Origin of the sequence: Bacillus cereus group sp. RP37, assembly GCF_040459695.1 — a bacterium.
In the GTDB taxonomy this organism is placed as follows: Bacteria; Bacillota; Bacilli; order Bacillales; family Bacillaceae_G; genus Bacillus_A.
In genome coordinates this window covers 1,142,937-2,065,682 of sequence record NZ_JARVHP010000001.1, presented here as the reverse complement: position 1 = coordinate 2,065,682, position 922,746 = coordinate 1,142,937, and the positions used below count along the sequence as shown (strand labels likewise).

Sequence of the window (922,746 nt, the reverse complement as noted above, 5' to 3'; positions counted from 1 at the left end):
TCGCTTCTGGTCAATCTGTACAAATTAAAGAATTAGCTTCTATCATTGCTAAAAAGATAGGAAAAGAACATTTAATTAAACTAGGTGCAATCCCTTTCTCTAAAGATGAACCTTTATTCGTCGGCGTTAATGTAGAACGTTTAAAAACTGAAGTAAACTGGAAACCAACATACGATCTAAATACAGGAATCGAAGAAACAATTTTATGGTGGGAATCATTTATACAAAAACATAACGATATGCATTACTAAAACGTAAATCCTTCGTTCCTCTCGCTAAATCCTTATACCATTCTTCTAGTTTTTCCGGTGTAATAATATGATGTGTCCCCATTCCCCCATGCTTACTAGCTTCAGAAAGAGTCGGACCAATTTGTAACTTTCTCTTTCTCATCGCATCGTTCCACGGGCTAAACCCAAACCATAATATACAAGCAAGAGGCGGATAAATCATAGATTCATGCGCAGATAAATGTCTTCCAACCGTATAACTTCCGTGTTCATGATTATGAATAAATCTACCTCTTCTCCACAACGACCAATCTTCTGGTAAATAACCGTGAAATCGCTGTTTTATTAAAGGTAGTCCAAAGTTAAGGTCCGGATAATTGTAGTTAGGATCATCAACCATAATAAGCCCTTCCAGCCAATACATCCTTCCTCCCAATTCATTCAGTGATTTCCAAAACTGGTTTTTATCTTGCACACAAAGAAACTCGGTCGTATTTAAAATCATTTTCCATCCTTGTACTTCTTGTTCTACCATCATCACTTCATGATCTGTCGCAAATGCATCAAACTCTGGATTTGCAGAATCTCGTACTTCCCAGTGTGGTGCGAATTTTTTACAAATTTCTACCGAACGATCTGTTGAACCTTTATTAATTAAAATGCCATGATCAAACAGTTTCGTATGATGAGCAAGCCACCACGGTAATAAATATTCTTCGTTATAAAAATGAGAAATAACGGTTGTAGTTATAACAATCTCCTCCTCTTTCTCTATTAATCTACTTTTTCATCCTACTCTTACTATACTTATCAAGTATGTAATTGGTTTCTTTTATTTTAAAAATATGTTTTTCTACCATATAGTATGCTTGCTTAGACAACCACCATTTCCATTTTCTAAAGAAACATCCCAATAAACTGAAAATTAAGTTATAATATCATTATAAAATTAAGAAGGAGGAATGCACGCATGTACTACAACACTTCATTCGAAAACGATCAACCTGTAGGCCGTCTATAACCTAAGACGGGCATTCATATAGCACATACACTTTGCCTCGTCTTAGGGAACTCATAATACCCTAAAAATAGACGGAGGTACTTCAAATGAAACAAACCATTTTAGGAGCTATATGCTTATCACTAGCAGCTAGTATATGGGGCGGTATGTACGTTGTTAGCAAATATGTACTCGACTTTATCCCACCACTTACACTCGTTTGGCTACGCTTTATCATTGCTTTTGTTGTTTTGTATATGATTTTAAAAATAACTGAGAAAAAGCAAAAGAAAAAAGTAACCATTCGTAAAAAAGATTGGCTATTATTCGCTTGGATTGGATTTATCGGATATTTCATTTCGATCACTTGTCAATTTATCGGAACAAAATTATCCGACGCTCATACTGGCTCTTTAGTAACATCAGCTACACCTGCATTTATGGTTATATTTGCAGCGATCATTTTAAAAGAAAAACTAACCGCTCGTAGACTGTTATCTACTATCATAGCGACAATCGGCGTCATTATCGTAATCGGATGGGATATTGAAATTGGCTCCTATTTTATCGGTACAATCATATTAGTTGGGGCCGCTATTACGTGGGCTTTACTATCTATTTATGTAAAAATTGCTTCAGCTCGATTTTCATCTTTAGTGATTACAACGTACGCCATATTCTTTTCACTCTTTTTTATTACACCTTTTATGATATGGGAATTCCAATCTAGCCCTATTGAACATATGAACCTGTATGTAGTATTAGGCGTACTTTATTTAGGAATCGTCTCAACGGCAGGTGCCTTTTTCCTTTGGAATAAAGGATTAGAATTAATGGACGCTAGCATCGGCTCTTTATTTTTCTTCTTCCAACCTCTCGTTGGATCGTTGCTTGGTTGGCTCTTATTAAATGAGACATTAAATAGTAACTTTTTTATTGGTGGTATCCTTATTATATGTAGTGTTTTCATTACTACTTTTGAAAAGAAATGAAAAACAGGCAGAGATTAAGAATCTCTGCCTGTTTTTATCCACTCTTTACGCACTCCAATGCGATGGACGGGACAATAATTTCGGTAATTTCGTATGTTTGTCCCCTCTCGCCGCATTAACTTGAACTTGCGTCAGAAAAATACTATTTGTAAAATCGGCCCCACGAATATCTGCATCCCGCAAATCTGCTCCAATGAGATCTGCTCCACGTAAGTCTGCGCCATTTAAATTAGCCGCAATTAAATAAGCTCCTCTTAAATTCGCCCCTTGTAAATTTTTCTTTTTCAGATTTGCTCCCATAAAGTCTGCTCCGCGGTGAATGATTCGCTTCTTACGCGCAGCATTCATTTCCTTCCAAACTAGCTCACTCGTTTCTAAAAGTAAAACATTTACTTCTGCACGGTGTAACGGGATATTTACTTTCATTAACTCGTCCGCAGTTAAATTCGAAAGGCGCTCAGTCTCTTCAATTGCTTTATTTAGTTCTTTATGAATTGGCTGCGTTGCCTTTAATAGAATAGCCTCATTCAAATACCAAAGCATTTCATGAAGCTGATGCATAACTGGAAAAGCATCATACATTTCTCTTGCATGCTTAGCATCTTTCCGCCAATCAATCCCGTTAAATGTAACTTGAGAAATCTTCTGTCCAGCGCCGAAACACTCAAATACTGTACAACCTTTATAACCTTTTCCTCTAAGATCTTTATGTATGCTACATTTATAATCTGACTGTAAATTAGAACATGGTTTACCACCATCTTTATTCACTGCAAAATCTACTGATGCTGCGAACGGTAACGCCACGCAACATAGACCGAAGCATTTTTCACAGTTTGCTTTTAAATGATCGTTATGATTAGTCAAAATATATACCCCCTGTTGTCTTTTGACTATTTCATAATATTCCAACTGCACAAAATAATCAATTTTAAAATAAATTGGCATCTTTCATTTCAATTCATAACTTTATCATTCGATTTCCTTTCAATTGAAAAGGACTATTTCTATTTAATAAATTATAATTAAATTATAAATTTTCAAACTAAAAGGAGACTTACTATGGCACTGGAAATGAAAACAAACTGTCAAATTTGCGATCAATCACTGGGGCAAGATTCTGAAGCTTACATTTGCGTGTATGAATGTACATTTTGCGCACCGTGTACAGAAGAAAGACATAACGTTTGTCCAAACTGCGGCGGCGAGTTAGTACGTAGACCGAAAAAGAAACAATAAAAAGCAAAGCGATATCGCTTTGCTTTTTTTAGACTTATGAAATTATATCAACGATTTTTCAAATACATCGAACACAACTTAAATATTTAAAAATTTAACACAAACAGGCTCTGGTACAACGACATCATATTGTAAAAGTGTTAACTTACCTGTAGATTCACTTCTTGAAAATAGTACAAGATTATGTGACTTTTCATTTGTAGCAACAAGGAACTTTTCAGTAGGATCTAATACAAAGTCTCTTGGCCAATTTCCTTCTGTAGATGTATGTTCAACAAATGTAAGCTGGCCTGAATTTTGTTCCACACTGAAAACAGCAATAGTATTATGACCACGATTACCTACATACACAAAGCGGCCATCAGAAGAAATGTGAATAGCACTTCCTTGACTATTTCCATCAAATTCTTGCGGAACAGTAGAAATATACTGCAACTCTGTAAAGGACCCTTCTTCCGGATGATACGTTAACACAATAACTTCCGAACTAAGTTCAGTCATCACATAAGCGTACTTTCCGTTCGGGTGAAAAGCAATATGCCTCGGACCACTTCCTGGATTTACAGATAAACTATTCACTTCTGTTAATGTACTATCTTTTATTTCATACGTTATTAATTTATCTATCCCTAAATCAACACCCACCACATATTTTTCATCAGGAGTATATCCCGCGTAATGTGCATGTGGTTTTTCCTGTCTTTCTTTATTTGGACCTGAACCTTCATGTCCCATAATAGATGTGGCAGCATTTACAGTTCCATTTTCCTCATTTACTACAAAAGACTCAATCGTTCCTTTATGGTAATTCGCTGTAACTACCGTATGATTTCCACTATCCACACTAATATGACAAGGAGAAGCCCCTTCTATTACTTGTCTGTTTTGTTCCTTTAGCTCTCCAGTATAACTGTCAATCGAATAAGCAGCTACACCACCAGATTCGCCTTCTTTTACAACAGAATAGAGATTTTGATTATTTCGGCTAATCGTTACATATGTAGGGTTATCCAGCTTGGCCGCAAGTGCTACATTACTAATTTTTTTTGCTTCCGTATCTAAAGTAAACTTATATATTCCTTCACTGTTTTCTTTCGTGTAAGTTCCAACATATCCAATAAACTCTTTGTTATCATTCATTTTCATAACCCTCTCTCCCTATATTTTTCGTTCATCTTACTTCTTAAAATATTTTATGTTGAAAGAGTATCCTAAAAAATTTGAGTACCTCTTTATACGTTACCATATTTTCTTGTTAAATAGCCTTTAAACCCACTTTTTTTGGTACGCAGCTATACTTTCATATTCTTCTTCCAATTGACGGGACAGACGAATATAGATAGGTGTTAAATCTTTATATTTTTCCACACTTTCCATGTTTGGTTCATGGTGGAAATTCGCACCTACCATTTCAGATACTACGCATAATGTATCTATTTCACCTAGACTATATAAACCGAGGATTGCCGCTCCTAAGCAAGAACTTTCGAAACTTTCCGGAACGTATACGTCTTGATGAAAAATATCTGCCATCATCTGTCTCCAAAGTTCTGACCTTGCAAAACCACCTGTCGCTTGAATTTTTTTCGGTTCGCCAATTAATTCTTTTAGAGCGAGAAGAACGGTATATAAATTATAAATTACCCCTTCTAAAACAGCACGGATAAGATGTTCTTTTTTATGATGCAACCCAAGTCCGAAGAAAGATCCTCGTGCATTTGCATTCCATAAAGGAGCTCTTTCCCCTGCTAAATACGGATGAAATAATAAACCGTCAGATCCCGGATTCACTTTTGCTGCTATTTCAGTAAGCAATTCATAAGGATCTTTTCCTAAGTGCTTCCCATACTCAACTTCTAACGTACATAATTGGTCGCGAACCCACCTGAAAATCATTCCACCGTTATTAACCGGTCCACCAATTACCCAAAGATCCTCAGTTAACGCATAACAAAAAGTCCTACCCTTCGGATCCGTTACTGGATGATTCGTTACAGCTCGCACTGCACCGCTCGTACCAATTGTAATAGCAACTACTCCAGGTTCTATTGCATTTACACCTAAATTGGATAGTACCCCGTCACTTGCTCCTACTACAAAAGGAGTCGTAACAAGTACATTCATCTCTCTTGCAAATTCTTCATTTATCCCTTTTAAACTGTGCGTCGTTGGAACAAGTGTAGAAAGCTTTTCATCTGTAATTCCTGCAACACGCAAGGCTTCTTCATCCCATTTCAAAGATTTCAAATTGAACATTCCTGTCGCTGATGCTATAGAATAATCAATTACATATCCCTTAAATAACTTATAAAAAACATACTCTTTAATAGAAATGAATTTATAGCTTTTTGCAAACAATTCAGCATGCTCATTTTTAAGCCAAACTAATTTCGAAAGTGGTGACATAGGATGGATTGGTGTACCAGTACGAAGATAAATTTCATGACCATTCATATCATTCTTTATTTTCTCTGCCCAGCTTGCACTTCTATTATCTGCCCAAGTAATACATCTCGTTAACGGCTTGCCTACTTCGTCTACAGCAATGACACTATGCATTGCCGAACTAAAAGAGACACAAAAAATATCAATCGGCTTTATTTTACTTGATTGCACAACTTCTTTAATCGTATGTATCACCGCTTGGAAAATCTCTTCTGGATCTTGTTCCGCTATTTCTGGCGTGGGAGAATATAAAGGATATTCAATCCCATGGCTTGCAATCACCGATCCATCAATCGAAAACAAAACTGATTTTGTACTAGTTGTCCCAATATCTACACCAATCATATATTTCGAGTTCACTATGTAACCCCTTTCAAATTATTCCTATAACAAAAGAGCACCTTGATGTATACAAAAAAGACGCTCCCTTATGAGAGCTACGTTTTAACAAACTTCACTCTTATAAGGAGGTCCTTTTCATAACTATAATACTATTTTAAAAAGTGAAAGCCTCACTTCATTATAACTTAGGCGCCTTCGCCCAATCCGCAGCAAACTTCTCAATACCTTGGTCTGTTAATGGGTGCATAGCAAGTTGTTCAATTACTTTATAAGGAATTGTTGCAATGTGAGCACCTGCCATCGCTACACGAGTTACATGATCTGGATGTCTGACAGAAGCCGCAATAATTTGTGTATCTAATTGATGCACATCGAATAATTCAGCAATTTTAGCAACTAATAGTACGCCATCTTCAGAAATATCATCTAAGCGACCTAAAAATGGAGAAACGTACGTTGCACCTGCCCGAGCAGCTAAAAGAGCTTGGTTCACAGTGAAAATAAGTGTAACGTTCGTTTTCACACCTTTTTCAGTTAGATAGCGACAAGCTTCTAATCCTGCTAGTGTCATCGGAAGTTTTATTGTAACTTTTTCATCGCCGCCGTTAATCTTAATCAGTTCCTCTGCTTGAGCAATCATTTCTTCAGCTGTAACGGCATCTGGAGTTACTTCTGCTGAAACAGATTCAACTTTAGGTACTTCCTTACAGATTTCTCCAATACGGTCTTCAAACTTAATGCCCTCTTTTGCCACTAATGAAGGATTCGTTGTAACACCAGCTAAAACTCCAAGTTTATATGCTTTTTTTATGTCCTCAAGATTTGCAGTATCAATAAAAAATTTCATGATCCATTCCCTCCAGTTTTTAAATGTTAACGAATTATAATTTTAAGATGTTTATTTCTTTTCTACTGCATGTCCGCCAAATTCATTGCGCAGTGCTGCTACAACTTTTCCTGTAAACGTATCATTGTCTAATGAGCGGTAGCGCATTAATAAAGACATCGCGATAACAGGAGTTGCTGTTTGAAGATCTAATGCTGTTTCTACTGTCCATTTCCCTTCACCAGAAGAATGCATAACGCCCTTAATTTCATCCAGTTTTGCATCTTTAGAAAATGCATTTTCAGTCAATTCCATTAACCACGAGCGAATAACTGAACCGTTGTTCCATACTCTTGATACTTTTTCATAATCGTAGTCAAATTCACTCTTCTCTAAAACCTCAAATCCTTCACCAATAGCAGCCATCATTCCATATTCAATTCCGTTGTGAATCATTTTTAAAAAGTGACCACTACCAGCTTTCCCAGCATATAAGTACCCATTTTCTACAGCTGTATCTCGGAAGATAGGTTCAACGATATCCCAAGCTTCTTGGTCTCCTCCGATCATGTAACAAGCACCATTACGAGCCCCTTCCATTCCGCCAGAAGTTCCTGCATCCATAAAGTGAATACCATCTTCCTTTAGTTGCTCATATCGGCGAATAGACTCTTTATAATGTGAATTACCAGCTTCAATCAAAATATCTCCTTTTGATAACAGCGGTGTAACCTCACTAATAACAGAATCAACAACAGCGTGCGGAACCATAACCCAAAGAATTCTTGGTGATTGTAACGATTGAACAAGTTCGCTTAAACTAGATACACCTGTAGCCCCGTATTCTTTCATTTCTTCCACCGCACTCGTATTTAAATCGAATGCGGCTACTTCATGTTTATGATCAATTAAATTTTTCCCTAAATTCAATCCCATTTTACCTAAACCAATTAATCCAACTTGCATAATATAATTCCTCCTTAAATTACCCTTTATTAAAAATACATATGATTAAAATCATGAATTCCTTTTGTCATATATGTACATTCTTAAAAACCTTCATTTAAAAATGCACTTATTTTTTCCAGTCCTCATCTAACCACCATTTAAATTCACTTTCTTGTAATAGAGCATGAGCAGCACCTGGACCATACGAACCCGACTCATATTCGTGAAGAGGCAACAAGTTTTCCTCGAATGCTTCAAGGAGTGGCTGCACCCATTCCCATGACAATTCAACTTCTCTCCAATGTGCAAAGAATGTAGAATCTCCACATACAGCATCATATATGAGCCTTTCATAAGCTTCAGGTATTCCCGCTCCTGTTTGCTCACAAGTAAAATGAATACGGATCGGTTCAAGCTCTCCATTGTTCAATGGATTTTTACTATTTAATTGGAGTGAAACATTTTCATTTGGGCTAATTTCAATGATTAACAAATTAGGCTCTGCATTTGGATTACTATCTTGATATTGCTGCTTTAATGTATTTTTAAATTCAATTACAATACGAGTAGACTTCTCTTTCATTCTTTTTCCTGTTCGTATATAAAAGGGAACGCCAGTCCAAAACGGGTTATCGATCCATAGGCGGGCCGCGACAAATGTGTCTGTTTGAGAAGAAGGGTTTACTCCTGGCTCCTCTCTATACGCTACAACTTGTTGTCCTTTTATCTCTCCTGAAGCGTATTGCCCGCGAACGATATGGTTCTGAACGTCTTCTTTTTTCACTTTACGAAGAGTCTCCATCACTTTTCGCTTTTCCTCACGAATTTCACATGCATTAATCTTTTCCGGCAGATTCATAGCAGTCATCATTAATATTTGCAACATATGATTTTGAACCATATCGCGAATGGCTCCTGCATGATCATAATATCCTGCCCTTTCTTCTACCCCAACCGTTTCACTAGCTGTTATTTGTACATTCGCAATATGTTCTTTATTCCAAATCGATTGAAGAACAGGATTTGCAAATTCAAGTGCTTCAATATTTTGAACCATCGGTTTACCTAAATAATGATCAATACGGTATATTTCGTCTTCTTCAAACGTTCGGCTCAGCTTGTCATTCAGCTCTCGAGCAGATGTAAGATCATGACCAAATGGTTTTTCAATCATCAGGCGCTTCCATCCATCCGTTTTATCAAGTCCACTTTCTTTAATATTTAAAGCAATTGTCTCAAAGAAGTCAGGAGTAACTGAAAGGTAGAACATTCTATTCCCTTGTATATTTTGTTCTTCTTCCCTTTCACGAACTACTTGTAATAATCTTTTATAATCTTCTGGCTTATTCACATCTAACGAACAATAACGAAAATACTCTAAAAAATCTTCTATTTTCGGAGTACCTTCTTCTCTGCGACGAGAAAAAGTTTCTATGGATTCTTTTATTCTTTTTTGAAAATCTAAATGAGATACTTCACGTCTTCCAAGCCCAATAACGGATATTTGCTTTGGAAGCTTTTGATCTCTATATAAGTTAAATAGCGCGGGGTAAATTTTTCTTTTAGCTAAATCCCCTGTTGCTCCAAATAAAACAAAGGTCATTGATTCCAATTTTAGTCCCCCTCGTGATGTATAGTCATTGTCACTATAGTAATAATGCATTGTACAGAAGCTACTATGATTGTTGATCCACTCTTACTTCTTAACTTCTAATTTTTTATAGTTGTCGCTTTCTAATTGTCCCCAATATTAATAGTGGCAATTCAAAGCATTTTTTCCACATCCTACTTACCTACCATAACTTATATAAAATAACTTAATTATTAAAAGTAATTAAATTATTTTATGTATATCATATTAACTACATAGATTATCATCGTCAAGGAAAATGTCTCGAATTAAAGATTTTTCATTCCATAATATCTTTTCGTGCTTGTCTATTTAGTAAGAAAAGATTAGAAATATATCCATTACATGAAAAGAATAATAAAAAGGCAAAACCGAACATCTTTTTGTTCGGTTTTGCCTTTTTATTATTGCTTCAAATGATTTTTCACCGCTCTTATAACCAATTCGTGATCTTCTTCTGGTGGTAATCCTGAAACTGTTATCATTCCAATAACCCCTACGTTTTTTATTCTGATAGGAAAGCATCCACCAAATGCAGCATATTCCGAAGTATCTAAAAGATATTTTTCATTATATGAGATTCCAGTTATTTCACTTTGTATCTGCATATAATACGAGCTACGATCATGCAGGGAAACGACTCGTTTTTTACGCTCAATCCATTTCGTATTTTCCTCATTTGTCCCTGTCATCTTGAAATGAAATAATTGCACACCATTTTTCGTTATATCAACAGCAATCAATTTCCCCTCTCGCTTTGCTGTTTCAACGATAAATAAACCTAATTGCAAGGCATCTTCATTTGTAAAAGAGGAAAATTGAAGTGTTTCCTCTTCTATTAAAATTTGCTTACCTATTTCATTTAGATTCGAAGTACTCATATCTTTATCCCCCTTAATCACCTTATGCCACATTGATATTTTTGAAATCAATATATCTAATACCATAAAACGTATTCTCTTCTTCCTGGTGCTAATATGAATTATATTTAGCGCATTAAAAATGTATGTCCTTTCTTACTAAACATTTTGTATAGAAGTTTTCTTCCGGATACTGCTTACAAGCATAAAAAAACCAGTTGATTAAGCAACTGGTTCGCTAACAATTTCATATGAGATATTCATTCAACCAAAAGAATGCTTGTTCATAATCATCAAAAAACTTTACGGATTCTTTTGTATTGGCTTGTTGTAAATAATTCAGTATCTCCCCTTCTTCCAGGAGAAAAGCAATTGCCTTACTGTGACTCAAAATCGTTTCATTGAAAAACTTATCTTTCCATGCTTTTTGAACAGAAAAATGATCTGGCGTGTATCCTTTTCTATCTATCAACAATTTGTATTTCCGCCCCTCAGAAATGAATTGCTGACAAACCAGCTCGAAACCATTAAACCATTCATAAACATCATCCGTTTTAATCTTGCCGATAAGACGGGTAACAATTATATCTCCTAAAACTGTTGTGCTTACATTCGGCTTACTCAACTTGGAATCATCTCCCTTAGTTACAATTATGCGTAAAACCCTCATAAAATCAATAAGATAAAAGTGTTACGCAATAAAGCAACCTTATGTGCGAAAAGAACTTATGTGAAAGATGACCTTTTGTCGCTAATTTAAAAAGGGACAAACTCTCCAAACGGAGAAGCCTGTCCCAAAATCGTTCTATTTTATTTTGCATTAAAACTAACAATCGTGAATTAGAATAATGATTTAATACTTGCTAACACAGTAAGTACACCTACAATAATAACAAATACGTTACTCATTTTCCCTTTGTATTTAGCTAGTACTGGTACTTTTTGAATCGCATACATCGGTAATAGACATAAGATAGCAGCAACTAATGGACCGCTAAGTGAATCAATAATTCCAAGAATACTTGGATTTGCATAAGCAACATACCAGCATGTTAATACGACAAAAGTAAGGATTATTGTCTTAATTGTTTTTTCTTCTATATCTTTTCCACGTGTTTTACCGAACTTCATAATCACGTCACGCATTACCTCATATGCTCCGATATAGTGGCCAAGGAAAGACTTTGTAATAGCCACAAAAGCAATGATAGGAGCTGCAATCGTGATTACAGGCGAATTAAGCTCATTAGCAAGATATGAAAGGATTGATAAGTTCTGCTCTTTTGCCATTTTAATATCATCTGGAGTCAAACTCAATGTACTGCTCCAGACGAAGAACATAACAACCGCAAATGTCATGATATAACAAACCTTTTGTATTTGCGCACATTTCGCATCAGTAGCTTCTATCCCATACGTAGCTCTCTGTTTCACAACAAATGATGAAATCATAGGTGAATGATTAAATGAGAATACGATGATTGGTAGAATCATTAATATCGTTCCAAAATATCCTGTTCCTGTTGAAGCAGTAGAAATAGCTGAAAAACTAAGCATTGACGTATTCCACTGTGGAATTAAAGATATTGCGATAAAAAGTAGAGAAGCTATGAAAGGATACACTAGCATACTCATTACCTTTACAGTAATATCTTGACCAAAATTCAGTATAGCGATAAGACCAAGAACTAATACAAGTGATAAAATAGCCCTTGGAGGTTCTGGCATGTGCAATTGATGCACGATAAAACTACTTGCAGTATTTGTAAGCGCAACCGAATACATTAATACGATTGTATAAATTGAACCGAAATATACGATGTTAAAAATGATACTTGCTTTATTTCCGAAATACTCTCTAATTGTACCTGTGATCCCCTCATCAGCAGAATTAGAAGCGTATATCATTTTAGCAAGTGCCCTATGTGAGTAATACATAACTGGATACGCAAGCAATGTAATTAGTAGTAATGATAATAAACCACCTGAACCTGCATTAATCGGTAAAAAGAGCACCCCTGCTCCAATTGCAGTTCCAAATAGACTGAGTGCCCATGTAGTATCCTGCTTATGCCACTTTTTCGGATCTGCATATTGCTCATTTTTTAGTGCGATATTTTCAGCTTGAACTTCTATTTTCTTTGCAGTATTCCCGTTCATATAATAACTCCCCCTTGTATCTATTCCTGCGTCTCTCTTTATAGCTAACGAATATTTCCCTTTTTTAGAAAATGAATTCCTTACAAGTTGCCCCACATTGTATGTCCTTCATCATGATGAATCCAAATTGAAACATTCGCTAGTTAGCGTCCTAATATAATTGTTAGCGTTCACATAAAAGTTTACTCGTAATATCCGCCCTTTATATAAAGACCTCTTAAGAGAACAATATTGAATAGACTTCATAAATACGTTGCAACATTTCTAATAACAGTGTATTACTTTAATGGTTTCTCTTACTTACTTGTAACAGTAATTTTAGCTAAACCGGCCTCTCTTCATTTATGAGGCATTTCTTTCTCAATTCTATACATCACTTTCATAACTTCGGCAGCATTTATGGTATTGATTACACAAGCCACTGAAGCACTTTACATACATTTCGCCTCTAATCACACACCTTTCTTACTAGTAATCGCATTTTTTATATTTTCTCCAGAGATAATAAAATTTCTCTCGACGCCCTCATTATAACGTGTATATTTATAAAATTAATATTTTTATATTTTCAGAAATATTAATTGGAAATAATTTTACATGGATAACATTTTACAGTTAGCACACAACCCTTGTTCCTATCACTTATAACGGAATTAATTAGCATAAAATACAGTAAAATATGGTTTATCCGAGCTGCTCATTTTAAAAACACTTATATCCTTCTTTATCGAAAAATTTTATTTTAATTTCAAAAAGATATTCTAATAAATAATTAATGTGGTTAAAAAGAAATATCTTTTCGAATGCACAAACCAATTTTCAGGATATATATTATCGACATTGCATTCATATACATTTTTAGGAAAATACGTTTATTTGATAGCAATGAGAGGACCGCTAACATTTTGCAAAAACCTACGCTAAACAAAAAAATAAAATAAGCTGCCGATATAGACAGCTTATTTACATCATTATCAGGAGTGTGCAAACAACTCACTTCCATGTCATCTTAATTCGAGTTTTTTTAACTCTTCTTCAGGAATATCCCTATGTTTGTAATGAATCGTTTTTACATCATTTCCTTTTATACGAAAAATAATTGTGTCCTCTCCATAAGGTGGATTGTGCGCACCCTCAAAAGTTTGAATTTGAACAGTTACATAGAAAATAGAGTTTACTTCGTCTTTTTTTATTTCAAGTATTTTTTCAGAACCTCGATCCCATAGTTTTGGTTCCTTATAATAGTTTTCAACTTCTTTACTTATTGGCTCTAATAAGAGATTCATGACTACTTCTTTTAAAAACTGTTTTGGTACAGGTATTCTGTTGATTTTCTTTCTTTTCACATCTATAATTCCCCAAAAATCACCGCTCTTTTCAACGGTATAAAGAACATTCGTACCGTCCTTTTTCCAAAGATGAAAATAACCTTTATTTCCCTTAATATATAATCGTGGTTCATCAATCCACTCACCTTCTGTTTGAACTATCCCTAGAAACAATTGAGTAAGTGGCGTTATCTTATAACCTAATTGATTAAAATCACCAAACGAATAAAGTTCATAACCGGTTAAATCTATGTCAAAGCTTTCATTTCTATTATTTTCTTTTTTTACAATTGCTTGAGCGGAAATACAGGGTAATAAAAAACTCAGAAAACATATGATGCTAATTATTTTCATTTTCATACCATCAATCACCTCTTTTATTAAAATGCAACAAAAGAGATGATATTATTGCACAATCCGCCCTATTAAAAGTAACTAATGTACGCTTTAAAATCCCCCATTAACTAGCTCTTTTATCGAGTTCAGTTTTGCAGAAAGCTCAATAAACCATTCTTCATCTCCTGTTAATAACGCAAGGTCTATAAGATAAAGGATTTGCTCCTTATTGATTACCTTTGATTCAGGGAGTTTGTTAACGTGTTTACTAAAGAGTAAAATCGCTTCGTTTTTTGTGTACTTATTGTCACGTTTCACAATACTAACTGTAACTATATCTTCTACGTCATCAAGTGATGCAATGTAACCAAGTATAAATTCACCTTCATTTGATATTCCACGAACCCAATCTCCCACTTTTAAAACATGATTATTATTTGACATCATACTTTTTCACCTTCTTATAAATATTTTTTGTGATGATAAAAAAGATATAAAAACTAACTTAAACTGTAATGTTTTTCATTACATTTAATTTTTAAGAACTCACGGTTATATAATAATTAAGCCGCTTAACGTTCTTGATTAATAAGATCAACAACTTCTTTCATTGTATAATTCTTTAAATATTCACCTAGATGTTCTTCCGCACCTAAGAAAATAGCAAAAAGAACTTTCCGCATGTTCGAACCTACAATACACTGATTATTTGATTCTGGACACTTCGGCTGCAATGCACCTTCTGAAGTTATTTGATAAATATGCCAAAGGTTCACTTCACCTAAATCTCGAGCAAAAATAAAACCTCCACCAGTTCCCTCTTTTGATTGTATAAACTTATGTTTTTTTAACAAACTTAGCACTTTGCGAATGCGCACTGGATGAACACCTGCACTTTCTGAAATAGCACTACTTGTTGACATCCGGTCTGGCTGTAAAGCTAAATAAGTTAAACTGTGAATGGCCAAGGTAAAGTCACTGTTCATTGTTTTCCTCCTACGATAAAAAATATGATTTCTCGCTTAGTAACATACTGTAGCCATAAATATTACAGATAGGTTAGTCAAACGTTAAAATATATAAGAAGCATGCTTAGCATGAAAAAATAAATTCCTTTATATTCTATCAGAACTCCCCTATATCTCCTAACTTCATTTAACTTTTTAAGTTGCAAATAGATTTAAACAGTCCACTGTTTCTTAACTTGTTCTTCTGCCAATTGTTTAATTTTTGTCCAAATCGTATCTTTACTCACAATAACATTTGTGTGATAGTTTCTATCTTTATAATTAACTGTAACACATACTTCAATCACTTCTGTTTCCTCCTTTCAAAATATTACTTATTAATTAGCCATTTTTTGCAATTCAATATTCAAAAATGTTCGAACGCTACGCGGTAAAAATTTGCGAATTTCTTCCTCATTAAAACCAACTTGTAATCTTTTTTCGTCCAGCATAATTGGACGACGTAACATTTGAGGATACTCAATTATTAATTTATAAAACTCATTAAGCGAAAGCGCCTCAATATTTATATTTAATTCCTGAAAAGTTTTAGATCTAGTTGAAATAATTTCAGTTGCACCCTCTTCAGTTAAACGAAGAATGGATTTAAGTTCATCGACTGTAAGAGAATTGGATACGATATTTTTTTCGGTATAATCAATTTGATGTTCTTCAAGCCATGCTTTTGCTTTTCGGCATGAACTACAGCTTGCTGTCGTATATAAAACCACCATATTCTACACACTCCTTTACTTTTTAAAATTATTATATAGATTATTGAAATGTATTAAAAAAAATTACAGTTTAAAATGAAATACACGTTATATTATTTATTCGAGAATATTTAATTTATCTGTTTTTTTACAAACGATAGCAACTCACTTCTAAAAACTATACTGTAATTTTAAACTTTACAGTTCTTATAATCAACTGTTAAGTCTTGGATGTATTCCATTAGCGGAACAAATCATTTTCTTTTGTTCGAACATCCCATAGTGTTACGGCTAACCACTTCCCCATGCACTTTAAAGTACATTTTATCCCGCTATTTGTGCAGTAACACTCCCGCCTCAAAATTCGGCAAGAGCGAAAAAGTTAGGTCGAAGTCGGGCTCCCCTTAATAACCCGATTGGTAAGGTCTAATTATATTTCACTTTATTCATTTCTTTCTTACATGTGCTACTATGAAATATATTTAGCATAATAAAAGCTACTGCATTGAATACAGCAGCATTGTAGGAGGAAATACGCAAACAAAAAAGCAAAGCGCGCACACTTTGCTTCTTACAAAATCTCTTTTAACTTTTTACCAATTAACTCCGCTAAATATTCATAACCTTGTCGGCCAAAATGTAAACCGTCTTTTTCATCATCTTCTACTAATCTTTTATACTGAGGCTCTTGAATCATTTCAGCATACAAATTTAGAAAATAGCTTCCTGTTTCTTTCGCCACTTCCTCTACTACGTCTGCATACTGACCAAGCACTTCATTTGTTCTACTATGCTGTCTTTCCTCATCAACTGGGGCAGGACTAATAAGCAGTACTTTATCTGACGAAATCTGTTTCACAATCTTCTCTAGGTTTTCTTTATATACTTGTAATGTCACTTGTGAAAATGAAACTGCATCATTCGTACCAAGAAAAACCGTAACAAAATCTGGTTTATATGATAATACATCTTCTTCAATTCTATGTAACGCATCGAACGTATTATCACCTGGAACACCTGCATTCACTACTTTCCAATTCGGGAACATCTCTTGCAAACGTGGCGTTAACCTCGGCGTTCCATTAAAAAATGTTTCATCAGCTGTAATACTATCACCGAAGCATACTAACGTTTTCATAGAGCTCACTCTCCTTTTACGTATGAAATAACTTTCCTTCTACTGCCTTAATATATCTTTCTGCAGAACGTTCCACTGCCTCATTTGCATTCTCTTTTACTACTCGATGAAAAGCGTTGTATAACCGATTAAACTGTAACGGCTTCACTCGATTCACCATTTCTTCCACTTTTCTCGCTGGTAATGGAATTAAGTTTGGATAGCTATACATAAAGCTTACCCATCGCTCATCCGCTACAACTTGAATAATATCACCTGTTAACAAAATACCTTTCCCATCATTTCCTTCTTCCCAATGTAAGACAGAACCGCCACTAAAATGTCCTCCGAGACGATGAATAGTAATTCCGTCAGCTAATTGTAAAGACTCACCAGACCAATAAATAATACGACTACTCGGACGCATCACCCACTCTTTATCATCTTCGTGTATATAAATTGGTACATCAAATGTCTCTGCCCATTCTACTTGCGTTGAATAATAATGTGGATGAGACAATGCAATTGCATCTAATCCGCCAAGCTCTTTTATTTTCGCAATCGTCATTTCATCTAAATAAGTAATGCAGTCCCATAGTAAACGATATGATTCTGTTTTCACTACAAATGCCGTTTGACCGATCGCAAACCCTGGTTTTGTCGTAATACTATAAAGCCCATTTTCTTCTTCGATTATTTCATTTTTATATGTATCACTCGTTTGCAAGTTTTCTAAAGTCGTCCAAGACTGCCCTTTCGGATTAACATATTGCCTTTCTTCATCACAAATATGACAACTCACCGGTTCCTCTACACTCGCTGCATACTGCACACCACATGTTGTACAAACGTAATTTTTCATAATAAATTCCCCTATCCCTAATTTTTTATTAAGCTGATTTTTGTTGATAATGATCTGCTTTTTTATTTTCAATTAATAAACTTATAAAAGTAAGTAAATAAACAGCTGTAACCGATAATGGAATTACAGTAAATCCTTTTTCTGCAAAAAGAATCCCACAAACTGACGTTACGAATACAGTCCCTACCGACAATACACCATAACTTTTGCTTTCATAAATCCATACGTACGGGATAAAATGAACACCTATTAACATCGCTACTACAAAAGGTAACCATTCTGGAAATTGAAAATAGGCAAGTAATACAAGCGGAATATTTAATACATTTATCCCACCAATTAATCCTGCCAAAATCCCTAACGGATTTCCTTTCGCAAACATATCAATTTTCAATATAGCAGCTATCATTAAACCGAAAGGAAATACACATCCCATACCAATTAAATATACCCACACAACTTGTTTTTCCGGAAGAACAAAGCCCGTTATACTCATAACTATCCAAAATAAAACGCCTGCTAATATAATTGGTAAGCCTCTCTTCGTTTTTATTGCTAAATCCTTTTTCGCTTCTGCAACATTCATCTCACCATCTCCCCAAAAATATTTGTGCTATAAAGTAGTCTCAACCTCACCCATCCAATAACGCCAAGCTTCCAAGTAATCTTCTAAATCTTTCGGATGGTGTCTTAAACATGTATCTATACGCAAATATAATCCTATGACTATTTCTTCATATAAATCATGGTCTTTTCTATGAAATACACACTGTTTCATCGCATAATTAATTGTTTCTTTTGTTACATCTTCCGGAGTTGAACAGAACGCGTAAATTAAATCGTATATAGGATTTCCTAACACTGGTAAGGGATCAATTACTCCATGTAACCTATTCTCTTGAAATATAAAATTATGGAATCCGAAATCGCCATGCAATAAAAAAGGCTGATTTATTCCAGTCCCCCTATTTGGACTATTTGCTAACTTAAGAACTGTTCTATACTCTTCCTCACCTATGTAACGTCTTACATTTTCATAAGCTTCCATCACATTTGTCGTTAAAAATTCATTCCAAGATTGAACCGGACTTTCTTTCCATCCCCAGCCATATGCCTCTGGAATCATTTTATACTTATTGATAACTTCTTTTACAAGTGTACGAAGCGTACTTCGTTTATATCCTTGTTCGCACGAAATACTACCTTCAAGAAAAGAATACACAATATACGTATGGAAAGGTTCCTTATACAAAAGCTTTGAAAACAAAGTATTCCCCTCATAAAAAGAAAGAAAATTAGCTTCTTCACGTATTACTTCCGCTTCATTCAGCTTTACAACATATTTTCCGTCCAATAAATATACCATACTTGTCGTTCCTCCGTTCAACACTTTTATGCTATTTGGATAATGTGAAATCACGTTCTCCTTAACTAGTTGTGCAGCAATTATTGAAATGTCCATTCCCTCACCCTTCAATCCCGAAGATTCCCTCAATTCAAAAGACAACTTTACTATTATTTGACAAACGAATAGGAAACCCCTTCCAAAATCTTAATATAACAAAAATTCATTCACTTTTATATTTCAAAAATAAGGAAATACTAACAACAACGTTACATACATATAGGAGGACACCATGAAACCTGAATTTTTAAAAGCTGTACATGATGCAATCGGAAATGTCGAACACATTCATATAGAAGAAAGCGGTGCCGACAGCTTGCTTATCCATCATGATGATGCAAAGCAGTTACAACAAGTTGCTGAAACGTTAGAAAATAACAATTTTCGCTCTGCTTTAAGAACAACTGGAGATGCTTCGTATATTGAAGTATTGAACAGATAATAAAAGTCCGGATGTATGCCGGGCTTTCTTTTTTTATATTAAAACTTCAAACTCTTTCACATATACCGCTGTTCCAGCAATATCAATTTGTAAATTATCATTTTCTACATAATTCCTTTATTTTCAATATTACACCAAAAATACACAAAAAGTTCCAAATACCCACAATATTCACTAACAGAATTATAAAGAAAAAACCCAGTTATGCTTTGTACATAACTGGATTCATCATCATCATCATCTAATCGCTTTTATTTTACAAATACATCTTCTCTTAATTCCCTCTTCAACACTTTCCCTAAAGCATTTTTCGGTAATTCTTCCATAAATACAACTTTGGGTATTTTATAACTTGCTAGTTTTTCTTTACAATGCTGTATAATTTCTTCTTCCATTAAAGACGTTTGCATATCTTTTACAATGTACGCAGTCGGAACCTCACCCCAAAAGTCATCCGGAACCCCAACTACTGCAACTTCTAGAACACCATGTATTTCATGAATAACATCTTCTACTTGATCTGGATATACGTTGTCACCACCGCGTATGATAACGTCTTTATATCTTCCCATAATATGCAGGAATCCGTCGTCATCTATCATGCCAGCATCGCCCATGTTAAACCAATTATCTTTTACTACCTTCTTTGTCGCCTTTTCATTATTCCAATACCCTTTAAACATGTATGGACTTCTTACATGAATTTCGCCAACTTCATTTGTTGTTAGTTCATCACCTGTTTCTGGATGAACAATTTTCAGCTCTACATGTTTCAAAGTTTTCCCTACAGAAGACATCTTTTCTTTTCCCATCATTGGATGCCATGAAGTTACAACCCAACCTTCTGTACTCCCATAACCTTGTACCATGTATATTCCTTTTTCCATATATTTTTGAATGAGTGTTTCTGGCACTTTTGTACCACCGCTTTGCGCTACTTTAAAAGTCGAAATGTTACGTTCTTTTTTATTTAACTCATCAAGCATGTAGCTATAAACAGCCGGGAATGCAAGCATCGTAGTAATTTTCTCTTCTTCAATCGTATCCCAAATCAGACTAGGATTCGAATCTGCTAAGAAGATCATCGTAACGCCATGATAAATACAATTTAAAATAGAAAGCACGCCACTCATATGAAATAATGGATGCACGGATAAAAAGCGTTCACCCGCTGGTATTTCTCTTTGTCCTGCAATCTCAGCAAAATAGTGATGTAAGTTTTTATGCCCAATCACACACGCTTTTGCCTGTCCAGTCGTTCCTGAAGTAAATAAATAAATCGCATCATCCTCTTCATGAACTTCTACATTCGGCTCTGTATTTGGCTGTTCTTGTAATTTAAGTTCAAATAAACCAAAACCTTCTTCTGTCGTTTTAATTACATAAGGAATTTCCTTAACAGCATCAATTTTTAATACAACTTCATTAAATTCTTCATCAATAACTAATACTTTTAATTTTGCTTCCTTTACAATCGTTTCTAATTCATAAGCAGTAAGCTGATGATTTAGCGGAATACATACAGCTCCAATTTTTAAACTTGCCATCATAACGCTTGGAAATGGATGATTATTTTTGCATAGTATTCCAATACGATCTCCTCTTTGTACACCTTTATGTAACAAATAGTGTGCAAGCTGATTTACTCGTTCATTATATTGCTGAAACGAATACCTTTTCTCTCCCCCTACAAGCGCTTCCAAATTTGGTGATTGCATTGCTCTTTTTTGTAATAATTTTTGCATCGTTCTCAAGTAAAACTCCCCTTTATATATGTTAGGTTTTTTATTTTACCAGATTAACTATTAATTTACTAAAGATTACACTTAGTGAATATAAATTCAATAAAAATAGCCATCTACTTAACAAGTAAATGGCTATTTCCTCTTATACATTAGAATACTCCTTATTCATCACATAGCGCACATACTCCGGTGCACTTTTATCAATCTCTTCATCACTTAATTTATATTCGGCACCATATAAATAAAATGAAGGTATAAATTTCATGTCTGTATATAAGCACGTAGCTTGAAATGGTTTCGTTAATTCACCCATTGTGATTCCACTATTTTCATAGTCTTTTTCTAATCCCCCTATAGAAATAGCTACACCAAACTCTTTCCCTTTCACTTTATCCCCTTTTGATCCGTAAGCAAATCCATATGTTAATACATCGTCAAACCATTTTTTCAATAAAGGTGGTGAGCTATACCAATAGAGCGGAAATTGAAATATATATCGGTCGTGCTCTACTAACAGCTTTTGTTCCTCTTCCACATTAAACTCCCAATTTGGTGCCACTTTATATAATTCATGCACCGTAATTTCATCCGAATATTTCTCAAGTTCTTCAATCCATCTTTTGTTAATTTTTGATTTTTCAATATCAGGATGTGCTACAATTACAAGTGTTTTCATCATCTTCCATCCCCCTTAGAAATTATTCAATCCTTTACGTATTAGTATGAATGATTTACATATAATTGAAAAGTACGTACTTTAAAGTGCTATAGGAACCTTAAAGTACCTGTGGAGGTGTTATATGAATCAAAATGAAGACTGCCCAATTGCAACGACACTCGATGTAATCGGTGGAAAATGGAAAGTTCATATTTTATGTGTTTTGATGGATGGAAAAATGCGAACAAATGAAATCCGACGAGAAATCCCAAACATTACACAAAAAGTTCTTACACAACAACTTCGGCAACTTGAAGCTGACGGGATTATCCATCGTACTGTATATCAAGAAGTACCACCAAAGGTTGAATACACAATAAGTGACTACGGGAAATCTTTAATGCAAATTATGGATGAACTATGTGAATGGGGAAAAGATCATCAAATGAAAAGGTTACATGACTAGAAAAGTACTATACACTTTGTTTAATCCTCTACGTTTATATTTTGTATTTTTATAAAGTTTATTTTTATCGTCTTTAGGCTAACTTGTTTTCTTAGATTGATGGACGTGACCCCACATCCATCAATCTAAAAAGATATAATTAGAAAAATGAAATTTCTATAAAGTTCCGCATATAAACACTGCTTCCCCTCATTAAACGCTCGCCCTATTTTTTCGAATTTCAATTGTACGTAAGCTATAAAGGAGCGCCCCTAAACCGAGAATTTTTTCATTATTAGACGCATTAGAACCTAATGTAATAGTAGGTACATTTAAACCAATGAACCTTTCACTCCATTCTATAGGCATATATCCTTGCTTACCGATTGCTAATGTACGCCCATCTATTGTACGAAGCGTACTTTGAATAAAATCAAACTCAACTTCTACATCGGACAATTTTGTGGCTTTATCAGTCAGCAAAGTACCTCGTATCATAGTAAATCCTTGTATCATTTTTTCTTTAAACATACCTATCTGATTATAATTTGAATCATAGATTACCCAATCATACCCGTCCACTTCAGTATGAAAATAGGCTAGAATTTCCCCGCTACTCGTTTCTAGTCCATAAACATCTTTATTATGTAAAAAAGGTATTACTGAAAAAAGAATGTTAGATGAAACCATCTTTGTTCCTGCAACATATCCGCCATCAGGATGATATAAACCATATTGCTTGTTCCGCTTAGGTAATTCTAATACGACAAAAGTCTCCACATCCCAAAACGTCATATTACTTTTCACCGTATTCTTTTGTATCAAATCCCCTTTTCTTACCTGCCAAAATCCAATTCCAAAAAAGATAGAAGAGGCGATAACAAAAAAGATAATCTGCCCCCAATTAACATATCCCCAATCGTCATATACAGCGCATAACGCAAGAATAAAAATACCCGTTCCAATTAACAGTTTAAACTTCCCTTTTCGCTTATAGTAATCAAATAATTCCATTTCTTTATTTCCACCCCTTATTTGTCTTTCCTATCTCTTAATATATCAAAAAATTAATGATATCCTCTATCCTAAGATTGTTATTCTCCACTACGAAGTGGAAACAACAATCTTGAAGTGGCAAAAGTTTTACTAGACAACAATATTGATATGGAATTATTTATTACTATACAATCTAAACAGTCACTCTTTAAGCTAAGCTTAACAATATCTCTTTTGTACGTTTATCCGTTACTTCATAATAAATTTCTAACCCTTTCCGAGTACCTGTAACGACTTTAGTAGCTTTTAGTTTAGATAAATGTTGACTAATTGTACTTTGAGGCATTTGTAACATTTCATACATTGTCGTTACGTTAATAGGGCCTTTTGCAAGCATTATTTTTACTAATGATAAACGGACAGGATGTGCCAATACCTTCAATACTTCAGTGATTTCTTCATACATTTCTTTCATATTTTTTCTCTCCTTTTATATAAACATTAATGATATCCATATATATAATTCGAAAGGATATACGATTTTGTGTCCGTCATTTTAAAAAAATATTAAAAAATCTCTTCAGATGGAAAGAATCCCCCTCTGTTCAATATTCTATAGATTTTTCTTTCACTCGATATTATGTGGTAGGAACTTTCCTTACTGAGACCCTCTTCCATTGTTCTCTTACTGATGTCCATTATTCCCTTGCGATCCTCTTCCGTTATTCTCTTGCTGATTCTCACTATTCCCTTGCGATTCTCTTCCGTTGTTTCCTTGCCCATTTCCATTATTCCCTTGCGATTCTCTTCCGTTGTTTCCTTGCCCATTTCCATTATTCCCTTGCGATCCTCTTCCGTTGTTTTCTTGCTGATGTCCATTATTCCCTTGCGATCCTCTACCATTGTTTTCTTGCTGATGCCCATTATTCCCTTGAGACCCTCTACCATTGTTTTCTTGCTGATGCCCATTATTCCCTTGAGACCCTCTACCATTATTCTCTTGCTGATTCCCATTATTTCCTTGGGAACCTCTTCCGTTGTTATCTTGATTATTTCCATTATTTCCTTGAGACCCTCTACCATTATTCCCTTGCTGATTCCCATTATTTCCTTGGGAACCTCTTCCGTTGTTATCTTGATTATTTCCATTATTTCCTTGAGACCCTCTACCATTATTCTCTTGCTGATTTCGATTATTTCCTTGCTGCGATCCTCTTCCGTTGTTCTCTTGCTGATTTCGATTATTTTCTTTTATTTGCTTCGGTTGTTGTTCCTTAGATTGCTTTTGTTCTATATACTCTCCCTTCTCGTTGCTTTCTTCTTTTACAGAAGATGCGTCAGAAGATGACTTTTGTTGTTCTTGATGAGACGGCGGTGCAGGTGGCGTAAGCGATTTTTCCTTCTCATTCTCTTGTTTTATATAAACGCCTGTTCCAACTCCTGCTTTCTTGGCATCCTCCCGCATTTGCATCGTACTGCTTTGATATTCGACTGTAATATGTTTTATCTCATACTCTTTCTTTAATTCCTGCATAGCCTTTTCCAACTGCGGTTCTAACGACTTGTCCTTTGCAACAGCTGTTAGCATAACTTGCTTATCATTCGTTAAATATTTATCCTCTTGACTTTGCTTTATAATCGTACGTATTACGTCTTGCAATTGTTTATTTTCCCATTGCTTCAATTCTTTTAAAATACGCCTTCCATCATCATTACAAGCCCGCAAATCTATAACACGAAGATCCTTCGTTACGCTCGCCTCTAAACTTGGATTTATATCAACTGAAACGTAAGCAAAAGCTTTTTCTTCCGGTTGGTTGTAGAAAAACAGGAGCACACATAGAAAACAAGCAACAAGTATTGATGCAGGCTTTAAAAAAGGCGGCATTGTAAAACGCGGTGACCTTTGTTCTTCTTCATCAAACGAGATTTCCTCCCCAATCATGTAAGAGTGCGCTTTTCTTTTAAACATAATAAACTCTCCATTTGGAGTTAATACAACTACGTTATGCTTTTTTATATCCATCACAATTCCTTTATTCATCATGCTTTTCCCCTCTTATGTAATCAAGAATATATGTATAGTTGTTTGCAAAGATAATACACATTGCAATAATGTATTTTCTATGTCGCTCCAACGTTTTACGACTTACCCTAACACGTGGTTCAATATGTTTTAGGGGTAATTTTTTCTTTCGGAACAGCTCTTCCATCATTTCAGCTTCTTTTATAATCATCTTTACAATTTCTATTAAGTGCTCACGCGTGTCACGATGCTTAGGAGATTCTTTCGCAAGCTCTGAAAATGTGATTTTAAACTCAGCTAACACACTTTGAAAATGAAGAATTTCTTCCTTACGGTTACTATTTTCCATCTCTTTCATATACTCCGTAAGCGATACTTGCATTTCTAACATTTCCTCTTGCTCATCTTCTTTTAAAAAGACAAAGTTATGCTTAGACTCCTTGCGTATATAGTCAATTACATCTCTTTTTATAAGAAGATCAGCAAACGCTAGAAAAGATTTCCCTTTTTTATATGAATACTGTTCAATTGCTTCGTTAAACGCAAACAGTCCAATACTATATTCATCATCCTGTTCTGTAATATATCGGCGACAGACAGACGATATTGATTTTCTAATAAAAGGCTGATACTGTACGATAAATGCTTCCTTATCTCCTCCGTTGTTTTGTATGTTATATACGATATCTTCTATTTTCGGTTTTCTTAGGATCTTCATTACTAAACTCAACACTAGTAATCTCCCAGCCTCCTTCAAATAACAAAAAGGCCACTAAACAAGTGACCATTTAACCACATTTTGTTAGTACTTTTCATTTGGGTTGTCTTCTTGCTGTTAGTTATATTTTTCGAGTCTAACTTTTTCAACGTTTTCTTAATGATTTTCCTTTTCTCTCGGCACTAAAGTTAAGTTTTTATTTTTATCTACTTTCTTATTTTCTTTCGCTTGTTTTGCTTGCTCTTTTTCTATTTTATCTGCAATCCTTGAATAACTCTTCTCTATATGATTGGTAATTTCATCCTTGTCTTTCGGATGCCCCACTTAATCTAGTAATTTTATTAATACTTCGATATTCTTTCATAGTCATTTTTCTTCTATTTATTTTTTCACTATATATATTCGGAGGAATACATAGTTTTATGGGGGTCAAAAAATATTTTTTTATAAAATATATATTTATTTCAAAAATAAAAAACGTTATTCTTTCTAAACAAGCTAAACTATTAGAAAGAATAACGTTTTTTATTAAGTTGATAGGTATAGTCGGCAGCTCTATAACAAATACATGCTTTTACAATTCGTATTAGTTAAATTAATATTTTATCCGTTGTTGTATTTCTTTAAAACGAGCATGTATAAATTTCTGGATGTCCGTGTGATCCTTATATAAAGTAACCGTATACATGATGGAAGATGCAAGAATCGTAGACCATATTAACCAATCTCCAGCATGAGAAAGAACTTTAATTATTTCACTTGTAAATTGTTCCTGCCCGTCATGAAATGTCGATACGAGGGAATTAAGGTTGAATAATAATAAAATTACAATCCTCCCTAAAAGCATAATAATCCATCCAATAATATACGAATAGCCACCAACACTACATAATTGATTATTATGATGAAAAACTTTTACTCTCTTAACTTGCCAAAAACCAACTATCGCTCCTAATATAAGCAAGCTTATTAATTCAATTGTTATTATAAAGTCCAATTTATTTGGAAGACCCATATAAGTTCTAATGATAGCCATGATTGGTATACCAAGAAGATCAAAACTATCTACTTTCTTTGGGATAAGCTGCCTAATGATCAATACGATAACGACTACAAGAATAATAATAAAAACTTTATTCATGCGATCAATCCCTCTTTTTTCCTTTTAAATAATACTCAATAAGCTGATTTACTTTTTCTTCTGAATATGATTCTGGTGTTTGAAGAACATGAATTACTAGCCCATCGATAAATCCGTACAGTATCTCCAATTCAAACTCTCTATTATACCCTGGTTTGACGTAGCCTAGCTCCATCATTAAATCTAGGATCATTCCCATAAGATACCTCGTATGGTGATCCATTTTCTTCCGAAGTTCAATAAGCTCCGGGGAACTAAAGGATATACCGAGAAATGTAATCCAAACCCTTCCTTCCAACATTTCTTCTTTATTAATAGGAATAATAAACTTCATTAATCTTCTAAGTGCTTCTTCTTTCGTTCCTTTAAATTCATTTGTACGCGTATTTGCCCGTTCTTTCATTCGATTCAACACTAAATTCATCGCATAATGAATTAATTCATTTTTAGACGAAAAATGATGCTGAACAAGCCCGACCGAAATGTTTGCTTCATCAGCGATTTGCTGTATGGAAGCTTTATCAATACCTTTTTCTAATATTACACGCCAAGTAGCAGTGGCGATTTGATTCTTCCTTTGTATGTGATCAACTATTTTAGGCATTCATATCCTCCTCCCTTTTTATAATATGATCGTATTATAAAAAAAGTACCTAAAACAATATGATCATATTGTTTTAGGTTTTATAGTGCTATCAAGCAATGCAAAATAAAATTCCCCTAAAATAAAAAAAGACGGCATTTCTGCCGTTACATTAAAAAAAATCTTCAAATTTTTTAGATACTCTTACTGTCTACGTTCAAAAGCAAGACGTACAGCAAGCCCCGTCAAGACACTTGCCATAAGCCAACGCTGCACTCGTAGCCACGTCGGGCGTGTGCCAAACCATTTTGCAATTTTACTTGCTGTAAATACGATTAAAAGGTTAACTATAAAACTAACAGTGATTTGCGTAAGGCCTAAAACTGCACCTTGAAGAAGCAACGATCCCTTCTCAGGATCTTCAAATTGAGGTAAAAGTGACACATACAAAATAGCAATCTTTGGATTTAGAAGATTAGTCATAAGTCCCCTCAAAAATAATTTCCGTGGTGGCTCATTAGGAATCGTACGAGGTGCCATAATAGATGTAGCACCCGGTTTAATCGAATTCCAAGCTAGCCAGAGTAAGTAAGCAGCACCTGCCCATTTTACTGCTTCATAGACAGCAGGAACAGCAAGGAATAGAACTGTAAGTCCAAACATAGTTGCGATTATATAAATGACAAATCCGAGCATGATGCCCAAGAGAGAAATAAATCCTGCCATACGTCCCTGCGTAATGGAACGGGAAATGAGATAAATCATATTAGGCCCAGGTGAACAAACCATGCTAAGCGAAACAATTGCAAAAGCTATCAAAGTACTCCAGCTGACCATAAACCTTCCACCTTTATCTTACATAAAATTTCCTATTGTACATTTTATCATGATTGAGGAGAGAAAAGATTAATATAAGCCGATGCAGCTAAGTAATGTGATCGGATCGAATGTAGTGTAATCACATATTTCTCTTTCTCTTAAGTAAGGACTAAAAATAACCTATCCATAGAGCTACTAAAGCCACTACTAATAAAGCAAAGCAAAATGTGATATTTCGAACCCACTTTTGTATATCACCAAAATACCGGTCTATAAATAAAGCATAAATATAAACGATAAGAAATAGAACAATGTAAGTAAAAGCACCCAATCTATCGTTAAATTTCTCATTTGTAAATGTGCTTACATGAAGGAATAGAAAAACAAATGCTACTATGAATAGCTCAAATATCCTTTTTTTATTCAACCCGTCACCACCTTACAGTATTTACCTTTTATTCCATTTTATCAGAACATACTGTGTAGCAGTATATGAATATGATATTCACTTCAAAAAGGCTAACAATCCAAGATTGTTAACCTCTACTTTCCATATTCGTACCCTTTATCACATTACTTCCTAACAACTGGAATCCACATTTCACCAAATACTAAGCCGTTTCTTTGCCCCATCTCAACTGTTGTATTTGGCCCGCCAACATAAGCAAAATCCGTTGCTTCTCGTAAAGCCTGACCGAAGGCGATGCCAGTAAGCTTATTACTTAGCTCTTCAGCCGTTTTGTCTTCCCCTTTCACTACTAAGTATTCTCCCTTCGGAAACTGGATCACTCTTGATTCTTCTTCTATTTGTGCTTCTGTCATGACACCAGCATAATACATCATCTTATTATTCACCGCTTCGCTCACAGAGAAAATATAATCATTTGTAGCTAGAGCCTTTAAAGTATCCAGCCTTCCATCTTCTTTAACAGCCGACCAAAAGTCTTCTTTTTCTTTATTTATTCCAGCAAAGTCTGTATATTCGCTCTTAATTTCAGTCCCAATACCTAACACAATAAAGCTATCTTTTTCTTCTATAGTATAATTTTTCATATGCAAAACCTGCCTCTTTTTTTATTAATCAAACGATTTATCTTTTCATCTGATACGTTTATAATACCTTTAAACCATGTCAAAAAATGATACTGTTTAGGAGACTCAAATGAAAAAAGTTGAACGGATTAATACAATCATGCGTTATATCAACAATCGCTCCCACTTTACAATTTCTGAAATCATACGAGAATTTAACATCTCACGATCGACAGCTATTAGAGACATTAGAGATATTGAGGCTATGGGTATGCCACTTGTCGCTGAAGTCGGGAGAACTGGTGGATATTTTGTCATGCATAATTCTATCCTGCCCGTTGTTCGCTTTACTGATAATGAAGTGAAAGCTCTTTTTATTGCCTTTATGGCTACAAGAAATCAACAACTTCCCTATCTAAAGAGTCGGCAATCTTTAGCGGAAAAGCTACTAGGACTCATTTCAGAAACCCAGCAAGATGACCTTGTTCTTTTAAATCAACTCTTGCTTTTTGAAGGGACTAACCCTCATAATCCCGATCTACTTGAGCTTTCTGACCTCCCCCATCCGATGTTAGAAAAACTCATTCAAATCCTTCTTTTGGATAGACATTTATTGATTACTGTCAAAGAAGAAGAAATCAAGTCTTATCCAATTTACCTATTACACCTTTATCAAGAAAAAAGCCATTGGATTATTGAAGGGTTTGACTTAAAAGAAGAAAAGAAGCTGATGTTTCCTGTCGATGATCTCATCAATATTGAACCGTACATGACGAAAAAGAAATTACATAAGAAAAAGATTTTAGAAAAACTCAGTAAGAAGGACGAAGCAATTAACCTTGTACTTGAACTTGGTCCAAAAGCGATTGCCCAGTACAAAAAATACCACCCTTTCAAAGTTACAATATCTTATACAAATCCTTACCAATCTACAGCCATTTTAAAAACATTTATCGATATTAACAATCCCGACGAACTGTCAGAGATAATAAACTGGCTGCTTTTCCTAGGGAAGGATATTACAATTAGAGAAATACCAGATGAAGTATTAAAAGATTTACAAGAGCGATTATGTTTATATTCCCCATAAGCAGTAATCGGTTAAACCTCACAATATTGAGTTTGATTCGTTACCAGTTGTCCCATATTTTCTACCATGAGTGCGCAACAAATAATAAAAGCACGGAAAATCTTCCCGTGCTTTTTCTAAAACATATATAATTTCGGATGACTTAATTCACTTACCCTAACTGACGTTTAAATGCTTTACTTGCGAAAAAGTAAGAGATAATCATGATCCCTACGCACCAAGCGAGTGCAATCCAAATATCGTTGCCAACAATTCCTTCATATAATAGAGCACGAATTGCATTCACGATTGAAGTTACAGGCTGATTCTCAGCAAACGCACGAACAATTTTTGGCATCGTTTCGGTAGGTACAAAGGCCGAACTAATAAATGGAAGAAAAACGAGTGGGTACGAGTAAGCAGTCGCCCCTTCCATAGACTTTGCTTTCAGCCCTGGAATAATAGCCAACCATGTTAGCGATAACGTAAACATTCCTAGTATCCCAGCTACTGCAAGCCAATCTAGAATATTAGCACTGGAACGAAAGCCCATTAAGAGCGCAACAAGAATAACCACCACGATAGTAAGTACATTAGCAACAAGAGATGTTAATACGTGAGCCCACAATATCGATGAGCGCTTAATAGGCATCGTAATGAAACGTGCCATCAGCCCACTCTTTACATCCGTAAATAGTCGCACGGAAGTGTAAGCTACACCGGATGCGATAGCCATTAGCAAAATTCCCGGCAATAAATAATTAACGTAGTTTTCCGTTCCTGTTTTTATTGCGCCGCCAAACACGTAGACAAATAATAGCATCATCATAATCGGTGTTATCGCTACCGTAATAATTGTATCCGGACTGCGCATAATGTTACGCATTAAGCGCCCTAGTAATACCCCTGTTTTGCTTTTCATTTACATCTCCTCCTTTTTACCGATAATCGCAAGGAAAATCTCTTCCAATGTCGGCTGCTTCTCGATATACTCTACTTTTGCTGGTGGGAACATCTCTTTTAGTTCAGCAAGAGTACCTGTCGTAATAATTTTCCCGCCATGCAAAATAGCGATACGGTCTGCCAATTGTTCTGCTTCCTCCAAGTACTGAGTCGTAAGCAAGATCGTTGTACCGCTACCGGCAAGTTCCTTGACTGTATCCCACACTTCGATTCGCGCTTCCGGATCAAGTCCAGTCGTTGGTTCGTCAAGAAAAATAACTGCTGGCGCCCCAATCAAACTCATCGCGATATCAAGCCGGCGCTTCATCCCGCCTGAATACTGATCTGCCCTTTGGTTTGCCGCATCAGTCAGGCTAAATCGTGCAAGTAGATTGTCAGCAACTTGAGCGGGATTGGAAACACCACGTAACCTAGCGATCATTATCAAGTTTTCCCTTCCAGTCAGCATGCCGTCTAAAGCTGCGAACTGTCCTGTCAAACTGATGCTTTGACGGACATAATCTGGTTGACGCTGGACATCAAATCCGCAAATACTTACTTCACCATCATCTTGTTTCATTAGCGTCGAAAGGATGTTGACCATTGTCGTCTTTCCCGCCCCATTTGAGCCTAGCAGCGCAAAAATGGAGCCACGCTGCACCTCAAAATCCACCCCTTTTAAAACTTCCTTGTCTTTAAAAGATTTTTTTAACCCTTTTACAGAAATTGCTGTATTGCTCATACTTTTTCCCCCTTATAAAAATTGATTACCTACACCCTCTATTTAGTACCACTGATAATCTGTATTACTTAGTACTGGTTTGAAAATATAACTGAATAGCGATGGCGGCAGTTCACATTTGTAACCAGCTAATCAGTCGGTATTACTTATTGCATTTATTTTTTTCTCAATTTCTTCATAATACTTTCATTCAAATCCTCACGATACTTAGAGACATACGTTTTAGCGTTTGCCACTAGTTCGTCAGCAAAGGATGCCACATCTTCCCCAGTAATGTCTAGCACTTGTCTGCCTTCAGCTGCACCAGCTTCAAACAAATCGATTAATTCATATTGTATGTGCAGCATATCCATTCCATTACCCGCTGAGAAATTCCACATGTAGTTTTGAATTTTTTTAAACACAAACTGATAGTCCTCTGGCAGTGCTCCAACACGTGCCATCATCATTTTATACTCTTTTTTATCACCAATTAATTTTTTGAACATTTCCAACATCTTATTTTCCTCCTTTTTTATAAAGCAGAACAAGAAACTCTCCAAATATGAGCCGGAACATTTTATATTATGAGGCTAGTTTGACTTCAAGACGTTAATTTTTGAAGATACAAAATCCCATTTTTTCCAAAACAATTCAAGCTCCTGACGGCCATCCTCATTTAATGAATAAAACTTACGAGGCGGTCCCATATCTGATGGTTTCTTTTCAATATTCACAAGCTTTTTCTTTTCTAATCTTACGAGGATGGTATAAACCGTTCCTTCTACTACTTCGGTAAACCCAAGATCATTCAGGTGACGGGTAATCTCATAGCCATACGTTTCACGGCGGCTAATGATTTCCAGCACACACCCTTCCAGTGAACCTTTCAGCATTTCAGTTAAATTTTCCATGTCCTGATCCTCCTTTACCCCCTATTCTGTCTGACTTATATTCAGTATCACAGAGTACTATGGCGAATTTTTACTGAATAGCTTTTGAGTAAAACTACACTATTCAGTATTACTTACTACAACTACATTGTATGACTAAGTAGCGATGAATGTCAACTAATTTTCAAAATTTTTCTAAAATCCGCTATTACCTATTGTTTACTGAAAACATTTTGAAAAACAATACTACTCAGTATCACCTATTACTTCTACATTGTACGACTGAGTAGTTGTAAATGTCAACTCGATTTTTATATTTTTCTAAAATCAACTATTACCTATTAGATACAGCCGGTTTCCTATTTGAAAAAATTTCGCCACATACCTATCCGGCCAAGAAAAGAAAATACCCCAAAACAAATATTCTACATTTTTGTTTTGGGGCGCTATAGGCTAACTCTTCTTCTTAATAAGACAGATCATCCTTTTGTTACGATAACATCATTTCCATATCTTCTGCTGCAGTTGTAATCAATTTCAAACCGAATGTTTCTTGTAATACATCAAGCACGCCAGGTGAAATAAATTCAGGCGCCTTTGGACCGATGCGAATATCTTGAATGCCAAGACTAAATAGTCCAAGTAAAATCGCAACCGCTTTTTGTTCAAACCATGATAGGACAATACTAACTGGTAGTTCGTTCACTTCACATTGGAAAGCATCTGCTAAAGCGGCTGCTATTTTCACTGTTGAAATTGAATTATTGCATTGCCCTAAGTCAATGTAACGCGGAATATCTGTACCAGGTACAACACCGTAATCCACATCATTAAAACGGAATTTCCCGCAAGAAGTTGTTAAAATAACTGTTTCTGGCGGAAGCGACGTTGCTAATTCACGATAATATTCTCCGCCTTTTCCCGGAGCATCACAACCTGCGATGACAAAGAAACGCTTAATCTTTCCTTCTTTTACTGCATTAATAATTTCCGGAGCTAATGATAATACTGTATTATGATGAAACCCTGTTACTAACTGCTCATCCGACTCCATATGTACTTCTGGAAGTTCAAGCGCTTTTTGAATCAATGGTGCAAAATCATCATTTTCAATTTTTTGTACACCCTCTAAACCGGCAATATCATATGAAAAGAATCGATCAGAGTATGACCCTTTAATTGGCATAACACAGTTCGTTGTTGCTAATATAGCACCTGTAAATTTTTCGAAAAGACGTCGTTGATCATACCATGCCTTACCGATGTTTCCTTTTAAATGTTTATATTTTTTCAGCTGCGGATAACCGTGTGCTGGTAACATTTCAGAATGCGTATAAATATTAATTTCTTTTCCTTCTGTTTGCTTTAATAACTCTTCTAACGCAAATAAATTATGACCAGTAACTACAATTGCTTTACCTTCTACATGGTTTTGTGTAATTTGAACGGGCTCTGGAACACCAAAGTGATTCGTATGCGCCTCATCTAACAACTCCATTACTCGTAAAGCCGATTTCCCTACTTTCATAGCCATATCAATATGTTCTTGTTCATTAAAGTTGGAATTTGTTAATGTCATATACAGTGCTTCTTGCGTCGTAGCATCTACAAATGCATCCGTATACCCTAGCTGAGCAGCATGCGTACGATAAGCTGCAATTCCTTTTAGCCCAAACACAATCGTATCTTGTAAACTTGCTATTGTTTCATTTTTACCGCAAACACCTATTACTTTACATCCGCCTGTTGGCGTTTGTTCACATTGATAACAAAACATGATCATCCCACCCTCTCCCAATCATTCCTTACAAATCAAGCATAATACCCATTAGGAAAAAAGGATGTGATATCAATCACAATAATATATAAAAATTTGTGACAGTTCATATTGTTGACATAATATTTTTATTGACTCTAAAAACATTACTGAAAAATGCACATCTTTGTTGGTACTTTCAAATAGCTAGTTAATAGATTTAGAGAACTATTAACTAGCTATTTTTGATTAAAGATTCTATGGGAAAGTTCTTTATTTACAATACATTTACATTATCTTAACATTGTTTACATTATTTATATGATATATTTATATAGAAAATACTTAAGAAATTTCATTTACATTGTTATCTTTATAATCTCTGATCTGATTGATAAGAGATTATGTTATATTTTCATACCAGGGGTGAATGAGGATGACTGAAACTTTAAAAACACTTATAATGCTCGATGTTACTTACGTTGTTATAGCAATTATGACGGTACTGGTATTTGTATACTTGGAATTAAAATCTCAGTAACGTATGCAGGCATAATTGATAGCTTCGCATTTAAATATAGCTAGAAGAAAGCGAGGAGAAAATTGTTTCTCCTCGCTTTTATATTCCCATAATTTCTTATTTCAACAAATCCAATGTATGTAAAAGTAACCCTCTGTCCCTTACTTCTCCATGACCAGGCACTACTGCATTTATGTTCCCATATCGCTTCAGCACATTTTCAATCGATGTAGACCATTCATTTACATAGGCATCAGCGACATTCCCTAAATTTTTAGCTTCCGCAGATTTCACTAAACAACCTCCAGCTAAAATGTTATATTGCGGTAACCATACAACGATATTATCTTCTGTATGTCCTTTCCCTGGATAAAACGTTTCTACTTTCATATTTCCAAACTTCAAATTCGTAATAGTTTGTAAATCTCCAAGTGGTTCTTCATATCCATTTTTCTTTGCTAGTTCCGCAGTCAATGCTGTACTATGCGCTTTAATGCCTCTTTCTTTCAACGTTTTTATTCCGCCAATTCGATCAGCGTGCGCATGTGTAATAATAACATCCGTTACGCGCTTCTTAAATTTCTTTTCTACCATCTCTATTAATTCCTTCGTTAACTTATCATCCCAAGAAGAATCGACAAGTACTAACCCTTTAGAAGTAGTAAGAACTAGACCGTTCGAAGGAACTGCTTCCCCGTTAAAATAACCTAACTCCGTATGAGCCCATACATTTTTGTTTAACTGAGAAATTGAAATGGTTCCTGTCTCATTTTTTATTACGTTTTGCTCTAGCTTTTGTTCCGCTTTCACAGAAGAAATTACACTAACAAATTGAGTTGTTCCTAGTAAACTAACACATACCCCTAATTTTAATAATGTATTCTTTTTCATTTTCTCCACCCTTTCTTTCAAACGAAATAGTTATTACCTATATTAGACAATTCATCTCAAATGTTTGTTCCATCTTTTTTTTACATATTTTTCATACCATTAATAAAAAGCGCACAAAATTTTGTGCGCTTTAATTTTGTTAAACGTTAATATTCATACTATAATTTATTTACAGTCCTTTAACGGAGGTGTTTTCAATGACTCTCTTCGCTTCCCCATCATTATTCATACTAGCAATCATTTCATTTGCACTAGCCTATTTCATCGGAGTTAAACAATACACTTGGCTCTTATCAGGATTCAATGAACGCCGTGTGCCAGATAAAGGTAAGTTATCAAAAATAGTTGGTCTTTATAATTTAACTGCTGGTATTATCGCCACAATTGGTAGTGTCTTCACTACTCCTAATGTCAAAATCTTATTTCCTATCATTATAATTGGCCACGTTATAATCGCTGCTTATGTAAATACACGTATGGTACAATGAAAAAAGACCATCCAATCGGATGATCTTTTTTATAATTTATCGACATATTGCTTCGCTTCTAGTAAAGAAAACCCAAAAGCCTCTCTTACTCTCTTAACTGCTGTAACTGTTTTACCTTCTTCCGTAAGCTGACGCAACTCTTTATTAATTTCAGGTTCTCTATCTACAATTCCCATTTCTTTCGAAATTAGCTGTAATCTATCTTCCATCCTCTTTAAACGGGCATCATTTTTCTTTTCGATTCTATTTAATTTTTCAGCAATATAAATAAATCCAAAGACTGCTATCGGTATGATCACCCAAAATTCCATGACTATTCCTCCTCATTAGCTTTCATTTGTTTTATTTCACTAACTTATGTAAATTTTACCACAGGACACATTTAATGTATAATAGTAATATACAACACTGTTGATAAAACCTTTTATTTTAGGGGGGCTCTTCATGAAAAGATTTTTAAATACGCTACTACAATTTGTAGTTCTTTCAATGGCACTACATTTATTATTTGATATCGTTGGCTGGCTTGTTTTCAATGCGCCAATTCAAAACAAAGAAATCATTATCTCTTTACTAACAACCTCATGGCTTATGTACATGTACCGAGATAAATTTTTTAAAGCATTCACTTCGAATTAACTAAAAGAACTTCATCGATAAAAGATGAAGTTTTTTCTTTTTCTCTCATTCTATCTATTTACTACGGTATAATAGAACTAACATTCTGTCTTTTCAAAGAAAGGAGTCACTATGAAATTAAAAAGTAACGATATATACGAGAAAATGAACCAATATTCTGTTGCAGGTTTAAGCCTTGCCGTTATACGTGATGGCAAACTAGACGAAGCGATTGCCTTTGGAATGCTTGAATCTGGAACAACTAGAACTGTCACTACGGATTCCATATTCAATTCTTGTTCAATTAGTAAATTTATCACTGCAATGCTCGTACTAACGTTATCAGATCAAGAAATCGTACATTTAGATGAAGACGTAAATGATAGACTCACATCTTGGAACATCCCTACCAATCTATTTACTTCACAAAAAAAGGTCACATTGCGAAACTTGTTATGTCACCAATCTGGAATCATTGATCCTCCTAATAGCTTTGAACATTATCTACTTGCACAAGGGCAACCAAACATGTCTGAACTCCTTGCCGGTAAAACATCATATTGTCCCGTACCGATAGAAATAGCTTATAAACCAGAAAGCGAATTTCACTACTCTGATGCAAACTTTTGTATTATCGAACTACTACTTGAAGATATAACTGGAAAACCATTCACCCTTTTACTTGAAGAATATATCTTTCAGCCACTCCAGCTAAAGAATAGTACGGTATTCTCTCCTGAAGATATAAATAAAATGGAGCCCTTTGCTTGCGGGCATAATAAAGATGGCACCATTACAAATGAGAAGTATCCATTTTATCCATTCGCAGCTGCTTCAGGCATTTGGACAACACCCACTGACTTATCAACTTTAGTAATTGAAATCATTCATTCCTTACAAGGAAAGGGCAAACTAAAACTTTCTCAAATAACAGTACAAGATATGATTTCTCCTCAAGGTTGCTCAAAATGGACTGGACTAGGTGTTTTTCTAGATGATTCTAACGAAGACTTACAAATGTATTCACTTGGCTGGGGCGTGGGATTTCAATGTATGATGGTATGCTATCCATACGGAGGTAATGGTGCCGTTATAATGACGAACGCCGACTTAGGTGTTCATCAAATGGAAGGGATTATTGGTGACGTTTTTAAAACGTTATCCTTATAATGAAAAGAAAGAAGCTGTTCCTTCCAGCTTCTTTCTTTATATTACATTTTTCGCAACAATTTTTATATGTTCTGGTGCGATAATCTCCGTTATACTTTCTTGGAAATCTTCCCGCAACAATTCTTCAATATGTTCTAGCTGCACTTCAACATGTGTGCATTCTAAATTATGTATATTTAATAGTGCATAATGATCTTTTTTCTTAATTACTAAATATTGATTTTCCTCTGTTACAAGTACCGATCCTAATCGGACTCCTAGTAGGCGTTGATCATCAAACTTCACAATCATTTCCCCCTTCCTTAATCCAAAACACGATTACTATGTAATAAAATAACATTTTATGTAATCTATTCTTTATAAACTATATCACAATTTATTAAAATATAAATATCATATTTCCTTTTACTAAAAATCCCTATTCTTTTATATATTTCGATACAAAAAACTTTCTCAACATAAAATTAGAATTTTCAGTTTTTATTCTCATGAAAATCTATTATAATAAAGTTAATAAATGTTTGACCTCTCCTAATTCATGTACATATGGATGATCAGTAGTTGCTGCTACTGATCTATTTTTTTGCTCCATATCTCTAAGAGTAGTTCATTATTTTATTCGCCAAGCCATTCACTCACCAGTTCAATCTAATAGAGGTTTAGTAATGCTAATACTAAACCTTTTCCTCATAAAATATAATTCTATTTGAAAACGGATCAATCACAGTTAATTCCATAGTATCCCACGGTGTGCTCTCTATATCAGGTTTTGAATAAGCATAATCTTTACTTGATAAAATAGCATAATAACTTTTTAAATCCTCTATTTTCACCCGAATCGCACCGCCTGGCGAAGCATCCCCATGATGTTCTGATAAATGTATTACAGCATCGTGTAACGAAATTTGCATATATAATGGCATATGTTCCTCATACCGATGTTCCCAATCCATTTTAAATCCTAAAAAATCTAAATAAAACAGCTTTGCTTTTTCAACATCAAAAATTCTAAATATAGGTGTAATCATTTATAATCTCCTCCTATTTATAAACATCTGCCGCCAATTCCCTCAAAACATCCACGTTTACTACTTCAAAACAACCATTGTTCTTTTTTATAATCTCTTTATCACAAAAAATATTTAATGTACGTAATAGGTGCCGATAACTCGTTCCTAATAATTCAGCTGTTTCCGTTAAATTCCCACTAAATACAATTCGATTTCCGTGCTGCACCGCTCGTTCCCCTGCTGCTAACATATAACTCGCAAGTCTATTTTCAAGTGGATATAATAAATTAATTGTACTATTTTTTGAAAGTCGGTTTAATTTATGTGCTAACGATCCACAAATACACCGTAAAAATTTCGCATCATGAAATAGTTGATTTCTCACTTTCCCTAAAGGCAAACCAACACAATATGAATCTGCCATTACTTGTACGTTTGAAGCAGTCTTTTGAGAATGAATTAACTCCACATCTCCTAACAGCTGCAAACTATCATAAAAGCATAGTAATACAGATTTCCCGTTACTTAATGTATTAAACGCTTTCGCTTTTCCCTCAACGAAGAAAAATAAATAATCTATCTCTTCATTTTCTCTACAAATAAACTCATTCTTTTTAAAAAATATTAATTCCATATACGGCTTCATATCATTAGTAAAAAATGCGTCAATATTATTTTGTTTCATATACTCTGCTAATTTAATAGAATTACATACTTTCTTCATAGTCCCCCACCTTTACAACTACTCCCCATTGTAATCAAAATTTTCTTCTTCCACTATGACATATGTCATAGTAATAGACAATTTCAGCATGATACAGTCATTACAAATATGAAATATAAAGGGGATATTACATTGTATAACTTTCTTTCTGTCTTTATTGGTGTGCTTATTGCCATTATGCTCCCATTGAATGGGATTTTATCTGAGTTAATTGGCAAGTATACCGCAAGCGTTGTCATTCACCTTGTCGGTTTAATTGCAGTTATTTTCGTTTTAATCATAAACAAAAATAAAATCCATTTTAATAAAGGGATTCCACTTTTCTTATATAGCGCTGGTGCGATTGGTGTATTCACTGTTCTTTTTAATAATATAAGTTTCTCCGTCCTTGGTGCCTCCATTACAATCGCATTAAGTTTATTCGGTCAATCCATTGCTTCCATCGTTATTGATCATTTTGGCTTATTAGGAATGAAAGTTTCAAAGTTTGAAAAGAAAAAACTAATTGGATTATGTTTCATCTCTTCTGGAATTATAATCATGACAATTTATTAATGGGGGCAAAAAAATGTTATATATTACTATCGCTATTTTAGCTGGTGTTTCTATCGTTGTTGCTAGAATTATTAATGCGAATTTAGCAGCGAAGATTGGAAATTGGGAAGGCACGTTTTTTAATTATATTACTGGATTATTTTTCTCTATGTTATTTTTACTTTTCAGTTCAGATTCATTGTATATTCCAATGCATACATTACAATCTATTCCTATCGCTGTTTACTTAGGCGGATTAGTAGGCGTTATCGTCATCTCATTATCGAACTATATCACTCCTAAAATATCAGCATTTTATTTAACGTTACTCATCTTTATTGGACAGTTATTTGCGGGGACTATCATTGATTTCATTTTGTCACACGAACTCTCAATGGGCAAAGTTGTCGGTGGCATTTTCGTATTAATTGGGCTCACTTACAATTTACTCGTAGATCGTCCGATAAAAACTGTGAAGCATAACCAAGTTCAACTATAATACTTTACGCTTACCTATCATATATTAATAGAAACGCTCTTCATACGAAGTAATAGAGAGGAGAATATTCTATTAAAAAAATCATTTTACTGCTTTGTAGCACATTGATTATTTTTGGTATCTTATGGTTTTTCAACTCAGAAAAATCTATTCAAGACTTCTATACAGCAAATAAGCCAAAGAAGAAAGCTACTATCATTTCAACTCAAAGAGACCCAAATGAGCCCCCTGTCTTTTTAGGAAAACAGGAAATAAAAGATATTCATGTCGAGTCAATTAAAACAAAAAAGGATATCTTTCTCACAAAAACAGATGAATTAAAAACGTTTATTAACAGTATGGATACCGCCAAAAAAGGCAAATTAACATTAGATGAAGAAGGATCAGATTTAATAGATTGTGATATGTGGATTACTTTCGAGGATGGAACTTATAAAAAATATTTCATATGGGTAGTTGATCATCACAGTAGTGAAGTGATGATTGCTCAGCAAGATACTCCTGATGATGTAAACCTTACGTACTATCAATTAAATGAAGATAGTTCTAAAAAAGTTTATAACTTATTCAAAAAAATTCTTTAAACGAAAAAGGTCATGAGCACGTAAGCTCATGACCTTTTTGCACTATATATATTCCGGGAACACTTTACATCCCTTTTCCTGTTCTATATCATGTCCAAAGAAAAGAATCGGCTTCTCTTTCATCACAACTTCTTTTAAACGTTTAATTGAAGATAAGGCTAATTCCGAATCAAACCCCGCAAACGGCACTTCATCTTCAAAGTTTTCTTTCGTATAAGATGCATCAATCGTTAATAATACAGGACCGGATTTTTCTGTCTCAATTAATAGCGATTGATGCCCTGGAGTATGGCCTGGTGTATGCAATAATTGAACTCCTGGTACGACTTCATAATCACCTTCAATGATTTTGTAGTTTAAATTCGGCAATATACATTCTTTCAAATATTCTTCGCTATGCTGCGCCGCCTCATATTCAGCACGCTGTACAATGATTGGTGTATTTATAAAAGCGCCATTTCCTCCTGCATGATCAAAATGCAAGTGAGAACTAATAATATAAAGAAGGTCTTCCGGCTCATAACCAACCCGTTTTAAAATATTCACGATTCTATCTTCTTCAGTCATTTTCGGTAAAACCTGCCCTTCGACAAATGTACCGTTAAAAAGCCCTTCATTATTAACCGCACTTTCTGGCATACCTGTATCTACTAAGATAGGCCCCTCTTCCGTCTCCAAAAGATAACACCATACAGGTAAGTTCAATAGATTCCCCGGTGTGAGCGTACTATTAACAGAAGAATGATCTAACATACAACGACCTGCTGGGATGAAATAAAGCTTCTTTACTGTCATTATGTATCCACCTCTACATTTAATTTGAGATAAAGTAACACAGTAAAAAATTCTGCTTTTTAGAAGCAAACTCCTTCCACACTTTCATACCAGCATAAATAAAAAAGAATGTTCTTTTTTACATAATGGCATTTCACCATCTATAATAAAAGAGAAAATGACTCTTACTTTAATGGAGGGAATAGAAATGAAAGCAATTGGTTTACATGAATACTTACCTATTGAAGAAGAAAACAGTTTAATTGATATTGAAGTTGAAAGACCTGTTGCGACAGGAAGAGATATACTTGTTAAAATTAACGCTATTTCCGTTAATCCAGTTGATACAAAAGTTCGCTCTCCGAAAGATAAAAAAGAAGATGTAGCGAAAATACTTGGCTGGGATGCTAGTGGTGTTGTCGTGCAAACAGGCGAAGGTTGTACGTTATTTAAAGAAGGCGACGAAGTATTTTACGCTGGAAGTATTACGAGACAAGGTACATATAGTGAATACCACCTAGTTGATGAAAGAATCGTTGGTAAAAAACCAAAAACGTTAAGTGATGCTGAATCTGCAGCACTTCCGTTAACAGCTATTACAGCTTGGGAAGGTTTATTCGAACGCTTGGGCATTGATTATAATAAGAAAGATAAGAATACATTTAAAAATATTTTAATTATCGGCGGAGCTGGCGGTGTTGGCTCGATTGCAATTCAATTAGCAAAATGGGCTGGACTGAATGTTATCACAACTGCATCCCGCAATGAAACGATACACTGGGTTGAAAAATTCGGTGCCGATTATATCATTAACCATCACCAACCTTTACAAGAGCAAATATTAGAGTTCGGGCTAAAAGATGTAGATTATATTTTCTGCTTAAACAATACAGATCAACATTGGCAAGCAATTTGTGAACTTATTAAACCACAAGGAAAAATTTGCTCTATCGTAGAAAATGAACACCCTCTTGAGATGGGTATTTTAAAAAGTAAAAGTGCTGCATTCGTTTGGGAATTTATGTTTACAAAAGCGATGTATGAAACTGGTGATATGATTACGCAGCACGAACTATTAAATAAAGTAAGCGAACTATTAGATGAAGGCATTTTAAAGACTACTCTAAATGAAACATTAACACCAATTAACGCTGAAAACGTAAAGAAAGCACACGCACTACTTGAAAGTGGGCGTACAATTGGGAAAATCGTTTTAGAGAAATTTTAATAACAAAAAGTCCGATTTCTTATTTGGAAATCGGACTTTTTTCACCTTTATTTACTTGAAATCTCTTGATCATTTTGAACGTCTAACGGAGCTCTTTTCCCTATTCCGAAAGCATAGAAACTAATTGTTACGATAGCTAAGAAAACAATACCTACAACTAGTGAAATACGAGTATCATCATTAAACCACATTCCAATTAATACCATAATCAAAAAGGCAATTGTTAAATAGTTTGTAACAGGAGCAAATGGCATTTTGAACGGATGATCTTTCATCTCTGCCCCTTTTGCTTTTCTAAAATTAATTTGACTAATTAAAATGACGAACCATGGTACCATACCAGGAAGTACGCTCGCACTATATACATATACGAATAAGTTTTTCGGTGCGATATAACTTAATACAACACCGACCGCTAAACCGATAATTACACCAACTGTACCGAATAAAGGCACACCATTTCCAGAAAGTTTCGTGAAATACTTCGGCGCTTGTCCATTTACACCTAACGTATAAAGCATACGGCCCGCACTATAAATACCACTATTACAACCCGACATTGCTGCTGTAATAACAACGAAGTTAATCAGTCCAGCTGCTGCCGTAATACCAACCTTCGCAAAAGTTGCTACGAACGGACTACCAATTGTACTTAATTGATCCCACGGATACACAGTTACAATAACGAAAATAGCACCAATATAGAAAATTAAAATACGCCAAATTGTACTTTGAATTGCTCTTGTAAGTGTCTTCTTCGGATTTTTCGCTTCACCAGCAGTAATACCGATTAATTCCACACCTTGGTATGCACCAACTACAAGTGATAAAGCAAAGAAGAATCCTGAAAAACCACCTGTAAAGAAACCGCCATTTGACCAAAGGTTAGATATACCAATCGCTTCTCCGCCGTTACCAATTCCAAAGAAAATAAGTCCAAATCCCGCAATAATCATTAATAGAATTGTAACGATTTTAATCATCGCAAACCAAAATTCAAATTCACCAAATGACTTAACAGAAATTAAATTAGCTGCACCAAGAATAACCATTGCGATTACACCTGGTATCCAAGCTGGTAAGTCCGGGAACCAATATTGCATATATGCTCCAACCGCAATAATTTCTGACATCCCCACGATAACCCACTGGAACCAGTTACTCCACGCTGTCATATAACCAGCTAACGGATGAATATACTTATGACCGAACGTCGCAAATGAACCTGTACTCGGCTCCATATACAACATTTCACCCATCGCACGCATGATGAAGAAGATAAAAATACCTGCAATTGCATAAGCAAGCATGACTGACGGACCTGTCCATTTAATCGTGCTGGCCGACCCCATAAACAAACCAACACCAATCGTTCCGCCTAAAGCAATCATTTGAATATGACGTGCTTCTAAGCCCCTTTTCAATTCCTTGTTTGCCACTTCATTTCCCCCTCTTAGATGATTCATAGCCGCATTTTAAAACAAGATGCTTTCCCCTAATTCCTTTCGGCCCTGAAAATGATGAAGCAAACGTCATTTTACACTAGCTTTAAAGCTATCCTAAAATCGTTTTTTGCCTCTTACAAAATTCTCAAAACCTTTCATCTTCCAATATTCTATAAATCTTAAAATTACTTACCTTATATTAATTCATTTATCTGAAAAGTTCAATTATTTTTTCAATAAATTATTATACATAAGTCTGATTAATTTTTAACTAAATTAACAATAAAATACATCTATTCAATATGATTCCGGTATGAATATTATTACAGTATAAATAACCGAGGAGAGTATTTCTTCCTCGGTTTCACATCTCATGTACTTCAACCTTTATAGTTGATAACTTAATTTCCCACACGTCCGATTCATATACCAACCAGAAATTTAATATATTAATAAACTACTAACTTCTTTAGTCCAGCCCAATTTTGAGGCAGTAATCTTCCTGCCTCAAAACAGCGGGATAAAATATAAAAGAGTCTCATTTTTAACGAGACCCTTTTACCATTTCATATTTAAATCGTATTTGAAGTTTGTTTCCCTAAAATAAATACCTTAGTAAACACCATCATGATAACTACAATAACCAGAAAATAAAGTGGCATCACGAGTAACGAGCCCGTATGAAGTTGACTCATTCCCAAAATTGTCATCGTTACAATTACATAGTACCCTAAGCTAAACAAAGCTCCGGCTGTGCCAATGACATCTTGAAAATCTACTAACGCTAAGCTAAGACAATTCGGTAACGCTATCCCAATTCCTAATAGCAATATAAACATCGCCAATAAAAATCCAGTCATATATATTATGTTTGGATTTGATCCAACTGAAGTAATAATAGATAAAGCGACTGCTCCCCCTGTCATTACAAGACAACCAATATATATAATTTTCTCTGGTTTATATGTGGCAAGTAACCGCTTTGAAACTTTCGCCCCAATAATAGAAGCGGAAGCAACAACAATTCCTAAAAATCCATACATACTAGGCGATAACTGAAAGTATTCAATAAAGATAAACGGCGCTTCTGCATAGTAGCTAAATAAAACACCATTCGCTCCTCCAATTAATAGACCATATGTTACTACTTTCGGATTTGTAATCAATCGTTTTAAAACAGAAAACACATTTATTTTATTCGTTACTGAGTCCGTTTTTGTTTCCGGAAGAGAAACAAACGTATACAGAAAAATTCCGATACTCATAACTACTAAACTTAAAAATACGATTTTAAATCCAAACATTTGATCAAGAAAGCCACCAATTAATGGTCCTATCGCTGGTGTAAAAGCAATGACTGCCGAGATTTGAGCAAACATCACATGCCTCTTATGCCCTTCTACACTTTCACGAAGAATCGTTTGCGTCACAACTGAGCCAGCACTTGCTCCAAACGCTTGAATAAAACGACTTAGCAATAAAACTTCAATGGAATTTGCAATAAAGCATAAGAAACTTCCTACACCATATATTACAATTCCAAATAACATTGCCGGGCGACGACCGATTATATCGGATAACCATCCAATAAAAAATACACCTAAAGCAAATCCAGCAAAATACACACTAAGTGTTAACTGTACCTCATTATTACTTACATGTAACGCCTTTGAAATATCAGGTAAAGACGGTGTGTAAATCGTTTCACTAATTTGCGGAAATGCTACAAGAATGATCATTAACAAAAGTGATGGTACTGAGACTTTTTTCATTTTTCATACCCTCCTATAACTTTGAAAATCTCAGAAATAAAAAGACTTTCCTTAGCTACGGAACAGGAGGGGCCATTATAGAAATTCGATCATAAAACAACAAAGAAAACACCTCAATTACGTATGTTAATACTTATAGGAGGGTAATATTAACATTGATTTTAAAATATACTTTTTTCAATTATATTACATATTGCGTTTCTTTTTCTAGTGTTGAGTCTTGGAGATTTTGTTAGAAGGGTAACTTGATGCCAACACCTTTTTATGGAATAATTAGGAATAGTTCGAATTGATAGATCTAATTATTAAATGATAGACTAGCATATTTTTAATATCGCAAAGCTTACAAACAGGAGGGCTTTTATAGTGATTGAAATTTTAAGGACAGTAATAAATTTCCTGATTGCGCTATTCTCAGGAGAATTACCAATTGTATATTATGTGTGGATTCTTATCCTATTCCTAATTCAAATAACCCAATCTACTCTGAATTATAAACTCTTTAACAAGAAAGATAATTTCAGCACTTATACATCAGAAGGATTACTTGCTTTTATTATTTTATTATTTGGAGGTATGTTAGTATCTAAGTTACTTGCTTACATAATAGACGATCCTACTATTAGTATGACAAATGTAACACATTATTTTATTTCTCTTATTATATTAACTATATTTGTCGTCATAAGCTGTCTTAAAGATTTTATAGAAACATCTATCAAAAATAAAAATGTGTCTCTTTTTAGCTTTTTAATAGTTTCCTTAATAACAAGTATACTTTCATTCAAGTTTTTATCACCTTTAATCGAAGGTTCTTTTTCTCTTTCTAAATCCTTTATAACCACTTTAATCATTCTTGTAACTATATCAATTCCTCTATTAATTGCCTTAGAGGAAAAGTATGCAGATGAAAAGTAATTCTTGCATTTATAGTTTGAAATTGAGTGTCTATTCTTTTTTAACGGTATTACTAAAAAAATAACAGTCATTAAATCAAAAATTACGTAGAAATGAGGAAATACACTTGAGCGTTGAACAACAATTATATGATGCAGTGAAAAATTTAATTGACCAAAGATATCCGCATAATTGGGGCGGAGCTGCAGCAATTCGTGTAGAAGATGGATCCATTTATACAAGTGTGGCCCCTGATGTAATAAACGCTTCAACAGAACTTTGTATGGAAACAGGTGCTATTTTAGAAGCACATAAATTTCATAAGAAAGTTACACATTCGATTTGTCTTGCAAGAGAAAATGAGCATTCTGAATTAAAAGTATTATCACCTTGTGGTGTATGCCAAGAACGTTTATTTTATTGGGGACCAGAAGTACTATGCGCCATTACAAATTCGAAACAAGATATTATTTTCAAACCGTTAAAAGAATTGCAGCCATACCATTGGAGCGAAGCATATCATGATGAATTTGCAAAAGAATGGAGTACGAGATAAAAGTGAAGGTTGCTTGCAAATAGCAGGAGAATAAAGAAAAAAGCACCGTCACAAATGACGGTGCTTTTTTCTATGTAAGAGCTACTAGAAGATATCCTTCTAGCCTACTCCCATTTATAAGTCCAGAATTGTTCAAGTTGCAACCATTTTAATGTTGCAGCATCTTTGTTTTTGATTTTTGCATGCGTTTCTTCTAACATCGCTTCTGTTTGTGAACGATGCGCACCTAGTGCAGCTAATTTATGCTCGAATACTTCACTAATATTATTTACAACATCCGGCTCACCTAATACAGCTTCACGATTTCTCGTAATCGCAACTGCATGAATGACTGGACGTTCTTCTTTTTGCATACGTGATACAGCACGAACGACTGCGCGGCCAAATGCATCATGATCTGGATGTACACCGTGCTCTGGATAAAATGTAATAATTCGAGATGGATTTACTTCTTGAATGATTGCTTCAATTTTATCTGCAACGAAATCAACATCTTCAAATTCTAACGTTTTATCATGGAAACCAAGCATTCTTAAGTCTTGAATCCCCATCGCTTCACATGCATCTTTCAATTCTTTTTCACGAATATTTGGAATCGTTTCACGGTTAGCGAATACGTTCTTACCCATGTTACGTCCCATTTGTCCTAGAGTACCGCACGCATACGTTACAGGTACTCCTTGATCTGTTAATAAGCGAATTGTTCCTCCTGCAGCAAATGCTTCATCATCTGGATGCGGAAATACAACAAGTACATGTCTCTCCATAAGTTTCCCTCCTTCTTACTTAAATGGCGTTAAGCTTAACTCAAGCGCTACCGCTAAGCGACCTTGATTATCGTGCCCTGCAAGTAATAAACGCTCTTTATCGTCTACTTCCCAGTGCGTAATACCTTCTGCATATACCCAACCATGATCCATTTTCAAACCAACTCGGTATGGATTCGTTCCAGTAATCTTCCCGCGTTCAAAGCGAATAATTGCATTTCGAATGAATGCTCCAACTGTCATCATCTTTTCATTAAAGTGTGACGCATACGCTCCGTTCGTTGTTTCTAAATGAATATATACATCTTTATTTACAAAACGTTCAATTTCATTTTGAATAAGAGAACTATCTTTTACTATTTCCATCGGAATTCACCTCTTTAAACCATTTTACGCAAAAATAATGTAAATTGCTATCTCTATATTAGAGGACAACTCTCACTTTTCCTAATAATTTGCACTGTGTTTCTTTATTTTTTTATATCATATGTAAAAAACACATTTTTTCCTTCACTTTGTTAAATAGTTTTCTTTCTTTTTTGAATTTGCTACAATATAAATTATGCAGAAGGATGCATGTTTACAATTGAATACATACTTTAAAGAAGGTGACATGATTGGAACAATCAGCACATGAAGTAGCAAATTGGCAATATTATTTTGCAATTGCCGTATTTTTAGTCACGTACGGATTTATTATTTCTGAGAAATTGAATCGTGCTGTAATTGCACTATTCGGTGCTGCTATTATGATTATTTTTGGAATTGTAGATTTACATACCGCTTTCACATCACATATTCAATGGGAAACGATCACCCTTTTAATTGGGATGATGATTCTCGTACATATTACGAGTCAATCAGGCGTCTTTGAATTTGTGGCCATTAAAGCGGCAAAAGCAGCTGGCGGAAAACCAATCCGCATTTTATTATTGCTATCCCTATTAACTGCTGTCGGTTCAGCATTTTTGGACAACGTAACAACAGTATTATTAATCGTACCTGTTACACTATCTATTACACGTATTTTAAAAGTAAACCCTGTTCCTTATTTGATTTCAGAAGTATTATTTTCAAATATAGGCGGAACAGCAACATTAATCGGTGATCCACCTAACATTATGATTGGATCAGCAAATAAGCATTTAGACTTCAATGCCTTTTTACTGAACTTAGCTCCAATCGTAATCATTATCTCTATCGTTACACTTGGCATTATTTACTTTATGTATCGTAACAAACTAAAAACAACACCTGAGCAAATTAAAATATTAATGGCATTGAACGAAAAAGATTATATTAAAGATCAAAGCCTCCTTTTAAAATCCATTTCGATTTTAGGACTAACTATTTTAGGCTTTGTACTTCATTCGATTATTCATGTAGACGCTGCTGTTATCGCGATGACAGGCGCTACACTTCTTATGTTAATCGGCGTGAAAGAACATGATATTGAAGATGTATTTGCCCACGTTGAATGGGTAACCATTTTCTTCTTCGCCGGACTATTCGTTCTCGTTGGCGGGCTAATTGATATCGGACTTATTTCTTCACTCGCAAAAGAAGTGCTCGACGTAACAAACGGTGATATCGGTTTCGCCGCTATACTTATTTTATGGGTATCTGGCATCGCATCTGCAACCATCGACAACATCCCATTTGTCGCAACGATGATCCCTCTTATTCAAGACTTAGCTACAGGACTCGGACTATCTGTCGATTCTCCGCAAATCGAAGTACTATGGTGGTCGTTATCTCTTGGAGCTTGCTTAGGAGGAAACGGAACATTAATCGGAGCATCAGCAAACGTAGTCGTTGCTGGTATTGCAAAACGTGAAGGACATGCTTTCTCCTATATGGACTTCTTAAAAATTGGTTTACCGTTAACAATCATTGCGCTATTATTATCACATGCTTACATATATTTACGTTATTTAATGTAGAAATTGTATTGCATGAAATTATATCGTCAAATACAAAAGGTTTGCAGCACTATGCTGCAAACCTTTTTTCCATCACCAAAATATACCGATAATTGCTAATCCACCTAATATCATACCACCAATTTGTCCAACGATTGCTGGCGATAATTGAACACCTTTTCTCACTTCAACAACCGGTCTTTCGTGCCTTAGTTGTTGCACTTCACTTTGAAGTTGATGTACACTTCCGTGTAATTCTTTAATTAGTTCCTTTAATTCCGCGACTTCTTCATTTACTGGTTTTGCTTTTTCTAAATTCATCTCACATGACTCCTTATAAATTCAATCAGTACACTGTAAATTTTCGCCAATTATCATTGCATCTCCTGCATACTATATATAATATCGAATGTATTCTCTAATCCTGCAGCTCTATCCATTCATCTCGCAATATCCCCATAATGATACGATCAAAACACTTCCCATCTCTTTGAACCGCTTCTCTCATACAGCCTTCCATCTGAAAACCCATCTTTTTATACAACTCAATAGCAGCTTTATTATAAGAAATAACATCCAGACCGACGCGGTGCAAATTCAATTCATAAAAAGCATACTTTAAAATAAGATGGATTGCTTCTCTTCCATATCCCTTACCTCTATCATTTGCATCTCCTATACCAATAGCTAATAACCCTGTTCTGTTATTCCACTCTATGCCATGAATTGCAACAAAACCAATTAAACGATCATCTTGAACTGTCCTCAACATGAAAGATACACTATTCGATCTCCGTCCCTTTAATAGTCCATCACTTGCTATTTCTTGTAACGATTGCGGAAACGCTACATCTGTATCGACATTTCTTAAATACTCACTATTTTCTTGCCACATTGCCATTACTTCAGCATCAGCTTCTCTAATAGCTGATAATTTAATCGTTTTATTTTGAAAAAGATTCATCATCATTTCAAACTCCCCCTTTTTAATAACGGGGATACTTATTTTAGCCTATTTATCCCCTTGTTCCATAAACTGCTTTATAAACGGGATACTTACAATAAGCGCTGACATTGGCACATCTCCTTTGAATTCAATTAAATTCATTGTATAATTTTTTATTTATTCTAACAATAACAAAAAGGCCCCAAAATTTAGAGGGCCTTTCTTAATAGCAAAACTATATTATTTCGTAAACATTTTCTCCGCTTCGTCCATTGCCATTTTGTTACCTAAAGCAGAATAGTCAAGCCATGGTTGGTCATTGATAATGTATACGTGCTTGCCTTTAACTGCTTTTAAGTCTTTCCAGATTGGTGTTTCTTGAAGTTGTTTAAATGCCGCTTTTGCCTTATCGTCTCTATTTACAACAACGAAAATAGCATCTGCATCAAAGTCAGGTAATACTTCTTGTGAAATGACTTCGAAAGGACGGTTTCCATCAATTTTCTCTACACCATTTGCAGGTTGTAATCCTAAGTCTTGGAATAAAATTGGTCCCATCGGTCTTTTCGTACTAAATACTCGTAATTCTTTTGCAGTAACACGAATTGCCATTACTTTTTCGTTATTACCTAATTCTTTATCTATTAAACTTTTTACTCGTTTTGATTGCTCTTCGTAATCTTGAATATATGTATCCGCTTCTTTCTCACGGTTTACAAGTTTACCAACTTGTTTTAACTGATCTCTCCACGTACCTTCATCTAAGTTGAAAGAATGTGTTTTTGCAATTTTTTCGTATTTCGCTAAATCTTTGCCCGCGTATTTTTCATCAACATAAATGTCAGTTGGCTTTAATTGAAGTAACGCTTCCATGTTTGGATCTGTTACAACACCAAGTTTCTTCGTATCTTTCAACTGCTCTTTTGCGTGTGGTAAGAAATCTCTTAAATCTCCACCAATAACAGAACCTACTGGTGTAATTCCTAATGCAAGTAAATTATTCGTTAAGTGAATGGACATAGAGGCGATTTTTGGATCATTACTTTTTTCCGTTTTTTTCGTTGCCTCTTCATTGGATTTCGTTTGACCACATGCTGCTAATACTAAAATACACATCATGCTAAATAAAATAGTAAGTTTCTTTTTCATATGTTCTCCTCTTTGAAGTATTTATTTTGTTTTTGTAAGTAAATAAAGAAAATACGGTGCTCCTAAAGCCGCCACTACTACACCAGCTGGAATAGAGTTTGGCTCAAATATAGAGCGACCTATCGTATCTGCTAGTACTAAAATAATCATTCCAATAATGCCAGTTAGCGGAAGGAAATGCTGATAGGTAGTACCCACTAACTTTCTTGCAATATGCGGAGCAACTAAACCGATAAAACCAATCCCTCCTGCCATCGATACACTCGCACAAGATAATCCAACCGCTGTAGCTAAAAGTAATAACCGTTCCTTTTGAACTGAAACACCAAGTCCTGCTGCCACACTATCACCTAGTGACAATGCATTTAACGTTTTAGATTTTAGCCATGCATATGGAGTTAGTATGAAAATCCAAGGTAATAATGCAAGGACATGAATCCAATCCCTTCCCCATACGTTACCAACTAACCACCTAGAAGCGAATGTATACGTCTCATCATTTAACTTGAGAGAGAAAAATAACGAAATCGCACTAAATCCAGCTGAAACAGCAATACCAACGAGAATAAGTCTAATAGGAAGTAAACCTTTTGACCGGTCACTCGCAAGTATAATAATTAAAAATGCAGCTAGTACTCCCCCGCCAAATGTAAATAACGGTATTAAAATCGATGCATTCTCATTAATAGAATGAAAGAAAGTAACGAATATAATTAGCCCGAAAGATGCACCTGCATGTAATCCTAAAATACCAGGGTCTGCAAGTGCATTACGTGATAGCCCTTGCAAAATCGCACCGGAAATCCCAAGGCCAATACCGGCTAACATTGTAATTATAATTCTTGGCATACGATAATCGTATAGCACTGTTGTGCTCTCAAAATCACCATAACCGAAAAGCGTTTGAATTACTTTGAGCGGTGCAATGCTCAGTGTCCCTGTATTTAAACTAATTAAAATGACAGCGATACTCATACAACCAAAAATTGTAGTTACAGTAATGGCTCTCTTTTTATCTGTGTTCAAAAGATCCTTCACTTATAGCTCCCTCCCAACTTTACGTGCTATATAGAGGAAGAACGGAACTCCAACAAGAGCTACCATAATTCCTATTGCAAGTTCTTTAGGAGGGTTTACTGTTCTTGCCCCTAAGTCAGCTAAAACTAATAACATAGCTCCTAAAAATGCTGACATAGGAATAATGAGTCGATAATTCACACCAACTAATTTTCTAGCAATATGCGGGATAACTAGTCCTACAAACCCAATAGAGCCAACAGCTGAAACAGATACACCTGCAAGGGTGACTACTATAATCATCCCTAGTATTCTCGTTCGGTTCGTTTTTACTCCTAAATTCGTAGCAACATCATCCCCCATTGATATGAGTGAAATAGATCGCCCTAACACTGTCGCAAAAACAATCGTTATGAGAATAATAGGAACTAAAAATTTCAAGTGTTCCCACTTAACCCCTGCAACACCACCAGCGTACCAAAACGCTAAATCTTGACTTAAATCATAATAAATTGCAACACCTGAACTTAACGAATGCAAAAGCGCTGCCATAACTGCTCCAGCAATCGTTAATCTCATCGGTGTTAATCCGCCTGATGTTGCTGATCCGATAATAAAAATGAGCACTGTACTTAAGACCGCTCCAATAAAGGAGACAATCATTAAATAGGAATACGGCATATGCGGGAAAAAGGCAAAACTAAGTGCTACTACAAACATCGCACCTGCATTTATGCCAAGCACACCTGCATCCGCTAAAGGATTTCGTGTTACTCCCTGCATAACAGCGCCAGCCACCGCAAAAGCCGCTCCTACAATTGCTGCACCAATTACCCTCGGGAGTCTTAATTCATAAATAATTTGGTGCTGCGTTAATTTCGGATTATAATCAAAAACCGCTGTCCATACAGTTTGTAAATGGATATCCTTTGCACCAAATGCAACAGCTAAAAATATAGAGCCGATTAAACATAAAATTGTTAAGCTCATGAAACATATGAACTTAATATGTAGCCAGCGATTATTGCCAGCATATACAGCAGGCTTATGTAACATGTTTCATTTCATCCTTTATATTCAGTTGTTTTTTATAAATATTTTTTATTTGTAATTATTATTGATAATAATTATCAATTTCATTTAGATATTATATCTCCACTTTTTTTAAATAGCAAACTATTTTTTCACTTCGCTAAATATTAAAATACCTATTACAAATTCCTTCCAAAACTTACAAATACACGCCAAATAGACTACTAGCTTATTTTTAAAATTGTAGTATACTTAGTCATTATTTTGAGTTTTCAAATAAAAATATCGAAGGTGACACAATGCTATATATAAAACAACTACTATACTTCACTTACGAGCAAGCATTATCTTGCTTATTCCCAGTCGTTATTTTCTTAACACTAGCCCTTTCAAAAATCATTTCTATCCCAGGGTTATACCGCTACGATTTCATACTCATCATATGTCTTCTTATGCAGTGGTTTATGTATAAAACTGGACTTGAGACGAAAGACGAATTAAAAGTAATTACCGTCTTCCACCTCATCGGCCTTTTACTAGAAATATATAAAGTACATTTCGGTTCATGGAGTTATCCTGAAGAGGCGTATTCAAAGATTTTTGGAGTTCCACTTTACAGCGGCTTTATGTACGCAAGTGTCGCGAGTTACATATGCCAAGCGTGGAGAAGATTGCATTTACATATGTATCATTGGCCGAAAGCTATTTTTGCAATACCTCTAGGAGCAATGATTTACTTCAATTTTTTCACACACCACTTTACATACGACTTTAGATGGATATTAACTTTACTACTATTCATTGTTTTCTCTCGCACATTTGTAGAATTTTCATTACAAGGCGTTACATATAAAATGCCACTCGTTCTCTCCTTCTTCCTTATCGGTTTCTTCATTTGGATTGCCGAGAACATCGCAACATTTTTCGGAGCATGGCAATATCCAAATCAACGGGAAGCATGGAATCTCGTTCACTTAAGCAAAATTAGTTCATGGTTTTTACTCGTTGTTATTAGCATTATGATCGTTACGCAACTCAAACATTTGAAAGAATCAAAAAGATAATGCTGATTATGTAAAAACAGTTAGCCCATCAATCATTAGAGAGTGATGGGCTTTTTTAATAATATTTTTCAAACCGTCCTTATCAAAAGAGTTATAAATTCACCATAATTTACAACAGCATAAGCAGTTGCACATTATGAACTACTACTAGCAGAAGATGTTGCTGCAGATGAAGCGGCAATCGTTGCCATCATAGCTGCTTGTTGTGCTTGTATAAGGACTTCTATCATAGTTTGTAAACCTGTGTTGGTAGCTTTACTCTCCTCACCTTTCTGACTTACGAACAGCTGAATAGCAATAAGAATATTTGTATCTGTATGCCAACGGAACAATTTCTCTCCCTGCAATTTTTCAATAAATGCTTTAATAGAATGAATCTCTTTTTCTCCATCCTCAAGTAACGCTAGTAGCCCGATAGCTGGATAATGCATCTGTTTCACTTTTACCTTTTCTTGTTTTAACAAATTCCATATGTTTGTACATGTTGCAACTAACATTTCTTCACGGACATCCTTCTTTAGTGAAAGAATGTGACTTAAAAATTGAAGATCATTACCCTTACGCAAACCCGCTTTCGCTAGTTTCTGATACAGACGTTCTACACGGTCCATAAGTGTTTCTACATTCTCTGATTGTCCTGCTAATAAAACCGCGAGCGGATAATCGTTAGTACCTGTAAGAAAAAGATGATCCTCTTTCATGCGTTTATATACTTGCATCGAACGCTGAACGTGCGTGCCATGCTGTTCATTTTCTTCTGTTAAAAGCACAGCTGCTGCGAGATAAGTAAATATACTTCGGCTAAAACCACCAGCGACTAATTGTTCATATAAATCTAAAAACCTCCGAAAAGCTTCCTTGTAATCTGTAAAGTGAATATCTAAAGTTGCGGCCACCACAAAGCGATGATAAGACTTTAAGTATGAAAACATCCCTACCTGATTCTTAATATAACTACTAATTTCTAAAAAACGGGCGAGATCAAACAATTTATCACTACCTGCATACATAGCAGCAATCATCATACCTGTTCGAGAATCACTCGTTTTCCATTTCAGTTCGCCCTTTAACTGTGCATATGTATGTGTGTATTGCTCCAACTTTTGTTCTAATGTAATCATAGTATTCACCCCTATTTCTAGTCTTCTCTATTATTATACGTATATTCCATATTTAGGAACACCCTATTTCATACGGATTTTGCAACCTTATTTCTGTATGATCTTCAATATTTTTCTATTATGTAAAACAAAAAATAATAACTATTCCTACTTCATCAGTATCACGATGGTAAGCGTTCATAATCCTTCAAGAAGTTCAACAACAAAAAAAGATAGATAATAAATTATCTACCCTTTTTGTTTATATATTATTTCACATTACACCTGTATTGTGAAAAATAAGGTTGTAACTACTTACACCTCAATTTTGACAAAACATTTGTAATTTCGTTTTTTATATGCAATTAAACTTTACCAAAAACTAAAGAGCCTTAATAATACGTTCCATCGCCTTCATTTGCCCAATATGATCTGCTTCATGATAAAGCATCATACCGTATAGCTCCCCTACTGTTTCCAATCCTAGGAATAGCTCTGGAAGTTTATTTTCAAATGCTTCTGCTGGAATTTCGTTAATACGTTTTGCTTGTTCTTTTAATTGGGCCGTTAATACTTCTAATGACGGTCCTTCTGTTTTCCATTTAGACGGTCTTGATCCATATCCAAACATACCTGGATATTCCGTTGGTAATTGTTTAAACTCTCTTCCAAACATGAATGTTTCCGCTGCTGTTAACACATGACCAATGTGCCAACGAATTGTATTATTAAATCCCTCTGGCTGCGTATCCGCAGTTTTATCATCTAACGTTTCCATAAATTTAAGTAATGCACCGCGCGTTATTTCAAATTGTTTTAAACCAACTAGTCTATTCATTTTATCGTTCTCCTTCTTGATGTACAATTTATTATGAACTAAAAATGTTCAATGTATTAAAGTTTCACCTTGTTTAATCTATCAGAAACAATGAAGAAATACATCTAATATGCTTAGTAAAAATAATAAAAAGGTTCACCTCTCGTATATATAGAATTACTTACTACACAAATAGTTTAGTAAATAAAAGAGGAGTGTTAATTTCATGTTACATGTGTTAAAACAACAATATAATCTTATTAGCTCTACAAGAGAAACTCTATTTACATTTTTGGGAGAAATCCCACTAGAAAAATTACATAGCACTGTTCCAAATTTCGGAAGCGGTAGCATTATAAAGACGCATATTCATGTAGCCGATTGCTACCGATACTGGCTTGGATCATTCGCATTCAAGCAAAAACGGGCAGATTTTTCATTTGCTAGTGATTATGAAATTGAGCATGCAGATATCGAGAAAGTCCGTGATAGATTTAAGTTAGTAGATGAGGTTGTAATACGTTTTTTAGATGAATACAATGACCGGTGGCTCGAAAATATAGCAAATGAAGTGAAATGGCAAAAAGAGCCTTGGAGCACAACTCCGCTATGGCTTTTAACTCATACAGAGACTCATGAGTTTCACCATAAAGGACAAATTGTATCAATGACTCGTCATCTTGGATACACTCCTCCTGATACAGATCTTAGTTAATTCTAACAACTCAACTACTATAACTGTCGTTAGCATTGTTTATATACGAAAAGGCTCTTCATTCTTTTTGATGTTGTTTATAGTTCTGCAATTTTTTTGCGGCACAAACTTGTATGTTATTTTAATTATGTTTGTGTCGTGTTCTTATTGATTAGTTTCATATCCATAAAAAATATATTAATATTTTTCCTTTTATTATTTGAGTTACTTAATCAATAAAAGGTTCTTTCTTTTTATTACGACTTTATACACCATAAAAACGAAAATTCCGAAAATTAAAGTTGGAATTGCTGGTAACACTTTATCATTTGGCACGTACACACTCCAAAAAGAATTAAGAAGCGCATGAAAAATTAGACACATAAAAATACTTTTAGTTACGTTAAAAATTGTAGTAAGTAAGAAAGACACAGCAATTGTCGTAATTATGAAGGCTATAAAATCCCTTTGAGTTTGATTCGTGCCTGGAATAAACCATAACGGCCAGTGCCAAATTGCCCATATAAAGCTCACAATAACCGTACTAAAAAATGCCGAAAATCTTTTCTGAAGGGCAGGTTGTAAGAATCCTCTCCATCCAATTTCTTCAAGACCACCACCAACGATCATTATTGGAAAACTAAGTAATGCCACGTATAATGGTTTTTGCACCTTTTCTCCACCAAATATTGTTGGAAGATAACAGCTAATAAAAGCTAGAATAATGATTAGAATATACCATGCAAAGTGATGTTTAGGATTTACAATATTTTTAATGAAACTTCTAAACTCCTCTTGTGATCCATATTTTTTCTTTAGACTAATCGCAATGATTGCCGGCATAATCCCACCGAAAACAAATAGTATCATCGCTAGCGGTGTACCAAATGTCGTAATGTTTAATCTTATCAAGCTAATTAATAACCCCCAAAGTGTCCATGTAAATATTAAAGTACATATTACATATCGTTTAATCTCATTCCCCATTTACTTAGCTCCTTTGTTTTAATTACAGCATAAATTTGGATAAAAGAAAATATTTCATGTTAAATTATCCCAAAAACACTAAAGGAACATCCATACTAAAATCAGGCTTTTATGAGTGAGCCCACTTCCACCTACCTACTTTGCTTCATTCGCAATTCGAATGTGGAGTCTTACTATTCGTAAAGGAAGAATAAATAACAAAAAGAAAGGGCTTATTTTGAAAAACGATAAAAACATGCGCTTTTAAAGTGACGATAAAATAATTTAATTCTTGTTGAACTACGATGCAGATTAATGGTACATGCTTGTTTTCAGCTTAAAATATCTATAAAAAACTCGTGGATGCATTTTGTTATGTATAAAACTTTTATTATTTGTTTTAGGTATACCATATCATTATAAAATTCATGTAACATCAAAGTAAGACACATACTTTTCAAACAATACACAAAATAAAACTCTTCTTCCATGTAGAGCAAAAATATTTATATACTCTATCACCAAACTTAAGGAGAAAATTATAATGAGATTAGAGAGTGAAAGAATTTATTTAAGACCTCTTTGCGAACTAGATGCCCCAATTATATTAGAAAGTACGATGGATACAGAGATACGTTATATGACTGGAACCAAACCTACTTTTTCATTGGAACAAATAAAGACACATATAGCTCATATAAATAATGATTCGAGTCGCTACGATTTTGCTATTTGTTTACAAAGCAATGACGAAATGATTGGAGAGTTGTCGATTTTAGATATCGATGAGGGTAACAAAAGAGCAGGCTTCCGAATATCGATGCTTTCTATGTCATTAACAGGAAAAGGCTATGGAACTGAAGCTATTAAAATAGTTTTAAGTTTTGTTTTTGAACAACTATCATTAAATCGTTTACAGTTAGAAGTGTTTAGCCATAATTTACGCGGAATTAGAGCTTATGAAAAAGTTGGGTTTGTAAAAGAAGGAACCTTACGTCAATCTTTATTTTATAACGATACATACTCGGATGAAATTATTATGGCAATACTTAAAAGTGATTATAAAGATATATCATTGTAAATAACTGTTCTTAAACTATTAAACAACTTTAAAGAACCTTACCACAATAAAGTGAAACTTTAATCAGTGGGGGCTTTGTTCATCCCCCACTGATTATTAGTTGAACCAATCGGGCTTTTACGGGCAGTTGATCCCCCATCTAACTTCTTTGCTTTCGCTGAATTTTGAGGTGGGGGTCTTACTGCCCGTTAATGCGGGATAAAATGCAGTAAGGCTCTTTCATTTTTATATCAAATAATAGCTCTTAACACATGTATTATATTAATACCAAATTGTCTCCGCATAATTATATGCATCACTATTCGGAATAGCATGTTTCCCTTGCGCTTGTGCCTTTCTTGGATCTAAATCATATACCATTGGTGTATAGCATGATGTTTGCCCTTTATTTACAACACCATTTCCTCCAGCACTTCCGCAAGTATATGCCTTTCCATCTGTTTTTCTAACAATCCTTGCATCAGCTTCATTATTATAAACTGCTGGGCGGGTTACAGTAACTTTTGCCCATGCTGTCTTACACGTCGTGCTAAATTTTAATTCTACATAAGAATTTGAATCAATCCACTTCTTTTCTTTCGTTACTGCTGATTGATCACAACTATTATAGTAAGGACTTTTCCCATCATACGAATGGTCTTCTGCATATGCTTTATCGCTACTGGTCGTACTAAACATACTTGTTAAAACGAACACAGATAGAAAAAGAAATGCGCCCACATTTTTAAAAAGTTTCATAGAATTCCACTCCTTTATTAATAACGTCCAGTTTTCCCGTAACCATTATTAATCGTCACCGCTTCAGCATCAGCTGTATAACCAAAATCAGCAGTTAAATCAAATACCATTCCTGTATACGTACTCGTTTGACCTGTTTTAATTGCTCCATTACCACTATTAGAGTCTACTGATTTTTGAAATACACCGTTTTTATATTTATTAATAACAGCGTAAGCATATATCCCTCCAGAAACAGAAGGGGCTGGTTGATCTAAAACAAGCTTAGACCATGCTGCGTGACATTTATTACTGTAACGTAAATATACTGTCCCTACTTTTTTACTACCTTCGTACACCGCTGTAGACTTTGCATTAAATCCATCTGCATCACACGTTGTACTGCCTCCGTATACTTTCGTTGTTGCTGGATTTTTCCCGTCATAATAACTACTAAGATCGGTAGCTGCAAATGTACTTCCTTGAAAACTAAATAATACCCCTACACTAGCTATACTTAACACACATACTTTCATTAGCTTTTTAAACATTGTAAATCTCCTCCCTCAAAATAAGTACGTATAATAAAGACAATCTATCCCCTATGTACGCCCCTCCTTTCATTCCACCTAGAGGCATCTTACAGAAACGAATAAACGTTGTAAATTCCCTTATGGTTATTGGAATATACGAAGAAATTTACTTATCCTTGTAAGAAAAAAAGTTGAGAAATACACATTTTATAGCATTCTTTATTTAAAACATAAAAGAACCGATACTTGTTACATGCAAGCATCGGTTCTCTCTATGCAAAAGTGCCATTTTTTCTTTTATATAAAATAAATATTTCTCCACTTAATCCGTTGTAAAAAACTCCCTTGTTACATCAATAAATTGTTGTAACGGTGCTGTCATCCATTTATCTTTATGCCAAGCAATTTGTGTAAAAATTGGATTGATAGTATTTTCTAGTTGCAACTCTTTTATCGTTCCCTCTCGTATATCTTTTTCTACTACTATTGCTGGTAAAACTGCTATACCTAAATCCGCAATGACACATTGTTTAATTGCCTCGACACTTACAAACTCAATCTTATTCGCTGGATACACATCTTCTGTACGAAACAGCTCTTCAAATAAAGTCCGGTATGAGCACCCTAGTTCTGTTAACAAAAGAGTTTCCTTCTCTAAATCTTTTATAGAAACGGAAGGTCGCTCGAGTAAACGATGCCCTGGAGCAGCTACTACTTTTAATTCTTCTTTCATAAGTGGCTCCACATGCAAAGCATCTTCCGTTTTACATTCATCCAAAATAAATGCAAGATCAACTTTCCCCTCCATCAATTGTTCCTTCGCATCTTTATTGGAATGCGCTGGTTTAAAGATAAGTTTGATTTGTGGAAATTGTGCTTTAAACCTCTTTAATATAGATGGGAGCCTATATGTACATTGACTTTCTTGCGCACCGATTATTAACGTACCTGCTATTTCTTCATCATCTTTCACAGCCATTTTCGCTTCATTACTGAGTGCAATCATCTTATCAGCATATAATTGAAACTTCCTTCCTGCTTCAGTTAAAAAAAGACGTTTCCCTAATCTTTCAAATAACGGCGTACCGAGCTCAGCTTCTAACGTTTTAATTTGCGCCGTTACGCTCGATTGAGCAAAGTTTAATTTCTTCGCAGTTTGGGTAAAGTTCAAAGTCTCTGCCGCTACTTTAAATGTAATTAATTGTTTTATCTCCATTTATCATCCCTCTTTTCAATCGGTATTTCCGATTGATTTCATCGAAATAATCCTCTTTGTCTATTGATATTTATATTGTATGATAAAGAGCATCGACAAACAATATAATGGAGGTATTCCATATGAAAGCACTTTGTTTCGAACAGTTTGGAAGTCCAGATGTACTACAATATAAAGAAATACACGATCCAATCATAAATCCAAATGAAATTCTTATCCGTACGAAAGCAATCGGTTTAAATTTTGCTGATATTTATAGACGCCGCGGTGATTATCATCTCGCTGGCAACCCACCTTATATATTAGGTTATGAAGGGGCTGGGATTGTTGAAAAAGTAGGAGCTGACGTTACTACTATCAATGCTGGAGACCATATTGCATTTGCTGACGTTCCATTCGCAAATGCAGAATTAGTTGCCGTTCCATCTGAAAAAGCAATCCCGCTTCCAGATTCTATCTCTTTTGAAACAGCTGCTTCTGTCTTATTGCAAGGTCTAACAGCACACTATTTAACGAAAGATAGCTATCAAATAAAACAAGGTGATATAGCTTTAGTTCATGCCGCAGCTGGTGGCGTTGGGCAACTTCTTATTCAAATGATTAAACTACTGGGTGGAAAGGTAATCGGCCTAACGTCATCAAAAGAAAAAGCACAGATAGCTACATTAGCTGGTGCCAATCAAGTATTTTTATATACTGACGCATGGCATACCAAGGTACTTGAAATAACTCACGGTGCTGGAGTAAATGTTGTATATGAATCAGTAGGCTCTACACTTGAGGAAAGTTTTAACGCTACTAAAATTGGTGGTACTGTCATATTTTTCGGAATGGCTGGCGGTAATCCTGCACCCGTTGATCCGCGTATGCTTATGGATACTTCAAAAACTTTAACTGGCGGAGACCTGTGGAACGTGCTTACTACTTTTGAAGAACGTAAGCAGCGCTCTACTCAATTATTTGATTGGATCGCTAGTGGAAAATTAAACATCGCGAGTCCTACTACATTCTCTTTACAAGACGGTGCCCGTGCCCATGAATTATTAGAGAGCAGAAAAAGTACAGGGAAGATTTTATTAATCCCATAATCGTTCCAATAAAAAAAGGAAGCTAGAATGTATTTCTTTGCTTCCTTTTTTAATGCTATTAATGTTCAATTTCGTTTCTTTTCAATTATATTTTTTCTGTCTATACTTCTCTTTCTAGGCCCCTCATTTTTAAGTTTATAAAATAAATGAATCTAAATATTAAAGGAAAGAACAAACCTCCCGATATCAACGATCCAATAAATACAGTATCAATAAAAGAAAAAATCCCAAAGAATATCATTCCAAAAAAATAAAATACAACTGCACTCCAATAAATAAAACGTGGAAACTTAGTTTGGAACGAATCACCTTTTTCACACGGTTTTCCAAATAACAAATGAACGAATTTAATCAACATAATCACTTCTCCATATAATTGTTAATATTCTTTTCTTCTTAGAACTGAGCATAAATCACATACTATGTATCATTTTCTTTACATTTTCCGACACTTAAGTTGTTAACTATTTCGAATACAGTAGCCTTTTACTCATACATTTCGCAAAGACAACAATATATTTTTATTTCAATACAAATCGTCTATCCCCATTATCATGTTGCAATTCAAACAATACTGGATTACTAACAAATCTTTTTAGCAAAACATGCGCCTCATGATCATTTATGTCATTAGGAATATTAATTCCACTAAATGATGTTGAGGAAATTAGTGTATGAAAATCATATTTAAATTCATAATCACCAATATACGCTAGTGCCAATTTCCCTTTCCATTCAATTTGATATGTCTGCCCTTCTAATCTAGTAAACTTAATATTATGAAAGGCTGACGCATCATGTCCAAGTAAATAAACGTCAAATGCAGTTAACTCTAAATCTAAGTCCTTCTGCTCATCCTCGGATAAAAAATCAATTGCAAATCTCTTTCCATTTAGCATATCCAAATCAAAAGGCACCTCATCACTTCCTACACGAAACCCTTTAAAATCCCATTCTTCTGATGACAAAGTACAGCTATGGAAATTGTTCCATACAATCTTCGCGTGCCAATCATCTTCTTCCTCATTCTCTTCATCTTCTTCATCCAAATCTTCCTCATCATAATCCGCAGTCTCTAAATGCAAATCAAAATACAAACCAGCTACACCATTTAACTCTTCTTCCTCTGCATATTTAAAATGTGCACTCCACTTAAAATTAACAATTCGATGACCATTAGGCCACGGGTTGTCCACAAAATATATTCGATCCATATTCACACGTTCCTTACTATGTTTTATTTCTCGTAAACTTACTTAAATTTCGAGATAAAATGTAAGACTAGACTAATACCCCTTCAATAGGCTGCAAAACAATTTGTTATTCCTACTCTCTAACTATACCATCACAATAATTTTCACGGTGCATTTTTAACGGAATATTCCGATTTTAATTAACAAATGATATACTGAAAAATAAAAAGAAGCTAGATTTCTCTACCTTCCTTTTCTTATTTCTATATGAAAGTTTTTATATTTCCACACTTTCTTTCCCTTTTGCAACATAACTCATATCTCCAACCGACTCGACTGTGTATGTTCCATCTTGATATACAATCTTCGTCACACTAGCATTTTCCACTCCAAGTTTTGTTTTGCTACTATCTAACATTTCTATTAAGGTAGTAATCAAAAGCCCATGAACGACAACTAAAACGTTACCGCCACTGTTTTTAGCAGCTTCCTCACTAATTTTATCAATCTCTGCTTTTATACGAGTAGAAAATAATTCCCAATCTTCCGCCTCTTTCGTAGGATCTGCTGCTCTAATAAGATTAATCACTTCTTGAATAGAAAACTTCATAAGTTCTTCTGGTGATGCAACGCCCGCAGCTTTTCCAACCGCATCCCACATATTTTCAAGCTTTTCACCTTCAAAAATACCGAAATTTAATTCTCGTAAAGCTTTTCTTTGCTCAAGTTTCAATTTTGATTGCTCACTATATTTTAATACTAAATTAGCAGTTTCAATCGCGCGGCCACTATCACTACTATACACAGTAGTAAAATGAATATCTTTTAATCCTATTCCTAAATTTGTGGCAACTTCCACACCTTTTTCTACTAACGGAGAGTCTGCCCAACCTTGCGCGCGATGGTTCGTATTTAATATTGTTTTACCGTGTCTTGTAACATATAACGTAACTACATTCTCATTGCTATCGGTTTCTCGCTTATTCATCATATTCTCTCCCTTTACATTTCTATATCAATTTTACCATCTTAATTATTCATTGAGCAAAATATACGTAAGTAAATATTCTTAATAAAAAAACGCTACCTTTCTGTATATCCCAACAAAAAGATAGCATCTTTTATGATTACATTTCTTAACCGATACTCCTACTCAGCAAAAGCACTCGAATATTGTACAATTCCTTCTACACCTTCAAGAGCATTCTCCCTTAATTCCATCGCCATAAACACTTCATCTGGCACTTCAAATGGTGCCTGTATATTCCATTCACTTGCTTTCTTAAAACCAAATTTCGGGTAGTATTCTGGATGTCCTAACACTACAACTGACCCGTATCCAAGTTCTTTCGCCTTTTCTAAAGCAACTGCGATTAGTTTTCCGCCAATCCCTTTCTTCTGATGCCCCCTAGCAACTGATACTGGCGCAAGCGCTAATGAATCTACAGAAGCTCCATCCTTTTCTATCGTGATTTTCGATAACATAATGTGACCGACTATTTCCTCATCTATCGCAACGATAGATAACTCAGGAACAAACGCGTCACATTCTCTAATACGCTTTACAAGTTCATGTTCCTTTTTATCACTAAATTCTTCATTTAAAAATGCTTGTTGTACAACTTCTTCTGTTTTTCTATAATCATTTTGTTGTTCTTGTCTAATCGTTACCATTTTAACTTATCCTCTGTTCTTTCTTATTTCTTTTTCAATTTTACGAAGCGCTTTTTTCGATCCGCGCTCAATATCATGCTGCATTTTTCTTTCTTTATAATCGACAAATAGTGTATTTAAATCGTATCCCTCTGGGTATAATTCTTTTGCTGCTACCTCTAAAGTAATACGTTTTACATTTACTTCAACGAATTCACCATTATAATATACAACGACGTTATAAAAATTATCTATTTCCTTATAGATGATACCAAAATCATCATAATCTAATAAGTTTACACGATCGCCGATTTTATACTCGTAATGATTTTCGCTTTTTTCTTGCACGAATTTCGGTTTTCTAATTTTGCTTTCATTCAGTTTTTCAAAACGATATTCTTTATTCCCCATATACTCTTTCGCTCTTTTTAGTACATGTTCTCTTACATTCATTTTATTTGCAATCCAAAGTGCATTACTTTCACCTGATTTACCGATTACTAATTTATAAAGTGGTTCTAGCGTCTCACTATTAAATTGCATCGCTGCATTCATAAAATCATCGTGCATTTCTGAGAAGCGTTTAATTTCACCGTAATGCGTACTCGCAACTGTAATACATCCCGCAAGATAAAACTCCTCTAAAATAGAAATTGCAAGCGCTGCCCCTTCATTCGGTTCAGTCCCACTTCCTATTTCATCAAATAATAGCAACGTATTATTATTTGACATCCTCATAATCTCAGATAAGTTTTTCATATGAGATGAAAATGTACTGAGTGCATTTTCGATACTTTGATTATCACCAATATCTACAAATACATTTTCGAAAATAGCAATTTCTGTTTCTTTATCTGCAGCAATATGCAGACCTGACATTGTCGCTAATGTTAGTAGTCCGATTGTTTTTAGCACAATCGTTTTTCCGCCTGCATTTGGTCCTGTAATAATTAAACTACGATAGTTTTGACCGATTTTAAAGTTTAACGGTACAACTTGCCCTGTTAAAAGCGGATGCTTACAATTTACTAAATGAACGTAGCCATGATCATTTAATTTCGGCTCTATTCCATCGATTGATTTACTAAACTTCGCTTTCGCAAATACCATATCATATTGGCTAATCAATTCCATATTAATTTTTATATGATAAATATTTTCTACTACCATTCCTGATAAAGTCGCTAAAATCTGATACTCTTCCATCGCTTCTTCTGCTTTCAAACTTGCGAGTTCTGCATTTAACTTTGTAACCGTATGCGGTTCTATAAATACAGTAGAACCTTTAGCGGACGCTTCAACTATACTTCCCGCAACTTGATTTTTATAAGAAGATTTAATTGGAATCGTATACCTATCATCCTTCTTACTAATAAAGAATTCCTGAATATACTTCTTATTTGTACTACTATTTAAAAACTTCGTTAAACGTTCTTTTATTTTCCCATCTACGGAATCAATACTATTTCGAATTCGTTTTAACTCTTTACTCGCCGCTGCATCAATGCTATTTCCTTTAATCGAAAAGTTAATTTCCTCTTCAATACTTTTAAATTCAGTCATTGAATTTGCATAAGAAGCTAATACTGGCGCAAAAAATTCTTTATCTAACATAAATTTTTTAATCTTTCTACATCCACGTAAAAAGTCTGAAACACTTACTAATTCTTCTGGATCTAAAATCATCCCTTTTTCTAATTTTTGAATTGTACTCGCGATATTGGATATTCCAAAAAAAGGCACATGTCCTTCTGCATCTACTATCGCTCGTGCTTCTGTCGTTTCATTCAATCGATTCCTCACTACTTTTATACTCGTACTCGGCTCTAATTTGTTTAATAATTCCTTACCTAATCCACTTACGCAATAAGATTTCACTATATCCTTTAATTCGTTATATTGTAACTTTTCAAAAGTCATCGTATTCATTTTGTTTCTCCTCACTATGATTGATTTTTATCATAAATGAAGATACCTACTCATTAGATTCCAATGAGTTCTACATTATTAAATTACCATTTTTATACATTAAAAATATATACAAAAAAGCTGCGGGGATACCGCAGCTTTTACATTTACAAGGCATGTGTAATAACATATGAGGAAATAAACCATAAAAAACGGATGGCAATCCTCCTATTACACGCTTTATAAAGTATTGTAGGTATCTTCATAGGTATCGAAATAAATCCATGACAAAATTAGGGGTATGATATACATAAAAATCCCCTGGTCTTATCCGATTTATTTCATTAAATTTTTCCTATTTAGTACCTACCGCACTCACAAAAAAGCACCTCTCATTAATTTATATTATAGTCATTGAAATCTAATTTACTGAAATCATCATACTATATGTTTTCTGAGAAGTAAAGGTGTCATACCTTTATAACTATGCAGCATGTAAAAAAGAAGGGGGAAACCTACCGCTGAACATATATGGAAACTGATCCTCCACTTACTTGGAACTGTCCCCAACCATCCTTATTAATTGTTACAGTATTTGTTTGATTACCCGTAATATCGTACCATACTTCCCCTGCATTATTCTTTCCAACATCCATCCACTTTGACCCTCCTGGTCCATCAGAGATTAATGTTGCTAAACCAGAATTAGCATGTACACTATCACCTTCTCTTGTCCAGCCAATCACATCTGGATGATCAAAATAATCATGCTGCGTACCATATGCAAAGTTTTTTCGTGCCGTCAAAATCGGATCAATTTTTTCCTTTAACGCTGGAATTTCATAGTTACTATTTCCTTTTGTACCATAATAATCACCATAGAAAACAGAAGGATATCCCTCTGCACGCGTTAAAATAAATGCATATGCCAACGGTTTGAACCAAGAGCTCACTACAGATTCCAATGACTGACCAGGCTGTGAATCATGATTTTCAACTAGAGTAACCGCAAGTGTAGGATGATTCGCAACTACCGTTCCTTTTAAAATATTTCTCATATCATAATTTCCATTTCCTGTTGAAGCATAATGAAAATTATAATGAAGTGGTGCATCGAACACAGATTGATTATAATTGACCTTCGCTAAATAATTATTTAAAGTCTGGATATCATTTTGCCAATATTCAGCTACTGTAAACATCTCTTTCCCCGTTTGCTGTCTAACATGATTTACCCAATCGCGCAAATATTCATGATCAATATGTTTAACAGCATCTAAACGAAAACCATCTAAATTTAATTCCTTCGCATACCACGTTCCCCATTTTTTCATTTCATTCGCAACATCTGGATGATCAAAATCAAGATCCGCATACATCAAATAATCATAATTCCCATTCTCGCTAGACACTTCCCAGTCCCACGCTTTACCTATGCCCCTAAATTTATAAATTCGGTTTAATTTCCTTCCTTCATCCCAATCCGTTCCGTCAAAATGATACCATTTCCATTTGAAATTAGAATAAGAATCTCCACGCCCTGGAAAGTTAAATCCCGTCCACGCACTAATTTCATAATCACCTGATACTTCAACATTTCGATTGCTCGGGTCTACCTCAACTGCTGTGACAGTTTCCGTATAATCAGCCCCACCTTTATGATTCATAACTACATCACCGTATACATCGATGTTTTTCTTATGTAAAGCGTCAATTGCAGATTTCAATTGTGCTTTCGTCCCATATTTCGTCCGCACTGTTCCCTTTTGATTGAATTCCCCCAAATCATATAAATCATATGCTCCATATCCTACGTCATTTTGCGTAGTTCCTTTATATGCAGGTGGTATCCAAACAGATGTAATTCCTTTTTGAGCTAAATTTTCAACATCAGTACGCAAACGATTCCAATGATTCCCATCATTCGGAGCGTACCACTCAAAATATTGCATTAACGTCCCATTGTTAACTGTATCTGCATACGCCTTACTCTCCCCATATATACCAGGTAAAAACAAAAAAACTGACAATCCGACTATTGTTATTCTTTTCAACATCTGTACACCATCCCCTCCCAAGAAAACGTTTGCATAGTTTATCAGAATCATTATAATATTCGTTCCACTGTTAGTAAAGTAGCAATCTCTCACTCTCCCACATTATTTTTAGTCTCACTTCAAATATTCAACGTAGTTTTAATTTCACATCCTATTCAAGATTGTTTACAATTTACCTATAAAAGCATAACGGAGGGATTTCTATGACCGACTTTCAAAAACAATTTTTTGCAAGATTACATATAGAAGAAAAACACAAAGTTTCATTTGAAGATTTATCTAACATTATGTACGCAATGGCACAAACTGTTCCTTTTGAAAACTTAAATATTCTCGAAAAGAATTTTAAAGAAATATCAAAAGAAAATTTGAAAGAGAAAATTTTAGTAAACAGCCGTGGTGGTCTTTGTTATGAACTCAATCCTACTATGTATTACTTCCTTAAAGACGCTGGATTTGATGTTCATCTCGTTTCAGGAACAGTGTACAATGCTGCAAATTCTATATGGGCTGTTGATTCTGGCCATATCGCAACCGTTTTAACACATCATAATGAATTTTATTTAATTGAGGTTGGATTCGGATCATACTTACCTCTTGCACCTGTCCCTTTCTCAGGTGAAGTCATTCACTCCGTTACAGGAGATTATCGTATTCGTAAAGAAATGACCGAAAAGGGAAACTATATTTTAGAGATGCGTAAAAACAATGAGTTTTTGGATCAATCTTCTGCTGATGATTGGACGTTAGGCTATGCATTTTATATAGAAGAAGTGGCTGAAGAAAAAGCAAATGCAGCACAAAAAATTATTGTTGAGCATGAGGGCTCACCATTTAACAAAGTACCTCTTATCGTAAAACTAACTGAAAATGGACATGCATCTTTAACAAAGGATAGTCTGACAATAGCAACAAACGGTAAAAAAACGAAAGAAAACGTTACAGATGTGCAATATAAGAATCTTTTACATTCAAAATTCGGAATTACATTATGATTTTTTAAGCCTTGCCATTTTAGCAAGGCTTTTCAATTTTCAGCAGGGATTTTTTGCAATTTGTTGTATTTCATAGTTATATAGGAATATAACTACATATTTAGAAAGGAAATGACTATGACTGAACTTAAAGATCGACTACAAGTAGATGATAAAGAGAAGTGGGATTTAACGGATATTTACCATACAATTGAAGATTGGGAAAGTGATTTTCATAAAATTGAAGTATTAACGAAAGAATTACACGAGTTTAATGGAAATATTTACGATGGTAATAGCTTATTAGCTTATTTAATAAAGAGTGAAGAAATTTCTAGCATAATATCTTTAATGTTCGCTTATGCACGGTTACAATCTGATCTTGATACGCGCGATACTGACGCCCAATCTCTTGTCGATAAAGTGTCACAATTACACGTGAAAGTAAGTGCGGCTAAATCTTTCTTTTCCCCATTCTTACTTAGCGTAGATGAAAACACATTGCACGCGTACATAGAAGAAGCAGAAGGTTTACAATACTATAAAGAAGACTTATTTGAATTATACCGTTATAAAAAACACGTATTGAATAAGGACCAGGAAGAGATTTTATCACAAATGGGCGAAGCACTCTCCTCCCCGCAGCATACTTTTGGTATGTTAAATAATGCTGATATCCTATTTGGTGAAATTACGACTGATGATGGAGAAAAAGTTACTTTAACGCGCGGAATGTATGCAAAGTTAATTGAAGATGAGAACCGCGAAAAACGTAAAGAAGCCTATAAAGCTTATTACAAGCCATACGTTCAATTAAAGAATTCTATCTCTTCTACTTTATCTGCTGCGATTAAAAATAATGTTACTGTTTCAAAGCTAAGAAACTATCCATCAGCTTTAGAAAAATCGTTATTTGGCGACATGGTCCCGAAAGAAGTTTATGAAAATTTAATTGATACGACCAAGAAAAACATTCAATCACTACATACCTATAATGAACTTCGAAAAGAAAAATTAAATGTAGATGAACTACGCCAATACGACATGAGCGTTGATTTAGTAGCGGGTGTAAAACAAGACATTCCATATGACAAAGCGTTTGACATAATGATTGAATCACTAGCTCCTTTAGGTGAAGAGTATATCGAAACATTAAAAAGCTTTAAAGATAAACGTTATATCGACGTGAGAGAAACGCCAGGAAAACGTTCCGGCGCTTATAACTTTGGTGTATACAGTGTTCATCCTTTCATTCTTTTAAATCATCACGATGATTTAAATAGTCTTTTCACTCTTACTCACGAATGTGGTCACGGTATGCATACGCATTATTCACACGGATACCAACCAAGAATTTCTGCACACTATACTATCTTTGTCGCAGAAGTCGCTTCTACAGTAAATGAAGTGCTATTAATTCATCATTTATTAAAAGAAGCAAAAGATGCTGATGTACGCAACCATTTAGTAAACCATTTCATCGAGAAATTTAAAGGCACTTTCTTTACACAAATCATGTTCGCTGAGTTTGAAAAAATCACACATGAAATGGCACAGCAAGGCAAACCATTAAATGCCCAAGTCTTTAGCGAAGTTTATGAAAACTTGTTCAGAGAGTATAATGGTGACTCCCTCGTATTTGACGAAGAAGTAAAATACGGCTGGGCTAGAATACCTCATTTCTACCGTCCGTTTTACGTGTACAAATACGCAACTGGATTCGCTTCTGCAATCCAAATTGCCGACAAATTATTAAGCGGTGATCCAAATGCTCAAAAACATTATATTGAGTTCCTTAAAGGTGGAAGTTCTGACTATCCATTAAACTTACTGAAAAAAGCTGGTGTTGATTTAACTACACCAGAACCGATTGAAAGTGCACTAAATCGTTTTAGCTCACTTGTTGAAGAGTTTTCAGCATTATAAAAAGCATGCAGAGTATATACTCTGCATGCTTTTTTCATTTGCATCACTTTATGCTAAATGTTGCTGCGTCACACAGTGAATCATGCCACCATATGCAAACAGTTCATTTACATAAATGCCGACAATTCTTCTTCCCGGAAACTGCCCTTCAATGATTTGAAGCCCTAACTTGTCATGCTCATCGCCATATATAGGAACTAATACAACTTCATTTCCAATATAAAAATTTAAATATGAGCCCTTACAGTCTGCTTCTTTTACCACTTTTCTTGTCACCGGTACTGGTATGAGCTGAAATGGCTTTCCATCTATATTTCTTGCCTGTCGCAATTCTTGATAATGCTTTTCGTACGCCTCCAAAAGATATGACTCGCCTTCCCCGAAAGGATCATATTCATAAAGAATCGTATTTTCATTTACAAAACGTGCTGCCCCATCAATATGATAATCTGTATCTTCATCATAATTATCCTCACCGCGAATACCGGTTATCCATATAAAATTCGTTACTCCTAAATATTTGGTCAACTCTATTTCAATCTCTTTCTGACTTCGTGTAGGATTTCGATTCTCATTTATAATAGAAGTTTTCGCTGCCATTAAGGTCCCGTTTCCGTTCACCTCAATTCCCCCGCCCTCTATACAGACACTAGATTCAACTTTTGGAATACTATACCTTTCACTTATTTTCGTTGGTATAATAGCATCGTTTTCATACGGATATTTATCCCCCCAACCATTAAATACCCAGTGTGTTAGGCGGAGATTTCCCTCTTTATCTTTCACAAAGATCGGCCCATTATCTCTTATCCAAACATCATCCGTTTTTTCAATTAAAAAATCAATTTTATCCATATCCACTTTCGCTTCTATTAACTTCGATTGGACATGTACTTTTTCTTTCTCATCATATACAACAATATGCACAGTTTCTCCGTAATGAAGTTCCTTTGCCATCGCTACCCAAATATCATCTAGCTTAGCTCTGTAACCTTCACCTCTATGCGTTTTATTATGAGGCCATTGGAGCCATGTCCCCTCATGTTTCTCCCACTCAGCAGGCATATAAAATAAACTTTTTGTCATACCTGTTCACCCCTTCTTCGAATGTAAGTTCAGTCTAAACTTTGACATCGTGTTAAGGTCAACAGAAATATTTTCATTTTCTTGAAGCACCTTCATAAAACAACTCTTTATTTCTCCTTGTGATACACTAGTTCTCCTTGTAAAACCGTCACCAAAACTTTCGCATTCGGAATCTTATCAGCACTCATTTTAGTAATATCTTCATCTAGTAATACCATATCAGCCGATTTCCCTACTTCAATCGAACCAGTGATATTATCAAGGCCTAATGCTTTTGCTGGCTTAATTGTATAAGCATCAATAGCTGCATATACATCAGATAAACCCTTTTCATCAATACTTAATGCATTTGAAATCGTCACAAGTGGACTCAGTTCGTTTACATCCCAATCGCTACTAAGCGATACATTTGCACCTGTTTTCCAAATTCGCCCTAACGGCATAATTCGTTTCATCTGTTGATCTGAAAAATACGTACTTGCCCAGCTTTGTTTAGGATCTTCTGCAAAATCATGACCTACTTGGAAATCAGCGCTAACACCTAATTTAGCAAAGCGTTTTATATCACTATCTTCTACCATTTCTACGTGCGTAAGCGTATAAGGCTGATTCGCTCCTTCTTTTTTCGCTGCTTCAATCGCATTTAAACTCTCTCTTACTCCACCATCCCCAATTGTGTGAATGAGTGCACCGTAACCAATTTTATTAAGCTCCGTCAACCACCATTTCATTTTTTCTTCCGGAATATAGTTCAAACCATACGGTGTTCCCTTAAACCACTCAAATTTATATTTTTCTAGTATTTTAGCTGTACTGTTAATGCTAATTCCATCACTATACATTTTCACTTGATTAATAAGCATTCGAGATGATATATCATTTCGCTTAATTTTTTTGAAATACTCCATTTGTTCTGCTTCATTTAAATTCGGATATACCCATGGACGAAGTACTACTCGCGTTGTTAGTTTTTTTTCGTCATTTACTTTATTCCAAACGTCTAACCAGCCTCGCTTCCAATAAAGACGGCCATCGCCAACTGTAGTAATACCATTCTTCGCAACCTCATTTAATCCATCCAGCAAACCTTCATAATTTTTTTCAAAGAGTTTCGGCTGGGAATTCCATGCTTTTTCCATCACGATATCTCCTGCTGTATCATAAAGAATCCCAAACGGTTCTCCTGTCTCTGGATCCCGAATGATTCTTCCGCCTTGTGGATCTTTCGTATCTTTATTTATTCCCGCTAACTCGAGTGCCTTTGAGTTAACCCATACAGAATGAGAGGTTCTTTCCATAATTAATACTGGATTATTAGGAAATAACTCATTTAGAACTTGTAATGGAGTTTGTTGTTCTGATTTTTCGTCCATATCTTTTAACAGCTCTTCTAAACTAAATCCAGTTCCGCTTATCCATTCCCCTGTCTTTACATCTTTTTTACACGCTTTTAAATACGAGCGTTGTTCTTGCAGCGAAGCATCTGGTGAGACACTACAATTCCCTGCTGCTGGTGATTTCGCTTCAAATATATGATTATGATTGTCCACAAAACCAGGGAGGACAAAACGCCCTTGTAAATCCACCACTTTCGTATCTTCATTTATAAATCCCTCTACATCCTTGTTTGAACCAACAAATGTAATTTCCCCTTCTTTAACGGCTACAGCCTCTACGATGTCTTGCTTTCCATTTGAAGTATAGATTGTACCATTTTTAAATACTACATTTTTAGGTAACTGATTAGGTAGAACAGCGCTACCATTCTCCCCTTCTCCTACTCCAGGAGTACATGCCGAAATCCATACCATACTTAGAATCAGACAAATAAGTAAAATTTTTCTTTTCATACTCTTTCCCCTTTTTATTATGATAAATTACTTTCGTATATAGAATAAGGATTGACATAATGTTAATGTCAATCCTTATTCTCATTCTATTTTCGTAACTAAAAAACAAATTTGTGTCACATACTCTTCTACTAAACAATCACATTCAGGCCCTTTTATATAAACTTCATATGGATGACCATCTATTATATAACCGTTCCTTTCTATCCACTCTTCTAATGCCATATAAGCATAACCTATATAGTCGTAGCTACCATAATGCATAGTAGTAACAATTTGATGCTGATTTAGCTTGTTTATTTCACATTCTTGTAATACACCTTTATTATCCTCATCCATAATCGGAATTCTTAATTCAATATCACTATGATTTGGAATATACTCTTCATCATAAAAGACTGTAGAGGGCGAACCGACTATTTGAAAGTTATTCTTTTGTATATTTTCATATAAGTCATAAAAATAATCATCCATATCCTCTATATCTATTTGTAATCTTTGAGCAATTACCGTTATTTCATTTCTCATTCCAATTAATATATCGTAACTTCTATGACGAGCGATATTTAAACCATTGTTCATACTTACCATTTCATTCATTTCAGAAATAACTTGTAAATTTTGTTTCACCTCATGAGACAACTCTATAATTTGCGCTTGCATATGTTTAATAAATGAATCTTGATCTGATGACTGAAGAATTATTTTAATTTTCGGTAGAGGGAACTTATACTCTCTTAGCCTTTTAATTTTTAACGCTATTTCTAACTGCCCTTGTTCATAATATCTATACCCATTTTCCGGGTTCACATATGCCGGTTTTAATATCTCCTCTTTGTCATAATGTCTTAGCATCCGTGTACTCATTTTACAAATCCGCGAAAATTCAGTAATTGTATACATATACTTACCCCTTGAATACATTTTCTTATAAGCTTATTTTAAAACCAATCAAAAATCTTCCTAACTGAAAAATCCTCATTCTGATTTTTCAATCTCTTCATATTTGAAGGTAACAAATGAAGTGGACAGTACCACGTTAAACAATTCATTGCGCCTCCCATTGTCGATATTTCTCCCACATGAATTTGAATAGCTTCCTTCTCCGTATACTGTTGAATATATCGTAATACTTCTTTATCTTTAGCTAGTCCAAACTTAGGAACGTAAAGCGTATCACATGTTTCTAACATATTTATATATAAACCTTTTGCCGATGCTATTTCTTGATCATATTGCCCCTTTTCTGTATATGATGACGGAACAACTATAAATTCAGCTTCTGGCATTTGCTCTTGAATAATCTCTTGAACACTATATCTAAATTCACGATCCCCAAGAAAATCACTAATAAACATTGTATGTTCATCAATAAATTTAACCATTCCGTCTGCGTGTGCAAGTACATCTCCTTCTTCAGCAGGAATAATAATAACTCGGCTCACATCTAAATCCCATTCCAGTTGCTCTATAATTTCTTCTTCCGTCCAATCATAATTATCATCAAATATGCGTTCTGTTAATATAACAGTATCTTTTTTATTCCAAATCAAATTTCCACCATCTAATATCAATGGAGATTTTACATATTCAAAGTCATTCTTTTTCAACCATTTATTAAATTGTTGATCTAAATATCGCCCTTGATCTTTCGGTAAATAATTTGGGCGATATTTAAATTTAACTAGATGACTTGTTACAACTGGTGCAACATCTCTTAGCCAAATATCATCATACTCAAAAGAGCTTGTATGAAAGCCTTGCTCCTCAACAGATAAAGATAGAAGTTGATCAGTAAATGCTTTATTTTCATTTAAATATTCATTAAAATAAATTAGATCTTCATAAAATGGGCGATAATATTCATTCGATTTATCTGGTATTGCAGTAAAAATAATTCCATTATATTTTTGTTCCATATTATTTACCTCGCTTTTTAATAATGATTGAATAACTGTTTTCAATCATCCAACTCTTCCCCAATTCATTTCTCTTTTCAGTACAATTTTTGAAACGTGCACATTTCATGAATGGATTATAGCACGGAGAAATATTATATATTTATATAAAAAATATAAAGCCGTCGTTAAGCCGTAAACTGACTCTTGACAAGATTTTAAAACACTGTATTTCATGACCACATTAAAAATGCAATCGTCATACACAATAAAGGATTAGATGATTTTTTTATCATGTTCCAAATCCACGAACTCTAATAGAGCGTTTTGATTATATAAATTCACTAAATTCGTCTCTACCCCTATGCAAATTGTTTCAAGCGGAAGATCGTTTGGATCTTGACCAAATGGATCCTCAATTTCAACTCCTATCGCTTCAATACCAATAAACGCAAAACTGATAAACATAGTTGCAAGTACTGTAACCCAGCCAAGACTATCAACAAGACCAATCGGTAAAGTCCCGCAAAATATGAGCAATAAAATTTTTATATGCGCAAAATAGGCAAAAGGAATAGGTGTCGTTTTGATACGATCACATCCCCCCACAGCCGTAAGCAAATTATTCAAATCAGTTTCCATATTAATTATTGCATTTGGATGAATTTGACCCGTTTTCAAACCTTTTGATAGTATAGTTTTTAACATAAAAACTATACTAATCGGTAAATGAATAGACTCAGCCAAAATTTCTCTTTCCTTCTCAGAACAAATATCAAGCAATGATTTTATTTCAGATAAATCTTTTTCGTCTCTCAAATGTCCTTTCGCTAACTTGGGAAAAGCAATTAATAAATGTAAAAATTTTAGTTTTTCCTTATCCGTATGTTCCTCTTTAGACTCCCAATAACATAAAAAACTAATTGCTAAATTTCTACTACAAGCACCAATTGTGCCAAATAACTTTCTACCTTCCCAATATCTATCATAAGCAGTGTTAGTACGAAAAACTAACAGTAGACCTAAAGCCCCTCCAACAATTACCCAAGGCGTTTGATTCATTTTTATTTCTACATAATAATAATGAATCACAGTTACTATCGTTGAAACGCATATATATAATAAAATTTGCGGGAAAATATCTCTTATAACTGTCCCCTTTAATGTAAATATTTGATGTAAACTATTTTGATTATTGTAATGTACCATATTTACAAAATCCTCTTCCTTTTTTACTTTTTATCCTTTTAAATTATGAAAGTATACAATTGAATAATAGAATCATAAACCCTATCATTAGACAACTGGTTAAAATTATTTCTTTCAATACGGTTACTCCTTTTTACGAAAAGATAAAACATCTTTTTTTGATTTAAACAACAAATGTTCACTCTTCTAAATCACGACGCATTATTTTAGAATTTGCAATGAATAAAGCACTAATTAATACAAGAATCGCGCAGGCATATAACAACGAATCCATTGGGCTATCATGGTCTATAATAATGAGACGAACAATAGCCGTAATACCTATATATATAAAATAACGTAATGGAAAGTGAAAATTCATTTGAAAATACTTTATAATCATTACGATGAATTCAAAATATAAAAAGAATACGACAATACTATCAATTAAATGATAACTTGATTCCTCACCACTCAATTTCAATTCTTGTATAAATTGAAAGACTTCTTTCATAAGAAACACACTTAAAACAATTCCCAAACAGATCAAAGCTACATTTATAATGTACTGTAGAACGATAGGGAAAAACGAAAATACTATTTTTAAATTCTTTAACACAAACCTTTTTCTCCTTTTTATATAAAGTGAAACTTTAATTAGTGGGAGGTATCCATCCCACACTGATTATTTGTTGAACCAATCGAGCATTAACAAAAAGTGACTTTAAAATCCTTATATCATTACATTAAAATATTTTGTATTTCACTCTTGTTATAAATCATACAGCTGAACAAAATAAGTGAAGGGAATATTTCACCTATTTTGTTCAAAAGATTATAAATTCCAATCCATCATTTCAAACTAATAGGCTGCTGCTGTGTAACACAATGAATCATGCCACCATTTTTATAAAGCTCTCTCACATCAATGCCAACTACTTTACGATCCGGGTATAACTTCTGAATCGTATCGTTTGCGATTTTATCATTCGGATCATTATAATTAGGAACCAATACTACTGTATTCCCAATATAATAATTGATATACGATCCTTTATAATCGAGAGTTTTTCCATTTTCTAAAGCAACTTTATCTTTACTAAGCGGTAAGTATTCATACTTATATTTCTTTCCTAAAGCATTTTTTGCATCTAACAATGTATCCATATCTTTGTTTGACAAACCCCATTCGGCTAGGTCATCTTCTTTCATCGTTACAATCGTAGATTTACCATGGAATTTAGCAAATCCATCAATATGAAAGTCAGTAATATCTAAATTAGGCACTCCGTCTAACCAAATAAAGTTTGTTACCCCAAGATCACTAATATATGTTTCAATGTCCTTTTCTGATAAATCAGGATTTCTATTTTTATTCGTCACAGCACTCCGGGTTAATAAAGCAGTCCCATTACTGTCTAATTCAATTGCACCACCTTCAAGGACAAACTTTCCCCAATCAATTCTTTCAATCCCTGATTGTTTACTAACATTCTCACGTATACGAGCATCATTTTTATAAGGAGTTTTCTTCCCCCAACCATTAAATGCTGGATCTAATATTTTGAGATTTTTATTATTGTCATAAACAAAAATTGGTCCACTATCCCTTGCCCATACATCATCAGTAGGCGAGATAAAGAAATCAATTTTATCCATATTCAGTCCTTTATCTATCAAAAGCTTATTAATGCGCTCTTTCTCCTCCTCATCGTATGCAACAATGTGGACTTTTTCACCTTCAGTTAATGCACTTGCCATCTTAATCCAAATCGGTTCCACTTCCTGCTTATACTCTTCACCATATGTGTATTCATGTGGCCATTGTAACCATGTACCTTCATGTTTATCTTTTTCATCTGGCATCGTATATTTTCCAACTTTTTTCTGTACCTCTACCTTTTCACTCTCTTTCCCTTTTGCATTTTCATTACCACCTTCAAAAGAACATCCACTAATAATCGTTGTAGATAATGTAGCTATTAAACAAAACTTTACTGCTTTTTTCACTTTTTCATCCTCCTGTTCTTACCTCCAATAATGTAAAGCTTCACATAGTGTGAAGCTCAAGCTTTTTCAGCGATGTAAAAATTACCAATTATTCTTTTACATATAATCACATAGATTTCATTCAAATAGATAACATTAATATCATTTAACTACCTATATAGATTTATTCAAATATCACCTACTTAGTCAGCAAATAGAACATGGCTAAATAAAAAAATCGGTATTGATAATTACATATCAATACCGATTTTTAAAATTATTATTTTCCTTCTATTAAATCATTCGCCATTTTCCTAAACTCCTGATTAAACGTATCATTCATACCATTTTGTACGTTAGAGAATAATATTACAAACGTTCGTTTATCCCAGTTAAAATTATTAAATGTATTCCAACCAGCTAATACACCATGATTATGATAATAATCTGGATTAGTATAAAAACTAAATCCATATTTTCTTACAGGTGATGCAGTAAACATATCTGATACACTTTGTTTAGAAATCAACTTTCCATCCATAATAGCCTCATCTAATCTTTTCATATCTTCAACAGTCGTATACATTTCACCACACCCATACAGCCAATTCATTTTTAACCGAGGTGCAGCTATTAACTCATTATCTTTTTTCGTATAACCTTCTGCTAAGAAAATATCTTCAGGGAGAGTTGCACCCATTCCAGATTCATGCATTTCAACAGGCGTAAAAATATTTTCTTTCACATATTCAGCGAGCGGTTTATTCGATATCTTTTCTATAATATACGCAAGCACCATATAATTATAATCTGTATATTTCCACCCCGTCCCTGCAGGAAATTGCAATTTTTGTGCACCAATCCACGTTACTAACTTTAATCGTGACGCCACATCAACCCTACCTTGTCCCTGATCTGGCAACCCAGACGTATGTGTTAACAAATTTCGTAACGTAATGTTTTTATCTGCCGGAAATGAAGGAATATACTTATTTACATTGTCTTCAATGTTTAATTTCCCTTTTTCTTTTAGTTGCATAATAGATATCGCAACTACTGTTTTCGTAATAGAACCAATACGATATTTCGTTCTTGGCGTCGTTACTACTTGATCTTTCACATTCGCATATCCATAACCTTTTCGTAAAATCACATGATCTTTACTAGCTACAAGAACACTCCCATTAAATCCTTTATCTTTTAAATATTGATCTAGTTTTCCGGCTACAACTTCATAGCGCTTTTTCTCATTCGCATCAACTTCTTGCATATCGCTCTTTTGCTTACTATTTAGATTAGAAAATGCCTTTATATCATATTTCTTACCTTTATTTGCATGGATTAGTGTAACGACACTCCCACAAAAAATAGCAAAAATAAAGAAAACGACTAACCATTTCTTTAGCATAATAGGAACCCTCTTTTATCTAGTTTCACTTAACATGCATCCATTCTATTCTATATCTTTTAATTTTCAAATATTTCATAACATTATCTATCTGTTATTCACCTAAGTCAACTAAATTCCTTTTTCTCATATTCAGTTTTTGGCTACTCTCTATTGTATTTCTTTCTTGCAAAATTTCCACCTTACAATCGTATGCACCCTACTATAATTTCAACATCTTATGTAACATTTGTTACATATCATAAAGAACGGAGTGGTAAACATGAAAAACATTGATAAACGCAATCGTTTAGATGATATGATGTTTCATTATCGGGTAACAAAAAATAATATGGTTTTAATCGAATATTACAGAAAACAAATAACAATATTAAAAGGTACTGATGCTGAAAAATTTTTAAACAAAATACATCATGCAAATAACGATAAAGAAAAACAACTAATAATGGCTAAAATTACAGGCAATTTCAAAAGAGGAAATGAACGTTATTGAAAATGAATCTCATTTACTTTTTGATTATACAACATATTAAAAAGTAAATGTCGCTCATTCGGCATTTCTTTAGATTTTCTTCATATAGAATTTACATTGCTAACTTTCTTTTATTTTTTGCTTTTACTATATAAACTCATTGCCGAGATACTTAGTAATACCACTATACATAACCACGCATACGTATACCCTTTTTTATCTACAATATAACCAAATAAAACAGGTGCAACAATAATAGCAATTTGATTTAATGTAAGTGCCAAACTAACTGTTATTCCAACAGATTCTTCATTTGCCAATTCAGCAACTTCGACGATAAAAAGACTAAACCATCCAATTGAAAAGAAGCCTAACAGTGCGCTTACACCATACAATACTCCACTCGTTACTGTATGTATACTCATGACTAACAATAGAATCAAACCGATAGAAGCACAGACCGCTATCAATAAAGGCATGCGCCGATTCCCCTTATAAAACGCATCACTAATAGCTGCTAATACAATACGGCCAATCATTCCAGAAAAAAACATAACTGAAAATACTGTTCCGGCTATAATAGATGTAATTGATTGTTCCCTTACTAAAAATTTCATGAAGTGTCCAACTAACACCATTTGTAATGAAATCATGCCAATACCAGTTATATAAATTGGATACAACTCCTTTTTACATATAACTACTTTTAGCTCAGTCCAAAAAGAAATTTTAATATGTTCTTTCCTTGCTTCCGCCTGAACATATGGTTCTTTATAAAATACGAAAAATAATAGTCCTCCAATTATACAAATGCATGCAATACTATTTATCGCGTAAGCCACATTATATTGTATTGTAAGAAACGGGATTAGCGCTCCCGCTAACGCACCACCAATCGGTATACCGGCTTGCCTTATTCCCATCGCTAATCCACGATTTTCTTTTGGGAACCACTTTAAAATCACTTTACTTCCTCCTGGCTGAGAAACACTATAAAACATTCCTATTAATAAAAGCACAAACAACAACCCATTAAATCCACTTATCCCATTAGTTAGTAAAAGCGAACTCCCTAGCAAAAATGAACTTATAGAAATTAACAATTTTTCATTATATTGATCAAGTAGCCGCCCAACAAAAAGTATACAAAATAATGGTCCGACATTTACAACACTTACTAACAATCCACTCTCCATATTCGTAAGCGCATATTCTTCTTTCCAAAATAAAGCGAAAACTCCTACACCATACGTTATAAGTGTCGCTGTTGTTTGAGCAATCGTCGCAATAATTAACATCATCCACTTATAAGTACTATTCACACCCTTTTCCATTAACATTACAATCCCTCCATCCCCTTACATTGTATGAAAGTTCTGATATCATATAAAATAAAGATTCATCATATAATCCATCAAAAAAAATGATACCTTTTCGGAGGGATGATACGTGGACATAAAAGATTTAACTGTATTTTACGAAGTTGCGAAGGAAAATAATATTTCTCACGCAGCTAAAAATTTGAACTATGTACAATCAGGCGTAACAATGCGTATGAAACAACTAGAAAATGAATTAGGTGTGCCTTTATTTTACCGAAACGGAAAAGGTGTAACTTTAACCTCTAACGGTGAAATTTTATTAACATACGCCAAACAAATTATCCACTTAATGGATCAATCAATAAAAGCAGTTCAAAATAATGGAACCGAGCCAAAAGGCACTTTAAAAATTGGATGTACAGAATCTACAACTGCGGTAAGACTCCCCTCTATATTAACGGCTTACTATGAGAAATACCCAAAAGTCGAATTGATTTTAGAAACAAATACGACCAAACAACTAATTAGGCTTGTATTAGAACGAAAACTAGACGGAGCGTTTATAGCTGGCTCTACTCAGCATACTGAACTTCATACAAGTGTATTTCGTGAAGAAGAATTAGTTCTCATTAGTAAAAAACCTTTATCCTCTCTTAAAGACATAGAAGACATGAATTTACTCGCTTTTAGTCACGGTTGCTATTATAGAAAGTTATTAGAAGACTGGCTTCAAGAAGAAGGGATCTCGCCTAAACGAGTATTAGAATTTGGAACAATCGAAGCGATACTTGCATGTGTAAAATCTGGCATGGGCGTAGCAATTATGCTGAAATCTATTTTAAATGGTCATGCACATAACGTATCATTCAATCCTTTACCAAATAGATTCAAAAAAGTTCCTACTACTTTTATTACTAGAAAAGATATATTTCACTCAGCTGCATTACAAAAATTTATGGAGATGATTTAACAATGCGTGAAAAGAAAATACGTGGTATGAAGCGTAAAACTAACACGATGATAAAGCGAATTGAAGAACATTCAAAAACGTTCCCTTCTGCTTTCTATAACGATGAATATTGGTATATGACTTTACCAGTTTCGCAAGATTTTATCGATTCTCGTAAAACACCTAGGAAAGTAAAACGATTGTGTATACAAACTTTATTAAATCAAGCAAACCATTTAATAAAAATGAAACCGAGCGATACACATACATATCGAGTTGTTGTTTTGATTTCTATAGAAAATTTATGGAGCTCTCAAATCATCATATTTAAAAATGATGACTACTTTCATAATTTTTTTAATAGAAATAGTGAATTTCAAAAATGGATTCTTCTTTCAAATAAACCTGATTTTTGGAAAACATGGGGAATTTCAATTTATCCCACTTTCCAAAGGTTGCACTTTCAAGAAATCATTTATGATGAGGGTGCAATCTATGAAAAACAGATTTTGTTTGTTGGAGAGTTATCTTAAAAGGGGAACTTTCAAAATAAAAGCTTCCCTTTTTTCATTTAACAAAATCGCTATATAATGAATTTAGAATTTCACTATATAGGAGGTTTTCAAATGGTAATCCCGAAATATCCTGATGTCCCTACCCTTACGAAAAAACAAATCGATCAAATTACAGAAATCACTTTTTTAAAAGAAATAGCACCACAAAAATGTGATGCAATTTTCGTTTTCGGCGGTTCTCATCCTGGCAATTGGCAAACTCCTCTAGAAGCTTATCGACAAGGTTTAGGAAATCAAATTATCGTTACAGGTGGTACTAGTTTACATGGTATGAAACATCCAAGTTGGAATTATGGGAATTTGTCAGAAGCAGAAGTAATTGTAAATAAATTAATTGAACATGGTGTACCAAAAGATGCTATCATTTTCGAGACAAACTCCCTCCATTCTATCGCTAATGTAATGGAAGCGAAAAAGATTTTTGATTTCACAAAGATTAACCGGTTGCTATTTGTATGCAAAAGCTTAGGCGCTGGTCGGCAATATAGAGTATTAAAAAAACATTTACCTAAAACTATTACTTGTATCCCATATACATTTGATACCAGTTTCGATGGTGAGTTTATAATTAATAGATATAATTGGATGGAAAATGAGAAAAGCCGCTCTATGATTTTTGGAGAATACTTGAGAAATGTTTGCTACGGCAGAAAAGGTGGTATTGAGCCACCTGAAAAAGAGGTTCATGGTCTAGAAGAATATGTATCCTATTACTATAATCTAGCATAATAGAAAAAAGGTATACCTAAAACGCCGGTATACCTTTTATGCTATTTCACTTATTTTTCTTTTAATACACTATGTAACCGATCTGAATAATTTGTAAACATTCCTGTAGCACCCCATTTAATTAACAATCTCATATCTGGTTTCTCATTAATTGTATACGGATGAATTAACAGTCTATTTTTCCGAGCCATTTTTATATATGACTCATCAATAATTAGTTCTCCGTTGTCATTACGTAAGTTTGGCCCAATACCGACTGCATACTTTTTAATTTCTTGAAAATCTTCATTCGTTACACTTTTCGGCTCATGTGTAATGCCAGACCATTCAACAATCTCATTGTTTTCATTCGGATAATACCAAAGTAGTTGAACTAATGGAATATTTTCATTCATACGAAATAAAATTCTATTGTGATTCTTTATAGTAATTGTCATTTGACGTGATATTTACGTAAATCTAGATTTTACTTAATTATATTTCGTATGCCCTTTCTTGCAAGTTTAGGTTTCTTTTGAGAATGTGGTATATTTACCTGCCCTGAAGTAGGCGTGGATTGTCTCCTTTCCTTCCTTGACAGTTTAGGCTTCTTTTGAGAATGTAATTCCTTTAAATGTCCCGAAGTAATACCTTGTTTTCTAAAATCAAAGTAAAAATACAAATGTGTACTTAGGGCTAAGAACACAACGGAAAAAAATGAGGCGAGAAGGATTAATAAAATGGACATAGCTTTTTGGCTCAACATTCCAATACTAACTTGACCGATCATATAACCTAAACTTAAAAAAAATACAATTCTAGGAATTTTCACATCTTGATTAGTTGTCCCCCTTAAGCGGGCTGTAAAATATTTAATCCAAAATAATTCAGATTTATAAACAATTAAACTATATGCAATAAGCGATAAAATAAAAAATAAAGGGGACTCTATTTCTACGAATTCGTAAGCTAACTTTTGCACAGCTATAAAACTACAAAATGAAATACTTAATGAAACAAATCCAGAATATAATAAATGTTGCAATTGAGGCTGCCGAGGCTTATAAATAGAAACCCAAATTCCCCATAGATTACATATCACATAAAATGGTAAAGCTACGTAAGAGTATATATTGTACGGTGGAAATATAAATAAAATGATAAGTAGAAGAAAATTCATGAAAACCCACATAAACGCCCCTACAACATTCCTTATATCAAATGGTATTAATATTCGCATGCAATCAACTATGTTGTTGCCATTATATTTGTCCATTATGCATCCCATCCATTTCCTTCCTCTTCAAATCAATATATACCCATATATACACTCCAGATATACTAAGCACAACAGCCAATAAAGAAAAGACTAAAATTAAGACCGTCGCTAAAGCATTTTGTGATAATGAACCTATACATATCTGTCCAATAATATATCCCAATCCTGAAAAATAAACAATTGGAGAAATTTTTATATTGTCATTTTCTTCATTGTTTAATCGCTTTAAAAAACTTTTCATTCCAATAGAAATCAATTTATAAATTGTAAAAATGTAAAGCACAAAAGTAACAATAAAAAATAGAGGCGTTTCAATTTTAATAAAAGTATATGCAATCTTTTGAATCACTATAAAGCTTCCAAAGGAAAAAGTTATTCCCATAAATCCATTATATAAAATGTGTACCAACCTTAGCTCATTTGGTTTACAAAAAAATACCCATACCCCCCATATATTAGCAGTCAAAAGAAAAGGTAAAATTATATATAAGTATATAGTAAAGGTTGGAGGAAATAAAAATGGGGTTAAAATCATAAAATTAATAACTACCCACACCATAACGACACTCGATTTTACACTGTCAGGCATCAATTTCCGAATAATTTGTTCTGTGCTTTTTCCGTGGTATTTTTCCATATTAATCTCCCAAAACTAAAAAATTTTATCTAAAGCTGCTCCGATTCCAGATTTAACTCTATCTTTTATCGAATCCTGTTTACCATCATGATTTCAATCACCTTTGTTAAATTTGATTCCATCAGTTAACATACCTAAAAATACAGAAGCACCAAACCAAATGCCAACCACAACTATAGTGCCAATTGGTCCCCCTATTGCAGCACCAGTCCGTTCACTAACAGCAGTAGAGCCAATCCCAATTGATGCATAGCCTAAAGCATTTGTTTTTAATTTCAATGAATCTTAAAGAATTTCTTTTGGTGATAAAATATGTCTTTTTACATCGTCTATTTGCTTTACTTCGGCTAAAGGAAATGTAGTATGTAATCTCTAGGAAATATAATACAATAAACAAATGATTCAATCTAGTAATTACCAACACTTATAACTAAAAACTAAAAAAATTCTAATAACAACAAAAGGAAAGGGAATTAATTCACATATATTTTTATCATAATAATGTCTCTTCACTACACAATTTTTATTTTGCAAACTAAAAAAATAAAAGTATCGTCCTATATAAGACAATACTTCCGTAGTTACTTAAACATCACATAATAAATTACCCATAACCTCTCCAAGCACTACATCTGGATTTACTACCTCTTTTACCGAACGCCATCCTATGAAGCCATCTGGTCTAATTAATACAACTCCGTCATTCTCTATACCATATAATTTGCTAAAAATATCTTCTTGAGCAATAAAGTCTCCACTTAAACCAACGCGATACACTTTTATATTTACTCCTAATTTAGCTGAAACAGTATGTGCTGGTTCAGCCCAAGAAGCATTTTCTACTCCAGTAAGTAATACAAAATCATTACCGAATAAGTCTAGTATAGAAACCTTCTGCCCTTCATACATTCCAAGAAAATGTGGTGCTCGCGTTCCAGGTCTTCCGTTCAACTGTACTATATCCATTCTATGCGGGGTAACTAAGTCATCTATAATCGCCTCTGAACTATATTGATACCCAACAGTTACAGCTAAACCGTCCATGATATTCAAATTACCTTCCTCCCTATTAGCAGCACGAAACAGTAAACTACTCGCATAATCTGTCGTTAATTTTGCAACAGGGTATCTCTCTTCATGATATGTTTCTAACAATTTTGGTTGTGCTTTCCCTTTTATAACAGCCGCTAATTTCCAAGCTAGATTGTGCGCATCTTGTATCCCTGTATTTGAACCAAACCCACCAGTTGGCGGCATAATATGTGCAGAATCGCCAACTAAAAAAATGCGATTATCTTGAAATTTTGTAGCAGTACTTTCAGTCGCCTCCCACGGTAAAACACTTACTATTTCTGACTTAACATTTGTACTTCCTATTGCGGTTTGAATAATTTGTTTACAACGTTCTATCGTGAAATCCTCTGGCCCCTCTCCTTTTAATGGATCGTAGGATACATGATAAATCCATCTTCTTGCGTTATCGACTGGAATAAGTGCACCAAGAACTTCCGGATGAAGTACCATAGAAAAACCAAATGCATCTCCTTGTATAAACTCACTTAAATCCGCTTCAAAATAAATATTCATATAATAGCCACCGATTGTACCTCTTCCCTCCGTACTTATCCCTAGCTGCTCACGTATTTTACTTTTTGCACCATCAGCTGCAATTACATAGTCACAATGAATAATACTTTCTTCTTCCGTTTCGCGATTCCGAATCGTTGCTATTACTTCGTGCTCATTTTGTTCATAAGAAACTAATTGATGATAAAAGGATAATTCTCCGCCTAATGTTTTCGCTTCTTGCAACATCATCTCTTCTAAAATTATTTGATAACAAGCAGTTTGTTTTGATGGACTAATCTCTTCTACCTTTTGAAGTAACTTTTCATCGTTTCCATACTGAGTCGCCCTCATTTTTGCCAACGCTTCCTTACTCGCCTCAGCTATTGTATGAACCGCTATCCTTCCTCGGCAATTTTCTAACGCTTTACCCGCCGATCTAATTCTTTGTTCTAAACCCAATTCTCGAAATAACTCCATCGTACGAAAAGTGATTCCACCTGCTTTTGGATGAATTGCAGTAGACAGATGCCTTTCAATAAGTAAATAATCAATATTATGTTTTGCAAGAAATAACGCAGATGCTAACCCCGATAATCCCCCTCCAACAATTAAAACTGGTACATCATTCGATTTCATATATTTATCCCCCACATCATTGTTCTGAGCTCAGTGATATAAATATAATCAAAAAAGCAACAAAGATATAGACTTATATTTCATATTAAATTATCATATAGATAGATTACGCCCCAAATTACTTTTACTTTTTCATACAAATATAATCCGCTTGAATTATGCGTGTATGAAAAAGTAAAACGAAAGAACTCGCTTTAGTAGACACCAAAATAATGAAAACATTATAAGCGGTCGTAACCCTAAAAATTATACAGGGTTACGACCGCTTAATTTTTTGCCCAATGGCTTAACCATCCTCATCTGGAAACAACGTATTATTAAATCATTTTCTTTTTTAAAACTTTATCCATTCTGGTATGTAATCTTTTTCTATCCCCCTATCATTTTCAACATAAAAAATTCATTCGTCTCGATTTTCTTTCCCAATATTGCAGCTCATTCAACAATCATGTAGCATTACCGTATCGAAGTAATGGTTCATCATCTTAAACCTTTCGACTCATTACCAGGAGGTATAGTGATTGAAATGAATAAACAAGAACAATTAAATGTTATAAAAAAAGATTTTGTTGATTCTCAAAAAGTATTATTGGCAATTGGCGATGAAACACGTCAAGCTATTTTGTTAGTTCTCATGGAAACGGAATGTCAAACCGGATTACGTGTAGGAGAAATTACGAAACAAACACACCTTTCTCGACCAGCAGTATCACATCACCTTAGAATTTTACGAGAAGCCGGTATTATTTTAATGCGAAAAGAAGGTACAAAAAACTTTTATTATATTGATATACGTACAAAATTAAGTTTATTAAAAAATCTTGTATTAGATATTGAAAAGCTATTGCACAACTTTTATTGAAATTTGGAGGGATAAGAAATGAAAGCAATGATAATTGACAAGTATGGAAAAGTCCCAATGCGTATGGCAGAGGTACCTACTCCTGAAATAAATGAGCATGAAGTGCTCGCAGAAATTCATGCAGCTAGTATTAACCCGATTGACTTTAAAATACGCGATGGAAAAGTGAAGCTGTTACTTAAATATGAAATGCCCCTAATCCTTGGTAATGACTTTTCCGGTGTCATCGTGCAGGTTGGATCAAAAGTAACTCACTTTAAAGTCGGCGATGAAATATATGCACGTCCAAGAAAAAATAAGATCGGTACTTTCGCGGAATATATAGCCATTCATGAGGATGATATAGCTTTAAAACCAGAGAATTTAAGTTTTGAGGAAGCGGCGTCTATTCCTCTCGTTGGCTTAACGTCATATCAAGCATTACATGACATCATGCAACTAAAAAAAGGGCAAAAGATTTTAATTCACGCTGGATCTGGTGGTGTTGGTACTTTCGCAATTCAGTTAGCAAAAATAATGGGTGCTACCGTTACAACGACTGCAAGTGAAGCTGGTGCGAATTTAGTAAAATCTCTTGGCGCAGATGAAATTATTAATTACAAAACAGAAAAATTTGAAGATATACTAACAAATTATGATGCAGTTTTTGATACAATCGGCGGTACAACACTTGAAAAATCATTCAACATTATAAAAAGCGGTGGCAACATTGTTTCCGTTTCAGGTATGCCGAATGCTCGATTCGGTAAAGAATTTGGTTCTGGATTTTTTAAAACACTCTTATTTTCATTAGCAAGCAAAAAACTTACTGCACTTGAAAAAAAGCATAATGCGCAATATTCATTTTTATTTATGAAACCAAGCGGAGATCAATTACGTACTATCGCAAATTATATTGAAGATGGAAAAATCAAACCGGTAATCGATCGAGTTTTCCCTTTTCAAGATGCTCAAAAAGCAATGGAATATTCAGAGGCTGGAAGAGCAAAAGGAAAAATAATCGTAAAAATTAAGTAATAATAAAAACTCCATTTTTTTAAAATGGAGTTTTATATTTGCTGTTAAATAGACATAGGGCAATGAAGTCCTTACAATAGATTGCAAGGGGAAATATCATATTATACTTTTAGCTAACTTTACAAAGAATACATACGTACAAATACATAATAAAAAATAAACAAGGAGGAGATAAAATGACTAAAAATAATGAAGCTGGTTGGAATTTAGATAATAGTTATAAGACTTTACCACAATCATTTTATACAGAAATCCCCCCTACTCCAGTAAATTCACCGGAGCTAGTTAAACTAAATCATTCACTAGCAATATCTCTTGGCTTTAATCCTGAAGAATTGAAAAAGGAAGCTGAAATTGCTATTTTCGCTGGTAATGCACTCCCAGAAGGAGCTCATCCATTAGCTCAAGCATATGCCGGTCATCAATTCGGACATTTTAATATGTTAGGCGACGGTCGTGCTCTTTTAATTGGCGAACAAATTACACCTTCAGGAAAACGTTTTGACATTCAACTGAAAGGTTCTGGCCCTACTCCGTATTCACGCCGCGGTGATGGTCGTGCTGCACTTGGTCCAATGCTACGTGAATATATTATTAGTGAAGCAATGTATGCACTTGATATTCCGACTACCCGCAGTTTAGCAGTTGTCACAACAGGCGAGCCAACATATCGTGAAACAAAGTTACCTGGAGCAATTTTAACTAGAGTAGCAAGCAGCCATATACGCGTCGGCACATTTCAATATGCTGCAGCTCGTGGTTCTACCGAGGATCTTCAATCACTAGCTGACTATACAATAAAAAGGCATTATCCAGAAATTGAAGCTCATGAAAACCGATATACTGCATTACTACAAGAAGTTATAAAGAAACAAGCAAGTCTCATCGCTAAATGGCAACTTGTTGGATTTATCCATGGTGTAATGAATACTGACAATATAACGATTAGTGGAGAAACAATTGATTACGGCCCTTGTGCATTTATGGACAATTACGACCAAGGAACTGTATTTAGCTCAATCGATACACAAGGTCGCTACGCATATGGAAATCAGCCATATATGGCCGCATGGGATCTCGCGCGACTAGCTGAATCTTTAATACCGATTCTACACGAAGATGAAGAAGAAGCATTAAAAATTGCTCAAGACGAAATTTCAAAATTTAGCGTACAATATGAAAACCAGTGGTTCATTGGAATGAAAAAGAAATTAGGACTATTTAGCAGTGAGGAACAAGATCAATCACTTATTGAGCAACTTTTAAAAATGATGGAGAAACATAAAGCAGATTACACAAATACATTCCGTTCATTAACTCTTCATACGATCGAAAATACAGCTCTATTTGAAAGTCCAGAATTTAAAGAATGGTACAAACTATGGCAATCTCGATTAGAAAAACAAGAAGAATTGAAAGAAAACGCCTACGAAATGATGAAAAATAATAATCCATCCATCATCCCAAGGAACCATCGCGTAGAAGAAGCACTAGAAGCAGCTGTCACAAATAGCGACTATAGCGTAATGGAGAAACTTCTTGAAGCTCTATCAAATCCTTATGCGTATGCTACAGATCAAGAAGAATACTGTGTTCCACCTGCGCCGACGAATCGTCCTTATCGTACTTTTTGTGGGACTTGATTGTGTAATATCTTTTAATGTGCTTTCAATTATTGAAGGCACATTTTTATTTTATTCACCATTGACGAATGAAGGAATTATACTCCAACTTATAATTTGTACCCCTAACAAAATATCTTTTCTATTTTAGAATAACTATTTCCTCTTTTCTTTACGAAATGAAACAAAACATAATACCAATTATTCCGATTACCCTAATAATAAACTTACTTAACAAATGTTGAGAAATAATATTTCCACTTTTAAGTAGTATCATTTCTGTTATTATATTTTATAAGAATATTCAAAAAAGGAAGAGCTTTTATGTTTACATCCACTAAAAGTGAACAAATCACACAACTGTTAAATGAATGGTACATAGAAATACGATCTAGACATATAAATAATGCAACTCGCCTTAAAGAGCAAATAGATATTAAAATCAATGAATTAAAAACTACTTCTCAAGAGATTGGACAAGATCAAAATCTTTTGCTTTATTATTCTTTATTATTCTTTATTAGACTTTCGTTATAACTATTTAATTGATAACTTAGGTGTATCTAAAGCTAGTTTTAATCAAGTTGAATCATTTGAAATCCCAACAAATAATTTCTTATCATATTACTACCATTTCTTTAAAGCAATTCATTCTGACGCAGTCGGAAACTATGTACTAGCAAAAGAGCATTATTATAAAGCCGAAGCTTCGCTTCAATATGTTCCCGATGAACTTGAAAAGGCGGAATTCTATTATAAACTAGGGTATTCTTACTACGATAATCAACAAGCACTTCAAGCTATCAAAGAAGTAACAAAAGCTAAAGATATGTTTTCTAATCAATCTGGATATGAACTGAATACGGCTTTTTGTGATAACATTTTAGGCCTAGCCTGCACATATTTAAAAGAATGGGAACTAGCCGAAGAGCACTTTACAGCTGCAATGGATCAATTCCAAAAAATCAGCGAAAAAAGATTTATTTTAATGGTTCGACACAACTTAGGATGGATGTATGCAACACAAAATCTCTCCGCTTTAGCTATTCGTTATCTTTCGGAAGTTGTTGAACAGTCTCCAACTCACTATAAAGCTATCTATGTTAAAGCAAAAGAACATTACAAAATAAATCAGCCTGATATCGCTCATGATCTAATTGAAAAAGGAATAAATATTTGTAATAAATTAGAACAAAAAGAATATCAACATCGTAATTTCATTTTAAGAGAAATGAACAATAATTCACCAGCTGAAGAGTTAGAAAAAGTAATTCTAGCAGGAATTTCTTATTTTAATAACGAAGAGCTATATGATAATGTTCAAGAGTATTATGAAACTCTAGCAACTAAATTTCATGAAGAAAATCAACACTCTAAAGCAAGTGAATATTTTTATTTAGCATTACAAGCAAGACAAAAATCTTTTGAGAAAGGAGCATTAAAATGAAAAAAATACTATTGAGTCTGATGGGAATTATCACTCTATTAACTTTAACAACTAATGTAGTAAGTGACAATTCATCTAAAAATTCTGACATACAAAGAGTTATGTTATCAGAAGGCGACGGTGGTGGTTGATTTTTATAAGATTTTATGAAATACTTTTGCAATTCCCACTAAAAAAGAAGCTTATATAAACACAGCTTTCTTTTTAGTGGGAATTCATTTAATAACATTCAACTCTAAATGCTTTGACTAATATACTCACTCCCTCATTATTAAACCCATATTTTTTTGATAAAATTAAAAGATTCTTTCATCGCCCCTCTTACTTATTACAAAAAACTTCTCATCAACTCCGCAATCCCCCTACTCCCCTCACTACCAACTTTCTCAAGTTCCTCCACAACTACATTCCGTCTCTCTACAGAATGATTTTGACTTAACTTCGCTTTTCCTTCTATTTTACTAATCTTAATTTTAAAACCAACTATCCCCTTACTTAATCCTGCCATATAATTCGGATCTACATCGTTTAGTGAGTACGTGCTCTTTGAATCTTCATATTTATGTACTAATTTTTGAAGAGAGTCTATTAATTCCTGTTCATCCTCAACAATTTCTAATTCACCGTATACATGTACAGCAACGTAATTCCATGTTGGTACTGCATTGTTTGTTTCATACCATGACGGAGAGATATAACTATGCGGCCCTTGAAATATAGCTAGTACTTGCTGATTTCCACTATCTTTCCACTGTTCATTCGGCCGTGCGAAGTGACCATGTAAAGTAAGAGTCTCCCTATTTAATAACAACGGTAAATGCGTTGCATATGGTTCCCCGTTATGTTGAGAAAATAATGTCGCAAAGCTATTTTGTTCCATTATTTCGTACTTCATCTCTTCATCTTGTATTGCGAAATATTTTGGTATGTACATAATCTCCCTCTTTTCCGGTCTTTTATTTCTCATTATATTTAAGTCTCGTAGCATTCAACAGGGCCAGTTTGTATTTGTTTTATAATGGCAGCGTTCTATTTCAAAAGAATAGGCAGCATGTATTCCATGCTGCCTTAGTTTATCTTTTCTAATATATTTGTAATAAATTCCGTCTTACCTTTACTATAGCTCGTTCTACTTTTTGACTCTCTTGCTAACGCTTCCTTTAAACGTCCATATTCAAAAGCAACATCTTCATGTTCACGAAGGTAATCCCGAAATACTATATGTCTTCTTAGCTCTTCGCTATCTTGGTCACATACATACAAATGATGTTGCATCCAAACTGTACTTTCCCCGCCCCAAGGAACGAAAGCATCCTTTCTGCCAAACGCCTCTCTTCCTTTAAAGCTCCATTCCACTTGATGATAGTATCCTATGGCTTCAAGCTTTTTTACTACTCCAGGAAAAATTTTGTACTCTTCTATTACTATATCAATATCTAATATTGGCTTCGATGCAAGTCCTTTAATAGATGTACTTCCAACATGTTCAATGGATAAAATGCTGTCTTCCATTACATCGTTAATGAAAGTTTGTAGCTTATTAAATTCACCTTCCCATTTGGTGTTATATTCTTCAATAGTAATTCTCTGTTTCAATATATCCCTCTTCCCAATACAATTTACAACCTTTGAATATGAGTATCTTTAAAATCCGTCTCATATTTCAATCCATATCCAAACATTCGATCCATCCCAATATGTGCTGTCCATATTAAGCCAATCATTATAACGGTATCTATCTTAAAATAGACACCTATGATAGCTATTAATATAGATATAATATATGTGTGACATATATTATAAATTTTAGCACCAACACGATTATTTATACCGTACGCTAACATTGATAAATCCGGTGCTAAAAGGAATACCCAAAATATAATCCAACTATATTCATATATCGAATATGTATAGATCGTAGCTAAGAAAACAACAAGTCCTTCAAAATGTACAATACGTTTTTGCATTCTTTATCATTCCTATTTTTCTATATTTACCGATAAATTTTCATCCCTGAAAGTATTCTTTGCATTTTTTGACCAGATGGTTGCTAAAATCGGTCCTGCAATGTTATGCCATACTGCTGCTAATACACTTGGAAGTGCAGCGGCTGGTCCAAAATGTGCTGTTGCCAGCGCAACACCTAAGCCTGAATTTTGCATTCCTACTTCTATTGAAATAGCTCTTCTTGTCCCTTCGTCTAGTCTCAGTACGAACGCTGTTATATATCCGAGTAAAAAACCAAATGCATTATGAAGCATAACGGCGATAAAGATAAGAAGACCTGAAGAAGTAATGCTACTTACATTCGCTGAAACCACCGCTGAAACTATAATGATAATTGCTACAACTGATATTAAAGGAATAACAGTCATTCCTTTCGTAACAGTTGTAGGGAAAAACTTCTTCACTACTAATCCTAAAATAATAGGTAGGATAATAACTTGTACGATAGAAAGAAACATAGAAATAGCATTCACTGGCATCCATTGTCCCGCAAGTAATAATAAAATAAGAGGTGTAGCAATTGGTGCTAGTAACGTTGATAATGACGTCATTGCAATAGACAACGCTAAGTTCCCTTTTGCTAAATAAACCATAACATTTGATGCAGTGCCACCCGGTACTGAACCGAGTAACACTAATCCAGCTGCTAACTCAGCTGGCAGATTCATAACGTAGGCTAGTACGTATGCGACAAGTGGCATAATGATAAACTGAGCACATACACCGATAATAACTGGCAATGGTTTTGTAGCAATGATTTTAAAATCAACAGCTTTTAGTGTTAATCCCATCCCAAACATTACAACCCCGAGTAAAATTGTTATGTAACTAGTTAACCCGAGAAATGGTCCAGGAATGAAATATGCAATAGCTGCAATACAAATAACCCAAAATGCAAAATACTTTCCAGCTATATTACTTATCGCTTCTAGTACTTTCACCCCATCATCCCCTATCCTTCAACTGAAAAACTTTATTCGGATTCAAAATGTTTTGCGGATCAAGAGCTTTTTTTATTTTTTCCATTACGAGTAATGCCGCCCCATGTTCTTCTTCTTGATACTTCCGTTTTCCGATTCCAACGCCATGTTCTCCCGTACACGTTCCCCCTCGTTTAAGAGCATATAAAACGATACTTTCATTTATTTCGTCTGCCTTTTCCACTTCTTCTTTATCGTTTGGATCAACCATTAAGAGCACGTGGAAATTCCCATCTCCTACATGGCCAAGAATACCGCCAACAAGGCCAACCTTATCTAATGTCTCTTTCGCATGTTGAATTGCCCCAGCCAATTCTGAAATTGGTACACATACGTCTGTACTCATAAGTTTTTTGCCAGGATAACTATGAACGTAAGAGTATGCTAGGTTATGCCGTGCATCCCATAATTTATTTCTCGCTGCAGTTTCCGTTTCAAAAGCAACTTCTTTACATTTATGATCAAAAACAATTTCCTTCGTAAATTCAATATCTTGCTTTAGCCCTGCTTCATTACCGTGAAACTCTAAAAACAATGTAGGTTCTTCTCTGTAACTTGTTTCACTGTAATGATTGACTTGTTTCATAGATAGTTCATCAACGAGTTCAATTCTCGCAATCGGAATACCGGCTTGCAGTATGTTAATAACAGCTTCTACTGCATCATTTATAGCCGGAAACGACGCTCTCGCGGCCATAACATGTTCTGGTATACCGTATACTTTTACAGTTAATTCCGTAAAACATCCAAGCGTCCCTTCTGAACCTACGAAAATACCATTTAAATGATAACCTGATGATGACTTCGCCGCTAAATTCCCGGTATGTATTACTTCTCCATCAGCAAGAACAACTTCTAAATCACGAACTTGATCACGCATTACCCCATACTTCACCGCTGTCGTTCCGCTTGCATTTGTAGCAGCCATTCCACCTAACGTTGCATCTGCACCTGGATCTACACTAAAAAACAATCCATACTTTTTCAATTCTTTATTAAGCTGAGAGCGAGTCACTCCCGGCTGTACTCTCACAAGAAAATCTTTCTCTCTTATTTCGAGTATTTTATTCATAAGAGAAAAATCCATTGTAATTCCTTTTTCATATGGAATAACGTGTCCTTCTAAACTAGAGCCTACCCCAAAAGGAACGACAGGTTTTTTATGCTCACCCGCCACTTTCATTATTCTACTAACCTCTTCAGTCGTTTTCGGAAAAACAACTACATCAGGTAAACTACTAGTATGATAAGATTCATCTTTACTATGTAACTCTCTTACTGTCGTATTTACAACTACTCGATCTTCGGGAAGTACTCCCTTTAATTCATTTACTAAACGCTCTACCGTTATGCCCATTGTACACTCTCCTTCTTTCTATACATTCGAATTACAAAATATGTTAACTATTTTATACATAATAATCCGAAAAATTAAATAATTCAAGTTTTATACATATAAAATTCGTTTCCTACTGTCGAATAAACAAAAAGAACTCGCAATAAATATTGCAAGTTCTTTTCTATAAAACTATATTTTAAACGACTTCTTTATTAACAACATAAACCAAATTAAAGTAACTGCCATCAACGAATGAGAAAAACCAACAATATAAGTTAACCCTTTAAAGTCCGCTCCATTTAACTGAAGAAGCCCTCTTGCTGCCAATGAACCTAACATTAAAATTAATGCGATATTATGTACAACAAACCACTTATTAAAACTTTTCGCTTCATGAAACGCGAATACTTTTGCTAATCCTAAAGCAATTAAGAAGAAGAAAAAGCCAAGTACAAGTGTATGTGTATGCAAAAGATTTAACAAAGTAGATCCTACAATCCCCTTATACTTTCCATACTCCCTAGCGAAAATTCCTGATAATAAACCGATAATCAAATACGTAAACGATGCATTATATAATTTCTTCATTATGTACCTCCTTGAGTAGAATGTGTAGTGTGTCATATTTAGTAATAATGATAGTTATATAGTAAAAACTCCTAGTCACCTAGGAGTCATTGTATAAGCATCTCACTCTTTACAATCAAATCTAATTATAAAATATCCTTTTATACAAAACAAACGAACTTTATGTGAACAAACAAAGCCCCATTAAAATATGTTGCACTTTTGCATTACACAATCCATACTAATTGTTATAACTTTTAAAGGTGGTGCAATAGATTGATAGTTCTTGAAACTGAACGCCTCGTTCTTCGCTGGTTCGAAATTAAAGATGCTCCATTTATTCTTGAACTAGTAAATGATCCTGCATGGATTCAATTTATCGGTGATAAAGGCATTAGAAATTTAGAAGATGCCCAAAAATACATCTTAAACGGACCCGTAGATATGTATAATAAAATGGGCTTTGGTCTTTATTTAGTTGAACGAAAAGAGGATCTCACACCACTTGGTATGTGCGGCCTTATTAAAAGAGATTCATTAGAAGATGTTGATATCGGTTTTGCCTTTTTAGAGAAATTTCGTTCAAAGGGGTATGGCTACGAGTCAGCTTCTGCGGTAATCGAATACGGTGTACAACAGCTCGGACTGAAACGAATAGTAGCAATTACTACTATCGATAACATCAATTCAGGAAAGCTTTTAGAAAAAGTAGGATTACGATTTGAGAAGATTATTTCAGAATCTGGAGAAAATCTAAAGTTATTTGGATATAACGTATATTAAATTGACAGAGTTCTCTTTTAACCTAATCAAAAAATATTTCTTCAATATACATTCCTAAAAGTTATTATGATTAAAATACTCATCTGTTTTTTAACCATATAACCACGCAAATATTTAAATCACAATCCTGATTTTCAGTACTGTATTTATTCTTAAAAACTCTCTATCTTGTTCTTAAATTTGTCAAAACTCTTATGTAGTCACATGAAAAGTTTATGCTACTATATTACTAAGAAACTATGCGTTCCCTTAACCCTGTATCCGGCCCTGTATTTTTTACAGGGCCTTTGTTTATTTAATTTACTTATCACGTGCTTATACACATTAAAAGTCATTTCAAATGTAATAAACAATAAATCATAAAACAATTTAAGAATGAAGTGTCCAAAAAAGCCTAATTCCTCTACAATACATTGAGAAATTAAGCTTTTTAATAGGAAAATTAAAATTCATAAACAATGAATAATTTACATGTTAGGCTTATCTGTTAAAGCAGAAATAATCCTGCTCACCAAGTCTTCTGGCATCCATTCATAATTTGTATCATTCGTTTCATTTGGTCCTAAAGAATCAATGAACTTTTTAAACTTTGGAAATAAAACAATAGAAGTGATCCAATGTATCGTATGATTTATAGAGAAAAAATGAAATACTTCTTGTTTTTCCCCCTCCTGCAATATTTCTTTTAACTGTTCAAAACTACCTATAAAATACGGTTTAATCTTTTCTAATCTTGCACTTTCCTTAATAATCTCCTCATATGCTAATGTGCCAATTTCAGGATTTTCTTTTATATGTGTAGTAAAGACTGTTAAATATTCTCTTAGAGCATTAATAGGATTAAATTGATTCTTCTCAAGAAAATTAGGTAACTCATTAGCAAGGCCATATTTCTTAAACACCTCATAATATAGGTTTTCTTTCCCATTAAAATAGTAAGAAGCCATAGCAACATTCACTTTCGCTTCTTTTGCAATTTCTTGTATGCTCGTACCTTCATAACCACGCTCTCCAAATTTTTTCTTAGCAGCTTTCAAAATATTTTCCATCGTCTGCTCTCGAGATTTCCCCATTTCACACACCTCAAATAATATATATTTCACTTCAAAAATCCAATAAGGACTTTGAATAGAGTATCTTTTTAATGAAATTTAATTATATATTTAAAGTATTAACTTAACAACCGATGAAGTCTTGATTACTTTAAACTATTCACCACACAACGTAAGCCTCAAAAAGAAACATCTCCCGAAACTCTCCTATCCTAGGTCATCATACAAAGAATTCATTTAAAAATGAAATAAAAATAAACACCATACTTAAAACGACATCCCGCTGTGTAGCATGAACAACTTTCAAATACTTCACGCTCCTTTCTAATTGAGTATAAGAATGAACAAAAAATAATAAGGACCAAAGTTTATCTGTTTTTACAGATAAACTTTGGTCCTTTCATTACATTATGCAGATTTAAAATAAATCTTTATACTCATATTTTGATGAAATAATTATCCATCAATTGTACTTCATTTACTGATTAGATTTGTTTAATCTCAATATAAGGTCCTTTGATATTTAATTTGTTAATGTCATTTGAGATATTGCCTACAGTTGTTTTTTCATTAAACGTGTAGACCTTTTCACCATTTACAAAGATACCCCAATTTTTATCTTCGTAACTGATACCATAACCAGCATTGCTAGATGTCGCTTTGAGTTGGCTTCCATTCATTGAAAAAGATAATTTCCCTTTTCCTTTGTTAAGTTGATTATTCACATTGTTGATACTACTCATTTGTTCTTCAAGGGCTTTTTGGTTATCAAGAGTAACTTGATGGTTTTTCCAGTCTAATTTATAGTTGTTTGTAAAGAACTCATTATATGTATCTTTATTATTTGTTCCCCACCATTTTGAACTTACCCATTCAATATTGTACTGATCTGAAATTCTACGATTTGTTATTTTTAAATTTGATGTAGATTCTGTTTTATCAGCAGTAATAACCGCTACTACATTAGGAGAAAAACCATACCCTGTTAAAGCTGGTACTGTATCTTTTGAAACAAAATTATTCATTCCTTCATTATAACTACGTGATTTCATAAATAGTTGATTACCGTAGAAAGTATTAAATGAATCACGATTATAAATTCCCCACTCCGGGTAATTAAATGATTGGAATCCTACTTTCCAATTTAATTTTTTATCTGTGTGAGTCTCTAATACCGTTTTATAGTCTACTTGATCGTAAGATACACTTTCTTTCCAAGCAAAGCTACCCGTAATACTCGCATCGGCATTGGGTCCTTTATCATTTACTCCAACTTTAACACTTCCACCAAGTGTATACCCAACCTCGGAAGTAACCTTTGCTGAAGTCATTGTATTAACTGGGGCAGCTTTATGAAATTGAGCGCTATCACCACTTGTTATTTCTGCTTCCGTATGATACGCCGATGGCCATTTTAAACCTGCGTTATAGTATCCGCCATTAATTGTATATTTAGCATCTATATTACTACCATCAGTGGTAACAATTGCAATCTTTTTGTCTGCGTAAGGATCCTCAATAAAAGAAACCTTTATTGAATTTTTGATATTCTGCTTCATGTCATAAGTAGTTTTAAAACTATTATAGACTTTTCCACCATTTTGAAGATTTTCTACAGTTCCTTTAGAATCTGCAAATGCAGATGTTGCTTGTAAACCAAGTGATCCAGACATAATAACGGACGCTACCGCAACACTTTTAGCTATTCCATTTGCTTTTTTCATACAGACAACCACTCCTTTTTAAACATTTATAAGATATAAACGTATTATTTTTAGCTCTCAATACTAGAGATAGGTTCATAACGTTACAATGTAGAAATTTATTAATCTTTATGACAATAACTATCAACACTTGTTTTGCTAATTTCCATCTCTTTTTTACTGATAACTATTATCAATATTATTAAAACACATAATAACGATTTAAACAAGAATTTTAAATACATATTTAAAATTCTTGTTTAAAAAAGTGCAAAAAAATTATAGAATTCTTTATTTCGAGAATTACTATATTTTCATTTACTTATTGCAACCTATATTCAGATACATTATTTCCTTTCCATTCATAATAATCTAAAATCCCCTCATAAATGGCTTCTGCTGCAATCTGCCTTCCGTTTTCTGTAGATAACTTACTATAATCGATACCATTATCTATAAAAGCAAGTTCCGTTAACACAGCTGGCATGTCATTTTCTCTTATAACATGAAGATCTCCATGTTTAACACCTCTATCACGTGTTTGAAGTGCGTCTACTAATCGTGTTTGAATTTTTTCAGCTAAAACACGACTTTCTTCCACATGAGGATTTGTTTTTTCAGATTTAGAAGATTTATAGTAGTATGTTTCTGTCCCTTTTGCATTACCGTTAAAAGCATTTGCATGAATACTTATAAAGATATCACCCTGATTTTGCTTAGCAAACTTAACACGTTCCTGTAAAGAGCTTTTTTGATCATTTCCAGGTCTAGTATCAGATTCACGAGTTAGTAAAACTGTAAATGGAGTATGTTTTTCAAGCAATTGTTGTAGACGTAAAGAAGTGTCTAGTACAATCTTACTTTCAGGTAATCCCTTTGTGTTTTTTCCAGGGTCTTCGCCGCCATGTCCGGGATCAATAATTATTGCTTTATTTTCTAAAGGATTACTTTGACTATATTGAAGCATATCTGTTTTTGCGGTTAGTTGTGCAGCTTCAGCACGTGTTATGAATCTATTTGGTTGCCAACCATTATCTGTACCAACTGAAATTTTTAAATTAATTAAGGTATTTGCGAACTTTTCACCCCAATGTCCCTTTAAATCTTCAAATTTACTTTGTCCATTGTTAGTGCTTTTATTTTGTAGTTTATATGCATTCACTAGCATAGTAGCCATAGCAGCACGAGTAACTTTTCCAGAAGGATTAAATATTCCATTTCCTTCACCTTTAATTATTCCTGCCTTTTCAGCTGCGGCAATATAAGGAGTTCCCCAGTGGTTTTGTGAATCTTTAAAAGATGGTTTTGCATTTAAATCAATGTGTATACCAAGAGCCTTTGTCATAATGGTTGCTGCAGAAGCTCTATCTAATGTGTCATTTGAACCAAAAGTTCCATCTGGATAACCACTCAATACTTGCTTATCAACTAAATAAGTAACTGATTTGTCAGCCCATGCAGGAACATCTGGGAATTTGTGAGTATCTGCAAAAATACTAGAAGAATAAGATAGTAGACTTCCAGCAAGAATTCCTGTAGCAATTAATTTGTTCTTCAAAATTTAGCACCTCTAAAAATTTATTACAAGTTAGTAAATACATCATTTATAGTTAATCTTTAAATAATACTCCTTAGAATAAAGAATAGATTACGTTGGCACTAACACTATATTACAAATGAATAAATTTAAATCGAACTATTATTCCGAAAAGAATCTTCAGACATACACTTATAGATTGAAACTATTAAATATATTCACCAACATTGTGTAACTAGTATAGTTACTTATATATATGAGTGTCAATTGAAATAACCTTACATTTTTGTAAGGTAACCAACTTAATAATATATTAAGTAATTATTAAACAATGTAAATAATTATCTTTTATAGTAGACATTCTCTCGTTGACACAAACTAGTAGATTAGCAATGGAAATATCAAAATGTATTGATAAGTGGTTGGAAGTAATTGTTTTTTGTTTAATAGCAAAAAACGAGCATCCTCTCACAATTAGATAAGATGCTCGTTTTTATTTTTATCGGTAATTCTCAATTCAATTTAGTTTCTTTCCAATAAGTAAAGATTCAATCAACATAAAAACAAAGCGTTTTAAATTTAATTCATAGATTTTACTGAAACTTTGAATTGCCCCTTAGAACCATCATCATTTGAAACGTAAATTTTATATGTTCCGATCGGTAATGGAGACAAAGCATTCCGTACATTTGTAACATTAATTTGTTGTTCTCCAGGTTTTATATAACCACCAACAATTAGCTCTGTATTTGGGCCTTTCACACTATATCCCATTGTATTTTGGCCATTATTTTTCATAAAGAAGCTTAAATCAGTACTCCCATCATATACAAAAGAAGTTACAGCCTCGCCACTATAATCCATTGTTTGAGTTAATAATAAGTCTGCAGAAACATGTTCAACTACATGAATTGTATCATTCGTTTTGTGTACTTCTTCAGCATAAGTATTATTCCCTAACACTCCAAGTGTTAATGCTGAAATTACTCCACAACTAAGCACTAATTTATTTAACTTCATTTTAAGTTCCCCCTTGATGTTTGTAATCTATTACCATCATACATTCTTTTTCAAATACGTTTTTATGTAATAATTCATATCTTTAAACCTATATATCTTAACTTTATACCTTAATGGTTATTGAAGAACTCACATTGATAAAGCTACAGTATTACGATTCATAAAAAAGAACATGTAAATTTCAAAGTCTTTTTTAACAAGAATTCATACAATTAAGTACCAAAGCACTCAAATAAATATCGTTTCCATTTTAGATAAAATATACTAATGAAAAATTTTGAAATTTCCACTTTATAATTTGATATATTCCATGTTAATATAACAAAGGCTACAAAATAAGATTCACAAGATATATTATTTTCACAGAATATTCACACTTAAAAACCCATTATTTTATTAGTAACTCAATCCCAATTTTACCTATATAAAAGTCAATTTCTAGTTTCATATGCATAAATATCTAAGTAGATTTTTTATCTATTATTTTTTCTAACTTCCTTATCAATTCTAATACGAGTAATATAATAGTACTTTTTCAAGCGCCCTTCCTTTTTTAGATAGAAAGTCTACTGATACTAAACATCTAAGTTTAACTCGTACATAATCCAATATACAAACTATCGGAGATGCAAAACTATGGGAATATCTACTCTTTTATTAAATACCTTTATAATAATAATTTGTATCCTTAGCTACCACGTATTTTGGCTAGAATTTAAAGAAAAAATAACATGTAATAATATATTGATTGCTATCTTTTCCTCCATTGCTATTATTTTTTGCATGACTTTTCCTTTTCATTTACATGCTGGATTTATTTATGATTTACGTTTTATTCCTATCATATTCGTTTTTCTATATGGAAATACAAAAAACATTGTTTTTATAGGAATTTTATATCTTTCTTATCGATTTTACTTAGGCGGAAATGGCGTTCTTCCATCATTTATTATCTTTACTATTATTTCTGTTATAACAATGCTCTTTCGTTACTTATTACCTATGTATGTTAAAGAAAAAAAGATATTATTAAGCTTGCTTCTTATTTTAGTATGTACAACTTCACTTTCTATCTGCGGTATTGTAACTCAAATACATACAGGTAATAAAATAGACTCTACTCTCATAGAATTTTTATTAAATTATATAATCATTAATATATTCACAGTATTATTATCAGTGTATTTAATAGAGGGAATGATTGAGAAATATAAAATGAAAGAAAAGCTGCAACGGGCTGAAAAATTTTATATAGCTAGCGAACTAGCGGCGTCCATTGCACACGAAATCCACAATCCACTAACCACAGTACATGGATTCACTCAATTGTTAAATGAAAAACATGCCTCTAAGCTACCTCAGGATCAGTACTTAGAAATCATGTTAATTGAAATGCAGCAAATACAATCTACGATTAATAACTATTTATCTTTAACAAAACCACAGAACACCCTAAAAGAGAAAATAGACATTAATCATATTTTAAATCAAGTGAAAGACACTAATTCACCACTTGCTCTATCATACAAAGTTGAAATAAAACAAAATAGTACAGATTCCTTTTATATAAATGGAGACCCCGAAAAATTCAGACTCTGTCTAAACAACATCATACAAAATGGAATTGAGGCCATGATAAATGGTGGAGTATTACAAATAAATATACAGAAAATCAAAGATAATATTATAATCGATATTATTGATTCAGGGATTGGAATGTCCTCTCAACAAATAAAGCGGATTGCTTTGCCATTCTATTCAACAACAGAAAAAGGGACTGGACTTGGTACTATGATTGCTTATAGTATTATTAAAGAATTAAATGGTGATATAGAGATAGAGAGTAAATTAGGTCAAGGTACACGATTTTCCATTAGTATCCCCTGCTAATATGACGGAATTATTTACATGATAAAATTTTTACTACTTAACTTATTAAATAAATTTCAAAAATGCTGCTACTTGACTTATTAATCCTCTTGATTTCGTGAATAAATTAAAAGTAATACGGACCAAAGTTTATCTGTTTTTATGGATACACTCTGGTCCTTTAATTAAATCAAACACACATAAATTTTATTACTTTGCTCACATCTCTATGAAATAATAATTCATAGATTGTATCTCATTTACTGATTATATCTACTTAACTTCAAGATAAGGTCTCTTGATACTTAATTTCTTAATATCATTAGATACATTACCTACAGTTATTTTTTCATTTGAAATATTAACTTTTTACTATTCATAAAGATACCAATTTTTAACTTCATAACTGATATTGTAACCTGCATTACGTGATATAGGCTTAAATTGATTTCCATTCATTGAAAGACAATTTCTCTTTTTCTATTTTACTTCTACCGTATAATTCCCTGTTCCCCCGCCATACTGATACACATGTAAATAATATTTTCCTGGATACGTGTAATAACTTCCTACTAACTTATTCCCCTCTTGCTGGGCATACGTAACATAATTATTTAAATCTGCTTCCGAATAAAGAACCCAGTTTACTCCGATATTATTTTCCTTCGTCACATTAATTTGTAGATTTTTCGCAGTTTCCACATTTATTTCAAAGAAATCACTCGTATCACCATTTCCTAAACTAGCACGTAAAACTTGATTTAATTGCAGTTTATTTGCTGTTTGGAATGAATTGTTTGGTTCTTTTTCTACACTGTTATCTTCTTTCTTTTGAACCGTTACAGTCGTTGTAACAGTATTAGTTAATCCTTTATCATCTGTTACTGTTAATTTTGCCGTATATGTTCCTTCTTTTGTATACACGTGAGTCGGATTTTGTTCATTGCTTACAGTACCATCACCGAACTCCCATTTATAAGCAAAAATTTTCCCATCTTCATCTTTTGATCCATCGCTTTTAAATGAAATTGCTTCATTTATATTTCCACTATATGGACCATTTATAACTGCGACCGGTGCTTTATTGACAGCACCTTCTTCTGTATTAATCCCATGGAACACAACATCATACTCAAATTGTCCTGATGTATTCACACGGTAATTTACAAAGTAAGCTGTTACAGTTTTATAACCTGTCCATTCTTTTGCACTTAAACGTTTTAACGTATCATTCACATTTTGTGTAATTGTTTTCCAGTCTTCATATTCCCCTTTTGCAGCAGTACCTGTATACGTTCCTTGTAGTGTAAATGTATTAAAGAACTGTGATTTATTTTTCTTAACTGATACATTACTTAATTTTGCTTCTGCTGTAATTTCTGCCGCAATATCTGAAACTGGTTTTGATGCGTGAGTTGCTAAATAATCATCTGATACTAATGGAACATTATATTTCTCACGGTTATCGACTAACTTTTGCATATAATCTTGATACTCTTTATTTAAATTCGCATCTTTACTTAAAGCAGAGCGGTATGCATCATATGCTGTTACATCATTTTTTCTAATAATATCATGAATTTTGTCAAACATATCATATCTCTTATTGTACATATATGATTGTAATGCAAAGGAATAATTATAGAAATCCCACGTTCCATACTTTGCATTTAACGTTCGCTCTGCCGTATAACGTTCCGCTGGATTTGAAGATAATCCGCCTATAATACTCTTTCTCGGTACAACATTATCTGTTCTCGTTGCACCTGCAAAAAACTCAGCATTCCCTTCTTCAAACCAAGATAATCTCTCATTCTCATAAATCTTACCTTGCCCCCAAAGTCCTGGCACTTCATATCTACCTTGTAAGTAATGTGTAAACTCGTGTCGGAACAATTCTTCTAAACTATAAATACTTTCTTCTGGCGTACGTTCATAAGTAAAGAACGTACCTGTTCCTTCTATATAAAGACCGCCGTTATTCGTTTCATACCCGTACAATTGACGGTTAAATTGATATTCAGCTGGACTATTATAAATAACCATCGTTAATACATCATCAGGATTTCCCTTTTCTAAAGGTTGATCACTTTCAACCGTACGATGGAATTGTGCCTTCACTTCTTTTGCCGCCCAATATAGACGTTTTACTTTTTCTTCTGTCACTTTGTCTCCAGCTTTTAACACAATTGCCCCATCATCAAACGTATACGTTTTCGGCAAATATTTTTTCTTACCCTCTTCTCTTATTTGATCTAAATTGACAACGTTCCCATTTGCATCTTTCCCGCCATAATTCGTTGTAATTTGCTCAGCTGCTACGAAATATTGCTCACCTAAATACGAATAGGTTTTCATCGCATCTGTTAAAACTTGTAACCCTTTCGTCCCTGTACTATGGAATGTACCGAGTCTACCTGTATAATAAATACCATTATTAATAAGCCATCCGTTTTTCTCTGTAACCGTTCCTATTAACGCGAATCTACTTAATTCGTTAATATAACGATCTATTTTTTGATACCATAGTGTATCTTTCGGTGCTTTTCCCGTGTCATATAAATACGATTGAATATCATAATCTACCCCTTGCATAATATCGTACACCGCATTACCTGCTGAACGATTATCTATAAATATAGAAAGATTATCATTATATTGTTTGAAAATGTTCGCAGTCGATGAAATCGTTTCCCCATCACTAGAAGCGTTTCCTATTAATTTTCCATATGATGATACAACTTTATTTTGTTCTAATGTACCAAGTTTGAAATTTGGGTTGTTAGCAATCGTTTTCAATGCAGGTAAACACTTGTCATGATAGCTTCGTTCATTTAATTTGCTTAATTCTGTATGGTAAAACCCTAAATAAAACCCAGAGCGCAATACCTCTACTAATGTTTCAATCCCTTTTGAATCATCCTTTGTATAAGCTTGTCCTTGCTGCTTCAATCGATCAATAATCGCCTGCATCCTACTTTCATTTTGATAGAATGCAAGGCTGTCTTTATTAAACTGAAATAATCCCGTAATTTGCTCCCAATCGATTGTTACAAGTAAATCTACTAACTGCTGATTGCTTAATTGATTTAATTCAGCAATTGTATAAGTTTTCGCTACCGCTAATTGCTTACTTTCCTTTTTTACTTCAGGTGGTCTTTGCGATAAATCAGCAAATTGTATCCTTTTCTCAAAAGATTTATTTTCTAGCACTTTCGATGAATGAGCTAACTCTTGCACTGGAAGTTGTACACCAACCGGTTCCATTTTGAGCACATTTCGATAAGAAACTTGCCCTCCCTTAGTATCTTCCGCCGATATGTTTCCTTGCAAGCTACCTAACATTAAACTAGCAAAACTTACCCCTACTAACATTTTTTTTGAATAGCCTTTCATACTCTCCCCTACCTTACATTTTTTAGTGTCCCGCTCCATTATTTTACTATTCTGATTATTTATTCTGTATTGAGAAAAAATAAGGTAACGTTCACACATGTATCCATGCCGCGTAAAAATTAACACTTGACTTTACGTGCGTTTTATATCAAAAAAAGATAGATAATAGCGAAATTCCTGCTACATCTATCCTCGTTTTCAACACTATGATTTTAACTGTATGAATGTAACTTCCGGTAATGTTTGCATATGCTGAATAAACTCATTCTTTTCTTTTGACGATATATTTTTCAGTTGCATCCCTACCTTATAAATAGTTTCTGTACCTTGCTGTAAAGCTTCCACTTCATATGAAAGTATTGGAATACCTTTCACTTGTAGCGTTTCTAATATTTGTTGTACCGCTTCATGCTTATTTATACACATTTGTACCGTTATATTTTGCGGAAATAAAAATTGCACCTTAAAAATACGACTTACAATCTCTAAACCAATTAAAACGAGAATCGTCGCTCCAATTCCTACCACATACATACCAGCACCAATTGCTAATCCAATTCCTGCTGTAGCCCATAAACCAGCCGCTGTCGTTAAACCTTTTACCGCCTGTTTTTGAATAATAATTGTACCTGCACCTAAAAAACCTACTCCACTAACAACTTGTGCTGCAATACGGCTCGGATCAAGAGCCATATGTTCTTCATTCATAATATCTGAAAAGGCATATTTTGAAACGACCATTATTAAAGCACTCCCTACCGCTACGAGGAAATGAGTCTTTAATCCAGCTTCTTTTGATCGAATTTCCCTTTCAATACCGATTATTGCTCCTAACAAACCGGCAACACCGATTCGTATAATCAAATCAAAATTTACACTCACGAGCCCTTCCCCCTTTCATTCATTATAGATAGATAAAACAAAAATTATCACACACATCCTTTTATCAATATGAAGGAATTCCATCAAAATACTCTTAATATTCCGACTGTTTTATGTTAATATTTTTAATATTAACATAAAATGAATAGCTTCTAATTTTAAACTTCCACTAATTTTCTTAAAAAACAAAGGTCGATTACATGAAATGAGGTTGAGAAAGTTTAGAAAACGCTTTCATTTAGTTTCGTAATTTTTTATACATACTACATAAATAAAGGAGCTTACCAACAATGAACGTCTCTTTACTTACACCTACTACCGATTTACAAGACGAATACTTAGATTTTTATAACGAATGGAAAAATAGTGGTGAAACGATGATTCCCTGGGTTATTTCAAAAGACCCTTCTAACTTCCCCACTATGATTCAAGAATTACTCGATGCACATAACGGAGTAAACCTTCCTAAATCTTGGGTACCAGACTCTACGTATTGGCTCGTTACAGATGAAAATAAAATTGTAGGTGCTGTTAATATACGCCATAGTTTAACCGAACATTTATTTAACGCTGGCGGTCATATCGGTTATGGCATTCGCCCTTCCGAAAGAAGAAAAGGTTATGCTACGAAGTTATTAGAGTTATCACTGGAAAAAGCGAAGGAATTAAACATTACGAAAGCACTTGTCGTTTGCGATGAAGTGAATACAGCTTCAGAAAAAACAATTTTACATAACGGCGGGCTTCGTGATGATGATTTCACTGAGGGAGATGGAAATGTAGTAAGACGGTTTTGGATTGAGCTATGAAGAAGCCATCCAATGAAAACAATCTTGTTCTAGAGAAATATAGTAGAAGTAATGAGCTACAAGTAAAACAACTTATTGATTTATACAATGAAGATTCTTATCTATTTAACTTATTAAGAGGTAATAAAACAAAATGTGCATATATTGCCTACTATAAAAAAGATGTAGTAGGCATCTTTTTCGCCTGGAGCAATAACTTCCATCCATACTGCACATACTTTCGAATATATACGAATCCTTTCTATTCAGGGCTACACATTGAACAATTTTTATTAAACGAAATTCAAAAACGAGAAAACTTCAAACTACCATTGCAAACCTCTGTATGGGAAACATCAGCTCATTTAAAAGCCTATTATGAAGAAGATAATTTTATGGAAATTCGAAGAACATTTTTGCCGATATTAGACGTACAAAAAATCATACCTATCGATACAATGCTTCCTTCAAATTATCATGTACAAACGTTATCAAATATCGTATCCAATAATAGCTTCTTTGAAAAACTAGCTCACTTAGTAAAAACGAATTACGAGTATACTCACTTAGCAAATCCGGTTGCCTCATTCTCTCTCGAAACTTGGCAAGAGATGCTTTTGGCTGATGATGTACTACTAGATGGGAGCTTTCTCATTATAGATGAAGAACATCAAATTATGGCATACTCTTTCCTCCATACATCAGAAAAGGATAATACGGTAGAACTAGGATGGTGTGGGACTCACACTATAGAAGATTTACCCTTACTGAAACTGCTCGTTTTCAAACAAGCTATGTATGCAAATAAACACGGCTACTCTTTCATTCAAGGTGAATTTGATTCAACAAGTATATACGCAATGGAAATATTAAAATCCTTTCTTTTTAATCCTTGTGCTACTTGGATTACGTATCAAAAAGAAGCCGGAAAGTGATTATACACTTCCCGGCTTCTTTTATGCTGTTTCTATTTCAAACTTTACAGTAATACCACTAGGATCTACTACTGTAAATCCATTTGTACTTTCGTTTACTTTATGTTGTTTTTCCATTAACCTTTCTTTCACTTCATCTAACGCTTCTTTATGCGGTAATACAATTGTATATACTTTAAGTCCAGTTGCATGTGCTGGTGGGTGCGGATTATGTATACCATTCCACGTATTTGCACCTATATGATGATGATATCCTCCTGCAGAAATAAATAAGCAATCATCTTCACGCTGTTGCACTTCAAATCCTACTGTTTCTACATAAAACTCATGAGACTTCTCTACATCCGCTATGCGTAAATGTACGTGTCCAACGACCGTTTCAGCTGGTAAGCCATCAAACTCATAATCAACGAGTGTTGCTAGCTCTTTTAAATCAAGTGGCGTACTTCCTCCTGGTCCTTCTCCCCATTGATCACGCGGACGGTCTGCATAAATTTCTATACCATTTCCCTCTAAATCTTGTAAATAAAACGCTTCGCTATACGTATGATCACTTGCACTATTAAACCTTGAAATTGGTAAAATTTCATTTGAATATGTATAACGCCCTTTTTGTTCAGCTGGGCTATCAATTACATTCTTATTACGAACCACCCCAAATAATGCCGAAGCAAAGGCCTCACGAGTCGGAACTAAAAAGGCTACATGATATATACCAGTCGTACGCGGCTCTTGCAGCACCCCGTCCTCTAACTTTTCAAGAACAAGTAACGTGTTCTTTCCACCTTTTCCTGATAAATATGCTTTATTCCCCTCTTGTTTAATTACGTCTAAGCCTACTACATTCTCATAAAAAGCAATTTGGCGCTCTAAATCTACCACTTTAAATTCAACATGACCAATACGAGTTTTCGGATGAATTTGTACCATGAATAACTCCATCTCCTTATCCTTATATATTTCCAATACATATAACCGTTACTATGAAGGATACAACTAAAATCACCCTATGTAAATAAGAAAAGTCAGAATTTATAATCTTTTTTTATTTACATAATAAAAAAGCCCCCTCTTCTAACTTTCAGAAAAGGTGACTTTACGAAACAGTCTACTATTATTCTTATCTCATTTTATGTACTTCAGCAACTAACTTTCCGCCCTGAATGCCCATATAAAGTTTCACAGGTGCATCATTCGTGTTTTCAAACACTAAGTCTAAGTATGGATATGCAATTGTAGCATCTCTTCCTTGTGGAACATAACCTACCGTTTTAGAATGTGTCGTTCTCTCTACCATTTTCAAACCAGCTTGATCTGCTGCATTGTATAATGTTGATGATGTTTGACAAACACCACCGCCATATCCATCTACTAATTTACCATCTACAATTTCTTTTCCTAGTTGATATCCTTTATCTGGAGTTGTATCACCAATTAATGCATTGAAAGAGAAACGGTCTCCTTTTGCTAATACAACTCCATTTATGCTCGCTGCTGACAAACGAATATTCTCAATACGTCCACCTGTTGAGCCACCTAAATTCGTTTCATATCTACCAATTACCGTACCACTTCCTTGCGCATCACTTAATGTTGCGGTAGGCTTTTTCTCAGCAATAGGTAACTGATATGAAGAATCCCACATACCAACGTTTAATAATTTATCTACTAATTCTTTTTCCATTAATTCATAAGAAGGTTTTCCTTCTTGCCAACTTCCATCAGGTGCTACACGTGAAGGAACCATCTTTTTGTCAACACTTTTCCCAACCTCGCTAGCAACCTTCGTTACCGATTTTTTAAATTTTGCTTCGTCTTCAAAATAACCTAAACTCGATAAATCTAGTTTTTTCACTTCAGTACCTGTACGACCATCCACTAAACTAATAGAATCTTGTACTTCTGCTTTAGCTTCTACCGTGTGGCCACCAATATCACTTACTAATGCAACATCACTTACTTTTGTACCACAACCACTCACTACAGCTACACATAACACCCCAACTAATATACCCTTTACTTTACGGAACAATATACTCTCCCCTTTTCCCCAGTATTACTTTTATGTATTATTTCATTTTTATGTATGTTTTGTTACAATCATTTTACAATATATTTATAAAATGTTACAAGTTATTTTTTACTCTATATAAATTACTCTTTTCTTTTGTAAATGTCTATACATATTTACATAAAAGTTTGAGTTTGATAAAATTGTAACCTTTGTGTAACCCCATTCTTTTATCCAGTATATACCATAAAACAAAAGAAATACAAATGTAAAAACTCCATATTCTTATTTATAAAGAAACATCCCTTGAACATAAATAGGTATTTGCCGTGCCGCCGCTCCGCTTTTGCACATACATTATGGTGAATTAACCTAATTTAAAGAAATGGAGGATGTTTTTATGTACCCCTACAATCCATACGATCCATATAACCAAAATGCTTATCAGCCTCAATATGATTTACAAGCACAATATCAACAATATATGGATCCAGTAGAACAAGTTAATCCATATGATCAAAATCGACAATTCCAACTTCCAATCTCTTTTCCTGGTACTGGAAACCGTCAATTAGAAAGACGAGTAAATGAGCTTGAGCAAAGAGTACGTCAATTAGAAAACACGGTTGAGCGTCATACACGTAGATTAAACCGCTTAAACCAACGTTTACGCACAATAGAAAACAGACTAAACATTCCATTTTCAGCATTAGAAGACGGATTTTAATTTCGAAAATAAAAAATATATGAAGGAAGGGGGCTTCCCCTTCCTTATATAAATTGACGAAAGTTTTTTCCATCTCTATACTGATAAGAGTTAATGAAATGAAACAAGGTGATAAATATGGATTTTGAAATAAATTATCTTTCCTTTTATGTTGTACAAGTAGAAGGAAAAGGTGAAGCTGTTGATAAGCGCTACAAACATTTTCAAACATTAGACGCTGAAGAGTATGAAGATAGCTCCTTAAAAGAATTTTTGAATGGAGAATTATTAAAAATTTCAAAGCGAAAAGTAGAACGTCATGCGAAAACAGAACAAGCTCCGACAAAAATCGGTCGCTTCATTGTAGAAGAAGGGCACGAACTTGATTCAAACCCTCATTACAACCTATTTAATCGCATTCGCTTTGCGGAAACAAAAGAAAACTTCAAAGATATGAGCGAACCTCTCGTTTATACATATCTTGACACAAGTGCTGTACGCGGTGGTGTATTTTTAATTGCACAAGCAAAACTACGCAAATACTTTGATGATCCATTCGTCTTCGTTATGAAATGTGACTTCGAGCCGAAAGTCGCTTCTATTTCCGATGAATCCACACTGATTCGTAACGTTGAAATGGCTATCACAACAAAAAACATGAAATCTATCCAATATCCGTACATGCCTGAAGAAGGTATGGTCGAAGTCGGCGAGCTAAAAATCCATCAAGCATCACACGCCCGCTACTTTGAAGACTTCTTAAAATTCGTCGAATATGAACGCTCTATGCCTGAAATTATGAAAACACAAGTAATGGACATGGTATACGACCAAATTGAAGATGTATTTGAAGAAGGTACGGAAGAACGCGAACAATTCGACCAAGCAATGGAAGTATGGGCTGCCAGTCCGAAACGTGAAATTATGGAACAATTTTCAACAGAAGAAGTAATGGAAGCTACTGCTCAAATCGTCGAGCATGCTCCTGAAGTGGAATTAAAGTTAAAAGCAGATCATATCTCTGTGAAGGCCCTGCTTGCTGATTTCGGAGACTTAATACATATCGCAAAGGTAAACGACCGATATGTATTAATGATTGAGGCTGATACACTTACGTTTGAGAAAGGCTTCTCTCCAATTGAGTTTTTGAAGCCGGATGAATTGCAAGATGTGATTGAGCGGATTGAGAATAAGCAGCAGTATTCTTATGATCCGAACGGGATTGAATAAATGCTTCCATATAACTATTTTTCCTGAGCGCTGTTAACAAGCGCTCTTTTATTTGGGGCATAGTTGATATTTATAAAAAAACCGATTCTACTAAGAATCGGTTGCTCTGTTTTATAACAATATATGCTTATTTTTTAATTTTTTTAACTCAAGATGATATTTGTTGCGGAATCTAGTAGATTCCTTCCTTTGTTGTACAAGCGTATTTCCATTAGAGTAGTCACTATGTATGTTATTAAAATGAAAATTTCACTTCACTACCTCAAATTTATTGTACTCGTAAAAAGATAATTGAAAACGATATTCCGGATGCTCTCTCACCCAATCGTAAGCTTCTTCTAAAATATCCATTTTGTTTTGTAAGTCATTCAGTTCACTACATTCGTCCCTTTTCTGTTTGCACAGAAGACAGAATCCATTCACTATTTCGGCACTCGTCGCCCTAATAGTTTTACTCTCTAAGTCAACTACTAGACGAAGAAGAAGAGAATGCTCTTCTTTTGTAGTAACCATCATTTCAGCAATTCCATCCTCATTCCAAAAGACACCGTTTAATTCCATCTGTACGGTGACATCTTTGATATCTAAGTCTATCACTATCACACCTCCCTTGTATAAAACTCTTACCTTACTCTTAGATTTTAATCTTTCATACACCACGATTTAAAGATATATTAAGCGTTTTCCAATTCTTTTTTTACTATAAAAGGAAATGTAATTAGTGCTAATAGTGTAGTAAATATTATCAAAAAAACTAAGACGGTTAAAATGTTAAAGATTGCTTCCATTTAACTCTACCCTCTTTCATTACTATGGGCTCTTATTAATATATTTTAAAATTCTTACCACATCTTAATTTTCAAAGCAATTATAATGGCCCAATCCCAACAAATTAATTCCTATTTAATATGATGACGTAAAATTTATGTAGATAGAAGTAGAGGAGAATGTCATTTAACCTCTACATTCTCCTCCATCTCAGCCAAATACCTAATCTGCCTTTCCGCCTTTCTCACCGCCGTACGAAAATGCTTTTTCAATAGTTCTATTGTAGATTCACTTATATAGTATCTTTCCGTTATATTTTCCCACGTGTCACTACTTTCAAATGTACTCCAAACGAAAGGACGCTCTGTATTTTTTCTCATTTCTTTAAATACCCATTTTCGCATCTTTTTTTTCGCTTTTTCTGTTAGTTTTCCGTTCTCTACAAGTTCAAGCTCACCGTGTCTTTTGTACCGTTTATGAATATCTCTCTCGCTATATACTTTAAGAAGTATCTTGGCTGTATTTTCAGCATCTGCTAAAGCTCGGTGTTGCTTCCCTTCCCATGTTAAGCCGAGCTGTTCTACTGCAAATTGTAAACTTGGTGTATTCTCAAACAGTTCTTCATACGCTTGGAAAACAAATTTCTGTAAATCAAATTTTCTCTCTTTTTCCATACATGGGCATTCTACACCGTGTAACGTACAATCATGCGATAGAAAACGATAATCTTCTCTTCCCCACGAAACAAATAGAGAGTCTTCTCCGATAAACTGAATAAATCTCTCTATAATTTGCGGGAATTTCTCCACACCAATTAAATCTTTCTTTGTAATTCCCGTTAATTTTGTCGTATGACGAGTAAGACGTGCACCTGGTTTTACTAACTCCGAAAATTCTCCGATTACTTTCATTGTACTTGCTTCTATTTTTACAGCCCCGATATCAACTATCTCTGACGGATCGTCTGATTTATACGGCCTGAAATTTCTCTCTATATCAAACACAATAAAATGTGTAACGTTTTCCAATTTATTTACCTCTTTCTACATTCCTTTTCACACACATACTTTATTTTCAGTATTTATTTATTCATGCACTTTATGCATGTAATACTTCGTCTAAAAACGAAAATTCAATCTCATTATGATATGTACATAGAAGGTTATTCAATAAAAATGCAAAAAAAAGAAGGGCAAGCCCTTCTTTTTTCCGTAATTACTTCTTGTTAACGTTTGTAGCTTGAGGTCCACGGTTACCTTGTTCTACTTCGAAAGTAACTTCTTGACCTTCTTCTAAAGTTTTGAAGCCGTCGCCTTGGATAGCTGAGAAATGAACGAATACGTCTTCTCCGCCTTCAACTTCGATGAAACCGAAACCTTTTTCTGAGTTAAACCATTTTACTTTACCGTTTTGCATGTAAAAAATCCTCCTACAATGTACCTATATGTACATATTCATTTTCAACCACTTTACAATAATACTTCAGACATAAAAAAACTGCAACCCCTAAGGAGATTTAACATTGCTATCCTCCTCGGAAGTTACAGCTCATTTAAATCTCTATATTATTAAAAGTAAAATGGTTTAAATATAATATATCATATCAATATAATAAAAGCAAAGTTTTTTTTGCTAAACAACTTTTTTCTTCCACTGCATCGCTTTTAATTCACCTGATCCAGCTACAACATAGCCTTCTTTTTGGTTAACGATACGCCAGCCATGCCCTTTAACTGAGTCACATACTGTAACAATTCCTTCTTCTAGAAGTACACGACAAACAGTACTAATCCCCGCCTTATTTTGCGTTGACGTTGTATATAGCACATGTTGATCTACACTTAAGTCTAAATAACTACTTGCTTTCTGCTCGCTTTCACATGTGTGCCAATATGTTTTTTCACTCTCAATACTTTCATCTATTTTACAAAAAGAAATATTCCCACTAATCCCCTTGCACGATCCACTGGCTGCTACTAAATAAGAATTGTGTAAAGTCAACGCTGAAATCATCTGATTCATCACGATTTTAATCCTCTTTAATTTACGTGTCTCCAAATTAAAGAGCCAAACACCACCATATTTAGCATGTATTTTCGTACCGATAAATAAGTAATGTTTATATAAAAATAACGATCGAATAGATGGTGCCCCGCCACCATACTCAAGAAATGGATGAATGGTTTCCCATGTCGAACCAAAATCATTAGAATGATACAACGTTTTATCTCCATGAGCAATGACAGTTCCTTGTACATTACTACATACATTCCAACTCGTTGCTTTTGTTGGAAAACGCTGAACCGTCCAGTTCTCTCCACCATTCATACTACGAATAAAAATCCCTTCGTCACCTACACCATACACTACATTATCTTCGCTATGTAAATCCCTGATTCGTTTTTGAAAACCATTTAAAATTTGTTTCCATTCTCCATCTTGTTCAATAAATAATCCATTATATGTAGTAGCTAACATAAGCTTTCCATCTCTTAACTTTGTAATAGCGGTCGCACTTAACATTGTCTCCACGTTGACACTCCCATTCTTAGAACTTCTCAGCAAATGCAATTGCAAAATTACTGCATTTTTCAACATCCTCTTCATCTTCTGGAGCTAGTTCGATTTTCAATCCTTCTTGTACAAGCTCTGCACCGCGTTCTACAAGCCTTTCTTCAAATATCGTTACCGCTTCACAAAATAATTCATACGCCGTATCACCTGATCCGAATACTGCTACTTTTTTTCCTGATAAATCTATATTTTCTAAGTCCTCATGGAAATCTTCCGCTTCAAATGGTAGTTCACCATCGCCCCACGTATAAGATCCTAAAATGATTCCATCATAGGCTAATAATTCTTCAGCATCCATGCCTTCCATTTCTTGCAATACTACTTCATGATCAAAGGCATCTAAACTAACTTTAATTAAATCAGCAATACTCTCTGTATTTCCTGACATACTTGCATAAGCTATTAAAATTTTCGCCACTTCGGCATCCCCCTCTTACAATAAATGATTCTCATTCTCATTATATTAATAATGAGAATCAATTTCAATTGTATTTTTCATTTTTATTTATTCCATACAAAAAAGCACAGATGACTATACAATCATCTGTGCTTTTTTATTACTTTTTAAAAATACCAAACGGTTTTCCAACTGGTAAAACAACTTTTCCGAAGTGTGTATTTAACACTGCTGCTGCTGAACCATAGAAAGATAATAATGAAATAAGAAGTTCAGAATATGCTGCTAAATTATGCATTGCGTGCGGCATAACACCTAAAGTACTTAATGAAAGACCAATAAATAAGAAATCAATAAGGACGAAAATCATAAATAATACTTTATGTGTTTCCATTGCACCAATTGTCATAAAGATTGTGAAAATCAAATATCCGATAAAGGCTATACCAAGCTGTTTTGAATCTGCAGCTTGTGCTAATTTTTCGCCAAATACTCCAAGTTGAATTAACCAAGTCATTCCAACACCTAGCCAAAATAGGCCGTACGCACCGAATGCTGTTGTACCGAACGTATTGTTATGCTTTGCATCGTGAATGCAAGCAAAGATTTGTGCAAACCCTCCTAAAAAGATTGCCCACGGTAATACAAGTGAAACGCCATCTGTTAAGCCTAACTTTTGAGATGATGCTACAAGTGTTACCATCGCTAATCCAAATAGACCAATTCCAGATGGATCTGCTGTTGTCATTTTCACATGATGTGTAGTAGTTTGATTGCTCATATAAACCTCCTGATTATAAACATACTCGAATACAATACTTAAATCAGAAGACTATGTCAATGGTTTTTTTTGTATGTTGTCAGACCTTATATTTTATAATGATTGAATATACTTCCGACCACTTCATACGGTTTTATATTCACTTTTTCCAACTCGTGTATCGGCAACCACAACGGAATATAACTCCCTCTATCTTTCAGTTCGAATTCTTCAGCTTTACCACTTCCGAAAACTCCATCTATAATATGGGCATTAAAATAATACTCCGTACATTTAAACTCCACCTTTGCAATTAGATGCTCTACTTTTATATGTACCCCTAATTCTTCATAAATTTCTCGCTTCGTTGCTTCTTCAGGTGTTTCTCCTTCTTCAATTCCTCCGCCTGGAAAAACATAATATGTTTCACCTTCTCGAATACGTTTTATTAGAGCAATTTTCCCTTCCTGCACAATGATAGCCCCGCCGCGATTTCTTATCATTTTATTACCTCAATACCAATGGCAACTGTTCCCCACTTTTTTTCTTGTTCTTTCGTATATATTTTGTATGTACTTTCTAGTATCTCCTCTAAACTATCATTTTCACAATCCAAAAATTTTTTATCAATTTGCTCGTACAGTTCTTTAAAGATTTTGTATCGCTTTACTTCCGTTACTTTTACAGCCATCATTTCTGCTGTCGTAAGGTTCGTAAATACAATTTCATCGCCTTGTTTTATAAGTTGACGCTTCGTATCGTATAAGCGTACTTCATATACCTTTTTTCCTGATTGAATTGACTGAAAAGGTTTATTATATAACCCCATTTCGTATCTCATTCATTCCACTCTCCTTTATTCATTTTCCCTACTAACATACTTACATCTTACTAAGTCATACAACACAGTTCGCCTTATTCCAAGTTGCATATAATGTTCCATATCCATTACTTGCTTTAGAGAGGATGCTAAATTCGTTATGTTATATTTAAATCAAAAACCTGAATATAATAAATATGATATTGGTGATTATACTTATAGTAAAGTAGGGCCAACCATTTTTTCTTGGAACGATGAAACAAATTTAAAAATAGGTAAGTTTTGTTCATTAGGAGAAGAAGTCGTTTTCATACTTGGCGGTGAACATCGTGCAGACTGGATAACGACTTACCCATTTAATGCACTTTTTGATGAAGGAGCACATATTACTGGTCACCCTTCTTCAAAAGGTGATATCGTAGTCGGCAATGATGTATGGATTGGTTATCAATCCTGCATTCTATCTGGTGTTACAATTGGTAACGGAGCCATTATCGGGGCAAAGAGTGTTGTTACAAAAGACATACCTCCGTATGCAATTGTAGCTGGTAATCCTGCAAAATTTATTCGATATCGTTTCCCACAAGAAACGATTGACAAACTAGAGAATCTCGCATGGTGGGATTGGGATATTTCTGTTATAAAAGGAGCTATTCCATTTCTACTCTCCAACAAAATCAACGAGTTTTTTACCTCTCCCGAAAATGAATCTACATGACCGATACACACAAAAAGAGCATCCTATTCTTTCAGGATGCTCTTTTTGTTTTTATTTTTTATGTCCGTGTAACTGATTACACGGAGAACATTGAAATGGAATTTTATCTAAGCAATTAAAGTTCGTTTCGCAAATTTGTTCTATCGTTGGAACAAATGGGATGACTACTATGTTACTTTCTATTATTTGTGTAACAGGTGGCAATACTGTACCTACTTGATGTTCAAAGCGAATACTCGCTTGGTTAATATAATTTCCTGAACCACTTGGTGCGCTCTGAACTGCTACTTGAAACGAAACTGTCCGCGCTTCACCCGGATTTAAATTTCCTATAAGAAACCCTGATACTGGACTTACATTTGGTAATGGAACACTATCGACTATTACGCTTCCAGGGATAAATCGAACACTACTATCTAACGTGTCTTGAAAACGAATATTTTGCATGACAGTATCACCCGTATTTGTAATGACTGTCGTAAACGTAATGACATCTCCAATTGTTGCTGTTTGAAGATCTGCCGTTTTTACGACTGTCGTTGAGACATTTTGAGGAATAAATGGGATAACAACTGTATTACTATCGCCTTCAACTACTACAGGCCGCTCATCCGGATTTACAGTTGCGAGCCCATTTGCTATAGCAGTATTTGTAACTAAATTATTTATTTGCCCTCCTGTTATTACAACTTGGAAGTTAATAATCGCTGCATCATTTGGCTGAAAATCACCTAACGGAATACCGGTATTCGGATTGGCAAACGGAAGAGGTACATCATTTACGGTTACCGTTCCGTTTATAAAGAACGTATTCGGGTCAATGATATCTGTTAAAACAATATTCGTCACAGGAACTGTACTATCATTTATAACGGCAATTCCGTAAGTGATAACATCCCCTACCATTGCTACTTCAAAGTTTGCTCCTTTTGCAACAAATAAGATTGCAGTATTTACCGTCACTATAACTGTATTGCTCGTATCCATCACTGTAACTGGCGGCTCTCCTGGTACTAAAATATACTCTGCTAACGCGCCAGCAACGTTCACTGCTGTACCACCATCCGGAAAACTTATAATTGTAGCTTCATATGTTACAATCGCCGTCTCACCGACTGGAATGTCTAAAATCGTAAATCCAACCTGTGGATTTACTCCCGGACGAGCTACTCCATTTACAGTTACACTATTTGGTACAAAAACAGCTTCCGGAGATAGCACATCGATAAATTGAACATTCATCGCGTCAGCAGTACCAGTATTTAATATACGAACAGTATACGTTACCGTTTCCCCTACTCCAACAATTGAATGATCTACTTCTTTCAGCATATCTAAACTGCCTCTATTTACTGGTGTGACTGTCGTATTACTTGAATTCGTAATTGTAAACGGAGGTTCCCCCGGAATCAATTCAAAATCACCCGTTATTCTCGCTGTATTCATAATGCTACTTGAAGGCGGAATTGCAATTACATTTACTTCAAATGTAATTAATACGCTATCCCCTACTGCAAGATCAGGTAATGAAAAGCCTACAAATGGATCTAAACCTACTTGCGGAATTCCATTTATTTGTACACTTCCAGGAACGAATTCTAAACTAGGTGATGGAATATCGATAAACTGAACATTCGTCGCTGTTACCGTTCCCGTATTTGTAACTTGCACACTATACGTTAACGTATCTCCTACACGTGTCGCTTCTTTATTTACAGATTTTATAACGCTGAATCTTCCTCTATTTATCCTTGTTATCGTCGTATTACTCGGCTCTATTATTACAACCGGTGGCTCTCCTGGCACTAAAGTAAAGCTTCCTGTTATATTTGCAACGTTCGTAATTGTTCCTGATGACGGTATGTTTGTAACTGTCGCTTGAAACGTCACTATAACTGTTTCACCAACTGGTATATCTCCTACTCCAAAGCCAGTAATCGGATTTAAGTTTGGTTGCGGAGTTCCATTTATCGTTACACTATTCGGTACAAATGATGCTCCAGCTGAAATCGTATCAATAAACTGAACATCATTAGCTATTACTGTTCCTGTATTCGTTATTTGCACTGTATACGTTAATACATCTCCAACAAGGGTAGCGGCCCGGTTTACTTGTTTAATAACAGTAAATCGTCCTCTATTTACAGTTGTAAGTGTTGTATTGCTCGGTTGGTTTACTATCACTGGTGGTTCTCCTGGCACTAATATAAAACTTCCCGTAACATTTGCCGTATTAGCAATTGTTCCGTTTGATGGAACACTAACAACGGTTACTTGGAATGTGACTTCTACACTTCCCCCTGGATTTATATCTGGAAGCGGGAATCCATTATTCGGATTGAATCCAGGTTGTAACACACCGTCTATCGTTACACTGTTCGGCACGAATGCTATAGAGGAAGGTAGTACATCACTATATTGAACATTCGTTGCTGTCACTGTCCCTGTATTTTGAACTACTGTTGTATATGTGATTGTATCGCCTACTGCAACAATTGGCTGACTTACTGATTTTAATACATTCAAACCAGGTTCATTTATTTCTGTTAATGTCGTGTTACTTGTCGTCGTCTCCGTAATCGGTGGTTCTGTTTCACTTACAGCAAATGTAGCTGTAACGTCTACAAAGTTAACAATCGTTCCACCTTCTGGTATGCTTGTAACCACTTCCTGATATGTGACAAGTACAAAATCATCTACAGGTATATCTGGAACTGTAAAACCAATGAAAGGATCTAATCCTGGTGCTGGTACCCCGTTTATGCTCACACTTCCTGGCACAAATGCTACACCCGCGGAAGTCGTATCGATAAATTGAACATTCGTCGCTGGCACTGTTCCGAAATTAAAAATTAATACATCATACGTTAATATTTCTCCTACAGTCGCTACTTCTTTATCTACTAGTTTCAATGGAAAAATAAACGCTATATTAATTGTCGTAACGACTAAATTTGTTAATATCGTTTCCGTAATCGGTGGTTCCTGCGGATTTGGTTGTGAAGTAAATGTAACGTCTGCATCATTTAATATGACTTCATTATCTGGAATTTCTGTAATCGTCACTTGGAACGTTACCTCAATACTTCCACCATTAATTAATAATGGCGTAACTGTAAATCCTATTTCTGGATTTAACCCAAGTTGCTGCACCCCACCTATCGTTACACTATCTTCTACAAATGTCGTTCCTTCTGGTATGACATCTTGGAAGAACACATCTGTAACTGGTATAATTCCTACGTTTGAAATGAGCACGGTATACGTTAATACATCCCCTACCGCTCCAGTTGCAACGTCAACTGTTTTTGTTGCTGTTACTTCACCAGGAGGAGGTAACGGTATTGTAACTACCGTTGTATTGCTTGAGTTCGTTGTTGTTACAGGTGGTTGTAAAGGATTTAATAAGAAAGTGGCTGTAGCAGATGCTGTATTTAATACTGCTCCACGTGTAGACGGTGCAACTACCGTAACTTGAAATGTTACTGTCAATGATGTTCCAGCTGCAATATTAGGAAGCGGGAAACCAACATTTGGATCAAACCCAGGTTGTGGTGCTCCATTTATCGTTACACTATTTGCAACAAATGTTGTTTCTGGAGAAATTGGATCAATAAAAGAGACATTCGTTGCTGTTACTGTGCCGTTATTTCGAATGACAACAGAATACGTGTAAGTTTCTCCTAGTGCTGCTTGTTGTACAGATGCAGATTTTTGTATATTTAACTGTGCTGTGTTTACTTGCGTCACTACAAAATTACTATTTGTAACAGTCGTTATTGGAGGGTTTGCTGGATTTATAAGAAAACTTGCAGTAACGTTCGATTGGTTTCTAACATTTCCACCGCTCGGAACACTCGTCACTGTAACTTGAAACGTAATCGTAGCCGTTTGCCCGACCGGAATATTTGGTACCGGGAAACCTGCCATAGGATCCGCGCCTTGCTGTACAACTCCATTTATCGTCACACTATTTGCTACAAACGCAGTACCAGACGGAATTGGATCTTGGAAAATAATATTCGTTGCAGGAACAGTTCCTGTATTTTGAATAAGAATCGTATACGTTAACGTATCTCCTACTCCTGCTTGTGGTGTATTTACACTCTTCATTACATTAAGTGATCCTACATTCACTCGCGTCACAACAATATTACTAATCGTTACAATTGTAATTGGGGGCTGGAGAGGACTTACTTGGAAATCCCCAGTTACATTCGCATTATTCGGAAGAACTCTATTTGGTGGTACACTCGTGATTGTCACTTGAAAGGTAACTGTTACCATCCCTCCTACTGGAATATTAGCAAGTGGAAATCCAGTTGTTGGGTTTAAACCCGGTTGAGAAACCCCGTTTATTGTTACACTATTCGCTACAAACGTTGTTCCAGATGGAATCGGATCAAGGAATGATACATTTGTTGCTGCTACTGTCCCACTATTTTGTATACGAACTGTATACGTTAACGTATCTCCTACTCCTGCTTCAGTAGCGCTTACACTTTTCATTACATTTAACCCTGAAGAATTCACGACTGTCATAACAGTATTACTTGGTACTGTTACAGTAATCGGTGGCTCTGTTGGATTTACAAGGAAATCTCCAGTGACATTCGCATTATTTACAACATTATTTCCTTGGGGAATTTCATCAATTAACACTTCAAACGTAACAATTACATTCGCGCCAGTAGGCAAATTATTTAATGGGAATCCAAGTTCTGGATCTGCCCCTTCTTGTAAAACACCATTAACAAATACACTGTTTTCAATAAATAATGTCCCTTGTGGAATTGAATCTTTGAAAAACACATTTGTAGCTGGTACACTACCTGCATTTATTATTTCAATTGTATATACTAAAACATCCCCTACAGTTGCAACATCCGTATTCACCGATTTCACAACTTCAAAGTTCCCTGATTGTACTGTTGTATTCACAACATTACTCGGAACATTGATTGTTACTGGAGGTTCACTCGGATTCACTTGAAAACTTGCTGTTACATTTGCCTGATTTAAAATATCTTCATTTTCTGGATCCTGTACAATTAATACATCAAATGTGACTACAACTGTTTGAGCCGCAGGAATATTCGGAAGAGAAAATCCTGTGTTTGGATTCGATCCACTTTGCGGTAATCCATTAATTGTTACAGAATTTGCAACGAAAGAAACAGCGGAAGAAATAGCGTCTTGGAAAAATACATTTGTTAACGGAACGTTTCCTGTATTTTGGACCGCAATCGTATATGTTAAAGTATCCCCTACTGCCGCTTGCATTGTATTCACTTCTTTTATTACATTTAAACCGCCTGTATTAATTTGTGTCACCACTGTATTCGTTTGTCTATTAATCGTTACTGGTGGCTGATTCGGAATAACGACGAAATTAGCAGATACATTTCCACGATTCGCAATCGTACCTCCTGATGGCGTAGATGTCACTCGTACTTGAAAAGTCACTGTCCTACTTCCGCCGGGAGATATATTCGCTACTGTAAACCCAGTCGATGGATTTGCCCCAGGTTGTGAAACCCCATCCACAGTCACACTATTTGCGATAAAAGTCGTTCCGATTGGGATCGGATCTTGAAAAATAACATTTGTCGCAAGTACATTTCCGATATTCTCAATTGTAATGGTGTACGTAAGAATATCGGAAACCGTCGCAAAAGCTTTATCCACTGTTTTTCTCGTTCTTATATCAGCTATATTAATAGTAGTAAATACAGTATTACTTGTCGCTTGACCTGAAATTGGTGTTTGACCAGGCACTGGAGTAAAGTTAAACGTTACACTCGCGCGGTTCGGAATTGGATTGACAAGCGGATTAGATGTTACTCGAACTTGAAAACGCACTACAGTCGTTTGCGAAGCATTAACACTTCCAAGATTAATACTACTTGCTGGATTCGCTCCTGGACGTGCTACTCCATTCACCGTAACACTATTCGGAACAAATGTTGTTCCAGCAGGGATACTATCAACAAAAACAATATTATTTGCAGTAACATTTCCATTATTAGTCACATTAACTGTGTACGTTAATACATCATTAATGGTTGCGGTCTGTAAATCTACAGATTTTTGCAAACTTAAATTCGCTCGATTTACCGTCGTCTGTACTGTATTTGAAGTAGATGTGCTTGTAACAAGTGGACTTCCTACAAAAGGACGGAATTGGTAAGATACCATTGCACGATTTGGAATAGGATTCGGACTTGGGAATGTTGTGACCCTCACTTGAAATGTAACAATTCTTTGAGCATTGTTAGGGATTGTACCTAAATTAATTCCACTAACTGGATTCGCACTCGGCTGTGTTACTCCACCTACTGTTACACTACCAGCTATAAATGTTGTTCCATTTGGAATACTGTCTTGTAATACCACATTTTCTGCACTTCCTGTTCCTGTATTCGGAACGGTGATCGTATATGTGAGAATATCTCCTACCCCTGCAACTGTTTTATCGACTGATTTAACAGGGTTTATAATTGGACCTGTTGCATCAATTTGAACACCAAAACCAGCTGCTGCGTATCCATCTCCATTTGTAACGAAACGAACAGTCGCGGACGTTTGATTGTTTACTAATGATGAAGAGGCATCTACATTCGTAACGTCCCACCCTTGTCTTCGAACTGTTAAAGCGATTCCTAACGGCTGATTCAAATTTCCAAACGTGCCGCTCGTATCTAAATTCCCACTGTCATTACAAATTTGTGATTGAAAAAAATTATTTGCAGGATTTCTCGGTCCGAATAAAGCAACTGTAGCAGTTGCATTCGGTCCAAAGCGAAGTTGATCTCCAACGATGTTAGAATCACCTTCTTGGGCAGTTACGAGTACTCTTCCTGTAACAGTTCCCGTAGACGGCGTTGCAAAACCTGAAATAATAGCATCAACTGGTGGTGATGAGGCCTCAATAATTTCTTGTCCTGCATAAACTGATAAATTCCTTAGTGGTAAACTCGCATTTTGATAAACCACTTCAAGAGTCCAGCCAGCCGAACGACTAATTGTTGAATCAGCTGAAGTTCTTGCAGCTGGCACGGCACCTGTTGTATATGTGCCAGCCCCAGCTGCACTAACAAGGTTCGTTACATTAGCAGAACGACTATAATAAAACTGCTTCCCTACTGAACCTTGCTGCGCAGTAGCGGGATCTGGTGTAACAGAAAATGTTCCCACTGGTGTTATAAAGGTGATATCATCATTTAAAAACGCAGTAACATCCTCCGTATCAGTCCGGTATGTGCCAGCCCACACAAGTTCTGCGTATAAGACACTACTTCCTGCTGGCAGGTTCAAAATTGCACTTGAAGAATTTAGTGGCCAATCATTCGTCGTTCCTGCTGGGAATCCAGGTACTTGTAGTGATGTATTCACCGTTGTGAATACATCAATCGTACCAAAGTTATTGCCTGGCGCAGGTGATGTCGGACTTAGTCCTAATGTGTTCCCAGTGAACGTGACGGCACCAGTTACTGTTGTAGTAAAGCGATTCATAAAAGGCACATAATCATCTCATTTCATTTATAGTAAAAAGTGCTCTATACTATAAAATGTAGACAAACTATGCAATGTACTTTGTCCAACAAAATTCCGCACATACGAGAGGAGCTTACTACACTATGCGCTATGTTATCGTAACAGGAACTTCACAAGGTTTAGGTGAGGCAATCGCCGCGCAATTGTTAGAAGAAAATACGAGTATCATCTCTATTTCTAGAAAAGAAAATAAAGAGCTTACGAAACTCGCAGAACAATATAACAGCAATTGTGTTTTCCACTCCTTAGATCTTCAAGATGTACATAATTTAGAAACGAAATTTAACAAAATCCTTTCATCTATTCAAGAAGATACTGTATCATCTATTCATTTAATTAATAATGCAGGTACACTTGCACCTATGAAACCAATTGAAAAAGCAGAAAGCGAACAATTCATTACGAACGTTCAAATTAACTTACTTGCACCGATGATTCTTACCTCTACTTTCATGAAACATACGAAAGGCTGGAAAGTAGATAAACGTGTTATAAACATCTCATCTGGCGCAGGAAAAAATCCTTATTTTGGATGGGGCGCTTATTGTACGACGAAAGCTGGCGTAAATATGTTTACACAGTGCGTAGCAACCGAAGAAGTAGAAAAAGAATATCCCGTAAAAATCGTCGCTTTTGCACCTGGTGTTGTTGATACAAGTATGCAAGCACAAATTCGCGACACAAATAAAGAAGACTTCATCAATTTAGACCGCTTCATCGCACTAAAAGAAGAAGGAAAACTACTATCACCTGAATACGTTGCGAAAGCTATTCGTAGCTTACTAGAAACTGAGAATTTCCCGCAAGGTGAAGTCATTCGGATTGATGAGTAACAAAAAGGCGTGCTAAAATAGCACGCCTTTTTGTTCTACTTCTCTAAAAATATGAGTACAGACTCCGCAATTTGTTCATAACCAATCTCTTGATAAATTTTATTTGATGTTGGATTTGCCAGGTCCGTATATAATGTCGTTGTTTTGTAACCTTCGTCTAACATACGTTGGCTAAGTGCAGCGACACAGCTAGATGCATACCCTTTGTTCCGCGCTTCTTTCGGTGTATATACGAAATTAACTGTTATATTGTTTGTAGTTGGTCTCGTTTTTGCAGCTACAGAAACAAGCTCTCCGTCTACTTCTAGAGCAAATAGACGACGATTAGTAATTAATGTATGGGCGGTTTGTTTCGCTTCTTCTTTCGTAGTAGGAAGATTCACATCTTCGCAGAATTGATATATCCACTGTTCTATTAACGTTAGCTCATCACTACTTACTTCTCGAAAGATTCCATCTCCGTTCCACTTTTTCTTTACTTGTTTTAATTCATATATACCTTGCTCCATTGCAACATTCGTTTTCTTATTTTCTAACACCGCAATTTCTTGCGCTAATTTCTGTACAATTTTCTTATTACCGATTAATCCAGGAACATCTGGATATACTTTCGTTAATTTTTTTGCAAGTTCCACTATGGCCTCTTCCGTAATTTCAGACGTAGCAACAATTATTTGTTTCTTTTCTTCTGTTTGAAGAAATACAACTGCTATTTCTTCCTCTTGTTTTGCTACCCCCATAAATATCGGTTCTTGGACCATTTGTAATACACCTAATACGAGATTATTTTCCTGCTCATTCTTCTCTAAAAATGGTATAACCTCTTCTTTAAAAGTAAGAATCTCTTCATATACATGTAATTGAATCATCGACAATCTCTTCTCTCTATTTATAGTTTCATTAAGTATTGGCGATTAATTCATTAAATTCCTCTTTTACGATTCAATAATATTCAAAGTTAACGTATTTAAATCATTTTCAGCTTGTAAAATTCTCTTTTTTTCCTTTTCAAATACCTCTTCTTCTTTTCGAAATGACTCTTTTCGATTTTTAATCATACGCTCCATTTCTTTTTTACTCGGTCCACCATATACCTTTCTTTTTTGAATAAAAGCTTCTGGTGATACAATTTCTTCCCACTCTTTTTCTGACAAATGTATTTTAAATTTTTCTTGTAAGTATATATTTACATCTTTGAAATGTAATTCATGTAGCTCCTTTTTCTGTTCCAATGACATATTCGCAATAACACTTGCTGCATGATGAGCTTGCCGAAATGGAATGTCATAGTTTTTTGTTAATACATCTGCGAAATCAGTTATCGTAATTGCATGTTTATAGGAACGTTTTTTCAACGTTTCTTCTTCTACTTTCATCGTTCGAATGACTGCATTCATAATACAAAAAACACGAATAGTCTTTTCAATTCCTTTATATAAATACGGCTGCAAATCATCTTCCGTATCAACAATATCACCAAATGGTGTATTATGAATCATTTGAAATACTGTAAATGCTTCCCCTAAAGCACTACTCGTAATCGCACGGGCGTGTTCAATTGAAACTGGATTTCGCTTTTGGGGCATAATACTACTAATTTGTACATATGGCTTTGCAACAGTAATACCATCATATTCTTTCGTCGCTAATAATAAGAAGTCATGAATCCATCTACTCGTATTCGTCATAATTACCATAAGTAACGAGCTAACTTCTAATAAATAATCCGCTCCAGCAACAGCATCATATGAGTTCTCGATTATATTTGTAAATCCAAGTAAATAGGCAACTCGCTCTCGTTTAATTGGGAAACTTGTTGTAGATAGAGCGGCGGCTCCCATTGGAGACTGATTTAAAAGTTTGTACGTTCGTTTCATTCGTTCTAAATCTCTTTGCATCGTATCATAAATCGCTAACGTATAATGACCAAATGTTGTTGGCTGCGCTGGTTGTGTATGCGTATAAGCTGGCATAATCGTTTCCTTATGATCAGCAGCGAGTTGCAATACACTTTCTTGCAATAACAAATGATGTTCCATTAATCGTAGTACATATTGCCTTAAACTCATGCGATACATCGTTACACCCATATCATTTCTACTTCTACCAATATGCATATTACTGACAAAATCACATTTCGCCTCTTGAGAAATTAAATGTTCCACTAAAAAAAAGAGATCTTCATGCTGCTCTGTATATAGCAATTGATCTTTTGGAATTCCCTCTATCTCTTTTAGTGCGTGTAATATAACTTTAGCTTCTTCCTGTTTCATTAACTTTTCTTCGGTTAGCATCGCAATATGCGCTTTATGCACTTGAAACATATCTTTCAATAAGTAATTTCGTTGAAAATCAAATACATGTTGTAATACGCAATTCACATATGTTTTCCCAGGGAAATCAGCGCCTTCACTCTTTATAAATTCTTCTTTACTTTGTTTCATCACCTTTTCCCCTCTCACCTAAGTACTACTACCCATCATACCCAGTGATGGCGAAAAAGTGCTTGTACATAAAAATAAACTCGGTGCTCTCTGCACCGAGTTTATTTAATAAAGGTCGCATCATACTTATCACTTTGCAACACTTGAAAATGTAAGTTTGCTAAATGTTTCCGTATTTCTGCACTGTCGTCCTCATTTAAATCATTTGCTAAGAACACTATTTCTGTACAGTTCCCGCGTTTATCCATCGCATAAACTGCTTTTGTAACTGTCCATGGCGTATAGCCATTTTTTTGCCCTGCATGTCTAAATGTTTTACGGTATTTCTTAGCACTCATATCTGTTTCAACGATATTAGCCCACACTTTTTCTTCGGCTTCTGTCAGGCCACCTTTATGATTTGCCTTTTGAAGCAGTACCATATAATCGTTTGCAGAAGCTGCTGGTAATCGATCTGACCAAATTTTATCGTAACGTTCCTCTAAATAAAGAGGAATTTCCTTCTGTAATAATGGTCCCTTCTTTTTTAAGCGTTCATGAATAATCATCGCATATTCACGATATTGCTCTTGGGACATTTCTTTTAACTTTTTCTCTATTTTATATTTCGGAACATGTAGTTCTTTATGCAAATATCCAGGGATGTATAAAGATGAAACAATCGGAAATAGCGGCTGATGTGCTGGAAGTGATAAGCTTTGTAAATTCCGATTAATATTATCTAATCCTAACACTTCCATCAAATATTCAGCATTTGCATTCGAACTAAACTTAACCATTCCTTTTGCTACTTCTTCTAAAGAAACTGCTCCTTCTGTTATCTTGTCTGTCTTTTGCAAATACCTTTGCCATCTATCTTGTGCACCACCATCTGTATTCGGCACATAATAACGATTTACATCATTAATGGAAACGAAACTAGACGGATCAATTTTCCCTTCCGTAACTTGTTTCGTATATTCAAGCGCCACAATTAACTTCATCGTACTAGCAACTGGCAATACAACATTTGGATTAACAGAATAAACAACTTTATCATTTCTCTTTACTAGAAGCGCACTATTTTTTTCATCTTTATGTTCTTCAATAAAGGATGCGATATACTGCGCATCATCATTATTTGAACTCCACACTTTTTTCACTAAAAAATTACCCGATATTAGCAAAACGAAAATACCCACAATTACTGCGCATACTATAGTTTTTTTCAAGTAAAATTCCTCTCCTATTGTGTAACTCTTCTCTATCTATCTCTTACAAACAAAATAATGGAGATGATTATTTTAGTAACCATCTCCATTATTTTAACTTGTATTCTCCCATTATGTCTACGTCATAATTTTCACGAAGTCTTCGAGAAATTTTTTATAATGTAATGACCATCCAATTCGCACCCAATTTTTTAAAGCTTTCGAGTCAGGTTGAGGACGGAAATCAGCAATACTCTCTCCCTTTGCAATTCCAACTGTATCTACATCAACACGACGGTACACATAATCCAAAATAGACGGATTCGCCGCAACCATCATTGTAACAACGTCATGTACTGGACTACCTGTTATTTTCGGGTTTAACTTTTTATAAGCTTTATAATAATACGTAAATATAGGTTCAATTAACTTATTAAAACTCGTTTTAGAGTGTTTCGTAATATATTTTACCATCTCCGGCGTAATAATAGCTTCAGATGTAACGTTCAGTGGCACTAATGTCACATTCTTGGCATTTTGCATCACTAATTGTGACGCAATCGGATCACCATGAAAATTCGCCTCTGCGACTGGTGTCACATTGCCGGGCATTAAAAAAGCACCACCCATTATATAATATTCTTTCACATACTTCATCATCGGCTTTTCTAAAATAAATGCTGTCGCTAGTGTCGTTGACCTTCCCGCATCAACAATGATTAATTCTCCTTTATACTTTTCAAGAATATCAAAAAATGCACAAAAAGGTTTTATATTTGGTGAAAAAGCTTTTGGAGGTTTAATTGGTCCTAAACCGTCTGCTCCATGAATTTCTGGATAATACGTTATAACATCTCCGGATAAAGGAATTTTCGCACCATTAATAACAGGTATATCTTCCCTTCCTGCCATTTGCAATAAATATGCCGCATTACTCGTTGCCTTTTCTTGCGTTACATTTCCATATCCCGTTACTACGCCGACAATATCAATATCAGGATGCAACAATCCATACATAATTGCTAAAGAGTCATCAATTCCCGGGTCTCCTAAAAATAATACTTTTTTCATCGACCTCAACTCCATCCCCCTCAATTGTTATTAATTTATGAATAGCAATACATATACAGAATAAAAAAGAACAAATTTATACGAAAAAACGCAGTCCTATAAGGACTACGTTCTTCATCTAACCTATACTATTTTTCTTCACAGCAATCATACTTCCAATGATATAAGCGATAAACGCAAAACAAATCGGGAAGACAACTGTATGTATACCGAACGGATTTGGGTAGAGAAGATGAATGCACATATATGAGCCTACCCCAACTAAAATAGAGGCAAGCGCTCCTCTTGCATTTCCTTTACTCCAATATAACCCTAATACGATTGGCCAAATGAATGCTGCTTCTAATCCACCGAAAGAAAATAAATTTAACCATATTAAAAAATCTGGTGGTTTAATTGCTGCTGCATAAACGAGCAGTCCTACGATAGCAGTAATCCATAAGCTTCCTTTTCTAATCGTACTGTCTGCCGCATCTTTATTTATGTAATTTACGTATATATCTTTAATGATTGACGAACTTACAAGTAACAATAGCGAGTTTACTGTAGACATAATCGCTGCCATTGGTGCAGCCAAGAAAACTCCCGCTAACCAAGGTGGCAACACTTCCATCGCGAGTAGCGGCATTACTTTATCTGGTACCGTTATACCCGGAAGTACGACTCTTGCAAATACACCCGTTAAATGCATACCGATCATAATTGTACCTACAACAATCGTTCCAATTATAAGCGCTTGATGCATCGCTTTTGAATTTTTATAAGACATGGCACGCACACTAATTTGCGGTAAACCGACAACGCCAATTCCAATTAAAATCCAAAACGATGTAACATATGATTTCGTTAAACTACCATCTGCTCCGAATGGTGTAATTAAATTCGGATTGATTTGAACAAGTTCCTGCATAATCTTTTCAATTCCACCACCGGCAATGACAGTAGCAATTAAAATGATTGTCGTTCCAACTAACATGATAATACCTAGTAATGTATCTGATAGCGCAACTGCACGAAATCCACCAATTAATACGTACACAAGTACAGAAAAAGTAAATAAAAATAGTGCTGTTGTATAAGATAGACCCGTTAGTGATTCAATTAATCGGCCACCGCCGACCCATTGAGCTACTGTTGCTGAAAATAAGAAGATAATAATACATAACGCTGAAAGTATAACAACTGCTTTATTATTGTATCTTCCCTTTAAATAATCGATAAGAGTAATGGCTTCCATCTTCCTAGCGATAATTGCAAACTTTTTACCGATAACCGTTAAAACGATATACCCTGTTACAACTTGAATCGCAGATAATAATACCCATCCGAGGCCCATATTGTACGCAATACCTGGACCACCAATAAAGCTACTAGCACTACCGTACGTAGCAATCATTGTCATCGCTAATAATAAACCGCCAAGTTCACGCCCACCAAGAAAATATTCTTGTAAAAATTTATTATTAGCAGTCGCTTGTACGCGTCTTGAAGCATATACACCAATTAAAAACACAACGATAAATGAAATTATCATTGGAATGATTACATACCAATTCATCTATTATTCCTCACTTTTTTCTTCCTCATCGAGTGAAATATCTTGAAATACAAAACGAACAACTAAACTAAGTAAAATAACCATAACGACAAATCCAACGATACAGCTATAAAAAAACCATGCTGGAAAACCGAATATGTATGTATATTCACTTGGATTTTTACTACCAAGCCCATAAGCAAATCCGTACCATATTATAAAATTAATAATAGCAAGTCCAAGACCAATTAACGCTTCTCTATGGGCGATTCGAAAGCGTGGATCATCATGATAATTCTTCATTTTCTCCCTCCTCTCACGATGTATTATTGTACCATTGTTCCTCTAGTTTTTCCTACTAGAAAGCAAAAACAAGCAGGATTTTTTATAATCATATAGAAGATTCTCTTACATTACATATTTTTCACAATTGTAACACAAATGAAATTTGAATTTTCAGTAATTGTTAATTATGATTTTAATTAGAGGCTTTCCATCTAGTTCCTACATCCTTGATTTCGGAATAAACGCCGTCTCGTACTGCGTTTACATTATATTTTCAAGGGGGTTATACTATGAGTCAACTAGCTGTAAATCTTCATGAAAAGGTAGAAAAGTTTCTTCAAGGTACGAAAAAGTTATATGTGAATGGATCTTTCGTCGAAAGCGCTTCCGGTAAAACGTTTAAAACACCTAACCCAGCAACTGGCGAAACACTTGCCATCGTTTCTGAAGCTGGTCGCGAAGATATTCATAAAGCTGTAGTCGCAGCTCGCATGGCTTTTGACGAAGGTCCTTGGTCTCGTATGAGCACTGCTGAGCGTAGCCGTCTTATGTACAAGTTAGCTGATTTAATGGAAGAACATAAAGAAGAGCTTGCACAGCTTGAGACGTTAGATAACGGAAAGCCAATCCGTGAAACAATGGCAGCAGACATACCACTTGCAATTGAGCATATGCGCTATTATGCTGGCTGGGCGACGAAAATCGTTGGTCAAACAATTCCTGTTTCCGGTGACTACTTTAACTATACACGCCATGAAGCGGTTGGTGTTGTTGGTCAAATTATCCCTTGGAACTTCCCTCTTCTTATGGCAATGTGGAAAATGGGAGCGGCACTTGCTACAGGATGTACAATCGTTTTAAAACCTGCAGAACAAACTCCACTATCCGCTCTATACTTAGCTGAATTAATTGAAGAAGCTGGATTCCCGAAAGGTGTTATTAATATCGTACCTGGGTTCGGTGAATCAGCTGGACAAGCTCTCGTTAATCATCCACTCGTTGATAAAATTGCATTTACTGGTTCTACTCCAGTCGGTAAACAAATTATGAGACAAGCATCCGAATCATTAAAACGCGTTACACTTGAGTTAGGCGGTAAATCACCAAATATCATCTTGCCAGATGCTGATTTATCTCGCGCGATTCCTGGTGCACTTTCTGGTGTTATGTTTAACCAAGGACAAGTATGCTCTGCTGGATCACGCTTATTTGTTCCGAAGAAAATGTATGATAATGTCATGGCTGATCTCGTCCTCTATTCTAAAAAACTAAATCAAGGTGCTGGCCTAAATCCAGATACTACAATTGGTCCTCTCGTTTCTGAAGAACAACAAAAACGTGTAATGGGCTACATTGAAAAAGGGATTGAAGAAGGCGCTGAAGTACTTTGCGGAGGAAGTAATCCATTCGATCACGGTTACTTTGTTTCTCCTACCGTATTCGCTGATGTAAATGATGAAATGACGATCGCAAAAGAAGAAATTTTCGGTCCAGTTATTTCTGCAATACCGTTTAACGATATTGATGAAGTAATTGAACGTGCGAATAAATCACAATTCGGATTGGCAGCTGGTGTATGGACAGAAAATGTTAAGACAGCACACTATGTTGCAAGTAAAGTACGTGCAGGTACAGTATGGGTAAACTGTTACAACGTCTTTGATGCAGCATCTCCATTTGGAGGATTTAAACAATCCGGTCTTGGTCGTGAAATGGGATCTTACGCATTAAATAACTATACAGAAGTGAAGAGCGTTTGGCTCAACTTAAACTAATGAAAAAGAACCTGGCCTATCCGGTCAGGTTCTTTTTCATTATGTATTCATTTAAACTTGCAGTCCCCCGCTCACATTTAATACTTCTCCTGTAATATAGGACGCGTATTCTGATGCTAAAAAGGCCGCTGCGTTCGCAATATCTTCCGGGGTTCCAATTCTACCAACTGGAATCGCGCCAACCATCTTTTCTTTCACTTTATCTGGTATCGTTTTTGTCATATCTGTATCCATAAACCCGGGACAAATCGCATTACAAGTAATACCGAAACTTCCAACTTCTTTCGCTGCTGTTTTCGTTAAACCTACAACTCCTGCCTTTGTAGCCGCATAATTTGCTTGACCTATGTTTCCTTCTCTACTGATTGAAGATATATTAATAATGCGTCCATACCCTTGTTGTCTCATGTAAAGAAGTGCTGGTTGCATACAATAAAAAACACCAGTTAAGTTTACTTGTAATACTTGTTCCCAAGCAGACTTCTCCATTTTATGTAACATTGCATCTCTTGTAATCCCAGCATTATTCACCAATATATGTAATGTTCCGAATTTTTGAACCGCATATTCAATTAACGACTTCGCTTCATTTTGATTACTCACATCACATCGATATAAGCTCACTTCATATCCTTCATCCGATAACTCACGTGTCGTTTTTTGTAGCTTCTCTTCATTTACATCGCTAATTAATACTTTAGCCCCTAGTTTTGCATAAACTCTTGCAATCTCTTTTCCAATTCCCTGTGCAGCTCCTGTTACAACAGCTGTTTTCCCATTTAAAAATTCCATCCCTATCCCTCATTTCTATTACTTATACTGTATATTTCGGCTTTTTCCTTTCCAATTCCTCTTTGTATAAAAAAGTCTATTTGTGTCAAACTAACTTTGCAACGTCGCATAAACTGCAAGGAGATTGTGTCGAATGAACAAAAAAAATTTCAAACAAAACAAAGCTACTGATGGCATTGATGTTGAGTTCTCTCGTGAGCTCGCTGACCACAATGACTTAGAAGCAAACGCACGTGCAAATGCCGCTAATGCACGTCAAAAACGCCAGTCAAACGAAAAATAAGGAAAGCATAACCTTATTCTTTTCAACAGGGACCTACTACCCAACAAAATAAACCGAGAGACATCTCTCGGTTTATTTTCTATATTTTTTTATATAATGTGCAAAAGTAAGTAGTGGATATATATATGTATAGCTATGATAACGAATATAAAACCCACCTGGTAAACCTGTTCCGGTAGGATATTTTTCATTACCATTAGAATTCGCAAGCAAATATGAAATACCTTTTCGAATAGCTGGTGTTTCTGTATCATTATAAGAAATGAGAGCATCTAACGCCCATGCTGTTTGGGATGGTGTACTGAATGGCAAAGTAATAAACCTTTTCTCCACACTACTGTGGCAAGATTCCCCCCACCCACCATCTTCATGCTGTATATGTTCAAGCCATAAAGCTGCTCGTTTCAATGAAGGATTGCTAGATGGAATTCCTAGTGACCGTAAACCAGTCATAACAGCCCACGTACCATATATATAACAAATACCCCATTTCCCAAACCACGATCCATTTTCCTCTTGTACATTCATTAACCAATTTACCGCACTTTGTTTTTGTTTTTCAGACAATTCATTTTGCGCATATGTCCCAAAAAACTCTAACACCCTCCCTGTAATATCTGGTGTAGAAGGATCTGTAATCATATCGCTTGCATTTTCGATTGGTAAATTTGCTAATATATTGCTCGTCACACCTTTTTCAAACGCTCCCCAGCCACCATTATTATTTTGTAATCCTTTAACCCAATTGATTCCTTTCTGCCAAGCACTATCTACATTTTCGTTTCTTCTACTTCGTGCCAATGCCCTTAGCACAGCTGTTGTATCATCAACATCCGGAATAGTCGTATTCACATCCGAAAAGCCCCAACCTCCTGGAGTAAGCGCCGGAGCATGTACGCTCCAATCCGCTTTTTTTGTATGCTGTTTTTTTAATAAATATGCTGCTGCATGTTGAATCATCTTATTATCTTTCGGCACGTGGGCCTCCTGTAACGCATAGCTGAGTAAAGCCGTATCCCATACAGTTGAAGGAGAGTTTTGCAAATGACTCCCTCTTTCCACCTTCCATATATAAGATGTTAACCCGGTTATAGCATTTTGAATTATTGATGATTGAAGAGAATGTCCTAACGCGAGTAACGCATAAATCATATAAAACGAGGCAGTTGCGTAACTATATAACGTTCCATTTTCATCAATACGCTTTTTCATAAAACGTTCTACTTCCTCATATCCTTTATGATGTAACGAAAGTGGATATGATAGGATTTGTTTCATATCACCTAATAACGTTTGAAACAACGGAGACCGATCCTCCCGAAACCATTCTCCGCCTCCGCCCGCAATATGATTTAAATTTGGCAATAACTTTTTCCCTACTCGAAATCTTTTATTTAAACACAGCATCATCGGAATTAAATGGATACGTGCTGAGCTACTCAATTCAAATATACTGAAGGGAGAATCATTCTGTAAAAACATGATTGGCGTTGGTAAATGAAAGAGTGAAGGATATTCATACTCTCCGTGAATTGCTAATAAAAACTTCGTCATAAAATGAGCACGCGCTACCCCCCCGCGCTCATTTATAAACATTTCCGCTCGCTTCATATTCGCATCTTCTTTTGTATATGTTTCCGAAGCAAGTAGGGCCGCATAAGATTGAATTGTAGCAGATAAATTACCACCAACTTCATCTTCATACAATTTCCACGTTCCTTCATTTGTTTGAAGTGATGCTAATCTTTTTACAAACGGTTCTATCTCTTTATCTCTACCTAATAATTTTAATAAAAAAATCATATGACAATCTGTTAATGGAGCCCCTTCAAAACAAAACCGCCACGTACCATCTTGCCGTTGCATCGTTTGAAGCGCAGTTTTTCTTCTCGCTATTTCTTCATGCACTTTTTCATATAATAACAAGTTACTCACCCACCCTTTCGAAATCCGTATAACGATATTCAAAAAGGTAGCTGAATATGTATGAAAACAAAGAAAAGCAGAACATATAAAATGTTCTGCTCATAAACAATATCCTACTCCGACAATTATCCCTACTAAAGCACCGACTACTACTTCATACGGTGTATGCCCGACAAGTTCATTTAATTTCTTATATTCTGTTTGTCTACCGTGAAAAAATTCATTCAATATTTTCGCCTGTTTACTTACTGCAAGTCTTACCCCTGAAGCATCATACATAACAATTATTGCAAAGATAGCAGCAATAGCAAATAAGGTACTTTCCACACCTTCCACTACGCCAACACCTGTCGCAAGTGCTGTAACAGTTGAAGCATGAGAACTTGGCATCCCACCTGAAGCGAAAAACTTTGCAAAATCAAATTCACCCGTTTTGACTAATTTAAAGACTACTTTCGTTAATTGTGCTAAAAACCATGAAATTACAGCGGCCATAAGCGGATCATTATGTAAAATTGTTTCCACGTTCTCAGCTCCCTACTAGCTATAATGGAAATTCTATATAGTATCAGTATAAAGAAAAATGCGTAGAAAATACTACGCATTATGATACTTTTGCTGATTTATTTTTTATAAATTTCGGTTGTTTCTGCACTAAAAACTTTGTTTTCGCTACTGAGAATACAAATAATGCAACCCATATACAGAAAAATGCCATCATATGAGTAGATGTGAAATGTTCACCAAATACGAATACACCTAAAATTAAACTAATCGTCGGTGCAATATATTGTAAAAACCCTACCATATAAAGCGGAATAAGTTGTGCTCCTTTTGCAAAATAAAAAAGTGGTAATGCTGTAACAATGCCTGCTCCTATTAATAGTAACGTTGATAACATGGAAATAGATCCAAATGAACCGAATCCATGCGCTCCAGTCATAACGAGATAAATCATTGCAAACGGCGTCACTAACATCGTTTCCATCGTAAGACCAATTGTCGCATCATAATTTAACAATTTTTTCGTTAATCCATATAATCCAAATGAAAAGGCAAGTGATAAAGAAACCCACGGAATAGATCCGAAACGCACTGTTAAAATGATAACCCCTACTCCAGCTAAACCAACTGCAACATATTGCCAAAAGTTTAACTTTTCCTTTAAAACAACTGTACCAAGTAAAATACTAATAAGCGGATTAATATAATATCCAAGACTTGCTTCAATGACATGATTATGATTAACGGCCCATATATAGACAAACCAGTTTCCGCTAATCAAGACTGAAGCTATTGTTAATGACATTAATAATTTAGGTCGTTTAAAAAGATTCACGAACTCTCCAATAAACTGACGAAACCTCTTCGTAACACCTAATACAAGTAACATAAAAACGAACGCCCAAACGATGCGGTGTGCTAATATTTCATCTGCCGGAACTTCCTCAACCCATTTCCAATAGATTGGTAGAATTCCCCACATCGTATAAGCACCAGCCGCATATATAATCCCTTTTTTTTGCTGTGCTGATTGACTCCCCATCTTCCTTTTTCTCCTCTTCTCATTTTTCTCCATTATAAGGTCCCACGTGCTCACTTTACCAATAATCAATCTGCGATTCTTTCGACATTTCTCATACAGCAAAAAGTAAACATACTGTTATAACGACAAGTAACGGTATACCGAAAACAAATTTCTTTTTATGTGTTTTATGGTGAAACATATACATACCGATCCAAGCACCAACTGCTCCCCCAGCTGCCGCTGATAAAAACAACGTACTTTCTGGCGTTCTCCACTGTTTCTTCTTCGCTTTTCGTTTATCAAGCCCCATAAGGCTAAAAGCTATAACATTAATAATAATAAAATAAATCCATTTCATCGCTTTCTCTCCCTATGAAAAATTCGCTTAATGGTAACATGAAAAAACGATGGAAACAACTGAAGAACACTTTTTATTAATTAGTTACCTTCATATTTACATAACCAACTAAAATCGCAGTTAAAGCAATTAATATAGAAAGATATTATGAGCAGGATCTTATATTTCATTCCCTTCACCCACTACCATATTATCGAAAAAACTTCTCTCAATTACTTTCTCATCAAATTGAAGAACTACAATTAGCCCTACATATAAAGAAACAAAATTTAGAAACCATTCCCCATTATCATCTTTCTGAGCTAAGCATTTAAATATCTCTTGAAATTGCATACGCTCATCCGCAGCAACAACCGGGCGCACACCAAAATATTTCAATACGAGATTCAGCTCCATCTGCACGGATAATGATAAAATATATTTTAATAACTCTGTATAATCAGCAACATTTTTTTGACTATATAACTTCACAAGCTTTTGATGTAAAATAGAAATCGATAATTCTTCTTCAGTCACTTTTGTTGCTTCTATCGTTTCAATCATCTTTTTCATATCCATTACATTCACCCCTCCTGTAAAAAAACAAAGCCAAAGAGTATTTATCTTATAAAGAGCAATAATTGCGCATTTCTCGTCTCTCTTTCTTCTTCATTAACTAAGTCATACTTTTTTAGAAGATGAAAGATATCATTTAATATTTCCTGTGAATGATTACGTTGCAAAAATCTCTTTAACTCTTTAAAAATCACTTCCGGTAAAAAACTCTTCTGACTTTCAAGTTTATTCATTACATCTTCCATAGAATGATCGATATTACAAGCCATAAAAATCCCTCCTCTATCCTTTATAAATAATATCTTCTGCTAACGATGTAAACACTTCTCCAACAAGAGAATCTTCATCATATACAGATGAACCGTTATTTTCTTCACGTTTTGCAAAAGGTACTTGTGCGATTACTTCTGTTTGCAATTGTTCTGCTAACATTTCGCCGCCCCCTTTTCCGAACAGATAATTTTTCGATCCATCTTGTTCTTCGTAATAAGCCATATTTTCCACAATACCTAAAATCTCGTGTTTCGTATGTTTTGCCATTACGCCTACTCTAGATGCTACGAATGAAGCTACATTGTGTGGTGTTGTAACGATAATTTCTTTCGCCTGCGGGATCATTGCTGCAACATCAATGGCAACATCTCCTGTACCAGGTGGTAAATCAAGAAGTAAATAATCTAATTCTCCCCAGTGCGTATTCGCAAGGAAATTTTGAATCCATTTATTTAACATTGGCCCACGCCACATAACCGGATTATTTCCTTCCGTAAAAAATCCCATCGACATGATTTTAACACCGTGACTCACGACTGGAATTGCTGTTTGATCAATCATCGTTGGTTTTTGAGTCGTTTCCATCATAGCTGGGATGCTAAAACCATATATATCTGCATCTAATATCCCCACTTTTTTGCCCATACGAGCTAAAGCAGTAGCAAGATTAATTGTCACCGTTGATTTTCCAACTCCACCTTTTCCGCTCGTTACAGTAATAAAGCGTACCCCTGAGTCAGGGCGAAGCATACTCGGCATACCAGTTTCTGTTCTACTATTTTTCTTTAACTTCTCTGTTAGCGCAGCTCGTTCTTCTTGTGTCATAGAACCAAATATCAAATCTACTTTAGATGCACCAATTGCCTGAAGAGACTCTTCCACATCTTGTTGAATTTTTGCTTTTAACGGACAACCTTGAATCGTTAGCACTACTTCAAGTTTAACCTCTGTTCCATTCATTTGTATATTTCTAACCATATTTAATTCTACAATACTTTTGTGTAACTCTGGATCCTCCACATGTTTTAACGCATTCATTATTCGTTCTTGAGTAATCATAAAACTCATCCCTTCTCGTATTCTAATTTATATACAACATCTTCTTGGCTCTTCATCCGGTGAAAAAACTTATTACCCTCCACTAACAGGCGGAATGAATGCAACTACATCTCCAGCTTTTATCATCTCTTCATTCGTTACAAACTCTTCATTAACAGCCACCATCGCTCTATCAAGCGATTGTAAACAATGGTTTGCTTTAAGCCATTCTTTTAATTGCTGAACTGTCATTCCTTGTTTTTCGGAAATTACTAATTGATCGAATCCGACTTCCTCACGCAAATTTGCGAACAGTAAAATTGTAATCATCTTCTCATTCTTCCTTCTTCGGTTTTCCTTCTGGATAAGGTGTATTTTCAAGTTGATCTCCAATCCACATCGTTCCATCTTCCCAAAATTCTTTTTTCCATATTGGGACGATTCGCTTTATACGTTCAATCGCGTATTCATTCGCTTCATAAGCTACTTTACGATGCGGTGATGAAACTGCAATGACTACCGCAATATCCATGATTTCTAGCCGTCCTACTCGGTGCGTAATTGCTACTTTTGCGTCCGGCCACTCTTCATTCATTTCTTCCCCAATTCTCATAAGTTGTTTTACTGCCATCGGTTTATATGCTTCATACTCTAAATGTAGCGTTCGTTTTCCTTTTGTTAACTCTCTCACTGTACCAATAAAAGTTGTAATTGCACCTGCTTCTCTTCTTGCGACTTTATTCGTTATTTCTTCAACTACAATAGGTATATCAACAATCTCAAATAGCGCTTGTCCCATTGGAACCACCTCTCACTTTACAAAATGTCCAAGGCCATTCACTACCTTCGTTATCTTCCAATAAAAACACATCCACAAACATATCTTTTTTATACCCTCTTGTCCCGCCTGGCAATACGATAAAAGCATTCGATTCTGCTAATGAAGAAACAGAGCTAGATTTATCAAACCCTGACGGATAAGCAATTAACTGGCCTTCGTTATATGTCAGTTTCGCTCGTACAAACCTTGTAAATGGATTTGGCTTTAGAAAGTCTTCTCCTAATAACGCTTTTTCTCTTTTTACATGTGCTTTTTCACTAAACATATACGTCCGAATACAAGGCCTTACAAATAATTCAAACCCTACGTAACAAGCTGATGGATTTCCTGATAAACCAAATAATAACTTGCCATTTAATTGCGCTACAGTCGTAACACTTCCTGGTCGCATTGCAACTTTATTGAAAAGAACCGATGCACCTAACTTTTCGTAAATAGCTGGTAAATAATCATAATCTCCAACTGATACACCGCCTGTTGTAATGAGCATATCCACTTGGCTTAACGCTTCTTTTACAGCTGTGAAACATGTATGAAAATCATCGCTAAACTTCCCAAAATATTTTACTCTTCCGCCCGCTCTTCGAATTTGAGACAATATCATATACGTATTACTATTTCGGATTTTCCCTGGCTGTAATGAATCATTTACATCCAGTAATTCACTACCAGTCGCTAATAGTCCAATTACAGGCTTTCTCGCCACTGGCACCTCGTTATACCCGAACGTAGCAAGAAGCGCTGATATACCTGGATTAATGTATGATCCTTTCTTTGCAAGAACCGTTCCTTTACAAGCATCTTCACCTTGAAAAGAAATATTGTCGCCTGCTTTGAATGATCGCTTCAATTCCATATAATTGTTGCCAGCCTCCTCATATTGACGAGTCAGTTCTAACATAACAACCGCATCACACCCATTCGGAATTTGCGCTCCCGTCATAATTCGAACAGCTTGAAACGGACCTACTTTCTCATCGAATAGCGATCCTGCGCCAATTCCCCCCACTACTTCAAATACAATTGGCGTTTCATAACTTGCTAAATTCGTATCTTCTGCTCTAATAGCAAAACCGTCATACGGTGAACGATTGAATGAAGGTACATCATGGTCAGCTATTAACTCCTCCGCTAATATACGTCCGTAAGCTAATTCAATAGGTAGTAGCTCCTTTAATCCCTCATTAGCAAATCCCATTACTTTACGAACAGCTTCTTCAACCGTAATTGGCACTCTTCTTTCCATTATTGACAACCCTTTCTATTAACCGAATACGCGATAATATAATTGTTTCGCTTTCGAAATATCATTTGTACCATGAATGAAAACACGACCATCCCGAAAAATAACGACGCGGTAATCATCTAGTTGGCAAGATAGTAAATACGGATTCCGCTCTACTTTCCCTAGTTTGTTTAATACCTTTTCCATATCGTCAAAATCGTACTTTCTATTTTCTACTGGCCTAATTTGCACTGTATTTCTTCCGCATAAAGCAGCCACCTTCGTTTGGTTTTCGTATGATAAATAAGGATAAGTTCGATTCAAACCACACGAGGGGCAATCGTCCGTTTTGATTTTCCCTAGTTTTATAAAATGGTTTTGATTACTCCATATATCAAACATGAAAAATGTTTTTCTAATTGCCGAGAAATCTCCGACTAAAATTTTGAGTGCTTCCGCCACTTGATATGCTGCGACGATTTGAACAGTCGGGCTAATAATTCCGACGGTATCACATGTCACACCTGTAACAGGAACGTTCTTCAGCACACAATGTAAACACGGTGTCTCTTGCGGAATAACCGTATAACTCATACCGTACGATCCAACGCAAGAACCATATACCCAAGGAATATTATGTTTTTGTGATAAATCATTTATTACAAATCGAATATCAAAATTATCTGTTGCATCAATTATTACATCTACATTTTTTAATAGGTCTTCCATGTTTTCTGCACTTGCATCCATTACGAAGGCATCTATGTGTACTTCCGAATTAATTCGCTCTAACCGATTTTTAGCAGCAATTGCTTTCGGCAGTTTCTCTCTCGCATCTTGTTCAGAGTACAATTGTTGCCTTTGTAAATTACTCCATTCAACGTAGTCACGATCAATAATCGTCAACTTGCCAATACCTGCACGTACGAAACTTTCGGCACTTGCACTTCCTAATGCGCCTGCTCCTACAATTAACACATGTTTATTTCGAATTTTTTCTTGCCCTTTACTCCCAATCGGTTTGAACAACTGTTGTCGTGAATACCGTTCAGCCATTACGCACCCTTCCTCTCAAGAACTCTTTTTCATATTAGCATGTTGTTTTTGATAACAAGCAAAGTAAGCAAATCCAACAAATCCAGCTCCTCCAATTACATTTCCGATAAAGACAGGAACAAAATTTCTAGCAAGATCCATCCACGTCAGATGACCTGCAAAAATAACTGCCGAGATGACAAACATATTTGCTACTACTTGCTGAAATCCAATCACTACAAATGCCATAATTGGAATCCAAATTCCGATTATTTTCCCGACAAAATCACTCGTCCCATAAGCCAGCCAAAGCGCTAGACAAACGAGCCAATTACAACCAATTGCTAAAATTAAAGTTCTCCCAAATGATTCATGTAATTTCCCTTCCGCTATCGCTACCGTTTTATTTAAATAATCTCCCTCTGTTAATCCGCCAAGATGACCGAAACAATACGCTACGAAAATAGCTCCTACAAAATTCATGAAAGTAATCCAAATCCAGTTATTTAGCACACTGACCAATGTAATTTTCTTTGCATATAGCGCCATAGACAGCGACATCATATTTCCGGTAATTAATTCTCCTCCTGCTAATACGACGAGCATGAGTCCAACAGGAAAAACTGCTCCTCCTAAAACATTCACTAAACTCCCCCAGCGCTCAGGTAAATTACCTAAAACGCGAATGTTAAGTAAAAAACCTAGCGAAATAAACGCTCCTCCTAAAAAACCGAGAATAAGCATCGCTGGCAACGTCTGACTTACTTTTTGAACACCGGCCTCAATTACAAGCTCAGCAATTTGTTCCGGTTTATGAAATGCCATTACTAATTCCTCCATTTTCTCCAAATAAAAAAGCAGCTTCAAAAAACCTTCTCAAAATAAGGGTTTTTGAATGCTGCTTAATTTCTCTGCACATCTTTTACAGAGATATCAATCATCACTTTTACTATAAAATAGAAAATCTACAAACATTGCACATTTTCCATTTTGTATATATTTCATCGTAGCATCTCACTCTTATATATCAGCCACCAATATGTGACATTTCAATTTTAGGTGCTCTTTTTTTACTTGAATGACTTAAGCGTTCATCTGAATAACGATCGTCTCGGTTGTTCCATATATCGCGTACGATATATGTTATTTCCTCGTCAGTGTATCCAGATCGAAGCAGTTCTCTCAAGTCATTTCCTTTAGAAGCGAACAAACACGTATATAATTTTCCTTCTGCAGAAATACGGGCTCTCGTACATGACGAACAAAAGGAATCTGTTACCGATGAAATAATACCTATTTCTTCATCACTTCCAATATAACGATAGCGAGTCGCAACCTCACCTGCATAATTCGCTTCTATCCGTTCTAATGGCATAACTTGATGAATCGTATCTACTATTTCTTGTTTAGAGACGACCTCTTTTAACTCCCAACCGTTATAATTTCCAACATCCATATACTCAATAAATCGAAGAATATGCTTATTTTCTTTAAAGTATTGCGCCATCTGCAAGATGTCCTGTTCATTTTTTCCCTTTTGAACGACCATGTTTATTTTAATTTTCATACCAACTTCAGCTGCAGCCTGTATTCCTTCCAGAACCCTTTGCACTTTGCTTCTATTACCATTCAAATAGAAAAACCGCTCTTCTTCTAAGGAATCTAAGCTAACTGTCACACGTGATAAACCCGCCTTATATAAATCAGGAGCAAACTTTTTAAGTAACGATCCATTGGTTGTTAAGCCGATATCCTCTACACCATCTATTTTATTAAGGCGCTCGATAAGCTGCGGAAGACCTCTTCGAAGTAACGGTTCTCCGCCTGTAATTCGTAACTTTCTTACACCTAAAGAAACGAAAATACGTGTTATCCTTTCAATCTCATCAAAAGATAAAATTTTATCATTAGACAAAAACGAATAATCAGGACCAAATATTTCTTCTGGCATACAATAACGACAGCGAAAATTACAGCGATCAGTAACAGAAATACGTAAATCCTTTAAAGGACGTTGTAGTTTGTCTAATGTGACAGATTTCATATTTATTGCCTCGCTTTTACTTATTTTATATTTAAAATACGCTCTGGATGCGTATATACATTTAAGGATTCATTCCGAATAAATCCTATCGTAGTAATACCTAATTCTTCTGCTAGCTGCAAAGCCAACTCAGTTGGAGCTGATTTTGATAATATAATTTCACAACCAATTTTTGCAACCTTCAATAATATTTCCGAAGAAATACGACCACTAAAAACAATGATTTTATCTTTTATAGAAATATTGTTTTTTAAACAATAACCGTAAATTTTATCTAGCGCATTATGCCTACCGATATCCATTCGGCTTAACAAAATACCATTCACGTCACACAAAGATGCATTATGAACGCCGCCTGTATGACGAAACGTCTCCGCAGATTGCTGCATGTCTTCCATTAATCGAAAACAATCTCCTACACCAACCTGTACATGGATACCATTCATTTTCTTTGCACTTAATGCATCGTTTGCAAAAACAAACCCTTGTCTACTCATACCACAGCATGAAGTAATGTAACGTTTATTTTGCATTTGTTCGTAATACGGATTTACTTTTGTCGTCGTGACATGTACAAATCCTTCTTTCTCTTGTACCCATATGTCATCAATATCTTCATACTTCCGGATGATTCCTTCAGATGCTAAGAAGCCTATTACCATGTCTTCTATATATTCTGGAGTACTAACCATTGTAACAAACTCCTGTCCGTTCATTTTAATCGTGACTGGAAACTCTGTTACAATGCTGTCCTCTATATGCTTAAACGCCCCTTGTTCATAACGAAAGATTTCTCTTTCTACCTGTATCGGTTTCACGATCAGTATCCTTCTCTCACGTTATATTTTTATCAAAAACAAATACCGAAACCGCAATATCTTCTTCTACTTTCATATCTGAAAACAAATTCACTAGTTTCGCTCCAACAAGTTCCTCCAAATGTTCACGGGAATTTGCAGCATACACTTCTTGAATCATTTTCGTTCTAGCCATATGAACCATTTCCGCACCGTCCATCGTACTTGAAATGAATTTTTCAGTAGGTGTTAAGTTTCCATAAAGTGTTGCAATTGCCATATTTTCAGCAAATACAGTATGAATTCTTTCTGGCCCTTTTCCGAAAAGTTCCTTTCGAAGTTTTCGTATCATATCGTTAAATTCATGTACTTTTTTTGACATACAATTATACCTCCCAAAAGCCTCATTTTACTTCATTATATATTTTACCAAAATGCTCCTTCCGCCCAAACTATTTTGTATAAACATTTGGGCGAAAAGGTTCACTTCATGAAGTTTATTCGTCTTTTAACCCTTTACCCATACCTTTTAAGAAATGAAGCCCAAATCCGATGGCACGGTTAATGTCTGGATCTTTCAATACTTTCATAAGATCGAATACCCCTACTTTTTTATTACTCTCTAGGTGTTCATTACCTTCTTCTAGCCCTACTAATAAGCTACCTATAAGCTTTTTCGTAAGTTCCGGATCAAGTTCTGTTAAAGCACCTGCAGCACCCATCATATTATTAATTAAATTTGTAACAGGCTCGCGAGTCACTTGACCGAGAACTATTTTTGCGATTGGTTCTTTCGCCTTTAGCATAGAATTTGCAGCTTCTAGCATTCCAATGTCATTCAATTCCCCTACTATATTAAACATTTGATTTAAAGCCTCTTCATTATTAGCTAGAAGCTCTTTTAAATCATCTAATTTTTGCTGTTTTATTTCTTCCTCAGTTAACTCTTGTTTTTGAATCATTTTTATAGGTGCAGCCATATTTTTCTCCTCCTACTTATCCGTTAAATGCACATACCCTGGACGTGCCCACTTACGATGTACCTCAATACCAGCTTGAGGGTGACGTTTTTTATTACGCGGGTTCGCTTTCGGCATCGGATTTTCGCCATCAACTTCTAGCACTTCCATACGCACTTTTGTCTGTTTATAAGCAGGTGTATTCGTACGTACGTCCACAGCAGGACCTGTTAAGAAATTAATTGCCGTTTCATTATCTGTAGAATTCATTGGTAAATATAACTCATTCGCTTTTACACGATCTGTAACGAGTGCACGTAATTTTAATGCTCCAAAAGGAGAGATAAGACGAACTAATGAACCTGTTTTCACTCCACGTTCTTTTGCAAGTGCTGGAGAAATTTCAACAAATACACCAGGCACTTTCGTTTGAATACCTGTTGATTTATTTGTCATATTCCCTTCATGAAAATGCTCAAGCATACGCCCGTTATTAATGTGAAGATCAAACTCCGCTGGGAATTCAGCTGGACGTACCCAGTCAGCAATCGCAAAACGAGCTTTTTTATCTGGGAAGTTAAATCCATCTTGGAAAAGTAGTGGTGTATTCGCTCCATCAAAACTTCCCCAATGGAAACTATTCCATCCTTCAAGTACTTCATAGTTTGCTTGTGAAAATAGCGGTGATAAACTTGCCATTTCAGCAAAAATTTCACTTGGATGACTATAACTCCAGTTTGCACCTAATTTATTCGCAACTTCTTGCACGATCCACCAGTCTGGCTTCGCATCTCCAAGCGTAGGAAGCACTTGATATAGTCTTTGAACACGGCGCTCTGTATTTGTGAAAGTACCTTCTTTTTCAAGAGACGGTGCTGCTGGCAATACAACATCTGCATATTGAGCAGTTTTAGAAAGGAAAACATCTTGCACAACAAAGAACTCAAGGCTCGATAACACTTCATGTACATGGTTCGCATTAGAGTCTACAAGAGCCATATCTTCTCCGACAAGATACATAGCCTTCATTTTCCCTTCGTCAATTGCATGAAGCATTTCAATATTATTAAGACCTGGTTTACTATTAATTTTCACTCCGTAAGCCATTTCAAATTTCGCACGTTCCATATCGTTCGTAACGTGTTGATATCCAGGAAGCCATCCTGGTAAAGTACCCATATCACAAGCACCTTGTACGTTATTATGACCTCGAAGCGGATATGCACCAGCACCTGGACGACGATAATTACCTGTTGCAAGAAGTAAGTTTGAAATTGCAGCGGAAGTATCAGATCCACCTGTATTTTGCGTTACTCCCATGCCCCAAAGGATACATGTACCGTCTGCAGCACGAATCATTTCAGCCATTTGAATAAGTGTTTCTTTTGAAATACCAGTCATTTCTTCTGCATATTCAAGTGTATATTCTGCAAGACTACCTTTGAAATCTTCAAAGAAGTTTACATTCTCATCAATAAATTGTTGATCGTGCCAGCCTTGATCAATCATATATTTCGTAACAGCCATTAGCCATACTTGATCTGTTCCTTGTTTCGGGCTAATAAAGACGTCTGAACGCTCTGCCATTTCTGTTTTACGAAGATCAGCCACAATTAATTTTTGTCCGTGTAATTTATGCGCACGCTTAATACGTGTAGCTAAAACAGGATGACCTTCTGTCGGATTACAACCTACAATAATAACAAGGCCAGATTGTGCGATATCTTTAATCGTTCCAGCATCTCCGCCCATACCAATTGTACGGAATAATCCGTCTGTCGCTGGTGATTGACAATAACGTGAACAGTTATCAATATTATTCGTTTCAAATACTTGTCGAGCTAATTTTTGAATAACGTAATTGTCTTCATTCGTAATTTTAGATGAAGAAATAAAACCGATAGCATCTTTACCATACTCTTCTTTAATAGATCCTAATTTACTTGCAACTACATTCAACGCTTCTTCCCATGTAGATTCAACAAACGTTCCATTTTTACGGATTAAAGGTTTCGTAATTCGTTCTTTAGAATTTACGAAATCCCAACCGAATTTCCCTTTTACACAAGTAGAAATTGCGTTAACTGGCGCATCAGAAGAAGGCTGTACTTTAAGGATTTTACGCCCTTTCGTCCACACTTCAAATGAACAACCTACACCACAAAATGTACATACTGTTTTCGTTTTCTTCGTACGAGTATCACGCATGGCCGCTTCCACTTCTGATACCGCAAAAATGCCGCTATATCCAGGCTCAACTTCTTTAATTAAATCTACCATCGGTTCAAGAATATCTGGTTTTAATCCCGTCATAAATCCAGCTTCACCGAGCATCGTTTTCTCCATTAAAGCGTTACAAGGACAAATGGTTACACATTGACCACAGCTCACGCATGAAGAATCATTGATATCAACTCCACTATCCCAAATAACACGAGGACGCTCTGCTTCCCAGTCGATAGATAATGTTTCATTTACTTGTAAGTTTTGACACACCTCTACACATTGACCACATGCGATACATTGATTAGGGTCGTAGCGATAAAATGGATGCGTCATATCAACTTCACTTACATCTACTTTCGGTTCGTAAGGATATTTTTGATGTTCAATCTCCATTAATTCCGCTGTATTATGCAATTTACAGTTCCCATTGTTGTTGTCACATACTGTACAGTATAATAAATGATTTTCTAGTAGCCGATCCATCGCCTCTGTTTGTGCTTCTTTCGCATGACCAGAAGCCAGTTCAATGTTCATACCTTCCGTCGCTACTGCCGAACAAGAGCGCATTAACTTTCCGTCAACTTCTACAATACAAGTGTCACATGTTTGAATAGGATCTACCTCTGGCACGTAACAAATTTGCGGATGTTCAATCCCGTTCTTATTAATAACGCCCAATATCGTTGAACCAGGCTCCGCTGTATACTTTTTTCCGTCAATTGTAATATGAACCATGTTGTCATTCATGGTCTTTCCCCCTTTTTGAGAATAAAAAAACTCCACCACGAAAATATACGCACCACATTTCGGCACGTTATTATCATGGTGGAGTAGTTTATTAGCACATCTTGCTAAAATACCAATCCATTTATTCATAAATAAAACGATAGATTCATAACAGGTCATATCACGATTCCATCTTTAACACTATAATTATAGCGTTTAATTTTAAAATATACAATATAAAATTTAAAATACGCATATGTCCTCATAGAACTATCCATAATAACCCATATAAAGCAAAACTATAATCAGTGGAGATTTCATTCGTCCCCCACCGATTATCAGCTTGCAAATAGCGAGCTAAAACACAACAAGGAGAAAGTGAATAAATGGGGTCTTTTAATAAATGGATACGTGGTGAAAAATCTTTTTCTGTACAAGAGCAAGCTGATTATACATTAAAAAAACCTATTTCTTCTTCTCTTCCACTTAACCTAAAGCACTTGTCCAAACTGTTTAGCGGGATTCCAGAATTAATAACACGCACTTTCCCATTAAAAAACGGCCAAGAAGCTGCACTTATATATATGGAAGGACTTGTAGACAAAACTGTTATTAACGTAAACATTCTTCGTCCTCTCTTATTTAAAGAATGGAATGAAGAAGATTTTTGGGAATCCTCTGTTTCTATCGGAAATATTAAAAAAGTTCAACAGTGGGCAGACATTGAACAATCTCTTTTACACGGCAAAAGTATTTTATTTATAAACGGGCAACTATCTGCTTTAGAACTTGATACGCAAGCAGCACCAAAAAGGAGCATTGAAGAACCTATAACAGAGAGCTCCATAAAAAGCTCACATGAAGGATTTAATGAAGTGGCAAGCGACAGTATCGCGCTTATTCGTCGATATATTCCAAATCGCGAATTGAAAGTGAAGGAATTTACCGTTGGTGAACGAGCAACCTCTAAAGTTTTTTTACTTTATCTTGCAGATGTTGCAAACGAAGACATTGTACAAGAAATGGCGTGCCGCATCGAATCAATCAAAGTGGATGCGATTATTACTACTGGTGAATTAGAAGGGTTTGTTGAAGATAATTCCTATACTCTCTTTCCGCAATTATCAATAACTGAACGCCCTGACACAACAGCACATCATATTCTGGATGGGCGAATCGCTGTTGTTGTAGATCGTTCACCAGGCGTATTAATAGGGCCTATGACCTTTTCATCCTTTTTTCAAACGATTGATGATTACAGTTTTAGACCATTGATTCCATCTTTTATACGCCTTCTTCGTTTTACTGGGTTATTTATTGCCATATTTGCTCCCGCTCTTTATATTGCTATGATTTCCTTTCATTATGAAGTGATTCCACTTAAATTATTGTTAACGATTGGCGAATCTCGGGCTAAAATTCCTTTTCCTCCTATATTAGAAGCACTTTTGATGGAATTAGTACTTGAAATGCTCCGCGAAGCTGCAGTTCGGCTTCCTGGTCCCGTTGGACAAACGATTGGCGTCGTAGGAGGGATTGTCATTGGACAAGCTGCAGTTCAAGCAGGAATAGTAAGTAATGTTATGGTTATCGTCGTATCTATTACTGCAGTCGCTTCTTTCATCATCCCTAACATGGAAATGTCTGCAGGAATTCGACTTCTTCGATTCCCAATGATGATAATCGCTTCTTTATTTGGTGTCATTGGCATTATGGTTGGGATGGCAATCATTATTATTCATATACTTTCTATGGAATCTCTCGGTGTTCCTTATGGTAGTCCTTTTTCTCCGTTATTTGCTTCGGATTTAAAAGATATTCTTGTACGTTTACCATGGAAAATAATGAAGAAACGCCCACTATCCCTTGACTTAAAACAAGAGAATCGACAAAGCGATATAAAAGAAACGGAGGAAGATAAGTGACAAAGCGTGCAAAGAGGGAGATTAGTTTATTTCAATACATTTTAACGATTAGTGGTGTTCAAGTAGGATTCGGTGTTCTTACACTGCCACGTGAAGTTGCACAAGGGGCGAATACAGATGGATGGATGTCTATCATTATAGGATGCGCTATTACTACATTAGTCAGTCTATGTATTGTAAAAATTATGGAAAAGCATCCTGGATATACTTTACTTGATGTGCTGACTCGTTATCTTGGGAAGTGGCTAGGAAGAGTAGTAATGATTTTTTGGATTTTATATGCTGTTCTTGCAGCTGTTTCCTTAATTTTTTCCCTCTTATACGTTATTCACATTTGGATTTTACCTAGATCCCCCATGTTTTTAATCATGATGTTACTATCTATTCCAATGCTTATGCTCGCATGTAAAGGTGTTCTTATTATTAGCCGCTATGCTGTTTTTACTGTCTTCTTTACACTCTGGATGCCTTTGCTATTATTTATCCCACTTAAAGATGGTCATTGGATTTATCTTCTTCCTCTCCTTAAAGAGGGATGGCTACCCGTTTTCAACACAGTAAAATCAACTATTATTGCGTTTCTCGGATTTGAGTTTGCATTCGTCCTTTTTCCTTATCTCAGTAATAAATCATCTGCCAAAAAAGGAATTATTCTTGCGAATTTGATTACGCTATTTGTTTATCTTCAAGTCACGTTCGTCTCTTTTGTTTATTTTAGTCCGGATGGTATAACAAAGTTTTTATGGCCCACGCTTTCTCTTGTTACACCATTTCACTTTTCATTCCTTGAACGGTTTGAAATTATCTTTTTGTCATTTTATCTCTTTATTATTTTTGACTCTTGCATTCCTTATATTTTTACTGCTTCAGATGGAATCAATCAATTACTTAACAAAAAAGGGAGCTCATTACCTATTTGGTTTTTATTATTCGGGTGTATTTTCGTTCTATTCTTTTATATCCCTTCCTCTTATCAAATAAGTGCGTTACGGGATTTTTGGGGAACTTCAAGTTATTTTATCGTTTTTCTATTCCCAGTCGTATTTCTCTTATATATGACACTTTATCAGCATTGGAAAAGGAGAAAAACTTAAATGAGACCCTTTATTCATTTCACTATACTTTGCTTTCTCATAACCTTTTTAACAGGCTGTGGAGATCGGCTCGATTTAGAAAAACAATCGATTTCATTAATTTACGGTTTTGACGCAAAAGCAAAAGGAAAATTAATTGTGTACCACGTAAACCCTATTTTTAATGAAGATGTAGAGAAAAAGTACGAAACTCATGAAGCGAAAGTACGTACACCTCGAGAAGCAAAAGCAACGTTTAATAGTTCAAGTGGCGGTTTAGTATCTACAGAAAAGTTACAGCTCATTTTATTTAGCACGAAATTTTTAAAACAAGAAGGAGCTATGCCTTACCTTGATGTTTGGTATCGTGATCCTAAAAATACTGGAAATATGCGCATGGTTGCGGTAGATGGTCCAATATCTTCCGTTATATATAATAATTTTAAAGATAAGCCTGCTCTTCCTGAATATTTAACAGATTTAATTAATACGAACAAACTATACAATCGAACTGTGTTTACGACATTCCATGAATTTCATAGGCAAACGTTTAATAAAGGTATAACACCTGCTATTTCAGAAATAAAAAAAGGTATAAAAGATGTTATCGTTACCGGTTCCGCGCTATTAACTTCTCGCGGAATTTATAAAATGTCATTAAATCGTTATGAAAGCGCCCTCCTTCTTTTATTACAAAAGAAGGCCAATACACCAGTTTCTCTTACAATGAAGATCCCTTCTACTCAAGTTGAAAGTAATAGTGATTTAAAAGATACAGATGGTGGCGATTTCGCAACAATAAATGTTCTTAGTATGAATCGTGATATTCATACAGACTATAGCGATAATCACTTCAAATTTAATATTAAAATGGATTTAAAAATTGCCGTATCTGAACTTACATTCAACATGGATATAGACAAAGATAGAAAGAAATTAACTTCACTTATTACAAAACAACTAAACGAAGATTTAAACGATTTAATCCACAAAATTCAAAAACAGCAACTTGATCCATTCGGATTTGGTGATTATGCGAGAGCGTTTCAATATAAAGAATGGAAACAAGTTGAAGATGATTGGCCGAGTGCCTTTTCAAAAGCTAATGTGAAAGTAGCACCTACTATTAAAATTTTAGAAAATGGGATTATTAAATAGCAAAAACACGCTACTTGTTCTTATATGAATAAGTAGCGTGTTTTCATTTCCATTACAAATATTATTTCAACAGACTATACTCTATTTCCATTTCTAACATTACTATGTTTTTTAGCATATACAAAATATATGAAAACACCTATTATAATCCATGCCACAAAACTAATTAAAGTAAGCTTAGAAAGGTTCAAAGCTAAATATATACAACTTACTATTGAAACGATAGGTAAAAAAGGTACTAGGGGCGCACGGAATGGCCTCTTCATATTAGGATGTGTCTTTCTTAATACAATGACAGCTATAGATACAAACACAAATGCTGTTATCGTTCCCATATTCACTAAATTAGCTAATAAATTCAAATCCACTAATCCCGCTAATAAAGCTGCTAGTATACCTGTAACCCACGTATTAAAAAATGGAGTTTGTAAACGTTTATGCACACTTGAAAGTCTTTTTGGTAACAATCCATCTCGACTCATCGAGTAAGATACACGAACAAATGCAAACATAGCTACTAACAGAACTGTTGTTAGCCCTGCTATTGCTCCCACCGATAACAATCCAGCAATTCTATCTTCTCCTACCGTGCGCAACGCATATGCAACCGGATCCGCAACATTTAATTCCGTAAACGGAACCATTCCAGTTAACACGAATGAAACACCTACATATAGAACGGTACAAATGAATAAGGAAACAAGTAACCCAATTGGCACGTTACGTTGTGGGCGCTTCACTTCCTCTGCGGCTGTTGCAACTGCATCAAATCCTAAAAAAGCAAAAAATACAGTAGCAGCGCCTCCTACCACACCGTGAAGACCAAACGGTAGAAATGGTTGCCAATTCTCTGGCTTTACATATTGTGTTCCTACAACAATAAATCCTACAATAACAGCCAACTTAATAATAACCATTATATTATTTATTCGTGCACTTTCTTTTGCACCACGACTTAATAAAAATGTAACAACTAAAATAATAAGAACTGCTGGTAAATCAATAATTCCACCCTTCCCCATACCAGGTGCCGAAGCAAAAATTGTAGGAATGTGAATATTAAATCCTAGTAGCAATGACTGAAAATACGCTGACCATCCTGCCGCTACCGCAGAAGTCGCTAATAAGTACTCCAACATAACGCACCAACCGACGATAAATGCAAAAATCTCACCTAGTGTCATATATGTATATGAATATACACTTCCCGAAACTGGAACTGTAGATGCAAATTCAGCATAACAGAAAGCTACGCACGCACATACAATCGACGCTAATATAAACGATAATACAATCGCTGGGCCAGCATGTTTCGCCGCTACAATACCTGTTAATACGAAAATTCCTGTACCAATAATTGCTCCAATCCCTAAAAGAGTTAGGTCAATGGCACCTAAAGTTTGATTCAATACTTTTTTCTTTTCTTCATCCATTGTTTTCTTTATTAAAAGACTCATTCATTGAAACCTCTTTTTCAAATTTATCTCTTACTTATTACAATCTTTATTACTGTTCTGTTTAGAAAATAAAAATATACATGATCCACTCCCCATGAACTAAATAATTTAGCAAAAGACAGAATAATCAATCTCTTTTAACTGTAGTGAATTTTAAAACAATCCATTCAGCAACACACCACTAAGAACGCTGAATGAATTTATCATATAATTAATTATATTGTCAACAATAAAATTAATTAAACAAGAACGGTTAATTATGTATCAAATGGTATTTTTAAACGTAATTATTTTCTCAAAAACATTGTTATTTCCTATCTTTATATTTATACTTACTTTTTCATATCGATTTTTATACATTTTTTCATTAGATAGAATTTAAGCAACGTCATCATACCCTTAACTAAATTGTTATTTTTAAATAACAATTTAGTTAAGGGTATGCAATCATTTTAAAGCTAATAAAAAAGCGCAGATTTTCATCTGCACTTTTTTTATTCTTCCACTTCAGCTTCTGCACTACTATTTTTAAGTTGTTCCTTCTGAGCCTCTTCTTGTAACTCAGCTGAAATCATCCCATAATAAATTTCCGGATATAATCCAAATATTTGATATACACTTCCTAAAAACGGCATCGGAATCCCTCTTTTCTAAAGTTGTATTGCCATTTTTAAGGATTCCCTTTTCATTCATTATACATTCGTTTTTGGCGTTTCTTCTTCATCATGAACACTTAATAAATTTTGCCACTTTTTATAAGGAGCACTATTTGGATCTACATAGCCTTTCGCGTACGAACGATCCCACAATTGTTTAATAAACATTTCTTTCTCTTTCTTTGCAACCATATCGGCACCTGTACCGTAATAATTTTGGAAATATAACTCAATTTCATCAAGGAATAATCTTAATAATTCATCAGAAGTTTCTTCTAACGTTGGGTCATATTTCGCTTCACGGTCATACATTAAAATCATATCTAAAATATTATGGACATGCTCTTTACGAAGCCATCTAATATCTTGAGCACCTAATACAAATGGATGTGTATATAAATGTCCACCCTGTATCATCGCCTTTTCTTGTTCTTCTTCAAATCTAGATAAGATGTTTTCATAAATGAACGGATTATGAAGCAACGCTCTGTGCAATTTGTAACTTTCGCTTGAAATATTTTTCCCCATCGACTGAATTAAGAAACTACGTCCAACGCCGTTATATTGATACACGAACTGGCCATCAACAGCAACTAAACTAATCCAGCGATATATATACGCGTATAGAAGAGCGCGATTACATTTATCGTAATCTAATTTCGTTTGCGTTGCATTTAAGTCTGGCATGAAGGCTGGTAAGTGCCAATACTTATCTAAATGCGGCGTTAAACTAGATTTTTTACTATTCAACTTGTTCACACGACGATAGTATGACTGAAAATAATCACCTTTATCATTCATAAATCCATTTGCAATATGTCCCGACGAAAGCTTAGGAAAGTCTTGCAGCGATAAACCATAATGTGCTCGGTAACAGATTACTTCAAAGGGCGAAAAGGCTTCATGTACTGTATCCTTTTCCTTAAACATTTCTTGAATTAATTCCTCTTGCAGTTCTTTCTTTAAAGATGGATGTATACCCCAGTATTGTAATTCCCTATGATGGGAAACTTTCGGCACAAATGGGCTAGCTAAATGGAAGAGGTCTTCAATTTTTTCACGGACGTATTCATCACGATCACGCTTCTTATAATCCGCTTCTTTTCGTAACGCCTCAACGATATTCAGCTCTAATTTATCACGATAGCGTATTTGTAATTCATCGTAGCAATAACTTAATATGTGCTCACGATAAAAGTCTTCTACTTTTTTCGATTGAATCTCTTCTGTTTTCGCATCTCGGCAATATTCCCCGTATAGACTCATATAAATTTCCGCAGATATATCTTTTGGTAATACACCTAAATTTAAATGTTGCTGCATATCTTGCCATATCTTTTCTTGCAGCTTCTCTTCAGCTAATACGTATACATTCGTTGGGTTTGTTTTCCCTTCAAATTCCTTGCTTCGTTTTTGAATTTCAAACAGTAAGTTTTCACGTGTTTCATGTAAATTATCAAAAAATCTTTCCCAGTATTGAATCATTTTGTTAACTGCTTGATATAGCGATTGATACACGAGTTCTAATAGCATTTCTTTACGATACTCGTTTAATTTGTGTACGTACTGCGTTACAATATCTTCAAATTCTTTTTTAAATAAACGTTGCTGATTATTAATCATTTTTCCAAACCAGCCTTGTTGCTGCGCGATTTCTACTCGGCGCACAGCTGTTACCGTTCCATCAATATTACTTACATTAAATTTCTTATCGTAGTTTTGAATTAAATTACGCTTTTGTTCATTATTTTCATGTAGTCGATTCATTTTTTCTACTAACTGCTTTCGAATTTCATACAACACAAAACGAGCTGATACTGGATGAACAGGATCTGTTTTCTTTAAAAACCATGTATTTAATTGATAGGACTGCCCCTCAGAACCATTTGGTGAAAAACGGTCCGATTCAATCATGTCATACAATAGTGTCGTTACATGTTCATGTACACGGCTTGGAATCGCATACGCATATAAACGAACCGCATGATCCACCCTTGCTACTTCACCTTTCATTTGCTCCATCATTTTCAGCTTCGCAGCCGAAATTTTACACTCATGCTGCAGACGATTTAATTCCTCGTCTTTTTGCACCGTACGCTGGACATAACTTTCTACAGCTTCTAAAAACAGTTTAGATTTTGCAACACCGACCTTGCCACCCTCTGCTCCTTCACGCGTTTCATTGTACATTTGTCGATAGAAAATATGAGCTTGTTCTGGACGAGTAGCAAGATGTTCTAAGTCTTCTAAATAACTTTTCCCGCGCTCTGGCTTTTCACGCTGCATCCCACGTTTTACATCTTGGTCATATCTTTGCTTCTTCTCTTGAAACAATTGATCTAAATGAAGCCACGATTCATCTAAACCTTGCACGGCCCATTTTAAAGCGCAATATTTTAACACGTGCTCATATGGATAAATAATCTTTGCCGTTCCTGCCCCGCAATATCGCCCTTTCCCGCTTGATTCTGCTAATTGCTGAATTTGATTATCTTCCTGCGCAAAATGATTTGCAGACATCGGACTAAATAACTGTAAATAAATCGTATTTGCCATTTGCTCCATATAATCTGATAAATTATGCAGATGGTGTCCATGTAAATTTTCGTAATCGTATAAGAAACAATAATTGTACGGTAAATGGTGTTGTTTAATCGTATGATTTGTTCTTCCGTCTTCATCTACTTGATCAGGTCGATATTCTAATTCAATCGTCACTCCGCCACGTTTTGATAATTCTCCAGTAGAACCGAGTGTAATGGCATGTAATTCTTTTAACGATGCATAACCATTTGCTTGCACCGTTTCAAACTCTTTCGCACTAACCGTTCTCGTCTTCACTAACACATCCGGCATTAGAAACGCACCACGTATTAAAATGTTATGATGCTGCAGTTTTTTTCGAAGCATTTCACGTAAATATAATGCAATTTGCAGAAACATCCCTGAACCTGTTCCGCCCGCTAGTGATGTTACGATAATGACACGCACACCATATTCCGTTTGATCACTTGTAACCGGAAAAATCTTCTCAATTTCTTGCCAAAAGGACGTCAATTTATCTTCTTTCATCGCAGCACGTAACGCTAAACGGGAAATGACACGTAACTGCCCTGCCCCTTCTGTCAGTGGCTTATCAAGTATAGTCGGGTCCATTGGAAACCACTCTGGAATCGTTGGATCTCCCGCAATATACTCTCTTGGTGTTTTACTCGAACTCGTTTGTGTTTTAAACTTTCGAATATGATCAAATTTACTTAATGTATTCACATCTGTATCAAATACATGCATTGCTACCTTTTTTCGGCGTTCCTCAGGTAACCTTTCATATATTTGATGTGTCACAGTACTACCGATTCCACCTAAACCAATTAATATCGTTGGAACTTGTAACGTCATGTGAACCACCTTCCTATTCTTGCTTGTTTGAAAAGAAGAGGGAAAGCTAAAATCCCCCTCTTTGCACTATCTCCTATTCACACTCGTACCTGTAAATCTCTTTACCATACCCTCTATCAATTACTAAAAGTTCATTTGGATACAGCGTCTTATGTTCCCTTCCAACCTCATCCTCTGTTATAAACATCCCATCAATAATCATTCCTACTACTTGTGACTCTTTCGCTACCAATATCGATTTCGATCCTTTCTTTGCTATAAATGTAACGGATTGTACAGTCTTTCTTTCTGCTCTAAATGGAATGCCAAAATAGTGCTTCCACCATTTATTTTTAAGTAACTCTGGCTCAGATTGATATAACCAATCTTTCGCTACCTCTTGATCCCATTCGTAATACAATAGTGCTTTCCGGTGAAATCTTGGACGGACAATCCATCCTAAAACGATTATTCCCACTATTAACAGTAATAAAGTGATAGGAATAACAAACTTAAAGATAAGCGCATACTTTTCATAAAACGGTGCATTTTGAATATGGAGTGCTATGTTTTTCTTTACTTCTTGTAATTTTGAATCCTGCACTACGATGGTAGCTTCTACGGTGCCAGTATCTGTAAAATTGAATGTGTCGGAGTAATGAGGTCGAGGATAAATATAAATTTGATTACCATGTTGTTTTATTTCATAGTTGATTGATTGTTTAGATGTGACACCAGTAGATTTTAATAGTTTTTTTACAGCCTCTTCTGTCATCGGCTTATCATCTAACTGTGGTTGTATAATAAATGGTTTACTATTCTCTAAATTCGTTACTTTTTCTTCATAATCTTTCGTGACAGTTTGAAGTGATAATTCAGGCTTTTTCGTTGTTTCGATTTTAAATTCTTTCGTCTGTCTGTAAAATCCCTTTATGTTCATATGAACTTTCCCGCGTACTAATCCTTTAGTAAGCTTCGTTTCGTAATAAAACACATGTCTTTTATCGTCCCACTTCATCACATATTGCTTTCCGTCTATTTCTACTTCTGCCTGAAAGTAAGAAGACTGAACTGGCAACTCAGTAGGTTTTGCTTCAATAACAGCTGTCACACCTTCATACATTTCCTCAACATTTTTTCTATCCTGATCCTCTTTGTCATAAGTAGAAACAGTATAATTAAGCGCCGGTTCGACTAGTACTTGTAATCCTTCTTTCTCAATATCCTGGTCCACTTCTATCGTATAAGTTCCTGGTTTAATAACTTCCTCATTTTCCGTACTTATATGAACTATATTTCCGAATAATTTCGCTTCTCCTGGTGCATGTATGGAAAAAGAAGATTGTAATTGTAATGGTTTAGAAATTTGTGTGACCTGATAATTAGACAAAGAAGGCGATTGTCGTACAAGCGTCATACGCTTTAATGGAAATGGTGTTGTAATCTCTACTTTTTTCCCTACTACTTTCGTTTTTACAATCGATTCAACAGAGGAAAACGGATCGCGATTTGCAACTAATGCTGCCACTTGATTGACGCTTTTTACAATACCATCCTCTCCACTAGATGGCATCGTAACTCCATTTATCTCTTTCTTCCATATTTCTTTAAACGTATTGAGTTGCGCCTTCTCTTGTTGCCCTAAATCCTCTTCCATCGTAATTAAAATTGGATGTAACGATATCTTTTTTACATCCATTTCTTTCTTAAACTGTGCTAACTTCTGTGTAATTTGTTCTTTTCCACCAACCTTATCTTTCTCTAAATCATTAAATGCCCCGTCAGTTAAGACAATAAGCCAAAATTCACGTTTTCCATCTATATCGGCTTCCTTTTTTATAGATTGCATCGCCGTTTCTACTGCGCTAAACGGAGTATTTAAATACGTTTTCCATGCTCCAATTCCCTCAATTTCCGTTTGTCTCTTATCCTTCGTTAACGAAATGTTTAATGGATCATTTGGCTTGCTCATTGGAACGTAAGAAAATTTATCTTTTTCATCTAATAGCGCAACTAAACTTTGCAAAGCGTAATTGGCATATTTCCAGCGATCGTTATTTCTCATGCTGCCCGAATCATCATATACAAGTGAAACGACCCTTTCCTTTGCCTCCTCTCCTTTTGCAAAAGTCCAAAAAGGATGTAACCAAATAAATAGAAACAACATGAATGTGGCACAAATTCGAATTTTCATGATGAGGCTTCGCCACCTTTGTAGACAAATTCCTATGTTTAAATTTATGAGAGGAAACAAGATATATGACTTGTATTTTAGGACAACTAACACACTATAACTTTATTATGTAAACAGTTATATACGCTGAATATTATTCCTTCTAGCGTTTTCTATCCGATAATACAAGTAAAAAAGCCTGTTTAAGCTCTACACTTAATACAGACTTTTCCTACTTTTTATTTTAAAAACACTTAACAAAAAGTTTGATTTTTGACTTAACACATCACTTCTATTGTAAATCCACCAGGTGCTTCAACGTAAAACGTATACGCATGTGCACGTTTAGGAGGTTCGACCAAAAATCCATCCTCCTTCAATCTTTGATTCATCTTATTTACTTGTTCTTCGCTTTCTTGAGGAAACCCTACATGAAATGTTTGCGGATAATGTACGTCTTTCCCTTTCATTAACGTTAATATAAACCCATCATTATCACGCATAACCGCAAAGCCATTTCCCCTTGTTCCGCTACAAGTTAAGCCAAAATACTTTTCTAAAAACTCTCTCGCAGCTACTACATCTGCAACTGTTAAATTAAGATGTTTAATTCCCAACCGATCACCTTCTTTCTTAATTTTCTAACATTTTATCATAAAAATAAAAAACACGCCTTTCACAGCGTGTTTCATTGCTTCACATACACTTCAACAATCGGATTATCTTTATGATCCGCATGCAAGCGTATATTCTCCTCACTCGCGCTATAAATACTAGCTAATAACATAATCGTTAACAAATTAGGAGTCTTTGCATCACTCCCGTATTTCCTTTCAAGCGCTTCCTTATATTCATAATCCAAATCCCCCTGCACATATGTATACACTTCAAAACCATCTTCTAAATTACAAACTACTGTATCAATAATATCTGCCCCTACTTGCTTCTTCATTTCCTCTCGCAACGCTTCAATAAATTCTTCCCACGGTACTTCGTATGTCTGAAACTGATCTGTAGATTTCATTGCCTTTTCCTCCTTGCTATATCCTCTTCCTATATTTCCCCTTTCCTATAACAATTATGATAGATAGGGCATTCGTACAAGCCGCACTTGTCCCCTTTACATATCGTATTACTGTAATGGGGAAGGAGGAAAGAACATGCATAGACAAAAATGTTATGATACATGCCAACGTTATTTCGGTAAAGTCGTTCGCATTGAAGATCGTGATGGCCGCATTCATTTAGGGAAAATAATTGATGTGACAAATAGCTCTGTATGGATTGAACCAGTGCAACAGCGCTCATCTTTTGACACTGGATTCGGATACTACGACGCATATGCAAACGGTGGTTGTGATCTTTGCGGCGGCCTTAGCAGATGTGATAGTTGCGGATTTGGTTGCGGTGGTGGTTGCGGCGGTGGTTTTAGTAGCTGTGGATGTGGCGGTCGTGGTTGTGGTGGTTGCGGCGGCTGGGGCGACGGCGGTTGGGGTGTTGAACTCGGATTTGGTTTCATTTTCGGAATTACTTTAGCTGCATTATTTTTCATTTAACATAGTAAAGAGTTGACTACCTTTAGCCAACTCTTTTGCTTTATTTTTCACATATAAATATGCGGTGTCCTAAAACATGTTGATACATAAGCCTTACACTTTCATGCTGTACCCACGCATCATATAATTCATTTGGAATATATGATGATACATTCCATTCCGGCTCTTCTATATAGCCAGAGATCGTTTCCGCAATTGTACCACCACCAGCAATTGTAACCCGCTTAAAGTTTGCTTTCTGAAATAATTGTACCCACTCAATCTCAGTTAATAATTCTTTCATCCCATATAACCTGGAAATCGTTTCTTCTTCACTCTTCTCAATGTGTCTATCAATAATCATTTCAATCACAACAAGCTTTCCGTCCTTCTGTAATACACGATAACACTCCGAGATAACCCTTTCTTTCTCTGTAAAAGCGAGTATCGATTCTCCGAGTACGAACTCAAATGAGTCATACAAACAAGGTAATTGCTCTGCATTTCCTTCAATTAATTGAATGTCTAATCCTTCAAATGACCATCTATCTTTCGCCTTTTGAATCATAATTTCATTCTTTTCAACTGCTGTTACTTTATAACCACATTCTTTTGTCATATACGCCGCTGTTTTCCCTGTGCCGCAACCTATCTCAAGGACATTCGCCCCCTGTCTAAAAGGCAATTGTGCTAACAATTGTTTTGTTAACGTAAAACCACCAGGATGGGCACTTCCTATTCCGTAATAAGCTAGGAAATCGATGTAAGTATTTCGTTTCATAGAATTCTCCTTTAAATTTTCTATAATACATATATTCACCCATCAATAAATAGTGCACATAAAAAAGCATTTCCAAGTGCAATACCGCAACTTGAAAATGCTTTTATCTTTTTTATTTCTCTTCTACATACGCCCATTTAAAGCTATATTCCGGACTAATATTATGTTTCACAATTCCCTTTATATTTGGTTTCATTACATATGATCGAGCATTTTGATATAAAGGGACAAGCGCTACATCATCTTCAAGTAATATTTTTTCAGCCTTTCCTAACTCTGTCCAACGTTTTTTTGCATCAGCCATCCATTCTGTCTTACTTTTAGTAATAATGTCATCATATTTTGAATTTGAGTAGCTCATCTGGTTCTGAGAGTTTGTCGTTTCAAACATATCAAGATACGTCATTGGATCCGCATAATCTGGATTCCAGCCACCATATGAAAAATCATAATCTTGGTCTGATTCTAATTTCAACTTTTGCTTAAATGGTTGCAGTTTAATATTTACTGTCACGCCTTTTAGGTTTTTTTCAACTTGATCTTTTACATACTCCCCAACTTTTTTCGCATTACCAGTATCATAATTTAACAGTTCAATTGTCACTTGATCTTTTCCAAGTTCTTTTTTCGCTTCTTCCCAAGCTGCCGCTGCCTTTTTGGAATCTTGTTTTAAACCATTCTTGAACGTTTCTGCGAAATCTTTACCGTCTGGTCCACTCGCCAAACCTTTTGCTACTAAATAGTCCACTGGTTTTGAACCATCATTTAAAATAACATTCGTTAAAGCTTTCTTATCAATTGATAATGCAATTGCTTCACGTAATTTTTTACTCTTTAACGGTGTATCTTGCCCACCACGCTTTTGATTTAGACGTAAGTAGAACGTACTTGTTTCCGAATATGCCCCAAACTCTTCTTTATTATTTCTATACTTATCAACAAATTCTCCTGATAAAAGGGCGAAATCAATCGCTCCTGTATCGTATAAATTTACTCTAGTAGCTGGTTCTTTTACTACGCTATAGTTAATTTCTTCTAGTTTGACAGTCTTTTTATCCCAATACTGCTCATTTTTCTTTAATTTCCAGCCTTGCTCATGTTTCCAATCAGTAAGAACGAACGGTCCGTTATATACTGTTGTATCAGACTCTAAACCAAATTTATTCCCTTTTTCTTTTACAAACTTTTCATTTAATGGATAGTATGACGCAAATGCCATTAAGTTTAAGAAATACGGTACCGGTCTTTCTAGTTCCACTTCAAGCGTATAATCATCTACCGCTTTTACACCTAATGTAGCAACTTCTGCTTTCCCTTGATTAATCGCTTCTGCATTTTTCAGATAGTAAGCAATAAATGCATACTCAGCAGCTGTTTTTGGATCTACTAGACGTTGCCATGCAAATACGAAATCTTTCGCTGTTACAGCATCACCGTTTGACCATTTTGCATCTTTCCGTAATTTGAATGTATATTTTTTACCATCCTCACTTTTTGTGCTAGATTCTGCTACAGCTGGGATTGGCTTATTATCTTTATCAAGGCGATATAAACCTTCCATTGTATTCCCTAAAATTTGTGAGCCAAGTGTATCTGTATTTTTGGAAGTATCCATCGTCGGAATTTCATTCGTTTCTGTACGATTTAACACTTGCTTTGCCGCATATTTAATATCAGATTTCTTCTCTTCTCCACCATTATTAGATGTCGTTGTCGTTTTCTTCTCCCCACCAGAAGATCCAGAACACGCTGTTAACGCCATACTCATCGCTAAAACTGGCGCTACAACCGCCGTAAACTTTTTCATCTTTTTCTTCATTCTTGTACCCTCCCCAATTATATGTACGAAACTAACTTTGAGAGATTTCTAATTTAAATTATCAGAAAATTATTACTAATTATCATCCTACTATTTTTTCACAATTTGTAAAGTTTTTAAGGAACATTCATAATAATTAATTTATTTAAATTAATTACAATCTATTACTACTATACGAATTCTCCCCCATCTACTATATGTAAGTACCACTTCTCTTATTCTTCTCTATCTATTTAAATTTAATTGAATAGTAAAAGAGCGTTTAAAAAAATAAATAATATATTTTTCAAACGCTCTTTTTTCTTATTTTTCTTCCGTTACATACGCCCACTTAAAGCTATATTCCGGACTGATGTTATGTTTCACAATTCCTTTTACATTCGGTTTCATTACATACGCTCTTCCTGTTTGATATAAAGGAACTAGTCCAGCATCTTCTTCAAGGAATAATTTTTCTGCTTTCCCTAACGTTTCCCAACGCTTCTTCGCATCACCCATTAATTCATTACCTGCTTTTTGTACCATTTCGTCGTATTTTGCATTTGAATAACTCATTTGGTTATATGGGCTCTTCGATTCAAACATATCAATAAATGTCATTGGATCCGCATAGTCTGGACTCCAACCTGCATAAGAAATTTCATAATCTTGTGCAGTCTCTAATTTTAATTTTTGTTTGAACGGCTGAATTTTTGTATTAATTGTTACACCTTTTAAATTCTTCTCAATTTGATCTTTAACATAATCAGCAATCTTTTTCGCAGTTCCATCATCATAGCTTAGTAATTCAATTGTAACTTGATCTTTTCCAAGTTCTTTTTTCGCTGCTTCCCAAGCTGCTGCACCTTTTTTCGGATCATATTTCAGACCATTTTTAAATGTATCTTGGTAATCTTTACCGTCTGGTCCTGTCGCAAGTCCTTTTGGTACTAATTGATCTGTTGCTTTTGAACCATTATTTAAAATAACGTTTGCCAGTCCTTTTTTATCAACCGATAATGCAATTGCTTCACGAAGCTTTTTGCTCTTTAACGGCGTATCTTGTCCGTTACGCTTTTGATTTAAACGTAAGAAGAATGTACTTGATTCTGCATACTCGCCATATTCTTCTTTGTTCGATTTATATTTATCTACAAACTCTCCTGATAGTAGTGTGAAATCAATTGACCCTGTATCATATAAGTTTACTTTCGTCGCAACTTCTTTCACTACACTATAGTTAATTTCTTCTAATTTTACAGTCTTCTTATCCCAATACTTATCATTTTTCTTTAGCTGCCATCCTTGTTCATGTTTCCATGAAGACATCACGAACGGCCCGTTATACACCGTTGTATCTGCTTCTAAACCGTACTTATCGCCTTTTTCTTTTACGAATTTTTCATTTAACGGATAGTATGACGGGAATGCTAGTAAATTTAAGAAATATGGTACTGGCTTTTCTAATTCTATTTCTAGTGTATAATCATCTACCGCTTTTGCTCCTAATTCTGTTGCAGCTTTTTCACCTTTATTAATTGCCTCTGCATTTTTAATATAGAAGGCAATAAACGCGTATTCTGCAGCTGTATTTTTATCAAGTAAGCGTTGCCATGCATATACGAAATCTTTCGCTGTTACAGGGTCGCCGTTTGACCATTTTGCATCTTTACGTAGTTTAAATGTATATTTTTTGCCATCCTCGCTTTTCGTACTAGATTCTGCCGCAGCTGGAATTGGCTTATTATCTTTATCAAGACGATATAATCCTTCCATCGTGTTGCCTAAAATTTGCGCCCCTAGCGTATCAGTCGATTTAGACGTATCCATCGTCGGGATTTCCTGCTGTTCTGTACGATTTAACACTTGTTTCGCTGCGTATTTAATTTCAGATTTTTTCTCTTCCCCACCACCACTAGACGTCGTAGTTGATTTCTTCTCCCCACCAGATCCAGAACACGCTGTCAACGCCATACTCATCGCTAAAACTGGCGCTACAACCGCCGTGAACTTTTTCATCTTTTTCTTCATTTTTGTACCCTCCCCAATTATATGTACGAAACTAATTTTGAGAGATTTTCTAATAACTAGTTATCAGAAAATTCTTATTAATTAATATTCTACTAACTTTTCTGTTTTTGTAAAGTTATTTTTAAAATATTCTAAAAATTATTTTTTTGTGATAGTAAAAGGTATTTTTCACAATTGTTACTATACAAATTATTTATATCTATGGGTTCATTTACATTTAACCCCATAATAAAAGAGCATTCCAAAAGTAAATAGTCTACTTTTGGAATGCTCTATCATTTTATCTTTCTATTGTGGACAACGAGATTCTCACTACAAAATAAGCTAAGAAACTTATATACATCCACTTAAATATAGCCTCACTGCTTAAAAATTATTTTCCATCTTTTTCAGTCATATATGCCCACTTGAAGCTATACTCTGGGCTAATGTTATGGTGAACGATGCCTTTTGCATTTGGTTTTTGAACGTATGCATCACCACGTTGGTATAAAGGTACAAGTGCTACATCTTGCTCAAGAAGTAATTTCTCAGCTTTTCCTAGCTCTTCCCAACGTTTCTTCGCGTCACCCATTAATTCTCCACCAGCTTTTTTGATCATATCATCATATTTTGAATCAGCGAAGCTCATTTGGTTATGAGAATGATTAGACTGGAACATATCTAAGAATGTCATTGGATCAGCGTAGTCAGGTCCCCAACCAGCATATGATAAATCATACTCTTGCTCTGTTTCTAATTTCAGTTTTTGTTTGAATGGCTGAAGTTTAATGTTAACTGTTACACCTTTTAAGTTTTTCTCGATTTGGTCTTTTACATATTCCCCAACTTTTTTCGCATTACCAGTGTCATAGTTTAATAGCTCAATTGTAACTTGGTCTTTTCCAAGTTCTTTTTTCGCTTCATCCCATGCAGCTGCTGCTTTTTTCGCATCTGGTTTGATACCGTTTTTAAATGTTTCTTGGAAGTCTTTACCGTCTGGTCCAGTTGCTAATCCTTTTGGTACTAAGAAGTCCGCAGGCTTAGATCCATCATTTAAAATAACGTTCGATAAATTCTTTTTATCAATTGATAATGCGATTGCTTCACGTAATTTTTGACTCTTTAACGGTGTATCTTGTCCGCCACGTTTTTGGTTCATACGTAAGAAGTAAGTACTTACTTGTGAGTATGTGCCAAACTCCTCTTTATTGTTTCTATACTTATCAACAAATTCACCTGATAATAGCGCGAAATCAATTGCATTTGTATCATATAAGTTTACTCTTGTAGCTACTTCTTTTACTACACTATAGTTAATTTCATCTAGTTTTACAGTCTTTTTATCCCAATATTGATCGTTTTTCTTTAGTTTCCAGCCTTGCTCATGCTTCCAATCAGTAAGAACGAACGGTCCGTTATATACTGTTGTATCAGATTCTAAACCGTATTTATCCCCTTTTTCTTTTACGAACTTTTCATTTAATGGATAGTACGATGGGAATGCTACTAAGTTTAAGAAGTATGGTACTGCTTGTTCTAATTCAACTTCAAAAGTAAGGTCGTCTACTGCCTTTACTCCTAGTTCAGTTACAGGTTTTTCCCCTTTATTAACCGCTTCTGCATTTTTAATTGGGAATGCGATAAATGCATACTCAGCAGCTGTTTTTGGATCTAATAAACGTTGCCATGCATATACGAAATCTTTCGCTGTTACAGGATCACCATTTGACCATTTTGCATCTTTACGTAATTTGAATGTATATTTTTTACCATCCTCACTCTTCGTGCTTGATTCTGCCGCAGCTGGGATTGGTTTGTTATCTTTATCTAATCGATATAAACCTTCCATTGTGTTCCCTAAAATTTGAGAACCTAATACATCTGTATTTTTAGAAGTATCCATTGTTGGAATTTCATTTGTTTCTGTACGATTTAGCACTTGCTTCGCTGCTAATTTTTCTTCTGATTTGCTATCCCCGCCAGAGCTAGAATTTGTGCTTGTCTTCTTATCTCCACCTGATGTAGAACATGCTGTCAATGCCATACTCATTGCTAAAACTGGTGCTACAACTGCTGTTAGTTTTTTCATTTTTTTCTTTTTCACTTTCTGTACCCTCCCTAATTCTTAACGCTCTCATTTAAGAATTTTCTGATAATTCTGTTTTTCTTTATATATTTATCAGAAGATTCTTATTAACTATTATTCTACTAATTTTTCGAGTTTTGTAAAGTGTTATTATTGAAAATTTTTAAAAAATTATTTTTTTACAGTAATATTCATAAAAATTCCATAACCTTTCGAAACACTATACCTCATTGAGTTCTATGTACTGATTTAATAGTCTTTATATCCTTTCACTATAAAACACTTGTAAATTATTGTTAATAAATAATGTATATCGTAACAAAGCTCTTTTCTACAAAAATAAAAAAGCAGACATTATGCCTGCTTTAATTCTCCTCAATCTGCTTTTCACTTAATCCTAGATGTGTTCTAAGAGTATTACTCAAACTCTGTAGATCTTTTTTATTAGGGTTATAATAATATACACGATTCCCATTTGGACCGTTAGGTAAGTATAAATCATCACCAGCTAATTGTATTTTTTCAACTGAACCGTTTAAACCGTATTTATAAAAAGATAAAATATCATCCATTACTAAGTTTGTTTTAAAATCGCCGTCAACTGCCTCAACTATTTTTTCTAGCTTCGTAATTGATCCTACACTTTTTAATTTACTTAACATCGCTTCAATAACAAGCTGTTGACGCTGACCTCTCATTGCATCACTATCAATATGACGCGTTCTTGCCAGTGCAAGTGCTTCTTCCCCTGTTAATGTTTGTAGTCCTTTTTTCAAATGGATTGCGTCAGGTTCATCTTTACTATTTTGCTCTGTAAATTCAACTGGAACATTTACTTCAATCCCATCTAATCCATCCACAATTTTAGTAAATGCATTAAAATTAAACTTCACAAAATAATCAACAGGCACTTGTAACAATTTTTCTACCGCTTCCACTGAAGCTTGCGGTCCTCCATCTTTACCATTTTTAACGAAACCACTTCCATATGCATGCGTTATTTTATCTTTTTTCTTTTCTACTGGTACATATGTGTATGTATCACGTGGTATGCTCGTTAATTTCACAGTCTTATCATCTTTATTAAAAGTAGCTAACAGTAGTGCATCTGTATGAAATGCACCATTATACTCCTTTTGTCGTTCTGGATTTTCATCAATTCCCATAATTAAAAGTGAAACATTATTGGTGATCGGTTTTACAGTTTCCTCACGTAATTTTGATTTTTCACCACGTGCTAAATTAACATTTGATTTTTGTACGAGATTAGAAGTTTTCATATATACGTAAGTACCATATCCAACTCCGCCAAATAGTAATATTGCTAACAATACACTTATTATTGTTGTCTTTTTATATTTTCGCTTATTTTTCTTTTCTCTTGAAGAAGAGTGATTCTCCATATCGTTTCCTCCGTTTTCTATTCATCTAATATATTTTTCAATTTCTCATAATTAGCGCTTTCCTTTTGAAATGCATTCTCTTTCAATCCTTTGTTTATTTGTATCCATTCGGTCGTGATTGAATATTGAATCATACCTTCGTGGAAACTAAGGAACTTGAGCATAATCCCTGTATTTTTCTCTACAACCATTTCAAATTTCCCTCTTAAATCTTCAGATGTACTTACAGGCATTTCTATATTTATTGTCCCTTCTATTTTGTAGCAATCCAGTCCAAGATACTTCGTTTCTTTATAATTCCAATCTTTATATCGAATTAATAGATCCGCAAATTCTGATTGAATACTATACTTCGCGAATCCCACATATTCATCATCATATCTTTTTTTCTCACCCGATTTTCTCAATAACCTTTCCGTAGGATTTAATTTTAATAGTTCATTGTTTCTTTCTTTCGAGCTCCATTTTGTCTCTTTATATGTATACTTCTCATCATCAAATTCTTTTTTCTTGCCCTCGTTATATATAAGTGTTCGTTTTTTCGATAGCTTATCTTCTTTCGAAGAGATACCTCTTTGTTCCTCCGTATCAATCGTATATTTGTATGTTGTAGCAATTCTTGACGAACTAGAATATTCCTCAAATTGTCCTGAAATATTTTTAAAATGATCAATGGAATCTAGCATCTTTTCATGAATCTTTTCTTTCTCTGGATAATTTACGTTCGATTTCATTTCCTCTTCATTTTCATAATCAGAAAACGCCTTTTTCTTTACATATTCAAATACTCCGCCGTTTTGAGCAAAAATTTGATCAGAAAACTCCGACATAGACACAATAGAAAGCGCTAGAACAGCAGCACTTATAACCATCATATAAACTCTGTAACCTTTCTTTTTTACTGGAAGATTATGTAGTGTACCATTAATCTTTTCATTTAACTCTGGCGGCACTATAACATTCTCTTCTTTTATTCTCTTTTTTAATTTCTCATCAAATAATTTTTCATCATCCATCCTTTGCACCCCCTATTCCATCTTTAATCGTTTCTGTAGTTGTTCCCTCGCGCGCGACAATCTCGATTTCACTGTTCCTTTTGGTATTTCTAAAAGCTTCGCAATGCTATCTTGATTCATATCTTCATAGTAATACAGCACCGTAACAGCTCTTAATTCTTCATGTAACGATTGAATCGCATTACACAAATCTATATCTTCATACTGATCACACGCGCTCATATTGTAATCATTCTCTTCTGTCACAATTATATTTTTATACGCTCTAATAATATTGTTACACTCATTCATTAAAATTCGAATTAACCAAGTTTGAAAAAACTCTTCTTTCTTTAATTTTTTTATATTTTCATAGGCTTTTAAAATTGTCGTCTGTATCGCATCCTCTATATTTGTCTCATCACGTAACATAGCCTTTGCTATTCGGTACATCTTCACTTTTTCTGTATGTATAAGCGCCATAAACGCTTCATGATCACCTTTTTTGGCTAAAGAAACATCGGTTTCTTCTTTTATAATCATTTTATATAAAGGGATTACTTTCACAATTGCTCCTCCTGTTTCATCCTCACTTCAAATTTAACTTTACATGTATTAGACGGATGAGCCTAGAAAAAGGTTCATTTTTTTGAATATTTTCATAAAAAAAGGTAAACATTCTTCATGTTCACCTTTACTCAGACGTAATCCTTAAGAAATATCCATCTGGATCTACAACTTTAAATCCTCTCATCTCCCATGAATATGTTTGAATCTCTTCTTGTATCTTGCATCCCTTCTCTTTACAACGTTCATATACATCTTCAAGTCGGTCGACAACGATAATTAGTTCAAAGCCATTTCCCTTCATTTCTTTTCGATTGTAAAAATAGTGATTTTCATTCAATGTATAATCATTAGCTAGTAATAGAGAAAACTGATCGTGATTGAATCGTGCTGCATGCTCACTTCTTTTATACAACTTTAAACCAATTATTTGTTCATAAAACAATATTGATTTTTCAATATCATTTACATATAACTGAACCCAGAACAAATGATTCATTCGTTTCCTCCTCATCAAAAAAGTCCACTCATATAGTGGACTTTCTACTCTATAACGGTAAATCCCTCTTCCTAAACACCACAATCGCTACGATGAAAATACAAAGAGCTCCAGCAGTTAAACCTATACTTACCGGCCATATATTATACGTTCCTTCAGCAATTTCTTTTGGACGAAACAGTGTAAATAACGATAGACTTTTCATCCACTCTAACTTATCACTTAATTTACCTACCATATCTAATGCGAAAAATAAGATAGTTAAACTTGCTGAGTAGCTCAGTGCCTTTCTTTCGTCATTACATATACAAGAAAAGAAAAACGAATACGCACTAACAACTAAAAATATGAGCCCCCCGACTATATTTATCTTCAAAAATAGTTCTTTATTTAAGTTATTATCTTGTAAAAACCATTCTGCACCTACTATACCCGCTACATACGTAACAGATACAATAATCAGTAGTCCCAATATGAGAACAGCAGCTTGCGTGATTGCAATTTGTACTCTAGATACAGGTGTCGCTAATAAATATGCCATCGCTCCTTTATCTACATGCCGTGCCATTAAATGTGTCGCAACTGTAACGCAAAAAATTGTTAATATGATAATAAACAATAGACTATAGTACTCACCAGCTAAAAAATCCATCACATTTTGAATTGGACTTTCCATACCAACAATTTTTTTCACACTATCAGGCATAGCACTTATTAATTCATTTAACCCTTTCGCTGATACCATTGAAGGGAATATCCAAATTAATAACCATAAATAAAGAGCTGCACCAGTTGCGTAACTCAAAATACTTTTTTGTGTCTCTTTCAAACTAGCTAAAAACAATTGCTTATTCATGCTTTACCCCTTCTTTCTTATCGTAATAATGCATAAATAAATGTTCTAAATCCATTGCTCTCGTTTGAAGTGCCGTTACATTATAGTTTGAAAGTGTTTGTAAAACCGTTTGATAGTTTCCTTGTACAATAATCGATGCTTCTCTACCTTTCACCGCTTCAAATTGCAAATCACACTTTGTAAGAGACTCAATTTCTTCTTGCGACGATACTGTTACATCTATCACTTGTCGTCTCATGCTTTGTAAATCATGAATATTTTCAACTGTTACAAGGCGCCCATCTTTAATAATCGCTACTCGGTCACATGTACGCTCAATCTCCGTGAATATATGTGAAGACATAAGAATCGTTTTTCCTCTTTGCTTTTCCTCTAATATTAAATCTATAAACACTTGCTGCATAAGTGGATCGAGTCCCGATGTCGGTTCATCTAAAATTAACACTTCCGGATCATGCATAAAAGCAGCAACAATTCCTACTTTTTGCTTCATTCCTTTAGACATTTTTCGAATCGGTGTTTTCACATCGAATTGCAGACGTTCTATTAGTTCATCACGTCTTTTCGTATCCTTTAGCCCACGCATTCCTTGCATTAACTTTAAAAACTCTAATCCGTTCATTCCTTCAATAAAAGAAATTTCTCCCGGTAAATATCCGACTTGTCTTTGAATTTTCGCTGCTTCATTCCAACAATCTAATCCGAAAATTGATGATTTTCCATCTGTCGGTTTTATAAATCCCATTAAATTACGAATTGTTGTGGATTTCCCGGCACCATTTGGTCCTAAGTAGCCAAAAACTTCTCCTTCTTTTACATCAAAGGTTATATGAAACAAACCTTTTCCATTTGAAAACTGTTTTGTGACATTTTGAACTGAAATCATAATTCCACCTCATTTTTTGAAATATTTAATATGTGATATTTCAAAATCATTGTACTCCTCATCTTTCATATTCGCAACAACTTTTTGAAATATTTATATGTCCATATTTCAAAAATATTGTTTTCACCTATATTTTCTTGTATATTTTTATTGAGGTGATTGTATTGAACGGATTTGAAAAAGTGAAAGAAAAGAAAAAACGTGCCATTAAAGATGCGGCCTTTAAATTATTTTCAGAACGTGGATTTAATGAAGTGAAAATAGAACATATTGCAAAAAAAGCTAACGTTTCTCAAGTTACCATTTATAATCATTTTGGAAGTAAAGATGCGTTATTTAGGGAGCTTATACAAGAATTTATCATATCTGAATTTCAATATTATAAAGAGCTTGCTGAAGAAAAATTACCCTTTCATGATATGATGCAAAAAATGATTGTAAGAAAAATGAATACTGGCGGGTTATTTCAGCCTGATATGTTACTACAAATGATGCAAAGAGATGAAATTCTCCGAGAGTTTATTTATAGTTATCAAAATGAAAAAATACTGCCATGGTATTTAGAAATATTAGAACAAGCACAGCGCAATAATGAAATTAATCCTCATCTTACTAAAGAAATGATGTTACTTTACATTCAAATGTTTACTAAATTAGGTGATGATTTCGGGGCACAGCTTCTTGAAGGAGATCGTGAAAAACATATACAAGATATCGTTACGATGTTCTTTTATGGACTGTCCGTCCCAGAAAAATAATTTTTCCTACAGAACAAATAAAATCAACAAAAAGCCCTTTGGATATTGAAATCTCGAGGGCTTTTTCATGTCAAAAAAAAACGACTAAAACAAACTTTAACTTAAAAAAGTTAAATGCTGCTTAATAGATAACACCTTATTGTAGATTAACTCTTTTAGCATAACAGGCTGAATTGAAATAATCGTTTCACCGAAATTCAGAAAATAACTTGAAATAAAATCAAATTCTTGCTTGTTAAAATAGCCTGTTATAGTATAGTTTTCATTTTCTTTTTGTATCCTCATGGAAGGATAATTCTCTTTATCGAAAATATCTTTTCCTTTTTGATTAACGATGACACGAAAATCAATTGCATCAGGCTTTCTGTGAAAAGTAGTAAGGTAACTTAGTAATTCTTCAAGATTTTTTGAATTCGTATTGCTTGTTTCCACAATAGAAAGAATTTTATCACATCTAAGTATTTGAACATTATTTGTCTCAAAATTAAAGATTTTAGCATACCACTGGCCAAATTTAGATTCTATTCGAATAAATTGGGCGACTAATACTTTCTCCTCATCTTTTTTTAAATATGTTAAATGATAAACTTGCTCAGCAAAAATCCCTTGTAAAATTTCTTTTAAGAACGGACTAAAATTACTATGATTTGTTACTTCAAAAGAAAGCGTTCGTTCCATAATTGAAATATTTTTACGCACATTATCAGGTAATACATGTTTAAATTTATTTTCAAGAGCAATACTTTCTATATTGAATGGTTTTGTCTTGTATCCATTTAATGTAAGAATCGAAAAGTATAACGCATACATTTCATCCACACTAAAATAAATTGGTGATAACACACTATTTTCTATAATTTTATAACTTCCATTTCTACCTAATTCAGAATATATTGGCACACCTATTTCTTCCAATGATTGAATATCTCATAAAGCAGTACTTTTAGAAATATCATATCTAGCCATTAAATCTTTTAAATTAAAATATCTTTTATTATTTAAGAAAATAAGCATGTCATTTATTCGTTCCGTTTTTTTCATATTCCCCTCCTGAAAGGTGTCATGTATTGAAACCTTTTTAGTCTATATTATAATTATTAACTAATAAAGGAGTTGTAAATTTATGACATTAGAAATAGCTATTTTTCTTTCAATGAATGGGCAAGCAAAGGAGGCAATTAACTTTTATACACGTAATTTAGAAGCAAAGAAGCTAATGGTTGTTACGTATGAAGAATTGGCCAAAAGAGATCGTTCTTTTAAAATTACAAGTGAAAATAAAGATTATATTGCTCACTCTGTTTTACAAATCGGGAATACAAAGCTAATGATAGCAGAAGATACAATGAAGCCTAATGAACGTTATAACGTTGGAAATAACATGTCGCTTTGCATTCAAAGCGCTAATTTAGAAGAAATACAAAGATTTTATAATAATTTAATTTCTAATAAGCATGTGAAAATAATCTCTCCGTTAGAAAAAAATATATTTAGTGAAGCATATGGGATTATTGAAGATCCTTACGGTATACAAATTCAGTTAATGTATGACAAGCGATTAAACTAAATAATTAGTCATATTCACATATGCCTAATAAAAAAAGACACGAAATTCGTGTCTTTTTTTATTTTACATTGATGACTCTACCCGTTTCACTACTTTCAATCGCTAATTGAATAAGTCGAATAACTTCCAAGCCTTCTTGTGCTGTTACAGGTGGTTTCTCACCGTTTACAATACTATCTCTTACACCTTTATAATACATGTCATAACAGCCAACTTCTGTCGAAATACGCTCTAGCTTTTCTTCCGTATCTAAAGTAGCAAAATTCTCTTCAGCGTCTACTCCATAACCGTTATCGCCTGGCTTCATTCCATTTTTTAATTGTTCTTCCTGTGAATCCATACCGTATTTCACGATAGAACCTTTATCTCCATGCAGTGTAAAGTGTGGACCTGCTTGCTTTACGTAACTGCTACTATGTAAAGTGACACGTTTAACACCGTAGTGGAGTATAACATGGAAGTAATCATCAATTTCTGCACCTGGTCGTTGTTTGATTACATCTGCACTTATCGCATCTGGTTTCCCAAATAATGATAATGCTTGGTCAATTAAATGCGATCCTAAATCATATAATATACCTGATCCTGGTAAATTCTTTTCTCTCCAGCGATCACGTACATGTGGACGAAAACGATCGAAATGTGCTTCATATGCGTATAGATTCCCTATTCTGTTTTCTTCTAACAATCTCTTTATCGTTAAGAAATCATTATCAAAACGGCGATTATGATATACGCTTAACACCACATTGTGCTGTTTTGCTAATGAAATTAGTTCTTCGCCTTCTTCAATTGAAACAACGAATGGCTTCTCCACAACTACATGCTTACCATGTAAAATGGCTTCTTTTACATATGGAAAATGAGTTGTATTCGGTGAAGTAATCACCACTAAGTCAATATCAGCACGTTTTACTAATTCTTCAATTGTGCCAACAACTTCAGCATTTGGTAATGCTTGTTTCACGAGTTCTTCTTTTGATGATAAAATAGCACGAATATCATATTCTTCTATCGTTTGTAATAATGGAATGTGAAATGTTGTACTAGAAAATCCAAATCCTACAATCCCTACACCTATTTTTTTCATGTTGCCCCTCCATTTATCCCGCTTTAACGGACAGTAAGACCCCCTACCTCAAAATTCAGCGAAAGTAAAGAATTTAGTTGAGGAATCAACTGCTCGTAAAAGTCCGATTGATTAAAGTTTCACTTTATGAGAACGATTTCATTCAGTTATTATAACAAGATTATTATTATTTACATAATAATTTGCCTAGAAAAAAGCATCTTGCCATTATCCATAGCAAGATGCTTTTTTTATTCCGGTCGTTTTTTTGTCCACGTTTCAATAACTTCACCTGTATCGTTAACATCTAGCACTAAACTACCGTTACTATACCGGTCTTTATTTCGATACGCTTTCGGATCAATTTCTTCTACGATGTGTTTCTCTGTCTTCATGTAAACTAGTTCATCGTCTCTAACAATTTCAATACCGACAATACGGTATGGATTACGTTTTAACTCTTTGAAAATAACAAGACCTCGCTTCGCCCTCGTTGATTTCTCAATTTCTGATGCTTTTAGACGTTTTACAGCACCGCGCTGCGTAACGAGAATAAGTTGATCTTTGTCACCATTTAACGGTTTACCAGAAGCGACATAATCATCTTCTTTTAAGTTAATTGCTTTCACACCAGCGGCCCTTACACCGACTGGACTTACTTCATCTTCATGGAAAATAAGTGCATATGCACCATAGGTTGCTAGAACAATATCACTCGTTCCATCTGTTGCAAATATATCTACAACATAATCATCTTTTTTCAAATTCACAGCGACGAACGCTCTTGAATAACGCTGAACTTTATATTGGTTTAATTCTGTTTTCTTAATCATACCATTTCGTGTAACAAATACGATAAATCGTTTTTCTTCTTCAAAATTCGGTACGACGGTCGCCCAAATAATCATTTCATCCCGCTCGAGTGAAACGAGATTCGCAACGTGTTGACCTAAATCTTTCCAACGAATTTCTGGCATTTCATATACTGGCAGATATATATAGTTTCCTTTATTCGTAAATAAGAGGACTGTCTCTGTCGTATTCGTATCGAATCGCTCCAGTAAGATGTCACCCTCTTTCATACCGAAGTCTTTTCCGTTCGATGCATTATGTGAACGCCAACCTGTTCGTTTCACATATCCTTCTTTCGTTACAGTAACGATGACATCTTCCTGAGGAATCATCACTTCCACATCGATTTTAATTTCCTCAATTTGTTCTTCAATAATAGCACGGCGATCATCACTATATGTTTTCTTTACTCTCTTCAAATCTGTTTTAATAACTTGAAGAAGTCTTTTTTCACTTTGTAAAATTGCCTGTAATTCTGCAATTTTTGTACTTAATTCATCCGCTTCTTTTTCTAGTGCTGTAATATCTGTATTTGTTAAACGATATAATTGCAACGAAACGATTGCTTCTGATTGTGCTTCTGTAAAGCCGAATTTAGCACTTAAGTTATCTTTCGCATTACGCTTATCTTTAGAAGATCTAATCGTTTCGATTACTTGATCTAAAATTGATAATGCTTTCATTAAACCTTCAACAATATGTTGACGATTTTCCGCTTTTCGTAATTCATACTGAGAACGCTTTGTTACAACTTCTTTTTGGTGTCCAATATATGCATCCAAAATTTTTGGTAACGTCATAAGTGTAGGACGACGATTATTTATCGCAACCATATTAAAGTTATATGGAATTTGTAAATCTGTATTCTTATATAAATAATTTAAAATCCCTTCAGCATTTACTTCTTTTTTTAACTCTACAACGATACGAAGACCTGTGCGATCTGTCTCATCACGTACTTCAGCAATTCCATCTAGTTTTTTATCTAGACGTAATTCATCCATTTTCTTAACAAGGTTTGCTTTATTTACTTCATACGGAATTTCTGTAATAACGATTTGTTGCTTCCCACCACGAATCGTTTCAACTTCTGCTTTCCCCCGAATAATAATTTTACCTTTCCCTGTTTCGTACGCTTTTTTAATACCATCAATCCCTTGAATAATACCACCTGTCGGGAAATCCGGTCCTTTCATAACTGTTAATAAATCATCAATCGTACTATTCGGCTTATCAATACGCATCATGGTCGCATCAATTACTTCTCCAAGATGATGTGGAGGAATTTCTGTTGCATAACCAGCTGAAATCCCTGTCGATCCGTTCACTAATAAGTTGGGAAACATTGCCGGTAATACAACTGGTTCTTCACTCGTATCATCGAAGTTTGACACAAATTCTACTGTTTCTTTATCAAGATCACGTAATAACTCAGATGCGATTGGTGATAAACGCGCTTCTGTATAACGCATTGCCGCTGCTGGATCGCCATCAACACTACCATTATTACCATGCATTTCAACTAAAACATTACGTACTTTCCAAGTTTGACTTAAACGTACCATCGCCTCATATACAGAGGAATCACCGTGCGGATGGTAGTTACCGATAACATTACCAACCGTTTTAGCTGATTTACGAAACGCTTTATCATGTACATTTCCTTCTACATACATAGAATATAAAATACGTCTTTGTACCGGTTTTAAACCGTCACGCGCATCTGGAAGTGCGCGGTCTTGAATAATATATTTACTATAACGTGCAAAGCGGTCACCTAACACGTCTTCAAGCGGGAGGTCATGAAACTTCTCTGCTTGCATGTTATTCCACCTCCGTCTCCATAATCATTTCATTTTCTAAAATATTTCCTTCTTCTTGCATGCCAAATTGTACATTTCGTTCAATCCATTTACGACGAGGTTCTACCTTATCACCCATCAATGTCGTAACTCGGCGCTCAGCTCTTGATGCATCGTCAATTTTCACACGAATTAACGTACGTGTTTCAGGGTTCATCGTTGTTTCCCATAATTGATCGGCATTCATTTCGCCAAGTCCTTTATAACGCTGCAACATATAGCCTTTACCGACTTTTTTCGTTACACCATCTAATTCTTCATCAGACCATGCATACTCAATCACTTCACTCTTACCTTTTCCTTTACTTACTTTGTATAAAGGTGGGAGTGCAATAAATACTTTGCCAGCTTCGATAAGTGGTTTCATATACCTGTAGAAGAACGTTAGTAACAATACTTGAATATGCGCACCATCTGTATCGGCATCGGTCATAATTACAACTTTATCGTAGTTAATATCTTCAACAGCGAATTCATTCCCTACACCACCGCCAATAGCGTAAATGATTGTATTAATCTCTTCATTTTTAAAGATATCAGCTAGTTTTGCTTTTTCTGTATTGATTACTTTACCACGTAACGGTAATACCGCTTGGAAACGTCGGTCTCGACCTTGTTTCGCAGAACCACCGGCAGAGTCACCCTCTACTAGATACAGTTCATTTTTCTGTGGGTTACGTGATTGTGCAGGTGTTAACTTACCACTTAATGTACCTTCTGATTTCTTTTTCTTTTTACCAGTACGTGCTTCTTCTCTCGCTTTACGAGCAGCCTCACGTGCCTGCGCTGCTTTAACTGCTTTTCTCACAAGAAGTATAGCAACATCTGGATTTTCTTCTAAAAAGTAAGCTAAATGCTCAGATACAATTGCATCAATTGAAGAACGAGCTTCACTTGTACCTAGTTTCCCTTTCGTTTGGCCTTCAAACTGAAGTACTTCTTCTGGTACACGTACAGAAACGATAGCCGCTACCCCTTCACGAATATCTGTACCTTCTAAGTTTTTATCTTTTTCTTTTAATAACGATACTTTACGAGCATACTCATTGAACACACGCGTCATTGCTGTTTTAAATCCAGCTTCGTGTGTTCCTCCATCTTTTGTACGTACGTTATTTACAAACGAAAGAATGTTTTCTGAATAGCCATCGTTAAACTGGAATGCTAACTCTGCTTCAATTCCGTTTTGTTCACCAGTGAAGTATACAACTGGATGAATCGAATCTTTTTCTTCGTTTAAGTATGAAACGAAAGCTTCAATTCCTGTTTCATAATGAAAGACATCCTCTAAATCATTACGTTCATCTTTTATTGAGATTTTCATTCCTTTTAATAAGAATGCAGATTCACGTAATCTCTCACATAATGTTTCATAATTGTAATTTGTTGTACTGAAGATAGTTGTATCTGGTTTAAAATGCATTGTCGTACCAGATTCTTTCGTCTTTCCGATTTTCTCAAGCGTCGTTACAGGAATACCACCATTTTCAAAGCGTTGTTCATAAATATTTCCGTCACGCTTAATCGTTACGACTAACCATTCTGATAAGGCGTTTACAACTGATGCCCCAACACCGTGCAAACCACCACTCGTTTTGTAACCACCTTGCCCAAACTTACCACCGGCATGAAGTACAGTTAAAATAACTTCAGGTGTAGGTTTTCCAAGTTTATGCATTCCCGTAGGCATTCCTCGCCCTTTATCTATAACGCTAATACTATTATCTTTATGTATTACGACAGAAATTTCGTCGCCAAATCCCGCTAACGCTTCGTCAACGGAGTTATCTACTATTTCATATACTAAATGATGCAATCCACGGCTGTCCGTGCTCCCGATATACATACCCGGGCGTTTTCGAACGGCTTCAAGTCCTTCTAACACTTGAATTGCATCTTCATTATATTGGAACTGATGCTTTGCCAAACTCCTTGCCCCTTTCCTAATCAAATCAGAACATATGTTTCTATTATAGAATAACGCCTCGACTATAGTTTTGGCAAGTTATCTTATCTCTTTTATATACCATTTTCAATAGAAAAATCCTTGTTTTTTCACAAGGATTCCTCTAGGCTACTATTTCAGAAAAATAATCGTTTGTCAACGAGAAATGGATATGTATGCCAAGATTACATATTCCAAACCTTTATTATGATCCAAATGATCAATATCCAAAATGGGATAACAAGTAACAATCCCCAAAAACAGCCTTTAAAAAATCTCATGATGAACACCTCGTTCATCGGCCCTACTCTCTTATACTAAGGGCTGAATCAATCTTTCTACCTTTAAATCTATACTATTTTGTCATCGCATGTTCTACTTTAATACAACGATCCATTATTACAGTATAGCCTTTTTCTTTCAAAAGTTTATATGTATCTTCATCTTGTACTCCTAATTGTGCCCAAAAAACATCTGCATCAATCTCAACAAACTCTTTTGCAACATCCATTAAAAATTCTGAACGGCGGAATACATTTACAATGTCAACATGTTCCTTAATATCCTTTAGTGAAGAAAACGCTTTTTCTCCAAGCACCTCATCTACTGTTGGGTTTACTGGAATAATGCGGTACCCAGCATCTTGCATTGCTTTTGAAACCATATACGATGTACGTTCTGGTTTATCCGATAATCCAACAACTGCAATCGTTTTGCTTTTCTTTAATACTTCACCAATTTCCGTACGAGTTGGGTTTTCAATTGTCATAATTTATCCCTCCTATTCCTTTAGTATAGCCGATAAAGAAAGTCTCTTTCAACATGAAAGAGACTTTCTTTTATTCCGATTATTGATTCTTTGTAGCTGAGTTATCTGCTAAAGTAGCTGTTTTCGTCATTTTTTGACCGTTACGATAGAATGTAACTTCTACTTTCTCACCTACTTTTTTCTTTTCATATAAATATTTACGGAATTGAAGTGAATTTTCTACTTTTTGATCATCTAATGATACTACAATATCATATTGCTCTAAACCAGCTTTTTCTGCAGGTGATATTGGGTAAATTTTACCTAATACAACGCCGTTTGTTACTTCTTTCGGTACTTTCAATTGATTTACTGCATAAGCTTGCACATCTTCTAATGAAACGACACCTACTCCAAGAGCTGGACGTTTCACCACTCCGTCTTTTTCAAGTGATTCAATAACTGGCTTTGCAATATTAATTGGAATAGCAAATCCAATTCCTTCAACTTCTTGTTGTGCAATTTTACTTGAGTTAATCCCAATTATTTCACCGTTTTGATTAAATAACGCACCACCACTATTACCAGGGTTAATCGCTGCATCTGTTTGAATAACTTGAGCATTCCAATCTGCACGCTTATCGCCATCAATATCTACTGGAATTTCACGTTCTTTGCTACTAATAATACCTTCCGTTACACTTCCATCAAACCCTAGTGGGTTACCGATTGCAATTGCTTTTTCACCCGCACGAAGTTTACTTGAGTCACCTAAAGTGGCAACTTTATTTACATTAGCCCCATCAATTTCAACAACAGCTAAATCTAACCAAGGATCTTTCCCTACTAGTTTTGCATCTACCTTTTTACCATCACTTAGTTTTACAGCGAGTTTATTTGCGCCATCTACTACATGGTTGTTTGTTACAATATATGCTTTATTTCCCGCTTTTTTATAAATAACACCTGATCCTGATCCAGCTTGTTGTTCTTGGCCTGTCGGTTGCATTGCAAACGGGTCTATACTTTGTTGCATATTAATAACACCTACAACAACATCTTTCGCGCCTTCAATCATACCAGGTAAATCAGTTTCATTTTTTGCTTTATTGACCACAGGAACTACAGTACCTTCAACTTTTGAATCCGAACTGAATGATGATACAGCCGCTCCATTATTTTGAGCCCATGGCATATATGGTGCCGCAAAACTAATTGTGACAGCCCCGACTACTGCTCCAACTAAACCTGTGAAAAAATATCCTTTTTTACTACCAGATTTTTTCATTTCTCTCGTTTCGCTATGCTCTTCATTTAAATTCGGTCCGTCGTAATATCCCATGTTTTATTTCCCCTCTCTGGTGAATTCGTACTTTCAGTATAGTCACAGCCTGTGTCCTTCTTGTGAACTCATCGTGAAATCCAATTAAAAAAATACTCTTATCTATCATTGTAGACAAGAAAAGTATTTTTTGTACATTCCACCTACAAAAGAGAGTATAAATTCGCTATATCCCAAAGCCAAAGTGCATAGTAATTTAAAGGTTATTCTTCAAATTTGTAACCCACTCGAATAACAGTACCGATATGCTTCGCTTTATCTCCTAGCTTATTTCGCAGTTTTTTAATATGAGTATCAACCGTTCGGTCATCACCGTAGTAATCATATCCCCATAACTGATCTAATAAATGTTGACGTGACAACACAATTCCTTTGTTCTCCATTAAATAAACAAGAAGTTCAAATTCCTTATGTGTCAATATAATTTCTTCTCCATCGACTAAAACAGTTCTAGACAAACGATTTACTTCTATTCCCGCTAAAGACATAGCATTTTCTTCCGCTACTCCTACCACACCATCCGCACGTTTCAATAACGTCTTCGCGCGAGCTACTAACACTTTCGGACTGAAAGGCTTTGTTACATATTCATCTGCACCTAATTCGAACCCTAGTAATGTATCATCCTCATCCGAACGGGCTGTTAGCATAATAATTGGTACTGCTGATTCTTTTCTAATTCGTCTACAAACAGACCATCCATCTATTTCTGGTAACATAATATCTAACATAATTAAATCAATTTCATGCTCTGCAAATAATTCTAACGCTATTTTTCCGTCTTCTGCTTCGATTACTTCAAAGCCTTCATTACGAAAATAATCACTAACGATTTCACGTAGTCTTCTTTCATCTTCAACAAGTAATACTGTTTTATTCATATCATCTATCCCGCCTTTTTACTCTTTCAATCGAATAATACGTTGATTGGAGCTTCCGCGAAATGGAAGTGTTAAATCTTTTTTCTCGATTTCAAATCTTCCATCGACTAAAACATCCCCATAATGTAACAACTCTATCATATCATTATTTTGAGAACTCTGTATCTCTTCTAACGTATAACCTGTATACATCCATAGATTTTTTTTCAAGTCTTTCACAGCTTTTGCTACTTTTTTCACTTCAGCAGCTTGGAAAAATGGATCTCCACCTGAAAATGTTACATCAGTTAATGGATTACTTGCAATCTCGTTCACAATTTCTTCTACTGTCATTTCAGTTCCATTACAAATATTCCACGATTCCGGATTATGGCAACCGAAACAACGATGCGGACAGCCCGCAAAAAACACGACTGTCCGCAACCCTTCCCCATCGACTACACTATCATGAATGATGTTCATCACTTTCATTTATGCTTCACCCGATCCATCTCTTCACTACGTTTCGCACTATTCCACTTCGACATATCCCCTACAAGATAACCTGTTATACGGCGGATTCTTTCTATATTAGCCTCGTCTCCATTTCCGCAGCTTGGGCATTCATTTCCGATAACTCCGTGATAACTGCAGCACTTACAACGGTCAACCGGATGATTAATTGAACCGTATCCAACGCCATTCTCTGCCATCGCTTGTACAATTTGCTTTAATGCTTTTTTGTTATGCATAGCTGCTCCGTCTAGCTCAATATACGTAATATGGCCTCCGTTACATAGAGCGTGAAAAGGCCCTTCTAAACGAATTTTTTTTATCGCTTGAATGTTATAGTAAACTGGAATATGGAATGAATTCGTATAATAATTATGGTTCGTTATACCGCTAATCACACCAAATTCTTCCCTATCTTTTTTCACAAACTTCCCTGATAACCCTTCTGCAGGAGTTGCAATTACTGAGAAATTCAGTTCATATTCTTCTGTCGCTTTATCCATTCTCTCTCTCATAAAGGAAATAATTTCATACCCAAGTTTCCATGCTTCTTCATCTTCTCCATGATGCTTTCCTGTTAAAGCTACTAAACACTCCGCAAGACCGATAAAACCAAGACTTAACGTCCCTTGTTTTAAAATGGATGCTACAGAATCTTCAGGCTGTAACTTTTCCCCACCACGCCATACACCTTGTGAATAGAGAAATCGAAAATCTCTCGCTCGCTTCGTACATTGATACTCAAATCTCTCTAATAATTGCTTAATTCCTAAATCTAAGTAATAATTTAATGCTTCAAAAAATGCTTCTTTTGAACCACTAATTAATGCTAATTTCACTAAGTTGATAGACGTAAATGATAAATTGCCTCTTCCAATCGCTGTTTCTTCTCCATGTATGTTAGACATAACACGGGTACGGCATCCCATGTAACATACTTCACTTTCCGGTCGTCCATCATAATGCACTGCATTAAATGGCGCATCTAAAAATGAAAAATTAGGGAATAATCGTTCAGCCGTTGTCTCTAACGCTAATTCAAATAAATCATAGTTCGGATCAGATTCTTCAAAGTTCACACCTTTTTTCATTTTAAAAATTTGAATAGGAAAAATTGGTGTTTCCCCTTTACCAAGACCAGCTTGTGTCGCTTTTAAAAGCTGTCTAACTAGTAATCGTCCCTCTTTTGATGTGTCTGTTCCATAATTAATAGAAATAAACGGTACTTGTCCCCCGCCCCTACTGTGCATACTATTTGAATTATGAACGAAAGCCTCACACGCCTGATACGCATCATTTTCCGTTTCTTTCCATGCAAATTCTTCTATTTGTTCTTTCGTAAGCGGATATGACTGTAATCGTTTCTTATGTCTCTCTACTGTTTTTCTCACATACGGAGCTAAATCAATATCAAATAGTGCAAACGATTGACCACCGTGCTGCATATTTTGATTCGCTTGAAAAATAATAGACGAAAGAGCCAACGCACTTTTAATGTCTTGCGGTTGTCTCATATGTCCATGTCCAGTATGAAAACCATTAGCAAGCATTTGCGCTAATGGAATTTGTGAACAAGTCGTCGTTCCTGTCGCATAAAAATCTAAGTCATGTGGATATAATATATTTTGATTTATCGCTTTTTTCACTTGATCTGACAATAAATTTTCAACTGCATAATATTTCGCACTCTCTGATGCGAACGTTCCCATTACTCCCATTGGAGAGCGGCCATCTACATTTGCATTTTCTTGCATTAAATCTTGTTCATTGCCGTGGACAATTGTCTCGAAAACTTTCATTAATTCTTCTCCACGTGTATTTTGTTGTAACATTTATAACCCTCCACCAATATGTTGTTGTCTTGTGATTAAAATGTTACTACATATAGTCTTGTTGTTTCTGTGAGAAATGTAACATTCCTGTGAAATTTTTTTCACGAAATAATGAATTTTTCATTTACAAAAAAGAAATGTGCTCTTTACAAATGTATGGTACAATATACGGGAAAAACTCTTTTTACCCTTTATCAACACATTTGAATAAAGGAGACTGAACTTATGGTTACTACATATCTTTTATTTATCGTTTCCTACTTACTTGGCTCGATTCCATTTGCACTAGTCGTTGGAAAAATCGGTTATGGAATCGACATTCGTGAGCATGGCAGCGGTAATTTAGGCGGAACAAATACATTCCGCACACTAGGGAAAAAAGCAGGTTTTATCGTTACAATTGCTGACATTTTAAAAGGTACATTAGCAACAAGTCTACCGATTATTTTCGGGTTAGACGTTCACCCACTCTGGTTCGGGTTAGCAGCTGTTCTTGGACATGTGTATCCGATTTTCGCGAAATTCCGTGGTGGTAAAGCAGTTGCAACTTCTGCTGGCGTGCTATTATGCTACTCACCAGTTGTTTTTGCAATATTAGCTGTTGTCTTTTTCAGCCTTTTATTTACAACAAGATACGTATCACTTTCTTCTATGGTAACAGCTGTCGTTGCCGTTATCGCATCAATTGTTAGCGGGGATAAAATCTTCATTATTGCGATGTGTTTATTAGCAGGTATGGTTATTTATAAACACCGTGCAAATATTGGACGAATTATAAATAAAACTGAACCGAAAGCAAACTTTTCAAAAAAGCAAAAATAAGATCGTAACCCACATAACGCAAAAAGAAAACGTGAAGCATATTAATAGCGTCTTTTTGCGTTATTTTTTATACTAAAGAAAAAGCAACATAATTTGGAGGAACTATACATGAATCTTTCCGTAACAAAAGAAGCAGCACAATGGTATAAAAACGAATTAAACTTACAATCGGGTGAAACACTACGCCTTTTCGTACAATACGGCGGTTGCAGTACTGTACAAAAAGGACTTTCTTTAGGTATTCGTAAAGATGATCCTGCACATCCTGCTGTTCAGACTCAAGAAGAAGGTATTAACTTCTTTATTGAAGGCGATGATGAGTGGTTCTTCGATGGACATAATTTATCTGTTACACTTAACGACGGTGATGATTTCCCTCAATTTAATTATGAAAAATAAAAAAAGCGTGGCTTCTGCCACACTTTTTTTATTTTTTCTTAATTTCCTCATATTTCGCATACCACTCAGGATATAACTTTTTAAATGATACAGGGCGGAAACCTTCTTTTTTCGCACAAATATTCGTCGTACTTGCAGTAATACAAAGTTCTCCATCACCATTATAAATTTCATATCCATACACAACGCGAAGTGGGCTCACTGTATCAACCCATGTTTTTACGATCGCTTTTTCTCCGTAACGCATCGCTTTACGATATGAAATTTGCAAGTCTAACACAGGAGAAATAATTCCCTCTCTCTCCATTTCAACATATGAAAATCCTAAATCTTGTATAAGTTTCGTGCGACCTAGTTCAAGCCACACCAAATAATTTGAATGGTAAACAACACCCATTTGATCTGTTTCCGCATAACGGATTTCAACTTCATGTTCTGCTACAAACATATGTATTCGCCGTTGCCATAAACTTATAAAAATCTATAAATTTTGTTTATTTCCCTGTTCTACGTGTCCGATTTCACAGAAGCTACTTTCGTTTGATGTAACACTCCGAGGGCGTAAATTCGGATACAACGAATCCTACATATTAGCCGTAACTTTTTTAGATGTTAACTGGCTAATTCATACCGTGACAAATTGATAGCCGCATTTAAATCCCTATCCATTTCGTGACCACAAGTGCATTTGTATACACGGTCAGAAAGTTTTAGTTCTTTGTTGATGCTTCCACAACTGGAACACATTTTTGAAGAAGGATACCATGTATCAGCTTCTACAAATTCAATACCATATTTTTCACACTTGTATTGAATTTGTCTTTTGAACTCATATAAACACTGCTTCGCAATCGCTTTAGCTAGGTGTCTATTCTTCAGCAGACCGTTCATATGCAACGTCTCCATCACAATGCGAAATGGCTTGGTTTTCACAATTTCGCTCGTGGATTGATGAAGATGATTCTTTCTGATATTTGATAACCTTCTATGTAGTTGTCGTATCTCTTTCTCGATTTTTATAATGTTGCTTGTTTTGACAAAACGGTTTCCCTCCTTATTCATTTCATATTTACGAGAAACTTGACGTTGCAACCTACGAAGGCGTTTCTCTGCCTGTCTTACCATTTTTGTTTTGTTGATATTGTTCTTCCTCTGCCCATCAGAACAATATGCTAATTCTTTGATTCCAATATCTATTCCTAACGAAACAGCCGTTAACTTCTCTTTTGTAAACTCCTGTTCAATACCGACAGACAAATACCAATACTTACCGTCAAAGCTAATGCGTGGATTAGAGTACTTAACCCCTACAGGTAACTTTTCGGATGTTTTTACCCAACCAACTTTCTCAATCAAAACTTGTTTTTCTTTTACTTTTAACTTGACATTATCATTGTAAAAAGAGAGGTTTGCTTTCCTTCTGCTTTTGAATCGTGGTTTATCAGCCAGTCCCTTGAAAAATCGCTTATATGCTTCACAAGCATCTTTAATCGCTTGTTTGGCTATATTATTTGAAACATCGTACAACCAAGCATATTCTTCAGTCTGCTTTAATACAGTTAATTCTTTCCGTAAAAAAACGTCTGATATGAACTTTCCGCCATTCTTGTAATTCTCTTCTTGCTTCGCCAGTGTCCAATTATAAGCCCATCTTGCCGTACCAACAGATTTCCAAAGTTGCAATTCTTGTTCTTTATTCGGCTTGATTCTCACTTTCTTCGCAAGCATCATTTTCCAGCAACCCCTTAACCATCTTCTTAGCTTATTTTCCCTTGAAGATGGCAATTAGTTTGTTCTATCCTACCTGCCTTTTTTGCAAAATCACCAATTGAATATACTTTCATATTTTTCATCCCATGAAACTACTTTACCCCGGCGACAATTTTTCATCTACAAATATTTTATCACTAATTATATATTTTTGTAGATATACACTAACTGTTTCTTCCCTTCTTTCAATTCTGCTACCTTGCATACATTTAATCATAATACAGTGACATCAAAAATAAAATAAAAACAGTGAATCTTTTACCGAAAGGGGCAAGCATATGATTCAAATTGTAACTGTGCGTAGCGGTGATAGCGTATATAGCTTGGCATCAAAATATGGATCCACACCTGACGAAATAGTAAAAGACAATGGACTAAATCCAGCCGAAACACTCGTTGTTGGTCAGGCACTTATCGTTAATACGAAAGGGAATAATTATTATGTACAGCCCGGCGATAGCCTGTATCGAATTTCTCAAACATATAACGTTCCTCTCGCTAGTTTAGCTAAAGTTAATAACCTTTCATTAAAATCCATTCTCCATGTCGGACAGCAATTATATATACCGAAAGGGACAAAAAGAGCAGTAGAATCCATCGCTTATTTACAACCTTCAACAATACCGATAAAAGAAAGTTTAGTTAATGCTACGCGTGCTATTAATCCATTTTTAACATACTTAGCATACTTCAGCTTCGAGGCAAAAAGAGATGGCACATTAAAAGAACCGACTGAAACAGCTAAAATTGCTAATATTGCAACGCAAGGTAATACCATCCCTATGCTAGTTATTACAAATATTGAAAATGGAAATTTCAGTGCCGATTTGACATCAGTCATTTTACGCGATGCAACGATTCAAAACAAATTTATTACTAACATTTTGCAAACAGCTGAAAAATATGGCATGCGAGACATTCATTTTGATTTCGAGAGTGTGGCACCTGAAGATCGTGAAGCGTATAATCGTTTTTTACGAACTGTAAAAACACGCTTACCTAGCGGGTATACATTGAGTACAACGCTTGTACCGAAAACAAGTTCAAATCAAAAGGGAAAATTTTTCGAAGCTCACGATTATAAAGCACAAGGACAAATTGTTGATTTCGTCGTCATTATGACATACGACTGGGGTTGGCAAGGTGGTCCACCGATGGCGATTTCTCCTATCGGTCCTGTAAAAGAAGTACTTCAATACGCAAAATCTCAAATGCCTCCACAAAAAATTATGATGGGGCAAAACTTATACGGATTCGATTGGAAACTTCCGTTCAAACAAGGTAACCCACCTGCAAAAGCAATTAGTTCTGTCGCAGCTGTTGCACTAGCCCGTAAATACAATGTTCCTATCCGCTATGATTTCACAGCCCAAGCTCCTCATTTTAATTACTTTGACGAAAACGGTGTACAACACGAAGTTTGGTTTGAAGATTCACGGTCTGTTCAAAGTAAATTCAATTTAATGAAAGAACAAGGTATAGGCGGTATTAGTTATTGGAAAATTGGTTTACCATTCCCACAAAATTGGCGTTTACTCGTTGAAAACTTTACGATTACGAAAAAGGGCTGACATAAGTCAGCCCTTTTTGTATCACTGTTAAAAATCTACTTTTCATTTTCACTTCCATTACTTCACAAAAAAGAAGAATGATAACATTCTTCTTTTTAGCCGTTATCAACAATCGGTTGCTTACCAGTTTGATCTTGCATTTGTTTTCCTTTATTGCCACCAGCTTTTTTCGATTGCGTTCCAATTTGGTTCGGTGCAAAGTCTTTTGAATTCTTTTTCGGATTACCCATTGCTATCGCCTCCTTAACACTAGTATCGTACTAGTGTTAAGAATTATTCAGCCTGCTTAAAAAGTTTCATTTCATAACGCTTTTCAATACGCTTTTCAATACGCTCTTCAATACGATCGATTGCATCACGATCGCTTAATAATTGTTGTTTATTTTCTTTCACAAGTTCGTCAAATGATTTACGGCGACTTCTTCTCATGCTGTTCACCCTCTCTCCTTCGCTTTCTTATTACATAGTATGAGCAAACGAAAAACTCTTTAATCAGATTTGCAAGAAAATTTTATGTTTTAGTACTCATAAAAAAACTCCGTGTACACTAAATCGTACACGGAGTTTTTTATACCATAATATTCAAATATTCTTTTATCTTTTCATCTGCATTCATTTCACTTTGTTTATAATCACGTAGCGCTTGCAGTACGAAATCATACTGTTCTAAAATATAACTTTCTAATTTCAAGACATCCTCTAAGCTATTCAACATAATTCTCGTATTACCAACTTCACTTTTTAACGCTGGTTCACATTTTAAGCTTGTACATATTTCTTTCACATCATCTTCTAATATATCTGTTAATACATATTTCTTTCGTCCTGTTACCTTTACTCTCATAACCGGATAAAAAGCTTTTATATCTAAATAACTTCCTACGTTCATACAACGTAGCCATTCTACATTACGTTTATTACGTGCAAGCATTTCTTTCACCGCTTCGTATACTACGATTTCATCAAGTGAGACCTTATTTACTTTTCTCTGTCCTTCTTCTTCAATAGCTGCACACTTTTGATAAACAGCTGCACACGTAATACAATCATCAAATGCATTATGAGAACTTAAACGAATTCCAAGCATGCTCTTTAACGTTTCAAGTTTATGATTAGGCGCGTGCTTCATATATTTCTTTGCTAAAAACACAGTATCAATCACTTTGTTTTTAGGTTCCGGTAACCCAAGCATATTCACATTACTTTTCAAAAAACGCATATCAAAAGATGCATTATGAGCGACAATTACATTTGTATGTAAAAATGCTAAAAATAAAGGTAACACTTCTTCAATTGTCGGTGCATCTGAAACACGATAATTTGTAATACCTGTTAAGCTCGTTATTCGGTCCGGAATTGAACGCTCTGGATTCACATAGGAAACAAATTGATCTACTAGTTCATGATTACGATATTTCACTGCTGCCATTTGAATGATTTTGTCATTATAAGGGTTAAATCCTGTTGTTTCAAAGTCAATTACAACATAATCTAACGGTAAGGATATATTCCCCACTCCAAATACACTCCTTTATCTCTCAACGTTTATATTTCTTTTATCATATCATGAAGCTTTCACTACGTGAAAAAGAAAAGGCAGAAATGATTATATTCCATCTCTACCTTTTCACTGTTATTTTAATTTAGCAATCCGTTTCTCCATCTCTTTTTGCGTCATCGGCCCAATAAACTTATCTTGAATGACACCTTTTGTATCTATAAAATACGAAGTTGGGATCGTAATGACTTTATACGCTGTTGTTACATCAATGTTCTTGTCCAATAAAATAGGAAAAGTAATTCCTTTTTCCTTAGCAAAATTGCTTACCTTTTCTACTCCCCCACCTTTTTCTGAAGGTGTATAATTTATTGCTAAAATTTCTACATTTTCTTTATGTTCTTTATAGAAAGCCTCCATATCAGGCATTTCTTGCTGGCAAGGTCCACACCACGTTGCCCAAAAGTTTAAAATCACTTTCTTTCCTTTTAAATCTGATAACTTTACATTCGTTCCATCTAACTTCGTTAATTCAAAGTCTGGCGCACTCTTCCCTATTTCAATACCATTACTTGCAATCATCTCTTTCATAGCGGCTTCACTTTTTTCTTGCTTCCCTTGTACCGCCTGATCGTTTTTACCAAACTGTTCATAAGCTGCATATCCCGCTAAACAAAGTAACACTACAATAATCGTAAGCTTCCGCCACATTTTATATCACCCTAACGTATTTATCTTCTTATAACTTAATCACCAAAATACTATATACCTTATTTTAGCTTATACGGACAAGCTTGGAAATATTCACAGACGAAATAATTAGAATATTCTTATTTAAAGTGAAGTTTTCTCCTTTTTATCATATAATTAGAAAAACAGATGCAGTGTTTTATCTTCTTATGGACCTATTCACCTTTTTACTCTCGTAGTGATAAACCTACAACAAAAGGGGGATTGTTTATGAATTCATTCGAAAAAATCACATTATATATTCTTAGTTTTCTTTTATACCCAATCGGTATTATTACATGGATCATTTCACTCTTTAGTAAAGATCTTGAAAAAAAGAAAGTAGGGCGTATTTGTCTCTACATCTCTCTAGTCTCATTCGTCCTTTTCGTAATCCTTGGAATTGCAACTTTCCTTATGACTGCTACTTTTAATGTTGATCTGAATCATTCAGAATCTATCGAGTATCAAATTAATGACGCTGAATAAAGATAAGAGCAATGCTCTTATCTTTATTCACATCTCTGTAAAAACGAATGACTATTTATTAATTTTTCAGGACTTCCACATGCAACCATACTTCCTTCTCTCATTATGACAACACGATCTGCTAGTATTGCTTTCTCTACATCATGCGTTGCCACAATTCTCGTTACATCTCTTCCTAACCCTTCTATCATATTCCAAACCGTTTCTTGATTGCTCGGATCTAATCCCGCAGTCGGTTCATCTAAAATAATAAGATTCGGATTTAAACCAATTGCTCGCAATAATGCAAGTCGTTTTCTTTCCCCTCCTGAAAACTCTTCACCGCTTTTATGTAATACAGTTTCAATCCTTTCAGGTAAATCTCTAATAATCGGTTTCACATTTACAAGTTCAATATTTTTTCTAATTGATTTTCTAAATACTCTTCCCCGAAATACATATTCTCTTTTACTGTCGTCCGAAAGAAACGAGGTTCTTGCCACACTGTAGTCATACGAGCCTCATTACCATAATAAACAATGCTACCGTTAGATGGTTTATACAAACCTGTTATTAATTTTAAAAGCGTTGTTTTTCCTGCACCACTTTCTCCTACAATCATAACGAGTTCACCAGGATTAATTTGCAAATCAATTTTATTCATTCTGCATTTCTCTTCATCACTATCCTGAAATGAAACATTTGTTATTGTCATCCCCATCGCTCTTTCTCGATTACTATTTGCAACTCGTTTATCTAAAAAAGAAAAAACTCTATTTGCCGAGGCGGTTGCAACTTGTGTCATCATTAATAAATCGCCCACGTAACGGACGGGAAAAAAGAGCATTTCAATTGTGGCTAACACGGCAACAAGTGCGCCAACTTCCATTTCCCCCTTCATAATTTTTTGCGCACCTAGAATGAGAACAACGATATATGCTCCTGTTTCAATCACTGTTCCAACTACTCCAATACAATGTTGCATCATCGTCTTCTTTACTTCTATTTTATAAGATTGTACTGTTACTCCCTTAAATAACCGAATGGTCCATTTTTCTTTTTGTAAACTCCGTAAATCTTGTGCTCCTTTTACAAACTGTGACACCATCTCTACAACACTTGATTGATTCTTTTGAGCAATGCTTGCAATATTCCTTACCTTTTTCCCCATCAACATCGGAACTGTTGCACTTAAAAACAAAAACGGAGTTACCCACAATATGAATTCTATATCTATATGTTGTAGAGCTATGAACGCACCTACAAATTGCGCAATGGCGTGTATATATTCTATTAATATAGAACCATATAATCTGACCCAATTCGGAATATCAGACACAACTAACGTCTCTAACTCTCCTTGTTTGATTTTCTCACTCTCTTCAAACGGTAAAGAGAAAAAATGACGCAATACATCTATACGCTTCTCTCGTAATATTCGCTGACTTGCTTTGGAGCTTACATAATCAAATGAAAGATTGTTTATCCACATCAACAAGCGACTTGCTGCAAACAAAGTAATGTAAAGATACGCTCCCTTTAGCTCTCGTTGAATCAGGTTATCTACAATTAGCCCCATGAATAGTGGACGGGATAAGTTTAAAATAGCCGCAAAGAGTCCACTGCATACAGCTGCTATTACTAACATTTTTTCTTTCTGTAACGGTAACAATATTTTTTTATATTCTTTCATGACGTTTCCTCCACTTCTTATAGTAAAAAGAAAGGGATGAAACCAAATGGTTTCATCCCTTTCCATAAAATAAGGAAGCTAACAGTTGTTAGCTTCCTTATCGTTCATTTCAATTATTTAGTTCGACACTTTAGATTCTTCAATTTTCTCACGAAGAACCATTTGCAGAATACCACCGTGACGGTAGTAGTCAATTTCAACTTCACTATCGAAACGAGCTACAACTTCAAATTGTTTTTCGTTGCCATCTACATCAGTTGCAACTACTTTTACAAGATCGCGTGGTCTAACTGTTTTGTCAATTTGAATTTCAAATGACTCGTTACCAACAAGACCTAATGTTTCAGCACTTTCGCCGTCTTTAAATTGAAGTGGTAATACACCCATTAATACTAGGTTACTACGATGAATACGCTCGAAGCTTTCTGCGATTACTGCTTTAATACCTAATAAGTTTGTACCTTTCGCAGCCCAGTCACGAGAACTTCCCATACCGTAATCTTTACCAGCAACTACTAGAAGGCCTGTGCCATCTTCTTTATATTTCATAGCAGCATCATAGATTGACGTTACTTCACCAGTTGGCCAATATGTTGTGTATCCGCCTTCTGTTCCTGGTGCGATTTGGTTTTTAATACGGATGTTCGCGAATGTACCACGCATCATAACTTCGTGGTTACCACGACGAGAACCGTAAGAGTTAAAGTCAACTGGTTGTACGCCGTTTTCTAATAAGTAGCGTCCAGCTGGTGTATGCTTACCAATTGAACCTGCTGGTGAAATATGGTCTGTCGTTACAGAATCTCCAAATTTACCAACTATGCGTAAACCTGATAACGTTTCAACTTCACCTGGCTCTTTAGATAATCCTTCGAAGAACGGTGGATTTTGAATGTATGTTGAATCATTATCCCAAGTATATAGAGCTTCATTTGAAGTTTGGATTTCATTCCAGCGCTCATTGCTGTTAAATACTTGTGCATATTCTTTCTTGAACAGTTCAGATGTAACAACGTTTTGAACTACATCTTCAATTTCTTTAGCTGATGGCCAAATATCGTTGAAGTAAACAGCATTGCCATTTGCATCTTTACCGATTTCATCATTTTTCAGGTCAATATCAACAGTACCTGCAAGTGCATATGCCACAACAAGTGGTGGTGATGCCAAGTAGTTCGCTTTTACAAGCGGATGAATACGACCTTCAAAGTTACGGTTACCAGATAAAACAGATGTTACTAATAAATCATTTGCTGCGATTGCTTCTTCTAATTCCTCGGCTAACGGACCAGAGTTACCGATACAAGTCGTACAACCGTAACCAACTGTTTGGAAGCCTAATTGATCTAAATATGTTGTTAAACCTGATTTATCTAAGTATTCAGTAACAACTTTAGATCCTGGCGCTAATGATGTTTTTACGTACTCAGGTACTACAAGCCCTTTTTCAATTGCTTTCTTCGCAACTAGACCTGCCCCAATTAATACGTATGGGTTTGATGTATTTGTACAGCTTGTAATTGCAGCGATTGCAATTGCACCTGTTTTCATCGTTACTTCTTTATCTTCTAATGTAACCTTCACTTCTTTATCGAACTCCTGCTCATTAAATCCAAGTCCTTGTGTTCCAACTGGTGCTACAACAGCTTTGTGGAACGCATCTTTCATATCTGAAAGTGGAATTAAATCTTGTGGGCGTTTCGGTCCAGAAAGGTTAGATTCAATTGTATTTAAATCAATTTCAACAAGATCAGTGTAAATTGGATCTTTGCTGTCTGCTGTATAGAATAAACCGTTCGCTTTACAATATTCTTCAACAATGCGAATTTGCTCTTCATCTCTACCTGTTAAACGTAAGTATTCTAATGAAATATCGTCAATTGGGAAGAATCCACAAGTTGCGCCGTATTCTGGTGCCATGTTTGAAATTGTTGCACGGTCAGCTAAAGGCATGCTCTTTAGTCCATTACCGAAGAACTCAACGAATTTACCCACTACACCTTTTTGACGTAATACTTGTGTTACTTTTAATGCAACGTCAGTTGCTGTCGTACCACTTGGAAGTGTACCAGTTAATTTCACACCGATTACTTCAGGTACTGGGAAGTATGAAGGCTGTCCAAGCATTCCTGCTTCTGCTTCAATACCACCAACGCCCCATCCAAGAACGCCGATACCGTTAATCATTGTTGTATGTGAGTCTGTTCCAACTAATGAATCTGGGTATGCAACTAAGTCACCTTCAGCATTTTTCACAGCGTGAACAACCGGTGCTAAATATTCAAGGTTTACTTGGTGTACAATACCTGTAGCTGGTGGAACTGCACGATAGTTATCAAATGATTTTTGTGCCCAGCTTAAAAATTTATAACGTTCTTCATTACGTTTAAACTCTAAGTCCATGTTGAATGCAAGCGCGTCTGCCGTACCCGCTCTATCAACCTGTACAGAGTGGTCAATTACAAGGTCTACAGTAATTTCTGGATTAATTTTATCAGGATCTCCGCCCATGTCTGCCATTGCTTTACGAAGCGAAGCCAAATCTACAACAGCTGGAACACCAGTGAAATCTTGTAAAATTACACGAGATGGTTTAAATGGAACATCGATATCTTGCACATCTTTCGTTCCCCATTTCGCTAAATTTGTAACATGTTCTTCTGTAATTACACGTCCGTCTACTTGACGTAGTACTGATTCAAGTAAAACTTTCACGGAATATGGTAATTGAGATACGTTGCCAACCCCTGCGTTTTCAAGCGCTTTCAAATCATAATAATGATACGTTTTTCCATCTACTTCAAAAGTTGCACGTGATTGAAATGGATTATGTTTGACCATTATGTTTCCCCCCTGTTAAACGTGACTAAGTTGTCTGAATATAAAATGTAGACAAACTTTTCAATACCTTACGATAATATCTTATTACAACTTTCTAAATAAGTAAATAATAAGAAACTTATAGATTATCATAAGTTTTCTTTATGTTTCTAAATTTGAATAGTGTTCATGCTCCTTATGAATACTATTACCATAAAGTAAAGTGCTCTATTAGCGCTTTACTTACAGTTCATACATACTATGAACTGCTCATCATTCAACATACAAAAAATATTATAGAGGTGAAATGAAATGGGTAAAAGAAAAGCAAATCATACTATTTCAGGAATGAATGCGGCACCTGCACAAGGACAAGGAACTGGTTACAATGAAGAATTTGCAAACGACCCTTTAACTCCAGCAGAACGACAAAATAATAAGAAACGCAAAAAGAACCAGTAACGAAAAATCCCAAAAGGTCCATTTTCCTTTTGGGATTTTTTCTAATGTTTATAACGTAATAATTCTGAAACCGTTACAAATCGATATCCTTGCTTTTTCAGCTCAGGTAAAATTTTCGCTAGCGCTGCTACTGTTTGACTACGATCATTCCCTCCATCATGTAACAATACGATATCTCCACTTTTAGCATTTTTCACTACATGATTTACAATAGATTCAACCCCTGGATTTGCCCAATCACGTGGGTCTTGATGCCACGACCATAGAACAGTTTGATAACCAGCTTCTTTCGCTGTTTTAAATACAGCATCGTTAATATATCCGCCAGGAGGACGGAATAGCAAAGGTTCTTTCACCCATTTTTTAAAATATTTCTTTCCATCTAAAATATCATTTTCTAATTTTTCATCTGATGAATTACTCGCATACAAATGATTCATCGTATGATTTCCAATTTCATGTCCCTCTTTTAAAACTTGTTTCACCAAATACGGATTACGCTGAACTCGAAATCCAATCATAAAAAATGTCGCTTCTGCTTTATATTGACGTAATAAATTTAAAATTTGTGGTGTATAAGTTGGATCTGGTCCATCATCAAATGTAATGGCAATAATCTTTTCATTATTAGGTACTTCCCATGTTACATAGCCAGTTGGTTCTAGCTCTTTTCTGAGCAACATTTTCGCTTCCACTTTTTCAACTTGAAATATATGTACTGCGCATAATAAAGAAAGAACGAATAGAAAAATTTTCTGTTTTAGCATAACGTTCGTCAAAGTAATAAGGTTGTCGAATACACAACGACCTCATTTACTTTTCTAATTGATCTACATTTCGCATAATGTTTTGGAGATTATTTTCGTATTGCTCAAGTTGTGGGCGTTGTGTTTCTGAAGCTACTTCTAACGCATTTTGAATCTGTTCATACGCCTCCTGAACCTCTTGGCGTAACTCTTTTAAATCATGACCGTAGTTTGGATCATTTTTTACAATGTTGTTAAATGCATGTTCTGCTTGTGTGACTCCTTGCTGCGCTGCTTGAAAAGCTTGTTGTTTATCTTTATGATATGGCATTATATAATCCCCTTTCCATAATAGTTAGTCCCATTTATCTTTACCTTTTTTTCTAAAAACATTCTCGTATAAATTTGCAAACTTCTCTCATTCTAAAGAGAAAGAGGAGGTGTCACATACAATGGGAAAAAACAATCGTGAAACGAAAGAAAAAAAGGGACAACCTGAACCATTAAGCGGATCTCATAAAGTAAAAAACCGTAACCATTCACGCCAAAAAAATCATGCGCATCATGATATGTAAACCAAAACAATCACACTAGCTACCTTTACCACATACAATATTTATATTTTTCCATTTATTCTTCACCCCTACTTCATTCATGCATAACATAGTATGAATTGAGATTTTACGGAGGGTGTCTTACATGGGCAAGAAAAAGAAGGATTGTCTTTTTCATGTTGATGGTTTCGAGGAATGGATGGATCAATTTTGTTCTGATTCTTGTAGTAACTTTAGTTTCCCAAATCAAATTCATATTGATCTTTGTGAAACTGAACAAGAATACATTTTGGAAACAGATGTACCAAATATAACTGAACAAAACGTAGTCATTAAAAAGATGGAGACAGGCCTAAACATTTGCATACTTCACAAAAACACTTCTTTACAGCGGACTATTCCTTTACCCGCTAATATCATTTATAAGAAGATGCTAGCCTGCTCAGAAAATGGATTTTTAGCCATTCATATTTCAAAAAATGAAGTTGCTAATGAGCATGAAAAAAAAGTTCTTTTTCAAATTGAGAATTAAAATAAAGTAAAACTTTAATCAATAGGAGTTTTACTGCTCGCAAATAGCGGGATAAATACAAAAATAAGCCCCAGTCATCTGCTGGGGTTTATTTTATTTCGCATGTATTTCTAAATTACAATTTCTATCATACCTTTTTTTCAATAAACCTTTTGTAACTAAAAGTACGGGAAATGCTACAGTTGAAAATATAGCTAACGCTGAAAACACTACAAACCCATTTTGATACCCGTAGTAATCGAGAAGTACTCCCCCGAACCAAGGACCAATTACTGCTCCAATTCCTGAAAATCCCATCGCTCCAAAATATGTTCCTTTTAAATGCGAAACAGCTATATCATCTATAAACACATCCGTCATTGAAAACATGAGAACTTCTCCAATTGTAAAAATAATTGTACACATGGCAGCACCTAGTGTAGATTCTACTATTCCAAATCCAAACAATCCTCCGCTCACAAATAAAGTTCCAGTCATAATGGATACTAACGGTGTATACTTTTTACACATTTGAATAACAGGGTATTGAATTACTACTACAACAATCGCATTTAAAGCTAACATATACGAAAACAATTTCACTCCATCTTGAAATATATGTGCATTTGCAAAATATTGAGATACTGTTGTCGTTAAGTGTGAAAAGCCACAATTACTCAAAATAATACCGACTACAGCAACTAAAAATACGACATCCTTCCGCAATATACGAACTGCATTTAACATGGTGACAGGCTTTTCTATCTTTACTTTCTTTTTTTCAATTGGATACTTCTTAAATTGGAATGCTAATATAGCTGTATATAGAATATATACTCCAGCTGCGACTAAAAAAGGAATTGTAGATTTTGCGCTTCCAATCTGTAATCCGACAAGTGGACCAATCGCTACTCCAACATTTATTGCACCGTAACGTAAGTTATATACGAGTAAACGATACTCTGGTTTCGTTAAATCTGATAATAATGCTCTTGACGTAGGTTCAAAAAAGGACCTACATAATCCATTCAAAGCATTTAATAAAAAGAAACTTAAAACATGATTTGCAAACGAAAAGCCTATAAATACAAACACCCAAACAATCATGGACCATATTATAATCATATTTCGGCCGAATCGATCCGATAAATTCCCCCCAATAAAACTAGCAAAAACTCCAACAAGTGCACTCGTTCCGATAATAGCACCCGTCATTCCAGCTGATACACCTTTAACAGTTGTTAAATAAATTGCTAAAAAAGGAATGCTCATTGACGTAGCGAACCTCGCAAATAAAGTTCCTATTATAATTGTCATTCCTAACGGATGAATATTTTGCAACTTCCCCTTCATCTTCAAACCTTCTCTCCCAATTCTCACATAAAAAAAGAAAGCAAAGGATCTGCTTTCTTTTCCCTTTTTATACTTGAGCTGTTGATACCCGAGCTGTTCTCGTTATGTCCATATCTATGCCATATGTAAACTGTAATTCTTTACAAACATCTTTAATTAAAATTGCGACATTATATTTCTCATTAAATTGTAAAACGATGTTTTCTACTTCTTCATATGTATACTTATATTCCCCTGTAATGACACTTTTTAAATCAAAGCATTCATTTATACAAAGTTGCACAAGTAGCTGGTCATATTTCTCTATTACATCTTCTTTCTTCCATAGTAACTCTTTTACATATAACCGATCAAACTTCACACTTTCTCGATTACAATCCGTTAAAATCCGGGTCATTTCATTTAATTCTCGATACAATTCAGAAATATTTTTACTTAAACTAAGCAGTTTATCTACGCCGTTTTCATATAACATATTCATTCCACCCCCGCATTTTCTTTTTCTTATTATAGCAAGAAAATTCTAAAAATAGTTTCTTTCTTCTGAAATATTAGGAAACTAATTTCAATTGCTTTACAATGAAACTAGCGAACACGAAAGGGGAAAGAAAATTGGAGCAAAAATTATATTACACTGACGCTTATAAGCAAGACTTTACTACTAAAATTTTAAAGCAAGATTATGATAAAGACGGTAACTTATACGTTGTTTTAAACGAAACAGCATTTTATCCGACAGGTGGCGGGCAGCCCCATGATACTGGAACTTTAAATGGCATTGCTGTATTTGGTGTTGAAGAAGTCGACGAAGAAATCCGCCACTTCATTACAGAACAATTACATACAGAAGAAGTAGAAGGTAAAATCAATTGGGAGCGTCGGTTTGATCATATGCAGCAGCATACAGCTCAGCACATTTTATCTGCTGCTTTTTGGGATCATTTTAACATACCTACGATCGGATTCCACCTTGGAAAAGAAACGGTAACAATTGATTTAGAAACAGAAAATCTGCATGCAGAAACGGTCGAAAAAGCGATACAAATTGCAAACAAAATTGTTTTTGAAAACCATCCCATCCGCATCGAGTGGATGAACTTAGAAGCAGCAAAAACTTTACCCCTTCGTAAAGAACCGACTATGACAGAAAATATACGCGTTGTTATTATCGAAAATTTGGATTATAACGGCTGTGGCGGAACACACCCGAAACGTACAGGTGAAGTAGGTCCTATTCAAGTACTTGGGTGGGAGCGCAATAAAGGTGGCATACGATTAACGTTTATCGCTGGCTGGCGCACACTTAAATTAATGGGGCAACAACAACAAATTATGAAAGATGTTTCTAAACAATTAAACAGTAGCGAGAGTGATATTCCAGCAAAAATAGCACAACTTCTTACTTCTCAAAAAGAAAACGAAAAAGCAATACAAACAATGAATGAAAAATTATTATATGCAGAGGCAAATGAACTACTGCAACAACCTGCAGAAATACATGCTGGCATACTTATTTCTAAAGTATTTACAAATCGTTCTATGCAAGAAATCGCAAAGCTTTCTGCTATTATTACAGAACAACAAGAGCATGCCCTTACATATTTCGTCATTGAAAATGATGACAAACTACAATGCATCCTCGCTTGCGGAAAAACAGTCACGCTTGATATGAACGCACTTTTAAAAGATGCTCTTCCTGCAATTGAAGGAAAAGGCGGCGGAAATAAAAAGAGTGCGCGCGGCGGCGGAAAAGCGGTTATGACTGGGGACGAGTTTTTAAATCAACTTGTGTCTTCTTTACAGTCCGCAGTATAAAACATGTTTATGAAGGATAGCTAACTGCTATCCTTCAACTATATTTACAGGCCTATATTTTGTTTCAACCCTTGATAGCTCCCTGCATTTGCAAACCCCTCACTTACCAGTTTTATAAAAGATTCAGAAAAACCATAGTGACTTAATTCTTTAATCGGTACCATTTGCACATCATGAATCGGATTATGATCAAACTCGTTAGAAGGTAGCATAATTTCACCTTCAATCCTTTCAAGCAAAAACGTAATATGTAATAAAGATGGGCTAGCATCTGGTTTATCACAAACATAGAGTAGCTTCTTAATTTTAACTTCTAACCCTGTTTCTTCTCTCATTTCTCGAATCATCGCTTCTTCTAACGTTTCACCATTCTCTACCCTTCCCCCAGGTAAAGACCAATTGCGGTTAGCCACTTTTTGCTTTACTAGCAATACCTTCTCATCTTCAATTAAAATTCCCGTAACACGAACTTGCATTACATTTTCCATATATAATCTCCTCTTCCCGTTATATTTACAAATTAACCCTTCCGCAAAAAGAACATATGTTTTATAATTAAAGAAAATTATGGAAGAAAGTAGTTGGTACATCTATGCGTCCATCTCTAACAAAGTCTATATCACTTGAAGATTTCCAAAACTATTATTGGTTAAAAGCAGAACTCCAAACATTTTGTCGTGAGCATGGTTTGCCAGCTAGTGGCTCTAAGATTGAAATAACCGAGCGTATCTCACATTATTTAACTACTGGTAAAACATTTAAATACAGCTCTGGTCAAAAGGTGAGTAAAGCTTCCCTCTCTTATAAAGACCTTTCTCTTCAAACGATTATTACTAACAATCACCGCTGTAGCGAAGATGTTCGTGCCTTTTTCAAAGAAAAAATCGGAGCAAACTTCCGCTTTACAGTAGCTCTTCAAAAGTTTTTTAAAGAGAATGTCGGAAAAACATATGAAGACGCGATAACGTTTTGGTATGAAGAAAACAAACGAAAAAAAGATCCTACATACAAAACAACTATCAGCGCGCAGTTTGAATACAATCGTTTCACTCGCGACTTTTTTGAAGATCCAAATAATAAAGGAAAATCAAAAGCTGACGCTATCGCTGCTTGGAATGAAATAAAAGTAAAACCCGGTAGCAACGCTTATGTTCCTCAAAAAGTAGAAAACTAGTCCCTTTCTAGTCTTCTACTTTCTCAAATAATAGCGCAAGCCCTATTCCACCACCAATTCCTAACGTCGCAATTCCATATTTCATATGCTCTCTTTGTGCTTGATAAAACAAACGTGTCACAAGCATAGATCCAGATGCACCGTACGGATGACCAAGCGCAATTGCACCACCATTTACATTTACTTTTTCGTACGGAATTTGTAACTCCTTTGCACAAGCTACAACTTTTGAAGCAAATGCTTCGTTTATTTCAAAATAATCGATGTCCTCTACTTTTACATTCATTTCGTTTAGTAATTTGTTCACCGCAAATATTGGACCAGTCCCCGGAAGGTTGGGATCCACTCCAACTACAGCACTGCGAACGAAACGAAGAACAGGCTTGTATCCTAATTTTCGAGCTTGCCGCTCTTCCATTACAAGAACTGCACACGCCCCGTCGTTTACACCACATGAATTCCCTGCCGTTACTGTCCCATTTTGTAAAAATGCGGGTTTTGTTCTTTTAATAATTCGTTCATAATTCATTTCTGGCTTTATAGATTCATCTAACAATCCATTAAAAGACAATATTTCATCATGTATATATCCTTTTTCTAACGCTTGCAGTGTTCGTTTATAACTGAGGCATGCGAACTCGTCTTGCATTTCTCGCGTTATGTTATAACGCTTTGCAACATATTCAGCCGCTACTCCCATATTAGGATCTCCAATTGTTTCTGGTGAAAATCGCGCTCTATTTTGAAAAGGTGATGTACTTGTACTCTCTACTCCTCCTGCAATATAACAATTACCTGCCCCGCCTTGAATGAAATGACACGCGGTGCGAATCGCTTCCAATCCGGCACCACATTGCCGGTCAATCGTTACACCAGGAATATGATAGCCAAGTCCTGCTTCTAAAGCAGATAATCTCGCAACATTCCCTCCCGGCCCAACAACATTCCCTAATATAACATCGTCTATTTCTCTCTCAATTCCTTTACTTAAAAACGTAAGAAGCGGCGTTACTAATTGCTGAACTTCATAATCTTTAAACATCCCATTCTTCTTACCAATAGGTGTCCTTTTTGCTTCTACAATAACCGCTCTATTCATATATCTTCTCCCGGTGTTTAATCATATTTTTTGCTGCAATACGAGCGATTTTCCCGCTATCTGTATACGGTATTTCATCTACAAAATGCCATTCTTTCGGTATTTTAAACGAGGATAATCGTTGTAAGCAAAAACTTTTTAATTGTTGCCTCGTAGCACTTCCTTTTACGATGGCGACAGGTTTTTCACCCCAGTAACTATCTTTCACACCAATTACAACTATTTCATCAACAGCTGGGTGTTCATGTAATACACTTTCTATTTCTTCTGGAAAAATATTAATTCCTCCAAATAAAATCATGTTCTTCTCTCTACCCACTATGTATATAAAGCCTTCTTCATCTTCATAACCTACATCTCGCACTGTCATCCAGCCATCCGCAGTCAACTCTGGAACTAAAACCTTATCCAATATGTAGCCCATAAAAAACTGATCACTTTTCACATAAACAGTTCCTATCTCGCCTTTCTGTACTTCTTCTCCTGCTTCGTTACATATTCGAACTTGCACATTGTGACAAGGTTTTCCTACTGAATTTGGCCTTCTATCGCTCTCTTCATCAACAAGTGCTGTTACAAAACTTAGTTCCGATGCACCGTAAAATTCATATTTTTGCGCATAAGGAAATATAATCTTTATTTTTTCTTTCGCTTCAGCTTCCCATTTCGCTCCTGACGAAATAATTTTCATTCCATTTTCTATCACTCTATTTTCTTTATATAAAGATTTTAGCATTGTCGGAACTGTATACATGACCGAAACGTGTTCCATTTCTAACTTATCCAGCACTTGATCTGGAATAAACTTTTTCATTATATGCACCGTTTGCCCTACATATAATGCACTTATTGCACCGTATAAAAAAAGAGAATGAACAAGCGTCCCAGCTATTAAAATAGAATCTTCTTTTTTCATATGAAAGTCATGTATATTGCAATCAAAACTATGAACCCACGATTGTTGTGCACGTAAAAATGCTTTTGCCTTTCCAGTCGATCCTGATGTAAATCCCATATAAAACGGAGCATGTTGTACATTTTCCACAGGATAATATGCAGGAAGATATTTCTCTATCATTCTTTTCCACTCAGCAATTTCAATTACTCTTCCTTTTTCATCCGATAGATCATTTACCTTATATCGCTCTGTCACAATCATATCCGGATTACTAATTACAATTCTTTCTTTGAGCTCATCCTGTTTCCACTTTATATCTAATGGCACACAAACCCATCCAGCCATAGCAGCACCAGCAAATAATTGTAAAAACTCCATACGATTCTCTAATAAAATTGCTATCATTTTATTCTTCGATTCTTTTTCGTTCAACCAGTTTGCTACTTTACAAACTGACTCAAACCACTCTTTATATGTTAAAACTCGATCATTTTCCTTTATTGCTATTTTATTTGGCTGTAAAGAGGCATGCTTTTTATATTCTTTCGTAATTCCCATATGAGATGTCCTTTCTTTACAAAATAATAAAAAGAAACACGCAATGAACGTGTTTCTTCTCTTTCTTATCCCGCATTTGTATACTTCCCACTCTTTAGAGCAGGCGTAATAATATGTTTCAATGAACGATGTAATTTTGTTACAAGAATTGCTGCTATAATCGCTTTTATGCAATCACCTGGTAAAAACACAACACTCACCTTCATCGTTTGCCACACAGAAACATCCATAACGAAAGCTTGTACAATAATACCAAATACATAAACTACGAAAATACCACCAATTATATTAATACATAATACCTTTATTATAGAAACTTCACGTAAACGCTCAATTAAATAACCAATGACAAACGCTCCAACGATATAACCAAGTAAATATCCTGCACTTGGCCCAACAAATACACCTGGTCCCCCGCGTCCACCTGCAAGTAATGGTGCTCCAACTCCAACTATAAGTAAGAAAATAAGCTGACTTAACGCACCAAGACGTGATCCTAACAATCCACCAGCAAGCATAACACCGAGTGATTGTAATGTTATCGGAACTGGTGTAATAGCAAGAGCAATTGGGGGTATTAATCCTAACACTCCCATAATAGAACTAAATAAAGCGACGAAAACTAAGTTTTTTGTATTCATATTTGCTTCTCCTATTTGTAAACTTAAAATGTTTTTCAGATAACATATTATAGGAGTTATATTATCTTTCTATCTAGACTTTGTCAACTTGTTTTTCATATCGGTTTACAAATGTAAATTCAATTATTTCTCTTTATGCAAATGCTCAAGTTCTTTTCGCAGTGCCTGTTTTAAAAACTTCCCAACAGATGTTTTCGGTATTTCTTCCATAAATACAATATCATCTGGTAACCACCATTTCGCAAACTGCGGTTTTAAAAACTCATATATTTCTTCTTTTGTAACCGTACTATTTTTCTTTTGAACAACGCAGGCAACTGGGCGTTCTTGCCACTGCGGATGAGGAATTGCAACGACAGCCGCTTCAAATATAGCATCATGTGCCATTAAAGCATTTTCAAGATCCACTGAAGAAATCCATTCTCCCCCGCTTTTAATAACATCTTTCGTACGATCAACAATTTTCACGCAGCCTTCCTCATCAACTGTAACAACATCACCAGTATATAACCAACCGTCTCGGAATCCTTCGACAGTACGATCATCGTTATAATAGCTTTCAGCGATCCAAGGTGCTCGTAAACATAACTCTCCCATCTCAGTACCATCCCACTTCACTTCACCATTTGTACCGACTACTTTCATCTCTACACCAGGGACAAGATATCCTTGTTTTGAGCGGATTTCTAATTGCTCTTCATATGATAATTCTGTTTCATAACTTTTTAAACGTGCAAGTGTTACGAGTGGGCTTGTTTCAGTCATACCATATGCATGTACGAAAGGAACATTATATTTTTGCTCAAATGCTTTAATAACGCTTTTCGGTGCAGCAGCACCACCGCATAATATTCTCGTTATACTAGATAAATCGTAACTATTATTTTCTAATTCTTGTAATACACCGAGCCAAATTGTCGGCACACCTGCTGCTATCGTTACTTTTTCAGCTTGAATCATCTCTAATAAAATTTTTGGAGTAAACATTGGTCCTGGCAGAACTTGTTTAGTTCCAAACCAAGTAGCAGCAAAAGGAAGTCCCCAAGCATTCACATGGAACATCGGTACAATTGCCATCGCCGCATCACTTTCCGATAAAGCAGCTGTATCCGCTAAACCGAGTGCCATACAATGCAGTACAGTACTACGATGCGTATATACAACACCTTTTGGATTTCCTGTAGTCGCTGACGTATAACACATACCAGCAGGTGTATTTTCGTCAATATCTTTTACAAATTGGAAAGTTGGATCGCCTTCTTCTAATAGCTTTTCATAATGATATACAGGTTCTAGCGTAGTATTGGGAAGTTCATCTTTATCAGTCATAATAATGTAGGCTTGTACAGTTGATAATTGTGATTGAATATTTTCAACGAGTGGTACGAGATCTTCATCTATAAGTAGAATTCGATCTTCTGCGTGCTGAATAATGTATGAAATATGTTGAGGAGATAAACGAATATTAATTGTGTGTAAAACGGAAGCAATACCAGGAATAGCAAAATATGCCTCCACATGTCGATGATGATTCCACGCTAACGTTCCTATACGCTCGCCTTCTTTAATTCCTAATTTTTTTAACGCACTGGAAAGCCTTCTCGTCCTTTCACCTAACTGCTTATACGTTAACGTCGTAACTGTATCATGTGTCCGTGAAACAATTTCTTTCTTTGAAAACAGTTTTTCTGCTCTTTCCATCATAGAACTAATTGTTAGCGGTACATTCATCATCATATTGGTTATATCCCCCTTTAAAGCGTTTTCATTTTTTTGTTTATTATAACAGACTTTTACAAAAAATTACGACATTTTTCTGTATTTTCTGAATTATTTCTTTGGAAATAATTCAGAAAATACTAAGAGAAAATATATTAAAATTCCTTCTTACGATATATAAATACCGAAATGAAATAAGAAAAGATATATATGATAACGCCAAATATTGTATATAGAATTGAAACGTATACAGATGAATTTAAATTTGATATTGGAAATTGTTCTATTAGATATCCAATTACACTTTGTAATCCAAAATAAGTAACAAGTCCCCCACATGCGCCTCCAATTGTAATAGCATCAGATTTTTCTGCTCCAAAAACATAGAGAAGCGGATAAGCTATTGCTCCGGCATTAAGAATGATGAACGTCCCTAAAGAAACACTCTTAAATATACCATCATCAAATGGTGTATCTGAAACTAAATCATGTACATAAAATATGCCATACGATAATAAAGTACCAATAATTACAACTAAAAAATAGAAAAGATAGTGACTTTGTACAATATTATTTCTAGTAACCGGTAAAGTAAGTACATATTTTTCATACCCCGACTTACTCTCATATTTAATAACTTCAAGTGCAGGAATCGCAGCAAATAAGATAATAAACGTAGCAATTAAACGGTACATTGAAGCATTACCAAAATAAAAAACAAATCCCGCTCCTAATATCGCTATTCCCATGAACATAAAGAAAGTTCGATACACTAGATAATAGTTTGTCAATAATAAACCTTTCATTTATTTTTCACTCCTCGTTAATAAAACACTTATTTCTTCTATTGAAATGGTTCTATGAGCAATCCCATTTGGTAGTTTATGCACATCTGATACAAGTACATTGAAATAAGAACCATTATTCCTTTTCACCACAACTATATCTTTGTTGATTAAAGTTAGTTGTTCCTCATTAACATCTACAATGGCATAATTGTCCAAAATCTTATCCTTTTCTTCATTCAATAAAATTTCTCCATCTTTTATAACGATAAGGTGGCTAGCGATTTTTTCTACATCACTCATAATATGAGAAGAAAGTAATATACCACCATTACTTTTACTCACAAAAATTTTTAATTCCTCTAACACCTCCTCCCTAGATGAAGGATCAAGACCTCCTGTCGCTTCATCTAGAATTAATAATTTTGCATTATGCGACAATGCAACAGCTATAGATAGTTTCATCGACATTCCACGGGAAAATCTACCTACTTTTTCATTAGTAGGTAAAGAGAAAGAATGAACTAATCGGTAAAAATTTTCTCTATCCCAAGATTCAAACATCTTTTCAAAAACCTTATGTAGTTGTTTTATTGTAAGATGAGCCGGTAGATTCATAGCATCAAATACGACTCCAATCTTCCCCTTATTCTTGGCATCTTTATTTATATTTTCTTCACCAAATATTTTTACTGTACCGCTATCTTTAGAAATTAATTCTAGTACTGTTTTAAATGTTGTTGATTTACCTGCCCCATTGTCACCAATAAATCCAACAATTGCCCCTGATGGCACATTGAATGTAACATCTTTTAAAACAACTTTGCTTCCAAATGATTTACTTAAATTTTTAATTTCTAGAATGTTTGACATCATTTCACTCCCATCTTAACTTTTAATAAAATTGATTTTCTCCTATTAAAAATTATCCACTTTATCTCTCACTTTCTTTTTTAGTTTAAAAATAATACGATTGCTATATTCTTTATTTTCTACTAAAATTCGATACATCTCCCACACTCCTACAACACGAACAAAAAGATAGACCCCAATTGCAATAAGTACAACACAGTACGGATAATACTTCACCAATTCTCCTGAAGTGATATGCTTTTTCTCAAACAAAAACGGTATTGCTCCTGCGGCTATAAAACAAAATCCAACAATCATCACTGCAGCATACTTCTTCTTAATAATCACATATCTTTTTGTCAATTCTTTTAGAAAGTTTTGATCAAATAGTAGTTCTTCCTTTTTCAATACATTGTATCGACTCTCTTCTATCGTTACAGGTACCATCATTGCTCCAATTCCAAGGACAGCAATGATAATAACAAGAAATGTCGACATTGTTGCATTTTCTTTAAATAATAAATACGGTATTGTAGATAAAATGAGCAAACTAAATCCTAACGCAATATATTTAGAAATTTTTTGTCCATACACTATATACCCTTCTGCCATTTCCTGACTTACGTAATAACCATCCACATTTTCATTATTTTGCTCAGCAGTTTCCTTTAATAAATAATCAAGTGATACTTCAAATACATTTCCAATCATTATTAACTTTTCAGTTTCAGGAAAACCTTGACCGTTTTCCCATTTACTAACTGCTTGCCTTGTTGTGTTTAATTTCTCAGCTAATGCTTCTTGAGAAAGGCCCTTTTCCTTTCTTAATTTAAAAAGCTTCTCACCAAATCCCATATGTGTGTCCTCCTTTGTTTTCTTACCTAAATTGTATGTAAACATTGCCCTTATCTCTATCTTCCTGCGGTTGCACTTTGTCAACTTACGGTTGCGATTGTGTTATTTAGCGGTTTTATATACGATTTAGCTAGTTTTCTTCTATGATTATGGCGTTAATAAAACACCTCTCCTAATAACCAATTATAACAATTAAAGGTAATTATTATTATAAAAAAACAAAAACTCCCTTATTCATTTAAAGGAGTTTTCGATATAAAATATTCCAAGAAGACTAATTTTTCTTCCTCATATTGATTCACAACTTCTTCTATACATTTTTGTATGTCATGCAGCGATTAATAAGCATCCCACACAGTATAAGTTGTCATCTCCTTATATAAGGCACACTCACATATATGTAAAATATTACTCCTTATTAACTTTCCTAATAAAAACACTTCTCCATAATCATAACGGCTTCTGCTTAAACTTTTCATAATGTCGTACTTTTAATAAAATGATATTCCCGCAATCTGTACAAATATAAGCATCTACTGGTGAAGACGTGAACATCGTCTCCTTTTTCCGTATTTGTGCATAACCGACAAACTCCCCTTCTCCTATGTTATGAGAACCACAATTAGAGCATGTCTGCACGTCTTTCTGTTCCATGAGAGCACCACCTTTAATCTGTTTCCACTCCCTTCGACAGCTCACTTCCATTTCCCTTCCAAAAAACCTCTTATTCTCTTACATTTCAACAGGAATCTCAGAACAAACATCGTATATGTACTATGAAATATGTTTATTGACGGAGGAATTTTATGAGTACAATTATGACAGTTAATACAGCACAAGAAATTGAAAACGCAGAAATACATATGCTTTCTTCTAGATTAGCGCTACTGCAAGCAATAAGCGGAAATCCAATGCAAGTACAAATGAAAAAATTCGGGAGCGCCACTGCCTTTTCATCAAAAATAATTGCTGGTCCTGCTTTTAACACAGTAAAAGGGATTACATTTACAAATACAGATGAGATAGATGAAATCATCTCTTATTATCAATCGCTACCAATTCCTTGTCGTTTTGAAATTACACCCGCTCAAGGTACAGCTGAATTATTTCAATACTTATCTCAAAAAGGATTTTACCAATCTAGCTTCCATACCGCTTTATATAGTATACCGAGAGAAGATCCATCCCTTCTTCCTTCTAACATTTCAGTACGCCAACTAAAAGAAAATGAGTTTTATATTTTTGCAGATATTTATGTACGTGGATTTCAAATGCCGTCATTTACAAAAGATGGCGTGCGCCAAAATAACGAAATTCTTTACAATAAACCAGGATGGCATTTTTTCATAGCAGAAGTTCAAAATACTCCTGCGAGCATTGGTGTCCTGTATATAAATAATGGAATTGCTTCATTAGCTGCTTCTGCTACTTTGCCAGAATTTCAGCGTAAAGGCTGTCATACTGCATTAATTCAAAAACGAATAGAAAAAGCTATAGCGACAAACTGTCATTTAATAATTGGACAAGCTCGCTTTGGTAGTGGCAGTCAAAATAATATGGAACGTGCCCATATGAAAATTGCTTATACAAAGTCAATATGGACTGCAAAAGACATATAATTAACATTCTTTCTCCTTCCATTGCAATCTTATACATTCTATGACAATTCCTTTTCTATCCCATTAATCATTTGAATATTCAAACTAGATTTGTTACGCTATTACTAGATACATCATTCAACTTGCAATATGAAAAGAGAATTCTAATCAAACTACAAGGAGGAAAAATGTATGAGTGAGCATGATCATGGTTTAAAAGAAAAAGTAGAAGGTGCCATTGATAAGGTAAAAGGTGAAGTAAAAGAAGTTGTTGGGAAAGTAACTGACAATAAAAAATTACAAGCTGAAGGAAAATGGGATAAAGTAAAAGGCACTGCTAAAGATACTGTCGGTAATGTAAAAGAGAAAGTTCATGAATATAAAGAGCATAAAAAGAATAAATAAAAGTACCAAAATATATGGTTGTGCAAGTAGTAAGTTATTAGAGAGTTTGTATTAAAATCATTTTAAAACGACAAATAGATGCCTCAAGGCATCTATTTGTCTATAAACAACTATTTTAATTACCTAATCACTCAAGCTTTTCCTTACTAACATTTTCTAACATAATGCCTTTGCTACAGTAAAGGCTTACTTTGTGAAATTTGGTTTTAAGTCACCTGTATACGGTTCATGCTCAACAAAGATTTTTATATCTTTTCCATTCGCATCTTTCCCGATTCTTGTATACGTAAATTTATCTTTATTTAACTCTGTAAGTTCAAGGACCGCACCATATTTATTATTCCCTAACGAAACGTGAGCTCTTATTTTATTACCATGTACAACATCAAAGAAACCATAGTCTCCACGACTTTCTCCTGTATTCACATTGAAAAACTCGTATTTATTTGTATTTTTATCATATTTTGCTAGACTGATTAAGTTTGAGTTATATTTTGTTACATTATTACCCTGTTCGTCTAATACCACCGTTCCGTTCCATAGTGTACTAGATAAAATTTCATCTCCATCAACGTCTGTAACTATTTTTCCCGTCGAGCTCTCTAAATTTTTATCAGGTCGCGTGAAAGACAGCTCTTTTTCATGATAAGGAACATGTTCAACAAACACTTCTACATCATTCCCTTTTGCATCTTTCCCCATTCTTTTATATGTAAATTTCTCCTTGTCTAATTGCGTTAATTCAACAACCGCTTGATAATTTTGCGTTTCAGAAATTAACACTCTTTTCTTTCCATCGTTGGTTATAAAGAAGGTACCGCTATCATTACGACTCTCTCCTGTATTTGCATTGAAAAATTCATACCTTGCAGTTTTAGCATCATATTTTGCAAGCCCGATGAAATTTTGATTTTCTTTCGTTAAATCATTATGGTCTTTGTCATAGACTTTTGTCCCTTTCCAGTTTGTTTCACCAAGTATGCTAGCTAGTAATTGCCCTTTCGTTTGTTTAGTGTGTTTAGTTTCTTGTATTGCATTGTATAAAAATTGTGCGTACTGTTCACGCGTCACATCCATACTTGGAGCAAATTTCCCTCCTCCTACTCCTTTTGCAATATTATTTGTTTGAACAGCACTAATTGCGTTTCTTGCCCATGAGTTCGTTGAAACGTCATTAAAAGTGTGATCACTCTTTGCCTTTAAATGAAATGCATTTGTAAGAACCTGTGCCATTTCTGCACGTGTTAAGGATGCCTTTGGCCTAAAGTTCCCATGCTCGTCCCCCGTAAAAACACCCATTTCTGTTAAAGACAAGATTTCCTTTATATAGCTTGTCGAATCTTCGCTTACGTCCCCATATGGGTTCTGATAATTTTTATTTTCTGCCACATTAAAATAACGATACATTAAAGCTGTGACTTGTTCGCGTGTTACGTTATCTCCAAAACCAAATCTCCCATCATCATAGCCGAAAATGATTTTCTCATCTGTTAATTGATGAATCGCCTCATATGCCCAGTGCCCCTTTGGAACATCTTTAAATACACCAGTATGATTCGTTTGTGGTGTAATCCCTTCTGCTTTCACTTCTCCACCTTTTTCAGTTAATAGAACTCCACCTAAAACTGCTGATATGATACATGTTTTTAAAATTGTTTTATTCATAGCTTCCCAATCCCTTCCTTCATTTAACAAAAAATCACACCACTTATCTTCCAAAAGAAGATTCTATGTGAGCAATTCATGTTTTAAATTTTGATTACAGCTAATTGTATACAAATTTTCAATTCCCCCAACTTTGATACGAAGTATTACACCTCCAAAGTTCTTTTTCATAGTATGCATAGCTGCTATATATAGGAATTATAAATAGCAACTATAAATTGCCCATAAATAAATTATTAAAAAAAGATAAAATTAAGATAATATATTTTTAATCTCAATCTAAAAAAACGTTATTCTTTCTCATCTAGCTTGCTAAGAAAGAATAACGTTTTTTAATTCTAGGTTCCTTGTGACAAAAAAGAAAAGGCTTATTTTATACGTCCAAAAACAACTTCACGGCCTTTTCCAAACAAAACATCGGAAAAAAGCCGTGGCATAATACTTATTTTATAATTGACGGAAGACGACCAAAATGGCTCTTTTTACTTCCCTTCGCTCTTCTCTAGCACATACAAATCTTCTTCAATATTTGATAATTTTTCAGTTACAAGTTTTCTAGCATCTCCAATTGCTTGATTGTATGCAAATGGTCCTACTAATTTTATCATTTCTTCTATTAAACGCTCTGCTTGGAAACGTCCAATTTCATCTAAATCTTCTTCAACGAAAAATTGCTGAATTTGTGCTACAAGCTCTTCTTTTTTATCATTTGGTATTTTTATATTCATCATCATTCGTTACTCCTCTATATTTAAGATAATACTTTTCTGAACTCTACCATAGAAAAGCGATTTCCTGGACAAGTTTTTGTAACCCCTTCTAGCTCTCTATGGCCAAGTATATTCCTTTTCTCTATAGCAAACTGCTTCATAAACATTTTACATAAAGAATATAATGCATTCATTTGTGCGGTAGTTGGATCATATTTATCAAAATTACCCGTCATACATATTCCAATTGTATCCCTATTATTATCTTTCGCATGTGCTCCAATATGTATACCTCGCCCTTCGACTACAGTTCCATCTTCTTCAATAAAATAATTGTAACCGATCCCGCTCCATCCTCTTACTTTTTGATGAAATTCATGTGTTTTATACACATCCCATCCATCTTCGGATGTATGGTGGATAATCAATTTATTTACTTTTTCTAAAGGAACTAATTCATCTTGAAATGTTAAATTTGCACATTTAATTTCCATTTGAACATCCTCCCTTAAAAGTCAATCATCACAATTGTTTTATCATCTGGTCTTATTCTCTTTTCCCCTTCCAACTCTTCAATAATTGCTACATATTCGCTTATACTAGTCTTTCTTATATATGCAACAGTTTGTTCGAGTGGCCAATCTGGATGGAATAATCCGTCTGAACAAATAAAAATCCCGCTCACTTCCTCTATATGTAATTCACCATGTTGTAAATAATGTACCGCTTCTTTCATTCCATTTGCAACGGAATACCCGCCCTGTATATTTGCAAGATAACGATTGTATTTTAACTGTTCTCGCACATCTTGAAAAATATGTTCTTCTGGTACAGATAACCCCTTTTTACGATCTTCTTCTCTCTTCTTTTTTGCTCGTTTACTAATTCCTTCGACCGTATCTCGCGTTAATGCTTGCATCGTTCCATTTTGAAGTATTGCGACAATCATACAGTCCCCTAACTGTGCGTATTCAATTTTCTCACCTTCTATTTGAACTGCTGCAATACATGTACACCACAAATGTTCTTTTTTTCTCGTATCCACTTTATATTCTAACATTTTGCTTTGCAATGCTTCATTTGCTTTTGCAACTGCAACTTGTAAACTATGAGTTTCACGTAATGAAGCAAAATAACTTGCAAATAAATGCGAAGCTATGTATGCTCCATTATGCCCCTTTTCATCCCGAAATGGGACGAGCGGTGTTGCCCCATCACATACACCATAAATCTTTTTATCTTCATTACAAAAATAAGAATCCTCACATTCTTGCTTCAACGGGCTTTTCTGTTGATACGTTTTTACCCTCATATCTGTATCCCCTTTCAAATGATAAAATACTCGAATTCTTTTGATTAATCTAATTTTCCGAAATAAACTGTTTTTACCCAAAACTTTCAATATCATATATAATCTTGAAATAATATGAATTTTTTAGTGAAGGACGGGAAAGAGATGGTCAGATTTCTTGGTGTTATTATTGGTTCTATTATTATTGCGATTGCCTTTAATCTTTTCCTTATCCCCCACAAAATTTTAAGTAGTGGAATTGGCGGAATTGCTATTATTTTAGGGATTGTCACTCCTGTAAACACGGGTATTATTAACTTTGTATTAAACTTACCTATCCTTATTTTAGGATACATAGGTCTTGGAAAAAAAGTAATTTTTAACACGGTTATCTCTGTTATTGTATTATCGGTCGCATTATACTACGTTCCAGTAAAAGTCGTAGCAACAGATCCACTTTTATCATCTATCTTTGGTGGTGTCATTGCCGGAGCTGGTATCGGCCTTGTTTTTAACTGTAATGGATCAACTGGTGGATTTGATATTATCGGTATGTTGTTGTCTCGCAAAAGAGACATTAAACTTGGTGGATTCCTTATTATTTTAAATGCAGTCGTTGTAATAATTGCAGGATTCTTCTTCACTTGGGATGTTGCTCTTACAAGCTTACTTTCCATTTATGTAACTGGTAAAGTCATCGATGCTATTCATACGAAACATCGAAAAGTTACACTTATGATTGTAACAAATGAAGCAGAAAAAATGAAAAAACAACTTCTTTCAACTGTTGTACGTGGGATTACATTACTTGATGGTGAAGGTGCTTATTCCAGCGAAAAAAAACGTGTACTTATGACAGTCGTTTCTCGTGAAGAATTGGCAAGTATGAAATTAACAATTTCAGAAATTGATCCTCATGCATTCGTTAACATTACCGAAACGGTTGAAGTATTAGGGTTATTTAGAAAAGGTTAAAAAACTAGGTGGAAATCCGCCTAGTTTTTATTTTCCATAAATTCAATTCGATTTCCAAACGGATCTGACACGTAAAATCTAATTACATCTGGACGTGCATGATCGTCTATTACTTCAATACCTTGCTTTATTAACTCTTGTTTAAATTCATCAATTTTTAAAACATAAAAAGCTGGATGCGCCTTTTTAGCAGGATTGAAGTTTTGCTCGACTCCGATATGAATCTCTTGATTTCCACACTTAAACCAGCACCCACCACGCTTCTTTAATTCCTCTGGCTTCGGTATTTCCTCCATACCTATTTTATTACCATAAAATTCTCGTGCTTCTTCTTCACACCCTACAGGCGCAGCTACTTGCACATGATCAATCCCTTGAATATAATTTTTCATTTTATCTCCCCCTCCTCTATCCTAATGTTATAAGGAAAACACACTCCTGTAACTTACAAAAGATTTATAAAACAATATAAGCTCCCCTTATTACCACCTTACACTCACTTTACCAAAATAAAGAAAATAAAATTTATTCTATAACTTCCATTTTTTATAGAAATACACATTACATCTATATTATAGTTATGAATAGACAAATCTTTTTAGATGCTAATTGTACGGAGGAAATTATATGAGTCGTAAAAAATATTCATCTACTCAAAAAAAACGTCATCCGAACATTTCTGGACGTTTACGAAAACATGTACAAGATCGTTCTTTAGCAGAAATGTACGCATCTCTGTTCGAACACAATCCTGATAGTATTATTTCATTAAATTTAGAGGGATTTATTCTACATATAAATCCTTCTGCCGAAAGAATACTAGGTTACACTTCTTTAGAATTAGAGCGCAAAAACATTACCTCTATTTTAGAAGCTCATATTTCTGAGCAAGTATTACAAAATATAAAGAATACTGAAGCGGATAATCAACAAGAGTATATCTTATCTATTTATCATAAAAGTGGATTCTTATTAGACGTCGTGACAAAACTAGTTCCTATTTTTGTCCAAAATCGTCTAACTGGCGTATATGCCATTATGAAACCTCTTGAAAAATCAGAAAGAATTGAAAAAATGCTAAAAGAAAGTGAGAAGAGATTACGTACATTAATGGATTCAATGCCTGCGTTTGTTATATTTAAGGATCATGAAGGGCGTTGGCTTGAGGCAAATGACTACGCACTTTCTTGCTTCGATTTTCATCATGTACCTTACCATGGGAAAAAAGATAGTGAACTCATTCAATATAATGAAGCGTACCGAGAATCTTTTTTACATTGTGAAGAGGTCGATGAACTAGCATGGCAACAAAGACAAATTCTTCACGGAGAGGAATTTATTATACATAGAGATGATTTCGACTTAATCTTAAGTATATCGAAAGTTCCTCTGTATCATCCTGACGGCTCCCGTAAAGGTCTTATCGTAATGGGAAGAGATGTTACAGAACTTAAAGAAACAGAAAAGTTATTACGAAGATCAGAAAAACTTGCTGTAGTCGGACAACTGACAGCTGGAATTGCCCATGAAATTCGAAATCCACTCACTTCACTAAAAGGCTTTTTAACATTGCTGCTCCCTGAAATAAGTGAGGAAAATAAATGGTATGTTGATGTTATGTTAAGTGAAATTTCACAAATGGAATCTATCACAAGTCAATTTATGGCGATGTCTAAACCACAAGTATTATCGATCAAAACTTGTAACATACAAGCTTTGATTGAAGAGGTCGTTACATTTATTTTACCAACTGCTATTATGCATAGCGTTCACATCATTATGGATCATTTTGATTACGTATATGACATTCAGTGTGACAGCAACCAATTAAAACAAGTTTTTATAAATATATTAAAAAATGCGATTGAAGCGATGCCAACTGGTGGAAATATTTTCATCCAAACAAAACCATTAGAAGATACCTTCCTCTTAATACGTATTATCGATGAAGGTTGCGGTATCCCAGAAGAACGTATCTCTCGTTTAGGCGAACCATTTTATAGCTTAAAAGAAAAGGGAACTGGACTAGGATTAATGATGTGTTACAAAATAATTGAAGAACATCATGGTAAATTACACATTTCAAGTGAATTAAATAAAGGTACGATCGTTGATATTCAGCTACCACTTTCTTCATCTCACCTTGCAATCCAGTCTTAAATAATAAAAGAAGCATCTGCTAACAATTAGCAGATGCTTCTTTTATTATTTGTACTTATAGAACTGTTTTTCCATACCATTCTTTTGCTTTTTCTACTTCACCCATCGTTAATTGATGCCCTCTATTTTCCCAATGCATTGTTACATTAGCGTTTGCATTTTCTAATAGTAGCTTCAATTCCTCTGACTCAGAAGATGAACAAATTGGATCATTTGTCCCAGCAGCAATAAACACGGATTTCCCAGCTAAATTAGGCAATTGTGTTCCTCTTCTAGGCACCATTGGGTGATGAAGCACAGCACCTTTTAACGCATTTTCGTAATGGAATAATAAGCTTGCCGCAATGTTTGCTCCATTTGAATAACCGATAGCAACAATGTTATTTCTATCAAATTCATATGTTTTTGCAGCTTCATCTAAAAACACATTTAATTCCTTCGTACGGAAAATAAGATCCTCTTCATCAAAAATACCTTCTGCTAATCGACGGAAAAAACGCGGCATCCCATTCTCTAATACATTTCCACGAACACTTAATACTGAAGCTTCCGGATCTATTATTTCTGCAAGTGGTAATAAATCTAATTCATTACCACCTGTTCCATGAAGTAATAACAACACTGGTTTTGACGCATCTTTTCCTTTTTGAAAAACATGTTTCATCATAATCCTTTTCCCCTTTCAATCACTTTAATCTAAATTTCTCACTTCAAATGGTAAAAGTGTTTGTTCAAGCTGTTTTCTATGTTGTTCATATTGTTCCGGTAACTTTAATTCCTCACCCATCGTCTCTAACGATTCATCATGAGCGAAACCAGGAGGATCTGTTGCAATTTCAAATAAAATTTCACCGTGTTCTCTAAAATAAATTGCGTTAAAATAATTTCGATCTTGTACAGGGGTTACATGGTATCCAAAACGAGATACATGCTCTTTCCAGTCTAGCTGATCAGAATCGTCACTCGCTCTCCAAGCAATATGATGCACTGTACCAACGCCCATTTGGCCACGACCAATTGTCGATAACCTCAAATCGATAATATTTCCAATATCAGCAGAAGAACGGAATCGAACAAATTCACCCTCTTCTCCAATTTTCTCAAGACCCATGATATGTTCTAACAGTTCAGCTGTTTTTTGAGGCTGTGCCGATAAAAGAACCGCACCACCAAATCCTTTAATTGCTACTTCTGGCGTAACTTCTCCAAAAGTCCAATTATTTAATTCGTCCTCATCTCTTTCTACTAATTCTATATGCAAACCATGTGGATCATCAAATTCTAAATACTGCTCTCCAAATCGAGTCATTTTTGTATACGAAACATCGAATTTTTCTAATCTATTTTCCCAAAACTCCATTGCCCCTTTTGGTACAACATAAGAAGTGATCCCTACTTGCCCGTCACCAATAACTCCTTGGCGAGCACCTGCCCATGGGAAAAACGTAATAATTGTTCCAGGCTTTCCTCCTTCATTACCAAAATAAAGATGGTACGTACCCGGATCGTCAAAATTTACTGTTTGTTTCACTAAACGTAAACCTAATACACCAGCATAAAAATCTACATTCTCTTGTGGGTGTCCTACAATTGCTGTAATGTGATGAATTCCCATCGTTTTCTTTGTCATTTTCTCCGCCCCCTTTTATTTCATTTTAAAAACTTTTATACATTAAAATTCATTATTCATTTTGTCCATACTGCAAAATAAAATCTGTCATAATAATTTTATCTCGAATCCGAGATATTAATTATAAAATTCCACATCAACTTCTAGCTTATCGGGATTATCTCGATTTCGAGATATTTTACCAAAAAAATATTTACTCACTCTATAATCATAATAAACCTTGATTTAGAATGTCATTTATCTCAAACTTAATATTTATTATAAGTTACTTACTTTTCTTTGTCAACAAGTTACTTATTTCATTTAAAATGAAATAAGAGTAAACGCTATTCACCGTTTACTCTTTTTTCAAATCATTTCGTTTCTTCTTCCAGCACCGCTTCCATCTCATTAAATTCACGATGAATTGCTTTAACTGGTTCTTTCGTTAATAAACTCACAACAATAACAGCTAATAAGCTACAGAAGAATCCAGGTACCATTTCATACATAGTTGCTTTTAAACTTGGAATTTGTACCCAAGTAATAACAACTACCGCACCGACAATCATACCAGTAAGAACGCCCCATTTGTTCGTTCTCTTCCAATATAAACTTAATAAAATAGCGGGTCCAAATGCTGAACCAAATCCTGCCCAAGCATAACCGACAAGTGTTAAAATTGTATCACTTGGATGATACGCTAAAACAACTGCGATCATAGCTACTACTAATACTGACAGTCTACCAATAAATACAAGTTCTTTATCACTTGCGTTACGACGGAAAAATGTTTTATAGAAATCTTCCGTTACTGCACTTGAAATAACAAGTAATTGCGAGGAAATACTACTCATAATCGAAGCTAATATAGCTGACAATAAAAACCCAGTAATGTACGGATGGAATAATATGTTTGAGAATGTTACAAAGACCATTTCTGGGTCTTGTAATGTCTCATTATTTTTAGCGTAATAGGCGATACCAACCAAGCCAGTGAGCATTGCACCTATAATGGAAATCGCCATCCAACCGATACCGATTCTACGAGAAGTTTTCAAATCTTTAATAGAGGTAATTGCCATAAAGCGGACAATAATATGCGGCTGACCAAAATACCCAAGCCCCCATGCTGAAAAGGAAATAATCCCCAATATTGTAGTCCCTTTAAACATATCTAAATGCGATGCATCAACTTGCTTAATCGTATTGAATGTTTCTGTTACACCACCAACATCTGTAAAAGCAACAATTGGGACTAATACGAGAGCGATAAACATAATACAACCTTGCACAAAGTCGGTCCAACTTACTGCTAAAAAGCCACCGAATAGTGTATAAGCAACAACGACACCCACAGTTACAAATAAACCAATTTTATAATCAAGGTTAAAAGAATTTTCAAACAAACGTCCACCTGAAACTAAACCAGCCGACGCATAAAATGTGAAAAATACTAAAATGACGATAGCGGAGACAAAACGAAGTATTTTCGTACGATCCTTAAATCGATTTTCTAAAAAATCCGGAATCGTAATTGAATCATTTGCCAACTCTGTATACGTTCGCAAACGCGGGGCAAGAATTAAATAGTTTGCATAAGCACCTATTAATAAACCTATCGCAATCCATACACTTGATAATCCTGTTGCATACATCGCACCAGGTAATCCCATTAGCATCCAACCACTCATGTCAGAAGCACCAGCTGATAAAGCTGTAACTGCTGGACCAAGTCCCCTTCCGCCTAACATATAATCTGATAAATCGGATGTCTTCTTATAAGACCAATAACCGATATACAACATACCTGCCATATAAATAGCAAGCGAAACCATAATCTCAATCTTCACCAAATCTCTCCCTTAGTTACATACGCCATTCAAAATTTCGAAAAATGACTTTTTCTATTTTCTTGTTTTCGCTTATGGTTCCCTACCTTAACAAACTTTTTTTGTTCTTTCAAGGGAACAAGCCCTTTTCACTACATGTGAAAACCTTTATAAACGCCTTTATCCCAGTGGATTACCCGGCTTTCAAAAGAAATTAAAGTTACAATATTCAGAAAATAAAAAGTGCTTTTTCACACCTTATTTTCATTTGTTTATCCGACAAATGAAAATAAGCTAAAAACCATACAACTGTATGGCTTTTAGCTTATTGGCATCGTAATTTTCTCTTTCTCTACGTATACTTTACGAAATTTTATATAGCAGCCAATACGCCAAGGTACTATATAACAAACCGCAAGGGTGTAGAAAAGAATGCCGATTGACTTTGGATCTAAACCTTGTAAATGTCTTCTAAAATAAGCACGTAAAAGGACAATAATTAAAAATGTAGCAATAAAAGCAATACTTTTTTTCGCATAAATTTGACCATCTTCTCTCAATTCATATCCAGTTAAAATAATTAGTGGAATTGATAATAACAGTCCAATCCCAGCAGCTACCCCAATTTGCCAATCAGCAAGTTGTATCGGTGCCGCATATAAAGAAAAACCAGGCAATAAAAAGAATAATGGAAATAATAGTCGTCTTCCTTTATTTTTAATTGGTCGATTCATAGAACGCATACGTCCAAATATAACGAGCCCTATGACGAGTAAAAAAATTGTAATACTGTACGAACCTTGATCCAAGTGAATCTCTCCCTAAAAATAGTCATTTTTAAAAACCTTTCCCATTATACTCTTAATATTTTCTAAACAATGTGATTATTCCTCCAAAAATTTTTACATATAAAATATATTTTTAGGTTTGATTTATTATAGGAAACAATTCCGAAAGAGGCACCACTCTCCCCTTCTCGTCTTTAAACACAATATGCTCTCTCGTTAAATGACGCGGACTCTTTACTCCCGCTGCTGCCGCTAGTGCAAATAAACTATATCTCATACTTATTATATAGTTCATGACCCGCCACTTCTTCTCATACGGATCTAACGCTTTTTGATAATGAGGATTCGTCGTCGCCACACCAGACGGACATTGCCCCGAATTACATTGAAGCGCCATTATGCAGCCACTCGCCATCATAAAACCGCGGGCTGAATTTACAGCATCTGCACCAATAGCTAAAGCAATTGCCACTTTATCTGGTGTAATTAATTTCCCCGAGGCAAACACTTTGAATTTGTCCCGAACGTCATAATGATTCGCTGTATCAATACATGTCAGTAACGCTGGAATAAGCGGCATCCCCATACTATCTGCCATCGATTTATATGTTGCTCCTGATCCACCTTCTGAACCATCAATTGTAATGAAATCTGGATAGACGTTTAACTCTTTCATCGTTTTGAATAAATCTTCCAACGGCTCCTGCTGTCCAATTACAATCTTCATCCCGACTGGTTTACCGCCGTTTTCTTGCAAACGTTGAATAAAATAAAGTGTATCTGCTGCATTCTTTAAAAATGGAAATCGATTCGGTGAATTAATTGTCTCTCCTTCTCGCACATTTCGAACAGAAGCGATCTTCTCATTTACTTTTTGTCCCTCTAAATGACCACCACGTATTTTCGCACCTTGACCAAATTTCAATTCGAATGCTTTAATGTTGCTTTCTTTTGCTTTCTCCATAAATTTCTCCATTGAAAAATTACCATCCTCATCACGGTACCCAAATAAACCCGGACCAATTTGCGCAACGATATTCGCACCTGTATGTAAATGTTCTGGAATAACGCCACCTTCACCAGTATTAATCCACGATCCGCCCGCCATTTTTGCTCCAAACCCGCTCGCTAAAATATAATTTTCTCCAATCGCACCGTAAGAAGTAGCTGATGCTCCAAACATGCCATACAGTTTCCATGGATATTTGCGGTTTTCACCGACTATAATTGCATCGTTTTCTTCGTATAACCAAAGATTCGTTGTATCCGCTGTCAATTTTTCTCTCCGTGAAAATAACCCTTCTTTATGAATCACATACTTTTTCCCTTCACGTTTTTGCGTTACATTCACACTTAGTTCCTCTGTTAATACCGGAAACAGCGTATTAGCAATATAATATCCAGATGCATCAAAATCTCGTTTTGATCCAAAACCTAGTATTTCTGAACGGTATTTTGCTAGAAACATTACACTTTGAAAATCATAACGTGAAAAGGGCTTTCCATCCGTATCATGATCAAACCAATACTGCCTAAATTCCGGTCCTATCTTTTCAAGTAAATAACGCATCCTTCCTAAATATGGATGTAACTTTAATATAGAATGATGCGTCCGTTTTTTAATAAAAAATGTAATAATAAAAAAAATGATTAATAGTAACATCAATAAGAGCAATATACTAATAATAACGAGTAGCGTTTCACTCATTCCGCTTCCTCCTATGAAATTCCATAATAAAAGGAGAACACCTGATGTGTTCTCCTTTTATCTTTATTCAAATTAACGTAGCAAGATGCTCTTTCGCATCATATTCCACTAAACTTTCAGCATTTTTAATTCGATGAATGAAGTCTGGATTAGCAATTAAAGGTCTTCCAAATGCCGCTACATCAATTGTTCCTTCTTGCAGTGCTTCTTCAGCCTCTTTCGGATTCAAACTCCCTACTCCTACAATCGTACCATCCCAATATTTTCTTACTAATTGATGAAAATTCTTTCCGTCAGCAATAACTGCCGTAAAATTCATCGTTGAAGGGTGAATCATCGTTAATCCAACTTCTTTGAACATATTTACAAACGTTTTAATTGCAAGCTCAGGATTTCCCCACATATAAGTAGGATTATCACCTTTGAAAGCAGAGAAGCGAAGAAGTGTTTTATCAGCTCCAACAGCTTCTATTACAGCCTCTGTTACTTCTTTCATAAATGTTAACCTTTGCTTTAAGTCTCCGCCGTATTTATCAGTACGCTTATTTGCAAACTCATAAGTAAATTGATCGATTAAATATCCGTGTGCACCGTGAATTTCTACCCCATCAAATCCAGCTTCGATCGCGTTTCTCGCAGCTTGTGCGTATTGACCAATTACTTTCTTTATTTCTTCTATTGTCATTTCTTCCGGGGTATCAAACGGTTTACGAAAACGTGGCACATTTCCCTCAGCTGCGATAGCAGACGGTGCTTGCGGCATTTGCCCACCAATTATCTCGTGATGACTCATACGTCCAACATGCCATATTTGAGCAATAATCGTTCCACCTTCTTTATGTACTGCCTCTGTAACAGGCTTCCACGAATCGATTTGTTCTTGTGTATAAATCCCTGGTACTCCTGGATTTCCTTTTGCTCTTGGGCTAATGACGATTCCCTCTGTAATAATTAAGCCAACTCCATCAGCTGCACGTTTTTTATAGTACTCGACTACATCAGTACCAACGACTCCTGTTTCATGATTCGCGAAACATCTCGTCATCGGTGCCATTGCTATACGATTACGAAGAGACCAGGATCCAATTTGAATCGGACTAAACAACTTTGTTTTTTCAATATTTCCAAAGGATCCCCAAGCGTTTATATTTGTTCCTTCATAAATACTTGCCGCTTTACTATTTGAACTTGTCATTTTTCTTCCCCCTTAAAAAATTCTTACCATAATCGCATCATACTTACTTTTAGATAGTAACGTCAATTTATTCGCCTTTACCATCAAACATTCGAATATCAAAAAAAACAGAATGATACAAATAAAAAAAGGTTTCCTAGGAAGGAAACCTTTTTTAGTTTACCGTATATGGATGACAACTCATTTATCTCTTTTATATAAAGAAAATAAACAATTATTATCTCTTCACATATAAAAAACTTTAACAATAGAAGTGAGAGTGGTTCAGTATTCTTCTAAAAATAATAACTTATAAACCTAAAACAATGAAAGCCCTACCTCTCTTTCATCCTTACGGCTCCTCGTCCGTGCCAGTGTGAATCAGGATTGCAAAAATCAAGTAACTATTCTATCGAAGTGTTTAATTAAACTTCGAACATTCGTAAAGAATTTAAAAAATAAAAATGGATTTGATTGTAGTAATAACAAAAGAGGTTAATGCTCTAAAAGTGGTTTGAAAGAGTTGAATGTCTTTGAAATGATTAATTTTCTATAATTATGTTCCCAAAAAATTTGAAATATTTTTTGGGATGTAATAGATTATTTGTAATGAATCTTAACAAAAGCTTTTTATTTGACTTTCTGTGATACCGTCAATTAATCCCAGTTCACTAATCAAAAATTCGTGTGCGTTATCTAACATCTTCTTTTCGCTTGCATTAAGTGCTTTTTCTTTCTGCATACGTAGTAAATCACGTACAACTTCAGCACCTTCTTGTATTTTACCCGTCTTTATTTTATCAGTGTTCAATTTATACCTTTGTTTCCACGTAAGTAATCTATCAGATTCTCCATGTTGAAAAATATTCAATATGTGTGCTATTGCCGTTATATCCGTGATTGGTCGTATATTTGAGCTCAATATTCTTCCTGCCGGAATCATTATTTCCATATTACTACCCGACATTTTTATAACATAATACTGTTGTTTTTCTCCTGCGATTTCCTTCTCTTCTATGGCTTTAATTATACCTGCTCCCTGCATTGGATAAACAATGTTATCGCCAATTTGAAACAAATAATCCACCTCCATATATGGTAACCTTCTCAATCTTAACACACATTCATTTTTTTAGCAAAATTTTTATTTTATCATAAAATTATTTTTCATGTCAATCCTTTCAAACTAAGAAAATGAATCCGTAAAATAACACCAAAAACCCACAATTTTATTGACTTCTCCACACATACATATATTCTAACTTCAACTTCGCTTTTAACATAAAAACACATTACTACATACGAGTAGTAATGTGTTTTTTACGGCATCGGTAAATATTATCTATTCATTTCACGCCTACATACTAACCTGCTTACGAGCTGTTTCTCTCGCTAAAAGAAAACTCATAATCACTTGTGCAGCTACTCGACTCGTCATATCTCTGAAATCAAGGGTTGGATCAATTTCTACTATATCCATCCCTTGAACGAGCGGTTCTTTACCAAGAAATTCAATCGCATCAAGTAACGTCGTACTATCCATTCCGCCAGGACCAATCGCTGGACAACCTGGTGCAAATGCTTGATCTAGTACATCCATATCAAGAGAAATGTAAATAGAAGTCACGCCTTGCTTTCTTAATACTTCAATACTTTCCGTGATAATATCTTTGATTTCTCGCTCTCGTACATCTTTCATTGTATACACTGTCACGCCATGTTCTTTTGCATATTCATGGTACGCTCGTGCATTTGAAAAATTACGAATTCCGATTTGAACGAGTTGTTTTCCTGTAATGACATCATTTTCTAGTAGACTACGGAACGGTGTACCATTTGATGGGCCACCATCATCTAAATTACGTAAATCATGATGGGCATCAAATTGAATAATACCGATCTTTCCTTTACTGTTTGCAAACCCTGTTATACTCGGAAAACTAATCGAATGGTCACCACCAAGAACGATTGGTATCATGTTCGGATTTACTTTCGTTACATGACCAACTGTTTTCGCAATTCGGTTATGACTTTCTTTTATATCCGTCACATGCATCGTAATATCGCCGCAATCATATAAGACACTTTCTTTCATATCATGTTCTTCTGTAATTGCGTACGTGCTATATGCATCTAACATCGCACGAATTGTTTTTGGAGCAAAACTTGCTCCTGAATGACTAATAGATGGTTTAGAAAGGGGTGCTCCAATTAAGGCAGCACCGAATATTTCCACGCCTTCCTCCCAACCTTTAATCATCTCACTCCATTTCGTCACTTCACGATCAATAAACTTTGCATTTTTCTTTAAATAGTGGCCGTGCTCCACGATTGTTCACCTCTTGTATATGCGATATTACCATTCTTCCATACTGTATTTACATGACTTACGCCGTAATGATACGGTACGTAAGCATAATTGTAAGCATCCCATAAAACTAAATCCGCCTTGCGACCAACTCTAATTTTCCCAGCTACATCACCACGATTAATTGCGTAAGAAGAGTTAACTGTTACTGCATTCCAAACTTCTTCTGGTGTCATTTTCAGTTTAAGCATTGCGATGCTCATAATAAGCTGAATGTTCTCAGTTGGACAGCTACCTGGGTTAAAGTCTGTAGCTAATGCAACTGCAACACCTTCATCGATCATTTTACGTCCACGAGCAAAGCTTTCTTTATTTAAATAGAAAGTTGTTCCTGGTAATAAAGTCGCTACTGTATTAGAGTTTGCAAGCATTTCAATTCCTTTATCAGAAGCGCCAACTAAATGGTCCGCTGATGCTGCACCAATTTCAGCCGCTGCTTCCGCACCACCAAGTGGGTCGATTTCATCCGCATGAATTTTCACATCAAAGCCAAGCTCTTTCGCTTTTAATAAAAACTCTTTTGATTCTTCGACAGAGAACACACCTGTTTCGCAGAAAATATCAACGAATTCCGCTAACTGCTTCTCTTTCATTTCTGGTAGTAGGTCTAACATCCATTGTAAAAATTCTTTCGATCTACCTTTATACTCTTTCGGAACTGCATGAGCACCTAAAAATGTAGAAACTAAATCGATTGGATGCTCTTTTTGTAATTGCGCAGTTGCCTCCAATTGCTTCCATTCCGTCTCATCATCTAATCCGTAACCACTCTTCGCTTCTACAGTTGTAACTCCGAAAGATAGCATACGGTCTAAGTGGACTTTCGCTTTTTGAACAAGTTCTTCTTTGGACGCCTGTTTCGTTGCATTTACAGTTGAAAGAATACCTCCGCCTTGTTCTAAAATTTCTAAGTACGGAACTCCTTGTAATTTTAGTGCGATTTCATTTTCACGAGATCCACCGAATACAAGATGAGTATGCGGGTCAACAAGACCAGGAGAAACCATTTTCTCGCCGCAATCAATAACTTCTTTCGCTTGTAATCCTTTAGCTTCTTCCGCTGTTCCAACAAAAGTAATTACGCCGTTTTCAATTCCAACCGCACCGTTTTCGATAACAGGAAGCGTACTCATCGCTTCCCTTCTTAACAAGCCATCTTCTTGATCCATTGTTAGTAATTGACCGATATTTATTAGTAAAGTGTCCAGCATGTTTTCTCCTCCTTATTTCATCATCGGAATGTTAACACCTTTTTCTTTCGCAGTTTCCGCAGCTAAGTCATATCCTGCATCGACGTGACGAACAACACCCATTCCAGGGTCAGAAGTTAATACGCGCTCAATACGTTTTGCTGCCGCTTCTGTTCCATCTGCAACAATAACCATTCCAGCGTGAAGTGAATAACCCATACCAACGCCGCCACCATGGTGAACAGATACCCAGCTCGCACCGTTTACACTATTAATTAATGCATTTAAAATTGGCCAGTCTGCTACTGCATCACTACCGTCTTTCATCGCTTCTGTTTCACGGTTTGGAGATGCTACTGATCCGCAATCTAAATGGTCACGGCCGATAACGATCGGTGCTGATAATTCACCATTTGCAACCATTTCATTAATGATGCGACCAAATTTCGCGCGCTCACCGTAACCTAACCAACAAATACGTGATGGAAGACCTTGGAATTCAACTTGCTGACGAGCCATACGAATCCAGTTACATAAATGCTCATTGTCAGCAAATTCACGTAAAATTACTTCGTCTGTTTTATAAATATCTTCTGGATCACCAGAAAGTGCTACCCAGCGGAATGGTCCTTTTCCTTCGCAGAATAATGGACGGATAAATGCTGGAACGAATCCTGGGAAATCGAATGCATTTTTCAAACCTTCATCGAAAGCAACTTGGCGAATATTATTTCCATAATCAAATGTAATTGCACCTTTTGCTTGCATAGCAAGCATTGCTTCCACATGTTTTGTCATGCTTTCTTTTGATAATTGTACGTAACGTTCTGGATCTTCTTCACGAAGTTTTGCTGCTTCTTCTAATGTGTAACCTACTGGAATATAACCGTTTAATGGATCATGAGCAGATGTTTGATCCGTAACTAAATCTGGCGTAATATTACGCTTCACTAGTTCTGGTAAAATCTCTGCCGCATTTCCTAATAAACCAATTGAAATTGGTTCTTTCTTCTCTTTATACTCGTTCGCAACCGTTAATGCTTCTTCTAACGATTCTGTATACATGTCACAGTATCTCTTTTCAATACGACGATCGATGCTGCGCTTATCAACGTCAATAGCAATGACAACACCGCCATTCATCGTTACAGCAAGAGGTTGTGCACCACCCATACCACCTAAACCAGCAGTAAGTGTTACTGTACCTTTTAATGAACCATAGAAATGTTGACGTGCCGCTTCGCCAAATGTTTCATACGTTCCTTGTAAAATACCTTGTGTTCCAATATAAATCCAGCTACCTGCTGTCATTTGTCCGTACATCATAAGACCTTTTTTCTCTAGTTCACGGAAGTGATCCCAGTTCGCCCACTTTGGTACTAAGTTTGAGTTCGCTAACAGTACGCGAGGTGCGTCTTCATGTGATTTAAAAATGGCAACTGGTTTTCCTGATTGAACAAGTAATGTTTCATCGCTTTCTAACGTTTTTAATGAATCTACAATCGCATGGTAGCTTTCCCAGTTACGAGCCGCACGGCCAATTCCGCCATATACGACTAGTTCTTCTGGTTTTTCAGCAACTTCAGGATCTAAATTGTTCATTAACATACGAAGTGCAGCTTCTTGAACCCACCCTTTCGTTTGTAACTCTGTACCTCTTGGCGCGCGAATTGTTTGTTGTACTTTTTCCATTTCAATCTCTCCCTTTTCTCATTTTATAGTGCTGCGTTTACATCTAATCTTTCTTTTATCGAATAATTCGTTTTTAACCAATGCGTAATATTTTCAATATCTGTTGAGAATATACGGTCATTTGTAATAGAAGGTACTTGCTGACGACCTTGATGGTAGACGCTCTTCGTCACTGTACTCATGTTTTCAATACCGCGATATTCTGCTGCTTGCATCGCACAAATCATCTCAATTGAAAGAACACGTCTTGCATTTTGAATAATTTGATGTGCATGGCGTGAAGCAATTGTTCCCATACTTACGTGATCTTCTTGGTTAGCTGATGACGGGATTGAATCAACACTCGCCGGATGTGCTAACGTTTTATTTTCAGAAACAAGTGACGCTGCTGCGTATTGCATAATCATCGCACCAGACTGAAGTCCTGGTTCTGGACTTAAAAATGGAGGTAGATCATTTAATTGTGGGTTTACTAAACGCTCAATACGACGCTCTGAAATATTTGCAAGTTCCGCCATTCCTACTTTTAAGAAGTCCATCGCAAACGCAATCGGTTGACCATGGAAATTCCCACCCGAAATTACTTTTTCCCCACCATCAAAAATAAGTGGATTATCTGTTGCTGCATTCATTTCAATTTCTAATTTTTCTTTCACATAATTTAAAACTTGCCAAGAAGCACCGTGCACTTGCGGGATACAGCGAAGTGAATATGCATCCTGTACACGTAATTCTCCTTGTTTCGTTGTTAACTTACTATCATGAAGGATGTCACGAATTCTGCTCGCTACTTCCACTTGCTCTTTATAACCACGTGCTTTATGAACATTTTCATCAAATGCATCAATAATGCCTTGTAATCCTTCAATTGTCATCGAAGCAATGAGTTCAGCTTGATACGCCGTTGCTTCTGCTTCTATATAAGAAAGAACTCCTTGCGCTGTCATCGCCTGCGTACCATTAATTAATGCAAGCCCTTCTTTCGCTTCAAGTTCAATCGGCTCAAGACCTTCTTCTGTAAGAGCAACCATCGCATGAACGCGTTTTCCCTTATAGAACACTTCACCTTCGCCTAATAATACAAGCGCAAGATGAGATAAAGGTGCTAAATCGCCACTCGCACCAAGTGAACCTTGTTGCGGAACAACTGGGTGAATTTTACGATTTACAAACTCAAGAAGCATATTTACAACAAGCGGTCTAACGCCCGATACTCCTTTAAGCATCGTGTTCGCTCGTAAAATTAACATACCTCGTGATACTTCTTCAGGGAATGGATCACCTATCCCGCATGCATGTGACTGAATTAAATTGTGTTGAAGTGCCTTTACATCCTCTTTTTGGATAAGCACATCACTGAACTTTCCAAATCCAGTTGTAATACCGTAAACGACTTTTCCGTCCTCTACAATTTTCTCAACTACTTCGCGACACTCTGCCACCTTTTGCATACTATTTGGACAAGCTGTTACACCTTCTCCTTCAAGTAACAACCTCTTCATTTCTTCAATTGTCAATGTGTGTCCTGTTAACGTAATCATTCTTTTTCCTCCTTATAAAGGCAAAAGGGGACCTTATCTTTTTAAGACAGACTTCTGTCCTAAAGAATAAGGCCCCCTTCTAACTAATAGACTATGGGCAAATCATATGTGATTAATTCCTAAACCAATCGCCTCATGCTCAGATCCTTTTACAGGTGCACCAATCGTTCCATATAATGCAACAGCAACCCATTCGCCTTCTTTTTTTCCGTCGTATGGTGTGCCGCGCACAATCGCAAATCGAAGTCCTACTGTACGAAGAACGTCTGCTAACTGAATTTGACCTCTCGTCACTCCGTACAAAGCTTCCATAATTGCATGATAAAGTGCATGTGTTTCTCTGTAAACGTCTGTTTCAATAACTTGGTTGCTTTTAGCCGCTGTTTCCATTGCTGCTACAACTTTTTGCGAATTCATCGAACCCACTTTCCCCGTACAATACTTCCAACCTTTTGGAACAGATAATACAGGGCTTTCATTCTCATCCGCAAGTGCCAACAGCATGGCCATACGACCAATTCGATGTGTTCCTTGAAGAAGCATGTGACTCTCTCATTTCTTTTTAATTATTTGAATATTTCTTAATTTAAGAATATATGAAAACGTTTAAATCGTCAATAGTTTAAACTCACATTCAAACAATTTTTTCTTCTCTTTCATTTGTGTACACAAATTATTTACACAAATTTTTCAAGCGTGGTATAGTCTCACTAACAGATGCAAAGGGGCGAGATTTCAATGACGAAGCGAAAAGATATTCATTTTCGAATTGAAGAAAAATTACTTGAAAGGTTTGAATCTGCACTCCATTACGAAGGTTTAAAGAAAACCGACGTATTTACACATGCGATTCAGCAATTTTGCACGAAGGTGGAATGTGAAAAAATGAATGATGTAAAACGCCAATACAACGTAAGCAACCATTTACAAACACGTATCGATACGCATAAACATTACGAAGAAAAACAAGTGAATTTAGATGAAGTCGTCATGGGGCATTTACAACTTCAAGGAGACGAAAAAATATTAGAGGTTGGGTGCGCTAATGGGAATTTTCTTTCCCTTTTACAAACTAACGGTCATAAAGGACAACTAACTGGTTTTGATCAATCGAAAACGATGCTTTCTGAAGCTGCAATGAAGAATAGCATAATTGAATGGAGACCGGGTGACGCTGGTAAACTTCCTTTCGAAGCTAATTGCTACGACTGGATCATCGCAAGACATATGTTATATCACATGAAAGACGTCGAAAAAACAATCCAAGGATTCCATAAAGTAATTCGTCCCGGTGGCTCACTTTTAGCTACAACAAACTCTAACGTTACATTACCTCGTATAGTTGAAATTTGTAACCGCATGTTAGACGCATTTGATTTGCCGAAAACAACATCATCAGTCACTCCATTTTGTTTAGAAAATGGTAAAGAGATATTACAGTCTGTTTTTCCAACTGTTGAAGAAGCAGTTATTCATAATGCTCTCGTTTTTCATCATGCTACTCCGATTTTAAACTATATTTCTAGCATGTTTCCGTCACTAAATATACCTGATAATACACTTCTTCACGCGGAAATGAAGGAATGGCTAAAAGAAGAAGTAGAAAATGAATTGTCACTTCATAACGGTATATGGCGCGATCCGAAAACGTTAGCCATTTATCGATGTCAAAAAGAAAAAAGCTAGCATTAGCTAGCTTTTATACATTCTCAGGCAAAAGCTCCTCCATCATCACATTCCCCTTACCACTGTAAAAATTTATATTATGTTCGTTTGTTACTCCAAAATAAGAGGCAATCGCTATTCCAAATGGTACAAATGCATGCCCCTGTGCTGTAATAATATTTGAATGTTTCACAACTTCTTCATACACAAAATTTTCTACTGGAAAACAATCTAATTTTTTATAATCCATAGTTACTGTATACGAGATTTCTTTGAATAAGCCTGCTTTTGCTAGCGCATACGGTCCAGCACAAATAGCAGCTACTAATTTTTCTTGTTCGCGAAATTGACGAATAACTGAAAAGAGTCCTTCTGCATCCTTCATATGTATCACATCTCCGCCTGGAATAATAATCCCCTCATATTCTTCTACACACACTTCCCTTAATTCTATATGTGGTTGCACTTGCAAACCTGTTTCACTTATAATCAATTCATGCGTTAAGCCCGCTGTAATGATTTCATATTTATTTTTCAGCAATGCCGTTGCTACTGTTATTTCAAACTCCGCAAATGTTGGGTATACAAATAAAAGTATTTTTTTCATAACCCTCTCTCCTTTAACCAATCCATAAAATATACCTCTAAATCGTCCGCTGTTAATCTATTCGTGTCCACATAAGTTACCGGAAATTGTTTATACCAATCTTTTTCAGTTTCTACTAATTTAAATTGCTCCTCAAATGTATTTCTGTTTCTTGTTCTATCATTATTTTTTCTATCATATACATTCTTTTTCGTAACATCTAAATAAAAAATCGCATCCGAACGGCATTCTCTTAATTTATATAATTCATCTTTCAATTCAGTTTCTATATCCCACTCTTCCCCTATAATCGTTGGATAAAAGAGTGTATAAAACTCAATGTCTTCTGGTCCACGATCAAAAATTACGACTGAATCTTTCACTTTTTGAAACTCCTTTATTTTTGCTTTCATAAACATTTTTTGATTTGTAATAAACCCTTCTTTTGAGTTCATATCCAAATTTAGTTCTTTTCGTTTTTCTACAATCGGATAAGGATTTTCATATATAACTGAAAGCCCGCATCGCTCTAATCTTTTAGCCAATGTTGTTTTCCCGCTTGCCATCGGTCCTTGGAGTGAAATTACGTTTACCATTCCTCTCATTCCCTTGCATATTAGTATACCTATAATATACAGAATTTTGAAAACTATCAACAAAATATATACCATCTTGTTTCTTATTCTTATCTAACTTATAATAAAAAATAGAGATTATGACGGACGCATCAATAATGTAAGCTTGGAAACCCAAGCTTACATTATTTTTTGCTTTCCCTTTTCTAATAAAAAGAGTATACTAGATTAGAACGTATGTTCTTAATGATTACATACAGTAAGGAGATAAGACAATGGTATACGACACAAAAGCAATTTCTTGGAATGAGTCTTTAAAACAACTTCAACGCCGCTACACAAACAAACAAGTTGACCGAAAAGAATTTGAAGATATTGAACTGATGGAATTCTTCCGCGATAACGACTACATTTCTTTACCTACACATATAAGCGGCCTATCAACAAAGCGTTTTACTTCTTACTCTATTTTCACAACAGAAGATAAAGATCGTAAAGTTGGCACATTAATCATTGAATATGTAGAAGATGATAATAATAATTTATGTGTTGAACAACTATACTTTGTTTAAATGATAACGCTTGGTCAAAATGACCAAGCGTTCTTGCTTTCTATGAATCTCACTGTTTATAATATGAATAAAAGAAAACCATAATCATTAAGGGGGGATATACTTGCTCGAAGGATGGTTCAGTTGGTTTATTGTGCTATGGACTGTTATTTTATTAGGACTTATGTCTATTGGTGGATACTTTATGTTCAGAAAATTTTTAAAACGATTACCAAAAGAAGATGGTATGTCCATTTTAGATTGGGAAGAACACTACATAAATAAAACGAGACATTTATGGGCTGACGAACAAAAACAGTTGTTAGAAGAGCTTGTAAGTCCTGTTCCAGAACTATTTCGCGATGTTGCTAAATCAAAAATTGCTGGCAAAATCGGAGAACTGGCGTTACAAGAAAAAGCCTCTCAAATTACACAAGATTTAATTATTAAAGGGTATATTATTGCTACACCGAAGCGTGATCATAAATTTTTAGTGAAAAAACTACAAGAAAAAGAGATTGATTATTCTAACTATAGATCTTTACTCGCAAAGTAACTTCACATTATTTTCAATAAAAAGGACAGCGCCTTTGACGCTGTCCTTTTTATTTTATACATATAACGTTTTCAAGTTAGCTTCATATCTTTTTCATTATAAAAACCATCTTCTTTTTCCATTTCCTTCTGTAATTTCGTAAAGGAACGGTACATAGCAATTCTCCATGACACAATCATCGCGAAAGCTAATAAGAAGAACATACCACTAAGTTGTCCTAAATCAAGAGATTGGCTTAAGTATGTTTTAAATACAATCCTCACGACAAGTAATCCAATTAATATAAAAACAAATGCTTTTGAACGCTTCAAATAAATCTCTTGCCCTCTAATTTCAAATTTAGATGTTTTAATAAGAAAAATAGAGAAAAACAAACCGACGCCAATTGCTTCTAACATTTCTGCTGGAGTTAATCGAAATTCAGGAAAAACATACATCAATGCTCCCGTACTCATAAAAAATGGTGGAAGTATAATTTTTTTCAATGTTGCAGGTTTTTTAGCTGCTTTTAAACGAATAAACATCGCACCAACAGCCATACAAACAGCAACGATACTGGATAAAACAACTATGTTCATATTTTCTCATCCTTTTTTGTGGCTATATGCAAAATATACTTTCATTATATGCTTTTCCGTTAGTATTTCCAACATTTTCACAGAATAATACTAAAAACCGGTAAAACCACCAAATAAACTTGAGAAATATACGATAATTTTCGTCATCCAGTTAAAGTATAAGAAGACACCCATGACAATCATAACGTATCCTCCGATTTTCATAAACTTCATACTATTTCTTTTTATCCAGGACATTTTCGTAATAAAGAATGATAGTATGAAGAACGGGATAGCAAATCCAAGTATGTATGCAATCATATAAATCATTGCAGACTCTGGATTTGTTGCTGCTAATCCAATGACAGATACTAAAATAGGTCCAGTACAAGGCGTCCAGCCTGCAGCAAAGGCCAATCCAATTAGAACGGATCCAAAATAGCCACTCGGACGATTTTTAAACGTAAATTTACGGTCTTGCATTAAAAACTTTGGCTTAAACACACCGACAATAATAAGACCGAACACGATGATAAATATACCACCTAACTGTCTAATTAAATCTTTATAATCTGTAAAGATGCCTCCAATAAAACTTGTACCAAATCCAATTGCAATAAATATAATTGAAAATCCAAGTAAGAAAAACGCTGTATGTATCATACTTCTTTTGCGAAGCATTGCATTTTCTTCTTTCAACTCAGAAACCGACATACCTGTTATGTAAGATAAAAATGCCGGATAAAGCGGTAAGCAACATGGGGAAATAAATGATAAAAACCCAGCACCAAACGCTAAAAAAATACTGATATCTTGCATGATTCCACTCCTCTCCTTACATATTGTAGCAAAAACAAATAAAAATACTATGAACAATTCGTGAAATCACTTTTCCAACGTGACAATAAGAAAAACTACTCTTTCACACAGTTTCTAAAAAAACGTTTTCATTTCCTTCTATTATATAGAAACACTTCACTTGGATTACGAAACTCCTCTAATTATTATTAACATAACAAAGGTAACGTAGTTTCTCAAATGATTAGCATGTTACTAGTACGTCTATATACATATTGATTAAAAAATATTTTTTCAAATGCTGTCTTTATACAATACAAAGCTGATTTTACAATACTTTTATTATTATTAATTTCAAGATTATGCATAAATATCATACTTTTATTATTATTCTATAAAATGTCACACTTTTCTTTTATTTGACCCTCCATTTTTAATTTTGTATACTTCCCTCTAGTTATATATGTCCGTTACGGAACAATTTCATATAGATGGGAGGAATTTTTCATGCTTCGTTATTCTCTTTTAGTTTTATTAGGAGCGTGTAGTTATGGAATTTTAGCTATTTTCGTTAAACTTGCATATGCAGAAGGATTTTCACTTGGAGAGGTAATTGGTAGCCAATATTTGTTCGGTTGGATTATTTTGCTTGCTATTACACTTCTATTTTCTAGACATCGTGTTCCATTAAAACAAGCGTTAATTTTATTCGTTGCAGGTACATCTGCAAGTTTTACTGGGATTTTTTATTATGCTTCATTAAAAACTGTACCAGCATCTATTGCAATTATACTTTTATTCCAATTCGTTTGGGTCGGAATTATTATTGAAGCAGTCGCAACAAAAACATTACCTTCAAGAGAAAAGGTGATTTCCGTTATTTTCTTACTTGCAGGTACATTTTTATCAAGTGGTTTACTAGAAAAATCAGCAGGTGATTTCGATACGACTGGAATCATACTAGGCTTATTATCTGCTGTTACATTCGCAACATACATTTTCGTGAGTGGGAAAGTGGCTGTTGAAGTACCTTCATTACCGCGCGGTGTTCTTTTAATGGCTGGTGCTTTAACTTTAGTAATGATCGTATTCCCACCAACATTCATTTTTAGTGGTGCAATTTCTGAAGGACTTTGGAAATACGGTTTAGGTCTAGGAACATTTAGTATCGTTATTCCTTCTATAGCCTTTACAATCGGTATTCCAAAAATCGGTTCTGGCTTAGCGACTATTCTTGGTGCAGCGGAACTACCAGTTACAACAATCATGTCTGTATTCGTTTTAAAAGAAGCTGTACTATCTTCACAATGGATCGGTGTGTCACTTATTTTAGTTGGTATCGCAATCCCGCAAATTGCCTACGCAATGCGTGGACGTTATCAAAAACAGCATTCACATAAAAAATTGGCAGCATAAACGAGAGAGGATTTTCATTTGAGAATCCTCTCTTTTATTATTGTATACTTAATATACATACTTTATTTAAGAAAGAGGGCATTATAAGTGGCAGCAAATCTAGAGCAATTAAATGAGACGCTGATTTCTATTCGTCGAAATTTACATGAGCATCCAGAATTATCATACGAAGAATTTGAAACGACAAAAGCTATAAAAAATTGGTTAGAAGAGAAAAACATTACTATAATAAATTCTAGTTTAGAAACAGGCGTTATTGCTGAAATTTCGGGGAATAATAGCGGACCGCTTATAGCAATCCGTGCTGATATTGATGCCCTTCCTATTCAAGAAGAAACAAATTTGCCGTACGCTTCAAAAATTCACGGTAAAATGCATGCTTGTGGGCATGATTTTCATACAGCTGCTATTATAGGTGCTGCCTACTTATTAAAGGAAAAAGAATCTTCACTTAAAGGAACTGTTCGTTTTATATTTCAGCCAGCCGAAGAAAGTAGTAATGGTGCTTGCAAAGTTATTGATGCTGGACATTTACAAAATGTACAAGCTATTTTCGGCATGCATAATAAACCTGATTTGCCAGTAGGTACAATTGGTATTAAAGATGGTCCACTAATGGCCGGGGTTGATCGATTTGAAATCGAAATTCACGGTGTTGGTACACATGCAGCTGTACCAGATGCTGGGGTTGATCCTATTGTCGCATCCTCTCAAATTGTTATGGCACTGCAAACAATTGTAAGCCGAAATATAAGTTCATCTCATAATGCTGTTGTAAGTGTTACAAATATTCATTCAGGAAATACATGGAACGTTATTCCTGAAAAAGCAACATTAGAAGGAACAGTTCGCACTTTCCAAGCTGAAACACGTGAAAAGATACCAGCTTTAATGGAACGTATTATTCAAGGGGTTTCTGATGCATTAGGTGTAAAAACAGAATTTCGCTTTTATCCAGGTCCTCCTGCTGTTCATAACGATACATCTCTAACAAATTTATCGACTCAAGTTGCCGAAAAAATGAATTTAACTATCATCTCCCCTACCCCGTCAATGGCCGGAGAAGATTTTTCTTTTTATCAGCAAGAAATACCTGGTTCATTCGTCTTTATGGGAACGAATGGTACACATGAATGGCATCATCCAGCTTTCACAGTAGACGAGCGAGCATTATCTATAAGTGCAGAGTATTTCGCTTTCCTAGCCGAAAAAGCTCTTAAACAATTAACATAAAGAAAAGCCGTTAAGGGTGTGAAGTGCACTTAACGGCTTTTCTTATTAAGTTAAATCGCGTTTTAAAAATACTGTATAGGAAATGCTTAAAAATACAAATAAATAAAGTAATAACATACATGAAGCAAACGGGAATGTTACCCCATCAATAAAACTTCCATTCTTTGCAATACTGTATAAATCTGTGTTTGCTGGTAATAAATATTTCGCCCAATCATATCTAGTTGCTGCTAATAATGCAATATTTCCTGATAAAGCAAGAAATAGTGAAATACCAATCGCGCCCCCACTAGATCTTGTTAATACAGAAATCATAAATGCAAACGCTGCGTACACAATGGTCGGCAACCACGATAAAATATAATACTTACTAGCCTCCACAAAAATATTTTGTTTTATAATATTTCCATCTTGGAAAATAAGCTCGCTCCATGCAGGCTGTTGGAATTTATAAATAACAAGTCCACATAAAGTGGAGAAAATCATATTAAATAGAAACAATAACGCTGCAAATATTACAATTGCTAAAAATTTTGCTGTTAGAATTTTAAATCGACTCGCCGGACGGATCGTTAAAAATTTATATGTTCCCCAGCTATATTCATTCGCAAAAATTGTACTTGCATACACGAGGATAAATGGGAGCAATATTGGAAATACGATAAAACCTGTATCTCTCATGAAAGAAAGTGGAGAACTGCTTGCCGGTGCTGTATCTGTATCTAAATGCTTCATCTTAAGCTGATATTCCTTTACAAGCTCGTCCCCAGATTGTTCTGCTAAAATAGCTTCTTTTTTCATGCCTAGCTTTTTCTCTATTTCTACAGTTCGTTCTGTATAATCGGCTTTCCATCCTTTTGTTTCCGGTTCTAAATACTTGACCGTAACCCACCCTAATCCAATTATTAATACTGCAATAACTGCAAATGGAATAATCGTTCGCTTTCGCTTAAATATTTTATACAGTTCGTTATATACTAAATTAAACAATATCTTTTCCCCCTGTTAATTCTAGAAATTGCTCTTCTAACGTCTTTCTTTCTTCATATACACGATAAACTTGAATATTTTTCTCAAGCAATGTTCGAATAACATTTGGGATTTCTTCATCTTTTACATGAATAAGTAGATCATTACCTTTTATTAAAACATCTTGTTCTAACATTTCTGCCGCTTTATTCGCATCATCTACACGTATACGGATTGTCTCCATCTCTTCGCTTTGATTATGCTGAATATTTTGCGTCGCCACATATTCTCCGTGCTGAATAATAATAACTCTGTCACACATTAATTCAACTTCTGAAAGTAAATGACTAGATACAAGTACCGCTTTTCCTTGTTCATGTGCAATTTTCTTTATGTACATTCTCATTTCATGTATACCACTAGGGTCTAATCCATTCGTTGGTTCATCTAGTATTAATACATCTGGATCGTGAATAAGCGCCTGAGCAATTCCTAAACGTTGTCTCATACCGAGTGAATATGCTTTTACTTTACGATCAATTACTTGTCCCATCCCTAACAATTGCACTACTTCATCAATACGTTCTTCTGTCACATTACCATTCATTCGTCCGAAATATGTTAAATTTTCATATCCACTCAAAAAAGGATAAAACTCCGGCGTCTCAATTACCGCCCCAATTTTCGCGGCAGTTTTTTCAAATTGCTGTTTCACAGATTGACCATCAATCCACACTTCACCTTCTGTCATACGGATCATACCGACCATCATTCTCATTAAAGTCGTTTTTCCAGCACCGTTTGGTCCGAGTAAACCAACAACCTCGCCTTTTTTCACTTCAAAACTAATATTTTGTACAAGTGTCTTTGAACCGACTTTCTTCGTCAACCGCTCCACTTTTACAATTGATTGTTCATTTGTCATTCTATACAACCTTTCTTTCCCATTCTTTGTCAGGTCTTTTCACTGTAACATGATTATTTTTATGTGTAAAATAGAAAAAAGCATGATTTCTCATGCCTTTCCCTTGAAATGGAACGAATTTTTATCTTGTAAACTTTGAACAAATCGAAAACATTGTATCATCGATAATAGGACGATAACCATCATAACTATACTAACGACTACTACCGCATATATAGTAATTGGTGCACTATTTATTCCCTGTATGCCTACTATTTTCATAAAGATAATCGTGAATAATTTCAAAAATAACATTCCATGAACTAAACCGAAAATAAAAGCTGCTCCATAAATGAATAATTGCTCCTGACATAATAAACATAGTACTTCATTTCTGTTCCTATTCTCTGCTACATAAGATTTTAATTCTTCTCTCCTCACTTGCAGAAGAGAAAATGTTATTTTATATGTAGTAAAAATACATATGCAAATGAATACGATAAACAGCGTGTAAAAACATACTTGAAATAAAAGTATAGCCCCTAATTCCCTAGTAGCTACTTCATTAAATTGGAGTGATGTCATAAAAAACAAAATCATAGTACTCGTAGCAATCCATATAAATTGCTTCATCCTTTTGGCAGCAAATGTTCTTATATTTTTTCTCGCTAACCGACATAAAGACATAAATTTCTTCCCCTACCTTATAACATACGCATTCTATACTACTAGTGTATAAAAATATGACATTTTAAACATCGCACTACAATCTGAATCTTTTCTAAGCCTTTAGTCCTAGAAAAATAAAACGGTTAAAATTACATTTATATACTATAATTGTAAAAAGGAGGGGTTATATGCGTGTGAAATTGCTGTTTATTCTTTCTTTATTACTTTTCACTAGTTGTAATCCATTAAAAAATAGTGAAGGCTCCACTGTTAAACCACATAAGTTAACAAAATAGCAATCTGACATTTTACAAATGACTCCTATAGGTGAAGGAAATAGAATGTTTTATGATGTTACAATCAAAAATAATAAAGATGAACTTCAGGCTAAAATTGAATATTATCAAAATGGTAAAAAAGTAAAAGAAATCGCGAACATAGCTGCATCATATTTTGTAGAACAGAAAATAAAACTTTCTTTCATAGCACCAAATCTCCAATTTAACAACAATATACACGAAAAAGGTCAATGGTATATTCATATTGACGGTGGTTCCACGCTTGTTCCTGAAGATGAACCACCAAGCGTAAATAGTTCTGCAACTACTACAATTCAATCTGTAAAAAGTTTAAGATACAATCAGAAAACAATTTTGGCTGCTGTAATCCAATCAAGTAAAGAAACTGTAAGCGTCCCTACAATTGATGAAGAAACAGGTGTTGACCTCATCTTAAAAGAAAATGAACACGTTTATCTATTTAGTATCGAGCTAAAAAAAGAAAAATAAAGCGGAAATGCAATTTAAGTGCATTTCCGCTTTATTGTTTAACAAAGTGTAATTTTATACATCTGAATTAAACCGTTACTACTATTACTCCTCCTCTACTTCTATTCTTTTCTTCTCTCTTGCAATTTTTAAAAACTCTAAAAGCTCTGGATTGCTATTCATTTTTTTATAGGCTACTGACATTTCTGCAACAAAATTAGAATCACATAACTCTTTATATACAACTTCTGTTTTATACAATTTATTTGCCGATACAGGTATTACCGTAATTCCGATTCCTGCTGCTACAAGTCCCATAACTGTTTGATATTCCGTTGCTTCTTGTACAATGTGTGGACTAAATCCTACGTCGCGGCAAAGCGATAAAATTGTATCGTATAACGCTGGCCATACCGGTCTCGTAATAAATACGAACGGTTCGTCTCTTAAATCTTCAATATGTATTTCATCCTTTTCAGCAAGTGGATGTGCCTTCGGTAAACATAACGTACAAGAAAGCTTTTGAATTGGTTCTAACTCTAGTAATTGCGTTGGAATTGGCGGACGTAAAAAGCCAATATCAATACGGTTATCGTGAAGTGCATGCACCTGATCTGGCGTTGACAGTTCATGTAATGCAACAGACACTCTCGGAAATTTTTTTCTATACTCCCTTACGATTGATGGTAAAATATCATATATCGCCGCACCTACAAAACCAATTGAAAGAGAGCCCACTTCTCCCCTTTGGGCACTTTGTGCAACTTCTACTGCTTTATCAATTTGTTCGAACGCTTTTTTTACTTCTTTTAAAAACATTTCTCCAGCTTCTGTTAATTCAACTTTTCTCTTCGTTCTTGAAAATAACATAACTCCCATTTCTTTTTCTAATTGCTGAATTTGTTGACTAAGTGGTGGTTGTGTCATTTGTAAACGAGCAGCTGCTCGTCCAAAGTGTAACTCTTCTGCCACTACAACAAAATATTGCAAATGCCGTAATTCCATTTTGGACACCCTTTTCAATTTCAATTAATACGTCTAATATATTAATAACATATAATTTATATATTAGACAAACTTTTTGAATGAACGTATAGTAGAAATTGTTAATTCTTTTTTACAGTTTTTATGTAAAAAAAGAAAGAGGTGGTTACTGTATGAAATGGTGGAAATTAAGCGGACAAATTTTATTATTATTTTGTTTCGCTTGGACAGGTGAATGGATTGCAAAACAGGCACACCTCCCAGTTCCAGGAAGTATAATCGGTATTTTTTTATTGTTAATTTCATTAAAATTTAACCTAGTGAAAAAAGAGTGGATACAGGACGGAGCAGACTTTTTATTAAAAGAACTTATTTTATTTTTCATTCCTTCTGCAGTCGCTGTCATACGTTACAAAGATACACTATCACAATATGGAATCGATCTCATTTTAATTATTATGATTAGTACACTTTGTGTCACTCTCGTTACAGGACTCTTAACAGAATTGCTACTAAAGCGGAAAGGATCAACACAATGATCGGCTTTCTTTGTTTGCTATTAACACTATTCACATATTGGATATCGAAGAAAATGTATCAACGCTGGAATTGGAGCTTACTTTCTCCTCTTCTCGTCTGCCCTATTATTTTAATTGCTTTATTGCTCGGACTAGACACACCTTATGAAACATATGAAACAGGTGGTCAATGGTTAACAGAATTGTTAAAGCCTGCAACAGTTGCTTTTGCATGGCCAATCTATAAATACTTTGATTTATTGAAAAAACATGGACTAGCTATCTTACTTAATGTCATTGTCGGTTCGTTTTTATCAGTTATTACTTCAGCACTACTAGCAAATTATTTTCAAATTGATTCATCGTTAGAGCATAGTTTAGCACCTCATATTGTGACGACACCAATTGCAATGGCTATTTCAGAGATGATTGGTGGCATGTCACAATTAACAGCGGTATTTGTTGTTTTAACTGCGTTAACAGGAGCATTGCTCGGACCTTCTCTCATACGTATATGCCGTATTAAAACAGCGCTCGCAAAAGGTATTATGTTAGGTACGAGTGCTAATGGAACCGGTACATCAAAAGCATTCGAAATCGGCCCTGTAGAAGGCACGATTGCGAGTTTATCTATGCTTTTAACAGCAGGAGCTAGTTTAGTTATCGTTCCACTTTTCTTATCGTGGATACATTAAAAAAGCAAGTGTTTAAACACTCGCTTTTTTATTTATATATTTATTTAAAATCTCATAATCCTCCGGGAAAGATAGCGTTAATTCCTTCATTTCATCTATCCTTTTCCAAGCAATTTCATGTATTAACTCATCAGGATCTTGGATTTCCATACTACCACCTATTTTTTTAACGAGATAATAATGAACGTATACAGGAACTCCGTATGTAATACCTTCTTTTTCGTATATTTTATTTACAACTTCCACATTGTAACCTGTTTCTTCCCAAACTTCTCGAATACAACATTCTTCTAGTGTTTCTCCCTTTTCAAGCCCGCCACTTGGAACAGACCACCTTTTTTCTTCCCCTTCTTTTCCTTGTAACACCATTAGAACTTCATTTCTTTCATTTACACATACTGCTGCACAACCTATCCATCTTTCCATATACATCCCTCCCCTACTACTATTCGTCTTCCTTATTATTTTCCCCTTGAAAAAAGAGGAAAAAAGGAAAACGATGACGAAAACTTACATCAACTTCATAGACAATCCCTTCTTAGAAATTAAAAACGGAAGGATGAAAATATGATTTCTAAATATGTTGTGGAATGTGTCTTTTGTGAAGAAAATCGAACACCTCGCCAAGCTATCGTAACAGTTCCCGCCACTACTCAGCTACTAGCCATTGAAAAAGTGCGTGCGGAATGTAAACGTCGTTTTGGAAAAGCTTTATTATTGCAAACAGAAATTAAAGAAGAAATAGCTTTTGAAAAAAAAGAAAGCCGACCATAAATTGGTCAGCTTTCTTATCCGATCATATTTTCACATGAAGATTAGGGGCATCCTCTTTAAGGATCGGGATTTTCCCATTATGTACGTTCCACAATGGTCATCGAACAATATATTTCTATGCAATTAAATATTGAATAGAATAGGGCAAAACTTGTTCGCATTTTTAGAAAAGGGATAGGGATATAATTCAAGTAGTACTTCGAATACTCGAACTTTACACTCATTATATTAAAGCAAATCCTTTTATATGGGAAATATGAATTACTTACATAATTCATTCGTAAAACATATTAGTTTGCTATATTATTTTTATTCCATCAATAACATACATCCAGCTAAAACGGGTGTCATAATCATTGAAAACTTCAAAAGCATACGTGGTGCATAATTTGTAAACTTCGCCCCGATATACGCTCCTAACATCGTCCCAATTAATACTTGCAATAACAATATATAATCTAGATACCCTTCTGAACTATATCCTAGCCCACCTCCAATCGCAATCGGCAATATAACAAGCATTGTTGTTCCTACAGATTGCTGAATCGTTAGTCCTAATAGAACCATTAATCCAAGTTGAATAAACGGTGCAGAACCAATCCCGAATGAACCGGCCATCATTCCAGTGACTAATCCTAGACATATACATTTTATCATGTTTTCTTTTGAAAATTTTTTAACTTCTACTAAAAGTAATTCTTCCCTATTTTGAAACTTAATTAATTTAATAAACATAAAAATTGCCGATAAAAATAGCATACCCGCTGTAAACCAATGAAGAAGATGCGCTGGTATAAGAGCACCGAACTTAGAACCGATATAAGAACCAATCGCGCCAAACCCACCAACAATCCCGCCTATAATAAGCACAACATTTCCTTCCCTGTAATGACTTATAACCCCAGATAATGTCGTAAATGCCATTGCAGTTAAAGACGTTGCGAGCGCAACGTGAATAGGAATATGGAATATTAAAGTGAGCATCGCGATAATAAAACCGGCTCCCCCAGCTCCAACAAATCCTAATAAAATACCCATTACTAACATCGTTATAATAATTGCCACAGACTTTCCCTCCAGTAAAGCAATTATCCATCATATTCTTCCTTGCATACAAATAAAAAGCATCCTAGATGGATGCTTTTTATTTCAATAATATGTACTTAATCTTGATTAATCAAAATAACCGCAGGGCCAGCGACTACTACTCCAGCTACTTCTATCTTTTCAAATTCTTTTACTGTAATAGATATAACTCCTTCTCTTTCCATTAATTCTTTACTCAGGACATCAGTCGGGATTGCTTTCACCGTCTTACCTCCTTTTCATTTATACAATATGATAAAGTGAAACTTTGAAGTGAGAATCTTATCGCCCGCAAATAGCGAGATAAAAACAACCCAATGCATCTATATATATGCATCACCTCCACTTTCATTCCTTATTCCACTCAAAATCCTTCTCTCCCTTCCGTAACATATTGAAAAATAAAAAAGAAGCTATAACATATAGCTTCTCTCTAAATTTATTTAGTCTCTTAGCACCTCATATTTCATAACTCTACCATCTCTATCAAATTGTAAAACAAGCTGTTCACTATCTATTGGAATAAAGCCACGTTCATTTCCAAGATAGTACGAAGTGATAACCCCGCTTTCTCCATTTCTCGTTTCAGTAGGCGTTCCTAATAATTGTGTAATTTCTTCATTTGATTTCCCTGTTAATTTATATTTTTGTAATAGATCATCTACCATATGTACCCGTTTATCTTCAGCATGTAACCACCGATCTTGATTAAACTTAGAAGTGTATGTATTCATACTTAATTGCGCAGTGCACACCATTAACGGAATGAGTGCTACTATTAATACTCCCGACATTTGCTTCTTTTCTTCATTACGATTTTTAGAAACATATAAGATAGATTTTTGAATCATGATTAATAAAGCAAATGGCATGATTACTACAAACATACTCTTTACACTTAATGACGTATGAGCTATATCGATAATGTAAATAAACGCAAAATACATTAGTATATACAAACAAACATAAACATACAAAATACCCCTCAATATAGAACTCAGAAATCCCACCCCTTTTTAATTCCTTTTATAATTCATTCGGTTAATGATTTCTCGAAGTTTTTCTAACTCTTGATCTGTATATATTACTTTCCCTGTTAAGATCTCATTTCTGAAGAACGTTACAATTTGCTCTCTATCTTTTAATCTCGGCGTTTTTTCTTCAGAAAGATCTAGCACTTCTTTCCCACTTTCATTATAAAAATATACAATCGGTTTTACGTTTTCTTTAACAATATCAACCTGTATTTCATTCAAACAATTGTATAGAATATGAGATAGTTCTTTCGCTCTATATACTGGATTCCCTTCATTTTTCACTTGTATCGTTAATGAATCTTCACCTGTAATGCATTCAAACGTCTCTTCTTTCTCTACTTCTTGTTGATACTTGCCAATTTCATCAATCATAAATGAATATATACTAGCATTTCCTTTCGTTAAGCCATGAATTAATTTCCCTGTCCATTCTTTCGTCTCAAGTAGATACATACCCGTTTTACTTAAGACAAGATGATGAATTCGAAAATCATTTCCTCCGTGCTGATTTCCAATAAAAACATTCGGCATAATATGAAATTCATTATCTAGTATTATGCCTTGTTCTACGAAGCCTCGCTTCATATAATGTAATGTTTCGTGTGTATTCACTTCAGCTCCATTTTTCGTATACTCTCGCAAATTTGCAATTAACTTTTGAAACATATGTATTTCGTTACTATGTTTATCTTGCATTTCACTACGTTCTTTACTATGTTGCATAGCTAATTGATTCTTCATCATACGCATATTTTCAAGTTCTCTAGCTGCACTTATTTGTAAATCATTGTATTTCTTCTGTTCCATATTTTTCAATGTATTTTGTTGTTCTTTATGCTCTGTAACCGTAGCTGCAATTTCGTTTTCATACGTTTCAATTGCTTGTTTCTTTTCAAATTCTACTTGCTGACTCTCTGATTCTAGCTGTTTATTTTTATAGAACAGCACGAATACTACAGCTAATAATATTAAAACAACACCTATTAGCACATAATCCATATTTTTACTCCTTTATTTTATTTTTTATAAATATACATTATATTATACTATGCTTTCAATATACACTTTGTAAAAATTACATATTTATAATAAAAGGCATCTCAGGCGAGATACCTTCTGCGTTCATTTTATTGTACACCATAATGAATATAACTTGAATCATCGTATATCCATTGATTTCCACCTAGACCAAGCCATCCATCTTGCTTACACCATACTCGATATGCCTCACCATGATGTAATTGTCTTATAACATTTCCATTTAATGATGGAGCATCCCGCAGATTCACATTATCACCAGTAATAGTCGCCACATAATGTTTATACTGAACATAACTTGAATCATCGTATATCCATTCGTTTCCACCTAAAGCAAGCCAGCTACCTTGTTCACTCAAAACTTCATATGATTCGCCACGATTTAGCTGACGGATTACACTAGATTGTAAAGATGGTCCACTCCGTAAATTTACATTATCACCATTAATGACAGCAACACCGTAAACTGCAGTAGCATTAGTAGGAGGTGAAACATTTCCACCACTTGCTCCGCTCCCTTGTAAAGCTTCTATCGAGACGGCTGCTGATACGTCACAATTTCCTACACCTGAAATTTGACCAGAATCTGTGTATTGCCATGCTGTCCACTCTGTCCATCCACCAGCATCAGCAGGCGGTGTACTAGAATATCTAGAAATCCAAAGTGGAATATCACTTAATCCACTAATCCCAAACTCATTAATATACCAAACACCTGTATATAGCATGACATTTTTTCCAGTAGCTTGTTTCACATAATCTATAAAACTTCTTGCCCAATTAGATATAGCGGTACCTGTCAAATTACTATTACTCGGATCTGTTGGTGATTCTAAATCTAGAACTGGAATTAAGTCTGTCTGATTGCTTTGTAATATACTCACAAAATATTTTGCTTCTGAAATTGCATCATTTTGTTCTGGATGCGCAAAATGATATGCACCAATCAATACATTTGCATTTTTTGCAGCCTGTACATTTTGAACAAAAGTCGGATCAATGTAATTCACACCTTCTGTCGCTTTTGCATACGCCGCTTGAATACCTGATGCCTTCACAGCATTCCAATCAATACTTCCTTCCCAATGAGACACATCGATAAACGTAACATTTGAACTAGACCTATCTTGCATATGAAAGCTCCTATCAAATTTTTTCATTTCGTATACATACAATATGTACAACTTTTATAAAGGGTCACGACGTTTATACTATAGATATAAAGCGTCAACATATTTTATATGCAAAATAAAAAGCCTTGTAATTACAAGGCTTTTTGTAAACTTCCTTTATTTTGCAGTAAATACATATTATAATACAACCCTTGCTCACTCAGTAATTCTTGATGTGTTCCTCTTTCTACTATTTCTCCATCATGCATAACAAAGATTTGATCTGCATCTTGAATTGTAGATAATCTGTGCGCAATTGCTATAGTCGTTCTCCCTTTTCTCATTTGCTGTAAGGCTGTTTGAATCGCATCTTCTGTTTCTGTATCAATATTAGCTGTTGCTTCATCCAATACTAATACTTTCGGATTCGTTGCTATCGTTCTAGCAAAAGCAATTAATTGTCGTTGACCACTAGAAAATGCAGCTCCTCTTTCTACTACTTCCGTTTCATACTGCTCTGGTAATTTTTCAATAAACGTATTCGCTTGCACAAATTGTGCCGCTTCTTTTACTTCTTCATCCGTAATTTCTTCATTATACATACGAATATTTTGTTTTACATTTCCCGCAAATAAAAATGCATCTTGCAATACGAGTCCTATTTTCTTTCTAATTTCTCCTTCTTTAAATTTCTCTAAATCTACACCATCTATTACAATATTTCCGGACTTAATATTATAAAATCGCATTAACAAATTCATAATGGTACTTTTTCCGCTACCAGTGTGCCCAACGAAAGCAACTGTTTGCCCTTGTTTCACGTGAAAAGATACATTTTTTAAAACATCACGTTTCCCATCATAAGAAAAAGTAACATTTTTAAATTCAATATCTCCATTAACGACTTGAGGATTTCCATCCCCTTGTTGAACTGGCGCTAAATCTTTCTCATCCATTAAATGAAATACACGTGATGATGAAACAAGTGCCTGTTGGAAAAATGATAATTTCATCATCATCTCATTTACAGGCTGGAAGAAACGATGTATATAGTTAACAAATGCATATAGAACTCCTACTTCAACAGGACTCTTCAAAGCATCAATTCCAAATAAACCAAGTACTAACGCAATAGCCACAATATGAACTAAATCAGTTGCTGGACGTAAAAGTAACGCGTCTAACTTTAACGTCCGCCGCCCTGCACTATAATGTTTATTATTCACTTCTTCAAACTCTTTTCTCATACGCTTTTCTTGTCTGAACACTTGAACAATATTCATTCCTTGAATGGACTCATTTAACTTTGCATTTAACACGCTTAATTGATTACGTACTTCTAAATAAAAGGCTGCACTTTTCCGGCGATATAGCACCATAATCGCAAACATTATCGGAATTAATACGAGGGAAAATAGGGCTAGTTTTACATTTAATAAAAACATCGCTACTAAAATACCTATTAAAAAGACTACGTTTTTGACAAATGTGGATAATACACTGACATAAAAATCTTTAATAGCTTCCGTATCATTCGTTATGCGCGATACGAGCGTACCAATCGGCGTACGATCAAAGAAACTTAATGACAACTTTTGAACATGATCATATACTTCAACACGCATATCTTGAACAATTTTAAAAGCAATATTTTGAAAATACAACAAGTCTAAATAAGTAAATATTACTTTTAATAAGTGAGCAATAAGATACACTACAAATAGAGTAACAAGTGCTGATTGATCAAAGTTACGTGGTACTAAGTGTTCATCAAGAAATTGTTTAATTAAAAAAGGACCCATCATTTCAGTTACAGTTGCACCAACTAAAAAGATAAATGCTAAAGATAGCAACCCTTTATACGGCTTCATATAAGAAAGCAATCTACTTAAATCACTCCGCTTCTTCTCGGTCATCATACGCCTCCTTTCTCGACTAATGCTTCTAACTGCTGGCTCTCATACATTTCTTTATACCAACCGTTTTCTTCCATTAATTGCTCATGTGTACCTCGTTGCACAATTCTGCCTTCATCCACAACAAGTATAAGATTGGCATGTTGAATTGCACTTAAACGATGAGCAGTAATAATCGTTGTTTTTCCTGCTCTTTCCCTCTTTAATGCGTTTAAAATCGTTTCTTCTGTTTTTGCATCTACCGCTGATAAACAATCATCCAAAATTAAAATTTCCGCATCCGTTAATAAAGCACGGGCAATAGAGATTCTCTGTTTTTGGCCTCCAGATAACGAAACGCCTCTTTCTCCTACTACTGTTTCATACCCTTCTGAAAATTGGAGGATATCATTATGAATACAAGCAATCTCTGCAGCGCGGGTAATTTCATTATATGTAGCATCCGCCTTTCCAAAGGCAATATTCTCCCCAATACTCGCTGAAAATAAAAAATGGTCTTGCGGCACGTATGAAATGGCAGAACGGACACCATAAAGTGTTACATCGCGAATATCCCGCTCCCCAACTTTTAATTCACCATTAAAATGATCATACTCACGGATTAAGCATTTTAATAACGTCGTTTTCCCTGCACCCGTACGTCCGACAACTCCTAGTGTCTCACCCTTCTTTAAATCAAAGTGAACATCCACTAGCTGTAACACTTCTTTTTTCTTATATGAAAATGAATCGACCGCAAATGTAACATCACCGCTTGCTATTGTATGCACAGCATCTTCTCTATTTACTACATCTGATTTTTGCGAGAGAATTTTTTCTACACGGTCATACGAAGCACGCCCACGCTCCATAATGTTGAACAACCATCCAAACGCTAACATTGGCCAAACGAGGGTACCTAAATACGTTGTAAATGTAACAAGATCGCCAACAGTTAATTCACCTCTCACAACTAATACTGACCCGTAACATACTGCAATTAAAAAAGAAAATCCAACGATAAGAGAGATTGTCGGATCAAACAACGAATCAATACGTGCGACTAACATATTTTTATGTACGACATCTTCTGACTTTTTTCGAAATGCTTGTAAATCTTCTTTCTCTTGTCCAAGTGATCGAATTACCTTCATCCCACTCATACTCTCTTGTACTTTATCATTGATTTCCGAAAACGATTGCTGTGCTTTATGAAACCGTTTATGTAATAACGTTCCATAATAATTTGTCGAAATCGCTACAATCGGCATTGGAATTAAGCTTAACAATGTTAACTTCCAACTAATTGTAAAGCCCATTGCTACGAGTACACATCCCCCAACCGCTAATGAGTCAACAAGCGTTAAAACGCCCGATCCAGCAGTTTGTTGAATCGCCTGAATATCATTAGTCGCATGTGCCATCAAATCGCCCGTACGACGTGATTGATAGAAAGACGGGCTCATCTTTGTAAAATGCTCATATAGATTCTTTCGTAATTGACGGGCTAGTTTTAACGAAGATCCAAAAATCATAATACGCCATAAATAACGTAGTATGTACATAGTAATCCCTACAATTACTAACAGAATAACCCACTTCAACAATTTTTCAGATGTTAATGTTCCATTATTAATTTCATCTACTACAATACCTAGTACTTTCGGGGCTACAAGTTCAAGAAGCGCGACACCAAATAACATAATAATTCCGATTATGTACGCTCGTTTTTCTTGTTTAAAAAACCACGCTAAATTAATAAATACCTTCATTCTTCTCCTCCTCCCTTAAAATGAGCGATGTTTTCAGTTTACCAAAAATACAGAATTTTTAAAAGTTTTAAACGCTTTTAAAATCCAATAGGAAAGGGCACTCTTATCGAGTGCCCTTTAGCGCTTATTTTGTTTGTTGCTTGTTCATCGCGCTCATCATTTGATTGATTTTCTTTTGGGAAGGTTTTTGTCCCATTTGCATCATCATCATTTTTAACATTTGTTCATTAATTGGTGGATTTTTTTCTAAGTAGTTCATCATGTATTTGCGGGCAATGAAAAATCCTAACGCCACGCCTGCTACTAGTGCTACTACGCCCACTAGAATACCTAACCAAATTGGCATATATTTTCCTCCTTCATGTTGTCTACCTTACAGTGTACTAAAACCTTTTCAATAAGACAAGATAGAATTCGACATTTTTTACACATATGTTCGTACTTGTTTTAAAGGATTCAGCCATCCGTACTTTGTATTTTCATAATCCATAGCTAAAAATGTTAATTCACACTTTCTTAACACCTCAAAGAAAGTCGTTTCCATAGAAACGTTTCCAGAGGTATTCATGCGAATATAGTGCGGTTTCACCATTATTTCGCCGTATTCCGCTCCTGTATAAAGTGTATGTGTATGATGTGTTCGATCATATTTACCAAGAACGCGCAAAGCCTGTTCTAATTTATGATGAATTTTCATTACTTGTAATGGCATCGTTATATACATCATTTGTTTATATAACACTTTTTTCTCCGAAAGGGACCCAGATTCTGAAAATCGAGCAAATAAATCAAAAAACAAATATTCACGACCAAAGTAAGCTTTCGCAATATCCTCTTGAATTAAATACAATTCATACGTTTTCATCTTTCGCCTCCCAATCTGGACAACCTTTTCTCTTCATTATATAGAAGAAATTTTGCAATGATTGTCTGACTGCGGAGAGATAAAAAACTTTTTCTGTCGAAAAAACTCATTTACATAGAAAAATCTCTCCATGCCGGAGAGATTTTTCTAAAATCATTAAAGCATTTCTTTTACTTTACGAACAACGTTCTCTACAGTAAATCCATACTCTTCCATAATCTTCTCACCAGGAGCAGAAGCACCGAATGTATCGATACCTAACACATCTCCTTCAAGACCTACGTAACGGTGCCATCCGAATGTAGCACCCATTTCGATTGCGAAACGTTTTGTTACTGCTTTTGGTAATACAGATTCTTTGTACTCAGCAGTTTGAGCTTCAAAGCGATCCATAGATGGCATGCTGACAACAGATGCGTCAATGCCGTCTACTGCTAGAGCTTTTTGTGCTTCAATAGCTAGACTTACTTCAGATCCAGTTGCAAGTAAGATTACATCAGCTGTTTCTTTCTTGCTTGTAGAAACTACATATGCACCTTTTGCTACTTTTTCATACGTATCCTCTTTTGCACCTTCTAATGTTGGAAGGTCTTGACGAGTTAATACTAAAGCAGTAGGTTTATTTGTAGATTCTAGAGCTAGTCTCCAAGCTGCAACAGATTCGTTACCATCAGCTGGACGAATAACAGATACATTTGGCATTGCACGTAGCGCTGCTAATTGCTCGATTGGTTCATGTGTTGGACCATCTTCACCAACAGCGATACTGTCGTGTGTGAATACATACGTTACTGGCAATTGCATTAATGCTGCAAGACGAATTGCTGGACGTAAGTAGTCAGAGAATACGAAGAACGTACCACCGTAAGTTTTTAAACCGCCATGTAGTGCAATACCGTTCATTGCTGCACCCATTGCGAACTCACGTACACCGTACCAAATATTTTTACCGCTGTAATCATCTCTTGTAAAGTCTTTTTCGTTATTCATGTATGTTTTGTTAGAACCAGCAAGGTCAGCAGACCCACCGAAGAATGATGGTACAGACTCTGCAATTGCATTAATTACAGCACCTGAAGAATTACGAGTTGCTGCTTTTGATCCTAATTCATAAGTTGGTAATTTTTGCTCCCAACCTTCTGGAAGAAGACCGTTCATTGCTGCTTGTAATTCGTTTGCTAATTCTGGGTATGCTTGTGCATATTCACCTAGCATCGTATTCCACTCTGCTTGCGCCGTTTCACCAACATCTTGTACTGTTTTACGGAAGTTGTCATATACTTCTTCTGCTACATGGAAGTCTTGCTCAGCAGTCCAAGCATATGCTTCTTTCGTTAATTTTGTTTCGTCTACACCAAGTGGAGAACCATGTGAAGCTGATTTACCTGATTTGTTTGGAGAACCGAAACCAATTGTCGTTCTTACTTCAATTAGCGTTGGGCGTTTTTCGTCAGCTTTCGCTTCTTCAATTGCTTTTGCGATAGCTTCAATATCGTTTCCATCCTCAACACGGATTACTTGCCATCCGTATGCTTTGTAACGATCTTCTACACTTTCAGAGAATGAACGATTTAAATCGCCATCTAATGAAATATCATTTGAATCGTAAAGCACAACAAGACGACCTAATTGTAAATGAGCAGCTAATGAAGATGCTTCAGCAGAAACGCCTTCCATTAAATCTCCATCACCACAAATAGCGTATGTATAATGATCTACTACATTATACGCATCACGGTTATATTTAGCAGCTAAATGTCTTTCAGCCATTGCCATACCTACAGCAGTTGCAATACCTTGTCCAAGTGGACCAGTAGTTGCGTCTACCCCTGCTGTATGACCGTACTCAGGATGTCCTGGAGTTTTGCTTCCCCATTGACGGAAGTTCTTTAAGTCATCCATTGTTACATCATAACCAGATAGGTGAAGTAGGCTGTATAATAACATTGAACCATGACCTGCAGATAATACGAAACGATCACGGTTAAACCACGTTGGGTTATTTGGATTGTGTTTCATAAATTGAGTCCATAATGTATAAGCCATTGGTGCTGCACCCATTGGCATTCCTGGGTGACCAGAGTTTGCTTTTTCAATCGCATCGATGGATAATGTGCGAATCGTGTTGATAGAAAGTTGTTCGATTGAATGTGACATGCTATTCTTCCCTTCGCTTATATTAGTAAACGTTTTATACATTTATATGATAGCTTCCCACGCAAGATTATACAACATGTATCGACAAATATGTTGATATTTTTTTGGTTTTTTATAAAACAATCAATGATTTCGGGAATGTATGGGCATTCAATATGACATACTTTTTCATTATTTTTATTTTAAAAAGAAAGAGAATTATCTGTATATTTATTCATCATTTTCAAATTCCATAATGCAAAATATATCCTTCCCCATTTTTCACTCTCCTAAGCAAACGAATAAAAGACTTTAAATCTTGGCATAATTTATCTCGATCAAATACGTATCTTTCATATTCTCCATCAGTCTTACTATCATTTTCCCATTGAAACCGCCCTGTCAGTTCGATTGTTTCTGGCGCTAAAGAAAACATGCTAACTAGCGAACAAAATAACTGTTCTGCTATCACTGCCCCTTGTTGTTCAATTTTTGTAATACCATAATAATGAATGCCAAACCCTTCTGCTCTTTTCGCTGGATAATAGACCGGAATCCAATGGGTAAAGTGAAACTTTAATCAGTGGGGGCATCCCCACTGATTATTAGTTGAACCAATCGGACGTTTACGGGCAGTTGATCTCCCACCTAACTTCTTTGCTCCAGCAGAATTTTGAGGTGGGAGTCTTACTGCCCGTTAATGTGGGGTAAAATCTAATAGATACACAATTAGCTCATCACTTAATACAACATATTCCTCTATCGTCGCCTCTTCTTTATACGAGAAACAATCTTCAATCCAATTCACACCTTCAAGATCCAATCCCTTTTTTTCAAATGAAACAAATACAAATTCATGCTGTAAAGCCAAAAGACCCCTCCTACTATCCAATAATATCCACATTGTTTATTCTCATTATATAAAAGAAGCACCTTTTATAGGTGCTTCTTTTATAAATCATACAATTTTCTTCCGAATCGAACTTGAAATTAAATCAATGATAATTACCATTAAAATGATACCCAATAAAATAATCCCTACACGAGACCAGTTGCGTGAACTCAGTGCAAAAATTAATGGTGTCCCGATACCACCTGCTCCAATAACACCTAAAATGGCAGCAGATCGTACATTAATTTCGAACCTGTATAACGTATACGATAGAAAATCCGGTAATACTTGTGGCAATACTGCATACCAAAGTATTTGAAACCGATTTGCGCCTGTTGCTATTAACGCTTCCGTCGGTCCCTTATCAATATTTTCAATTCCTTCTGCATACAGTTTCCCTAACATCCCGATAGAATGTAACCCTAAAGCTAGTACGCCCGCGAAAGAACCTGGACCGACAGCTTTTATAAATAAAAGTGCCATTACTAATTCGGGAAATGTACGGACAAAACTAAGTACAAATTTCCCAGTTCCTGAAGTTAATTTTCCACTACTCATATTTGTTGCTGCCCAAAAAGCAAATGGTATAGATAAAAAAGCGGAAATAAATGTACCTAATATTGCAATAGCCAACGTATCAATTAAACCATGTAATAAATCTTCTCCATCTGGCAAAGATACATACGACCAATCTGGGTTCAATACCCCTGTCATAATTGCCTTTGTAATTTCTCCTGCGGTATTCTTTATTCCTTCTAACGGAACTCCTGAAAAGGCCCATACATATATAACTGCAAGGGCTATAAAAATAATCCAGCGATATACACTTGGTTTCTTTCGTTTTGGCATGATCATCGTCGATTCACTCATTATAATTTCTCCCGCAACAACGTACTTATATAATCAATTAACAATACAACAACAAGAGTATAAATAATAATAGAAGCAGTTTGTTGATATTGTAAAAATCCAAGTGTACGATCATAATACAATCCAATGCCACCTGCTCCTACTAACCCTAAAACAGCTGCTGCACGTACATTCACCTCAAATGTATAAAGTACATAGGAGACAAAATGCGCTTTCACTTGTGGAATTACCCCATAAACAATCCACTGCACCTTATTAGCTCCTACAGCAGTCATCGCTTCTAACGGACCAGGGTCAATTGCTTCAATGGACTCATATAACAATTTCGCTACGAGCCCAATCGAAAAACAAGTAAGAGCCAAAATACCTGGAAGCGGTCCTATTCCAAAAATCGCCACAAAAATTGCCGCTAATAATAAATCTGGTATCGTCCGTATAAAATTTAAAATCAAACGCGCTGGACTATACAAAAACACGTTAGTAAATACATTACTTGCTGCAAATAATGCAAGTGGAATGGCTAAAATCGCCCCTAAAGTCGTCCCAATAATCGCCATACGTATCGTATCTAACATTGCTGTTGTAATAACTTTAAAATAACTCCAATCGGGTGGCACCATTTCCTTCAATAAATCCATCATATTAGGAAAACCGATTACTAGTTTTGAAAATGATGCGTCGACCTGCACACTACTGCCCCACAACAATATAATAACGAGAATAACCGTTAACATATGTTTCAATTTACTCGGTGGCTTCGGTATCGATTTCGAATATATCGTCACATCATTCATTTAACTGCCACCTCTAATAATTCACTTTTCTGCGCTACGTCTCCATAAATTTCAGCAAATTTTTCATCTGTTGCCTCTTCTACTAAACCATCAAAAACAACTTCACCTGCATGTAGTCCAATAATGCGTGTCGCATATTGCCTAGCTAAATCAATAGAATGTAAGTTTACAATCGTTGTAATTCCAAAATCTTCATTAATTTTTTTCAAATCATCTAATACTTGCTTTGTTGTCAGCGGATCCAAAGATGCAACAGGTTCGTCTGCCAATATAATTTTCGCTTCTTGCGCCAATGCTCTAGCAATCGATACACGTTGCTGTTGTCCTCCTGATAGTTCATCAGCCCGCGTATATGCTTTTTCTAAAATATTCACCCTTTTTAACGATTGAAAAGCAAGCTCCAAATCTTCTTTTGGAAATAGACCTAACGTTGTACGCAATGTCGAATGATACCCAACACGCCCAGCTAATACATTCTTCAATACCGTTGATCGTTTTACAAGATTAAAACTTTGAAAAATCATACCAATATCCCGGCGCATGCGGCGTAATTCTTTTCCTTTCGCAGCAGTAATAGACTCACCTTCAACCAAGATTTCCCCTTCTGTAATCTCATGAAGGCGATTTACCGATCTGAGAAGTGTAGACTTTCCAGCTCCGGATAGCCCTACCATTACAACAAACTCACCTTTTTGAACTTTTAAGTTTATATTATTCAATCCTTTTGTACCATTCGGATACACTTTGGAGACATTTCGAAACTCTATCACAAATCTTACCTACCTTCTATGTATTCAAAACGGCAAACTAACTGAAAACACATCCCTTCCAGTTAGCTGCCATTTCCATATGTATTATTGCGTTTTTACTTTCTTCCCATATTCACGAACGATATCAAATTTACTATCATCAGATTTAACATATCCTTCATGTGAATATACTTCTTTAATGATTTTATGACCTTCTTCATTTTTTCCTATCTCAATGAAAGCATCCTGTAATTTCTTGCTCCACTCTTCATCTAAATCAGAGCGTACCGAAATCGTATCGTTTGGAATTTTCTCCGTGAATTTCACTATTTTCGTTTGATCGAATATATTCGGATAATCTTTTTTCACAATATTACGAGCATCTTGGAATACAACAGCTGCATCTACATCACCATTTAAAAGCGCAATAAGCGACTGATCGTGACCTTTTAATGTAACAGGTTTCACATCTTTTAACGGATCAACGCCCTCTTTTAATAGTACAGCCGCAGGCCACACATATCCCGCTGATGACGTTACATCTTGATAACCAATTTTTTTACCTTTTAAATCTTTTACACTATTAATATTTGAATCTTTCTTAACTACAAACTCAGATTTATAAAAGTCTACTAAATCCTTTGTAGGAGCTCCCGTTTCATCATCTACTCCAAAACGTTGTGCTTGTAAAATTACGTTTGCAGCCTTTTTCTCATGTGCTAGCACATACGCTGTTGGGGGTAAAAATCCTACATCTACTTGCTTAGATGCCATCGCTTCTACAATTGTATTGTAATTCGTTGAAATACTAACTTTTACTGGAATATTTAACTTATCACTTAATAGCTTTTCCAATGGTTTTGCCTTCGCCTCTAACGTATCTGCATTTTGAGAAGGAACAAATTGAACATTTAAAGTCTTTGGTACATACCCTTTTTTCGTATCTTCATTTTTACTTGCACTTGATTCCTTCGTTCCACAGCCACTTAATAATCCCGCTGCTAGTACAACTGTTGTGCTCATTGCAAAAACTTTTTTCAACATGTTAATGCCTCCATTTTTCATTGTTATAAAATAATCTTTCATAAACATGAAGAAATATATCACACATTTTTACAAATAATTGATTATTTACAGAATCTTTACACATTCTATACACTCACATTAAAATTCTCTTCATATTTTTGATATGATTAACTTGAAGATAACAATAGAAAAGGTGAATGATGTTGAATCAAAATCAAATTGTAACTTTAAACATCTTATTAACAAGTGATATACATGGTACTGTTTATCCAATTCACTACCAAGACAATTCCAAAGCAGAAATTGGTTTAGCTAAAATTTCTACTCTTATAAAAAAAGAACGTTCTAAAAATAAAAACGTTCTTTTAATCGATAATGGGGACTTCATTCAAGGAACACCATTTACTTACCATTACGCTACATACGAAAAAGATAAGAAAAACCCAATGTCCTTATTAGCCAACTATATAAGTTACGATGCTGCAATTATCGGAAATCATGAATTTAATTATGGAATGGATATATTAAATCATGCTGTAGAAACTGCAAACTTCCCGTACTTATCAGCAAACATTTTAGATAAAAACATAAAAGAACCCTATTTCGGGAAACCTTACATCATCAAACATATTGAAGAGAATATAAAAATTGCGATTTTAGGAGTAACAACACATTACATCCCAAACTGGGAACAACCCCTTCATATTCAAGACTTACATTTTGAAGACGCACTGGAAACTACAAAAAAATGGGTTACTTACATCCACCAACACGAAAAACCTGATTTACTAGTCGTAGCCTATCACGGAGGATTTGAACGTGATTTACAGACCGGAGTACCAACTGAAGTGTTAACAGGCGAGAACCAAGGATATGCAATGTGTCATGAAATTGAAGGTATAGATATTTTATTAACAGGACACCAACACCGAGAAATTTCTCACACAATGGCTAACGGTGTAACAATTTTACAGACCGGATGTAATGGGCAATCAGTTGGAAAAATAACCGTAACCTTCGAAAGAATGGAACAGAAGTGGCTAAAAAAAGAAAGTTATTCAGAGTTGTTGACGGTGCAAGGAATTGAGGCAGATTCAGATGTTCTTTCCTTAGCATCTGATTATGAAGAGAATACACAAAAATGGCTTGATCAACCTATTGGAATCATTCATGGGGACATGCAAATTTCAGATGTTATGCAAACTCGTTTACAAGACCATCCTTTTATTGAATTCATAAATAAAATACAGATGGATATTGCCAATGTTTCCATTTCTTGTACAAGTTTGTTCCATAATACATCTCCAGGTTTCCCAAAATTTGTAACAATGCGTGACATCGTTTCTAATTATATTTATCCAAATACATTAAAAGTAATTAGAATAACTGGAGCAGATATAAAAGATGCTCTCGAACTCTCTGCTTCTTATTTCACATTAAAAGGAGATGGAACCATCATCGTAAACCCTAGCTACATAGAACCAAAACCGCAACACTATAATTACGATATGTGGGAAGGAATTTCGTACGTATTAAACATTTCCAAACCAATTGGCGAGAGAGTAGAATCTTTACAGTATAAAGGCGCTCCTCTAAATATGAAGGAAGAATATGACGTCGTTATGAATAATTATCGCGCAAGCGGCGGAGGGAACTTTTTTATGTTTCAAAATAAGCCCGTAATAAAAGACATACCAACAGATATGTCTGAACTTATCGCTAACTATATATGGAAACATAAAAAGATAGAAGCAACGCAAAATAATAACTGGAAAGTTATTAAATAACGAATTTAACAATAAAAAAGATGGGCAGCTATGCCCATCTTTTAATTTAATTTTGCATTATCTTGCTTTTTTAAAGCTTTTAATTTCGCCGGTGTAACATCAGTACCTTCTTCGTTAACAACTTTAATTCCTTTAAGTTCGTTTAACATATTTTGACGAAATCCTTTTAAATATTGTTCACGTAGCGATTGGCGCTCACGTTGTTCTTCTTCAGTTAAGCCTTCAGCTTTTGCTTTTTTCGCTAAGAAGTTAATGCGTTCAATGAGTTCGTGACTTTGCATCTCGAATCCCCCTTTTACTCAAAACTGATTATTATCATACAATAGTTAGTCCTCTTTATCAAGCAATTGCTTTGTATATTCTACATATCTTCGATGTACAGTTGCTTTTGAAACATCATGACCAAAACCACGAAGTGTTGCTGCAATTTCTTCAAAAGTTAATTCATTCCGGCGTAAACGTACAATTTCCTCAATTGGCACTTCTTTCTTCTCTCGTCCTACGCTTAAATTACGATTTTTTAAATTATTTTCGGGACGATAGCCCTTTTCTACTGCGCGTTGCATGCCACGTTTAATTTTCAAGTTATGAATCTTTCTTTGATACTCTTCAACAATGCCAATAATATCTAAAACCATCGAATCAGAATCCGACAATTGTAATTCTCCATTATGCGTATGCGTATATACTTTTATTCCCTCTTTATGTAAACAGTGCATTAATGCAATTTTCGCATTCCCCCTACCAAGGCGCGTTTCATCTTGTATGAGTAGCACATCGATTTGTTCATCTCGAATTGTATCTAGCACTTCTAATATGCCGTCACGTTCAATTGTATAGCCACTAGCCTGCTCTTCAATCACCTTAATAACATTCATTTGATAGCGCTCAGCTAAATGCAATAATTCATCTTTTTGACGTAATAATGATGTTTCTTGTGCTTCTTTTGTTGTACTCACACGCGCATAAATAATTGCATTCATTATGAACCCCTCTTTCTCACTATTATTTCCCTCCAGTGTAACATAAATTCGCCTTTTGTTCGAACTTATGTTTGTAGAATGTTTTTTCGCATGTTATACTTATTAATAAGAAAAATGAAAGAAAACGAGGTGTTAGAAAACATGGAAAAGTTAACGAAACGCCAGCAAGACATTCTCGACTTTATTAAGCTAAAAGTACAAGAAAAAGGATATCCACCTTCCGTACGTGAAATCGGTCAAGCAGTCGGCCTCGCTTCTAGTTCTACAGTGCACGGACATTTATCACGACTAGAAGAAAAAGGATATATTCGACGCGATCCAACAAAACCACGAGCAATTGAAATTTTAGGTGACGATCGAATGGATGCAGAAACACAATCTGTTATTCAAGTTCCTATTATCGGAAAAGTTACTGCTGGATTACCGATTACAGCAGTTGAAAGTGTAGAAGATCACTTCCCACTTCCAGCTAGCATTGTTGCTGGAGCAGATCAAGTGTTCATGTTACGTATTTCTGGAGATAGTATGATTGAAGCTGGTATTTTCGACGGGGATTTAGTTGTTGTTCGCCAACAACAGTCTGCATATAACGGTGAAATTGTAGTAGCTTTAACAGAAGATAACGAAGCAACTGTTAAACGTTTCTATAAAGAAAAAGACCATTTCCGTCTACAACCGGAAAACTCTTCATTAGAGCCTATTATTTTAAAACAAGTGTCAGTTATCGGAAAAGTAATTGGTGTATATCGTGATTTACATTAAAAAATAATAAAAAGAAGATAATCACCTTATTTATATAGGTGACTATCTTCTTTTTTGTATTTTGATAGATTTTCATACATTCTATTTCTTATGAACGAATTTCAATCGTCACATCGCCAGCAGTTGTTTTACCACTAATCTTTTTACTACCATTGCCAATTGTTATATTTTTATTTTCTTCATTAAAAATCATCACGTCTCCAGCAGCGCTTTGCCCAGTTATAACTGCATCTTGTGGTTTTTCCAATAAAGTAATATCTACATCCCCAGCGGTTGAACTTGCCTCCACATCATATTTAGGATCATGATCCATAATATGCACTTCCCCACTAGCCGTCTTCGCTGTTACTTTCCCTATTACTTTTTTAAAGTTCAGCTCACCAGCTTTTGTAGATCCCTCCACACTCTTAGCTGTGACATGTTTCAAATCTACTTCTCCAGCAAGCGTTTCAACACTTACACGATCACTTTTCACATCACTTATTTCTATTTGTCCAGCAGATGAATTTACTTTTATCTCTTGGTAAGAACGTTCAGGCACTAGTATAGTCATTGTAGACGTTTGAAACTTGAAATTGTAAAAAGAAAAATCAAATGAAGCACCTTTTTCTCTTTCCCCAATAATTTTTAATGTGTCACCATCTTCGGCAATACGAATCTCTTGTTTACGTACAGCTCCTGATTGCTTTACATAAAAAGAAGAATCGGGAGATTTTTGGACAACAATATCCCCAGCATCTAACTTAACTTCTATATTTTTTAGTGTTTCGTTTTTTATTACGTCTTCTTTGTTTCCTTCTTCTGCAGTTTGTACTGCTTTTTCATATGTTTGTGAAATCCCTATTACTCCAATAATGATACAAGTGATTGCTACTAACAATATTTTTTTCATCATCTACTCCCCTTTTATCATTTTGAAGTTCCATACTACATAACGTACGCATAACCTTTTAAACCACTTCGTACTATAATAAGCGATAATACATAACAACAAACCTACTCCAACAAACGTTATACTAACGAATACATCCAACCATATAAAAGTACCCATAAATACTTTTGCAATAACGAAAAATGGTGTCACTACACTAGCAATCCCACCGACCCAAAAGGAAAATATAAAAGCGATAATTGCAACTAACGGGCCTAACACAATAATAAAATTAAACAAACTAAGTCCAATCGCTGCCATGACAGCCCTTGTTATATTCGAAGTAGATGGGTCCTTTTTCATTTCATCAAAGCGATACAAAGCAAGTAAATCTTTCGCAATTACTTTCGGAGAGCCAAGCCCCTTTATTATTTCCGATTCAGTTTTCCCCTCTTCTCTCCCAAACTGAAAATGCTCTTCATAATCAAATAAAATATCTTTCCTCTCTTCTTCCGGTAACTTTCTAAGATGACTTGATAATTCTTTAAGGAACTGTTCTTTACTCATCCCATTCCACCCCTTCAATAATTTCTTGTACGCCTTTTGCAAAATCACGCCACTCCGTTACTAACAAATTCAGTTGCGTCTCCCCTTGCTCAGTTAGTTGATAATATTTACGAGGTGGCCCCTCTGTAGATTCTTTTAAATACGTTTGAAAATATCCTTCTTTCGTTAAACGACGTAATAAAGGATACACTGACCCTTCCGATATTAAAAATTTATTTGAGATTTGCTGAACAAGTTCATAACCGTAACAATCCTTACGTTTCACAAGTGCCAAAACACACAGTTCTAACACACCTTTTTTAAACTGAACGTTCAAGGACAATCCCCCTTTCTCATTTCAGTACTGTTTAATACATGGTACCTGTTTTATCCATAATATACCACTTAGTATTGTTTATTGCAAGGTACTCATTTATATTTACTCCCTAAATGTAGAAACCGCACAAATAAAAGCCCGAATAATGTCCTATTATAACTGACCATTACTCAGGCTTTTATTCGATTCGAACTGCTTGAATACAAAACTTCATTCACTCTTTTCTCCTCTAAGAACCAACTTCCATTTGTGACCCTAATAAATTTCGAAATACACCTTTTCTCTCTTTAGCCAATTGATTAAATTCACCTTTTTGGACAATTTCACCTTTTCCTAAGACAATAACTTGATCTGCATTGCGTATAGTAGATAAACGATGTGCAATCACAACAATAGTCATTGTTCCTTTCAATCTTTCTATTGCTGATTGAATTTTCACTTCATTTTCAGTATCCAATGCACTCGTAGCTTCATCTAATACTAAAATCGACGGCTTTCTTAAAATAGCCCGGGCTAGTACAAGTCGCTGACGTTCACCACCTGAAAGCCTCACCCCACGATCTCCAATCAGTGTATCCAGCCCATTTGGAAACGTTTGTACAAATTCAGCGGCGGCCGCAAAATCTAATGCATCCCAAATTTGTTCTTCACTTGCATTTGGCTCAATCATCAATAAATTTTCCCTTATACTTGCATTAAACAAGAAGGGATCTTGTGGTACATAGCTAATAGCACGTCTTAATGGCAATAAATTATCTGTTGTAAGAGGCGTACCATCTATTAAAACTTGACCTTTTTCTGGCTGGATCAAGCCCATTAAAACATCAATTAATGTACTCTTCCCAGCACCAGAATGCCCCACAATAGCCGTCATACTATTTATTGGAATTTGCACATTAATATTTTGAAGTGCGTATAAAGATTCTTGCTTATTATAACGAAAGTAAACATCCTTACACTCAATACCTCGCTCTATACAAATCGGCGTTATATGTTTTTGCTGATGTATATCCTGCATTTCAATTGCTTCCTTACATTCCTCTTGTAATTCCCACAATGACTTAAAAGCAGGAATACTTGCAGCCAGTTGTTCTAAATTTGATTGAATTGTCATGAATCTCGGCCATAGTCTAGAAAAAATGAGAATGATTAATAGTAATTGGGTGGGTTTCGATTGAAACATACTTACTGACAATAATAAAAAAAATGCAATTAATATAGCCATTGAAACTTTATAAAACAATTGCGAGCTCGATCTTATTCTCATATACTCCATTTGCTCATTACTCATCTTTGTTGTTATAGATTGTAACCAGTCTAAACGTGATGCTTCCAAAGTATTACTCTTTATATCTTTAATTCCATTAAATTGATCTGTTATACCAGAAAGGTAGTCTTTTGCCAATTCTGAGGTCTTACCGCCTAGTATTCGGGCTTTTTTTATAAAAACACGAGAAGCTACCAAGAATAATAAGCCAAAGACCAAAACAAATATAGTTATTTGAGGAGATAATAAAAATGCAATTCCCACCTGTATAAATGTAAACAGAATAGCAGCTAACAATTGTAAAAATAAATTAACCCCATAACTTACACGAGCTAATTCTGTAGTTAATATATTTATTAGATTTGTTTTCCTTTTCTCTAAAAAAAAACTCCACTTTGCTTTTAAAATCACACTATATGTTTCTATTCTTAAGTCTCGTACAAAAGCTTGTTGCGTTCTCGCATCCCTTAGCGTTATATTTCTTTGTAGTAAATTTTGCCCTAACACTATTAGTATATATATACCTAAAATAGAAACTAGACTTGTTGTTTTAGGAAAATCCTGCAAAAATCTAGAGACAGGTGCAATAAAAGTAGTCTCCTCGCCTATATTCATTATTCCAGTCATACTTATCATAGGAATTAATAAAATAATACCTATCCCTTCAAGTAAACTTATTAAAACCATACCAAATAAATTCACATAGAGTATTTTTCCCGCTGAAGAATATAATTTCTTCATAAAATATATAATATGATTCATCGATGTTCCCCCTATAACAAAGCAAGCTTCTTTGTTTTCCTCCAAAGGCATAAAAACGGACGTAAAGGAAAATATAAAAAATGAAGAAATTTAGGTAACGGTAATGTTTTTGCATCAATTGGATAAGGATATAATTGGCTCATAATATATAAAATCTTTTGCTGATTAGACATTAGTGAAAATAAGTGTCGACTATGATAGATAAATACTTCTTCTGGGACAGGTTCGGTATGCAAATTTATCATTTGCTTGAAATAAAATAGTGCCTCTTGAGCTAACTGCTTTGAATGTTTTTTCTCTACTAATTCCATCATCCTTTCATCTAGTCGTACACCTAGCAATTGAGTTACTAAAATTAGTGCTTGTCCTCCTAAATGAAGCACTTGATATTTTCCCATTAATTTATGAATCTCACTCCAATTAAGTTCTTGATCGACAATTTTTTTTATATCTACTAACCAACGTAATCTGGACCAACCATGTCTTGCACCATGAGATACAAGAAATAAAAATAAATCTTCCTTCCCTAACATATATACAGAATTACTCGTAAGGGTACTTTTTCTCTTTCGCTTCCAAAGCTCTTCAAACCCAGGTTCCTTACCAGGTCCGGGATTTAACCTCCAATGAATCTCAAGCTTAATCTGCTTTGTTGGATGAAAAAATGTTATATGATGATGCCTCCATTTCCAATCATTTAATATCGTTTGAATATAATCATCTTTTACATACCCCTGCTCTAAAAGTAGCATTTCTACTTTTTCTAAATTTTGCATCGGAATTAGAACGTCCAAATCACAGGATGTTCGTAAAGAAATATCCCCATATAAGTCCTGAGATAGTACAGGTCCTTTTAGAAAAATCATACGGATTTCATTTTCATTACATAGTTTATTTATTCGTTCCATTTCAGCACTTAAATACAGCATGTGAAATGTATTTTTTTTATATTTCCTATTCAAGGTTTGTACAATATGTGAAGGAATTAGTTCCTCATCCACTTGTTTAAGTTTTTGATATATCACCGGATAAACACGATGATGCACAGCTTGCTCAAGAAATACCTCCCAATCAATATCCGAAAACCATTCATTACTGTATGTTTGTACTGTTTCGTCATCTTGTAACTTCAAAATTGCAAAAAGAAGTTTCAATTCCTTAGACATGAACTCTACATTCAGACCAAAATCTTTCTCCATTTTATTCTCCTTTAATAGTGTCCTCACTTAGCCTCTTTGCAAATGATCCAACGACAGTAAATTTCTCCATTCCTTCTGATCCAGTAACATAAAAAGAACCGCTCCGTAACCATGCATGCGCAATTAATTCCCCATGACTATCCTTAGCAGTTCCTAAATAAAGAGTACTCTCAATGTGACGTTTTTCGAGCATTTTCATCCCAGCTATAGCTTTAACAAGACACTGACTTTCCCAAAAAGTATAACGACTCATAATAGAAATAGCTTCAGACACCTTCTTTAGTGTATCCCCGTGTCGGTGAATTTTGGCAACTGATGTTTCGTTCATGTAATCCCCTAAAGAAGGTGCAACTTTGGAAAAGGTAATACTTTTTAGTACACGCGCCCACCCTAAAAAAATAAAAGCCTCTAAAAATAAAAGCTTTGTCTCCGTGTTCAGTAATAAAAATACCCTTATTCTTTTCACAATATTCATTAATCCCCTCCTAATAGTTCTCTTGAAATTACGAATCTATCTATTAGATCGATCTTTTATTTGAATTAAACCTTCTTGAAATAAGCACTCTACAAAGGAAAGAACTTGTTCTTCACAATCTTTTTGTTCAATATCATAGTTAGATACTAACATAGTAACAAGCTGCTTAATTTTTATCGGCTTTTCAATAAGCTCCCATATTTCTCCACCTATTTCACCTAAGTTATAATAATTTCCTTTTTGGACATTTAACATAACTTTTTCTCCATCCATATCGCTTACTATATTGCCTTCACTCTGTACAACGTTATGTTCTAATGATATGTTTCTCGAATGAACAACCATCAACCATACTCCCTTTCTGTATAGTATTTAAAATTACTTGCACAAGCTCATGGGCTGTAAATCTCGAAGCCGGGCGTCTTAATTGAAACATTTCCATTCCACTTGCAATATTAGATGAAGTTTCAAAATGCCATTCCATCAATCCTAATTTAGAAATCAAAGAATTCCTAAAAGTATGTTGGTATAATTTACACAAGCGTGCGAGACCTTCAATACGGGTCATCTCAATATCTTCTCCCTGCGTTTTTACTAATTCAATAACACCAGCAAGAGGTAATGGCTCGGGGAAAAATTGAGAATTCACAGGAACAGCATACTTCGTTTCTCTTTCAAACAAAGGGCTAAATTGTGCTACTTCCATTCCTAACTCATTTATGCTCTCTTGCCATAATTTTTGTTGTGCGTAAGAAGGATGAACTATTGCAGTATTTTTATTCAAAAGAGACACAGTAACTATATCATCACTTAAAAGCTGATATCCTGCATTCAAAAAAGCCGAGGCTAACGTTGATTTTCCTGCTCCTGAATCACCAATTAATGCATATGCTTTCCCATCTATGGCAATTACACTTCCATGCAATGGAAGTATTTTCCGTTGCATTAAAAGTGCCCCCATACAAGTTCCCAGAATGTATAATCGAATTTTATCTTCTTTCGCCTCTGGCATAGGTGAAAAAGTAATTTTCTCTCCCGCTTGGATAGAAAATATTGCAGTTTGAGGAACATGAAACATCACTACATCATCTTCCACTACAATGTTTTTTTGCTGTGATTCGTCATATCTACCCCATCGTTCAGATAAATCAGTTATTTCGATTTGAATATCTGCCATCTCTTTCTTTTCATTCAGCTGAGACAACTCGGGTAATGGGACTTCACTTACTATTTTTAACCCGAAGGCTTTGTATAACACATTTCCCATCGAATCGATCATCCTATTCACCCCACATTGTCAATTTTTTTGAAAGCTCTTATATAATAAAACTATATAAGAGCTTTATTTTTCCAATGACTTAACTATACTTCACTGGATCATCTGGATCAGGTTGAACTGCGTCAGGAATTTTATGTCCTGGCCCCGCCATAGTCATATTAATATTAAGTACTTCTAATACAGGTTGTTTCCATTCCTTTTTCATACATATCACCCCCTTTCATATTAAATTTTTTATAAATCGATAGAAGATTAAGCTACGCATTAAAATTCTAAAATCTAAATCAAATGCATACTCTGGTCGAGGTTCTTTACATATTTTTGAGATAGCTTTCTTAATTACCTCTACATTTAGAAATTCAGAGATTATTGGATCTACACTAAGTTCTTGAACTTCCTCAATAAATTCATTCCAAAAAGGAGTCATACGATAAACACCATCTGCACCCTGAACACCTCGAACGCGTTGATTTAATCGTACTTTATCCGGAAGGAAATTTTTTGTGGCTCTCCGAATAAGAGATCGATCTAAACCATTTTGAACATACTGTTCTTCTGGGACTGACAAACAAAATTGAATAATCCGTAAGTCATTTGTAGGATCACGATCCCATAAAGCATAACGTAACGATAATTTCGTTTCATACGTTCCATTTATGCTCCAATAATATGGTTTTTCAAATTGTTCTCTTTTCATATCATATGCATTTGATATAAAGGTACCTGTTATATCAACATCCTGTTCTTTGAGCCTATCAAAAACATTCATTTTTTTTGCAAATTCCGGATTGATTATTATAGGAAAAGCATCTTGTTCCTCTGAAGAAAGTAACTGATGCAAAAACGGAAATGCCTTTCTTCTTACCACTTCAAAAACACGTGCTTTTTTCACTCCTATATTTCTACTATATAAATATAGTTCACGATAAAACCGAATCCAATGTAGCTTTTTCAATAACATTGCCTGGTAATCAAAAATAGGTCCCCATGATACTGTCCAATTACCTCTTTGACCACTAAGGAGTACTCCTATGTCACGCTGAGATGCTTTTTCATAAACTCCCCTCAACCAAAAGGTATTCTCAAAAAATTTATACGGCATCTCCATTGTTTCCAACCAATCATCAATTTCCGATAATGGGCTTCTTTCCGGTAATTCTAAATAATAATCCTGTATATTCCCTACATATTGTACAGTCGATTGAATAAATGGTCTTTCGTCAGCTATCCTACCTTTGTGTGTCCAATCTTTAAATCCTTCTGCCGGGACATAACTAAACGTATGTAATTTTTTATTTTCAGCACGTAAATCTTTTGCAGCAAAGCTAACGACAGACCCTGAGTCTAGCCCTCCGCTCAAATGAGCACCTACTTGGTGATGTGTTCGTAAACGTACCTTCACTGCCCTTTGATACACCTCTCGAAACGCCTCTTCATACTCTTCATTTGATTTTAAATTAAGCATTTTCCCAGCAGTTGGTGTATAGTATCGCGAAATCTTGACTTTGCCATCCTTTACCAAAATAGTGTGTGATGGAGGCACCTGTTCTATATATTTATAGACTGTTAATTGTGGATCTACTGATTCAAAATTTACAGGTATAGCTAGAAATTCAGCAAGCCACTGCTCATTCAATTTTTTATCAACATATGGTAGAGTAAATAACGGTTTTATTAGGGTGCAAAAAGAAAATTTTTCCTCGTCACGATAAATATAGAGTGTCCGGCTTCCAGAAAAATCTCTAGCCCCAAAAAGAATTTGTTTTTTCTCATCCCAAATCATAAAAGCAAAATCGCCTACCAAATATTTAGGAGCCGCTTCCTCCCATTTCTGATAAGAGAGTAAAATTAACTCGCTATCTGTCATGTTTTTTCTATCCGAATAATCCACTTGCAATTTTTCAAATAACTCATCACGATTATCGATAATAGCATCTGCTGTAATTGCCAGTTGCTTTTCATAATTATAGAAGGGCAATTGTTCACCAACTGACTCTGGCGTAATCCATTGTGCGTGACATCCTAGAAAAGCATTTTCTTTGTGCCATATTTGAATATCATCAGCAGGGTACCTTTGTAAATCACTCATTAATCGTGTGCCATGTTCAATTGATACAGGTTCATTATTAAAGTGAATAATACCAGTTATAGCGCTCATTTCTTCCTCCTAATATATGAAAAGTTACTACAAATACTATTTACATATTAAATTCGTTAAACATAGCCCTTTATCATTCTTTTTAAAGAACGAAATTATTTGTTTTTATTACTTTCTCAATTACATGCTTTAATTTACTTTCAAACTTATATATTATAGATATTTTCAAATTTATAATCCTCTTTTTTTTTATATAAATTGAAACTGAACGCCAAAAAAATTCATTATAAAGAACAATTAGTGTTACGTATACAACACTTACTTTTCATTTAATTCTTCCATTCTACAGCTTTTACAATACTTTGAATTACCCTTTGTTGATCTTCTGCTAACATATTAGATCCTGAAGGCAAACAAATTCCACTTTGAAATAGGTACTGCGACACATCTTCATTTTTGCTATGCGGATAATACTGCTTCTCTTTAAAGAGCGACTGCATATGAAGTGGCTTCCACATAGGACGCGCTTCAATATTCTCTTCTGCTAAAATTCTCAACAATTTCCCAATAGAGATCCCGGATTCCTTTTCATCAATTGTCAATGTAGTAAGCCAACGATTAGAGCGAGTATTTTCTAATTCAGGCATAAAATAAAACCCTGGCATGTGAGATAGCGCTTCGTAATAACGTTTATATATAAATCTTCTAGCTCTCACCCTATCTTCTAATACTTCTAATTGTCCTCTACCAATACCAGCTAAAATATTACTCAGTCGATAATTATACCCTATCTCACTATGCTCATAATGTGGAGCTGGATCCTTTGCTTGTGTCGCTAAAAATCTCGCTCTTTCCAATGCTTCTACATCATTAGAAACTAGCATTCCACCACCTGAAGTTGTAATAATTTTATTTCCATTAAATGAATAAACACCAAATTTTCCAAATGTACCACTTGCTTTTCCTTTATATGTAGATCCAAGAGATTCTGCTGCATCCTCAACTATAGGAACATTATATTGATGACAAAGTAAGAGAATTTCATCTAGTTTAGCACTCTGACCATATAAATGAACAAGAATGATAGCCTTAGGTAAATTTCCCATTTTATTAGCTTCATATAATGCATGTGACAATGCACTCGGTGACATATTCCAGGTTTCCGGTTCTGAGTCAATAAATACCGGTTCAGCTCCCAAATAAACAATCGGATTTGCACTCGCTACAAAAGTAAAACTAGAACAAAATACTGTATCTCCTTTTTGAATACCTAATAACCGCAAAGCTAAATGAATAGCAGCAGTACCTGAACTAACTGCAGTACCTCCCCTAACTCCTACAAAAGATGCAAATTCCCGTTCAAACTCATCGACATTTGGTCCAAGAGGAGCAACCCAGTTTGTATCAAATGCATTTTGGACATATTTTTGTTCATTCCCACTCATGTGCGGAGAGGATAGGTAAATTTTCTCCTTATTTTTTATCATCATTCCCCATTCCCTTCTTAATTTACTACATTAATAACCTTTGCTGGAATACCAACAGCAGTACAATTAGATGGAAAATTATTTATGACAACAGAGCCCGCTCCAACAATAGACCACTTACCAATTTTCAAACCTGGAATTATCGTAGCTGATGCTCCTATATGTACTCCCTCTTCTATAGTGGTAGAAGCTGTAAGTGTAGCATGTGGTGAAATATGAACAAAATCCCCAATTATATTGTCATGTTCTATTATTGATCCCGTATTTATTATAGTATGGTTACCTATGAAAGTATCAGCATTAACAACCACATTCGGCATAATAACCGTTCCGTTCCCTACATGGGCATGAGGACTTATAATTGCGGTTTTATGAATTAATGTAGCATATATTTCAATCGGTTGATTTAATCTTCCGAAAATTTCTTTTCTTATTTTATTGTCCCCTATGGCAATAACAAGCTTTATATCATAAAAATTGTTTATAATTTCCCCCGCATCTTCAATTGCCCCAAAATAAAAGTTATCAATAATAGTTTTACCTGTATACAAATCATCTAAATAACCTATTATTTCATATCCTCCATTCGATAAAATTATATCCTTCACAACCTTACTATGACCACCACACCCAATTATCAAAATTTTCATTTCCCATCCCCCTTTATCTCTATATCCCCTCCAGTAAATCGCTCCATTGTTACATGCCCAACATGATTTATCCCCTCTGTTTTAAATACTTTCGTTATTGTAAGTACAATAATTTTCATATCCAATAAAAAAGAACGATTCTCTACATACCATATATCTAATTCAAACTTTTCTTCCCAAGTAATCGAATTCCTCCCATTTATTTGTGCCCATCCCGTAATTCCTGGTTTTACATTATGCCTTTTAGACTGTTTACTAGAATATAAGGGTAAGTATTCCATCAATAATGGTCTTGGACCTACTAAACTTAAGTCGCCTTTTATAACATTTATAAGTTGAGGTAACTCATCTATACTATATTTTCTAAGCGTTTTCCCAAAAGCAGTTAATCTGACTTCATCTGGAAGCCAATTCCCATCTCCATTTATTTCATTAGTCATTGTGCGAAACTTATATAAATAAAAAGGAATTCCATTCATTCCCGGACGCTCTTGTTTAAATAAAATAGGAGAACCTAATTTTATTCTTACTAATATAGCTACTATGCATATAACAATTGAAAATAATAATAATAACAATAAGGATACGCACACATCAAAAAGTCTCTTCATTCACAATCATACTCCTCACATTTTGTTTAAAATACCTGGACAAACTATTTTCTACTGGTAATTAATTTAGTTCTTTTCCAATAAAAAAACTAGAATATAAAAACTATTCTAGTTAGAGATTAACCCAAAGCGTTTAAACACAGCTAAGACATCCACGTATTCCCATACTATATTTCCATCTTTACTAGTACCACTTGTATGCGAAGGAGCAGTTTTACCACTAGTACCTGCCACTACAGATTTATAAACATTACCATTGGCATTTATAAAACTATTTATCTGATATTCTTTTTCAGCTACCCAAAAATTTTTATTTGCCGTACCAGCAGTTATACAAACCCAACCAATATATCCACCTACTGTTGGGGTATCATTGTACAGCAATTCACCACGGCTATACGTCCCAAAGGTAGGTTCTGATGATACTAAAGAAGATTGTGGAAGATTACCTAATATATTCTTTTCTAATTGGTTGTTCACATTATTTGTAAATATTATATTAGAATTAATTTTCTTGTTATCCTGTACTAGTATAGTAGTTCTTGGCACAGGAAGTGTTGAGTCTTGCTTTCGATACACACCTTCTATTGTAATATTCCCTATTGTATTTATACCGTTATCATTTTTTGTAATAATCGTATTGTCACAGAGCTTCAAATAATTTTCTACAAAAACCCTAATGGTATGCAATGAACCGAGAGAAACACCCTTCCCATTCACTTCAAACTTATTATCCGTAATCTCTATTCTAGGTATATAAATAAATGCAACTCCCGCTCCTCTAGCTTCATGAACCGCTAAGCCATAAGGAGCATCCCAAATAATTTGATTTCTACTAAAAACATGTGTAATATACCCTTTGTCTTTCGCCAAGCTCTCGATACCATAAATATCACCACCATCAAACCTAAAAGATTGATTTTTAAAAATAGTTTTCTCAACTCTCATAGATTCAGCAGCCATCATTCGACTATAATTTGCAGTTCTACCACTATGAATAAACTCGCAATCCTCTACAATTAAATTTTTTGCTCCTATATAATGTCCACCATTACATTCATTTGTCAAAAACTTTACAGAAGAAAATATAGCAGTTTCCGTTTGACCATAGCCAGTTGTCGCTATACTTTTTGCCCTTCTTATATCAAATAAGGAATTTCGTATCTCCAAATACTTACTCCTAAAATCAATAATTCCATCCTTATCAGGATCATCAAAAGTAAATTTACAATTGATTATTTTTACTGTCTCACCACTTAGAGCAATTGTACTTTTGGAAAAAACACAATTTTCTAAAGTTGTATTCCCTCCAACGATTCCGCAATTCTGACCGAATATTGCATCATTTCTAAATGTACAAAATGTTCCATCAGCCTCAATTCCACTAGTTATAGATCTCCCCGTAATTGCACCATAATACATATTATTTATGGAAAAATAGTCATCTCCGCTACCAGATAGATAGACATTCCCTTTCATTTTATTACTTTCTAAATAGACACCTCTAGTACTAATACACACAAAGGCTCCAGCTCTATTATCATATATATCAGAATTTCTAATCGTTATTTTTTGATTATTCATATATCCATCTTCGATATCTATTCCATAACCAGGATTACAACCTATTGATCGAGTCATTGCATTACTATTATTGAAAATTTCACACCCATCAAAAGTGATAAATCTACCACCATTTATTGAAGCTCCAAGTCTTCTATTTTTATAAGATTTACAACCCAAGAAATATACGTATTGTGGAATTTTAGCACACATTACATAGTGCAAATTACTATTCATTAAGTCGAAATTTTGCAAAAATGAAAATCTTACTTTTGTAGTACCAGTCGGTAATGAATCTAAATATATAAATTCATAAGATCTAGAATTTCTATACCCTAAATATGAACCATTACCCGCATAAAAATGTACTTTTATAGTAACTTTATTTAAATTACATCCACTTCCATATCCACCATAACCATCCCCCGAATAGTAAAAATATCCAACAGATTTCACTATGTCTCCAGTAATATCAAAAAATTTAACTACTGTTGTATAATTAACTTTAGTAATGTCTAAATTTCCTTTGCTATCAATGTCACCTTTTGCAAAGTGATCTGGATGTGACATTCCGCCTATCGCTGAAAAATCCATAGATGTTACCAATCCATCCCCAGTACATTCACTTACTTCACAATTTTTCACAGAAATGTTATAACATGAGTTTTTGCATTCAATTCCATGCCCCCACTCATGTGTACCTCCACTTGAATAATCATGATTTTCCCTATCTCCTTTAACTATTGCACCTATTATTTCTACATTTTTTATTCCATCACATAGCAATATGTTATATTTTGTAAGGTTATTACCTTCTTTCTCAAATACACATTCATACAATCTATATGTTGTATTACTACAAAGTTTCACAGAAGAATTTTTCTCTATAAGGTATTTTCCTTTTGGTAAAACCACTATTTGAAAACCTTCTTTATTCGCCCATAAAAGTGCATCATTTAATCCCTGTGTCGTCTTTACAGCTGCTGTACCGTCATTATTTATTCCCCAACGTTCAAGTTCAACAGTATAAATAGTCAATTATTTCACCTATCTTCACTGGCTTACATAAACGATTACAAAAATTAATATTTGCAGTGGTATTTAGATTGAATTTTGTAAAACCATTAAATATACGCATAAACAACTCACTATTATCAATTGAAAGAACAAGTTCATTTCGGCTTAATACATTTAATTCTTTTCGTATTTTACTGATAACTTGATTTTTTCTCATGATTTAAAACATACCTCCATTCTTAATAGAAGTATATTCACTTAACTCAATAACGGTATAGATATCTATCATACTCTTCCAAGTTAATTTATAGTTAAAATTCCCCTCAATTACTCACAACATGTTAATTACAATGTGCTACAAATATTTTAAATGTTCCCATCTCATATTTATTAAGCATGTACATTCTAGATTCATCCGTATGATTAACACTGGACTGTACTGAACTTTCTTCCTAACAATCACGATTACCTAAATATTTGTTGTCAGTCCGTATTACTTGAAGTATCTTGTATGACTTTCTTTCTTTTAAATCTATATAATATATTTTGAATAACCTGCCTAAACGTATCCTTTTCATATTTATTCATTCCCGTAAGCCACATCAAACAAATATATACGATTGAAAATATAATAATCTTCACAAATAATTCCTGCCATTTGTAAGCAAGTATCCATCTATTTAATGTCATTCCAAACACTAAACTTGCCCCAAAAGCAAAACTCATACAAGTAATATTTGTCCAAAACTTTGGTATATCTATATTGATCTTCTTCCAATAATAAATATTCATAATAATTATATTCCCAATAGTAAATGCTACAGCTGTACCTAAAGCACTACCAATTGCCCCCCACCATTGAACAAATATTATACTTATAACTACGTTAACAAAAGATGTTACGACATATGTAATAGATTTAAACCCTTGCATGTTTTTTGCCTGCAGTATAATTCCACCTATACTTTGTACTAATGATACAATCATCGGAACTAAGATTATAATAGCTATAATAAAGGCCTCATTATATTCTTTTCCAACCCATAAATGAATAAATTCTTGACCGAAAACAATAAAGCCACTTAAAACAAATGATAAAATGATATATTGAATTCTACCTATCTTGATAAACAAATCTGATATTTCTTTATCAGATGCCTTTTTTGTAACCATCCCTGTAATTCTACTCAAAAAAACATTCGATATAGCTGCAGCAAGCCCTGAGAAATAACCTGTAAAAGATGCTCCTATAGTATATATGGAAATTGCTGCTGCTCCACTATATATCCCTAAGATAACTTGATCTGTGGACCAATATATCTTATCTATTATTAAATTTAAAAATATTAAAGAGGAAAATCCCAAGATTTCCTTCAATAATCCAATTTCTATTTTTTTAAATACTATTTTTATCCTTAACACTTTAAAACAGTAATACATATTAATTACAATTATTATAAAATTTATTGCTGTCGTTACTATCGCTATAGACACTGATCCGTAGCCCTTAATAAGAAGCGGTAACATTATAAGCGGCACTACTATAGCCCCAACAATACCTAGAATTTTTTGAAAAATAAATCTTTCATAAGCTAATACTACAACACTAAAAAAGCCGAATCCTATTCCTATAGATATATTTATTACCATTATCACCATTAAAGTTTTGAGTTTATTTATTTCATCCACATTTAATGAACTTGAAAATATACTATCTGCAGTTAATGTTAATATAATACCTGTAATTAGTGCTATTCCTCCCAATACCCCATACATAATACTAAACATTCCATACAGGCGTGAACAATTCTCTTCATCTTTAAGTGCTCTATACTTCGCTGTATATCTAATTACTGCATTTCCTAAACCAAAATTTAATACTCCTACATACCCTGCAACTGATGTAGCTAAACTATATAAACCATATTCCGATTGACCAAGTAACTTTAACATAATAGGAGTATATAAAAGTGAAATAGAACTATTAATAACTAGAGCCGCATATGATAATATTGCTCCTGCTTTAATTTGACTTTTCATTTGAAAATTTCCCTCTCATATTAAACTTCCACTTTATCACTATTCTTGCAAAGTTAAATATATTAGCTTTAAAAAAATTCATAAATTCTTTTCAATTCTAATGTTTTATCAAAATTTTCATTTGCCAAATTCCCAGAAAAAACTTCACATATACTGCGATTATCTATTAAACTTTTTACACCTTCATAAATATCATCTTCACAAATATTTACAATCATTCCTGTTTCCCTATTCTTAATTTGTTCTTTTGCCCCAGTAAAATTTGTGGTTACAATTGCTTTGTGTAAACACTTTGCTTCAGCAAGCGTTATACAAAACCCTTCATATCTGGATGGTTGCACATATATATCACAAGTTTTCATATAGCCATATGGATTTGTTAACTCTCCCAACATAATAAAATCTCTTTCTAAACCATATTCTGCTATTAATTTTTCGTATTCCTTTCTAGCCCCACCTTCCCCCACACAATACCATTTAACTTTATATCCCTCATTGATTAATCTTGCCAGTACTTTAATAGCAAGATCTTGCCCTTTTTCATTTGTTAATCTACCAACTGTTAATATTCTTATTCCCAAAAAATTATCGTTAAATCTCTTTCCTTCTTTTGCCTCATTCTGTATTAATTTTGCAGAAACTATATTAGGACATATCTCTGTTTTCTGTTTTATAGAAGGAATGATACTAAGTAACTTATATTTTGCTTCATTAGATACAACAAATATATGATCAAATTTTTTGTATAGCTTATCTGAAAATATTTGATTAAATTTGATTTTTGTTACATCAAAATGAATCCATTGAAATTTCCTTTTTGCTTTTATTTTATTAATAACAAAATAACTTATGAAATCCATTGGACCAGCATAAGCTACTGCAATATCATATTCATCTTCCACTACAGGATACTCTCTAAGTACATATTTAAAAAAAAGGCTTCTATCTTTTATAAACTTCGTTAAAAGATGTAGAAGCATTATTCTGGAACCTCTTATTATTTTCCCTTCTTTTAGCAAATTTAAAAAAATTATGTGGGGCGGCTCATTTAATATACCTTTTATCTCTTCGTACTCTTCAAAATATTTAATGTGAACTTCTCTAGGAATAGAATTAAAAAAACCACCGTATTTCTCTAGCATTAAAATAGTTATACTATACTTATCTTTTGGAATTTCAGATATCATATTAAGTAATGCCTTTTCGGTTCCCCCTACATTCATATTAATGACCATAAAGATAATATTTTTTTTCATATTCCCTCCGATTTCACTGCCTCATTACCTAAAAATTTATCTAATTTTTCAAACTGTTTCTTCGCCTTAATCATTGTAGCCTCTAAATTAAACTTATAATCAATGGATGCATCTATAACCTTTTCATCATATTGTAATTGCAGATTTTCCATATCTATTAAAGTCTTATTAAAATCAATATCTTTCAGGATATTGATGGTCTTCTGACTATATATTATAGGAATAATTCCAATACCTAATAATAACGCTAATATATTAGCATGAAATCTCGCTGCAATTAATAATTTAAAAGAGGCCATCATTTCGATAGCCTCTTTTAAATTGCCCCTATATTTATAAATTACTATATTATCTAATACATTAGAGGAAAGACCTGATTGAATTGTGTTAATCACATCCAAATCACCCTCTTGTTCACAAAATGACATTAAATAACATTTATTGCCTTTGTTCACTAATAATTCTATTGTCTTTATAGTACTACGTATATAATCATTATAATAATGGGCTAGCCCTTGTTTATGTCTGACATCTATTATTGAAAATCCAATTCTTTCTTCAGACAAATCTAACTTATATTCATCTGTATTCATCTGAAAAACAATATCTGATGCACACCTAACCTGCGGTAAATCTTCAAATAGTTGATATGAATATACATCTCTAAAACAAACATCATCACATAACTCAAAAAACTTTCTATAGTCATCAAGAAATTCTTCCGTTTTAAAAGGACCAAAATTCGCGCCTAATATAAATACTAATTTTTTTCTTCTCTTAAATTCCATAACCATTTTCATTCTATCTCGATATAAAGAGCTATGGTACGCTTCTTCTCTAAAAATAGATCCTCCTATAAATAGTATTGCGTCATGTTCTTCTGCTATTTTTTCATAGTTAGTTATATTATCTGATAATTTTAGGCGTTGTCCAATTTTATTCAGCAGTGTATATTTTCTTCTGCTAACATTATTATATTGAGAAATAAATTGATCATAATTTGAACCTAAATGATTCACTGTAAAATAACAATTTGGATATTTTTTTACAAGGATATCTAAAAATAAATCATCTCCAAAATTAAACATCAAATAAATGTCAACAAACACTTTTTTCATTTTATTATCAACACCCATCAATTTTCTATTAAATCATAGAATTTCTCCAATTGATTTACCGAATTATAAGGCTCCATAGAGTTTAATTCTTTAGATATTTCTTCTCTAAAATCACTATCATCTATATATCTTCTCACGCCTTTGTATATACTCTCTATATCATGTTCTACTATTAAACCATCTGTATTATGATTAATAATTTCTTTTGCCGTAGCAAAGTTAGTACATACAATAGTCTTTTTTAATATTTTTGCTTCACTTACCGTAAGTCCAAACCCTTCCTTTAAAGATGTTTGTACATATATATCGCAGTTTTCCATGTATGGGTAGGGATTTAACTTTTTTCCTAGTAATACAAAATAACCATTCAATTCATATCTATCTATTAATTCTTGAAGCATGCTTTTTTCTGGTCCTTCTCCAATTGCATACCATTTAAATTTATAACCTGATGCTTTTAACAATTTCGCTACTTCTATAGCCTTAAAATACGCTTTTGCAGTAACCAATCTTCCAACTGTTAAAATATTTATAATCGTTTTATCAAACTCCTCCACTTCATATTCCTGAGCTAATTTATGAATCATACTAGGACACACAATATCTAATAGAATATCAACCTTTTCATTATATTCTTTTCTGGTTTTACATACTGAATTTTTAGTATTTTCTGAAACCGCAATTATTTTATCCATCTTCTTATACGATTTAAAATCAACCTCTTTATCATATAATGTATTTACATAGTCAGTATTTATCCATGCTAGTTTTTGTAATGCCGACACTTTATTTGCAACAAAATATGTAGGCATTCCCTGACTATAAGCAATCGCTACATCATACTTTTTCTGTATCGGCATAATGATTTTATTTAAGCTTTGAAAGACCACTTGCTCACTATGTAAAGCAGATTTTCTATAATTATTTAGTCTTAAGTTGAGAGAGGTTTTTATTCTATAAGAAAGATATGTAAACCTTTTACTTTTAGGAAACTTCTCATTATTTATGTAACGAAAATAAGGAGGAGATTTTAAAATATTCACATAATTAGGGATATAAGTTTCGAGCTCTCCTCCTTTTTTAAAAAACATAACATCAATTGCATACTTTGAAGGATCAATTAAATTTAATAAAGAAAGCAAACTTTTTTCTGCTCCACCGATGGTTAGCGAATCTATAACAAAGAGTATATTTTTTTTCATATATTTATTTACCTCCCCCCTCTTAGTTTCCCTTTAATATTTCTTAATTTATTTAAATATATTCCGTATATAACACCTAATATTATAAATCTATTTCTAATAATATATATATATAATTGGTAAACCTTAGTGTCTGACGAAAATGAATTAATATATTTTCTAACGTATTTCATAGACAAAATTTTCTTTGTATTTAATATAGAAGCTTTTATACCTATTGATTTTATATTTATACTCTGTTGTTCGATTAAATTCAATACATTACCTTGAATTCTCCTTGTAATTATCTCATGTATCTGCTTTTCATCTAACTCCACTGATTTAAATATTTCCTCAATTCTCTTACAGACCGATATATAATTTTGCATATAATGTATTGAAATATTTGTACTTATACTATATTGATTTAACCTATTGTAATTATATAAATAGGCTTCTATATACTTAAACCTTTTACATTGAGCTGCGTATTGCAAAACAAAGACTAAGTCCTCACACATAAATATCTCTTCATCCATCTTTAAGTTAGATGAAGAAATTATCTCCCTTTTGTATATTTTCCCCCATAACACTCCCCCAGTTCCCTTACAAACCATCTCCATGAAGGAATTTACAGAAATACTACTTTCAAAATTAAAATCTGAACAACTCAACACGCCATATTTAGAAATATCTTTATAGCCACAACATACTAAATCAGAATTGGAATTAATCATTTCATTTAATAAATACATAACATAATTTTCATCTACAGTATCATCCGAATCAAGAAAAATTACATACTCTCCTGTTGCATTTAAAATCCCTTTATTTCGAGCTTTAGAAGGGCCACTATTATTTTGATAATAATATGTTATTCTATGATCTATTTCTCGATATACATTAATTATCGTTTCACTTTCATCACTTGATCCATCATTTACAATTAGTATTTCAATATTTCTATACGTTTGTCGAATTATACTTTCTAAACATTTAGAAATGAATTTTTCTGAATTATACACTGGCACTATAATACTTACCTTCGCTTCCACATCCTCCTCTCCCTTCTGAATTAGCTTAATCTATGTAATCTCTCCCATATTTACACCACATAACCAGACCCTTTTATTCCACTTATAACTATTTATTTTATTGATTAAAAATTTTATATAATTTTTCAATTTCACTGATATTTCCATAGTCTTCCTGCATCGTATTACTAATTAACCTCGTCTTTAATTCTATATCCTCAATTAACGTTTTTATTCCCTCGACTATTCCTTCTACTCCCATTGGAGTTATCCATCCATCAAAACTATGACGAAGCTGCCCTTTTGCTGTAGGGAAATTTGTTATTACTACCGCTTTCCCTAGAATTTGTGCTTCTCTCACTGTCACTGCTTTCCCTTCGTATCGCGATGGTTGACAATAAATATCACAACTTAAAATATACGGATACGGATTGATTTTTTTACCTAGCAATACAAATCTTTCAGCCATCTCGTTCTCTATTATTAATTGTTTTATATATGTTTCCTCTCCCCCATACCCTACAACATACCATTTTACGTTATATCCTAATTCAACCAATTTTTTGCAAGATAATACCGCCTGATCAAAACCTTTTGCATTGCTTAATCGCCCTACCGAACAAATCTTTATAACTCCTGCATCATCCATCTCATTCTCTACACTTTTTTTTGATTGATTTATTACAAAGTTGGGAGATAAAATATTTTCAATAACAATCGCTTTTTGCTTAAGAGTAGGAAATACCTTCAAAAAAGATTCTTGACATTCCTTAGATACATTAACAATGTAATTGAGCTTATTCCACATTTTTTCATCTAATGGCTTATCCGGGTTCACTACTGTAAAATAGTCTGTATGGTTCCAGCCTATTTTTATATCTGCATTTACTTTTTCAAGAATAAAATCATGTGGGCCCAAAAAACTTATCGCTACATCATACTCTTTTTTCAATTTAGGTAATACTGGAAGTGAATATCGCCATGTATATTGCATCTGCTTGTATGTCCCTTGCTCTATATTCTGCCCCTTATTCTTAATTTTCGCCTTTAATTTTGCAAGAATCCTCATAGCTCCTAAATACACATGACCTTCTTTAATGATATTTTTTATAGGTCTTTCAAACGTTGTATACTGTTTTATTACTGGTAATATATTGACTTCTTTAGGAATAAAATTAATAAAATCCCCTTCTTGCCTATATAAAAATAAATCAACATCATATTTTTTATAGTTAAATGTTTCTAACAATCCTATTAAACTTCTTTCTACACCACCTATATTTAATGAATACATACTTATTAATATTTTTTTTCGCACTTACATCCCCTACCCTAAATCAATATCTACTTAAAAATTAAATTTCTTATATGATGCGCAATACGAAATGGCAATCTAGTATATAATAAAGCAATAGCCTTCTCCACTTTCCCCCTTCTATCTTTCCATAAATCAGTACCCTTCCAAGGAGTCATATCTAAATAGCTCTTATACAGCGATGTTAATGGATGTTTACACCCTTCTATCCAAGGTCTATTTACAAATGCAGGAGTATAATGAATAAACACAGGATTTTTTACTGCTTCATCTATTTCATTCTCGTTATAATAATTCTCTAGCTCATAATAACTCATAATTTCTTTCCTACTCATAGTGAAAAAAGGAGTCATTGCATTAAACTTTGGATGAAGATATAAAACCTTATCTTTTAAAACACCATTAATAGTTCCTTGATCATGGTGGAATACGTTACCATCTTTCTTCTTTATGAATTCCATAAATTTCTGTTCAATATTTTCTTCTCTCCACTTCTTAAGGTTTATTAAGAGCATACCAGCGTTTATATATCCATCACTTTTATCCATATCTATTCTTAATTTAGTTTGATTACTAACCGTATCACAAACACCTGCCACAAAACATTCCGTAATATCAATATTCCATAAATCACTTAAACTACTATTGATTATTGAATCACAGTCTAGATAGATAATTTTATCCAACTCTCCTTGAATGATACTTGCTAAAAATAATCTAGCATACGAATTTATTGCAATTGAATCATCAATATTAAGTTTTAATCTATCTAACAAAACATTAAAATTTATGTATTGAATAGTTTTGTTATATTTTTTACAAACTGTGTTTAATTTTTTTTTATTATTTAACGAAAGATTATTTTCAATAAGAAAAATATTAATGTTATTAAAATGCTGATTATTTTGCAACAGCGATAGCAACGATACCCCTACATGCTGCGCATAATTATTATCACTTGAATACACAACATTTAAATTCATAATTAGCCCTCCATTATTTAGAAAAGACTTTCCTTACTTTCGAAATATTATCTCCACCAATTATTTTAGACAAAATAACTTTTAAATTTACCTTCACCCTTACATTCAGCGGCAACCAACTTTTATTAAAATAATGCATTGCATACGTATCTTTAGTAATGAATTTTCTACAATTAATATAATCATATGGAGAAAAATATGTTTGAGGATAAAAAACTCCTGCCCCTTTTATTTCTTGATATTCTCCATTTAGCTTTAATTCTAACTTCTGTAGAATTTCTGTTACAATTGCTACATTTGTCAAATCATTATAAGTTCCATCTTGTTTTATAAACTTTTTATCTGTATAAGAGTCTAAAAACACTTTAATAAGCTGGTTTCCTTTTCTTGCACCTATCGTACTAGTAGCTATATAATTTTCTTGTTCGAATCCCCAAAAAGAATGGTGATGTAATAAATCATCAAAAGATTTAAAAACTTCGACATCAGTATCTAAATAAATTCCACCATAGTAATACAACACATGAACTCTTACATAATCACTTACAAATGCATATTTCCCTTCTTCATAGGCTTCCCTTGTATATATATTACAATTAATATCGAAATTTTTTTCATTCCACTCTATTATCTCAAACTCTGGTAAATGCTTCTTCCAGCTATTTATACATTTTTCTATCATACTAGGCTTTTCTTTTCCTCCAAACCAGCAATAATGTATTTTACGAGGAATCTTCTCCCGTATATTTTCCAAATTACTCCCTCCACTCACTTAATCCCCTTCTAACATTAGCTCAAAAATAATTACTCTTATAAATAACTCCCAAAGTAATAATATGTTCATAAACAAAATAAATAAAATAGCATAACAAGATGCTATAATAAATTAATTTTCGATCCTTTTTTGTAAATAACTTTATTACCCATGCAATTAATATCAGTTGATATAATCCGAAATAAATAGAAAACCTTGCAAAAATCCAATTTTGTGTTGAAATAAACATAAATACCGTGCCAAGCAAAGCCATATTTACGATAACATCACATTTAGGAAAAATCTCTCTCAATCTATCCCTACCAATATACGCCAGAATAAGCGGTGTCGAATCCACAACAACCCTCAATATATTAGCTCCACCTTCATGAAATTCTTTATATTGACTATATTGAGTGTCTTCTATTGCTTTAAATAAAACCTCTGTAAATTGATTGAATCCTATAACTATAAGTACTGCTAAAAAAAGAAGTATAAATGTTATCCCTGACCACGCTCTCCTTCTTATTAAAAAATAAACAGGAATAAGTACTAGTGCACTTTGATGGAAAGTTGAAGCAAAGAGTACAATTAACACATACATTTTCCAGTTACCATCAAAAATATATTTTGTTGCCGCAAAAACAATAGCTGCAGCCAAATACTGCCTTATTCCATTCATAGAGACTAAATACATTCCAGATGTTATGTATACATAGAGGCTTATCTCAATTAATCTTGAATATTTATATAAAGTGACTACAATTAATAAATTTGTTATTAAAGCTGTAATAAAAACCATAGCTTGAGGATCATCAGTGTACCCCTTTAAAATCATTTGAAAAATATTGAATCCCATGTCTTTATTATTTTGGATATATTCCCAATTAAATTCAGTAACATTATATGCATGCATATAAAAATAAGTATCCCCAATATTATTTCGAAGCCCCGCCACCAACACAAGAGACAAAGCCGCCATTATAATCAACAGCCTATTGGGCTTTATCAATATAAGACTATTAGTCACTGGTATAGCAAAATACCTTGCAAAAAATGCGAGCATGAATACTATAGCAAGATTCATCCAAAGTATAGTCATTATTATTTCCTCTCATTTCCTTACTAAATAAATCTCTATATGTTTACTTTCATTTTTGTTTTCATTGCAATGTAACTATAAAGGATAGCCCCAAATGGTAGTGCACACAATGTTAGTCCTTTGCATGGTGATTCTTGTATAAACCTTCTATTTCTTGCTATGAAACTACTAGATACATAATGTATAGCTTGCCTATACTTAAATAGTCGATTAGTAGATGGCAATTTCATAAGTTCCTTGCGATAAAAAGCAAACCCTCTTGGATTTTTACGATATTGATTTAACATGTTCATTGATGATCCATCAGCCATGTATTCCACATAACAAAGTGCCTCGTTCAGCAATAACATCTTATACTGTTGATCTAACATATAGTATTTATACGCTAACCCTACATATTTTTCATTTTTAAAAATGGGGTATGGATATTTCCTAGTCAATTCCGTGCGATAGACCAATTTTTTATCACCTGTGACACCATATTTGTTATAAAGATCAAAAAGTGTGGAGTATTTAAGATTCTCTGGTAACTTTGAGCCAATTATTTGCCCATTTGTATACAAGTCCAATCCAATTACTCCACTAACTTCATCATTTCCGTAGCGACTCCAAAAAGAAAGGATTTTTTCTACAGCATCATCTGGCATATAATCATCTGAATCAATACAAACATTTAACTCCGTATCAATCATTTCATAGGCTGTATTATGTGCACCATGCATCCCTTGATTTTGTTGCCAATGATACATAATTTTGATATGTTTTTCAGCTATCCAGCTATCGACCAATTCTTTTGTGTTATCATTAGATCCGTCATCTATTATTAACCATATAAAACTCTTACATGTTTGACGTTTTAAACTCTCATAACAATTTGTAAGACAATACGCTCTATTATAAGTAGGGGTGAAAATCGTTAAATTCTCCATATTCCTCACCTCGAAAGTACTGAATAATAGTCTTGAGTTAATTCTGCCGTATGTTTTATATCGTAGCCTTTTTCTAAAAATACTTGAGCTGGTATTTTTCTCGACAAATTACTAATTTCTATATTTTTCATTTTTTCTATCCAAGCCTTTTTATCTGTCAGAGGAACATGTTCAACTAGGTTCATTCCCAAGTCCACTTCTTTCGTAATTGCATCTGATATAATACAAGGTAAACCAACTCCTTGCGCCTCTATGAGAGTAAGTGGTAATCCCTCATGTATGGATGGAAAAACAAATGCATCAAATGCTTGAAGTACCCTCTCTATATCGGCTCGTATCCCAAGAAATCTTATATGATTCTCCAAATTCAATTCCCTTACTTGATTTTCAATTTCCACACGAAGTGGCCCTTCGCCAGCTAATAAAAGCATCGACTTTGGCCTAAATCGAGTTAACTGAGCGAATAATTCTATAAGGTAAGTATGATTTTTTTGATGAGCAAATCTCCCAACATGGCCAATAACAAGAGCGTCTTGCTCAAGTTGTAATTCTTCTCTTACTTGTTTTCTCATTTCTGGACAGAACAAAAATCTATCACAATCAATTCCATTTTTTAAGATTTTAGCTACATCAGCTTTACCTGAAAATAACCACCTAGCAGCAGCGTTTGAACATGCTAGCAAGTGTGTTGCACATGTATCTATAGATTTTCCTGCATACCATTTATAAATTTTTGCAGCAGTACCACCTTCACTACTAGTATTATGACTATGAGCAATCCTAACTGGCACCCTCGCTTTTTTAGCTGAACGAAGTACAAAACCGCTCATTTTATCCATATGTGAATGAACGATTTTATATTGTGGATGAGCGTTAAAGAAAGTATCTAGCGCTTTTATATAGCCTCTATGACCAACATCTGTAACGTATGGAATTCGATGAACTTTTCCGCCTAATGTTACTACCTCTTCATCAAATACCCCCTCTTTACAAGTTAAAAAATCAAATTGTACTTTTGAGCGGTCTATATTACGATACAAATTCATAATTAAAGTTTCGGCTCCGCCCCTATTCATATTTACGACTACATGTAATACTCTTAATGGAGTACCCAATTTAAATCCTCCATTTCATCCATATAACTTGTATAAATTTCTTTTTTCTCTTTCAACACTTCATTAACTGAATATTCATTCGTAATACTAGTACGTCCATACTGTCCAAACTTTGCTTGTAATTTAGTATTTTTAGAAATAGTCTCTATTCTTTCAGACATCGCCTGTATATCATCGTGATCTATAATCCAACCATTTTTATTATTAATAATTAACTCCCTATGCCCACGGTTATCAGTAGCTACAACCGGAAGTCCACAAGCCATCGCTTCCATAATATTAACGGGTAAACCTTCTCGGTAACTCGATGCAACTGCAAGATCACATATTTGTAGTAAAGAGGCTATATCATTTCTATAACCAAGAAAGTGCACCTTATTACTCACCCCAAGTTGAGTAGCTAGTTTTTTGCATTCTTTCATTAACGGCCCTTCACCAGCAAGTAAAAGCTTCGCATACGGAATTTCATTTTTCAATTGTGCTAATACACGAATTAAAAAACTTTGGTTTTTATTCTTATTAAATTCAGCAGCATAAAACATTAAAAAATCTTGTGGATTATAGTTAAATTTTAGCTTTAATGCTTGTTTTTCCGTTTCAGTTACTGGGGTAAATCTTTCTATATCTACCCCTACACCGTGAACGAATTTAATATCTTTCGCTTGAAAGCGATGTTTAACTGCTAAATTGTAATCTTCTTGGTTAATTGTTATAAGACAATCTGTATTGATCGCTAAACTTCTTTCAATTGGATAATATAGAAGCCAATTTATGAATGATGCTCCTTTACAAAAGTGGAATCCATGCGCCGTATATATGACCTTCGTTCCTTCCCTCCGTTCCTTCCGAGCAGCTAGACGAGCAATCGCCCCTCCCATAGGCGTATGACAATGAATGATTTTATATTTATTTTGATGAATAATTGATTTTAGTTTTTTATATGCGTGAAGGTTTTGTATGCTAAGAGGTGATCTTTGAATAGGAATATTATATTTTTGAGTAACGTACGGAAGATGTATATTCCCATTCGCTGCAACATGTACTTCCCATCCTTGGTCTGCAAACCATTTCAAATACGGTAAATGAAAAGCTTTAAAATGATAATCCACAGTTGCACAAAACAGAACTTTTTTAGACACCATCCCACGCACCCGTCTTATTATAAATTTTTGCCGTTAACCTGATACTGGTATTAGTAGCTTTAAAGTTTTACGCTGATTCACTAAATTTAACAATCGCTTTCTTAGTTCAAATTCATTTAAATCTGTATATTCAGAAATTATCTTTTCTATTTCTTCTATACGAACATTCATTTCTTTCCCTACATAAATTCTCGGGTGGACTTGCTTCTCATTCATTTCATCTTCTTTTAGTAATTCTTCAAAAAGTTTCTCTCCAGGACGTATACCAGTAAATTCTATTCCTATTTCATCCACGGAGTTCCCTGATAATCGAATGAGGTTTTTAGCAAGATCAACTATTTTTACTGGTTCTCCCATATCTAGCACAAAAATTTCTCCACCTTTGGCTAACGCACCAGCTTGTACTACAAGTCTAGATGCCTCCGGAATAGTCATAAAATAACGAATCATATCTGGATGCGTAACTGTAACTGGTCCACCCTTTTGGATTTGCTTCTTAAATAACGGGATTACACTCCCTCTACTCCCTAACACATTTCCAAATCGTACAGTAACAAACTTTGTATGACTCATTTTATCTTTATGTTGTATTACCATCTCAGCTAATTTCTTTGTCGCTCCCATAACACTCGTTGGGTTCACTGCTTTATCAGACGAAATCATAACAAACGTTCCTACTCCATGTGTTCTCGCCGCCTCTGCTACATTCATAGTCCCAATCAAATTATTTTTAACAGCCTCTTCAGGATTGTTTTCCATTAATGGTACATGTTTATGTGCAGCAGCATGATATACAACATCAGGAAGATGTTTATTCATTATTACATGCATCTTCTTTTCATCTTGAATATCTGCAATTTCTGGAATAAACATGACTTTTTTATCATTGTATTTTTCATGTAACTCCATTTCTATTGAATATATACTGTTTTCTCCATGCCCTAATAAAATCAATTTTTTCGGCTTAAATTTCGCAACTTGTCTACAAATTTCCGAACCAATGGATCCACCTGCACCAGTAACTAAAATGACTTTATCCGTTATATAATCTGAAATGATATTCACATCTAACTCTACAGGGTCTCGTCCTAATAAATCTTCTACTTGAACATCCCTGAATTCATTCACTGACACTTTACCTGTTACTAAGTCTTCTAACATTGGAAGAATTTGTGTTTTTACTTGAGTTTTTAAACATTCTTTTAAAATAGCATTTCGATTTCGCTTGTTTAAAGAAGGAATTGCTAAAATTATTATTTCAATATTCAGTTTTTTAGCGACGTACTCGATTTGATTCATACCACCAATTACTGGAATTCCCCAAATATCAAGATTATGTTTTTTGACATTATCATCAATAAACGCGACTGGCATTAATTCAGTAGCATTATTTTTCAACAATTGTCTTGCAACCATTGTCCCAGCAGATCCTGCCCCAACAATTAATGTTCTTTTTTTATCTCCCTTTTTCACATAATAAATATCTCTGTACATTCTCCAAATAAAGCGAGAACCACCAATTAATAAAATGTGAATCATCCAAGTTACAACTAACAATCGAAAATACATTTTCCCCATGACTAGTTGCTGCACAGCCGCTGTAGTAAGTATAGAAAATGTAACAACCTTGCATATAATTAGCAATTCTCCTATACTTGCATATTCCAAAGCTTTTTTATACAACTTATAAATAAAAGCAAACAAATGATGACTAACTAATAAAGTGATAGAGCTAATAACTGATGATAAGGTGATAACACTGAAGCTAGCATTTACAAAAAAATAACTAAAAAAAATAGCACTTAATACAATCAGTGAATCCATTAAAAGCAATAACGATATCCTCCGTCGATACGTCATATAACTTCCTCCTTTAATCAATTCCATACATAACTCTTTCAAATTTAAAGTTTCTAACTATATTCTCTTTATTAAAAGCATATAGTTAGAAACTTTAATAAAACAATGGGCATCTAACCCTCCCTCACATTACACTCTTGATGACTCGCATCTAAGGCTGTTTTCACAACCCACAGCATAATCGAGTGCCTCCATTGATAGTGGTAAGGAGACATCACCCAATCTTCATCCTTTATAAAGAACACCTATATATATGAATCTTATTTTTTTTAAAACTTATTTATTTTATTCATACTTTCCCATTCAAAATTGCACCCAATATTCTACTTTTCGTAAAACTTAACGCTCTTTTCGTTTCAAGCGCATCTTCATTCACAGTACGATTATAGCGAATCACCAATAATACTCCTTCACACTTATCAGCTAATACACTCGTATCTGTCACTTCTAATACAGGAGAAGAATCAAATAATACGATGTCGTACCGTCCCATCGCCTTTTGAATTAACATATCCAATCCATCTGAACTAAGTACTTCAGATGGATTGAATGGTATCGGCCCGCTAGTTAATACATCAAGATTTTCCACCTCTGTTTTTTTCACAGCACCTTCTAAAGTTGTTTTTCCGTTCAATATATCAGTTAATCCAATTGCATTTTCTATTCCAAACATTTCATGAATCGTTGGCGTTCGTAAATTTGCATCTATTACCAATATCTTTTCACCCTTTTGTGCTATCGAGACTGCTAAATTAACTGTAATCGTTGATTTTCCTTCACCATATCTTGGAGAAGTAATAACTATAGTTCTACTTTTATGAATAGACGAAGACAATTGAAGGTTTGTTCGAAGCGAACGATACTGCTCCGAAATTTTCGATCTTGGAGCGGTATAAGCAACTATACTTTCTCCTTTAACTTTATTTGTTTTTCGTCTATTTTTGTAAGCCACTCTGTTCCCTCCCCCAATAATGCTTTATTTTTTTCAATGAATTTGTCTTTCACATTTTTTCTATTCATTTTAGATATTCCGCCCAAAACAGGGACATCTAACAATTGCTCTATTCGCCGTTCCGATTGAATTCTCTCATCAAGTGAATCCAATAAAAAAATGAAGCCAATACTGAATACCATACCTATAGAAAATGCAATTAAGATCGTCTTAGAGTGATTCACATTTATAGGCATATAATTTTTTTGAAATGAGTCTTCTGGTAATATACTCACATTATTGAAATTCAGTATATTCGCTACTTCTTTCTTATAAACAGTGGCTGTAGTATTTGCAATTTTATGAGCAAGAACAGGATCTATATCCACTACATTTATTCTCATAATCTGAGACCCTTGTACACTTTCTGTACTTATTTGTCCACTTAATGCACCTGCAGATCTATTAATATTCAATTCAGCAGCCACTTTTTCTAATATTACAGGCTCATTTACCATCGCTTTTAATGTATTCATCGTTTCAGCATTTGCTTGAACAATAACCCTTGCTGAGGAGGCATACAAAGGTGTTTTCATATACATACTATACAGGGCTCCTCCTACCGTTGTAAGAGTCGTAAATAATAATAGTATCCACACCCTTTTCCATATTACAGTAAATAGATTTTTTAAATTTATTTCCTTATTCATTACTTCTCCCCCTCATTTAATACCAATGAGATTTCAGTTAAAACTCCCATAAAAACCATAAATAAAACACATGTTTTTTATTTTTAATATATAAACATTACTAATTACTGTCATTTTAGTTCTTTATATAGAACGAGTCAATATAATTTATTTTTGTTTAATCACTTCTTAATTTCAACTCAAAAATTACGACAATATCCTTCATAATTTACTGTAGATAAATGACGAAAACGCCCTGATACCGTAGTATCAGGGCTGTTTTTCTTTGTATTGAATCGTATTTCAGCAAAGTATTTTTCCCCATCGAAATAGATCGTATATATTAAATGCATTGGTTTTTCAAATGATGCTCATTTCTCATAGGTATTAGTAAATCCGTTTGTGAATTTGTTAGCACCTTTATATTCCTACTAGGAAAATGCCCGATAAATTCAAAAACCTCAACACGTTATATTTCCGGATTTGAAAAGTACATGAACAATGTTTTAGAATAAATTTTCTTGTGGCTGTTTTTCATTTTGCAACCACATGACGTTATAACAAAAGAGAAATAAAAAACCCTTGATACCAGTTGTATCAAGGGTTTAAGCCTCTTAGTATAGAGACATATATTGATCGCGTTCCCATTGGTCTACTTGCGTGCAGAATATATCCTCTGAATTCATCAAGTTTTCAAGCTTGCCAAAAACGTTGACTTATCAAGATTTTATAAAAGTGATGTTTCATAGCGATTCATCACTTTTTTTATTTTTTGTGGGTGAATTGTGGGTGGGTTCGTGGGTGAATTATAAATTATTTTGATTCACCCACAAAAACAAACGGTCATTCATTTATTTCTTCCTTGTCGGTCACGACCTTTTTCTTCTTTTCATATTCCCCTTCCTCAACTCCAAGTTCAAGAAGTATAGCATTTAATTTATTGTAAAGGTCATTCGCACCCCGAACGGAATTTTTGCCCCTATCATTGATCGAAGTTAATTGTCCATTAAATTCGAATGCAATTCCGTCTCTGTGGCGAAAGATTTTTATACCGTCCAAATAAGCCGTCTTTTCATTATGATATGTAGCTTTAAAACGTCCATTTTCAATTGTTTTTTTATCCATTATTAAAACCCCCTTTTAGTTTTCAAGTTTCCCCGCCTATTACATTTTAAAAATACGATGCATCTATTTTGCTGTATCTTATATTTATAACTACAATACCTCTACTGTCGGAATGTCAGCTGGTGCCCATTTCAATTTCTTTAAACGACCAATACTAATCCATCTCAATTCTGAATGTTCAAGGGCCTTAGGTATTCCTGACTTTATACGCGCTTTATAAGTAACTAAGTGAACAATTATATTCTCGTATTCATGTTCAACTGCTTTTAATTGTTCCTCTACAGTAATAAAACAATCCAATTCTTCTTTAATCTCACGTACTAAAGCATCTCGCGGATGTTCCCCTTTATTTATCTTACCACCTGGAAACTCCCAATAATTTGGAAGTGACATCTTTGGGGAACGTAATGCACAAAGTACGTGATTATCATTATTTAATATAACTGCACCAACGACTGATATTTTTTTCTTCATTTTTGATCGCTTCCTTATGCGAATTATTGTAATTTAATCATTATCTTCCTTACTATTTATTTCTTTCATTTATTACCGTATCTTAACACTTAATTCCTAGCAAGATATAAATTAGGAAATTTACACCTTAATTCATCAAAAATATTCCTACTCAAAACTTCTCTTAAGGACGAAAAATTTACATATCTTATTTATATAATTTTTGTTATGGTTCCATATGTTAATCAGGTACAATATTACAGATAGGACGAGCTGAAAAACAAACCACTAGGTCTGGAACGATATTTAAAGGTGATGAAGACCAAATACTATTACCATTTGGATATCCATCCGAATGGATCAAAGAAGTTAGGGAAATTCCAAATAAATAGGAGGACAATATATATGTCTAAAAATGCAAAGGTACTATTAATTATATTACCTTTATTATGTAGCCGACCCGATTAAGAGTCGGCACTTTTTTTATTTCACTTTTGCTAAAGGTGCTAAGACTAAAGCTGTAAATACAGGTAAAAAAGCAACACACACTTCAAAGATAACCATTCAATCAGTAGGAAGATATGGTAAGGTTTCTCCTGATGAACTCTTTATTTACAAGAAGAAAAGTACCTCTGATGTAAGAGCGATAGCAGAGAATACGGGTTTTAATGAGCACCGTATTCAAAGAGCAAAAGATTATGTGTTTTTTAAAGAACATGTACTAAAAGATGGTAGTAAAGGTTACTTTGATCCCGATTATCCAATGTCATTAGCGTAGAAACGATTAGAATCAGGTAAGCACCTTCCAAGTGATATAGATTTATTACACCATGAAATTTTTGAATCTCGATTTGAAGGGATTTTCAAAACAGATTACAAAACAGCACATGCAGCAACTGTAAAATCAGGTCGCCCTTGGGAAATACCTGAAATTGATAGAGAATAAAACAATAAAGGAGATAAATTATGGCAATTCATATTACAATGAATAAAGAATTTGAAGACAAGGAAATAGTTGTATATCAATTTTATCCCTCAGAATATCCAGATAAAGTTGGAAAAATGTATTTTCATAAAAAAGATCGAATGTTTCATGAAATAGATCCAGTTCCGGTAAAATCAACTGCAACAAGTGAACATTACTTTTATTGTGCATGTAGCAGAATAATGCAATGTATCAAGAGTGGTGGAGAATTTTTGGAAGAAATGACATACGGAGTATAACACAACAAACAAGGATATAAAAAAACGGCTCAAATAAAGAGCCGATTTCTTTTTCATACTGCTACTAGGTTAATAGACGTATACATAGACTTCATTTACAGTAACATCTATCCCCTACCTAAAAGGGGTATAATTGAAACATAGATTATTAACCTTAGTAACAACACGCTTAATAATAGGAGAAAAAAACATGAAATATATGGCATATGTAGAAAAAAACAATAAACTAATCGAAGAGGAAGTTACAATAAATATTAACGGTGTAGTATTTACAGGATTCTCCACTGTTTGTCCGTATATAATTGAAGAAGGGAAAAGTTATCCTGTTATTCTCAATATTACGATTTTTGATGATTTCGAAATAAATGAGGGCATAGCTGGAGTTAAAAGTTTAAAAAGAATTGATGATTCTTTTAAATATCGTATTAGCGGGATATTAAATCGTGAATTTATTGATGCAGGGATCATTATTAAAGACGAAGATGAAAGTTTTCCAGAACATAGCGAATACTTTAATACGTTCGTTGAAATTGAAGTTGATAGAATTAATATTGAATTTTTAAAAGAAGACTAGTCATCCTCAATAATTTCAAACTAGAAATCAGGAGATCATTTTTCTCAGACAACTCCAAACATAAAATTCAGTATAAATAAAAGGGGCTTTATTTATGGCAATATGTTTATTAATGACTAAAGAATTTGAAGATGAAGAGATTGTTGTTTATCAATACTATCCTTCTGAATCACCCGATAAAATAGGAAAAATGTATTATAATAAAAAAGAACGAATGTTTTATGACTTAGAGCAAGCTCTAGTAGATTCAGAAACAATGAGAGAACATTATTTTAATTGTGCATGTACTAGGATTGTTCGATGTCTAAAAAGAAACGAAGACTTTCCTGACAGCATGGCATATGAAGCATAATGAAATGAACAAATATATAAGCCGATTCCTTTAATAGGAACCGGCTTTTCCTATTACTTCACATATACGTAGGTTTCATTTACAGTAATATAGTATGTTCTTCCTTTGCTAACTGATCAGGAATACAGTAAGCGAACTGTTCAAATTATCCACGCTACAATGAACAATGCTATGAAAACGGCTGTTAGCTTAAAAAAAATCGAAAACACTCCTTGTGAAGAAGTAGTTATTTCAAATAAGAACAATAAAGAAAGAGAATGGCTAAAATACATGCGAAGTGAAGACATTCCTCTTTTCTTAAAAACTTCTTATCAATACAACTATATTTATTACATCTTTTTCAAAGCACTTCTGAATACTGGTATGCGTAAAGGTGAAGCTGCTACTTTACAATGGAAAGACATAAATTTAAAAGAACATACTATTACTATTTCTAAAACATTGGATTTTACAGCTAAAACAAAAGAAGAATTATTTGGAGATACAAAAACATTTACTTCTAAACGTACTATCATGATTCCTAAAACATTAGTCGATGAATTGCTGGCACATAAAAAATGGCGAAATGCTAATAAGCTTGTTTTACAAGATGCATATGAACATGAATTAGATTTAGTTTTTTCAAGAGTAGATGGAAATTTCTTGCCGAAGTCAACATTGTTCAATGCATTCTCACGCATACTTAAGAAAGCAAATTTACCTAGACTAGAAATACACTCATTACGACACACCCACGCGGTTCTTTTATTAGAGTCTGGTGCAAGTATGAAATACATTCAAGATCGACTAGGACATAAGAGTATAGAAATCACTGCTAACGTTTACTCTCATATTAGCGACAAAATTAATAAGGATTCTATTTCAGGGTTTGAAGCTTATATGAATAACGTATTGGGGTAAGTTTGATTTTTTTGTGGGTGTTTTGTGGGTGAATTACTCTCCTTTCAAATAAAAGTGTTTTACCCACAAAATAAAAAAACCCTCAACACGTTGTGTGTCAAGGGTTTAAGCCTCTTAGTATAGAGACATATATTGATCGCGTTCCCATTGGTGTACTTGCGTGCGGAAAATATCCCACTCAATCTCTTTCGCTTCGATGAAGTGCTCAAGTAAATGCTCTCCTAGTGCACCGCATACTACTTCATTAGATTGTAATGTAACTAATGCTTGCGCTAATGTTGCTGGTAAGTCAACGATACCTGCTTCTTCGCGCTCTTCTTTTGTCATTACATAGATGTTACGGTCTACTGCAGCTGGTGGAGTTAATTTGTTTTTAATTCCATCAAGACCTGCTGCTAATAATGTAGCCATTACTAAATATGGGTTTGCAGCTGGGTCAACACTACGTACTTCTACGCGTGTACTAATACCACGAGATGCAGGGATACGTACTAATGGGCTACGGTTTTGTGCAGACCATGCTACGTAACAAGGAGCTTCATATCCAGGTACTAAACGCTTGTAAGAGTTTACAGTCGGGTTTGCTACCGCTGTAAATGCTGGTGCATGTTTTAAAATACCTGCGATGAAGTGACGAGCATCATCACTTAATTGTAATTCACCGTTTTGATCGAAGAATACATTCTCACCATTTTTGAATAGTGATAAGTTACAGTGCATACCTGAACCGTTCACACCGTATAATGGTTTTGGCATAAATGTTGCGTGTAAACCATGTTTACGAGCAATTGTTTTTACAACAAGTTTGAATGTTTGAATGTCATCACATGAGCGAATTGCATTTGCATATTTAAAATCAATTTCGTGTTGCCCTGGAGCAACCTCATGGTGAGACGCTTCAATTTCAAAGCCCATTTCTTCAAGTTCAAGAACGATATCACGACGACAGTTTTCCCCTAGATCCATCGGCGCAAGGTCGAAGTATCCACCGTTATCGTTTAATTCTAATGTTGGATTTCCTTTTTCATCTACCTTAAATAGGAAGAATTCTGGCTCTGGTCCAAGATTGAAATCTGAGAATCCTAATGCTTCCATTTCTTTTAATACACGTTTTAAGTTGTTACGTGGATCACCATCAAATGGAGTGCCATCTGCATTGTAAATATCACAGATTAATCGAGCTACTTTCCCTTTTTCAGCTGTCCAAGGGAAAATTACCCAAGTATCCAAATCCGGATATAAATACATATCCGATTCTTCAATACGTACGAAACCTTCAATAGAAGATCCATCAAACATCATTTTGTTATCAAGAGCTTTTGTTAATTGGCTCACTGGAATTTCTACGTTTTTAATTACTCCTAAAAGGTCCGTAAATTGTAAGCGGATATACTTTACATTCTCTTCTTTCGCCAAACGGAAAATATCTTCTCTTGTGTACCTAGCCATTATAAATTCCTCCTTAGTCCCTCTAAACACCTTCAGAATCAGTTATCTTTAGTGAAAAAACCTTGAAATGTCACCTTGTCGCAATGAAGTTCGATTAAATCTACCTGTATGTTGTAGTTCGTCTCGAAGTATTTTGCGAAGCTCAGTTTTTGAAATTTCTTTCGTTTCTTCTTTTACTTTCACTGCTTCTGTTTGATTTTCTTTCATTAGTAACACTTGTTTAATACCAGCCATATTCAAGCCTTGATCTAATAAATCTTTAATCTCTAACAACTTATCTACATCGTTAAATGAAAATAATCTACGATTCCCCTTTGTACGGGTTGGAGAAATAAGATTATGCTCTTCATAGTAGCGAATTTGACGTGCAGATAATTGTGTTAAATCCATAACAATACCAATAGGAAACAGCGGGGCAGAACGTCTATCTTCTTTCATTGTTTCAGTTCCTCCTTCGCCTTAACTGCTTCTCATTTTATACCATGTTATGTTTAGTGTCAATAGATGTTAGCTTTTCTTACATGATTTTTTTATAAATTTTTTCATTCTTTTTTCTAATGAAATAAATCATTACTTTCATTAGAAAAAAGCTGTCGAAATCGACAGCTTCCCGTTAAGAAATTGTTAATAATTCCTTTTCAATTAATGCATCAATTGCAGAACAAATCGCAATCTTTACATGTGAATAAGTTAACCCACCTTGCACGTAAGCAACATAAGGCGGACGAATTGGACCATCAGCTGACAATTCAATACTTGCACCTTGAATAAACGTTCCCGCAGCCATAATTACATCATCTTCATACCCTGGCATGTAGTTCGCATATGGAGTGAAGTGAGAATTAATCGGAGATGCATATTGAATCGCTTGGCAGAATGCAATCATACGATCTTTATCATCAAATTGAACAGACTGAATTAAATCGGTTCTTGGTGCATTCCATGCCGGTGATGTATTCATTCCTAACTTCTCTAAAAATGCAGCTGTAAAAATCGCACCTTTTAGCGCTTGTCCCGCTACATGTGGCGCTAAGAAGAAACCTTGATACATTTCTTGCAAACTATATAAAGATGCCCCTGCTTCTGCACCGATTCCTGGAGATGTTAAACGATATGCACATGCTTCAACATACTGCTCTTTACCAACAATGTAACCACCAGTTTTCACAATTCCACCGCCAGGGTTCTTAATAAGCGAACCTGCCATTAAATCCGCACCAACATGACACGGCTCTTGCTCTTCAATAAACTCCCCATAACAGTTATCTACAAACACAACAACATCAGGTTTAATTTCTTTAACAAACGCTATCATCTCTTTAATTTGAGAAATAGTAAACGACGGACGAGTAGCATAACCTTTTGAGCGCTGAATACCAATCATCTTCGTATTACTATGAATTGCAGCCGCAACAGCTCCAAAATCAACAAGCCCCTCTTCAGTAAGCGGAACTGCATTATAACCAATATTATATTCTTTAAATGAGCCTACACCTTTTCCGCGTACGCCAACAATTTCTTCTAACGTATCATATGGCTTACCAGTGATGTACAACAACTCATCTCCTGGACGTAAAATACCGAATAACGCTGTAGAAATAGCGTGAGTACCTGAAATAATTTGCGGGCGAACAAGACCAGCTTCCGCTCCAAATACATCCGCATACACTTTTTCTAACGTATCACGGCCAATATCATCATAACCGTAACCTGTCGTAGGAATAAAATGTGAATCGCTAATTTTATGTTTACGAAAACTTTCTAATACACGAAACTGATTACTTTCAATTACTTCATCCGCGCGTTTATGAACTTCTGTAATCTGGCTCTCTACTTCTTTTACGATTGGAGCAATTTTTTCTCCATTTTTCAAACGATCAAACATTTTTATTTTCTCCTTCTTCCACTAAAAATCTCTTTAATTGCACATTAAGCGATGAATGAGCAAAAATATACCCTGCGCAATTATACACAAATTTATCTTCCAGAAACTCCATCTTTGTTAATAGTGTCTCTGTCTTTAATAACGTTAACAACTTACCTTCACTCGGAGGAATTTCCACTTGATAACGATTCATTTCTTCCTTCATTTTCGTTTCTATCGCTTCTTTTATATGTAATAAATCACTTTCTTCAAAAGCACTAGTCATTAAGAAGTCATTTTTCGGAAACGGAATAAAGTTTTGATGTAACTCATCTTTTTTATTATATAACGTAATAATAGGAATATGATTGATTTCAAGTTCTGACAATAATTGTTTTACTGTTTTCTCATGCCCTATATAATTAGGATCTGCAGAATCAACAACATGTAAAATAACATCCGCTTCACCAGCTTCTTCTAATGTCGAACGAAAAGCAGCAATTAATGACGTAGGTAAATCTTGTATAAAACCAACCGTATCAGTTAGTAATACTGTATAACCTGAGGGTAACGGCATCTTCCTTGTCGTCGGGTCTAGCGTTGCAAACAACAAGTTTTCTTCAAACGTATCTGCTTCCGTCAACCTATTAAACAGTGTAGATTTTCCCGCATTCGTATATCCTATTAATGAAACTTGAAATACTTTATTATCTTTTCTTCTCTCACGATATCTTTTTCGATGTTCCACAACAATCGCAAGTTGTTTCTTTATTTCATCAACGCGTGATCGAATATGACGACGATCCGTCTCAAGTTTCGTCTCACCTGGCCCTCTCGTTCCAATACCACCACCAAGACGTGATAAAGACAATCCTTGCCCCATAAGACGTGGCATTGTATATTGCAACTGAGCTAATTCTACTTGAAGCTTACCTTCCCTCGACTTCGCACGTTGCGCAAAAATATCTAATATTAGTTGCGTTCGATCAATTACCCTCGCATCTAATACTGAGGATAAATTCCGAATTTGACTCGGCGTTAATTCGTTATTAAATACGATAACATCCGGTTCTAATTCTTCCGTTAACATTGTAAGCTCTTCTAATTTACCTTTACCTATATAAGTCGCCGGATGAAACTTCGGTCGTTTTTGCGTTGTAGACACTAATAATTCTGCTCGTGCAGTCTTCGCTAGCGATGCAAGCTCTTTCATGGAATGCATAAACTTTTCATCATCATCTTGTGGCAATTGACAGCCTACTAATATGACTTTTTCTTTTTCTTCCATCAAATATGTTCACTCATCCTTTTCGAAATTTAAACCTTCTAATATAATAGCAGAGGAAGCACATTTCATCTAGTTAGCGGGGGAGAAAATTCATGGCATGGGAGATTTTTAGCATCATAGGCACAATCGCTTTCGCACTAAGTGGAGCCATTGTTGCAATGGAAGAGGATTATGATATTTTCGGGGTGTATATTTTAGGAATGGCAACCGCATTTGGGGGAGGTGCCCTTCGTAATTTATTAATCGGTTATCCGATTGTCGCGTTTTGGCAACAAGACATGTTATTCCAAATCGCACTACTATCAATGACGATTATTTTTCTTTTTCCTAATAAATTAATTAGACATTGGAAAAAGTGGGAAAATATCACTGATGCTATCGGCTTATCAGCATTCGCCGTACAAGGAGCATTATATGCACAAAAATTAAATTTACCAATTAGCGCTACAATCGTAGCAGCTGTTTTAACTGGTATTGGCGGTGGTATCATCCGCGATCTTTTAGCCCGAAGAAAGCCTCTCGTCCTTCGAGCTGAAGTATATGCCTTTTGGACGATTTTAGCAGGTTTCTTAATCGGTGCTCAAATTATTGTTAGCGATTGGGCTCTATATACCTTATTCATTTTAATTGTTTGCTTCCGCATGGTTTCTATTCATTACAAATGGCATTTACCGCATAGACGTATCGATACAAAAGAACGTTCCATGCATAAATAGCAATCTAACCTCTTTACAGATCGTAAAGAGGTTTTTCTTTTCCAATGAGTTTTTCTTTACATAATGTTTATACTAATCCTCAAAGCGAGGTGAATACAAATGACAAACCATGTGAATAAAGGTGCCCAAAAAAGCTCAGTGGGTCAAATTGGACACGATCCTAATTCTGCACACGAAAAAAGCGCTAAAATGGAACGCTTCCATAAATCTTATCAAGAAAAAGCAAAAAAAGAGTAAAAGCACTTATACAAAAAAACAGACGCACAGTTTACGTACTGTGCGTCTCCTCTTCAAACATCAAATCACTACTTGATATCCCAATTAAATCATATTTATCATACGTATCCTCTTGTAGCAACCGCATAGCCTGTGTACGAATCGATTTTTCAACAATATTCCGTACATATCGTCCATTACTAAACGATGTAATTTGCGACGAGTACTTTACAGCATGTAAATGATCTCTAAATTTCCATTCAGCCTCTTTCGATAACTGGTATTCACGCTCTTCATACATCCTCTTTCCAATTTCTAACAGTTGATTTACTGAGTAATCCGCAAATTCAATTATAAACGGAAAACGTGATTGCAGTCCTGGGTTTAATGAAAGAAAATGATTCATCTCTCTTGAATATCCAGCTAAAATTAATACAAAACCGTGCTGTTTATCTTCCATATGTTTTACAAGCGTATCAATTGCTTCTTTCCCAAAATCTTTTTCTCCTCCTCGAGCCAATGAATACGCCTCATCTATAAACAAAATACCTCCCATTGCCTTTTTTATTAAATCTCTTGTTTTTTGAGCTGTATGTCCGATGTACTCTCCTACAAGATCTGCACGTTCAGCTTCAACTAAGTGCCCTTTTGATAAAATATTCATCTCAAACAACAATTTTCCTATCATTCTAGCAACAGTTGTCTTCCCTGTACCTGGATTCCCTTTAAACAACATATGGAGTACTTGCTTCTCAGATTTCAATCCTATTTCTTGTCTTTTTTTATTCACATAAATCCAAGCATATATTTCTTTTATTATCTTTTTTATATCATCCATCCCAACAAGCTTCCCCATCTCTTCTTCAATTCTTTGCAGCATCTCATGTTTCGTTGTAGTTTCATTTGAAATTACTGTTTTATTTTCTGCGGCCGGTAAAGAAATTTTCTTTCGATGATTTAACACAATGTTAATTTGATTATTATTTTTCTTTCGCATCGATTGTTCCATACAATCACCTCATTTTATCCCGCTATTTGCGAGCAGTAAGACTCCCACCTCAAAATTCAGCAAATGTTAGGAAGTTAGGCGGCAGATAATTGCCCGTAAATGCCCGATTGGTGTAGGCTGATAATCATCGAGGGATTAACAAAATCCCCACTGATTAAAGTTTCACTTTATCCACTCACCAAATATTATTATTCCTGTCTCCCTTGCAAATGACTATTTTCAGAAAAGTTTGCTATAATATAAGAAATAATGAAGGTGGTGGGACTATGGAGACAACGGAATTCCATGATACAATACAAGCCTTTTCTATTTTTTTATTGAATAAAGGCCGAAAACCTTCAACCATTAAACGTTATGTTTATGACATTGAAGATTTCGGACATTGGTTAGAAAAAAACAAAAAGCTCCCTTCCAGTAATATATGGGCTACACTTTGTACAAAAGACTATGAAGATTATTTTTTCGACTTAAAAAAGAATCGACATTACTCAGAGAAAACGATGCACCGTGTATTTATTGTATTAAATAGAATGCATCACTTTCTAAACATCCCTAATCCATTAAAGAATATGGAAATTTCTATCCAACCAGACCGCACGCTTCGCAATGAAGATTTCATTTCATCTGATGAAGAAAAAAGATTAAAACATATAGTCACTTCATTAGAAGGACTTTCAGAAAAACAACGTCCTGTGCGCCCTTTATTGATGGATCGTAATATCGCTATTTTAAACTTATTAATCGACTATGGATTATCCTTACAGGAACTTACAGCATTAACTATGCATCACGTCCACTTTGAAACTAACACATTATCTATACCAGCAACCGCAGGAGTAGAAAGAACAATTACATTAACCAGCGAAGACAAAAAACAACTATATACTTATTACAAAAGCATCCCTGAACCCGTTCGTCCAAAATATCATAGTAATGATCCATTATTTATCGCATTTGATTTTAATCGCGGAACATACAGATGGGTATACGAAAATGATGCACCGAAGGGATTAACAGAAATTGCTATCCAAAAAATGATTCGCCTTGAAGTATCTAGAGCTAATTTACGCAAAGGAATCTCAGGACAACATTTTCGTAACACCTATATTTTAAACTTAATAAAAAAAGAAACTCCGGAGTCAGAAATTATAAAACTAGCTGGATTCAAATCAAAAATTTCACTAAAACGATATTATCAATACGCAGAAAATAGAAAAAACGCCTTATCTTAAGGCGTTTTTTCTATTTTTTCTTCAAACAAACGATTTTACTATGACCATTTAACCAATTTTTGCATCTACTATGATGAGTTTCATTCACATTCTCATTAGAAAGGAGAGATTTAATGTCTCGTTATGACGACAGTCAAAACAAATTCTCCAAACCATGCTTTCCAAGTAGCGCCGGACGAATTCCAAATACCCCATCAATCCCAGTTACTAAATCACAACTTAGAACATTTCGCGCAATCATTATTGATTTAACAAAAATAATCCCCAAACTTTTCGCAAATCCATCTCCCAAAAATATTGAAGATCTAATCGATACATTGAACCTACTAAGTAAATTTATTTGTTCACTAGACGCTACTTCCTCCCTAAAAGCGCAAGGATTAGCTATTATAAAAAACTTAATAACTATATTAAGAAACCCAACCTTCATAGCAAGTGCTGTATTTGTTGAACTCCAAATTTTAATTAATTATTTACTTTACATCACAAAGTTATTCCGAATCGATCATTGTACACTCCAAGAACTCCTTAAATTAATTGCAGAGTTACAAACTACTCTAGTTAATTCAGCTTCGTTCGGCAGAGGGCCTACCGGGCCTACTGGACCTCGAGGTAACACGGGTGCTACCGGCGCTACTGGACCTCGAGGTAACACGGGTGCTACCGGCGCTACTGGACCTCAAGGTAACACAGGCGCTACTGGCGCTACCGGACTTCAAGGTAACACAGGCGCTACTGGCGCTACCGGACCTCAAGGTAACACAGGCGCTACTGGCGCTACCGGACCTCAAGGTAACACAGGCGCTACTGGCGCTACCGGACCTCAAGGTAACACAGGCGCTACTGGCGCTACCGGACCTCAAGGTAACACAGGCGCTACTGGCGCTACCGGACCTCAAGGTAACACAGGCGCTACTGGCGCTACCGGACCTCAAGGTAACACAGGCGCTACCGGTGCCACTGGGCCTCGAGGTAACACGGGCACTACTGGCGCTACTGGACCTCAAGGTAACACAGGCGCTACCGGTGCCACTGGGCCTCAAGGTAACACAGGCGCTACCGGTGCCACTGGGCCTCAAGGTAACACAGGCGCTACCGGTGCCACTGGGCCTCGAGGTAACACGGGCACTACTGGCGCTACTGGACCTCAAGGTAACACAGGCGCTACCGGTGCCACTGGACCTCAAGGTGTTCAAGGTAACACGGGTGCTACTGGACCTCAAGGCGTTCAAGGTAACACGGGTGCTACTGGTGCCACTGGACCTCAAGGCGTTCAAGGTAACACGGGTGCTACTGGCGCTACCGGTGCCACTGGACCTCAAGGTGTTCAAGGTAACACAGGTGCTACTGGCGCTACCGGACCTCAAGGCGTTCAAGGTAACACAGGTGCTACTGGCGCTACCGGTGCCACTGGACCTCAAGGTGTTCAAGGTAACACGGGCGCTACTGGCGCTACCGGACCTCAAGGTAACACAGGCGCTACCGGTGCCACTGGACCTCAAGGTGTTCAAGGTAACACAGGTGCTACCGGTGCCACTGGACCTCAAGGTGTTCAAGGTAACACAGGTGCTACTGGTGCTACTGGTGCTACCGGTGCTACAGGTGCTACTGGCGCTACCGGACCTCAAGGCGTTCAAGGTAACACAGGTGCTACTGGTGCTACTGGTGCTACCGGTGCCACTGGACCTCAAGGTGTTCAAGGTAACACGGGTGCTACTGGACCTCAAGGGCCTCAAGGCGTTCAAGGTAACACAGGTGCTACTGGTGCCACTGGACCTCAAGGCGTTCAAGGTAACACGGGTGCTACTGGCGCTACCGGTGCCACTGGTGCCACTGGACCTCAAGGTGTTCAAGGTAACACAGGTGCTACTGGCGCTACCGGACCTCAAGGCGTTCAAGGTAACACAGGTGCTACTGGCGCTACCGGACCTCAAGGCGTTCAAGGTAACACAGGTGCTACTGGTGCCACTGGACCTCAAGGCGTTCAAGGTAACACAGGTGCTACTGGCGCTACCGGACCTCAAGGCGTTCAAGGTAACACAGGTGCTACTGGTGCTACCGGTGCCACTGGACCTCAAGGTGTTCAAGGTAACACAGGTGCTACTGGCGCTACCGGACCTCAAGGCGTTCAAGGTAACACAGGTGCTACTGGTGCCACTGGACCTCAAGGCGTTCAAGGTAACACGGGTGCTACCGGCGCTACTGGGCCTCAAGGCGTTCAAGGTAACACAGGTGCTACTGGTGCCACTGGACCTCAAGGCGTTCAAGGTAACACGGGCGCTACTGGTGCCACTGGACCTCAAGGTGTTCAAGGTAACACGGGCGCTACTGGTGCCACTGGACCTCAAGGTGTTCAAGGTAACACGGGTGCTACTGGACCTCAAGGCGTTCAAGGTAACACGGGCGCTACCGGTGCCACTGGACCTCAAGGTGTTCAAGGTAACACAGGTGCTACTGGCGCTACCGGACCTCAAGGTGTTCAAGGTAACACGGGTGCTACCGGATCCCAAGGGCCTCAAGGTAATACAGGTGCTACTGGACCTCAAGGCATTCAAGGTAACACGGGTGCTACCGGATCCCAAGGGCCTCAAGGTAATACAGGTGCTACTGGACCTCAAGGTGTTCAAGGTAACACGGGTGCTACTGGTGCCACTGGATCCCAAGGGCCTCAAGGTAACACAGGCGCTACTGGTTCTACCGGACCTCAAGGGCCTCAAGGTAACACAGGTGCTACTGGACCTCAAGGCATTCAAGGTAACACGGGTGCTACCGGATCCCAAGGGCCTCAAGGTAATACAGGTGCTACAGGGATAGGAGTTACTGGACCTACTGGACCTTCTGGTGGGCCTCCTGGACCTACTGGACCTCAAGGTAACACGGGCGCTACTGGTGCCACTGGATCTCAAGGTGCTCAAGGTAACACGGGCGCTACTGGTGCCACTGGATCTCAAGGTGCTCAAGGTAACACGGGTGCTACCGGCGCTACTGGACCTCAAGGGCCTCAAGGTAACACGGGTGCTACCGGCGCTACTGGACCTCAAGGGCCTCAAGGTAACACGGGTGCTACCGGCGCTACTGGACCTCAAGGGCCTCAAGGTAACACGGGTGCTACCGGCGCTACTGGACCTCAAGGCGTTCAAGGTAACACGGGTGCCACTGGACCTCAAGGTATCCAAGGTAACACGGGTGCTACTGGTGCCACTGGACCTCAAGGTATCCAAGGTAACACGGGTGCTACTGGTGCCACTGGACCTCAAGGCGTTCAAGGTAACACGGGTGCTACCGGCGCTACTGGTATAGGAGTTACCGGACCTACTGGGCCTACTGGACCTAGCTTCCCTGTAGCAACAATTGTTGTAACAAACAACATTCAACAAACAGTACTACAATTTAATAACTTTATTTTCAGTACTGCAATTAACGTAAATAATATTATCTTTAATGGCACAGATACAGTTACAGTTATCAACGGTGGTATTTATGTCATTAGCGTATCTATTTCTACAACTGCGCCAGGATGCGCTCCTCTTGGAGTAGGCATTTCAATTAATGGAGCAGTCGCAACTGACAACTTCTCTTCAAATCTAATAGGCGACTCACTTTCATTCACTACAATCGAAACGTTAACAGCTAACGCAAACATTTCTGTCCAATCTACTCTTAACGAGATTACGATCCCTGCAACAGGAAACACTAACATTCGTCTAACTGTATTTAGAATTGCTTAAATTTCACTATTTATTGTTTATGACAAATAAAAAAAGAGCGAAAAACTCGCTCTTTTTTTGTTATGTACAATAATTCATTACTACTCTAATTCAATGGAAACATTTTTTTGTGGTACAAATGTAGAAATTGCATGTTTATAAATAAGCTGCTGCTTACCTTCTGTTTCCAGTAGGACTGTAAAATTATCAAATCCTTTAATTAATCCACGAAGCTGGAAACCATTTAATAAGTACAGCGTAACAAACGTATTTTCTTTACGGAGTTGATTTAAAAACTGATCTTGAATATTGATTGATTGCTTCATGTCGAATCCTCCTCTTTTTCTCTACTTACTATTATTCGACTTTAGTTGTAACTTTCCTTCTATGTATCGTAAAATTTCTGACGTTTTTTCACCGTCTGTAACATCAAACCATGTGACATCCATCTTATTACGGAACCACGTTAATTGACGCTTTGCATAACGACGTGAATTCGTCTTTAATTGTGATACCGCTTCTTCTAAAGAGACACGATCCTCAAAATAATCATATATCTCTTTATACCCAATCGCTTGAATAGATTGACAATCTCGTATCCCTCTATTATACAATCCTTCTACTTCTTTTAATAAACCTTGGTCCATCATTATATCAACTCGTAAGTTAATGCGATCGTATAGTATTTCTCGATCCATTGTCAAGCCAATCAAGGAAACATCGTATAATAACTCGTTTTCTTGTTTTTCAAGTTGATCACTCATTTTTTCACCCGTCGTGTGGAAAATTTCTAGCGCTCTAATGACACGGCGTACATTATTTGCATGAATACGCTCCGCGCTTTCTGGGTCTACTTCTTGTAATTTTTTATGTACATATTCCACACCACGTTCTAATGCTAACTTTTCCATTTGTTCTCGGTATATCGTATCACCAGCATCATCCGTAAACTGATAATCGAATAAAACAGATTGTATGTACAGACCAGTTCCACCTACGATAATCGGCAATTTACCACGCTCTGTAATCTCTCGAATATGCTTACGAACACGTTCTTGAAATTCGGCAACAGAAAATGATTCTTCCGGATTTTTTATATCGACCATATAATGTGGAATTCCGTCCATCTCTTCTTTCGTCACCTTTGCAGTTCCAATATCCATCGTACGATAAATCTGCATGGAATCTCCACTTATAATTTCACCATTCAACGCTTTGGCAAGATCAATACTTAACTTCGTCTTTCCAACAGCAGTTGGTCCAATGATGACAGCAACTTTTTCACGTTGCACTTCTCCCATATCATTCAACTCTCTTTATGTAATGTACTCCATCTATTGATTATATCCAATCTTACCAATTTTAACGGCATGATTGCAAGTTCTTTCATTTCGGTACATGAAATTATAAATAAAAAAGAACATAGTTTGTCCAATTCGTCATATACATGATTAAAAATACCTTCGAGAGGATGAGTTAACTATGGAACAATCCACTATCAATTTTTCATCTTTGACAAAAGACCTCATTTTAGCTACTGCTACAAAGGAACAAAATTGCTCACAAGAAGAATTATATTTCGCCTTAAATTGTTTGCTACGTTCTTTTCATTCTACTCTCCAAGAAACAACATTACATCCAGAAAATAAAAATACAGATTATATTCAAAATCAATTTTGCAGTGCATATAAAATTATTACAGGTAAAACGATTTATCCTTTTCAATAATCCATAAAAGGCGGTTGCTTACATACTTTCAAGCAACCGCCTTTTATATTAATACATATACTACTTGATAACTTTCACTTTTACAGATTTACGCCCCCAGCTATTAGCACTACCATCTGAACCGACTAAAACATCAATACGATTTCCTTTAATCGCACCACCAGTATCTCCAGCAATCGCTTCTCCATATCCTTCTACCCATACTTTTGATCCAAGTGGAATTACTTTAGGATCAACAGCAATTACTTTCATATTCGGATTCGCTGTTAAATCATGCCCCATTGCAGTTAATACACGACCACCATGCGTACCATTCTCACTTGGATCTGCTGTATACGCTGTCGCTTCTACTGTTATTTCACGTCCACCAGCAGGTGCACTTGTTTCAGTAGATTTAGCAACTTGTTTCGCAGTTGACTTCTCTTTTGCCACAGGTTTACTTGTTTCTACATTCTTAACAGACTCTGTGCTCTTAACTACTTTATTATTTTTAACCGGCGTATTTACTCTTACCGGTGCTTCTTCTTGCGTTACAACTTCTTTCTTTTCAATCACAGGTGCCGTCGCTGTTAGAAATGGCACGTGAACATATCCTGTTTTTCCATTATAATCAAATTGTAACCATTCATTTTGAACTTGATTTGTCGTTTCAATTACATCATCTTTATTCAGTTTACCAAGAATTTCAGAGTCAGTATTCGCTCCAGCACGAACATTTAACACGCCCGCCGTTACATAATATGTACTTTTTGTAAATTCAGCACTTACAAACGCTTCTTTACCATTTAATTTAATTTTTGCCCATCCGTTTTCTGTATTTATAACATCTAATTTATTCCCACTTAACATTTTACCTACAAGTTTTGACTCTGCAGTTGGGTTTTCTCTAACATTTAATACGTCTGTTGTTACAATTGTTTCTGCTTTCGCAGAACCCGCAAAAATCCCAAGACCAAAAACTGCCGCCGTTGCTATACCTAATAATTTTTTCATGAATAGCCTCCATTTGCTTTGTTTTCGTATTTTCATTATAGCAACAGATTTTTAGGATTTTTAGAAATCACACAATTACAAACCATTCGTAATACACGATTAATGAGTTGTAACATAAATTTCCATATTAATGAATTCCATTTCCAATAGAATTCTCAATAGTTTTCATATATTTTCCACATACAAGCACCAGAATTTTTTTCCAAAAAAAATTACAGTATTACTTTTTTGTTACAAAAAAATCATATTTCATTACATCTTTTACCAAAAATCATCATTTTCCAATTATTAACCTCCTTTTTTGTAATAAAAGAGAGCAGCTCATAAAAGCTGCTCCCTTTACATGTGTTATTTAACTTTCTTTTTCCAAATTCCCATCATAAGAGCAGAAACAACTGTCCCTATGAATATCGAGAAAATATATAACACCGGTTTATTTACTAATGCGATAACAAACAATCCACCATGCGGTGCTGGTAATGTAATTTGGAATAACATAGATAATGCACCCGCAATACTTGAACCAACAACACAACTTACTATTACTCGAACCGGATCTGCAGCTGCAAACGGAATCGCACCTTCAGTAATAAACGATGCTCCCATAATATAATTTGTTAAACCCGATTTACGTTCTGCTTCAGTAAACTTTGATTTAAAGAAGGTAGTTGCGAATGCAATCGCTAATGGCGGTACCATACCACCAGCCATAACAGCAGAGTGTACTCCAAAGTTCTTCGCTTCTATTGCAGCGATACCAAATGTAAATGCGGCTTTATTAATTGGACCACCCATATCAATCGCCATCATGCCACCTAGAATAAGACCTAATAATATAGCATTCGTTCCACTCAAACCATTCAACCATCCTGTTAACATTTCATTTAATGCTACTACAGGTGGGTTTACTACTTTTTGCATAACAACCCCTGTAATTAACAATCCAAAGACCGGATATAACAAAACAGGTTTAATTCCTTCTAACTGTACTGGTAATCCTGAAAACAATCTTTTCAATCCTAAAACAATATACCCCGCTAAGAAACCGGCAATTAATCCACCTAAAAAGCCAGCATTTGCTTGTGCCGCCAAAAATCCTCCGACAACACCAGGCATAAAACCAGGTCGATCAGCAATAGAACTTGCAATAAATCCAGCTAAAATTGGTACAAGGAATAAAAAGGCTCCTTTTTCTCCACCACCAATAGTCATTAATATTTCAGCAATAGGACCTTCCGCCTTAATTCCACCGAACATAAATGCTAATGCGATTAAAATTCCGCCACCAACAACGAATGGAAGCATATTACTTACACCGCTCATTAAATGCTTATAAATTCCTAATCCTTTTTCTTTCTCTGTACTTTCTGCCTTCCCATCTTCTTTTATCCCTTTAAAGATTGGTGCATCTTGTTTTACAGCGCGATTAAGAAGTACTTCTGTTTTTCTAATTCCATCAGCGACTGGTACTTGAATGACATGCTTCCCAGCAAAACGGTTCATTTCTACTTGTTTATCTGCCGCAACGATAATAGTTGTTGCTCTTTCAATATCCTCTTTCGTTAAACCGTTCTTTATACCTGTTGATCCATTCGTTTCAACTTTAATCGCTATTCCTAGCTCTGCTGCTTTTGCTTTCAAGCTATCCGCAGCCATATACGTGTGAGCGATTCCAGTTGGGCAAGCGGTAACTGCTAATACGTACGGTTCATTTCCTTCTGGTTTTGCAACTTCAACCTCTCCTTCTTCTTTTTCATTCTCTTTTTCATCAAATAAGCGAAGAAGTTCCTCTCCATCCTTTGCTTCTAATAATTGTCTGCGAAAACCTTCATCCATTAATAATGTAGATAGGCGCGACAACGTTTCTAAATGAGTATTATTCGCCCCTTCGCTTGCAGCAATCATAAAGAATAAATGCGCTGGCTGTCCGTCAAGTGATTCATAGTTGATACCGCTTACACTTCTACCAAAACAAATCGCTGGTTGCTTAACAGCTTTTGTTTTCGCATGAGGTATTGCAATCCCTTCCCCTATTCCAGTCGTACTTTGTGACTCCCGCTTAAAAATAGCTTCTTTAAATTCTGCTTTACTATTTAAACGATTTGCGCTGGCTAATTTCTCCACTAATTCATCTATGACAGCTTCTTTATTTGAAGCTGTCAAATTCATAATAACTGTATCCCTTTTTAATAGTTCTGTAATTTTCATATGTTGCTTCCCCCTATCGCTTAGCTACAATTACTTGCGACAATAATTCTTCTACTTTTTCCTTTTCACATAAATCAGCTGAAAATGCTGTTGCACTCCCCGTTGCAACGCCATATTGAAATGCCTTTTCAATGTCTTTTGTCTGTTCATATTTACCTACAAATCCTGCAACGAGAGAATCTCCAGAACCAACCGAATTAATTACAACACCTTTTGGAACAGTTGCTTCATATATACCTTCTGCCGTAAATAATAAAGCTCCATCTCCGGCCATTGATACGATAACGTGCTCTACACCTTGTTCGATTAATTTTCTTCCATACGGTAAAATATCTTCTACTGTTGAAATCTCTACTCCGAATAACTCACCAAGTTCATGATGATTAGGCTTTATTAAAAATGGCTTATTTTTAATTACATGCTGAAGTGCACTTCCGCTCGCATCTACTACTACACGAATACCTTTTTCAGCCCCAAATGCTGCGATTGATTCATAAAAAGTAGTTGGGATAGATGCCGGTACACTTCCAGCTAGTACCACACAATCTCCCTGCTTCATACTTTCGATTTGTTTCATTAATTGTTCAAATTGTTCATTTGTCACATTAGGACCTTGTCCATTTAATTCTGTCTCTTCTTGCCCTTTTATTTTCACATTAATTCGGGAATCTCCATCTACTTGGACGAAATTTGTTGTTACACCTTCCGTCTGTAATACATCTTTAATAAATTGACCGGTAAATCCACCAGTAAATCCAAGCGCTATATTTTCAACACCTAAACGATGGAGAACACGAGAAACATTAATCCCTTTTCCTCCAGGAAACTTCATATCTTTCTCTGCTCGATTTACTGCGCCAAAATCGAAGGAACTAACTTGTACTACATAATCAATAGATGGGTTTAAAGTAACTGTATAGATCATTGTTTATCAGCCTCAATTACATTGGTTTGTCTTTTATATTTTTCTAAATCAATTTCTAAATGTTTTGTAATAATATTCGCCTCTTCCACATTGGCAATTTTCGCAAACGCAACTTCCGAAAACTTACTTTCATCAATTAAAAAATATCCTTCGTTCGCTAATGTTAATGCCATTTGTTTTAAAAGTGCCTCTTCTGGATCCGGTGTTGTAAAACCAAGCTGTTCATGTACACCATTCGCTCCTAAAAAACATTTATCAAAACGGTACTTCTGCATACTTTCTTGCGCCATTGCACCAATTAAAGCTTTCGTCCTACTCTTCATCATCCCGCCTAGTAAATACGCACGAATATTATTGTCAACTAAAGCTTCAATATGCATAAGTCCATTCGTAACGACAGTAACATCTTTATTTATTAAAAATGGAATCATTTCAAATGTTGTACTTCCTGCATCTAAATAAATGCAATCACCTTGTTCAACAATGCTAGCTGCATACTTAGCAATTTGGTTTTTTATTTGAATGTTTTTGGATGATTTTTCAACCATCGTCGGCTCTTGTCCTTTTCCTGTTAAAACAGCAGCACCACCATGAACTCTTTTTAATAACCTTTGCTTTTCCAATTGTGCTAAATCACGACGAATTGTTGATTCAGAGCTTTCTGTTCTTTCCACTAATTGCTGTAATTTAACAACCTTCTGCTCTTTTACAAGTTGCAATATCATTTGATGACGTTCAGGAGTTAACATTTTATTCACCTCTTCTTTGATTACAGTATAATGAAAACGATCACAAAAATCAACCACAAACATTCATAAATAATCAAAATCAGTCACGAACGGTTATAAACAACAAAAAGAAACCCATTTGATATAACAATCAAATGGGTTTCTTTTCTCGATTCACCTATAAAGAAGCTTTATATATACTTAAAACATCATCTTTATTTAATTTTTTAAAGTTACCAAACTCACCATAAGCCATCGCTTTATCCGCCATTAAATCAATTTCATTTTCCCCAATACCGTAATCAGCTAACGTTACTGGCGCCTCAATTGAAGTCCAAAATTGACGTAACGCCTCAATTCCTTCTAACGCAATTTCTCGATCAATCTTTCCATCTGTTTTTACATCGAATACGCGAATAGCGAACTGTTTAAAACGACTTACATTTTCATCTACAACATGCTTCATCCAGTTCGGGAATAGAATTGCAAGGCCACCCCCGTGTGGTATATCATGAACCGCAGAAACTGCGTGCTCAATATTATGAGTTGCCCAGTCTCCTTTTACTCCCATCGCTAAAATGCCGTTTAACGCCATCGTTCCGCAATATAAAATAGTTTCTCTATGCTCATAATTTTCTAAATCACTTAAAAGCTTAGGAGCAGTTTCAATTACTGTTTTTAAAACAGATTCACAATAACGATCTTGTAATTCTGTATTTGTTCCATGGTGGAAATATTGCTCTAATACATGTGACATAATATCTACCATACCGTAAATTGTTTGATCCCTCGGTACAGACGCAGTATGAACTGGATCTAAAATCGAAAATTGCGGGAAAGTAACTGGGCTACCCCAGCCATATTTTTCATTCGTTTCCCAGTTTGTGATTACAGAACCAGCATTCATTTCAGATCCTGTTGCCGCAAGAGTAAGTACCGTACCAAATGGTAAAGCCTCACTAGCAAATGCTTTTTTCGTTACAATATCCCATACATCTCCATCGTACTTACTACCAGCTGCAATTGCCTTCGTACAGTCGATTACACTTCCTCCGCCAACCGCTAAAATAAATTCAACGCCATTATCTTTACAAATTTGAATCCCTTTCTTTACAGTTGATACACGCGGATTTGGTTCAACACCTGTCAATTCAAATACTTCCGCATTTATATCTTTTAAAATAGAAATTACATTATCATAAATACCATTTCTTTTAATGCTGCCTCCCCCGTATACGAGAAGAACTTTTTTACCGAACTGTGGAATTTCAGTTTTCAACTGTTCTAATTGACCTTTACCGAAAATAAGTTTCGTTGGATTACGAAATACAAAATTTTGCATATTCCTTTACCATCCCTTCTATATGAAAAGCAACTATACTTTTGTATAACATATTTTTTTCATTTCACAAAAATATTTGCCTAATAAAAAACCCCAGCCTACAGGCTGAGATTTTTTATTGATAATAAGGTGAGATCATTAAGTAAACAATAACACCAGATAAACTTACATATAACCAAATCGGCATCGTCCAACGTACAATTTTACGATGACGTGTTAATTGATTTGTAAAACCAAATACAAGCGCAAATAATGCAAGTGGTACAATGATTGCTGCAAGGATAATATGTGTAATTAAAATAATGAAGTACACATATTTAATGAATCCTTCCCCACCAAAATGTGTTGCTGGCGCCAAGTAATGATACGATAAATAAGAAACACAAAATAGCAACGTCGTTGTAAATGCTGCCAGGATGAAACCACGGTGCATTTTCACATTCTTTTTAATAATAGAGTATAACGCTGCTAATAAGAATACGAACGTAAAGCTATTAAAAATTGCATTTAACATTGGTAAAATTGTTACATCAAAATGTACTTCTCCTTCATAGCCAACAGGTCCAAAGAACAAAAATAAAATAATCGCATTTACAATTACAGAAAGCGTTATCACAATAGGAGCATAGCTTTTCTGATTTGTTGATTGATCCACCAAAATGGTCACTCCCTCTTCCTTCAAATATGTATACGTAACCTCACTATTTTAACATACTATTCACAGTGTAAATGTGACAATAGTTTGACACAGTAAGACAGAGCAAAGAAAAAAATCCTTCTTAACAAAACTTCTTAAGAAGGATTTTATCGCTTTATTATTTAAATAGCAATGTAATTAGTTTTTGTTAAAAAACGTATTGCTATATGCTTGATAAATTTCAGACACTTGATATCCCATTAAAGAAATTGCTGTTAATGAAAAGAAACCAATCATAAGAAATCGAAACCACATATAAATCTCCTCCTTGTATTTAGCTTATAGAGCAGTCGCTATATTACAAGTTGAGTGGTACTCTTCATCGTCACTTTCCTTTTTCTTTACAATTGCTGTTATAAATCGAATCATAAAGAAAATTACAAAAGGAAATTGTTCGTAATTTACCTTGGCATAGTTCAGCAACGGCTCGCGTTGCACATCGAACGGAGATGAGAAGGAATAGAACATACCTTGCTCTTCCATATATACAATTACAATTTTCATACAAAATACTATTCCTAGAAACGAAACAATATCTTGCCATTCTGTCGTATATAACAGGTTATACAGCTCTAATACGTACTCTTCCATCGTCATCCCCCCTTCCTTTTTTACCATTCTGCTCGCCTTCGTATAAAAAGTCAAGAAAAAAGTTTATATTCACTATGACAATAGTAATTACTCTTTTCTTTACTTATATATGAATCTTTTCTAGCAATGATTGGATGTACCTTTTCTTCAAAAACAAGAAATTAGAAGCGAACGGATTCTTCATCCCTACTTTTTGGATACAACACTGTACTATTTTTATTTCTATTAAAAATAAAATAAGAAATTATTATAAGAATAGTAACAAGCATCGTTAATAGTGCTTGTGAACGTAAAGATTCAATTGCAAGCATTGCAACTAAAACTGCTATAATAGCGGCAATTGTAACATACGTTACATACGGAAAAAGCCACATTTTCACTTTCAAATTTTGTTGTTCCGCTTGTCCCATTTTTTTACGTATCTTTAAATGTGAAATTGCTATAACGAGATAAACGAGTAACGCAATCCCGCCAGATGCATTCACTAAAAATAAAAATACTTTATCTGGAGATATGTAACTAAAAACAACTCCAATGTAAGCAAAGAAAGTTCCAAATAAAACCGCTCGAACTGGAACACCACTACTGTTCAATTTCAAAAATACCTTTGGAGCATCTCCTCTTTCTGCCATCGAAAAAAGCATTCTTGAGTTTGTATATAAACCCGAATTTAAACAAGAAAGTACGGCTGTTAGAACAATAAAATTCATAATTTGCGCTGCCGCAGGTATTCCTATATGTTCCAGTACCGCTACGAATGGACTTTTTAATATGTTTGCTGAATTCCATGGGAGGAGTGTAACGACTACAGCAATAGAACCAATAAAAAATACGAGAATACGCCAAATCACACTATTTGTTGCTGTTTTGACTGCTTTTACAGGTTCAGCAGACTCTCCGGCTGCTACCGCAACAATCTCAGATCCCATAAATGAAAATATAACGACGGTAATTCCAAGTAGCACCGAACTTATACCATTTGGCATAAATCCTCCTTGCCCTACTAAATTCGAGGTGCCAGGTGCTTCCGTTCCTGGTACAAACCCTAAAATAACAGCTAGTCCAAGACAAAGGAACAAAACAATACTTATTACTTTAATAAAAGAAAACCAATATTCAAACTCTCCAAATGATTTCACCGAGAAAACATTCGTCAATGTTAATAAAATCGTTAATATTAAGCTTAATAGCCAGAGTGGAATTTCTGGAATCCAGTATTGAATAATACCAGCACCTGCTGTAGCTTCTATTGCAATAACAATTACCCAGAAAAACCAATATAGCCACCCAATTGTATAACCTGCCCATGGACCAATTGCTTCTCTTGCATATGTTGCAAATGACCCACTTGTCGGGTTAATAGCTGCCATTTCCCCAAGCATTCTCATAACGAAAATAACTAGAAGTCCTGCTAATGCATATGAAACGATAGAACCTGGCCCTGCTGAATGCACAACCGCCCCACTTCCAACAAACAAACCGGCTCCTATTACGCCACCGATTGAGATCATTGTAATGTGGCGTATTTTAAGGTCTTTCTTAAGATTTTTATCCAACTCTTGTACATCCCCTTCCAAACTTAATTTTGAAATTTATCACGCATTAACAGGCAGTAAGACCCCCATCTCAAAATTCAGCGGAAGCAATGAAGTTAGATGGGGATCTACTGCCCGTAAAAGCCCGATTGGTGAGGGCTGATAATCAGCGGGGGATGAACAAAACCCCCACTGATTAAAGTTTCACTTTATGTAAGAGTATTATGCGAAAAATCTTGTCCTATACTTTAAAATATATCAAAATATTCTGAATTTAACAATCACAATTCGACCTCCTTCAGAAATTATTACATTAGGTTTAATAATTTCCCATATACAATTGTTGAGAAAATTATAGTCACCTTACAAAAGAATGAATTTTCAGATATTATCAAATAAACAAGATTATACATCTAGACAACTTTTTGTATAGGAGTGTTGATATGTTAAACAAGTTCAAATTCATTTGTTGTACTTTAGTAATTTTCTTACTGCTACCGCTAGCTCCCTTTCAAGCACAAGCAGCAAACAATTTAGGATCAAAATTACTCGTTGGATACTGGCATAACTTTGATAACGGTACTGGCATTATTAAATTAAGAGACGTTTCACCAAAATGGGATGTAATCAATGTATCTTTCGGTGAAACTGGGAGTGATCGTTCCACTGTTGAATTTTCTCCTGTGTATGGTACGGATGCAGAGTTCAAATCAGATATTTCTTATTTAAAAAACAAAGGAAAAAAAGTAGTTCTTTCCATAGGTGGACAAAATGGGATCGTTTTACTTCCTGACAATGCCGCTAAGCTACGTTTTATTAATTCCATACAATCTCTGATCGATAAATACGGTTTTGATGGAATAGATATTGACCTTGAGTCAGGAGTTTACTTAAACGGAAATGACACTAATTTCAAAAACCCAACTACTCCTCAAATCGTAAATCTTATTTCAGCTATTCGGACAATCTCAGATCATTATGGTCCAGATTTTCTATTAAGCATGGCTCCTGAAACAGCTTATGTTCAAGGTGGTTATAGCGCATACGGAAGCATCTGGGGAGCATATTTACCGATTATTTACGGAGTGAAAGACAAACTAACATACATTCACGTTCAACACTACAACGCTGGTAGCGGGATTGGAATGGACGGTAATAATTACAATCAAGGTACTGCAGACTACGAGGTCGCTATGGCAGACATGCTCTTACATGGTTTTCCTGTAGGTGGTAATGCAAATAACATTTTCCCAGCTCTTCGTTCAGATCAGGTAATGATTGGACTTCCTGCAGCACCAGCGGCAGCTCCAAGTGGCGGATATATTTCTCCGACTGAAATGAAAAAAGCTTTAAATTATATTATTAAAGGGGTTCCGTTCGGAGGAAAGTATAAAATTTCTAACCAGAGTGGCTATCCTGCATTTCGCGGTTTAATGTCTTGGTCTATTAATTGGGATGCAAAAAACAACTTTGAATTCTCTAATAATTACAGAACATATTTTGATGGTCTTCCCTTGCAAAAATAATAAAAAACAACAATAGGTTATAGGGCCTATTGTTGTTTTTTATTTATGTAAATTACTTTTTCACTTCTACATGATGAAAAGATTCTTTTTCATCTCTTACATAACTATTCACAAGACTTAAAAGTAATTTACCACCAATTAACATCGCTCGTTCATCAAAATCAAATTGAGGATGATGATGTGGATATGTCGCTCCTATTTCTTCATTACCCGCACCTGTGAAGAAAAATGCTCCAGGAACATGTTCTAAGTAGTATGCAAAATCTTCTCCCCCCATAATAGGTGGTACTTCCATGACCCTTTCTCTGCCAAGATCATGTTCCGCAACCGTCATAAAATGACGTGTTTCATCTACATGATTTATTAATATTGGATAGCCTCGTTTATATTGAATAGTAACTTCAGCATGAAGAGACTGACAAATCCCTTCAACAACTCGTTTAAATTCCTTCTCCATATATTCTCTCACTTCAGGATCTAGCGTTCGAATGGTCCCTGTAAATGTAGCAGTATCTGCAATAATATTATCTGCTTGACCAGCATGAAATGTGCCTACTGTTAATACTGCAGATTGAAGCGGATCTACTTTTCTACTAACTAAAAGTTGTAATTGATTAATAACTTGCGTTGCAACGATAATAGCATCTACAGTATGATGCGGCATACCTCCATGACCACCTCGCCCTTGAACCTTCACTTCAAAAGAATCAGCTGCTGCCATCATTGCTCCAGCTTTCGATCCAACCATTCCTAAAGGCATTTGAGAAGATAAATGTGTTCCAAACACAACATCTACACCATCTAAACACCCATCCTCAATCATAGCAATTGCTCCGCCAGGCTCTTTCTCTTCTGCATGTTGATGTATAAGAACTATTTTTCCAGAAAGCTGATCTCTATGGTCACTTAATATTTTTGCAACTCCTAAAAGTGTTGCTGTATGTCCATCATGCCCACAAGCATGCATTACGCCAGGAACCTTTGATTTATATGAAACTTGCTTTTCATCTTGAATAGGTAGCGCATCAAAATCAGCACGTAGCGCTATCGTCTTCCCAGGTTTTCCACCCTCAATTACGCCGATTATCCCTCTTCCCCCAACATCTGTTGTCACATTAATATGAAAGCTTTTTAAGATTTCAGCTATTTTTTTCGATGTTTCTATTTCTTGAAACGATAGCTCTGGGTATTGATGAAAATCTCTTCGCCACAAAACCATTTGGTTATATAAACTTTCCAATTCTTTATGCCATGTTTCTATCATAGAAATGCCCCTTTCTTTTTTAACACTTTAAATAAAAGTTACATAATATTCTGTGTTTAATCAATAAAAAAAGAACTTTCTCTGAAAGTCCCGCTACCATTCTAGTCACTATTTTGCTTCAATACAAAAACTGAAAGTTCAGGTACACTCCAAAATCTAACAGGCATCCTAGTAGTCCCAATGCCACGATTTACATATAAATATAACGGCTTACTCTTCCCCTCTACTTCATACATACCTTCAACATAGTTCTCAGCTAGTTTGGTAGTAATTAACGGACCTACAAAAGGAATTTGGACTTGTCCTCCGTGACTATGTCCTGACAGTTGAAGATTAACTGGATAACGATTGATTTTGGTTACAACATCCGGCTCATGTACTAATAACATGTTGAAATCATTTTGTTTCAAGTTTTTTAAAGTTGAATCTATTTGCGGCTTCCCTAATAGAAAATCATCCAAACCTGATATTGTAATATATTTGCCGTTTTCCACTTTAATTTTCTGCACTTCATTTACTAACACAGAAAAACCAGCTTCCTCCATATACTTTTTATAAAATAAACTACCTCCCCCGCCCCTATCATGATTCCCAAACACAGCATATTTCCCTAAGGGCGCATGTATTTTCTGTAAAATACCTTTCGCCTCTTCTCTTTCGGCTTTATACGATCCAAACTTATCTATTAAATCCCCTGTAAAAACTACTACATCTGGATGTAACGCATTCATCTTCTCCACCAAATTTTCTAGTTGTTTCAGTGTAAATTCTGGCCCTAAATGTACATCCGAGAATTGTAATATTTTCTTATTATTAAACTCTTTAGGAATTGTAGAAGCTTCTATTTCATTCCACGTAACTGTTACTAGTTTCCGTTCTATTTCTGTCGCATAGAAATACAAACTTATTGAAATCATTACTATGCTTATGAAACTGATTATAAATATCTTGACGATTGATTTTTTTTGTTCTTTTTTCACATGATGCGTATGCATGTTCTCACCTCTAGAAGTACTTTAAAGCCTTATTGTTACATTAATGTGACAACACGAACATTGTTAGTTATATCCAATTCTATCTCCATTCACTTTGACAAATTTATACAGAAGTCATAACATATTTTTATAATACGTAGATTCTTAGAAATATTACATCTATTCATTTCATCATCTTATTAAGGAGAGATTATTCATGTCTGTATTTACACCAGAAGAAATTACGGAACTTGCTGCTAATTCCGGAAGAAAAAAAGCTCATTTATCATTACTTCCTATGTTAATTCTCGGTTTTTTTGGTGGTGCTTTCATAGCATTAGGGTATTTACTCGATATTCATGTTATTGGAACAATGCCAAAATCTTGGGGATCATTTACTAGTTTTCTAGGCGCCGCTGTATTCCCAATCGGTCTTATACTCGTTATTCTTGCAGGCGGTGAGTTAGTAACTGGCAATATGATGACCGTTTCAATGGCGTGGCTTCATAAAAAAATCGACTTATTTCACTTCATTCGAAATTTAGTTATTGTTACGTTTAGCAACTTCATAGGTGCTATATTCGTTGCTTATTTTTTCGGTCATATTGTCGGATTAACAGAGGGTGCTTTTTTAGCGAAAACTGTTTCTATTGCGCAAGCTAAACTACAAGATACACCACTACAAGCTTTCATTTCTGCAATCGGATGTAATTGGCTCGTTTGTTTAGCTGTTTGGCTCAGTATGGGAAGTAAAGAATTTATCGGAAAGATTATCGGCATTTGGTTCCCAGTTATGACTTTTGTTGCGATTGGATTTCAACACGTTGTAGCCAATATGTTTGTTATCCCAGCTGTAATTTTTGCCGGTCGGTTAACTTGGAGTGAATACTTTCCAAACTTCATTTTTGTTTTCTTCGGAAACTTAGTAGGAGGTATGTTATTTGTAGCACTACCTTATTTTATATCTTATAATAAGAAACTGCCTTCCAATAAAGAGCAAACCGAATTAAAGAAACAATCTGTATCCGCTTAAATGAACTGTCTATACAGTGGCTCTAAAAAATATTACAAATTTCATTTTTTTTACGAATATATGTGCGTACACTTGTTCTCGAATGTTTTATACGTTATAATAACAACTTAAATAGCATTATTTACATATGAGGTGAAAAACATGAACAAAACAGAATTAATTAAAAACGTAGCACAAAACGCTGAGATTTCTCAAAAAGAAGCTACTGTAGTTGTACAAACTGTAGTAGAATCAATCACTAACACTTTAGCTGCTGGTGAAAAAGTACAACTTATCGGATTCGGTACATTCGAAGTTCGCGAAAGAGCTGCTCGTACAGGCCGTAACCCACAAACTGGTGAAGAAATGCAAATCGCAGCTTCTAAAGTACCTGCTTTCAAAGCTGGTAAAGAACTAAAAGAAGCTGTAAAATAATGAAAAAATAGCCTTCTCGTCTATGAGAGGGCTATTTTTTTCATTACATAATTAGTAAAAATCTGACCATTATGTTGTTTCTTTTGTTCCTTTATGCAAATAAAACCTTTATTTTCAAAGAAAGGTTTTGCTGTAATACTCGCTTCTGTATATATCTCCCTATGCCCCAAGTTCACTGCTTCTTTTTCTAACTTCTGTAGTATGTATGACGCTATCCTTTTCCCTTGATAATCTTTATGAGTAAAGAGACGATCTACATAATACTCATCATTATAATCCCCAAATCCCACTATCACACCGTTATGATCCGCTACATAACTAATATTCTTCTCTAAAGAATTTAACCAACTTTCTCTATCTAGTCGCTCTGGTGCCCATGCCTGTAGCTGTAATACATTATAATCTTTTGCATTAATTGTATGAACTGTTTCATAGAACAACTGTAATACTTGTTCTAAATCCTCTTTATGGAATGTTCTAATGATCGTGTCTTTTAACATATATGAACCTCCTTACTAGACTATCATTTAACTTTTCTACCATCTAGTATTCAATATTTCTGCTTTATTATATCTTTTTTCTTTCTATATAAACAAAAAACAATACTTATTTCAAAGTATTGTTTTTTGTTTAAAAGCATATGCAATTACTCTATAGATTTTTATTTTTTTAATTTCACTCTTTGTAGTCGTAATGCATTTAATACAACGGATACAGAACTAAATGCCATCGCAGCTCCAGCAACCCAAGGTGCTAAGAAACCGAACGCTGCAATCGGGATTCCTAACCCATTATAAGCTAGTGCCCAGAATAAATTTTGCTTAATATTTCTTATCGTCATCTTGCTCATAAAGATTGCATCAGCAATACTATTTAAATCACCACGGATTAACGTAATGTCTGCCGCTTCCATCGCTACATCCGTACCTGTTCCAATTGCCATACCGATATCCGCCGTAGCCAGTGCAGGAGCATCATTTATTCCATCTCCAACCATTGCTACTTTCTTAGCTTGCGCTTGCAGTTTTTTCACTTCTTCAGCTTTTCCTTCTGGTAATACTTCTGCAATTACGTGATCAATACCAACTTGCTTAGCAATTGCCTGAGCAGTTTGTGTATTATCTCCTGTAATCATAACAACGTCTAGACCCATTTTCTTAAGTCTTGCGATAGCTGCTTTTGAAGTATCTTTTACAGTATCCGCAACGGCAACTATACCAGCATATTCTTTATTGATCGCAATAAGCATCGCTGTTTTTCCTTCTCGTTCTAGCGCTTCCATCGATTTAGAAACTTCTTCAATATCAATATCGAATTTCTTCATTAATCGACGTGTACCAATTAATAATTGTTTCCCTTCTACAACTGATTCAATACCGAATCCTGGAATTGCTTCAAACGTTGCTGAACTCGGGATATCAATTTGCTTTTCTTTAATTCCTTCTACAATCGCTTCTGCAAGTGGGTGTTCAGAATTTTTTTCTGCCGCTCCTACTAAACGTAGTATTTCTTCTTCGTGGAATCCATCCGCTACAATTACATCTGTTAGCACCGGCTTCCCATTTGTAACAGTACCTGTTTTATCTAGAATAACTGTATCTAATCGGTGGGTTGCTTCTAAATGCTCCCCGCCTTTAAATAAAATGCCATACTCAGCCGATCTTCCTGATCCCGCCATAATAGACGTAGGCGTTGCAAGACCTAATGCACACGGACAAGCGATAACAAGTACGGCTATCATTTTCTCAAGTGCTCCGCCAAAATCACCAGGTGTAACAAATAGCATCCACACTGCAAATGTAATAATAGCAATCACAACTACAACCGGTACGAAAATACCTGAAATTTGATCTGCTACCCTTTGAATAGGAGCTTTTGAACCTTGAGCCTCTTCTACTACTTTAATAATTTGAGCTAATGCAGTATCTCTTCCTACCTTAGTTGCTTTCACTTTTAAAAAGCCATTTTTATTTATTGTAGAACCGATTACTCCATCCCCAATTGTTTTATCAACTGGAATACTTTCACCTGTTAACATCGATTCATCTATCGCTGACTTTCCTTCTACAATTTCCCCATCTACTGGGATTTTTTCACCTGGTTTTACATAAACGATATCACCAGCTACCACTTCTTCGATTAAAATTTTTATTTCTGTTCCATCTCGTACAACAGTAGCGGTTTTCGCCTGTAATCCCATTAATTTTTTAATTGCTTCTGACGAGCGTCCTTTTGCTTTCGCCTCAAATAATTTACCTAAAATAATTAGTGTAATAAGTACCGCGCTCGTTTCAAAATATAAATCTGTCATATGTTCCGAAGAACCGATAGATTGAATGCTTAAATATACACTATAGAAATAGGCGGCCGATGTTCCAAGTGCCACGAGAACATCCATATTGGCGCTTTTATTTCGTAACGCTTTATAAGCCCCAACATAAAACTGCCCACCAATGATAAACTGAACTGGAGTTGCAAGAGCTAGCTGCACCCAAGGGTTCATAAGCATATCAGGTAAATAAATAAACGATGTAAATGAGAAATGACTTACCATTGCCCACAATAACGGAAATGATAAAATAAACGAAATGATAAATTTCTTCTTTTGTCTCTCAATTTCTTGTAAGCGATGATCAGTTGATCCATCTTGCTCATCTGATTTCACTTCTAATTTATATCCTAATTTCGTAATTGCACTCTTCATTTCATTTACATTAATTTCATCAGGATTAAAATCTACTGTAGCTGATTCTAAAGCGAAATTTACTGTCGCTCCGTTCACACCTTCTAACTTATTTAAACGCTTTTCTACTCTATTTGCACATGCTGCACATGTCATCCCTGAAACAGTAAACTCAGCTTTATCACTGACAATTCCATATCCTAACGATTCAACTTTTTCCTTAAATTGTTGCGGATTTGTTTTTTGGGGATCATACATTATTTTTGTTTTTTCAAGTGCAAAATTTACATTTGCATCATGAACACCTTCTACTTTTTTCAGACCTTTTTCAATTCTATTCGCACATGCCGCACATGTCATTCCTGATATTTGAAGATTGGCCTCTTTTTGTTCATTCATGTCTCTCACCTCTATATACCCTCACAAGGTATAATTATTAACAAAATAAATCGTACTTCCTATAAAGTACGATTTATTTCCATATCTAAAAATAATTATTGAACATCGTACCCTTGATCTTCAATTACAGCAACGATATCTTTTAACGTTACAACTGATGAGTTGATAGTAACTTCAACAGTTCCTTCTGCTAATTGAACTTTCACTTGTTCAACACCGTTTAGTTCTTTCACACTGCTTTCAATTGAATTTACACAATGTCCACAAGACATACCTTCAACTTGTAATGTTAACTGTTCCATTTAAAATCCTCCTCTTGTTTCTTCATTGTTTGTTAATCACAATTACATCTTACCATACCCCCCTAAGGTAATCAATGGTTTTGTATCATGATTTTTCAATTATTTTCTAAAAGTTTATTTTACACACACTTTTTCACACCAATACCCCAAAATCCTATATAAAGGTAAACAAAAAAACAAGCCAGTGACATACTAGCTTGTTTTTATGCTTTTGAAAAACGTTCAAATACCGTCATTAATTCTTCAATTGCTTCGTCACCATTGCCATCTTTAATAGCGCCTGAAACACAATGACTTGTATGGTTTTTTAATACACCCATTCCTACTTTTTTCATCGCTGCATTAATCGCTGAAATTTGCACTAAAATATCCACGCAATAACGATCATTTTCAATCATATTTTGAATACCGCGGACTTGTCCTTCAATTCTCTTTAATCTATTTATAATTTGTTCTTTTTCTTTTTCTGATCTATGTGTTACCGCTTCATGCTCTTTATGATCCATATTATCACCTTCTTAAAGTTTCTCTTCATCCAATAAAACAATTGCTTTTACGAGTATACCAATTATAGCATTAATTATCTATGTATGATACCCCATATGAGTATATTTCCGCTCTATGCTTATTCTTAACAATTTATTAGCTTCTCAGTCTCAATTTTCATGATACCCTTTCCTTTTTTCAAAAAAGAATAATAAGCGTAGATTATCTATCTCCGCTTATTATCCATCCATAAATATAAAAGCCTCAATTTATACACGTATAAATTGAGACTCTTTTCTGCCTATATATAATTACTGCTGATCACATACTTTTGTATCATTCACTACAGAAGTTCCTTCAACGGTTACCGTATGAAAACAGTCATTTACACGAACTGTCACAACATTATCTTGCCGATCAATAACGTGATATTCATTAAAATTTTTATTTAGAGCACTGCGAATTTGTTCTCCTTCATAAATTGGAATGCCATGTGATAAAACCCAAATAAGCCCAGCGATAGCAAGAATAGTTTTCATACGATCTACCTCCTTGAGAATATAGTGAACTTTTAATCCATGCTTTTTCAGCTCTACTAATCATGAATGGAATGAATCAAGCCTTTTTGGAAATAAGTTCATTTCGTCTATTTTATGTTTATGCTAATTGTGACCGAATTGTGACAACTTTTTGTCTCTTTAGACGAAAAGTTGAAACAAAACGTTCAAAAAGAACAATTCTACTTGAGCAAACAAAAGGCTATGGAGAACTTCCCCATAGCCTTTTGTTTGCATTTTATTAGACAATCATTTCATTATGTTTAATGTTCAGTGTTTCAATTTGAATTGTAGCATGTTCAATATGGAACTCTTTTTTTAGCATATCAATAATATGTTGAAGTACTTCTTGATCATCCTGTTTTTTATCAATCATTACATGGACACTTAATGCATCTAATCCAGATGTAATTGTCCAAATATGAAGGTCATGTAAATCACGTACACCTTCTACTCCTTTAATCGCTTGCTTCACTTTCTCTAGTTCAATTGCAACTGGTGTACCCTCCATAAGTATATGAATGGAATGTTTTGTTACTCCCCACGCGCTCTTTAAAATTAATAAAGCTACAACTACTGAAATAATTGGATCTGCAATATACCATGAGAATAATGACATAAGTGCACCCGCAACTAATGCTCCCACTGATCCTAAAGCATCTCCAAGAACATGTAAATACGCGCTACGTAAATTCACGTTATTTTTTACATCACCTTGTCTCATAAGTGCCCATGCACTAATTAAATTTGCTAGTAAACCAATTGTCTAGTTGAACTCTCGCTTTTCATTAACACTGTTATTTCTTTCGTTGCTTGTTCATAAATCATCTTTATTCCCCCCAGATTTATGGGATTGTTTCCTCTAACCATTCCATTTCATAATAAAGTGAAACTTTATTGTAAAAGAGGAGGCTAAAAAATGAGCTGGAATGATTGTACTGTACATACGTATGAACGAACAATTCCGTTGAAAATCCCTGGATATTTTACCCTTTATGACATGATGAATCATTTTCTACTTACTACATTCCCTAAAGAAAATATGAATCCAAATTTACTAGTAATAGGTGCTGGTGGTGGACAAGAAATTCTCTCAATAGGGAAACAAAATAGCAACTTATCTTTTACAGGTGTTGATCCATCTGAAAGCATGCTACAGTTAGCTAAAAAAAGAATTGAAAACGAAAGCATACAAAATCAAATTCACTTTGTACATGGAACTGTTCATTCATTATTAACCAATCCATTATTTGACGCTGCTACTTGTATGCTTGTTCTTCACTTCATCCCAACTTTGAAAGAGAAACAAGAGTTACTTAATGAAATTAGTAGTCGCTTAAAGCCCGGTGCTCCATTCTTTCTCTCTTCAATAAATAGTATACCCCATACAAGTATGTTTTCTGCACAATTAAATGCTTGGCGCAACCATATGATGCAAAATCAAATCCCATTAAAAGATTGGGACCGATTTGAAAATTCTTTTGAAACAGAAATATTTCCTATTTCCGAAACAAATCTACTAACTATTATGGAGGAATGTGGCTTTACTCAAATCACTCGCTTTTTCACTAGTTTTTTAATTGATGGATACGTTGCTTTTAAACAATAAGAAAAAAAGGTAAGCAATTGCTTACCTTTTCCCTCTTCTATACGTGACTAATAAACCTTAACCCTTTACTTAAAGAAGTCGGCACAACAGATGCATGGTTCTCCCCTTCAGCCTCATAAAACGTAAATCTAAACTGATCGTGTTTTACTTGGAGAAGGCGCTCTGACAATTCGTTTGCCCCTACAACCATATGCTCTCGTTCTAGTGACCCAACTGTAAGAAATACTCCCGTTTCAAACTTGGCACTGTTTAATTCATTTATAAGATTCTCTTCTTTTTCAAGTACAGATTGGTTATTCCACCAAATAGATGGACTACTAATAAAATAATTTTGAAAGGCATTTACGTTTGTAAATAGTATATGTAAAGCAAATAAACCACCTAGCGAATGCCCAAATAACGTTTGTTTTCCTTTATCAATCTCAAAATCATTTTCGATTTGAGGCTTCAGTTCTTCTTCTATAAAAGTAAAGAAGTTATGCGCTCCCCCTGTTTTAGGCCACGGTTTGCCATCTGGTTTTAAAGGCGCATCTTTTGAAATTATGCTAGGCGTAAAATCATAGCATCTTTCTTCACCTGAAAATGCCCCTTCAATTGGATAACCAATACCTACTATAATAGCTGGTGAAACACCTGTTTTTTCTGCTCTAACTGATTGTATTTTAACCGCTTCATGGAATGTTTGAAAAAAGGCATTGCCATCTAATACGTATATAACAGGATATCCTGACTCTGGTGCTGGCTGCCTTGGCTTTGAAATATGAATTTGATATTCCTTGCCTTCTAGTTTTGAATACATTTTCCACTGCTCTGTATTAGATGTTATAATCTGCTGTTTTTCAATAGTAGTATTCATCTTATATCCCCCCTTCTTAACTCGTTACATATATTTCTACTTTCTCTTCTTGAGATACAACGCTATCGTATCCAAAACAAACAGGAGACCCATTATACGGATCAACCATGACGCGCGCATCAATATGAAATACTTCTTTTAACACTTCATTTGTAATGATTTCTTCTGGGCTACCAGTTGTAACGATTTCCCCTTCCTTCATTGCAATAATTTCATCTGAAAACCTTGCTGCATGGTTAATATCATGCAGTACCATAACAACCGTACAATTATGTTCTTTATTTAACTTCTCCACAATTTGTAATACATCTAATTGATGAGACATATCGAGATATGTAGTTGGTTCATCTAGTAGTAACACTTCTGTCTCTTGTGCTAAAGCCATCGCTAGCCATACCTTTTGTCTTTGACCACCTGATAAATTTGCAATTTGTCTCGTTCGAAATGCAGAAGTTTTCGTTATATCTAATGCCCAGTCAATCATCTCTTTATCTTTTGAAGTTAACTTATTTACGTTATTTCGATGTGGATAGCGTCCATAAGAAATTAATTCTTCCACTTTAAGTTCTCCTGGTGCAATTGGAGTTTGCGGGAGTAAAGCTAACTGCTTCGCAATTTCTTTCGTTGGAATTGTATGTAAATCCTGTCCTTGCAAATATACTTTACCGCTCTTTTGCTTTAAAATTCTTCCCATTGTTTTTAACAGTGTCGATTTACCGCACCCGTTTGGCCCTATAATTGTCGTTACTTTTCCTTCTTGTATTTCCACATTTAAATCGCGAAACACTGTAAGCTTTTCATAACTCGTTTCTAAATTTTTTGCACTTAAAATACTCACTTTTATTCCTCCTCTTACGCTTTCGCCTTATAAAGTAAATATAAGAAATACGGTACACCGACAATAGAAATAACGATCCCAACAGGTAACTCTACAGGGGTAAAAACTGTTTTTGCAATAAAGTCTGAAGCTATTACAAGGAACATTCCGATTACTCCGCACGTAGGAATGATATGCTTATGCTGAATACCAACAAGTCTTTTCGCTATATGCGGTGCCATTAAACCAATGAAACCAATACTTCCTGAAACTGCAACACATGCACTTACAAGTCCGATACTACTTAGTAGTAAAATAGATTTCTCTCTTTCTACTGAAACACCTAAACTTGTAATACTCGTTTCTTCCAATTGAAATAAATCTAATAAATAAGCTTTCTTTTGTATAAGCGGAATTAATATGATAAGCCACGGCAACATAGCAATAATATACTTCCAGTTTGCATTATATATACTTCCTGACACCCAAACTGCGGCCATCTCGAAATCAGTTGACTTCATTTTGAGTGATAAATACATAGAAAATGCTCCAAATCCTGATCCAATTGCAATCCCTGTTAATAAAAGACGCTGCGAATCTAACTTACCGTTTTTCCAAGAAAACAGATAAATGATGATAGCTGCACCTAATCCACCGACTAAACCAAACATTGGCATCATCATAATAGAAACCCAGTCTGTGCTCTTTAATTGTCCTTGAAAGAAAAACATAAAAATGACAATTGCTGTTCCTGCTCCGGCATTTACTCCTAAAATACCTGGGTCTGCCAATCCATTTCTCGTAATCCCTTGAATTACAGCACCTGCAACGCCTAGGCCTAATCCTACTAATCCAGCAATTACGATACGAGGAAGACGAAACTCAAAAATAACTAAATCATGGTCTGGTACTGGATCTATTCTAAAGAGTGTTTTAAATACATCTGTAATCGTAATGTCAAACGTACCATTCGTTAAACTAATATAAATAGCACATAGTATTAAAAATATAATAATCCCCATCGTCATTCCAAAACGTTGACTTGAACTTTTAAGCATGTCTCTCTCCTCCTCTTGTACGGATTAAATAAAGGAAGAAAGGAATTCCAATTAAGGAGGTAACGACTCCAATTGGTGTTTCAAATGGATAGTTTACAAATCTACTTAAAATATCACATAATGCTAAAAAAACGCCGCCAATAACGCCTGCACATGGCAAAATCCACTTATAATCTACCCCAATTATAAAGCGAGTAATGTGCGGAATAATTAAACCTACAAAACCAACTTTCCCTACTAAAGCAACTGCTGTTCCTGTTAAAAAGATAACTGATAAAATTGCCATCGCTTTAACTAGTTTTGTACGCTGCCCTAGATTAATAGAAACTTCTTCTCCTAAAGAAAGAATGGTAATAGATTTTGATATTAACAACGCTAAAATTATTCCAATTATCCCAAACGGTATCGTTATTTTAATGATATTAGGATCCACTTGGTCTAACTTTGCATTAAACCAAAAACTAACATTTTGAGAAATTTGGAAATATGAAGCCATTGCAGCAGATACACTGCTTAAAAATGTTCCAATAACTGTTCCGATAATCGCCAACCTAACTGGTGATAAGCCATTTTGAAGGAGCGAACCAAAACCAAACACGATACCGGCTCCTAGTGCAGAACCAATCATTGAACATATCACCATACCAATAGATGACATTCCTGGAAGGAAAATCATACAAAGTGTAATAACAAAAGCTGCCCCATCCGTCACACCCATAATAGAAGGGGATGCAAGATAGTTTCTTGTCATCCCCTGCATAAGTGCTCCTGATATGGCTAGAAATGCTCCGACTAAAAGAGCTGCAACTACCCTTGGTAAACGTGAAGTAATAATAATATTATGATTTACATCACTTGAATCAAAATGAAATAATGCGTTCCACACTGTTTCAGCATCAATACTTTTCGCCCCATACAAAATAGAAAGTATAACTGTAAATAAGATGAGTATGGGTGCTATACATAATATAGTCACTGGTACTGCATTTGTTTTCTGCATATCATTCAACGCACCTTACTTATTGTATTATTTAGATAAACTTTTCACTGCTTCTTTTAAGAATGCTGTTTTACTCCAAGCAGTACCACCTTGTGCCATTGGATCTACAACGTTTACAAATACTTTCTTTTCTTTCGCAGCATTCATACTTTGCCAAATTGGATTCTTTTCAATTTCTTCTAGCACTTTCGGGTTTTTATTTTCAGTTGTCTCATATTGTAAGAAAATATAATCCGGGTTAAGTTCAGCAAGTTTTTCAAATGAAATTTTCTCTTGTGCTTTTACAGTTTTCAATTGTTCTGGAGCAGTTAGCCCAAGATCTTTATAAATTACCGGGTTGAAGTATACTCCTTCTGGATATAAGAATAATTCGTTTGCTCTTAGTCTGATTACAAGTACTTTTTTGTCTTTTAACTTATCTCCTAGTTTTGCTTTTGCTTTTTCAGCATCCGTATTGTAATCTTTAATAATTTTTTCTGCTTTATCTTTTTTACCAGTTAATTCTCCCATTAGCTTTAAGTTATCTTCCCAATTTGTTGAAACGTGCGATACAGGGAATGTCGGAGCTACTTTCGTAAATTTTTCAGCTGTTTCTGCTGGGAATTTCGTACTTGATGTAATAACATCTGGTTTTAATTGCAGTAATGTTTCGAAATTTGGTTCCATTTTCTCACCAACAGATTTCGCACCTTCTAAATCTTTCTCAAGATACTTCGGTAATTTACCACCAACAGTAATGGCACCAACTGGTTTAATTCCAAGTACTGCTGCATCTTCCATTGACTCTAAACTAGCTGTCGCAATTTTATCTACTTTTGCTGGTACTGTATATTCTTTACCTAAATATGTAATTTTTCGTTTTTCGTCTTTTTTCGTCTCCGTAGCTTTTGTCTGCTGCTTCTGCTCGCCTGAAGTCTTATCCGCACTATTACATGCTGCAAGTCCTACACTTAAAACTGTAACCATCCCTAATGTAAATAACTTCTTATTCATCTTTATATATCTCCTCTCGAATTTTCAAAACTATATTCTCAATAAAATTTAACTATATGAAACTTGTCTTACATATATATTTCATTAGATTAATAATTCTATCCAGAACTCATTCTCGTTCACTTCCCCTAAGCTATAATTCTTTTACACCTCATCCATTGATAATCCTTTTCATTGATAATGATTATCGTTACTAAGTATATATTTAATATGCAATTATTTCAAGAAAGATTTGAAAAATTTTAACAAACTGAATTAAAAAAGAAGTATCCGCCTAATGTTAGGGGAATACTTCTTTTTTTAGAAATTTATATGTAATTCAACCGGGCAATGGTCTGATCCCATTACTTCACTACTAATTTTCGCCTCTGTTATTTGTTCTTTCATTCTCTCGGAAACAACAAAATAATCTAAACGCCATCCAATATTTTTTGCTCTCGCTCCCATACGATACGACCACCACGAATATGCGCCTTCCTGATCAGGATACAGATAACGATACGTATCAATAAATCCTTCTTCTAAAATACGTGTAAAATTTTCTCGTTCTTCATCAGAGAACCCAGGATTTTTACGATTACTTTTCGGATTTTTTAAATCGATTTCTTTATGAGCAACGTTTAAATCACCGCAAAAAATAACTGGTTTCTTCTCATCTAATCGTTTAATATATGCCCGGAAATCATCTTCCCATTTCATTCTGTAATCTAATCGTTCTAATCCTCGTTTTGAATTTGGTGTATATAACGTTATCATGTAAAAATCTTCGAACTCTAAAGTAATAACTCGTCCTTCTTGATCATGCTCTTCAATGCCTAAACCATAAGTAACAGAAAGCGGTTCTTTTTTCGAAAAAATAGCCGTCCCTGAATATCCTTTTTTCACAGCATAATTCCAATATGTATAATATCCCTCTAGATTTAAATCAATTTGCCCATCTTGTAATTTAATCTCTTGTAGGCAAAATATATCTGCATTGGATTCCTCGAGATATTCTAAAAATCCACCTTTTGCGATAACTGCACGCAAACCATTTACATTCCATGAAATGAACTTCATTTATAGCCCTCCTCTTGATGTTTATTTCCAAATTTCATGCTATCACAAAATAGAAAAACAATCATATTTTCACCTTTGTAATCTTGCTCTTACATTTGTGAATGCATACATACGTACATTATTCAGGTTATACTAATTTCAGGGGTGATGTTCTTTGCACAATGAAGGGTTTACGTTAACAAATGAGTATTGGCAAGCAATTATTCATAATGATTCTTCCTATGATGAAAAATTCTTTTATGCTGTGAAATCAACCGGGATTTTTTGCAGGCCATCATGCAAATCAAGAATACCGAATAAAAACAATGTACGAATTTTTCTTCATGCAGAGCAAGCATTAAGTGAAAAATTTCGTCCATGCAAACGTTGTAAGCCAAATGGGATCACTTTACCTAATGAAGAGTGGGTAGAACAAATTAAAGATTATATCGAAAAGCACTTTGACGAATTATTAACTCTCGACATACTTGCTGAAATGTGTCATGGTAGCCCATTTCATTTACAACGCACTTTCAAAAAAATGACAGGAATAAGTCCAATAGAATATATACAGCAGTTCAGGATTGTTAAAGCAGCAGAACACCTTTTACAAACAAATCAATCCATTAAAGAAATTAGTACTGCTGTCGGGATAGAAAACCCCGAGTATTTCGCAACTTTATTTAAAAAGAAAACCGGATTTTCTCCTACTGAATATCGAAAAAAGAACGAAATGAAAGAGGGATACAATAATGAATTCCTACAAAAATAAATTTATATATTGGACGCTACTTACACATGAAAATTGGCAATTTCATATTGCTGCAACTGAAAATGGACTATGTTTCATTGGTTCACAAGACGAAAGCCTTGAAGAATTCAATATATGGGCTAGAAAAAAATTGCCACAACATATATTGACCTGTAATCCAGATTATCTACAAACATATGTGAAAGAAGTTATCGAGTATTTAGAAAATAAACGAGAAACTTTTACTTGTCCTATCGATGCTTACGGAACTGATTTTCAATTATCGGTTTGGAATACGGTACGTGAAATTCCTTATGGGAAGACATATTCTTATTCAGAAATTGCCGAAAGAATTCAAAAACCTACTGCTGTACGTGCTGTTGCTACTGCTATTGCTGCCAACCCTCTTCTCATTACAATTCCTTGCCATCGTGTTATTGGAAAAAATGGTAAACTAACCGGCTTTAGAGGTGGATTAGAAATGAAGCAAAAATTGCTTACATTAGAAAAGTCGCAGGTAAAATGCATATGACAGCAAAATATACTAGCGCATTAACTTTAGCAGTTCCGACAGAATTTAGTTTCCAAGAAAATTTACACTATTTATCACGTTCTAACAATGAATGTATGTTCCACATTGAAGATAACAAAATTTATAAAGTTATCCCTGTTCACGATGTAAATCCTTTAGTTGAAATTAGTATGAATACGGATGGTAATATTCAAATACGTTTTTTAGAAGAATCCTATACATCTGAAACATCGATACACGAAGCTGTAGCTAACTATGTGAAAGAGTGGTTTGATTTAACTACTGATTTAGCTCCCTTTTATACATTAGCTAAACATGATGTACTCCTTCAAGGACCGATTGAACAATATTATGGTCTTCGTACTTTAGGTATTCCAGATTTATTTGAGGCACTTTCCTGGGGAATTATCGGTCAACAAATTAACCTCACATATGCTTATACGCTAAAAAGAAGGTTAGTCGAACATTATGGAAATTATGTAGAATGGAACGATAGAAAACATTGGATATTTCCTTCTCCTAAAACGATTGCTAATTTACACGTAGAGGATCTCAAAAAGTTAAAAATGACGACTAGAAAGTGTGAATATTTAATCGGTATTGCAAAGCTTATTACAGAAGGAAAACTATCAAAAGAATCTTTACAGCAAATACAAGATATGAAACAAGCTGAAAAACAATTAACTGCTATACATGGTATAGGACCTTGGACTGCCAACTATGTTTTAATGCGCTGTTTACGATTTCCTTCCGCTTTTCCAATTGACGATGTTGGTTTGCATAATGCAATTAAATGTATAACAGGTTCCGAAAGTAAACCGACTAAACAGGAAATAAAAGATTTTGCGGCAAATTGGATCAACTGGGAGTCTTACGCAACTTTTTATTTGTGGCGAGTACTATACTAAAAAACCAAGTAGCACATCTGCACTACTTGGTTTTTTTTTAAGCTTGTTCTTCGAATCGTCTTGCGATTTCTACAATAACTTGAACAGCTTTTTCCATCGTATCTACCGAAACATACTCAAATTTGCCGTGATAGTTTTCACCACCAGTGAAAATATTCGGCGTTGGTAATCCCATATATGATAATTGTGATCCGTCTGTTCCACCACGAATCGGATGAATGTTTGGTTCGATATTTAAACTTTTCATCGCTTCATATGCAATATCAACAATTTCTCTCACTGGTTCAATTTTTTCAAGCATGTTATAGTATTGATCATTCATTTCTAAAACGACTGCATCTTGTCCATATTTCTCTTGCATTTGCTTCACAATATTTTCAACGTTATGTTTACGCGACTCAAAATTTTCACGATCAAAATCTCGAATAATATAATACGCTTTACTTTGCTCTACATCACCATTTAAAGAAAGTAGATGGTAAAATCCTTCATAACCCTCTGTATATTCCGGTGCATCTTCTACTGGTAAATATCCATTAAACTCCATAGCAAGTTTAGTTGCGTTACGCATTTTATTTTTCGCTGTTCCAGGATGTGTATTCGTTCCATTAAACGTTAACTTAGCACCTGCAGCATTAAAACTTTCATACTCTAAACCACCTAATGGACCTCCATCCATCGTATAAGCACATGATGCACCAAACGCTTCTACATCAAAATGCGCTGGCCCACGGCCAATTTCTTCATCCGGCGTAAATGCAACTCGTATTTTCCCATGCTTAATTTGTGGATTATGTATTAAATAGTTCATTGCAACCATAATTTCAGTCAGACCAGCCTTATCATCTGCTCCTAAAAGTGTCGTACCATCCGTTGTAATAATGGTATGCCCTTTATAAGATGGTAATTCTGGGAACTGTTCTGGTGTTAACACAACATTTAGCTCTTCATTTAACGTAATCGCATTTCCGTCGAAGTTTTCATGAATTTGTGGTTTTACGTTTTTCCCTGTAAAATCTGTTGCCGTATCTAAATGTGCTAAAAAGCCGATTACAGGAACATCCTTATCTGTATTAGCAGGAAGTGTTGCCATTACATAACCGTTATCATCCATCGTTACTTCTGTTAACCCAATTTCTTTTAGCTCTTCCACTAATAACTTTCCAAACTCAATTTGCCCAGGTGTTGTTGGAACTGTATGACTTTCTTCATTTGATTGTGTATCAATTTTTACATATCTCGTAAATCTTTCAATAAGCTCTTGTTTCAAACTCGTTCACTCCCTTTTATATTTCTTTCTTCATTATAATCCTTAAGACGAAATTTTTTAACTTTTTTGACTGTGAAAGTATATATTCCATTTACATTTTTAAAGATTTAAAACAAATCAATAGGAGTCATAATATTTGTACATTTAAACTTTAACATGTAACATTCATAATTATAAACTATAGGAGGTATGAAAGATGAGGCTAACCCTTTTTCGCTATTTTCTTTTTTTCTTAGGATTAATTTTCTTTGGCCTTGGAAATGCTCTTGCAGTCAAAGTAAAATTTCTCGGTTTACATCCTTGGGAAGTTTTAAATATGGCTCTCTACCAAAGATTTGGATGGACCATTGGTACTTGGAGTGTCATATGTGGATTATGTCTCGTTCTCATTTCTTTATTAGTAGATCGAAAATATATAAATGTGGGCACATTTTTAAATGCACTACTTATCGGTCCCATTATGGACTTTTTCTTACAATCAAATATTCTTCCAAACGCTAGTGATTATTTATGGATAAACTTACTCATTTTATTTTCTGGTATTGCCATTACAGGTATTGGGGGAGGAATGTATGTTGCGGCTGGGATTGGTGCTGGACCTCGCGATGGATTCATGCTTACTATTTCCGACAAAACAGGACTGTCTATTAGCCGTGCTAGAATCATAGTAGAATGTGTTGTACTAGTTATTGGATTTATGCTAGGAGGTCCTGTTTTCATCGTAACTTTTCTGTACACCTTTATTCAAAGTCCAATCTTTCAACAATCATTTAAGATGTTTCAAACACTCTTACATACTTTACATAACAAAGAGAAAGTTAGTGAACATATTTAAAATACAACTCAATACAAATCATTCACCCTATTTACGATTCTCACCGCAAATAGGGTGTTTCTTTTTTATCTCACAATTTAAGAATATATACTATTTATTCACAATAAAAGTATATACATCATCATAAATACAACCATTTACTCTAATAACATACTTCCCAGGTTTACTAAAACTAATTGTGTATTTATTTAGCTGAATTGCTTCTTTATCTCCAGAAAGAATATCAATACTTCTACCACTCAATACATAAAATTCACTTTGATTCATCATTACATCAATTGCATTGAAATTTCCTTCTTTCACCTGCTGTGTTTCTGCAGCACTTACACTTGGTTCTAAAAACAGTAGTCCACTTAATCCAATCGTGCCCGCTAAAGCAACTCCCGCAAACTTTTTAATCTTTTTCATCACAATGTCCTCCTTATAAATTTTGTGTAAAGGTGATTTTCTCCTTTACACCACAAAGCCTATATGTAATGAAATGAAAAGTAAACGGGGACCGTAAGACAAAATTCTACATCTTTTTCTCCAATTGAATATAAATCCAGCGTTTGGAGTTTTGTCACATTTAAAATTGTTTCCTTAAACCAACTTTCAATTATATTATTCAGAAATTGAATAATTACTTATTGATTTAAGATTCTAAAAACAGTTGATAAAGATTCTTTCTATCTCCTATCCATAATCTTTCTACATTCATGAATTGCTCATCTTTAAATTCCAACTTATATATGTCAGGCTTCGAAGTATGTATTAAAAATTCAAACCCATATTGATTATCAAATACATGCAATTAACAGTTCTAATATACGATCTGAACTATTTATCCAATCTGGAGCATTCGATTTCCCCATTCCAGGTAAATCAATATATATTCGCTTATATCCTTCATATTTTTGAAATACTGATTCCATACATTTCATCATTAATCTATGGTCAGGGGCACAGCCATGTATGATAATGACTGGTTCCACCCTCTCCCATAATTTCATAGTATACTTCTGCATCTTTCATTCGAAATAACATAAAAAGTCCCCCTATTTATACATTCCTTTTGAATGACAACACTATCAAATTTATAAGAATACACGTTCTCAATTTATATCCCCCTACAATTGATTGTTAAATTAAAAATTTCAGACTACAAACAAAAAACTTCCTTCTATTTTTATTTCCGAGAAGGAAGCTAATCTATTTTTACCCTATCATAATTTAAAACCTTGTTCTTATTAGTTTCGTTACCCCTTATTCTTCTATTTTCATTAACACGATTCTCCAGCCATCTGGATCCTCTATCGTTATCCCCTTATCTTTCCAATATGGGTTTTCTGGTTCGACTTCATCATATCCCAATCCATGCAGCCTTTTAGTCACTTTTCTCATTTCACTATCGTCACGCATATAAAATACAAGTAAATTATCTTTTGTTGGAGCTGGACAAGGACTCCCCTCTATATGTCTTGTAAATTCTAAATGATACTCTTCATCTGGGAGTCCAAACATGACCCCATCGTAGCCTTCATGATCGTAAAATTCACCTATACGTTTTAACCCTAACCCTTTTTCATAGAATGCTATAACTTTTTCAAACTGATCAGTTGGACGTGCTATCCGAAACTTCACCCAATTCTTCATGCTCTTCCTCCTATACTAAAAATTTCATACATGCTTACGTATGATTGTATATACGTAACATCTTTTTGAAATCCCTCATTAGTATGAGAATAGATGCATACAAAAGTTTAGTACATACTTTATAACAAAAACATTTTATATAAAAATTGAATGTATTATCTTTATGCAATTATGCATATTCACTTGCGAACCACTAAAAAACCTTTAAAATTCAAAGGATGACTAAATATACAATTTCCATTTAAAATCTTGATGTAATACATACTATCAAACATAATATTTTTTCAATTTTAAGAAGTATTAAACTCTTTATTACTTTCCTTATACGCATGATTTTTATAAGGAAATCTGATACAATTCTTAAATAATATTATTATGTATAGATATTACGAATATAGTGCATAATTAAAGAAGGTGATTTTATTGAAATTAAATAAAAATTTACAACTATGTATATTAATTGGAACATTAATATGTTATTCAATCTATTTTATGTTTTTTTATCTGTTCCCTACCCATTTTTCAAATTCAGATGTACGCTTCGCTTCATTTATTGTTGAAGCCATTACATTTGTATCACTAATTTACTCTATATATTCTAAAAAAGTCAGTTCAAATCCGTTTTGGATATGTATCACAATAGCAATTGGTAGTTTTTTATTAGGAAAAATAGTATATACATATCAAGATAGCTTCTTCGAGATTCCAATACATCGTTTTACTATTTCTGATGTATTTTACATGTTTTTTCTACTTTTCTGTCTTATCGCTTTCTGCTATAAAATCTTAAAAGAATGCGATAAATGGGAAAAAGCATTCTTTATTTGTGATATATGCATAGTACTTACTTCCATATTCACATTGGAGTGGTATTTATTTAATCAACCAAACTTAAATATATTCTCTCTTTCACTAGGAGATGTTTTCCTTTCATTTCTATATCCAATTGCAGATTTATTATTTCTTCTACTAGGTGTTAGTCTCTTTTTCCGTCCAACAATTTTTAATTCCAAACGGAAAATTTACATCTTTATTTTTGTATTAATAAGTTCTGCAACTTTTAACTATATTTATTTTTACCTAAATAACCATTTATCAACTGAAACGATAACATTATTACGTCTTTTATATAGAATACCTATATTATTTATTGCAATAGCTGGATCTATTTCAGAAGATCATAATAGCCATAAAAATTATTTCATTGTTAACCCTATAATAGGAAAAAAGGCTTTAGTTGTATTTCCCTATCTTGCCGTTGCAATACTAATCGGGTTTACGTTAAAAGAACAAACATCATCTTCCACTCTCATTACAGGAAATTGTATTACTTTTATTTTCGTACTCATTCGTCATTCTATTGTACGTATGCAAAACAATTCCCTAACCAAACGTTTACAGGCATTTAATGCCCAATTAGAAGAAAAAGTTACTTTACGGACTTCAGATTTAGTTCATAAATCAGAGGCTCTATCTCAAAAGCAACAAAAATTCAAATCATTATATGAATATCACCCTGATCCTATTTTTACAATTGATTTACATGGAGTATTCTTAAATGTAAATAAAGCTGGAAGTATACTACTTGGAGCACCAACTGACGAGTTACTTGGTGAAACTTGTTTTTCGATTATTTTAGATGAAGATAAATATAAACTAGCATCAGCATTAGAAAAAGTGAAACAACAAGAATCGGCATCCTTACAACTTAGTTCTCAATATAAAGATGGCTTTACTTATTTTTTATACGTTACCATCGTCCCTATTATGATAGACGGGCAAATTTCAGGAAGCTATATTATGGTGAAAGATATTACTGCACTAAAAAAACAGCAAGAAGAAATAAAATATTTAGCATTCCATGATACTGTAACGAAAATTGGGAACCGTGCCTTTTTCCATAAGAAATTAAAAAAAGTTATAAACAGTGCTAAAAAAACAGAAAGCGAGTTTGCATTATTATATTTAGACTTAGATCGCTTTAAAGCAATCAACGATACACTTGGACATTCGGCAGGAGATTACATATTAGAAGAAGTTGCAAAGCGATTCCAATCCTGTCTTCCATCACATACTCATCTGTCAAGAATCGGTGGTGATGAGTTTACAATCTTAATTGAAAATTATACTGACGAAGATGCCTTATTCGAGTTATGTAACCAATTATTTGAAAGCATAGAAAAGCCGTTTGTCATACATGAGCATACTTTAACTTTATCACTGAGTATCGGCATCGCTATTTATCCACATTCCGGAATCGATACCGCTACACTTTTGAAAAACGCTAATGTTGCAATGTATGATGCAAAGGCAAAAGAGCTTAACTCTGTCTCTATTTATGACGATGTAATCGCTAAAAAAATTGAAAGACGATTACAATTAGAAAAAGATTTACCAAACGCAATACAAAATGAAGAATTGTTCCTTTTGTATCAACCTCAAGTTGATAGTGACTCTAATAAAATTATCGGTGCAGAAGCTCTAATTAGGTGGAATCATCCTGAATTAGGCGTTATTTCTCCATACGAGTTTATTCCGATTGCAGAAGAAACACTACAAATTATTCCAATAGGAAAATGGACATTAGAGCAGGCTTGTGAGCAAATGAAACGTTGGCACGTACTCGGATATTCACATTTAAAAATAGGTGTAAATTTATCTGCTAAAGAATTTGAACAAGAGGATTTTGTAAAGTCTATTTCTTCTACTTTAGCAAATACAGGTTTACCCGCAAGTTCTCTCGATCTTGAGTTAACAGAGCGAATTGCAATGATGGATGAGCGAGAAACATTGATAAAATTGCGTACACTAAAAAATTTAGGGATTCACATTTCAATCGACGACTTTGGTACAGGCTATTCTTCGCTAGCTTACTTACCTTTATATCCAATCGATACGTTAAAAATCCCAAGAGAATTTATTACAATGTCTGAAACATGTGACGATGGAATGGAAATTATTAAAACAATCATCACATTAGCAAATACATTAGGAATGTCTGTCATTGCTGAAGGTGTAGAAACGAAAGAGCACGTAAATTTCCTTCAAAAAAATAAATGTCAGTTTATTCAAGGTTACTATTATAGTAAACCTATTCATACGCATGCATTTACTGAACTATTAGAAATCGGGATTCACCCATAGTACATAGCTAATCGTTATAAGTAATAATGAATTTGAACAACTATAGTAAAAAGGAAAGAAGATATCTTCTTTCCTTTTGTTTTTTATTTAAATTTCTATTACTTCACCACTTCATTTATTATATCTATTAATTGATGAATCCCCTCATTATTGTTTTTTTTATATCCATTCATGTTTTGAATATATCTCTCCTTATTTGTATACAACTTATTTACTGCATGTATAAATGTATTCGTACTTACTCTGTCTTGGAGTATAACTTCCGCATATCCTTGCCGAGAAAAATATTCGGCATTTAAAACTTGATCTCCCCTACTGGAACTGTTAGTTAACGGGATAAGCAACATCGGTTTCTTCAAAAATAACAATTCAGAAATAGCAGTAGAACCCGCCCTGGAAACTACAACACTCGCCATATTTAATATATGCGGCAATTCTTCCCCTATATATTCGAATTGCATATAACCTTCCATGCCAATAGATGAATCTACCTTCCCTTTACCGCACATATGAACAATATTAAAATTTAATAACAATGTTTCCAAACTTTTTCTTACCATATCATTTATCCATTGAGCACCTTGACTCCCCCCCATAATTAACAATACTGGTTTATCTTGCTGAAATTTACAATAGCTTCTTCCCCGCAATATGTTGCCCCTCTCAATTTCCTCCCTTACAATTGGTCCTACATAAACCTTCTTCTCATTCCTTACATTTGCTCCTGTCTGAGGAAATGTTGTGCATAGTTTTGTAGTAAAAGGTAATGCTATTTTATTTGCTAATCCTAACGTACTATCTGGTTCACGTATTATTACGGGTACTTTATTCATCCACGCTCCTATTACTACAGGAACGGACACAAATCCCCCTGCCGAAAAAATAACATCTGGTTTTATGCGTTTCATCAATTTATAACTTTGTATGCAACCTTTTATTATTTTAAAAGGATCTTTAAAGTTTTCCCAATCCCAATATCTCCTAAGCTTTCCCGTTGAAATACTATTGTATTTCACATTTTGAACTAATAGTTTTTCAATTCCATTTTGAGATCCAATATACTCAACTCCCCATCCTTTTTCCATAAATTTAGGAATTAATACCATATTAATCATTACGTGTCCGGCTGTACCGCCCCCAGTAAAGAGAATCTTTTTATTCATAATTTATATCCACCTTTATCATTAAAAATCTTGTTTTATACTAATCTATTAAATGTAAGTAAACTTACTATTATTTATATAAACATTTAGCTCAAATCCTATATCTTGCAAAAAATCTTTAATAAGATCATAAAAATCATTTCCATATTCACTACATTCATACTGAGCAAAGACTTGAATTACAGGCCTAGTTCCTGTACCTATTACTGGATTTTTCCTATCATCCTTTTTACTTTCCACATAAGCTCGACATTTATTTATCGCCTCATAGATACACAAAACATGCCCTTCTTCATCTTTCCAGTCCAGCGTATCAACAATTAAAAGGAATAGGATATTTTGATTATTTATTGTTCCATAGCCATTCATATATTTCTTACACCCTTTTTGTTTTTCATTGAATGCAGATGTCACTACACTTCGCATACTCAAGTACATCTTTTAATGATTGATGAAATTGAATTTCTGGGATCCAACCTAACCTTTTTATTTCCTCTATTACTACACTCTCATTTGAGTCACTCCCACTTTTCTCTGTTTCTTCTATGAAAAAATTCAGCTGAGTTAATTCTTTATATTGTTCTAGTACATCTAATAAAGATCGCTTCACTCCTGATCCGATATTATACTGTTTTCCATTTATTCCATCTCGTAATAACACATGATACGCTTTAACCGCATCACGTACATCTAGAAAATCCCTACTATCTTTCAAACTGTTTACTTCAATAATGGCTTTACTTCTACCTGATTCTATATCTATCATTTTTTTTGCGAGAATCGAACAAATGCCATTTGATACTCCTGGACCAATTAAGTTTGAGGGCTTTGCAATGATAATATTTGAATCCATTAATCCGCCCCAAGCCTCTGCAATAATGACTTGCATCGTTTTACTTAAACTATATGGATTTGAAATTTTCATTTCGTTCATACGATCTGCTTGCAAAGCAGATCCTATAACTAATGTTCTACAATGTGGTGCTTCTTGCTTAATTGCTTCTAATAAATATAACGTCCCTATGACATTAATCTCTACATATTCAAGTGCAGCTGTCCAAGACTCTATGACCGAATTCCTTCCTGCTAAATGCAATACATAATCTGGCTTTATTTGTTTCATTACCTTCATTACTTCGCTCTTATTTGTTAAATTACAAGTAATACCATTTTCAATTTTTTCTCTATGTGTACGATTTTGAAACATAGGAATTACATGAAAGCCCTGTTCTAAAAAATATTGGCAAGCATGGCGTCCTGTAAAACCATTTGCACCCGTTATTAAAAGGCTCGCATTTTTTTTCATCGTAAAAATCCTCCTTTTAATAGCATTTTTTTCACCTCATGTTTTGCAAGTAAGTCTTGTTGAGAACTAAAACTCTTCACATCCACAAGTGGATAACTAGCATAATATTCTTGAAGCCCTTCTATAGGAATAGTCGGTAGTACCACAAAATAATTTTGATCAAAACTTATACTCGTTTTACTCTCTACCTCAGATAAAAGCATTTCACTTAATTTTTCACCCGGCCTTATCCCTACCTCTTTTAACTTCACATTTTCTTTTTTCGAATCTTCAATTAACACTTCTGCTAAATCTGTTATTTTACATGCCGGCATTTTCATAACAAAGATTTCCCCGCCTCTGCCTTGATATACGGCTTTAAATAACAATCCAACAGCATCTTCAATTGTTAAGAAAAATCTAGTCATATTCGCATCGGTAATCCCTACTTGTGAAGATTTTTTAATTTGTTTTTTAAAAAGCGGTACCACACTTCCACTTGTCCCTAAAACATTTCCACCACGAACACAAATAAATTTTGTTTGCTTCGTTTGCACATTCGCATGAACCATTAACTTTTCACCAATTGCTTTTGTCATCCCATACGTATTTGATGGATCTGCTGCTTTATCCGTTGAAACATATATCACTTTCTCCACTTGCATCTGTATAGATGCTTCAATTACATTTTGCGTACCATGTATATTGGTTTTTATAGCTTCATAAGGATAATACTCACATACTGGAACGTGTTTTAAAGCTGCAAGATGGAATACATAATGTACACCTTGACATGCATAGAGTAATTGATCCTTGTCACGAATATCTCCAATAATAAATTTTAATCTATCATCATTTATGAACTGTTGCTGCATTTCAAACTGAACCGTTTCATTTCTTGAAAAAACCCTAATTTCTTTCGGTGATTTTTCTAATAGTTGTTTTATAAGTTCATGTCCCCACGAACCTGTGCCACCAGTAATTAAAATTATTTTATTTAGCATTCCTTTTCCTCCTACCAAGCATTTCAATTAAAATTTATTGAATTATTTTCAATTGATTCAAATCATAATCGTCGTTTGTTACATTTAATTGACAAAATAAAAAAACCAAAACTATTAAATATAGTTTCGGTTTTTCATTTCACCTTACAACAGTAAGATTTTTTATACTGTTTGCATGATAACTAAATTCCCTGTAAAAAACACCGCTCATTTATTTCTTATACTCGTAATAAAATAAATAGAATGATTCATAGCCAATAGTCATGTTTAAATTTATAAAAAGGGAGGTAACGGAATGTACCGAAGCAATTCAAATCATACATATAACGGACCTTCCAAAGCACTGCCTCTCTCCCTATTTGATGTAAAAAATGAATTGAAACAAAAAAGCAAACTCATTCCTTCTGGCACGATGTATAAATTAACGAAAGAAGAGCAACTCATTATCAACAACATAAAAATACAAACAGGACAGCTTAATAAAAATAATGTCACAAGAACACGTGCATACTACCAATTTTACGTTCAATATCCAGAAATACATTGGGCACTACTTGGGCATATGGTATCACGTAACGGCGGTTGGAATATGACTGATTTGAAGGGCGATTTATATACAAAAATTTTATCAGAGAAAGATCAAATCACATTTTTTTCTTTTTTAGAAAGAGGGAATTGGCTTATTTTCCAAGATGTATATCCTCAATTTCTGCTTTATGAACAAAGTGTAAAAAGAGCACAAAAGCTATTTCACCTTCTCCCTCACCTAAATGTTTCTACATTTATGGAAACGATGTGGAACAATTTTTGGAAAACAGGTAACAAACAAACATTAGCGATTGCAACTATTATTAATGAACAAAACTACTTAGAAAAAAGAGTGATTCAAAATGTACACTTTAAAAAGACTGTACTAAATAGTATTGGATTTAAACTATTTGATTTCTTTCAGTTTAATCATATCCTTTTCCCATTCTACGCAAATGATAAGAAAGAAAAAGTATTACTATTTGGTGATACAATGAAACATTTCACTTCCTTACATGAACGGATCTTAATTGGAAAAAGGTTGTATTCATTATTATTTCGGGATACACATGTTTTATCTCAAGTAATAAGCTGGGCCCAACACCATCCTCATACAGGATCAAGGAAAGATTACTGGCCTCATTTATTTTCAAGTGTGAATGAATCTTTTTCTCGTGAGTTTTATAAACGCCGAATAAAGAAATGCCAGTTGCGTAATGGCGCTTATCGTATATACAGCCCTGCACTCATCTATGCATGGCGAGATATAGAGCATGAAGAAGTTGACAGTGAAGATTGGTTTACGGACTGGCAAGTCGTAAATTATTTAGTGGATAAGGAGGAAAATATACATGGACAAATTACAGAAGACTACTGTAAAACACTCGAAAAAATTGAACTTGCCATTCTTGCAAAGAAAAATGTTCTCCTTCGAGAAGACGAATAACCTTTTCGCATTAGTCATTACAATCTTACTCTCTTCTATTATCGGAACTTGCTTAGATGCTTTTTTTGTTACGAAACAAACATATTCCTTTCCGGTTAGACCATTCTCATCCATATTTTCAGTTAACATCGGCTTTACTTTGTTTGTACTACCGATTTTAACAACGATTTTCATACAAATTTCAAAAACATTATCTGCAGTTTCTAGAATTCTTTTTATTATTTTAATAGGTATTTGTGCTAGCATTTTTGAACAGATTGCTGAAAGATTTGGTTTCTTTATTCATAGCTTGGATTGGAATCATACATATTCTTTATTTGGCTATATGATTTTCTTTTCTTTTATTTGGAAAGTATATGATTTCGTGCAAAAATAAAGAGATCCTTATAGATCTCTTCTTAAGCATACTCTTCGGTTATTACTAATGATGTAGGGTTTTGAAGACTTTTTGAACGTAAACGATAAGCAACGATTTTCTTTTTATATTGCTTTATTACATCAACATGTTCTTCATGGCTATACAGAGAAAACTTAATCTCTTTATTCCCTTTCTTCGTGTTAATAACGATTGGTGTTCCTTCCCCGTGCGGCGGAAAATAGTGTTTATCTAAAAATAGAGCCTCATTAAATTCATGAATAACTTGTAGTTTCGTTTCTCCCTCTATATTTTTTCCATCTATCGATATAGAGGTATTCTCCGCCTCAAGCTTTTGATGCAATTCAAATCTACTAATAATTGATTCTACAACAGAAGTGGGCATACTAGAAACTAATACTTTAATAGCTCCAAAAATAAATAATGTAACTATAAACCATGTTGTCATTGTTATCATCTCCATTACATTTAAAAAATAAATTTCGTTCCATACGGTATGAATATACTAATGAGTATTCCCGTTACAATCATCGTCACCGAACCGATCGTCGCTTCTTTCTCTCCTTCCTTCACAAGACGGCTCACACCGATAATATGTGACGCGCAGCCCATCCCTACTCCTTTTCCAATCGTACTCGTTATACGGAAAAACTTAAGTACTGTTGGTCCGATAATAGCACCTGTTATTCCTGCAACAACTACAAAACTAGAAGTCATAGATGGAATACCACCAATTTGATCCGCTAATGAAATAGCAATAGGCATCGTTGCTAATTGTGGTAAAGTTGTTAATATTAGTTCCTTGTCTATATTTAACATCTCACCAATCACTACATTCATACTCGTTAAAGCCACTATACCTACTGCTACACCGATAAGTATCGACAAAAAGTTTTTCATAAGTATTTTTCTCTCTTTAAATAAAGGTATCGCTAACGCTACGATTGCAGGGCTCAATAATCTTGAAAGAATGTCTCCCCCATTTTCCCTATACTCATGATGAGAAATACCAAAAATCAAAAATAAACAAATCATAATTGCTGTAACTGTTAACACCGGTAACGTAAAGGGAAACGTAAATTTTTTATATAACTTTGTCGCCAATACATACATTACTACAGTAATAATAATTAAGACCATTTGCATCGTGCACCTTGTCGATTTTATTTTTTTGATGTTACTAATAATTGACTTATATACCCTGAAACAATCAAAGTTACTACCGTGCTTGCAACTACTAAAAGGAATATACTACTGCCCTTACTGAAAAGAAAGGACCCGTATTCCATCAGCCCTGTTGTTGAAGGAATTAGAAATAACGGTAAAAATATGATTAACTTTTCCGCACCTTCCTCAAACCACTTTAATGGTAAAATACGAGTAGAAAGGAGCAGAAACAGCATTAACATCCCTATTAAACTTCCTGGCATTGATAGATGGAATACTCCTTGAATCCAGGTACCAACTAAGCTAAATACATATAGGACGACTACTTGAAGTAAAAGCGTGACGTACTTCATTTCTTTCCCTCATTTCAATATTACGCATCTCTATTTTGAAATCTCATTTAACGTTTCCGCAAACCTCGTCATTCCCAGTTGAATTTGTTCGATATTTACTCTCCCAAAAGTAAAACGAATATATTCATTCTTAGTACCTAAAACACTTCCTGGGACAAATGCTACACCATTTCGTATCGATTCACCTAATAAATGATATTCATCAAACGTTCCTTGCACTTTGCACCATAAATGTATTCCACCCTCTGGAACAAAAAATTCAACCTGATCCCCTAATATTTCTTCAAGCTTTCTAATTAACGCATCTCTTCTGTCTTTCAAATGTCCACGAAGCATTGTAATATGTGCATGAAAATCTTCTGATTCTAAAAATTGATTTGCCACCCACTGTGTAAATACGCTATGGCCAAAATCAACTTGCTGCTTCGCATCCGCTAAACGCTCTATTACACGCGTAGGGCCAATTACCCAGCCAATACGTAATCCTGATGCAACAACTTTTGATAATGAACTTATATAAAGAACATTCCCGTTTTGATCCATTGATTTTAATGTTGGATTCATTTCTCCATTAAATGAAGTTAAACTATAAGGATCATCTTCTACAATCGGTATACCGAATTCAGAAGACAGTTCTAAAATCTTTTTACGTCTTGCTAATGAAAGCACAGTTCCAGTTGGATTTTGATAATCCGGATTTAAAAATACCATACGAATACGATGCTTTTTATGCAAATCAATTAAGTCATCTGGATTCATTCCATGCTGATCAACAGGTAAATGGAATATTTTTAAGCCAGCAGATTTAAACATCGGCAGTGAAAAACAATACGAAGGGTCCTCAATTGCAATCGCATCGCCGGGTTTTAATAAGCATTGAACGATAAGATTAAGTGCCTGTTGCGCTCCAGATGTAATAAGGATAGAATTCGAATCTGCTTCAATTTGTTTATATTGCTGAACATGTGCTGCAATTGTTTTTCTCAACATTTCATTTCCAAGTGGATGGTCATAGCCCAGGTTTTCCATAAATGTTTTCTCGGACAAAATCGTTCGGAATCTATCACTCGGAATTAATTCTGGTGACAATTCACCACTCGCTAAATTAATTAAGTCATCTTTTTGTGTTTCCGTTCGAATTTGTTGAACGAGTGGTACATTAGGTAAGAACGATCCATCCTCAACGTACCTACCCCAGTTCGGTATTCGTTTATGTGAAACACCCCATATGTCTGTATTCACCCGTGTTCCGCTTCCTTTTTGCCGTTCCACTACTCCAAGTGATTTTAATTCTTCATATGCAGCTACTATCGTACTCCTGTTCACCTGTAATTCTTTTGCTAACATACGCTCAGAAGGTAACTTGCTGTCAGAAGGAAACTCACCTGAAGAAATACCCCTTTCAATATAATCCGCTATTTGTTTATATACAGGCGTCTTATCTGCACGATTTGGTTTCCATTTCACCCTGTTGCCTCCCCTCAAAACGAACTATACTTTACTCACTAATAACAGTATTCACTGTAACTATAGTATTAATTAAGCCCACGATTTAAAAATCTTTCTACCGTCATATTAAAGCTGATCGGCTGTTCTAAATAAGGTAAGTGTCCACTATTTTTAAACTCAATGAAAGTTGTATTTTTCAAACGTCTTTCAAACTCTCTTACATATTTCTCGGGAACGAAATCATCATTTTCCCCTCTTATAATTAAAGTAGGACATGAAATATTTGAAAGAAATGGTCTTTGATCATAATCTACTAATTCAGCAAATAATCTTTGAATATGCACCGGATTAATAGACTGTAAAGATTGATAAAATCCCCTGACAATTACTTCATTATTTGCTACTCCCATTGCCTTCAACAATGTATCCGCCCATGTTTTCCCATTATCATGCAAGCTAAGTAAATCATATACTTCAAGTCGTTTTTTTCGATCTTCAGGCTCCAAATAGGGAAATGCATTTACAACAATTAAGCTAGAAACAAAACCTGGATATTGAATAGCAAAATCGATACCGGCTCTAGCACCTTTTGACAGACCACAAATGACTACTTTTTGTAGCTTTAAATAACTGCATAATTCATACAAAACATTTGCATATTCTTTAAACGGAAATTCCAGCCCTTCAGATTTCCCATGCCCCGGTAAATCAAGAGAAATCACTGTCCAATTCTCTTTGAAATATTGCCTTTGATATAGCCAATTGTTTGCGTTTCCACCAAGACCGTGTAATAACAATATAACAGGACCCGATCCTTCTATATTGTAAGAAATTTTTCGATTCTTATATTCAAAATACATATTCATCACCTTCAGCTTTAACATCACTTATTCTTATCTTTGAATGAATATATCCAGAACGGTTCTTGTTCTAACCATTCAACTGTTTCTCGCACACCATCTTCATACTCTCTTTTCAGTTCCGTTACTTTAGTCGCAAATTGTGATGCATGTGCTTGCAATGCCTCGAGCTTTTTTGGAACATATTCTTTCACTTCATTTTTAAAATGCGGATTACCTATTTCCGCTTCGTGATTATTTGAAAAAGCTACCGCATAAAATGTTGGCCTTTTATTTTCCGGAATATTAGCTAACGCCTCGGCTACCGCTTCTCCTGTTGCATCATGATCTGGATGAACAGCATATCCCGGATAAAAAGAAATAACCAATGAAGGATTCAATTCTTCTACACATTTTTGTATTACACGCCTTAACTCTCCGGGAGGTTCAAATTCAAGAGTTTTATCACGATATCCCATCATGCGTAAATCTTTAATCCCTAAAATATTTGTAGCCCGCTTTAGTTCTTTCTCTCGTATAGCATATAATGATTCACGTGTTGCAAAAGAAGGATTTCCCATCGCTCTCCCCATTTCACCTAACGTTAAGCAAACATAAGTAAGAGGAACATTTCGCTGCGCATAAGCTAAAATTGTACCTGCCACGCAATATGACTCATCATCTGGATGTGGAAAAACAATTAAAACGTGGCGTTCCTTTTTCATCAAAATCATACTCCTCCATCATACACAATATTAACCTTGTCCTTTAAAAGCTATTAAATCACTACCGCATACCACGTTACCCCAACAAGTAGTACGAAAAGAAGGATAATATAAATAGTTGATAAGTTTTTCACATTTCTCTTTGTAGACTTGCCGTAATTCTCCTCCACATTTCGTGCAACTAGCACGGTCCCAAACAGCGATACAATTACAATAATAACCACTAGTGAAATTGCAAAACTCATTGTATTTTCACCTCTCTAAGGAAAGTCTATTTTAATAAAGAACTTCCTCTTTAAAATGTTGATAACATACTACCTTTCTTCTCTTATCATAATAGATGTTTGTAAAAAACGGACCAACCACTTTCGTGTTTTTTTGCTCATCCACTTTGAAAATAAAAAGCAACTGATCACTTAGGAGCAGTTGCTTTTTTACACGATAAATTATTTTTATTTGAAATTAATTCGATTTAAAAGTTTAGTCTTTTCATAATGAAACATCGATTGAGATAACTCGAAAATTGTCCCGTTTACAAGACAAACTGTATTTTCAATAAGAAGCGCCGGATCACCTTCATTTAATTCTAAAAGCTTTGCATTTTCTTTATTTACTTTTTCACAACTAATAACTTTATCGGCAAAACCAATATTTAATTGTAAATCTTCAATGAAATAACTGTATACAGAGCTTAATGCTATTTCTTCATTCAAATATGGAATAATATCCTTTTTGAAATAACTTACTTCAATAGAGAATGGTTTAGCATCTACAATTCTTAAGCGCTTCAAAAAATATATCCTAGTTCCAGCTTCACATTGCATCCGCTTTGCTATCTCTTCGTCCGCATCTATTACTTCAAGCTCTAACACTTTCGTTTCAATATTTTGCGAAACGAGATTTTTCGTTAATCCACGTAAACTTCCTAAATTAATATAATCTGTTACAGAAGTTTCACGTAAAAACATACCACTACCCTGCACTTGAAAAATATAACCTCTATTCACAAGCTGACTAATTACTTTACGTATCGTATTACGGCTTACTTCAAATCGATTCATCAACGCTTCTTCTGTAGGTAGTTTTTTCGTTTCATTAAAAAGCCCGTCTCGAATGTTTTGCTCTAACACATCTGCAATTTGTTTATACTTTGCACTCATACAGTTTCTCCTAAAATACTCTTTTATCTGTTATAACTCTTCTCCTCTCGTTTCGATCACATGTTTATACCAATGAAACGAAAGTTTCTTCTTACGTTTTAAGTTATCATTATGATCGACAAAAATAAAGCCATATTGCTTTTTATATCCGTTTAACCAACTTAAAAGGTCAATCACTGACCATGCATAATAACCTTTTAAATTGATTCCCTCTTCAATTGCACGCTTTATTACTTTTAAATGCTCTTCAATAAATTTAATTCTCGGAACATCTACAATTTCTCCGTCAATGACTGGATCTTCATCACCAAGTCCATTTTCCGTTACATACATCTTTATGTCACCGTAACGCTCTTTCAACGTATGCAATCCATCTAAGAAACCTTCGGGAGATATTTCCCATCCCCATTTTGTATATGTTTTATCATCCATTTTAACCGTTCGATAAAAACTATCAAAAGAAGGATTACCTGGAGCAAGTGTTGAGCTTTCTCGAGAATGCTCCTCGCTCTTTATATCCATATCGTATCTTTCTACTCGTATTGGTTGATAATAATTCAAGCCAATAAAATCATTCTTTTCGGCATTTTGTTTAATGATTTCTAATTCTCCAACCGTCCAATTAGGAGTCCACCCTTTTTCCTTTAATTGTTGTACAACATAAGACGGATACTCGCCTTTTAAAATTGGATCATAGTACCAATACGTTTCATATTCATTCGCATGATTTGCTGCTAGTATATTTTCTTTTTGATCATCTACACTATAAGCAGGTAAGAAAACATGTGTAATCCCAATTTCCCCATACTGTTTCAGCTGCTTGTACACCGCAACTGTTTTCGCATGCGCATAAAATACATAATGAGTCGCTTGAAAATACTTTGGAACATCATTTTGTATTCCTGGTGGATGTGCACCTTTTAAATAGCCTAATCCACAAAACATTACTGTTTCATTAAAAGTAATCCAATGTTTTACTCTATCCCCAAATGCCTTAAAGCAAATTTCTGCATACTTTACAAAAGCCTCTGCTGTTCGTTTATTCGTCCACCCACCATCTTTTTCTAACGGTAATGGTAGATCCCAATGATATAAAGTGACAAACGGTACAATTCCGTACTTTAAACATTCATCAATTAAATTGTTATAAAATTTAATTCCTTTTTCATTTACCTCTCCATCTCCAGTCGGCAATATTCTCGCCCAAGAAATCGAAAAACGATACGATTCCAATCCCATCTCAGCCATTAAACGAACATCTTCCTTATATCGATGATAATGATCAACCGCTACATCACCATTTGTTCCATTGTATGTTTTGCCAGGAATTTTTGAAAACTCATCCCAATTCGTAACACCTTTTCCATCATCATTCCATGCACCTTCTACTTGATAAGAAGCTGAAGCAGCTCCGAATAAAAAATCATGTGGAAACTTCATAGTATATACCTCCATTTTATTAGAATAAATCAAATTCATTATTACATATAAAATTTATAGGTACAAATTTAAATAATTATTATATAATAAGTTTCTGCTTTTCACTATAATTAAACATAGCATTCACACCATTTATAAAAAAAAGAACCTATGAAGGTCCTTTTTTTAATTGCGCAACGCAGCAATATTGAGTATCTTAAAGTTTATATTAATGATAAATGTTAACAGACTTATTCTTCAATAATGAATTGTGAAATTAGCATTTCTAAATTTTCGACTTTCTTTTTCATTTCATTAGATTTCGTCGTTATTTCTTGAATCAATGTGGCTTGTGCTTGAATTGATTGTACCGTTCGATTCGTTTCTTGTGCGACTTGTGTTGCAGTCTCAGAAACTATTGATAAAGAGGCATTCACTTCTTCTGTCCCAGCAGACATTTCTTCTGTGGCAGCAGACACTTCTTGAATTTGAGACGTTATTCTATTAATATCTTGCATAATAGATGAAAATGCGAGTTCTGCCTTATGTGCTGCTTCTTTACCACCACTAGCCTGTTCTTGACCTTTTTTCATTACATGAACTGTATCCTGTGTATCTTGATGTATAAAACGTATTAAATTATTTATATCATTTACAGATGTTTTAGATTTCTCAGCCAGACCTCTTACTTCAGCTGCAACTACTGCAAATCCTTTTCCATTTTCTCCGGCGCGTGCTGCCTCAATTGCAGCATTTAAGGCGAGTAAATTCGTTTGTTCCGCAATATTAGTAATAATATCTAGCGCTTCTTCAATTTGTTGTGTACGTGTAACAAGTCTATCAATGACCTTAGAAGTTTCTTCGACAACTTCATTCACACTATTCATTTGACGAATAGATTGTTTTATAACTTCACTACCAGAATTTGCTTGGTCTATTGTTGCAACAGCAACTTCAGCAACCATCGCTGAAGATTCAGCTACCGTTTGAACTCCAGTTGTAATTTCTTCCATCGAAGTTGAACTTTCTTGAATACTAGTCACTTGTCCCTTTATTTCTTTATTTATTTCAGAAGTAGTTCGAACAACCTCGTTTGATATATGTGCTGCCGTTTTTGTCTCTTGTAGCATATTTTCAGTTGAAATAATCACTTCTTTCGCTGTGACCTTCACCTGACCGACTAATTGTTGCAAGTTATCTAACATACTATTAAAGGATTGTACAATATGGCCTAATTCGTTCTCGGATTTATAAGAAGTTCGAATTGTTAAATCTCCAGCAGATACTCGTTCCATATCTTTTTGTAATAATACAATAGGTTTTTTTATAGCATTTTTTATTATAAAACCAATAAAAATGATTATTATGATTCCAACAAATGAAATAATTATAAATATTATTTTTGTATTTTTCACACTATTAACATTCTCTTTTTGTAGTTGTTCAGCCGCGGTATTATTATATAAAATAAGTTCACGAATAGACTGAATTGTTTTTCCCATATTAGGCTCAATTTCTTTTAAATAATAGCTATACGCTTCTTCATTATTAGTCAGTCCCAAGTCCTGTGCTTTCTTCATTTGTATTCTTAAATCTTTGAATTGACTTTGGAATGCATTATACAAGTCCTTTTCTTTATGAGAACTAATTCTAGTTTCAAATTGTTTTAATAAATCATCATTTTCTTTCCTAGTTTTATCCATTTCTGTTATTAGTTCTTTCATTCTTTTTTCATCTTTCGATATCATAATCTCCATAAAATTCATATTAACATGGTAAAAATTTGATTCTACAGTTCCTATCCATTCAATTGGTAATAGCCTTTCATCATACATACTAGAAGATGTATTTTCACCTTTTTGAAGCCCTAAAAACCCCAGTGAAGATAACATGATACAAGCAAAACTCGATATAATGACTAACACATTTAATTTCGTTCCTATTTTACTATTTTTAATAAAAGACAACAAATCCACCTCATCTGTATATTATATTTATGTGTTTTATATTACAATAATAATCGACATTTATCGAAATTTTTTTCGTATCGATCTTATAACTGCATTAAATTATTATATAAACCTATTCAAAGAACTTTGATTCTCATAATATCAAATACTAAAAAGTCTTATGGGAATTCCACAAGACTTTTAATAGCGTTACATTGTTTCTATGAAATTATGGTGAAAATTAAAGCGACTTATTAGTTCTTATAACTTCTTGATAGAGAATCGGTGACCATTTATCACTAATATAATCTTGGATAATCCAACCAACTCTTTTTGAATCCTCTTGTTTAATATATGCCGCAATTTCAGGATTTATATAAGAGGCATAGTAATATGGACTATTCCATGCTGTACCACCAGAAGACAAGCTTGTAAAATTAATATATAGATGATTTAAATCCTCACTATTGTTCATCGTTTCATTTATCGTATCTTTAATAGATTTTACTTTCTCATCATAACTCACTTTATATTTATCTTGTACTGTTACATTTACATTTTGATTTACAGTTGTAGTAAACGTCTCATTATCTGGCCAATAAAAATTATTATATCCTCCAGATTCATTACTACCACTATATCTTTTTAGTAGTACAATTTTCCCACGAGCATCTCCCAATTTTATATTTCCGTCTGTTTTTAAAAAGATAGGATCAACAAAATATTTTTTTTCAAACGTACTACTAAATGAACCTTCTGCCCCTTTCATATCCTCATACTCTTTTTTTAAAGACATAATAATCGTTTCACTTGGGTTATCTTTTAGAAATTGTTTCGCTTCGTTTATGAATTCATGCATTGTTACATAAAGGTATAATGGCCCATGATGAAGTACTACCGTATTATCGTCTGTTAAACGTCCTCTTATATCAAAAATTCTAGCTCCATGATCCATTTGGTAACGAAAATCATATTCTTGCGTCATTCCCCATACTTGCTTAATCGGATTTTGCAACTTGAACGTTCCACTATCATGTGTTCCTGGAATTGAAATTCGTGCTAACGGGATATTATCAGGTATAGGTTGCATCCATTTTGACCAATTTTCAAGCTCATTAACAGAGATAGCCGCAACTACTTGCTTATCATGTAACGCAAATACAAATGTGATAAATATCGTACTACATATGAATAATTTCAAAATAAATTTCTTACTGCTCATTATTCTTCCTCCTTTTTCCCTTTTATATCAAACTTATTGAATATAATATAATCTGGTAAGTAAAAAATAAATAACATTTTATAAGTATGAAATATTGCATAGAAGTAAAGTTAAAAAGTCATTCACATATCCTGAGTTAGAAAAATTTAAAGGAACTTCATCTGAAGTTCCTTTCGTTTAATTTATGTTCAATACATATGAACCATCTTTATTCTCATACTTATAGACGTATAAATAATATTTACCTGGCTTTGCATTATAAGTTCCTTTAACTACATTTCCTTCATTTTCACCATATGCTACATAGTTATTTAAATCTGATTCATGATGAAGTACCCATGTCATTCCGATATTTTGTTCATTTAGTAGAGAAATATTAATATTTTCTGGTAAGTCAATTTGGAAAGTAAATACATCTACATTATCCCTATTATGTAGCGTTCCTTTCACCGGTGTATGAATGTTAACTTTATTTGCCTGTCTAGGCTCATTATTTGGTTCATTTTCTGTTACTTGTAACTCATTCCCACCGTTTGGTTTTCTTTGTCCATACCCTAAGTTTACTAGTATAGACTTCAAATCTGGTAAAACACCAATTTTATCTAAATATGGATCTTTAGATTTTGTTCCTGTGTTGTGGTTGCTTAATATTGCTCTTAGTTCACTTGGTCTATATGGTTGTCCTAAATTTTCTTTAGCAATGCTTTGTACTAAAGTCGCTGCTCCGGCAATAATAGGCGAAGCACTCGATGTGCCACTAAAGCTAGATGTATAAAGATTTACAGCACTTCGACTTTGCTCAGCTGTAGTTGTATCTACGTTTTCTCCCCAGCCATACACATCAATACGGCTTCCATAATTCGAAAACCACATGCGCTCGTGAGGGAAAGATGAAGAGCCCGCTCCTACCATAATTGCACCTGAATCTTTAAAATCTTTACTATTGCGATTTAAAATTTGTTTACCATTTCTATCTTTAAATTGATCTAAATCATTCCAACCATTTGCTCCAGCCTCTATAATGACAACACCTTTATCTGTACCAGCACGAATTGCATCAAAGATATCTGGTTGTACTTCAACAGGTAAATATTTATCACCATATCCATCAAAGGAAGCTTGTGCCTCTAATAATAAAACATCCCCAGCTTCTAAATGATTTACAGCACTTAATATTGCATCAGCTGTATTATACTGTCCGTTATCTCTTATTTGAGAAATCACCTTTGCTTTCGCTTTTGGCGCAATCCCAATATTCCCAACTTCATTGTCCTCAGAGGATACAATTCCTAGTACAGACGTCCCATGGCCGACATGTTGATCTATATTTATTCCAGACATTAATTCAATATTTTGATGTACTAAATCCTCATGATTTAATAACCAACCATATTCCATATCAACAAAAGTTATACCATTTCCATTTCCACCTTGAACTCCCCAGGCGAAAGACGCATTAATACCGTATGGGGCTGCTTCAAGATATCCTTGTTTTTTAAATCTAGGATTATTATTAGGATTAAGAGATACATTTGATGGTTGTACTTCTGGTGGCGTTATTTTTTCTTGTTTCTTCATATACACATCTTCTATTAAAGAAGATGCCTTTAGCTTATCTACTAGTTCTTCTTCATGCCCACTATTTTGATTTCGAAGAATATAGTAGTTTAATAAACTTGTAGATACATTATTAGGTGCTTTCACTTCAAGGTCTTGTATTTCTTCTGGACTTACAGATGTAAATAAACGAGTAAATGTTGCATCTGGATATTCTACCAAAAGATCTTCTAGTACTTTGTCACTTGCTTGATCTTGTATCTGTTTTTCAATACCATCTTCATATGGCAATTTCAAATCTGCTCTAAATTTTACAATGATTTGCTTACCTGCTTCTTGCTCTATTCCTAATTTACCCTGCTGTTCTATAGAATCAGCATTTACAATATTGACAATACCTCCTATTCCTAAACATATTGAAATGATTACAACTGAAACAGATATTCTTTTAAATATATTCATTACATCACTCCTCCAATTGACAAACTATTAAATCATTATATTAATCTATAATGATTTAATTTCTATAACATATAAAGTTATCCTTCTACTAAATAGATTATAGTAATCAGCAATATGAACTTCAATGTATTTTCATATGCAATATTTCATATTCGGACTCTAAACTAACTAAATAAGAAACTTATAATGATTATTTATTTTATACGTGCTAATATACTTATATTAAAATATTATACATATAAATTCTGAACTACATTACTTAACTGTTTCACCTTATTTTTCCTAGGAGGATTTACAATGAAATTATTAAAAATAAAACATATAATCCCTTTATCTGCAGCTGCAATTACATTCGTATGTAATCAAAGTACAGCTGAAGCTTCTACCATTCACACAGTAAAAAAGAATGATACACTTTGGGGCATTAGTAAACAATACGGCGTTTCAATACAATCCATTAAACAGGCTAATAATAAAGGAAACGATCAAACTTTCATTGGCGAACAGTTAAATATTCCAGGGTCCACGAACTCAAATGAAATTACCGTTCGTCAAAACGTCAAACCTGCAAACATTTCTGGACAAATTATTTATCAAGTACAACAGGGAGATTCATTAGAAACGATAGCAAAGCGTTACAATGTTACCGTTCAATCTATAAAACAAATCAACAATACAGTCGGAAACAAACTTTATACGGGACAACATTTGAAAATTAACTCAAGCATTTCAGAAAGAGAAAAAGACTTAATGGCACGCTTAGTTACCGCTGAAGCAGGTGGCGAATCCTATAAAGGAAAAGTGGCTGTAGCAAAAGTTATACTAAATCGTGTAAACGCAAAAGGTTTTCCAAATACAATAACAGGCGTTATTTATGAACCTATTAAACACGGATATGCATTTACTCCTGTTACAGATGGAAGAATTAATCATCCTGCGAGCCCAGAAGCAAAAATGGCAGTAGAAGAGGCTATCTCCACAAATGGAATACATTCTGATTGGCTTTATTTCTATAACCCAAAAACATCAACAGACAAATGGATTACGACACGTCAAACAGTAGCAGTAATCGGTAACCATGTCTTCGCTAAATAAGATTTGAAATCATTAACAGACCTCTTCACTTTAAAGGTCTGTTTTTTATATGTAAAATTTTATTAATCATATGACATAGTGATCCTTTAAAACCATTTCTTCTTTCAAATAAAAACATTTGTATTTACTTCACCCATCGGAGAAATTAAAAAAGCATCAAGTTCAAAAACTCTCTCTTTATTAATAAAAGCTATTTCTTAACTTCATAAAATTGTTATACACTAGAAAAATAAAAAACAAACTATTCGTTAGCAGGTGAAAGAAAATGTATGATGTTACAATTATCGGTGCTGGAGTAAGTAGCATTTTTATGGCTTATTCACTAGCTAAAAGTAACAAAAAGGTTTTAATTCTTGATAAAGGTAAGGCGCTAGAAGATCGCCATTGTCCTTTAGACCAAGGAAAAGTGTGTAATTGTACTACATGCGATAAATATTTTGGGTTTGGTGGTTTAGGAAAATCTGAAGGGAAATTTAATTATACAAACGGATTTGGCGGAGAACTTGAGCAAAAAGTCGGTAAAGAAGGCTTTATACAACTTATGGCTGAAGTAGATGAAATTCTATGTCAGTTCGGAGGAAGTTCTGTTTCAAAATATTCTACGGAAAATCCAACTCTTAATAAGAGAGCTGAAGCGTGCGGTTTACAAATGCTAACAACAGAAGTAAGGCACCTTGGCACTACACTTTCAAGTGACATTTTTCAGCAGCTCTATGAATTTTTACTTACGAAAATAAATATACAATTTCATATAGATGTACAACACATTATGAAACAGAAAGATCATTTTACAATAGAGACAAATGAAGGAACAGTTCAATCTAAGCAACTAGTATTTGCAACTGGACGTTCCGGAGCGGATTGGTTAAAAGAAATGTGCACTTCTCTAAATATTTCTCAAGAACAAATTCGTGTAGATTTAGGTATTAGAGTAGAGATGAAAGAACACCAATTACGCTCTATATTAAAAGATACATTTGAGACAAAACTTTCTTATGAGCATGAAGATTTCACAGCAACTACGTACTGTATGAATCCAAAAGGACGTATTATTAGAAAGTACGAAGAAGGTTTAGTTATGCCTGACGGTCAAAATTTTCGGGAGAAAGGAACTGGCACACCTAACTTAAATTTCACTTTATTTATCCCGCGCTATTTTTCAACTCTCAAAGAAGCAAATGTATACGCAAGTTCAATTATAAAAAACATTAACCAAGGACGAGATCGGATTGTTATACAGCGCTTAGAGGACTTACTAAAAAAACAACCTACAACAGCGAACGACATGAAACATAACCGTATACAGCCTACACTAAAAGGAGATTATGGAGATTTGAATACAGAAATTCCTCCATTATATATTAAAGGACTTAAAGAATTTTTATTACGCTTAGAACAATTTATCCAAGAACCGATCGATAAAGATACTTTATTATATGGAATTGACGGAAAGTTCTATGCTCCTACGATAAAAATCAATAACCATTTTGAAACAAGTGTGCATGGACTATTTTTAGTTGGAGATTGTTCAGGCGTCACTCATTCATTATCTCAAGCCGCTGCAAGTGGGTTGTATGTTGGAAAATATTTATATGACAATTAAATTCTTTCATTAAGATAGCAATCAAATATTTTAACTTCCATAATGCTTTATTTATGTACCTTATCGTCCCCCCGCTAACGATTATCCCGCAAAGAATCGGGATTTTACGAGATACATATCTAATATAACCGTGTATGTAAAACTATTGACATTCAATTCTAACAAATTGAATGTCAACAGTTTTAAAAGCCTCTATTCATTTCCACCTTCATTTGTTCGATATTTTGTAACATCACCATAGTGTTTAATATGTTAGGATGTCTATAAGTATTTTTTACTACAACTATGACTTTTTCTGCTCTGTTCTAAAAAAACAGATTTATGCTTTAAAATTCCCTATTGTATGTATATGAATACTTTATATTATTACCTTTAGAAACCATTAGCTAAATGGTTCATTACACTCTAATAGTTATAAAAATATAATATATAACACAAGTTAAATAAATTGTATAAAGAAGGAGTAAAAATGAAAAATAAAATCAATTTACAAATGCAAAATATAAGCTTTGTTTTAATAATTGCTTTAGCAGTATGGTTAAAAACATATCTTATTACAAGGTTCAGTTTTGATTTAAAAATTGAGTCTTCTACACAAGAGCTTATTTTGTTTATTAGCCCTCTCGCTGCATCATTAGCTTTTGTCGGATTAGCATTATTTACAACCGGTGAAAAGCGAAATTATATCGCGCTATGTATTAACTTCTTATTAACAATCGTACTCGTTGGAAATGTAATGTTCTATGATTTTTATAGTGATTTTGTTACGTTACCAGTACTTGGACAAACATCAAACTTTGGTCAATTAGGCGGCAGTATTATAGAAATATTGAACTACAAAATTATTCTCGCATTCGTAGACATTATTTTCTTCTTTATTTTATTAAAGAAGAAGTCATTAGTCTTCCAAACAGGACGCGTAACTCATTCCGCACGCTTGTTATATTTTCTCTTAACGATTGGTGTATTTTTTGTAAATCTACATCTTGCAGAAAAAGAGCGACCGGAACTATTAACGAGATCATTCGACCGAGTCATGCTTGTTAAAAACTTAGGACTATACACGCATCAAGTTTATGATTTAACACTGCAAGTAAAAGCAGGGTCACAAAAGGCACTTGCTGATAGTAGTAAATTACAAGAAACTGAAAACTACGTAAAGGCAAACCAAAGTGAGCCAAACCCTAATATGTTTGGTGCAGCGAAAGGAAAAAACGTAATTGTCGTTACTCTTGAATCCCTGCAAACCTTTTTAATAGGCGCATCAGTTAACGGCCAAGAAGTTACGCCATTCTTGAATGAATTCATAAATGAAAGCTATTACTTTGATAACTTTTTCCATCAAACTGGACAAGGAAAAACATCCGATTCTGAATTTCTAATCGATACGTCGTTGTATCCATTAAATCGAGGAGCTGTATTTTTCACACACGGTAACAATGATTATACTGCGACTCCAGAAATTTTACGTCAGCAAGGTTATTTCACTTCTGTATTCCATGCGAATAACGCCACATTTTGGAATCGTAATATCATGTACTCTGCTCTCGGTTATGATCGTTACTATAATGAACTTGATTACAAAATTACGCCCGAAACAAATTTAAATTGGGGATTAAAAGATATCGAATACTTTGATCAATCAGTAGATATATTAAAAACTGTTGATCAACCATTTTACGCTCGTTTCCTTACTTTAACGAACCATTATCCATTTACGTATGATGAAGATACAAAATTCATTGAACCATATAACTCTGGTAATGGTGTATTTGATCGTTATATCGTAACAGCACGTTACTTAGACGAATCCATTAAAAAATTTATTGAGCGTTTAAAAGCCGAGGGAATGTATGATGATTCTATTATTGTGTTATACGGTGATCATTATGGCATTTCTGAAAAACATAATCGTGCAATGGCACAGTTTTTAGAAAAAGATCAAATAACCGAATTTGATACTTTAAATTTACAACGCACACCTTTATATATTCATGTCCCTGGACAAACAGAAGGTCAAACGATTTCAAAGCCTACGGGACAAATCGATATGAAACCTACTATTCTAAATTTATTAGGGATTGATACTACGAACGATATCCGTTTTGGCCATGATATGTTTTCAGATGAATATACCGGTTTTGTTGTTTTACGTGATGGTAGCTTTATTACAGACAAGTATGCCTACAAAAACAACACTTTCTATGACCGCATAACAGGTGAAATTGTAGATTTACCAAAAAAAGAAGCACAAGCACTCATTAACCGTGCACAAAATGAATTAAGAATGTCTGACAAAATTATTGAAGGCGATTTATTACGTTTCTCAGAAAGTAATAAAATTAAAACTGGCGAAGTACAAACTAAAATTAAAGAGACTAAAAAATAATCTTAATATGAAAAGGGAGCAACTCATTGCAGTTGCTCCCTTTTACTCTCTTATAACATGCGATGCAATTTCAAATAAACAATCTTATATATTTTACTTTTATTCTACACTTGTTTCTAAAGTTACATCTGTATAAGTATAATCATCACCTATATTTAAAATCACTTCACATTGACGTAATCTCAATTCAAAGAGCATGATAGAATCATGATAAACTTCAGGATTTGATTTCATTTTATGTAACATCTCCTGTTTTTCTTGTATTTCTAATTGTGTATTTTCTACAGCTTGTTTCAAGGAGTTAAATGGATTCCTAAAGAATATATGAATATCTCGCTCTTGTGTGTTTTCAAATAGCTCAAATTGCAAGAAAAATTTCTTCATAATAGAATCCGTTACCTCGGTATAATCTTCATTTTCTACATACTGTTTGTATTTGTTATATAGCATAGCTTTGTTTTTAGGAAGAACTCCAAATAATTTACCGGCACTTTTCAGTAAAAATTGTGCTGGCGTAAATCGACGTAAAATATTTACTTCATCCATTTGTATTCTAGTCGTCATTCTGTCAGTATCTCTGCGCCAGTCATCTAGCACTTTAAAATCACATTCTAACTGTACTCGATTTTCTCCAAATAAAGAATTAAGTCCTTCACTAAGTTCTTCTAAGTACGATTGACTTTGAAGGAGCTCATTATTAGAAGTTGCAATCCAATTTTGCATAGAAAGAGCAAGATTAGGTAATACAGTTTGTTCTAAATATTTATGCACTCTTTCATTCATTGCTTTATTTAGTTCCATATCCATATGACCGAAATCGCTTTCTTCACTCATTAAATCTGAACAACCCTGTAATATCTTCGGAATATTTTCAGTAAGATCATTCGCAATTTCAGTTTTCATTGTACGATATGATTGTGTAATGAAATGAATTTTTTCCCTCTCAAATGCAGTAAGGTTATTAATGCTACCGTTTAGTTTCACTAGCATATCTTCATTCCAATTCATAGTATCCACTAGATTATTTTCTTTCTCAACGCGTTTATCCAAAAGATATGTAATTGTTTTTCGAATGAAAAACAATAGCTTTTCAGTACGTTCTGCATCGATATTTTTATGTTTAAAGTTAAAGTGAACAAACTCTGTTAATTCATTCAATTGTTGACTACTTGTATATAACGAAGAGTAAGGGAAAATCCTCGCATGCGGGAAATATGTGTTTATTCTCGCTGCTGTATCATGTAATACTCTTTTCACTTCTGCTTCACTATAAATGTTATCGATTTTATTTAATAAGAAATGCACTTGTAAATTTGGTGTATGTTCTTGAATGCTTAATAGAATATCACGCTCTTTATCAGTAAAAGGTGAATCCGCATTCAATACAAATAATAATTCATCCACAGAATTCAGATATTCAAATACCTCATCCCTAGTGTCGTTATTCCTATTAAAGCCAGGTGTAACTACAAATGTAAGTTTATTTTCACTTAAAAATCTGCATGGTAATTTAAATTCAACACATGCTCTATCTCTATATGTTTGATGGTGCTGAGACATCATATTATGGTAATCAGAGATATCTTCCGTTGTTGTAATTGCAGCGTCTGTTATGGCGTTAATTTCTGTATGAGCATCATTTTTTAAAACTACTACATTTGAAATTGATTTTTCTAATATATTTTCTCCTAATATAGAGTTGATAAATGTAGTTTTTCCGTTCCCTGAAGTTCCCGTTACTAAAATACGATTTGTTCTTAAATCTGCGAGTTCGTCAACTAACCATCTAAATCGGTGACCTATTTCTATATTGTGCTTTTGTGCCCACTGTGTAATAGATTCAAAAAGATGTAAACTGTACTCTAAACCATTCACATGATTAATAGAATATGACAGCAGGTTTTCCGCATGTTTTATATTTGCTGAATCTATTTGGGAAGGAAAACTCTCATCCCATGCCAATACAGCTGCTGATGGAAATACAGCATAAGACGGATTAACTACTTTTAACCAATTTGTTAAAAGATTTGGAATGATATCGTGTAATTGTCTAAGCATATATTTCCCTTGAATTAATACAAAGTATGTTTCTTCGTAAAGAGAAGAAATTTTGTCCCATATATCGGACGAATGTATTTCAATATGTAAGAAAAATTCATTTATTGTGTTAAGCCACAATAAGTAATTTTGTTCATTTCTGTAACTGTTCCAAAGTGATGAAACCATTTGTGTAAATTGTACTTGATCTATATTATTTAATGTAACTAATGCATCATAAAAATAATCTGGTGAAATATGTTTAGTAAACCCTTTATCGATATATCCTTTTAACACCTCAAACCATGGATAAGATTCTGTTCGAATTAACTCATTCACAGCAAGCTCTACAGCACTATCAAAATCTTGTTGTTCCTCATAAAAGGAACGGGCAATTTTTGTGACATTCGGATAATCGGGATTTAAAGTAACTGCTTCTTTAATAACAGCGAAAGCTGAGTCAAAATTATTTTGCTCGATATAAAGAGAAAGTAATTGCAGTCCAATTTCAGTCATCAATATTTTATTATCAGTAGTAATGGAAGTATAAACATTTTCAGCAACTGATAATTGATTCAGTTCGAAATAAGCATCCGCAATATTTTTTTGTGCCCATGGTTCTAATTCATTACGAACCTTCTCCCATTTAAAAATAGCTGCTTCAAAATCTTGATGACGATAGTAAAATTCACCTTGTGCAAAACGAATGTAAGATCCATCCGAAATCTCATTTTTTTCTTCGTTTACATAAACTTCTCCAAGTACGTCAAGAGGTTGTTTTGTTTCATTCTCCATTAGGAATGTTTCATAATACATCTTTTTTATTAATTGTTTTTCTACTCTCATCTTTTCCCCCACTATATCTTGAAAATACATTTTTAAGATATGTCAATACTTTTTGTATGTATGCTTTTTATCTTAACAAAGAATATCTTCTGGAAAATTTCATTTTCCTTTCATTTTTCAAGTTAGATTGAATTTTTATGAGAAAAATTTCAGTTTTTTTTCAATTTCCTTTCAGTTATGAAACAGCATTAAATGTTCCTAATAACCTAATAACACTATAATCTCCTGCATTATATTATCAAGAAAAACCTATATATACCATATTATAAAAACAATTTATAACGAATATATATGCAAAATTATCTTCCCTAACAAATAAAAGAAATCTTTATCATATATTTCTCAAATTATTTTCCTTTGAAATATTTCAGTAGTTTCGTAATTAAATTCCATTAAGCTATATAAATAACTAGTCCCAAAAAAATCTATATGCATATCATGTTATAGTAAAGAATTCAGGAAATCCTAAGAAGGAGGCATTTTCATGTTTGAAGATAAATCTAAAATAAATTACCCATATGAATTTACTGAAACTACAACAGTTCCTCTAAAGAACCCCATCAATAAAACATACAAAAACGGCTCAGGCACACATAACTTCCCCATTAAGAAGCACTATAAAGAACAGGTGCTATATACTGAAAAAATTAATAATAATAAAAATAAATAATCATATTGATCCTTATAACAATTAGCCAAATAAGAATCAATATTTGGCCATGCATAGTTATGTGTTTCATAATGTAGAAATCTTTATTATACAATTTACGTACCTTTAAAAAGTGCTGATATACGGCGCTTTTTTATACATAGATAATGGAAGAACAAAAAAGGTATGGATATTTTCCATACCTTTTTGTTCTTTACTATTTATAAATAAAGTACTTCCATGTTTATTTTACTTAATGGTACTTTAATAGGCCTTCTAGAAGTTATTGGATTGAATTTATATCCCTTCCAATCCCTACTTTTTATAGGCCGTTATTGCTCTATTATATATTTTTTTAAATTTACCAAACGCAGTTTCAAAGCAACTTAGTTTTCATAAAATATTTTTTGTTTCCGTTGGAACGGATAGACTTTAATCTCATCTGCATCTAAATTTTCATGAAATAAATGAATGGCTATAATTTGTCTACAATCGTAAGTATGATAATAATATGTTCCGGACTCCATACACATTACGCTTGTATAAATGGTATTATCTAATGCACCTTCTTCTGTTATTACTCCGCCTTTAGGAACCTCGCAATTTGATAAGATATGAAATAGGGCCGATACTCCCTCTTCTTCACTATCTATACCTTGAATGTTTTGTTTACCATATGCTGCTCGCACAAACCTTGATGGCGGAGTGAAGTCCCCTGGAAGTCCCATTGAACCTGAGCCCTGACCAAAAGCACTTAATGGTACATTACTCCACTCAGTTGGTGCGAATGGCTGCGATTTAAGGCCTATATATTGCCTTAAATTTTGCAAATGCCAATTAAACTCCGGACTATTCGTCATCACTCCTAGTGGGTTATCATACATTTTTAATCCTTCATTTGTCGGCTCCAGTACAATACAATCTCCCCATTTATCCGCTAAAATCCAATGTAGTGGTGGCGTAAGTCCTAAATCCGGTAATGGTATATCCAAAAAGGTAAGGCTATCTACAGATTTCTTTAACTCTTTGACAGAATTGAATTGCGTGAGACTCCAAGTCACAAAATCAAATGGAGCCAAATTCGTTTTGTTGTCATCTATGCTTTGACTATAAGCAGCGAATCCTGGAAAATAGAGTGTTGCACATGTCATACCAGCTTCATTTACTCCGTCCGCCATAATGACCCTTCCGTGATGATTAATCCCCATTCCGACCGTAGCATGTTTCGTATTAATAATTTCACCAGTTATATTATTCCACTGGTAATGTCGAGGAATGATTATTACTTCTTGATTCATATCTAATGTGAAGTCCATCGTTCTTGCAAAAAGATGCTGACCGTTTTTTGTCTGTAATGTCAAACTAGTACACATAAAGAACACCCCGTTTTATGGTTTTATCTACACTTTACATAATTCCGATAAATCTGTAAATTAAAAACCTCTTTCCTTACAAAAATTGGTAAAGCACATATACATTACAAATAGGTTGAGGTTATCTCTAGTTGATAAATGAATTATATTAAAAAGGAGCGACTTGTTATAATCTGTACCCTCTCTACTACACTGATATTTCCAAAACAACTTTTGCACCGCGCAGCTTTTCCGAATTACTTAAGTAAAGGTTTCCACCGTGCTGCTTTGCAAAGTTTTTAGCAATGTATAAACCCATTCCATGATGATTTTTAGAGTTTCTACTTTTATCTCCTCTATAAAACTGCTCTGTAGCTGAATTTATTTCCTCTTCTGTAAATCCTCTTCCCGAGTCCTCTACAATAAATTGCAGTTTTTCACTAATCATTTCCACTGAAAACATCAAGTCACCATTTGTTGGAGAATATTCAATTGCATTCATCATTATATTCATAATAGCCCTTTTCAAAGCAGTCTCGTCAACATGAATCAAATTTGGTATATCCTGAACATTTTTAATTAGATTTAACTGTTTGTCCAAAACACAAATTGCACTTTCTTCTATAATATTACTAATAAATTTATGTAGATCTATTTGCTTAAATTGAAGTGAAGTGCCTTCTTCACATTTCGTAATGTCGAGTAAAGTTTTCATATACAGTTCCATCTCATCAACACTTTTCAAAATATGCTCATTACATTTCTTCTGATTTGAATCTAGCGTTGATTCATTTAGTAGCTCGGCATTCCCTCTCAGTATCGTTAATGGTGTCTTAATATCATGTGCCAAAGCAGCAATTTGCTCTCTTCTATTCGTTTCCATATCCCACTGTGTACGTAAGGAACTATTCAATTCATCTTTCATTTTTACTAAAGAATTTAATACTTCATTCACTTCTATTATTTTAGATTGTTCTACTCGAAAATCTAAATCTTCCTTTTGAATTTTATCCGTTACATTTCTCAAAATCAGCATTTCCTTTGACAATGATTTACCAAAATAGCGAGATAGAAATATCACTTCAGCAACAAATAATAGAATAAAAAGGACAATTTCACAAACTTCCGGACTCGGTAAATACTTCTGCAAAAAAGGGTTTTTAAAATTTGCATGTAAAGTATATAGAATGACACAAACATCTTTATCGCGTTCTATAATTGCATAGTAGTACTTACTATCGCCTTTTTCATCATTCTGCATGTTATTCCATATTTGCTCCGCATAATCTTTATTTATACTCCCTTGAATAGCGTTTCCTGAAAAATCATACACTGCATATTTATATTGTTTTAAAATTTGATCATCGTCCTGTTCAGCTTTAACTATGGCGTCTCTTTGCGACTCAATCTGTTTCTCATAATAATTTGCTGGAAGGATTATCTCTGTGTTAACTCCAATTTGGAATAGAATCATAAAAAAAGTAACTAATGCAATCGTCCCTATTGAAAATGCAAAGATATACCGGATTAATATTTTGCTAAGGTTGACTTGTTTTTTTACTTTCTCCATTTATAACCAATTCCCCATACTGTTTCTATTGGATTCATGTCATGCTTACATAATTTTTGACGAATATTTTTAATATGTTCTACAATTACTTGGTTATCACTTTCTCCCTCATATCCGAAAACATTTTCGTAAATCTTTTCTCTTGAAAATACTTGCCCATGATTCAAAGCTAAATATTCACAAATTCCGTACTCACTTTTCGTAAATGCGATAGATGTATCTTCATGCCATATTTCTTTACATGATAGATGAAATGTAAGACCTGATAGAAAAAATGCATTTTGCTTTTCTCTATGCTCACGCCTTACATGTGCAGACACCCTCGCACGCAGTTCTCCAATTCCAAAAGGTTTTGTAATATAGTCATCTCCGCCAAGGCTAAGCCCTGTAATCAGATCCTTCTCCATTGTTTTGGCAGTTAGAAACACAATTGGACTATCGACCAAATCTCGTATTTCCTTACACAGTGCAAATCCATCTATTTCTGGCATCATGACATCTAATAGAATTAAATCATAATGACAAAATTTATCCTTTGATATTGTAAGAGGATTACTAACGGCCGTTACCTCATGACCTTCTTTCTCTAAAGCACTTTTAATAATATAAAGGATACCGTCCTCATCATCAATTGCTAATATTCTTGCCATATAGAATCTCCCCCTCGTTTCCATTATAATACAAATGCATTTACATTTCTTTGCGTCCTTCATAAAAGGAAAACCACATAAGGGAAATAACAAATGCAATGATCGTGAAACAAACGCAAATCACCGCTCCCATTTTTGCCTCTACTTGTAAGACATGAATAGAATCGGGACTCAATTTGTGTTCCAAAAAATAATTGCATAATCTCACACTCCACGCACATGGCGTGTATTTCCAAATCACATCTCCCATCCCTGTAAGCATTAAAGCTGCCAGCAAGATTTCTATAATTCCAATCCCAATGGAAGTACCTTTACTAAAACGAAAATTTAAGAACAGATGCCATATATACATAAAGATTTGACAACCAAAAAGAATGAAGGAAATTTCAACATACAAAGCAAATGGAAAGTCATTTTGTCCTAACAGAAAATGACACCCTACCGCAAACCCAACGACTGCCAACATAGTTGAACAAAACCCACATATTAAAAGTAAACATACTTTACTAATAAATGCTTTACGCCTTCCGTATTCCGTTGATAAAAGTTCTTTAAAATTCGCTGCCACAGCCTCTTGTTCCACAACAGAAGAACACACAATGCTAATTAGCAACGGAAAAGATATCGATAATACTTGAATATATCCTGAAACCTTGTTTATAGAATCAACTTTTGAAATGGAAGAATAACTTAAAAAAAGAGCAATACCGATGATTGGCATCGCTATATGTATCCAGAAAAAAAACGTATGTTTCATTTTTATAAAATCGGCTCTTAATATTCTCGACCAGACTGTCATTTTATTTTGCCTCCTGCTTTTCAAACCATTTTGCCGTCATATAAGTGAACAAAATGAACAACACGACAGAAATTGCCACGCCTGGCAGAATTGCATCGTAGGAAAGGAGTTCTGGTTTGAACGTTACACTTCCGGTTTCTGCATATAAACCATTTGGTAGTATTTTTAAAATAGGAACCATAAGTCTACTTGGATATGTGTATGGACTAATCATCCAAATATTTTCTGTTGCTAATACAACCCCAAAAAGTCCATTTGCCCCTATATTCAATAAAAGTGTCGGAAATAGACCTAATTTATTACCTAAAAACAAACATATCGGAATTTGCCACATAAAAGTAACGATTAAAAGAACACTTCCTACTAGCGCATTTACTGTAGGAATGATTCGGAAATTCTCCTTATTTAATAGTAAACTAGATAACTGGATTCCACAGAAAAAAAGTATGCATGAAAAGCTCAAAATCCCTAAAATTAGTAATACTTTAGAAATCCATACTCGTTTTAATGAAACTGGTAACGATAAGATAGAACGATTATTCATTTTATTATCTTTCTCCGCAAGAAGTACACAACTTAAAGAAATCATTCCTGGAAGCATCGTAATGTACCACCAGTTGTAACTAGATAATTGAAAATAATCCGCCGATAATAAAAAAGCAATTAGTATTGTAGCAAATGGAACTAGCCATATAAGTTTGTTCAAAAAAGTATGTTTAATTTTAATTTTTTCAGATGCAATATATAGATTCATTTCTTATGCCTCCCTTCTGTACTTTCCAGCCACTTGTACAAATAAATCTTCTAGGTCATCATCCTTATTCAGTTTCCCCTGATACCCCAATACACCGCCTGAGATAATCCCAACATGATCTGCAATTTGACTTACTTCGCTTAAAATATGACTGGATAAAATGACAGTAATTCCTTTTGCGGGAAAGGAAAGGATTAGTTTTCTTAATTCCTGAATCCCAAAAGGATCTAGTCCATTCATCGGTTCATCTAATATTAAAAACTTCGGATGATTCAGCAATGCAATTGCAATTCCCAATCTTTGCTTCATCCCCATAGAAAATTCCCTCGCTTTTTTCCTATCTGTATTCTCTAGCTCCACAACATGCAATACTTCATCAATCCTTGATTTAGGCAAACCTAAAACAGTCGTACGAACCTGCAGATTTTCTCTTGCTGTTAAATTTTCATAAAGTGGCGGAGACTCAATTAAAGCACCAATAGAATGTAAATCTTGCCGCGTCCATTTATGACCATCAAAATAAATCTCACCAGAAGTAGGTATAAGCATACCTGTTATCATTTTTAAAGTTGTCGATTTCCCTGCCCCATTAGGACCTAACAATCCATAAATTGCATATTTCGGTACAGAAAGCGAAATATTTTGTACTACACTTTGCTTTCTAAATGTTTTACAAAGATTTTTTGTTTCTAACATAATCTCATTCATCCTAAACTTCCTCCTCGTATATTGTAATTCTAGAGTAAACGACAATTATAAGGATTCTATAAGGAAAAGAAAAAACATAGAGAGAAAAAGAAGTTTTCACATGCAACCTGCATAAAACTATGAATTCATATGATTTTTCTATACTTGGTTACGGATGAATAATTTATTAAACAAAAAATAGATTTTAAAATAAATACAAATAAAAAAAGAAGCGATTTATTTCATCGCTTCTTTTTTATTAAATCATATCTAAAATCACAGTATCCCTACATAACCCTCTTAAACATCTTCTCCAACTCATAAGTAGAATGATGTACAAGAATCGGTCTTCCGTGCGGGCATGTGTATGGGTTTGTTGTTGTACGTAGTTCTTCCAGTAAAGCAAATATTTGATCGTTCGTTAAATATTGATTTGCTTTAATCGATGCTTTACAGCTCATCATGATGGCTGCTTCTTCACGTAACTTTTTAATATCAACTTTTTTTAGTTTGACGACTTGTTCCATCATTTCGTCGATAATGTCTGTTTCTTGTCCTTTTGGGAACCACGTTGGATGTGAACGGACGATAAAGGATTGATGACCGAATTGCTCTAAGAACAGTCCAACTTTTTTCAGTTCTTCTAGTTGCTCTTCGACACGTAAAAATTCAGTAAGAGATAAGTCAATACGGTATGGTACAAGTAGCTCTTGTACTTCTTGCGCTACTCTTCCTACTTTATCACGGAAGTATTCATAATTAATACGTTCCTGCGCGGCATGTTGGTCAATCATATATAAACCTTTATCATTTTGAGCGAAAATATATGTTCCATGCATTTGTCCAATTGGATAAAGCGGTGGTAAGTCATTACCGTTCATTTCAATCTCTTCTATTTCCTGAACTTCTTCTTCCAATTCCTCTAATTCAAAGTCTTCATCGTTACTGTTCCACGGTTTCTCTTCTCGAATTGGTTCTTCCATTATCGGTTTAATAGATGGCTGCCAACTTTGTTCTTCTCTTACGAGCGACTGTGGTGGCTGCCATTCTCGCTTCGGTGGTTGCCACAGTTGTGCTGGCTGTTTCACAGCCAGTGGTTCTTCTCGTTTTTCATCCATGCCAGTCGGTAAAACGATGTCCGGCATAGATGGTTCTTTCGGCTTCGCATGCTCAAACTGAAACTGTTCTTGCACACTTTCATCTTTTTCTTTTTTCTTCGTTGTTACACCTGCATCTGGAATGAGCTGTATTTTTTTGAATGCCGATTGCAATGTTTCTTCGATAAGCTTTAGCAATTCTTGTTCTTTACTAAAACGAACTTCTAATTTCGCTGGATGTACGTTAACGTCAACAAGCATTGGATCCATTTCAATCGATAAGAAGCCGATTGGATATCGTCCGACTGGCAGTAATGTATGGTATCCTTGCTGAATGGCTTTCATTAATACGAAATTTCGAACATAGCGACCATTTACGATCGTTGACATATAATTTCGAGATGCTCTCGTTACTTCTGGTAATGTTACATAACCTTTAATTGTGAAATCTAAAGATTCCGCTTCAATTGGAATAAGCTTCTTCGCAACTTGAATACTGTAAATTGATGCAAGTACTTGTCTTACATCACCATTTCCTGATGTGTGAAGCAATTTCTTTTCATTATGAAACAACTTTAATGATACTTCTGGATGTGACATTGCAATACGATACACGATATCTGTAATATTCCCAAGCTCTGTATGAATGGTTTTCATATATTTAAGACGCGCTGGTGTATTAAAGAATAAGTTTTGTACTGTAATATCTGTTCCTTTTCGGCTCGCTGTTTTCTCTTGCTTTATAATGTCTCCACCTTTAATCATAAGGTGCGTACCAGGTGCATCACCTGTGCTAGTGATTAATTCTAATTCACTAACTGAGGCAATACTCGGCAATGCCTCACCACGGAAACCGAGTGTTCTAATGCGAAACAGATCGTTTTCATCTTTAATTTTGCTCGTCGCATGTCGTTCAAAAGCGACGATACAATCTTCTTCTGCAATGCCATCCCCATTATCAATGATGCGAATTTTTGATAAACCAGCTTCTTCTAAGTGGATTTCAATAGATGTACTATTCGCATCGATAGAATTTTCCACAAGTTCTTTTACGACTGAGGCAGGGCGCTCTACTACTTCCCCTGCCGCAATTAAGTTAGAGAGTTGGTCATCGAGTTTGCGAATTTTCCCCATCTACTTACTCATCCTTTCTTTAACTTTTTCTGTAAGCGATACAATTCATTCATCGCTTCTAAAGGTGTCATATCAAGTAAATCAATTTTTTTAATTTGCGCAAGTACTGCCGTTTCTTTTGCATCTAGAACTGGCCTGTCTTGTTTTTTCGAAGACTGTTCTCCACCAAAGAATGATAGTTGTGATTCTTCTTCAGTCTCTACTTTCGTCTCTTGTATTTCTACTGGCGCTTCTTTTACAACTACAGGTTCTGGAATAACTTCTTGCTCTTGCTCTTTCACTTCTACACGCTTTGGAATAACAATTTCTTCTTGTCCTTCTAGTTGCGCTAACACTTCTTTCGCGCGAGCAATTAAACTATCTGGAAGCTCCGCAAGTTGTGCAACGTGAATTCCGTAACTTTTATCAGCCGCTCCATCTTGAATTTTATGAAGGAATACTACTTTTCCGTTCTCTTCAATAGCTGAAACATGTACATTCTTCAGTTGATCTAAACTTTCTTCTAGCACCGTCAATTCATGATAATGCGTAGAGAATAATGTTTTTGCACCAATTTGGTCATGAATATGCTCAATGATTGCTTGTGCAAGTGCCATACCATCATACGTAGATGTACCGCGTCCAATTTCATCGAATAAAATTAAACTTCTTTCTGATGCGTTTGCAATGGCATTTTTCGCTTCTAACATTTCGACCATAAATGTACTTTGACCGGAAATTAAATCATCCGCTGCACCAATTCTCGTAAAGATTTGATCAAATACAGGTAATACTGCTTCTGTCGCTGGTACGAAACAACCAATCTGTGACATAACAGTTACAAGTGCTAATTGTCTCATATACGTACTTTTACCAGACATGTTCGGTCCTGTAATTAAAAAGACATCCATTTTCTCTGGCATAATACAATCATTCGGTACATACAATTTCCCGTTCAATACTTTTTCAACGACAGGATGGCGACCATCTTTAATAAAGATTTCACGCTTCGTTGTTAGTACAGGTTTTACAAACTGTTCTTCTTCACTAACTGTCGCAAAACTTTGCAGTACATCTAATTCACTAATTACTTTCGCTAAATGCTGTAATTTCGGAATAAATACTTTTACTTCTTCACGCAGCGCTGTAAATAGATCATATTCTAGTTGTACAATTTTTTCTTCTGCTTCTAAGATTAATGTTTCTTTTTCTTTCAGTTCATCTGTAATGAAACGTTCAGCATTAGCAAGCGTTTGTTTACGCTCATAGCGACCTTCTGGTAATGCTCCAAGATTCGCCTTCGTCACTTCAATGTAGTAGCCAAAAATACGGTTGTACCCGATTTTTAACGATTTAACTCCTGTAATATCGCGCTCTCGTTTTTCAAGCTCAGCGATCCACGTTTTCCCGTTTTTACTAACGTAACGATATTGATCAAGCTTGTCATTATAACCGTCTTTAATAATATCTCCATCTTTAATAGAAAGCGGTGGGTTTTCTTGAATACTTCTTCCTAGTAATTCAGTTAAGCTCTCACATGGATCTGCACCTTGAATTAACCTTGCTGCATACGCATTATCTAACAGACTAATCGCTTCTAAAATAGCTGGTACTTGAAGTAAAGATCGTCTTAACTGTAATAAGTCCCGTGCATTCACATTACCAAATGCAACTTTCCCTGCTAAACGTTCTAAATCATATACTTCTTTTAACTTTTCCTTTAAATCTTCACGTAAGAAGTAATCATTTACAAACGTTTCAACCATTTCTAAACGCTCTTCAACTTTTTCTTTTTGAATAAGTGGACGTTCCATCCACTGTTTTAACATACGACCACCCATAGCTGTTTTCGTTTTATCTAATAGCCATAATAATGATCCTGTTTTTTCTTTTGTTCGAAGTGTTTCTGTCAGTTCTAAATTTCGCTTTGAATGCACATCAATTTTCATAAACTGGTTCGTATAATAAATTTCCACTGGTTGCAAGTGATCTAACGAACGTTTCTGTGTTCTTATTACATAGTTAAATAAGCGTCCAATTGCTTTAATTAACTTTGCTTGTGAAACATTTTTCACAAGATGTTCTAATCCTTCCGGAATAGTTGTTGCATCTTCATACGAAATCGTCATTTTTAATGTTTCAGTAAATTTATTTAATTCATCTTTTGAAAATGTAGAATCTACAACAATTTCTTTTGAACCAGTTGCATACACTTCTAATAAAATATCTTCTACTGAACCTGTTAACAACGTTACTGTATTTTGTCCAGTCGTTAAATCATTACAAGCTAAAGCATATGATCCATCTTCAAAATGTGTTAATGCTGCTAAGAAGTTATTTTCTTTCTCATCAATCGTACGCCCTTCCATCATCGTTCCTGGCGTAATTAGTTGTACGACTTCACGGCGCACTACACCTTTAGCTGTTTTTGGATCTTCCACTTGCTCACAAACAGCTACTTTATATCCTTTTTCAACAAGTTGTTCAATATAATTTTTAGCTGCATGATGTGGTACACCGCACATCGGTATACGATCACTACTACCACCATCTCGGCTCGTTAATGTAATTTCAAGTTCATGAGCTGCTTTAACCGCATCTTCAAAGAACATTTCATAAAAATCACCTAAGCGGAAAAATAAAAAGGCATCTTGATAGTCTGCCTTAACCTTTAAATATTGCTGTATCATAGGCGTATATTGCGTCATACTTTTCCTCCATAATTCTTACATAATAATCTATATTCATATATGTCACATTTCACGGACACTCATATCTCCTATTTCAGGAGTCTTTCTTCATTATAGCACATTTCATAAGGAATCATGTTCATTCAAGCACTACTTATGTAAAGTAAAAAGCTAGGAAGAACTTCTCCCTAGCTTTCTATTACTCTTCTTCTGCATCAACAATAAAGTTCGGATCTAACTCTTCAAACTCATCATCATCGATTTGGAAATCTTCGTCTGATTCTACACAACCTTCAGGGTTTACACTTACACAAATTTTTGTTTCGCCAACTACTTCTGTTACAAATTCACGTTCTACAGTTACAACAATTTTATTACCATTTGGTGATACAAGAGCTTCTAAACAATTTGGTGGCTGAATGACACGAGCAATAATTTCTAAATCATCACCAGAAAAGTTTTTATCACGATACCCAATACTTACTTCATCAGTGTAGTTCACACGTTCTGTTACAACTTCTGTCTTTGTATTACCATCAAATGAATACCAAGTGTTCACATCATAGAAACCTTCAATTTCCACATGCTTTCCATTCTTTCTTGCTTCGTACGAGTGGTTAATTACCCAGCACCCTAAAATACTTGTTGGCTCATTATTCGATTCACATGTATGCGTTGACTTTGTATACTTACGTCCTTTTCCAACCACTGCTTTTGTAATAATCTCTCTAAATTCGGACATTCGTAACCCTCCTCAATCACTATTCACTTAATCATATGCGTGACAATAGCGGAATGTGTCATTCTTTTTTCGAGAAGAACTTACGTTAACCCACTAAAAAAAAGAGATGTCAGTATGACATCTCTTTAACAACCACAATTTCCTTTTTTACTTTCTACCGCTGCGCCCGTTTCACCTTTCAATACATCGCCATTAGTTGAAATTAATATTTCATCTGTTACGTTGTTAGAAATCGTACTTGCAACTAACTGTAGTAAGTCATTTACGTATGTTTGTGAAGATTTAAATTCTTGTACTACTGGGATACTATCTAACTTATCTTGCAGGGCATCAATTTCAGCTTCTACTTTTTTCAAAGCTTCCCATTTCCCGTAATGTTGCAAGTTTACTGCTTGCTTTTGCAGCGCTTTAATTTCATCAATTGCGCGCTTTACATTTTCATTTTTATGAATTTGCGCCTCTGCTTTCTTAAAGAAATCAACTTCTTCTGTTTCAGAAATCATTTTTGCTAATTCTTTCGCTTGTTCAACAATTTCATCTTTCGAATATGCTTTCATCTATAATTCCACCTCAATCGGCTCTTCAACTAATTCCCCGTTAAGAGACCAAGTTTTTGCTTCCGTTACTTTTACTTTTACAAGCTGACCAATTAAAGATTTTGAAGCGACGAAGTTTACAAGTTTATTCGTACGAGTATAACCTGCAAGTACTTCTGGATTATTTTTACTTTCCCCATCAACTAACACTTCTACAATTTGACCTTTGTAACGATTATTCTTTTCAATTGCCAACGTATTTACTAGTGTATTTAAGCGTTGAAGACGTTCTTTTTTCACTTCCATCGGTACATTATCTTTCATTTTTGCAGCTGGTGTACCTTCGCGCGGAGAATAAATAAAGGTAAAGGCAGTATCAAATCCTACTTCACGATATAACGACATCGTTTCTTCAAATTGCTCATCTGTTTCATTTGGGAAACCGACGATAATATCAGTTGTTAATACTACATTTGGAATGGCTTCCTTAATTTTTCTTACAAGTTCTAAATAATGCTCACGTGAATATTTACGCGCCATAATTTTTAACATATCTGTGCTTCCAGATTGAACTGGTAAGTGAATATGTTCTACTAAGTTTCCACCTTTTCCAAGCACTTCAATTAAATGATCATCGAAATCACGTGGATGGCTCGTTGTAAAACGAATACGGGCAATATCCACTTTACGGAGTTCCTCCATTAAATCGCCTAGACCGTATTCAAAATCTTCAAAGTCTTTACCATATGCATTTACGTTCTGTCCAAGTAACGTAATTTCTTTATAACCATTTGCAGCTAAATGACGAATCTCTTGGATGATATCTTCTGGACGTCTGCTTCGCTCTTTTCCGCGTGTATACGGTACGATACAATATGTACAGAACTTATCGCAGCCATACATAATATTTACCCAGGCTTTAATATCACCACGGCGTACTTTCGGAAGGTTTTCAATTACGTCCCCTTCTTTTGACCAAACTTCAACTACCGTCTCCTTAGAAAACATTGCATCTTTTAGAATGTACGGTAATCTATGAATATTATGCGTTCCAAAAACCATATCTACATGCTGATTTTTTTGCATAATTTTATTTACAACAGATTCCTCTTGAGACATACAACCACATACACCAATTAAAAGGTCCGGATTTCTTCGTTTTAATGACTTTAAATGACCTAGTTCACCGAACACTTTATTTTCAGCATTTTCACGAATGGCACAAGTATTTAATAATACTACATCTGCATCTTCAGTTGAAAAAGTTGGTTCATATCCAAGCGCGGTGAAAATACCCGCCATTACTTCCGTATCATGCTCATTCATTTGACAACCATATGTACGAATATAGAACTTTCTTCCTGTACCAAAATTGCGAAACTCTTCAGGTAAGCCAAAATCCCGTTCAATTTTAACTTCTTCTTTCCCTCGCTTTTTTGCATCTTTTAAGGAAGGTGGTTGGTATACATTTTCAAAGTATTTACTATAATCTTTCTCTTCTTTTTTCGTAGAGGAATTTGCTTGTTGACTTGCTAATCGTTGTTGCTCGTTCATCGGTAATCTCCTTTCACCCTTAACTATACACACTCTATAGTCCATTTTAATGCGCTTAAACTCACCTCAAAAATGGTTAGATAGCTTGAGAGATAACTTGTCCTTTGAAACTTGAGTAACCAATCTAATCATCTATAAGAATGAAGTCTTCCCCACACAAATAGACATTCCCTTTTCGTATTTCTTTTTGTCCTACCAAAAGCATATTGCTTTATCCCTATAAACATTACCATAGTATGAAGCGTTTCGCCAATTTTAACAAGAAATAGGATCTGTCTTATCTTACTTTTCATTAGCAATGAACTCGCTATTTTCATACAACGATTTATATATTATTTTACCATTCTGAATTTTCTAAGTAAATATAACTACCTTTTATTTTTCCTCATTAAAAAAAGGTTGCCAAGCGGCAACCTTTTTTTCTTACATTACATTACATAAATTCAGCAACAAGTTCATCAAACATTTTCTGATCCATATTTAAATCAGATTGCACTAAAGGCTTCTCACTATAGCCTTTTACAAGTTCTTGGTATGAAGGCTGTGCTGTATTTTGATAAATTAAACCTGTTACTAATCCGTTATTTTCCATTAATGTTTGCATAGCCATCATGCGATTAGATGGATCATATCCCTCTACTGTACTTAGTTTTGTTAAATTCTCTTTAAACCAATCATAAGTATTTACTTTATTGTAAGTAACACATGGGCTGAACACGTTAATTAATGAAAATCCTTTATGGTTAATACCAGCTTCAATAATTTGTGTTAATTCTTTTAAATCACTTGAAAAGCTTTGCGCCACAAATGTTGCACCAGCTGTTAAAGCCATTTCCATAACATTTAGTGACGGTTCAATTGAACCTTGTGGTGTACTTTTCGTTTTAAATCCAGCTTCACTACGTGGTGAAGTTTGCCCTTTTGTTAATCCATAGATTTGGTTATCCATTACGATGTACGTAATGTCGATGTTACGACGAATAGAATGGATTGTATGTCCCATACCAATTGCAAATCCATCACCGTCACCACCTGATGCGATAACTGTTAAATCACGATTTGCCATTTTCACACCTTGTGCAATCGGAAGGGCACGTCCGTGAATACTATGCACACCATATGAATTAATATACCCTGAAATACGACCTGAACAGCCGATACCAGAAATAACAGCAAGTTCATCTGGATTTAAGCCAACGTTAGCTGCCGCACGTTGAATTGCAGCTTGCACCGAGAAGTCTCCGCAACCTGGGCACCAGTTTGGTTTTACACTGTTACGAAAGTCCTTAAATGTTGCCATTTAATACAACCCCTTTTTTGCATTCGTTGTAAATCTCTTTTGGCAAGAATGGGTTTCCATCATATTTTAAAAGACTAGAAATTTTCTCACCGTTACCAAGATTCATTTTCATAATGTTAGCAAGCTGACCCGTTGCATTGTTTTCTACCACTACAACACGCTTCGCATTTTTCACAAGTGGATCGATTTCAGCTGTTGGGAACGGGTGAATTAAACGCACATGAGCATGGTTTACTTTCATACCCTCTTGTTCTAAGCGCTCCATTGCTTCTTCGATCGCACCACGAGTTGAGTTAAATCCAACAAGCAATACGTCTGCTTCTTCATGCTTAACATTTTTATAAACAGGGGTATTAAACTTCAAGTTCTCCATTTTACGGAAACGTTTGTCCATTTGATCTTTACGGTTTATTGCTGATTCAGATGGTTTACCAGTTTCATCATGTTCTACACCTGTAACATGGTGAACACCATTTTTCATACCAGGTAAAACACGTGGTGAAACGCCATCTTCAGTTACTTCATAACGCTTGAAATATGCTTTATTTTCACGTTCTGGTAATTCCGCCTCTAAATCAAGCTTACCGCGACGAATTTCCACTTTATCTAACGTAAGCGGTTCTACCGTTTGTTTCCCTAAAGAAAGCTGTAAATCTGTTAAGAAAATAACAGGAACTTGATATTCTTCAGCAAGGTTAAATGCTTCTACAATATCATAGAAAGCTTCTTCAACTGTACTTGGTGCCATTACGATTTTTGGAATCTCACCATGCGTACCGTAAATCATCGCCATTAAATCAGACTGCTCTTGTTTCGTTGGTAATCCTGTACTTGGACCACCACGTTGTGTATCAACAATTACTAATGGTGTTTCTGTAATACCCGCTAAACCAATCGCTTCCATCATTAAAGATAGACCTGGACCAGCAGATGCAGTTAATGTACGAACACCAGCATAGTTTGCACCGATTGCCATTGTACAAGCTGCGATTTCATCCTCAGTTTGGATTACTGTCCCGCCAACTTTTGGCAATTTTTTAATTAAGTATTCCATAATTTCAGATGCAGGTGTAATTGGATATGCAGACATAAAGCGAGCACCACCAGCTACCGCACCAAATGCGATTGCATCGTTTCCAATCATAAACATGCGTTTCTTACCATCAGCTTTTTCAAGCTGCATCATGTTCACTTTCTCACCTAGCAATTCTTTCATATATTGAGAGCCACGTTTAATTGCATCCATATTCTTTTGAACGACTTGCTCTCCTTTACGACCAAAGATCTCTTCAACAACATCTAAATAAGCTGTCTCGTCTAGCCCTAATACCGCACTTGATGCCCCAACAGCAACCATGTTTTTCATTAATGATGTACCTAATTCTGAAGCAATATCTGTAAACGGTATCACATATAGATTTACATCTGTATTGTCAGGTATTGTTGGATTAAATTTCGCATCCGCAACTACAATTCCACCTGGACGTAGTTCGTGGAAGTTAAAATCAATTGTTTCTTGATCAAAAGCAATTAAAATATCTAAATCATCTGAGATCGCGCGTACTTCTGTTGTACTTACACGAATTTTATTATTTGTATGGCCGCCTTTAATACGTGATGAGAAGTGGCGGTAACCGTATAGGTAATATCCTAATCGGTTTAATGCAATACAGAAGATTTCTCCTGTACTTTCAATTCCTTCACCTTGTTGGCCTCCAACTTTCCATGAAAGTTGACTAATCATCTCCTACACCCCTTTTGGCTGCATTCATTGTAGTGTATTTTTTTACAGTAATAGTTTAGCATTTTTTATACAAATAAACTACAACGGACGCAAATTATGCCTCTTCTGATTTCCCTGAATCTTTAGTATAAAACTATTTTGTTTTTCATTCTAGTATTAGGTCTTAAAAAAAGCAATAATATCAAATGAATTAATTCTGATTTTTTTGTATTTTCAAAACAAAAATCTTAAAAGCTTATATGTTCAACAAAATTATCATATAAAAATCGCTCTACAGTAGATGCAGCATAGTGTTTACAAAGCTCATTCATTACATTTTCATACTCTCTATACGCTGATACATTTACAACTGTTTCTAATATCCCATCAAAATCGGAACCAAATCCTATATTGTTCTCTCCACCTAATGAACAAATATATTCGATATGTCTTACTATATCTGCTATATGCGCTTGTTTTTCACTTGTTAGAAACTGTGGTACGAAAGTGACACCGATCATGCTATTTCGCTTTATAAGAGCTCTAAGTTGTTCATCGTTTAAATTACGTGGGTGCTGACAAAGTTTCGTACAATTTGAGTGGGAGGCAATAGGATTTTTGGCAATTTCTATAACATCCCAAAAACTTCTTTCATTCAGATGAGACACATCGGTCCATACATGCAGCGTATTAAGTTCTTGTACAACATGTTTACCAAATGTCGTTAAACCCGCCCCACGTGTCTCCAGCGCACCATCAGCTAATAAATTGGCATAATTCCATGTCAGTCCAAAAGAACGTACTCCTAGGCGATAAAACAACCGTAATTTCATTGCATCTTTTCCAATTGCTTCGCATCCTTCTAATGTTAATATCGCTCCAATCTCGTCCTGTTTTAACATGCTAATATCATTTTTTGTCTGAATAAACTTCACACCCGGTAGTGATAAAATTTCATTATAAAAAATATCTGCCATTTGTAATGCCGCTTCAAATCGTTTTTCATATAGCACCGTTTCTGGCACATATATAGCAAAACATTGTATACTTCCTTTTCTTCTCTTTAACTGTTCAAATGTAATATGTAATTGCGAATCGTTTTTAAAATTCTTTTCCCCCTGTGCACTCCATAACTGAAAGAGTACATCACAATGAGCATCAAAAATTTTCATTTCCATTCCTCCATTATAAAAACAACCTGTTTGCATACTGCAAACAGGTTGTTTAAACTTAACGAGGTTCTACAATTAATTTTATTGCTGTACGCTCTTCCCCATCAATCATAATATCTGTAAACGCTGGGATACAAATTAGGTCCAAACCACTAGGCGCTACAAATCCTCTTGCAATTGCTACTGCCTTTACCGCTTGGTTCAATGCACCTGCACCAATGGCTTGAATTTCTGCTGTTCCGCGTTCGCGAATAACACCTGCAAGTGCACCAGCTACAGAATTAGGGACCGACGTTGCTTTAACTTTTAATATTTCCATTCCGCGTTTCCTCCTCGTTTCTATAAAAAGTATTAGCAATTATTTCACTTTAACTTATATTCACGAGGAATGACGCGTATTCCTGCTAAATTTCCGTAATTTTTCTAAAAAATTAAAAAATAATAAATTATCTAAATTTTATCCAGGAATTACTCAAAAAATGGTTGATCATCATTAATTAAGATACGCTGAATTTTCTTAGCTTTCCCTGTATTAGGATCCACATCAATTAGCACTGCACTTAATTGTGTTCTACCACTTGTCACTTCAAATCGTACTGGTAAGTTTGTTAAAAACTTCTTCAATACCGCTTCTCGATCCATACCTAAAATTCCATCGTACGGTCCTGTCATACCAACATCTGTGATATATGCCGTTCCGCTTGGTAAAATACGATTATCTGCTGTAGGAACATGTGTATGCGTACCTACTACCGCTGTAGCACGACCATCTACATACCAACCTAACGCTTGTTTTTCACTTGTAGTTTCCGCATGGAAATCAATAAAGATAATATTCGTACGTTTTTTTGCAATGTTAATTAATTCATCCACTTTACGGAATGGGCAATCAATCGGAGGAAGGAATGTACGTCCTTGTAAGTTAATGACTGCAACTTCTGTTCCATTACAGTTCACAAAGATAAGTCCTTTTCCTGGAGTTCCTTCTGGGAAGTTAGCTGGTCTTGCAAGATATTTTGCGTCATCAATAAATTCAAATACTTCACGGTTATCCCACGCGTGGTTTCCAAGTGTAACCGCTTGTGCCCCGCATTCTAAAAAGTTTCGATATATTTTTTCCGTAATTCCACGTCCACCTGCTGCATTTTCTCCATTAATAATGGTTACTGTAGGTGTATATTTTTTCTTTAATGCCGGTACGTATTGTTGAATCATACCTCTACCAGGAGATCCTACTACATCCCCAACAAATAATATTCTCATATGTCTTACCCTTCCTATGTACTACATTTTTTATTACTTAGCTTCAAGTGATTTCCTTACAATATATTTATTATAAGTTTGTTGCACTTGTATACTAATTCCCTTTATTTTAACCAATTCCAACACAAAAAAATAAAGTGGTGTTTCACCACTTTATTTTGCGTATTCCACTGCACGTGTCTCACGAATAACAGTTACTTTAATATGTCCTGGGTAATCCAGTTCATTTTCAATACGTTTTCGAATATCACGAGCTAAACGATGAGCTTCTAAATCATCAATTGTATCTGGTTTTACCAGAATACGAACTTCTCGTCCTGCTTGAATTGCGAAAGATTTTTCTACGCCTTCATAAGACTCTGAAATCTCTTCTAACTTTTCAAGACGACGAATATAGTTCTCAAGTGTTTCACTACGAGCTCCAGGTCTTGCAGCTGATAATGCATCTGCTGCTGCAACTAAAACTGCAATGATAGAAGTTGGTTCTGTGTCCCCATGGTGAGATGCAATACTGTTTATAACTACAGGATGCTCTTTATATTTCGTTGCGAGTTCAACACCAATTTCAACGTGGCTACCTTCTACTTCATGGTCAATCGCTTTACCGATATCATGTAATAGACCAGCACGTCTTGCTAGCTTTTCATCCTCACCAAGCTCTGCTGCCATAAGTCCAGTTAAATACGCAACTTCCATAGAGTGTTTTAAGACGTTTTGTCCGTAACTTGTACGGTATTTTAAACGACCTAAAATCTTAATTAAATCTGGATGTAATCCGTGAACACCCACTTCAAACGTTGTTTGCTCTCCGACTTCGCGAATATACTCGTCCACTTCACGTCTTGATTTTTCGACCATCTCTTCAATACGCGCTGGGTGAATACGTCCGTCCTGTACTAGTTTATCAAGAGCGATACGAGCTGTTTCACGACGAATTGGGTCGAATCCAGAAAGGATAACCGCTTCTGGTGTATCATCGATAATAAGGTCAATACCTGTTAACGTTTCTAACGTACGAATATTTCGACCTTCACGTCCGATAATACGTCCCTTCATTTCGTCATTTGGAAGATTTACAACCGAAACGGTTGTTTCAGCAACATGATCAGCTGCACATCTTTGCATTGCAAGAGATAAGATTTCTTTTGCTTTCTTATCCGCTTCTTCTTTCGCACGAACTTCACTTTCTTTTACCATTACGGCAATTTCATGAGAAACTTCACTTTCTACTTTACCAAGAATAATTGCTTTCGCTTGTTCGCGTGTCAGATTGGAAATGCGCTCTAATTCTGTTTGTTGCTTTTGAACTAACTCTCCCACTTTGCTTTCCAACTCTTCAATCTGTTGTTGTCTCGCTACAAGAGAATCCTCTTTCTTTTCTAACTGTAGCTCGCGTTTATCGAGCGTTTCGTCTTTACGATCAAGGTTCTCTTCTTTTTGCATTAAACGATTTTCTTGTTTTTGTAATTCGCTTCTACGGTCACGAATTTCTAATTCAGCTTCTGTACGAAGTGTATGAATTTCATCCTTTGCTTCTAAAAGCGCTTCTTTCTTAAGTGCTTCAGCCTCACGATTCGCTTCGTCTATAATACGTTTCGCTTCATTAGCTGCACCATTAATCTTCGCTTCGGCAATAGACTTTCGAACAAAAAAGCCAACAACTGCACCGACTGTTGCAAGCAAAATGGAGATGAGTATCCAAACTGTAGTACTACTCATGATTTCACCTCCCCTTGCTATGAATGAAAAAAGACTGTCGGCATGTACATTGAATACCAACATACAGCAAAGACCGTCGTCCCACTTTTTTAAGGGACTTTCTTCATTTCACAATTAAAATGTCATATTATTATTTCGGCAAGATTTAAGTCTTACTCCGAATATTACTTCTCTTCTTGAGAAGAGTGTTTCGTATATAAGAAAAAATATACATTCTCATTGTATCTATCGCAATTTTCATTGTCAAGCGTTGTCTACTTTTACTTTCTTTACCTTCAGCCCTAATTCATATATGAATTTAAAAAGAAGACAGCATATTATCCTGGAAAACCTTAGTAAATTCCAGTTTATGCATACAAAACATGCATATATCCCTCTTTATACATAGCCTTTTAGGCAGATTAAATATTTTATCTCCAACGATATACAACGCTTTCATAATGATTAAAAAATAAAAGACACGGAACCGTGTCTTTTATTTTTTAATCTTGAAGATTTGAATCTTCCGTGTCTTCAGCACCAGAGTCTTCACCAATTCCGTGATGATCACGAACAAAGAAGGCAATTTCCTCTCTTAAATCCGTATTCTCTTTTAAGAATTGCTTCGAATTTTCACGACCTTGTCCTAAACGCTCTTCATTATAAGAGTACCAAGCACCACTCTTTTGAACGATATCAAGTTCAGAAGCCATATCTAAGATTTCACCTTCTCTTGAAATACCTTCTCCATACATAATATCAACTTCAGCAACACGGAATGGTGGTGCCACTTTATTTTTAACTACTTTTACTTTTGTTTTATTACCAACGATGTCGTTACCTTGCTTTAATTGCTCCGCACGACGTACTTCAAGACGAACTGTTGAATAGAATTTCAACGCACGACCACCTGGAGTTGTTTCTGGCACTATCTATAGATTTTCCATCTCTATAGTCCGGACTATCTCTTCATCTCTTTACAGAGAGCCTTGCACTTCCAGCAGTAGCCTATCATCTGCCGTACCCTACTCAGTTAACTAAAAGTCCTTTTCGGTAGTCTCTACACCTTCCCCATATCACTATGGAGCTTGGCACGGTATTACCCTAAATAATGGTGGGCTTCACCGTTAGCAACTATATGAATAGTTACACCCTTAGGCAATAAGGTTCACAAGGTTTTTTAACATGCTATCACTAGCAAGGGAAACCCATGGTAAACTCCTTAATCTTTTGTGCCACTTTTTCTTTATTTACTAACTCTTCTTCATGTATAACAAGATATTTATAGCAGCTCTCTTCCATAAATAAAAGTTTTCTTTTATCTCGTTCTTTTATTTTGTTGAGTGAGTGTGCCCATTTCCCATGGACATCTAAACAATATTTTCTACCTAAGTAGAAATCAATGGACCACTTATCGATTCTTTTTTGCTTAATGAACGCCAGATCTAAGCTTAATAATATCTGTTCGACCTGTTGTTCCAGTAAAGTATCATAATTTTTCTTTCTGACCTTTACATTAAGCTCTTTTCTCCTTTTAGCAACACATGTATCGGATACGCCATACTTAACGGCAATTTCAACATGTGATAAATATGGATTTTTTAACTCCTGTTCAACTTCTGCGGTTTTAGGTAAATAAATCTTCCTATGTCTGGTTCTTTTAATTCCGAGTAACTTTAATATTTCACCTACTCGCCTTTCATCCAGATTAATTTCTTTACCTATATCTTTTAATTTTCTCTCCGCATGTGTCGCGATAAAATCCACTTGCCATTGTTCTATGTTTCGATAAGTTCTATTTCCGATTGTCACTGCCACCTTAATCTCTCCTTATAAGAAATCCCTTATAAAGACTTAAATGAAGAAGACAAATAAAGATTCAAGTACTACGCTCTGATTAAGCAACTTGTGGTTGATTTCCGAACATAACCCCAACTTTTTCACGAATTTGGTTAATAAAGATTGCGATTGTTTTTGATTTATTGATTGCACCTGACAGCTTACGAAGTGCTTGAGACATTAAACGAGCTTGTAGACCTACGTGTGAGTCACCCATGTCTCCTTCAATCTCAGCTTTCGGTACAAGAGCTGCTACAGAGTCAATTACGATAATATCAACCGCGCCACTTCGTACAAGTGCTTCTGCGATTTCTAGTCCTTGCTCCCCTGTATCAGGTTGTGATAATAGTAATTCATCTATGTTAACGCCTAATTTTTGTGCATATACAGGATCCATTGCATGCTCCGCATCAATAAACGCTGCTTGTCCACCTTGACGCTGTACTTCAGCGATTGCGTGTAATGAAACTGTTGTTTTACCTGAACTTTCTGGTCCATAAATTTCGATAATACGGCCACGTGGGTATCCGCCTACCCCTAGTGCCACATCAAGTGCTAAAGAACCACTTGAAATTGTAGAAATTCTACGCTCCGCTTGTTCTCCTAATTTCATAATTGAACCTTTACCGAATTGCTTCTCTATTTGTTTTAACGCCATATCTAACGCCGCTTGACGATCACTCATTCAAAATTCCTCCTTAACTGAATTGCTAATCTTATTATACCTATTTTCAATTCAATTTGCCAACAAAAATCGAACATTTATTCGATTTTTTTATTTTCCAATTAATAAAACTGCATTTAAGCATTAAAAAAAGCTAGAAGAGACTCACATCTCTTCTAGCTTTTTATACAAATGATAAAATCCATATTTCGCCGAACGTTCCCTAATTTGTTGACGACTTCCACTTAAATGAAGAGGAAAGACTACAGTTGACTCATCCTTAATCGCCAATCCAACAAATACTGTTCCCGGCTCTTTATGTTCTGAAGCATCTGGTCCTGCTACCCCAGTGAAACTAATTCCGATATCCGCTTTTAATAGGCCCTTAACATTTTCAGCAAGATAACGAGCACATTCTTTACTAACTGCACCATCAGTAGACAATACTTCCTCAGGTACATGTAAAACATGTTGCTTCACATCATTATGATAACAAATGACACCGCCTTTAAATACTGAAGACACACCAGCACTTTCTGTTACTTGATTGCCGAAGAGACCACCGGTTAAACTTTCTGCACACGCTAAAGTTAATCCTTTTTTCTTCAATAACTTTATCGCCTTATCATGCAGAAATTCTTGATCGTACCCGTAGAAAAATTCTCCTACTCTTTCTAAAATCAAATCTTCCATATGCTGAATGAGTTTCGCCGCTTCATCAGCATTTTGATGTTTGGCAGTTAAACGTAGTGTCACTTCTCCATCATTCGCAAGTGGGGCGATTGTCGGGTTCATTTGTCCATCAATTAAATCTTGAACTTTCACCTCTAATTGAGATTCCCCAATCCCAAAAAAGCGAAGCACACGAGAATAAATGTTTTCTCCTGTTGTAAAATTACGTAAAAAAGGCTCTACATAACTTATATACATCGGCTTCATCTCTTTCGGTGGTCCTGGTAATAAAATATAAACTTTCCCGTTCTTATTTAACCCCATACCAGGTGCCATGCCGTGATCATTCGCAAATACAGTTGCTCCATTCAAAACGAGCGCCTGCTTTTTATTATTCTCTGTGAACTCGCGACCTGTACGCTTAAAGTAATCGCTTATCGAGGCTAATGCCTTTTCATCATACACAAGCTCTTCACCCAAACTAGAAGATATCGTTTCTTTCGTCAAATCATCTTTTGTCGGGCCTAATCCACCTGTGAAAATAAGCATGTCAGCACGTTCTTCCGCAACTTCAATCGCCCGCTGTAATCGCTTGTTATTATCTCCAACTACAGTATGGTAGTACACATTAATTCCAATTGAAGCTAACTTTTCAGATAAAAACTGGGCATTTGTATTTGCAATTTGTCCAAGTAATAATTCAGTTCCAACCGCAATAATTTCAGCATTCATCCCAATTCCCCCATAAACTTCTATTTTGAGTTTACAAAAGCAGCTCTATTTTTCCAGAAATAATCCCACCCTGAAATAACAGTAAAGATTAATGCAATCCATATAAAGATATCAGCCACCGGAATATGGATTAAATTTAAAGGTACATCGTGTAATAAATATGCTGCAATCGCGATAATTTGTGTCCATGTCTTAATTTTCCCTAGCTGATTTGCCGCAACTACTTCCCCTGTTCCAGCAAGTACAAGGCGTAAACCTGTTACTGCAAACTCTCGACTTATAATTATAATAACAATCCAAGCAGGTACGTATTGCATCTCAACTAATGTAATAAGTGCTGCCGAAACAAGTAATTTATCCGCTAACGGGTCAAGAAATTTCCCTAAATTCGTTACAAGATTATACTTTCTTGCGTAATGTCCATCAATCCAATCTGTAGCCGAAGCAACAATAAAGATAAGTGCTCCTACTAAATGTTGAATTGGCAAATCAACATCACCAATTGTGTATGAACCCCAATCAAAGGGTGCTAACATAATTACCATAAAAATTGGAATTAAGAAGATTCTAGATATTGTAATTTTGTTTGGTAAATTCACAGCTATTCCTCCATCATATCAAAAACATTTGTTCATTGAAAAAAGTCATCGAAGCGATGACTGTTATTGTGCAGGTTGCTCTATCCCTTGGTTTTTTATCACCAATCTTTGGTGAAGTTCTTTTTCTGGATCCAATGGATAAGCGACCACTTGGCCATTCAGTTTAACTTCAACATTCGTTGCATTTCCAATATTAAGTCGCACTTCTTTTACTGTTGATACATTATGTTTTTCTATTTGGCCCTCTTGTACTGTAGTGTTTAGAATCACATTCCCAGCATCATCTTTAACATCTACATAACTCGCACCTTTACCCGATATTTCCAGTTCTAATGTTTTATTATTATGAATTTCCAAAGTAGATACTTTACCAGTTGTTCCAACTACTTTCACTTCTTGTTGTCCAGTTGGCTGTTCCTCTTTCTTTGGTTCTTCTTTCTTAGGCTCTTCTTTTTTTGGTTCCTCTTTTTTCGGCTCTTCTGCTTTCACTTCATCTTTCTTCGTATCTAGCGGAGAGTTTTCTGCTTTTTTAACTTCAATTTTCTCACTTTGAGCATTCGGAACTTTCTCATCACCTTTTCCAGTTAACGCTTGGAAAACAAACCAAATTACCACTCCAAATGCAATTACTAATAGCGCAACTAAAACTTTCGGCATATGATCTGCAATTGGCCATGATGAAGTTTTTTGCATTGTTTCTTGTGTTTTTTGTCCAGTTGATACTTGTGGAACATCGCGTTTTTCAGATTGTGGTATCGTACTCTGATATTCTACAAGCAGTTCCTCTCCATTTAACCCAACCGCCTCTGCGTATTGTTTAATGAATGCACGCGCATAAAAAGCTCCTGGCAATACATCATAATTGCCTTCCTCAATCGCTACTAAATGGCGTTTTTGAATTTTTGTACTCTCATGCAGCTGATCAATAGACAAGCCTTTCGTTCCTCTTGCTTCTTTCAGCTTTTGTCCTAATTCCGTCACTACTAACACCTCAATATTTCTTTAAAAGTCAAACATAGAGAAATTATTTTGCGTACCTTGCTCAATTTCATCTACTAAATTATATTGAATTTCTTCATCATAATCGTTACGCAACTCGATAATATAATCAAAATCATCCAATGTGTATTCTGACTGACTCACAAATACGTCAGGATGTTCCACAACTTTCGTTGCAGGTAATCTCATAATTTCACGAACAAGCTGCCAATGCCTTTCGTTAGCACGCTTTGTTGACACGATTCCATCTAAGATGAAAATATTGTCGTCGCTATACTCATCTTCAATCAATTGACTACGAACAGTTTGCTTAATAAGAGTAGATGATACAAATAGCCATCTTTTATTTGCACAAACACTTGCGGCAACAATGGATTCTGTTTTTCCGACACGAGGCATTCCTCGTATCCCGATTAGTTTATGGCCTTCTTTTTTCATGATTTCAGCCATAAAATCTACAAGTAACCCTAATTCATCACGTACAAAACGAAATGTCTTTTTATCATCTGCATCTCGTTGTATGTACCTACCATGTCTAACTGCTAGCTTATCTCTTAGCTTTGGCGGACGATATTTCGTTACCGTTATGTTATCCATCGTATTTAAAATTGATTCAAGTCTAGAGATTTGCTCTTGATTATCACACATAAGGAGTAATCCACGTCGTGCATTATCTACACCATTAATTGTGACAATATTAATGCCGAGCATACCGATTAACGAAGAAACGTCACCAAGCAAGCCAGGTCGGTTTTTATGTATTTCATATTCAAAATACCATTCAATCATCCAAGATCACTCCCCTTGCTTACTTTACACCTACGTACTATATTATATGATTTCACCTTAATAGGGAAGCTAAATGTATAATCTATCCCGCGTTATTATTATACAAAAAAAATAGAGAGGAGATTCTCCTCTCTATTTTTTTACTTATGTTGTACAAACTTCACCATTAAGTTTGCAATTGTATGTTGCTCTTGTTCATCAGCAACTTTCCATAGCTCAGACAATAATTTCTCTTGATCGTTTCGCGCTTCTACTTCATTTGCTAAATAATCACCAACACGGAATGCCATATCTGATACAGCACCACCATCAAGACCTTTTCCTGATGCTTGTTCTAAACGTTCTCCTAAAAAGCTCTTCCATTGATCAAAATTATCTAAAACTGACATGTGTAAGCACCTCACTACTTAGTAATAGAATCATGCTTAATTTGTGCAGTTTTTCATTTTTTATGTAAGAATTTTTTAGCAATGCCAACCGCCATTCACTCCGATAATTTGTCCAGTTATGTAAGATGCTCCTGGTGATACGAGGAATGACACTGTTTTCGCTACCTCTTCTGGTAATCCTAATCGCCCTAGCGGAATCTCTTCAGCAATTTCATTCTTATCCTCTTCTGAAAATACATGTAACATTTCCGTTTCAATTGCACCTGGTGCCACCGCGTTAACCCTTAATCCACTTAATGAAACTTCTTTTGCTAAAGCTTTCACATATGAATTTTGTGCACCTTTTACCATCGAGTAAAGCACTTCACATGATGCGCCAATTTGTCCCCATATAGACGAAATAAGTACAATATTACCGCTTCTCCGCTGAATCATAGATGGCAGCGCCATTGATAATAGTTTATAGATGCTCTTCACTTGAAGTTCTACCATATAATTCAATTCATCGTTCGTTACATCTGTTACTAGTCCAAAGATACTCTTCCCAGCTGCATATACGATAACATCAAGAGGATGTTCAATTTGTCCCCACAATTGCTCTGCCCCATCACTAGAAGCCAAATTCGCTTGAACAGGAATCACTTCACCCCATTCTTTCTGCAACTCATTCACTTTCTCTTCACTGTTATTATAATGAACATATACTGTATATCCATCTTGAATTAATTGTTTTGAAATAGCAGAGCCAATCCCTCCGCTTCCTCCAGTTACTAATGCATACTTTTTCATATAATTCCTCTCTTATCCCATCAAAATCTTTATCCTACAAATAAATAATACCCTCATCTTACAATTTATCAATGATAAGATGAGGGTATTATTATGAAACCTTTTATTTTTTCGGTAAAACTTGACAAACACTCATTTTCTCTTCTGATAGTAATAATTTAGCTACTTCTTGTAAATCTTGAACAGTTAGACTTTCTAATACAGTCAATGCCTCAAACAGACTCGATTCATTAAACGCATATCGTGTAAATTGATTTGCAATATATTCCGGTGAATTCAGGGAGCGTAAAAAGCCACCTATTTTCTTTTTCTTTACTCGTTCTAATGCCGCCTCATCTAATTGATCATAATTTGTGTTTAATAAAATACCTTTCAAACGCTCTTCCAGCTCATCAGGTTTCTTTGTATCACCGCCAACCATTGCAAAACCGAAGTTATTCTCTTCCGTATAATCATACGAGAACGAATCATCAATAAGTCCTTCATTATATAAAGATTCGTAATGAACGGAGCTTTTCCCAAATAAATAATCTAAAAGTAACGTAAGCGCAATTTCTTGTTTTAAAAGGGCTTTCCCTTTTTCTTTTAAATTTGTGGCTTTAATACCAACTAAACATTTCGGTGTTTGTACAGGCATTGAAATAATTTTCTTCTTTTCATTTACCTCATTTGGTTCTTCCTCAAACGAACGTACAATTTCTGGCTGGTTTTTATAATCTTTTTTCGCTTGATTTTCACGTACTAAATCCATTGTTTTCTCTGGATCAATTGCCCCCACAACAAATAATAACATATTGCTCGGGTGATAAAATGTTTCATAACATTCATATAATAGGTCTTTCGTAATTTTACTAATAGACTCAATTGTCCCTGCAATGTCAATTTTAATTGGGTGCTTTACAAACAAGCTATCAATTAATCCAAAGTATAAGCGCCAATCTGGATTATCTTGATACATTTGAATTTCTTGCCCAATAATCCCCTTCTCTTTTTCAACTGTTTTTTCAGAGAAGTAAGGCTCTTGTACGAAGTTTAACAGTGTATTTAAATTTTGTTCTACATTTGATGTACACGAAAACAGGTAAGCTGTTCTTGTGAAAGATGTGAAAGCATTTGCTGATGCCCCTTGTTTACTAAACAATTGGAAAGCATCGTGATCTTCTTTTTCAAATAATTTATGCTCAAGAAAATGAGCAATTCCATCAGGCACACGAATCATTTCTTCTTTATCTAGTGGTACGAATGTATTATCCATAGAACCATATTTTGTCGTAAACGTTGCAAATGTTTTATTAAATCCTCGCTTCGGTAAAATATATACATCTAATCCATTAGGAAGTTTTTCATAATAGAGTGTCTCTTTTAATTGCTCATAAACAATTTTCTCCATTTATTCTCCCTCCGTTCCATGTAAAAAGTAAATTGTATCTAATTCAATATTTTTAGCAACTTTCACAATCTCTTCTTTCGTCACACTTTCAATACCTGTAAGCCATTCTTCAACAGGACGCGTACGGTCTGAAATAATACCATGATACAGCATTTCCACAAATCCGCGCGGCGTATCAATCGCCTCTAATATTTGATTTTGAATAACACTTTTTGTTTGATGCATCTCTTCTTCAGAAAAATCACCATTTTGCATCGCCAACAGTTGTTCTTTAATAATCTCAACTGCTTTTTCATAATTTTTCGCTTCGATTCCTGACATGACAAACAATAAGCCTTTATGACTTTCAAAGCGGGATGCTGCATAGTACGCTAAACTATTTTTTTCGCGAACATTAACGAATAACTTTGAATGAGAAAATCCTCCAAACAATCCATTGAACAATTGCAGTGCAAAATAATCTTCGTCTTTATACGTAATAAACGTACGATAACCGATGTGTAATTTACTTTGTTTTAATTCTTGTTTTTCAACAACTTCTTTTTCTTCATTATTTCTCTTATGAAGAAGTACATTTCGCTCTCTCACAGGACGTGCTGAAATAGAAAAATACTTACTTACAAGATCAACTGCATTTTCTGAAATATCACCAATAATGTATAGATCCATTTCGTCTTCCGCTAACACTTTTTGATAATATTGATACAAACTTTCATTTGTAATAGATGCAACACTCTCTTTTTTTCCATTTGCACTTAATCGATACGGTTCTACTTTGCACATTTCTTCAATTAAACGCTCGTTTGCATAGCGCATTTTATCATCATACGTAGCTTCAATTCGTTGCAAGAGCGCTCTCTTTTCACTTTCTACGATAGAAGGTAAAAAACTGTTCCCCTCTGTTGCTGGATGTAAAACGATATCCGATAACATAGAAAGCGCTTTTTCAAATAACGGTGGTGCATCACGTAAATATACTTCATTTGCAATGTCTACATAAATAGAGATGATATGGTCTTCTCCCTTTTTACTTACATCTACTGCCAAAGAAGATCCGTATAATTCTTCTAAATATTGACGAAGACGAATTACAGAAGGAAGCTTTTCTGTCGCACTTTGCAATACGTATGGCAATAGGGCACGCTCTGTCACCGTCTCCTCATTTAAAGGTGCTTTCAAACGAAATACAAAAGTATTTGTTTTATATTTATCAGTTGGAATAATATGTACTCGTAAACCACCTAACTCATGTAACTGTTGTTCCATCAGTTTCATTTATAGCCCTCCTTTACGTATATAGGAATATTCCTCTTCAATATACAGTTTTTAGAAATGAAAAATCAACTTTTCTTCCTCACTATACTTACATTCGACTCTTTCTAAAAACTGTAATATGTAAGGAACATAGTAAAATTCCGTATTACATATATTCTATGTAAAAAAGCCCGCACTAATGTGCGAGCTTTTTTATACTTATCGTTTTCCTTTTTCATAAGGAGTTCCTAATGCTTTCGGAGCTTCAGAACGACCTACAAAACCAACAAGCGCTAATATTGTGAATACATATGGTAATATCGTTAATAAAACACTTGGGATTTGATCTAATACAGGAATTGTTCCACCTGTTACACTAAGAGATTGCGCAAAACCAAAGAATAGAGCTGCACCTAGTGCGCCTAGTGGATTCCACTTTCCAAAAATCATAGCAGCTAAAGCTAAGAAACCTTGTCCTGTAATCGTTGCCCCTGAGAAGTTATTAGAAATTGACATTGCAAAAATCGCTCCACCAATTCCAGCAAACACTCCTGATATACAGACTCCAATATAGCGCATTTTATATACGTTAATCCCCATCGTATCCGCTGCCATTGGGTGTTCACCAACAGCACGTAGACGAAGACCAAACGGTGTTTTATAAATAACATACCAAACAACGAATGCTAAAATAATGGCAATATACGACGTTATTGGTACGTTCGAGAAAAATATTTTCCCTAAAACTGGAATATCCGAAAGGCCTGGAATATCAATCTTTTCAATACGATACTGAATAAAGTCAGTCTGTCCTTTATCAAAAATCTTCTTAATTGCAAATACTGTTAAACCAAGAGATAAAAAGTTAATCGCTACACCACTTACAACTTGATCCGCTCGGAATGTAATAGAGGCTACCGCATGAAGTAATGCAAATAATCCACTACCAATTGCCGCAAATAATAACGCAATCCATGGAGTCATCGTTCCCCAAGTATCACCCATTAATAAATTTGTAACTACTCCAATAAATGCACCAAATAGCATTAGTCCTTCCAATCCGATATTTACAACACCCGATCGTTCACTAAATACACCACCTAATGCTGTGAAAATTATAGGTGCTGATGTATATAACGTACCCGTCACAAGAATGGCTAATATATCTAAAAAGCTCATTTATTTCCCCTCCTTGCTCATGCGTGTAAGCGCCCATCTTAACACATAACTACATGCAACAAAGAAGATGATACATGCAATAATTACATTAATAAGCTCTGATGGTACATCTGCCTCAAAGTTCATTTGAGGGGAAGCACTTTTCAAACCACCAAATAATAAAGCTGAAAGGATTATACCAAACGGATTATTCCCTCCAAGTAATGCTACAGCAATCCCGTCAAATCCTACTCCTGTAAACGAAGACATCGCTGTCATACTCTGGAATGTTCCTAATCCTTCCATCGCTCCACCAATCCCCGCAAATGCACCAGCAATTGTCATGGAGAATACTACATTACGAGAAACTTTCATACCTGCATATTGAGAAGCATGCTGATTAAATCCTACCGACTTTAATTCGTAACCTAAAGTTGTTCTATCTAATAAGAACCACATTAAAATAGCGATTAAAATTGCTACAATAATTCCCCAGTGTAGACGTGAACCATCAGTAATAGAAGCAAGCCAGTCTGAAGATAGTGACGCACTCTCTTTAATATCATACGTTTTGTCATTACCCGCATGTAAGAAACGCTTAATAATGTCATATGTTACATACAACGCGATATAGTTCATCATAATGGTTACAATAACTTCATTCACTTGAAACTTCCCTTTTAAATATCCCGGAATGAAGCCCCAAATTCCGCCTACCAATGCTGCGAATAAAATAGATAATGGAATATGAAGGAAAGCTGGTAGTGAGACTGCATAACCGAACCAAACCGCCGCAAGCCAACCAACTAACAATTGACCCTCTACCCCGATATTAAATAAACCTGTACGAAATGCAAACGCCACCGATAAACCAGCAAGAATAAGCGGTATCATTGTACGAAGCGTTTCACCAATCGCACTTGCGCTACCGAACATACCTGTCCAAAGTGCACTATAACCAACAATTGGGTCATAGCCACTAACTAGCATTACAATTGCTCCTACAAGTAAGCCGAAAATAACGGATAGTACTGGGACTAAAATATTTATCGTTCGCTCTGTTAAAAGTTTTTTAGCCATTGGTACCCACCTGCTCCTTCTTTGTTCCTCCAGCCATTAACAATCCAAGCTGTTGTTCATTCGTTTCTTTCGCATCAACTATTGCTACAATTTTCCCTTCATAAATAACAGCAATTCGATCGCTAACATTTAAGATTTCATCTAACTCTAGTGATAAAAGTAATACACCTTTTCCTTTATCCCTTTGCTCTATTAATCTCTTATGAATAAATTCAATTGCTCCTACATCTAAACCACGTGTTGGCTGTGCCGCGATTAATAAATCTGGATCACGGTCTACTTCACGTGCAATAATTGCTTTTTGTTGATTCCCCCCAGATAGAGCTCGTGCTAACGTTTGCTCACTAGGTGTACGTACATCAAACTGTTCAATAAGAGCCTTTGCTTTTTCTGTAATTTTGCTGAAATTTAAAATCCCTTTCTTTGAAAACGGATTTTTATAGTACGTTTGCAGAACTATATTATCTCTAACAGAAAAATCAAGAACGAGTCCGTGTTTATGACGATCTTCTGGAATATGACCAATTCCCTCTTCTGTTATTCTTCTAACAGGCCAATTTGTTATTTCTTTTCCTCTAATTGCAATAGAACCTGACTCAACTTTTCGTAAACCAGTAATTGCTTCTATTAATTCACTTTGTCCGTTTCCATCAATTCCTGCAATCCCAACAATTTCCCCCGCACGAACAGTTAAGTCAAGGCCTTTTACAGCAGGTAGTTGACGTGCATCGTGAACAACAAGGTTTGCAATTGAAAGTACCTCTTCTTTTGGCTTCGCGTCTATTTTTTCTGTTTTAAAATTCACTTGACGTCCGACCATTAATTCTGCAAGTTTATTTTCATCCGTATTTGCAACGTCAACCGTTCCAATCCCTTTTCCTTTACGAATAATCGTACAACGATCGCAAACTTCCATAATTTCTTTCAACTTATGTGTAATTAGAACAATAGATTTTCCTTCTTGCACAAGCTTTTTCATAATTTGAATTAGCTCATGAATTTCTTGTGGTGTTAACACAGCTGTCGGTTCATCAAATATTAAAATTTCTGCACCGCGGTAAAGAGTTTTCAAAATCTCAACACGCTGTTGCATACCAACTGAAATATCCTGTATTTTCGCATATGGATCTACAGCTAAGCCGTATTGTTCAGACAGTTTTTGAATTTCCTTCGCAGCTTCCTCAACAGCAATTTTCCCTTTTTTCTTCGGTTCATTTCCGAGAATAATATTCTCTGTAACTGTAAAATTATGAACAAGCATAAAGTGCTGATGAACCATTCCAATACCAAGGTCATTTGCCACATTCGGATTGGTAATGTTTACAGACTTTCCTTTAATTTTAATTTCACCTTGTTCTGGTTGGTACAAACCAAATAGTACATTCATCAATGTGGATTTCCCTGCACCATTTTCTCCAAGTAAAGCATGTATCTCACCCTGTTTTACTTGCAGCGTAATATCATCATTCGCTACAATGCCTGGGAATACTTTCGTAATATTATTCATTTCAATTACGTATTCCATTGTGTTCCTCCTTTTAACAGGGAACATTCCCCTATTACACTATTAACTTATTAAGCAATTCGGAAGTTTTATACATACAAAGGTTAGTTCTATGAACTAACCTTTGCTATTTCTCTATTTATTTTTTTAGAGAAGCTTCATATTCTTTATACTCTTTATCTGTAGCCGGTACTTTAATTTCACCGTCTGTAATTTTCTTTTCAAATTCTTCTACTTTTGTTAAAATTTCAGGGTTAACTTTTTTCACGTTATCAGTTGTTTTTGAAATACCAATACCGTCATCTTTTAAGCCAAACGCTTCAATTTTTCCACCTTTTAACTTTCCATCTTTTGCTTCTTTAGCTACTTTTTCTACAGCTACATCAACGCGTTTTATCATTGAAGTTAATGTTACATTTTCAGGCATACCTTCTTGATGTTGGTCACGGTCAACACCGATTACCCAAACATTTTCACCTTTTTTCTTACGGTTTTTCGCTTCAGTGAACACACCGTTACCTGTACCACCAGCAGCATGATAAATTACATCTACACCTTGACCGTACATTGCTGAAGCAAGAACTGTACCTTTTTCAGGTTTATCAAATGCTTCTGCATATTCAGATACGATTTCAATGTTTGGGTTTACTGCCTTTGCACCAGCTTTAAATCCATTTTCAAATTTACTAATTAAATCACTTTTCATTCCACCAACAAATCCTACTTTATTCGATTTTGTTGACATAGCTGCTACCGCACCTACAAGGAATGATCCCTCATGATCTTTAAATGTAATGCTCGTTACGTTCGGTGCATCTACAACAGTATCTACGATTGCAAATTGTTGTTTTGAAGATTCTTTTGCTACTTCTTTAATTGCACCCTCTAATTTATAACCAATTCCGAATGTTAAATCATATTTATCTTTTGAGAATTTTTTTAAATTCGGAATATAATCAGCTTCTTTTTCAGACTGAAGGTAACGATAATTTGTCTTTTCTTTTAAACCATTATCTTTACCAAACTTTTGTAACCCTTCCCAAGAAGATTGATTAAATGACTTATCATCAACGCCCCCAACATCCGTTACGAGACCAACCTTGAAGTCTTTATTGTCTTTCGTGTCTTTCTTATCACTGCTCGCCTTATCCGAGTTACCACATGCACCTAAAACTGTACTTGCTGCTAATGTTAATGATAATAAAAGGCCTGCTTTTTTCTTCATACTAGAAACCCCTCCAAAAATGATATATGTTTATTTATTCTTACGCTGCTGTCCCTTACTTCTTGCTGTCACCTCCCTAAAAAGGAATTTTCCTACATACGCTTTCTTAATACGTGGAAGCTAAATTTATCAGCTCTAAAGTAATTGATAGAATATAAGATTGGCTCATCATTTTGATCATAGTGCATTTGTTTCAATACTAGCAGTGCTGTTTCTGGCTCACATTCTAAAATCGGTGAGATTTTCGGATGATAACCAATTGGCTCGATATGAGCAACCGCATATGTTATGCGCTTATGCGTGTTATTATGTATCACCGTTAGTAACGATTCTTCATTGTAACCCGATAAATCTGGCAATATTTCTTTTGCAAGTTTATCGATACAATATACAACAGGTTCCCCATCTGCTGTACGTACACGCTCAATCATCACTGCATTAAAACCATCTTCACTATTAAACTTCTCTTTTTCTTCTTCTGTTAAACTTGTTGTAGATGATGATAAAAAGATAGTTCCTGGTGTTTTCCCCACACTAGAAATCATATCTGTAATACTAGAAAGTTGTTCAATCCCTGAAGAAAATAACGGCTTGGCATTTACAAATGTTCCTACACCATGTCTACGAATGACAACATTTTCTTCTTCTAAAATACGCAGTGCTTCCCTTAAAGTCGCTCTACTTACGCCAAGTTCTTTCGCTAAATCAAACTCTGATGGTAGCTTCTGTCTTTCTTTGTAAGCTCCATCTTTAATTTTTTCTTTGATGTGATCAATCACCCGTAAATATAGGTGACGACTATCGGATTTTACTGACATAAGACTCCCCCGCATTTCAATTATTCGACCTCTGATGTAAGACTTCTTTTCTCTTTTTTCAACTTACAACATAATAAAATCACTAAATACTAAAAATAAGCATAATTGTCGAATAAATATTAATAATTTTTTAAGATGAAATTTTCACTCTTTACCGCATAAAAAAAACTTTGCACCATAAACATTCCTCATTTCGAGAAAAAGTTCGGCACAAAGATCTCTTACATCCTTTGTTACACACTTTTCCCCTCATAGTCCAGCAATTCATGGTTGCCAGGTAGAAACTTATGGACCTTATCTCCAAGATTATATGAGGCAGTGATTCTTTTCGAAGTAATCTTACCACTTGCTCCCATACGTGTCAACAAAATTTAACATTTTTCTACATTAAATATCGAACGTTCACAAAAAACCACACCAAAGTATTCGTATTCTAAAGAATCACTTTAAATGTAAGCCCTTTCTTTATCGCTGAATATAGTATATAACAAAACCAGTATATAAAAAAGCCTAATTGTAAAAACAATTAGGCTTTTTTTATGAACTTTTTTCTTGCACATCATTAATGAGCACTTCTCGTGGTTTACTACCTTCATACGGACCTACTACACCATTCATTTCCATTGCATCAATTAAACGGGCAGCTCGCGTATAACCAACTCTAAACCTACGTTGCAACATAGAAACAGATGCTGTTTGCATTTCTACTACGAGCTGAACTGCTTCATCATATAGTTCATCTTCTACTTCCTGCTTCGTATCAGGAACGTCTTGCGGAATCATATCTTCTTGATATTGCGCTTTTTGCTGACCAATAACATATTCTACAACTCTCTCAACTTCATCATCTGATAAAAATGCACCTTGTACACGTACAGGCTTGGATGCACCAATTGGTATAAACAGCATATCTCCTCGACCTAGTAGTTTCTCTGCACCACCACCGTCAAGAATTGTACGAGAATCTGTTTGAGAAGATACCGCGAATGCAATACGTGATGGGATATTCGCTTTAATAACTCCCGTAATAACATCAACTGATGGACGCTGCGTTGCAATAATTAAATGAATACCAGCCGCACGGGCCATTTGTGCTAAGCGCATAATTGCATCCTCTACATCCGATGAAGCAACCATCATTAAATCTGCTAACTCGTCCACAATTACTACAATATAAGGTAATTCCGGTTGTTTCGCTTCCGATTGACTATTATGTTCTTTAATATGATCATTGTATCCTTCAATATTACGCGTGCCACTATGAGCAAATAACTCATAACGACGTTCCATTTCACTCACGACTTTTTTCAAAGCTTGTGATGCTTTTTTTGGATCAGTTACAACTGGTGTTAATAAGTGAGGCACACCGTTATATACATTTAACTCTACCATTTTCGGATCAATCATCATTAATTTTACTTCATGTGGTTTTGCACGCATTAAAATACTAACAATAATACCGTTAATACATACACTTTTCCCGCTACCTGTCGCACCAGCTACTAGTAAATGGGGCATTTTATTTAAACGGGCTAATACAGCTTCACCTGTAATATCTCGTCCAAGACCAATTAACAACTTCTCTTCCGGATGATTATTAGCCTTAGAATCAAGAACCTCTCTAAGCGTTACCATAGAAACTTCTGAGTTCGGAACTTCAATCCCTACAGCTGATTTCCCGGGAATAGGTGCTTCAATACGAATGTCTTTCGCAGCTAAAGCAAGTGCTAAATCATCACTTAAACCGACGATTTTGCTTACCTTTACTCCCATATCAGGATACACTTCATATTTTGTAACTGCAGGACCTCTATGTACTTTTGTTACTTTCGCTTTCACTCCAAAACTTTGGAATGTACGTTCTAATTTACGAGCATTCTCATAAATTTCTGCATTTTCATTTGTAACTTGCTTATTCTTAGGAAATTTTAATATATCAATTGCAGGAAGCTTGTAATCTTTATTTTCTACATTTGAAAATTGCATTGGCGGGGCACTTGTTTCCGCCTCTAAAGATTCTACAATCTTTTCTCCACGCTTTTTCTTAGATTCTTCAACAGGCGGAGCCTCTTCAATAGACGGTGAAGTTATCAACTCTGCTTCCTGTTCTTCACGAATTCGTTTATCCTCTTCTTCATTTACTGGATAATTCTCAGTGAAATTCGAAATTATTGGAGGGTCAATTGAGATTTCTTCCATCGGCTCAATAATTTCTTCTTGTTCTGCAGCACGTTTGCTCCTTGTGCTTCTTGTTGTTTTTTTCTTTTCTGTTTGTTCAGCCGTCCTTTTGGATCTCCAATCTTTATAATCCCCTTGCATTACTTCAAGTTGACTTCTAAGAATTCTTCCTACAGGGGCAAGTACTTCCCCAATATGCTTATTTGTTATACAAAGTATGCCGAGAATCACTAAAATAATGCCAATAATATAAGCACCTACTTCATCAAATAAGAAGTAACATGTCGCGAACATAAGCGCCCCAAACATACCACCGCCTAAATGAACGCTATCTGGACCCTTTTTCATTTCAAGAAAGAAGTTATCTTTCGTACTCACAATAACAGACGTATTTTGCACTGCTCCATCTTTCGTAAGAAGGTTAAATAATGTAATATGACTAAACATTAATATCGCCAATACTATTAAATAAAAACCGATTAACCGTTTATTTAAAAGGTTCGGCCATCCACGTTTGATAACGAACGAAACCGATAAAGCTATTACACCTAACACACCAATTATGTACCACTCACCAAAGAAGAAGCGAAAAAATAACACAAACGATTTCCCTACAACGCCTAGCTGTAAAATCGTAATGATTGAAAGTGCAAAAAGAGTTAAACCGACGATTTCATAATACAAAGTTGGCTTTATCGTGCGTCTTGCTTTTGCCTTCGTCCCTCTTTGCTTTTGTTTTGCCATTTCTTCACCCCGTGTTCTACATATAAGTAGGAACTTCCTAAAAAAAACTATACTTATATGTCTGTTTTCTCTATTTTTTCAGGTCTTATCTCTTCTATTTTTACACTTCTTGTAAATTGTTAAATAAACAGAAGAAAGCAGCCCTCTCATGGCTGCTCAACCGTCTTGTTTTTTATATTATACCATAGCTTCTAAACAAAATCCTTCTTTTTGCTAAAAGGTTATTTTCTGGCCAGGCTCAAATTCTAAGTAGTGAAGCGGATCCGTACTTAACACACGTACAATAGAATAACACCCATGTTCTTCTTCAGAAACCATTAATTCAACACCGTTTATATTTACAACTTTTTGGCTTTCACATTGCGAATAATCGGCTGGATATACAAGTTGCTCTGGCATAATTGTATATAAAATCATTGTAACATTGTCCCTTCTGTACTATCATCTCCGTGAGCATCTATTAATTCGTTTAATTTTCGGATCGCATTTCCAATACCACCGACATCATCTATAAGACCATACTTCACTGCATCTCCACCAATTACATTCGTCCCAATATCTCGCGTCAAATTCCCTTTCGCAAACATAAGCTCTTTAAAACGATCTTCCGTTACTTTTGAATGCTTCGTCACAAATCGTATGACTCTTTCTTGCATTTTATCTAAATACTCAAATGTTTGCGGCACACCGATTACAAGACCTGTTAGACGAATGGGATGAATTGTCATCGTCGCAGTTTCCGCAATAAATGAATAATCCGTAGAGACGGCAATTGGTACACCGATAGAATGTCCCCCACCCAGAACAAGAGATACCGTTGGCTTCGAAAGCGAAGCTACCATCTCAGAAATTGCTAGCCCTGCTTCAACGTCACCTCCAACTGTGTTTAATATTAAAAGCAAACCTTCAATTTTCGGATTTTGTTCTATCGCAACAATTTGCGGAATAATATGCTCATATTTTGTTGTTTTATTTTGCGGTGGCAACTGAACATGACCTTCCACCTGCCCAATGATTGTTAAACAATGAATACGCGATTCATTCATTTGCGGTACATTCGTTTGTCCAAGTTGTTGAATTTTTTCCACTATTGAAGCTTCTTTCCCAGTTTCTTTCGGCTCAGCCTCTTTCCCTTCATTTGTATAACGATCACGTTCTGTCATATCGCATCCCCTTTCACTCGTATATAACTATTATTTCTTAAGTTATAAATTTCATTCGATAGAGTTAAAAAAGAAAAAAGATCACCCGTAAAGGTGATCTTTTTTATACTTCCATAATAATCGGTAAAATCATAGGTTTTCTCTTTGTCTCTTCGTACAAGAACTGTCCTAATAATTCACGAATATTTTGTTTTAACATAGACCATTCAATTGAATACTCTTTAATCGATTGCTCAACAATCATACGTACAATCTCTGTAGAGCGGTCAATTAACGCTTCTGATTCACGAACATACACAAAACCACGTGAAATGATTTCTGGACCAGAGATAATTTTCTTTTCATCTTTACCAAGTGTTACAACAACTACTAATATTCCATCTTGAGATAACATTTTTCTATCTCGAAGAACGATATTACCAACGTCACCTACACCTAATCCATCAATTAACACATTACCAGCCTGTACTTTGCCAACTAAGTTTGCTTCATCGTCACCAAAAGCAATCACATCGCCTTTTTCTACGATAAAGATATTCTCTCTTGCAATACCTACATCTTCAGCTAAATATGCATGTGCTTTTTGCATACGAAACTCACCATGTACGGGTACAAAATATTTCGGTTTCATTAAATTTAACATTAATTTTAATTCTTCTTGGCTACCGTGACCTGAAACGTGAACTTTTCTTTCACCATAATAAACAACCTCAGCTCCAGCTCTAAATAACAAGTCAATAATTTTCGATACAGATATTTCATTACCCGGTATTGGAGAAGCCGCAATAATAACCGTATCACCTTTACGAATTGAAATTTGTTTATGAGCTTGCTTCGCCATTCTAGAAAGGGCTGCCATCGGTTCACCTTGGCTACCTGTCGTTAAAATAGCTACCTTTTTCTCTGGGAAATTATCTACTTCTTGTAGTGAAATAACCATACCTTCTGGAACATCTAAATAACCAAGACGTCTTGCGATATCTACTACTTTCACCATACTACGTCCTACAACCGCTACTTTTCGCCCTGTTTCAGCAGCTGCATCAAATACTTGTTGAATACGATGTACATTCGATGCAAATGAAGCAACAATAATACGTCCTTCTGCGCCGTAGAACACTTTAGAAATTTCTACACCAACTTCTTTTTCAGAACCTGTATAGCCTGGACGCTCAGCATTTGTACTATCAGATAATAAGCATAGTACGCCTTCATTTCCGATTTGTGCCATTTTCCCAAGGTCTGCTCCACTATTTCCAATTGGAGTTTGATCGAATTTAAAGTCTCCTGTATATACGATAGCACCTTTTGATGTATGGAAACAAACACCAACAGAATCTGGAATACTATGTGTCGTTCCAAAGAATGACACTGTTGTAGTATTAAACTCTACTGTTGAATTTGAGTCGATTGTTTTTAAGTCTACACGGCCTAACATACCCGCTTCGCCAAGTTTTTCTTGTATAAGTCCTACTGTTAATTTCGTTGCATACACTGGAATAGATAATTTACGAAGTACGTAAACAATACCACCAATATGATCTTCATGACCGTGAGTAATAAATAAACCTTTTACTCGCTCTTGGTTTTCCACTAAATATGTAATATCAGGAATAACGATATCAATTCCAAACATTTCATCTCCTGGGAACATTAACCCTGCATCTACAATAAAGATTTCAGAATCAATTTCAACACAGTACATGTTTTTCCCGATTTCACCTACTCCACCAAGAGCAAATACTTTAACAGACTCATTCTCTTTTCTCTTCATGTTGTTGCCTGGTTTAAAAATCTTTCAAACACTGATTTCACTAAAATTGTAGAGACACCAGGGGAAACTCTACAACCACCATATATTCACCGTCCAAGACGAATGTCCTTACCGTTATGCGATATCATGTCCTTGTTTATTTTTTAAACCAGGTTTCACCTCTCTTTCATTATATAAATCAAATATCTTATTCGATATGATATGAAAATGTAATCAAATTATAATTTTTACCAATTTTGCTAAGCATACCCGTACTAAGCTACTTAGCCATATTATACCTGATACAAGAAATAGAACACAAGTTAAATCGTGCGAAAGAATAGGTAAAAGAATGGAATATCACCAAAAGTATCGAACTTATTTACTTCGATTTTATACTCCATATTAGTTTGAAGAAATAGCCATAAATAGGCTAAATTAATTTCATAATATGGATTTTCAAGACTTATTTTTCTAGAATCGAATAAAAACACTTACAAACTGGAGTTTTTTTATGAATTACGTCATATTTGAGGGAATTTCTCTAAAAAACAGAATCGGTAGTTTACTACGTTTATACAAATGTTCATTCTATAATAACTATGATTTTTTGATTCATTTAAAGGGGTACGATTATTTTCTTATACATGTTGCAATTCATACTGAAGAAGCGGTTAAATGATCCTATAAGAACACATATAGGTAAGAAAAGAGCGGAAAGATTTTCTTACCATAAAAAAATGACCTAGTTCTACACTAGGTCATTTTTTATTAACGAGGGATAGATTGCATAACAGATTGTAACGTTACTCTTTCTTCTTCTGTTAATGGAAGAAGTGGTAAACGTACAGAGCCTACATCTAATCCAACCATTTGTAACGCTGTTTTTACTGGCGTTGGGCTTGGCGCCATAAATAATGAATCCGTTACTCTTACAAGTAATTGATGTAATTTTTGCGCCTTTTTAAATTCTCCTGCTTGGAATGCTGCAATCATTTCTTGCATTTCATTTCCGATAACATGAGATGCTACAGAAACGATACCTTTCGCTCCAACTGCCATAGCTGGTAACGTTAAACCATCATCACCGCTGTATACCGCAAAGTCGTCCGCTGTTTTTTCAATGATTTCTGTCATTGTTAACACATCGCCGCCTGCATCTTTAATCGCAACAATGTTTTCTATTTCTGATAAACGAACAACTGTATCAACGGAGATTTGTACAATAGATCGTCCTGGAACGTTATATAGCATAACCGGAAGCGGCGTGCTTTCAGCAATTGCTTTAAAATGCTGATACATTCCTTCTTGACTCGGTTTGTTATAATACGGTGCTACTAGCATTACTGCATCAACACCAACCTCTGTTGCCTTTTTAGTTAAGTCAATAGAAGCATGCGTATTATTACTACCTGTTCCAGCGATTACGGGCACCCTTTTATCGACAACAGATACGACATGGCGATATAACGCTACTTTTTCTTCTGAAGTTAATGTAGGAGATTCTCCTGTCGTTCCTCCTACCACGATTGCTGTTGTACCGTTATCTATTAAATAATTTACCAATTTCGTTGTCTTCGCAAAATCGATATTTCCGTTTTTATCAAACGGAGTTACCATCGCGGTTGCAATTGTCCCAAAATCTATCATGGTCTCACTCCTTATTGTTCCAGTTGCTTTTCTTTTGAAAGCTCAAACGCACTATGTAATGCATTTACAGCCTCCACTAAATCCGTTTCTTTTACAAGAACCCAAATTGTTGTATGGCTATCTGCCGATTGCAGAATTTGAATACCTTTTTCCGCTAAAGCTGTAACGATTTTCGCAGTAACCCCTGGGTATCCTGCCATTCCAGCTCCTACAATAGATACTTTTGCACAATGTTCTGTCACAATTGGCTCATATCCAAGGTTTTTTAATAATTCAACTGCACGACTTGATACACTATCACTCACCGTATAAGCTACCCCGGTAGGTGAAATATTAATTAAATCGACACTGATTCCTTCATTCGCCATTTCTTTAAACACATGCTGTTGCAAATCATATGCTGTTTCTTTTGCAAGCACTTTAATTTGCGTCACATTTGACACATGAGCGATACCTGTAACAGGCCGTTCTTCTACATCACGGCCTTTTGTAGCACCGTCCGATGCTGAAATAAGCGTACCTTCACTATCAGAATACGTAGAACGTACACGAAGTGGTACTTTTGCATGCATCGCAATTTCCACTGCACGTGGATGAACAACTTTTGCACCTTGATATGCCATGTTACAAATTTCATTGTACGTTACCGTTTGAAGATGACGTGCATCTTTTACAATGCGAGGATCCGCAGTCATAACACCTTCTACATCTGTGAAGATATCGATGTATTCAGCATGAAGCGCAACACCTAACGCTGAAGCTGAAGTATCGCTACCTCCGCGTCCAAGTGTTGTCGTATCACCTTTTTTCGTTTGTCCTTGGAATCCTGTAACTACGATTACATCTACATTTTCTAATTCTTCATGTACACGATCGCAATTCATTTCAATAATCTTAGCATTCGTAAAATCCTCATTTGTTACAAAACCAGCTTGTGCACCATTTAATGCCGCTGCTTTTATACCGTTCTCATTTAACATGTTAGAGAAGACGATTGCTGAGATTAATTCTCCGCATGATAATAATAAATCTTGCTCACGATTAGAAATGCGAGATTCCTCTTGATTTACAAGACTTAACAAAGTATCAGTTGCATATGGTTCACCTTTACGGCCCATAGCAGATACGACAGTAACTACTTTATAACCCGCATCTAGCGATTTTTTTATATGATGAAGCGCATGCTTACGTCCATTTTCATCACGTACGGATGTGCCACCAAATTTTTGAACAATAATTTTCATATTTTGCACCTTCTCTTAGCCGTTTACACTAATTGTAATTTTACTAAGCGCTCTGCAATTTGAACAGAATTCCATGCAGCGCCTTTTAATAAGTTATCAGATACGACCCAAAGATGGAATCCTTTATCGTTATTTAAATCTTTACGGATTCTTCCAACGAATACTTCGTTTTTACCTACTGCAGTAGCTGGCATTGGATATAACTGCTCTTCTGGATTATCTTGCAGAACGATACCTTCCGCATTTGCAAGTAAGCTCTTGAATTCTTCTACTGTTACACCTTCTTTTTCTACTTCGATGTAAACAGACTCAGAGTGACCTGATACAACTGGTAAACGTACACATGTTGCCGCTACTTCTAATTCAGGCATATGCATAATTTTTTTCGTTTCATTAATCATTTTCATTTCTTCAAACGTAAATCCATTATCTTGGAATTTATCAATCTGTGGAATCGCGTTGAAAGCAATTTGGAAATGTTTCTTATCACCTGATACAGGTAAAACATTCGCCTTTACTTCTTCACCATTTAAAATTGCTTGTGATTGTTCATGAAGTTCTTCAATCGCTGCCGCACCAGCACCTGATACAGCTTGATATGTGGAAACGATTACTCGTTTTAAACCATATTGCTGACGAACTGGCTCAAGAGCTACTACCATTTGAATTGTAGAACAGTTTGGATTTGCAATAATACCATTATGTTCTTTTAAGTCGTTTTCATTTACTTCAGGTACAACAAGTGGCACGTTTTCTGTCATACGGAATGCACTTGTATTATCAACAACAATCGCACCGCGTTTTGCTGCTTCTGGCGCTAATTGTTTTGATACAGATCCACCAGCACTAAATAGTGCGATATCTACTCCTTCAAAACTTTCAGGAGTTGCCTCTTGAACTGTAAATTCTTCGCCTTTAAATACAAGTTTCTTACCTGCAGATCGTTTAGATGAAAGTAACGTTAACTTCCCGATTGGAAATTCTCGTTTCTCTAAAGTATTTAACATTTGTTCACCAACTGCGCCGGTTGCTCCAACTACAGCGACATGAAAAGTTTTTTGCTTTTCCATCACTATGCCCCTTTCTAGATACCAATCCTTCTATAACTTAGAATTAGAAGGAGTATACAATACCCCTTCTAATCTTAATAACGTTAATTTTATCATATTCTACAGTAAGAATGATGGTTTCATCAAAAATTGTCCGTTTTTTTTCGTTTTTTAATTCATATATCTGAATTTTTCTACGACAACCGGTTGCAATTGCTTTCCTTGTAGCGCTTCTAATACTGTATCTTCCAGCAATTCCATGCGAGCTACCATTGAGTTCGGTTTTTTTTCTGGTGCATCTTGACCGAATGGGACGAAGTAGATGTTTTTTGTTGCCATTAGGCGCATGAGGTTGACGCCAACATGGTAGCAACAATGAAAATGTGTAGTTTTTTCATTACCTTCTATTATATATGTAAACAACATGAGAAATTAAATTTGTTTAATTATCTAAATTGTATACATAAATCATTAGCATCAATTTATTACTTTCCCATTAGTGTTTTACCTCTACGTTATACTACATTACCTATTGAGAACTATAACAAACACATATGTTGTAAAATACATTTTTTTTGAGGAAACTTTAACCATTTATTGTTATAATCATATCTGCAATATTTTCCCAGGAGGGTTCCTATAAAGAACAATAGGATAATGGACATACATACTAGACACTCCCCTTCTTTAATACGTTCATAGAAATATAGAAAGGGTTTATACGATGGGACAATTTCAAAGTAATTTTCAATCGGCACAACAAATCGCTACGCAGATGAGAGCAGCGTCGGATACCATCCAAAGTGCAACAAATCGTTCTATAACAAAAGCGACGCGTACTACGCTATCTGTTAATTCCAAAGCACAACAGGCGAACCAACAAGCTTTAGATTTAACGAAACAATTTTCCGCGGCCTTTCAACAAGCGGTCGATAATATTCATTCGGTAGCCAAAGAGTTTGAGAGAATGGATCACGAGCTTCACAACACTTTTCGCTAATGTGACCACCTTCGTAAAGATAAAACGGTAGGAGGAAAAAGATGGATCGAGATATCGAAAACCAAATCAAACAGTTAAATCAAAAGTTACGAAATGTATTTGAAGAACAGGACCGAAATCAATCCGCGATTCAAACTCAGGAACAAGGGGAAGCAGATTTTCACGAGTGGAAAGGTCGAAGTAATCGCTTATTTAACCGTATTTTAGAAACTTGGCACAACGATAGGGAATTATCTCATTTTTTTATGAATATCCGTCAAGAAGCACAACACATTGAGCGAAAACTTACATTCGAATTGGAAAATCAAAAAGAAACATTGCTTAAAGAAAGACGAGACCTTAGTAATTTAGAAAACGACCTTTCCTATCAGCAACAACAATTAGCAAGGGAGGTCAATGCATGAGTTTAAATATGTATTTGGGAGAAGTACAGAATCAGACTCAAAGCATGAACGCTATATGTACCGCTACCATTCAAGGTATGGAACAAGCCATTCAGTCGATTGACGCTTTTGCAATTGATACTGTTCTACAAGGACAAACATATAGCAGTGCAAAAGCATTCTTTGCACAAACCTTTCGTCCTTTAGCACAAGGTATCATTTATTTATGTGAAGAATTAATTCGTCAAAATGATGCATTCCCAAATGATTTTCAATCAAAAGTCGCTTCGACAGATGTTATCGAACAAGAAATAAGAGAACAAATACAGGAAATCAATCAATCGATTGCAAGTATAGAAGCAATAAATGTAGCTATACCAATGCCTGGAATAGACGCAATTGTGGCTGTTTTATTTGCGATGAGAAAAAAACTTGAAGAAAAACTAGAGCATCTATATGAATTCAATTATACATCCAGTAATAACTACAGCACAGCCCTTCAACTAGCAGCTAGTATTGCTACTGGTCTTACCGAAGTTCAAAGTGGAAAAGGATTTAGTCCTGCAAGTGGTACATTTAGTACACAAGGATTAAATATGGAATGGTCGGGGCCTATTCAAGCAATTACAGAAAGTAAAGCTCGTAAAGCACAAATTGAAAAAGCAATTGCTTTACGAGAACAAGAAGCCAATAGACCATGGTATGAAAAAACAGCTATCAGTACTTGGGAATTTATGAAAGAATTTTTTCAAGGCGCTGGCAGTGCAGCTTTCGAAAGCGTTATTGGAATCGAATCACCTGATAATGATGAATTAGAAAGCAAGTTAACTTATCAAGCGGGAAGGTTCACGGGAAATGTTATAGCAGGAGCGGCATCCATTATAGAAATTCTAGAAGGTCTTACCGTCATAGGCGGCTCTAATTTTTTAACTCTAGTCGCAACAGTAGGAACTGGTGGATTAGCATCACCAATTGCTATTACATTTGATGCAGCTGCTACAGCGGCTGGAGTTAGTCTTGTTGGACATGGTGTATTTGTTGGGCGTAATGCAATTCAAAATGGTAAGGATACTCTTCAAAAATTCCAGTCTTCTCCGTCTTCTGGTGGACCTGTTAATAAAGCTAAAGAGAATGGTAAGCCTGATAAAGAAGGAAATACTACTAAGGGGATGGATAATACTAGCAAGAAAGCCAGCGAACTTAATTTTGGTAGCACAGAAAAATTAGACGGCCATTTTGGAAAGCATGGTGGAGAATTTGGAGGTGCATATTCTAATATGAATGAATATCTGGCTGGTGCTAATGATGTGATTAAGAATGGAACCAAGGTACAATATAATTACAAATTAAAAGATGGAACAATAGAATTGAGAACTGGCTATGTAAAGTTTATGAAAAACAGTAGTTTAACTAATCCTAAGGGTGTTCCAATAAAAAGTTATGCTAAATTTGAGTTTGTAGGAACTAATAATTTGGGGGAAATTACAACATACCATGTAGAAAGTGGGAAAACTTTCTGGAAAATGATGAATAATGGTAACAATATTCCTGTTATCAATCCAGTAGAATAGAGGTTATAAAATGAAAAATAAGATATTGATATGTAGAATTGATCCAATTATTGAAGAAGAAATAGATTTTTTGATAAATAAGCAAAAAGTAACAGGTTTTAATACTTCACCTCAAGAAGTTATTGTAAATAAAGAATATGAAGCTGAGATAGATATATTTGTGAATGACGCTTTGACAATAGAAGAGCAAATAGAAGATAAATTTAAAAAAATAGAAAATACCACCAATGGAGGTTATATTCTTTTTGGTAAATTGCTTAAAGATAATATTTTAGACGTTGGATTCTTTATAACTAGTGACTTATTTGAAGACTACAAATATTTAGAAGGTCAATATGTCTGTTTACAAGTTGACAGACTACAAGTATCTTTTGACTAGCTACTTTTCTAGATTCTGAGGGCAAGAAAGAAACTTTTTGAAGAACAAGCCTTCTTTAAGATTGGATATTTCAATGAACCATGTTATCTAGCTTGGAGTAAGTGAAGAGAAAGTTACATATGGAGAATAATCAACAAAAGAGACCTCACATTCGGGGTCTCTTTTGTTGATTTAAATTAAAAATTATTATTTAAGTGGATGCTCTTTTGTAACTCTTACTTTACATACACATATGCTTCAATTACTGATACATGATATGTTTTACCCTCGCTGTTATGTACTTTGTATTGTGGCGCTCCATTCACAGTTACCTTTACATCAATGGTAAATCCTAATCCTGCATCTAAAGTACCAACAACATCTTTATCCTGCCAAGAAGGAGCATCATAGAAACGTAGATTGTTAACTTTTGAAACAACGTACTTCCCTACAATAGAAGAATCCACTGTACTTTTCTTGTTAAACTTCACATAAGATGGATCGTTCTTAATCCATTGTTCTCCACTAAGATTTAACCAACCATCCTTTTCAGCCCATACAGCATAATATAAATCATTAGCATCAATTTATTACTTTCCCATTTGTATTTCACCTCTACGTTATACTACATTACCTATTTAGAACTATAACAAACACATATGTTGTAAAATACATTTTTTCCAAGGAAACTTTAACTATTTATTGTTATAATTATATCTGCAATATTTTCCCAGGAGAGGCCCTATGAAGAACAGTAAGATAATGGACATACATACTAGGCACTCCCCTTCCTTAATACATTCATAGAAATAAGAACAAAAGGTATGTATCAAATTGAGGGAAAAGTAGATGGAATAACATATATTGTTGGATTTAAAAATGGCAGAATAGGACAATTATATCCTAAATAGAAACCCGAGGAGACGTTAATATGATTAGTGTAAAATCATATATAAAAAATGATAAAATAATAACTTCATTAGATAATATTGAAAGTAACTTTCTTGAATATTTCATAGATTTTGATAACACGAAATGTTTAGAACTAGTTATTGATTTTGATTATATGGAAGGTGCAATAATAATAAACTATTACGGAAATACTATTTTAGGATTTAAAGAATGGGATATGATTGATCAGTTATGGTCATATTTCATAAATGCAATTGAAGAATTGTTTGAAAATCAAAACGATGTAAGTTTTTATTTTCCAGACCAACCTTTAGAGGTAAAAATGCAGGTTATTTCGCAAGAGCAAATTTTATTATCTATTGCAGGAGAAAAAACATGTTTTAATAAAGATGAATTATTATTAGCTTTATTAAAAGGAGCAGAAAACTTTTTTGATATATTGAAAGAATGTCCTGATGAATATCTTGTAGAACAGAGTAATAATGAATTAAAGAGAATAGAAAAATTATTAAATAAATTGAACATTTAAATGAGAACATATTATTAAATACACTGTTTAAATTTAACACCTATAGTATGGTTAAAGTAGACACTTGAACACTAAAAGAATCTATAAACAGTAAAGAATAAAGTTGCAATTAACAAAGCCGACTCATATCAATTTGAGTCGGCTTTTACTATTACTTCACACTCACATACTTCTCACTAGCAGTAATATAAAATGTCTTCCCTTTAGAATTATGTACACGATATTGTGGAAAACCATTCACCATTACTTTTTTATCAATTGCAAATCCTAAGCCTACATCTAATGTACCAGCAACATCTTTATCCTGCCAAGAAGGAGAATCATAAAAACGTAGATTGTTAACTTTCGAAACAACTCGCTTCCCTACAATAGAGGAATCTACTGTACTTTTCTTGTTAAACTTCACATAAGATGGATCGTTCTTAATCCATTGTTCTCCACTAAGATTTAACCAACCATCCTTTTCAACCCATACAGCATAATATAAATCATTAGCATCAATTTATTACTTTCCCATTAGTATTTTACCTCTACGTTATACTACATTACCTATTTAGAACTATAACAAACACATATGTTGTAAAATACATTTTTTTGAGGATACTTTAACCGTTTATTGTTATAATTATATCTGCAATATTTTCCCAAAGGAGTTCCTATAAAGAACAATAGGATATGGAAGAAAAATTCTGTAGGGACCAAGAAAAAATCCTAATAAGAATGAAATTATTGGGGGACATTCTTCTGGAATAAATAATAATCATCATAACTATGTTGTAGAGGAAATTAAAATTAATCCAGATGGAACAAAGAACATTAAGTATACTACTCAGTTTCCAGATGGTAAATTATCTAAAATAAAAAGTAGTACAGTATTTCCAGATGGGTGGCGTGACACAAAAATAATAAATTGCGTTGAGAATATCGGGAATTCTAAATTTATAAGTACTAGAGCTAGGGACGGAGCAACTTGGCATCGAGGTACTATTGATGGTGTAGAAATAGGTGTGATAAAGAAAGGAGATAGTGTTATTAGTGCCTATCCGACAGGTAAAGCTAATGCATTACCACCATCTGGATTTTAGAAATAAAGGAGGAATAAGAAATGTATGAAGAATTAAATGAAATATTATCCGAAAATAGTTCAGAAGATTCTTGGTATGATGATGGATTTATGTATGCTCAAGAACTGCTGAATGATTTTACTGACAAAGATTGGGGAAAATTATTTCAAAGTATTAATGATAAAAATGATAAGTGGAAAATTAGGCTGGCTTATTGCATTGATGATGATTTAGGGATAAATGGATTAGAATTACTATTGAATATGCTTGATGAAAGTGATGAAGTTGTTGAGACTACGATAGATTCTTTAAGGTCTTTCAATTCTGAAGAACATAAAAAGATGATAGTATCCAATAGTCGAGTAATTGATACAGCACAAAAATTATTGGAAAAGGCTAGCTTACCCGTCAAAAAAGTTCTAGAAGATTTTTTGAAAGATATTAAAAATTAATTTTTTCGGAATATGAAGAAGAAGTAGCATGGGTGAAAGTAATTGAATTTGACTAGCTATTTTGGTAGATTCTGAGCACAAGTAAAGTAGAGAACTTTTCGAAGAAAAAGTTTTCTTTAAGATTGAATATTTCAATGAAGCATGTTATCTAGCTTGGATTAAGTGAAGAGAAGTTACATATGGAGAATAATCAACAAAAGAGGCCTCACATTTGAGGTCTCTTTTGTAACTCTTACTTTACATACACATAGGCTTCAATTGCTGATACATAGTATGTTTTGCCCTTGCCATTGTGTATTTTGTATTGTGGCGAACCATTTACACTTACCTTTGCACCAAGAGTAAAGTCTAATCCCATATCTACAGAACCAGCAACATCTTTCCCCTGCCAAAAAGGAGATTCATAGAAAGGAGAATATTATATGTCTTTAGATAAGTATAAAAATATGTCTGATGAAGAGTTTAAACAATTGTCTACTGAAGAATTTCAAAATTATATAAGATTAAAGCAAGAAGATTTTTCAAGACATTATAGGAAAATAAATGAAATTAATGTAGATGTGATGTTAAAACCTCAGGAAGCAATAGAAATTGCTAAACATTATCATAAGAAAAACAAATTAGATGGAGTAGTTAATGAAGATATCAACCATCTTTTCTTTGATGAGGCTTATACATTTAAAATTGAGAAAGAAAATAGAAACAACGATGATATAAGACCAGCTTGGAGAATATTAGTGGATTTACCAAAAAACCCTTTTCTTATGGAGGACTATACACTAATTGTGTCTGATAAGGATAAAAAAGTGATGGGTATGCTCGATCCAAATGGGCATCCAGTATTTAAAGGCAATGAATTTACAGATGAAGATATCGAATATATTATGGACGATGAGGATTCTAAAGGTTAATTAAGGTAATAACTTAGTGGATAGTTTTATAAATAGAATTATTGTCTTTTTTAATTAGTTCTTATCCTATTTTGCTAGATTCTAAGGGCGGAGAAAGATGAATTTAAAAGAACAAGATAAATAGTTAGAGCAAACAGTGGTAGCAGAAGGAACAAATATAGAAGCGTAAAAGAAGACAGCCCCTTAACAGACAGTTTTTCTATGTCCTCACAACACTACTCTACTATTTCACAATGGAAGAAAAAATTTCTACATCTCCAGTTTTTGATATAATGATACAGTTATTAATATCATCTAGGAGGAACAAATGCATTTAAAGATTTAACTTTAATACAAAATCATTCCTATCATAAAGCTATAACTAATACACAACGTATATTAACTAGATACTTACAAGATGGAGATAGTGTAGACGTAAGCTGGCCTATCCAAAAATACAACATCTACCCTAAGGAAAAATAAAATAAACTTAGAAAGGGATTTTTATATGTGGAAAAATCTGATTGTAGATATTGAAAAAATAGAGAAAAGTTTTAATGATAAACTGAATACACCAGCAACAGATAGTGAAGTTCAGAAATTAAAAGAACATATGAAAGAGAATTTTAATATTGACTTACCGAGTGAATATGAGGAATTTCTCAAAACTGTAAATGGATTAGATTTTAACGGGCTAGTACTTTATGGAGTTGACTCTTATTTGTTAGATATAGAAAGGGACGAATCAATTTGCGGGCTTATAGAAACCAATGAGATTTGGTATGAAAATGAATTTCAAAAAGAGTACCTTTTCCTTGGAGATTCAGATATTGCATGGTTTTGTAAAAAACTATCTGATGGTACTTACTTAGAACTTGATAAACCATCTGGTACAGTGATGGAAACATATAATGATTTCAATACAATGCTTGAGGAAGCATTGAAAACAGCCTTGCTTTAATAGGGGGTATTAATGACAAGGTAATTTACACGACGGAATATCATTTTACTAATAAGGAATATCCGGGACGAGGTAATAGATACATTGGTAGAACGCCACATGGTATAGAAATTATGATGTTCATTGATTCAAGGAATCGCGTTATTTCGGCCTTTCCATTACGTTAACCATTGAAAGGATGATCTTTAATATATGAAATACACATATGAATTTTATCAAGGACCTTTTAATCTTTTGATAATTAAACTTCCTGAAAATATATCGTTGGTAGGGGAATTTTTAGAAAATGATATTCAAAATAGTGACGGTGTGTTTTGGCTATCTCGTATAAATAAAGTATTGAACTGCGAAGTTGATTCTCTAGAATTAGGTGGAAATAGTTGTGATTTAGAAATACGTAATGACTTCACAAAAATTATCCATCGATATATAGAAGATGAAAACTACTCTTGCAACATCGAAACCGATGAACTACAAGAATTAATTTTAGTATGGGTTAAAGAAAAAGAAAAAGAAAAAGAAAAAGAAAAAAAATAAGTTCGAATATTTTTGGGCAGATATTCAAAAATATAAAACTTTCATAGTTAATAATTATGATGAAGATGAAATCTCTCTTGAAATAGAAACTATTACATTACGAAATCTAATACACATTTGAATAAATGAGCACACAAAATTGACAACCGAAAAAAATAACAAGTAAATAATGTTACATACAGCACGAAAAAGACCGCACATTCACATACGCATCACTAGCCGTAATATAGAACACTCGCCAATAACTATTATGCACTTTACATTGATACGAACCATTTACACTTATCTTCGCATCAATCGTAAATCCTAATACTCCCCCACAGAACCAGCCACATCTTTATCATGCCAAGATGGAGATTCATAGAAATGCAGATTGTCCACTCTAGAAACAAAACACTTTCCTATAATAAACTAATCACAATATTTCTTTATTACTGTATCTTTCTTCTCCACATCAAATTAAATAAACGTCAAAATTATTAGTACACATAACCTGTCTATTTTCTATACAAAAAAAGAGGAATTACTCCTCAATATTTTCTTTCGTTTGCAATTCATCAATGATGGCCCAACTAGCCTTGTAATATGCTCGAAGGATTTTATCAACATCCTTTTTGGTTTTCGGCTCTGGAGCCACAATATAAACTTTCGTTTTCCCAAATTTATAAGACGCGGCATATTTTTCTTGTTGGCTCATGGTGTCACCTCTTGAAGTGCTTTCTATATTTGTATGCTGCTGATTTGTTAGTACTGCCATATTAGTTGCTAACCATTTCAAAGCAGAACAATCATCGAAATATTAAAGTATCGGAAAACGACGAAGAATCTTAAATGCTTTCTTAAATCAAACATGTCATTACTTTCGCTACTTTAAATAGCCATTTCTACTTCTTATATATACATTTCTCGTATATGAATTAACTATATAAGGAGGTCTAATCATGAAAACCGCAATCTACCTAAGAAAATCCCGTGCCGATCTCGAAGCCGAGGCACGTGGTGAAGGTGAAACTTTAGCAAAGCACCGCACTACCCTGCTGAAAATTGCCAAGGAAATGAACTTAAATGTTTTATCTGTACGTGAGGAAATCGTTTCTGGTGAGAGCTTAGTGAAACGTCCTGAAATGCTAGCTCTGCTTGAAGAAATTGAAGATAACAAATATGATGCCGTTCTTTGCATGGATATGGACCGTTTAGGACGTGGTGGTATGAAAGAGCAAGGAATCATTTTAGAGACGTTTAAACGCTCGAATACGAAGATTATGACCCCTAGGAAGACTTATGACCTTAATGATGAGTGGGACGAAGAATATAGCGAATTTGAAGCATTTATGGCACGTAAGGAATTAAAGATTATTACACGTCGTATGCAACGAGGCCGTGTTGCTAGTGTAGAGGCTGGTAATTACCTTGGTACACATGCACCATTCGGATATGATATACACCGTTTAAATAAACGAGAGCGTACTTTAACAATTAATTCAGAAGAAGCCTCTGTTGTAAGAATGATATTTGATTGGTACGCAAATGAGGATATGGGTGCGAATGCAATTAGAAGCAAGTTAAATGATCTTGGCTACAAAAGTAAGTTAGGTAATGAATGGAATCCTTATAGCATCTTGGATATATTAAAAAACAATGTGTACATCGGAAAAGTAACATGGCAAAAGCGAAAAGAAGTAAAACGGCCTGATGCTGTAAAACGTAGCTGTGCAAGACAAGATAAATCAGATTGGATTATTGCTGATGGAAAACATGAGCCTATCATACCCGAAAGCTTGTTTGAACAAGTACAAGAAAAATTAAATTCAAGGTATCACGTTCCTTACAATACGAATGGAATTAAAAATCCACTAGCTGGTATTATTAAATGTAGTAAATGTGGTTATAGTATGGTCCAACGTTATCCGAAGAACCGAAAAGAAACGATGGATTGTAAGCATCGCGGTTGCGAAAACAAATCAAGCTATACGGAATTAATTGAGAAGCGTTTACTTGAGGCATTAAAAGAATGGTACATCAATTATAAAGCTGATTTTGAAAAACATAAGCAAGATGACAAATTAAAAGAGACACAAGTTATTCAAATGAATGTAGCTGCATTACGCAAGCTTGATAAAGAATTAGTGGATGTCCAAAAACAAAAAAATAATTTACATGATTTATTAGAGCGTGGTGTTTACACAGTCGATATGTTTTTAGAACGTTCGAATGTAATTTCTGATCGCATTACTGAAATTACTTCCACGGTGGAAAACTTAAAGAAAGAAATTAAAACTGAAATTAAGAAGGAAAAAGTGAAGAAAGATACAATACCTCAAGTGGAGCATGTTCTTGATCTTTACTTTAAAACAGATGATCCCAAAAAGAAAAACAGCCTCCTAAAGTCAGTTTTAGAAAAGGCTGTTTATAAAAAGGAAAAGTGGCAAAGGCTCGATGATTTCGAACTTGTGCTTTACCCTAAGCTCCCTCAAGATGGCGACATATAAGCGTTTATGCTTTGTCGTCACCTTGTTGGTGTAATTAGATTTACCCCATTAAGCCCTAAAGCATCATTCGTCGAAACAGCCAATACGACAGGCTTGCCATTTCTTAGCGTCGCTTTCGCTGCCATTAATACTGGAGAGTCTGTCATTGCATTTGCAAATTTACTCATTGAATTTCCTGTTAGTGGTGCAATTACCATGCAATCTAGTGGAATTTTAGGTCCTAGTGGTTCTGCGCCAACGATTGAATTAATCGCTTTAAAGCCTGTTACTTCTTCAATCTTTTTAATCCACTCTGCTCCTTCGCCAAATCTCGTATTTGTTGATTGAACAGTATAAGAAACAACAGGACGTACTTCTGCTCCCTCAGCAATTAATTTTTCTAAATGAGGCATAACTTCTTCGTACGTACAATGTGATCCAGTAAAACCAAACCCTATTCTTTTCCCTTTTAAATTCATTCCCCATTCTCCTTTCTTGCGATTACATCTTCTGCCAGTAACTGAGAAAGAACGTTCGCTAAAATTTGTCCTGCTGTTTTTGGAGCAACAATACCCGGTAACCCAGGTGCTAATAGCGCTTTGACCCCTCTTTTTTCCGCATATCTAAAGTCGGTACCACCTGGTTTAGAAGCTAAATCAATTACTAACGTATGAGCTGGCATTTTTGAAATGACATTCGCTGTCACAACGAGATGCGGAATTGTATTAATGACAATATCGATATTCCCTACTTCTTTCTCAATGTCCTGCATATGAAAAGGAGAAAACATCATTTCTGTAATACGTGCAATATGTTCCGATCGTCTTGCTCCAACTTTGACATGGGCTCCTAATGATTGAAATGCTCTGGCAACACTCATCCCTGTTCTACCAAATCCTAAAACCATTACATTGGAACCATGAATTGTATAGTCGGTATGTTGAATTACCATCATTAATGTACCTTCTACAGTTGGAATAGAATTGTAGATTGCCACATCATCACGATCAAATAATTTAACAAGTTTGCGGTTTGTAGTAGATACGAGATTTTCCAAGTAAGGCGTGCCAATACCTGAATATATAGTAAAATGTTCTGGTGTATTTTCAATTTGTTCTTTCGTTATAGAAACTTTTTCGTTTGAAAAAATAGTATCTACTTCTCCCTTGGCATTTGTACCTGCAACTGGCAAAATAATTGCATCTACAGAAGTGAAATCTAAATTTTGTATACTTTCTTTTGCTGCCCCTGTGAAACCATGATCTAACTGATCAAACCCTATCAATGAAAGTTTCGCATCCAATTCAACTAGCTTGCGAATTACTTCTAGCTGTCTTGCATCTCCTCCTATGACAGCAATATGCATCTCAGTCAACATTCCCTAATTCACCTTCTTTTTCTGTCATTTATAAGAAAAGTGCCTACTTTTTCTTTTTCCTCCACATCTTATGTAATGTACGAGTTTGAGGTGATTGAAAAACAAAAAGCACATATGATTTATCAGCTTTATATATACATACAAAAAAAGATGACCAAAATGGCCATCTTTCACTTCGAATTTGAACGATCCGTAATATCACAAAGGATCATATCATGCCCAACTTTCTTAATTTGACTCCACGCTACTCTTACTTCTTGTGGTTCCTTTTTAAAACCTCCCCATTTCCCAGCAGGTATGATAAGAGCCTGTATTTGGCCATCCTTCTCATTAATCTCTAAATCCACATAACCTAAAACCCCCATTTTTTCTGCTCTTTCTAAATTCACGATTTCTTTACCACTTAATTCACTTAAACGCATATACTCTCCCCCTACCGAAATTATTAATTTAAGTTATCCATAATTACTACCTATTCTGTACATCCCAAAAAAATAACCGTATCTCTTTTAAAAGAGATACGGTTATTTTTACATACTTCATATAAAGCAATTATAGTTTTATTCCTTTTGGAAGTTTTCCATCTGGACTAATTAATGCTGCAGAGAATTCATCTGTAAACATGTTACGAATTAACTCATCAACATTTTCTTTTGTTACAGTGTTTACACTTTCAATGATTTCATCAAGTGAACGGTGCTTACGAAGAAGCAATTCATTTTTACCATTACGGCTCATACGACTATTCGTACTTTCTAAACTTAACATTAAGTTTCCTTTTAATTGCTCTTTACTATTAATAAGCTCTTTTTCAGTAATACCTGTATTTTTCAATGTTTCTAATGTTTCTTGCATTGTTTCATACAGTGTATCTAGTTGTTGGCTACCTGTTCCACCATACAGTGTTAACATTCCTGTATCTTCATAAGAAGAATGGTAAGAAAATACTGAGTAGGCTAACCCACGTTGCTCACGTACTTCTTGGAATAAACGGCTACTCATACTACCGCCTAAAACATTATTTAATACAATTAAGTTATAAATATCTTCATGTCCCATTTGTAAGCCTTTATATCCTAAACATAAATGAGCTTGTTCTGTTTCCTTTTTACGTGCTACCTTATTAAAATGGAAAATTGGGCTATGTACTTGTTCACGGTTTGTTGTTCCTTCATAACTACCGAAATATTGCTCTACCGTTTGTAAGAAGGCTTCATCAATATTTCCTGCAACTGAAACAACTACATTTTCAGGTGTATAATGATCCTTGATATATTGGCGTAGCGTATCACCTGTAAACGTATCCAGCGTTTCTTCTGTTCCTAAAATAGGATATCCAAGCGGATGCGTTTCATATGTTGCTTTCGTTAACATATCATGCACAATATCATCTGGAGCATCTTCGTACATTTTAATTTCTTCACATACGACATTCTTCTCTTTTTTCAGTTCCTCTTCATCAAATGTTGAATTAAAGAACATATCTGCTAATACATCTAAAGCATATTTAGCATGCTCATCTAGCACTTTTGCATAGTAACAAGTGTATTCTTTTGAAGTAAAAGCATTCACTTGCCCACCAATGCTATCAAATGATTCTGCAATTTCGCGTGCACTACGTGTTTCTGTTCCTTTAAAGAACATATGCTCTAAAAAGTGGGAAACCCCGTTATTTTTTTCATTTTCATTTCTTGATCCCGCATGGATCCAAATGCCAATCGCAACCGATCTTACGGTTGGTATATTCTCCATAACGATTCTTACACCATTTTTACAAGTATATTTTTTAATCAAAAACTTTCCTCCTACTGCCAGTTTCTCTAAATAAGTGCTATTATTTAATGATAACAAGTTTAAGGATGAATGTCATGCAAATGTATTTAATCCACACGTTTTTCATCCAGTAATTCTGTTATATTCCCTACTTTATATCCTTGTTCCTTTAATTTTGTAATCATTGTATCTAATGCTTCTGCTGTAGATGAAGTTGGATGCATTAATACGATAGCACCTGGATGTATTTTTCTCATCACTCTCTGCAATAGTACATCTGGATCAGGTCGCTTCCAATCAATTGTATCTACAGTCCACATAATCGTTCCCATTTGGAAATCATCTGCAATTTTCACGACTTCATCCCGAAAACTTCCACTCGGCGGAGCAAACCATCTCACCTTTTGATTCGTAGCTGCTTCGATCATTCGATTTGTTTTTTGTAACTGATCTCGTATTTCATCAGACGATAGCGTTTTCATATTAGGGTGTGTGTAAGAATGATTTCCGACTTCTTGATTTGCATCGACAATCATTTTTGCAAATCGCAAATTTTCTTTCACCCAGCGTCCTTCTAAAAAGAAAGTCGCCTTCACATCATGTTTTTTCAATACCTCTAATATACGAGGTAAATACTCGTTTCCCCATGCCACATTTATTGTTAACCCCACCATCTTTTTATTTGGATGTCCCCTATAAATTGGGGCTGATGGTAAATCTTCTAAGTGGACACTCGGTGATACTTCCTTGAATTCAAGATGTTTTTGATCAAATTTCTTTAGTTTCTTCATATTACTATATGATGCTTCAATATCAACTTGTCTTCCATTATATCCCGGTGTTGCTTTCCATATCTTATCAATCATCGCATTTTGAGGTGCAATCTCATATTGTTTTGCATGTTTTTGAATTTCTTCATATAAGTTATCCTGTGCAAAAACGGAATAAGAGCCTACACTGACATATAAAAATAATATACATATGTATGCCAATATACGAGCTTTCATATAAACCCTCCCATTAACTATATAAAAACCATTTTTCTTCTTATCTTTGTTAATTTGAGCGTTATAATGAAAACTATACCTATACTGACATAAAAATATATGTAAATCATATTTTTTACATAACAAAAAAAGCCAGATAAACTGGCTTTTACTTATTGCTGCTCTTGTTTGTTTTCTTCTTTAGCAGCTTCTTTTTCTTGCTCTTCTTTTAGCAATACTTTTCTAGATAGATTCACACGACCTTGCTTGTCAATCTCGATAACTTTAACTGTAATTACATCACCGATCTTCACAACGTCTTCTACTTTACCTACACGCTCAAGTGCAAGTTCTGAAATGTGAACTAATCCATCTTTACCGCTGAATAATTCAACGAAAGCACCGAATTTCTCAACACGTTTCACTTTTCCTTCGTAGATTTCACCTACTTGTACTTCGCGAACGATATCTTCGATAATTTTCTTAGCTTTGTCATTCATTTCTTGATTGATTGAAGAAATGAATACTGTACCATCTTGCTCGATGTCAATTTTAACGCCAGTTTCTTCAATAATTTTATTGATTTGTTTACCGCTCGGCCCAATAACGTCACGGATTTTATCTGGGTTAATTGTCATTGTAATAATTTTTGGAGCGTAAGCTGATAATTCAGTACGTGGCTCTGCAATAACAGATAACATATGATTTAGAATGTGCACACGACCAACTTTCGCTTGTTGTAATGCCTCTTCTAAAATTTCACGAGATAAACCATCGATTTTAATGTCCATTTGCAGTGCAGTTACACCTTTTGCTGTACCTGCTACTTTAAAGTCCATATCACCTAAATGATCTTCCATACCTTGAATATCAGATAAAATTGTGTAATGCTCACCAGTTTTAACTAGACCCATTGCAATACCTGCAACTGGAGCTTTAAGTGGAACACCAGCATCCATCATTGCTAAAGTACTACCACAAATACTTGCTTGTGAAGTAGAACCATTTGATTCTAAAACTTCAGATACAAGACGTACTGTATATGGGAAATCTTTTTCAGATGGAATTACAGGCTCAAGAGCACGTTCTCCTAGTGCACCGTGACCAATTTCACGACGACCTGGTCCACGCATCGGTCTTGTTTCACCAACACTAAATGATGGGAAATTGTAATGGTGCATAAAGCGTTTTGATTCCTCTACACCAAGACCATCTAAAATTTGCACATCGCCTAATGCGCCTAATGTACAAATACTTAATGCTTGTGTTTGTCCACGTGTGAATAAACCAGAACCGTGTGTACGAGATAAAATGCCAACCTCTGATGCTAATGGACGAATTTCGTCACCTTTACGGCCATCTGGGCGGATTTTTTCAACTGTAATAAGACGACGTACTTCTTCTTTTACAATTTTATATAAAATCTCACTTACTTGTCCTAATGTATCAGCGTCAGCTTCCTGCGCTTCGTAATGCTCAATTACACGCTTTTTCACTTCGTTAATTGCATCTTCACGTGCATGTTTCTCATGTACTTGAATTGCAGCATGCATATCCTTCTCAGACATTTCACGTACAGCTTGATTAAGATCAGCATCAACTTCATAAAGTTTCACTTCTGATTTCTCTTTACCTACAGCTTGTACAATCTCTTCTTGGAATGCAATTAGACGTTTAATTTCGTCATGTCCAAACATAATTGCTTCTAACATTGTTTCTTCAGGCACTTGATCTGCTCCTGCTTCAACCATGTTAATTGCATCTTTCGTACCAGCCACAACAAGGTGAATATCACTTTGTTCTTGCTGTTCTACTGTTGGATTAATAACGAATTCGCCGTTAATACGACCAACTGTCGCACCCGCGATTGGGCCTTCAAATGGAATATCTGAAATCGATAACGCTAATGAAGAACCAAGCATAGCTGCCATTTCAGAAGAACAATCTTGATCAACACTCATTACTATGCTGACAACTTGTACTTCGTTACGGAAACCATCTGCGAAAAGTGGACGAATTGGGCGGTCGATTAAACGACTTGCCAAAATTGCTTTTTCACTCGGACGACCTTCACGTTTAATGAAACCGCCAGGAATTTTTCCGACTGCATATAAACGCTCTTCATAGTTTACTGTAAGTGGGAAGAAATCTACATTTTTTGGTTCTTTTGATGCAGTTGCTGTAGATAGAACCGCTGTATCGCCATATCTTACTAATACTGCTCCGTTCGCTTGCTTCGCAAGCTGACTTGTTTCAACTGTTAGCTGACGACCAGCTAAATCTATCGAGAAGACTTGCTTTTCTTGACTCATTTAAGTACCCCTCTCAATTTAAAGTATTCAATTCTTCTATGTAAATGGATAGTATATCACAATATTCTACCTCTAGTATTACCGAAAATGAAGTAAGCTATAAAGGGTAGAAGATATATTTTTACCTAACAAAAAAGCGGGAATATTCCCGCTTCTTTGACTATCGACGTAAGCCAAGCTTTGTGATTAATTCACGGTAACGTGTGATATCGCTATTACGAAGGTAAGTTAGTAAGTTACGACGTTTACCAACCATCTTTAATAGACCACGACGTGAATGATGATCTTTCTTGTGAGTACGTAAGTGCTCGTTTAGAGTGTTAATTTGCTCCGTTAGGACAGCAATTTGAACCTCTGGAGAACCAGTATCAGTCTCATGAGTTCTAAATTGTGCAATGATTTCATTTTTACGCTCTTGTGTTAAAGCCATCCTATTTCACCTCCTATTAATTAAACCCCCAATTACCTAGCAAGCGTCGGTGAGTCGCAATGCCAAGCAATGGTTGTCATAAAGTACATAACATAGAATACTACTTTTCATTTGAAAAAGCAAGTATATTCTTTCCGTTCGCAAAATATTCTTGTGCTGTTTTCTTATCTTTTGCAATTTGTTCAACTAACTCATCGATGCCATTGAATTTCTTCTCTTCTCTTATATGCATATGCCACTCTACCGTAACACTTTGATCATATATGTCGTTGTTAAATTCAAATAAATGCACTTCAATAGATAATTGACGCTCATCATCCTTAAACGTTGGTTTATATCCAATATTACATACACCATCGTACCATTCATCGTGAACTTTTAATCTCACGGCATAAACACCTACAGGTGGTAATAGATACTCATCACTTAAACCTACATTAGCTGTTGGAAAACCAATTTGACGTCCACGTTTATCACCGTGTACAACTGTTCCTCCGACTGTATACGCTCTACCTAAAATAGATGGAATTTGTTCCATTTCGCCATTTCGAATTAACTTTCGTAATGCTGTAGAACTTACTTTCTCTTCTTGAAATTCAACTTTTTCAATCACAGTCTGTGTAAACTCCCCTCTTGCATGAAATGGTAAAGTCTCCATCTTCCCTTTTCCTAAACGTCCATATGAATAATCAAATCCTGCTACTACATGCTTTACATTTAAACCAATAATATAATCATCTACAAATTGTTGTGGCAATAAACCCGCAAATGATTCATCAAATTTAATAACATATAATATATCGATTCCTAAACTTTCGACTATTTTCTCTTTATCACGCATCGGTGTAATATACTCCACATGCGCATCCTTTTTCCCTAAAACAACAGATGGGTGAGGATAAAATGTCATAACTGCACTTTTATATCCCCGTTCATCCGCTATTTTTTTCGCAGTTCGAATTACACATTGATGTCCTAAATGAATGCCATCAAAAAATCCTAATGCCATTACAGTAGGTGGTAATTCTAATTTATTTTGTTCATGTGGATGAGTTAAATGAATAAGTTTCACGCTTGAATTCACCTTTTTCTGTAATAATCCTTCCAATAATTCATTATAGCTTTAGTTCTTGATTATTCACAAGTACTTTCATCGGCTTTAGCATGCCAGGGTGTTTTGGATGATGCTCATAAATTGCTAAGCAACGATCATTTTGATCAAATACTGTAATAAATGGTGCTGTTGTTTCTAATTCGTTCTTTAAGAACATACCATTTTTTATTTTCTCTGCTTGCTTTTCATCTACAACCATTTTCGGGAACTTACTTAATGCTTCATCAATTGAAATGAAGATAGACTCTACTGTTCCATTTTGCACGTTTTCTTCAATTTCTTCAAATGATATGCAGTCTTCTAATAAAAATTCCCCAGAAGCCGTTCTTACAAGGTGAGACATATGTGATGGAAAACCAAGTTTTTCACCAATCATTACTGCTAATGTTCTTACATATGTTCCTTTACTACACGTTACACGGAAACGAAATGAAACATTTTCCCCTTCAAACACTTCACGGTCATCAAGTAATGCAAACTCATGAATTGTTATTGTACGAACTGGACGTTCAACTTCTTGTCCTGCTCTTGCATATTCATATAGTTTTTTTCCGTTAACCTTTACAGCTGAAAACATCGGAGGCATTTGCTCAATCGTACCTGTTAATGCCGCAAGAACCCCTTCCACTTCCTTACGAGTAATCACACGATCTACATTTTTCGTTTCAACAACTTCACCAGAAGCATCTTCAGTTGTCGTTGAAAATCCAAGTGTTACTTCACCTTCATATGTTTTCGTTTCACTTGTTAAAAATTGTGCAATCTTTGTTGCGCGTCCAACACAAATGGGTAATACCCCTGTTACATCTGGATCTAATGTTCCTGTATGCCCAATTCGTTTCTCACGCAATATCTTTCTTAATTTAAATACACAATCATGTGATGTCATGCCTTTTGGCTTATGTAATAATACTACACCTTCCATATATGTTCACCTCATCATAATTCTTTCATAGTAATTACCCAAAATTTATTTTGCATTGAAAAAATGGATAGACAAATGTCTATCCATTATTCTTCACGTTTACCGTCTTTATTAATTTCATGTAAAAGTGTATCAATTCGATGACCATATCCGATAGACTCATCAAACTCAAAGGAAATTTCCGGTGTTTTACGAAGACGAATACGCTGGCCAATTTCTGAACGAATGAAGCCTTTTGCCTTCGCTAAACCTTTTAATGTACTTTCTTTCTGTTCTTCATCACCTAAAACAGAAATATACACAGTAGCAATTTGTAAATCTCCACTCACTTGTACATCTGTTACTGTAACAAAACCGACACGTGGGTCTTTAATTTTACGACTGATGATGTCGCCTAATTCTTTTTTCATTTGCTCGCCTACACGGTTTGCACGTAATTTCATAACTCTTCACCTCATTCAGTACCATTCCAATTGTGTTATCGTACGTTCAATTTCAGGAAATGAATCGATGTACTCAAGTACACGATTCATTTCTTTTTCACAAATAACACGATTTGAGGATACGGAAACAATTGCAATTTCTGTACGTTGCCATACATCTTGATGCCCTACTTCTGAAACAGCTACGTTATAACGCTGCTTCACACGTGTTAGCACTCGTTGCAAAATTGCTCGTTTCTCTTTTAAAGAATGCACATCGTAAATCATACACTCGAATGAGAGTGAAGCGATAATCATCGCTTCACTTCTTCCATAATGTACGCTTCAATGATGTCCCCTTCTTTAAGATCATTATATCTCTCAATTGTGATACCACACTCATAGTTTTGTGCAACTTCTTTTACGTCGTCTTTGAAACGTTTTAACGTATCAAGTTGTCCTTCGAAAATTACTACGCCATCACGGATAATACGCACGCCACTATCACGTGTAATTTTACCGTCAATTACGTAACAACCTGCGATTGTTCCAACTTTCGTTACTTTGAATGTTTGGCGTACTTCCGCTTGACCGATTACTTTTTCTTCGAATTCTGGATCCAGCATACCTTGCATTGCTGATTCGATTTCTTCGATTACTTTATAGATAATACGGTGTAAACGAACATCAACATTCTCTAATTCAGCTGTACGCTTCGCATTCACATCAGGGCGTACGTTAAATCCAATTACAATTGCATTAGATGCAGAAGCTAAAATAACATCAGATTCTGTAATCGCACCTACGCCTGTATGGATAATTTTTACTTTTACGCCTTCAACATCAATTTTACGAAGTGATGCTGCCATTGCTTCTACAGAACCTTGTACGTCTGCTTTCACAATTAAGTTAATTTCTTTTACATCGCCCTCTTGGATTTGTTGGAATAAATCTTCAAGGCTTAATTTAGATTTCTCACCACGTTGAGCAAGTAACGCTTCTTGTGCACGTGATTCACCGATTTGACGAGCTTTCTTCTCATCAGCGAATGCCATGAAACGATCTCCCGCTTGTGGTACTTCATTTAAACCTGTAATTTCAACAGGAGTTGATGGACCAGCAACTTTTACACGACGACCAATATCACTTACCATTGCACGAACACGTCCGAATGAAGTACCAACAACGATTGGATCTCCAACTCGAAGCGTACCGTTTTGAACAAGTAATGTCGCGATAGTTCCTTTACCTTTATCAAGCTGTGCTTCGATTACAGTACCAGTTGCATAACGATTTGGATTTGCTTTATATTCTTCTACTTCACTTACAAGAAGAATCATTTCTAGCAAGTTGTCAATTCCCTCGCCTTGAATTGCAGAAATTGGTACGAAAATTGTGTCTCCGCCCCAAGCTTCTGGAACTAATTCGTATTCTGTTAATTCTTGCATTACACGATCAGGATTTGCCGCTGGTTTATCCATTTTATTCACAGCTACAATAATTGGTACTCCAGCTGCTTTCGCATGGCTAATTGCTTCAACTGTTTGTGGCATAACACCGTCATCAGCTGCAACAACAAGGATTGTAATATCCGTTACTTGCGCACCACGAGCACGCATCGTTGTAAATGCCGCGTGACCAGGTGTATCTAAGAATGTAATCTTCTTATCATTTACTTCAACTTGGTATGCACCAATATGTTGAGTAATTCCACCTGCTTCGCCTGCAGTTACTTTTGAATTACGAATAGAGTCAAGTAAAGTTGTTTTACCATGGTCAACGTGTCCCATAATTGTAACTACAGCTGGACGCTCTTTTAAGTTTTCTTCATCATCTTGCTCATCGATGAATGTCTCAAATTCAGTTTCACTTACAACTACTTCTTCTTCTACTTCAATACCGTAATCAGTAGCAATTAACTCAATTGTATCTTTATCTAAGTCTTGGTTAATTGTTGCCATAATTCCAATCATGAAGAGCTTCTTAATAATTTCAGACGGCTCTTTGCTTAACTTTTTAGCAAGCTCACCTACTGTAAGGCTTCCAGAAAAAGTGATTTTATCTGGTGTTTCTACAGTTTGCGTTTGTTGTCTTCCAGCAAAGTTATCTTGACGTTTGTCTTCGTTCCCTTTGCCTTTTTTCTTCTTCTTATTGCTGTTCTTTTTGCTACGAACAACTTTTTCTTCTACTTCAAACTCATCTGCAACAGAAGGTTTTTCTGCTTGATATTCATTATCTAATTTGTTTACTACTTCATCGTCTAACATTGTCATATGATTCGAAACCTCGATATTCATTTCTTTTAGTTTTGTCATAAGATCTTTACTTGAGATATTATGTTGTTTTGCATATTCATGCACTCGAATTTTACTCATACCTTCACCCCCGGTAATTTGTATCGAGCATGCTACGCAGCTTTTTCGCAAAGCCTTCATCTAACACAGCTACAACGACTCGCTCATCTCTCCCAATCGCATGCCCTAATTGTTGTCGATTTTCGACCTTTCTCATTGGTACGTTGTAATACGTTGTTTTATCCGTGATACGTTTTGTTGTATTTGCTGACGCATCTTCAGATAGCAATACAAGCTTTGCTTTGCCACTTCGTACTTCTTTTAAAACAAGTTCTTCACCCGAAATAATTTTCCGAGCCCGGTTTGCTAGTCCTAAAAACGATTTCCAATCGGACACTTATTTCGACTCCTTCTCAACAAGCTCAAGAAGCTCTTCGTATAGAGAACCGTCGATTTTCGCTTTTAGATGATGTTCCAAAACATTTTTCTTTTGGGCTTGAAGAATACTTTCTTTATCTTTTGATAAATAAGCACCTCGTCCTGATTTCTTTCCAGTTAAATCAATGGACACTTCTCCCTCTTTGGAACGAACAATGCGAACGAGCTCTCGTTTTGATTTCATTTCTTGCGTTGCAACACATTTTCGTAACGGAACTTTTCGATTGCTCACACTCATCACCTCTATTCGATTTCGTCTTCAGCTGAATCGAATCCGAATGCGATTACGCTATCTTCTTCTGTTACAATACCAAGTTGTTTCGCATCAGACTCACTCTTAATATCAATTTTCCAGCCTGTTAATTTAGCTGCAAGACGTGCATTTTGTCCACGCTTACCGATAGCTAATGAAAGCTGGTGGTCTGGAACAACAACAGTTGTTGCTTTTTCTTCTTCATCTACAAGCACTTTAACAACTTGTGATGGGCTTAAAGCATTTGCAACATATTCTACTGGATCATTTGACCAGCGAACGATGTCAATCTTTTCACCTTTTAGTTCATCTACAATGCGTTGTACACGTTGTCCTTTCGGTCCTACACAAGAACCTACTGGATCAACATCAATGTTCTCTGCATGTACAGAAATTTTAGAACGATCTCCTGCTTCACGTGCTACAGAACGAATTTCAACAGTTCCATCATAAATTTCAGGAACTTCCATTTCGAATAAACGTTTTAAAAGACCAGGATGTGTACGTGATACGTAAATTTGTGGTCCCTTCGTTGTTTTTTCTACTTTCGTAATGAATACACGAATGCGATCATGTGGTTTATACTGTTCGTTTGGCATTTGCTCACTTACAGGTAATAAAGCTTCTACTTTCCCTAAGCTTACATAGATGAAACGAGCATCTTGACGTTGTACAATACCCACCATGATATCTTCTTCACGGTCACTAAACTCAGAGTAAATAACACCACGCTCTGCTTCACGCACTCGTTGTGTTACAACTTGTTTTGCAGTTTGTGCTGCAATGCGACCGAAATCTTTTGGTGTTACTTCAATTTCTAGTACGTCACCATCTTGATAGTTTGGATTAATTTGTCTTGCTTCCTCAACAGAAATTTCAAGACGTGGATCAAACACGTTATCAACAACGTCTTTACGTGCTAAAACTTGAATTGTTCCCACTTCTGGGTTAAAGCTCACACGAACGTTTTGTGCTTGGTTAAAATTGCGTTTATAAGCAGAGATTAACGCTGCTTCAATCGCATCAATAATAATATCTTTGCTAATTCCTTTTTCTGACTCTAATACGAGCAAGGCATCTAACAACTCAGTGCTCATGAAGATCCCCCTTCTAACTAAAACGTAACAGCAAGTCGCGCATTTGCAACTTTATCCATTGGAATTTGGATTTCTTTTTTACGTGTTTTAATTGTTAATAATAGTGTAATTGTAGTACCATCGTAAGAAAGTAGCTTCCCTTCAAACATCTTTTCACCATCAATCGGCTCATATGTTTTTATTGCCACTTGCTTTCCTACCGCTTGCTGGAAGTCTTTCTCTTTCTTTAATGGGCGTTCTGCTCCAGGAGATGATACATCCAAAAAGTAAAGATGAGGAATTGGATCCTCTTTATCTAAAGCTTCGCTTAAACGTTCACTTACCGCACCGCATTCTTCAATGTCGACTCCCTTTTCAGAATCGATGAATACGCGTAAGAACCAGTCTTGTCCTTCTTTCACATACTCTACATCTACAAGTTCAAGATTTAACTCTTCAACGATCGGCTGCGCAAATGCTTCTACAACTTCTGTGACTTTCTTATCCATAAACAGCCTCCTTCCTGCCGCCATGTACCATTTACAAGAAAAGACCCCGTTCATAAAAACGGTCCATCTTATTCTTTCTCGTTAGCTAACAAAAGCCCCTGCCGTTTAGCAGGGAATATCTGTCTTAGTATTACCAAATTTAAGAAGTAAAACTTGTAACAAAATATGTATATACGACAGAAATTTCTTACCTCTCTACATCAATAAAACGTAGATAGTAACACGAAAGAGTGGGTTTCCCCACTCTTCTTTTCACACAATATACATGACATGGTTATCTCGGTTAATAGTATACCATAGCAAATGTTGATTTGCAAAGACTTTTCCTGCCTATTAGAACAGTGATAACTGGTTTTGATCAGGTAGATCGCCTAAGCAACCTTGACTATCTAAATACTCAATAATTGTTTTCGAAACCTTACTGCGCTGCTGTAAATCTTCTTTTGATAAGAAATCTCCATTTTTTCGTGCTTCTACAATACTTAAAGCTGCGTTTGTACCAAGTCCAGGCACTGCATTAAATGGAGGAATTAAAGTATCCCCATCAATAATAAAATCTGTTGCATGCGAACGGTATAAATCAACCTTTTGGAATGAGTATCCACGCTCACACATTTCAAGTGTCATTTCTAGTACTGTTAATAAACTTTTCTCTTTCGGCGCTGCATCCAAACCTTTTTGCGCAATTTCGTCAATTCTTACACGTATAGCTGCTGAACCTTTCGCCATCGCCTCTACGTCAAAGTCATCTGCACGAACTGTAAAGTATGCCGCATAGAATAGAAGCGCGAAATGTACTTTAAAGTATGCAATACGTACAGCCATAAGTACGTAAGCAGCCGCATGGGCTTTAGGGAACATGTACTTAATTTTCTTACATGAATCAATATACCAACCTGGTACATTATTACTTTTCATGTCCTCTTCCCATTCTTCTGGTACACCTTTACCTTTACGAACTGACTCCATGATTTTGAAGGCTAATGATGGGTCTAAACCTTGATAGATTAAATATACCATGATGTCATCACGACAACCGATAACTTCACTCAGCGTACATGTACCGTTATAAATTAACTCGTTTGCATTACCAAGCCATACGTCCGTACCATGTGATAGTCCAGAAATTTGGACTAACTCAGAGAATGTCGTAGGTTTCGTCTCTTCTAACATCTGCCTTACGAATTTCGTACCAAACTCTGGTATACCAAGTGTACCTGTTTTACAGTTAATTTGTTCTTCCGTTACCCCTAACGATTCCGGGCCTGAGAAGATTTTCATTACTTCTGGATCGTCCGTTGGGATTGTTTTCGGATCAATACCACTTAAATCTTGTAACATACGAATAACAGTCGGATCATCGTGTCCTAGTATATCAAGTTTCAATAAATTATCATGGATCGAGTGGAAATCAAAGTGTGTCGTTCTCCACTCAGCCCCTATTGAATCCGCCGGAAACTGAATTGGTGAGAAATCAAAGATGTCCATGTAATCTGGCACAACGATAATACCACCTGGATGCTGTCCTGTCGTACGTTTTACGCCGGTACATCCTGCTACTAAGCGATCAATCTCTGCATTTCGAATCGTTAAATTATGATCATTTGCATAACCTTTTACATATCCATACGCGGTTTTTTCCGCAACTGTACCTATTGTACCCGCACGGTATACATAATCTTCACCGAACAGTATTTTCGTATAATTATGGGCACGTGGTTGGTATTCTCCGGAGAAGTATAGTGATAGGTAAGCATTTGATATTATCTCCAACTTTTCCCCCACTCCACACCGTGCATGAGGCTTTCACACTCACACGGCGTTCCATCGTTAACTTTTTCGAAATTTATAAGCTGAGTTTTGGATTTCCTACTTCCGTTCTCAGCTTATTTAATTTACTTAATGCTTTCTTATCGAATTTGCCTAGCATTTTTTTATAATCTTCATTTGCAAGAGGGTCTTTATTGTGAATTAACATATGATATTTCCTATTAATAATAATCAAGTTGTGACATTCATCACTACCACCTTGCCCTGTTGGCTTGATGTGATGACATATAGCATTATGAGGAGTCAATCGTTCTCCCGTTATGCCACAACATCCTTTTTGCGCGACATATTTACTTAAGCGATTATTTTCATACAGAACACTTTTTGTTTTATATATTCCTTTACGAAACATTTCGATTTCCCGCACAGACACACGTTTTATTTCTTTATGAATTGATGCCCTATCCTTTTTATTATAAACAGAGAAGTTAGGGTCTCTTTGACCTCGTATATCATGTCGAATTGCTTCAATAGGATAGACCAGTAATCCATTACTTTTAAACCTTGGACAATTATAATCTCCATAAAACTTATCAATGATATTATTCGTTTCCTTTGTATAAACAAAGATGTTTCTAAACATCAATGATTTTATATTTGGATGAACTTTATGTCTTATCTCATTAAAATCTTGAGAAATTCTGGTCGCAATTTTGTAGTAATTATGCAAACCGAGAATGTTCGAGTTAAAGTTCATTACTTTTTCTGGAGTAGGACTTTTTCTTAGTTTCACTAATTGATGCCTAATGACACCCAATACTTTGCCTTTTGCTTTCGGGTCCATTTTAGAATTTACAATATAACCAGTTTTAGCATTTCCCTTCTGAACTGCTCTAAATCGAATTCCTAAAAAATCGGTACCGTTTTTCCGTAAGTTTGTGATTTTACTTTTTTCTTCACTTATCTCAAGCCCCAATCTTTCCTTGAGCCATTTTTCAACCGCTATTTTAATCTTTCTAGCGTTTTCGTAGGAATTTGTGAAGATTTTAAAATCATCTGCATACCTTACTAGATACATTGGTTTTAACCTTGTCTTTTTAAGTGCATCCGTTTTATTACGTTTTAATTTATAAGGTACTCTTGTTGGTTTTGTTTCCCATTGGTTTGATACCCACCAGTCAAGTTCATTTAATACAACGTTGGCTAGCAATGGAGATAAAATACCCCCTTGAGGAGTCCCTTTAACAGGAATGCCTTCACCTGTAACTTCCGCCTTCAGCATCTTTTTGATGATGTATAAAACTTTTTTATCCTGTATTCCAATTGTCCATAGTTGCCTCATTAGCTTTTTATGATTAACGTTATCAAAGAAACCTTTAATATCTATGTCCACTACAAAATGTTGATGACTGTGATTGACCATGTGATAGCACCTAGCTAAAGCGTCATGAGTGCTTCGTTTTGGTCGAAAACCATAGCTTTGCGGATGAAACTTCGCTTCAACAATCGGTTCCAAAATTTGCAGGAACATTTGCTGAATTAATCGGTCTTCAATCGTTGGAATCCCTAGAGGTCGCATTTTTCCGTTTGGCTTTGGTATAAACACACGTCTTACTGCATGTGGCATGTAGTTTTCCAATCTCTTCTTCGTTAATCTAATTAGCTTGTCGGCATCTATTTTATTAAGATGTTTTATTGTGTGTCCATTTGTACCTTTCGTTTTACTACCTGTATTGCTTTTTAAATTACGAAAGGCTAATCGAATATTTTCTTCAGAAATAATCAACTCATAAATATTTTTGAAATATCGACCCTTTTTGCTTTCTTCATAAAGATGATCAAAAATTGATTGCAAGCCAAAATATTCATTGTTTCTTAACTTTTGAATCATCAAGTCAGCCAACTAATCACTTCCTTATGAAGTTTTCGTTTCTCTTTGGTCATACACCAATCTGACTTTTGTAGGTTTTGTTTTCGACGTTAACGACTTGTGCCCTTCCCTCTGAAATGTTTTTATCCTCCGACTTATTGGTTATTCAGTCATCTTCGGCATTTCATTAAGCGGTACTACGGCACTACTGCCACTTTCGTAAAATGTGTTATAGCATCTGCCTTTCCACATACCATCGTCATCGAAGTGCAATCTTCTCTTATGTCGAAAGCTTCACACGTTCCACTATTCTTATCTGTACATAATCCCCTTAGGTCCCCCCTAAATTCCGCCAAGCTTGACTGTGCCTGTAACACAGTATGGATTTTCATAACCAAACGCTTACTCATCCACACTTGGAAGTCCTCTTTGGACCCCGTTATATTTCTATAACGTGACATTCACGAAAAGTCAGTCGAGGGTTCGTCCCAGTCATTCTACTGATTCTAACCATAGGAATTTTATAGACACCAGACCTATCATTCACAGAAGATTTATATCTCCCTTTCCTCGTCTTTTACGTTAGGATGAACTTCAGCCTACTTTAACGGGCTTCAAACGATGTTGATGTTTGCAATATCGCTATCGCTTGCCGTAGCTTCAGTGAGTATGTTTCAGGACGTTACTCCATCATTCCATACTTTGGAATAGCAGTTCTACTAGCAGATGCTAGTGCTTAACCTTTTCAGTTAAGAACGTGTCACACTCAAATCAATATCGGGTACCTTATCTCCTTTAAATCCAAGGAACGTTTCGAACGGAATATCATGTCCATCTTTTACATATGGAATATTGCATACCGGACACTCTTTATCTGGTAAGTCGAAACCAGAACCTACCGAACCGTCATTAAAGAATTCTGATTGCTTACAATTCGGACATACATAATGCGGTGGTAATGGATTTACTTCTGTAATTTCCATCATCGTCGCAACGAATGATGAACCTACCGATCCACGCGAACCTACTAGATATCCGTCTACTAACGATTTTTTCACAAGCTTATGTGAAATTAAATAAATTACGGCGAATCCATGCCCAATAATACTTTTTAACTCTTTTTCTAAACGTGCTTCTACAATTTCAGGTAACTCTTCACCATAAATGCTACGCGCCATTTTATAACTCATGTCACGCGTTTCATCATCTGCACCTTCAATTTTCGGTGTATATAGATCATCTTTTACTGGATGAACGTCACCAATTAACGATGCAACCTTTTGTGTATTCGTGACAACAATTTCTTTCGCTGTGTCTTCACCTAAGAATGAAAAACACTCTAACATTTCATCCGTTGTACGGAAATGTACAGGCGGTAATGAATGTCGGTTTAACGGATTGGCTCCGCCTTGCGAACTGACTAAAATTTTGCGATACATCGCATCCTCTGGGTCTAAATAATGCACGTTTCCTGTAGCAACAACTGGTTTATCTAACGTCTCACCTAGTTTTACTAAATTAGAAATAATTGTTTTTAATTGCCCCTCATCTCGAACAAGTTCACGCTCTACTAAATGACGTAACACCTCTGGAGGCATTACTTCAATGTAATCATAGAACTGCGCAATTTCTTCTACCTCTTCAGGAGCTTTTTGCATCATTGCCTCAAACACTTCACCTTTATCGCAAGCCGTTCCTACTAAAATCCCTTCACGGTATTTTTTTAATAGTGACCTTGGTACACGTGGTACACGGTAAAAGTAATTTAGGTGAGAATAGGAAACAAGTTTATATAAATTTTTCAATCCTACATCTGATGTGGCAAGTAACGTCATATGACTTGGACGTCCACGCTTATACGCATCCCCTTGCCCCATACTATCATTTAATTGATCGTGATATTCAAATCCCTTTTCAATCACATCTTTTAACATTTTCACAAGTAAGTATCCTGTTGCTTCTGTATCATAAATCGCACGGTGATGTTGCGTTAATTCAATATCAAGCTTTTTACACATCGTATTCAATCGATGGTTTTTCATTTCCGGGAATAAGAATCTTGCAAGTTCTAACGTATCAATAACTGGGTTATTCGTTTTTTCTAGTCCAGCCTTTTTAAAACCTACGTTAATAAAGCCCATATCGAAGCTTGCGTTATGAGCAACAAGTGTATGGTCGCCCATCCATTCCTCAAACTTTTTAAACACTTCGTCCACTTCTGGCGCATCCGTTAACATATCATCTGTAATACCTGTTAATTCAATAATCGTCGCCGATAATGGTTGATGCGGATTTGCGAACGATTCGAAGCGATCAATAATTTCGCCACCTTTTACTTTTACAGCAGCCAACTCAATGACTGTATCGTATACAGCTGATAACCCTGTCGTCTCAACGTCAAAGACAACATACGTTTCCTCTGCAAGTAAACGATGCGCTTCGTTATACGCTATTGGTACACCGTCATTAACTAAATTCGCTTCTACACCGTATATAACTTTAACTCCAGCCTTTTTCCCCGCAGAATATGCTTCCGGGAACGACTGAGCCACAGCATGGTCTGTAACCGCAATAGCCTCATGTCCCCATTTACCTGCTTGGGCAACAAGTCTAGAAACAGGAGTAACAGCATCCATTTGGCTCATTGGCGTATGAAGGTGAAGCTCTACACGTTTTTCGCCTTCTGGCGCTTTATCTTTACGAGACGGTCCTGTTATTTCATTAATGTCATTTGCAATCATTACTAAATCTCGAACAAATGTATCATTTTGGACAGAACCACGAGCCTTCACCCACATTCCTTTTTTCAAGGATTGTAGCATTGGAATATCTTCTTTATCACGTGAGAACATTTTGATCATAATAGAATCTGTATAATCCGTTATTTTTAAAGTTAATAACGTACGTCCACTACGAAGCTCTTTTGTTTCCACATGGAAGACATATCCTTGAACCGTTTTTCTTCTTTCTTCATCTTGAATTTCTCGCATCGGTGTAATCTCTTCATCTGGCTTAATAAGATACCCGAGTGTGATCGGCCCTTCATGCACAACGCTGCTTTCTTCAGCTTGCTTCTTCGCCATTTCTTCCATAGCTTGTATAACACGCTCGCGGTCTTCTTGCTGCGTTTGCTCACGAAACTTTTGCATTTCTTCTGTATTTTGCTGTATATGTGTGTCTAACTGAAAACGCGGGAATCCAAAAGTTTCATATTGATCACCTACTGGTTTCGCAACGTTTTTCTTTAAAGCAGTAGATTCCAGCTCATTATTCACATTTATTAGCAACTTCACGCCATTCACCTGCGGAAGCTGCTTCTTTAAGTAAGCAAACATAGGTGAAAATGTAATTCGTTCCGTACAAAGCGGCCAATACGCTCTTACCTCTTCTTCTGTAAATTGTTTATTCTCTGTTTCTAATGCAAATGTTGTTCTTGCAATATGAGAAAATGATTGCTTAAGCTTTGTTTCTAGCAATTCATATACTTCTGTAGGCAAAATACGTGGCACTTGTAAATCAAAATGCCAACTTTTATTCGCTTTATCAATAACGAGCCTTTCAATACCACCGCCTTGTAAATATTGATTTATAAGGTCATCTGGTATTTGCAACTGCTGGAGTAAAATTTGAAATCGCTCTTGTTGTTCATTTGTTAAAGACATAAGCACTCTCCTTCCATTTGCTATTATAAAGTGAAACGTACTACAAAGAAAGATTTCTCCCTTCTTCTTTTACAAAATACGTTTACAAAGAAAGAGAAGGTACCTCATTACGAGGTACCTCTTCTTATTTTAAAATATTTGCAATATATGTTTGAAGTTCTTCTACTTTCACTTCTTCAGACTCGCCTGTAGCACGTACTTTCACTTCTACAATACCTTCGTCTGCTTTTTTACCAACTGTCACGCGAACTGGAAGGCCGAATAAATCTGCATCTGCAAATTTAACACCCGCACGTTCTGCACGATCATCTAGTAATACTTCATATCCTTGCTCTTGTAATGAGTTGTAGATGCTCTCACCCATTTCACGTTGTGCATCAGATTTCATATTTACTGGAATTACATGTACATGGAACGGTGCAACAGCTTTTGGCCAAACTAAACCGTTCTCATCATTAAACTGCTCTGCGATTGCTGCCACTGTACGAGACACACCGATACCGTAACAACCCATAATAAGTGGTTGTGTTTTTCCGTTTTCATCTAGGAATGTTGCGTTCATTGCTTCACTATAACGAGTTCCTAATTTGAATACATGACCAACTTCAATTCCGCGTGCGAAAAGAATTGTTCCGTTTCCATCTGGAGATTGGTCTCCTTCTTGAATGAAGCGTAAATCTGTATATTGACTCACTTTAAAGTCACGTTCTGGATTTACATTTACATAATGGAATCCTTCTTCGTTTGCTCCTGAACATCCGTTGACAATTGATGCTACAGCATGGTCAGCGATAATTTCGATGTCACCTGTTACACCAATCGGTCCTAATGAACCAACTTCACAATTTAATAATTCTTTCACTTCTTCATGAGAAGCAAGCTCAACAACTGAAGCGCCGTATACATTTTTCACTTTTACATCGTTTACTTCATGATCACCACGAACAAGTACAACTACTAATTTCTCATCTACTTTAAATACCATAGACTTAATACACTTGTCAGCTTCAATGTTTAAGAATGCAGATACTTCTTCAATTGCTTTTTGGTCTGGTGTTGCTACCTTTTCAAGTGCTTTTTCTGCTTCGTCACTCTTCGTATACGTAGCTACAACAGGAGCCATTTCGATGTTCGCTGCATAATCAGATGTATCAGAGTATGCAATTGTATCTTCACCAACTTCAGATAATACCATAAATTCATGCGTATCTTTTCCGCCCATCGCTCCAGAGTCAGCAATAACTGCACGGAAATTCAAGCCACAACGAGCAAAAATGTTAGAGTATGCTTTGTATAAGCGATCGTACACTTCATCTAAGCTCTCTTGTGTAGCATGGAAAGAGTATGCATCTTTCATTAGAAACTCTCTTCCACGTAATAAACCAAAACGAGGTCTTTGTTCATCACGGAATTTTGTTTGAATTTGGTATAATGTTAACGGTAATTTTTTATACGATTTCACTTCATCACGTACAAGATCCGTAATTACTTCTTCATGTGTCGCTCCTAATGCGAATTCACGAGCATTACGATCTTTCATACGCATTAATTCAGATCCGTAAGAATACCAACGGCCTGATTCTTGCCATAATTCTGCAGCTTGCATCGCTGGCATTAATAATTCTACAGCACCTGCGCGCTCCATTTCTTCTCGAACGATACGTTCTACTTTGTGTAGTACTTTTAATCCAAATGGTAGAAAACTATAAATACCAGAAGCATTTTGACGCATAAAACCTGCACGAAGTAATAACTGATGACTCTTAATCTCCGCATCAGCTGGAACTTCACGTAATGTAGGACTGAATACCATACTTTGTTTCATTTATTCGCACCTCTTCATTTTACTCTTACACGCAGTAAAACCCCTCACCTCGAGTTAGGTGAGGGGTTTTATTCTACGAGCTCTATTTCATTATAAGTTTCACTTTATTTTACAAGAAAAACTTACGAATGTCATTCCAAGTTACAACTAACATAAGTAACATTAATAATGCAAAACCAATAAAGTGAACCATTCCTTCTTTTTGACGGTCAATCGGTTTCCCGCGTAACGCTTCAATTAAGAAGAAGAACAAACGTCCACCGTCTAAAGCAGGGACTGGTAGTAAATTAAATAAACCAAGGTTAATACTTAACACTGCCGCTAAACTTAATACACGCGTAAATCCATAATCTACAACTTGATCTGTTAGATTATAAATTCCTACTGGACCTGACAACTCATTAATAGAGAATTGACCAGTTACTAATTTCACAAGAGACTCAAAAATTAGTTTCGTCCATTGGTATGTTTGTTCAAAACCTGATTTAATAGAACCCATCACTGTTTTCTCTACAGGAGAGTAAACACCAATTCTACCTACTTCGTCTTTTCCTTCTTTATCGAGCGTCGGCGTTACTTTTACATTAAACTGTTCATTATCACGCTTTACTTGTAACGTAATTTCTTTATTTGGGTTTTCACGTACAATGGTAACAACATCTTTCCATGTACTGGTGTTTTTCCCATCGATCGCTTGAATTGCATCATTTTCTTTTAATCCAGCTTGCTCAGCTGCACTATTCTCCATCACTTTTCCGACCATTGGCTTGTCAACAGGAACACCTTGTACAAATCCAAGAATCACAAAAATAACAAATGCTAAAATGAAATTCATTGCAGGACCTGCAAAGATTGTTAAAGCACGTTGTCCCAATTTCTTAGAGCCAAACTGCCTATTATACGGAGCAATTTGAATTTCTTCACCAGCAGTAATAATACGAGCCTTTTCATTCACTCGGAATGTTTGAAGCTCTTCCTCGTACTCTTCATAGCCCGAAATTGTTAGATTATGCTCTAAATCAGCTTGTTCCACTTCAATAACGCGAACATTTGGATACTTTTCATATCCATCAAAAACTAATTTCGCAACTTCGTCTTTTTCATTTAATACGAGGCCAACCTTTTTCCCAGGCTTTAATTCAACTGTATCTGCATCCTCGCCAGCCATTCTTACATAGCCACCAAGAGGCAGTAATCGAATCGTATACACCGTTTCATTCTTTTCAAATGAGAATATTTTCGGACCAAAACCAATCGCAAACTCACGGCATAAAATACCTGCTCTTTTTGCGAAATATAGATGCCCTAGCTCATGGAAAAATACGAGTGCACCGAAAATTAATATAAAGGCAATCGCTGTATTCAATTCCATAACCACCTTTGCTAAATTTGTTCCATCACAAACCGTCTTGTGGCTGCATCAATTTCCAGAATTTCCTCTAAGCTCGGACGTGCAATGACATTGTGATGGTTCATTGCTTTTTCAATGAGGTCTTCCACTGTTAAGAAACCAATTCTCTTTTGTAAAAAAGCTTCAACAGCTACTTCATTCGCTGCATTCATTACAGCTGGCATACTTCCACCTGCTTTTCCAGCTTCATACGCAAAACGCAAGCAACGGAAACGTTCTTGGTTCATTTTCTCAAAATGCAATGTACCCATTTCCCATAAATTCAACTGCTTTGTGTCTGAAAGAGGTAATCGATCAGGATATGTAAGTGCGTATTGAATTGGTACTCGCATATCAGGTGAGCCAAGCTGTGCCATTACACTACGATCTTCAAATTCAACCATAGAATGGATAATACTTTCTTTATGTAAAACAACATCGATTTGCTCATAAGGGATACCAAAAAGCCAATGTGCTTCAATTACTTCTAGTCCCTTATTCATCATTGTAGCAGAATCAATTGTAATTTTCGAACCCATTGACCAGTTTGGATGTCTAAGCGCATCTTCTACGGTCACATGATGCAATTCATCTCTCGTTTTATCACGGAAACTTCCACCAGAAGCCGTAATAATTAGTCGAGAAATTCTTTTTTCATTTTCACCATTCAAACATTGAAAAATAGCTGAATGTTCACTATCTACTGGAAGTAACGAAACATTATGTTTTCGTGCCGCTTCCATTACAAGATGCCCTGCAGTTACTAACGTTTCTTTGTTTGCAATTCCAATTGTTTTTTTCGCCTCAATTGCACGAAGTGTTGGTAACAACCCTACGCTACCTACAACAGCATTTACTACAATCTCCGCATCTGGATGTAATGCTACTTCTAAGAGCCCTTCACTACCATATACAATTTTTGTATTACCAGAGACAGCTTGTAATTTTAAAACATCTTCCTCTCTTTGCACAGAGACGATTTGCGGAGAAAATTCTTGAATTACCTTTACTGCGTAGTCAATATTTTTCCCTACAGAAAAAGCAACGAGACGGAATTGGTCTGGGTGCGAGCGTAATACATCTAAAGTTTGTGTACCAATTGATCCGCTTGCACCTAATAAACTAATGTTTTTCATGACTCCAACCCCTCGTTCATTTATTAATTGTATTGTAATAAGAAGTAGAGAATTGGTAAAACGAATAACCAACTATCTGTTCGATCTAATATACCACCATGTCCAGGTAAAATTGTACCTGAATCCTTTACGCCATAATGACGTTTAAATGCAGACTGTACTAAATCACCAATTTGTCCAAAAATAGAAATGATAATTGTCAACACAATTAAAATCCCTACATTAGCCTCAACTGGGAAGAACATATTGTAAACGAGTGCCACAACAATTCCACAAACGATGCCGCCTAATGAACCTTCAATCGTTTTATTTGGACTAATTTCTGGCCACAATTTCCTCTTTCCTAATGCCTTTCCTACGAAATATGCGCCTGAATCAGTAGCCCATATAACAAATAATGCACAAAACACATATTTAATTCCTAATATTCTCGTTTCATTCAAATATAGGAATCCCATTCCAACATATGTTGTTGCCATTAGTAAAAATGAAGCATTGTCAAAAGTAAATGTATTCTTAGAAAGGACTGTATATGATAAAAGTAATAAAACAATCACAAATGTGATTTCTAATTTACCTAATCCAATCTGCGTAAACAGTTCTGATGCACTGCTTGGAATTAAAATAATCCATAATAATACTGCAGCTAAAACTGTTGGTACTGAAATAAGCGTAAGCTTATTCATACGAATTAATTCATATAAACCTATAGAAGCAAGTGCATACACTAAAACCGTAAAAGGCACGCCACCGTAAATTACGATGGGAATGAATAGCGCGGCAGCAACCACTCCAGTAATAATTCTCTGTTTCACTACCAAACCCTCTCTTTCTACACGCCTCCGAATCTGCGCCCTCTATGCTGAAAGTCTGTAATTGCATTTAGCAAATGTTCCTCGGTAAAATCTGGCCAATACACATCTGTAAACCAAAATTCCGAATATGCAATTTGCCATAACATGAAATTACTAATCCGTAGCTCTCCGCTCGTACGGATTAACAACTCTGGGTCAGGTAAAGAACTCGTCATTAAATAGGAAGAAAGCATTTCTTCACTTACATCTTCAACACGAATTTTTCCTTCCTCACTATCTTTCACCATATGTTGCACAGCAGAAACGATTTCATCTCGACTTCCATAGTTTAACGCGAAATTAAGAATTAATCCCGTATTCTCTTTCGTATCTTCCATGGCCTTTTCCATCGCTCTGCGTGTATGCGTAGGAAGACGATCTTGTTGTCCTATTACTCGAACTTGAACGTTCTCTTCAATCAATTCTGGTAAAAATGTACCTAGAAATTCTTCTGGAAGCCTCATTAAATAGTCAACTTCCTTTTTCGGTCTTTTCCAGTTCTCAGTTGAAAAAGCATAAAGAGTTAATACTTTCACATTAAGTTTGCTTGCAAATTTTGTGATTTTCTTTACAACTTGCATGCCTTCATGATGTCCCGCAATACGAGGCATCGCTCTCCTCTTTGCCCATCTTCCATTACCATCCATAATGATAGCAATATGTTCTGGGATGTATCCTTTTTTCACTTTTTCAACGAGATGATCAAACGATGCGACCTTTTTACTTTTAAAAAAAGGAAAGTTTTTAAACATCATTCATACCCTCCAGCAAGCAGACGTATGCCTAAAAGTGTAAAAAGACCCCCTTAAGAAGAGGGTCATATTTGCGAAGGTATCGCTATTACACTTCCATGATTTCTTTTTCTTTGTTTTTTGCGATTTCGTCAACTTTTGCAATATATTTATCTGTTTCTTTTTGGATATCTTCAGTATATCCTCTTAAATCATCTTCTGTAATATCGCCAGCTTTTTCAAGCTTCTTAAGATCATCGTTACCGTCACGACGTACGTTACGAACAGCAACTTTTGCTTCTTCAGCATATTTTTTCACAACTTTTACAAGATCACGACGACGCTCTTCTGTTAATGCAGGGAATGCAATACGAATTACAGTTCCATCATTAGAAGGATTTAAGCCTAAATCTGCTTTTAAGATTGCTTTTTCAATATCACCGATAGAAGTTTTATCATAAGGTTGAATTACAAGTAAACGTGCTTCTGGAACTGTAATGTTCGCTAATTGCACAACAGGTGTTGGTGCACCATAGTAATCAACTTGTACCTTATCTAATACAGACGAGCTTGCACGACCTGCACGAACTGTTGCTAATTCACGAGAGTAAGCAGCAACTGCTTTTTCCATTTTTTCATTTGAAGACTTCAATACTTGTTGTCCCATATTTATTTCCCCCTTACAACTGTTCCAATATTTTCGCCTAAAACGGCACGTTTAATATTACCTTTTTCCATAACCGAGAATACAATTAATGGAATATCATTGTCCATACATAAAGAAGAAGCTGTTGAATCCATTACACCTAAACCTTCTTTTAATACATCTAAGTAAGTAAGTGTTTCGTATTTCGTAGCTGTTGGGTCAAGAGATGGATCTGCATTATATACGCCATCTACATTGTTTTTCGCCATTAAGATAACGTCTGCTTCGATTTCCGCTGCACGAAGTGCTGCCGTTGTATCTGTAGAGAAATATGGGTTACCTGTACCTGCTGCAAAGATCACAACACGTTTTTTCTCTAGATGACGAACTGCTTTACGACGAATGTAAGGCTCTGCTACTTGACGCATCTCGATTGAAGTTTGAACACGAGTTTGAATTCCAATGTTCTCTAGGCTATCTTGAAGAGCTAATGAGTTCATAACTGTTGCTAACATACCCATGTAATCTGCTCCAGCACGATCCATTCCCATTTCACTTCCGATTTTCCCACGCCAAATGTTTCCGCCACCAACAACAACAGCAACTTCTACATCAAGTTCTGCAATTTCTTTCACTTGTTCCGCAACTGATTTAATAACAGATGGGTTAATTCCAAATCCTTGTTCGCCAGCTAACGCTTCTCCGCTTAGCTTTAATACGACACGATTATATTTCGGTTTACTCATAATGAACCTCCAATTGCTTACATCTTTATTTTAAAAAAGGGAACACAATGTGTTCCCTAATCTTTATTAGTTGCTACCTTTTACTTGGTTCATTACTTCTTCAGCAAAGTTGTCTTCGCGTTTTTCGATACCTTCACCAACAGCGTAGCGAACGAATCCTTTTAATGTTCCGCCTTTAGACTCAACGAACTGACGAACTTTCATATCAGGGTTTTTAACGAATGCTTGGTCAAGTAAGCAAATTTCTTCGAAGAATTTGCCTAGACGGCCTTCAACCATTTTTGCAACGATTTTTTCAGGCTTGCCTTCGTTTAATGCTTGTTGTGTTAATACTTGACGCTCATGCTCAACTTCTTCAGCTGTTACAGCATCGCGGTCGATGTATTTAGGGTTAACTGCAGCGATGTGCATTGCAACATCTTTAGCAGCAGCTTCATCAGTAGAACCTTCAAGAACTGTTAATACACCAATACGTCCACCCATGTGTAGGTAAGCGCCGAATGCATCTGCATCAGTTTTTGATACGATTTCGAAACGACGAAGTGTAAGTTTTTCACCAATTTTAGCGATTGCTTCGTTGATGTGCTCTTCTACTGTTTTGCCGCCTTCGATTGTTTGAGCCATAGCTTCTTCAATGTTAGCTGGTTTGTTAGCTAATAAGTGAGCAGCTAATTCTTTAATTAACGCTTGGAAACCTTCGTTTTTCGCAACGAAATCAGTTTCAGAGTTTAATTCTAAGATTAAACCTTCGTTACCGTTTGTTTCGATGAAAGTTAAACCTTCAGCAGCGATGCGGTCTGCTTTTTTAGCAGCTTTTGCAATACCTTTTTCACGTAAGAAGTCAATTGCTTTCTCCATGTCGCCATTAGTTTCAGTTAAAGCTTTTTTGCAGTCCATCATACCTGCGCCTGTTTTTTCACGAAGTTCTTTTACCATTTGTGCAGTGATTGCCATATTTTTCATCCTCCTAAAATATGTATTTATACCTTTTTAAAAAGGTGTTTATACCTTAAAAAAGGTGATAAAAGGCCGAACCCCTTATCACCTTTCCAAATTTGTTACGCAGTAACAGTTTCTTCACCTTGTTTTGCTTCAAGGATCGCGTCTGCCATTTTAGATGTAAGAAGTTTTACAGCACGAATTGCATCATCGTTTGCTGGGATAACGTGATCGATTTCGTCTGGATCACAGTTTGTATCAACGATACCGATGATTGGAATGTGTAATTTGCGCGCTTCAGCAACTGCAATACGCTCTTTACGAGGGTCTACTACGAATAATGCACTTGGAAGACCTTTCATATCTTTAATACCGCCTAAGAATTTCTCAAGACGCTCTAACTCTTTTTTAAGTTGAACAACTTCTTTCTTAGGTAGTACTTCGAAAGTACCATCTTCTTGCATTCTTTCGATGTCTTTAAGACGCTTGATACGCTTTTGGATTGTTTGGAAGTTTGTTAAAGTTCCACCTAACCAACGTTGGTTAACGAAGTACATACCAGCACGAGTTGCTTCTTCTTTAATAGCTTCTTGTGCTTGTTTTTTAGTACCTACGAATAAGATGTCTCCACCTTCAGCAGCGATGTCACGCATCGTTCTGTAAGCTTCCTCAACTTTTTTCACAGTTTTTTGTAAGTCGATGATGTAGATACCGTTACGCTCTGTGAAAATGTAACGCTTCATTTTTGGGTTCCAACGACGAGTTTGATGTCCGAAATGAACACCAGCTTCAAGCAATTGCTTCATAGAAATTACTGACATAATTTAGTTCCTCCTAAATGGTTTTTGATATCCTCCGTTTACTTCATCTCTAAGCGAAACTACAAACGTAGCACCAACACTTAAATCAGTAAACGTGTGTACTTTGTACTGACACCACTGCTTACTATATCATACTGAAATATTACAATCAAGTCGAAAATGCGAACAATGTAAAACTTTCTTTTTTTCACGCTCGAATTCTAGTATTCCCAACCTTCACTTCCTTTAAGCAAGGCGGTGAAGGTTAATTAATAGTTTTCTAATGAACGTTGTCACGACGCCTTACGTAAGCAAAATCATTCTCTTAAAAAAACAAAAAACTCTCCTCAACCGAGGAGAGTTTTTATATAAATTAGTTTGTTTTTAATTTAGCAAGTTCCTGTAGAAACTTGTCGTTTAGCACTTTAATGTATGTTCCTTTCATACCTAAAGAGCGAGATTCAATAACACCAGCACTTTCTAATTTACGTAGTGCATTTACGATTACAGAACGAGTAATTCCTACGCGATCAGCAATTTTACTTGCAACAAGTAAACCTTCTGTTCCATTTAATTCTTCGAAGATATGCTCAATTGCTTCTAACTCACTGTAAGATAATGAGCTGATCGCCATTTGAACAACAGCTTTACTACGTGCTTCCTCTTCGATTTCTTCCGCTTTTTCACGTAAGATTTCCATACCTACTACAGTTGAACTGTATTCAGCAAGGATTAAATCATCATCTAAGAACTCTTGACCAAGACGAGCTAACACTAATGTACCTAGACGCTCACCGCCACCAACGATTGGTACGATTGTAGTTAAACCTTGACCGAATAATTCTCTATTTTCTACTGGGAATGCTGTGTAAGCACTGTTTACATCTAAGTTAGAAGATGTTTCTGTAATGTTGAATAAGCTTTGTGTGTATTCTTCCGGGAATTGACGCTCTGCAAGCATTTGTTTCATACGCTCATTCTCAATTTGTTGGTGAATTGCATAACCTAGTAATTTACCACGACGGCTTACTACGAATACGTTCGCTTCGATTACTTCACACATTGTGTCAGACATTTCTCTAAAGTTTACAGGCTTTCCTGCTGCGCTCTGTAATAACGCATTTAATTTTCTTGTTTTTGCTAATAATTCCATTTCAAAAGTTCCTCCTACATGTTACTCACATATTTTTTCATCACTTGGAAACTAGGGCGAGTCACCTGATGACACAATTACAAAATAAACTGGCTCACATCTTTATTTTTAGCAATCGTTGCTAATTTCTCCTCAACGTATTGAGGTGTTATCGTTATTTTCTCTAACGTAATTTCAGATGCCTCAAACGATAAATCTTCAAGGAGCTTCTCCATAATCGTATGAAGTCTTCTTGCTCCAATATTATCTGTATCCTGATTAACTTGATAAGCAATCTCAGCAATCCTACGAATAGCTTCGTCTGAAAATTCAATTTCTATACCTTCAGTCGCTAATAAAGCCATATATTGTTTAATTAACGCATTGTCAGGCTCGATTAATATTTTAACAAAATCATCTGTCGATAATTTTGTTAATTCTACTCGAATCGGAAATCTCCCTTGCAGTTCCGGAATTAAATCTGACGGTTTAGACATATGAAACGCTCCAGCTGCAACGAATAAAATATAATCCGTTTTTACTGATCCGTATTTTGTCGCAACATTCGATCCTTCTACAATTGGTAAAATGTCACGTTGCACACCTTCACGTGATACATCTACGCTATTCGACTGCTTACCAGCAATTTTGTCAATTTCATCGATAAAAATAATCCCGAGCTGTTCAGCACGATAAACAGCCTCTTGTGTAACTTCATCCATATCAATTAAGCGCTGTGCTTCCTCATTTGTCAAGAGTTTTCTTGCTTCTTTCACAGAAAGTTTACGTTTTTTTGTTTTTTTCGGCATAAAACTTCCTAATGCATCTTGGAAATTCATTCCCATTTGTTCCATGCCAGTTCCTTGTAACATATCAAACATGGAAGACTGTTGCTCAGTCACTTCAATCGATACAATTTCATCTTCAAGAAGTCCTGCAGCAAGCTTTCTTTCTACATCTTGACGTTTCTTTTCGATTTCAACATCTTCCTGTGCATCAGATGTTTGATTCGAATTTTGAGCACCGCCAAATAGCATTTCTAATGGGTTTTTAAATCCAGATTGTTTCTCCGGACTCGGCACTAAAATTTCAACAAGACGTTGGTTCGCTTGTTCTTCTGCTTTGTCTTGAACTTTCACTACCATTTCTTCTTTTACGATACGGACCGACGCTTCCACAAGGTCACGTACCATCGATTCTACATCTCTACCTACATATCCAACTTCTGTAAATTTCGTAGCTTCAACCTTAATAAAAGGTGCTCCAACGAGTTTCGCCATTCGTCGTGCTACCTCTGTTTTACCAACACCTGTCGGTCCAATCATTAAAATATTTTTAGGTGCAATTTCATCACGTAGATTTTCAGCTAATTTACTTCGACGGTATCGATTTCTCAAAGCTACAGCAACCGCTTTCTTCGCATCTTTTTGACCGATAATGTATTGATCTAATTTTTCCACAATTTGACGCGGAGTAAAATGTAAATGCATATAAAATGCCTCCCTTACGATTCTACAATTCTTCCACAATTATATTGTGGTTTGTATAAACACAAATATCGCCAGCAATGTCTAAACTCGCTTTCGCAATTTGCTTCGCTGTTAAATGTTCACTTGCATATTGCTTTAAAGCACGACCTGCAGAAAGCGCATAATTCCCACCAGATCCAATCGCTAAAATACCATCATCCGGTTCAATCACTTCTCCTGTACCTGAAACAAGAAGCATAGTTGTTTTATCCATGACAATGAGCATCGCTTCTAGCTGACGTAACATTTTGTCGCCACGCCATTGTTTTGCCATTTCAACTGCAGCACGCTGCAAGTTCCCATTGTACTCTTCTAATTTCCCTTCAAACATTTCAAAAAGAGTAAATGCGTCAGCAACGGAACCTGCAAAGCCAGCTAAAACTTTCCCTTGGAAAAGTTTACGGACTTTACGAGCTGTATGTTTCATTACAACTGCATTTCCCATTGTCACCTGACCATCTCCAGCCATTGCACATTCTCCATTATGATGAACTGCAAATATCGTTGTAGCGTGGAAATTTCCCATAGAAAAAACTCCTTTATATGTTTTTATAGCTTTAAAAGCAATTTATGCCCGCGGGTGATGCTTCATGTAGACAGAACGCAATCTTTCTTTAGAGACATGCGTATAAATTTGTGTCGTCGACAAATTCTCATGACCGAGTAGTTCCTGTACAGTACGTAAATCCGCCCCTTCATCTAACATGTGTGTAGCAAATGTATGCCTTAACATATGGGGACTTATCCGCATTGTCAGTGAAGCCTTCTTAATGAGTTCGTTTAATACATAGCGTACCCCTCGACTTGTTAGCGGCGTGCCTTTCGCATTTAAAAATACCATATGAGAGTGTTCTTCAGTTTTGTGAGCTAACTGTTTTCTCCCGTTCTCTATATAAGTAATTAAAGCATCTTGCGCATAGCTTCCGAACGGAATATACCTTTGTTTTTTTCCTTTTCCCATTACTAAAATTGTTCCCACCGCGAAGTCAATATCGGTAAGTTGTAAATTGACACATTCACTCACACGGATCCCAGTCGCATACATCAACTCTAATAAAGCTTGATTCCTTTGACCTAGCGGCGTTTCCGTATCAGAAACTTCAAATAATTCCTCTAATTCTTCAGCATATAAAAACTTTGGGATTGACAATTCTTTTTTGGGGAGTGACGCAAGTGCAAAAGGATTATCTTTCCGATAACCTTCACGCATCAAAAAACGATATAAACTTCGTAAGCTTGATACTTTTCTTGCGACAGATTTACGGGCTAACTTTTCATCGTGCAACGTCGTTAAGTACAAACGAACATCCGCGTATGTAACATCTAAAAAAGAGGATATGCCTTCTCGCTCCATAAATTGCACAAAATGTTCTAAATCATTTTGATAACTTGCAATTGTATATTTTGAATAATTTCTTTCAATTTGTAAATATCCAACGAATAATTGTAACAATTTCTTCACATTCACACAATTCACCTCAATAAAGGCTACTAAATCGTATCACAACTTAGTAGCCTTTGCAAGAAATTTAACTAAATATTTACAAAATTTTGAATTGTTTCTAAAGCGCGTGTTGCATATGCTTCATTTCGTTCTGCTTTCCTCTTAACTTTCTTCTCTAACGGTGCAAACAAACCGAAGTTTGCATTCATTGGCTGGAAGTTTTTCGCGTTTGTCGCAGTAATATAATTCGCCATACTTCCCATTGCAGTTACAGGCGGTAATACAACCGGTTCTTCACCTTTCACAAGTCGAGCAGCGTTAATACCCGCTAGTAATCCTGACGCCGCTGATTCAACATATCCCTCTACTCCAGTCATTTGACCAGCGAAGAATAAATCATCACGTTGTTTATATTGATATGTTGGACGAAGCAAGTTAGGTGAATTAATAAAAGTATTACGATGCATTACACCATAACGTACAATCTCTGCGTTTTCCAGTCCTGGAATCAACTGTAACACTTCTTTTTGTGGTCCCCACTTTAAATGCGTTTGGAAACCTACGATATTGTATAACGTTCCTGCTGCATCATCTTGACGTAACTGAACAACAGCATATGGCGTTTTTCCTGTTTTCGGATCTTCTAATCCAACAGGTTTCATCGGTCCAAATACTAGCGTCTGTCTTCCTCTACTTGCCATAACTTCTACCGGCATACAACCTTCAAAGAAAATTTCTTTTTCAAATTCTTTTAAAGGTACTGTTTCAGCAGCAATTAAAGCCTCGTAAAAACGGTCAAATTCCTCTTCCGTCATTGGGCAGTTTAAATATGCAGCTTCACCTTTATCGTAACGAGACTTTAAATATACTTTATTCATATCAATGCTGTCTTTCTCAACAATCGGTGCTGCAGCATCATAGAAATAAAAATAATCTTCACCTGTTAATTCTTTTAATTGTGCAGCAAGATCAGGAGACGTAAGTGGACCTGTCGCGATAACAGTAGGTCCTTCTGGAATTTCAGTAATTTCTTCATTCATCACAGTTACGTTCGGATGGTTTTTCACATACTCTGTTACCTTTGCCGCAAATTCATGACGATCTACAGCTAAAGCCCCTCCTGCTGGTACAGAGCACTCATCAGCTGCACGAATAATAACAGAGTCCATTAAACGCATTTCTTCTTTAATAACACCAACAGCGTTTGTTAATGTGTTTGCGCGAAGCGAGTTACTGCATACTAACTCTGCAAATTTATCTGTGTGATGAGCCGGCGTTTGCCTTACTGGTCTCATTTCATATAATTTTACTTGGACACCTCGTTTTGCAATTTGGTAAGCTGCTTCACTTCCTGCAAGACCTGCGCCAATGACGTTTACTACTTGTGTTGTCATATATATCACCTTTCCTTTTCTTCCCGAAAAAAATGTGAGCAGTTACGCTCACATTTGTTGTTCTTCTTCATAATCACACGAAATACATTGTACTTGCACGCCTTTTTTCAACTTCTTCTCTACAAGCATACCTTCGCACTTCGGACATTTACGACCAATTGGTTTATCCCAAGATACAAAGTCACACTCTGGATACGTACCGCACCCATAGAAAAGACGTTTCTTTTTATTACTACGACGTTCAATAATTTGACCTTTATCACACTTCGGACAAGTAACACCGATTTCTTTCACAATCGGTTTTGTATTACGACAATCTGGGAAATTCGAACAAGCCATAAATTTCCCGTATTTACCCATTTTAAAGACCATTGGGTGCTCACACAATTCACAGTCTTCCCCAGCTGGTTCATCTTTAATTTCTACTTCACGCATTTCTTTTTCCGCTTTTTCTAAACGCGGTTCAAAGCCTACGTAGAAATCATCAACAATTTTTACCCAATTCGCATTTCCTTCTTCTACTTCATCAAGACTTTGCTCCATGTTAGCAGTAAATTCAATGTTAATAATTTCTGGGAAAAACTCTAAAATAAGTTCAATTACTATTTCACCAAGTTCAGTTGGAACGAAGCGTTTATTATCCAAACCTACGTATCCACGTTTTTGAATCGTTTCAAGTGTCGGTACGTAAGTCGACGGTCTTCCAATTCCAAGCTCTTCAAGTGTTCTTACTAGACGAGCCTCTGTATAGCGCGGCGGAGGTTGTGTAAAGTGTTGCTTCGGTTCTAAATCCTTGGAAAATACCGTTTCCCCTACTTCTAAAGGTGGCAACATTTTATCCTTTTCTTCAGCCCCGTCATCTTTCGACTCTACATACACTTTCATAAATCCTGGAAACTTTACAACCGATCCACTTGCACGGAACTGAACATTGTTATTAATGAGTCTAGCTGTCACAGTATCCATTATAGCAGACGCCATTTGACTTGCAACAAATCGCTCCCAAATCAGTTTATACAACCGAAGTTGATCACGACTTAAGAAACTCTTTAGTTCCTCTGGCCTTCTCATTACCGAAGTAGGACGAATTGCCTCATGCGCATCTTGCGCGTTCGACTTTTTCGTTTCTTTCTTCTTTTCTGTTCCTATGTATTCCGCACCAAACGACTCAGTAATGTAAGTACGCGCCTCTGTTTGAGCTGTTTCTGAGATACGTGTTGAGTCAGTTCTCATATACGTAATAAGACCTACAGTCCCTTGCTTTCCAAGATCTATCCCTTCATACAATTGCTGCGCGAGCATCATTGTTTTCTTTGCTCGCATGTTTAACTTACGCGCTGCCTCTTGTTGCAAGGAAGATGTTGTAAACGGTAATGCAGGATTACGTTTTCGCTCTTTTCGCGTTACATTTTCAACTGAAAACGCATTATCTTTCATCTGTTCAATTATTTCATTCACTTGCGTTTCATTCGTTAATTGAACTTTTTCACCATCTACACCGTAAAAGCTTGCTTCAAATGTGTCTTTCCCTTTCACAAATTCCGTCTTAATTGTCCAGAATTCTTCAGGCTCAAAGCTTTGAATTTCTCTTTCACGTTCAATAATTAAACGAACTGCTACAGATTGTACGCGTCCTGCACTTAATCCTTTTTTTACTTTCTTCCATAATAAAGGACTAATATTGTAACCAACAAGACGATCTAGTATACGCCTTGCTTGTTGTGCATCTACTAAATCCATATTAATCGCACGAGGATGTTTAAATGACTCTTTGATTGCATCTTTTGTAATCTCATTAAACACAACTCGGCAATCTGATTCAACGTCCACATTTAACGTATTAGCTAAATGCCAAGCAATCGCTTCCCCTTCGCGGTCTGGATCGGCCGCGAGATAGACTTTCTTTGCTTTTTTTGCCGCTGATTTTAAGTCTTTTAAGACGGGACCTTTACCACGAATGGTAATATACTTCGGGGTGAAGTTGTTCTTTACTTCTATCCCCATTTGACTTTTAGGTAAATCGCGAACGTGTCCCATAGACGCGACAACTTTGTATTTTTTCCCTAAATATTTCTCAATGGTCTTCGCCTTAGAAGGCGACTCCACGATTACGAGGTAATCTGACATGCTAGTGCCTCCTTAAGAGGTGGATTCAAGTCTTCATCAATCTTATTGATTTCTCTTGTTTTTGTCAATCAAGAATGAATATACCATACAGCGCCTATCTACCATTTGTCAATAATTGTTTAATAAAAACATAAAAATATAAGGTTAATTTATAATCTCTTCCAAGATATCTTCTGCATTTCTTACTAGTTTTGCTCCTTGTTGAATCAGATAATTCGTTCCTGATGCACTATCTATAAATATAGGTCCAGGAAGTGCAAATACCTCTCTATTTTGCTCTAAAGCAAGGTCCGCAGTAATAAGTGTTCCACTTCTTGATTTCGCTTCTACAACTAAAACACCCTTACTTATACCACTAATAATCCGGTTCCTTTTTGGAAAATACCATTTTTTCGGTGCATAGTGCGGCGGATACTCTGTTAATAACAATATATATTCATTCCACGTTCCATATAAATGTCTATTCTCTTTTGGATACATATACGATAATCCATGTCCTAGTATTGCTATAGTCGGGCAATGCTGTCTTACTGTTATTTCATGAGACATTGTATCTATCCCTCTTGCAAACCCACTGACAATAAGCCATTCCCTTTCTAATAAGGGGTGTAAAATAAATTTTAAACTCTCATGTCCATATAAAGTCGGTTCCCTCGTTCCAATAACCGCTAATTTATTCACTCTATTGAGAAAATCCTTCTCTCCTTTTCCATATAACACAAAGGGTGGATCCTGTATTTCACGTAATAATTGTGGATAATCTTCATCCCATATAGTCATATAAAAGATTCGATTTTTCTCTAAATAAGATATATATTGCAAGAGATTTGAACTTTGAAGAAAATTTACTAATTCTGAAGATTTTTTCGAGGATATTCCAGTGTAGTATTCCATTTGTTTTGCATTAAAAGTGTATATTCCCTTCAATTCTGGATCGACATATAGTAGTCTTTCCATCGCCTTCCAATGATCTGCTAAAAAATAATGAAGATGTAATAATCGTTCTCTTTTCATCCTAATTCTCCTTACCCATAATTTTTATTATGTAAACAAGAAGTGTGTAAAAAGACACCTTCAAGCAAGAAGGTGTCTTTCAACAGATTAGTAGTTTTTACAAGTCTCAAATAGACCTTTTTCTTTTAAGACAGAGATTAGCGTTTCACCCATAACCGCTGGAGTTTCCGCTACTTTAATACCACAAGCTTCCATCGTTTTAATCTTTTCAGCAGCAGTTCCTTTACCACCAGAAATGATTGCACCAGCATGGCCCATACGTTTGCCAGCAGGCGCTGTTTGGCCACCAATGAAGCCTACAACAGGTTTTGTCATATTAGCTTTCACCCATTCAGCTGCCTCTTCTTCGGCTGTACCACCGATTTCACCAATCATAATTACAGCATGTGTTTCTTCATCTTCATTAAATGCTTTTAACGCATCAATAAAGTCTGTACCGTTAACTGGGTCCCCGCCGATACCTACAGCAGTAGATTGGCCAATACCTTCTTGTGTTAACTGATGTACAGCCTCATACGTTAATGTACCAGAGCGGGATACGATACCTACATGACCTTTTTTATGAATGTATCCTGGCATAATACCGATTTTACATTCATCAGGCGTGATAACACCTGGACAGTTTGGTCCAAGTAAACGTGTATGTTTACCAGCCATATATCTCTTTACATTTACCATATCTAATACAGGAATTCCTTCAGTAATACATACTACTAAGTCAATTTCTGCATCAACTGCTTCCATAATTGCATCAGCCGCAAAAGCGGGTGGAACGTATACAACTGAAGCGTTTGCGCCTGTTGCTTTCACTGCATCTTCTACAGTATCAAATACTGGTACACCTTCAATATCAGTGCCACCTTTACCTGGCGTTACACCACCGACAATTTTCGTACCGTATTCAATCATTTGTTTTGTGTGGAATAACCCTTGAGAACCTGTAATACCTTGAACAATAACTTTTGTATCTTTATTAACTAATACGCTCATTTTTCTCCCCCGCTTTCTATTAGCCCACTAGTGAAACAATTTTTTGTGCACCGTCTGCCATAGATTCTGCTGCAACAATATTTAAGCCAGACTCATTTAAAATTTTCTTACCTAACTCTACGTTTGTACCTTCAAGACGTACAACTAAAGGTAATTCAAGACCTACTTGTTTCGTTGCTTCAATAACACCTTCTGCGATAACATCACACTTCATAATGCCACCAAAAATGTTAACGAAAATACCTTTTACATTTTTGTCAGAAAGGATAATTTTGAATGCTTCTGTAACTTTTTCAGCAGTCGCACCGCCACCAACATCTAAGAAGTTAGCTGGATCGCCATGGTAATGTTTAATGATATCCATTGTAGCCATCGCTAAACCTGCACCATTAACCATACAACCGATATTTCCATCTAAAGGAATGTAGTTTAAGTCATATTTAGAAGCTTCAATTTCTTTTGCATCTTCTTCATCAAGATCACGAAGTTCTAAAATGTCTTTATGGCGATATAAAGCATTAGAATCAAAGTTTAATTTCGCATCTAATGCCATAACTTTACCGTCACCTGTTGTAACAAGTGGGTTAATCTCCGCGATAGAGCAATCTTTTTCAATAAACGCACGGTATAAGCCCATCATAAACTTCACAGCTTGTCCTACAAGCTCTTTTGGAATATTGATGTTAAATGCGATTCGGCGCGCTTGGAAGCCTTGTAAGCCTACTGCTGGATCAATATATTCTTTAAAGATCTTTTCAGGTGTTTGCTCTGCTACTTCTTCAATTTCTGTTCCACCTTCTTCAGATGCCATTAAAACAACTTGAGAAGTTGCACGATCTAAAACAAGACCTACATAATATTCTTTTTTAATATCGCAACCTTCTTCGATAAGTAAGCGTTTTACTTCCTTACCTTCAGGACCTGTTTGATGTGTCACAAGTGTAGTTCCTAAAATGCTTTCTGCATGTGTACGAACTTCATCTAAATTTTTTGCAACTTTTACTCCGCCAGCTTTGCCGCGTCCACCAGCGTGAATTTGTGCTTTTACTACACATACATCCGTTCCTAATTCTTTCGCTGCTTCTACAGCTTCTTCTACTGTAAATGCAACCTTCCCGTTCGGAACGCTAACCCCATAGCTTCTAAGGACTGCCTTACCTTGGTACTCATGGATATTCATGGTCCCATCCTCCCCTGTTTTCCTGTTTTACTCGAAAAGTTTTTTAATGTTTAAAAAACATTACATTGCCATTGTATAAGATGATTGGCACGCTGTCTACAATAAAGTGTCAGAAAACTGAAATCGCTTTATTCTTTTTGGAAAATAGTAATGTTTATATGTCAAAATAAAAAATAAGCTATGAAAACACAGCTTATTTTTGAATCATATCTTTAATTGGCGCAAACGATTTCCGATGTTCTTCTAATACTCCATGCGCTTCAATCGCTTCTAAATGTTGTTTTGTTCCATATCCCATATGTTGTTCAAATCCATATGCAGGATACTTTTCTCCAAGCTCTTTCATCATACGATCTCTCGTTACTTTCGCAACAATGGATGCAGCTGAAATAGAAATACTTTTCGCATCACCTTTAATAATGGATGTTTGTGGAATTGGTGTAGGAAGTTTCATCGCATCAATTAATAAATATTCTGGTGCACAAGATAAATTCGCAACAGCATCTAACATTGCTTGTTTCGTCGCTTGATAAATATTTATTTCATCAATAACTTGTGGTGATACAATTCCAACTCCAATTGCAATTGCTTGTGCTTTGATTTCATCATAAAAACGCTCTCGCTTCGCCTCACTCAGCTTTTTCGAGTCATTTAACCCTGGAATATAACAATCTTCCGGAAGGACAACAGCCGCCGTCACGACAGGCCCAGCTAGCGGCCCACGCCCTACTTCATCTATACCTGCAATATATGTGAGCCCTTTTTCACGTAATGCAATCTCGTACTTGGACATTTCGAAAAACTTTTCTTTTTCTTTCTGCGCTAACTCTTTTTGTTTATGCCACTTCAAAATAAGCTTTTGTACCCCTTTTCGCTCATCTTTCATTAATATTTGAAAGCGGTCATCTTCTTCACTCATAATTTCTTGCAGTAAACGTTCCGCTTCTTGAATAGTCACTTTTTGCATTCATGCCACTCCCTTTATATACAAAAAAGAAAAGACGTACAAACGCACGTCTTATACTTCTTCTACTTTTTCTACATCTTCTGTCTGCTCTGCAAACTCTTCTGGTGTTTCAAACGTCATTTTCCCAAGTTTTCCACCACGAAGCTCACGAAGGACAAGCTCAGATGTTTTATCATAATCAATCATTCCGCCGCCCATTAAACAGCCTCTATTTTTTCCAATTGCATCAAATAACTCCACAATATCTTCTGGAATCTCATTTAAATTATATCGCTCTTTCAAACGTTCTGGATAATGTTTCTCCATAAAACGTAAAGCGTAAACAGCAACATCTTGTAAATTTAAAATTGAATCTTTAATTGCGCCCGTTGTTGCTAAACGAAGACCCACTAGTTGATCTTCAAATTTAGGCCATAAAATACCAGGTGTATCTAACAGTTCCATTTCTTTTCCAACTTTAATCCATTGTTGGGCTGTTGTCACACCAGGACGATCTCCTGTTTTAGCAATATTTTTCTTCGCCAACTTATTAATTAACGTAGATTTACCAACATTCGGTATACCTACAATTAATGCACGAATCGCCCTCGGTCTAATACCTTTCGCAACCATTTTATCAAATTTCTCTTTCACCAACACTTTACAAGCGGCTGCAATTTCCTTCATACCTTGGCCAGCTTGTGCGTTAATTGAAATTGCCATATGGCCTTTTTCTTTAAAATATGCGATCCATTGCTTTGTTAAACGATCATCTGCCATATCCGCTTTATTTAAAACAACAAGCCTCGGTTTATGTGTAATAATCTCATCGATCATTGGATTTCGAGAAGATAAAGGTAATCGAGCATCTACAAGCTCAATTACAACATCAATTAACTTTAATTTTTCTGTTACTTGGCGTCTAGCCTTTGCCATATGTCCCGGGAACCACTGAATTACCATGTTGCCACCTTCTTTTTCTTTTATTTCACAATACGAGCATCTTTTAACGGCCAATATAGTATATTTGCTTTTCCAATCACTTGGTCCATTGAAATGGTACCAATCGAACGGCTATCTTTACTAAAACGACGATTATCGCCTAAAACAAATAATTGACCTTCTGGAACAGTTTTCTTCCCTGTCATTTCTTCAAGAGTAAAATCATATGTAAGCGGTCCGTCAGCAATTTGTTTTTTCTGCTTGTCTAAATACGGCTCCTCATAAGCCTTTCCGTTAACATATAGCTTATCATTACGGTACTCTATTTCATCGCCTGGTAGGCCGATAATACGCTTAATATAATCTTTATCTTCCGTTGCTCGGAATACGATAATATCAAATCGTTTCGGATCTCCTATGTGATAACCAATTTTATTGACAATCATTCGATCGCGATCATGTAAAGTAGATGCCATCGATACTCCATCTACGAGAATTGGCGCAAAGAAAAACTGTCTAATAACACCCGCTAATACAACAGCAATCAAAATTGCTTTGATCCATTCCCAAAGTGAACTCTTTTCTTTCTTCATGCATTTCCCCTCCACGATTATGTAAGCTGCTCGTATTATATCAAAATTTTATATAGATTGGAAAAAGGGAGCTTGTGTATTTACAAGCTCCCATACATGTCTTATCGAATTTCTTTAATACGTGCTTTTTTACCGCGAAGGTTACGTAAGTAGTATAACTTAGCACGACGTACTTTACCACGGCGAAGTACTTCGATTTTCGCGATTCTTGGCGTGTGAACTGGGAATGTACGCTCAACACCTACACCGTAAGAAATCTTACGAACTGTGAATGTTTCACTGATTCCGCCACCACGACGTTTAATTACAACACCTTCGAAAAGCTGAATTCTTTCACGAGTTCCCTCAACTACTTTTACGTGTACACGTAAAGTGTCTCCAGGACGGAATGAAGGAAGGTCAGTTTTTAATTGGCCTTTTGTAATTTCTGCGATTAATTGTTGCATATTAAATTCTCTCCTTTAAACAGATGCTCTTATAAAGTCTTAATAAATTACAGCGGAACATCGTTAATACGGCCACTGATTTCAGTAGCACAAGTGTTATAATAGCATATTGCTAGGACTGTTGCAATAGAAAATATATCAAGCCCTTACTTGTCTTCTTTAATCTGTTCTAGCCATTTCTCTTCTTGCTTAGACAATTCTCGTTCTTCCAGTAAATCCGGTCTACGCGTGTACGTACGACGTAGTGATTCTTTGTGTCGCCATTCATCAATATTTTTATGATTTCCTGACATTAGTACATCCGGTACCTTCATACCACGAAAATCAGCTGGACGTGTATAATGAGGATGCTCTAATAAACCTGTACTAAACGAATCCTCGACTTGTGAAGCATGATTTCCTAGTACTCCTGGCAGGAGACGTACGACACTATCAGTAATAACCATAGAGGCTAACTCTCCGCCCGTTAATACGTAGTCACCAATAGAAATTTCATCTGTTACGAGATGCTCACGAATTCGTTCATCGTACCCTTCATAATGACCACATACAAAAATAACATGCTCTTCTTCAGCAAGCTCTTCTGCCTTCTTCTGCGTAAAACGTTCTCCTTGTGGACACATTAAGACAACTCTCGGTTTACGGGCTGTTTCCTTCGTTAACTCTTCCACTGCATCAAAGATAGGCTGAGGGGTTAATACCATCCCAGCGCCACCACCATATGGATAATCATCTACGCTATTATGCTTACTTGTTGTATAATCACGGAAATTGACAACACGAAGCTCTACTGCTTCTTTTTCTTGTGCTTTCTTTAAAATTGAAGATCCAAACACACCCGTAAACATATCTGGAAACAATGTTAAAATGTCAATTTTCATTATAGCAGCCCTTCCATTACATGAATGGTTACTAATTTATTCTCAATGTTAACTTGAAGTACAACATCATCAATATAAGGAATTAACAGATCTTGACCTTTTGGACGTTTAATTACCCAAACATCATTTGCACCAGGAGATAAAATTTCTTTTATTGTTCCTAACGCTTCTCCTTCTTCCGTTACAACGCTACAACCAATAATTTCATGGTAATAGTATTCGCCTTCAGCTAGTTCGCCTAACTGCTCTTCTGGTACTTTTATTAAAGAACCTTTAAATTTCTCTGCTTCATCAACATTGTTGTATCCTTCAAATGTTAATAAATCAAATGTCTTATGTTGACGATGAGAAGTTACTTTCACCGGAAGGTAGTCTGTACTTTTCTCATTCGATATGTATAAAGTGTTTCCTACTTTATATCGCTCTTCTGGAAAATCAGTACGAGAAATAACACGAATTTCTCCTCTTACGCCATGAGTATTTACAATTTTCCCTACATTAAACCATTTTGTCATAAACAGTATGTCACCCCTGGTTTCTATATAAATTAAGCATCTCCATTTCACATATGGAACATGCAACTTCTCTTTAAATGTTAAAAAAGGGAGAGGAAATAACTCCTCGCCCTTTTTACGTTTATTGAATTTCCAGTGTTACTTTTTCATCATTATGATGTCCCACTGAATACAAGAGCATTCGAATTGCTTTCGCAACTTTCCCTTGCTTTCCAATGACTTTTCCAACATCCTCAGGATGTACAGTTAATCGATACTTTATCTCTCCGTTGTAAAGTTCCTGTGTAACTTTTACATCTTCAGGATGATCGACAAGAGGCTTGACAATCGTCTCGACTAACTTCTTCATAGTCATTGCCTCAATTACTTACCTTGTTTAGATAAGTGGAATTTCTCCATGATACCTTGGTTAGAGAATAAGTTACGAACTGTATCAGATGGTTTAGCACCATTTCCTAACCATTTTAATGCTGCTTCTTCGTTGATCTTAACTTCAGCTGGTTGAGCAACCGGATTGTAAGTACCGATTTCCTCAATGAAACGTCCGTCACGAGGAGAACGAGAATCTGCAACAACTACACGATAGAAAGGAGTTTTTTTAGCTCCCATACGTTTTAAACGAATTTTAACTGCCATTTATAAAGCACCTCCGAATTTATTTCACACAGATAATTATATTAGCAAAAAGACTATTGCTTTGTAAAGTATTTTTTCTTAACAGAGCCATCTTTTTTCCTTACATGAATGGAAACTTCAATCCACCTAGTCCTTTTTTCTTACCTTTTTGCATTCCAGTCATCGTTTTCATCATCTTTTTCATATCATCAAATTGCTTGATTAAACGATTGATTTCTTGTACCGTTGTACCGCTACCTTTGGCAATGCGTTTTTTGCGACTAGCATTGATTATTTCCGGTTGTTCTCGCTCTAATTTAGTCATAGAACGAATAATTGCCTCAATATGCCCAATTTGTTTTTCATCAACTTGCGCATTTTTTAGCCCTTTAATTTTATTTGCACCAGGAAGCATTCCTAACAATTCATCAAGCGGTCCAAGTTGACGCACTTGTCCAAGTTGTTCTAGGAAATCGTCAAGCGTAAACGAAAGCGTACGCATTTTTTGCTCAAGTTCTTTTGCTTTCTCTTCATCAACTGTAGCTTGTGCTTTTTCAATTAATGTTAAGACGTCTCCCATCCCTAAAATACGGGATGCCATACGCTCTGGATGAAACGCTTCAATTGCATCTAGTTTTTCACCCATACCAGCAAATTTAATCGGTGTATTTGTTACAGCCTTAATAGATAATGCAGCACCACCGCGCGTATCACCATCTAATTTCGTTAACACAACACCTGTTAAACCTAACTGTTCATGGAAACTTTGCGCAACATTTACCGCGTCTTGCCCCGTCATCGCATCGACAACAAGGAAAATTTCATCCGGTTTCGCAACTTCTTTCACTTTCGCTAATTCATCCATTAGTTCTTCATCAATATGCAGGCGACCTGCTGTATCGATTAAAACATAATCGTGATGATCTTCTTTTGCTTTTGCAATCGCTTGTTTCGCAATTTCAACAGGACTTACTTGATCTCCTAAAGAGAATACAGGCATGTCCAATTGCTTCCCTAATGTTTCAAGCTGTTTAATCGCTGCTGGACGGTAAATATCCGCTGCAACAAGCATCGGTTTACGATTATGCTTTTTACGAAGCAAATTCGCAAGCTTACCTGTCGTCGTTGTTTTACCTGCACCTTGCAGACCAACCATCATAATAACAGTCGGTGGCTTATTAGCAACAGCAATTTTGCTTTGCTCTCCGCCCATAAGTTCTGTAAGTTCTTCCTGTACAACTTTAATTACTTGTTGTCCAGGTGTCAAACTTTTCATTACATCTTGTCCGACAGCACGTTCAGACACACGCTTTACAAAATCTTTTACTACTTTAAAGTTAACGTCCGCTTCTAAAAGAGCTAGACGAACTTCTCTCATCATTTCTTTCACATCGGCTTCAGAAACTTTTCCTTTGCCGCGGATTTTTTGCATTGTCTGTTGAAGTCGGTCGGCTAATCCTTCAAATGCCATATTGCCGCCCTCCTAATCTAATTTTTCGATAGCTTCAACAACTTGTTTCATTTCTTCATTCACATGCTCTTCTTCGCTGATTAGCTGTTTTAGCTTTGCAACAAGTCGCTGTCGCTCTTGAAACTTTTGAAGTAATACTAATTTATCTTCATATTCTTCAAGCATCGCTTCAGTCCGTTTAATGTTATCATACACGGCTTGGCGACTTACATCAAATTCTTCCGCAATTTCACCAAGAGATAAATCATCTAGATAATAAAGCGACATATAACTTCTTTGTTTTTGCGTTAACAACGATTGATAAAAATCAAATAAATAGTTCATTCTCGTTGTTTTTTCGAGCATGTTGGATCATCCTTTGTTAAGTGATTTCCCTTTACATGAATTAGTTTACATGGAGTACAAAAGAGTGTCAAGTTTTTTTCTTAACATCACATATTTTTATAGAAAAAGAAGCGGAAAATACCGCTTCTTTCACTTATACTTCTTCTGTTTCTACTAAGTTCGCAAATAAACCATACACATACTGTTCTGGATCAAACTGTTGCAGATCATCCATTTGCTCCCCTAATCCAACGAATTTCACCGGTACATCCATTTCATTTCGAATCGCTAATACAATACCACCTTTAGCAGTACCATCTAACTTCGTTAAAACAATACCAGTAACATTCGTTGCTTCGCGGAATGTTTTTGCTTGACTTAGACCGTTTTGTCCTGTTGTTGCATCAATAACAAGTAATACTTCATGAGGAGCTCCTGGTACTTCGCGCTCAATTACACGCTTCACTTTCTCTAACTCTTTCATTAAGTTCACTTTATTTTGCAAACGTCCTGCTGTATCACATAGTAATACATCTACTTTACGTGCTTTCGCAGCTTGTACAGCGTCATACATAACCGCCGCTGGATCAGATCCTGATCCTTGTTTAATCACTTCTACACCAACGCGATCGCCCCATACTTCTAATTGTTCAATCGCTCCAGCACGGAATGTGTCTCCTGCCGCCAATAGGACAGACTTACCTTCTGATTTGAATTTATGTGCTAGTTTACCAATTGTCGTCGTTTTCCCTACTCCGTTAACACCGACAAATAAAACAACTGTTAATTGATCCTCTTGCATATTAATTTCGTTGCTAAACTCGCTGTCACCTTTGTAAATCCCTACTAATTTTTCTGAAATAACAGCCTGTACTTCTCTTGGATCTTGGATATTACGACGTTGGACTTCTTCTTTCAATTGATCAATTAATTCCATTACCGTCGAAACGCCGACATCTGCACCAATTAAAATTTCTTCTAATTCCTCAAAGAAATCTTCATCTACTTTACGATAACGATAAACTAAATCATTTACTTTATCTGCAAACGAATTTCTCGTTTTTTCTAACCCGTTTTTAAATTTCTCTGTTACCGTATCTGTTTGTTTAGAAATTTTTTCTTTTAATTTTTTAAAAAAGCTCATACTGTCCCATCCTTCCTATTTACTTGCAACTAGTTCTTCTCCATCATCTAAACGAACAGAAACAAGTTTAGATACCCCTGACTCTTGCATTGTTACACCGTACAATACGTCAGACTCTTCCATTGTACCTTTTCTATGTGTAATTACAATAAACTGTGTCTCATCACTAAATTTCTTTAAATACTGCGCAAAGCGGGCAACATTCGCCTCATCAAGAGCTGCCTCTACCTCATCTAGTACACAGAATGGGACTGGGCGCACTTTTAAAATACCAAATAACAGCGCAATCGCTGTTAAAGCACGCTCTCCACCTGAAAGTAAACCTAAGTTTTGCAGTTTCTTCCCTGGCGGTTGCGCTACAATATCAATACCCGTATTTAATAAGTCCTCTGGATTCGTCATGACTAAATCCGCTCTACCGCCTCCAAATAATTCAGAGAATACCGATTGAAACTCCATTCGAATTCCTTCAAACGTAGTAGAGAAGCGTTTTTTCATTTCTTCATCCATTTCGGTAATAAGTTGGTGCAATGTCGTTTTCGCTTCTTCTAGATCATCCTTTTGCTCTAGTAAGAATGTATGACGCTCTGCTACACGCTCATACTCATCAATTGCTCCTAAATTCACTGTGCCTAGCTCTTCAATGGATAGTTTAATTAGTTTCACCTTTTTACGCGCATCCTCGGCAGGCATCATCATTGTATACTTCAGTTTTGCTGCTTCAAATGAAATCGTATATGTTTCACGTAAATGTTGTAATCTATTTTCCAACTCTACATCAAGTCGGTTTATTTTTACTTCTTGATCTTTCAACATCTCAAGAATGTATTTATGTTTACCTGTTGTTTCTTTCAGATTACGCTCTAAATGTTCTACTCTCTCTTGTAACGATACTCGTTGTTCACGACGAGAGCGGATTAACTCTGAAGTTTGATTACGATCATATGCTTTCTTCTCAATCATATTTGTAATTTGTTCTTCACCACTTGAATTCGATGTCATTTCTTGTTTTAAGAATGCTAAATCCTCTTTCGTTTTGACAAGCGTTGCATCCGTTTCTTCTTTTTCCTTCGTCAATCGTTCAACTTTTTCTTTTTGATTAGATAAGCGTTGTTGCTTTTCAGCTGCCAACACTTTTAACTCAGTCATTTCTTTTTGAACTTTTTCTTTCGAAGAATGTTGCTCACTTTTTTGTTTTGTTAAAGCGACAATTTTATTATCTAATTCCGTAATCTCCGCTTGAAGATTTGCTAAAATCTTTTCTAGCTCTTCTTTACGCCCTTGTATCTTCACTTGATCTTGTAAGAATCCTTCAATCTCTAAATCGTAAATAGATAATCGATCATTAATACGATGTTCCTCTAATTCTAAGCGATTAATTTCTTCTCTTAATTTCTGTTCATCTACACGCTCTGTTTCTACACTTTGCCTTAGTTCACGTATTTGCACTTCTTTTTCTTGAATCTCTTGCTTTACTGCTTTAACAAAGTTTTCCAACTTCGTTGTTTTTTCTTCCATATCAGTTAACTTGTTCGTCCACTCTTCTAGTTCACGTTGACGTCCTAATAAAGAAGATTTCGCCTGTTTTACCGCTCCACCTGTCATAGAACCGCCAGGGTTCACTACATCACCTTCGATTGTTACAATGCGATAACGGTATTGCAGTTGTTTCGCCAACTCATTCGCCCCGCGTAAATCTTTCGCGACAATAACAGTACCTAATAAATTCGAAACTACATTTTCATATTTATTGTTATATTGTACAAGTTCTGCCGCCACACCTACAAACGATGGATGTTGATTTACAATACGTAATTGTTCAAATGATAACGATCTACTTTTAATTACAGCTTGCGGTAAAAACGTTGCTCGTCCATGTTTATTTTGTTTTAAAAACGCAATTGCATTACGAGCATGTTCTTCTTTTTGTACGACAATATGCTGCATCGCTGCACCTAGAGCAATTTCCATTGCAATTTCATATTCTTTCGGCACCGTTAGCAGTTCTGCAACAGCACCCTCAATACCTTGCAAACTATTTTCTCTAGCTTTTAATACTTCACGTACTCCTTGATAGAAACCAGAGTAATCTTCTTGCATCTCTTCTAGCATTTCTTTTCGAGAACGTGCCTGTTGTACAAATTGATACGCTTGATACAGTTTTGTTTCATTTTCGCTATACTGCGTCTTGCATTTCCCAAGTGCCACTTCGGTCTTTTGTATATTCGAAAGGATACCAGCTACTTTTTCTTTCACTTGTTCATAACTTTCCACAAGCTTCGTCTTTTTCGCTGTAATTTCCATACGAATTTCTACATATTTCGCATTTTCTTCATCAAGGCGTTCATTTTTAGAGCTTTGTTGTTTAGATTGTTCTTCAATCATAGATAACTCATTGCGATGACTAGCTTGTTGATTTAAAAGTTCAATATAGTCACCTTTTAAATTCTCAATTTGTTCCTCTAAATTGTCAGCAAAAGTTGCAAGCAATTGCTCATTATCATGCAATTTTGTCTCCAACTCTTTTACTTGATTTACAAATTGCATCAACACTTCTGTACCTGATTCAATTTCGCCATCATAACTTGTAGCTTTCTCTGTTAATTCAACAATTAACTGTTCGAGTTGTGCACAATGCGTCGTTGCATTTTGTTTTCTCTCTTTTAATAACTCACGCTGTCCTTCTAACTTTTCTAGCTCTTTACTAGAGAGAAGAAGTACTTCTTGTAAGGAATCTACAGACTCATCTACTGCTTGTAATTGTCCTCGTAATTCCTCTAGCTCTTCTTCACCTTTTTGTAAATGCGTTGACATTTTTGCTTCTTCGTTTTTATTATGCCCAAACTGATTTCGAAGCGCTTCCCATTTCTCATGTAATTCTTCAATTTCATGTACAATAAGCGCCGCTTCTACTTTTTCTAATTCTTCTTTTTTCTCGAGATAATCTTTCGCAATAGAAGCTTGTCTTTCCAAAGGTTCTACTTGACTACTTAATTCGTGAATGATATCTTGTACACGATTTAAGTTTTCTTGTGTGTCTGCTAATTTTCCTTCAGCTTTCTTTTTACGAAGTTTGTATTTCAGCACTCCCGCAGCTTCTTCAAATACACCACGACGTTCTTCTGATTTACTACTTAAAATCTCTTCAACTTTCCCTTGGCTAATAATCGAAAAAGCTTCTCTTCCCATACCAGAGTCCATAAATAAATCAATAATATCTTTCAATCTACATGATTGTTTATTAATATAAAAATCACTATCACCAGAACGAGATACACGACGCGTTACACACACCTCATTATATTCAATCGGTAAACGTTGATCCTCATTATTTAAAGTTATTGTTACTTCAGCAACATTAACTGCTCTTCTCGTATCACTGCCTGCAAAAATAATATCTTCCATCTTTGCACCACGTAATGATTTTGCAGATTGTTCACCCAGTACCCAGCGAATGGCATCAGTAATATTACTTTTCCCGCTTCCATTAGGTCCTACTACAGACGTTACACCTGGGACAAAGTCAACAGATACACGCTCAGCAAAAGACTTAAATCCCGCTATTTCTAATCTTTTTAAAAACACGAAAGGCCTTCCTCCTATTCTCCGTTGCTATAATAGCTTGTTTATACAAAAACAAGCTATTATACGGATTTCCTTTCCTTTCATTTACAAGCGAAAGGAAAGTTTCATTCTATGCACAAGGAATCCCCCTCATTCAAAGGGGGATTCCTTATAGTTGTTCTTTTAACTTTTTCAACGCTTCTGCAGCAGCTTGTTGCTCTGCTTCTTTTTTCGACTTGCCACTACCAAGACCTAAAGCCACGTTATTTAACGTAACACGTGACACAAATTCTCGATTGTGAGCTGGGCCTTTTTCTTGCAAAATTTGATACTCAATATTGCCACTACCATCACGCTGAATCAATTCTTGTAATTGACTCTTATAATCCATCACATGAGAAAAAGCACCTTCATTAATTTTAGGGTATACAATTTCTTTTAAGAATTCCCATACTGTCTCTAGCCCTTGATCAAGATAAAGGGCACCAATAAACGCTTCAAAGACATCCGCTAATAAAGCTGGTCGTTCACGTCCACCTGTCATTTCCTCACCTTTTCCTAATAAAACAAGGTTACCAAATGACAACTCGTTTGCAAAACGAACAAGAGATGGTTCACATACAATAGCTGCACGTAGTTTTGTTAACTCTCCTTCGCTCATTGTCGGATATTTTTGAAACAGATACTGTGATACAGTAAGTTCCAATACTGCATCTCCAAGAAATTCGAGACGCTCATTATCTTCATGTGGTTTTTTTCGATGCTCATTCACATACGATGAATGCGTAAATGCTTGAATCAATAATTTTTCATCTGTAAACGTAATACCTATCTTTTCTTGAAATACTTTAAATGCTTCACGATATTTTGTTTCGTATTTTTTTTCTCTATATTTTCGGTACGGCATAGGTCCCTCCAGATATAAGCCGAGAAGCCCCGCTAAAAAACGGGACTTCGCTCAAGCATTATAGATGACTCTCTATGTAAGTCACAGCATCGCCAACAGTAGCAATCTTTTCAGCATCTTCATCAGAAATTTCCATTTCGAATTCGTCTTCTAATTGCATTACAAGTTCTACTACATCTAGGGAGTCTGCTCCTAAATCTTCCTTGAAGCTTGCAGCTGGTACTACTTCAGTTTCTTCTACTCCTAAACGATCAACGATGATTTTTGTTACACGCTCTAAAACATCTGCCATTCCATTCACCTCCCCTCAAATATTATATTAAATATTGTCCAAAAAAACTAGTTGAAATCGATTCTTTTATTACATTACCATACCGCCATCAACATTTAACGTTTGACCTGTAACATATTTGCTTTGATCAGAAGCAAAAAACGTTACAGCATTTGCGATATCTTGCGCTTCACCAAACTGTGCTGCAGGAATTAATTTTAACATTTCAGCTTTTATATTTTCATCTAATACGTCAGTCATATCTGTCGCAATAAACCCAGGGGCAATTGCATTTACAGTAATGTTACGGCTTGCTAACTCTTTTGCTGATGTTTTTGTTAATCCAATTACACCCGCTTTAGCAGCAACATAGTTTGCTTGTCCTGGATTACCTGTTACTCCCACAACAGAAGCGATATTAATAATACGTCCATGACGTTGACGCATCATATATCGAGATACTGCCTTCGTACATAAGAATACACCTTTTAAGTTTGTATTAATAACTGTATCCCATTCTTCTTCTTTCATACGCATTAATAAATTATCTTTTGTTACACCTGCATTATTCACAAGAATATCAACTTGTCCAAATGCATCTACAGTTTGTTTCACCATATTTGTAACGTCTTCAGCATTTGCAACATCTGCTCTTACTGCAATTGCATCCGAGCCTAATTTCTTTATTTCATCAACTACTTCATTTGCCTTTTGCTCATTACCAGCATAATTTACTACAACACTTGCCCCTTGTTTCGCTAAATCAATCGCAATCGCACGACCAATCCCACGTGAAGCGCCAGTTACTAATGCTACTTTCCCTTTTAACATCAGTTTTCTCCTCTCAAATTTGAAATGGTATCTTTTAACGTCTCTTCATCGTATATCGCATATGCTTTCACTGATGAATCAATCGACTTCATAAGTCCAGCAAGTACTTTCCCAGGTCCAATCTCAATAAATGTATCTACCCCTTGACTCACCATGTATTCAATGGATGGGTACCATAAGACAGGCGAATAGAGCTGTTCGATTAGCTTTTCTTGAATATCTGCACCACTTGTAATAACGTCTGCTGTTACATTTGCGATAACAGGAATATTCGTATCTTGAATTGTAATTTCATTTAGGACACTTTGGAATTTCTCCGCTGCTGGCTTCATAAGCGAAGAGTGGAACGGTCCACTTACCTTAAGCGGAATTGCTCTCTTTGCACCATTTTCTTTCGCTCTTTGAGAGGCAATCTCTACTCCTTGCTTTGTTCCAGAAATCACAATTTGCTTCACACTATTCATATTAGCAATTTGTACTGCATATCCTTCACTTGTTACTTCTTCTGTAACTTGTTTCAGCATATGTGGATCAGCACCTAAAATAGCCGCCATTGCTCCTTCTCCGCCAGGAACAGCTTCTTCCATATATTCCCCACGTTTCCTTACAGCATATACAGCGTCTTCAAAAGTTAATGCACCCGCTGCTACAAGAGCGCTATATTCACCTAAACTATGCCCTGCAACAAAGTCTGGTGTAATATCATACTCTTTTAAAGCTGTCAAAAGAGCAAAACTCGTTGTTAATAAAGCAGGCTGCGCATTTGTCGTTAACGTAAGCTTTTCCTGCGGCCCTTCAAAAATCACTTCTGAAAGTGAATCTTGCAACACCTCATCTGCTTTTGCAAACACATTTGCAACCTCTTTATTATTCTCTGCTAACTGTTTACCCATTCCAACTGCCTGTGAACCTTGGCCCGGAAAAAGAAATGCTAGTTTTCCCATTTCAAATCCTCCTCTTATTGGAGTGGCTCTTTCTCCATTACGCTTGAAATAGTAGGAATAACTTCTTTCGCTACCATTTCTCTCGTTTGACGAATCGCACTAAATATTGATTGGTCATTAGAAGAACCGTGAGCCTTAATGACAGGAGCTTTCAATCCAAATAATGCCGCTCCCCCATACTCCGAATAGTCCATTTTATCTTTTAATACCATAAGTTTTGGCTTTAATACCGCTGCTGCTAATTTGCTCGTAAACGAACTCATTAACTGCTCTTTTAACATAGAGAATAATGCAAGTGCTGTTCCTTCTAATGATTTCAGCGCTACATTCCCTGTAAAACCATCACATACAACAACATCTGCTACACCTTGCAATAAATCTCTTGATTCAACGTTCCCAACGAAATGAATTGGGGCATCCTTAAGCATTGCAAAGACTTGTTTTGAAAGCTCGTTTCCTTTACCATCCTCTGTTCCAACATTTAAAAGTCCAACGCGAGGATTTTTAATTCCTCTTACTTTCTCAGCGTATACAGATCCCATTACTGCATATTGATATAAATGAATTGGTTTTGCATCAACGTTCGCTCCAACATCTAACATAACAAAACCTTCTCCATCAACAGTTGGCATTGTAGGGGATAAAGCCGGTCGCTCAATTCCTTCCATACGACCTACAATAAACAATCCAGCCGCCATTAAAGCTCCTGTACTACCAGCTGATATACAAGCATCCGCAACGCCGTCTTTCACTTGCTGCGCTGCGAGTACCATTGAAGCTTGTTTTTTTCGACGAACCGCTCTTACTGGTTCATCTGTCGATTCGATTTTTTCATCTGTATGAAGTATAGTAATTCGTTCTTCATTCGTTAAGTATTGACGAATTTCCTCTTCTTTCCCTACTAATGTAATATGTAAATCAGAATATTCTTTAATAGCTTTCATTGCTCCTAATACGACAGCCTTCGGAGCATGATCGCCGCCCATTGCATCTATTGCGATTTTCATAAATTGTTACCTTCCTCACTATAATTACTAGATCGATACATTTCAAAAGTGCCTGTAAAAACAAGTTCTTCTCCAACAAAGCTACGCACTTTGACAACGGTCCGTCCTTTATCATTCTCTACATCTTCAACGCGCGCTTTTGCAACAACACGCTCCCCTAATTTTACAGGACGAATGTATCGAATGGTAGACTTTGCAGTTAAAGCTAATTCTTCATCAATAACCGCAACAGCTAGTGAGTTTGCTTGTGCAAACAAATGATGCCCACGGGCAATTTGATTTCTTTTAAATACGTGTTCTACCTTCACTTCAAAGATAGAAATCGCATGTCTATCTAATTCTATATCGATAATTTCGCCGACAACCTCTTCTAACGGTAAAGATTTCACATCTTCTTCATGTTGCTTTGTAGCTACATGTTTAATTCTTTCTCTTAATTCAGGAATAGATAATTCCATACGATCAAGACGTACGGTTTGTATACTCACTTGAAATTTTTCTGCTAAATCTTCATCCGTAATAAAAGGATTCGTTTCTATTGTTTGTTGTAATAATTCTTGTCTTTCTTTTTTACTTCTTCTTTTTTTCATACCGCACCATCCGTTTTTTATGACTAGGTACTAACAGTAGTATATAATCATTAAAAGTAGAATGCAACAAAAACTTTTGTTGCCTCTCTTTAATCGAGCTTCTCTCCCTGGAACACACCTGTCCCGTCAAGATACGTACGTAGCGCAGCATACTGATCATTATGCCAAAACGCTTCTGAATCTACTAGTAACGCCGCGTCTTGTCTCGCTGTTTCTAACGCTCGATAATCATGTACCATATCAGCAACCTTGAATTCTGGTAAACCACTTTGCTTACTTCCAAAGAAATCTCCAGGACCTCTTAACTCTAAATCTTTTTCTGACAATACAAATCCATCATTCGTTTCGGTCATAATACGCATTCGCTCTTTTCCTGTTTCCGATTTCGGATCCGCGATTAATAAACAATATGATTGTTCACTACCACGTCCAACACGCCCCCTAAGCTGATGGAGCTGTGATAAACCGAAACGCTCCGCGTCATAAATAACCATTACAGTCGCATTCGGTACGTTCACACCTACTTCAACAACTGTTGTCGACACAAGAATTTGCACTTTATTTTCACTAAATTGTCCCATTATCTCTTCTTTTTCTTGAGATGATAGTCTTCCATGCATTAATCCGACTTGGCATTTCCCTTGATAATGATGAGTCAGCATACTATGTAAGTCGATAGCATTTTGTACATCAAGTTTCTCAGATTCTTCAATAAGGGGACAAATTACATATGCTTGTCTTCCTTTTTTTATCTCCTTCTCCACAAAACCGAGAACCCGGTCTAACATATCATGTTTTGCCCAGTATGTTTCAATTACCTTTCTACCAGCTGGCATCTCATCGATTATAGAGACATCCATCTCTCCAAATGCAGTAATTGCTAACGTACGTGGAATTGGGGTCGCCGTCATAAATAATACGTCTGGACTTTCACCTTTCTCCCTTAAAACTCGTCGCTGCGCTACACCAAATCGATGTTGTTCATCAGTAATAACGAGACCTAACCTATGAAAGATAACTTCATCTTGAATTAAAGCATGTGTTCCGACAAGGATATCTATTTCCCCTTGTTCTAATTTCGCCAAAATCTCTCGACGTCTTACACCTTTAACAGAACTTGTTAACAATTCAACCTGCATACCAAAGTGCGAGAACGTCTCTGCGAGCGATTGATAATGTTGTTCTGCTAAAATTTCTGTAGGAACCATTAAAGCACCTTGATAATGTGCTAATTTCGCTGCATAAAGGCCAATCGCTGCAACGACTGTTTTCCCAGAACCTACATCACCTTGCAACAGACGATTCATCCGATATGGAGATGTCATATCTTTCATAATTTCATCTACAACCCGGCGTTGCGCGCCAGTTAACGGAAACGGAAGTGCATCGATAAACTCTTGCAATTCTGCTAAAGGAATTTCTTTTTTCGTCCCTTTCGAATTTTCCCTCTCCATTTTTCGTAACGTTTGCATTTTCAGCTGAAATAAGAAAAACTCCTCATATACAAAACGGCGACGTGCTTGTTTTAAATCTTCCTGCCCTGCTGGAAAATGCAACGCCCGAAGCGCTTCATAACGCGGCAATAATTTATATCGACTTAGCAATCCATCTGGTAACACTTCGACTATAGAATCTCCATACTCCTTTAACGCTTGTGCAATAAAACGGCGCATCTGTTTTACTGTAAGTTTCCCTTTTACTGAGTATACAGGCTCTACTTCTTGTTGACGTACAACCGGTCCAAAATGAAGCTCTGATACCGCAATCGTTTGACGGTGCTGATCCCATTTACCAGTAATCGTTACCGTTTCATCCAAACTTAACTTCTGCTTATAGTACGGCCTATTAAAACATACAGCTGTAATTAAATAACGACCGACGAGGACACGAACCGTAAGACGAGACTTCTTCTTCCCATAATATTGCAGCAAAGGAGCACTATGAACTTTCCCCTCAACTGTTACACGTTCATCATGCTTTACTTCAGCAAGATCTTTCATCGCATAATCTTCATAACGGTACGGAAAATGTTCTAATAGATGAGAAACTGTATAAATTCCCATCTCGTGTAGTAATTCAGATGTTTCTCCTCCGATTCCCTTTACATCCGTAACAGGAACTTGTACAACTTCATTCAAGATTCTCACGCTCCGTCACATTATTTTCTTTGATTCATTATCCATTAACATGATGGACATCTGTAATCGCTCTCTTTCACCCTATATATTCTATCATAGGCATTCTAAGAGAAACTACTCAAATCCCTCATAAGCAACACGAAAGAAAAGAGCCTCACTATTAGCAGCAAGGCTCTTTTTTATCTTCAATATGCTAGCCTTTTGAATAAAAACTAGTAATAAACTTCATATTATTACTTCTTATCCATTAGCAAGTAAGTAATCCATTTATCTTCAAAATGAATTTTTGCTTATTCTACAGAGAAGATGAACGAATACACCGGTTGGTTTCCAGCATGTACTTCTACTTCTGCATCTTCAAAATTCTCTTCTACAAATTCAACTAACTCAGCTACTTCTTCGTCAGTTGCATCTTCACCTTGTAGAATCGTTACAATTTCAGAATCTTCATCAATAAGTGCTTCTAGTAATTGCTTCGCAGCTCCTACTTTTGCAGCATTTGTTGATACGATTTTTCCATCTGCAATACACATGAAATCATCTTTTTGAATTGCTACACCATCAATTTCCGTATCACGTACAGCATACGTAATTTGACCGGTTTTCACATGAGATAAAGCTTCTTTCATGTTTTCTTCATTCTCTTCTAACGTTCCAACTGGATTAAATGCTAACATTGCAGCCATACCTTGAGGAACTGTTTTTGAACGAATAACAATCACTTCTTGATCAACAACTGACGCTGCTTGTTCTGCTGCCATCACGATATTTCCGTTGTTCGGTAAAATAATGATTTTTTCAGCGTTCGCTTCTTCAATCGCCTTCACAATATCCTCCGTACTTGGATTCATCGTTTGGCCACCTTCGATTACTTTCGTCGCGCCAATGCTCTCAAATAAAGTTTTGATACCAGATCCCATAGCTACAGTTACGATACCATACGGTTGTTTCTCTTTAGACTGGCTAGTCGGCTCAGGCATCATAGCAGGCTCATCTAATAAAGCTGTATGCTGTTCACGCATATTTTCTACTTTAATCTTAATTAAACTACCATAGCGTTGTCCATAATTCATAGGATCTCCAGGATGTTCCGCATGAATATGAACCTTAACAACCTCATCATCTGATACAACAAGTAGTGAATCTCCGTATACACTAATATCTTCACGGAATTTTTGTTCAGAGAAATTATGTTCCTTCATTTTTTCAGGCTCTAATTTCACCATGAATTCCGTACAATATCCATACTTTATATCTTCTGTACTCAATTGGCTTTGTACACTACGGTGATGTTCTGCGCGTACCATGTCATTCATAGATGGTTGGGCAGATACATTAGAAGAAATCGTTTCTCCTTTTAAGTCAGCTAAAAATCCTTCATATACAACAACAAGACCTTTACCACCGCTATCTACAACGCCAACTTGTTTTAATACAGGTAATAAATCTGGCGTACGATTTAACGATGCATTCGCTTCTTTCACAACGTCTTCCATAAACAAAACAAAGTCGCGCTGTTTTTTCGCAACTGTCACTGCATATTTACCCGTTTCTCTTGCAACCGTTAAAATCGTTCCTTCAATCGGTTTCATAACCGCTTTGTAAGCCGCTTCTACCCCAGCATCTAAAGCTGCAGCAAAATCAACTGTTGTTAATTCTTCTTTTTGTTCAATGGATTTAGAGAAACCACGGAATAACTGAGATAAAATAACACCAGAGTTACCACGAGCTCCCATTAATAATCCTTTGGCTAAACTTACACCGACTTTACCAGCGTGCTGTGAAGGGTTTTCTTTCACTTCACGTGCGCCTGAAGTCATCGATAAGTTCATGTTTGTACCGGTATCGCCATCTGGAACTGGAAATACGTTTAATGCATCAACAAGCTGAACATTATTTGTTAAATTATTCGCTCCTTGCATGATCATTTGTGATAAACGTTTCCCATCAATTTTTTGAATTGACACAGATTTTCCTCCTTAATGCACATTACAAGTTTATTACTTTAACACCTTGTACGTAGATGTTTACAGAATCTACTGCTAGTCCTACAGTTTGATCTAATGTATATTTCACTTTCGTCTGCACGTTATGTGCTACTTCTGAAATTTTCGTACCATAGCTCACAATAATATACATATCAATATGTACTTCATCTTCATCTTTACGAACAATAACACCTCTAGTGAAATTTTCTTTTCGTAAAATGTCTGTTAAACCATCTTTTAATTGATTTTTTGATGCCATACCTACGATACCGTAGCAATCTACTGCGGCACCTCCAGCAATTGTTGCAATTACATCTGTACTAATATCAATTTGACCATACTTCGTTTTAATTTCAATTGACATCTCGTTTCCCCCTTCATAAATGGTGAAAGTGAGCTAGACTACTTTAGTTACTATCATATAATCTTTTTAAAGAAAATTCCATCGTTCTTTCTTTTCACTCTCATATTTTATGTTTTAAATCACATTTTTTATGATGAGCAAAATAGTCCATTGTTATTATACAACATGTACCACTATAATATGTCAAGTAATTTTTCTTGATTTCAACTTTTCATCATCGACATATGGTGTCAAGTAATTTTTCTTGATTTCTTTTTTCTACGGTGTTGCATTCTCTTTTTAGTTGTGTTAAATTATAGTAGTGTTTTTAGCATCGCAAAAAAGACTAACATTGAAAAATTACGTATGGTAAGGTATCAAGGGAGGGAAATATAAATGGCTCGTGTTTGTGCTATCACTGGAAGAAAAGCTCGTTCTGGTAACTCTCGTTCTCACGCAATGAACGCTACAAAACGTAAATGGGGCGCTAACCTTCAAAAAGTTCGCGTACGCATCGACGGAAAAGTTCAACGTGTTTACGTTTCTGCTAGAGCATTAAAATCTGGCAAAATCGAACGTGTTTAATAATAAAAAAAAGAGCCGCTAGGCTCTTTTTTTACTATGACAATGGAAAAAGCACCGGTAATAGGTGCTTTTTTTAATCTTTTTTGAAGGTATTTAACATGGCACGAACAATTCCACCAAGAAATTTAGGTAACTTAATTGTATAAAATCTCATGGTTTCCCTCCTAATCCCCATTACTCCACTTGTTCACTATATGATGTAAGGAGCAAAATTGTTTCTTTAATCAGTGCTTCTTATCACCATTAATATGCCAGAAGTAAATGAAAAAGTACCTTTTTCCTCAACGAGTTCATTACTAATACAAAGTGTTGATCCCCATTCTATTGTTTTATTAGTTAGAGGATATTTAAAACCAAGTAATGTAATCCCTTCCACTATTTCAGTAACTGGCACAAAAGATACATAAGGGAAATTTTTATTGTCTTCAATTATATGTGTACCCACTTTTTTCACGCTTATTTCATTTTTATTGTCTACAATACACATTTCTATCTCTACTTCTAACCCTCTTAAAAGCATCTGTATATTTGCTAAACCATGATCCAGCCTTCCACCGGTGGCACCAAAAATACGAATCAATGTCGGATTTTGTTCTAACGCCCAGTTAATCGCAATTTCTAAATCTGTTTGATCTTTTTCACGAGGAACAATATGTAAGTCATTTGTTTGCTGGTCCATCCATACTAATTCCTCTTCTGTGACCGAATCGTAATCCCCAAACGCAACAGCTGGAGTAATTCCTCCTTTTAATAAACGATATACACCTCTATCAACTGCCGCCCACACTACTTTCTCATTTTCATATCGAGAAAAATCTGCACAATATTCCGCAGGTCCGCCCGCTAAAATATGAATAATCATGTTTCCTTCCCCTTCTATTGTAAAAAGGCAATCTGCCATTCGGTAGATTGCCTTTTTACATATTTTTTCTCTATCCTTTGTAAATAGTGAACACTTACTACACTAGAAGATTCACTGGGATAAAGACTCGTTCATTCATTATCCACGAATGACACGAATTGCTTCACCGCGGTCTTTTTGATTGTATACTGCTGATCCAGCTACAAGTACATTTGCTCCTGATTCAACACAAAGTCTTGCTGTTTCAGCGTTTACACCACCATCAACTTCAATTTCCACTTCTAGATTGCGCTCTTTAACCATTTCTGCAACTTGTTTAATTTTCGGTAATACAGAATGGATAAATTTCTGTCCACCAAATCCAGGGTTTACTGTCATAAGTAATACCATATCTATATCTTCTAATACATGCTCAATCGTTGAAACTGGCGTATGCGGATTTAACACAACTCCCGCTTTAATGCCATGAGATTTAATTAACTGAATTGTACGATGCAGATGAGGGCACGCCTCTACATGAACAGTAATAATATCCGCTCCCGCTTTTGCGAAAGTCGGGATATAGTTATCTGGATTTTCAATCATTAAATGTACATCTAATGGTAACGATGTAATCGGACGGATAGCCTCTACAATTAATGGTCCAATCGTAATATTTGGTACGAAATGTCCATCCATTACATCGACGTGAATGTAATCCGCTCCGCCTTTTTCTACATCTTTAATCTCTTCCCCTAATTTTGAAAAATCTGCTGATAAGATCGATGGTGCAATTTTAATCATAACTAATACCTCGGCTTTCTCTCTCTAATTTCTTCTACGAATTGTTTATAATTCTTATAACGATATTCTGTAATTTTCCCTTCTTCAACCGCAGCCTTTACAGCACATTTCGGTTCAGAAAGATGTGTACACCCTCTAAATTTACAGTATTGGCTCGCTTCTTTCAACTCTGGAAAACAATATGTAAGATCTTCTACCTCTATATCTATGAAATCAAGTGAACTAAAACCAGGTGTATCTGCAACTAGTCCGCTTCCAACCGCAATTAATTCCACGTGTCTTGTCGTATGTTTCCCGCGTCCTAAATGTGAGGAAATATCATTCGTTTTCAGTTCTAAATCTGGACGTAAAACGTTAAGCATAGAAGATTTTCCAACACCAGATTGCCCTGCAACAACAGAAACACAGCCTTCTAAGAATGGTTTTAAAATATCAATACTTTCCGAGGTATTTATAGATGTAAATAATACATCATATCCCATCTCACGATAGTCATTCGCATAAGATTCAACAGCATCTCTCATTTTTTCATCCACTAAATCCATCTTACTAATGCAAATAATCGGCTTAATGTTATGATATTCAATCAGCACTAAAAATCGATCTAACAGTCCCGGATTAAAATCCGGTTCTACTGCAGAGAAAACGAGAATTGCTTGATCAACATTAGCAATAGGAGGCCTAACAAGTTCATTTTTTCGATCAAATACTTCAAGCACGTATCCTTCGCTTGGATTATCTGCTTGAAAAACAACTTGGTCTCCTACCAGTGGTGTAATTTTATTTTTTCTGAACACACCACGCCCGCGACATTGTGTAATCCCTTCTTCATGCTGCACATAATAAAACCCACTTAGAGCTTTTACAATTTTTCCTTCTGGCATATAATTCTCCTTTATTTTGTATAAAGTGAGGCTGTAATTAATATTGACTGGATTAAAATTCTTTAAATACTTATTTCAAAACCTGTCATATATACAAGTTAATATATTTAATCTACCATCAAATGTAAAATATTATTTATAACAGTATCACTTTTATAGCTTTTTGAATCATATATTTTTGCCTGTTATACAGTCCACTATATGTAGAAAGCATAACAGGCAAGAGTAATACATTCCATCCTCTCTAGAAAGAAAATGGAATTCATTATTATTGAGTTGGGTATGGTACTTCTTTGTCGATAATCGTTACACCATCTCGTACAATTTTATAGTGTCCTTTTGTACCTTCTTGAATTACAAATTCTAATGAAATAGTTGCCGACTCTGAAATTGTTCTAGTTTCAATTGGTCTATCCATTTTTTGTTGCATATCTTCTTTATAAATTTCTATTGTTTGCGGTTTTTTCTCACCTATTATAGAAGACTCATACGGAATAGAAATATTATCCACTTTCACTGTTTTCGTTACTTTCGGCTTAGGACCTTCTGAGATGATAATCGTCACTTTATCTCCTTCTTTTAACGGCGTTCCTGGTTTTGGAGATTGCGAAATTACAAGTCCTTTATCAACAGTATCGGAATACTCTCGTTTTATATCTGGAGTTAGTTTTCTCTCATTCAAATAACCATTTACGCTATTTTCAGTCCATCCCGAAAAATCACCTGGTCTAATTTGATAAGGACCTTTACTTACCCAAATTTTCAGTTCTTGTTCCGCCTCTACTACCATTTGATCAGGCGTTGGAATTTGCTCTACGATTTCACCTTTTGGCCTATCATTTTCAATATAATTTATTGTAACTTGTTTATATTTTTCTTCTAATTCATTCCTTATACTCTCAAAATCTTTTCCTGTGAGATCACTCATCTTATTTTTCTTTTTTCCACCTGATTGATAGATAGTAATTTTAGAGTTTTCTTTCACGACTCTTCCTGCCACAGGATCTGTTTTTATCACATCACCGGCTTCAACATCGTCTGTATATACAATATTAGGTTCCGTAATCTCAAAACCTTTTTCAACTAGTGTATTTACTGCTGTCGTATATTTCATACCAGCCACATCAGGGACTTTTACATCTTTTGGAATGAAGAATCCCGGAATAACAGTAAGCGCTAACGTTATTCCAATCGCTAAAAGTAAAAATGTCGTAATTAAAACTTTGAGCCATTTATTACTTCGTTTTTTCTTCTTATTTAATTCCGTTTCTTCTTTTCTTACCTGTTCATCCATTTTACTTACTTTTAAAACAATCGTTTCATCAGTTACATTTTCGAATAATTGTTCTTGTTGAATAATGGGAATCGCTTTTGTCGCTTCCATATCTTCCGGTATGTAAAATGGCTGCTCATTTATCCTCTCTGGATATAGCGCAGTTTCAATATCTCGTTTCATCGCATTGGCAGATTGATATCTATGAAACGGATCTTTCGCAGTTGCCTTTAATATAATATTTTCGACACTTTGCGGAATATTTTCATTCCATCTTTTTGGAGACGGAATTTCACTTTGTAAATGTTTTAAAGCTATAGCAACAGCAGATTCGCCAGAAAACGGTTGTCTTCCTGTTAACAACTCAAACATAACGATCCCCAGGGAATAAATATCTGATTGTTTATTTGCTATCCCGCCACGCGCTTGTTCTGGTGATAAGTAATGTACCGAACCAAGTACCGAATTTGTATGTGTAATTGTTGTTGCACTTGTAGCTGTCGCAATTCCAAAATCTGTTACTTTTATTACTCCATCAGCTCGAATTAAAATATTGTGCGGTTTAATATCACGGTGCACAATTTCAAAATGATGGGCGTGTGCCATGGCGGATGTTAATTGCTCCATAATATCAAGAGCTTCTCCTATAGGTAACATTCCTCGCTCAATTATGTATTGCTTCAATGTTTGTCCTGGTACGTACTCCATTACAAGATAATATATACCATCTTCTTCTCCGACATCATACATATTCACAATATTTGGATGCGACAACGTTGTAACAGACTGCGCTTCTCGATGGAAACGTTTAATAAACTCTTCGTTATTTGAGTAGTCGAGTCTTAATATTTTTACCGCTACATCCCGGCCCAGTATATCATCATGAGCTAAATACACATTGGCCATTCCACCGCCACCAATCATTTTCAGCAGCTTATAACGGTCATTTAAGCGTTTTCCAATCAGCACGTTGCACTTCACCTACTTTCGTTTGTCGAACCCGCATAATCAATAAGAACAAGGGTGATATTATCTTCTCCGCCACGATCATTCGCCAATTGAATGAGACATTGTCCCTTAGTTTCAAGCTGTTCATTTAACTGTAAAATTTGTTGCATATCCACAATAGAAACTTTGTTAGATAATCCATCAGAGCAAAGGAGTAACTGATCATCTTCCTCAAGCACCAATGTTTTAACATCTAATCCGACTTTTTCTTCTGTTCCTAATGCTCTTAACAAAACATTCTTTTTCGGGTGATATTCTGCGTCTTCTTTTGAAATTTCACCATGTCTCACAAGTTCATTTACAAGTGAGTGATCTTCCGTTACAAGCGAGATTTCTCCCTCTGATACCATATAACAACGACTATCTCCTATATGACCTATTGTCACAAAGTTTGGCGTACAAATCGCTATTATAAGTGTTGTTCCCATACCATTACATTCTACATGTTGCTTAGAGTACTCATATATACGCTCATTAATAATCCCAACACTCGTATGTAACCACTCTTCTACTTTTTTTGGTTCATTCATATTATGCGTTTGCTTCCAATAATCATGGAATAATTGAATGGTCATCGAGCTAGCTACATCACCAGCTCGATGACCTCCCATTCCATCTGCTACTACCGCTAAAATATTTCCATCTAAATTGTGAAAAACTCCTGCACTATCTTCATTATGTTGACGAACTTTTCCTTTATCCGATAGAAACACGGCTTTCATCTCGTCACCTCGTCTCTTCTTTACGCTCCTTCGCACGCAACTGACCGCAGGCTGCATCAATATCATGACCTTGTTCACGGCGAATCGTTACATTCACTCCACGATCTTTTAACGTTTTTTCAAATAAGAAAATTTGTTCACGTGGCGTACGTACATAATCACGTTCAGGTACGTAGTTTACCGGAATTAAGTTTACATGACATTTTACACCTTTTAAAAGCGCAGCAAGTTCTTCAGCTTGCTCAACTTGGTCATTTTCCCCTCCAAATAAGCCATATTCAAACGTAATACGACGCCCTGTTCTATTTACATAGTATTTAACAGCTTCCATTAAGTCTGGTAGCTTATAAGCACGGTTAATCGGCATTAATTTTGAACGTAACTCTGTATTTGCAGAATGCAATGAAATCGCAAAATTAATTTGCATATCTTCTTCAGCGAACTTGTAAATTTTTGGAACAATCCCACTTGTTGAAACTGTCATATGTCTTGCACCAATATGAATTCCTTTTTCATGGTTTACAATGCGTAAGAATGACATTAAGTTGTCGTAATTATCAAACGGCTCTCCAATTCCCATAACAACAAGCGAACTTACACGTTCTTCTGTTTCATCAAGTGCACGTTGCACTTCTACTACTTGCGCTACAATCTCTCCAGCCTCTAAGTTTCGTTTTAACCCACCAAGTGTAGATGCACAGAACGTACAACCAATACGGCATCCAACCTGTGTTGTTACACAAATAGAATTTCCATATTCATGTCGCATTAACACTGTTTCAATAGAATAACCATCATATAATTGGAATAAGAATTTAATAGTTCCATCAGAAGATGTTTGTTTTACCAATGTATTTAAAGTAGTAATATCAAAGGAATTCGACAATTTATCGCGTAATCCTTTAGAAAGATTCGACATATCCTCATAATTTTTTACACGTTTTTTATATAGCCAATCAAAGATTTGTCCTGCACGGAATTTTGGTTCTCCTTGTTCCTTTAACCAATCTTGCATTTCATGAAGTTGTAAAGAATAAATTGATGGTTTTTTCGTTTCTAGATTTTTCTTTTGTTTTCTCACAGTCGTTTCCACGATGCTACACCTTCTTCCTTAAACAAGCAATATAAAAGCCATCTGTTGCAAAATAATGCGGTAAAATTCGTACTTGACCTTCATCAATATACGGATTTAACTTTTCTGGCATGCGATCTTTTATCGTAGTATCCCATTCAAATTCAGGATGCTCTTTTAAAAATTGCTTTATTACTTGTTCATTTTCTATTTTTTCAATTGTGCACGTACTATAAACAAGGCGACCACCTTGTTTTAACAATGGTGCTATTTTTTCTAGTATTGCAAGTTGAATCGTCGATAATCTTTCACTATCGCCTTTATCTTTACCTAACTTAATATCAGGTTTACGTCTAATTACACCAAATCCAGAACATGGTGCATCTACTAATATTTTATCGAACGTTTCATTCGCAAATTGTTCTTGTGCTTTTCTAGCATCTAGTGCTTTTGTTTCGACATTCTCTAGACCAAGTCGCTCTGCTTGTTGTTTAATTAAACGTACTTTGTGTGCATGTAAATCAAGAGACATGACTTGACCAGTTCCTTTTAATCGCTCTGCAATGTGCGTTGTTTTTCCGCCCGGAGCAGCACAACTATCAAGAACTACATCTCCCTCATTCGGTTCTAAAACGCGTGCTACAAGCATAGAACTTTCATCTTGAATAGAAAGAAACCCTTTTTTGAACGCATCTGTATGCGCTACATTCCCTCTTTCAATTTGAATTGCATCCTCTGATAAATCGCCGCGCTTCGCTTCTATACCTTCACTAGCCAACAACTCAATTGCTTCTTCTACTGTTATTTTATCAACATTTACACGCGCTGTTGGTACTGGGGGTAACATGTTCACTTCACACATTTTCTCTGCTGTCTCTAAACCATATTCAGAAGCCCAGTCTTGAACAAGCCAAACTGGATGACTTGTTGCAATTGCCAAACGTTCTACTGGATCCTTGATTTCATCTACAGAAGGTACCCCTTCTCTCTGAATCGAACGTAATACACCGTTCACCATACCAGCAATCCCTTTATGCCCGCGACGCTTTGCAATCTCAACCGCTTCATGAATAGCCGCTCTTTCGGGCACTCGGTCTAAATAAATCATTTGATATAAAGATAAGCGAAGTAATACTCTTACCCACGCCTCAACCTTCTTTTTTAAAAAAGGCTGTAAATAATAATCTAATGTGTCACGACGTTGAATCGTTCCATATACAATTTCAGTTAACAAACCAATATCTTTTCTATCAATTGCATTTTTTTCAATTAGATTATTTAAAAGTAAGTTACTGTATGCACCACTTTTTTCTACTTGGATTAAGCCATCAAGAGCTAACTCACGAACATTTGGTCTCATGCATTTTCTCCTAACTTCGTTCCAATTTCAGGTTTTGTGCCACGTAAAAATTGCGAACAACTCATACGTTTTTTACCAGAAGGTTGCAATTCAGTGATTTTAACACCTGTCTCATTCCCTGTTGCAACAACAAATCCATCTTCTTCAAGAGCTACTATTGTACCCGCTTCAGCTGATTTCGTTACAGGTACTTTTTCTCCCCACCATACTTTAACAACTTGTCCTGCTAAAGTTGTATAAGCAACTGGCCATGGATTCAATCCGCGAATGTGATTGTATACTTCTTCACCTGTTTTTGTCCAATCAATTTTCTCTTGCTCACGTTTTATATTATATGCGAACGTTACTTCATCTTCATTTTGTTTAATTGGTTCTAGCTTACCTTGAATTAATAAAGGTACTGTTTTAGATAGAAGATGTGCTCCTGCTTCACTTAACTTATCGAATAACAAGCCCGTCGTTTCACGCTCGTCAATTTCCACTTCTACTTGCGTTAAGATATCACCAGCATCTAATTTTTCTACCATATACATAATTGTAATGCCTGTTTTCGCTTTTCCTTCCATGATCGCATAATGAATCGGTGCACCACCGCGAAGCTCTGGAAGTAATGATGCATGGACATTAATACATCCGTACTTTGGTGCTTCTAAAATTTCGTTTGGTACAATCTGACCAAACGCAGCTGTTACAATTAAATCCGCCTTTAGTGCTAATACTTTTTCATATTCGTCTTTTTCACGAATTTTCAGTGGCTGTAGCACCGGAATACCATGTTTCTCCGCTTCAACTTTAACTGGAGTAGGCGTTAAAACCTTTTTTCTACCTACCGGACGATCAGGTTGTGTTACAACACCCACTACGTCATATCCATCCTCGATAAGACGACGAAGCACCGGCACTGAAAAGTCCGGTGTTCCCATAAATACTACTTTTATCATTTAAAAACCGCTCCTTTTAATACCTATTCTAATTCGTTTTCCTCATAATATCTTGTCACTTTCGATGTAAATAACACACCGTGTAAATGATCGATTTCATGTTGAATTGCACGTGCTAAAAATCCTTCTGCTTCTAGTAAAAATACTTTACCTCGGCGATTTTGCGCACGTACTTTAATATAATCCGCACGTTCTACTTCACCATAAAGTCCCGGGAAGCTTAGACAACCTTCGGGACCTACTTGTTCACCACGTTTTTCTAGTATCGATGGATTGATTAACTCGATTTTCCCCGTATCATCACCGATATCAACTACCGCAACTTGCAAGCTTACACCTACTTGAGGCGCAGCTAAACCGACTCCGTCCGCAATTAACATTGTTTCATGCATATCTTTCAACAATTTCACTAACTTTTTATCAAAGTTAATTACTCTTTCACATGGTGTTTCTAACACTTCATTTGGATGCTTTACTATTTCTAAAACTGCCATATTTCCCTCCGCTACATTAACATTGTTGGATTAAAATCAATTGAGATTTGTAGCTCTTTTTGCATTTCTGCTTGATAATGTTCATTTACCATTTTGAGCACGTTCTTTAAGTTTGGTTCCCGTTTGTATTTTATCATGCATTGATAACGATATCTATCTTTTATCCTTGGAATTGCTGAAGCAACCGGTCCTAACACCATCGTTTGCTCTGTGCAGTGCGACCGTAAATACATGGCAATTTTTTCCGTCACTTGCACGGCCTTTAATAATTCCGGATGAGATACTGTTACAAGTACAACATAGTAATAAGGTGGATATTGTCTTGTTCGTCTCATTTGCATTTCTTGGTCAAAAAACACATCATATTGTTGGTTCTTTGCTAACTCTATACTGTAATGTTCTGGCGTATAGGTTTGAATTATAACTTCCCCTGGTAATTCATGTCTGCCTGCTCGTCCACTTACTTGCGTCAATAACTGATAGGTCTTTTCACTCGCTCGAAAATCAGGTAAGTGAAGCATCGTATCTGCAGTTAAAACCCCGACAAGCGTTACTTTAGGAAAATCTAATCCTTTCGCAATCATTTGTGTTCCAAGTAATATATCTGCTTTTTCTTCCCCGAACGCCTTTAATAATTTTTCATGCATTCCTTTGCGACTTGTCGTATCTACATCCATTCGAATGACTCGTGCCTCTGGAAATAATTTTGTAATTTCTTCTTCTACCTTTTGTGTACCTGTACCAAAGAAACGAATATATGTACTTTGACACGCAGGACATGCATTCGGCATATTCTCTTCGTAACTGCAATAATGACATTTTAAACGATGGTTCATTTTATGATATGTCAGCGAGATATCACAATGCGGACATTGTACAACATACCCGCAATCACGGCACATAACAAATGTAGAATGACCTCTTCTATTTAAAAAGAGCACCATTTGTTCTTTCTTTTCTAATCGATCTGCTATTTTTTCATGCAGCGCTTTCGAAAACATGGAACGATTCCCGTCACGAAGTTCCTCACGCATATCAACAATCTCTACTGTCGGTAAGGCTTGTTCGTTCATACGCTTTTCCATCGTTAGTAATTCATACACACCTTTTTTCGCTCTTGCAAACGATTCAAGTGTCGGTGTTGCACTACCAAGAACGATAGGACATTTATGATATTGTCCTCTCCACACAGCTACATCCCTTGCATGATACCTCGGATTATCTTCTTGCTTATAGCTCGATTCATGCTCCTCATCAATAATAATAATCCCTAAATTTTCAAAAGGAGCAAATACAGCTGAACGTGCACCAACTACAACTTTCACTTCTTTTCTTAAAATCTTACGCCATTCATCATATTTTTCTCCAACAGACAGCGCACTATGAAGAACCGCAACTTGCGAGCCAAATCTACCTTTAAAACGATCTACCATCTGAGGCGTTAGTGCAATTTCAGGAACAAGCACAATAGCTTCTTTTCCTTTCTCGAGCACCGCTGCTATAGATTGTAAATATACTTCTGTTTTTCCGCTTCCTGTAACACCATATAGTAAAAATGGATTGTAAGTTTCATTTGTAATTGATGATAAAATCGGTGCAATAACTTGCTTTTGTTCCTCCGTAAGTGGGAATGGTTTCGTTTGTTCAAAATCATCATCGTCATATGGATTCCGATATACTTCCACATACTTTTCTGAGATTAGCCCCTTTTTAACAAGTGCTTTAATCGGAGCATCTGTTATTTGCAACTCTTCTGTTATCACTTTCAACGGCACACTTTTATAATTTTCCACAAAATAATAGAGTACATCTTGTTGTTTTTTACTTTTCAGTTCAAATGCTGCTAATTCTAATTTATCTTCTGACAATTCCGGTTGAACGACTCTTTGTTTCTTCTTTTGTACTTTATCTTTTACCTGATAAACAACTTCAATCGTGCCATTTTTAATTTCTTGTTGAATCGTGCGGTATAGGTGTGGCTGCGTCTCAATTGCTTCCCAATCTATCGCTTCTTTGTCTTGAAATAAAAACAGTAGTTCAGGTGCTACATCTTCTTGTTTACGAATTTGTAGACGCTTTTTATACGTTGCTTTTATCGCCGTTGGAAGCATGACTTGAAAAGCTGAAATCATATAACATAACGTTTCACTTGTAAGCCAATATCCAAGCTTTAATAATTCCTCGTTTAAAACCGGTGTTACATCTAATATTTCATGGATTGTCTTTAACTTCTTACTTTCTACTTCAACCGAATCTTTGATCCCAATAATAAAACCTTGCAATTTCCTTGGGCCAAACGGAACTACTACACGCATGCCCGTCTGGACAATATCTTCCCATTTTTTAGGGATAATATAATCAAATGGTCGATCTGTCTGACGTGCAGGTACATCAACAATTACACTTGCAAATATCATAGACGATCATCTTCTAACATCATTTCAATTTGCTTTAATATTTCACGAGCAACCTCTTTCTTCGTTAAAAGTGGCAACTCTATAACTTCTCCATCTTTCCTATACATTGTTACAATGTTCGTATCTGTACCAAATCCAGCTCCTTGCGCCTTTACATCGTTCGCAACAATCATATTCGCATTTTTCTCACGTAATTTTTTCGTTGCGTATTCCTCTATGTTTGTCGTTTCAGCCGCAAAACCGATAAGTAACTGTTTGTCCTTCATCTCACCTAACGTTTTTAAAATATCTACTGTTCTCTCGAGTTCGATTACAGCATCACCATTTTTCTTTTTCATTTTATTATCATGAACATATTTCGGACGGTAATCTGCAACTGCCGCTGTTTTAATGACAACATCTACGTTTTGATAATGTTGCAGAACTATTTCTAACATATCTTGTGCAGATTCCACTTGTACCGTATTTACATGTAATGGTGGGTTTAATACTGTCGGTCCCGAAACAAGTATGACATCAGCACCTAAGTTCGCTGCCACTTCCGCAATTGCATATCCCATTTTCCCAGAAGAAAAATTGGTCATAAAACGCACTGGATCAATCTTTTCACGAGTTGGGCCAGCAGTTATTAATATTTTTTTTCCTTGTAATGGTTTTTGCTCTGAAAAAGCCTCTTCTAACCGTGCAATAATTGCTTCAGGTTCTTCTAGTCTTCCCTTCGCTACATAACCACACGCTAAAAAACCTTCTCCAGGCTCAATAAATGTATATCCTAACGTTTTTAACGTCATCATATTTTTTTGAACAATTTTGTTTTCATACATATGCACATTCATAGCAGGTGCAATCCACACTGGGGCTGTAGTCGCTAACAAAGTAGTTGTAATCATATCGTCTGCAATACCGCTAGCTAACTTCCCAATACAATTGGCAGTAGCAGGTGCAACAAGTACTACATCTGCCCAATCTGCTAAATCGATATGTGCAATAACAGCTGAGTCTTTCTCATCGAATGTATCTGTATATACATCATGGCGAGAAAGTGCTTGAAATGTAAGAGGCGTAACAAACTTCATTGCCGACTCACTCATCATTACTTTTACAATTGCACCAGTTTGTGTCAATTTACTAGTTAACGCAGCCGCTTTAAAGACCGCAATGCCTCCTGTTACACATAGAAGTATCTTTTTCCCTTTTAGCATATGGCTCGTCCTCTTTCTTTTTCAAACTTATAATACTGAAACAGAATTCCCAGCTCGTCAGTACCAATATCTCTTCCCTATCGTAAAAAAATAACAACCTACTTGTAAATAGGTTGTTACCGTTACATAGAAAATTATAAAGTCTATGTTTTAATTTGTCGAAAAGAATGTCTTAATCGATGATCTTGTCTTCGCTTGGTACATATTTTAATACTTCTGCATCGATTTCTTCTAATGATTTACCCACACATTTATGAGAAACAGGTTGCTCGATAACACAGTTATCAGCAAGTTGCATTTCACGCGCACGTTTTGCAGCTACTGTTACAAGTGTGTATTTAGAATCGATTTTTGTTAATAATGAATCAATTGATGGATTTAACATAATTATAGACCCTCCGTCATTTCTTTATAGTATTTTGCTACTCTTTCGCGGCGGCAATGTTCACCAACCACAATTGCTTTAATTCTTTCACAAGCTAATTCAACTTGATCGTTTTCTACAACATAGTCGTAAGCGTCCATCATTTCGATTTCTTCTTTCGCTACCGTTAAACGATTTTCAATAACATCTTCAGTTTCTGTACCACGGCCGACAATACGGTTCTTTAGTTCAGATAAACTTGGAGGTGCTAAGAAAATAAATACACCTTCTGGGAAAGCTTTCTTAACTTGAATTGCTCCTTGCACTTCAATTTCTAAGAATACATCTTTTCCTTCTTGTAATGTTTTTTCAACATAGTCAATCGGTGTTCCGTAATAATTACCTACGAACTCAGCCCACTCAAGTAATTTTTCATTACGAATCATTTCCTCAAATTCTTCTCTCTCTTTAAAGAAATAATCCACACCATCCACTTCACCTTCACGCGGCTTACGTGTCGTTACTGAAATGGAGTACTGAAAACGTGTATCCTCATGACTAAACAGCTCTTTTCGAACCGTTCCTTTACCAACCCCAGAAGGTCCTGAAAGAACGATGAGCAATCCTCTTCTACTTCTCATAAATATGTAAAACCTACCCTTCCTCACTTAAATCTTCTTTATTATTCAAACGATGTGCAATCGTCTCTGGCTGAATTGGACTTAATACAACATGCCCATCATCCATAACAATAACCGCCCTTGTTTTTCTCCCATACGTAGCATCAAGCAAAGCATTATGTTCGCGTGCTTCCTGTACTGTTCGTTTAATAGGAGCTGACTCCGGACTTACAATAGCAATAATTCGATGAGCAGATACAATATTTCCGTATCCAATATTTAAAAACCGCATGGCCATAGTTTGCGCCTCCTAGTAAGTCTATCCGATTTCTCCACCACGTATAACTTTATATATTTTTTGAAAGCTACTCAATATTTTGTACTTGTTCACGAATTTTTTCAAGGTTATTTTTCATTTCTACAACATATTTTGAAATTGTTAAGTCATTTGCCTTAGAACCAATCGTATTAATTTCTCTATGCATCTCTTGCACGATGAAATCCATTTTCCTTCCAACAGGCTCTTCAATCTGCAGTGTTTCACAAAATTGCTCTAAATGACTTTGCAAACGAACTAACTCTTCGTGAATATCACAACGCTCTGCAAAGATTGCGACTTCTGTTAACAATCTTTGTTCATCTAGATCTTGATTATGTAATTCTTTTAAGCGATTTTCTAATCGTTCACGATATTTTTGTGTAACAATCGGTGCATGCGGAATAACTGCATTTACACAATTGTGAATCTCTTGTAAACGATACGCTATATCTTTATGTAATCGTTCTCCTTCGCCATCTCTCATCGTTTTTAACATATGAGCAGCTTGGCGAACAGCCTCATATAAACTATTCTCAAATTGTTCATTTACATTTTCTGCTTCTTCAATCGCTGTTACTTCTGGCATTGCCATTAATTGCGCGAGTGTAATAGAATCTTGTAATTGAAATTTTCCTTTTATATCTTCCATAATCGATTGGTACTGCTCAAGAAGCGACCAATTCACACTTAATTTTCTTTCAACAAGCCCTTCACCCGTTATACTAATAGACACTTCTATGCGTCCACGTCGAACTTGCTGTGCGATTATTTTACGAATTTTGTCTTCAAATACCATCATTTGCTTCGGAAGTCGAATACTCATCTCTAGAAAACGGTGGTTCACCGATTTCATTTCTACTGTAATTTGAAAAGTATCATTTTCTACTTTCGACCTTCCAAATCCTGTCATACTACAAATCATTTTTATCACATCCAAGCCATGAAATAACTCAATGAAAAAGGTAATAGAGACAAGGCTCTACTACCTTCTGTAAATTATATCATATTTTCATATCATTGACTATTTCAAGTTTAATCCCTTCTTATATAATACTGGCTTTTCCTTCTTCCCCTTTTTCCCTGTTAATAAAGAACCTACTAGTAAGAAGGTCGGAATTGATGACAAACCTCCAATTAACAACCAATCTCTCGCTTGTATTGGCATTGTACTAAAGATCGGTTGTAGCGGTGGGTAATATATAACCACTAACATTAACAGTAAAGAAATGATAACCGCTCCCACTAAATACACGTTCCCAAACGGATTACGATGGAAGATAGAATGTTCACTTCGGCAATCAAATACATGAATAAGTTGTGCAAGTACCAACGTCGCAAACGCCACAGTTTGTGCATATTTCAGTTCATTTGGATGTTGATTATATGCAATAATAAACGCCACTAACGTCACTGCTCCGATTAGAAAGCCACGGCTTATAATTTTCCAGGCAAGCCCTCTAGCAAATACCCCTTCTTTCGGATGACGCGGCGTTCTCTTCATCACGTCTCCTTCCGCCTTATCCAATCCTAATGCCATCGCCGGTAAACCGTCAGTAACTAAGTTCACCCATAAAATTTGGATGGGAACCATCGGCAGCGGTAATGCAAGTAACATTGCAAATAACATGACTAAAATTTCTCCTACGTTCGATGCTAATAAGTAACGAATAAACTTACGTATATTCTCGTATATATTTCTACCTTCTTTAATTGCTGATTTAATCGTAGCAAAATTATCATCTAGCAAAACAAGAGAAGAAGCTTCTTTCGCAACATCTGTCCCTGTAATTCCCATCGCTATCCCAATATCCGCTGTTTTTATAGCGGGAGCATCGTTTACCCCATCACCTGTCATCGCCACTATATGCCCTTTATTTTGCAACGCCTTAACAATTTTTAATTTATGTTCAGGTGATACGCGAGCAAATACATACGTATCTTCTACAACACTTTCTAGTTCCTCTACATCCATACTTGCGAGTTCTACTCCTTCAACAACACGTCCACCAGGTGGTAAAACGCCTAATTGTTCCGCAATTGCCATTGCTGTCACTTTATGATCTCCCGTAATCATCACTGTTCGAATACCAGCTTCTCTGCACTCTTTTACAGCCTGTTCCACCTCTGGTCTTGGCGGATCAATCATTCCCTGTATCCCGACCAACATAAAATCTTTTTCAACGTCTCGTTCATGTTCAATAGAATCTGTTACTTTTAATGGCTTAAATGCAACTGCAATTGTTCGAAGCGCTTGACTACCTAAGCTATGAATAGCCGCCTGTACTTCTTTTCTATACAACTCACTTAACGGTTGTTGCTTATCCCCCCATAAAATCGTTTGACTCATTTGTAGGAGGACATCTGGTGCTCCCTTCGTAACAAGAAACTTTTTCCCCTCTCTATCTCGCACAATAACACTCATCATTTTTCGAGTTGAATCAAATGGAAATTCACGAATAATTTCAAATTTCCCTTTCAGTGCCTCACGCGTTATTCCCGCTTTCATTGCTGCAGCTACAAGTGCTCCCTCAGTTGGATCTCCATCTAATACATACGCCTTTTTCTTTTGAATAATATTTGCGTTATTACATAGTGAGCCAAATGTGAGTAGTTGATAAAGTGCTTTTGTTTTAGCTGGATCAAATTCTTTTTCACCTTTCAAAAAAGAGCCATTAGGTTCATATCCTTGACCCGTCACTTTCCATAACTCTCCACCTGACCACATATGCGTTACCATCATTTTGTTTTGCGTCATTGTTCCTGTTTTATCAGAGCATATAACGGAAGCACATCCTAACGTTTCTACAGCTGGTAACTTCCTTACAATTGCTCTCTTTTTAATCATACGCTGTACACCAAGCGATAAAGCTACTGTAACAATTGCTGGTAATCCTTCAGGAATAGCAGCAACAGCTAGAGACACGCCTGCTAAAAACATATGATATACTTCATTCCCTTGATACACACCCGCTAATACGACAAGCGCTGTCAAAATAAGAGCCACAATAATTAATATTTTTCCGAGTTGCTCTAATCTTCTTTGCAGTGGTGTTTCCATTTGCTCTGCATTTTGTAACATATTTGCAATTTGACCCATCGCTGTATTCATACCAGTTGCTACAACGACTCCTGTGCCAGCTCCTCGTGTAATCATCGTACCCATAAAAGCCATATTTTTTTGATCACCAATTGAAACATCTTGCCCCTGCAAAGCTTCTACCTTCTTCTGCACCGGTACTGACTCTCCTGTCAATGCTGATTCTTCGATATATAAACTCGATGCCTCAACAAGACGTACATCCGCCCCAATACGATCGCCACTAGAAAATTTAATAACATCACCTAAAACGAGTGCTTTAGACGGTGCCTTTACCCACTTTCCATTCCGCAGTACAGTAACTTGCGGGGCGGCTAGCTCTTTTAAAGCTTCCAATGACTTTTCAGCCTTTCTTTCTTGAAAAAAGCCAAGAATACCATTGATAATAACAATTGCAACAATCGCAATAGAATCAATGTATTCACCTAAAAAAGCCGAAACTATTGTTGCACCAAACAAAACAAGTACCATAAAATCTTTAAATTGCGCCAAAAATACCATCAGTGCAGAAGGCCTTTTTGCTTCATCTAATTCATTTGTACCAAATTTTTTTATCCGCCCTTCTGCTTCCTTCTCTGTAAGTCCAACCTTCACATTCGTATTCGTTCTTTCTTCCACTTCATGTGCGCGCATTCCATACCAGTTCATCCCGCTATCGACCTCCTGATTCCAGACATACTCTATTGAAAGCTTATTCAGCCTCGTCCAAAAAAATGCTATAATTAACTTTTAGTTAGAAAGGAGTGTTCATTTATGGCATTCGATGGATTATTTACAAGAGCAATTACACATGAAATTGCAAATTCTCTTTACACAGGAAGAATTTCTAAGATATACCAACCTTCAAAATACGAGATTTTATTACATATTCGAGCAAACGGAAAAAATCAAAAACTGATTCTTTCCGCTCATCCGACATATGCACGTTTACACTTAACAAATCAAAATTACGATTCACCTGCACTTCCGCCAATGTTTTGTATGCTTCTCCGCAAGCATCTAGAAGGTGGTTTCATTGAAAAAATTGAACAAATTGATTTAGAGCGCATTATTCAAATTACCGTTCGCAGCAGAAATGAAATTGGTGACGAATCGCTAAAAACATTAGTAATTGAAATCATGGGACGACATAGTAACATCATTTTAGTAGACACAAAAACAAACAATATTCTAGATAGCTTAAAACACGTTTCTTTAGCAGTAAACCGACATCGAACTGTATATGCTGGGGCGGAATATGTTGCACCACCAGCACAACATAAAATTAACCCACTTCAGATTGAAACAAATGATGAATTTATTAGACCGCTAGACTTTCTATCTGGAAATATGGATAAACAGCTTGTCGGCACCTTTACGGGAATATCACCGTTATTCGCAAAAGAAGTAGTGAAAAAAGCAGGTATGGTAAATGAAAAAGCATTAGCTGACGCATTTTTCTCCATACAAAAACCATTACTAACTCATACATATTCACCAACAATGACTACTTCAAATGGGAAAGAATTCTTTTATCTTTTCCCTCTTGCACACTTGCAAGGAGAAGACAAGACATTCTCATCTGTTAGTGAATTGCTAGACCGTTTCTTTTTCGGAAAAGCAGAGCGCGACCGTGTAAAACAACAAGCTTATGATTTAGAGCGCTTTATGCAAAACGAAAAAAATAAAAATGAGAAGAAACTCATTAAACTAGAAAAAACATTACAAGATGCCGGAAAAGCAGATAAATATCAACTATTTGGAGAACTACTTACAGCCAATATGTACGCTTTGAAAAAAGGTGATAAAGATATTGAAGTCGTTAACTATTACGACGAAAATGGCGGAACTGTAAAAATTACATTAGATCCTTTAAAAACACCATCTGACAATGCGCAACGCTATTTCCAAAAGTACCAAAAAGCGAAAAATTCAGTTGTTGTTGTAGAAGAACAAATCGAAAAAACAAATGAAGAAATTCTTTATTTTGATAGCTTACTTCAACAAATGGAAGCTGCTTCTTCAAAAGATATTGAAGAAATTCGTGAGGAATTAGCTGAAGAAGGTTATATGCGCAATCGTAAAACGAAAAACGCAAAGAAAAAGCCTACTAAACCAGTATTGGACAAATATTTTGCAAGTGATGGTACAGAGATTTTCGTTGGTAAAAACAATAAACAAAATGATTATTTAACAACGAAGTTTGCCCGTCGTGATGAAATTTGGTTACATACGAAAGATATCCCTGGGTCTCATGTTGTCATTCGTTCTCTTGAACCTACCGAAGAAACTGTGTTAGAAGCCGCTAAAATCGCTGCCTATTTCAGTAAAGCAAAAGATTCTAGTTCTGTTCCTGTAGATTTCACCAAAATACGCCATGTCAAAAAACCGAGTGGTGCAAAACTTGGTTTTGTTACGTACGACAATCAGCAAACCGTATATGTAACACCAGATGCTGATACTGTAATGAAATTAAAAGCGTAAATAAAAATGCGTTGCTTATAAGCAACGCATTTTTATATTCGTTCACACTAGTTCATATACCCATTCACTAATTCATAACATCTTTCTTTTGTCATTTTATATATTTTTAAAAAAATTGACAGTTTCATTCCACATCTGTATAAATTTTTTTACAGTATGTAAATACAATACATCTCAAATTAATATTTTTTATCTCTTATTCATTTAAAGCAATCTGGATTTCATAAGTGGCCCGCTTCCTACAAATAACTGGCTATTTTTATTTTCAATACAATAATACTTTGGCACGCTATTTGCTTTATTTAATACTGTGAATAGGGGGAATTAACATGACTTTAAAAATTAATAAAATCCAAAATCAACTACAAAACTATGAAATTGATGGATTACTCATTACAAAAAAAGAAAATCGCCAATATGCAACAGGCTTTACAGGTAGCGCTGGCGTCGTCTTGATTTCTGCGGATAAAGCTGTTTTTATAACTGATTTTCGCTATGTAGATCAAGCGAAATCACAAATAGATGCTGCTGAAATTATTATGCATAAAGGAAATTTAGAAAAAGAAATTGCAAATCAAGTATCGAAATTAAACATTCAAAAACTTGGAATTGAAGAAAATAACATGACATTGCAACAATATAAAAACTTACAAAAATACGTACATGTGGAAATGGTTCAGGTCTGCGAAATCATTGAAAATATTCGCATTATTAAAGACATGCCTGAAATAGAAACAATGAAAATCGCAGCTAATATTGCTGATGAAGCATTTCACCACATCCTTACGTTTCTAAAACCAGGAATAAGTGAAAATGATGTACGAGATGAGTTAGAATTTTTCATGCGGAAAAAAGGAGCTACATCCTCTTCATTCCAAATTATTGTAGCTTCTGGCGTCCGTTCTTCACTTCCTCATGGAGTTGCATCAAATAAAATAATCGAACGAGGTGACATCGTTACATTAGATTTCGGCGCACTTTACGACGGATATTGTTCCGATATTACACGTACTGTAGCAATTGGGGAACCATCAGAAGAATTCAAAAAGATATACAATGTTGTACGAGAAGCGTTAAAACGTGGGACGGAAGCAATTAAACCTGGGGAAACTGCGAAAAGTATCGATGATATAACGAGAGATTACATTACTGAACATGGATACGGCCAATATTTTGGACACTCTACTGGTCATGGTCTTGGGTTAGAAATTCATGAACCTCTCCGCTTATCCCAAGAAAGTAAAGCTACTTTAGAAGAAGGTATGGTTGTTACAGTGGAACCAGGCATTTATATACCAGACTGGGGCGGTTGCAGAATTGAAGATGATATTGTCATCACAAAAGACGGATATGAAGTTATTACAAAATCAAATCGGGAACTAATTATTATTCCTTGTTAAAATCATGGGCTTTTTAAAAGGAGTTTTTCGCTGCACATAGAATTCTTTCTCTGGAGTCATCGTTTAAAGAGGGGGAATTTAAATTGAACTTTGTAATTGATAAAATAGATGGTTTACAAGTTGAATTTTCAAAACTTGTTTCTATGATGAATTACGCTCGTTATACAACAATGCAAGCGGTAGAAGGCTTAACAATTGAAGAACTTGATTATTTATATGATGAGGAGGCAAATTCAATTGGCATGTTATTGTACCATATGGCCGCTATTGAATTTTACTACCAGATTCATACTTTTGAAGACCGTGAACCAACGGAGGCTGAGTTAGAACGGTGGTTACCTGCTATTGAGTTAGGCGATCTTGGACGCGAGAAAATAAAAGGCAACTCTATAGAATTTTACATACGTACATTGCAAGAAGTACGTTCCAAAACGATCGAGACTTTTCAATCTTTACCTGATGAATGGTTATTTAAAACGACAGACTTTTGGTATGATAAACCAGCAAATAACTACTTTAAATGGTTTCACGTATTTGAAGATGAAATCAATCATCGCGGACAAATTCGTTTAATTAAGAAAATGCAAAAAGCCCATTCAGTAAAGTAAGAAAGTGCCACCTTATTCGGTGGCACTTTCTTCTATTCATTAGCAAATATTATTTCATTTACTTTTTTAGCAATCACTACTATCGCTATTAGAATGCAAATTAAATATAGCAATTTCGCGATAAATAACCACCCTTGAAACATTACAATTTCACCTATTATCTCATATCCTTTCAATAACAAAAACGGAATTGTACTAATTATAATGACAAACTCAATACTGAAAACAATTTTCTTTTTTCGACTATATGCTTTCCATTCATCCCAGCGATACATGGGAGCAAAAATCAATACTCCTATACATAATATAACTGGTACCCATTCACTTTTAAGAAATTGCCCTGAAATAACTGATAATAGTAAACAAACGAGCACACCATAATAACCTATTCTCTCTCTCATTCGTACTCCCTCCACTCTACCTCTCCTTTAATATGTAACTTGCTATACTTATAACAATTCTTAGAAAAATAACAACTACAATTACAATATAAAGACCTTTTGCAGAAGACATCCACTCTTGAAAAATAGACATTTTCTCCATTTGTTTCTGCCCTTCTATTAAAATAACCCCTACGAAAAATGAGCAAACAACAGTGATACCTATTATAATTCTGATACTTTTCTTACTATATTGTTTCATGTCATCCCAGCGGTATAACAGTATAAAAACAAACCCGAAAACAGGTATGATACTTATCCATTCGGTATTTGTAAATAGATTTAAAATGATTACTAGAATACAAGTTATGATGAATCCCCAAAATCCAATTTTTTGCACATAACCCCTCCTTAAATTCCATTTTTAGGATTAATTGTATTGTAACATCCATTTTAAAAACTTACCATTACAGTACATGAAATTTCACTTTTTCTTTTTCCTATACTCACATACTTTCACTGCTTTCATACAATAAACTACACGAATGCCTAAAGGATGTGAATGTTATGGGAGTTGAATTAACGCTGTTACACGCTCTCTATATTCTTTGTTTACTCACTATTATTACCTTTTTTATTCTCCGGAAAGATACGACGATTATTTGTATCGTTTTTATCTTTTTATTAGCATTAACCGCTACAAGTTCTATCCCTCTTGCCATTAGCGGTATTTTTCAAAGTTTCATTTATGCTATTACTGAGCTATTACCAACTATATTAATCATCTCCATTATCGTATCAATGAGCAATCTACTCGTTCATACCGGCATAAATGATACGATGATTTCACCATTTACAAAGATGATTCGTACACCTACACTCGCCTACTGGATTATCGGTCTTTTGATGATGACTATTTCTTTCTTCTTTTGGCCTTCTCCAGCTGTTGCTTTAATGGGAGCTATTTTATTACCAGTCGCTGTACGCGTCGGTCTTCCGCCAATTGGAGTTGCCATTGCTATGAACTTATTCGGTCATGGGATTGCTTTATCCGGCGACTTCGTTATACAGGGCGCACCAAAATTAACCGCAGACGCTGCTGGTCTCCCTGTTTCCAGCGTTGTTTCTGCCAGTGTTCCGCTCGTTATCGTTATGGGCATTGTTACAACTTCCGTCGCATTTTTCTTCTTACGAAAAGAATTTCATACAGGACTATCATTGCAAGACACCTCTTCATCAACTGAACCATCTAAAACTACCATTTTATTATCTCCTCGCATAAAGAAATGGCTCGCTATATGTATCCCTATCGTATATATCATTGACATCCTTTGTATGATCCAGTTTAAACTACAAGGAAGCGACGCAACTGCACTTATCGGCGGGACGACTGTTATTATGATTATCATCATTTCCCTCATCGCCTACAAAGGAAATGGGCTAAATAAAACGACCGATTATTTTATAGAAGGGCTCCAATTTGGATTTAAAATCTTCGGTCCAGTTATCCCAATTGCTGCACTCTTTTATTTAGGGGATAGCGGCTTTGTGAAAATTATCGGGGACTATTTACCGAAAGGTTCGCACGGAATCATTAACGACTTAGGCATCGCCTTATCTCAAACTGTTCCTTTAAATCAATACGTATCGGCAGGAACATTAACTATCGTTGGTGTCATAACAGGCTTAGATGGGTCTGGCTTTTCCGGTATATCACTTGCTGGTTCTATTGCCAATCTTTTCGGAACAGCACTTGGGCATGGAACAGCTACATTAACAGCTCTCGGGCAAATTGCTGCAATCTGGACCGGAGGCGGGACTTTAATTCCTTGGGCGCTTATTCCTGCGGCTGCCATTTGTAAAGTGGATCCATTTGAACTTGCACGCCGAAATTTTTTACCGGTTGTGATTGGCTTAATTGTCACCACAATCGTTGCGATGTTTATCCTATAACATAAGCAAGTGTTCTCTTGCTTATGTTTTTTTATTGTAAAATTCATCATGAATTACTGGCTTTGAAAAGGAGTTATGTATATGTTAGCGAAATTATATTAAGAGAGTATTTATTCCAAAACGTTTACGAGAAACAGATTACTTCCATTAGAAAAGGGGACATAACTATGAATGAATTGATTTTCGTCTTATTAATTTGTCCATTACTTATTTTTATCGTTTCTGTTATTGGAACACGTAGAACGAAAACGTATTACGTCATGCCAATTGTAACGTTTGCTAGTTTTTTAATAATAGGTGTTATCGCTTTTACTCCAAAATTTTTCTTTTGGGTTGGCATGTACAGCATCTTCTCGTTTATTGTTTCTTATATGACACTATTGTTTGTGAGAGGGTATGAAGTTGCGGAAAACGCTAAATAGTTATTAACGAGTAGTTTGTCATATGATTTTCTTTGATGTCGATGGAACTTTATTTGATTATGAGGCCGCTGAAAGAAATGGTATTATAGATTTCTTTCAAGTATATAGTACTATTTTTTCAGGTAATGAATTAGAGGCCACAAAAGTCTGGCATGAATTATCCGAAGAATATTTCAACAAATTTTTATCCAAGGAATTATCTTTTCAAGAACAACAAAGGATGCGAATGTATCATTTATTTAAAACATATGGATTAAACTTATCACCCGAGGAATCTCAGCACAGATTCAATCAATATATAGAACTTTATAAGAACAACTGGGCCGCGTTTGAAGATGTACACTATACATTACAGACCTTAAAGCAAGAAGGGCACTCATTAGGTATCATTAGTAATGGTGACTATGAACAACAAGTCGAAAAATTAACTGCCCTAAACATTTTAAAACATTTCAAATATATATTTACTTCTAGTGAACTTGGTATATCGAAACCAGATCCTGAAATTTTTCACAGAACCGTATTACAATCGAATCTTGAAATAAAAGATTGCTATTATATTGGCGATCGATTAGAGACTGATGCGATTAGTAGTACAGCAGCTGGGATGCAAGGGATATGGTTAAATCGGGATAACTCACAACTCAAGTACGATATTCCTACTATCTGTTCTTTACATGAAGTTTTAACAATAATATAAAAAACGACCGCGTTCCCCCGCAGTCGTCTTTTTTCATATTACGCTGTAACCCAAGCCTCGTTAGCTGGATTTTTACGCCACTCTTGTAATTTTTTCGTTTCAGCTTGTCCGATCATACCTTTTTCTGCTGCAACTTCAGTTAATGCACTGTAATCACTTAAAGAATATGATGCTACGTTTGCTGCTTCTAATTTTTCTTTTCCTGACTCAAGCTCGTATGTGAAGATTGATACGATTCCTAACACTTCACAACCAGCTTCGCGAAGTGCTTCTACACATGTAATTGCACTACCGCCAGTTGAAATTAAGTCTTCTACTACTACTACTTTTTGACCTTTTTCAGCTTTTCCTTCGATTTGGTTCCCTTTACCGTGACCTTTTGCTTTACTACGTACGTAGCACATTGGTAAATCCATACGATCGCTTACCCATGCAGCGTGCGCAATACCAGCAGTTGCTGTTCCTGCAATAACTTCTACAGTTGGGAAGTGCTCTTTAATTAACTCTTCTAATCCAGCTGCAATCGCTTGACGTACTTTTGGATAAGATAAAGTTAAACGGTTATCACAATAAATTGGTGATTTCATACCTGAAGACCAAGTAAATGGATCATTCGGTTGTAAAAATACTGCTCCAATTTCTAATAAATGCGATGCGATTTCTTTTTTCATACTGTTACACCTTCCCACTGTTGTTTTACTGTTTTATACGCTTCAAGCGGATTTTCTGCTTTTGTAATACTACGTCCAACTACGATGTAGCTTGAGCCAAGTTCCCTCGCACGTTTCGGTGTTGCTACGCGCACCTGGTCATTTACATCATCACTTGCAAGACGAATCCCCGGTGTTACTGTTACAAATTCATTTCCGCATACTTCACGTAATTTTGGAACTTCAAGTGTTGAACAAACAACGCCATCAAGTCCACTTTCTTTCGTTAATTTTGCATAATGAGCAACCGCTTCTTCTAACGTTTTCTCAATGCCGATCTCTTTTTTCATCATAGCTTCCGAAGTGCTTGTTAGTTGTGTAACTGCAATACAAATCGGTCTCTCTTTTCCTTCTTGCTTACCTTCCTCTAATCCCTCAATCGCAGCTTTCATCATACTACTTCCCCCAGCAGCATGAACATTTACCATATCAACATCTAGACTAGCTAGGCTACGCATAGCGCTTTTTACTGTATTCGGAATATCATGAAGTTTTAAATCTAGGAAGATCTTATGTCCCTTTTCTTTTAAGTACGTAATAATCGCAGGGCCTTCTTTGTAGAATAACTCCATACCTACTTTGACAAATAACTCTTCCCCTTCAAAGTGGTGTAAGAATTTCTCTACTTCTCGTTTCCCTGGAAAATCTAGTGCAACGATTAACGACTGTGACATGTTTGCTTCCAGCTCCTTCCTTGACATTCCGAAATGTGATCAAATCCTAGTTCATCTAATAGTGCTGGTAACTCTTCAATAATTGTCGGACATACGAACGGATCTATGAAGTTCGCTGTACCTACTGCAACTGCGCTTGCGCCAGCGTAGAAGAATTCAATTACATCTTCAGCTGTTTCAATACCACCCATTCCGATAATTGGAATGTTAACCGCTTGACTTACTTCATGTACCATACGAATTGCTACTGGCTTAATCGCAGGTCCTGATAGTCCGCCTGTACAGTTTGCTAAAATTGGTTTAGCTGTTTTTAAATCTAGACGCATACCAAGCAATGTATTAATCATCGTTAAACCATCTGCACCTGCATTTTCAATCGCTTTTGCAATTTCTACAATGTTTGCCACGTTCGGTGACAACTTCACGTATACAGGTACTTCAGAAACCTCTTTTACTCGCTTCGTTAAATCAGCAGCAATTTCAGGATTTGTACCAAAGGCGATACCACCTGTTTTTACGTTCGGACAAGAAATGTTTAATTCTAGCGCATGGACATTAGGCGCTTTAGAAATTTCCTTTGCAACCGCTACGTAATCCTCAGCTTGTGAGCCCGCAACGTTCGCAATGATTGGAAGGTCAAATTGTTCGAGAAAAGGTAATTCAGAATTCATTACTTTTTCTAATCCTGGGTTTTGAAGTCCGATTGCATTTAACATGCCGCCTGGTGTTTCAGCAACACGAGGCGTCGGATTTCCATAGCGTGGTTGTTCTGTCGTCGCTTTAATCATGATTGATCCTAGTACACTTAAATCGTAAAACTGTGCATATTCACGACCAAATCCAAAGCATCCAGATGCCGGTATAATTGGATTTTTTAATGATAATCCTGGTAATTCAACTTGCAATCTGTTCATAGTACAACCTCCCCGATTGGAAATACTGGTCCGTCGCTACACACCTTCTTGTAAGAATGTCCACTTGGATCTTCTTGTAAGTGGCATACACATGCGAAACAAGCTCCAATACCACAGCCCATACGTTCTTCTAATGAAATATAGGCTTTTTTCTCTTTGTAACGTCCTTCTAATGCACGAAGCATCGCTAACGGACCACATGAATAAAGAATATCAAAGTCTATTCCGTAATGATCAATTACATCTGTGACAAATCCTTTTGTACCGTGTGTACCGTCTACTGTCGCAACGTACGTATCACCAAGTTCTGCAAATTTTTCTTCATAGAAAACAACATCTTTCGTTTGAAAACCTAAGATGTGAATCACACGTACACCTTTTGCAACGAGGCGCTGTGATAGTTCATAAAGTGGTGGTACACCAATTCCCCCGCCTACAAGTAAAGCTGTTTGACCAGCTTTTGCTTCTTCTACAGGAAAACCGTGTCCTAGTGGTCCTAGTACGTCTACCATTTCACCTTGTTTTCTAGTTGATAATGTTTTTGTCCCTTGTCCTTCCGCACGATATAGCATTGTAAATTCGTTCTTCTCTTGATCTACATTACAAATACTAATTGGGCGGCGCAGAAGGGGCGCAATGCCCTCTGCTACCTTAATGTGTACAAACTGCCCTGGTTCGTTCATTTGCTGTACTAAAGTTCCTTGAAGCACTAATTCGTAAATGTTTTTTGCGATTTCTTTTTGATTAACGACGATCATATTTTGCTTTTGCATCATGCATGTACCACCTCGTGACGCTTTGTTTGCGTAATTTCTTTCATTGAATGAGCTGAGAATGTCATAGATTCTAATACTCGTAAGATTGCTCTCGTTGTATCAAGTGATGTTAAGCAAGCCACGCCATTTTCTACTGATTCACGGCGAATGCGGAAACCATCACGCGCTGGTTGTTTGCCTTTTGTTAATGTATTGATTACAAACTGTGCTTTTCCTTGACGGATAATATCTAGTAAGTTGTAGTCTTCAGAATCAATTTTGTTTACAACTTGTACTGGGATATTTTGCTCTTCTAACGATTGTGCTGTTCCAGCTGTTGCTAATAAGTTATAGCCGATTTCGTGGAAACGTTTTGCAATTTCCATCGCCTCTTCTTTATCTTTATCAGCTACAGTAATGATTACTGATCCGTGCGTTGGGATATTAATTCCAGAAGCAACTAATCCTTTGTATAATGCTTTTTCAAGCGTTAAGTCTTTACCCATTACTTCCCCTGTTGATTTCATTTCAGGTCCTAATGTTGTATCAACTGAGCGTAGTTTCGCAAATGAGAATACCGGAGCTTTTACATATACTTCTTTCTCTTCTGGGTGATAGCCCGTTCCGTATCCTTGCTCTACTAGGTCTTGCCCTAAAATAACTTTCGTTGCAACGTTCGCCATCGGTACACCTGTAATTTTACTTAAGAATGGTACTGTACGGCTCGCACGTGGATTTACTTCAATTACATACACTTGATCTTCGAATACTACAAACTGGATATTTAGTAATCCAACAATGTTTAATCCTTTTCCAAGTGCAATTGTATGTTCAATAATTTGTTCTTTTAATTTTTCAGATAAGCTTTGTGGTGGATATACTCCAATTGAGTCACCAGAGTGAACTCCAGCGCGTTCAATATGTTCCATAATACCTGGAATGAACACATTCTCACCGTCTGAAATTGCATCTACTTCAATTTCTTTACCAACCATGTAACGGTCGATTAATACTGGGTGATCAGCGTGAACTTTAACCGCATTTTTCATGTAGTGCAGCAGTTCTTCTTGACGATATACGATTTCCATCGCACGTCCACCTAGTACGTAAGATGGTCTTACTAATACTGGGTAACCAATTTTGTCAGCGATTGCTACTGCTTGCTCTACAGTCGTTGCTGTTTTACCAACTGGTTGCGGGATACCAAGCTGTGTTAGAGCCGCTTCAAACTTATCACGATCTTCTGCACGATCTAAGTCTTCAAGTGATGTTCCTAAAATCTTCACACCGTGTGCTTCTAATTTCGCCGCTAAGTTAATTGCCGTTTGTCCACCGAACTGAACGATAACACCTTCTGGTTTTTCTAAATCGATGATGTGCATTACATCTTCAATCGTTAATGGTTCAAAGTATAATTTGTCAGAAATACTGAAGTCTGTTGAAACTGTTTCTGGGTTGTTATTAACAATAATTGCCTCATATCCAGCTTCTTTAATTGCCCATACTGAGTGAACTGTTGCATAGTCAAACTCAACACCTTGACCGATACGGATTGGACCAGATCCTAGAACTACTACACTCTTACGATCTGTTCTAACCGATTCATTCTCGTCACCATATGTGCTGTAGTAGTATGGTGTTGCAGATTCAAACTCTGCCGCACAAGTATCTACCATTTTATAAACAGGAGTTATATTGCTTTCTTTACGCATATCGTAAATTTCACGCTCTGTTTTGTTCCAAGCTGCTGCAATGTAGTGATCGCTGAAGCCCATTTCTTTCGCAGTTTGTAGTACTTCCATATTTCCTACATTCGCTTTTACTTCACGTTCCATATTTACGATGTTTTCAACTTTTTGTAAGAAGAAGAAGTCCATTTCACACCAATCGTTGATTTCTTCTTTCGTTACACCTTGACGAATTGCTTCTGCTACAATAAACAGTCGCTCATCATCAGCTTTTATAATGCGTTTTTTCATTGTTTCTTTATCAAGTTCTTTTAAATGTTCTAATTCTAAGTGATAAACGCCAAGTTCTAAAGAACGAACCGCTTTTAATAATGATTGCTCTAAGTTACGTCCGATTGACATAACTTCACCAGTTGCCTTCATTTGCGTACCAAGTGTTCTGTTTGCTGATTCAAACTTATCAAATGGCCAGCGTGGTATTTTTGAAACAACATAGTCTAATGCTGGCTCGAAGCAAGCGTATGTTTTTTGTGTTACTGGGTTTATAATTTCATCTAATGTTAAACCGACTGCAATTTTTGCCGCTAGCTTTGCAATTGGATACCCAGTTGCTTTAGATGCTAGTGCAGATGAACGACTTACACGTGGGTTTACTTCGATTACATAGTATTGGAAGCTATGTGGATCAAGTGCAAGCTGAACGTTACATCCGCCTTCAATTCCTAATGCACGAATAATTCGTAATGAAGTGTTTCGTAACATTTGATACTCACGGTCACTTAATGTTTGGCTCGGCGCTACAACGATAGAATCACCTGTATGAACCCCAACTGGATCGATATTTTCCATATTACATACTACAATCGCGTTATCATTCGAGTCACGCATTACTTCATATTCAATTTCCTTACAACCAGCAATGCTCTTTTCTAATAAACATTGTGTCACTGGACTATGTTTTAAACCACCTGATACAATTTCAATTAATTCTTCTTCATTACTACAGATTCCACCACCTGTTCCACCCATTGTAAATGCTGGGCGAACAATAACTGGATAACCAATTTCTTTTACAAATTCATGTGCTTCTTCTAGCGTATGAATAATGGTACTAGATGGAATTGGTTCATTTAATTCCTGCATTAATGTACGGAATAAATCACGATCTTCCGCTTGCTCGATTGCTGATAATTTTGTTCCTAAAATTTCAACTCCACATTCTTCAAGTATGCCTGATTTCGCAAGTTCAACAGCCATATTTAAACCTGTTTGACCACCTAATGTTGGCAGGATTGCGTCTGGGCGTTCTTTACGAATGATACGGCTTACGAATTCTAGTGTTAATGGTTCTATATATACTTTATCTGCTGTTGCAGTATCTGTCATAATTGTTGCTGGGTTAGAGTTAACAAGGATTACTTTGTAACCTTCTTCTCTAAGAGATTGACAAGCTTGTGTACCAGAGTAATCAAACTCTGCTGCTTGCCCAATTACAATTGGTCCTGATCCGATTACTAAAATTGTGTTAATGTCTAGGCGTTTTGGCATAACTCTTCCCCTTCTTTCTTGAAGTTTTCAATCATTTCTAAGAAATCTTCGAATAAATCATTTGCATCTTCTGGTCCTGCTGAAGCTTCTGGATGATATTGTACTGTAAATGCTGGGAACTTCGTATGACGAAGACCTTCTACTGTTCCATCATTTAAAGCAACATGTGTAATTTCAAGTTCTGTATTTTTAACTGATTCTTCTTCTACTGCATAACCATGGTTTTGAGATGTAATTGCTACTTTTCCAGTTGCAAGATGTTTTACTGGATGGTTTAAACCACGGTGACCGAATTTTAACTTACTTGTATTCGCACCAGATGCTAGAGCGAATAGTTGATGTCCTAAGCAAATTCCGAATAAAGGAACTTTACCGATAATGTCTTTTAACATTTCAATTGCTTCTGGTACATCTTTTGGATCTCCAGGTCCGTTACTTAACATAATTCCATCTGGGCTAAGGCGTAAAATTTCTTCTGCTGTTGTATTGTAAGGTACTACAATTACATCACAGTCACGTTTATTTAATTCTCGTAAAATACCATGTTTCATTCCGAAGTCTACAAGTACAACTCGGTGTCCACGGCCTGGGCTTGGGTATGGATCTTTCGTTGATACGCGTTTCACGTGATCTGTAAATACTGTCGCTTTTAATTGGCTCACGATGTATTCTACATCTGCATCCATGTTACATAGACGTCCACGTAATGTACCGTATTGACGAATTTTTCTCGTTAATTTTCTTGTATCAATTCCTGCTAAGCCTGGGATGTTTCTTTCTTTTAAGTAATCATTTAACGAAATTTCATTACGGAAGTTTGATGGGTGATCACAAATTTCGTTTACGATTAAACCATTTACAGATGGGTGAATCGATTCAAAATCGTCACGGTTGATGCCGTAGTTTCCGATTAATGGGTACGTGAATGTTACGATTTGACCGCAATATGATGGATCAGATAATGTTTCTTGATATCCAGTCATTCCTGTTGTGAATACAACCTCACCTGACTTTTCAATTTCTCCTCCGAAACCTTTTCCAATTAATACTGTTCCATCTTCTAAGATAAGTTGTCTTTTCATACTAATGCACTCTCCTTTTGCCATGCGATCTTACCACCAACGATTGTCATTACCGGCCATCCTTGGCATTTCCAACCTGCGAATGGTGTATTTTTTCCTTTTGATACGAATGTTGTTGGGTCAATCTCTTCTTCTTGTTCTAAATCAATGATTGTAATATCAGCTGTTCTACCTTCTTTCAGGCGACCTGCTTCTAAGCCGAATGTATCAGCTGGCTTTTCTGTTAAGAATTGAATTAACTGCTCTAGTGTAATAATCCCTTTTTTCACAAGGTTTGTGTATAGAAGCGGGAATGCTGTTTCAAAACCAGTAATTCCGAATGGTGCTCTTTCAATTCCTTGTGCTTTCTCTTCCGCTGTATGCGGTGCATGGTCAGTTGCAATCATATCGATTGTTCCATCTAGTAATCCTTCAATTAATGCTGCATGATCGTCTTTTCCACGAAGCGGTGGGTTCATTTTAAAGTTAGGATCAGCCGATGGGATATCATCTTCACATAACACTAGGTGATGAGGTGTTACCTCTGCTGTTACTTTAATTCCAGCTCGTTTCGCATCACGAATTACGCGTACAGAGCCTTTCGTACTTACGTGACATACGTGATAGTGACAATCTGCCGCTTCAGCAAGCAGTATATCCCTTGCAATATGTACAGATTCACATACTGATGGGATACCGTTTAATCCGTGTTTCTCAGAAAACTTCCCTTCATGTACACAACCTTTATTAATAAGAGTATTCTCTTCACAGTGCGCAACTACTGCCATATTTAATTTCGCTGCACGCTTCATAGCAGCTAACATCATGCTAGCATCTTGTACGCCTACACCGTCATCAGTGAAAGCAAATGCTCCAAGTTCTTTTAATGTTTCGAAATCTGTCATTTCAGAACCCGCTTGGCGTACTGTAATTGCTCCGTATGGTAGTACGTTAACATGCGCTTTTTCTTTAATACGATTTTGCAAGTCTTCCATATGTTCTCTGCAATCTGGTACTGGGCGTGTATTTGGCATTGCACAAATTGTAGTGAATCCACCTTTTGCCGCTGCTAGTGTACCTGTTTCAATTGTTTCTTTATGTTCACCACCTGGTTCACGAAGATGTACGTGTACATCTACTAATCCAGGTGCGATTAACTTTCCGTTCACATCGATTACTTCAGCATTATCTGCCGTAATATTTTCTGCTACCTTAGCGATTTTACCGTCTTGTACGAGAAGATCTGTTGCTACGATTTTTCCTTCTTCATTCATATAACGACCATTTTTAAACAAGTAATTCATGTTTCATTCCTCCTAATACATTTGGTAAGGCGCGTTTTAGTACAGCCATTCTTACGTAAACTCCATTTTCCATTTGTTTAAATATGCGTGAACGCTCACACTCAACAAGTTCACTTGCAATTTCAACATCACGGTTTACAGGAGCTGGATGCATAATAATGCTTCCTTCTTTCATACGCTTTTCTCTTTCCACTGTTAATCCGTGTTTCTCATGATACTCTTTCATAATGTCTGTTTCATAATGATCATGACGCTCATGTTGTACACGAAGTAACATCATTACATCCACTTCTGGAACAAGTTCATCTAATGGTTTGTATGTTCCAAATGTGCTGTCTTCATCTTTCCACTCTTCTGGACTTGCAAAGTAAATTGTTGCACCCAGTTTCGTTAATGCTTCTGCATTAGAACGTGCTACTCGGCTATGACGAACATCTCCTACTATTGCAATCTTCAATCCTTCAAATCTTCCAAACTCTTGTTTAATTGTAAGAAGGTCGAGTAGGCACTGCGTTGGGTGGTTTCCACATCCATCTCCAGCGTTTAAGATTGGGATATTCACCTGATCTTTTAGTTCATCGAAGTAGCGATCTTGCTCATGGCGGATGACCACTGCTTTTGTTCCGATTGATTCTAGTGTTCTTATCGTATCGTATAAAGTTTCTCCTTTTTGTACGCTAGATGCATCAGCTGAAAAGTTTAAAACATCAAGTCCTAATCTCTTCTCAGCAACTTCAAAGCTAAATCTCGTTCTCGTACTATTCTCAAAGAACAAGTTCGCAACAAAAGTTTGCTCTGTCGTTTTGCTCTCTTTTCCATTCGCGAAATCTTCTGCGTCTTTTAGGATTTCTGAAATTTCTACTTCTGATAATTCACTCATCGTTAACAAATGGCTCATCGTCATCCCTCATCTTTCTGATTTTTATGTTACCACTTTTGTATTTTTATAACAACATTTGTATAAAAATACCCTAGTCATATGAGACTAGGGTGCATGAAAGAAGCCACCCTTTCCGGTCTCACAGGACTGAATTAAAAGGTTATTATTATGAAGCAATCTGCTTAGATTGTTTTATTTGTTTCGTTTCCGGTAGTAGTAGATTTAATAGTACACCTACAATTGCTGCTAGTGCCATTCCTTCTACTTGGAACGATTCTCCTACATGGAGTACTGCTCCACCAATACCGATTACTAGTATTACTGATGCAATCATTAAGTTTCGTTTGTCACTTAAGTCCGTTTTATCATCTACCATCATGCGTAATCCGCTTGATGCAATTACACCGAATAGTAAGATTGATACACCACCCATAACTGGTGTTGGGATCGAATGAATCAGTGCAGAAATCTTACCGATAAATCCGAATACGATTGCAAACACTGCTGAGCCGATGAATAAGTATACGCTGTATGCTCTCGTAATTGCTAGCACACCGATGTTTTCACCATACGTTGTATTCGGTGGTCCACCTATTAGTGATGCAATCAATGTTGCTATTCCATCACCGAAGATTGAGCGATGTAAACCTGGTTTTTCAATTAAATCTCTTTTAATAACATTTCCAAGTACAATTTGATGTCCGATATGTTCTGAAATTGTTACTAATGCTACTGGTACCATCAAGAGTACAATCTTCCATGAAAACTCCGGAGTATATGTTACAAATGGTACTGTGAAATCTGGTACAACAAACCATTTTGCCTCAGCTACCGGCTTTAAGTCTACTAGCCCTTGGAAGTAAGCGAAGATATATCCGCCGATAATGCCAAGTAGCACTGGTATGATACTGAAAAATCCTCTTCCGAATATAGAGCATATAATTGTAATTGCTAAAGTTACTAATGCTACCGAAAAGTGTGTAAAGCTATATTTGCCATCCGCACCGTTCATCGCCATGTTCACTGCTGTATGTGCTAAAGCTAGACCGATTACCATTACTACTGGACCAACTACGATTGGCGGAAGTAATTTCATAATCCACTCTGATCCTGATTTCTTAATTCCGAGTGAGATTAAGATGTACACAAGTCCTGCAAGTAAACCACCAAGCATTGCTGCTCCCGGTCCACCTGCGGTTTTCGCTGTTATAATCGGTGCGATAAAGGCGAATGATGATCCTAGATAAGCAGGTACTTGACCTTTCGTTATAAGAAGAAACGCTAACGTTCCTAATCCACTTGATATTAATGCTACTGACGGATTCAATCCTGTTAAAAACGGAACAAGCACTGTTGATCCAAACATCGCGAACAAATGTTGTATACTTAAAAATAACCATTTTCCCGGTTTCGGTACTTCATTAACGTCTAACACTGGCTTTTGTTCCATTGTTACATCCTCCTTCAGTTTAAATCTTTGCAATAAAAAAACTCTTTGTGCCTGTGCACAAAGAGTCCTACACTTTCGTATGCCAAATTTGACATATGAAAGCCAAGACCCTTTGGCAGCCTCACAGGACTACATTTAAAAGGGCTTTACTTATCGTATATGCTTACTCGATCTTGTTGATCTGTCTCTTGCAAATCAACTTCGATACGCTCTTCACTTGATGTTGGAATGTTCTTTCCTACATAATCAGCGCGAATTGGTAGTTCACGATGACCTCTATCAACAAGAACCGCTAATTGGATTTGTGATGGTCTACCTAAATCCATAAGAGCATCCATTGCTGCTCGAACTGTTCTTCCTGTGTATAATACATCATCCACAAGGATAACTTTTTTCTTCGTAATATCTACAGGGATATCAGAACCTTTTACAAGTGGTTCTTCATTTTTCGATTGTAGTGTTAGATCATCACGATATAACGTAATATCTAGCTCTCCAACTTCCATTTCTTTTCCTTCAATTTGACCAATTCGTTCTGCCAAACGTTGTGCAATAAAAATTCCACGCGTTTTAATTCCGACAAGAACACAATTATCGACACCTTTATTTCGTTCCACGATTTCATGACTAATTCGTGTTAAAGCGCGGCGAATCATTTGGTCATCTAAAACAACAGCTTTCTCTTGCATGCTCTACACCTCCAAGCTTTTTTTCTTGCGTGAGAGTAATGGTATAAAAAAAAGTCCTCTCAGCGTGTGCGAGAGGACTTTTGAAAAAGGGTACAGCATACCCTATGTATTTCAAACCGTTACCTTCTCAACCTCACGGGGCTGTGTTAAAGGATCATTATTTAACTGTTGTCAGTATCTCAGTTTTTTTATGATTTGTCAATACTATTTCCGTAAAATATTTAATGCATCTTCAAACACTTCTGGAATCGGTGCCTCAAACTGAATATATTCACCAGTACGAGGATGGTCAAACCCTAAAATACCTGCGTGAAGTGCTTGTCCATTCATGTCTAATGTTTTCTTCGGACCATACTTCGGATCTCCTGCAAGTGGATAGCCAATATATTTCATATGAACACGAATTTGGTGCGTACGTCCCGTTTCTAAGCGACATTCTACAAGTGTAAAATCTTTAAAGCGTTCTAACACTTGGAAGTGCGTAACAGCATTCTTACCATTTTCATCAACTGTCATGCTTTGACGTTCTTTCTTATCGCGACCAATTGGAGCATCAATTGTTCCCTTATCGTGCGGAATCACACCGTGTACAATCGCTTTGTAACGTCTTGTTACTGTTTTTGCTACAAGTTGATTTACAAGTGATTCATGCGCCATATCATTTTTAGCAACCATTAATAGTCCCGATGTATCTTTATCAATACGATGCACGATGCCAGGACGCATTACACCGTTAATGCCTGATAAATCCGTACAATGATGCATAAGGCCGTTTACAAGCGTACCGCTTGTATGCCCTGGAGCTGGATGTACAACCATACCACGTGGCTTATTAACAACGAGTACATCTTCATCTTCATAATAAATTTCTAAGCTCATATCTTCTGCTTGGATATCTAACTCTTCTGGATCAGGAATCGTTACTGTAATTTCATCGTTTTCTTTAACTTTATAATTCACTTTTACCGACTTTCCATTAACTGTAACGACACCATCTTTAATCCATTGCTGTACTTGTGAACGTGACCATTCACTGTTTATTTCTGCAACGAATTTATCAATTCGCTCGCTTTTTTGTTCTTCTGCAACTGTTACTTGTACTACTTCACTCATTCAATTACTCCTTCGTTTTCTTGCCTTCTAATAATGTTTGAATAATAATTAATACAACACCAATACATAATGCTGAATCAGCTATATTAAATACTGGATAGTTGTACGAGAAAATATACACGTGAATGAAATCCACTACTTCTTGTCTAAATACACGATCAATGAAATTACCAATTGCTCCGCCTAATATTAGACCTAATGAAATCCCTAGAAGTTTGTCTGTTTTCGCATATTTTTGCATATAAATTACGATAAATACTACAAAAACGACTGTAATAATGTAGAAGAACCACATTTTATTTTCTAAAATCCCCCAGGCAGCTCCTCTATTTCGATGTGATGTTATGTATAATACATTATCGATAATCGGAATGCTCGTACCCAATTCCATGTTCTTTACAATTAGCCATTTCGATATTTGATCGATGGCAATGACAAATAACGCTATTACATAATATATCATTTTCATTTCCCCCACAAAGACAGTGTACCTCAAAATTTTAGCATAGCTGCAACCTTTTCACAATGAACCTTTATAGAAGAATAAAATAAATTAAAAAAAGGTAATATAATATCGTTGTGCACATTCATACATTTACTTTTTCATAAAAAAATTCATGAATGGTACGGGCAGTCGGCATCGTTTTCATTTGTTTTACCGAAATTACTCTCCCTGTTTCTTCACAAATACCATACATATCTATTTCCATTTTAAATAATGCACGTTCTACATCTTTTAAGTCCTCTTTTATATCATGTAATAGGAGTTTATTCTTTATCTCTTCCTTCATTTCATATCCAAGCTCTTCGCTAAACTCTGTATCATATTTGTGCATGACCTCTTTAGCTAGCCTCTCTTGTAACTCTTTTCGCATCAATTGCAATTCTTCTTTTATTTCCATATACATTTCATTCACGTGTACATTCCTCCCAGCTGCAATGTACGATTAGTGTGTCCGAAATTTCTATGCTTACCTCACACACATTTTTCCTTCATAGGAAAGAGAGTGAAAGTCATTTTAATATATCATCAATAAAAAAACTGACTGCACTTACGCACAGTCAGTTTTTTTATTATTTTACATAGTTTTCTTTAACAACTGTTGCACAACGCTCACATAATGTTTCATGTTCAGCATCTTTACCAATTGTTTCTGAAACTACCCAACAACGTTCACATGTTTCACCAGTTGCTTGAGTAACAACGACCGCTGTATGTTCATACTTCGGCGCATCTGCTGGCGCTTCTTCCATCATGCCACCAAGTTTATACTCAGAAACGATGAATAATTGCTTCAAGTCTTCGCTAATAGACTCTAACATAGCTTTCATTTCTGCAGTTGGATATAGCGTAATACTTGCATTTAATGACTTACCGATTACTTTTTCATTACGAGCTACTTCTAACGCTTTTAATACGTCATCACGCAATGTCATAAATGCATCCCATTTTGTTTTTAATGCTTCCGCACCATCTAATTCTACAGCTTCTGGCATATTAGTTAATTGTACACTTTCTTCTGTTACACCTGGAATATATGGCCATACTTCATCAGCTGTATGCGGTAAGATTGGAGTTACAAGTTTCGTCAATGCAACAAGAACATCATATAATACAGTTTGAATTGCACGACGATCTTCATGGTTTGCACCTTCAATGTATAAAATGTCTTTTGCAAAGTCTAAGTAGAATGAACTTAAATCAATTGTACAGAAGTTATGAATTGCATGATACACAGCAGCGAAGTCGTATGTTTCATATGCTTCTTTTACTTTTGTAATTAAGTCATTTAATTTCACTAACATGTAACGATCTACTTCACGAAGTTCAGCTACAGCTACTGTATTTTCACTTGGTTTAAAGTCATCTAAGTTTCCTAATAAGAAACGGAATGTGTTACGGATTTTACGATATACTTCTGCTACTTGTTTTAAAATATCATCTGAAATACGTACATCAGATTGATAGTCAACAGAAGATACCCATAAGCGTAAAATATCTCCACCTAATTGATCCATAATTTTCTTCGGTACGACGATGTTTCCAATCGACTTACTCATTTTACGTCCTTCACCATCTAATACGAAACCATGGCTTAGTACGCCTTTATATGGAGCTTTACCTGTTACAGCAACCGCTGTTGATAATGAAGAGTTAAACCAACCACGATACTGGTCAGATCCTTCTAAATATAAATCAGCTGGACGTTGTAAATCTTCGCGCTCTTCTAATACCGCTTGGTGAGAAGAACCTGAATCGAACCATACATCCATGATGTCTGTTTCTTTACGGAATTCACCATTTGGGCTACCTGGATGTGTAAATCCTTCTGGTAATAGATCTTTCGCTTCACGCTCGAACCATACGTTAGAACCGTGCTCACGGAATAAATCTGCTACATGATTAATTGTTTCATCCGTAATAATTGGATCACCATTCTCTGCATAGAATACAGGAATTGGCACACCCCATGCACGCTGACGAGAAATACACCAGTCACCACGGTCACGAACCATATTATGAAGACGAGTTTCTCCCCATGCTGGTACCCATTTTGTTTCCGCAACAGCTTCTAATAACTCTTTACGGAATGCTTCAATAGATGCAAACCACTGTGCTGTCGCACGGAAAATAATTGGTTTTTTTGTTCTCCAATCATGTGGGTATGAATGCGTAATGAATGTTAGTTTCAGTAACGCGCCTACTTCTTCTAATTTTTCTGTAATTGGCTTGTTAGCTTTATCATAGAATAAGCCTTCAAATCCAGGCGCTTCCTCTGTTAATACACCTTTATCATCAACTGGGCAAAGTACTTCTAATCCATACTTTTTACCAACAACGAAGTCATCTTCCCCGTGTCCTGGTGCTGTATGAACACAACCTGTACCTGCATCTGTTGTTACGTGATCTCCTAGCATAACTAATGAATCACGATCGTAGAATGGATGTTTTGCAACTGTATACTCAAGTTCGCTACCTTTTACCGTTTTCACAACTTCAGCATTTTCCCACTCTAACGTTTTTGCAACTGTCTCAAATAGTTCAGAAGCAATAATATATTTTTCACCATTTACTTTTATAATAGAGTATTCAAGTTCTGGGTGAACAGAAATACCTAAGTTTGCAGGTAACGTCCAAGGTGTTGTTGTCCAGATAATGTATTTCTCATCACCTTCTAATACGTTCTTTCCGTCTTTTACAGGGAATGCTACGTAAATAGATGCTGATTTTTTATCTTGATATTCAATTTCAGCTTCTGCTAAAGCTGATTCACTTGTTGGAGACCAGTAAACTGGTTTTTGCCCTTTATAGATATAACCTTTTTTCGCCATATCACCAAATACTTTAATTTGTTGTGCTTCATAAGCTGGCTCTAAAGTAATATATGGGTTATCCCAATCAGCACGTACACCTAAACGCTTAAATTGTTCACGTTGACGTTCTACTTGTTCATATGCATACTCTGCACATAGCTTACGGAACTCAGCAACTGTCATTTCTTTACGCTTTACACCTTTATTTGTTAAAGCTTGCTCAATTGGTAAACCATGTGTATCCCAACCTGGTACATATGGTGCACAGTAACCAGTCATTGATTTATAACGAACAATAAAGTCTTTTAACACTTTATTTAATGCATGCCCCATATGAATGTCACCATTCGCATATGGAGGTCCATCATGCAGTACAAATAAAGGACGACCTTTCGTATGTTCTTGTACCTTTTCATAAATATTCATTTCAGCCCAGTTTTCTTGCATCGCAGGCTCACGTTTTGGTAAATTCCCACGCATTGGGAACTCTGTTTTTGGCATTAGTAATGTATTTTTGTACTCCATGCTCAATTCCTCCTTACATGTATAAAAGAAACACTTAAAAAACGGAATAAAAAAGAGACCTTCTCATCCCAAAAAGGGACGAGAAAGTCTCCCGCGGTACCACCCTAGTAGATCCTATACGTATGTATACAATCCTCTTTATATTCTTAACGCGAATATACGCCTACGCTTACTCTATTTGTTCAGCGAGGAACTCCAGGGTGATATTCCCATTATCTCCTTATCCTGAGCTTACACCATCCTCAGTTCGCTATATAAGGTATGAAAAGGTACTTATCCCTATCTTCGTTTTTCTTAATAAATATGTTGTTTAAAATTATATGTAATAATGAGAAAAACGTCAAGCTTACACTGTTTCTTCTTTTTTCAACAGTTCATCCACTTCGTCTTCTAACTCAATTAGTTTATCCCAATCATCGTTGTTTAACATTTCAAGCTGTGTTTCTAATAACATACGGAAACGAGTGCGGAATACTTTTGCTTGTTTCTTTAGCTCTTCAATATCAAAAGCAACTTTTCTTGATTTTACTAACGCTTCGTTAATAATACGGTCTGCATTCTTTTCCGCTTCACGTACGATTAATTTTGCTTCTTTTTGCGCATTACGTTTTACTTCTTCCGCTGCTTCTTGTGCAACGACAATAGATTTGTTTAACGTATCTTCAATATTAGAGAAATGATCTAACTTTCCTTCTAATTGCGCAACTTTTTCTTCTAAAGCTTTTTTCTCACGAATGACTAATTCATAATCTTTGATAATTTGATCAAGAAACTCATTTACTTGATCTTCATCATAGCCACGGAATCCGCGACCAAATTCTTTGTTATGAATATCTAATGGTGTTAACGGCACAACGCCACCTCCAAGTAGTTATCTAAATTTCCTCTTTCAATTATATCTTTTCTTCGACAAAATAGGAGGATTTCCTTCTAAAAAACCAATCATTTTAGTATACCATACAAAATTCTCCATTTGTCGCGCTTTGTTCTACCTTCTACAGAAAACAATTTACTTCGTCCATATCCTCTCACTGAAAAAACATCTCCTGGATAACATTCATAAGAGGTTTGCTCGACTGTTTTCCAATTCACTTTTACTAAACCATTTTTTATGAAAGGTTGTACTTTTTGTCTGGATATATGTAACATTTCAGCTAACATCACATCTAAACGAAGTGAAGAAACCGTTCCGGATTTCTCTCCCCACGTCTCTTGTATCTGTAGAATTTTTTCTCCTTGCACTGGTGATAAGGAGATTTTCACTTTCCCTATCGATTGTAAGTTCATCTCAATATAAGATACAACTTCTTTCGCGACTACAATTTGGGCACGATCTTCTTGAAGCAAAATATCACCACATTTTTCTCTCGTTAAACCGAGAGACATAAATGTACCTAATATTTGCCTATGTTCTAGCGTATAAAACTTGGAAGGATAGTCAATTTCCAATACTTCTACTTGAAATTCCTCTTCATTTACTACTAGATAGTCCGGATAAATGAGTGCTCTTTTGCGCTCTGCATGAGGCGTTGCACCATCAAATTGTACAGCAACATCTCCTTGTCCAATTACCATAGTGACAATTTGTTGCTGTCTTGGATCAAGAAAATCTGTTAACTTCACTTGATGGTACTCAGCCGCCTGTTTCCACTCTAATACTTTATCCACAAAGACCACTTCATCAGGTCTAAAATGCTCGTAGATGCTCATGCATATAACCTCTTACTATAAGAAATAGCCGAATATACTTATTAAACCATTCGTAGCAAGCTTTAACGCAAAAATCGCAACGAGTGGAGAGATATCAATCATACCAAGCGGCGGAATAAATCTGCGAAATGGTTCTAAATACGGTTCACAAATACGCGCAAGAATTTCTCCAAAAGTTGATTCCTTTGCACCTGGGAACCATGATAGGAGAATGTAAACAATAAGTGCCCACGAGTAAATCTCGATAGCATAAACTAAAAGCCTTAAAACTGTTTCCATGGCGTATTACCACCTCTTTATATTTGTGTCTTCTTCTTCACCGAATAACTCTGAAATTGCGCCAACAATATCTACATTTTCAGGTGTACACATAAATGTTTTCGGTCCTATTTTTTGAATATCCCCGCCTATAGCGTATACAGTACCACTTAAAAAGTCAACGATACGTACAGCTTGATCAGTAGACATTCGTTGTAAATTAATCACAACAGCTCGTCTACCTTTTAAATGGTCCGAAATCCCTTGCGCTTCCGAATATGTGCGCGGTTCTAATAAAACAACTTTTGAAGATTGCTTTGCCGTTTCAATGCTCACAACATTTTGTTTCGGTTGCGCTTTTGGAAACGTAACATCTTGTTGTTCTGGCGGATCTTGCTGCTTCTTCATGTCTGTTTGCTCCTTTTCATAACCATATTGAGCTGCTTCTTTTTCTTCCGGTGTATCAAAAAAGAAGTATTTTACTTTTGACCAACTCATAATAAGATTCTCCTTCCTTTTACGCTTTTCCTACTAAAATCGTCCCCAAACGAATATATGTAGCACCTTCTTCAATTGCAATCGTGTAATCATTAGACATTCCCATTGATAATTCTTTACATGGCGCATGTAATAATTCTAGCTCCTGCACCTCTGTTTGTAGCATACGCAACTCCTTAAAACAGCGTCTGATTTCTTCCTCTTCTTCTGTAAACGGAGCCATTGTCATTAGTCCCACCACTTCAATCTTATCCAATTCTTGCAAACTTTGAATAAAAGAAATGGTTTCTTCTATTGCCAATCCTTGCTTGGATTCTTCAGATGATGTTTTCACTTGAATAAAACATTTCACTTTCTTATCCGCACGTTTTTGAATTTCTTTTGCAAGTGAAAGACGATCTAACGAATGTAAATAATCAATTTCATTAATGATTTCTTTTACTTTTCTCGTTTGTAATGATCCAATAAAATGCCAATTCACTTTTGAACCGAAATGTTCGTACTTCTGTAAGAAACCTTCATTTCTATTTTCACCTAAATCGATAATTCCAGCTTCAATTACTTCGTTTGTTTTTTCAATTCCTACCGTTTTTGTAACCGCAACGAGTTTAATATCTTTCAACGAACGTCCAGCTCGTACGCAAGATTGTTTAATTGCTTCGTTTACAGTTGTTAAATTTTTTTGTACTGTCACTTGCTTTCTTCCTCCTTAAAACCTATGAAACTCAACATTCTCCCTGTCTTACCTTGATCACGACGATGAGAGAAAAATAGTTGTTCTTCACAGCTTGTACAAAGAGATGACATTACAATATTCTCTTCTTTTATGCCTGCTTGTACACATAATATACGATTAATTTCTTTTAAATTAATTGCGTACTGCCCATCAGAAATTTTTTTATAAGGGACAGAGCCATTTACTACTTGCTCTGCTGCTGTTAACACTCGATCATCAACAACGTAACAACAAGATCCAATTGCTGGTCCAATTGCAACATGAATTTCATCACTTGAAATCCCTTCTGCATTCCATTTTTGAATCATTTCCTTTGCAATCTCTTTTACAGTCCCTTTCCATCCAGCATGCGCAAGTCCTATCATACCATGTGATGGTGCATAAAAATAGAGTGGAACACAATCCGCGTAACATGATGTTAGAAGAACATCATTATTACTCGTATAAATGCCATCTGTTTTTGAAATGCCGTCTTCATATGAATAGACGCCACTTCCTTTTTCCTGTTGTCCTACTTTTTCAACATGATGATCATGAACTTGTTCAGAGCAAATCCAGTTTTCTAATGGTTTTTGTAACTTATTTGCTAAAATGCGTCTATTTTCATGAACGTTCTCCACGATATCATTCACATGTAATCCTAAATTCATCGCATGAAAGGAGCCCGTACTTACCCCACCATCTTTTGTCGTAAATCCAGCAGTAATGTTTCCAAGTTCTTTCCACGCTTGTAAATACAGTATACCGTCCACATATTTAAATGGTTCTCTCATAACAAAGCGGCTCCTTTTAATTAAAATAACATAAAAAAGCATGGTACTTCCTGTCTATTTTACCATACTTTTATTTTTTCATAATGACAACAGAAAAAAAAGAGGAATTTGTAATATTCTTTATGAAATTGTCGGTGTTTGTATTGATTCTGTTACAGAATTAACAGGATTTACTCTAACAAGTATGACATCTTCCCCAATTTTCATAATTTCCTCCCAAGGAATTACAATTTCTACATCTTTCCCAAAAATCCCTAACATACGTGACTGTTTGGAAATAACAATAGATTGAATCTGCCCTGTGTTCATATCAATTTCAATATCTCCAATATTCCCAAGCCTTTTTCCATCTGAAACATTTATTATCTCTTTCATTTGCAACTCCGAAATTCTTATCACTTTCATCCTCTCCCTTATATATGACGGATTGAAAAAACGCTATTTCTCAAATTAACAGGAAGCACCCTCTACTAACCACATATTATTTTCATTATATGAACACAGCTGCCCTACTATGAGCGCAAACAAACTATATGACATATAAAAAGGTCTCACCATAAATGGTGAAACCTTATCCTTGTATCGTCTTATTCATTTGTTTAATAGCTGATTTCTCTAAACGTGACACTTGCGCTTGAGAAATCCCAATTTCTTCTGCAACTTCCATTTGTGTCTTTCCTTGAAAGAAACGTTTTCGAATAATCATTTTCTCACGATCATTTAAACGCTTCATCCCTTCTTTCAGTGCTAATTCTTCAACCCACTGCTCGTCCTTTTGTTTTTCATCACTTAACTGATCCATAACAAAGATAGGATCTCCTCCATCGTTATAAATCGGTTCAAATAATGAAACTGGATCTTGAATCGCATCCAAAGCAAAAACAATTTCTTCATGAGTCACTTCAAGCACTTTTGCAATATCCATTGCTGTTGGTTCTTTTGAATTTTCTGCAATTAATTTTTCTCTTACTTGTAATGCTTTATACGCAATATCTCGTAATGAGCGAGATACGCGAATCGGATTGTTATCACGCAAATATCTGCGTATTTCCCCAATAATCATCGGCACAGCATACGTTGAAAATTTTACATTTTGGCCTAAATCAAAGTTATCAATGGATTTCATAAGTCCGATGCAACCAACTTGAAATAAATCGTCAACATATTCTCCTCTGTTATTAAATCTTTGGATGACGCTCAGTACAAGACGTAAGTTTCCATTCACTAATTTCTCTCTTGCGCTTATCTCTCCACTTTGCATTTCACGAAATAATTTACGCATTTCATCATTTTTTAGTACGGGAAGTTTAGCTGTATCAACACCGCAAATTTCTACTTTGTTTCTCGTCAAAGTGTTCCCTCCTATCGGGAGTTGCTGTACAGTGTAAAGTATTTCCTTTGAAGGGGATTTTATGCATGCGGTTTTCTCTTCATTTTTCATTTTCGTTGTCTCTCTTCATACAACGAAAGAGAATAAGACCAGCCTAGATAACGGCTGGTCTTATTCTTTACACCATTTTATTAAATTCTTTTCGTAATCTTTTTATGATTCTTTTTTCTAAACGCGAAATGTATGACTGTGAAATCCCAAGCATATCCGCCACATCTTTTTGCGTCTTTTCCTCTCCTCCAGCAAGCCCAAACCGAAGTTCCATAATTTGTTTTTCACGATCATTTAATTGATGCAATGCTTTCATTAGAAGATGACGATCTACAGTAGCTTCTAAATCTTTTGTAATAATATCATCGTCTGTACCTAATACATCTGATAACAAAAGTTCATTCCCATCCCAATCGATGTTAAGTGGTTCATCAAAAGAAACTTCTGAACGATTTTTATTATTCCGGCGCAAATGCATTAAAATTTCATTTTCTATACAACGTGAGGCATATGTTGCTAATTTTATTTTCTTTTCTGGATTAAATGTATTCACTGCTTTAATAAGGCCGATTGTTCCTATACTAATCAAATCTTCAATATTTATCCCGGTATTTTCAAACTTTCTTGCTATATATACAACTAGCCGTAAATTGCGTTCAATCAGCAACGATCTTGCCGCCTGATCTCCTTTTGGCAATTTATTCAAAAGAACTTCCTCTTCTTCTTTCGTTAACGGCGGTGGCAACGCTTCACTTCCACCAATGTAATAAATTTCGTCGGTCTTAATTCCTAATTTCAGCAATACTTTATACCAAAGGTATACTAAATAAAATTTTAATTTCATCATATTATCCCGCCTCCCATTATTAAGCAATTACCATTTTTTGCGAAATTAACATTTTCGGATGCACAATACATTGATACTCTCCATTGGTTGACAACTGTTGTGTATTTAATCCAATCAATACCTTGCTGACTACAATAGAACTACCTTCATGATAAATTTGCACACCGTCTGGCTTAATTGCCCATAAAAATTGATTCTCTACTCCTACTGCTCGAAAAGGAATTAAGCGTAATTTTGTCGCCCACCCAGAATCATTTTCTGGTATTTGAGGAATCTCTGTTTTGGAATAAATTTGTTCTGTTAACCAAGCTGGCAAGCAATGTTCTAATGATGAGATATGCATAATCATAACGGGTGTTTTTGTTAACGGGTCGTAAAGTTGGTTCCCACTATCAATTAAACCTGCGAGTTCTAGTTCCTCTTCAGCTAATTGAATTTTCAATTTCACAATTTGATCATAGTGTATTTTTGTAACCTCTACACTTTCAATACGCTTTTTAGAAAAATAATAGATTACTGGAAAACCAAAAACAACAAACAACCAGCTAATTGGGTCACCGTAAGAAATTGATTGAGATTGAACCAATCCATTTACCATTTCATTCGTTTGCAAAAAGAAATGAGTGCCAATTAACCCTCCACCAACCATAAAGGTTACAAAGTAAAAAGTAAAAACAGTTTGTGCATAATTTCTAAACGTTGTAAATCCAAATGCCGTATACACAATAAGTAACGAGTACAGTAGTTTCATAACCGGATGTGTCATCATAGAAGCAAAAGGAGTAAAGGCAAAAATAACAATGGTTGAACCTATAAATGCCCCTAATACAAGCCTCCATCTTTTGATCTTCTTTTTTAACACGGTGGCTGTTAATAAAAGTAAAAGAAAATCAATGCAGGCGTTTAACAACCAAACAACGTCGGCGTAAACAACCAAACAATTCACCTCTTTTTTTAAGTTGAGACTAGTATAATGCATATCCAATAGGAAAGTGTGTCAATTTGCGGAGGTGTTTTTTTGTTATTTTGTGCTTTCTAGACATAATCTGTCGGTAAAAAATAAAAGTATATGTTTCATAGAATACTATACTTTTTTACTTACATATAAAGTGAAACTTTAATCAGCGTGGGGGGTGTTCATCTCCATCGATTATCAGCCCTCACCAATTGGGCTTTTGCGGGATAAATTAAAATATATAAAATAAAAAAAGACCTGCTTAGCAGATCTTTTCCCTGTATAAAACAAAAAAGGAGCATGAAAGCTCCTTTTCTTTTATCGTCTACGACGATTACGTAAAAATGCTGGAATATCGATATCATCTGAATCTGAATGACGCTCATGTACAACCGGCTCTTCACGCTTCATTTCACGTTTTACTTCACGTTGTTTTGAAGGTTGAGCTACTGGCTGTTGCTGTTGTTGCGTGTGATTCGCATTCGGACGGATAATTGGTTTTGGTGGTTGAGTTGCAATGCTATCATCAAAACCAGTTGCAATTACAGTTACAACGATATCATCTTTTAATCCTTCATTAATAACAGAACCGAAGATCATATTTACTTCTGGATCTGAAGCTGAAGCTACAATGTCTGCCGCTTCTTGTACTTCATATAAGCTTAAGTTAGCTCCACCCGTAATGTTCATGATAACACCTTGAGCTCCATCGATAGATGTTTCTAATAATGGACTAGAAATCGCTTTTTTCGCAGCTTCAGCAGCACGATTTTCTCCATTACCAGAACCAATACCCATTAAAGCAGAACCTCTATTAGACATAATTGTTTTTACGTCTGCGAAGTCTAAGTTAATTAAACCTGGTGTTGCAATTAAATCAGAAATACCTTGAACACCTTGGCGTAATACGTTATCTGCTTCACGGAATGCTTCTAACATCGGCGTATTTTTATCAACAATCTCTAATAAGCGATCGTTTGGAATTACAATAAGTGTATCTACATTTTCTTTAAATGCCGCAATACCAGATGCTGCTTGTGTTGCACGCTTACGTCCTTCAAATGTAAATGGACGTGTTACAACACCAACTGTTAATGCACCTAATTCTTTTGCAACTTGAGCAACAACTGGAGCTGCACCAGTTCCAGTTCCGCCGCCCATACCAGCAGTTACGAAGACCATATCTGCACCACGAAGTGCTTCTTGGATCTGTTCTTTACTTTCTTCTGCAGCTTTTTTCCCTACTTCAGGGTTTGCACCTGCACCAAGTCCACGTGTTAATTTTCCACCAATTTGCATTTTTGTTTCAGCTTTTGATAGATTTAATGCTTGTGCATCAGTATTCACAGCGATAAAGTCTACACCTTGTACACCGTGTTCAATCATACGGTTTACAGCATTGTTTCCGCCACCGCCGACACCGATAACTTTTATATTCGCTAATTGATCTTGAGTAGTATCAAACTCTAACATGTCGAAATCCCCCTAGAACCTCATTTTTCGTGTCCAATTTTAATCCCATAAATAACGGAATACACGTTTTACTTTTGACATCATACGGTCATCATTTTGATTATTATTGTTTTGATTACGAGTTTTTTGTTTCGCAGGTTGCTGTTGTACCGGCGTTGTTGCTGGTGCTGGTACTGGTTCAAAATGCTCTTGCTTTTCCTGCACATTTTTCCCACGTAATTTAGCTTTTTGATAAGAATGTTTAATTAATCCCACTCCACTTGTATATTGGGGCTCACGCACACCAATATAATCAGGAGTTGCTATACGAACATTTTCATGTAAAATATCATATGCAAGATCAAGAACACCTGGCATAGAAGCAATTCCACCAGTTAGCACATAACCAGAAGCTACTTGCTTTACTCCTAACTTACGCACTTCATCTTGAACAAACATTAAAATTTCCTCTACACGAGCCTCTATTATATCCGATAATTCCAACTGAGAATATTGTTCTGTTTGATCGCTTCCCATAATAGGAACCGTAAACATCTCTTCTTCAGATGCTGTATCATAAAAAGCATGTCCATATTTCAACTTAATTTGATCTGCATTTTCTGTTGAAGTTTTCAACCCAATCGCAATATCCTTCGTTATATGGTCTCCACCTAATGGTAATACGCTCGTCGCTTGTAACTCTCCATCTTTAAAAATAGATAAAGTTGTAGATCCTCCCCCCATATCAACAAGGGCTACTCCTCTATTTTTTTCATCTGAAGATATAGCAACTGTTGCAGCCGCTAAAGGTTGAAGACAAATATCAACAATTTCAAGACCTGCTTTTTCTACACAACGAAGTAGGTTATGTAGTAAAGTTCTCGAGCCTGTAATAAGTGTACCTTCCATTTCTAACCTTACACCGATCATCCCGCGTGGATCGTTAATCTCGTCAAGACCGTCTACAATGAACTGTCGAGGTACCACATCAATAAACTCACGTTCTGGAGCAATTGACACAACTTGTGCTGCATCTAGAACGCGTAAGACATCTTCATTCCCGATTTCACGATCTTCATTTGAAACAGCGACTACTCCGTGACAAGGAAGTAGTTGTACCTGGTTTGCATTGACACCTACTACAACTTGCTCAATGTGGATTCCCACCATGCGCTCAGCTTGTTCAATTGCTTTTTTAATTGATCGAACAGTCTCGTCTATATCAACTATCGATCCCTTCTTTAAACCATTTGATTTTACATTTCCAACACCAATAATGTTTAAGCTGTCATTAACCATTTCGCCAATGATGACTTTAACATTGGATGTACCGATGTCAAGACTAACATATATTTCATTGCTGTTCATTCTTTGGCACCTCCTTCTTTATTTATACCATACAACTCAATATATGGAACAACAATCGCAACTTTACTATTTATAAGAAAAATATTCAACGTCTTTATACGTTTCCCTTTTTTAACCCTATATTTTTCTTATTTTTATTTAACATTCATTTAAGAATATCGCAGTAAACTGTGAATAACTGCTTATCTTGAAATAATTCCATTTCAAGTGTAAAGATTACCGCCAAGTATAAGTCTACACTAAGATGTACTCATAGAAAAGTGAAACTTGTACCAATCCTAGTATGAATCTAAGAATTTTTACATCTTTTTCATCAAATGAACCATTCTTGTAAATTCAGATGCATTAAGCAGAACGTTCGTTTCGTTTTTTCTACAGTAACGTAGTGAAAACTATCACTCTATTCTTTTTTTTCTTCCGCTCCTAATTCTTTCGTATATGCCCCTACTTCTAAGTCAATTAATACCTTTTTACCCGGCTCAATTGTTTTTAGGATAAGTGGATAAGCTTCCATACGCTTTGCGAAATTTTGAATCGTAGTGCTCACTTCATACCCTTCATTCATATATAAAGTAAGATGGTCTTCATTCGCATTCGTCGGTGAATAACGAATTTCAGAAATAGATCTTAAAATTGTTGGTGTTAATTTTTCAAGCTCAGCAATTAACTCCTTCATCTTCTCCTCTTTAAAAGGTTCAAAAATTGGCGCTGCAACAGGAAGTTTTCCGTTCGGGAGTACATCAAGTGTTTTCCCGTTCTCTAATAGCGGTTGTAATTTCCCATCTTTGTTTATATAACCAATCGTTACATATTCTTCAATATGAACATCAATTTTATTTGGAAAACGTTTTTTTACATTTACTGCTTTAATTTCTTTTCGTTTCGTTAGGTTTTCTTCTGCTTTATGTGCTGTCACTCGGAAATAACTTGTATCATACGTCACACCTGATTCCTTCATCACTTGCTCATCTGTCATATAATGATTTCCAAACACACTTATCTTTTTAATATTGCTAAGCGGAGACCGAAAATAAATTAAAAAGAGCACTAATAAAAATAAAATTGATATGTATAAAATCAACCGATGATTAACATTTTTTTTGTTTTTTTTCTGCTGATTTTTTAACTTTGGTACACGATCCTGTAGTTTAATCACTTTACTATTTTTCATGTACGATCCCCCTACGTAACATAAAGAACGGCATGTTCCTCATGCCGTTCTTATCTTCTTATTATAACATAAATGATAATGAGCGGAACGAATAACCGTTATCTTCCAATGATTTCTACTTCTGTATGCATTTCTACGCTAAATTTATCCTTGATTGTTTGTTTTATTACTGCAATTAAAGATAAGACATCTTGCGCGCTGGCTCCCCCAGTATTAATAATAAAATTCCCATGCATTTCAGAAATTTGAGCTCCACCTATTTGATAACCACGAAGCCCCGCCTTTTCTATTAAATCTCCTGCAAAGTATGGAGTTGGATTCCGAAATACACTTCCTGCACAAGGATGATTCCATGGCTGTGTTTCACGGCGGTAATCTTTATTCTTTTGCATGACACTTACGATTCCCTCACGCTCTCCTATCTGTAATTGAAACTCAGCTTCCAAAACAATACCAGGACGTTTCGTTTGTAATACAGATGTACGATAGGAAAACTCCATTTCTCCATGCGTTAACCAGTCAATTGTTCCGTTTTCAAACAAAATCAGAGCTCTTGATAATATGTTTGATATATCCGATTTATGTGCTCCTGCATTCATATACACTGCACCACCAACACTTCCTGGAATACCACTTGCAAATTCCAGACCAGCTAACCCTTGACGACTAAGTAAAGTTGACAATTTAATAAGGGGATACCCACCACCAACTCTTACTCTATGTTTTTCGACTTCTAAATGGTCTAATCCTTCTCCTAAACGAATAACGACACCTTCTATACCTAGATCAGATACAAGAAGGTTCGAACCACGACCAATTACAGTCCACTTTGTTTTATATTTTTTTACTAACTGCAACGTTTTTTCAATCCCGGCAACATGCTTTGGCACAATTAAAATATCAGCTGGTCCACCTATTTTCATAGTGGTATAACGCGCTAACGGTTCATTCACTAACACGCGACCAACATTTGCTTCTATAAGCTCATTTACTAATTGCTCCATAAACAATCTCCCCCATACTAAGTATCCTTATTACAGTAGTATGCAGGGCGTTCACCTAACGTTATTTTTTTACAAGCTTATTCATTACTTCATACAGCTTATTTGCTGCATCTGGAATACCTAATTGTGTAGCAGCTAGCTTCATATTTTGTAATGTTTGTGCATCTAATAAAATCTCATCAATATCACGAATAAGCGTTTCAGCTGTTAAATCTTTTTCAAGCAACATTTTTGCTGCTCCTTTATCGACAACAGAACGTGCATTTTTTTCCTGATGGTTATTTGTTACATACGGACTCGGAATTAACACACTTGGCTTTCCTAATGCCGTTAATTCTGCAAGTGTTGTTGCCCCCGCTCTTGAAACAACAAGATCTACCCCTGTAAGTACCTCTGGCATATTATGAATGAAAGGTTTAATAATAACATTATTCGGATTCCCTTTTTGCTTCACTGCTTCCATTACTTTGTCATAATGAACTTCACCTGTTACATACAATATTTCGTAACTTTTATTTCCAAACTGTTCAATTGCTTCTACGAAAGCATCGTTAATCGGTCTAGCCCCACGGCTTCCACCAAAAATAAGTACGGATTTTTTAGGAAGAGATAAACCTACTGAACGTTTCCCTTTCATTCCATTCTGATCCATTACTTCTGATGCTCGTGGATTTCCTGTCATGACAACTTTTGACTGCGGAAAATGTTCTGCAGCCGCTTCAAAACAAACCGCAACTTTATCAACATAGCGGCTTAAAAATTTATTCGTTACACCAGGTACACTATTTTGTTCATGTACAATAGTTGGAATACCTAATTTCGCCGCAGCATATACAACTGGTCCGCATACATATCCACCCGTTCCAATTACAATATCTGGATTAAAACGACGGATATATCGTTTACTATCTTGTACACCTTTTAGGAAACGCATCACCGTTTTCACGTTATCTAACGATATTTTACGCTTAAATCCACTTATAACAATAGATTGAAACGGTATACCTGCTTTTGGAACGATTGTGCTCTCTAATCCATTCTCCGTACCAATATATAAAAACCTTGCTTCCGGATTTAACTTTTTTATTTCTCTTATTAAAGCAAGAGCCGGATAAATATGACCTCCAGTGCCCCCACCACTTACTAATACTCGCACTACTAACTCCTCCGCTTCTCTGTTCTTATTTCAGTCGTATTTATTTCTATATACATAATGTTTCTTCGCACACATACGAAAAACCCTGTCTTATAAAACAGGGTTTAGTAGCGAGAATGGCGACTTATATTTAATAATACACCTACTGCCATTAACATTAATGTCAAACTTGATCCACCATAACTTAAAAACGGCAAAGTAATACCCGTAACAGGCATCAATCCTGTTACAACACCAACATTAATCATTACTTGAATCGCAATCATCGCCACAATACCTACTGCTAAAAACGTACCATATAAATCAGGCGCTCCTAAAGCTATACGAATCCCACGCCATAATAATAGACTAAATAATAATAACACAAATGAACCACCAATAAAACCTAATTCCTCAGATAAGATTGCAAATATAAAGTCTGTTTGTGGTTCAGGTAAATAAAGAAACTTTTGTCTACTTTGTCCAAGTCCGAGCCCGAATAATCCACCTGGTCCAATTGCGAGTAACGATTGAATAATTTGAAATCCACTTCCAAGCGGATCTGACCACGGATCTAAATATGATGTAATACGTTTCATTCGATACGGTGCTGATGCAATCAGCCCTACAAATCCTGCTACACCAAGCAAACCAAACATTGCAAAGTGAAAGACCCTTGCTCCCGAGATAAATATCATAATAATACATGTCCCAACCATTACCGTTCCTGTGCCAAGATCTGGCTGTAACATAATCATCCCAAAAGCAAGGAATACAAAACTAAGAGCTGGTAGTAAACCACGTTTAAAAGAGGTAATTAATTTTTGTCGTTCCGCTAAAAATTTTGCTAAGAAAATAATCATCGCAAACTTCATAAATTCTGACGGTTGAATGGAAAATGCCCCGATTCCAATCCAACTTCGCGCTCCTCCTCGAACAAGCCCTACCCCAGGAATAAGAACAAGAATAAGAAGAATGAAACAAACTAGCAAAATTACTTTTGAATACGTACGCCACACCCAATAATCAATTTTCATAATTAAAAACATAGCCACTACACCAATACTTGCAAATAGCAATTGCCTTTTTGCAAAAAAGAATGAGTCCCCCATTTTATAAGAGGCCCAAACCGCACTCGCACTATACACCATAACCATTCCGATTGTTAACAACGCAAGTGTAACGATGATGAGAATAAAATCAGGCGTTTTCTTCATTACCCATAAACACCACCTCTTTAGGCAGAAACTTTTGCCCTATGTAACAAAACATCAGTAGGTGTTAGCCTACTGATGTTTTGATTTACTTTATATAAGTTTATGCACAGCTTGTATAAAAATGTCTCCTCTTTCTTCAAATGTTTTAAATTGATCCCAGCTTGCACATGCTGGAGAAAGAAGAATTACATCGCCATCTGTAGAATGAGCATAAGCTTTCACTACCGCTTCATCTAAAGTATCGACACTTTCAATTGTATCTAATCCCGCTTTTTCTGCAGCTCTTACTAATTTTGGAGCTGTTTGTCCAAATGTCACAATTGCTTTTACATTTTTGAAATACGGAATTAAATCATCGAATTCATTTCCACGATCAAGCCCACCTGCTAATAACACAATCGGTTGTGTAAACGCAGATAAAGCTTTCTCAGTCGCTAACATATTCGTTGCTTTTGAGTCATTATAAACCTTACGATTGTTAATAGTTGTTACATATTCTAACCGATGTTTTACACCTGTAAAACGTTTTAACACCGCCGTAATCGCTTCATTAGAAACACCCAATAATTTTGCGATACTCATCGCTGCTAAAATATTTTCTAAATTATGCTGACCAGGTAAAACGATATCGTCTACTTCAACAACTTTTTCACCTTTAAAATAAAGAGCATTCTCTTTTATACACGCACCATCTTCAATTTCTTTCGTTGTCGAGAATAGTACCTTTTGACCTTTACTATAAGCAGATAGAGCCATCACATCTGCATCATCTGCATTTATTACACTATAATCATTTTCTGTTTGGTTTTTAAAAATATTTGCTTTTGCTAAACCATATTCTTTCTTCGTCCCGTGATAATCTAAGTGTGCCTCAAATAAATTTAAAAACGCAGCAATTTTAGGTTGGAACAATTCTACTCCCATCAGTTGGAACGATGAAAGTTCTGTAACTACAACTTCATTTTCTTTTGCATCCTGTGCTACTTCACACGCTACAGTTCCTATGTTTCCTGCAATTACAGGATGCTTTTGTCCTTCTTTTAGCATTTCAAATGCAAGCATTGTCGTCGTCGTTTTCCCGTTAGACCCCGTAATCCCAACAAATGGCGCTTCTGAAATACGATATGCTAATTCAACTTCCGTAACAATTGGAATTTGCTTTTCTTTCGCAGCAATTAATATTGGATTAGAATACGGGATTCCTGGATTCTTTACAACAAGAGAAATATTTCTCTCTAACAATTCTAAAGGATGACCACCGCATACAACGTCCATTCCTTTTGCTTGTAATTCTGCAGCAAGTACATTATCCGCTAAAGGCTTTCCGTCATTTACAATAACATTTGCCCCTAATTTTTGTAACAGCGTAGCTGCTGCATAACCACTTTTTGCAATGCCTAATACAAGAATATTTTTATTTTGAAATTCAGTTACAGTTTTCAATTACATCCACACCCCGATATAAATTCCTAACACAGCTAATAAAAATCCTACAGACCAAAACGTCACAACAACACGCCACTCTGACCAACCACATAATTCGTAATGATGGTGTAATGGACTCATTTTGAAGACACGTTTTCCTGTTGTTTTAAACGAAATGACCTGAATAATAACAGATAAAGTTTCCATTACGAATACGCCACCAATGATTACAAGTAGCAATTCTTGTTTTAATAAAATCGCTACAGCTGCAATGGCTCCACCTAAAGCTAAAGAACCTGTATCTCCCATAAACACTTTCGCTGGATTCGCATTGAATACTAAAAATCCAAGTACTGCTCCTACAACTGCCATACAGAATATCGCTACTCCAAATTGCTCTTGTGCTACTGCAATAATACTAAACGCTCCAAATGCAATAGCAGCTGTTCCTGATAATAAACCATCTAAACCGTCAGTTAAGTTAACTGCATTTGATCCACCAATAAGCATAAATAGTACAAGTACAAAATAAGCCCAACCTAATTCAAACTTAACATCTGTTCCCGGAATCATGATGTATGTGTGGAACGCTTGCCCTTTTCCAATTAAAAAGAACGCAATAGCAATAACAAGCTGACCTACTAATTTTTGTTTTGATGTTAAACCAAGATTTCTCTTCTTAACTACCTTTATGTAGTCATCTAAAAATCCAATCAATCCGTAACCAAACGTCACTAATAATAATAATGAAACCTCTGCACCTAAATGATTAAACTTAATCGCCATAATAAGTGAAGTTACCATCATAGATACATATATGACAATACCACCCATTGTCGGTGTCCCTGATTTTTTTTGATGTGACTTTGGTCCCTCATCACGAATACTCTGTCCGAACTTTAATTTCCTTAAAAATGGAATAAACAACGGCGAAAGGGCAACAGAAATTAAGAATGCTACCCCAGCCGTTACTAATAAACCTTGCTCAAGCACATGTAGTCCTCCTCTCATGTTGTTACTCTTCGTTGTTTAAACGCTCTGTAATTGCCTCTTTAGCGACTTCACGATCGTCAAAATGATGAACGTCTTTACCAATAATTTGATACGTTTCATGACCCTTACCAGCAATAATGATTATATCTTCAGCTTTCGCGTTAGCAATTGCATGGTTTATCGCTTCTTTTCTATCAATAATTACTTCATAATTATTCCCATTTGCACCCTGTACCATATCATCTAAAATAGCCCCTGGCTCTTCACTTCTTGGATTATCCGAAGTGTAAATTGCATGAGTTGCATATTTAGTTGCAACACTTGCCATGATTGGTCTCTTTGTTCGATCTCTATCTCCGCCACAACCGACGATACAATATACATCGCCTTTTGCAAACTGTTTTGCTGTTTTTAATACATTCTCTAAGCTATCTGGTGTATGTGCATAATCAACAATAACTGTATAATTTTGTCCACCATCAACCACTTCAAAGCGTCCTGGAACTCCAGCTAGTTGCTTTATTACATCAATAACCGTTTCTAAACTTACACCAGAAACAAGTCCTGCCGCTGTTGCCGCTAGTACGTTATATACATTAAATTTACCTATCAATTTCATCGTAACATTTACACTTTCATACGGTGTTACAAGCGTAAATGTAGTTCCACCACTCGTCATAACGATATCTTTAGCCATAATATCACTTTCTGTATCAATTCCATACGTTACAACAGTTGCTGCAGTACTTCTCATATATTCCGCTGTTACAGCATCATCGTTATTCAGTACCGCGTATTTTTCACGATTATGATTATAACTATTGCCAAGTTGTGCAAATAGCAACCCTTTTGCATGTTTATATTCTTCCATCGTTTTATGATAGTCTAAATGGTCTTGTGTTAAATTTGTAAACACTGCTACATCGTAATCACATCCGTGTACACGACCAAGATCTAAAGCATGTGACGAAACTTCCATTACTGTACTATCTACACCGTGCTCAACCATTTTTGAAAATGTCTGTTGAAGTGTTAGTGCATCTGGTGTTGTATTTTTCACCTCAAATGTTTCATCACCGATTTTCATATTAATCGTTCCAATTAGCCCCGTTTTATGACCATGTGCGCGCATAATCTCATCCATAATATGCGATGTTGTTGTCTTTCCATTTGTACCTGTAATTCCGATTAAATGTAACTTGTGTGTTGGTTGACCATAAAAATAATCAGCTAAAACCGCTAACGAACGAAAAGTATTTTTCACAAGTACAACTGGAACGTCAACATCAATTGGTCTTTCCGCAACAATAGCAGCCGCTCCTTGTGCCGCTGCTTGCTTAGCAAAATCATGGCTATCAACCGTATATCCTTTCATACATACAAATAAGCTTCCCTCTTTCACTTTACGTGAATCAGCTTCTATAGATGTGATTTCTGGATTTTCTTTTGGAACAACTGGAAAATCATGCAAACATGATAAAAGTGTATGCAACTTCATTTCACTAAACCCTCTCTACATTGTGTATTTATCTCTTTTTTAATAAGCAACACGTTACCTCCTAAATATGTAAAATAGGAGGTAAGTGCTACGGTGTCTAATAAATAGACTTATTTATAATTAGGGCTCTTACAGCCTCAAATTAAGTAACTCTTCTATAAAGAACTCACTTCCACCAATTGTACCATAAAACGTACTAGGTTACCTTTAATTCCCGAAGTAAATTCTAATTTTTGAGCCTTCTTTCACTTTAGCTCCAGCTTCTGGGGATTGTTTAATTACTTTCTCCCCGTCTCCACTTATATCAAGCTTCAAATCGACGAGTTGTGTCTGTAAGTCTTTCTTTTTCATACCAATTAAATTCGGAACTTCCACAGTTGGTGTATCGCCCCATTTATATTCTCTCTCAACTTGTTCTTTTCTCGGTTTCACTCCCATAACAGGAAGTGCATCCCGAAGAATATTCCCAACAATTGGAGCTGCTACTACTCCACCAAATTGCGTTACACCTTTCGGATTATCAACAGCAACATAGACAACAATCTCCGGATCATCCGCTGGAGCAAAACCGATAAAAGATACTATATAATTATTCTCTAAATATTTACCATCTTTCACCTTTTGAGCCGTACCTGTTTTTCCACCTACACGATACCCATCAATGAAAGCACCTTTACCAGATCCCTTTGCTACAACATTCTCTAATGCATACCGAACTTTTTCTGAAGTTTCCTTGGAAATAACTTTTCTTTTTTTCACAGGTGTCTTTTTACTTACAACTTGATTATTTTTCGGATCAATAAATTCCTTAGCTATATACGGTTGATACAATGTCCCACCATTTACAGCCGCTGCTACTGCTGCTACTTGTTGAATTGGTGTTACAGAAACTCCTTGACCAAATGAAGTAGTTGCTTGCTCGACTGGACCAACTTTATCTAAATTAAATAAAATCCCACTACCTTCACCTTGCAAATCAATTCCGGTTTTCTGTCCAAAGCCGAAATTACGAATGTATTTAAACAATCGGTCTTTACCAAGACGATCACCAAGTTCAATAAATCCTGGGTTACATGAGTTTTGAACTACTTCTAAAAACGTTTGGCTACCATGGCCTCCTGCTTTCCAGCATTTCAATCTCGCTCCACCCACTTCAGCTGCTCCATCATCATAAAACGTATCTTTCTCTAAGTCTACTAAATTTTCATTTAAAGCTGCCGCTAACGTAATGATCTTAAATGTTGAACCAGGCTCATACGTACTCCATACTGGTAAATTTCTATTATACACTTCTGGAGATACACTTTGAAAATCTGCTGGATCAAAACTCGGCCGACTCGACATACCTAAAATTTCACCATTTTTCGGATTCATTGCAATCGCAATCATACCATCTGGATTATATGTCGACTCTGCAATATTCATTTCTCTTTCCATAATTCTATTAATACGCGCATCAATTGTTAAGCCTAAATTCAAACCAGCTTCTGGTTTTTTGAAATCATCGCCAACATTAGGCATCCTTTGTCCTTTTGCATCTGCAAAAAAACGCACATGACCTTCATCACCATTTAGCTCTTTATCATAATATTTTTCAAGCCCCATAAGACCTTGGTTATCACTACCTGCAAACCCTAATACGTGTGATAAAAAGTTACCAAATGGATAGTACCGGATAGAGTCCTCTGCGATATAAACACCTTTCAAACTTAATCCTCGTACCTCTTTCGCTTTATCATGTGATATTTTTCTTCCGCCTTTATCTAACCTTACAATCGATTCTTTTTTTGTAATTCTCTTATAAATCTCATCTTTTTCCACACCTAATACTGCAGCTAACTTCTCTGCAGTCTCTGCTGGTTTTTCAATTTGCCTCGGTACAACAAAGACAGTTGGGGCACTTTTATTCGTAGCAAGTTCCACACCATTTCGGTCTAAAATCTTCCCACGTTCAGGTTCAAAAGTAATATTACGACTCCACGAATCCTTCGCACGATCCGTTAACATATTCCCAAGAAAAAATTGTACATATCCAAGACGAATATCGATGATAGTGAAAATAAGTATACCTGATATGAGTATAAAAATAAGTCGTTTTCTAACTGTTACATTTGATACACGCATATTGGAACAAGCCTCCCTTACGCCTAGCTTGTTCCAATATATGCTTGTACTTATTTAATTAGAACTTCTTCTCTTTTACCATTACTGTTTTTCTGCTTCTTGTTGTGGTTCAAGTGGCGGTACAAGTGTTACACCTAACTCTGTGCCAGGTTGCAACAATGTTCCTTCTGCCACACTTTGTTCAGTTACGTATCCGGTACCAGTAGGTTTTAGGTTAAGCTTTAATGTTTTCGCTAAATTCATAACATCACGCAGTGCCCAACCTTGTATATTTGGCATTGTAGGTTTATCTCCTACTAAGAAGACTCGGTCACCCTTCAATGTTTGCTCAGTCGCTTTCGGCACTTGTTGCTGTACTTTCCCTTCACCTAATACAATTGGACGAAGTTTTGCTTTATCAATTGCTTTTTTCGCTTCTTCCATCGTTTTTCCGGTTACTTCTGGAACAGCAGTTTGCTGCTCTTTCACATATTTCTTCGGATCTTTCACTTCATTCGGCTTAATCTTTAAATACTCTAAACTATTTTTGGTTACATATTTAAAAATATCAGCTAAAGGCTGTGCACCATTCTCATCATCTTTCAATTTCGGCTGTTTAACAGCTACATACACAACAAGTTGCGGATCGTCCATAGGTGCCATCCCTAAGAATGAGAATATATAATTCTCTCTTCCCGTCATATATCCACCTTTTCCATCCGGAATTTGCGCTGTTCCTGTTTTACCACCAACTGAATATCCATCGACTTTATAAGCAGTTCCTGTTCCTTTCGGAGATGTAACAACGCGTTCTAATAACTGTCTTACTTGCGCTGCTGTTTCTTTTGTAACAGGTTTTCCCACTTCCTCTGGCTTATGTTCTAATTTTACTTCCCCTGTTATTGGATCTACAATTTTATCAATTGTATATGGCTTCATCATTTTCCCATCATTTGCAATAGCAGTTGCAGCTTGCACAAGCTGAATTGGTGTTACAGTAGAACCTTGTCCAAAAGCTGTTGTTACTTGCTGTATTTGCTGATCGAATACAATGGTATTTGAACCTTCACCAGGTAAATCAATATTCGTTTTTTCATCTAATCCAAAGCTATGAATATATTTTCGGAAACGTTCTGGACCAAGTTTTTGATCCCCTAAAATTGCAAACGCTACGTTGGAAGAACGCTCTACCCCTTCATCAAACGTGATAGATCCCCATCCAGCACCACCGTTATGGTCTTTTATTTTCCGGTTTCCGACTTGATATGTACCAGACTGATAATAATCTTGTCCCTTGTACACACCTTCATTAATGGCTGCTGCTAGTGTGAAAATTTTCATTGTTGATCCAGGTTCAAATGCATTTGAAATAGCATCATTGAAAAAATATTTAATTTGACGATCATTTGGATCATAACTAGGTTTACTAGACATCGCTAATATTTTCCCTGTTTTCGGATCCGCAACAATCCCTATTAAACTTTCTGGTTCATAATGTTTACTCGCTTCTTTCATTGCATCTTCTAAATAACTTTGAATACGTTGATCTATCGTTAAATAAGCGTTATCTCCATTTTTAGGTGCCTTTACGTTCACTTTTCCACCATCTAGAGATACACCCTTACGATCCCCTGTATAAGCTACTTTCCCGTTAGAAGCACTTAAATATTTATCCAAACTTTGTTCTAAGCCAAATTGACCTACCGAGGTTCCCTTTTCATTCGGCTTCGCATGACCTATAACGTAAGATGCAAAATCACCGTTTGGATACACTCTTGCATTTTCAGTAATAAAAGATATTCCCGGTAATTTCAATGCTTCTATTTGTTCTTTCTGTTCTTTCGTCAAATCTTTACCTAGTGTTCCAAATTCGACTTGATTTTTATCTTTTTTATTTAACGTGGCTAAAATCTTCTCTTCGTCTTTTCCGAGTACTCCCGCAATTTTCTTTGCAGTATCCTCTTTATTTTCAACATGATTCGCACCTTTTAATTCCGCTACAAGTTTATAAGAGTTTGCATCTTGCGCTAATACATGACCATTTTGATCATAAATCGTCCCGCGATTTGCTTCCAGAACTCCTGTTTTACTATGTTTCTGCTGCGCAAGTTTATCCAAATCCTGATTATGCACTGTTCCTGTCGCTTGTATGTAAAAAAATCGGGCTAATAACAGCAAAAAGAGCAGGAGGAATAAAATCATAAAATACCCTGCTCCCTTATTGGTATGAAATTTAGTCATATTTCTCTTCATTTTCCCTTCACACCTATTGCCTTATTTGAGGCCCTTCACATTATTCGCATTAATTTCTAGGCCATGTTTTTTTGCAACTTCAGCGATTCGTTCATAGCGACTTAACTTCTCTACTTCAGCCTGTAACTCTTGATTTTCTTTTTGCTGCTGTACAATATTTTGTTCTATCGTCGCAGCTTCTACATTAACTTGGTAAAGGCCTGCTTTATTTCCAATAAACGCTACACAGGCATACAATAAAAAGCCAATAAATGCTACATACAACAGTTTTTCGATTCTTGTAATCTTCGCTTTAGCTTTTGGCTGAACCATCTGCTGTGGGGGTGTTTGAATCTGTATCTCCTCTTGCGCTTGTTGTTTGTACTTTACAGCTAAGTTACTCATACCTCTCTCCCCTTTTTATCGTTTTTCAGCGATTCTCAATTTCGCAGAACGCGCTCGATTATTTTCTTCTAACTCTATATCAGAAGGTAAAATCGGTTTTCTTGTAATAAGCTTTAATTTCGGCTTAAATTCATCAGGAATAATTGGTAATCCTGGTGGTAATTGTGGCGTTGTACTATTTCGCTTAAACGTCGTTTTACAAATACGGTCTTCTAAAGAATGGAATGTTATAACACTAACCCTTCCACCTGGCTTGACCATCTCAATTGCAGATTCCAACGCTTCTTCAAATACTTTCAACTCATCATTTACAGCAATACGGATTGCTTGGAACACTCGCTTCGCAGGATGCCCCCCTGTTCTACGAGCAGGAGCTGGAATACCCTCTTTAATTAGTTCTACTAATTCTCCTGTCGTTTCAATAGCTTTATTCTCACGATACGCTTCAATTTTTCTTGCTATTTGTTTTGAAAATTTCTCTTCACCATACTGGAAGAAAATTCTTACAAGCTGTTCATATGACCAGCTATTTACAACATCATATGCTGTTAATGGGGCATCTTGATCCATCCGCATATCTAACGGTGCATCATGATGATAACTAAAGCCACGCTCTGGTGTATCTAATTGTGGGGATGAGACACCTAAATCAAATAAAATACCATCTACTTCTGTTATACCTAATTCCTGTAATTTTTCAGATAAATAACGGAAATTACTCTTTACTGTTATGAACTGCTCACCGTATGAAGAGAATTTTTCTTTCGCATTTTGAATTGCTATCTCATCTTGATCAAATGCGATTAATTTTCCGCCGTCAGTTAGTTGGGATAATAAATAAGAACTATGTCCTCCTCCCCCCAGTGTACAATCTACATATGTACCACCTGGCTTTATATCTAAGCCGTCTACTGTTTCCTTCAAAAGCACTGTTACGTGTTTAAACATTGTTGCACCTACTCTTTTTCCAATTAATTATGTTGAATGCATCTCCTCCCCTAAACGCATATTTCACGATTAGAGAACGAAATACTATGAAAGAACGACTCATTTAACTTGCCTACAAAGGCAGCATACTATACAAATCGCTATTTTCTTTTATTATATACTAAATTTTATCATCTTTTGCGGGAATTTAAATAAAAAACTGTCGAAAAAGATAATAATACGTTTACATTTTGTGCTATTTTGTCATATATTTAAGTATCCTGCATAATTACGACATTCAGCGTTTTTTCAGATTGATAATTCAGAAAAATTTCACTTCACAGTAAATTCAACAGAATAAAAATAAAATCCTGCTCCTAAGAGCAAGATTCTATAGTTTTATAACATGATGTTTTCCGTCCCAAGAAAACGGGTTTTCCATTACACGATCAACGAAATCCAAACCGAACTGATTTAAATAGTAACATATATTCCACACACGCTCTTGCGGCGCTCCTAATGGACGAAGCGCAAATTGTATGCGACGGAACTTATTTAGCTGCACTTCATATTTTTTCTCAACATTTTTTTTCAACATTCTTTCCAACAGTTCAATTTGTTCATTAATTTTGAATTCATTTTTCCCTGCAAACGCACTTAATCCAGGATCTATTTTCTTTACAAACTGTTGTAATGACGTATGAATATCAATTATTTCTTTTTTCGCCTCTACAAATCGATCATCTATCGGTTCCTCTATTTGATTAGATAACCAGTTTTCACGCAAATTATCTACGTTATTAAAAAACGGATCACTAACTTGCAATTGTAAATCGTATAAATCTGTCGCTACATCCCTCTCTATATAAGTGATCGTAATACGCGGAACGACAGGCGGCATTTGGAAACCGATCGTATGGAAAACTTGTTGCAATTCACTCCAGTAAGCTAATTCCCCTGGTCCTCCAATAAACGCGAGCGTAGGAAATACATACTCTTGCATAAGAGGGCGCGTTACAACATTATTACTAAAGCGTTCCGGACTTCTTTCCATCTCTTCCATCAATTCCTCATATGAAAAGGAGTACGCCCCATCCTTTCCAACAAACTTCCCTTGATCGTCTTCAAGTAATATTCGCTCATTATCAATTTCCATGAATATATGTACTGCATTAGACTTTGTTTCAATAATCGGTTTATATCCTAATTCTTTAATTACTTCCTGTTGATTATGAAGCCCCTCTTGCACTTCTTTATATTTACCTATAAGTTGCTTGAAAAACGGCACTTCTAATCTTCTTAATTCAGGGTGATGCGAATCGACAAGAATTAAACCAGAATTAACGAACATTTTCATAATAAGATGGCCAAAGAAATCTACATACGTATTCGATTTCCCCAAAGAATCATCAATAAATTGCAGTACATCCTTTGTAAAATTCGTTTCAGGGTATGTTTTAAAAATTTCTTCAATCCACTTTCTACAGTCTTCCAAAGAAAGCTCGGACTCTGAAGCACTCGCCTTTTTCGGATTACGATCATGAAAAATAGTCTTTTTTATTTTTTTATTCTTCGTTACAAAAGTATGATTAATTTCATCCATATCATGGTCTTCACCAGCAATCCAGAAAACAGGAACAACTTTAACACCTAAACTTTCTTCCTTTTCCCTCGCAAGCTGTAAAACTGAAATGATTTTATGAATTGTATAAAGTGGTCCAGTTAATAACCCAGCTTGTTGTCCAGCTATAACAACATATGTATTTTCATCTCCAAGCGCTTTTACATTTTGAATCGTAGCTTCTCCCGCTTGTAATTTTGTATTATATTCTAATAAATGCGCTACTAAATCTTGGCGGAAAAACTCCCTCTCACGCAAATCATGTACACGCTGTTTAAAAGCATCTTCTGTTAACATATAGTCAAAACACGACTGTATCTCTTTTTTACCGTTCATATAGTCCGCTACAACACCTTGTTGCGGAACAGAGATTTCTTTTATCTCCATATAATTCTTCCTTTCGTATCCTGTTCTCTCACCAATCCACATTGTAGTCAATGTTTCACGTAAAAGCAAAGAATTACACTTATACTTTTACTTCTAATCCTTTTATTGCATCGAACAAAAATTGAAGTGTCGGAACGGATCGTTGCTGTTTCTTAGCTTCTTCTAATACATATCCAACAATCGCACCAATTTCCGTTTGTCTATTCGCTCTTACATCTGCCAGCATAGATGATGTATTATGCGACGTTCTTTCACATACGTGGCGTACCATTTTCCATACCATTTCTTTTTCTTCTTTAACAAGAAAAGCGACTTCCTGAAATACTTGCTCCATCAATCGATAAAAAAACGGGTTCGTAATCAACTCTCCGTTCTGGACTTGTAATAATGCTGTCAATGGATTGATACATACATTAACTACTAATTTTTTGTGCATGACATCCTTCCAATCATCTTCTATTTGAATCGGAAAATGAGGAAAAGGAAAGCAATTAAATATTTTTTCAAAATGTATAGACCGGCCGTGCACGATTCCAAACTTCGTCACACCTATCCCCGTATGATAGACGGTATGTCTTTCTTCTTTTTTTGCACCATGCTCTACAATCCCCACTGCAATATTTTCATTCCCTATTTTCTGCATAGCATGAAGGTGCGACATTCCGTTTTGCAAAAAGATTAATGAGGATTCCCCTCGCACAAAAGGTAGTATGTCAGTTATATGATATTGCTTAACAGCAATAAATATATAGTCTAGCTTCTGGTCTCGCATATTTTCTATTGGCAAAACAGACGGGAATACCGTTTCACGTTTTCCCTCCCTCATACAAGTTACACCCGTTACATTCAATTCCTCAGCCTGTTTAGCTGTCCTTGTAAACAACGTAACATCTTGCTTACTTTTTTGTAAATAAAATGCATACAATAGACCGATTGCTCCTGGTCCCACAACTCCGATTTTCATTTTCACACAAGGAACTCATATGAACAAGAAACATAAGTCCCTTTTCCCTCCCCTTTTTATCCCGCAAACGCCAGATTGGTGCGGAATAATAATTAATTAAAGGTGAACCAATCCCACCGATTAAAGTTTCACTTTATCTTCCTCAATTACATTAACACAGTCGACAATTTCATTACCAAATGCAGCCCCTTCTTTCAATATGTATATACTACCTATCAATGTGCTTCTACTCTTAGTTTAGCAAATCCTCAAAAAAATAATAAAAGAAATATACTATCTTCTTCATAAATATAAAAAAATGAGTTATAATATTATTATAAATATTTTTACTTTTCTGCATTCAACGAGACAAGAAAAGGATGTGATGTTATGGGATTCCCAAAAGTTGAGCGCTTGCTCATCAATTATAAAACATTAGACGAATTTAAAAAATTTAAAGGTTGCGGAGCTCAAGAACTATCCATGTTAGAAGAATTACAAGCAAACATTATTGAAAACGATAGTGAATCTCCATTTTACGGTATTTATTATGGCGGATCACTAATTGCACGTATGAGTCTATACATGAAAAGGAACGGCGGAGAACCATTCGAAATTACAGGTACTTACCTAGAACTCTATAAACTTGAAGTGTTACCAACATTCCAAAAACAAGGATTCGGAGAAATGCTTGTAAATTATGCGAAGGGGCTGCAGTTCCCAATTAAAACGATCGCACGTATCCATTCAGCTGGTTTTTGGGATAAATTAAATTTCCATCCTGTATCAGTACCTGATGGTGATTTTTATGTTTGGAACCCAGAAACAAATTTGAATACGGTTACAAACGAAGAGTCTGCATAAGAAATAAAAAAAACAGCTACATAGCAGCTGTTTTTTTATTTCTTTAACTTCTCCAATTTCCCATTCGAACGAGCGCTATTTCTTTCTGCTACCATTACACTTCTTTTTTGATCGATATAATCAAGCAATGTTCTATATTCTTCCTCATATACTGATAACCGCTCCAAAAGACTCTCTCTCTCTGTTTGTAACGATTCAATTTGCTGTTGCAACACCATTAAAGAATTTTCATCTTTATAATTTTGTAAGAAATCAATAACATCATTCAATGTAATTGACGTAGGCTCTAATACCTTTGTCTCTTTCACTTCATAATTTTCTACTTTACGTAGTTGCTTCGCTTCTTCAATACGTTCTTTGTATTGCTTTCTAACGTAAGAATTCCATCTAAAGCCACATGCTGCTGGTGTACGAGATAAATGTCTTCCCACTTCTTTAAAGGCAGATAATTGCGTTCCACCTTCTCGAATATGCCGGAGTACTACTTCTGCCAGAAGCAAATCTTCATCATCAGTCCAAGCATCTTGTCTTGTTGTCGCCATCTCTCTAGTCCTCCCTATGCATTTTTTATTAAGCATATGCAGTTACTAGAAAAGATAGAATACAACAAATAAAGAATAAGACAAAAAAAAATAAACGCAGAAGATATCTTCTACGTTTATTTTCCCGCAATTACTTGCTGATTACTTCTTTACCTTTGTAAGTACCGCATGCTTTACATACACGGTGAGCTAATTTCGCTTCACCACAGCTTGGGCACTCTACCATACCAGGTACTGATAATTTGAAATGCGTACGACGCTTTCTTTTTACTGTTTTAGAAGTTCTTCTAAAAGGTACAGCCATTCTTCCCACCTCCTTAAAAGAAATAGTTATTTTCATATGAAGGCCTGAACCAGTCTTCCGATTATTTGTCAAAAAACTTTGCAAGTCCTGCTAATCTTGGATCAACAGTCTTTTCTTTGTTTTCTTCCGAAATCACTTGCCAGTCTTGACCTTGCATCGGTGCTCCACCAGAAACATCATCACTGAAAATTTGCATTGGAATCTCCAAAAGTATATTTTCCTTGATTACGGGCAGTAAGTCAAGTACTTCTCCTTCTAAACAATGAATTTCAGCTTCAGTTTCAAATTCTTCTTGTGAAGTTTGGAACACCTCAGTTGTTTTAATGTCAAATGGTAATGTCACATCTACTAAAGAGCGAGAACATGGTAAAACCATGCTTCCAGTTATATGTAGATGGAACGTAAACTTACCGGAGCCAAAATCAACTCTTCCTGTTACATGAACAGGATTAATTTCACGAATATCTTTCTCGACCTCTTTTAGCTCACTTACATCTACCATCTCATCCAATGTCAATCCTTTATTTCTCAATTTATTCAATTGATGGATGGACCATTTCATATCATATCACCTCAAGGCAACAAACAAAATTATAGCTAGCCATTTTATATTTGTCAATGTTTTTTCTTTACACTATAATGAAGTCATCATAGTAAATATTATATAGAGTATCACGTTTTTCAAAAAGATGCTACATCGAAAGGAGAGATTACCATAAAAGCCAGTGGTATTGTTGTTGAATATAACCCTTTTCATAACGGTCATGATTATCATGTGCAACAAACAAAAAAGTTAACACACTCTGATATTACAATCGCTGTTATGAGTGGCCCTTTTTTACAGCGTGGTGAGCCGGCACTCATATCCAAATGGTATCGCACCAAAATGGCCTTATCATGCGGTGTAGACCTCGTTGTAGAGCTTCCATATGCCTTTTCAACACAAAAGGCTGAAACCTTTGCAAATGGCGCTATTTCTATTTTAAACGCCTTACACGTTTCTGAAATTTGTTTCGGTAGTGAAGATGGACAAATCGAAAATTTTTATAACACCATCTCTGTGCAAAAAAATGAAGAAGAGACTTTTAATCGTCTTGTAAAGCAATTTATGAACGCAGGTAATAGTTACGCAAAAGCTACATCTGAAGCTTTCCTACACATTTTACCTTCTGAAAAAAACATAGACATGTCACAACCAAATAATATTTTAGGTTTCCAATACATGAAAGCAATCCTCTCACAAAATAGTTCTATACAAGCACAAACGATAAAAAGATTCGCATCTCATTATCATGATGAAACATTTAACGACCAACATATTGCAAGCGCAACAAGTATTCGCAAACAACTTTTTAGCGAAAATAGTTCCTTTGCAGCAATTGAGCCTTTTATCCCAGAAGCGACTGCTTCTCTTTTAGCATGTTACAAGCAAAACTACGGGATATTGCATAATTGGGAACAATACTTTTCATTTTTCAAATACAAACTCATGACGATGTCTCCAGAGAACTTACGACATATATATGAAATAGAAGAAGGTTTAGAGCATCGTATTTTATCAAAAATCCAAACCAGTTTCTCCTTCCATTCATTCATGGAAGCATTAAAAACGAAGCGTTATACGTGGACTAGATTACAAAGAGCTTGTACACATATTTTAACAAATACAACAAAAGAAGAAATACATAGCGCAAATATAGAGCAGCATGCACCGTATATTCGTCTACTAGGCATGTCACAAAAAGGACAAACTTACCTTTCAAAAAACAAGAAAAAAATAGAGCTTCCCATCCTTACCCATACAAAAACATTTGACCATCCTACTTTACATATAGAGCGAAAAGCCAATTCTGTATATTTCTCCATCATGCAAGAACCATTACGAACACAACTACTAAAACAAGATGCAACACATCATCCAATTCGTTATGATGAAACAACTGCAAAATTCCTATAAAAAACCTCTCTTTTTCAGAGAGGTTTATTTTTTCTCGCCCATTTTCTCCAAATACATTAATGCATCTTCCAGTGTATCAACTGGCACAACTTTCATTTTTGTTTTAATATCTTTCGCAGCCTCAAGCGCATCTTTATAATTCGATTTCTCCGCACCTTTTTCATTTGGTGCAAAGAACACTTCGGCACCAGCATCACTTGCAGCGACCACTTTTTGCTGAATACCACCAATCGGGCCAATTTCTCCCTTTTCATTAATCGTACCTGTTCCAGCTATTTCATGCCCTTTTGTTAAATCCTCTTCCACAAGTTGATTATATATTTCTAGTGTAAACATTAGGCCTGCCGATGGTCCGCCTATTTCATGAGAATCAATTTTCACTTTCGGATCTACCACTAAGTCTCTTTCCGTAACGATAGAAACACCTATACCTACACGCCCATTTCCATTCGGAATGGTCTTTACATTTAAATTTTCTTTTAACTGTTTTCCATTCCTCTTGTACTCAATATTTACTGTATCTCCTTCTTTTTTCCCTGTCATATATTCAATAAATTGCTCCGTTTTTTCGAATGATTTTCCGTCTACACCTATGATAACATCCCCAAGTTTAAGCTTTCCTTCTGACGGCATCCCTTTCGCTACACCGGCAACCAATACTCCTTTATTTTCAAAAGAAACAGTACGATTTGCACGTTTATAAGCATTATAGATTGCTGCATTTTGCGAATCTTTCATTGCATAATTTTGGCGAAATTGATATTCTTCATCACTCTCACCTCTTTGCAATATTTCTTCCGCTTTCGAAATATGTGTATACTTATTAAACTGCGCTGCTATTAAATTCACCACGTTTGCCGGCCCCATTGAAACCGTAACAAGCATAAAATCACCAGATTCTTTTGTCCCCCCCTCAACTTGAACGTAAGGCTCTAATTTGGCAGCCATTCCTGGTTTTGTTACATAATACGGTAAACGTACGTAAACAAGTAACATCGCCAATATAACCCCTATTAAAATTGCATATATAAACCGAAAACGCTTAAACATTATATTTCTCCTTCCACTGCTCAATTAATAAATAAATATTTGCAACATGTTTTTCCGCTTCTATCTCACCAACTCGAATAATGTCTTCAATGTTTGTAAAAGCACGTGAACTAAATTGTTCTACAGCTGGTCGCATCATTAAATCCGATGCAATTTGTCTATTCATCACAAGCTCATGTTGCATAATTTCAATACTCTGCATAATTACATCATAAATAGACGTAACCTCTCCATTTACTTTAATTGGGGATACATCAACAGCAATGACAATATCAGCACCTAACTCTTTCACAACCGATACTGGAATACGATCAATCACTCCGCCATCCACCAATAATCTTCCATCTATTTTCTCTGGTACAAACACTCCAGGTACAGATATGCTAGCTCTTACCGCCTCTGCAACAGGACCACTTGTAAAAACTACTTTTTCCCCCTTCAAGATGTCAGTAGCCACAACAGCCGTCGGGATATCTAACTCTTCTAAATTTTTATTATATGTAAACATTTTAATCATATCTTTGACACGTTTTCCAGCAATAAATCCCATTTTCGGAACCGTAAAATCTAAATAATATTTCCTCTTAAATACATTTGCCAGTTTATACAGTCTTTCAACGTTAGAGCTAGCTGCATAAAATGTACCTACTAACGCCCCCATACTACTTCCTGCAATCATATGAATCGGTATACCATTTTCCCTTAAAACTTTTATAACACCAATATGAGCAAACCCTTTTGCGCCCCCAGATCCAAGAGCTAAACCAATTTTCGGTTCTTTCATTTTTCTCACCCTTTAATTTTTTTCATTCCTTTTTCATACTTATGGTCTAAATTCACCACGTATCCACGTATACTGAAATGAACGTTTTTGGGACAAAGGGGGATTTACTTACATGTATGAAAAATGGAAAACGGCTTTCCTTACCATATCAACATTGTTTTTAACCTTTTCTCTTGTACTCCACCCCCAAGCTGCTTTGCAAGCTTCCATTCGAGGGTTAAATATATGGTGGGAAGTTGTATTCCCTTCACTTTTACCGTTTTTCATCATTGCGGAACTTCTAATTAGTATTGGTGTTGTAAAATTTATAGGCGTTATATTAGAACCACTCATGCGACCACTTTTTCGCGTCCCAGGGATAGGCGGATTTGTTTGGGCAATGGGAATGGCTTCAGGATTCCCTGCTGGCGCCAAATTAAGCGCTAGACTGCGTAAAAGTAATCAGCTAACACAAATCGAAGCAGAGCGCCTCGTATCTTTTACAAACTCATCTAATCCACTTTTTATTTTCGGAGCTGTTTCTATCGGTTTTTTCAATAATCCGAAATTAGGAATCGTATTAGCTGCTGCACATTATTTAAGTAACTTTGCCGTCGGGTTACTGATGCGTTTTTACGGCAATAACAACATTTCCATGAATGATAAACATACTACTAAAAAACGTCCTTTTCAAAACCCTTTTTCAATCCTACACGAGACACGCATGCAAGAAAAAAGACCAATAGGAAAATTACTTGGGGACGCTATCGTTTCTTCTATTCAAACGTTACTTATGATTGGTGGATTTATTATTTTATTCTCTGTTTTAAATAAAATGATTACTGTATTTCATATTACAGCAGCCCTTTCTTTTATTATGCAACATATTTTATCATTCTTCCAATTAACTACCGAATTTAGTATTCCGATATTATCAGGCATTTTTGAAATGACACTCGGAAGCCAAATGATTAGTCAAATAAATGAAACACCCCTCCTGCAGCAAGCTATGGTAACAAGCTTTATTTTAGCATTTAGCGGCCTTTCTATTCAGGCACAAGTTGCTAGCATATTAGCTGAAACTGACATCCGATTTAAGCCCTATTTTTTCGCACGAATTATCCAAAGTATTCTTGCACCTATCTTTACTTTTATATTTTGGAAACCATTTTATGAAAAAGTAAGCTCTTTTTCACCTATGCAAAAAGATATCCCCGTATTTTTATCGAATTCTTCTTCTACACTGCATGAGATTTGGACATCTTTTGTACACTTTGGACCGATATTTACTTTATTTTGTTTATATGTATATGTTATCTTATTATTTTTTCGTAGCAACAAAGAAAAACCCCGTTCACTTTAACGGGGTTTGAAACTTTTCTTTTAAAGCACGTTCTACAACAGGAGGTACAAGATCTACTACGCTTCCTCCATATCTCGCAACTTCTTTCACAATGCTCGAGCTTAAAAATGAATATTGGTTGTTTGTCATAATAAAAAAGGTTTCAATGCTCTCATCTAATTTTCGATTCATAGAAGTAATTTGCATCTCATATTCAAAATCAGAAACCGCTCGTAACCCACGTAAAATCGCGTTTGCATTACGCATTTTCGCATACTCAACTAGTAGTCCACTATGTGAATCTACTTTTACATTCGGGATATCCTTTGTTGCTTCTCGAATTAAATCTAAGCGCTCTTCAACTGAAAAGAACGGTTTTTTTGACGAGTTGTTTAAAACTACTACGTATACCTCATCAAATACTTTTGCTCCCCTTTTAATAATATCCAGATGCCCAAGGGTAATTGGATCAAAACTTCCCGAAGAAATAGCTATACTAGTCATTCCGTCCCCTCACCTTCATACTTATAAATCGATATTGCTGTAATCCCATAATTTTCAGCTCTTACTTTTACAAGGCTCCCTATAGAATCAGGTAAAACCACATCATTACCATGCTCTGACATAATTAATCCATCTTTATGTAGCAATCCATGTTGATCCATCACACTAATTAAAGATACAATTTTTTGATCTTTATATGGAGGATCAATCAATATAAGATCGAATGATATTTCACGTTTTATAAGAGCCTTTACCGCACGTTCTGCATCATTTCGATATACTTCAGCTTGTTCCTGTATTCGACAACTTTCTAAATTTTGATGGATCACCTTTATTGCTTTATTATCTCGATCAACAAAAATTGCTTTATCAATCCCTCTACTTATAGCCTCGATTCCAAGACCACCACTACCACCAAATAAATCAAGAGCGATACCGCCATCAAAATAAGGGCCTATCATATTAAAAATTGATTCTTTTACTTTATCTGTCGTTGGACGTGTTGTATTACCTGGCACCGCTTTAAGTGGATGCCCTTTACATTTTCCTGAAACTACTCTCATCTGTTGTCACTACCTTTATTTCAATCTATCGAGCAAGTATAGAAAACCATTCTCCATTCGGTAACCGCTACCAAACTATACTATTCCATGAAGTTTCCCATTCATCTTTCAACTAACACTAAGAGAACTTTGGCTTAAAATAACCGCTCTGCATTTTTATGTATTCATCTCACCATTCGCTAACACGAACCCATTATGTATATTTGTCTCACTTTATCCCGCGTTAACGCCCGATTGGTGAAGGCTAATAATCAGCAGGGAATGCCCCACCGATTAAAGTTTCACTTTATCTTTTTTTATCCTATCATAAAATAAAAAAAAGAAAAATAAAAAGCCCAACATAAAATTTAATTTCATGATGTATATCTTCATTTAGATTGGACATAAATAATTATAACAACATCACCTTCGATGTTGTTGCCAACCGCGGAGAAGACTTACGTTTCCCCATAAGTTCTTCCTCCGGTTTCTCCTCTCCCTTTGCCTTCTTACTAGTACATGCTAGTATAAGAAGGGCCCTGCTTTGCAGGGTTTTTTTTCTTTGTCTACTTTTCATTTAAAAAGTGAGGTGGTACAGTAAAAGAAAGAGGAGGAAAAAATATGATTCAACGCTTTATAGAACTCGGAGAAGGCTACTCTGATTTATATGAATTACTTGAAATTGCCAAAGCAAATCAAGAACGTATAACACATATGTTACAATTTGAAACGATTAAAAATGAAAAAAAAGTGTGCTCACTTGTTGTAATATTAAAACCAACTACTACTGGTGATTTCCAACCATTATACATATGTCGTGAAGGCATTCCTGTACTTGAAAATAAAAAAAGTAAACGCGTCATTTTATTTGAAGAAACGGCAGAACAACTAGGAAGAAAAGTGACTACCTTTACGGTAAAACCATCCACAACTTTCCCAGAAAAAGAACTGTTTTTCAATCATTTAATTGGTATTTTACGAATGAATAATTTCATTCCTCCAATGAAATAAATTGTTATTTCAAGTGAAAAAATCCCCCGCTAAAATTAGCAGGGGATTTTTTCTATTAACTATAATCGTATTCTTTTGCCCGATCAGGACGTGAATTTTCAAATTCCGTTTTTAAATATGGGCGGTACGACTGTTCTATCTTCTTCACAAAAGGAAGTTTGTTCAACTTTTGCATCATATGCTCAATTTGTTCCATATCACAATATACTACTGCGTATTTTAAGCGTTTTGATATGTAATGTATGTTACCATATTTCCTTAAAATCTTGGCATGTTTCAATGAATGTAAATAAACAATCATACTTTGTCGTTGCCCGAACATAATCTTCTCCATCTTCTCCTTTTAAAAACATATATTTTATATTTTATGAAAACCAATCAGAAATTTATGACATTACAGGACAAACTCTGTATACGTTTTCTTCTATCTTCTAAAAAACGGGGTAAATTACCCCGTTTTACAGCCACAACCTCCGCCGGTACCACAACCGCCACCACAGCCACCAGCATCAAAAAATGGATTTCCTGTTGGAACTTTGATGGAAGAAGACACCTCAGAACCGATTGCTACACTAACTTCATCTAACAACTTTTGCAAAGCTGTTTCTACTCGTTTAAAAGCTGCAACCTTATCATGTAAGTCTACAGAACGCTTTAACTCCCTCATTTTCGTCGAAACGAAAGTATAATCAGGATGGTATTTACCGAAACGTTGCACTTCTTCATATCGTTCTTTCATCGCTGTAAATTGCTGAATTAACGTCTGAACTTCCATATCTTCATGCAATTCTTTATAACACTTACGATAGTCTTCTGCTATATCTGAACAGATAATCGCTTTTGCAAGCTGCTCTGCCTTATCTAATATCAATACGCTTTCCAGCGTCGCTACAATCATGAGAGACACCTCCGAGTATTCATCATACCACATTTAGAATAGAACTACTAATTGAAGTGTCTCACTAAACAGAAAGATATCACTCTAACTATTTTCCGTACAATCCCAGCACATACTTATACATTAATATGTTCGGCAATATTATATTTCAGAACATCCCATTTCCCACTATTTTCTTTCACATAACTAATACATGCATTCTTTAATGGTGTCTTAAACGAAATATCTTCCGGTGCAATTGCATGTAAAATTGCTTTTATCGCATGTGAATGAGCTACAATGATAATACGTTTGCCAGAATGAGTTTCTGCAACATCTTTTATAGCAGCAAAGCAACGAGTTACAATCTCTTCATCTTGCTCCATACCTTCTACTTTACCTTCTGCAATTAGCTCCCTAACAGTCGCAACCGGCTTCCCAGAAGCTTCGCCAAAATTACGTTCAACAAATCGCTCATCTAATAAAATCGATTGCAATCCTGCAGCTCCTGCAATTTCCTTAGCTGTTTCGTGCGCTCTAATTAATGGGCTACTTATAATTACATCCCATGCTTCCGCTTGCAAAGCAACTGCACTTTGACTTGCTTGCTTCTTTCCCACTTCATTAAGTGGAATATCTTCACGTCCCTGAATAATCTCTTGAAAATTCCAATCAGTTTGTCCATGTCGTACTAAACAAATTTCCGTCATGCTCATGCTGCAACTCCTTTTTAAATAATCCGCTTCTATTGTATCAAAAGTTCTGCATGACGGACATAGTTTTCCCTTCCAATTATGTTGTATTTTGCTGCTTCATATACTGAAACATATCGATCATAATGGAGGCAACTGCCAATTGGTTTTGAAATTTCTCAACTTTATCTGGTATCGTTTTTTTGAAATGCTGCATAGCCGCTAACTCAAATGCCTCTTTTTCTTCAGGGTTTCGCGTTAGTTTTCTATACCAGTACGGTTGCTCTCTAATATAGCGAGATAAATCCTCATCAGCCTTTATAAACTCCATAATTTCTGCTCTCATCCTCTTCCCCCCCTAATCCTTCTGAAAGAAAAATGGATTATTTTCGGAAGCACTCTCTTCTTGCCGCGCGGGCTTCCCTTGAAATTGTTGAATAACTTGTTGCACACTACCAATAGCACTCGTCACATTGGCTAAATGGTGTTGCATTTGTTCTACATCTAGCTTTTTAAAGAAAGAAAGCATTTGTCCCATCACATCAGCAGTTTTTTCCTCTTCAGTTCGATTATCCTTTTCTTTTTCTTTTTTATTTTCTTTTACCGAAGAAAAAGCAGGCGCTCCATCTGGTCTAAAAGTTGCCCATATCGGATCTTCTTCACCAAGTAAGTACCATTCCTCATAAAACTGTTGCCAAGTTTTGTGACCACTTCTAACCTCATGGACCATTTTAGGGTGATGGTTTACAAACTCTTTAAACTGTTGAACCGATGGATGTAACGGTCCTTTTGTTGTTGGCATAATCCTCACCTCTTCATGTATATCTACTATATAGTAAGAAAAAAAAGGCGCATGGTTCGCCTATTTTTAGACGATTCATGCACCTTTTTATCCTGCTATTTGCATAGGGTAAGATTCCAACCTACAATTCAGTGGATACGGAGTAAATAACCGGGAGATGTACATCCCTCTACTTACACAAAACTTTATTTTCGAATAAAGTTTTGTGTATAAAATTTATCGTATACCCCAACACCTAATCCTGTAAATTGTTCATTTAATAAATTCTTTCTATGACCTTCACTATTTAACCAACCTTGCACCGCCGCAATTCCATCGCTATGTTGCGCAGCTATATTCTCACCAGCAAGTTGAAATCCTACTTTCCCACGCTGTAAACGATCTCCTAACGTACCTAAAGCAGGTGAATCGTGCGAAAAGTAATTATTATCCTTCATGTCTTTACTATGACCGATAGCCACATCTGCTGTTTGTTGATCCCATGCTAACAACGGTAACTTATGACGACTTCGAATAATATTTGTTAAATCAAAAATTTGTTGCATATTCCCATTCTCTATTTGTTTCAATTTATCTGGAGTCAATGGTTGTTCTGCTAGTAATTCACCTGAATAAACAAGCTGATATGGTCTTTGGCGTAATAACGTTTCGTCATCCATATAACGAACACCAACAAGCTCATGTGTAAAATGATCAAAATATAATTGTGCCCAGCCATCTTCTACAGGTATTAATGGTTGTTCCATTACTTCGGTATCAGATAACTCAAATTGATAACTATTCTTCCCTCTTTTTAACGAAATCTCATGAGAGAGTGGATTCTTTTTATAAACATCTTCATACTTTTCATTTATATAATAAGGCGGCACCTTAACTTGCTCACCAGCAACATACGCCGTTACAACTTTTCGTTCAGCAACCCCAAATTGAACATACTGAGCTAAATCTTGATTGTATACCCACCATTCATATCCGTAAGCAGATGGCTCTATTCGAGAAGGTTCTCCCCATTTTGCTAATAAATTTTCAGAGTCCCCACCAATCATATTTAAAACAGTATCGGAAGGGTCTTCATTTACTTGTTTTTTCTTTTTCACAATTTTATTTTCTTGTTTTGATTCAGATGGGGTTAATATATATTGTGAAACGAGTAATTTCCCGTATAAATCAACAGCTAAAATTAAAAATGTAATCATTACGATACGCAATAATTTCTTCAATCGATATACCTCCTGCATAAAACATAAAATTGAGATATACACAAATCCTTTTCTTTCCTTTTTTGTGTGTACCGTACTCTTTTCACTATATCATATTTTCGTAAAAAAAAGTCTGGATTATCCCTTTTCTCTCAATACGAATTGCACTTTCTTATTATTCATACTATTATAAAAATAATGGTGTAACATTAAAAGAGGAGGTATTATATGCAATTTACAAATACGAAATTTAATGGGGCAGTCGTTGATTTAGCACTATTAACAGAGATTATGGAAAAGAACCATTTTGTACTTGCTGGACAGTGGGATTATGAACGGGTTACATACGATTATAAATTTGAAATATTAAACGATATTTATTATTTGCGTGTACAAGGTTTAGCTGTTGAAGGTGACATTGGTAGCAGACACGCTGAAATAAAGCTACTTACTCCCTTATTAGGTAAGCATTATTATCCTCACGGCGTTGAATACGGTGATGGTGAAACTTTCCCAACGAATGTACTTCAAAAAAGTGAACAACTCTTACAAAATATCGAAAAAGAGTTAAAAGAGTTCCAAATTATCGAGTAACCAAAAACGAGTGCATCATACTGATGCACTCGCTTTTTATTTCGTCTGCAAATAAGGCGGCAATTGTTGCAACTGCTCTTTATCCTTTTCACGCTCTCGACGCGCCCATCGAAAGAATACATACCCGATAATTGTACCATACACTATTTCCTGGACAATTTTCATAATGATGCCGCCTGTTTGTTGGTCTTGTACGACTGGCATCCAGTGTAAAAATTCTGGTCCAGTTATATTTAAATCTGATAAAGTTCCCGCTGGTACACATAGTTCCATCGCCTTCATCCAAGCAGCCGGATCTGTATACGTTGCAAATAACGGTGCAGTTGCAAAAATTATTAACGCACAAGCTGGCGTTAATAATATACCATTAGCAAACATATAACCAAGTTTCTTTATATCACTTAACGTTTGATATTCTGGTAATGGATTTAGCATCGGCCACCACATCATGATTGCCGTAAAGAACAATATAGCGAGACAAATAGGATGAGCAATTTGACTTTGTTTTACTGTATCAAAAACAACTGGTAAATGATAAAAAGAAAACAGGCCATTAAATACAAACAATGCAATAAGTGGCTTAGCAAATACCTTCAATATAATTTGAACGAACTTAAAAGAAGTAATATAACGATATAACCAAACTGGTATACCAAGTAACAATAACGGTGGAACTGCAATATACATGACTGCCATTTCAAACATATGTGCACTAAATATAATATGACCAATTAAATCAATAGGCCCTCCCTTTACAAAATACAAAAGAACAATCCCGGTCGTAAAATAAAAAATTTGCTTCTTACTTACCTTCGTCGCATGTTCAAATCGCATTCTATATGGCCCAATAATTAAAAAGTACCCAATAAGGATCGAAAGCATAAATAATAAAAAGATTGGACTCCATAGAGCTTGAAAACCAAATATCCACAAGTTACTCATTGTCACACCTACCTTCTTAAGGTTATCCTTTCACATAATATGAAGAGGGAGCTGTGACAACACAAGCTCCCTTATTTTTCACTTTTCAAATCCACACAATTGTCATAAAAGCTAAAATTGTAATTAACCCGATTAACAGACCAGAATAAAGAAAGAAACTAGCCGCTTCATGTCCTTTATGACTCATATGCATAAAATAATACAATTGAAAAATTACTTGTACCACTGCTAATAGTAAAATAAATGGTACTGAGAAAGTCGGACTAAAAGTTTTTGGATATGCTACTGCTACAAATGCAACTAATGTTAAAAAAATCATTAATGCAAACGTAATAACTTGATGCTTCATTTCCTCCGCACTTTTTCTCTTCCGATAAACAAGATCAACTTTAGGATTATTCGTTTGCTTTATCGCCATTGTTTATCCCACCATTCCCATTAAATATACTACAGTGAAAATAAACACCCAAACTACGTCAATAAAGTGCCAATAAATCGATGCAACATAAAACTTCGGTGCATTGTATAAATTTAGACCTCTCTTCGCATTTCTAAAGATTAATGTTAAAATCCAACATAACCCAAACAATACGTGGAGTCCATGTGTACCAACAAGAGCATAAAACGCGGAACCAAATGCACTACTTCTCATAGTATGCTTAAATTCATGCGTATAATGATAAAACTCATATATCTCAAATCCTAAAAACCCTAAACCTAGCAACACTGTTACCAGTAGCCAAAGTTGCATTTTTTTAAAGTTAAAGTTTTTCATATGATACATCGCATATACGCTCGTTAAGCTACTCGTTAATAAAAGCATCGTCATAATAAAAACGAGTGGCATTTGGAACATCTCTTGAGATGTTGGTCCACCATTTGTAGAATTCTTTAACGCTAAGTATGTGCCAAATAAGGAAGCGAACAATACTGTTTCGCCTCCAAGAAATAACCAAAAACCGACAAACTTATTTTTCCCCTCAAGGGTTGCTTTTTCAGGCTCTGCTGGAAATGTTTCATTCGTTAATTTTTCATCTACATGCATTATGCCTTGCCCCCCTTATCTTCTAAATCTTCCTTATGAATATGATATCCATGATCATCGATTACTGAACGTAGGAGCATTGTGCCAAATGTAATGATTAAACCAATAATTGCTACTAATAACCAAAACTTATCTTTTCCACCTTGCATATACATTGCACCGAATGCCGCTATAAACAATCCTAAAGAAATGATAAATGGTGAAAATGATGGATTTGGCATATGAATATCACCAACTGGTTCCGCCGCTGTCATCTCTTTATTCCCTTCACGTTTTTCAATCCAAAACGGATCTAGCCCGCGAACAAACGGTAATTGTTTAAAGTTATATTCAGGTGTAGGTGCTGGCATTGTCCATTCTAACGTTCGTGCATCCCATGGATCACGACCAGCCTTTTCTTTTGATACTGTTGTTTTAATTACATTAAATAGAAGAACAATCGTTCCAAGAGCCATAAACACCGCTCCAATAGAACTAATCATATTCCCCATTTCCAATCCTTGACCTTCAAGATATGTGTAGTAACGACGCGGCATACCAATCAACCCAAGGAAATGCTGAATGAAGAATGTTAAATGGAAACCGATAAAGAATAGCCAAAATGTTATCTTTCCTAACGTTTCATTCAATACTTTATTAAACATCAGTGGCCAATAATAATGAGCTCCTGCAAGTAAACCAAATACAACACCACCGACGATTACATAATGAAAGTGCGCTACTACGAAATAGTTATCATGAAATTGATAATCAGCTGGTGCAGATGCTAGCATAACACCTGTAACTCCCCCCATTACGAATGATGGAATGAAAGCTACTGCCCACATCATCGGTGTCGTAAAACGAATACTTCCGCCCCACATTGTAAAGAGCCAATTGAATATTTTAATACCGGTCGGAACCGCAATCGCCATTGTTGCAACTGAGAAAATAGCATTTGCAACTGGACCAAGCCCAACAGTAAACATATGATGCGCCCATACCATAAATCCTAAGAATCCAATTAATACTGTCGCAAACACCATCGACGAATAACCAAATAATCGTTTTTTCGAAAATGTTGCAAAGATTTCTGAGAATATTCCGAAAGCTGGGAGTATAAGAATGTATACTTCTGGATGACCGAAAATCCAGAATAAATGCTCCCATATAATTGTATTCCCGCCCAATGCTGGATTAAAGAAACTTGTTCCAAATAAACGATCTAACATTAAAAGTCCTAATCCTACAGTTAACGGCGGAAAAGCGAATAATATTAGCGAAGATGTTACAAATGTCGTCCATGTAAACATCGGCATACGCATATACGTCATCCCTGGCGCACGCATATTTATAATGGTGACAAGGAAGTTAATACCTCCAATTAATGTACCAATACCAGAGATTTGCAAGCCAAGTACATAAAAATCAACACCATGGCCTTTAGAAGCTAAAGCTAAAGATGCATAAGATGTCCATCCTGCATCAGGTGCTCCACCTAGAAACCAACTTAAATTTAAAAATACTCCACCAAAGAAAAATAACCAAAATCCGAGTGAATTCAAAAACGGGAACGCTACATCACGTGCACCAATTTGAAGTGGTACAGCGGCGTTCATAAATGCAAACACGAGTGGCATAGCTGCGAGGAAAATCATTGTTGTACCGTGCATCGTTAATACTTGATTATAAGCATCCCCAACAAGAAAAGCGTTGTTAGGAATCGCTAATTGAAGGCGAATAAATAGTGCTTCTATTCCGCCTATTATAAAAAACAATCCACCTGCAATTAAATAGAGAATGGCAATCTTTTTATGGTCTACTGTCGTTAAATAATCCCATATGACAGCACCCATCCCCTGTTTTTTTGCTACAGAACTCACGTTTTCAACCTCCCCTTCGCGAATAATCCCTCTTTACTTTTCAACTTTTAACGTTTGTAAGTATGCATTTAATGCATCAATTTGATCATCCGTTAAGTTGCCATATTTACCAGTCATTTTATTTCCTGGTTTCATATTTTCAGGATCTTTCAGCCATTTTTTTAAGTTTTCTTCATTATTTTCGGCAATACCGGCAACCATATCGCGATCAGCAAAGTTTGCTAAGTTCGGTGCGATACGAGCGGAAGGTGGTCTACTATCATTAGATCCAACTGCGTGACAACCAATACAGCTTTTATTAAATATTTCTTGGCCCTCTTGCGCCTTTGTTGAAGCTACTTCTTTCTTCCCATCAATCTTCTTCATATCAGCAAGCCACTTTTTGTACTCGCTTTCATCTAAAGCTTTCACTTTGAATTGCATTAAAGAATGTGATGGGCCGCAAAATTCTGTACAAAAACCATTATAAGTGCCCGATTTATCTGCCTTTAACCACATTTTGTTCACATTATCTGTATTTGTATCCATTTTCCCAGCTAAAGATGGAACCCAAAACGAGTGTTTAATATCGGCACCCTTCAAATTCAAATACACTTTCTTACCTGTGGGGATGACTAAATCTTGAGAAGTTACTATTTTTTCTGATTTATAAGAAAATTCCCACCAATAAAGATTCGCTGTTACATCAACAACGATAGTATCTTTATCAATATTCTTTTTCTCCATCGCACTTACATCAGCAAGTTTGAATGTATATGTAACCGTCGGAACAGCTAAGATTAGCAAAAGAATAATCGGAATAACTGTCCATATAATTTCTAGTTTGTGATTCCCTTCAACTTGCTCCGGAATATAATCTTCCTGACCTTTCTTTTGTCGGAAACGCACAATTACATATAAGAAAATAATAGTAACTACTAGTACTACTCCTACCATGATCGCACTTGCTAGTAAGAGCAGATCATATTGCATTTTTGCTACTTCTCCTTGCGGAATTAAAGTAGATTGAAAGGCTTTACCGCATCCCCCTAACAGTAAAGCCAGCAGTGAAACGAACGAAAGCAGTCGCCACTGTTTCTTCATACAAACAACCCCCACTTTCCTTGTGAATTAGATTGTACTTTATAGTTAAGTAAAGTAAATCTCAACGTAAAGAAATCCAATTATGTCGTTGTCTTAGAAGAATGTAACTACAATCATTGATACAAATAAGATTGTTAAATAATTTAGGGAATAAACAAACATTTGTACGGACCATTTGATGTCATCTTGCTTACGGAAGCCATAAAATCCTAAAACGATCCATCCGATGTTAAGCAATGTTGCGATTACCATAAATGTTATCCCTAGTCCACTCATATAAAATGGTAGTGGTAATAAACATACTGTCCAAATCATAATTTGGCGTTTCGTAATTTCAAATCCATGAACTACAGGAAGCATTGGAATTCCTGCATTTCGATATTCATCAACACGTTTCATCGCTAATGCGAGGAAATGTGGGATTTGCCAAATAAACATAATTAAAAATAACATCCAAGCAATTGGATGGCCTAAAGATGGATCAATTGCTGCCCATCCAATTAAAGGTGGAACTGCTCCAGATATACTACCTACAACAGTATTTAGTGTATACTTTCTCTTTGTCCATAAAGTATATAAGACAACATATGTGAAAGCACCAATAAATCCCATTAATACTGCCATCGGTGTTGTTAATAATAAGAATACAAATCCAAGAAGTAATATAACTAGTCCAAATGTAAGTGCAAATCCTGGTTTATACTTTCCAGTAACCGTTGGACGGGTTTTTGTTCTTTCCATTAACGGATCGATGTCTCGATCAATATAATTATTTAAACAACATACCCCTGCCATAATTAATCCAGAACCAACGATTGTAAAGAATAACTTATCCAGATTGTCCATCACACTTAATCCATTAAAGTGTAACGCCAACCAAAATCCTGTAAATACAGTAAGTGTATTTGAGTTTACAATCCCCATTTTAACGAGCGCTGATAAATCTTGTAGCCGAGTTGTTTCCGGTACACTTGTTACAGCTGACTCATCATGCAGCTCACTTGTTGCATGGTTCATCACTTTAACCCCCTCTTAAAACTTTCCTCTTTCTTTGTGCGCCTATTTTGAATGAAATAATTCGCTTCTATATAGCAATATTATTACAGTAGAGATACTGTTAACCCATTCTACTACTAATCTACGCCCATACTCCAATATATTAAATCATATTTCCCGAACATTTTGTGAAGAAAACATGAACTTTTTGTGTCGAATATAAAAAACCTAATTCTTACTTATCCTTATCATAACATGATGTTACCTTCTATAATAAACTTTTTTGTCACATTTAACACGTATTCTCCCCATTTCTTTTCAAAATAGCCTATTTTCCACCTAAAATTTCCCTTGTAAATCCTATTTCCAGACCCATTTTCTCTCCCCTGTCTTCCCCCGCCATTTCTTTGCTATTTTATTATTTTTTATATATCATAGGAACTAGCGCGTTTTATTCTATACATAATGGAATGAAAATATTTCGCAATAACTTCATAGCAGAAAGATGGTGAAAGAGATTGCAACGCTTTATTAAATGGTTAGCAGTCATTACGAGTCTTGATTTATTAATAGTTTTATTAGGAGGCGCTTTAGTTACAAAAACAGGTTCCGGCCAAGGTTGCGGTAAATCATGGCCACTTTGTAACGGTGAATTGGTTCCATCTAATTTATCAATGGAAACTATTATTGAACTAAGTCACCGCCTTACATCAGGATCAGCAGGAATTCTTGTCACTCTCCTTTGTATTTTGTCCTGGAAATATTATAAACATGTGCGTGAAACAAAAACGTTAGCAATTTTATCCTTCGTATTTTTAGTTGCACAAGCATTAATGGGAGCCGCAGCAGTTGTTTGGGGACAAATGCCAGCTGTACTTGCTATCCATTTTGGTATTTCCTTAATTTCATTTGCTTCTGTCATTTTATTAACGTGTCTTATTTTTGAAATTGACCAGAAATTTGATGCACGTTCACTCATTATGGACAAAAAAATGAAATTTCATATTTATGGTGTAACAATTTACTGTTATATCGTTGTCTATACAGGAGCTTTAGTACGTCACGAACGAGCTAGCTTAGCCTGTCCTGACTTTCCTTTATGTAGCAAAAATAGACCTATGCCAACTCAACTACATGAGTGGGTTCAAATGGGACATAGAGTTGCAGCAATGTTAATTTTCGCTTGGATACTATACGCGATGATTCTCGCTATTCGCCATTACAAGCAGCAGCCTGTCGTATACTGGGGATGGATCATTTCATTTATCCTTGTTACACTTCAAGCTATAGTAGGAATTTTAGTCGTATTTACAAATGCTAGTTTAGCAATGGCATTATTACATTCGCTATTCATTTCTTGCTTGTTTGCTGTACTATGCTATTTAGTTATGTTAAGTACAAGAAGTAAAGTCAATGCAAAAGAAGCTGAAACAACTTCTAAACAAACAAAATAAAGTTAAATTAAAATACCTTGCCGATTCGGCAAGGTATTTTTTGCAATAAAGAAAAAGAGCTGCATGTACACAGCTCTTTTCTATTTTAGTGATCTAATTCAATAAGTAAGTCACCCGTCTGAATTGCATCTCCATCGTTAACATATACTTTCTTCACTTTACCATTGAACGGCGCTTGAACTGTCGTTTCCATTTTCATCGCTTCTGTAATTGCCATAGAATCACCTTTTTTCACTTCATCGCCTTCTTTGACAACTACTTTAATAACCGTTCCTGGCATTGTTGCGCTAATGTGGTTTGGATTTTCACGGTTTCCTTTCACACGTTGTGCCACTGTTGCTTTCACACTTTCGTCTTTCACAACAATCTCACGTGGTTGACCGTTAAACTCCAAGTAAAGAACACGAGTTCCATCTGGCTGTGGCTCTCCGATTGATACTAGTTTAACCATCAATGTTTTACCTTGTTCGATTTCCACATTGATTTCTTCACCAAGTCTCATACCATAGAAGAATGTCGGTGTATCAAGCACAGATACACTTCCATAAAGCTCAGCAACTTTTTCGTAATCCATAAATACTTTTGGATATAATGCATATGCAACTACATCAAAAATCGTCACTTCGCGTCCAAGTTTATGGAATAGCTCTTCTTTTAACGCGTCGAAATCTACTGGTTCTAATAATTCACCTGGTCTTACTGTTAATGGCTCTTTCCCTTTTAAAATAATTTCTTGTAACTTTTTCGGGAAACCACCATACGGTTGTCCTAAATCTCCTGAGAACATTTCAACAACAGATCCTGGAAAGTCCATAGAATGCCCACGCTCTAAAACATCTTGTTCTGTTAAGTGATTTTGAACCATAAATAATGCCATATCACCGACAACTTTAGATGATGGCGTTACTTTAACAATATCGCCAAACATGTCATTCACACGACGGTACATTACTTTCACTTCATCGAAGCGATCTCCTAAGCCAACCGCTTTCGCTTGTTGTTGTAGATTACTATACTGTCCGCCTGGCATTTCGTGCATATATACCTCTGTATGAGGAGCATTCATACCACTTTCAAACGGTGCGTAGTATTTGCGTACATCTTCCCAATAATGAGATAATTTTTCTAATGAATCTATATTAACGTCTGGCTGTCTTTCATTTCCACCTAACGCATAATATAGCGTGTTCGCACTTGGTTGTGACGTTTGACCAGCCATAGAACTCACTGCTACATCTACGATATCAACACCTGCTTCAATTGCCTTCGTATACGTTAATATACCATTTCCACTCGTATCGTGCGTGTGCAGATGAATTGGAATCGACACTGTCTCTTTTAATGCAGAAACTAAATCATATGCTGCATTTGGTTTTAGTAAGCCCGCCATATCTTTAATACCTAAAATATGAGCTCCTGATGCTTCCAATTCTTTTGCTAAATTTTTATAGTAATTTAAATCATATTTACTACGTAACGGATCATGAATATCTCCTGTGTAGCACATTGTTGCTTCTGCAATTTTACCAGTATCTCGTACAGCATCAATCGCAACTCTCATACCTTCTACCCAGTTTAAGCTATCAAAAATACGGAACACATCAATTCCAGCTTGAGCAGAACATTCCACAAACTTTTGAATTAAATTATCCGGATAGTTTTTGTAGCCAACCGCGTTTGAAGAACGAAGTAACATTTGGAATAAAACATTTGGCATTTTTTCACGAAGATCTAGTAATCGTTCCCATGGATCTTCTTTTAAGAAACGATATGCAACATCAAACGTTGCACCGCCCCACATTTCCGCAGAGAATAGGTTCGGTAACATTCTCGCTGTCGGCTCTGCAATTTGATGTAAATCTTTTGTACGAATACGAGTTGCAAGTAATGACTGATGTGCATCACGGAATGTTGTATCCGTTAAAAGTACACGTTTTTGATCTTGTACCCATTTTACTAATCCGTCCGCTCCACGCTCATCCAAAATTTGTTTCGTTCCATTTTGGATCGGCTCTGAGTGTAATACATTCGGTATACGAGCATCTGGGAAAATTGGTTTCTCCTTTTTCCCTACTCCTGGGAAACCATTTACTGTTACTGTACCAATATAATTTAGCATTTTCGTTCCGCGGTCTTTACGTTTCGGGAACACGAATAGTTCAGGTGACGCATCAATAAATGACGTGTCATATTCTCCCGATAAGAAGTTTTTATGTTTTACTACATTCTCTAGGAATGGAATATTTGTTTTAATACCACGAATACGGAATTCTTTTAAGTTACGTTCCATTTTCGCAGCAGCTTGTTCAAAAGTAAGCGCCCATGTTGTAACTTTTACAAGTAAAGAATCGTAGTACGGTGTAATAACTGCACCTTGGAAGCTATTTCCTGTATCAAGACGAACACCAAAACCACCGCCTGATCGATATGCCATAATTTTTCCTGTATCCGGCATAAAATTATTTAACGGATCTTCAGTTGTTACACGAGATTGAATCGCAAATCCATGTACAACGACTTCCTCTTGCTTCGGAACACCTACCATTTTGCTATGTAATGCATGTCCATCAGCTATTAAAATTTGCGATTGAACGATGTCCACTCCTGTGATCATTTCTGTAATCGTATGTTCAACTTGAACACGCGGATTTACTTCAATGAAATAAAACTCATCACCTTTTACAAGGAATTCTACTGTTCCTGCGTTTAAATAATTTACATTTTTCGTTAACTTAACAGCAGCATCACAAATACGCTGACGCAAATCATCTGAAAGTGACACACTAGGTGCAATTTCTACGACTTTTTGGTGACGACGTTGTACAGAACAGTCACGCTCGTATAAATGAACAACATTTCCCTCTTCATCTGCTAAAATTTGAACTTCTATATGTTTAGGTTTTTCAACGAATTTTTCAACGTACACTTCATCATTACCAAAGGCTGCTTTCGCTTCTGACTTCGCTCGATTATACGATTCTCTTAATTCTTCACTAGCACGTACAATACGCATACCACGACCGCCACCACCAAGGGACGCTTTAATAATAATCGGGTAATCAAACTTTTCAGCAAATTCTTCGACTTCTTCTATTGAATTTACTGGCCCATCACTACCAGGAATAACTGGAATTTGTGCTAGCTGCGCTTGTGTTCTTGCTTTCACTTTATCTCCAAACATATCTAAATGCTTACTTTTTGGACCGATAAAGATAATCCCTTCTTCTTCACAACGTTTTGCGAATTGAATATTTTCTGACAAGAAACCATATCCAGGGTGAATTGCATCTACATGATTACTTTTTGCAATCTCAATAATGCCTTCAATATCTAGATAAGCATCAATTGGTTTTTTTCCTTCGCCAACTAAATAGGACTCATCGGCTTTATAACGATGATAAGAACCACTATCCTCTTTAGAATAGATTGCAACTGTTTTTAATCCAAGTTCCGAACAAGCTCGAAACACACGAATTGCAATCTCTCCACGGTTAGCTACCAATACTTTTTGAATACGTTGCAGCTTTGTCATGATTTTCCCCCTCTACTTTCCTACCACTCTAGAGATAAAATATATACACACCATAAAGAGCGTGAAGTTCTTCACTTTCCATATTATATTATACTTAGAAAGCTTCACTTTATTTTTATCCATCATACCTTATTTTTTAACAAATGATAAGTTTTCTGATCAATTTGTTTCACAAAAATAGTATAGCATACCTCTTCCTTTTCTAACAACTTAATTGTATATCACATTAAACTTAATGTGATATATCTTTTAACTAAAAGAGAAATTAATACATCATATTTAAAAATAAAAAACACATCATGCTCTAAAGCACAATGTGTTTTTTATTTTACAACTACAAGACGTGGTCCATCTTGCTCTCTTTCTTTCGTTATCTCATTTTGTTGTTTCTCTTGTCGTTTTACATGACTAGCAATATTTAATAATATACCCATCGCGATTAGATTAGCCAATAAGGAACTACCACCATAACTAATAAACGGTAAAGGTACTCCTGTAAGCGGTATTAATCCAGACATACCACCAACATTAACAAAAGTTTGTATTCCAATTAAACTTGCGATTCCGATCGCAATTAAACTTCCAAATGGATCTTTACATTTTTGTGCCACTCTAAACGAGCGAATGATAATAAGTAATAAACAGATTAAAATGATAGCTACACCTACAAAACCTAGTTCTTCAGATATAATTGCCATAATAAAATCCGTTTGTGGCTCTGGTAAGTAGCCATACTTTTGTATACTATTTCCTAATCCTCTACCATTTAACCCACCTGAAGCAATTCCAATAAACGAATTTATTAATTGAAATCCATCCTTTTGCGGATCACTAAATGGATCAAGAAAAACTGAAAATCGAGCTTTTTGGTAGTCACTTAATTTATAGGTTCCGATAAAATACAACGCCGGAATCCACACGACAGATGTTAATAAAAATCTTTTTATCCATAAGTTAACATTAACTCCTGAACAGAAGAACATAATTAACACTGTTCCACCTATTAATATGTCAGTCCCTAAGTCATTTTGTAATAAAATTAATACCATCGATCCACCGACAACAAATAGGGGAGGTATTATCCCTTGGAAAAAAGGGGTTTGCCTCTCTTGTTTCTTAGCAAAAAAACTTGCTAGCGTAATAATAACTGCTATTTTTACAAACTCAGCTGGTTGTATACCTAGTATCCACCCTTTTGCACCATTGATTACCTTACCGAAAAGGAAAGCTGCTGTTAGTAAGCCAATACTCCCTAACCCCATCGCTGTAAGAACTATTTTTTTCTTCCAAAATTTGTAAGGGATTATAACGACAATCACAAGCATTACCGTTCCAATAGCAAGAGCAACTAATTGTTTTTTAAAAAAGTAATCTGCTGGCCAGTTATATTTCGATGAAATCGCGACAATGGAACTAGAACTATATACCATTATAACTCCCAACACACATAAGATAACAAGAGGAAGTAATAATGAATAATCCATTGATTTCCATACTCTTTTCATTTCATTTCCTCTCTCTGTTCCAATTTAATTATTGTTGTATTCCATATGTACATTGATTCTTCCTGCTTTATTATACAAATAAAAAGCCCAAACTTTTTCAGTTTGAGCCCCCTTATTTGAACCCGTTATTGTTGTTTGTTTGTAAATGCTTCATGAAGTGCAGATAACTCACGTTCAAGCTCTCCTAACATTGCCTTCCCTTGTTCTTCTGCAATAAGACCAAGGCGAACTGCAAAATCGACCTCGCGGGATAGTCCAAACATTTGCGTGTCTAACACTTCTTCATATAATGGACATTGCGGCATTGTAAGATGGTCCATTTGCACCTTAATAAGTCTTAAAATCTTCTCCGCATCCGCTTGTAGAAGGGCTAGTGCCTTTTCCTGATGATTTGATACTGTCTCAGACGCCAAATTGATTCCCTCCGTTTCCGTCCTACTCTCTCATATCTATTAATATTAGCGATAGTTTTAATAAATTGCAATAGAAACATTTTTTGTGACAACCGTGTCTAATACTATTATACTGAAAAGTGGGAGTATAACACAAATGGGGGAACAACAATGAGCGAAATTTTATTTATTAATGGAAAAGTTCGTTTTCCAATCACTATCGATCCAACCGTTTGGATCTTTGATGATCGAAAAGTAGATTTGACAACTTACTTTGATGAAACGAGAGAAAACACGTCTGAACTAGAAGCTTACTTAAAAAACACTTCAGAACATTGGGATCGTGAAATCCGTGATGGTGCTGCCTTCCCGCCAATACAACAAAGTGTAAAGAAATATAAAAAAGAACAACTGATTACCGGGACATTTGGTATACCATTTCATCCATTTCTTGCTAACGCCGAAATTTTAGAGGACGCTACGCAAGTCGAGATCGAAACAGTAGACGATACAATAACGCTTCCATTAGAAACTGTCAAAAATGCTATTCTTGGTTTTTCAAAAGAAGGAAAACCATTAAAAGAGGATGGACCTGTTCATCTATATTACAATGATGGATCTAATAGACAAAATCCAATCCGTAACATCCGTAAATTTACAATGATTTAAAATGTATACTTGGAAGAAAAAGGAGTGAGCCAAGGCTCACTCCTTTTATAATAAATCTGCTGCTAGTTGAGCTAAATTAGATCGCTCCCCTTTAACAAACTTTACATGACCACTAATACGTTGCTCTTTAAACTTCTCTACAACATATGTTAAACCGTTATTATATTCATCCAAATACGGATGATCAATTTGCTGAGGATCTCCCATCAATACGATTTTACTTTTTTCTCCTACCCTCGTTAATATCGTTTTCACTTCATGCTTCGTTAAATTTTGCGCTTCGTCAATTATAATGAACTGATCTGGAATACTTCTCCCACGTATATAGGTAAGAGCTTCTACTTCAATCGAACCCATTCCAGCTAAAATAGCATCTAACTCTCCTGGCTTTTTCGTATTAAATAAATACTCTAGATTATCAAAAATCGGTTGCATCCACGGTCTTAACTTTTCTTCTTTTTCTCCTGGTAAATAACCGATATCTTTTCCGACTGGAACAATTGGCCTTGCAACGAGTAGTTTTTTATATAGCCCTAAATCTTCCGTTTGCATGAGCCCCGAAGCTAACGCTAGTAATGTTTTTCCTGTACCAGCTTTCCCCGTTAATGTTACAAGCGGAATATCTTCACGAAGCAACAATTCTAATCCCATAATTTGCTGCACATTTCGTGGGCGTATCCCCCATACTTGTTCATTGTGAAAAATAAGTTTCTTTACCTTCTTACCTAAGTGATCCACAATGCCAAGTGCTGAACTTGATCCCCCTAATGCATCTTTCATTACTACAAACTGATTTGGATAAAAAGGATGATTTGCAATTTCGGATAAAGGCAATTCGCCTTTTTCATAAAAATAATCCAATTGCTCTTTTGATATATACCCTTCTAAAAATCCTGAATATATATTGTCTACTTCAATTACACGATCACTTAAATAATCTTCCGCCTTCAAACCAATTGCATCAGCTTTTACCCTTACGAGCACGTCTTTACTTACTAAAATAACAGATTTCCCGTCCTCTTTTTCTTGTTCTTCTAAAGATAGATTTTTTGCTACTGCTAAAATTCGATTATCATTTGTTTTTTCTACAAAAATATCTTGTAATTGAACAAATGAACGATGATTTAACTCAATACGAAATGTACCGCCGTTTTCTAGCGGAATACTTTCATGCAGCTTTCCTATTTCACGAAATTTGTCTATTAACTTAGAGACATAACGAGCGTTTCGTCCTACTTCATCCATATAACGTTTTTTCGAATCAACCTCTTCTAATACAACTGCTGGAATCACTACTTCATTGGTTTCAAATGAAAAAATAGATAAAGGATCCTGCAAAAGTACATTCGTATCTAACACATAAATTTTATCCAACCTGTTACCCCCTGACTCCACTTTTAAATTTGTAGAACAAGGGTTTCATCCATAAAATATGGACGAACCATTGTTATAATTATATGTACCGTATAAACGAGGTAGAATCGAAATTTATAGCCATTAAACCTTTTATTTATTTTTTATTCATTTCTATTCAATATATTACTTTTAATTATAATTATTAACATAAAATCACAATAACTGATTACAAAAGTTCATAACTGACTCTCTTATTTATCACATTTATAATTCTTTCATTCCTACTAACACTTGGTTATCAAGCTTTTTTGCTGCCCGAAGATCATATGTTTTTTCATATGTTGGTTCAGTTGCAAGTTTTGCACCATAAAACATAACATCACGTACTTCTTGTACCTTTACTTCTATTACAGTTAATTTTAGAGAAATGCCTTCCATTCTATCAGTCAAAATTTCACCTGCACCACTTATGGAAAATACGGATTCATTCGCCATTATAGTCAATACTACCCCAGTACTATGCCGTATATTTTCCACAATACGTGAACGTTGATCTACTGCAAATCGAATACTAGTTTTACTTACTGCATACACCCAAGAAATAGCACTTACGTTAGGAACTTGTTTTTCGAAATCTGTTGTTGCTACCATAACAATACATTCTTTACGTAACGTTTGTACTAAATCATCTGTTAATGTAGGCTCTACTACATTCGCCATATTTCCACCTCCAAATATACTTAATATATCCTTATCATAACTTATTTTTCGAATTGCGAAAATATTATTTTTTCCCGCTATTATTCAAAAACATTACACTTCCATGATATACTTATACTGATAGAATTCGTATTGAGGTGACGAAATGAGAGTCAAATGCATGATTTGTGATAAAAAAGATATGTTAGATGATGAAAATCCTATGGCAAAAAAACTGCGTAATCGCCCTATTCATACATATATGTGCATGGAATGTTCGGAACGAATTGCAGAACGTACGATGGAACGTCATGCAAGTGGTAATTTTCGATTATATCGTGATAAAAAAGTCGAAGACGATTGGTAAAATGTAAATAAGTCCTTAATCATATAGATAAGGACTTATTTATATTTTTCAGGTTCACGATTCATTTGATCCAAAAAACAATCAATAGCTTCTAATGGAAACCTTGCAGATTTTCTTTCTCCATTCATTTCATATGTAATCAAATACATTTCTTCATTCTTTTTAACTTCCACATTCTTTAATTTATGTTCCTCATATATCATATTCTGAAATAACAAATACGTTTCTTTTGCAGCACGATCATCTGGACGTGCTTCGGCAACTGTTTTAATTGTTAACCAATTATATAATGCATCTTGTACTGAGCGCATAAAACTCCCCCCCTCACCCTGCTTTTTGTTGTCTTGCTTGACGTAAACGCAACCTATAAATCCCAAGTACAATTGCCGCTACAACAAGCCCCTCTCCAACAGGTAAAAAAACTGCAAAGAAAGTTAAAACTGTACACCCAATCGCTAACGATATATATATCACTATATTTTTTATTATTGATAGTTTTCTTGCAAAACCTAAATTATACACAAGTGCACTTAATATAACAATGATGCCATACAGCAACCACATCCCTAGTTCTGGATTTTCATCAACTTTACATAATTTCGCAAAAAACGACATTCTTTCTAACATCATTCATCCCCCTTTCTCACAAAAACAAATTTTATTTATGTACTTAATACAAGAGTAACCCGCAAAAAAAATACTGTCCACAAAAAAGAGTAAATATTCCAAAAATATATACAATAAAAAAAACAGCTACCCTTCAAAGGCAGCTGTTCTATTATTTTACGCTTCTACAGATTTCTTCTTCTTAGCAGCTCTTTCGCGCTCGCTCTTATCAAGAATCTTTTTACGTAGACGAATTGATTCTGGAGTTACTTCACAGAACTCATCATCGTTTAAGTACTCTAATGACTCTTCTAAAGTCATCAAGCGTGGTTTTTTCATTGTTGAAGTTTGATCTTTCGTCGCAGAACGAATGTTAGTTTGTTGTTTCATTTTTACAACGTTAACTGTTAAGTCATTCTCACGAGTGTGTTCTCCTACAATCATACCAGCATATACTTCTGTACCTGGTTCAACGAAGATTACACCACGGTCTTCAACTTGCATAATACCGTATTGTGATGCTTTTCCTGTTTCAAGTGAAACTAGAACACCTTGGCGACGTCCACCAACTTGTCCAGCGTGTACTGGTTGGTAGCAATCGAATGTATGGTTTAAAATACCGTAACCACGAGTTAATGTTAAGAATTCTGTTGTGTAACCAATTAAACCACGTGCTGGAACCATGAAAGTAAGGCGAACTTGACCGTTTCCGTTATTCACCATATCTAACATTTCACCTTTACGTGCACCCATAGATTCCATAATAGAACCAGTGTATTCTTCAGGTACATCAATTTGCACGCGCTCTACAGGCTCACATCTTACGCCATCAACTTCTTTAATAATTACTTCAGGCTTAGATACTTGTAGTTCATAACCTTCACGACGCATGTTTTCAATTAGGATAGATAAATGTAATTCTCCACGTCCAGATACGATCCACGCATCAGGAGAATCTGTATTATCTACACGTAAACTTACATCTGTTTCTAATTGTGAACGAAGACGCTCTTCAATTTTACGAGATGTAATAAATTTACCTTCACGACCTGCAAATGGGCTGTTATTTACAAGGAATGTCATTTGTAGTGTTGGCTCATCAATACGTAATAATGGTAAAGCCTCTTCATGCTCAACCGGACATACTGTTTCACCTACGTTAATGTCTTCCATACCTGAAACAGCTACTAAATCTCCAGCTTTTGCTTCTTCAATTTCTTGACGTTTTAATCCAATGTAACCAAATAATTTCGTTACACGGAATTGTTTTACAGTTCCATCAACTTTCATTAATGCAACTTGTTGTCCTACTTTCATTGTACCACGGAATACGCGACCAACCCCGATACGACCAACATAGTCATTGTAATCAAGAAGTGCTACTTGGAATTGAAGTGGCTCTTCGCTGTTATCAACTGGTGCTGGAATATGTTCAATAATTGTGTCAAACAATGATTTCATATTCTCTTCTTGATTTGCTGGATTTGAATCTAAGCTTGCTGTTCCGTTCATTGCTGATGCAAATACAACTGGGAACTCTAATTGATCTTCGTTTGCACCAAGTTCGATGAATAAGTCAACTACTTCATCAACTACTTCATCAGGGCGAGCGAAGTCACGGTCAATTTTGTTTACAACAACGATTGGAGTTAAGTTTTGCTCAAGAGCTTTCTTTAAAACAAATCGTGTTTGTGGCATACAACCTTCATATGCATCAACAACAAGTAGAACACCATCAACCATTTTCATAATACGTTCTACTTCTCCACCAAAGTCAGCGTGACCAGGTGTATCTAAAATGTTAATTCTTTTATCTTCATAGTGAATCGCAGTATTCTTCGCTAAAATTGTAATACCACGTTCTCTTTCTAGATCGTTTGAGTCCATTGCGCGTTCTTCAATATGTTCATTCGCACGGAACGTCCCCGCTTGACGTAATAACTGGTCAACAAGTGTTGTTTTACCATGGTCAACGTGGGCAATAATTGCTATATTTCGTAAATCTTGTCGTTTTTTCAACATGTCCAACTCCTAATGTCTTTTTAATCCTTCTCTATTATAAGAGCGAAGGGGATACAATGGCAATCAAAATAAAATCAAGAATGAAAATATAGTTGTATTCTTACTTTTGTGAAAGTAAAATGAGATTGGAGGGTGAAGAAATGGAACACATTCAATATCGCTTTTTATTAACTGCAATTATCGGTGTTATTTTCTTAATCGGTATTGGTATTATGGTTGCTGAAAATAGTCCCATCGGTATTATTATTTGCATTATCGGCACATTTGTTACAGTTGGATACGGTTTTGTAACAAAAAGAAAAATGCGTAAATCGCAATAACGTCAAAAAGTAAGAAGCGCTTATACAGCCTCTTACTTTTTTTGTTACTCCGCTATAAATCGTAACACCTCTTCGTACACTCCTGGTTTTGCAACTAATACACTGCTCTTCTCTACGATAGAAAGCGGGGCTCCAGAAAATGTTGTCACCTTGCCTCCAACTTCCTCTACAATTATCTGTCCCCCACCAAAATCCCATGGTGATAATCTCGGCGTTACATATGCATCTATTCTTCCTGTTGCAACGTATACCATCTCTAACGCTGCACAGCCATATGATCTCGTGCCTCTCGCTTTCTTAACCAGTGCCATCATACTTTCCTTATTAAGCAATGAATTGTCGGTAAGCCATATCGCATTTAAAGCTACAATACCTTGCTCTACAGTTCCTTTTTCCAATAAAGGTATTGGTACTTCATTACAAAATGCTCCAGCTCCCTTTACCGCATGGTATAATTCATCATGAACTGGATCATAAATAAGTCCAACCTTTCCGATACCGTTCTCATAAATTCCAATTGAAATTGCGAAATTTCTTTTTTGATGAACAAAGTTCATCGTGCCATCAATTGGATCAATTAACCAAACAACCCCATCAGAAGAACTTACCTCATCTCCATAACCTTCTTCTCCTAAAATATTATGGTTCGGGAATGTTTCTTTAATTTTCCCAATTAAAAACTGTTCTATTTCTCGGTCCATATTTGTTACTAAATCAGCTGCATTGGATTTCGTTTCTATAATAAGTGCTTTTTCCATTGATGCCATTAAAAACTCTCCTGCATCTCGAATCCACTGTTTGGCGTGTGCATCGATGTCTTTCCATACTTCTTGCATGTTTAAACACTCCGATCTATACTGTTCACAGAAAAAACGAACCCTTTATAAGGTTCGCACCAACTAATTTTTTATACATATACTATTATTACGCTTCTAAACGAATCATTTCAAGTCTTAACACTTCTAACTTTTGTACACACTCTTCTTTTTTCAGTTTATCATTTTCCATCATCGCATCATATAAAGTTGCTAATTCATAATCTAGCTCCAAACGTAGCACCGGTATTCTCTTTTCAGCATCTGTTCTCTTTAACGCATTAATCACCTGTCTCATATTATTTGCCTCCTCCCAATATTCGTCTGCCCTCGGACTAGAATTAATTCAATTTTCTGATTTTTTGTTTTATACTATACTATGTTGGATAAATCATCTATGCAACAAAATTATATTTTTTTATTTAAATTTTTTTGTGCTGTTTTTTTTATGAATAGTACAAGCTGTGCTAAAATAAAAGCAAAATAGGAGTTGGAGGAACAATCATGACACTACAAACATTCAAGTCAACTGATTTTGAGGTCTTTACAGTTGATGGTCTCGAAGAACGAATGAGTGCAATTAAAACGAACATTCATCCTAAGCTGGAAGCTTTAGGGGAACAGTTTGCAACGTATTTATCCAAACAAACTGATGAGAACTTTTTTTATCATGTAGCAAAACATGCACGTCGCAAAGTCAATCCACCAAACGATACTTGGGTTGCTTTTTCAACAAATAAACGCGGATATAAAATGCTGCCACATTTCCAAATTGGGTTATGGGGTACTCATGCCTTCATATACTTTGGTTTAATCTATGAGTGTCCACAAAAAGTGGAGACGGCTCACGCCTTCTTAGAACATTTAAATGATTTAAAAACAAATATTCCAAATGACTTCGTTTGGTCCATTGACCATACTAAACCAAGTGTAAAATTACATAAAACACTTGAAACAGAAGACTTACAAAAGATGATTGAACGTCTAGCTACTGTGAAAAAAGCAGAATTATTAGTTGGTATTCATATATCACCAGAGGAGTTTTCAGCAATGACCAACGAACAATTCCTTGCTAAGATTGAATCTACGATGCAATCACTCCTTCCTTTATATGCACTTTGTAATCGATAGTAGAAAACGGACAATTTATATTGTCCGTTTTTAGTTGTTATCACATTATATCACTTCAGTTTTTATTTTTCAAAATATTTTTTACATTTTCACAAGCTTTTGTTCTTCGACTTCTTTAGCCCTCTGAATCGCACGATATATAGAATACCCACTTATTTCTTGAAACTCTTTATCAATTTTCTTCTCTTCTGCTTTCGATGGAACAATCTCTTTAAAACGACGATATAATCCCATTAATTCTTCTCTTATAATTCCTTTTTCATATGCTTTCTCAATTGCTTCATAAAACTTCACAATTGCTACCATTTCCTCATTTGACCAATCATAATCTAGCGGATATTGATATTCCATTTTGCACCTCATTTATCATTTCTTCTTATTTCAATATGCTATCTTAAAGAAATTTTTTCTTCTTTACTATAGCCACTTTGCATTATACACTATTTATTCCTTATGATGGAATTGTCTTCCTCTATAAGTTAATTGGAAATAACTATTTAACATACTTACTGTAAAAATATTTTTTTCTATACATCTATAATTATTGGTGATATAATGCTTTTGTTTTATAGAAAATAAAGTGAACCTACCATCTCAAAAACGCTTTTGTGATTGGCAGAAAAACAAGTCTCATTCTAAAAAGCACTTAACTTTTTTAGAACAAGATTATATAAAACAAACTCTAATAAATATTATGAAAAAGAAGGGGTGTATAGATTGTCCCAATACGAAACACCATTGTTTACCGCTTTAGTTGAGCACAGTAAGCGAAATCCAATTCAATTCCATATTCCTGGTCATAAAAAAGGACAGGGCATGGATCCTACATTTCGCGAATTTATTGGGCATAATGCATTAGCAATTGATTTAATTAATATTGCGCCACTCGATGATTTACATCATCCAAAAGGTATGATTAAAGAAGCACAAGATTTAGCAGCAGCTGCATTTGGTGCAGATCATACTTTCTTTTCTATTCAAGGTACAAGTGGTGCAATAATGACAATGGTGATGAGCGTTTGCGGTCCTGGTGACAAAATCCTAGTGCCACGAAACGTGCATAAATCAGTAATGTCAGCTATTATTTTCTCAGGTGCAAAACCGATTTTCATGCATCCTGAAATCGATCCAAAACTGGGTATTTCACATGGAATTACAATTCAATCTGTCAAAAAGGCACTTGAAGAGCATTCAGATGCGAAAGGCTTACTTGTTATTAACCCAACATACTTTGGCTTTGCTGCAGACTTAGAACAAATTGTACAATTATCACATTCTTATGATATCCCTGTACTAGTTGATGAGGCTCATGGTGTTCATATTCATTTTCACGATGAATTGCCGATGTCAGCGATGCAAGCCGGTGCAGATATGGCAGCAACAAGTGTTCACAAATTAGGAGGATCTTTAACGCAAAGTTCTATTCTTAATGTGAAGGAAGGGCTTGTGAACGTAAAACATGTTCAATCTATTATTAGCATGCTTACGACTACATCAACTTCTTACATCTTGTTAGCATCCCTAGATGTTGCTAGAAAACGTCTTGCTACAGAAGGAACAGCACTCATAGAACAAACAATACAATTAGCAGAACAAGTTCGTGATGCTATAAATGATATTGAGCATCTTTACTGTCCTGGGAAAGAAATGTTAGGTACGGATGCTACTTTTAACTATGATCCTACAAAGATAATTGTATCTGTAAAAGATTTAGGTATTACAGGCCATCAGGCTGAAGTATGGCTTAGAGAGCAATATAACATTGAAGTAGAACTCTCAGATTTATACAACATACTATGTCTTGTCACTTTCGGAGATACAGAAAGTGAGACAAATACACTTATTGCAGCATTACAAGATTTAGCAGCAACATTTAGAAATCAAGCCGATAAAGGTGTTCAAATACAAGTAGAAATTCCAGAAATACCAGTGCTAGCACTTTCTCCTCGAGATGCTTTTTATTCGGAAACAGAAGTCATTCCATTTGAAAATGCAGCAGGTCGTATTATAGCTGATTTCGTTATGGTTTATCCGCCAGGGATTCCAATCTTTACTCCGGGGGAAATTATTACACAAGATAACTTAGAGTATATTCGTAAAAACTTAGAAGCAGGTTTACCTGTACAAGGTCCTGAAGATATGACATTACAAACTTTACGTGTGATTAAAGAGTACAAGCCTATCAGTTGATAGGCTTTTCTTTCACCCTTTTTCCCTTTTCTCATACGATATTAAGTAATGTAACGTATAGGTGGGGATACTATTATGATTGTAATAGGCCGTTCTATTGTACATCCTTATATCACAAATGAATATGAGCCATTTGCAGCTGAGAAACAACAAATTTTATCGATAATGGCAGGAAATCAAGAAATTTATTCCTTCCGAACATCTGATGAACTCAGCTTTGATCTAAATTTGCGCGTTAATATTATTACTTCTGCATTAGAACTTTTTCAAAGTGGATTTCAGTTTCGCACATTTCAACAATCCTTTTGCAACCCTCAGTATTGGAAAAGAACGTCACTTGGAGGGTTCGAGCTCCTTCCAAACATACCCCCTTCCATTGCCATACAAGATATTTTCAAAAACGGAAAACTATATGGAACTGAATGTGCCACCGCTATGATTATTATTTTTTACAAAGCTTTACTATCATTGTATGAGGAAGAAACTTTCAACCGTCTCTTTGCAAACCTTTTACTATATACGTGGGACTACGATCAAGATTTAAAGCTCATAACAAAAACGGGTGGCGATCTTGTTCCAGGTGACCTCGTTTATTTTAAAAATCCACAAGTGAATCCAGCTACAATCGAGTGGCAAGGAGAAAATACAATCTATCTAGGAAATTTCTTTTTTTACGGACATGGCGTAGGTGTGAAAACAAAAGAGGAAATTATATACTCACTAAATGAACGACGAGTCCCTTACGCTTTTATTTCAGCTTTCTTGACCGATACTATTACCCGTATTGATAGCCGTCTCATGAGCCACTACGCCTCTCCTAGCACTCCACAGACATCGATAGGATTTATTCCAATTAGAGATGATGCAATCGTTGCAACTGTTGGCAATACAACTACAATTTATTAAAAAAGCGCCTACATATGTAGGCGCTTTTTCTTATTTAAGCTTTTGTATGTTCTTTATGGTCACATTCGCAATGAGATCCACATTTCCCGTATAGTACTGTTGATTTTTCATCTTCAAAATGTCCGATTGTTCCTTCACATACTTGGCATACGATTGTTCCCATTTTTCATTTCCCCCTGAGTTTTAATAATAATCTACTTATCTATAATTAAGCTTTCGCCTTGTCTCTTTTAGCACATTCACAATTTGTACCACATTTCCCGTAAAGCACTGTCGTTTTTTCATCTTCAAAATGACCGATTGTTCCTTCACATACTTGGCATACGATTGTTCCCATTTTTCATTTCCCCCTAAGTTTATGGTCCTAAAAACTTTTAGTTGTCCATTTCCTATTAATTATTGGGCTTTTGTATGCTCTGTGTGATCACATCCGCAAGATCCACATTTCCCGTAAAGTACCGTTACTTTTTCATCCTCGAAGTGTGCAATTGTACCTTCACAATCTTGACATACGATCGTTCCCATTTTTCATTTCCCCCTAAGTTTATAATCCCAAAAACTTTTGTAACCGCTTAACTTTCTGTCTTTATTTTAATATGTTATACTTTTTACGTCAATAGGTTTTTAGTATAACACATTAAATATTTTTAATTTAAATTAGTATGCGATATTCAAACAAAAAAACAGCCATATTTATACATACGACTGTTTTACATTAACTATTCTTCATATTCCGCATGCAAAGAAGTAGATGGGACTAAAAATTTGAAAAACTGAGCTAACTCTGCCGCTTCCTCTTCTGACCCTAATTTAAAAATTTCCTGTATATGTTGAACATTCTCTACATCATCTCGTCCAAGTAAAGTAGACCTTCCTGTTTGCATGCAAACAATGAGTGGCTTTCCAAAAAACATATTTGTATAAATAACACCAAAATCATAACGAGTATCATGTGTCATAAACCCCAAAAATCGTACCTTCACACTTTCATGCTCATCATACAATTTTTCAAACATCGGTTTCCACCTTTCTACATCACCTTTCACTAGTATATTAAACAAAAAAAGGAATACTCCTTTTAATTGTCAAAAAATTCAGTAGGATGTAGAATGATAGTATTCTACTAAGTTAGGGGGAACTTATATGCAACATGCATTTATTACGCTTGTACCTAAATCCAATCAACACTCTGTTTCAATAGATGATATAAAACAACTTTTTCTTTACTATCAAACAGTTACTTCCAAAACTGGTGTTCAAATTAATTATGCTTATACAAATACCGCTTTTCCCTATGAAATTTTAGACACATCAGCAACAACATTAAAACTACAATCTACTCACGATCGATATGACTCCATTTATGTTGGTGTCGGTATAGAAAAGGAACAATCTTTTATTCAGATTTCTTTACCACCTAATGCAACATTTGGTGATAAAGGAAAAGCAAATGAATTTTGCCGTTTTCTAGCGAAGAAATTAGAAGGAGAATTACAATTATTTAATGGAAGAACAATGTATTTCTATAAACGTTAATTTAAGAAATAGAAAATATAATTAAAAATAGTATGCAATTTGAACACGTAAGGAATAAAGCCTGCTTTCTGGTATGCAATACAAAATATGCGATCACATATGCTAAATAAAGAAATACAAAAAATAGCATTACCTTGTAATGCAACTTATCACCATTTGACAATGATAATACAACGGAAAAACCACTCCATAATAAAAAATGATAAAATATAACATGTAATATTCTCATGGAACCTTCTCCTTTGACATGCTCTATTTTATTAATATATGGGATTAAGTTTGAATCAATTACATAATATAGGAAAGCATATATACTACTTTTGAATTAACATATGTTCTAACGGTTCATTTAAAGTATTATATATTCATTCGACAAGTACATATAAAGACCTTGCAAGCCATTTTATTAAAATAAAAATAACCCATCTCTTTCAATAAGAGATGGGTTATTTTCATTACTTAAATTATTTTACAATGTGAATTGGCATTCCAAGAGCAACTTCAGCTGCTTCCATTGTGATTTCACCTAATGTTGGGTGAGCGTGGATTGTTTGAGCGATATCTTCTGCTGTCATTCCAGCTTCGATAGCTAAACCAATCTCAGAGATAATATCAGAAGCGCCTGCACCTGCAACTTGAGCACCTACAAGAAGACCATCTTCTTTACGTGTTACAAGTTGTAGGAAACCGTCAGTGCTGTTTAATGATAACGCACGACCGTTTGCAGCGAATGGGAACTTAGATACAGCTACTGTCATTCCTGCTTCTTCAGCTTGTTTCTTAGTGTAACCAACAGATGCTAATTCTGGATCAGTGAAGCATACTGCAGGAATTCCGATGTAATCGATTGCTGATGCATGGCCACTAATTGCTTCAACAGCTACTTTACCTTCGTAAGAAGCTTTGTGAGCTAATGGTGGTCCAGGAACGATATCACCGATTGCATAGATGTTTGATACGTTTGTACGACATTGCTCATCGATTTCGATGATGCCGCGGTCAGTCATTTTAACTCCAACTTGCTCAAGACCGATTTCTTGAGTGTTTGGACGACGACCTACAGTTACTAATACGTAATCTGCTTCTACAGTTTGGATTTCACCTTTAACTTCAAAGCTAACTTTTACGCCAGTTTCTGTTTCTTCAACGCCTTTAGCCATAGCTTTTGTATGGATATTTACGTTACCTTTCTTTTGAAGAGCACGTTTAACAACAGAGCTCATAGCTTTTTCGAAACCAGCTAAGATTTCGTCGCCAGCTTCTACTACAGTAACTTCTGTACCGAAGTTAGCATATGCAGTTCCTAATTCCATACCGATGTAACCGCCGCCGATTACAACAAGTTTTTTAGGAATTTCAGGTAAGCTTAAAGCGCCTGTAGAGTTGATAACACGTTTAGAGTATTTGAATCCTGGAATTTCGATTGGTGTAGAACCAGTTGCAAGAACAGCATTTTTAAACGTATACGTTTGTGCTGCATCTTCAGTCATTACGCGTAATGTATTAGCATCTACGAAGTAAGCTTCACCGCGAATGATTTCAACTTTGTTACCTTTAAGAAGGCCTTCAACACCGCCAGTTAATTTCTTAACTACGCCGTTTTTCCATTCTTGAACTTTTGTAAAGTCAACTTTTACGTTCTCTGCAGTGATACCCATGTCATCAGAATGCATTGCATTCTCATAACGATGACCTGCATTGATTAACGCTTTTGAAGGAATACATCCAACGTTTAAGCATACGCCACCAAGGTTAGCTTTTTCGATAATTGCTACCTTTTGACCTAATTGTGCTGCACGAATTGCCGCAACGTATCCACCAGGACCTGCACCAACAACGACTGTATCTAATTCAATTGGGAAATCTCCTACTACCATTGTTATTACGCCTCCATTACTAATAATTGTGGGTCATTCAATAGACGTTTAATTTGGTTTAATGCTTTTTGAGCAGTTGCGCCGTCAATTAAACGATGGTCAAAGCTTAGAGATAATGCTAATACTGGAGCTGCAACGATTTCACCGTTTTTCACAACTGGCTTCTCAGCGATACGGCCGATACCAAGGATTGCTACTTCTGGGTGGTTGATAACTGGAGTGAACCATTGTCCACCTGCAGAACCAATGTTTGTAATTGTGCAAGAAGCACCTTTCATTTCAGCCGGAGCTAAACGACCATCACGTGCTTTACCAGCAAGATCATTGATCTCGTTAGAAATAGTGAAGATAGACTTGCGATCTGTATCTTTAACAACTGGTACTAATAGACCTTTGTCTGTATCAGCTGCGATACCGATGTTGAAGTAATGTTTATGAACTACTTCTTGAGAAGCATCATCTAAAGAAGTGTTTAACATTGGGTATTCACGTAATGCAGATGTTAAAGCTTTAACAACGTATGGAAGGTAAGTTAATTTAATACCTTTGTCAGCTGCAACAGCTTTGAACTTCTTACGGTGAGCAACAAGCTCAGTTACATCAATTTCATCCATTAATGTTACGTGAGGAGCTGTATGCTTAGAGTTAACCATTGCTTTTGCAATCGCTTTACGGATACCACTCATTTTCTCACGAGTTTCTGGATATTCACCAGCTGGGATTGGTTGTGCTTTTGGTGCTTCTTCTTTCGCTGCTGCTGGAGTAGCTTCTACTGCTGCTGGAGCCTCAGTTGCTGCTACTGCTTGTCCACCATTTGCAAATGCATCGATGTCAGCTTTTACGATACGGCCGTTCTTACCAGAACCAGCTACTTTATGAATGTCTACGCCGTTTTCACGAGCATATTTACGAACAGATGGCATAGCGATTACGCGCTCATTTACTACTTCTGCAGTTGCTGCTGGAGTAGCTTCCGCTGCTGGAGCTTCTACTGCTGCTTCTTCAGCTTTTGGAGCTGCATCATGATCGTCACCTTTAAATTTAAGGTTTTCGTATCCAGGAGCATCAAATTTAATTAATGTATCTCCTACAATTGCAACTGTTCCTTCTTCTACAAGTACTTCAAGTACTTTACCTTTAACAGGAGAAGGGATTTCTACTACTGCTTTATCATTTTGTACTTCAAGAAGTACATCGTCTTCGTTTACTTCATCGCCTGGTTTAATAAACCATTTTACGATTTCACCTTCGTGGATACCTTCACCGATATCTGGTAGTTTAAATTCAAATGCCACGGAATTCAGCCCCCTGATTCATTTCATTATTATGGAATATGTACAAAAGAAACCAGCATGTGCTGATTTCTTTTGCACATGAAAAGCTAAAAATTAGAAGTTCATTACTTTGTTAACAGCTTCAACAATATCTTTATGGTTTGGTAACCATACGCTCTCAGCTTGAGAGAATGGGAATACTGTATCAGCAGCTGCAACACGTACAACTGGAGCTTCTAAGTTTAAGATTGCACGGTCGTTAATTTCCGCTACAACGTTAGCTGCAATACCAGCTTGTTTTTGTGCTTCTTGAACTACAACTACGCGGCCTGTTTTTTCAACAGAAGCGATGATTGTTTCGATATCTAATGGTTGAACTGTACGTAAGTCAACTACCTCTAAAGAGATACCTTCTTTTTCAAGTTCTTCAGCAGCTTTTAATGCAGCATGAACCATAGCACCGTAAGCGATAACAGATACATCTGTACCTTCACGTTTGATATCAGCTTTACCTAAATCAATTGTGTAATCGCCTTCTGGTACATCTTGACGGAATGAACGGTACAATTTCATATGCTCTAAGTAGATAACTGGATCGTTGTCACGAATCGCAGAGATTAAAAGACCTTTTGCATCGTATGGAGTAGATGGAATAACAACTTTTAGACCAGGTTGTTGAGCCACTAATCCTTCTAAGCTATCAGCATGTAGTTCAGGAGTATGAACACCGCCACCGAATGGAGAACGAATTGTTACTGGAGCAGTCCAACGTCCACCAGAACGGTAACGCATACGAGCTAATTGACCAGAAACTGAATCCATTACTTCATAAATGAAACCGAAGAATTGGATTTCTGGAACTGGACGGAAGCCTTCTAATGCAAGTCCAACTGCAAGTCCACCAATACCAGACTCTGCAAGTGGAGTATCCATTACACGATCTTCACCGAATTCAGCTTGTAAACCTTCAGTAGCACGGAATACACCGCCGTTTACACCAACGTCTTCACCAAACACAAGTACGTTAGGGTCATTTTTCATTTCAACGCGTAAAGCATCAGTGATTGCTTGAATCATTGTCATTTGAGCCATGGCTTACTTCGACTCCTTTTCTTTGTAAATTTCATATTGTTCAGCTAAATTGTAAGGCATTTTTTCGTACATGATTTCCATTAAATCAGTAACTTTTTGTTTTGGAGCTTGGTCAGCCTTAGCAATTGCTTGTTTGATATCTTCTTTTGCTTCTTCGATTACTTTCTCTTCAACTTCTTGAGACCATAGGCCTTTGTTTTCTAAGAATGCACGGAAGCGTACGATTGGATCTTTTTGTTCCCATTCGTTCTCGATATCTTTTGTACGGTAACGAGTTGGGTCATCACCAGCCATTGTATGTGGACCGTAACGGAATGTTAAAGTCTCGATTAAAGTAGGGCCTTCGCCGTTTACTGCACGCTCACGAGCGAAAGCAGTTGCTGCGTATACAGCTAATGGGTCCATACCGTCTACTTGAATTCCGTAAATACCTGCTGCTACTGCTTTTTGCGCTACAGTTTTAGCTGCAGATTGCTTTTCTACTGGAGTAGAGATTGCATAACGGTTGTTTTGTACAACGAAGATTGCTGGAGCTTTGAATGCACCCGCAAAGTTCATACCTTCGTAGAAGTCACCTTGTGAAGCACCACCGTCACCAGTGTAAGTAATTGCAACAGATTTTTTACCACGTAGTTTCATACCTAACGCAACACCAGCAGTTTGGATGATTTGCGCACCGATGATGATTTGTGGAGCAAGTGCATTTACATTCTCAGGCATTTGGTTACCCATGAAATGTCCACGAGAGAATAAGAATGCTTGGTATAATGGTAAACCGTGCCATACTAATTGTGGCACATCACGATATCCTGGTAAGATGAAATCTTCTGCTTCAAGTGCGAAATGACTTGCTAATTGAGAAGCCTCTTGTCCAGCTGTTGGTGCGTAGAAACCTAAACGTCCTTGACGGTTTAAAGAAATAGAACGTTGATCTAGTACGCGAGTATACACCATACGGCGCATTAATTCTTTTAATTGATCATCAGATAATTCAGGCATAGCTGCTTCATTCACAACTTCGCCTTTTTCATTTAAAATTTGTAATGTTTCAAATTGAGCTGCGATAGCTTTCATTTGCTCATCAACATTAAATAGGGTCTTTTTTGTTTTAGTACCCATTCCGTTCACCTCTTCCTCTCTTGAACCATATTCTGAAACGCTTTCACTATCTATTAGCTAGACTGAAAACGCAACAATGTAAACCAACAAATTTATCTGTCGGTTGAGAATAATTTTGTGTACCTAACAATCTGTACTAATGTTTTTTCAGAAACATATTAATACAATCTTGATCACGTTTTTTAGTTTACAACTATTCTAATTACGATGTCAATTACTTTGAATACGTTTTTTTATAAATAATCTGCAGGTTTCTTCTACACAAACGTGTTTTTATTTTTCACATCTGTATTAGTAAGCATTGACCTACTGTTATATTATTCCCTTTTTAACTTGTTTTTTCTCTTAGAATAATATGTAAACGATTTAATTCTCTTTAGTTTTTCTCTCTTCTTAACAAAATTATACAAACTCTTCTTCCTTTTATAGGTAATTACCCATACATTTCTACTCTCCCCTCCATACATTATAGTAACCGCAGTATTAGCGGGAAATGATAAAGGAGGTCATCTCATGTACGGATACTCATATTGCTATCCAACTTGTTCATATCCTTCCTACGGTTATGGCGGTTCTTGTGGCGGATCTGGACGCGGCTTCGCCTTAATCGTTGTGTTGTTTATTCTTTTAATTATCGTTGGTGCTGCTTGCATTCGCTAATGTAAAATGAAACAACTATGGAAAGAAACAGACGGCTTTGCCGTCTTTTCTTTTTATTACATACATAAATATTCTATAGTAGAACGCTTTCCAAAGCGCTTACACTACTTGTCGATGACTTTTCCCCTCTCCTTTGGTAGACTAAAAAAGAAAGGAGAGATTACATATGCTTACAATGAAAGATGTAATTCGCGAAGGAGATCCTATTTTGCGAAACGTTGCAGAAGAGGTATCAATGCCGGCGAGCGAAGAAGATACAACTACCCTTAAAGAAATGATTGAATTCGTAATAAATAGCCAAGATCCTGAAATGGCTGAAAAATATAGTTTACGCCCTGGAATCGGATTAGCGGCTCCGCAAATCGGTATTTCAAAGAAAATGATAGCGGTTCATGTAACTGATACGGACGGTACGTTATATAGTCATGCATTATTCAATCCAAAAATCATTAGTCATTCTGTTGAACGTACATATTTACAAAGCGGGGAAGGCTGTCTCTCTGTAGACCGCGAAGTACCTGGTTATGTCCCCCGTTACACAAGAATTACAGTGAAAGCAACATCTATCAACGGTGAAGAAGTAAAATTACGTTTAAAAGGTTTACCAGCAATCGTATTTCAGCATGAAATTGACCATTTAAATGGTGTTATGTTCTATGACCACATTAATAAAGAAAATCCATTTGCTGCTCCTGACGATTCAAAACCTCTAGAGCGATAATAAAAAAGGCGGGAGTTAATCTTCCGCCTTTTTTATATGAAATGGGTTTCATATTCACTTATAGCAATCCCGCCCATTTTAATCCATGATATATGCCGTCTTCACTAACATCCTTTGTCACGTGATTTGCAAGTTTTTTCAAGTCTTCATGACCATTTCCCATCACAATACCTGTCCCAACCGCTTCAATCATTTCTAAATCATTTAAGCCATCTCCAAATGCATACACTTGTTCACGGTTAAATCCTAATTTCTCAATGAATTTTTCAATCCCTTTTGCCTTAGAACCACCATTTGGAATGATATCCATTGAATACGCATGCCAGCGAATGAAATGAAAGTCTGGGTACTGATTAATAAACTTTTCCTCCTCATTCACTTCACAGAAAAGAAGTGTTTGATAAATATTACGTTTCTCATAAAAATCAGGTTCATATGCCGGATGTTCAAAGTTTAAACTCCCAAAACCTTCTTTCACATAATCATGATATTCTACAGATGCTCTCATGTCTTGATGATCAAGATATACAAGTGGATATCCTTCTTGTTTTGCAAACTGAGTAAACTTATGCAAGGCAGCCGGATGTAACGGGTTATTAAATATTACCTCATCTTCAAATACAACGTACTGTCCATTAAAACTAACATAATTATGTATATTGAGTTCCTTACGAATATCTTCAAACATAAACGGCGCACGTCCAGTTGCAATTGCTACATGCACACCTTTTTCTTGTAACTGCTTTACTGCATCTCGTGTAGATTGCGGAATTTTTTTATCATGATCTAATAATGTTCCATCAATATCAAAAAAGACAATTTTATCATTCATTTGTCAAAATCCTTTCTGGTACTCTATATTCCTATTTTGATTATCGCTTTTCAAATGCTAAAAAAAAGTATAACATATTAAACATCTGTGAAGAAAGCGTTCACTTTCTGACCTTATTTATGAAACCTGCATATATATATTAGTAAAAAATGTGGATACTTGTTCGTATGAATTTTCTTCTCTATTCTTTCTCATACTATACCTATAACTAACGGCTACTAATCGTTACTATAGAATAACTTTCCCTGTATGCGAAAGGACAAGATTCAACATTCACTTTTGTCCTCTTTCTTTATCAGAGACGGAGTTTTCACTAGTAATATGCATGTTTAAAATAAGGAAAGGAAGGAGTAATCATGCTGAAGAAGCTGAAGAAAAAGCTCAAGCGTTATTTAAAAGATCTAGTCCGTAAAAAGACAATCGCTTAAATTGTGCCCATTTCGGGCTTTTTCTTCATTCTCATTCGAAAAAACATGAAAATCGTGACTGTTTGCTTTATAATAAGTAACAGATAATGCAAAACATAGACAAGGAGAGGTTTTCCAAATGATTTTTAAAGTATTTTATCAAGAAAAAACGACTGAGGTTCCAGTACGTGAAAATACAAAAGTTTTATATTTAGAGGCTACGTCTGAAAAGGATGTTCGTAAAAAATTAAATAAGTTCGCATATAATATCGAGTTCGTTCAATCTGTTACTGGTGCTCATCTTGAATATGAAAAACAAAACGCTGATTTAACATTAGCGGAAATCGTATAGTCATATGAAATTTCTAAAGAATGATCAGGCTGCCGTTTTCGCTTTAGGTGGACTTGGAGAAATCGGTAAAAATACATATGCTGTTCAATTTCAAGATGAAATTATTATTATTGATGCTGGAATTAAATTTCCAGAAGACGAACTCCTCGGAATCGATTATGTAATACCAGATTACACTTATTTTGTGCGAAACGAAGATAAAATTAAAGGATTATTCATTACACATGGTCACGAAGATCATATCGGTGGAATTCCTTACTTATTACGTCAAGTAAACATTCCGATTTATGGTGGGAAATTAGCAATTGCACTAATCAAAAACAAATTAGAAGAGCACGGATTACTTCGTAAAGCAAAACTTTATGAAATTCAAGAAGATGATGTTATTAAATTTAAAAAGACGTCTGTTTCCTTCTTCCGTACAACTCACAGTATTCCGGATTCATACGGAGTTGTTGTGAAAACACCTCAAGGACAAGTTGTTCATACTGGTGATTTCAAATTTGATTTTACACCAGTCGGTGAACCAGCGGACTTAACAAAAATGGCTGAAATCGGAAAAGACGGTGTACTTTGTCTCTTATCTGACAGTACAAACAGTGAAGTTCCAAACTTTACAATGTCTGAGCGCCGTGTTGGTGATAGTATTCAAGATATTTTCCGCAAAGTAGAAGGTCGTATTATCTTCGCAACCTTTGCATCAAATATCCATCGTCTACAACAAGTTGTTGAAGCAGCTGTTGAAAACAATCGTAAAGTTGCTGTGTTCGGTCGAAGTATGGAAGCAGCGATTGAAATCGGACAAAACCTTGGTTATATTCGCTGTCCAAAGGATACATTCATAGATACAGCTCAACTAAACCGCCTACCAGCGAATAAGGTTGTTATTTTATGTACAGGTAGTCAAGGTGAGCCAATGGCAGCACTTTCACGTATTGCTAATGGTACTCATCGTCAAATTCAAATCATTCCTGGCGACACAGTTGTTTTCTCTTCTTCACCAATCCCTGGTAATACAATTAGCGTAAGCCGTACAATTAACATGTTGTATCGTGCTGGTGCTGATGTAATCCACGGAAAACTGTCAAACATTCATACGAGTGGACATGGCGGACAAGAAGAACAAAAACTAATGCTTCGTCTAATTAAACCGAAGTATTTCATGCCAATTCATGGTGAATATCGTATGCAACGTATGCATATGAAATTAGCAAATGATTGTGGTATTCCAGAAGAAAACTGTTTCATCATGGATAATGGAGATGTTCTTGCCTTACGTTCTGATGAAGCAAGCGTAGCTGGTAAAATACCATCTGGCTCTGTCTATATTGACGGAAATGGTATTGGAGATATCGGTAATATCGTATTACGCGATCGTCGTATCCTTTCTGAAGAAGGACTTGTTATTGTAGTTGTAAGCATTGATATGAAAGAATTTAAAGTTGCAGCAGGACCTGATATTATCTCACGTGGTTTCGTTTATATGCGGGAAAGTAGTGATTTAATTAATGATGCTCAAACATTGATTACAACTCATTTAGAAAAAGTAATGGAACGCAAAACAACACAATGGTCTGAAATTAAAAATGAAATTACAGACACATTAGCACCATTCCTGTATGAGAAAACGAAACGTCGTCCAATGATTTTACCAATCATTATGGAGATATAAGAAAAAGGACAATACCGTGAAGGTATTGTCCTTTTCTCTTATCTTAAAAAGTGTTTAAAACGATCTACTTCATCGTCATGACCAATTACAATTAATATATCTCCCGCTTGAATATTTTCCGTAGCTCGAGGAGATACAATGACTTCTTTACCACGTTTAATCGCTACAATATTCAATCCAAACTTCGCACGAATATCTAATTCGATTAAAGAATGACCATCAATTTTTTTATTTGCTATAATCTCTACAATACTATGCTCATCTGAAAGCTCAAGATAGTCTAATACATTACTTGATGCAATATTATTAGCAATCCTTTTTCCCATATCACGCTCTGGGTGCACAATGTGATCTGCCCCTATTTTACTTAACACTTTTTCATGGTAATCATTTTGAGCTTTTACAGTAATATTTTTTACACCTAACTCTTTCAGAATTAATGTTGTTAAAATACTTGAATTTAAATTGTCTCCAATAGCAACGACTACATGATCAAAATTACGAATACCAAGACTTTTTAATACCATCTCATCTGTTGAATCTGCAATTACAGCATGTGAAGCTATATTTGCAAACTCATTAATTTTATCCTCATCTGAATCAATTGCCATTACTTCCATACCTAATTGAGCGAGTTCCCGGCAAATACTTCCACCAAAACGTCCAAGCCCAATGACAGCAAATTCTTTCTCTTTTTCACCCACAGGAATTCCTCCAATAACATCGAATACTATGTATTTTTATTGTAACATACTTTAGATTTGCTACAAAAATCTGTATATCATTCTTATTTTTGTTTTTGCATATAAAAATACTGTTGTAAATAAAATGCGATACTGAAAATTAACATACCAAATACAAATATATTTCCAAATGAACTAAATGTTTCAAAAACGAATAATAACGTTTCTTGTCCGAAGAAAGCAAATAATAGTTGTATAAATGCGAATAGCAATGCCAATATATAATGATGTTGATGGAATAAATAATGCGTTGCACCTAAAAAAGCGATAAACGAAATGATGAAAATCCACCAACTTTCTAAAAACAGTTGCCAATTAGTAAATTGATATCCATTTACTAATATCGCAATAATTCCTATAACCGCCATGGTTGGCACACTCCAGAATAGTGCTCGCCCTCTAAAATAGCGAGTTCCTTTAACATCACCTTTTTCATGTGCAATGTATGTTAGTACTACGGTACTTATATACAAAACCGAAAGAATTGTTAAAACGATAATGAGCCAAAAATGTAATTGATAATACTCATGTTCTATGTTTGTCACGATAGCCGCTAACATACACGGGATTAACATTCCAGTCCAGCCATCTACTTTTCTTTCATTCCAAAACACCGTGTTACCAATCCGTATTCCTAGCAACATAAAAATAATGATACCTAGTACAAATAATGTCGTTTTATTCCCTACCAAACTCGTTGAGAAAGCAATTAATCCAATAAATAAAAAGAGTACAAACCCATTCATAATTTCTAATACAGGTGATAAATATCTCTTCACCCATTTATATGTTTCGTCATATTCATGATTATCTACTAAACGGTAGGCATAAAAACTTATCCCAAAATAAACCGCCGCAATAATAACATACGCATATAAGACGAAACACAACATCGCACTGCTAATTTGCACGTAATTCCCCACCCTTTTTTCTATGTTTCACATTGATTTTACACACTTTTCACACGAAATGTAAACATATATAAGCTAGTTCACTAATCATCTTCTCAATAAGCGATAATGAATAATGAGCAGCGGCTCAAAACCACTGCTCATTATTTTATCCATTTGTATGCAGATGACTATCCAAAGCAAATATGAACGATATTTTCATCTTGGAACTAAGAAGTGCCCACTGTAAGTTTTTGCAAAGTTGGCGAGCAAGTTTACTTTCTAGTTCCTTTCCACTTCACATATTGATCTAAAAATACAATAGCTTTCTCAATAGCCTCTTCATCTGGTTTTAATTTTGCGTGGTGTAAACCATATTCTGAATTTACCCCAAGCCAAAACATAAATCCTGGAATCTCTTGAAGCATATAACCAAAATCTTCACCTGTCATTGCCTCAGTACATGTAATTACATTCATATCAGTTTGTTCACTTACAAACTGCATAAACTCTCTCGTTAATGCTTCATGGTTATATACTTGATGATACATCGCTCCGTAGTCAATAACCGCTTCACATTGGAAGGAAGCTTCTATACCTGCAACAATTGCCTCAATCCTACTTTTAACACGACTCATTGATTCCACTGATAACGTTCGGATCGTTCCTTCTAACCGAGACTTTTCTGCTATGATATTTTGAACTGTACCACCGGTTATTTTTCCGATGGTAATTACTGCACTATCAAGAGGATTCACATTACGACTAATAACGGATTGAAGTTGTGTAACAAGGTGACTTGCTGCAACAATCATATCATTTGCAGTATGCGGGTAGGCTGCATGTCCACCTTTTCCTTTTAAATCAACATATAACTCTGATGTATTTGCAAATAATAGCCCTTCTTTTGTAGCAATTGTTCCTACAGCGTATTCAGGTGCAATATGCAGACCAAGAATTATATTCGGCTTCCATTCTTTTAACTCTTCACTCTCTAACATAGGAAGAGCCCCTCCAGGCCCTTCTTCAGCTGGTTGGAATAGAAACACAAGGTCATCATCTATTCTTTCTGTTACAGCTGCTGTTAGAAGGCCTAAACCGATTGTTGTATGCAAATCGTGTCCACATGCATGCATCATTCCTTCATGAATAGAAGCAAACTCATATCCAGTTTCTTCTGTAATTGGTAAACCGTCTATATCTGCGCGATAACCGATAATTTTTTCTGGATTTTCCCCATTTACTTTAACAATGACACCCGTTTTCCATACTTTCACTTCCACATGCTCATTCGAAAGCGTTCCTATGTAATCTAAAATATACTGTTGTGTTTTCCACTCTTTAAATCCAATTTCCGGTATTTTATGTAAATCTCTACGAATTTGAACGAATTTGCTTACTGCCATTTTTGCACCTCTATCTATAAAAAGCGTAAGAGCCGGTTATGCTCTTACGCTTTTTTGTTTTTATTTCTCTGGGTTTAATTGACGAAGCTCTTGTTTAATTTCAGTTTTTGCTTTTGTCTTCTCATCAATCTCTTTAATTACACGTGCTGGCGTACCCGCAACAACTGTATATGGAGGTACATCTTCTGTTACAACAGCTCCTGCTGCTACAACTGCACCCTTACCTACTGTAACTCCCTCTAACACAACTACGTTAGCACCAATTACAACATCATCTTCAACGATAACTGGTTTTGCTGAAGGCGGCTCAATAACACCTGCAAGTACGGCACCCGCACCTACGTGACAGTTCTTACCAACAGTTGCACGTCCACCAAGTACTGCGTTCATGTCGATCATAGAACCTTCACCAATTACAGCACCGATATTAATTGTTGCATTCATCATAATAACAGCGTTGTCGCCGATTTCAACGTGGTCACGAATAATCGCGCCCGGCTCAATACGAGCTTTAATACCTTTTAAATCAAGCATTGGAATTGCAGAATTACGACGGTCATTTTCAACAACGTAATCAACAATGTGCTTGCTATTTTCATCAAGAATTGTCTTAATTTCAGACCATTCTCCAAATAATACACCAGACTTTTTATTTACAAATGCTTGTACCGTTTCAGGGAATGTTACTTCTTTTAAATCCCCTTTTATGTATACCTTTACAGGAGTTTTCTTTTCACTTTTTTGAATAAACGAAATAATTTCGTTAGCGTCCATCATTTTCATTCTTGTTGCCTCCTAAATCCATTTATAATGTTACTCTACCAAACGATAGAGCGAGTAGCAAGATAATAATCCTATTTTTCCATTTGAATTTCTTCGATAATTTCTAAAAATGCTTGTACTTGCTTCAATTGTCTAGCCGACTCACTCGTCAATAACCATGTTTCTCTCGTTAATTGAACAGGTGTTTTATACATATTTTCCTGTACTTCTTTTAAAACAGTAGAAGGTAAAAGAGCATAACCTATACCATTTAAAACGAGTTGTTTACAAGTCTCAATTTGATCAACCACAATTGTTCTCTTAGGTGGATTAGAAAATAAACCATACCACCAATTTTGTATTTGTCCATAATAAGTCGAGTCACTTTTAAATTGAATAAACGGCCTATTTGTCTCTTTTAACATCGTAATATCTTTTATTTCTTTATCCACTAAATAAAGTTCATCTTCAAATAATTGTTGCTTCTGACCTTTATATTCTTGTGTTCCTCTCAATATAGCAACATGAACGTCTCCTTCATAAAATTGCTTTTGTACTTCACTACTCCAGCCAGTAAACAGCGATATTTTCACAGAAGGATATTTATGCACAAACTTCTTCAAAACAGGAGGAAGCCAATATTGACCAATAACTGATGCAACAGCTATTTTTAACGTTCCATGTGTTTCTGTTCTAAAAACAGCTAGCTCACTTTTAATATCCTCTTCCCTTTGTAGCATTTCTTTTGCATAATTTGCGACTTTTTCCCCTTCAGGTGTAATTGTCAATCCTTTTTGTGAACGAATAAAAAACTTCATTCCCCATTGTTTCTCCATAGATTGTAATCGCTGACTAAGCGCAGGTTGTGAAACAAATAAACGTTCCGCCGCTTTTCTCATATTTGATTCCTGAGCTAACACAACCATCATTTGAAAATCATCAATTTGCAACTTTCTCCCTCTTTCCTTAGCTTCCATACACCTTATCTCAATAAGCTTTTCATCCTTAATTTAACTTCAATACTCTTATATTTTTTATCTTTTTAAATATAATACATACACAACTGATATGCACGAAAAAAAAGTGACTTCTCCGCTTCTATGAAGTCACTTTTCTCACATTATCGATTATGTTGCCTTACTTTTTTATTTAACAATTTTAAAATAGCTCGACGTGTTAAAATCCCCTCAAAATACCCCTCTTCATTGACAGCGCAAATAAAAGGATGATCAATTGTCATTTCTAAAGCTTTTGCAAATGAATCTTCTAACTTAAGAACTGGAATGTCTTCCTTCATCACCTGTTCTACTTTCATTTCGTCAAGTCTTTCAAACTCAATGCGTTCTAACCCTAACATACCGTCTAAAATCATAGCAGTACTAATTAACCCATGTAATTTATACATCGGGTCCAAAACAGGTATCGCCGAATATCCAGATTTCACAAGAACGAGTAAAGCATGCTCTAAACCATTCCCCATTTGGACATGCGCTACTTTTTCTGATGAAATCATTAAATCTTTCACAAAAATTTGTTGGAACTCGTCTTTCGGAATACTAATCATGTTACATCCCCCATCTTCCCTTTTTACTACTTTTAATCACCGACTCTATTCACATTTTATGACAGCGTTTTCATATTATTATTTTGTCCTTACTTTATTTCAATAAAAACAAAATTACACAGTTATTTTAGCATACAACACAAAAAAAAGACTACCATTCCGGTAGCGCTTAATACCCCTTATTTTTTAATCTGTAAAATAACCTTGTGATTTTTTTATATTGCGTCACATCTGTCCGTTTTAACCCATTCTCAATATCTGTAAGTTCCACAGCTAAAATTTCACTCGCATAATTTTGCTGAAATAGAATATCTAGTAACAAACTCTCTTCTTCTTCCGTTAAAACAAATTCCTTTTTCATATACCCCTCTCCTTATACTCGCATCGTTACTCTTATTATATAAAATTTCCAACTCATTTAATAGATGTAATATTCAGTTTTTAGTGAAAGATATATAAAAATTGTTTTTTATTTCGTATATCGATTTGCATAACTAAACGCTGCATAAGCATCTGGCTTAATTTTTGCAGTTAATCCCATCGCTTGAATTTTCGCTGTCATATCTAGAATAAATTCTTTTGTTAAACCATCATTTCCGATATCCAAGTGAATTTCCATTATAAATCCAGCCCCATCTTGAGCATATGGATGCAATAAATCCCATATTGTTTGTATATGGTTTGGAGTAAATAGGCATGCGATTTCTTGGCTAAACTGCGTTTCTAAATATATTTTCTCACGTAAAGTTGCTGGCTTATCTTTTACTGATTTATGGTGTAAACAGCCCCAGGCACCTTTTCCAACGCGATGAATATGAATTGCCGTAATAAACCTCGTATCCTTTTGATGTGCTTGTGAGTCTGTCCCAATGGATAAGCGATATAAATTTCGTGGATCCTTTTCAATGAAACTACAAATACGGCTAAAGACCATATCAAAATTTAAATGTCTCTCTGAAACATTATAAAATGTATGTTCACCGGCCACATAGTCACGTCCTTTCAATTAGACAGACTCTTCGTATTCTCATTGTATGGGACAAAAATAAAAATTATAACTTCCTACCCTTTATTCGTTTCAATATTTCGAATTACAAAATGGCAAACTTGGCACGTATAAATTACATTTTGATTCGATTGAGCCGTTAATACATGAATAATCTCAGCAGAATTGTGACATTTAGGACAAATCACAACTGGTAAACGTTCCATACAACACACCTCCTCGTTATTTTTTCCCGCTATTTGCTACCCATAAACACCCAATAGGTGATGGCTAATAATCAGTATAGGACGAAGAAGCCCCACTGATTACAATTTCACTTTATTACCATTGTAGGAAAAATGAAAAATCCCTATACATATATGCTAAAAAGTAATAGAACTAAAAAAGGTGTTGCCATATGGCAACACCTTTTTTATATGTATCAAGAAATGATATCGTAAATCTCAATTGCAACCATGTCGATATTATCGAATTGATACACTTGAGGTTTTTCACCTTGTTGATACACTTCTAACTCATACATTTCACTTTTATCGAAAAATTTCACGCTACATTTGCGCTCACCGTTCACTTCAAAATAGCGTTGTGCTACTTCACCGCTTTCAGCTTGTTCTTGTAGACTAACAAGTCGAGTTAAAATTCCTTGGAGTAGAGACATGAAATCTCTCCTTTCTCTGATCTTCCTACCAATAGGTTTTACAGCTATACTCATTCTATCCGTCATAACAGAAAAAATGTTCCACACTCTAGGATAAAGGTTATTGGCCAGAAACTCAACTAAAAATTTGTCGAAATGCGAAGGAAAAAACAGAAAAAACATCTTTTTCCTTCTTTATTGCGATTTTTATACTGGAAGAATATAATAAAAAACAGAAAAAAGGAGGAATTACAATGAAAAAAATTGAGGTTTACACACAACCTGATTGTCCGCCATGTGTCATTGTGAAAGAATTTTTAAAGCATAATAACGTTGTATATGAAGAATTTGACGTAAAAAAAGACGCTGCTGCACGCGATCGTCTTTTATATGACTATGATTCTTATTCAACTCCAACAGTTGTAATTGATGGAGAGGTTGTTGCTGGTTTTCAAATTGAAAAATTACAACAGCTACTCAATATAGAATAGGAATAGGTAAAAACCTATTCCTATTTTTATCCTGCTATTTGCGGTCTATTAAGTAGCGCGAGACGAACATCCCCCACTGATTAAAGTTTCACTTTATAATTGTTGTAATCTTTTTATTTCAGTTAAAAGTTCTTGGCTTTCATGATATCCGGCCAATTTCCATTTCCCTTGATCTCTTTGTAATGTTACAATTTGATATTCTCCACTTTTCGCCCGCTCATATACATATAAAATTTTATGCTCTTCATCATATGACATTTTCGTTTCTGAATGAAAAGAAAACGGCGCTTCTTTTGCTGGAAGCAAATATTCACCACTTTGTTTATCACTTCTACTATTTTCATCTGTAAATACTTGAAGGAAATTCTCTGTAAAATATGGTGATAACGTTTCTATCATCTTATTCATCGGCAAATGCTTCCCACGAATTGAAAATTGGGTTTCATAGCCCTTTTGTATCGTTGTAAACACTTCTTTCCGATCGACTTTCACTTCCTCTTTTCCTAAAACAGTTGTAACACTATAACCAACTAGAAAGGCAACGCATACAAATAGAACTAACCATATTCCATATTTCCTCATTTTTTCACCTTCCTTTTAAGAAAACTTGTCTTTGTAGTATTCATTGTAACAATGATTATGCAAAGAATGGGTTGGTTTCGTTCGTAAAATCTTTACAACGATAGACAGCATTTTCAGCACCATTTTCACTATTACCAATTTATGATAAAAACAAACAAAAAATGCACGAATTTCTTCGTGCATTAAAATAAAACATCTTCTTCATATAAATATTCATACGATAAATCTATAAATAAAAAGTTTTCATCATCAATTGGGAAAGAGAATGTTCGTACCATTTCACCTGTTTCGATATCAGCATATAAATCTGAAAGTCTTGCCTTATTCTCAAAGCGCATTTTCATAATATTTTCTAGAAAATACGGGCGCCAACTCCAGTTTTTCATATAATACTCAGGCATCACAATCCATTCCCCATCTTTTTTCATAACGTTTCCTGATTGTTGGAAACCATCTTCGTTACAAATAAATATGCGAAAACTACATTGTGATACACTTTGGCTAAATTGTAATAACCAATCATTTATATCTTCATTCTTTTTTTGTTTCGCTAGAACATCACCGATTCGATCACGTAACATTTCTGTTAAATTATAAATCTTTTGTAACTTTTTCTTTTCATGTTGAATAAATTGATGACACTCATTACCAAGTCGTTCTTTCAAAACATTCGTTTCAATAAAATCAGGTAAGCATTCTTTCAAATAATTCCCTTGATAGTATCTACCACCGTTTTTCCAAGCATATTGTAGTTGATAAAAAGCATCTATTTCTTCATATAACAATGTCGCACCAATTCTTCTAGCAAGTAATGATAAAGAATATAAAATATCTTGATAAGATTGTAAAAGTGCAGTTTGCCTTAAGTTTGTTAAATCTACCTTTAAAATATCCGGTGCTAACACGCTAATACGTTCTAAATTACTTGTACCTGTTCCGACTTTATTAATCGAAATTTGAATACCATATGTACGATAATACATAAGCAAATGATTAAATTGCTCTATATCTTCTTTACATTCATGTTCTGTAATCTCTAAAACAATGTGTTTCAAATTTAAACCTTGCTCTTCATACATCAATAAAAGTTGAAGTAAACTTTCATCATCATCGTTCATTAATACGTTCGCATTCCGATGTATAAATAATAATAGTTTTTGATCACTTTCTAAATAACGATTTAAAGCTTTTTCTACTATAATGTTATCCGCTTCCAGTTGAAACTCACTTGGAATGGAATCATCATGAAAGAAAGAAGCTAAACTTTGTATGCCCTCTTCTGTTTGAATACGCCCTACTACTTCATATCCAATTACAGTATGCTCATCAGCACTAAAAATAGCTTGATAATAAGGAAGGACTTTATCCAAGTTACTCATTACATCTAATGCATCTATCAACGTGCTTCCCTCCCTTTACTTTTCAAAAATTATAACATGATATTTACGGAAAAATAATAAAAAATCCCTTCAGTTCTCCTGAAGGGATTAGAGGGGTAAAATGCTAAGGGGAATTAGCAATTCTACTATGAAGAAAAAAGAGGTCTTAAATATAACGTATATATGACCTCTTGTAAACACTTTTCTTTCATTTGTCACAATTCCGTCACATTTACCCATAGAAAAATGAATCAAACATTCATTTTCTCATCCTTTTTAAAATGGATATTGATGTAAATGTTGTCCTCCATCCATTGTCATGCAAGTTCCATTTATGTATGCAGCTTCATCTGAACATAAATAATAAGCTAGACCTGCGATTTCTTCTGGCGTACCCAACCTTCCAAGTGGAACACTTTGTATCGTACGCTTAGCCATTTCTTCTGAAATCCATAATTTATCAGCACCACCCGTACGTTCAATTGGTCCTGGCGCAATAGCATTAACTCGTATTCCATATTTACGGCCCCACTCAACAGCAAGCGTCTTCGTCATCGCTAATACTCCAGCCTTCGCTGCAGCCGAATGAATAACTCCTGGACCTGCATCCCATGCATATGTTGCTACCATGTTAATGATATTCCCTTTTATACCTTTTTCAATCCAATATTTTCCGACAGCCTGGCTACAGTAAAATGTACCATTTAACACAATATTAATGACCGAATTCCAGCCATTCACGGATAAATCTTCTGCTGGACAAATAAAGTTTCCAGCTGCATTATTTATTAAAATATCAATTCGCCCAAACTTCTCATCAATCTGCTCAATCATTTTCTGAATATCATCCGTATTTCTTACATCCATTTGTACAGGTAATATTTGTCCTGGAAATTGTTCAATTTCCAATTTTGTTTCCTCTAGTTTTTCCATTGTACGTCCTGTAATAACAACTCGTGCCCCTTCTTTTGCAAAACGAGTCGCCATTCCTTTTCCCATTCCGCTTGATCCACCTGTTATAATAACTACCTTTTCTTTCACATACATCCCCTCCCAAAAATGAATACACATTCATTTTATCATTTTATTTAATAGAAATCTTTATATTTTTAAACTTTTCTGATATTTTAACGTAAAGAGGTTTCTTTTTATTCATTTTTTTCGTAATCTATACTACTTTTTTATTATTTAAAATATATTTTAAATAAACTGAAAGGAGATTTGAGTAACCTGTAAATATAACGAACACATATGATATAAGTCAAATAGGTATACTCATATTTTTATGAAGAATATTACAAGAAGAGATTTTTTAAAAGCTGGAATGCGTACTTGTCTATATTCATTTATAACCACTAGCATCGGATACTATTATGCTAAATATATTGAGCCTCATTTACTCTCTATGACAGAGCATACACTTAAGTCACAACTTATACCCAAAAGTTTTCATGGTATGAAAATTCTTCAATTTAGCGATTTACATCTCGGATACTATTTCTCTCTTCAACATTTAGCTCAAATCGTTTCAAAAATTAATGCTGTAAAACCCGACATTGTTCTTTTTACTGGTGATCTTATTGATAATTATCAAACATATACTGACACTCCTTTCGTTGCATCCATTTTAAAAAATATACAAGCACCCTTCGGTAAATTTTCTATTTATGGTAACCATGATCACGGCGGATATGGAACGGAATACTACGAACACATCATGCGTGAATCTGGATTTGAACTATTACTAAATAGCGAAAAAAGAATTCGTCTACTGGATAATAGTGAAATTTCAATTTTCGGTCTCGATGATATACTACTAGGCAAACCAAAAATAGCGGAGACATTACAGCACGCGAGGCAAAACACTTATAACATTGTTCTTGTCCACGAGCCAGATATTGCACCTAAAATTGCTACATATCCAGTTAACTTACAACTTTCTGGTCATAGCCATGGCGGACAAGTACAAATTCCTTTTTTAGGCGCTATTATTACCCCATCACTTGCTAAAAACTATGTTGAAGGTTTCTATACAATTCAAGATTTAGCTCTCTATGTCAATCGAGGCCTTGGAAGAACACGTGTCCCATTCCGATTTATGTCAAAACCTGAAATCACGATTTTCACGCTCCAACATTCGTAATCATTTGCCTATTTTCTTGCATATCCTTTCTTGTACGCGCTCATCCACGTTTCATTTACCATATGATAAAAGTGAGTCCAATAAAGGAGGTTTGTTCATGTATCCATATTATCAACCAATCCCAGTCCGTTCAGCACCTATTGGTCCAGTAGGCGACTCACGCTTCTTTCCGTTTTTTGGCGTCCCATTTCTAGCTGGCATTGCTGGTGGACTGCTCGGCGGAGCATTAGCTTTCGGTCCTAGACCGTATTATCCACCACTTTTCCCACCGCCAACACCTTATCCTTGTTATGGTGGACCTTGTCAACAACCATACTATTATTAATGTACTGCAACAATTCTACCAATGTTATTCCCTCTCTTAACTGATCCATAATCTATTAACATGCTTACAATAAAAACTATTCTCTCTACGCATCCTTCTATTAGAGAACGTATAATAAGTAGAGAACAAAGTAAAAAAACCTCTTTTTTAAGAGGTTTTTTTACTTTGTTCTCATTATTCAGCATCCGTGTTTTGATACGCCATCTTAAACAACTTCACTTGGCTATCAATTTCTTCTGTACTACCATTAATAACATAATAATAGTCACCGTCTTTATTTTGTTCACGCGTTTTTACATTATCAGCTAAAGTAAGCTGTAAAATCGCCTTAATTCTCGCCTTCATTTCAATATCTAATATCGGGAAAGATATTTCTACTCGCTTTTCCATATTTCGCGTCATCCAATCAGCTGAAGATAAATATATCTTCTCCTCTCCATTATGATGGAAATAATAAATTCGACTATGCTCTAAATATCTCCCGACAACACTAACTACCCGAATATTTTCACTTACATTTGGAATACCAGGCCTTAAACAACATGTTCCTCGAACAATGAGCTCTACCTTTACTCCAGCTTGTGAAGCTTCATACATTTTTTTTATTAATGGTTTATCTGTTAATGAATTCATCTTAGCGATAATATATCCATTTCCATATTGCCTATGATAACGGATTTCTTCATCTATTAAATCCATAAATTGCTTTCTTATATCAAATGGTGCAACCGATAAATGATGAAAATGTGGTTTTGTTGTATAACCACTCAAATAATTAAAGAAATTTGTTGCATCGACCCCAAAGTCTTTTCGTGATGTAATATACCCGAAATCAGTATATAACTTTGCTGTTGCGTCATTATAATTTCCAGTCCCAAGATGTACGAACCTTTCAATTTTTCCGTTTTTTCTCCTTACAACTAGCGTAATTTTACTATGTGTTTTCAAATGACTTACACCGTAAATAACGTGACATCCTGCCTTTTCTAATTCTTTAGCCCAATGCACATTATTTTCTTCATCAAATCTGGCCTTTAATTCAACTAATACCGTCACTTGTTTTCCTTTTTCAGCCGCTACCTTTAGCGCCTGAATAATCGGCGAATCCCCACTTACTCGATATAATGTTTGTTTGATCGCAAGTACATTCGGATCGTCTGCCGCATCACGGACAAAATCAACTACTGGCTGAAACGATTCAAAGGGATGATGTAATAAAATATCATGCTCAATTGCTTTTTCAAATACATCTTCCGCATCCCCTAAATCTTGAGGCCGTTGCGGAATAAGAGCCGGATATACAAGATGTTCATATAAAGGAGCTAGTTTTTTATATAAAGAAAATAGACATGTTAAATCTAGCGGTCCATCCATTATATACACATCTTCATCTTTTACTTCCAACACCTCATATAATAATGCTAATACTCTTTCATCAATATGCTCTTTGCCAACTTCTAAACGTACAGCAGCTCCCCACTTACGCTTTTTTAATTCTTTTTCAATTACCTTTAATAAATCCCTCGCACCTTCTTCATGAATTGTTAAATCCGCATTTCGTGTAATACGGAAACGGGTAACAGACGATACTTTATATCCTGTAAATAATTTATGAGTAAAACCACTAATTACATCTTCTAATAAAATAAATTTATGCTTTTGCCCTTCACTCGGCAAAAATATGAATCGTTCAAGTAATGAAGGAACTTGTACAATTCCTAACTTCGTGCGGTTTTCTTCCTCCACTTGTTTCTCATCATATAAAAGAGTAGCTAAATTCAAACTTTTATTTAATAACATCGGAAATGGACGATATGCATCAATAGCTACAGGTGTTAAGACCGGGAAAATTTGCTCATCAAAATACTCTTCTATAAATTCTCTCTGTTCTTTCGTCAAATCGTGGAATGTTAAACGTTCAATTCCCTCTAACTCCAGCGCTGGCAACACATAATTTTTAAACGTATCATATTGTACAGTCATTAATTCATGGGCCTTTATCGCAATTTTATTTAATTGCTTTTTTGGTGTTAAGCCAGCCTTATTTTCTGGCTGGTTAAATCCAGCACTCACTTGATCCTTCAATCCTGCCACGCGTACCATAAAGAATTCATCTAAATTTGAGCTGAAAATGCTAATAAACTTTAATCTTTCCAAGAGCGGATTCATTTCATCCTGTGCTTCTTGTAGTACACGTTCATTAAATGCTAACCAACTTAATTCTCGATTATTGTAATGAGCTGTATCATTTAAATTTACTATATTCCCCTTCAACATTTCCATCCTCTTCACACTTCCCTTGAAACTTTTTTACTATAATTTAGTTACCTTCATTTTAACAAATTACAATATTCCAAAGTGTTAATTTTTTGTAAAGACATCCGTACAACCTAATGTTTTGATTCAAAGGATAAATTAATAGACGTTTTCAATACTCTTTCCAGCTGCTTTTTTTGCTTTTCAGCTTGCACTTTTTCCGCTAATGCCGATTGCTCACATTCTATTTTAAATGTTAATCCTTCTTTACTTTCTGTAATAGATATCGATTCAACAAGCGATCTTTGTCTTATATTTAGAGCTGCTGAAAATTGTAAAACAGCCCCTAATAGGCGAATTTTTTTTTGTTCGTTTTTATCAAACCATCCTTCAAATGGGGACAAATGTTGTTTGAATAACATTTTTGATTTATAAGACGCAATAAGCGCTAATCTAACTCGCTCTTTGTGCATCATACCATCAATTGTTTTATTCGCTAATAAATAAAACGTATGTAAACGACTCGCTTCTTCGTCTATATATTTGCCTATATTAAATACTTTCGCTGCTTGATGGAATATTTCCCAATCTTTTGCTGACATAGAAATCAGCCCTGTTTCTTCAAGCTGTTGACAAATCAATCTTCCATGTTTAATAAGCTGTATTACAAATTCCATATCCATTTCATATTCATGTGATAATAAATACAAACTTTCTTCGACTACGTTCGGATAATATGAAATCCCCAAATCTTTTGTCAACTCTTCATAGAAAACACCTTCTCGTAATCCCTTTCTACTTAATACAAATGCTGGTGCCTCTATAACGTTAACAAGCGTATGAAATACTTCGACTGCTGGAACAATTGTATCTGCTCGATCTTTTGCCAATCCTTCCAATTTTTGAAGTTCTATGAACGACAATGCTTTCAATTCTTCTTTCACATTTTTAATATCTGCTTCTTTCATTTTGTATAAATGTACCCCTGCTATAGGATAACAAATTAAATTTTGATGAATTTTCACTAAGTTCCTCGCACTACCACCAATTGCAATAAGAGGCAATTTCTTATCAATTAACCATGGTAATGTTCGAAATTGATACTCTAAGTACGTTTGAATCTTTTCCAACTCTTCTTCAGTAGGTATATCCTCTTTAATAAATTGTTGCTTTAAAGAAAGTGCTCCAAAAGGAAAGCTATAATACTCTAAAATCTCTCTATTTCGAAAGTATGTAACTTCCGTACTTCCTCCCCCAATATCTACTGTAATTCCTTCAGAGAACGAAGTTGAATTCATAACTGCTAAATAGCCGTAACGTGCTTCTTCATATTCTGATAATACTCTAAGAGTAAAGTCTGTTTGTCCTTCAACAAGTTTTTTAATTGCCTCTTGATTCTCAGCCTGTCTAATTGTTGCTGTTGCAACACAAAGTACATGATGCAACTGGTGGAATCGTGTACTTTCTTGAAATTGAAATAAGGTTTGTAACAATACCTCTATTCCTTCTTCAATCAACACACCATCAACTAAGTAATTCCTTAACCGAGCAACCACTTTCGTATTTTCAATCTCCTTATAAAACCCTCCGTTTTGCTTTTCATAAATAACTAAACGCATTGTATTAGATCCAATATCTATAATGGCATATTGCTGTTTTAATATTTCTTTCAAACTTCTCACTCTTTCATTATCAAATTTCTAAAACACATTCTATTACTATTATACAAAATAGTTGTTTTTTGTAACAATATTGCTTTAATATTGAAAATATATACAATCACTTTTTGCATATAATAAAAACCTCTTTTATTTATGGTATAATAATGAAAAATTGAAAGGAGATTCAATATGAAACCTTCACAACCACAATCTCAATTACAAAACCAACATTCTATTAATCGACTAGCTCAATCTATTTTCGTTGTGAATCGTCATGCTAAAGCTGCAACTAATCCGAAGTATTTATACTGGTTAAAAAAGACGGCTTTAGAACGCTTAATTGCTGAAAAAAAAGCTATTAAAGAAGGATTACATTTTTCTAGAAATCCACGTTTTAGCCAACAACAATCCGATGTTCTTATACGTTTAGGTGATTATTTTTTCCATATTCCTCCTACAAAAGAAGATTTTCGAATCCTACCACATCTTGGTCATCTTGAATCCTCCTATCGAAATCCGAAAACAACCTTATCTTTAACAGTAGCAAAAAAGACACTTCAAGATTATATTGGTCCTGAAGCACTGAAACAAGAAAAAAAATTAAGTGAACCTGTCCCATGGTATAGTCGTACTTATACAAAAAAATAAAACAGTTTGGCCAATTGTAGGCCAAACTGTTTTATTTTTTCTCTTCTTTAATTTTAATATTTGCTTGTTTATAAAAAGCTATTTTTTCTGTATTATAAGATTTCGTAAATTCATTAAACTTGTCTTTCTCTGATTCGATATCCTTATAAGATTGATTTACTACTTTTACTTTTTCACTAATATCTTTTAATTTTGTACCTTTATCTTGTAACATTGTATATAATTCTTTTTCTTGTTTTAACGATTTATTATAGCTATCATACATCTTGTTAAATGAATCGTGTCGTTTCTCATATGTGCTTTTCACTTTATCCGCTTGATCTTTCAATTTCTTATCTTCAATTTTCTTCACATATTTATCTGCTGACTTCACTTCTTCTTGTGCCTTATTTAAAGATTCTTTTTCTTTTTTAAGCACTTTGTCTCGTTCATCTGTATTTTTCACTGCTTGGTTCAGTTTTTCCTTAACAGTTTGATTATTATCTTTTCCTTCTTGAACAATCTGGTTATATAATTCTTGTCCCTCTTTTTCTAAAGTTTCAAGTTTCTTTGCATCTTCAAACATTGTTTTTTCTTGCTTTGCAGCATTTTCAAATGCAACATATAATTCCTCTTCTGGTTTCGGTCCGAAACAACCAGCTAGTAAAGTCATTGATAATGCAGTTACAATTGCTAATTTACTATATTTCAACATCTTCTTCCTCCTACTTATATACGATCATCGTGTAAAAAGCTATGAAAATTACATATCCTTCTATAAACTCCATACTCGCACCTTTTTTACGAAAATCATTGATATTGTTTATAATGCTTGTACAAATTGTATTACTTAAAATCACATTTTACTTTTTTGAACCAAATAGTAGTTTCATATCCATCTTTTACTTGGCACTTTTTAAAACCTGTTCATACTATGTATTACATAAAATTACAACGGAATTCATCACAGCCATAATAATTTGAAGAACAACAGCAATAATAATTCACCTGATAAAAGATGATCGTTGTTCTCTCACGTCTATCATTCTATCATTCCCTTTCCGGCTTTCTATCAAATAATCTATTTGTTCATTTTACACAGTATAAATGCTATCTTGCAACAACTTACAATTATTCTTGTCATTCCCTAAAAAGGAAAAGTGTAGAGCATGCTTTCCTCTACACTTTTAAAATGAAACACATTGTGCAAAATGCATTGACACATCCATCATAATTATATGCTTATTCCATATATTTTTAAAGACTTTTATTACAAAAAAAGTTCTTTTTGTAATAAAAGTCAAAAAAATGTTACAATCAAAACTTCTTCATTTCATATTTCTTTAAATCAAAGTTTCACTTATTGCCTTACAAATTTCTACGCTGGTACAATTGATTTTGTGCCTTTCTTAACAATTCTTCAAAAGTTTTTCCTTCTATTGGATAACTAGCAGCTCCAAATAATAGAGTCATACTTAACAAGCCATTTTCTATTTCACTTTCAATATTTTTCATTAATCGGTTTGTTATTGTCGACTTTTCATGTCCGTTATCAATCGCCACAATAACATACTTATTTTCATCCCACCTCGTAACAACATCCCCTTTACGAATTGTCTTCACAATCGTACTCTCCAATTTTTGTACTAACACCTCCAATTTTTTTTCTTGCACTGTTTCTTTTAGTTCTTTCCATTCTTTCACAGAAAGAATGTACACTGTAATATTATGAGAATCCCGTTCTGATAAAGCAGCTACTTTCTCAAAGAAATCAACTACAAAATCATTACTTGCCATTCCCCCTACTTCCGTATCCATACGCTCACTCGCTCTTCTATCATACCAATGTCCAAAATAATAGCTGAGTATCATTTGCAATATATAAATAATAAAGACGGTATAAAATGATCGCGAATCCAGTTTTGTAATTACATCCTGAAGCGCAATCCATTCTGTAACTGCCACTGTATTCCCAAGTAATAATCCACTAATTTTCCCTTTATGTTTCATACTTTCCCCCCCTTCTATACCAATATATGTTTCTATAACAATTATGTTTTTCTACAAAATAAAAAATGTACATATGCAATGTACATTTCCGCTTAAGCTTGTCTCCCATTTCTATTCTATTTCATATATATACTATATATCGTTTTAGAAAGAGGTGACCTATATGCTAAAAAAAGAAAATCTATCAGATATTGTACGTTTACTAGCAGGTTTTCTGTTATCTTTAAAATTATTATTTAATTCTTTCGGAGTGAACTTTATTACAAACGATCAAATTGACGCTATTGTAAATGTTGCTTCCTTTCTTTTTATTCTATATTTTGGTTATAAAAATAATTATGTAGGAAAAAAAGGAATCGAGCAAAAAAAAGTACTCAAAAAGCATAACCTTCACTAAAAAAGGAACCTTTCATGCAGGTTCCTTTTTATCATTGCCGCACAACAACTTCATTTGTTTGGAGCGGACCATATGATACTCCTTTATATTGAAATGTATATGTAGCCTGAAATAATGCGTTTTTGAGTGCTTTATCTTTATTTGCTTTTATTTTACAAATTAATTCAACCTTCTCATTCGGCAATAAATTATCGATGCGCCACCTTACAAGCTGGAACAAAAACTCACTTATCCCTTTATCCGTCTTTAATGAATTTGGGATATATGCAAAATAATCTCGAATCATATGACTTACTACAACTCGTGAAATCATTTCCATTCCTTTATTTTCAACTTCAATTCGAATAATAAGTATGTCGTTTACATCATAGGTCAGTTCATATGAAAATTTTTCTTTATACATACTACGGATTTGCAATGTAACTGCTACATTAGGACATTCGTTTTCCTTTTTTGAGCCATCAATCCATAATACCGGTTGTAGCGGTATTGAACGCCTTCCTTGATCCGAAATTCGTTTCCATATTTTCATAATAATATTCACCCCATTTCAGATGCATCATCCATACGACTTTATTCTGCCTCTCTACCCACCAATATTAATAATGCTTGTTACAAACAATATATAGTTATTACTCTTCCTTTTATCCTATTCGACAATATAAAGAAAAAACCATTTTTCCTCTGTTAACAGACGGTATTCTTCCTGAAATATTTTTTTACAATTTCCTTCATTGACTTTATACCAATATTAAGTATCGCTCACTCTTTCGCTGTCCATACAACAGAATATTTTGACGGAAGAAAAAGTTTGCCTTTTAGTCAAATTTGACTATAATAATCTTTATGGCTTTGTCAGTGTACTTGTGTAAATTAATTTGAAAGAACTATACTTTAAATTTTTATGCGTCGCACTCAAAACTTAATATAGTTTACTTATTATTAAAGGAGGGTTATATTTGGAATCTCAATTATCAAAAAAAGACTCCAACAAGACAAAATTTGTTGTTGCTGGTTTACTACTTGGTATTTTAATGGCAGCAATGGATAATACAATTGTTGCAACCGCAATGGCAACGATTGTTGGAGACCTAGGAGGATTTGACAAATTCGTTTGGGTCACGTCTGCATATATGGTAGCAACAATGGCAGGGATGCCGATCTTCGGAAAACTTTCTGATATGTACGGACGGAAACGCTTTTATATTGGTGGTCTTATTCTTTTCTTATTCGGTTCTGCACTTTGCGGAACAGCATCTAGTATTGAGCAGCTAAGTATTTATAGAGCAATTCAAGGAATCGGCGGCGGCGCTCTTATGCCTATCGCCTTCACAATTATGTACGATATATTCCCACCAGAAAAACGTGGAAAAATGACAGGGCTATTCGGTGCGGTTTTTGGAACATCTAGTGTATTCGGCCCTTTATTAGGTGCTTATATTACAGACTATATAAGTTGGCATTGGGTCTTCTATATTAATATTCCATTAGGACTTATCTCCTTCTTCTTCATTACGAAATACTACAGTGAATCACTAGAATTTAGAAAACAAAAAATTGATTGGGCTGGCGCTATTACACTTGTTATTAGTATCGTTTGCTTAATGTTCGCCTTAGAACTTGGTGGTAAAGAATACGCATGGAATTCCACTGTTATTATCGGTTTATTTACAACAGTTGTTATTATGCTTATTATTTTCTTCTTCGTAGAACGAAAAGCAACTGAGCCTATCATTTCTTTTCATCTATTTAAAAAACCTTTATTTGCAGCTAGCCAAGGAGTTGCCTTTTTCTATGGTGCTGCCTTTATCATCTGTACAGTGTATATACCAATCTTCGTTCAAGGTGTTCTCGGCGGTTCAGCCTCCAATGCTGGATTAATTTTAACACCTATGATGGTTGGCTCTGTAATTGGAAGTCAAACAGGTGGACAGTTAGCTTCTCGAACAAGTTATCGTAACATCATGATGGCATCTGGCGTTTTCTTCGTTCTTGGTATTTATTTACTAAGTACTTTAACAATGGACACACCACGTCTACTCGTAACGCTATTTATGGTTCTCGCTGGACTTGGAGTTGGTTTCTCATTCTCAGTTTTAAGTATGTCTTCTATCCACAAATTAGAAATGAGAGACCGTGGTTCTGCTACATCAACAAACTCATTCTTCCGTTCACTCGGTATGACTCTTGGTGTAACGATTTTCGGTACAATTCAAAATCATATTTTTACAGATAAACTAAACACTTTGTTCCCTGCGGAACTAGCTAAATTAGCTCCAAAGGGCGGAGACACAAGTTTCTTATTATCACCCGGTGCTACTGATAAAATACCAGCTGAAATATTAACTGGTATTAAAGAAGCTCTCGCTACCTCTATTGCCAGTACATTCTTCTGGGCACTTATCCCGGCTGTACTAAGCATTATTTGTATTTTACTTATGGGAAATGAACGCCTCTTTACAGGTCCAAAAACGAAACAAAAACAAAAGCAGGTAAGTTAGTATAGAAAAAAGAAACGGCATACCCTTTATGAAAAAGGGTATGCCGTTTATAATATATAAAGTAAATCTTTAATCAGTAAGGAACCATTCCCACTGATTATTATCCAGATTGGTAAGGGATAAAGTTTCTATATACAGGAGTTGAAACAGAATGAGCATGAAATTAGTCATTCTCGGCTTGCTACTCGAAGGGGATAAACATCCATATGAAGTGCAACACATCATGAAAGAAAGACAAATGGATTGTTATATTAAATATGCAAAAGGATCACTTTACTACGCCTTCGAACAATTAGAAAAGCAAGGTGCAATTCGTATTACCACGATTGTTCGAGACACGAATAGACCAGATAAAACAATCTTTCATATAACAGAAGAAGGTAAACGGTTATTTCACACGTTACTATTAAAGCAATTCGAAGCAAAAAACCAAATATATAAACCAATTTATTCAGCACTCTCTTTCGCTCAGTTTGGTAATGATCAAGAGTTAGTTCCTATTTTAGAAAAGAAGAAAAATGATACCATTCAATATTTACATAATATGCAAACTATTTATGATTGTAGCAAAGGCCAAATTCCACGTGCACAACTATATATTTTGCAAAGCGTTATTGAACATATTACAGTTGAATTGCAATGGTTAAACACCCTTCTTACAGATGCAGTTGCAGGGCGACTTTCAGAAATTGATATAGATGAAGATAAAGAAGAAACTGTAAAAAGACAATAAAGTTATTTACTTTTAAACCCTAAAATAAGCATACCCCCGTTCTAATTTAGGACAGGGGTATCATATAGCTGTTTAATTTTCGATATAAGATACTTCACTGCGCTCAAAAATATAACAATACAGTCGTTTAAAAATCTAAGATTTATTCATCACTAACGTCCCATAATGGAAGGTTGTTTCTTAAAATTCTATATAAAAAGGATGTTGGTTTTCATCCAAACTGTATTCAATCCTTTGTCTGAAATTCATAAAATTCACCATTTCTAACGCCTGCTCAATAGGATAGAACCCTACTTCCAAACTTTCTGGTGTAGTCGTTAATTTACCGCCAACTGGCCTAGCTAAAAACAACGTATTACATATTGAATGATTCACATTTTGGAATACTCCACAAAACTTTAAAACCTCAATATCAATACCTGTTTCCTCTTTAGTTTCCCTTATTGCAGCATCTTTCAAAGACTCTCCTTCTTCGACTTGTCCGCCTGGCATTTCCCACCCTCTTCTAGGTCCCTTAATTAATAGAATTTCTTTTTGTTCATTCATTACAATTGTCGCTGCTGAAACTATATGTTTTGGCGGTAAATAAATATTTTGTGTGCTTTGTTCCAAGTGAAATTCCCCATTTCTATAAACTTAGTATATTCATCTTTATACAGCAATCTTGTTCTTTTTTGTGATAACTTACTATTTCGAAATGACCCCCCCAATCCCCTTCCTTATTCCAGAATATGGACCGATTGTTAAACAACATAACTAGCGTCTTATCTCTGTACAAGTACACACTTCTTTATAAGTTTAATTCAATTCACTCCTCTTCATTAATCAGAAAAATAAGAATAATAAAAAATAAAAAACTTTAGAATTTTCTTATTTCAAAACAGTAGACAAAATTCCAAAAATTGTGTTAGAATTTGTTTCAATATCATATCGCTTGTTAACTTCCTTTCAAAAGGAAAATAGGTACACGAACATTTCGTTTCGTGTTTAAAAGGGAAGCTTGGTGAAACTCCAGCACGGTCCCGCCACTGTAAATGCTGAAATTTCTTTTTTAGTGCCACTGTGAAAACGGGAAGGTGAAAGAAATTATATGAAGCATAAGTCAGGAGACCTGCCTGTTTTAACAACACTGATAGATTCACGGATGATGATGAGGTGTTAAAACAAAAAGGAAGGCTTATTTTCTATGCCTTTGTACTTTTTGTTATAGGTATTTCCTAGTAAACGGAAATGCTTACTTTCAATTAGGGAGGAATTTAAAATGGCAATTCAAACAAGTAACTTAGGTTATCCACGTATCGGACTACAAAGAGAGTGGAAAAAAACATTAGAAGCTTTTTGGTCCAATAAAATCGATGAAGAACAATTTTTAACAACAATGAAAGAAATTCGCCTTCAACACGTAAAAGTACAGCAAGAAAAAGGGATTGAACTCATTCCAATTGGCGACTTTACATATTATGATCACGTTTTGGATACTGCTTATATGCTAGGATTTATCCCATCACGTTTTTCTGAGTTTACATCTTACCTTGATGTATATTTCGCAATGGCGCGTGGCTCTAAAGATCACGTAGCTTCCGAAATGACAAAATGGTTTAACACAAACTATCATTATATCGTTCCTGAATATGAAGAGGGGTTACAAATCTCTTTAAAAGATAATCGTCCACTTCGCTTATACGAAGAGGCAAAACAAGAATTAGGAGTAGATGGAAAGCCTGTTATTTTAGGGCCATATACTTTCTTAAAATTAGCTAAAGGCTATACACAAGAGCAATTTACTACCATTTTAAAACAATTAGTTGCACCTTACGTACAACTGCTTTCAGAATTGCATGCAGCTGGTGCACAAGTCATTCAAGTTGATGAACCGATTTTCGCTTCTTTAACGAAAGAAGAAGTTCAACAGGCAAAAGAAATTTATGAAGCTATTCGTAAAGAAGTTCCAAATGCGAATCTTCTTTTACAAACATATTTTGATAGCGTAGAAGAAAACTATGAAGAAATTATTACATTCCCTGTATCCGGTATTGGATTAGATTTCGTTCATGGTAAAGAAGGTAATCTACATGCTATTTCACAATATGGATTCCCAGCTGATAAAACTTTAGCTGTCGGTTGTATAGATGGCCGTAACATTTGGAGAGCTGACCTTGATGAAGTTCTTACGTTATTTACAACGTTACAAAAACAAGTCCAAACGAAAGATTTCATCGTTCAGCCTTCTTGTAGCTTATTGCATACACCAATCGATAAAACAGAAGAAACTCACTTATCGACTGAACTATTCGATGCGTTAGCATTTGCAAATCAAAAATTAGAAGAGTTAGTTCTCATTCACTCTGCTCTGACTCAAGGTACAGAAAGTATTAGTAATGAGCTAGAAACATATCGAAATGTACATCATACAATTCGTTCATCTGCTGTACGTAACCGTGAAGATGTCAAAGCAGCACGAACAGCACTAAAAGAAGAAGATTTTTCACGTCCTCTTCCATTTGAAAAACGATACGAATTACAACAAGTTGCCCTAGAGTTACCGTTATTACCAACAACGACTATTGGTAGCTTCCCGCAAACAACTGAAGTTCGTCAAACGCGAAAAGAATGGCGTAACGGTGTTATTTCAAATGAACAATATGAGCAATTTATTGAAAAAGAGACAGAAAAATGGATTCGTTACCAAGAAGAAATTGGTCTTGATGTCCTTGTACATGGTGAATTCGAAAGAACTGACATGGTCGAATATTTCGGTGAGCGCCTTGCTGGTTTCTCATTCACTAAAAACGGTTGGGTACAATCATACGGTTCTCGCTGCGTAAAACCACCTGTTATTTATGGTGATGTTGCCTTTATTAACGGAATGACTATTAAGGAAACGGTTTATGCACAAAGCTTAACAGAGAAAGTTGTAAAAGGAATGTTAACTGGACCTGTTACGATTTTAAATTGGTCTTTCGTTCGAAATGACATTCCAAGAAAAGAAGTTTCGTATCAAATTGCATTAGCTCTTCGTCACGAAATTGAACTACTTGAATCTTCCGGAATTCGAGTAATCCAAGTCGATGAGCCAGCACTTCGTGAAGGAATGCCACTAAAAGAAAAAGATTGGGACGCTTATATTACATGGGCAGTACAATCCTTCCTTTTAGCAACTTCTTCTGTAGCAAATGAAACACAAATTCATACGCATATGTGTTACAGTAATTTCGAAGATATTGTTGACGCGATTCGCGCATTAGATGCAGATGTGATTTCTATCGAAACATCAAGAAGCCACGGAGAATTTATTGATACATTAAAACATACAACATATGAAAAAGGCATCGGTCTAGGTGTATATGATATTCATAGTCCACGTGTACCGAGTAAAGATGAAATGTATAAAATCGTGGAACAATCTTTAGAAGTATGCGATCCTAAATATTTCTGGATTAATCCTGATTGTGGTTTAAAAACGAGAAGAACGGAAGAAGTTATCCCGGCTTTAGAACACATGGTGCAAGCAGCAAAAGATGCTCGTTCCCTACTAAAAACAAACGCATAACAAAAATGGGTTATCCTTTTTGAGGATAACCCATTTTTTATTCTTTACTTTCAAAAAAGAATTCGTATTGTATTTTATATAATTCATCATCCGTTGGTTCTTCAAGAGGAGTTGCCTGTAATACAACTGTATACTCACCATTCGGAATAGGGATTTGAAATTTATTTGAAAGAATACTTGTTACAACGATACATTCATTTTCAATTGTAAAAGGAACTGTAACCGTTCTAATCACTTCTTCTTTCTCAATATGCTTCCCGCAAGTCACTTTTACTTCACAAGTATAATCAGAGAGTGCTTCAAAAATAACAGTTCCATCCGCCTTCGCATAACCTCTTTCAAAATCTTCATCCGTCCAGTCAACGTAAGGCTGATCACCGTCATAGTTCATCAACATTAATTGCGAATACGAAATTGTTAACTCCATAGGTCACTTCTCCTTCATTATGAAATGTGCAACTACTACTTTACGTCAAATTTCACACGTGTACCATCTGGGTATTTATCTAACTTATTTCCTACCCAAGACCCTGCCCCGCGATTATCGGCTGGACTTATATATTCAATATGTGCTCCTTTTCCGCCTTCTTTACACATCGCCATTGGCCATTCATCACGATCATACCCTTTTTTTGATGGGTATGGAGCTAACGATAATTTTCTTCTATCCGCAGCGCCACCACGGTCGATTGTACAAACTTCTGAATGCCCTTCTTTTATAGCATCCGTAATATGTTTCCCTGTCTCTGGATATCGCTCTTTCGGAAATTCTAGAACTTGATCATACGCATTTGTTTTTTTGATACTTGTTTCTTCTGGAACAAGTACTTCATACACCGCTACTACAATAGAAAGAATTGCAATAATTGAAATGATAATACCTTTTAATTGCTTCATGTATACCTCCATGATTCTACCAGTTTCTTTTCCTCAGTTATTATAACAAACTTCTCCTGTATATGTTTTCAGACATTATTTTAGCTCTTCTTCGCCATTCCGCCAAAAAACTCTCATTTTCCTTCATCTTTTCACTAATGCTGTAGAAAACTAATAACCTTCCGACATTCTTTTTCAAAGGAAGTCCTCATAAAAGATTGAAATGATATATACGATACTTTTTGGGGAGGAAATATTATGGAAGCTACCTATAAAACGAAAGATGTCACGAATAAAACAGGCATCCCAAAACATATAGTTCGCAAATATAGTCAACTGTTAGAGGATCATGGTTACATCATTTCCAAAACAGCTGACGCTCGTATTTATAAACTGGATGATTTAAAACTATTGAAATCTATACATGAAAGAGCTGCTACACTGCAAGAAGATATTTCAGAAACGATACCTATTATTTTAAAAGAAAAAGAGGCCCCGCCTGTACCCGCTATACAAGATAAGCAAGAAATACAAACGAAAGAAAAAGAAGATGGGCGTAACTTTGAGGAGTTCATGTTAAAACTTGAAATGCTCGCTCAATTAAATGAAGCAATTATTCATCAAAATTCTACCCTTATTACCCAAAATCGTTTAAAAGATGAAAAGCTAGATGAATTGATGCAACAAGTTTATGTAAAAGAAGGCTCTCAAGAAAAAATGCTACAAGAGTTAGTAGATCATGCAGCTCAAACAGATGCCCTGCAAAAAGAAAAGATGGACTTATTAATGAATCATATGTATAAACGAGAATCTAAGCAGGAAGAAAAAATGAATAAACTCGTTAATCAAATTTATAATAAAGACAGTAATCGTGATGCACAACTTATGCAAGTTATTCGTGAAATTCAAGAAACAAAAAGAATGGTTGCTGCCTCAAAAGAGCAAGGATTCTTGCAATCATTTAAAAGTTTATTTAGTCGAACAAAACAAGAAAAAACAAATGAATAAACAATATAAAATAAAAAGTTACCTTCCACCGGTAACTTTTATTCCTTATTTTTTACAGCTGGTAATATAATAATTGCTTCAGTTCCTTTCCCACTTTCGCTTTTATATTCCAGTGTACCATTATGTGCTTGTAAAATACTAAAAGTTACCATAAGCCCTAATCCTGTCCCTTTTTCTTTTAAAGAATAATATGGTTGTCCCAGCCTTCCTAACTGTTCGTTCGTCATTCCAACACCACTATCTTTAACTCTTATTACAATCGTTTCATCTTTTTGCATAGCGGTTACTTTTAAGTATCCTTTATTTCCTTGAATTGCTTCAATACCATTTTTAACAACATTCATAATTGCTTGCTTCAATTTCGTCTTATCACCGATCGTATAAAGACTTTCAGAAATCTCAACTTGTAAATATACACCTTGCATCGCTGCAAATGATGACATAAGAGTTGTCATTTCTATTAATTGAGCTGATAAGCAAATGTGTTCTTTTTTCTCAATTTGTGGCCTTGCTAAATTCAAATAATCTGAAATAATTTGTTCTGCCCGGTCCAATTCAGCTAATACGAGACGCATATAATCCTTATTCTTCACATCTTCTGTACTTTCTAGCAATTGAATAAAACCACGAACAACAGTGAGCGGGTTTCGAACCTCATGTGCAACACTTGCTGCTAACTCACTTACAATATTAAGCTTTTCTGATTTTTGCATCTCTGTACGTAGTATTGCATTTTCATTTAAATATTCCGTTAAGTACACCTGAAATACCATTGTCATAACCATAGTAAGCGAAGCAAATATATATCCGCTATATAGGTTCGAAATATACGGTGTAAACCCCGTTTCTAACAGAACGTTAATCATGCCAATCACTAAAGAAACAAGTACGTACAATGATGAAATCATAAATGCTAAAATTAGCTTCTTGTCCCTTGAAAATAGAGACCATTTCTTTGATAAAAATAATGGAACTATCAATAAAAATAGTACTTCTATGACTGGAAGAAGGCTCATTCCCTTGAGCGCCCATTCAGATGCAACAAAAATAACGGCCGGGATTAAACCAACAATCCCACCGTATAGAAAACCACTAACAATCGGGATTGGATGAAAGTTATACCCACAAACGTTACCAAAACAAATAGAGTATGTCATGGAGAGAACGAGTGTAATGCTGGATAAAAACATAATAAAGTAGCGGTTCGGCTTCGGAGGCATTTCTTGATAACGATTTAAACGAATCGCTTCATATAAAAATAATGGCAAAATAATGATGGCAATTTGGATCATTAAATCACGGATCAGCTCCATAGCCTCTCATCCCCTATATGTATTTTGATATGATTATATCATTTTACGGGTTTATTTGTTTTAAAATTTTGATTTTTCTTAACATATTTGTTAATTCTTTGTTAACAACACATAATAATTGTTACAGATTTTCGAAATGAATGTAAACCCTGTACCAAATTTCCGTCGGGCAGTATACAATGAATACGGATTACAAAGAAAATAAAAAATACTTCATGAGACGGACAACTATAGCAAAATACAGCATATAATCCATACTATCTATGTTTACAAATAAGTGATCATTATTTTAGTAGGAGGAAGATAAATATGGCGGGTACTACGCTTGTTTTAAAAGAAGAAAATTTGGTCGTTCTAGAAAATGTTGAAAAATCAGTATATGAAGAGTTACAGCATAAAACAGGAGAAGAAAATTGCACATGTGCTGTGAATGAATCAGTTGTTCACCTTGGCAAAGTATCCTCTGTACTTTGGAATGAAGATGAAATAGATTGGGAGTACGGATATTAAAAAGTCGCTTACAGCGGCTTTTTTTCTATTATTCCTCTCTTTTTGCATAACATATACGCAAGCGAAATCATAGAAAATATGTTAAAATGAACTTAATTTTCAAACGGAAGAAAGGGAGATACAATGGAACAATTCATTAATCCTAGAGTGAAGGATATCCAAATTTCTGGAATCCGTCAATTCTCTAACATGATTCAAAGCTATGATAATCTTATCTCTTTAACAATTGGACAACCCGATTTCCCTACACCTTCTCTTGTAAAAGAAGCGGCAAAACGGGCTATTACAGAAAATTATACAAGCTATACACATAACGCCGGTTTACTAGAATTACGCAAGGCAGCTTGTAACTTTGTAAAAGATAACTACGATTTACATTATTCACCTGAAAACGAAACCATCGTTACAATCGGTGCCAGTGAAGCAATTGATGTTGCATTTCGAACGATTTTAGAGCCAGGAACAGAAGTCATTTTACCTGCTCCTATTTATCCAGGATACGAACCGATTATTCGATTATGCGGCGCTACACCTATTTTTATCGATGTTCGTGAAACTGGGTTCCGTTTAACAGCCGAAGCACTAGAAAATGCCATTACAGAAAAAACGAGATGCGTCGTACTGCCGTATCCTTCTAATCCAACTGGTGTAACTTTATCAAAAGAAGAACTACAAGCTATTGTAGATGTTTTAAAAGATAAAAACATTTTCGTCCTTTCTGATGAAATTTATAGCGAACTTGTATATGAACAAACGCATACATCTATCTCTCATTTCCCAGAAATGCGTGAAAAGACGATCGTCATTAACGGTTTATCAAAATCTCATTCTATGACTGGCTGGCGTATCGGTCTATTATTCGCACCAAGCTATTTAGCAGGACATATATTAAAAGTTCATCAATACAACGTAACGTGCGCTACTTCAATCGCTCAATACGCTGCAATTGAAGCATTAACAGCTGCTAAAGATGCACCAAAAATGATGCGCCACCAATACAAAAAACGCCGTGATTACGTATATAATAGACTCATTCAAATGGGCTTAACAGTTGAAAAGCCAACAGGTGCATTTTACTTATTCCCATATGTTGGCCATTTAACATCTTCATCATTTGATTTTGCACTTGATCTCGTCAAAGAAGCTGGACTAGCCGTCGTTCCTGGAACAGCATTCTCTGAATATGGTGAAGGCTACCTTCGCTTATCCTATGCGTATAGTATCGAAACTTTAAAAGAAGGCTGTGACCGTTTAGAAGCCTTTCTACAACAAAAAGCTAAGAGTTAAACTCTTAGCTTTTTTTATGCATAATGATCACAGGTTTGACGCTTCAGTAATTTATGCGGAATAATAATACACTTTGCAGTCGACTCAGCATTCTCTACTTTATCAACTAAAGCTTTTGCAGCTTCATATCCTAGCTGATATATATTCACATCAACTGTCGAAAGTGGCGGACTCGCAATTTCTGATAATAAAGCATTGTTAAAGCTTACAATGGAAACATCCTTCGGTACAACAAATCCTTTTTTAGAAAGTGCACTTAGCACACCAAGTCCAATTAAATCATCCGTTGCCATAATTGCTGTGGGTGGTTGCTTCAGCCCCATTAATTCCTCAACAGCTTGTTGACCACTTTCTCTTGAAAAATCAAAATGTAAAATATACTCTTTCGGTAATACAATGTCTGCTAATTTTAAAGCATCACTCATACCAGCCAAACGATCTCTCGTTACAAGTAAATCTGATCCACCGCCGATGAACGCGATTTGTTTATGACCTAATGAAATCAAATATTCTGCTACTTCTCTTGCAGCTGTATAATTGTCATTATCTACATATGTAATTTCATCTTTTCGATCATATGGTTTCCCAATTAAAACAAACGGGAAATTTTGTTCATGCAAATATTGAATAATCCGATCATTCTCTCTTGAATATAAAAGAATAATGCCACCAATTTGGCGCCCCTGTACCATCTTTACAACACCATTAAAAATTTCATCTTCCGTTTCACCTGTCGACATATAAAGCGCGTATCCTTCCACATGTGCAAATGAACTAATCCCTCTTATAACTTCTGGGAAAAACGGATTTTGAAAAGCTTTACTTGCAGAACTCGGCATAACAAGTCCAAGTGTTTTTGTTGTTTGGTTAGCTAGGTTTCTTGCGTTTAAATTGGGATGATACCCTAGTTCACTCATTACTTTCCGAACACGACGCTTTGTTTTTTCACTTATACTTGGATTATCAGCAATTACACGAGAAACGGTAGATGGTGCTACGTTTGCCTTCTTCGCCACATCTTTAATTGTAACTGTCATAAAAATCCCCCTCCTTTCACTTCTCTGCCATTATATATATTTTCATCTTGCACCCGTTGCAAGTAATAGGAGAAGTCATAAACTTTCATTGATACTATCTTGCAAAACCTATCATATTCTCCCTCTCCATGTATTGTAAGGGATATAGCTCTTTTTTCCTATACTATAATATACTATTTATTTCACTTCTTTTCATATGTGATGTCAAATCTCTTTTCATCTCCCTATAAAGTTTTTTATAGGGAGATGAAAAGAAAAATGGGACGTAATGTCCCATTTTTCATCCTTTCGTACCTCCAGCAGTTAAACCAGAGATAAAGTATTTTTGTAGTGATAGGAATAAAATTGAAATTGGAATCGCAATCAATACTGAACCCGCTGCAAACGTTGTAAATTCATTACCAAATTTCTTCGCTACCATTTCATATAAGCCAACTGCTAAAGTATAATTTTCTGGTGTGCGCAAAATAATACTCGCTAAAATGAAATCTGTAAATGGACCGATGAAAGTGAATAACGCTACAACTGCTACGATTGGCTTTGCAAGCGGCATAATGATTTGCCAAAAAATACGGAAATGTCCTGCCCCATCCATACGAGCTGACTCATCCAATTCTTTCGGAATCGTATCAAAATACCCTTTCATAAGCCATGTATTCATTGGGATTGCCCCGCCTACATAAATTAAAATTAATGCAAGGTGCGTATCAATTAATCCTGTTAACTGCGCTAATACGTATAGAGCGATTAACGCTGCAAAGTTTGGAATCATTTGCAGAATTAAAAATGTTAATAAACCATTTTTTCTTCCAACAAAACGGTATCTCGAAAATGCATAAGCAGTAAAACTAATTGCTAATACTGAGAAAATCATCGTTAAAACACTTACTTTTAATGTGTTTTTATACCATAGTAAATAATTACTATTCTCTAAATCTAATAACTTACGATAATGATCTAACGTTGCATTTTGCGGAATAATACTTGATCCAGATAAACTATCACCCGGATTAAATGATGAGCCAATAATCCATAATAATGGATAGAAAATGATGGCACACATTACGAAAATAACGAAATAACTTAATGAGAGACGTAACATCTTTTGTCTTTTAATATTCATTTACATCATATCCTCTTCTTGGAATGATTTTGTTCTCTTAAATTGCCATAACGCAACTGTAATAACGATTAACGATAAGATCATTGTAAGAGCTGCTGCTTTCCCGTACTGCGCCGAAGTCATCGTTAACTTATAAATCCATGAAATTAAAATATCTGTTCCACCTGCGTCTTGTCCAGCTACAGCAGGACCTCCGCCGTTAAATAGATAGATGATACTAAAGTTATTAAAGTTAAACGTATATTGCGTAATTAATATTGGTGCTGTTGCATATAGAACGAGTGGCAATGTAATTTTACGAAACTGCTGCCACGCTGTAGCTCCATCTACTGTAGCTGCTTCATATAATTCTCCTGGAATCGATTGCAATATACCTGTCGTCATTGCAAAGACGAACGGGAATCCAAGCCACGTTTGAATCATAATTAAAGCAATCTTCGCCCAAAATGGATCTGTCATCCAAGCAATCTTTTCAATTCCGAATAAAGCCAATACTTGATTGTTAATTGCTCCAAATGTTTCATTAAACATACCAGAGAAAACAAGAATAGATACGAATGCTGGGACCGCCCACGGTAAAATGAAGATTGTTCGAATAATTGCCTTCCCTTTAATACCAGGCTGATTTACGATAATCGCTAAGAAAATACCAAGCGCAACTTGTAATGTCGTTGCAACGAATGTCCAAATGACAGTCCAAGAGAATACACTTAAAAATGTCTCTCTCCACATCGGTAATGTAAAGATATCAATAAAGTTTTTAAATCCGACCCAATCTACTAATTTAGCTGGAGGAGAATGATATAAATCATAATTCGTAAATCCAATTAAAATTACGAAGATGATTGGGAATACAACTACAAAGATAAGTAATAGAAAACCTGGCGAAACCATTAAATATGGAAAACCTTGATCTAGTAAATTACGGTATTGCTCTTTTACAGAGTTTAATGGGGTTCCTATATCACGTTTCTTCCCGTTTTGGTATGCATCATATAAATTAAATCCATATATTCCGAGTCCAAACACGATGACGATAAGTGCCAAAATCCCTTCCACTAATAGAAAGACAGAATGATCACGTGGAACTTCTGTACCAAGCGTTACAATTCCCCATAATCCCATATTTAATAAATCAGCAAAGGCTACAATAAATGAACCTGTTAATACTAGAAAAATAAGACCTTTTACAAATTGTTTATTATACATTTGGCCCATGCCTGGAATGATTGATAACATGGTTGCCATTTTCCTATGTTTTGAACCATTTATGACGTTTGCTGGTTCCATAGATGTTTGCATGTTCCTTCCCCCTTTTTTCTGGGAGAGAATTCGTGCCTCTCATACTAGAGGCACGAATTTCACCTTATTTTTTCTTACTATGATTTGCCTCAATATTACCTTTAATTTGCTTCACAGCATTATCAAGCGCTGCTTTTGGTGCCTCTTTATCTGTAACAACTAATTGAAGTGCATCTCCAGCTGGTTTCCATACTTCTTGCATTTCTGGAATGTTTGGCATTGGAATGCCATTTTCTGATTGCGTTGCAACTGCTTTTGCAGCTTCATTTTCTTTAATAATTGGATCTTCCATTACTGATTTTACTGGAGGAATTTCTTTTGTTTTCTCAAATCGAATTTTTGCGTTTTCTTCATTCGTTACCCATTCAGTGAACTTTGTAGCTAAATCATTTTGTTTAGAGAAACTTGTTACATGCCATCCTTTAACCCCAACAAATGTTTTCATCGGTTGACCATTTGGTAATTTCGGCATTGGAGCCACACCATAATCAATTCCGTTCTTTTCCATTGCTTGGAACGCCCATGGGCCGTTCATGATAGATGCTGCTTTTCCTTCGTTAAATAGTCCATCAGCAGCAGGTCCACCAGATTCACCGATAATACCTTTCGGGAATAACTTTTCTTTGTACCATTTTTGAAGATATTCAGCACCTTGTACTGCTCCGCTATTATTTAATCCAACATCACTTGCATTTGGCTTTCCATCTTTTTCACCAAACACATAACCACCCATACCTGCCATGAATGCATTAGCAAAGTAGAAGTTATCTCCTAATGTTAAGAATCCGTACTTGCCATCCTTCGTAAATTCTTTTGAGAAGTTAAACAGCTCGTCCATCGTTTCTGGTGCTTTTGGCATTAATTTTTTATTGTAAATAAAGATTGGTGTCTCAATCGCTTTTGGTAAACCATATAATTTCCCATTATATGTCTGTGCTTCTATTGATAAATCAGTAAATTTACTCTTTACAGCATCATCAGCTTTCACTTCAGAAAGTAAACCTTCTGTTACTGCGTTTCCTATTTGGTCATGTGGCAATGTTACAACATCTGGTCCCGTCCCCGCTGGTCCATCAAGGCGTAACTTCTTCACTTGATCTGTCATTTGCATTTCAACAACTTTTACTTTTACTTTATATTTTTCCTCAAAGCTTTTCACTGCTGGTTCTAAACCAACACCTTTTTTATCATCTTCCCAAACGAGAAGATCATAATCTTTCTTTGCTTTACTTTCTTCTTTTTTCCCTGAATCTTTCGGTCCACATGCAGATAACATACCAATTGATAATGCTGAAACCGTTAATAATGATAATGCTTTCTTCATCCCAAAAACCTCCCAAAATTGTATATGTACCTCACTAATTGAAAACGTTTGCATTGAATAGTTTAATAGAAGCGCAAACAATATATCAATCTATGAAAACGTTTGCGCTATTTGTCTATCATTATACATTCTTTTATTCATTTTGCAAATATTAATTTTAAAATATTATTACTATACTCTTTATACATTGACTTTATATGAAATGAATACTACTCTTATAAGCAATATTAAAGCCATGTAAAAAGCAATCGTTTGCAACATATGCTTTATTATTATACTTAAGGGAACAATATGCATGGAGATATTAAAGGGGGATTTTCTATATGCTTAAAGAAGCCATTTATCATAGGCCAAAAGATAATTATGCATACGCTTACGATGAAAAAACAATTCACATTCGTATACGCACAAAGAAAGACGATGTTCACAGTACAACTCTTATTTACGGTGATCCATACGAATGGAAAGATGGGAAATGGATTTCATCAAGTACACTGATGAAAAAAACTGGTTCTACTGCATTGTTTGATTATTGGTCTATTTCCATCAAACCAAAATTTAAGCGCTTACGTTATGGATTCGAATTAAAAAATGATACAGAAACTCTTATTTATGCAGAGCGAGGATTTTTTTCCAATATTCCAAATGATGATGTTGGTAACTTTTTCTGTTTCCCATTTATTCATGCAAACGACGTATTCAAAGCACCTTCTTGGATTAAAGACACCGTTTGGTATCAAATTTTCCCAGAACGGTTCGTGAATGGGGATCGTGCACTAAATCCAGAAAACACCCTTCCTTGGGGCAGCGCTGAGCCAACTCCAACTAATTTTTTCGGGGGAGATTTTGCTGGTATTATTCAAAACCTTGATTACCTTGTGAAGCTTGGAATTTCGGGAATTTATTTCACACCTATTTTCAAAGCACATTCAAATCATAAATATGACACGATTGACTACATGGAAATCGATCCGCAATTTGGTACAAAAGAAACTTTCAAAGAACTCGTTCAGGCATGTCATACACACGGTATAAAAGTAATGCTCGATGCCGTGTTTAATCATAGCGGATACTTTTTCGATAAATTTCAAGACGTACTAGAAAATGGTGAGAAATCAGCTTATAAAGAGTGGTTCCATATTCATGAGTTCCCAATTAGAACTGAGCCCCTTCCGAATTATGATACTTTCGCGTTTACACCGTATATGCCTAAATTAAATACAGCACACCCAGATGTAAAAGAATACTTACTTGAAGTAGGGCGTTATTGGGTAAGAGAATTCAATATAGACGGTTGGCGCCTTGATGTAGCAAATGAAGTCGACCACAGCTTTTGGAGAGAATTCCGAAGTGAGATAAAGGCATTAAATCCTGAAGTATATATTTTAGGCGAAATTTGGCACGATGCACTTCCATGGCTACAAGGAGATCAATTTGATGCTGTAATGAGCTATCCTGTTACAAATGCTCTACTATCTTACTTTGCTAACGATTCCATTAAGGCAAATGAATTTATGAAACAAATTACAGAATCTCTACATTCCTATTCTATGAATGTAAATGAAGCAGCGTTTCATTTATTAGACAGCCATGATACACCAAGAATATTGACAACATGTAACGGAGATAAAAATAAGTTAAAGCTACTTTATGTATTCCATCTTTCTTTCATCGGCTCTCCTTGTATTTATTATGGAGACGAAATTGGTATGGACGGCGGTATGGACCCAGATTGCCGCAAATGTATGATTTGGGATACGAAAGAACAAGATCATCTATTATTTACACATGTACAAACATTAATTTCATTACGGAAACAATATAAAGCATTTGGAGGACATGGTACTTTCCAATTCATCGAAGCAAATGATGAACATAATTATATTTCTTATACGAAAACATATAAAGATGAAACTATCTTTTTCGTTTTAAATCCGACTAATAGTGATGTTACAGCTTCACTGCCTCTCCATGTTACTGGAAAGAAAATCATTAACATTTATACAAACGAAGAATTTTCAGCGGAAGCAAGTGCATTACAAGTTACACTTCCTCCATATGGATTTTCAATCTTAAAATGGTAATAAAAAATCCTTATGCCAAGGTGTGGCATAAGGATTTTTTTATTTTAATTTAAATACCATCGCTTCATATGGACGTAATGTAATGTTATCTATTGATCCACTCTCTACGTCGTAATTGTGTATGAATAACTCTGATTCACTATAACTAATATCCTCAGGCATTTCAAATACACTATCATCCGCCGTAAAGTTTGCAATAACAAGAAGTTTTTCTTCTCCATATGTTCTTACGTATGCAAAAATAGAAGGATTATTATCTAATATTAAATCATACGATCCATACACAACTATTTCATTATTTTTGCGTAACTCAATTAATTTTTTATAGTAATAAAAAATTGAGTTTTCATCTTGGATTGCACTCTTCACATTAATTTCTTTATAATTAGGATTTACCGAGATCCACGGCTCACCTGTTGTAAATCCAGCATGATTCTCATCATCCCACTGCATCGGTGTTCTAGCATTATCTCGGCCTTTTATATAAATAGACTGCATCACTTTCTCTATATCTTCACCGCGCTCTATAACTTTTTCCTTATACATATTTAATGTTTCAATATCTCGATATTCATCAATCGATTGGAATCGAACGTTCGTCATTCCGATTTCTTCTCCTTGATAAATATACGGTGTTCCTTTCATCATATGAAGCACCGTCGCTAACATTTTCGCAGATTCAGTGCGATACATTCCATCATTACCAAAACGAGATACAACGCGAGGCTGATCATGGTTATTCCAATACAGACTATTCCATCCTTTATTCTCTAATGCTTTTTGCCACTTTGTTAAATTCTCTTTTAAAGTAAGGAGTGAACATGGTTTTACATCCCATTTTCCGCCTTCTCCCGAATCTAAATCCATATGTTCAAATTGGAATACCATCTGCAATTCTTTTCGTTCTTCCCCAGTATACAATCTCGCTTCTTCTGTCGTTACACCAGGCATTTCACCAACTGTCATAATATCATAATGAGACAATACTTCCTCATTCATTTCATGCAAGTATTTATGAATATTTGGGCCGTTCATAAAATGCTTATGACCTGAAACATATCCCTCTTCCTCTGTTTCAACAGTTGGTAAACCTTCTTCTTTAGAAATAAAATTGATTACATCCATACGGAATCCATCAATTCCTTTTTCTAACCAAAACTTCATCATTTCATAAACATCTTGTCTTACCTTTTCATTATCCCAATTTAAATCTGGCTGTTTTTTAGAAAACAGATGTAAATAATATTCATCTGTTATTTCATCATACTGCCATGCAGATCCACTAAAAGCCGCTCCCCAGTTATTCGGCTCTTTTCCCTCTTTTCCAGGACGCCATATATAGTAATCTCTATATGTATTATCTTTTGATTTACGTGATTCAATAAACCAATTATGTTCATCAGAAGTATGATTAACAACTAAGTCCATCATAAGTTTCATATTACGTTCATGCATTTCATGTAATAGCTCGTCCCAATCTTCCATTGTTCCGAACTCGTTCATAATTTTACAATAATCACTTATATCATAACCATTATCATCATTTGGAGATTCATAGACTGGGGATAACCAAATGACATTAATCCCTAATTCTTTTAAGTAGTCTAGCTTTGAAATAATACCACGAAGATCCCCAATACCATCACCGTTACTATCCATAAAGCTACGAGGATAAATTTGATATACTACACTTTCTTTCCACCACTGTTTTTCCATTATGCTACCCCATTTCATTAATAATTCGATTTTCTCTTTTTTAAGGCGCAAACGTTTTCATTAATGAATGATAACAGATTCTATCTTAATTTAAAATAGCGCTTACAACTTTTGTTCTTATTTTTCTAAGAAAACATACGAAAATTACTAATATTCCTCTAATAAATGAAAACGTTTTATATTTTTATTTATTTTTTGAATCTATTAGTTTATAATGAACTCAAAGAAAACGTTTGCATATTTTTTCTAGGGGGCAATACCATGGCAGAATTGAAATTAGAAAACATTTATAAAATATATGATAATAACGTAACAGCTGTAACCGATTTTAATTTACACATTCAAGATAAAGAGTTTATCGTCTTTGTCGGTCCTTCTGGATGCGGAAAATCTACAACATTACGAATGGTGGCTGGACTTGAAGATATTTCAAAAGGAGAGTTTTCAATTGATGGTAAGCTAATGAATGATGTCCCTCCAAAAGATCGCGATATCGCAATGGTCTTCCAAAACTATGCTTTATATCCACATATGAGTGTGTATGATAATATGGCATTTGGATTAAAACTTAGAAAAATACCAAAAGATGAAATCGATCGTCGTGTGAAAGATGCAGCAAAAATTTTAGGACTGGAACAATATTTAGATAGAAAACCGAAAGCGTTATCTGGTGGACAACGTCAACGTGTCGCGTTAGGTAGAGCAATCGTTCGAGACGCGAAAGTTTTCTTAATGGACGAACCTTTATCCAACTTAGACGCTAAATTACGTGTTGCAATGCGCTCAGAAATTTCTAAATTACACCACCGCCTTGGAACGACAACAATTTATGTAACACATGATCAAACAGAGGCAATGACAATGGCTTCACGTCTCGTTGTTATGAAAGACGGAAAGATTCAACAAATCGGCACTCCAAAAGAAGTATATGAAACACCTGAAAACATTTTCGTTGGTGGATTTATCGGTTCTCCAGCAATGAATTTCTTCCGTGGTAAATTAACTGAAACCGATTTCGTTATAGATAATGTAATAAAAATCAAAGTATCTGAAGGAAAAATGAAGATGCTACGTGAACAAGGCTATGTAAATAAGGAAATTGTTTTAGGTATTCGTCCTGAGGACATTCATGATGAACTATTATTCTTAGAAGCTTCACAATCTACTAATTTCACAACAAAAATCGAAGTTGCTGAGTTGTTAGGTGCTGAATCCATTTTATATATGAAACTTGGAAGTCAAGATTTTGCAGCACGTGTTGATGCAAGACATACATTTTCACCTGGAGATCAAATTAAACTAGCGTTTGATATGAATAAAGCGCATTTCTTTGATAGTCAAACTGAACAACGTATTCGTTAAAAAATATTTTTCTATATAACATACAAAAAAACCGTCCACATATATCGAGGGCGGTTTTCATTATTATACGAGGGCTTCTACTGTATGAAATGATTGTCCTTTCGTGCCAATAATACCGAAAATCGGTAAGTCACTCAGCACCACTTCTTCTTGCTGTTTCATAAAAGATGACGTTAATTGTTTTATCTCTATCCAAACGTCATTAATACAAAGTACATTGGAATCGTTCTCTTGTTGGCGAGAAAAAATAGAATCTATTTTATATAAACCAGCATTTTGAAAAAGCATATCAATGCGACTGAATGCATTCAAAGCAATACTGATTACGCGTTGCCAATCTCCTTGTTTTTCCATATCATAGGATACAAAAAGGGCTTCTCCGCCTAGATTCGTAATTTCCTCCACTGTTGCTTGTCCACTTTCTTGATCAATGTCCGTCACAATCACTTTTGCGCCTTGTTTAGCCAACAAAAGAGCTGTATTACGTCCAATACCGATGCCACCACCAGTTACGATAGCAACTTTTCCTGCAAGCTTCATTTTCATTACCCCTTCTTTAAGTCTTACCGCATTCAGTATACTGCTTTATGAGATTAGTCTGCAAGCAAGAAAAGTTGCTCTTTTATTTGTAAGCGATTACTTTTTTACTCCTTCTTTTTTCTTACTATTACGCTGATCGAAAACTAAACCGATGAAAATTAAAATCCCCCAAAAGATTACGCTACCTCCAGTCATTTCAATTTCCCCCTTATTATATAAAGATATTATTTTAATTATTATAACATTTTCTTAATTTTCAATCTATTTAAATTAAAATGATGTAGCTTACTTTTTACTTAGTTTATCACTCTCAAAATATATTGGTGAAACTTTCATCCGTGAGGAGGGCCATCCTCACACTGACTAGTAGCCCCTGCCAATCGGGCTACGCAAATAGCGGGATAAAAAAGCCCTTTTTATTTAGAAATAAAAAGGGCTCTGTGTATTATACAAGACTTATCACTTTCGTTTTTGTAATTAAATCCTGAAAACCACAATTATCTTTGCGGAATAACATCATATATACGTTACATAATATCGGAATTCCAAGTAGTAATATGTTCGGTAATAACAATACAAAAAATCTTATAATTAATGTTTGCAATGTTAACTTTTCACTCTTCAATGAAATTAATTTTATTCTCGTTATCTTTTTACCAAGTGTAACACCGTTCCAAATAAAGGGTACCAAAATAAAATATATCGCCATTAATATAAAAACTACTGCAAGATCATATCTATAATCACCAAAACTAATATTAAAGCGATTAAAAATAGCACTATAATTTCCGGTCATAACAGCTACTACTGCACCATACATAACCGAGATTAAAAACATATCAATTAGGGAAGCACCTATGCGATTCATTACAAGCGCTGGACGATGCATCTTTAACTTCATTTTATGTCGACTCCTTCATATCCTTCTTTACCCGTCTCATCGTACCACTTCTAAAAAACATTGTAAACTAGCGTTTCTCTTACTTTTCTTGTACAATGTGTTACAACAGCATTGTAAAGGAGGTTCCCATATTGAAAAAATGGATAATCCTATTTATCACCTTCCTATTAACCGGTTGTGCAGGAAATACAAATCATATAGCTTATACGATTAACGATGAATACGAACTCATACGTACTTCTGGGAATGCATTTGAACTTTTCCCCACGCAAGATGCTGTATATGCCACACAATACATCCCTGCAAAAATTACAGACATTGGTTGGGATGATAAATACATTATTGCAAAACAAACTGAGGATAAGTCGGATCCGAATAACCCTGACGCAGCAATTGCAAATAAAAAAAGTGAACATTATTGGATTATTGACGTAAAGCATAATAAACGTTTCGGTCCCTATAATGAAAAGCAATTTAATGAACAAAAAGATGCGTTTAAAATTAAGGTACCTTTTCAAAATGTAGATTCATACATAAAAGAACAGAAAAAACAGTCAGCATAATATTTTAAGTGCTGACTGTTTTTTCTTACATGTTTTTAAAAACATCTTACTCAGAAAGTGAGATAGTAAAAGTTTGTGGCTCTTTTACAACGTCTTGCGTTTCTGTATCTCCTGCCACTACGTTATCTGTTGTAAACCTAATATCCTTTACCTTCTCTTTTCCATCATCAAGTATTAAACCGATAATACCATCTCTTGTTTCACCAGGCTTATAGTCTTCTCTTGATACATTTTTTGTACCAACTAGCGTGTCCTCATCATATAAAAAGTTTTGAGTCGCTACTTTAAAATGTTGCTTATCGTTAATCGCAACATCATTCATAGAGAAAAATTGCATATTTTTATTCCCGCTATTTTCCACCTTATATGTAATTTCAACGTAACGAATCGTATCACTAATCTCTGTTCCACTTAGCGATGCATATAATTCTGCATCCTCTTGACTTACTTTATCTCCTAATCTACGCTTTACTTCTTCAGGAGTTAATGCCGTATATATTTTTAATGTATTTTTTGCCTTTTCACTCATCTGTGATAAAGAGATTACTTTCACCTCTTGTACATGAATTTTCATTGGTGCTGCTTCAAATGTTTGATTCACAGATTGAATCTGTTCTAACTTAAAAGTACCCCACCCTGTTTCTTTCACTTTTTGTCCTACTTTTTTCAGCTCACGCCCGCCATATTCTTTTGTTTCAGGAATAGATTCTTTCTTCTTCGGTTCAACTTTCTTTTCTTCTTGATGGAAGCAACCACTTAACATAAGAAGAAAACTACATAAAACAAAAATACTTTTCCATGCTTTCATCATATAATTTCTCCTAACACTATGATTCATTAATATAAATTAGTCCCTAGCCTTGTAAACTATAGAAACAATGAGAAGTCCACAAAACGAACTTGTCAGTCCAGATACTATTATACCTCCTATTTGGAAAATATGAAAATAGGGATTTACGAACGCGTGAACGATACATATAAGAGCTGTCACAATGATTGCCGAAACCCAATACTTCCTTTTTTCTGCAGCTATCATAATATCTTTCCCTGTTTCATCTCTACACTTCCATAGTGCGTATAATAGTAATAATAAACCAACACATGTACTACCGTGTTGCATATATTTATACACTGGAATACTATATAATTCTCTTTGTAAAAATGGTATTACCCTAACGAAATAGCCTGTATTATGAGTAAACGCATCCCAAACGACATGCGTTAGCATACCAAATAAAGCAGAATAGCAAAATACAAAGAAATCCTTCCATGTATGAAGCCCCCACCTCTTATCTACTGCATATGTATAATAGCCAGCAAATGGTTTAGGTAAATGTGTTATAAACGGCTTTTTTAAAATGTAATGATATATGTATGCTAACAGAAATACAAGTGGTAAATTTAAATATAAGAACCCAAGCCATGTATGCCCAATAACACCATACGGTCTAAAGTGTAAAAAATATTCAAAATCAGGTGCCATACTCCCTAATATAAGAGCCGTTACTGAAATATATTTGGACTGCTTTTTCACAAAAGGAAGAACTGCTGCTGGATGTGCGAATGTAAACGGCATATGTTAACTCCTTTTCATATCTTCAATAGAATACCATCTATCATAACGAGAGAATTGATCTTGATGCAATATTTATTTTCACATTGGAATATGATAGTTTCCATGTTATAATCCACATGGAATATTTAGAAAATAAGAAGGGGTTCACGTGTCATTAACACTAGTCTTCTTTCTTGTTCTGTTTACCTTGTTTTTAAGTACATACATTGGATTTTTTCTATGGAAGCATTTAAAAATTATAAAATACACACCTGCTCTCGTTGGCTTTATGAGCGTTCTTTTCATTTTTATATGGAAGAGGATGACTTTCGGCTGGGAAGGTCTCGGTTTTGGCGCACTTCAGTATACAATTCTAGCCGCAAGCTGTCTTACACTTATATTTGCTGCCTTTTTAGAATCAAAATCCGTTATGAATTGAGGTTTATATATTGATTGACGTACCCTTTTTAAAAAATGTCACATTAAAAAAAGAAAATATCCCTAGTTTTTCCGTATATCCTTACTGTCTACCCGCTATCCGAACATTACAATCATTAGCTTTTCATCCAAATGTAACATTCATTATTGGAGAAAACGGAACGGGTAAATCAACATTACTCGAAGCAATTGCAATTGCTTTAGGATTTAATGCAGAAGGTGGAACGAAAAACTTCCGCTTTAGCACAAACGATTCACATTCAACTTTACATGAATACCTTCGAATTTCCAAAAGTTTCAATACACCAAACGACGGTTTCTTTCTTCGCGCTGAATCATTTTATAACGTTGCTTCTTATATTGATGAAATAGATGCTATAAAATCTTATGGAGGTGTTTCACTTCATGAGCAATCCCATGGTGAATCATTTTTCTCCTTATTTATGAATCGTTTTTCAGGACAAGGTTTATACATTTTAGATGAGCCTGAGGCCGCTCTATCACCAATGAGACAACTTTCCATGCTCATTCGAATGCACGAACTAGCGGAACAAGGTTCACAATTTGTTATCGCAACTCACTCTCCTATTTTAATGGCTTATCCTGAATCCACTATTTATTCTTTAACACAAGAAGGAATTCACGAATCCACATTAGAAGAAACCGAGCATTACCAAACGACGAAACTTTTCTTTGAAAATCGCGATCGATTATTCCATCATTTATTTGAATCGTAAAAAAAGAAGCAGCAATAGCTGCTTCTTTTTTATAGTGCTTCTATAAATAATGCTACCCCAATACCGCCACCGACGCATAGAGAAGCAATTCCTTTTTCCAAGCCACGTCGTTTTAATTCATGAATTAAACTTACCGTAATACGAGCTCCCGTACAACCGATTGGGTGCCCAAGTCCTACACCACTACCGTTTACATTCACTTTTTCACGGTCTAAACCTAATTCTTTCTCTACAGCTAAATATTGAGCCGCGAAAGCTTCATTAATTTCAAGTAAATCAGCATCTTCTAATGACCAATCTACTTTTTCTAATCCTTTTCGAATCGCTGGTGCTGGTCCAATACCCATAATTTTCGGATCTACTCCAGCTACTGAATATCCAACAATTCTAGCTAACGGTTGTAAGCCTTTTTCTTTCGCTTTTTCTTCGCTCATTAATACAAGAACAGCACTTCCATCATTAAGGCCAGATGCATTCCCTGCCGTTACAGATCCATCTTTACGGAAAGCTGGTTTTAATCCTGCTAATTTTTCCGCTGTAATATCTGCACGTGGATGTTCATCCTTCGAAAATACTACTTCTTTTCTACGTTCTTTTATCGTAATAGGAACAATTTGATCGTCAAAGTATCCAGACTCGATTGCATTTAGTGCCAATGTATGACTACGAAGTGCAACTTCATCTTGTTCCTCTCTTGTAATTTCATATTGGTCAACTAAGTTTTCCGCTGTTTCCCCCATCATAATATGATGGATTGGATCTTCTAACACTTCCCACACTGTATCACGAATTTCTCCGTGCTGTAGACGTTGTCCCCAGCGGTGCTGTTTTAATGCATAAGGGCTTGAACTCATTGCTTCTACTCCACCTGCAACCACAACATCACTTACACCTAATTGAATTTGCATTGCAGCTGACATAATTGCTTGCATACCTGAAGAACATTGGCGTTGGATTGTATAACCCGTAACTGTGTCAGGAAATCCTGCCGCTAATGCAGCCGTTCTCGCCGTATTTGCTTCATCAGTTCTTTGAATGCAATGACCTAAAATCACTTCATCAACTTCGTGTGGTTCTACCCCGCCTCGTTTTACAGCTTCCTGAAGTACAGGAACAGCTAATTCTACTGGCGTTACATTTTTTAGCGCTCCTCCAAAAGTTCCAATTGGCGAACGAACTGCAGCTGTAATAACAACATTATGCATTTTGCACTTGCCCCTCTCTTATGTACCCTAGTCAGTTTTTAGGTGAAATTCCATAAGATGTATGTCTACAACTATCATACTATAAACATACTAAAAAATCAAAATATTTAATATAATAAAAATAGAAGGAATTAACCTTCTATTCTGTTAATGCGTATAGGAATTTTTGTAAAATCTTCTCTGTTGTTTTATTCAAATTCGGTAACTTATCTACCGGAAAATATTGAAGCTGTAATCCTTCATGATCAAGTTTAACTTCCCCACTCACATGATGCCCCTGATACAGATGAATGACATTAAAAATTTCATCTCCATTTGGATATTGGAAGTACACTTCTTTTCCCGAAAGAACCCCGATAAATTGCATAATTTTCGCATTGAGTCCCGTCTCTTCAAATAGTTCTCTGCGAGCAGTTTCTTCTGTCGTTTCTCCTAGCTCCATCGCGCCACCAGGTACACCCCAATCATATGTATCTGAACGATATTGAAGCAATACTTCTTGATTATCATTTAAGATAATAACTGCTGACCCTACTAGAATAAGCGGCCTTGTACCAACGACTTTGCGTAACTCTTCAATATACCCCAATATGTAAACTCTCCTTTCCTCACCCTCCCTTATCATAACAAAATTTTTCTCCTTTTGTTGATGTAATTTTAAAGAAAAAAAGGAAGCTTTCGCCTCCTTTTTTCACCTTTATTTCTTAAAACTTTCATATTTTACAGCTTCAAAAGCTTCTTCTATTTCATCATTACGATAATGGACATATGTAAAACGACCTAATTCTACTAATCTTGCTATTTCTTGTAACGCTTTATGTTGCTCATATGTTTCCTCCAGCTTAATATGTACATAAAACTTCATTAATGGATGTTCATATAAAGGTTCTCCCACCTCTACATATACATCTTCCACCCCTTGCACAACTCTTACATAACTTGCAAATTGATAAAGAGCTTCTCTGTCTGAAACGATTTTTAATGTATACATATATTCTCCCCCTTTCCTTTACTATATCAAAAAGACGATCACACTACGTTATAGAACTATGAAATTTTTTTGACTTCTAATCTACATATTCGCGTAATAAACAAGGCGTTTATCCATACATAGTACCTTTTTTCCACATATATTATAGGAAGAATTTCTTCAGTTGAGGTGTTCCTTATGGATCCATACGTCAATATATGTATTTGCATTACTCCAGGCGCTGATATTTCTGATGACCGTATTGCAAAAGATTTAGCAGTTGCAGAGTCAATTTGGCACCCCATTACATTTCAAATTCAAGAAGTAATTGTTTTAAATGAAATTTTCCGTTTTTCTGACCGTGAAATTAGTTATAAAGATTCTATTCAAAGTCAGGAAAAATTAGCATCCTTTTTCCAAACATGTGTAAATGAAGCTCCTGCATGCGACCTTTATATTTGTTATATTGGCAGTGATTATTTCAAAGAAACAGCAGTAATTGCCTGTGCTTACTCTTTAGCAAAACAGCAGCAACTTACTGGTTATATCGTTTTAACAAATTCAGCTGCTCCCATAAAAAACATATATACGCTCGCTCATGAAATTGGTCATATTTTATTTACAAGACGTGTTCACGGAAAACTTACTCACGCAGATCCTCATTCCCCAACTGGTTCGGAGCACCACCCCTCTCCAACAAACCTTATGTATCCGATAGTCCCGCGCCCAGAAAATGTTCATATTCAGTCCCTAATAACAAACGAACAAAAAGCACTCTCTTTACAAAGCTCTTTATTACAAAGAAAAAAACAGTAACGACCTTGTTACTGTTTAAAACAACTTATTCCAATCCACAAACCAAATCCCGGCTGCTAGAAATAAAAATAGGTAACTAAACATAAACGTAACACCTCTAAAAATCCCTATATAATATTTCTTTGGAAATAATTTTTTGCATATCCAAAGCAGCCACTTTCCTATTAAACCGAAGAACAAAACATAACCCGATGTGTCATCTAATAAAGTATTGAAATAGTCATCATGTACCTTTTTCGAAAAGGTAGTATATAGCCCCAAAATCGTTAAACCTAAAATATAATAGACAATATACCTAGAAATATACTTTGCATATTTGTTCCCCCCTTAATAAAAGATTCAGTTCGTGCACTATTAATATAAAGCTAGCTTACAGTTTTTTTCTCCTCATTTTTCAAAGACCATCTCATTAATACATATATACTTCCGTACAGAAATAAAGGCTCTAGCATTCCCCAATATGAGTTGTTCTTCCCTAATTCTTTAAATACAAACATAATGAATAGTGGTACGATAACAGCTAGTATTCCAATCCATCCAAGTATATACGCTTCACCTATTAACAGCACTAATAAAACCATTCCCGCTAGTATATAACTTTGCATAGTAGTTAATTGTAATACAGGTGTCCCATACCATTTATTCATAAACATTAATAATACTAGTAATAAAATTGGTAGCAATGCTGCTACATAAATAATGCTAAATTCTTTTATTTTACTCTTAAATGATGACATCTTAAAAGCAAAGATAATACCCACAATAGTAATCATTAAAACAATCGGGTACCCAATCAATTGTACATTCGTTAATGTAAATTCATGATTCGGACTTTCAAATAAAATATTTGTAAGTAACCAATATCCACCTATCCCAATTATCATTCCTAAAATAGTCTTTATACTCCCGCCTTTATCCTTCTCCATCTCTTTCGCTAATTCTTCCGCATACTCTTTTGGTGAATCACCAAATATATCACTTACCGTCTTTCCTTCTTGCTCTCCTTCTATTAAATGAAGCTCTGCATCTTCTATAAAGGCATCCACATCTTCTTCTTTCATTCCCTTTGTTATTAAATACACTTTCGTATCAATTAAAAACTTTTCCCCTTCTTTAGAAATCTTCATAATAATCCCTCCCTTATTAAACAGTTTCTCTTCTATTCGTCTTCATCATAATTTCAAGGAAAATTAAAATAAATAAACTTCCATATAAACATATAATTTGAAATAACATTGGCACGAGATCTTCAGATGTAAATGTTTTAAACACTAACATAATAGAAAGTGGAATAATTAAATATAAGTTTTTAAACCATCCTTCAACATACATATTTATCGCTACTGTGATAATAAAAATACCTCCAGCTAATATATAACTTTGCATTTCGGTGAATGTGAGCATTTTTGTAGGATATATCACATCTAATATACTAACAGCTCCTATTAAAAACATTGGCGCAATCATGACTAAAGACCACATAGAAAACCATGTTTTTGTAAATCTTGTTACGAAGGTCATTTTCCGAAGTAGAAAATTAGGACCCATTACAGCTACGATCAATGTAAAACTATAGCCAATGCACTGAATAAGTGAAATTTGTAAAACTCCGTTATTCACTATTAAGATGGAAGCAATAATCCAAAACGACACGATATTCATTACCGTAAATCCAATTTGCTTCCACGTTTCCTGTCTATCCCTTTCCATTACTTTTACAAGTTCATTTGCATATTCTTTCGGTGAGCTTCCGAAAATTTCTTCTACGCTTTTCCCATCACTCTCACCTTCTATTAAATGAAGTTCTGCGTCTTCGATAAAGCTTTCGATGTCACTTTCTTTCACACTCTTTGCCGCTAAAAATAATCTCATATCTAATAAAAACTTTCGTGCTTCACTGGATAGCATTATTTTTCTCTCCCCTTCCCCTCAAGTAGACGCTCTACACTACTTTGCATCGCTTCCCAGCGATCCATAAATTCATTAAGTGCTTCCTCGCCTTTTTCTGTTAATGTATAGTATTTTCGCTTTGGTCCAGATGGAGATTCCTTCATTACACTTGTTATTAATCCTTCCTTTTGCATTCGTATTAATAACGGATAAATACTTCCTTCACTTGCCATGGTAAAGCCATACTTCGCTAGCTTTTCACTCATTTCATAACCGTATATTTCACCTTCAGAAATAATAGCAAGTAAGCATCCTTCTAAAATCCCTTTCAGCATTTGACTTGTCGACATAACTCAAATCCTCCCACTATCTTGTTTTACAAGATAGACAAGCGTAAGTATCTTGCTTTACAAAATAGTATAGCAAGGACTATTTTGTAAAGCAAGATAGCTAGCGATATTTTTCCAAATCTTTGCAGGATTTTTATTATCCACTCTCTAAATAGAGCAATATGAGAACTTTATTACGAAAGGATGTTTTTCACCATGGTTACGAATCGAGTTGTTTTTTTAACAGGTGCTGCAAGTGGTATTGGTTATGAAATGGGAAACGCTTTTGCAAAAGAAGGTGCAAAAGTTGTTATTACCGATCGTCTTGAAGAACGTGCAATAGAAGCTGCTAACCAATTACAAAAAGAAGGCTATCAAGCTATCGGTTTAAAATGTGATGTTACATCTGAAGAAGTAGTTACAGCTGCAATTTCTCAAACAATTAATCATTTCGGTTCATTAGATATATTAATTAACAACGCAGGAATGCAACACGTGTCACCAATTGAAGATTTTCCAACCGAAAAGTTCGAACTACTTATTAAAATTATGCAAATCGCCCCTTTTATCGCAATTAAGCATGCTTTCCCGATTATGAAAAAGCAAAAATATGGTCGTATTATTAATGTAGCTTCCATTAATGGCCTCGTTGGATTCGCTGGAAAAGCTGCCTACAATAGCGCGAAACATGGCGTAATTGGATTAACAAAAGTTGCCGCTTTAGAAGGCGCTACTCACGGTATTACTGTAAATGCTCTTTGTCCTGGTTACGTCGATACCCCTCTTGTGCGTAATCAACTACAAGATTTAGCTACTACACGAAATGTACCACTTGAAAATGTTTTAGAAGATGTCATTTATCCACTTGTACCACAAAAACGCTTATTACAAGTACAAGAAATCGCGGATTATGCTATGTTTTTAGCAAGTGAAAAAGCTAAAGGGATAACTGGACAAGCTGTCGTTATCGATGGTGGTTATACTGCTCAATAAAGTGAAACTTTATTGAGTGGGGGTTTTCTTTATCCCCCACCTAACTTCTTTGCTTTCACTGAAGTTTAAGGTGGGGTCTTACTGCCCATTAATGCGGGATAAAAAATAAGGTTTGCTCACGAAGAGCAAACCTTATTTTTTATCCCGAGGATCGTCATACTGTAGTAATTCCCGCGGCAACTTTTCTATTGCAACAATTACCCCATCTAATTTACTTTCAATTCGATGGAGTAAATATAATGTTACAACAATGGGAAACCCTACATTACCTATCATTTTGATCCACTCTTCCATCTTTTTCGCCTCCTTTCATTATATAAATAAGAGAAAAGAACATATTTAGGCATAAAAAAACAAGCTATTATGTATTAGCTTGTTTTTTCAAACAATGATGCAATTTCTCGCTTATAATCCCCACGTATAATTCCTTTTTCAGTAATAATACCTGTAATTAATTCATTCGGTGTTACGTCAAATGCAGGATTATAAACATCAGTTCCAATTGGCGCCACTTGTTTCCCAAAAATTTTCGTAACTTCTGTTTCATCTCTTTCTTCAATAACAATTTCTGTACCTGTTTGTTTCGTAATATCAAACGTAGATAACGGAGCTGCAACGTAGAACGGGATATCGAAATACTTTGCTAATATCGCTAAATTCATTGTTCCGATTTTATTTGCTGTATCTCCATTTGCAACAATTCGGTCCGCTCCTACAATAATCGCGTTTATTTCTTTCGTTTGAATAGCATGCGCTGCCGTATTATCTGTAATAAGTGTTACATCAATAGCTGCCTGTTTTAATTCCCAGGTCGTTAAACGTCCGCCTTGTAAAACAGGTCTCGTTTCACACGCATACGCATGTAAATGTACACCTTTTTCTTTCCCAATATAAAACGGTGCTAATGCAGTACCATATCTAGCAGTTGCAATACTGCCAGCGTTACAAATTGTTAAAATATTATTCCCGTCTTTAAAGCATGTTAATGCATGTTCTCCAATACTCCGGCATACCGCTTCATCTTCTTGCTGAATGAGAAGCGCTTCTTCTTCTAATATTTTTTGTGCTTCTTTTATTGTAGTAATATCTTGAATAGATTCTCTCATACGATCGATTGCCCAAAATAAATTGACTGCTGTCGGACGTGATGTTCCTAAATAATTACAATCTCTATTAAACTTCTTTTGAAATTCTTCCATATGTACAGTGTTATATTTTTTGGATGCAAGCGCCAAGCCAAATGCAGCTACAATTCCAATTGCAGGTGCTCCTCCCACTTCTAACATGACAATACTCTTCCATACCTCTTCAATCGTCGTTAATGTGTTATATTCTGTGCTATGCGGCAACTTTGTTTGATTTAATACTGCAATAGCATCCCCTTTCCAACTGACAGACCTCGGAATAGTAACAATTGTACTCATGCTTTTATCCCTCCAGAAACCGTCTGTTGAAATAATGTTCGGAACAGTTGAATATCAGCACTCTTAGATTCATATTTTATTAGTTCTTTACCTAAGGATAGCGCTTGTTTCTTAGCTTGAATTCTCGCTTCTTTATTTGCTATTTCATCTAAATCAGCTACATGTGCTAAGCCAATTGTTCTACGGATAAGCTCACATCCGGCAAATCCGACAGCATCCGTAAAAATATTTTGCAAAATAATTGGTAGCCATTGCTTTTCTTTCGTATATGCCTCTACACCTTCTCCAATCCATAACCTCGTAAAAGTTTCTACAAAATAACTCCACGTCTTCTCTATATGGAAAAATAGCAAATTTCTCTGTTCTTCTTCTCTAGATAGAGCATTTAATAATAGATTTGCAATAAATTGACCAAGATCAAATCCAAATGGGCCATATGTTGCAAATTCCGGATCAATCACTTTCGTTTCAGAAGGTGATGAAAAAATACTACCAGTATGTAAATCACCGTGAATAAGCGCTTCTTTTCTCGTTAAAAATTTATATTTATATTGCGCGACTTTTAACTTTAAAGTTTTGTCACTCCACAATTCATCAACCGCTAGTTGTAACTCCGGCTCATAATCATTCGTATCGTAATGACCGAACGGATCTGTAAACACTAAATCTTCTGTAATCTTACAAAGGTCTGGGTTTACAAATGTACCTTCTAGTACCCTTTTCTCTTCTGACTGCAAACCGAAATCTGAGGTGTAAAATAAAACATGTGCTAGAAAACGACCGATATGCTGAGATAAAAGTGGGTACTCTTCTCCGCCTATCAATCCCCTTCTTGTAATTGTTAACCTTGATAAGTCTTCTATGACTGTTACCGCTAACTCTTCATCATGACTGTACACTACCGGAACATAATTTGGTACATACTTCGCAAAGATTTGCAGTGCCTTGCTTTCAATCGTTGCTCTTTTTATAGACAATGGCCAGCTCTCACCAACTACTTTCGCATATGGCAATGCTTGTTTTAATATAATAGACTTCTCTCCATTATCTAATTTGAACACGTAATTTAAATTTCCATCTCCAATTTCATGACAAACTACATTTGCTTTCTTTTCAAAATAACCGTGTTCTTTTGCATATTGTATAGCTGTTTTTTCAGTTAATGAATAATATCCCATCGTCTTCTCCCCCTTTTAAATTCAGAGGTTTTTCTAACACAGAAAAACCTCTTTCCACTAAGAAAGAGGTTTGAAGTTTATCTTCTCCCCTCTTATCTGCCAGAAAGTAAACTTTCTGCTGGAATTAGCACCGTGCCTTTTGGCGTAAATAAACGCCCCATTTCACAATGGTATTACGGTCGGTTGCTGGGCTTCATCGGGCCAAATCCCTCCACCTGCTCTTGATAAGAGTTGTATAATTTTTTGAATTTTTAACTTTATGTTGAAGACTATACCAAGAATAAAAATCACTTGTCAACATTTTATTTGTATAATTCTGGACGACGATCTGCAAAAACCGGAATTCCTTTGCGTACTTCTTTAATTTTCTCGAATGTAAGCTCTCCAAATAAAATTGATTCTTCTTCATTCGCTTCCACAACAACTTCGCCCCAAGGATCGACAATTAAAGAATGACCGGCAAACTCATTATTCGGATCCTTTCCTGCCCTATTACATGCAACAACATAACACTGATTTTCGACTGCTCTTGCTTGCAATAACAAACGCCAATGTGCTAAACGAACTAATGGCCATTCTGCTACAACAAATAAAACCTTTGCACCTTTAGCAGTATGAACACGCATCCACTCTGGGAAACGAATGTCATAACAAATTGTGCCGGCGCACTCAACATCATCTAGCTTAAATTCACCTGTACTATTTCCAGCGATTAAATATTTATGTTCATCCATAAGCTGAAATAAATGAACTTTACTATATTCATTGACTAGTTCTCCTTCCTTGTTTACTACATACATTGTATTTGTAACACCTTGCTCTGCTTGCTTCGCTATAGACCCACCGACAATATGTACACCATATTGCTTCGACCATTCTTTCAGCTTTTCTTTCGTTTGCAATCCATCCCTATCTGCAATTTCAGAAAGTCTTGTTAAATCATATCCTGTTGTCCATAGTTCTGGTAAGACGATAACATCTGGTCTTTCCTTCATCGCTTCGCTTATTTTACTTTTAGCGTTCTCAATATTTTTTTCTACATCTCCAAAGACAATATCCATTTGAATACATGCGACTTTCATTTTGTCAGCCCCATTCATAATTTTTTCTTTACAAAATACTGGAAAGATTATATCATTTGTCACTAGAATTGTAACAACTTTCAAAAGAGGTGGAAAGTATGAAATTATTTCAACCTTCTGAGATAGTAACATCATTGCCAACACAATTTTTCGCTTCACTTGTTGCAAAAGTTAACAAAGTCGTTGCAGCTGGTCACGATGTTATTAATCTAGGTCAAGGTAATCCAGATCAACCAACACCGCAGCATATCGTAAAAGCTTTACAAAATGCTGCTGAAAAGACCGTTCATCATAAATATCCGCCATTTCGCGGACACGAAAGCTTAAAAGAAGCCGTGGCAACATTCTATCAACGTGAATATGATGTAGTAGTAAATCCAAAAACAGAAGTTGCTATTTTGTTTGGCGGAAAGGCTGGATTAGTAGAGTTACCAGTTTGTTTTACAAACCCTGGTGATACTATTCTTGTTCCAGATCCAGGCTATCCAGATTATTTATCAGGAGTTGCTTTAGCAAAAGCACAATTTGAAACAATGCCGCTTATTGCAGAAAATAATTTTTTACCAGATTATACAAAAATTGATAACTCTATTGCCGAGCGTGCGAAATTAATGTTTTTAAACTATCCAAATAATCCTACCGGTGCTACTGCATCAAAAGATTTCTTTGATGAGACCATTCATTTTGCAAATAAACATAATATATTAGTTGTTCACGATTTTGCTTACGGTGCTATTGGGTTTGATGGTCAAAAGCCCGTTAGTTTCTTACAAGCAGACGGTGCCAAAGATACAGGAATTGAAATTTACACTTTATCGAAAACTTTCAATATGGCTGGATGGCGTATTGCTTTTGCCGTAGGGAATGAAAGTGTCATTGAAACAATTAACTTATTACAAGATCATATGTATGTTAGTATTTTTGGTGCAGTTCAAGATGCTGCCCGTGAAGCACTTTTAAGTTCACAATCTTGCGTCGTAGATCTTGTAAATAGTTACGAATCTCGCAGAAATGCTCTTATTTCAGCTTGTCACTCAATTGGTTGGAATGTAGACATTCCAACAGGATCATTCTTTGCATGGCTTCCTGTACCAGAAGGATATACATCTGAGCAATTCTCTGATATTTTACTAGAAAAAGCACACGTTGCAGTTGCTCCTGGTGTTGGATTTGGTGAGCACGGCGAAGGCTATGTCCGCGTTGGTCTCTTGCATACAGAAGATAGATTACGAGAAGCCATTAATCGAATTGATAAATTAAATTTTTTCAAAAAATAATTGACAACATGAAAAATATCTGACAAAATTCAGTTATCTTAAAAATTTAAACATTTCTAAATACTTCTTATCAAGAGCAGGTGGAGGGACGAGCCCGACGAAGCCCGGCAACCGATCTACATAATTGTAGACACGGTGCTAATTCTCGCAGCATTACGCTGACAGATAAGGAGCTGGTTGTAAAAAAACCTCTCCTTAGCTGAGAGGTTTTTTTATTTAACTAGGAGGGTATAACAATGAGCGGAATTATAGCGACGTATTTAATCCATGATGATTCACATAACTTAGAAAAAAAGGCCGAGCAAATTGCACTCGGTTTAACAATTGGCTCTTGGACTCATTTGCCACACTTATTGCAAGAGCAACTAAAACAGCATAAAGGTAACGTCATCCATGTTGAGGAATTAGCTGAACAAGAACATACCAATTCGTATTTACGTAAAAAAGTAAAACGCGGGATTATTAAAATCGAATATCCGTTATTAAACTTCAGTCCAGACTTACCAGCAATTTTAACAACTACATTCGGAAAACTATCACTTGATGGCGAAGTGAAATTAATTGACTTAACTTTTTCAGACGAGTTAAAAAAACATTTTCCTGGTCCAAAGTTCGGCATAGATGGTATTCGAAACCTTTTACAAGTGCATGATCGTCCCCTTTTAATGAGTATTTTTAAAGGAATGATTGGACGAAATATTGGGTATTTAAAAACGCAATTACGCGATCAAGCAATTGGTGGTGTAGATATAGTAAAAGATGATGAAATATTATTTGAGAATACATTAACACCTCTTACGAAACGCATTGTATCTGGAAAAGAAGTTTTACGATCCGTATATGAAACATACGGACATAAAACGTTATATGCCGTAAATTTAACAGGACGAACTTTTGATTTAAAAGAAAATGCGAAACGCGCAGTGCAAGCTGGGGCTGATATTCTATTATTTAACGTATTTGCTTACGGACTAGATGTACTACAATCACTTGCAGAAGATGATGAAATCCCAGTCCCTATTATGGCACACCCTGCTGTAAGTGGTGCTTACTCAGCATCAAAGTTATATGGAATTTCATCTCCATTATTACTCGGAAAGCTATTACGTTATGCTGGCGCTGACTTTTCATTATTCCCATCTCCATACGGAAGTGTTGCGTTAGAAAAAGAGGAAGTTCTTGCTATCTCAAAACATTTAACTGAAGACGATGCATTTTTCAAGAAGAGTTTTTCTGTTCCGTCTGCTGGTATTCACCCTGGTTTCGTTCCCTTTATTCTACGAGATTTCGGTAAAGATGTTGTTATTAATGCTGGCGGAGGAATACACGGACATCCAAATGGAGCACAGGGCGGCGGTAAAGCTTTCCGTACTGCAATTGATGCTACTTTGCAAAATAAACCACTCCATGAAGTAAATGACATAAATTTGCATAGTGCACTACAAATATGGGGAAATCCTTCTCATGGGGTGAAATTATGAGTATTCAAGTATTTTGTGATTTCGATGGAACGATTACAAATAATGATAACATTATGTCCATTATGGAAAAATTCGCACCACCAGAAGCCGAAGAAGTAAAGAATAGAATTTTATCACAAGAGCTGTCTATTCAAGAAGGTGTTTCTCAATTATTTCAATTAATACCTACTAATCTGCACGATGATATGATTCAGTTTTTAATAGAAACTGCTGAAATCCGTAGTGGTTTTCATGAATTTATACAATTTGTAAATGAAAAGAATATTTCTTTTTACGTTATATCAGGTGGAATGGATTTCTTCGTCTATCCACTCTTACAAGGACTCATTCCAAAAGAGCGAATTTACTGTAATGAAACAGATTTTTCAAGTGAATACATTACCGTTAAGTGGCCTCATCCTTGTGATCATCATTGTCAAAATCATTGCGGATTATGTAAATCATCACTAATCCGTAAATTAAGTGATACGAATGACTTCCATATTGTGATTGGAGATTCAATTACTGATTTACAAGCTGCGAAACAAGCGGATAAAGTGTTCGCTCGTGATTTCCTTATTAAAAAGTGTGAAGAAAATCATATTTCTTATACACCTTTTGAAACATTTCACGATGTTCAAGCTGCATTAAAACATTTGTTGGAGGTGAAATTATGAAACAACTGTTTCGTCAATGGTATGACTTAAGCGAGATAAAAAAAGAATTAACAACACGAAATTGGTTTCCAGCAACGAGTGGTAATATTTCTATAAAGGTTAGTCATGAACCACTTACTTTTCTCATTACAGCAAGTGGTAAAGATAAAACAAAAACTACTCCAGATGATTTTCTATTAGTAGATTATCTAGGGGTTCCCGTATTAGAGACTGAATTACGTCCTTCAGCAGAAACAATCTTGCATACACATATTTATAACAATACGAATGCCGGGTGCGTACTTCATGTTCATACAACTGATAACAATGTCATCACAAATTTATATGGTGATGTAGTCACCCTTCAAAATCAAGAAATTATTAAAGCTCTCGATATTTGGGAAGAAGATGCAACAATTCACATTCCTATTATTGAAAACCATGCCCATATCCCAACGCTTGGAGAAAACTTCCGAAAGCATATACAAGGTGACTCGGGAGCAGTATTAATCCGTAACCATGGTATTACCGTATGGGGACGAGATAGCTTTGATGCAAAGAAAAGATTAGAGGCTTACGAGTTTTTATTCCAATTTCATATAAAACTATTATCAATTCAAGGAGGCGTTTCTAATGGCGCAAATTCGTATTCATGAAATAAATACTCGCATTGAAAATGAGGTGGAAGTATCTAAATTTCTACAAGAGGAAGGCGTTTTATATGAGAAATGGAACATCTCTAAGCTTCCTACTCATTTAAATGAAAATTATTCGTTAACAGATGAAAACAAGGCTGAAATATTAGCTGTGTTTTCAAAAGAAATCGCTGATGTTTCAGCGCGCCGAGGTTATAAAGCACATGATGTCATTTCACTTTCTGATAGCACACCTAACCTTGATGAATTGTTAATTAATTTCCAAAAAGAACACCATCATACTGATGATGAAGTTCGCTTTATTGTTAGTGGGCATGGCATCTTTGCTATTGAAGGAAAAGATGGGAAGTTCTTTGACGTTGAACTTGAGCCAGGCGATCTCATATCTGTTCCTGAAAATGCAAGACATTATTTTACCTTGCAAGATGATCGCCAAGTTGTAGCTATTCGTATTTTTGTTACAACTGAAGGCTGGGTTCCAATCTATTAAGGTAGTTAGTTGAATAAAAGGACTTGGACCCCCTTTTCCAACCTTTTATTCACTCTACATATATACATCCTCCTATGGAACAGGCTTATTTCAAAAATGAAATAAGCCTGATTTTTTATTTTTCTCAAACGTATGAATCCATCCGTTCAAAAACAATCTTCTCCTTCTAGTTTTCAAGTGTATTTCTTAATACTTTTTGAACATTTATTGAACTTTTTTTGAATTTTTTCTGAAAATTCTGTTTTGTATATGATATACTACAATTAACTAAAAAGTAAAAGAATATCGCAAACAGAGGGGGATAATCATGAGTTTACTTATCGCACTTATACTGGGGGTTACGTGTGGAGCACTTCCTGTTATTCTAGGAGCTATTATGGAAGAGTTAGAAGTTGGTGTTTTAGGTTTTGTCGCATCTTGTGTAAGCGCTTTATTTTTTGGTTTGTTCGGTGCTATTCCTGTTTCAATTCTGTGTGCATTTTATATAGTACGCCATGCTCGTACAAAACAATTTGGTCCTAATCACATCGCGCAAGTTATTCCATTCCCAATTGAACGGTGCCGCCGGGCTTCTAGCTTATAATTATAAAAATTAAATATACCTAAATAAATAAAAGCCCTCAAATGAGGACTTTTATTTATTTTCTTCTAGAAATTGAAACAATTCTTGTAAATGTAGGACATCTTCATTATAGCTAACAGATACGTGACATATACCGTCAATCTCTGCTTGCATATAAAGATCAACTCCATCACGATCATATTTCAATGCCAAATAAAATTCCATTTCTTCTAGCATCTTTTTTGAAGTTCGAATGACGTAATGCCCTTTCTCATCTCGTCCATATTCGAATTTCGGTTCAAAATCATATTTTTGTTTAAAAGCTTCTTTTTGTTTTTCACTAATTTGTATACAAGTTGCTCGTTGTACAGCATCAATCATCTCATCAAATTTTTGAAGATCCATCTCAATTACCCCCTTATGTACTTTTTGTATAACACTTGTGTTCCGCTATTCTCTTCCCCATCTTTCATTAACTCTTCATACAATTCCTTCGCCAAACTTAAACCTGGTACTGGTAATTGCAATTTTTCAGCCTCATCTAAAGCAATCTTCATATCTTTCATAAAATGCTTTACATAAAACCCTGGTTCAAAATCTCCCTTTAACATTCGAGGAGCTAAATTACTCAATGACCAGCTACCTGCTGCCCCCGTTGAAATACTCTCTAATACTTTATCTGGGTCTAGTCCAGCTTTTTTTGCATAAGCAACAGCTTCACATACTCCAATCATATTAGAAGCAATCGCAATTTGATTGCACATTTTTGTATGTTGTCCACTTCCAGCTGGTCCTTGCAACTGAATATTTGTTCCTAGTTTTTCAAATAACGGTAAACATTTTTCATATATTTCTTTCTCGCCACCCACCATAATTGCGAGTCTTGCTTCTTTCGCACCAACGTCTCCTCCAGATACAGGCGCATCTAACGTATATACATTCTTACTTTTACCTGTTTCATTAATACGTTTTGCCAATGTTGGTGTAGATGTCGTGAAGTCAATTGCTATCGTGCCTTCATTTGCATTCTCCAAAATTCCATCTATCCCAAAGTACACTTCTTCTACATCATGTGGATATCCAACCATAGTCATTACAACATCAACTTGCTTCACTAACTCTTTCGGTGTATCACACCAATTCGCACCATCTTGTACTAAAGAATCTGTCTTCGTTTTCGTTCTATTATATACATATACTTTATGACCGTCTTGCATTAAATGACGCACCATACTTTTTCCCATTACACCAATACCGATGAAACCTATTGATACATTTTTACGTTCCATTTTCTCATCCCCTTTGTTCTAATAAATCACTTACCGTCTTTCGGAACTCTTTATTAAACTCATCATCCATACTATTTTTCACATTTGAAAATAAAATAACAAAAGTTCCTTTTTCTTTATTAAAATTATTGAAAGTGTTCCAACCAGATAGTACACCATGATTATGAAAATAATCCGGATATATATAAAAACTAAATGCATATTCTCGTTCTGCTGAAGGTGAAAACATCGCTTGTATACTTTGTTCAGAAAGAAGTTTCCCATTTATAATCGCTTCGTCTAACTTCTTCATATCGCCAACTGTCGTATACATCTCACCGCATCCGTATAACCAATCCATTAACAATTTTTGTGCAGGTTCAAGTACATTCTCTTTCTTTACATATCCTTTAGTAAAATGCTGATCTCCCTGAGCCATATTTCCCATACCAGATTCATGCATTTCTGCTTTAGCAAATATATTTTCTTTTATGTAATCTCCTAAAGGTTTTTTTGATATACTTTCTATAATATAAGCAAGCACCATATAATTATAATCTGTATATCTCCAACCTGATCCTGGTGGAAATTCTAATTTTTGACTTCCAATCCAATTTACTAAATTTTTACGGGAAGCCGCATTCACTTTCCCTTTTCCACTTTCTGGTAAACCTGATGTGTGTGTTAACAAATGATATAAGGTGATATTTTTATCTACTGGAAAAGAGGGAATATATTTATTTACATTGTCTTGAATATTTAGCTTCCCTTGTTCCTGTAGCTGTAAAATAGATGTGGCCACGACTGTTTTCGTAATAGAACCGATACGATATTTTGTTTGAGGCGTGTTCTCTATCTTATTTTGAACGTCAGCATATCCATAGCCTTTATTCAATACAACATGCTCTTTATCTGTTACTAAAACTGTTCCATTAAATTGCTTTCCTATTAAATATTGATCTAATTTTTGAGATATACTAGCATAATCAATTTGTTGTTCTTCTTTTTCGTCTATATTCTCTTGTACTTCTGATTCAATAGTAGGATTCACTTTAGTTGTTAATAGAGTGCTTTCCTTTATATTGGGATTATAGAGAAAATAGTATACTCCACCACAAAATACAGCAGACAGCGAAGCCATCGTCATTATTTTTTTTATCATGTTGTTCCTCCATAATTCCTTCGTTCAAAATCCCCCCCACACTCTATTATCAAACAATAAAAAAAAATCGCAACAATTTGTTGCGAAAAATCACTTTTTTTCTTTTCTATATACACACACTTGATTTTTTCCATTTTTTTTTGCTTCATATAATGCAATATCCGCTCGTTGCATTAATTCTTCTCTTGTAATCCCTTGTTCATATAACGCGACTCCAAAACTCGCTGTTAATTTCGAAATTCCTGAGAATTGCTTTGTTTCAATGAAAAATCGTAATGATTCCGCAACCTGAAATGCTTCTTTTTCTACTGTATTCGTTACTAATATAATAAATTCTTCTCCTCCCCACCTTGCAAATACATGTTGCTGCTCCACTTTAGATTTCATAAGCTCTGCAAGCTGAATTAATGCTAAGTCACCAAAATCATGACCATACGTGTCATTTACTGTTTTAAAATTATCTATATCAAATAAAATAAGTGCTATTTTTTCATCGTTACGCATTGCATTATCCCATTCTGCCTCTAGTATTTGTTGGAACTTCAAACGATTATAAATCTCTGTTAATGAATCTATCATAGCAAGCCTTTCTTGTTCTCGATAGATTTCATCTAATTCTGTAATCTCTGTACACTTCACAATAAATCTTGATAAATCTTCTGGCAGTGGTGTCGCACGCAATAAAAAAGTTGACACTTCCCCTTCATAATTGGACATCTTAATTCTTCTATCATAGGATAATGTATCATCTAACCATGTTATATCATGAGTTGTTGAATAGTATCCAGTTTCTCTAATCAAATGTTCAGCAAATACTAAATGTTGCTCACGATAGGTAAACAAATTTTCATATCCGAAAAACTCTAAAAAATTTGTATTACAATCAACAATCTCATCGTCTTCTACTATAAATAATAGGTCATTTTGAAAATCAAACATCGTTTGAAGTAGTTCTTGTTGCAAACCTACTTGCCTCACTAAAGAAAGTTGATACAAACTCTTATTCACTTCCTCTAACACCATTTGTGGAGTCACAGGGGCTATCACAATATTACGTATTCCTAACGTAAGTACCTCTGCAAACTCGCTTGTTATCTGTTGATCCCAAATGACAATAAATGTACTTTGTGGATTATACATATTCTTTATATATTTTATTTGAGAAACATCTGTTACATACATAATTACAATATGTGGTTTAGTCCTCTGAAACAATACTTCTCCTTCTTCAAAACTATTTGCTATAAACATACATTTTGGATGGATATTTTCTATCGTTTGCTGATGTGTGCATCCATTTTCTATATAAAGGACATTTAACTGAAGATCTTGTAATACATCTTGGAAAACCGTATTCTCTAATAAAAAATGTAGTATGTTCATCACTAGTCTTCACTCACTTCATATATCTTGTTCTACTGAATTCCTCACAAACATTTTATAAAAAACTGTTCTCTAAAAACTTTAATGAGTGAGGGATACATATTAACAAGCTAATTGAGAATGTTATCTTCGCTTTTTCACTCTATAAATTCCTTTTTTAGTGTATGATTATAGGAATTGTATCGTTTGTACGAATGCCCTAGATTCCTCTTTAAAACTTGACAATTAAAATAAAGATATTATATTCTTAAATTCGACAACTTACAAAATGTAAGTAGAATATATTACATTTATTTTTTCATAATTTGATATGTAATTTGGAGGATAAATAATGACAAACGACAACTTTTTTAATGTGCTATATGAACGCACATCTACACGTGCATTCAACCCAGAGAAAGAAATTTCATCTACAGAGTTACACGAGATTTTAAAGGGCGCTGCTCAAGCACCTTCTGCTTGGAACTTACAGCACTGGAAATTCCTTGTATTCCAAGGTAAAGATGTACAAAAACGATTACATCCAATTGCTTATAACCAGCAACAAATTCTTGATGCTTCTGCTGTAGTCGCTATTTTAGGTGATTTAGAAGCTTATAAAAACGTTGAACCAGTTTATGGTCCAATTGTAGAACAAGGATTTATGAAAGAAGAAGCGAAAGAGCGCTTAGCTAAAAATATTGAGTCTGCATATGCTCGTGAGCAATTCCCAAGAGATGCAGCCTTTTCAAATGCATCATTAGCAGCAATGCAACTTATGCTTGCAGCTAAAGCAACTGGCTGGGATACTTGTGCTATTGGTGGTTTCAACCCACAAGCACTTACAGAAGAATTCAATGTTTCATCTCGCTACGTACCAATTATGCTTATTACAATTGGTGAATCAACTTTAAAAGGCCATCCTGCACCACGAATGAGCGTAGAACAAGTGAGTGAATGGGCAAAATAATAAAGTGAAACTTTAATCAGTAGGGATTCTTCATCCCCCACTGATTATTAGCTCACACCGATCGGGTTTTTACGGAATAAAAAGAAACGAAGGTAATTTCATTACCTTCGTTTCTTTTTATTCTGTCACACATCCGTAATATTACAATGTATTATTCGGCATCTATATATAAAGAAACAGTAAATTCCATGCTATTTCCACACACAAAAATGGCGTTTCGTGTCGAATTTTGTTAAAGTATAGAAATATAACCGTGTGTTTTTGTTACAATTATGATACAATGATAACAAATAGATAACAAAAGAGGGATTTTCATTGAGTTCATACGGAAGCTTTATTGCACTTTTATGTTACATAGTAACTGTACTGCTTCTATATTTTATTGGCGATGCTGCAAACATTTCAGTATTACAATTTCCAAAAGAAGAAGCATTCCAATTAGAATCAGAAAAACATACTGCACGATCCATCGTACCACTACTCTTAGCTCTTCCTGTATATATCATCGTTTTATATAAAAGCAAAAAAGTGTAAAGGCTACCTAGTTCATTCATTTCGGTGGTCTTTACATTTTTTTGTGATATTTCCCCTATTTTAAACATCATTCCGTACTAAACACCCAGCTAGTCTTTTAAAATGAGAAAATCCCCCAGAAAAAATTCCACTCTCTGTCCAGTCACTCATTACCAAACTTACATAGATTATAAGTGTGAAGGGGGTGATGAGGATTATGTTTGGATCATTTGGATGCTGTGATAACTTTAGAGACTGTCATCATCGTGAAAGAGAGTGTGACCATCGCGACCATCGCGAGAAAGAGAGAGAAGAAGTTAAACAACAACGACCTGCTGTATGTAACGTACTTGCTAGCATTTCAGTTGGAACAGAGCTTTCTCTTTTAAGCATTAGAGGCAACGGAACATTCCGCAACGTAATTTTTGAAGGATTTGCTAACGGAGTTGCTCTTTTCTCTGCTTTAGCTAATAACAACAAAGATAACAATAAAGACGATAAGAACAATCAAAATCAAAATACTTTTACTGGCATTTTACGTGTATGCCCAACTGATATCGTTGCTATCGCTATCTAATTCCGTTCCTTATCCTCTATAGTAAGAAAATAAGATTTACTTTTCTCATAGAAAAAACCTGAGACCGATTTCAAATCGACTCAGGTTTTTTTATTGATTATATGCTTTTAACTAGTTCAACAACTTCTTCAGCAGTTGACATCATTAATGCTTTTTCTGCTAATGTTTCCATTTCTGCTTTTGACAACTTGCTTAGCTGTGTTCTTGCAGGAAGAATAGATGTTGCACTCATACTGAACTCATCTAAACCTAATCCTAATAATAATGGGATAGCAAGTGAATCTCCCGCCATCTCACCACACATACCAGCCCATTTGCCTTCTTTATGAGCCGCATCGATAACCATTTTTACAAGACGTAAAATAGATGGGTTATATGGTTGGTATAAGTAAGCTACTTGTTCGTTCATACGGTCTGCAGCCATTGTGTATTGGATTAAGTCATTTGTTCCGATAGAGAAGAAATCAACTTCTTTTGCGAATTGATCTGCTAATACTGCTGAAGCTGGGATTTCAACCATCATACCCACTTCAATAGAATCAGAAACAGTTGTACCCGCTTCTACAAGTTTCGCTTTCTCTTCTAATAAGATTGCTTTCGCTTGACGGAACTCATCAAGAGTTGCAATCATTGGGAACATAATTTTTAAGTTACCGTATACGCTAGCACGAAGTAATGCACGAAGTTGTGTACGGAACACATCTTGCTCATCAAGACATAAGCGAATTGCACGGTATCCTAAGAATGGGTTCATTTCTTTTGGTAAATGTAAGTATGGAAGCTCTTTATCTCCACCGATGTCAAGTGTACGAACAACAACAGGTTGACCTTCTTTTACACCTTCAAGAACTGCTTTATACGCTTCGAACTGCTCTTCTTCTGTTGGAAGATTGTCACGGCCCATGTATAAGAATTCTGTACGGTATAAACCAACGCCTTCTCCGCCATTATCGATAATACCTTGTACATCATTTGGTGTTCCGATATTTGCAACAAGCTCAACGTGATGTCCATCACTTGTTACAGTAGCTTGGTCTTTTAATTTTGCCCATTCAGTTTTTTGCTCTTCAAATTTCGCTTTCTTTTCTTCAAAAGAACGAAGAGTTTCTTCTGATGGATTTACAATTACTTCTCCATCTAAACCGTCGATGATTACGATATCGCCGTTTTGGATTTTCTCCATAACAACTTTCGTACCAACAACTGCAGGAATTTCCATAGAACGAGCCATAATTGCAGAGTGAGATGTACGTCCACCGATATCAGTTGTAAAACCTTTTGCATACTTACGGTTTAACTGAGCTGTATCAGATGGTGTTAAATCTTCAGCAATGATGATTACTTCTTCAGAAATTGTACCAGGGTTTGAGAAGTTAATTCCTAGTAAATGTGCAAGAACGCGTTTTGTTACGTCACGAATGTCCGCAGCACGTTCTTTCATATATTCGTTATCCATGTTTTCAAACATAGAAATAAACATTGATGCAACTTCATCCATTGCAAATTCAGCATTTACTTTTTCACTATTTACTTTATCTTTTACTGGGTTTACTAGTTCTGGATCATTTAACACTAATAAATGTGCTTCAAAGATCGCAGCTTTATCAGCACCCAGCTCAGCAAAAGCATGGTCCTTAATTGCTTCTAATTCAGTTTTTGCTTTCTCAAGCGCAGCGTCTAAGCGTGCAATTTCAGCAGCTTCGTTTGTAATTGATTTCTTTTCGATGTTAAATTCAGGATTCTCAAGTCTGAAAGCCTTTGCAATAGCAATCCCACTTGATGCAGCGATCCCTTGAATGTTAAGAGTCATTATTCTCCTAATCCTTCGTTTTTCATAGTTTCTTCGATAGCTGCTAGTGCTTGAGCTGCATCATCACCATTTGCAGTGATTTTAATTTCTGCGTTTTGTTGAATGCCTAAAGACATAACGCCCATGATTGATTTTAAGTTAACGTTCTTTCCGTTATACTCTAAGTTAATGTCAGAACCAAATTTGCTTGCAGTGTTTACAAGTAGAGTTGCTGGACGAGCATGAATTCCTGAGTCACTAGTTACTTTAAAGATTTTTTCCATGATAATTTATCTCCTTTAAATTACAGTATTTTTTAGTTGTATAGACGTGAGTACTACATCATCTATTGTATATAATAGGCGATGTTCGGTCAACCACATCGCCTATTATAATTATAAACATTTTGCGTCAAATTCCTACTGAATGTCAATAATAGCGTTTTCGCCCTTCTTAACATTTCCATCTTTTTTCAATTCGACTTGTTGCCCTTGTTGTAAATTCGTAAATACGATTGGTGTAATGATAGATGGTGCATTTTCTTTTACAAATGCAAGATCTACTTTTAATAATGGTTGTCCTTGTTTCACTTTGTCGCCTTGTGCTACAAGTGCTTCAAAACCTTCACCATTTAATTTTACAGTATCAATACCGAAGTGGATTAAAATTTCTTTTCCGCCTTCAGATTGAATGCCAATCGCATGCTTTGTAGGGAATACGTTAACGATCTCACCATTAACTGGAGAAACTACTGTTCCTTCTGTTGGCTCGATTGCAAATCCGTCTCCCATCATTTTTCCTGAGAATACTTGATCAGGTACTTCTGTAATCGATAAGATTTTTCCTTCAATTGGTGAAACGATTGTTTCGTTTTCATCAACCTTTTGAGGAGCTTCTTCTACTTTTACAGGCTCTTCTTTTTCAACATGAGGTGTACGACCTGACATAATATCATGAATTTGTGATTTTAATGTGTCAGATTTCGGTCCAAAAATAGCTTGAATGTTATTTCCAACTTCAAGTACACCAGCTGCTCCAAGCTCTTTTAAACGATCTTTGTTTACATTCTTTTGTTCGTTAACTTGCACACGTAAACGAGTAATACAAGCGTCTAAAGAAGCAATGTTTTCTTTACCACCAAGTGCCACTAATACTTCACGAGGAAGTTCACCAGCTTCTGCTTTTCCTGCACCGTCATTCGCATTTGCTACTTCACGACCAGGTGTTTTTAAATCCCATTTACGAATTGCAAAGCGGAATCCGAAGTAGTAAATAACTGCTAGTACAAGACCAACAATAATTACCCACCACCATGCTGTACGGCCTGGTAGTACACCGAATAACATAAAGTCAATTAAACCACCAGAGAATGTCATACCAATTTTAACACCTAAAATTTGCATTGTCATAAATGATAGACCAGCGAATACTGCGTGAATTCCGAATAGTACTGGTGCTACGAATAAGAATGAAAATTCAAGTGGCTCTGTAATACCTGTTAAGAAAGATGTTAATGCAGCAGAGCCTAAAATACCAGCTGCTAATTTTTTATTTTCTGGACGTGCTTCATGGTACATTGCTAAAGCTGCTGCTGGAAGACCGAACATCATGAACGGATACTTACCAGTTGTAAATGTACCTGCTGTTAATTCTACACCGTCTTTTAACTGTGCCATAAAGATTTTTTGGTCACCACGGATTAATTCGCCAGCTGCATTTGTGTACTGACCGAATTCGAACCAGAATGGTGAATAGAAAATGTGATGTAATCCAAATGGAATTAATGAACGTTCAATTAAACCGAATATGAATGCTGCTAATGTTCTATTTGCATCAATCATTTGATGTGAGAACGTATTTAAGCCACCTTGAATGTATGGCCAAACGAAACACATGATAATACCTACTACTAAAGAGAATGTTGCAGTTGCGATCGGTACGAAACGCTTACCTGCGAAGAAACCTAAGTATGATGGTAATTCAATGTTGAAGTATTTATTGTAGCAATATGCCGCTACTATACCGACGATAATACCACCAAACACTCCCGTTTGTAGCGTTGGAATTCCTAATACATTTGCATATGCTGGATCTGAAAATCCAATTTTTACTGGATCTGCTCCAGAACTCGTTACTTTCACTAGCTTATCTACTTCTAAGAACACACTCATCGTTTTGTTCATAATTAAGTAGCCGACGAATGCCGCTAAACCAGCTACTCCGTCTCCACCAGCTAAACCAATTGCTACCCCAACTGCGAATAATAATGCAAGGTTAGCGAAAATAATATCACCAGATTGTTCCATAATTTTTGCTACCATTACGAACCAATCTGCTTTTAATGCAGGAATAACATTTGTTAACTGTGGATTTTGAAATGCGTTACCAAATCCAAGTAAAATACCTGCTGCCGGTAAAATCGCTACTGGAAGCATTAACGCTTTTCCGACTTTTTGAAGAACACCAAAGATCTTCTTAAACATGGAAACCCTTCCTCTCTTATCTATATTGATACCTTCCGACAAACGCCAAAAAGACATGAGGAAAAAAAGATAGAACGATAGCTATACAAAAGGTAGTATATCCCTTTCTCTAGCTTACATTCCTTACTTTTCTCCACTCATGCCTGATCGAATCAGTAACACGTGTCAAAAATAGGTTTACGTATAAGTTCACTATAATTAAGGCAAACGTTTTCGTTACTTACCTTAATGTGTTTGTCGAAATTTGTATAACTTTGCAATAGTTATTATACATAACTATTGTAAGCGATTCAATGATTTTTTTTAACGTTTTCATTTTAGACAAAAATATATGTCTTTTTACACATGCTCTGCTTTCACTAAGCGTTGCAGGTGCATCGTTAAATATATACTCTCTGCTTCATACACAGGAAGTTGCAATTCTTTTTGCATGACCTTAACTAGCTTCCAAGCTAAATTATAACAGACAGGATATTCCGCCTTTAATAACTCAGCAAAACTTTGTGATTCCTCTACTTTCTCTCCTTTTTTCACCCGTTCAATCGCATATTGCAAATGACGAATAAGGCGTAAATAGTGGATACTTTCTTGGTCTAATGTAATTTGTAAGTTTGTCTCAATTAAAGATACAAGCTGTGCAATGAGACGGGAGTTTTGATTAACTGAAGATAAATCTGAATTTGTAAGCGAACTGTAAATATGGAGTGCAATAAAACCAATTTCTCCTTCTGGCAATGTAATTTGCAAACGAGAATTTAAAAGGTCTACAACACCTTCAGCAATTTCATATTCTTCTGGATAGAGCATTTTCGTTTCAACTAAAAAAGGATTATCAATTGTAAGTCCTTGTTTTAATCGCTTAATTGCAAAAGAAATATGATCTGTTAGAGCGATATGAATATGTTCATTCAATGGTGATTTTGCTTTTTCTTGAATATAGAACATAATATCATTCATTAATTCAATTAATTTTTCACTCACATGTGGCACTAACAGTTTGTATTGTTCACGATCACGTTCATTTTTTAAAACGAACATTTTTTCAATTTGTTCTTGCTCCAATACATCTTTCGCTTTTTTCCCAAATCCAATTCCTTTACCAATCACTACTACTTCCTCGTGTTCAGGATGGCTAGCAATGATGACATTATTATTTAAAACTTTTTTAATTTCTAGATAATTACTCATATAACACCACCCTCGTACTTAAATAGCCTGCTTTTATGTTACAGAACATTCTTCTTTGTCGTCAATGTAAAACATCTACCATTTCATAAAAATTCATTTTTTAGACATGTTTATATATGATGCGTATAATGTAAGGGCAACTGTACATAGAAAGGAGACCGCAATATGATTAAAATGTTTGTGAGTGATATCGATGGTACAATGATGCATCACGGAGGTGTTGTCGATGAACAAGATGTTCTCGCTCTACGCAGCCTAGCTGAACAAAATGTAATTCTTTGTTTCGCTTCCGGAAGACTTGATAATGAAATTGCAGATTTAATGAAAGCAGTTAATACAAATTTCCACCGCATTAGTGTGAATGGTGTATTTGTATATACAAACGATAATAAACAACTACTATCTGCTACATTTGACTCTAGTATTTTACCTGATTTATTGGCAATGACAAATGAAGAGCCTTATTTCCGTTATGTTAGTGATGAGCATAATTATTACATTGAAGAGAAAACACCGTTTATTCATGAGCTTGAACAACAAGTAACTATGACTTCTGTTGAAGAACCGCATCTATTACAAAAAATTGATGATACAATTTTCCCAAATAAAATCTCTGTCGGTGGAACGAAGGAAAGCTTACAACTCCTTCAGAAAAAAATTGATGAAAAATTCCACGGAAAAGTTAGTACCTTTATTTCAGCAGAACAATGTTTAGATGTAATGCCACCTAATATTAGTAAAGGTTCTGCTATTTCTGTTTTATTAAAAGAGTTTCAAATACAACCAGAGGAAGTTGCTTGCATAGGGGATTCTTATAATGATATTCCTATGTTTTCTTTAACTCCTCATAGTTTTGCTATGTCTCAAGCAGATGACGCAGTAAAAGAACACGCTCACTATGTAGTAAATACGGTTAAGGATGCTGTTAATCACGTAATTGCTCATAATAAAAATACGACTCACTCCTTGTAAGGATGAGTCGTATTTTTTCTTTACATGTTAAACAATTTGACATTAACTGTACTTCACAAACTGAAATATATTATTTGTTACGTGCGATGTTTGTAATAAACTTATAACGATCCCCACGATAAATACATTTCACATACTCTAACGGTACTTCACCTTCTGAATATGACCATTGACGCATTACAAGTACTGGCGCCTTTTTAGGAATATGCAGATGTTCCGCTTCACTATCCGTTGCAATTGAAGCTTCAATTGATTGAGTAGCGCTAACAAGTTTAAAGCCCAGTTTTTTCTCTAAATGTTCATATAAAGATTGTTGCAATATTTCTTCGTTAATATCTTTTACAAGAGCTGGCGACAAATATGTCGTCTCAAAAGCAATCGGTTCATCATCAGCTAAGCGAATACGCCTCACCTCATAAACCGACTCTCCCTCCTGTATTCTTAACCGGTCTGCTATTTTCGCAGTAGCTGGAACTAGGCGGAAACTAAGTAATTGACTACTTGGGTTCATCCCACGAGAAATCATATCTTCTGTGAATCCCGTCATTCCTTGCAATTTTTGTTCCACTTTCGGAAGTTGGACAAACGTACCGATTCCACGTTTCCGATATAAATAGCCTTGTTCCACTAAATTATTAATCGCCTGTCTGATTGTCATACGACTCACTTCGAACTTATCGCAAAGTTCATTCTCAGATGGGATTTTATCTCCCGGCTTCCATTCGCCGTCCTCAATTAGCTGTTTCACCCACTCTTGAATCTGATAATAGATCGGAAATGGTGAATACTTGTCGATGTTCATCAGCAATCGCCTCACTGCATAAAGATAGAGCTTCTTGATCAGCGATTACGGTTACATTCGGATGACGTTGTAAAACTGTAGCAGGACACGCTTCACTATATTCACCTTGCAATAATTCTTTCACAGCTTCTGCCTTTTTAGAACCCATAGCAACAAGTAGAATTTGTTTCGCTTTCATAATGCTTCCGATTCCCATTGTAATCGCATGAGTTGGCACATCTTCTTCTTTTTCGAAGAAGCGAAGGTTTGCTTGGCGTGTAGATTCTGTTAATTCAACAATGTTTGTTGGAGAATTAAACAGTGTTCCTGGCTCGTTAAATCCGATGTGACCGTTTTCACCGATTCCAAGAATCTGTAGGTCAACTGGGTTAGCAGCTAGAATGCCCTCATAACGTTTGCACTCTTCTTCTAAATCACTTGCCATCCCGTTTGGTACATAAGTTTGTTTAAATGGAAGATGATCAAACAACTGTTCTTGCATGAAATAGTGATAGCTGTTTTTATCTTCATGTGGTAAATTTACGTACTCATCTAAGTTTACAGTGGTTACACGGCTTGTATCAAGTTTATTTTTTCGCATTTCTGCATAAATACCTAATGGAGAGCTTCCTGTAGCCATTCCTAATGTTGGATTTTCTTTTGTTTTTACGACTTCTTCAATTAATTTATAACCTGCTTCTGCTAATTCTTCTGGAGTTTTTACAACAAGAATATTCATTTAATTACTTCCCTTCCTTCATATGAATTCCTAAACGAACCGTATCATATACATGTAAATCTTCATTCATCACAACAAAGTCTGCATCTTTTCCTACCGCTAATGCACCTTTATTATTTAATCCAAACTCTTCTGCTTGGTTAACTGATGTCATCAGTACTGCATCTTCGATTGAACAACCTGTAAATTCAATTACATTTCGGAAAGCTTGATCCATTTTTAAAATACTACCAGCTAACGTTCCATCTTCTAATCGAGCACTACCATCTTTTACATGTACTGGCTGTCCGCCAAGCTCATATAATCCATCTTCAAGACCCTTTGCACGCATTGCGTCAGTAATAACACTTACTTTTTTCGGTCCTTTTAATTTATATGCTAATTTCACCATATCAGGGTGAATGTGAATACCATCTGTAATTACTTCAACCATTACATCTGGATTTAATAACACATGACCAACAACTCCTGGTTCACGGTGATGTAATCCACGCATTTGATTGTATAAATGCGTTGCATGTGTAATGTTTCTATTTTTTAGTTGCGCATCAATTGCATCTGTATGCCCCATTGTGCCAACAACACCAGTTTCAGCAAGATACTGCTCAAACTCTAATGCACCTTCTTCTTCAGGTGCATATGTTACTAATTTAATTAGATTTCCGCTTGCTTCCTGCCATTGTTTAAATTGTTCAATATTCGCAGGAACAATATGTTCAAGTGGTTGTGCACCTGCACGTTTTTTTGAAACATACGGTCCTTCTAAGTGAATATATTCGAAATGTGCTCCTTTTTCTTTCGCTTCCTTCGCAGCATGTAGTGCTGCTTCGATTGCTTCTGGAGCTTGTGTCATTGTTGTTGGGAAGTAAGTTGTAACTCCTTCTTTTAACATTTCTTTACCTAGAGTTACTAACCCATCGCTATTTGCATCCATCGCATCAATATCGTATCCACCATGAATATGAACATCAATCATACCTGGAATCACAATCTTCCCTGCCGCATCTAAAACTGCTTCATTTTCTTGTGATACATATTGAGCCATCAAACCAATTTCTTTAATTGTTTCTGCGTAACGAATAAATCCGTTTTCCACTACTTCTTGACCTGTATAAATTTTGGCATTGATGACAACTTGCGTTTTCATTTTCATCGATCCTTTCCCATGAAATACCTACTTGTTATTATTACCTTATTCGCCTAATTCCATCTTAATATATGCACGAGTAGTTGTCTATACATTCGAATGAAATTTCCTCTTTGTTTAATAAAAAGGAAACTTAGTACATCTCTCGCAATTATAATATATGTTATTCACTTTTCCAAAAAGGGAGAATATCCCCTATCCTATTCCTCATTTAAGTAAAGGCATTAATCCACTAGAGCCTATTGTAATATGCTCGCCGTCTGTTTCCATTTCTACTGTACGTTTATTGGTTCCATATATCATTATACCATGTCGTTTTAATCGTCTCACTACACTTTGGTGCGGATGTCCATACGGATTTCTGCTCCCATATGAAAGAATCGCGAACTGTGGTTCTACCTTCTTTATAAACGTTTCACTCGTTGAAGTATATGAGCCATGATGTCCCACCTTTAACACATCTGCATGTACATCAAATTGCTTTAATATTTCAGTTTCCGTCCGCACATCAGCATCACCCATTAGTAAAAAATCCGCTTTTCCGTATCGTACCTTTAACACAATTGAAGATTCATTATTTTCATCTTTTGATTTCCCATTGTTTAATACTTGTATGGAAACATGCGGATCTAGCGGTATGTATTGTCCTTCTTTTACTGAAACGAAAGGAATTCCTCTTTTTTTAATATGATTCCGATACGTATGATAAGTAAAAGAACTATATGTTTTTCCACTATCTAATATAAGTGATACCGGCATTTGCTCTACAATCGGAATGAGTCCTCCTATGTGATCCATATCAGGATGGGTACTGACGATAGCATCTAAATGATTAATCCCTTTTTCGATTAGTTTTTGAATGATAACCTCTCCCGCTTCGTAAGGTCCCCCATCAATTAACATCGTTTGTCCATTTGGTAATGTAATAAGTGTTGCATCACCTTGTCCAACTTTTAAAAAACTCACTTTCATTTTACCAAAATGTTGCCGCTGCATATGTAAAGGAGACGTGGTATGAATAGACATCATATATCTTTTTGCCGATGAACTATTTAAAGAAAAGCATAACAAAACAGAAACTACTAATAAAATACTTCGCATACCTTTCATAACTCGTCTCCTTTTTTCAATTAGTATGGCACGGTATATAATTGATATACAAAAAAAAGCTTAGCAAAATGCTAAGCTTTTACTTCGATATCTCTTGTAAAGAACCGAAGAATAAATCTGCTTCATTCATTTGTTCGTTTTCTTCAGAAAGCGGAGGTAAATCATCTAATGTTTTCAGTCCAAACGTGTCTAAAAATTCTTTCGTTGTTCCATATAAAATAGGACGCCCAGGACCTTCTGCTCTTCCCATTTCTTTTATAAGTAAGTGTGAAACTAACGTTTGTAACGCCTTATCGGTTTTTACCCCTCTAATCTCTTCCATCTCAGTTCTTGTGATTGGTTGACGATATGCAACAATCGCTAACGTTTCTAAAGCAGCCTGAGAAAGTGAAGCAGCTGTTGGGATATCTATTAATTTTTGATAGTACGAAGCATGTTCTTTCTTTGTAGCAAAACGATATACTTTTGCATACTGTACAATTTGCAAACCGCGGTGTGCACCTTCACATTCTTTTTGCATTTCTTCTAAAATATCGATTACTTCATTTCCTTCAATTTCAAGCACTTTCGCTATTTGTTCTGGATAAATCCCTTCATCACCAGAAACAAATAAAAGCCCTTCAATGATTGATTTCTGTTCTTTTCTATCCATTTTACGAGCTCCTTCCTCCAATTTTCTCCATAAAAATACACATCAAAAAACCGAATCACAATCAATGCGTTCGGTTCAATATTTTTTCTCTTGTTCCAAACGATACATTCAAACCTAGCATGAGATATATTATTTCCATCCCATTTTCCATACTAAATCTATGCAGATTTAGTAGAGCTTGATACGAAAATTTCATCAAAATTATGTTCTTGTTCAATTATGATTTGTTGATTTTTCATAAGCTCAAGAACCGCTAAAAATGTTACAACCATTATTTCCCGTTCATCATCAACAAACAAATCATAAAAACTTTGACGACCACCTTGTATTTCTAACTGTTTTAAAATATCAATCATGCGCTTTTCAATTGGTATTTCTTGACGAGTAATACGTGTTGTTACAGGTTTCTTTGCTTTTTTACGGCGCATTAATTTTTGAAATGCCGCTAGCATATCATATAACGTAACATCAAGAGGCAAGTTTGTCTCCTCTTCTTGTTGTAACGATGTAAAATCAATTGGCGGACGTGTATATAGCTGTGCTCTTTCTTGTTCTCTTTCTTTTAGCTCAGTAGCAACTTGCTTATATTTCTTATATTCAATTAACCTCTCCATCAATTCTTGACGAGGATCATCTATAAAGTCATCACCGTTATCAAGTACATCTTCTTCATGTTTCGGCAACAACATTTTACTTTTAATTTGTAATAACGTTGCAGCCATTACTAAATACTCACTTGCAACATCTAATTGTAGTTCTTTCATCGTATGAACATAAGATAAATATTGCTCTGTAATTTCCGCTACAGGAATATTATATATGTCAATTTCATAACGATGTATTAAATGTAACAATAAATCTAAAGGCCCTTCAAAAGCCTCTACTTTAAAATTATACTGCACAAAGCATCCCACCACATTTTTTCTATAACAACATAAGTATAGAGCATACTCATGTTCTATCCAACCTTTTTAAGAAATTTAATTAAAAATAGACCTATGCCTATATCATCATGCCCACCGCTTCATATGATAACAGTGTAGTAAGAACAATGTAGGAGGTCAAAAAACTATGGGTCACGTTGATTGTGGTTTTAGCGGTGGGTTCGCATTACTTGTTGTATTGTTTATTTTACTAATTATTGTAGGGGCAGCTTGCTTCTGCTAATATGAACAATAACGACTAGGGAAAATTCCCTAGTCGTTTATTGTTCATATTTCTGTGATACACTTGTATTTATAACCGTTAAACAGGGGTGAAGAAAATGTATCCTACCGAATACATACAATTTTTAATTCATTTTCACGGAGATTATGATTATTTTGAATGCCACGAAATACTAGAAGAATATTGGAAAACAAAACCAAGAGGAGATCGTGATAATTACTTAGTCGGTCTTATTCAAATTGCAGTTTCTTTATACCATCAAAGACGCTCTAACTGGAATGGCGCAGAGAAGATGATGAAAAGCGCCATAACGATTTTAGAAAAAAACAGTGGCCCTTTACTACGTTTAGGAATTAATCAGACACAACTTCTATTCTTACTCAAGGATAGATTGCAATCTATACAGAAAGAAGAAGGTTTTACACCGCTATTTTTACCATTATCGGATACAGCATTAGAAAAGCGCTGCTTGGAATTATGTCAGAAACAAAACCTCCCTTGGAAAGATGTGAATGCTACTTCTAATGAATTTATAATACATAAGCACACATTACGTGATCGAACAGAAGTTATTGCTGAACGAAATGAACAATTACAAAAAAGAAAGCAGAGATAATAAACTACTTATCTCTGCTTTTAAGAATGTATATTTTGTTCTAGCCCTTTACACTTTTTGCAAAAACTTGCTGTTTGCTCATTTCCGCAAATTGTAAACTCAAGAAATTTACTCTTTAACTCTTGAACCATCTTCGTCCCAATACCCATATGACGGTGAGATGGGTTCACACTCAAATGCTGAATTTCCAAAACTTGATTCTCTTTTTTTACAATCCCCATTATTCCAACAAAATCTTCGTTTTGTTTCCACAAATACAATTGCCAATCATCCTTTGCTTCATAATCCTTCATAGTCAATTGTAATGTTTTCACATCTTTTTCAGTTGGCATAAATGAAAGAAGCCCCATTGCAATCTTTTCATAACTTTTTTTAAAACGAATTAACATAACCCTTATCCCTTCTTACAAAAGTTACAAACTATTAATCCCCTCAACCACTCTTTTCATATCACATTCATTTTACAATATTTTCAACAGAGTGAGAAGGGCTTAAAACAACTTGATAATCATACAAAGCGAAAAGAAGAAAGTCAAATATATGTTTCAGTACTATTTTTTCTAAGTAGATAACACAAGAAACGCTGTTATATGAAAGTTAAAAGAAACATCCACTGCTCATTATCACTTTAATATTCAGCACTTTAGAGCAAATGAATTCTAGCAAAATTAATTTAATAAAAATATTTATTGAAACATGTAATCTAATGTATTCTATGTAATTTGTTAAAATTTTGTTCTTATAAGCGACATATTTTCACTACAATAACAGTACTACTTGTATCATGTACTGTAAACGAAATACCCATTCCTATTAAAAAACAAAAAAAGAGAGCAATAGCTCTCTTTTCCCATTAACTTATTCTTCCCAAACTTTAACTTCTTTCATTACATCGCCTTGACGCATGTTTAATACTGTTTCAATACCGCTTGTTGCTTTACCGAATACAGTATGTACACCATCTAAATGCGGTTGTGGCTCATGAACAACAAAGAATTGGCTACCGCCTGTGTTACGGCCAGCATGAGCCATAGAAAGTGATCCTACAAGGTGTCTATGAGGATTTCCATCAGTTTCACATGGGATAGAGTAACCTGGGCCACCTGCACCTGTTCCTGTTGGATCTCCACCTTGGCTTACGAAGCCAGGAATAACGCGGTGGAATGTCACACCATCATAAAATCCTTGCTCTGCTAGTTTTTTAAAGTTTTCTACTGTTTTTGGTGCCTCTTCTGGGAAAAATTCTAAATCGATTTTTTCACCATTTTCCATTAATATGTATCCTAAAGTTTTCATACGTATATGTCTCCTTTCAACTATCTCAGCACTATATTACCACATTCATGACTAGAAACAAAAAGAATCCGACAATCTACATACTTCTTTTTTGAAATGTGGAAAAAGCTAGGTGACAAATAAGAAATATATACTATAATAACTGTGTTGCCCGAAAATTTTAGAAAGAGAAAGGGAGCGATTTTTCGTGAAAACGAAATTACTAGCTCTGCTATTAGCTGTAACGGTATTTATGATGCCGACAGCTTCGTTTGCAGACATCATCGAAGGAGAATCAATTGTTACACTAGGAGAAAACTTGTCTGAACAACAAAAACAAGATCTGTTAAAAGAAATGAAAGCACCAAAAGATGCTACAATCATTACTGTGTCTAATGCGGAAGAACATAAATTTCTAGAAGGGATTGTTCCAAAAGCGCAAATTGGGACGAGAGCAATTTCCTCTTCTATGATTACATACACAAAGCCAGGGTCTGGTCTCATTGTACGTTCAAAAAACATTAATTCGATAACAGATGCAATGTACACAAACGCACTTATTACAGCAGGTGTGAAAGATGCAGAAATTCAAATTACTGCACCATTTAAAGTTTCAGGAACTGCTGCTTTAACCGGTTTAATGAAAGCCTATGAAACAACATCGAACAAAGCAATTCCTGAGGAAGTAAAAAAAGTAGCCAATGAAGAAATGGTGCAAACAGCTCAGCTCGGCGATAAAATTGGTGAAGAAAAAGCAGTTCAACTTGTTGCAAAAATTAAAGAAGAAATTGCCAAAGAACAACCAAAAACGACTGAAGATTTACGTTCATTAATTAAAAAAATTGCGGATCAACTTGGTATTACATTAACGGATGAACAGTTAGATAACTTAGTTGCGCTATTTGATAAAATGAAAAATCTTAATATCGATTGGAATCAAGTTGGCAGTCAGTTAAATAAAGCAAAAGAACACGTTTCTGCCTTTTTAGGATCTGAAGAAGGGCAAGGTTTCCTAGATAAAGTGAAAGATTTCTTCTCAAGTATCATTGATTTTGTTAAATCATTATTCAAGTAAAAAAAGAAGCTCGTCGCTGACGAGCTTCTTTTTTTATACGAGTAACGGCAATTTCATAATAGCTTCTTCTACCGACCGAACAACATGATTTGCCTTCTCCTTCACGTATGGATGAGCATGATGTAGAGTAAATGAATGCGGGGTTACTTCAAACATAGAAATATCATTGAAAGAATCTCCAATACACGCAACTTCATTTGCTTCAATTTGCAAATGTTCCATTAGTTGCCTTAAAGCACTCCCTTTACTTACTCCCCTTGGCATAATGTCAACATAACGTTTACCAGACATAAAAACTTCCGCTTCGCTCTGAAATGTATCTCGTAACTCTTGATCTAATGCTGCAATTGTCTCTTCTTCCCCAAAAACAAACAATTTCGCAGGATGTACAGTCTTACCAAATTCCTCTTCCAATGCTTCTATCTCAGCAATATGCACACCCATATACGTTTCAAAAGTATGATGATGTTCATTCTTTCTTTTTGTATACCGTTGCTCATTTGCACAAACAATATCTGCTAGTCCCTTTTTATGGATATATCGATATATTTCCTGGGCAATCCCATCTTCAAAACTTGATTGATGAAATATTTTTCCATCCGGCAGTAACATCGTCGCTCCATTTAAACTAGTTGTGTAATACGGGAATGCAAACCTATTTACAACTTCATCAATTCGATGAGTAAAGCGGCCAGAGGCAAAACAAATATTTGTCCCTTTTTCAGCTAACCAACAAAGTGCACGTTCATCTTCTTTTTGCATATGATTCACATTGTAAACGAGCGTGTCATCTAAATCACTTACAAATAATTTAATCATGTCCTCTTCCCCTTCCATACACAATATCTACTCTAAGTGTACACAAAAAATGTTTGATTTTTGTTAAAAAACAATAAATTTTTACTAAAAAAAAATAAACGGGTGTATAATCCCGTTTATTTTTGTCTTTTTACATTTTGAGGTCTTACAATACTTGGGCGTACTTTTAAACTAGACATCGTCGGACGGAGTAGAATTTTTGTTAATGCTCCCCAATCAAATGGTAAAAACGGCCATAAATAAGGTGTTTGTAAACTTTTTATAGACGTTAAAAATAAAATCAATATCGTCATACCAATTACAAATCCCATCTCATGGAAGAGACCTGTCAAAATAATAACAAATAATTTTCCAACCTTATTTCCTAATCCTAATTCATAACTCGGTGTTGCATATGCACCGATCATAGAAACTGCTACATACAAAATAACTTCTGGTACAAACAAACCTACGTCGATTGCTATTTGACCAATTAATATGGCGGAAATTAATCCTGCTGCAGACGATAACGGCGTAGGAGTATGAATAGCTGCCATCCTTAAAAACTCAAGCCCGATTTCGGCCATCAACACTTGTAATAAAATGGGTAAATGCGTCATCTTATTCGGCCCAATGAAAGCAAGATTTTCTGGTAAAAGAGTTGGATCAAATACAAATACTAACCAAAATGGTAGTAAAAACAAGGAGAATAAGACACCTAAAAAGCGTACCCAGCGTAAAAATGTACCGACAGCTGGATTTTGTCTAAACTCTTCTGCATGCTGTAAATGGTGGAAATATGTTGTTGGAGTAATCATAGCACTCGGTGATGTGTCAACGAGTACTAACACATGTCCTTCTAATAAATGATTCGCCGCTACATCCGGTCTTTCTGTATATCGAATAAGGGGGAATGGATTATAGCTTTGCTTTACAACAAACTCTTCCACTGTTTTATCCGCCATCGTAATTCCATCTACATCTATGTTATTTAATTCTTGTTTTATAATCTTTACTAAATCTGGATTTGCAACATCTTGAACGTATGTAATACAAATATCCGTTTGCGATCTATCTCCTACTCGAATCATTTCATTTCGAAGACGTGGATCTCGAATTCTCCTACGAATTAACGCTGTATTTACAACGATATTTTCAACAAATCCATCCCTCGCACCGCGTACTACTTTTTCAGTATCAGGTTCTGTCGGTGTTCGTCCTGGATAGCTACGAACATCTATTGCAAACGCTTCCGTTTCACCTTCCACAAATATAACGATGAGTCCTGATAATACTTGGAGCATTACCTCGTCCATCGTTTTCACTTTACTTACTTGTTGATGGATTAAACGATTCTCTAAAAGCTTCACTGTATCTTCTTCTACATCCCTTATCTCATTTGTATCCACTGCTTCTTCTAAAATAGGGATAATATAATTTGTATCACAAAGTCCGTTTACAAATAACACACCAATTTCTTTATTTAAAATTTGAAATTTACGAATGCCAACATCGTATGTAACACCCAGTCCAGCTGTTTGCTTTAAGTAATTTTCATTATCACTTATGAAAGATGAAATAGGGATATCCACTTTTTTAGGCTTCGTCATAAAATCCACTCCTTTCCAAAATTAACTGAATTGCTTTTTTAGTAATTGGTGACCCTCTCTCCCATTCATCGTTTCCACACATCTTACCAATATCACCAACTCCCACAATGACAGGAACATTCAAATCATCTAAACAATAAATTGTATCGCCGCTAATTCTGCCAATTTCACCATCTGGAAGTCCAAATTTATCAACACCATATTCGGTTAAATTCCCGTTCCGATCTACACTTACATCTACACGTGCCCATTCCCAATGATGTGTATTAGACGCTACTGCCAAAATTCCCAGTACATCAATTTGTTTATGGGTCGCTACATATTTTAAAGCCTTTTCACCAGATCCTTCTCCAATAAATCCGCTGTCATCAAACATGACAAATACAGGGTCATATGGCGTTTGCATAATAAGCTCAACAACTTTCTTCCCTGTCAATTTGGTTGGATTACTTTGTGATGCTGAAATACACCTTCCCCCAAATTCCTTCGTTAAAAGCTCAATTGTTCGCTTTGCATATTCATCTCCATCTGTGACCAAAACAACCCTTCGTCTCATTTGATTTATCCTTTCGGTTTACATATAAGTGCTACAAAAAATGAAAATAATATCGCCGCAGAAATGCCTGCAGACGTTAAACTAAACATACCCATACCAATCCCTATATATCCGTGTTTTTCTGCCGCATGCATTGCCCCATGTAATAGTGAATGTCCAAAACTTGTAATAGGAACTGTCGCACCAGCACCAGCAAACTTTATAAGCTTATCGTACAATCCGAATCCATCTAAAACTGCTCCTATAACTACAAAGGTTGCCATTAAATGTGCTGGTGTTAACTTTGCGAAATCTAACAATACCTGTCCAATTACACAAATGGCGCCTCCTACAAGAAATGCATATATAAAATCCACAACTCACTCTCCCTTCACTCTCTCAAATACGACACCATGTGCAATGGTTGGAATTGTTTCTTTCTGCTGCATCATCATCGGGCTTAATAACGCACCAGTAGCAACGACAAAAATCCGTTGTAAATTCCCTTTTTGCATCTCTCTTAATAAATGACCATATGTGACAACAGCTGAACAAGCACAGCCACTACCACCGGCAAATACTTCTTCTTGACCGGAATCATAGATCATTAATCCGCAATCATTATATATATGCCCAAGATCATAACCTTCTTCCAGTAACAGTTGTTTTGCGATTGGTGTCCCAATAGCTGATAAATCACCCGTAACAATCAAATCATAATCTGCTGCACTTCTCTTCAAATCTTCAAAATGTTGTTGAATTGTATGAGCAGCAGCGGGTGCCATCGCTGACCCCATATCTAAAGGATTCGCAATTCCTAAGTCTTGCACTTTTCCAATCGTAGCTGCCGTAATTTTAATGGCACTTTTTTCTTTACTAATTAATATGGATCCCGCACCTGTAACAGTGGAATTTGCTGTTCCTGGTTTTTGTCCTCCATACTCTGTTGGATAACGAAACTGTCTTTCAGCCGTTGCATTATGACTACTTACCGTCGCTAAAACACGATTTGCGAATCCACCGTCTATAAAGGCTGATCCAACCGCTAAAGTCTCCATCGAGGTCGCACAAGCACTAAACATCCCTAAAAAGGGAATCCCCCACTTACGCGCAACATAATTTGCTGTCACTGTTTGATTTAATAAATCACCCGCTAAAAAGAAATCAATTTGTGATGTTTTTACATTTCCTTTTTGCATGACTTGTTGAATGGAATCTGACATTAATCTTCGTTCCGCAAGTTCCCAGTTTTCCTCTCCGCAATGTAAATCATCATATGAAATATCAAAATCCTTTCCTAGAGGGCCTTCAGCTTCTTTTGGACCGACAGCAGTACCAGTTGCATTCACATAAATATCATTTTGAAATACCCACGTTTGTTTTCCTGTCAACCTCATACTAGCCCCTCCTTTAAGACATAAAAATTTTAAAAGTATATCTTATTAATCCAATAACGTATGCACCAACAACCCCAAAAACGATAACACTTCCCGCCAGTTTAAACATATTTGTAGCAACCCCAAGCACAATTCCTTCACTCTTATGTTCTAGCGCAGCGCTCGCCATAGAATTTGCAAATCCCGTAACTGGTACCGCCGATCCTGCTCCAGCAAATTGACCGATTTTATCATATACACCACAACCTGTTAAAATCACCGATAATAATACAAGAGTTGCAACTGTCGGATTTCCCGCCTCTTGTTCACTGAAATGAAAATAATGTATATAAAATTTCATCAATACTTCTCCGACAGTACAAATGAATCCGCCTACAAGAAATGCCTTGACACAATTTAGGAAATAGTTTGGTTTTGGATGGTACTCCTTCACTTTATTTATGTAATCATCCTTTAGTTTTCGCCCTGTCATTTATATATTGCCTCCTACTTTACGAAATAAATCCAGTGAAACAATGAGCCTATTACTTTGCCAAGTACAAGAGCAACAAGTAAAATAACGATTTTCCCCTCTACCCCTACTCGTTTCGCTAAAATAGGTAAAACATTTAATACTTCTGTTAATGCGGCTGCGAGCATCCCAATGAATGTGCCACAAAATATTCCTAATATAACAAGCCAATATTGCGACGTTTGAAATGTAATATTTTTCAAACTACACCAAGCCCCTGTTAATGTACCTGCAATAACCGCCCACTCAAAATATTGAATATGCTTTCCACTTCTCGTTAATTGGGCTAAACGAGGGATTATACCAAGTACAGCTAAAAATGCGACATATCCGCTACCTACTGCAATCCCTCCCGCTAAACCAATTACAATAACGAGCCCAGCTTCAATCATCGGCAAGTTGTTTCATATTGTCCTTGTTTTCATGAACAATTACATATTGGTCAAGTGACTGCTGGTATTGGAACATCTCCACTTCTAACGGACTCGGTTCTTCATTAATTCGCTTTTGAAATACATGATTAAAAAATAAGACCATACCTAATCCAAGACCTAATGAATAAGGAATTTGAAATAGAAGTGGTTGTGCCTTAAATTCTCCCGTAATCATGTAATATAACCGTTGGTGCACTTGTTGCATACTTACATCTTCATGGAAATAAATGATTGCAAGAGCCGCTCCAATGAAAAGTAACATCCATACAAGTCCGAAAAAAATCGGATGTACTTTCTTTTTTTCATATATAATTTCAACAAGAGTTTGTCCAGAACCGAGTAAATTAATTTGTATATGGGCCGCTTTTTGTTGAATAATTTCAATAATTTTCATAACATCAATGACAACATGCGTCTTATCATGCGCTGTTATTTTGTAAACTACCTCATCCTGTAACGACTCAACTACCACAGCATCTCCAGCAAGTTGAGCAACATCACCCAGCTTCACTTCATATGTAGGGGAAACTTTTAATCGATTACGCATTTTAATATAAATTGTTCTTTCCAATTTCCATTCACCTCTTCACTCTTCCTCGTAGTTGTAGTATGGTTATTGAATTTTTTTCTAATACAATTTTTTCATAAAAAAAACATCTGTACCGTTTCGGTACAGATGTTTTTTAGTTTATGCCTTTTTCTTAAATAAATTTGCAATACTTAATGCAAGCCCTCCCCAAATGACTACTATTCCAATAACCATCATCATAATCGCTGATCCACTCATTATGAAACACCTCGATCTTTCCATTCTTTTTCAAGCTTGGCAGAATCTGAATGTATTTGTGCATCCCATTTTTTCAGACTAATAATTAGTGCCACAATAAGGAATGCTGCCGCTATCGACCAACCATACGTTACAACAAACTCCGTTGGATAATCTCCGTAGTTCTTTTTAATATTTTGGATTGTGCCATCAATTAACATGTACCCTAACATAAGCGGAGTAATAACGAGTAGACTCACTCTCCAAAACGTTCCTAACTTAATATCAGATACGAAGTTTGCATGATTTTGATAAACTGGTAAACGGCGTAGAATGAGCCCTATCGTAACTACTTCCGCTAATGCAATTGAAATTAATCCGAAATTATTAGCGAAATAATCAACAACATCTAGGAACATAAGCCCGCCACGTGTTGCAAAAACAAGAGAAACTAGTACGAGAAGTGTCCCCATAATTCCAATTGTTTTTTGGCGGCTTAAACTGAACTTTTCAGATACGGCAGCAAAACATACTTCCGCAAGCGAAATGAGGGATGTAATTCCAGCAACCGTTAATGATAAGAAAAATAATACGCCAAATAACGGTGACATCGGTAATTCATTAATAATTTGAGGGAATACTACGAACGCAAGCCCTACACCAGCACTTGCTACTTTATCAACCGGTACTCCCATATTGTTTGCCATAAATCCAAGAGCTGCAAAGACCCCAATCCCTGCTAATAATTCAAATCCTGAGTTTGCAAAGCCAGTAATAAAGGCATTATTTGTTGTATCTGAGTTTTTCGGTAAGTAACTAGAATACGTAATCATAATTCCAAATGCTAAAGATAAACTAAAGAAAATTTGACCGTAAGCAGCAAGCCATACCTTTCCATCGAAAATACGACTCCAATCCGGTTTAAAGAATGCATCTAATCCTTGCATTGCACCTTCCATCGTCACTGCACGAACTACGATAATAAGGAACATAACAACTAATAAAGGAATGAAAATACGGTTAACAACTTCGATTCCTTTTTTAACGCCTTTGAATGCCACACCGAGCACAATAATCCAAACAAGAGCTAATGGAATTAATACTTCCGGCACAAGACCCCCAAACTGTCCTGGCTTATCGGCAACATGTAGATATTCTTTAAATAAAAATGATTGCGTGTCTTTCCCCCATGCTCCAGTAATTGCAAAGTACGTATACGAAATAGACCAAGCAATAATTACTGCATAATATGTTGAAACGATAAACGTTACACACATTTGCCACCATCCAATAAATTCAGCACGTGGATTAATACGGAAGAATGTAAGTGGTGCTGAACCACGATGACGATGCCCAAGAGCAAATTCAAACGCCAATAATGAAATACCAGTCGTTAATAATGCGAATAAGTACGGTAAAAAGAATGCGCCTCCCCCATTTTCATACGCTGTATAAGGAAAACGCCATATATTTCCTAATCCAACGGCAGAGCCGACCGCTGCGAAAATAAATCCAGCCCTCGTTCCCCATTGTTGCCTCGTTTCCATATTTCCTTCCCCCTTTGTGACAAGTTCATACTTGGATTATATTTTAAATTGACTAAATTATCAATAAATTCTGTTAATTTTTACGAAAGTTTACATTCTCCTCCTATTAAAGTCATAAAAAAAATCGAATAGATAGCTATTCATCTATTCGATCTTTCATCTGTTTTAATATTTTCTTTTCAAGTCTTGAAACTTGTACTTGCGAAATGCCTATGCGTTCCGCTACTTCTGATTGCGTTTGGTCTTTATAATAGCGTAAATACACAATTAAACGTTCTCGATCATCTAATTCTCTAATTGCTTCTTTTAAAGCAATTTTATCGAACCATTTCGTTTCAGATTGATCGGCAATTTGATCTAAAATAGTAATCGGATCTCCATCGTTTTCATACACCGTTTCATGTATGGATGAAGGAGCACGACTCGCTTCTTGCGCCAGAACAACTTCTTCCGGCGTTAGTTCTAACGCCTCGGCTACTTCATTAATCGTTGGAGCCCTTCCGAATTCTTTCGAAAGCTCGTCTCTCATCTTCCGAATTTTGTTTCCGGTTTCTTTTAAAGATCTGCTTACTTTCACCGATCCATCATCACGTAAAAATCGCTGTATTTCGCCAATAATCATTGGAACTGCATATGTTGAAAATTTCACGTCGAAAGATAAATCAAATTTATCTACCGATTTTAAGAGTCCAATACATCCAATTTGAAATAAATCGTCTGGTTCGTATCCTCGATTAAGAAAACGCTGCACAACCGACCATACGAGACGCATATTACTTTGAACGATTGTATCCCTTGCTTGTTGATCTCCATCTTGACTTTTTTGAATTAACGCTTTTAGCTCGTGGTCCTTTAACTGAGGTTTCTTCTTCTCATTTCTGACCTCTATGTCCATTGGCTATTCTCCTTAATTGCATAGAGCGTTACTATTTGATAAGTATTTTGTCAAATGGATTGTTGTCCCGAAAGATTCGTTTGAAATAACTTCTACTTCATCCATAAAATTTTCCATGATAGTAAATCCCATTCCCGAACGCTCTAATTCAGGTTTAGTTGTAAAAAGGGGTTGTCTTGCTTCATCTAAATCAAAGATGCCAATCCCTTCATCTCGAATCGTGAGTTTCACCATTGCTTCTTCCAAAATTACAGAAATATAAACAACACCTTCTGCATTTCCTTCGTACCCATGAATAATTGCATTCGTAACTGCTTCTGACACAACCGTTTTAATCTCCGTAAGTTCTTCCATCGTTGGGTCTAGTTGGGCAATGAAAGCAGCTACTGTAACGCGAGCGAATGATTCATTTTGACTTAATGCTGAAAATTGAAGGTTCATTTCATTTCTCATTTATGCCACCCCCAACGTCGCGAGCGCATGCGCTTCACTTTCTTCTAAGCGAACAATTTTAAATAAGCCCGACATTTCAAATAAACGCTTAACAGGCGGTGAAATTGCACAAACAACCATTTCCCCACCTAATCCCTTTACATGCTTATATCGGCCTAATATAACACCTAAACCAGAACTATCCATAAACGATAAGTTCTCTAGGCTCAAAACAATATGATGAACACCATGTGTCTCAATCATATCTGTTACTTTCGTTCGCAACTCTTCAGCAGTATGATGATCTAATTCACCCGCTAGTCTCACACATAGGACGTCACGTTTTACTTCTAATTGCATGGAAAGACTCACACGATTTCCTCCTTATGCTCAAACTTTACTCATTTACATACATAAAGATTTTCGTGATACAACATAAGAATCCTTCCTACTGACAAAAGAAGAACTATTTCGCCATAAAGTGAAACCATTCAACAATTATTTACTTTCATAAGAATAGAAAAGCGGCAAAATGTTTGCCGCTATTTTGATGTTGAAAACATCCCAAAACTTCTTTTAAATAACTCCCACCAGCTCGCTGCAGCAACATCTTCTTTTGCTACAATAGTTTGTTTTAATAAAACATCTTTATCTTTTTTAATAACAAGTGTACCAAGTGCGTCACCTTTTTTAATCGGCGCTTTCACTTTCTTTTCAGCAATTACTTCTTGTTTAACTTTGTCCATATTGTCGCCCTTCTTCATAAGAAGAGACACATTGTCTGACGCGACTAAATCTACCTTTTGTTTTTTCCCTTTTCCTACTTGAACAGTCTTAATTTTTTCTCCACGCGTATACAATTTCTTTGTCATATATTGTCCAAATGCGTAGTCAAGAAGCTTCGTTACTTGGTTGTTCCGTTCTTTCGATGTAGGTGCTCCCATAACAACTGAAATAACACGCATGCCATTTTTTTCAGCCGATGCTGTTAAACAATATTTTGCTTCTGTCGTAAAGCCCGTTTTTACACCATCTACTCCAGGATAAAAACGTACTAGCTTATTCGTATTAACGAGCCAAAACTTCTTATCCGTATCTTCTCGTAAATAGTCTTCGTATTTACCGGTATATTTGCGAATAAGTGGGTACTTCATCAATTCTTTCGCCATTATAGCCATATCATTCGCTGTGGAATAGTGGTCTTTAGCCGGAAGACCTGTTGGGTTTTGAAAATGAGTATTTTTCAGTCCTAAATCTTTCGCTTTTTTGTTCATCATATTTACAAAACCTTCTTCTGAACCAGCGATATGCTCCGCTACTGCAACAGATGCATCATTTCCAGATGCAATGGCAATACCTTTTAGCATTTCATTTACAGTCATCTCTTCTCCAGGCTCTAAAAAGATTTGTGATCCACCCATTGAAGCTGCATGCTCACTTGCTCTAACTTTATCGGTCAGTTTTAGTTTTCCTTTTTCAACTTGTTCCATAATTAATAGCATTGTCATAATCTTCGTCATACTAGCAGGTGGTAACTTCTCATTTGGATTTTTATCAAACAAAACTTTACCTGTATCTTGTTCAATTACAATTGCTGACGACGCTTGTTCCGCTAACTTCGGCGTTGTTTCTTCTGTTTTCTCCTGCTTCGTTTTCTCAGATTGTGCGAAACTAACTGAAGTACCAGAAAGCAATAACATGAAACAAACAAGTATTCCAAAAACTCGCTTCATGACTAACCCTCCATTCTATATCAGACCTATTTTTTCCAATTTTTTATTTTTTAATACCATATTTTTCTAATATTTTCAGTTGACAAATACATTCATCACCTATATTGTATTAAGTGTATTACATCGAGTAGTACACTTAATACAAGTCAGAAAGGAGACATTGCTCTTGCATATTCAACTTGATCCAAGAAGCAACACTCCGATATGGGAACAAATTGTTCAAAATATAAAAGAACTCGTATTGAAGAACATGTTAGCTCCAAGTGACAAACTACCTTCTGTACGCGAACTCGCTTCTTTACTCGTTATAAATCCAAATACAGTGAGTAAGGCGTACCAAGAGTTAGAGCGACAAGGGATTATTGAAACATTACGAGGAAAAGGAACATTTGTATCCCAATCGATTACCCCAACATTAGACGAAAGGAAAATCGCTATGGTTGAAAAGCAATTTCATCAATTACTATTAGAAGCCTCTTATCTTGGTGTTACGAAAGATAAAATTCATGATTGGATAGATTCATATTACAAAGAGATTGGAGGAAATGCGGATGCTGAAAGTGACAAACTTGAAGAAAACGATTGATAATCAAACGATTTTAGACGATGTTTCTTTCACATTACAAAGAGGAAGTATTGTCGGATTACTCGGAAGAAACGGTGCGGGGAAAACAACTTTATTGCGAACGATGGTCGGCATTTTAGACCCCGATGTGGGAACTGTTACATATGAGGATACCGACATTCATAAAAATCCTGAGACAAAACAAAAAATCGTATATGTCCCGGATTCTACTAACATACTGAACGGCTATACGATAAAAGAAATTGTAAAGTTTTATAAAGCAGTTTATACCGCATTTGATGAAACACATTTCTATGAGCTATTAGAACGTTTTAACTTACCAAACAAACGAATTCGTAGTTACTCAAAAGGAATGAAAGCACTGCTTGCCATCATTTTAGCCGTTGCTGCAAAAGCAGAATATATCATTTTAGATGAACCGACAAACGGACTTGATCCTATCGTGAAAAGACAAATTTTACAGTTTCTCGTTGGAGAAGTTGCAGAAAAAGAGATTACCATTTTCATCTCAACTCACCATTTAGATGAAGTGGAACAAATTGCAGATACAATCATTATATTAAAAGGCCATACTATATCTTCTATTACATCACTAGACGATGCAAAATCACGATTTGCTAAAATCCAAGTAGCTTATGAACGTTCATTACCTCAAAAACTAGAAAACTTAAGCAATATTAAAATATTAAATCAAACAGGAAAAGTATATACAATCTTAATTGAGGGAAATGTGGCTACAACACTGGAGAAATTTTATAAAGAACAACCTATACTCATTGAAGAATTAACAATGTCACTTGAAGATGTCTTCGTTACGACACTGGAGGAGGATGGGTATGTTTCATAAGGCGTTGTGGATGTGGAATTGGAAGCGCGGGAAATATGCTGTGTTACTATTCTTCTTTAGTTCGCTTTACTTGTTACCTTTTGGCTACTATAGAAGTGCTCAGCAACAACTTGATGCGTATTACGAATTACAAGAAAAAGGGAAACAGTATTATTATTTTTATACCTTTTCTTCAGGAGAAGGTAATAGTTTTTGGTTAACTGTTCTTATCATTGCTTTAGCCTGCTTATTGATAGGATGGGAACGTAGCAACCAATCTAATACACTACTTATGACGATGCCTTTTAAAAGACAAGACGTTTTCTTATCTAAATGGACTTTCGGTTCCTTTTGTATTGTAAGCTCTTTACTTGTAAATTGGATTCTTATGTATGTGATTTATAGAACAACCATTCATTTTGATTATCAATCATTTAGTCCATTTCATCGATACTTTCTTTATGCGATTGTTTCTTATGTTGCAGTATATACAGCTGCACTATGCATCGGTACTTTTACTGGAAGCGTTGTTTCGCAGGTTGTTTTTTGTGTTCCGTGGTTACTAGCAGGGGTTACATTTATTACATTACTATACACTTTTACAATAAACCATTTAGACGCTGCAAATATTAAAAATGAAAACTTATATCGACAACTTTATGAAATCAATCAAAAAACAAATATAGTTGCACCAACTAATCACTTTTCTATCAATTATTACTATGATCCGGAATCCCGTAAGATCGAGAACAATCCAACTACTTTAAGAGATCCAGCATCTCATATATATTATTCAGCCAAATCAATGTTAGTCCCTATTTTCTATACGATATTTTATTTACTACTTGGGACATATTTATATACACGATCGCCAAATGAAAACGGTCAGAAGATATTTATTTTCCAAAAGCATTTACGAATATGGATATGGGGGACAACCATTTACTTTGCATTACTAGGCGGCTATAAAATAAACCATTTTCATTTCTTACCTAGCTACTATATCGGTTTGTTTCTAACTGGAATCATTACTTATGTTATATTATCACGCCTAACAAATTATAAAGTTTTTTAAAGGAGAGATCCTATGTTTCAAAAAGCTCTATGGCTAAGAACGTATCACCAAAGTAAGTATGTTGTTTGGTTATTTTGGCTCGTCAGCTTCTATACTTTGTCATATTACTACTATATGACTTCTATTCAAGAGGAACAATTTCTAAATGACAATAAAAAGTGGAACTATATATATCATTACACCTTTGATTTAACACTACTAGATCCTGTCATGCTGTTAGGTAGTGTACTTATCGTGCTAGCTTGTACGTTAATTGGATGGGAAAGACAAGATAACTCTAGCGACTTGCTATGGTCTATGCCCTTTAAACGTTCACACCTCTATATAACAAAGTGGTTGTTTGGAATCTGTAATATCGCCGCTGTTGTCGTTTTAAACTGGGGACTATTTGCTATTATGAAAAAGTTAACTTTTCATAATAAATATCAAGTATTCTCCCCCTTTCATAGTTACTTTATATACATGTTAATTGTATTAATTGCTATTTATACACTTGCCTTATGTATAGGTACAATTGCAGGGAATGTTATATCGCAAGGATTTCTCACTACAGCTATATTAATCTTCCCAGCTTTACTTCCATCACTCATCTCAGGAGTCATTGCAGTTCACTCAAACACTGAATTTCATGAGGACAATGGTCTTATACATGATGTGATGGAAAACATACGTATTTCTAGTCCAGCAGAAGATTTTGCCATTCGCTTTAATTACAGTCCTCAAAGCGCTTATACTGATGAAGATGGAGTACGTCATAACGAACCAAACTTTACAAAGATTCCACCGGTAAAAACATTGATTGGACCTATCGCACATATCATTATTTTATTACCACTCGGTATATATTTATATGCCCGTTCAGTCAATGAACGAAATGGTAACTACTTATTATATCCGAAACTACAAAAAGTAGTATTGGCTTGTGCGATTTTCTTTGGTGGTATCGTTGGAGGTTTAATGCTAAGTCGCGCGCAGTCATTGTCCAGCTTTTACATCGGATTTTTGGTGACTAGTTTCATTACGTATTTCTTCCTACCTAAAATATTAAAATGGAAAGTCTCTTGGAATTTCAAATAATATAACCTCCTCTTGACGAGGAGGTTATTTCACATTCTCTCTTCTTTTCCCATACTCTTTTTCTTGCTTCGTTCCAAACCCATCACCATTTGCCACGATTTGATCTGTTGGAGCAACTATACTTTCAGCAATTCTCCATTCTCCCCCTTGTTGAATAAACACTTGCATAAAATAATTCATTCCATTTAATTGATACGGATTTTCTTTTTTCACTTCATAACGAGCTGCAACATAATACACTTGCACATTCTCAGCCTCAAACTTAGAAATATATTGCGATAACCTCGGGATGTACTGCGATGCTTTCTGAAGTGGAAGTTGTTTTACTTTTACAAGAGAAGACTTTGTTACATTACTGATCGTATCTTCATGCCGAATGTTGTCACTATGATGAAATAAAATAGCGTTCTGCATAGAACGAATCCATAGTTTCGAATATAAAACAGGTTGCTTATTTGAAATATGTTGTAATTCTTTTTGAACGACTTGAAGAGGCGTAGCGGCATTCGCGAATTGATGAAAGCAGAAAAAACTTCCAATCACAATGAAAAGCGTACAAATACGTTTCATAATTTTTCACTCCGATTCTTTTTAATTAAAGTATTGGAGTTTCAAAATGTTTTTATTCAAAAGAAAAAGGATAGGAAAGCTTCCGCTTCCTATCCTCATTTATTATAATACGCGGCCAAATAGCTCTAACACCATTTCGATTTCTTGGTCGCTCCAACCTTTAAATCTCTCTTTATAATATTCTTTACGCACAGCTTCAAGTTTTTCAGTTACTTCTCTTCCGTGTTCTGTAATTTCTAAGTACACGATACGACGGTCTGAATTTGAACGCTTTCTTTCTACAAACCCTTTTCGTACGAGACGATCAGTAACAGCTGTAATATGACTGGAGGTTACGTTTACTTCACTCGCAATTTGCGAAGCCATCTGTGGACTGTTTAAAAATAACGCACGTAATACAGAAAATTCATTATATGGCATATGTTCTGCAAAACGTGTATTAATATCATTTTGTAATAAACGTATCATCTTTCTAAATGATCCGGATAACTCTAAAATCAGTGTTTCTCTTTTGTCGTTCACTAGCCTCGTCCCTTTTTTATCATATTTACACATATTATAATCTATAAATACCTATGTTGTATATGCTTTCTTTCCTCTACATTCTCATTTATGTAACTTTTTTCATATAAATTTCTTTTTTGTTCACACATATACATATAAAAAGGATGGTGATGGAAAATGCAGGGTGGAATGAATCCTTATTTACACAACGTACGCACAGCTAATACTGGTAAAGAAGCGACTATTACTGTACAAGGTGAAGGTGTTGTCAAAGCGAAACCCAATGTTGTTATATTAACACTTGGCATTCGAACTGATAGTAAAAATGTGAAACAAGCACAAGAAGAAAATGCAGTGCAATCAAAACAATTGCTGGATGCACTTAAACAGCTTGGTATTGCTGATAAAGACATAGAAACGATTTCTTATACAATCACTCCTCAATACGAGTATGTAAATGATAAAGCATTACTACAAGGATACCGTGTGGAACATTTGTATGAAATTACCGTTTTAAATGTACAAAAAGCAGGGGAAGTATATGATATAGCCGTTTCAAATGGAGCAAACTTAGCAAAGGGATTACGTTTTCGAATATCGCATCCAAATAAATATTATGAGCAAGCTCTCATTCAAGCTCTGCAACAAGCGGTAGAAAAAGCTCGTGCTATTGCGAGTACATACAATTTAAACATTAATCCTGTTCCACTCTCATTCGTTGAAGAATCTGCCCAGTTACCAAGGGAAGTGACATCCTATGCTACTTTACATGCACAGGCAGCCCCGCCCATTCAATCGGGAGAACTAGAGATCATTTCCACAATACGAGCGATTTTTACGTATTTATAAATAATTTTATTTATAAGTAAACGTTATCATTTTCCTTGTTGTAAAAACATGATGTTCTGATATAATAAAGGACGGTGAGCTCTTACAAAAGAGATATCACGGGTGGGAGAGGGATATGAAAAAGAAGGTTTAACATGAAAGGAATACTTGAAAGTACATTTAAATTAGGTTTACACGAAACATCACCAAAACAAGAAGTTTTAGCTGGAGTTACGTCATTTTTCACGATCGTATATATTATGATTGTAAATGCGTCAATTTTATCAGATGCTGGCATTCCTCTTGAAGCTGGAATTTTAGCAACTGTTTTCAGTTCATTTGTCGGATGTCTGCTCATGGCATTTTGGGCAAATGCACCTGCTATTCTTGTCCCTGGTATGGGTGTAAATGCATTCTTCACGTACACTGCTGTGCATACGCTCGGATTAGCTTGGCAGGAAGCATTAGCAGCTGTCTTCATCTCTGGTATTATTTTTGCAATTGCTGCGTTTACACCAATCGCTCGCGTGCTCTCAGTATCGATTCCAAAGTCATTAAAGGAAGCTATTACTGTCGGCATCGGATTATTTTTAGCGTTTATCGGATTGCAAAAAGGTGGTTTAGTCGTTTCGAATCCAAATACTGCTGTTGCAATGGGTAAATTAAGTAACCCTGTCGTTCTTGCGACACTACTTACTCTTATCGTTGCACTTGTACTATTTATTCGTAACGTACGTGGAAACTTTTTATGGACGATTGCAATAGGAACTGGTATTGCATGGCTATTTGGTCTTGTTGATACAAGTCAAATCGGAAATAGTTCATTCTCATTCGCTAATTACGGCGATGTGTTTGGAGCTATGTCATTTGGCAAACTTTCTTCCTTACCGTTTTGGATTGCAACATTCTCCTTAAGCATGGTGCTTATTTTTGAGAACATGGGACTTCTACACGGTTTATTAGAAGATGACCGTAAATTCCCACGTGCTTACCAAGCCAATGCAATTTCAGCAATGACATGTGGTCTATTTGGCACAAGCCCTACCGTATCAACAGTAGAGAGTGCCGCAGGTATTACTGCAGGCGGAAAGACAGGTCTGACGTCTATCGTTACAGGTTTGTTATTCTTTGCATCACTGTTTGCACTTCCGTTTGTCAAACTAATTCCTGATAGTGCCATTGCACCAATCTTAATTATTATTGGCGGCCTGATGATTACAAGCATTCAACAAATTCCTCTGAACGATTTTTCAGAAGGATTTCCAGCGTTCTTAATTATCATCATGATCCCGCTCACATATAGTATCGCTGATGGCATTGCGTTCGGATTTATTGCTTATCCTATCTTAAAAGTTGCTCTTGGAAAGCGTAAAGAAGTCGCACCGTCTATGTATATCATTACATGCTTATTCTTAGCCATGTTTGTATTACATGCTATTGGTTAAATAAAAAAACACCGAGGTGAATACCTCGGTGTTTTTTTATTTAAACCAGCCCTTTTTATAAAACCAGGCCATCATTCCGCCACCAATTAACGCCATTAACAATAGACAAATAAAATAACTATACTTCCCACCAAGCTCTGGCATATGTGAAAAGTTCATCCCATATACTCCTGCGATAAATGTTAGTGGCATGAAAATAGTTGAGAAGACCGTTAATGTTTTCATAATGTTATTCATATGATGTGAGTTTAATGAAAAATAGCTATCTCGAATATCTGCCGTTAACTCGCGGCTTGCCTCAATCATTTCTGTCAGTTTAAGCAAATGGTCATGTATATCTTTAAAATAAATCTCATGATCACTTATACCGTAAAAACGAGTCGAATTTAAAATACGATACAATAAATCACGCATCGGAATGATTGTACGCCTTAGCTTCGATAAATCTGCACGTATATCAAATACTTCTTCTAGTACACTTCCTGCTGTCTCACCCGTTAAATTATCATCAATTGCATTTAAATGATCCTCAATGTAATAGACAGGCGCAAAATAGTCATCTACAATTTGGTCGATAATTGTATGTGCTACGTGTAAAGGACTATTTTTAATACGCTTCTTTTCTCCAAGTGTTTTCCATACTCTCTCGATTGCATTGTTATGAGAAAAATGGAAAGAAACAATATAACGGTCACTAATAAATAAATCGATCTCGTGCGGTTCTAATCCATCCTCACCAAATGCATGAAGAACTAAAAAGTTATATCCATCATAAAAATCAACTTTTGGCCTCTGTACATATTCTATACAGTCTTCAATTGCAAGGGGATGGAACTTAAAATGATCTTGCAAAATGTATGTATACTCTTCTTTCGTTGGCTTATATAAATCTAGCCAATACCATACAATATGGTCTTTCTTTGTTTCTTCTAGCGAAACATCATATAATACTTCATCTGCTTTTGTTATTGCACAAATTCTAATCATAATTTCACCCATTATTATTATAAACAAAAAATAGTAAAAAAAGCCAAGGAGAAATACTCCCTGGCTCTTTTTTATTATTCAGTAACGATGCCGTGCACTAATGTTGGTGCATCTACATGTTCGTTAGCAATCTTCATGTTCTCATAAATTTTTGCTTTTACATCTTCCACATTTTCGCGGTTTGCGTAAATTGTAACAAGGGATTCACCTTTTTTCACGCTGTCCCCTACTTTTTTGCGAAGCATTAAGCCAACTGCTAAATCAATTTCAGATTCCTTCGTCGCACGTCCTGCTCCTAAAAGCATTGCTGCTGTTCCGATTTCATCTGCAACGATTTCTGATACATAACCGTCTTCTTTCGCTTCCACTTCAATTTTGAATTGTGCTTGTGGCAATTTAGAAGGATCATCAACAACAGATGCATCTCCGCCTTGCGCTGATAAGAACGTTTTAAATGATTCTAGCGCTTTACCGTTGTTCATTACTTCAATTAATTTTTCACGCGCATCTTCTAAAGAGGAAGCTTGTCCAGCAAGGTATACCATTTGACTTCCAAGTGTTAAACATAACTCTTCTAAATCTTTCGGTCCTTTACCTTGTAATGTATCAATTGCTTCTTGTACTTCAAGCGCGTTACCAATAGCCTCACCAAGTGGTTGACTCATATCAGAAATAACAGCCATCGTATTACGACCAACGTTATTGCCAATGCGCACCATTGCTTCTGCTAAACGTTTTGCATCTTCATCTGTTTTCATAAATGCACCTGCTCCAGTTTTTACATCAAGAACAATTGCATCTGCACCAGCAGCAATTTTTTTACTCATAATCGAGCTTGCAATAAGCGGGATTGAGTTTACTGTTGCCGTTACATCACGAAGTGCATACAACTTTTTATCCGCAGGTGTTAAGTTTCCACTTTGACCGATAACAGCGATTTTGTTTTCATTTACAAGACGCATGAATTCATCATTTTCGATTTCAACATGGAATCCTGGAACTGCTTCTAATTTATCAATTGTACCACCAGTATGGCCTAAACCACGTCCAGACATTTTTGCAACCGGTACACCTAAAGCGGCTACTAATGGACCTAATACAAGTGTCGTTGTATCACCAACACCACCTGTTGAGTGCTTATCTACTTTTACCCCTTCAATAGCTGATAAATCGATTGTATCACCACTATTTACCATTGCCATCGTTAAATCAGCACGTTCTTGATCGTTCATATCTTGGAAGAAAATTGCCATTGCAAGTGAACTTACTTGATAATCAGGAATATTCCCATTCGTATATCCTTCAACAATAAAGTTAATTTCTTCTGTCGTTAATGCATGTCCGTCACGTTTTTTTGCAATTAGGTCCACCATTCTCATTGTGAGGTCACCCCTTCATTTGTTTTACGATTGCTTTTACTAATGCTAAGAAGTTAGCTTTAACACGTTCTGTCGTTTCGATTACTTCATCGTGGTGAAGTGGCTGATCTAAAATACCAGCTGCCATATTTGAAATACAAGAAATACCCAGTACTTTCATACCAGCATGACGAGCTACAATTACTTCAGGTACTGTTGACATACCAACTGCATCTCCGCCAAGTGTACGAAGCATACGAATTTCAGCAGGCGTTTCATATACAGGACCTGTCATTCCAACGTATACACCTTCTTGTACTTTAATATTTAAGTCTGCTGCAACTTGTTTCGCCATTTCGCGAAGCTCTACTGTATATGATGTAGACATATCAGGGAAACGTACACCCATTTCAGAATCATTTGGTCCGATTAATGGATTTGTACCCATGAAGTTAATGTGGTCTGAAATTAACATAAGATCGCCTGGCTCAAATGATGTATTTACACCACCAGCTGCATTTGTTACAACAACTGTTTCTACACCTAGTTCTTTCATAACACGAACTGGGAATGTTACTTTTTGCATGTCGTATCCTTCATAGAAGTGGAAACGTCCTTGCATTGCTACTACTGTTACACCTTGAAGTGTACCGAATACTAGTTGACCTGCATGACCTTCTACAGTTGATACTGGGAATTCAGGGATTTCACTGTATGGTACTGTTACTGCGTTCTCGATTTCTTCTGCTAATACACCTAGTCCAGATCCAAGGATTAGTCCTACTTGTGGTGTCTCTTGAAATTTCTCTTTTAAGTATGAAGCTGATTTTGTAATAAGTTCACGATTCATTTGTTTATCCCCCTATTTCTTTAGCTCGTTTAAGAAGCTTGTTCCGTATTCTGGCATTTTCACACCGAAGTTTTCTGCTACAGTTGCACCAATATCAGCAAATGTTTGGCGAAGTGATAATTCTTGTCCGCCATCTTTCATGCTTGGGCTATATGCTAATAACGGTACATATTCACGTGTATGATCAGTACCGTGGTGAACTGGATCATTACCATGGTCTGCTGTAATTAATAATAAATCATCTTCTTTTAGTTTTTCGAATACTTCTGGAAGACGAGCATCATACTCTTGCAGAGCTTCTCCGTATCCTTGTGGATCACGGCGGTGCCCAAATAGTGCATCAAAGTCGACTAAGTTTAAGAAGCTAAGACCTGTAAAGTCCATATTTAATGTATCTACAAGTTTATCCATTCCATCCATGTTAGACTTCGTACGAAGCGATTCAGTTACCCCTTCACCATCATAAATGTCAGAGATTTTACCGATAGCAATTACATCGTAGTCACTATCTTTTAATTCATTCATTACCGTACGGCCAAATGGTTTTAATGCATAATCATGACGGTTTGGTGTACGTGTAAAGTTTCCAGGCTCACCAACGAATGGACGAGCGATAACGCGACCTACCATGTACTTCTCATCTAACGTTAATTCACGTGCAATTTTACAAATTTTATATAACTCATCAAGCGGCACCACTTCTTCGTGTGCTGCGATTTGCAGAACGCTATCAGCAGAAGTGTAAACAATTAAAGAGCCTGTTTCCATTTGTTCTTGACCAAGTTCATCAAGAATCTCAGTTCCAGAAGCTGGTTTATTACCGATGATTTTACGGCCTGTTTTTTCTTCTAATTCATCAAGTAATTCTTTTGGGAATCCTTCTGGGAACACTTGAAATGGTGTATCAATGTAAAGACCCATAATTTCCCAGTGACCTGTCATTGTATCTTTACCAGTAGATTTTTCTTGCATTTTTGTATAATATCCAAGTGGTTTTTCTACTTTAGAGATGCCTTTCATTTCACGAATGTTACCAAGACCTAATTTCACCATGTTAGGCATTTGTAACCCATTCATATGTTCAGCAATGTGACCAATTGTGTCCGATCCTAAATCACCAAATTGTTCAGCATCTGGTGCTTCACCGATTCCAACAGAGTCCATTACGACTAGGAATATACGTTTATATTTATTCATAACTGCGACCTCCTATAAGTTCAGTTCTACTTCTTGTAGTATGTTCAAAACGCTATAAAGTGAAACTGTTCTCCATAAGAATTATCTTTCGTTCTCATTATCAAACAGTACTTCTTTAAATGACTCTCTAACCTATTTCGTTTCTTTTGAAACGCCTCAAAAACATTTCTAGTTTTTTCTAAGTCAGATGTCAGACATCTGATACTGATATCATAACATGTTTACGCTTTCTTTTTAATACATTTTCGTAGAATTTCTCATTTTCTTCACACTTCTATTGTAATCCATTATGCAAAGAAGTGCTAATTATTTTATGATTTATTTCTTCATATAAAATGAAACTTTCATTAGCCCACAAATAGCGAGATAAAAATAAAAAGCAGCTCTAAAGAGCTACTTTTTATTTTACTTCTACTGTTTCTTCTTTATGTTCATGCAGTTCACCTTTTTTAACATGAACTTTCACTTTGTAAGAACCGTTTTCTTTGAAAGTATGTTTCGTTTCATACTCTCCTTTATTTCCTTCTTTCGCTGGAATAAATTCGTGCTTTTCAACACCATCTTTCCAAATCTCAAGTTGTACTTCAGCACCAGTTAACGCTTCTTCTTTTTGTTTTAAATGAACTTTCATTGTTGATTCTGCATTTGCTTTTATGTCACCAGCCATAAGGTGGATCATTGTATCGCTTTTATGATCGCCGTGCCCTGCACCGTGATCACTATTTTCTTTTTTCACATCTTCTACTTTCGCATTTCCTACAGCGACTTTCACTTCTGGCATAACATGCATTTCACGCGCATTTGTGTGAGCGATAATATGATATACTCCATCCGTTTCAAACGTTTTCTCTACAGCATAAACACCTTTTCCTTTATGCTTCCCATCTAACATCTCGCGCTTTTCTTCGCCAGCTTTCCAAATTTCGAACTTTACATCATCAGCATCCGTTACCTTTTCTTTTCCTTGTGTAACAAGTGCTTGTACTTCTGTTTTTTCACCAGGTTTAATTTCTTTCGGATTTGTTTGAACTGCTACTTTTACAGCTTCCAGTTTCTGTTCTTTTTTCGGTTCTTCTTTGTTTGTATTACAGCCAGCCAATGCTAGCATCGCGATAAATAAAGTCATAATAAGTTTTTTCATCATCATTTCCTCCTTTGTACTTTATTTAGTATAGAGGAAATACATTGTAATATTCTAGTCTTCTGCTGAAAACAATGTACGAAATGTTTGTGAAGTTTCTGTGAAGTACTATAGCCTTTTGAATCTATGAAAAAAGAGCATAGTGACTATGCTCTCGGATGAAACTGTTTATATACATCTTTTAATCTAGCTTTTGAAACATGCGTATAAATTTGCGTCGTTGAAATATCTGCATGTCCAAGCATTTCTTGCACAGCGCGCAAGTCTGCTCCATTTTCTAATAAATGCGTAGCAAAAGAATGGCGCAACGTATGAGGTGTAAGCTCTTTTTCAATATTTGCTTCTTTCGCCAATCGTTTTAAAATTTTCCAAAAACCTTGTCTTGATAATCGATTCCCATGATGGTTTAAAAAGAGTGCATCTACTACTTTTTTACCCATCAATTCTCTTCTTCCCTTTTCAATATACTTTTGAATCGCTTCCGTCGCTAAACTTCCTAATGGAATAATTCTTTCTTTATTCCCTTTCCCTATGCAACGAACAAATCCCATCGTTAAATGTACATCTTCTAAATTTAAGGCAATTAATTCTGAAACACGAAGTCCCGTTGCATACAGTAACTCTAGCATCGCTTTATCACGAACCCCAAAAGCACTCGTCATTTTCGGTGTCTGAAGTAACGCCTCTACTTCATCGACTGATAATACTTTCGGTAATTTCCGTTCTCCTTGTGGCGTTTCAATATGTACGGATGGATCGTGCTCTACCGCTCGTTCACGAAGTAAAAATTGATGAAACGAACGAATCGATGCGATATGACGCGCTAATGTTTTCGAAGATTTTCCGTTTTCTTTTAAGTGCTGCAGAAAATTAACAATGTGCAAGCGTGTCACTTCATGAAAACTTTTCGCTTGTTCTACATTTTGCAAATACTTTACATAACTTTTTAAATCACGTTCATAAGATATAACTGTATTTTTCGCTAGCCCTTTTTCGACAACCATATAATGAATAAAATCTTTTAATTGATCTTCCAATCTACACTACTCCCCATTTTCATAGAAAAACATCATTCTATTTACGAAAGCATCCTTTGCCGGCTCTTCATTCCCTGATACTTTTTCTACAGTCTCTTCTTTTGGCTTTTCATAACGATGATAGCTTTCATATTCTTCATTTATCCATAGTATAGCGAAATAAAACAAAATCGTACAACTTGTAAATAATAAAAATACTTTTATTCCATCAAAAGTTAATTTTAAAGCTCGGCGCATTGTAAATTCCTCCAAAATATAAGTTATTACAACATATGCCAAGCTTTCACCAATTTATACCTTATTCAAATAAAAAACCTCTTCCTAGATAAATAGGAAAAGGTTATTTTTCATCCGTTTCATTTTCTTGACAATTTTTACAAATCCCATGGAATGTTAAACGATGATCTTTCACCTTAAAGCTCCAGTCACGTTCTACTTTCCTTTCCACTTCACCAAGTAAATCTTCTTGTATTTCTTGTACAGCACCACATTGTGTACAAATCAAATGATGGTGGAAACGCTGCGCACCTTCTTGGCGTAAGTCATAGCGTGAAACACCGTCTCCGAAGTTAATCTTATCGACAACTTTTAACTCAGATAATAGTTCTAAAGTTCGATAGACGGTTGCTAATCCGATCTCTGGCGACTTTTCTTTTACAAGGAGGTAAACATCTTCTGCGCTTAAATGATCTTCTTCATTTTCTAGCAGCACACGAACTGTTGCTTCACGTTGCGGTGTTAATTTGTAGCTCGCTGCATGTAATTGCTTCTTAATTCGTTCAATTCTTTCTTCCATTCGGTACTACTCCCTCCTCGCCACTCTTACACCATTATATCAGAAGAAGGGCTTCTGTCAAAAGAAAAACAATAAAAACAAATTGATAATCATTCTCAAAAAGTATTTATTGTTTATTAATAGCCTCAACGACTTCTTTCATTAAAACTGGTGATGCATAAGCTTCTACACTAGAAGCAAGAGCTAACACCGCTCCAATTACAAGAAAGAAGCATGTATAACGAATTAATAATGGTAATAGCGGCTCGGTTATTTTCCGGATAAATTGATGCCTAATCATGCGTAAGGAAAAGCTTGCGGCAATTGTTGTCATAACGAGAAATACTGGAATGATAATGAGATTTTGTGGCAATACAGAAACGAATGCTAGTAATAATCCATTCCATCCATGCTGACTTACTAAAAAACCTACTGTAAATCCGACAACTACTCCTTTTACAAATAATAAAATAAAAATAAGTGGCAATCCAATAATTGAAATCCCCAAAATCCAAATAAATCCAATGTATTTTAATTGCGAAAAGTAACTTTCTCGAAACATTTCGCCTGCAATAGCAAATTCTCCTTTAGAAACTTGTCCAAAAAAACGTTGTAAATAAAATGATAAATCTTGTTTTTGATTTAATTGTAAACTATTTACAAGAATCGCCCCAAATATTACTCCCATCAATAATAAAACAGCGTTAAATATATATAATGAAGAGTTTTCCTGTATGTGAGACATTACGCGGTCTTGCCAAGTTTTTCGCCACATTTTTCTTCCCTCCGTTCACACTCTTACTAAAAATGTATGAAAGAAAGAAAAAAGTATGACGAATTAACATTGAAATTCCGCTCTACTTTGCTAAACTAAAAAGTAGAGAATAGGAGGGATTTCTCTTGAAACCATTATTATTAGATTTTCCAACATTATTTCAAACTGAACGCTTACAAGTTCGTAAGCCATTTCCAGGTGATGGTGCAGAAGTGTATGAAGCAATCCAAGCTTCTCTAGAAGACTTAGTACCGTGGATGCCAATTAACGCTGAAACAGAAGAAAGTGCTGAAGAAATCGTTCGTAACGCTCACGGACAGTTTTTACTTCGTGAAACACTTGATTTTCACTTATACGATAAAGTATCTGGTACATTCATCGGAGCTATAACGCTCAAGCCTGAAAATTGGGATATTCCAAAGTTTTCACTTCACTTCTGGCTGCATAGCGCTTATACAAAACAAGGCTATATGACTGAAGCAATTAAAGGTGCCATTCAATTTGCCTTTGATAAGCTAAGTGCTAGAAGAATTGAAATTCGTATTGATGCAACAAATACAAATGCATGTAACCTAGCAGAACGTTTAGAATTTATTCTAGAAGGTACAATGGAAAATGATTTCATAGCACCAGATGGTAGCTTACGTGATGCACGCGTATACGCAAAAATCAATTAAAAAACACTCGCCTTTGGCGAGTGTTTATTTTTGTAGTTGTAAATATTGTACTGCAAACATTGTTTTCGCATCATGAATACGAAGATCTTTCATAAGAGTAGTCGCTTCTTCTAACGATACCTCCATCAATTCCACAAACTCATCTTCATCTAACTCGGCTTTATTTTCTTTTTTCGTCAAACCTGTCGCTTTATATACATATAAAATTTCATCTGCAAATCCTGGAGATGTATAGAAAGAAGTAATAAACTCCATATTTTCACATACATATCCTGTTTCCTCTTCTAATTCACGAACTGCTGTCACCTCAGGTTTTTCACCAGGTTCTAACTTGCCGGCCGGAATTTCTATAATCGCCTTTTCAAGCGCTTTACGATACTGCTCAACAAGCACAATTTTCCCCTCATCAGTAATAGCAATAATAGCAACTGCACCAGGGTGATTTACAATTTCACGTTTACTCATTGCTCCATTTGGTAATACTACATCATCAACACGAACTTTTATAACTCTACCATCAAAAATTGGCTCAGTTTTTACTGTTCTCTCTGCAAGATTACTCATACTACTTCATCTCCCTGTTCTATTTCCTATTCTTTCCTCATACATTTTACCACATTGAAAGGAGCGTGATAGAAATGAAAGTTTATATTTTACCAAATCGCGTCACTTTAGTCGGAAAAGCATGGCAAATTCGCCATAAGCTAAAACAATATGGCAAAGAGTATACAACTGTACAAGAGTGGATTACAGCAAATAAAGTGAAACATTAATCGGATTGGCCCGTCCCCCCTCTAATTATTAGCCATATCAATCGAACTTTTATGGGGAGTAAATGTGGGATTGAAAGTAAACGTTTGTCAACCTCTTTTCCCTCTCGTACAATAAAGGTAAGGAGGTTGACCTATGAAAAAACGTCAATTAGGAAACTCAGATTTGTTTGTTACAGAAATGGGCCTTGGCTGCATGTCTCTCGGTACATCTGAAACAGAAGCTATGCGTATTATCGATGAAGCAATCGATTTAGGAATCAATTTTTTTGATACAGCGGATTTATATGATTATGGATTAAACGAAGAATTTGTTGGAAAAGCCTTAAAAGGGAAACGAGACCAAATTGTTCTTACAACGAAGGTTGGAAATCGATGGACAGAAGAAAAAAATGGCTGGTCTTGGGATCCTTCTAAGAATTACATAAAGGCTGAAGTGAAAGAAAGTTTACGTAGACTTCAAACTGATTATATTGATCTTTATCAACTTCACGGCGGGACGATTGAAGATCCTATAGATGAAACAATTGAAGCCTTTGAAGAATTAAAAAAAGAAGGTATCATTCGCCATTACGGTATTTCTTCTATACGTCCAAATGTCATCCGTGAGTATGCAAAACGTTCAAATATCGTTAGTGTACTAATGGAATATAGCCTTTTAAATCGTCGCCCCGAAGAATGGTTCCCGCTTCTTAATGAACATCAAATTAGCGTCATTGCTCGCGGACCACTTGCAAAAGGAATTCTAACTGACAAGAATGCAAGAAAGATAGAAAGAGTAAAAGAAAAGGATTACCTTTCTTATTCTTACGATGAATTATATGCGACACTGGATAGTGTAAAAGAAATAATCGGAGAAAGCTCTTTAACAGGAACAGTTATTCAATATTGCTTACATAACGAAACTGTTGCAGCTGTTATACCTGGTGCAAGCTCTATTCAACAATTGCAGGAAAATGTACAGGCTAGTAAACAAACACAGTTAACAACAGCAGAATATATACAACTTCAGCAAATTGCTAAATGTGATACCTATGATTTACATCGTTAAAAAGACGCTACCAGTATGGTAGCGTCTTTTTATAGCGTATCATATTTATCAGGATTCGTTCCTACATGTAAATTACGATTTAACGTATTAATTTGAGTCATCTCTTCTTCCGTTAGTGCAAAATCAAAGATAGTAAAATTCTCTTTAATACGGGATGGTGTAACAGATTTAGGAATCGTCACTACCCCGCTCTGAATATCCCATCTTAATATAACTTGCGCAGGTGTTTTATCATATTTGGTAGCAATGGCCTGAATAATCGGGTGCTGAAATACTTCCCCGCCTCTCATTAATGGGCTCCATGCTTCCATTTGAATTTGCTCACCTTGACAGAAATTACGCAATTCAAATTGCGCTAACATCGGATGAAGTTCCACTTGGTTGACCATCGGCTTCACTTTACAATTTGGTAATAACAGTTCTAAATGATGTTTATGAAAATTAGAAACACCAATCGCGCGCACTTTACCTTCTTCATACAGTTTTTCTAACGCTCGGTACGTATCGACATACTTCCCTCTTATTGGCCAATGTATTAAATATAAATCTACATAGTCCATTTGTAATTTCTTTAAGCTTTTTTCAAACGCCTCAAGTGTTTCCTCGTATCCTTGATCGTCGTTCCAAACTTTTGTTGTAATAAATATGTCTTCTCTCGGAATCCCTGATTCACGAACCGCTTCTCCGACACCGCTTTCATTTTCATATACAGTTGCTGTATCAATCGAACGGTATCCAACTTCTAACGCTGTTTTTACTGCTTGTTTTACTTCGTCGCCTTCTTTCGCTTTATAAACGCCTAGACCAATCATCGGCATTTTTACGCCATTATGAAGTGTAGTTGTTGGAATGTGCACAGTCGTCTCCCTTTCATTCTTACATTTTTTTATAAGCCACCACTTTATTTCAACAAGATTCAACCAAAAAGTCAAAACATATGTACAGTTTACATAATAAAGTGAAACTTTAATCAGTGGGGGTTTTCTTCATCCCCCACTGATTATTAGTTGAACCAATCGGACTTTTATGGGCAGTTGATCCCCCACCTAACTTCTTTGCTTTCGCTGCATTTTGAGGTGGGGGTCTTACTGCCCATTAAAGTCGGATAAATTTATACACCTTAAAAAATAATGCGAACTCATTCATTCACGTTATTTTCTATCCATTTCTTCGCTTTTTCATCAACATTACGTACAAACTCATTTTTCCCTTCCGTATATAACGTACCATCATATGTATACTTTTCAGCTAATTCTTTCTTTAAAGTTGCATATGCCTCAGCTTCTTCACAATGAGCCATCATATAATCACGAAATGCTAAATGCCTTACTATCTCAGGATTTCCTTTTTCAAACACGTGTAAGTGATACGAGCGTTTTTCCTCAGTTCCATGAATAAAATAACGACGTCTTGAAATACCGTTTTCCCCTTTTACGATGTAACCAAGCTCTTTAAAACGTTCATTCCAATGATCTACTCTGTCGATACTCTCTACTTCCATAATCATATCTATAATTGGTTTTGCTGCCAGTCCTGGCACTGACGTGCTTCCAATATGATGGACTTTCACCATTTCTGGCATCGCCGATTTTAATCTTTCGGCCTCTATTTGAAATTTTTCGTTCCAATGATTTTCATGCGGAACGACTACAATTTTCCTCATTTAAACTCCCCTTTTCTTACAAGCTCGTCAAAAAAATGATCAGCGGTATTCACTGATCATTTTTTATATTATTTAAAGTCTTTCCAAGTAAGGCTACTTTCACTTAACAGTTCTTCAAATGATTTATTCTTTTCACGTTCTTTTTGTTCTTGGCGCTTTCTTTCCAGTTCAGCTGCCTCTTTTTCCTCTTCTCTCACTTGCAATTCTTTCTTCTTATTCTTTAATTGCTGCATGAGTGAATCATTTAATTGATCACCTAATGTAAGCGACTCTTTCTCTAGTTTATTCACTTGCGATTGTCTTTGCATTTGTCTTTGTTTCTTTTTCTTCATGCTACTCACCTTTTACTTTTTTCTCCATTATAGTAGATACACAATGAACTCGACAATAAAAAAGGCTCTTTACTCTATTATTCATCTTTTGTAAATATGTTAATTTTTCGAAAAAACTAAATTTTTATATGGATATAATCCTATGAATCTATTAAAATTATGTCGTATGATGTCAGATTATAAAAAAAAAGGAGAAATGAATTATGTGGAAAAAAATCATTCCTGCTGTTGCCGTTTTAAGCACCATTACTTTTTCAAGCGTATTTGCCGCTCCCCCATCTCAGACTCCAGCTGAACAAAACCGCTACATAGACGTACAAATGCTTGGTATTAATGATTTTCATGGACAACTAGATACTGTTAAAAAAATTAATAACAAAGAAGCTGGTGGCGCTGATTACTTAGCTACTTATTTAAAAGAACGTAAAAAGCAAAACCCTAATACACTTCTCGTACATGCTGGCGATATTGTCGGAGCTAGTCCACCAGTTTCAGCGTTATTACAAGACGAACCAACGATTGAATTTTTAAATGACTTAAAATTCGATGTTGGTACAATCGGAAACCATGAATTTGATGAAGGTATTGATGAAATGCGCCGACTTATTTATGGTGGTTACCATGAAAAAACAGGCAATTTCAAAGGCGCAAACTTCCCTTATGTCGCTGCAAATTTCTATAACAAATCAACTGGTCGCTTATTTTTACCACCATTTACTGTAAAAATGGTTGATGGTGTTCCTGTAGGATTCATTGGAGTTGTTACAACTGATACACCAAATGTCGTTATGCCTACCATGCTTAAAAATGTACAGATCACTGACGAAGTAGAAGCAATTAATAAATCCGCGCAGCAATTAAAGCGTCTCGGTGTTAAATCCATCGTCGTCCTTGCCCATGTCGGCGGAACAACTGATGATTCTGGCGTGACAAATGGAGACCTTACTCGAATTGCAAATGAAACAGATCCGGAAGTTGATGTTATTTTCGGTGGGCATAGTCACACATATGTAAATGGTACTGTAAATAATAAACTAATCGTCCAAGCGAACTCTTATGGAACAGCTTTCTCAGACGTAGATGTGACAATTGATCGTAAAACAAAAGATATTGTAAAGAAAAAAGCTGAAGTGATTACAACATATCATGAAGGTGTAGAGCCTGATAAACAAGTAAAACAAAAACTAGATCAATATAAAGAAAAAATCGCACCACTTGTAAATGAAGTTGTAGGAAAATCTACAGCACCTATCGACCGTAAACAAAATGATGCTGGTGAATCTACTCTTGGGAATGTAATTGCCGACGCACAGCGTCAAACGATGCAAGCTCAAATCGCACTTATGAATCCTGGTGGTATTCGTAATGACTTAGATGCTGGCGATATTACATGGGGCGAATTATACGGCATTCAACCTTTCGGAAACCAATTGATTAAGGTAGATTTAACAGGCCAAGATATTCGCGACATTTTAAATCAGCAATGGCAAAAAGGAACGACGAGAATGCTTCAAATTTCAGGTATTCAATATACGTGGGATGCAAATAAACCAAACGGTGAAAAAGTTACAAATATACGTTTAACAAACGGCGAAGAGTTATCTTCATCTAAAACGTATAGCGTAGTGGCAAATGCCTTCTTAGCTTCTGGCGGTGATGGATTCGTATCATTTAAAAATGGTAAAAATGCAGAAACTGGTCCAAACGACTTTGAAGCGCTAGTCGATTACGTAAAACAATTAAAAGAACCTATTCAGCCAATTATTGATGGTAGAATTCAAAAAATAAATTAAGTACGCTCAGAATAAACAATCTTAATTTTTCATCTTAAAAAATACACACGGACCTTTTATTTTATCCGTAATATATGTGAAACCTAAAAAGGATACTCGTTCTTACAATGAACATAGTATCCTTTTCTTTAGTTATCAAAATGTGATGTTTTATTAAAATCATATTGTTGTAAAAATTGTTGTAACGCCTCTTCTACAAGTTTAGACTTTTGAATTCCTTTTGATTCTGATATAACGTCTAATTTTGCTAATATTTCTTTATTAATAGAAAAAGTACGTTTCTTTTTTTCTGTACTTATACTCATAATTGGCGCGCTTACTTCTTCTCTTTTTCTTAATAATTCATAAATGCTTTGTAATTGCTCATAAATTAATAATTGATAATCTGTTTTCTCATGTTGAAGGGCGGTCGCTTCTTGGAGTTGTAAGTGACGTGGTTCTTCTCCATCTCCTACAAAAATACGTTTCTTCTGCTCTCCGTCATATTCATATCCAATTAATCTTAATTTCTTCGATAGTGTATATGGACTTATTTCAAGGCGTTTCGCTATAATAGCGATGGATTCACGTCTATTTAAACAATCTATAATTTCTCCAATCGTCACAATCTCCCCTCCTCCCGTATTGAAATGACACTAGTATGGTATGTTACAATGATTTTCTAACAGTATATGCAAAACGAATAGCCTGTGCGATTCATACGATTTCAGAAAAGGAGGGTTTCAATATGCTTTTTCGTAGCTATACCCCACAGTTCTATAATGAAAATAAACAACTCATTCCTAATAGTGTCGCTACGATGGAAAGCGTTATGATTAATAATCGAAAACAAACTCTCCTTATACGCGGTCAAAACGTAGAGCAGCCTATTTTATTATGTTGTCACGGCGGACCTGGTATGGCACAAATCGGATTTATTCGTCATTTTCAAAAAGAATTGGAGAAACACTTTATCGTTATTAATTGGGATCAGCGCGGGGCAGGTAAATCCTTTTCAATGAAAGATTTCGGGGCAAATTTTACAATCGAACAATTCGTTTCCGATGCAAAAGAAGTTATTCAATATGTACTTAAAAAATTCAATAAACAAAAACTATTTCTTGCTGGTCATTCTTGGGGGAGTATTATTGGGCTTAACATAGCACATCGATATCCAAAGTATATCGAAGCTTACATTGGTATTGGACAAATTGTACATATGAAACAAAATGAAGAACTACTATATCAACATTTAATTAGCTCTGCCAAAAAACATGATCATAAAAAAGCATTAGCTTCCCTTTTAAAATTAGGTAAACCACCATTTTTAGATACGAGACGTCTCATTATTCAAAGAAAGTGGCTTGGCACATTCGGGGGTGCAATTCAAAATGGATCTTCCTTTTCTTTCATACGAAAAGGCTTCTTTTCTCCTGAATATACGCTATTAGATTGGTTCAAATTTCTCGCAGGAAACTTAAAATCTGGTGTTTTATGGGAAGAAATGCTGACAATTGATTTCTTTTCTTCTATTTCAAGTTTATCTATTCCAGTTTATTTTTGTTCTGGTCGTTATGATTATCAAACTCCTTATGCACTCGTTCAAGAATATTGTGATGTTATGGAAGCACCCATAAAAAAAATGATTTGGTTCCCAAATTCAGCACATTCTCCTGATTTAGAAGAACCAGAACTATTTGCTAATTCTTTACAATCAATTAAACAAGAGCTAGCTTTTCAGCATTCGTAACAAAAGGCTCTTTTACATTTCATAGAAAACATTTTATAATAATATGTCGCAACTATGTATAAATATAGCAAAGTGCTTCATATTTACTTGCCTTAACACAATAAAAATTTAGGGAGATTACATTTATTATGAACGCTGTACTCGTCGCAGTAGCAGTTATGCTATTGCTTAGTTTGTTACGTGTCCAGGTCATTGTCGCCATCATTGTTGGAGCTTTAACAGGCGGAATTATCGGCGGACTCGGTATTTCAGAAACTATTAATACTTTTACAACTGGTCTTGGTAACAGTGCTCCAATCGCTTTAAGTTATGCAATGCTTGGCGGTTTCGCTATTTCCCTTTCCAAAACAGGACTTCCAGATGCCATGATTCAAACTGCATTAAAATGGATTGGCAATGAACAAGACACGAAAAAACAAGTTTATTCTAAAATACTTATTTTATTCATCATTTTAACGATGGCTTGTTTCTCACAAAATGTGATTCCTGTTCATATCGCTTTCATCCCCATCTTAATTCCAGCACTTTTAAAAGTATTAAATGAGCTGAAAGTGGATCGCAGACTTGTTACATGTATTATTACATTCGGATTGATTACTCCTTATATGTGGATTCCAGCAGGGTTCGGAAAAATTTATCATGACGTATTGCAAACAAATGCTGCGCAAAGCGGTCTTACATTTGATGTCGCGCTTATTCCAAAAGCAATGACTATTCCAGCAATCGGTATGATTATCGGATTATGTGTAGCGGTATTCATTACATACCGAAAACCTCGTACGTATGAAACAGAACAAATTCATACTACTGCAAATGAAATCGTTCCCTATACAAAACGGAGCATTACTTTCGGATTATTATCTATCATAGCCACATTAACTGTTCAATTAGCAACAGAATCAATGATTTTCGGTGCTTTAGCGGGGATTATCGTTTTATCAGTAAGTGGTAGTCTACCACTTAAAGAAGCAGATGCGATATTAACAAGCGGAATGCGTATGATGTCCTTTATCGGTTTTGTTATGATTGCTGCCGCTGGATTTGGCGCTGTTCTTCGAAAAACAGGACATGTTGAATCTCTCGTGCAAACGAGTGCTCATATAATCGGAAATAACAAACCACTCGCTGCATTTCTTATGCTTATTATTGGACTTCTCGTTACGATGGGAATTGGTTCATCCTTTTCAACCATTCCTATCTTAACAACAATTTTTGTACCTCTTTGCATGCAGCTTGGATTTAGTCCAATGGCCACAATTGCAATTATCGGTACAGCCGGAGCGCTAGGTGATGCCGGATCTCCAGCGTCAGATAGTACACTTGGACCAACATCAGGTTTAAATGCTGATGGTCAACACCATCATATATGGGATACATGTGTACCGACTTTTCTGCATTATAATATACCGTTACTTATATTCGGCTTTATTGCCGCAATTACATTATAAAAGGTGCGTTTTATACGCACCTTTTACTTTTTTATTTTTCCTTTTAATTGTTGAAAAGCTATTTTCCCATTATCTTCGACATAGCTTTCAATTGCCGGTAGTGATGGAGCTATCCATTCACACTCCATACTCCCATTCGGCCCAATAATTTTCAATTTATCTGGTATATGTATATTTAGAAATCTCGCTGACCGAATTAACTCAATAGCAATCTGATCACTTGAGGCTACAATTCCATCTATATACGGATTGTTTTGCAATAATGTAATAAACTGTTTATTCGTATACCCTTGTACACATACTTCTCGATAAGAGATTCCTTCCTCCCAAACAGCGTCTAAAAATCCTGATATGTGCTCTTCCATTTCTTCACTATCTTCTCCCTCATCGAAATAAGCAAGAAAGTGACAGCCTTTCTCTTTTAATACAGAAACCGCCCTTTGTCCACTTTCATAATGATTTGCATAGGATTTTTTTTCATCAATCACAACAAACGGAAGTGAAATTTCTCCTATACTTTTAAAGACTGATCTTGTCACAATAACACCTGCAACGTTATTTTCTTTCAACATATGTATGTATCTATCTTTATTCTCTATATTACAAACAATGATTTGATATCCTTCTTTATACGCTATTTCCTCAATACAATGTAGCAAAGTGATGTTTGATAGGTCATATAAATTATCTACAAGTAATGCAATTATCGTTGAATTTTGTTTAAACAATGGCTTTGTTGCACTATTTGGCCTATAACGTAATTCCTCAATTGCTTCCTTTACTTGTTTTACTGTGTCCTCATGAACGTATCCTTTTTCATTAATAACTCGTGAAACGGTTGCGACTGAAACACCTGCCAATTTTGCAACATCACGTATAGTTGCCACATCGTCACCCCTTAATATGGTAATAGATTACAATTTTACGGTAACCTAAATTACAATTTTCGTCAAGATTAATAACTTATATTCCTGAAAATTGTTACATCAATTCGTTAAGTGATACCCCAACTGAATTTCATGTACAATTGGAATATTATCATATCCGATACGTGGAATTTCTTTCTTTATTTTTCGCGCCTCTTCCACTGCATTCACATATAAATTGGTCATCATAAAGTTCCGTTTTTGGTAAAAGCGTAAAGCGTTCATATTATCATTTGTTGTAATGAGCCATACCTCCTTGCAATGTTTCTCTTTTGCAACTTGTAATACACAGTCCACAAGTTTCGTCCCTATTCCTTTTCTTTCTTCAAAGCTATCTAACGATACAATTTCGCACATATTTCCGGTCACTTCATACGTTATAATTCCGATTATTCTGTCATCTAATAACGCAACAAATCCTGGCAATTCTTCTAACTGATGCCCCTTACCACGCGAAACCATCAATGAACTCCCCCAGTTCTCACACATGAATATTCGGATTGTTTCTTTCATCGCCGGCGTAATTTTTTGTATATACACCATTTCCTATTTCTCCCCTTTTCTATCATTGTGATACAATGTAAGTGTATCACATGTAACGGTATTTGGAGGATGAGGTAAAGTATGAAACGTTTTTTTGCAGCATTGTTTACTATACTAGGTGCAATAACTGCCCTTGGGATTTTCTTTACAAATAAAGTGATGTACTTAAAGAAAAAAACAGAGGAAGAAGTACTCGAAAGAGAAACGAAAAAACATTTTCGTATAGAGGATTTTGATGCTCTTCATAAAGAAGAAATTCATATTCCTTCGCAATTTGGATATGATCTTCACGGATATTACATTCCTGCTGGTCATTCCAATAAGTTTATGATTTTTTGTCACGGCGTAACTGTAAATAAAATGAACTCTGTAAAATATGCAAGGTTATTTTTAAACAGAGGATATAATGTCGTTATTTATGATCATCGTCGTCATGGTAAAACTGGTGGAAAAACAACAAGCTATGGATACTATGAAAAACATGATTTAAAATCTGTAGTTGACTGGCTAAAAAGTCGTTTTGGAACAAATATAACACTCGGTATTCATGGTGAATCTATGGGAGCTGCAACACTTCTTCAATATGCAGGACTTGTAGAAGATGGTGCTGATTTCTATATTGCAGATTGTCCTTTTTCTGATTTCTACGGGCAGTTACAACACCGTTTAAAGGTTGAATTCCATTTACCTAAATGGCCTTTATTACCTTTAGCAAATGCTTTTTTAAAAGTACGTGACGGTTATACGATTCGTGAAGTTTCACCAATCGATTGTATAAAAAACATTCAAAATCCCGTCCTCTTTATTCATAGTAAAGATGATGATTATATTTTAGCTGATATGACGAAAGCACTATATGAAGCAAAAGAAAACAATAAACAACTTTATATTGCAGAACGCGGCGCACACGCTTGCTCTTATAACGAAAATAAAGAAGAGTATGAAGCAGCCGTTGATCAATTTTTAAAATCATATGTAAAAGAAACAAAAAACAGGCTTGCATAAGCCTGTTTTTTTTATTGCGCTAAAACGTCTGTAACTTGTTCCATGTTTTCAGAAATCCATTGCACTGCTTCATCCAGTGTTGGAAATTCTGTCGTTTGAAATGTTACTTCATCTTGAAGTAACCAAACATCCTTTGCCTCTTGCCCTACACCTGCAATGGACCAATGTAACAAACTATATGGATGATTATCATTCAAAAATGATGCCCACGTGCGCTCATTTGCAATGTTTCGTAATGTATGTAATTGTTTATCCATCTCTCGTCACCTTACTCTAGTCAGTTATAAAAAACATTATAACACTGTCTTCTCTTTCAAACAAAGTGCTCTTTTTGCCCCGCTATTTGCGGGCAGTAAAACTCCCACCTCAAAATTCGGCTGAAACAAAGAAGTTAGGTGGGAGATTAACTGCCCCTAAAAGCCCGATTGGTTCAACTAATAATCAGCGGGGGATACCTCCCCCATTGATTAAAGTTTCACTTTATATTGTCAAGCACTTCTCTTGATTATATGATGGAATTAAGCGTTTGGGAAGGAGGGATAACGTTGGCAAAAGTACAAATTAAAGTAAATGATAATGGCTCTTTTCGCGTTACAGGGGACGTGGAATTAGTCGATTCACAAGGGAATGTATTCCCAGCAAAACCGGCATTTTCTTTATGCCGTTGTGGTTTATCAAAAAATATGCCTTATTGCGATGCTTCGCATAAAGGTAAATTCGAGTCTGTTGTTAGAGCACCAGAGGCAGAATAATTTAACATGTGACATGCACATTTTTTTGTGCATGTTTTTTCTTTTTAGTAACTCCGTTATATCCCTTCTCCTTACAACATTTCTAATACTTTTGTCTCCATTCCAGCCTACATATATTTTCACACAATTCTTCACATTCGAATATTTTTTTCTAGCCTTTTATTTTTTTTGTGCTATAATTTGAGCAAACAACATCCTTCGGGGTCGGGTGAAATTCCCAACCGGCGGTGATGAAGTGCAAACTTCTAAGTCCGTGACCCGTTTTCAACTTGAAAACGGTGGATCTAGTGAAACTCTAGGGCCGACAGTATAGTCTGGATGGGAGAAGGATATGTTTCTAGTTTTTTATATAGTGAATACACTTTTATTTCAGTATGCATATTTTTAAAGGTTCATTTTGATTCTTTATATATGTTTAGTTTTCTATACTCATTTTTTTATACTGAAATAAAAAGAGACAACTAGCGTTTGAAAAATTCGATATTTTGCTAGGCTTTTTCCTTATGCAGAAATATCAATTATCGTTAGGTTTCTTTCCTATGCTTTCGTATTCAAACTATATTTCTAGAAATCACGTCTCCCAAACCCCAAGGATATTAAATCCTTGGGGTTTTTTGATTTTTTTAGGAGAGGTGAAGAGAATGACAGATCAAGAATATATGAGGATTGCCTTGCAGTTAGCAGAAGGGACATCTGGGCAAACAAGCCCAAATCCTATGGTTGGTGCTGTTGTTATAAAAGATGGAAACATCGTCGGTATGGGCGCCCATTTACGTGCTGGTGAAGGACACGCAGAAGTTCACGCCCTTCATATGGCTGGTGAGAAGGCAAAAGGAGCTACCGTTTATGTAACTCTTGAACCTTGTAGCCATTTTGGAAAAACACCACCTTGCTGTGAATTGCTCATCAAAAAAGGAGTCAAACGGGTTGTAATTGCTACTCTTGATTGCAATCCTCTCGTTTCTGGTAATGGAAAAAGGAGATTAGAAGAAGCTGGTATCGAAGTAACTACCGGTGTTCTTGAAGCAGAAGCAGTTTTATTAAATCGTTACTTTTTTCACTACATGAAAACGAAACGCCCATTTGTAACAATAAAAACAGCGATGAGCTTAGATGGAAAAACAGCAACTGTAACTGGTGAAAGTAAGTGGATTACAGGGGAAGAAGCACGAGCTGATGTTCACCAATATCGCCATACACATGATGCGATTCTCGTTGGAGTGAATACGGTTATCGCTGATAATCCACATTTAACGACAAGAATTCCAAATGGGGGGAAACATCCTATTCGCGTTATTTTAGATAACCATTTACGAACGCCACCATCTTCTCATGTCATAACAGATGGTTTAGCACCGACATGGATTATTGTCGGTAAGGATGTAAATAAAGAGAAAATAGCTTCTTATGAATCTGAAAATATAGCTATTTTCCAAATGAAAACGAAGCAAATTGAAATCCAAGATCTCTTACACTTACTTGGCGAAAAACAAATCCTTTCTCTTTTCGTCGAAGGTGGTCAAACAGTTCATACGAGTTTCTTACAAACAAAGTATTTCAATGAAATTGTGACTTATATAAGCCCAAAATTAATTGGCGGGCAAGACGCTCCTACTTTATTTGGCGGAAATGGTTTTTCAAAATTACAAGATGCACTTTCCTTGGAAATTCAAGAGATGAAACAAATTGGCGATGATATAAAAATCGTTGCGAATGCCCGAAGTGAGGTGACGGAATGTTTACAGGAATTGTAGAAGAATTAGGAACGATTGCAAACATGCAACAAAGCGGAGAATCGATGAAGTTAACGATCCATGCAAATAAAATTTTATCAGATGTTCACTTAGGTGACAGTATCGCGGTTAACGGTATTTGCTTAACTGTAACGAGTTTCACAACAACTTCATTCACAGTGGATGCAATGCCCGAAACGATGCAATCAACATCCCTTCGCATGCTTAAACCGCACTGTAAAGTAAATTTAGAGCGAGCAATGGCTGCAAACGGACGATTCGGTGGACATTTCGTTTCAGGACATATCGATGGCATCGGAACGATATTAAACAAAAAACAACATTATAATGCCCTCTATTACAAAATAGCTATTTCTGATGAATTGCTACGCTATTGTTTGCATAAAGGGTCCGTCGCTGTTGATGGAACGAGTTTAACAATATTTGATATAGACGAATCTTCCATTACAATTTCACTCATCCCGCACACAGTAAGTGAATCTGTTATCGGAGAAAAGAATGCCGGTGACATCGTAAACATTGAGTGTGACATGATTGGTAAATACATCGAACGCTTTATTTCTAAACCTGTAAAACGAACAGGTTCAATGAGCGAAAGCTTTTTACAAGAAAACGGATTTCTATAAGGGGGAAGCATGATGTTTCATCGTATTGAAGAAGCTCTAGAAGATTTAAAACAAGGAAAAGTCGTTATTGTATGTGATGATGAAAACCGTGAAAATGAAGGCGATTTTATCGCTTTAGCAGAGTATATTACGCCAGAAACAATTAACTTTATGATTACACATGGACGTGGTCTCGTTTGTGTACCGATTACGGAAGGGTACGCAGAACGTCTACAATTAGAACCAATGGTAGCTCATAATACAGATTCGCATCATACTGCATTTACAGTGAGTATTGATCATGTTTCTACAACAACAGGGATTAGTGCCCACGAACGTGCAACTACGATACAAGAATTATTAAATCCTGCATCAAAAGGTGCTGATTTCAATCGTCCTGGACATATCTTTCCATTAATTGCGAAAGAAGGCGGTGTCCTGCGCCGTGCTGGTCATACAGAAGCTGCTGTCGATTTAGCACAGCTTTGCGGAGCAGAACCAGCTGGAGTTATTTGCGAAATTATTAATGAGGACGGTACGATGGCACGCGTACCTGATTTAATACAGTGCGCAAAACAATTTGATATAAAAATGATTACAATAGAAGATTTAATTGCTTATCGCCGCCACCATGAAACATTAGTGACGCGAGAAGTGGAAATTACATTACCTACAGATTTCGGTACTTTCCATGCAATTGGCTATTCTAATTCATTGGATTCGAAAGAGCATATCGCACTCGTAAAAGGTGATATTTCAACAGGAGAGCCTGTACTTGTACGCGTTCATTCAGAATGTTTAACAGGAGATGTATTTGGCTCGTGCCGCTGTGATTGCGGACCACAACTCCATGCTGCACTGGCTCAAATTGAGCGTGAAGGCAAAGGCGTTCTTCTTTATATGAGACAAGAAGGACGAGGTATTGGGCTTCTTAATAAGCTTCGCGCTTATAAGTTACAAGAAGAAGGCTTCGATACTGTAGAAGCAAATGAAAAGCTTGGATTCCCAGCTGATTTGCGTGATTACGGTATTGGCGCTCAAATTTTAAAAGATTTAGGTTTACAACATTTACGATTATTAACGAATAACCCGCGAAAAATTGCTGGCTTACAAGGTTACGATTTAGAAGTAATCGAGCGTGTACCATTGCAAATGCCAACAAAAGAAGAGAATAAAACGTATTTACAAACGAAAGTAAACAAATTAGGACATTTACTAAACTTATAATTAAGGGAGAGATTTATTATGGTATTCGAAGGTCATTTAGTTGGTACAGGATTAAAAGTTGGGGTTGTTGTTGGACGTTTTAATGAATTTATTACAAGTAAGTTACTTGGCGGCGCTTTAGACGGATTAAAGCGTCACGGTGTAGAAGAAACTGATATCGATGTTGCTTGGGTTCCTGGCGCATTTGAAATTCCTTTAATCGCTAAAAAAATGGCTAATAGCGGGAAGTATGATGCTGTTATTACGTTAGGTACTGTAATTCGCGGTGCTACAACACATTACGATTACGTTTGTAACGAAGTAGCAAAAGGTGTTGCATCTTTATCACTTCAAACAGACATACCAGTTATTTTCGGTGTATTAACGACAGAAACAATTGAACAAGCGATTGAACGCGCGGGCACGAAAGCTGGTAATAAAGGCTATGAATCCGCAGTTGCTGCGATTGAAATGGCTCACTTATCAAAACAATGGGCATAAAAAAATAAAAAGAGGCTGCGGCCTCTTTTTTATTTTTTTACTTTTTTCCGTACATCTTTTATTAATTCATCCATTGTTTTTCCTTCTGTTTGTATACGAAGCGTTTGTGCTGTTCTCCATACATTCTCTCTTTTTTTCGCTTCTTCTATAATAGTAATTTCTTTTCGTACTTCCTTTAAATCTTTCCCTTCTGTTTTCAATCCAAAATGTTCAGCTTTCGTTCGAAAATGTTGTTCAATTCGTTGTTGCATCTCTTTTTGCTCAGGATTTTCGGTGGCCTTAACTGGATCAGCACTTATTGCTTTTAGTAAAATTAGACAAGTCATAATCGCTAATATATATTTGTGCATGTAAAATCCTCCAACCCAATATAAATTACATATTTACTATGTACAATTGGGGCTTGGAAAATTCGTCCACCAAAACTCTTTTTCCGCTCAAAAACCAATAGTATCAAACGTTCACAACTATTTATTACATTTTATTTACAAAAAAAGCAAACTCTTTTACAAGTTTGCTTTTTTATCTATCTTATAATGCACATTCTTCAATCTCAAACCCTAAATCCTCAATCATACCCCAGTCTGCAGTCGGTTCTTGTCCAGCTGTCGTTAAGTAATCTCCAACAAAAATAGAGTTTGCTGCAAATAAACCGATTGGCTGTACAGAACGTAAATTGATTTCACGTCCTCCTGAAATGCGAATTTCTTTCGTTGGGTTTACAAAACGCATCATCGCCAGCACTTTTAAACATTCTACTGGTGTTAACTCTTTTTGTCCTTCAAGCGGCGTACCCTTTACAGCAACAAGGAAATTACATGGAATTGAATCTGCATCTATACGTTGTAATTCAAATGCAATTTCAGCACGCTCTTCTATTGTCTCTCCCATTCCAAAAATCGCCCCAGAGCATGGTGAAATGCCCGCTTGTTTCGCTTTTTGAACTGTATCAACACGATCGTCATACGTATGAGTGGAGCAAATGCTTTCGTAATTATTTGCATGTGTATTTAAATTGTGGTTATAACGATGCACTCCCGCGTCTGCTAAACGTCTGGCTTGATCTTCGTTTAAGAAACCTAAACAACAACAAATCTTCAAATCTGTCGTTTCACGAATCTCCTTAACTGCTCCAATTACGTGATTCACCTCTTTATCTGTCGGACGACGGCCAGATGCTACAATACAATATGTACCCGCTTTACGGCGAATTGCTTCGTGTGCTCCTTCTACAATCTTTTCCTGCGTTAGCCATGCATATTTATCAATCGGTGCCTCTGAAATAATAGACTGTGAACAATATCCGCAATCTTCAGGACATAATCCAGATTTCGTATTAATAATCATATTTAATTTTACTTTCTTACCAAAGTGATGATGGCGAATGATGTAAGCTGCATTCATAATTTCTAAAACTTCTGTATCATCAGCTTCTAATATCGCTATTGCATCCTCTTTCGTAATCATTTTCTCTTCTACTACGTCGTATGCAATTTTTTTCCAATCCCTTTTTGTTTGTACTTGTTTCATTTCATCTCTTCCCCTCTTTTGTTATATGCATAAATAAAGCGTGATACGTCGCCATTATCCCTTCATTTTCCGTGAAGTCTCTTTCATATATGCGAAGCATCGCACGAAAGAGTGAGGGACTTTGGCAATATGATTCTTCATTACTATTGGTCGCTCCTACTTTTCGAATAGAGTGCAGAAACTCCCTAACTTCTGTAAATCTCTCTATGTAACATGTTTCAGAAACATGCACATCCCCTGTTTCTATCTCACATATATGGCGCAACTGACCTTTCGAATAAAAACGTTGCCCAATTGATGTTTCATTTTGTATATTTTTTTCTTCTTTCGCCCGCTGGAACGAAGCATGCAATTCTTGAAATGTTTCATGCCCAAACGTTGAAAAAAGTAATATCCCATCTATAGCCAAATGATGAAATAAATTTCTTATCACTTGTTTTAAATCATTTAGCCATTGAAATGTGGCATTCGAAATAATGACATCATATGTTTCTTCTAGTCGTAATCTTTCAATATCCTCGCAGTAAAATGTTACATTTTTCACATTTCGTCTAGTTTCCGCAACCGCAATCATACTTTGAGCAAAATCAATAGCTGTAATATGTGCTTTCGGAAATAAGTTTGATAATTGTTCTGTAACATATCCTGTCCCGCATCCAAGTTCTAAAATACGTATCGATGAATTTGCACTATATCGCCGATTCAATGTAGAAAGTAATGAATGTGCCATCTTTTTTTGTACATTTGCATATTGATCGTAGGATACCGCTGCCATGTTAAACCGTTTTTGTAGTAACGTTTTGTTGATCATGTCGTATCCCCTCTACAAATTGAATTATCTCATTTCCACAATATTCGAAATTCGTCACACACAATGCGTGTCCAGCCTCCCTTACTACCTTGAGCATGCTATTCTCATTCTGCGCCATACTACGCGCTGCAGATAATGAGCATATTACATCCTGCTCTCCATGAATTAGTAGTATAGGGACTTTCATTTCTTTCAGTTCTTCTCTCATATCTGTTTCTATTAAATACTCCAAACCTACTTGCAAAGACTGAATAGAATCACCTTTAAAGCCTTTTATCATATCTTCAAACCTTTTATTCTCTTTCAGCTCATTTTTTGTAAACATATTTTCATAAAACCGCTTGAGCGTATCTTCTTTCTTTCTCGCTACATTCTTTTTCAGCCGTTCTACATGCAAAGCATTCCATCCACTTGTATAGTCGCTCGTATTTGTAAATTTAGCAGTACCACCAATTAAAACGATACCTTTCGCCTTAATCTTTTTATGAGCTTGAACTGCTGCTAACGCCCCTAGTGACCATCCAACTAAAATTACATTTTCATCCTTTGCTACATCTATTATTCGCCCCGCAAATTCACTTTGTTCTTTCACATTACGCCAATTGATACAGTGAACAGAATATCCTTTAAAATACGGCAGAACTAAAGTCCAAACACCTTCTTCCATTCCCCACCCAGGAATAAAAATAATCTTTAGCTCTTTCATACGAAAAACCCCTCTTCTTTACCAATGCGTATAATATGCTGAATAGCCCATTTCAAATCAGCTATTGTATGTTGAGACGTAACTGCAAAACGGATCCGTGAACTATTAACTGGCACTGTCGGTGGACGAATTGCAATTGCTGCAATACCTACCTCTTGTAACCTTTTACTAAACCATAACGCTGTTTCATTTGAGCCGACTACAATCGGTACTATATGTGTCGAGCTATTCCCAATATCAAAACCAGCTTCTAGCAAATGTGTCCTAAAATATGCCCCATTCTCTATAAGTCTCTCTCTTCTCTCATTATCTTTTTTTACAATTTCAATTGCCTTTTGTACCGCTCCTAATGTTCCCGGTGGTAAAGCTGTAGTAAAAATAAAGCTTCTCATCATATTTTGTAAATATTCTATATAAATTGCATCACCTGTCAAATACGCACCATAACACCCTAAAGCCTTGCTAAACGTCCCCATATGTATATCAATTTTTTGAGCAAGATCTTTTTCTATATGAGATAATCCAGCTCCGCCGATTCCATATATTCCACTCGCATGTGCTTCATCAACTATAATGATTGCCCCGTATTTCTCTTTCAGCTGCACTAACTCCCTCAAATACGCAGTATCACCATCCATACTAAAAACAGTATCAGTTACGATTAATTTCCGCTTTTCAGGAGAAGCTGTTTTCAACAGCTTCTCTAAATGATCCAAATCATTATGACGATACCTTTTATGTTCTGCCCCGCTTAATATAATTCCATCAACGATGCTTGCGTGATTTAATTTGTCACTAAACACAATATCGTGACGACAGGCTAATGAAGAAATCACTCCAACATTTGCGGTATATCCGCTATTTACAACTAAGGCTTTTTCGGTGCCTTTCCAATCGCATATACTTTTCTCAACCTCTTCATACAGTGAATAGTTTCCTACAACGAGCCTTGATGCTGTCGCCCCAGTTCCATATTTTCTTGTGCATGCAATAGCAGCTTCTTTTAACCTTTCATCTCCAGCTAACCCTAAGTAATTATTTGACGCTAAATTTAGCATCCTTTTCTCATCTCGAATAAGCCATGTCTCTTCTGCCTGTTCTGTTACATGCAAATTGCGATACTGCCCTTGCTCATGTAATTGTTGTAATTTAGTTTGAAGATATGTGCGCCACGGTTGATTCATTTCGGATGAACTCCTCTAATTTTGAAATCATAATATACTCTTTCGCAGATTCTAAGACTTCTTCTTTTGTAAACGCACCTTCAAAGAATGGTAATAAACCTAAAACCGGTACTCCACTTAGCTCTTCAATCATTTCTTTATTTTCTTGTACTCTTTCCATTTCACATTCTTTGCAGCCGGATAAAATTACACCTGCTACTGTTAAGCCATGTGCCTTTGCATAAGCAATCGTTAAAACTGTATGATTTACTGTTCCTAATGTAGGGCGTGCTACTACAATAAGAGGAAGCTGTAATTCTTTCGCGAAATCAATTACTAAAGCGTCTTCTGTATATGGAACAGCCAGTCCACCTGCACCTTCTACAAATAGACTATTACACTCTTTCAATCGTTCATTATAATGATCAATAATGTCTTTTAAATGTACTACTCTTCCAGCTCTCTTCATGGCAAGTCTTGGAGCAAGCGGTTCTTCAATAGAGTAAGGGCAAATTTCATCTTCTTTTGTCGGTACACCTGTTAATACTTTTAACCTTGCTGCATCTCCCTCTGGATTTGATGCAACATGTCCACTTTGCAACGGTTTATATACCCCTACGTTATATCCCAATTCTCTAAATACACCTGCTAATGCACCTGCAACTACAGTTTTCCCCACTTCAGTATCCGTTGCTGTTATGAAAAAACCACTCATTATTCTCCCTCCGTAACATCCGAGATTGCTTTATACAAAATACGTAACATATCATCAATCTCATCCATTGTAGAAGCAAGAGGAGGCATAAATACAATCGTATTACCGAGCGGTCGTATAATCATGCCCAGCTCTCTTGAGCGTTTACACACCTGAACACCGACTCTCTCTGTCCATTCAAACGCTTCTTTCGTTTCCTTATTCTTCACAAGTTCAATTCCAACCATTAACCCGCACTGACGAATATCCCCTACATGTTTATATGCAAAGAGCTCTTCCAATTGCGTCGCCACATATTCCGTCTTACGTGCTACTTCTTCTATTAAATTTGTTTTCTCGTATAGTTCTAGATTCGCAATTGCTACCGCACACCCTAACGGATTCCCTGTATAACTATGACCGTGGAAAAACGTTTTTTGTTCTTCATATTCGCCTAAAAAGGCATTATAAATTTCATCTGTCGTTACGGTGATTGCAACTGGTAAATATCCGCCCGTTAAACCTTTTCCAGCTGTTAAAATATCCGGCGTTACATTTTCATGTTCACATGCAAACATTTTCCCGGTACGCCCAAATCCAGTCGCTACCTCATCTGTAATAAATAACACATTATATTTTGTACATAAATCCCGTAGCCCTCTTAAGTATCCTTTTGGCATTGTAATCATGCCTCCAGCACCTTGCATTAAAGGTTCTACAATAATAGCTGCAATTTCTTCATGTTTGTCTTTCAGCAGCTCTTCCATTTCTTCTAAATGTTTTCTTACAATTCCCTCCTTATTATTTCCATAAGGAGAACGATATGTATATGGATAAGGCATTTTAATTGCCTCAAATAAAAGTGAACTATACACTTGGTGAAACAAGTCTATTGCTCCTACTGAAACAGCTCCAATTGTATCACCGTGATACGCTTCTTTTAATGTAACAAATCTTTGTTTCTTCGGTTTTCCTTTATGCTGCCAATATTGAAATGCCATCTTAATTGCAATTTCAACGGCGCTAGAACCGGAGTCTGAATAGAATACTTTCTTCAATCCTTCTGGTACAACTTCAATTATTTTTTCTGCTAATAAAATAGATGGAACGTTAGCAAGTCCTAGCATAGTAGAATGAGCAATTTTATTTAATTGCTCACGAATTGCCTCATCTAATTCTGGTACTTGATGTCCATGAACATTTAACCAAATAGACGAAACACCGTCCCAATATTCATTTCCATTTACATCATATAGCTTTCTTCCCTCTCCACGTTCAATAATGACAGGATCTTCTTCTAAATAATCCTTCATTTGTGTAAATGGGTGCCATACATAAGCTTTATTTTTCGCCGATAGTTCTTCATATGTATAAGATGATTTTTCAGTCGTATTACTATTAACAGTCACAATTGTCACCCCTAATGTTAACTAGTTTATAAATATAGTTAACATTAAATCTAAATGACTGTCAATTATTTTTAAATCAAATAGTTCTTAAAAAAGAACAACTTATCGTATGATAAGTTGTTCTACTTTCCGTGTTGTATCTTTCCGATTTCTAAAATAATCTCTTCATCTTTTTTTCCTTCTGTATCAATTCCAAGTTGCTTAGCATGCTCAATTAATAAATCATGGCGCTGCTCAAACCTAGCTTTATCTACTTCTTTCGTAACCTCTTCTTTTGTTTTCCCTTCAGTAGAAACTCCTAGTTTCGTAGCTGCTTTTTCCATCGACTTCTTCTCTTCAGCTTCTTTCACTTTTTTCACTTCTGATTGCTGTATTTGCTTTTGCTTCGCCTGCTCTGATTCAGCTGCAAAAGCTGTGTAAATTCCAGCACTTCCGCCAATGACTAGTAAGGTGATAAAAAGAATTATTTTTTTCTTCACTCTTTCCTCCCCTTTCAAATTCATTATAACGCACAATTTTAGAACATTGAAAATATTTAATCTTTATCCCCCTAAAAAAATATCGAATATTTTTATTGACATATTAGATGAAAATGTGATAAAAATTTAACTAACATCATATGAATCGGCATTGATAGGATTTAGTAGTATTTCGATTTCTGATTTCAGAGAGCTGGTGGTCGGTGTGAACCAGTACAGAGCGAATTATGAATTACCCCCTGGAGCTTCTTTTGCGAAACGTACGGAGTAGTGAAAGACGGTTATAGACCGTTATATCTAAAGAGTGGTGAAACGACACTGTTTCACAATTTAGGGTGGTACCGCGAATTTTTCGTCCCTGCATATATTGCAGGGGCGTTTTTATTTTATAAACGCATATCATACGATCCTTTATTTTGTGATACATTCATTTCACAAGCTAGGGTGGTACCGCGATTTCTTCGTCCCTGCATAATTATATGCAGGGACGTTTTTTTATCCAATCATTTCCGTATCATATTGAAGGATTAACAATTACCGGTAATTTGTCACAAAATTCTAAAATTTAGAAGGAAATATACAATATTGGCGAATTTTATATAAAAAAGAGCTATTTTAGATTACTTAGGAGGGAAAAACAATGGTTTCAAAAATTGAATCTGTTCTTTTAACATTATTTATCTTTTTCTGTATCGGCTTTAGTGTTATCCAATTAGAAGTTTCACCACACATCCCAATTTTATTTGGTATCGTTCTTTTATTAACATTTGGATTTATGAAAAAAATCTCTTGGTCTACTATGGAAAAAGGGATGATCAGTAGTATTTCAGCTGGTATTCCATCTATTTTTATTTTCTTACTTGTAGGCGTATTAATTAGTGTTTGGATCGCTGCTGGAACAATTCCAACTTTAATGGTATACGGCTTCCAGCTTGTATCTCCTAAAATTTTCGTTCCAACTGTTTTTGTTGTTTGTGCAATTGTTGGAACAAGTATCGGTAGTGCCTTTACAACTGCCGCAACTGTAGGACTTGCCTTTATGGGAATGGGTAGTGCTCTCGGATACGATTCAGCTCTGATCGCTGGTGCAATTATTTCTGGTGCATTCTTTGGAGATAAAATGTCTCCTTTATCTGATACAACAAACTTAGCTCCTGCTGTAACGGGTGTAGATTTATTTGAGCATATCCGTAACATGCTTTGGACAACAGTTCCAGCTTTCATTATTGCTTTTATCGCATTTTTCATTTTGGGAAGCGGCACTAGTGGAGACGTTGACTTCACAAACTTTATTAGCACATTAGAAAAAAACGCAACGATTTCTATCGTTACACTTATTCCAATTTTATTACTGTTCCTATTCGCATTCAAAAAAGTTCCAGCAGTTCCAACATTACTTGCTGGAATCGTAGTAGGAATCATCATTCTCTTTATTTTCAAACCTAGCACTTCTTTAGCTGATTTAATGAAAATTATGCAAGACGGCTACGTTTCTAAAACTGGTATTAAAGACATTGATAGCTTACTATCTCGCGGTGGTCTACAAAGTATGATGATGTCGATTGCGCTTATTTTCCTAGCTCTTTGTATGGGAGGATTATTACAAGGAATGGGTATTATCACGCAGCTAATGAATATCATCTCTAGCTTCGTAAAAAATAGTACACGCTTAATTATTTCTACTGCTTCAACTGCAATTGGTGTAAACTTCTTACTCGGTGAGCAGTACTTATCCATCGTTTTAACAGGACAAGCATTCGCTAATAAATACGATGAAGTCGGTTTAGAACGTCGTAATTTATCACGCGTATTAGAAGATGCAGGTACAGTGATTAACCCGCTCGTACCATGGGGTGTAAGTGGCGTATTCTTAACAAACGTCCTTAGTGTTCCAACATTTGATTACCTTCCATACGCAATCTTCTGTTTAGCTTGTCCAGTCGTAACCATTATCGTCGGCTTTACTGGATTTGGCCTTTCATGGAAGAAAGAAAAAGCAGTAACAATTTCATAATATAATAAAAAGGATTACCTGAATCGGTAATCCTTTTTATATTTCTCGGCTATCTATTCGCTTTCTTTCTTCTAAATAACAGAAGTAATCCCGCTCCAACAAACGCCAAACCTGCTCCAATTGTAGAAACAACACTTGTACCTGTTTTCGGTAAATCACGTTCTTCTTTATTTTCACTCACAGTTGTTGTTTCTTTTGAGTTTTGATTATCCGTTGTAGTTTGTCCAGATCCTGCATTTTTACCTTCATCTGTTGATGGTGTCGTTGGATTTTCTCCATTATTTCCTTCACCTGTTGGTGGCGTTGTTGGATTTCCTCCATTATTTCCTTCACCTGTTGGCGGTGTTGTTGGATTCTCTCCACCAGTTTCCTTATCATCATCGTTCTTCTTCGTTATATCAATTGCATATTTAGCAAATTCATTTTCAGATGGTCCAACGTACGATATTTTCCCATCTTTCTTTATATACTTTTGTGCGTTTGGTGAAGAATCGAATGTTGTATTTAATTTATCTGCAACAATTGGTTTAAACGTCCAATTTTTATCAGCTGCTGGATCAATAACTGGTGTTTCTTGCATATACTTCACAATGATTTGACGTGTTTCATCTTGTGATTGGTATACAACTTCCCCTTTACTTACACCTGGGAACGTTTGGCTACTTCCACGATAGTTATTTGTAGCGACGATAAACTCTTGATTGTCAGCTACTGGCTTACCTTCATATGTCATATTTATAATACGATTCGTATTTGCATTTACAACTTTTCCATCTTTATCGTATTTCGCCGGTTGTGTTACATCAATTTCGTATTTTAAGCCATCTAAAATATCGAAGTTATATGTAGGATAGCCTATATTTACTAACGGCTGTTCTTCTGTTTTCTTTGGATCGATTTGATTAAACTGACCTGCAGACATTTCAAGCCATTCTTTCACTTGTGCCCCATTTACTTTTACAGCATATAACGTATTTGGATATACATATAAATCTGCAACGTTTTTAATTGCTAACGTTCCAGCTGGAATATCTGTATAATATGTAGCACCGTTTCGACCACCTGCTTTAAATGGTGCACCTGCAGATAAAACTGGAATTCCTTTATATTTGCTATATTGTCCATTTTCAGCAAATAACTTTTCTACATACCATTTTTGTGCATTTGTCACAAGTTGTACAGAAGGATCATCTTGTACTAATGAGAAATAACTATTAATTGGCGCTGTCGTTTTTCCTACAGCTGTATTCACATAATCAATTGTCGCTTGATGATCATCTTTAATTTCATTAACTAATTTTTCATCGGATTTTACTAGTGGGTTCCCTTTACTATCAGCAATCGGACGAAGTTGCGGCTTCGATTGCTCTTTTTGTACTTCCCATTTTCCGTTTACCTTTTTCAATTGCATATCAATAATACCTAGGTTACTTCCAAAGACACCAGGCATTACAACTGGAATACCATTAAATACATCTTTCACTTCAGTATGTGAATGCCCCATTAATACTGCATCTACACCAGGAACTTCTGTTAAATAATACGACGCGTTTTCCATGCCAACGTTGTATCCACTCTTATCAACACCGGAATGCGCTAGTGCAACGATAACATCTGCACCTTCTGCTTTCATTTTTGGCACCATTTTCTTCGCTGTTTCAACTATATCTTTTGCTTTAACTTTTCCTTCTAAATTTGCTTTATCCCAGTTCATAACTTGAGGTGGAACAAATCCCATTACTCCAATTTTCACCTTCTGTTTTTGTCCTGATTCATCTTCTACTTCTTTTTCAAAAACATGATATGGTTTAAAGTAATTTTGGTCATTCTCTTCATTATTATCTTTATCATCTTTATAGACGTTCGAGTTAATAACCGGGAACTCTGTTTTACTAATCACTTTGTTTAAATAGTCTAAACCGTAGTTAAATTCATGATTCCCAAGAGAGATGACGTCATACTTCATTAAATTCATTAAACGATATAATGGATGTGTATAACTAGGATCCACAGGCTTCTTCGGATCATTTATTTTATTCGCTACATAATCTCCAAGCGGTGTCCCTTGTAATGCATCCCCATCATCAAATAGGACAGAGTTCTTCGCTTCTTCACGTGCTTTGTTAACAAGTGTTGCAGTTTGCACGAGACCTACTTTATTATCTGTTTTCGTTTGATAATAATCGTAATTCATTAAGTTAACGTGAATATCTGATGTTTCTAGAATTCGTAAGTTAACCGTACTCTCCCCGTTGTTCTCATCCGCATGAGCTGTTGTTGGCAATACTTGCGGCGCTATTACACCTATAGCAAGAGTTGCTCCAGCTAGCATTTTTTTTGACTTTTTCACAAAAAATCCCCCTTATACAATTACCAAAGAATAATGAAATGAATTTCTATCAGTCTCTAACCACATACCTTTTTTCTTCTATTAGATACACGATTTTCATTTCATCCTGCGCTAACGAATAGTCCCCTTAAACGATCAATTGATGAAGACTAGCAATTAACGGGAGATAAAGCTCCCACTATGTAGAATTTTACCTTATCTGACATTATCATATATAATGTTCTTTCATATCGTCAATATTTTTTGACATACTTCTACAAATTTTATGAAAAGTTATTGTAAACTTTTCATAAACATATAATATGCCCTTACATTGTTAATACTGCTGAATATGATACAATTACCAATTACAAGGAGGATGAATTTATGAAAAAAGTCATCTTAACAATTGTTTGTCTCCTCCTTCTAATCATTTCTTATTCTTATTTTGAAAAGAACGATGAGACAAAACAAAATGAACCCGAAGAAAAAACAGAAAAAACATCTACTCCAAGTTGGATTGATAAGCAAACAAACGATTCCTTTTATCATCTCGTATTAGGCGATTCACTCGCTAAAGGTTATGGATCAACACAAGGTGGATTTGCTGAATTAGCCTCCAGACAAATAGAAGCGCAAATTCATAAACCAATTACTGTAGAAAACCTTGGGATAAACGGTCTTACAACAGATCGTCTCGCTAAAAAAGTTCAATCAGAAGATGTAAAGCAAAAAATTAGAGCAGCAAATATCATTACAATTAATATTGGGGGAAATAATTTATTTCGCTTAAATCGTGATGTCGGTGTTATAGATGGTATTAAAATGTTAAATAAAGAAAAAGCGCATTTTGAAGCGGATGTAAAAAATATTGTAAAGACAGTTCGAGACCAAAATCCGGATGCTTTACTCATTCTTTCTGAACTCTATAACCCGTTACAACTTGATGATTCCATCGCAAGTTATGCAGATATGTTTTTAGATGGCTGGAATGAATCTGTTTATTCCATTTCAAAAGCAAATCAACCATCTATCGTTTTACCAATTCGTAAATTAATATCGAATGATAAAAAAGAATTACTCTTTGACCAAGTACACCCAAATGATAAAGGCTATACGATTATTGCCGATTCATTTACAAAAAAAGTGTTAGCCTACAAATATTAAAGTTTCCATGAAACAATTCTATTTTTATAACATGTCTTTTTTGTTACAATGAGAGTGGAAGGGGGCCTTTATATGGAATCACGCGAGTGGGAACGTATTGTTGATCATCTTCTTTCGCTAGTGCCTCTTTTTTATCGCAAATTTATGCTTCCTGGAGAATTTTCTTCTCAAAGACATATGCCGCCATCACATACACAAGTATTGCTGCTGTTGCATGAAAACGGCACATTAGCAGTTTCCGAAATCGGCAAGCGGCTAGCGATTTCACGGCCTAACATGACACCTCTATTAAACAAACTGATTCAAGAAGAACTAATAGAGCGTCATTATAGCGAAAAAGATCGACGGGTCATTTTAATTTCCCTAACAGCTGAAGGGAAATTGTTAGTAAATCAATATCAACAATTCATTTTAGACAAATTAAAAGAAAATTTCCAAACATTATCTGAGGAAGAGCGCGAAAAGCTCATTCACTCTCTTCAAACCATTCAAAATTTAATTTTGAAAACAAACGTATAAAGCTGCTTCTAAATAGAAGCAGCTTTATGATTCGTAATAATTACCATAGTACACATTTGAATATGGCCATGTCGTTAAATATGGTTTTTGTTCTTGCGAAGGCTGTTGTTGTGGTATTTGTGATAATTGCTGTAATTGTTGTTGTCGATATAATTCGTATTGTCTACTCATATCATAAACCGGATAATAATTTACATATGGGTATACTTGAGGTACGTAATAATAATACATTCATTCTCTCCCCCTTTTTCTTAAACATATTCAAAGGAGAAAATGAATGTGACACTCTTTATATTTGCACGAGTGGTTCTCTCACTCGTTTCTTTCTGTTCTTTAAACGTAACTTACGGTTCTTTTCATATAAATAATGCACAACGAAATATGAAACTACACCAAACACAACTCCTAAAATCGTCATTCCAATTAATACATACACTTCACTCTGCAATAAACCCTTTAATATCGTAAAAATATGACTCGAAAACAAATCAGATATCGTAAATGGTTCATGATGTATTTTTTGTACATGAAATGGATATATCATTTTTCCTAGTGCATAAGCAAACGGAAATAAAAATACCGGTAGAAACGATATTTTTCCAATAATATTGCCAATAACCGCAGCAGGAAAAGATCCCTTTACTATTCGAACAATCGGATAAAATATTATATATACGAGCGATGCCGTATATATGACCAACATCTCTAAACCAAAACCAATCGCAAAGCCTAATGATACTTTCTTCGCTCCTTCTGGCGATCGAAGCAACTTATAATATTGAAACTTTAATATTCTCCACATCCGCTGAAAAAACGAATATGTTTTCTTAGTTGTTTTCATCCTCATCATCTCTTTAACTATATTTTTATACCTAGTATGTCCTTACACACTCTGAAAAACAAATTTCATTTCCTCTTTTATTATAAATGATATCAAAACGGTTAACTAAATATACATATGACATTTCAATATAAAAAAGTGCACCTCAAATTGTTATTCATGTCTAACAATTTGAGGTGCACTTTAGTTGGGCGGCTTTTTTCTTATTTATCCTCCTAATGTTTGTCCCATGTCATTTATTTTTATATTAAGACGAAAAAAGCACTTACTTGCTTTATGTGCTTTTATATCGTTTCAACTTTAAACATTAGATGGTTAGATGTCCCTACTTACCTCATTAACAGATTCACTAAACATATCAGGGTCTTCATTTTTTATATCAATCAATAATTCTTTAATACTAATCATAATTGATTGATCAAATCCCGAAAGTACTTTTCCATATGCTAATCTTACTTGAAGATGATTAAAAATTCTATAATGTAAAATTTCTACCCATTCTTTAGCTGAGTTAATCATCTATTGAACATCCTGTGCTATCTTTAGAAGTTAAATCTAAGTGTCATTGAGAATACCACGAATTATATAATTTTTCTAATAATTAACCCAATTTCTTTTCTATTTGCGATTTTTCTTCTTTTGAAAAAAATGAATCAAGTTCTCTATTACACCATCTCGAACTACATAGTTTTTATTCTTATCTTCCCAGTATCTATACTCATAGAGTACTTGTTCATCAAATCGCTGTAAATAACCTTCCCAGTTATTCGGAATATATTCTTCAAAAGATATTGATTCCGGATAATTAGAATAAAAAATTAAACGATCAAAATCTATCAAGAAACATGGGTTATAATTATAATAGGCTTCTTCTCTATTAGTTCTTAGTTCCCTTAAAAATTCTAACCTAATATCTTCTGTAAATCTTTCATATTTTTCTATTCTTTCTAAAAAATCAGCTATTGTAGTCTCATTTAAAATAAGAATGCCTTTTCTTTCTTCTGGATATTCACTAGGAGCGTATCCAGCTTGATTATAATCTAAATACCATAAATCCGGTTCAGTTATATACCAATTGAACCTATTTTTATATTTTACACCTACTATAATATTTTCTGCATATAAAGGCTTAATCATTTAATTAGTTCTCCTCTCTTACTTGATAAGTTTAGCATTTTGGCCATACTCTACCAACTAATGGTGACAGGTGATTCTTACTAGTCAATCCACTATTATTTGACGCCATTCGAATAATAGAGTTCGTTTTTATTTAGTTTAAACAATTCTGTTTCTAAAGATATAAATACTAAGACTGTGTATTTTGTTGTAAAAATGCTTCTAAAATTCTCTTAACTGGCAGACTCGATTTTTTCAGTAGATTCTCTGCCTTATCCATTATTTGCTTGTTGGAAGCGATTATTTTTTTATATTCTTTATTGTTAAAAGAACGTAAAGAGTCTATTACATATTCAGCTAATTCATCATTCGTATTGAGTAAATCTAGTAATAAATTGAATCCATTCATCCCAGTATCTTCATCTATACAATATACTAATCTAATTTTATATTTATCATCTCTGTCCTTTAAATTTTGAAATAATTTATCCCAATCATTTTCAGTAAATTCACTTATCAACTTCTGTACATACATAAATTCATCATCATAGAAGTAGTTATCTGAGCTATTTTCAGCTAATACTGCATCTACTTTTTCATACATTTATGTCCCTCCTCTATTTGGTAAATCCACCTGGTAATCGTGTATTAATTTGACCTGTTGGATATCCACTAACCACACTGTCACCTATTTTTATTGCATCAATTTCTACGCCGTCAATAAATTCCCCTATGAAAAGTCGCTCCATCTCTTCCTCTAATACTTAACTGGGAAGAGTTACCTACATCAGTTATACTACCTAAAATCTTTGTATCATTCTAACTTCCTGGAAATATTGTACTATTTTATTTTAGCCAATTTCCTATCAAGAAATTGAGTCGTATAGTTGATATCTTTCGTACTATTTAATGCTATTAACCGTGATAAAAAAGCGAAAGAAAAGAGCATGTTTTGAAAAAAGGATTAATCAAAACATGCTCTTTTAGTATTTAATCGAATTATTCTTTTATAAAGAAGATTGATTTCTTTGTAATCCTTCTTCAAATAAAAACCTAGTTGTCTCGTATCTTTAACTATACTGCTTTTCCAATTTTATTAGGTTTTTCTTCTGATTTGATAAACCTATTGTAAAACTATTTGCTTTAATTACAATATTCCCTCTGTTACCTGTTGAAGTGACGGTTATCTTAGTTCTAAACAAACCTTTCTTAACTTTCACACTTTCTATATCTTTCATGCCTATACACTTTATATTCCCAGTGAACTTACCACTCATTGATATTTCTAATACCATAAGTCTTTCATCAGTAAAACATATGATTAAATGCTCAAGGTCTGCCAATGCTCCAAGACCGTATTTAAAATACTCTGATGATGATGGTGTTACATAGGAGTAGAAATAGTAAAAGTAAGTTTCACCTTCTATTTTTAATTCTTCGAATAAATCGTCTAAGTACTTGTTTGTTAACATCTTATCCCCCCTCTCTTATTTGAGCCTAACCATTACATTAAAAGTATTTCATAGGAACCCTTCTTTTCTGTCACAATTATAAACATATCATCTGCAAACTCACATTTCCATAATAAACCAATATTTTAATTTACCTTTTTTATAAAAAGTTAATCTTCTTTCAAAACGACTAAACTTTATTTCAAATCCACACTTTAAAAACAAACTAAAATCCCTAAAAATTTTATAAGAGAATTTCGTAATTTCTCTATTTTTAAAATCAACTTAAAACCCTTGAAACAAAAGGTTAAACAAAAAATTAAATAGCTGTTTCTCTATTAGATGTCCCTCTTCTATCCATATAATTAAGCACTTTTAGTTTATACTGAAGGGAGTACCTTTTTTCATTTACCTTTTCTTCTAGTAAGAATTTAGACATAAAAAAATACACCTCCAATTGTTATTCGTGTCTAACAACTGGAGATGTACATCACTTAGGAAGGCTCTTCTACATTTTTAAATAAACTTACTAATAATGCTTTTTGCGCATGCAATCGATTACCAGCTTGCTCAAATACGATAGACTGTGGTCCATCTATAATTTCTCCTGTTACTTCTTCTTCACGATGGGCAGGTAAACAGTGTAAGAAACAATATGTTTGCTTCGCATGCTTAACAAGTTCTTTATTAATTTGGTAAGGTTGAAATAAAGTGTATTTCTCTTCTTCTCCTTCTTGCCCCATGCTCATCCAAACGTCAGTATAAATAAAATCTGCTTTATTTACCGCTAATTCAGGATTATGCAAAATTTCAATTTCAGCTCCTGTTTCTTCAGCAATCGCTAACGCTTTTTTTACAATTTCCTTACTCGGTTCATATCCTACAGGCGTTGCCACAGTCATATTCATTCCGACTTTTGCACTCGCTAACAATAATGAGTGACATACATTATTCCCGTCACCTACGTAAGCCAATTTAATTCCTTTAAATGTATTCACTTCTTCGTATATCGTCATTAAATCTGCCAATGCTTGACAAGGATGATGATCATCCGTTAAACCGTTAATTACAGGTATGCTCGATTCTTTTGCAAGCTCTTCTACATCCGCATGTGAAAATGTACGTATCATGATCCCATCAATATAATGAGATAATACTTTCGCAGTATCTGAAACAGTTTCTCCTCTCCCAATCTGCATCTCTTTCCCACTTAAAAACATGCCATGTCCTCCGAGCTGTACCATTCCTGCTTCAAAAGATACGCGAGTACGAGTTGAATGTTTATCAAAGATAAGGCCTAATATTTTTCCTTGTAATAAAGGCTCCTGCTTTTTCTTTTTTAAATATATAGCGAACTCAATTAAAGAAATAATTTCTTCTTGCGTCAATTCTTCTAGTGTTAAAAGATCTTTCGTATTTAATTTCGGTACTTGTACAGTTGACATGAAACTTCCCCCTTATATGATTGATACGTTTTTTGTACAAATTACTTTTTTTATTATATATACTGCCTGTTCTAACTCTTCATTCGTCACAATAAGTGGTGGTAACAGTCTTATAACATTAGGCCCTGCTTGTAATACGAGAAGTCCCTCTTCTTCTAGTTGTTCTATAAAACTTGCAACTTCATGCTTACACTCAATTCCAATCATAAGCCCCTTACCACGAATATTTTGAATACATTCGACATGTTGTAATTCCTCTTGCAATTTCTCTAATACGTACTCGCCCTTTTCCTGTACTTCTTTTAAAAACGATGGTTTCTTACTTACTTGCAATACTTTTTTCGCTGCAGCCATCGCAATATAATTCCCGCCGAAAGTTGAACCGTGTGATCCTGCAGTAAACGATATTCCAAGTTCTTTTCGGCCAATCATCGCTCCAACAGGAATGCCATTTCCAAGAGCCTTAGCGGTAGTAACGATATGAGGATCTATTCCCATTTGTTCGTAAGCGAATAGTGTCCCTGTTCTTCCGATCCCTGTTTGTACTTCGTCTATAATAAATAAAGAACCGAACTTATTACATACTGTTTCAATCGCTTTCAAAAAAGATAGATCAGCAGGTATGACTCCTCCCTCTCCTTGAACAACTTCTACCATTACTGCCGCAACTTCTTCATTCATTACTTTCTCTAACGCCTTTATATCGTTAAAAGGGATATGTAAAAAAGACGGAAGGAGCGGACCAAATCCTTCTTTCACTTTATCTTGCCCTGTTGCACTCATCGTTCCAAATGTTCTACCGTGAAAAGACTGCTCACATGTTACGACGAGAGATTTTTCAGTATGCTTACGGGCTAACTTCAAAGCAGCTTCATTCGCCTCTGCCCCGCTATTACAGAAAAACACATAATCTAATGCTATATTTTCTGTTAATAATGACGCGACTTCTTCTTGTAAGCTGTTTGTAAACAGGTTAGATATATGCCATATATCATGAAGTTGCTCTTGTACACCTTTCATAACAGTAGGATGACAATGTCCTAAATTACATACGCCAATTCCTGATGTGAAATCTAAATATTGCTTACCGTTATTATCAATAACTTTCGTGCCCTCTCCCTTTACAAACTCAATAGTTCTTCTTCCATACGTTTGAAAAAGATGACTTGTCATACAATACTCACGCCCCTCGTTACCGTCGTTCCGATACACTCACCTGTAACCTCGGTAAAATCCTTCGTCCCATTTACGATACTAACCTTTTGCACTCCCATTTTTAATGATGCTAGTGCTGCCTGTACTTTCGGAATCATCCCGCCTGTAATAACACCTTTTTCTATAAAAGTAACAATCTCGAATTCGTCAGTTTTCTTTACTAATTTCCCTTCATGTAATACTCCATCTACATCTGTAATGAAAATGAGTTCTTTTGCAGATAATGCGGCCGCAATTCCAGCTGCAGCGGTATCCGCATTTATGTTATATATCTCATTATCATGTATCCCGACCGGAGCAATAACAGGAATATAATTCATATTTATTAATCCTTTTAGTAAGGCCGTTTCGACATAACTTACTTCTCCCACATATCCTATCTCCTCGCTGACAGGTTGAACTTGAAGTAAATTTCCGTCACACCCTGAACAACCTACCGCAAGTAAATTATGCTTTTGTAAATTCATTACGAGTTTTTTATTCGTACTTCCGCATAGCACCATTTGAACAACATCCATAACCTCTTTTGGTGTTACTCGTAATCCATCTCTTTTTTCTACGTTGATGTTACAATCTTTTAATTTGGCATCAATTTCTGGACCACCACCATGGACAATCACTATCTTATACTTCTGCTGCAATTTCTTTATACAATCAAAATACACATCATTTAATTGATCCAACATACTACCGCCACATTTCACTACAATATAATCGCTCATCTTCCCTCTCCTTATGTACGATAACAAGCGTTTATTTTCACATATTCATAGCTTAAGTCACAGCCCCATGCTGATCCCGTCTCTTCTCCTAAATGTAAATACACATCAATCATAATTTCATGTTCTTTTAATTTCATTTTCATTTCCTCTTCAGAAAACATTTGAGGTTCACTATTTTTTAACACAGTGATAGTTTGAAGAGTAATATCAATTGTATTTGGACTAATAGCTACTTCACTTTGTCCAATACTGCTAATAATTCGCCCCCAGTTTGGGTCTTCACCATGTATTGCTGTTTTCACAAGACTCGAACCGACTATTTGCTTTGCGATTTTCTTTGCCTCTTCATTCGTTCGAGCTCCTAGTACATTTACTTCTATTAACTTCGTAGCACCTTCACCATCTTGTGCAATTTTTTTGGCTAAATCTTCACATACCTTCTGTAAAGCAAATACGAAAGTTTCCCAATCTGTATGTTCCATATTGATTGGTTTCGTTTCTGATAATCCACTTGCCATAGCGATGACCATATCATTCGTAGAAGTATCTCCATCCACCGTAATTTGATTAAATGTATGATTCGTTATTTGTGATAATGCTGTTTGCAATACGTCATGCTCTATATGAGCGTCTGTTGTAATAAAGCTCAGCATTGTTGCCATATTTGGATGAATCATCCCCGAACCTTTAGCAACACCAGCAATCGCCACTTTCTTCCCATCAATAATCATCTCATAGCAAGTTTCTTTCGTTATAAGATCCGTCGTTAAAATCGCTTCAGAAAAAGAACGTGCTTCACTTACTTCCTTCGTCGGGATAAGAGTTGCAACTCCCTTTCGGATTATATCCATCGGTAAAGGAACACCAATTACACCTGTTGAAGCGACTGCAACATAAGTTTCTTTCACTCCAAAATGTTCCGCACCTAATGTACGCATCTCGTAAGCATCTTGTAAGCCTTTCATTCCTGTACAAGCATTTGCATTTCCACTATTGACGATAATAGCTTGTAATTTCCCCTCAGCCGTTATACTTTCTTTCGTTACTTGCAGCGGGGCTGCTTGTATTTGATTCGTTGTATAGACGGCGGCGCATGATGCTGGTACTTCACAAATGATTACACCTAAATCCTTTTTTTCTTTTTTCAAACCATTTGCTGTACCGATTGCCGAAAAGCCTTTTGGCGTTACAATTGAACCATTTTCTAGTTTGATAATAGACTCTACTTTAATCATCATGTCCCCCTTATAGATAAAGCGGCATATGCTGTAAACCTGTTGTTTCTTCTAGCCCCGCTACTATATTTGTATTTTGAATTGCTTGCCCAGCCGCCCCTTTCATCATATTGTCTATAACAGAAACGACTGTCACTCTTCCTGTTCTTTCATCGTAAGCTATACCCATATCACAATAATTTGAGCCCCTCACTTCTTTCGGACTTGGAAACTCTCCTTGCGTGCGAATTCGAATGAAAGGCGATTGTTCATACGTTTCTTCATATAATTTTTGAAGTTGTTCTATTTCCATTTCTCGTTTTACTTTCGCATAAAGTGTAATCATAATCCCTCGTGATATCGGTATTAAATGTGTACTAAACGTGATTGGCTTCGTTTCCCTATTCCACTCTGCAAGCATTTGCTCAATCTCAGGAACGTGTTGATGCTCATTTACTTTATAAATACGCAAATTATCGTATAACTCAGGAAAGTGAGTCATTGTTGTTGGCGTTTTGCCCGCTCCAGATACCCCTGATTTCGCATCAATAATAATCGAATCTTCTTCAATCATGCCGCTACGGACTAACGGCAATATCGCTAATAATGCAGCTGTAGCAAAACATCCTGGGTTTGCAATTAAATTTGCATTTTGAATCTCGGACCTTTTCCATTCGCTTAACCCATATACAGCTTCCCTAAGAACTTCTTCTTTTGCAGCTGCTCTTTTATACCACTGTTCATATGTCGAAGGGTCTTTCATACGAAAGTCTCCAGATAGGTCAATTACTTTTAAACCTACTGCTAATAATTTTGGAGTTAACTCTGCTGATACTCCTGCTGGGGTTGCTAAAAACACAATTTCTGCTTTCTTCTTTATTTCCTCCGCATCAATTTCTTGTAACGTATGAACAAGAATATTTTGAAAATGAGGATATACATTTGTTATACACTCGCCAACTTGCGAAAAAGAATGGAGAGATGCTATCGAAAAATATGGATGTTGCTCTAATAACCGAATTAACTCAATACCTCCATACCCAGTTGCTCCAATAATCGCGACTTTCATATGCTCCTCCTCATATCGATTCTTTAAATTAAGTATGATTATAATATTGTATATTTATAGAGTCAATTAAATATTTATAAATTTTATAAACTTAAAAAACTTAATTTTATTAGAAAAACAATATACACAATCGGATTTTCATACATAAATAGTGCATAGTAGTTTTTTTATTTCACTTCAAGTACAATAAAGTGAAACTATAATCAGTGGGGTTTTGTTCATCCCCACTGATTATTAGCCCACACCAATCGGGCGTTTACGGGCAGTTGATCTCCCACCTAACTTCTTTGCTCCAGCCGAATTTTAAGGTGGGAGTTTTACTGCCCGCAAATAGCGGGATAAAACAATACATACGTACATACAGGCGGGGAAAACATGAATGAAAAATTAATTGAGAAAATGATTATAAAAAGTTTTCAGCAATATCAATGTAATCCTATGTCAAATGAGGATCAGGAAATGCTTATTAAACATATTCAAACGATAATTCATTCAAATACTAAAATTGATGTATACGAGGCAGTTGAGGATATCGTTTACGATTATGTGACTGGAAAATAAAAAAATAGGAGATTTCCATATGGAAATCTCCTATTTTTTACTTAATGATTTGCCTGCAACACGCTCAAATAAACCTGGGAATAACGCATAAAGTTTCGGACCAATGCCCATCCACTTCGGTAAGTTTACTTCACGCTTTTTCGTTTGCATCGATTGTACGATTTGCTCTGCTACATATGTCGGCTTTAACATGTACCGTCCCATATTTTTTACATATGTACCCGATTGATCAGCTATTTCAAAAAAGTTCGTATCTATCGGACCTGGATTAATCGCTGTTACGAAAACATTTGTACTAGACAACTCCATGCGTAAACTATTCGTAAATCCTAATACTGCATGTTTCGTCGCTGCATACGCACTCGATTTCGGAGTTGCAATTTTCCCGGCAAGTGAAGCAATATTAATAATATGTCCTTCGTTCCTTTTTACCATATAGGGTAGTACCGCTTTCGTACAAGCTACTAATCCAAACACATTTACTTGGAACATATCTTTCACTTCATCCATTGACGCATCTTCAAATGTTTTAAAAATACCAAATCCCGCATTGTTTACTAATATATCAATACGTCCCACTTCTTGTAATACCTTTGAAAAAACAGATTGTACTTCCGTCTCTTCACTTACATCTAATACATAATAATAGCAAGGCGTATTATAAGTTTCTTTAATTTTGTCTACTAACGTTTTTAATTTCTCTTCTGTTCTAGCCATTAATACTGGAGTCGCCCCCTGCTCTGCAACTTGCATTGCAACTTGCTCTCCAATTCCACTAGAAGCACCTGTAATGACGATTACTTTATCTTGTAAACGTCCCGTCATTGCTGTCACCTACTTTGCATAATAAATCGATTGTTGCGAAGATTCATCAATCATCACTTGTTGATTATATGCTAAAAAGTCTAATTGTCCAACAGTTTCTGAAATAGTAAGTGGCAATTGTTCTTTGTATAATACCGGAAATAGTTTTACACATACTTCAAATGCTGTCATTGGTTTTTCCTTTAATAACTCAAGCACTTTAAACGCACGTGTTTCTTGCTTTTGTAATCTCGTTTCAATAAGTTGTTTCACATTTAGAACATCTTCTCCATGTCCTGATAAAATGCGCGAAATATTCATTTCACTTAAACGCTTTAACGTTTGATTATATTGTAATAACGGGCGTGCCCTTTCTGTTTGTCCCTCATATGGTGGTTCTAATATGGGATTTGAAGAAATATGACTAATGAGAGCATCCCCGCCAATTAATATTCCATCAGATTCTCTATATAATGAAATATGAGTGGAGGCATGACCCGGTGTTTCAATTACTGTAAACCCAGGTAAAGAATCAATGCAATCTCCCTCTCTCACAGTATGTGTTAACGATCTATTACAAGAATATTTAAGTGTTCTTGTCGTCAATAATGCTTCATCTTTCAAAAATGCTGCTGGAACACCAAATTGCAAAGCTGTCTCTCTAAAAAACTCATGATACCGCTTTAAAAATTCTGGATTTTGCGTGATCCAAGGTTCATTCCAAGGATGTCCAATAATGTTCGTTTTCTCAGAAAATATATTTAAAAGCCCACAATGATCCGCATGATGATGCGTAATGACTACTGTTTCAATATCTTCTATCGCATATCCTAATGCACCTAATTGACTTTCTAACGCATTTCTTGCCCCTTCTGTATTCGTCCCTGTATCAATTAATGTTAATGTCTCCCCCTCAACTAAAAACACATTTACAGTTTCAACTGCAAATGGCACAGGAATCTCCATTCGGTGAATCGCCGTCATGCTTAGCCCCCCTGTCTCTTTCCGGTTCAAAAATGAATACTTCTTCAGTTTACAACTTCTCCATATATTTGTCATTATTTTCAGATAAAAAGAGGTGTTTCCTATAAAAAAACGAATGTATGTACATTTATAAGAATTTCTAACCAAATTTAAAGGAGGAACATCATGTCTATTCAAAATATTTCCTTTCTCGGTGCAGGCTCTATTGCTGAAGCTATTATTGGTGGCTTGTTACATGCAAATGTTGTGAAAAGCGAACAAATTACCGTAAGTAATCGTTCTAACGAGACAAGGTTGCAGGAGCTACATAAAAAATACGGCGTCAAAGGTACGCATAATAAAAAAGAGCTACTTACTGATACAAATATTCTTTTTCTAGCAATGAAACCAAAGGATGTTGCAGAAGCGCTTACTCCTTTTAAAGAATATATACATAATAACCTGCTTATTATTTCGTTATTAGCAGGTGTTTCTACTCACTCGATTAGAAACCTACTTCAAAAAGATGTTCCGATTATTCGTGCGATGCCAAATACATCCGCCGCTATTTTAAAATCAGCTACCGCTATCTCGCCTTCAAAACATGCAACAGCGGATCATATTCAGACTGCCATCGCTTTATTTGAAACGATCGGTCTCGTCTCTGTTGTAGAGGAAGAAGATATGCATGCTGTCACTGCATTATCTGGAAGTGGGCCTGCTTATATTTATTACGTAGTGGAAGCGATGGAAGAAGCCGCAAAAACAATTGGTTTAAAAGAAGATGTTGCAAAGTCACTTATTCTTCAGACGATGATTGGTGCTGCTGAAATGCTAAAAGCAAGTGAAAAACACCCTTCTATTCTGCGAAAGGAAATTACTTCTCCTGGCGGGACGACCGAGGCAGGTATTGAAGTATTACAGGAGCATAATTTTCAACAAGCGTTAATTTCCTGTATTACACAAGCAACGAAACGATCACACGATCTTGGAAAAACATTAGAAAAAATAGCAAAAGAAAAATAAAAAAAATGGAGCTCAATCTTACTTGAGCTCCATTTTTTATAAACATATATTTTTTATTTATTATTCTTCCCAAAAATCTCTTCTTGCAGACGGCGACCAGTCGGTGTTGCTGCAAGTCCGCCTTCAGCTGTTTCACGAAGTGCTACTGGCATCGTTTGTCCGATTCTAAACATTGCCTCAATTACTTCATCACATGGAATTGTACTCGTTACACCAGCTAATGCTAAATCAGCTGAAATCATCGCATTTGCAGCTCCTGCTGCATTACGTTTTACACACGGTACTTCTACAAGTCCTGCAACAGGATCACATACTAAACCAAGCATGTTCTTTAATGAAATCGCCATCGCTGTAGCCGCTTGATCTTGTGTTCCACCAGCCATTTCAACTGCAGCTGCTGCTGCCATTCCACTTGCTGAACCTACTTCAGCTTGGCAACCTCCTGCCGCGCCGGAAATACAAGCATTATTCGCAACAACCATACCGAAAGCTCCTGCTGTAAATAAAAATTCAATCATTTCTTCGCGTGTCGGCTGTAATTTTTCTTGCAGTGCAAAAAGTACACCTGGCACTGTTCCAGCAGACCCTGCTGTTGGTGTTGCACAAATGATTCCCATCGCTGCGTTTACTTCATTTGTTGCAACTGCTTTACTCACTGCGTCCAAAATCGTATCTCCAGATAAGCCTTTTCCGCTCTTCATATACGCCTGAACTTTTACAGCATCTCCGCCAGTTAAACCAGTTGGTGATTTCACTCCGCGAATACCACGTTCTACTGCTTGCTCCATCACGACTAAGTTCTTTTCCATACCAGCAATTACTTCTTCACGTGAAATACTTCTAGTTTTCATTTCACATTGAATCATAATTTCTGCGATTTTTACATTTTGTTCTTTAGCTTGCGCCACTAGTTCCGCTGCGTTCCGAAACATGGTGTGTCCCCCCTGCAATTATTCCATAATAGTTACTTGACAAATATTTTCTTGCGCGTTTATTTCTTCAATTACTTCATCTGCTAATAATTCATCTGTTTCGATAACCATAAGCGCTCTTCTTCCTTTTTCTTTACGAGAAACACTCATTGTACTAATGTTAATTTCATGTTTCGCAAGGATTGAAGCTACTGCTGCAATAGCACCGAAGCGATCGTTATTTACAATAAGTAGTGCTGGACTCGTGCCTGTTAATTGAAGATCGAATCCATTTAATTCTACAACTTCAATTTTACCGCCACCAATTGAGCAAGCAACAACTTCAATTTCTTCTTCACCTTTATACAAACGAATTCTCGCTGTATTTGGATGAGGTGCATTTGCATCTTCTTCAATGAATTCTACTTCGATTTTGCGCTCTTTTGCTATGTCTAGCGCCTCTGGAATACGTAAGTCATCTGTTTCAAACCCTAATATTCCACCGATCAATGCTACATCCGTACCATGCCCTCGATACGTCTTTGCAAATGATCCATATAATGAAATGCTTACTCTTTCTGGTTCATGACGAAACAGCTGGCGAGCAACTTGCCCCATTCTTGCTGCGCCTGCTGTATGTGAACTTGATGGACCAATCATAACTGGGCCAATAATATCAAATACTGAGCGATACTTCATCATAACTCCCCCTAAACCTCTATGAAAAAATTTTTTACTATTCTATTAAGCTACCGAATCGGTTACTTTTCCAGTTGTACGACGTATTTGTTCTGCTATACAAATTGGATCGCTTTTGAATAACAGTGAAACAATATATCCTGAAATAATACCAGTTATCATAATAAATACGAAACTTAGCATTACCTTCATTTACTAATAATATAAGATACTCCACAATAAAGTCTTGTAGCAATCCAAAGTTTAACACAGAACCCCTTACAAGGATAGCATAAACAAGTGAAACTCCCATTGCTTTCATACCTTTTGGTGCTTTAAAGCTAAAAGGTGAAAAAAGACTTAGTACAAATAATAGTAATATCCTTCGTATTTATAATTTTCATATTCCTCTCTCACGATTTAGTCAACTTCACTTGTTACGACAAATGGCTAAAACGCATGTGGCCTACAATAAATTATATTCTGCCTTCATTATAGCTTGTTTTTAATAAAACGCTTACTTTTAATGAATTTTAAAAGTTCTGAATAACGATCCATTTTTGCTATTTGTACCACTCGTATGTCATCTGACTTATATAACAGTTTTTCTAAATAATCAGTACTATGTATTTTTATCCTATATCTTCACATCATTAAAAATTTCTGTTTCATCCAATATAAACATAAAATGATAACAGTTTTATTTTAAATTTTTTTAGAAATAAAAAAAATGGCAACCTTTCGTCACCATTTTTTCACAACATTATTATCTTTCCACTGGAAATGATTTTAAATCCGTAGCTATTTCTGTATTAGAAAATAGCTCTCTTGCCTCTTTCCATAATTCCTTATATGTATCCCCTTGATAACGAGAACTAATATGAGTCAATATTAATCGTTTTGCATTTGCCTGAAGTGCAATACTCGCAGCTTGCTTAGATGTGGAATGAAAATAATCATACGCTTGTTGTTCATCTTCTGCCGCAAAAGTTGCTTCATGAACAAGTACGTCAGCGTCTTGTGCTAGCTCTCTACTCGCTTCACAATATCTTGTATCACCTAAAATGGTAATAATTCTTCCTTTTTGAGGTGGACCGATAAAATCTTTTCCATTTAGTATCGTGCCATTTTCTAATTCAACTACTTCTCCATCTTTTAAACGTTTAAAAAGTGGACCGGGTTTCACACCCATCTCCAGTAATTTATCTACTAAAAGAGCACCTTGTATATCTTTCTCTATAATACGATACCCAAAACATTCAATACCATGTGACAATCTTTTCGTTTCCACACGAAATTCATTATCTTCAAACACAGTACCTTCTTCTGTTATCTCAACAATTTCAAGTGGGTATTTTACATGTGTCGTACTTACTGACAATGCCACTTCAATAAATTGTTTAATTCCTTTTGGTCCATACACTGTTAAAGGTGTAGTCCCTCCTTGAAACGAACGGCTTCCTAATAAACCAGGCAACCCAAAAATATGATCACCATGTAAATGCGTAATAAATATTTTTTCAATGCGGCGTGGGCGTACAGATGTATGTAATATTTGATGTTGCGTCGCCTCGCCACAATCAAATAACCAAGTCTGCCCTCGTTCTTCTAACAATTGCAAAGCAATTGCCGAAACATTCCTTCCTTTCGAAGGAACACCTGCACCAGTTCCTAAAAATACAAATTCCACTTTCTTTCCTCCAGCTCTTTATATAATCTACCTTTCATCTTACGGAATGTTATTTCAAATGGCAAATCGAATTTACATAACCAATCATCTAGACAACTATATAACACGAACATTATACTCAAAAAACTTAGTAATCGTTCGTATTTTATGTTAAAATGATTATACTACATTTTAAGGGAGCGTTTTATTATGAAAGAAGCATTTCGTTTACAAACTGATTTTTCATCTTCATTTGATCGCTGGGTAAGTTCTTTCGTGTCTGATCACCCAGCACAATTAGAATGGACGACTTTGAAAGAATTAATCCATGAATATACAACAACACATACAAATGATTCGTTACCAACATATATTTCTTCAGCTTTAACATATTACGCACAACGCGTTTCAACAACAAATAGTTCAGAAATTGTTATTTTTGAAAATACTACAATCTCATAATCTGTAATAAAAAGCACTGTAATCAGTGCTTTTTATTTATTTCCCCACCTTATTTCAAAAAAACCCTCTTATTTCCTACTATATAGCCAGCATAAATCTATTTGAGTTTTCAAAAAAATGTATTGACACTACAAAATTACAGTGCTAACATTCAACATGTAATTGAATATGGTCTCTGTTAGGTGAGGCTCCTGTATAGAGAAACGCTGCTGCCCAAAAATGTCGAGAGACGCCAATGGGTCAACAGGAAAGGTCGGAATGAAGGCCTTTCTTAACGTAGCTGGTTTCAGTACCTATGCTATACAGTGCTAAAACTCAACGAGGGAGAGGTGCATGTATTTTGTCATACACAAAAACTGTTTTTATCTATGTTTACTAACAGTCTTTGTTGTGGACTCTTTTAACTGCGAATTCAGACCTTTACTCGTTTTGAGTAAAGGTCTTTTTACGTATATACGCACCTTACTATGAAACAAACATAGCATATTCAGAAACTACTAAATTGTACGGAGGTGAGGAACAGTTGGCAATTGATGATTCGGCCCAGATACCCATAATATGTTTTACGTTAATATTTCATCATGTAGGTAGGAAAGAAGCTGTTCCTCCTAATTTTAAATAGTTGAGTAACAGATTGTTTCCTCCTTCATGAAAAAGGAGGAACTACCAATGTTAAATTTACAAAAACAAGAAACAAAGCATTCATACGATCAAAATCATATGAAAACAAATAACGGATTACTGGTGGAAGTCGCAATACAAGATGTAAACAATGCGTTACGACTTTTAGAAACAACACAAAATGGCCTCTCTAAAATAGAAGCGTCTCATAGATTTTCTTTATATGGCCCAAATGAAATAGCTCATAATAAAACATCGCCGTGGTACATTCAATTTCTACTGGCATTTAAAAATCCATTTATTTTTGTTTTATTAGCTCTCGGCGCACTCTCTTTTTTCACAGATGATATACAAGGAACCATTGTCGTATCTGTAATGGTAATGCTAAGTGCAACGATCCGCTTTTTACAAGAGTTTCGTTCTCAAAAAGCTGCGGATCAGTTAAAAGCTATGGTTCGAACAACGGCAAGCGTCTTTAGAATAGATGGATTTGTACACGAAACAAAAAACGTAATGAATTTAAAGCAAAATGATCCAACGGAAATTCCAATTGAAGAACTTGTACCTGGCGATATTATTTCACTTTCGGCCGGTGATATCGTTCCGGCTGATGTGCGTATTTTATCAGCTAAAGATTTATTTGTGAATCAGTCTTCTTTAACTGGGGAAGCACTTCCTGTGGAAAAGTACGAAAACTGCTACCATACAGAGAATAAACATATTTTACCGAAAAACATGAAAAAAAATTACAATCCACTCGATATGGAAAACCTTTGTTTTATGGGTACAAATATTGTAAGTGGTAGCGCAAAAGCTGTTGTCATCTCCACAAGTACCGATACGTATTTCGGCTCTTTAGCAAATAAGGTAATTGGCAAGCGCGTAGAAACAAGCTTTGATAAAGGTGTAAACAAAGTAAGCTGGCTCTTAATTACATTCATGCTTATTATGGCACCTATCGTTCTTCTCATTAACGGATTCACAAAAGGTGATTGGCAAGAGGCTTTCTTCTTCGCTATCGCTATTGCTGTTGGTCTTACACCTGAAATGTTACCAATGATTGTAACTGCTAATTTAGCTAAAGGTGCTGTTAACATGTCTAAACAGAAAGTAATAGTAAAACAACTGAATTCTATTCAAAACTTAGGTGCTATGAACATTCTTTGTACCGATAAAACGGGAACTTTAACAGAAGATGAAGTTGTACTTGTTCGGCACTTAGATCCTAACGGTAATACATGTGATCGTGTATTACACTATGCCTATTTAAATAGCTTCTATCAAACAGGATTGAAAAATTTAATAGATAAAGCTGTTATGAAACATACAGAAGAAAACCAGAAGTTTGATCCATCCATTTTTCAAAAACTAGATGAAATTCCATTTGATTTTGCTCGCCGGCGTATGTCTGTCATCGTGAAAGATAGCTCAGGGGAACATACAATGGTTTGTAAAGGTGCCGTAGAAGAAATTTTATCTATTTGTAACTACACTGAAGTTGATAGCAAAGTTGTTTTTCTTACTGATGATATGCGCTCAAATGTAAAACAACTAAGTGAGACGTTGAATAGTGAAGGTATGCGTGTTATTGCTGTAGCTTATAAAAAAGATAGACCATTACATGATAAAGAGTACGTGATAAAAGATGAGAATGATATGATTCTCGCTGGATATATTGGCTTTTTAGATCCACCAAAACCATCTGCAGCTACTGCCATTCAAGCATTACAGAAACATGGTGTACAAGTGAAAATTTTAACTGGCGATAACGAAATCGTGACAAGAAAAGTTTGCAAAGAAGTTGGATTAAACATCGGTGAGCCTGTCCTTGGTTACGAAATCGATGCTTTACCTGATAAAGCATTAGCAAAATTAGCCGAAGAAACAACTGTATTTGCTAAACTAAATCCAATGCAAAAATCACGCATTATACGAGTATTACAAGGGAATGGTCACACTGTAGGCTATATGGGAGATGGTATTAACGATGCTGTAGCGTTACGTGAAGCTGACGTTGGCATATCTGTTGATACTGCAACTGATATTGCAAAAGAGTCTTCCGATATTATTCTACTTGAAAAAAGTTTAACGATATTAGAAGCAGGTATTCTAGAAGGACGCACTATATTTGGTAATATTTTAAAATATATTAAAATGACAGCAAGTTCTAACTTTGGAAATGTATTTAGTGTGTTAGTAGCAAGTGCTTTCATCCCCTTCTTGCCGATGCTTGCCATTCACCTTTTAATTCAAAACTTGCTTTATGATATTTCACAACTATCTATTCCATGGGACAAAATGGATAAAGAGTTTTTAGAAAAACCAAGAAAATGGGATACTGCCAACTTACGGAACTTCATTATTTGCATCGGTCCAATCAGTTCCATATTTGATATCATCACATATGTAGTCATGTGGAACGTCTTCGGCGCAAATACAGCTAGCGAACAATCATTATTCCAATCTGGTTGGTTTGTTGTTGGATTACTAACACAAACTTTAATTGTTCACATGATAAGAACACAGAAGATTCCATTTATTCAAAGTACTGCATCAGCACCGGTTCTTTTATTAACCGCTTGTATTATGGCAATTGGAATTTATATTCCATTCTCACCACTCGGAGCAGCCGTTGGATTACAAGCATTACCACTTAGCTATTTCCCTTGGTTAGTAGGAATACTATTAGGCTATGCTTTCTTAACACAGTTCCTAAAAAAAGTTTATATTAAAAAGTTTCATAGCTGGTTATAAAGTGAAACTTTAACCAGCCTGCAAATAGCGGGATAAAAATGAGAATGAGCGGGTACTCCCCACTCATTCTCAAAAACATAACATGGACTTATATGTATGGAGGTGACCATGATGGTATGGTATGACATTGTATTAAGATTATTTATCGCAATTATTGTAGGTGCTTGCATCGGAATGGAACGGCAATGGAGACACAGGATGGCTGGCTTGCGGACAAATGCTCTCGTATCACTTGGTGCCTGTATATTTGTTTTATTATCCGTCATGCTGGATCATGATGCTAGCCCCTCACGTATTGCCGCTCAAGTCGTTAGTGGGATTGGTTTTTTAGGCGGCGGTGTTATTATCCGCGATGGTTTTAGTATTAGAGGGCTTAATACTGCGGCTACTCTATGGTGCGCAGCTGCTGTCGGTACTCTTACAGGCGCTGGTTTCCTCGTTGCAGCTATATTAGGTGCAACTGGCGTTTTACTAGCAAATATACTACTTCGCCCAATCGCTCTCTTTATGAATCAGAAATCAAAAGAAGAATCACCTGAACAAACGAACTACTTCCTTTCTCTTACTTGTTCAGAAGAACATGAAGCCCATATTCGTTTTTTACTTATGCATATGGTAAGTTCTGAAGGCATCGGTTTAAAAGAATTGTATAGTGAAGACGTAGATTCTAAGCAAAAAGTGTGTATACAAGCTACATTACATTGCAGTACAAATGCAGCAGTCTTAATTGAAAAAATAGTGAGTAGAATGCTATTAGAAGCTGGCGTTACTGCAGCAGGGTGGAAAACTTCATTAGATTTAGAAGCAATTTAAAAATAAAAGGTGTCATGATATTTATAGCTTCATGACACCTTCTACATAAACTTATTTTCTAATTTTTGCTGAAAAGACTTTTCCTGCTTACGCAATAATTGACTACCACGTTGTAAAAGTGGCATTCCATACTTATCGTTAATCTGATCAATGACAGCAAGTAGCGGCTCTTCTTTCGCATCTTCTTCAAATGAAAACAAATCTAATTGTTTCACTGATTCTGTCTTCCACTCTATTTCAGTAGCTGTAACACCTAGTAAACGAACGGAATCACCGTCCCAATGTTGCTTCCATAAACGAGATGCTGCCTGAAAAATATCTCGTTCTTCCCAAATAGCATTTTTCAATTGCTTACTCCGCGTTACTGTCCGCCTATCATGATATTTAATCATAATTTGAATATTATAGCTGACAAGAGTTCGCTTTTGTAATCTTTTACTCACTGATTTTGATAAGCGTTCTAACATATCAAGCAATTCTTTCTCTTCATCCATATCCTTTGAAAAAGTCATCGAGTTACCAACGCTTTTATGTTGTCCCATTTGACTCGGATCAACTTCCCTATCATCCATACCTTTTGCCCGTTGTTGTAAATCAACACCATGCTTTCCAATTTTAGCGCGAATGATATGTTCGTTTCCTTTTGCTAACTGCTCAATGGTTTGTATATGAATATCATTTAATTTTTCTGCTGTTTTTTCTCCAATTCCATGCATCGCTCCAACCGGAAGTGGCCAAATCATTTTTGGAATATCTCGTTTTCGAAGCACCGTAATACCGAGAGGCTTTTTCATATCAGAAGCTGTTTTTGCTAGGAAAAGATTTGGAGCAATTCCGATGCTACATGGAAGTTGTAACTCTGTTAATAACGCCTGCTGAATCATCTTTGCTATTTCAAGAGGCGAACCGAGTGCGTAGCAATCTGTAATATCTAAATACCCCTCATCTATAGAGACTGGTTGTATTTTTTCCGTAAAACGGGAAAGAATTTGAAACATTTGAAAGGAAGCTTCACGATATAATGTAAAATTAGGACGCATTACAACTAATTGCGGGCATAACCTTTTTGCTTCCCAAAGAGGCATCGTTGTACGTATTCCATAGCCTCTTGCCTCATAACTACATGTTATGATAATTCCTTTTCTTTCTTTTTCATTCCCAGCAACTGCTAACGGCTTCCCTTGTAATGATGGGTCGTGAGCAATTTCAACAGATGCGAAAAAACAATTCATATCTACATGCAAAATAACACGACCATTTTTCGGATACATTTCTCGCATAGTACTCACTCCCTCCAAAGAACATTTGTTCCTTCATTATATCAAATTTCGGACAATATTTATAATAAATAACTTGTTCTTTTCCCTTTATGTATTTTATATAATTTACATAAAATACATAAAGGGAAAAGCAATCGAATCAAAATAAAAAGCGTGTAAATCAATTGTGATTTACACGCTTTTTCTATTATATTACTTCGCTACTTCTTCAATAATTGCTACAACTAATTCTGCTGTTTTCGCTAATTCTTCAACAGGTATCTTTTCATTTGTTGTATGAATTTCTTCATAACCAACTGCTAAGTTAACTGTTGGAATACCGTGTCCTGCAATTACGTTTGCATCACTTCCGCCACCACTTTGGTGAAGAGAAGGTGTACGACCAATTGTTTCAGCTGCACGTTTTGCAACTTCTACAACGTGATCGCCATCAGCAAATTTAAATCCTGGATACATAACGTTTACTTCAACGTCTGCTTGACCGCCCATTTCTTTTGCAGTTGTTTCAAATACTTCTTTCATTTTAGCAACTTGTACTTCCATTTTTTCATTAATTAAAGAACGCGCTTCTGCAAAGATTTGTACATGATCGCAAACGATATTCGTTTGTGTACCACCTTCAAAACGTCCAATATTTGCAGTTGTTTCAGAATCAATACGACCAAGTGGCATCTTCGCAATTGCTTTCGCTGCGATAGTAATTGCAGATACACCTTTTTCTGGTGCTACACCAGCGTGAGCTGTTTTCCCGCGAATAATCGCATTCACCTTCGCTTGTGTTGGAGCTGCAACAACGATTTCACCAACTTTTCCATTGCTATCTAATGCGTAACCGTATTTCGCTGTAATGCGCTCACGATCTAATGCTTTTGCACCAACAAGACCAGATTCTTCTCCAACTGTAATAATAAATTCAATTGTACCATGAGGGATATTTTTTTCTTTTAAAACACGGATTGCTTCAAACATTGATGCTAATCCTGCTTTATCATCCGCACCTAAAATCGTAGTACCATCTGATACGATATATCCATCTTTAATAGAAGGCTTAATTCCATTACCAGGAACTACTGTATCCATATGAGAAGTAAAGTAAATTGTATCAACACCATCTTTTGTTGCTGGTAATGTACAAATTAAGTTACCTGCACCATGCCCAGTAACAGACATTGTGTCATCTTCAAATACTTCTACACCTAAATCTTTAAATTTCTTTGTTAATACTTTGCAAATCTCTGCTTCAAATTTAGTTTCAGAATCTACTTGTACTAATTCCATGAATTCATTTACTAAACGTTCTTGATTAATCATAAGACTGCGCCTCCTGCACTACCATTATGTATGTAACACTATTAATTATAACAGAATTTCACAAAAGTTTCGAAATACAAGACAAAAAACAGACGGTTTATATGTCTAGATAACCATCTGCTTTCTATTACTCATTTAACAATACCCAGCGCATATGATCTTCCCACACTCCATTGACCATTAACATCTTTCTAGACACACCCTCATATTGAAAGCCTATCTTCGTCACTACTTGTATAGATGCTAAATTTCGTGGCATAATCGGTGCTTCTATACGGTGTAATTGAAATTCCCCAAAAGCTACTTGAATAGCTTTTCTAAGCGCTTCTGTCGTATAACCTTTGTTTAACTCTTTCTTATCTAATTTATAACCGAGTACACAAGATTGATAAATTCCACGAACAATTAAATTAAATGAAATACACCCAATTATTTTCGTATCATCACCCTTTTTAAAAATCCATAATCTGATGATTTTACCTTCTGCGAACTCTTTTCTATCCTTTTGTAACTTTTTCTTTTGATAATCTAACGTAAAAAAATCATCCGGTCTATACTCTTCCCAAGCCTTTAAAAATTCACGATTTCTGTCGTAATATTGAAGAACTTTTTCAGCATACGACTCATCAATTTCCCTTAAATGTAAACGATCTGTTTCATATATTTTCATCATCGTATCTCCATTCTTCAGCCTGCATAACAAAAAAACTTATACTCTATCATTATATATATTCTCTACATACATATAAATTTCCTGTTATACTTTACACGCACTTCTCGAATTTTGTCATTTCTCTCCCCTTGTCCACAATATCATTTCTCGTTACAATGATATTGTACTGATTTGCAAGGAGGTATAACGATGCATAAAAAAGCTCAAAAAGTTATGATTTATGTAATGCTAATTTCTATGCTTGTAACAACATTACTTGCTGGCGCAAGTATGTTTTGGTAAAAAGGACGATGTGTTCGTCCTTTTTTTACTTTTTACACATAACATAATAAAATAAACCATCTCGATATCGAGATGGTTTATTTTATATAAAGCACAATCGCTACAATACTAAAGGAAAATGACATTACAAGTGCTATTATAAAACTTGTATATTGTTTCTGCTGAAATGCTCCAATAACAAAAGTAAGATTGAGTAATGCCATACATACAATTGCTACAAGATAAGAACATATATTAAAAGTTGCCAATATGAATGTAATAACAAATAGAAATCCCATAAAAAACTGCATATACGAAATTTTTGGATTCAAGTACATATGAGCAACCCCTTTATCTAATTTTATCTTTCTATACTCTCATTAACTCATGGTTATGTACACATGTCAAGACAACTTATTGCATATGAAAAAGCCAACCTTTTCGTTGGCTTTTTCATATGCAATGGCTCCTTTTTCTTTTGCCAATTGCTGAAATGATTTTTTCGACTTCACAATCCATACTTTCGTTCCGATTGGAATGCGATCAAATAAATACTCCACATCGTTTTTCTTCATTCTTATACATCCTTGTGAAATATACTTTCCAATTGAACCAGGTTGATTTGTTCCATGTATTCCATATTTACTTCCATCAGTTCCTCTTGCATTAAATCCAATCCACCTTGACCCAAGTGGATTTTTCGGTGATCCACCTGGAATATCCTTCGCAATATAATACGGATCCTTCGCTTTCATTACAACATCAAAAGTTCCTTCTGGAGTTAATTCATTTGTTTTTCCTGTCGCTACTGGAAAAACCCTTTGAATCTTTCCATCGTCAATGTAAGCTAATTTGTTCGTTGCTTTATTTACAATAATAAAAGGATCTCCTGCACGTGGATTATCACCAAGAGGCCAAATCGGTGATAAAGAAAGACATAATATGATAGAGAGAAGATACGGCATAAATAATTCCTACCTTCTATATAAGTTCTTTTATATTATCCTTTCCCTTAAAGCGACTTTTAATGAGTAAATATTGTTCCATTTCATACACAAGTTGAACAAGTTTCGCACGTATTTCAAATTCTTCACGTGTAACTGGCAATGGCATGTCTCTAAATAATTCTCTCATTTCTTGAAGCTGTCTTAAGGAAATAACCCCAGTACTCTCCGGGCTAATAGCATTCCCAATGTTTTCAACCACATCCGCAATCATGTCAGCTTGTTCATATGTCCATGATAAAGAAGCTGCTAATGGTATCATCCGCTCTAAAATTTCGAATTGTTGCATACGCATATTAAAATAACGATAGTAATAACCATCTTCTCGCATAAATGCATTCTCAAGTTTCTTAAACGATAAATCCCTTGCTTCATTTAGCATATTTTCAGTTTCAATAAGTTCTGCCCCGCTCCAACTACTTTCTCTATTTCGTAAATAAACGACCATTTCAAACAAAATTGTTTTAAAATTACTTTCTATTTTATCCTGATACTCTTTTAGCTTATTTTCACTACTTGGCATATACATATTTACTAATAAAGCCACGCTAATCCCTATCGTTAATATCGCAATTTCATTTCCAACAATAAGCCATGTAATTTGTTTCAATGAATATAGATGCATAACAATAACTGAACTCGTGACAATACCTTCTTGAATTTTAAGCATAACTGCAGTCGGAATAAATGTAAGTAATAATACACTGATTGCAAGTGGTGTATATCCAATTGTTTCAAAAATGCAAAACGCGAATACCATTGATAATATACAAGCTAAAAAACGATGTAACGATACTTGAAGTGATTTACGCTTCGTATTTTGTACACATAATATAACTAAAATCCCCGCTGAACTATAAAATTCTAATCCTAATAACTGAGCAATAAAAACTGCTGCGCCTGTCCCTATTGCTGTTTTTACTGTACGGTATCCAATTTTGAACATAGCATTGCTCCTATATGTATAAACGTATTTACAGTTAGTATAAAAAAAGGATGACACAATGTCATCCTTTTCTACTTATTATTCACGTAACCTTTACATATTACAATATCTTTTGTAAAAATTGTTGCGCACGTTCACTTTTCGGTGCTGCAAAAAATTCTGCTGGCGCACTATCTTCTACAAGCTTTCCACCATCTAAAAAGAGAACACGATCTGCCACTTCTTTTGCAAATCCCATTTCATGTGTAACAATCGCCATCGTCATTCCTGTCGTAACTAATGATTTCATAACTTCTAACACTTCTTTCACCATCTCTGGATCTAGTGCTGATGTTGGTTCATCAAATAACATCACTTCTGGTTCCATCGCTAACGCTCTCGCTATTGCTACACGTTGCTTTTGCCCTCCCGAAAGACGGTTTGGATAGGAATCTTTCTTATCAAGTAATCCTACTTTATCCAGAAGTTCCTGAGCTTTTTTCTCAGCTTCATTCTTCGCTACTCCTTTTACATTAATAGGAGCATACGTAATATTTTCTAATACAGTCATATGAGGAAATAGATGAAAATGCTGAAATACCATTCCGACATTTTCACGAACGTGCATAATATTCGTTTTCGGATTCGTTACTTCTTCCATTCCAATCCAAATGTGACCATTTGTCGGTGCTTCTAACACATTCATACAACGTAAAAATGTTGATTTCCCTGATCCAGACGGTCCAATAATTGCAACTACTTCCCCTTTTTCAATCGTTGTTGTAATCCCTTTTAATACTTCGTTTTTTCCAAATGATTTATGAAGGTTTTCAATTTTAATCACTTTTCTTCATTCTCCCTTCAATTGCCTTCCCGACTAATGTAAGAATAATAACTAACGTATAATAAATCAGGCCAACAAAAAGTAATGGTTCAAGATATTTAAACGTTTCACCACCGACAATGTAAGCACGGCGCATTAAATCCGTCGCCCCTATTACTGTTACTACAGCCGATTCTTTCGTAAGAGTCGCAAACTCGTTCACAAGCGCTGGTAATATATTTTTTAATGCTTGAGGGAAAATGATATTTCTCATCATTTTCCCGTAAGGAATCCCTAAAGCCATCGCTGCTTCTGTTTGTCCTTTATCCACTGCTTGAATACCCGCACGGATTACTTCTGACATATATGCACCTGAATTTAAGCTAAATGCAAGTACAGCTGCTAAGAAGGCTGGTATTTCATAACCAATTATTTGCGGGACACCGAAATAAATAATCATTAATTGCAATACAAGTGGTGTACCACGGAAAATTGATGTATAAAGATCTGCCGCTATATTTAATGCTCGTATTCTAGCAATTTTACAAAGTGCTAATAACGTTCCTAAAATAAATCCTGCTAACGCTGATACTGCCACAATTTTCAAAGTAACTTCTAGACCTTTTAATATATACGGTATCGAAGGCGTAATCGCCGAAAAATCTAAGTTCATTCTTTTCATTCCCCTCACAGAAAAGTGAAAGGCAGCTTATTTTTCGCTGCCAAACCATTTCTTCACTAATTTATCCATTTCTCCATTTTCTTGCATTTTTTTAATTACTTTATTAAATTCAGCTGTTTTATCACTATTTTTTGGAAGGGCAATTGCTGCTCCTACTTCTTCTGGCGCTTCTTTAATTTCAATTCCTTGTAAATCTTTCATTTTCTCTAAATAATTTTTAGCAACTGTGTCTTCTATAATTGCAGCATCAAAACGACCAGCTTTAATTTCTTGTACGATTTCTGGTATGCGGTCACGTCCCTCAACTTTGAAATCTACTTGTTTTTTAAATTCTGCTGCTTTCTCTTCTTGAATAGATCCTGTTTGTACCCCTACTTTTTTTCCTTTTAAATCCTCTACAGATTTAATGTTAGAATCCTTTTTAGAAACGACCATGTTTTTTGCAACAAAATAAATATCTGTGAAATCAACATTATTTTTACGCTCTGCAGTTGGCGTCATACCTGCCATTACGAAATCAACTTTTCCTGAGCTAAGAGATGCTAATAAACCACCAAAATCCATATCTTTCACTTTCACTTCATAACCAAGTTCTTTTCCGATATATTTAGCAACATCAACATCAAAGCCGATAATTTCATCACTTTTTGAAGCTTCCACGTATTCATATGGTTTATAATCTGCTGAAGTCCCCATAACCAGTACTTTTTTATTTTTTCCAGTAGCTTTTTCTTCCCCATTACTACATGCGCTGAACATACTTACAATTAAAATAAGTGCAAACGATATTGATAATAACTTCTTCATCTTTCTTCCCCCTAATAATGTATATTTAAAAGTTTAATAGAATATTTATTCGATGTTTGTATTGTATCAGCACTTTCATTTTTATGCAATATATAAAATAAAAATAAATGAAATAACACTATTAACAATGTTTAACATGTATAAAATAATGCATAAAACAACATAACTATGCATGTCCCATAAATTTTAATACTAAATAAAAAAGGCGGTACATCCACTTGATTGTGGACGTACCGCCTTTTCGCTTATTTTTATCCCGCTTTAACGGGCAGTAAGACCCCCATCTCAACATTTAGCAAAAACAAAGAAGTTAGATGGGGGATCAACTGCCCGTAAAAGCCCGATTGGTTCAACTAATAATCAGTGGGGATGAACCACCCCCACTGATTAAAGTTTCACTTTATAGTTCTTCACAATTATCTTCGAAATAAGATTGTAGTTTTGCAATTACTTGCATTGGTTCATGACCTTCAATTTCATGACGCTCTACCATCGTTACAATTTTTCCATCTTTTAATAAAGCGAATGATGGAGAAGAAGGTGGATACCCTTCGAAATATTCACGAGCTTTTGCTGTTGCTTCTTTATCTTGACCTGCAAACACTGTTACAAGATGGTTAGGACGTTTATCATAATGTACGGAATGCGCAGCAGCAGGACGAGCAATACCACCTGCACAACCACATACAGAGTTTACCATTACAAGTGTTGTTCCATTTCTTTGAAACGCTTCTTCTACTGCTTCCGGCGTCGTCAATTCTGTATATCCAGCAGAAACAATCTCTTCACGCGCTTGGCGGACAACATCATTCATAAAAAAGTTAAAATTAATCAATCTTTTCCCTCCTCTAAAACTACCTATTTGTATCTTACCAGTTAATGTTTATGAAATACAAGTAAGTTTACTTGTATTTCAGCATAGAAAAGGTGTTAGAGCAGGGCTCTAACACCTTTTTTTAATGACCACGATGTTTTTGCTTTGCTTTTTGTACCTTGATTAAGCGTCTTCTTTGTTTTTCAGCTTCTCGCTTCTCTTTAGATTGCACTTTCTTTTCTTGTTTATGCAATTCATAAGATAAGCTAATTGCCTCTTGCGCCTTAGTAAAACGGTTTACATTTACTGCTTTTGCTGCTTGTCGTATAATCCGCTTTATATTTTTGGGACGCTGTTTTTCTTTCACTTCCACACCACATTTTGCAAAGTGCTGAAAATACGCTAACATTGAACCGTTCACAAATATAAGCACTTCTTCGTCTGAAGGTTCCGTTCCAAAAATATACCTTGCTCCATACAACTTCCCTTTTTCTTTACATGTAATAATCCCTACAAAAAATTGACCATCGTGATATACTGTCAAATCCATTGACAGCCCCCCCTTTAAAAAATTAGAAATACGGGACATCCCGGAGGGGAAGGTTACTGACATAAAATCATGCGTCTGGACTACCAACCAGAGCTGTGTTTTTGTATTTCTTTCACTATTATTATATCTTTTTTTCCATAATCTTCATATATTCAACAATCATTTTTTTATGAGATCCTACAATATAGTCAGGTAGTTCTGTTACTTGGAAAAATTTAAGCTGAACCGCTTCTTCTTTGTTCATAACAAAGTTCCCTTCGTATTCATCCGTATAATAAGCTGTTGTGACAGATTGAAATTCATCACCGTTTGCTAATTTTGTAAAATAGTTCGCTCCAGAAAATACATTAATTAATCGTAAGTTCTTCACTTTTATTCCTGTCTCTTCATATACTTCCCGGTAAGCTGTTTCTTCTGGTGATTCACTAAGTTCCATGAGCCCACCAGGCAGCCCCCATTTTCCGTACGGCTCTGTTCGTTGCTGTAGTAATACATATCCATTTTCATTTATAACGAGTACAACAGCACCAACTAAAATTAAAGGGCGATGACCAACTATTTTTCGTAATTCTTCTACATATCCCATCGTATCCCTCCTTTTTCGTTGTCCACACTATTGTATCATATGTATGAAAAGACAAAATGCGTATATTTTTCATTTTTTTAACAAAATATTTATTTTATGTGCTTCATCCACTGTAGCTAACATAATGGATTCGATTTCCGCACTCTTCTCTAAAAACTCTTTCGCCCACTCTTCTGTTTTTCCTAATAAAGCAAGAACATCTTGCTGAATCCTCCCATCCTTTACTAATACAAAAGAAACTGGAGATTTTTTTCCCGCTACTTTAAGATCCAGCCGCGAGACTGCTTCATATTCTGGATACCGAAATATAGAAACAACACCGCTCGCTTCCCATAGTGCTAATTTAACCGTTTGAATATCGCTCACATTTCGCATACGAAGTTCCGAAAATAAATATTCCACCGTAATTCTCGCTTTTTTCAAATTGCTAAAATCAATGGAACCATTGTGTATAAGAATAATAGGTGCTGGCTCTAAAAAGCGTCTCCATCTATCCCATTTCAACATTAGAACTGAGCTTATAATGTGAAGTACAACGAGTATGAACGTTGTAATCATCGAACCGAGTAATCCCACTTTTTCATCAGATAATGCGTTAGAAATATTCCCACCAAGCAATAACACTAATACGACATCTAAAAAACGAAGTTGTGCGATGGACCTTTGTCCCATCGCTTTCGCAACTAATATTAAAAATATGTATGCTATGATAGCCCGAATAACCCATTCACTATTAGAAAGATGCCGTGCCCCTTCAAAAATATGCATATGCATCACTTTGCACTCCTTACCATCTCAAACTGCTATTCTGTTTTAGTTTGCAACGTTTAAGAGCATATATGTAAAAAAGCTGATTCGTTTAAAAACGAATCAGCTTTTTTCACTTGACGGAAAACATATATTTTTTATACGTTTTTCGTACCGATAATATGAGACCCATCATAATCATATTTGAGAACAAGGAACTTCCCCCATATGATAAGAAAGGTAATGCAATCCCTTTTACAGGCATTAATCCAACGATCATACCGATGTTTTGGAATATTTGAACCGTTAATATCCCAATTGATCCAGCACATAATAATGTACCGAATAAATTATCAGCAGAATAACCGATAATAATTGTTCGATATAGTAGTAATAGGAACAAGAATACAACTAACGCTGCTACGATAAATCCACCTTCTTCGGCAATTGTAGCGAAAATAAAGTCAGTATGCTTCTCAGGGATATAGACGTTCCCTTCGCCAAATCCTTTCCCTTCCATACCGCCACTACCTACAGCTAAAATCGATTGCTGTGTTTGATAACCTTGATCTGTATGTTCAAATGGATCTAACCAACCTAAAATACGTGATTGTTGGTGAGGTTTTAGTAAAGTAACTAAATTATTAAAGAAGAAATCCTCATACCTTACGTAAATAAATATTAACGCAGATAATATGGTGACTGGAATAACTGTACATAACGCTATCAATTTCTTCTGAATACCTGACATAAATAAAATACATGCAATTGCAGCAGCATATAAGAACACCATCCCTGTATCCGGTTGGCTATATACAACAGCCATAGGCGGTAGGGATACTAGCACAATTTTACCTACTAATTGTAAATCCGTTTGGAATGTTCTTGCCATATACTGTGCATTATGTTTCACTGCTATACTTGCTACTACGAGAAGCAATGAAATTTTGAAAAACTCAGATGGTTGAATTTGTCCAACTAACGGAAATACAAACCATCTTTTTGCACCTAATTTTTCAGGTGTGAAAGTGGAAACCGGTAGTATTTTCAAAAGAATAAGTGAACCAAATCCAACGATATAAAGTGGCCAAGACAATTTTTGTAATTGATCTAAGTCGATGCTTGCAACAAGCAATAACAATACAACTCCAATTATGTAGTTCAAACCCTGTTTCATCGCAAAGTTTGCCTCTCCATATTGGCCAGTTTGCTGACTGCTATATATAGCAGCTATACTCGTAACACATAATGCTAACAAAATTAATATTAATTTTACATCTAAACTTTTTAGAAACTCGGTACTTCTTTTCATGACATCCTCCTGAAACATTGTTACAGCAAAATAAAAAACCAGGAGTCAACATTCTTCATGTTTTGACGACTGATTACACATTATCTATAAAACACTTATATAGAATAACTCTCTTTTTCATACAATACAATATATTATACTACAGTTTCGTCAGTAAGATTTGCCAAAAAAATTATTCTTTTCTTATTTTATATCTATATACCATATATCAGCAATGTATTTTCGTAAATTTCTAATACATACTCGTTCATTGTAAGATTGCCGGGAAAAGTGTTTTACATATAGTAGGATGTAAATGAAGAAATAAGATGATAAAAAGCTCGCATAAGCGAGCTTTTTATTAATATACAGATGTATTATTTTCTGACGTATTTTCTAGAATTTCTTTTACACGTCCTAAGAACTTACCACAAATTAAGCCATCTAGTACACGGTGATCAAGTGATAAACATAAGTTAACCATATCGCGAGCACCGAACATACCATTGTCCATAATTACTGGGCGTTTTACAATTGATTCAACTTGTAAAATAGCCGCTTGTGGGTAATTAATAATACCCATAGATTGAACAGAACCGAATGATCCTGTGTTATTAATTGTAAATGTTCCACCTTGCATTTCGTCCGCTTTTAACGATTTCGTACGTACTTTTCCTGCAAGCTCTGTAATTTCACGAGCGATACCTTTAATCGTCTTCTCGTCCGCGTGTTTAATTACTGGTACAAATAGTTCGTCCTCTGTTGCAACAGCGATAGAAAGGTTAATATCTTTCTTCTGAACGATTTTATCGCCAGCCCACATTGAGTTAATTTGAGGATACTCTTTTAACGCTTGCGCTACTGCTTTTACGAAGAAAGCAAAGAACGTTAAGTTAAAGCCTTCGCGTTTTTTGAAATCACCTTTAATTGAATTACGGTATGACACAAGGTTTGTCACATCTACTTCAATCATCATCCAAGCGTGTGGTGCTTCATGTTTACTACGTAACATGTTCGCTGCAATTGCTTTACGCACACCTGTTACTGGAATTTCGATATCGCCAGGCATTGTTGGTACAGAAACTGGTTTCGCAGGTTCTACTTTTTGTGCTACTGGCGCTGCTTTTGGTGCTTCTGGACGCGCTTCTGCTACTGCTACTACCGATTCCTCTTTTTTCGCACCTGCTTGCGGAATATTTCCAGATTCCACCAGCTTTAAAATATCTTTACGAGTGATACGGCCATTTGCTCCCGTACCTTCTACTAAATCTAAATCAACGTTATGCTCACCCGCAAGTTTTAACACAGCTGGTGAAAAACGTGGTTTTCCATCAGTTGGTTGTTTTGCTTTCGGTGCTTTTTCAGGCGTAGTTACTTCTGCCTTTGGTTCTTCTTTTGTTTTTTCCTCAACAGCTGTTGCTGCTACTTCATCTGCGCCTTCTACTTGAATAACACAAACTACTTCACCTACAGCTAACGTATCACCTTCACCAGCGATTAACTCTTTCACAATACCAGTGAAAGAAGATGGTACTTCAGCATTTACTTTATCCGTCATTACTTCTGCAAGCGGATCATACTTATTTACGTGATCGCCAACATTTACGAGCCATTTACTAATTGTACCCTCTGTAACGCTCTCCCCGAGCTGAGGCATTGTAATATTTTCTACAGCCATGTATAGTCCCCCCGATTAAAATTCCGCAAGTTCACGCATTGCTTTTTCAACTTTATCTGGATTTACCATAAAGAATTTTTCCATTGTTGGTGCATATGGCATTGCTGGCACGTCTGGACCTGCAAGTCGTGCGATTGGCGCATCTAAATCAAACAGACAGTTTTCAGCAATAATTGCTGCCACTTCACTCATAATACTTCCTTCTTTATTGTCTTCTGTTACAAGAAGAACTTTACCTGTTTTAGAAGCTGCTTCAATGATTGCTTCTTTATCTAATGGATATACAGTACGTAAATCAAGAACGTGTGCAGAGATGCCATCTTGCGCTAACTTTTCAGCTGCTTGAAGTGCAAAGTGAACACATAATCCGTACGTGATAACAGTAATATCATCACCTTCGCGTTTTACATCTGCTTTTCCAATTGGTAATACGTAATCATCCTCTGGCACTTCACCTTTAATTAAGCGATATGCACGTTTATGCTCAAAGAATAATACTGGATCTTCATCACGAATTGCTGCTTTTAATAAGCCTTTTGCATCATATGGTGTAGAAGGGATAACAATTTTTAAACCTGGTTGGTTTGCAAACATCGCTTCCACAGATTGTGAATGATACAATGCACCGTGAACACCGCCGCCAAATGGCGCACGAATTGTAACTGGACAAGTCCAATCGTTATTAGAACGATAACGAATTTTTGCTGCCTCAGAAACAATTTGGTTTACTGCTGGCATGATGAAATCTGCAAACTGCATTTCAGCGATTGGACGCATACCATACATTGCCGCACCAATTGCTACCCCAGCAATTGCAGATTCTGCAAGCGGTGCATCAAGCGCACGATCTTCACCAAATTGATCATACAAACCGTGTGTCGCTTTAAATACGCCACCTTTTTTACCAACATCTTCTCCTAAAACGAATACTTTCTCATCGCGTTCCATTTCTTCGCGCATTGCTAATGTAATAGCATCAATATAAGACATTACAGCCATGAAACGTTCCCCCCTATTCTGCGTATACGTGCTTCAATGCATCTTCAGGTGCTGCATACGGAGCATTTTCTGCATATTCTGTTGCTTCATTTACGATATGCATAATTTCGTCTAACATTTGTTTTTCAAATTCCTCAGTTAACACGCCAGCTTCTTTTAAATAAGCTGCAAATGTTATAATTGAATCTTTTTTCTTTGCTTCTTCAACTTCTTCTTTATCACGATAAACACGATCATCGTCATCACTAGAATGCGCTGTTAAACGATATGATACTGTTTCAATTAAAGTTGGGCCTTCACCACGACGGCCGCGGTCTGCCGCTTCTTTTACAGCTTTATATACTGCAAGCGGATCGTTTCCGTCTATTGTATATCCAGGCATACCGTAACCAATTGCACGATCTGATACGTTTTTACATGCTAATTGTTTTTCAACTGGAATAGAGATTGCGTATTTATTATTTTCACACATGAAAATAACAGGTAGTTTGTGTACACCAGCAAAGTTTGCCCCTTCATGGAAGTCACCTTGGTTTGAAGAACCTTCTCCAAATGTAACGAACGTTACTAAATCTTTCTTCTCCATTTTTCCAGCTAATGCAATACCAACTGCATGTGGTACTTGTGTTGTTACTGGAGATGATCCTGTCACAATACGATTTTTCTTTTGACCGAAGTGACCAGGCATTTGACGGCCACCAGAGTTTGGATCTCCAGCTTTCGCGAAAGCAGACAACATAAGCTCTTTAGCTGTCATACCAAATGCTAGTACAACACCCATATCACGGTAGTATGGTAATGCATAATCTTTCTCTCTATCAAGAGCGAACGCCGCTCCAACTTGCGCAGCCTCTTGTCCCTGACAAGAAATTACGAATGGAATTTTACCAGCACGGTTTAATAACCACATACGTTCGTCGATTTTACGTGCAAGTAACATCGTACGGAACATTTCTAATACTTGCTCATCACTTAAGCCAAGCTCTTCATGGCGCTTTTCTTTTACTTCTGCCATTTTTCATAACCTCCTAAATCCACATTTTTATGCGTGTAACGCTTTTCCATCTACAGCTAATGCAGCTTCACCAATCGCCTCAGATAATGATGGATGCGGATGAATTGTATGTGCTACTTCCCAAGGTGTTGCATCAAGTACTCTTGCAAGACCCGCTTCAGAAATCATATCTGTTACATGCGGTCCAATCATATGAACACCAAGAATGTCATTTGTTTCTTCATCAACTACAAGTTTTACAAAGCCATCAGATTCGCCATATACAAGTGCTTTTCCGATTGCACGGAATGAGAATTTACCTACCTTTAACTTATAGCCTTTTTCTTTCGCTTCTTGTTCTGTTAAACCGACAGAAGCAACTTCTGGACTGCTATATACGCATTTTGATACCATAGAATAATCAATTGGTGTAACTTCTTTACCAGCAATATGTTCTACTGCAACAATTCCTTCATGAGAAGCAACGTGAGCAAGCTGTAAGCCACCGATTACATCACCGATTGCGTAAATATGCGATTCTTTCGTTTGATAAAACTCATTTGTTTGAATGTATCCTTTTTCCACAACGATATCAGTATTCTCTAAACCAATATTTTGCGTATTAGCTTGTCTTCCTACAGATACAAGCATTTTTTCTGCTTTAAATTCTTTATTCTCACCGTTATGTTCAGCTTGAATTGTTACTCCATTATCTTTTACCAATGTTTCTGGTAATACTTTTGCACCAGTTACCACTTTAATACCTTTTTTCTTGAATAGACGTTGCATTTCTTTTGAAACGTCTTGATCTTCTAGTGGTAGTATCGTTTTCGCATACTCTAATACTGTAACTTCTACACCGAAGTCAGCAAGCATAGATGCCCACTCAATACCGATTACACCGCCACCAACGATAATAATCGAGCTAGGAAGCGTTTCCATTTTTAGGGCATGATCAGAAGACATTACGTACTCTCCGTCTAATTCTAAACCTGGTAATGAATTCGGACGAGAACCTGTTGCAACAAGTACATTTTTTGGAATTAACATTTCATTCTCTTCTCCACTTGCAAGTTCAACTGAAATTGTCCCTGGCATCGGAGAGAAAATAGATGGGCCAAGAATACGGCCAATACCTTCAAACACATCAATTTTACCTTGTTTCATTAAGTGTTGAACGCCTTTATGAAGTTGCGTTACAATCTTCTCTTTACGCTCTTGCACTTTCGCAAAGTTTAGTTCTACATTACTTGCAATAACCCCGAACTCTTCGCTTTTTTTAGCAGTTGCGAATACTTCCGCACTACGTAAAAGGGCTTTACTAGGAATACATCCTTTGTGTAAACAAGTACCACCAAGATTTTCTTTTTCAACAAGTGCAGTTTTTAAACCTAGTTGTGATGCACGAATAGCAGCAACATATCCACCAGTACCGCCGCCAACGATGACTAAATCATATTCTCTTGCCATTATCTCAACCCCTAGCTACTGTTTGTTTTTCTCTTACAACATACTCTTTCGCCGCTTCTTCTTCACGTAATACACGAAGTGCTCCTTCTGCTAACGCTTCTAACTCATCTTCCCCTGGATGTACGATAACATCTGCAATCCAGTCCACTCGTTCTTTTATTTCATCAACAAGAATTTTACTGTACGCAAGTCCACCAGTTAATACGATTGCATCGATTTTCCCGTGAAGCACAGCACTAGCTCCGCCAATTTCTTTTGCAACTTGATATGCCATTGCTTTATAAATAAGAGTTGCTTCAGGATCACCTTTTTCAACCATTTGCTCTACTTTAATTGCATCATTTGTACCGATTAGACTTACAAGTCCACCTTGTCCGACAAGCTGTTTCACCATTTCGTCTCGGTAATACTCACCAGAGAAACACATTTCAACTAGCTGTCCTACTGGTACTGTACCAGCACGCTCTGGGCTAAATGGTCCTTCTCCGTTTAAGCCATTATTTACATCGATAACTTTTCCTTTTTTATGAGCACCAACTGTAATACCGCCGCCCATATGTGTAACTAATAAATTTAAATCCTCGTATTTGTGATTTAATTGGTCAGCTACTTTACGAGCAACTGCTTTTTGATTTAATGCATGGAAGATACTTTTGCGTTCCATGCCAGCAATACCGCTTATACGAGCAATCGGCTCCATTTCATCTACAACGACAGGATCCACAATGAATGCAGGAATATTTAATCCCGAAGCAATTTCATAAGCTAAAATGCCTCCGAGATTTGAAGCGTGATGACCACTAAACCCATTTTTCAAATCTTCTAACATTGCATCGTTTACTGTATACGTACCGCCTTCGATTGGACGAAGTAATCCACCACGCCCACAAACAGCGTTTAATTTTGAAATGTTAATACCATGAGAATGTAGAACTTCTAAAATCGTTTCTTTACGAAACTCATATTGGTCGATAATTCGCTTATATTTTCCAATCTGTTCTACGTCATGACGAATCGTTTCTTCTAGAACAGGTCTTTCATTATCAAAAACACCAATTTTTGTGGATGTACTACCTGGGTTAATAACAAGAATTCGATTTACAGACAATGTTGCTACCTCCACTAATAAATTTAAAAGGAAGTGGAAACCTCATAAGAGGTAACCACACCTTTTGTAAAAGTTATATATGAATGATTAGCGACGGCTAATAATATCGTGACCGTTGCGTAAGTATGTGCTACGAGAGTTTTTCAAGCTTGCAATGCGCTCTTCAGCTAGACGATCTGCTGCTACATAAGTTGCTATGCCATCGCGTTTTGAGATTTCGATTACTTTTGCAATTGTGTCATAGATAGACTCGACACGTTTTAGTGCACGTTCTCTATTGTATCCATATAATTCGTCTGCTACGTTAATTACGCCACCTGCATTAATAACATAGTCTGGTGCGTATACAATACCCATTTCATGAATCATGTCGCCGTGACGATCTTCTTTTAATTGGTTATTTGCAGAACCTGCGATTACTTTTGCTTTAAGTTGTGGAATAGTTTCGTCATTAACTGTTGCGCCTAATGCACATGGTGCGTAAATATCACATTCAACACCGTAAATTTCATTTGGCTCAACTGCTGATGCACCGAATTCTTCTACCGCGCGTTGTACAGCTTCTTTATTAATATCTGTAACGATTAATTTTGCTCCTTCAGCATGTAAATGTTTGCATAGGTGATATGCTACGTTACCAACGCCTTGAACAGCAATTACTTTTCCTTCTAAATTATCAGTACCGAAAGCCTCTTTCGCAGCTGCTTTCATACCACGATAAACACCGTATGCAGTTACTGGAGATGGGTTACCAGAAGAACCGAATGATGGTGAAATACCTGTTACAAAGTCAGTTTCTTCGTGGATAATATCCATATCATCTACTGTTGTACCAACATCTTCAGCTGTAATGTAACGTCCGTTTAGTCCTTGAATGTAGCGTCCTAATGCACGGAACATCGCTTCGCTCTTATCTTTACGTGGATCACCGATAATTACTGTTTTCGCACCACCTAAGTTTAAGCCAGCTGCTGCGTTTTTGTATGTCATCCCTTTTGCAAGACGCAATGCATCTTCAATCGCCGCTTCTTCAGAATCATATGTCCACATTCTTGTTCCACCAAGAGCCGGTCCAAGTGTTGTATCATGAATTGCAATGATTGCTTTTAAACCAGATTCTTTATCTTGACAAAATACTACTTGCTCATAATCATATTTTTCTAAGTATTCGAAGATTTCTAATGTCATTGTCGTTTCCCCCTAGTGTTTTACCCTATTTGGTTTATTTTGAAGCAGTCGCAACTGCCAATGCTAATGAATATACTTTTGTTTCTGCTGAATCAGCACGAGATGTTAAAACAATCGGTGCTTTTGCGCCAGCAATCATTGCTCCTACTTTTGCATCTGCAAAGTATACGAGTGATTTATATAGCACATTTCCAGCTTCAATCGTTGGGACGAGTAAAATGTCTGCCTTACCTGCTACATCACTTACTATGCCTTTATGTTCTGCTGCAATTTGTGATACTGCATTATCTAAAGCAAGTGGTCCATCAACGACACAATTTTTAATTTGTCCGCGGCGATTCATTTGAGTTAACATCGCTGCATCAATTGTCGCTTGCATCGCAGGATTAACAACCTCTACCGCTGCAATTGGTGCTACCTTTGGCAAATCCATTCCTATTGCCTGGGCAACTTCTACAGTATTCTGTATAATAGCAGCTTTTTGTGTTACATCAGGTGCAATGTTCATCGCTGCATCTGTAACAAAAATCAGACGATCGTAATTTGGAACTTCAAATGCTGCAACGTGTGAAAGTACGCTACCTTTACGAAGTCCCCACTCTTTATTTAATACAGCTTTCAAAATATTTGCTGTTGGGATGTTCCCCTTCATAAGCACATCTGCTTCGCCATTTCTTACAGCTTTAACAGAAAGTTCTGCAGCCTCAGCACTTGACTGTGCTGCAATCACTTCAATATGTTCTGAAGTTTGTAAACCATGTTCTTGTAACATCCCCATTATTTTTTCTTGATTTCCATATAGACGAAATTGAGCTAGCTGTAATTTAATTGCTTTCGCTACAGCTTCAATTACTTCATGATCTTCAGCTACTGCTACAGCCACAGTTTTTTTAGGCTGTCCTGCTGCTTGATCAATTAAGTGTTCTAACTTCATATTTTGTAATCAACCCTTTCCGTCGTCCCTCGTCTATTTATAAAGCAAATACCGTGCCAACTTTTAAAAGTGGTCTTACCAATAATGAAAACGCATTCAAAATGCAGTAAAATCAATACTTTGGAAAATAACAAAACATTCTGTCTTTATTTGTCGCATTTTGTATACCATGCAATAAATTGCATGGTACGCAATTTATTGCATGCTATTTTTTGCATGGTCATACTTTTCTAGCTTGTAATATAAATTTCGAACTGAAATTCCTAATGCTCTTGCAGTTTTTGTTTTATTCCCATCAAATCTCTCTAAATATTCATGAATGATATTCCCTTCAAACTCTGTCACTAAATGTTCAAGTGGCTTTTCTTCTAATTCCGGTAATAAGTTATTTTGTTTTAACTCCGTCTGCTCTTCTTTATGTAAAGGTGGTAAATGATGTACATCAATATATATCTCGTTATAATTCATAAAGATAATAGCTCGTCCTAAAATATTCTCAAGTTCCCTTACATTTCCTGGCCATTCATATGATTGTAAATACGAAACCGCTGAATCAGTAAGCCCTTCTACATTCCGGCCATAATCTTGGTTAATTTTTTGAATTAACCTTTCTGCAATCGATGGTATGTCCCCCTTACGTTGACGAAGAGACGGGATTTGAATCGGGATTTTATTTAATCGATAATATAAATCCTCCCTAAACTCCCCTTCTAGAATTGCCTTTTCTAAATTCACATGCGTCGCTGCGATTACTCTCACATTAATAGGTATCGCTTTCGTTCCACCAACTTTTACAATCTCTTTTTCCTGCAGTACTCGAAGGAGCTTCGCTTGCGTATTTGCAGATAGCTCTCCTATTTCATCTAAAAAAATACTTCCATTGTTCGCTTCCTCAAAGAAACCACGTTTCCCGCCTCTTTTCGCTCCAGAAAATGCACCTTCCTCATAACCGAATAATTCACTTTCTAACAACGTCTCCGAAATAGCCGCACAGTTTACACGAACGAATTTATTATATTTTCGATTACTTCCATTGTGAATTGCATGCGCAAACAATTCTTTACCTGTCCCGGACTCTCCGCGTAGTAACACTGTTGCTGGTGTATTTGCTCCAAGTTTCGCCTGTTCAATAGCGGCTGTTGTTTCATCTGAATTTCCGACAATATCATCAAATGAATATTTCGCTTCTAACGTTCGGATAATTTGCCTTGCTCTATTCAATTCATTTGTTAACTTTTGAATTTCCGATACATCACGAATTACACCGACGCTTCCTTTCAATATCCCATCCACTATAACTGGCGCTACGTTTACAATTACATCACGCTTCTTTTGTCCAATCTTCATATGTATACCTCGTACCGCCCTACGCGTTCGAAGTACTTTCATATGCATACTTTCACCTTCTACAATATCGGTTGTAGCCGGCTTCCCAATAATGTCCTCTTCTGTTAAACCTGTTAATTTCGTATACGCAGGGTTAATTACTAATCCTCTTCCTTTTTCATCCACGACTGAAATTGCTTCCTCAGACGAGTTGATAATCGCCTCAAGTAACGTTTGAACCTCTTTTAAATCTGTAACTTCTTCCGCAAGATCTACAACTTCTGTTATATCTTTAAAAATCGCAAATGCCCCTTGTACCTCTCCTCCCTCTTTTAATATCGGAATACGTGTTGTAATAATTTTCTTTTCATTCTCTAATGTCAGTTCATAATTTACTTCTATTTGTTTCGTACGTATAATACGAAGCAACTTACTGGTTGGAATAACTTCTAAAATATATTTCCCTATTGCATCTTCTTTTTTATACCCGATAATACGCTCTGCACTTTTATTAAATAGGCGAACTTGTCCCTCTCGATCGATTACAATCATACCGTCATGCGTAGAATTTAAAATTAAATCACCTTGCTGCGTTTGTTCTTCTAACTTTCCAATTAAATCTTCCTTCTCATGTGCTAATCTCGTTACAATTTTCGCAATATCACCTGGTATAAGAAGAGTATCTTTATGCTTTTTCTTTAATAAATCTTTATGTAAATCAGCGTCACCTGTCATATCAAACATTACATCAATGTGCATAGAAAGAAACGGAGTTACACTCTCTCCAATTGTAACCCCATATTCTTTAGCCATTTGTAACCCTGTTGCTATCGGATTTATATCAATAATCCCTATAATTTGAAATATATTCGAACTTTGCAACAGATTCAGTAGTGTACTGCCACCTTCACCTGCACCAACAATTAAAACTTTTTGTTTCATATGTTACACTTCCTCTCGAAGTATCTCTGCAAAATTTTTCACACCCTTATCTTACTCGTTCAGCCCCCTCTTGACAAACCCCCTTTTCATATAACATCATTAAAATAAACGAAATAATCTGAAAAGGAGAGTTTATATGCAGCGTTACCTTGCTCTATTATTAGCACTCATCCCTATTTCATTAGCTGTGTTTGGCATTAAGTTAATGAGAGATACTGTATTCGGGATTCTATTTCCTCCACTCTCTATACTCTCGTTACAATTTTTAATTGGCGCCCTTTGCTTCGGGCTCGGGTTTTATATCTTTGGCGGCTTCGTCTTACACCGAGACCGCAAACGAAATAAAGTACAAGCTCGCTTTAGAAGATAGGCAGGCCCCACTATTTATAAATAAAAAAATGAGACCGTTACACGCGGTCTCATTTTTTTATTGGCAATAACATTCTTGCCGTTTCAGGGTAATCAGTAATAATCGCCGAAATATTCATATCAAAATATTTACGCATAAGTGTTTCTTCATTAATGGTATAGGGCCGAACCTCTACATCACTTTCCATCGTTAGTTCAGCAACAGCATCTTGAAGGTAACGATAATTAGGGTGCACTGCTGTAGCGCCCATTTTTTTCGCATATGCCCACGGACTATGCAAACCTTCGCGATATAAAATCGCTGTTTGAATATCAGGAGCCATCATATGACACCGTTTCATACTGTAGTGATTAAATGAAGAAAATATAACACGATCTTCTAGACTAAATTTCCGTACAAGCGTTATAACTTCTTCCTCTAAACCTCTGTATGGAAATTTATTATTTTTAAGTTCAATATTAAGTAGCAACTGTGTTTTTTCAATCCATTCTAACACCTCTTCTAAAAGAGGTATTTTACAAAAACCTACTTTATCACCAAATTTATAGCTCGCATCTAATTTACATAAATCCTCATATAAATAATTTCGAACCGCACCTTTTCCATTTGTTGTCCTGTTCACTGTTTCATCATGAATGACGACAACCTTTCCGTCTTTCGTTAATTGAACATCAAGTTCAATTCCATCTGCTCTAAAAGATTCAGCTGCTTCAAATGAAATCATTGTATTTTCTGGGTATGTTCCCGCTGCACCACGATGTGCAAATATAAGAGTCATCCTCACTCCCCCAATCTTATGCTATACTATACGAAAAAGGAGGTACTTCTATGAGACCATTACAAATTTCTCCAGACACTGCAGTCCGCCTATCAAAAGCATTAGGTGTTCCACTTGAACAACTTATGCATATGCCGCAGCACATTTTAATTCAAAAGTTAGTTGAATTAGAAAAACAAAATAAAGACGAAGAATAATACAGTCCTGTTTTGCAGGACTTTTTATTATTCTCTATTATATCACGTATGACTTCCCCGCTAAAATCCTTTAACGGATATACTATGATTCCATTTAATCTTTTTTCAAATATTTATAGTCAATTAAAAGAAACCCCCTCTTTTAATAAAAGAGGGGGTTTCTTACTACTCGTTTCAGTTACTCAAATTATGCATTTTTCTTTTCTTTGTTAAAAATCATAAACAATTTATACAATCCTAAAGAAGCTGGAATATTCATAAATGCAAATGCCTCATAAGTATAATGAGGAGCTGTTTCCCATAGTAACAAGAAAGTAAATACCCCTAACGTACTAATCATCGCAATTCGTATAACTTCCGATTCATTTTCATCTTTCTTTTTATAAAGAATAATAGCTGCCAGAACAGCTACATAAACGAATAATTTGATAATATACGAATATACAGTAACGATTTTATAATTCGTTGTACTATAGTTCGATACGTAATTAGTTACAGTGTCGTTCTTCTGCTCAAACCATTGTCCAATACGGTACATAGAGAACTGGCTCGATACCCATTCTCTAGTTATTTTTTCATTTAAATGTTGTACATAACCCGTTACACCAAGTTCACTGAAACGCTGCACTATAACTTCTTTATTGTGTTCATTCAAATCCTTCGTATTCTTTATATTTTCATCATCAATATAATCTGCATCTGCCTGATTCCACACACCATACGTATCTTTGTTCAGACCCATTTTCACCCAATGAGTGAATGGAATTTTTTCAATTTCATTATCGGTACTGAGATTTAGCTTTGTCGTTATACCTTTAAAACTTATAATAAGAATTAAACAAAATAAAACACTACTTAACACCTTTACAGAATATTCCTTACGAAACTTAAAAATATTTTCAATTAAAATCGCTAACGCTACGGCTAATGCTGTCGGTCTTATAATATAAGTACAAGCTGCAAAAACCCCTAATAAAATCCATAAAATAATCTTCATTCTTTTGGTTTCCGCCGTTTTCAAGCACAAATATGTATACATCGTTGCTGAAATAAAAAATATTACTAATGTATGTGTATAGAAAACTGGCGCCTGCCAATATATAAAAATATTTAGCACAGATAACACGATCGATATGTGAGCAACTTTAAAATTTGTAATTTTTCTTACAATCAATACATTGAAAATAATACTACCTGTTATACACACTATTGGTAATATTTTTATCGCTAAATCTACGCTTCCTACCAATTTAGCAAAATATCCTCCTAATAATACAATATGTGTATTATATGGATAAAATAGAAGCTGCCCCATTTCTAAAAATTGATTATCTCCATTAAACACAGAGACAATCCCTTGTTTAAGGATGGCATAATCCCCTACAACAGGGTTAAATGCTATGGAAGTAATAATTATTTCCATCATCAAAATGATTATGATACCTAAAGCAATCATAATATTTGTGTACGTTCTTTTCATTTTATTAATAACCCATTTATAATACATAAAGAAGAGTGCAAATAAAAGCAACGTCGCCGCTATAACAGCACCGACTTTTTTTGGAGTATACTCCTCAGTGGGATAAGGAAATTCACCACTCATCAATATCGTTTTCGGGATAAAAAATTTACTTACTATCATTGAAAATATAGCTAAAAACACCGTCATAACAATGATTGGGTAAGCTCGATTCACTATTTTTTTAAAAGTCATTCATCCATTCTCCTATATCTTTAACTTTTCCCAATCAATAATACGTTATAGAGATGATGATGTCCAACCCACGTATTTCTTGTACATATCCTTATTTTCACTGCATTTTTCTATATAAATATGTATCGAAGTAAATAAAAAGAGCTCCCTAAAAGAAAGCTTCTAAATACTCTATAATTTATCTCACTATTTACAGACATTAAAAATCCCGGCTCACAATTTGGCAAGGACGTTAAGTGCAGGATGGGCCTCTACTAATTAAAGGTTCATTTTATTGCACATGTGGCGCGTCTCCTGAATTGTATAGTTCTTTCGCTTTTTCCTCCCCGAATGTAGTTAAAATATAATATTGCTCTTCTATCGCATCCATTTCTCTAGTAGCTTTACAAGTGTTACCTTCTTGAGCATCCGAGAAATAATTGTGATCTTCTACAATTTGACTAAAGTCTTTTTTCGCCCATCTATCAGCAATTGCTAAAAGCTCATTTCTCTTCGCAAAGCTACTCTTATTTATGATTTTTTTTAATTTTTCAGCATTATTTTGAACCATTGGGATAGATCCCGATTTTCGTTCTGCCACTACTTTTTGATGAGTCATGTGATGCATCGCTGTAATAACTTCGCTTTCAGTAGAATTTTCAGTAACATACACATCAACAAAGACTCCATCTACCTCTCTACCTACTATCGTCAGATCTTCTTTTTTATCTATTTGAGCACTCACTTCTTTATCTACTGGATTATCGGCAAGTTCTAACATTCCAAATGTAACTGCAACAGCAAGAACCCCTATAGCTGCTACTATTCCTAGCCAAGTTAATATTTTATTTTTCATTTTCCGTCTCCCTATGTATACCTATTTAATGGTCTTATAAAAAACTCACTTATATGTAATATTACTAAAAACAGGATATATTTTCCGTAATATCAAACAAGCCATTTTCATCTACCAAAATAATTTCAATAAAATTGATATTACTTCCCCTCTTTTTCTCAACAAAATAAAAAGACCAACGAATTCTAACATTCATTGGTCATTAAATAAAAAGTTCATTAGTTTTAAATTTAATATGGAGTATAAATTGAAAGAATGATTAAGCTTTACTAAAACTTAAATCCCTTACTACTTTTACTCTCAGCTAGCCTTATGTTCAAGTCTTAGCTTATCCGCAACCATTGCGATGAACTCGGAATTCGTAGGTTTTGCTTTTGACATGAATACTGTATAAGACGTTGATATATTAACATTTTTAATCGTTTTATCTTTTCGATTCTTTCGGTAGTTTATCGGTTTACTATTACGTAATTTATCGGTAACCTTTCTCTACTACGTTAAACCTAGTATACGGCCTGTCCGTTACTCAGTCAACCTATGTCTTATCGACAAATTACACGTTTCTTCCTATTATATATACAAATACAACGACTCAAAGTCCCGTCTAAACTCTCTTTGACATTACGTCTGCTATTTCCGATGGGTCATATATCTCCGTAGTGCATATGCACCTTACCCAATCGCCATTTATATTTTGTGGATAAGGATCAAAGATATGATACGGTTCTACATCATCATCCTCACTATGATTTTCTATATCATAATTCCATATCTCTTTCGCCAATATTTCTTGAATTATACTAGCTAATTCCTTATGGCTATCGTTACCGGCTACAAAAATAAAGCTCTTTACTCTTGAATCTGTTTCAGCAATAATTCCCTCATCTCTTAATATCATTAAATCCTTTTCTAAATATCGTTTAATAATTTTATCTTTCATAGACATCTACATCCCACCATTTCCAAAAAATTATTTCTTTTGATATGAGCCTTGCATATACGTGCTAGGTACTCTATCCAACAGCTTACAGTATACAACAAACACTATTTCTTACTTCAAATTAGTGTGAAAGGTACTCACTTTTTTATAATATCATAAATTATAAAAACACTCTAAATGATTATACAGATTAAGTGTTTTTTATAAATCCTATATTAATTTTACATTATTACCTCCATAAGCATACTCAATATTAAACAGCATCTTTCTCATATATAAACAAAAAAATGACGGATGCTCCCATCGTAGGAACACCCGTCTTTTAATCGTTATTTACTAAATCCCTTTTCCTAATTCAGCTAACTCCTCTTCGATCTCACTTTGCGATACTTTCAGCTTATCAACGTTATGAGTCGTAACCTCTGTCTTATTAACCAATCTCCCTTGTAGCTGATAATAAAGCTGTAACGCTTTAACGGAGGGCGTCGAATTGTTAGTAAAGTCTCCGCGAATCAATGCGATTAACTGCCCGTTAGCTAAATCCATTTGACCACGCAATAATTGATCGGCTAACGCCTCTTTATACCGAATAAAGTTTACGTCATTGCCCCACGTCCATAATGTAGTCCTTGAAACGCCTAACTCTTCCGCAATCTCTTCGAGCGTCTTTCGTTCCCTACCTGCGAATGAATTCTCGACCAATTTAACGGCGGCTTGTGCTTGTTCTTCTGTTATTTCCTGTCGTAGGTCTCGTAAGTTCATCGTATCTTCCCCCTTATATTAAGTGTTTGATTTCCTCGTAGTGTTTTAAATAACGATCTACTTCCGATTGTAAGAACGATTCGTCACTCCGTAACTTCTCTAAACGTTCTTCATCTATTTCCGGTAAAGGTTCTTCGGTAAATTGATTTATCCCAATGCTACGTAAGTCTAGTAGCTTGAATGTGTAGTAAATCTCACGACTAGCTTTCTCGTAACTGATTTCGTCTGCATCAATACGTTTCATCGTTTTTAATAAATCACGCTGGCTGCGACCTGTTACATTATGCGCCTGGTCAATCGCCTCACTTAATAATAGAAGATACTCGCCATATTTCTGGTGAATTGTATTATATTCCGTTGGTTGTAATGCCCGCGTTTTTACTAGTAGAGCGCTATACTTCTTAAAATAGTCGAAAAGATGCTCGACTTTATCGGATAATACTTTCGATAATTCTCTATCGACGAAATAGTCTGGCCGCTCCGGCGGTAATCCTTTCTCGATACGTGCTAGCCTATGCGCTTCGATTCTCGCTTGTAGTTCTGCGATTGATTTATCAATATTATCCCAATCAATAATAGTTCCTTGTTCCAATTATCCTCTCTCCTTTTAATCGAAATAAAAAAGAGGGACACTATGTCCCTCTTCGTTTTGTTCTAGAACGTATTTCCGTTCAAGCAAGAGCTTAAACAACCTCATTGATGTACAGATGACCGGTTACTTTTGACATACCTACGGATTTCGCCCTCAAGTTGAATCTTGTCAGCTGACGTAAGACCTTTTTCGTAATCATCTGCAAATACACCATAATTAATGTCAAAAGGAATGTCACTTGTATCAATAAAGATATGCCCTTTTTCCCCTTTGCTAATAACCGTTAATCGAAACGCATTCTCACCCACTTCTTCCAATGTTCCTTGTACAATTCGACCAAATTTCCCTAATGATAATGTTTTCATTATACTTCACTCCGATACTTTGTAATTAGCCTTCTGGCTTAAAATAACCGTAACCATTTTTCAGGAAAACTGTCAACACTTTCCTAAAACGCGTTAAAAACTAGCAATCTACCGCCCTCCTTTAAAATACTTCTCTACGTCTTTTAACCGCCTCTTGCTCGCCAATAATATCGTCAACGAATCTCGTAAACTCTTGCTTACTGAGTTTTACGTTAATATACGCTGGCTTTTTATCCTTAGACGATTGGCTAACCGTTGTACTATTGTTCCTAATGTAGTTTCTATGTCCAATCCGCCATCACCCCTTATCTCCTAATAAATAAGACTGAATACTTACGTCCTGCATACGCATGTTATCTAAGTAACCTTTTGTCGCCCTCGCTATTTCTCTACCGTCCATCATAATTACGTTTTCAATTGTCACTTCACGTTGGAAGTTCGAAGTTGCATCCGTACTAGCTTTACGTCCAGCATCCGTTGCATACACCGAAGGTGCTGCGGCTTTCGCTAAGCCTGTATTTACGGAGCCTGTATCCACGGCTAGCATTTCCGGTTTCATCCAGTCCGTCATATTTTCCGACGTCTTGATTATTGCGCTTTTCATTCCGTCAATACCATTTACGTAACCTTTGCCGGTATATATACCGTAATCACGGAAAACGCGTGAGGGAGAGTGGATGCCTAGCATACCTGTGAATCTTTCCTTGATACCACTTCCGAGCTCTTTCATCTTGCCCCAAACTTCGCCGAACATCGAACCGATACCACCTATCAAACCTTTGATGATGTTTACACCAACATCGAATAAATCTACTTCTTTAAGTGTATCTATTATCTTTCCGCCTAGTTCTAATGCGGCGCTACCTAACTGTCCCAAAAGCGAAAGAACACCTTTGATTAGTGCTTCAATTAACTTAACGCCCGCTTCTAGTAACTTTGGCAGGTTCTTAAGTAGTTCGCCGACTAGCGTTACGATTAGAGTTAACGCCGCTACTATTAACTGTGGGATTACCTGAAAAATACCGGCAATCAACGCTAGTAGAATATTAACCCCTGCACTTATAATCTGCGGTAAATTAGCGATAAGCGTCTCGACAATTTTAGCGATTAACGTTAAAGCCGCGTTAATTAACTGTGGTAATATCTGAACAATCCCGTCTATCAACGCCATGAGTATCTTTACCCCAGCGTCAATAATCGCAGGTAAATTCGCTAGAATCGTCTCAGCAACTTTCGTTATTAAATTGACTGCTAAATCGATTAACTGTGGCAACATCTGTACGATGCCGTCTATCAACGTAGTCAATATCGAAATACCTGCCGAAATAATTGCCGGTAAGTTCGCTGTAATTGCGTCGATTAGCGTAGTAATAACCATGATAATCGCAAGTACTATTAGCGGAAGCGCTTGTGTAATTCCGGTTATTAGCGTAGTCAACAAGTTAATACCTATCTCGATTAACTGTGGTAAGAACGACATCAATCCGTTAACAATCGTCTCAATAATCGTTACCGCTACGGGAATTAACGTAGGGATCATCTGCATAATTCCTTGGATTAACGTTAAGATAAGTTGTAATCCCGTTTGGATAATCGTAGGTAGTACTTGCACAATTCCAGTGATTAGCGCCTGTAAAATTTGCATACCTACTTCAATTATCATAGGTAGATACGTAGCAATTGACTGTATAATCGTATTGATTACTTCGACCATCGCCTCTAGTATCGAAGGTGCCGCTTGGACCAATCCGTTTACTAGACTCATAATCATTTGCGAGCCAACTGCGATTAGTTGTGGTAATGTTCCCGATAGGAAAGCCGCTACTGAATTAAAGACATTCGTAATTGCATCTAAAATAACTCCTTTGTTAGTATCGAGATAGTTGGCAATTGCCGGAAAGAAACGGGATAACGAGACAAGAATGCCTGGAATACCTCCGATAATATATCCTGCGATAGATGGTCCGATCATTTTGAATATCTCGCCTATTTGACTGAAATCACCGTTAAATACCGCTATAACAGCCGATTTCAAACGATTGAAACCTGCGACTACCGCATCGATAGCTGGACCAGCGAAATTCATAAACGCCTTAGATACCTCGGTCACTTTCGATTTAATAGAATCCCAGGCGCTATTGACTGCGTTACGGAACTTTTCATTATGTTGATACAACTGTACGAGTGCTACACCAATCGCGGTTAACGCCATAATTACAATACCGATTGGTCCTGTTAGAAACGCGAATGCCGTACGTAGAGCGGTCATTGCGACGCTTGCTACTTTAGCTACTGCCGCACTTTTACCTAGCCATCCGATTAAAGCACCGAGAGGAATAAGCGTAGTACCTATTGCACTTGCCATCATACCAACCGCTGTGGCAATTATTAAAAATGCAGTTACAGATACCGCTGAAATAGCGACCACACTTCGCATAGTTTCCGATAAACTAGCAAACCAGTTGACCAATCCTGTTATGGAATTTGCAACCGCTTCTATAGCAGGTCCAAGTGCATCTACGAAAGTCTTAGAGTTTGCGTCTATAGCGGACTCCATCATCTTTAACGCGCCACTCCATCCTCTTAACATATCGTCCGCTGCTTTTTTCGAAGCACCGCTAGAGTTTTCAAGTGCTTTCGTCATTTCTCTAATCTTCTCCGGCCCTGCACTCATTAAATTAAGCATGCCGGAAACTGCTTCCGTTCCAAAAATAGACGCCATTGTAGATGCTTTTTGTGCGTCGGTATATCCGTTCATACCTTTCTGTAACTCTTCCATCAATTGTGCGAGTGGTTTCATTTTGCCGTTGGAGTCTGTCGTAGAAACTCCTAACTTATCAAGAGCCTTTGCAGCTTCTTTCGGAGGTTTAACTAAACGAAGCATTGACGCACGTAACGCCGTCCCCGCACTTTCTCCTGTCGAACCTGCATCCATTTGTTCCGTTACGGCTCTTTATCCGTAACTCTCCGGCTTTCACCGGAGTATCGGACTATATCTTCACCCACGACTTAACGTTTGGGTGTCGGGTTCTCGTGTTCCTTTCACCTTGATATGTGATATACGTTAGGTTACTTGGATTAGTCTCTACACCTTCCGCCGATTTCTCGAACGGCTCGGCTCGGTATTAGCGTATCTTATGACTTAGCCTTCACCGAATTCTCCCAATAGTTTTTGCTGTCGATTTCTCAACAACCGGTCAATAAGTTTAACCATTATGCCTATACTTGCAGACAGTTCTTCTAGTGAAATGCCTAGTGCGTTTGCAGGTCCAGCAGCATATTTTAGCGCATAATTCATATCTAACACACTCGCTGCTGACTGATTGGCTCCCTGCGCTAGTATGTCAGCTACTTTCCCCGACTGGCTTGCTTCCATTCCGAATGCATTTAACGCCGACGTTACAGTATCGGCAACTAGTCCTAAATCCTCACCGGAGGCGGCTGCGGCTGATAATACACCAGGTAATGCTGCGGTTGATTTAGCCGCATCAAAACCCTTTGCGCCAAGTTCTGCATAGGCTGCGGCTACTTGGCTAGTTGAATAAACGGATGTCTTCGCCATTTCGAGAATGTCGCTTTTCACTTGGTTATACGATCCGCCTGTAAGTACAGCTGCCCTACGTGTTTGGCTCTCAAACTCTCTCGCATCTTGAATCATTTTTCCTAAGAAGAATCCCGATGCGGCTGCCGCTGGAGCAAACGCACTTTGCATTACCTGTCCCGTTTGTTGAACTCTACGCCCCATATTCTGCACTCCGTTACCTACGTTTTGGAATGTAGATTGCCATGAGTTCATATTTGGTGGCGGAGGCGGTGTTGTGTTTCGAAGCTGACTATTCAACTGTTGAACTTGCTGCCCGGCACTTTGGACTGCGGAATTCCAACCGCTCATGTTAGGCGTCGGTATATTTATCGGCTGGCTTACCGCTTGATGGAAGTTTCGTACCGCCTGCGTTGCTTGTTGCATTCCGCGCTGTAAGTTAGATATATCTGCTAAAAGTTGTACCTCAATTCTGTTCGTAGCCATATTTATTTACATCCGAGTTTCATGTAAGATTCAAAGTTCGCTTGCAATCCTTGCGTCTTAACGAATTCTCGTAACACTTCTAATTCAGCTAGCTCACCACTTAACGCTTGATTTAACTTCCCGAAATTTTCCGCTTCTTTCCCGAAAAGTTGTAACAGCATGCCGATATGATATTTCGTCTCCGGCGATTCCGCTGTTTTCATTAATGCCGTTGCTAATCTTTCCATTTCTTTTAGATTTTGTACTGTGCTCATATAATCTCTCCTTTAAATTTTTATTGATATAGAAAAAGCACCCACGCTTTGTGCGCAGGTGCTAAATCAGTAAAAATATTTAATTTTATGTTATCTTCTTCCCATAAAAAGCTTTTTTCTTCGCCATTCCCAAGCAATATCATTTCGGTGATCATTTAAAGCCGTATATAATCCAACCTTGGAGTCAATTTCTACTTGCGCTTCACCAGAAGATGCTCGCTTTAAATCGTCGTACACACTTCGAATTCGCGTACTTGCCATCACTCTATCGACTGTACTTTCTGACTTTAAGCTATCTAGATGCGTCTTGATAGTAGTAAACTGAGATAACAGTTCTCTAGCCACTTCTTTATCAATAAATTCCAATTTTCCTTCGAGATAGGTAATAGCTTCTTTTAAAGAGGTTGTCATAATCACATCGGACGCAATAATTCCCGCTTCTCTTCTTACCTTATCGGAATCAAATTGAGTTTGTTCCTTTAACGCTGAGATACCCGCTTCTTTTTTCGCTTCCTCTAATCGATCTTTAATCTCTTCTTCATACAGACGTTGAATTGTAGCGAATTGACTATCGTACTTTTCAATCAAGGCTTGTACATCCTCAGCTTTCGCTGTTTCAGTTAATCGATCGCTCTCTCGAATAACATCTCTTTCTTTTTGAAAATCTTCTAATAATCGTTCCGATTTTTCACACCAATAATTTAACATGTAATCATACGGTTCCTTCCCCTTGCCCTCTTTAATCAGCTCTTTCGCTCGATCTTCAGTAAATGCATAAATCTTTCCTGCTTGCGAATAATTCCCATCGATAGTCTCACTTACCAGCATATAAATATCAACATATTCCTTCATAATTTAATTCCTCCTAAATGTTTTATGTGAAACGCCTTATAAGGCGTAATTTACTCATAATTTTCTTCGTCCTCTTCTTCATTCGGATTCGATTCTGCCGGCTTGTCCTCCTCAAATATCCCTTCGGAGATAATGCGTCCGGTGGTCGTATAAATCGTGTGATTCCCTTTGTGTACATGGATTAATACCTCTTCCAAAACCCCACCGCCTTACATCGAAAGTTTTCTATATTGTTTCAGCTTTTCTAACATTTCTGCATCTATATCAAACGCTCTAAACGCTCGCATTCTAATTCCATCGCTTAATGGTAGTAGTCCACATTCAATATTTCCTATCGTGCTACGATGTACCTTTAATCTACCTGCAAACTCCCGTTGAGTAAGGCCGAGATAGGCACGTAAATCTCGAAATAGTTCATTATCCACTTCAAAACCTCCTTACTAATCTAGAAATATCACTAATAATCTATGATTGTCGCTTAATAGATAAATAGAAGGGGCGTCTACTGGTGCGGGTAGTAAACGTCTCTACTTATGTATGGAATTTAGCACCCCAAAATATCAGTATTAAATCGAAAAATATTTAATTTATTTTCGAACTAATTCACTCTCATGAACACCGTACCCATAGGTTTCTTTCTCGTCGATATCAAACAAGATAGGGACTTCCTTTTCTTTCTGTCGCTGTAACTTATTATGTTCACGTTCTACCCCGCTAACTGGATACTCCTTATTTCTCTCGCCGTTTTTACCATACTGTTTCGGCTGCATAATAAACTCCGCTAATATCTCTAATACGCTAAAATTCCTAGAGAAACTCTTGCGATATATCACTGGATGTCGCATATATACCTTTCCATATCGTTCAGGCGTATCGCCCTCGTTTACTAGTAATTCCTCTGATAAAAACGACTCTACAAGCCGTATCCGTTCCTCTGCCGATTTTACTTTTTGATTCGTATAGTAAAATGATGTGACCTTTTTTGTAATTTCAGTGTCACTTAACGTTTTTTCAGCGGTTTTAGTAGCTCGCATTTAATCGCCCCTTTTAGCTGTTTCAGATGTGGTTTTACTATTTTCCTAGCTTTGATAATTCATTCTCTAGTGCTTCTGTATGTTCGAATACGAAAACTAAAGTGCCTGGTATCTTTTTGGATTGCTCAATGTCTATTAGTTGGAAACCATTAGCTAATAATTTTCTTGCCAATCGTAAAGATAGAATGCATTTTGTTTTCATTGATAATTCCCCCAAATTTTTATTATTTTTTTCATTTTAGGCGCACGACTTCAATACTTTCTGCAACCTATAAATACGTAAGGAATATAAGAACGGAAATAATACCTAACCGCCGTCCCATGCCTTAATAAACCATAGTAATGCATAGTTAATAACGTATAAGATAGTTAAGATGGCGGGCGATTCGTTGTATGGCACGACTGGCCGCCTTTTTACTTGTATAACCGCAATCTACCGCTATTTCAGATAACGAAGCGTCTGGGCTACGGTATAAATACTGTATTAATCGGCGTTCTTCCTCACTAAGCCCTGGCGCTTCTAACATTTGATTTACTAGCACATGATCCTCGAATGTTTCTTCATAACCAGTCACAAGGTATTTGCGGCGATTCGGTTTCTTCGTTTGTGCCTTTTCATCTTCTTTCTCATCATCCTTATTGCTACTTCTAAATGTACTTACCGTATAATTTCCGTTTGCGATTGCCTGTAGTTCTACATAATCTAGAACGTCCTCTTTTTTCGGATAAGTTAGTCGCTCCCCCCTCCGTTTATTTGCTAGGAATCTCCGTTTGAATTGTATAAGCCGCAAGTCACAACGATAATCAAGTACGGCCAAGTAACTCATTATTTCCTCGAAGCGACTTCGACTTTCTGCGACGAATTTCCAAAGTTCTTCGGTTAATAAGCTGTATATATCGTCGACTTCGTATCGTGCCTGTATATCGAAATTTTCGGATATAAATTTCTTTGATTTCCGCCGTAACCTTGCCCTTAGTTGACTCGATTTGTGTAATAACGAATACATCGCTTCATCAATCGTTTGCTCTCCCTCTGTATACTCGACGATTGCTTCCTTTAGCTGACACTCCATCTTTTCGTGTTTTGTTTCTACTTGGATTTCTTCCCTTAGTTGTTTAGCTGCGTTTCTATCCAATTTAGCTGCTCCTTTCAAAAGTGAAAAATCCCCCTACTTACTTTGATGCGCGAGATAATAAAACCGCACACTTTTCCGCAAATTTTTTTATGACGTTTTATCCCTCCACTCTATATGACGCCTGTGAGTCCCTCGCCGCGCACAAAAACTCGATAAAATTTTCGGTTATACTAACAAAGCCGCGTGTGATTCCTCCGTCGCTCACTTTTCGATTAAATAAACGTAAAAAAACACGCGTATAGGCTGCGCGTGTTTTCTTTTTCCGTTCTATATATAAAATTGCCGTCGTTGTTTTTGTCTTCATCTTATCCGGGTTTGTTTTCTGACCAGTTGCCGCTGGTTTAATTCTGTCCTTCTAGTACCGCTTCAATGAATTCAACGGCGCTCATTTCGTGAATATTTTTGATTTCTGCTTTACAATAAATTTCGACCACTCTATAGCTATCTGAGTCGTAAATTGTCAAATCCTTTTTACCGCGTTCATACAAAGGTATTTCTCGGAACGTAATACTTTCCTTGTTAACCTCGTAATATACTGAATCCGATAATAAATACGCTTCATATTGTAATTCCTTTAATCCATCTACGTCTTGATAATGAAAATTAACCGTTATTTTCTCCACTTCTGTTTCCCCCTTTTATTTATAGGCCAATGCCGAAAAGTCACACACAACTGCGAGTTTACCGTCTCACACCTCCATGCCACCTTAACGCATTACTTAGATCGTTGATTCATCCGCCTGCCTATAACGGACGAATCTGACGACTCACCTTTTCGAGATTTTATAAAATAAACGCTATGAACATATCGATAGCGTATAACGTAACACCTGCACCAAAGACTCCGTAGTAGTAGATACGATCAGACAACGTTTCAAGCCCGAAGTAATCGTTTAGCTTTGCGAACATGCTCAACGCCTCCCTTAGTGGATATCCTTTTTAATCGATGCAAGCGCTAAAAGAAAATCAAGTGCGCTCATATTTCCAATTTGAGTAATATCGACCAAGCTTTCGTCTAAATCCCCTTGTAAGTCTAATACCGTATCGCCAAGAATAATTTCGTCATTGCTACCATAAGTGAACTCTTCGATTGAAATTCCGTCCTCATATATAGATAGAACGTGCTTATCCGTGATTTTAAAGGCTTTCTCAGCAAACGTTACTTTCGATCCATCTCCGTTCTCCACCGTGATATTTATCTTTATCTCTTCAATATTTTGGAATTGCATTTTCTCATTTCTCCTCCCTTAATTACGTTTACCGTAACTGATGTCTATATCATAAATTACGTTTACCGTAACTGTCAACCCTAAAATTACATTTTACGTAATTCTACTTAGACTATATAATATAGACAAGAGGTGATACATAGTGGCAAAAAGAATAGAAGTTAAGCTGCGTGACATATTAAAATCTCGTGGTATGGGTCAGAAGGATTTAATCGATGATGATAATGGATTATCTACAAGAACAATAAGTGAACTAACGAGCGGAAAAATGAAAAGATACCCGAAAGAAGTGCTAGAGAAGATCGCAGATAAATTAAATATTACCGATATGAATGAATTATTACTAATCGTAGAAGATGAGGAGGACGCTACTAAATAATAGCGTTCTTTTTTATGGAGAAAAACGACGATATAACATATTTGATCTAAAATGAACCTTTTCGAATTTGAATATCACTAGGAAAATATATACATTTATTGTTATAATTAAATGCGTAATGTATTTTAGGGAGGGTTCACTTTGAAAAAGACATTGATTGTTGGGGCGTTATGTTTATCATTAGCTTCTTTAACCGCGTGTAGTAGTGGCGGCGAAAAGTCATCCGCTGAACCGAAGCAAGAAGCGAAAAAAGAAAAGAAAGAAACGAAGGCAACGGTAGATTCTATTATTACCGAATTTAAAAACGCTGGGCTAGAAGCGGAAAGTCCAACTGATCTACCTCAAAAAGAGTTCGGTAATATGCGCAAAGAAGGGAAACGTATTGTAGTACCGGCACTTGGCGAAGATAAAGGCGGTAGATTATTCGAGATTACTAAAAAAGAAGACTTAGAGAAGGCGAAGAAGTATTACGATGAATTAGGAAACTCAGCCCCTATGCTATTTTCGCATACATACGCAAAAGGTAACTTCCTTTTACAAATGAATGGCGACATGAAGGACGAAGAGTTTAATAAGTATAAAGCCGTAATGGATAAACTAGTGAAATAATAAGGGGTGCATTCCAATGGAAAATAGAAAATTATTTAAAGAAGGGCCTTTTGAATCAAATGCATGGATTACATGGGTTCCTCACAGCCATTATTACCACACAAGATGGGACTTGTACTCAAAAGGATATATGGATGCGGCTGACTGCCTGATAGATAACTCAATTGCAAATCATCATGCACACAAAGGAGATCGATTAGTCTATCCTATTATCTTTTCATATCGTCAAGCTTTAGAATTAAAGCTAAAACAAATATTATTACTTGATGAAAGTTTAAAAACCAATACTACAAAGGACGCATTAGAAATAATGAATAAATTTGGTCATAAGGTAGATAAACTTTGGGATAAAGTAACAATTATTATTAATCAATTATTCAAAAAGGATATAGAGGAACATGGTGAAGGTAAGATAGAGCAAATTGATAACTATATAAAAGAATTTGTAGAAATCGATCCTGAGTCTTTTACTTTCCGTTACCCACTTGCAAAGCCCAATAGTAAACAGGCGAAAGAAGGAACTTTACCGATTGAACAACTAGAAAATTTAGGCGAGGATCGAGAATCCATTTGCCTATCAAATTTAAAAGAAAGTATGCACGATTTAATGAGCTTTTTAACCGGTGCAACCGATATACTTGGTGCTCAATTAGAAACCGACAGAAAAAATTCGTTACCTATCCCCGCTCTTATAGAGCCTGAAACTCATGAATGAGTAAGAACTGATTCTAATTACCAAAAAATAAAAAATCGACCGCCTATTACGGGCGGTCTTTTCTTCGTCTACTTAACACACGTTCACATACGCATCACTAGCCGTAATGTAGTACGTATTGCCTCTCGAATTTACTAATTAGCATACATATTTTACGTTTTAAGGTCGTTTTTCCTAGATAAATATCAGCGAAATTAAGTACGTATATACGGAGTGATACAAATACATAGGAAAGAACTATAACGTAGAAAACATAACGAGTATACTGATGATTTCAAGTCCGAGATAAAAAGTTTGATTCGTCAATTCTTCCCACGCCTGGTCGCCGGGCCACCAAAAAGACGCCCCCGCCCCTTATTCAATTTCGCATATTTTATACATTTTTCCGAATATCCAATGTAACAGAATCATCTTTTGTTACATTCAATTACGATTCAAAACGTTATTATATCAACGTTTGTACAATTATTATCGTTCATTTATCCGTTACTTATTTTATGCATGCGTAGTATCAACGTTTGTAGCGGCTTGCATGTCGTTGTACATTGCATAAGAACGTGCATAAACAAGTTCTTACGATCGGTGTGAAGGGTGGATTTCGAGAGGTGGACGTGCATCACGAGTGTGCGACTGGTAACATGTAATGTAGTGTATAACGGTGAGAGTACGCTTATTTGTTAAGTTTCGTTAACATACGTAAGCCTGTCCGAATAAAGTCGCACTGTAACCATTGATACCATAAGTACAATCCATTAGCTCAACGGGCTAGCACCTCATTATAGCTTTTAAAAAGGACAAAAATAAATCTTAAGATTTTTATGGAAAAACATACAAATACTCTAGCCTTGAAAAAATTAATCGGTTATAATACAAGCATACGACAAAAAGCCTAGCTTCGTACTCTCAATACGCGCTAAGCTTATAAAATAAAAGGTGGTGATAAAAATGGATCCACTCACTGTTTCTGCTACTTGTGCTGTGTTTTTAGTTGTTCTAGGTATGATTCAAAACAACAATAAGAAGTAATACTTTACGTTTTACCCAAAAGCTCTTTTAGTGCTCTCAACACTAAAGGGCTTCTTTTTTTTATATTATTCCCTACTTTTCACATTATATCCCCTGGCGGACTGTCTTATGCTACAGAATTGTAAGACTATTGTCAACCTAAAAGTCATAATATAAGGAGGTGAATTTTCGTTAATTTCATTATAACTAACTCTCCGTTTACTTACAACTGTTTTGAGCACATTTTTTCGCGTCATTTTCAGCGCACTTCCTACGTACCATTTTTCGCTCATCTTTTGGAAAACTTTTTTCGTTCATTTTTTACAAAATGTTTTTTGACTCATTTATCGCGCACAAAAAAACAACTTCTTTACGTTACAACTTTTTCACACTATTTGACGTCACTCATTTTTGCCTCTCTGTAGTCACCGGAAATTTAACGTCACAGATCAACGATAACCTGCGTCCACTTTCGTCCCCTTCCCCTAACTCTCAATCGTAATTCCTCCTCCGTTTTATCAGTAAGTTATCTCGTTATTTTAACTTAAACTTAACGTCTGTCTTTCCTCCGTTCTCTTACCGAGCACCTTCGTCCTCCCTTAACTTTTACACTTCGCTTAGTTAGCGGTAGTCACTATCGTCCTCCTTCAATCATTAATAGTGTACATACATTTAAAACTTTACAGATGCGATAACGCATGTTAATATATAAATAACAATAAAAATGTGCGATAACGCACTCTAAGGAGGATTTAAATGATTTTAGATAAAGTAATCGGAGTTGAAGAAGCTGCAGTTTTATGGAACTTATCGCCTGGATACATAAAAAATCTATGCGCAAAAGGTGATGTACTATCAAAAAAGATAGGGAAAACGTGGGTAATCGATGCTACACAAGGACATCCCGCATTACGTTTGTACATAAATAATATACAAGGAAGCCCTTTTCTAAAGGAAGTATCTATAAGCGAGGATTCTAAAAATATCAACATTCAATACGTTAATTCTTTCGAAGAATACGTTGCACTAAATGAAAAAACGGGTAATGATGCTAAAGCATACGAAGAATACTTCGAAACAGGCGACAAGATTAATAAAATACTAACTCAAGAAAGTGCTCGCCTACTACGCCAGTTTTCGTTTTTAGATAACGTTTCAATCAGTATTCCGTATAAAGGATTAGTTCATAGAATCGAATTGAATCGGGATAAATTTAATGCTTATTTAGGCTATAAAATAGAGGATTTAAACGTCCAGGATAGAACGTGGCATCAAGAATTTCTAGAAAGACACGCATATCCAAAAGAAGGTAGAGCTAAGCTTGTAAATGAATTCGTAACAGTAAAGTAATTTCTGAATCTAGCAGATTACGATTAAAGCCGCTTAAGATAGCGGCTATTTTTCCTTGATGTGGAAGTATATATTATATGATAAAATATTAATTGGATAATTTTACTATATAAGGTGGAGAGACACGATGAAAGAATTGCAATATTTACCATTAGATGATACAGATAGGGATAAGCTTGGATTTAAAGAGAAGGCTGAAGAAATTGCAGAATTTATCAACGACTTCTCTCCTAAACTACCGTACTGCCTTTCTATAAACGGTTCGTGGGGCGCTGGAAAGTCAACAATGTTAAATTTTATAGCAACTAATTTAGATAAAGGGAAATGTATAACAGTACGTTTTAATCCTTGGATGGTTTCTGAACGTGAAGAACTAATCAAGAATTTATTTGAAGAAATATACTATGCTATGGGCGAAGGAAATTTCCATAAAGCTAAAGATAAATTTTTTAAGTACGCAGAGAAAGTAGTGTCTCCCCTAACGAAAGCAGCAACGTTTGCTACAGCTTATTTAAACGGAGTTACTCCTGCAGCGGCTACCACCATGGCGAATGTTACAGGGGAGACAGTGCAAGGAATTGGTGATTTAATATTCGATAAGCCTTTATCAAAAAGAAAACATGAATTAAGCCAAGTAATGGAAGATACCGTTAGGGAAGACGAACGAAAAATTGTCATTATGATTGATGAATTAGATAGATTATTCCCTGAAGAAGTCATTACTATTTTTCAAATGATAAAGTCCAACCTAGACTTACCAGGATTATTTTTTGTAGTAGCAATGGATCAAGAGGTAGTATTCGACGCATTAAAAAAAGAGGGAATAAGCAAACCAGAATATTACTTACAAAAGATTTTTCAAAGAAGATATTTGATTAATACAAAGTATCAAATTAGAACACTTTCTCAAAATTTCATCTTAGAACATTTAGATTTTCATAATAAATCAAATAATGCATTAGAAGAGGCTATATTAGCGTACTTTTATTTAAATGAATCTTATTTTGTATATAGCTCCAAACAATCCCCTAGTTTTTACTGTTACGAATTATCTGATGATTATAAAAGGAGAAATGACCCTGGTGATTATAACATTAAACGTTCATATAACACGGTCGCAGAACTTTTAGCTAGTCAACTTAATTTTCATAACCCTAGAACATTCTTGAGGTTTACAGAAATACTTATTGAGAAATGGGAAAGATACTATAATTACATATTTGAATTCGAAAAAGACATTAAGCGCTATGTATATATATCATTTTTGATTTTTATTTCTCATTACGCATATCCTGACTATACAGAACCATATTATCTACAAAGGGAAAAAAGTAAAGACGATGATCGACCATTATTTATTCAAGAAGTTGCTGATCATATTCAACAATTAATCCCATCGTTTACTTATGAAAATGAAGATAAACAAATGCACACAGTTTATTGTAATACCGTAATTAGATTAGCAATTAAATATTTAAATCAATTCCCTGATTTTGTAGAAGTATAATTTATATTTAATGTAACAGCAAAATAATTTCTAACTCTATCAAATAATGATCACAGCCGCTTGAGATAGCGGCTATTTCTATAAGTAACTCCGTTATAGGAGGCTAACCTTTTTATATTAATAAAAAGTAAGTAGGGTTTTATAAATAATTATAAAACTTCCTTCACCCAAACATCTCATCTAACTTATCCGCCACCTCACGCTGCATCGTTGGTAGTACGTGACTATATGTATTAAGCGTTGTCTGTATATCCGTATGCCCCAATCGTTCTGATATCAGCTTTACATTAACGTTTTGTTGTATCAGCATCGTTGCGTGCGTGTGACGTAAGTCGTGAAAACGTATTTTAGGTAGGTCAAGTTTTTCGATTAGGTTATAGAATTCTTTTCGCAAATTACGTGGTAGCATCGGTCGACCATCACGTGTACATATTACTAAGCCATGATCCCGGTAATCTCGTTGATAGTACTTCTTCTCTTCGACTATTCGTTTTTTGTGCAACTTTAGTTCTTCTATTAATTTCGCTGGAAAATGCACATTACGTACACTTGCGTTATTTTTAGCGCCAAATTTAATTTTAGCGGTCTGGGTTAACGTTTGTCTTACGTATATGATTTGATTCTGAAAATCGATATCTTTCCAACGTAACCCCATGATTTCACCTTGTCTCATACCTGTTAATAGCGCAATTACGAATACAATATAACATCTAGTAAGTCGTTGAACTTTCTTCGACTCATCAATAAAATAATTAACTTGTTCTAAGCTCCATACGTTTATTTCCGGTTTTCTCCTCATTTTTGGTAGCGTAATCCCTATCGTAGGATTATCCCTTATTAATCTTAAAATTTTAGCTTTTCGTAAAGAGGCGCTCACTATCCTAAAAATAATATGAACGGTAGCCGGAGCATAACCCACATCAATAACTAAATCGTTAACAAACTTCTGCATATGTATCGGTTCAATCTGCCTTAATTGAAAATGCCCTATCCTCGGTTTAATTACGTTTTCTAAATACATTTTGTGAATTTCGTAAGTAGACTCTTGTAAATGAAATGATCGCTCTTTCATCCACTCATCCACAAACGTAGCGTACGATAGTTTCGATAAATCCGAATGCTCACCGCCTAATATTTCCGCTTTTAACTTCACCATAGCATCGTGGGCTTCACGTCTCGTTTTGAATCCCCTTCTACGGATTTGCCTCCGCTTCCCAGTCATCGGGTCCTTCGTATTATCGAAACCAAACATCCATTTACCTGTCGATTTATCTTTCGTTACCGTACCGCCCATATTTATCGATTCCCTTCGTTATATATTTCGTATTTTCCGCTTGACTTGGTCGCTCTGTCCTTCATCATGGGATGAGCGGTAAGGACAACGGCTAGGACAGAGAATGACTACCTTACATCGCTAAAACAGATAGTTAAAGCGACATAAAGTAGACGCTCATTGTCACTTCCATGGTCTATCGGGTTAAGGTATCCGTGTAGTATACACCCTGTTGGAACGTCGGTTTTCACCCACAACGAACTTTCTACAAGTAATGCTTGTCCTACTTGCGGAAAAACTTAGGGAAGGAATCGTACTACTGACGTTATCCTCAATTACTCGTAACCTAATTACGCCTTTCCATGGTCGTCGCTACCCGTGCCGTAACACGCCAAGCAACCGTCCAGACCTTTTATGGCAGTCCTCGCCTAGACTAGACACAAACGCAACAGGGAACGCTTAATGTGTGTCTACGCCTTATTTTCCGACATCGGCTAGGCTCACCTGTTCAAGTTTTACGAGTGTTAGGTCGTTCCTCGTTTGGAAAACCGTAACCTAGCGCCTCATTACGTCTATAATAGACAATAACTAAGTAAGCCCCTTGCTATCCATTTTTCAAAAATGGTATAATACAAGTGCTAGGTACACGGAATGTCCGTTATTTAGTTATACGTGAATGTTTCGAGTCTCCAGTTGCCGCTGGGGACTTTTTCTTTTTTATTAAATATCTAAATGGCTTAACGGTGAATGTCGTTGATACTTTTGCCCTATCTCACCGTCTGTAAAATCTAAATACGCTTTTTGCGTTACTTCTACACTTGAATGACCTAGAATACGCGATAAAGTTACAAAATCTCCTCCGTTTAGCAAATAATACTTCGCGAAGTTATTTCGTAATTGGTGTGGGTGTATATCTACCCCGACCTTCTTGCCAGCTGTTCTAAGCGATCTCTCGAAGTTACGTATTTCTAATTTAGTCCCTCTTATCGTTGGGAACAGATAGACACTATTTGAATAGCGATCCCGATATAGTAGCCAACTCTTTAAATCCCTCGACACCTTGAAGGAAAAATACACATAACGTTGTTGGCTGTTCTTTGGATTTTCAATAAGAATAGACTTTGTTTTAAAATCTAAAGTGTCTGGTGTAAGCGACAAACATTCTCCGATTCGCATTCCAGTGTCTAATATTAATCGTGTTATTAACCAATCTCTATAACCGTGAAAAGTCGTATTATCAAATGTTCCTATTACGTTTAGTAATTCTTCTTTTGACAATAGCGGTTTCTGCTTGCGAGTTGGTTTTATGTTCTCTATTGCCTCGACTGGATTCTTGCGTATTTCTCGCTCTACTTCGTACAAATAATTAAAGAATACTTTTATGTTTCGAATATAGTTAGCAATTGTTGTCGAGCTAATTGGCTTACTATAATCTTCACGTTTATGCGGAAAATTAACTGCCGTAGACTTTTCGTTAACTGCAACCGTATATTTCCCACGTTCTCTTAAATATTTTATATAATGACGTATATGGGCCGATTTAACCTTATCGACCTCATTAATACCAAATTCTTTTTGCATATACGCCGAAAATAACTTTAACGTCTGCTCATAACTTCGCAATGTCTTGACGGACAAATTCTTCGATGTACAATACAACATAAAGTTTTCAATCTGAAAATTAAATTCGGACAACAAAAAACACCGCCTCTCAATAGTTTATAAAAACTACCGAAAGACGGCGTTTATCGCCTTTTGACCAAGTTATTTATCGGTCAGAAAAGATATTTATTGCTCAACGATCTTTAACGTTAAATTCGCGTCAGATACTATTATATCAACGATCAGCTAGCCTTATGTTCAAGTCTTAGCTTATCCGCAACCATTGCGATGAACTCGGAATTCGTAGGTTTTGCTTTTGACATGGATACTGTATAACCAAATAAGGACGAAATAGAATCAATATTCCCACGACTCCATGCTACTTCAATTGCGTGACGGATTGCACGCTCGACACGGCTTGCTGTTGTATTATATTTCTTTGCAATATCTGGATACAATACTTTCGTAATAGATCCAAGTAATTCGATATCGTTGTACACCATAGAGATTGCTTCTCTTAAGTACATATACCCTTTAATATGAGCAGGCACACCAATTTCATGAATGATACTCGTAATGCTCGCATCTAAGTTTTTCGGTTTTCCATCTATTGTCGTTGCTGAACGGAAAGATGGAAGTGGACGTTTAATGGTAGCGTTCGCCTTACCGCTCACTTGACGAATATGACTCGTTAAATTCTCCATATCAAATGGTTTTAATATGAAATAAGAAGCACCTAAGTCAACTGCTTTTTTCGTCACATCTTCTTGTCCAAATGCTGTCAACATAATTACGCTAGGCTGTCTTAGCCTTTCAATATGTCGCATTTTCTCTAATACAGCTAACCCATCTAAATGTGGCATAATAATGTCTAAAACAAGTACATCCGGCTGCTTATCTGTTAATAAATTTAAACACTCTTGACCATTATAAGCAGTACCGATTACTTCCATATCATCTTGAGCAGCTACATAACTCTCTAGCATTGATACTAATTCTTTATTATCATCCACAAGACATACTTTAATTTTCTCCACAGCTTTTCCTCCCTTACCGAATCGATTCTCCGACATGTGTATCCTTCTAGGCTACATGAATTGTTCGACAATTGTGTGAAAATTCCCTTTTAAAGTTTGTTACTTTCCGATAAAATCACAAAAAAATATGTTTATCGTCCATTTATTCCCTTTCGCAACACATTCCATCATAGAAATACAACGAAACGTTCAACCCTTTTCTTTTATTTTACAACAAAAAACACCTCTTGCGGAGCTTTTACAAAATTTCAACGAATTTTTCAACAGAAAAGCGAGCTAATTAAATAATTAGCTCGCTTTTCTTTCTTGATCATAAATGTTAATTCCAGCCTCATGTAACATCCATTCAATATGAACACCATATCCTGATGTCGGATCATTTACGAATACATGTGTAACAGCACCAATTACTTTCCCGTTTTGTACAATTGGACTTCCGCTCATTCCTTGTACGATACCACCCGTCTTCGCTAATAAACGTTTGTCTGTTACTTTTATTACCATACCTTTTGTAGCCGGAAACTTTTGCGGTACTGTACTAACAACTTCAATATCAAACGCTTCCACTTTATCTTGATCAATAACTGTTAATATTTTTGCCGGTCCCTCTTTTACTTGATGAGATAATGCAATAGGCATTGCTTTATCCATTACGCCATTTGTCATATTTGTATTCAATTTCCCAAAAATACCAAATGGACTATTTATTGTAATATTACCAATCACTTCACGATCTGGTGAGAACCTTGCTAATTTCTCTCCTGGATTCCCATGACTACCTCTTTCAATTGATGTAACCGTTGAACGCATAATTTGTCCATCTTCGACTTGAATCGGCTTTTTCGTATCGTTATCAGAAATGACATGACCAAGTGCCCCATATTTCATGGAATCAGGATGAACAAATGTCATTGTTCCGATTCCAGCTGCCGAATCACGAATATATAAACCGATACGATAAGACGATTCACCACTGTCTTTTTGTGGTGTTAACTTAGTGCGGATGTATTTTCCATCTCTTAACAAAACAAGATTAAGCGGTTCACCTGTTTCACCACTACTATGAATAAATGGTGCTACATCACTCATTTTTTCAATTGTTTTACCATTAATTTCAGTAATCATATCTCCAATTTGCACACCAGCTGTTTCACCAGGAGATACTTTCCCTTTTTCAGTTTGAATTAAATGATGGCCTACAACAAGTACCCCTTTTGTGTTTAACTTCACACCAATTGATTGCCCACCTGGAATAACTTTGAAATCTTTCAATACTTTCACATTTACTTTTTTTACTGGAAAACCAGCAAGTTGAAACACCATATCCGCTTCACCATTTTGATGAGAATTTACCATAAGTCCTTGTTTTTGTTCATTTGAACTCACTGTAAACACATGACGATCTGTAGATGAAGCTTTAAATACTGATAATGAAGCTATTTCTGATTGTTGTCCTTCAAAGACAACAATCTGCTTCGGGGATGAAATAAACGTCCGAAGCGGTTTAAAACATCCAATAAAAACTAAAGAAACAAGGAGACAAATACCTATTATTTTGCGAAATCTTTCTAATTTCAATTTGTTCACTCTCCTCGCTCCTACCCCACATTCAGCCTCTTGGCCTCACTTTTTAATCTCTCCTTGCAGTGCTTTATTTATAACCGGAAGAATTAAGTAATCATTATTTGAGAAAAAAAGCTATCCATTACTGGATAGCCTCTGCTGTCTGTTTAAAATGATGCGCTTGCGTAAGTAATTCTTTCGCATGTTCTGTCGTTAAATCTGTAATTTCCACACCAGAAATCATTCGAGCTATTTCTGTTACTTTATCCTCCATAGTTAAAACGGTAACTGACGTAATTGTTCGATCATTCGCTACCTGTTTTCGAATAAATAAATGTGAATCCGCCATTGAAGCTACTTGAGGTAAGTGCGTAATACAAAGTACTTGCGAGTTTACCGATACTCGATAAATTTTTTCTGCAATAGCCTGTGCAACTCGACCACTTACACCTGTATCCACCTCATCAAAAATAACAGATGCAACACCTTGATGCTTAGAAAAAATGCTTTTTAAAGCTAAAATAATACGAGATAACTCTCCGCCAGAAGCGACCTTTGAAAGTGGTTTTAGCGGCTCACCTGGATTTGTTGAAATATAAAATTCCACATGATCGTAGCCATCCGACGTAAGTCTTACCGGGGCCCCCTCCACAAGAGGCTCTTCAGCATTTCCTTCTCTCTTCATGATTCTCACTTCAAATTTTGTTTTTTCCATATATAATTCTTTTAATTCCTGATGAATAGCATTTGTAAGATGTTCTGCAAGCTCATGACGCATATTACTTAACAACGTTGCTTCTTTCAGAATGACACTTTCTAATTCCTTTAACTGCTTCTTCGTCGTTTCAATATGAACGTCTTTATTTTCAATCGTAAAAATTTCTTGTTCAATTTTATCAGCATACGCTAAAATCTCTTCTACAGTATTTCCATATTTTCTCTTTAGCATACGAATTTCATTTAAACGCGTTTCAATCTCGTCTAAACGATTCGGATCATATTCCATCATATCGAGCTTTTCTCTCAGTTGATACGCAACTTCTTCTAATAAGTAATAACTATTTGCAATTGAATCATGATTCTCTTGATACACTTCATCTAAATGTGTAATACTCTCCATTTGTCCCATTGCGCTTCGTACATTATCTAATCCTTGTCCGTCAGCGCTTAACGAGCGATATGCATCACCTAATGCTTTGTAAATTTTTTCGAAATTAGAAATTTGCAATCGTTCTTCAGTTAATTCATTTTCTTCATCCATCTTTAAATCCGCCTTACGGATTTCTTCATGCTGGAATTGAATTAAATCTAAGCGATGCGCCATTTGTTGTTCATTTTCACTTAACGATTTTAACTGTTTTTTTAACTTCTCATAGTCAGCGTATACGTTTTGGTATCTATCCAATTGTTTAACAATACGCTCTCCATCAAAATGATCGAGCATAAATAGATGACGCTCTTCATTCATTAAATCTTGTGTTTCGTGCTGCCCATGAATATCAACAAGTGTTTTTCCAATTTCTTTTAATATACTAAGGGTAACCAGTTTCCCATTTACACGACATACACTCTTTCCGTTTGCAGCGATATCACGCTTCAAAATAATCATGCCGTCTTCTATTTCTATATCCAACTCTTCTGCCTTTTCAATACATGGATGCTTATCATCTTCTACATAAAATAGCCCCTCGATCTCAGCTTTTTCTGTTCCATATCGAACAAATTCTGCTGAACCACGGCCACCTACAAGCAAACTAATCGCATCAATAATAATCGATTTTCCGGCCCCTGTTTCACCACTTAAAACCGTTAATCCTTTTTGAAAAGAAATATTTAATGCCTCAATAATAGCAAAGTTTCTAATCGATAATTCCGATAACAATGCTCCATTCACCTCGTTATAAACTAATCCCCTATTAAGGGCTTTTTTCAGTTCTTTATTCAAATAGTTATACTATATGTTTGTATGTATAAATTACTTTTCTAACCGCTCCATTGTACCAAACATTTGTTTTACGGGTCAATCCACCTATTTTCTAATTTTATTCAAAGAAAATATTATATTACAATTAAAAATCCACATTTTTAACCAATAAAAATATCCTGTTCACTTTCCACTTTACAGAGGAAAGCAAACAAGATTTTTTTGTTACAACATATTTAAGAAACGATCAGAGACAACACCTGTATCTTCAGGTGTACGGCAAATAATTAAGCAAGTGTCATCACCACAGATGGTTCCGATGATCTCATCCCACTCTAAATGATCAATAAGTGCTCCAAGTGAATGAGCGTTACCAGGCAATGTTTTTAGCACAAGCATATGTCCTGCCGTGTCTAATTTTACAAATGAATCCACTAGATTTCGTTTTAATTTTTGTAACGGGTTAAATCGTTGATCTGCTGGCAAGCTATATTTATAGCGACCATCATGTAATGGCACTTTCACTAAGTGCAATTCTTTAATATCGCGCGATACTGTTGCTTGCGTTACATTAAATCCCTCATTACGTAAAATATCAACTAATTCATCTTGTGTTTCAATTTCTTTGTTCGCAATAATTTCCCTGATTTTAATATGGCGCTGACCTTTATTCATACATTTGCACCTCACACTATCTCTTACCATAGTTTAAACATTGGTATACTTCACTTATTTATGTTAACTTATAATTCGTTACTTGTACACAATTGTTTTTACAATCATTATACAATTACAACAAAAAGAGGAACAACATATGTTATTCCCCTTTACCTTTTTGTTTTAGGACATCATGCGCCTCTGTAACTACTTGCTCAACAGAAACTGGAGAATGATTTTCGCCATTCTCACGTTCACCATGCCATTTCAGATGAATTAAAAATTCAATATTACCATCCCCGCCCGTAATTGGTGAGAATGTTAAACCTTCTACATCGTATCCTTCTTTTACAGCAAAATCGACAATCATTTCCACGACAGCTTCATGTACTTTTCGATCACGAACGATACCTTTTTTCCCAACTTGCTCTCTTCCAGCTTCAAACTGAGGTTTAATTAACGCTGCTACATCCCCATTCGGCATAAGCATTGTTTTTAAAACTGGCAATATAAGCTTTAATGATATAAATGAAACATCGATACTCGCAAATTGCGGTAAACCACGCTCTAAGTCTGCTGGTGTCACGTAACGGAAGTTTGTTCGTTCCATTACAACAACACGCTCATCTTGACGCAATTTCCATGCAAGTTGATTGTACCCTACATCTAATGCATAAGATAATTTCGCTCCATTTTGAAGCGCACAATCTGTAAAGCCACCAGTTGATGAACCAATATCTATCATAACTTTATCTTGTAAATCAAGATGAAATGTCTCTAGTGCCTTTTCGAGTTTATAACCACCACGGCTTACATACGGCATAACTTGTCCCTTCACCGTAATCTCTGTATCTTGTGGGATTTTCTCTCCTGGCTTATCAAGTCTCATCTCATTCGCATATACAAGTCCGGCCATAATGGCGCGTTTTGCTTTCTCACGTGTTTCTATAATTCCTCGCTCTACTAATAGTACATCTACTCTTTCTTTTTTTGCACTCATTTGTTACGCCCTTTTTTGTTTTGATGGAATCATTGTATGAATACGGTCTACAACAGCATCTGTCGTTAAACCGATTTCTTCTAATAATTTTGTTACACTACCGTGCTCTATGAAACGATCTGGAATACCCATTCGTTCAATTAACGCACTATGGTACCCGTTCTCAGACGCAAATTCAACTACTCCCGTTCCAAAACCACCGATCAAGCACGCTTCTTCAATCGTTAAAATCGGTATATTTTTCCCTAAGAGATCATGTAAATATGCTTCATCCATCGGTTTAATAAAGCGAGCATTCACTACTTTCACTGAAACTCCAGCCTTTTCAAGACGCTCAGCTGCTTCCATTGCCATTGGTATTGTCGTACCAAATGTTAAAATAGCCGCTTGTGTACCTTCTTTTAACGTTTCCCATGAACCGATTGGAATCGCCTTTAATTCCTCATCCATAGGAACACCAAGTCCATTACCGCGCGCATAACGTAATGCGATTGGTCCATCTTCATATTGCATCGCCGTATATACTAAATGTTGCCCTTCATTTTCATCTTTTGGCATCATAATTACCATATTCGGCAAGTGGCGTAAGAATGAGATGTCAAATACACCTTGATGCGTTTCACCATCTGCTCCTACTAATCCGGAGCGATCGATTCCGATGAAGACATTTAAATTTTGGCGGCATATATCATGAACAACTTGGTCATATGCTCTTTGTAAAAATGTTGAATAAATTGCAAGGAATGGCTTCATACCTTGTGTTGCCATACCCGCTGCCATTGTTGTAGCATGCTGTTCTGCAATACCTACATCAATCATACGATCCGGGAATTCTTTTTGGAATTTCTCAAGTTTCGATCCAACAGGCATTGCAGGTGTAATTGCAACGATACGCTCATCCGTTCTCGCTAGCTTAAGTACTGTATCACTAACAACAGCACTCCACGCTGGTGCAACTTCTTTCGGTTTAACGAAGTCACCTGATTCAATTTTATAAGGTCCTGTTCCATGCCAAGTTCCAATAACATCACTCTCAGCTGGTTTATAACCTTTTCCTTTTTTCGTAATAACATGAACAAGCACTGGGCCTTTTGTTTTCTTTGCATATTGCAACGTTTCGAATAACTTTTCATAATCGTGCCCATCAACTGGACCCAAATATGTAAAGCCTAACTCTTCGAAAAAGACACCGGATACTAGTAAATATTTAAGACTATCTTTTATTTTCTCTGCTGTTGCAGCAACTTTCCCACCGACTGCTGGGATTTTCTTCAATATATACTCTAGTTCGTCTTTTACCCAATGGTATTTTCCTGCGGTACGTAGACGTCCAAGCACATTATGAAGCGCGCCAACGTTTGGCGCAATTGACATTTCATTATCATTCAAAATAACAATCATGTCTGTTTTTTCATGTCCAATATGGTTCAATGCCTCTAAAGCCATTCCGCCTGTTAAAGCACCATCTCCAATGATTGGTATAACATATTCTTTCGTTTTCTTTAAATCACGTGCTAGAGCCATTCCCATTGCAGCAGATAATGATGTCGAGCTATGGCCAGTTTCCCATACATCGTGCTCACTCTCGCAACGTTTTGGGAAACCACATAAACCTTGATATTGCCTTAATGTACCGAATTCTTTTGCACGTCCTGTTAAAATTTTATGTACATAGGATTGATGTCCTACGTCCCATAAAAATTTATCATTCGGGCTATCAAATAATTTATGCAGAGCAATTGTGAGTTCTACTACACCTAAATTAGGTGCAATATGTCCACCTGTTTGAGAGAGCTCTTCAATTAAAAACTTACGAATATCCTCACTCAATCCCTCTAGTTCACTGATAGACATATCTTTCAAAAAACTAGGGTTTTGAATTTGCGTTAGATCCACATGGATCACTCACTTTCATTTCATAATCTGTCAACATGTCAAATATTATAAAAAACATTTACACAAAACAAGAAATTCTCTTTTTTATTTTTCGCCTTGTCCTGCTATTAACCAGTCTATTGCGCCCTAATCCTATTATAAACCATATTTCTTTAGGCGATGAAAAAAATAGCCGCTAACACGAAGTGATAACGGCAATGTAATCTACATATATTTTTGCCAATAACAAGAAAAGAAAAACCTTTTCCTACATTTATATCATAAAATGATGAATGACTCAACAAATGGAAACGCTGTTATATTAGTTATTACGTTTTGCAATCAAATCGCAAATAGATAGTAAATATTCATCTTGTAATTGCAAGGAACCAATAGCATCTTTTGCCTTTGCAATTGTTTCTTCTAAAATATCCTTTGCTCTATCTACAGTAAATAACGTCGTATATGTGCTCTTTTCGTTGGAAACATCACTACCAATCGGTTTTCCGATCTCTTCTTCGGTTCCTTCCACATCTAAAATATCATCTCGAATTTGGAACGCTAGACCGATATATTTTGCAAACGCAAGTAACTTTTCTTCTTGTTCTTCTGTGGCATCTGAAAGTATCGATCCTGCAAGTACAGCGAATTCAAGTAGTTTCCCAGTCTTATGCTTATGAATATACTCCAACTCATCAATCGTAAGCTGTTTTCCTTCAGCTTCCATATCCGCCACTTGTCCGCCAACCATTCCTTCTGGCCCTGCCGCTTTTGCAAGCTCAAGTACAAGTCTTACTTTTTTCTCAGCAGTAATTTCCTTTTGTTCATATGCCATAATAACTTGAAAAGCATACGTCAACAAACCATCGCCTGCTAAAACTGCCATCGCTTCACCAAATACTTTATGATTTGTGGGCTTCCCTCTTCTTAAATCATCATCATCCATACAAGGTAAATCATCATGAACTAACGAGTATGTATGTATCATTTCAAGAGCACAAGCTGCACCTACTCCAAGATTTTTTTCTTTACCAAACGCTTGTAATGTTGCAAATAAAAGTAACGGGCGGAGACGCTTCCCACCCGCTTCCAAAGAATATGCCATCGCTTCACGAAGTACATTTGGACATTGTAATTCATTTGCATAGCTTACAAGCTTCTCTTCTACGAAAGTTTTACTTTCTTTCAAAAAAGTATCAAAAGCAACAGTCACTATGCTTCATCTCCTAAAGCAGTAAACGGTTCAAGCTCTCCATCTTCCCCAAGAATAACTGCCATTTGTTCTTGTACGTTCTTCAACTTCTCATCACAAAGCTTAGATAATTCCATACCCTCTTTAAAATAAGAGATTGCTTCTTCTAAAGGTACGTCACCTTGTTCTAGCTTAGAAACGAGATGCTCAAGTTGCGAAATTGCCTCTTCAAAACTTAATTTATTTTCCATTATTCAATTCACGCTCCTCTATGCCTGATACGCTACAATCTAGTATTCCATCTTGTAATTGAACTGAAACAGCATCTCCAAGGCTGACATCTTTCACACTTTTTAACACTTGCTTCTCTTCATCATATACAAGCCCGTACCCTCTCATCATTACTTTAAGCGGACTTAACGCTTCAAGTTTTTGAGCAGCTCTTACAAAGGCAAATTCTTTCGTTTGAAGTAATGTTTGCATTTCACGTTGCAATTGCTTTTGCAATGTTTCAACTGCTACCTTCGTTTGCATAATTTTTTGAGATGGGTGGTGCTTCTCTAAATAGAATGAAAGCTGTTTTAACTGATTTACCTTTTTATCAATATAGCGCTCTTTCGCTAACACAAGCTGTTCTAACGCTCTATCTAATTGCTCTTCTTTTTGCTCATATACTTGTCTTGGATAACGGAACGCATAAGATTTTTGCAATACTTGTAGTTTTTCTTCTTTTTTATGTACTAACTCTCTCATTGCTCTTTGCAATCTTAGAGTTCTTTGTAATACCTTTTCTTGTAACTCTATAATGTTAGGCGCTGCCAGCTCAGCTGCTGCAGTCGGTGTTGGCGCACGTAAATCGGCAACAAAATCCGCAATTGTAAAGTCCGTTTCATGTCCTACTGCCGAAATAATAGGGATGTCACTCTTAAAGATTGCCCTTGCTACCATTTCTTCATTGAAAGCCCATAATTCTTCAATAGAGCCTCCCCCGCGCCCAACGATTAGGACATCTATCTCTCCCATTGCATTCGCTGTACGAATCGCTTGTACAATTGAGGGAGCTGCTGACTCCCCCTGTACAAGTACCGGAAACACAATAACATTTCCAATTGGATAACGACGTTTAATCGTTGTTATAACATCACGAATCGCTGCCCCTGTTGGCGACGTAATCACACCTATTGTTTTAGCATAAGGAGGAATTGTTTTTTTATAAACTTGAGAAAACAAACCTTCTTCCTCTAAACGAACCTTTAATTGTTCGTAAGCTAAATGCAGGTTTCCGACTCCATCAGGCTGCATATCTTGAATATAAATTTGATAAGAACCACTCGCCTCGTAAACGGAAATTTTCCCTTTCACAAGTACCTTCATCCCATTTTCAGGTCTGAATTTAATATTACGATTATGACCCGCAAACATAACCGTTGCGATTCTTGCATTTTCATCTTTCAATGTAAAGTACATGTGGCCACGACTATGATTTTTAAAGTTGGAAATTTCACCTTTTAACCAAACAGACTGTAAATGCGGATCATATTCTATTTTTGTTTTTATATAGCGTGTTAACGCTGTAACGGTTAAATATTGTTTCTCCATTTCTCTCTCCTCATAGCCGACTCAAATTATTTACAAACGACACCTGCACGTTTAGCAGATTCAACAGTATTATGAAGAAGCATTGTGATCGTCATTGGACCAACACCCTTTGGTACAGGTGTAATGTAACCTGCAACATCTAACACGTTGTCAAAGTCAACATCACCACAAAGTTTACCTGTTTCTAAACGGTTTACACCAACGTCGATTACAACCGCTCCTTCTTTAATATAATCAGCTGTTACCATTTTAGGTCGTCCAACAGCTACGATTAAAATATCAGCTAACTTCGTTAACTCTTTCATATTTTGCGTTTTAGAATGACAATATGTGACAGTTGCATTTTCATTTAAGAACAATTGCCCCACTGGCTTGCCGACAATATTACTTCTTCCAATTACTACAGCATGTTTTCCCGAGATATCAAGATTTGTTTCTTTTACTAATTCTACAATACCGTGCGGTGTACATGGAAGGAATGTATCTTGTCCCGTCATCATACGTCCCACGCTGATTGGGTGAAATCCATCTACATCTTTTTCTGGTGAAATTCTTTCAATGATAGCTTTTTCTTCAATATGTTTTGGTAAAGGTAATTGCACTAATATGCCATTAATACGGTCATCGCCATTTAAGCGATCGATTTCAGCAAGCAAACGCTCCTCAGTAATTGTTTCAGGAAGTTCAATTAGCTCTGAATAGATTCCTACTTGTTCACAGCCCTTTTCTTTTCCTTTTACATAAGAACGAGATGCTGGATCTTCTCCAACTAGAATAACTGCTAATCCTGGTACAATCCCTTGCGCTTTCAACTTCACAACTTTTTCTGTTAATTGTGCTCGTTTTTTCTCCGCAACTTCATTTCCTTTGATGATTACTGCTACCATTTTAAGATTCCCCCTTAAAGAAATTACAGTGTATCTTTTATATTAGATAAAACGCCGTTAATAAAACGACGAGATTCCTCATCCCCAAATGTTTTAGCAATTTCAATTGCCTCGTTAATTGTTACGTTGTGTGGAATTTCTTCCATGTATTTCATTTCATACACAGCTACACGTAAAATACTGCGATCAACAATACTAATACGCTCAAGCTTCCATTTTTTTAAGTTTTGACGAATCGCTTCATCAATTACTTCTTTATTTTCTACAAAACCTACTACAAGTGATTCTAGAAACTCATTTGTTTCTTCACCTTCATCTAGCGTGTTTTCCACCGCTACTTTCGGTTCTAATTCACCTGTAATATCCATTTGATATAATGCTTGCATAGCTCTTTCTCTAGCCGTCCTACGTTTCATTGTAACTCTCCTTTATGCTTCAAGTCTTTCCTTATGCTTTGTTATATTATTATAATTTATAAGCCGTCAATTCACTTACTCTTACAGTTTTCATTGATTTTCCAACCTTATAATACAATGATAATAACACAATTTATCGTTTCACACACGGGTTACAAGGCTGAAAAATAATAAAAAGATTAACTTCAAGTTCCATATCTTATCACAATGTACGTTTTTTGGAAAAACGAAACATTTTCTTTTTGATTTCTTATTTTTTGAAATAGTATAATAATTAGAGGGTTTTTATTTGTGAAGAAATGAAACGATAAAAAAGATGCCTATGTTACTAGGCACCTTTTTCATTCTTACACTGGTTCGATTTCTGTTTTTTGTGTTTCGAATGTTACGCCAACGATGTGAACATTCACTTCTTTTGGCTCAAGCCCTGTCATTGTAAAGAGTGCTTGGCGAATGTTGTCTTGAATCTTTTGTGCAACAACCGGAATCGCTACGCCAAAATACATCACAACATAAAGGTCAACGATAATATCTTCGTTTGCTAATTCAACCTTTACACCTTTACCATGATTTTTCTTACCTAACTTCTCAACAACATCTGTAGCAAAATTCCCACGCATTGCCGCTACACCTTCTACCTCAGCAGCTGCAATACCTGCGATTACTTCAATTACTTCTGGTGCAATTTCTACTTTACCAAGAGTTGTATCTTGACCCATATCTAACATATGTTCAGCCATGAAAAAAACCTCCTTTAATGTATCACTGCGTCACAAGTTCATGCTCTTCCAAAAATTTCGTATTAAACTCACCTTTTACAAAATCAGGATGATCTAGCAATTGCAAATGGAACGGGATTGTTGTATGTACGCCTTCGATGACAAATTCACTAAGCGCTCGCTTCATTTTTGCAATTGCCTCTTCACGTGTTTTCCCGTGAACAATTAATTTAGCAACCATCGAATCATAGAAAGGTGGGATTGAATATCCCGGATATACAGCTGAATCGACGCGAATACCAAATCCGCCTGGTGGCAAGTACATTTCTACTTTACCTGGAGATGGCATGAATTTTTTGGCAGGGTTTTCCGCATTAATTCGACATTCCATTGCCCAACCATTAAATTGTACTTCTTCTTGCTGTAACGATAACTTTTCTCCAGAAGCAACACGAATTTGTTCTTTAATTAAATCCATCCCTGTTACCATTTCAGTAACTGGATGCTCAACTTGAATTCTCGTATTCATCTCCATGAAATAAAAGGTTTTCGTTTTATATTCATAAATAAACTCAACCGTACCAGCACCTGTATAATCAACTGCTACCGCTGCTTTAACTGCCGCCTCACCCATCTGCTTGCGCACATTTTCATCAAGTGCAGGTGATGGACTTTCTTCTAATAGTTTTTGCAAGCGGCGCTGAATTGTACAATCACGCTCTCCTAAATGAATGGCATTCCCATGTGTATCTGCCATTATTTGAATCTCAACATGGCGGAAATCTTCAACGTACTTTTCTAAGTATACACCAGGGTTCCCAAAAGCGGTACTAGCTTCTTGCTGTGTAATTTGAATTCCTTTTACAAGCTCTTCTTCATGACGTGCAACACGAATACCTTTTCCGCCGCCACCTGCTGTCGCTTTAATAATAACTGGATATCCAATTTGATTAGCAAGCTCGATCGCTTCTTCGGTATTTTTAATAATCCCTTGTGAACCTGGTACAATCGGAACCCCTGCTTCTTTCATTGTATCACGAGCAACGTCTTTTGTGCCCATCTTTGAAATAGCTTCTGGACTTGGACCGATAAAAATTAAGTTACATTCACGGCATAACTCTGCAAAATCTGCATTCTCTGCTAAAAATCCGTATCCCGGATGAATAGCATCGCAGCCTGTTAACTTCGCAACACTAATAATGTTCGTCAAATTTAAATAACTTTCTTTCGAAATCGTTGGTCCTACACAATACGCCTCATCAGCAATTTGTACGTGAAGTGACTCTTTATCTGCTTCTGAATAAATTGCGACTGTTTCAATATCCATTTCTTTACAAGCACGAATAATTCGTACAGCAATTTCCCCACGATTGGCTATTAATACTTTTTTTATCATCACAAAGACTCCCTTATTACGCTTTTACAAGAAATAGCGGTTGTCCATACTCCACAAGCTGTCCATTATTAACAAGAATCTCAACAATTTCGCCATCTACATCAGCATCGATTTCGTTAAATAACTTCATAGCCTCGACAATACATACAATAGAATCTTTCGATACTCTATCCCCTACACTTACATATGCAGGTGTATCAGGCGAAGAAGAAGAATAGAATGTACCTACCATCGGTGATGTAATTTTATGTAGGTTCTCATTTTGAACAGATTTTTTCTCTTCTTGATTTGGTACTTCCACTTGTGCTGCCGCTACTGTTGTTTCAACTTCAACAGGTGCTACTGGTTGCACGGCTTGTTTTGCTACAGGTGCTTGCACCGCAACAACTTCATTACCACGCTTTTTCATTTTGATTGTCGTACCATCTTTTTTGTATTCAAATTCATCAATATTAGAGCTATCAATTAATTTAATTAATTCACGAACTTCTTGAATTTTAAACATGTAAAATCCACTCCCATACTCTTGTTTGTCCCGTTTTTACAGATTCTCGTCACTAAAACTAGATTGACTGTAAAAATACGATGTACTCTATTAGAAAATGCATTTCATTTCCTAATAGAAATAGTTACTATTTCCATCTTACGATAAATTTTTTAAACATTCCAATTTATATTTCTTTATAATAAATCGAAACTCCTGTAAAAATATTATTCCAATAAAAATTTATTACCTAGTAATAATACCAAGTTTCACATGAAATTGGCAAGACCACTTCCTCAAAAACATTCCTTACTTTTTCAAAAGGCTACACAATAAACAGATAATTACCGCTCCACTCTTCACCTCATCTATAGTCAATAACATATTTTTACCAAATATTATTTTTTTGTTTACACACCGTTCATCATTCCTTCATATAAGAATAGTATGTTCAAAGTGTAGAAAATATATCGTATCGAGGTGTGGACATATGATATGGCTCATTCTCTTCTTACCTGCCGTAATGGTCTGGGCATTCGTTCTCTTCATCCACGTCAAATCCGGAAAAAGTAACCATCGCTACCATGAACCGCTAATCTTTTACTCACAACGTATCTCTCCGTTCCGAGTTGAACATAGTAAAAACAACTACAAAGACGAAATAGAAAAAAGCTATCGAAAATGATAGCTTTTTTCTATTATTATTTTCATCAATTAACTATTTTCAAACAATCCGATTCGTAAAAACTAATAATCCGCGGGGAATTTCCCCGCGGATTATTAGTTTTTATTTTGTTGGTGGATCAAATTTCACACCTACATCTTTTGATCCGCCTTCACTTCTTACAAGCTGTATAATTTTATTCGCTTCTTTTTGTGAATGTTTTGCTGCTTTTACAGTTACTCTAATATCAGTTCCATCAGCTCTTACAAGGGCATCTTTATATCCTCCTTGAGACTTAATCACTGTCTCAAGTAATTCTTGCTTCGTTTCCATTGTAGTAATTGCATCAAAATTATCTTTCGCTTTACTCTTTTCTGTTGCTGAAGATTTTGCTGAATTCATCACTTCTTGTAATCTTGATTTTTGTTCACTTAGCTGATCTTCCATTTGCATACGTAACGCTGTGAAATTTTCATCACTTGATTGAACTGTTACGTTAGCATCTTTTTTACTTGTTTCTTTGTTAGCACTCTCTTTTTTGTCTGTTTCTTTATTTGTTTCTTTATTTGATGTTTCCTTGCTTGTATTTTCTTTTTTTGGCGTTTCTTTAGGTGCTTCGTTTGTTACTGCTTTATCAGTACCTTGTTTTTCTTGTCCAATCTTTTCACCTGTCGCCGGCGATGCTGTATTCATTTTGTCAGGAGTTGTTACGTAATACACAGATAGTACAACAACTAAACTTAACATCGTTAATAGCCAAACCGTTTGTTTTTTTAACACTTTATTTCCTCCCTATCAATTTTTCGGTGAAACTGAAACGCGATGGGCTGGTACATCTAATAGCCGTATTACAGCTTCTTTTACCATCGCTTTAACTTGTATATTATCCACTCCTTTTGCTACGACAAGAACACCTCGTACTTTCGGTTTCTCTGTTCGTAAAACAACGGGAGTTTCTTTATCCCCTTCACGTATAATGACGGTCTTTTCATCAAGAGACTCATCTTCTACTTTCCTCTTACCGCCTGTTTTATCTGTTTCACCTGTTGCTTGTGAACGTTTCACTGTATTTTTTTCTAATATTTTTTCTTCTGATGAATCCAAATTCACTTTAATCGTTACATCTTTTACTCCTGCTATTTCTTCTAAAGCTGCTTTTAATTCTTGTTCATACGCTTTTTCATACTTTTCTACATTTGACATACTATCGTTACTTTTTTGTCCGAAAGTTGGTACATCTTTTTCTTGGTTTTGCGTTTTTTGTTCTTTAAATACAGGTACTTCTTCTTTTTTACTTGAAAATAAACTACTAGAAAACATAAGCAAAATCCCAAGTATGAGTAGGACAAGTAAAAACTTAGGTGTTACCTTTTTTCCCTTCTCATTGCTTTCCTTTTCATCCCCATTCAATAAGTTTCGAAAAAATGAGAATTTCGAATTTTTATCTTTATTGTCCATTTACTCCACCTGTCCTCCCTTCCATTTGAACTTGGATTTGTTTATTCTCTAGTTGCCACCTGCTTGAAAAGAAGTCTTGCATTTCTACATTCGTTTCTTCTACTTTTTTCGGCGGTTCTTTCATGTTAATTTCAACTGGCTTTACTGTTTCGATTGCATCATTTTTACTACGTTCTTTTTCTTTCAACGTCACAACAACAGATTGAATATCTTTCGCTGACTTTACTTCCGTTGTACTTTCCGCTGCGACTATTTGTATTTCAGAGACTGTCATACCATACTTTTTCTCGAACTCTTTTCCTACTTCTTTTTTCATTTTGGTAGCCATCTCTTCTAAACTATATGCACGTGTTAGAGCTTGTATTTCTTTTTTCTTCGAATCTATTGAATTTTTTACAGATCCTTCTGCTACATACTTCTCTTCATTAAAATTTGCGATTACTTCATTTACATCTGTTTGCAATAGTTTAAAAAGAGGCGTTAAGATTAATACAACTAATAATAGACTTACAACGAATTTAACGTACTTTTGCAAATTTGAATTTGGAAGAATAAGATGAAGCATTGTCGCTAAGAGTAAAAAAACGATAATATTTCTAATCCACTCTGTAACAAATTGCATACCCTTCACCTCCTACCGCATCATAAGTGTAATGTTCCCCGCAGCAATAATAATTGTGATACTTAAAAAGAACATAAACGATACGATAGCTAAGCAAGCAAATACATAAATGATGCTCCGTCCAATGATATCTAAACATTGAATAATTGCTCCGCCGCCAACTGGCTGTAATACTGCTGCTGCGAATTTATAAATAAACGCGATACAAAAGATTTGAATCGCTGGAAAAGCGACAATTAGACATAGGATGACGAGCCCAATAATTCCGACGGTGTTTTTTAATAATCCCGACGCACTAATAACAGTATCCGCCGCCTCTGTAAACATTCTTCCTACTACAGGAATAAAGTTCCCTGTTACAAATTTAGCAGTTTTCACAGCGATTCCATCAGCAACAGCTGTCGCTGTTCCTTGTACAGATAATACCCCTAAAAAAATCGTTAAAAAAATACCGATAATCCCAACACTAACGTTTTGCAGAAGCTTGGACAATTTCGTAACTTTATATTGATCACTCATCGTACTTACAATACTTAATATCGTTGCAAGTAATAAAAGTGGTAGAACGATATAATTCATCAAAAGCCCACTCGTGTTCATTAAGAAGATGATAATCGGATGAAAAAACGCTACAGATACAACACCGCCTCCCGTTGCTATGAGTGCAAGCAAAATTGGCAATAGCGCTAATATGAAATCCACCATTGTTTGTATCGTTTCTCTGGCATATGTCATAACGACATAAAAACTATTTAAAGCGAAAATAATAAGTACCATATATACAACCGCATCGGCAATTTTACTTACACTACTCTTTGAAAATGCAGATTGCAGTGATTGCAACAATGCACTGAAAATTGTAAGCATAATGAGCGTTCCCAGTAGCTTCCCATTTGCAACAAGCTCGTGAAATAAATACTTTAATAAACCAAGCATCCACTCTTTTATAGAAACTTCTTTTTCTCCCTTTACAAACTCCATAAAGCTACCTTTTTGACTTTCTGGTAAATAACCTCCATATTTTGTAACAAGCCCGTCCCAAAATTGCTTCACATCTTCAATTCCGAGCTTATCCAATTGTTGATCAACGACGTTTGTTTCTACAGGAGAAGCTTGTACAACAACCGGTAAAGAAAAGAAAAGGAAGCAAGCAAATAGCAGCTTAGCTCCAAAGCCCCTCAACATTCACTCCCCCTTATCCCGTCGGTAAAAATCCGAGAATAGTTTCAATTACAACCGTTAAAATAGGAATCGCCATAACGAGAATTAGAATCTTTCCAGCTAATTCAATTTTCGAAGCGATTGCACCTTGCCCTGCATCTTTTGTAATTTGTGCTCCAAACTCAGCAATATAAGCAATCCCTATAATTTTTAGCAACGTTTCTACATACACGTTGCTAACTTTTGCTTCACTCGCTACTCTCTCAATCATTTGTAAAATAGCGTGAATTTGATCGATTAAAAGAAGGAACATCACGCTACCTACGAACACAATAAATAACGACGTAATGCTAGATTTATGCTGATTCAGTACAGCTGCTAAAAACGTAGCAACGAGGCCTAATCCGACAATTTGTATAATTTCGATGCGAACCGCCTCCTTTACTGGAAGAGAAAGACACTTTTAATCTTGTCGAATAAAGTATTAATTAAAAATGCGACATGAAATAAAATAACGACAAAACCGACAAGGATAACCCAATTTGCAATATCCTCTCTCTTTAATTCTTTTAGTACGGTATGAATGAAAGCTAAAACAATGCCGATTCCGGCGATTTGAAATATTAATCCAACATCAATGGACATCGCCTTTCTCCCTCCTATAGCAGTAAAATTACGATAAGTAGCCCCGCTAGTACCCCTAAGCTCTTAATCATTTTTTCGTATTGCAGTTGTAATGCTTTCGCTTCTTCTTCTTCTCTCTCTAAATGCGTAATACATAAGCGAATATGTTTTTGTTGTGATTCACGATCATGTTGTCCAAGCGTTTCACCAAATTGTTGCAAAATCTCATACTCAGTTTGTTGAAACGCTGTTAGCTTCCAATTTTCTTTCAAACTATCTATCCAAGCCTCTCTAACTGTTTGTTCTCCACTTTCTAACCTTCTAGCGAAACTTTGAAATATCCAATTTAGTGGCTTCGGCATTTGTTTCACTAATCGCTCAGCGGCTTCTGATAAAGGTGTATGCCCGTACATAATTTCTGCTTCTAGTGATTGAAGTGCCGCTTTCAATAATCTAAGTTGCCTCGGTCTCTCACTGTACCTCTTAGCGTATGAAAACCCGAAAAAGGTACTGACGGCAACGATTAACACTGCACCAAATATTTTCACCATACGCCTTGCACCTTTCTATGAGGTAATACCGATTTTCCATCTTTATCTTTCACTTGCATTACTGTTCCTGGCCCTCTTGCTTTTGACAATTCCACAAACCTATCAAATACGCCGAGCTCTAGCACTGCCTTTAGTGATGGGCGCTTCACCACATCATCATAAGAAAATCCATGTGCGCTTATAAAAAGCTGAACCCCCGCATGTACTGCCTCCATAATTGCTTCACTATCTTCTTTACGACCAATTTCATCCACAATTAATATATCTGGGCTCATAGAACGAATCATCATCATCATTCCTTCAGCTTTTGGACATGCGTCTAACACATCTACTCGTGTGCCAAAGTCATATTGCGGGATGCCTTTCACACAACCTGCAATTTCTGACCGTTCATCAACAATCCCCACTTTACAAGAAGGAATTTTCGAAGCACTTACACCTTGACTCATGCAACGTGCTACATCTCTTAAAAGTGTTGTTTTCCCCGTTTGCGGCGGGCCAATTACCATCGTGTTTAACCAGCGTGATTTATACAAATACGGCAAAAGCGGTTCAGCAATTCCTATTTTTTGACGAGCAATACGAATATTAAAGGAAGAGACATCCCGAATCATTTTCACTGCGCTTTGTTCTGTAATGACTTTTCCCGCTAAGCCGATTCTATGTCCTCCTCGAAGTGTCACATACCCACGTTTTAATTCCTCTTCCATCGTATAAATTGAGAATTGACTTAACTTATTTAGTAAATAGATTGCATCCTCTGCTGTAACGATATAGTCATAAAAAAACACTTCTCCATGCGCAATACACTCTAGCGGTCTTCCAATTCGAACACGAATTTCCTCTAGAGCATCGCACCACTTACAACTTTCCACTAGCTGCTTCATCGTTTTCGGTAAAACTTCTAATACTTCTTTCATCAGCTTCTCCCCACTATACTCGACTTACTATTTCAACAGCGCGATAAAAATGCAGCCAATTCCAAGCGCTAGAAAAAAGAGTTTCAAGAAGGAAATCTCACTTGCCACACTCGCTATGCCTATTGTCATTGTTAAAATTAATACGGTCGGTCCAACAAACGCCAACATACCATTTATAAACAATGCTTTCTTCGCATCATTCACATAAAGCATAAGCAAAGCGGCGAATATTTCCGCGCTACCTGAAAACAACCGAAGTAATCCCATCACAAGCACGGATGTTTCCATTGCCGCTAGCCACTGTTTCATTCTCCCACCTTCTCCCATAACGGTTACTAGTGCTGCACTCCAAAAAAGAATATATTTGTACAACCATATGCAGAGGTTGTCTATTTCAGAAGTAAAAACATATTTTTTCTCTAACGCCTTTGTTAAATCTGAATATTCTCATTAATTTATGGTATATTTAATTTAAAAGGGGTATAGACGATGCAGCACGTTACTTTAGTACCACTCGATTTACGCTATGCAAATGTGATTTTTGAGCTATCAAGTGATCTACACATAAAAAATGCATTAGGAATACAGGTAGAAAAAATCGAAGACACAAAAGCATTCCTTCTTTTCGCCATAGAAGAAGAACGCCAAAAGAAATCGTTATCGAGAGTGATTGTAAATGAAGCGAATGAAATAATTGGTCTCACCACGCTTAAACATATTAATTATGAGAAAAAGCAATCTCACATTGGCAGTTGGCTTGGTTATCCATACTGGGGAAAAGGCTATAATGAGGCTGCCAAAAAAGAAATTTTAAAAATCGCTTTTTTAGACTTACAACTTACATACGTATTTGCTGGTGCTAAAACGACTAATATCCGTTCGTTAAAAGCACAAGAGAAACTACCTTATATTTCATTGCATGTGGAAGATAAATTTCCAGACGAACATGCTGCATTAGAGAGAGAAGTAAAATCACCTTGCGTACTGCATGTCGTATCACGCGAAAATTTTTTAAATTGGCTGGAATTAGAAATTGAGGGGGGAAAATATGAAGGTATTGAAAATTAGTTTAACTATTGTAGTAGAATTAGCTCTTATTTATCTTTTTTCATTATTGGTCGGTTGGTCATTTATGGAGGCCTTTTTCCTTGGTAGTTTAGCGATATTTGCAATTACGTGGTTCATTATTATGAGTAATCATAGAAACAACATTACAGATCACGCAATAAGTAAAACATTAACTGGCGTTGAGACTGGCGAGATAAAACCATTTCAAATTGTTTTGACTCCATATATTATGGGTACCCTTTCACTTGTCTTAGTTAGTTTTGTTATAACAGCGATTTATTATTTGCCCTATTTTCTATAAAAAAAGCACTCGTGATGATCACGAGTGCTTTTCTACTATGCACGAGAAACGTATTTACCTTCACCAGTGTTGATGATAAGCATTTCGCCTTCGTTAATGAAGATTGGTACTTGTACAACAAGACCAGTTTCTAATGTAGCTGGTTTTGTTACGTTAGAAGCTGTATCCCCTTTAATACCAGGCTCTGTTTCTGACACTTTTAATTCAACTGTGTTCGGAAGTTCAACACCAAGTACTTCGCCTTGGTAAGTCATAATAGATACTTCCATGTTTTCTTTTAGGAATTTAAGCTCGCGCTCGATTTGGTTTTCACCAAGTTCGATTTGCTCATAAGTTCCGTTATCCATAAATACGTGAGCCTCACCGCTTGCGTATAAGTATTGCATACGACGGTTTTCGATGTGTGCTTTTTCTACTTTCTCACCTGCACGGAATGTTTTCTCTTGAACAGAACCTGTGCGAATGTTACGTAGTTTAGAACGAACGAATGCAGCACCTTTACCTGGCTTTACGTGTTGGAAATCAAGTACTTGCCAAAGGGCATTGTCCACTGAAATTGTTAAACCTGTACGAAAATCGTTTACTGAAATCATGTAAAAAAATCCTCCTGTGTATTACAAAATAATAAGTTCTTTTGGTGATTTCGTAATTACTTCATTACCTTCACTTGTTACAATGATATCATCTTCAATACGTACGCCGCCAATACCTGGAATATAAATACCTGGTTCTACTGTTACAGCCATACCTGGTTCAAGTACTGTATCAGAACGGAACGCTAAACCTGGTGCTTCATGGATTTCAAGACCGATTCCATGACCAGTAGAGTGTCCGAAGTATTCACCGTATCCTTTTTCCGTTATGTAATCGCGCGTTAACGCATCCGCCTCGCGGCCACTTAAACCAGCTTTAATACCGTTCACACCACGTAGTTGTGCTTCTAAAACGATATTATAAATTTCTTTCAATTTATCAGATGGTTCACCAACTGCAATCGTACGAGTAATATCAGAGCAATATCCTTTGTAATAAGCGCCGAAGTCTAATGTAACGAAATCTCCTGTTTCTATCACTTTTTCAGATGCCACGCCGTGCGGTAATGCCGAACGAAGACCTGAAGCAACGATAATATCAAACGAAGAAGATGTTGCTCCTTGTTTTCTCATGAAAAATTCAAGTTCATTTGACACTTCAATTTCAGATACTCCCGGGCGAATGAATGATAGAATATGTTCAAAGGCAGCATCTGCAATCTGTGCAGCTTCCTTTAATATCTTAATCTCTGAATCAGTCTTTATCAAGCGTAACTTTTCTACAAGCCCAGAAGTTGGGATAAATTCAGCATCGATCGCTTCTTTATGCGCTGAATAAGAACTATATGTAAGAGTATCTTGCTCAAAGCCAAGCTTTTGAATTCCTAGTTCCTTCACTTGATTTGCAACTTCATCAATGATTAATCCTGCATGCTGTACAATCTCGTATCCAACCGCTTGTTTACTAGCCTGCTCTACGTAACGGAAATCCGTAATAAATTGAGCACGGTTTTTCGAAATCAGTACAACACCAGCTGTTCCTGTGAAGTTAGCCATATATCTACGACTATGTTCATTTGTTAACAAAATACCGTCAATACCAGTCTCATCAAATGCACTTCTTAATTTTTCAATCTTCTCCATTACTTTATGCCTCCCTCAGTTTCTCCATTAATGCAAATAACGCTAACTTATAGCCATAAAAACCAAATCCAACAATTTGTCCCGCACAAACAGCCGCCGTCACAGATTCATGACGGAATGATTCACGCTGGTGAATGTTAGAAATATGTACTTCAATAACAGGAATCGAAACGCTCGCAATTGCATCTCGAATCGCATAGCTATAATGCGTAAATGCTCCAGGATTTAAAATGATCCCTTCATATATATCTTCCGCCTCATGAATACGATCGATAATCGCACCTTCATGATTCGATTGGAAACATTCTAACTCCACTCCCATTATTTCTGCTTCTTGCTTCATATCTGCTTCAAGTGTCGCTAGCGTGCCCTTGCCATATACATTTACCTCACGAACACCGAGGCGATTTAGGTTAGGACCGTTTACGAGGAGTACCTTTTTCATATGCTTAAAACTCCTTAATATTAAATGTCTATACAACATTTTAACATAGGAGTTACTTGTTTGAATAGTTTGTCTTCTCCTCTCCTTCTCGCTCAGCTTTATTGGTATTTACTGCGTAGGAAACAGAGTATGCTATAAACACACCATACAATATAAAAATACATATTGTCGTCACAATTGTTTCTTTTGGTAAATGGAGTGCACTTTTAATAGCGGGTGCTAGTAACCCCATTCCGAAAAATAGTAACGCCCACCAAAATAGACCGTAAATCATTCCTGGAAGAATTCCTTCAAACTTTGCCAAAAACGCTTTATACAAAAAGGCAATTAAAATCGAAAGTAGTGCCATACAAACAATTCCTGACACATTGCCCCATACCCCTTCTTTCCAGCTTCCAAAGGCAAATGGTAATAGTAAATAATTCGGTCCCGCTTCCGTAAATGAAAATATATGAAGGAAATACCATATTCCTCCCCAAAAGAGTCCACCAAATAAACCAATTTGCACAAAATTCCTTGTTCCTAATTGTTCTTGACTCACATCGACACCTCCGCTCAATAGTATGCCCGAAACTATTTTGAACCATGTTTAAATACTGCGAAATTTGTCTATAAAAAGAATAAGAAATGTCCGACTCTCGTAACATTTCCCCTTGTCATCTACTTGTATTTGTCGATAAAATAAAGGAAACTCGGTGATTGTCTTATTTCGAAATGACAGAACCCAGTATGACAATTGCCTCTTTTTCTACATAAGAGAGAAACAAATACAGGTTGGTGTTAACATGGCAGAAGAGTCAAAACAAATATATGGCGGGCAAGCAGTCATAGAAGGAGTTATGTTTGGCGGTAGAGAATATACTGTTACAGCGGTTCGTCGTAAAGATAAATCGATTGAATTTTATCGATTACCACGCGTTCGTAATAAAGCATTATCTATCCTAAAAAAAATTCCATTTTTACGAGGGATTGCCGCTATTGTGGATGCAAGTGCGAACGGTGCAAAACATTTAAACTTTGCTTCAGAACGATTTGATATCCATCCAGAAGAAGACGAACAAATTGCAAATAAAAAAGAAGAACAATCGAAATTAACGATGGTATTAGGAGTTGCAGCAGTTGGCGTTTTATCTTTCATATTCGGTAAAGTCATTTTCACAGCAGTTCCTGCACTACTAGCTGAATTAACGAGACCGATTTTCCCATCTCATACAGGGCAAATCATTGTCGAAAGTGTCATTAAGCTCATGCTATTATTGAGCTATATATACTTTATTTCTTTAACCCCACTTATTAAGCGGGTATTTCAGTACCACGGTGCGGAGCATAAAGTAATTAATGCCTATGAGAATAATCTTCCAATGACTGTAGAAAATGTTCAAAAACAAACTCGCCTCCATTATCGCTGTGGCAGTAGCTTTATTATATTTACAGTCATTATTGGAATGTTTGTTTATTTCCTTGTCCCTACAGATCCACTTTGGGCCAGAGTCGTAAACCGTATTTTATTAATTCCAGTCGTTCTCGGCATTTCTTTTGAAGTGTTACAATTTACGAATCGATTACGCGATATTCCCGTATTACGCATACTTGGATATCCCGGATTATGGCTGCAACTATTAACAACGAAAGAACCAACAGACGATCAAGTGGAAGTAGCCATTGCATCGTTTGAAGAATTATTACGTTTAGAAAACAAACAATAATTATTTAAAATTGGTGTTCAACTCCTTTCCTCATCGTTAATATACTAATTTTAATATATGTTTTTAGGAGGTGTCCCTTATGAACGGTCGTTCGTTTACTTTCGCTATATTTGTGCTTATTATCGGATTAGCAATATTCGGCCTTGTTTCATCTGTCATTACAGATCCAATGGGAGTGTTAAGAAATATTGGTATCATGTTGGCTGTCGTTGGTATCTTTTATTTACTCTACAAAATGTTTACAAACTCTAGTGGTTCTGCAAATTCGCAAAGCTCTTATAAGCGTGCTGCAAAACAATCGAACCGCAAACATGGGAAACAAAATGTAGCACCCCTAAGCAATTCTTTCTTTAAATCAAACGCTTCTAATGACAAAGGGAAAAAAGGCACTCCTTCCACTTTGAAGCGAAAAAGAAAACAATCTCATTTAACTGTCATTGAAGGTAAAAAAAACAAAAAGAAAGACCGTGCTTCCTTTTAGGAAATACGGTCTTTTTTTATATTTTGAAGCACTTCTTTCAGACTTTTATCTTTCATACTCTCAATTCGAAGGTGATGATTTTCAAATGGTAAATTTCGTGTCACATCATTAGGCACAACAACGCACGTTAACCCTGCTGCAATCGCTGCTTTCAATCCATTTAACGAATCTTCAAACACAACAGCTTCAGATGGCTCAATTTCTAAATCCTCTATTGCAATTCGATAAAGTGCTGGATCTGGTTTTACCTTCTCAACATCTTCTCTCGTTTTAATGACTTCAAAATAATCTCGAATTTGTAGCTCTTCTAAAAAATGAATAACCCATTCTCTAGATGAACTGGAAGCTAATGCGATTTTTAATCCCATTTCTTTCGCTTCCTCTAAATATTCTTTTACCCCATCACGCGCTTCTGGTATTTTCATTTTCTCTTTATGTAAAGTTTTCACTTTTTCTTGTAATGCGTGCTTGTTAAACTTCTCTTTTAATTGCCCATTTAAATATGTATACAGTACATCGTCTGTCGTTCCAATACATTTTGCAAATTCCTCTAAAGGTAACTCCCCGCCGTACTCACGAACAGCATCTCTGAAAGAGTGAAACCATATTGTTTCTGTGTCCACAATTAATCCATCAAAATCAAAAATAATTGCTTTCATAATTCTCCCATCCTTTTCGATTGTAATAAAAAAGGAAACGCCATACGTTCCCCTTAATTACTTTTCTCTTCATTTGCTTTTTGAACACCGCGAAGTGTTTCCACTCTAACTTCATCTTGTTCAAAGTATTGCACTAAATCACCGATACGGTCAATTGATTCCCAACTTAAATGATGTTCAATTCCTTCTACATCATTATAAATTTTACTTTCATCCACACCAATAATACGCATAAACTGCTCTAACAATTCATGACGATATACGAGACGTTCTCCGATTTTTTTACCTTTTGATGTTAATACAAGCCCTCTATATTTTTCATAAATTAGATATTCGTCTTTGTCTAATTTTTGTACCATTTTTGTTACAGAGGATGGATGTACACTAAGTGCTTCAGCAATATCAGATACACGGGCATAACCCTTTTCATCAATCAACAAATAAATTTGTTCAATATAATCTTCCATACTAGGGGTAGGCATCGGTTTCCTCCATCCAATTTCATTTTGCTCATTCCGTACGAAGCAATCAATAAAATGATACACCAGAAAGAATAACGTGACAAGGTAGAAACGAGCCTAAATATATAAAACAAAAAAGAATCTGTATTCCCATACAGACTCCCTTATGTAAAATATTGAATTTCTGCATCAGGAAAAAACTCATGTATATAACCTCTTATCGTTTCTTCCAATACTTCTGCGTCATCTTTTTTATATACGTATTTCCCAATACCATATCGTCCCCATTTATACTTTCGCTTCTCTTCATCCATTTCAAGCTTCGTATTCGGATAACGCTCTTGAATCACTTTTTTTGCCGGCTTTGTAAAGCGATGTTGAATTAATTCAAATGATAAATTTGGTATCGTCATATCTTTCAATGCATTGTACAATCTTTCAAATAACTCACGGTATCCTTCTTCCCATCCTTCATGCATATAAATTGGTGCTACTATAAATCCGAGCGGATAGTTAGCCCCCGCTACTTTGCGAGCAGCCCCAATTCGATCTTCAAACGGTGATGTCCCCGGCTCAAAATTTTTAATCACATAACGAGAATTAATACTAAACCGGAAACGAGTTTTCCCATTATGTTTTGCATCTAATAAATGATCAACGTGCGAATATTTCGTAACGAAACGTAAACGCCCATGCTCACTTTCTCCAATGAATTCAATCGCCCGCTTTAATGCATGTGTTAAATGATCAATTCCGACGATATCTGATGTACAAGCCGCTTCAAACCTTGTTATTTCAGGTGCTCTTTCATCCATATATTGCCTTGCCTTCTCAAATATTTCATCAAGATTCACATACACGCGAACGTAAGGCTTACTCCCAAGTGTCGTTTGCAAATAGCAATAATGACAATGTCCCATGCACCCCGTTGCGAGCGGAATTGCATATTCAGCTGACGGTTTTGACGTATCAAACTTTAATGTCTTCCTCACTCCAACAACAAGCGTTGCTTTTGCATTACGATACTTTTGCAAATCATTTTCACCTGGCAAATTTCTAATTTGATTATGGGATGTCGTTTCACGAATTTCCAATCCCATCTTCGTAAACTTCTCATACAGCTCTTTTCCAAGCGGATATTCGAGTGCCTTCGGTTCAAAGTAAACGAGTTTTGGCATAAATGGTTTCATAGGCTTCCCTCCTCTCGTTAGTATGGGAAACGATGAAAAATTAACACGCATTAAAGTTTTCCACGTTTTAACAGCCTTTCAAAAGGCTGTTTTTCTTCTGTCTAATTTTACAAATTGAAAAATTTCATAAAGAAAATAAGAAAAATGCAAAATAATTAAAGTTAATTGTTGACGTGATGCTTTTATTATCGGTATCATAAATCTTCGTGAGCAATTATTTTTCGTTATACGATTTTTTTATTATTACTGAATTTTTGAGAGGAGAAATTAGATGTCAGTTAAGAAGAAAACGCAAGTACGCACCGGCAAAATGGTACGTGAACTAATGTTAGCAGACGAAGATGTAAATGCTTCGCTAATTATGGTATATAGTGAAAACGGTGTAAACGCAGAAATTAAAATCGAGGGCTTAACGCCGAAATGTAACGAAGAATTATTTTTGAGCGGAAACGTGGATTGGAACAAGAGTGTTATTTATAAAATTGTTGATTTCACTGGAAACGCTGAAGTTGGTAAAGTTACATTAACAGCGATGAACAAAAATAATGTTTCTCTAGAAATAGAACGCGTTATGTGGAGTAAAGAAAATAAAGAAGCTGCTGAACAAGAAGAAACATCTGTAGAAGCAGCGCCGAAAAAAGAAGTAGTTGTAGAAGCGCCAAAAGCAGTTACACCTGTTCCAAAGCCTGTTACACGTGTGGAAACACCTGCTATAACACCTAAGCCTACTCCGGTACCGACGCCGAAGCCAGTAAGTGTAGAAGCAGCTGTGGAACTATCTACTCCAACACCTGTGAAAAAAGAAGTACCAACTCCAGTTACAAAGCAAGTGACAGCACCGGTTGCTCCTGCAAAACCGAAGCAACCTGCTTTGACTGAAACAAATACAAAACTACAAGAAAATTATGTTAAACTTGTGAAAAAGACAATTGAAGTTTGTCAAGATTACGAGCTTGGCATCGACATAGATGATTCTATTGAAAGCTTAAAAGGAGAACTACAAAGCCAAGGTATTAGCGTTACATTTGACAAAGAAATTATGGACGTTGTAAATCGCCTTCGTTCTTTACAAGATAAAGGAATCAAAGTAGAAAAAGTACTTAATTTACTATAAAAAAAATAAGAGATGGCAATTGCCACCTCTTATTTTTTATAATTCCATTCCTTACTTTCATACTTCTCTTTTGCTAACGTTTGCACTTCATGTAACTGTTCTTCTGTTAATTCATACGGAACAAGCTCTACATCTAATCCTTTTTCAAACCCAACCTCAAACGCTTTAATTAACTGCTGGATTGTAAACGTACGGTCTGTTAGTTCATTAATTGCTACCGCTTTAGAAGAGAACATACTCTTCATACGTTCTTTTACACGTTCATTCGGGAATAAAAACAGATCGTATAATTCATCTAAATCTATTTCTAATGGAATCGACCCGTGCTGTAAAATCACACCTTTTTGACGTGTTTGCGCACTACCTGCGATTTTTCTTCCTTCTACTACAATTTCATACCAAGACGGTGCATCAAAGCATACGCCTGAACGTGGATTTTTTAAATTTTCACGGTCTGCTTCTGTTTTTGGAACTGCATAATACGCTTCTAATCCTAATGCCTTAAAACCGTCTAGTAAACCTTGCGAAATAATACGATACGCTTCTGTAACTGTTTTTGGCATATTTGGATGATCTTCAGACACAATAACACTGTACGTTAATTCTTTATCATGTAGTACACCCCTGCCGCCTGTTTGACGACGAACGAATCCATATTTCTTTTCGTTAACTACATCCATATTAATATCTTTTTCAACACGCTGGAAATATCCCACTGTTAATGTTGGTACTTCCCATTCATAAAAACGAATGGTTGGTGGCATTTTCTTTTCACTTTGCCAATTTAATAAACATTCATCTAACGCCATATTAAATGCCGGTGAACATTGACCAGAGTTAATATAACACCATTTTTCTTTTCCCATCCTGCACCTCATATAACCAATTATTTTTCACATTCTCTAGTCTACCAAATTCGACAAAATTTGTGAAAGAATACGAAATTTCTTCTTATATGCAAATGAATCTGTTGCATAAATACATACGGGCATTATAATATTGAAAGTAGGATAAGAAAAAAGGGAGCGATAGAATCGTGTCAACAACTTGGATTATTTTATTAGCCGTAATCGTAGCGTTCATCGGCTACACTGTATGGATGTATTTCTATCAGAGAAAATTAATTAAAACACTTTCAGAAGAAGAGTTTCGCGCTGGCTACCGTAAAGCCCAGCTTATCGATATTCGCGAAGCAGACGAATATACTGCAGGGCATATTTTAGGCGCACGTAACATTCCGTTATCACAAATTCGCCTTCGTCATAAAGAACTTCGCAAAGATCAACCAGTTTACTTATACTGCCAAAGTGGATTCCGTACTGGTCGTGCAGCTCAATACTTAAAGAAACAAGGCTACAAAGATTTCTACCAATTACAAGGTGGATTCAAAACGTGGACTGGAAAAATTAAAAAGAAATAATAACATACAAAAACTAGCTGAATGATTCAGCTAGTTTTTTCATTCCATATTATTTGCAATGTATAATAAATTTTGCTTAATCACATCTTTATCATTCTCTTGTGCATTACGATACAAGAGCTGATATTCAAGTGCTTTCTCTTTCCATATAAGCGTAGCAAATTCATCCCCTCGCTTGGAATCATCCTTATTTTTAAAATAAGCGAATGCTCCATTATTCAATTTCATTTGTTCTTGAAATTGCTTTTCTTCCACAAGATCCGGAAAACTATAAGGAAAGTTCGCAACATTTAACTCAATATACTCATTTCTACCCGGCTCCCGCTGTTTATATTTAATCATTAAGACAGCGTTCTTTTTTCCAATCGTTCTGACTTCCCCCTTCACATCACTCGTAATGTCGTACGGTAAAAACGCTGGAACTTTAAATTTCACTGGAAAATATTTTGGAAGCTCCTTCAGCGGAATTGGATCCGTAACACGATCCATAGCTCCCCCTGTTGTTCCCACAAAGTTTTTTTCCTCCTGCATCGTTTGCTGAAACGAACATGAACTTAGCACTAGACTAGAAAACACGAAACAAATGATTCCTTTTTTCAATTTGTTTCCGCCCTTTCTTCATACCGCTTTCTTTACGAATGAAGCGTTTATATGCTCTTCATATTCGCTTCGTTATGAAACTCCACCTTTGAAAACTTTCCACGTTATTCTCACACATTTTGACAAAACCTCTTTTATAGACGCAAAAAAGACCCCCATCATTCTCACGCCCAAATAAAAAGGTTACGCGAATAACAGAAGTCATGTTTATAACATAGTTTGTGAAAAGCTTTTCAGGTCAAGATTTTTTCATTCTTATTATTTTCCCTTTATAATAAGGGAAAGAGGTGATACATATGGCTAATATAAAACAAATTGCAAAAACCGCTGGTGTATCCATATCAACTGTTTCCCGCGTCCTTAATAATCACCCTTACGTAAAAGATGAAAAACGTAAGCGTGTTCTAGATGCTGTTGAAGAATTGAACTATGCAAAAAATATAAATGCTATTCATTTAATAAAGGGAAAAACATATACGATCGGTGTCATGCTCCCTTTCATTAACCTTCCATACTTCAGTACCATTATTGAAGGAATCGGAAACGAGGCGTTAGCAGCTGGATATCACATTAATTTATGTCAAACGAATTACGATAGTATTGAAGAAATACGCGTTCTTGAAATGATGAAAATGAAACAATTCGACGGGATGATTATTTGTTCCCGAACGAGTTCATGGCAACAAATTGAACCTTTCGCAAAATTTGCTCCTATTATTTCATGCGAAAAAATGAACCACCCCCTCATTTCGTCTGTCTACGTAGATCATTATGAAGGCTTCCGTCTTGGTACTGCCTATTTACTCAGTAAAGGTCATGAAAAAATCGGGATTTGTTTAGCAAGAAAAACAAGTGCAAATTCCATGGAACGTGAAAAAGCGTTTGCTGATACACTCCGTAACGAGGGCAAAACATTACATCCCGAATGGATTTTTCATCAATGCTATACAATGCAGGACGGTGCACAAATACTCCATCGTATTTTAAACATGAAAAATCGTCCAACCGCTATTTTTACAGCGAACGATCAAGTTGCAGCTGGTTTATTAACAGAGGCTCGAAAACATGGCATTCGAGTACCCGAAGACCTTGCTATCCTAGGATTTGATAATCATGAAATTTCAAAGGCTTTAGAAATTTCCACAATTGAGCATCCCGGTCTCGCAATGGGCTCACATGCGTTTTCTTTATTCCATAAACAAATCCAAAGTGAGCAAATTATTGGGAACGCAAAAGAACTTTCATTCCATTTAATCGAGCGAGATACTGTCTAAAAAGAGCGTTATCTATAGCGCTCTTTTTCAGCTCTTCACCTATTGACTTTATATTTTTACTCGCATATAATTAACCTAACGAACGGTAGGTAGGGGATGAAAATGACAGCAAACCGCATTAAAGCTGTAGCACTTTCTCATTTCGCACGCTACGGCTACGAAGGAACTTCATTAGCAAATATTGCTCAAGAAGTTGGGATTAAAAAACCATCAATTTACGCACACTTTAAAGGAAAAGAAGAGCTATATTTTATATGCTTAGAATCCGCTCTTCAAAAAGATTTGCAGAGCTTCACAGGCGATATCGAAAAATTTTCAAATTCGTCTACCGAAGAATTGCTCTTACAGTTACTAAAGGGCTATGCAAAACGATTTGGTGAAAGTGAAGAATCAATGTTTTGGTTACGAACTTCTTATTTTCCGCCTGATGCATTTCGCGAACAAATTATTAATAAAGCGAATGTGCACATTGAAAACGTCGGAAAACTTTTATTCCCTGTATTTAAAAGAGCAAGCGAACAAGATGAGCTGCATAACATTGAAGTAAAAGATGCCTTAGAGGCTTTTCTATGCTTACTTGACGGTCTTATGGTTGAACTACTGTACGCAGGTTTAAATCGTTTTGAGACACGTTTAGACGCTTCTTGGAAAGTATTTTGGCGCGGACTTTCAAACTGACGGATTGCTCCTTTGCAATGCGTCGTTTTTAAGCCCTTTACCTAACGACTGGTAGGAAGGAGAAATGACATATGGCTTGGATTTATGTAATCATAGCTGGTATTATTGAAATCTTTTGGGTGATTGGACTAAAAAAAGCGGAGGCACCACTTGAATGGGCTGGTGTTGCGCTATTAATTACAATTAGTTTCGTCTTATTATTTAGAGCTTATAAAGATTTACCTGTCGGCACTGTATACGCAGTCTTCACAGGAATTGGAGCCGGCGGAATCGTTCTTACAGAGATTTTCGTCTTCGGAGAACCTTTCTCTATTGTAAAAGTATTATTAATTGGTTTAATCTTCTTTGGCGTAATTGGTTTAAAACGAGTAACAGAAGAAAAAGAAGCAAAGGAGGCCGCATAAAATGGCTTGGGTATTTTTAATTCTAGCTGGTATTTGTGAAATTATTGGTGTACTCTTTATGAAAGTAGCCACTGAAAAGAAAGGCTGGGCACCAAAAGTTATTTTAATCGCTAACTTCGGCGTAAGCTTCTTCTTCTTATCTCTTGCGATGAACACATTACCGATGGGAACTGCTTACGCGATTTGGACTGGAATTGGAACTGCCGGAAGTGCACTTCTAGGCATTCTAATTTTCCGCGAATCAGCGGATTGGCGTCGCCTTGCCTTCTTAAGCTGCATTCTATGCGGCGCTGTTGGCTTAAAACTATTAAGCTAACGCGAGGTGACTGTCATGTGGAAAGAAAAAGGAAAGCAAATGTTAGCATGGATTACACTCGGTATCGTCATTCTATTACAAATAAGTTTTCATATAATAGAATGGTTGTTTCATAAAGTAATATCCATTCTCACATTCCTTCCTAACATGACACTTGAAATGATATCAATCGTTTGGTCCATTATTGCCTCCATTGCAATCGTCATTATATGGAGTATCGCCAAGCTATGGAATAAGTTATTTAAAAAGGACAGTACTTCTGAAAAAGAGTAACTGTCCTTTTTTATATTCATTCAGACTTTCTATAGAAGTTTGATGCGATAAGACAAAGAAGACCAACTATGACAACACTTATACAGACCCCTTTATGTAAATTAGGAAACGGTGATGGTATATCTGAATAAAAATTTGATAATATGAGACCGATTGAAACGAAAAGTACCCCTATTCTATAGAACCATTTTCTTTTATTCATCATTCTCCCCCCTAACATTTTTCATACACTCCTTTCTTTTGGACATACTACCTAAAAAAGGAGTGGATAATATGCAAAATTCTATACATAAGCAGATCCTATTTTTATTTTTCCTCTTTCTCATTCTCGTTATCGTTTTCAGCTTTATATTACATACTCCAAAAGATGTTGTACCAAACAGCCTCTCTGTTTATAAAGTGAAACTTTAATCAGTGGGGGTTTTGTTTATCCCCCCACTGATTATTAGTTGAACCAATCGGACTTTTACGGACAGTTGATCCCCCACCTAACTTCTTTGCTTCCACTGAATTTTGAGGTGGGGGTCTTACTGCCCGTTAAAGCGGGATAAACTCTTACTTTCCTATTGTCGTTATTGAAGAAGGTGCCTTTTATAGGGCACCTTTTAAAATTCTCTCTTCTCATACAATTTCACTGAAACGAAGACAGATGCTATGAATATGCATATTGAACTAACGAATAACACGCTGTTGTATAGTTGAATTTGTTCCATGCTGATTTCAAAGAACATAGTACCAATTGCTGTCGGTGCTATTAGTATGAAAAACGTAATAAAAGAAGCTTTTTTATAGCCAAACCAAAACAATATCGGTAAAACAATGCTAAAATATATAAAAACAAAGCCAGAAATCGTAATTACTGTTGTCGTTATAAATTCAAAAGTTCCATCTTCAAATCGATTGATTACTACAGGACTAGACACTATCATACTTATAATAAAAATAATAAGTGCCATTATGTATTTAGCTAACACAATTTGCTTTCTCGCTAGCGGTAAACTATTTAATATTACTTCACTATTATATTTTTTATCGTCATTAAATGTTTTTAAAATTGCTATAACTGGAATTATAGCTGACATAATTACGTAAAAGCTTTTAATATCTGTTAATGTCATATACAAAAAAAGAGGGTATATTAAGCACCATATTAAATGCTTCCATTGCATAATAAAATCTTTTATTATGAGTTGCCTCACGATTACTCCTCCCCTCATAAATCACGTTCATTATACAAGCTAACTGAAAGCAACATGGACATAATATACAAAAGAATAAGTCCTGCTATAAAACAAACATTTACAACTAGACTCGTGCTCCAAACATTTTCTACATCTAACCAGACGTTACTTACAATCAGTCCACTTAAATACCCCAACGCAAGTCCGGCGAACGGAGCAATTTGTTTTGCACTGCTATATCCTACTGAGAATTCAATCGGAAGTACAATTATGCTACAAACAAACCCACCTGTTATACCTCCGAGAATTTCTCCCCACAGCATAAATCCAGTCATATGCCCATCTTGTAGCTGTATTAAACCAACCACTAGTGAAAAACATCCACCTAGAGCAACTAAAATACTTACAAATATGTATTTTCCTATGACAATATCTTTACGGTCAAACGGTAAACTATTTACTATCAGTTCACTTTTATTTTTCCCCTCATAACTCATTGACAGTATCATGCCAAGAGCAGGTACAAACATGCTAAACGTCATCAAAAAACTATCACTACGAAAATCAACAATGAGCAGAAACAAGAAACATATAAGATAAACAAACCCTAACTTTCTTTGCATCATCATATCTTTTAAAACTAATTGCTTGATCATGTATTACACCTCCTAATATGAAAATGTCCCTTCTATAACTCTGCCTCCTGAAACATTTTCATTGAGAGGAACATTGATATGAATATACTCACTAATACTCCAATACCAAGAACACCCATTGCTTGTGTAGCCTCTTGAGAGTGAAGTACTTTTAACATAATTGTTTTATCACCAAAAATATTACACATAAAGCCAATCATACCCATTAAAGGAAAAATCATAATCACATTCAAGACAGTAATAGCTTTATATCCTCCAATGTAATTAGTAGGTATCGTTACTACACAATAAATCAAAGTTGCTACTATTCCTGAAAACACTGCATATCCAGGCATAACTATATCCCCGTCCAACAAAATATTTTTTAATATTATGACTATAAAAGTTGCACTCAAACCAACCATAATAAATACTGTGCTTGAAATATATTTAGCTATAACTATCTCTTGTCTCGTTATAGGCAAACTCACTAATACTTTTTCTGCTTTACTTTTCTCCTCATGATAAAAAGAAATATAAATAATTGTACTACATGTTATAAATAATCCTATTGCAATCCCCATTGGTTGAACGGAATCCTTAAAAATAGATAACATAGGTATTAAAAAATAGAAAGGAAATATCTTCTTCTGTAAGAAAAACTCCTTCAAAATCAACTGTTGCATCTGAATTCTCCTCTCTATAAATCACGTGTTTCATAAATTTTAATTGTAAGAAACATAGAAGCAATGTAAATACTAACTAATGTAATAATTCCAACTATAAACATACCAACATGCATAGGATTCATAATCCACTCAATGAACGAAGGTGCTGTTTTATTCAGTCCATCACTAATAAATATCCAAAGTATCCCACCCACTCCTATTGAGGCTGCTGATATTATACTTCTTACTATCTTCGATTTTGTACCATAATAACTAGGGTAAAAGGTGACAACTAAAAACACGGCGTAAATAAGCCCATTTACTACTCCATACCATGGAATTTCAATGTATAAATTAGGATGATATGCACCTATATCACCAATAACAGCGATACCTCTTATAAGAAAAGCAACCAACATCGTAGAGAACATGCCACCTACAATAAATATTGCACTGGAAATATATCTAGCAATTATGATTTTCTTTCTACTTAACGGTAAACTATTCATAATAATGTCGCTTGTATTTCGTTCATCTATTACGACTAGTATCGTAACTGAGGAAAGAGTTATAAATAAACAACTCATAGGAAACAGCATTTCATCACCGTTTTCAAATAAAAAGAATACAAAAGGTATAATAAGATACACTACCCATATCCCCCGAAAAAAGAACAAATCTTTATATATGAGCTGAAGCATAGGCACCTCTCCCTTTCGCAGTGTAAACGATAATATCATCTAATGTAGGCTTTTCTATTACAACCTCATTTCCAAACCAATCGACAATTGCTTGTTTATCCTTCGCTAAACCTTCAAAACCAAATTTATTTTTTCGTAATCCAACAAATAGCTCTTTTCCTTCTCGGTCTAATAAATCATTACTTCCCTTTACGATTACGTAGTTCTCCATTAGTTCATCTTTCTCACCAGTAAATATAATTTCTCCATCGTTGATGAACGTAATATAATCTGCAATGAGCTCTAAGTCTGTTGTAATATGAGTTGAGAATAATACAGATACTTCATCCTCCATTACAATCTCTTGCAGCATATCAAGTAATTCACTTCGAACAACCGGATCTAATCCTGCTGTCGGTTCGTCCATAATGATGAACTCCGCGTGGTGCGAAAGTGCGATAGCAATCGCAAATTTCATTTTCATCCCTTTTGATAATTCTTTAATTTTTTTATACTTCGGAACTTGCAATCTATGCATATACGATTGATACTGCTCTTCGTCCCACTTTTTATATAGCGGTGCAATAATACGTTTCATTTGTTCACACGTTAAATCTTCGTAGTAATGATTTTCATCATATACAAAACCAATATTTTGTTTTATTTCCTTCTCGGCTTTTTTATTGTCCTTGCCAAAAATTTTTATATCACCACTATCTTTTCTAATTAAATTCATAATCATTTTGATCGTCGTACTTTTCCCTGCTCCATTCGGTCCGACAAATCCCATAATATATCCGCGTGGTAACGTAAAACTTATATTTTTCACTGCAAAATCTTGATAACTCTTACAAACGTTTTTTAGCTCTAACATCTCTTATTCCCCCTCATATAAACACGCAATCATCTGCTGTAAATCTTCAAGTGAAAGCTGCAACGCTTTACTTTCATTTACAACCTCTTCTGCTTTACTTTCCAATAGACGCAGCCTTTGTTCTTTTAGTAGTTCATTATTTTTACGTGAAACATAAGTCCCCTTCCCAGCAACAGTTTCTATATATCCTTCTTTTTCAAGCTCCTCGTACGCACGCTTCGTTGTAATTACACTAATTTGTAATTCCTTCGCTAAGCTACGAATAGACGGTAATTGATCTCCACCCTTTAAACCACCATTTAAAATAAGCTGGCTTAATTGTTTTCTTATTTGCACATAAATAGGGTCTTGGGAAGAATTCGAAATAATAATATTCATGTTTTCCTCCAGTGTGTGTATATACTGTACATACTTTATATATACAGTATATACACACCATCCTATTTTTGGCAAGAAAAAAAGACCAACATTTTCCTGTTGGTCTTTCGTATATGTATCACTTTTCAAAGCGATCTAACATCTCATCTCTCATTCCGAAACTCACTACCGCAATTCCTACATACATAAACAGCAGGAACGCTGGATGAACTGTGTTGTACCAAGTGCTATCAACAATTAAATAAATCGTTAATGCCACAACAAGAACAAACGCTAAGATAAACATATAAAAGTGTCTTGTACTACCCATAATAAACTCCTCTCTTCTCACTTCACCATTCAACAGTATATTTTATCGAATAATTCGATATGACTCAAGGTTAACTTTCTGTTATGTAATCAAGTTCCACCTTTACAATGTCCTCACATGCTATTGAAATGATCGTTCCTTGCTTATCAATTGCCGTCACTTCTCTATTATCCATTACACGATGCGCTACTCTTTCTAGTACTTTTCCTTGGTCTCGATAACAAAATTCTTTTACATCTTTAATCGTTTTTCCGTTTTCTAAATGGTATATCATTCTATAACACCGATATCCCACATTTTCACCCCCACCTTGCTCGTTTTTTCACATATACATAAAAATGAGTTATGCCTATCTCATTACATCTTCTTAATTTCAATAAAATTCTAACAAAAATAAATACTTTTATCAAACCGACTTTTTCAACAAAATCACCTATAAAACCGCTTCTTTACACCATTATGAAACAAAAAATATAAAATTTTAACATTTTCTTCACTACTTCTGCATAAAGTGAAACCTTAATCAGTGGGGGTTTTTGTCCATTCCCACTGATTATTAGCCCGCAAATAGCGGAATAAATTCTCCATACAAAAAAAGAACCCGCATATAGCGAGTCCTTCCTTAGTTATTCTAATCAAACTTGTACAGGAGCTAGCTTTTCATAACGTAAAACTGGTTTACGAGCAGCCAATGTTTCATCCAAACGTTTAATTACCGTTGTATGCGGCGCTTCTTGTACAACTTCTGGATTTTCTTCTACTTCTTTAGCAATTTGAATCATCTTATCAATGAAACCGTCTAATGTTTCTTTTGATTCTGTTTCTGTCGGCTCAATCATAATACATTCTTCCACATTTAATGGGAAGTAAATTGTTGGTGGATGGTAACCGAAATCAAGCAGGCGTTTTGCGATATCTAATGTACGTACACCAAGTTTCTTTTGACGACGACCTGATAATACAAACTCATGCTTACAATGTCTATCGAATGGAAGATCATAGAATGGCGCTAATCTTCTCATCATATAGTTCGCATTTAATACAGCATACTCAGTTACTGCACGTAGCCCATCTGGACCCATAGAACGAATATATGTGTATGCACGAACGTTAATTCCGAAGTTACCATAGAATGGTTTTACACGCCCAATTGCTTCTGGACGATCGTAGTTAAAGTGATAGCCATTTTCCGTTTTCTCTAAAATTGGTTTTGGTAAGTACGGAATTAAATCAGCTTTCACACCTACTGGACCAGAACCTGGGCCACCGCCGCCGTGAGGGCCTGTAAATGTTTTATGAAGGTTTAAATGCACAACGTCAAACCCCATATCTCCTGGGCGCGCTTGGCTTAATACCGCATTTAAGTTTGCACCATCATAGTATAATTTACCGCCTGCGTTATGGACAATTTCTGCCATTTCTAAAATGTTTTCTTCGAATAGACCTAATGTATTAGGATTTGTTAACATAAGTGCTGCTGTTTCTTCGTTTACAACACGTTTTAAATCTTCTAAGTCAACAAGACCATTTTCATTTGATTTTACTGTAATTGTTTCAAAACCAGCTACAGTTGCAGATGCTGGATTCGTTCCGTGAGCAGAGTCAGGCACAATTACTTTCGTACGGTTAAAGTCACCATTTGCTTCATGGTATGCACGAATTAACATTAAGCCTGTCCATTCTCCGTGTGCACCAGCTGCTGGTTGTAAAGTAACAGTATCCATACCTGTAATTTCGATTAAATGCTCTTGTAAGTCGTACATTAATTCCATTGCACCTTGTACTGTCTTTTCATCTTGAAGTGGATGAATATTTGCAAATCCTGCGAAACGAGCTACACTCTCATTAATTTTCGGATTATATTTCATCGTACAAGATCCAAGTGGATAGAATCCAGAATCAACGCCGTGGTTACGGTTTGAAAGTGCTGTATAGTGGCGCATAATGTCAAGTTCTGATACTTCTGGTAGCTCTGCATCTTCTACTCGAATATAATCGCTCTCAAACACATCTTCTAGTTTCACTTCTTCTACATCTAATTTGGGTAAGCTATATCCTACGCGTCCTTCTTTAGTCACTTCAAAAATAAGTGCTTGGTCTTGGTTCTTCATTGGATAGCCCCCATTTCATTTACAAGTGTGTCAATTTCCTCTTTTGTTCGAAGCTCAGTTACTGCTAAAAGCATATGATTATCAAATTCTTTATAGTCACGACCTAGATCGTAACCACCGATAATATTCTTTTGTAGTAATGCGTCGTTTACTTCTTTTACTGGACGTTTGCAATCTACAACGAACTCATTGAAGAAAGGTCCAGCAAATGTTACTGTGAAGCCTTTCGCTTCGAATTGACGTTTTGCGTATTGTGCTTTAGAAATGTTTTGACGTGCCATTTCTTTCACACCTTGTTTTCCAAGCGCTGTCATTGCAACAGAAGCTGCTAATGCATTTAACGCTTGGTTTGAACAAATATTAGATGTCGCTTTATCACGACGAATATGCTGTTCACGTGCTTGTAACGTTAATACAAACCCACGTTTACCATCTGAATCTACAGTTTGTCCAACAAGACGTCCTGGAATTTTACGCATAAATGCTTTCGTTGTTGCAAAGTAACCACAGTGTGGTCCACCAAACTGCGTTGGGATACCAAATGGTTGTGCATCACCGATTACAACATCAGCACCAAATTTTCCTGGTGGTGTTAGTGCGCCTAATGATAATGGATTTGAAGAAACGATAAATAATGATTTTTGTTGATGAACGATTTTTTCAATATCAGCTAATTTTTCAACTTGTCCGAAGAAGTTTGGATATTGAACGATTACACAAGCAACTGTATCATCTACTTCACTTTGTAATACGTCTAAATCTGTTACACCATCTTTATGATTAATTTCAACAACTTCAAGATGTTGACCTTTTGCATACGTTTCAAGTACTGCTCTTGATTCCGGGTGCACTGCACTAGATACAAGAATTTTCTTTTTGCGAGTATGGCCAGCCGCTAGCATTGCCGCTTCAGCTAAAGCTGTACCTCCGTCGTACATAGAAGAGTTTGCTACATCCATTCCTGTTAATTCACAAATCATTGTTTGGAATTCAAAGATTGCTTGTAATTCCCCTTGTGAAATTTCTGGTTGGTATGGCGTGTAAGCTGTATAAAATTCTGAGCGAGAAATAACATGATCTACAATTACTGGAGCATAATGATCGTATACGCCTGCTCCTAAGAAAGAAGCATATTCTTTTAAGTTAGCATTTTTACTAGCCATTTGAGATAACTCTTTTAAAAGCTCTGGCTCTGATTTTGCTTCTTTAATTTTTAAATCCCCTTTAAAACGAACACTCTCTGGAATATCAGAGAATAACTCATCGATCGTTTGAACGCCGATCGTTTGTAACATTTCTTTTTTGTCTTCTTCTGTCATTGGAAGATAACGATGCAACATGAAATCTACCCCTCTCCCCGTTACTTTGAACGTTTATAAAATGGTGTTGGAACAACTACTGCTTTGACGCGTTTATTACGAATTTCAATTTCTACTTCTGTATCAACTGCTGCGTATTTTACATCAATTAGTGCTAAACCAATGCTTTTCTTTAACGTTGGAGATTGTGTACCACTCGTTACTTCCCCGATTTTTTCTTCTCCAATAAATACAGGGTAATGCGTACGAGGAATTCCACGTTCGATTACTTCGATGCCGACTAATTTGCGAGGCGCCCCGTTTTCTTTTTGTTCTTTTAACGTTTCTTTTCCAAAGAAGTCTGCTTCTTTATTTGGTTTTACCGCAAAGCCAATTCCAGCTTCAATCGGTGTAATATCTTTTGATAATTCTTGACCATAAAGTGGTAATGTTGCTTCGAAGCGAAGTGTATCACGAGCACCTAAACCACATGCTTTTAAGCCTTCTTCTGCTCCAACTTCAAGAAGTTTCTCCCAAAGTTTTGCAGCATCTTCACTCTTACAGTAAATTTCAAATCCATCTTCACCTGTGTAACCTGTACGAGATACAAGTGCTGGAATTCCATCTACAAGAATATCGTTTTTAAATTTAAAGAACTTAATTTCTTTCAAATCTTCTGACACAACTTTTTGTAAAATGCCTTCTGCTTTTGGTCCTTGGATTGCAAGCTGTGCAACTTCACTAGAAACATTGACTACTGTCGCATCGCCAATTACATGGCTAGCTAACCATTCGTAATCTTTCTCGATATTTGATGCATTGATTACTAATAAATAGTCTTCTTCACCACGTTTGTAGATTAATAAATCATCTACTGTACCACCATTTTCATAGCACATAGCTGTATATTGTGCGCCTCCTACCTTTAAGGTAGATACGTCATTTGTAACAACACGTTGTAAAAATGCTAAACTATCTACACCTTTTACCTCAACTTCTCCCATATGAGACACATCGAACAAACCTGCCGCTGTACGTACAGCTTCATGTTCTTCTTTAATGCTTGAAAATTGAACTGGTAACTCCCAACCACCGAAGTCGATTGTTTTCCCACCATACTTCGCGTATACATCAAATAACGGTGTACGTTGTAATGTAATCATGCTCTCTCCCCCTTATGCTCTGACAAATCAATAAAAGTTGTTTCCCTTATCTAAACATTTTCACTCTGAAAAGATAGGATATACGGAATCTCATTACATTTTTTTATGAAAGCGTAAATAAAAAATCACTTTCTTGGATAAAATACGAAAGATTCCATACATTTCACACCATTATCCTAACATTATTCGCTATATTTCATCAATATTCTAGCATAAAAAATAATTTAGAATTTTTTATTCTTAATCCTATTAAATACAACTTTCAAAATTTAGCCCTTTATCTTTGCCTATTCTTTAACTTTTAGTATGTGTAATAGCGCCTTGTTACAAGGCTTATATAATAAAGATTTTTTCATAATTACTTTAGTTTATAAAAGGTGGGAGAGTCATAATGAATGTCGATATTTCCGTAGATCGGACGTGGCAAAACAATTTTTTAAATAGAATTGACGAAGATGGCCCTTGGACAAACTGGGATTTATACCATTTAGCTTATGAAACAGAAAAATCGTTACTTGTTCCTACTTTCGATGGACTACAAGCACCGAAACATTTATCTCATTTCACACCGCTTCCTCATCAATTAGAAGTGGCTCAAAATGTCATTGAACAAATGAATGGCAAAGCGATTCTAGCAGATGAAGTAGGACTTGGGAAAACGATTGAAGCTGGACTTATTTTAAAAGAATATATGGTCCGTGGCCTTGTGAAAAAAGTACTTATACTCGTCCCGGCCTCTCTCGTATCACAATGGGCATACGAACTAAATACAAAGTTTTTCATTCCAGCTGTAGCCCAAAAGAAAAGCTATTCATGGGAACAAGCCGATGTGATTGTATCATCCATTGATACTGCAAAACGTTCACCGCATCGTGATATCGTTTTGAACTTAGAATATGACCTTATTATTATCGATGAAGCACATAAACTTAAAAATAATAAAACAAAAAACTATGAATTTGCACAACGTTTAAAAAAGAAATTTTGTTTATTATTAACTGCTACTCCTGTTCAAAATAAGATTGATGAAATTTTCAACCTCGTTTCTTTATTAAAACCAGGACATTTAGGCAATCAATCCAACTTTGAAGAATATTACGCTTCAAAAAATCGTTCTGCCGAATCTGATGAAGATTTAAAAGCTCTTATTAACAAAGTAATGGTCCGAAATCGGCGTCATAATACCGGAATTGATTGGCCAAAGAGACATGTACGTACAATTTTTGTTGAGTTTAATGAAGAAGAGCAAGCTTTATATAATGATATTGAAAATTGGAGAGGACAAGATGCCTTCACATCCGCTTTCTCATCGTTAACTTTAAAACGGGAAGCGTGCAGTAGTCGTGAGGCTGTTTACTATTCATTAAAAAAACATGTAGAAAAACGACAGAAGGAAAATGAACATTACATAAAAGACCCGCATATTGATGTGCTAATGGACAAAATTAATCATATTCCTTTTAACTCAAAAGCGAATAAAGCTCTAGAGCTTATAAAAGAAATTGACGATAAAGTCATCATCTTCACGGAATATAGAGCGTCACAAATGTACTTACAATGGTTTTTACAACAACACGGTATTTCTTCCGTACCATTCCGCGGTGGGTTTAAACGCGGGAAGAAAGATTGGATGAAGGAACTTTTCCAAAACCGTGCGCAAGTGTTAATTGCAACTGAAGCTGGTGGTGAAGGGATTAACTTACAGTTTTGTAGCCATATGATCAATTACGACTTACCATGGAACCCAATGCGCCTTGAACAAAGAATCGGACGTATTCACCGTCTTGGTCAAAAGAATGATGTTCATATTTATAACTTAGCTACAAAACACACTGTTGAAGAACATATTTTGAAACTGTTATATGAAAAAATCAATTTATTCGAGCGTGTTATCGGTGAACTCGATGAAATTTTAACGAGAATTAATATGAAAAACATCGACGCGCACATTCAAGAAATATTTGCGCAATCAAAAAGCGAAGGAGAAATCCGAATTAAGATGGAAAACTTAACATCTATTATCGACTTCGCGAAACGAAATGAAGCTGAGGTGCAAGGCTATGCAGCAACATGAAATTCATAATTACTTATACAATTTTTTCGAGGCGAATAACTGCGAAATTTTAGAGCGTTCTCCTCAATTATTAGACGTGCAGTTAACAATTGAGATGGATAAATTATTAATGAACCGCCCTTTTTATTGGCACTATCTTGAGAAAACAGGAGGCGTACCGAATCCGATGCGCCTTACCCTTATTACAAATCCAGAAAATGAAGAAAACGATGGCGAGCTTATTCACTACGGTTCACCACGTCTTCATCAAATTTTTCAAACGACAAAAGAATTAGGGTCTTACATACGTTTATATGAGGAAGTACGGCATAGCGGGGCGACACATACACCGCTCCATCCGTGGCTCGGTGTAAATATTAAAGTTTCCTATCAATGTGATCGAAAAAAAGATATCCTCCACTCCATTGGAATTCATCTTATTTCTGGCACAATGATTGCAAACTTTCATGAAACATTAGCTAAAATTAAACTCACACCGAAAATACCTGACTTTTGTTTTACGCTCTCGCCTATCATTAAACCGCAAAGCGGTTTACAACGCATAGAGGATGCTTTAAAAAGCATTATTACAGAAGATGACCATACGTGGGCGAAAGAAGCAAGGGTGCGCTGGAATCACGATTTGGACCTTTTAAATCGTTTTTATGAAGAAAGTGATGAACTTCCTGAAAGCTATGAAATTGAAAAACAAGCACTGCAAGAACAGTATGAACCCCGCATTACAGTGCAAATTATTAACGGTGGACTTTTTTATGTTACCGCGAATCATTTTCTATCTTAAAAAGCTCCTTCTGTTTTAGAAGGAGCTTTACTTTGCGTTATCCTCTATCGCCATTACGCTCTTGTTGTTTTTGCTTTGCCATACGTTTTTGATACGCACGATCCTTTGCACTCACATGATTTGCATCAGTTGGAAGATTTTCTTTTGAACGGCCAATTCCATTGCTCATCTGTTTCACTCCTTTTATATCTTTCAAAATACACCCTTATTTTCAGCTAGAGGCACCATCCTTATGCAAAAAAAATAAGAGTAGCCATCGGCTACTCTTACTCACTCACATATTTTCGAAACATATCATGGATGCCTTTATTTACGAGGTTCGAGATCTGTTCGTCAGATTTATTCGGATAACGATCACGCAATCTGATAGATGCCTTCACCATTAAATTTTCTAATACAGAACGGCCACCTTCTCCATAAATAATTTCAGCATACTTAACAAGCCTTCCATCCTCTACTGTTGCTGGATTATGATTGAAGAAAAATTTACTCATTGTTTCCACCTCTCTATTTTGATAACGTTTACATTTATATAGATTATTTATGTTATTTATTTCACAATATTGTATGCATGTATATTTAATTAGTTTCATTATAAAGCAACATATCGACAGTAACTATGTGATTTTCCGTCCATTTTGTGAACAAACCAAAAAATGAAAGCGTTTCCTTTATTATATACTAAAAAAACTTACTACGCTAGGGGCAATTTTTTAATCTACCAATACCTCAAATATGAATATACTTTTGCTTTTCCCACTAAACCTTATATAATTTTCAGAAATTATATTATAAAATATATGTATGACTTAAGGAGGCCATGTATGAATCAAAATAAAAAAGCTATATTGGATCTTGTGTTTTATCTCGTAATCCCATTCCTCATTTGGAAATTCGCAAAACCTTATATCGACCCTTATTACGCGATGTTACTTTCCTCTGTTCCGGGGATTATTTATACACTGTATACCTTTAAAAAAGAAAAACAGTTTAACGTGACAGGGTTCTTTATTTTAATTACACTCATTTCTAATACAACGGTAGATTTATTATCTGGATCAGCCGAACGAATGTTGTGGAACGATGCGTATTATCACATCGTACTCGGCGTTATCGTCACATGTACAATTTTTATAAAAAAACCACTTATGTTATATTTCGCAGCAGATATTGCCGCATTGCAAGGCCATGACCGTGATAAAAGTCGTGAGCTGTATCGTGATAGTCGTATCTATCCAGCACTACAATATTTAACGCTATTTTTCGGGCTACAATTCATATTAAAAAGCTTCTTAAAAATTTATTTCATCTCTGTTTTCGGTGTAGATGGCTATGGTGAAATGAGGGCGATTATGACCGCTGTTGGGTGGGGCATTTCCATTTGTATCGGAATTGGATTTGTCTGGGTAAACAATAAAATACATAGCGTTACAGAGGAAAAAGAATCTGTGCAGTAAATGAAAATCCCCTAGTAGTATCATACTACTAGGGGATTTTCATTTTGCTAGACATATTACGAAATCGTTAACTTGATTTTTTTCTTTTATTTTTTACATTTCGATAAAACAAAGCAGCACTAAGCGGCATAACACCAAACCACTTATTCATAAATGGCTCTTTTTCAGCACGGCGTTGTTCTTTCTTTTGTTTACGATCTTCTTTTGGAGCATCCATATATGACACAAACTGCTGTGTCACAAAGCGAACATAATCATTAGTAGACATATTATCATCACCTCTACTTGATTAGTATGTCCACTTTTTTATGCATTAATCTTTTCTTTCAATTCATTCATAATTTGCTTTACAGACTTATTCGTCGTATCGATATGAATATGAGCCTCTTCATAATAAGCTCGGCGCGATTCAAATTTCGTCACAAATGCCTCTATATCTTTCTTCTGAAATAGTGGACGTGTCGTATCTTCACGAAGCCTTTCTGCAATTAGATGTGGATCACAATATAAATACACGACAGTTCCATTCTCCTTCATCCACTTTCGGTTTTCCTCTCGCTCAATGATTCCGCCGCCAGTTGTAATAATGACATTACAACTGGGGAGTGAACGTAACATTTCACTTTCATATTCTCGAAAAGCCATTTCGCCTTCCTCGGCAAAAATTTCACGGATCTCCTTCTCTTGCTTCTCTTCAATTTTTTGGTCTGTATCGACAACATCCATATGAAGTTCTTTACTTAATGCCTTTCCAATTGTTGTTTTCCCAGCTCCCATATAACCGGTTATGTATATAGATTTCATGTTCGTTCCTCTCAATCATCCGTTATTATTTGTTATTATAACGAAAGATTACATTAATTAATAAAAAAACGTTTTGTTCTCATTATGCAATGAAGAACAAAACGTCACATACACACTTTTACTTATAAGTACCTCTTCTCACCCACTGCGTTGCAATCCACTTCTCACCTTTCGTTACAGGTGCCCCTCCGTGTAACGTAAGCTCATTTAGTGATTGGTCTTGATAGAAATACTCAAAGTATACTGCCATTCCCTTTCTAGGGTTCACAGAAAGATTTAATTTCGGAAAGAACGTTTCTCCGCCCTCTTCTACATCATTTAAATACATTACAAGCGTACTGATACGATTATTAGCAGCTGATCTACTATGTTCTGCAAAATAATCATAGTGCGCTTTATATTGTTGATCCACTTCATAATTTAAAATGTGTAATCCTTCTCCATGCGACGCAGGAACATTCATGATAGATGAAATTCGTTTTTCAATCTTCACAGTAAGTTCATTATCATCCAAAAATGCACCACTACTTGTTCGAATATCATTTACATCACGTGATGAACCAACTTTAGAACGTGCTAACTTATTTTTAGACAATTCGATTAATTCTTCACACTCTTCATCACTTAATACATTTCCTAACACGACAATAAGAGGTTCTTCGAATTTTGAAATAATTTGTATTTCCCTATCTTCTGTCATAATTGCATTTCCTTTATGATCAAAAATAGTTTGTTCCTTATTTTCACCTATTTGATTGTTATTTGTCATTTCCCTATTCTCCCTAAAAAATATGTTTGGATAGCATGAATATATCATATTCTTTCTACCTTTCTCTTTTTTGAGAAAATTTAAACTTTTAATCGTTTTATTTATCCATTTTCTTAAAAAAATAGCCTATTTTCAAATGAGAAATCATGGTTTTTTATCCATATATTTTACATACTATCCTTCTATCCAATCGAATATTTTCTCATCCTTTTTTCTATACCGAAAGCTTACTTTATAAAAAACTTCTTGTTTTATTTTGCACTGCAACGAAACGAGAATAACATCGTTTTCAAAGACATAATTTCCACTTGCTTCGCCCTTTTCATATTGAAAGAAAAAAGTATCTTCCTTTTCTTTTTGCTGTAAGTCCTGTTTTATATTTGTAATAGATCGATTTAGTAGTTCCTCCAGTACAAACTTTTGCTCTATTTCAATATAAAATTTTTTATCTATAAGCAACATATTTGTTTCGTATACAAAGAACGAAGTTAATAATACAAGAAAAATGATTGTTCCTGGCATCGTAAATCCACCTTGTTTCCTCATACATTTATTTCCATACCACTATACCTTACAGCTACACCTTCATATATTTTCCCGCTCCTATCTTTCACATTTATAAAGAGCAAATGAGGTGTTACTTCATACGAAACCATTTCAACATTTTGTAATATAACTTCTCTTCCGCGCATATTCACTTTTCTTATAAGATGATTATTCAATTTTTCATACGTCACTTCATCTCCAGTGCGAAGGCGAAAGCGCAAAAGACTACCTTTATTCTCAGGGACTATTTTTTCTACAAATGATACTTCACGAAACTCTAACTGTACTTGTCCTAAAAACACATCCCATTCCCAATTATTTAATCCTTTTGATTGGTTGTTTTCTATTCCAATAAAATGTAAACGTGGCAAGAGTAAAAAGAACAGTGATAACAGAAAAAAACATACGATCATTTCTATTAATGTAAATCCAACTTCTAATTTATTTTTTCTCCTGCATAAAAGCATTGTTCCATCATTCTTCCTTTCACATCTTTCCACATAGCACAAACTTCATTTCCTCCCCAATATGTGTAATATACATTTCCGTTTATGACTTTTTCTTTCTGTTGCTTTGTCTCATTCTCATACATATATAAAGCTGCTTCTCTTTTTAATAATACAAATGCCTTATAACGAATTTGTATGTTTTTTCGTTCTTGCATAATCAATACTGTTTGCGGAAGTAGTAAAGATACCGCCATCATTAATATACTTAATGCTACAAGCATTTCAGCCATCACTGACCCTTTTTGACATTTCACGATACGTAAATCTCCCTCTTCCAAGCTGAAATACAACCTCATATTTATAACTTCGATACGAGAGTAAAATTGTTCCACCTCTATTAATATTTCCACTCGGATTATATGTCATTGGATTAGGAAAAGTATTCAAATCAATTTGTACATCGCTATCATATTCTCTTTTAATGATAGAAAGATTCGTACTCGAATCCCCTATATAATACATATGCCTATCTTTATGCCATCGTAATGTATAATGTTTTTGACGGTTTATCGCTAATTGTTGCATATACAAAATATCATTTGAAAACTGTCTCAAAAATTGTTCAATTTTTTGTTTTTCATATAATGAATGTACGTTAAAATACGTGACCATACTTAGTATAGAAATTGCAAATAGAACGAGTAGCATTTCTAAAAGAGTAAAACCTTGTTGTTTCACAGTTTCCCACTTGATACTGTGCCATCATTTGAAATATGAATGGATTCACCATTCGGACACTTATCAGATGTAATATATTTTTCATCACTTAGCTCTTTTAGCGAGGGAATTTTATTATGTTGCAATTGGTATACTTGTATTTGCGCTTCTATAGATTTTACATAGGCTTTACATCCTTTTCCTTCGACGGATGAACGCTGTGTAACTACATTTGGAATAATTAATAGTAATAATACAGTTATGACGACCATAACTAATAACATTTCTAAAAGGGTAAACCCCTCCTCATTCTGCATGAAAATACCTCCTAAATAGAATTCATCATTTGAAACATTGGCATAATCATCGCTAAATACATAAGAACAACTATCCCTCCAATACACGTAAATAAAATCGGTTGAATGATCACTAACATACGCTTAATTTTTTGTTCCATCTTTTCCATAATAAGATCGCTATAGTCACCTAATTCAATCGCCAAATTACCGTTTGCTTGTCCATGCGTAATAATATAAGAAAGTTCTTTCTCATAATATCCACTTTTAGCAATAATAGATTGCAACGGTTCTCCCGCAATTAATTGGCGTTCAATTCGTCCCGCTTCATATTGAAAGAACGGATGATATTTTTGCTCCATCATTATTGTTAGAGCCTCAAGTACTGATAGTCCGCCGTGTAATAAACCGCTCAATTGAGTGGCGAAATAATGCGAATGCTTTATAATAAGAAATGTTTTTATGAGGGGAATACGAAGCATAATTTTTACCTGTTGCATATGTGGGAGTTTCCGAAAGTAAAACATATATAAACTACATCCAATCATAAAGATAAAAATAGTACTAAACATCAGGTAGGGTAGTAGCTTAATTGTACTTAGTATTTGTTCTGTAAGTAACGGTGCTGTAGAACCAAACGAACTATATACCATGTCAACCTGCGGTAATAAAATGCGGTTAAAAACAAAAATCATGATTATTAAAAAGAACGCCAAAAACATAGGATACTGCATTATTTTCATCATATCTTTCCTATACTTAACCTTTTTATAAAGAAGTGCGCTCCCTTGTTGCAACGCAAAAGAAATATCACCATGTTGCTCGGCATAAAATAAGTAGCTTAACATCTCCTGATGAAACATTAATTGATGAAAAGAATCGTGTAGACTTTTTCCATCTTTTAATCCATCAATCATGCGCTGCAATTGTACTTTCTTTTCTAAAGGTAATTGAAACCGTAAAAATTCTAATGCCTGTAAAAGGGAGTATCCTTTTTCTAACAGTTCTCCTAATCGTTTCAGTAATACCACTTGATCACTTAAACTCCATATTTTCTTAAACATAAACATCCTCTTCTATAAATCCTAAAGCGTATCCTTTTCGTATCGAAGATTCTAATGTTTCATGCTTGTATGTGACACATTCCCCGTTTGCTTCTTTAATCGCTTGTTTTAACTCATATTCATATAACAACTCATAAATACTCGCTTGTCTTACCTGCCTCATTGATTTACATAAAGTTGAGCACTTTCTTTTGCAAAACGGACACTTCAATTCGACAAGTCGCTGTGCAGCTATAGCCAATAAAGATTGTTCAATCTCTTGCCTCGTTATGCCAAAATCCATAAATCGGAGTATCGCCCCTTTCGCATCCTTAGTATGAAGTGTCGTCATTACTAAATGTCCAGTCAAACTTGCTCTTATAGCTATTTTCGCTGTTTCTTCATCACGAATTTCACCGACTAAAATAATATCGGGATCATGACGTAAAATAGCCTTCAGTCCCGCCTCATATGTGATACCTGCTTTTTCATTTATTTGAATTTGTAATACATCTTCCTTTCTTTTTTCAACTGGATCTTCCAGTGTAACGATGCGACGTGTTTTCTTTTTTCTAATTACCTCTAATAATGCATACATTGTTGTTGTCTTTCCAGAACCTGTCGGTCCAGTAAATACGAGTAACCCATGTGAATACTGTAAAAAAGAGAGTAGTTTTTTCGCTGTACTTGGAAATAATGAAAGATGAGATAACGGCTGAATAGATGCTTGTAAATGAAGGCGAATAACGAGACTTTCTTGGTATACGGTTGGAAGCGTGGAAAGGCGTAAATACACTTCTTGTCCATCCATTTGTAAATACAGTGAACCATTTTGCGGCTTCCGCCTCTCCCCTATATCCATGGATGCTAAAAATTTAAAGTGTGAAACAAGTTTTTCTCCAAATTCCTTTTCAATGTATTGTTTCGTCATTAAATCTTTCCCTATACGCAGTTGAACCACTACATCCTTCTGCCGGGGTACAATATGTAAATCCGATGCTTGTACCCTACATGCTTCTTTCAAAATCATATTCGCAAAACTTTCAATTCCATTCATCATTTTTCCCTCCCCACTATGTATATAGCACGAAAAAACACATAAGAAAAATTGGAACTTTTGTATTTTCACCAGAGGGAAAAGGCAAAATATGTTTGTGAAATTATGAACAATTTCCGAATTATTGTCTGAAATTACCTATATGGAAGTTTATCTGTATTATAATGTTATTATCTTGGATAAAGTGATAAAGGTGGAGATCCTCATGGAACAAGCTTTAAAAATTACAGGTGTTTTAGCTGACCCAACTCGTTATTACATTTATAAATATATTTCTCAAAAACATAGTTACGTAACTGTACAAGAAATTGCAGATGAGTTTGACATTCATCCAAACGTAGCACGTTTGCATTTATCTAAATTAGAAGATGTTCATATGCTGAAATCGGAAACAAAGAAAACTGGAAAAGGCGGAAGACCAAGCAGATTATATGTATTATCTGAAGATGTTATCCAATTGCAATTTCCATTCCGTGATTATCAATTGTTAGCAAGAATAGCATTTAATTCTTTACTTAGCCTTGGCGCTGCTGGTGAAAAAGCGCTATACGAAACAGGAAAACAATTTGGGGCTGAATTAATGCAACAACATATGCAGCGTTTACATGTGAGTGAAGATGCTTTAACAGTAGAGCAAAAAATTCAAATTGCAAAAGAAGCCTTTTCGACAGCTGGCTTATCACCAGCATTTGAATTAAGTGCAGACGGAACAAAAATTTTCTATGATGTACACAATTGTCCATTTAAAGAAGTTGCTGTTCATCACCCAACTGAAATTTGCAATATGCACGGAGATATGATGAAAGGGATTTTTGAAATCCTATTCCCTAACACGGAATTAACACGAAATGATAGTCTACTAGATGGATGTAAATCTTGTAATTATAAACTAACAATTTAATTTTCCGTATAAAAAGAAGCCATTTATAAATGGCTTCTTTTTGTATGAACGAATATTTACAATAGTAAGAAAAATAAACTATAATGAGGAGAGGTTTACTTTTTTTAGAAAAGGAGGGAGATGGCATGGAGCGCATGTTTCGCGTTCTCGGCTTTTGGACTGGAATTTTCTCGGTTATGTTTTACGTAGGGGATATGCACTCGACCGCACTACTATTTTTAGGACAAACAGGATTCTTCGTACTTTTAAGCTATTTAAAATTAACAGAGCGTATGTATATATACGTATTCGGGGCATATTTAACTGTTTTCTTCATAGGATTTACATACTACACGACGTTTTTACTTGTCCCTGGAGCTGGGCATTAAAGATGGCATTTTGCCATCTTTTTTTAATTCCGCAATTTCCTAGTTGACTTATAGGTTTTATTACCTTATATTCTATATAACAGATTGGAATTAGGGGGAATCAACATGAATACACTGCTTGTCGGAATTAACGTTGCAGTCATGATCATCTTAGTTGGCGTATTATATTATATGCAACGTAAGCATGTATCTTTTAATAAACGTGTATTTACTGCTTTAGGAGTCGGAATTATATTCGGTCTTATATTACAATTTATTTATGAGCCAACTTCTAAAGTAATTATTGAATCAAATACTTGGTTTGGCTTAATCGGTAACGGTTATGTGAAATTACTTCAAATGATCGTTATGCCACTTATTTTAGTATCTATTATTTCAGCATTTACAAAATTACAGTTAACGAAAAACCTTGGTAAAATCAGTGGTCTTATTATCGGAATTTTAATTCTTACTACAGGAATCGCTGCAGCTGTCGGTATCGCTGCAAGTGCAGGATTTGATGTATCTGCAACAGGCCTGCAACAAGGTGATGCAGAATCTGCTCGTCTGAAGTTAGTTGAAGAAAGATTTACTTCTATTGAGAAAACTACAATTCCAGATAAATTATTAGAGCTGTTACCTACAAATCCGTTTCTTGATTTAACAGGCGCTCGTCCAACATCAACAATTTCTGTTGTAATATTTGCAGCATTTATCGGTATAGCCTTTATAGGTGTAAAACGAAAATATCCAGAACAAGCAGAACTATTTAAGAAGATGCTTGATGCTGTATATGCAATCGTAATGCGTATGGTAACATTAATTTTACGTCTTACTCCATACGGCGTATTAGCTCTTATGGCAAAAACAGTTGCTGGTAGCGATATAAATGCTATTTTAAAACTCGGTAACTTCGTGTTAGCGTCTTACGTGGCACTTATCGTAATGTTCGTTATTCACTTATTATTAATTGCTCTATCTGGTTTAAATCCAATTCAATATTTGAAAAAGGTGTTCCCTGTATTAACATTCGCATTCACATCTCGCTCTAGCGCTGGTGCAATGCCATTAAATATTGAAGCACAAAAAGAAAAACTTGGTATTTCTGAAGGAATTGCAAACTTCGCAGCATCATTTGGAGTATCTATCGGACAAAACGGTTGCGCAGGTATTTATCCAGCAATGCTTGCAATGATGGTCGCTCCAACTGTAGGAATTGATCCATTACAACCACAATTTATTTTAACTTTAATCGCTGTCGTTGCAATTAGCTCATTTGGTGTTGCCGGTGTTGGTGGTGGTGCAACATTCGCAGCGTTAATCGTACTATCTACAATGAACTTACCAATCGGCATTGTCGCTCTTGTTATCTCAGTTGAACCATTAATCGATATGGGTCGTACAGCTCTTAACGTAAGTGGTTCTATGACAGCAGGTCTTATTTCTAGTAAATGGCTTGGTGAATTAGATCAAGATACGTACAATCAAGATGATACAAAAACTGGTGAAATTGCTTCATAATAAAAAAAGGGCGCTAACAAAAATGTTAGCGTCCTTTTTCATTTCTTTCCATCTTCTTTATCTTTTAAACACAAGGCATAACATATTGTCTCAAACACTATGTATAATCTTGTTCTTTATACTTCATCTTCATCCCCTTACACATAGAAAAAGAGAATACAATAACATATTCTCTTTTCTCAAATATATTTCATTATCTCACAGCCCGTCCTTCTCACAAATAACCATTTTGTTCGCACCATTTATGAAATTGTCCTACATCTACTCCAACTAGCACGATATCCTTTAGCTCTACATCAATGATTTGTTCTCCAATTACAATAGCAAACTGCGATTCTAATTTTGTCTCGCTGTTCTTTACAATTCCAATTCGGTTCCGATGCGGTCCATCTTTTATATATGCTTTTTGTCCTACAATATCAAAGTTCAAGATTTTCACCTCTTTTACTGCGCTCAAATTGGAAATACGATCTCCACCTCGGAAAATTTCCTTTCATTGCACTATTTCTCTATATATATGACGAAACAATAAAAGAGTCCTTCCTTCTTTACAATTATTTTTTCTTTGTTTCATTTTTGTGATTGAAACGTAAAGTTTATAATAAAATACACTTGGAAGCGCTTTCTATGTAATTTTTTATGTTATAATATAAAAGTAGAACTTCGTAAAGAGGGTTAAAAAATGAATACAAAAATGATTAAAAAAGTAATTGAAGCATTAAAAGTATATGGCTTTCAGGATGTATCATTCTGTGACAAAACGAAGCAATTTTTATTTCATAACGAAACCGATATTATGAGCGGCTATGCAGAAATAACATATAGTAGTCAATTTGAAAAATTCAACGTACAAATTCATCCGATTGAAACGCATCACCAAGCAGAGTTACAAGAGGTTGAAAGACATATACAAGCCTGTATAAGAAAAGTGGAATATTTAAACGCTCTTCTTAGCGGACAAACAAAACTAAATGACAAAATTATTATAATGTAAAAAAAGAACGTGATAGCCTCACGTTCTTTTTTTACATTATACGTTCATCTTTTCTTTCAGTTGTAATCCTGTCACAGATTCTAATGCATCTATTGCTTCTCCAAATGTCATATCAAAAACTGTCTTCTCTTCTATGTATGGAAATTGTCTAAAGCGTTTCTCTAACATTTTCACAGCGTCCGACGTAAAGTGTGCACTATCAATGCCAAATTCTGTTTCAAGAAGAACGATCCAATCTAACACATGAAAACCTAATCCATTTACGAATGAAATAAGTTTTTTTTCTGGCTTTGAAGATAAGAATACGTGTCGTTCCATCTCATCGAAAAGTTCTTCACCTAAAACTTCTGCTAACTCATCATCATGTTCGCGTTCAATAATCTCTTCATAACCGTAATCATCAACAAGCTCTTCTACTTCTTCACCATCCGCAAAAAGCAATTGACTAAGAATTGCATCTTTCTTAAATTCACTGTTTTGTACAACTTCTAAAAAACTCGTTTCCCAACCATTTTCTAATTTCATATTATATACTCCTTTATATACGGTTCTTATCATCACTGTACCCAAAAGATCACTTTTATAACCTTTTAGGTAGTTACTATTATTTCACATGATTCATAACATAAGATGCAAATCCAGCTGCATCTCCTTCAAAAATATTTATTTCTGGCAAGTGATAGAACGTTGTTTGAAGCGGGTTTCTTTCATGATATACATATATCTTTTTCTCTAGCGCAATCGCCATTCCAAACTCTGTATGGCTCCCGTTTCCGCCATCTAATATAAGTAAAAAGACATCCGCTTCTTGAATAGCATTCTTTTCTGCCAGACCAATTTCTCTTAATTGCTTTTGATTCACTGCCCTTTCATTTCTTGTCCAATCATATGTATGATGCCAACCTGCATGTTTCAGTTCATTTGCTATAGAACGTACAAGGTGTTTATTTTTGAATCCCGAGGCGATATAAAAATTCATTTATATACACTCCTTCTTGATGTACGGGAAACTCCGTTTTAGTGTTACTTGCTAAATATAATAAAAAACGAATCCAAAAAAAAATCCCCATCTTTAAAACTTATTTGCGTTTAAATGATGGGATGCTTCATGATCTTCTTTTATTTTTTGCTTTTTATAACTTTCATCAGCTAACATTTCTAGTTCAGCTGTTATCTCTGATTTTTCAAGCTCTCTTTCTTGCGAAAATTTCCTTGAAATATAAACAATAACACTACCAACGTACAACACAAAGCATATAATAAGTGCAGTATTTTCATAGAGACTTAGCTCCAACACAGTCACTCCTAATCCATTCGTATTTTCACGCTTCATTACTTGGAATTTCCCTACTAACCATTTGTTACCCCGCTATTTGAGGGCAGTAAGACCCCCCACCTCAACATTCAGCGAAAACAAAGAAGTTAGGTGGGGGATTAACTGCCCGTTAAAGCCCGATTGGTTCAACTAATAATCAGTGGGGGTAAACCTCCCACTGATTAAAGTTTCACTTTATTGTAACATAAAAACACCGTTTCTTGGAATCTTTCAACCTACTAAAAGAGACATGATTGTTTCATCATGCCTCTGAAATATGGTGAATGATTGTTTTAATCGCTTCTTTTCCATTATATTTTTTTAATGCGGTTTTATACGCCTCATTATTATGAGATAACTCTTCAACATGCTTTATAAGAGAATTCACAGTCACATCTTCTTCATACAATACCGAGGCATATCCTTGTCTTTCAAATGATTCTGCATTTAGTATTTGATCTCCACGACTTGCAAATTTCGATAGCGGAATTAAAACCATCGGCTTTTGCAATGTTAAAAACTCAAAAATGGCATTGGACCCTGCACGTGAAATAACAAAATCTGTTATCGCCAATATGTCTGGTAGTTCTCCATGTACATATTCAAATTGTCTATATCCTTCTTTATTTTGTAAACTTTCATCAAGATTACCTTTTCCGCAAAGATGAACAATTTGATACTTTTTCAGAAGTTCTGGTAACGCTTCTCGAACCGCTTCATTAATTTTCTTTGCGCCCAAACTTCCTCCCATGATTGTAATAACTGGCTTTTTACGTGAAAAACCTAAAAACGCTAAACCTTTTTCACGATTTCCCCTTAGCACTTCTTCACGTACAGGAGATCCTGTATAGATTACTTTTTCTTTCGGTAAATGTTTCGCAGCTTCTTCAAATGTAACAAATATTTTCGAAGCAAAACGGAGCGCAATTTTGTTTGCTAGTCCTGGCGTCATATCGGATTCATGTAATAAAACTGGTACGCGATTTAGCCACCCTCCAATTACGACTGGTACAGATACGAAACCACCTTTTGAAAAAATTACATCTGGTTTTAGTTTTCGAATCCTTACATACGCATCCATAACACCCTTCATTACAAGAAAAGGATCTTTTATATTTTTCAAGTCAAAATAACGGCGTAGCTTTCCGCTGGCGATACTATAGTACGGAATGCCTTCCTTTTCTATAATCGTTTTCTCAATTCCTTGATGAGAACCAATATAAGAAATATCCCAATTCTGTTCTTGTAAATGTGGAATGATGGCTAAATTAGGTGTTACATGTCCGGCCGAACCGCCACCTGTAAAGACTATTTTCTTCATACGTCTCCCCCTTCTAGATTATAATACACTAAAATATCTTGCCTCGGGGTGAGAAAATACCATAGCCGTTACAGATGCTTCTGGCTCCATCATAAATCCTTCCGTTAATGAAATACCTATTTCCTCTGGATGAATTAAGCGAAATAGCTTTTCTTGATCTGCAAGTTCTGGACATGCTGGATAACCGAAGGACACGCGTATCCCTCTATATTTCGTACGGAAACGTTCTTCCATCGTCAGTTCTGGTGAATCTGGAATGCCCCAGCGATCACGAATGAGCATATGTGTTTTTTCAGCGAGTCCTTCTGCTAGTTCAAGCGCTAACGATTGAATGGCATGACTGCGTAAATAATCACCCTTCGCTTTCCACTCTTCAGCAATGTCCCGAATGCCTTCCCCAACCGTAACAGATAGGAAAGCAACATAGTCCATCTCATCTCCAATTGGTCGTAAATAATCACCTAAAGTACGATATGGTGCTTTTCCTTGTCTTGGGAATGTGAAACGCTCTATCATACGCGTATGATCTTCTGGATCATATATTACAATATTTTGTCCGTCGCTTTGCGCTGGGAAAAACTGATACACTGCTTTCGGTTTTAACCAAGATTGTCCTTCCTGCAATAATTCGTCTATTAAATCATTTAATTCGTGTGCTCTTTTATCTCCCTCTTGCAAAAGCTTCTTCACATTTCCTTTTAATCCAAGGTGATGCCCAAGTAGCATTTGTCTATTTAAAAATGGAGCGAGATGCGCAACTGGAACATCTCGTAATACAATTCGTTTTGTTGAATCAGGTATCATAACCTCAGCCTTCGGTAATGGCTCAATTACTGCTGGAATTTCTACTTTCTTCTCCTCTTTTTTTACGATATGAAGATGACGCTCTTTTTTATCTTGTTTCATCTTCTCGCGCTCTTCTTCTTTTTGTAGCTTATTAATAATATCGAGCCCCGTCATCGCATCACTCGCATAACATACGAGTCCTTTATATGATGGTGAAATACGATTATCTGTAAACTTTCTCGTTAACGCTGCCCCGCCTACAACGATTGGAATATCAATATTTGCCGCTTGTAAATCTTCAGCAGTCGTTACCATTTGTTGAGCTGACTTTACTAGTAAACCAGAAAGACCAATTATGTCAGGCTTCTTCTCTTGTACTTCTTGAACAATTCGATCCGAGCGAACATTGATTCCTAAATTAATAATCTCATATCCGTTATTCGATAAAATAATTTCAACGAGGTTTTTCCCAATATCATGTACGTCACCTTTCACAGTTGCTAATAATACTTTCCCTTTTTTCGCACTATCGCTAGATTCCATATATGTCTCTAAATAACTTACGGCAGCTTTCATACTTTCAGCACTTTGCAATACTTCAGCAACGATAAGCTCATTATTATTAAATAATCTTCCCACCTCATCCATTCCTGTCATAAGTGGGCCATTAATAATATCCAAAGGTTTTCTTCCTTCTGTAAGTGCGAGGCTTAAATCTTCTTGTAGCCCTTGTTTCGTACCTTCTACAATGTAATTTGCCAGCCTTTCATCAATAGTTAATGTTTCTTGGATAACGACATCTTTCTTTTTTGCCGCGCGATAAAAATTTGTAAATTCTTCTAACGTCTCTTGCGTCGTTTCAAAAAGCAATGCATCTGCAAGACGTTTTTCTTCTTCCGTAATTGACGCATAGCGCTCTAATTTTTCAGTATTCACAATCGCGTAATCTAATCCAGCTTTCGTTGCATGATATAAAAAGACGGAATTTAATACTTCGCGTCCAGCTGGTGGTAAACCAAATGATATGTTACTTACACCTAAAATCGTTAAACACTCTGGTAATGCTTCTTTAATAAGGCGAATTCCTTCTATCGTCGCTGCCGCCGAGCCAATATATTCTTCATCACCTGTACCTACAGGAAATACAAGTGCATCAAAAATAATATCTGACGGGCGTATACCATATTTCGTCGTCAATAATTCATAACTTCTTTTCGCAATTTCGAGTTTTCTTTCCGCACTTACTGCCATACCTTCTTCATCAATTGTTCCTACAACAATAGCGGCACCATATTTTTGGAGAAGAGGTGTCACTTTTTTAAATCGTTCTTCTCCATCTTCTAAATTAATTGAATTGATAACAGCTTTTCCTTGAATATAAGTAAGAGCTCTCTCCATCACATTTTCATCTGTTGAATCAATCATAATTGGTACTTTTAATACTTTTGTAACTTCTGCCAAGAAATTTTCCATATCTTCTATTTCATCCCGGTCCGGGTCTGCCATACAAATATCAATAATATGAGCATTTTTCTTCACTTGCGCTCTTGCGACTTCAGCAGCCTCTTCAAATTTCCCTTCTGCTACTAATCGTTTAAATTTACGTGATCCAATAACGTTTGTTCTTTCTCCAACAAATAACGGCCTCATAGAATCATCATATTGTAGTGCCTCTAATCCACTAACACCATGTCCATCTCGTTCACGGTGTTCACGCGGCTTCAGAGACGCTAACGCGGATTTCATTGCTTTTATATGTTCTGGTGTTGTGCCACAACAACCACCGATAATATTAACCCATCCTTCTTCGGCAAATCGCTTCACTTTTTCGGCGAGAGAAGATGGAGATTCATGATAATGTCCATCTTCATCAGGAAGGCCTGCATTTGGATAACAAGAAATGTAACACTCCGATAAATCAGATAGTGAACGAATATGGTCTCTCATAAACTCCGGACCAGTCGCACAGTTTAACCCAACCGATAACGGCTTCATATGTTCTATCGATAAGTAAAAAGCCTCAATTGTTTGCCCAGCCAGAGTCGTTCCCATCGGTTCAATCGTTCCCGAAATCATAATAGGAACAATTGTATTTAGTTCATCAAAAGCTGCTTGAATTCCAATATAAGCTGCCTTCACATTACGCATATCTTGACTCGTCTCAACGAGTAATACATCAACTTCTCCATTCAATAATCCTCTTGCCTGCCGTGTATAGGCTTCAATTAATTCTTCAAACGTCACACCACCAGTAACACTAATCGCTTTCGTTGTCGGCCCCATTGCTCCCGCAACATATACTTCCTTCCCGCTTTCTATAACAGCTTGCTTTGCTAAACGTGCTGCTTTCTCATTTAGTTCCTCATCTAAATGAGACAACTCATAATCATTTAATACAATATTCGTCGCCCCAAATGTATTTGTTTCAATAATATCCGCACCAGCTTCAATATAAGCTTTATGAATCTTTAAAATGACATCAGGCCTTGTTTCTACTAAATATTCATTACAGCCTTCGTACTCTTCTCCTCCGAAATCTTCCGCAGTTAAGTCCTCTTGCTGGATCATTGTCCCCATTGCACCATCTAATATTAAGATGTTATTTTGTAATTTTTCTTCTATACGTTTCATCAATTAATACCTTCTTTCACTTCTTGCTTTTCTCTCACATATTTAACAAGGTGTTCTGTAATTTCATATTTTAGAAATGGTGTAATAAGATAAATGCCGTTAAAATATTTCATCGCCGCATCAATTAGTTCTTGTGAAATGCGAATTCCTTCCTCAATTGCTGCCTCTTTCGTTTCATGTCCATCCATTCTCTCCCTTATTTCTTCAGGTAGCGTAATTCCTGGCACCTCAAAATGAAGAAAATCTGCATTCCGTTTACTTATTAATGGCATAATCCCAATAAAAAGCGGTTGTTCCAAATGTTTTGTCGCTTCATACACTTCTTCCATTAACGCGACATCGTAAATCGGCTGAGTTAAGAAATATTCTGCTCCAGCATCTATTTTCCGTTCCATTCGCTTAACCGCTGCTTTTAAATGTCTTACATGCGGGTTAAACGCACCTCCCACTGAAAATCTTGTTGCTGGACCTATTGATTTCCCTAAAATAGAGCGCCCATCATTCATTTCTTTAATCATTTTAATGAGCTCAATAGAGGACAAATCATATACAGAAGTGGCACCTGGAAAATCACCAACACGTGCTGGATCACCAGTTAAAGCTAACACTTCTTCCATACCTAACGCTGATAGGCCTAGTAAATGAGATTGTAGTCCGATGACGTTATGATCTCTACACGTTAAATGCGTCAATACTGGAATATCATGCTTCGTTAATAATGCTCCCATTGCCATATTCGAGATGCGAGGCGATGCTAATGAATTATCTGCTAGAGTAATAGCATCTGCTCCAGCTCTTTTCAATGCTCTTGCGCCTTCAAAAAACCGCTGCGTATCTAACGTTTTCGGTGGATCTAATTCCACTACTACTGTCGTTTGTTTTTTTGCTTTCTCTGCTAAAGTGACATGAGCTTTTGAACGTTTCTCATGTGTATGAACTACTTTTGGTCTTTGAATCGTATCCTTTTCTATTACAGGCGTAACATTTAGAGTAGCACGTTTCATACTTTCAATATGTTCTGGAGTCGTGCCACAACAACCACCCAATAACCGAATACCTTGCTCAATAAATTTCGGTGTCATCGCTTCGAAATAAGCCGGACTTCCTTCATATACGTAACGTCCCTCCACATAATTTGGAAGACCTGCATTTGGATATGCTGACAAGTAGCCATTTTGAGGAATCGATATCATTTTAAAAGCTTCCGTCATATGAAGTGGCCCTAGTTGGCAGTTCAATCCAACAACATTTGCACCGTAATCTAATAGCTGTTTTAATATTTCATTTACATCATTTCCATTTTGAGTCGTACCTGCCTCATGTAACGCTAATTGAGCTACAATTGGAATATTCGTTTGTTTTCGTAACACCTGAACAGCATGAAGTAATTCAAACTCATCATAGAAAGTCTCTAATAGCAGTCCATCAACCTGTTCTTCTAATAATGCACTTGCCTGTTCCAACAACATAAATTCTCGCTCCATATCAGTTGTCGTAACAGCTCCGATATGTTTCATACCGCCAATTGTTCCTAAAATTGCATTTTTGTCGGTAACAGATGCTTTCGCCAGTTTTACTGCCGCTCTATTAATTTCAGTAACTTGATTTTCTAAACCATACATACGTAATTTTGCTTCATTTGCTCCGTACGTATTTGTTTGAATCACATCTGCCCCAGCAGCTACATATTGCTTATGAATCGATATAATTAAATCTGGATCAGATATATTCAATTCTTCAAAACTACTTTGCAAACCATGTGAATGTAATAACGTCCCAACCGCACCGTCACCTATTACAATTCCTTTTGACAATAAATCTAGTAATTTCACAAATCTCCCTCATTTCTATCAATATAAAAACCCCCTCTTCACTTTGAAGAGGGGGACATAATCGTTCCTCCTCTTATTATGCAAAACATTCGTTTTGCAGGTATTAGCACCGTTTCAAACATTTCGTTTGAAGGTTGCCGGGTTTCACAGGGCCTTTCCCTCCACCGCTCTCAATAAGAGTTGTCTTTATTATTTTATTTATGTAGCTAAAAGGAAATGCGTTCCCCTTTTAACAATGTTTGCTAATTTTTTAATAAATTTAGCACGCACAAATGCAAAAGTCAATGACACTTGCGGAAAAATAAAAATTATTTAAAATAAAGTTGCAATTCAATTATCTTTTGTTGTAAAGTTAAAAACATAATAAAATTTCATACGAACATTCTTATCTAGAGAGGTAGAGGGACTGGCCCTACGACGCCTCAGCAACCATTAACATTTGTTAATAAGGTGCTAATTCCAGCAAATTGTGAAAGATTTGACAGATGAGAAGAAGACTCTATTCAAACCGAAAGCCTTCTTCTTAGAAGGCTTTTTTTATTTTACATTCACTTAATTGTTAATTTAAAAGGGAGGAATTTTCACATGTCAACTATCGAAACAAAACTAGCACAAATCGGAAACCGGAGCGAAACTACAACAGGAACTGTTAATCCACCTGTTTATTTCTCAACTGCTTATCGTCATGAAGGAATTGGCAAATCTACTGGCTTTGACTACTCACGAACTGGCAATCCAACTCGCGGCCTTTTAGAACAGGCAATCGCAGATTTAGAATACGGTGAACAAGGTTATGCCTGTAGTTCAGGGATGGCAGCTGTTCTCCTTGTCCTTTCCCTATTCCGTTCCGGAGATGAACTTATTGTATCCGAAGATTTATACGGGGGCACTTATCGATTATTTTCTGAGCACGAAAAAAAGTGGAACGTTCGATGTAGATACGTAAATACACAATCTATTAAACAAATTGAGCAGTCTATCACAATTGAAACAAAGGCTATTTTCATAGAAACTCCGACTAATCCATTAATGCAAGTTACTGATATTGCCGCTGTCGCAACTGTAGCGAAAAGACACGGACTACTTCTTATTGTAGACAACACATTCTACACACCTTATATACAGCAACCATTAACAGAAGGTGCTGACATTGTACTTCATAGCGCAACAAAATATTTAGGAGGACATAACGATGTCCTAAGCGGACTTGTCGTTGCAAAAGGTAAGGAACTTTGTGAGGAAATCGCTCATTATCATAATGCCTCTGGTGCGGTCTTAAGCCCATTTGACTCATGGCTATTAATTCGTGGTATGAAAACGTTAGCGCTTCGTATGAGACAACATGAAGAAAATGCAAAAGCAGTTGTCGCTTATTTAAATGATGAAGACGGGGTGACAGATGTATTTTATCCTGGAAGAGGCGGCATGATCTCATTTCGTCTGAAAGATGAAACATGGATCAATCCATTCTTACAATCTTTATCCTTAATTACATTCGCTGAAAGTCTTGGTGGTGTTGAAAGTTTAATGACATATCCAGCAACGCAAACACACGCTGATATTCCTGAAGAAATCAGAACAGCAAACGGTGTATGTAATCGTCTTCTGCGATTTTCCGTTGGCATTGAAAATAGTAACGATTTAATTCAAGACTTACAGCAAGCCATTAAACTTGTAAAAGAAGGTGTAAGAATATGAGTTATTCTATAGATACACTCTTACTGCACAACCAATATAAACATGACTCGCAAACAGGAGCTGTTAACGTTCCCATCTATAATACATCAACATTCCACCAGTTTGATATAGATACGTTCGGAAAATATGACTATAGCCGATCTGGTAATCCAACTCGTGAAGCTCTTGAAGATATCATTGCTTTATTAGAAGGCGGAACAAAAGGATTTGCCTTCGCATCAGGGATTGCAGCGATTTCTACTGCATTCCTCCTTCTTTCACAAGGTGATCACGTACTCATTTCAGAAGACGTATACGGAGGCACTTATCGAATTATAACTGAAGTTCTCTCCCGTTACGGTGTTTCCCATACATTTATTGATATGACTAATTTAGAAGAAATAAAGCAAAACATTAAGCCAAATACAAAACTCTTTTATGTGGAAACACCCTCTAATCCGCTTTTAAAAGTGACAGATATTCGTGCTGTTTCTAAACTTGCAAAATCTATTGACGCCCTTACTTTTGTTGATAATACATTTTTGACACCACTATTCCAGAAGCCACTTGACCTTGGCGCCGATGTCGTTCTTCATAGTGCCACAAAATTCATTGCTGGTCATAGTGATGTTACTGCCGGATTAGCGGTTGTAAAAGATGCCGAACTCGCTCAAAAACTTGGATTTTTACAAAATGCATTCGGCGCTATTTTAGGCCCTCAAGATTGTTCTCTCGTGCTTCGTGGTCTAAAAACATTGCATGTACGTCTTGAGCATTCAGCTGCAAACGCCAATAAAATTGCACACTATTTACAAGAGCACGCTAAAGTTCAAAATGTCTATTATCCTGGCTTACAATCACATCTTGGATTTAATATTCAACAATCTCAAGCTACATCAGCCGGAGCTGTCCTATCTTTCACTTTACAATCAGAAGACGCACTCCGCCAATTTCTATCAAAAGTAAAATTACCTGTCTTTGCGGTTAGTTTAGGTGCTGTCGAATCGATTCTTTCCTACCCAGCTAAAATGTCACATGCAGCATTGTCACAAGAAGCTCGTGATGAAAGAGGGATTTCTAATTCATTACTTCGGTTATCCGTCGGCCTTGAAAATGTTGACGATTTAATATCCGATTTTGAAAATGCCCTTTCTTATGTAGAAGAACCTGTAAATGCATAGAGAGAATAGAAGATATGAAATTAAGTTATCATATCTTCTTTTTTATGCTGTTAAGTATATTTTTCACTTTTCGTATAGTTCATAAAAAACGACAGAGCACCATCTATTTCCAAGTAATGAATTAATTGATATATTAAGAAGTAAAAAAGGGGCAAAAATAATGGATACTTGTGCAGATGTTTTAATCGTTATCGATTTACAAAATGGAGTATGTTATAGCGAAGAGCATTTATTTGATTTACAAAATTTACTTACAAAAGTAAATAAAAGAATTTCTTCATACAGAAAAACAAATAAACCAATTCTTTTCGTTCAACATTGCGATGATGATTTAGTACCCGAAAAAGAACTTTGGGCTATTCATGCTGATTTAGATGTTCAAGAACAAGATTTTTTTGTAAGAAAAACACATGCCAATTCATTTTATAAAACAAACTTAAAAGAGATTTTAGATCAATTATCTGTACATCGTATTGAGTTTTGTGGTGCCCAAACAGAGTACTGCATGGATGCTACAATTAAATTTGCCCATGGACTAGGATACGAAAACTTCATGGTACAGAAAACAACCTCTACGTTACATAATCCATTTATGTCCGCAAAAGAGACAATTGATTTTTATGAGAATATATGGAACCGTAGATTTTTAAAGTTGATGAACGATGAATGCTAGAATACATAACTAATGACTTGGCAATTCTAAGATTTATCAGCTATACTCAAACATTTCATTTTCACCATAAAGGAGCTGATTACATTCAGCTTCTTTTCTTTTAACCTGTTTTATATTCTATATATATCATTATAATTCCTTTGTCATATTATTTTAAAAATTTTGTATATTCATTTGAAAGAATAAGAAAATCATGGTAAGATTGTGTTACAAATATATCTATATCTTTCAATTTTTAAAACGCATCTAAATTTTCACCCAAAAATGTCATTTTACAAAACCGTGCTAAATCATCTACTTTATTTACATCAGGGTCTCTTTTCTTACAATTTCTTTACTTTAGGACTTTTTTTCTGCAACAACTGTTTTCTTTTCTTTGATTTTTTGGTATGTATAGTATGGTATAACAGCTCACACGGAGGTGGAAAAGAACATGTTAGAAACCTTTCAAAAAGAAATTGAACTATATGAAAGCAATGCAGAATTATTGAAAGTACTTGCTCATCCTGTTCGCTTATGTATTGTAAAAGGATTAATTGAACGTGGTCCAAGCAATGTTTCTACAATGTACACTGGCTTAAACATGCCACAATCTACAATTTCACAGCATTTAGCAAAGTTAAAAAGCGCTAAAATCGTTTCAAGTGAAAGAAAAGGATTGGAAATCTATTACAAAGTAGAAAACGAGACAATTATTCAACTCGTTCGCGTATTATTAGGTTAGGGACTCATAAACAGAGAAAAAAGGACGTATTTTATATTTTTCATCTCATATCTTTAATATAAATATATATCATGAGAGGAAATATATGATGCTACATAAGTCGTATTAAAAAACAAGACACAGAAATATGCTGTGTCTTGTTTTTTTATAGTTTCAAATACCGATCTAAGTGTAACTGTTGCATATGTTTCGTATGTATAACAACATCAAATGCACTCCCTAATCCTCCGCTCAAAATCATCGAACGAACTGCACGATTTTGTTTTTGAGTTTCAGAAAAAGGATTCCTATCCTGATGATCGGTAAGCTGATCTAATATTCCTGCTGCTAACAAAAACTCAGCTTGCTTCTTATGCCATACTGTCTGCATACCTTGCAGGCTAAACATCTCTTTTAGTTCGTCCCAATGAATATGAGTAGTAAGATCCATTTCACCTGGATGTGCTAAAGGATTACGGATTAACTTATGCTCATAATACCCTCGTAAGCTTCCTTCTTGATGTGCAGGATGCATCCATTCTTCTTTTGTGTATCCATAATCAACTGTAATACATACACCTCGTTGAAACCATTTCGCAATTTCTTTTATATATTCTTCCATCGCAATCGACACTTCAAAACGCTGACCTTCAACAAGGTGAATATTATATTTCAATAAGTATCGACCGATGCTTTTATGTAACGGTCTACATACTTCTGCAAGTTTCCCCTCTTCTGTGTATGTAACACGTACTTCATACAATATTCCATTTCTCTTCTGAATTACTTCAACAGGAAATGCATCAAATAACTCATTCGAAAAAAGAATTCCTTCGAATGATTCCCCCATTTCACTATGCGACGTATAATATGCCACATTAGAAAACGAACAAAGATTTTTCTGCTGTAATTTTCTATGAAAAGGGCTCATTTCAATCAATGAATAGTTTAAATCAATAAAGGTTTCTGGAGACAATTGCTTCCATTCTTGTAAAACATCATAGGCAAACTTTCCTGTTCCCCCACCAATCTCACAAATATTCGGAGCAACTTCACCATTTTCAACAAGACGAATAAAAAACTTAGCAAATGTTTTTGCAAAAACAGAGGATACGTTACTACTTGTAAAAAAATCCCCTTGTCTTCCAATTTTCTCACGTTCCTTCATATAATAACCATGTCCCTCTGTATACAATACGAGGTTCATATACGTACTATATGAAATTGAATAATCCTTCTCTTTCGCCATCCATTCTTTTAAAATAAGCTCCATCCCCATAATGACTCCTTACTGTAAAAATGGATTATTTTCTTTTTCAAAACCAATGCTTGTTTCTGGACCATGTCCACATAGCACTGCTGTTTCATCAGGTAATACAAATAATTTTTCTTCAATACTTCCAATTAATTCAGCAAAGCTCCCACCAGGTAAATCAGTTCTTCCGATACTCATTTGGAACAATACATCTCCAGAAAATACAGCATTCGCCTCTTTACAATAATAAGAAATACTGCCTGGAGAATGTCCTGGCGTCTCAAAAACCTCAAAATTAAATGAACCAATTGCTAATGTACCTTCTGCATCAATAATATGATCTGCTGGTTTTGCTGTAATGCTGCGATTCATCATAAAAATTTGAGAGCCATTTACAGTTGCATCGCCTAACCAATCTTCTTCTTCTTTATGTACGTACACAGGAATATGGAAAGCGTCTCTTACCGCGTCAACAGCACCAATATGATCAAAGTGAGCATGGGTTAATAAAACAGCTAGTGGCTTTAACTGCGCTTCTTGTAAATATGTAACGAGCTTCTCTCCTTCGTGACCAGGGTCAAAGATAATACACTCATTTTGATCATTCGTTAAAATATAAGCATTCGTTTGTAATGGGCCTAACGGCATTTGTGTCCATTTCATATGAAAATCTCCTCCAATTATTAAACTTACTTTCAATGATACAACATTTTTTTCTCTTAGGAAAAGAAAGGATGCTATCTCGACAATCATTTTTAAAACATGTACAATATAAAAGAGTAAATATTCCAAAAACTCATATTAAGGAATGGGTAGACAGAGGAGGATATTGTATGGGCCTTGTTATTATTTTTACGCTTGTCACTCTGTTAGCTGTATTTGCTACGCTTAGAACACTTCGTGAAAAGAACTTTTTCGCGAGCGGCTTTGCAATTGCAACTGTACTCGTTTTCGGATGGTTTACGATCATGACTGTTCTATATAACGGGTACCCACCGGCAGCTTAATTCATTTACATGTTATTCTTCATCAAGATTTCACACAAAAAGAGGAAGGGTTTCCCCTTCCTCTTTTCATAGTTCATAACTTATATCATCTTCACTTCGTATTTGTGCTTTTTTACAAGCCAAGCTCCTCCGATAACACCTGCGTCATTACCAAGTGTTGCAATAGCTAGCTTCGTGCTCTTTACAGCACGTGAGAAAGCATATTGCTCGAAATAACGTTGAATTGGTTCTAATAGTGCATCTCCAGCTTTAGAAACGCCGCCACCAATAACAATTTTCTCTGGGTTCAACGTGCTAGAAAGGTTCGCTACAGCTAATCCTAAATAAGAAGCTACTTTTTCTACTACTTCGCCTGCTAGTTCATCACCTTGTCCATGTGCTTCAAATACGTCTTTTGATGTAATACGCCCTTCTTCTGCTAACATAGAACGTAGCATACTCTCTTTATCAGTCTCTTGTATTTTTTGCATAGCAACACGTACAATACCCGTTGCAGATGCTACAGTTTCTAGGCAACCAGACTTCCCGCAATTACATGGAAAAGCATTCTCTGTAACTACTGTAATGTGTCCAATCTCACCAGCAGCACCGCTTACGCCGTGTACAATCTCACCATTGGCAATTACACCGCCACCAACACCAGTGCCAAGTGTCATACAAATTAAATCTTTTGCTCCTTCACCAGCACCTTTCCACATTTCACCAAGTGCTGCTAAGTTTGCATCATTATCAATAACAACAGGTAATCCTGTTTCTACTTCTAATAAATCTTTTAACGGATAGTTTTTCCATCCTAAGTTAACAGCTTCATATATCATTCCAGACGCCACGTGTACAGGACCAGGAGCTCCCATACCAATACCAATTAACTTACTTTTTAATTCACCTAACTCTTCTAACTTTTTATCAATCGCTTTCGCTACATCAAGCGTAATATGTTTTCCTTGCTCATTTGTATTCGTAGGGATTTCCCACTTATGTAAAATTTCACCGTACACATTAATAAATGCTAATTTAATCGTTGTACCACCAAGGTCAACACCAACTAACCATTTCTCTTCCATGTTGCTTACCTACCTTTATCTAATTCTTATTTAGCTCTTTTTGAATTTCTTGCTTCAATAAAAATAAAGCTGTTTGATAGTCTTGTGGATCGATTAGCTGTGATTGATTTAATTCACGCAATTCATCTTGCATTAATTGTAAATCTGCAATTCGATCTCCCGTATAAATAATCGTACCAAATTTCTTTAGCAATTGCTGAATATCATAAATAGATACCATTTCATCACCCTCTATGCTCACTTACTATAAAAAACTATAATAAGAAAACGTTCACATATTTTATTATAATCAAGAAGAAAAAGTCTCGTCAATTTTTATTTGTCTATACAAGCCCATTTTTAACCATTGTTCCTTTTTCTGTAATAATTTTTTCTACATTTTTATCAAACGACTCTACTGGAATATGCTTTACCATTTGAAAACTATAAGCTAATGATAGCGTTTTCCCTTTATAATGCACGAGATAACGATCATAATAGCCACCGCCATATCCAATCCGTTCTCCTCGCTCTGTATAAGCTACGCCTGGCACGATTTGAAGATCAATTCCATCTGCATTCACTTCTTCCGTAAGCGCTGGAATTGGTTCACGTAAATTCATATACACTGTTTCTAATTGATCAAAATTACTAATGTGCCGGAAGGACATTGTTCGTGTTCCTTTATTACACTTCGGAACAACAACTTTCTTTCCCTCTTCCCAAGCTTTTTCGATAATAGGATATGTATTCACTTCATTTTCCATTGAGAGAGTGATTCCAATTGTTTTAGCTTCAGCCCACTCTTTTTGCGCATACAACGAAAATGCAATTTGCTCTGATAAAGTTGTATATCGTTCTTCTGATAAAGAATTCATGTGCTCTATTATTTGTTTACGTAAACGTAGTTTCTCTTCTCTCACACATTTTCCCCCTCACAGTGATACTTTGCTCTACGATGATAGTGTATCACTTTTAACAGAGGAATCGAATAAAAAAAGAAACAGTAGGAAAATATTCCTACTGCTTACTTTGTTTCACGGTGTAACGTAGACTTCTTGTCACGCTTGCAATACTTTTTAAGCTCGATACGCTCAGCGTTGTTACGTTTGTTTTTCTTTGAGATATAGTTACGATCTCCGCATTCTGTACATGCTAGAGTAATATTCACACGCATTCTTATTTCCCTCCAGTACTAATAACTTAAATCAGACTATACTATAATACCACTTTTAAAATAAAAATTCTACACCTTTTGATATTGTCTAATTTTTTCTATAAGATTTTTCATGTTTTCCCTTGCTATTACTGGGTTTCTAGCATGCGAATACACTAAAAATTTCGGTTGTTTTGTGTCAGAAACGATATAAGACCACTCTTTTTCCGTATATTTGAACTGTACGCCTTCAAATATACCTTCTTCTTTTCTTTCCATATCAGCTAATAATTTCCTCATTACTTTCCCTTTTTCATTCCATGAACATACCACTTCATCACAAAGTAGATAGAGCGGAGGTGATTGCTCTACTATGCTGAGAAATGTCTTTCCCTGCAATGCTATTAGCTCAAATAATTTCCCAATTCGATATAAAATATCTCGCTTCCATCTCGCTTGAAACGACTTTTTTTCATCCTGCGTATAAAATAGAAGGTAACATTCTCCTAATTTCAAAGACATCGGGTAGATATTTCCTGCCGATTCAAGTAATAAATCCGGAATATCTACTTCTTCAAAATCTGTTCCCTGGTAAATATTACTATGATTATCATATAACTCGAAATAATTTCCTTGCTCTGAAAACATAAGCGCCATATTTGCTTTGCTTGATTTCATCAATGCTTTCACATGATCCTTTTGTTCGCCCGCATAAATCCACGTAACCGTGCATCCAAGCCTTTGCAAAAAGTGCATAAGTAAATGTTGTAACATATCATTTCTCTTATTAATAAGAAGATGAAACTTCTGTTTTTGTATTTTTTCAATATCAATGCGCTCCAATACAACCTCTATATAATCATGTAAAGAAACGTGGACTAGCTTATTCCGTCCCATTTCTTTCTCACATACGTAATAAAACGACTCAGACATATATACTTGTTCTATCGCTTTTTGTTGCTTATACGTTAATTGTACCCCATCCTTACCATACAACTTTATAACAACCTCTTTTTCATTTTCCACTTGAATGAAAACCCCACCTGCACATTGTAAATCCTGAATACTGTACTGAAAAAGCGATTCGTTCATTTCTTTACATTCCATCGTATGAATCCCGATACCATGAATCGCATGAAGAAAAAGATTTTTATAAGAAGTCGTTTCTATATGTTCTTGACTCCCGATTAATATACTTTCTCCTTTGGCAAAAAGAGATCCGTACGCCATCGCAACCTTTACAATAAATTGAGGAGTAATCTCAACATTACCTCTTCCTACAATGCGGCTTTTTTGCAACCATCCTGCACTCTTTTCACTTTCTTGTACACCAGCCGATCCTACTACCGAATAGCTGTCAATTGCCTTATATGGCCATAGTTTTCCCTTTTGCTTAATTACCGTACTTTTCCCTATATGACAATGATCCGCTACAATGCTTTTTTGAAACAGTGTAACGTCATCTTCCACCATTGTATGCTCTCCTATTGTCGTTTCTAATAGCTCGCAATACTGCCCAATGTGTGCATTTGCAAAAACAATACTTTTTTGAAGATGAGAATAATTTGAAACAATACTATTTTTCCCAATAATAGAATACGGCTCAATTACAGCTCCAGCACCAATCTTTGCTCCTTCTCCAATAAAAGAAGGGCCGTGAATCTTCGTTCCTTTTCCAATCGTCACACCTTCCCCCATCCATACCATCGGCAATACTTCCGTATAAGGAATAGGTACTTGCAATTTTTTCGTTAACAAATCAAATTGTGCTTGTCGATATTGATCAAATGTACCGATATCTAACCAATAACCTTCTGACAAATATGCAAATAATGCGTTCTTATTTGCCAATAAAGGAAACACATCTTGACTGAAATCAAAAAATTCTTGGGGCGGTATGTAAGAAAAGATTTCTGGCTCCATAATATAAATACCTGTATTCACAATATTAGAGACTACCTCATTCCAGCTCGGTTTTTCTATATATCGTGTAACCTCTTGTTCTTTGTTCATTACAACTAAACCGAATGAAAGAGGGTTTTCTACTTCCTTCACAAACATAGTTACCATTCTTTTCTTTTGTTCATGAAACGTAATTCCTTCTGATAATTGAAAGTCAGTTAACGCATCCCCGCTTATGACAACGAATGTTTCATCTAAAAACTTTTCCGCTTGTTTAATACTCCCTGCTGTTCCAAGCGGAGGAGAGTCTTCAAAATAGTACAAGTTAACTCCCCATTTACTGCCGTCACCAAAATATTGCTTAATGGACGTACTCATATACTGAACAGTAATTGCAATTTCACGAATACCATGCTGACGTAATAATTCAATATTGTATTCCAAAACTGGCTTTTCTAATAACGGCAACATCGGCTTTGGAGTATTACATGTTAATGGTCTAAGGCGTCTTCCTTTTCCTCCAGCTAAAATAACCCCCTTCATATACTTCAGCCTCCACTTATATAATGTTCAATAACTTCATATACGATATGTATATTATCTACCCTGCATTAACTAGCAGTATAAGTTTGATTATTTCAATGAATCATCACTGGTGAGAAAAACTTTGATTAAGACTTCCTATATACATGTATCTTTCTAACCCCCACAAAAGAAAACGCTTACTATTAACTTAGAAAAATAATACTCAATAAGTGACCAACATATATGTCCTAATTTTTCCATTATATTATGATACATCTTATCATCATAAACTAATGGAAACAACGAGCTTTTTTTGTCATGTTTTGACTAAAAAAAGCAGGCGATGTTTCACCTGCTTTTTTTCTTTATTCATTTAATAAGTAATGCTTTCCTTTTACTAAATAAAAAACATTCTCAGCAATATTTGTAATATGGTCTGCTACACGCTCAATATATCTCGCTACAAAAGATAATTGTGTAATTTGTGTAATCGCTTCTGGTTGTTCTGGGACTGAAGATATAAATTCACGAATCGCTTTCCCATATATTTCATCAACAGAATCATCCATTTCGGCAATTTGTTTCGCGAAAGTTAAATTTTCCTGTTCGTATGCTTCTAATGCTAAATTTAACATCTCATTAGCAATAGCAAACATTTCCTCAATATTATGCAAACTGACAGTTACTTCTTTTTCCCCAAGACGAATTGTTGATTTCGCAACATTAACAGCATGATCTGCAATACGCTCTAAATCTGTCGCTGTTTTAATTGAAATAAAAATCCTTCTTAAGTCACTTGCTACAGGTTGCTGCTTCGTAATAAGCATAAGCGCAAGATCATTTATTTCCTCTTCTAAATTATCCATACGATAATCACCATCTATAACCTCTAACGCTTTCTCTACATCCCTTGTACGAAGACCTTCCATGGCAAGCAACAAAGCTTCCCTCGCTAGTACACCAAGCTCAATCACCTTTTGCTGTAACATTTTTAAATCACATTGAAACTGTTCTCTTACCATTTTTTCTTCCCCCTCAATATTAAGTGCCATTGTATATATAGATCTCCTACCTAGCGTACTTGTAATAAGCCTTAAGATAGGAGACGTACTACTTCTCTAATTAGATGAGGTAAAAATAAGAAATGCCCTCTGTTAAGAAGGCATTTGCTCTGAGCCTTGCAACGATATCAACCGAATCGGCCTGTAATATAATCTTCTGTACGCTTATCTGAAGGTGTCGTAAATAATTTATTTGTATCTGTATATTCCACAACTTCTCCACTTAAGAAGAAAGCAGTTTTGTCTGAAATACGTGCTGCTTGTTGCATATTATGCGTTACGATAACAATACTAAAGTCTTTCTTTAACTCTTGAATTAATTCTTCTACTTTTAATGTTGAAATTGGGTCTAGTGCCGATGTTGGCTCATCCATTAAAATAACGTCGGGTTCAATCGCTAAACAACGTGCGATACATAGACGCTGTTGCTGTCCACCGGATAAACCGTATGCATTATCGTGCAAACGATCTTTTAACTCATCCCAAATTGCTGCTCCACGTAAACTTTTTTCAACAATTTCATCCAACGTTTTCTTGTCGCTTATACCATGAATTTTTGGGCCGTATGCTACATTTTCATAAATAGATTTCGGAAATGGATTTGGCTTTTGGAACACCATTCCTACATGTGTTCGTAATTCTTCAACTGGATATGATTTATCAAATATATTGCGCTCTCTATATTCAATTACACCTGTAGTTCGCACGATTGGTACTAACTCTACCATACGATTTAATGTTTTTAAGTACGTTGATTTACCACAACCACTTGGCCCGATAATTGCTGTAACCTCATTCTCATGAATGCTTAAGTTAATATCTTTTAAAGCATGGTCTTCTCCGTACCATAAATTTAAGTTTTTCGTATCAAATACTACTTTCTTTGGCGCAGTCTCGATTTTCTCCTCGTTTTTCACCTGTACATTTACTACTGTTGCTACCATTTGAATTCCCCTTTCATCCATTTCCAACTTATTTTCGATTTCGTAACCATAGGACAAATATATTGATAAAGAGCAACAAACCTAACAAAACGATCATCCCAGCAGCTGCTACATACTGAAATTCTTCTTGCGGTCTACTCATCCAATTAAAAATTTGAATTGGTAAAACTGTAAATCTATCAAACATACTAAATGGAACATAATTTGCAAATGCAAGTGCCCCGATAACTAATAACGGTGCCGCTTCTCCAATCGCTCTTGATATCGCTAACGTACAACCCGTTATAATTCCTGGGAAAGCATATGGCAATACAATTTGATACATCGTTTGCCACTTCGTAGCACCTAATCCGTAAGAAGCTTCTAATAATGAACTTGGTACAGATCGTATTGCTTCTTGACTCGCTACAACAACTGTCGGTAAGACGAGTAAACTCATCGTCAGTGCCGCAGCGATGATACTCTCACCTAGATGAAGAGCATATACAAAAATAGTTAAGCCGAGCAATCCAAATACAACGGAAGGTACTCCTGCTAATGTTTGATTATTAATTTCTATTACCTTTTTAAATATAGATTCCTTCGCATATTGCTCTAAATAAAGAGCAGTTCCGACCCCAAATATAAAAGAGACTGGTATAACAATACTCATAAATAATATTGTTCCTGACAAAGCTGCAGCAATCCCTGCTTCTTTCGGATTACGCGAAGCAAAGTTTGTAAAGAAATCTAATGAAAGATAACTTATACCTTTTTCAAAAATTTGAAAAAGCAAAATAAGCAGTATTACTATTGAAAACAAAATTGCCATATAAAATAACAATTTGTAAACTCGATCTTTTAAAAAACGCGATGCCATATTTTCTTGTATCTTTTTATGATTCAACATTCGCATATTATGTCACCCTCCTAAAGCGGCGCATAATAAACTGCGAAATGATGTTCATTATAAAAGTAAACAAAAATAACGTTGCACCTACAGCGTACATGCTGTAATACGTAATGGTTCCATGCGGAGCATCACCTAAACTCACTTGCACAATATAAGCTGTTAACGTTTGAATGGAGTGTGTCGGATCGAGCGATACGTTCGGCGTGGATCCCGCTGCAATTACAACGATCATCGTTTCACCAATTGCCCTGGAAGCAGCTAATATAATCGCTGCCATAATCCCTGTAAAAGCCGAAGGAAACACGACTTGTTTTACCATCTCAAACCGAGTTGCTCCAAGTGCTAACGAAGCTTCTTTCGTTCCTTTTGCTACAGCTCTCATTGCGTCTTCAGACAGAGATGCAATTGTAGGTATCATCATAAAGCCAATAACAATACCTGGACTAATCGCATTAAAAAACTGTAAATCAGGTATAATCCGTTGTAAAAGCGGTGTTACAACTGTTAATGCAAAAAAACCATATACAATTGTCGGGATACCTGCTAATAGTTCTAACATTGGCTTTAACACTTTCCTTGCACCGTTTGAAGCATATTCGCTTAAAAATACGGCACACGCTAAACCGATAGGAATTGCTACGAACATAGCAATTGCTGTTACAAGGACCGTTCCACATATAAGTGGTAATATACCGAATTTAGGATCTTCAAAAAAAGGTAACCATTCTTTCTCCATCAAAAAGGAGTGTAATGGTATTTTTTGAAAAAACATCATTGTTTCATTTGCCAAAGTAAAAATAATTCCAATTGTCGTCACAATAGACACGCTAGCAATTATTTTTAGTAATAATGGAACGATTCGATTGATTCGCTGCGTTTTTTTTCTTTGTTTTGTATTTCTTTCAATCAAATGTTGTACAGAAAATGTAATTTGACTTTTGTCATTATAAGCCAAAGATGAAAACCCCTTTCCACCCTGACATTACCTTTTTATTTCTGTTAACATCCGCAGCTGTTCATTGTACTTTTCTTTTGGTAATTTTACATATCCAACCTCTTCAGCGAGATTACCAACATGTTGAATCATAAACTCAATATAATTTGCTACATTCATTTTATTTCGGATAGATGCATCATTCACATAAGCAAATAGCGACCTAGATAACGGCTTATACTTACCTGATTGAATCGTATCTTTCGTCGGAAGTACACCATTCACTTTTATTGCTCTCACCTTATCTCGATTGGCCATATAATAAGCATATCCTACAAAAGCAATGGCATTTTTATCATTCATTACCCCTTGCATAATAACTTGATCATCTTCAGACAAAGAGACTTTTTTTACAATGCGACTATTTTGTAAGATGACATTTTGAAAATAATCATACGTACCAGAGTCTACACCTGGCGCATAAAACTTCACCTGTTCGCGTGGCCATGATGAATGAATGTGTGACCATCGCTTTTCACTTTCATCTTCACTCCACAGTAGACGTAACTCGTCTACCGTCATATTGTCTACCCAAGTGTTTTGGCGATTCACAACGATCGTCAGACCATCATAAGCAACTTCAAATGGTGTAAACTGAATGGAGTTTTTCTTCATTTCATTTTCTTCCACTTGTTTCATTACTCTCGAAGCATTATTTATATCCACTTCTCCTTTACTGAAACGATTAAATCCTCCTCCTGTTCCAGAAACACTGATAGAAATTTTCACGTTCGGATGCACCTTTGTATATTCCTCCGCTACTGCTTCTATAATAGGAAAAACTGTTGAGGATCCATCAACTCTCACTTCTCCCATTTCATTTACAGCAAATGCAGTAGACGTGCCAACATAAAGGAAACATGTCGACAGTATGAAAACTTTAATCGATGCACTTATCCATTTCACGTGTTCTTCCTCCTAGAAGTAACCGGAAATAACAGGATTACAGATATAAGAATACTGCTAAACTATTAATTCGGTTTTAATTGTTTGTAAAAGTTTTGTAAAGTTCCACAAGAATCAACATTAAGTAAAATTTTAATCCGTAGCCACTGCTCATCTTCACTGATGATTGGTTCATAAAACCTTTATCCCCAGAGGAGAAGTAAACGTATTACTTGTTAGGCCTCTTAATTTTTCGATACGATATGCTTGTCCACTATATTAAAACGTATGCATGGACCATAAAAAAAAGCACACTATCTTTTCAGATAGTGTGCTTTTTTTACAACTTTTTTATTCATCATCTTGATCTATATTTTTCTTTTTATTGTCTTTTGCATCTGTTGGAGCTTCGCCATTTTCTACTTTTTTCAAATCAAAGTACGCGTCCATAATGTCACGACTAATATAACCGTTAATACCTGATTTATCATCTACCCAAGGTACAACAACAGAAAACGCTACTTCAGGATCTTCAAGTGGCGCATAACCTACTAACGTTAAGTTATATGTTTCTTTACGCTCACCGTTTGCCTTTCTACCAATCTCTTTATCTCCGCCATACACAGTTTGAGCTGTACCTGTTTTACCAGCAGCTTTATATGGTGCACCTGTAAAGTATTTCGCAGCTGTACCACCAGAATCGTTAAATACTTGTCTAAATCCTTCCTGAACACGTTTAATTTGTGATTCAGGCATATCAATACGGTTTAGAACTTTCGGTTCCATTGAATGAACAACTTTTCCAACTTCATCTGGTTTCGCTGCCGGTTGACGAATTTCTTTTACAACTTGTGGCTGCATACGGTAACCACCATTTGCAATTGTTGAAACATATTGTGCTAATTGAAGTGGTGTATACGTATCGTACTGTCCAATTGATAAATCTAATAAGAAACCTGGCTGATTTCCTCTACCTGTTTGGCCCGCTGATTCATTCGGTAAATCAATACCTGTTTTCACACCAAGTCCAAACTGTCCGAAATAATAACGCATCGTATCAAATGCTTTTTGTGGAATATCTAACGTACCACCTTTCACATATTGAACACCTGCGAGATTCATCGCTGTTTTAAACATATATACGTTAGAAGACATTTTTAATGCTGTCAAATCATTAATGTAACCCATATTCTTCCAAGAAGCTTTTTGTGGCGTTCCCTTTAATCTGATTGGTTCGTCATATTGAACTGAACCCGGTTGAATCGCACCTGTTTGATACCCTGTAAGTACTGTCGCACCTTTTACAGTCGATCCCATTGGATAAGAACTTGTCATCGTTCCTAATGCGAAATCTTGTACTTTCGTTTCGCCATTTTCATTCACTAACTGTTTCCCTGCCATAGATAAAACTTCACCATTTTTTGGATTCATCATTACAACGAATGCACGATCTAAAAGAGGTTGTCCACCTTTATATCTCAATAAATTTTTCGTGATAATTTCTTCTACACGCTTTTGTAATTCCATATCGATTGTTAAGTTCAGGTCATTACCACTTTGCCCTTTTGATACATTAATCGTTTCTAAAATATTACCGTTTTTATCTGTAATATTTTTCACTTCTGCTTTCGTACCGTGCAGGCTATCTTCATATTGCTGTTCAAGGTAACTTTTCCCTACGCGATCATTCCGATTATAATCACGAACAAGATAGTAATCTAAACGCTCTTTCGGTAAACCTTCATCAGAAGTTGTTACACCACCAAGTACACTTCGGAACAAATCACCATCATATGCATATTTTCGCTCCCAATCGACACTTGTATCTACACCTGGCAATTCCGCTAATTTTTCACTAATAATCGCATATTCTTCATCAGTTGCATCCTTCTTAATGACTTGTGGTGTCATTGCATATCCGCCGTCCATTTTGCTTTTAATCGCTAGTATTTCTAAATCTTTTGCGGATAATTGATTCACTTCTTCTTCTGTCACGCGACTTCGTTGACGCTCCTCTAATTCTTTATCGTCAATTTTTTTATCTTTCAACTCTTGACGATCTTTATTCGTAATTTTTTCTTTCGCTTCCTCTTTATGCATAGCAAGCCAATAATCTTTTTTATCGCGATCTGTTAATTTATCTGTCGGTACTTCAATCAACTCTGCTAGCTTTTTCGCTGTTTCTAAGCGAGCTTCTGCAGTTGATCCTTTCATTTTTGTAAATGTAATCGTACGTACAGCTGCATTATCTACTACAGCTCGCCCATAACGGTCAAATATTTTCCCACGTGGTACAGGATTACTTATCGTCGAGTTCTCTTTCCTCTCCACTTCATTCTTGTATTCCTCACCGCGAACAATTTGTACATATCCAAGCCTTACAATAACCGCGGAGAACATTAAAAACACGCAGAAAAACAGCACGTTTAACCGAAAAGGAACGTGAGTCTTTTTCTTTTGTTGTTTCTGCTTCTTGCTCATACAAACCCCCTCTACCAACAGCTATGTAATGTGAAAGGGACACCTTCATACAGGTGTCCTCACTGCTGTCTTACATCTTTTTCTATTCTAGCATAAAACAACCGAGAAGTTAACCTTCTGGTTCTGTTTGATTCTGCGTAGTTCCTTGCGTTACAATACTTGTTTTACTCGTATTTCCCTCATCATATTTGACATTTTTAACTGCAAAATAAATAAGAAAATGTCCTGCACCTAAAATACATAATAAGTAAGGCAAACTTTTTTCAGGCGGAAAGAATAGTACAGCACATAAAAAACTTAAAATCGAGCAAATTCTTCCTGCATTTAACCATAATTCCCGGACAACTACATATTCTACACGCCACTCTCTCGCATTTTTCGCCCTACCAATTACATCATATGTCATGGACCCGTACGGAACGAGCAAAATAGGGTATGCAATTGCGATACACGCTGCATAAATAAGTAATTTTGTGTATGTAACATTGAATATAACTAAAAATACGACAGCATATAAAATAATGCCTCCGAGCAAAATTGCTTTTTTTCGCCACTCTTTCTTTAACATACGAGTGACTAAATAGTAACAAACAAATGATACAGCAGAATTTACTAAGCTATATTTCCCTAAGGCGAGTTCGCTATCAGTTGCTAAATACACGTACACTGAAATAACAAAAATAAACGTTCCCTCTCTCAGCCCTTGAAAAAAATGAGCTCGTGTAATTCTTCCCCAGTTTTTATCAACCTGCCGCTCTTTCAATACTTGAACAATTTCATACCGTCCTTCACATTCTCTCTTAGATACAAAAAAGCTTAAAATGACAGCAATTGCAAATAACAGTAACGAAAGAAAGAATATGACCGTATAGCCACTCCATTTTTCCATACGTGAAATTGTATATCCCGCTGCTATCGGCCCAATCATGCCCGAGAATGATGTAAGAAGTCCAAGAAAACCATTAAAGAAATCTCTTGTTTCTGGTTCTGTAATCTCAAATGTTAATAAATTAAACGCGAGCCAGTAAAAACCATACCCGACTCCTAAAAGAGCCCCCATTAATAAAATATAGTGAGAAGCGCTTTTTCCCGCTACTAAAACAACGATAAAAAAAATAGCTAACGTGCCTACGCCTATTCGTAACAAAATTGAGCGATCAATACGCTTCGCTAATTTCCCACCTATAAGAAATGTGAGAGGCTGTAATACAACGCTGGCCAAATTATACAAGCCAAGATTCACATAATTTTGTGTTTGTTTCCATAAATAAATGTTAACAAACGTATTCGATAAAGAAATTGCGAGCGTGTATAAACCTCCAATAAGGAGCAATAACACTAAATCCCGATTCACTTCAACGTCACCAATTATATGTTTCCACTTCATACACAACTCTCCTTTACTTCATGTTCTAGTCTTCCAAAGACAAGCTCAATTATGTAAAAGGAAAGCACAGAAAAAAGCTAGGAGCATTCTCCTAGCTTTTTCTATCGTTATTACAATTATTTTGCTTCTTGGTAACGTTTTTCAGCAGCGTTCCAATCTACAACATTCCAGAATGCACCGATGTAGTCTGGACGACGGTTTTGGTAATTTAAGTAGTAAGCATGTTCCCAAACATCTAAACCGATAACTGGAGTTTTACCTTCAGTTAAAGGAGAATCTTGGTTTGGTGTGCTTGTTACTTCTAACTCACCATTATTTACTACTAACCAAGCCCAACCAGAACCGAAACGAGTTGCGCCAGCTTTTGCGAATTCTTCTTTGAATGCATCGAAGCTACCGAATTTCGCTTCAATTGCAGTTGCAAGTTCACCTACTGGTTGTCCGCCGCCATTTGGAGATAAGATTGTCCAGAAGAATGTATGGTTAGCATGTCCGCCACCATTGTTACGTACTGCTGTACGGATTGCTTCTGGTACTTCGTTTAAGTTCGCAACTAATTCTTCTACGCTTTTGTCAGCTAATTCTGCATGACCTTCTAAAGCAGCGTTTAAGTTTGTGATGTACGTGTTATGGTGTTTTGTATGATGGATGTTCATTGTTTCTTTGTCAAAGTGAGGCTCTAAAGCATCATACGCATAAGGTAAATTTGGTAATTCGTGTTTTGCCATTGTTATATTCCTCCCAGTTTATGTATTGCCACTTAAGTGACATACAACTTCATTCTACCCTAATTGCCATAGGGTGCAAACAAATAAATCACATTGTCTTGCTATCATTAAAGTAGCAAAATTCCCACTTCTTTTCAATTAAAATGCTCATATATTTCATAAAAAAAGCTCCCTTCTACAAGGAAGCTTCCTGCTGACGTAATAAACATGTGAAATGGATATGGACCCTGTAGGACTCGAACCTACGACCGGACGGTTATGAGCCGTCTGCTCTAACCAGCTGAGCTAAGGGTCCACAATTATGTATGTAACAACATATCAAATAAAGGAATCCCTATCGGATATATTCTTTAAGAAATGTAAGATAAATTTACCATATGGAAAAGAAAAGTGTCAATTGTATTTTTCTCATTCAAAAGAAGAAAATTAATAAAAAGAAATTTAGTTATCTCCACTATATGTAAATATAATATATCTTGAGATTCTCTAGATTCCTACGTTACAATGATTTTATACATACATAAAGGAAGTGAATCTATGTCCATATTTACCCAATTAGCAAAAAGCGTATATTCGCCTAAAGATATGGCGCTATTCCGTTTTCAAAAAATCGGAAAAACCATTTTGTATATTATGCTACTTTGTCTAATCACTACTATTCCAAGAACATTCTTTTACGGTAGCTTTATTCAAGATAGTGTTACCATGGTAAATCAAGCAATTGAAAAAGATTTACCTGATTTTAAAATTGAAAATGGTGAACTAAAAGCCGATATTGAACAACCTATTCAAAAAGAAGAGGGAGATGCTCTTTTCGTATTTGATCCAAATACAACAGATATAGAAAAATATCAAAACAAAACTGGTTTATTTATTTTAAAAGATAAAGTAGTTTCTATAGGAAATGGTCAAACACAAACATACTCCTATAATGATTTATTAGGGACATCTCTTGAGAAGAAAGATTTAAAAGATTTTATTTCTGTATTCGATAGTATTTATCCAATTTTACTAGCCGTTATCGGAGTTTTAGTATACCTATTCCAATTATTTATTACTTTCTTAGGAATTACTTTACTTGCGTTTATAGGTTCGGCTATGAGCGGTCAACGTAAATTATCTTATAAGCAAGTATGGACGTTAACTGCTTACAGCTACACAATTCCAACAATCTTCTTTATGATTATGGATTTATTCAAAATCGTTGTACCTGGTTCAACATTCATTTATATCGCAGTTGTTTTAATTGTTCTATACTTAACAATTAAAGAAGTTCCAAAACCGAAAGAAAAATAAGAACGAAAAAAATGCCTAATTAGGCATTTTTTTTTTGGACAAGCATATATTCCTAGCAAAGGAGTGAAGAATATGAAAAGATTAGGTATATTCTTATTCGTGCTTGTTCTTGGTTATATATTTTATTACGATATAAAAATCGGCACTTTACCGATGTTAAGTTCATATAAAAAAACAAATGCGGCCCAAACGATAAAACAAGAAAGTACAGATACAAAACAAAAGAAAGAGAACAAAGCAGAAAAAGAAACAGATGTCACTTATAAAACAATTGAAGTCAAAACAGGTGAGACAGTTCTTTCTATTACCGAACAAATTAACAAGAAAAAAATCCCTTCTATTGAAAAGGTAATTGATGACTTTAAACAACTGAACAAAAGTACATCTGCTACAAAAATACAAATTGGAAAGTCTTATAAATTCCCGTTATATCAATAAGCAATCACTTAATCCTTGTCAATTACATGAAGGCGCTGATACAATAGTAAAAGTGAAACCGAGCACTTCGGTTTCTATAGCCCTGTATCACGTATACTATCATTGATATGAGGGACTAAATAAGAAACTTCTTTTATAAGGAGAGCGATCTATTCGTGAATGAAATGACTCATCGTACAAAAACACGTCCAGTTAAAGTCGGTAATTTAACAATTGGCGGTAATAATGAATTAATTATACAAAGTATGACAACAACAAAAACACATGATGTTGAAGCAACAGTTGCTGAAATTAAACGTTTAGAAGAAGCTGGCTGTCAAGTCGTGCGTGTTGCTGTTCCAGACGAACGCGCAGCAAATGCTATTGCTGATATTAAAAAACAAATCAACATTCCACTTGTTGCTGATATTCATTTTGATTATCGCCTTGCTTTAAAAGCAATTGAAGGTGGCATTGATAAAGTACGTATCAATCCAGGTAACATTGGTCGTCGCCATAAAGTAGAAGCTGTTGTAAATGCAGCAAAAGAACGCGGTATTCCAATCCGTATCGGTGTAAACGCAGGTTCATTAGAGCGTCACATTTTAGAAAAGTATGGATACCCAACTGCAGATGGTATGGTCGAGAGCGCCCTACATCACATTAAAATTTTAGAGGACTTAGATTTCCACGATATTATCGTATCTATGAAAGCCTCTGATGTTAACTTAGCAATTGAAGCATACGACAAAGCTGCTCGTGCTTTTGATTATCCATTACATTTAGGCATTACAGAATCTGGAACATTATTTGCTGGAACTGTAAAAAGTGCCGCTGGTCTTGGAGCAATCTTAAATAAAGGCATCGGAAATACACTACGTATTTCATTAAGTGCTGACCCAGTTGAAGAAGTAAAAGTTGCGCGTGAACTATTAAAGTCATTCGGCCTTGCATCTAATGCAGCAACACTTATTTCTTGTCCAACTTGCGGTCGTATTGAAATTGATTTAATTAGCATCGCTAACGAGGTAGAAGAATACATCTCTACACTAAAAGTACCAATTAAAGTTGCAGTACTTGGCTGTGCTGTAAACGGTCCTGGTGAAGCTCGTGAAGCTGATATCGGTATTGCCGGTGCACGTGGAGAAGGATTATTATTCCGTAAAGGGCAAGTTGTTCGTAAAGTGCCAGAAGAAATAATGGTAGAAGAACTAAAAAAAGAAATCGACGTAATCGCTGCTGAAATGGCTGCTGAACGAGAAAAAGAAAAAGAAACTCAAGAACAATAAAAAGAAGGTTGCCCACAATATTTGTGAGCAACCTTCTTTTCTACGTAAAAAAGCTCGTCAGTTATATAACTGACGAGCTTTTACTTTGCACATTTTGGACAACGACCGTATATTTCAAACTTATGACCTGTTACTTCATAACCGTTAAAATCTTTATTCATAAAATCCATCGGGCAAGAAGTAATCTCTTTCGTTCCCCCGCAATCTAAACAAATAAAATGATGATGATGTTCCATAATAGAACATGTAAAACGAAAATGCTTTTCACCATTTAATTCCGTTTGTTCTAAAACACCGATTTCAGCAAACACCGTTAAGTTACGATAAATCGTATCAAAGCTAAGACCTGGATAATCATCCTTCATATGCTCTAAAACGTCTTTCGCCGTTAAATAACGATTGTGAGCTGCAAATAACCTGAGCATCTCTTCTCTTTTCCCAGTATGTTTGTATCCTTTATCTTTCATTAGGCGTAAAGCTTCTGTTAGATTCATATCTATCCCTACTTTATGCAGTTTTTTTCTTTTTCCATAAAATCGCACCAATTAAAATAAGAACTGCTATCATAACAATTGTACCACCTGGCGCTAGATTAAGTTGATACGAAGCAAACATTCCACCAATTACTGCAATTTCACCAAATAAAATGGAGAAGAAAATTGTTTGTTTAAATCCATTTGCAATACGAATACTTGCTGCAACTGGTAACGTCATTAATGATGATACGAGAAGAACCCCGACTACGCGCATTGATACCGCAATGACAAGAGCAACCAATATAATAAAAATAAAGTGAATCCACTTTGCACTCAAACCGGTTGATACAGCGTATTCCTCATCAAACGATAGTAAAAATAACTCTTTGTATAATAAAGTAATCGTTACAATAACAACAATTGCTACAATGCCGATGATTATTAAATCCGTACTTGTTACAGCACTTACACTACCAAATAAATAACTAAATAAATCTGTGTTAAATCCATTTGCAAGTGAAATAAAAATAACGCCAATCCCCATTCCTGCTGAAAGAATAATCGGAATTGCTAATTCTTGATAATGTTTATATACAGTACGTAATTTTTCAATAAGTAACGCCCCACCAATAGAAAAAATCATTCCCATATATAGCGGATTTAAAAATCCTCCTGTGAAAATTGTTTTTTCTAGTAGTAAACTTGCAGCAATACCCGATAATGTCACGTGACTTAATGCATCCGCAATAAGCGACATACGGCGAATGACAACAAATACACCGATAAGCGGCGCAACAAGCCCTATTAAAATCCCTGCATATAAAGAGTTACGTAAAAAGTCATATTGTAAAAAATCTTGTATCATTATATCCTCCCGTGATGCTCATGCTCGTGTTCTAAACGATGAACATGATGTCCATATAAGACGGACATTTCCGCATCTTCTAACTCTCGGAACTTCTCTACATTTCCATGGAAATGTAAATGTTGGTTTAAGCATGCAACATGTGTTACTTTCTCGGTAACAGCTCCCATATCGTGAGTAACGAGAATTAATGTGATTCCTAACCTTTTGTTTAAATCCTCTAATATCTCATAAAAACTTTCTACATTCTTCACATCGATTCCAACAGTGGGCTCGTCCAAAATAAGTAATTCAGGATCACTAACGAGCGCACGAGCAATAAATACACGCTGTTGTTGTCCACCGGAAAGTTCTCCTATATTGCGCCCTTGAAACTCACTCATCCCTACATCAGCAATCGCTTTTTCTACCTTTTCCTTATCGTTTTTCGTGAAAAAGCGAAACAGCCCTTTTTTCGAAACGAGTCCCATTGACACAACTTCAAAAACAGTTGCCGGAAAACCAGAATTAAAGCTATTTGCCTTTTGCGACACATAACCAACTTTGTTCCATTCTTTAAACTTCTTACTATCAACACCAAACAAACGAATACTTCCCTGTTTTGGCTTTAAAACGCCTAATAAACATTTTAGCAAAGTTGATTTCCCAGAACCATTCGGTCCAACTAAACCTAAAAAAGCTCCCTTCGGAACTTGCAAATTAATATCTTCTAACACATTTCGATCTTCATATCGAAATGACAATCCTTCTATTTCTAATATATTATTCATAGCATCTCACCTATTTTAATTCAGAATGATTCCGATTTATATCTATTTGAATTATAGTACAGCTTATTATAGTTGTAAACCAATCTGCCTAAAATATATCTACTTTTTTCAAGAAACCTTACTATTATAACAAAAAGCAGAGAAAAATTCTCTGCTTTCAAAAAAAATTCCTATAAAGTGAAACCTTAATCAGATGAGGCCATCCCCTACCGATTATTTGCCCTCACCAATCGGGATTTTACGGGCAGTAGCTCTCCGCCTAACTGCTTTGCCCCATCCGAATTTTGAGGTGAGAGTTTTACTGCCCTCAAATAGCTGGATAACTTTTTTAGTGAATAGCCGATTTAAACTTACCGCCATTTGTCTCTTGTGTACTCATAATCGTAACAAACGCATTCTCATCAATTTCATACACAATTGATTTTAACTTTGTCACTTCCAGACGTGTTACAACTGCATAAATAACTTCTTTTTCTTTATCCGTGTAACCGCCTTTCGCTACAAGCTTTGTAGTTCCACGACCAAGACGATGCAAAATCGCATTTGATACTTCCTCATATTGATCTGATACAATTAAAACTGCTTTCGTTTCATCTAAACCTTGAATGACTGTATCAATTGTTTTGAATGCGATATAGTACGTCATAACAGAATACATAGCTTGTTCAACACCAAATACAAATGCTGCCCACGCAAAAATGAATAAGTTCACAAACATTACAAATTCGCCAACAGAGAAAGGTAATTTCTTCGTTAATAAAATCCCCATAATTTCTGTTCCGTCCATTGATCCACCATGACGAATAACGAGCCCTACACCAATACCTAAAATAAGACCACCAAACACTGTCGCTAAAATTGGCTCCGTTGTAAATGGCGGAACAGCATGTAACGTTGATTCAATAAACGCTAAAGCTACAATACCGAACGCCGAAGATAGCATGAACGTTTTTCCGATTTGCTTATAACCTGAATACATAAATGGGATATTGAGAATAACGACTAAAGTAGAGAAACTTAACCACCAAATATTCGGAGTAAGATAATCTAATATAAGAGAAATACCAATAATTCCAC

937 protein-coding genes, 1 tRNA gene, 31 pseudogenes, 8 riboswitches and 2 other annotated features (2 of these 979 running past the window's edge) are annotated in these 922,746 nt (G+C 35.5%); of the genes and pseudogenes, 223 read left to right on the top strand and 746 right to left on the bottom strand.

Annotation, left to right across the window (positions count from 1 at the left end; genetic code table 11):
• On the top strand, nucleotides 1-251 hold the end of the coding sequence (locus QCI44_RS10890) for an NAD-dependent epimerase/dehydratase family protein (protein ID WP_016135024.1). Its footprint begins 673 nt before the window's first position; 251 of the gene's 924 nt are visible here — the last part of the coding sequence; its start codon lies off the left edge, out of view; its stop codon occupies nucleotides 249-251.
• Here QCI44_RS10890 and QCI44_RS10885 read toward each other — a convergent pair.
• Nucleotides 220-1,005 (bottom strand): glycosyltransferase family 2 protein, encoded by a 786-nt coding sequence (locus tag QCI44_RS10885; protein WP_033659734.1) that lies wholly within the window; start codon nucleotides 1,003-1,005, stop codon nucleotides 220-222. The genes QCI44_RS10890 and QCI44_RS10885 overlap by 32 nt on opposite strands.
• 332 nt (nucleotides 1,006-1,337) lie before the next feature.
• Between QCI44_RS10885 and QCI44_RS10880 the strand changes: the two genes are divergently transcribed.
• Nucleotides 1,338-2,222, top strand: a complete 885-nt coding sequence (locus QCI44_RS10880) for a DMT family transporter (protein ID WP_016135026.1) — start codon at nucleotides 1,338-1,340, stop codon at nucleotides 2,220-2,222.
• 45 nt (nucleotides 2,223-2,267) lie between these two features.
• Here QCI44_RS10880 and QCI44_RS10875 read toward each other — a convergent pair whose 3' ends face one another.
• A complete protein-coding gene (locus QCI44_RS10875; protein WP_016135027.1) occupies nucleotides 2,268-3,089 on the bottom strand; it encodes a pentapeptide repeat-containing protein in 822 nt (273 codons plus the stop codon).
• Nucleotides 3,090-3,284: 195 nt separating this feature from the next.
• On the opposite strand from QCI44_RS10875, the gene QCI44_RS10870 reads away from it, so the two are divergent.
• A complete protein-coding gene (locus QCI44_RS10870) occupies nucleotides 3,285-3,461 on the top strand; it encodes a DUF1272 domain-containing protein (protein WP_016135028.1) in 177 nt (58 codons plus the stop codon).
• 78 nt (nucleotides 3,462-3,539) lie between these two features.
• Here QCI44_RS10870 and QCI44_RS10865 read toward each other — a convergent pair whose 3' ends face one another.
• From QCI44_RS10865 to QCI44_RS10785, 17 genes and pseudogenes are all read right to left on the bottom strand, one after another.
• The gene (locus QCI44_RS10865) at nucleotides 3,540-4,607 is read right to left on the bottom strand and encodes a lactonase family protein (protein WP_082181433.1); all 1,068 of its coding nucleotides are present in this window, start codon (nucleotides 4,605-4,607) and stop codon (nucleotides 3,540-3,542) included.
• A 120-nt stretch (nucleotides 4,608-4,727) separates the two neighbouring features.
• Nucleotides 4,728-6,269: a gluconokinase gene (gntK, locus tag QCI44_RS10860; protein ID WP_033659735.1), complete on the bottom strand. Its 1,542-nt coding sequence runs from the start codon at nucleotides 6,267-6,269 to the stop codon at nucleotides 4,728-4,730.
• Between the two features lie 157 nt (nucleotides 6,270-6,426).
• A complete protein-coding gene (fsa, locus tag QCI44_RS10855; protein WP_016086999.1) occupies nucleotides 6,427-7,095 on the bottom strand; it encodes a fructose-6-phosphate aldolase in 669 nt (222 codons plus the stop codon).
• Nucleotides 7,096-7,146: 51 nt separating this feature from the next.
• The gene (gnd, locus tag QCI44_RS10850) at nucleotides 7,147-8,040 is read right to left on the bottom strand and encodes a phosphogluconate dehydrogenase (NAD(+)-dependent, decarboxylating) (RefSeq protein ID WP_016086998.1); all 894 of its coding nucleotides are present in this window, start codon (nucleotides 8,038-8,040) and stop codon (nucleotides 7,147-7,149) included.
• Nucleotides 8,041-8,149: 109 nt separating this feature from the next.
• Complete coding sequence (zwf, locus tag QCI44_RS10845; protein WP_016135031.1) at nucleotides 8,150-9,634, bottom strand: glucose-6-phosphate dehydrogenase; 1,485 nt, start codon at nucleotides 9,632-9,634, stop codon at nucleotides 8,150-8,152.
• A 422-nt stretch (nucleotides 9,635-10,056) separates the two neighbouring features.
• Nucleotides 10,057-10,566, bottom strand: a complete 510-nt coding sequence (locus QCI44_RS10840) for a heme-degrading domain-containing protein (protein WP_098405507.1) — start codon at nucleotides 10,564-10,566, stop codon at nucleotides 10,057-10,059.
• A gap of 193 nt (nucleotides 10,567-10,759) precedes the next feature.
• Nucleotides 10,760-11,211: pseudogene (locus QCI44_RS10835) on the bottom strand (SpoIIAA family protein).
• Nucleotides 11,212-11,352: 141 nt separating this feature from the next.
• A complete protein-coding gene (locus QCI44_RS10830) occupies nucleotides 11,353-12,672 on the bottom strand; it encodes an aromatic amino acid transport family protein (RefSeq protein WP_016135032.1) in 1,320 nt (439 codons plus the stop codon).
• Nucleotides 12,673-13,676: 1,004 nt separating this feature from the next.
• Nucleotides 13,677-14,360: a DUF3888 domain-containing protein gene (locus tag QCI44_RS10825; protein WP_353811120.1), complete on the bottom strand. Its 684-nt coding sequence runs from the start codon at nucleotides 14,358-14,360 to the stop codon at nucleotides 13,677-13,679.
• Nucleotides 14,361-14,447: 87 nt separating this feature from the next.
• Nucleotides 14,448-14,783, bottom strand: coding sequence for an IDEAL domain-containing protein (locus QCI44_RS10820; protein ID WP_016086992.1), 336 nt, complete (start codon nucleotides 14,781-14,783; stop codon nucleotides 14,448-14,450).
• Between the two features lie 125 nt (nucleotides 14,784-14,908).
• Nucleotides 14,909-15,322, bottom strand: a complete 414-nt coding sequence (gene saiR, locus QCI44_RS10815) for an Rrf2-family transcriptional regulator SaiR (protein WP_016086991.1) — start codon at nucleotides 15,320-15,322, stop codon at nucleotides 14,909-14,911.
• A 194-nt stretch (nucleotides 15,323-15,516) separates the two neighbouring features.
• Nucleotides 15,517-15,651 carry a BA3454 family stress response protein gene (locus QCI44_RS10810; protein ID WP_000573513.1) on the bottom strand — a complete coding sequence of 45 codons (135 nt, stop codon included), beginning with the start codon at nucleotides 15,649-15,651 and terminating at the stop codon, nucleotides 15,517-15,519.
• Between the two features lie 30 nt (nucleotides 15,652-15,681).
• Nucleotides 15,682-16,077 (bottom strand): transcriptional regulator SpxA, encoded by a 396-nt coding sequence (spxA, locus tag QCI44_RS10805; protein WP_016086990.1) that lies wholly within the window; start codon nucleotides 16,075-16,077, stop codon nucleotides 15,682-15,684.
• A 550-nt stretch (nucleotides 16,078-16,627) separates the two neighbouring features.
• Nucleotides 16,628-17,194, bottom strand: a complete 567-nt coding sequence (locus QCI44_RS10800; protein ID WP_016086989.1) for an SGNH/GDSL hydrolase family protein — start codon at nucleotides 17,192-17,194, stop codon at nucleotides 16,628-16,630.
• A gap of 16 nt (nucleotides 17,195-17,210) precedes the next feature.
• Nucleotides 17,211-18,035, bottom strand: coding sequence for an MBL fold metallo-hydrolase (locus QCI44_RS10795; RefSeq protein WP_016086988.1), 825 nt, complete (start codon nucleotides 18,033-18,035; stop codon nucleotides 17,211-17,213).
• Between the two features lie 28 nt (nucleotides 18,036-18,063).
• Nucleotides 18,064-18,621, bottom strand: a complete 558-nt coding sequence (locus QCI44_RS10790) for a DUF7010 family protein (RefSeq protein ID WP_016086987.1) — start codon at nucleotides 18,619-18,621, stop codon at nucleotides 18,064-18,066.
• A gap of 27 nt (nucleotides 18,622-18,648) precedes the next feature.
• Complete coding sequence (locus tag QCI44_RS10785; protein ID WP_353811119.1) at nucleotides 18,649-19,497, bottom strand: phosphotransferase family protein; 849 nt, start codon at nucleotides 19,495-19,497, stop codon at nucleotides 18,649-18,651.
• 175 nt (nucleotides 19,498-19,672) lie between these two features.
• Between QCI44_RS10785 and QCI44_RS10780 the strand changes: the two genes are divergently transcribed.
• Complete coding sequence (locus QCI44_RS10780) at nucleotides 19,673-19,882, top strand: hypothetical protein (RefSeq protein ID WP_016086985.1); 210 nt, start codon at nucleotides 19,673-19,675, stop codon at nucleotides 19,880-19,882.
• Between the two features lie 251 nt (nucleotides 19,883-20,133).
• Here QCI44_RS10780 and QCI44_RS10775 read toward each other — a convergent pair whose 3' ends face one another.
• Both QCI44_RS10775 and QCI44_RS10770 read right to left on the bottom strand, forming a co-directional pair.
• Complete coding sequence (locus QCI44_RS10775) at nucleotides 20,134-21,636, bottom strand: class I adenylate-forming enzyme family protein (RefSeq protein WP_016086979.1); 1,503 nt, start codon at nucleotides 21,634-21,636, stop codon at nucleotides 20,134-20,136.
• 133 nt (nucleotides 21,637-21,769) lie between these two features.
• Nucleotides 21,770-22,303 carry an NAD(P)H-dependent oxidoreductase gene (locus QCI44_RS10770; RefSeq protein ID WP_016135036.1) on the bottom strand — a complete coding sequence of 178 codons (534 nt, stop codon included), beginning with the start codon at nucleotides 22,301-22,303 and terminating at the stop codon, nucleotides 21,770-21,772.
• 124 nt (nucleotides 22,304-22,427) lie between these two features.
• On the opposite strand from QCI44_RS10770, the gene QCI44_RS10765 reads away from it, so the two are divergent.
• Complete coding sequence (locus QCI44_RS10765; RefSeq protein WP_016086977.1) at nucleotides 22,428-22,751, top strand: winged helix-turn-helix transcriptional regulator; 324 nt, start codon at nucleotides 22,428-22,430, stop codon at nucleotides 22,749-22,751.
• A gap of 192 nt (nucleotides 22,752-22,943) precedes the next feature.
• Here the strand turns inward: QCI44_RS10765 and QCI44_RS10760 are convergent, their stop codons facing one another.
• The 10 genes from QCI44_RS10760 to QCI44_RS10715 all read right to left on the bottom strand — a co-directional run bounded on the left by QCI44_RS10760 (nucleotide 22,944) and on the right by QCI44_RS10715 (nucleotide 30,066).
• On the bottom strand, nucleotides 22,944-23,744 hold the full coding sequence (locus QCI44_RS10760) for a hypothetical protein (protein WP_016135037.1): 801 nt from the start codon (nucleotides 23,742-23,744) through the stop codon (nucleotides 22,944-22,946).
• A 190-nt stretch (nucleotides 23,745-23,934) separates the two neighbouring features.
• Nucleotides 23,935-24,201, bottom strand: a complete 267-nt coding sequence (locus QCI44_RS10755; RefSeq protein ID WP_016135038.1) for an ArsR/SmtB family transcription factor — start codon at nucleotides 24,199-24,201, stop codon at nucleotides 23,935-23,937.
• A gap of 210 nt (nucleotides 24,202-24,411) precedes the next feature.
• Complete coding sequence (locus tag QCI44_RS10750; protein WP_353811118.1) at nucleotides 24,412-25,770, bottom strand: anti-sigma factor domain-containing protein; 1,359 nt, start codon at nucleotides 25,768-25,770, stop codon at nucleotides 24,412-24,414.
• On the bottom strand, nucleotides 25,763-26,485 hold the full coding sequence (gene sigI, locus QCI44_RS10745) for an RNA polymerase sigma factor SigI (RefSeq protein ID WP_016086973.1): 723 nt from the start codon (nucleotides 26,483-26,485) through the stop codon (nucleotides 25,763-25,765). The genes QCI44_RS10750 and sigI overlap by 8 nt, the downstream gene beginning before the upstream one ends.
• Before the next feature lie 141 nt (nucleotides 26,486-26,626).
• Nucleotides 26,627-26,794, bottom strand: coding sequence for a hypothetical protein (locus tag QCI44_RS10740; protein WP_170959992.1), 168 nt, complete (start codon nucleotides 26,792-26,794; stop codon nucleotides 26,627-26,629).
• 271 nt (nucleotides 26,795-27,065) lie between these two features.
• Nucleotides 27,066-27,611: a hypothetical protein gene (locus tag QCI44_RS10735; protein WP_088084031.1), complete on the bottom strand. Its 546-nt coding sequence runs from the start codon at nucleotides 27,609-27,611 to the stop codon at nucleotides 27,066-27,068.
• A 4-nt stretch (nucleotides 27,612-27,615) separates the two neighbouring features.
• Nucleotides 27,616-28,215 (bottom strand): TetR/AcrR family transcriptional regulator, encoded by a 600-nt coding sequence (locus QCI44_RS10730; protein WP_098486117.1) that lies wholly within the window; start codon nucleotides 28,213-28,215, stop codon nucleotides 27,616-27,618.
• A gap of 183 nt (nucleotides 28,216-28,398) precedes the next feature.
• Complete coding sequence (locus QCI44_RS10725; protein ID WP_088084033.1) at nucleotides 28,399-29,031, bottom strand: LysE family translocator; 633 nt, start codon at nucleotides 29,029-29,031, stop codon at nucleotides 28,399-28,401.
• 151 nt (nucleotides 29,032-29,182) lie between these two features.
• On the bottom strand, nucleotides 29,183-29,440 hold the full coding sequence (locus tag QCI44_RS10720; protein WP_016086969.1) for a DUF3963 domain-containing protein: 258 nt from the start codon (nucleotides 29,438-29,440) through the stop codon (nucleotides 29,183-29,185).
• A 146-nt stretch (nucleotides 29,441-29,586) separates the two neighbouring features.
• Nucleotides 29,587-30,066, bottom strand: a complete 480-nt coding sequence (locus QCI44_RS10715; protein ID WP_033659876.1) for a GyrI-like domain-containing protein — start codon at nucleotides 30,064-30,066, stop codon at nucleotides 29,587-29,589.
• 109 nt (nucleotides 30,067-30,175) lie between these two features.
• Between QCI44_RS10715 and QCI44_RS10710 the strand changes: the two genes are divergently transcribed.
• A complete protein-coding gene (locus QCI44_RS10710) occupies nucleotides 30,176-31,135 on the top strand; it encodes a helix-turn-helix transcriptional regulator (protein ID WP_016086967.1) in 960 nt (319 codons plus the stop codon).
• Between the two features lie 151 nt (nucleotides 31,136-31,286).
• Here the strand turns inward: QCI44_RS10710 and QCI44_RS10705 are convergent, their stop codons facing one another.
• The 6 genes from QCI44_RS10705 to bla2 form a co-directional block, all read right to left on the bottom strand.
• A complete protein-coding gene (locus QCI44_RS10705; RefSeq protein ID WP_353811117.1) occupies nucleotides 31,287-32,036 on the bottom strand; it encodes an ABC transporter permease in 750 nt (249 codons plus the stop codon).
• Nucleotides 32,037-32,798 (bottom strand): ABC transporter ATP-binding protein, encoded by a 762-nt coding sequence (locus tag QCI44_RS10700; RefSeq protein WP_016135047.1) that lies wholly within the window; start codon nucleotides 32,796-32,798, stop codon nucleotides 32,037-32,039.
• A gap of 155 nt (nucleotides 32,799-32,953) precedes the next feature.
• On the bottom strand, nucleotides 32,954-33,295 hold the full coding sequence (locus QCI44_RS10695; RefSeq protein WP_000891990.1) for a DUF1048 domain-containing protein: 342 nt from the start codon (nucleotides 33,293-33,295) through the stop codon (nucleotides 32,954-32,956).
• Nucleotides 33,296-33,370: 75 nt separating this feature from the next.
• Complete coding sequence (locus QCI44_RS10690) at nucleotides 33,371-33,691, bottom strand: PadR family transcriptional regulator (protein WP_000429486.1); 321 nt, start codon at nucleotides 33,689-33,691, stop codon at nucleotides 33,371-33,373.
• Between the two features lie 469 nt (nucleotides 33,692-34,160).
• On the bottom strand, nucleotides 34,161-35,447 hold the full coding sequence (gene hcp / locus QCI44_RS10685; protein ID WP_033659877.1) for a hydroxylamine reductase: 1,287 nt from the start codon (nucleotides 35,445-35,447) through the stop codon (nucleotides 34,161-34,163).
• Nucleotides 35,448-36,063: 616 nt separating this feature from the next.
• Nucleotides 36,064-36,837: a BcII family subclass B1 metallo-beta-lactamase gene (gene bla2 / locus QCI44_RS10680; protein WP_353811116.1), complete on the bottom strand. Its 774-nt coding sequence runs from the start codon at nucleotides 36,835-36,837 to the stop codon at nucleotides 36,064-36,066.
• 197 nt (nucleotides 36,838-37,034) lie between these two features.
• Between bla2 and QCI44_RS10675 the strand changes: the two genes are divergently transcribed.
• The gene (locus tag QCI44_RS10675) at nucleotides 37,035-37,325 is read left to right on the top strand and encodes a DUF3784 domain-containing protein (RefSeq protein ID WP_016135050.1); all 291 of its coding nucleotides are present in this window, start codon (nucleotides 37,035-37,037) and stop codon (nucleotides 37,323-37,325) included.
• Nucleotides 37,326-37,354: 29 nt separating this feature from the next.
• On the opposite strand, the gene QCI44_RS10670 is transcribed toward QCI44_RS10675, so the two are convergent.
• The gene (locus QCI44_RS10670; protein ID WP_016086961.1) at nucleotides 37,355-37,636 is read right to left on the bottom strand and encodes a hypothetical protein; all 282 of its coding nucleotides are present in this window, start codon (nucleotides 37,634-37,636) and stop codon (nucleotides 37,355-37,357) included.
• A 133-nt stretch (nucleotides 37,637-37,769) separates the two neighbouring features.
• On the opposite strand from QCI44_RS10670, the gene QCI44_RS10665 reads away from it, so the two are divergent.
• Complete coding sequence (locus QCI44_RS10665) at nucleotides 37,770-37,964, top strand: hypothetical protein (protein WP_000819667.1); 195 nt, start codon at nucleotides 37,770-37,772, stop codon at nucleotides 37,962-37,964.
• A 111-nt stretch (nucleotides 37,965-38,075) separates the two neighbouring features.
• A complete protein-coding gene (locus QCI44_RS10660; RefSeq protein WP_016135051.1) occupies nucleotides 38,076-39,113 on the top strand; it encodes a serine hydrolase domain-containing protein in 1,038 nt (345 codons plus the stop codon).
• 36 nt (nucleotides 39,114-39,149) lie between these two features.
• Here the strand turns inward: QCI44_RS10660 and QCI44_RS10655 are convergent, their stop codons facing one another.
• The 3 genes from QCI44_RS10655 to QCI44_RS10645 all read right to left on the bottom strand — a co-directional run bounded on the left by QCI44_RS10655 (nucleotide 39,150) and on the right by QCI44_RS10645 (nucleotide 40,847).
• Nucleotides 39,150-39,398, bottom strand: coding sequence for a hypothetical protein (locus QCI44_RS10655; protein WP_000666944.1), 249 nt, complete (start codon nucleotides 39,396-39,398; stop codon nucleotides 39,150-39,152).
• A gap of 389 nt (nucleotides 39,399-39,787) precedes the next feature.
• Nucleotides 39,788-40,141, bottom strand: coding sequence for a glyoxalase superfamily protein (locus QCI44_RS10650; protein WP_016135052.1), 354 nt, complete (start codon nucleotides 40,139-40,141; stop codon nucleotides 39,788-39,790).
• A gap of 13 nt (nucleotides 40,142-40,154) precedes the next feature.
• Complete coding sequence (locus tag QCI44_RS10645; protein WP_000754838.1) at nucleotides 40,155-40,847, bottom strand: cyclic nucleotide-binding domain-containing protein; 693 nt, start codon at nucleotides 40,845-40,847, stop codon at nucleotides 40,155-40,157.
• A gap of 108 nt (nucleotides 40,848-40,955) precedes the next feature.
• Between QCI44_RS10645 and QCI44_RS10640 the strand changes: the two genes are divergently transcribed.
• From QCI44_RS10640 to QCI44_RS10630, 3 genes are all read left to right on the top strand, one after another.
• Nucleotides 40,956-41,402 carry a DMT family transporter gene (locus tag QCI44_RS10640; protein WP_002107980.1) on the top strand — a complete coding sequence of 149 codons (447 nt, stop codon included), beginning with the start codon at nucleotides 40,956-40,958 and terminating at the stop codon, nucleotides 41,400-41,402.
• Between the two features lie 13 nt (nucleotides 41,403-41,415).
• A complete protein-coding gene (locus QCI44_RS10635) occupies nucleotides 41,416-41,880 on the top strand; it encodes a DMT family transporter (RefSeq protein WP_000965808.1) in 465 nt (154 codons plus the stop codon).
• A gap of 89 nt (nucleotides 41,881-41,969) precedes the next feature.
• Nucleotides 41,970-42,464 (top strand): hypothetical protein, encoded by a 495-nt coding sequence (locus QCI44_RS10630; protein ID WP_353811524.1) that lies wholly within the window; start codon nucleotides 41,970-41,972, stop codon nucleotides 42,462-42,464.
• Nucleotides 42,465-42,506: 42 nt separating this feature from the next.
• Here QCI44_RS10630 and aiiA read toward each other — a convergent pair whose 3' ends face one another.
• Nucleotides 42,507-43,259: a quorum-quenching N-acyl homoserine lactonase AiiA gene (aiiA, locus tag QCI44_RS10625; RefSeq protein WP_016135056.1), complete on the bottom strand. Its 753-nt coding sequence runs from the start codon at nucleotides 43,257-43,259 to the stop codon at nucleotides 42,507-42,509.
• A 187-nt stretch (nucleotides 43,260-43,446) separates the two neighbouring features.
• On the opposite strand from aiiA, the gene QCI44_RS10620 reads away from it, so the two are divergent.
• A complete protein-coding gene (locus QCI44_RS10620; RefSeq protein ID WP_016135057.1) occupies nucleotides 43,447-44,466 on the top strand; it encodes a zinc-binding alcohol dehydrogenase family protein in 1,020 nt (339 codons plus the stop codon).
• Nucleotides 44,467-44,513: 47 nt separating this feature from the next.
• On the opposite strand, the gene QCI44_RS10615 is transcribed toward QCI44_RS10620, so the two are convergent.
• A complete protein-coding gene (locus QCI44_RS10615; protein WP_001284429.1) occupies nucleotides 44,514-45,905 on the bottom strand; it encodes an amino acid permease in 1,392 nt (463 codons plus the stop codon).
• Nucleotides 45,906-46,483: 578 nt separating this feature from the next.
• Nucleotides 46,484-47,683 carry a multidrug effflux MFS transporter gene (locus QCI44_RS10610; protein ID WP_098486111.1) on the bottom strand — a complete coding sequence of 400 codons (1,200 nt, stop codon included), beginning with the start codon at nucleotides 47,681-47,683 and terminating at the stop codon, nucleotides 46,484-46,486.
• A 366-nt stretch (nucleotides 47,684-48,049) separates the two neighbouring features.
• On the opposite strand from QCI44_RS10610, the gene QCI44_RS10605 reads away from it, so the two are divergent.
• Nucleotides 48,050-48,601, top strand: a complete 552-nt coding sequence (locus QCI44_RS10605; RefSeq protein WP_098486110.1) for a DUF5823 family protein — start codon at nucleotides 48,050-48,052, stop codon at nucleotides 48,599-48,601.
• 106 nt (nucleotides 48,602-48,707) lie between these two features.
• A complete protein-coding gene (locus tag QCI44_RS10600; RefSeq protein ID WP_016086948.1) occupies nucleotides 48,708-49,136 on the top strand; it encodes a cytidine deaminase in 429 nt (142 codons plus the stop codon).
• Nucleotides 49,137-49,240: 104 nt separating this feature from the next.
• On the opposite strand, the gene bshB2 (QCI44_RS10595) is transcribed toward QCI44_RS10600, so the two are convergent.
• Nucleotides 49,241-49,903: a bacillithiol biosynthesis deacetylase BshB2 gene (gene bshB2, locus QCI44_RS10595; protein ID WP_000439468.1), complete on the bottom strand. Its 663-nt coding sequence runs from the start codon at nucleotides 49,901-49,903 to the stop codon at nucleotides 49,241-49,243.
• 15 nt (nucleotides 49,904-49,918) lie between these two features.
• Nucleotides 49,919-50,269 (bottom strand): YojF family protein, encoded by a 351-nt coding sequence (locus tag QCI44_RS10590; RefSeq protein WP_000407039.1) that lies wholly within the window; start codon nucleotides 50,267-50,269, stop codon nucleotides 49,919-49,921.
• Between the two features lie 251 nt (nucleotides 50,270-50,520).
• Between QCI44_RS10590 and QCI44_RS10585 the strand changes: the two genes are divergently transcribed.
• Nucleotides 50,521-51,846: an ArsB/NhaD family transporter gene (locus QCI44_RS10585; RefSeq protein WP_353811115.1), complete on the top strand. Its 1,326-nt coding sequence runs from the start codon at nucleotides 50,521-50,523 to the stop codon at nucleotides 51,844-51,846.
• Nucleotides 51,847-51,918: 72 nt separating this feature from the next.
• On the opposite strand, the gene QCI44_RS10580 is transcribed toward QCI44_RS10585, so the two are convergent.
• The 5 genes from QCI44_RS10580 to QCI44_RS10560 all read right to left on the bottom strand — a co-directional run bounded on the left by QCI44_RS10580 (nucleotide 51,919) and on the right by QCI44_RS10560 (nucleotide 55,993).
• Nucleotides 51,919-52,146 carry a coiled-coil domain-containing protein gene (locus QCI44_RS10580; RefSeq protein WP_001047302.1) on the bottom strand — a complete coding sequence of 76 codons (228 nt, stop codon included), beginning with the start codon at nucleotides 52,144-52,146 and terminating at the stop codon, nucleotides 51,919-51,921.
• A gap of 97 nt (nucleotides 52,147-52,243) precedes the next feature.
• Nucleotides 52,244-52,795, bottom strand: coding sequence for a GNAT family N-acetyltransferase (locus tag QCI44_RS10575; protein WP_088084042.1), 552 nt, complete (start codon nucleotides 52,793-52,795; stop codon nucleotides 52,244-52,246).
• Nucleotides 52,796-53,011: 216 nt separating this feature from the next.
• Nucleotides 53,012-53,920: an iron-hydroxamate ABC transporter substrate-binding protein gene (locus QCI44_RS10570; RefSeq protein WP_353811114.1), complete on the bottom strand. Its 909-nt coding sequence runs from the start codon at nucleotides 53,918-53,920 to the stop codon at nucleotides 53,012-53,014.
• A gap of 21 nt (nucleotides 53,921-53,941) precedes the next feature.
• A complete protein-coding gene (locus QCI44_RS10565) occupies nucleotides 53,942-54,958 on the bottom strand; it encodes a FecCD family ABC transporter permease (protein WP_353811113.1) in 1,017 nt (338 codons plus the stop codon).
• Nucleotides 54,959-55,993 carry a FecCD family ABC transporter permease gene (locus tag QCI44_RS10560; RefSeq protein ID WP_061672796.1) on the bottom strand — a complete coding sequence of 345 codons (1,035 nt, stop codon included), beginning with the start codon at nucleotides 55,991-55,993 and terminating at the stop codon, nucleotides 54,959-54,961.
• 275 nt (nucleotides 55,994-56,268) lie between these two features.
• On the opposite strand from QCI44_RS10560, the gene QCI44_RS10555 reads away from it, so the two are divergent.
• Nucleotides 56,269-57,033: a DUF817 domain-containing protein gene (locus QCI44_RS10555; RefSeq protein ID WP_353811112.1), complete on the top strand. Its 765-nt coding sequence runs from the start codon at nucleotides 56,269-56,271 to the stop codon at nucleotides 57,031-57,033.
• Nucleotides 57,034-57,167: 134 nt separating this feature from the next.
• Here the strand turns inward: QCI44_RS10555 and QCI44_RS10550 are convergent.
• Nucleotides 57,168-58,204 (bottom strand): annotated as a pseudogene (locus QCI44_RS10550) (DUF4003 domain-containing protein).
• 311 nt (nucleotides 58,205-58,515) lie between these two features.
• Nucleotides 58,516-58,971 (bottom strand): DinB family protein, encoded by a 456-nt coding sequence (locus QCI44_RS10545; RefSeq protein ID WP_016086940.1) that lies wholly within the window; start codon nucleotides 58,969-58,971, stop codon nucleotides 58,516-58,518.
• Nucleotides 58,972-59,176: 205 nt separating this feature from the next.
• Here QCI44_RS10545 and QCI44_RS10540 point away from each other — a divergent pair, with 205 nt between their 5' ends.
• Complete coding sequence (locus tag QCI44_RS10540) at nucleotides 59,177-59,665, top strand: DinB family protein (protein ID WP_016135070.1); 489 nt, start codon at nucleotides 59,177-59,179, stop codon at nucleotides 59,663-59,665.
• A gap of 204 nt (nucleotides 59,666-59,869) precedes the next feature.
• Here the strand turns inward: QCI44_RS10540 and QCI44_RS10535 are convergent, their stop codons facing one another.
• Nucleotides 59,870-60,631 carry a CPBP family intramembrane glutamic endopeptidase gene (locus QCI44_RS10535; protein ID WP_098486107.1) on the bottom strand — a complete coding sequence of 254 codons (762 nt, stop codon included), beginning with the start codon at nucleotides 60,629-60,631 and terminating at the stop codon, nucleotides 59,870-59,872.
• A gap of 523 nt (nucleotides 60,632-61,154) precedes the next feature.
• Here QCI44_RS10535 and QCI44_RS10530 point away from each other — a divergent pair.
• Nucleotides 61,155-61,691 (top strand): GNAT family N-acetyltransferase, encoded by a 537-nt coding sequence (locus QCI44_RS10530; RefSeq protein WP_001235426.1) that lies wholly within the window; start codon nucleotides 61,155-61,157, stop codon nucleotides 61,689-61,691.
• 261 nt (nucleotides 61,692-61,952) lie between these two features.
• Here the strand turns inward: QCI44_RS10530 and QCI44_RS10525 are convergent, their stop codons facing one another.
• From QCI44_RS10525 to QCI44_RS10515, 3 genes are all read right to left on the bottom strand, one after another.
• Nucleotides 61,953-62,429, bottom strand: coding sequence for a DUF2690 domain-containing protein (locus tag QCI44_RS10525; protein WP_016086937.1), 477 nt, complete (start codon nucleotides 62,427-62,429; stop codon nucleotides 61,953-61,955).
• Between the two features lie 17 nt (nucleotides 62,430-62,446).
• A complete protein-coding gene (locus tag QCI44_RS10520; RefSeq protein WP_016135073.1) occupies nucleotides 62,447-62,959 on the bottom strand; it encodes a DUF2690 domain-containing protein in 513 nt (170 codons plus the stop codon).
• Between the two features lie 304 nt (nucleotides 62,960-63,263).
• The gene (locus tag QCI44_RS10515) at nucleotides 63,264-64,157 is read right to left on the bottom strand and encodes a LysR family transcriptional regulator (protein WP_016135074.1); all 894 of its coding nucleotides are present in this window, start codon (nucleotides 64,155-64,157) and stop codon (nucleotides 63,264-63,266) included.
• A gap of 122 nt (nucleotides 64,158-64,279) precedes the next feature.
• Between QCI44_RS10515 and QCI44_RS10510 the strand changes: the two genes are divergently transcribed.
• Nucleotides 64,280-65,245: a quinone oxidoreductase family protein gene (locus tag QCI44_RS10510; protein WP_353811111.1), complete on the top strand. Its 966-nt coding sequence runs from the start codon at nucleotides 64,280-64,282 to the stop codon at nucleotides 65,243-65,245.
• 100 nt (nucleotides 65,246-65,345) lie between these two features.
• On the opposite strand, the gene QCI44_RS10505 is transcribed toward QCI44_RS10510, so the two are convergent.
• The 6 genes from QCI44_RS10505 to amyS all read right to left on the bottom strand — a co-directional run bounded on the left by QCI44_RS10505 (nucleotide 65,346) and on the right by amyS (nucleotide 72,056).
• Nucleotides 65,346-65,603 (bottom strand): hypothetical protein, encoded by a 258-nt coding sequence (locus QCI44_RS10505; RefSeq protein WP_016135076.1) that lies wholly within the window; start codon nucleotides 65,601-65,603, stop codon nucleotides 65,346-65,348.
• A 163-nt stretch (nucleotides 65,604-65,766) separates the two neighbouring features.
• Nucleotides 65,767-66,459, bottom strand: a complete 693-nt coding sequence (locus QCI44_RS10500; protein ID WP_016135077.1) for a hypothetical protein — start codon at nucleotides 66,457-66,459, stop codon at nucleotides 65,767-65,769.
• Between the two features lie 256 nt (nucleotides 66,460-66,715).
• Nucleotides 66,716-67,426 carry a histidine phosphatase family protein gene (locus QCI44_RS10495; protein WP_353811110.1) on the bottom strand — a complete coding sequence of 237 codons (711 nt, stop codon included), beginning with the start codon at nucleotides 67,424-67,426 and terminating at the stop codon, nucleotides 66,716-66,718.
• Between the two features lie 161 nt (nucleotides 67,427-67,587).
• Nucleotides 67,588-68,112 carry a GNAT family N-acetyltransferase gene (locus QCI44_RS10490; protein WP_016135079.1) on the bottom strand — a complete coding sequence of 175 codons (525 nt, stop codon included), beginning with the start codon at nucleotides 68,110-68,112 and terminating at the stop codon, nucleotides 67,588-67,590.
• Nucleotides 68,113-68,118: 6 nt separating this feature from the next.
• A complete protein-coding gene (locus QCI44_RS10485) occupies nucleotides 68,119-70,020 on the bottom strand; it encodes an endonuclease MutS2 (protein ID WP_088084053.1) in 1,902 nt (633 codons plus the stop codon).
• 494 nt (nucleotides 70,021-70,514) lie between these two features.
• Nucleotides 70,515-72,056: an alpha-amylase gene (gene amyS, locus QCI44_RS10480; protein ID WP_353811109.1), complete on the bottom strand. Its 1,542-nt coding sequence runs from the start codon at nucleotides 72,054-72,056 to the stop codon at nucleotides 70,515-70,517.
• 203 nt (nucleotides 72,057-72,259) lie between these two features.
• On the opposite strand from amyS, the gene QCI44_RS10475 reads away from it, so the two are divergent.
• Both QCI44_RS10475 and pepF read left to right on the top strand, forming a co-directional pair.
• Nucleotides 72,260-73,051 (top strand): arylamine N-acetyltransferase family protein, encoded by a 792-nt coding sequence (locus QCI44_RS10475; protein WP_016086927.1) that lies wholly within the window; start codon nucleotides 72,260-72,262, stop codon nucleotides 73,049-73,051.
• A 117-nt stretch (nucleotides 73,052-73,168) separates the two neighbouring features.
• Entirely contained in the window at nucleotides 73,169-74,956 is a 1,788-nt protein-coding gene (pepF, locus tag QCI44_RS10470) for an oligoendopeptidase F (protein ID WP_353811108.1), read from the top strand.
• Nucleotides 74,957-75,004: 48 nt separating this feature from the next.
• Here pepF and QCI44_RS10465 read toward each other — a convergent pair whose 3' ends face one another.
• From QCI44_RS10465 to QCI44_RS10430, 8 genes are all read right to left on the bottom strand, one after another.
• The gene (locus QCI44_RS10465) at nucleotides 75,005-76,042 is read right to left on the bottom strand and encodes an agmatine deiminase family protein (RefSeq protein WP_016135082.1); all 1,038 of its coding nucleotides are present in this window, start codon (nucleotides 76,040-76,042) and stop codon (nucleotides 75,005-75,007) included.
• Nucleotides 76,043-76,149: 107 nt separating this feature from the next.
• On the bottom strand, nucleotides 76,150-77,892 hold the full coding sequence (locus QCI44_RS10460) for an amidohydrolase (protein ID WP_016135083.1): 1,743 nt from the start codon (nucleotides 77,890-77,892) through the stop codon (nucleotides 76,150-76,152).
• A gap of 81 nt (nucleotides 77,893-77,973) precedes the next feature.
• Nucleotides 77,974-78,795: a MerR family transcriptional regulator gene (locus QCI44_RS10455; RefSeq protein ID WP_016086923.1), complete on the bottom strand. Its 822-nt coding sequence runs from the start codon at nucleotides 78,793-78,795 to the stop codon at nucleotides 77,974-77,976.
• A gap of 38 nt (nucleotides 78,796-78,833) precedes the next feature.
• On the bottom strand, nucleotides 78,834-79,811 hold the full coding sequence (locus QCI44_RS10450; protein WP_088084152.1) for an agmatine deiminase family protein: 978 nt from the start codon (nucleotides 79,809-79,811) through the stop codon (nucleotides 78,834-78,836).
• Between the two features lie 255 nt (nucleotides 79,812-80,066).
• The gene (locus QCI44_RS10445) at nucleotides 80,067-80,999 is read right to left on the bottom strand and encodes a bestrophin family protein (RefSeq protein WP_016135085.1); all 933 of its coding nucleotides are present in this window, start codon (nucleotides 80,997-80,999) and stop codon (nucleotides 80,067-80,069) included.
• A 178-nt stretch (nucleotides 81,000-81,177) separates the two neighbouring features.
• Nucleotides 81,178-81,597: a phosphate-starvation-inducible protein PsiE gene (gene psiE, locus QCI44_RS10440; protein ID WP_016086920.1), complete on the bottom strand. Its 420-nt coding sequence runs from the start codon at nucleotides 81,595-81,597 to the stop codon at nucleotides 81,178-81,180.
• Nucleotides 81,598-81,830: 233 nt separating this feature from the next.
• Nucleotides 81,831-82,988 carry an agmatine deiminase family protein gene (locus QCI44_RS10435; protein ID WP_016086919.1) on the bottom strand — a complete coding sequence of 386 codons (1,158 nt, stop codon included), beginning with the start codon at nucleotides 82,986-82,988 and terminating at the stop codon, nucleotides 81,831-81,833.
• Nucleotides 82,989-83,247: 259 nt separating this feature from the next.
• On the bottom strand, nucleotides 83,248-84,375 hold the full coding sequence (locus QCI44_RS10430) for a serine hydrolase domain-containing protein (protein ID WP_016086918.1): 1,128 nt from the start codon (nucleotides 84,373-84,375) through the stop codon (nucleotides 83,248-83,250).
• A 262-nt stretch (nucleotides 84,376-84,637) separates the two neighbouring features.
• Here QCI44_RS10430 and QCI44_RS10425 point away from each other — a divergent pair, with 262 nt between their 5' ends.
• Nucleotides 84,638-84,868: a hypothetical protein gene (locus tag QCI44_RS10425; protein ID WP_016086917.1), complete on the top strand. Its 231-nt coding sequence runs from the start codon at nucleotides 84,638-84,640 to the stop codon at nucleotides 84,866-84,868.
• Nucleotides 84,869-84,978: 110 nt separating this feature from the next.
• On the opposite strand, the gene QCI44_RS10420 is transcribed toward QCI44_RS10425, so the two are convergent.
• On the bottom strand, nucleotides 84,979-86,187 hold the full coding sequence (locus QCI44_RS10420) for an MFS transporter (protein WP_016135086.1): 1,209 nt from the start codon (nucleotides 86,185-86,187) through the stop codon (nucleotides 84,979-84,981).
• Nucleotides 86,188-86,296: 109 nt separating this feature from the next.
• Here QCI44_RS10420 and QCI44_RS10415 point away from each other — a divergent pair, with 109 nt between their 5' ends.
• The 3 genes from QCI44_RS10415 to QCI44_RS10405 all read left to right on the top strand — a co-directional run bounded on the left by QCI44_RS10415 (nucleotide 86,297) and on the right by QCI44_RS10405 (nucleotide 88,422).
• Nucleotides 86,297-87,139 carry a LysR family transcriptional regulator gene (locus QCI44_RS10415; protein ID WP_016135087.1) on the top strand — a complete coding sequence of 281 codons (843 nt, stop codon included), beginning with the start codon at nucleotides 86,297-86,299 and terminating at the stop codon, nucleotides 87,137-87,139.
• A 2-nt stretch (nucleotides 87,140-87,141) separates the two neighbouring features.
• Nucleotides 87,142-87,651, top strand: coding sequence for a DUF3916 domain-containing protein (locus QCI44_RS10410; protein ID WP_016086914.1), 510 nt, complete (start codon nucleotides 87,142-87,144; stop codon nucleotides 87,649-87,651).
• A 93-nt stretch (nucleotides 87,652-87,744) separates the two neighbouring features.
• Nucleotides 87,745-88,422 (top strand): YdcF family protein, encoded by a 678-nt coding sequence (locus QCI44_RS10405; protein ID WP_016135088.1) that lies wholly within the window; start codon nucleotides 87,745-87,747, stop codon nucleotides 88,420-88,422.
• A gap of 50 nt (nucleotides 88,423-88,472) precedes the next feature.
• On the opposite strand, the pseudogene QCI44_RS10400 reads toward QCI44_RS10405, so the two are convergent.
• From QCI44_RS10400 to QCI44_RS10380, 5 genes and pseudogenes are all read right to left on the bottom strand, one after another.
• Nucleotides 88,473-88,817, bottom strand: a pseudogene (locus tag QCI44_RS10400) (glycerophosphodiester phosphodiesterase family protein); the annotation flags it as partial.
• Nucleotides 88,818-88,888: 71 nt separating this feature from the next.
• On the bottom strand, nucleotides 88,889-89,689 hold the full coding sequence (locus tag QCI44_RS10395; RefSeq protein WP_016135089.1) for a hypothetical protein: 801 nt from the start codon (nucleotides 89,687-89,689) through the stop codon (nucleotides 88,889-88,891).
• Nucleotides 89,664-90,317 (bottom strand): hypothetical protein, encoded by a 654-nt coding sequence (locus tag QCI44_RS10390; protein WP_016086910.1) that lies wholly within the window; start codon nucleotides 90,315-90,317, stop codon nucleotides 89,664-89,666. The genes QCI44_RS10395 and QCI44_RS10390 overlap by 26 nt, the downstream gene beginning before the upstream one ends.
• A 15-nt stretch (nucleotides 90,318-90,332) precedes the next feature.
• Nucleotides 90,333-90,680 (bottom strand): annotated as a pseudogene (locus QCI44_RS10385) (WXG100 family type VII secretion target); the annotation flags it as partial.
• 222 nt (nucleotides 90,681-90,902) lie between these two features.
• On the bottom strand, nucleotides 90,903-92,522 hold the full coding sequence (locus QCI44_RS10380; RefSeq protein ID WP_016086909.1) for an FAD-dependent oxidoreductase: 1,620 nt from the start codon (nucleotides 92,520-92,522) through the stop codon (nucleotides 90,903-90,905).
• Between the two features lie 517 nt (nucleotides 92,523-93,039).
• Between QCI44_RS10380 and QCI44_RS10375 the strand changes: the two genes are divergently transcribed.
• From QCI44_RS10375 to QCI44_RS10355, 5 genes and pseudogenes are all read left to right on the top strand, one after another.
• Nucleotides 93,040-93,384, top strand: coding sequence for an ArsR/SmtB family transcription factor (locus QCI44_RS10375; protein ID WP_016086908.1), 345 nt, complete (start codon nucleotides 93,040-93,042; stop codon nucleotides 93,382-93,384).
• A gap of 18 nt (nucleotides 93,385-93,402) precedes the next feature.
• Entirely contained in the window at nucleotides 93,403-94,401 is a 999-nt protein-coding gene (locus QCI44_RS10370) for an NADP-dependent oxidoreductase (protein WP_016135090.1), read from the top strand.
• Nucleotides 94,402-94,577: 176 nt separating this feature from the next.
• Entirely contained in the window at nucleotides 94,578-96,044 is a 1,467-nt protein-coding gene (locus QCI44_RS10365; protein WP_016135091.1) for a protein adenylyltransferase SelO, read from the top strand.
• Between the two features lie 303 nt (nucleotides 96,045-96,347).
• Nucleotides 96,348-97,470: pseudogene (locus QCI44_RS10360) on the top strand (response regulator aspartate phosphatase).
• Nucleotides 97,467-97,601 carry a hypothetical protein gene (locus QCI44_RS10355; protein ID WP_016086905.1) on the top strand — a complete coding sequence of 45 codons (135 nt, stop codon included), beginning with the start codon at nucleotides 97,467-97,469 and terminating at the stop codon, nucleotides 97,599-97,601. Before QCI44_RS10360 ends, QCI44_RS10355 begins: the two are co-directional and overlap by 4 nt.
• 197 nt (nucleotides 97,602-97,798) lie before the next feature.
• Here QCI44_RS10355 and QCI44_RS10350 read toward each other — a convergent pair whose 3' ends face one another.
• The 6 genes from QCI44_RS10350 to QCI44_RS10325 all read right to left on the bottom strand — a co-directional run bounded on the left by QCI44_RS10350 (nucleotide 97,799) and on the right by QCI44_RS10325 (nucleotide 102,384).
• Nucleotides 97,799-98,404 carry an FMN-binding negative transcriptional regulator gene (locus QCI44_RS10350; RefSeq protein ID WP_116363485.1) on the bottom strand — a complete coding sequence of 202 codons (606 nt, stop codon included), beginning with the start codon at nucleotides 98,402-98,404 and terminating at the stop codon, nucleotides 97,799-97,801.
• Nucleotides 98,405-98,538: 134 nt separating this feature from the next.
• Nucleotides 98,539-99,066: a GrpB family protein gene (locus QCI44_RS10345; RefSeq protein ID WP_353811107.1), complete on the bottom strand. Its 528-nt coding sequence runs from the start codon at nucleotides 99,064-99,066 to the stop codon at nucleotides 98,539-98,541.
• Nucleotides 99,067-99,089: 23 nt separating this feature from the next.
• A complete protein-coding gene (locus tag QCI44_RS10340) occupies nucleotides 99,090-99,437 on the bottom strand; it encodes a DUF4260 domain-containing protein (RefSeq protein ID WP_016135095.1) in 348 nt (115 codons plus the stop codon).
• A 12-nt stretch (nucleotides 99,438-99,449) separates the two neighbouring features.
• A complete protein-coding gene (locus QCI44_RS10335; protein WP_353811106.1) occupies nucleotides 99,450-100,418 on the bottom strand; it encodes a bile acid:sodium symporter family protein in 969 nt (322 codons plus the stop codon).
• A gap of 4 nt (nucleotides 100,419-100,422) precedes the next feature.
• Nucleotides 100,423-101,814 (bottom strand): FAD-binding oxidoreductase, encoded by a 1,392-nt coding sequence (locus QCI44_RS10330; RefSeq protein ID WP_016135097.1) that lies wholly within the window; start codon nucleotides 101,812-101,814, stop codon nucleotides 100,423-100,425.
• A 171-nt stretch (nucleotides 101,815-101,985) separates the two neighbouring features.
• Nucleotides 101,986-102,384 (bottom strand): DUF2871 family protein, encoded by a 399-nt coding sequence (locus QCI44_RS10325; RefSeq protein ID WP_000737904.1) that lies wholly within the window; start codon nucleotides 102,382-102,384, stop codon nucleotides 101,986-101,988.
• Between the two features lie 255 nt (nucleotides 102,385-102,639).
• On the opposite strand from QCI44_RS10325, the gene QCI44_RS10320 reads away from it, so the two are divergent.
• Nucleotides 102,640-103,146 carry a GNAT family N-acetyltransferase gene (locus tag QCI44_RS10320; RefSeq protein ID WP_016135098.1) on the top strand — a complete coding sequence of 169 codons (507 nt, stop codon included), beginning with the start codon at nucleotides 102,640-102,642 and terminating at the stop codon, nucleotides 103,144-103,146.
• 467 nt (nucleotides 103,147-103,613) lie between these two features.
• On the opposite strand, the gene hlyIIR is transcribed toward QCI44_RS10320, so the two are convergent.
• The 4 genes from hlyIIR to QCI44_RS10300 all read right to left on the bottom strand — a co-directional run bounded on the left by hlyIIR (nucleotide 103,614) and on the right by QCI44_RS10300 (nucleotide 108,458).
• Nucleotides 103,614-104,219, bottom strand: a complete 606-nt coding sequence (hlyIIR, locus tag QCI44_RS10315; protein WP_016135099.1) for a hemolysin II regulator HlyIIR — start codon at nucleotides 104,217-104,219, stop codon at nucleotides 103,614-103,616.
• Between the two features lie 464 nt (nucleotides 104,220-104,683).
• Nucleotides 104,684-105,922 carry a hemolysin II HlyII gene (gene hlyII, locus QCI44_RS10310; RefSeq protein ID WP_016086897.1) on the bottom strand — a complete coding sequence of 413 codons (1,239 nt, stop codon included), beginning with the start codon at nucleotides 105,920-105,922 and terminating at the stop codon, nucleotides 104,684-104,686.
• A 301-nt stretch (nucleotides 105,923-106,223) separates the two neighbouring features.
• Complete coding sequence (locus tag QCI44_RS10305) at nucleotides 106,224-107,459, bottom strand: N-acetylmuramoyl-L-alanine amidase (RefSeq protein ID WP_353811105.1); 1,236 nt, start codon at nucleotides 107,457-107,459, stop codon at nucleotides 106,224-106,226.
• Between the two features lie 558 nt (nucleotides 107,460-108,017).
• A complete protein-coding gene (locus QCI44_RS10300) occupies nucleotides 108,018-108,458 on the bottom strand; it encodes a hypothetical protein (RefSeq protein WP_016135101.1) in 441 nt (146 codons plus the stop codon).
• Nucleotides 108,459-109,094: 636 nt separating this feature from the next.
• On the opposite strand from QCI44_RS10300, the gene QCI44_RS10295 reads away from it, so the two are divergent.
• Complete coding sequence (locus QCI44_RS10295) at nucleotides 109,095-110,348, top strand: sensor histidine kinase (RefSeq protein WP_016086894.1); 1,254 nt, start codon at nucleotides 109,095-109,097, stop codon at nucleotides 110,346-110,348.
• A 252-nt stretch (nucleotides 110,349-110,600) separates the two neighbouring features.
• Here QCI44_RS10295 and QCI44_RS10290 read toward each other — a convergent pair.
• The 3 genes and pseudogenes from QCI44_RS10290 to QCI44_RS10280 form a co-directional block, all read right to left on the bottom strand.
• A pseudogene (locus QCI44_RS10290) lies at nucleotides 110,601-110,792 on the bottom strand (beta-channel forming cytolysin); the annotation flags it as partial.
• A gap of 15 nt (nucleotides 110,793-110,807) precedes the next feature.
• Nucleotides 110,808-113,723 (bottom strand): collagenase ColA, encoded by a 2,916-nt coding sequence (gene colA / locus QCI44_RS10285; RefSeq protein ID WP_016135102.1) that lies wholly within the window; start codon nucleotides 113,721-113,723, stop codon nucleotides 110,808-110,810.
• A 204-nt stretch (nucleotides 113,724-113,927) separates the two neighbouring features.
• Nucleotides 113,928-114,605 (bottom strand): MgtC/SapB family protein, encoded by a 678-nt coding sequence (locus tag QCI44_RS10280; RefSeq protein ID WP_016086892.1) that lies wholly within the window; start codon nucleotides 114,603-114,605, stop codon nucleotides 113,928-113,930.
• Between the two features lie 290 nt (nucleotides 114,606-114,895).
• On the opposite strand from QCI44_RS10280, the gene QCI44_RS10275 reads away from it, so the two are divergent.
• Both QCI44_RS10275 and QCI44_RS10270 read left to right on the top strand, forming a co-directional pair.
• On the top strand, nucleotides 114,896-115,414 hold the full coding sequence (locus QCI44_RS10275; protein WP_016086891.1) for a GNAT family N-acetyltransferase: 519 nt from the start codon (nucleotides 114,896-114,898) through the stop codon (nucleotides 115,412-115,414).
• On the top strand, nucleotides 115,411-116,328 hold the full coding sequence (locus tag QCI44_RS10270; protein ID WP_016086890.1) for a hypothetical protein: 918 nt from the start codon (nucleotides 115,411-115,413) through the stop codon (nucleotides 116,326-116,328). The genes QCI44_RS10275 and QCI44_RS10270 overlap by 4 nt, the downstream gene beginning before the upstream one ends.
• A 21-nt stretch (nucleotides 116,329-116,349) precedes the next feature.
• Here the strand turns inward: QCI44_RS10270 and QCI44_RS10265 are convergent, their stop codons facing one another.
• Both QCI44_RS10265 and QCI44_RS10260 read right to left on the bottom strand, forming a co-directional pair.
• Nucleotides 116,350-117,258, bottom strand: a complete 909-nt coding sequence (locus QCI44_RS10265) for a VOC family protein (protein WP_016135103.1) — start codon at nucleotides 117,256-117,258, stop codon at nucleotides 116,350-116,352.
• A 190-nt stretch (nucleotides 117,259-117,448) separates the two neighbouring features.
• Entirely contained in the window at nucleotides 117,449-118,360 is a 912-nt protein-coding gene (locus QCI44_RS10260) for a VanW family protein (protein ID WP_016086888.1), read from the bottom strand.
• A gap of 364 nt (nucleotides 118,361-118,724) precedes the next feature.
• Between QCI44_RS10260 and QCI44_RS10255 the strand changes: the two genes are divergently transcribed.
• The gene (locus QCI44_RS10255; RefSeq protein ID WP_116329409.1) at nucleotides 118,725-119,066 is read left to right on the top strand and encodes a hypothetical protein; all 342 of its coding nucleotides are present in this window, start codon (nucleotides 118,725-118,727) and stop codon (nucleotides 119,064-119,066) included.
• A gap of 117 nt (nucleotides 119,067-119,183) precedes the next feature.
• Nucleotides 119,184-120,275, top strand: a complete 1,092-nt coding sequence (locus QCI44_RS10250) for a DUF3900 domain-containing protein (protein ID WP_016135104.1) — start codon at nucleotides 119,184-119,186, stop codon at nucleotides 120,273-120,275.
• 249 nt (nucleotides 120,276-120,524) lie between these two features.
• Here QCI44_RS10250 and QCI44_RS10245 read toward each other — a convergent pair whose 3' ends face one another.
• From QCI44_RS10245 to QCI44_RS10210, 8 genes are all read right to left on the bottom strand, one after another.
• Nucleotides 120,525-120,872, bottom strand: a complete 348-nt coding sequence (locus QCI44_RS10245) for a hypothetical protein (protein ID WP_016135105.1) — start codon at nucleotides 120,870-120,872, stop codon at nucleotides 120,525-120,527.
• Between the two features lie 353 nt (nucleotides 120,873-121,225).
• Nucleotides 121,226-122,071: an exonuclease gene (locus tag QCI44_RS10240; protein WP_016135106.1), complete on the bottom strand. Its 846-nt coding sequence runs from the start codon at nucleotides 122,069-122,071 to the stop codon at nucleotides 121,226-121,228.
• Nucleotides 122,072-122,258: 187 nt separating this feature from the next.
• Nucleotides 122,259-122,459: a cold shock-like protein CspB gene (gene cspB / locus QCI44_RS10235; RefSeq protein WP_001179148.1), complete on the bottom strand. Its 201-nt coding sequence runs from the start codon at nucleotides 122,457-122,459 to the stop codon at nucleotides 122,259-122,261.
• 216 nt (nucleotides 122,460-122,675) lie between these two features.
• Nucleotides 122,676-123,575 carry a WD40/YVTN/BNR-like repeat-containing protein gene (locus tag QCI44_RS10230; RefSeq protein WP_016086883.1) on the bottom strand — a complete coding sequence of 300 codons (900 nt, stop codon included), beginning with the start codon at nucleotides 123,573-123,575 and terminating at the stop codon, nucleotides 122,676-122,678.
• A 16-nt stretch (nucleotides 123,576-123,591) separates the two neighbouring features.
• Nucleotides 123,592-124,035 (bottom strand): flavodoxin, encoded by a 444-nt coding sequence (locus tag QCI44_RS10225; RefSeq protein ID WP_001062763.1) that lies wholly within the window; start codon nucleotides 124,033-124,035, stop codon nucleotides 123,592-123,594.
• A 139-nt stretch (nucleotides 124,036-124,174) separates the two neighbouring features.
• Nucleotides 124,175-124,795: an acetate uptake transporter gene (locus QCI44_RS10220; protein WP_016086882.1), complete on the bottom strand. Its 621-nt coding sequence runs from the start codon at nucleotides 124,793-124,795 to the stop codon at nucleotides 124,175-124,177.
• 86 nt (nucleotides 124,796-124,881) lie between these two features.
• Nucleotides 124,882-125,277: an NUDIX hydrolase gene (locus QCI44_RS10215; protein ID WP_016086881.1), complete on the bottom strand. Its 396-nt coding sequence runs from the start codon at nucleotides 125,275-125,277 to the stop codon at nucleotides 124,882-124,884.
• On the bottom strand, nucleotides 125,274-125,615 hold the full coding sequence (locus tag QCI44_RS10210; RefSeq protein WP_016135107.1) for an ASCH domain-containing protein: 342 nt from the start codon (nucleotides 125,613-125,615) through the stop codon (nucleotides 125,274-125,276). Before QCI44_RS10210 ends, QCI44_RS10215 begins: the two co-directional genes overlap by 4 nt.
• 139 nt (nucleotides 125,616-125,754) lie before the next feature.
• Between QCI44_RS10210 and QCI44_RS10205 the strand changes: the two genes are divergently transcribed.
• A complete protein-coding gene (locus tag QCI44_RS10205; RefSeq protein WP_016086879.1) occupies nucleotides 125,755-126,312 on the top strand; it encodes a CatB-related O-acetyltransferase in 558 nt (185 codons plus the stop codon).
• Nucleotides 126,313-126,363: 51 nt separating this feature from the next.
• Here the strand turns inward: QCI44_RS10205 and QCI44_RS10200 are convergent, their stop codons facing one another.
• Nucleotides 126,364-133,836, bottom strand: coding sequence for a DUF7507 domain-containing protein (locus QCI44_RS10200; RefSeq protein ID WP_016135108.1), 7,473 nt, complete (start codon nucleotides 133,834-133,836; stop codon nucleotides 126,364-126,366).
• 116 nt (nucleotides 133,837-133,952) lie between these two features.
• On the opposite strand from QCI44_RS10200, the gene QCI44_RS10195 reads away from it, so the two are divergent.
• A complete protein-coding gene (locus tag QCI44_RS10195; protein WP_016086877.1) occupies nucleotides 133,953-134,702 on the top strand; it encodes a (S)-benzoin forming benzil reductase in 750 nt (249 codons plus the stop codon).
• A gap of 35 nt (nucleotides 134,703-134,737) precedes the next feature.
• On the opposite strand, the gene QCI44_RS10190 is transcribed toward QCI44_RS10195, so the two are convergent.
• From QCI44_RS10190 to QCI44_RS10165, 6 genes are all read right to left on the bottom strand, one after another.
• Nucleotides 134,738-135,571 (bottom strand): GNAT family N-acetyltransferase, encoded by an 834-nt coding sequence (locus QCI44_RS10190; RefSeq protein WP_016135109.1) that lies wholly within the window; start codon nucleotides 135,569-135,571, stop codon nucleotides 134,738-134,740.
• Between the two features lie 66 nt (nucleotides 135,572-135,637).
• Nucleotides 135,638-137,164: an argininosuccinate lyase gene (gene argH, locus QCI44_RS10185; RefSeq protein WP_301331492.1), complete on the bottom strand. Its 1,527-nt coding sequence runs from the start codon at nucleotides 137,162-137,164 to the stop codon at nucleotides 135,638-135,640.
• 83 nt (nucleotides 137,165-137,247) lie between these two features.
• Complete coding sequence (locus QCI44_RS10180; protein ID WP_016086874.1) at nucleotides 137,248-138,357, bottom strand: serine hydrolase; 1,110 nt, start codon at nucleotides 138,355-138,357, stop codon at nucleotides 137,248-137,250.
• A gap of 117 nt (nucleotides 138,358-138,474) precedes the next feature.
• Nucleotides 138,475-139,407 carry a nucleoside hydrolase gene (locus tag QCI44_RS10175; RefSeq protein WP_016135111.1) on the bottom strand — a complete coding sequence of 311 codons (933 nt, stop codon included), beginning with the start codon at nucleotides 139,405-139,407 and terminating at the stop codon, nucleotides 138,475-138,477.
• Between the two features lie 118 nt (nucleotides 139,408-139,525).
• Nucleotides 139,526-140,965, bottom strand: a complete 1,440-nt coding sequence (gene panF, locus QCI44_RS10170) for a sodium/pantothenate symporter (protein ID WP_016135112.1) — start codon at nucleotides 140,963-140,965, stop codon at nucleotides 139,526-139,528.
• Nucleotides 140,966-140,968: 3 nt separating this feature from the next.
• Nucleotides 140,969-141,247, bottom strand: a complete 279-nt coding sequence (locus tag QCI44_RS10165) for a YhdT family protein (RefSeq protein WP_016086871.1) — start codon at nucleotides 141,245-141,247, stop codon at nucleotides 140,969-140,971.
• Nucleotides 141,248-141,519: 272 nt separating this feature from the next.
• Here QCI44_RS10165 and dhaS point away from each other — a divergent pair, with 272 nt between their 5' ends.
• Nucleotides 141,520-143,004 (top strand): aldehyde dehydrogenase DhaS, encoded by a 1,485-nt coding sequence (gene dhaS, locus QCI44_RS10160; protein WP_016135113.1) that lies wholly within the window; start codon nucleotides 141,520-141,522, stop codon nucleotides 143,002-143,004.
• A 51-nt stretch (nucleotides 143,005-143,055) separates the two neighbouring features.
• Here the strand turns inward: dhaS and fabG (QCI44_RS10155) are convergent, their stop codons facing one another.
• Nucleotides 143,056-143,796, bottom strand: coding sequence for a 3-oxoacyl-ACP reductase FabG (gene fabG / locus QCI44_RS10155; protein WP_016086869.1), 741 nt, complete (start codon nucleotides 143,794-143,796; stop codon nucleotides 143,056-143,058).
• Between the two features lie 133 nt (nucleotides 143,797-143,929).
• Between fabG (QCI44_RS10155) and QCI44_RS10150 the strand changes: the two genes are divergently transcribed.
• On the top strand, nucleotides 143,930-144,079 hold the full coding sequence (locus QCI44_RS10150) for a YfhD family protein (RefSeq protein WP_016135114.1): 150 nt from the start codon (nucleotides 143,930-143,932) through the stop codon (nucleotides 144,077-144,079).
• A 72-nt stretch (nucleotides 144,080-144,151) separates the two neighbouring features.
• Here QCI44_RS10150 and QCI44_RS10145 read toward each other — a convergent pair whose 3' ends face one another.
• The 17 genes from QCI44_RS10145 to fdhF form a co-directional block, all read right to left on the bottom strand.
• Entirely contained in the window at nucleotides 144,152-146,005 is a 1,854-nt protein-coding gene (locus QCI44_RS10145; protein WP_353811104.1) for a terpene cyclase/mutase family protein, read from the bottom strand.
• A gap of 99 nt (nucleotides 146,006-146,104) precedes the next feature.
• On the bottom strand, nucleotides 146,105-146,530 hold the full coding sequence (locus QCI44_RS10140) for a divergent PAP2 family protein (RefSeq protein WP_016086866.1): 426 nt from the start codon (nucleotides 146,528-146,530) through the stop codon (nucleotides 146,105-146,107).
• Between the two features lie 79 nt (nucleotides 146,531-146,609).
• Complete coding sequence (gene rarD / locus QCI44_RS10135; RefSeq protein WP_016086865.1) at nucleotides 146,610-147,551, bottom strand: EamA family transporter RarD; 942 nt, start codon at nucleotides 147,549-147,551, stop codon at nucleotides 146,610-146,612.
• Between the two features lie 91 nt (nucleotides 147,552-147,642).
• Complete coding sequence (locus QCI44_RS10130; protein WP_016086864.1) at nucleotides 147,643-147,891, bottom strand: DUF1294 domain-containing protein; 249 nt, start codon at nucleotides 147,889-147,891, stop codon at nucleotides 147,643-147,645.
• Nucleotides 147,892-148,050: 159 nt separating this feature from the next.
• Nucleotides 148,051-148,449 carry a hypothetical protein gene (locus tag QCI44_RS10125; RefSeq protein WP_016086863.1) on the bottom strand — a complete coding sequence of 133 codons (399 nt, stop codon included), beginning with the start codon at nucleotides 148,447-148,449 and terminating at the stop codon, nucleotides 148,051-148,053.
• Nucleotides 148,450-148,490: 41 nt separating this feature from the next.
• Complete coding sequence (locus QCI44_RS10120; RefSeq protein ID WP_016086862.1) at nucleotides 148,491-148,715, bottom strand: hypothetical protein; 225 nt, start codon at nucleotides 148,713-148,715, stop codon at nucleotides 148,491-148,493.
• A 13-nt stretch (nucleotides 148,716-148,728) separates the two neighbouring features.
• Entirely contained in the window at nucleotides 148,729-149,778 is a 1,050-nt protein-coding gene (locus QCI44_RS10115; RefSeq protein WP_353811103.1) for a P-loop NTPase, read from the bottom strand.
• 72 nt (nucleotides 149,779-149,850) lie between these two features.
• Entirely contained in the window at nucleotides 149,851-150,087 is a 237-nt protein-coding gene (gene moaD, locus QCI44_RS10110) for a molybdopterin converting factor subunit 1 (protein ID WP_016135115.1), read from the bottom strand.
• Nucleotides 150,088-150,091: 4 nt separating this feature from the next.
• The gene (moaE, locus tag QCI44_RS10105) at nucleotides 150,092-150,556 is read right to left on the bottom strand and encodes a molybdopterin synthase catalytic subunit MoaE (protein ID WP_016135116.1); all 465 of its coding nucleotides are present in this window, start codon (nucleotides 150,554-150,556) and stop codon (nucleotides 150,092-150,094) included.
• Nucleotides 150,537-151,844: a molybdopterin molybdotransferase MoeA gene (gene moeA / locus QCI44_RS10100; protein ID WP_016135117.1), complete on the bottom strand. Its 1,308-nt coding sequence runs from the start codon at nucleotides 151,842-151,844 to the stop codon at nucleotides 150,537-150,539. The genes moaE and moeA overlap by 20 nt, the downstream gene beginning before the upstream one ends.
• 18 nt (nucleotides 151,845-151,862) lie before the next feature.
• Nucleotides 151,863-152,879: a molybdopterin-synthase adenylyltransferase MoeB gene (locus QCI44_RS10095; RefSeq protein WP_016135118.1), complete on the bottom strand. Its 1,017-nt coding sequence runs from the start codon at nucleotides 152,877-152,879 to the stop codon at nucleotides 151,863-151,865.
• A 15-nt stretch (nucleotides 152,880-152,894) separates the two neighbouring features.
• A complete protein-coding gene (locus tag QCI44_RS10090) occupies nucleotides 152,895-153,683 on the bottom strand; it encodes a formate channel (RefSeq protein ID WP_016086856.1) in 789 nt (262 codons plus the stop codon).
• A 202-nt stretch (nucleotides 153,684-153,885) separates the two neighbouring features.
• Nucleotides 153,886-154,902, bottom strand: a complete 1,017-nt coding sequence (moaA, locus tag QCI44_RS10085; protein ID WP_016135119.1) for a GTP 3',8-cyclase MoaA — start codon at nucleotides 154,900-154,902, stop codon at nucleotides 153,886-153,888.
• A gap of 20 nt (nucleotides 154,903-154,922) precedes the next feature.
• A complete protein-coding gene (gene fdhD, locus QCI44_RS10080) occupies nucleotides 154,923-155,720 on the bottom strand; it encodes a formate dehydrogenase accessory sulfurtransferase FdhD (RefSeq protein ID WP_016135120.1) in 798 nt (265 codons plus the stop codon).
• A 16-nt stretch (nucleotides 155,721-155,736) separates the two neighbouring features.
• A complete protein-coding gene (locus QCI44_RS10075) occupies nucleotides 155,737-156,081 on the bottom strand; it encodes a Na-translocating system protein MpsC family protein (protein WP_000039582.1) in 345 nt (114 codons plus the stop codon).
• Between the two features lie 115 nt (nucleotides 156,082-156,196).
• Nucleotides 156,197-156,679: a helical membrane plugin domain-containing protein gene (locus tag QCI44_RS10070; RefSeq protein ID WP_000729894.1), complete on the bottom strand. Its 483-nt coding sequence runs from the start codon at nucleotides 156,677-156,679 to the stop codon at nucleotides 156,197-156,199.
• Nucleotides 156,680-156,691: 12 nt separating this feature from the next.
• Nucleotides 156,692-159,631, bottom strand: coding sequence for a formate dehydrogenase subunit alpha (fdhF, locus tag QCI44_RS10065; protein ID WP_353811102.1), 2,940 nt, complete (start codon nucleotides 159,629-159,631; stop codon nucleotides 156,692-156,694).
• A 365-nt stretch (nucleotides 159,632-159,996) separates the two neighbouring features.
• Here fdhF and gerSA point away from each other — a divergent pair, with 365 nt between their 5' ends.
• Genes gerSA through gerSC form a run of 3 tightly spaced genes read left to right on the top strand, consistent with a single transcriptional unit; the run spans nucleotide 159,997 to nucleotide 163,766 of the window.
• Nucleotides 159,997-161,535: a spore germination protein GerSA gene (gerSA, locus tag QCI44_RS10060; protein WP_098412923.1), complete on the top strand. Its 1,539-nt coding sequence runs from the start codon at nucleotides 159,997-159,999 to the stop codon at nucleotides 161,533-161,535.
• A complete protein-coding gene (locus QCI44_RS10055; RefSeq protein ID WP_016086851.1) occupies nucleotides 161,532-162,629 on the top strand; it encodes an endospore germination permease in 1,098 nt (365 codons plus the stop codon). Before gerSA ends, QCI44_RS10055 begins: the two co-directional genes overlap by 4 nt.
• Entirely contained in the window at nucleotides 162,630-163,766 is a 1,137-nt protein-coding gene (gene gerSC, locus QCI44_RS10050) for a spore germination protein GerSC (RefSeq protein WP_016086850.1), read from the top strand.
• Nucleotides 163,767-163,840: 74 nt separating this feature from the next.
• Here the strand turns inward: gerSC and QCI44_RS10045 are convergent, their stop codons facing one another.
• The 6 genes from QCI44_RS10045 to QCI44_RS10020 form a co-directional block, all read right to left on the bottom strand.
• Nucleotides 163,841-165,223, bottom strand: a complete 1,383-nt coding sequence (locus QCI44_RS10045; RefSeq protein ID WP_016086849.1) for an APC family permease — start codon at nucleotides 165,221-165,223, stop codon at nucleotides 163,841-163,843.
• Between the two features lie 494 nt (nucleotides 165,224-165,717).
• Nucleotides 165,718-165,858, bottom strand: a complete 141-nt coding sequence (locus QCI44_RS10040; RefSeq protein WP_016086848.1) for a hypothetical protein — start codon at nucleotides 165,856-165,858, stop codon at nucleotides 165,718-165,720.
• Nucleotides 165,859-165,915: 57 nt separating this feature from the next.
• Nucleotides 165,916-169,278 carry a tubulin-like doman-containing protein gene (locus tag QCI44_RS10035; protein ID WP_353811101.1) on the bottom strand — a complete coding sequence of 1,121 codons (3,363 nt, stop codon included), beginning with the start codon at nucleotides 169,276-169,278 and terminating at the stop codon, nucleotides 165,916-165,918.
• Nucleotides 169,279-169,351: 73 nt separating this feature from the next.
• Nucleotides 169,352-171,451: a vWA domain-containing protein gene (locus tag QCI44_RS10030; protein WP_016135124.1), complete on the bottom strand. Its 2,100-nt coding sequence runs from the start codon at nucleotides 171,449-171,451 to the stop codon at nucleotides 169,352-169,354.
• A 257-nt stretch (nucleotides 171,452-171,708) separates the two neighbouring features.
• Nucleotides 171,709-172,047: a VOC family protein gene (locus tag QCI44_RS10025; protein ID WP_016135125.1), complete on the bottom strand. Its 339-nt coding sequence runs from the start codon at nucleotides 172,045-172,047 to the stop codon at nucleotides 171,709-171,711.
• Between the two features lie 71 nt (nucleotides 172,048-172,118).
• Nucleotides 172,119-172,454 carry a hypothetical protein gene (locus QCI44_RS10020; RefSeq protein WP_016086844.1) on the bottom strand — a complete coding sequence of 112 codons (336 nt, stop codon included), beginning with the start codon at nucleotides 172,452-172,454 and terminating at the stop codon, nucleotides 172,119-172,121.
• A 136-nt stretch (nucleotides 172,455-172,590) separates the two neighbouring features.
• On the opposite strand from QCI44_RS10020, the gene QCI44_RS10015 reads away from it, so the two are divergent.
• Nucleotides 172,591-172,986 carry a hypothetical protein gene (locus QCI44_RS10015; RefSeq protein WP_016086843.1) on the top strand — a complete coding sequence of 132 codons (396 nt, stop codon included), beginning with the start codon at nucleotides 172,591-172,593 and terminating at the stop codon, nucleotides 172,984-172,986.
• 40 nt (nucleotides 172,987-173,026) lie between these two features.
• On the opposite strand, the gene QCI44_RS10010 is transcribed toward QCI44_RS10015, so the two are convergent.
• From QCI44_RS10010 to QCI44_RS09965, 10 genes are all read right to left on the bottom strand, one after another.
• The gene (locus tag QCI44_RS10010; RefSeq protein WP_016086842.1) at nucleotides 173,027-173,746 is read right to left on the bottom strand and encodes a class I SAM-dependent methyltransferase; all 720 of its coding nucleotides are present in this window, start codon (nucleotides 173,744-173,746) and stop codon (nucleotides 173,027-173,029) included.
• Between the two features lie 112 nt (nucleotides 173,747-173,858).
• On the bottom strand, nucleotides 173,859-175,565 hold the full coding sequence (locus QCI44_RS10005; protein WP_016086841.1) for a peptide ABC transporter substrate-binding protein: 1,707 nt from the start codon (nucleotides 175,563-175,565) through the stop codon (nucleotides 173,859-173,861).
• A gap of 303 nt (nucleotides 175,566-175,868) precedes the next feature.
• Complete coding sequence (locus tag QCI44_RS10000) at nucleotides 175,869-177,575, bottom strand: peptide ABC transporter substrate-binding protein (protein ID WP_016135126.1); 1,707 nt, start codon at nucleotides 177,573-177,575, stop codon at nucleotides 175,869-175,871.
• 373 nt (nucleotides 177,576-177,948) lie between these two features.
• Nucleotides 177,949-179,661, bottom strand: a complete 1,713-nt coding sequence (locus tag QCI44_RS09995; RefSeq protein ID WP_016135127.1) for a peptide ABC transporter substrate-binding protein — start codon at nucleotides 179,659-179,661, stop codon at nucleotides 177,949-177,951.
• A gap of 347 nt (nucleotides 179,662-180,008) precedes the next feature.
• Nucleotides 180,009-181,046 (bottom strand): LCP family protein, encoded by a 1,038-nt coding sequence (locus QCI44_RS09990; RefSeq protein WP_016086839.1) that lies wholly within the window; start codon nucleotides 181,044-181,046, stop codon nucleotides 180,009-180,011.
• A 17-nt stretch (nucleotides 181,047-181,063) separates the two neighbouring features.
• Complete coding sequence (locus QCI44_RS09985; RefSeq protein WP_016135128.1) at nucleotides 181,064-182,062, bottom strand: hypothetical protein; 999 nt, start codon at nucleotides 182,060-182,062, stop codon at nucleotides 181,064-181,066.
• 12 nt (nucleotides 182,063-182,074) lie between these two features.
• Complete coding sequence (locus tag QCI44_RS09980; RefSeq protein ID WP_016086837.1) at nucleotides 182,075-182,608, bottom strand: RNA polymerase sigma factor; 534 nt, start codon at nucleotides 182,606-182,608, stop codon at nucleotides 182,075-182,077.
• 127 nt (nucleotides 182,609-182,735) lie between these two features.
• On the bottom strand, nucleotides 182,736-183,107 hold the full coding sequence (locus tag QCI44_RS09975; protein WP_353811100.1) for a VOC family protein: 372 nt from the start codon (nucleotides 183,105-183,107) through the stop codon (nucleotides 182,736-182,738).
• Between the two features lie 49 nt (nucleotides 183,108-183,156).
• Complete coding sequence (locus QCI44_RS09970; protein ID WP_016135130.1) at nucleotides 183,157-183,963, bottom strand: ABC transporter permease subunit; 807 nt, start codon at nucleotides 183,961-183,963, stop codon at nucleotides 183,157-183,159.
• Nucleotides 183,956-184,849 carry an ABC transporter ATP-binding protein gene (locus tag QCI44_RS09965; protein ID WP_016086834.1) on the bottom strand — a complete coding sequence of 298 codons (894 nt, stop codon included), beginning with the start codon at nucleotides 184,847-184,849 and terminating at the stop codon, nucleotides 183,956-183,958. Before QCI44_RS09965 ends, QCI44_RS09970 begins: the two co-directional genes overlap by 8 nt.
• A gap of 164 nt (nucleotides 184,850-185,013) precedes the next feature.
• Here QCI44_RS09965 and QCI44_RS09960 point away from each other — a divergent pair, with 164 nt between their 5' ends.
• Nucleotides 185,014-185,607 carry a TetR/AcrR family transcriptional regulator gene (locus QCI44_RS09960; RefSeq protein ID WP_016086833.1) on the top strand — a complete coding sequence of 198 codons (594 nt, stop codon included), beginning with the start codon at nucleotides 185,014-185,016 and terminating at the stop codon, nucleotides 185,605-185,607.
• Between the two features lie 96 nt (nucleotides 185,608-185,703).
• Here QCI44_RS09960 and QCI44_RS09955 read toward each other — a convergent pair.
• Nucleotides 185,704-186,648, bottom strand: a pseudogene (locus QCI44_RS09955) (helix-turn-helix transcriptional regulator).
• Nucleotides 186,649-186,730: 82 nt separating this feature from the next.
• Between QCI44_RS09955 and QCI44_RS09950 the strand changes: the two are divergent.
• Nucleotides 186,731-187,174, top strand: a complete 444-nt coding sequence (locus QCI44_RS09950) for a VOC family protein (protein WP_016086831.1) — start codon at nucleotides 186,731-186,733, stop codon at nucleotides 187,172-187,174.
• Nucleotides 187,175-187,232: 58 nt separating this feature from the next.
• Here QCI44_RS09950 and QCI44_RS09945 read toward each other — a convergent pair whose 3' ends face one another.
• The 8 genes from QCI44_RS09945 to QCI44_RS09910 all read right to left on the bottom strand — a co-directional run bounded on the left by QCI44_RS09945 (nucleotide 187,233) and on the right by QCI44_RS09910 (nucleotide 198,197).
• A complete protein-coding gene (locus tag QCI44_RS09945; RefSeq protein WP_016086830.1) occupies nucleotides 187,233-188,264 on the bottom strand; it encodes an oxidoreductase in 1,032 nt (343 codons plus the stop codon).
• A 230-nt stretch (nucleotides 188,265-188,494) separates the two neighbouring features.
• Nucleotides 188,495-190,918 (bottom strand): DNA topoisomerase IV subunit A, encoded by a 2,424-nt coding sequence (parC, locus tag QCI44_RS09940; RefSeq protein ID WP_016135133.1) that lies wholly within the window; start codon nucleotides 190,916-190,918, stop codon nucleotides 188,495-188,497.
• A 1-nt stretch (nucleotide 190,919) separates the two neighbouring features.
• Nucleotides 190,920-192,884 (bottom strand): DNA topoisomerase IV subunit B, encoded by a 1,965-nt coding sequence (gene parE / locus QCI44_RS09935; protein WP_016135134.1) that lies wholly within the window; start codon nucleotides 192,882-192,884, stop codon nucleotides 190,920-190,922.
• Between the two features lie 373 nt (nucleotides 192,885-193,257).
• On the bottom strand, nucleotides 193,258-193,671 hold the full coding sequence (locus QCI44_RS09930; RefSeq protein WP_016135135.1) for a CoA-binding protein: 414 nt from the start codon (nucleotides 193,669-193,671) through the stop codon (nucleotides 193,258-193,260).
• A gap of 79 nt (nucleotides 193,672-193,750) precedes the next feature.
• Entirely contained in the window at nucleotides 193,751-194,992 is a 1,242-nt protein-coding gene (locus tag QCI44_RS09925; protein WP_016135136.1) for a S1C family serine protease, read from the bottom strand.
• A gap of 203 nt (nucleotides 194,993-195,195) precedes the next feature.
• On the bottom strand, nucleotides 195,196-195,873 hold the full coding sequence (locus tag QCI44_RS09920) for a response regulator transcription factor (protein ID WP_001044675.1): 678 nt from the start codon (nucleotides 195,871-195,873) through the stop codon (nucleotides 195,196-195,198).
• 18 nt (nucleotides 195,874-195,891) lie between these two features.
• Entirely contained in the window at nucleotides 195,892-196,344 is a 453-nt protein-coding gene (nrdG, locus tag QCI44_RS09915; protein WP_016086826.1) for an anaerobic ribonucleoside-triphosphate reductase activating protein, read from the bottom strand.
• Nucleotides 196,341-198,197 carry an anaerobic ribonucleoside triphosphate reductase gene (locus tag QCI44_RS09910; RefSeq protein WP_016086825.1) on the bottom strand — a complete coding sequence of 619 codons (1,857 nt, stop codon included), beginning with the start codon at nucleotides 198,195-198,197 and terminating at the stop codon, nucleotides 196,341-196,343. Before QCI44_RS09910 ends, nrdG begins: the two co-directional genes overlap by 4 nt.
• Nucleotides 198,198-198,422: 225 nt before the next feature.
• Here QCI44_RS09910 and plsY point away from each other — a divergent pair, with 225 nt between their 5' ends.
• A complete protein-coding gene (gene plsY / locus QCI44_RS09905) occupies nucleotides 198,423-199,019 on the top strand; it encodes a glycerol-3-phosphate 1-O-acyltransferase PlsY (protein WP_016086824.1) in 597 nt (198 codons plus the stop codon).
• A 108-nt stretch (nucleotides 199,020-199,127) separates the two neighbouring features.
• Nucleotides 199,128-199,418 (top strand): HesB/YadR/YfhF family protein, encoded by a 291-nt coding sequence (locus QCI44_RS09900; RefSeq protein WP_001054451.1) that lies wholly within the window; start codon nucleotides 199,128-199,130, stop codon nucleotides 199,416-199,418.
• Nucleotides 199,419-199,446: 28 nt separating this feature from the next.
• On the opposite strand, the gene QCI44_RS09895 is transcribed toward QCI44_RS09900, so the two are convergent.
• The gene (locus QCI44_RS09895) at nucleotides 199,447-199,866 is read right to left on the bottom strand and encodes an acyl-CoA thioesterase (RefSeq protein WP_016086823.1); all 420 of its coding nucleotides are present in this window, start codon (nucleotides 199,864-199,866) and stop codon (nucleotides 199,447-199,449) included.
• 164 nt (nucleotides 199,867-200,030) lie between these two features.
• A complete protein-coding gene (locus QCI44_RS09890) occupies nucleotides 200,031-201,149 on the bottom strand; it encodes an RNA-guided endonuclease InsQ/TnpB family protein (protein ID WP_033659744.1) in 1,119 nt (372 codons plus the stop codon).
• Between the two features lie 317 nt (nucleotides 201,150-201,466).
• On the opposite strand from QCI44_RS09890, the gene QCI44_RS09885 reads away from it, so the two are divergent.
• Nucleotides 201,467-202,759 (top strand): glycoside hydrolase family 18 protein, encoded by a 1,293-nt coding sequence (locus QCI44_RS09885; RefSeq protein ID WP_000614842.1) that lies wholly within the window; start codon nucleotides 201,467-201,469, stop codon nucleotides 202,757-202,759.
• A 95-nt stretch (nucleotides 202,760-202,854) separates the two neighbouring features.
• On the opposite strand, the gene sspN is transcribed toward QCI44_RS09885, so the two are convergent.
• The 4 genes from sspN to QCI44_RS09865 all read right to left on the bottom strand — a co-directional run bounded on the left by sspN (nucleotide 202,855) and on the right by QCI44_RS09865 (nucleotide 204,968).
• Complete coding sequence (gene sspN, locus QCI44_RS09880; protein WP_000527988.1) at nucleotides 202,855-202,989, bottom strand: acid-soluble spore protein SspN; 135 nt, start codon at nucleotides 202,987-202,989, stop codon at nucleotides 202,855-202,857.
• Nucleotides 202,990-203,032: 43 nt separating this feature from the next.
• On the bottom strand, nucleotides 203,033-203,188 hold the full coding sequence (locus QCI44_RS09875) for an FbpB family small basic protein (RefSeq protein WP_016135138.1): 156 nt from the start codon (nucleotides 203,186-203,188) through the stop codon (nucleotides 203,033-203,035).
• Between the two features lie 139 nt (nucleotides 203,189-203,327).
• The gene (locus tag QCI44_RS09870; RefSeq protein ID WP_016086821.1) at nucleotides 203,328-204,275 is read right to left on the bottom strand and encodes a 3'-5' exonuclease; all 948 of its coding nucleotides are present in this window, start codon (nucleotides 204,273-204,275) and stop codon (nucleotides 203,328-203,330) included.
• A gap of 117 nt (nucleotides 204,276-204,392) precedes the next feature.
• The gene (locus QCI44_RS09865; RefSeq protein ID WP_016086820.1) at nucleotides 204,393-204,968 is read right to left on the bottom strand and encodes a TlpA family protein disulfide reductase; all 576 of its coding nucleotides are present in this window, start codon (nucleotides 204,966-204,968) and stop codon (nucleotides 204,393-204,395) included.
• A gap of 249 nt (nucleotides 204,969-205,217) precedes the next feature.
• Here QCI44_RS09865 and QCI44_RS09860 point away from each other — a divergent pair, with 249 nt between their 5' ends.
• The gene (locus QCI44_RS09860) at nucleotides 205,218-205,475 is read left to right on the top strand and encodes a hypothetical protein (RefSeq protein ID WP_016135139.1); all 258 of its coding nucleotides are present in this window, start codon (nucleotides 205,218-205,220) and stop codon (nucleotides 205,473-205,475) included.
• 23 nt (nucleotides 205,476-205,498) lie between these two features.
• On the opposite strand, the pseudogene QCI44_RS09855 reads toward QCI44_RS09860, so the two are convergent.
• A pseudogene (locus QCI44_RS09855) lies at nucleotides 205,499-207,147 on the bottom strand (ABC transporter ATP-binding protein).
• Between the two features lie 117 nt (nucleotides 207,148-207,264).
• Entirely contained in the window at nucleotides 207,265-209,988 is a 2,724-nt protein-coding gene (acnA, locus tag QCI44_RS09850; RefSeq protein ID WP_016135142.1) for an aconitate hydratase AcnA, read from the bottom strand.
• 291 nt (nucleotides 209,989-210,279) lie between these two features.
• Here acnA and sspO point away from each other — a divergent pair, with 291 nt between their 5' ends.
• Nucleotides 210,280-210,429, top strand: coding sequence for a small acid-soluble spore protein O (sspO, locus tag QCI44_RS09845; protein WP_016086816.1), 150 nt, complete (start codon nucleotides 210,280-210,282; stop codon nucleotides 210,427-210,429).
• A 41-nt stretch (nucleotides 210,430-210,470) separates the two neighbouring features.
• Here the strand turns inward: sspO and pdaB are convergent, their stop codons facing one another.
• A complete protein-coding gene (gene pdaB, locus QCI44_RS09840; protein ID WP_098405149.1) occupies nucleotides 210,471-211,196 on the bottom strand; it encodes a polysaccharide deacetylase family sporulation protein PdaB in 726 nt (241 codons plus the stop codon).
• Between the two features lie 46 nt (nucleotides 211,197-211,242).
• Complete coding sequence (locus QCI44_RS09835) at nucleotides 211,243-211,506, bottom strand: hypothetical protein (protein ID WP_001146292.1); 264 nt, start codon at nucleotides 211,504-211,506, stop codon at nucleotides 211,243-211,245.
• Between the two features lie 121 nt (nucleotides 211,507-211,627).
• On the opposite strand from QCI44_RS09835, the gene QCI44_RS09830 reads away from it, so the two are divergent.
• Both QCI44_RS09830 and QCI44_RS09825 read left to right on the top strand, forming a co-directional pair.
• Nucleotides 211,628-211,750 (top strand): small acid-soluble spore protein P, encoded by a 123-nt coding sequence (locus tag QCI44_RS09830; protein WP_016086814.1) that lies wholly within the window; start codon nucleotides 211,628-211,630, stop codon nucleotides 211,748-211,750.
• 124 nt (nucleotides 211,751-211,874) lie between these two features.
• Nucleotides 211,875-212,261, top strand: a complete 387-nt coding sequence (locus QCI44_RS09825; protein WP_016086813.1) for an Hsp20/alpha crystallin family protein — start codon at nucleotides 211,875-211,877, stop codon at nucleotides 212,259-212,261.
• Between the two features lie 93 nt (nucleotides 212,262-212,354).
• Here QCI44_RS09825 and QCI44_RS09820 read toward each other — a convergent pair whose 3' ends face one another.
• On the bottom strand, nucleotides 212,355-213,593 hold the full coding sequence (locus QCI44_RS09820) for an MDR family MFS transporter (RefSeq protein WP_016086812.1): 1,239 nt from the start codon (nucleotides 213,591-213,593) through the stop codon (nucleotides 212,355-212,357).
• Between the two features lie 67 nt (nucleotides 213,594-213,660).
• Nucleotides 213,661-214,068: a hypothetical protein gene (locus QCI44_RS09815; RefSeq protein WP_000965133.1), complete on the bottom strand. Its 408-nt coding sequence runs from the start codon at nucleotides 214,066-214,068 to the stop codon at nucleotides 213,661-213,663.
• Between the two features lie 137 nt (nucleotides 214,069-214,205).
• Between QCI44_RS09815 and QCI44_RS09810 the strand changes: the two genes are divergently transcribed.
• On the top strand, nucleotides 214,206-215,408 hold the full coding sequence (locus QCI44_RS09810) for a DHHA1 domain-containing protein (protein WP_148667365.1): 1,203 nt from the start codon (nucleotides 214,206-214,208) through the stop codon (nucleotides 215,406-215,408).
• Nucleotides 215,409-215,452: 44 nt separating this feature from the next.
• Here QCI44_RS09810 and QCI44_RS09805 read toward each other — a convergent pair whose 3' ends face one another.
• Nucleotides 215,453-215,896 (bottom strand): NUDIX hydrolase, encoded by a 444-nt coding sequence (locus QCI44_RS09805; protein WP_016086810.1) that lies wholly within the window; start codon nucleotides 215,894-215,896, stop codon nucleotides 215,453-215,455.
• Nucleotides 215,897-216,000: 104 nt separating this feature from the next.
• On the opposite strand from QCI44_RS09805, the gene QCI44_RS09800 reads away from it, so the two are divergent.
• Nucleotides 216,001-216,582 carry a DUF6434 domain-containing protein gene (locus tag QCI44_RS09800; protein ID WP_016135146.1) on the top strand — a complete coding sequence of 194 codons (582 nt, stop codon included), beginning with the start codon at nucleotides 216,001-216,003 and terminating at the stop codon, nucleotides 216,580-216,582.
• Between the two features lie 7 nt (nucleotides 216,583-216,589).
• On the opposite strand, the gene QCI44_RS09795 is transcribed toward QCI44_RS09800, so the two are convergent.
• The 8 genes from QCI44_RS09795 to QCI44_RS09760 all read right to left on the bottom strand — a co-directional run bounded on the left by QCI44_RS09795 (nucleotide 216,590) and on the right by QCI44_RS09760 (nucleotide 224,643).
• Nucleotides 216,590-217,681: an acetyl-CoA C-acyltransferase gene (locus QCI44_RS09795; RefSeq protein ID WP_016135147.1), complete on the bottom strand. Its 1,092-nt coding sequence runs from the start codon at nucleotides 217,679-217,681 to the stop codon at nucleotides 216,590-216,592.
• Nucleotides 217,674-219,137, bottom strand: a complete 1,464-nt coding sequence (locus tag QCI44_RS09790; protein ID WP_353811099.1) for an acyl-CoA synthetase — start codon at nucleotides 219,135-219,137, stop codon at nucleotides 217,674-217,676. Before QCI44_RS09790 ends, QCI44_RS09795 begins: the two co-directional genes overlap by 8 nt.
• 65 nt (nucleotides 219,138-219,202) lie before the next feature.
• Nucleotides 219,203-219,778: a biotin transporter BioY gene (locus QCI44_RS09785; RefSeq protein ID WP_016086806.1), complete on the bottom strand. Its 576-nt coding sequence runs from the start codon at nucleotides 219,776-219,778 to the stop codon at nucleotides 219,203-219,205.
• Nucleotides 219,779-219,901: 123 nt separating this feature from the next.
• Complete coding sequence (locus tag QCI44_RS09780) at nucleotides 219,902-221,515, bottom strand: long-chain fatty acid--CoA ligase (protein ID WP_002167835.1); 1,614 nt, start codon at nucleotides 221,513-221,515, stop codon at nucleotides 219,902-219,904.
• 137 nt (nucleotides 221,516-221,652) lie between these two features.
• Nucleotides 221,653-222,303 (bottom strand): ABC-2 transporter permease, encoded by a 651-nt coding sequence (locus tag QCI44_RS09775; protein ID WP_016086805.1) that lies wholly within the window; start codon nucleotides 222,301-222,303, stop codon nucleotides 221,653-221,655.
• Nucleotides 222,304-223,155, bottom strand: a complete 852-nt coding sequence (locus QCI44_RS09770; protein WP_353811098.1) for an ABC transporter ATP-binding protein — start codon at nucleotides 223,153-223,155, stop codon at nucleotides 222,304-222,306.
• Nucleotides 223,156-223,200: 45 nt separating this feature from the next.
• Entirely contained in the window at nucleotides 223,201-223,989 is a 789-nt protein-coding gene (locus QCI44_RS09765) for a helix-turn-helix domain-containing protein (protein ID WP_353811097.1), read from the bottom strand.
• 450 nt (nucleotides 223,990-224,439) lie between these two features.
• Nucleotides 224,440-224,643, bottom strand: coding sequence for a hypothetical protein (locus QCI44_RS09760; protein ID WP_016086802.1), 204 nt, complete (start codon nucleotides 224,641-224,643; stop codon nucleotides 224,440-224,442).
• Between the two features lie 152 nt (nucleotides 224,644-224,795).
• Here QCI44_RS09760 and QCI44_RS09755 point away from each other — a divergent pair, with 152 nt between their 5' ends.
• Nucleotides 224,796-225,608, top strand: coding sequence for a GNAT family N-acetyltransferase (locus QCI44_RS09755; RefSeq protein ID WP_353811096.1), 813 nt, complete (start codon nucleotides 224,796-224,798; stop codon nucleotides 225,606-225,608).
• A gap of 171 nt (nucleotides 225,609-225,779) precedes the next feature.
• Nucleotides 225,780-225,992, top strand: coding sequence for a CsbD family protein (locus QCI44_RS09750; RefSeq protein WP_353811095.1), 213 nt, complete (start codon nucleotides 225,780-225,782; stop codon nucleotides 225,990-225,992).
• 186 nt (nucleotides 225,993-226,178) lie between these two features.
• On the opposite strand, the gene QCI44_RS09745 is transcribed toward QCI44_RS09750, so the two are convergent.
• The 4 genes from QCI44_RS09745 to QCI44_RS09730 all read right to left on the bottom strand — a co-directional run bounded on the left by QCI44_RS09745 (nucleotide 226,179) and on the right by QCI44_RS09730 (nucleotide 229,679).
• The gene (locus QCI44_RS09745) at nucleotides 226,179-227,657 is read right to left on the bottom strand and encodes a DUF4822 domain-containing protein (RefSeq protein ID WP_353811094.1); all 1,479 of its coding nucleotides are present in this window, start codon (nucleotides 227,655-227,657) and stop codon (nucleotides 226,179-226,181) included.
• Nucleotides 227,658-228,139: 482 nt separating this feature from the next.
• Complete coding sequence (locus QCI44_RS09740; RefSeq protein ID WP_001983516.1) at nucleotides 228,140-228,391, bottom strand: DUF2164 domain-containing protein; 252 nt, start codon at nucleotides 228,389-228,391, stop codon at nucleotides 228,140-228,142.
• Nucleotides 228,392-228,408: 17 nt separating this feature from the next.
• The gene (locus QCI44_RS09735; RefSeq protein WP_353811093.1) at nucleotides 228,409-228,861 is read right to left on the bottom strand and encodes a peptidoglycan recognition protein family protein; all 453 of its coding nucleotides are present in this window, start codon (nucleotides 228,859-228,861) and stop codon (nucleotides 228,409-228,411) included.
• 14 nt (nucleotides 228,862-228,875) lie between these two features.
• The gene (locus tag QCI44_RS09730; protein WP_098986549.1) at nucleotides 228,876-229,679 is read right to left on the bottom strand and encodes a protein phosphatase 2C domain-containing protein; all 804 of its coding nucleotides are present in this window, start codon (nucleotides 229,677-229,679) and stop codon (nucleotides 228,876-228,878) included.
• Nucleotides 229,680-229,823: 144 nt separating this feature from the next.
• Here QCI44_RS09730 and QCI44_RS09725 point away from each other — a divergent pair, with 144 nt between their 5' ends.
• Entirely contained in the window at nucleotides 229,824-230,633 is an 810-nt protein-coding gene (locus QCI44_RS09725) for a YitT family protein (protein WP_000251342.1), read from the top strand.
• A 20-nt stretch (nucleotides 230,634-230,653) separates the two neighbouring features.
• On the opposite strand, the gene QCI44_RS09720 is transcribed toward QCI44_RS09725, so the two are convergent.
• On the bottom strand, nucleotides 230,654-231,025 hold the full coding sequence (locus QCI44_RS09720; RefSeq protein ID WP_098986550.1) for a VOC family protein: 372 nt from the start codon (nucleotides 231,023-231,025) through the stop codon (nucleotides 230,654-230,656).
• Nucleotides 231,026-231,260: 235 nt separating this feature from the next.
• Here QCI44_RS09720 and QCI44_RS09715 point away from each other — a divergent pair, with 235 nt between their 5' ends.
• Nucleotides 231,261-232,793: a BA3702 family sensor histidine kinase gene (locus QCI44_RS09715; RefSeq protein ID WP_016135156.1), complete on the top strand. Its 1,533-nt coding sequence runs from the start codon at nucleotides 231,261-231,263 to the stop codon at nucleotides 232,791-232,793.
• 55 nt (nucleotides 232,794-232,848) lie between these two features.
• Here the strand turns inward: QCI44_RS09715 and QCI44_RS09710 are convergent, their stop codons facing one another.
• The 12 genes from QCI44_RS09710 to hutP form a co-directional block, all read right to left on the bottom strand.
• Nucleotides 232,849-233,460: an alpha/beta hydrolase gene (locus QCI44_RS09710; protein ID WP_033659747.1), complete on the bottom strand. Its 612-nt coding sequence runs from the start codon at nucleotides 233,458-233,460 to the stop codon at nucleotides 232,849-232,851.
• A 24-nt stretch (nucleotides 233,461-233,484) separates the two neighbouring features.
• Entirely contained in the window at nucleotides 233,485-234,423 is a 939-nt protein-coding gene (locus tag QCI44_RS09705) for a ring-cleaving dioxygenase (RefSeq protein ID WP_098986551.1), read from the bottom strand.
• 353 nt (nucleotides 234,424-234,776) lie between these two features.
• Nucleotides 234,777-236,255 (bottom strand): sodium/proline symporter PutP, encoded by a 1,479-nt coding sequence (gene putP / locus QCI44_RS09700; protein WP_353811092.1) that lies wholly within the window; start codon nucleotides 236,253-236,255, stop codon nucleotides 234,777-234,779.
• 299 nt (nucleotides 236,256-236,554) lie between these two features.
• The gene (locus tag QCI44_RS09695) at nucleotides 236,555-237,043 is read right to left on the bottom strand and encodes a cytochrome c biogenesis protein CcdC (RefSeq protein ID WP_016086791.1); all 489 of its coding nucleotides are present in this window, start codon (nucleotides 237,041-237,043) and stop codon (nucleotides 236,555-236,557) included.
• Between the two features lie 112 nt (nucleotides 237,044-237,155).
• Nucleotides 237,156-238,730 (bottom strand): FMN-binding glutamate synthase family protein, encoded by a 1,575-nt coding sequence (locus QCI44_RS09690; RefSeq protein ID WP_098986553.1) that lies wholly within the window; start codon nucleotides 238,728-238,730, stop codon nucleotides 237,156-237,158.
• A gap of 67 nt (nucleotides 238,731-238,797) precedes the next feature.
• Nucleotides 238,798-239,925: an alkene reductase gene (locus QCI44_RS09685; protein WP_098986554.1), complete on the bottom strand. Its 1,128-nt coding sequence runs from the start codon at nucleotides 239,923-239,925 to the stop codon at nucleotides 238,798-238,800.
• A 595-nt stretch (nucleotides 239,926-240,520) separates the two neighbouring features.
• Nucleotides 240,521-240,982 (bottom strand): CarD family transcriptional regulator, encoded by a 462-nt coding sequence (locus tag QCI44_RS09680; protein WP_170959991.1) that lies wholly within the window; start codon nucleotides 240,980-240,982, stop codon nucleotides 240,521-240,523.
• Between the two features lie 279 nt (nucleotides 240,983-241,261).
• A complete protein-coding gene (hutG, locus tag QCI44_RS09675; protein WP_016086787.1) occupies nucleotides 241,262-242,233 on the bottom strand; it encodes a formimidoylglutamase in 972 nt (323 codons plus the stop codon).
• Nucleotides 242,212-243,483, bottom strand: a complete 1,272-nt coding sequence (hutI, locus tag QCI44_RS09670; protein ID WP_098986555.1) for an imidazolonepropionase — start codon at nucleotides 243,481-243,483, stop codon at nucleotides 242,212-242,214. The genes hutG and hutI overlap by 22 nt, the downstream gene beginning before the upstream one ends.
• A gap of 12 nt (nucleotides 243,484-243,495) precedes the next feature.
• Nucleotides 243,496-245,154 carry a urocanate hydratase gene (hutU, locus tag QCI44_RS09665; RefSeq protein ID WP_098986556.1) on the bottom strand — a complete coding sequence of 553 codons (1,659 nt, stop codon included), beginning with the start codon at nucleotides 245,152-245,154 and terminating at the stop codon, nucleotides 243,496-243,498.
• 23 nt (nucleotides 245,155-245,177) lie between these two features.
• Nucleotides 245,178-246,695, bottom strand: a complete 1,518-nt coding sequence (gene hutH / locus QCI44_RS09660) for a histidine ammonia-lyase (RefSeq protein WP_353811091.1) — start codon at nucleotides 246,693-246,695, stop codon at nucleotides 245,178-245,180.
• A gap of 102 nt (nucleotides 246,696-246,797) precedes the next feature.
• Nucleotides 246,798-247,238, bottom strand: coding sequence for a histidine utilization transcription antiterminator HutP (gene hutP, locus QCI44_RS09655; protein ID WP_016086783.1), 441 nt, complete (start codon nucleotides 247,236-247,238; stop codon nucleotides 246,798-246,800).
• Between the two features lie 195 nt (nucleotides 247,239-247,433).
• On the opposite strand from hutP, the gene QCI44_RS09650 reads away from it, so the two are divergent.
• Nucleotides 247,434-248,381 carry a class I SAM-dependent methyltransferase gene (locus QCI44_RS09650; RefSeq protein ID WP_116349037.1) on the top strand — a complete coding sequence of 316 codons (948 nt, stop codon included), beginning with the start codon at nucleotides 247,434-247,436 and terminating at the stop codon, nucleotides 248,379-248,381.
• Between the two features lie 13 nt (nucleotides 248,382-248,394).
• Here QCI44_RS09650 and QCI44_RS09645 read toward each other — a convergent pair whose 3' ends face one another.
• Both QCI44_RS09645 and QCI44_RS09640 read right to left on the bottom strand, forming a co-directional pair.
• Complete coding sequence (locus QCI44_RS09645) at nucleotides 248,395-248,967, bottom strand: DJ-1/PfpI family protein (protein ID WP_016086781.1); 573 nt, start codon at nucleotides 248,965-248,967, stop codon at nucleotides 248,395-248,397.
• Nucleotides 248,964-249,551, bottom strand: coding sequence for an AAA family ATPase (locus QCI44_RS09640; protein WP_098413090.1), 588 nt, complete (start codon nucleotides 249,549-249,551; stop codon nucleotides 248,964-248,966). Before QCI44_RS09640 ends, QCI44_RS09645 begins: the two co-directional genes overlap by 4 nt.
• Before the next feature lie 245 nt (nucleotides 249,552-249,796).
• Between QCI44_RS09640 and QCI44_RS09635 the strand changes: the two genes are divergently transcribed.
• Both QCI44_RS09635 and QCI44_RS09630 read left to right on the top strand, forming a co-directional pair.
• The gene (locus QCI44_RS09635; protein WP_016086779.1) at nucleotides 249,797-250,093 is read left to right on the top strand and encodes a hypothetical protein; all 297 of its coding nucleotides are present in this window, start codon (nucleotides 249,797-249,799) and stop codon (nucleotides 250,091-250,093) included.
• Between the two features lie 103 nt (nucleotides 250,094-250,196).
• Nucleotides 250,197-250,628 (top strand): DUF2621 domain-containing protein, encoded by a 432-nt coding sequence (locus tag QCI44_RS09630; RefSeq protein ID WP_016086778.1) that lies wholly within the window; start codon nucleotides 250,197-250,199, stop codon nucleotides 250,626-250,628.
• A 71-nt stretch (nucleotides 250,629-250,699) separates the two neighbouring features.
• Here the strand turns inward: QCI44_RS09630 and QCI44_RS09625 are convergent, their stop codons facing one another.
• From QCI44_RS09625 to QCI44_RS09615, 3 genes and pseudogenes are all read right to left on the bottom strand, one after another.
• The gene (locus tag QCI44_RS09625; protein WP_001028639.1) at nucleotides 250,700-251,206 is read right to left on the bottom strand and encodes a CcdC family protein; all 507 of its coding nucleotides are present in this window, start codon (nucleotides 251,204-251,206) and stop codon (nucleotides 250,700-250,702) included.
• Between the two features lie 90 nt (nucleotides 251,207-251,296).
• Complete coding sequence (gene ccdA, locus QCI44_RS09620; protein ID WP_016086777.1) at nucleotides 251,297-252,004, bottom strand: cytochrome c-type biogenesis protein CcdA; 708 nt, start codon at nucleotides 252,002-252,004, stop codon at nucleotides 251,297-251,299.
• A 16-nt stretch (nucleotides 252,005-252,020) separates the two neighbouring features.
• A pseudogene (locus QCI44_RS09615) lies at nucleotides 252,021-252,164 on the bottom strand (peptidase T).
• Between the two features lie 326 nt (nucleotides 252,165-252,490).
• On the opposite strand from QCI44_RS09615, the gene QCI44_RS09610 reads away from it, so the two are divergent.
• Nucleotides 252,491-253,399: an EamA family transporter gene (locus QCI44_RS09610; protein ID WP_098986558.1), complete on the top strand. Its 909-nt coding sequence runs from the start codon at nucleotides 252,491-252,493 to the stop codon at nucleotides 253,397-253,399.
• An 87-nt stretch (nucleotides 253,400-253,486) separates the two neighbouring features.
• A complete protein-coding gene (locus tag QCI44_RS09605) occupies nucleotides 253,487-254,632 on the top strand; it encodes a M20 peptidase aminoacylase family protein (protein WP_098486197.1) in 1,146 nt (381 codons plus the stop codon).
• A gap of 45 nt (nucleotides 254,633-254,677) precedes the next feature.
• Here the strand turns inward: QCI44_RS09605 and QCI44_RS09600 are convergent, their stop codons facing one another.
• From QCI44_RS09600 to QCI44_RS09590, 3 genes are all read right to left on the bottom strand, one after another.
• Nucleotides 254,678-255,622, bottom strand: a complete 945-nt coding sequence (locus tag QCI44_RS09600; RefSeq protein ID WP_088084117.1) for an ABC transporter permease — start codon at nucleotides 255,620-255,622, stop codon at nucleotides 254,678-254,680.
• The gene (locus QCI44_RS09595; RefSeq protein ID WP_016086773.1) at nucleotides 255,615-256,526 is read right to left on the bottom strand and encodes an ABC transporter ATP-binding protein; all 912 of its coding nucleotides are present in this window, start codon (nucleotides 256,524-256,526) and stop codon (nucleotides 255,615-255,617) included. Before QCI44_RS09595 ends, QCI44_RS09600 begins: the two co-directional genes overlap by 8 nt.
• Before the next feature lie 90 nt (nucleotides 256,527-256,616).
• A complete protein-coding gene (locus QCI44_RS09590) occupies nucleotides 256,617-257,192 on the bottom strand; it encodes an ABC transporter permease (protein WP_088084118.1) in 576 nt (191 codons plus the stop codon).
• A 170-nt stretch (nucleotides 257,193-257,362) separates the two neighbouring features.
• Here QCI44_RS09590 and QCI44_RS09585 point away from each other — a divergent pair.
• Nucleotides 257,363-257,962 (top strand): annotated as a pseudogene (locus QCI44_RS09585) (histidine kinase).
• 84 nt (nucleotides 257,963-258,046) lie between these two features.
• On the opposite strand, the gene alsR reads toward QCI44_RS09585, so the two are convergent.
• On the bottom strand, nucleotides 258,047-258,946 hold the full coding sequence (gene alsR / locus QCI44_RS09580) for an acetoin biosynthesis transcriptional regulator AlsR (protein WP_088084120.1): 900 nt from the start codon (nucleotides 258,944-258,946) through the stop codon (nucleotides 258,047-258,049).
• Nucleotides 258,947-259,098: 152 nt separating this feature from the next.
• On the opposite strand from alsR, the gene QCI44_RS09575 reads away from it, so the two are divergent.
• Both QCI44_RS09575 and QCI44_RS09570 read left to right on the top strand, forming a co-directional pair.
• Nucleotides 259,099-259,464 (top strand): CidA/LrgA family holin-like protein, encoded by a 366-nt coding sequence (locus QCI44_RS09575; RefSeq protein WP_000872363.1) that lies wholly within the window; start codon nucleotides 259,099-259,101, stop codon nucleotides 259,462-259,464.
• The gene (locus tag QCI44_RS09570; RefSeq protein WP_016086768.1) at nucleotides 259,461-260,138 is read left to right on the top strand and encodes an LrgB family protein; all 678 of its coding nucleotides are present in this window, start codon (nucleotides 259,461-259,463) and stop codon (nucleotides 260,136-260,138) included. Before QCI44_RS09575 ends, QCI44_RS09570 begins: the two co-directional genes overlap by 4 nt.
• Nucleotides 260,139-260,150: 12 nt before the next feature.
• On the opposite strand, the gene QCI44_RS09565 is transcribed toward QCI44_RS09570, so the two are convergent.
• Nucleotides 260,151-260,564 carry an NUDIX hydrolase gene (locus QCI44_RS09565; protein ID WP_016086767.1) on the bottom strand — a complete coding sequence of 138 codons (414 nt, stop codon included), beginning with the start codon at nucleotides 260,562-260,564 and terminating at the stop codon, nucleotides 260,151-260,153.
• A gap of 141 nt (nucleotides 260,565-260,705) precedes the next feature.
• Here QCI44_RS09565 and QCI44_RS09560 point away from each other — a divergent pair, with 141 nt between their 5' ends.
• A complete protein-coding gene (locus tag QCI44_RS09560; RefSeq protein WP_016086766.1) occupies nucleotides 260,706-260,912 on the top strand; it encodes a DUF3903 domain-containing protein in 207 nt (68 codons plus the stop codon).
• Nucleotides 260,913-261,221: 309 nt separating this feature from the next.
• On the opposite strand, the gene QCI44_RS09555 is transcribed toward QCI44_RS09560, so the two are convergent.
• The 16 genes and pseudogenes from QCI44_RS09555 to QCI44_RS09480 form a co-directional block, all read right to left on the bottom strand.
• Nucleotides 261,222-261,977 carry a sulfite exporter TauE/SafE family protein gene (locus QCI44_RS09555; protein WP_098986559.1) on the bottom strand — a complete coding sequence of 252 codons (756 nt, stop codon included), beginning with the start codon at nucleotides 261,975-261,977 and terminating at the stop codon, nucleotides 261,222-261,224.
• A 98-nt stretch (nucleotides 261,978-262,075) separates the two neighbouring features.
• Nucleotides 262,076-262,222 (bottom strand): BC1881 family protein, encoded by a 147-nt coding sequence (locus QCI44_RS09550; protein WP_000644411.1) that lies wholly within the window; start codon nucleotides 262,220-262,222, stop codon nucleotides 262,076-262,078.
• A 219-nt stretch (nucleotides 262,223-262,441) separates the two neighbouring features.
• The gene (locus QCI44_RS09545) at nucleotides 262,442-263,008 is read right to left on the bottom strand and encodes a hypothetical protein (protein WP_016135169.1); all 567 of its coding nucleotides are present in this window, start codon (nucleotides 263,006-263,008) and stop codon (nucleotides 262,442-262,444) included.
• A 6-nt stretch (nucleotides 263,009-263,014) separates the two neighbouring features.
• Entirely contained in the window at nucleotides 263,015-264,034 is a 1,020-nt protein-coding gene (locus QCI44_RS09540; protein ID WP_016135170.1) for a nuclease-related domain-containing protein, read from the bottom strand.
• Between the two features lie 128 nt (nucleotides 264,035-264,162).
• On the bottom strand, nucleotides 264,163-265,206 hold the full coding sequence (locus QCI44_RS09535) for a GH25 family lysozyme (protein WP_016086762.1): 1,044 nt from the start codon (nucleotides 265,204-265,206) through the stop codon (nucleotides 264,163-264,165).
• Nucleotides 265,207-265,337: 131 nt separating this feature from the next.
• Nucleotides 265,338-267,101, bottom strand: coding sequence for an ABC transporter ATP-binding protein (locus QCI44_RS09530; protein WP_016086761.1), 1,764 nt, complete (start codon nucleotides 267,099-267,101; stop codon nucleotides 265,338-265,340).
• On the bottom strand, nucleotides 267,101-268,852 hold the full coding sequence (locus QCI44_RS09525) for an ABC transporter ATP-binding protein (RefSeq protein WP_098986561.1): 1,752 nt from the start codon (nucleotides 268,850-268,852) through the stop codon (nucleotides 267,101-267,103). Before QCI44_RS09525 ends, QCI44_RS09530 begins: the two co-directional genes overlap by 1 nt.
• Before the next feature lie 124 nt (nucleotides 268,853-268,976).
• Nucleotides 268,977-269,198, bottom strand: a complete 222-nt coding sequence (locus QCI44_RS09520) for a YneF family protein (protein ID WP_001123315.1) — start codon at nucleotides 269,196-269,198, stop codon at nucleotides 268,977-268,979.
• Between the two features lie 78 nt (nucleotides 269,199-269,276).
• Complete coding sequence (sirA, locus tag QCI44_RS09515) at nucleotides 269,277-269,717, bottom strand: sporulation inhibitor of replication protein SirA (RefSeq protein WP_000860645.1); 441 nt, start codon at nucleotides 269,715-269,717, stop codon at nucleotides 269,277-269,279.
• Nucleotides 269,718-269,873: 156 nt separating this feature from the next.
• Nucleotides 269,874-271,874, bottom strand: coding sequence for a transketolase (gene tkt / locus QCI44_RS09510; RefSeq protein WP_016086759.1), 2,001 nt, complete (start codon nucleotides 271,872-271,874; stop codon nucleotides 269,874-269,876).
• A gap of 223 nt (nucleotides 271,875-272,097) precedes the next feature.
• Nucleotides 272,098-272,421, bottom strand: a pseudogene (locus tag QCI44_RS09505) (coproporphyrinogen III oxidase); the annotation flags it as partial.
• Between the two features lie 129 nt (nucleotides 272,422-272,550).
• On the bottom strand, nucleotides 272,551-272,724 hold the full coding sequence (locus tag QCI44_RS09500) for a hypothetical protein (RefSeq protein ID WP_016086758.1): 174 nt from the start codon (nucleotides 272,722-272,724) through the stop codon (nucleotides 272,551-272,553).
• A gap of 87 nt (nucleotides 272,725-272,811) precedes the next feature.
• On the bottom strand, nucleotides 272,812-273,615 hold the full coding sequence (phnE, locus tag QCI44_RS09495) for a phosphonate ABC transporter, permease protein PhnE (protein ID WP_016086757.1): 804 nt from the start codon (nucleotides 273,613-273,615) through the stop codon (nucleotides 272,812-272,814).
• Nucleotides 273,615-274,409 (bottom strand): phosphonate ABC transporter, permease protein PhnE, encoded by a 795-nt coding sequence (gene phnE, locus QCI44_RS09490; protein ID WP_088084125.1) that lies wholly within the window; start codon nucleotides 274,407-274,409, stop codon nucleotides 273,615-273,617. The genes phnE (QCI44_RS09495) and phnE (QCI44_RS09490) overlap by 1 nt, the downstream gene beginning before the upstream one ends.
• Nucleotides 274,406-275,179, bottom strand: coding sequence for a phosphonate ABC transporter ATP-binding protein (gene phnC / locus QCI44_RS09485; protein WP_016086755.1), 774 nt, complete (start codon nucleotides 275,177-275,179; stop codon nucleotides 274,406-274,408). Before phnC ends, phnE (QCI44_RS09490) begins: the two co-directional genes overlap by 4 nt.
• Before the next feature lie 84 nt (nucleotides 275,180-275,263).
• The gene (locus tag QCI44_RS09480; RefSeq protein WP_000915052.1) at nucleotides 275,264-276,202 is read right to left on the bottom strand and encodes a phosphate/phosphite/phosphonate ABC transporter substrate-binding protein; all 939 of its coding nucleotides are present in this window, start codon (nucleotides 276,200-276,202) and stop codon (nucleotides 275,264-275,266) included.
• 185 nt (nucleotides 276,203-276,387) lie between these two features.
• On the opposite strand from QCI44_RS09480, the gene QCI44_RS09475 reads away from it, so the two are divergent.
• Nucleotides 276,388-277,971 carry a bifunctional metallophosphatase/5'-nucleotidase gene (locus tag QCI44_RS09475; protein ID WP_033659750.1) on the top strand — a complete coding sequence of 528 codons (1,584 nt, stop codon included), beginning with the start codon at nucleotides 276,388-276,390 and terminating at the stop codon, nucleotides 277,969-277,971.
• A gap of 41 nt (nucleotides 277,972-278,012) precedes the next feature.
• On the opposite strand, the gene QCI44_RS09470 is transcribed toward QCI44_RS09475, so the two are convergent.
• Together QCI44_RS09470 and QCI44_RS09465 are read right to left on the bottom strand one after the other, a co-directional pair.
• Nucleotides 278,013-278,252 (bottom strand): DUF896 domain-containing protein, encoded by a 240-nt coding sequence (locus tag QCI44_RS09470; protein WP_001190582.1) that lies wholly within the window; start codon nucleotides 278,250-278,252, stop codon nucleotides 278,013-278,015.
• A 45-nt stretch (nucleotides 278,253-278,297) separates the two neighbouring features.
• The gene (locus QCI44_RS09465; protein WP_088084127.1) at nucleotides 278,298-278,954 is read right to left on the bottom strand and encodes a YneB family resolvase-like protein; all 657 of its coding nucleotides are present in this window, start codon (nucleotides 278,952-278,954) and stop codon (nucleotides 278,298-278,300) included.
• Between the two features lie 141 nt (nucleotides 278,955-279,095).
• On the opposite strand from QCI44_RS09465, the gene lexA reads away from it, so the two are divergent.
• Nucleotides 279,096-279,716 (top strand): transcriptional repressor LexA, encoded by a 621-nt coding sequence (gene lexA / locus QCI44_RS09460; RefSeq protein ID WP_016086752.1) that lies wholly within the window; start codon nucleotides 279,096-279,098, stop codon nucleotides 279,714-279,716.
• A gap of 88 nt (nucleotides 279,717-279,804) precedes the next feature.
• On the opposite strand, the gene QCI44_RS09455 is transcribed toward lexA, so the two are convergent.
• From QCI44_RS09455 to QCI44_RS09305, 31 genes are all read right to left on the bottom strand, one after another.
• Complete coding sequence (locus QCI44_RS09455; RefSeq protein ID WP_033659751.1) at nucleotides 279,805-280,611, bottom strand: DUF4097 family beta strand repeat-containing protein; 807 nt, start codon at nucleotides 280,609-280,611, stop codon at nucleotides 279,805-279,807.
• Nucleotides 280,612-281,154: a DUF1700 domain-containing protein gene (locus tag QCI44_RS09450; RefSeq protein ID WP_016086750.1), complete on the bottom strand. Its 543-nt coding sequence runs from the start codon at nucleotides 281,152-281,154 to the stop codon at nucleotides 280,612-280,614.
• Nucleotides 281,147-281,470 (bottom strand): PadR family transcriptional regulator, encoded by a 324-nt coding sequence (locus tag QCI44_RS09445; RefSeq protein WP_001102620.1) that lies wholly within the window; start codon nucleotides 281,468-281,470, stop codon nucleotides 281,147-281,149. Before QCI44_RS09445 ends, QCI44_RS09450 begins: the two co-directional genes overlap by 8 nt.
• Before the next feature lie 229 nt (nucleotides 281,471-281,699).
• Nucleotides 281,700-283,499: an ABC transporter ATP-binding protein gene (locus QCI44_RS09440; protein ID WP_353811090.1), complete on the bottom strand. Its 1,800-nt coding sequence runs from the start codon at nucleotides 283,497-283,499 to the stop codon at nucleotides 281,700-281,702.
• A gap of 11 nt (nucleotides 283,500-283,510) precedes the next feature.
• On the bottom strand, nucleotides 283,511-284,698 hold the full coding sequence (locus tag QCI44_RS09435; protein ID WP_353811089.1) for a nucleotidyltransferase domain-containing protein: 1,188 nt from the start codon (nucleotides 284,696-284,698) through the stop codon (nucleotides 283,511-283,513).
• 1 nt (nucleotide 284,699) lies between these two features.
• Entirely contained in the window at nucleotides 284,700-285,173 is a 474-nt protein-coding gene (locus QCI44_RS09430; protein ID WP_016086747.1) for a lasso peptide biosynthesis B2 protein, read from the bottom strand.
• A 36-nt stretch (nucleotides 285,174-285,209) separates the two neighbouring features.
• Nucleotides 285,210-285,518, bottom strand: coding sequence for a lasso peptide biosynthesis PqqD family chaperone (locus QCI44_RS09425; RefSeq protein WP_016086746.1), 309 nt, complete (start codon nucleotides 285,516-285,518; stop codon nucleotides 285,210-285,212).
• Nucleotides 285,481-286,452 carry an aldolase gene (locus QCI44_RS09420; protein ID WP_033659752.1) on the bottom strand — a complete coding sequence of 324 codons (972 nt, stop codon included), beginning with the start codon at nucleotides 286,450-286,452 and terminating at the stop codon, nucleotides 285,481-285,483. The genes QCI44_RS09425 and QCI44_RS09420 overlap by 38 nt, the downstream gene beginning before the upstream one ends.
• 79 nt (nucleotides 286,453-286,531) lie before the next feature.
• The gene (locus QCI44_RS09415; RefSeq protein ID WP_016086744.1) at nucleotides 286,532-286,657 is read right to left on the bottom strand and encodes a paeninodin family lasso peptide; all 126 of its coding nucleotides are present in this window, start codon (nucleotides 286,655-286,657) and stop codon (nucleotides 286,532-286,534) included.
• A gap of 15 nt (nucleotides 286,658-286,672) precedes the next feature.
• Entirely contained in the window at nucleotides 286,673-288,610 is a 1,938-nt protein-coding gene (locus QCI44_RS09410; protein WP_016086743.1) for a lasso peptide isopeptide bond-forming cyclase, read from the bottom strand.
• Nucleotides 288,611-288,879: 269 nt separating this feature from the next.
• Complete coding sequence (locus QCI44_RS09405) at nucleotides 288,880-290,037, bottom strand: aminotransferase class I/II-fold pyridoxal phosphate-dependent enzyme (RefSeq protein ID WP_353811523.1); 1,158 nt, start codon at nucleotides 290,035-290,037, stop codon at nucleotides 288,880-288,882.
• A 17-nt stretch (nucleotides 290,038-290,054) separates the two neighbouring features.
• Entirely contained in the window at nucleotides 290,055-290,687 is a 633-nt protein-coding gene (locus QCI44_RS09400) for an acetyltransferase (RefSeq protein ID WP_353811088.1), read from the bottom strand.
• Nucleotides 290,684-291,298 (bottom strand): sugar transferase, encoded by a 615-nt coding sequence (locus tag QCI44_RS09395; protein WP_353811087.1) that lies wholly within the window; start codon nucleotides 291,296-291,298, stop codon nucleotides 290,684-290,686. Before QCI44_RS09395 ends, QCI44_RS09400 begins: the two co-directional genes overlap by 4 nt.
• Before the next feature lie 108 nt (nucleotides 291,299-291,406).
• Nucleotides 291,407-293,899 (bottom strand): right-handed parallel beta-helix repeat-containing protein, encoded by a 2,493-nt coding sequence (locus QCI44_RS09390; RefSeq protein WP_353811086.1) that lies wholly within the window; start codon nucleotides 293,897-293,899, stop codon nucleotides 291,407-291,409.
• A gap of 462 nt (nucleotides 293,900-294,361) precedes the next feature.
• A complete protein-coding gene (locus tag QCI44_RS09385; protein ID WP_353811085.1) occupies nucleotides 294,362-295,918 on the bottom strand; it encodes an oligosaccharide flippase family protein in 1,557 nt (518 codons plus the stop codon).
• A 68-nt stretch (nucleotides 295,919-295,986) separates the two neighbouring features.
• Entirely contained in the window at nucleotides 295,987-297,174 is a 1,188-nt protein-coding gene (locus QCI44_RS09380) for a glycosyltransferase (RefSeq protein ID WP_353811084.1), read from the bottom strand.
• Entirely contained in the window at nucleotides 297,171-298,292 is a 1,122-nt protein-coding gene (locus tag QCI44_RS09375; RefSeq protein WP_353811083.1) for a polysaccharide pyruvyl transferase family protein, read from the bottom strand. The genes QCI44_RS09380 and QCI44_RS09375 overlap by 4 nt, the downstream gene beginning before the upstream one ends.
• A gap of 17 nt (nucleotides 298,293-298,309) precedes the next feature.
• A complete protein-coding gene (locus QCI44_RS09370) occupies nucleotides 298,310-299,494 on the bottom strand; it encodes a glycosyltransferase (protein WP_353811082.1) in 1,185 nt (394 codons plus the stop codon).
• 8 nt (nucleotides 299,495-299,502) lie between these two features.
• Nucleotides 299,503-300,528 carry a glycosyltransferase family 2 protein gene (locus tag QCI44_RS09365; protein ID WP_353811081.1) on the bottom strand — a complete coding sequence of 342 codons (1,026 nt, stop codon included), beginning with the start codon at nucleotides 300,526-300,528 and terminating at the stop codon, nucleotides 299,503-299,505.
• A gap of 97 nt (nucleotides 300,529-300,625) precedes the next feature.
• Nucleotides 300,626-301,801 (bottom strand): glycosyltransferase, encoded by a 1,176-nt coding sequence (locus tag QCI44_RS09360; RefSeq protein ID WP_353811080.1) that lies wholly within the window; start codon nucleotides 301,799-301,801, stop codon nucleotides 300,626-300,628.
• Nucleotides 301,802-301,851: 50 nt separating this feature from the next.
• Entirely contained in the window at nucleotides 301,852-302,805 is a 954-nt protein-coding gene (locus QCI44_RS09355; RefSeq protein ID WP_353811079.1) for a glycosyltransferase family 8 protein, read from the bottom strand.
• A 13-nt stretch (nucleotides 302,806-302,818) separates the two neighbouring features.
• Nucleotides 302,819-303,559 (bottom strand): glycosyltransferase family 32 protein, encoded by a 741-nt coding sequence (locus tag QCI44_RS09350; RefSeq protein WP_353811078.1) that lies wholly within the window; start codon nucleotides 303,557-303,559, stop codon nucleotides 302,819-302,821.
• Between the two features lie 40 nt (nucleotides 303,560-303,599).
• Nucleotides 303,600-304,661, bottom strand: coding sequence for an EpsG family protein (locus tag QCI44_RS09345; protein WP_353811077.1), 1,062 nt, complete (start codon nucleotides 304,659-304,661; stop codon nucleotides 303,600-303,602).
• A gap of 35 nt (nucleotides 304,662-304,696) precedes the next feature.
• The gene (locus QCI44_RS09340; protein WP_098560302.1) at nucleotides 304,697-305,590 is read right to left on the bottom strand and encodes a glycosyltransferase family 2 protein; all 894 of its coding nucleotides are present in this window, start codon (nucleotides 305,588-305,590) and stop codon (nucleotides 304,697-304,699) included.
• Between the two features lie 5 nt (nucleotides 305,591-305,595).
• Nucleotides 305,596-306,705 (bottom strand): glycosyltransferase family 1 protein, encoded by a 1,110-nt coding sequence (locus QCI44_RS09335; protein WP_088084144.1) that lies wholly within the window; start codon nucleotides 306,703-306,705, stop codon nucleotides 305,596-305,598.
• Entirely contained in the window at nucleotides 306,690-307,847 is a 1,158-nt protein-coding gene (locus QCI44_RS09330) for a glycosyltransferase family 4 protein (protein ID WP_016086726.1), read from the bottom strand. The genes QCI44_RS09335 and QCI44_RS09330 overlap by 16 nt, the downstream gene beginning before the upstream one ends.
• A 33-nt stretch (nucleotides 307,848-307,880) precedes the next feature.
• Entirely contained in the window at nucleotides 307,881-309,707 is a 1,827-nt protein-coding gene (locus QCI44_RS09325; protein WP_016135177.1) for a polysaccharide biosynthesis protein, read from the bottom strand.
• Nucleotides 309,708-309,996: 289 nt separating this feature from the next.
• Nucleotides 309,997-310,659: a CpsD/CapB family tyrosine-protein kinase gene (locus QCI44_RS09320; RefSeq protein WP_016086724.1), complete on the bottom strand. Its 663-nt coding sequence runs from the start codon at nucleotides 310,657-310,659 to the stop codon at nucleotides 309,997-309,999.
• Entirely contained in the window at nucleotides 310,608-311,348 is a 741-nt protein-coding gene (locus tag QCI44_RS09315) for a YveK family protein (RefSeq protein WP_016135178.1), read from the bottom strand. The genes QCI44_RS09320 and QCI44_RS09315 overlap by 52 nt, the downstream gene beginning before the upstream one ends.
• Nucleotides 311,349-312,170: 822 nt before the next feature.
• Nucleotides 312,171-312,452: a hypothetical protein gene (locus QCI44_RS09310; RefSeq protein WP_016086722.1), complete on the bottom strand. Its 282-nt coding sequence runs from the start codon at nucleotides 312,450-312,452 to the stop codon at nucleotides 312,171-312,173.
• Nucleotides 312,453-312,542: 90 nt separating this feature from the next.
• Nucleotides 312,543-312,926, bottom strand: a complete 384-nt coding sequence (locus tag QCI44_RS09305) for a (deoxy)nucleoside triphosphate pyrophosphohydrolase (RefSeq protein WP_016086721.1) — start codon at nucleotides 312,924-312,926, stop codon at nucleotides 312,543-312,545.
• Between the two features lie 945 nt (nucleotides 312,927-313,871).
• Between QCI44_RS09305 and QCI44_RS09300 the strand changes: the two genes are divergently transcribed.
• The 4 genes and pseudogenes from QCI44_RS09300 to QCI44_RS09285 all read left to right on the top strand — a co-directional run.
• Nucleotides 313,872-314,129 carry a hypothetical protein gene (locus QCI44_RS09300; RefSeq protein WP_016086720.1) on the top strand — a complete coding sequence of 86 codons (258 nt, stop codon included), beginning with the start codon at nucleotides 313,872-313,874 and terminating at the stop codon, nucleotides 314,127-314,129.
• Between the two features lie 190 nt (nucleotides 314,130-314,319).
• Nucleotides 314,320-314,703: a hypothetical protein gene (locus tag QCI44_RS09295; protein WP_016086719.1), complete on the top strand. Its 384-nt coding sequence runs from the start codon at nucleotides 314,320-314,322 to the stop codon at nucleotides 314,701-314,703.
• 94 nt (nucleotides 314,704-314,797) lie between these two features.
• Complete coding sequence (locus QCI44_RS09290; protein ID WP_016086718.1) at nucleotides 314,798-315,055, top strand: hypothetical protein; 258 nt, start codon at nucleotides 314,798-314,800, stop codon at nucleotides 315,053-315,055.
• Nucleotides 315,056-315,163: 108 nt separating this feature from the next.
• Nucleotides 315,164-315,955, top strand: a pseudogene (locus QCI44_RS09285) (site-specific integrase); the annotation flags it as partial.
• Between the two features lie 114 nt (nucleotides 315,956-316,069).
• Here the strand turns inward: QCI44_RS09285 and glnA are convergent.
• From glnA to hflX, 4 genes are all read right to left on the bottom strand, one after another.
• The gene (gene glnA / locus QCI44_RS09280; RefSeq protein ID WP_000135339.1) at nucleotides 316,070-317,404 is read right to left on the bottom strand and encodes a type I glutamate--ammonia ligase; all 1,335 of its coding nucleotides are present in this window, start codon (nucleotides 317,402-317,404) and stop codon (nucleotides 316,070-316,072) included.
• Nucleotides 317,405-317,452: 48 nt separating this feature from the next.
• A complete protein-coding gene (glnR, locus tag QCI44_RS09275; RefSeq protein WP_000656779.1) occupies nucleotides 317,453-317,842 on the bottom strand; it encodes a transcriptional repressor GlnR in 390 nt (129 codons plus the stop codon).
• Nucleotides 317,843-318,017: 175 nt separating this feature from the next.
• Nucleotides 318,018-319,289: a methionine gamma-lyase family protein gene (locus QCI44_RS09270; protein WP_000460296.1), complete on the bottom strand. Its 1,272-nt coding sequence runs from the start codon at nucleotides 319,287-319,289 to the stop codon at nucleotides 318,018-318,020.
• Nucleotides 319,282-320,556 (bottom strand): GTPase HflX, encoded by a 1,275-nt coding sequence (hflX, locus tag QCI44_RS09265; RefSeq protein ID WP_016135180.1) that lies wholly within the window; start codon nucleotides 320,554-320,556, stop codon nucleotides 319,282-319,284. Before hflX ends, QCI44_RS09270 begins: the two co-directional genes overlap by 8 nt.
• Nucleotides 320,557-320,648: 92 nt before the next feature.
• Between hflX and QCI44_RS09260 the strand changes: the two genes are divergently transcribed.
• Nucleotides 320,649-321,272, top strand: coding sequence for a trimeric intracellular cation channel family protein (locus tag QCI44_RS09260; RefSeq protein WP_000312270.1), 624 nt, complete (start codon nucleotides 320,649-320,651; stop codon nucleotides 321,270-321,272).
• Nucleotides 321,273-321,371: 99 nt separating this feature from the next.
• The gene (locus tag QCI44_RS09255; protein ID WP_016086714.1) at nucleotides 321,372-321,509 is read left to right on the top strand and encodes a hypothetical protein; all 138 of its coding nucleotides are present in this window, start codon (nucleotides 321,372-321,374) and stop codon (nucleotides 321,507-321,509) included.
• 31 nt (nucleotides 321,510-321,540) lie between these two features.
• Here QCI44_RS09255 and spoVK read toward each other — a convergent pair whose 3' ends face one another.
• Nucleotides 321,541-322,497, bottom strand: coding sequence for a stage V sporulation protein K (spoVK, locus tag QCI44_RS09250; protein ID WP_016135181.1), 957 nt, complete (start codon nucleotides 322,495-322,497; stop codon nucleotides 321,541-321,543).
• A 266-nt stretch (nucleotides 322,498-322,763) separates the two neighbouring features.
• Between spoVK and QCI44_RS09245 the strand changes: the two genes are divergently transcribed.
• Both QCI44_RS09245 and QCI44_RS09240 read left to right on the top strand, forming a co-directional pair.
• Nucleotides 322,764-323,729 (top strand): tyrosine-type recombinase/integrase, encoded by a 966-nt coding sequence (locus QCI44_RS09245; RefSeq protein ID WP_016135182.1) that lies wholly within the window; start codon nucleotides 322,764-322,766, stop codon nucleotides 323,727-323,729.
• Between the two features lie 113 nt (nucleotides 323,730-323,842).
• Nucleotides 323,843-327,457: a Gly-Xaa-Xaa repeat protein gene (locus tag QCI44_RS09240; RefSeq protein ID WP_353811076.1), complete on the top strand. Its 3,615-nt coding sequence runs from the start codon at nucleotides 323,843-323,845 to the stop codon at nucleotides 327,455-327,457.
• 80 nt (nucleotides 327,458-327,537) lie between these two features.
• Here QCI44_RS09240 and hfq read toward each other — a convergent pair whose 3' ends face one another.
• Nucleotides 327,538-327,762 carry an RNA chaperone Hfq gene (gene hfq, locus QCI44_RS09235; protein ID WP_000813896.1) on the bottom strand — a complete coding sequence of 75 codons (225 nt, stop codon included), beginning with the start codon at nucleotides 327,760-327,762 and terminating at the stop codon, nucleotides 327,538-327,540.
• Between the two features lie 21 nt (nucleotides 327,763-327,783).
• Complete coding sequence (miaA, locus tag QCI44_RS09230) at nucleotides 327,784-328,737, bottom strand: tRNA (adenosine(37)-N6)-dimethylallyltransferase MiaA (protein WP_016086709.1); 954 nt, start codon at nucleotides 328,735-328,737, stop codon at nucleotides 327,784-327,786.
• 181 nt (nucleotides 328,738-328,918) lie between these two features.
• Here miaA and QCI44_RS09225 point away from each other — a divergent pair, with 181 nt between their 5' ends.
• The gene (locus QCI44_RS09225) at nucleotides 328,919-329,164 is read left to right on the top strand and encodes a hypothetical protein (RefSeq protein WP_016086708.1); all 246 of its coding nucleotides are present in this window, start codon (nucleotides 328,919-328,921) and stop codon (nucleotides 329,162-329,164) included.
• Between the two features lie 60 nt (nucleotides 329,165-329,224).
• On the opposite strand, the gene entD is transcribed toward QCI44_RS09225, so the two are convergent.
• From entD to gabP, 8 genes are all read right to left on the bottom strand, one after another.
• On the bottom strand, nucleotides 329,225-330,157 hold the full coding sequence (gene entD / locus QCI44_RS09220; RefSeq protein ID WP_016086707.1) for a cell wall-binding protein EntD: 933 nt from the start codon (nucleotides 330,155-330,157) through the stop codon (nucleotides 329,225-329,227).
• A 348-nt stretch (nucleotides 330,158-330,505) separates the two neighbouring features.
• Nucleotides 330,506-332,365, bottom strand: a complete 1,860-nt coding sequence (locus QCI44_RS09215) for a PTS fructose transporter subunit IIABC (RefSeq protein WP_016135185.1) — start codon at nucleotides 332,363-332,365, stop codon at nucleotides 330,506-330,508.
• 13 nt (nucleotides 332,366-332,378) lie between these two features.
• Nucleotides 332,379-333,290 (bottom strand): 1-phosphofructokinase, encoded by a 912-nt coding sequence (pfkB, locus tag QCI44_RS09210; RefSeq protein ID WP_016086705.1) that lies wholly within the window; start codon nucleotides 333,288-333,290, stop codon nucleotides 332,379-332,381.
• Nucleotides 333,287-334,039: a DeoR/GlpR family DNA-binding transcription regulator gene (locus QCI44_RS09205; RefSeq protein ID WP_016135186.1), complete on the bottom strand. Its 753-nt coding sequence runs from the start codon at nucleotides 334,037-334,039 to the stop codon at nucleotides 333,287-333,289. The genes pfkB and QCI44_RS09205 overlap by 4 nt, the downstream gene beginning before the upstream one ends.
• Nucleotides 334,040-334,196: 157 nt before the next feature.
• On the bottom strand, nucleotides 334,197-335,360 hold the full coding sequence (locus QCI44_RS09200) for an iron-containing alcohol dehydrogenase (RefSeq protein WP_016135187.1): 1,164 nt from the start codon (nucleotides 335,358-335,360) through the stop codon (nucleotides 334,197-334,199).
• A 115-nt stretch (nucleotides 335,361-335,475) separates the two neighbouring features.
• The gene (locus QCI44_RS09195; protein WP_000228316.1) at nucleotides 335,476-336,018 is read right to left on the bottom strand and encodes a DUF420 domain-containing protein; all 543 of its coding nucleotides are present in this window, start codon (nucleotides 336,016-336,018) and stop codon (nucleotides 335,476-335,478) included.
• 318 nt (nucleotides 336,019-336,336) lie between these two features.
• Nucleotides 336,337-336,675 carry a hypothetical protein gene (locus tag QCI44_RS09190; protein ID WP_116349040.1) on the bottom strand — a complete coding sequence of 113 codons (339 nt, stop codon included), beginning with the start codon at nucleotides 336,673-336,675 and terminating at the stop codon, nucleotides 336,337-336,339.
• Nucleotides 336,676-336,809: 134 nt separating this feature from the next.
• Nucleotides 336,810-338,204, bottom strand: a complete 1,395-nt coding sequence (gabP, locus tag QCI44_RS09185) for a GABA permease (protein WP_016135188.1) — start codon at nucleotides 338,202-338,204, stop codon at nucleotides 336,810-336,812.
• 422 nt (nucleotides 338,205-338,626) lie between these two features.
• Between gabP and QCI44_RS09180 the strand changes: the two genes are divergently transcribed.
• Nucleotides 338,627-339,709 (top strand): chitinase, encoded by a 1,083-nt coding sequence (locus tag QCI44_RS09180; RefSeq protein WP_098986040.1) that lies wholly within the window; start codon nucleotides 338,627-338,629, stop codon nucleotides 339,707-339,709.
• 52 nt (nucleotides 339,710-339,761) lie between these two features.
• Here QCI44_RS09180 and QCI44_RS09175 read toward each other — a convergent pair whose 3' ends face one another.
• Nucleotides 339,762-340,973 (bottom strand): M20 metallopeptidase family protein, encoded by a 1,212-nt coding sequence (locus QCI44_RS09175; protein ID WP_016135190.1) that lies wholly within the window; start codon nucleotides 340,971-340,973, stop codon nucleotides 339,762-339,764.
• A 101-nt stretch (nucleotides 340,974-341,074) separates the two neighbouring features.
• Nucleotides 341,075-341,968 (bottom strand): metallophosphoesterase, encoded by an 894-nt coding sequence (locus tag QCI44_RS09170; protein ID WP_016086698.1) that lies wholly within the window; start codon nucleotides 341,966-341,968, stop codon nucleotides 341,075-341,077.
• Between the two features lie 196 nt (nucleotides 341,969-342,164).
• Between QCI44_RS09170 and QCI44_RS09165 the strand changes: the two genes are divergently transcribed.
• Complete coding sequence (locus tag QCI44_RS09165; protein WP_016135191.1) at nucleotides 342,165-342,980, top strand: formate/nitrite transporter family protein; 816 nt, start codon at nucleotides 342,165-342,167, stop codon at nucleotides 342,978-342,980.
• A gap of 141 nt (nucleotides 342,981-343,121) precedes the next feature.
• Nucleotides 343,122-343,394 (top strand): HU family DNA-binding protein, encoded by a 273-nt coding sequence (locus QCI44_RS09160; RefSeq protein WP_001043904.1) that lies wholly within the window; start codon nucleotides 343,122-343,124, stop codon nucleotides 343,392-343,394.
• A 20-nt stretch (nucleotides 343,395-343,414) separates the two neighbouring features.
• Here QCI44_RS09160 and QCI44_RS09155 read toward each other — a convergent pair whose 3' ends face one another.
• The 6 genes and pseudogenes from QCI44_RS09155 to QCI44_RS09130 form a co-directional block, all read right to left on the bottom strand.
• Complete coding sequence (locus QCI44_RS09155) at nucleotides 343,415-343,894, bottom strand: GNAT family N-acetyltransferase (RefSeq protein WP_016135192.1); 480 nt, start codon at nucleotides 343,892-343,894, stop codon at nucleotides 343,415-343,417.
• A 161-nt stretch (nucleotides 343,895-344,055) separates the two neighbouring features.
• The gene (locus QCI44_RS09150) at nucleotides 344,056-346,476 is read right to left on the bottom strand and encodes a heavy metal translocating P-type ATPase (RefSeq protein WP_016135193.1); all 2,421 of its coding nucleotides are present in this window, start codon (nucleotides 346,474-346,476) and stop codon (nucleotides 344,056-344,058) included.
• A 95-nt stretch (nucleotides 346,477-346,571) separates the two neighbouring features.
• Complete coding sequence (gene copZ / locus QCI44_RS09145; RefSeq protein ID WP_016135194.1) at nucleotides 346,572-346,778, bottom strand: copper chaperone CopZ; 207 nt, start codon at nucleotides 346,776-346,778, stop codon at nucleotides 346,572-346,574.
• Between the two features lie 203 nt (nucleotides 346,779-346,981).
• The gene (locus tag QCI44_RS09140; protein ID WP_000349636.1) at nucleotides 346,982-347,284 is read right to left on the bottom strand and encodes a metal-sensing transcriptional repressor; all 303 of its coding nucleotides are present in this window, start codon (nucleotides 347,282-347,284) and stop codon (nucleotides 346,982-346,984) included.
• 291 nt (nucleotides 347,285-347,575) lie between these two features.
• Nucleotides 347,576-347,803, bottom strand: coding sequence for a hypothetical protein (locus QCI44_RS09135; RefSeq protein ID WP_000849106.1), 228 nt, complete (start codon nucleotides 347,801-347,803; stop codon nucleotides 347,576-347,578).
• 259 nt (nucleotides 347,804-348,062) lie between these two features.
• Nucleotides 348,063-348,587: pseudogene (locus tag QCI44_RS09130) on the bottom strand (cation diffusion facilitator family transporter); the annotation flags it as partial.
• A 153-nt stretch (nucleotides 348,588-348,740) separates the two neighbouring features.
• Here QCI44_RS09130 and QCI44_RS09125 point away from each other — a divergent pair.
• Nucleotides 348,741-349,430, top strand: coding sequence for a class I SAM-dependent methyltransferase (locus tag QCI44_RS09125; protein ID WP_016086691.1), 690 nt, complete (start codon nucleotides 348,741-348,743; stop codon nucleotides 349,428-349,430).
• A 37-nt stretch (nucleotides 349,431-349,467) separates the two neighbouring features.
• Here QCI44_RS09125 and QCI44_RS09120 read toward each other — a convergent pair whose 3' ends face one another.
• From QCI44_RS09120 to QCI44_RS09095, 6 genes are all read right to left on the bottom strand, one after another.
• A complete protein-coding gene (locus tag QCI44_RS09120) occupies nucleotides 349,468-350,286 on the bottom strand; it encodes an alpha/beta hydrolase (RefSeq protein ID WP_016086690.1) in 819 nt (272 codons plus the stop codon).
• A gap of 16 nt (nucleotides 350,287-350,302) precedes the next feature.
• Nucleotides 350,303-351,124: an ABC transporter ATP-binding protein gene (locus tag QCI44_RS09115; RefSeq protein WP_016135195.1), complete on the bottom strand. Its 822-nt coding sequence runs from the start codon at nucleotides 351,122-351,124 to the stop codon at nucleotides 350,303-350,305.
• A gap of 14 nt (nucleotides 351,125-351,138) precedes the next feature.
• Nucleotides 351,139-352,161: a FecCD family ABC transporter permease gene (locus QCI44_RS09110; RefSeq protein ID WP_016135196.1), complete on the bottom strand. Its 1,023-nt coding sequence runs from the start codon at nucleotides 352,159-352,161 to the stop codon at nucleotides 351,139-351,141.
• Nucleotides 352,154-353,161: a FecCD family ABC transporter permease gene (locus QCI44_RS09105; RefSeq protein ID WP_016086687.1), complete on the bottom strand. Its 1,008-nt coding sequence runs from the start codon at nucleotides 353,159-353,161 to the stop codon at nucleotides 352,154-352,156. Before QCI44_RS09105 ends, QCI44_RS09110 begins: the two co-directional genes overlap by 8 nt.
• A gap of 27 nt (nucleotides 353,162-353,188) precedes the next feature.
• Nucleotides 353,189-354,154 (bottom strand): iron-hydroxamate ABC transporter substrate-binding protein, encoded by a 966-nt coding sequence (locus QCI44_RS09100; RefSeq protein ID WP_016135197.1) that lies wholly within the window; start codon nucleotides 354,152-354,154, stop codon nucleotides 353,189-353,191.
• A gap of 300 nt (nucleotides 354,155-354,454) precedes the next feature.
• Nucleotides 354,455-355,213: an exodeoxyribonuclease III gene (locus QCI44_RS09095; RefSeq protein ID WP_088084165.1), complete on the bottom strand. Its 759-nt coding sequence runs from the start codon at nucleotides 355,211-355,213 to the stop codon at nucleotides 354,455-354,457.
• Between the two features lie 154 nt (nucleotides 355,214-355,367).
• Here QCI44_RS09095 and QCI44_RS09090 point away from each other — a divergent pair, with 154 nt between their 5' ends.
• Genes QCI44_RS09090 through QCI44_RS09080 form a run of 3 tightly spaced genes read left to right on the top strand, consistent with a single transcriptional unit; the run spans nucleotide 355,368 to nucleotide 357,383 of the window.
• A complete protein-coding gene (locus QCI44_RS09090) occupies nucleotides 355,368-355,964 on the top strand; it encodes a bifunctional transcriptional activator/DNA repair enzyme AdaA (protein ID WP_088084166.1) in 597 nt (198 codons plus the stop codon).
• On the top strand, nucleotides 355,945-356,475 hold the full coding sequence (locus QCI44_RS09085; protein ID WP_016135200.1) for a methylated-DNA--[protein]-cysteine S-methyltransferase: 531 nt from the start codon (nucleotides 355,945-355,947) through the stop codon (nucleotides 356,473-356,475). The genes QCI44_RS09090 and QCI44_RS09085 overlap by 20 nt, the downstream gene beginning before the upstream one ends.
• The gene (locus tag QCI44_RS09080; protein ID WP_016086682.1) at nucleotides 356,472-357,383 is read left to right on the top strand and encodes a DNA-3-methyladenine glycosylase family protein; all 912 of its coding nucleotides are present in this window, start codon (nucleotides 356,472-356,474) and stop codon (nucleotides 357,381-357,383) included. The genes QCI44_RS09085 and QCI44_RS09080 overlap by 4 nt, the downstream gene beginning before the upstream one ends.
• Before the next feature lie 37 nt (nucleotides 357,384-357,420).
• On the opposite strand, the gene pepT is transcribed toward QCI44_RS09080, so the two are convergent.
• Nucleotides 357,421-358,653 (bottom strand): peptidase T, encoded by a 1,233-nt coding sequence (pepT, locus tag QCI44_RS09075; RefSeq protein ID WP_016086681.1) that lies wholly within the window; start codon nucleotides 358,651-358,653, stop codon nucleotides 357,421-357,423.
• A 196-nt stretch (nucleotides 358,654-358,849) separates the two neighbouring features.
• On the opposite strand from pepT, the gene QCI44_RS09070 reads away from it, so the two are divergent.
• Nucleotides 358,850-359,488, top strand: coding sequence for a YczE/YyaS/YitT family protein (locus tag QCI44_RS09070; protein ID WP_016086680.1), 639 nt, complete (start codon nucleotides 358,850-358,852; stop codon nucleotides 359,486-359,488).
• Nucleotides 359,489-359,578: 90 nt separating this feature from the next.
• Here the strand turns inward: QCI44_RS09070 and QCI44_RS09065 are convergent, their stop codons facing one another.
• From QCI44_RS09065 to QCI44_RS09050, 4 genes and pseudogenes are all read right to left on the bottom strand, one after another.
• The gene (locus tag QCI44_RS09065) at nucleotides 359,579-359,896 is read right to left on the bottom strand and encodes a hypothetical protein (RefSeq protein ID WP_016086679.1); all 318 of its coding nucleotides are present in this window, start codon (nucleotides 359,894-359,896) and stop codon (nucleotides 359,579-359,581) included.
• 226 nt (nucleotides 359,897-360,122) lie between these two features.
• Nucleotides 360,123-360,281, bottom strand: a pseudogene (locus QCI44_RS09060) (histidine phosphatase family protein); the annotation flags it as partial.
• Nucleotides 360,271-360,514: pseudogene (locus tag QCI44_RS09055) on the bottom strand (alpha/beta fold hydrolase); the annotation flags it as partial. The pseudogenes QCI44_RS09055 and QCI44_RS09060, both read right to left, overlap by 11 nt.
• 219 nt (nucleotides 360,515-360,733) lie before the next feature.
• Nucleotides 360,734-361,123, bottom strand: coding sequence for a VOC family protein (locus tag QCI44_RS09050; protein ID WP_016135203.1), 390 nt, complete (start codon nucleotides 361,121-361,123; stop codon nucleotides 360,734-360,736).
• Nucleotides 361,124-361,546: 423 nt separating this feature from the next.
• Here QCI44_RS09050 and QCI44_RS09045 point away from each other — a divergent pair, with 423 nt between their 5' ends.
• Nucleotides 361,547-364,267, top strand: a complete 2,721-nt coding sequence (locus QCI44_RS09045) for a sensor domain-containing phosphodiesterase (protein ID WP_142292012.1) — start codon at nucleotides 361,547-361,549, stop codon at nucleotides 364,265-364,267.
• A 98-nt stretch (nucleotides 364,268-364,365) separates the two neighbouring features.
• Here QCI44_RS09045 and QCI44_RS09040 read toward each other — a convergent pair whose 3' ends face one another.
• Genes QCI44_RS09040 through QCI44_RS09025 form a run of 4 tightly spaced genes read right to left on the bottom strand, consistent with a single transcriptional unit; the run spans nucleotide 364,366 to nucleotide 367,719 of the window.
• On the bottom strand, nucleotides 364,366-365,430 hold the full coding sequence (locus QCI44_RS09040) for an undecaprenyldiphospho-muramoylpentapeptide beta-N-acetylglucosaminyltransferase (RefSeq protein WP_016135205.1): 1,065 nt from the start codon (nucleotides 365,428-365,430) through the stop codon (nucleotides 364,366-364,368).
• A gap of 48 nt (nucleotides 365,431-365,478) precedes the next feature.
• Nucleotides 365,479-365,799: a DUF6572 domain-containing protein gene (locus tag QCI44_RS09035; RefSeq protein WP_033659754.1), complete on the bottom strand. Its 321-nt coding sequence runs from the start codon at nucleotides 365,797-365,799 to the stop codon at nucleotides 365,479-365,481.
• Between the two features lie 25 nt (nucleotides 365,800-365,824).
• Entirely contained in the window at nucleotides 365,825-366,736 is a 912-nt protein-coding gene (locus QCI44_RS09030; protein WP_016135207.1) for an SDR family oxidoreductase, read from the bottom strand.
• Nucleotides 366,733-367,719 (bottom strand): UDP-N-acetylglucosamine 4,6-dehydratase family protein, encoded by a 987-nt coding sequence (locus tag QCI44_RS09025; RefSeq protein ID WP_016086673.1) that lies wholly within the window; start codon nucleotides 367,717-367,719, stop codon nucleotides 366,733-366,735. The genes QCI44_RS09030 and QCI44_RS09025 overlap by 4 nt, the downstream gene beginning before the upstream one ends.
• A 295-nt stretch (nucleotides 367,720-368,014) precedes the next feature.
• Between QCI44_RS09025 and QCI44_RS09020 the strand changes: the two genes are divergently transcribed.
• Complete coding sequence (locus QCI44_RS09020) at nucleotides 368,015-369,193, top strand: DUF2515 domain-containing protein (RefSeq protein ID WP_016086672.1); 1,179 nt, start codon at nucleotides 368,015-368,017, stop codon at nucleotides 369,191-369,193.
• Entirely contained in the window at nucleotides 369,099-369,569 is a 471-nt protein-coding gene (locus QCI44_RS09015; protein ID WP_098412991.1) for a CBO0543 family protein, read from the top strand. The genes QCI44_RS09020 and QCI44_RS09015 overlap by 95 nt, the downstream gene beginning before the upstream one ends.
• A 22-nt stretch (nucleotides 369,570-369,591) precedes the next feature.
• Here the strand turns inward: QCI44_RS09015 and QCI44_RS09010 are convergent, their stop codons facing one another.
• The 12 genes from QCI44_RS09010 to QCI44_RS08955 all read right to left on the bottom strand — a co-directional run bounded on the left by QCI44_RS09010 (nucleotide 369,592) and on the right by QCI44_RS08955 (nucleotide 381,871).
• A complete protein-coding gene (locus tag QCI44_RS09010) occupies nucleotides 369,592-370,017 on the bottom strand; it encodes a YfmQ family protein (RefSeq protein WP_088084168.1) in 426 nt (141 codons plus the stop codon).
• Nucleotides 370,018-370,037: 20 nt separating this feature from the next.
• Entirely contained in the window at nucleotides 370,038-370,709 is a 672-nt protein-coding gene (locus tag QCI44_RS09005) for an LrgB family protein (protein ID WP_033659756.1), read from the bottom strand.
• A gap of 23 nt (nucleotides 370,710-370,732) precedes the next feature.
• Entirely contained in the window at nucleotides 370,733-371,089 is a 357-nt protein-coding gene (locus tag QCI44_RS09000) for a CidA/LrgA family holin-like protein (protein WP_016086668.1), read from the bottom strand.
• Between the two features lie 30 nt (nucleotides 371,090-371,119).
• Nucleotides 371,120-372,556 carry a MocR-like pyridoxine biosynthesis transcription factor PdxR gene (gene pdxR / locus QCI44_RS08995; RefSeq protein WP_353811075.1) on the bottom strand — a complete coding sequence of 479 codons (1,437 nt, stop codon included), beginning with the start codon at nucleotides 372,554-372,556 and terminating at the stop codon, nucleotides 371,120-371,122.
• A 68-nt stretch (nucleotides 372,557-372,624) separates the two neighbouring features.
• Nucleotides 372,625-373,398 carry an alpha/beta fold hydrolase gene (locus QCI44_RS08990; protein ID WP_016135211.1) on the bottom strand — a complete coding sequence of 258 codons (774 nt, stop codon included), beginning with the start codon at nucleotides 373,396-373,398 and terminating at the stop codon, nucleotides 372,625-372,627.
• Nucleotides 373,399-373,421: 23 nt separating this feature from the next.
• The gene (bshB2, locus tag QCI44_RS08985; RefSeq protein WP_098560228.1) at nucleotides 373,422-374,102 is read right to left on the bottom strand and encodes a bacillithiol biosynthesis deacetylase BshB2; all 681 of its coding nucleotides are present in this window, start codon (nucleotides 374,100-374,102) and stop codon (nucleotides 373,422-373,424) included.
• A gap of 53 nt (nucleotides 374,103-374,155) precedes the next feature.
• Nucleotides 374,156-374,347 (bottom strand): hypothetical protein, encoded by a 192-nt coding sequence (locus QCI44_RS08980; RefSeq protein ID WP_000006467.1) that lies wholly within the window; start codon nucleotides 374,345-374,347, stop codon nucleotides 374,156-374,158.
• Between the two features lie 207 nt (nucleotides 374,348-374,554).
• Nucleotides 374,555-375,262, bottom strand: a complete 708-nt coding sequence (locus QCI44_RS08975) for a GntR family transcriptional regulator (protein WP_016135213.1) — start codon at nucleotides 375,260-375,262, stop codon at nucleotides 374,555-374,557.
• A 30-nt stretch (nucleotides 375,263-375,292) separates the two neighbouring features.
• Complete coding sequence (locus QCI44_RS08970) at nucleotides 375,293-376,702, bottom strand: GH1 family beta-glucosidase (RefSeq protein WP_016135214.1); 1,410 nt, start codon at nucleotides 376,700-376,702, stop codon at nucleotides 375,293-375,295.
• 230 nt (nucleotides 376,703-376,932) lie between these two features.
• A complete protein-coding gene (locus QCI44_RS08965) occupies nucleotides 376,933-378,648 on the bottom strand; it encodes a methyl-accepting chemotaxis protein (protein WP_016135215.1) in 1,716 nt (571 codons plus the stop codon).
• Between the two features lie 223 nt (nucleotides 378,649-378,871).
• Complete coding sequence (locus QCI44_RS08960; protein WP_016135216.1) at nucleotides 378,872-379,852, bottom strand: phosphatidylinositol-specific phospholipase C; 981 nt, start codon at nucleotides 379,850-379,852, stop codon at nucleotides 378,872-378,874.
• 177 nt (nucleotides 379,853-380,029) lie between these two features.
• Nucleotides 380,030-381,871, bottom strand: coding sequence for a S8 family peptidase (locus tag QCI44_RS08955; RefSeq protein WP_016135217.1), 1,842 nt, complete (start codon nucleotides 381,869-381,871; stop codon nucleotides 380,030-380,032).
• A 297-nt stretch (nucleotides 381,872-382,168) separates the two neighbouring features.
• Between QCI44_RS08955 and QCI44_RS08950 the strand changes: the two genes are divergently transcribed.
• The 3 genes from QCI44_RS08950 (at nucleotide 382,169) to QCI44_RS08940 (ending at nucleotide 386,958) form a co-directional block, all read left to right on the top strand.
• On the top strand, nucleotides 382,169-382,966 hold the full coding sequence (locus tag QCI44_RS08950) for a cell wall hydrolase (protein WP_016135218.1): 798 nt from the start codon (nucleotides 382,169-382,171) through the stop codon (nucleotides 382,964-382,966).
• 265 nt (nucleotides 382,967-383,231) lie between these two features.
• On the top strand, nucleotides 383,232-384,569 hold the full coding sequence (locus tag QCI44_RS08945; protein WP_016135219.1) for an NAD(P)/FAD-dependent oxidoreductase: 1,338 nt from the start codon (nucleotides 383,232-383,234) through the stop codon (nucleotides 384,567-384,569).
• A gap of 469 nt (nucleotides 384,570-385,038) precedes the next feature.
• Nucleotides 385,039-386,958 (top strand): LTA synthase family protein, encoded by a 1,920-nt coding sequence (locus QCI44_RS08940; RefSeq protein WP_016135220.1) that lies wholly within the window; start codon nucleotides 385,039-385,041, stop codon nucleotides 386,956-386,958.
• A 99-nt stretch (nucleotides 386,959-387,057) separates the two neighbouring features.
• On the opposite strand, the gene QCI44_RS08935 is transcribed toward QCI44_RS08940, so the two are convergent.
• Nucleotides 387,058-389,871 carry a dynamin family protein gene (locus tag QCI44_RS08935; RefSeq protein ID WP_116349041.1) on the bottom strand — a complete coding sequence of 938 codons (2,814 nt, stop codon included), beginning with the start codon at nucleotides 389,869-389,871 and terminating at the stop codon, nucleotides 387,058-387,060.
• 454 nt (nucleotides 389,872-390,325) lie between these two features.
• Between QCI44_RS08935 and QCI44_RS08930 the strand changes: the two genes are divergently transcribed.
• Complete coding sequence (locus QCI44_RS08930) at nucleotides 390,326-390,511, top strand: hypothetical protein (RefSeq protein ID WP_016086655.1); 186 nt, start codon at nucleotides 390,326-390,328, stop codon at nucleotides 390,509-390,511.
• 365 nt (nucleotides 390,512-390,876) lie between these two features.
• Here QCI44_RS08930 and QCI44_RS08925 read toward each other — a convergent pair whose 3' ends face one another.
• The 41 genes and pseudogenes from QCI44_RS08925 to spoVFB all read right to left on the bottom strand — a co-directional run.
• Nucleotides 390,877-391,863, bottom strand: a complete 987-nt coding sequence (locus QCI44_RS08925; RefSeq protein WP_016135222.1) for a choloylglycine hydrolase family protein — start codon at nucleotides 391,861-391,863, stop codon at nucleotides 390,877-390,879.
• A gap of 187 nt (nucleotides 391,864-392,050) precedes the next feature.
• Nucleotides 392,051-393,412, bottom strand: coding sequence for a sensor histidine kinase (locus QCI44_RS08920; RefSeq protein ID WP_016135223.1), 1,362 nt, complete (start codon nucleotides 393,410-393,412; stop codon nucleotides 392,051-392,053).
• Nucleotides 393,400-394,062: a response regulator transcription factor gene (locus QCI44_RS08915; RefSeq protein ID WP_016135224.1), complete on the bottom strand. Its 663-nt coding sequence runs from the start codon at nucleotides 394,060-394,062 to the stop codon at nucleotides 393,400-393,402. The genes QCI44_RS08920 and QCI44_RS08915 overlap by 13 nt, the downstream gene beginning before the upstream one ends.
• A gap of 40 nt (nucleotides 394,063-394,102) precedes the next feature.
• Entirely contained in the window at nucleotides 394,103-394,861 is a 759-nt protein-coding gene (locus QCI44_RS08910) for a lantibiotic immunity ABC transporter MutG family permease subunit (protein ID WP_016135225.1), read from the bottom strand.
• A 1-nt stretch (nucleotide 394,862) separates the two neighbouring features.
• The gene (locus QCI44_RS08905) at nucleotides 394,863-395,615 is read right to left on the bottom strand and encodes a lantibiotic immunity ABC transporter MutE/EpiE family permease subunit (RefSeq protein ID WP_016135226.1); all 753 of its coding nucleotides are present in this window, start codon (nucleotides 395,613-395,615) and stop codon (nucleotides 394,863-394,865) included.
• Between the two features lie 3 nt (nucleotides 395,616-395,618).
• On the bottom strand, nucleotides 395,619-396,323 hold the full coding sequence (locus tag QCI44_RS08900; protein WP_016135227.1) for a lantibiotic protection ABC transporter ATP-binding protein: 705 nt from the start codon (nucleotides 396,321-396,323) through the stop codon (nucleotides 395,619-395,621).
• Nucleotides 396,324-396,589: 266 nt separating this feature from the next.
• A complete protein-coding gene (mutL, locus tag QCI44_RS08895; protein WP_016135228.1) occupies nucleotides 396,590-398,533 on the bottom strand; it encodes a DNA mismatch repair endonuclease MutL in 1,944 nt (647 codons plus the stop codon).
• A gap of 8 nt (nucleotides 398,534-398,541) precedes the next feature.
• Nucleotides 398,542-401,220, bottom strand: a complete 2,679-nt coding sequence (gene mutS / locus QCI44_RS08890; protein WP_353811074.1) for a DNA mismatch repair protein MutS — start codon at nucleotides 401,218-401,220, stop codon at nucleotides 398,542-398,544.
• Nucleotides 401,221-401,401: 181 nt separating this feature from the next.
• Nucleotides 401,402-401,944 carry an outer spore coat protein CotE gene (gene cotE, locus QCI44_RS08885; RefSeq protein ID WP_001288800.1) on the bottom strand — a complete coding sequence of 181 codons (543 nt, stop codon included), beginning with the start codon at nucleotides 401,942-401,944 and terminating at the stop codon, nucleotides 401,402-401,404.
• Between the two features lie 125 nt (nucleotides 401,945-402,069).
• Nucleotides 402,070-402,501: a YlbF/YmcA family competence regulator gene (locus QCI44_RS08880; RefSeq protein ID WP_016086647.1), complete on the bottom strand. Its 432-nt coding sequence runs from the start codon at nucleotides 402,499-402,501 to the stop codon at nucleotides 402,070-402,072.
• Nucleotides 402,502-404,034, bottom strand: a complete 1,533-nt coding sequence (gene miaB, locus QCI44_RS08875) for a tRNA (N6-isopentenyl adenosine(37)-C2)-methylthiotransferase MiaB (RefSeq protein WP_088084170.1) — start codon at nucleotides 404,032-404,034, stop codon at nucleotides 402,502-402,504.
• Between the two features lie 433 nt (nucleotides 404,035-404,467).
• Nucleotides 404,468-405,334 carry a 2-oxoacid:ferredoxin oxidoreductase subunit beta gene (locus QCI44_RS08870; RefSeq protein WP_000190154.1) on the bottom strand — a complete coding sequence of 289 codons (867 nt, stop codon included), beginning with the start codon at nucleotides 405,332-405,334 and terminating at the stop codon, nucleotides 404,468-404,470.
• Nucleotides 405,321-407,078, bottom strand: coding sequence for a 2-oxoacid:acceptor oxidoreductase subunit alpha (locus tag QCI44_RS08865; RefSeq protein ID WP_000625413.1), 1,758 nt, complete (start codon nucleotides 407,076-407,078; stop codon nucleotides 405,321-405,323). Before QCI44_RS08865 ends, QCI44_RS08870 begins: the two co-directional genes overlap by 14 nt.
• 227 nt (nucleotides 407,079-407,305) lie before the next feature.
• Nucleotides 407,306-408,229, bottom strand: a complete 924-nt coding sequence (locus tag QCI44_RS08860) for a dipeptidase (RefSeq protein ID WP_016086645.1) — start codon at nucleotides 408,227-408,229, stop codon at nucleotides 407,306-407,308.
• A gap of 58 nt (nucleotides 408,230-408,287) precedes the next feature.
• Nucleotides 408,288-408,548, bottom strand: coding sequence for a stage V sporulation protein SpoVS (gene spoVS / locus QCI44_RS08855; RefSeq protein WP_000404341.1), 261 nt, complete (start codon nucleotides 408,546-408,548; stop codon nucleotides 408,288-408,290).
• A 149-nt stretch (nucleotides 408,549-408,697) separates the two neighbouring features.
• A complete protein-coding gene (locus tag QCI44_RS08850) occupies nucleotides 408,698-409,492 on the bottom strand; it encodes a TIGR00282 family metallophosphoesterase (protein ID WP_016086644.1) in 795 nt (264 codons plus the stop codon).
• 153 nt (nucleotides 409,493-409,645) lie between these two features.
• The gene (gene rny / locus QCI44_RS08845) at nucleotides 409,646-411,211 is read right to left on the bottom strand and encodes a ribonuclease Y (RefSeq protein WP_016086643.1); all 1,566 of its coding nucleotides are present in this window, start codon (nucleotides 411,209-411,211) and stop codon (nucleotides 409,646-409,648) included.
• A gap of 482 nt (nucleotides 411,212-411,693) precedes the next feature.
• A pseudogene (locus tag QCI44_RS08840) lies at nucleotides 411,694-412,116 on the bottom strand (recombinase RecA family protein); the annotation flags it as partial.
• Between the two features lie 268 nt (nucleotides 412,117-412,384).
• Entirely contained in the window at nucleotides 412,385-413,008 is a 624-nt protein-coding gene (locus QCI44_RS08835) for a PDDEXK family nuclease (protein ID WP_000301531.1), read from the bottom strand.
• Nucleotides 413,009-413,105: 97 nt separating this feature from the next.
• Nucleotides 413,106-413,714 (bottom strand): annotated as a pseudogene (gene recA / locus QCI44_RS08830) (recombinase RecA); the annotation flags it as partial.
• Nucleotides 413,715-413,858: 144 nt separating this feature from the next.
• Nucleotides 413,859-415,097, bottom strand: coding sequence for a competence/damage-inducible protein CinA (gene cinA, locus QCI44_RS08825; protein ID WP_016135230.1), 1,239 nt, complete (start codon nucleotides 415,095-415,097; stop codon nucleotides 413,859-413,861).
• Between the two features lie 20 nt (nucleotides 415,098-415,117).
• The gene (gene pgsA / locus QCI44_RS08820; RefSeq protein WP_001052973.1) at nucleotides 415,118-415,696 is read right to left on the bottom strand and encodes a CDP-diacylglycerol--glycerol-3-phosphate 3-phosphatidyltransferase; all 579 of its coding nucleotides are present in this window, start codon (nucleotides 415,694-415,696) and stop codon (nucleotides 415,118-415,120) included.
• Nucleotides 415,697-415,759: 63 nt separating this feature from the next.
• On the bottom strand, nucleotides 415,760-416,677 hold the full coding sequence (locus tag QCI44_RS08815) for a helix-turn-helix domain-containing protein (RefSeq protein ID WP_016086641.1): 918 nt from the start codon (nucleotides 416,675-416,677) through the stop codon (nucleotides 415,760-415,762).
• 21 nt (nucleotides 416,678-416,698) lie between these two features.
• The gene (locus tag QCI44_RS08810; RefSeq protein ID WP_000574107.1) at nucleotides 416,699-417,484 is read right to left on the bottom strand and encodes a DUF3388 domain-containing protein; all 786 of its coding nucleotides are present in this window, start codon (nucleotides 417,482-417,484) and stop codon (nucleotides 416,699-416,701) included.
• A 140-nt stretch (nucleotides 417,485-417,624) separates the two neighbouring features.
• The gene (locus QCI44_RS08805; RefSeq protein ID WP_000114455.1) at nucleotides 417,625-417,873 is read right to left on the bottom strand and encodes a DUF3243 domain-containing protein; all 249 of its coding nucleotides are present in this window, start codon (nucleotides 417,871-417,873) and stop codon (nucleotides 417,625-417,627) included.
• A gap of 75 nt (nucleotides 417,874-417,948) precedes the next feature.
• On the bottom strand, nucleotides 417,949-418,662 hold the full coding sequence (gene ymfI / locus QCI44_RS08800) for an elongation factor P 5-aminopentanone reductase (RefSeq protein ID WP_016086640.1): 714 nt from the start codon (nucleotides 418,660-418,662) through the stop codon (nucleotides 417,949-417,951).
• A gap of 103 nt (nucleotides 418,663-418,765) precedes the next feature.
• Nucleotides 418,766-420,052, bottom strand: a complete 1,287-nt coding sequence (gene yfmH, locus QCI44_RS08795) for an EF-P 5-aminopentanol modification-associated protein YfmH (RefSeq protein ID WP_016135231.1) — start codon at nucleotides 420,050-420,052, stop codon at nucleotides 418,766-418,768.
• A complete protein-coding gene (gene yfmF / locus QCI44_RS08790) occupies nucleotides 420,053-421,327 on the bottom strand; it encodes an EF-P 5-aminopentanol modification-associated protein YfmF (protein ID WP_016135232.1) in 1,275 nt (424 codons plus the stop codon). It abuts the gene before it with no gap.
• 198 nt (nucleotides 421,328-421,525) lie between these two features.
• A complete protein-coding gene (locus QCI44_RS08785; protein ID WP_000008857.1) occupies nucleotides 421,526-422,485 on the bottom strand; it encodes an ABC transporter permease in 960 nt (319 codons plus the stop codon).
• Nucleotides 422,486-423,544 carry an ABC transporter permease gene (locus tag QCI44_RS08780; protein WP_001085254.1) on the bottom strand — a complete coding sequence of 353 codons (1,059 nt, stop codon included), beginning with the start codon at nucleotides 423,542-423,544 and terminating at the stop codon, nucleotides 422,486-422,488.
• Complete coding sequence (locus QCI44_RS08775) at nucleotides 423,537-425,069, bottom strand: ABC transporter ATP-binding protein (protein WP_000456926.1); 1,533 nt, start codon at nucleotides 425,067-425,069, stop codon at nucleotides 423,537-423,539. The genes QCI44_RS08780 and QCI44_RS08775 overlap by 8 nt, the downstream gene beginning before the upstream one ends.
• A gap of 118 nt (nucleotides 425,070-425,187) precedes the next feature.
• Nucleotides 425,188-426,273: a BMP family lipoprotein gene (locus QCI44_RS08770; RefSeq protein WP_000725769.1), complete on the bottom strand. Its 1,086-nt coding sequence runs from the start codon at nucleotides 426,271-426,273 to the stop codon at nucleotides 425,188-425,190.
• A 92-nt stretch (nucleotides 426,274-426,365) separates the two neighbouring features.
• A complete protein-coding gene (locus tag QCI44_RS08765; RefSeq protein WP_000114176.1) occupies nucleotides 426,366-427,091 on the bottom strand; it encodes a GntR family transcriptional regulator in 726 nt (241 codons plus the stop codon).
• A gap of 232 nt (nucleotides 427,092-427,323) precedes the next feature.
• Nucleotides 427,324-427,425, bottom strand: a riboswitch (purine riboswitch).
• Nucleotides 427,426-427,628: 203 nt separating this feature from the next.
• A complete protein-coding gene (locus QCI44_RS08760) occupies nucleotides 427,629-430,013 on the bottom strand; it encodes a DNA translocase FtsK (protein ID WP_016086637.1) in 2,385 nt (794 codons plus the stop codon).
• A 213-nt stretch (nucleotides 430,014-430,226) separates the two neighbouring features.
• On the bottom strand, nucleotides 430,227-430,430 hold the full coding sequence (locus QCI44_RS08755; RefSeq protein ID WP_000605020.1) for a YlzJ-like family protein: 204 nt from the start codon (nucleotides 430,428-430,430) through the stop codon (nucleotides 430,227-430,229).
• The gene (tepA, locus tag QCI44_RS08750; protein WP_016135234.1) at nucleotides 430,427-431,176 is read right to left on the bottom strand and encodes a translocation-enhancing protein TepA; all 750 of its coding nucleotides are present in this window, start codon (nucleotides 431,174-431,176) and stop codon (nucleotides 430,427-430,429) included. The genes QCI44_RS08755 and tepA overlap by 4 nt, the downstream gene beginning before the upstream one ends.
• A 103-nt stretch (nucleotides 431,177-431,279) precedes the next feature.
• Nucleotides 431,280-432,950 carry a ribonuclease J gene (locus QCI44_RS08745; protein ID WP_000823084.1) on the bottom strand — a complete coding sequence of 557 codons (1,671 nt, stop codon included), beginning with the start codon at nucleotides 432,948-432,950 and terminating at the stop codon, nucleotides 431,280-431,282.
• 750 nt (nucleotides 432,951-433,700) lie between these two features.
• On the bottom strand, nucleotides 433,701-434,579 hold the full coding sequence (dapA, locus tag QCI44_RS08740; RefSeq protein ID WP_000564777.1) for a 4-hydroxy-tetrahydrodipicolinate synthase: 879 nt from the start codon (nucleotides 434,577-434,579) through the stop codon (nucleotides 433,701-433,703).
• 11 nt (nucleotides 434,580-434,590) lie between these two features.
• Nucleotides 434,591-435,823, bottom strand: a complete 1,233-nt coding sequence (gene dapG, locus QCI44_RS08735) for an aspartate kinase (RefSeq protein ID WP_000692480.1) — start codon at nucleotides 435,821-435,823, stop codon at nucleotides 434,591-434,593.
• 23 nt (nucleotides 435,824-435,846) lie between these two features.
• Nucleotides 435,847-436,893 carry an aspartate-semialdehyde dehydrogenase gene (gene asd / locus QCI44_RS08730; RefSeq protein WP_000414854.1) on the bottom strand — a complete coding sequence of 349 codons (1,047 nt, stop codon included), beginning with the start codon at nucleotides 436,891-436,893 and terminating at the stop codon, nucleotides 435,847-435,849.
• Between the two features lie 150 nt (nucleotides 436,894-437,043).
• Nucleotides 437,044-437,232 (bottom strand): annotated as a pseudogene (spoVFB, locus tag QCI44_RS08725) (dipicolinate synthase subunit B); the annotation flags it as partial.
• A gap of 364 nt (nucleotides 437,233-437,596) precedes the next feature.
• On the opposite strand from spoVFB, the gene QCI44_RS08720 reads away from it, so the two are divergent.
• Genes QCI44_RS08720 through QCI44_RS08705 form a run of 4 tightly spaced genes read left to right on the top strand, consistent with a single transcriptional unit; the run spans nucleotide 437,597 to nucleotide 440,205 of the window.
• Complete coding sequence (locus tag QCI44_RS08720; RefSeq protein ID WP_016135235.1) at nucleotides 437,597-437,872, top strand: TIGR04197 family type VII secretion effector; 276 nt, start codon at nucleotides 437,597-437,599, stop codon at nucleotides 437,870-437,872.
• A gap of 41 nt (nucleotides 437,873-437,913) precedes the next feature.
• The gene (locus tag QCI44_RS08715; RefSeq protein ID WP_016135236.1) at nucleotides 437,914-438,276 is read left to right on the top strand and encodes a DUF3958 family protein; all 363 of its coding nucleotides are present in this window, start codon (nucleotides 437,914-437,916) and stop codon (nucleotides 438,274-438,276) included.
• A complete protein-coding gene (locus QCI44_RS08710; protein ID WP_088084174.1) occupies nucleotides 438,273-439,826 on the top strand; it encodes a T7SS effector LXG polymorphic toxin in 1,554 nt (517 codons plus the stop codon). Before QCI44_RS08715 ends, QCI44_RS08710 begins: the two co-directional genes overlap by 4 nt.
• A gap of 10 nt (nucleotides 439,827-439,836) precedes the next feature.
• Nucleotides 439,837-440,205, top strand: coding sequence for a hypothetical protein (locus QCI44_RS08705; RefSeq protein ID WP_016135238.1), 369 nt, complete (start codon nucleotides 439,837-439,839; stop codon nucleotides 440,203-440,205).
• 215 nt (nucleotides 440,206-440,420) lie between these two features.
• Here QCI44_RS08705 and QCI44_RS08700 read toward each other — a convergent pair.
• Nucleotides 440,421-440,750, bottom strand: a pseudogene (locus tag QCI44_RS08700) (N-acetylmuramoyl-L-alanine amidase); the annotation flags it as partial.
• Between the two features lie 365 nt (nucleotides 440,751-441,115).
• On the opposite strand from QCI44_RS08700, the gene QCI44_RS08695 reads away from it, so the two are divergent.
• Nucleotides 441,116-441,625, top strand: a complete 510-nt coding sequence (locus QCI44_RS08695; RefSeq protein WP_016135240.1) for a hypothetical protein — start codon at nucleotides 441,116-441,118, stop codon at nucleotides 441,623-441,625.
• Nucleotides 441,626-441,776: 151 nt separating this feature from the next.
• On the opposite strand, the pseudogene QCI44_RS08690 reads toward QCI44_RS08695, so the two are convergent.
• Nucleotides 441,777-442,106 (bottom strand): annotated as a pseudogene (locus QCI44_RS08690) (N-acetylmuramoyl-L-alanine amidase); the annotation flags it as partial.
• Between the two features lie 241 nt (nucleotides 442,107-442,347).
• On the opposite strand from QCI44_RS08690, the pseudogene QCI44_RS08685 reads away from it, so the two are divergent.
• Nucleotides 442,348-442,710, top strand: a pseudogene (locus QCI44_RS08685) (EndoU domain-containing protein); the annotation flags it as partial.
• Between the two features lie 20 nt (nucleotides 442,711-442,730).
• Nucleotides 442,731-443,141, top strand: a complete 411-nt coding sequence (locus QCI44_RS08680) for a hypothetical protein (protein ID WP_000272777.1) — start codon at nucleotides 442,731-442,733, stop codon at nucleotides 443,139-443,141.
• Nucleotides 443,142-443,373: 232 nt separating this feature from the next.
• Here QCI44_RS08680 and QCI44_RS08675 read toward each other — a convergent pair.
• Nucleotides 443,374-443,550, bottom strand: a pseudogene (locus tag QCI44_RS08675) (N-acetylmuramoyl-L-alanine amidase); the annotation flags it as partial.
• Nucleotides 443,551-443,563: 13 nt separating this feature from the next.
• On the opposite strand from QCI44_RS08675, the gene QCI44_RS08670 reads away from it, so the two are divergent.
• The 3 genes from QCI44_RS08670 to QCI44_RS08660 all read left to right on the top strand — a co-directional run bounded on the left by QCI44_RS08670 (nucleotide 443,564) and on the right by QCI44_RS08660 (nucleotide 445,529).
• Nucleotides 443,564-444,052, top strand: a complete 489-nt coding sequence (locus QCI44_RS08670; RefSeq protein WP_016086627.1) for a hypothetical protein — start codon at nucleotides 443,564-443,566, stop codon at nucleotides 444,050-444,052.
• A gap of 487 nt (nucleotides 444,053-444,539) precedes the next feature.
• A complete protein-coding gene (locus QCI44_RS08665; protein ID WP_016086626.1) occupies nucleotides 444,540-444,992 on the top strand; it encodes a YrhA family protein in 453 nt (150 codons plus the stop codon).
• Between the two features lie 192 nt (nucleotides 444,993-445,184).
• Nucleotides 445,185-445,529, top strand: coding sequence for a hypothetical protein (locus tag QCI44_RS08660; protein ID WP_353811073.1), 345 nt, complete (start codon nucleotides 445,185-445,187; stop codon nucleotides 445,527-445,529).
• Between the two features lie 172 nt (nucleotides 445,530-445,701).
• Here the strand turns inward: QCI44_RS08660 and QCI44_RS08655 are convergent.
• Both QCI44_RS08655 and QCI44_RS08650 read right to left on the bottom strand, forming a co-directional pair.
• Nucleotides 445,702-445,937 (bottom strand): annotated as a pseudogene (locus QCI44_RS08655) (N-acetylmuramoyl-L-alanine amidase).
• Between the two features lie 115 nt (nucleotides 445,938-446,052).
• On the bottom strand, nucleotides 446,053-446,286 hold the full coding sequence (locus QCI44_RS08650; protein ID WP_353811072.1) for a hypothetical protein: 234 nt from the start codon (nucleotides 446,284-446,286) through the stop codon (nucleotides 446,053-446,055).
• Between the two features lie 184 nt (nucleotides 446,287-446,470).
• Between QCI44_RS08650 and QCI44_RS08645 the strand changes: the two genes are divergently transcribed.
• Entirely contained in the window at nucleotides 446,471-448,018 is a 1,548-nt protein-coding gene (locus QCI44_RS08645; RefSeq protein WP_016086624.1) for a recombinase family protein, read from the top strand.
• A 32-nt stretch (nucleotides 448,019-448,050) separates the two neighbouring features.
• Here the strand turns inward: QCI44_RS08645 and dpaB are convergent.
• From dpaB to QCI44_RS08355, 58 genes and pseudogenes are all read right to left on the bottom strand, one after another.
• Nucleotides 448,051-448,476, bottom strand: a pseudogene (gene dpaB / locus QCI44_RS08640) (dipicolinate synthase subunit B); the annotation flags it as partial.
• A complete protein-coding gene (gene dpaA / locus QCI44_RS08635; RefSeq protein WP_000954736.1) occupies nucleotides 448,473-449,375 on the bottom strand; it encodes a dipicolinic acid synthetase subunit A in 903 nt (300 codons plus the stop codon). The pseudogene dpaB and the gene dpaA, both read right to left, overlap by 4 nt.
• Before the next feature lie 170 nt (nucleotides 449,376-449,545).
• Complete coding sequence (locus QCI44_RS08630) at nucleotides 449,546-449,797, bottom strand: YlmC/YmxH family sporulation protein (protein ID WP_016086623.1); 252 nt, start codon at nucleotides 449,795-449,797, stop codon at nucleotides 449,546-449,548.
• A gap of 130 nt (nucleotides 449,798-449,927) precedes the next feature.
• Nucleotides 449,928-451,169 carry a M16 family metallopeptidase gene (locus QCI44_RS08625; protein ID WP_000593006.1) on the bottom strand — a complete coding sequence of 414 codons (1,242 nt, stop codon included), beginning with the start codon at nucleotides 451,167-451,169 and terminating at the stop codon, nucleotides 449,928-449,930.
• A gap of 86 nt (nucleotides 451,170-451,255) precedes the next feature.
• Nucleotides 451,256-452,155: a polysaccharide deacetylase family protein gene (locus QCI44_RS08620; RefSeq protein ID WP_016086622.1), complete on the bottom strand. Its 900-nt coding sequence runs from the start codon at nucleotides 452,153-452,155 to the stop codon at nucleotides 451,256-451,258.
• A gap of 152 nt (nucleotides 452,156-452,307) precedes the next feature.
• Nucleotides 452,308-454,446, bottom strand: a complete 2,139-nt coding sequence (gene pnp, locus QCI44_RS08615) for a polyribonucleotide nucleotidyltransferase (protein ID WP_016086621.1) — start codon at nucleotides 454,444-454,446, stop codon at nucleotides 452,308-452,310.
• A gap of 160 nt (nucleotides 454,447-454,606) precedes the next feature.
• Nucleotides 454,607-454,876, bottom strand: coding sequence for a 30S ribosomal protein S15 (gene rpsO, locus QCI44_RS08610; RefSeq protein ID WP_001229392.1), 270 nt, complete (start codon nucleotides 454,874-454,876; stop codon nucleotides 454,607-454,609).
• A gap of 100 nt (nucleotides 454,877-454,976) precedes the next feature.
• A complete protein-coding gene (gene ribF / locus QCI44_RS08605; protein ID WP_016086620.1) occupies nucleotides 454,977-455,948 on the bottom strand; it encodes a bifunctional riboflavin kinase/FAD synthetase in 972 nt (323 codons plus the stop codon).
• Between the two features lie 43 nt (nucleotides 455,949-455,991).
• Complete coding sequence (truB, locus tag QCI44_RS08600) at nucleotides 455,992-456,915, bottom strand: tRNA pseudouridine(55) synthase TruB (protein WP_016086619.1); 924 nt, start codon at nucleotides 456,913-456,915, stop codon at nucleotides 455,992-455,994.
• Between the two features lie 86 nt (nucleotides 456,916-457,001).
• Nucleotides 457,002-457,358 carry a 30S ribosome-binding factor RbfA gene (gene rbfA, locus QCI44_RS08595; protein ID WP_016086618.1) on the bottom strand — a complete coding sequence of 119 codons (357 nt, stop codon included), beginning with the start codon at nucleotides 457,356-457,358 and terminating at the stop codon, nucleotides 457,002-457,004.
• Between the two features lie 15 nt (nucleotides 457,359-457,373).
• Nucleotides 457,374-457,655, bottom strand: coding sequence for a DUF503 domain-containing protein (locus tag QCI44_RS08590; protein ID WP_000582364.1), 282 nt, complete (start codon nucleotides 457,653-457,655; stop codon nucleotides 457,374-457,376).
• Complete coding sequence (gene infB, locus QCI44_RS08585) at nucleotides 457,652-459,712, bottom strand: translation initiation factor IF-2 (RefSeq protein ID WP_016086617.1); 2,061 nt, start codon at nucleotides 459,710-459,712, stop codon at nucleotides 457,652-457,654. The genes QCI44_RS08590 and infB overlap by 4 nt, the downstream gene beginning before the upstream one ends.
• A 4-nt stretch (nucleotides 459,713-459,716) precedes the next feature.
• On the bottom strand, nucleotides 459,717-460,028 hold the full coding sequence (locus QCI44_RS08580; RefSeq protein WP_016086616.1) for a YlxQ family RNA-binding protein: 312 nt from the start codon (nucleotides 460,026-460,028) through the stop codon (nucleotides 459,717-459,719).
• Complete coding sequence (gene rnpM, locus QCI44_RS08575) at nucleotides 460,029-460,301, bottom strand: RNase P modulator RnpM (protein ID WP_000071127.1); 273 nt, start codon at nucleotides 460,299-460,301, stop codon at nucleotides 460,029-460,031.
• An 11-nt stretch (nucleotides 460,302-460,312) separates the two neighbouring features.
• On the bottom strand, nucleotides 460,313-461,419 hold the full coding sequence (nusA, locus tag QCI44_RS08570) for a transcription termination factor NusA (RefSeq protein WP_016086615.1): 1,107 nt from the start codon (nucleotides 461,417-461,419) through the stop codon (nucleotides 460,313-460,315).
• Between the two features lie 17 nt (nucleotides 461,420-461,436).
• Nucleotides 461,437-461,907 carry a ribosome maturation factor RimP gene (gene rimP, locus QCI44_RS08565; protein WP_000359095.1) on the bottom strand — a complete coding sequence of 157 codons (471 nt, stop codon included), beginning with the start codon at nucleotides 461,905-461,907 and terminating at the stop codon, nucleotides 461,437-461,439.
• 333 nt (nucleotides 461,908-462,240) lie between these two features.
• Nucleotides 462,241-463,656, bottom strand: a pseudogene (locus QCI44_RS08560) (PolC-type DNA polymerase III); the annotation flags it as partial.
• A gap of 97 nt (nucleotides 463,657-463,753) precedes the next feature.
• Nucleotides 463,754-465,568 (bottom strand): group II intron reverse transcriptase/maturase, encoded by a 1,815-nt coding sequence (gene ltrA, locus QCI44_RS08555; RefSeq protein ID WP_170959982.1) that lies wholly within the window; start codon nucleotides 465,566-465,568, stop codon nucleotides 463,754-463,756.
• A 743-nt stretch (nucleotides 465,569-466,311) separates the two neighbouring features.
• Nucleotides 466,312-469,209: pseudogene (locus QCI44_RS08550) on the bottom strand (PolC-type DNA polymerase III); the annotation flags it as partial.
• A gap of 124 nt (nucleotides 469,210-469,333) precedes the next feature.
• On the bottom strand, nucleotides 469,334-471,034 hold the full coding sequence (locus tag QCI44_RS08545) for a proline--tRNA ligase (protein WP_016086611.1): 1,701 nt from the start codon (nucleotides 471,032-471,034) through the stop codon (nucleotides 469,334-469,336).
• A gap of 109 nt (nucleotides 471,035-471,143) precedes the next feature.
• Nucleotides 471,144-472,400, bottom strand: coding sequence for an RIP metalloprotease RseP (gene rseP, locus QCI44_RS08540; protein ID WP_016086610.1), 1,257 nt, complete (start codon nucleotides 472,398-472,400; stop codon nucleotides 471,144-471,146).
• Between the two features lie 17 nt (nucleotides 472,401-472,417).
• Nucleotides 472,418-473,560 carry a 1-deoxy-D-xylulose-5-phosphate reductoisomerase gene (gene dxr, locus QCI44_RS08535; RefSeq protein ID WP_016086609.1) on the bottom strand — a complete coding sequence of 381 codons (1,143 nt, stop codon included), beginning with the start codon at nucleotides 473,558-473,560 and terminating at the stop codon, nucleotides 472,418-472,420.
• A 23-nt stretch (nucleotides 473,561-473,583) separates the two neighbouring features.
• Entirely contained in the window at nucleotides 473,584-474,375 is a 792-nt protein-coding gene (gene cdsA, locus QCI44_RS08530) for a phosphatidate cytidylyltransferase (protein ID WP_016086608.1), read from the bottom strand.
• A 17-nt stretch (nucleotides 474,376-474,392) separates the two neighbouring features.
• Nucleotides 474,393-475,169, bottom strand: coding sequence for an undecaprenyl pyrophosphate synthase (uppS, locus tag QCI44_RS08525; protein WP_000971311.1), 777 nt, complete (start codon nucleotides 475,167-475,169; stop codon nucleotides 474,393-474,395).
• 85 nt (nucleotides 475,170-475,254) lie between these two features.
• Complete coding sequence (gene frr / locus QCI44_RS08520; protein WP_000531504.1) at nucleotides 475,255-475,812, bottom strand: ribosome recycling factor; 558 nt, start codon at nucleotides 475,810-475,812, stop codon at nucleotides 475,255-475,257.
• Nucleotides 475,813-475,814: 2 nt separating this feature from the next.
• Nucleotides 475,815-476,537, bottom strand: coding sequence for a UMP kinase (pyrH, locus tag QCI44_RS08515; RefSeq protein WP_000042667.1), 723 nt, complete (start codon nucleotides 476,535-476,537; stop codon nucleotides 475,815-475,817).
• 66 nt (nucleotides 476,538-476,603) lie between these two features.
• On the bottom strand, nucleotides 476,604-477,491 hold the full coding sequence (gene tsf, locus QCI44_RS08510; protein ID WP_001018584.1) for a translation elongation factor Ts: 888 nt from the start codon (nucleotides 477,489-477,491) through the stop codon (nucleotides 476,604-476,606).
• A gap of 104 nt (nucleotides 477,492-477,595) precedes the next feature.
• A complete protein-coding gene (rpsB, locus tag QCI44_RS08505) occupies nucleotides 477,596-478,297 on the bottom strand; it encodes a 30S ribosomal protein S2 (protein WP_000111485.1) in 702 nt (233 codons plus the stop codon).
• A gap of 352 nt (nucleotides 478,298-478,649) precedes the next feature.
• Nucleotides 478,650-479,429 carry a GTP-sensing pleiotropic transcriptional regulator CodY gene (gene codY, locus QCI44_RS08500; protein WP_000421290.1) on the bottom strand — a complete coding sequence of 260 codons (780 nt, stop codon included), beginning with the start codon at nucleotides 479,427-479,429 and terminating at the stop codon, nucleotides 478,650-478,652.
• 77 nt (nucleotides 479,430-479,506) lie between these two features.
• A complete protein-coding gene (gene hslU / locus QCI44_RS08495; protein ID WP_016086607.1) occupies nucleotides 479,507-480,898 on the bottom strand; it encodes an ATP-dependent protease ATPase subunit HslU in 1,392 nt (463 codons plus the stop codon).
• A 22-nt stretch (nucleotides 480,899-480,920) separates the two neighbouring features.
• Entirely contained in the window at nucleotides 480,921-481,463 is a 543-nt protein-coding gene (gene hslV / locus QCI44_RS08490) for an ATP-dependent protease proteolytic subunit HslV (RefSeq protein WP_000526271.1), read from the bottom strand.
• A 42-nt stretch (nucleotides 481,464-481,505) separates the two neighbouring features.
• The gene (gene xerC / locus QCI44_RS08485; RefSeq protein WP_001101238.1) at nucleotides 481,506-482,405 is read right to left on the bottom strand and encodes a tyrosine recombinase XerC; all 900 of its coding nucleotides are present in this window, start codon (nucleotides 482,403-482,405) and stop codon (nucleotides 481,506-481,508) included.
• Nucleotides 482,406-482,470: 65 nt separating this feature from the next.
• Nucleotides 482,471-483,775 (bottom strand): FADH(2)-oxidizing methylenetetrahydrofolate--tRNA-(uracil(54)-C(5))-methyltransferase TrmFO, encoded by a 1,305-nt coding sequence (trmFO, locus tag QCI44_RS08480; RefSeq protein WP_000211997.1) that lies wholly within the window; start codon nucleotides 483,773-483,775, stop codon nucleotides 482,471-482,473.
• 48 nt (nucleotides 483,776-483,823) lie between these two features.
• Nucleotides 483,824-485,902, bottom strand: coding sequence for a type I DNA topoisomerase (topA, locus tag QCI44_RS08475; protein WP_016086606.1), 2,079 nt, complete (start codon nucleotides 485,900-485,902; stop codon nucleotides 483,824-483,826).
• A gap of 144 nt (nucleotides 485,903-486,046) precedes the next feature.
• Complete coding sequence (dprA, locus tag QCI44_RS08470) at nucleotides 486,047-486,916, bottom strand: DNA-processing protein DprA (RefSeq protein ID WP_016086605.1); 870 nt, start codon at nucleotides 486,914-486,916, stop codon at nucleotides 486,047-486,049.
• Nucleotides 486,917-487,003: 87 nt separating this feature from the next.
• Complete coding sequence (gene sucD, locus QCI44_RS08465) at nucleotides 487,004-487,906, bottom strand: succinate--CoA ligase subunit alpha (protein WP_000115178.1); 903 nt, start codon at nucleotides 487,904-487,906, stop codon at nucleotides 487,004-487,006.
• A 19-nt stretch (nucleotides 487,907-487,925) separates the two neighbouring features.
• Nucleotides 487,926-489,086, bottom strand: coding sequence for an ADP-forming succinate--CoA ligase subunit beta (gene sucC / locus QCI44_RS08460; RefSeq protein ID WP_353811071.1), 1,161 nt, complete (start codon nucleotides 489,084-489,086; stop codon nucleotides 487,926-487,928).
• A gap of 193 nt (nucleotides 489,087-489,279) precedes the next feature.
• Complete coding sequence (locus QCI44_RS08455; RefSeq protein ID WP_016086603.1) at nucleotides 489,280-490,053, bottom strand: ribonuclease HII; 774 nt, start codon at nucleotides 490,051-490,053, stop codon at nucleotides 489,280-489,282.
• 51 nt (nucleotides 490,054-490,104) lie between these two features.
• Nucleotides 490,105-490,995, bottom strand: coding sequence for a ribosome biogenesis GTPase YlqF (ylqF, locus tag QCI44_RS08450; protein WP_016135245.1), 891 nt, complete (start codon nucleotides 490,993-490,995; stop codon nucleotides 490,105-490,107).
• Between the two features lie 20 nt (nucleotides 490,996-491,015).
• Nucleotides 491,016-491,567, bottom strand: a complete 552-nt coding sequence (gene lepB, locus QCI44_RS08445) for a signal peptidase I (RefSeq protein WP_000711857.1) — start codon at nucleotides 491,565-491,567, stop codon at nucleotides 491,016-491,018.
• Between the two features lie 101 nt (nucleotides 491,568-491,668).
• On the bottom strand, nucleotides 491,669-492,013 hold the full coding sequence (gene rplS, locus QCI44_RS08440) for a 50S ribosomal protein L19 (protein ID WP_001186516.1): 345 nt from the start codon (nucleotides 492,011-492,013) through the stop codon (nucleotides 491,669-491,671).
• Between the two features lie 146 nt (nucleotides 492,014-492,159).
• Entirely contained in the window at nucleotides 492,160-492,894 is a 735-nt protein-coding gene (trmD, locus tag QCI44_RS08435; protein ID WP_016086601.1) for a tRNA (guanosine(37)-N1)-methyltransferase TrmD, read from the bottom strand.
• Nucleotides 492,894-493,409, bottom strand: coding sequence for a ribosome maturation factor RimM (rimM, locus tag QCI44_RS08430; RefSeq protein ID WP_000170282.1), 516 nt, complete (start codon nucleotides 493,407-493,409; stop codon nucleotides 492,894-492,896). Before rimM ends, trmD begins: the two co-directional genes overlap by 1 nt.
• 121 nt (nucleotides 493,410-493,530) lie before the next feature.
• A complete protein-coding gene (locus QCI44_RS08425) occupies nucleotides 493,531-493,758 on the bottom strand; it encodes a KH domain-containing protein (protein WP_000737397.1) in 228 nt (75 codons plus the stop codon).
• 14 nt (nucleotides 493,759-493,772) lie between these two features.
• The gene (gene rpsP, locus QCI44_RS08420) at nucleotides 493,773-494,045 is read right to left on the bottom strand and encodes a 30S ribosomal protein S16 (protein ID WP_000268750.1); all 273 of its coding nucleotides are present in this window, start codon (nucleotides 494,043-494,045) and stop codon (nucleotides 493,773-493,775) included.
• Nucleotides 494,046-494,145: 100 nt separating this feature from the next.
• Entirely contained in the window at nucleotides 494,146-495,495 is a 1,350-nt protein-coding gene (gene ffh / locus QCI44_RS08415) for a signal recognition particle protein (RefSeq protein ID WP_000863460.1), read from the bottom strand.
• Nucleotides 495,496-495,507: 12 nt separating this feature from the next.
• A complete protein-coding gene (locus QCI44_RS08410; protein WP_000891061.1) occupies nucleotides 495,508-495,840 on the bottom strand; it encodes a putative DNA-binding protein in 333 nt (110 codons plus the stop codon).
• A 133-nt stretch (nucleotides 495,841-495,973) separates the two neighbouring features.
• A complete protein-coding gene (ftsY, locus tag QCI44_RS08405; protein WP_016086600.1) occupies nucleotides 495,974-496,963 on the bottom strand; it encodes a signal recognition particle-docking protein FtsY in 990 nt (329 codons plus the stop codon).
• 15 nt (nucleotides 496,964-496,978) lie between these two features.
• Nucleotides 496,979-500,548, bottom strand: a complete 3,570-nt coding sequence (smc, locus tag QCI44_RS08400; protein WP_016086599.1) for a chromosome segregation protein SMC — start codon at nucleotides 500,546-500,548, stop codon at nucleotides 496,979-496,981.
• Nucleotides 500,549-500,696: 148 nt separating this feature from the next.
• On the bottom strand, nucleotides 500,697-501,434 hold the full coding sequence (rncS, locus tag QCI44_RS08395) for a ribonuclease III (protein ID WP_016086598.1): 738 nt from the start codon (nucleotides 501,432-501,434) through the stop codon (nucleotides 500,697-500,699).
• A gap of 58 nt (nucleotides 501,435-501,492) precedes the next feature.
• The gene (acpP, locus tag QCI44_RS08390; RefSeq protein ID WP_000786062.1) at nucleotides 501,493-501,726 is read right to left on the bottom strand and encodes an acyl carrier protein; all 234 of its coding nucleotides are present in this window, start codon (nucleotides 501,724-501,726) and stop codon (nucleotides 501,493-501,495) included.
• 69 nt (nucleotides 501,727-501,795) lie between these two features.
• Nucleotides 501,796-502,536 carry a 3-oxoacyl-[acyl-carrier-protein] reductase gene (gene fabG / locus QCI44_RS08385; RefSeq protein WP_016086597.1) on the bottom strand — a complete coding sequence of 247 codons (741 nt, stop codon included), beginning with the start codon at nucleotides 502,534-502,536 and terminating at the stop codon, nucleotides 501,796-501,798.
• Entirely contained in the window at nucleotides 502,536-503,480 is a 945-nt protein-coding gene (gene fabD / locus QCI44_RS08380; protein WP_016086596.1) for an ACP S-malonyltransferase, read from the bottom strand. Before fabD ends, fabG (QCI44_RS08385) begins: the two co-directional genes overlap by 1 nt.
• 14 nt (nucleotides 503,481-503,494) lie before the next feature.
• Complete coding sequence (plsX, locus tag QCI44_RS08375; RefSeq protein WP_016086595.1) at nucleotides 503,495-504,487, bottom strand: phosphate acyltransferase PlsX; 993 nt, start codon at nucleotides 504,485-504,487, stop codon at nucleotides 503,495-503,497.
• Complete coding sequence (gene fapR / locus QCI44_RS08370) at nucleotides 504,484-505,077, bottom strand: transcription factor FapR (protein WP_000747352.1); 594 nt, start codon at nucleotides 505,075-505,077, stop codon at nucleotides 504,484-504,486. Before fapR ends, plsX begins: the two co-directional genes overlap by 4 nt.
• Before the next feature lie 89 nt (nucleotides 505,078-505,166).
• Complete coding sequence (gene recG / locus QCI44_RS08365) at nucleotides 505,167-507,215, bottom strand: ATP-dependent DNA helicase RecG (protein ID WP_016086594.1); 2,049 nt, start codon at nucleotides 507,213-507,215, stop codon at nucleotides 505,167-505,169.
• Between the two features lie 290 nt (nucleotides 507,216-507,505).
• Nucleotides 507,506-509,182 carry a DAK2 domain-containing protein gene (locus QCI44_RS08360; RefSeq protein ID WP_016086593.1) on the bottom strand — a complete coding sequence of 559 codons (1,677 nt, stop codon included), beginning with the start codon at nucleotides 509,180-509,182 and terminating at the stop codon, nucleotides 507,506-507,508.
• 22 nt (nucleotides 509,183-509,204) lie between these two features.
• The gene (locus tag QCI44_RS08355) at nucleotides 509,205-509,567 is read right to left on the bottom strand and encodes an Asp23/Gls24 family envelope stress response protein (protein ID WP_000021109.1); all 363 of its coding nucleotides are present in this window, start codon (nucleotides 509,565-509,567) and stop codon (nucleotides 509,205-509,207) included.
• A 375-nt stretch (nucleotides 509,568-509,942) separates the two neighbouring features.
• Between QCI44_RS08355 and rpmB the strand changes: the two genes are divergently transcribed.
• Nucleotides 509,943-510,131 (top strand): 50S ribosomal protein L28, encoded by a 189-nt coding sequence (rpmB, locus tag QCI44_RS08350; protein WP_000124776.1) that lies wholly within the window; start codon nucleotides 509,943-509,945, stop codon nucleotides 510,129-510,131.
• A gap of 73 nt (nucleotides 510,132-510,204) precedes the next feature.
• Here the strand turns inward: rpmB and spoVM are convergent, their stop codons facing one another.
• From spoVM to QCI44_RS08265, 17 genes are all read right to left on the bottom strand, one after another.
• The gene (spoVM, locus tag QCI44_RS08345; RefSeq protein ID WP_001213599.1) at nucleotides 510,205-510,285 is read right to left on the bottom strand and encodes a stage V sporulation protein SpoVM; all 81 of its coding nucleotides are present in this window, start codon (nucleotides 510,283-510,285) and stop codon (nucleotides 510,205-510,207) included.
• 66 nt (nucleotides 510,286-510,351) lie between these two features.
• Entirely contained in the window at nucleotides 510,352-511,032 is a 681-nt protein-coding gene (locus QCI44_RS08340; RefSeq protein ID WP_016086592.1) for a thiamine diphosphokinase, read from the bottom strand.
• 99 nt (nucleotides 511,033-511,131) lie between these two features.
• Nucleotides 511,132-511,776, bottom strand: coding sequence for a ribulose-phosphate 3-epimerase (gene rpe / locus QCI44_RS08335; protein ID WP_016086591.1), 645 nt, complete (start codon nucleotides 511,774-511,776; stop codon nucleotides 511,132-511,134).
• Between the two features lie 2 nt (nucleotides 511,777-511,778).
• Complete coding sequence (rsgA, locus tag QCI44_RS08330; RefSeq protein WP_016086590.1) at nucleotides 511,779-512,660, bottom strand: ribosome small subunit-dependent GTPase A; 882 nt, start codon at nucleotides 512,658-512,660, stop codon at nucleotides 511,779-511,781.
• Between the two features lie 268 nt (nucleotides 512,661-512,928).
• The gene (gene prkC / locus QCI44_RS08325) at nucleotides 512,929-514,902 is read right to left on the bottom strand and encodes a serine/threonine protein kinase PrkC (protein WP_016135249.1); all 1,974 of its coding nucleotides are present in this window, start codon (nucleotides 514,900-514,902) and stop codon (nucleotides 512,929-512,931) included.
• Between the two features lie 8 nt (nucleotides 514,903-514,910).
• Nucleotides 514,911-515,663 (bottom strand): Stp1/IreP family PP2C-type Ser/Thr phosphatase, encoded by a 753-nt coding sequence (locus QCI44_RS08320; protein ID WP_016086588.1) that lies wholly within the window; start codon nucleotides 515,661-515,663, stop codon nucleotides 514,911-514,913.
• Nucleotides 515,664-515,667: 4 nt separating this feature from the next.
• The gene (gene rlmN, locus QCI44_RS08315) at nucleotides 515,668-516,756 is read right to left on the bottom strand and encodes a dual-specificity RNA methyltransferase RlmN (protein ID WP_016086587.1); all 1,089 of its coding nucleotides are present in this window, start codon (nucleotides 516,754-516,756) and stop codon (nucleotides 515,668-515,670) included.
• Between the two features lie 4 nt (nucleotides 516,757-516,760).
• On the bottom strand, nucleotides 516,761-518,095 hold the full coding sequence (rsmB, locus tag QCI44_RS08310) for a 16S rRNA (cytosine(967)-C(5))-methyltransferase RsmB (protein WP_016086586.1): 1,335 nt from the start codon (nucleotides 518,093-518,095) through the stop codon (nucleotides 516,761-516,763).
• Entirely contained in the window at nucleotides 518,092-519,036 is a 945-nt protein-coding gene (gene fmt / locus QCI44_RS08305; protein ID WP_016086585.1) for a methionyl-tRNA formyltransferase, read from the bottom strand. The genes rsmB and fmt overlap by 4 nt, the downstream gene beginning before the upstream one ends.
• A gap of 23 nt (nucleotides 519,037-519,059) precedes the next feature.
• The gene (def, locus tag QCI44_RS08300) at nucleotides 519,060-519,530 is read right to left on the bottom strand and encodes a peptide deformylase (RefSeq protein WP_000279468.1); all 471 of its coding nucleotides are present in this window, start codon (nucleotides 519,528-519,530) and stop codon (nucleotides 519,060-519,062) included.
• Nucleotides 519,531-519,541: 11 nt separating this feature from the next.
• Nucleotides 519,542-521,947 (bottom strand): primosomal protein N', encoded by a 2,406-nt coding sequence (priA, locus tag QCI44_RS08295; RefSeq protein WP_016135250.1) that lies wholly within the window; start codon nucleotides 521,945-521,947, stop codon nucleotides 519,542-519,544.
• Nucleotides 521,944-523,149 carry a bifunctional phosphopantothenoylcysteine decarboxylase/phosphopantothenate--cysteine ligase CoaBC gene (coaBC, locus tag QCI44_RS08290; protein ID WP_016086583.1) on the bottom strand — a complete coding sequence of 402 codons (1,206 nt, stop codon included), beginning with the start codon at nucleotides 523,147-523,149 and terminating at the stop codon, nucleotides 521,944-521,946. The genes priA and coaBC overlap by 4 nt, the downstream gene beginning before the upstream one ends.
• A gap of 172 nt (nucleotides 523,150-523,321) precedes the next feature.
• Entirely contained in the window at nucleotides 523,322-523,534 is a 213-nt protein-coding gene (rpoZ, locus tag QCI44_RS08285; protein ID WP_000933964.1) for a DNA-directed RNA polymerase subunit omega, read from the bottom strand.
• A gap of 2 nt (nucleotides 523,535-523,536) precedes the next feature.
• A complete protein-coding gene (gmk, locus tag QCI44_RS08280) occupies nucleotides 523,537-524,154 on the bottom strand; it encodes a guanylate kinase (RefSeq protein WP_001257740.1) in 618 nt (205 codons plus the stop codon).
• Between the two features lie 13 nt (nucleotides 524,155-524,167).
• A complete protein-coding gene (gene remA / locus QCI44_RS08275) occupies nucleotides 524,168-524,431 on the bottom strand; it encodes an extracellular matrix/biofilm regulator RemA (RefSeq protein WP_001251456.1) in 264 nt (87 codons plus the stop codon).
• Between the two features lie 67 nt (nucleotides 524,432-524,498).
• Nucleotides 524,499-525,374 carry a YicC/YloC family endoribonuclease gene (locus QCI44_RS08270; protein ID WP_016086582.1) on the bottom strand — a complete coding sequence of 292 codons (876 nt, stop codon included), beginning with the start codon at nucleotides 525,372-525,374 and terminating at the stop codon, nucleotides 524,499-524,501.
• Between the two features lie 99 nt (nucleotides 525,375-525,473).
• Nucleotides 525,474-528,197, bottom strand: a complete 2,724-nt coding sequence (locus QCI44_RS08265) for a calcium-translocating P-type ATPase, SERCA-type (RefSeq protein ID WP_016086581.1) — start codon at nucleotides 528,195-528,197, stop codon at nucleotides 525,474-525,476.
• A gap of 105 nt (nucleotides 528,198-528,302) precedes the next feature.
• Here QCI44_RS08265 and QCI44_RS08260 point away from each other — a divergent pair, with 105 nt between their 5' ends.
• The 3 genes from QCI44_RS08260 to QCI44_RS08250 all read left to right on the top strand — a co-directional run bounded on the left by QCI44_RS08260 (nucleotide 528,303) and on the right by QCI44_RS08250 (nucleotide 532,020).
• On the top strand, nucleotides 528,303-530,012 hold the full coding sequence (locus tag QCI44_RS08260) for an Rqc2 family fibronectin-binding protein (RefSeq protein WP_016086580.1): 1,710 nt from the start codon (nucleotides 528,303-528,305) through the stop codon (nucleotides 530,010-530,012).
• Between the two features lie 329 nt (nucleotides 530,013-530,341).
• Complete coding sequence (locus QCI44_RS08255) at nucleotides 530,342-531,412, top strand: M24 family metallopeptidase (RefSeq protein WP_016135253.1); 1,071 nt, start codon at nucleotides 530,342-530,344, stop codon at nucleotides 531,410-531,412.
• 83 nt (nucleotides 531,413-531,495) lie between these two features.
• Nucleotides 531,496-532,020, top strand: coding sequence for a DinB family protein (locus QCI44_RS08250; RefSeq protein ID WP_016086578.1), 525 nt, complete (start codon nucleotides 531,496-531,498; stop codon nucleotides 532,018-532,020).
• A gap of 32 nt (nucleotides 532,021-532,052) precedes the next feature.
• Here the strand turns inward: QCI44_RS08250 and QCI44_RS08245 are convergent, their stop codons facing one another.
• Both QCI44_RS08245 and QCI44_RS08240 read right to left on the bottom strand, forming a co-directional pair.
• Nucleotides 532,053-532,421, bottom strand: coding sequence for a YoqO family protein (locus QCI44_RS08245; protein WP_016086577.1), 369 nt, complete (start codon nucleotides 532,419-532,421; stop codon nucleotides 532,053-532,055).
• A gap of 16 nt (nucleotides 532,422-532,437) precedes the next feature.
• Complete coding sequence (locus QCI44_RS08240; protein WP_016086576.1) at nucleotides 532,438-532,800, bottom strand: YoqO family protein; 363 nt, start codon at nucleotides 532,798-532,800, stop codon at nucleotides 532,438-532,440.
• A 167-nt stretch (nucleotides 532,801-532,967) separates the two neighbouring features.
• Between QCI44_RS08240 and QCI44_RS08235 the strand changes: the two genes are divergently transcribed.
• The 3 genes from QCI44_RS08235 (at nucleotide 532,968) to QCI44_RS08225 (ending at nucleotide 535,475) form a co-directional block, all read left to right on the top strand.
• On the top strand, nucleotides 532,968-534,353 hold the full coding sequence (locus QCI44_RS08235; protein WP_016086575.1) for a hypothetical protein: 1,386 nt from the start codon (nucleotides 532,968-532,970) through the stop codon (nucleotides 534,351-534,353).
• 167 nt (nucleotides 534,354-534,520) lie between these two features.
• Nucleotides 534,521-534,775, top strand: coding sequence for a YbeF family protein (locus tag QCI44_RS08230; RefSeq protein WP_001003944.1), 255 nt, complete (start codon nucleotides 534,521-534,523; stop codon nucleotides 534,773-534,775).
• Between the two features lie 22 nt (nucleotides 534,776-534,797).
• A complete protein-coding gene (locus tag QCI44_RS08225) occupies nucleotides 534,798-535,475 on the top strand; it encodes an HAD family hydrolase (protein WP_353811070.1) in 678 nt (225 codons plus the stop codon).
• A 38-nt stretch (nucleotides 535,476-535,513) separates the two neighbouring features.
• Here QCI44_RS08225 and pyrE read toward each other — a convergent pair whose 3' ends face one another.
• The 39 genes from pyrE to panE all read right to left on the bottom strand — a co-directional run bounded on the left by pyrE (nucleotide 535,514) and on the right by panE (nucleotide 579,167).
• The gene (pyrE, locus tag QCI44_RS08220) at nucleotides 535,514-536,146 is read right to left on the bottom strand and encodes an orotate phosphoribosyltransferase (RefSeq protein WP_016086574.1); all 633 of its coding nucleotides are present in this window, start codon (nucleotides 536,144-536,146) and stop codon (nucleotides 535,514-535,516) included.
• On the bottom strand, nucleotides 536,143-536,859 hold the full coding sequence (gene pyrF / locus QCI44_RS08215; RefSeq protein ID WP_016135256.1) for an orotidine-5'-phosphate decarboxylase: 717 nt from the start codon (nucleotides 536,857-536,859) through the stop codon (nucleotides 536,143-536,145). The genes pyrE and pyrF overlap by 4 nt, the downstream gene beginning before the upstream one ends.
• Nucleotides 536,844-537,773 carry a dihydroorotate oxidase B catalytic subunit gene (pyrD, locus tag QCI44_RS08210; protein WP_116363296.1) on the bottom strand — a complete coding sequence of 310 codons (930 nt, stop codon included), beginning with the start codon at nucleotides 537,771-537,773 and terminating at the stop codon, nucleotides 536,844-536,846. Before pyrD ends, pyrF begins: the two co-directional genes overlap by 16 nt.
• Nucleotides 537,770-538,549 carry a dihydroorotate oxidase B electron transfer subunit gene (gene pyrK / locus QCI44_RS08205; protein WP_016086572.1) on the bottom strand — a complete coding sequence of 260 codons (780 nt, stop codon included), beginning with the start codon at nucleotides 538,547-538,549 and terminating at the stop codon, nucleotides 537,770-537,772. Before pyrK ends, pyrD begins: the two co-directional genes overlap by 4 nt.
• On the bottom strand, nucleotides 538,546-541,764 hold the full coding sequence (carB, locus tag QCI44_RS08200) for a carbamoyl-phosphate synthase large subunit (RefSeq protein WP_016086571.1): 3,219 nt from the start codon (nucleotides 541,762-541,764) through the stop codon (nucleotides 538,546-538,548). Before carB ends, pyrK begins: the two co-directional genes overlap by 4 nt.
• On the bottom strand, nucleotides 541,749-542,846 hold the full coding sequence (locus tag QCI44_RS08195; protein WP_000828669.1) for a carbamoyl phosphate synthase small subunit: 1,098 nt from the start codon (nucleotides 542,844-542,846) through the stop codon (nucleotides 541,749-541,751). The genes carB and QCI44_RS08195 overlap by 16 nt, the downstream gene beginning before the upstream one ends.
• Nucleotides 542,843-544,129, bottom strand: coding sequence for a dihydroorotase (gene pyrC / locus QCI44_RS08190; protein ID WP_016086570.1), 1,287 nt, complete (start codon nucleotides 544,127-544,129; stop codon nucleotides 542,843-542,845). The genes QCI44_RS08195 and pyrC overlap by 4 nt, the downstream gene beginning before the upstream one ends.
• Nucleotides 544,113-545,027, bottom strand: a complete 915-nt coding sequence (pyrB, locus tag QCI44_RS08185; RefSeq protein ID WP_000018859.1) for an aspartate carbamoyltransferase — start codon at nucleotides 545,025-545,027, stop codon at nucleotides 544,113-544,115. Before pyrB ends, pyrC begins: the two co-directional genes overlap by 17 nt.
• Nucleotides 545,028-545,175: 148 nt before the next feature.
• Entirely contained in the window at nucleotides 545,176-546,459 is a 1,284-nt protein-coding gene (gene uraA, locus QCI44_RS08180; RefSeq protein ID WP_016086568.1) for a uracil permease, read from the bottom strand.
• A gap of 146 nt (nucleotides 546,460-546,605) precedes the next feature.
• Nucleotides 546,606-547,148, bottom strand: coding sequence for a bifunctional pyrimidine operon transcriptional regulator/uracil phosphoribosyltransferase (pyrR, locus tag QCI44_RS08175; protein ID WP_001156490.1), 543 nt, complete (start codon nucleotides 547,146-547,148; stop codon nucleotides 546,606-546,608).
• Between the two features lie 204 nt (nucleotides 547,149-547,352).
• Nucleotides 547,353-548,261, bottom strand: a complete 909-nt coding sequence (locus tag QCI44_RS08170) for an RluA family pseudouridine synthase (RefSeq protein ID WP_016086567.1) — start codon at nucleotides 548,259-548,261, stop codon at nucleotides 547,353-547,355.
• Between the two features lie 4 nt (nucleotides 548,262-548,265).
• Nucleotides 548,266-548,724: a lipoprotein signal peptidase LspA gene (gene lspA / locus QCI44_RS08165; RefSeq protein WP_000642186.1), complete on the bottom strand. Its 459-nt coding sequence runs from the start codon at nucleotides 548,722-548,724 to the stop codon at nucleotides 548,266-548,268.
• Nucleotides 548,725-548,848: 124 nt separating this feature from the next.
• A complete protein-coding gene (locus QCI44_RS08160; RefSeq protein WP_353811069.1) occupies nucleotides 548,849-549,178 on the bottom strand; it encodes a TraR/DksA family transcriptional regulator in 330 nt (109 codons plus the stop codon).
• A 157-nt stretch (nucleotides 549,179-549,335) separates the two neighbouring features.
• On the bottom strand, nucleotides 549,336-552,101 hold the full coding sequence (gene ileS2, locus QCI44_RS08155) for an isoleucine--tRNA ligase (protein WP_016086565.1): 2,766 nt from the start codon (nucleotides 552,099-552,101) through the stop codon (nucleotides 549,336-549,338).
• Nucleotides 552,102-552,172: 71 nt separating this feature from the next.
• Nucleotides 552,173-552,396 (bottom strand) — a binding site (T-box leader).
• 51 nt (nucleotides 552,397-552,447) lie between these two features.
• Nucleotides 552,448-552,954: a septum site-determining protein DivIVA gene (gene divIVA / locus QCI44_RS08150; protein WP_001131611.1), complete on the bottom strand. Its 507-nt coding sequence runs from the start codon at nucleotides 552,952-552,954 to the stop codon at nucleotides 552,448-552,450.
• Between the two features lie 89 nt (nucleotides 552,955-553,043).
• On the bottom strand, nucleotides 553,044-553,811 hold the full coding sequence (locus QCI44_RS08145; RefSeq protein WP_016135257.1) for a YlmH family RNA-binding protein: 768 nt from the start codon (nucleotides 553,809-553,811) through the stop codon (nucleotides 553,044-553,046).
• 15 nt (nucleotides 553,812-553,826) lie between these two features.
• A complete protein-coding gene (locus tag QCI44_RS08140) occupies nucleotides 553,827-554,090 on the bottom strand; it encodes a YggT family protein (protein WP_016086563.1) in 264 nt (87 codons plus the stop codon).
• A gap of 6 nt (nucleotides 554,091-554,096) precedes the next feature.
• Nucleotides 554,097-554,567, bottom strand: coding sequence for a cell division protein SepF (locus QCI44_RS08135; protein ID WP_016086562.1), 471 nt, complete (start codon nucleotides 554,565-554,567; stop codon nucleotides 554,097-554,099).
• Between the two features lie 19 nt (nucleotides 554,568-554,586).
• Nucleotides 554,587-555,261, bottom strand: a complete 675-nt coding sequence (locus QCI44_RS08130; RefSeq protein WP_016086561.1) for a YggS family pyridoxal phosphate-dependent enzyme — start codon at nucleotides 555,259-555,261, stop codon at nucleotides 554,587-554,589.
• The gene (gene pgeF / locus QCI44_RS08125) at nucleotides 555,258-556,076 is read right to left on the bottom strand and encodes a peptidoglycan editing factor PgeF (RefSeq protein WP_016086560.1); all 819 of its coding nucleotides are present in this window, start codon (nucleotides 556,074-556,076) and stop codon (nucleotides 555,258-555,260) included. Before pgeF ends, QCI44_RS08130 begins: the two co-directional genes overlap by 4 nt.
• Nucleotides 556,077-556,196: 120 nt before the next feature.
• Nucleotides 556,197-556,481 (bottom strand): YlmC/YmxH family sporulation protein, encoded by a 285-nt coding sequence (locus QCI44_RS08120; protein ID WP_033659759.1) that lies wholly within the window; start codon nucleotides 556,479-556,481, stop codon nucleotides 556,197-556,199.
• A gap of 166 nt (nucleotides 556,482-556,647) precedes the next feature.
• The gene (gene sigG, locus QCI44_RS08115) at nucleotides 556,648-557,427 is read right to left on the bottom strand and encodes an RNA polymerase sporulation sigma factor SigG (RefSeq protein WP_000197753.1); all 780 of its coding nucleotides are present in this window, start codon (nucleotides 557,425-557,427) and stop codon (nucleotides 556,648-556,650) included.
• A 157-nt stretch (nucleotides 557,428-557,584) separates the two neighbouring features.
• Nucleotides 557,585-558,304 carry an RNA polymerase sporulation sigma factor SigE gene (gene sigE, locus QCI44_RS08110; protein ID WP_000976948.1) on the bottom strand — a complete coding sequence of 240 codons (720 nt, stop codon included), beginning with the start codon at nucleotides 558,302-558,304 and terminating at the stop codon, nucleotides 557,585-557,587.
• A 19-nt stretch (nucleotides 558,305-558,323) separates the two neighbouring features.
• Entirely contained in the window at nucleotides 558,324-559,241 is a 918-nt protein-coding gene (gene spoIIGA, locus QCI44_RS08105) for a sigma-E processing peptidase SpoIIGA (protein WP_016086558.1), read from the bottom strand.
• 336 nt (nucleotides 559,242-559,577) lie between these two features.
• Entirely contained in the window at nucleotides 559,578-560,732 is a 1,155-nt protein-coding gene (ftsZ, locus tag QCI44_RS08100; protein WP_000888984.1) for a cell division protein FtsZ, read from the bottom strand.
• Nucleotides 560,733-560,771: 39 nt separating this feature from the next.
• Nucleotides 560,772-562,079 (bottom strand): cell division protein FtsA, encoded by a 1,308-nt coding sequence (ftsA, locus tag QCI44_RS08095; protein ID WP_016086557.1) that lies wholly within the window; start codon nucleotides 562,077-562,079, stop codon nucleotides 560,772-560,774.
• Nucleotides 562,080-562,479: 400 nt separating this feature from the next.
• Entirely contained in the window at nucleotides 562,480-563,250 is a 771-nt protein-coding gene (divIB, locus tag QCI44_RS08090; protein ID WP_016086556.1) for a cell division protein DivIB, read from the bottom strand.
• A gap of 98 nt (nucleotides 563,251-563,348) precedes the next feature.
• Nucleotides 563,349-564,254: a UDP-N-acetylmuramate dehydrogenase gene (gene murB / locus QCI44_RS08085; protein WP_016086555.1), complete on the bottom strand. Its 906-nt coding sequence runs from the start codon at nucleotides 564,252-564,254 to the stop codon at nucleotides 563,349-563,351.
• A gap of 61 nt (nucleotides 564,255-564,315) precedes the next feature.
• Complete coding sequence (gene murG / locus QCI44_RS08080) at nucleotides 564,316-565,410, bottom strand: undecaprenyldiphospho-muramoylpentapeptide beta-N-acetylglucosaminyltransferase (protein WP_016086554.1); 1,095 nt, start codon at nucleotides 565,408-565,410, stop codon at nucleotides 564,316-564,318.
• 104 nt (nucleotides 565,411-565,514) lie between these two features.
• Nucleotides 565,515-566,606, bottom strand: a complete 1,092-nt coding sequence (gene spoVE / locus QCI44_RS08075) for a stage V sporulation protein E (protein ID WP_000753516.1) — start codon at nucleotides 566,604-566,606, stop codon at nucleotides 565,515-565,517.
• 90 nt (nucleotides 566,607-566,696) lie between these two features.
• Nucleotides 566,697-568,049 carry a UDP-N-acetylmuramoyl-L-alanine--D-glutamate ligase gene (murD, locus tag QCI44_RS08070; protein WP_016086553.1) on the bottom strand — a complete coding sequence of 451 codons (1,353 nt, stop codon included), beginning with the start codon at nucleotides 568,047-568,049 and terminating at the stop codon, nucleotides 566,697-566,699.
• Entirely contained in the window at nucleotides 568,050-569,024 is a 975-nt protein-coding gene (mraY, locus tag QCI44_RS08065) for a phospho-N-acetylmuramoyl-pentapeptide-transferase (RefSeq protein ID WP_000893058.1), read from the bottom strand. It lies immediately after the preceding gene.
• 22 nt (nucleotides 569,025-569,046) lie between these two features.
• Nucleotides 569,047-570,522 carry a UDP-N-acetylmuramoyl-L-alanyl-D-glutamate--2,6-diaminopimelate ligase gene (murE, locus tag QCI44_RS08060; protein ID WP_016086552.1) on the bottom strand — a complete coding sequence of 492 codons (1,476 nt, stop codon included), beginning with the start codon at nucleotides 570,520-570,522 and terminating at the stop codon, nucleotides 569,047-569,049.
• Between the two features lie 207 nt (nucleotides 570,523-570,729).
• Nucleotides 570,730-572,646, bottom strand: coding sequence for a stage V sporulation protein D (locus QCI44_RS08055; RefSeq protein WP_016086551.1), 1,917 nt, complete (start codon nucleotides 572,644-572,646; stop codon nucleotides 570,730-570,732).
• A gap of 81 nt (nucleotides 572,647-572,727) precedes the next feature.
• On the bottom strand, nucleotides 572,728-574,878 hold the full coding sequence (locus QCI44_RS08050; protein WP_080117880.1) for a penicillin-binding protein: 2,151 nt from the start codon (nucleotides 574,876-574,878) through the stop codon (nucleotides 572,728-572,730).
• Nucleotides 574,879-574,899: 21 nt separating this feature from the next.
• A complete protein-coding gene (ftsL, locus tag QCI44_RS08045; RefSeq protein ID WP_016086549.1) occupies nucleotides 574,900-575,262 on the bottom strand; it encodes a cell division protein FtsL in 363 nt (120 codons plus the stop codon).
• A gap of 15 nt (nucleotides 575,263-575,277) precedes the next feature.
• On the bottom strand, nucleotides 575,278-576,210 hold the full coding sequence (gene rsmH, locus QCI44_RS08040; RefSeq protein ID WP_016086548.1) for a 16S rRNA (cytosine(1402)-N(4))-methyltransferase RsmH: 933 nt from the start codon (nucleotides 576,208-576,210) through the stop codon (nucleotides 575,278-575,280).
• 370 nt (nucleotides 576,211-576,580) lie between these two features.
• Nucleotides 576,581-578,197 (bottom strand): bacillithiol biosynthesis cysteine-adding enzyme BshC, encoded by a 1,617-nt coding sequence (gene bshC, locus QCI44_RS08035; protein WP_016135263.1) that lies wholly within the window; start codon nucleotides 578,195-578,197, stop codon nucleotides 576,581-576,583.
• 79 nt (nucleotides 578,198-578,276) lie between these two features.
• Nucleotides 578,277-579,167 (bottom strand): 2-dehydropantoate 2-reductase, encoded by an 891-nt coding sequence (gene panE, locus QCI44_RS08030; protein ID WP_016086546.1) that lies wholly within the window; start codon nucleotides 579,165-579,167, stop codon nucleotides 578,277-578,279.
• 363 nt (nucleotides 579,168-579,530) lie between these two features.
• Here panE and QCI44_RS08025 point away from each other — a divergent pair, with 363 nt between their 5' ends.
• The gene (locus QCI44_RS08025; protein ID WP_016086545.1) at nucleotides 579,531-580,004 is read left to right on the top strand and encodes an N-acetyltransferase; all 474 of its coding nucleotides are present in this window, start codon (nucleotides 579,531-579,533) and stop codon (nucleotides 580,002-580,004) included.
• A 35-nt stretch (nucleotides 580,005-580,039) separates the two neighbouring features.
• Here the strand turns inward: QCI44_RS08025 and QCI44_RS08020 are convergent, their stop codons facing one another.
• The 3 genes from QCI44_RS08020 to QCI44_RS08010 form a co-directional block, all read right to left on the bottom strand.
• Nucleotides 580,040-580,546: an RsfA family transcriptional regulator gene (locus QCI44_RS08020; protein WP_016086544.1), complete on the bottom strand. Its 507-nt coding sequence runs from the start codon at nucleotides 580,544-580,546 to the stop codon at nucleotides 580,040-580,042.
• Nucleotides 580,547-580,676: 130 nt separating this feature from the next.
• Nucleotides 580,677-580,850, bottom strand: a complete 174-nt coding sequence (gene rpmF, locus QCI44_RS08015) for a 50S ribosomal protein L32 (protein ID WP_001984764.1) — start codon at nucleotides 580,848-580,850, stop codon at nucleotides 580,677-580,679.
• 61 nt (nucleotides 580,851-580,911) lie between these two features.
• Nucleotides 580,912-581,412 carry a YceD family protein gene (locus tag QCI44_RS08010; protein WP_000872144.1) on the bottom strand — a complete coding sequence of 167 codons (501 nt, stop codon included), beginning with the start codon at nucleotides 581,410-581,412 and terminating at the stop codon, nucleotides 580,912-580,914.
• Nucleotides 581,413-581,565: 153 nt separating this feature from the next.
• Between QCI44_RS08010 and QCI44_RS08005 the strand changes: the two genes are divergently transcribed.
• A complete protein-coding gene (locus QCI44_RS08005) occupies nucleotides 581,566-582,807 on the top strand; it encodes a nucleotidyltransferase (protein ID WP_353811522.1) in 1,242 nt (413 codons plus the stop codon).
• A gap of 24 nt (nucleotides 582,808-582,831) precedes the next feature.
• On the opposite strand, the gene QCI44_RS08000 is transcribed toward QCI44_RS08005, so the two are convergent.
• The gene (locus tag QCI44_RS08000) at nucleotides 582,832-583,857 is read right to left on the bottom strand and encodes a SepM family pheromone-processing serine protease (RefSeq protein ID WP_016086542.1); all 1,026 of its coding nucleotides are present in this window, start codon (nucleotides 583,855-583,857) and stop codon (nucleotides 582,832-582,834) included.
• Complete coding sequence (locus QCI44_RS07995) at nucleotides 583,850-584,641, bottom strand: patatin-like phospholipase family protein (protein ID WP_016086541.1); 792 nt, start codon at nucleotides 584,639-584,641, stop codon at nucleotides 583,850-583,852. The genes QCI44_RS08000 and QCI44_RS07995 overlap by 8 nt, the downstream gene beginning before the upstream one ends.
• Nucleotides 584,642-584,753: 112 nt before the next feature.
• Between QCI44_RS07995 and ylbJ the strand changes: the two genes are divergently transcribed.
• Nucleotides 584,754-585,983 carry a sporulation integral membrane protein YlbJ gene (gene ylbJ / locus QCI44_RS07990; protein ID WP_353811068.1) on the top strand — a complete coding sequence of 410 codons (1,230 nt, stop codon included), beginning with the start codon at nucleotides 584,754-584,756 and terminating at the stop codon, nucleotides 585,981-585,983.
• Here the strand turns inward: ylbJ and coaD are convergent.
• Nucleotides 585,975-586,466, bottom strand: a complete 492-nt coding sequence (gene coaD / locus QCI44_RS07985; protein ID WP_016086539.1) for a pantetheine-phosphate adenylyltransferase — start codon at nucleotides 586,464-586,466, stop codon at nucleotides 585,975-585,977. The genes ylbJ and coaD overlap by 9 nt on opposite strands.
• Entirely contained in the window at nucleotides 586,463-587,029 is a 567-nt protein-coding gene (gene rsmD / locus QCI44_RS07980) for a 16S rRNA (guanine(966)-N(2))-methyltransferase RsmD (protein ID WP_016086538.1), read from the bottom strand. The genes coaD and rsmD overlap by 4 nt, the downstream gene beginning before the upstream one ends.
• Nucleotides 587,030-587,629: 600 nt before the next feature.
• Here rsmD and QCI44_RS07975 point away from each other — a divergent pair.
• Complete coding sequence (locus tag QCI44_RS07975) at nucleotides 587,630-588,019, top strand: DUF7147 family protein (protein WP_000616012.1); 390 nt, start codon at nucleotides 587,630-587,632, stop codon at nucleotides 588,017-588,019.
• A 55-nt stretch (nucleotides 588,020-588,074) separates the two neighbouring features.
• On the opposite strand, the gene QCI44_RS07970 is transcribed toward QCI44_RS07975, so the two are convergent.
• The 6 genes from QCI44_RS07970 to QCI44_RS07945 form a co-directional block, all read right to left on the bottom strand.
• Entirely contained in the window at nucleotides 588,075-588,341 is a 267-nt protein-coding gene (locus QCI44_RS07970) for a YlbG family protein (RefSeq protein ID WP_002080814.1), read from the bottom strand.
• Between the two features lie 126 nt (nucleotides 588,342-588,467).
• A complete protein-coding gene (locus QCI44_RS07965) occupies nucleotides 588,468-588,917 on the bottom strand; it encodes a YlbF/YmcA family competence regulator (RefSeq protein ID WP_000634355.1) in 450 nt (149 codons plus the stop codon).
• Between the two features lie 116 nt (nucleotides 588,918-589,033).
• Nucleotides 589,034-589,606, bottom strand: coding sequence for a histidine phosphatase family protein (locus QCI44_RS07960; protein WP_033657734.1), 573 nt, complete (start codon nucleotides 589,604-589,606; stop codon nucleotides 589,034-589,036).
• Nucleotides 589,607-589,688: 82 nt separating this feature from the next.
• The gene (locus QCI44_RS07955) at nucleotides 589,689-589,934 is read right to left on the bottom strand and encodes a YlbE-like family protein (RefSeq protein WP_001200991.1); all 246 of its coding nucleotides are present in this window, start codon (nucleotides 589,932-589,934) and stop codon (nucleotides 589,689-589,691) included.
• Nucleotides 589,935-589,946: 12 nt separating this feature from the next.
• Nucleotides 589,947-590,390 (bottom strand): YlbD family protein, encoded by a 444-nt coding sequence (gene ylbD, locus QCI44_RS07950; RefSeq protein ID WP_353811067.1) that lies wholly within the window; start codon nucleotides 590,388-590,390, stop codon nucleotides 589,947-589,949.
• 185 nt (nucleotides 590,391-590,575) lie between these two features.
• A complete protein-coding gene (locus QCI44_RS07945) occupies nucleotides 590,576-591,610 on the bottom strand; it encodes a CAP domain-containing protein (protein WP_016086536.1) in 1,035 nt (344 codons plus the stop codon).
• Between the two features lie 207 nt (nucleotides 591,611-591,817).
• On the opposite strand from QCI44_RS07945, the gene QCI44_RS07940 reads away from it, so the two are divergent.
• On the top strand, nucleotides 591,818-592,183 hold the full coding sequence (locus QCI44_RS07940) for a YugN family protein (RefSeq protein WP_016086535.1): 366 nt from the start codon (nucleotides 591,818-591,820) through the stop codon (nucleotides 592,181-592,183).
• 36 nt (nucleotides 592,184-592,219) lie between these two features.
• Here the strand turns inward: QCI44_RS07940 and ctaG are convergent, their stop codons facing one another.
• The 6 genes from ctaG to ctaB all read right to left on the bottom strand — a co-directional run bounded on the left by ctaG (nucleotide 592,220) and on the right by ctaB (nucleotide 598,132).
• Nucleotides 592,220-593,125 (bottom strand): cytochrome c oxidase assembly factor CtaG, encoded by a 906-nt coding sequence (gene ctaG, locus QCI44_RS07935; RefSeq protein WP_016086534.1) that lies wholly within the window; start codon nucleotides 593,123-593,125, stop codon nucleotides 592,220-592,222.
• A gap of 85 nt (nucleotides 593,126-593,210) precedes the next feature.
• Nucleotides 593,211-593,543 carry a cytochrome c oxidase subunit IVB gene (gene ctaF / locus QCI44_RS07930; protein WP_000985703.1) on the bottom strand — a complete coding sequence of 111 codons (333 nt, stop codon included), beginning with the start codon at nucleotides 593,541-593,543 and terminating at the stop codon, nucleotides 593,211-593,213.
• A 3-nt stretch (nucleotides 593,544-593,546) separates the two neighbouring features.
• On the bottom strand, nucleotides 593,547-594,170 hold the full coding sequence (gene ctaE, locus QCI44_RS07925) for a cytochrome c oxidase subunit III (RefSeq protein ID WP_000557861.1): 624 nt from the start codon (nucleotides 594,168-594,170) through the stop codon (nucleotides 593,547-593,549).
• The gene (gene ctaD / locus QCI44_RS07920; protein ID WP_170959983.1) at nucleotides 594,170-596,005 is read right to left on the bottom strand and encodes a cytochrome c oxidase subunit I; all 1,836 of its coding nucleotides are present in this window, start codon (nucleotides 596,003-596,005) and stop codon (nucleotides 594,170-594,172) included. The genes ctaE and ctaD overlap by 1 nt, the downstream gene beginning before the upstream one ends.
• Nucleotides 596,006-596,065: 60 nt before the next feature.
• Nucleotides 596,066-597,115: a cytochrome c oxidase subunit II gene (coxB, locus tag QCI44_RS07915; protein WP_000745268.1), complete on the bottom strand. Its 1,050-nt coding sequence runs from the start codon at nucleotides 597,113-597,115 to the stop codon at nucleotides 596,066-596,068.
• A gap of 93 nt (nucleotides 597,116-597,208) precedes the next feature.
• Entirely contained in the window at nucleotides 597,209-598,132 is a 924-nt protein-coding gene (ctaB, locus tag QCI44_RS07910) for a protoheme IX farnesyltransferase (protein ID WP_001015062.1), read from the bottom strand.
• Nucleotides 598,133-598,629: 497 nt separating this feature from the next.
• On the opposite strand from ctaB, the gene ctaA reads away from it, so the two are divergent.
• A complete protein-coding gene (ctaA, locus tag QCI44_RS07905; RefSeq protein ID WP_353811066.1) occupies nucleotides 598,630-599,565 on the top strand; it encodes a heme A synthase in 936 nt (311 codons plus the stop codon).
• A gap of 85 nt (nucleotides 599,566-599,650) precedes the next feature.
• Here the strand turns inward: ctaA and pyc are convergent, their stop codons facing one another.
• The 3 genes from pyc to QCI44_RS07890 all read right to left on the bottom strand — a co-directional run bounded on the left by pyc (nucleotide 599,651) and on the right by QCI44_RS07890 (nucleotide 605,015).
• Nucleotides 599,651-603,097 (bottom strand): pyruvate carboxylase, encoded by a 3,447-nt coding sequence (gene pyc, locus QCI44_RS07900; protein WP_016086531.1) that lies wholly within the window; start codon nucleotides 603,095-603,097, stop codon nucleotides 599,651-599,653.
• A gap of 323 nt (nucleotides 603,098-603,420) precedes the next feature.
• Nucleotides 603,421-604,602 (bottom strand): putative lipid II flippase FtsW, encoded by a 1,182-nt coding sequence (gene ftsW / locus QCI44_RS07895; protein WP_016086530.1) that lies wholly within the window; start codon nucleotides 604,600-604,602, stop codon nucleotides 603,421-603,423.
• Between the two features lie 125 nt (nucleotides 604,603-604,727).
• Complete coding sequence (locus QCI44_RS07890; RefSeq protein WP_000135695.1) at nucleotides 604,728-605,015, bottom strand: Fpa/YlaN family protein; 288 nt, start codon at nucleotides 605,013-605,015, stop codon at nucleotides 604,728-604,730.
• Between the two features lie 150 nt (nucleotides 605,016-605,165).
• Here QCI44_RS07890 and QCI44_RS07885 point away from each other — a divergent pair, with 150 nt between their 5' ends.
• A complete protein-coding gene (locus tag QCI44_RS07885) occupies nucleotides 605,166-605,663 on the top strand; it encodes a molybdopterin-binding protein (RefSeq protein ID WP_016086529.1) in 498 nt (165 codons plus the stop codon).
• Nucleotides 605,664-605,708: 45 nt separating this feature from the next.
• Here QCI44_RS07885 and QCI44_RS07880 read toward each other — a convergent pair whose 3' ends face one another.
• Nucleotides 605,709-607,037 carry a PhoH family protein gene (locus QCI44_RS07880; protein ID WP_000358079.1) on the bottom strand — a complete coding sequence of 443 codons (1,329 nt, stop codon included), beginning with the start codon at nucleotides 607,035-607,037 and terminating at the stop codon, nucleotides 605,709-605,711.
• A gap of 246 nt (nucleotides 607,038-607,283) precedes the next feature.
• Entirely contained in the window at nucleotides 607,284-607,739 is a 456-nt protein-coding gene (locus QCI44_RS07875; RefSeq protein WP_016086528.1) for a pyridoxamine 5'-phosphate oxidase family protein, read from the bottom strand.
• 145 nt (nucleotides 607,740-607,884) lie between these two features.
• Here QCI44_RS07875 and QCI44_RS07870 point away from each other — a divergent pair, with 145 nt between their 5' ends.
• Nucleotides 607,885-608,085 carry a YlaI family protein gene (locus QCI44_RS07870; protein ID WP_001995040.1) on the top strand — a complete coding sequence of 67 codons (201 nt, stop codon included), beginning with the start codon at nucleotides 607,885-607,887 and terminating at the stop codon, nucleotides 608,083-608,085.
• Between the two features lie 35 nt (nucleotides 608,086-608,120).
• Here QCI44_RS07870 and QCI44_RS07865 read toward each other — a convergent pair whose 3' ends face one another.
• From QCI44_RS07865 to typA, 3 genes are all read right to left on the bottom strand, one after another.
• Nucleotides 608,121-608,396: a hypothetical protein gene (locus QCI44_RS07865; RefSeq protein ID WP_001258133.1), complete on the bottom strand. Its 276-nt coding sequence runs from the start codon at nucleotides 608,394-608,396 to the stop codon at nucleotides 608,121-608,123.
• A 13-nt stretch (nucleotides 608,397-608,409) separates the two neighbouring features.
• Nucleotides 608,410-608,712 carry a YlaH-like family protein gene (locus QCI44_RS07860; protein ID WP_016135268.1) on the bottom strand — a complete coding sequence of 101 codons (303 nt, stop codon included), beginning with the start codon at nucleotides 608,710-608,712 and terminating at the stop codon, nucleotides 608,410-608,412.
• A 156-nt stretch (nucleotides 608,713-608,868) separates the two neighbouring features.
• Entirely contained in the window at nucleotides 608,869-610,713 is a 1,845-nt protein-coding gene (gene typA, locus QCI44_RS07855; protein ID WP_000914755.1) for a translational GTPase TypA, read from the bottom strand.
• A gap of 140 nt (nucleotides 610,714-610,853) precedes the next feature.
• Between typA and QCI44_RS07850 the strand changes: the two genes are divergently transcribed.
• Complete coding sequence (locus QCI44_RS07850) at nucleotides 610,854-611,033, top strand: DUF5325 family protein (protein ID WP_000400129.1); 180 nt, start codon at nucleotides 610,854-610,856, stop codon at nucleotides 611,031-611,033.
• Nucleotides 611,034-611,077: 44 nt separating this feature from the next.
• Here the strand turns inward: QCI44_RS07850 and QCI44_RS07845 are convergent, their stop codons facing one another.
• A complete protein-coding gene (locus tag QCI44_RS07845) occupies nucleotides 611,078-611,869 on the bottom strand; it encodes an inositol monophosphatase family protein (protein ID WP_016086526.1) in 792 nt (263 codons plus the stop codon).
• 88 nt (nucleotides 611,870-611,957) lie between these two features.
• Nucleotides 611,958-612,146, bottom strand: a complete 189-nt coding sequence (locus tag QCI44_RS07840) for a hypothetical protein (protein WP_001250166.1) — start codon at nucleotides 612,144-612,146, stop codon at nucleotides 611,958-611,960.
• Between the two features lie 206 nt (nucleotides 612,147-612,352).
• Here QCI44_RS07840 and QCI44_RS07835 point away from each other — a divergent pair, with 206 nt between their 5' ends.
• Nucleotides 612,353-612,979 carry a YktB family protein gene (locus tag QCI44_RS07835; RefSeq protein WP_000175087.1) on the top strand — a complete coding sequence of 209 codons (627 nt, stop codon included), beginning with the start codon at nucleotides 612,353-612,355 and terminating at the stop codon, nucleotides 612,977-612,979.
• An 81-nt stretch (nucleotides 612,980-613,060) separates the two neighbouring features.
• Here QCI44_RS07835 and QCI44_RS07830 read toward each other — a convergent pair whose 3' ends face one another.
• The gene (locus QCI44_RS07830; protein WP_016086525.1) at nucleotides 613,061-613,330 is read right to left on the bottom strand and encodes a UPF0223 family protein; all 270 of its coding nucleotides are present in this window, start codon (nucleotides 613,328-613,330) and stop codon (nucleotides 613,061-613,063) included.
• A 366-nt stretch (nucleotides 613,331-613,696) separates the two neighbouring features.
• On the opposite strand from QCI44_RS07830, the gene speA reads away from it, so the two are divergent.
• Complete coding sequence (speA, locus tag QCI44_RS07825; RefSeq protein WP_016086524.1) at nucleotides 613,697-615,169, top strand: arginine decarboxylase; 1,473 nt, start codon at nucleotides 613,697-613,699, stop codon at nucleotides 615,167-615,169.
• A gap of 75 nt (nucleotides 615,170-615,244) precedes the next feature.
• Nucleotides 615,245-616,075, top strand: coding sequence for a protein-glutamine gamma-glutamyltransferase (locus QCI44_RS07820; protein WP_016086523.1), 831 nt, complete (start codon nucleotides 615,245-615,247; stop codon nucleotides 616,073-616,075).
• Nucleotides 616,076-616,109: 34 nt separating this feature from the next.
• Here the strand turns inward: QCI44_RS07820 and QCI44_RS07815 are convergent, their stop codons facing one another.
• The 4 genes from QCI44_RS07815 to QCI44_RS07800 all read right to left on the bottom strand — a co-directional run bounded on the left by QCI44_RS07815 (nucleotide 616,110) and on the right by QCI44_RS07800 (nucleotide 617,091).
• Nucleotides 616,110-616,238, bottom strand: a complete 129-nt coding sequence (locus tag QCI44_RS07815) for a GapA-binding peptide SR1P (protein ID WP_000536796.1) — start codon at nucleotides 616,236-616,238, stop codon at nucleotides 616,110-616,112.
• Nucleotides 616,239-616,283: 45 nt separating this feature from the next.
• Nucleotides 616,284-616,412 carry a GapA-binding peptide SR1P gene (locus QCI44_RS07810; protein ID WP_016086521.1) on the bottom strand — a complete coding sequence of 43 codons (129 nt, stop codon included), beginning with the start codon at nucleotides 616,410-616,412 and terminating at the stop codon, nucleotides 616,284-616,286.
• A gap of 59 nt (nucleotides 616,413-616,471) precedes the next feature.
• On the bottom strand, nucleotides 616,472-616,600 hold the full coding sequence (locus QCI44_RS07805; protein WP_000536778.1) for a GapA-binding peptide SR1P: 129 nt from the start codon (nucleotides 616,598-616,600) through the stop codon (nucleotides 616,472-616,474).
• 194 nt (nucleotides 616,601-616,794) lie between these two features.
• A complete protein-coding gene (locus tag QCI44_RS07800) occupies nucleotides 616,795-617,091 on the bottom strand; it encodes a DUF3055 domain-containing protein (protein WP_033659890.1) in 297 nt (98 codons plus the stop codon).
• Between the two features lie 127 nt (nucleotides 617,092-617,218).
• On the opposite strand from QCI44_RS07800, the gene QCI44_RS07795 reads away from it, so the two are divergent.
• Entirely contained in the window at nucleotides 617,219-617,611 is a 393-nt protein-coding gene (locus QCI44_RS07795; RefSeq protein ID WP_016086519.1) for a DUF1885 family protein, read from the top strand.
• A gap of 1 nt (nucleotide 617,612) precedes the next feature.
• On the opposite strand, the gene QCI44_RS07790 is transcribed toward QCI44_RS07795, so the two are convergent.
• The 5 genes from QCI44_RS07790 to pdhA form a co-directional block, all read right to left on the bottom strand.
• Nucleotides 617,613-617,840, bottom strand: a complete 228-nt coding sequence (locus tag QCI44_RS07790; RefSeq protein WP_016086518.1) for a hypothetical protein — start codon at nucleotides 617,838-617,840, stop codon at nucleotides 617,613-617,615.
• A 235-nt stretch (nucleotides 617,841-618,075) separates the two neighbouring features.
• On the bottom strand, nucleotides 618,076-619,488 hold the full coding sequence (gene lpdA / locus QCI44_RS07785) for a dihydrolipoyl dehydrogenase (RefSeq protein ID WP_000260106.1): 1,413 nt from the start codon (nucleotides 619,486-619,488) through the stop codon (nucleotides 618,076-618,078).
• A 5-nt stretch (nucleotides 619,489-619,493) separates the two neighbouring features.
• Nucleotides 619,494-620,783: a pyruvate dehydrogenase complex dihydrolipoyllysine-residue acetyltransferase gene (gene pdhC, locus QCI44_RS07780; RefSeq protein ID WP_016086517.1), complete on the bottom strand. Its 1,290-nt coding sequence runs from the start codon at nucleotides 620,781-620,783 to the stop codon at nucleotides 619,494-619,496.
• A 93-nt stretch (nucleotides 620,784-620,876) separates the two neighbouring features.
• Nucleotides 620,877-621,854 (bottom strand): pyruvate dehydrogenase complex E1 component subunit beta, encoded by a 978-nt coding sequence (gene pdhB, locus QCI44_RS07775; RefSeq protein WP_000068162.1) that lies wholly within the window; start codon nucleotides 621,852-621,854, stop codon nucleotides 620,877-620,879.
• 3 nt (nucleotides 621,855-621,857) lie between these two features.
• On the bottom strand, nucleotides 621,858-622,973 hold the full coding sequence (gene pdhA, locus QCI44_RS07770; RefSeq protein ID WP_000536893.1) for a pyruvate dehydrogenase E1 component subunit alpha: 1,116 nt from the start codon (nucleotides 622,971-622,973) through the stop codon (nucleotides 621,858-621,860).
• A 513-nt stretch (nucleotides 622,974-623,486) separates the two neighbouring features.
• Between pdhA and QCI44_RS07765 the strand changes: the two genes are divergently transcribed.
• Nucleotides 623,487-623,633 (top strand): YjcZ family sporulation protein, encoded by a 147-nt coding sequence (locus QCI44_RS07765; protein WP_000274562.1) that lies wholly within the window; start codon nucleotides 623,487-623,489, stop codon nucleotides 623,631-623,633.
• Between the two features lie 166 nt (nucleotides 623,634-623,799).
• A complete protein-coding gene (def, locus tag QCI44_RS07760; RefSeq protein ID WP_016086516.1) occupies nucleotides 623,800-624,354 on the top strand; it encodes a peptide deformylase in 555 nt (184 codons plus the stop codon).
• A gap of 58 nt (nucleotides 624,355-624,412) precedes the next feature.
• On the opposite strand, the gene QCI44_RS07755 is transcribed toward def (QCI44_RS07760), so the two are convergent.
• Nucleotides 624,413-625,186 carry a Cof-type HAD-IIB family hydrolase gene (locus tag QCI44_RS07755; RefSeq protein ID WP_016086515.1) on the bottom strand — a complete coding sequence of 258 codons (774 nt, stop codon included), beginning with the start codon at nucleotides 625,184-625,186 and terminating at the stop codon, nucleotides 624,413-624,415.
• A gap of 546 nt (nucleotides 625,187-625,732) precedes the next feature.
• Here QCI44_RS07755 and QCI44_RS07750 point away from each other — a divergent pair.
• Together QCI44_RS07750 and rnjA are read left to right on the top strand one after the other, a co-directional pair.
• Nucleotides 625,733-625,945 (top strand): DNA-dependent RNA polymerase subunit epsilon, encoded by a 213-nt coding sequence (locus tag QCI44_RS07750; RefSeq protein WP_016086514.1) that lies wholly within the window; start codon nucleotides 625,733-625,735, stop codon nucleotides 625,943-625,945.
• Between the two features lie 4 nt (nucleotides 625,946-625,949).
• Nucleotides 625,950-627,617, top strand: coding sequence for a ribonuclease J1 (rnjA, locus tag QCI44_RS07745; RefSeq protein WP_000670370.1), 1,668 nt, complete (start codon nucleotides 625,950-625,952; stop codon nucleotides 627,615-627,617).
• A 38-nt stretch (nucleotides 627,618-627,655) separates the two neighbouring features.
• Here the strand turns inward: rnjA and QCI44_RS07740 are convergent, their stop codons facing one another.
• The 10 genes from QCI44_RS07740 to QCI44_RS07695 form a co-directional block, all read right to left on the bottom strand.
• Nucleotides 627,656-628,321 (bottom strand): potassium channel family protein, encoded by a 666-nt coding sequence (locus tag QCI44_RS07740; RefSeq protein ID WP_000504032.1) that lies wholly within the window; start codon nucleotides 628,319-628,321, stop codon nucleotides 627,656-627,658.
• 83 nt (nucleotides 628,322-628,404) lie between these two features.
• On the bottom strand, nucleotides 628,405-629,271 hold the full coding sequence (locus QCI44_RS07735) for a cytochrome d ubiquinol oxidase subunit II (protein ID WP_016086513.1): 867 nt from the start codon (nucleotides 629,269-629,271) through the stop codon (nucleotides 628,405-628,407).
• Nucleotides 629,272-629,525: 254 nt separating this feature from the next.
• A complete protein-coding gene (locus QCI44_RS07730; protein WP_116363305.1) occupies nucleotides 629,526-630,656 on the bottom strand; it encodes an N-acetyldiaminopimelate deacetylase in 1,131 nt (376 codons plus the stop codon).
• 60 nt (nucleotides 630,657-630,716) lie between these two features.
• Nucleotides 630,717-631,439, bottom strand: coding sequence for a 2,3,4,5-tetrahydropyridine-2,6-dicarboxylate N-acetyltransferase (gene dapD, locus QCI44_RS07725; protein ID WP_016086511.1), 723 nt, complete (start codon nucleotides 631,437-631,439; stop codon nucleotides 630,717-630,719).
• Nucleotides 631,440-631,510: 71 nt separating this feature from the next.
• Entirely contained in the window at nucleotides 631,511-632,395 is an 885-nt protein-coding gene (locus QCI44_RS07720) for a transcriptional regulator CcpC (RefSeq protein ID WP_016086510.1), read from the bottom strand.
• Nucleotides 632,396-632,538: 143 nt separating this feature from the next.
• On the bottom strand, nucleotides 632,539-632,982 hold the full coding sequence (gene cbpB, locus QCI44_RS07715) for a cyclic-di-AMP-binding protein CbpB (protein WP_016086509.1): 444 nt from the start codon (nucleotides 632,980-632,982) through the stop codon (nucleotides 632,539-632,541).
• 169 nt (nucleotides 632,983-633,151) lie between these two features.
• Nucleotides 633,152-633,343 carry an antirepressor AbbA gene (gene abbA, locus QCI44_RS07710; protein ID WP_016086508.1) on the bottom strand — a complete coding sequence of 64 codons (192 nt, stop codon included), beginning with the start codon at nucleotides 633,341-633,343 and terminating at the stop codon, nucleotides 633,152-633,154.
• A 108-nt stretch (nucleotides 633,344-633,451) separates the two neighbouring features.
• Nucleotides 633,452-633,970, bottom strand: coding sequence for a ribonuclease H-like YkuK family protein (locus QCI44_RS07705; protein ID WP_000896654.1), 519 nt, complete (start codon nucleotides 633,968-633,970; stop codon nucleotides 633,452-633,454).
• A 74-nt stretch (nucleotides 633,971-634,044) separates the two neighbouring features.
• Complete coding sequence (locus QCI44_RS07700; protein ID WP_016086506.1) at nucleotides 634,045-634,194, bottom strand: hypothetical protein; 150 nt, start codon at nucleotides 634,192-634,194, stop codon at nucleotides 634,045-634,047.
• Between the two features lie 215 nt (nucleotides 634,195-634,409).
• Complete coding sequence (locus QCI44_RS07695) at nucleotides 634,410-634,646, bottom strand: YkuJ family protein (protein ID WP_000055151.1); 237 nt, start codon at nucleotides 634,644-634,646, stop codon at nucleotides 634,410-634,412.
• A gap of 233 nt (nucleotides 634,647-634,879) precedes the next feature.
• Between QCI44_RS07695 and QCI44_RS07690 the strand changes: the two genes are divergently transcribed.
• The gene (locus QCI44_RS07690) at nucleotides 634,880-635,116 is read left to right on the top strand and encodes a glutaredoxin family protein (RefSeq protein ID WP_016135269.1); all 237 of its coding nucleotides are present in this window, start codon (nucleotides 634,880-634,882) and stop codon (nucleotides 635,114-635,116) included.
• A gap of 93 nt (nucleotides 635,117-635,209) precedes the next feature.
• Here QCI44_RS07690 and QCI44_RS07685 read toward each other — a convergent pair whose 3' ends face one another.
• The 3 genes from QCI44_RS07685 to fadH all read right to left on the bottom strand — a co-directional run bounded on the left by QCI44_RS07685 (nucleotide 635,210) and on the right by fadH (nucleotide 638,118).
• On the bottom strand, nucleotides 635,210-635,698 hold the full coding sequence (locus QCI44_RS07685; RefSeq protein ID WP_016135270.1) for a DUF3993 domain-containing protein: 489 nt from the start codon (nucleotides 635,696-635,698) through the stop codon (nucleotides 635,210-635,212).
• Nucleotides 635,699-635,880: 182 nt separating this feature from the next.
• Nucleotides 635,881-637,098 (bottom strand): EAL domain-containing protein, encoded by a 1,218-nt coding sequence (locus QCI44_RS07680; protein WP_000564300.1) that lies wholly within the window; start codon nucleotides 637,096-637,098, stop codon nucleotides 635,881-635,883.
• Nucleotides 637,099-637,353: 255 nt separating this feature from the next.
• The gene (gene fadH, locus QCI44_RS07675; RefSeq protein ID WP_016086502.1) at nucleotides 637,354-638,118 is read right to left on the bottom strand and encodes a 2,4-dienoyl-CoA reductase; all 765 of its coding nucleotides are present in this window, start codon (nucleotides 638,116-638,118) and stop codon (nucleotides 637,354-637,356) included.
• A gap of 244 nt (nucleotides 638,119-638,362) precedes the next feature.
• Here fadH and QCI44_RS07670 point away from each other — a divergent pair, with 244 nt between their 5' ends.
• Both QCI44_RS07670 and QCI44_RS07665 read left to right on the top strand, forming a co-directional pair.
• Nucleotides 638,363-639,220, top strand: coding sequence for a metallophosphoesterase (locus QCI44_RS07670; protein WP_016135271.1), 858 nt, complete (start codon nucleotides 638,363-638,365; stop codon nucleotides 639,218-639,220).
• A 97-nt stretch (nucleotides 639,221-639,317) separates the two neighbouring features.
• The gene (locus QCI44_RS07665; RefSeq protein ID WP_116363306.1) at nucleotides 639,318-639,545 is read left to right on the top strand and encodes a hypothetical protein; all 228 of its coding nucleotides are present in this window, start codon (nucleotides 639,318-639,320) and stop codon (nucleotides 639,543-639,545) included.
• Between the two features lie 174 nt (nucleotides 639,546-639,719).
• Here the strand turns inward: QCI44_RS07665 and QCI44_RS07660 are convergent, their stop codons facing one another.
• Entirely contained in the window at nucleotides 639,720-641,828 is a 2,109-nt protein-coding gene (locus tag QCI44_RS07660; protein ID WP_098486303.1) for a polyphosphate kinase, read from the bottom strand.
• A gap of 107 nt (nucleotides 641,829-641,935) precedes the next feature.
• Nucleotides 641,936-643,474, bottom strand: a complete 1,539-nt coding sequence (gene ppx, locus QCI44_RS07655) for an exopolyphosphatase (RefSeq protein WP_033660115.1) — start codon at nucleotides 643,472-643,474, stop codon at nucleotides 641,936-641,938.
• Between the two features lie 177 nt (nucleotides 643,475-643,651).
• On the opposite strand from ppx, the gene QCI44_RS07650 reads away from it, so the two are divergent.
• Nucleotides 643,652-644,110, top strand: a complete 459-nt coding sequence (locus QCI44_RS07650) for a YkyB family protein (RefSeq protein ID WP_000804864.1) — start codon at nucleotides 643,652-643,654, stop codon at nucleotides 644,108-644,110.
• 31 nt (nucleotides 644,111-644,141) lie between these two features.
• On the opposite strand, the gene QCI44_RS07645 is transcribed toward QCI44_RS07650, so the two are convergent.
• Both QCI44_RS07645 and QCI44_RS07640 read right to left on the bottom strand, forming a co-directional pair.
• Nucleotides 644,142-644,804 carry a YkyA family protein gene (locus QCI44_RS07645; RefSeq protein WP_016086497.1) on the bottom strand — a complete coding sequence of 221 codons (663 nt, stop codon included), beginning with the start codon at nucleotides 644,802-644,804 and terminating at the stop codon, nucleotides 644,142-644,144.
• 653 nt (nucleotides 644,805-645,457) lie between these two features.
• Complete coding sequence (locus QCI44_RS07640) at nucleotides 645,458-646,099, bottom strand: diguanylate cyclase domain-containing protein (protein ID WP_016135276.1); 642 nt, start codon at nucleotides 646,097-646,099, stop codon at nucleotides 645,458-645,460.
• Nucleotides 646,100-646,262: 163 nt separating this feature from the next.
• On the opposite strand from QCI44_RS07640, the gene QCI44_RS07635 reads away from it, so the two are divergent.
• Complete coding sequence (locus QCI44_RS07635) at nucleotides 646,263-646,496, top strand: SPP1 phage holin family protein (RefSeq protein ID WP_016135277.1); 234 nt, start codon at nucleotides 646,263-646,265, stop codon at nucleotides 646,494-646,496.
• A 31-nt stretch (nucleotides 646,497-646,527) separates the two neighbouring features.
• On the opposite strand, the gene QCI44_RS07630 is transcribed toward QCI44_RS07635, so the two are convergent.
• Nucleotides 646,528-647,028 carry a hypothetical protein gene (locus QCI44_RS07630; protein ID WP_016086493.1) on the bottom strand — a complete coding sequence of 167 codons (501 nt, stop codon included), beginning with the start codon at nucleotides 647,026-647,028 and terminating at the stop codon, nucleotides 646,528-646,530.
• A 427-nt stretch (nucleotides 647,029-647,455) separates the two neighbouring features.
• On the opposite strand from QCI44_RS07630, the gene QCI44_RS07625 reads away from it, so the two are divergent.
• Entirely contained in the window at nucleotides 647,456-648,997 is a 1,542-nt protein-coding gene (locus QCI44_RS07625) for an MDR family MFS transporter (protein ID WP_098412999.1), read from the top strand.
• Between the two features lie 151 nt (nucleotides 648,998-649,148).
• A complete protein-coding gene (locus tag QCI44_RS07620; protein ID WP_016135279.1) occupies nucleotides 649,149-649,730 on the top strand; it encodes a PadR family transcriptional regulator in 582 nt (193 codons plus the stop codon).
• A gap of 180 nt (nucleotides 649,731-649,910) precedes the next feature.
• Here the strand turns inward: QCI44_RS07620 and QCI44_RS07615 are convergent, their stop codons facing one another.
• The gene (locus QCI44_RS07615) at nucleotides 649,911-650,342 is read right to left on the bottom strand and encodes an NUDIX hydrolase (RefSeq protein ID WP_116363307.1); all 432 of its coding nucleotides are present in this window, start codon (nucleotides 650,340-650,342) and stop codon (nucleotides 649,911-649,913) included.
• A 332-nt stretch (nucleotides 650,343-650,674) separates the two neighbouring features.
• Nucleotides 650,675-650,863: riboswitch (cobalamin riboswitch) on the top strand.
• 128 nt (nucleotides 650,864-650,991) lie between these two features.
• Here QCI44_RS07615 and metE point away from each other — a divergent pair.
• Nucleotides 650,992-653,280, top strand: coding sequence for a 5-methyltetrahydropteroyltriglutamate--homocysteine S-methyltransferase (gene metE / locus QCI44_RS07610; protein ID WP_116363308.1), 2,289 nt, complete (start codon nucleotides 650,992-650,994; stop codon nucleotides 653,278-653,280).
• Nucleotides 653,281-653,317: 37 nt separating this feature from the next.
• Here metE and comJ read toward each other — a convergent pair whose 3' ends face one another.
• Nucleotides 653,318-653,707 carry a competence protein ComJ gene (comJ, locus tag QCI44_RS07605; protein WP_000424013.1) on the bottom strand — a complete coding sequence of 130 codons (390 nt, stop codon included), beginning with the start codon at nucleotides 653,705-653,707 and terminating at the stop codon, nucleotides 653,318-653,320.
• Between the two features lie 35 nt (nucleotides 653,708-653,742).
• Entirely contained in the window at nucleotides 653,743-654,177 is a 435-nt protein-coding gene (gene nucA / locus QCI44_RS07600) for a DNA-entry nuclease (protein WP_000811502.1), read from the bottom strand.
• Nucleotides 654,178-654,414: 237 nt separating this feature from the next.
• Here nucA and QCI44_RS07595 point away from each other — a divergent pair, with 237 nt between their 5' ends.
• Complete coding sequence (locus QCI44_RS07595; protein ID WP_016086489.1) at nucleotides 654,415-655,164, top strand: DUF3967 domain-containing protein; 750 nt, start codon at nucleotides 654,415-654,417, stop codon at nucleotides 655,162-655,164.
• A 38-nt stretch (nucleotides 655,165-655,202) separates the two neighbouring features.
• On the opposite strand, the gene kinB is transcribed toward QCI44_RS07595, so the two are convergent.
• Nucleotides 655,203-656,477: a sporulation sensor histidine kinase KinB gene (gene kinB / locus QCI44_RS07590; protein ID WP_016086488.1), complete on the bottom strand. Its 1,275-nt coding sequence runs from the start codon at nucleotides 656,475-656,477 to the stop codon at nucleotides 655,203-655,205.
• 309 nt (nucleotides 656,478-656,786) lie between these two features.
• Here kinB and QCI44_RS07585 point away from each other — a divergent pair, with 309 nt between their 5' ends.
• A complete protein-coding gene (locus QCI44_RS07585; RefSeq protein ID WP_000929285.1) occupies nucleotides 656,787-656,987 on the top strand; it encodes a hypothetical protein in 201 nt (66 codons plus the stop codon).
• A 123-nt stretch (nucleotides 656,988-657,110) separates the two neighbouring features.
• Nucleotides 657,111-658,274: an aminotransferase A gene (locus tag QCI44_RS07580; protein ID WP_116363309.1), complete on the top strand. Its 1,164-nt coding sequence runs from the start codon at nucleotides 657,111-657,113 to the stop codon at nucleotides 658,272-658,274.
• 14 nt (nucleotides 658,275-658,288) lie between these two features.
• On the opposite strand, the gene malR is transcribed toward QCI44_RS07580, so the two are convergent.
• The 4 genes from malR to QCI44_RS07560 all read right to left on the bottom strand — a co-directional run bounded on the left by malR (nucleotide 658,289) and on the right by QCI44_RS07560 (nucleotide 663,060).
• The gene (malR, locus tag QCI44_RS07575; RefSeq protein WP_016086486.1) at nucleotides 658,289-659,311 is read right to left on the bottom strand and encodes a maltose operon transcriptional repressor MalR; all 1,023 of its coding nucleotides are present in this window, start codon (nucleotides 659,309-659,311) and stop codon (nucleotides 658,289-658,291) included.
• A 280-nt stretch (nucleotides 659,312-659,591) separates the two neighbouring features.
• A complete protein-coding gene (gene malD, locus QCI44_RS07570) occupies nucleotides 659,592-660,434 on the bottom strand; it encodes a maltosaccharide ABC transporter permease MalD (protein ID WP_001022595.1) in 843 nt (280 codons plus the stop codon).
• Entirely contained in the window at nucleotides 660,435-661,736 is a 1,302-nt protein-coding gene (gene malC / locus QCI44_RS07565; RefSeq protein ID WP_016086485.1) for a maltosaccharide ABC transporter permease MalC, read from the bottom strand. It abuts the gene before it with no gap.
• Nucleotides 661,737-661,800: 64 nt separating this feature from the next.
• Entirely contained in the window at nucleotides 661,801-663,060 is a 1,260-nt protein-coding gene (locus tag QCI44_RS07560; protein ID WP_016086484.1) for an extracellular solute-binding protein, read from the bottom strand.
• A gap of 323 nt (nucleotides 663,061-663,383) precedes the next feature.
• Here QCI44_RS07560 and QCI44_RS07555 point away from each other — a divergent pair, with 323 nt between their 5' ends.
• Nucleotides 663,384-665,144, top strand: coding sequence for an alpha-glycosidase (locus QCI44_RS07555; RefSeq protein ID WP_353811065.1), 1,761 nt, complete (start codon nucleotides 663,384-663,386; stop codon nucleotides 665,142-665,144).
• 39 nt (nucleotides 665,145-665,183) lie between these two features.
• Here QCI44_RS07555 and malL read toward each other — a convergent pair whose 3' ends face one another.
• Nucleotides 665,184-666,860, bottom strand: coding sequence for an oligo-1,6-glucosidase (gene malL / locus QCI44_RS07550; RefSeq protein WP_088084316.1), 1,677 nt, complete (start codon nucleotides 666,858-666,860; stop codon nucleotides 665,184-665,186).
• A gap of 261 nt (nucleotides 666,861-667,121) precedes the next feature.
• On the opposite strand from malL, the gene QCI44_RS07545 reads away from it, so the two are divergent.
• Nucleotides 667,122-668,222 carry an ABC transporter ATP-binding protein gene (locus tag QCI44_RS07545; RefSeq protein ID WP_016086481.1) on the top strand — a complete coding sequence of 367 codons (1,101 nt, stop codon included), beginning with the start codon at nucleotides 667,122-667,124 and terminating at the stop codon, nucleotides 668,220-668,222.
• Between the two features lie 63 nt (nucleotides 668,223-668,285).
• Here QCI44_RS07545 and QCI44_RS07540 read toward each other — a convergent pair whose 3' ends face one another.
• The 3 genes from QCI44_RS07540 to QCI44_RS07530 form a co-directional block, all read right to left on the bottom strand.
• Nucleotides 668,286-668,762, bottom strand: a complete 477-nt coding sequence (locus QCI44_RS07540; protein WP_016086480.1) for an SDR family NAD(P)-dependent oxidoreductase — start codon at nucleotides 668,760-668,762, stop codon at nucleotides 668,286-668,288.
• Nucleotides 668,763-668,858: 96 nt separating this feature from the next.
• A complete protein-coding gene (locus QCI44_RS07535) occupies nucleotides 668,859-668,957 on the bottom strand; it encodes a hypothetical protein (protein ID WP_000145657.1) in 99 nt (32 codons plus the stop codon).
• A 250-nt stretch (nucleotides 668,958-669,207) separates the two neighbouring features.
• Nucleotides 669,208-669,663, bottom strand: a complete 456-nt coding sequence (locus QCI44_RS07530) for an RDD family protein (protein ID WP_016086479.1) — start codon at nucleotides 669,661-669,663, stop codon at nucleotides 669,208-669,210.
• Between the two features lie 131 nt (nucleotides 669,664-669,794).
• Here QCI44_RS07530 and QCI44_RS07525 point away from each other — a divergent pair, with 131 nt between their 5' ends.
• Nucleotides 669,795-670,226: a DUF3997 domain-containing protein gene (locus QCI44_RS07525; protein WP_016086478.1), complete on the top strand. Its 432-nt coding sequence runs from the start codon at nucleotides 669,795-669,797 to the stop codon at nucleotides 670,224-670,226.
• A gap of 46 nt (nucleotides 670,227-670,272) precedes the next feature.
• Here the strand turns inward: QCI44_RS07525 and QCI44_RS07520 are convergent, their stop codons facing one another.
• Both QCI44_RS07520 and QCI44_RS07515 read right to left on the bottom strand, forming a co-directional pair.
• Entirely contained in the window at nucleotides 670,273-671,037 is a 765-nt protein-coding gene (locus tag QCI44_RS07520) for a hypothetical protein (protein WP_098986066.1), read from the bottom strand.
• Between the two features lie 36 nt (nucleotides 671,038-671,073).
• Entirely contained in the window at nucleotides 671,074-671,802 is a 729-nt protein-coding gene (locus QCI44_RS07515; protein ID WP_016086476.1) for a DUF4184 family protein, read from the bottom strand.
• A 148-nt stretch (nucleotides 671,803-671,950) separates the two neighbouring features.
• On the opposite strand from QCI44_RS07515, the gene QCI44_RS07510 reads away from it, so the two are divergent.
• Nucleotides 671,951-672,220 carry a hypothetical protein gene (locus QCI44_RS07510; protein ID WP_116363359.1) on the top strand — a complete coding sequence of 90 codons (270 nt, stop codon included), beginning with the start codon at nucleotides 671,951-671,953 and terminating at the stop codon, nucleotides 672,218-672,220.
• Between the two features lie 10 nt (nucleotides 672,221-672,230).
• Nucleotides 672,231-672,956, top strand: a complete 726-nt coding sequence (locus QCI44_RS07505) for an AAA family ATPase (RefSeq protein ID WP_088084319.1) — start codon at nucleotides 672,231-672,233, stop codon at nucleotides 672,954-672,956.
• A 29-nt stretch (nucleotides 672,957-672,985) separates the two neighbouring features.
• Here the strand turns inward: QCI44_RS07505 and QCI44_RS07500 are convergent, their stop codons facing one another.
• The 3 genes from QCI44_RS07500 to QCI44_RS07490 all read right to left on the bottom strand — a co-directional run bounded on the left by QCI44_RS07500 (nucleotide 672,986) and on the right by QCI44_RS07490 (nucleotide 675,152).
• Entirely contained in the window at nucleotides 672,986-674,161 is a 1,176-nt protein-coding gene (locus QCI44_RS07500; protein WP_016086473.1) for an acetyl-CoA C-acetyltransferase, read from the bottom strand.
• 139 nt (nucleotides 674,162-674,300) lie between these two features.
• Nucleotides 674,301-674,750, bottom strand: coding sequence for an NUDIX hydrolase (locus QCI44_RS07495; protein WP_033659765.1), 450 nt, complete (start codon nucleotides 674,748-674,750; stop codon nucleotides 674,301-674,303).
• A 108-nt stretch (nucleotides 674,751-674,858) separates the two neighbouring features.
• Entirely contained in the window at nucleotides 674,859-675,152 is a 294-nt protein-coding gene (locus QCI44_RS07490) for a DUF3928 family protein (protein ID WP_000288327.1), read from the bottom strand.
• Between the two features lie 177 nt (nucleotides 675,153-675,329).
• Here QCI44_RS07490 and QCI44_RS07485 point away from each other — a divergent pair, with 177 nt between their 5' ends.
• Nucleotides 675,330-675,947, top strand: coding sequence for an ImmA/IrrE family metallo-endopeptidase (locus tag QCI44_RS07485; RefSeq protein WP_016086471.1), 618 nt, complete (start codon nucleotides 675,330-675,332; stop codon nucleotides 675,945-675,947).
• Between the two features lie 15 nt (nucleotides 675,948-675,962).
• Here the strand turns inward: QCI44_RS07485 and QCI44_RS07480 are convergent.
• The 4 genes and pseudogenes from QCI44_RS07480 to QCI44_RS07465 all read right to left on the bottom strand — a co-directional run bounded on the left by QCI44_RS07480 (nucleotide 675,963) and on the right by QCI44_RS07465 (nucleotide 678,187).
• Nucleotides 675,963-676,261 (bottom strand): annotated as a pseudogene (locus QCI44_RS07480) (DNA-binding protein).
• Nucleotides 676,262-676,312: 51 nt separating this feature from the next.
• Nucleotides 676,313-677,074, bottom strand: coding sequence for a DUF1129 domain-containing protein (locus tag QCI44_RS07475; protein ID WP_016135285.1), 762 nt, complete (start codon nucleotides 677,072-677,074; stop codon nucleotides 676,313-676,315).
• A gap of 16 nt (nucleotides 677,075-677,090) precedes the next feature.
• Nucleotides 677,091-677,855 carry a DUF1129 domain-containing protein gene (locus QCI44_RS07470; RefSeq protein WP_016086469.1) on the bottom strand — a complete coding sequence of 255 codons (765 nt, stop codon included), beginning with the start codon at nucleotides 677,853-677,855 and terminating at the stop codon, nucleotides 677,091-677,093.
• Entirely contained in the window at nucleotides 677,855-678,187 is a 333-nt protein-coding gene (locus QCI44_RS07465) for a PadR family transcriptional regulator (protein WP_116363311.1), read from the bottom strand. The genes QCI44_RS07470 and QCI44_RS07465 overlap by 1 nt, the downstream gene beginning before the upstream one ends.
• Before the next feature lie 195 nt (nucleotides 678,188-678,382).
• Here QCI44_RS07465 and QCI44_RS07460 point away from each other — a divergent pair, with 195 nt between their 5' ends.
• Nucleotides 678,383-679,159, top strand: coding sequence for a 3-hydroxybutyrate dehydrogenase (locus QCI44_RS07460; protein ID WP_116363312.1), 777 nt, complete (start codon nucleotides 678,383-678,385; stop codon nucleotides 679,157-679,159).
• 132 nt (nucleotides 679,160-679,291) lie between these two features.
• On the opposite strand, the gene QCI44_RS07455 is transcribed toward QCI44_RS07460, so the two are convergent.
• The 4 genes from QCI44_RS07455 to QCI44_RS07440 all read right to left on the bottom strand — a co-directional run bounded on the left by QCI44_RS07455 (nucleotide 679,292) and on the right by QCI44_RS07440 (nucleotide 682,927).
• The gene (locus tag QCI44_RS07455) at nucleotides 679,292-679,453 is read right to left on the bottom strand and encodes a YvrJ family protein (protein ID WP_016135288.1); all 162 of its coding nucleotides are present in this window, start codon (nucleotides 679,451-679,453) and stop codon (nucleotides 679,292-679,294) included.
• A gap of 74 nt (nucleotides 679,454-679,527) precedes the next feature.
• On the bottom strand, nucleotides 679,528-680,583 hold the full coding sequence (mtnA, locus tag QCI44_RS07450; protein ID WP_353811064.1) for an S-methyl-5-thioribose-1-phosphate isomerase: 1,056 nt from the start codon (nucleotides 680,581-680,583) through the stop codon (nucleotides 679,528-679,530).
• A complete protein-coding gene (mtnK, locus tag QCI44_RS07445) occupies nucleotides 680,580-681,761 on the bottom strand; it encodes an S-methyl-5-thioribose kinase (protein ID WP_353811063.1) in 1,182 nt (393 codons plus the stop codon). Before mtnK ends, mtnA begins: the two co-directional genes overlap by 4 nt.
• An 89-nt stretch (nucleotides 681,762-681,850) precedes the next feature.
• A riboswitch (SAM riboswitch) is annotated at nucleotides 681,851-681,992 on the bottom strand.
• Nucleotides 681,993-682,063: 71 nt separating this feature from the next.
• Entirely contained in the window at nucleotides 682,064-682,927 is an 864-nt protein-coding gene (locus QCI44_RS07440; RefSeq protein WP_016086465.1) for a carbon-nitrogen family hydrolase, read from the bottom strand.
• Nucleotides 682,928-682,941: 14 nt separating this feature from the next.
• On the opposite strand from QCI44_RS07440, the gene QCI44_RS07435 reads away from it, so the two are divergent.
• The 6 genes from QCI44_RS07435 to QCI44_RS07410 all read left to right on the top strand — a co-directional run bounded on the left by QCI44_RS07435 (nucleotide 682,942) and on the right by QCI44_RS07410 (nucleotide 687,965).
• On the top strand, nucleotides 682,942-684,120 hold the full coding sequence (locus tag QCI44_RS07435; protein WP_016086464.1) for a pyridoxal phosphate-dependent aminotransferase: 1,179 nt from the start codon (nucleotides 682,942-682,944) through the stop codon (nucleotides 684,118-684,120).
• A 64-nt stretch (nucleotides 684,121-684,184) separates the two neighbouring features.
• Nucleotides 684,185-684,292, top strand: a riboswitch (SAM riboswitch).
• 64 nt (nucleotides 684,293-684,356) lie between these two features.
• Nucleotides 684,357-685,601, top strand: a complete 1,245-nt coding sequence (gene mtnW, locus QCI44_RS07430; protein ID WP_116363316.1) for a 2,3-diketo-5-methylthiopentyl-1-phosphate enolase — start codon at nucleotides 684,357-684,359, stop codon at nucleotides 685,599-685,601.
• A complete protein-coding gene (gene mtnX / locus QCI44_RS07425; protein WP_016086462.1) occupies nucleotides 685,598-686,257 on the top strand; it encodes a 2-hydroxy-3-keto-5-methylthiopentenyl-1-phosphate phosphatase in 660 nt (219 codons plus the stop codon). The genes mtnW and mtnX overlap by 4 nt, the downstream gene beginning before the upstream one ends.
• Entirely contained in the window at nucleotides 686,254-686,892 is a 639-nt protein-coding gene (locus QCI44_RS07420; RefSeq protein WP_016086461.1) for a methylthioribulose 1-phosphate dehydratase, read from the top strand. Before mtnX ends, QCI44_RS07420 begins: the two co-directional genes overlap by 4 nt.
• Entirely contained in the window at nucleotides 686,870-687,382 is a 513-nt protein-coding gene (locus QCI44_RS07415; protein WP_016086460.1) for a 1,2-dihydroxy-3-keto-5-methylthiopentene dioxygenase, read from the top strand. Before QCI44_RS07420 ends, QCI44_RS07415 begins: the two co-directional genes overlap by 23 nt.
• A gap of 307 nt (nucleotides 687,383-687,689) precedes the next feature.
• On the top strand, nucleotides 687,690-687,965 hold the full coding sequence (locus QCI44_RS07410; protein ID WP_016086459.1) for a hypothetical protein: 276 nt from the start codon (nucleotides 687,690-687,692) through the stop codon (nucleotides 687,963-687,965).
• Nucleotides 687,966-688,016: 51 nt separating this feature from the next.
• On the opposite strand, the gene QCI44_RS07405 is transcribed toward QCI44_RS07410, so the two are convergent.
• The 4 genes from QCI44_RS07405 to QCI44_RS07390 form a co-directional block, all read right to left on the bottom strand.
• Entirely contained in the window at nucleotides 688,017-688,349 is a 333-nt protein-coding gene (locus QCI44_RS07405; RefSeq protein ID WP_016086458.1) for a DUF3909 family protein, read from the bottom strand.
• A 5-nt stretch (nucleotides 688,350-688,354) separates the two neighbouring features.
• On the bottom strand, nucleotides 688,355-689,233 hold the full coding sequence (locus QCI44_RS07400) for an NAD(P)-dependent oxidoreductase (RefSeq protein WP_016086457.1): 879 nt from the start codon (nucleotides 689,231-689,233) through the stop codon (nucleotides 688,355-688,357).
• 4 nt (nucleotides 689,234-689,237) lie between these two features.
• On the bottom strand, nucleotides 689,238-690,374 hold the full coding sequence (locus tag QCI44_RS07395) for a serine hydrolase domain-containing protein (protein ID WP_116363317.1): 1,137 nt from the start codon (nucleotides 690,372-690,374) through the stop codon (nucleotides 689,238-689,240).
• A gap of 90 nt (nucleotides 690,375-690,464) precedes the next feature.
• On the bottom strand, nucleotides 690,465-691,757 hold the full coding sequence (locus QCI44_RS07390; protein ID WP_016086455.1) for a GGDEF domain-containing protein: 1,293 nt from the start codon (nucleotides 691,755-691,757) through the stop codon (nucleotides 690,465-690,467).
• 331 nt (nucleotides 691,758-692,088) lie between these two features.
• Here QCI44_RS07390 and QCI44_RS07385 point away from each other — a divergent pair, with 331 nt between their 5' ends.
• The 3 genes from QCI44_RS07385 (at nucleotide 692,089) to QCI44_RS07375 (ending at nucleotide 693,796) form a co-directional block, all read left to right on the top strand.
• On the top strand, nucleotides 692,089-692,706 hold the full coding sequence (locus tag QCI44_RS07385; RefSeq protein WP_353811062.1) for a nitroreductase family protein: 618 nt from the start codon (nucleotides 692,089-692,091) through the stop codon (nucleotides 692,704-692,706).
• 315 nt (nucleotides 692,707-693,021) lie between these two features.
• The gene (locus QCI44_RS07380; protein WP_000100487.1) at nucleotides 693,022-693,240 is read left to right on the top strand and encodes a hypothetical protein; all 219 of its coding nucleotides are present in this window, start codon (nucleotides 693,022-693,024) and stop codon (nucleotides 693,238-693,240) included.
• A 196-nt stretch (nucleotides 693,241-693,436) separates the two neighbouring features.
• Entirely contained in the window at nucleotides 693,437-693,796 is a 360-nt protein-coding gene (locus QCI44_RS07375; protein WP_000468028.1) for a DUF3915 domain-containing protein, read from the top strand.
• A 97-nt stretch (nucleotides 693,797-693,893) separates the two neighbouring features.
• Here QCI44_RS07375 and ptsP read toward each other — a convergent pair whose 3' ends face one another.
• From ptsP to glcT, 4 genes are all read right to left on the bottom strand, one after another.
• On the bottom strand, nucleotides 693,894-695,606 hold the full coding sequence (gene ptsP / locus QCI44_RS07370) for a phosphoenolpyruvate--protein phosphotransferase (RefSeq protein ID WP_000174214.1): 1,713 nt from the start codon (nucleotides 695,604-695,606) through the stop codon (nucleotides 693,894-693,896).
• Nucleotides 695,606-695,869 (bottom strand): phosphocarrier protein HPr, encoded by a 264-nt coding sequence (ptsH, locus tag QCI44_RS07365; RefSeq protein ID WP_000411080.1) that lies wholly within the window; start codon nucleotides 695,867-695,869, stop codon nucleotides 695,606-695,608. The genes ptsP and ptsH overlap by 1 nt, the downstream gene beginning before the upstream one ends.
• A 135-nt stretch (nucleotides 695,870-696,004) precedes the next feature.
• Nucleotides 696,005-698,068: a PTS glucose transporter subunit IIABC gene (gene ptsG, locus QCI44_RS07360; protein ID WP_016086452.1), complete on the bottom strand. Its 2,064-nt coding sequence runs from the start codon at nucleotides 698,066-698,068 to the stop codon at nucleotides 696,005-696,007.
• Between the two features lie 339 nt (nucleotides 698,069-698,407).
• Nucleotides 698,408-699,256 carry a glucose PTS transporter transcription antiterminator GlcT gene (gene glcT, locus QCI44_RS07355; protein ID WP_000073864.1) on the bottom strand — a complete coding sequence of 283 codons (849 nt, stop codon included), beginning with the start codon at nucleotides 699,254-699,256 and terminating at the stop codon, nucleotides 698,408-698,410.
• 165 nt (nucleotides 699,257-699,421) lie between these two features.
• Between glcT and QCI44_RS07350 the strand changes: the two genes are divergently transcribed.
• Nucleotides 699,422-700,228 carry a Cof-type HAD-IIB family hydrolase gene (locus tag QCI44_RS07350; protein WP_016135294.1) on the top strand — a complete coding sequence of 269 codons (807 nt, stop codon included), beginning with the start codon at nucleotides 699,422-699,424 and terminating at the stop codon, nucleotides 700,226-700,228.
• A gap of 70 nt (nucleotides 700,229-700,298) precedes the next feature.
• On the opposite strand, the gene phnF is transcribed toward QCI44_RS07350, so the two are convergent.
• The 6 genes from phnF to scpA form a co-directional block, all read right to left on the bottom strand.
• Nucleotides 700,299-701,030 carry a phosphonate metabolism transcriptional regulator PhnF gene (gene phnF / locus QCI44_RS07345; protein WP_080117875.1) on the bottom strand — a complete coding sequence of 244 codons (732 nt, stop codon included), beginning with the start codon at nucleotides 701,028-701,030 and terminating at the stop codon, nucleotides 700,299-700,301.
• The gene (gene nagB, locus QCI44_RS07340; protein ID WP_001024205.1) at nucleotides 700,960-701,748 is read right to left on the bottom strand and encodes a glucosamine-6-phosphate deaminase; all 789 of its coding nucleotides are present in this window, start codon (nucleotides 701,746-701,748) and stop codon (nucleotides 700,960-700,962) included. Before nagB ends, phnF begins: the two co-directional genes overlap by 71 nt.
• A gap of 4 nt (nucleotides 701,749-701,752) precedes the next feature.
• Nucleotides 701,753-702,895 carry an N-acetylglucosamine-6-phosphate deacetylase gene (gene nagA / locus QCI44_RS07335; RefSeq protein WP_016086448.1) on the bottom strand — a complete coding sequence of 381 codons (1,143 nt, stop codon included), beginning with the start codon at nucleotides 702,893-702,895 and terminating at the stop codon, nucleotides 701,753-701,755.
• 207 nt (nucleotides 702,896-703,102) lie between these two features.
• Entirely contained in the window at nucleotides 703,103-704,005 is a 903-nt protein-coding gene (locus QCI44_RS07330) for a ComEC/Rec2 family competence protein (protein WP_016086447.1), read from the bottom strand.
• 79 nt (nucleotides 704,006-704,084) lie between these two features.
• Nucleotides 704,085-704,657, bottom strand: a complete 573-nt coding sequence (gene scpB / locus QCI44_RS07325; protein WP_016086446.1) for a segregation/condensation protein ScpB — start codon at nucleotides 704,655-704,657, stop codon at nucleotides 704,085-704,087.
• Nucleotides 704,658-704,815: 158 nt separating this feature from the next.
• Nucleotides 704,816-705,559 (bottom strand): segregation/condensation protein A, encoded by a 744-nt coding sequence (gene scpA / locus QCI44_RS07320; RefSeq protein ID WP_001199757.1) that lies wholly within the window; start codon nucleotides 705,557-705,559, stop codon nucleotides 704,816-704,818.
• A gap of 169 nt (nucleotides 705,560-705,728) precedes the next feature.
• Between scpA and QCI44_RS07315 the strand changes: the two genes are divergently transcribed.
• On the top strand, nucleotides 705,729-705,824 hold the full coding sequence (locus QCI44_RS07315) for a YjcZ family sporulation protein (protein WP_000510194.1): 96 nt from the start codon (nucleotides 705,729-705,731) through the stop codon (nucleotides 705,822-705,824).
• A gap of 97 nt (nucleotides 705,825-705,921) precedes the next feature.
• The gene (locus tag QCI44_RS07310; protein WP_016135295.1) at nucleotides 705,922-706,440 is read left to right on the top strand and encodes a DUF309 domain-containing protein; all 519 of its coding nucleotides are present in this window, start codon (nucleotides 705,922-705,924) and stop codon (nucleotides 706,438-706,440) included.
• A 20-nt stretch (nucleotides 706,441-706,460) separates the two neighbouring features.
• On the opposite strand, the gene ribT is transcribed toward QCI44_RS07310, so the two are convergent.
• Both ribT and QCI44_RS07300 read right to left on the bottom strand, forming a co-directional pair.
• On the bottom strand, nucleotides 706,461-706,829 hold the full coding sequence (gene ribT, locus QCI44_RS07305; protein WP_000908397.1) for a GNAT family N-acetyltransferase RibT: 369 nt from the start codon (nucleotides 706,827-706,829) through the stop codon (nucleotides 706,461-706,463).
• Nucleotides 706,830-707,298: 469 nt separating this feature from the next.
• On the bottom strand, nucleotides 707,299-707,736 hold the full coding sequence (locus QCI44_RS07300) for a peptidylprolyl isomerase (RefSeq protein WP_000853785.1): 438 nt from the start codon (nucleotides 707,734-707,736) through the stop codon (nucleotides 707,299-707,301).
• 187 nt (nucleotides 707,737-707,923) lie between these two features.
• Between QCI44_RS07300 and QCI44_RS07295 the strand changes: the two genes are divergently transcribed.
• Nucleotides 707,924-708,790 (top strand): DUF1002 domain-containing protein, encoded by an 867-nt coding sequence (locus tag QCI44_RS07295; RefSeq protein WP_000850509.1) that lies wholly within the window; start codon nucleotides 707,924-707,926, stop codon nucleotides 708,788-708,790.
• A 33-nt stretch (nucleotides 708,791-708,823) separates the two neighbouring features.
• Here QCI44_RS07295 and QCI44_RS07290 read toward each other — a convergent pair whose 3' ends face one another.
• The 14 genes from QCI44_RS07290 to dacF form a co-directional block, all read right to left on the bottom strand.
• Nucleotides 708,824-709,627, bottom strand: coding sequence for a Cof-type HAD-IIB family hydrolase (locus QCI44_RS07290; protein WP_016086443.1), 804 nt, complete (start codon nucleotides 709,625-709,627; stop codon nucleotides 708,824-708,826).
• Nucleotides 709,628-709,725: 98 nt separating this feature from the next.
• Nucleotides 709,726-711,198, bottom strand: coding sequence for a spore germination protein SpoVAF (gene spoVAF / locus QCI44_RS07285; protein ID WP_016086442.1), 1,473 nt, complete (start codon nucleotides 711,196-711,198; stop codon nucleotides 709,726-709,728).
• Complete coding sequence (gene spoVAEA, locus QCI44_RS07280; protein ID WP_001254415.1) at nucleotides 711,185-711,754, bottom strand: stage V sporulation protein SpoVABEA; 570 nt, start codon at nucleotides 711,752-711,754, stop codon at nucleotides 711,185-711,187. Before spoVAEA ends, spoVAF begins: the two co-directional genes overlap by 14 nt.
• Nucleotides 711,755-711,759: 5 nt before the next feature.
• Nucleotides 711,760-712,110 carry a stage V sporulation protein AE gene (spoVAE, locus tag QCI44_RS07275; RefSeq protein WP_000345909.1) on the bottom strand — a complete coding sequence of 117 codons (351 nt, stop codon included), beginning with the start codon at nucleotides 712,108-712,110 and terminating at the stop codon, nucleotides 711,760-711,762.
• Nucleotides 712,111-712,113: 3 nt separating this feature from the next.
• Nucleotides 712,114-713,130, bottom strand: a complete 1,017-nt coding sequence (gene spoVAD / locus QCI44_RS07270; RefSeq protein WP_016086441.1) for a stage V sporulation protein AD — start codon at nucleotides 713,128-713,130, stop codon at nucleotides 712,114-712,116.
• A gap of 13 nt (nucleotides 713,131-713,143) precedes the next feature.
• Nucleotides 713,144-713,602, bottom strand: coding sequence for a stage V sporulation protein AC (gene spoVAC, locus QCI44_RS07265; protein ID WP_016135296.1), 459 nt, complete (start codon nucleotides 713,600-713,602; stop codon nucleotides 713,144-713,146).
• 14 nt (nucleotides 713,603-713,616) lie between these two features.
• Nucleotides 713,617-714,033 (bottom strand): stage V sporulation protein SpoVAB, encoded by a 417-nt coding sequence (gene spoVAB, locus QCI44_RS07260; RefSeq protein WP_033659766.1) that lies wholly within the window; start codon nucleotides 714,031-714,033, stop codon nucleotides 713,617-713,619.
• Nucleotides 714,026-714,646 carry a stage V sporulation protein SpoVAA gene (gene spoVAA, locus QCI44_RS07255; RefSeq protein ID WP_016086438.1) on the bottom strand — a complete coding sequence of 207 codons (621 nt, stop codon included), beginning with the start codon at nucleotides 714,644-714,646 and terminating at the stop codon, nucleotides 714,026-714,028. The genes spoVAB and spoVAA overlap by 8 nt, the downstream gene beginning before the upstream one ends.
• Nucleotides 714,647-714,763: 117 nt before the next feature.
• Entirely contained in the window at nucleotides 714,764-714,862 is a 99-nt protein-coding gene (locus QCI44_RS07250; RefSeq protein ID WP_000016826.1) for a methionine/alanine import family NSS transporter small subunit, read from the bottom strand.
• On the bottom strand, nucleotides 714,862-716,388 hold the full coding sequence (locus QCI44_RS07245; protein WP_016086437.1) for a sodium-dependent transporter: 1,527 nt from the start codon (nucleotides 716,386-716,388) through the stop codon (nucleotides 714,862-714,864). Before QCI44_RS07245 ends, QCI44_RS07250 begins: the two co-directional genes overlap by 1 nt.
• Nucleotides 716,389-716,524: 136 nt before the next feature.
• Nucleotides 716,525-717,283: an RNA polymerase sporulation sigma factor SigF gene (gene sigF, locus QCI44_RS07240; RefSeq protein ID WP_016086436.1), complete on the bottom strand. Its 759-nt coding sequence runs from the start codon at nucleotides 717,281-717,283 to the stop codon at nucleotides 716,525-716,527.
• A 12-nt stretch (nucleotides 717,284-717,295) separates the two neighbouring features.
• Nucleotides 717,296-717,736 (bottom strand): anti-sigma F factor, encoded by a 441-nt coding sequence (spoIIAB, locus tag QCI44_RS07235; protein ID WP_001243399.1) that lies wholly within the window; start codon nucleotides 717,734-717,736, stop codon nucleotides 717,296-717,298.
• A complete protein-coding gene (gene spoIIAA, locus QCI44_RS07230) occupies nucleotides 717,737-718,087 on the bottom strand; it encodes an anti-sigma F factor antagonist (RefSeq protein ID WP_000059133.1) in 351 nt (116 codons plus the stop codon). It abuts the gene before it with no gap.
• A 170-nt stretch (nucleotides 718,088-718,257) separates the two neighbouring features.
• Nucleotides 718,258-719,448 carry a serine-type D-Ala-D-Ala carboxypeptidase DacF gene (dacF, locus tag QCI44_RS07225; protein WP_016135297.1) on the bottom strand — a complete coding sequence of 397 codons (1,191 nt, stop codon included), beginning with the start codon at nucleotides 719,446-719,448 and terminating at the stop codon, nucleotides 718,258-718,260.
• Between the two features lie 166 nt (nucleotides 719,449-719,614).
• Between dacF and QCI44_RS07220 the strand changes: the two genes are divergently transcribed.
• From QCI44_RS07220 to QCI44_RS07205, 4 genes are read left to right on the top strand one after another with little or no spacing between them, the layout of a single operon-like run.
• Entirely contained in the window at nucleotides 719,615-720,034 is a 420-nt protein-coding gene (locus QCI44_RS07220; RefSeq protein WP_000548032.1) for a GntR family transcriptional regulator, read from the top strand.
• Entirely contained in the window at nucleotides 720,000-720,881 is an 882-nt protein-coding gene (locus tag QCI44_RS07215) for an ABC transporter ATP-binding protein (RefSeq protein WP_016086434.1), read from the top strand. The genes QCI44_RS07220 and QCI44_RS07215 overlap by 35 nt, the downstream gene beginning before the upstream one ends.
• A complete protein-coding gene (locus QCI44_RS07210; RefSeq protein WP_016086433.1) occupies nucleotides 720,871-721,935 on the top strand; it encodes an ABC transporter permease subunit in 1,065 nt (354 codons plus the stop codon). Before QCI44_RS07215 ends, QCI44_RS07210 begins: the two co-directional genes overlap by 11 nt.
• A 12-nt stretch (nucleotides 721,936-721,947) precedes the next feature.
• Complete coding sequence (locus tag QCI44_RS07205; protein ID WP_016086432.1) at nucleotides 721,948-723,012, top strand: ABC-2 transporter permease; 1,065 nt, start codon at nucleotides 721,948-721,950, stop codon at nucleotides 723,010-723,012.
• A 24-nt stretch (nucleotides 723,013-723,036) separates the two neighbouring features.
• Here QCI44_RS07205 and QCI44_RS07200 read toward each other — a convergent pair whose 3' ends face one another.
• Both QCI44_RS07200 and QCI44_RS07195 read right to left on the bottom strand, forming a co-directional pair.
• Nucleotides 723,037-723,582, bottom strand: a complete 546-nt coding sequence (locus QCI44_RS07200) for a hypothetical protein (RefSeq protein WP_016086431.1) — start codon at nucleotides 723,580-723,582, stop codon at nucleotides 723,037-723,039.
• Nucleotides 723,583-723,684: 102 nt separating this feature from the next.
• Nucleotides 723,685-724,104, bottom strand: a complete 420-nt coding sequence (locus QCI44_RS07195) for a MarR family winged helix-turn-helix transcriptional regulator (RefSeq protein ID WP_016086430.1) — start codon at nucleotides 724,102-724,104, stop codon at nucleotides 723,685-723,687.
• A gap of 159 nt (nucleotides 724,105-724,263) precedes the next feature.
• Between QCI44_RS07195 and QCI44_RS07190 the strand changes: the two genes are divergently transcribed.
• Complete coding sequence (locus QCI44_RS07190) at nucleotides 724,264-724,935, top strand: SIMPL domain-containing protein (RefSeq protein WP_016086429.1); 672 nt, start codon at nucleotides 724,264-724,266, stop codon at nucleotides 724,933-724,935.
• Between the two features lie 134 nt (nucleotides 724,936-725,069).
• Nucleotides 725,070-726,359, top strand: a complete 1,290-nt coding sequence (locus QCI44_RS07185; protein WP_016086428.1) for an NCS2 family permease — start codon at nucleotides 725,070-725,072, stop codon at nucleotides 726,357-726,359.
• Between the two features lie 36 nt (nucleotides 726,360-726,395).
• Here the strand turns inward: QCI44_RS07185 and corA are convergent, their stop codons facing one another.
• From corA to spoIIM, 9 genes are all read right to left on the bottom strand, one after another.
• Entirely contained in the window at nucleotides 726,396-727,358 is a 963-nt protein-coding gene (corA, locus tag QCI44_RS07180; protein ID WP_016086427.1) for a magnesium/cobalt transporter CorA, read from the bottom strand.
• Nucleotides 727,359-727,420: 62 nt separating this feature from the next.
• Nucleotides 727,421-728,725, bottom strand: coding sequence for a pyrimidine-nucleoside phosphorylase (locus QCI44_RS07175; RefSeq protein ID WP_016086426.1), 1,305 nt, complete (start codon nucleotides 728,723-728,725; stop codon nucleotides 727,421-727,423).
• A gap of 7 nt (nucleotides 728,726-728,732) precedes the next feature.
• Nucleotides 728,733-729,554, bottom strand: coding sequence for a purine-nucleoside phosphorylase (locus QCI44_RS07170; RefSeq protein WP_016086425.1), 822 nt, complete (start codon nucleotides 729,552-729,554; stop codon nucleotides 728,733-728,735).
• 12 nt (nucleotides 729,555-729,566) lie between these two features.
• On the bottom strand, nucleotides 729,567-730,751 hold the full coding sequence (gene deoB / locus QCI44_RS07165) for a phosphopentomutase (RefSeq protein WP_016086424.1): 1,185 nt from the start codon (nucleotides 730,749-730,751) through the stop codon (nucleotides 729,567-729,569).
• A gap of 400 nt (nucleotides 730,752-731,151) precedes the next feature.
• Nucleotides 731,152-731,892, bottom strand: a complete 741-nt coding sequence (locus QCI44_RS07160) for a FixH family protein (RefSeq protein WP_080117870.1) — start codon at nucleotides 731,890-731,892, stop codon at nucleotides 731,152-731,154.
• A gap of 146 nt (nucleotides 731,893-732,038) precedes the next feature.
• Nucleotides 732,039-732,929 carry a site-specific tyrosine recombinase XerD gene (xerD, locus tag QCI44_RS07155; protein WP_016086422.1) on the bottom strand — a complete coding sequence of 297 codons (891 nt, stop codon included), beginning with the start codon at nucleotides 732,927-732,929 and terminating at the stop codon, nucleotides 732,039-732,041.
• Between the two features lie 6 nt (nucleotides 732,930-732,935).
• Entirely contained in the window at nucleotides 732,936-733,166 is a 231-nt protein-coding gene (locus tag QCI44_RS07150) for a YqzK family protein (RefSeq protein WP_001250432.1), read from the bottom strand.
• Nucleotides 733,167-733,269: 103 nt separating this feature from the next.
• Entirely contained in the window at nucleotides 733,270-733,725 is a 456-nt protein-coding gene (fur, locus tag QCI44_RS07145) for a ferric iron uptake transcriptional regulator (protein ID WP_000392657.1), read from the bottom strand.
• Nucleotides 733,726-733,831: 106 nt separating this feature from the next.
• Nucleotides 733,832-734,449 carry a stage II sporulation protein M gene (gene spoIIM / locus QCI44_RS07140; protein ID WP_223261012.1) on the bottom strand — a complete coding sequence of 206 codons (618 nt, stop codon included), beginning with the start codon at nucleotides 734,447-734,449 and terminating at the stop codon, nucleotides 733,832-733,834.
• Between the two features lie 155 nt (nucleotides 734,450-734,604).
• On the opposite strand from spoIIM, the gene QCI44_RS07135 reads away from it, so the two are divergent.
• Nucleotides 734,605-735,156, top strand: coding sequence for a GNAT family N-acetyltransferase (locus tag QCI44_RS07135; protein ID WP_000803488.1), 552 nt, complete (start codon nucleotides 734,605-734,607; stop codon nucleotides 735,154-735,156).
• 24 nt (nucleotides 735,157-735,180) lie between these two features.
• On the opposite strand, the gene QCI44_RS07130 is transcribed toward QCI44_RS07135, so the two are convergent.
• The gene (locus tag QCI44_RS07130; RefSeq protein WP_016086419.1) at nucleotides 735,181-735,720 is read right to left on the bottom strand and encodes an NUDIX domain-containing protein; all 540 of its coding nucleotides are present in this window, start codon (nucleotides 735,718-735,720) and stop codon (nucleotides 735,181-735,183) included.
• Between the two features lie 74 nt (nucleotides 735,721-735,794).
• Here QCI44_RS07130 and mciZ point away from each other — a divergent pair, with 74 nt between their 5' ends.
• Both mciZ and lolS read left to right on the top strand, forming a co-directional pair.
• Complete coding sequence (mciZ, locus tag QCI44_RS07125) at nucleotides 735,795-735,929, top strand: Z-ring formation inhibitor MciZ (protein WP_000870296.1); 135 nt, start codon at nucleotides 735,795-735,797, stop codon at nucleotides 735,927-735,929.
• A gap of 133 nt (nucleotides 735,930-736,062) precedes the next feature.
• Nucleotides 736,063-736,977, top strand: a complete 915-nt coding sequence (lolS, locus tag QCI44_RS07120) for an aldo/keto reductase (RefSeq protein WP_088084322.1) — start codon at nucleotides 736,063-736,065, stop codon at nucleotides 736,975-736,977.
• Between the two features lie 29 nt (nucleotides 736,978-737,006).
• On the opposite strand, the gene QCI44_RS07115 is transcribed toward lolS, so the two are convergent.
• The 3 genes from QCI44_RS07115 to QCI44_RS07105 all read right to left on the bottom strand — a co-directional run bounded on the left by QCI44_RS07115 (nucleotide 737,007) and on the right by QCI44_RS07105 (nucleotide 738,972).
• Nucleotides 737,007-737,834: an aldo/keto reductase gene (locus QCI44_RS07115; protein ID WP_016135300.1), complete on the bottom strand. Its 828-nt coding sequence runs from the start codon at nucleotides 737,832-737,834 to the stop codon at nucleotides 737,007-737,009.
• Between the two features lie 281 nt (nucleotides 737,835-738,115).
• Nucleotides 738,116-738,640, bottom strand: coding sequence for a GrpB family protein (locus QCI44_RS07110; protein WP_016135301.1), 525 nt, complete (start codon nucleotides 738,638-738,640; stop codon nucleotides 738,116-738,118).
• A 68-nt stretch (nucleotides 738,641-738,708) separates the two neighbouring features.
• Nucleotides 738,709-738,972, bottom strand: a complete 264-nt coding sequence (locus tag QCI44_RS07105) for a YqkE family protein (protein WP_016086415.1) — start codon at nucleotides 738,970-738,972, stop codon at nucleotides 738,709-738,711.
• 203 nt (nucleotides 738,973-739,175) lie between these two features.
• Between QCI44_RS07105 and QCI44_RS07100 the strand changes: the two genes are divergently transcribed.
• Complete coding sequence (locus tag QCI44_RS07100; RefSeq protein ID WP_016086414.1) at nucleotides 739,176-740,765, top strand: bifunctional metallophosphatase/5'-nucleotidase; 1,590 nt, start codon at nucleotides 739,176-739,178, stop codon at nucleotides 740,763-740,765.
• Between the two features lie 128 nt (nucleotides 740,766-740,893).
• On the opposite strand, the gene QCI44_RS07095 is transcribed toward QCI44_RS07100, so the two are convergent.
• A complete protein-coding gene (locus QCI44_RS07095) occupies nucleotides 740,894-741,370 on the bottom strand; it encodes a ribbon-helix-helix domain-containing protein (RefSeq protein WP_016086413.1) in 477 nt (158 codons plus the stop codon).
• A 122-nt stretch (nucleotides 741,371-741,492) separates the two neighbouring features.
• Here QCI44_RS07095 and QCI44_RS07090 point away from each other — a divergent pair, with 122 nt between their 5' ends.
• Together QCI44_RS07090 and QCI44_RS07085 are read left to right on the top strand one after the other, a co-directional pair.
• On the top strand, nucleotides 741,493-742,494 hold the full coding sequence (locus QCI44_RS07090; protein WP_016086412.1) for an alpha/beta fold hydrolase: 1,002 nt from the start codon (nucleotides 741,493-741,495) through the stop codon (nucleotides 742,492-742,494).
• A 128-nt stretch (nucleotides 742,495-742,622) separates the two neighbouring features.
• Nucleotides 742,623-743,942, top strand: a complete 1,320-nt coding sequence (locus QCI44_RS07085; RefSeq protein ID WP_016086411.1) for a Na+/H+ antiporter family protein — start codon at nucleotides 742,623-742,625, stop codon at nucleotides 743,940-743,942.
• Nucleotides 743,943-743,965: 23 nt separating this feature from the next.
• On the opposite strand, the gene QCI44_RS07080 is transcribed toward QCI44_RS07085, so the two are convergent.
• Together QCI44_RS07080 and QCI44_RS07075 are read right to left on the bottom strand one after the other, a co-directional pair.
• Nucleotides 743,966-744,829 carry a LacI family DNA-binding transcriptional regulator gene (locus QCI44_RS07080; protein ID WP_088084324.1) on the bottom strand — a complete coding sequence of 288 codons (864 nt, stop codon included), beginning with the start codon at nucleotides 744,827-744,829 and terminating at the stop codon, nucleotides 743,966-743,968.
• A 99-nt stretch (nucleotides 744,830-744,928) separates the two neighbouring features.
• Entirely contained in the window at nucleotides 744,929-745,411 is a 483-nt protein-coding gene (locus QCI44_RS07075; RefSeq protein WP_016135305.1) for a GNAT family N-acetyltransferase, read from the bottom strand.
• 81 nt (nucleotides 745,412-745,492) lie between these two features.
• Between QCI44_RS07075 and QCI44_RS07070 the strand changes: the two genes are divergently transcribed.
• The gene (locus tag QCI44_RS07070; protein WP_016086408.1) at nucleotides 745,493-746,416 is read left to right on the top strand and encodes an alpha/beta hydrolase; all 924 of its coding nucleotides are present in this window, start codon (nucleotides 745,493-745,495) and stop codon (nucleotides 746,414-746,416) included.
• An 11-nt stretch (nucleotides 746,417-746,427) separates the two neighbouring features.
• Here the strand turns inward: QCI44_RS07070 and QCI44_RS07065 are convergent, their stop codons facing one another.
• The gene (locus QCI44_RS07065; RefSeq protein ID WP_016086407.1) at nucleotides 746,428-746,673 is read right to left on the bottom strand and encodes a DUF2552 family protein; all 246 of its coding nucleotides are present in this window, start codon (nucleotides 746,671-746,673) and stop codon (nucleotides 746,428-746,430) included.
• Between the two features lie 288 nt (nucleotides 746,674-746,961).
• Between QCI44_RS07065 and QCI44_RS07060 the strand changes: the two genes are divergently transcribed.
• From QCI44_RS07060 to ribH, 5 genes are all read left to right on the top strand, one after another.
• On the top strand, nucleotides 746,962-747,168 hold the full coding sequence (locus QCI44_RS07060; protein WP_001151582.1) for a CDGSH iron-sulfur domain-containing protein: 207 nt from the start codon (nucleotides 746,962-746,964) through the stop codon (nucleotides 747,166-747,168).
• A gap of 190 nt (nucleotides 747,169-747,358) precedes the next feature.
• Nucleotides 747,359-747,502, top strand: a riboswitch (FMN riboswitch).
• Nucleotides 747,503-747,809: 307 nt separating this feature from the next.
• A complete protein-coding gene (ribD, locus tag QCI44_RS07055; RefSeq protein ID WP_353811061.1) occupies nucleotides 747,810-748,922 on the top strand; it encodes a bifunctional diaminohydroxyphosphoribosylaminopyrimidine deaminase/5-amino-6-(5-phosphoribosylamino)uracil reductase RibD in 1,113 nt (370 codons plus the stop codon).
• A complete protein-coding gene (gene ribE, locus QCI44_RS07050) occupies nucleotides 748,904-749,548 on the top strand; it encodes a riboflavin synthase subunit alpha (protein ID WP_016086405.1) in 645 nt (214 codons plus the stop codon). The genes ribD and ribE overlap by 19 nt, the downstream gene beginning before the upstream one ends.
• A 12-nt stretch (nucleotides 749,549-749,560) precedes the next feature.
• Complete coding sequence (gene ribBA / locus QCI44_RS07045; RefSeq protein WP_016086404.1) at nucleotides 749,561-750,754, top strand: bifunctional 3,4-dihydroxy-2-butanone 4-phosphate synthase/GTP cyclohydrolase II; 1,194 nt, start codon at nucleotides 749,561-749,563, stop codon at nucleotides 750,752-750,754.
• Nucleotides 750,755-750,772: 18 nt separating this feature from the next.
• Entirely contained in the window at nucleotides 750,773-751,234 is a 462-nt protein-coding gene (ribH, locus tag QCI44_RS07040; protein ID WP_000230900.1) for a 6,7-dimethyl-8-ribityllumazine synthase, read from the top strand.
• 29 nt (nucleotides 751,235-751,263) lie between these two features.
• Here ribH and QCI44_RS07035 read toward each other — a convergent pair whose 3' ends face one another.
• From QCI44_RS07035 to QCI44_RS07000, 8 genes are all read right to left on the bottom strand, one after another.
• Entirely contained in the window at nucleotides 751,264-751,584 is a 321-nt protein-coding gene (locus QCI44_RS07035) for a hypothetical protein (protein ID WP_000549786.1), read from the bottom strand.
• A gap of 181 nt (nucleotides 751,585-751,765) precedes the next feature.
• Nucleotides 751,766-752,764, bottom strand: coding sequence for a biotin synthase (gene bioB, locus QCI44_RS07030; RefSeq protein WP_016086401.1), 999 nt, complete (start codon nucleotides 752,762-752,764; stop codon nucleotides 751,766-751,768).
• Between the two features lies 1 nt (nucleotide 752,765).
• Nucleotides 752,766-753,575, bottom strand: coding sequence for a malonyl-ACP O-methyltransferase BioC (gene bioC / locus QCI44_RS07025; protein WP_088084327.1), 810 nt, complete (start codon nucleotides 753,573-753,575; stop codon nucleotides 752,766-752,768).
• The gene (locus QCI44_RS07020) at nucleotides 753,541-754,281 is read right to left on the bottom strand and encodes an alpha/beta fold hydrolase (RefSeq protein ID WP_088084328.1); all 741 of its coding nucleotides are present in this window, start codon (nucleotides 754,279-754,281) and stop codon (nucleotides 753,541-753,543) included. The genes bioC and QCI44_RS07020 overlap by 35 nt, the downstream gene beginning before the upstream one ends.
• A complete protein-coding gene (gene bioF, locus QCI44_RS07015) occupies nucleotides 754,278-755,465 on the bottom strand; it encodes an 8-amino-7-oxononanoate synthase (RefSeq protein WP_016135311.1) in 1,188 nt (395 codons plus the stop codon). The genes QCI44_RS07020 and bioF overlap by 4 nt, the downstream gene beginning before the upstream one ends.
• Entirely contained in the window at nucleotides 755,431-756,159 is a 729-nt protein-coding gene (gene bioD / locus QCI44_RS07010; RefSeq protein ID WP_353811060.1) for an ATP-dependent dethiobiotin synthetase BioD, read from the bottom strand. The genes bioF and bioD overlap by 35 nt, the downstream gene beginning before the upstream one ends.
• Nucleotides 756,159-757,547 (bottom strand): adenosylmethionine--8-amino-7-oxononanoate transaminase, encoded by a 1,389-nt coding sequence (gene bioA, locus QCI44_RS07005; protein WP_016086396.1) that lies wholly within the window; start codon nucleotides 757,545-757,547, stop codon nucleotides 756,159-756,161. Before bioA ends, bioD begins: the two co-directional genes overlap by 1 nt.
• Nucleotides 757,548-757,669: 122 nt before the next feature.
• Nucleotides 757,670-758,026: a hypothetical protein gene (locus tag QCI44_RS07000; RefSeq protein ID WP_116349046.1), complete on the bottom strand. Its 357-nt coding sequence runs from the start codon at nucleotides 758,024-758,026 to the stop codon at nucleotides 757,670-757,672.
• Between the two features lie 142 nt (nucleotides 758,027-758,168).
• Nucleotides 758,169-758,389 (top strand) — a binding site (T-box leader).
• 277 nt (nucleotides 758,390-758,666) lie between these two features.
• Here QCI44_RS07000 and nhaC point away from each other — a divergent pair.
• On the top strand, nucleotides 758,667-760,040 hold the full coding sequence (nhaC, locus tag QCI44_RS06995; RefSeq protein ID WP_098986691.1) for a Na+/H+ antiporter NhaC: 1,374 nt from the start codon (nucleotides 758,667-758,669) through the stop codon (nucleotides 760,038-760,040).
• A gap of 49 nt (nucleotides 760,041-760,089) precedes the next feature.
• On the opposite strand, the gene cpdB is transcribed toward nhaC, so the two are convergent.
• On the bottom strand, nucleotides 760,090-762,390 hold the full coding sequence (gene cpdB / locus QCI44_RS06990) for a bifunctional 2',3'-cyclic-nucleotide 2'-phosphodiesterase/3'-nucleotidase (protein WP_016086393.1): 2,301 nt from the start codon (nucleotides 762,388-762,390) through the stop codon (nucleotides 760,090-760,092).
• 366 nt (nucleotides 762,391-762,756) lie between these two features.
• Between cpdB and QCI44_RS06985 the strand changes: the two genes are divergently transcribed.
• Together QCI44_RS06985 and QCI44_RS06980 are read left to right on the top strand one after the other, a co-directional pair.
• Nucleotides 762,757-763,536 (top strand): GDSL-type esterase/lipase family protein, encoded by a 780-nt coding sequence (locus tag QCI44_RS06985; protein ID WP_016086392.1) that lies wholly within the window; start codon nucleotides 762,757-762,759, stop codon nucleotides 763,534-763,536.
• Nucleotides 763,537-763,608: 72 nt separating this feature from the next.
• A complete protein-coding gene (locus QCI44_RS06980) occupies nucleotides 763,609-764,055 on the top strand; it encodes a MarR family winged helix-turn-helix transcriptional regulator (RefSeq protein ID WP_000445819.1) in 447 nt (148 codons plus the stop codon).
• 24 nt (nucleotides 764,056-764,079) lie between these two features.
• On the opposite strand, the gene QCI44_RS06975 is transcribed toward QCI44_RS06980, so the two are convergent.
• The 12 genes and pseudogenes from QCI44_RS06975 to argC form a co-directional block, all read right to left on the bottom strand.
• Nucleotides 764,080-764,286 carry a hypothetical protein gene (locus QCI44_RS06975; RefSeq protein ID WP_016086391.1) on the bottom strand — a complete coding sequence of 69 codons (207 nt, stop codon included), beginning with the start codon at nucleotides 764,284-764,286 and terminating at the stop codon, nucleotides 764,080-764,082.
• A gap of 58 nt (nucleotides 764,287-764,344) precedes the next feature.
• Entirely contained in the window at nucleotides 764,345-764,905 is a 561-nt protein-coding gene (locus QCI44_RS06970) for a DUF2062 domain-containing protein (RefSeq protein ID WP_080117867.1), read from the bottom strand.
• 306 nt (nucleotides 764,906-765,211) lie between these two features.
• Nucleotides 765,212-765,415: pseudogene (locus QCI44_RS06965) on the bottom strand (Imm30 family immunity protein); the annotation flags it as partial.
• A 99-nt stretch (nucleotides 765,416-765,514) separates the two neighbouring features.
• Nucleotides 765,515-766,033, bottom strand: coding sequence for a hypothetical protein (locus tag QCI44_RS06960; protein ID WP_016086388.1), 519 nt, complete (start codon nucleotides 766,031-766,033; stop codon nucleotides 765,515-765,517).
• A 169-nt stretch (nucleotides 766,034-766,202) separates the two neighbouring features.
• Nucleotides 766,203-766,616, bottom strand: coding sequence for a hypothetical protein (locus QCI44_RS06955; RefSeq protein ID WP_016086387.1), 414 nt, complete (start codon nucleotides 766,614-766,616; stop codon nucleotides 766,203-766,205).
• Nucleotides 766,617-766,629: 13 nt separating this feature from the next.
• The gene (locus QCI44_RS06950) at nucleotides 766,630-766,761 is read right to left on the bottom strand and encodes a hypothetical protein (RefSeq protein ID WP_016086386.1); all 132 of its coding nucleotides are present in this window, start codon (nucleotides 766,759-766,761) and stop codon (nucleotides 766,630-766,632) included.
• A gap of 321 nt (nucleotides 766,762-767,082) precedes the next feature.
• Nucleotides 767,083-767,484, bottom strand: a complete 402-nt coding sequence (locus tag QCI44_RS06945) for a PH domain-containing protein (protein ID WP_016086385.1) — start codon at nucleotides 767,482-767,484, stop codon at nucleotides 767,083-767,085.
• Between the two features lie 473 nt (nucleotides 767,485-767,957).
• On the bottom strand, nucleotides 767,958-768,908 hold the full coding sequence (gene argF / locus QCI44_RS06940) for an ornithine carbamoyltransferase (protein WP_016086383.1): 951 nt from the start codon (nucleotides 768,906-768,908) through the stop codon (nucleotides 767,958-767,960).
• Between the two features lie 12 nt (nucleotides 768,909-768,920).
• Nucleotides 768,921-770,081, bottom strand: a complete 1,161-nt coding sequence (locus QCI44_RS06935; protein ID WP_033660116.1) for an acetylornithine transaminase — start codon at nucleotides 770,079-770,081, stop codon at nucleotides 768,921-768,923.
• Complete coding sequence (gene argB, locus QCI44_RS06930; RefSeq protein ID WP_016086381.1) at nucleotides 770,078-770,845, bottom strand: acetylglutamate kinase; 768 nt, start codon at nucleotides 770,843-770,845, stop codon at nucleotides 770,078-770,080. The genes QCI44_RS06935 and argB overlap by 4 nt, the downstream gene beginning before the upstream one ends.
• Nucleotides 770,846-770,856: 11 nt before the next feature.
• Entirely contained in the window at nucleotides 770,857-772,080 is a 1,224-nt protein-coding gene (gene argJ / locus QCI44_RS06925) for a bifunctional glutamate N-acetyltransferase/amino-acid acetyltransferase ArgJ (protein WP_016086380.1), read from the bottom strand.
• 10 nt (nucleotides 772,081-772,090) lie between these two features.
• Nucleotides 772,091-773,128 carry an N-acetyl-gamma-glutamyl-phosphate reductase gene (argC, locus tag QCI44_RS06920; RefSeq protein ID WP_098985776.1) on the bottom strand — a complete coding sequence of 346 codons (1,038 nt, stop codon included), beginning with the start codon at nucleotides 773,126-773,128 and terminating at the stop codon, nucleotides 772,091-772,093.
• 375 nt (nucleotides 773,129-773,503) lie between these two features.
• On the opposite strand from argC, the gene QCI44_RS06915 reads away from it, so the two are divergent.
• On the top strand, nucleotides 773,504-773,689 hold the full coding sequence (locus QCI44_RS06915) for a YqzH family protein (protein ID WP_016086378.1): 186 nt from the start codon (nucleotides 773,504-773,506) through the stop codon (nucleotides 773,687-773,689).
• Between the two features lie 30 nt (nucleotides 773,690-773,719).
• Here QCI44_RS06915 and QCI44_RS06910 read toward each other — a convergent pair whose 3' ends face one another.
• Nucleotides 773,720-774,514, bottom strand: a complete 795-nt coding sequence (locus tag QCI44_RS06910; RefSeq protein WP_016086377.1) for an SDR family oxidoreductase — start codon at nucleotides 774,512-774,514, stop codon at nucleotides 773,720-773,722.
• Nucleotides 774,515-774,523: 9 nt separating this feature from the next.
• A complete protein-coding gene (locus QCI44_RS06905; protein ID WP_016086376.1) occupies nucleotides 774,524-775,477 on the bottom strand; it encodes an MBL fold metallo-hydrolase in 954 nt (317 codons plus the stop codon).
• Nucleotides 775,478-775,642: 165 nt separating this feature from the next.
• Between QCI44_RS06905 and proI the strand changes: the two genes are divergently transcribed.
• Nucleotides 775,643-776,482 (top strand): pyrroline-5-carboxylate reductase ProI, encoded by an 840-nt coding sequence (gene proI, locus QCI44_RS06900; protein ID WP_016086375.1) that lies wholly within the window; start codon nucleotides 775,643-775,645, stop codon nucleotides 776,480-776,482.
• A gap of 53 nt (nucleotides 776,483-776,535) precedes the next feature.
• Here proI and sdaAA read toward each other — a convergent pair whose 3' ends face one another.
• The 4 genes from sdaAA to rnz form a co-directional block, all read right to left on the bottom strand.
• The gene (sdaAA, locus tag QCI44_RS06895) at nucleotides 776,536-777,414 is read right to left on the bottom strand and encodes an L-serine ammonia-lyase, iron-sulfur-dependent, subunit alpha (protein WP_016086374.1); all 879 of its coding nucleotides are present in this window, start codon (nucleotides 777,412-777,414) and stop codon (nucleotides 776,536-776,538) included.
• 18 nt (nucleotides 777,415-777,432) lie between these two features.
• On the bottom strand, nucleotides 777,433-778,092 hold the full coding sequence (gene sdaAB / locus QCI44_RS06890) for an L-serine ammonia-lyase, iron-sulfur-dependent subunit beta (protein ID WP_016086373.1): 660 nt from the start codon (nucleotides 778,090-778,092) through the stop codon (nucleotides 777,433-777,435).
• Nucleotides 778,093-778,137: 45 nt separating this feature from the next.
• The gene (locus QCI44_RS06885) at nucleotides 778,138-778,275 is read right to left on the bottom strand and encodes a hypothetical protein (RefSeq protein WP_223261017.1); all 138 of its coding nucleotides are present in this window, start codon (nucleotides 778,273-778,275) and stop codon (nucleotides 778,138-778,140) included.
• A 562-nt stretch (nucleotides 778,276-778,837) separates the two neighbouring features.
• Nucleotides 778,838-779,761, bottom strand: a complete 924-nt coding sequence (rnz, locus tag QCI44_RS06880; RefSeq protein ID WP_016086372.1) for a ribonuclease Z — start codon at nucleotides 779,759-779,761, stop codon at nucleotides 778,838-778,840.
• Nucleotides 779,762-779,950: 189 nt separating this feature from the next.
• Here rnz and QCI44_RS06875 point away from each other — a divergent pair, with 189 nt between their 5' ends.
• From QCI44_RS06875 to QCI44_RS06865, 3 genes are all read left to right on the top strand, one after another.
• Entirely contained in the window at nucleotides 779,951-780,202 is a 252-nt protein-coding gene (locus QCI44_RS06875) for a DUF3932 family protein (RefSeq protein ID WP_016086371.1), read from the top strand.
• A gap of 167 nt (nucleotides 780,203-780,369) precedes the next feature.
• Nucleotides 780,370-780,537: riboswitch (M-box (ykoK) riboswitch) on the top strand.
• Nucleotides 780,538-780,871: 334 nt separating this feature from the next.
• Nucleotides 780,872-783,577: a magnesium-translocating P-type ATPase gene (mgtA, locus tag QCI44_RS06870; protein WP_116349047.1), complete on the top strand. Its 2,706-nt coding sequence runs from the start codon at nucleotides 780,872-780,874 to the stop codon at nucleotides 783,575-783,577.
• Nucleotides 783,578-783,688: 111 nt separating this feature from the next.
• On the top strand, nucleotides 783,689-784,390 hold the full coding sequence (locus QCI44_RS06865; RefSeq protein ID WP_016086369.1) for an MgtC/SapB family protein: 702 nt from the start codon (nucleotides 783,689-783,691) through the stop codon (nucleotides 784,388-784,390).
• Nucleotides 784,391-784,431: 41 nt separating this feature from the next.
• On the opposite strand, the gene QCI44_RS06860 is transcribed toward QCI44_RS06865, so the two are convergent.
• The 3 genes from QCI44_RS06860 to QCI44_RS06850 form a co-directional block, all read right to left on the bottom strand.
• Nucleotides 784,432-785,670, bottom strand: a complete 1,239-nt coding sequence (locus QCI44_RS06860; RefSeq protein WP_098985778.1) for a DNA polymerase IV — start codon at nucleotides 785,668-785,670, stop codon at nucleotides 784,432-784,434.
• 192 nt (nucleotides 785,671-785,862) lie between these two features.
• Nucleotides 785,863-786,981, bottom strand: coding sequence for a tripeptidase T (locus QCI44_RS06855; protein WP_016086367.1), 1,119 nt, complete (start codon nucleotides 786,979-786,981; stop codon nucleotides 785,863-785,865).
• Nucleotides 786,982-787,108: 127 nt separating this feature from the next.
• Nucleotides 787,109-787,654: a GNAT family N-acetyltransferase gene (locus QCI44_RS06850; protein WP_016086366.1), complete on the bottom strand. Its 546-nt coding sequence runs from the start codon at nucleotides 787,652-787,654 to the stop codon at nucleotides 787,109-787,111.
• A gap of 189 nt (nucleotides 787,655-787,843) precedes the next feature.
• Here QCI44_RS06850 and prli42 point away from each other — a divergent pair, with 189 nt between their 5' ends.
• On the top strand, nucleotides 787,844-787,936 hold the full coding sequence (gene prli42 / locus QCI44_RS06845; RefSeq protein ID WP_000549038.1) for a stressosome-associated protein Prli42: 93 nt from the start codon (nucleotides 787,844-787,846) through the stop codon (nucleotides 787,934-787,936).
• Nucleotides 787,937-788,013: 77 nt separating this feature from the next.
• Here prli42 and QCI44_RS06840 read toward each other — a convergent pair whose 3' ends face one another.
• The 19 genes from QCI44_RS06840 to QCI44_RS06750 all read right to left on the bottom strand — a co-directional run bounded on the left by QCI44_RS06840 (nucleotide 788,014) and on the right by QCI44_RS06750 (nucleotide 806,783).
• Nucleotides 788,014-788,253, bottom strand: coding sequence for a DUF3894 domain-containing protein (locus QCI44_RS06840; protein WP_016135324.1), 240 nt, complete (start codon nucleotides 788,251-788,253; stop codon nucleotides 788,014-788,016).
• Between the two features lie 66 nt (nucleotides 788,254-788,319).
• Nucleotides 788,320-788,880: a L,D-transpeptidase gene (locus QCI44_RS06835; RefSeq protein ID WP_016086364.1), complete on the bottom strand. Its 561-nt coding sequence runs from the start codon at nucleotides 788,878-788,880 to the stop codon at nucleotides 788,320-788,322.
• A gap of 16 nt (nucleotides 788,881-788,896) precedes the next feature.
• A complete protein-coding gene (locus QCI44_RS06830) occupies nucleotides 788,897-789,865 on the bottom strand; it encodes an aromatic acid exporter family protein (protein WP_016086363.1) in 969 nt (322 codons plus the stop codon).
• A gap of 100 nt (nucleotides 789,866-789,965) precedes the next feature.
• Nucleotides 789,966-790,688, bottom strand: coding sequence for an amino acid ABC transporter ATP-binding protein (locus QCI44_RS06825; protein ID WP_016086362.1), 723 nt, complete (start codon nucleotides 790,686-790,688; stop codon nucleotides 789,966-789,968).
• Nucleotides 790,681-791,340, bottom strand: coding sequence for an amino acid ABC transporter permease (locus QCI44_RS06820; RefSeq protein ID WP_001046918.1), 660 nt, complete (start codon nucleotides 791,338-791,340; stop codon nucleotides 790,681-790,683). Before QCI44_RS06820 ends, QCI44_RS06825 begins: the two co-directional genes overlap by 8 nt.
• Before the next feature lie 36 nt (nucleotides 791,341-791,376).
• Complete coding sequence (locus QCI44_RS06815; RefSeq protein WP_000735473.1) at nucleotides 791,377-792,156, bottom strand: transporter substrate-binding domain-containing protein; 780 nt, start codon at nucleotides 792,154-792,156, stop codon at nucleotides 791,377-791,379.
• Between the two features lie 400 nt (nucleotides 792,157-792,556).
• Nucleotides 792,557-792,970, bottom strand: coding sequence for a BrxA/BrxB family bacilliredoxin (locus QCI44_RS06810; protein WP_170959980.1), 414 nt, complete (start codon nucleotides 792,968-792,970; stop codon nucleotides 792,557-792,559).
• Nucleotides 792,971-793,112: 142 nt separating this feature from the next.
• Nucleotides 793,113-793,520 (bottom strand): YjdF family protein, encoded by a 408-nt coding sequence (locus tag QCI44_RS06805; RefSeq protein WP_016086360.1) that lies wholly within the window; start codon nucleotides 793,518-793,520, stop codon nucleotides 793,113-793,115.
• 121 nt (nucleotides 793,521-793,641) lie between these two features.
• The gene (locus QCI44_RS06800; protein WP_016086359.1) at nucleotides 793,642-794,106 is read right to left on the bottom strand and encodes an NUDIX hydrolase; all 465 of its coding nucleotides are present in this window, start codon (nucleotides 794,104-794,106) and stop codon (nucleotides 793,642-793,644) included.
• Between the two features lie 69 nt (nucleotides 794,107-794,175).
• On the bottom strand, nucleotides 794,176-794,880 hold the full coding sequence (locus QCI44_RS06795; RefSeq protein WP_016086358.1) for a DUF421 domain-containing protein: 705 nt from the start codon (nucleotides 794,878-794,880) through the stop codon (nucleotides 794,176-794,178).
• Between the two features lie 106 nt (nucleotides 794,881-794,986).
• The gene (locus QCI44_RS06790; protein ID WP_000831202.1) at nucleotides 794,987-796,165 is read right to left on the bottom strand and encodes an FtsW/RodA/SpoVE family cell cycle protein; all 1,179 of its coding nucleotides are present in this window, start codon (nucleotides 796,163-796,165) and stop codon (nucleotides 794,987-794,989) included.
• A 340-nt stretch (nucleotides 796,166-796,505) separates the two neighbouring features.
• Nucleotides 796,506-797,822 (bottom strand): dihydrolipoamide acetyltransferase family protein, encoded by a 1,317-nt coding sequence (locus tag QCI44_RS06785; RefSeq protein WP_016086357.1) that lies wholly within the window; start codon nucleotides 797,820-797,822, stop codon nucleotides 796,506-796,508.
• A 15-nt stretch (nucleotides 797,823-797,837) separates the two neighbouring features.
• Nucleotides 797,838-798,821, bottom strand: coding sequence for a 3-methyl-2-oxobutanoate dehydrogenase subunit beta (gene bfmBAB / locus QCI44_RS06780; protein ID WP_016086356.1), 984 nt, complete (start codon nucleotides 798,819-798,821; stop codon nucleotides 797,838-797,840).
• Between the two features lie 13 nt (nucleotides 798,822-798,834).
• Nucleotides 798,835-799,836, bottom strand: a complete 1,002-nt coding sequence (gene bfmBAA, locus QCI44_RS06775) for a 3-methyl-2-oxobutanoate dehydrogenase subunit alpha (RefSeq protein WP_000852549.1) — start codon at nucleotides 799,834-799,836, stop codon at nucleotides 798,835-798,837.
• 27 nt (nucleotides 799,837-799,863) lie between these two features.
• Nucleotides 799,864-801,285, bottom strand: a complete 1,422-nt coding sequence (lpdA, locus tag QCI44_RS06770; RefSeq protein WP_016086355.1) for a dihydrolipoyl dehydrogenase — start codon at nucleotides 801,283-801,285, stop codon at nucleotides 799,864-799,866.
• A gap of 4 nt (nucleotides 801,286-801,289) precedes the next feature.
• The gene (gene buk, locus QCI44_RS06765; protein WP_000115778.1) at nucleotides 801,290-802,393 is read right to left on the bottom strand and encodes a butyrate kinase; all 1,104 of its coding nucleotides are present in this window, start codon (nucleotides 802,391-802,393) and stop codon (nucleotides 801,290-801,292) included.
• Between the two features lie 87 nt (nucleotides 802,394-802,480).
• Nucleotides 802,481-803,581, bottom strand: coding sequence for a leucine dehydrogenase (locus QCI44_RS06760; RefSeq protein WP_016086354.1), 1,101 nt, complete (start codon nucleotides 803,579-803,581; stop codon nucleotides 802,481-802,483).
• A gap of 34 nt (nucleotides 803,582-803,615) precedes the next feature.
• Nucleotides 803,616-804,515 (bottom strand): phosphate butyryltransferase, encoded by a 900-nt coding sequence (gene yqiS, locus QCI44_RS06755; protein WP_016086353.1) that lies wholly within the window; start codon nucleotides 804,513-804,515, stop codon nucleotides 803,616-803,618.
• 195 nt (nucleotides 804,516-804,710) lie between these two features.
• The gene (locus tag QCI44_RS06750; RefSeq protein WP_016086352.1) at nucleotides 804,711-806,783 is read right to left on the bottom strand and encodes a sigma-54 interaction domain-containing protein; all 2,073 of its coding nucleotides are present in this window, start codon (nucleotides 806,781-806,783) and stop codon (nucleotides 804,711-804,713) included.
• A gap of 136 nt (nucleotides 806,784-806,919) precedes the next feature.
• On the opposite strand from QCI44_RS06750, the gene QCI44_RS06745 reads away from it, so the two are divergent.
• Complete coding sequence (locus QCI44_RS06745; RefSeq protein WP_016086351.1) at nucleotides 806,920-807,153, top strand: DUF2627 domain-containing protein; 234 nt, start codon at nucleotides 806,920-806,922, stop codon at nucleotides 807,151-807,153.
• Nucleotides 807,154-807,202: 49 nt separating this feature from the next.
• Here QCI44_RS06745 and QCI44_RS06740 read toward each other — a convergent pair whose 3' ends face one another.
• Nucleotides 807,203-807,931: a glycerophosphodiester phosphodiesterase gene (locus QCI44_RS06740; RefSeq protein WP_016086350.1), complete on the bottom strand. Its 729-nt coding sequence runs from the start codon at nucleotides 807,929-807,931 to the stop codon at nucleotides 807,203-807,205.
• A 50-nt stretch (nucleotides 807,932-807,981) separates the two neighbouring features.
• Between QCI44_RS06740 and QCI44_RS06735 the strand changes: the two genes are divergently transcribed.
• A complete protein-coding gene (locus QCI44_RS06735) occupies nucleotides 807,982-808,128 on the top strand; it encodes a YycC family protein (protein ID WP_001247671.1) in 147 nt (48 codons plus the stop codon).
• Between the two features lie 187 nt (nucleotides 808,129-808,315).
• Here QCI44_RS06735 and QCI44_RS06730 read toward each other — a convergent pair whose 3' ends face one another.
• The 19 genes and pseudogenes from QCI44_RS06730 to QCI44_RS06640 all read right to left on the bottom strand — a co-directional run bounded on the left by QCI44_RS06730 (nucleotide 808,316) and on the right by QCI44_RS06640 (nucleotide 821,868).
• Complete coding sequence (locus QCI44_RS06730; RefSeq protein ID WP_016086349.1) at nucleotides 808,316-809,842, bottom strand: glycosyltransferase family protein; 1,527 nt, start codon at nucleotides 809,840-809,842, stop codon at nucleotides 808,316-808,318.
• Nucleotides 809,843-810,113: 271 nt separating this feature from the next.
• Nucleotides 810,114-810,677: a PRK06770 family protein gene (locus QCI44_RS06725; RefSeq protein ID WP_088084340.1), complete on the bottom strand. Its 564-nt coding sequence runs from the start codon at nucleotides 810,675-810,677 to the stop codon at nucleotides 810,114-810,116.
• 300 nt (nucleotides 810,678-810,977) lie between these two features.
• A pseudogene (locus QCI44_RS06720) lies at nucleotides 810,978-811,073 on the bottom strand (sporulation transcription factor Spo0A); the annotation flags it as partial.
• Between the two features lie 208 nt (nucleotides 811,074-811,281).
• Nucleotides 811,282-811,623 (bottom strand): hypothetical protein, encoded by a 342-nt coding sequence (locus QCI44_RS06715; protein ID WP_098646315.1) that lies wholly within the window; start codon nucleotides 811,621-811,623, stop codon nucleotides 811,282-811,284.
• A 330-nt stretch (nucleotides 811,624-811,953) separates the two neighbouring features.
• Entirely contained in the window at nucleotides 811,954-812,379 is a 426-nt protein-coding gene (locus QCI44_RS06710) for a phBC6A51 family helix-turn-helix protein (RefSeq protein ID WP_098646313.1), read from the bottom strand.
• Nucleotides 812,380-812,392: 13 nt separating this feature from the next.
• Nucleotides 812,393-812,971: a hypothetical protein gene (locus tag QCI44_RS06705; RefSeq protein ID WP_098646311.1), complete on the bottom strand. Its 579-nt coding sequence runs from the start codon at nucleotides 812,969-812,971 to the stop codon at nucleotides 812,393-812,395.
• A gap of 101 nt (nucleotides 812,972-813,072) precedes the next feature.
• Nucleotides 813,073-813,336 (bottom strand): hypothetical protein, encoded by a 264-nt coding sequence (locus QCI44_RS06700; RefSeq protein ID WP_098646309.1) that lies wholly within the window; start codon nucleotides 813,334-813,336, stop codon nucleotides 813,073-813,075.
• Nucleotides 813,337-813,634: 298 nt separating this feature from the next.
• Nucleotides 813,635-816,271 carry a phage tail tape measure protein gene (locus QCI44_RS06695; protein ID WP_353811059.1) on the bottom strand — a complete coding sequence of 879 codons (2,637 nt, stop codon included), beginning with the start codon at nucleotides 816,269-816,271 and terminating at the stop codon, nucleotides 813,635-813,637.
• A 276-nt stretch (nucleotides 816,272-816,547) separates the two neighbouring features.
• Nucleotides 816,548-817,303, bottom strand: a pseudogene (locus tag QCI44_RS06690) (phage tail tape measure protein); the annotation flags it as partial.
• 62 nt (nucleotides 817,304-817,365) lie between these two features.
• Nucleotides 817,366-817,617 (bottom strand): hypothetical protein, encoded by a 252-nt coding sequence (locus QCI44_RS06685; protein ID WP_353811058.1) that lies wholly within the window; start codon nucleotides 817,615-817,617, stop codon nucleotides 817,366-817,368.
• A 90-nt stretch (nucleotides 817,618-817,707) separates the two neighbouring features.
• Nucleotides 817,708-818,469: a hypothetical protein gene (locus QCI44_RS06680; protein WP_353811057.1), complete on the bottom strand. Its 762-nt coding sequence runs from the start codon at nucleotides 818,467-818,469 to the stop codon at nucleotides 817,708-817,710.
• Nucleotides 818,470-818,519: 50 nt separating this feature from the next.
• Nucleotides 818,520-818,666 (bottom strand): hypothetical protein, encoded by a 147-nt coding sequence (locus QCI44_RS06675; RefSeq protein ID WP_353811056.1) that lies wholly within the window; start codon nucleotides 818,664-818,666, stop codon nucleotides 818,520-818,522.
• Nucleotides 818,667-818,678: 12 nt separating this feature from the next.
• On the bottom strand, nucleotides 818,679-818,894 hold the full coding sequence (locus tag QCI44_RS06670; protein WP_353811055.1) for a helix-turn-helix domain-containing protein: 216 nt from the start codon (nucleotides 818,892-818,894) through the stop codon (nucleotides 818,679-818,681).
• A gap of 162 nt (nucleotides 818,895-819,056) precedes the next feature.
• Nucleotides 819,057-819,503 carry a hypothetical protein gene (locus QCI44_RS06665; protein WP_353811054.1) on the bottom strand — a complete coding sequence of 149 codons (447 nt, stop codon included), beginning with the start codon at nucleotides 819,501-819,503 and terminating at the stop codon, nucleotides 819,057-819,059.
• A gap of 37 nt (nucleotides 819,504-819,540) precedes the next feature.
• Nucleotides 819,541-819,705: a DUF5659 domain-containing protein gene (locus QCI44_RS06660; RefSeq protein ID WP_353811053.1), complete on the bottom strand. Its 165-nt coding sequence runs from the start codon at nucleotides 819,703-819,705 to the stop codon at nucleotides 819,541-819,543.
• Between the two features lie 148 nt (nucleotides 819,706-819,853).
• The gene (locus QCI44_RS06655; RefSeq protein ID WP_353811052.1) at nucleotides 819,854-820,657 is read right to left on the bottom strand and encodes a hypothetical protein; all 804 of its coding nucleotides are present in this window, start codon (nucleotides 820,655-820,657) and stop codon (nucleotides 819,854-819,856) included.
• Nucleotides 820,658-820,980: 323 nt separating this feature from the next.
• Complete coding sequence (locus QCI44_RS06650) at nucleotides 820,981-821,262, bottom strand: hypothetical protein (protein WP_353811051.1); 282 nt, start codon at nucleotides 821,260-821,262, stop codon at nucleotides 820,981-820,983.
• A gap of 160 nt (nucleotides 821,263-821,422) precedes the next feature.
• Nucleotides 821,423-821,548, bottom strand: a complete 126-nt coding sequence (locus QCI44_RS06645; RefSeq protein ID WP_353811050.1) for a DUF3961 domain-containing protein — start codon at nucleotides 821,546-821,548, stop codon at nucleotides 821,423-821,425.
• 14 nt (nucleotides 821,549-821,562) lie between these two features.
• Nucleotides 821,563-821,868 (bottom strand): hypothetical protein, encoded by a 306-nt coding sequence (locus QCI44_RS06640; RefSeq protein ID WP_353811049.1) that lies wholly within the window; start codon nucleotides 821,866-821,868, stop codon nucleotides 821,563-821,565.
• Between the two features lie 142 nt (nucleotides 821,869-822,010).
• On the opposite strand from QCI44_RS06640, the gene QCI44_RS06635 reads away from it, so the two are divergent.
• The 5 genes from QCI44_RS06635 to QCI44_RS06615 all read left to right on the top strand — a co-directional run bounded on the left by QCI44_RS06635 (nucleotide 822,011) and on the right by QCI44_RS06615 (nucleotide 827,433).
• Nucleotides 822,011-822,247 (top strand): helix-turn-helix domain-containing protein, encoded by a 237-nt coding sequence (locus QCI44_RS06635; RefSeq protein WP_353811048.1) that lies wholly within the window; start codon nucleotides 822,011-822,013, stop codon nucleotides 822,245-822,247.
• A 141-nt stretch (nucleotides 822,248-822,388) separates the two neighbouring features.
• Nucleotides 822,389-822,856 carry a stress protein gene (locus QCI44_RS06630; RefSeq protein WP_483299557.1) on the top strand — a complete coding sequence of 156 codons (468 nt, stop codon included), beginning with the start codon at nucleotides 822,389-822,391 and terminating at the stop codon, nucleotides 822,854-822,856.
• Nucleotides 822,857-822,872: 16 nt separating this feature from the next.
• Nucleotides 822,873-823,571, top strand: coding sequence for a hypothetical protein (locus QCI44_RS06625; RefSeq protein ID WP_353811047.1), 699 nt, complete (start codon nucleotides 822,873-822,875; stop codon nucleotides 823,569-823,571).
• Between the two features lie 1,761 nt (nucleotides 823,572-825,332).
• On the top strand, nucleotides 825,333-825,926 hold the full coding sequence (locus tag QCI44_RS06620) for a helix-turn-helix domain-containing protein (protein ID WP_353811046.1): 594 nt from the start codon (nucleotides 825,333-825,335) through the stop codon (nucleotides 825,924-825,926).
• Nucleotides 825,927-826,053: 127 nt separating this feature from the next.
• The gene (locus QCI44_RS06615; protein WP_353811045.1) at nucleotides 826,054-827,433 is read left to right on the top strand and encodes a KAP family P-loop NTPase fold protein; all 1,380 of its coding nucleotides are present in this window, start codon (nucleotides 826,054-826,056) and stop codon (nucleotides 827,431-827,433) included.
• 163 nt (nucleotides 827,434-827,596) lie between these two features.
• Here the strand turns inward: QCI44_RS06615 and QCI44_RS06610 are convergent, their stop codons facing one another.
• The 16 genes from QCI44_RS06610 to accB form a co-directional block, all read right to left on the bottom strand.
• A complete protein-coding gene (locus QCI44_RS06610) occupies nucleotides 827,597-828,727 on the bottom strand; it encodes a site-specific integrase (RefSeq protein ID WP_353811044.1) in 1,131 nt (376 codons plus the stop codon).
• Between the two features lie 699 nt (nucleotides 828,728-829,426).
• Nucleotides 829,427-830,401: a tyrosine-type recombinase/integrase gene (locus QCI44_RS06605; protein ID WP_442866163.1), complete on the bottom strand. Its 975-nt coding sequence runs from the start codon at nucleotides 830,399-830,401 to the stop codon at nucleotides 829,427-829,429.
• A gap of 149 nt (nucleotides 830,402-830,550) precedes the next feature.
• Nucleotides 830,551-831,345, bottom strand: coding sequence for a sporulation transcription factor Spo0A (spo0A, locus tag QCI44_RS06600; RefSeq protein WP_000411416.1), 795 nt, complete (start codon nucleotides 831,343-831,345; stop codon nucleotides 830,551-830,553).
• A gap of 288 nt (nucleotides 831,346-831,633) precedes the next feature.
• Complete coding sequence (gene spoIVB / locus QCI44_RS06595) at nucleotides 831,634-832,932, bottom strand: SpoIVB peptidase (RefSeq protein ID WP_016086332.1); 1,299 nt, start codon at nucleotides 832,930-832,932, stop codon at nucleotides 831,634-831,636.
• A 118-nt stretch (nucleotides 832,933-833,050) separates the two neighbouring features.
• Nucleotides 833,051-834,790 carry a DNA repair protein RecN gene (gene recN, locus QCI44_RS06590; protein ID WP_016086331.1) on the bottom strand — a complete coding sequence of 580 codons (1,740 nt, stop codon included), beginning with the start codon at nucleotides 834,788-834,790 and terminating at the stop codon, nucleotides 833,051-833,053.
• A gap of 267 nt (nucleotides 834,791-835,057) precedes the next feature.
• Nucleotides 835,058-835,507, bottom strand: coding sequence for an arginine repressor ArgR (gene argR / locus QCI44_RS06585; RefSeq protein WP_001032581.1), 450 nt, complete (start codon nucleotides 835,505-835,507; stop codon nucleotides 835,058-835,060).
• 142 nt (nucleotides 835,508-835,649) lie between these two features.
• Complete coding sequence (locus QCI44_RS06580) at nucleotides 835,650-836,489, bottom strand: TlyA family RNA methyltransferase (RefSeq protein ID WP_016086330.1); 840 nt, start codon at nucleotides 836,487-836,489, stop codon at nucleotides 835,650-835,652.
• 3 nt (nucleotides 836,490-836,492) lie between these two features.
• Nucleotides 836,493-838,385 (bottom strand): 1-deoxy-D-xylulose-5-phosphate synthase, encoded by a 1,893-nt coding sequence (gene dxs / locus QCI44_RS06575; protein ID WP_016135327.1) that lies wholly within the window; start codon nucleotides 838,383-838,385, stop codon nucleotides 836,493-836,495.
• A gap of 301 nt (nucleotides 838,386-838,686) precedes the next feature.
• Nucleotides 838,687-839,577, bottom strand: coding sequence for a (2E,6E)-farnesyl diphosphate synthase (ispA, locus tag QCI44_RS06570; protein ID WP_016086328.1), 891 nt, complete (start codon nucleotides 839,575-839,577; stop codon nucleotides 838,687-838,689).
• On the bottom strand, nucleotides 839,577-839,807 hold the full coding sequence (xseB, locus tag QCI44_RS06565; protein ID WP_000428423.1) for an exodeoxyribonuclease VII small subunit: 231 nt from the start codon (nucleotides 839,805-839,807) through the stop codon (nucleotides 839,577-839,579). Before xseB ends, ispA begins: the two co-directional genes overlap by 1 nt.
• Nucleotides 839,797-841,155, bottom strand: coding sequence for an exodeoxyribonuclease VII large subunit (gene xseA, locus QCI44_RS06560; protein WP_016086327.1), 1,359 nt, complete (start codon nucleotides 841,153-841,155; stop codon nucleotides 839,797-839,799). The genes xseB and xseA overlap by 11 nt, the downstream gene beginning before the upstream one ends.
• A 26-nt stretch (nucleotides 841,156-841,181) precedes the next feature.
• Nucleotides 841,182-842,042: a bifunctional methylenetetrahydrofolate dehydrogenase/methenyltetrahydrofolate cyclohydrolase FolD gene (gene folD, locus QCI44_RS06555; RefSeq protein ID WP_353811043.1), complete on the bottom strand. Its 861-nt coding sequence runs from the start codon at nucleotides 842,040-842,042 to the stop codon at nucleotides 841,182-841,184.
• A 23-nt stretch (nucleotides 842,043-842,065) separates the two neighbouring features.
• Complete coding sequence (nusB, locus tag QCI44_RS06550; RefSeq protein ID WP_000830249.1) at nucleotides 842,066-842,458, bottom strand: N utilization substance protein NusB; 393 nt, start codon at nucleotides 842,456-842,458, stop codon at nucleotides 842,066-842,068.
• A 347-nt stretch (nucleotides 842,459-842,805) separates the two neighbouring features.
• A complete protein-coding gene (locus QCI44_RS06545) occupies nucleotides 842,806-843,198 on the bottom strand; it encodes an Asp23/Gls24 family envelope stress response protein (protein WP_000807630.1) in 393 nt (130 codons plus the stop codon).
• A gap of 22 nt (nucleotides 843,199-843,220) precedes the next feature.
• Complete coding sequence (gene accC, locus QCI44_RS06540) at nucleotides 843,221-844,573, bottom strand: acetyl-CoA carboxylase biotin carboxylase subunit (protein WP_016086325.1); 1,353 nt, start codon at nucleotides 844,571-844,573, stop codon at nucleotides 843,221-843,223.
• Between the two features lie 16 nt (nucleotides 844,574-844,589).
• Nucleotides 844,590-845,078 carry an acetyl-CoA carboxylase biotin carboxyl carrier protein gene (gene accB, locus QCI44_RS06535; protein ID WP_016086324.1) on the bottom strand — a complete coding sequence of 163 codons (489 nt, stop codon included), beginning with the start codon at nucleotides 845,076-845,078 and terminating at the stop codon, nucleotides 844,590-844,592.
• A 469-nt stretch (nucleotides 845,079-845,547) separates the two neighbouring features.
• Between accB and QCI44_RS06530 the strand changes: the two genes are divergently transcribed.
• Nucleotides 845,548-845,742 carry a hypothetical protein gene (locus QCI44_RS06530; protein WP_061658350.1) on the top strand — a complete coding sequence of 65 codons (195 nt, stop codon included), beginning with the start codon at nucleotides 845,548-845,550 and terminating at the stop codon, nucleotides 845,740-845,742.
• Nucleotides 845,743-845,844: 102 nt separating this feature from the next.
• Here QCI44_RS06530 and QCI44_RS06525 read toward each other — a convergent pair whose 3' ends face one another.
• The 9 genes from QCI44_RS06525 to QCI44_RS06485 are packed head-to-tail and all read right to left on the bottom strand — an operon-like array spanning nucleotide 845,845 to nucleotide 851,366.
• A complete protein-coding gene (locus QCI44_RS06525) occupies nucleotides 845,845-846,501 on the bottom strand; it encodes a SpoIIIAH-like family protein (protein ID WP_016086323.1) in 657 nt (218 codons plus the stop codon).
• 15 nt (nucleotides 846,502-846,516) lie between these two features.
• Nucleotides 846,517-847,179, bottom strand: a complete 663-nt coding sequence (spoIIIAG, locus tag QCI44_RS06520) for a stage III sporulation protein AG (protein WP_353811042.1) — start codon at nucleotides 847,177-847,179, stop codon at nucleotides 846,517-846,519.
• The gene (gene spoIIIAF, locus QCI44_RS06515; RefSeq protein WP_016086321.1) at nucleotides 847,169-847,801 is read right to left on the bottom strand and encodes a stage III sporulation protein AF; all 633 of its coding nucleotides are present in this window, start codon (nucleotides 847,799-847,801) and stop codon (nucleotides 847,169-847,171) included. Before spoIIIAF ends, spoIIIAG begins: the two co-directional genes overlap by 11 nt.
• A gap of 12 nt (nucleotides 847,802-847,813) precedes the next feature.
• Nucleotides 847,814-848,986, bottom strand: a complete 1,173-nt coding sequence (gene spoIIIAE / locus QCI44_RS06510) for a stage III sporulation protein AE (protein ID WP_016086320.1) — start codon at nucleotides 848,984-848,986, stop codon at nucleotides 847,814-847,816.
• A 10-nt stretch (nucleotides 848,987-848,996) separates the two neighbouring features.
• The gene (gene spoIIIAD / locus QCI44_RS06505) at nucleotides 848,997-849,380 is read right to left on the bottom strand and encodes a stage III sporulation protein AD (protein ID WP_077317075.1); all 384 of its coding nucleotides are present in this window, start codon (nucleotides 849,378-849,380) and stop codon (nucleotides 848,997-848,999) included.
• 23 nt (nucleotides 849,381-849,403) lie between these two features.
• Nucleotides 849,404-849,607, bottom strand: coding sequence for a stage III sporulation protein AC (gene spoIIIAC, locus QCI44_RS06500; protein WP_000020914.1), 204 nt, complete (start codon nucleotides 849,605-849,607; stop codon nucleotides 849,404-849,406).
• 14 nt (nucleotides 849,608-849,621) lie between these two features.
• Nucleotides 849,622-850,137 carry a stage III sporulation protein SpoIIIAB gene (gene spoIIIAB / locus QCI44_RS06495; RefSeq protein WP_016086319.1) on the bottom strand — a complete coding sequence of 172 codons (516 nt, stop codon included), beginning with the start codon at nucleotides 850,135-850,137 and terminating at the stop codon, nucleotides 849,622-849,624.
• Complete coding sequence (gene spoIIIAA / locus QCI44_RS06490; protein ID WP_353811041.1) at nucleotides 850,131-851,057, bottom strand: stage III sporulation protein AA; 927 nt, start codon at nucleotides 851,055-851,057, stop codon at nucleotides 850,131-850,133. Before spoIIIAA ends, spoIIIAB begins: the two co-directional genes overlap by 7 nt.
• 27 nt (nucleotides 851,058-851,084) lie before the next feature.
• Nucleotides 851,085-851,366 (bottom strand): YqhV family protein, encoded by a 282-nt coding sequence (locus QCI44_RS06485; RefSeq protein WP_000816054.1) that lies wholly within the window; start codon nucleotides 851,364-851,366, stop codon nucleotides 851,085-851,087.
• Between the two features lie 180 nt (nucleotides 851,367-851,546).
• Between QCI44_RS06485 and QCI44_RS06480 the strand changes: the two genes are divergently transcribed.
• Both QCI44_RS06480 and QCI44_RS06475 read left to right on the top strand, forming a co-directional pair.
• A complete protein-coding gene (locus QCI44_RS06480) occupies nucleotides 851,547-852,125 on the top strand; it encodes a GNAT family N-acetyltransferase (RefSeq protein WP_353811040.1) in 579 nt (192 codons plus the stop codon).
• On the top strand, nucleotides 852,106-852,426 hold the full coding sequence (locus QCI44_RS06475) for a hypothetical protein (RefSeq protein WP_016086315.1): 321 nt from the start codon (nucleotides 852,106-852,108) through the stop codon (nucleotides 852,424-852,426). Before QCI44_RS06480 ends, QCI44_RS06475 begins: the two co-directional genes overlap by 20 nt.
• Before the next feature lie 35 nt (nucleotides 852,427-852,461).
• On the opposite strand, the gene efp is transcribed toward QCI44_RS06475, so the two are convergent.
• Genes efp through QCI44_RS06455 form a run of 4 tightly spaced genes read right to left on the bottom strand, consistent with a single transcriptional unit; the run spans nucleotide 852,462 to nucleotide 855,088 of the window.
• The gene (gene efp, locus QCI44_RS06470; RefSeq protein ID WP_016086314.1) at nucleotides 852,462-853,019 is read right to left on the bottom strand and encodes an elongation factor P; all 558 of its coding nucleotides are present in this window, start codon (nucleotides 853,017-853,019) and stop codon (nucleotides 852,462-852,464) included.
• Nucleotides 853,020-853,040: 21 nt separating this feature from the next.
• Nucleotides 853,041-854,102, bottom strand: a complete 1,062-nt coding sequence (pepQ, locus tag QCI44_RS06465; protein ID WP_016135328.1) for a Xaa-Pro dipeptidase — start codon at nucleotides 854,100-854,102, stop codon at nucleotides 853,041-853,043.
• 4 nt (nucleotides 854,103-854,106) lie between these two features.
• Entirely contained in the window at nucleotides 854,107-854,547 is a 441-nt protein-coding gene (aroQ, locus tag QCI44_RS06460) for a type II 3-dehydroquinate dehydratase (RefSeq protein WP_353811039.1), read from the bottom strand.
• A gap of 52 nt (nucleotides 854,548-854,599) precedes the next feature.
• Nucleotides 854,600-855,088: a YqhR family membrane protein gene (locus tag QCI44_RS06455; protein ID WP_016086311.1), complete on the bottom strand. Its 489-nt coding sequence runs from the start codon at nucleotides 855,086-855,088 to the stop codon at nucleotides 854,600-854,602.
• A 244-nt stretch (nucleotides 855,089-855,332) separates the two neighbouring features.
• Here QCI44_RS06455 and QCI44_RS06450 point away from each other — a divergent pair, with 244 nt between their 5' ends.
• Nucleotides 855,333-856,253 carry a DUF1385 domain-containing protein gene (locus QCI44_RS06450; RefSeq protein ID WP_016086310.1) on the top strand — a complete coding sequence of 307 codons (921 nt, stop codon included), beginning with the start codon at nucleotides 855,333-855,335 and terminating at the stop codon, nucleotides 856,251-856,253.
• Between the two features lie 79 nt (nucleotides 856,254-856,332).
• Nucleotides 856,333-856,734 carry an SA1362 family protein gene (locus QCI44_RS06445; protein WP_001978909.1) on the top strand — a complete coding sequence of 134 codons (402 nt, stop codon included), beginning with the start codon at nucleotides 856,333-856,335 and terminating at the stop codon, nucleotides 856,732-856,734.
• On the opposite strand, the gene QCI44_RS06440 is transcribed toward QCI44_RS06445, so the two are convergent.
• The 3 genes from QCI44_RS06440 to splB all read right to left on the bottom strand — a co-directional run bounded on the left by QCI44_RS06440 (nucleotide 856,731) and on the right by splB (nucleotide 859,044).
• Nucleotides 856,731-857,393, bottom strand: a complete 663-nt coding sequence (locus QCI44_RS06440) for an HAD family hydrolase (RefSeq protein WP_016086309.1) — start codon at nucleotides 857,391-857,393, stop codon at nucleotides 856,731-856,733. The genes QCI44_RS06445 and QCI44_RS06440 overlap by 4 nt on opposite strands.
• A 53-nt stretch (nucleotides 857,394-857,446) precedes the next feature.
• Nucleotides 857,447-857,875, bottom strand: a complete 429-nt coding sequence (gene mntR / locus QCI44_RS06435; RefSeq protein WP_001143080.1) for a transcriptional regulator MntR — start codon at nucleotides 857,873-857,875, stop codon at nucleotides 857,447-857,449.
• 143 nt (nucleotides 857,876-858,018) lie between these two features.
• Nucleotides 858,019-859,044, bottom strand: coding sequence for a spore photoproduct lyase (gene splB / locus QCI44_RS06430; RefSeq protein WP_016135329.1), 1,026 nt, complete (start codon nucleotides 859,042-859,044; stop codon nucleotides 858,019-858,021).
• 271 nt (nucleotides 859,045-859,315) lie between these two features.
• On the opposite strand from splB, the gene QCI44_RS06425 reads away from it, so the two are divergent.
• Nucleotides 859,316-860,158: a hypothetical protein gene (locus QCI44_RS06425; protein WP_016086307.1), complete on the top strand. Its 843-nt coding sequence runs from the start codon at nucleotides 859,316-859,318 to the stop codon at nucleotides 860,156-860,158.
• Between the two features lie 29 nt (nucleotides 860,159-860,187).
• On the opposite strand, the gene QCI44_RS06420 is transcribed toward QCI44_RS06425, so the two are convergent.
• Nucleotides 860,188-861,024, bottom strand: a complete 837-nt coding sequence (locus QCI44_RS06420; protein WP_016086306.1) for a lipoate--protein ligase family protein — start codon at nucleotides 861,022-861,024, stop codon at nucleotides 860,188-860,190.
• 170 nt (nucleotides 861,025-861,194) lie between these two features.
• Between QCI44_RS06420 and QCI44_RS06415 the strand changes: the two genes are divergently transcribed.
• The gene (locus QCI44_RS06415) at nucleotides 861,195-861,578 is read left to right on the top strand and encodes a rhodanese-like domain-containing protein (protein ID WP_000108656.1); all 384 of its coding nucleotides are present in this window, start codon (nucleotides 861,195-861,197) and stop codon (nucleotides 861,576-861,578) included.
• A gap of 39 nt (nucleotides 861,579-861,617) precedes the next feature.
• Here the strand turns inward: QCI44_RS06415 and QCI44_RS06410 are convergent, their stop codons facing one another.
• Nucleotides 861,618-862,154 (bottom strand): hypothetical protein, encoded by a 537-nt coding sequence (locus tag QCI44_RS06410; RefSeq protein WP_033660189.1) that lies wholly within the window; start codon nucleotides 862,152-862,154, stop codon nucleotides 861,618-861,620.
• Between the two features lie 320 nt (nucleotides 862,155-862,474).
• On the opposite strand from QCI44_RS06410, the gene QCI44_RS06405 reads away from it, so the two are divergent.
• From QCI44_RS06405 to QCI44_RS06385, 5 genes are all read left to right on the top strand, one after another.
• Nucleotides 862,475-863,452 carry a LacI family DNA-binding transcriptional regulator gene (locus QCI44_RS06405; RefSeq protein ID WP_016086304.1) on the top strand — a complete coding sequence of 326 codons (978 nt, stop codon included), beginning with the start codon at nucleotides 862,475-862,477 and terminating at the stop codon, nucleotides 863,450-863,452.
• A 96-nt stretch (nucleotides 863,453-863,548) separates the two neighbouring features.
• Nucleotides 863,549-864,130 carry a TetR/AcrR family transcriptional regulator gene (locus tag QCI44_RS06400; protein ID WP_003267456.1) on the top strand — a complete coding sequence of 194 codons (582 nt, stop codon included), beginning with the start codon at nucleotides 863,549-863,551 and terminating at the stop codon, nucleotides 864,128-864,130.
• 71 nt (nucleotides 864,131-864,201) lie between these two features.
• Entirely contained in the window at nucleotides 864,202-864,534 is a 333-nt protein-coding gene (locus QCI44_RS06395) for a DMT family transporter (protein WP_000312344.1), read from the top strand.
• Nucleotide 864,535: 1 nt separating this feature from the next.
• Nucleotides 864,536-864,850: a DMT family transporter gene (locus tag QCI44_RS06390; protein WP_000312623.1), complete on the top strand. Its 315-nt coding sequence runs from the start codon at nucleotides 864,536-864,538 to the stop codon at nucleotides 864,848-864,850.
• 15 nt (nucleotides 864,851-864,865) lie between these two features.
• The gene (locus QCI44_RS06385; RefSeq protein WP_016086303.1) at nucleotides 864,866-865,123 is read left to right on the top strand and encodes a DUF3975 family protein; all 258 of its coding nucleotides are present in this window, start codon (nucleotides 864,866-864,868) and stop codon (nucleotides 865,121-865,123) included.
• A 16-nt stretch (nucleotides 865,124-865,139) separates the two neighbouring features.
• Here the strand turns inward: QCI44_RS06385 and QCI44_RS06380 are convergent, their stop codons facing one another.
• The 12 genes from QCI44_RS06380 to gcvT all read right to left on the bottom strand — a co-directional run bounded on the left by QCI44_RS06380 (nucleotide 865,140) and on the right by gcvT (nucleotide 874,421).
• Nucleotides 865,140-865,325, bottom strand: a complete 186-nt coding sequence (locus QCI44_RS06380; RefSeq protein ID WP_033659768.1) for a hypothetical protein — start codon at nucleotides 865,323-865,325, stop codon at nucleotides 865,140-865,142.
• Nucleotides 865,326-865,728: 403 nt separating this feature from the next.
• Nucleotides 865,729-866,322 carry an ABC-2 transporter permease gene (locus QCI44_RS06375; RefSeq protein WP_001249397.1) on the bottom strand — a complete coding sequence of 198 codons (594 nt, stop codon included), beginning with the start codon at nucleotides 866,320-866,322 and terminating at the stop codon, nucleotides 865,729-865,731.
• A 14-nt stretch (nucleotides 866,323-866,336) separates the two neighbouring features.
• Nucleotides 866,337-866,960 carry an ABC-2 transporter permease gene (locus tag QCI44_RS06370; protein WP_000595378.1) on the bottom strand — a complete coding sequence of 208 codons (624 nt, stop codon included), beginning with the start codon at nucleotides 866,958-866,960 and terminating at the stop codon, nucleotides 866,337-866,339.
• 32 nt (nucleotides 866,961-866,992) lie between these two features.
• Nucleotides 866,993-867,625: an ABC-2 transporter permease gene (locus QCI44_RS06365; RefSeq protein ID WP_016086301.1), complete on the bottom strand. Its 633-nt coding sequence runs from the start codon at nucleotides 867,623-867,625 to the stop codon at nucleotides 866,993-866,995.
• A gap of 14 nt (nucleotides 867,626-867,639) precedes the next feature.
• Nucleotides 867,640-868,308, bottom strand: a complete 669-nt coding sequence (locus QCI44_RS06360) for an ABC-2 transporter permease (RefSeq protein ID WP_016086300.1) — start codon at nucleotides 868,306-868,308, stop codon at nucleotides 867,640-867,642.
• The gene (locus QCI44_RS06355; RefSeq protein ID WP_016086299.1) at nucleotides 868,289-869,161 is read right to left on the bottom strand and encodes an ABC transporter ATP-binding protein; all 873 of its coding nucleotides are present in this window, start codon (nucleotides 869,159-869,161) and stop codon (nucleotides 868,289-868,291) included. The genes QCI44_RS06360 and QCI44_RS06355 overlap by 20 nt, the downstream gene beginning before the upstream one ends.
• Nucleotides 869,162-869,164: 3 nt before the next feature.
• On the bottom strand, nucleotides 869,165-869,539 hold the full coding sequence (locus QCI44_RS06350; protein WP_001021358.1) for a GntR family transcriptional regulator: 375 nt from the start codon (nucleotides 869,537-869,539) through the stop codon (nucleotides 869,165-869,167).
• A gap of 118 nt (nucleotides 869,540-869,657) precedes the next feature.
• Nucleotides 869,658-869,849 carry a hypothetical protein gene (locus QCI44_RS06345; RefSeq protein ID WP_000535935.1) on the bottom strand — a complete coding sequence of 64 codons (192 nt, stop codon included), beginning with the start codon at nucleotides 869,847-869,849 and terminating at the stop codon, nucleotides 869,658-869,660.
• 70 nt (nucleotides 869,850-869,919) lie between these two features.
• Nucleotides 869,920-870,123, bottom strand: a complete 204-nt coding sequence (locus tag QCI44_RS06340; protein ID WP_000639160.1) for a DUF3929 family protein — start codon at nucleotides 870,121-870,123, stop codon at nucleotides 869,920-869,922.
• A gap of 361 nt (nucleotides 870,124-870,484) precedes the next feature.
• Nucleotides 870,485-871,960 carry an aminomethyl-transferring glycine dehydrogenase subunit 2 gene (gene gcvPB / locus QCI44_RS06335; protein WP_016086298.1) on the bottom strand — a complete coding sequence of 492 codons (1,476 nt, stop codon included), beginning with the start codon at nucleotides 871,958-871,960 and terminating at the stop codon, nucleotides 870,485-870,487.
• Nucleotides 871,957-873,300, bottom strand: a complete 1,344-nt coding sequence (gene gcvPA, locus QCI44_RS06330) for an aminomethyl-transferring glycine dehydrogenase subunit 1 (RefSeq protein WP_016086297.1) — start codon at nucleotides 873,298-873,300, stop codon at nucleotides 871,957-871,959. Before gcvPA ends, gcvPB begins: the two co-directional genes overlap by 4 nt.
• A 20-nt stretch (nucleotides 873,301-873,320) precedes the next feature.
• Complete coding sequence (gcvT, locus tag QCI44_RS06325) at nucleotides 873,321-874,421, bottom strand: glycine cleavage system aminomethyltransferase GcvT (RefSeq protein WP_000631766.1); 1,101 nt, start codon at nucleotides 874,419-874,421, stop codon at nucleotides 873,321-873,323.
• 391 nt (nucleotides 874,422-874,812) lie between these two features.
• On the opposite strand from gcvT, the gene QCI44_RS06320 reads away from it, so the two are divergent.
• Together QCI44_RS06320 and QCI44_RS06315 are read left to right on the top strand one after the other, a co-directional pair.
• Nucleotides 874,813-876,495, top strand: a complete 1,683-nt coding sequence (locus QCI44_RS06320; RefSeq protein WP_001100033.1) for a DEAD/DEAH box helicase — start codon at nucleotides 874,813-874,815, stop codon at nucleotides 876,493-876,495.
• Entirely contained in the window at nucleotides 876,482-877,276 is a 795-nt protein-coding gene (locus QCI44_RS06315) for a YqhG family protein (RefSeq protein ID WP_353811038.1), read from the top strand. Before QCI44_RS06320 ends, QCI44_RS06315 begins: the two co-directional genes overlap by 14 nt.
• Before the next feature lie 37 nt (nucleotides 877,277-877,313).
• Here QCI44_RS06315 and QCI44_RS06310 read toward each other — a convergent pair whose 3' ends face one another.
• The gene (locus QCI44_RS06310) at nucleotides 877,314-877,445 is read right to left on the bottom strand and encodes a hypothetical protein (protein WP_000064669.1); all 132 of its coding nucleotides are present in this window, start codon (nucleotides 877,443-877,445) and stop codon (nucleotides 877,314-877,316) included.
• Nucleotides 877,446-877,542: 97 nt separating this feature from the next.
• A complete protein-coding gene (locus QCI44_RS06305) occupies nucleotides 877,543-877,770 on the bottom strand; it encodes a hypothetical protein (protein WP_000032704.1) in 228 nt (75 codons plus the stop codon).
• Between the two features lie 73 nt (nucleotides 877,771-877,843).
• Between QCI44_RS06305 and QCI44_RS06300 the strand changes: the two are divergent.
• Both QCI44_RS06300 and QCI44_RS06295 read left to right on the top strand, forming a co-directional pair.
• Nucleotides 877,844-877,961: pseudogene (locus tag QCI44_RS06300) on the top strand (GTP pyrophosphokinase).
• Between the two features lie 139 nt (nucleotides 877,962-878,100).
• Nucleotides 878,101-878,733: a VC0807 family protein gene (locus QCI44_RS06295; protein ID WP_016086296.1), complete on the top strand. Its 633-nt coding sequence runs from the start codon at nucleotides 878,101-878,103 to the stop codon at nucleotides 878,731-878,733.
• 67 nt (nucleotides 878,734-878,800) lie between these two features.
• Here the strand turns inward: QCI44_RS06295 and QCI44_RS06290 are convergent, their stop codons facing one another.
• The 10 genes from QCI44_RS06290 to comGA all read right to left on the bottom strand — a co-directional run bounded on the left by QCI44_RS06290 (nucleotide 878,801) and on the right by comGA (nucleotide 884,414).
• Nucleotides 878,801-879,001, bottom strand: a complete 201-nt coding sequence (locus QCI44_RS06290; RefSeq protein ID WP_000106081.1) for a YqzE family protein — start codon at nucleotides 878,999-879,001, stop codon at nucleotides 878,801-878,803.
• Nucleotides 879,002-879,039: 38 nt separating this feature from the next.
• Complete coding sequence (gene aroK, locus QCI44_RS06285) at nucleotides 879,040-879,537, bottom strand: shikimate kinase AroK (protein WP_016086295.1); 498 nt, start codon at nucleotides 879,535-879,537, stop codon at nucleotides 879,040-879,042.
• A gap of 118 nt (nucleotides 879,538-879,655) precedes the next feature.
• A complete protein-coding gene (locus QCI44_RS06280; RefSeq protein ID WP_016086294.1) occupies nucleotides 879,656-880,306 on the bottom strand; it encodes a 2OG-Fe(II) oxygenase in 651 nt (216 codons plus the stop codon).
• Between the two features lie 174 nt (nucleotides 880,307-880,480).
• Nucleotides 880,481-880,852: a competence type IV pilus minor pilin ComGG gene (comGG, locus tag QCI44_RS06275; protein ID WP_033659769.1), complete on the bottom strand. Its 372-nt coding sequence runs from the start codon at nucleotides 880,850-880,852 to the stop codon at nucleotides 880,481-880,483.
• Complete coding sequence (gene comGF, locus QCI44_RS06270) at nucleotides 880,849-881,319, bottom strand: competence type IV pilus minor pilin ComGF (RefSeq protein WP_016086292.1); 471 nt, start codon at nucleotides 881,317-881,319, stop codon at nucleotides 880,849-880,851. Before comGF ends, comGG begins: the two co-directional genes overlap by 4 nt.
• Nucleotides 881,289-881,591, bottom strand: coding sequence for a competence type IV pilus minor pilin ComGE (comGE, locus tag QCI44_RS06265; protein WP_033659770.1), 303 nt, complete (start codon nucleotides 881,589-881,591; stop codon nucleotides 881,289-881,291). Before comGE ends, comGF begins: the two co-directional genes overlap by 31 nt.
• Entirely contained in the window at nucleotides 881,584-882,039 is a 456-nt protein-coding gene (comGD, locus tag QCI44_RS06260) for a comG operon protein ComGD (RefSeq protein WP_016086290.1), read from the bottom strand. Before comGD ends, comGE begins: the two co-directional genes overlap by 8 nt.
• Entirely contained in the window at nucleotides 882,036-882,335 is a 300-nt protein-coding gene (gene comGC, locus QCI44_RS06255; protein WP_016086289.1) for a comG operon protein ComGC, read from the bottom strand. Before comGC ends, comGD begins: the two co-directional genes overlap by 4 nt.
• Nucleotides 882,336-882,346: 11 nt before the next feature.
• Entirely contained in the window at nucleotides 882,347-883,378 is a 1,032-nt protein-coding gene (gene comGB / locus QCI44_RS06250; RefSeq protein ID WP_016086288.1) for a competence type IV pilus assembly protein ComGB, read from the bottom strand.
• Nucleotides 883,371-884,414 carry a competence protein ComGA gene (gene comGA, locus QCI44_RS06245; protein ID WP_033659772.1) on the bottom strand — a complete coding sequence of 348 codons (1,044 nt, stop codon included), beginning with the start codon at nucleotides 884,412-884,414 and terminating at the stop codon, nucleotides 883,371-883,373. The genes comGB and comGA overlap by 8 nt, the downstream gene beginning before the upstream one ends.
• Before the next feature lie 205 nt (nucleotides 884,415-884,619).
• Between comGA and QCI44_RS06240 the strand changes: the two genes are divergently transcribed.
• From QCI44_RS06240 to QCI44_RS06230, 3 genes are all read left to right on the top strand, one after another.
• Nucleotides 884,620-885,315, top strand: a complete 696-nt coding sequence (locus QCI44_RS06240) for a helix-turn-helix transcriptional regulator (RefSeq protein WP_016086286.1) — start codon at nucleotides 884,620-884,622, stop codon at nucleotides 885,313-885,315.
• A 125-nt stretch (nucleotides 885,316-885,440) separates the two neighbouring features.
• Nucleotides 885,441-885,683 (top strand): DUF2626 domain-containing protein, encoded by a 243-nt coding sequence (locus tag QCI44_RS06235; protein WP_000440713.1) that lies wholly within the window; start codon nucleotides 885,441-885,443, stop codon nucleotides 885,681-885,683.
• Between the two features lie 105 nt (nucleotides 885,684-885,788).
• Nucleotides 885,789-887,183: an L-cystine transporter gene (locus QCI44_RS06230; RefSeq protein ID WP_016086285.1), complete on the top strand. Its 1,395-nt coding sequence runs from the start codon at nucleotides 885,789-885,791 to the stop codon at nucleotides 887,181-887,183.
• A 214-nt stretch (nucleotides 887,184-887,397) separates the two neighbouring features.
• Here QCI44_RS06230 and QCI44_RS06225 read toward each other — a convergent pair whose 3' ends face one another.
• Nucleotides 887,398-887,613, bottom strand: a complete 216-nt coding sequence (locus QCI44_RS06225) for a DUF3912 family protein (RefSeq protein ID WP_001008334.1) — start codon at nucleotides 887,611-887,613, stop codon at nucleotides 887,398-887,400.
• Between the two features lie 252 nt (nucleotides 887,614-887,865).
• On the opposite strand from QCI44_RS06225, the gene QCI44_RS06220 reads away from it, so the two are divergent.
• On the top strand, nucleotides 887,866-888,177 hold the full coding sequence (locus QCI44_RS06220; protein ID WP_016086284.1) for a hypothetical protein: 312 nt from the start codon (nucleotides 887,866-887,868) through the stop codon (nucleotides 888,175-888,177).
• A gap of 36 nt (nucleotides 888,178-888,213) precedes the next feature.
• Here the strand turns inward: QCI44_RS06220 and QCI44_RS06215 are convergent, their stop codons facing one another.
• The 6 genes from QCI44_RS06215 to QCI44_RS06190 all read right to left on the bottom strand — a co-directional run bounded on the left by QCI44_RS06215 (nucleotide 888,214) and on the right by QCI44_RS06190 (nucleotide 896,062).
• On the bottom strand, nucleotides 888,214-888,702 hold the full coding sequence (locus tag QCI44_RS06215) for a hypothetical protein (RefSeq protein WP_016086283.1): 489 nt from the start codon (nucleotides 888,700-888,702) through the stop codon (nucleotides 888,214-888,216).
• Nucleotides 888,703-888,781: 79 nt separating this feature from the next.
• Nucleotides 888,782-889,156: a nucleoside 2-deoxyribosyltransferase gene (locus QCI44_RS06210; protein ID WP_016086282.1), complete on the bottom strand. Its 375-nt coding sequence runs from the start codon at nucleotides 889,154-889,156 to the stop codon at nucleotides 888,782-888,784.
• A 93-nt stretch (nucleotides 889,157-889,249) separates the two neighbouring features.
• The gene (locus tag QCI44_RS06205) at nucleotides 889,250-889,510 is read right to left on the bottom strand and encodes a DUF3966 domain-containing protein (protein WP_000817964.1); all 261 of its coding nucleotides are present in this window, start codon (nucleotides 889,508-889,510) and stop codon (nucleotides 889,250-889,252) included.
• Between the two features lie 244 nt (nucleotides 889,511-889,754).
• Nucleotides 889,755-890,813: an undecaprenyldiphospho-muramoylpentapeptide beta-N-acetylglucosaminyltransferase gene (murG, locus tag QCI44_RS06200; protein WP_016086281.1), complete on the bottom strand. Its 1,059-nt coding sequence runs from the start codon at nucleotides 890,811-890,813 to the stop codon at nucleotides 889,755-889,757.
• An 18-nt stretch (nucleotides 890,814-890,831) separates the two neighbouring features.
• Nucleotides 890,832-894,230, bottom strand: a complete 3,399-nt coding sequence (gene metH, locus QCI44_RS06195; RefSeq protein WP_016086280.1) for a methionine synthase — start codon at nucleotides 894,228-894,230, stop codon at nucleotides 890,832-890,834.
• On the bottom strand, nucleotides 894,230-896,062 hold the full coding sequence (locus tag QCI44_RS06190; protein ID WP_016086279.1) for a bifunctional homocysteine S-methyltransferase/methylenetetrahydrofolate reductase: 1,833 nt from the start codon (nucleotides 896,060-896,062) through the stop codon (nucleotides 894,230-894,232). Before QCI44_RS06190 ends, metH begins: the two co-directional genes overlap by 1 nt.
• A gap of 70 nt (nucleotides 896,063-896,132) precedes the next feature.
• Nucleotides 896,133-896,242, bottom strand: a riboswitch (SAM riboswitch).
• Nucleotides 896,243-896,444: 202 nt separating this feature from the next.
• A riboswitch (SAM riboswitch) is annotated at nucleotides 896,445-896,554 on the top strand.
• A gap of 93 nt (nucleotides 896,555-896,647) precedes the next feature.
• Between QCI44_RS06190 and metI the strand changes: the two genes are divergently transcribed.
• The 4 genes from metI to QCI44_RS06170 all read left to right on the top strand — a co-directional run bounded on the left by metI (nucleotide 896,648) and on the right by QCI44_RS06170 (nucleotide 900,317).
• On the top strand, nucleotides 896,648-897,760 hold the full coding sequence (gene metI, locus QCI44_RS06185; protein WP_016086278.1) for a cystathionine gamma-synthase/O-acetylhomoserine thiolyase: 1,113 nt from the start codon (nucleotides 896,648-896,650) through the stop codon (nucleotides 897,758-897,760).
• A complete protein-coding gene (metC, locus tag QCI44_RS06180) occupies nucleotides 897,757-898,920 on the top strand; it encodes a cystathionine beta-lyase (protein ID WP_353811037.1) in 1,164 nt (387 codons plus the stop codon). Before metI ends, metC begins: the two co-directional genes overlap by 4 nt.
• A gap of 160 nt (nucleotides 898,921-899,080) precedes the next feature.
• Nucleotides 899,081-899,593: a cysteine hydrolase family protein gene (locus QCI44_RS06175; protein ID WP_016086276.1), complete on the top strand. Its 513-nt coding sequence runs from the start codon at nucleotides 899,081-899,083 to the stop codon at nucleotides 899,591-899,593.
• A gap of 433 nt (nucleotides 899,594-900,026) precedes the next feature.
• Nucleotides 900,027-900,317 (top strand): ArsR/SmtB family transcription factor, encoded by a 291-nt coding sequence (locus tag QCI44_RS06170; protein ID WP_000894375.1) that lies wholly within the window; start codon nucleotides 900,027-900,029, stop codon nucleotides 900,315-900,317.
• A gap of 145 nt (nucleotides 900,318-900,462) precedes the next feature.
• Here QCI44_RS06170 and QCI44_RS06165 read toward each other — a convergent pair whose 3' ends face one another.
• Complete coding sequence (locus QCI44_RS06165; RefSeq protein ID WP_016086275.1) at nucleotides 900,463-901,575, bottom strand: class I SAM-dependent methyltransferase; 1,113 nt, start codon at nucleotides 901,573-901,575, stop codon at nucleotides 900,463-900,465.
• Between the two features lie 9 nt (nucleotides 901,576-901,584).
• Nucleotides 901,585-902,214 (bottom strand): MBL fold metallo-hydrolase, encoded by a 630-nt coding sequence (locus QCI44_RS06160; protein ID WP_016086274.1) that lies wholly within the window; start codon nucleotides 902,212-902,214, stop codon nucleotides 901,585-901,587.
• A 170-nt stretch (nucleotides 902,215-902,384) separates the two neighbouring features.
• Between QCI44_RS06160 and QCI44_RS06155 the strand changes: the two genes are divergently transcribed.
• Entirely contained in the window at nucleotides 902,385-902,558 is a 174-nt protein-coding gene (locus tag QCI44_RS06155) for a DUF2759 domain-containing protein (RefSeq protein WP_000524852.1), read from the top strand.
• Between the two features lie 80 nt (nucleotides 902,559-902,638).
• Here the strand turns inward: QCI44_RS06155 and glcK are convergent, their stop codons facing one another.
• The 14 genes from glcK to QCI44_RS06085 form a co-directional block, all read right to left on the bottom strand.
• A complete protein-coding gene (glcK, locus tag QCI44_RS06150; RefSeq protein WP_016086272.1) occupies nucleotides 902,639-903,622 on the bottom strand; it encodes a glucokinase in 984 nt (327 codons plus the stop codon).
• Nucleotides 903,623-903,641: 19 nt separating this feature from the next.
• Nucleotides 903,642-903,842: a YqgQ family protein gene (locus QCI44_RS06145; protein ID WP_000253699.1), complete on the bottom strand. Its 201-nt coding sequence runs from the start codon at nucleotides 903,840-903,842 to the stop codon at nucleotides 903,642-903,644.
• A 103-nt stretch (nucleotides 903,843-903,945) separates the two neighbouring features.
• On the bottom strand, nucleotides 903,946-904,524 hold the full coding sequence (locus QCI44_RS06140; protein ID WP_353811036.1) for a 5-formyltetrahydrofolate cyclo-ligase: 579 nt from the start codon (nucleotides 904,522-904,524) through the stop codon (nucleotides 903,946-903,948).
• Between the two features lie 104 nt (nucleotides 904,525-904,628).
• Nucleotides 904,629-904,778 carry a 50S ribosomal protein L33 gene (rpmG, locus tag QCI44_RS06135; RefSeq protein WP_001265616.1) on the bottom strand — a complete coding sequence of 50 codons (150 nt, stop codon included), beginning with the start codon at nucleotides 904,776-904,778 and terminating at the stop codon, nucleotides 904,629-904,631.
• Between the two features lie 69 nt (nucleotides 904,779-904,847).
• Complete coding sequence (locus tag QCI44_RS06130) at nucleotides 904,848-907,202, bottom strand: sugar phosphate nucleotidyltransferase (RefSeq protein WP_016086270.1); 2,355 nt, start codon at nucleotides 907,200-907,202, stop codon at nucleotides 904,848-904,850.
• A 347-nt stretch (nucleotides 907,203-907,549) separates the two neighbouring features.
• Nucleotides 907,550-908,206, bottom strand: coding sequence for a phosphate signaling complex protein PhoU (gene phoU, locus QCI44_RS06125; protein ID WP_353811035.1), 657 nt, complete (start codon nucleotides 908,204-908,206; stop codon nucleotides 907,550-907,552).
• 167 nt (nucleotides 908,207-908,373) lie between these two features.
• The gene (pstB, locus tag QCI44_RS06120; protein ID WP_000226683.1) at nucleotides 908,374-909,189 is read right to left on the bottom strand and encodes a phosphate ABC transporter ATP-binding protein; all 816 of its coding nucleotides are present in this window, start codon (nucleotides 909,187-909,189) and stop codon (nucleotides 908,374-908,376) included.
• Between the two features lie 28 nt (nucleotides 909,190-909,217).
• Entirely contained in the window at nucleotides 909,218-910,084 is an 867-nt protein-coding gene (pstA, locus tag QCI44_RS06115) for a phosphate ABC transporter permease PstA (protein WP_016086267.1), read from the bottom strand.
• Between the two features lies 1 nt (nucleotide 910,085).
• The gene (pstC, locus tag QCI44_RS06110; protein WP_016086266.1) at nucleotides 910,086-911,036 is read right to left on the bottom strand and encodes a phosphate ABC transporter permease subunit PstC; all 951 of its coding nucleotides are present in this window, start codon (nucleotides 911,034-911,036) and stop codon (nucleotides 910,086-910,088) included.
• A 27-nt stretch (nucleotides 911,037-911,063) separates the two neighbouring features.
• Nucleotides 911,064-911,981 (bottom strand): phosphate ABC transporter substrate-binding protein PhoX, encoded by a 918-nt coding sequence (gene phoX / locus QCI44_RS06105; RefSeq protein WP_353811034.1) that lies wholly within the window; start codon nucleotides 911,979-911,981, stop codon nucleotides 911,064-911,066.
• 330 nt (nucleotides 911,982-912,311) lie between these two features.
• Nucleotides 912,312-914,441: a peptidoglycan D,D-transpeptidase FtsI family protein gene (locus tag QCI44_RS06100; protein ID WP_016136817.1), complete on the bottom strand. Its 2,130-nt coding sequence runs from the start codon at nucleotides 914,439-914,441 to the stop codon at nucleotides 912,312-912,314.
• Nucleotides 914,442-914,550: 109 nt separating this feature from the next.
• Nucleotides 914,551-915,828: an MFS transporter gene (locus tag QCI44_RS06095; protein ID WP_016086263.1), complete on the bottom strand. Its 1,278-nt coding sequence runs from the start codon at nucleotides 915,826-915,828 to the stop codon at nucleotides 914,551-914,553.
• A gap of 116 nt (nucleotides 915,829-915,944) precedes the next feature.
• Nucleotides 915,945-916,556 (bottom strand): superoxide dismutase [Mn], encoded by a 612-nt coding sequence (gene sodA, locus QCI44_RS06090; RefSeq protein ID WP_001052031.1) that lies wholly within the window; start codon nucleotides 916,554-916,556, stop codon nucleotides 915,945-915,947.
• A 221-nt stretch (nucleotides 916,557-916,777) separates the two neighbouring features.
• Nucleotides 916,778-916,851 (bottom strand) — tRNA-Ile (locus QCI44_RS06085).
• A 242-nt stretch (nucleotides 916,852-917,093) separates the two neighbouring features.
• Between QCI44_RS06085 and QCI44_RS06080 the strand changes: the two genes are divergently transcribed.
• From QCI44_RS06080 to ispG, 3 genes are all read left to right on the top strand, one after another.
• On the top strand, nucleotides 917,094-917,852 hold the full coding sequence (locus tag QCI44_RS06080; RefSeq protein WP_016135337.1) for a DUF1189 domain-containing protein: 759 nt from the start codon (nucleotides 917,094-917,096) through the stop codon (nucleotides 917,850-917,852).
• A 72-nt stretch (nucleotides 917,853-917,924) separates the two neighbouring features.
• Nucleotides 917,925-918,290 (top strand): hypothetical protein, encoded by a 366-nt coding sequence (locus QCI44_RS06075; protein ID WP_000825407.1) that lies wholly within the window; start codon nucleotides 917,925-917,927, stop codon nucleotides 918,288-918,290.
• Between the two features lie 164 nt (nucleotides 918,291-918,454).
• Nucleotides 918,455-919,558 carry a flavodoxin-dependent (E)-4-hydroxy-3-methylbut-2-enyl-diphosphate synthase gene (gene ispG, locus QCI44_RS06070; protein ID WP_141533940.1) on the top strand — a complete coding sequence of 368 codons (1,104 nt, stop codon included), beginning with the start codon at nucleotides 918,455-918,457 and terminating at the stop codon, nucleotides 919,556-919,558.
• Nucleotides 919,559-919,638: 80 nt separating this feature from the next.
• Here the strand turns inward: ispG and QCI44_RS06065 are convergent, their stop codons facing one another.
• From QCI44_RS06065 to QCI44_RS06050, 4 genes are all read right to left on the bottom strand, one after another.
• Entirely contained in the window at nucleotides 919,639-920,052 is a 414-nt protein-coding gene (locus tag QCI44_RS06065; protein WP_001054512.1) for a Fur family transcriptional regulator, read from the bottom strand.
• A 13-nt stretch (nucleotides 920,053-920,065) separates the two neighbouring features.
• Nucleotides 920,066-920,899 carry a metal ABC transporter permease gene (locus QCI44_RS06060; RefSeq protein WP_016086259.1) on the bottom strand — a complete coding sequence of 278 codons (834 nt, stop codon included), beginning with the start codon at nucleotides 920,897-920,899 and terminating at the stop codon, nucleotides 920,066-920,068.
• Nucleotides 920,899-921,669, bottom strand: a complete 771-nt coding sequence (locus QCI44_RS06055) for a metal ABC transporter ATP-binding protein (RefSeq protein WP_001059649.1) — start codon at nucleotides 921,667-921,669, stop codon at nucleotides 920,899-920,901. The genes QCI44_RS06060 and QCI44_RS06055 overlap by 1 nt, the downstream gene beginning before the upstream one ends.
• Nucleotides 921,670-921,997: 328 nt before the next feature.
• Nucleotides 921,998-922,746, bottom strand: the 3' portion of a protein-coding gene (locus QCI44_RS06050) for a YitT family protein (protein ID WP_016086258.1). 130 nt of this gene lie beyond the right edge of the window; the window shows 749 of its 879 coding nt (coding positions 131-879); its start codon lies beyond the right edge, outside the window — the gene reads right to left on this strand; the stop codon is at nucleotides 921,998-922,000.

Excerpts from the sequence above, each read along its gene's own strand:
- QCI44_RS06240 (WP_016086286.1), top strand. The coding sequence starts at position 884,620 with ATGGAACAAGCTTTAAAAATTACAGGTGTTTTAGCTGACCCAACTCGT.
- QCI44_RS10015 (WP_016086843.1), top strand. The coding sequence starts at position 172,591 with ATGCATAGACAAAAATGTTATGATACATGCCAACGTTATTTCGGTAAA.
- QCI44_RS09920 (WP_001044675.1), bottom strand. The coding sequence starts at position 195,873 with ATGAATAAAACAGTATTACTTGTTGAAGATGAAAGAAGACTACGTGAA.
- nrdG (WP_016086826.1), bottom strand. The coding sequence starts at position 196,344 with ATGAAAGTGATGAACATCATTCATGATAGTGTAGTCGATGGGGAAGGG.
- nusB (WP_000830249.1), bottom strand. The coding sequence starts at position 842,458 with ATGAAACGTAGGACGGCTAGAGAAAGAGCTATGCAAGCATTATATCAA.
- bioF (WP_016135311.1), bottom strand. The coding sequence starts at position 755,465 with ATGAATCAACCGTGGCGCACATATCTTCAAACTAAATTACAACAATTA.
- ffh (WP_000863460.1), bottom strand. The coding sequence starts at position 495,495 with ATGGCATTTGAAGGATTAGCCGACCGACTTCAACAGACAATGCAAAAA.
- QCI44_RS06390 (WP_000312623.1), top strand. The coding sequence starts at position 864,536 with ATGGCTTGGGTATTTTTAATTCTAGCTGGTATTTGTGAAATTATTGGT.
- QCI44_RS06910 (WP_016086377.1), bottom strand. The coding sequence starts at position 774,514 with ATGACGGGACGTTTACAAGATAAAGTAATCGTCATTACAGGTGCTTCT.
- QCI44_RS10120 (WP_016086862.1), bottom strand. The coding sequence starts at position 148,715 with ATGGCTTGTAATATCGATCATTCTATGGAAGATGTAATGAATAAACTT.
- mtnK (WP_353811063.1), bottom strand. The coding sequence starts at position 681,761 with ATGGGATATTATTCATTAACTGAAAAAACAGCTATACAATATGCAAAA.
- QCI44_RS08775 (WP_000456926.1), bottom strand. The coding sequence starts at position 425,069 with ATGGAATACGTAATTGAAATGAATAATATTACGAAAGTATTCCCAGGC.
- QCI44_RS07420 (WP_016086461.1), top strand. The coding sequence starts at position 686,254 with ATGAAACAACTGTTTCGTCAATGGTATGACTTAAGCGAGATAAAAAAA.
- QCI44_RS08255 (WP_016135253.1), top strand. The coding sequence starts at position 530,342 with ATGACTTTAAAAATTAATAAAATCCAAAATCAACTACAAAACTATGAA.
- QCI44_RS09975 (WP_353811100.1), bottom strand. The coding sequence starts at position 183,107 with ATGAATCATTTGTTCTGGGTTCAGTTATATGTAAATGATATTGAAAAA.
- QCI44_RS10725 (WP_088084033.1), bottom strand. The coding sequence starts at position 29,031 with ATGGTCAGCTGGAGTACTTTGATAGCTTTTGCAATTGTTTCGCTTAGC.
- ribT (WP_000908397.1), bottom strand. The coding sequence starts at position 706,829 with ATGTTAATTCGTTTTAAAAAAAGTTATGAAAAGATTGCAATGGGGCTT.
- QCI44_RS08970 (WP_016135214.1), bottom strand. The coding sequence starts at position 376,702 with ATGAAGTTTCCACATGATTTTTTATTCGGAGCTGCTTCAGCTTCTTAT.
- QCI44_RS07585 (WP_000929285.1), top strand. The coding sequence starts at position 656,787 with ATGGCGGGTACTACGCTTGTTTTAAAAGAAGAAAATTTGGTCGTTCTA.
- QCI44_RS09340 (WP_098560302.1), bottom strand. The coding sequence starts at position 305,590 with ATGGAGAATTTAACGATTTTCACCCCTACTTATAATAGAGCGTATTGT.
- QCI44_RS09950 (WP_016086831.1), top strand. The coding sequence starts at position 186,731 with ATGACATTAGAAATAGCTATTTTTCTTTCAATGAATGGGCAAGCAAAG.
- hutH (WP_353811091.1), bottom strand. The coding sequence starts at position 246,695 with ATGATTACGTTAACAGGACACACATTGACAATTGAAGAAATGAAGAGG.
- QCI44_RS09535 (WP_016086762.1), bottom strand. The coding sequence starts at position 265,206 with ATGCAAGATAGGTCTAGTTCAAATGTTACGTTTATCGATGTGTCTCAT.
- QCI44_RS09895 (WP_016086823.1), bottom strand. The coding sequence starts at position 199,866 with ATGTTTGTAGCAGAACATGAAGTTGAAATCCGTTATGCGGAAACAGAT.
- QCI44_RS06530 (WP_061658350.1), top strand. The coding sequence starts at position 845,548 with ATGATATGGCTCATTCTCTTCTTACCTGCCGTAATGGTCTGGGCATTC.
- QCI44_RS10750 (WP_353811118.1), bottom strand. The coding sequence starts at position 25,770 with ATGAATAAAGGAATTGTGATGGATATAAAAAAGCATAACGTAGTTGTA.
- yfmH (WP_016135231.1), bottom strand. The coding sequence starts at position 420,052 with ATGGAGAAAATTGTTTATGAGCAATTAAAAGAGACACTCTATTATGAA.
- QCI44_RS09125 (WP_016086691.1), top strand. The coding sequence starts at position 348,741 with ATGAGCTGGAATGATTGTACTGTACATACGTATGAACGAACAATTCCG.
- QCI44_RS09785 (WP_016086806.1), bottom strand. The coding sequence starts at position 219,778 with ATGAATACAAAAAACTTAGTTTTCGTCGCTTTATTTAGTTCTATTATG.
- sspO (WP_016086816.1), top strand. The coding sequence starts at position 210,280 with ATGGGTAAAAGAAAAGCAAATCATACTATTTCAGGAATGAATGCGGCA.
- QCI44_RS08340 (WP_016086592.1), bottom strand. The coding sequence starts at position 511,032 with ATGGCAGATTGCCTTTTTACAATAGAAGGGGAAGGAAACATGATTATT.
- pyrH (WP_000042667.1), bottom strand. The coding sequence starts at position 476,537 with ATGAGTAAACCGAAATATAATCGTGTCGTATTAAAGCTAAGCGGAGAA.
- rpe (WP_016086591.1), bottom strand. The coding sequence starts at position 511,776 with ATGATTAAAATTGCACCATCGATCTTATCAGCAGATTTTTCAAAATTA.
- QCI44_RS09065 (WP_016086679.1), bottom strand. The coding sequence starts at position 359,896 with ATGAAAAAGATTAAAAAGTTTGCGGGAGTTGCTTTAGCGGGCACGATT.
- copZ (WP_016135194.1), bottom strand. The coding sequence starts at position 346,778 with ATGGAACAGTTAACATTACAAGTTGAAGGTATGTCTTGTGGACATTGT.
- QCI44_RS07455 (WP_016135288.1), bottom strand. The coding sequence starts at position 679,453 with ATGGAAGAGTGGATCAAAATGATAGGTAATGTAGGGTTTCCCATTGTT.
- metH (WP_016086280.1), bottom strand. The coding sequence starts at position 894,230 with ATGAAACGTATAGAAGAAAAATTACAAAATAACATCTTAATATTAGAT.
- hutP (WP_016086783.1), bottom strand. The coding sequence starts at position 247,238 with ATGCTTCTTCAAGGAACACATCGAATTGGTCGTATGGCCATGCTGTTG.
- QCI44_RS09355 (WP_353811079.1), bottom strand. The coding sequence starts at position 302,805 with ATGAATTTAAATGTTGTGTATTCAAGTGATAATAATTATGCGCAGCAT.
- fapR (WP_000747352.1), bottom strand. The coding sequence starts at position 505,077 with ATGAAAAAAAGAAGAAGTAAAAAAGAAAGACAAGAATTATTACAACAA.
- cbpB (WP_016086509.1), bottom strand. The coding sequence starts at position 632,982 with ATGATTAGTATTCCGAAAGACGAGTTCCAACAAATTTTTGTGAAAGAT.
- ribBA (WP_016086404.1), top strand. The coding sequence starts at position 749,561 with ATGTTTCATCGTATTGAAGAAGCTCTAGAAGATTTAAAACAAGGAAAA.
- QCI44_RS09225 (WP_016086708.1), top strand. The coding sequence starts at position 328,919 with ATGGAACAATCCACTATCAATTTTTCATCTTTGACAAAAGACCTCATT.
- QCI44_RS10870 (WP_016135028.1), top strand. The coding sequence starts at position 3,285 with ATGGCACTGGAAATGAAAACAAACTGTCAAATTTGCGATCAATCACTG.
- QCI44_RS06385 (WP_016086303.1), top strand. The coding sequence starts at position 864,866 with ATGTGGAAAGAAAAAGGAAAGCAAATGTTAGCATGGATTACACTCGGT.
- QCI44_RS08265 (WP_016086581.1), bottom strand. The coding sequence starts at position 528,197 with ATGAACTGGTATGGAATGCGCGCACATGAAGTGGAAGAAAGAACGAAT.
- QCI44_RS08620 (WP_016086622.1), bottom strand. The coding sequence starts at position 452,155 with ATGAAAGCTCGTATATTGGCATACATATGTATATTATTTTTATATGTC.
- QCI44_RS09625 (WP_001028639.1), bottom strand. The coding sequence starts at position 251,206 with ATGAACATAGTTGTTTTATCCAGTATCGTTGCTGTTTGTATGGCTGTT.
- gcvPB (WP_016086298.1), bottom strand. The coding sequence starts at position 871,960 with ATGAAGAACCAAGACCAAGCACTTATTTTTGAAGTGACTAAAGAAGGA.
- QCI44_RS06580 (WP_016086330.1), bottom strand. The coding sequence starts at position 836,489 with ATGAGTGCAAAAAAAGAAAGAGTAGATGTACTATTAGTAGAGCGAGGA.
- malR (WP_016086486.1), bottom strand. The coding sequence starts at position 659,311 with ATGACAGTTACAATTAAAGATGTGGCGAAGAAGGCAAACGTAGCACCA.
- QCI44_RS09400 (WP_353811088.1), bottom strand. The coding sequence starts at position 290,687 with ATGAAAATTTTGATAATTGGGTGTGGTGGTCATAGTAAGGTTGTGAAG.
- QCI44_RS10350 (WP_116363485.1), bottom strand. The coding sequence starts at position 98,404 with ATGTACATACCAAAATATTTCGCAATACAAGATGAAGAGATGAAGTAC.
- QCI44_RS08660 (WP_353811073.1), top strand. The coding sequence starts at position 445,185 with ATGAAATACACATATGAATTTTATCAAGGACCTTTTAATCTTTTGATA.
- QCI44_RS09690 (WP_098986553.1), bottom strand. The coding sequence starts at position 238,730 with ATGAGTGAAACGCTACTCGTTATTATTAGTATATTGCTCTTATTGATG.
- QCI44_RS09575 (WP_000872363.1), top strand. The coding sequence starts at position 259,099 with ATGAAATGGTGGAAATTAAGCGGACAAATTTTATTATTATTTTGTTTC.
- QCI44_RS07750 (WP_016086514.1), top strand. The coding sequence starts at position 625,733 with ATGATTTTTAAAGTATTTTATCAAGAAAAAACGACTGAGGTTCCAGTA.
- QCI44_RS09650 (WP_116349037.1), top strand. The coding sequence starts at position 247,434 with ATGACGAAGCGAAAAGATATTCATTTTCGAATTGAAGAAAAATTACTT.
- fabG (WP_016086869.1), bottom strand. The coding sequence starts at position 143,796 with ATGGAATTTTTAAATGGGAAAACAGCTGTTGTAACAGGAGCTGCACAG.
- QCI44_RS10530 (WP_001235426.1), top strand. The coding sequence starts at position 61,155 with ATGAGATTAGAGAGTGAAAGAATTTATTTAAGACCTCTTTGCGAACTA.
- QCI44_RS06970 (WP_080117867.1), bottom strand. The coding sequence starts at position 764,905 with ATGATGAGGATGAAAACAACTAAGAAAACATATTCGTTTTTTCAGCGG.
- spoIIM (WP_223261012.1), bottom strand. The coding sequence starts at position 734,449 with ATGTCTCACATACAGGAAAACTCTTCATTATATATATTTAACGCTGTT.
- QCI44_RS08955 (WP_016135217.1), bottom strand. The coding sequence starts at position 381,871 with ATGAATATATTTAAAAGAATATCTGTTTCAGTTGTAATCATTTCAATA.
- rbfA (WP_016086618.1), bottom strand. The coding sequence starts at position 457,358 with ATGAAATTACGTGCAAACCGTGTAGGCGAGCAAATGAAAAAAGAATTA.
- rarD (WP_016086865.1), bottom strand. The coding sequence starts at position 147,551 with ATGGGGAGTCAATCAGCACAGCAAAAAAAAGGGATTATATATGCGGCT.
- QCI44_RS09120 (WP_016086690.1), bottom strand. The coding sequence starts at position 350,286 with ATGAATACTACTATTGAAAAACAGCAGATTATAACATCTAATACAGAG.
- QCI44_RS10695 (WP_000891990.1), bottom strand. The coding sequence starts at position 33,295 with ATGTTGGAAATGTTCAAAAAATTAATTGGTGATAAAAAAGAGTATAAA.
- QCI44_RS09305 (WP_016086721.1), bottom strand. The coding sequence starts at position 312,926 with ATGAAGAAAAAAATATCAGTCGTTGGTGCAGTTATATTAAATAATGAT.
- malD (WP_001022595.1), bottom strand. The coding sequence starts at position 660,434 with ATGAATATTAAAAGACAAAAGATGTTACGTCTCTCATTAAGTTATTTC.
- QCI44_RS07995 (WP_016086541.1), bottom strand. The coding sequence starts at position 584,641 with ATGAAAGAACCGAAAATTGGTTTAGCTCTTGGATCTGGGGGCGCAAAA.
- QCI44_RS06620 (WP_353811046.1), top strand. The coding sequence starts at position 825,333 with ATGATTTTAGATAAAGTAATCGGAGTTGAAGAAGCTGCAGTTTTATGG.
- QCI44_RS10420 (WP_016135086.1), bottom strand. The coding sequence starts at position 86,187 with ATGTTAATGGAAAAGGGTGTGAATAGTACTTATAAGTGGATGATGTTA.
- QCI44_RS09080 (WP_016086682.1), top strand. The coding sequence starts at position 356,472 with ATGACAGCAAAATATACTAGCGCATTAACTTTAGCAGTTCCGACAGAA.
- ymfI (WP_016086640.1), bottom strand. The coding sequence starts at position 418,662 with ATGAAAAAGTATGCATTAGTAACTGGAGGAAGCGGAGGGATTGGCTCT.
- hfq (WP_000813896.1), bottom strand. The coding sequence starts at position 327,762 with ATGAAGCAATCAATCAATATTCAAGATCAGTTTTTAAATCAACTCCGT.
- QCI44_RS06320 (WP_001100033.1), top strand. The coding sequence starts at position 874,813 with ATGAATGTCGATATTTCCGTAGATCGGACGTGGCAAAACAATTTTTTA.
- QCI44_RS07245 (WP_016086437.1), bottom strand. The coding sequence starts at position 716,388 with ATGGAAACGAGGCAACAATGGGGAACGAGGGCTGGATTTATTTTCGCA.
- QCI44_RS09710 (WP_033659747.1), bottom strand. The coding sequence starts at position 233,460 with ATGATGAAACATGTTTTTCAAAAAGGAAAAGATGCGTCAAAACCAGTG.
- gcvPA (WP_016086297.1), bottom strand. The coding sequence starts at position 873,300 with ATGTTGCATCGTTATCTTCCAATGACAGAAGAAGACAAAAAAGAAATG.
- QCI44_RS09385 (WP_353811085.1), bottom strand. The coding sequence starts at position 295,918 with ATGAAAAGTCAAATTAAAGCAGGAGCAATATTATCATATGCGGCTCTA.
- rpoZ (WP_000933964.1), bottom strand. The coding sequence starts at position 523,534 with ATGTTAAATCCATCAATTGATTCATTATTAACAAAAATCGATTCTAAA.
- pnp (WP_016086621.1), bottom strand. The coding sequence starts at position 454,446 with ATGAGTCAAGAAAAGCAAGTCTTCTCGATAGATTTAGCTGGTCGTCAG.
- QCI44_RS10545 (WP_016086940.1), bottom strand. The coding sequence starts at position 58,971 with ATGAATAGACTAGTTGGTTTAAAACAATTTGAAATAACGCGCGGTGCA.
- QCI44_RS08940 (WP_016135220.1), top strand. The coding sequence starts at position 385,039 with ATGAAAAATAAAATCAATTTACAAATGCAAAATATAAGCTTTGTTTTA.
- QCI44_RS10795 (WP_016086988.1), bottom strand. The coding sequence starts at position 18,035 with ATGAAAAATTACGTTTGTACAACATGTGGTGTGCAGTATGCAGCGAGT.
- spoIIIAE (WP_016086320.1), bottom strand. The coding sequence starts at position 848,986 with ATGTTGAGGGGCTTTGGAGCTAAGCTGCTATTTGCTTGCTTCCTTTTC.
- QCI44_RS06760 (WP_016086354.1), bottom strand. The coding sequence starts at position 803,581 with ATGACATTAGAAATCTTCGAATACTTAGAAAAATATGATTATGAGCAA.
- QCI44_RS09570 (WP_016086768.1), top strand. The coding sequence starts at position 259,461 with ATGATCGGCTTTCTTTGTTTGCTATTAACACTATTCACATATTGGATA.
- QCI44_RS07630 (WP_016086493.1), bottom strand. The coding sequence starts at position 647,028 with ATGAAAATATGGAAACGAATTTCGGATCAAGGAAGGCGTTCAATACCG.
- QCI44_RS07515 (WP_016086476.1), bottom strand. The coding sequence starts at position 671,802 with ATGCCGTTTACATTCGCACATCCAGCAGCAGTTCTTCCTTTTGTGAAA.
- ptsP (WP_000174214.1), bottom strand. The coding sequence starts at position 695,606 with ATGACTCTTAACATTCAAGGGATCGCTGCATCAAGTGGGATTGCTATT.
- QCI44_RS07540 (WP_016086480.1), bottom strand. The coding sequence starts at position 668,762 with ATGAAGCTTGCAGGAAAAGTTGCTATCGTAACTGGTGGTGGCATCGGT.
- QCI44_RS06370 (WP_000595378.1), bottom strand. The coding sequence starts at position 866,960 with ATGATCAAGCAATTAGTTTTAAAAGATATGATGATGCAAAGAAAGTTA.
- QCI44_RS08270 (WP_016086582.1), bottom strand. The coding sequence starts at position 525,374 with ATGATTTGTAGTATGACAGGATTTGGAAGGTCGAAAGTAGAAAATGAT.
- QCI44_RS07170 (WP_016086425.1), bottom strand. The coding sequence starts at position 729,554 with ATGAATCGTGAACTTATTACAAAATCAGCTTCATACTTAAAAGAGAAA.
- QCI44_RS06395 (WP_000312344.1), top strand. The coding sequence starts at position 864,202 with ATGGCTTGGATTTATGTAATCATAGCTGGTATTATTGAAATCTTTTGG.
- bioC (WP_088084327.1), bottom strand. The coding sequence starts at position 753,575 with ATGATCAACAAAACGTTACTACAAAAACGGTTTAACATGGCAGCGGTA.
- QCI44_RS07210 (WP_016086433.1), top strand. The coding sequence starts at position 720,871 with ATGTTTCATAAGGCGTTGTGGATGTGGAATTGGAAGCGCGGGAAATAT.
- xseA (WP_016086327.1), bottom strand. The coding sequence starts at position 841,155 with ATGGAGAAACAATATTTAACCGTTACAGCGTTAACACGCTATATAAAA.
- pyrE (WP_016086574.1), bottom strand. The coding sequence starts at position 536,146 with ATGAAAAAAGAAATCGCATCGCATTTATTAGAAATTGGAGCAGTATTT.
- QCI44_RS10765 (WP_016086977.1), top strand. The coding sequence starts at position 22,428 with ATGAATCAAAATGAAGACTGCCCAATTGCAACGACACTCGATGTAATC.
- QCI44_RS07500 (WP_016086473.1), bottom strand. The coding sequence starts at position 674,161 with ATGCATAATGTTGTTATTACAGCTGCAGTTCGTTCGCCAATTGGAACT.
- QCI44_RS10800 (WP_016086989.1), bottom strand. The coding sequence starts at position 17,194 with ATGAAAACGTTAGTATGCTTCGGTGATAGTATTACAGCTGATGAAACA.
- spoIIIAG (WP_353811042.1), bottom strand. The coding sequence starts at position 847,179 with ATGGACAATAAAGATAAAAATTCGAAATTCTCATTTTTTCGAAACTTA.
- QCI44_RS09050 (WP_016135203.1), bottom strand. The coding sequence starts at position 361,123 with ATGAAGAATTGGGTGAAGTTTCGGATAGCACGTCCAACTGATCAGTTT.
- remA (WP_001251456.1), bottom strand. The coding sequence starts at position 524,431 with ATGGCCATGCGGTTTTTAAATATTGGATACGGAAATATTGTATCTGCT.
- QCI44_RS09790 (WP_353811099.1), bottom strand. The coding sequence starts at position 219,137 with ATGGGAATTACGAAAGAATATAAAAAGCATGCCTCTTTACAGCCAAAT.
- rimM (WP_000170282.1), bottom strand. The coding sequence starts at position 493,409 with ATGACAAAATGGTTTAATGTAGGGAAAATTGTAAATACTCATGGCGTA.
- QCI44_RS06305 (WP_000032704.1), bottom strand. The coding sequence starts at position 877,770 with ATGAGTAAATTTTTCTTCAATCATAATCCAGCAACAGTAGAGGATGGA.
- scpB (WP_016086446.1), bottom strand. The coding sequence starts at position 704,657 with ATGGATAGAAAAGAACAGAAATCAATCATTGAAGGGCTTTTATTTGTT.
- QCI44_RS09015 (WP_098412991.1), top strand. The coding sequence starts at position 369,099 with ATGGACAAATTACAGAAGACTACTGTAAAACACTCGAAAAAATTGAAC.
- QCI44_RS09180 (WP_098986040.1), top strand. The coding sequence starts at position 338,627 with ATGTTAAACAAGTTCAAATTCATTTGTTGTACTTTAGTAATTTTCTTA.
- QCI44_RS07070 (WP_016086408.1), top strand. The coding sequence starts at position 745,493 with ATGAAACGTTTTTTTGCAGCATTGTTTACTATACTAGGTGCAATAACT.
- QCI44_RS06355 (WP_016086299.1), bottom strand. The coding sequence starts at position 869,161 with ATGTTAGAGCTAAAAAACGTTTGTAAGAGTTATCAAGATTTTGCAGTG.
- QCI44_RS09985 (WP_016135128.1), bottom strand. The coding sequence starts at position 182,062 with ATGGATGATGAAAAATTATTTGATGAGAAATTAAAAAAGAGAATAAAA.
- QCI44_RS06935 (WP_033660116.1), bottom strand. The coding sequence starts at position 770,081 with ATGACAAGTCATCTTTTTCAAACGTATGGAAGAAGAACTATTGAGTTT.
- QCI44_RS06400 (WP_003267456.1), top strand. The coding sequence starts at position 863,549 with ATGAAAATGACAGCAAACCGCATTAAAGCTGTAGCACTTTCTCATTTC.
- spoVAB (WP_033659766.1), bottom strand. The coding sequence starts at position 714,033 with ATGATTGAAGCTGGGCTCGTTATTGTAATTGGTTTAGCGGGAGGGATT.
- QCI44_RS07490 (WP_000288327.1), bottom strand. The coding sequence starts at position 675,152 with ATGTATACATTAAAAATCGTTTCAGACAGAGAAGCTCTTTATCAATTT.
- QCI44_RS06955 (WP_016086387.1), bottom strand. The coding sequence starts at position 766,616 with ATGTATGAAAAAGTAGATGCAGTATTAGCTGAAAATAGCTCAGATAAC.
- QCI44_RS07390 (WP_016086455.1), bottom strand. The coding sequence starts at position 691,757 with ATGAACATACTACATTTTTTATTAGAGAATACGGTTTTCCAAGATGTA.
- hutI (WP_098986555.1), bottom strand. The coding sequence starts at position 243,483 with ATGCTGGACACTTTACTAATAAATATCGGTCAATTACTAACAATGGAT.
- QCI44_RS07635 (WP_016135277.1), top strand. The coding sequence starts at position 646,263 with ATGCTAAAAAAAGAAAATCTATCAGATATTGTACGTTTACTAGCAGGT.
- QCI44_RS10010 (WP_016086842.1), bottom strand. The coding sequence starts at position 173,746 with ATGAAACGAAATACTTACATCGATTTCCTAGCTTATTACGGAATAGGA.
- deoB (WP_016086424.1), bottom strand. The coding sequence starts at position 730,751 with ATGAATAAATATAAACGTATATTCCTAGTCGTAATGGACTCTGTTGGA.
- QCI44_RS06975 (WP_016086391.1), bottom strand. The coding sequence starts at position 764,286 with ATGTATTATTATTACGTACCTCAAGTATACCCATATGTAAATTATTAT.
- cinA (WP_016135230.1), bottom strand. The coding sequence starts at position 415,097 with ATGAATGCTGAAATTATTGCGGTTGGAACTGAATTATTACTTGGACAA.
- QCI44_RS10450 (WP_088084152.1), bottom strand. The coding sequence starts at position 79,811 with ATGGAACAAAAATATAATGGAATTATTTTTACTGCAATACCAGATAAA.
- QCI44_RS06060 (WP_016086259.1), bottom strand. The coding sequence starts at position 920,899 with ATGATACAAGATTTTTTACAATATGACTTTTTACGTAACTCTTTATAT.
- panF (WP_016135112.1), bottom strand. The coding sequence starts at position 140,965 with ATGAATTGGTATGTAATCATTCCAATGATAATTTCATTTATCGTTGTG.
- QCI44_RS09330 (WP_016086726.1), bottom strand. The coding sequence starts at position 307,847 with ATGGTGTCTAAAAAAGTTCTGTTTTGTGCAACTGTGGATTATCATTTT.
- QCI44_RS06405 (WP_016086304.1), top strand. The coding sequence starts at position 862,475 with ATGGCTAATATAAAACAAATTGCAAAAACCGCTGGTGTATCCATATCA.
- QCI44_RS06710 (WP_098646313.1), bottom strand. The coding sequence starts at position 812,379 with ATGAACTTACGAGACCTACGACAGGAAATAACAGAAGAACAAGCACAA.
- QCI44_RS07670 (WP_016135271.1), top strand. The coding sequence starts at position 638,363 with ATGAAGAATATTACAAGAAGAGATTTTTTAAAAGCTGGAATGCGTACT.
- pdhA (WP_000536893.1), bottom strand. The coding sequence starts at position 622,973 with ATGGGTACTAAAACAAAAAAGACCCTATTTAATGTTGATGAGCAAATG.
- QCI44_RS10700 (WP_016135047.1), bottom strand. The coding sequence starts at position 32,798 with ATGAGCAATACAGCAATTTCTGTAAAAGGGTTAAAAAAATCTTTTAAA.
- proI (WP_016086375.1), top strand. The coding sequence starts at position 775,643 with ATGTCTATTCAAAATATTTCCTTTCTCGGTGCAGGCTCTATTGCTGAA.
- acpP (WP_000786062.1), bottom strand. The coding sequence starts at position 501,726 with ATGGCAGATGTTTTAGAGCGTGTAACAAAAATCATCGTTGATCGTTTA.
- ctaB (WP_001015062.1), bottom strand. The coding sequence starts at position 598,132 with ATGAACCATGCAACAAGTGAGCTGCATGATGAGTCAGCTGTAACAAGT.
- QCI44_RS09190 (WP_116349040.1), bottom strand. The coding sequence starts at position 336,675 with ATGGTAAAAAAGGAAGGGGGGATGACGATGGAAGAGTACGTATTAGAG.
- QCI44_RS08920 (WP_016135223.1), bottom strand. The coding sequence starts at position 393,412 with ATGGAGAAAGTAAAAAAACAAGTCAACCTTAGCAAAATATTAATCCGG.
- QCI44_RS06160 (WP_016086274.1), bottom strand. The coding sequence starts at position 902,214 with ATGAAATGGACACAAATGCCGTTAGGCCCATTACAAACGAATGCTTAT.
- QCI44_RS10495 (WP_353811110.1), bottom strand. The coding sequence starts at position 67,426 with ATGAATAAGCGAGAAACCGATAGCAATGAGAATGTAGTTACGTTATAT.
- miaA (WP_016086709.1), bottom strand. The coding sequence starts at position 328,737 with ATGGGAGAAGTGCAACGTGAAAAAGTTGCTGTCATCATTGGACCAACT.
- hflX (WP_016135180.1), bottom strand. The coding sequence starts at position 320,556 with ATGGAAGAAAAAGAAAAAGTCATATTAGTAGGCTGTCAATTGCCACAA.
- QCI44_RS06725 (WP_088084340.1), bottom strand. The coding sequence starts at position 810,677 with ATGAAAAATAAAATATTAACTTGGCTAGGAATAGTAGCAGCTATAGGG.
- rpsB (WP_000111485.1), bottom strand. The coding sequence starts at position 478,297 with ATGTCAGTAATTTCTATGAAGCAATTGCTTGAAGCTGGTGTTCATTTC.
- parC (WP_016135133.1), bottom strand. The coding sequence starts at position 190,918 with ATGCAAGCAGAGAAGTTTCATGACCTCCCGCTTGAAGACGTGTTAGGT.
- QCI44_RS08355 (WP_000021109.1), bottom strand. The coding sequence starts at position 509,567 with ATGTCAATTGAAATTAAAACGAAGTATGGTCAAATTGATATTAGTACA.
- pstB (WP_000226683.1), bottom strand. The coding sequence starts at position 909,189 with ATGGTAGCAACAGTAGTAAATGTACAGGTGAAAAACGAGGAGAAAATC.
- alsR (WP_088084120.1), bottom strand. The coding sequence starts at position 258,946 with ATGGAATTACGGCATTTGCAATATTTTGTTGTAGTGGCAGAAGAGTTA.
- QCI44_RS06445 (WP_001978909.1), top strand. The coding sequence starts at position 856,333 with ATGAACGGTCGTTCGTTTACTTTCGCTATATTTGTGCTTATTATCGGA.
- QCI44_RS10760 (WP_016135037.1), bottom strand. The coding sequence starts at position 23,744 with ATGGAATTATTTGATTACTATAAGCGAAAAGGGAAGTTTAAACTGTTA.
- QCI44_RS09270 (WP_000460296.1), bottom strand. The coding sequence starts at position 319,289 with ATGTTTGATCGTTTGAAAAATGGAGAAAAAATTGCTCCAATCGTAAAA.
- pyrD (WP_116363296.1), bottom strand. The coding sequence starts at position 537,773 with ATGAACAGATTGCAAGTTGAATTACCAGGATTATCATTAAAAAATCCA.
- QCI44_RS10510 (WP_353811111.1), top strand. The coding sequence starts at position 64,280 with ATGAAAGCACTTTGTTTCGAACAGTTTGGAAGTCCAGATGTACTACAA.
- QCI44_RS09110 (WP_016135196.1), bottom strand. The coding sequence starts at position 352,161 with ATGCTTAAAAGTTCAAGTCAACGTTTTGGAATGACGATGGGGATTATT.
- QCI44_RS08195 (WP_000828669.1), bottom strand. The coding sequence starts at position 542,846 with ATGAAAAGACAACTTATCTTAGAAGATGGAACAGTATTAATTGGAAAA.
- fur (WP_000392657.1), bottom strand. The coding sequence starts at position 733,725 with ATGGAAGAAAGAATTGAACGAATTAAGAAGCAATTACATGCAGCGAGC.
- truB (WP_016086619.1), bottom strand. The coding sequence starts at position 456,915 with ATGGAAGGTGTAGTATTATTACATAAGCCAAAAGGCATGACATCACAT.
- QCI44_RS06680 (WP_353811057.1), bottom strand. The coding sequence starts at position 818,469 with ATGAAGGAATATGTTGATATTTATATGCTGGTAAGTGAGACTATCGAT.
- dapD (WP_016086511.1), bottom strand. The coding sequence starts at position 631,439 with ATGAAAATGATGGACGCTAACGAAATTATTTCGTTTATTCAAAAAAGT.
- QCI44_RS07690 (WP_016135269.1), top strand. The coding sequence starts at position 634,880 with ATGAAAAAAATTGAGGTTTACACACAACCTGATTGTCCGCCATGTGTC.
- QCI44_RS07105 (WP_016086415.1), bottom strand. The coding sequence starts at position 738,972 with ATGAAGAAAAAGAAACAAAGACAAATGCAAAGACAATCGCAAGTGAAT.
- QCI44_RS10325 (WP_000737904.1), bottom strand. The coding sequence starts at position 102,384 with ATGAAGAAATTATATAATGCATCGTTTACGTATTTGATTATCGGTTTA.
- QCI44_RS08680 (WP_000272777.1), top strand. The coding sequence starts at position 442,731 with ATGTATGAAGAATTAAATGAAATATTATCCGAAAATAGTTCAGAAGAT.
- rsmB (WP_016086586.1), bottom strand. The coding sequence starts at position 518,095 with ATGAGACCAAATGTTCGTGAGTTAGCTCTTGATGGCTTAATCCAAGTA.
- phnE (WP_088084125.1), bottom strand. The coding sequence starts at position 274,409 with ATGAATGATGTGACGATATATTCGAAATCGATACCGAAGCCACCGAGT.
- ylbJ (WP_353811068.1), top strand. The coding sequence starts at position 584,754 with ATGTATGAAAAATGGAAAACGGCTTTCCTTACCATATCAACATTGTTT.
- QCI44_RS09715 (WP_016135156.1), top strand. The coding sequence starts at position 231,261 with ATGAGTCGTAAAAAATATTCATCTACTCAAAAAAAACGTCATCCGAAC.
- argR (WP_001032581.1), bottom strand. The coding sequence starts at position 835,507 with ATGAATAAAGGTCAGCGCCATATTAAAATCAGGGAAATTATTGCGAAC.
- QCI44_RS10430 (WP_016086918.1), bottom strand. The coding sequence starts at position 84,375 with ATGCTAAAGAAATGGTTAGTCGTTTTCTTTATTTTTGCTATTTTTTGT.
- folD (WP_353811043.1), bottom strand. The coding sequence starts at position 842,042 with ATGGTAGCAGTAATCATCAAAGGAAATGAAGTTGCGGAGAAAAAACGA.
- QCI44_RS07435 (WP_016086464.1), top strand. The coding sequence starts at position 682,942 with ATGAAATTATTTCAACCTTCTGAGATAGTAACATCATTGCCAACACAA.
- QCI44_RS06915 (WP_016086378.1), top strand. The coding sequence starts at position 773,504 with ATGAATGAAAAATTAATTGAGAAAATGATTATAAAAAGTTTTCAGCAA.
- ptsG (WP_016086452.1), bottom strand. The coding sequence starts at position 698,068 with ATGTTTAAGAAGATCTTTGGTGTTCTTCAAAAAGTCGGAAAAGCGTTA.
- QCI44_RS06145 (WP_000253699.1), bottom strand. The coding sequence starts at position 903,842 with ATGGTATCTATTTATGATATTCAGCAATTGCTAAAGAAATTTGGTACG.
- gcvT (WP_000631766.1), bottom strand. The coding sequence starts at position 874,421 with ATGATTACATTACAACGTACACCGTTATTTGATGTATACGCGAAGTAT.
- QCI44_RS09155 (WP_016135192.1), bottom strand. The coding sequence starts at position 343,894 with ATGTTAAAAGACACGATCATTAGAACATTCCATAAAGAGGATTTAGAA.
- spoIIIAB (WP_016086319.1), bottom strand. The coding sequence starts at position 850,137 with ATGGTGAAAATATTTGGTGCAGTGTTAATCGTTGCCGTCAGTACCTTT.
- dxr (WP_016086609.1), bottom strand. The coding sequence starts at position 473,560 with ATGAAAAACATTAGTTTATTAGGTGCAAGCGGATCAATTGGTACACAA.
- QCI44_RS07685 (WP_016135270.1), bottom strand. The coding sequence starts at position 635,698 with ATGAGGAAATATGGAATATGGTTAGTTCTATTTGTATGCGTTGCCTTT.
- QCI44_RS08745 (WP_000823084.1), bottom strand. The coding sequence starts at position 432,950 with ATGAAGAGAAAAGAGAATGAGTCTGTTAAAGTATTTGCTCTTGGTGGA.
- QCI44_RS06310 (WP_000064669.1), bottom strand. The coding sequence starts at position 877,445 with ATGAGCAATGGAATTGGCCGTTCAAAAGAAAATCTTCCAACTGATGCA.
- tsf (WP_001018584.1), bottom strand. The coding sequence starts at position 477,491 with ATGGCAATCACTGCACAAATGGTAAAAGAACTTCGTGAAAAAACAGGC.
- spoIIIAA (WP_353811041.1), bottom strand. The coding sequence starts at position 851,057 with ATGAAAGAAGTATTAGAAGTTTTACCGAAAACGATGAAGCAGCTAGTG.
- QCI44_RS10790 (WP_016086987.1), bottom strand. The coding sequence starts at position 18,621 with ATGAATGTTGCAGAAGCGAAAAAGGATTTAGCAATAAAAACGAAGAGA.
- QCI44_RS09435 (WP_353811089.1), bottom strand. The coding sequence starts at position 284,698 with ATGGAGAAAGATTTTGGTCTGAATGTAGAGTTCATGTCTAAGGAATTG.
- QCI44_RS08720 (WP_016135235.1), top strand. The coding sequence starts at position 437,597 with ATGGGACAATTTCAAAGTAATTTTCAATCGGCACAACAAATCGCTACG.
- QCI44_RS10505 (WP_016135076.1), bottom strand. The coding sequence starts at position 65,603 with ATGTTGATTAAATTCGTTCATTTGTTATTTGGAAAACCGTGTGAAAAA.
- QCI44_RS10715 (WP_033659876.1), bottom strand. The coding sequence starts at position 30,066 with ATGAAAAATTATACTATAGAAGAAAAAGATAGCTTTATTGTGTTAGGT.
- QCI44_RS06450 (WP_016086310.1), top strand. The coding sequence starts at position 855,333 with ATGGCAGAAGAGTCAAAACAAATATATGGCGGGCAAGCAGTCATAGAA.
- QCI44_RS09200 (WP_016135187.1), bottom strand. The coding sequence starts at position 335,360 with ATGCAAAATTTTGTATTTCGTAATCCAACGAAACTTATTTTCGGTAAA.
- QCI44_RS07400 (WP_016086457.1), bottom strand. The coding sequence starts at position 689,233 with ATGGAACGTAAAAATGTATCAATAGGTTTCATCGGTATTGGTGTAATG.
- sspN (WP_000527988.1), bottom strand. The coding sequence starts at position 202,989 with ATGGGTAATCCGAAAAAGAATTCAAAAGACTTTGCACCGAACCAAATT.
- QCI44_RS10555 (WP_353811112.1), top strand. The coding sequence starts at position 56,269 with ATGCTATATATAAAACAACTACTATACTTCACTTACGAGCAAGCATTA.
- QCI44_RS08870 (WP_000190154.1), bottom strand. The coding sequence starts at position 405,334 with ATGGCAACATTTAAGGACTTTCGTAACAGTGTAAAACCAAACTGGTGC.
- QCI44_RS07970 (WP_002080814.1), bottom strand. The coding sequence starts at position 588,341 with ATGTTCGGGCAACGACAAAGTATGATTGTTTATTTACATTCATTGAAA.
- QCI44_RS07730 (WP_116363305.1), bottom strand. The coding sequence starts at position 630,656 with ATGGCAGTAAGCAAATTCGTTCAAATTCGTAGAGATTTACATAAAATA.
- QCI44_RS09965 (WP_016086834.1), bottom strand. The coding sequence starts at position 184,849 with ATGATTTCAGTTCAAAATGTCACAAAACAGTTTTCAAATGGAAAAGGT.
- QCI44_RS07555 (WP_353811065.1), top strand. The coding sequence starts at position 663,384 with ATGCTTAAAGAAGCCATTTATCATAGGCCAAAAGATAATTATGCATAC.
- pdaB (WP_098405149.1), bottom strand. The coding sequence starts at position 211,196 with ATGCTAAAACAGAAAATTTTTCTATTCGTTCTTTCTTTATTATGCGCA.
- QCI44_RS08545 (WP_016086611.1), bottom strand. The coding sequence starts at position 471,034 with ATGAAACAAAGTATGGTATTCAGTCCTACATTACGTGAAGTTCCAGCT.
- QCI44_RS10340 (WP_016135095.1), bottom strand. The coding sequence starts at position 99,437 with ATGCAAAAACGTATTGTACATTTTGAAGGACTTGTTGTTTTCTTAGCT.
- QCI44_RS06785 (WP_016086357.1), bottom strand. The coding sequence starts at position 797,822 with ATGGCTGTAGAAAATATTACAATGCCTCAGCTCGGGGAGAGCGTTACA.
- pyrK (WP_016086572.1), bottom strand. The coding sequence starts at position 538,549 with ATGATGCAAAAGCAAAATATGATCGTCGTTAATCAAAAAGAAATCGCA.
- QCI44_RS07845 (WP_016086526.1), bottom strand. The coding sequence starts at position 611,869 with ATGCAAGAAGTATGGAAAGACATCGATGCACACGCCAAACAGTGGATT.
- phoU (WP_353811035.1), bottom strand. The coding sequence starts at position 908,206 with ATGGTAAGAGAACAGTTTCAATGTGATTTAAAAATGTTACAGCAAAAG.
- QCI44_RS06155 (WP_000524852.1), top strand. The coding sequence starts at position 902,385 with ATGGGCCTTGTTATTATTTTTACGCTTGTCACTCTGTTAGCTGTATTT.
- aroQ (WP_353811039.1), bottom strand. The coding sequence starts at position 854,547 with ATGAAAAAGGTACTCCTCGTAAACGGTCCTAACCTAAATCGCCTCGGT.
- QCI44_RS10825 (WP_353811120.1), bottom strand. The coding sequence starts at position 14,360 with ATGAAAATGAAAATAATTAGCATCATATGTTTTCTGAGTTTTTTATTA.
- QCI44_RS10250 (WP_016135104.1), top strand. The coding sequence starts at position 119,184 with ATGGATTTTGAAATAAATTATCTTTCCTTTTATGTTGTACAAGTAGAA.
- QCI44_RS07720 (WP_016086510.1), bottom strand. The coding sequence starts at position 632,395 with ATGGAAGCTAAGGAAAGAGGGAGAAAGTTGCAAATTGATGATTTTCAA.
- QCI44_RS09725 (WP_000251342.1), top strand. The coding sequence starts at position 229,824 with ATGGTCAGATTTCTTGGTGTTATTATTGGTTCTATTATTATTGCGATT.
- QCI44_RS07185 (WP_016086428.1), top strand. The coding sequence starts at position 725,070 with ATGAAAGGAATACTTGAAAGTACATTTAAATTAGGTTTACACGAAACA.
- QCI44_RS08670 (WP_016086627.1), top strand. The coding sequence starts at position 443,564 with ATGTCTTTAGATAAGTATAAAAATATGTCTGATGAAGAGTTTAAACAA.
- aroK (WP_016086295.1), bottom strand. The coding sequence starts at position 879,537 with ATGAAATCTATATACATAACCGGTTATATGGGAGCTGGGAAAACAACA.
- ribE (WP_016086405.1), top strand. The coding sequence starts at position 748,904 with ATGTTTACAGGAATTGTAGAAGAATTAGGAACGATTGCAAACATGCAA.
- QCI44_RS06425 (WP_016086307.1), top strand. The coding sequence starts at position 859,316 with ATGTCAGTTAAGAAGAAAACGCAAGTACGCACCGGCAAAATGGTACGT.
- QCI44_RS07350 (WP_016135294.1), top strand. The coding sequence starts at position 699,422 with ATGATTAAAATGTTTGTGAGTGATATCGATGGTACAATGATGCATCAC.
- QCI44_RS10215 (WP_016086881.1), bottom strand. The coding sequence starts at position 125,277 with ATGATAAGAAATCGCGGCGGGGCTATCATTGTGCAGGAAGGGAAAATT.
- QCI44_RS09450 (WP_016086750.1), bottom strand. The coding sequence starts at position 281,154 with ATGAGTAAAGAACAGTTCCTTAAAGAATTATCAAGTCATCTTAGAAAG.
- QCI44_RS10455 (WP_016086923.1), bottom strand. The coding sequence starts at position 78,795 with ATGTATACAATTACTGAATTTTCGCGGATTTGTAAAATGAGTACACGG.
- nusA (WP_016086615.1), bottom strand. The coding sequence starts at position 461,419 with ATGAGCACTGAGTTGTTAGATGCCTTGCTCGTATTAGAGTCAGAAAAA.
- QCI44_RS06475 (WP_016086315.1), top strand. The coding sequence starts at position 852,106 with ATGAAGGTATTGAAAATTAGTTTAACTATTGTAGTAGAATTAGCTCTT.
- QCI44_RS06340 (WP_000639160.1), bottom strand. The coding sequence starts at position 870,123 with ATGATATACCATTTAGAAAACGGAAAAACGATTAAAGATGTAAAAGAA.
- QCI44_RS10880 (WP_016135026.1), top strand. The coding sequence starts at position 1,338 with ATGAAACAAACCATTTTAGGAGCTATATGCTTATCACTAGCAGCTAGT.
- QCI44_RS06905 (WP_016086376.1), bottom strand. The coding sequence starts at position 775,477 with ATGACGGCGATTCACCGAATGGAGATTCCTGTGCCATTTGCAGTTGAA.
- mutS (WP_353811074.1), bottom strand. The coding sequence starts at position 401,220 with ATGACGCAATATACGCCTATGATACAGCAATATTTAAAGGTTAAGGCA.
- QCI44_RS06950 (WP_016086386.1), bottom strand. The coding sequence starts at position 766,761 with ATGGAGCGACTTTTCATAGGGGAATTTATTGACGGCGTAGAAATTGAT.
- QCI44_RS10690 (WP_000429486.1), bottom strand. The coding sequence starts at position 33,691 with ATGGAAAATTTAACTGAAATGCTGAAAGGTTCACTGGAAGGGTGTGTG.
- QCI44_RS08050 (WP_080117880.1), bottom strand. The coding sequence starts at position 574,878 with ATGAAGAGAAATATGACTAAATTTCATACCAATAAGGGAGCAGGGTAT.
- QCI44_RS06350 (WP_001021358.1), bottom strand. The coding sequence starts at position 869,539 with ATGAATATTATTATTTCGAATTCTTCCCAAGACCCTATTTATGTGCAA.
- QCI44_RS08120 (WP_033659759.1), bottom strand. The coding sequence starts at position 556,481 with ATGAAAGTGATAAGAATTTCGGAGTTGCAAATGAAAGAGATAATAAAT.
- QCI44_RS09925 (WP_016135136.1), bottom strand. The coding sequence starts at position 194,992 with ATGGGATATTACGACGGACCGAATTTAAATGAAGAGCATAGCGAAACG.
- pepQ (WP_016135328.1), bottom strand. The coding sequence starts at position 854,102 with ATGGAGAAGATTGAAAAATTAAGAAGTGCATTTGATGAGACTGGTATT.
- QCI44_RS10840 (WP_098405507.1), bottom strand. The coding sequence starts at position 10,566 with ATGTGGCATAAGGTGATTAAGGGGGATAAAGATATGAGTACTTCGAAT.
- QCI44_RS09890 (WP_033659744.1), bottom strand. The coding sequence starts at position 201,149 with ATGATGCTTGCGAAGAAAGTGAGAATCAAGCCGAATAAAGAACAAGAA.
- QCI44_RS10865 (WP_082181433.1), bottom strand. The coding sequence starts at position 4,607 with ATGAAAATGAATGATAACAAAGAGTTTATTGGATATGTTGGAACTTAC.
- QCI44_RS10270 (WP_016086890.1), top strand. The coding sequence starts at position 115,411 with ATGAAGAAGCCATCCAATGAAAACAATCTTGTTCTAGAGAAATATAGT.
- QCI44_RS09610 (WP_098986558.1), top strand. The coding sequence starts at position 252,491 with ATGCTTCGTTATTCTCTTTTAGTTTTATTAGGAGCGTGTAGTTATGGA.
- QCI44_RS10095 (WP_016135118.1), bottom strand. The coding sequence starts at position 152,879 with ATGGCTGAACGGTATTCACGACAACAGTTGTTCAAACCGATTGGGAGT.
- QCI44_RS07475 (WP_016135285.1), bottom strand. The coding sequence starts at position 677,074 with ATGAAGATTTCTAAAGAAGGGGAAAAGTTTTTAATTGATACGAAAGTG.
- QCI44_RS08055 (WP_016086551.1), bottom strand. The coding sequence starts at position 572,646 with ATGCGTGTATCAAATGTAACAGTTAGAAAACGACTTATTTTTATACTC.
- QCI44_RS08925 (WP_016135222.1), bottom strand. The coding sequence starts at position 391,863 with ATGTGTACTAGTTTGACATTACAGACAAAAAACGGTCAGCATCTTTTT.
- QCI44_RS09560 (WP_016086766.1), top strand. The coding sequence starts at position 260,706 with ATGATTTCTAAATATGTTGTGGAATGTGTCTTTTGTGAAGAAAATCGA.
- QCI44_RS07485 (WP_016086471.1), top strand. The coding sequence starts at position 675,330 with ATGGATCCATACGTCAATATATGTATTTGCATTACTCCAGGCGCTGAT.
- QCI44_RS09835 (WP_001146292.1), bottom strand. The coding sequence starts at position 211,506 with ATGCCATATCATAAAGATAAACAACAAGCTTTTCAAGCAGCGCAGCAA.
- QCI44_RS07695 (WP_000055151.1), bottom strand. The coding sequence starts at position 634,646 with ATGTCTCTACTCCAAGGAATTTTAACTCGACTTGTTAGTCTACAAGAA.
- QCI44_RS09800 (WP_016135146.1), top strand. The coding sequence starts at position 216,001 with ATGCGTCCATCTCTAACAAAGTCTATATCACTTGAAGATTTCCAAAAC.
- argF (WP_016086383.1), bottom strand. The coding sequence starts at position 768,908 with ATGTCAACTGTACAAGTACCGAAATTAAATACGAAAGATCTTTTAACA.
- QCI44_RS09930 (WP_016135135.1), bottom strand. The coding sequence starts at position 193,671 with ATGACAATTGAAAACCCAACTCGTACGGAAATTGGTGAAGTATTAAAG.
- QCI44_RS09595 (WP_016086773.1), bottom strand. The coding sequence starts at position 256,526 with ATGACAAATGAACAATCAATTGTAAAAGTGGAGCGGTTGACGAAGAAA.
- miaB (WP_088084170.1), bottom strand. The coding sequence starts at position 404,034 with ATGAACGAGCAACAACGATTAGCAAGTCAACAAGCAAATTCCTCTACG.
- QCI44_RS09640 (WP_098413090.1), bottom strand. The coding sequence starts at position 249,551 with ATGAGAGGAATGGTAAACGTAATTTCACTCCAAGGACCGATGGCAAGC.
- aiiA (WP_016135056.1), bottom strand. The coding sequence starts at position 43,259 with ATGACAGTAAAGAAGCTTTATTTCATCCCAGCAGGTCGTTGTATGTTA.
- nagB (WP_001024205.1), bottom strand. The coding sequence starts at position 701,748 with ATGAATATTCTTGTTGTAAAAACTCCAGAAGAATTAGCAGAAGCAGGT.
- mutL (WP_016135228.1), bottom strand. The coding sequence starts at position 398,533 with ATGGGGAAAATTCGCAAACTCGATGACCAACTCTCTAACTTAATTGCG.
- QCI44_RS10575 (WP_088084042.1), bottom strand. The coding sequence starts at position 52,795 with ATGATGATGAATCTTTTTCAAAATAAAACGATTAAATTATCAGCTATT.
- comGB (WP_016086288.1), bottom strand. The coding sequence starts at position 883,378 with ATGTTTAAGAAAATATGGAGTTTAAGTGATCAAGTGGTATTACTGAAA.
- QCI44_RS10675 (WP_016135050.1), top strand. The coding sequence starts at position 37,035 with ATGACTCTCTTCGCTTCCCCATCATTATTCATACTAGCAATCATTTCA.
- tepA (WP_016135234.1), bottom strand. The coding sequence starts at position 431,176 with ATGACAGAACGTGATCGTTATACAAATGAAGGGAAAGAGGCTGAGCCG.
- QCI44_RS06175 (WP_016086276.1), top strand. The coding sequence starts at position 899,081 with ATGGATACTTGTGCAGATGTTTTAATCGTTATCGATTTACAAAATGGA.
- fdhF (WP_353811102.1), bottom strand. The coding sequence starts at position 159,631 with ATGAATGACAACATGGTTCATATTACAATTGACGGAAAAAAGTATACA.
- QCI44_RS10165 (WP_016086871.1), bottom strand. The coding sequence starts at position 141,247 with ATGAAGAATTATCATGATGATCCACGCTTTCGAATCGCCCATAGAGAA.
- QCI44_RS09970 (WP_016135130.1), bottom strand. The coding sequence starts at position 183,963 with ATGAATAAGCAATTGTTTTTAGCTAGTTTGAAAGAGACACAAAAAAGT.
- QCI44_RS07875 (WP_016086528.1), bottom strand. The coding sequence starts at position 607,739 with ATGGCGAATGTAGTAGAGCCTACATTAACAGATGATTTAGTACAAACG.
- sigF (WP_016086436.1), bottom strand. The coding sequence starts at position 717,283 with ATGGACATAGAGGTCAGAAATGAGAAGAAGAAACCTCAGTTAAAGGAC.
- QCI44_RS08860 (WP_016086645.1), bottom strand. The coding sequence starts at position 408,229 with ATGAAAATTTTTGATGCTCATTGTGATGTACTCTTTCAGTTATGGAGT.
- rny (WP_016086643.1), bottom strand. The coding sequence starts at position 411,211 with ATGAGTAGTACTACAGTTTGGATACTCATCTCCATTTTGCTTGCAACA.
- QCI44_RS07020 (WP_088084328.1), bottom strand. The coding sequence starts at position 754,281 with ATGAAAGAGCTAAAGATTATTTTTATTCCTGGGTGGGGAATGGAAGAA.
- QCI44_RS09685 (WP_098986554.1), bottom strand. The coding sequence starts at position 239,925 with ATGACAAGTTCAAATAGTAAAGCGGCAAGTATTTATGAAGGAACAAAT.
- moaD (WP_016135115.1), bottom strand. The coding sequence starts at position 150,087 with ATGATTACAATTTTACTGTTCGCAAATTTGCGTGAGGAAGTCGGATTC.
- QCI44_RS10195 (WP_016086877.1), top strand. The coding sequence starts at position 133,953 with ATGCGCTATGTTATCGTAACAGGAACTTCACAAGGTTTAGGTGAGGCA.
- QCI44_RS07410 (WP_016086459.1), top strand. The coding sequence starts at position 687,690 with ATGAGTTTACTTATCGCACTTATACTGGGGGTTACGTGTGGAGCACTT.
- QCI44_RS08630 (WP_016086623.1), bottom strand. The coding sequence starts at position 449,797 with ATGCGTTTAAGTGAATTAAGTGGTAAAGAAATCGTGAATTTAGAAAGA.
- QCI44_RS07085 (WP_016086411.1), top strand. The coding sequence starts at position 742,623 with ATGAACGCTGTACTCGTCGCAGTAGCAGTTATGCTATTGCTTAGTTTG.
- QCI44_RS10525 (WP_016086937.1), bottom strand. The coding sequence starts at position 62,429 with ATGAAACTTTTTAAAAATGTGGGCGCATTTCTTTTTCTATCTGTGTTC.
- glnR (WP_000656779.1), bottom strand. The coding sequence starts at position 317,842 with ATGAAAGAAGATAGACGTTCTGCCCCGCTGTTTCCTATTGGTATTGTT.
- QCI44_RS09455 (WP_033659751.1), bottom strand. The coding sequence starts at position 280,611 with ATGATGAAAAAAATATTGTTAGTAGCAATCACTTGTATCATTATTGGA.
- QCI44_RS06840 (WP_016135324.1), bottom strand. The coding sequence starts at position 788,253 with ATGTACTTGAATCCAAAAATTTCGTATATGCAGTTTTTTATGGGATTT.
- QCI44_RS09240 (WP_353811076.1), top strand. The coding sequence starts at position 323,843 with ATGTCTCGTTATGACGACAGTCAAAACAAATTCTCCAAACCATGCTTT.
- QCI44_RS10670 (WP_016086961.1), bottom strand. The coding sequence starts at position 37,636 with ATGGAATTTTGGGTGATCATACCGATAGCAGTCTTTGGATTTATTTAT.
- QCI44_RS06700 (WP_098646309.1), bottom strand. The coding sequence starts at position 813,336 with ATGAAAACATTATCATTAGGGAAATTTGGTCGAATTGTACAAGGAACA.
- QCI44_RS06485 (WP_000816054.1), bottom strand. The coding sequence starts at position 851,366 with ATGAAACAGTGGCTAGCGGCAATGGAAACATCCGTGCTTGTGATGGGA.
- QCI44_RS09300 (WP_016086720.1), top strand. The coding sequence starts at position 313,872 with ATGGCAATTCATATTACAATGAATAAAGAATTTGAAGACAAGGAAATA.
- QCI44_RS10660 (WP_016135051.1), top strand. The coding sequence starts at position 38,076 with ATGAAATTAAAAAGTAACGATATATACGAGAAAATGAACCAATATTCT.
- argC (WP_098985776.1), bottom strand. The coding sequence starts at position 773,128 with ATGAAAGTCGCGATTATTGGAGCAACTGGGTATGGAGGTATTGAGTTA.
- QCI44_RS06215 (WP_016086283.1), bottom strand. The coding sequence starts at position 888,702 with ATGAAATTAGAAAATGGTTGGGAAACGAGTTTTTTAGAAGTTGTACAA.
- QCI44_RS09360 (WP_353811080.1), bottom strand. The coding sequence starts at position 301,801 with ATGTATTCATTAAATATAGGTGGTGTAGAAAGAAGTTTAATAGGATTG.
- QCI44_RS06980 (WP_000445819.1), top strand. The coding sequence starts at position 763,609 with ATGGAATCACGCGAGTGGGAACGTATTGTTGATCATCTTCTTTCGCTA.
- QCI44_RS06610 (WP_353811044.1), bottom strand. The coding sequence starts at position 828,727 with ATGGGCGGTACGGTAACGAAAGATAAATCGACAGGTAAATGGATGTTT.
- QCI44_RS06800 (WP_016086359.1), bottom strand. The coding sequence starts at position 794,106 with ATGGGATATGTAGAAGAATTACGAAAAATAGTTGGTCATCGCCCTTTA.
- QCI44_RS06665 (WP_353811054.1), bottom strand. The coding sequence starts at position 819,503 with ATGCGAGCTACTAAAACCGCTGAAAAAACGTTAAGTGACACTGAAATT.
- QCI44_RS10255 (WP_116329409.1), top strand. The coding sequence starts at position 118,725 with ATGGAGGATGTTTTTATGTACCCCTACAATCCATACGATCCATATAAC.
- spoIIAB (WP_001243399.1), bottom strand. The coding sequence starts at position 717,736 with ATGAGAAATGAAATGAACCTTCAATTTTCAGCATTAAGTCAAAATGAA.
- QCI44_RS09160 (WP_001043904.1), top strand. The coding sequence starts at position 343,122 with ATGAACAAAACAGAATTAATTAAAAACGTAGCACAAAACGCTGAGATT.
- QCI44_RS07470 (WP_016086469.1), bottom strand. The coding sequence starts at position 677,855 with ATGCTATCCAGTGAAGCACGAAAGTTTTTATTAGATATGAGATTATTT.
- QCI44_RS10370 (WP_016135090.1), top strand. The coding sequence starts at position 93,403 with ATGAAAGCAATGATAATTGACAAGTATGGAAAAGTCCCAATGCGTATG.
- QCI44_RS09910 (WP_016086825.1), bottom strand. The coding sequence starts at position 198,197 with ATGTTACAACAAAATACACGTGGAGAAGAATTAATGAAAGTTTTCGAG.
- murG (WP_016086281.1), bottom strand. The coding sequence starts at position 890,813 with ATGAAGAAAATAGTCTTTACAGGTGGCGGTTCGGCCGGACATGTAACA.
- moaA (WP_016135119.1), bottom strand. The coding sequence starts at position 154,902 with ATGAAATCTGTCACATTAGACAAACTACAACGTCCTTTAAAGGATTTA.
- yqiS (WP_016086353.1), bottom strand. The coding sequence starts at position 804,515 with ATGAAGTTAGAACACTTAATTGATCAAGCAGCAGGACAGCCTAAAAAA.
- def (WP_016086516.1), top strand. The coding sequence starts at position 623,800 with ATGCTTACAATGAAAGATGTAATTCGCGAAGGAGATCCTATTTTGCGA.
- trmD (WP_016086601.1), bottom strand. The coding sequence starts at position 492,894 with ATGAAAATTGACATTTTAACATTGTTTCCAGATATGTTTACGGGTGTG.
- QCI44_RS10190 (WP_016135109.1), bottom strand. The coding sequence starts at position 135,571 with ATGATTCAATTACATGTATATGAAGAGATTCTTACTTTTAAAGAAGAG.
- QCI44_RS09070 (WP_016086680.1), top strand. The coding sequence starts at position 358,850 with ATGAGGCTAACCCTTTTTCGCTATTTTCTTTTTTTCTTAGGATTAATT.
- efp (WP_016086314.1), bottom strand. The coding sequence starts at position 853,019 with ATGATTTCAGTAAACGATTTTCGTACAGGTTTAACAATTTCAGTGGAC.
- spoVM (WP_001213599.1), bottom strand. The coding sequence starts at position 510,285 with ATGAGATTTTATACAATTAAGTTACCTAAATTTCTTGGTGGAATTGTT.
- QCI44_RS09295 (WP_016086719.1), top strand. The coding sequence starts at position 314,320 with ATGAAATATATGGCATATGTAGAAAAAAACAATAAACTAATCGAAGAG.
- QCI44_RS09415 (WP_016086744.1), bottom strand. The coding sequence starts at position 286,657 with ATGAAAAAGGAATGGAAACAACCTGTATTAGAAGTACTTAATATTAAT.
- QCI44_RS07330 (WP_016086447.1), bottom strand. The coding sequence starts at position 704,005 with ATGAAAGGTATGCGAAGTATTTTATTAGTAGTTTCTGTTTTGTTATGC.
- rplS (WP_001186516.1), bottom strand. The coding sequence starts at position 492,013 with ATGCAACAATTAATCGCAGAAATTACAAAAGGCCAATTAAAAACTGAC.
- uppS (WP_000971311.1), bottom strand. The coding sequence starts at position 475,169 with ATGATGTTTAAAAACTTTCCTTTTTTTAAAAGTAAAAAGGTCGCATCG.
- QCI44_RS06545 (WP_000807630.1), bottom strand. The coding sequence starts at position 843,198 with ATGGCTGAACATATGTTAGATATGGGTCAAGATACAACTCTTGGTAAA.
- QCI44_RS07175 (WP_016086426.1), bottom strand. The coding sequence starts at position 728,725 with ATGAGAATGGTGGACCTAATTGCAAAAAAACGTGACGGACATGCATTA.
- QCI44_RS09540 (WP_016135170.1), bottom strand. The coding sequence starts at position 264,034 with ATGGATTATGTGCTAATAGGTGTTGTTTTAATATTATTAGCTGTAGTA.
- asd (WP_000414854.1), bottom strand. The coding sequence starts at position 436,893 with ATGGAAAAGCAAAAAACTTTTCATGTCGCTGTAGTTGGAGCAACCGGC.
- QCI44_RS10540 (WP_016135070.1), top strand. The coding sequence starts at position 59,177 with ATGTTACATGTGTTAAAACAACAATATAATCTTATTAGCTCTACAAGA.
- QCI44_RS06645 (WP_353811050.1), bottom strand. The coding sequence starts at position 821,548 with ATGTTCGCAAAGCTAAACGATTACTTCGGGCTTGAAACGTTGTCTGAT.
- QCI44_RS10425 (WP_016086917.1), top strand. The coding sequence starts at position 84,638 with ATGAAAAACATTGATAAACGCAATCGTTTAGATGATATGATGTTTCAT.
- ispG (WP_141533940.1), top strand. The coding sequence starts at position 918,455 with ATGACTCATCGTACAAAAACACGTCCAGTTAAAGTCGGTAATTTAACA.
- QCI44_RS07520 (WP_098986066.1), bottom strand. The coding sequence starts at position 671,037 with ATGATGAAAGCATGGAAAAGTATTTTTGTTTTATGTAGTTTTCTTCTT.
- QCI44_RS07315 (WP_000510194.1), top strand. The coding sequence starts at position 705,729 with ATGGGTCACGTTGATTGTGGTTTTAGCGGTGGGTTCGCATTACTTGTT.
- mgtA (WP_116349047.1), top strand. The coding sequence starts at position 780,872 with ATGTTAAATTTACAAAAACAAGAAACAAAGCATTCATACGATCAAAAT.
- QCI44_RS08010 (WP_000872144.1), bottom strand. The coding sequence starts at position 581,412 with ATGAAATGGTCCATCCATCAATTGAATAAATTGAGAAATAAAGGATTG.
- frr (WP_000531504.1), bottom strand. The coding sequence starts at position 475,812 with ATGGGACAACAAGTATTGAAGTCTTCAAATGAAAAAATGGAAAAAGCA.
- QCI44_RS08000 (WP_016086542.1), bottom strand. The coding sequence starts at position 583,857 with ATGTTTAAGCGTTTTCGGTTTATATATGCAATTTTAATAGGGGTTATA.
- glcK (WP_016086272.1), bottom strand. The coding sequence starts at position 903,622 with ATGGAAGAGAAATGGTTAGTTGGTGTTGACCTTGGTGGTACAACGATT.
- kinB (WP_016086488.1), bottom strand. The coding sequence starts at position 656,477 with ATGGAGCTGATCCGTGATTTAATGATCCAAATTGCCATCATTATTTTG.
- QCI44_RS07035 (WP_000549786.1), bottom strand. The coding sequence starts at position 751,584 with ATGCACAAATATATATTAGCGATTATGACTTGTCTAATTTTACTAAAA.
- QCI44_RS07965 (WP_000634355.1), bottom strand. The coding sequence starts at position 588,917 with ATGATTGTAGCGACGCTGGAAAGCGTATTGATATTAGATAAGGCAGAG.
- QCI44_RS10755 (WP_016135038.1), bottom strand. The coding sequence starts at position 24,201 with ATGAAAGAAATGTATGAAGAAATCACTGAAGTATTGAAGGTATTGGCA.
- QCI44_RS07870 (WP_001995040.1), top strand. The coding sequence starts at position 607,885 with ATGAGAGTCAAATGCATGATTTGTGATAAAAAAGATATGTTAGATGAT.
- QCI44_RS06740 (WP_016086350.1), bottom strand. The coding sequence starts at position 807,931 with ATGACTCTTATATTTGCACATCGTGGTGCAGCGGGAACATACCCAGAA.
- QCI44_RS06865 (WP_016086369.1), top strand. The coding sequence starts at position 783,689 with ATGGTATGGTATGACATTGTATTAAGATTATTTATCGCAATTATTGTA.
- QCI44_RS06855 (WP_016086367.1), bottom strand. The coding sequence starts at position 786,981 with ATGATTAATCAAGAACGTTTAGTAAATGAATTCATGGAATTAGTACAA.
- QCI44_RS09315 (WP_016135178.1), bottom strand. The coding sequence starts at position 311,348 with ATGAATAAGGAAATAAATTTAAAAAATCTATTTACTGTAATATGGAAA.
- QCI44_RS07955 (WP_001200991.1), bottom strand. The coding sequence starts at position 589,934 with ATGAGAGCAGAAATTATGGAGTTTATAAAGGCTGATGAGGATTTATCT.
- QCI44_RS07375 (WP_000468028.1), top strand. The coding sequence starts at position 693,437 with ATGTTTGGATCATTTGGATGCTGTGATAACTTTAGAGACTGTCATCAT.
- entD (WP_016086707.1), bottom strand. The coding sequence starts at position 330,157 with ATGAAAAAATTATTAGGTATAGCAACGGCGGCAGTTTTTGGTCTTGGG.
- QCI44_RS10620 (WP_016135057.1), top strand. The coding sequence starts at position 43,447 with ATGAAAGCAATTGGTTTACATGAATACTTACCTATTGAAGAAGAAAAC.
- QCI44_RS07840 (WP_001250166.1), bottom strand. The coding sequence starts at position 612,146 with ATGAGACAGGTGATTAATGCGTTAAAGAGAACAGATGCTGAAAAGAGA.
- QCI44_RS08980 (WP_000006467.1), bottom strand. The coding sequence starts at position 374,347 with ATGAGTTTTGCAATTTCACTAGTGGTTATTATTGTAATTGTATCGCTG.
- plsY (WP_016086824.1), top strand. The coding sequence starts at position 198,423 with ATGGTTACTACATATCTTTTATTTATCGTTTCCTACTTACTTGGCTCG.
- ylqF (WP_016135245.1), bottom strand. The coding sequence starts at position 490,995 with ATGGTAATTCAGTGGTTCCCGGGACATATGGCAAAGGCTAGACGCCAA.
- spoIIIAF (WP_016086321.1), bottom strand. The coding sequence starts at position 847,801 with ATGCAATTTGTTACAGAGTGGATTAGAAATATTATCGTTTTTTTACTC.
- QCI44_RS06210 (WP_016086282.1), bottom strand. The coding sequence starts at position 889,156 with ATGAATTTTTATATCGCCTCGGGATTCAAAAATAAACACCTTGTACGT.
- QCI44_RS10485 (WP_088084053.1), bottom strand. The coding sequence starts at position 70,020 with ATGAATACGATGACTTTTGAAAAGTTACAATATAACGAATTAAAGGAT.
- QCI44_RS09860 (WP_016135139.1), top strand. The coding sequence starts at position 205,218 with ATGAATTCATTCGAAAAAATCACATTATATATTCTTAGTTTTCTTTTA.
- QCI44_RS10590 (WP_000407039.1), bottom strand. The coding sequence starts at position 50,269 with ATGGAAATAGTAAAAGATAGTTCTCTTATTCAAAATGAAATTGAACGT.
- QCI44_RS09645 (WP_016086781.1), bottom strand. The coding sequence starts at position 248,967 with ATGAAAAAAATACTTTTATTTGTATACCCAACATTTGCGGAGTTTGAA.
- QCI44_RS10150 (WP_016135114.1), top strand. The coding sequence starts at position 143,930 with ATGAACAAAAAAAATTTCAAACAAAACAAAGCTACTGATGGCATTGAT.
- QCI44_RS06795 (WP_016086358.1), bottom strand. The coding sequence starts at position 794,880 with ATGCATATGCATATTTTTGAAGGGGCACGGCATCTTTCTAATAGTGAA.
- hlyIIR (WP_016135099.1), bottom strand. The coding sequence starts at position 104,219 with ATGGGGAAATCTCGAGAGCAGACGATGGAAAATATTTTGAAAGCTGCT.
- spoVAEA (WP_001254415.1), bottom strand. The coding sequence starts at position 711,754 with ATGAGACGAAGGGTTGTTTTGGTCACAGATGGAGATGAATATGCAAAG.
- QCI44_RS07860 (WP_016135268.1), bottom strand. The coding sequence starts at position 608,712 with ATGTTAGAAAGAATGTCGTTTTTTGCGAAATTATGTAAAGTTGATGAA.
- infB (WP_016086617.1), bottom strand. The coding sequence starts at position 459,712 with ATGAGTAAAATTCGAGTGCATGAATATGCAAAACAACATAATATCTCA.
- QCI44_RS06695 (WP_353811059.1), bottom strand. The coding sequence starts at position 816,271 with ATGGATGCAGGTTCGACAGGAGAAAGTGCGGGGACGGCGTTACGTGCG.
- pyrR (WP_001156490.1), bottom strand. The coding sequence starts at position 547,148 with ATGCAAGAGAAAGCTGTTGTTTTAGATGACCAAATGATTCGCCGCGCT.
- QCI44_RS09480 (WP_000915052.1), bottom strand. The coding sequence starts at position 276,202 with ATGTTGAAAAAAGTTTTTGCAATGAGCACAACAGTTGTACTAGCAGCG.
- QCI44_RS07580 (WP_116363309.1), top strand. The coding sequence starts at position 657,111 with ATGGAACAATTCATTAATCCTAGAGTGAAGGATATCCAAATTTCTGGA.
- QCI44_RS10535 (WP_098486107.1), bottom strand. The coding sequence starts at position 60,631 with ATGGGGAATGAGATTAAACGATATGTAATATGTACTTTAATATTTACA.
- prli42 (WP_000549038.1), top strand. The coding sequence starts at position 787,844 with ATGCATAAAAAAGCTCAAAAAGTTATGATTTATGTAATGCTAATTTCT.
- sodA (WP_001052031.1), bottom strand. The coding sequence starts at position 916,556 with ATGGCAAAACACGAATTACCAAATTTACCTTATGCGTATGATGCTTTA.
- QCI44_RS09105 (WP_016086687.1), bottom strand. The coding sequence starts at position 353,161 with ATGCAGAAAACAAATGCAGTACCAGTGACTATATTATGTATAGCACCC.
- metE (WP_116363308.1), top strand. The coding sequence starts at position 650,992 with ATGGCAATTCAAACAAGTAACTTAGGTTATCCACGTATCGGACTACAA.
- rpmB (WP_000124776.1), top strand. The coding sequence starts at position 509,943 with ATGGCTCGTGTTTGTGCTATCACTGGAAGAAAAGCTCGTTCTGGTAAC.
- amyS (WP_353811109.1), bottom strand. The coding sequence starts at position 72,056 with ATGTTGAAAAGAATAACAATAGTCGGATTGTCAGTTTTTTTGTTTTTA.
- QCI44_RS06075 (WP_000825407.1), top strand. The coding sequence starts at position 917,925 with ATGAAAAGATTAGGTATATTCTTATTCGTGCTTGTTCTTGGTTATATA.
- QCI44_RS06730 (WP_016086349.1), bottom strand. The coding sequence starts at position 809,842 with ATGACTTTTAAAAAAATAGTGAATCGAGCTTACCCAATCATTGTTATG.
- comGF (WP_016086292.1), bottom strand. The coding sequence starts at position 881,319 with ATGCTTTTATGCAGGAGAAAAAATAAATTAGAAGTTGGATTTACATTA.
- QCI44_RS10780 (WP_016086985.1), top strand. The coding sequence starts at position 19,673 with ATGAAACCTGAATTTTTAAAAGCTGTACATGATGCAATCGGAAATGTC.
- QCI44_RS06805 (WP_016086360.1), bottom strand. The coding sequence starts at position 793,520 with ATGGATTTGACAGTATATCACGATGGTCAATTTTTTGTAGGGATTATT.
- QCI44_RS09085 (WP_016135200.1), top strand. The coding sequence starts at position 355,945 with ATGAATTCCTACAAAAATAAATTTATATATTGGACGCTACTTACACAT.
- QCI44_RS07665 (WP_116363306.1), top strand. The coding sequence starts at position 639,318 with ATGTATCCATATTATCAACCAATCCCAGTCCGTTCAGCACCTATTGGT.
- QCI44_RS06380 (WP_033659768.1), bottom strand. The coding sequence starts at position 865,325 with ATGAATAAAAGAAAATGGTTCTATAGAATAGGGGTACTTTTCGTTTCA.
- glcT (WP_000073864.1), bottom strand. The coding sequence starts at position 699,256 with ATGAGTAATTATCTAGAAATTAAAAAAGTTTTAAATAATAATGTCATC.
- QCI44_RS09775 (WP_016086805.1), bottom strand. The coding sequence starts at position 222,303 with ATGAAAGGTTTATTATTGACAAACTATTATCTAGTGTATCGAACTTTC.
- QCI44_RS08905 (WP_016135226.1), bottom strand. The coding sequence starts at position 395,615 with ATGAATCTATATATTGCATCTGAAAAAATTAAAATTAAACATACTTTT.
- QCI44_RS09100 (WP_016135197.1), bottom strand. The coding sequence starts at position 354,154 with ATGAATAAGAAGTTATTTACATTAGGGATGGTTACAGTTTTAAGTGTA.
- QCI44_RS07090 (WP_016086412.1), top strand. The coding sequence starts at position 741,493 with ATGCTTTTTCGTAGCTATACCCCACAGTTCTATAATGAAAATAAACAA.
- QCI44_RS10090 (WP_016086856.1), bottom strand. The coding sequence starts at position 153,683 with ATGGCATTTCATAAACCGGAACAAATTGCTGAGCTTGTAATTGAGGCC.
- ftsA (WP_016086557.1), bottom strand. The coding sequence starts at position 562,079 with ATGAACAGCAATGAAATATATGTTAGTCTTGACATCGGTACATCCAAT.
- QCI44_RS07835 (WP_000175087.1), top strand. The coding sequence starts at position 612,353 with ATGACACTACAAACATTCAAGTCAACTGATTTTGAGGTCTTTACAGTT.
- moaE (WP_016135116.1), bottom strand. The coding sequence starts at position 150,556 with ATGGGACAAGCGCTATTTGAGATTGTTGATATACCTATTGTAGTTGAA.
- pyrF (WP_016135256.1), bottom strand. The coding sequence starts at position 536,859 with ATGTCACAGTCGTTAATCGTTGCACTAGATTTTCCAGGGAAACGAGAA.
- ctaD (WP_170959983.1), bottom strand. The coding sequence starts at position 596,005 with ATGGGTGCTGTCATATGGGATTATTTAACGACAGTAGACCATAAAAAG.
- QCI44_RS09765 (WP_353811097.1), bottom strand. The coding sequence starts at position 223,989 with ATGGGATTTGGTGAGAAGCTTTTTAAATTAAGAAAGGAAAAGGGCCTT.
- QCI44_RS09260 (WP_000312270.1), top strand. The coding sequence starts at position 320,649 with ATGGCATGGGAGATTTTTAGCATCATAGGCACAATCGCTTTCGCACTA.
- plsX (WP_016086595.1), bottom strand. The coding sequence starts at position 504,487 with ATGAAAATCGCAATAGATGCAATGGGCGGCGATCATGCTCCGAAGGCT.
- QCI44_RS08805 (WP_000114455.1), bottom strand. The coding sequence starts at position 417,873 with ATGTCAGTTTTAGATAATTTTGATCAATGGAAGAGCTTTTTAGGAGAA.
- QCI44_RS09900 (WP_001054451.1), top strand. The coding sequence starts at position 199,128 with ATGAATCTTTCCGTAACAAAAGAAGCAGCACAATGGTATAAAAACGAA.
- QCI44_RS07865 (WP_001258133.1), bottom strand. The coding sequence starts at position 608,396 with ATGCGCTCAGTACAAGATGCATTATATAATTGGTTAACAATTAAAACA.
- QCI44_RS07100 (WP_016086414.1), top strand. The coding sequence starts at position 739,176 with ATGTGGAAAAAAATCATTCCTGCTGTTGCCGTTTTAAGCACCATTACT.
- rpmF (WP_001984764.1), bottom strand. The coding sequence starts at position 580,850 with ATGGCTGTACCTTTTAGAAGAACTTCTAAAACAGTAAAAAGAAAGCGT.
- comGE (WP_033659770.1), bottom strand. The coding sequence starts at position 881,591 with ATGGCTGAAATGCTTGTAGCATTAAGTATATTAATGATGGCGGTATCT.
- QCI44_RS06055 (WP_001059649.1), bottom strand. The coding sequence starts at position 921,669 with ATGAATAATATATTAGAAATAGAAGGATTGTCATTTCGATATGAAGAT.
- QCI44_RS09175 (WP_016135190.1), bottom strand. The coding sequence starts at position 340,973 with ATGATAGAAACATGGCATAAAGAATTGGAAAGTTTATATAACCAAATG.
- saiR (WP_016086991.1), bottom strand. The coding sequence starts at position 15,322 with ATGAACAGTGACTTTACCTTGGCCATTCACAGTTTAACTTATTTAGCT.
- QCI44_RS09525 (WP_098986561.1), bottom strand. The coding sequence starts at position 268,852 with ATGAAGGTATTTATTAATTTAGCGTGGTTTTTTAAACAAGAAAAACGA.
- QCI44_RS06875 (WP_016086371.1), top strand. The coding sequence starts at position 779,951 with ATGAAAGAAGCATTTCGTTTACAAACTGATTTTTCATCTTCATTTGAT.
- moeA (WP_016135117.1), bottom strand. The coding sequence starts at position 151,844 with ATGGAAAGAAGAGTGCCAATTACGGTTGAAGAAGCTGTTCGTAAAGTA.
- QCI44_RS06205 (WP_000817964.1), bottom strand. The coding sequence starts at position 889,510 with ATGAAGCGTGAAAATACGAATGGATTAGGAGTGACTGTGTTGGAGCTA.
- QCI44_RS07530 (WP_016086479.1), bottom strand. The coding sequence starts at position 669,663 with ATGAAGTTAAAGATGCATCGTCCAGCGCTTGTAATGAATCGCATAGGT.
- QCI44_RS10475 (WP_016086927.1), top strand. The coding sequence starts at position 72,260 with ATGACCGACTTTCAAAAACAATTTTTTGCAAGATTACATATAGAAGAA.
- QCI44_RS10570 (WP_353811114.1), bottom strand. The coding sequence starts at position 53,920 with ATGAAAAAGAAACTTACTATTTTATTTAGCATGATGTGTATTTTAGTA.
- QCI44_RS09030 (WP_016135207.1), bottom strand. The coding sequence starts at position 366,736 with ATGAAAAAAAATGCGAGCCTTTTAATAACGGGTGCAAATGGTTTTACA.
- QCI44_RS07820 (WP_016086523.1), top strand. The coding sequence starts at position 615,245 with ATGATTGTAATAGGCCGTTCTATTGTACATCCTTATATCACAAATGAA.
- QCI44_RS08140 (WP_016086563.1), bottom strand. The coding sequence starts at position 554,090 with ATGGAAACAGTTTTAAGGCTTTTAGTTTATGCTATCGAGATTTACTCG.
- corA (WP_016086427.1), bottom strand. The coding sequence starts at position 727,358 with ATGGGTGAAATTATGATTAGAATTTGTGCAATAACAAAAGCAGATGAA.
- QCI44_RS08990 (WP_016135211.1), bottom strand. The coding sequence starts at position 373,398 with ATGTATTTTGAATATAAGAATCGAAAAATTTCTTACAATATAGAAGGA.
- hutU (WP_098986556.1), bottom strand. The coding sequence starts at position 245,154 with ATGGAAAAAGTACAACAAACAATTCGCGCGCCAAGAGGTACAGAGTTA.
- spoIIIAC (WP_000020914.1), bottom strand. The coding sequence starts at position 849,607 with ATGTCCATTGATGTTGGATTAATATTTCAAATCGCCGGAATCGGCATT.
- rsmD (WP_016086538.1), bottom strand. The coding sequence starts at position 587,029 with ATGAGAGTAGTTTCAGGAAAATGTAAAGGGCATCCACTTAAAGCGGTG.
- QCI44_RS09740 (WP_001983516.1), bottom strand. The coding sequence starts at position 228,391 with ATGATGATGAATATAAAAATACCAAATGATAAAAAAGAAGAGCTTGTA.
- QCI44_RS08755 (WP_000605020.1), bottom strand. The coding sequence starts at position 430,430 with ATGATTTTATATACAATTATGCCAGAGCAACTTGTATATCCAGCCGAT.
- QCI44_RS07200 (WP_016086431.1), bottom strand. The coding sequence starts at position 723,582 with ATGAAACGTATTTGTACGCTTTTCATTGTGATTGGAAGTTTTTTCTGC.
- QCI44_RS09000 (WP_016086668.1), bottom strand. The coding sequence starts at position 371,089 with ATGAAGTACGTCACGCTTTTACTTCAAGTAGTCGTCCTATATGTATTT.
- QCI44_RS09440 (WP_353811090.1), bottom strand. The coding sequence starts at position 283,499 with ATGAATCATATTATATATTTTATGAAGAAATTATATTCTTCAGCGGGA.
- dacF (WP_016135297.1), bottom strand. The coding sequence starts at position 719,448 with ATGAAGCGAGTTTTTGGAATACTTGTTTGTTTCATGTTATTGCTTTCT.
- QCI44_RS07460 (WP_116363312.1), top strand. The coding sequence starts at position 678,383 with ATGGTTACGAATCGAGTTGTTTTTTTAACAGGTGCTGCAAGTGGTATT.
- QCI44_RS08850 (WP_016086644.1), bottom strand. The coding sequence starts at position 409,492 with ATGAGAATATTATTTGTTGGGGATGTAGTAGGATCTCCTGGTAGAGGT.
- QCI44_RS08880 (WP_016086647.1), bottom strand. The coding sequence starts at position 402,501 with ATGAAAGCATATTCGAAAGATGAAATTGTTGAACAAGCGAAAGAATTA.
- spoVAC (WP_016135296.1), bottom strand. The coding sequence starts at position 713,602 with ATGACAGGGCGAAAACTAAAGGATGATTACATAAATAAAGTGAAGGAG.
- QCI44_RS09945 (WP_016086830.1), bottom strand. The coding sequence starts at position 188,264 with ATGAAAAAAATAGGTGTAGGGATTGTAGGATTTGGATTTTCTAGTACA.
- QCI44_RS10220 (WP_016086882.1), bottom strand. The coding sequence starts at position 124,795 with ATGAGCAATCAAACTACTACACATCATGTGAAAATGACAACAGCAGAT.
- QCI44_RS06830 (WP_016086363.1), bottom strand. The coding sequence starts at position 789,865 with ATGTTCAAAATTGGATACCGTACAGTAAAAACAGCAATAGGGACAGGC.
- QCI44_RS09005 (WP_033659756.1), bottom strand. The coding sequence starts at position 370,709 with ATGGTCTTAATTATTATTACTGTAGTAATGTATGTATTGGCGACAAAG.
- hcp (WP_033659877.1), bottom strand. The coding sequence starts at position 35,447 with ATGTTTTGTTATCAATGTGAACAAACGCCAACAGGCGGATGTAAAGTA.
- QCI44_RS07405 (WP_016086458.1), bottom strand. The coding sequence starts at position 688,349 with ATGGATCTTCAAAAATTTGATGAGATGATTGATGCTGTACAACGAGCA.
- lpdA (WP_016086355.1), bottom strand. The coding sequence starts at position 801,285 with ATGGCAAGAGAATATGATTTAGTCATCGTTGGCGGCGGTACTGGTGGA.
- QCI44_RS09745 (WP_353811094.1), bottom strand. The coding sequence starts at position 227,657 with ATGAATAAAACAATTTTAAAAACATGTATCATATCAGCAGTTTTAGGT.
- QCI44_RS09760 (WP_016086802.1), bottom strand. The coding sequence starts at position 224,643 with ATGGAACAGAAAGACGTGCAGACATGCTCTAATTGTGGTTCTCATAAC.
- QCI44_RS08170 (WP_016086567.1), bottom strand. The coding sequence starts at position 548,261 with ATGAGTGAAGTAGTACAAGTAACAGTTGCAGAAGAACAAAAAAGCGAG.
- QCI44_RS07250 (WP_000016826.1), bottom strand. The coding sequence starts at position 714,862 with ATGAGTGGATCAGCGATTATGATGATGGTTATTGGAATAGTAGTCATT.
- QCI44_RS08135 (WP_016086562.1), bottom strand. The coding sequence starts at position 554,567 with ATGAGTTGGTCAAAAGTAAAATACTTCTTTTTTGATACACCGGAAGAA.
- QCI44_RS09755 (WP_353811096.1), top strand. The coding sequence starts at position 224,796 with ATGAGTACAATTATGACAGTTAATACAGCACAAGAAATTGAAAACGCA.
- mtnW (WP_116363316.1), top strand. The coding sequence starts at position 684,357 with ATGAGCGGAATTATAGCGACGTATTTAATCCATGATGATTCACATAAC.
- QCI44_RS06615 (WP_353811045.1), top strand. The coding sequence starts at position 826,054 with ATGAAAGAATTGCAATATTTACCATTAGATGATACAGATAGGGATAAG.
- bfmBAA (WP_000852549.1), bottom strand. The coding sequence starts at position 799,836 with ATGGCAGAAGTAAAAGAAAAGCGCCATGAAGAGCTTGGCTTAAGTGAT.
- QCI44_RS06660 (WP_353811053.1), bottom strand. The coding sequence starts at position 819,705 with ATGAAAACAAAATGCATTCTATCTTTACGATTGGCAAGAAAATTATTA.
- QCI44_RS08975 (WP_016135213.1), bottom strand. The coding sequence starts at position 375,262 with ATGAGTGCAAAGTATAAACAAATTGCAGATGTGTTAGAGCAAAACATT.
- QCI44_RS07065 (WP_016086407.1), bottom strand. The coding sequence starts at position 746,673 with ATGGATAAACAATTACATACATTACGAAACATTGCAAATGAGCGCACG.
- QCI44_RS09885 (WP_000614842.1), top strand. The coding sequence starts at position 201,467 with ATGATTCAAATTGTAACTGTGCGTAGCGGTGATAGCGTATATAGCTTG.
- QCI44_RS07850 (WP_000400129.1), top strand. The coding sequence starts at position 610,854 with ATGGAACACATTCAATATCGCTTTTTATTAACTGCAATTATCGGTGTT.
- QCI44_RS09150 (WP_016135193.1), bottom strand. The coding sequence starts at position 346,476 with ATGAATGAACAAAAAGAGGCCAATCTTCAAATATCAGGAATGACATGT.
- QCI44_RS10500 (WP_016135077.1), bottom strand. The coding sequence starts at position 66,459 with ATGGATCGAATATATTTTGTGGACAACCCGTGGCCTAATGGTCATCGA.
- sucC (WP_353811071.1), bottom strand. The coding sequence starts at position 489,086 with ATGAATATCCATGAGTACCAAGGTAAGGCAGTCCTTAGAAGCTATGGG.
- QCI44_RS08765 (WP_000114176.1), bottom strand. The coding sequence starts at position 427,091 with ATGTCAGTAAAATCCGATAGTCGTCACCTATATTTACGGGTGATTGAT.
- QCI44_RS06420 (WP_016086306.1), bottom strand. The coding sequence starts at position 861,024 with ATGGGAAAAGAAAAATGGTGTTATATTAACTCTGGTCAATGTTCACCG.
- QCI44_RS07660 (WP_098486303.1), bottom strand. The coding sequence starts at position 641,828 with ATGGAAATGTTGAAGGGGAATATAGTAAATTTAAATGATACAGCTCAT.
- accC (WP_016086325.1), bottom strand. The coding sequence starts at position 844,573 with ATGATAAAAAAAGTATTAATAGCCAATCGTGGGGAAATTGCTGTACGA.
- phnF (WP_080117875.1), bottom strand. The coding sequence starts at position 701,030 with ATGAACATCGACAAGTATTCACCATTTCCGATCTATTATCAGATTCAA.
- QCI44_RS10635 (WP_000965808.1), top strand. The coding sequence starts at position 41,416 with ATGTTATATATTACTATCGCTATTTTAGCTGGTGTTTCTATCGTTGTT.
- lexA (WP_016086752.1), top strand. The coding sequence starts at position 279,096 with ATGGAAAAGTTAACGAAACGCCAGCAAGACATTCTCGACTTTATTAAG.
- QCI44_RS09420 (WP_033659752.1), bottom strand. The coding sequence starts at position 286,452 with ATGATCGATTCGATGGGAAATGTGTTATACAAAGCCTTCGGGTTAAAA.
- QCI44_RS06835 (WP_016086364.1), bottom strand. The coding sequence starts at position 788,880 with ATGCCGTATCTTCTCTCTATCATATTATGTCTTTCTTTATCACCGATT.
- QCI44_RS06625 (WP_353811047.1), top strand. The coding sequence starts at position 822,873 with ATGGAAAATAGAAAATTATTTAAAGAAGGGCCTTTTGAATCAAATGCA.
- QCI44_RS09410 (WP_016086743.1), bottom strand. The coding sequence starts at position 288,610 with ATGAGCGCTATAACTGGTATTATTCACTTTAATAATGAACCTGTATCA.
- QCI44_RS07205 (WP_016086432.1), top strand. The coding sequence starts at position 721,948 with ATGTTTCAAAAAGCTCTATGGCTAAGAACGTATCACCAAAGTAAGTAT.
- QCI44_RS09865 (WP_016086820.1), bottom strand. The coding sequence starts at position 204,968 with ATGTGGCGGAAGCTTACGATTATTGTAGTGTTACTTTGTTTAGCGGGA.
- QCI44_RS07595 (WP_016086489.1), top strand. The coding sequence starts at position 654,415 with ATGGAAGCTACCTATAAAACGAAAGATGTCACGAATAAAACAGGCATC.
- QCI44_RS08665 (WP_016086626.1), top strand. The coding sequence starts at position 444,540 with ATGTGGAAAAATCTGATTGTAGATATTGAAAAAATAGAGAAAAGTTTT.
- comGG (WP_033659769.1), bottom strand. The coding sequence starts at position 880,852 with ATGAGGAAACAAGGTGGATTTACGATGCCAGGAACAATCATTTTTCTT.
- QCI44_RS10130 (WP_016086864.1), bottom strand. The coding sequence starts at position 147,891 with ATGAAATGGATTTATTTTATTATTATTAATGTTATAGCTTTTAGCCTT.
- pyrB (WP_000018859.1), bottom strand. The coding sequence starts at position 545,027 with ATGAGCCATTTGTTAACGATGAGTGAATTATCAGAAGTAGAAATTTCA.
- QCI44_RS08230 (WP_001003944.1), top strand. The coding sequence starts at position 534,521 with ATGAATGAATTGATTTTCGTCTTATTAATTTGTCCATTACTTATTTTT.
- QCI44_RS09255 (WP_016086714.1), top strand. The coding sequence starts at position 321,372 with ATGACAAACCATGTGAATAAAGGTGCCCAAAAAAGCTCAGTGGGTCAA.
- QCI44_RS08025 (WP_016086545.1), top strand. The coding sequence starts at position 579,531 with ATGGGATTCCCAAAAGTTGAGCGCTTGCTCATCAATTATAAAACATTA.
- QCI44_RS10300 (WP_016135101.1), bottom strand. The coding sequence starts at position 108,458 with ATGAAGTTAAATAAATTAGTGCTTAGTTGTGGAGTAATTTCAGCATTA.
- QCI44_RS10035 (WP_353811101.1), bottom strand. The coding sequence starts at position 169,278 with ATGACGTTACAAGTTCCAACGATATTAATTGGTTTAGGTGGAATCGGT.
- QCI44_RS07700 (WP_016086506.1), bottom strand. The coding sequence starts at position 634,194 with ATGGAACGTTTACCAGTTGTGATTTGTCCTAAATGTCACAATTCTGCT.
- QCI44_RS07190 (WP_016086429.1), top strand. The coding sequence starts at position 724,264 with ATGCAGGGTGGAATGAATCCTTATTTACACAACGTACGCACAGCTAAT.
- QCI44_RS10710 (WP_016086967.1), top strand. The coding sequence starts at position 30,176 with ATGAAAAAAGTTGAACGGATTAATACAATCATGCGTTATATCAACAAT.
- QCI44_RS10070 (WP_000729894.1), bottom strand. The coding sequence starts at position 156,679 with ATGGCTGCACCTATAAAAATGATTCAAAAACAAGAGTTAACTGAGGAA.
- QCI44_RS06280 (WP_016086294.1), bottom strand. The coding sequence starts at position 880,306 with ATGACAAATAACAATCAAATAGGTGAAAATAAGGAACAAACTATTTTT.
- fmt (WP_016086585.1), bottom strand. The coding sequence starts at position 519,036 with ATGATAAAAGTAGTATTTATGGGAACACCGGACTTTTCAGTGCCGGTG.
- fabD (WP_016086596.1), bottom strand. The coding sequence starts at position 503,480 with ATGGGAAAACTAGCATTTCTTTTTCCGGGCCAAGGTTCACAGGCAGTT.
- gnd (WP_016086998.1), bottom strand. The coding sequence starts at position 8,040 with ATGCAAGTTGGATTAATTGGTTTAGGTAAAATGGGATTGAATTTAGGG.
- QCI44_RS06440 (WP_016086309.1), bottom strand. The coding sequence starts at position 857,393 with ATGAAAGCAATTATTTTTGATTTTGATGGATTAATTGTGGACACAGAA.
- malC (WP_016086485.1), bottom strand. The coding sequence starts at position 661,736 with ATGCAAACATCTATGGAACCAGCAAACGTCATAAATGGTTCAAAACAT.
- mciZ (WP_000870296.1), top strand. The coding sequence starts at position 735,795 with ATGAAAGTTTATATTTTACCAAATCGCGTCACTTTAGTCGGAAAAGCA.
- QCI44_RS08865 (WP_000625413.1), bottom strand. The coding sequence starts at position 407,078 with ATGATTAGTCAACTTTCATGGAAAGTTGGAGGCCAACAAGGTGAAGGA.
- comGC (WP_016086289.1), bottom strand. The coding sequence starts at position 882,335 with ATGCAGAATGAGGAGGGGTTTACCCTTTTAGAAATGTTATTAGTTATG.
- rsgA (WP_016086590.1), bottom strand. The coding sequence starts at position 512,660 with ATGCCAGAAGGAAAAATTGTAAAAGCTCTAAGTGGGTTTTATTATGTG.
- sucD (WP_000115178.1), bottom strand. The coding sequence starts at position 487,906 with ATGAGCGTATTAGTTAATAAAGATACAAAAGTTATTGTTCAAGGTATT.
- metI (WP_016086278.1), top strand. The coding sequence starts at position 896,648 with ATGTCAACTATCGAAACAAAACTAGCACAAATCGGAAACCGGAGCGAA.
- spoVK (WP_016135181.1), bottom strand. The coding sequence starts at position 322,497 with ATGGAACAATCGATGCGAAAGAAAAATAATAATCAAATTAACATTGTG.
- QCI44_RS10410 (WP_016086914.1), top strand. The coding sequence starts at position 87,142 with ATGCGTGAAAAGAAAATACGTGGTATGAAGCGTAAAACTAACACGATG.
- spoVE (WP_000753516.1), bottom strand. The coding sequence starts at position 566,606 with ATGAAGAAAACGCCTGATTTTATTCTCATCATCGTTACACTTGCGTTG.
- QCI44_RS10520 (WP_016135073.1), bottom strand. The coding sequence starts at position 62,959 with ATGTTTAAAAAGCTAATGAAAGTATGTGTGTTAAGTATAGCTAGTGTA.
- QCI44_RS10040 (WP_016086848.1), bottom strand. The coding sequence starts at position 165,858 with ATGCCGTTTTTAGGAAGTGTATATCAAATATTTGGATTATATCCGGAA.
- QCI44_RS10460 (WP_016135083.1), bottom strand. The coding sequence starts at position 77,892 with ATGAAAAGAAAAATTTTACTTATTTGTCTGATTCTAAGTATGGTATGG.
- QCI44_RS09380 (WP_353811084.1), bottom strand. The coding sequence starts at position 297,174 with ATGAAAAAAAATATTATCTTTATGGTCATTAATATGAATGTAGGGGGA.
- cspB (WP_001179148.1), bottom strand. The coding sequence starts at position 122,459 with ATGCAAAACGGTAAAGTAAAATGGTTTAACTCAGAAAAAGGTTTCGGT.
- QCI44_RS09805 (WP_016086810.1), bottom strand. The coding sequence starts at position 215,896 with ATGGAAAATGTAATGCAAGTTCGTGTTACGGGAATTTTAATTGAAGAT.
- QCI44_RS06080 (WP_016135337.1), top strand. The coding sequence starts at position 917,094 with ATGTCCATATTTACCCAATTAGCAAAAAGCGTATATTCGCCTAAAGAT.
- QCI44_RS10210 (WP_016135107.1), bottom strand. The coding sequence starts at position 125,615 with ATGAGATACGAAATGGGGTTATATAATAAACCTTTTCAGTCAATTCAA.
- carB (WP_016086571.1), bottom strand. The coding sequence starts at position 541,764 with ATGCCAAAACGCCTAGACATTAACACAATTTTAGTAATCGGATCAGGA.
- sdaAA (WP_016086374.1), bottom strand. The coding sequence starts at position 777,414 with ATGTTTCGGAACGCAGCGGAACTAGTGGCGCAAGCTAAAGAACAAAAT.
- QCI44_RS08425 (WP_000737397.1), bottom strand. The coding sequence starts at position 493,758 with ATGAAGAAGTTAGTCGAGACGATTGTCAAGCCTCTTGTCGATCATCCT.
- QCI44_RS10665 (WP_000819667.1), top strand. The coding sequence starts at position 37,770 with ATGAAAAGATTTTTAAATACGCTACTACAATTTGTAGTTCTTTCAATG.
- QCI44_RS07110 (WP_016135301.1), bottom strand. The coding sequence starts at position 738,640 with ATGAGGAAAATTGTAGTCGTTCCGCATGAAAATCATTGGAACGAAAAA.
- QCI44_RS09750 (WP_353811095.1), top strand. The coding sequence starts at position 225,780 with ATGAGTGAGCATGATCATGGTTTAAAAGAAAAAGTAGAAGGTGCCATT.
- QCI44_RS10465 (WP_016135082.1), bottom strand. The coding sequence starts at position 76,042 with ATGACAAAAAGTTTATTTTATATGCCTGCTGAGTGGGAGAAACATGAG.
- QCI44_RS08145 (WP_016135257.1), bottom strand. The coding sequence starts at position 553,811 with ATGAGCATCTACGAGCATTTTAGACCTGATGAAGTGGTCTTTGTGGAT.
- QCI44_RS06745 (WP_016086351.1), top strand. The coding sequence starts at position 806,920 with ATGCAGCGTTACCTTGCTCTATTATTAGCACTCATCCCTATTTCATTA.
- spxA (WP_016086990.1), bottom strand. The coding sequence starts at position 16,077 with ATGGTGGTTTTATATACGACAGCAAGCTGTAGTTCATGCCGAAAAGCA.
- QCI44_RS10045 (WP_016086849.1), bottom strand. The coding sequence starts at position 165,223 with ATGAGTCTTTTAATAAAGAAAACAATGGATGAAGAAAAGAAAAAAGTA.
- QCI44_RS07645 (WP_016086497.1), bottom strand. The coding sequence starts at position 644,804 with ATGTTGAAATATAGTAAATTAGCAATTGTAACTGCATTATCAATGACT.
- QCI44_RS09780 (WP_002167835.1), bottom strand. The coding sequence starts at position 221,515 with ATGATGATGAATGTACCGCTAACAATTAGTTCTATGATGGAAAGAGCA.
- QCI44_RS07215 (WP_016086434.1), top strand. The coding sequence starts at position 720,000 with ATGCTGAAAGTGACAAACTTGAAGAAAACGATTGATAATCAAACGATT.
- QCI44_RS10175 (WP_016135111.1), bottom strand. The coding sequence starts at position 139,407 with ATGAAAAAAGTATTATTTTTAGGAGACCCGGGAATTGATGACTCTTTA.
- topA (WP_016086606.1), bottom strand. The coding sequence starts at position 485,902 with ATGTCAGATTACCTCGTAATCGTGGAGTCGCCTTCTAAGGCGAAGACC.
- QCI44_RS06815 (WP_000735473.1), bottom strand. The coding sequence starts at position 792,156 with ATGAAGAAGTTATTATCAATATCGTTTGCACTTATTTTAATTGTAAGT.
- QCI44_RS07560 (WP_016086484.1), bottom strand. The coding sequence starts at position 663,060 with ATGAAGAAAGCATTATCATTATTAACGGTTTCAGCATTATCAATTGGT.
- QCI44_RS10395 (WP_016135089.1), bottom strand. The coding sequence starts at position 89,689 with ATGGGATGCATAATGGACAAATATAATGGCAACAACATAGTTGATTGC.
- nucA (WP_000811502.1), bottom strand. The coding sequence starts at position 654,177 with ATGAAGCAATTAAAAGGTATTATCATTTCAATTATTGCAATTCTTTCT.
- pfkB (WP_016086705.1), bottom strand. The coding sequence starts at position 333,290 with ATGATCTATACAGTTACTTTAAACCCATCTATTGATTATGTAGTACAA.
- QCI44_RS07755 (WP_016086515.1), bottom strand. The coding sequence starts at position 625,186 with ATGAATGATAAAATTGTCTTTTTTGATATTGATGGAACATTATTAGAT.
- yfmF (WP_016135232.1), bottom strand. The coding sequence starts at position 421,327 with ATGAAACTGATGGAACAACAGTTACATGAGTTAGGTGGTTTACGAGTA.
- ribD (WP_353811061.1), top strand. The coding sequence starts at position 747,810 with ATGACAGATCAAGAATATATGAGGATTGCCTTGCAGTTAGCAGAAGGG.
- gerSC (WP_016086850.1), top strand. The coding sequence starts at position 162,630 with ATGAGACCCTTTATTCATTTCACTATACTTTGCTTTCTCATAACCTTT.
- QCI44_RS10030 (WP_016135124.1), bottom strand. The coding sequence starts at position 171,451 with ATGAAAATTCGAATTTGTGCCACATTCATGTTGTTTCTATTTATTTGG.
- QCI44_RS10380 (WP_016086909.1), bottom strand. The coding sequence starts at position 92,522 with ATGAAATCGAATGATGTACCAGTTTTAATTGTTGGAGGGGGATTATCG.
- glnA (WP_000135339.1), bottom strand. The coding sequence starts at position 317,404 with ATGGCTAGGTACACAAGAGAAGATATTTTCCGTTTGGCGAAAGAAGAG.
- QCI44_RS06850 (WP_016086366.1), bottom strand. The coding sequence starts at position 787,654 with ATGATGAAAATATATGAAACAGATCGTTTACATTTAAGGGAAATTGAT.
- QCI44_RS06750 (WP_016086352.1), bottom strand. The coding sequence starts at position 806,783 with ATGAAACAAAAAGTTTTAATTGTTGGTGCAGGTGAAGGTGGCAGTACA.
- QCI44_RS06065 (WP_001054512.1), bottom strand. The coding sequence starts at position 920,052 with ATGAATCTAACAGAAGCTTTACGCCTAATGAAAGATAAAGGATACAAA.
- QCI44_RS10645 (WP_000754838.1), bottom strand. The coding sequence starts at position 40,847 with ATGAAGAAAGTATGTAATTCTATTAAATTAGCAGAGTATATGAAACAA.
- typA (WP_000914755.1), bottom strand. The coding sequence starts at position 610,713 with ATGTTGAAAAAACGACAAGATTTACGAAATATAGCAATTATTGCCCAC.
- QCI44_RS10005 (WP_016086841.1), bottom strand. The coding sequence starts at position 175,565 with ATGAAGAAAAAGATGAAAAAGTTTACGGCGGTTGTAGCGCCAGTTTTA.
- QCI44_RS09025 (WP_016086673.1), bottom strand. The coding sequence starts at position 367,719 with ATGCTAAATAAAATAATTTTAATTACTGGTGGCACAGGTTCGTGGGGA.
- QCI44_RS09170 (WP_016086698.1), bottom strand. The coding sequence starts at position 341,968 with ATGCATACGCATCATGTGAAAAAAGAACAAAAAAAATCAATCGTCAAG.
- lepB (WP_000711857.1), bottom strand. The coding sequence starts at position 491,567 with ATGAAGAAAGAAAAGAGTTCACTTTGGGAATGGATCAAAGCAATTTTG.
- QCI44_RS08945 (WP_016135219.1), top strand. The coding sequence starts at position 383,232 with ATGTATGATGTTACAATTATCGGTGCTGGAGTAAGTAGCATTTTTATG.
- QCI44_RS10125 (WP_016086863.1), bottom strand. The coding sequence starts at position 148,449 with ATGGATATGAAAAAGATGATTGAAACGATAGAAGCAACAAAAGTGACT.
- QCI44_RS10650 (WP_016135052.1), bottom strand. The coding sequence starts at position 40,141 with ATGATTACACCTATATTTAGAATTTTTGATGTTGAAAAAGCAAAGCTG.
- QCI44_RS09730 (WP_098986549.1), bottom strand. The coding sequence starts at position 229,679 with ATGAGGGTAAAAACGTATCAACAGAAAAGCCCGTTGAAGCAAGAATGT.
- QCI44_RS08705 (WP_016135238.1), top strand. The coding sequence starts at position 439,837 with ATGAAAAATAAGATATTGATATGTAGAATTGATCCAATTATTGAAGAA.
- abbA (WP_016086508.1), bottom strand. The coding sequence starts at position 633,343 with ATGAAAAAGGAATTTGTTTTAACGGAAGAAGAAGAGAGTTTGTTACTA.
- ctaE (WP_000557861.1), bottom strand. The coding sequence starts at position 594,170 with ATGCATGTAGATGAAAAATTAACGAATGAAACATTTCCAGCAGAGCCT.
- QCI44_RS07640 (WP_016135276.1), bottom strand. The coding sequence starts at position 646,099 with ATGAAACATAAAGGGAAAATTAGTGGATTATTACTTGGGAATACAGTG.
- QCI44_RS08915 (WP_016135224.1), bottom strand. The coding sequence starts at position 394,062 with ATGGCAAGAATATTAGCAATTGATGATGAGGACGGTATCCTTTATATT.
- QCI44_RS09245 (WP_016135182.1), top strand. The coding sequence starts at position 322,764 with ATGGAGACAACGGAATTCCATGATACAATACAAGCCTTTTCTATTTTT.
- bla2 (WP_353811116.1), bottom strand. The coding sequence starts at position 36,837 with ATGAAAAAGAATACATTATTAAAATTAGGGGTATGTGTTAGTTTACTA.
- acnA (WP_016135142.1), bottom strand. The coding sequence starts at position 209,988 with ATGGTCAAACATAATCCATTTCAATCACGTGCAACTTTTGAAGTAGAT.
- QCI44_RS08235 (WP_016086575.1), top strand. The coding sequence starts at position 532,968 with ATGGGAGTTGAATTAACGCTGTTACACGCTCTCTATATTCTTTGTTTA.
- QCI44_RS07815 (WP_000536796.1), bottom strand. The coding sequence starts at position 616,238 with ATGGGAACAATCGTATGCCAAGTATGTGAAGGAACAATCGGACATTTT.
- QCI44_RS09010 (WP_088084168.1), bottom strand. The coding sequence starts at position 370,017 with ATGACAACATGGTTTATAGTTACATTATTTATTTTTGGAGCTATTAAA.
- QCI44_RS09825 (WP_016086813.1), top strand. The coding sequence starts at position 211,875 with ATGGGCAAGAAAAAGAAGGATTGTCTTTTTCATGTTGATGGTTTCGAG.
- rpmG (WP_001265616.1), bottom strand. The coding sequence starts at position 904,778 with ATGCGTGTGAATATTACTCTAGCATGTACAGAATGCGGAGATCGTAAC.
- QCI44_RS08810 (WP_000574107.1), bottom strand. The coding sequence starts at position 417,484 with ATGATTGAATGGTATTTTGAATATGAAATACATAAAAACCGACCTGGC.
- QCI44_RS08785 (WP_000008857.1), bottom strand. The coding sequence starts at position 422,485 with ATGAGCTTTTTAGATATATTAGCCATTCTTGTGACGGGTACGTTATAT.
- QCI44_RS08900 (WP_016135227.1), bottom strand. The coding sequence starts at position 396,323 with ATGAATGAGATTATGTTAGAAACAAAAAATCTTTGTAAAACATTTAGA.
- QCI44_RS10295 (WP_016086894.1), top strand. The coding sequence starts at position 109,095 with ATGGGAATATCTACTCTTTTATTAAATACCTTTATAATAATAATTTGT.
- pstA (WP_016086267.1), bottom strand. The coding sequence starts at position 910,084 with ATGCGAATGTTGAATCATAAAAAGATACAAGAAAATATGGCATCGCGT.
- QCI44_RS06480 (WP_353811040.1), top strand. The coding sequence starts at position 851,547 with ATGCAGCACGTTACTTTAGTACCACTCGATTTACGCTATGCAAATGTG.
- coxB (WP_000745268.1), bottom strand. The coding sequence starts at position 597,115 with ATGAAGAAACAGTGGCGACTGCTTTCGTTCGTTTCACTGCTGGCTTTA.
- QCI44_RS06170 (WP_000894375.1), top strand. The coding sequence starts at position 900,027 with ATGTTAGAAACCTTTCAAAAAGAAATTGAACTATATGAAAGCAATGCA.
- QCI44_RS08930 (WP_016086655.1), top strand. The coding sequence starts at position 390,326 with ATGTTTGAAGATAAATCTAAAATAAATTACCCATATGAATTTACTGAA.
- QCI44_RS09990 (WP_016086839.1), bottom strand. The coding sequence starts at position 181,046 with ATGGAGAATCACTCTTCTTCAAGAGAAAAGAAAAATAAGCGAAAATAT.
- trmFO (WP_000211997.1), bottom strand. The coding sequence starts at position 483,775 with ATGACAACACAAGTAGTAAACGTCATTGGCGCAGGTCTTGCAGGAAGT.
- QCI44_RS08910 (WP_016135225.1), bottom strand. The coding sequence starts at position 394,861 with ATGACAGTCTGGTCGAGAATATTAAGAGCCGATTTTATAAAAATGAAA.
- QCI44_RS06735 (WP_001247671.1), top strand. The coding sequence starts at position 807,982 with ATGAGACCATTACAAATTTCTCCAGACACTGCAGTCCGCCTATCAAAA.
- ctaG (WP_016086534.1), bottom strand. The coding sequence starts at position 593,125 with ATGAGTAACTTGTGGATATTTGGTTTTCAAGCTCTATGGAGTCCAATC.
- QCI44_RS10705 (WP_353811117.1), bottom strand. The coding sequence starts at position 32,036 with ATGAAAAGCAAAACAGGGGTATTACTAGGGCGCTTAATGCGTAACATT.
- lolS (WP_088084322.1), top strand. The coding sequence starts at position 736,063 with ATGAAAAAACGTCAATTAGGAAACTCAGATTTGTTTGTTACAGAAATG.
- metC (WP_353811037.1), top strand. The coding sequence starts at position 897,757 with ATGAGTTATTCTATAGATACACTCTTACTGCACAACCAATATAAACAT.
- QCI44_RS07805 (WP_000536778.1), bottom strand. The coding sequence starts at position 616,600 with ATGGGAACGATCGTATGTCAAGATTGTGAAGGTACAATTGCACACTTC.
- QCI44_RS10390 (WP_016086910.1), bottom strand. The coding sequence starts at position 90,317 with ATGGAAAAATACCACGGAAAAAGCACAGAACAAATTATTCGGAAATTG.
- mntR (WP_001143080.1), bottom strand. The coding sequence starts at position 857,875 with ATGCCTACCCCTAGTATGGAAGATTATATTGAACAAATTTATTTGTTG.
- QCI44_RS08320 (WP_016086588.1), bottom strand. The coding sequence starts at position 515,663 with ATGAAAGCCGTGTTTCTATCGGATAAAGGAAAAGTTCGTCAACATAAT.
- fabG (WP_016086597.1), bottom strand. The coding sequence starts at position 502,536 with ATGTTAAAAGGGAAAGTAGCATTAGTAACTGGCGCTTCACGTGGGATT.
- spoVAF (WP_016086442.1), bottom strand. The coding sequence starts at position 711,198 with ATGACGAAGCCTAAAAAAGTGGATATCCCTATTTCATCTTTCATAAGT.
- dapA (WP_000564777.1), bottom strand. The coding sequence starts at position 434,579 with ATGATAGATTTTGGGACAATTGCAACCGCGATGGTAACTCCGTTTGAT.
- QCI44_RS10445 (WP_016135085.1), bottom strand. The coding sequence starts at position 80,999 with ATGGTACATTACAATAATCAAAATAGTTTACATCAAATATTTACATTA.
- QCI44_RS09705 (WP_098986551.1), bottom strand. The coding sequence starts at position 234,423 with ATGACAAAGAAAACGATGGGAATTCATCACATTACAGCAATTGTAGGA.
- mtnX (WP_016086462.1), top strand. The coding sequence starts at position 685,598 with ATGAGTATTCAAGTATTTTGTGATTTCGATGGAACGATTACAAATAAT.
- QCI44_RS06360 (WP_016086300.1), bottom strand. The coding sequence starts at position 868,308 with ATGCTTCAGCTCATATATAAAGATTTGTTCTTTTTTCGGGGGATATGG.
- uraA (WP_016086568.1), bottom strand. The coding sequence starts at position 546,459 with ATGGAACAAAAGCCAGTGTTAGACGTTAATGAAGTACCGAAACCGGGA.
- QCI44_RS07130 (WP_016086419.1), bottom strand. The coding sequence starts at position 735,720 with ATGAGTAATCTTGCAGAGAGAACAGTAAAAACTGAGCCAATTTTTGAT.
- QCI44_RS09830 (WP_016086814.1), top strand. The coding sequence starts at position 211,628 with ATGGGAAAAAACAATCGTGAAACGAAAGAAAAAAAGGGACAACCTGAA.
- gerSA (WP_098412923.1), top strand. The coding sequence starts at position 159,997 with ATGGGGTCTTTTAATAAATGGATACGTGGTGAAAAATCTTTTTCTGTA.
- QCI44_RS06960 (WP_016086388.1), bottom strand. The coding sequence starts at position 766,033 with ATGATTAAGCCTTTATATGCAGAAAATATTATAGTAGGTGTAAAATAT.
- spoVAD (WP_016086441.1), bottom strand. The coding sequence starts at position 713,130 with ATGAGGTTGACAGGAAAACAAACGTGGGTATTTCAAAATGATATTTAT.
- QCI44_RS08225 (WP_353811070.1), top strand. The coding sequence starts at position 534,798 with ATGATTTTCTTTGATGTCGATGGAACTTTATTTGATTATGAGGCCGCT.
- QCI44_RS08780 (WP_001085254.1), bottom strand. The coding sequence starts at position 423,544 with ATGGCTAAAAAACTTTTAACAGAGCGAACGATAAATATTTTAGTCCCA.
- murE (WP_016086552.1), bottom strand. The coding sequence starts at position 570,522 with ATGAAGTTGCATACACTTTTATCATGTTTGCATGATTTTCCAGTTGTT.
- QCI44_RS09565 (WP_016086767.1), bottom strand. The coding sequence starts at position 260,564 with ATGGAAAGATGGATAGGTTGTGCAGCAGTATGTGTAAATGAAAGAAAT.
- ribH (WP_000230900.1), top strand. The coding sequence starts at position 750,773 with ATGGTATTCGAAGGTCATTTAGTTGGTACAGGATTAAAAGTTGGGGTT.
- fsa (WP_016086999.1), bottom strand. The coding sequence starts at position 7,095 with ATGAAATTTTTTATTGATACTGCAAATCTTGAGGACATAAAAAAAGCA.
- QCI44_RS09020 (WP_016086672.1), top strand. The coding sequence starts at position 368,015 with ATGTACCGAAGCAATTCAAATCATACATATAACGGACCTTCCAAAGCA.
- ftsZ (WP_000888984.1), bottom strand. The coding sequence starts at position 560,732 with ATGTTAGAGTTTGATACTACTCAAGATCAATTAGCGAATATAAAAGTT.
- QCI44_RS10820 (WP_016086992.1), bottom strand. The coding sequence starts at position 14,783 with ATGATGTCAAATAATAATCATGTTTTAAAAGTGGGAGATTGGGTTCGT.
- QCI44_RS09095 (WP_088084165.1), bottom strand. The coding sequence starts at position 355,213 with ATGAAGTTCATTTCATGGAATGTAAATGGTTTGCGTGCAGTTATCGCA.
- cotE (WP_001288800.1), bottom strand. The coding sequence starts at position 401,944 with ATGTCCGAATTTAGAGAGATTATTACAAAAGCAGTGGTTGGAAAAGGA.
- QCI44_RS09370 (WP_353811082.1), bottom strand. The coding sequence starts at position 299,494 with ATGAAAAAAAATATACTCTTTGTTATAGATTCGCTAACCATCGGTGGA.
- QCI44_RS09405 (WP_353811523.1), bottom strand. The coding sequence starts at position 290,037 with ATGATAAAAAATAAGGAGAAAATTTACCTATCCTCTCCGCACATGAGT.
- QCI44_RS07960 (WP_033657734.1), bottom strand. The coding sequence starts at position 589,606 with ATGACGGAAATTTGTTTAGTACGACATGGACAAACTGATTGGAATTTT.
- QCI44_RS06315 (WP_353811038.1), top strand. The coding sequence starts at position 876,482 with ATGCAGCAACATGAAATTCATAATTACTTATACAATTTTTTCGAGGCG.
- QCI44_RS10830 (WP_016135032.1), bottom strand. The coding sequence starts at position 12,672 with ATGAACGGGAATACTGCAAAGAAAATAGAAGTTCAAGCTGAAAATATC.
- QCI44_RS06810 (WP_170959980.1), bottom strand. The coding sequence starts at position 792,970 with ATGAATGATGTTGTCCGCCAAGCGCGTGAAGAGATTGTTTCTGCTGGA.
- splB (WP_016135329.1), bottom strand. The coding sequence starts at position 859,044 with ATGAAACCATTTATGCCAAAACTCGTTTACTTTGAACCGAAGGCACTC.
- QCI44_RS09425 (WP_016086746.1), bottom strand. The coding sequence starts at position 285,518 with ATGGTTGTTCATTCGAGAAACATATCATTAGAACATAACGTTGTACAG.
- nhaC (WP_098986691.1), top strand. The coding sequence starts at position 758,667 with ATGGTTTCAAAAATTGAATCTGTTCTTTTAACATTATTTATCTTTTTC.
- QCI44_RS07885 (WP_016086529.1), top strand. The coding sequence starts at position 605,166 with ATGAGCGAAATTTTATTTATTAATGGAAAAGTTCGTTTTCCAATCACT.
- ccdA (WP_016086777.1), bottom strand. The coding sequence starts at position 252,004 with ATGCAAGATATCAGTATTTTTTTAGCGTTTGGTGCTGGGTTTTTATCA.
- QCI44_RS09530 (WP_016086761.1), bottom strand. The coding sequence starts at position 267,101 with ATGACCGAGAAGAAGCGGAGTGATTTAAGTAGATTGCTTTCTTATATG.
- QCI44_RS07620 (WP_016135279.1), top strand. The coding sequence starts at position 649,149 with ATGAGCATGAAATTAGTCATTCTCGGCTTGCTACTCGAAGGGGATAAA.
- QCI44_RS10640 (WP_002107980.1), top strand. The coding sequence starts at position 40,956 with ATGAAATATAAAGGGGATATTACATTGTATAACTTTCTTTCTGTCTTT.
- divIB (WP_016086556.1), bottom strand. The coding sequence starts at position 563,250 with ATGAAAAATAGTAAAGTGATTAAACTACAGGATCGTGTACCAAAGTTA.
- comJ (WP_000424013.1), bottom strand. The coding sequence starts at position 653,707 with ATGGAGTTAACAATTTCGTATTCGCAATTAATGTTGATGAACTATGAC.
- QCI44_RS08710 (WP_088084174.1), top strand. The coding sequence starts at position 438,273 with ATGAGTTTAAATATGTATTTGGGAGAAGTACAGAATCAGACTCAAAGC.
- rpsO (WP_001229392.1), bottom strand. The coding sequence starts at position 454,876 with ATGGCTTTAACACAAGAGCGTAAAAATGAAATCATTGCACAATTTAGA.
- QCI44_RS08950 (WP_016135218.1), top strand. The coding sequence starts at position 382,169 with ATGAAATTATTAAAAATAAAACATATAATCCCTTTATCTGCAGCTGCA.
- mtnA (WP_353811064.1), bottom strand. The coding sequence starts at position 680,583 with ATGAGTACAATTGTTACTATTCCGAGGTCTGTCAGTTGGAAAGGGGAT.
- QCI44_RS08455 (WP_016086603.1), bottom strand. The coding sequence starts at position 490,053 with ATGCAAAAAGTGACTATTCAAGAAGCGGAACGTTTACTGCAAGAAATT.
- argB (WP_016086381.1), bottom strand. The coding sequence starts at position 770,845 with ATGAGCGATTATATTGTAGTGAAATGTGGCGGTAGTATGTTGGATCAA.
- QCI44_RS09520 (WP_001123315.1), bottom strand. The coding sequence starts at position 269,198 with ATGCCAATTTGGTTAGGTATTCTAGTGGGCGTAGTAGCACTAGTAGCA.
- QCI44_RS09395 (WP_353811087.1), bottom strand. The coding sequence starts at position 291,298 with ATGAAGAGACTTTTTGATGTGTGCGTATCCTTATTGTTATTATTATTA.
- QCI44_RS09795 (WP_016135147.1), bottom strand. The coding sequence starts at position 217,681 with ATGAATAGAGCGGTTATTGTAGAAGCAAAAAGGACACCTATTGGTAAG.
- priA (WP_016135250.1), bottom strand. The coding sequence starts at position 521,947 with ATGATATTTGCAAGTGTAATTGTTGATGTACCTGCACGTCAGACAGAT.
- colA (WP_016135102.1), bottom strand. The coding sequence starts at position 113,723 with ATGAAAGGCTATTCAAAAAAAATGTTAGTAGGGGTAAGTTTTGCTAGT.
- ileS2 (WP_016086565.1), bottom strand. The coding sequence starts at position 552,101 with ATGGAGTACAAAAATACATTACTAATGCCAAAAACAGAGTTCCCAATG.
- QCI44_RS06130 (WP_016086270.1), bottom strand. The coding sequence starts at position 907,202 with ATGAAGGGGGTTATTTTAGCTGGAGGAAAAGGAAGACGCCTTAGACCA.
- QCI44_RS09815 (WP_000965133.1), bottom strand. The coding sequence starts at position 214,068 with ATGTTATATGAAAACGGCGTAGATAAACTGCTTAGTTTAAGTAAAAAT.
- QCI44_RS09590 (WP_088084118.1), bottom strand. The coding sequence starts at position 257,192 with ATGTCTTTATGTCGGTTAGCGAGAAAAAATATAAGAACATTTGCTGCC.
- pepF (WP_353811108.1), top strand. The coding sequence starts at position 73,169 with ATGACTGAACTTAAAGATCGACTACAAGTAGATGATAAAGAGAAGTGG.
- accB (WP_016086324.1), bottom strand. The coding sequence starts at position 845,078 with ATGTTTAAAATTCAAGAAGTTCGTGAATTAATTAAATTAATTGATAGC.
- QCI44_RS10075 (WP_000039582.1), bottom strand. The coding sequence starts at position 156,081 with ATGTCAAAAAAAGTACATGAATTTAACGATATGATACGAAAACTTCGA.
- QCI44_RS10020 (WP_016086844.1), bottom strand. The coding sequence starts at position 172,454 with ATGAAATCTACAGATCAGTTTCAGACATACGAAGTACCGTGGGAAGAA.
- ltrA (WP_170959982.1), bottom strand. The coding sequence starts at position 465,568 with ATGATTCAAAAGTTAAGAAACAATGAATATTTTGGCTTGCAATCAATT.
- QCI44_RS06790 (WP_000831202.1), bottom strand. The coding sequence starts at position 796,165 with ATGAAAAGAAGTACCGAGTTTCTAAAAAGTTTAGATGTAAAATTAATA.
- sirA (WP_000860645.1), bottom strand. The coding sequence starts at position 269,717 with ATGAAAACGTATGAATTGTATTTAATTCAAGAGGATATTGCGAAAGCT.
- pyrC (WP_016086570.1), bottom strand. The coding sequence starts at position 544,129 with ATGAATTACTTGTTTAAAAATGGTCGTTATATGAATGAAGAAGGAAAA.
- ftsY (WP_016086600.1), bottom strand. The coding sequence starts at position 496,963 with ATGAGCTTTTTTAAAAAATTAAAAGAAAAAATTTCTAAACAAACAGAT.
- QCI44_RS09430 (WP_016086747.1), bottom strand. The coding sequence starts at position 285,173 with ATGAATATTGTGAAAAGAATAAGGGTATTTTTATTACTGAACACGGAG.
- ctaF (WP_000985703.1), bottom strand. The coding sequence starts at position 593,543 with ATGGCGATAAAGCAAACGAATAATCCTAAAGTTGATCTTGTTTATCGG.
- ylbD (WP_353811067.1), bottom strand. The coding sequence starts at position 590,390 with ATGCCAACAACAAAAGGACCGTTACATCCATCGGTTCAACAGTTTAAA.
- QCI44_RS08650 (WP_353811072.1), bottom strand. The coding sequence starts at position 446,286 with ATGGCAGTACTAACAAATCAGCAGCATACAAATATAGAAAGCACTTCA.
- QCI44_RS09205 (WP_016135186.1), bottom strand. The coding sequence starts at position 334,039 with ATGTTAACTCCTGAACGTCATCAAATGATATTGCAACTTGTAAAAGAG.
- QCI44_RS10000 (WP_016135126.1), bottom strand. The coding sequence starts at position 177,575 with ATGAAGAAAAAGATGAAAAAGTTCACGGCGGTTGTAGCGCCAGTTTTA.
- QCI44_RS08960 (WP_016135216.1), bottom strand. The coding sequence starts at position 379,852 with ATGAGCAGTAAGAAATTTATTTTGAAATTATTCATATGTAGTACGATA.
- lpdA (WP_000260106.1), bottom strand. The coding sequence starts at position 619,488 with ATGGTAGTAGGAGATTTCCCAATTGAATTAGATACAGTCGTTGTTGGT.
- QCI44_RS06345 (WP_000535935.1), bottom strand. The coding sequence starts at position 869,849 with ATGGGTAGTACAAGACACTTTTATATGTTTATCTTAGCGTTTGTTCTT.
- rnjA (WP_000670370.1), top strand. The coding sequence starts at position 625,950 with ATGAAATTTCTAAAGAATGATCAGGCTGCCGTTTTCGCTTTAGGTGGA.
- bshB2 (WP_098560228.1), bottom strand. The coding sequence starts at position 374,102 with ATGAAAAAGGAACGCCACGTTTTAATTGTTTTTCCACATCCAGATGAT.
- bshB2 (WP_000439468.1), bottom strand. The coding sequence starts at position 49,903 with ATGGAGAGACATGTACTTGTTGTATTTCCGCATCCAGATGATGAAGCA.
- QCI44_RS08935 (WP_116349041.1), bottom strand. The coding sequence starts at position 389,871 with ATGTATTTTCAAGATATAGTGGGGGAAAAGATGAGAGTAGAAAAACAA.
- QCI44_RS06165 (WP_016086275.1), bottom strand. The coding sequence starts at position 901,575 with ATGGGGATGGAGCTTATTTTAAAAGAATGGATGGCGAAAGAGAAGGAT.
- QCI44_RS07975 (WP_000616012.1), top strand. The coding sequence starts at position 587,630 with ATGATTCAACGCTTTATAGAACTCGGAGAAGGCTACTCTGATTTATAT.
- spoVS (WP_000404341.1), bottom strand. The coding sequence starts at position 408,548 with ATGGAAATATTAAAAGTTAAAGCAACGTCGGTCCCTAATTCTGTAGCT.
- QCI44_RS10560 (WP_061672796.1), bottom strand. The coding sequence starts at position 55,993 with ATGTTACATAAGCCTGCTGTATATGCTGGCAATAATCGCTGGCTACAT.
- QCI44_RS08645 (WP_016086624.1), top strand. The coding sequence starts at position 446,471 with ATGAAAACCGCAATCTACCTAAGAAAATCCCGTGCCGATCTCGAAGCC.
- QCI44_RS10330 (WP_016135097.1), bottom strand. The coding sequence starts at position 101,814 with ATGGGCATAACGGTAGAGCGTTTAGTAAATGAATTAAAGGGAGTACTT.
- QCI44_RS06095 (WP_016086263.1), bottom strand. The coding sequence starts at position 915,828 with ATGAAGTGGAAACATATAATTGGTGACGTTGAAGTGAATCGGGATTTA.
- QCI44_RS10580 (WP_001047302.1), bottom strand. The coding sequence starts at position 52,146 with ATGAATTTAGAAAAAGCAAAACCAGTAAATGAAGAAGTCGCGGAATTA.
- QCI44_RS07650 (WP_000804864.1), top strand. The coding sequence starts at position 643,652 with ATGAAACCTTCACAACCACAATCTCAATTACAAAACCAACATTCTATT.
- rncS (WP_016086598.1), bottom strand. The coding sequence starts at position 501,434 with ATGCCGTACCGAAAATATAGAGAAAAAAAATACGAAACAAAATATCGT.
- QCI44_RS09140 (WP_000349636.1), bottom strand. The coding sequence starts at position 347,284 with ATGGATCATAAAGAGCATGAAGCGGTAACACATAGATCAGAAAAAGAA.
- QCI44_RS08245 (WP_016086577.1), bottom strand. The coding sequence starts at position 532,421 with ATGAGAGAGAGAATAGGTTATTATGGTGTGCTCGTTTGTTTACTATTA.
- QCI44_RS07290 (WP_016086443.1), bottom strand. The coding sequence starts at position 709,627 with ATGGAAGGGGAAGAGGACATGATTAAATTATTTGTAAGTGATTTAGAT.
- ftsW (WP_016086530.1), bottom strand. The coding sequence starts at position 604,602 with ATGAAAAGAGTATGGAAATCAATGGATTATTCATTATTACTTCCTCTT.
- QCI44_RS09135 (WP_000849106.1), bottom strand. The coding sequence starts at position 347,803 with ATGAAAACTATTCTTGCTATCGCTGGGCTTATTTGGGTTTTATCACAT.
- QCI44_RS06985 (WP_016086392.1), top strand. The coding sequence starts at position 762,757 with ATGAAAAAAGTCATCTTAACAATTGTTTGTCTCCTCCTTCTAATCATT.
- ptsH (WP_000411080.1), bottom strand. The coding sequence starts at position 695,869 with ATGGAAAAAATCTTTAAAGTAACTAGTGACTCAGGAATTCATGCTCGT.
- hslU (WP_016086607.1), bottom strand. The coding sequence starts at position 480,898 with ATGCATTTACATTTTACTCCGCGTCAAATTGTGGAAAAATTAGATCAA.
- QCI44_RS09035 (WP_033659754.1), bottom strand. The coding sequence starts at position 365,799 with ATGAATGGCTATGGAACAATAAATAATCAAAATATCCTATTCCTTTTA.
- QCI44_RS06365 (WP_016086301.1), bottom strand. The coding sequence starts at position 867,625 with ATGCAACAGTTGATTTTGAAGGAGTTTTTCTTACAGAAGAAGATATTT.
- bioD (WP_353811060.1), bottom strand. The coding sequence starts at position 756,159 with ATGAGTGGTTTTTTCATAACAGCAACGGATACTGAAGTGGGGAAAACT.
- QCI44_RS06100 (WP_016136817.1), bottom strand. The coding sequence starts at position 914,441 with ATGAGCAAGAAGCAGAAACAACAAAAGAAAAAGACTCACGTTCCTTTT.
- gmk (WP_001257740.1), bottom strand. The coding sequence starts at position 524,154 with ATGAGAAGTAGAAGAGGATTGCTCATCGTTCTTTCAGGACCTTCTGGG.
- QCI44_RS07795 (WP_016086519.1), top strand. The coding sequence starts at position 617,219 with ATGCAACATGCATTTATTACGCTTGTACCTAAATCCAATCAACACTCT.
- dhaS (WP_016135113.1), top strand. The coding sequence starts at position 141,520 with ATGAGTCAACTAGCTGTAAATCTTCATGAAAAGGTAGAAAAGTTTCTT.
- QCI44_RS07300 (WP_000853785.1), bottom strand. The coding sequence starts at position 707,736 with ATGAAAACTTTAGGATACATATTAATGGAAAATGGTGAAAAAATCGAT.
- QCI44_RS09215 (WP_016135185.1), bottom strand. The coding sequence starts at position 332,365 with ATGAAAATTACAGAACTATTAAAAAGGGATACAGTTATTATGAATTTG.
- QCI44_RS06860 (WP_098985778.1), bottom strand. The coding sequence starts at position 785,670 with ATGCGAGAAATGTATCCGAAAAATGGTCGTGTTATTTTGCATGTAGAT.
- QCI44_RS09040 (WP_016135205.1), bottom strand. The coding sequence starts at position 365,430 with ATGAATAAAAAGATTCTCTTTACTGGGGGCGGTACAGCCGGACACGTA.
- QCI44_RS07150 (WP_001250432.1), bottom strand. The coding sequence starts at position 733,166 with ATGCGCCGAGCTTTAAAATTAACTTTTGATGGAATAAAAGTATTTTTA.
- comGA (WP_033659772.1), bottom strand. The coding sequence starts at position 884,414 with ATGAATGGAATTGAAAGTTTTGCGAATATGATTTTGAAAGAAGCATGT.
- lspA (WP_000642186.1), bottom strand. The coding sequence starts at position 548,724 with ATGATATATTATGTAATAGCGTTATTTGTCATTGCCATCGATCAAATA.
- QCI44_RS06220 (WP_016086284.1), top strand. The coding sequence starts at position 887,866 with ATGAATACAAAAATGATTAAAAAAGTAATTGAAGCATTAAAAGTATAT.
- QCI44_RS08760 (WP_016086637.1), bottom strand. The coding sequence starts at position 430,013 with ATGGCAAAACAAAAGCAAAGAGGGACGAAGGCAAAAGCAAGACGCACG.
- ftsL (WP_016086549.1), bottom strand. The coding sequence starts at position 575,262 with ATGAGTAACTTAGCTGTAAAGTACAAACAACAAGCGCAAGAGGAGATA.
- QCI44_RS07940 (WP_016086535.1), top strand. The coding sequence starts at position 591,818 with ATGCAATTTACAAATACGAAATTTAATGGGGCAGTCGTTGATTTAGCA.
- QCI44_RS06640 (WP_353811049.1), bottom strand. The coding sequence starts at position 821,868 with ATGCAATTCCAAAATATTGAAGAGATAAAGATAAATATCACGGTGGAG.
- QCI44_RS10275 (WP_016086891.1), top strand. The coding sequence starts at position 114,896 with ATGAACGTCTCTTTACTTACACCTACTACCGATTTACAAGACGAATAC.
- rsmH (WP_016086548.1), bottom strand. The coding sequence starts at position 576,210 with ATGTTTAAACACGTAACAGTGCTTTTGAAGGAAACAGTAGACGGCTTA.
- QCI44_RS10205 (WP_016086879.1), top strand. The coding sequence starts at position 125,755 with ATGTTATATTTAAATCAAAAACCTGAATATAATAAATATGATATTGGT.
- bshC (WP_016135263.1), bottom strand. The coding sequence starts at position 578,197 with ATGGAGATAAAAGAAATCTCTGTTCCGCAACAAGGTGTTGTAGCGGAC.
- QCI44_RS08020 (WP_016086544.1), bottom strand. The coding sequence starts at position 580,546 with ATGGCGACAACAAGACAAGATGCTTGGACTGATGATGAAGATTTGCTT.
- QCI44_RS07810 (WP_016086521.1), bottom strand. The coding sequence starts at position 616,412 with ATGGGAACAATCGTATGCCAAGTATGTGAAGGAACAATCGGTCATTTT.
- QCI44_RS08715 (WP_016135236.1), top strand. The coding sequence starts at position 437,914 with ATGGATCGAGATATCGAAAACCAAATCAAACAGTTAAATCAAAAGTTA.
- QCI44_RS10735 (WP_088084031.1), bottom strand. The coding sequence starts at position 27,611 with ATGAATAAAGTTTTTATTATTATTCTTGTAGTCGTTATCGTATTGATC.
- murB (WP_016086555.1), bottom strand. The coding sequence starts at position 564,254 with ATGGAGCAATTAGTAAATGAGCTTATAGAAGCAAATGTTGGTCGCGTG.
- QCI44_RS07465 (WP_116363311.1), bottom strand. The coding sequence starts at position 678,187 with ATGTCGACAAGTCAAATGCTGAAAGGGATTTTAGAAGGATGCTTACTT.
- xseB (WP_000428423.1), bottom strand. The coding sequence starts at position 839,807 with ATGGAAAATAAATTAAGTTTTGAAGAGGCAATTTCGCAACTTGAGCAT.
- QCI44_RS09465 (WP_088084127.1), bottom strand. The coding sequence starts at position 278,954 with ATGAATGCAATTATTTATGCGCGTGTGAGTACAACAAAAGAAGCACAA.
- QCI44_RS09290 (WP_016086718.1), top strand. The coding sequence starts at position 314,798 with ATGGCAATATGTTTATTAATGACTAAAGAATTTGAAGATGAAGAGATT.
- QCI44_RS07830 (WP_016086525.1), bottom strand. The coding sequence starts at position 613,330 with ATGGAATATCAATATCCGCTAGATTATGATTGGTCAAATGAGGAAATG.
- coaD (WP_016086539.1), bottom strand. The coding sequence starts at position 586,466 with ATGACTAGTATAGCTATTTCTTCGGGAAGTTTTGATCCAATTACCCTT.
- QCI44_RS06685 (WP_353811058.1), bottom strand. The coding sequence starts at position 817,617 with ATGAGCACAGTACAAAATCTAAAAGAAATGGAAAGATTAGCAACGGCA.
- pyc (WP_016086531.1), bottom strand. The coding sequence starts at position 603,097 with ATGACAAAGCTGCAACGTATTCAAAAAGTATTGGTAGCTAACCGTGGA.
- QCI44_RS09310 (WP_016086722.1), bottom strand. The coding sequence starts at position 312,452 with ATGGATAAAAAAACAATTGAAAATGGACGTTTTAAAGCTACATATCAT.
- QCI44_RS06230 (WP_016086285.1), top strand. The coding sequence starts at position 885,789 with ATGAATACACTGCTTGTCGGAATTAACGTTGCAGTCATGATCATCTTA.
- codY (WP_000421290.1), bottom strand. The coding sequence starts at position 479,429 with ATGGAATTATTAGCAAAAACAAGAAAATTAAATGCGTTATTACAGAGC.
- QCI44_RS06820 (WP_001046918.1), bottom strand. The coding sequence starts at position 791,340 with ATGAACTTAGATTTTTCGGCGATTACGCCTTCGATACCGTATATATTA.
- QCI44_RS08695 (WP_016135240.1), top strand. The coding sequence starts at position 441,116 with ATGATTAGTGTAAAATCATATATAAAAAATGATAAAATAATAACTTCA.
- bioB (WP_016086401.1), bottom strand. The coding sequence starts at position 752,764 with ATGAAACAAGTACAAACAAAAAGGGATTGGAAAAAAATTGCATACGAC.
- sigE (WP_000976948.1), bottom strand. The coding sequence starts at position 558,304 with ATGATGAAATTAAAATTTTATTTAGTATACCTTTGGTATAAAGTATTG.
- QCI44_RS10265 (WP_016135103.1), bottom strand. The coding sequence starts at position 117,258 with ATGGTACAAATTCATCCGAAAACTCGTATTGGTCATGTTGAATTTAAA.
- QCI44_RS09735 (WP_353811093.1), bottom strand. The coding sequence starts at position 228,861 with ATGGAAATTAAATGTGCAAATTTAACATTTCAAGATGAATTAGTTCCT.
- QCI44_RS07310 (WP_016135295.1), top strand. The coding sequence starts at position 705,922 with ATGTATCCTACCGAATACATACAATTTTTAATTCATTTTCACGGAGAT.
- QCI44_RS06715 (WP_098646315.1), bottom strand. The coding sequence starts at position 811,623 with ATGTCTATGAAAGATAAAATTATTAAACGATATTTAGAAAAGGATTTA.
- QCI44_RS06295 (WP_016086296.1), top strand. The coding sequence starts at position 878,101 with ATGAATCAAAATAAAAAAGCTATATTGGATCTTGTGTTTTATCTCGTA.
- QCI44_RS10355 (WP_016086905.1), top strand. The coding sequence starts at position 97,467 with ATGAAAAAAATACTATTGAGTCTGATGGGAATTATCACTCTATTAACT.
- QCI44_RS06945 (WP_016086385.1), bottom strand. The coding sequence starts at position 767,484 with ATGTTAACAAACAAGTACTTAGACGATTTATTCGAAGAATTAAAAATA.
- QCI44_RS07545 (WP_016086481.1), top strand. The coding sequence starts at position 667,122 with ATGGCAGAATTGAAATTAGAAAACATTTATAAAATATATGATAATAAC.
- rimP (WP_000359095.1), bottom strand. The coding sequence starts at position 461,907 with ATGGATAAGAAAGTCACAGAAGTTGTAGAAGCATTTGCGCAGCCGATC.
- QCI44_RS09345 (WP_353811077.1), bottom strand. The coding sequence starts at position 304,661 with ATGACTATACTTTGGATGAATCTTGCTATAGTATTCATGCTCGCATTT.
- QCI44_RS10405 (WP_016135088.1), top strand. The coding sequence starts at position 87,745 with ATGGTAATCCCGAAATATCCTGATGTCCCTACCCTTACGAAAAAACAA.
- QCI44_RS08770 (WP_000725769.1), bottom strand. The coding sequence starts at position 426,273 with ATGAAGAAAAAAGCAGGCCTTTTATTATCATTAACATTAGCAGCAAGT.
- nagA (WP_016086448.1), bottom strand. The coding sequence starts at position 702,895 with ATGAAAACGCAAGTTGTCATCAATGCCAAAATTTATACAGGTCAAGAA.
- QCI44_RS10610 (WP_098486111.1), bottom strand. The coding sequence starts at position 47,683 with ATGAAAAAAGTCTCAGTACCATCACTTTTGTTAATGATCATTCTTGTA.
- QCI44_RS08590 (WP_000582364.1), bottom strand. The coding sequence starts at position 457,655 with ATGATTATCGCTTCACTCTCATTCGAGTGTATGATTTACGATGTGCAT.
- QCI44_RS09720 (WP_098986550.1), bottom strand. The coding sequence starts at position 231,025 with ATGAAAAATTATATTCAAGGGATTGATCATGTGCAAGTAGCTGCGCCT.
- QCI44_RS07535 (WP_000145657.1), bottom strand. The coding sequence starts at position 668,957 with ATGACTGGAGGTAGCGTAATCTTTTGGGGGATTTTAATTTTCATCGGT.
- bfmBAB (WP_016086356.1), bottom strand. The coding sequence starts at position 798,821 with ATGGCTGTAATGTCTTATATTGATGCTATTACATTAGCAATGCGCGAA.
- phnE (WP_016086757.1), bottom strand. The coding sequence starts at position 273,615 with ATGAGTGAATCGACGATGATCATGCCAAAACGAAAGAAACCAAGTGTA.
- QCI44_RS10730 (WP_098486117.1), bottom strand. The coding sequence starts at position 28,215 with ATGCCTAAAATAGTTGATCACATACAAAGGAAGAATCAAATCGCCACT.
- rpsP (WP_000268750.1), bottom strand. The coding sequence starts at position 494,045 with ATGGCAGTTAAAATTCGTTTAAAACGTATGGGAGCTAAAAAAACTCCT.
- QCI44_RS10785 (WP_353811119.1), bottom strand. The coding sequence starts at position 19,497 with ATGGACATTTCAATAATTGCTGCACAACTAGTTAAGGAGAACGTGATT.
- dprA (WP_016086605.1), bottom strand. The coding sequence starts at position 486,916 with ATGAAAAGAGAACGATTATTACATCTTCATTATTTTTTAGCAGATCAT.
- QCI44_RS07385 (WP_353811062.1), top strand. The coding sequence starts at position 692,089 with ATGACAAACGACAACTTTTTTAATGTGCTATATGAACGCACATCTACA.
- QCI44_RS10115 (WP_353811103.1), bottom strand. The coding sequence starts at position 149,778 with ATGATTACTCAAGAACGAATAATGAATGCGTTAAAACATGTGGAGGAT.
- hlyII (WP_016086897.1), bottom strand. The coding sequence starts at position 105,922 with ATGAAAAAAGCAAATGGAATAGCTAAAAGTGTTGCGGTAGCGTCCGTT.
- QCI44_RS10365 (WP_016135091.1), top strand. The coding sequence starts at position 94,578 with ATGACTAAAAATAATGAAGCTGGTTGGAATTTAGATAATAGTTATAAG.
- QCI44_RS10770 (WP_016135036.1), bottom strand. The coding sequence starts at position 22,303 with ATGAAAACACTTGTAATTGTAGCACATCCTGATATTGAAAAATCAAAA.
- hslV (WP_000526271.1), bottom strand. The coding sequence starts at position 481,463 with ATGGGAAATTTCCACGCTACAACGATATTTGCAGTTCATCATAATGGA.
- QCI44_RS07790 (WP_016086518.1), bottom strand. The coding sequence starts at position 617,840 with ATGAGAATATTACATGTTATATTTTATCATTTTTTATTATGGAGTGGT.
- dpaA (WP_000954736.1), bottom strand. The coding sequence starts at position 449,375 with ATGTTGACTGAGATGCATATTGCTGTCATAGGAGGAGATGCAAGACAG.
- coaBC (WP_016086583.1), bottom strand. The coding sequence starts at position 523,149 with ATGCTAAAAGGGAAAAAGATACTTCTATGTGTAACAGGAGGCATTGCG.
- QCI44_RS10515 (WP_016135074.1), bottom strand. The coding sequence starts at position 64,157 with ATGGAGATAAAACAATTAATTACATTTAAAGTAGCGGCAGAGACTTTG.
- dapG (WP_000692480.1), bottom strand. The coding sequence starts at position 435,823 with ATGAAAATTATTGTTCAAAAATTTGGTGGCACATCCGTACGTGATGAA.
- QCI44_RS07415 (WP_016086460.1), top strand. The coding sequence starts at position 686,870 with ATGGCGCAAATTCGTATTCATGAAATAAATACTCGCATTGAAAATGAG.
- QCI44_RS09165 (WP_016135191.1), top strand. The coding sequence starts at position 342,165 with ATGTCTGTATTTACACCAGAAGAAATTACGGAACTTGCTGCTAATTCC.
- QCI44_RS09875 (WP_016135138.1), bottom strand. The coding sequence starts at position 203,188 with ATGAGAAGAAGTCGCCGTAAATCATTTGACGAACTTGTGAAAGAAAAT.
- sdaAB (WP_016086373.1), bottom strand. The coding sequence starts at position 778,092 with ATGAAGTATCGCTCAGTATTTGATATTATTGGCCCAGTTATGATTGGT.
- QCI44_RS07765 (WP_000274562.1), top strand. The coding sequence starts at position 623,487 with ATGTACGGATACTCATATTGCTATCCAACTTGTTCATATCCTTCCTAC.
- malL (WP_088084316.1), bottom strand. The coding sequence starts at position 666,860 with ATGGAAAAACAGTGGTGGAAAGAAAGTGTAGTATATCAAATTTATCCT.
- QCI44_RS09325 (WP_016135177.1), bottom strand. The coding sequence starts at position 309,707 with ATGACGTATCGACGGAGGATATCGTTATTGCTTTTAATGGATTCACTG.
- QCI44_RS06235 (WP_000440713.1), top strand. The coding sequence starts at position 885,441 with ATGGAGCGCATGTTTCGCGTTCTCGGCTTTTGGACTGGAATTTTCTCG.
- QCI44_RS09375 (WP_353811083.1), bottom strand. The coding sequence starts at position 298,292 with ATGAAAAAAGTGTTTGTTGACATTTATTTGATGTTTAATTTTGGAGAT.
- QCI44_RS06885 (WP_223261017.1), bottom strand. The coding sequence starts at position 778,275 with ATGCTAAGTTTCGTATTTATTATGATAACTGGTATTATTTCAGGATAT.
- QCI44_RS06290 (WP_000106081.1), bottom strand. The coding sequence starts at position 879,001 with ATGTCTACTAATGATTATGTTCGCTTTGTGACACAGCAGTTTGTGTCA.
- pdhB (WP_000068162.1), bottom strand. The coding sequence starts at position 621,854 with ATGGCTCAAATGACAATGATTCAAGCAATCACTGATGCTTTACGCGTT.
- QCI44_RS07395 (WP_116363317.1), bottom strand. The coding sequence starts at position 690,374 with ATGATAAAAAAAATAATGACGATGGCTTCGCTGTCTGCTGTATTTTGT.
- def (WP_000279468.1), bottom strand. The coding sequence starts at position 519,530 with ATGGCAGTTTTAGAAATAGTAAAGCATCCAAATGAAGTGTTAGAAACA.
- pgeF (WP_016086560.1), bottom strand. The coding sequence starts at position 556,076 with ATGAGAGAACCATTTAAATATGTGGACGGTATACTGTATTTACAAGCG.
- QCI44_RS07800 (WP_033659890.1), bottom strand. The coding sequence starts at position 617,091 with ATGTTTGAAAAATTGTATGATGAGCATGAAAGTGTGAAGGTACGATTT.
- QCI44_RS10490 (WP_016135079.1), bottom strand. The coding sequence starts at position 68,112 with ATGGTAACGATTAGACAAGAACAACAAAATGATTATAGAAAAACAGAA.
- QCI44_RS09820 (WP_016086812.1), bottom strand. The coding sequence starts at position 213,593 with ATGAAGGGGAAGTTGCAAAATATTCATCCGTTAGGAATGACAATTATA.
- QCI44_RS08260 (WP_016086580.1), top strand. The coding sequence starts at position 528,303 with ATGGCATTCGATGGATTATTTACAAGAGCAATTACACATGAAATTGCA.
- QCI44_RS08410 (WP_000891061.1), bottom strand. The coding sequence starts at position 495,840 with ATGCTCGAAAAAACAACGAGAATGAACTATTTATTTGATTTTTATCAA.
- QCI44_RS07160 (WP_080117870.1), bottom strand. The coding sequence starts at position 731,892 with ATGAAAAAACTTATTATGACTTTATTTATCGCGATGCTAGCATTGGCT.
- QCI44_RS09470 (WP_001190582.1), bottom strand. The coding sequence starts at position 278,252 with ATGCAAAGTCACGAACTCATTGAACGCATTAACTTCTTAGCGAAAAAA.
- argJ (WP_016086380.1), bottom strand. The coding sequence starts at position 772,080 with ATGATTAAAGTAGAGTCTATTATCAAACTAGAAAATGGTTCAATTGTA.
- QCI44_RS07075 (WP_016135305.1), bottom strand. The coding sequence starts at position 745,411 with ATGGTGTATATACAAAAAATTACGCCGGCGATGAAAGAAACAATCCGA.
- QCI44_RS09770 (WP_353811098.1), bottom strand. The coding sequence starts at position 223,155 with ATGTCAAACATTCTAGAAATTAAAAATTTAAGTAAATCATTTGGAAGC.
- QCI44_RS09635 (WP_016086779.1), top strand. The coding sequence starts at position 249,797 with ATGGTATACGACACAAAAGCAATTTCTTGGAATGAGTCTTTAAAACAA.
- tkt (WP_016086759.1), bottom strand. The coding sequence starts at position 271,874 with ATGTCACATTCAATCGAACAACTTTCTATCAACACGATTCGCACATTA.